Genomic DNA, 922746 nt, shown 5'->3' with positions numbered 1-922746 from the left:
CTCGGCCGCCGGAAGGAGGCCGTCGCCGAACTGGAAGCGGCCGGGCTGGCGTTGATGGAGCGCGGCCGGCACAACATCGTGATGGCTCCCTGGGCGTGCGATCTCGCGTACGCGCTGGCGGAGGACGACCCGGCACGCGCGGCCCAGCTCGCCGCGTACGCCCGTGACCGGGCCGAACGCTTCGGCACCCACACCGCCATCGGGGTCGCGCTGTGCTGTGCGGCGTCCCTGAGGGAGGGCGGGGCGCGGACCGGGCTGCTGGCGCAGGCCGTCGCGCATCTCGAATCGTCGCCCTCCCGCTACGAACTCGCCGTCGCCCGTGTCGAGTACGGCATGGCGGCGGGCTCCCCGGCCGAACTCTCCAGCGGGCTGGAGCTGGCCGAGCGGTGCGGCGCCGACGGGCTGGCGGCACGGGCGCGCCGGGCGCTGGAGGCTCCTCACGCACGACGCTGAAAACCAGTGGCCCGGGACGGGCCCGGCCCCGCAGTATCGGAACCCCAGCACCTCAGCACTCCAGCACTCCAGCACCTCACCACCTCAGCAACCTCAGCACCTCGGTACGCGGGCAGCTCATGGCCGGCGCCCCGTCACCGGCGGAGGACGCGCACCTCTGACAGGAGACCGGAACCCTTGCCCGTGCAGCCCGACGCCCCGCACCCGGACCGGTCCGCCGGACAGCCGGACCCCGGGCCCGATCCCGGCCTGCGCGCCGACTGCGAGAACTGTTTCGGGCTGTGCTGTGTGGCGCTGACCCTCTCGGCCTCGGCCGACTTCCCCGTCGACAAGGCCGCGGGCGAGCCCTGCCACCATCTTCGGACGGACTTCCGCTGCGGTATCCACCAGCGCCTCAGGGAGCGGGGCTACCGTGGATGCACGGTGTACGACTGCTTCGGCGCGGGGCAGAAGGTCTCCCGGATCACCTTCGGCGGACAGGACTGGCGGCGGGCGCCCGGGAGCGCCGAGCGGATGTTCGCCGTGCTTCCGGTGATGCGCCAGCTCCATGAGCTGCTCTGGTATCTCGGCGAAGCCCTGACGCTGGAGCCGGCCCGTCCGCTGTACGGCGAACTCCGTGCCGCTCTCGACACGACGGAACGTCTTACCCTGAGCGACGCCGGCACCCTGCTGGAACTGGACATGGCGGCCCGGCGAGAGGCGGTCAACCCGCTGCTGCTGCGGACGAGCGAGCTGGTACGGGCCCAGGTCCCCGGCAGGAGGAAGAACCGCAGAGGCGCCGATCTCCTCGGCGCGAAGCTCAAGGGGGCCGATCTGAGAGGCGCCGATCTGCGCGGGGCGTATCTGATCGCCGCGGATCTGCGGGGAGCCGATCTGCGGCTGGCCGATCTGATCGGGGCGGACCTCAGGGACACCGATCTGCGGGGCGCCGATCTGACCGGAGCGGTCTTCCTGGTCCAGACACAGGTCAACGCGGCGAAGGGCGACGCCGCCACCCGGCTGCCCGCGGCGCTCACCCGGCCCGCCCACTGGTAGACCGCCGTGCCCCGCCCGGCGATCCGGGCGCGGGTGTACCCCCCTCGTGCCTCACCCCTCGTGCCTCACGCCGCCCGGCGCCGGGCGGCGCGGCGCAGGAAGTAGAGCGCGACGGCCGCGAGACAGGCCGAGCCGATGAAGAGCACGGGCATGAAGTACCCGTATCCCGGATCCTCCCCGTCCGCTCGCGCGGGCGGCGCCTGAGCCGCCACCGGCTTCGGAGTCGGCCTGGGAGCGGGGGCGGGGGCGGCCGCGGCGGCGAGCGCCCTCGCGACCGGACCGGGAACCGGCCCGTCCTTCACCGGCGGCCTCGGCGGCAGGGGCGCCGGCGGCGGCTTGAGCGAGCCCACGGGAGTCACCCGGCCCGCCGCGCGGAACCCCCAGTCCAGCAGCGACCTGGCCTCCTCGTAGACCTCGTGGACACCGCCCCACTGCGGGTTCATGACGGTGACCAGAATGGTCCGGCCGCCGCGCTTGGCCGCCGCGATCAGGGTGTAGCCGGCCTCCGAGGTGAAGCCGTTCTTGATACCGATCAGCCCCGGGTACTCCTCGACCCCGTCCTCGCCGGTGAGCAGCCGGTTGGTGTTGACGATGCCGAAGGTGCCGCCGTAGCCGGGGAACTGGGCGTCGACGGTCGAGCTGTACTCGACGAACTCGGGCAGGGCCAGTCCCGTACGGCCGAAGACCGCCAGATCGAACGCGGAGGACACCTGTCCGTCGGCGTCATAGCCGTCCGGGGAGACCACATGCGTGTCGTACGCGCCCAGCAGCTTCGCCTTCACCCGCATCTGTTTGACCGTCGAGTCCCAGCCGCCGTTCATCTCGGCGAGCGCGCGCACCGCGTCGTTGCCGGAGCTGAGGAAGACGCCCCGCCACAGATCCTCCACCGCGTACGTGTCGCCGGCGACGACCCCCACCTGACTGCTGCCCTCCCCGACATCGTCCAGTTCGGCCTCGGTGACCTCGTGTTCGCCGTCCTTGGGGAGATGGGGCAGCGCGGTGACGGCGAACAGCGTCTTCAGGGTGCTGGCCGGGGGCAGCGGAAGGTGTGCCTCGTGCCCGGCGAGCACATCACCCGACCGGGCATCGGCGACCAGCCAGGACAGCGCGGACACATTGGGCGGCGCCGGAGTGCCGCGCTTGGGCCGCACCTGTGTGCCCGACCGGTACAGGGTGCCTTCGACGGGGCCCATGGCGGCGGGGGCGACCGAGGGGCGCGGTGAGCGGCGCGGCGAGCGGCGCGGTGAAGGGGACGCGGAGGACGCGGCGGGCGAGGGGGACGCGGAGGGGGACGCCGAGGAGGTCCGTGACGTGGGGGACGCGGAGGATGTGGCGGCGACGGGCAGGCCTTCGGCCCGTACGGAGGGATCGGTCCGGGGATCCGCGACGGCCGGTGCGGGCGCGGGCGAAAGGACCAGCAAACCGGTGGCGAAGGCCACCGTCGCGGAGAACGCGGAGCGCGTCACGGATCTGGTGATCATTCCGCCACGGTAGGAACGGACCGCGCCCCGCGCATCGCCGCATGAGCCGACCGGCCGTATCTTCGCCCCCGGTCGGTGGGTGCGCGGACCCGGCGGCTCGGGCCGGTCGGGGCCGTCCCCGGACACCAGTGAGCGTTCAACGACCTCCAGGCACCCGATCGGGTGATGCCGGTGACACCGAAGAGGCGACGCTCACCGGTCGGCGGGAGCGGCGGCGGGATCGCACCCGGCGGCCGGGTGGGAGACGGGGGCATGTCCTGGGCCCTGACCGGGGTCCCACGCCGGGTCGGCGGCCCGGTCGCGCATCGGCTCGGCGCCGATCACATCGAGCAGCCTGAGCTTGTCCGCGGCGGCGGTCCCGGGCGCGGCGGAGTAGGCGGAGACACGGAGATCGCACCCCGGAACGGCGAGCGTGTCGCAGTCCAGCGTCAGCGGCCCGACATCGGGATGGTGGACGGTCCTGATGCCCGTGTCATGGAAACCGGCGATACGGGAGTTCCACAGCCCGGCGAACCGGCCGCTCACCCGCCGCAGCTCCCCGATGAGGAACCGCAGCCGCACATCGGTCGGGTAGTGCGCCGTGGCGGCCCTGAGGTCGGCGACGAGGGCCGCCTCGAACCGCGCCTCCTGCTCCTCGGTCTGGGTGATCCTGCTGGGCAGGCCCCTGAAGTGCTGCCAGACGGCGTTGCGGTCGCGCCCCGGGAGCGCCGACGGATTGCCGAGGAGCGCGGCCCAGAGGGGATTCCAGGTGATCAGGTTCCAGGCCGCGTCATGGACACCGACCGGAGTCCCCGCGAGCCGGCCGAGCAGCCGCCGCACGCTGGGGGGAACGGTCTCGGGAACACGTCCGAGACCGGGTGGTGACTGCCCGGCGAGCAGGAAGAGATGCCTGCGCTCGTCCTCCGACAGCCGCAGGGCGCGCGCCAGCGCGGTCAGGACCTGTACGGAGGGGGAGGTCGCCCGTCCCTCCTCCAGTCTGACCAGGTAGTCCACGGACAGCCCGGTGAGCTGGGCCAGCTCCTCGTGCCGCAGCCCGAGCGCCTCGCGGGGCCCGCCCGCGGGCAGTCCGGCCTCGGCCGGTGCGATGCGGTCACGCCAGCGATGCAGAGCCGTGCCCAGCTCTCCGTGTCGGGTCATGTGGTCAGTATCAGCGCGTCCGGCGAGCCCCGCCCGACAGCGCTCCCGAGCCTCCCGGGCGGAGCGTCAGACGTCCAGAGCGGCCTCGATCCGCTTGAGGCCATGGCGGGCCAGTGCCAGATTCGCGCGGGAGCGGTCGAGCGCGATGTAGAGGAAGAGCGTGCCGCGGCTGGCGGTGAGCGGGCGGATCAGGTGGTACTGCCTGCCGAGAGTGATCAGGATGTCCTCGATGGCGTCGTCGATGTCCAGCGTCGCGAGGGTGCGGACCTTCGCGCGTACCACCTCGGTGTTCCCCGCGGCGGCGACCTCCAGATCAAGGCCGCGGCCCCCGCCCAGGGTGCCGAGCGACATACCGCTCTCGTAGTCGACCAGCGCCACACCGATGGCGCCGTCGATGGTCATGGCCTCTTTGAGCGCGGTCTCCAGGTTCATGGCGTGGTCCTCTTCTTCGAACTGGCGGCGGTCGCCCGCCCTTGGCGGAAAGCCAGGGGACCAAAGGCGTCAAGATCGGTCACTAAAGCGCAAGTTGCGGATTAGGATACTGATGGATGTGGCTGAAAATGAAGGGGTACACGTGTCAGCGATCGAAGCGTCCCTTTCCCGGCTTCTGGGGACCCCGGGGGTCACGGGAGCCGCGCTGGTGGACGCGGTCACCGGGCTCACCTACTGCGTGGTCGGAGATGTGCTGGAGACCGGGGACGGTGTGGGGACGGCCGAGCTGGCAGCCGTGATCACCGACCGGGTGGGCGGGGCGGGGGCCGGGAGCGAACTGGAGAGCGTGGTCGTGACGACCGCGCGTCGCTATCACGTGATCCGGACCGTACGGCGCACCGGTGATCCGCTGCTCCTGGTCGCCGCGCTGGACCGTGACCGGACCAATCTGGCGCTCGCGATGCGGCATCTCGACGCTCACGCGGCGGGGGTGCTGGCATGACCGAGGACCCGGACGGCCACGGTCCGCCGCAGCCGGACGCGTCGCCCCGGAACATTCCCGCGCTGCTGCGGCGGCTCCGGCGGGAGGGATTCAGCGGCACGGTGACGGTCTCCGCGTCGCCGGGTGGCACGATCCATCTGCGGGACGGGCTCATCGGCGCGATCGAGACCCCGGGAACGCCCTCGGTCGAGTCCGTCCTGCTGAAGTCGGGCCGTATCGACGACGCGGGCTGGGCGGCCGGGCTGACCGCTGTCCGGCACCGGGACGATCACGCGGCGGCGCTGGTCGGCCAGGGCCTGATCGGCGCCGCCGAACTCGAAATGCTCTGCGTGGCAACGGTCTTCGAGGGAGCGTTCGCGATGTCCCTCGTCCGGCCCGAGGGCTGGGAGGTGGGCCCGGTCGCGCCGGCCGTTCTCGCGCCGCGCGGCATCGAACCGCAGACCGTCGCCGAGGAGACCGCGCGCCGGCTGGCGCTCGTCTCCCGGCTGTGGGGTTCGCCCGCCGACCTCGCCAGGGTGAGGATGCGGCCCTCCGCGGGCGCGGACCGGGCCGCGGGCCGGCTCACCAGCCGCTATCAGGCCCTGCTCGCCGTCGCCAACGGCCGCCGTACCCCACGGGATCTCGCGTTCACCCTGGGGCGGGGCCTGTTCGGGGTCATGGCGGATCTGATCCGTATGAACGGTCTTCAGCTCGTCCAGTGGGAGAACGGGCTCCCGGTCGACCGGCCGAGTACCGCGCCCCGCCTCCTCCCCGGCGGACAGGACGCGGCCACGGCCGCCCGGACACCGCAGGGCGCGCTGCCACGGCGTACCCCCGTCACCCGTCCGTCAGGACATTCCGAACATCCTGTCTGAGCGAGTTGTGCGGAGTTGAGAACCCGGAGCCTCTGTACGGCAACCCTCGGCAGGACCTCGGCAGGACCCCAGCCGGAACGTCATCAAGGAGCGCACATCATGTATGTAGGTTCGTCCGTCGGTTCACTTGTCGATGTTCTGGCGTCGCTGCGGGAGAACGTGATGGGAGTGTCCGAGAGCGTCCTCTCGACCACCGACGGGCTGCTGGTGGCCGCCGACGCGGACACCGTCCAGCCGGAAGCCGTCGCCGCGCTGGCGGCGGCGACGCTCGGGCTCGGTGCGCGTATGGCGGAGCAGGCCGGGGCGGGCGCGCTCCGCGATGTCGTCGTCCGCTGCGGCGGCGGGCATGTCGTCGTCCTGGCTGTGGGGGAGCGGGCCCTGCTGTCGGTCCTGGGCGACGAGGGACTCGATGTCGCCGCGCTCCAGCGGGCGACCCCCGCGCTGGCCGAGGAACTGGCCGGACTCCTCGAAGGAGACGCGCCCGTCTGATGTCGGCGGGGAGAGAGACCTGAGAGCAGGGGCCGTTCCCACCAGGGGGCGGCCCCTCGGTCGTTCAGGGGGCGCCCAGCGGTCGTTCACGCGCGAGATCCGTCACTCGCTGTGTGTCCGGGCGAGCGCAGCGTGCAAACGCGCGAGTCTATGCCCGGCGCGGTGGCGCGTGCAGGGGGTTACGGAATATGCCGAAGCTCTTATCCGATCGGGCTAAGCTCACCCGGAGCGCGCCGAGTTGACACGAAATCAGGCATATGTTCGCCATGTGTAGTGATCGTGCGAATGACCCGATCTGAATCGACCGCCAGAGGGCTTACATGGTTCGTCTCGAAGCACCCCCGAATGATCAAGCGTCTCCCGCCGTCCGCGCGCTGCTGCTCCCCGCGGCCCTGATGGCGGCGGCGACGGCCGTGGCGGTGGTCCTGGCCGCGGACACCGCGCGGATGCCGCTCGTGCTGTACGGGACGGCCGCCACGGTCCTGGTCACCTGGTGCGCCGTCGAACTGTCCAGGCGCCGCAGGACCGTCGGCGTCCTCCATGAGCACTACGCCCACCGGCTCACGCTGCTGGAGCGGCGACTCGCGGAGCACGACGAGGAGACCGTACGGCTGGGCAAGGAGCTGATGCCCGCCGCGATCCACCGGCTCCGCCAGGGCGAGTCGCCCGCCGAGGTGCTGCGCGCGGTCGTGGACGGCGACGAGCGGTACCGCGAACTCCCGTCGGCCCAGCGCTCCTTGCTCCGCTCCGTGCTTCAGATCGTGGACGACGAGGAGGCCATGCGCGACTCCGCGCAGCGCTCCTTCGTGAACATCGCCCGCCGCGTCCAGGCCATCGTGCACCAACAGGCCGGCGAGCTGCGGGAGATGGAGGAGCACCACGGGCGTAACCCCGATGTCTTCGACGATCTGCTGCGCATCGACCACGGCACCGCGCTCATCGGCCGGCTCGCCGACAGTATCGCCGTGCTCGGCAAGGCCCGTCCCGGCCGCCAATGGCCCAGGCCCGTACCGCTGTTCAGCGTGCTGCGCGGGGCGATGTCCCGGATCCTGGAGTACCAGCGGGTCGATCTGCACTCCATCGCCAAGGTCGCCATCGTCGGCACGGCTGTCGAACCGCTCATCCACGCCTGTGCCGAGCTCCTCGACAACGCCACCCGCTACTCACCGCCCCAGACCCGTGTCCATGTCACCGCGGTCGAGGTACAGACGGGAATCGCGATCGAGATCGAGGACGGCGGAGTCAGCCTGAGCGAGGAGGCACGGGCCAGGGCCGAACGGATGCTCGCCCAGGCCCAGGCCGGTTTCGACCTCAACGACCTCGGCGAGACTCCCCGGCTCGGGATGGCCGTCGTGGGCCGGCTCTGCCAGATGTACAACTTGCAGGTCTCGCTGCGGCAGTCGGCGTACGGCGGTGTCCGGGCCGTCCTCATCGTGCCGCGCGATGTCGTCACCACCGGACCCGCGCCCGGTATCGCCCATGGCATCGGCGCCGCCGCCGGGCCCCGGGGCAGCTCGGTCGACCTGCCCACCAAGGACATGCTGCGCCCGGAGAAGCGGGTGCCCAGGCCGGTCACCGGACCGCGGCGGGCCGCGCCGGTGCCGTCGGCCGCGGCGGCCATGGAGGACGACATTCCCGTGGTGACGGAGTGGACGGAGAACGGGCTGCCGCAGCGGCGCAGCCGTGGCCGCGCCCCGCTCGGCTCCCACAATCTCGGCCTCCGCGCCCCGGGCCGGGGCGCGGCTCCCCGGAGCAACGGGCAGGGCGGCGACGCCCGTCACAACGCGGGCCGTGCCGAAGGACCTGCCGGTGGCGGTACCGGCGGCCGGGCCGGCGGTGGTGACGGTGCCGGAGGGGACGGTGCCGGAGGGGACGGTGCCGGAGGGGACGGCCGCCACGGGCGGACCGGCACCCCCGAGAACAGACCCGGACCCGGCGTCTGGCTCGAAGCGTTCACCAAGGCGGTCAACGGCACCCCGCGGGAGCCCTCCGCCGAAGCGGGGGACGCGCCGGCCGGGCCCGGTGACCGTGGCGAATCCGACGACGTGTGGGGCAAGGGAGAGCAGAAGTGATCCAGCAGCGGGCCAATATGGACTGGATGCTCAAGGAACTGGCCGACGGAGTACCGCAGATCCAGCAGATCGTGGTGCTCTCCGCGGACGGACTCCGGATCGCCAGGCACGGCGGTGACCCCGATGTCGCCGACCGGCTCGCCGCGGCCTGCGCGGGACTCCAGAGCCTGGCCGCCGCCGTCGCCGCGGAGATCCCGCACAGCGACGGACGGATGCGGCTCGTCGTCATCGAGGTCGGGGGCGGCTTCTTCTATCTGATGGAGGCCGGGGAGGGCGCGTATCTCGCGGTGCTCGCCGACGAGACGGTCGACGCGGGTCTGGTGGGCGCCCGGATGAGGGACATGGTCGTCCGTATCGGCGCCCATCTCACCAGTCCACCGCGCCATGACGGGCAGGCCGGATACGACGGGCAGGCCGGATGAGTACGCCTCCCCAGCGGGAACGCAGAAAACCCGAGGCGGATGTGGGAGACCCGGAACGGCTGTACGTGATCACCGGGGGACCGGACGGCGCCGAACGCGCACCGCTCGATCTGGTCACCATGATCATGGCACGTGACGAACCGTCACCGACGGTGCAGCCGGAGCAGGCCGCCATTCTGCGGCTGTGCCGCGCACCGCTCTCCGTGGCCGAGCTGTCCGCCTATCTCACCCTCCCGTTCAGCGTGGTGACCGCGCTGCTGACCGAACTCCTCACGGCCGGACTGGCCGAATCGCGGGCGCCCGTCGTCCGCGCGGCCCTCCCCGACCGGTCCCTTCTGGAAGCGGTGATGCATGGACTTCAGAGACTCTGACACGGTCACGGGCCCCAGGAGCGAGGACATCCTGCCCACCACGGCCACCTCCGCGGTGAAGATCGTGATCGTCGGCGGATTCGGGGTCGGCAAGACGACGATGGTGGGCTCGGTCAGCGAGATCCGTCCGCTCACCACCGAGGAGACCATGACCCAGGCCGGGGTCGGGGTGGACGACAACTCGGGTGTCGAGAGCAAGACCGCCACCACCGTCGCCATGGACTTCGGCCGTATCAGCATCACCGAGCGGCTCGTGCTCTATCTCTTCGGCACCCCGGGCCAGGAGCGGTTCTGGTTTCTGTGGAACGGCCTCTTCGAGGGCGCCCTGGGGGCCGTCGTACTGGTGGACACCCGCCGTCTCGAAGTGAGCTTCGATGTGATCGGACGCCTGGAGGAGCGCGGCGTACCGTTCGTCGTCGCGGTCAACACCTTTCCCGACGCGCCGCACCACCCCGTCGAGGCGCTGCGGAAGGCACTGGACCTGCCCGACGAGGTCCCGATGGTCGACTGCGACGCCCGGCAGCGGGCCTCCTGCCGCGATGCCCTGCTGACACTGACGCGCTATCTGCACTCGCTGGCCACGTCCCCCTGGAGTGACTGCCCGTGACCACCCCTTCCTCCCACCAGTCCGGGTCCGACGACCGTCCGGCGCCGCCTCCGGGCTGCCCGGCCCACGCTGCGGGCACCGCCCGCCCACGGGCCGGCGGTACGGCCGTCAATGGACTGCGCCGGCTCTACGGACCCGAGGCCGAGAACGACCCCATGGGTCTGTACGAGAAGCTGCGCGCCGAACACGGTTCCGTCGCGCCCGTGCTGCTCCACGGCGACGTACCGGCCTGGCTCGTCCTCGGGCACAGCGAGAATCTGCATATGACGCGTACGCCGTCGCAGTTCTCCCGGGACTCACGGCGCTGGCGCGCACAGCACGACGGCACCGCGCCCCCCGACCACCCCCTGGCCCCGGTCTTCACCTGGCAGCCCATCTGCGTCTTCGCGGACGGCGCGGAGCACGAGCGGCTGCGCGGCGCGGTCACCGACTCGATCGCCCGTATCGACCACCGGGGTGTGCGCCGCCATATCAACCGCTACAGCAACAGGCTGGTCAACGAGTTCTGCCAGGACGGCAGGGCCGATCTGGTCAGCCGCTTCGCCGAGCATCTGCCGATGATGGTGATGGCGCAGATCCTCGGTATGCCCGAGGAGTACAACGAGCGGCTGGTGCAGGCGGCCCGCGACATGATCAAGGGCACCGAGACCGCCAACGAGAGCAACGAGTATGTGATGACCGTGCTGCGCCGGCTCGTGGCCCGCCGGCGCGACACCCCCGAGGAGGACTTCGCCACCTGGCTGACGGAGCACCCGGCGGGACTCACCGACGACGAGGTCGGCCAGCATCTGCGGCTGGTGCTCATCGCGGCCTACGAGACCACCGCCAACCTCATCGCCAATGTGCTCCGTATGGTGCTCACCGACCCACGGTTCCGGGCGCGGTTGAGCGGTGGCCATATGACCCTGCCGGAGGCGGTCGAGCAGACGCTGTGGGACGAGCCGCCCTTCACCACGATCTTCGGCCGCTGGGCGGTCGGCGACACCGAGCTGGGCGGCAAGCGCGTCAAGGCGGGTGACGCGCTGATCGTCGGAATCGCGGCGGCCAACGCGGACCCGGTGGTACGCCCCGATCCCACCGCCTCCATGCGGGGCAACCGCGCGCATCTCGCCTTCAGCGGCGGCCCCCACGAGTGTCCGGGGCAGGACATCGGACGTGCCATCGCCGACACCGGGATCGACGCGCTGCTGCTGCGGCTGCCCGATCTCCAGCTCGCCGTGGAGGAGCACGAACTCCGCTGGTCGGCCGCGCTGATGTCCCGTCAGTTGCTGGAGCTGCCCGCGACGTTCGCTCCCCGGCCGCCGCAGGACGTCACCGGCCCGCCGGACGCGACACCCGGTGCCCGGCGACCGCAGTGGCGGGTGGACTCACCGCGTCCGGTCTCCGGATCCCAGCCGCCGCCCCTGCGGCACTCCCCGCCCGCCGAGTCCGTCGGAGAGCGCGCGGTGCCGGCGCAGGAGGCGCCGAGCGAGGTCCCGGCCTTCACGGCGGCGAGCCCCGAGCCGCCCCCGGGCAACGCGCCTCGGCGTGCCTGGCGAGCGGTGACCCGCTGGTGGAACGGACATTGACGGACCGTCATATCCGACGGCCGTCATCCAGAGCCCGTCCGGCGGTGTCCGTCACCGCCGGACGGCCGGCGCTACTGCCCGTACGGTCCGGTGCGAGCCGTACGGTCAGTACGCCGGGTCCAGTTGGTCCCACCACCAGGAGATCGTGGGAATGGGCAGCGGCTCCTCGCTGTCGTCGGCGGGCCGCTGCTTCCACCAGCCGCCGGGCGTCGCCTCCGGCCCCGACGGCACGGAATAACGGGGGCAGATCGACGCCCAGTCGAGATGGCCCCGCACGAACTGGCCGAGCCCCTTGATGTACCGGCGCAGATCGTTGCCGGCCTCCTTCAGCACCTGTGCGGCCAGCCGGTCGAAGAGCACCATCACCCGGTCCCGCATCGCCACCGCGCGGACGAGCGCGCGCTTCGGATCGAGCCCCTCCTCCTGGCAGAGGACATCTATCAGATTCAGATTGTCACCGGCGCGCAGCAGCTCCTTGTTCCGTGAGTAGAGATCGTTGTCCCAGCTCACCAGCGTCCAGGTGATCTCGGTGAGCGCGCGTACCCGGGGGTCCTGCATATCCTCGTCGGCCACGGAGAAGCCGCCGACGATCTCGATCATCGCGGTGGAGGGCGCCATCCCGATGGCGCGCATCCACAGGGTGATGTAGTCGTCGAGCGAGGGCAGCCGGGAGTTGCGGCGCCAGGACGCCTCCCACACCAGCCCCGAGGTGTAGACACGCATCGCCTCCGTCAGCCGGTGCAACTGGCGCGGTGACGCGAACCGCTCCGTGTCCAGCCGCAGCCGGCGCAGCGCGGCCGTGTGCGGCGAGTCGCCGGACCCCCGCGCGGCCGGCGCCTCCACGGCGCGCATGATGCGTGAGGTCTCCTGGGCGAGCAGATCCGCCGTGGCCCCGGACTCGTCGCACACACCGTCGTCGAGCGAGAAGAGCACGGCGTGGAACCTGGCCATGAGGACGAGCCGTTCGAGCTCTCCGTACGGCATCGTCGACGCCGTCAGACCGCCGAAGTCACAGACGGCGAGGCGTTTGAGCTGATGCTCGTCGCTGTCGAGCCGCTGTTTGAGCATCCACCGTACGGTCCGGTCGTTGAGCGCCTCCACCGACGGATGCCGGGCCGGCGGGACCGGGCAGTAGAACGGCACAGCCGGAAGCTGCTGGACCAAGCTCGGTTCCGAGACACAGGTCATGATCGGCCTCCTGGTACGGCGAGGGGCGGAAAAGTGACGTGCGGAAAAGCGATGTGCGAACATCCCGTGTGCCGTTCGGGTGGAGCGTATATGCCAGTGTCGGACCGTCAACATCTATGCAATTGGCCAGTGCCTGGCCTGAACTGACGGTCAGTGAGCTGATGCGGTCGGCTCGAACCGGCCGTCCGACGCGCGGGCGCCGCCGACGTGGAGAAAGTCCCGCTGTCCGGGAAGCGCTCCTGTAACGGCTTGTACAGGACGGGGAGATGTCCGGATCGCTACCGGTACGCCGTTGGACGGGCCCGGTACGAGACGGATGTACGGCTTCGGGCCTCGACGGCTCCATGGCCCCACACGCCGGTGGGCCCCTCAGCGTGTGAGGGGCCCACCGGACCGGGATTCGCGCCGCCCCCGTCCCCACGGTGCGGCGCGGACCGACCGACCGTCGTCATCCGCTCGGGCGACGGTCCGCCGTTCATACGGGCGAGGTGACCTCCAGCCCGAGCACGGGGAAGACCGAGGACTCCAGGAAGCGGATCAGATACGGCTCGTCCGCGTTCCGGCTGTCCAGCATCGGCCGCGCGCGCATGACACCGATGAGCTGGGCGGCCACGAACTCGGCCGCGGGATTGTCCGCCGCGACTTCGCCGCGCTCCACGGCGCGGCGGACCATCGTCTCGATCGCCTGGATCTCCGGTTCGATGACGGCCTCGCGCAGGGCCCGCAGCAGCTCCGGATTCTGGAGCGCGGCATGGGCGAGCGCGTGCAGCAGCGCGGTGTCGCGTCCCGCTCCGGTCGCCGCCGCGCAGACCGCCGTCCGCAGATCACCCGCCAGGGTGCCGGTGTCGATGTCCGCGAGTCTCACACAGCTCGTGCCCCGGAGCGCGGCGGCGACGAGCTGGGGCTTGGTGCGCCACTGACGGTAGAGCGTGGACTTGCCGCAGCGTGACCGAGCGGCGACACCCTCCATGGTCAGCGCCTCGTAACCGCTCTCTCTGACCAGGTCCAGAGCGGCCTCGTAGAACTCCAGCTCCCGTTCCGGTGTGATCTTGGAGCGGCGCTGCGATGTCATCGTCTCTCCCTGTCCGATTCCCGCCCCCCGGGCTGCCCTTCAGGGGTTCCGATACGCCAGTGTACCGATACGAATCCGTATCGGTACACTGGCGTATCGATAGGGCGTGGTCCTGACCGCGTCGCCGCACCACCACGCCGTCACACGCGACGTGCTGTCCTTGCAAGGGGGTCGGGTGATACACGCCCGCACTGGGCCCGCCGAACGGGAGCAGGACACTCCCGCCCGACCGCCCCTCGTACGAGAACTGCTGCTCGTCGCCGGACTCTTCCTCGTGTACAAACTCGGCAGGCAGGCCGCGACCGGCCACACCGCCGAGGCGTTCCGCAACGCCCACCGGGTCTGGGACTGGGAGCGCACGCTCCGGCTCCCGGACGAGGGCACCGTCCAGGGCGTGCTGCTGCACGGCGGCACGCTCGTCCAGTGGGCGAACACCTACTACACGGCGGTGCACTTCCCGGCGACACTGCTCTTCCTCTGCTGGCTCTACTGGCGCAGCCCCGGCCACTACGTCTGGGCCCGCCGGGTGCTCGCCGCACTGACCGGCGCCGCGCTCGTCCTGCATCTGCTGATGCCGCTCGCCCCGCCGAGGCTGCTCACCGCGACCGGTCTGGTGGACACGGGCCGGGTGTACGGCCCGACGGCGTACAGCGCGGTGCCCGCCACCGACTCCATGGCGAACCAGTTCGCGGCGATGCCCTCGCTCCATGTGGGCTGGGCCCTGATGGTCGCGGTCGGGCTCATCGCCGCCACCCGCTCCCGGTGGCGCTGGCTCTGGCTGCTCCATCCGCTGACGACGCTGTTCGTGGTCATAGGCACCGCCAACCACTACTGGCTGGACGCGATCGTGGCCGTCGCCCTGCTGACCGTCGCGCTGATATGCGTACGGGCGCCGGGCCGGCGCGGTTCACGGATCGTACGGACCGGCCCCGGTGTACCCGGCACGGCGGCGGACGCGCGGCCGGAAGCGGCGAAGGAAGCGGAGCCGGCACGGGCGTCCGGCGTCCCGGCGTCCGGCGTCCCGCTGGCCGCGTCGGGAACAGCCCGATGAGCGGCGCGACAGTGGTCGCCGTCACCCTGTCGCTGCTCTCCGCCGTCGCGTACGCCGCCGCGGCCGTGGCCCAGGAGCGGCTCGCCGCCCGTACGGCACCGAAGGCCGGACTGCTCGCCCTGCTCGGCAGCGGCGCCTGGTGGTGGGCGGTCGGGCTCAACGCGAGCGGCGGGCTGCTGCATGTGGTGGCCCTGGCGTACGGGCCGCTCACCGTGGTCCAGCCACTGGGCGCGCTCACCCTCGTCGCGGCCGTACCGCTGGGCGCGCGCCGCGCCGGGCGGCAGGTCAGCCGGGAGGAGTGGCGGGGCACGGCGTTCACACTCGTCGGCCTCGCGGCGATCCTGCTGACGGCGGCGGGCACGGGCGCACAGCCGAACGAGTCGCTCACCCTGCCGCAGGCCCTCGGCGTGGGCGGCGTGGCCCTGACGCTGGTCGCGCTGCTGGCCAGGCCGGGGGCCCGGCCAGGGCTGCCGCACGCGGCGGCCTCCGGTGTCGCCTCGGGTGTCGCCTCCGCCCTCACCCAGACGATCACGGTCGCCGCTGCCGGGGGCGGTATGCCGGGCGGTCCGGGAGCGGGTACGGACGGGCTGCCGCTGTGGCAGGTGGTGGTCGTGGCGGTGCTGGTCGCGGCCTTCGCGGTGGGCGGGCTGCTGCTCTCCCAGACCGCCTACCGCGGCGGTCTGGGCGCGCCCCTCGCGGTGCTGACCCTGGCGAATCCGGTGGCCGCGGCGGTCATAGGGCTGACGCTTCTGGGCGAACGCCTCCAGGGCGGCGCGGCGGGGATCGCCGCGGCGCTCGTCGGCGCGGTGGTCGCGGCCCGCGGGGTGGTCCTGCTGACACGCACACCGGCGGCACGGCTGCTGATGGAGGCGCCGGCGGGGGCGGATTCCGGGCCTGCCCCCGGTCCCACCGCGCGGACCGAGGACGCGCGGGACGTCGACGTACTGCTGAGCCCCGACGTACCGATGACTCCCGACGCGCTGACCCTCCCCGAGGCACTGACGGTCTCGGACGCGCTGACGGTCCCCGACGAACGGATCGCTCCGCTCGTGCCCGCGCCGGACGGTGCCCTCACCCGGTCGGCCGAGCCGGCGGTCACTTTCCAGCCGGTGCCGACTCCCGTGATGTTCTTCGCGGGCGGGTTCGCCGTACAGATCCCCGGTCCCCGTGGGCCCGTCGACGAGGAGACCGCCGTACCCGTACGCCGCTCCCGGCGACGGCGACGCTGCCGCGCCCAGCCGTGAAGCTGCGCTGTCGGGCCGCTTAAGAAATCCTCGATGGACGGTGCGGCCGGTGATCGGCAGATTGGTGTCCGACCACCGAACAGTGATCACCGGCGACCGGTCACGCGTCGCCGATGCCGATCGCTGGTCACCGAACAGCACCAGCACGCCGGGAGCCGCGCCCATGAAGGCACTTGTGAAACAGCAGGCCGAGCCGGGGCTCTGGCTCATGGACGTGCCGGAACCGGAGGCGGGCCCCGGTGACGTACTGATCAAGGTACTCCGAACCGGCATCTGCGGCACCGATCTGCACATCCGGTCCTGGGACGGCTGGGCCCGGCAGGCCGTCACCACGCCCCGTGTCCTCGGACACGAGTTCGTCGGCGAGGTCGCCGCCGTCGGTGCCGACGTACAGGACATCGCCGTCGGCGATCTCGTCAGCGGCGAGGGCCATCTCGTCTGCGGCAAGTGCCGCAACTGTCTCGCAGGCCGCAGACATCTCTGCCGCAGCACCGTCGGACTCGGGGTCGGCCGCGACGGCGCGTTCGCCGAGTATGTCGCCCTGCCCGCCGCCAATGTCTGGGTGCACCGCGCGGAGGTGCCCCTCGATGTCGCCGCGATCTTCGACCCCTTCGGCAACGCCGTGCACACCGCGCTCTCCTTCCCGCTCGTCGGCGAGGACGTACTGATCACCGGCGCGGGCCCCATCGGCATCATGGCCGCGGCCGTCGCCCGGCACGCGGGAGCGCGCAATGTCGTGATCACCGACGTCAGCCCGCACCGCCTCGCGCTCGCCCGCAAGGTGGGCGCCACGCTCGCCCTCGATGTCTCGGCTCCCGGAACCGGAATCGCGGACGCGCAGCGGCAGCTCGGCCTCAAGGAGGGCTTCGACATCGGTCTGGAGATGTCCGGACGCGCGGAGGCCCTGCGCGACATGGTCGACAACATGACGCACGGCGGCCGGATCGCCATGCTCGGCCTGCCGGCGCAGGAGTTCGCGGTCGACTGGTCGAAGATCGTCACGTCGATGATCACGATCAAGGGCATCTACGGCCGTGAGATGTTCGAGACGTGGTACGCGATGACGGTCCTGCTCGAAGGCGGACTCGACCTCACGCCCGTCATCACCGGCAGTTACCGATACCAGGACTTCGACGCCGCGTTCGACGAGGCGTCCACCGCGCGCAGCGGCAAGATCATCCTCGACTGGACCACCTGACCGTTCCCCCCAGGGCGCGTCGGTGCCGAAAGGGAGAGCGCGCGCAGGTCCGTGAGGTACGAGCGGACCGAGCACGGTCGACCGTCGGCATCGACATGAAGCGCCCCGGAGGCGAACCGAGCCCCCAAAAAAGAAGGAGAGTGCTGTTTATGTACGCGTCCGTCCGGGACGAACTGTCCGCCACCCTCGGAGAGATCCGCGACGCCGGTCTCTTCAAGCCCGAGCGCGTGATCTCCACCCCCCAGAGCGCCTCGGTCGCCGTCACCGCGGGCGGTGGCGCCGGTGAGGTCCTCAACTTCTGCGCCAACAACTATCTCGGGCTCGCCGATCACCCCGAGGTCGTCGCCGCCGCCAAGGACGCGCTCGACCGATGGGGGTACGGCATGGCCTCCGTACGCTTCATCTGCGGTACGCAGGAGGTCCACAAGGAGCTGGAGCAGCGTCTCTCCGCGTTTCTCGGCCAGGAGGACACGATCCTCTACTCCTCCTGCTTCGACGCCAACGGCGGGGTCTTCGAGACCCTGCTCGGCGCCGAGGACGCGGTCATCTCCGACGCCCTCAACCACGCCAGCATCATCGACGGCATCCGGCTCTCCAAGGCCCGCCGCCTCCGGTACGCCAACCGTGACCTCGCCGAGCTGGAGACCAGGCTCAAGGAGTCGCAGGACGCGCGTCGGCGGCTGATCGTCACGGACGGTGTGTTCTCGATGGACGGGTATGTCGCGCCGCTGGCCGAGATCTGCGATCTGGCCGACCGGTACGACGCGATGGTCATGGTCGACGACTCGCACGCGGTCGGCTTTGTGGGGCCCGGCGGTCGCGGCACCCCGGAACTGCACGGTGTGATGGACCGTGTCGACATTCTCACCGGCACACTGGGCAAGGCCCTCGGCGGCGCCTCCGGCGGCTATGTCGCGGCCCGCGCCGAGATCGTCGCCCTGCTGCGGCAGCGCTCGCGTCCGTATCTCTTCTCCAACTCGCTCGCCCCGGTCATCGCCGCCGCGTCGGTCAAGGTCCTCGATCTGCTGGAGAGCGCGGGCGAACTGCGGGACCGGCTGAACGCCAACACCAAGCTCTTCCGTACGAAGATGACCGAGGCGGGCTTCGAGATCCTGCCCGGTGACCACGCCATCGCGCCGGTGATGATCGGTGACGCGGCGGAGGCGGGCCGGATGGCGGAGCTGCTGCTGGAGCGCGGGGTCTATGTGATCGGTTTCTCGTACCCCGTCGTTCCGATGGGCAAGGCCCGGATCAGGGTCCAGCTCTCGGCGGCGCACTCCACGGCGGACGTGGAACGCGCGGTGGCGGCGTTCATCGACGCGCGGGAGGCGATGGGCCGACAGGCCTGACCGCGGGGGACGCGCGGGCAGGCCCTTCGCATGTCCCCGGCGCCCTGGCGTCCCGGGCGGACCGGGACGCCCACGGCACCGGGCCCTCGGCCCGTCCCCGCCGGCCCGTCCCCGCGCCCGAGGGGCCGGGCCGACGGGGCCGGCAGATACCCGAGACCGTGCCCACCTGGCAGGATGGCCGGGTGATCGACGCACGGCGGCTGCGCATACTGCGGGCCGTGGCGGACCACCGTACGGTGACCGCCGCGGCCGCCGCGCTGTATCTGACCCCCTCGGCCGTCTCCCAGCAGCTCGCCGTACTGGAGCAGGAGACCGGCCACGCCCTGCTGACCCGCAGCGGCCGGGGCGTACGGCTGACGGCGGCCGGCGAGATCCTGCTCGGCCACGCGCACGCGGTACTCGCCCAGCTCGAACGGGCGGAGGCGGAGCTCGCGGCGTACGCGGGCGGCTCGGCCGGCGAGGTGACGGTCGCGGCGTTCGCCACCGGCATCGCGGAGGTACTGGCCCCCGCCCTTCAGCTCCTGGCCGGACCGTATCCGGACATCCGGGTACGCGTACGGGACGCGGAGGGCGACGAGAGCCTGCCCATGGTGCTGGACGGTCAGGCGGATCTGGCGGTCGCGGTCGAGTACCGCGGCGCCCCGCGCGAGGACGATCTGCGGCTCTCCCGGGTGGCGCTGTACGCCGAGCCGTTCGACGCGGTCCTGCCCGCCGCGCACCCCCTCGCACTGCACGCCGAGGTCTCGCTCGCCTCGCTCGCCGACAGCGAGTGGGTCGGCCCCTACCCCGGCAACCCCTGCCATGACGTGATACAGCTCGCCTGCGAACTGGCCGGCTTCGAGCCGCGCCTTGTGCACTCCTCGGACGACTTCCGTGCCGTCGTCGCGCTCGCGGGCGCGGGCGCCGGGGTCGCGCTCGTCCCGCGGTCGGCGCTGCGCGGGATGGAGCTGAAGGGCACGGTCGTACGTCCGGTGTCCGGACCGGCCGCGACCCGCAGAGTCTTCGCCGCCGTACGCCGCGGCGCGGAGGACCACCCGCTGATCCGCCCGGTCCTGGACGCCCTGGCCCAGGCCGCGGGCGCCCTTCCCACCGGCCGACCGGCCCCCGGAGCCTGACACCGGCCCCCACCGCCTGACCGGCCCCACCCTTGGCGCACACGCACACGCACACGCACACGCACACGCACACGCACACGCACAGGCCCGGCGCGGCGCGGCCCGGCGCGGGCGGTCCGCCGCGCAGACCGAGCGTAGGGCGGGGGCCGGGCGGGTGACCAGGGGGCGACTACCGTACGGAAAAGCCCCCTTCGCGCTTCTCCGCGCGCCCCGCCGCGCCCGTCCGCCGCGCGCGCCCCGCCCGTACCGCCGCCCGTACCGCCGCCCGTACCGCAGCTACGAGAGCAGGCTCGGCGCCGCCCGGTCCAGCACCGAGCCCACGCGCTCCCAGGTCTCCATGTCCCGCTCCACCGGGGGCAGTTCCTCGCCCTCGCCGGTCCGCCAGGACGCCGCGATCGCCACCGCGTCCTCCTCCGTCGCCGCCCCGGCGGCCAGCGCCGCCGCTCCCAGGGCGACCAGCTCGCCGCTGGCCGGGACGATCAGCCGGCGGCCGGAGAGCCTCCGTACCGTGTCCACCCACATACGGCCCTGGGCACCGCCGCCGACCAGTCGCAGCGGCCGGGCCGCGACCTCAGGGTCGGCGGGGTCGAGGCCGCAGGCGCGCAGCACCTCGTCCAGCGCGCGCAGCACGGTCACGATCGCGCCCTCATAGGCGGCGCCCAGCAGTTGCTGCGGTGTGGTGTCGTGGCGCAGCCCGGTCAGCAGACCCGAGGCGGCCGGCAGATCGGGGGTGCGCTCGCCGTCCAGATACGGCAGCAGGACGGCCTCGCCGCCCGGCACCGCGTCCTCCCGGTCCAGCCGGAGCAGGGCCGCCACCTTGTCCACGGCCTGTGTGCAGTTGAGGGTGCAGGCCAGGGGCAGATATGTGCCGTCCGCCGCGGCGAAGCCCGCGAGCGCGGGGGAGTCGGGGCGGGTACGGGTGGCGGCGAACACCGTGCCCGAGGTGCCGAGACTGAGCACCGGATGGTCCAGCAGCCCGCCGCCCCCGAAGCCGAGGCCGATGGCCGCGCTCATGTTGTCGCCGGTGCCCGCCGCGACGGCGATCCCCGCGGGCAGCCCGAGCTCCGCCGCGGACCCGGCGGTGAGCGAGCCGACCCTGACGGCGCCGGTCGCGGCGACGGTGGGCAGCAGATCGGCGTCGAGGCCGAGCAGTGCCAGCAGTTCGGGGTCGTACGCTCCCGTGGCCGTCGAATACCAGCAGGTGCCCGAGGCATCGCCGGGGTCGGTGGCGGCGACGCCCGAGAGGCGCTCGGTGAGGAAGTCGTGCGGGAGCCTGATGGCCGCCGTGGCGCCCGCGATGGCGGGGTCGTGCTCGCGCAGCCACTGCCACTTCGAGGCCGTCATCGACGCCACCGGCACGGAGCCGGTCCGCGCCGTCCAGGCGGCGGGGCCGCCGAGCGTCTCCGTGAGCGCGGCGGCCTGCGGGGCGGAGCGGGTGTCGTTCCACAGCAGCGCGGGGCGCAGCGGGCGGCCCCTGCGGTCCAGCACCACCAGTCCGTGCTGCTGTCCGGCGACGGCGATCCCGACGACGGCCGAGGCATCGACACCGGACTCCTTGAGGCCCGCCGCCACCGCCTCCCGCAGCGCGTTCCACCACACCTCGGGATTCGTCTCGCGCGCACCGCCCTCACCGGTCACCCGGTGCGGGGCGCGCCCCACGGCGAGCAGCCGGCCGGTGGCGGCGTCCGTGAAGGCCGCCTTGGTGGACTGGGTGGAACTGTCCACGCCGATGACGACCGGGCCGACCACCGGGCTCTGCGACATGGACGTACCTCTTCCCTGGCTGGAGCTGTTTTTGACGTGGGAGAAACAAATTACGCGATGGCGCGGCTCACCGGAACGGGGGTGGCGGATCCTCGCCGGTGGCCGAACGTGCGCGTCCATGTTCACCGGGTGCGCGGCCGATGAGCGGCCCCCGGGGGTTTTGCGCATCCGTGCCGACGTGCATTATTAGTCATGTCAGGAAACAAAAAGGTCGGCACGTGCCGGACCTGAGGTATCGAAGGCGGCCAGAGAATGACGGAACGCTTCACTCCCACCCCGGCGGACAAGTTCAGTTTCGGTCTCTGGACCGTGGGCTGGCAGGGCAGGGATCCGTTCGGGGACGCGACCCGCAGGGCCCTGGACCCCGTCGAATCCGTACAGCGCCTGGCCGAGCTGGGTGCGTACGGCGTGACCTTCCACGACGACGACCTCATACCCTTCGGTTCGTCCGACGCGGAGCGCGAGACGCACATCAAGCGGTTCCGGCAGGCGCTGGACTCGACGGGTCTCGTGGTGCCGATGGTCACCACCAATCTCTTCACGCATCCCGTCTTCAAGGATGGCGCGTTCACGGCGAACGACCGCGACGTCCGCCGCTTCGCGCTGCGCAAGACGCTCCGGAACATCGATCTCGCGGCCGAGCTGGGCGCCAAGACCTTTGTCGCCTGGGGCGGCCGTGAGGGCGCGGAGTCGGGCGCCGCGAAGGACGTACGGCTCGCGCTGGAGCGGATGAAGGAGGCCTTCGACCTGTTCGGCGCGTATGTCACCGAGCAGGGGTACGACCTCCGGTTCGCCATCGAGCCCAAGCCGAACGAGCCGCGCGGCGACATCCTGCTGCCCACGGTCGGCCACGCTCTGGCGTTCATCGAGCGGCTGGAGCGGCCGGAGCTGTACGGGGTGAACCCCGAGGTCGGCCATGAGCAGATGGCGGGGCTGAACTTCCCGCACTCCATCGCCCAGGCCCTGTGGTCGGGCAAGCTCTTCCACATCGACCTCAACGGCCAGAACGGCATCAAGTACGACCAGGACCTGCGTTTCGGGGCGGGCGATCTGCGGGCCGCCTTCTGGCTGGTCGATCTGCTGGAGAGCGCGGGCTGGGACGGGTCGAGGCACTTCGACTTCAAGCCGCCGCGGACCGAGGACTTCAACGGTGTGTGGGCGTCGGCCGCGGGCTGCATGCGCAACTATCTGATCCTCCGGGAGCGCGCCGCCGCGTTCCGCGCCGACCCGGTCGTCCAGGAGGCGCTGCGCGCCTCGCGCCTGGACGAGCTGGCGCTGCCCACGGCCGCGGACGGAGCCGCCGGACTGCTCGCGGACCGCAGCGCGTACGAGGACTTCGACGCGGAGGCGGCGGCGTCGCGCGGCATGGCCTTCGAGCAGCTCGACCAGCTCGCGATGGACCACCTGCTCGGCGTCCGCTGACACCGAGCCCCGACCGGGGCCGGGCCCGCCGGCCCGGCCCCGAGCCGCCGCGGAGCGGCATGTCACGCCCCACACCGGTGCCACGCGCCGGGGTGGGGCGTGACGTACGTCGGGTGGGGCGTGACGCGTGTCGGGGTGGGGTGTGACGCGCGTCGTACGTCGGCCGCGTCCCGCGCGGGCGTTCTCTCCGGGGCCTTCGGGCCGTGCGCCCGCGCCGAGCGGCCGTGTGCGATGCCCAGCGCCGCCGTCAGGCACCATGCGTGGCGTTCCGTGCTGGCGCCGACCGCGCCGCCCCGTACGGCTGTGGGATGTGCCACACCACCTTCGGGGCATGTCCTTCGTCACATACGGGCGCTCCGTGGCCGGTCGCCGGCCGAGCCGCGTACCGGGCGTCAGCCGCCGTCAGTCCGTGGTTCGCCGGACATAGGCCACCGGGTCCGCCAGGACCGCTCGTACCACCAGGGCCGCCGCGCCCCGGGCCGCGTCGCCTGCCGAGGAGGACGCGCGTAGGCGCCCGCTGTCGCGGGGCCACAGGCCCGAGACCACGCGGGCCGTGAGTTCGCGGTCCGCCGAGGGGGAGAGCCAGGGCATCAGAGCGCGGTAGATGCCGCCCAGCACGACCGCGTCCGGGTCGAAGAGATTCACCGAGCCCGACAGCACCCGGCCCAGCATCACCCCGGCCTGTTCGACGGCCGCCACGGCCCGGGAATCGCCGCCGCGTGCCCGGCGTTCCAGTTCGGCGACGCCGGGCACCCCCGAGTTCTCATCGATGCCGGCCGCGCGCAGCAGCGCGGACTGGCCCGCGTACTGCTCCAGACAGCCCCGCGAGCCGCACCGGCACAGCGGACCCTTCGCGTCGACCACCACATGGCCGATCTCCCCGGCGAACCCGTGCGCCCCGCGCAGCAGTTCACCGTCCAGCACCAGCGCGCCCCCGACCCCGATCTCACCGGTGAGATACAGGAACGTACGGAGGGGGCCGAGCCCGCCGAACCACAGCTCGGCCAGCGCCGCCAGATTGGCCTCGTTCTCCGAACTCACCGGCAGCGCCGGCATCTCGGGCCGCAGCTCCGCCAGCGCCCGCGCGAACAGTTCCTCCGCCGGGACCCGGTTCCAGCCGAGATTCGGCGCCTGCCGGACCGTACCCCCCGACACCAGCCCCGGCAGGGCGAGTTGGACCCCCACGGGGATCAACTCCTGCTCGGCGGCGGACTCCAGCGTACGGGCCGCGATCCGGGCGCCGCGCGCCAGCACCTCGGCCGGGAGAGCGCCGCGGTTGTCGATGTGTTCGGTGAGCCGGACGCGGTCGGTGCCGGACAGATCGACCACGCACACCGACAGATAGTCGATATTGATCTCGACCCCGATGCCCGCGGGCCCGGAGCGCGTCACCTTCAGTACGGTGCCGGGGCGCCCGGCCTGTCCGCTGAACGTCTTGCCCGACTCGGAGAGGAACCCGCTCTCCAGCAACTGCTCCACCAGTGAGGACACCGCGGCCCGGGTCAGTCCCACCCGCGCCGCGACCCCCGCCCGGGTCGCCTCTCCCTCGTCCCGCACCGCCCGCAGCACAAGGCTCAGATTGTGCCGACGCACCGTCTCTTTGTCGGCCTTGGGGCCGAGCGATGTGTGGTTGGTGTTCATCTCGCGGCCGAGCCTATGTGATGCGCGTCGCGTGAGGCACCGGGGCGGTCGGGTGAGGGCCCGGCCCGCCGGCTGCCGGGCCTGCTGCCGAGCCCTCACCCGGGCTCTCACCGGGCCCACACCCCCACCCGGGCCCGTCGCGGAAAGGGTCTAGTGCCTTGCCGGGACCGTGCCCGGCTCCGTCCGGGGGCCCCAGGACGGGGTCGTGCCCGTGAGCTGGCAGACCATGAGGTAGAAGGGGATCGGCGGGGTGTACGGGGTCGGTGCCTCGGGCCAGTGGATCAGCCGGGGATGCGCCGCGGGAACGGTCGTCCCCGATACGTAGCGAGCCGGCGAGGGCCAGGTGAGATCGAGGTCGGAGCCGGCGGGCACGATCCACCACCACCACTCGGCGTCGGCGAAGACACAGCCCTTCTTGGGCAGCCGCGCCATCAGCCGGAAGCCGTGCTCAGCCGGGACTCCCACCGCGTCACAGCCCAGTGAGGCGGGCAGGGTGGGCGGCAGAGGCAGCTTGACGCGACGGGGTGCGAGGTCGCGGCCGTCGCGCAGACCGCGTGCGAGCCGGTCCAGTGCGGTCCTCAGCACGGTTGCTCCGTTCCGTGTGGCGATTCTCCGTGGGGCAGTTCGGCCCAGACCACACGCCCGGGGCCGTATCCCGATGTGTCATGTGCCCCCCAGCCGCTGCACAGGGAGTCGACGAGGAACAGTCCCCGGCCCCCCTCGCCCTCGGTCTCGTCCCGGGCGGCGTCGTGGAGCTGCGGTCCCGTCGGTCCGTAGCCCTGGTCCTCAACGGATATCCGCAGCCGGCCGTCTCCCTCACGTATCTCGCAGATGACGCGGTCCCCGGCCGCGTGCACGATCGCGTTGGTGACCAATTCCGAGACGACGAGCACCGCGGTGTCGCGTATCTCCTCGTCTATGTCCCACCGGGTGAGCCGGTCGCGGGTGAGCTGTCTCGCCCGAGCCACTGACTCCGCGTGAGCGGGCAGCTGGAACCCGTAACGCCGGACAACGTTGCCAGGGGGGCACACGGCTATGAGCGGGGGGGTGAGCGCGTTACCAGGTGCCACGACCGATTCCTAACGGTGGGGGAGCAGCGGCCGAGCGCGAAACTCTCCCATGGCAGAGCCCGACAACCGCGTGAGCTGGTTCACCGATCCACTCTCCACCCGTCGGCGACACTTGGCAAGGGGCACTCTGAATTTTTCAGAGTGCCGTGTTCTTCGTGGCGTAGACGTGGCAGACTGCTGGTAACCGTGCGTGGGGAGGACCCAAAGTGAGTGAACCGCGGTCCGCCCCGACCGTGGGTCAGGTCGTACTCGGCAGACGTCTGCAAGATCTTCGTGAGCGCTCCGGACTGAAGCGCGAGGAGGCCGCCAAGCTGCTCCGGGTGGCCCCCGCGACGATCCGCCGGATGGAGACGGCCGAGGTCGCTCTCAAGATCCCCTATGTACAGCTCCTGCTGCGCGCGTACGGGATCCCCGAGGACGAGACCGAGGCCTTCGTCGAGCTCACCGAGGAAGCGAACAAGCCCGGCTGGTGGCAGAGGTTCCACGACATCCTGCCGGACTGGTTCAGTATGTACGTCAGTCTGGAGGGCTCCGCCTCCCTGCTGCGTGCCTACGAACCGCACTTCGTCCCCGGGCTGCTCCAGACCGAGGAGTACGCGCGGTCGGTCATGCACGCGGGGGCTGTGGGGCAGGCGCAGCCCGAGGACATCGAACGCCATGTGGCGCTCCGTATGGAACGCCAGTCACTGCTGATCCGTAAGGACGCACCCAGATTCTGGGTGATCATGGACGAGACCGTACTGCGCCGCCCGGTCGGCGACAGTGCGGACGTCATGCGGGAGCAGATCGACAAGCTGCTCGAAGCCTCGGTCCTGCCGAATGTCACCCTGCAGATCGCGGAATTCTCGAGCGGGCACCATCCCGGTACCTACGGGCCGTTCGTGATCTTCCGGTTCGCCGAACCGGAACTGCCGGACATGGTCTACAGCGAATACCTGACCGGCGCCGTCTATCTGGACGCACGTCCCGAAGTGGCCACCCACCTGGAGGTCATGGACCGGATGGCGGCTCAGGCCGCAACTGCACAACGCACGAAGGAGATCCTCAAGGATCTCCGCAAGGAGCTGTGAATGGATCCCATATACAACGGCATGCCCGCCGCCGACCTCGGTGCCGAAGGCTGGCGCAAGCCGTGGAGTGGCGGCAATGGCGGCAACTGCATCGAGGCCATGAAGCTGGCCGACGGCAGAGTCGCGGTGCGCCAGTCCGCCGACCCTGACGGCCCCGCACTGATCTACACCACCAGCGAGATCGCCGCGTTCATCCAGGGCGCGAAGGCGGGTCAGGCCGACTTCCTGCTCACCTGACCGGCTTCCCGCCCCCACCGTCCCCCGTCCACGCCCGTCGTCCCTGTCCACTCGGTATCCACTCGGTACGCAAGTCCCCGTTCTTCCGCAGACACTGTGTTCCACAGACCCTGCTCATCGACCCTGAGACTCATGGAGCGCACATGACCGGGAACGACCCGATCGACACCAGCAAGCCGCATCCGGCGCGGGTGTACGACTGGTTCCTCGGCGGCAAGGACAACTACCCCGTGGACGAGGAGATGGCGAAGCAGTTACTGGCAGTGGATTCCCGGGGACCGGACATGGCGCGGGTGAACCGGGCGTTCATGCACCGCGCCACCCGCTGGCTCGGCACCACCGGCGGGGTGCGGCAGTTCCTGGACATCGGCACAGGCATCCCCACCGAGCCCAATCTCCACCAGATAGCCCAGGAGGTCGCGCCCGACTCCCGGATCGTCTACACGGACAACGACCCGATCGTCCTCCGGCATGCCGAGGCGCTGCTCCGCAGCACCCCGGGCGGTGTCACGGAGTACGTCCAGGCCGATGTCCGCGAGCCGGAGGCGATCATCGAGGCGGCGGGGAAGATCCTCGATCTGGACCGTCCGGTCGCGCTCTCCCTCGTCGCGCTGCTGCACTTCATCTCGGACGAGGACGGCGCGTACGAACTGGTGCGCCGGCTGCTCGACCCGCTGCCGTCCGGCAGCTATCTTGTCCTCTCCCATGCCACGGGCGACTTCGACCGGGACAGCGCCGACCAGGCACGTGAGCTGTACCAGAAGCGGGCGCTCACCCTGGCCCTGCGGTCGCGGGAGGAGTTCGCCGCGTTCTTCACGGGTCTGGACCTGGTCGAACCGGGGGTCTCACTGGCCACCGACTGGCGCCCGGAGCTGGGAGAGGTCATAGCGGTCCCCGGCGACGAGCCCATCCCGGGGTACGCGGGCGTGGCACGCAAGCTGTAAGTGGAATACGGGGGCGCGGCGCCGCAGCACTTTTCAGGTGCGCTGCGGCGCCGCGCGTATTCACCCCCGGTGCGGAGGGACCCGCGTTGTTCACTCCCTGTGGTCCCTGTGGTCCCTGTGGTCCCTGCGGTCCGGCGGTGTCAGGCGCCCACCCTGCGCTTGTTCCAGACGTCGAAGCCCACCGCCGCCAGCAGCACCAGTCCCTTGATGACCTGCTGATAGTCCGGGCCTATCCCGACCAGCGACATTCCGTTGTTGAGCACCCCCAGCACCAGCCCGCCGATGATCGCGCCGAACACCGTACCGACACCGCCGCTCATCGACGCGCCGCCGATGAACGAGGCCGCGATGGCCTCCAGTTCGAAGTTGACGCCCGCCTGCGGCACACCCGCGTTGAGCCGGGCCGCGTAGACCATCCCCGCCAGCGCGGCGAGCACCCCCATATTGACGAAGACCAGGAAGGTGACCCGGCGGTCCTTGACGCCGGACAGCTTCGCCGCGGCGCGGTTGCCGCCGAGCGCGTACACATGACGGCCGACGACGGCGTTGCGCATGACATAGCCGAAGCCGATGAGCAGCGCGGCGAGCAGCAGCAGGACCACCGGGACGCCCCGGTAGCTGGCCAGTGTCAGGGTGAAGGCGAGTACGGCCGCCGCCAGTCCCGCGCACTTGAGCAGGAAGAGACCCCGGGGGAGTACCTCCAGTTCGTACGCCCGCTGCCGGCGCCGGTCCCTGATCTCCTGGAACACCGCCACGGCCAGCAGCGCGAGCCCCAGCAGCAGCGTCGGATTGTGGTAGTTGGTGACCGGGCCGAACTCGGGGAGATAGCCGGTCGCTATCTTCTGGAAGCCCTCCGGGAACGGGCCGAGCGAGCGTGAGCCGAGGAAGATCTGCGTACCGCCGCGGAAGAGCAGCATCCCGGCGAGGGTGACGATGAACGACGGAATGCCGACATACGCTATCCAGAACCCCTGCCAGGCCCCGGCGAGCGCGCCGATCAGCAGTCCGACGACCAGCGCGGGCACCCAGGGCATGTCGTGCTTGACCATCATCACCGCGCAGGCGGCGGAGACGAACGCCGCCAGCGAGCCGACCGAGAGATCGATATGGCCCGCGACGATGACGATCATCATGCCGATGGCGAGGACGAGGATATAGCTGTTCTGGAGCACCAGATTGGTGACGTTGTTCGGCTTGAGCAGCACACCGCCGGTCCAGATCTGGAAGAGCACGACGATCAGGCCGAGCGCGACGAGCATGCCGTACTGCCGCATATTGCGGCGCGCGGCCTCCAGCAGCGGCGTGGTGGTGACCGGACCCATGTCGACTACCTCGTGTTCCTGGTCATATGGCGCATCAGGACTTCCTGGGTCGCCTCCGCCCGGGGGATCTCGCCGGTGAGCCGGCCCGCCGCCATCGTGTAGACGCGGTCGCACATACCGAGCAGCTCGGGGAGTTCGGAGGAGATGAGGACGACCGCCTTGCCCTGCGCGGCGAGTTGGTCGATGACGGTGTAGATCTCGTACTTGGCGCCGACGTCGATCCCCCTGGTGGGCTCGTCGAGGATCAGCACATCGGGACCCGCGAAGATCCATTTGCTGAGGACGACCTTCTGCTGATTGCCGCCGGACAGCCGGCCGGCCTGTTCGAAGACGGTCGGTGCCTTGATGTCCATGCTCGTGCGGTACGACTCGGCGACCCGGGTCTCCTCGTGCTCGTCGACCACCCCGTGCGCGGACACCTTGGCCAGGGCGCTCAGCGTGATGTTCCTGCTGATGGTGTCGATGAGATTGAGCCCGTACCGCTTGCGGTCCTCGGTGACATACGCGATGCCGTGCCGGATGGCCTCCGGCACGGTCCGGGTGCGGATCTCCCGGCCGTCCTTGAGGACCGTCCCGCTGATGTCACGGCCGTACGAGCGTCCGAAGAGGCTCATCGCCAGCTCGGTGCGGCCCGCGCCCATCAGCCCCGCGATTCCCACGATCTCGCCCCTGCGGACCTGGAGCGACACCCCGTCGACGACCTTGCGCTGCTGGTCGATGGGGTGATGGACGGTCCAGTCGCGGATGTCGAGCGCGGGCTCCGCCCCCGGATCGCCCCCGTAGGGGGTCCGTTCGGGGAAACGGTGGTCGAGATCGCGGCCGACCATGCCCCGGATGATCCGGTCCTCGGTGGCCGATCCCGCCCGCACATCGAGGGTCTCGACGGTCCGGCCGTCCCTGAGGACCGTGACGGAGTCGGCCACTTCGGCGATCTCGTTCAGTTTGTGCGAGATGATGATCGAGGCGATGCCCTGGGCCTTCAACTCCAGGATGAGCCTGAGGAGTTGCGCGCTGTCCTGGTCGTTGAGCGCGGCGGTCGGCTCGTCCAGGATCAGCAGTCTCACCCGCTTGGCGAGCGCCTTCGCGATCTCCACGAGCTGCTGTTTGCCCACACCGATGTCGGCGACCCTGGTCTGCGGGTGCTCACGCAGCCCCACCCGCTCCAGCAGCGCCGCCGCGTGCCTCAGCGTCTCGTTCCAGCTGATGATCCCCCGGGTGGCGTGCTCATTGCCGAGGAAGATGTTCTCGGCGATCGACAAGTAGGGGACCAGGGCCAGCTCCTGATGGATGATCACAATGCCCCGGGCCTCACTGGCCCTGATGTCCTTGAAGGCGCACGGGGCGCCCTCGAAGAGGATCTCGCCCTGGTAACTCCCGTACGGATGGACTCCGCTGAGCACCTTCATCAGGGTGGACTTGCCCGCGCCGTTCTCCCCGCAGACGGCGTGCACCTCCCCGGGGGCGACCGTGAGACTGACATCGGAGAGCGCCCTGACCCCGGGGAAGGTCTTCCCGATGGAGCGCATCTCCAGGACGGGGGCGGTCATGTCAGATCACCCGCCTTGAGATAGCCGGAGTCCACCAGCACCGACCGGTAGTTGGACTTGTCCACGCTCACCGGGTCCAGCAGAAAGGCCGGGACGACCTTGACCTCGTTGTCATAGGTCTTCTCGTCGTTGACCTCCGGCTTCTTGCCGGTGAGGACCGCGTCCGCCATCTGCACGGCCTGCCTGGCCAGCGCCCTGGTGTCCTTGTAGACCGTCTGCGTCTGCTGTCCCGCGATGATCGACTTGACCGAGGCGACCTCCGCGTCCTGCCCGGTCACCAGCGGATACGGTTTGGCGGGCGTCCCGTACCCGTCGGACTTGAGCGCCGACAGGATGCCGATGGAGATCCCGTCGTACGGCGAGAGCACCGCGTCCACGCGCCGTGAGCCGTACGCCTTGGTCAGCAGGTCGTCCATCCGCCGCTGCGCGGTGCCGCCGTCCCAGCGCAGGGTGGTGATCTGCTCCAGCCTGGTCTGGCCGCTCCTGACGACGAGCCGCTTCGCGTCGATGTACGGCTTGAGGGTCTTCCAGGCGCCGTCGAAGAAGTACCGGGTGTTGTTGTCGTCCGGGGAGCCGGCGAAGAGTTCGATACTGAACGGGCCCTTGCCACCGCCGTCCTCCAGCCCCAGCTTGTCGATGAGATAGGTGGCCTGGAGGACGCCGACCCGCTCGTTGTCGAAGGACGCGTAGTAGTCGACGTTCCCGGTGCCCAGGATCAGCCGGTCGTACGAGATCACCTTGATGTCCCGGTCGGCGGCCTGCCGGAGGACATCGGTGAGGGCCCGGCCGTCGATGGCCGCGATCACCAGGACGTCCACACCCTTGGTGATCATGTTCTCGATCTGGGAGACCTGCTGGGCGACATCGTCCTCGCCGTACTGGAGGTCGGTCCGGTAGCCGAGCTTCTCGAACTGGGCGACCATGTTGGCGCCGTCGGCGATCCAGCGCTCGGACGACTTGGTCGGCATCGCGATACCGACGGTGGATTCCTCCCCGCCCTTCGACTCGTCCTTGCTGCCGCCCTCGCTGTTCTGCCCGCAGGCGGCGAGGGAGAGCACCAGGGACACGGCGGTGACGGCGAGTGCGGCCCGGCGGGCACGGCGGATTCGCATGGGGGCATCAGTCCTTGTCTTGGGTGAGGGGAAAGCGGCTGAGCGGTCCCGGCAGCCGGGAGCCGAGCGGTGACATCCCGCCGTCGGCGCCGTGCCGGACGAGCAGATCGAGCACCAGCCGGCCGCGCCGGACCCGCTCGCGGGCACTGCTGAGCGCGGCGTCGCGGAGCTGCGCGCCGTACGGATAGAGGGCGGGGGACTTCGAGAGCCCGAACTTGAGATAGAGGGGAGCGCCGCGCCGGATCAGCTCCGCCGTCTCGTACATCCGGACATAGCCACCGAGGTCGTCGGGCGCCTCCACATAGAGATCCATGGGGGCGCGGCTGATCCGGCGGATCTCGGTGAGATGGGCGAGCGTGAGATCCGAGGGCACATTGATCGAGTCCGCCCCGAGACGCTCGAACACCGCGTAGGACGCCGGGTTGACCGGACCGACCAGCGCCGAGACCTTGAAAGTGGTGCCGGCGGGCAGGACACCCCGGGCCCGCAGCCGGTGCAGGGTCCAGAGGACGCCCTCGTCGGCCACGAGCAGGCATCGCACGCCCAGTTCCGTCGCGCGCAGGGCGTCCTCCACACAGCCGGCCATGGCGCCGTGGCCACGGGCGCGCAGCCCGGCGCCGCCGGAGCCGGTACGGGTCGAGCCGCCGGTGTCCCAGGTGCCGCGCGGTCCGGTGAACAGACACAGCTCCACGGCGCGGGCGGCGCAGACGTCGGCCATCTCGGTGATCTCGGCGTCGGAGAGCATCCAGACCCCGCTGCCCTGGCTGACCCGGTGGACCGGTACACCGAGGCGGTCGGACTCCTGGAGGACGGCGGAGAGGCTCTCGGGTCCTTCGACCGAGGGAATCTCCGTACGCCAGAGACCGCCGTCGGGGAAGGCGTGGGGGGAGGTGTCGGTGGGGTTGTCGTCGGGCGCGGCGAGGCCGAGCGCGGCGAGCGCCTGCTCGCCGGGGCGGCGGGGGGCGGGGGCTGTGGCTTCGGTCACGGACGAGTCCTTCGGTTCGGTGGGCGCGTCGGGTGTATACGGGGTGGTCACCAGTCGTGTTCGGTATCCCGAACGTGGTTCGGGATGACGGGCGTTCGCAGGTTCGGAGTGGCGGCGGGGCGGGGGCCGGAGCGGGGGCGGAGGTCGGGAGGCGGGTCGGGGGTGGGCGCCGGGTCGGGGGCCGGTCCCGATCGACTGGTCCGGATGAACCGGGCAGGACCGACCGGGCCCGCGCCCGGTCACGGGACGAGCAGCACCTTTCCGGTGCCCGGATCGCCCCCGCCGACCAGCGCCACGGCCTCGCCGTACCGCTCCAGCGGGAACTCATGCGTCACCAGCGGCCCCGGAGTGAGCACCCCGGTGGTGAAGGCCCTTACGGCGAAGGTCCAGGCGGCGGACGGCGCTCCGAACACTCCGCGCACGGTGAGCTGGTCCAGCGACAGGCGCACCGGATCGATACCGCTCGCGCCGGGTGCGAACATCCCGGTGAGCACCACCCGGCCGCCGCGCCGCGCCAGGAGACAGGAGGAGGCGGCCGTGGCCGGAGCGCCGGCCGTCTCCACCACCAGGTCGTACCGCCCGCGCAGTTCCCCGGCCTCCGCCGTGTCCGCCGCATCCGTCGCGCCGAACTTCCGTGCCAGTACGGTCCGTTCGCCACGCGGGTCGATCGCCGTCAGCTCGCCGGGGGTGAAGGCGGCCAGGAGCTGTACGGCGAGCAGCCCCAGCGTGCCCGCTCCCACCACCGCGATCCGCTCGCCCGGCTCCGGCCGGCCCGACCGTACGGCCGCCGCCACCACCGCGGCCGGCTCCAGCAGGGCGGCGGCCCGCAGATCCGCGCCGTCGGGCAGCGGGTGCAACAGCCGTGCGGGGACGACGACATGGTCGGCGAACGCGCCGGGCCGGGTGAACCCCGTCTCGTCGTATCCACGGTCGCAGAGCGAGGTCTCGCCCGTACGGCACCGGGCGCAGATCCCGCAGGCGCGGAACCCCTCGGCGACCGTACCGCGGCCCGTCAGCCCCGGATCCACGCCCTCGCCCACCAGATCGACGGTCCCCGCCCACTCGTGCCCCGGCACCACCGGGTAGCGCACATGGTCCGCGTCGCGGCGCCCGTCGTACAGCTCGCGGTCGCTCATACAGATCCCCGCGGCGGCGACCCGTACCCGTACCTCACCGGGGCCAGGTACGGGCTCGGGGCCGCGCACCAGCCGATGGACCCCGGGGCGGTCGACGACGACCGACCGGCCGCCGCCCACCGGAGTGCTCGACGGCGCGCTCACCGGCCGGCCTTCGGCTCGCGCTTCTCCCAGCCCTCGGCCCAGAGATCGAACCGCGCCTGGCGCTGCGGGAATTCGGCCGCCGCCTCCGCGTCGAACCCGACACCGAGACCGGGCGCGTCCGGCACCTCGAAACATCCTGTGGCCGGATCGACCTCGGGAGCGCCGGTGACCAGCTTCTTGATCTCCGCGTCGGCGAAGTCGTTGAAGTGTTCGAGGATCTTGAAGTTCGGTGTGCAGGCGCCCAGTTGGAGGCTGGCGGCGGTCAGCACCGAACCGCCGACATTGTGCGGCGCGACCAGCACGTAATGGGTCTCGGCGGTCGCCGCCAGCTTTCTGGCCTCCAGGATGCCGCCGATGTGCCCGACGTCCGGCTGGATGATGTCCGCCGCCTGCGACTCGAACAGCTCCCTGAACTCGATCCGGTCATGGATGCGTTCGCCGGTCGCGATCGGCAGGTCCACCTTCCGCGCGACCTTGTCCAGCGCCTTGAGATTCTCCGGCGGCACCGGCTCCTCCAGCCACGCGGGGGTGTACGGGGCCAACTCGTGCGCGAGCCGTACCGCCGTCGCCGGACTGAACCGTCCGTGCATCTCCAGCATCAGCTCCGTCTCCGGCCCGATCGCGTCCCGTACCGCCTCGATCAGCGCCACCGCCTCGTTGCTCGCCGCCCGGTCCAGCTCGTAGTGCCCGGTGCCGAACGGATCGATCTTCAGGGCCCGGTAGCCGCGCTCCACCACCGCCCGCGCCGCCTTGTGGTAGGCGTCCGGAGTGCGTTCGGTGGTGTACCAGCCGTTGGCGTACGCCTTGACACGGTCGGTGACCTTTCCGCCGAGCAGTTGCCACACCGGCACGCCCAGTGCCTTGCCCTTGATGTCCCAGCAGGCCATCTCGACGACCGCGATGCCCGACATCACGATCTCGCCGGCCCGTCCGTAGTCGCCGTACTTCATCCGGCGGACGAGGTCCTCGACCGCGAACGGGTCCGATCCCCGGAGGTGGTTGGTCTCCGCCTCGCGGAGATAGCCGGTCAGCGCGTCGGTCCTGCCGAGCATCCGGGTCTCACCGACACCGGTGAGTCCCTCGTCGGTATGGACCAGGACATAGGTGAGATTGCGCCACGGTGTGCCGACGACATGTGTGCTGATTCCCGTAATACGCACGGCGGTTGCCCCTCGTGGTTCGCGGTTGCCTCTCGTGTCTGTTCGGTATTTCGTCACACGTTCGAAATCGTGGCGTGACGGTATTCAGGCACTCCGAGGGGTGTCAATGGGGCGCGCACCGGTTAGCCTGTGTTCGTCATTCCGGCCGGTGGCCGAGGTACCGAACAAGAGAAGCACCGGACAAGAGGGGTGGGTGGTCGGCCATGGGACGGCTGGTCCCCGCGGTTTCCCGGGCCCTGGACATACTGGAGCTCTTCCTGGAGGGGGACGGCACGCTCTCCGCCCCCGAGGTGATCCGCAGGCTCCAACTCCCGCGTACCACCGTGCACGAACTGCTCACCACCCTCGCGGCCCGCTCGTATCTGGCGCCCGTCCCCGGCGAACCGGGCCGCTACCGCCTCGATGTGCGCACCTATCAGCTCGGCAGCAGATACGCGGAGAAGCTCGATCTCGCGGCCGAGGGCGGACAGGTCGCGCGTGAGATCGCCGAGACCTGCGACGAGACCGTCCATGTGGCGATCCTGGAGGAGACCGACGTCATCTATATCGCGAAGGTGGACTCCACCCACGCGGTCCGTATGGTCTCGGCGGCGGGCCGCAGACTGCCCGCCCACTGCACCTCGGTCGGCAAGATGCTGCTCGCCTCGCTGCCCGAGGACGAGCTCGAAGTGCGTATCGCGGGGCACGAGTTCACCGCCATGACCCCCGCCAGCGTGACCGATCCGGATGAACTGCGCGCCGAACTGGCGGGGATCAGGGAGCGCGGTGTCGCGGTCGAGCACCGGGAGTCCAACCCCGATGTGAGCTGTGTGGCCGCGCCGGTACGGGACAGCACGGGCCGGGTCGTCGCCGCCCTCTCCATCTCCGTACCGATGATCCGCTGGAGCGACGAGCGCGAGGAGGAGCTGGCGCTGCTCGCGGCCAAGGGCGCGGGCACGCTCTCCGTACGGCTCGGCCACCGAGGACGGGTGTGAGGCGGGAATGAGGGCGGGCATGAGGGCGCCGGGGCGGGTCTGCGGGCGGCGGACATGAAGCGGCGTCCCGCCGTCGCGGTCCGGGAATCGGCCCTGCTCGGTGAGGGACCCACCTGGGATCCCGCGTCCGGCCGGCTGATCTGGGTCGACATCCTCTCCTCGCGTGTCCACACCTACGATCCGGCCGACGGCCGCCGGACGGTCATGCTCGCCGAACAGCACGCCGGCGCGGCGAAACCGCGCGCCGGCGGCGGTCTGGTGGTCAATCTCCGCGACGGCATCGGGCTCTACGGACCTGAGCCCTCCCGGCCCTTCTCCTGGCTGGTCCACGATCCGGTTCCCGGGCGCCGCGGCAATGACGCGGCGGTCGCCCCCGACGGCTCGCTCTGGGCCGGGAGCATGCGGTACGACGAGAGGTACGGGGGCGGCGCGCTGATCCGGGTGGCACCCGGCGGCACGGTCACCGAGGCGTTCACGGTGACGGTCGGCAACGGCACCGGCTGGAGCCCCGACGGGCGGACGATGTACTACATCGATTCGGCGACCCGCCGTATCGACCGGTTCCGCACCGACGGCGAACGGATCATGGACAGGGCCACCCTGGCCACCGTCGAACGCGGAGCCGGCGTCCCGGACGGGCTCACCGTCGACGCGGACGGCTGTGTCTGGGTGGCCCTGTGGGACGGTGCCCAGCTCCGGCGGTACACACCGCGCGGCGAGCTGGACCGTACCGTCGAACTGCCCGTACAGCGCCCCACCGCCTGCGCCTTCGGCGGTCCCGGGCTACGGGATCTCTACATCACCTCGGCCCGTACGGGCCTCGCGCGCCCGCGTCCGCTCTCCGGCTCACTGCTGGTGCTGCCGGACGCCGGACAGGGAGTGCCGGGGACGCCGTTCGCGGGCTGAGACCGGTACGGCGGCTCCACGCGGCGGAGGCGCTCAGAGGGCATGGCCGGCTCAGAGGGCATGGCCGGTCGTGGCGTCGATATGGTCCGGTACGTCGTCGTGCCGGTCCCCGACCGACAGGGTGCCGCTGGGCTCGAAGAGCAGCAGCGACGCGCCCGCGGCGGACGACGGCTTGTGCCAGACGCCGCGCGGTACGACGAACACCGAGCCGCGGGGCAGCGCCACGGTCCGCTCGCCGCCCTCCTCGCGCAGTGCGATCAGCAGCTCCCCGTCGATGACCTGGAAGAACTCGTCCGTGTTGGCATGGACGTGCCAGATATGTGCACCGGCGACCCTGGCGACCCGTACGTCGTAGTCGTTGACGCGGGTCACGATGCGCGGACTCCAGAGCGCGTCGAAGGACGCGAGTGCCTCGGACAGCGCGACCGGTTCGGCGGGCGGGGCGGGCTCTGCGTGCTCGGCGGGCTCTGCGGGGGTGGGGGCTTCGGCGGGTTCAGTGCTCATACGACGATCATGGGCGTTGGCGCGAGGGGAGCGTGAGTGCTAGGAATCGCATATGGCGCAAGATTCCTCGCACCGGGTGGTGATGATCGTCGCGGACGGCTCCAATCCGTTCGAGATGGGGGTCGCCACCGAACTCTTCGGCCTCGCCCGCCCCGAGCTGGACCGGCGATGGTACGACTTCGAGCTGTGCGCCGAGCCCGGCCCCGTCCGTATGCACTCCGGGTTCTTCCAGCTCTCCGGGGTGTTCGGGCTCGACGCGGTGGACCGGGCCGACACCGTGATCGTGCCCAACCGGCCCGACCCGGAGACCGATCCGTCGCCCGCGGTGCTGGACGCCGTACGCGGGGCGGCCGCACGCGGCGCCCGGCTGGTCAGCTTCTGCACCGGCTCCTTCACCCTGGCCGCCGCCGGGGTGCTCGACGGACGGCGGGCCACCACCCACTGGCGCTGGGCCGAGCTGTTCGCGGCCCGCTTCCCCGCCGTACGGCTCGATCCCGATGTGCTGTTCGTCGACGACGGCGACATCATCACGGCGGCCGGCAGCGCGGCGGCGCTCGACACCTGTCTGGAGCTGATCCGCCAGGACCACGGCGCGCGGGCGGCCGTCGCGGTCAGCCGCCGGCTGGTCTTCGCGCTCCACCGGGACGGCGGGCAGCGGCAGTTCGTGGAGCAGCCGCTGCCCGCCGTACCCGACACCTCGCTCGGACCGCTGCTCGACTGGGCGGCGGAGCGGCTGGACACCGAGCTGACCGTGGCGGACCTGGCGGCGCGGGCGGCGGTCAGCCAGGCCACGCTGCACCGCCGCTTCCGTACCCAGCTGGGCACCACCCCGCTGGCCTGGCTCACCGCGCGGCGGGTGGCCCTGGCCTGCCGGCTGATGGAGGAGGGCGAGCTGCGGCTCGACCGGGTGGCGCGGATCAGCGGACTGGGTACGGCGGCGAATCTGCGGGCGCAGCTCCGCCGGCGCACGGGACTGCCCCCGAGCGCGTACCGGCGCCGGTTCGGACCGGCGTGAGACCGGGGTGAGACCGGCGCGGGATCTGCGTGAGGCCGGGGTGAGACCGGCGCGGGACCTGTGTGGCGCCGGTGCGGGACCGGGGCGGGACCGGTGCGGGGGTAGGCGGGACCTGCGTGGGGCCGGGGTGAGAAGCGGGCGTCCGGCCCGCGAGAATGGGGGCATGGCCCGACGCCCCGACCGATCCGCCCGCCCCGCCCGATCCGGCCCCACCGGTACCGGTACCGGTACCGCCGTCACCGGCGCCTCGCCGTGCCCCTGCGGACTGTCCGCCGCGTACGGCGCGTGCTGCGGGCGCTACCACTCCGGAACCGCCGCCGCGCCCACGGCGGAACTGCTGATGCGCTCCCGCTACAGCGCCTTCGCCGTACGCGACCAGCCGTATCTGCTGAAGAGCTGGGACCCCGCCACCCGGCCCCCCGCCGTCGATCTCGATCCCACGGTGCGCTGGACCGGTCTGGAGATCCTGGACATGACCGACGGCAGCGCGTTCCACACCACCGGGACCGTCACCTTCCGGGCCCGCTTCACCCACCGGGGCGCGCGGGGCTCTCTCCACGAGCGAAGCCGCTTCGCCCGGCACGAGGGCGCCTGGGTCTATGTGGACGGCACCTTCGTGGAGTGACGCCACGTCACCGCGGTGCCAGCACCTCCGCCAGGTCGTACCGCACCGGTTCCTCCAACTGCGCGTACGTGCAGCTCTCCGGCGTACGGTCCGGCCGCCATCTGCGGAACCGCGCGGTGTGCCGGAACCGGTTGCCCTCCATATGGTCGTACGCGACCTCGCACACCCGCTCCGGCCGCAGCGCCAGCCATGACAGGTCCTTCGTACCCGACCAGCGGCTCGGCGCGCCAGGCAGCCGTGCGCTCTCATGGGCGGACTCGTCGGCCCAGGCCGCCCAGGGGTGGCCCGCCGCCGACTCCATCCGCAGCGGCGCCAGCTCCTCGATCAGCTCCGCGCGGCGCTTCATCGGGAACGCGGCGCAGACGCCCACGTGCTGGAGGGCGCCCTCGGAGTCGTACAGCCCCAGGAGCAGCGAACCGACCACGGGACCGCTCTTGTGGAGCCGGTATCCGGCGACGACCGCGTCCGCCGTCCGCTCGTGCTTGATCTTGTACATCAGCCGGGCGTCCGGCCGGTAGAGGAGATCGAGGGGCTTGGCGATCACCCCGTCGAGCCCGGCGCCCTCGTACTGCTCGAACCACCGCCCGGCCAGTGCGGTGTCGGTGGTGGCGGGCGCGAGATGGACCGGAGGACGGACACCGGTCAGCGCGGCCTCCAGCGCCTCCCTGCGCCGTACCAGCGGGGTGTCGAGCAGCGAGGCGTCACCGAGGGCCAGCAGATCGAAGGCGACGAAGCTCGCCGGCGTACGCTCGGCGAGCATGTCCACCCGGGACTTCGCCGGATGGATGCGCTCGGTGAGCCGGTCGAAGTCGAGCCGGTCCCCATGGACGATGACGATCTCGCCGTCCACCACACAGCGGTCGGGCAACTCCTCGCGCAGGACCGTGACCAGTTCGGGAAAGTAGCGGGTGAGCGGCTTCCCCGTTCTGCTGCCGATCACCACCTCGTCGCCGTCACGGTGGACGATCGCCCGGAAGCCGTCCCACTTGGCCTCGTACTGCATCCCCGGCGGGATACGGGCCACGGACTTGGCGAGCATGGGCTTCACGGGAGGCATCACCGGCAGATCCATGACCTGATTCTGCTCGGGAACATGACGCTCCGCCCGATATGCGCTCCCCGTGAAGTACCGCCTGCCGGGCGACGGGCCTGCCGGATATCCGCTCCGGCCGATATGCGGTCCGTCCGTGCCCGGCCTAGCGTGGCCCCCATGGGAGCGGCGATGGAGCTGGAGGCGGACGGCAGGACCGTACGGCTGTCCAGCCCGGACAAGGTGTACTTTCCCGAGCGCGGTTTCACCAAGCTCGATGTCGCGCGCTACTACCTGGCCGTGGGTCCGGGGATCCTGCGCGCGCTGCGGGACCGGCCGACCACTCTGGAGCGCTACCCGGAGGGTGTCGGGGGCGAGTCCTTCTTCCAGAAGCGGGCGCCGAAGAATCTGCCCGACTGGATCCCCACGGCCCGTATCGAGTTCCCGAGCGGCCGTTCGGCCGACGAGATCTGTCCCACGGAGGTCGCCGCCGTGCTCTGGGCGGCCAATCTCGGCTGTCTCACCTTCCACCCCTGGCCGGTACGGAGGGGCAGCACCGATCACCCCGACGAACTGCGGATCGATCTGGACCCGCAGCCGGGCACGGACTTCAAGGACGCGGTCAGAGCCGCCCATGAGCTGCACGGCTTTCTGGAGGAGCAGGGGCTGCACGGCTGGCCCAAGACATCGGGTGGCCGTGGTCTGCATGTCTTCATCCCCATCGAACCGCGCTGGACCTTCACCGAGGTGCGCCGCTGCGCCATCACCATCGGCCGTGAGCTGGAGAGGCGGATGCCGGGACGGGTGACCACCGCCTGGTGGAAGGAGGAGCGCGGCGAGCGCATCTTCGTCGACTACAACCAGACCGCCCGCGACCGCACCATCGCCTCCGCCTACTCCGTACGCCCCCGCCCTGGCGCCCCGGTCTCCGCGCCGCTGCGCTGGGCCGAGCTGGACGAGGTCGCACCGGACGACTTCGATGTGGCGACCATGCCGGCACGCTTCGCCGAGGCGGGTGATGTGCACGCGCCGATGGCGGAGCAGGCGTTCGGTCTGGAGGGTCTGCTGGAGCTGGCCGAGCGTCAGGAACAGGACCAGGGGCTCGGGGACGTGCCGTACCCGCCGGACTATCCGAAGATGCCGGGAGAGCCGAAGCGCGTCCAGCCGAGCAGGGCCCGCCGGAAGGACCCGGGGGAGTGAAGGGCTGTGCCCCCTCCCCCGGAATCCCGGGAGAGGGGGCACAGCGCTGAACACCAGAACACATCACGGACACATCGGACCGCGAGCGGCGAACCGCCCCGGCCGTCCCGGCTACAGCTCCTTGATCCGGATGCTGCGGTACGAGATCACGTCCGTCGTGCTGTGGACCTGGAGCCCGACATAACCGGTGGCGTACCGCCGGCCGTCCGTGCCCGGGTCACCGGCGCGCGGCGGGGTGAACGTCTGCCCGCCCAGATTGTCGAACTCGTTGATCACGACACCGTTGCGCAGGATCGTGTAGTGCTGGTCGACCACCCGGATCTCGTAGTCGTTCCAGGTGCCCTTCGGGGTGACGCCCGCGCCGCCCAGACCCACCCGGTCGAAGCCGTAGAGCGAGCCGGTCTTGTACATGTCGCCGTCCGGACGGTCGAGGATCTGGACCTCGTGCCCGTAGTTGATGGCGACCCACTCGGGCCGGGACTCCTCCGGGTGACCGTGGACGTTCGGGAAGCGGACGAAGACACCGCCGTTGGCGTTGCCGTTGCCCGGGGCGTCGTCACGGAACTGGAGCTTCAGCGAGAAGTCGCCGTACTTGCGCTCCGGGAACCACAGCATGCCCATGCCGTCGACCGTGGTGCTGCTCTTGATCGCACCGTCGTCGGTGAGCGCGAACTCGCCGCCGCCCACCTGCTCCCACTTGGCGAGCGAAGCCGCCGTGCCGTCGAAGAGATCGCGGTAGCCCTCGGTCTGGCCGGGCTTGCCGATCTTGGACTGCTTGGCGGCCTTGGTGATCTTGTTGAACTCGCGCTGGTCGATGACGTTGTCGGCGAGCAGCTTGTCGAGCACGGTGTCGACATGCTTGAGGAAGAGGGCCTGCGAGGTCCACTCCCGCTCGTCCTCGATCAGCTCGTTGACGGTGCAGCGGCTACGGGTCAGCCGGTTCGGCACGCCCGAGTCGACCGTGCCGACGATGACCGTCAGCCGCTCGTCGTACTCGGGGCAGTTGGGCGCGGGAACGCCGCCGCCCTGCGCGATGGTGAACGACACCTGCTTGGCCTGCGAGGTGTTGCCCGCCTTGTCGGTCGCGCGGTGCGCGAACGTGTGATACCCGACCCGGTCGACGATGACGGGGGCCGTGTACGCGAGATACGGACCGCCGTCGAGGGAGTACTCGGTCTTGTCGACACCGGACTCGGCGTCGGTCGCGGTGACCGTCACCTTGGCGCTGGTGATGAAGGCGCCGTTGGCGTTCTTCTCACCGGTCACGGCCGCCGAGGTCACCGGCGCCGTGTTGTCCTGGGCCGGCGGCTCCACGACGGTGAAGTCGACGGACTTCTCGGCCGCCGCGTTGCCCGCCTTGTCGGTCGCGCGGTAGCGGACCTTGTGCGTGCCGACCTGATGCACCATCACCGGCGCGGTGTACGCCTGCCATGCGCCGTCGGCGCCGAGCGCGTACTCGATGGTGTTGACGCCCGAGCCGGTGTCCGAGGCGGTGACGGTGACCGTGGCCATCGACAGATAGTCGCCCGCGTCGTCCTGCTCGCCGCTCACGGTCGCCGAGGTCTCCGGCGGGGCCGTGTCATCGGTCGGCGGGGGCACGACGGTGAAGCCGACGGACTTCTCGGCGGCCACGTTCCCCGACTGGTCGGTGGCCCGGTACCGGATCGTATGGCTGCCGACCTGGTCGACCACCACCGGAGCGGTGTACGGCTGCCACGGCCCGTCGGCCCCGACCGCGTACTCGGTCGTCGCCACACCGGAGCCCTCGTCGGTCGCCGTCACCGACACCGTCGCGGACCCGACATAGGCGCCGTCGGCGTTCTGCTGTCCCGCCACCGTCGCATTGGTCGTGGGCGCGGTGGTGTCCCCCGGGCCGACCTCGGTCACGGTGAGCACACCGGTCATCTGGCCGTGCCCCGGGATGGAGCAGTGGAAGCGGTACTTGCCCGGGGTGAGCCGCACCTCGGCCGTGTACTTGCCGCCGTTGGCGTCACTCGGATTGGCCAGGATGTTCACGGCGACATCGTTGTTGTACTCGGGATCCGACACATCGAAGGTCAGCGTGTGCGGCATCCCGGTGGTGTTGCCGGTGGCCTGGCTGTTCTCGAAGACGATCGTGGTCGGGCCGGCCAGCGCGGTGGTCGGGAAGCTGAGATAGCGGTCGATGGGGTCACCGGCCGTCCAGGTCAGCACCTGTGCCGCGGCGGCCGTCTTTCCGTCGCCCCTGGGGTCGAAGGGCCTGCCGTACGCCGCTGTCGACGTCAGACCCAGCACCATCAGGAACGCGCCCACCAGGGCCGTCCACACTCTGAGCGGGCGGTACCTGAGGAGGGAACGATGGGATCGAGGTCTCACTGCGCCGCCTTCCTGGCCAGGTCGGAGGCGGCCGGAGTCGGCTCGCCGCCCTTGTAGGTCACACGCCACAGCGCGGACTGGGAGTCGGAGGTGAAGAAGCCGCGCCCGTAGTCGAGGACATAGAGCGAGCCGTCGGGGGCGAACTTCCAGTCCATGAGGTTGCGGATACCGCCCTGACCGACCGGGATGATCTTCTTCAGGGTCTCGGCGTGCACCGGCAGACCGCCCTTGCCGACGGTCTTGGGGTCGGTCAGCACCGCGTGGCGCGGGCTGTCCGTCGCGTCGTAGAAGTCACCGACGAACCACTTGCCGTCCCAGTACTCCGGCCACTTGACCGCGCTGGCGCTCTGCGCGTCGTAGCGGTAGACCGGGCCGTCCATGGTCGCCTGGCCGCCGCCCTTGAGCCACGGGAGGAGATACTTCGCCTCGGCCGGCTTGTAGCTGGGGATGCCGTTGGCGTCCCGCGGGTAGTCGGGGGCGCCGCCCTGCGGCGAGTACCAGATGGTGTTGGGCGTGACGGGCGGCAGATTCACCAGGCCGTCGTTGTTGGGGGACTCGTTCTTGGGCGCGTTGCAGTTGTACCAGCCCAGCGGCTTGGACGGGTCGGGCAGATTGCGGTCCCGGTAGGGCTGGTTGTTGCCCATGCAGAACGGCCAGCCGTGGTTGCCCGCCTTGGTGATCGCGGAGAACGTGTCGTACTTCGCCGGACCCCAGACGGTGCTCGGCGAGCCCGCGTCGGGGCCGACCCAGCCCGCGTAGAGGATGTCGGTCTTCTTGTCGATGGAGATACGCGCCGTGTTGCGCACGCCCATCACATAGATCTCGCCGCGGGTCTTGCCGCCGCCCTCGTCCATCTCCTCGCCGGTGAACAGGTTCCCGGTGGGCAGGGTGTACGTCCCGTCGGGCTCCGGGTGGATACGGAGGATCTTCCCGTTCAGATTGTTGGTGTTGCCCGCCGTGCGGCGCGCGTCCGCGAAGGAGACACCCTTGTAGTTCGGCTGGGGGTTGTTGCCCGAGTAACCGTCACTGAAGCCGGACGAGTTGTTGTCGCCGGTCGCGATGTAGAGGTTGCCCTTCGAGTCCCAGGCCATACCGCCGCCCGCGTGGCAGCAGCTGTTCACCTGTACGGGCCACTTCAGCAGGACCTTCTCGGAGGCCAGGTCCAGCTTGTTGGTCGCCAGGTCCAGGGTGAAGCGGGAGACGCGGCGTTCGGCCATCCGGGTGTCACGGTTGAGCTGCGAGTGCGGGGTGTAGTGCAGATACACCCAGCCGTTGGTCTCGAACTTCGGGTCCAGCTCGATACCGAGCAGCCCCTCCTCGACCTTGACCAGCTCGTCGCCGCCGCCCTTGTTGCCGAAGACCGTCAGCGCGCCCGCGAGCGTCACCTTGCTCGTCGCGGGGTCGTAGACATGGATCTGGCCCAGGCCCTTGCCGATCTCCGGGTTGTTCCAGTCGGTCACCACGGGAGCGGCGTTGTCGCCACCTCCCCGGCCGATGTAGAGCACCCGCCCGTCGGGCGCCACGACCAGTCCGTGCGGCTCACCGATCTGGTCCTGCTGGCCCGCCTGGTTCGGCTGGGTGACGCGCTCGGCCTGGTAGTTGCTGTCGATCGTCGCCTTGCAGTCGGCCCGGGAGATCCGGGTCGTCCACTGGAGGGCGCCGCGCAGATGGTCGCGGAAGTCGGTCTCGGCGTACGACTCGGGCGTACCGCCCATGCCGGTGTAGAAGGACCGGCCGCCGTCGTAGTCGCGGCACCAGGAGATGGGATGGTCCGCGCCGTTGGCTCCGGTGCCCGGCTGGTAGCTGGCCTCCCTGACGCGGGCGACGGTGTGCACCTTGCCGGTGGGGTTGGCCGACCAGTTGAACCACTTGTCCGGCCGCTTCCACTCCAGCGGAAGGTTCTTGGTGGCCGGATTGATACGGTCGCCGACCTCGACGGTCGCGCGCTGCACATTGGTGGGAGCTCCGGTGGGCCGGGCGCCGATCAGTCCGGTGAACCAGTCCGAGTACGGCTCCGTGCGGGCCGCGTCATGGATACCGAGGAAACCGCCACCGGCTTCCACATAGGACTCCAGGCCGGCCTCCTGCTCGGGGTCGAGCACATCGCCGCCGCCGGTGAGGAAGACGACCGCGTTGTATTTGCCCAGCTTGGTCGCATTGGTGAAGACGGAACCGTCGTCCGTCGCCTCTGTCTTGAAACGGCCGGCCGTGGGCCCCGACAGACCGATGGCCTCGATGGCCTCGATCCCGGCGTTGACGACCGGGGATTCCTCGGTGGCCGAGGCGTGGAAGACGAGGACCTTGACGGACTTTCCGCCCGGAGGTGACGGAAGGGACAACGTTGTCGAAGCCGGTTCCGGGTACGGCTTGGCCGATGCGGCGGTGCCGCCGAGCAGTGACGCCGCCATCGTGCCGGCCACCAGGGCCGCGGCCATCCCGCGCCTGGATCTAGACCGGTGATGTGGTGCGCGCTGCATGTGTTCACCCACCCCTCTGTGGTCATAGCAACAGCGAATGAAGCTAGACCCCTTTCGGCGGCTCGCCAATAGGTATCACCGCAATCGAACGAACTTTGTCCTGACTGTGGATAAACGTAGATCACTGGTCTACCGTGTGGCCGTCCCCGGGGTCTCATGTGCCCCGAAAATCTCCGTACGGCACTGGGGAGTCGGTATGGCCATGGACAGACGGAGCTTCAACCGGCGGCTGCTCGCGGGAGGCGCGGTGGCGGCTACGGGGGTGACATCGTTGTCGGTCGCCTCCGCGCCCGCGGCGACGTCGGCGGAATCCCCGCCGAGGACCGCCCCCGCCGGGGGCCAGGTGCGCCATCTCAAGCTGTACGCCGAGACTCTGCCGAACGGTCAGATGGGGTACGGCTTCGAGAAGGGCAAGGCGACCGTCCCGGGTCCGCTGATCGAGCTGACCGAGGGGGACACCCTCCATATCGAGTTCGAGAACACCACGGATGTGGCGGCCAGCCTCCATGTCCACGGCGTCGACTACGACATAGCCAGTGACGGCACCCGGATGAACCGGAGTCATGTCGAGCCCGGCGGCACCCGTACGTACACCTGGCGTACGCACACACCCGGCAAGCGCGCGGACGGCACCTGGCGGCCGGGCAGCGCGGGGTACTGGCACTACCACGACCATGTGGTCGGTACGGACCACGGCACCGGCGGTATCCGCAAGGGGCTCTACGGTCCGGTGATCGTCCGCAGGAAGGGCGACATCCTGCCGGACAAGCAGTTCACGATCGTCTTCAACGACATGACGATCAACAACAAGTCCGGTACGGAGGCCCCCAACTTCGAGGCGACGGTCGGGGAACGGGTCGAGATCATCATGATCACGCACGGCGAGTTCTACCACACGTTCCATATCCACGGGCATCGCTGGGCGGACAACCGGACGGGCCTGCTGACCGGCCCCGACGACCCCAGCCGGGTGGTCGACAACAAGATCACCGGTCCGGCGGACTCCTTCGGCTTCCAGATCCTCGCGGGTGAACACGTGGGCGCGGGGGCCTGGATGTACCACTGCCATGTGCAGAGCCACTCGGACATGGGCATGGCGGGCCTGCTGCTGGTCAAGAAGCCGGACGGCACGATCCCGGGGTACGAGCCGCACCACCCCGACCATCCGATGGGCGCGGAGGGAGCCAAGGGAGCGGCGGGAGCCAAGAGCACGGAGGACGCCAAGGACGCGGCGGGAGCCAAGGACGCGGCGGACCACACGGGTCATTAGACCCCGCGGACAGGGCCTGGTGCCGGTCGCGGCACAGGCCCTGCCCGGCCGCCCGCTCCTCCGTGGGCCGGGGGCCGGGGGCATGTTCCGGCAGGCCGTCGTCCCGGGACGGGCGGCGGCCTGCCCTGCCCGGCCGTCCCGGGTGCCATCCTGGGCGCATGGCGGAACTCAACGGCCGGCCCGTCGGCCTCGATGAGATCACGGCCCTCGCGCTCACCAACTACGGGCACTTCACCACCCTCCGGGTGGACGACGGACGGGTGCGCGGGCTGGCCCTGCATCTCGACCGGCTCGGCCGGGACTGTACGGCGCTGTTCGGCGCGGAGCTGGACCCCGACCGGGTACAGACGCTGGTGCGCCGGGTCACCCCGGCGCGTGGCGCGGCCACGGTACGGGTCACGGTGTTCGACCCGGCCCTCGACATCGGGCGCCCCGACCGTACCGGCGACCCGCACATCCTGGTCACACACCGTCAGGCGTCGTCCGCGCCCCTGCCGCCGCTGCGGGTGCGCTCCGTCGCGTACACCCGGGACGCGCCCGAGGTGAAGAGCGTCGGGCTCTTCGCGTCGCTGCGCCATCGCCGTACGGCCCGGCTCGCCGGATACGACGACGCGCTCTTCGTGGACGGTCAGGCGTATGTCTCCGAGGGTGTCACCTGGAACATCGGCTTCTTCGACGGTGACACGGTCGTCTGGCCGGATGCCGTCCAGCTCGCCGGGGTGACGATGCGGCTTCTCCAGGACGCCCACAAGCACCGCGTCGCCCCGGTCGCGCTCGCGGACGCCGGATCGCTGCACGCGGCGTTCGCGACCAACGCCGCCATCGGGGTGCGCGCCATCACGGCGATCGACGGTACCGAGTTCACGGACCACCACCCCGCCGTCGATCTGCTGCGCGAGATCTACGCGGATCAGCCGGGCGACCTCCTGTAGCGCCGCCGGCCGGGCGGCGACCCCCGCCGGGCCGGTCCTACGAGCTGCCGCCGCCCGGTCCAACCGGTCCAACCGGTCCGCCCGCCGCATCCGCTCCGCCCGCCAGTCGTAGCTGTTCCTCCTCCACGATCCGGCGGGCGATGTCCCGGTCCGCGACATCGATCGCGTCGGGTGTGGCGTCGGCCATCTCGCTGCGCCGGGCATAGGCGTCGAAGAGGCGGTCCTTGTCGGCGAGGATGTCCAGCAGACGCTGGTCCACACTGTCGACCGCGAGCAGCCGGTGCACCTGGACCGGACGGATCTGGCCCATCCGGTGCGCGCGGGCCACCGCCTGATGCTCCAGGGTCGGTTTGACCTGGGGCTCGCAGAGGATGACGACCGACGCGGCCTGCATGTTCAGCCCGACACCGCCCGCCTGGATCTGGCTCAGCAGCACCGCGTGCCCCGGGACCGCGCCGAAGCGGTCCACGATCCGCTGACGGCGGTCCGCCGGCACATCGCCGGAGAGCGGCCCGAACACGCCCTCGCCCAGCGCCTGGTGAACCGCGGTCAGCACCTCGCGGAAGTACGAGAAGACCACGACCTTCAGTTCGTTCCCCGCGGCCTCGGCGACCAGCTCCCGCAGCCGGCCCAGCTTGGCCGAGGTCTCCGGCCGCGCGTACGCCGCCCGGCGCATCCGCATGAAGTGCGCGTCGGCCACCGCCGTGCGGTAGGCCGCCAGATCCCCGGCGCTCAGCTCCTCCCACTCGTCCACCCGCACCAGCGCGGGCAGCTCGGCGAGGACGTCCTGCTGGTTACGGCGCAGATAGGCCGGGGCGACCGCGCGGCGGAAGGCGTGCGCGCCCACGACCGCGTCGGCGCCCTGGACGGCCGGGGCCAGTTCGGGCTGGAGACGCCGGATCAGACTGCGGAACTCCGCCACGCGGTTCTCCATCGGAGTGCCCGTCAGAAACAGCACATGACCGGCGTGTTCGGCCCAGTCGGACATGGCGCGGGATCTGCGGGTGTCCGGGTTCTTCACATAGTGGGCCTCGTCGACGACGAGCATGCGCGGCTCGTCCCGAAGCGTGCCGGTCCTGTCCCCGGGCCCCTCGCCGGCTCGCAGCAACGGCAGTGTGTGCAGCGAGTCGAAGGTGGTGACCGCGACCCCGCCGCGCTCGCGCCACTCCGTGAACGCCTCCTGCCGCTCCGGGCCGTGCACAGGGATCGCCCGCAGTGTGCTCCGGGAGCCGATCTCCCGGGTCCAGTTGATCAGGACACTGCTCGGGCAGACCACCAGGAAGTGCGTACCGCCCCGGGCAGCGAGATGCGCGAGCGCGGCGATGGCCTGGACGGTCTTGCCAAGCCCCATCTCATCGCCGATGATCACCCGGCGCTGGACCAGCGCGAATCGCGCCCCGAACGACTGATAGCCGCGCAGCGACACCCGCAGCCGGGTGTCGTCCAGCGGCTGGGCCCGTACCCGCCCGGCGATCTCGGACGGCATGAAGCCCTCGGCGGCGGCGGCATCGGGGGTCCCGCCCGCCGTCTGCGCCAGCACGCCGTAGTAGTCGGCCGAGCGCAGCTCGAAGTCGACCCAGGCCTCGATCTCCGAGGCCGGCTCCCGCAGCAGATCCACCGACATCTGTGCGAACAGCAGCGGTACTTCCGCCTCCGCCGCCTCGTCCAGCAGCCGCCGGATCCGGCCCACCGCGCCGAGCGCCCGTGCCCTGCCGTCCCGTCCCGACAGGGCCAGCCGCAGCCGGCCGCGTGCGGGAGCCGCCTGCGGCAGCAGCGCGCGCAGCTCCGTGGCGAGCCGCTCCGCGGTGTCATGCGCGCGCCGCAGCCCGGGGCCGGCCTCGACCAGCCGGTGCAGGGCGACGACCAGCGCGGTGGTCCGCGGTTCGGGGTGGTCGACATCGATCCGTACGGACACGGTCTCGCCGACGGCCTCGGCGATCCTGGTGGCCGCCGCCACCGCCTGGCCGGCGGTATGGGCCCCGACCCCGGGCACCTGGCGCAGCGTGTGCCTGCCCGCTTCGTACACCTCGTGCACGGAGGTGAACCCCGCCTGTTCGAGGGCGCCGAGCCGTAACCTGCCCGCGGTGACGTCCCGCAGCCGGGACACCGGGATCGCCCTCAACTCGGTCTCCATCAGCTCCCGCTGGAGCGGACCGAAGGCCTCGCGTATGGCGGTGACGGCACGGGTGTGGTCGTCGAGCAGTCGCCGCGCGGTGTCCAGCAGCCGCTCCGCCGCGTCGAGCGCGGCCCTCGCCCTTCTGCCCGCGGGCACCGGATCGTGATCCGGCGCGACCCCCGCACCCTTCATGGCGCCACTCCGTCCGCCCCGCTCGACCGGTCCGGACGACCCGTCCCGACCGGGTCATATGCTCCCACGTCCGGCACGGGCCGCCGGTCGGCGGGGAGCGAGACGGAAACCATCCTAAACTAAACGAACGGTCGTGCTAAAATCTTTCCATTCCGCCGGCCGACCAAGGAGATCCGGGCAATGGCACCCACGGCTGCGCTTCTTCGCACCGTCCTGAACACCACCTCGTATCTCGCCCCCCGTCTGGCCGGACGTGCCGCCTTCGCCGTCTTCCGCCGCCCCGCGGGCCGCAGCAGACCGCGCCCCGACGAGCTCGATGTGCTCGCCGCCGCCCGCACCGGACGGATCACGGTCAACGGCACGTCCGTCGTCACCTACCGCTGGGGCGACGGCACACGGCCGGTGCTGCTCGTACACGGCTGGTCCTCGCGCGCCTCGCGCTTCTCGCGCTTCGTCACCGCGCTGTGCGAACTGGGTTACAGCCCGGTCTCCTTCGACGCCCCGGGGCATGGCGACTCGGCGGGACGGGGCGTGACGGTCCTCGAACTCCGCGAGGCCATAAGGCAGTCGCACGCGGAGTACGGCCGGTTCGAAGCCGTCGTCGCGCACTCCTTCGGGGTGCTCGCGACATTCTTCGCGCTGCGCGACGGTGTCGAGGCACGCAGGGTGATCGCGATCGGCGGGGTCGCCGAGTTCGGCCACGCGCTGGAGGGGTTCCGCGCCAGGCTCGGTCTGCGCGAGCGGATCATCGGGGAACTGCGCGGCCATGCGGAGCGGACCCTGTTCCGGGGTGAGCCGGACATCTGGCGCCGCCTCGACGCCACCTACCGGCCCGAGGAGATCGACGCCGACGTCCTGCTCTTCCACGACGAGGACGACGACATGGTGCCGCTGGGCCAGGCCAGAGCGCTCGTCCAGGCGTACGGAGGGCGTCCGGACGGGGGAGCCGGTGTCCGGCTGGTGGTCACCCGGGGGCTGGGTCACCGGCGGATCCTCGGCGACCCCGAAGTGGTCGCCGCCGCCGTGGACTTCGTACGCTCGGAACAGCCAGGGCCGGGGCCAGGACCAGGATCAGGGTCACGGTCCGCGTCGGAGGGGTCCGCGTCGGAGGGGTCCGCCGCCGGTCCCCGCCCCGGCTCAGCCGTTCTCTGAGGCCCGCGCCGGGGCCGCTGTCCGAGCCGATGCCCGGTCCGGCGCCCGGGTCCTCGTCCGGGCCGGTGCCGGCACCGGCGGCGGGGTCGCCACCGGCGTCGGTCCAGGCCCTCGCAGGGCGGTGAGGTCAGAGGCCTCCGGCAAGGAGTCCGGATCGGTTGCCGCGGCGCGCAGACGGTACAGAATGCCCCGGCCGGCCCGCTCGTAGGCGACCGTGTCGCCATGCAGCACCGACTGGGCGTTGGCCGCCTCCATCAGCGCGATGATCTCGAAGGCGAGCTGCGGTACGTCCAGTTCCGCGACGAAACCGCCCGCGCGCCGCGCCTTGTCGACGGTGCGCTCCACATAGCCGACCCACTCGTCACGCGCCGCGGCGATCGCGTCGTGCACCGGTCCGCCGCGCGCGTCGAACTCCGCCGAGACCGCGTAGAAGAAGCACCCGCCGGTGAAGACACGGTCCGCCGAGTACGTCAGCCAGTTGCGGCACAGCGCCCACACCCGGGCGGTACCGGGGCTCAGCTCACGGGCCGGCCGGACGACACGCTCGCTGTAGACGTCGAGGGCCGCCCGGACCGTCGCGAGCTGAAGCTCCTCCTTGGAACCGAAGAGCGCGAAGACACCGCTCTTGCTCAGCTTCAGCTCGGTGGCGATACGGCCGAGGGAGAGCCCTTCCAGCCCTTCCACCGAGGCGATGTCCATCGTCCGGTCGAGCACCAGCCGCCGGGTGTGATTGCCGCGCTCGACCCGTCCGTCCACGTGTCCGGCCGTCCGCCCGCCCATGGATGCGCTCATCTCCCCACTGTACTGAACGCACGGTCGTGCGGTCTCCTGCCGCCGACCGGCGGGACACGGTCTGCGGCGCGCCCTCCGCCGGGGGAGACTCGCGGGGAGAGCGGCGGGATCCCATGGAAGGGGTCCCCATGAAGGAGTGCGCCATGCTCACCAGTCCTTTCGCCCCCGGATCCCCGGTCTGGGCCGAGCTCAGCACTCCCGACATCGAGGGCGCCACCGCCTTCTACCACGGGCTGTTCGGCTGGACCTTCGTGTCCACGGGTCCCGACACCGGCGGCTACGGTCTGTTCCAGCTGGGCGGCAGGACCGCGGCCGCCGCCCTGCCCATGCCGGTCGACAAGGGGCCGACGGACTGGTTCCTGTTCTTCCGTACGCCCGACGCGGAGGCGACGGCCAAGGCCGTGCATCAGGCGGGCGGTTCCGTTCTGCTGGGGCCCATGGACGTCATGGAGACCGGCAGGACGGCCGTTTTCACCGACTCCGTCGGCGCGCGGTTCGCGGTCTGGCAGCCGGGCTCGACCAAGGGCCTCGACATCGTCGACGAGCCGGGCGGCCTCTGCTGGTGCGAGCTGTACACACCGGACGAGGGCGCCGCGTACACCTTCTACAGCTCGGTCTTCGGCTGGGGGACCACCAGTATGCCGATGCCCGACGGCAGTGGTACGTACCGGATGATGCACCCGGCGGGCCGGGGCCCGGAGGCCATGTTCGGCGGCTTCGTCACGCTCGGCTCCGATCCGGCGGAGGCCGGCGACGGACCGCACTGGCAGATCTATTTCGCGGTGACGGACTGTGACGCGGCCGTCGCGACGGCCGGAAAGCTGGGCGGTACGGTCAGGGTCGCGCCGACCGACATCGAGGGCGTGGGCCGGTTCGCCAAGCTCACGGATCCCTACGGAGCGCGTTTCGCGCTGATGCAGGGAGTGGACCAGGACACCTGACGGCCCCGCCCGTACGCGGATCCGTTCACCGGAATGGGTCCCTCCGCCGGTACGGGTCCCTTCAGCGGCGCCGACACGCCGACGCCGACACGCCGGTGTCGCAAAGCCATTGACGCTTCGTCAAGCAACCGTTTATCGCGGCCCGGCAGGCTGTCGGGTATGCCGATCAACATCACCGACATCGCCACCCGCGTGACCGCAACGTCCCAGAGCACCGAGCACGAACTCTCCTGGCAGGAGAGCGCGTTGTGCGCCCAGACCGGTCCCGATTTCTTCTTCCCCGCCCCCGGATCCTCCACCCGTGAGGCGAAGCGGCTCTGCGGCGCGTGCGAGGGCCGTGAGGCCTGCCTTCAGTACGCCCTCGCCAACGACGAGCGGTTCGGCGTCTGGGGCGGACTCTCCGAGAAGGAACGCCAGAAGCTCCGTCGTACCCCGGGAAACTGACCCGGTCGCGGTGCGGCCGGGCCGGCCTGCGGCCGGTGCGGCCCCCACGCCCGGCGGACCTCAGTGTGCCGCGATCCGGAAGGTCTCTCCGTACATCTGCCAGCTCAGCGGCGGGTCGAGCGTCATATTGCCGTCCCGCAGGAAGTTCCGCTGAGCGGTGTCGATACGGGACGAGTCGCGCTGCGTGGTGATGAGCCCGGCCTTGATCACCGAGCGGCCGCTGTCCAGGAAGGCGTTCAGATACGCCTTCTCGTCACCGCCCCGGTCCGGGGACTTCGCCCGCTTCAGCGCCGCCTGGCGGATGCCGTAGAAGCCGTGCGCGTCGACACCCGGGCCGTGCAGCACCATCGCGTCGTAGTAGATGAACTGCCCGAGCGTGCCGAGTCCGTCCAGTTTGGCGAGCTGGACGGCCGGCTCGAAGTAGATCCGGTCGCGGGCCGCCTCCTGCGCCGCGCGGAAGTCCGGGGATCGCGCGGCCTTCGCCCAGGCGTCCCGGAAGCCGGGGTCGAGCCCCTCGTGCGAGTCGGTGCCGTCCACGGCGCGCAGCGCGGGGAGATACGACGCGAGCGGATTGTCCGGGTGGCTCCTGGTGTACGACTCGACGAGTTGCAGCATGTCGTTGGTGCCCGAGCAGAAGCCGATGATCCCGGCCGTGTACCCGTTGCCGTCGTGGAAGTCCTCGATGGCGCCGTACAGGCTCCGCCAGTCGAGGGTGGAGCTCTCCGCGCTGGCCACGAGCCGCGCGGCGATCTCCTTCTTCTCCGGAGCCGCGAGGCCGGGGGGCATGCTGTCGATGCGCTCCCGTACCTCTTCCTCGTTCTCCAGCGCCCCGGGCGCCAGCGGATTGGGCGCGCCGCTCCGCCCGGCGTAGGACGGCGGATGGTCGGCGAGCACTTCGGTGTCGTCGCCGGCTCCCAGGATCACGGCGGCGGTCACGACGATGGGCGCGCCGATGAGGAAGAGGCGCGTGACAGGCTTCATCCGGCCCAGCGTACGAGGCGTTTGCGAGGATCGGGGAACACTTCCCCGAATACCCGAAAACACGTACGACGGTAGGCCGGATGAAGCCTGGATGAGCGGTGTGCGACGGGGGCCGGCGCTCAGCCCGCCGAGTGCGGCCCGCCGCGCACCGCCCGCCGCGCACCGCTCACCGTGCCTGGCTCAGCCGGCGGCGCGCGCGGCCATCCGTGCCTTGCGGGCGGCGAGCTTCTCGTCGAACTTGTCCGCCTCGCTGTTCAGCCCGCCCATGTACAGGCCGAGCTCCTCCTGTGCCCGGAGCCCCTCCGGACCCAGCCCGTCGACGTCCAGCACCTTGAGGAAGCGCAGCACCGGCTGGAGCACGTCGTCGTGGTGGATCCGCATGTTGTAGATCTCGCCGATGGCCATCTGCGCGGCGGACCGCTCGAAGCCCGGCATACCGTGTCCCGGCATCCGGAAGTTCACCACCACATCACGTACGGCCTGCATGGTGAGATCCGGCGCGATCTCGAAGGCGGCGCCCAGCAGATTGCGGTAGAAGACCATGTGCAGATTCTCGTCGGTGGCGATCCGCGCCAGCAGCCGGTCGCAGACCGGGTCGCCCGACTGATGCCCGGTGTTGCGGTGCGAGACCCGGGTGGCCAGCTCCTGGAAGGCCACATACGCGACGGAGTGCAGCATCGAGTGGCGGTTGTCGGACTCGAAGCCCTCCGACATGTGTGCCATCCGGAACTGCTCCAGCTTGTCCGGGTCGACGGCCCGCGAGGCGAGCAGATAGTCACGCAGCACGATGCCGTGCCGGCCCTCCTCCGCCGTCCAGCGGTGCACCCAGGTGCCCCAGGCTCCGTCGCGGCCGAAGAGGCTGGCGATCTCGTGGTGGTAGCTGGGGAGGTTGTCCTCGGTCAGCAGATTCACCACGAGCGCGATCTTGCCGATCTCGGTGACCTTCGACTGCTCGGGCTCCCAGGCCTCGCCATCCTCGAATATCCCGGGGAAGTTGCGGCCGTCCGTCCAGGGAACGTACTCGTGCGGCATCCAGTCCTTGGCGACCTTGAGATGACGGTTGAGTTCCTTCTCCACCACCTCTTCCAGCGCGTACAGCAGTCGGGCGTCGGTCCACGCGTCCGAACGGCCGAGGTGGGGAGAGACGAGTGTCACGGGTGCTCCTGGGGGACGGGAGATGTTTTACCTACGGGTTCGTAGGTTACGACACCGTAGGTTAAAGCCGTAGTAAGCCGGAGGCCAAGCCCGCGGCACCCGAATCCCCTCACGCACAGCGATGGAAGCCTTGTGCGTGCCACGGGATTGACCGTTACGCCCGGTCATGTGTGCAGGTCGCGCAGGCGTACGGAGAGACAGGTCACACACCCTTCGAGTTTCTCGAACTCACTGATGTCGACCGGTACGGGCTCATAGCCCAGTTTCGCGAACAGCTCCGCCGTTGCGGGCGCGCTCGCCGCCATCAGCAGCTTTCCGCCGCCGAGCAGCACCACATGCCCGCCGTGCTCCTCCGGCACGGGCAGAAAACGCGGGAAGAGGGCGGGCGTGTCGACCAGCGGCTCATGGCCGACGACCGTGCCGTCCGGCAGCGCGGTCACCGCGGACTTGAGATGGAGCACCTTGCTCACCGGTACGGCGACCACCCGCGCCCCGAGCGGTTCGAAGGCGGCGCGCAACTGCCGTGCCCCCGCCGCGTTCGTCCTGCCGCCCAGGCCGACGTAGACCGTGTCACCGGCCTTGAGGACATCGCCCCCGTCGAGCGTGCCCGGCTCGCGCACCCGGTTCACCGAGCAGCCGAGCCGGGCCAGTTCCTCCTCCACCGCGGGTGTCTCGGGCCGGCGTGAGGGGGCGCCGGGCCGGGTGATGAGCGCGACGTTCCGGAACATCACGACGGCGTCCTCGACGAACACCCCGTCAGGACAGTCGTCGGCCGGCGCCACCTCGAAGGTCTCCCAGCCGTGCTCGCGCAGCGTCCGCGCGTACCGCTCCCACTGCGCGAGCGCGAGAGCGGTGTCGACGGGCTCGCGCGCGAGATGGGTGACCAGACCCTCGGCGAGGCGCGGGCTCGGACGTCGGATCAGGGCTTTCCTGCTGGGCACGGGCGAATCTCCAGGTCGGTGGGGACAGGGACGCCGCCCATCATGAGAGGTTCCGCTCCTCGTGGGGAAGGGCGCCGTCCATCATGACCCGCCGCGCGGGAGCGGGCGAAATGCCCGTCGGTACGGGCGGGCCCGCCGTCACCCGCGCCGCTCACATCTCCCGGGCCCGCCCCTGATCCCGCCCCCGCGCCTGCCCCGGATCCCGTTCCTGATCCCGCCCCAGATCCCGCCTCAGATACTCGGCGGTGAACGATGTCGGGTGCTCGACCAGCAGCCGTGGCGTGCCCTCGAAGACGATCTCACCGCCGTGCTTGCCGCCGTCGGGACCGAGGTCGATCACCCAGTCGGCGCTCTTGACCACATCCATGTTGTGCTCGACGCAGATCACCGAGTTCCCCGCGTCGACCAGCCGGTCCAGCAGCGCGACAAGGGTGTCCACATCCGCCATGTGCAGTCCGGTGGTGGGCTCGTCCAGGATGTACACACTGCCCGTACGGTGCAGCTGGGTGGCGAGTTTGATGCGCTGCCGCTCCCCTCCGGAGAGCGAGCTGAGCGGCTGGCCGAGCGTCAGATAGGTGAGCCCGACGTCATTGAGGGTCCGCAGCTTCCGCAGCAGTGTCCTGTCCTCGAAGAACTCCATCGCCACCGCCGCCGTCATATCGAGTACGTCGACGATCGAGCGGCCCCTCACCCGGTGTCCGAGCACCTCGTCGTGGAAGCGCCGTCCCTCGCAGACATGACAGGTCGTCGTCACCGGATCCATGAAGGCCAGATCGGTGTAGATCAGCCCGCGCCCCGAGCACTCCGCGCACGCGCCGGAGGAGTTGAAGCTGAACAGCCCCGGCTGGACCCCGTTCTCCTTGGCGAAGATCTTCCGGATGGTGTCCATGATCCCGAGATAGGACGCCGGTGTGGAGCGGGACGAAGCGGTGATCGCGCCCTGGTCGATGACGATCGTCTCCGGGTACGCCGTGGTGAGGACACCGGAGACCAGACTCGACTTCCCGGAGCCCGCGACCCCGGTCACCGCCGTGAGCACCCCGGTCGGGAACCGTACGTCGACGCCCTTCAGATTGTGCAGGGCCGCCCCGGTCACCGGAAGCCAGCCGTCCGGCGTACGGAACGCCTCCTTCAGGGGGGTACGGCGGCGCAGACAGCGGCCGGTGAGCGTATCGGCCTCCTTGAGCAGTGCCACCGGCCCCTCGTACACCGCGTGGCCGCCCTCGGTGCCCGCTCTCGGACCCATGTCGACCACATGGTCCGCGATCGCCATCACATCCGGGTCGTGCTCCACCACCAGCACCGTATTGCCCTTGTCGCGCAGCCGGATCAGCAGATCGTTCAGCCGGCCGACATCTCGCGGATGCAGGCCCACGCTCGGCTCGTCGAAGATGAAGGTGAGACCGGTCAGTGAACTCCCCAGATGGCGCACCACCTTGAGCCGCTGGCCCTCACCGCCCGAGAGCGTGCTGGTCTCCCGGTCCAGACTGAGATAGCCGAGCCCGATCCCCACCAGCCGCTCCAGCCGTTCCCGGGCGGCGGCCGCGAGCGGGGTGGCCACGGGATCGTCGATCCGGCCCAGCACCTCCACCAGATCGCTGACCTCCATCCCGGTGTAGTCGGCGATGTTCAGCCCGCCGATCCGGGTCGCGAGCGCGGCCTCGTTGAGCCTGGCTCCCCCGCAGGCCTCACAGAGCCGCTCCACGGTGAAGCGGGCCGCCGTCTCCCGGCGCTTCTCGGAGAGACCGGCGGTGTCACGCTTGAGGAAGAGCCGGGTGAAGCGGCTGACTATGCCCTCGAACTTCACATCCACGGAGCCGGACCTCAGCTCCAGACGGACCTTGAAGTCCCCTCCGTGCAGCAGCAGTTCACGCTCCTCGTCGGTGTACTCACCGATCGGTCTGGACCGGTCGAAGTGGCCGGAGTCGGCGTACAGACTCCACTCCCAGCTCCCCACCGAGAGTCCGGGCAGCAGCAGCGCGCCCTCGTCGAGCGACTTCGTCCAGTCGATCGCCCGGTCGATGTCGAGCCTGACCACCCGGCCCACACCGTCACAGACGGCGCACATCCCCGAGGGATCGTTGAAGGAGTACGCCGTCGCGGCGCCGGCGCTCGGTGTGCCATGGCGGGAGAACAGCACCCGGATCACCGAGTAGATATCGGTCATCGTGCCGACCGTGGAGCGCACATTGCCGCCGATCGGTTTCTGGTCCACGACCACCGCCACCGAGAGATCGTCGATCGAGTCGACCTGGGGGCGCTCGTACTTCGGCAGGAAGCTCCTGATGAACGAGGTGAACGTCTCGTTGAGCTGGCGCTGCGACTCCACGGCGACGGTGTCGAAGACGATCGACGACTTGCCGGACCCCGACACCCCGGTGAAGACCGTGATCCTTCCCTTGGGGATGGTGAGTGACACGTCCTGGAGATTGTTCTCACGGGCGCCCGTGATGACGATGTTCTGAGGCATGCCCCGACGCTAACCGGGAATCCCGACATCTTCCGTCGAGTTTTCCGGTCGCGCCGGGGCGATCGATTCCGGCAACCTCAGCGGTTCCGGCGGCTCGGGCGGCTCGGGCGGCCGGCCACCCGGGCAACCCGAACACGCCCTAGGAGTACGGCAGTTCCGTCTCCCGTACCTCCTCGGCGCTGGTGTCCCGCAGCTCCCCGTCGAGCAGCAGCCAGCGCGTGACGCCGATCGACTCCAGGAACGGCAGGTCGTGGCTCGCCACGATCAGCGCGCCCTCGTACGACTCCAGCGCGGCGGTGAGTCTGCGCACGCTCGCCATGTCCAGATTGTTCGTCGGCTCGTCCAGCATGAGCAGCTGCGGGGCGGGCTCGGCGAGCAGCAGGGCGGCGAGCGAGGCACGGAACCGCTCCCCGCCCGAGAGCGTCCCGGCCGGCTGGTCGGCCCGCGCGCCCCGGAACAGGAAGCGCGCCAGCCGCGCCCTGATCAGGTTGTTCGTCGCGGCGGGCGCGAGGCGCGCCACGTTCTCCACCACGCTCAGCGAGTCGTCGAGCACATCGAGCCGCTGAGGCAGGAAGCGCACCGGCACATGGGCGAACGCCTCACCGGAGACCGGCTCCAGCTCCCCGGCGACCGTACGCAGCAGCGTGGTCTTGCCCGCGCCGTTGCGCCCCACGAGCGCGATCCGCTCGGGGCCATGGATCTCGAACCAGCCCCTGGCCTCGGCTCCATGGCGCATCCGCAGCTCGCGCAGGGTCAGTACGCTTCTGCCCGGATGGACCTTGGTGTACGGCAGCTCGATACGGACCTCGTCGTCGTCCCGTACCGCCTCCACCGCCTCGTCGAGACGCTCCTTCGCCTCGGCGAGCTTCTCGGCGTGCATGGTGCGGTGTTTGCCCGCGGACTCCTGGGCGGCCCGCTTGCGCAGGTTCATCACGATGCGCGGCTCCCGCTTGCTGTCGTACATCTTCTGGCCGTAGCGCGCCCGCTTGGCCAACTTGAGCTGGGCGTCGGCCAGTTCGCGCTTCTGCCGCTGTACGTCGGCCTCCGCGACCCGCACCATGCGCTCGGCCGCGTCCTGCTCCTGGGCCAGGGCCTCCTCGTACGCCGCGTAATTGCCGCCGTACCACTTCACCTCGCCGTCGTGCAGATCGGCGATCTGGTCGACGCGCTCCAGCAGTTCACGGTCATGGCTCACCACGACCAGCACACCGGACCAGGACGCGACCGCCGCGTACAGCCGCCGCCGCGCGTGCAGATCCAGATTGTTCGTCGGCTCGTCCAGCAGCAGCACACCGGGCCTGGCCAGCAGCAGCGAGGCCAGCCGCAGCAGCACGCACTCGCCGCCCGACATCTCGCCGATGGTGCGGTCGAGCCCGATCCCTCCGAGGCCGAGCTGGTCGAGGGTGGCGCGGGCGCGCTCCTCGACATCCCAGTCGTCGCCGACGGCGGTGAAGTGCTCCTCGCTCGCGTCGCCCGCCTCGATGGCGTGCAGCGCGGACCGGGTCGCGGCGATGCCGAGGGCCTCGTCCACCCGTAGCCCGGTGTCGAGCACCACGGTCTGCGGAAGGTAGCCGATGTCACCGGTGACCTTGATCTTCCCTTCGGACGGGGTCAGTTCGCCCGCGATGAGCTTCAACAGCGTTGACTTTCCCGATCCGTTGCGTCCGATCAGGCCGGTTCTGCCGGGGCCGACGGCGAGTTGGAAGCCGTCGAGGACGCTCGTCCCGTCGGGCCGGCGGAAGGACAGGGCGGTGCAGGTGATGTGGGCGGGGGAAGCGGACATACAGGTCTCCGGTCGCTGCGCGGTACCGCGAAGTACCGCGAGAGGGGCAGGGCAACGGATGGAGACACCGCGGAACAGGAGAGGTCCCGGTCGGGGAGGACGGCTCGGCGGCCGAGGTCACACACGAGAACGCACGGACGAATCCGGTGCGGCACGGTGTCTCAGGACCTCAGACGAGCAACGTCCTACTCCAATCGACGACAACAGGACGGCACCCACCGTAGGAAGCGGCCGGGGTGGGTGTCAAAGCGATTGTTGGACGCGATTGTCGGACGCGATTATTGGATGCGGCCGGGCGCGGCCCGGGGGCGTCAGCAGGCGTCGCGCAGCAGCTCGGTCAGATCGTGGTCCAGGTTCAGATGGAGATGCTCGCGGCCGACCGGGACGAGGTCCTCGGAGCGCTCAAGGAAGCGGCGCAGATCCGAGGTGCGCAGATGCACCATCGCGGTGCCCTCGGGAGCGTGGAACTCCACGACCGTACGGCCGTAGCCGAAGGGCCGCACCCGCACATCACCGAGACCGACCGGTTCGTACATCCCCGTGGTCAGCAGCTCACGGGAGAACTCCCAGGTCACTTCGGTGCCCTCCAGCGTCGCGAGCGGCGGGAACGCCATGCGGACGGCGAAGGGGTCGGTCCGGTCGTAGCGGAGTGTCGCGGCGACGGTCTCGGTCCTGGGGGCGGACGCGACCAGTCGGGCCTGTACAGCCTGCTCGATGACGGGTGACATGACCTGATCCCCTTCGTCGGACCGCTGGTGGATCGGCGCGGTTCTCTCTCCTACAGGAAGGACGGCTGAGCGGCCCGATCAGTGCTCCGGAAGGTGGGTGACGTACGTCACCTCGGCGCGCCTCCGGCATGTACGCGCACATGCCGGAGGCGCGCCGCCGTCGAAGGATTGGACGGAGGACGGGGCAGGGCGGAGGACGGGGCAGTCCCTAAACCTGGCGGCGGTAGGCGTCCAGCGCGGGGACCGTCTTCGTCGCGGTGAACTCCGTGATCCGGTACGTACAGACGCCACCGGCCGCGAAGGGATCGGCCGCCGTCAGCCGCTCGATCTCCGCGCGGTCGTCCCCGGCGGCCAGGATCACCCCGCCGTCGGGCGGATTCTTACGGCCCGAGGCCAGGAAGACGCCGGAGTCGTAGCCGGTGTTCAGCCAGTCCATATGGGCGTCGCGCAGCGCGTCGACCTGGTCGAGGGGCGCGGTGTAGGTCAGTTCCAGTACGAACATGATCGCCAGATTAGCCAGCAGCCGCGTCCGGTCACGGCACTAAGGTGTGATCACCATGACGGAGATCAGGACGCCTCGGGACGAGGCCGAGGCACGCGCCGTCCAGGACGAGCTGCGCGGGCGTGTCGTGCTCGACGAAGCGGGGCCGCCTGCCGGTACGGGACTGGTGACCGGCGTGGACGTGGCGTACGACGACGCGCGCGATGTCGTCGCCGCGGCGGCCGTCGTGCTCGACGCCGCCACGCTCGCCGTGGTGGACGAGGCGACGGCCGTCGGCCGGGTCACCTTCCCGTACGTCCCCGGCCTGCTGGCTTTCCGGGAGATCCCCACGGTCCTCGCCGCTCTCGACGCCCTCACCTCCGATCCCGGCCTTGTCGTCTGCGACGGCTACGGCCTGGCCCATCCGCGCCGCTTCGGCCTCGCCGCACACCTCGGGGTGCTCACCGGACTGCCGGTGTTCGGAGTGGCGAAGAACCCCTTCACGTTCTCGTACGAACAGCCGGGCACCCGGCGCGGTGACTTCTCGCCGCTGCTGGCCGACGACGGCGAGGAGGTCGGCCGCGCGCTGCGCACCCAGCCTGACGTCAAGCCGGTGTTCGTCTCGGTCGGCCACCGTGTCGACCTCGTCACCGCCTGCGCCCACACGCTGCGGCTGACTCCCGCGTACCGGCTTCCGGAGTCCACCCGCAGAGCGGACGCCCTCTGCCGCCGGGCGCTGCGCGAGGCCACGGCGTAGCCGCCTCCCCCCAGGGCCTTCCTCTGCTTCCCGCTCTGCCTTCCCTCCCCGCTCTCCGCTTTCCCGGCTCTCCGCTTTCCCCGCGCTACGGCCCGCTCGGCGCCCGTCCGCGTGCCGTGCGGGCGGGAGCGCTGTAGAACGGGAGGGATCTCCGGGACGCGGCCGAAAACCAAGCGCTTGCTCGCCCGGGGGTTGTGCGGAGTGCGGCACCTTCTTAGCATCACTGCTGTTACATCAGTTGTGTCACAGTGCTGGGGGCAGGATGGCAACGACGGAGAACGGCCCGCTGACCGGGGTACGCGTGGTCGAGCTGGCCGGAATCGGGCCGGGGCCGTTCGCCGCCATGACCCTCGCGGATCTCGGCGCCGATGTCGTACGGGTCGACCGTCCCGGCGGGGCCGGTCTCGGTATCGATTCGGCCCACGACCTGACCAACCGCAACAAACGCTCCGTACTGATCGACCTCAAGACCGAGGACGGCGCCGCGCGCGTTCTCGATCTTGTCGAGCGCGCCGATGTGCTGATCGAGGGCTACCGCCCCGGTGTCGCCGAGCGCCTCGGTATCGGACCCGAGGAGTGTCTCGGCCGTAATCCGCGCCTGGTGTACGGACGGATGACCGGCTGGGGCCAGGAAGGCCCGCTCGCCGGCCGCGCGGGGCACGACATCGGCTATATCGCGGTCAGCGGCGCCCTCTCCATGATCGGGAAGGCCGGCGAGCCGCCGGTCGTCCCGGCGAATCTGCTCGGTGACTACGCGGGCGGCGCCCTCTATCTCGTCATCGGGGTGCTCGCGGCGCTCCAGCACGCCCGCACCCCGGACGGTACGGGCCAGGTCGTGGACGCGGCGATCGTCGACGGGACCGCCCATCTCACCACCATGATCCACGCCATGATGGGCGCGGGCGGCTGGCAGGACCGGCGGGGGGCGAATCTGCTCGACGGCGGCAGCCCGTTCTACGGCTCGTACGAGACCGCCGACGGCGAGTACATGGCGGTCGGGCCGCTGGAGCAGCGGTTCTACAACGAGTTCATCGAGTCGCTCGGGATCGCGGACGAGGTTCCCGCCCGTAAGGACTTCGGCCGCTGGGACGAGCTGCGGGACGCCGTCGCGGCCCGGTTCCGGACGAAGACACGCGCGGAGTGGACGGCGGTCTTCGAGGGGACCGACGCCTGTGTCGCCCCCGTGCTCTCACTGCGCGAGGCCCCCGCCCACCCCCATCTCGCGGCCCGTGGCACCTTCGTCGACCACGGGGGGCTCGTCCAGCCCGCGCCCGCGCCCCGTTTCTCCGTCACACCCGGCTCGGTGCGCCGCGGTCCCGCCAGGCCGGGCGCGGACACCGCCGAGATCGCCCGCGACTGGGGACTGCCGTCGCTCGCCGAGCCCTCGCCCGCCGAGCCCTCGCCCGCCGAGTCCCCGCACGCGGAGTCCTCCGTCGCCGAGTCCTCGTCGCCCGCGCTCGCGAAGGAGGACAGTTGAATCGAGCGTTGAAGTCGAAGGGGACCGGCGACCGGGCGTCGCCCTCCCGAGCCCACCCCTGAACCGGCCGTGCGCCCCTCATCGCGCCCCTCATCTCAGCGAAAGGCAGTCGCCGTGAGTACCGAAGCGTTCGTCTACGACGCGATCCGCACCCCGCGCGGTCGCGGCAAGGCCACTGGCGCCCTGCACGGCACCAAGCCCATCGATCTCGTCGTCGGACTGATCCATGAGATGCGCCGACGGCTGCCCGGACTCGACCCGGAGGCGATCGACGACATCGTCCTCGGTGTGGTGAGCCCGCTCGGTGACCAGGGTTCGGACATCGCCCGTATCGCGGCGATCGCCGCCGGACTGCCCGACTCCGTCGCCGGCGTACAGGAGAACCGCTTCTGCGCCTCCGGGCTCGAAGCCGTCAATCTGGCCGCGGCCAAGATCCGCTCCGGCTGGGAGGATCTGGTCCTCGCGGGCGGCGTCGAGTCGATGTCGCGGGTGCCGATGGGGTCCGACGGCGGTGCCTGGGCCATGGACCCGATGACCAGCTTCGCGACCGGCTTCGCCCCGCAGGGCATCGGCGCCGACCTGATCGCCACCCTGGGCGGATTCAGCCGGCGCGATGTGGACGAGTTCGCGGCGCTCTCCCAGGAGCGGGCCGCCGCCGCGTGGAAGGAGGGCCGTTTCGACCGCTCGGTCGTTCCCGTCCTCGACCGCAACGGACTCACCGTCCTCGACCGCGACGAGCATCCGCGCACCGGCACCACCGCCGACTCGCTCGCCGCGCTGAAGCCGTCGTTCGCCGCGATCGGCGAGGCGGGCGGATTCGACGCCGTCGTCCTCCAGAAGTACCACTGGGTCGAGAAGATCGACCATGTCCACCACGCGGGCAACTCCTCCGGCATCGTGGACGGCGCGGCCCTCGTCGCCATCGGCTCCCGGGAGACCGGCGAGCGCTACGGACTCACCCCGCGCGCCAGGATCGTCTCCGCCGCGGTCTCCGGCTCCGAGCCGACCATCATGCTGACCGGACCCGCGCCCGCGAGCCGCAAGGCCCTCGCCAAGGCCGGACTGACGATGGACGACATCGACCTGGTGGAGATCAACGAGGCCTTCGCGGCGGTCGTGCTGCGTTTCGTCGAGGAGATGGGGGTGCCGCTGGAGAAGGTCAATGTGAACGGCGGGGCCATCGCGCTCGGCCATCCGCTCGGGGCCACCGGCGCCATGATCCTCGGCACGCTCATCGACGAACTGGAGCGCAGGGACCAGCGATACGGACTGGTCACGCTCTGTGTCGGCGGCGGCATGGGGGTCGCCACCGTGGTCGAACGCCTCTGACCGTTCCGTCGGCCCTGGCCGGTGTGACCGTCGCGGCGGTCCGTCGCGGCGGTCCGTCCGTCCCGGTCCGTCCGTTCCGATCCGTCGGTCTCTCCGCCCAGCCCGTCCGCCCCCGCGCCCTTCCGCCCAGCCCGTCCGCCTCTCCGCCCCTCTCTCCCCTCGTCCCCGCCATGGATTACGGAGCAGCAGCATGAGCGAGTCCACCACCCCGGCGTCCTCGGCCATCCGCTGGGAACAGGACGGATCGGGCATCGTCACCCTCGTCCTCGACGACCCCCGCCGGTCCGCCAACACCATGAACGAGACCTTCCGGCACTCCCTCGCGGCGGTCGCCGAGCGCGCGGAGGCGGAGCGGGACGGCATCCGCGGCATCATCGTCACCTCCGCCAAGAAGACCTTCTTCGCGGGCGGCGACCTCAAGGACATGATCAAGCTCGGCCCGGCCGACGCCCAGCAGGTGTTCGACAGCGGCATGGCCGTCAAACACGCCCTGCGACGCCTCGAAACCCTCGGCAGGCCCATCGTCGCCGCCATCAACGGGGCCGCGCTGGGCGGTGGTTACGAGATCGCCCTCGCCTGCCACCACCGGATCGCCCTCGACGCGCCGGGATCGCGGATCGGCCTGCCCGAGGTCACGCTCGGACTGCTGCCGGCGGCCGGCGGGGTCACCCGTACCGTACGGCTGCTTGGCATCACGGACGCGCTGCTCAAGGTGCTTCTCCAGGGCACCCAGTACTCCCCGCGGCGCGCGCTGGAGGCCGGACTCGTCCATGAGGTCGCCGCCACCACGGACGAGATGCTCGCGGCGGCCCGTGCCTTCATCGACGCCCACCCCGAGTCCGCGCAGCCCTGGGACGTCAAGGGTTACCGGATTCCCGGCGGTACGCCGTCGAGTCCGCGGTTCGCCGCCAATCTGCCCGCGTTCCCCGCCAATCTGAAGAAGCAGCTCGCGGGCGCTCCTCTCCCGGCGCCGCGCAATATCCTCGCGGCGGCCGTCGAGGGCTCTCAGGTCGACTTCGAGACCGCGCAGACCGTGGAGGCCCGCTACTTCACCGAACTGGTCACCGGGCAGACCGCCAAGAACATGATCCAGGCGTTCTTCTTCGACCTCCAGGCCGTCAACTCGGGGGCCGGCCGGCCCCAGGGCGTTCCACCGCGCGAGATCCGCAGGGTCGCGGTCCTCGGCGCGGGCATGATGGGCGCGGGCATCGCCTACTCCTGCGCCCGCGCCGGGCTCGATGTCGTCCTCAAGGACGTCTCGCAGGACGCCGCCGACCGCGGCAAGGGGTACTCCGAGAAACTGCTCGCCAAGGCGCTCTCCCGCGGCCGTACGACCGAGGAGCGGCGCGACGAACTGCTCGCCCGCATCACGCCGACCGCCGACCCCGCCGATCTCGCGGGCTGCGACGCCGTGATCGAGGCGGTCTTCGAGGATCCGGCGCTCAAGCACAAGGTGTTCCAGGAGATCCAGGACATCGTGGAGCCCGACGCGCTGCTCTGCTCCAACACCTCCACCCTGCCCATCACCCTGCTCGCCGAAGGTGTCTCCCGGCCCGCCGACTTCATCGGGCTGCACTTCTTCTCGCCGGTCGACAAGATGCCGCTGGTCGAGATCATCAAGGGGGAGCGGACGGGCGACGAGGCCCTCGCCCGCGCCTTCGATCTGGTGCGCGCGATCAAGAAGACCCCGATCGTCGTCAATGACTCGCGCGGCTTCTTCACCTCCCGGGTGATCGGGCAGTTCATCAACGAGGGTGTCGCGATGGTCGGCGAGGGCATCGAGCCCGCGTCGGTCGAACAGGCCGCCGCGCAGGCCGGCTACCCCGCCAAGGTGCTCGCCCTGATGGACGAGCTGACGCTCACCCTGCCGCGGAAGATCCGCGACGAGAGCAGGCGCGCGGTGGAGGAGTCGGGAGGCACCTGGGCCGGACACCCGGCGGACGCGGTCGTCGACCGGATGGTGGACGAGTTCGGCCGTACGGGACGCGCGGGCGGCGCGGGCTTCTACGAGTACGACGCCGACGGCAGGCGCGTCCGGCTCTGGCCGGGGCTGCGGGAGCACTTCGGCAAGACGGACGCGCGGGACCTCTTCCCCGACATGCGGGAGCGGATGCTCTTCTCCGAGGCGCTGGACTCGGTGCGCTGTCTGGAGGAGAACGTTCTCACGTCGGTCGCCGACGCCAATATCGGCTCGATCATGGGCATCGGCTTCCCGGCCTGGACGGGCGGAGTGCTCCAGTACATCAACGGCTACGAGGGCGGGCTGCCCGGCTTCGTCGCGCGCGCCCGTGAGCTGGCGGAGCGGTACGGCGAGCGGTTCGAACCGCCCGCGCTGCTGGTGGAGAAGGCCGAGAAGGGGGAGACGTTCAGCGACGCGTGAGACCTTGACCGGGCGCGGCCCGGCGCGGCGCGCCGGGCGAACCTGCCGGACGAACCCGCCGGGCGAATCGGTCAGGCGAATCGATCAGACGCGTGCGGGTCGTGCGGGTTGCCCGGACGGCGTACGGCGCTACTGCCGCTTACTCACTCCGCCTCCGCCTGGAACGCGGCCCGCAGTTCCTCCTTCAGCGACCGCTGGAACGCCGTGACCAGCGCCTGCACCACCAGCGGCTCCATATGCGCGGAGAGCGACCTCACCGCCGCGATCCGCTCCGGGCCGGACCCGTCGTGTCCGTACGCGGGCGACACCTCGTCCCGGAACATCCGGGTCAGCTCGCGTGCCGCCTCACGGGTGTGGTCCAGCAGGACCGTACGGGCCGCGAGGATCGTCTCCTGCGCGATCGGTACGTCGAGCAGTTCGACACAGAGCCGCAGCAGCGCGGGGTCCAGCCGGTAGGTGTCCGGGCGGTCGGTGCGGGCCAGGGCGCCCATCGCGGCGAGCCGGTCGATGTCCTCCTCCGCCAGCGCCCGTCCCGCCCTGCTCTCCAGCTCCGTCCGGGTCGCGTCCTCGGGCGCGTCCGGCGCCCAGGAGGCGACCAGCGCCCGGTGGATCGCCAGATCGCGCGCGCTGAGACCGGGCGGCAACTGCTCCAGATAGCGTTCGATCGCGGCGAGTGTCATGCCCTGGCGCTGGAGCTCCTCGATCAGGGCCAGCCGGGAGAGATGCTCGGACCCGTAGTGCCCGACCCTGCGCGGCCCGATGACCGGCGGCGGCAGCAGTCCACGGGTGCTGTAGAACCGCACGGTGCGCACGGTGACGCCGGCCCGCGCGGCGAGCTCGTCGACCGTGAGCGTGGGCCTCTCGGTCTCGGTGGTCATGGACCGCACCTCGCTTCCGGCTGGCAAGGGTCGACAGATCGACTCGGTGGAACTCAGTGGAACAGTATTGCTGTGCCATCACTGTTGTGAAAGTGGCGGCCCGGGGCGAAAACCGCGGGGGTGAGTGTCAGTGCCCGCCCGTACGGTGGTGCCATGTCGGAGATCGGATATGTACGGGGGGACGCCACCGCCCCGCAGGGCGAGGGCGTCAAGCTGATCACGCACGTCTGCAACGATGTGGGCGGCTGGGGCAAGGGCTTCGTCCGGGCCCTCTCCCGCCGCTGGCCCGAGCCCGAAGCGGCCTACCGCCGCTGGCACAGGGAGCGGGCCGGGAATGACTTCGGCCTGGGTGCTGTGCGGTATGTCCAGGTCGGCCCGTATCTCTGGGTGGCCAACATGATCGGACAGCGGGGCACGAGGACGGGCGCCAAGGGGGTGCCCGTGCGGTACGACGCGATCGACAGGGCCCTCGCCTCCGTGGCGGAGCGCGCGGCCGAGCTGGACGCGTCGGTCCATATGCCCCGTATCGGCTGCGGCCTCGCGGGCGGCGAGTGGTCCGTGGTCGAGCCGCTGATAACGGAGCGTCTGCTGACCCGGGGCATAGCGGTGACGGTGTACGACATCGATGGGTCTGATGGGTCTGATGGGTCCTAGGTCTGTCTCGCCTCGGGTGTGAGGCGACAAGAACCCCGCCCGGTCGGCCGGGCGGTCGGACGGTCGGGTCGTGGGACCCGGTGGACCGGACGGGGTTCGGGGTCAGAACTGCTCGACGAAGTACGGGCTGATCGTCATCCACCCGTTGCCCCGGGCGCCGTTGAGGCGGCCGGAGGAGTCCTTGCCGAGGGTGTACCAGGAGTCCACGTAGTCGGGGTCGTTGGTCCACCAGGACGCGGGGATGGCGTCGAGGATGGCGTTCACGAGGGGGATGTAGGCGCCCTGGTCGGTGATGGTGAGCAGGATGTCCGCGATGGCCTTGGCCAGGGCCTGGTAGTTGGTGTCGCCGTCGTCCTCCATCATCACGACATCGGCGAGGTTGTACTTGTAGGACGACCAGTTGACGAGGACCTGGTTCGGGTAGTAGGTGGTCCCGTCGTTGTCCAGATACGGCAGGGTCACCGTGTCGACCCGGACCTTGCCGTCGAATCCGAAGCCGCTGACGATCGAGAAGATCTCGGCGTCGCCGGAGACCCAGGGCTCCTCGTCGCTGGACAGATAGACGGAGTCGAGACGGGAGGTCCAGAAGCCGGCCGCGGCGGCGCGGTTCCCCGAGGCCCGGGAGCCCTCGGAGGCCCCGGAGACCTTGGGGGCCTCGGCCGAGGACAGACCGTGCTTGGCGAGTTCCTTGTCGACGACGCCCAGACCCGCGGCCATGGCCTTGGTGACGTCGATGTCGACGACATAGACGGGCCGGTCCGGAGTCTTCCGCGCGTCCAGCGTGTGCGCCCGGCCACGGCTGTCGTAGGCGGTGATCGTCTCGGAGTCGTCATCGGTGCTGGCGGCGGCGACCAGCGGGACCGTTCCCGCCGTCAGCGCGCCGCGCATGGAGTCGGCGGCCAGGCGCAGCCGCAGCAGTGAACCGGTGTCGGCGCTCAGCCCCTTGGCGGCGGCGATGCGCTGGTCGCCCTTGGCGACCGTGGACTTGAGGGCCTGTCCGGCCTTCGCCGTGGCCCGGTCGGTCAGCGCGCGCAGATCGACCTGGTCCGAGGCGAGGGCCGCCGAGCGTATCTGCGCCCGCCATCTCTGGTCGTCGAGCGAGGTGGCGACGGCACGGGCGGTCCGGTCCTCCACCAGACCGACCGCCGAGACCGGCGCGGCGTCGGACGGACTCGGCTGCGAGGCACCCGCCGTCGGGGACGCCACGCCCTGGAGGGCGGCGACGGTGACGGCGGAGAGAGCGAGAGCGGTGGCATGGCGGCGCGTGAAACGCGTGCTCAAGGGTTCCTCCTGGAGGCGTGCCGCGTCCGCCTGCGGCGGGGCGGCGGTTGGGGGGAAGCGTTCAGGACGGAGCCGGATCTATGCGGGTAGATTCCGCTGGGAAAAGCATGTCCGTAGCATGCCAATAACGCAAGGACTCCCCGCCTCGCAGTCCATAACCATCAGGTGGTCGGGCCGGATTGCGTTGCCCGATCCGGTCGCCGACACCGTCAGGCGAGACCGCCTCGTCCGATCACCGCCGCGTACCAGCGCGCGCTGTCCTTGACCGTACGCCGCTGGGTCGCGAAGTCGACATGGACGATGCCGAACCGCTTGCTGTACCCGTACGCCCACTCGAAGTTGTCCAGCAGCGACCACAGGAAGTAGCCCCGGACCCGCGTGCCGGCCGCGATCGCGCGGTGGACGGCGGCGAGGTGGGCACGGAGATAGGCCACCCGTTCCGGGTCGTGGACCGCGCCGGACGGGTCGGCGTAGTCGTCGTACGCCGCACCGTTCTCGGTGACCATCAGCGGGGTGCGTGGCAGTTCGTCCCGCAGCCGGGTGAGCAGTTCGTACAGGCCGTCCGCGTCGACCGGCCAGTCCATCGCCGTGCGCGGTCCGGGCGCCGGTACGAAACGCACACGCTCCTCCGTCCCGGGCCATGGTGACGGCACGTCAGTCCCGTCGGGGACGGGGCCGGGGGCGGGGGCGGCATCGGGGTCGGAGTCGGGGTCGGGAAGGCCGGAGGCGGCGGTGGCGGGGGATACGGCCGTGACCACGGTGGGGGAGTAGTAGTTGATCCCGAGGGAGTCGATGGGCTCGCTCGCGGTCGCCAGATCGCCGTCATGGACGAAGGACCAGTCCGTGAGCGAGGCCGTGTCCTCGATCAGGTCCTCCGGCAGCCGTCCGTGGAAGACCGGATCGAGGAAGATCCGGTTCCCCAGGGCGTCGATCCGGCGCACCGCGTCGAGATCGGCCGCCGTCTCCCTCAGCGGGCGTACGGCATGGAGGTTGAGGGTCAGCGAGATCTCGGACTTCCTCGGCAGTACGTCGCGCAGCGCGCGGACGGCCAGACCGTGGGCCAGATTGAAGTGGTGCGCGGCCCGCAGCGCGGCGACCGGGTCCGTACGGCCCGGGGCGTGGACACCGGACGCGTACCCCAGAAAGGCCGCGCACCAGGGTTCGTTGAGCGTGGTCCAGGTGGTCACCCGGTCGCCGAGGGCCTCGCCCACGATCGTCGCGTACTCCGCGAACCGCCCCGCGGTGTCGCGCTGCGGCCAGCCGCCCGCGTCCTCCAGCTCCTGCGGCAGATCCCAGTGGTAGAGCGTGACGACCGGCCGGATCCCCGCCGCCAGCAGCGCGTCCACGAGCCGCCGGTAGAAGTCGAGACCCCGCTGTACGGCGGGACCCCGGCCCGTCGGCTGGACGCGCGGCCAGGACACGGAGAAGCGGTAGTCCGTGACACCCAGCCCCTTCAGCAGCGCGACGTCCTCGTCCATCCGGTGATAGTGATCCGCGGCGATGTCACCGGTGTCGCCGTTGCGTACCCGGCCGGGGGCGCGGCTGAAGGTGTCCCAGATCGACGGGGTACGGCCGTCCTCGGCGGCGGCCCCCTCGATCTGGTACGCGGCGGTGGCCGTCCCCCAGCGGAAGGCGCGGGGGAAGCGCGACTCCGTGGTGGTCCGGGGACGTGCGTCGACAGCGGTCATGAGGAAGGAACTCCCGTGGGTGAGACCGGACATGGGCGAGGAGGCGGAGGCGGGACGAGAGAGCGGAACGGGCCCCGAAACGGGGGGAGGCGCGCGGAGGCGAGGCGGAGGGAGAGGGGGCGAGGTGTGAGGGGAGGCGAGGCGCCGAGGAGCCGAGGGGTGCCCCGGGGGAGACGAGAGGTGCCGGGGGAAAGAGACGAGAGATGCCCGGGGAGACGTGGGGCGCCGGGGCGACCAGAGGCGCCGGGGTGCGGGCCGCGTCAGCCCTTCACCGCGCCCTGCATGATGCCTCCGACGATCTGCCGGCCCAGCAGACCGAAGACCAGCAGCACCGGCAGTGTGCCCAGCAGTGTGCCCGCCATGATCACGGACTGGTCGTGGACATAGCCGCCGCCGAGCTGGCGCAGGGCGACCTGGACGGTCGGCTCCTGCGAGGAGAGCGCGATGATCGGCCAGAAGAAGTCGTTCCACGCGGCCATGAAGGTGAGCATGCCCAGTACCGCCATGCCCGGTCGGGCGATGGGCACCACGACCGACCAGAAGATCCGCGCGGTGGAGGCGCCGTCCACCCGGGCGGCCTCGATCAGCTCGTCGGGCAGCGACTGCACCAGATACTGGCGCATGAAGAACACCCCGAAGGCGGAGACGAGTCCGGGCAGGATGACGGCCTGGAGCTGATTCACCCACTGGAGTTCGGCGATCAGCATGAACAGCGGGATCACGCCGAGCTGCGGCGGGATCATCATCGTGCCCACGGTCACGGCCAGCAGCGCGCCCCTGCCACGGAAACGGAGCTTGGCGAAGGCGAACCCGGCGAGGGTGCAGCAGAGCACCGTCCCCACCGTGATCGAGCCCGAGACGATCAGCGAGTTGAGGAGGGCCTTGCCGATATCGGCCTCCTCCAGCACCGCCTCGAAGTTTCTGATGAGATTCGGGCCGGGCAGCAGGGTCGGCGGCACCCGCGCGAGATCGGCGTTGGAGCGGCTGGCCGCGACGATCGTCCAGTAGAACGGGAAGGCCGAGAAGAGCAGCGCGACGGTCAGGATCACATACGAGAGCCGGCCGCCGTGCATCGTCCGTCCGGCGCGGCTCCGGCGCCGTACGGACCGCGGCTCTTCGACGCCTCCGGTGGCCGGCGGGGCCGGCGGGGCGGTGAGTGTGGTCATCGTCCGGCCTCCTTACCGGAACGGCGCCGCGCGATCAGGGCGTTGCCCCCGACCAGCAGCAGGATCAGCACGAACATCACCCAGGCGATCGCTGCGGCGCGGCCGAGATGGAAGAAGCCCCAGCCCTGCTCGTACATATAGAGCCCGAGGGTCTGGTACTGATGCGAGATCCCGCCCGAGATGGATCCCTCGAAGAGCAGGGGCTCCCCGAAGAGCTGGGTGGCGCCGATGGTCGAGACGACGGCGGTGAAGACGATCGTGGGCCGCAGACCGGGCAGCGTGACATGGATGAACTGCTGCCAGCGCGACGCCCCGTCCATCTCCGCGGCCTCGTACAGCTCGTTCGGGATGGACTGCATCCCCGCCAGATAGATCAGCGCGTTGTAGCCGGTCCAGCGCCAGACGACGATGGTGGACACGGCGATCTGCGAGGCGACGGTGCCGGTCTGCCAGTCCACCGGACCGATACCGGCCAGGCCCAGGACGTAGTTGACGAGTCCGAAGTCACGGCCGAAGAGCTGGGCGAAGACCAGGGTGGCGGCGGCGACCGAGGTGGCGTACGGCAGCAGCATCGCGGTGCGGATGAAAGTCCGCCCGCGCAGCTTGTAGTTGAGGAGATGGGCCAGCCCCAGAGCCATCACGAGCTGCGGCACGGTCGACAGCACACCGATGGTGAAGGTGTTGCGCAGCGCGGTCCAGAAGAACTCGTCGCCGAAGAGCGCGGTGTAGTTGCCGAGCCCGCGCCACTCCATGTCGCCGGGAGTCTGGAGCTCCACCCGGTAGAGCGAGACATACGCGGTGTAGAGCAGCGGGAAGAGCCCGAACGCCGCGAACAGGGTGAAGAACGGGGCGATATAGGCGTACGGCGAGAAGGCGCGCCAGGTACGGCGCGCGGCGGACGGCCGGGTGGCGGACCCCGGCCCCGGTCCCGGCCGTGGCGGCGGGGAGGCGGGCTCGGCGGTGGCGGTGAGGGTCATGGAACGGCCCTTCGAAGACGTGAACCGGTCGGAAAAAGGAGGAAGCGGCGGCCGGGGCCGGCTCCCGGAGCGGGAGGCCCGGTGAAGCGGAAGGCCCGGTGGAGCGGAAGGTCCGATGGAGCGGGAGGCCCGGTGGAGCGGGAGGCCCGGTGAAGCGGGAGAATCCCGGTCCCGGTCAGGACCGGCCGACCCCGGCGCGCGTGCCGACGGGACGGCGTCAGCCGATGACGTTCTCGACGCCCTTCTTCGCCGTCGACCACGCCTCGCCGGACGGTGTGCCCTTGCGCTCGACCTCGCTCAGCGCGTTGGTGATCTGCTGGGCCACATTGGCGTCATGCACACCGAGGACCTGCACCGGCGAGGCCTTGGCCGCGTCACCGAAGATCCGGCCGATCGGCGCGTCCGAGAAGTACGGGTCCGTCGTGTCCGCGACCTTCGCGATCGCCCCCGTGGAGGACGGGAAGAGCCCCTGCTTCTGGAAGAGCTTCGCCTGCTGCTCGGGGGCGGTGAGCCACTGGATCAGCTCGTACGCCTCCTCCTTGTGCCGCGCCGCGCGCGGCACCGTCAGATACGAACCGCCCCAGTTCCCCGCGCCACCGGGCAGCGCGGCGATGTCCCACTTGCCCGAACCGCCCTCGCCCGCCTGGCCCTTGATATAGCTGAGCATCCACGCGGGGCACGGAATGGTGGCGAAAGAGCCCGCCGCGAAGGCCTGGTTCCACTGCGGTGACCACTGGTCGAGCTTGGCGCTCAGTCCGGACTCCGCCGCCTCGACCGAGGTGTCCCACGCGGTCCGCACGGCCGGGTTGTCCTCGTAGATCAGCTTCCCCGACGCGTCGTAGTACCGCTCCTTCTCCTGCCCGATCATGATCGAGTAGAGGCTGCCCACACTGTCGAGCCAGGCGCTCTTCGCGGGCGCCTTCTTCATGTACTCCTTGCCGAGCGCCAGATAGCCGTCCCAGGTGGACCACTCACGCTCCAGCTCGGCGCGGTCGGTCGGCAGTCCCGCCTGTTCGAACAGATCCGTGCGGTAGCACAGCGCCTCGGGCCCGACATCCGTGCCCAGCCCCAGAATCCGGCCGTCCTGGGTGGTGGCGGCGGACCACTTGGCCTCGGCGAACTGGTCCTTGAGCTTGTCCGCCCCGAACCGCTTCAAGTCCTCGAACTTGTCGGACTGCTGCTGGGTGACCGAGGCGATACGGCCCACCTCGACGCCCTGCACATCGGCGAGCCCGCCCCCGCCGGCCAGCCGGGTCTGGAGCGACTTCCAGTAGTCGGCCTCGTCCTCGGTGTCGCTCTGCTTGATCGTGATCTCCGGGTGGAGCTTCTGGTACTCCGCGTACAGCCCCGCCTCCTTGTAGCCGAACGATCCGAACAGATCGACCGTCAGCGTGATCTCGCCGTTCGCGCTGTCGGACGTTCCTCCCGAGGAACCCGACCCGCAGGCGGCGAGCAGTACCCCGGAGATCACTACCGCGCCGAGACGGAGTGCGGCTCTCCTCCCGGCGGCCCATCCGGTGACTTTCCTCCCGGTGGCCCTTCTGACGGCCCTCTTGGCGGCCCTCTTGGCGGCTCGGGCGATGGGCATGGGAAGCCTCCCTTGGCTTCGGGATACCGACGAGAGAGCCGTCTGAGAGCGCTCTCAAGAGATGTCAGGGAGCGTGCCCCGGTGCCCCGCGCTTCGTCAAGACTCGAACGCATAACGGCTGCCGATCGCCGGTGAACTGCCGTCCGTGTCAGATGTATTGACACTTCTGTTTCAGGAGTTTTACGTTTCATGGCATCTGAGAGCGCTCTCGGACGCCCTTTCCCCCCATGTCTTCGAGGTGCCGTCCATGTCCGTCTCCCGTGCCAGACCCGTCTCCGCGCTGGTCCTGGTCACCGCCCTGGCCGCTATCGGCCTGGGCCCCGCCGCCGGCCCGGCGATGGCCGCCAACGTCCCCGTGGGTGCGGGGAGTTACTCGGACACCCGCCCCGCCGGCACAGCGGGCCCCACGACCAACACCGGCACTCCGGTCACCCCCAAGGTGACCGAGGCCGCCAGGAACAAGCCCGTGCCCACGAACGACTGGTGGTCGTCGCTGGCCTTCCAGCGGTACGGCGACAACCCGTACTCCACCCCGATGTACGGCCACCCGCTCACCTATCAGGCGACCGCGGGCGGTCTCCAGGTCGGCTATCCGACCACCCCGACGGTCAGCGGCGACGGCCGTCAGTACGAGTACGCGCACAAGGCCGATCTCACGCTCGGTCTGACCGGGCTCAACTCACCGGACACCAAGGCCGACAACTGGTCGGACTGGACCGTCACCCCGTACTGGTCGGACGGCGCCCGCACCCTGCGGACCACCATCGGCCACGGCCTGCCCTTCGTCTACGCCAAGGGCACCGGCGGCGACGCCAGGATCACCACCGCCGCCGCGCCCCAGGTCTTCGCCGACCAGGGCAATGTCCTCGGCATCACCGTCGCGGGACACCACTACGCCCTGTTCGCGCCGACCGGCAGCGACTGGTCCATAGCGGGATCCACGCTCACGGCCGGGCTCGGCGGGCGTGACTACTTCTCCCTCGCGGTCCTGCCCTCCACGGACGCGCTGGCCACCTACCGGAAGTACGCGTACAGCTTCGTCACCGGCTCCAAGGTGAGCTGGAGCGCCGACGGCGGTACGGTCAGGGCGACCTACAGCCTCACCACCGCACCGCAGGAGGGCACCGAGACCGGTACGCTCCAGGCCCTCTACCGGCACCAGTGGCTCTACGCGACCGACGCGCTCACCCCGTACACCTATGTCTCCTCGCGCGGCACGATGAAGGTCCGTGAGGGCACCTCCTTCACCACCAGCCAGCAGTCGGCGGGGGTGCTGCCCGCCCTGCCGAGGTCCGGCGGGACCGACCAGGCACGGCTCAGGGGCTATCTGAACGAGGTGGCGAACGCGGCCGATCCGTTCTCCGGCGCGGTCGACACCTACTGGACCGGCAAGGCGCTGGGCAAGCTCGCCCAACTGGTGCCCATCGCCGAGCAGATCGGTGAGACCGCCACCCGCGACAAGCTGGTCGGGCTGCTCAAGGGCCGGCTGGAGCAGTGGTTCACGGCGGGCGGCGCGAACGAGTTCTCGTACGACAGGAACTGGAAGACGCTGACCGGCTACCCCGCCTCCTACGGCAGCGACACGGAACTCAACGACCACCACTTCCACTACAGCTACTACGTGTACGCGGCGGCGATCGTCGCCCAGTACGACCGGGCGTGGGCCGCCGACTCGGCCTGGGGCGGCATGGTGAAGACGCTCGTGCGCGACGCCGCCAACCCCAGCCGCGACGACACCGCCTTCCCCTTCCTGCGCGGCTTCGACATATACGCGGGACACAGCTGGGCCTCGGGGCACCAGGGCTTCGCCGCGGGCAACAACCAGGAGTCGTCGTCGGAGTCCACCAACCTCAGTGCCGCACTGATCCTGTGGGGCTCCGCGACCGGTGACACCCAGCTGCGCGATCTCGGCAGCTACTTGCTGACCACCGAGTCCGAGGCGATCGGCCAGTACTGGTTCGACGCCGACCAGGCGGTCTTCCCGTCCTCCTTCGGGCACGACACGGTCGGCATGGTGTGGGGCAGCGGTGGCGCGTACTCCACCTGGTGGACCGCCAATCCGGAGGAGATCCACGGCATCAACGCCCTCCCGCTGACCGGTGGTTCGCTCCATCTCAGCCGCGAGAAGGACGCGATCAGGCGCAATCTGGCGGAGATGACGCGGGAGAACGGCGGTCCGGCCGTCGAATGGCGGGACATCCTCTGGGAGTTCGAGGCCCTCGCCGATCCGGCGGCGGCCAAGGCCAAATGGGACGCGGGCAACGCGGGCTACACACCCGAGGCGGGCGAGTCCAGGGCCCATACGTACCATTGGATCACCACACTGGACTCGCTGGGCGCTCCCGACGCGACCGTGACCGGATCGATCCCGACCTCCGCCGTCTTCACCAAGGGCGGGGTACGGACGTACGCGGCGCACAACTTCGACTCGGTGGCGCGTACGGTCACCTTCTCGGACGGCAGGACGCTGAACGTACCGGCGCGTTCGACAGCGACCGGATAGCGACCGGACAGGGACACCCCTCGCGGGCCGTGCACCCCTCGCGGCCGTGCACGATCCGCGAGGCACGCCCCGCAAGACACGGCTCACCACGCACCGCCCACGACGGACGGCGGGGCTCGGCTCAGGCCGAGGCCCGCCGTACCAGTGTGGTCGGAGTGATCACCGAGGCCGGCGCCGAGGCACCCTCGCGGTCCCGGTCCAGACCGCGCAGCAGCAGCCGCGCCATCAGCCGGCCCTGCCCCTCTATGTCCTGCTGGACGGTGGTCAGCGGCGGGTCGGTGGTCTCCGCGACCGAGTCCATGTCGTCGAAGCCGACCAGCGCCACATCGCCGGGCACCGAGCGGCCCCGCTCCTTGAGCACCCGCAGCGCGCCCGAGGCCATCAGATCGTTGGCGGCGAACACCGCGTCCAGATCGGGGAACCGCTCCAGCAGTTCCGCCATCGCGCGCGCCCCGCTCTCCTCGGTGAACGTACCCTCGGCGATCAGCCCGGCATCCGCGTCCAGCAGTACATCGCGGTAGCCGTCGAGCCGGTCGGTGGCCGAGGTCTGGTCACGCGGGCCCGCGATATGCGCGATCCGCCGCCGGCCGAGATCCCGCAGATACCGCACGGCCGCGCGGGCACCGCCGCGGTTGTCCGCGTCCACATACGGCACGGCCTGGTGGTCCTGGGCCGCCGTCCAGCTCGGCCGGCCTCCGTAGACCGTCGGCATCCCGGCCCGCCGGGTGATCTCGGGGATCGGATCGTCGGTGTGCAGGGAGAAGGCGAGCGCGCCGTCGACATGGCCGCCCGCCAGATAGCGGGCGATCCGGTCGTAGTCACCGGGACCTTCGAGCAGGAGCAGTACCAGCTGGGTGTCGTGCGCGGTCAGTTCCTTGCTGATACCGCGGATCTGCTGGGAGAAGAACGGATCGGAGAAGATCCGGATCTCCGGCTCGGCGATGATCACGGCGACCGCGCCGGTGCGCCGGGTGACCAGGGTGCGGGCCGCGTGGTTCGGTACGTATCCCAGCTCGTCGACCGCCCGGCGCACCTTGTCGACCAGCGGCTGCCGGACACCCGCACCGCCGTTGACGACCCGCGAGGCCGTGGCCCGGGAGACGCCGGCGCGCGCGGCGACAGCTTCCAGAGTGGGACGGAACCCAGGGGACGGCTCGGGCAAGGCGTGCGCTCCTCGTCGGGGACGGATACGGCTGACGGCGCCGGTACGGGTACGGGCGGACGTCGGGACCTGACGGACGTGCCGACATGGCCGGACGACAGGACCGATACGGCGGTACCGTACGGCAGCGCCGCATACAGGGGCGAGACGGGCTGCCGCACAGCTACACCCTAACCGCTGCGGCGCTGTGGATGAGAGCGCTTCCAAAGCGTCTCATCAGGGGAGTCCCGGTGGTCCTGTCACCCGGGAGGGGCACGCCCACGCTCCCGCGTCCCGGCGGCGGGCCGTCCCCGATGCCGTACGACGGCCGTGCGCCCGACACCCGTACACGCGCGCGGCGGGCGCTTCGTATACATTCCCTTGCCTCTCGCGGCCCGTCGACTGCCCTCTTTTGCACGGGAGTTCACCGGGGTACCTTCCGCCCCATGGAGATCCGTGCGCGGGGAGCCCGCTGGTCGTACAGAACCCTGGTCGCGGCGGCCTCCGCCGCTCTCGTGGGGGTGCTGCTCACCCCCGCAGGAGCACTGGGCGCGCAGCCCACCGCGGGGCCGGGCGGACCGCGGGTGAAGGAAAGCCGGCCCGTCTACTCGTACGACGACGCCATCCGGGAGTCCATCTGGGTCGACACCGGGATCGACGGTGACGAGAACGGCAAAACCGACCGGGTCGCCGTCGACGTGATCCGCCCGAGCGAGCTCGCCGAGCGGGGCGGCCGGGTGCCCGTGATCATGGACGCGAGCCCCTACTACTCCTGCTGCGGACGCGGCAACGAGAGCCAGCGGAAGACCTATGACGCGGACGGAAAACCCCTCGGCTTCCCGCTGCACTACGACAACTACTTCGTACCGCGCGGCTATGCCTTCGTCGCCGTCGATCTCGCGGGCACCAACCGCTCCGACGGCTGTGTCGATGTCGGCGGGCGCTCCGACATCCAGTCGGCCAAGGCCGTGGTCGACTGGCTGAACGGCCGCGCCCGCGGCTACGCCACCCGCACCGGCTCCGAGCGGGTACGGGCCGACTGGACCACCGGCGCCACCGGCATGATCGGCAAGAGCTACGACGGCACCATCGCCAACGGAGTCGCCGCCACCGGGGTCGAGGGACTGGAGACCATCGTCCCGATCAGCGCGATCTCCTCCTGGTACGACTACTACTTCCAGCAGGGCGCCCCCCTCTACGACTCGGGCCCCGAATGGCTCTCCAACTATGTGGAGAGCCCCGAGGCGCGGGCCCGCTGCCAGGCGGTGCAGCAACGGCTGATCGACGAGGCGCCGCGCACCGGCGACCGGACCGGTCTCTGGGACGAGCGCGACTACGTACGGAACGCGAAGAAGGTCCGGGCCAGCGTCTTCGCCGTCCATGGCGCCCAGGACCTCAACGTCCGTGCCAAGCACCTCGGCCAGTGGTGGGACGCGCTCGCCGACGCGGGCGTGGAGCGCAAGATCTGGCTCTCCCAGACCGGCCATGTCGACCCGTTCGACTTCCGCCGTGCCACCTGGGTCACCACCCTGCACCGCTGGTTCGACCACTATCTCCTCGGCTACGAGAACGGCATCGACCGCGAGCCCATGGCGGACATCGAGCGCGCCCCCGACCAGTGGTCCACCGACCGGGTCTGGCCGCCGCGTACCACCGTGACCACCACGCTGCGTCCCGGCACGGGCGCCGTCGCCGGAGTCGGCACCCTGGGCCGTACGCCCGCGCGGCCCGGCACCACCGAGACCTTCACCGACGACCCGGGACAGAGCGAGACCGACTGGGCCGCCGAGATCGATCTGCCGACCCCGGCCAAGTCCGGCTTCATCACCCGGCCCCTCAGCCGTGATCTGCGGCTGTCCGGCTCCGGTACGGTCACCGTGACCGCCACCCCGTCCACCTCGACGGCCCATCTCTCGGCGGTCCTCGTCGACATCGGCCCCGACACGATCCGGGACTACGCCGCGTCCGGCGAAGGCATCAGGACGCTGACCGAGCGCACCTGCTGGGGTCCGAGCACCACCGCGGACAGCTCCTGCTACCGGGAGACGGAGGCCAGGACGGCCGAGGTCGGCCAGACGGTCTTCAGCCGGGGCTGGGCCGATCTCGGCACCTACGCGTCGGCCGGCCACGGCCGCCCGCTCACACCCGGCAAGCCGTACACCCTCACCGTCGAGCTCGCCGCCACCGACCATGTCGTCCCCGCCGGACACCGGCTCGCCCTGATCATCGCCGGTACCGACCAGGACCTCATCGACCCGCCGTCCACCACTCCCACCCTCACCCTCGATCTGGCCAGGACCAGCGCAGGACTGCCGCTCGTCGGCGGCGCGGCGGCCTTCGCCCGCGCCACCACCGGCGCCGTCCCGCCGTACAGCGCACCCCGTGAGTCCCGTCACCACGGCGTGGCCGAGCCGCGCCGGACCCCTCCGATCCCGGGAGACAGCAGCCGATGACCCGACCACGCGCCACCACATCCCGTATACGAGGACTCGTTCTGGCGATCACCGCCACGGCCCTCGTCACCTCGCTGGCCGCCGTCCCCGCCCAGGCCACCACCTCGCCCGCCCCGCCGCGCACCGGATTCGAGACGAACGGCGGCGCCGACTGGACCAGCCAGCCGCAGGAGCAGCAGTTCCTGAAGGCCGTCGACCGGGGGAGCGAGCGCGCCACGCTCACCACCATCGGCACGACCAAGCAGGACCGTCCGGTCCAGCTCGTCCGGATCGGCGCCCGGCACGCGGCCACCACCGTGCTGCTCGTATGCAGCCAGCACGGTGACGAACCGTCAGGCCGCGAGGCGTGTCTGACCACGGTCCGCGATCTCGCCTACACCAAGGACCGCGACACCCTGCGCTTCCTGGCCCGTACGAGCGTGCTCGTCGTCCCCACCGCCAACCCGGACGGACGGGCCGCCGACACCCGGGGCAACTCCGACGGCGTCGACATCAACCGTGACCACATCGCGCTCAAGACGGCCGAGGGCCGTGCCCTGGCCGCCCTCATCCGTGACCAGCGGCCCGATGTCATCTACGACCTGCACGAGTACGGCGCCACCCCGCCGTACTACGACAAGGACCTGTTCGACCTCTGGCCGCGCAATCTCAACACCGCGACCGCTGTCCACGACGAGTCGGAGGCGCTCTCCGAGCGGTATGTACGGCCCGCCGCCCGCGCGGCCGGCCACTCCATCGGCACCTACGGGATCTGGACCGACCCGGTGACCGACGAGCCCATCCGGCAGACCGCCGGTGACGGCCAGGAGCGCATCCTGCGCAACGCGGCGGGTGTCAAACACTCGCTCGGGCTGCTCATCGAGAGCCGGGTCAACGCGCTCACCGACGCCGAGGAGGCCGACCCCGCGCTGAACCACCGCCGCCGGGTGGCCAGCCAACTCGACTCCCTGGAAGGGCTGTTCACCTTCACCGACGAGCGCAGGGGCGCGATCGTGAGCGCCACGGCCACCGCGCGGCTGGCCGGACTCAAGGACCGCGGCCCGGTCTATCTGGGCGGCGCCGACAACGAACCCGCTGCCCCCGAGCAGATCATCCAGAACCCGCCGTGCGGCTACCGCCTCGACGCGGCGCAGTACGCCGACGTCAAGGACGAACTGGCCCTCCACGGGGTGCTGTCACTGCCGCTCGGCAAGGGCGCGTTCGTACCGCTCCGCCAGTCGCAGCGGAATCTGGTCCCGCTGCTCCTCGACGAACGCGCGGCGTACCACCTGACCGCGGCGGCTCCCGCCGACTGCTGATCAGGAGTCCAGCGCCAGCCGGGCCGCGTCCCGCGCGCAGCCCCAGGCCACGGTGACCCCCGCGCCGCCGTGTCCGTAGTTGTGCACCAACCGCGCGCCCCTGGGCAGGGTTTCGGCCTCCAACCGGACCCGGGGGCGCGCGGGCCGCAGCCCCACCCGGTGCTCCAGTACCCGCGCTCCGGCCAGCGCGGGGTGGATCCGGGCACAGCGCGCGACGATCGCCTCGGCCTCGGCCGGGTCGGGGCGCAGATCCCAGGAGTGCTCCGTCGCCGTACCGCCGAGCAGCACCCCGTACGGCTGGGGCATCACATACGTCATATCGGCGGAGCCGGGGAGGGACGCCACGAACCACTCGTCGATCCCCGGGTTCTCCACGACCACCACCTGCCCGCGCACCGGATACAGCGACGCGTCCGCCATCAGCACCCGGGCACCGATCCCGGTGCAGTCCACCACCACGGGCGCCAGCTCCGCCGGTTCCTCGAAGCCCGTGACCGTGCGCCGCTCCACCGTGCCGCCCGCCGCGCGCAGCCGTTCCTTCAGATAGCGCAGATGGACGGGCATGTCGATCAGCGGGACGGTGGCCCGCAGCGCCTGGCCGAAGCCGGCCGGCAGCTCCTCGCCACGGGCCTGGCGCAGTCCGGGGACCCGGGCGGCCCAGCTTCCCAGATCCGTCATCGGGGTGTCCGTCATCAGCCCGGGGACGATACGTACCCCGGTCTCGTCCGGCCGCCGCGCGAGCTGTTCGTACTGGCTCAGCGACCGCTCCAGCCAGGCGCCCACCTCGGCCTCGGGCTCGATGCGATAGGGCCAGAAGAGCGCTCCCGCCACCGCCGATGTGGTGCGCCCCAGCGGATCGCGGGTCCACAGCCCCACCCGGTGACCGTCCTCCGCGAGCACCACCGCCGTCGTCAGACCGATGACTCCACCGCCGACCACCAGTACATCTCTCTTACCGCCGTCCATGTCCGGACCGTAGCGGAATCCGGCGTACAGGCCCATATTCCGGTGGACGGACGGGGCGCTCGTCCGCGATCCTTCTCCCCGGCGGCCCCGGCACCCCCCACCCAGCACCTCGTTAGGATCAACGGTCTGATGACTGCCACGCTCGTAGCCAAGGATCTCGCCGCCGGACACGGCGACCGCTCGCTCTTCTCCGGACTCGACCTCGTGGTCGCACCCGGCGATGTGATCGGACTCGTGGGTGCCAACGGTGCCGGAAAGTCCACCCTGCTCCGGCTGCTCGCCGGACTCGACACGCCCGAGGACGGGGCGATCAGGCTCTCCCCGCCCACCGCCGCCGTCGGCCATCTCCCCCAGGAGCCGGAGCGGCGCGCGGGGGAGACCGTACGGGCCTTTCTCGGCCGCCGTACGGGAGTCACCGCCGCGCAGACCGCGCTGGACGAGGCCACCCAGGCGCTCGTCGACGGCGCACCCGGCGCCGACGACGCGTACGCCGTCGGGCTGGAGCGCTGGCTGAGCCTCGGCGGCGCCGATCTGGACGAGCGGGCCGAGGAGACCGCTGCCTCGCTCGGCCTCACCGTCGGACTCGACCAGCCGATGACCACCCTCTCGGGCGGCCAGGCGGCCCGTGCGAGCCTCGCCTCGCTCCTGCTCTCGCGGTACGACATCTTCCTGCTGGACGAGCCGACCAACGACCTCGACCTCGAAGGCCTGGAACGGCTGGAGGGATTCGTGACCGGTCTGCGCGCCGGTACGGTCGTCGTCAGCCACGACCGCGAGTTCCTCGTACGCACCGTGACCAAGGTCCTCGAACTCGACCTGGCCCAGCAGAAGATCACCCTCTTCGGCGGCGGTTACGAGGCCTATCTGGAGGAGCGGGAGACCGCGCGGCGCCATGCCCGCGAGGAGTTCGAGGAGTACGCGGAGAAGAAGGCGTCCCTGGAGACACGGGCGCACACCCAGCGCGCCTGGATGGAGAAGGGCGTCAGGAACGCCCGGCGCAAGGCGACCGACAACGACAAGATCGGCCGTAAGCTCCGCGCCGAGTCGAGCGAACAGCAGGCGGCCAAGGTGCGCCAGACACAGCGGCTGATCGAGCGCCTCGACACGGTCGAGGAGCCCCGCAAGGAGTGGGAGCTGCGGATGGAGATCGCCTCCGCGGACCGCTCGGGCGCGGTCGTCGCGGTGCTGCGCGCCGCCGAGGTCAAGCGCGGCGACTTCCAGTTCGGTCCTGTCACCCTTCAGATCGACCGGGCCGACCGGATCGCCATCACCGGGCCCAACGGTTCCGGTAAATCCACACTGCTCGCCGCCCTGCTGGGCCGTCTCCCGCTGGACGCGGGCCACGCCTCGCTCGGTTCGGGCGTGGTCGTGGGCGAGGTGGACCAGGCGCGCGCTCTCTTCCACGGCCCGGAGACCCTGCTGGACGCGTTCCGCCCGGCCGTCCCCGACACCGAACCGGCCGAGATCCGCACGCTGCTCGCCAAATTCGGTCTGAAGTCGGACCATCTGCTGCGCCCCGCGACCACCCTCTCCCCGGGCGAACGCACCCGCGCCGCACTGGCGCTCCTCCAGGGCCGGGGCGTCAATCTCCTCGTCCTGGACGAGCCGACGAACCATCTCGACCTGCCGGCGATCGAGCAACTCGAATCCGCGCTGGACTCCTACGACGGCACCCTGCTCCTGGTCACCCACGACCGCCGCATGCTGAACGCGATCCGGACGACACGCCGCCTGGATGTGGCGGCGGGCCAGGTGACCGAGAGCTGAGGGCGAGCGCGCCGGCCACCGCCCCGCGTCCGGGCGTCCAGCACATCCGCGGGCGCGGGGCGGGCTCGGTCTTCGCCCGCGCCACACCCGGAGCCAGACCCCGGCCCCGCGCCACGCACCGCACCCGTACCACGCCCCGTACCACCCACCGGACCGACCGCCCCCTCACGGGGCGGCGCACTCCACCAGAGTGGGGAACCTCAGCCGCGCCGACCGCCCCCGCGGCCCCCGCTCCCGCCCTTCGGATCCGTAAGCCCAGCACGCCGCAACGCATCCGCCATCGCGCTGTTCGCCGGAGGCGGCGCCGACGCCTGGCGCCCGCCGCCCCGCTCACCGCCGCCCCGTCCGCCCGCACCGCGCCGCTGCTGCGGCGGACGTCCGCCCCCGCCCGTCCCGCCCGACCGCTCGCGCTCCGGCTTCGCCCCCACCTCGTCGTCCAGGCGCAGCGTCAGGGAGATGCGCTTGCGCGGGACGTCGACCTCCATCACCTTCACCTTGACCACATCGCCCGGCTTCACCACCTCCCGGGGATCCTTCACAAAGGTCCTCGACATGGCGGAGACATGGACCAGCCCGTCCTGATGCACACCGATGTCGACGAACGCGCCGAACGCCGCGACATTGGTCACGACCCCCTCCAGCACCATCCCCGACGCCAGATCCCCGATCTTCTCCACGCCGTCCTTGAACGTCGCGGTCTTGAACGCCGGACGCGGGTCCCGCCCCGGCTTCTCCAGCTCACGCAGGATGTCCGTCACGGTCGGCAGTCCGAAGGACTCGTTCACGAAATCGGCCGGCTTCAGCGAGCGCAGCACCGGCGCGTTCCCGATGAGCGACGCGACCGCGCTGCCGGTCGTCTTCACCATCGACCGCACGACGGGATACGCCTCGGGGTGGACGCTCGACGCGTCCAGCGGGTCGTCCCCGTCACGGATACGGAGGAAGCCCGCACACTGTTCGTACGCCTTCGGGCCGAGCCGCGGCACATCCTTGAGCGCCCGCCGGGACCGGAAGGGCCCATGGGTGTCGCGGTGGGCGACGATGTTCTCCGCGAGTCCCGTCCCGATGCCCGAGACCCGTGAGAGCAGTGGCGTCGACGCGGTGTTCACATCGACACCCACGCCGTTCACACAGTCCTCGACGACCGTGTCCAGCGAGCGGGAGAGCTTCACCTCGGACAGATCGTGCTGATACTGGCCGACACCGATCGACTTGGGATCGATCTTCACCAGCTCGGCGAGCGGGTCCTGGAGCCGGCGCGCGATCGAGACGGCGCCGCGGATCGACACATCGAGACCGGGCAGCTCCTGCGAGGCGAACGCCGAGGCCGAGTACACCGAGGCGCCCGCCTCGGACACCATGACCTTCGTGAGCTTCAGCTCCGGGTGCTTCGCGCACAGCTCACCGGCCAGCTTGTCGGTCTCCCGGGACGCCGTGCCGTTGCCGATGGCGATCAGATCGACCGCGTGGGCCTTGGCGAGCCGCGCCAGCGTCGCGAGCGACTCGTCCCACCGGTTCGCGGGGACATGGGGATAGATCGTGTCGGTGGCGACGACCTTGCCCGTCGCGTCGACCACGGCCACCTTCACGCCCGTACGGAACCCGGGGTCGAGACCCAGCGTCGCGCGCGTGCCGGCCGGCGCGGCCAGCAGCAGATCACGCAGATTCGCGGCGAACACCCGCACCGCCTCGTCCTCGGCGGCCGTCCGCAGCCGCAGCCGCAGATCCATTCCGAGATGCACCAGGATCCGGGTGCGCCACGCCCACCGCACGGTTTCCGCGAGCCACTTGTCGCCGGGCCTGCCGCGGTCGGCGACCCCGAAGCGCCGCGCGACCATGTTCTCGTACATCGTCGGGCCGGGCCGCTCCGCGGACTCGGACGGGTCCTCCGGCTCCAGCACCAGATCGAGGACATCCTCCTTCTCGCCCCGGAACATGGCCAGCACCCGGTGCGAGGGCAGCTCGGGGAACGGCTCGGCGAAGTCGAAGTAGTCGGCGAACTTGGCGCCCGGTCCCTCCTTGCTGTCGTCCTTGCCCTCGCGGACCTTCGAGACGAGCCGGCCCCGCGTCCACATGCGCTCCCGCAGCTCGCCGATGAGATCGGCGTCCTCGGAGAACCGCTCGGTGAGGATGGAGCGCGCGCCCTCCAGCGCGGCTGCGGGGTCCGCCACACCCTTGTCCGCGTCGACGAACGCCGCGGCGGCGGCCAGTGGCTCCACCGACGGATCCGTCAACAGCCCCTCGGCGAGCGGTTCGAGACCCGCCTCACGGGCGATCTGCGCCTTCGTGCGCCGCTTCGGCTTGAACGGCAGATAGATGTCCTCCAGGCGCGCCTTGGTGTCGGCGGCCCGGATCCGCGCCTCCAGGGCATCGTCGAGCTTGCCCTGCTCGCGCACGGAGTCCAGGATCGCGCTCCGCCGCTCCTCCAGCTCCCGCAGATAGCGCAGCCGCTCCTCCAGGGTGCGTAGCTGCGCGTCGTCGAGCATCTCGGTCGCTTCCTTGCGGTAGCGGGCGATGAACGGCACCGTCGATCCGCCGTCGAGCAGCTCGACGGCCGCCTTCACCTGCCGCTCCCGTACGCCGAGTTCCCCGGCGATCCTGCCTTCGATGGACGTCGTCACGATCACGCTCCGCTGTTCTGTGGTCCGCCGACTGCATTGTGGCAGGTGGCGCTGACATCGGCGGGCAGGACCGGCTCAGCTCCTGCCGATGAGATCCGCGGGAAACGCGCCGGCCGCCCGCGCCACGCCGGCGAATCCACCCGCCAGCGCGGTGAGCCGGAGCACTCCGGCCGCGCCGAGATACTCGTACGGTGCCCGGTCGAGCCGGTCGGTCTCGTCCTCCAGGGCGCCGCGCAGTTCCCTGCCCGCCTCGGTCAGTCCGCCCTCCCCGTCCATCAGTCCGCGCCCGCGCAGCCGCTCCCGGGCCGCCTCCCACTCCTGGGCGCTCCAGCCACGGGTGGCGAGGATCCACTTCGGTGACATGCCACGGCCGCTCGCGGTATGGCTGGCCAGCGACTCAAGAGGGTCGAGACCGGCGTGTGTCAGTGCCGTCAGATGGCCGTCGCCGCGGTATTCGCGCAGCAGGGTGGCGGCGTGCCAGTAGGCGAGATGCGGCGCGTCCGGGACCGGCAGATCGGCGTTGGCCGAATAGAGCGGACGTGCCGGGCGTGTACACGCCTCGGTGGCGCGCAGGGCCAGTTCCGCCGCCTCGGCCAGTTCCTTCGAGGCCAGGACCTCCTCGCCCAGCAGCCGCCGCAGCAGTGAGTCGACCGCGCGCAGCCGCGCGTCGAGCGAGTCCTCGGGGGAGAGGACGTCCCATACGCGTGGCAGGTGGCGGGCGACCAGATCGTGCTTGAAGTTGTGGAAGGTCGCCGTGACGATGCCCGCCCCGACCCGGCCCATCGGTGCCGAACGGGCGGCGAAGTAGGCGGCATTGATGTCGTCGAGACCCACGCGCGCGAACTCGCGGCCCAGATCGGGGGAGAAGTAGAGGGCCGAGTGGATCGGGTTGACGACGGCATGACAGCGCCGCGCGGCGTGCTCGGGCAGAGTGGTCATGACGGCAGGTTACCGACTGGTCGGTATGGATGGCGACGGCCGGACGGAAGCCGCCTTCCGTCCGGCCGTACGCCGGCACCCGGCGCGGCGACTCACGCGCGCACGGTCCAGTCGAAGCGCGGCTCCCGGCGCTCCAGGAACGCGGCGACCCCCTCCGCGGTCTCCCCGCTGGAGCGCGCCTGCTCCGTCCAGTACGCGGTACGGTCGGCGCCCCCTGAGACGGACTCCTTGGCCGCCGCCTGGGTCAGCCGTGAGCGCGAGACCAGCACCCGGGCGAACTCCGCGACCCGTCCGCCCAGCTCCCCGGCCGGCAGCACCTCGTCCACCAGCCCGGTGCGCAGCGCGCGCTCCGTGCCGATCAACTCGGCCGAGAACAGCAGGTACTTGGCGGTCGAGGGCCCCACCAGCGAGACCAGACGCCGGGTGGACGACGCCGAGTAGACGATCCCGAGCCGCGCGGGAGTCACCCCGAACAGGGCACCCTCCTCGGCGAACCGCAGATCGCAGGCCACGGCGAGCTGGCAGCCGCCGCCCACGCAGTGACCGCGCACGGCCGCGAGGGTCGGCTTGGGGAAGGCGGCCAGCGCCTCCTCGGCCCGTACGGCCAGCGACCGTGGATCGTCGCCGGGCTCCATGGGCCCCTCCCCGTGCTCCTCCCGCGATTCCCGGGGCTCGCGCAGCGAGGAGATGTCGGCGCCCGCGCAGAATGTCGGCCCCTCGCCGGTGAGCACCAGCGCCCGTACGGCGGGATCCGCCGCCAGCCGCCCCAGCAGCGGCGGCAGCTCCTGCCACATCGACGCGGTCATCGCGTTGCGCTTGGCGGGATGGTGGATCACGACGGTCGCGATGCCGTCGGAGACGGTGTGCAGCAGCTGCGGCTCCATGTGCCGGATGCTATCCCCGGCCCCGCGTTGCCCGACGTGCCCTCTCGACCGCCCCTGAAGCACCAGTGGATGATCGTCTGCGATCACCCTGGCTGTCCGCTCGCTCGGATGCGGTCATCCTCCGTCAATTACGGCTGACTTCTGTTCAGTTGCCCGGTACGGACCAGCTCGTTCCCAACACTCGGTACCCGATGGACGACACCGGCCCGAGCCGGTCGAGCCACAGGTCGAGACCAAGGGTGGGTGCCGCAAGGATGGAGAGCCGCGGGAGAGTTCCGGCCCGGCCGCTGTCGTACGAGGGAGTCTGGCGGTTCACCGCTCCGGCCGTCGACGTCTCCGTACCGCAGGCCCGGCACGCCGTACGCGATCTGCTCAAACGCCAGCGCGTACCGGTCAGGGACACGGTCGTCCAGGGGCTGCTGCTGATCGTCTCCGAGCTGGTCACCAACTCCGTACGGCACGCGGCCCTGCTCTCCCCGGAGATCGCTGTCGAGGTCACCATCGGCGCGGAGTGGATCAGGGTCGCGGTCGAGGACAACCATCCCTACCGGCCCAAGGCCCTGGAGACCGATCACGCCCGGACCGGCGGGCGCGGACTGCTGCTCGTACGGGAGATCACCCGCGAGGCCGGCGGTAGCTGCGCCGTCGAGCACACCGCCGGCGGCGGGAAGATGATCTGGGCGGCGCTGCCGTTTCTGGCCCCGCTCGGTGAGGTGCCGGCGCGCGGGGGTGTCACCAGCCCCCGGCAGGCCCTGTGAGCTCTCTGATCGCCGGGCGCGCCGAGTCCAGCACGGTCATGAACCACGCCGAGAACGGGTCCCGGTCATGCCGGCCCGCCAGCTCCGCCGGGGTCACATAGACCGTCTCGCCGACCTCTTCCGGGTCGGGCCGCAGCGAGGACTGCGCCATCCCGACGAAGAGGTGGTTGTACTCCTGCTCGACCAGCCCCGACAGCGGGTCCGGGTGGTTGTAGCGGACCGTGCCCGCCTCGGCGAGCAGCGAGGGCGAGATACCCAGCTCCTCGTGGGTACGGCGGGCCGCCGCGGTGAACGGGGCCTCGCCCGGGTACGGATGTCCGCAGCAGCTGTTCGACCAGACACCGGGGGAGTGGTACTTGCCCAGCGCGCGCCGCTGGATCAGCAGCCGTCCCCGCTCGTCGAAGAGGAAGACGGAGAACGCCCGGTGCAGCCGGCCGGGCGGTTCATGGGCCGAGAGCTTCTCGGCGGTGCCGATGGTATTGCCGTTCTCGTCGACCAGCTCCAGCATGATCGTTTCCTGAACGCCGTGAGACGAGCTCTTCGCCGTGGTGACTGGTGTGGTCGGCATAACCATCCTTCGCTTCGGGCCTCAGCCCCCAAGTCTGCCGCACAGGAGCCCCCTGTCCGCACTTCGGGAGCGTGGGCATGTCCGTTCTCCCACGCCCCCGGAGGTGTCGATGTCGGGGTGCCGGTGCCAGGACATCAGTGGCGGTGGCAGTGCCAGGAGGCCGGTGGCGCGGGGCGGTGGCAGGGGGACGGCGGCAGGAGGTCAGTGGCAGAGCCTCGCCTCGTGCTCGGCATGTCCCCTCGGTTCGAGCTGGAAGGTGCAGTGCTCGACATCGAAGTGATGACCGAGACATCCCTGGAGGTCATGAAGCATCTTCTCGTGACCCACCGCGTCCAGCGCGTCCTGGTCCACCACCACATGCGCAGAGAGCACGGGCATGCCCGAGGTGATCGTCCAGATATGGAGATCATGTACGTCGGCCACACCGGGCAGTCCGAGCATATGCGCGCGTACCTCGGCCATGTCCACGTCCTTGGGCGCGGCCTCCAGCAGCACGTTCAGTGTCTCCCGCAGCAGCTTCACCGTACGCGGGACGATCATGAGCCCGATCAGCAGGCCCGCGAGCGGGTCGGCCGTCTGCCACCCCGTGAGCAGGATGACACCGGCCGAGACCAGCACCGCGAGCGAGCCGAGGGTGTCCGCGAGCACCTCCAGATACGCCCCGCGCACATTGAGGCTGTCCTTGCGCCCGCGCATCAGCAGGGAGAGGGAGACCAGATTGGCGGCCATACCGATGAGGGCGAAGACGATCGTCAGTCCGCCCCTGGTCTCGGGCGGCACGATGAAGCGCTCGACCGCCTCGTACAGCAGGAACCCGCCGACCCCGAGCAGCAGCAGACAGTTGGCCAGCGCGGCGAGGATCTCGGCCCGCGCGTAGCCGAAGGTGCGGTTGCTGTCCGCGGGCCGGCCCGCGAAGTGGACGGCCAGCAGCGCCATCCCGAGCCCCACACCGTCGGTGGCCATATGGGCCGCGTCGGCGAACAGGGCGAGGGAGTCGGCGGCGATACCGCCGACGATCTCCACGACCATCACGGAGAGCGTGATGCACAGCGCGATACGCAGCCGCCCCCGGTAGGCGGCGGTCGCGGTGCCCGTCGGCGGCCCGCCGTGGGTGTGCCCGTGGTCGTGCCCTGCCCCCATGTGGCCGCCTTCCGGTCGTATGTGCGATCTGCCGACCACGCCAGTGAACTACGGGTGGGGGGTATGCGGCAACCCGGCACTGAACACCGTTGTCATATGCTCTGACCTGCGGAAATGATCGCAGGTCAGAGCAATGGCAAGATCATCCGACCGCTGTTGCCGGGTGATGCAGCCGCCAGCCCTCCCAGGCCGATTCGACCATCTCGCGTACCCCGTGGCTCGCCGTCCAGCCCAGCTTCCCGGCGATCAGCCCGACCGAGGCGACGGCCCTCGCGGCATCGCCGGGACGGCGCCCCTCCACCACCGGCACGGCGCGGTGGCCGGTGACCTCGGCCACCAGATCGGCCAGTTCGCGGACCGAGACGCCCTCACCGCGGCCGATGTTCACCGTGAGATCCCCGGCGCCCTCCTGGCCGGCCAGGAGGCGCGCGGCGGCGAGATGGGCCCCGGCCAGATCGGCCACATGGATGTAGTCGCGGATACAGGTGCCGTCCGGCGTCGGATAGTCGTCACCGAAGATCCGGGGCGCCTCGCCCCGGCTGATCCGGTCGAAGAACATCGGGATGATGTTGAACACCCCGGTGTCCGCCAGCTCGGGCGCCGCCGCCCCCGCCACATTGAAGTAACGGAGACAGCCGGTGGCGATTCCGTGCGCCTGTCCGGTCGCCCGGACCAGCCACTCGCCCGCGAGCTTCGTCTCACCGTACGGGTTGATCGGCACGGTCGGGGTCCGCTCCGTGATCAACTCCACATCGGGCACTCCGTACACGGCCGCGGAGGAGGAGAAGAGAAAGCGCCGTACGCCCGCGGCGACCACGCCGTCGAGCAGCACCGTGAGTCCGTGCAGATTCTCCCGGTAGTACCTCAGCGGCTGCTCCACGGACTCCCCGACCTGCTTCTTCGCCGCGAGATGCACCACACCGGTGACCTGGTGCGCGGCGAGCGTACGGTCGACCACGTCCCGGTCCAGCAGGGAGCCCCGCACCAGCGGAATCCCGGCGGGCAGCCGCTCGGGCACACCGGTCGAGAGATCGTCGAGCACGACGACCCGCTCTCCCGCCGCGGTCATCGCCCGCGCCACATGTGCCCCGATATAGCCCGCTCCGCCTGTGATCAGCCACGTCATGCCCGCAACCCTAGGGCCGGACAGGCCCTGGAGGGTGCCCTCGGGGTGCCGGCCGTCGTTTGTCCGGGAGACGGTCGGTGGTCGATGATGATCATCGCGGACCGTTTCCCGATCAGACTTTGGCATCCGGAGCGTAAACGGGCGGTGAACTCGGCCTTCAGTTCATCCGATAGCCTCTGCCGACGTGCCGCCACCCGGATCCCGGGTCCCGTCGCCGCGCACCCAGCCCTGTCAGCGCCAAGGAGTGAGTTCGTCTGCCGACCGCCATCCTCACCGGTCCCCCGGTCCCCGGATCGCCGCTCGAAGGCCATCTGAGGTCGCTGGGTTACGACGTACGGACCGCGCCGGGCGCCGAAGAGGCGCTGACCCTGCTCGCCTCGGCCCCCGCGGCCGACCGGGTCGCCCTCGTCGACTCCCGTTTCGTCGGTCATGTCCACGCACTGCGCCTGGCCCTCACCGACCCCCGCTTCCCCGCCGCCGCCGTGCCGGGAGCGCTCACCGCCAGGCCCGAGGCCCGTACGGCGCTGCTGAGCGCCGTCACGGCCCTGGCCGACGGAGGCTCCCGGTCACCGCTGGGCGGCGCCGCCGAAGCCCCTCGGACCGGAGTTCCTCACACCGAAGCCCCTCGGACCGGAGTTCCTCACACCGAAGCCCCTCGGACCGGAGCTGCTGAGGCCGGACCCCACTCCGGGGCCACCGTCACCGCCGCGAGCGAACCCTTCGCCGACCGGGTGGCCGCCGTGCTCGAAACCCGGGGCACCCACGTCCACCGTCCCGAGCTGGGTTCGCTCGTCGCCGCCGTACCCGCCGACGCGGACGCCCGGGAGCGGGCCGGGACCGCTGTCGCAGCCGTCGACGACGAGGCCGTACGGCTGCGCTCCGCCGTGAAGGCGCGCGACGGCTTCTTCACCACCTTCTGCGTCAGTCCGTACTCCCGCTATCTGGCCCGCTGGTGCGCCCGCCGCGGTCTGACCCCCAACCAGGTCACCACCGCGTCCCTGATCACCGCCCTGATAGCGGCGGCCTGCGCGGCCACCGGCACCCGGGGCGGCTATGTGGCGGCCGGCGCGCTGCTGCTCTTCTCCTTCGTGCTGGACTGCACCGACGGGCAGCTCGCGCGCTACTCGCTCCAGTACTCCACGATGGGCGCCTGGCTGGACGCGACATTCGACCGCGCCAAGGAGTACGCCTACTACGCGGGTCTCGCGCTCGGCGCCGCCCGGGGCGGCGACGACGTATGGGCGCTCGCGCTGGGCGCGATGGTCCTCCAGACCTGCCGGCATGTCGTGGACTTCTCGTTCAACGAGGCGAACGCCGACTCGGCCGCCGCCGGCGCCGGCGGCAAGAGCGTGGTGGGCACTCCCACCGCCGCGCTCTCCAGCAGGCTCGACAGTGTCGGCTGGACCGTGTGGGTACGCAGGATGATCGTGCTGCCGATCGGTGAGCGCTGGGCGATGATCGCCGTGCTCACCGCCCTCACCACGCCCCGCACCGTCTTCTACGCGCTGCTCATCGGCTGTGCCTTCGCCGCCTGCTACACCACCGCGGGCCGTGTGCTGCGCTCGGTGACCCGCAAGGCCGTCCGTACCGAACGCGCCGCGCGGGCCCTCGCCGATCTCGCCGACTCGGGTCCGCTCGCCGAGGGGACCGCCGCGCTGCTGCGGCGCCCGGCCCGCCGGCTCCCCGGCGCCGTGCCGTTCCTGATCGCACTTCTGGGCGGGGCGGCGGTCGTCGCCACCGCCTCCTTCGCACCCCTCGACGGCCCCTGGCCCGTGCTCGCGGCGGTGCTGTACGTACTGACCTCGGGCCTCGCCGTCGCCCGTCCCCTGGGCGGCGCGCTGGACTGGCTCGTACCGCCGGTGTTCCGCGCGGCGGAGTACGGCACGGTCCTGGTGCTCGCCGCCCGCTCCGAGGTGAACGGAGCGTTGCCCGCGGCTTTCGGACTGGTGGCGGCCGTCGCCTACCATCACTACGACACGGTGTACCGCATCCGCGGCGGCAGCGGCGCGCCGCCCAAGTGGCTCGTCCGGTCGGCCGGCGGGCACGAGGGCCGCACGCTGCTGGTGACCGCGCTCGCCGCCGTCCTCGTGACCCGGCACACCGCCTTCCCGATGGCTCTGACGGTGCTCGCGGTCGCCGTGGCGCTGGTCGTGCTCCTGGAGTCCATCCGGTTCTGGGTGTCCTCCGGAGCCCCCGCCGTACATGACGAAGGAGAACCCGCATGATCGGCCTCGTACTGGCCGCCGGTGCCGGACGGCGTCTGCGCCCCTACACCGACACGCTTCCGAAGGCCCTCGTGCCCGTGGACCCGGCGGGGGAGGGGACCACCACGGTCCTCGATCTGACCCTGGGAAACTTCGCCGAGGTCGGGCTGACCGAGGCCGCGATCGTCGTCGGCTACCGCAAGGAGGCCGTCTACGAACGCCGCGCCGAACTGGAGAGAAAGTACGGTCTGAAGCTCACCCTCGTCGACAACGACAAGGCCGAGGAGTGGAACAACGCCTACTCCCTCTGGTGCGCCCGTGACGTCCTGACGCGCGGTGTGATCCTCGCCAACGGGGACACCGTCCACCCGGTCTCCGTCGAGAAGACCCTGCTCGCCGCCCGCGGTGAGGAGCGGCGGATCATCCTCGCCCTCGACACGGTCAAGCGCCTCGCCGACGAGGAGATGAAGGTCATCACGGACGGCGCCAAGGGCGTACGCCGGATCACCAAGCTGATGGACCCGGCCACCGCCACCGGCGAGTACATCGGGGTCACCCTGATCGAGCCCGAGGCCGCCGCGGATCTCGCCGACGCCCTGCGGACCACCTTCGAACGGGACCCCGACCTCTACTACGAGGACGGCTACCAGGAGCTGGTGAACCGCGGCTTCACCCTCGACGTGGCCCCCATCGGCGACATCCCCTGGGTCGAGATCGACAACCACGACGACCTCGCGAAGGGCCGTGAGATCGCGTGCCAGTACTGACCCGGCTCATCCCGTCCCCGGTCGTCGTCGACATCAGGCCCGGCGCCCTGGACGATCTCGCCGGTCTCCTCGCCGACCAGCGGATCTCCAGCTCGGGCCGGGTCGCCATCGCGGTCAGCGGCGGCTCGGGACAGGCGCTGCGCACCCGGCTGGAGCCGGTGCTCACCGCCGCGGACTGGTATCTGGTGGCCGACGGCACCATCGACTCCGCGGTCAGGCTCGCCGACGGCATCAAGGGCAAGCGGTACGACGCGGTGGTCGGCCTGGGCGGCGGCAAGATCATCGATGTGGCGAAGTACGCGGCGGCCCGGGTGGGTCTGCCCCTGGTCGCCGTCGCCACCAATCTCGCCCACGACGGGCTCTGCTCCCCGGTGTCCACGCTCGACAACGACAACGGCCGCGGTTCCTACGGTGTCCCGACCCCCATCGCGATCGTCGTCGACCTCGACGTCATCCGCGACGCCCCGGTCCGGTTCATCCGCTCCGGTATCGGTGACGCGGTCTCCAACATCTCCGCCATCGCGGACTGGGAGCTGTCGCACGGGATCAACGGCGAGCCGGTCGACGGACTGGCCGCCGCCATGGCCCGTACCGCCGGCGAGGCCGTGCTCCGCCATCCCGGCGGCGCGGGGGACGACGAGTTCCTCACCGTCCTCTCCGAGGCGCTGGTGCTCACCGGTATCGCCATGTCGATCAGCGGCGACACCCGCCCCTCGTCGGGTGCCTGCCACGAGATCAGCCACGCCTTCGACCTGCTCCACCCCACGCGCCGCGCGCTCCACGGCGAGCAGGTCGGCCTCGGCGCCGCCTTCGCCATGCATCTGCGCGGCGCCCACGAGGAGTCACAGCTCTTCACCGAGGTACTGCACCGGCACGGGCTGCCCGTACTGCCCGAGGAGATCGGCTTCTCCCCGGAGGAGTTCGTAGGGGCCGTCGCCTACGCGCCGCAGACCCGTCCGGGCCGCTTCACCATCCTCGAACACCTCGACCTGTCCACCGACCAGATCAGGGACGCGTACGCCGACTATGCCAAGACCATCAGTAGCTGAACTCCGTCCGGTCGTTCACCCGGAGGGCGTGAAGGACCGGCGCAGCGGAGAGCACTGGGCCGGGCGACTGTACATGCGGGAGATCTCGCTGCACATCGACCCGTACCTGGTGAACACCCGGATCACGCCCAACCAGCTCACCTATCTCATGGTGGTCGTGGGGGTCATCGGCGGTGCCGTGCTGCTCGTACCGGGACTGACCGGCGCGATTCTCGCGGCGGTCCTGTTCCAGATCTATCTGCTCCTCGACTGTGTCGACGGCGAGGTGGCCCGCTGGCGCAAGCAGACCTCCATCACCGGGGTCTATCTGGACCGGATAGGCCACTATCTCTGCGAGGCCGCTCTGCTGATCGGCTTCGGTGTGCGCGGCGCGGACGTCTTCCACCAGAACGGCGCGGCCACGAACTGGCTCTGGGCCTTCCTGGGCACGCTCGCGGCGCTCGGCGCGATCCTGATCAAGGCCGAGACCGATCTGGTCGATGTGGCCAGGCAGCGCAGCGGTCTGCCGGCCGTCAAGGACGAGGCCTCCGTACCCCGCTCCTCCGGTCTGGCACTGGCCCGCAGGGCCGCGGCCATGCTCAAGTTCCACCGGCTCGTCGGCGGCATCGAGGCCAGTCTCTTCATCCTGGCCGCGGCCGTCCTCGACATGGTGCGGGGAGATCTGTTCTTCACCCGGCTCGGTATCGCGATCCTCGCCGGTATCGCCGTCGTCCAGACACTGCTGCACCTCGTCTCCATCCTGGCGTCGAGCAGGCTGAGGTGAGCGGCATGCGGCTCGGCGCGGTGATCATCACGATGGGTGACCGCCCCGCCGAGCTGCGTGCCCTCCTGGCGTCGGTCGCGCGGCAGGAAGGCGATCCGATCGAGATCGTCGTGGTCGGGAACGGCGCCCCGGTGGGTGATGTTCCCGACGGGGTACGGACCGTCGAGCTGCCGGAGAACCTCGGTATCCCGGGCGGCCGCAATGTCGGTATCGAGGCCTTCGGCTCCGCCGGTTCCGAGGTCGACGCTCTGCTCTTCCTCGACGACGACGGCCGGCTCCCGAGGACCGACACCGCCGAGCTGATCCGTCAGGCCTTCGCGGCCGACCCCGTGCTCGGCATCATCAGCTTCCGGATCGCCGATCCCGAGACCGGGCTCACCGAGCGCCGGCATGTCCCTCGGCTGCGCTCCTCGGACCCGCTGCGGTCGTCCCGGGTGACGACCTTCCTCGGCGGGGCCAACGCCGTACGGACCAAGGTCCTGGCGGAGGTGGGACCGCTGCCCGGCGGTTTCTTCTACGCCCACGAGGAGACCGATCTCGCCTGGCGGGCCCTGGACGCGGGCTGGATGATCGACTACCGCGCGGACATGGTGCTCAGCCATCCCGCGCTGCCGCCCTCCCGCCATGCCGTCCACCACCGTATGGTGGCCCGTAACAGGGTCTGGCTCGCCCGCCGGAATCTGCCCGCGCCGTTCGTTCCGCTCTATCTCGGGGTGTGGCTGCTGCTCACCCTGCTCCGGCGTCCCTCGCTGCCCGCGCTGAAGGCCTGGCTCGGCGGGTTCGGGGAGGGCTGGGTGACCCCGTGCGGACCGCGCCGCCCCATGAGGTGGCGTACGGTATGGCGGCTGACCCGGCTGGGCCGACCGCCTGTCATCTGACAAGCTTCGGATCTGAGAGCATCGGGGCTACTCCCAACTCCCGGGGCCTGGCCTTCCGTGCTTGTGCCCGTCCGGCTGCGCATCTTGAAGACGAAAGTTTCAACTTGTGAGTGACACAACCCAAGAGGGCGCGATCGCCGTGAGCGCCCCGCCGTCGTCCGACGACGGTCTGACCTCGGCGGAGCTCGCCGCCAAGTACGGTCTCGCGGTGAGCGGTGCCCGGCCCGGTCTGCGTGACTATGTCCGGCAGCTCTGGGGCCGGCGCCACTTCATCCTGGCCTTCTCCCAGGCGAAGCTCACGGCCCAGTACAGCCAGGCCAAGCTCGGCCAGCTCTGGCAGGTGGCGACGCCCCTGCTGAACGCCCTGGTCTACTATTTGATCTTCGGGCTGATCCTGGGCACCAGGAAGGGCATGCCGCAGGAGGTCTTCATCCCCTTCCTGGTCACCGGGGTGTTCGTCTTCACCTTCACCCAGAGTTCGGTGATGGCGGGCGTCCGCGCGATCTCCGGCAATCTGGGGCTCGTACGGGCCCTGCACTTCCCCCGGGCCGCGCTGCCGGTCTCCTTCTCGCTCCAGCAGCTCCAGCAGCTTCTGTACTCGATGATCGTCCTGGTGGCGGTGGCGGTCGCCTTCGGCAGCTATCCGAAGCCGGGCTGGATCCTGGTGATCCCCGCGCTGGTGCTCCAGTTCTTCTTCAACACCGGTCTCGCGCTGATCATGGCGAGGCTGGGCAGCAAGACCCCGGACCTCGCGCAGCTCATGCCGTTCGTGATGCGTACCTGGATGTACGCCTCCGGCGTGATGTTCTCCATCCCGGTGATGCTCAAGGACAAGCCGGCCTGGATCGCGGACATCCTCCAGTACAACCCCGCCGCCATCTATATGGACCTCGTCAGGCACGCGCTGATCGACGGGTACGGCTCGTCGAATCTCCCCGCGCACGTCTGGTTCGCCGCGCTGGTGTGGGCCGTGCTGCTGGGAGTCGCCGGCTTCGTGTACTTCTGGAAGGCTGAGGAACGGTACGGGCGTGGCTGACGAGAACAAGCAGGGACGTATCCCCACGGTCATCGCCGACGAGGTGCACATCGTGTACCGCGTCAACGGCGGAGGCGGCGGGAAGGGCAGTGCCACCGCCGCGCTCAGCCGCATACTCCGCCGCGGCAAGGGGGAGTCGCGGGGAGTCCGCAAGGTCCATGCCGTACGGGGAGTCTCCTTCACCGCCTACCGCGGCGAGGCGATCGGTCTGATCGGCACCAACGGATCCGGCAAGTCGACACTGCTGCGCGCCATCGCGGGACTGCTGCCCACGGAGAGCGGCAAGGTCTACACCGATGGCCAGCCCTCGCTGCTGGGGGTGAACGCGGCGCTGATGAACGATCTGACAGGCGAGCGCAATGTCATCCTCGGCGGGCTCGCCATGGGTATGACGCGCGAGCAGATCCGGGACCGGTTCGAGGGCATCGTGGACTTCTCCGGCATCAATGAGAAGGGCGACTTCATCACCCTCCCGATGCGGACGTACTCCTCGGGTATGGCCGCCAGGCTCCGCTTCTCCATCGCGGCCGCCAAGGACCATGACGTCCTGATGATCGACGAGGCGCTGGCCACCGGCGACCGCAAGTTCCAGATCCGCTCCGAACAGCGCATCCGTGAACTGCGCAAGGAGGCCGGCACGGTCTTCCTGGTCAGCCACAGCAACAAGTCGATCAAGGACACCTGTGACCGTGTGCTCTGGCTGGAGAAGGGCGAGCTGCTGATGGACGGCCCGACCGACGAGGTCATCAAGGCGTACGAGAAGGAGACGGGCAAGTAGTCCGGCAGTGCGACCGAGGCCTCCGCCGGATCACTCCGGCGGGGGTCTCGTCGTGAGAGCGGGCCGGTTTCCGACGGAGGCGGTCAGGCAGTGATCGTCAAAGGACGGTCAAGTCCCCTGCGGGCGGGGAAGGTTGGCCCGTATCGCAGCGTTCTTGTAATGCGCGCAACACCCCGGAGTGGTCCTCTTAGTTGTACAACGTAAGCTGTGCTGGTGCTGATTCGCGGCAAGTGGGGCGATACCTGCTGAGCACCCCGCCGGCGAGGCGGCGGCCTTCTTACTCGGAAGGACGGGCGGCGTGTCCGAAATGGGATGTATTGGGTCAGCAGTGTAGAACGGGAGATGTGACGGCAATGACGGGAAATCTCCAGCTCTGTGAGGGTTCCGCCGTCCCCGTGCCGGGCAGCCGGCAGTGATGGACACTCCCCAGGCGCGCTCCGACGCCACCGCACGCTCCACACTCGACAAAGCCGCCGACGAGAACTTTCCGGTGGCACCTTTCTTCCTGCCCCGCGCCTGGCGCGACGATCTGATGGCGGTCTACGGATTCGCCAGGCTCGTCGACGACATCGGCGACGGGGATCTCGCCCCCGGCGGCGCCGATCTGCGCCATCTCGGGGTCGACCCCGGGCGGGCCGACGACCGGCCGGCCGTGCTCGACGCGTTCGAGACCGATCTGCGACGGGTCTTCGACCCCGCGGGCCCGCGTCCTGCCCATCCCCTGCTGCGCGGACTGATCCCGACCGTACGGAGCCGCGCGCTCACCCCCGAACCGTTCCTCGGGCTCGTCGCGGCGAACCGCCAGGACCAGCTGATGCGACGGTACGGGACCTATGACGACCTCCTCGCCTACTGCGAGCTGTCCGCCAACCCCGTGGGCCGTCTCGTCCTCCTGATCACCGGGACCGCCACCCCCGAGCGTGTCCGCCGCTCCGACGCCGTCTGCACGGCGCTCCAGATCGTCGAACACCTCCAGGACGTGGCCGAGGACCTCGGCCGCGACCGGATCTATCTGCCCGCCGAGGACATGAAGCGCTTCCATGTCTCCGAGGACGATCTGGCCGCCCCCACCGCGAACGCGTCGGTGCGCGCCCTGGTCGCGTACGAGGCGGAACGCGCGCGGCGGCTTCTGGATGAAGGCACACCGCTGGTGGGTAGCGTCCATGGCAGGCTCCGGCTGCTGCTGGCCGGATTTGTGGCCGGAGGGCGCGCCGCCCTCGCTTCGATCGCGGCCGCCGGGCACGATGTGCTCCCCGGACCGCCCAAACCCACCAAGCCGCGTCTGCTGCGCGAAGTGGGAGCTGTCTTGCGAAGAGCGCACAGAGAGGGGTGAGCCGGAACGTGGAGGGACAGACACCCATGTCCGCGCCGGTACTGGCGGCCTACAGCTACTGCGAGGCCGTCACCGGACAGCAGGCACGCAACTTCGCCTACGGCATCAGACTGCTGCCGACCGAGAAGCGGCAGGCCATGTCCGCGATGTACGCGTTCGCCCGGCGGGTGGACGACATCGGCGACGGCACACTCGCGCCCGAGGCCAAGCAGAGACGGCTCGAAGAGACCCGCGCGCTGCTCGGCAGAGTCAGGGCGGGCGAGGTGGCCGAGGACGACACGGACCCCGTCGCGGTCGCCGTCGCCGACGCGAGCCGCCGCTTCCCGGTTCCGCTCGGCGGGCTGGACGAACTGATCGACGGCGTTCTGATGGACGTTCGGGGCGACACCTACGAGACCTGGGACGACCTCAAGGTCTACTGCCGGTGTGTCGCGGGTGCCATCGGCCGGGTGTCGCTCGGCGTGTTCGGCCCCGGCCCCGACGCGCCGGGAGCGGAGCGCGCCGCCGAGTACGCCGACACGCTGGGACTCGCCCTCCAGCTCACGAACATCCTCCGCGACGTACGCGAGGACGCGGCCAACGGCCGTACGTATCTGCCCTCCGACGATCTCGCCAAGTTCGGCTGCTCCGCCGGTTTCCACAGCGCGACCCCGCCCGCGGGCTCCGACTTCACCGGTCTGGTGCACTTCGAGGTCCGCCGCGCCCGCGCCCTGTTCGCCGAGGGGTACCGGCTGCTGCCGATGCTCGACCGGCGCAGCGGCGCATGTGTCGCGGCCATGGCGGGTATCTACCGCCGGCTGCTCGACCGTATCGAACGCGACCCGGAGGCCGTGCTGCGCGGCCGGGTCTCGCTGCCCGGACACGAGAAGGCGTATGTCGCCGTACGCGGACTCTCGGGTCTCGACGCCCGGCACATCTCGCGGCAGACCGTCAGGAGGCGCGGCTGATGCGGCACATCGCACGGCTCGGCCTCTTCACCGCACATCCGCGCCGGACTTTCGCAACCCCGGGTCGGGATGACGCGTCCCTGACTGCGACAGCCGGAGGGGGACACGCATGACCACAGCGGATGACATGCGGCCCCGCCACGCCGTGGTGGTGGGCGCGGGACTCGCCGGCACCACCGCCGCGCTCCAGCTCGCCGACGCCGGAGTACGGGTCACCCTCGTCGAAGGGCGGCCACGGCTCGGCGGTCTCGCCTTCTCCTTCCGGCGCGGCGATCTCACCGTCGACAACGGCCAGCATGTGTATCTGCGCTGCTGCACGGCGTACCAGTGGTTCCTCGACCGGGTGGACGGCGCCGCGCTCGCACCCCTCCAGCACCGGCTGGACGTGCCCGTCCTCGATGTCGGCGGCCCGCGCGGGCCGCGGCTGGGACGGCTGCGCCGCAACGCGCTGCCCGTACCGCTGCATCTGGCCGCGGGACTCGCGACGTATCCGCATCTCTCGCTCGCCGAGCGCGCCTCCGTCGGGCGTGCCGCGCTCGCCCTGAAGCGGCTCGACCCCGCCGATCCCGCCCTGGACGGCATCGACTTCGCCACCTGGCTGGGCCGGCACGGACAGTCGCCCCGGACCATCGAGGCCCTCTGGGACCTCGTCGGCGTGGCGACCCTCAACGCCACCGCGCCGCACGCCTCCATGGGGCTGGCCGCGATGGTCTTCAAGACCGGGCTGCTCTCCGAACCGGGCGCCGCCGACATCGGCTGGGCGAGTGTCCCGCTGGGCGACATCCACGACACGCTGGCACGCAAGGCCCTCGACTCCGCGGGCGTACGGACCGAACTGCGCACCCGCGTCGGCGCGGTCACCCGCGCGGCGGACGGCGGCTGGCATGTCGACGCGGACGGCGAGCGGCTCGACGCGGACACGGTCGTCCTCGCGGTACCGCAGCGCGAGGCCCACGGTCTGCTGCCGCAGGGCGCGCTGGAGGACGCCGACCGGCTCCTCGACATCGGCACCGCGCCGATCCTCAACGTCCATGTCGTATATGACCGCAAGGTGCTGCGCCGCCCCTTCTTCGCCGCGCTGGGCAGCCCCGTCCAGTGGGTCTTCGACCGCACCGACGCCTCCGGGCTCACCGAGGGCCAGTATCTGGCGCTCTCGCAGTCGGCCGCCCAGGACGAGATCGACACGCCGGTGGCGGAGCTGCGCGCACGCTATCTCCCCGAACTGGAACGGCTGCTGCCCGCCGCGCGCGGTGCGGAGGTACGGGACTTCTTCGTCACCAGGGAACGGACGGCGACCTTCGCTCCCACACCCGGTGTGGGCAGGCTCCGTCCCGGGGCCCGTACGGGAGCGCCCGGCCTTTTCCTGGCCGGCGCGTGGACGGCCACCGGCTGGCCCGCGACGATGGAGGGTGCTGTACGGAGCGGCTTCAGCGCCGCGGGGGCCGCCCTCGCCCAGCTCGGCCGCCACTATGAACACCCCTTGCAGGAGGCGGCATGAGCCCGATTACCGCACCTACGAGTACTGGAACAAGAGGAGAGACCGTGCCGACCGTGCCCCCGGTGAATCCGGCTGTCGACACCGCGGACGTCTACGCGCTGCTGGAGCGGGGACGGAGCCTGTCCGCCCCGGTGCTGCGCTCCGCTGTCGGCCGGCTCGCCACGCCGATGGACACCGTCGCCGCCTATCACTTCGGCTGGATCGACGCCGAGGGCCGGCCCGTCGACGGCGACGGCGGCAAGGCGGTACGCCCGGCGCTCGCACTGCTCTCCGCCGAGGCGGCGGGCGCCGCGCCCGAGAAGGGGATCCCCGGCGCGGTCGCCGTCGAGCTGGTCCACAACTTCTCCCTGCTGCACGACGACCTGATGGACGGTGACGAGCAGCGCCGCCACCGTGACACCGTCTGGAAGGTGCACGGTCCCGCGCAGGCGATTCTCGTCGGCGACGCCCTCTTCGCGCTCGCCAACGAGGTGCTGCTGGAGATCGGCACCCCGGAGGCGGGCCGGGCGACCCGTCGGCTGACCACCGCCACCCGCAAGCTGATCGACGGTCAGGCCCAGGACATCTCCTACGAGCACCGCGAGCGGGTCACCGTCGAGGAGTGCCTGGAGATGGAGGGCAACAAGACCGGCGCCCTGCTCGCCTGCGCCGTCTCCATCGGTGCGGTCCTCGGCGGCGCCGACGACCGTACGGCCGACTCGCTGGAGGCGTACGGCCACCATCTCGGTCTGGCCTTCCAGGCCGTGGACGATCTGCTCGGTATCTGGGGCGACCCCGAGGCCACCGGCAAGCAGACTTGGAGCGATCTGCGCCAGCGCAAGAAGTCCCTGCCGGTCGTCGCCGCGCTCGCCGCGGGCGGTCCCGCCTCGGCGCGGCTCGGCCAACTGCTCGCCGCCGACGCGAAAAGCAATGATTTCGAGACCTTCTCGGAGGAAGAGTTCGCGACCAGGGCGGCGTTGATCGAAGAGGCGGGCGGCCGGGAGTGGACCTCGCAGGAGGCCCGCAGGCAGCACGCCGTCGCCGTCGAAGCCCTCGACGGCGTCGATATGCCAGCACGTGTCAGGGCGCAGCTCACGGCGCTCGCGGACTTCGTCGTCGTACGAAAGAGATGATCACTATTCCCATATGACCGCAGTCGCCGTCCACAGCCCGTAGGGCGCCGGACGACGGAGACCCCAGCACAGCAGAAGCTCACCACTGCACGAAGGGGAAGCCATGACAGCGACGACCGACGGAAGCACCGGGGCCATGGGACCCCGCGCAGCCTCGGCCAGCGGACCGACCAAGACCACCCCCGCCGTGGCCGGCGACCTCCAGGTCGCCGCCGAGCGGGCCACCGCACGATCCGTCGAGTATCTGCTCGGCAAGCAGGAAGCCCAAGGCTGGTGGAAGGGCGACCTGGAGACCAATGTGACCATGGACGCGGAGGATCTGCTGCTGCGGCAGTTCCTCGGCGTCCAGGACGCCCGTACCACCGAGGCCGCGGGGCTCTTCATCCGCGGTGAGCAGCGGGCGGACGGCACATGGGCCACCTTCCACGGCGGCCCCGGCGAACTCTCCGCCACCATCGAGGCCTATGTCGCGCTGCGGCTGGCCGGGGACCGTCCGGAAGACCCGCATATGGCGCGCGCCTCCCAATGGGTGCGCGAGCAGGGCGGAATCGCCAGGAGCAGGGTCTTCACCCGTATCTGGCTGGCCCTGTTCGGCTGGTGGAAATGGGACGATCTGCCCGAGCTGCCGCCTGAAATGATCTTTCTGCCCAAGTGGTTCCCGCTCAACATCTATGACTTCGGCTGCTGGGCCCGGCAGACCATCGTGCCGCTGACCGTCGTCTCGGCGGAGCGGCCCGTACGGCCCGCACCCTTCGCCCTCGACGAACTGCACTCCGACCCGGCCCGGCCCAACCCTCCCAAGGCGACCGCCCCGGCCGCGAGTTGGGACGGTGTCTTCCAGCGCCTCGACAAGGCCCTGCACGTCTACCACCGGATCGCGCCGCGCCGGCTGCGCCGTAGCGCGATGAACTCGGCGGCCCGCTGGATCATCGAGCGCCAGGAGAACGACGGCTGCTGGGGCGGGATCCAGCCGCCCGCCGTCTACTCCATCATCGCCCTGCATCTGCTCGGATACGACCTCGACCATCCCGTCATGCGCGCCGGACTGGAATCGCTCGACCGGTTCGCCGTCTGGCGCGAGGACGGCGCCCGGATGATCGAGGCCTGCCAGTCGCCGGTCTGGGACACCTGTCTGACCATCATCGCCCTCGCCGACGCGGGCGTGAGCCCGGACCATCCGGCCCTGGTCAAGGCCGCGGACTGGATGGTCGGTGAGCAGATCCTGCGCCCCGGCGACTGGACCGCGCGCAGACCCGGACTCGCCCCGGGCGGCTGGGCGTTCGAGTTCCACAACGACAACTACCCGGACATCGACGACACCGCCGAGGTCATCCTCGCGCTGCGCCGGGTCGAGCATCCCGAACCCGAACGGATCGACGCGGCCATCGAGCGCGGCGCCCGGTGGAATCTCGGTATGCAGTCGAGAAACGGGGCCTGGGGCGCCTTCGACGCCGACAACACCAGTCCATTCCCCAACCGGCTGCCCTTCTGCGACTTCGGCGAGGTCATCGACCCGCCGTCGGCGGATGTCACCGCGCATGTCGTGGAGATGCTCGCCTACGAGGGCAAGAGCCACCATCCGGGCACCCGGCGCGGAATCGAATGGCTCCTCGCCGAACAGGAGACCAGCGGTGCCTGGTTCGGACGGTGGGGGGTCAACTATGTCTATGGTACCGGGTCGGTGGTGCCCGCTCTGACCGCGGCCGGACTGCCCCCCTCCCATCCCGCGATCCGCAGGGCCGTGCGCTGGCTCGAATCCGTACAGAACGCGGACGGCGGCTGGGGCGAGGATCTGCGCTCGTACCACGACACGGAGTGGGCCGGCCGGGGAGCCACCACCGCCTCGCAGACCGCCTGGGCGCTGCTCGCGCTGCTCGCGGCCGGGGAGCGGGAGAGCAAGGCCGTCGAACGGGGCATCGCCTATCTGGCCGAGACCCAGCGCGAGGACGGCTCCTGGGACGAGCCGTACTTCACCGGCACCGGCTTCCCCTGGGACTTCTCCATCAACTACCACCTCTACCGGCAGGTCTTCCCGCTGACGGCGCTCGGCCGGTATCTCCACGGGGAGCCGCTCGCCGCCCGTGCGGGAAACCGCAAGGGGGGCTGATGGAACGGTCTTCCGGGCCCGCCGGCCCGCCACCGCTGCTGATCGCCTGCGCGCTCGGTATCGAGCGCTTCGCGCTGCGCGGCGGTGGCCGCGGTGACACGGCGGGACCGGTGACCGTCCTGCGTACGGGCATGGGGCCCAAGAACGCCGAGCGCGCCGTGGCGCACGCGCTCGGAGAGACCGGGAACCGGGACGCGGCCGTCATGGCGTCCGGGTTCTGCGCCGGACTCACCCCCGGGATGCACCCCGGGGATCTCATTGTCGCCGACGAGACCCGGGACCCGGAGGGCTCCACGCCCTGCACGGGCACCGGGCTGCTCGTCGACGCGCTGACCCGGATCCTGCCCGGCCGTACGGTCCACACCGGTCCGCTGACCGGCTCCGACCATGTGGTCCGCGGACAGGAACGGGCCGCCTTGAGCGGTACGGGAGCGATCGCGGTGGACATGGAGTCCGCCGCGACACTCCGTAGTGCTCTGAGTGCCGGCACCCGTCCGGTCGCGGCCGTGCGGGTGGTCGTGGACGCTCCGGAGCATGAGCTCGTCCGTATCGGCACAGTGCGCGGAGGAATATCGGCTTTCCGTGTCCTCCGTGCCGTCCTACCTGCTTTCCATGAATGGCACCGTTCTTTGCTGCTCCCCAGGAGGTGAGCTAGATGGCCATGCCGCTCCGTCAGACCATCAGGGTCGGGACGTACCTCTTCGAACAGAAGCTCCGCAGGCGTGAGAAGTTTCCACTCATCGTTGAGCTGGAACCCCTCTTCGCCTGCAATCTGAAATGTGAGGGCTGCGGCAAGATCCAGCATCCGGCAGGCGTCCTGAAGCAGCGTATGCCCGTTGCCCAGGCCGTCGGCGCGGTGCTGGAGTCCGGGGCGCCCATGGTCTCCATCGCCGGTGGCGAGCCGCTGATGCATCCGCAGATCGACGAGATCGTGCGGCAGCTCGTGGCCAAGAAGAAGTATGTCTTCCTCTGCACCAACGCGATGCTGCTGCGCAAGAAGATCGAGAAATTCACCCCCTCGCCGTACTTCGCCTTCGCCGTGCATATCGACGGGCTGCGGGAGCGGCACGACGAGTCCGTCGCGAAGGAAGGGGTGTTCGACGAGGCGGTGGAGGCCATCAAGGAGGCCAAGCGGCGCGGCTTCCGGGTGACCACCAACTCCACCTTCTTCAACACCGACACCGCGCAGACTGTCATCGAGGTGCTGAACTACCTCAATGACGAGCTGAAGGTGGACGAGATGATGATCTCGCCTGCCTACGCCTATGAGAAGGCTCCCGACCAGGAGCACTTCCTCGGCGTCGAGCAGACCCGCGAATTGTTCAAGAAGTCGTTCTCCGGCGGGAACCGGGCGCGCTGGCGTCTCAACCACTCGCCGCTCTTCCTGGACTTCCTCGAAGGCAAGGCCGACTTCCCGTGCACCGCCTGGGCCATTCCCAACTACTCCCTCTTCGGCTGGCAGCGCCCCTGCTATCTGATGAGCGACGGATATGTCCCGACCTACCGTCAGCTCATCGAGGAGACCGACTGGGACAAATACGGCCGAGGCAAGGACGCGCGCTGCGCCAACTGCATGGCGCACTGCGGCTACGAGCCGACCGCCGTACTCGCCACCATGGGCTCCCTCAAGGAGTCCCTGCGCGCGGTCCGCGAGACGGTCGCCGGGACGCGGTGACGATGTCATGACTACTGGAGAGCCGGTCTCGCTGGGGCTCCCCGGGTTGCCGGCCCGGCCTGTCGCGGTGCGTCGCGTTTCGCGCCGGATCCAGGTCGGGTCGGTGGCGGTCGGTGGGGATGCGCCGGTGTCGGTGCAGTCGATGACGACGACGCGTACGTCTGATGTGGGTGCGACGTTGCAGCAGATCGCTGAGTTGACGGCGTCGGGGTGTCAGATCGTGCGGGTGGCGTGTCCGACGCAGGATGACGCGGACGCGTTGGCGGTGATCGCGCGGAAGTCGCAGATCCCGGTGATCGCGGATATTCATTTCCAGCCGAAGTATGTGTTCGCGGCGATTGACGCGGGGTGTGCGGCGGTGCGGGTGAATCCGGGGAACATCAAGCAGTTCGACGACAAGGTGCGGGAGATCGCGAGGGCGGCGGGGGATGCGGGGACGCCGATCCGTATCGGGGTGAACGCGGGGTCGCTGGACGCGCGGCTGCTGCGGAAGTACGGGAAGGCGACGCCGGAGGCTCTGGTGGAGTCGGCGCTGTGGGAGGCGTCGTTGTTCGAGGAGCACGGTTTCCGGGACATCAAGATCTCGGTGAAGCACAACGACCCGGTCGTGATGGTGAACGCCTACCGGCAGCTGGCCGCTCAGTGTGACTATCCGCTGCACCTCGGGGTGACGGAGGCGGGTCCGGCGTTCCAGGGGACGATCAAGTCGGCTGTGGCGTTCGGGGCGTTGCTGAGTGAGGGGATCGGGGACACGATCCGGGTGTCTCTGTCGGCTCCGCCGGCGGAGGAGGTCAAGGTCGGTCTGCAGATTCTGGAGGCGCTGAATCTGAAGCAGCGGCGGCTGGAGATCGTGTCGTGTCCGTCGTGCGGGCGTGCGCAGGTGGATGTGTACAAGCTCGCGGATGAGGTGACGGCGGGGCTGGAGGGTATGGAGGTTCCGTTGCGGGTCGCGGTGATGGGCTGTGTGGTGAACGGTCCGGGTGAGGCGCGTGAGGCGGATCTGGGTGTGGCGTCGGGCAATGGCAAGGGGCAGATCTTTGTGAAGGGCGAGGTCGTCAAGACCGTGCCGGAGTCGAAGATCGTGGAGACCCTGATCGAAGAGGCGATGAAGATCGCCGAGCAGATGGAGGATGCAGGGGTGCCCTCGGGGGCTCCCGCCGTCACCGTGAGCTGAACGAATCCGAGAGGGGCCCGAAATGTCAGTCCTGGACAACATCCGGGGGCCGCGCGACCTCAAGGCGCTGACGACAAGCGAACTCGACGAACTCGCACAGGACATCAGAGAATTCCTGGTCGAGGCGGTGGCCAGAACCGGTGGTCATCTCGGGCCCAATCTCGGGGTGGTGGAGCTGACCATCGCCCTGCACCGGGTCTTCGAGTCACCCGTCGACCGTATTCTGTGGGACACCGGACATCAGAGCTATGTCCATAAACTCCTCACCGGCAGAAAGGATTTCTCCAAACTGCGGGGAAAGGGCGGCCTTTCCGGCTATCCCTCCCGTGAGGAGTCCGAGCACGACGTCATCGAGAATTCCCATGCCTCCACCGTGCTCGGCTGGGCCGACGGACTGGCCAAGGCCCGTGACGTACTGGGCCGGGACGAACATGTCGTCGCGGTCATCGGCGACGGCGCCCTCACCGGTGGAATGGCCTGGGAGGCGCTCAACAACATCGCCGCGGCCAAGGACCGTCCGCTGATCATCGTGGTCAACGACAACGAACGCTCCTACGGCCCGACCATCGGCGGCCTCGCCAACCATCTCGCCACGCTCCGTACCACCGACGGCTACGAGAAGTTCCTGGCCTGGGGCAAGGACGTGCTCCAGAACACTCCTGTCGTGGGCCGGCCGCTCTACGAGTCGCTGCACGGTGCGAAGAAGGGGTTCAAGGACGCCTTCGCCCCGCAGGGCATGTTCGAGGACCTCGGGCTGAAATACGTCGGCCCGATAGACGGACACGACATCGCCGCCGTGGAGTCGGCCCTCAGCCGGGCGAAGCGCTTCCACGGCCCCGTACTGGTGCACTGTCTGACGGAGAAGGGCCGCGGCTATCCGCCCGCGCTCCAGGACGAGGCCGACCACTTCCACACGGTCGGCGCGATGGACCCGCGGACCTGCGAGCCGCTCGTACCGTCCGGTGGACCGTCCTGGACCTCGGTGTTCCGCGACGAGATCGCCGCGATCGGGGAGGAACGGCCGGATGTCGTCGCCGTCACCGCGGCCATGCTGCACCCGGTCGGGCTCACGAAGTTCGCCGAGCGCTTCCCCGACCGGGTCTGGGACGTGGGCATCGCCGAACAGCACGCCGCGGTCTCCGCGGCCGGGCTCGCCACCGGCGGGCTGCATCCGGTCGTCGCCGTCTACGCCACCTTCCTCAACCGCGCCTTCGACCAGTTGCTGATGGATGTCGCACTGCACCGGTGCGGAGTCACCTTCGTACTCGACCGGGCCGGGGTGACCGGAGCCGACGGCCCCTCCCACAACGGGATGTGGGACATGTCCGTCCTCCAGTGCGTGCCCGGACTGCGGATCGCGGCGCCGCGCGATGCCGAGCAGCTCCGGGCGCAGCTCCGTGAGGCCGTCGACGTGGACGACGCGCCGACCGTGGTGCGCTTTCCCAAGGAGTCCGCGGGCGCGGCCGTTCCCGCCGTCGGACGTCTCGGCGGGATGGACGTGCTGCGCCGCGCGGAGGACACCGACGTACTGCTGGTGTCCGTGGGCGCGCTCGCGTCCGTCTGTCTCCGGACGGCGGAGCTGCTCGCCGGGCGCGGTATCGACTGCACCGTGGTCGACCCGCGCTGGGTCAAACCCGTCGACGAACAGCTCGCGCCGCTGGCGGAGCGGTACAAGCTCGTCGCGGTGGTCGAGGACAACAGCCGCAGCGGCGGGGTGGGTTCCGCCGTCGGCCAGGCCCTGCGGGACGCGGGCGTGGACGTACCCCTGCGGACCTACGGCATCCCCGAACAGTTCCTGGCCCACGCCAAACGGAGTGAAGTGCTCGCCGATATCGGCCTGACACCGGTGGAGATCGCGGGACGGATCAGCGCCGCCCTCGCCCCCGTACTGCCACGGCAGGGCGTGGGAGCCGCGCACGAGGGCGCGGGATCCGTCCGCGCACGCAAGGAGAGCAAGGAATGACCGAGCCCAAGGGCTTCGACCTGCCGCGGCTGCTCGCCGAGCGCGGCGCCGAGCGCTACGAGCTGCACACCAAGTACCTCAACCACCAGCTCCCGCGCATGCTGCACACGATCGGCTTCGACCGGGTGTACGAGCGGGCCGAGGGCGCCTACTTCTGGGACGAGGACGGCAACGACTATCTGGACATGCTCGCGGGCTTCGGGGTGATGGGGCTCGGCCGGCACCATCCCGTCGTACGCAAGGCGCTGCACGATGTCCTCGACGCCTCGCTCGCCGATCTCACCCGGTTCGACTGCCAGCCGCTGCCCGGACTGCTCGCCGAGAAGCTGCTCGCCCACAGCCCGCACCTGGACCGGGTGTTCTTCGGCAACAGCGGTACGGAAGCGGTCGAGACGGCCCTGAAGTTCGCCCGGTACGTGACCGGGAAGCCCCGGATCCTCTACTGCTCGCACGCCTTCCACGGACTGACCACCGGTTCGCTGTCGGTCAACGGGGAGGACGGCTTCCGGGACGGATTCGCGCCGCTGCTGCCCGACACCGCGATTCCGCTGGGCGACCTCGACGCGCTGGAGAGGGAGCTGAGCCGCGGAGACGTGGCCGGCTTCGTGGTAGAGCCGATCCAGGGCAAGGGGGTGCACGCGGCGCCGCCCGGCTTTCTGCGCGCCGCGCAGGAGTCGCTGCGCCGGCACAAGGCGCTCCTGATCGCCGACGAGGTGCAGACCGGACTCGGCAGGACCGGCGACTTCTACGCGTACCAGCACGAGGAGGGTGTCGAGCCGGATCTCGTCTGTGTGGCGAAGGCGCTCTCCGGCGGCTACGTACCCGTCGGCGCCACCCTCGGCAAGGACTGGATCTTCAAGAAGGTCTACTCCTCGATGGACCGGGTGCTGGTCCACTCGGCGAGCTTCGGCTCCAACGCCCAGGCCATGGCCGCCGGTCTGGCCGTGCTGTCGGTGATGGAGGACGAGGGGATCGTCGCCAACGCGCGGGTGACCGGGGATCTGCTCAGATCACGGCTGGCCGCGCTGGTCGACCGCTATGAGCTGCTCCACGAGGTACGGGGCCGGGGCCTGATGATCGGCATCGAGTTCGGCCGGCCCAACTCGATCAAGCTGCGCGGCCGGTGGACGATGCTCCAAGCGGCCCGCAAGGGGCTGTTCGCGCAGATGGTGGTCGTACCGCTGCTCCAGAAGCACCGCATTCTCACCCAGGTCTCCGGTGACCATCTCGAAGTGATCAAGCTGATTCCGCCGCTGACCATCGGCGAGCGTGAGGTCGAACGGTTCGTGGAGGCCTTCACGGCGGTCATGGACGACGCCCATGGCGGCGGCGGACTGATGTGGGACTTCGGCAGAACGCTGGTGAAGCAGGCCGTCGCCAACCGCTGAGTTCTTCCGGATGGGTTTTCCGGGATTCGCTTTGCCTCCGGGGCAAGAAATTTGCCCCAGAGGAAAGTTCCTGGCGCAATGGAGGCATGAGCACACCTCCTGCCGGAGAGGCGGCCGACGCGCTGCCCGACGGATTCCCCGATGTGGCGCCGCGCCTGCGTGAGCTGCGGCGCGGCCGACGGCTCACCCTGGAGGCCGCGGCCCAGCGGGCCGGGCTCTCACCCGCCCATCTTTCCAGGCTGGAGACGGGGCAGCGTCAGCCCTCTCTGCCCATGCTGCTCGGCCTGGCCCGTATCTACGGTACGACCGTCTCCGATCTGCTCGGGGAGGTACCGCCGGAGCGCGACCCCATCACCCGGGCCGGCCGCGCGGAGCCGGTCGAGGCCGGCGGCTGGACATACCACCAGGCGGGCGGCTCGGGCCGGGCCATGCAGCCGCTGCGGGTCCGGGTGCCGTACGGGGCACAGGGCGACCTCGTCCGGGTCCACACGGGGGAGGAGTGGCTCTACGTGCTGGAAGGCCGGCTGCGGCTGAGTCTGGGGGAAGCCGTGTATGTACTGGACCCCGGTGACAGCGCGCACTTCGACTCGCTCACCCCGCACCGGATCGCGGCGGCGGGACCCGAGGGGACCGAACTGCTCTTCGTCCACACCCTGCTCCAGAGCCCCGCCACCGAGCTGTGCCTCGGCGGCGGGGCTCATCGCGACTGATCCGTAAGAGCCGGCCGTGCGACCACAGAGCCCCGTAGAACCGGGCCCCGCAGAACCGAAATCCGCAGAACCGAAATCCGCAGAACCGAAATCCGCAGAACCGAAATCCGCAGAACCGAAATCCGTAGAACCGAACCCGGTACAACCGAACCTTGCAGAGAGGACCTTCGCCATGTCGGAGCCGTCGGAGTCCGAGCGCCGGATACAGGTCCCGGCGGGACCGGAGGACCGGCCGCCGGAGCGCGCCGCCGACCATGAGACAAAGTTCCCCCGGGGGCTGGTCATCCGGCTCTTCGCCTATCTGGTGGCGGGGCACCTCTTCGCGGGCTTCCTCTATCTGCTCTTCCAGCTCGGAGGACAGCAGTAGGCCGGAGGGCGGCGGGGGCCTACGGCCGGACGCGGGCTACATCCAGCCGCGGCGGGCCGCCTGCCACGCCAACTGCATGCGTGTCGTCGCCCCGGCGAGCGTCATCATCCCCTGGATATGCCGCTGTACGGTACGTCTGCTCAGCCCCATCTGGCTGGCTATGGCCTTGTCCGCGACGCCCGCCACCATCAGCGACAGCAACTGTCTGTCCGTCGCCGAGAGCACATGGCCGGGTGCGGTCCCGTCCGTGCCGCTGACCGTTCCCGACGCGCTGACGTCCAGCGGTACCGCGTCCTCCCAGTACCGCTCGAACAGAGCGACCAGTGCTTCCAGCAGACTGCTGCCGCGCACCAGCGCCGTGGTGGGCTCCGCGGAACTGCCGGAAGGGCCGCCCGGCACCAGGGGGCAGATGGCGATGGCGCGATCGGCGACGGCCAGTCGCAGCGGCAGATGCGGCACGGCCCGTGCGATCTCCCCCGCGCGCACGCCCTCCACCACATTGTCGACGGCCCCGGGATCGTCGAAGAACGCGCTCTCGTACAGGACCCGGTAGCGCACCCCCCGGGCGAGGGCGTCGAACTCCGCGCGATTGCTGCCCGAAGGCATCGCCACGTACTGCGCCTTGCAGAACCACAGCATCTCGTGGCGGGTGTTGTCCTGGATCTGGCGAAGGTGCTGGCGCAGGGCCTCGGCGCCGGTGATGACCTCGATGAGCTGGTCGGGGTCCTGGCGGCGTCTGGTGCGCCGATAGGTCTCCAGCAGATCGGTGACGGCGGTGCGCGCCTTGTCCAGGGCGTCGGAGTTGCGCTGGAGATGCGGCAGCAGGGCGACATCCGGGGGAGTGGCGGCGAAGCTCCGCGGCGCCCGGTCCGTCGCGCTGGCCAGGCCCTTGGCGGTGAGGGCCGCCAGGACGCGTTCGGTGTCCCCCGGAGGCAGACCGCAGTGGTCGGCGATCTCGTCCGCCGAGGCCGCGGTCACGGTCACGAGCAGTCGGTAGACGGTCTCCTCCGCCGGGGTGAGGCCCGCCGGCTCCAGCATGGTGCTCCCCTTCTCCACGGACGGCCCCGTCCTTCCGGGGGTCCGCGCGCCGCCGCGTCCGTACGGTCAGGTCCTCCGGACGGAGTGCCCGCGCGCCGTCGCACGGGTGTCCGCCACCTGCCGTCGGCGTGCGGGGCGACGGGCGGGCGTACCGGAGAATCCGCGCACCGGGCCTCGCGCGAAGCGGGGCCGATGCGACAGCGCACTATACGCCCTGGTCGAACGGGAGAGGGGGTACGGGTACGGGGTAAGGGGCCGCGGGCACGGGATAGGGGGCGGCGGACACGGAATACGGGGCGGCGGGTGCGCGGGCTGGTCCTACGCCCGCGCACCCGCCGCCCCTCGTTTCCGTACCGGCCCGTCAGGACCGGCCCGTCAGGACCGGCGTACCGGCTGTCGGAGCCGGGGTGTGCCGTCTGTCCTGTCCGCGTGTCCGCTTATCCGCCTATCCGCGTACGAGGTAGGCGCGTTCGACGGTCTGCCGGATACCGCTGCCGTTCCTGTCGGTCGCGGTGACCCGCAGGGTCACATAGGCGTCGCCCCGCTGCCGGGCAGGCCGGTCGAGGGTGACGGCGAAGCCGTTCTGCCCGCGCTTGCCGACCCGGGCCGCCTCCTGCCAGGTCCTTCCGTCGTCGTAGGAGGCGTCGACCCGTACGGTGAGTCCGCTCGGCGCGGGCAGACCGTCCTGGGAGCGGACCGTGAGACCGATGTCGTGGGAGCGCCCGCCGGCGACCGTGTTCCGCGCGTCGGCGCGCACGTCGTAGTCGAGTTGCAGAAGCGGCAGGGGCTTGCGCTCGGCGGTGGTCTCCGAGCGGAAGGACCACGAGGTGGTGGTCCGGGTGCCGAACGCCCACTCGTCGGAGACACGCGCGGTCGACAGGTCGAGCCTGAAGTTCCCCTTCCCAGGGGCGACTTCGATGTCGCCCCAGGCGCCGTCGGTCTCGCTCACCTTCGTACCGTCGCGGTACAGCGTGGCCGAACTCGTGTCGCCCTCGACGGCTTCGGCCCGGGTCCCCGCGCCCGCCTTCGCCTCCGTACCGGCCTTCGCTCCCGCGCCGGAGGTGCCGATGCCGCCTCCGCTGGTGACGGTGCGTGACCAGTGGCCCGGTGTGGAGTCGGTGAACTCCGGGATCCGCAGGGCCAGTACATCGCCGGAGCGGGTGGAGACCAGCCCGGCGCCCACCGGAGCGGCGGGCCGTACCACGGCACCGAACCAGCGCTCGTCCGTACGCTCGCCCGCCCGGTAGGTGCGCGGCGCGTCCTTCAGGCCGGCCTGCAGCGGCGCGTCGACGTCGAAGGTGGTCGTGTGGTTGACGACATGCTGCCAGAGGGTGTCCCCGGAGCTGACGTACTCGGTGCGTTCATGGCCCGTCGGCACATGGCGTGTGTACTGGTTCCAGGCGGTGGACTGGTACGGGCGCCAGCCGAACCGCTGCTCGCTCGCCCACGGCGTTCCGCCGGTGTCGGCGTAGGTGGTGCGTACCTGGGCGCTGTCGCGGTCCGAGACGGTGTGCACCACCTGCTGCGGGATCCGCCCCGACGACACCTGCATCACATCGTAGAGATAGGGGCTCCGGGAGGTGCCGGAGATCCCGACCGTGACGGTGTGCCGCTTGGCGGCGGTCAGCAGCGCGGTGCCTCCGCTCTCGCTGATCCGGACCACCGGCACGGCGTAGCGGTCGCCCTCCGGATTCCACCGGGTCCACGGGTATGCGGAGGGGAAGACCACGAGCAGGCCCTTGGCACCGGCCTTCGCCGCCGCCCGCGCGAGGTCCCACTCGTCGCCGCCGTCGTCACGGACGACGGCGAGCTTGCCGCGCACCCGGGCGGGACGGAGATCGGGCGTGGTGACCGTACCGGCGTCCACCGCGGCCAGCCGTACGCCCTTGTCGCTGAAGAGCGGGGAGTTCGGCATGTAGTAGGGGTCGAGATCGGTCCTCGTACCGGACACTTCGGTCTCGATCAGCGGGGCCACGAGCTGCCAGCGAGAGGCGAATTCGAAGGTGCCCTCGGTGACGGGCGCGGTGGGACTGACATAGACACGCTTGGCGATGTCGAAGAACATCACGCCCTGGGTGAGACTGTGTCCGTCGATCTCGCGGTAGGTCTGGTAGCTGACGATGCCGCGCTGTTCGGCGGGGCGCGGGGTACGGATCTCCACCGGGGTGGTCCGGCGCTCGTCCAGGGTGACGGACGTGTCCTTGGTGACCTTCACCTCGGGCAGCACGACCTGGCGCAGTTCCTGTCCGTCCTCGGCCTCGCCGATCGACGCGTGGCTGAGCTGGTACGTACCCTCCTCCACCTCGGCGATGGCCGGGGAGAGACTGGTGTAGTCGACGAATCCGTCCGGGCCCCAGATCGTGGGAAGCGCCTCGATACGATCGCCGTGGAGGTCGACCGTGTCGACGGTGAGCCGGTGCACCGGGCCGTCGACGACAAAGCTGACGGTGGTGTGCACGGCCGTCTTGCCGTCGGAGGAAGTGGCGTTGACATAGCCGTAGTAGTCGCCGCGTTCGGCCCGCGACGGGTCGGCGGTCAGCGGGACCTCGACGGTGGCGCCGGGGGCGATGTCCACCGTGTCCGTGCCGAGCCGGAGCGCGCCGCTCCGCAGCGCGCGCCCGCCGGTGGTGGCGAGTTGGGCCGTCAGCCGGAGCGAGAGCCCGGTGGCGGAGGTGTTGGTGTAGCGGACGGTGGCGGTCCCGGAGCCGTCTGTCTGGGCCTTCGCGGCGGTCGTGCCCGCCTGGAACGGGCCCAGCGCGACGGTGCCGGTGGCGGTGAGGGGGCCGAGCGCGGCTGCCGCGAGATCGATCCGGCCGCCGCCCTGCTGCGGCGGCTGCTGGCCGGGCACCGTACGGGCGGTGCTGACCAGAGCGTCCTTGAGACGGTCGGCGCGCCAGTCCGGGTGCTCCTGGGCGAGCAGGGCCGCGGCACCGGTCACATGCGGTGTGGCCATGGAGGTGCCGGACGCCGCGACGTAGTACGGGTCGACGGGGTCTCCCATGGTGGTCCCCGCGGCGCGGGCGGCCACGATACCGACACCGGGCGCGGTGACATCGGGCTTCACCGCGCCGTCGCCGAGACGGGGCCCGCGGCTGGAGAACGGGGCGAGCGAGTCGTCACGGTCCACGGCGCCGACCGTGAGCGCGGCGTCGGCCGCGCCGGGTGAGCCGACCGTCCGGTCACCCATCTCCCCGCTGTTGCCCGCAGCCACGACGAACAGGGCGCCGCTGCTCGCGGTGAGTTCGTCCAGCGCGCGGCTCATCGGGTCGGTGCCGTCGGTCGGGGCGTCGGAGCCCAGACTCATGTTGATGACCTTGGCGCCCTCGGCCGCGGCCCACTCCATGCCCTCGATGACCTGGGACTCGGTGCCGTAGCCGTCGTTGCCGAGGACCTTGCCGATCAGCAGTCCGGACCGCGGGGCGACACCCTTGCGGCTGCCGCCGGACGCGGCGCCGCTGCCGCCGACGGTGGACGCGACATGTGTGCCGTGGCCGAAGACGTCCTCGGTGCCGCCGCTGCCGGAGAAGTCCCTGGCCTCGACGATCCGGCCCGCCAGATCGGGGTGTGCCGCGTCCGCGCCGGTGTCGAGGACGGCGACCTTGACCCCCTGGCCCTGGTAGCCGGCGTCCCAGGCGGCGGGGGCGTTGATCTGGGCCGTGCTGCGGTCCAGGGTGGCGTTCACCTTGCCGTCCAGCCAGATCTTGGGGGTGGCCCGGAGCCCACTGGCGGTCATCGTGTCCCCGGCGGGGGCGAGTGTGCGCCAGAACGCGCCGAGATCGTCCCCGGCTATCCGCAGCGAGCGGGCTCCGATGCTCTCCAACCGGTGCGAGGGTGCGGAGTCCTCCTGGAACCCGGACAGGGTACGCAGGGTCTCGGTGGCCCGTGCCCCGGCGGACGTGCCGGCGGGCTGGGCCACGATCAGCGGGAGCGAGTCGGTGTGCGCCTCGTCGTACCCCTGTGAGACGAGTGCGGTCACATCGAACAGTTCCCGGTCCAGCGTTCCCGCGGAGACCAGGTCCGCCGCGTCGGACGGCAGGACGGACAGCCGGCCGTCCTGCTCGGCGGTCCGGAAGAGGATGCCGTCACGGCCGGGGCCGGGCCGGACCGAGGCCGCGTGCTTTCCGTCCGGGCCCGTGCTGAGCGTCACCCGGTCACCGGTGATCAGCCGCACCGTCGTGGGGGTGCCCACCGCGGTGGCGCCGGTGGCGGCGGGCCCGTCGGTCGCCGCGTCCCGGGCGGAGGGCCGGGCCGCGACCGGCGCCACGGCACCCACGGTCATCAGCAAGGCCATGGATACCGCCGCCGTCAGGCGGATACGTCTCATCTGTCCAGCCCCTTCGTTCAACTGCGCTGTCACGCGCTGTTGGACAGAATCTGGTAGCGCCGGAGGGGCTGTCACTGCTTCAGGGGTGTCGTGGTTGGGACATGTCCCAACCACGACACCGGCGCGATTGACCGGACAGGGCCTAGTCGAGGAGGCGGGCGCGGAGCCGTTCACGGGTTTCGGGGGCCAGTCTCAGCCCCTCGGCCAGATAGGTGTCGGTGCTGCCCCAGGTCTTCTCGATGGTCTCGAAGGCCGCCGCGAGATACTCGGCGCGCGCGTCGAAGAGCGGGCTGAGCAGGTCCATCACCTCGGTGGGCGTCCCGGTGGGCGAATTGTCGCTGCGCCGGACCGGATAACGGCGGTGCGGGTCGTTCGACTTCAGATAGTCGGCTTCGATCGCCTCGGGCTCCACCCCGACCGCGAGCAGGGCCACCGCGATCGAGAGACCGGCCCGGTCCTTGCCCGCGGCGCAGTGCATGAGCGCCGGCACGCTGTCCTCGGCGAGGGCGTGCAGGACACGGCTGTGCTCGGCGGTGCGCTCCTTGATGATCGAGCGGTACGAGCCGGTCATCCGGGCCGCGGCCCTGCCGTCCGCGAGGAGCGAGCGGAGCTGGTCCAGATCGCCGTCCCTGACCATCCGCCAGAACTCGGCGCCGTCGGCGGGGTCGGTGAGCGGAATGTTCACATTGCGCACGCCGGGCAGTTCCACGTCCGCGCCGTCGAGCTTCAGATCGGCCGCATTGCGGAAGTCGAAGATCGTGTGAAGTCCGAGGGACGAGAGAAAGGCCGCGTCGGCCGCGGTGGCGCCGGCGAGATGGCCGCTGCGGAAGAGCCGGCCCGGACGGACCTGCCTGCCGTCCGTGGTGGGCAGTCCTCCGACATCGCGGAAGTTGCGCACGCCGGCCAGCTCGGGCTCTGTCGACGGGACCTGCTGCGTCACGGCCTGCTCCTCCGTGTCTGCCGTCGGCGCGGCTCGCCGACGCTGTCGACCTCTGACAGTACGACATCTGTTCGTGTGGCAATCAGTTCGACTGTCGGGAATCCAGTGGGAGCATTCGGACATTATTCGCGGATGGATATCGCCCAAATGCCCATCTGTCCGTATTGGGTGATTCCTTACACCCTGCCCCGGTCGCGGTGGAGATGGGTTCCGGTCCGTGACCAGGATCATATCCGTGACGTTCCGTGGCGGTGCCATGTATTCGAATTCCTTGTCCGACGCGGAGTTCGGAGATCGTTGTCGACACAGGGTGACCGGTAAAACCGGGTTAAATGCGAGTGCGACTTGTCGGTGGAAAAGCATCCCTTGTTCCACTCGCCCCACTCGCCTACGTTCACCCTCAATCCGGTCGGACCGCCGAATCCTGCCGCCGTCCGGAATTCTTATCGTCAAGCAATGCGTGGCAGGAGCGGGGGACCCAGGTAGTACGCCGATCCGGAACTCCGGAACGGCTTGGGGTGAAGTCGCGCGGTAAGTGCGACCGGGCATCTCCAGTCCGAACCCGACAGCTCACCTCGCAGGCGCCGGAGAGGAATTCGCCATGCCCGCGAAGGGTAAGCACCGCCGTCACAAGGCCAACAACCCGGTATCGCGCGGATTCATAGCCGCCGGTACCGGTGGAGCCGCCATCGCACTTCCGCTCATCGGTGCCACCGGCGCGCACGCCGCGCAGAAGGCCGCACCCGCCAGCGCGCCCGAGGCCGTCTCCCAGCAACAGCTCGGCGGGGAGCAGGCCGGCGCGAAGAAGGCCACCGCCAAGAAGAGTGCCGCCAAGACCCGGATCTACTCCGTGGTCCCGGGCGACTCCCTGTCGAAGATCGCCAAGGAGCAGCATGTCCGGGGCGGCTGGCACAAGCTGTACGCGGACAACCGCAAGGCCGTCGGATCCGACCCGTCGCTGATCCACCCCGGGCTCAAGCTGACCATCAAGACGAGGGGCGGGGAGCACACCCGTCCCGCGAAGCCGGCCGAGCCGTCCCACTCCTCCGACGGCGGTTCCTCGGACCCGTCGACCGCCACACCGGCCGACGACAACGGGGCGTCGACGCCCGCGCCCGCCGACACGCCGGAGCAGAGCAGCGACTCCGGCTTCACCACGCCGGTCGACGATCCGCAGATCGGCACTCCGTACCACGCCTCGGGCAGCAGTTGGGCCAGCGGCTACCACACCGGTGTGGACTTCCTGGTCGACACGGGCACCGAGGTGAAGGCGGTCGGCGCGGGCACGGTCGTGGCGGCGGGCTGGGGCGGCTCGTACGGCAACCAGATCGTCATCGAGCACAGTGACGGCCGCTACTCGCAGTACGCCCATCTCTCCTCCATATCCGTCTCCGAGGGCGACACCGTCAGCGAGGGCCAGCAGATCGGTCTCTCCGGCGCCACCGGCAATGTCACGGGTCCGCACCTGCACTTCGAGATCCGTACCGGACCGGACTACGGCTCGGACATCGACCCGCTGGCGTATCTCCGCGATCAGGGTGTCAACATCTGAGACACGGCCCCGTTCGAGGCATGGCAACGTCCTTTCTCCGCTCTCCGTCCGGCAGTTCCGTGCCGGACGGAGAGCGTTGGGCATATTCCCGCTTGGCCGAAAATTGACCAATGGTGTATCTCACCCCTCGTCAACCGTTTCTTACGGTCGCGTAGGTCACATCTGCGGGTGAAAGATGTGGTGTTGTGGCAGACGATTCGAGATCAAGAAGAAGAGGCGTATTCGGGTCGTACACGGCGATCGGTGACAGCTTCACGGAGGGCGTGGGCGATCCCGGACCCGATGGACGGTATGTCGGCTGGGCGGACCGGCTCGCGGTTCTGCTCGCCGATCAACTGGCTGACCGGCTCACCGATCCGGTGACCGGCGAGGCGGCCCTCCCGCCCGGTCCCGCGGACACCGTGCACGGAGATTTCCGCTACGCGAATCTCGCCGTACGCGGCCGGCTCCTCGACCAGATCGTCAGCGAGCAGATACCCCGGGCCAAGGAACTCGCCCCCGATCTGGTGACCTTCTGCGCGGGCGGCAATGACATCATCCGGCCCGGCACCGACCCCGACGATGTCGCCGAGCGCTTCGAGCGGGCCGTCGCCGATCTGACCGGGGCGGTCGGCACGGTCATGGTGACCACGGGCTTCGACACCCGGGGCGTGCCCGTGCTCCGTCATCTTCGCGGCAAGATCGCGACCTACACCGCCCATGTACGGGCCATCGCCGACCGCTACGACTGCCCGGTGCTCGATCTCTGGTCCCTCAAGTCCGTGCAGGACAGGCGGGCCTGGGACGGCGACCGGCTGCATCTCTCCCCCGAGGGCCACACCCGTGTCGCGCTGCGTGCGGCGCAGGTGCTCGGGTTCGCCGTGCCCGCCGACCCGGACCAGACATGGCCGCCGCAGCCGCCGCGCGGCACCTTCGAGGTACGGCGCGACGACATCAACTGGGCGCGGGAGTATCTGGTGCCGTGGATCGGGCGCCGGCTGCGCGGGGAATCCTCCGGGGACCATGTCGAGGCGAAGCGTCCCGACCTGCTGCCCCTGAACCGCTGACGGCGGGGCCGGCCCGGGGTGCCGGTCCGGCTGTCCGGCCGGCCGCCGCCGGGGTCAGCCGCCGCCGAGGTCGGCCGCCGCCGAGGCCGGCCGCCCCTCCGGCGCCCGGCGCTCCGAACGGGAATTTCACTCATCCGAATGGACCACGGAACGCCCGCGCATGGCCAGTCCCGGCCGGGGCGATAACCGGGCCGAAGGGGTCCTCCGGTGCGGCGCCGGCCGAGGGAAGGCCCGTATCACGGCGCTGTGGGTTCAGGGGGCTCCGATGGCGGAAAACGGCAGTGCGACTCTCGCGGCGGGGGCGGTCACCTTTGTCACCGCCAATGAGGACCGCGACTACGACACCGGGATCAATATCTCGGTCAGGACACCGGACGGTGTGGAGGCCGCCTCCATCTCCGTGCCGTTCGGCGAGTTCAAGGACGGGACGACGGCCGGTCCCTACCCTCTCGATGTGCTGACGGAGACCACGAAGGAGGGGCTGTCCAACGGGACCGCGACGGTCACCATCCATCCGAACGGGGACGACACCTGGCGGTTCGATCTACGGCTCCGGCTGCGGTTCTCCGACACGACGCATCTGTCGGTCAGCGCCGAGAACATCGAGCTGAACGATGACCGGAACACCACCCAGGTTCCCCTGGGCAGCCCGCCGAACTGATCCGTCCGGGAGCGGATCCCGGACCTGCGGGATCCGCTCCAGCACCCCGCCCGCGAAGATGTCGTACAGCGGCAGCGTCTCCAGATGCACATAGCCGATATGGCAGTCGCACACCGCCAGTGGACACGCCCGGGGAGCGAGCGCCTTCCGGTACGAACCGTCGTAGAGATTGCCCAGCTCGGCGCGGACGAAGTGGCAGCGCCGTACGGTCCCCTCGCCGTCCACCGAGATCACCGACTCACCGGTCCGGCAGGGCAGCCCGGCCGAGCTGTGGGGCCTGCGGCTGTACGGGAAGAGGGGATCGAGCTCCGTCCAGCGGGCGGCCTCCTCGTCCGTGTAGCTGTGCCCCTCGGCCGCGTTGATCCAGAGATAGATGTGCGCGGGCAGTTCGGCGCGCAGCCTGCGCGCGTGCTCAAGGTGTTCGTCGAGACCGACGACGCCCACACTGAAGCGGACGGAGCGGTCCGCGAGGTCATGGCACTTGGCGAGGAACCGGTCGTACGGCGTCTGCCCCGGGTGGTAGGTGCACCACAGCGCCAGTTTCTCCGGGTCGGCGCCGGCCAGCCAGTCGGTACGGCAGCTCAGATTCGTCTGGATGGCCACCCGCCGGACATGCGGCAGGTGCGAGAGCTCGCTGAGGGTCCGCCGGTACCAGGACCGGACCAGTCCTTCGCCCCAGGGCGTGAACAGCACCGACAGCCGGTCGTCCCGCCGCTCCGACACCCAGGCCGCGAACCGCTCCAGCGCGTCCCTGTCGGCGCGGAGCTGCTCACGGCTGTCGCGCCGCTTGGCGAAGGGGCAGTACGGACAGTCGTAGTCGCAGGAGGCGAGCGGACCGCGGTAGAGGATCGTCAGGTCCACGGGGCTCACTTCACCTCGTAGGCGGCCATCGCGGCCCGTACGGCGGGGGAGAAGAGCGCCGGACCCAGCGCGTCCGAGTACGCGAGCCCCTCGGGCGAGAGACGCAGCAGCCCGGGGTCCGTGCCCGTGTCCAGCCAGCCGAGCTCCGCGAACCGGTCCAGCTCGGCCGGGAAGTCCTCGGCCGGTACCGAGCCGAACCGCTCGCGGTAGCCGACCACCTCCATGCCCTGGGCCTGGAGGAGAGACTGGAGAAGATGGCGGCGGCGTGCCTCGTCCTCGTCGACCCGGCGGCCGACCTCCGCGCGGGAGAAGTCCTCCGTGGCCGTGTAGGTGTCGATGATGGTCCGTATCTCGCGCATGTCGACCGCGTAGTCGAAGGAGTAGTGGAGCCGCGAGGTGTACGAGCGGGCTCCGCAGCCGAGCCCGATCATGCCGTCGGTCTGGCACGCGTAGTCGTCCGCGCCTTGTGACGGGGCGCCGGTGCCGCTGCCGGGGCGGCGGAACATCCGCATGGACACCTGCTCGTACCCCTCGGCGAGAAGCCGGTCCCGGCCCTGCCGGTAGAGCCGCAGCCGCTGGGCGTCCCAGACGGCGTCGCTGCCCGCGCCCAGCCTGCCGAGACCGGTGAGCGGCCGTATGTAGAGGGGATAGAGATAGAGCTCCTCGGGCCGCCAGGCGAGCGCGGCGTCCAGGGAGTGGCCCCAGGTGCGCTCCGTCTGGCCGTCGATACCGTAGATCAGATCGATATTGAGGACCGGGATCCGGGCGTCACGGATACGGCCGAGAGCGGCCTCGACATCGGCGCGGCGCTGCGGGCGTACGGCGGCCCTCGCCTCCGCGTCGACGAAGCTCTGGACGCCGATGCTCAGCCGGGTGGCGCCGCGCTCGGCGAGCACGGCCAGCCGGTCGGCGGTCGCCGTCGCCGGGGAGGTCTCCACGGAGAGCGGGACGGCCCGCAGATCGGCACCCATCCGCCGCTCGGCGATGTCGCACAACCGCTCCAGCTCACCGGCGTCGAGGAAGGTGGGCGTACCGCCGCCGAAGGCCGCGGCGGCGAACCGTATCGCGTCGGTGCCCTCCTGATCCGGCCCGGTGAGGGCGTCGCGTACGGCGGTCGCCTGCCGGTCGAGCGCGTCGAGATAGCGCGTCGTGAGCTCGTCGGGGGCGCCGATGCGGGTGAAGAGATTGCAGAAGCCGCAGCGGACCTCGCAGAACGGTATGTGCAGATAGAGGGAGAGGGCGTCCTTGCGTTCACCGGCCCACAGCTCGCGCAGCGCCGGGCGGCCGGGCAGGGGGCGGTAGGCCGTCTTGTGCGGATAGGCGTAGACGTAACTCTCGTACGGGCGCGGTGCGGCGGCGCCGGTGGTGGTGGCCGTGTTCGCCGGGGCGGCTGTGCCGGCCGTGGTGGTGGCGCTGGTGGTGCTCATCGCGGGCCCCCGTGGTCCAGGAAGAAATGGGCGTACGGCACGGTCCAGACGGCCTCATGGCCCAGCCGGTGTCCGGTCCAGCCGTCGTCGCCATAGGTGGTGCCATGGTCGGAACAGACGATCGTGAAGCAGCGACGGCGGCTGCTCGCTGCGGCGAAGAGCCGGCCGATGTGCCGGTCGACATATTCGAGAGCGGCGGCGTGCGTGGCCCGTGAGTCGCCCGCCTCCCGGGTGGCACCGGGCAGATGGAACCAGTTGGGCTGGTGCAGCGCGGCCACATTGACGAAGAGGAAGAGCCGCCGGTCGCGGTCGAGACCGGCGACGGTCTTCTCCGCGCGGGCGATCTGGGCCTCGAAGGAGGCCGCGGACGCCACACCGAACTCGGGCTCCCAATGGCTCTCCTGGAAGAGTCCGGGCAGCACGGAGCCGAGCGCGCCCCGCCGGTTGAAGAAGCCGACCCCGCCGACGCACACCGTGTGGTACCCCGCCGCCGCGAGTCCCGAGACCAGATCGGGGGTGTCGAAGACGAACGTCCGGTCGGCGGTGGTCTCACTGCCCCCGAAGCGGGCGGCGAACAGCCGTGGATGGGAGCCGGGCACGGCGGGAGTGGGCAGAAAACCGGCGAAGATCGCCTGGTGCGAGGCATAGGTGAAGCTGCCCGGTGCGTGCCGCTTCTCCCAGCGTCCGCCCGGGAGATGGCGGGCGAGATGGGGGATACGGCCCGCGGCGGCGAGCTCCTCCGCGACATCGAAGCGCAGGGTGTCGAGGGTGACGAGCAGCAGATCGTCGCGCCCGACCACCTCGTTCATATCGGGTGTCGTCATGGTCATCGCGGGCATCTCAGGCGCGTCTCCGGTGTCGGCACGGTGTCTTCTCGGTCGTCCGTCCGGCGTGTCGCACGCTTCGGCAGGGCGGCGAGCTGGGCCGCGTAGGTGTCCAGGCCCTCGGCGCCCCCGCCGGGCAGGCCGGTGAGACCGGGCAGCAGATCGCCGAAGGCGTTGACCTCACAGACGGCGAAGCCGCGCCAGCCCCGGGCGGGCAGCAGATCGACGCCCACACAGTGGGTGTCCGGGAAACAGTCCGCGGCCCGTTCGCAGACCGTGAGTGCCGCGGACCAGCTTCCGCCAGCCGCCTCGATCGCGGCACGCGCCGCGTCGAGATCCCCTCTGAGCCCGCCGAGATGGAGATTGGTCATGGGGGAGGTGCTCGTACGCAGGACCGCGTGGGTGGCACGGCCCGCGACGACCACCACACGCAGATCGGCCGACCGGCCGTCCTGCACCGCCTTGGGCACCCACTGCTCGATATGCAGCCCGTCGGGCGCGAGGGTGTCCACGATCGCGGCCACCTCGCGCTCGGTCGTATAGCGCCGCACCCGCAGCGAGTTGAACAGCCGGCCCGCGCTGTCCCGCTCGACGGAGGTGGTGGCGCGCACCCGCCCCGGGCCCGCCGTCTCGACGGCGAGCACCCCGGACGCCGACGACCCGTGGGCGAGCTTGACGAACGCCCGGCGCAGCCCCGCCGCCGCCATCAGGGACCGTACGTCGTCCCAGCCGGAGACGGCCGGGACGCCGGGGCCCGAGGTGGGCGAGGCCGGAACCCGTACCCCCGCCTTGTCCAGCACCTCATGGCAGAGGCGCTTGTCGAAGAGGACCGCCAGCTCGTCCGGGGCGTCGAGCAGACCGGCCCCGGCGGCGGAGGCGGCCCGGCCCAGTTCTACGGCGGCGGCCGTGAACCCGGCGTACCAGCGGGCGGTCCCCTCGACCCTGGTGGGATCGTCCGTGCCGCGCAGCAGCCGCTCCACCTCGGGATCCTCGCCGGGGGAGTCGATCCGTACGGTCTCCCCGGCCTCGAACCGGGCCCCGCCGCGCAGCACATCGAGCCAGGGCACCACCCGGGCGGCGGGCAGCCCGGCGGCCCGGACGGCGTTCTGGAACAGGCTTATACGGCGGTTGCCGGGATTCCCGACGACCGCGAGACGTGGTGACGGCGGCATCGGATCACTCCGAGACGGCGGTGTAGCGGAAGCCCTCGTCGTCGTCGTCCACGTCCCCGCTCTCTTCGAGATCGACCTCCACCCCGGCCGCGCCGAGCGTGGCGAGAACGCGCTCGCGCAACGCCTCGCTCAGGTAGTTGTGGTGCAGATCGAGCTTCTTGAGATGGGTGAGCGGCTGGCCGGAGAGCAGGGCCTCCGCCCCCACGTCCCCGAGGGTGCCCATCGAGAGATCGAGGATCTCCAGAGCGGCGACGACCGGGGCGCCGGCCAGCGCGATCGCTATCTCGTCCTGGATCTCGCTGTTGCGCACGGCGAGATGGCGCAGCCGGGGGAAGCGCGAACCGGCCAGGATCGGCGCCAGATCGGCCACCTCGGTCGTCGCGCCGTACTCACTGACGCCGAGCCAGAGATCGAGATGCTCCAGCGCGGGCAGCTCGCTCGCGCCGACTCCCCGCACCACACCGGCGTTCAGACCGCCGGTCTCGATGGTCAGCGAACGCAGCCGCTCGTGCCGGACGGCGGGGAAGCGCAGTTCCTGGCCGCCGCGGACGCCGAATTCGACCAGTTCGGGGAAGGCGTCGAGCAGCGGGGTCACCAGCCCTTGATTGATCCAGGAGATCTCGCACTCCTCGCCGACGATATCGGCGAGGAACAGTGCGCGCAGCGCGGGCAGCCGGTCCCGTGCCGCCACCAGGGCCTCGATCACCGGCTCCGGACCCGACTCGTAGGCATCGCTCCAGGAGCCGACGATCAACGCCCCGACCCGCGTGGTGTCCACGGCCTCGGTGAAGCGGGCGAACGCCGCCTCCCACTGCTCCTCGGCCTCGTACGAGTCGACCGAGATCCGCCAGGCCACGGAACCGGGAGCCGGGAGCTCCGCCTTCGCGTCGGCGGCCGGGAAGTCGAACGCGGGCAGGCCGTGCAGCTCCTGCAAGTGGCCCGAAATGGTCATGGGGATGCTCCAGACAGCGGTGGCGCGGATCGGCTGATGTGGAGCAGTTCTACCAAGCACCACTGACAACACCCCTCCCGGGGCCGGTCGGCCGGTCGCCGCGGCGGATTGTCAGACCCCCCGTCTAGCGTCTTTCACAGGTTCGGCGCACTCGGCGCCGCCGGTGGAGGGGAGAGCCATGTACCGGCAGGGAGACGTGCTCATCGTGCCCGTCGCACAGGAGACGGTGCCGTCGTATCTCGTGGACGCGGCAGGCGTGTCCGGTGAGCCGAGGGACGCGCGGGGCCGGCTGGTCCTGGCGCTCGGCGAGGTCACCGGCCATGCCCACGCGGTCACCGGACCGGGCCGGCTGATCCGTGAAGCGGCCGACATGGCCGGGCCGATGTATCTCCATCTCCCGGACGGCGGGCGGGTGGTGCACGAGGAACACGCGGCGATACCGCTGCCCAAGGGGTGGTTCCGTGTGGTGCGTCAGCGCGAGTACCTGCCGGGCGCGGTGCGGGTCGTCGCGGACTGAGCGGGACGAGCGGACGGGCGGACGGGCGGACCGGCGCCGGGACGGCGACGGACGCGAGCTCGGGCCAATGGCAACGGGCACGAGCACGTACACGGGTTCGGGCACCGGCACGGGCACGGGCACGGAAGAACACTGGACAGGGATGACAGGGGACGGGGCTTCAGACATGAGCGACATGGACAAGTGGCGGGCCGTCGCGGCGGCGACGGGCGAGTCGGACCGGTCGGCCGCCGAGAGCGGAGTGCGGCTCGCCTACCGCAGGGCGGGGCTGGCGGAGCCGGAGCGGATCATCTGGGCCGGATCGCCACTGGCAGGGGTGGAGCTGGCGCGGGCGCTGGACGCGGGCCGGTCCGTGCGCGACGAGGTGCGCACCTACCCCTGGGCCGAGGAACGGCGCAGGGTGCATGACGCCTTGGGACCGGCCGGCTGGGCCGAGCACTGGAGCGCCACCGGCGCCCGGCTCTGGGACTCCGGCCGGGCGCTCGCCGACCGGATCAGGACCGGGGTGGTGGAGGCGCTCGCGGGGAAGCCCGCCGAGGCGGCCCGGATCCGTGCGGTGCTGCTCGACGCGGTGCTCGGGCAGCACGACGCGGCCTGGCTCGCGGCCTTCGACGGGCGTAGCGAACGCCTCGCGGGACTGGCCGAGGTGGCGCTGCACGCGGGCTGGTGGTGGCCGTACGAACGCGCCGTGGTGATCTGCGAGCGTCCCTCCGAACTCCACCGGGACGAGGCGGGCCGGCTCGACCGCGGCGACGGCCCCGCGCTCGCCTACCCCGACGGCTTCGCGCTGTACGCGTGGCGCGGGATGCCGGTCCCCGCCGCATTCCTCGGCGAGCTGGCGTCCCTGACTCCCGACCGGATACGCGACGAGGCCAATGCCGAGCTGCGCCGTGTGATGCTGGAGCACTACGGCTACGACCGCTATCTGAACGAGTCGGGGGCGGAGCCCGTCCATCGCGACGAGAGCGGTGTGCTCTGGCGGATCTCGCTGCGGCAGGACGAGGACGTCGCGATGGTCGAGGTGGTCAACTCCACGCCGGAGCCGGACGGCACGCACCGAACGTACTGGCTGCGGGTACCGCCCACCACCAGGACCGCGAAGCAAGGGGTCGCCTGGACCTTCGGGCTCGAAGCGGCGGAGTACGAACCGATACGCCAGACCTGAACGGCAGGGGCGGGGACGGGCCCCTGGACCGCTCAGCTCCGAAGTCCCCCTGAACGGTGTCTCTCAGCGATGTCCTCCAGCCGCGTCTCCGAGTGGCGTCGCTCAGTTCGTGGCGGGGCGGAGCCGGTCGGCGAGGAGCGCGTCCGGGCCGATCAGCGCCGCGTTGCCCCCGCCCGTACAGGCGTAGGCACCTGCCACCGCGCCGAGCCGGGCGCAGGCTTCGAGGTCCAGCCCGGCCAGCCGGCCGTAGAGGAAACCGCAGACGTACGCGTCACCCGCACCGTTGGAGTCCACCACCGGCGCGGGCGGCAGGGTCGCCGGGACGGGCCGGGGGGTGCGGCTGCCCTCACGGGTCATCAGATACGAACCGCCCGCGCCCGCCGTCGCGATCACTGCCTCGGCCCGGCCCTCGCGCAGGATCTCCCGCATCAGCGAGGCGATCCGCTCCCCGGCTCCGGCCGCGCTCAGGAAGACCAGATCGGAACGGAGGGCGAACTCCCTGTGATGGTCGGCGAGTCCGTCCCAGTCGTGCAGATCGGTCGAGACGGGGACACCGAGCGCCTCGATGTCGTCATAGAGGAAGCGGGCGAAGTCGGTGATCGCGAGATGGACATGACGGGCGCGCCGGAGGTGCGGCAGATAGAAGTCACGCGGCATACGGAGACCGGCGGGATCCCGGCCGTCGTAGAACGACATCCGGCGGCCCGTACGCTCCACGAGATTGACCGCGCGCCGGGTGCCGGCCGGGGAGATCAGCGCCTCGAAATCGACCCCGCCCTCCGCGAGCCGCGCACGGACCTGACCGCCCGTCCAGTCGTCCCCTATGAAGTCGAGGAACTTGACGTCCAGACCGAGCGCCCGGCAGCCGAGGGCCACATTGCCGCCGGTGTGGCCCGGCCATTCGAGGATCGGTCCGACCCCGACCGAATCGGCCAGCGGAACCGGCAGCGAGTCGACCCGGACGACGGTGTCCACCCCACTTCCCCCGACGACCAGCACATCGTGACCGAGCTGATCGGTCGGATCGGTCTGCTGCTCTGCCACAGTCTTCCGTCTCCCTGTCCGGTTCCGGATGTCCGGCGGCCCCGGTGTGGCCGCCGTTCTACTCTCCACGCCCGCCGAGTGCCGCGCGGTCGACGCCCAGTTCGCGGGCGAGTGCCTCGTCCGCCCACTCCAGCATGGTGGCGCGCGGCAGTGAACCCGCGTACGACGTCATCTGAACCGCCAGTCCGTCCAGCATGGCGGTCAGCCGCCCGGCCGCCGACACCGGGTCCGCGCAGACGAATTCGCCCGCCGCCGTTCCCTCGGCGACGACCTCGGCGAGAGCCGCCTTCCACTGCTGGTCGAGAGCGCGGGCCGGCTCACGCAGCGCGGGCTCGCGCAGCGCCGCCGCCCATCCCTCGATCCACAGCCGCCAGCCCTTGGCCTCGCCCGTCGGTGCGTACCAGCGGACCGCGTCGTGCAGTCGCTCCAAGGCGGTGGCGCGACGGCCGAGCAGCGCGCGCAGCCGGGCCAGATCGTCCTGTGCGGCATGGGCGAAGGCCGCCGCGACCAGCTTCTCCTTCGTCGAGAAGTGGTAGAGCACCAGCGCGCTGCTGACACCGAGCACGGCGGCGACATCGGAGATCCGCAACGCCGCCACGCCCCGGGCCTCGATCTGCCCGACGGCGGCACGGAGCAGCTCCTCGCGCCGCTCCGGCACACTCAGCCGTACTCTCGCCACGCGGTCACCCTATCGAGCTGAGGGGCCGTCATGCGGCTCACCGGTACCACCCGTACCGCTCCGCGATGACCGGCAGCCGTTCGGCGGCCATGGCGTGCGCGGCGGCACGCGGGGTGGTGCCGTCGGTCTCGGCGCGCGCCAGCATCCGGCCGGCCAGAGCGCGCATCGCCCGCCGGGTATGGGCGAACGACTCGTCCGCGCCGGGACCGATGTCACCGAAGAGGGTCCACCACCACCAGGCGTTCGTGGCGGAGTTGACCACGACATCGGGCAGCACCGTGACACCGCGCCGGGCCAGCAGTTCCTCCGCCTCGGGCAGTACGGGCATATTGGCCGCCTCCACGATCCAACGGGCCTTGACCGCGGCCTGGTTGCCGGTGTCGACGGCGTACGAGACAGCCGCGGGCACCAGCACCTCCGCGTCGGCGGAGAGCCAGGCGTCGCCCGGCAGCTCCCGGTCCCCGGGGCGCAGCGCGGCGCGGTCGACCGTGCCGTACGCGTCCCTGGCGGCGAGGAGCGCCTCGACGTCCAGGCCGTCCGGGTGGGCGATGGTCCCTTTGACATCGGCCACGGCCACGATCCGCAGCCCCGCCCGGGACAGAAAGCGTGCCGTCGCCCCGCCCATGGTGCCGAGCCCCTGGACAGCGACGCGCGTCCCCTCGGGGGCGACCCCCGCCCGGTCGAGGGCGGTGAGCACCGACTCGGCGACCCCGCAGCCGCCGACAAGGGCGTCCAGCCCGATGCCGTCGACCTCTGTCGCGAAGGCGTCGGCAAGCCGCCGCCGTGCCGCTCGCTCGTCGTCGAGCAGCGGGTGGACCGCCTGGACGGTGGAGACGAGACCGGCCTCGGCGGCGGCCCGGTCCACGGTCTCCTGGGTCAGGCCCAGATCCTCGCCGGTGGTCCAGAAGCTCTCTATGTACGGCCGGGTGGCACGCAGATAGCGGACCAGCAGACCGTACGCGCAGGGGTCGCGCGGATCGCAGTCGATACCGCCCTTGGCGCCGCCCAGCGGCACATAACGCGCCGTCGGATCGTCCGCGTCGAAGTGCAGGGCCTCCTTCATGGTCATCCCACGGGCCAGTCCGGTCACTTCCTCCAGTGAGCACCCCGCGCGCATCCGCAGCCCGCCACTGGCGACCCCGCGTACCAGCCGGTCCACGACCAGATATCCCTGCCGGCCGGTCACCTGGTCCGTCCAGGTGAGGGAGATCAGCGGGGCCGCCGGGGAAGCGGACGGATTCATCGGACGGTCTCCTCGGGGACGTGATCACGGTGACAGGAGCGATCACGGCGCGCGGTGATCGAACGCGCAACTGAATCGCCAGTCAGTATCGAGACGGTGATCGCCCCTGTCAAAGTTTCCGTCCCGTGGTATGGCCCGGGATCGCCCCGGATCGGGCCGACTTCGTAAGCGTGTACGGGAATCCTGGGGGCACCGGCGTCGTTGTAGGGCCGTGCGCCGGGGCGGAGGACGGTCCGGTCCGTTCGCCCCGCACAGAGATACCCGCCCAGACATAATGGGACAACACCGAACCTCCAGGAGGTGCTGTGACAGCCGCTGGTTCCACCCCTTCGTTGCGCTCCCGGCTGCGCTCGCTGCGACCCGCGGCCTTCGGGGCCGACTCGGCAGGAGCGAGGCTCGAGCGGATCCACCGCTCGCCCAACTTCGCCGACGGGGTGTTCCAGAACCCGGTGGGTGCCAGGACCAGACCCTCGGGCTCGGGTCTGGAGTTCGCGAAGGTCTACTTCCAGAAGGAAGCGCGGGCCCGGCGGGCTCCGAGCGGCACCATTCCGGTGCACGCCACGACTCTCGCGGACCTGGCCGTGCCCCCGGCCTCCGGGCTGCGGCTCACCTGGATGGGCCATTCGAGCGTGTTCGCCGAAATCGACGGCCGGCGCGTGCTCTTCGATCCCGTGTGGGGCGACCGGTGTTCGCCCTTCGCCTTCGTGGGCCCCAAGCGGCTGCACCCGGTGCCCGTACCGCTCTCCTCGCTCGGTCCCCTCGATGTGGTCGTGATCTCCCACGACCACTACGACCATCTTGATCTGCCCACGATCAGGGCCCTGGCGGCCACGGACGCGGTCTTCGCGGTACCGCTCGGTGTCGGCGCCCATCTGGAACGCTGGGGGGTGCCCGCGTCCCGGCTGCGCGAACTCGACTGGAACGAGTCCACGGAGATCGCGGGCATCCGGCTCACCGCCACTCCGGCGCGGCATTTCTGCGGTCGTGGTCTGCGTAACCAGCAGCACACGCTCTGGGCGTCCTGGGCCGTGACCGGGCCCGAGCACCGCGTCTACCACAGTGGGGACACCGGCTACTTCGCCGGTTTCCAGGACATCGGCGCCGAGCACGGCCCGTTCGACGCCACCATGATCCAGATCGGTGCCTACAGCGACTACTGGCCGGACATCCATATGACCCCGGCCGAGGGTATGCGCGCCCATCTCGATCTCCAGGGGGGCCGTCCCTCCGGCGTCATGCTCCCGATCCACTGGGGTACGTTCAACCTCGCCCCGCACCCGTGGGCCGAGCCCGGTGAGGGCACGATCACGGCGGCGGCCGAGGCGGGCGCGGGAATCGCGCTGCCGCGCCCCGGCGAGCCCTTCGAGCCCACCGGCCAGGACATTCCCACCGCGCCGTGGTGGCGGTCCGTGGCGATCGTCCCCGAGGACGGCTGGCCCGTGATCTCCACGGAGGTCGCGGGAGAGGGCACCATCACCGCGGCGGGTACGGGAAAGAGCGGGGGGACCGCCGAGAAGGCGCCCTCCGCGTAACGGCGCTGATCCGGCGCGTATCACCGGGCGAGGGCCCTGCGGGTCGGCGGTGCGACGAGGCCGGCGTGCGACGAGGCCGACGTGTGACAGGTTCGGCGTGCGGCGGGGTCGGCGGTGCGGCGTTTCCGTGCCGAGCCCGGCGGTCCTGTGATCGGCCGTGTTGTTCTCCGGCCCTGTGGTCCTGTGGTCCGGGTCGTCAGACCTGGACCACAGGCACCCCGCGCTCCTCGAACCGCGCGATCCGCTCCGGTGCGCCCGTGTCCGTGATCAGCGTCCCGATGTCCTCCACCGGACAGATCCGGGCGAAGGCCCGCGCGCCCAGCTTCGAGCTGTCCGCCACGACCACCAGTCGCTCCGCCCGCTCGGCGAGCAGCGCGTTGATGCTCGCTTCGTGCTCGTCGCGCGCACCGGCGCCCGATTCCGCGTCGACGGCGTCCACCCCGATGAAGGCGATGTCCAGACTGATCTCGCCCAGGATGTGCCGAGCCAGTGGGCCGACCAGTTCATACGACTGGGGCATCGCGACCCCGCCCGTGGTGACGATCTTGATATGAGGGCGTACCGCCAGCTCATGGGCGATGTTCAGGGCATTGGTGACGATGGTGATCGCGGGGTCGTCGGGGGTGCCCGTGAGGTCCGCGCGTGTGGCGATGGCCCTGGCCACCTCCGAGGTCGTCGTGCCGCCGTTCAGCCCGATCACCATGCCGCGCCGGGCCATCGCCGCGGCGGCCCGAGCGATGCGCTCCTTCTCCGCCGCGTGCCGTACCGCCTTGTACCGCAGCGGCAGGCCGTACGAGACCGAGTGCGCGACCGCCCCGCCCCGGGTCCGCGTCAGTAGCCGCTGCTCGGCGAGATGGTCGAAATCACGGCGGACGGTCGCCACGGACACCCCCAGCTCGGCGGCGACGGCGTCGACCTCCAGCTGACGCCGTTCGGTCAGCAGCTCCAGCAAGGCCATGTGCCGCTCGTGGCGATTCACCGCGCTCCCTTCGTTACCAGTCCCCGGACGCAGCCACCGGGCCGGATCCCGGCCCCTGGGCCGGATCCCGACCCCTGGGCGCCTGGATCGTGCTGATCGTAACGTGCGCGATCCTTGCTTGTTACTGCTCGTAAGTATCTCCTAGCATGCGGAATCAATCAGGTGTCCGACGCAGGGGAGTGGAGACGCGCATGACGCATGTGCAGACGGAACTGGCCACCCAGCCCGAATCCTGGCGCCGGGCCGCGGCGCTCGTGGACGAGGTGCGCGAGCGGCTGCCCAGGCCTGGTGAGCGTACGGCCGTGGTCGGCTGCGGCACCTCGCTGTTCATGGCCCGTGCCTACGCCTCGCTCCGCGAGGAGGCGGGACTGGGTGAGACCGACGCCTTCGCCGCCTCCGAGTTCCCCGCCCGCCGTCGTTACGACCGGATCGTGGCGCTGACCCGTTCCGGCACCACGACCGAGGTGCTGCGGCTGCTCGCCGAGGTGCGCGGTACGGCCCGTACGACAGCGATCACGGCGGATCCCGCCACCCCGGTGCGCTCGGCGGCCGACGAACTGGTCGTCCTCGACTTCGCCGACGAACGGTCCGTCGTCCAGACGCGGTTCGCCACCACGGCCCTCACCCTCCTCCGGGCCCATCTCGGTCTGCACTCCGACGCCGTGGTCGCGGACGCGGAGACGGCTCTCAAGGACCCGCTCCCGGCGGGCATCACCGACTGCGCGCAGTTCACGTTCCTCGGCCGGGGCTGGTCGGTCGGGCTCGCGGAGGAGGGGGCGCTGAAGATGCGGGAGGCGTCCCTCGCCTGGACCGAGGCGTATCCGGCGATGGAGTACCGCCACGGTCCGATCAGCGTCACGACCACCGGAACGGCGACCTGGTCGCTCGGTCCCGTCCCCGAAGGACTGGCGGAACAGGTACGGGCGACCGGTGGGCTGTGGGTGGCGGGCCGGCTCGACCCGCTGGCCGAACTGGTACGGATCCAGCGGCTCGCGCTCGCCCTCGCGGACAGACGCGGCCTCGACCCGGACAGCCCGCGCCATCTCACCCGTTCCGTGATTCTCCCTTCCTCGTGAGCCACTGACCGTTCGTCATCCACCGCCGTTATCCACCGCTCGCTATCCACCGCCCGTCGTCTCGATGTATCTACTTATCCGATACATCTGAGTATCCGCATATCCACATATCCGTATCTGTCCCCGTGGGGAGTTCGGCCCGGCGTTCCACGCCGGGCCGATTGCTGTATTTCGCGCTGATGTGCGAGGACTCATACCGGAGCGGGATGCTCTGTGGGCAAGTTCGTCAACTGTCCACCGTGGATGAACGTGCGGCGACTACCGTGTGTGCTCGGTGATCAACGGAGGGCTCCCGCGGTACGCGCGGGTCCCGCCGTCGCCCACCGTCCGGAACACCAGAACGCTCACCAGCACGCCCAGCAGTACGCCCGTCAGCACGACCACCAGCAATCAGCACGACGCCGATTCCCGGGGCCCCACGTACCGAGGACACTGATGTCTCAACTTCGCGCACCCGCCGCGCGGCCGGAGCGCCGCGAGGGCGGGCGGCACGGCAGGCCGGGCGCCCGCTCGCTGTCCGCGGCGGCCAGGCGGACCCCGCCGCCGCCCCCCGATGTCCGTATGCGCCCTCAGCTTCTGCGTACCGCAGTCCTTCCCGCGATAGTCGCCGCGCTGAGCGGTGCCGCCGCCGTGGTGGTCGTTCTCCGCTCCGCCGCGGCCGAGCCGACCGCCGAGATCTGGACGGCCCTGGTCGGCACGGCGCTGGTCGCCTTCGCCGCCATCGGCGCGGCGGCGCTGGGGGCGGAACGCACCGCCAAGTCCATCGTCGACCGCTGCGAGGCGCTGCGCCGGTCCAGCGCGCGCGGGCAGGCGGATCTCCGTACGGTCGTCGAGCAGCTCAGACGCGGCGAGCGCCTTCCCGAGCGCCATACGCCGCCTCCGCCCCCGGCCGAGACCCCCACCGGGGATGAACTCGACCTGCTGGCAGAGGAGTTGGGCCGATCGCACGAAGCGGCCGTCACCGCCGTCGTACAGGCGTCCAGACTCTCCAGCAGCGTCGGCAATGAACAGAAGGTCGAGGTCTTCGTCAATCTCGCCCGCCGGCTCCAGTCGCTGGTCCACCGTGAGATCCAGCTCATCGATGAACTGGAGAACCAGGTCGAGGACCCCGAACTGCTGAAAGGCATCTTCCACGTCGACCATCTCGCCACCCGGATCCGCCGGCACGCCGAGAATCTCGCCGTCCTCGGCGGGGCCGTCTCCCGGCGCCAGTGGAGCAAGCCGGTCATCATGACCGAGGTGCTGCGTTCGGCCGTCGCCGAGGTGGAGCAGTATCCACGGATCAAGCTGGTACCGCCGATCGACGGCACCCTGCGCGGCCATGCCGTCGCCGATGTCATCCACCTCCTGGCCGAACTGGTCGAGAACGCCACGCTGTTCTCGTCCCCGCACACCCAAGTGCTGCTGCGGGCCCAGTATGTGACGGCCGGGCTGGCCATCGAGGTGGAGGACCGGGGTCTTGGAATGCCGCCCGGCGAGCAGCAGAGGATGAACGCCCTGCTCGCCCGTCCCGATCAGGTGAATGTGGCGCATCTCCTCCAGGACGGGCGGATCGGGCTCTTCGTGGTCTCGGCGCTGGCGCGCAGACACGGGATCGCGGTGCGGCTCCAGTCCAATATCTACGGTGGTGTCCAGGCGGTGCTGGTGCTGCCGCAGGCGCTCCTCGGCTCGGAGCGGACGGAACCGGACGGTTATGCGCCGGTACCGGACGGTCAGCCGCCCGCGCCCGCGCCGAGGACCGCACCCACACCCGGGGCTGTTCCGACGCACGGGACCATGCCCATGCCCGAGAGCACCGTCGTGCCCGTACCGCGGCAGTATGTGTCGGCGCCACCGCAGCCCCTGCCTCCCCAGCCTCTACCACCCCAGCCGCCGCAGATGCAGCCCCAGCAGCCCCAGGCGCAGCAGCCGCAGCCGGTGTACGAGGCACCGCCGGGGCCCGCCGTCGCACCGGGCGTACCAGCCGAGCCGGCCGTACCACCCGTGCAGGGTGTATCGGGCGCGGCGACCGCGCCCTCCGCACCCGCCGGACCGGTCCCTCTGCCCGTACGCGGCGCGCAGACCGACCGCCCCACGCCCGCCGCCGCGCGCCCCGGCGCCCGCCACGGCCACCGCAGACGTCCCGTCGCCCCGGCGGCGCCCGCCACCTCACCCGCCGTCCCGTCGTCGGCCGACCCCGCCGTCCCCTCGGCCGAACCCGCCGGCGACGGCACGATCCGCGCCACCAGGAGCAGGCCCCAACTGCCCAAGCGCCGGGGCCAGGAGCATCTCGTCCCACAGTTGCGGGACGGGCCCCCGCCCCCGCCCGCGGCGGAGCCCACGCTCCATGACCCCGGGCTGATGGCCGCCTTCCGGCGGGGCATCGGCCTCGCCGAGTCCCAGCCCGTGGCGCGCTCCGCGGAACAGCCGGAACCGCGGCGCCACGACACCACCCCCAAGGAGTAGATGCACCATGGCGAGCGATGTGCCGACCGGCCATGTCTCTGATCTCGACTGGCTGTTGAGCGGTCTGGTCCAGCGTGTCCCGTACACCCGCAGCGCGGTCCTGCTCTCCTCCGACGGCCTGGTGAGATCCATGCACGGCATGGACTCGGACAGCGCCGACCACATGGCCGCCCTCGCCTCCGGTCTGTACTCCCTGGGCCGTAGCGCGGGGGTGCGCTTCGGGGACGGCGGCGAGGTCCGTCAGGTCGTGGTGGAACTCGACTCCACCCTGCTCTTCGTCTCCACGGCGGGTTCGGGCACCTGCCTGGCCGTACTGGCCGGACGTGAGGCGGATGCCGCGGTGCTGGGCTACGAGATGGCCATGCTGGTCAAGAGCGTACGGCCGTATCTGGCCACTCCGCTGAGACAGACGGCCGGCTCCATCCCGGGCGCTCCGGGGCGCTGACGGTGCCGGTCCCGAAGGAAGGTCCCCTGCTCGACGGCGCGGCCGGCCGGCTCATCCGCCCGTACGCCGTCAGCGGGGGCCGTACCCGGCCCACGACATCACTCGATCTGCTGACACTGGTGAGGGCCACGGGGCTGGTACCTCCGCCGGATCTGGGCCCCGAGCATGCCCAGGCTGTCGGCCTCTGCGGGGGGCCGACCTCGGTGGCGGAGATCGCGGCCCATCTCGGGCTCCCCGCGACGGTCACCAAAATCCTGCTCTCCGATCTGGTGGACTGCGGGGCGATCACCGCACGACCCCCCGACAGTTTTGACAACCCCACCGACCGTTTCCTGCTGGAGGCAGTGCTCGATGGTCTACGACGACAGCTCTGAAGCCCTCCCCGAATCCTCTCCCCGGCCCTTTCCCACCGCGCTGAAGATCCTTGTCGCCGGCGGGTTCGGGGTCGGCAAGACGACCTTCGTGGGAGCGGTCAGCGAGATCGCGCCGCTGAGTACGGAGGAGCTGCTGACCCAGGTCGGCGCGGAGACCGACGATCTGACGGGCGTCGAGACGAAGACGGCCACCACGGTCGCCATGGACTTCGGCCGGATGACACTGGACGAGCGTCATGTGCTCTATCTCTTCGGCACACCCGGCCAGGAGCGCTTCTGGTTCATGTGGGACGAGCTGTCGCGGGGCGCGCTCGGCGCGATCGTGCTGGCCGACACCCGGCGGCTGGACTACTCGTTCTCCGCGGTGGACTTCTTCGAGCAGCGGGGGATCGGATTCGTCGTCGCCGTCAACGAGTTCGACGGTTCCTACCGCTATGGGGCGGAGGAGGTACGGGCCGCCATGGACCTCAGACCGGAGGTGCCGATCGTGCTCTGCGACGCCCGTATCGCCAGCTCCGGCATCCAGACCCTGGTCACACTGGTTCAGCATCTCCTCACCGCGTCACCGTCACCGTCATCGGCACTGTCGTCGTCATCGGCAGCGACTCCGGCTCTGTCACCGGCTCCGGTCGAATGACACGGCCACCACGGAGCACGGGCAGGAAGTACGACCCGATCGGACGTCTGCTCCTCACCCCTGTCGACGGGGACGCGCCCGAACGTATGGCGCGACTGCGCGAGCTCGGGCTCGGGGAGCGTCCCGAGCCGGTCTTCGACGCCTTCGCGCGGGAACTGGGACAGTTGACCGGCGCTCCGTACGCGATGGTCAACTTCGTCGGCGAGGAACGCCAGTTCTTCGCCGGGCTGCACGCGCCGCCCGGCGCGGGTGACGGCCGGTTCATGGGCAGGGACCTCGGCTACTGCCCGTATGTGGTGGTGCGGCGCAAGGCGCTCGTGCTGGAGGACGTACAGGACTTCCCCCGGTTCGCGGCGAACGCGCTCGTCGACGAGATCGGTATCCGCTCCTATCTGGGGGCGCCGCTCATCGACCGTACGGGGCTGGCTCTGGGCACCGTCTGCGTGGCCGACACCGAGCCTCGGCGCTGGGGCCGTTCGGGCCTGGACACCATCAAGTCGTACGCCGCGGAACTGATGATACGGATCCACCGCAGGGAGGACGGGCTGCTCTGATGTCGTCAACAGCTCTCCCAGTAGGGGGAGACGGTACGGGACGGCGGGGGCGCCGTACTCGCGCGCAGGATCACCTCGCCGCCGACCCGCAGCACCCGTGAGCGTGTCCCGCGCGGTTCGCGCAGCGCGAGCGAGATCACGCTCTCGCCCATCGCGGTGAGCGGCAGGGCGACGGTCGTGAGCGGGGGAGTCAGCTCCCGTACCAGGGGGATGTCGTCGAAGCCGGCCAGGGAGAGATCCTCGGGGACCCGTATCCCCGCCTCCCGGAACGCGGCCAGCGCGCCGACCGCCATCACATCGGTCACCGCGAAGACACATGTGGGGCGGGCGGAGGGGCCGGACCGTACGAGCAGTTCCCGCGCGGCCGTGTAGCCGCCCTCACGGGTGAAGGCGCCGTGCACCACGGATCCCGCGCCGAGGGTGATCCCGGCCTCCATGAGCCCTTCCCGGAATCCGGCCAACCGGTCGGCGACCGTGGTGAGTTCACGTGGCCCGCTCAGTACGGCGAACTCCCGGTGCCCCAGACCCAGCAGGGCGCGGGCGAGATCGGCCGCCCCGGCGCGGTTCTCGGGCAGCACCGCGTCGGTACGCAGACTGCGATGGCGGCTGACGACGGCGACCCGGCCGCCCGCGCGGATGTACGGGGCCAGTTCGGTGCCCAGTCTCCGCTCCCAGGAAGGGTCCTGGAAGCCTGAGCCGATCAGCAGGATGGCGCGGGCGCGCTGGGCGCGGAGCATGGAGACATACGCGATCTCCTTGGCCGGTTCGCGGAAGGTGCTGGCGAGCATGACCAGGACGTCCTGCTCGGCGGCGGCCCGCATCACCCCGCCCGCGATCGCGGCGAAGTAGGGGTCGCCCACATCGTGGCAGATGACACCGACGGTGTTGCTGGAGGAGCTGGCGAGCGCCTGGGCATGGGCGTTGGGGATATAGCCGAGCACATCGGCCGCGACGCGCACCCGCTGCCGCAGCTCCTCACGGACACGCGCCGTGCCGTTCAGCGCTCGGGACGCGGTCGCCAGCGAGACACCCGCGCGGCGGGCCACGGCGTCCAGCGTCACATGGGTCTGTGCTTCCCGTTCACTCAACTCACTCAACTCGACCCCCAGGTCGCGGTGGCGGTGGCGGCGGCGGGGCCCCTGGCGGCCCCCGAAACTTCGGGACGACCTATTGACCGTACGGACGGGCAGTCATTAGCGTGGCGATCACCCTACCAGAAAGCGCTTTCTGAAAGCGCTTGTCGGGGAGCACCGCTCTTGTAACTACCCGGATTTCCCGAGGAGTTCACTGTGAGCCAGAGCGTCGTACCGACACCGACACCGACATCAGCCGCGGCACCGGCAGTGGCCGAGGAGGTGGCGGGGGTCGCGGAACGCGGCAGACCGGGCACGGGCGAGCGGTTCGCCCGCGCGGTGGAGGCGGGCTGGCGGCCCGTCGTGCTGCTGGGCGCCTGTTTCGTCGTGTGGTGGATCATCGCCGCGGCCGAGCTGGTGGAGCCGTATCTCGTCCCCTCGCCCGGCGAGACGCTCGATGTGCTCACGGGCAAGGCGGGGTATCTCTGGCAGCACACCTGGGTGACGACCTATGAGACGCTGCTCGGCTTCGCGATCGCCGTCGCGGTCGGGGTGCTCGCGGCCGTGGTGATGGTCTACTCCTCGACCGTCGAGAAGACGCTCTATCCGATCCTGCTCTTCGCCCAGGTCGTGCCGAAGATCGCCATCGCCCCGCTGTTCGTGGTGTGGCTCGGCTTCGGTATCACCCCGAAGATCCTGATCGCGGTGCTCATCGCCTTCTTCCCCGTGGTGATCTCGATGGTCACCGGGCTGAAGGCGGTCGATCCGGAAATGCTCCAGCTCTCCGCGACCATGGGCGCCAAGCCCTGGCAGACCTTCGCCAAGATCCGCTTTCCCGCCTCGCTGCCGCATCTCTTCTCCGGCCTGAAGGTCGCCGTGACGCTCGCGGTGACCGGTGCGGTCGTCGGGGAGTTCGTGGGCGCGAACGAGGGGCTCGGCTATGTGATCCTCCAGGCGAACGGCAATCTCGACACCCCGATGCTCTTCGCGGGACTGCTCGTCATGTCGCTGATCGGTGTCGTCCTCTTCGTCCTGGTGGAGATCGCCGAGAAGCTGCTGCTGCCCTGGCACGCCAGCCGTCGCGACACCAATGTCACCACTGCCTTCTGACGCCTTCCGACGCTTACCGACACCTTCTGTCGCCTACCGACGTCTACCGACGCCTCTCGATGTCCGCTGACCCGGCACCGGCCGGCTCGGCGTCAACCAATCGTCTCGTCTCGACTCGACCCCGTTCCGGGAAGGGCCAGCCATGCATGCGCGCAGACTCCTGATCGGCCTCGTACCGCTGCTCCTGGTCGCCACCGCCTGCGGTGAGGACGGCTCGGACACCAGCACCAGCGAATCGGGCAAGAAGCTCGACAAGGTGACGCTGACACTCAACTGGTATCCGTACGGCGAACACGCGCCGTTCTACTACGGCCAGCAGCGGAAGATCTTCGAGAAGCACGGAATCGATCTGACGATCCGCGCGGGACAGGGCTCGCAGAAGACCGTGCAGGCGACCGGGGCGGGGCAGACCGACTTCGGCTGGGCCGACACTCCCGCCGTGCTCAGCGGAGTGGACCAGGGCATCGCGGTGAAGAGCCTCGGTGTCTTCCTCCAGACCACACCGTCCTCCGTGCAGTTCTTCGAGAGCCAGAACGTCCGGACCCCCGCCGATCTCAAGGGCAAGACGGTCGCGGGCACGGCCGGCGACGCGCTGAGCAAGACCTTCCCGATCTTCCTGGAGAAGAACAACCTCAAGGAGTCGGACGTCAAAATCCAGAACACCGACCCGGCGGGCAAGATCGCCGCGGTGATCTCGGGGAAGACGGACGCGCTGCTCGGCTACGCCAGTGACCAGGGCCCGACCATGCAGGACAAGGCCAAGAAGCAGGTCTCCTATCTGCGTTTCTCGGAGCACGGTCTCAACTTCTACTCCAACGGTCTGATCGCGGGCCGGGAGGTCCTCTCCGGCAGGAGCGAACTGGCCGGGCGCATGGTGCGAGCCGTCAGTGAGTCCTGGGCCGCGGCGGAGAAGGCGCCGGGGCCGGCTGTCGCGGCGATGGAGGGCGCGTCGGAGCAACTGCCGCCCGAGAGTGTGCTCTCGGAGCAGTTCAGGACGACACTCACCCTGCTGCACACCGACGCGACACGGGGCAAGGCACCCGGCGTCAACACCGAGAGCGACTGGCAGCAGACCATCGATGTCTTCACCGAGGCCGATCTGGTGAAGAGCCCGAAGCCGGTCGCGGAGTACTGGGACAGCGGCACGGCGCTGAAGGGATGACGATGGCCAGGGACACCACGCTGCGGAAGGCGGCCGGACCGCCCGAGGACAGCACACCGGGCGCGGCGGGCACGGCGCGTACGGCGGAGGCGGGCACGGCGGGTGCGGCGGGCGCGGCGGATGCGGCAGGCAGGCCGGGCGCGGCGGCTGAAGGGGGAGCGGTGGCGGCCGTCGGTCTTGAGGACGTGGCCGTCCGCTTCCGTACGAAGAAGCGCGATGTGACCGCCCTGCACGAGGTCTCCCTCGATGTGGCGGCCGGGGAGTTCGTCGCCATCGTCGGTCCCTCGGGCTGTGGCAAGTCGACCCTCCTCAAACTGGTCGCGGGTCTGCTCCGGGCATCCGCGGGCGCCGTACGGCTGCACGGTGACCGGGTCGACGGGCCGCGGCACGACATCGGCTATGTCTTCCAGCGGGCCGCGCTGCTGGAGTGGCGCACCGCCAGGCGCAATATCCTGCTCCAGGCGGAGATGCGCCGCATGCCGGGCGAGCGGGCCCGCGCGCGTGCGGACGAACTGATCGCGATGACCGGGCTCTCCGGCTTCGAGGACGCGTATCCGCACGAGCTGTCCGGCGGTATGCAGCAGCGGGTCGCGCTCTGCCGCGCACTGCTGCACGAGCCGCCCGTGCTGCTGATGGACGAGCCGTTCGGCGCGCTCGACGCCCTGACGCGCGAGCAGATGAACATGGAGCTGAACCGCATCTGGCGCGAGACCGGCACCACCGTGCTGCTGGTCACCCACTCCATCTCGGAAGCCGTCTATCTCGCCGACCGGGTGGTGGTGATGAGCCCGCGCCCCGGCACGATCACCGAGATCATCGACGTCGGGCTGCCGCCCGAGCGCGACTACACGGAGACGCTGGGACGGCCCGAGTTCCGCGAGGCGGCCGGACATATCCGGGGGCTGCTGGGCGCGGCCTCGGCCCAGGACTGAGTCCGGCTGATCCGGGGGCGCGGAGCCGGGGCGGAGCCGGCGCGGGCCGGGGCGGGCCTCTCACTGCCGTGCATCCCGAATATGGGATATCGTTTCGTATGTGAGAGAGAATGAGACAGGGGGGAACGCTCCCGGCGCCGGCCCTGATGCCGCCTCCGGCTCCGACCCCGTGGACGAGCTGCTCGCCGCTCGCCTCGCCGAACTGCGGGGCGAGCACGGCTGGTCGCTCGACGAGCTGGCGCGGCGCAGCGGGGTGAGCCGCTCGACGCTGTCACGCGCCGAGCGCGGTGAGATCAGCCCCACGGCATCGACGCTCGGCCGGTTGTGCGCGGTGTACGGGCGGACGATGTCGCAGCTGCTCAGTGAGGTGGAGACGGAACCGGCGCGGCTCGTCAGGGCCGCCGACCAGACCGTATGGAAGGACACCGCCTCCGGCTTCGTCCGCCGCTCCGTCTCGCCGCCGCAGGCGGGGCTCCGCGCGGAAGTCGTCGAGGGGACCCTGCGGCCGGGCGCGGACGTGTCGTACGAACGGCCCCCGGTCCAGGGCATGGAGCAGCACATCTGGGTGCTCGAAGGGTCGGTCGAGTTCACGTCAGGGCGCGATCTGCACACCCTGAACGCGGGCGACTGTCTGCGGACGCGGCTCTGGGGTCCCACCCGCTTCCGCTGCCCGGGGCCGGACCCGGTCCGCTACGCCGTGGTGGTGGTCCGGCCATGAGCGCCGGGCTCGCGTACGTTCCCGAGGTGATACGGCTCTCCGCCGGTGAACTGCTCGACGCCGCAGACGCGTTGGCCGATCTGATGGCCGACACGGTGGCCGGCGGCGCCTCCATCGGGTTTCTCCATCCGCTGGACCGGGCGACGGCGGCGCGCTGGTGGCGGGCGCAGGCCCCCGCGGTGCGGGAGGGACGGCTGTCCGTACGTGTCGTCCGGGACGGTGGACGGATCACCGGGACGGTCGGTGTGGCGTTCGCCGACAAGCCCAACGCCCGCCATCGCGCCGAGATCGTCAAGCTGATGGTGCACCGCGACGCACGGGGAAAGGGGCTCGGCCGTACGCTGCTCACCGCGGCGGAGGAGGCGGCGGCCGGGGCGGGTGTGACGCTGCTGCTGCTCGACACCGAGACCGGCAGCCCCGCGGAGACGCTCTACCGTTCCGCGGGCTGGACCGAGATCGGGGTGGTCCCCGGCCATGCCGCCGACCCGGGCGGGACGCTCCGTCCGACCACCTTCCTCTACAAGCACCTCGGACCGTTCCCGGACAGGGCCCAGGGCCCCGGGCCGGTCCCGGCCGCCGTGTGACAGCGGCCGGGACCGGCACCGTAGGCCCCCGTGGAGCCCCGGCTCAGTACCGCAGCCGCGACAGATACCGGTAGCTGTTCAGCGCGGACGCGAACGGATCGGCCGGCGCGTCGTGCTCCACCAGCCACTGCCGCACACCACCGCTGCGCGCCGTGTCGAACATCGCGGGGAAGTCCAGCACCCCCGAGCCGACATCCTCGAAGTCACCGTTCGGCGCCATGTCCTTCACATGCAGCGCGGGGAACCGGTCGCGGTGTTCGACGAAGAGCCGGCGCGGATCGTCCCCGCCCTTCGCCGCCCAGTACAGATCCAGCTCGAAGCCCACCAGTTCGGGATCGGTCTCCTTGAGCAGGATGCCGTACAGACTCTCGCCGTCGATCACACTGTGGTCGCCGTCGTGGTTGTGGAAGAGCACCTTGAGCCCGGACTCCCGGGCGATACGCCCCGCCGCGTTGAACTGCCGTGCCGCTTCCCGGTATCCGGCCGGTGAGTGCATCCCTTCCGGCAGACTCGGCACCACCACCCACTTGCCGCCCAGCGTACGGACGTCCTCGATCGCCTGGGGCAGTCCGCTGCCCGTGACCGTGGTGTAGGCGACATGTTCGAGCACGGCCTTGAGCCGGGTCTCGTCCAGCATCCGCCGGATGTCGGCCGCGCTGTGGCCATGTCTGCCGCTGACACCGACCGTCGCGTAACCGATCTCCGCCAGCCGCTCCAGCGTCCCCCGGAAGTCCGTCGCGAGCGGGGTGCGCATGGTGTAAAGGTGCATACCGATCCCGGACGGCGGTATGCGCCGCCTCCGGCAGCGGCCCGCGGCCATGGCGGTGGCAGGGGTGGCGGCACCGGCGGAGGTCGCCGAGGCCGCCGCCGTACCCACGCCCAGCGCCGCCAGTCCGACGGCCTTGCCCAGGAAGGCTCTTCGGGTACTGCTCATGGTCGCTCTCCTCTCAGGCCGCGGGGCCCGCGTCGATCCGGACCGCGCCGGTGGTCGTATCACCCTTGTCGTCGGTGACGGTGAGATGTGCCGTGTACGTGCCCGGCCTGGCGTACGTATGGGCCGCGGTCGGCCCCTCCGTACCCGAGCCCCTGACGTTGTCGCCGAAGTCCCAGTGGTACGAGGCGATCGTGCGCCCGGACACGGGCGACACCCTGCTGCTCAGCTCCACCGCCAGCGGTACGCCGCCCGAGGCGGGCTCCGCGTCGACCTTCACCTTGGTGACCGGCTTCTTCTCGACACCGCGACCGTTGAAGTGCAGCCAGTCGAGCGCGAAGAGATCCGGCTTCTCCGCCGACCAGACGGGGTTGGTGAAGACCGCGTACAGCTTCACCGAGCCGCCCGGACTCTTCAGCGTGACGGTGGGGGAGACGACATTGCCCCAGCCGCCGGTGTTCGGGATCGTCGCCTTGCCCAGCAGCGGCCCGGTCGGAGAGCCGTTGCGGAACTCGACGTCGCCGCCGAGACCGCCCGAGGCCGCGCCGACCGTGACGGAGGAGATCCCCTTGAGATTGACCGGGTCGAACGAGATCCAGTCACCGTCCTCGATCTCCGTGAGCCGCTTGCCGCCGGAGGCGTCGGCGCGGTCGCCGGTCACGGCGCCGTCGTGCGCGCCACCGGTGGTGGTGCGGTGCTCCGCCTCGCGGAAGGTGGTCCGCAGCGTCAGCGAGGACGAGCCCGTCAGGGCGGGCACGCCCGTGGCGCCCTTGTCCTCGTACTGCGCGGTGATGCCGTAGTACAGATTCTGCCCGGGACCGTGGCTGTCCCCGGCGTCGGTGACGATCTCCCCTGCGCAGCCCGTGTAGTTGTCCAGCGGATGGAGATGGCTGTCATGGCCGAGCTGGGACTGTACGACCACCCGTGAGCAGTCGATCGTCCCGCCCTCGCCCGTCTTGCCGTCCTCGCGGTCCTTCACCTTCACGGTGAACGGGATGGTGTCGCCGAAGCTGAACATCCCGCCGTTCGGAGGCTGCTGGATGGTCACCACCGGCCGGGAGTTGCCGACCGTGATCTCGCGGACGGAGAGCGCGGTCAGTCCGCCGGGTCCCGTGACGGTCAGCCGGGCCGTGAACCGGCCCTTGTCGCGGTAGACATGGGAGGGGCTGGCCTCGGTCGAGTCGGTGGTCCCGTCGCCGTCGAAGTCCCAGGCGTAGGAGACCGGCCTGCCGTCGGGCAGCCCCGAACCCTCGCTGGAGAAGGCTACCGTCAGCGGTGCGGGTCCGCTGTCCGGGCTCGCCGCAGTCCGGGCGTCGGGCAGCCGGCCGTCCCCGACGTAGTCGATGCGGTAGATGCCCGAGCCCTCGTTGGTGCCACCGCGGCCCGTACCGCTGCCGAGCCCGAAGTCGATGACGTACAGGGCCCCGTCAGGGCCGAAGTCCGCGTCGAAGGGCTGGTTCCAGCTCATGTCGCCGAAGACACCGTTGATGGAGTGGAGATCGCCCGCCTTGACCGGCTCGAAGCGCGGGTCCGTGAAGGTCTGGTCCTGGTCGTGGAACGAGAACGTCTTGAACCATGTCCTCGTCAGCTCGTAGTTGAACCATTTCCCGTCGAAGTACTCGGGGAACTTCGACGGATAGGTGTTCGCGGAGTCGTAGTCGTAGACGGGACCGCCCATCGGCCCGCCGCCGCCCGTGCCCAGCTCGGGGAACTGGGGCGAGGCGGAGTAGGCGTACCAGACCGTCGCGGGCTTGGCCGCGGGCAGCTCCCGCAGACCGGTGTTGTTCGGCGAGTCGTTGACCGGCGCGGCGCAGTCGAACTTCGCGCCCGGGGTCCCGGTGGCGAAGTCGTAGTCGTTGAACGGGGTGTTGTCGCCCGTGCAGTACGGCCAGCCGTAGTTGCCCGGCTCCGTGATGCGGTTGTACTCGACCGTGCCCTCGGGACCGCGGTCGGCGACCGCCTCCCGCGCGTCGGGCCCGTAGTCGCCCACCAGCAGCGCGCCGCTCAGCGGATCGGTGGTGATACGGAACGGGTTGCGCATGCCCATCGCGTAGATCTCGGGACGGGTGCTCTCCGTGCCCGGCGCGAAGAGATTGCCCTCGGGAACGGAGTAGGTGCCGTCGTCCTCGGGCGTGATACGCAGTACCTTGCCGCGCAGATCGTTCGTGTTGCCCGCCGTGGTCTGGGCGTCCCAGGCACGGCGCCCCTCGCGCTCGTCGATCGGTGTGAAGCCGTCGGAGGCGAAGGGATCGGTGTTGTCACCGGTCGCGACATAGAGATCACCGTTCTTGTCGAAGGTGATCGAACCCGCCATGTGCGAGTTGGCGCGGCCCTCGCCGCGCAGCGTCGGCACGGTCAGCAGCCGCTTCTCCGAGGCCGGGTCGACGGTGTTCCCGGTGACCGTGAAGCGCGAGAGGTTGAGCCGTTTCTCGGTCTTGTCGGAGTGCAGCAGATAGAGCCAGTTGTTCCGCGCGAAGTCCGGGTCGAGGGTGAGCCCGAGCAGTCCGTCGGACTGGCTCGTCATCTCCGGGGTGTACGCGAAGTCCAGCGCGGTCGAGACCTGGAGGGTCTGCTGGTCGATCACCTTGAGCTTGCCGGTGCGCTGGATGAAGAAGACACGGCGGTCCGGGGCGACGGCCAGCTCGAAGGGGTCCGCGAGATCGCTGGTGGCCAGCGCGGTGCGCTGGAAGGAGCCCGTCTTGGTGGCGGTGCAGTCACCGGGCTTGCTGCCCGCGGCCCACTGGATACCGCCGAGCAGATGCTTGCGGAAGGCGTCCTCCTGGAAGGCGGACGCGGCGTGTCCGCCGGCGGTGAACCAGGACCGTCCGCCGTCGTAGTTCTGGCACCAGGACCACGGGTGGTCGACACCTTCGTCCAGGCCGTCGATTCCGTCGTTCACCTTGATCTGGGCGAGCGTGTGGACCTTGCCGGTCGGATTGACGCGCCAGTTGTACCACTCCTCCGAACGCTCCCAGAGCTGTGGCAGGCCCTTGGTGGAGGGGTGCGCCTGATCCAGCACCTTCACCCGGCCCGTCTGGACGGCGGGGTGCTTGTCGAAGATGGCGCCGACGAGCCCCTCGTACCAGCCCCAGTCGCGCTCGCTGGCGGAGGCGGCGTGCAGACCGACCCAGCCGCCGCCCCCGCGGACGAACGCCTGGAGCGCGGCGCGCTGTCCGGCGTCGAGCAGATCGCCGCTCTCCGGGGTGGAGTTGGTGTTGTTGAAGACGATCGCCTGGAAGCGGGCGAGATTGTCCTCGGTGAAGGCCGTGGCATCACTGGTGGCCTCGACGTCGAATCCGTTCTCGCTGCCGAGCTGTTCGACGGCCTCGATCCCCGCCGGGATCGAGTCGTGCTCGAAGTTGGTGACCTTGGAGAAGACCAGAACGCGGAACGGCGCCGCGTCGGCGCGGGGCGGCGAGGCCATCCCGAGTCCGAGGACGAGCGCCAGCAACGCGGTGATCACAAGGAAGGGTGAGGACGTTCTGATGGGCGTTCTCATGGGCGCTCCCGGTGCTGGTAGGGCCGGCTGCGGGTTTAGAAAGCGCTTTCTGGATTGCGTCACACAGCGTAGGGGCCGGTGTCACAGGGGGTCAATGGGTCGGAAGAGCCCGCTGCGGCCCGCCAGTTGGGGGCGGGGCCGGGGGCCGCGGCGGGGGCGGGCGTCGGCCGGCGGGGCTGGAGGGGGATGACCGCAGGGGGCGGGACTTTCGTACGGGAACGCGAGCGACCCGTCCGGGCGATGGGCCCGGACGGGTCGAATGGGTCGGACGGGACGGACGGTGTGGACGGTGTGGACGGGACGGGCAGGTCGGACGGGTCAGTTGGGGCGGTGATGCGCGGGGGCTCAGAGCCGAGCGGCGGGGAAGGTCATGCCTGGTGCCCCGGGGCGGGTGCCCCGGGGCGACAGGTCAGGCCGCGTCCAGCTCCGCCACCTCGGCGGCGTCCAGCACGAGGTCGGCCGCGCCGACCGAGTCACGGATGGTCTCCGGACGGCTGGAGCCGGGGATCGGCACCACCACGGGGGACTTGGCCAGCATCCAGGCCAGACACACCTGCTGCGGGCTCACCCCGTGCGTCTCCGCGACGCGTGCGAACGCGTCGTACGAGGAGCCCAGTTCACCGGCGCGCTTGATCCCGCCGAACGGGCTCCACGGCAGGAACGCGATACCCAGCTCCGTGCACACCTCCAGCTCCGGCTCGCTGGAACGGAAGGCCGGCGAGAACTGGTTCTGTACGGAGACCAGCCGGCCCCCGAGGATCTCCTGCGCCGAGCGGATCTGCCCGGGGTTCGCGTTGGAGATGCCGGCCTGCTGGATCTTGCCCTCGTCGAGGAGGTCGCGCAGGGCGCCGACGGACTCCTCGTACGGCACCTTCGGGTCGGGACGGTGGAACTGGTACAGCCCGATCGCCTCCACGCCGAGACGCCCGAGCGACGCCTCGCACGCCGCCCTCAGGTGCTCGGGAGAGCCGTCCAGCGTCCAGGATCCGTCACCGGGACGCAGATGGCCGCCCTTGGTGGCCACCAGTACCTCGGAGCCACGCTCGTGGGACGCCAGTGCCTTGGCGATCAGGGACTCGTTGTGGCCTACCTCGTCGGCGTGGAGGTGATACGCGTCCGCCGTGTCGATCAGTGTCACGCCGGCGTCCAGCGCCGCGTGGATGGTGGCGAGGGAACGGGCCTCGTCGGGCCGTCCCTCGATCGACATCGGCATACCGCCCAGACCGATCGCGCTGACCTCGACGGTTCCGATGCGGCGAGTCTTCATGGTGGAGTGCACCCTTCCTGCTGCGGACCCGCCGGATCCGGCGGGGGGTACCCCCAGCTTTGCCGCTGTCACGCGGGCCGTCCAATAGAAGAAAACGAACGCATTGAGCGACCAGGGTTCTCAATTAGGCTGGGTCCTCATGGAACTGCGCCACCTCGAATATTTCGTCGCCGTCGCGGAGGAGCGCCACTTCACCAGAGCGGCCCAGCGCCTCATGGTCTCGCAGTCGGGCCTCTCCGCGTCCGTACGGGCCCTGGAACGCGAGCTGGGCGCCCGGCTCTTCGTACGCTCCACCCGCAGGGTCGAACTGACCGGAGCCGGTCAGGCGCTGCTGGTGGAGGCGTCGCGCGCGCTGGCCAGTGTGCGGGCGGGCAAGGAGGCCGTCGCGGCGGTCCAGGGACTGCTGCGCGGCACACTGTCGGTGGGTACCGAGCAGTGTGTCACCGGGGTGCATGTCCCCGGACTGCTCGCACGGTTCAGAGCCGAGCACCCCGAGGTCGAGGTACGGCTGCGGCAGGCCGGATCCGCCTCGCTCGTCGAGGACGTGGCGGCCGGGCGGCTCGATCTGGCCTTCGTCGCGCTGTCCGGGACCGTTCCCGAGGGCGTCCGGCTGGTACCGCTGGCCAGCGAGCCGATGGTGCTGCTCTGCCACCCCGGCCACCCGCTGGCGGGAGCGGCCGAGGCGGACTGGGCGGAGCTGGGCGACGAGGTGTTCGTGGACTTCCACCAGGACTGGGGTGCCCGCGGTCTCACCGACCGGGCCTTCGCCGCCGCCCGTACCGAACGGCGTGTGGCGCTGGAGGTCAACGATGTGCACAGCCTGATCGAGCTGGTCGGCCATGGCCTGGGTATCGCGGTGGTGCCCCGCCCGATCGCCCGCAAGGAACAGGCCGCCGCTCTCATTACGGTGCCGCTGGCCGACGCCGGGGAGCACCTCTGGGAGGTCTCGGCCGCGCTTCCCGACGATCAGCGCACCGGCCCGGCCGCCCGGCAGCTGCTGGCGTATCTGCCGCCCGCCGCGACCCGCCCGGCCCCGGACAGCTGTCCCGCGCCGGACTCCTGCCGCACGCCGGACACCGTCCCGGTCCCCGTCCCCGCGGCCATGACGGGTCCGGCGGCCACGGCGGCTACGGCCGCTCCAGCCAGCCCCTGATGAAGGCGGCCTGCCCGACATGCTGGAGATCGTCGGAGATCACGCTCACGAGCCGGACACCGAGCGTGACGGGCGGGACCCACGCGTCGTCGACGACCCGCTTGAGAGCCGCGTCCTCGACCGTACGGACGAACGCCACCGTCTGATCGTGGACCGCGTCGTGGTACCCCGCGAGCAGCTCCGCCGAGACCCCGCCGAGCGCGGCCACGTCCTTGGGGGAGTGGCCGTAACCGGTCGCTCCCCGCGAGAACGGCAGCTCGAACCGCGCCGACCAGTCCTGCGCGATCCACACCTCGTCCAGGCCGGCGGCGTCGGCGACGTGGTCGTCCTGGATCCGGGTGAGATGCCAGACGAGCCAGGCGATCGAGTTGGCCCCGTCGTCCAGCCGGAGCGCCAGCTCGTCGGGGGAGAGGCCGTCGACCACCTCGTGGACGGTCTCACGGATACGGCCGAACGCGTCGACGAGCAGATCACCGCTGGCGGTCATGGCAGGCTCCGGAGGATACGGCCGGGAGCGGACCCCGGCGGACGGGCTATGTCCAGTCCAGGGTGCCCCGTACGCGCCGGGTCAGCGCGCCCGGTGCGGAGCGGTCGTGTCCAGATCTTCGGCCGCCGCCAGATCCCGACGGGCCCCGGGGAAAGCGGTTCGTGACCACCGTGCCGAGTGCGGTATTGTTCTCATGCGCGTTCGGCCAGGGGAAACCCCAGGTCAGACCCGCACCGGGACGTGGCGCAGCTTGGTAGCGCACTTGACTGGGGGTCAAGGGGTCGCAGGTTCAAATCCTGTCGTCCCGACCAGCGTTTACGAATGTTTACGCAGGTCACAGGCGGTATCGGAGAAATCCGGTACCGCCTTTCCGTCTTTCCGGGGACCGGCTGGGGACCAGTCGCTCTGGCGGGGATCCAGCGGCGCTGTCCGGGGCGTAGGTGGCGCTGGGTTGCGATCAGTGATCCGTGCCCGGCGATCTTGCGGAAGGCGTGGGCCGCCCGTACGTACCTGGCCGTCACTCGGCCTTCCTGAACAGTGCCGACATCTCGTCCCCTGTGTCGTGGGCCAGCCGTCCCGGCGCCTCCGGTGAGATGAGGCCGATCCGGGTGGCCAGTTCGCGGCCGTGGACGTCGACGGCAGCCTCGATGAGGTCCGCGAGTGCGTCCAGGGCGGTGCGGGCGCGGGAGCGGGCCATGGCCGCGCAGCAGAGGGTGGCCAGCACGGCGGGCCACCACCAGCAGGCGAGCAGGGCGTAGCCGACGGCCCAGGCGGCGAGACGGGCGGCGGCGCTGTAGGAGTCTCGGGCCGACTGGATCTGGCGTACGGCAGGTTCGGGGAGGATCAGCCACAGTCGCGGCCAGAGGGCGGCGAGGTCCACTCCGTAGGCGGCCTCGACGCGGTCGGCCGTTGCCTGCATGCGGTCGCCGTACCAGGTGGGGCGGACCGGTTCGCGCAGCGCGATACGGTCGCGGGCCTCGGTGAGGGCCTGGATCCGAGCCAGTGTGCTGCTCGGGATCAGCACCGCACCGTTGGGTCCGGCGCCTGTCCGGTGGGCATGGCCGATGGCTTCGCCGAGCTTCTCGTCCCTTTCCTGCCACTGGCCGGCGCGGCGTGCGGTCAGGGCGCGTGAGAGCGGGTCCCGGCCGAAGCGGAGCCAGTACCGCTCGATCGCGCCGCCGAGGAACTGCGCGGCGAGCGAGGCCGCGGTCGCGGTGAGCAGGACGAGGGCGACCAGGAGTGCGGCGGTGCCGGTGCGGTCGAGGGCGGGGCGGGCGGCGAGGGTGTCCAGGGTGGTGCGAAGCCGGTCGACGTCGTGCCAGTGGCGGTGGCCCAGGGCCGTGCCGGCAGCCGTGGCGGCGAGGAAGAGAGCGCCGGGGAGAACCAGCAGGTTCAGCCAGCGTTCGGTGAGTTTGCCGCCCAGGGTGGCGAGGAGGGGGTTCACCGGAGCGGGGTCACTGCGCGGGGCCCAGCCGGCCCTTGCGCATGTGGGTGCCGTTGACCGCGCAGTGCGGGGCGGGGAGCAGGTCGCGGGCCCGTTCGACGCGGACGCACTGGGCCGGTCCGGGGCACACGGCCACCTTGATGTGGGGCGTGACGCCTGGGGCCGTTCCGCCTCGGGATTCGTTGACCAGCCCGCGGGCGTCCCCGGTCTGGCGCAACGCCGTGTCCAGGGCGCCGTAGCAGGTCGCGAGTTCGTCGGCGCCCGCACCCGCCCGCAGCAGGTCACGCGCACGCTCGGCCGCCTCCCGGACCCCGGGCTGCCGCAGGTCCTCCGGCGAGCCGAGCAGGGCGCACAACGCCGCTGCCGCCCTGTGGTCGGGTCGGGGGAAGCCGGGAGATGCGGTCATGGTCCAAGTGTGCCGGAATTCGGGCAGAGTTGAGCGTGAGTTGACGCGCCGTCGGAGTCGACGGCGGAGGGGAGCGACGGGGTGAGGTACGACCGGGACTCGTTTTTGCGGGCGATCCGTGCGCGCCTCGACCGGGCCGGGGCGGCGGACGGGGGTGTGGACGCGGACGTGGTGCTGGGCCCCGACGCGGATGCCGAACTCCGGGGACTGCTGCGGACCGCCGACACGAGGACCGACATGGAGGCCCGCCACGCGGCCGGCTGGCTCTGCGTGGCTCGGGCGATGGCCGCACCGGGGGACTCCGGCGCGGTCCACGGGTGCATGGCCGGGACACTGCTCTTCCCGGTGTGGGTCGCCGACCCGGGGCTGGTGCCACCGGAGCTGGCGGAGGGCTACGCGTCCACCGATCCCGCGATACGCCCCGACCCGGCGAACGCGGATGGTCCCGCCGAGTGGTCGGCCCAGTGTGCCGCGTTCATCATCTCGGCGGAGGGCCGGCAGCACAATCCGCCGGCGGACGCCTCCGAAGACGTCCGCAAGCTCCACGAGATGGCTGCGCTGCTGGACACCATGGCACCCTCGCGCGAGACCCAGGTCGCCACCGCGATCGGGTGCGGCAGCCTGGCCGTCCTCGCGATGCCGGAGTACGACCGCTGGTACACGGACGTGCGCGAAGACCTGGCCCGCGCGCTGGCCCTCGCCGGGACGACCTGGCCGTTCGGGGAGCTGGGGGACGCGGATCCGGTCCGGAACGCCCACCGTTCCCTCAAGGCCGTCCCGGCCGACTCCCCCGAGCGGCTCCTCGCCCTCGCGGGTCTGGGCGGCCGGCTCCTGGACCGCTACCTGCGGTCGTACGACCCGGAGGACCTGCACGAGGCGGTCGGCATCGCACGTGACGTACTGGCCCAGCTGCCGCCCGGGAGCCCGCGTCTTCCCCACTGCCTGAGCTCCTTGGGGAGCGCGCTGACGCTGCTGCGGCAGCGGGAGGGCGCGACGCCCGAGGAGTGCGACGAGGTCGTGGACGTGTGCCGCCAGGCTGTTCCCGGCAATCCCAAGGGGCCCGCGGTGGCGGGCCATGACCTGGGCATGGCGCTCGTGTTGAGGGCGCAGCACACCGGCCGGGTGGTGGACCTGCACGAGGCGGTCGCCGTGCTGACCGAGGCGCTCCGGGCTGCCCGGAATCCGGGTGAGATCGCGGCCCTGCGCAATGCCCTGGGCAACGCCCTGCGCGCCCGCTCCGTCGCGACCGGCGCTCCGGCCGATCTGGAGGCGGCGCTCAGCCTCACCGACTCCTCCCTCGCCTCCACGGGGGCGGCGGCCGACCCGCGATTGCCGCTCCTCTCTCCCGCGATGGTCCTGTACACCCGCTACACACGCGACCCGGTGGCGAACAGGGCGGACCTGGACGAGGCGTTGCGTCGGCTGCGACACGCCGAGGCGCTCATGCCGCCGAACCACCCGGACCGTCCCGCGGCGCTCGACGATCTCGGCCTCGTACTGATCGCCCACTACCAACGCTCCGGAAAACCGGAGGAGTTGAACGAGGCGGTGCGGGCCCATCGGGAGTCGGTGGCGCTGACCTCCGAAGGGCACGAGATGCTCGGAGTGCGGCTGCTCAACCTCGGTGCCGCGTTGAGTCTGCGGCACCGGCTGACCGAGGACGGCGAGGACCTGCGGGAAGCCCAGGAGTGCCGGCGCCGGGCCGCCGCGCTGCCCGGGATGGGCCGCGCGCACCAGGCGGCGCTGCTGAGCTCGACGGGAATCAGTCTGGTGACGGGCTTCGAGCGTGCCGCCGATCCGGTCGCCCAACTCGACGAGGCAGTAGGGCTCTTGAGGGAGGCGGTCGCCCTCACCCCGGAGGGTGACCCGCTGTTGCCCCGGCGGCGCCACAACCTCGCCGCCGCCCTGATGACCCGTATCTCGCGGACGCTGCGGATCGGCGACGCCCGCGAGGCGCGCGAGCTGGCCGACGCGGTGGTCGTGGCGCTGCCCGCGAACTCCCCCGACCTGCCGGGTGCCCTGACGGTGGCCGCGAACACACGGCTCCTGAGCCCCCGTACCCTGCTGTCGTCTGCCGCCAGGGACGAGGCGGTCGCGCTGTTCCGCCGGGCGGTCGAGGCCACCCCGCCCGGCCACCCCACGCGCGCGCAGCGCCTGGGAAACCTCGGCAACGCTTTGCGCTACCGAGGCCCCGGCCGCCGTCGCCGTCGGGCCGATCTGGTCCAGGCGGCCGAGCTGTTCCAGGAAGCGGCTCTGGAGCAGCAGTGCGCGCCCGCCGTTCGCCTGGACGCCGCACGGGCCTGGGGCGACGTACGGGCGGAGCTGGGTGACTGGGAGCGTGCCCTGGACGGCCATGTCGTGGCGGTCGACCTGCTGCACTCCGTGGCGCCCCGCCATCTTGTCCGGGACGACCAGGAGTTCCTGCTGAGCCGGACCGTCGGGCTGGGCGCCGCGGCGGCGGCCTGCGCGGTGCGCTGCGGCCGGCCGGGACTCGCGGTCGGTCTGCTCGAACAGGCCAGGGGTGTGATCCTCTCCCACGCCTTCGACGCCGACAGCGATCTGACCCGGCTCCGGCAGACCGCCCCCGCCCTCGCCGCCCGCTTCGAGGAACTGCGGGAGGCCCTCGACATGGCGACCGGCGGCCGGGAGTTCCTGGAAGAGGGCCCGCCTCATCCCGACGCCCGCGCCGATCTGCGGCAGCGACTGGCTGCCGAGTGGCGCGACCTCACCGACCGGATCCGCGCCGAGCACCCGGAACTGGGTCTGCTGCGTCCGGTGCGGGACTGGGACGAAGGCGAGCTGCGCGCGACGGCCGCGGCGGGCCCGGTGGTCCTGGTCAACGTCTCCCCGTACGGCAGCGACGCCCTGATCGTCACCGAGCGCTCCATCGACGCCGTACCGCTCCCGGGCCTCGACGCGCGGACGACGGCAACGCGCCGGCGGACCTTCCAGGACGCGTTGGTCCGCATCGAGACGCCCGGAACCTCCCGCAAGCAGTCGCAGCGCGCCCAGCAGGACGTGCGCGAAACCCTCGCCTGGCTGTGGCAGGCGGTCACCGGCCCGGTCCTCGACCGTCTCCCCGCGGCAACCCGCCTGTGGTGGTCGCCCGGCGGCCTCCTCGGTACGCTGCCCCTCCATGCGGCAGCCCCCACCGGCGGTGCCCCCGGCGCCCTGGACCGTGTGGTCTCCTCGTACACACCGACACTGCGGGCCCTGCACCACGCCCGCCGGCGCGCCGCCCGCCCGGCGGGCACCGGAACACTCGTCGTAAGCGTCGCGCAGGCCACCGGACAGGCCCCGCTCCCGGGCGCACGCCGCGAAGCCGAGCATCTGGCCCGTCTGCTCCCGGGCGCCGCACTGTTGGCGGACACCTCCGCCACCCACTCCGCGGTCGTCTCCGCCCTGCATCGCCACGCCTACGCGCACTTCGCCTGCCACGCCCTGGGCGACCTGGAGCGCCCATCCGGCAGTCGGCTCGTCCTGCACGACCACACCGAACGCCCGCTGACCCTCCGAGATCTGGCCCGGCTCCGGCTGCCGTCGGTCCGGCTCGCCTATCTCTCCGCCTGTGACACCCTGCGCACCAGCCCCGAACTCGCCGACGAGGCCGTCCACATCGTCAGCGCCTTCCAGATGGCGGGCTTCCCCCACGTGGTCGGCTCGCTGTGGCACGTCGACGACGCGATCGGGGCCGAGGTCGCGCTCAGTGTGTACGAAGCCCTGAACACCGGCGACGGCTCACTCGACGTCGTTCGCACGGCCGAGGCCCTGCACCGCGCCGTCTGTGCCCTGCGCGCCACGTATCCGCGGACCCCGAGCCTGTGGGCCTGCCAGGTGCACGCGGGTCCCTAGGGTCTTCGAAGTGGCCGCCGGCTTGGGTGACGACGTCCTGCACGTGGGGTCGCTGGGCGCGGCCGGAGAGGGTCCTGAGCCGTCCCAGGCCCAGACGTACACGCCCGAGCGGTCCGAGACCGGCTGGTCCGGGCAGCCGCCGGTGCCGATGAGACCGTGGACGTTTCCGGCGCCCTGGGCCATGGAGCTGGTGACCGCCGCGCTGCGGGTTGCTGATGCCGGGACACCCCGGCTCTACCTCCCCGCCGCCCCCGCCCCCGCCGTGAGCGAGGCCACCAGGTCGTCCACCACCGGGGGGCCGCCCGCGAGGCGCAGGGCTTCGACGCGGTGGGAGAGTTCCGGGGTCGTCAGGGGGACTCCGACCAGGTCCTGGCGGCCGGTGAGGGCGAAGCGTGGGAGCAGGCCCAGACCCTGGCCGCCGGCGAGGAGTTCGGTGTAGGTGCGTACGTCGAGGCCGTCGTAGCGCAGGGCCACCCGCAGCAGCGGCCCGTCGCCGACCGCGGCGCGGAGGTCCGGCAGGGGGGCGCTCACGCCCGGTGCGTCGATCCAGCGGGCCTCCACCAGATCCGCCAGCCGCAGACCCGTTCGGTGTGCCAGCGGGTGGGAGGGCGGCAGGGCCACGACCACTTCCTCGCGGTGGACCGGTACGGCGCGCAGCCCGGCCACCCGGGGCAGTCGTAGCGGGTCTTCGGGCAGGGCGAAGCCGTCGGCCAGGCCCAGGTCCAGGATGCCGGTGGCAACGCCCTCGGCGACCGCCTGCCGGTGCAGCGTACGCACGGTGAACTCGTACACCCCGGCCCGCCGTGCCGCCTCGCCGACGATCCGCAGCGCGTCCGCCGTGGCCGCCAACGGGCATACGCCGACGGTCAGTCGACCGGTAGGGCCGCCCTTCATGCGCTGGACCTCCGCGCGGGCCGCGTTGATGCGCAGCAGGATCGGGGCGGTGTGTTCCAGCAGCCGCGCACCCGCCTCTGTCGGGCCGACCGGCCGTCGGCGGACCAGCTCGACGCCCAACTCCCCTTCCAGCGCGGCTATCTGCTGGGACACCGCGGACTGCGTATAGCCCAGCTCCCGGGCGGCGCCGGAGAAGGAGCCGTGCGTGATGACGGACGAGAACGTCTGGAGCAGTCGCGGATCCACCACATCAGCATCGCTTATCAGGGAATAAGAAGCGATCGTTTGCGCTTTTCTCGCATCCACTGGACGATTTCGGCGTGCCCACCACCATCGCCCCGCTTCCTCAAGCCGGCCCCGACCCCACGGGCACACACCCCTCGGGCGTACGGCCCGCGCGGATCGCGCTTGTCGGCGAGCGGTCCATGGGGGTGCCCGCGCACACCCGTTACGCGCCCGTGCTCGAAGCGCTCTGGCGCCGTGAACGGCTGCTGGTGGACGCCTACTGGGTGTCGACCGCGCAGGTCCACGGCCCCAGGGAACTGGCCGGGTTCGACGGAATCTGGCTGGTGCCGGGCAGCCCGTACCGCAGCGAGGCGGGAGCGCTGACCGCGGTGCGCACCGCGCGTGAACGGAACATCCCGTTGCTGGCGACCTGCGGCGGATTCCCGCACGTCCTCCTGGAGTTCGCCCGCCATGTGTGCGCGATGGACGACGCGTCGCACGCGGAGAACTCCCCCGGCGGCGGGCTCCCGCTGATCGTCCCGCTGCCGCACGATCTCGCGGGCCACGAGGCGATCGTCCATGTCGAGCCCGGCTCACTGGCCGAGGCGGCGCTCGGCGCCCGTACCACCGTGGAGCGCTACCAGTGCACCCACGCCCCGGACCCCCGGTACGCGGGCATCCTGAGCGACCACGGGCTGCGCTTCACCGGTCATGACGACGACGGCCACCCTCGGATGGCCGAACTGCCGGGGCACCGCTTCTTTCTGTCCACCCTGTTCCAACCCGAACTGGCCGACGACACCTCTCGCCCCCACGCCCTGGTGCGCGCCTTCGCCGCCGCAGCAGCCGGGCACAGCGCCGAAGTGTCCTGAGCGGGGGCCCAGTTCCGCCCCTCGGCACACCCGGAAACCCGAAAGGACCCAGAGTGGCAAACTCCGTAGACGCGTTGACCACCACGCCGGCCAAGGCGTGGGTACCCCAGTTCCTCATCTGTTCCATGATCTGGGGGTCCGGGTTCGCGCTCATCAAGATCGGTGTCGAAGCCGGGATCGAACCCGGCTGGGTCGCCTTCTGGCGCTGCTTCTTCGGTGCCCTGGTGCTGTGGGCCCTGGTGCTGGTACGACGCCTCGCGGTGCCGCGCGACCGGCGCGTCTGGGGCCACGCCCTGGTGGTGGGTACGGTGCTCAACGCCCTGCCCTTCACCCTGTTCGCCTGGGGCGAGCAGCACATCAGCTCGGTCACGGCCGGAGTGTGGAACTCCACCATCCCCCTGTTCACACTCGTCTGGGTGCTGGTCATGCTCCCGGACGAGAAGCCGACCTTCCGCCGGCTGATCGGCATCGGCACGGGCTTGTGCGGCGCTCTGGTGGTGCTCGGCGTGTGGTCCGGCGGCCAGGACTCGCTGATGAAGGGGAGTCTGATCTGCCTGGTCGCCACCGCCTCGTACGGGCTCGGCTACACCTACACCCGCAGGTTCCTGTCCGGCGGAGACATACCCGCGATCACCCTCACCGCCATCCAGGTCAGCTGGGGTGCCGTCGAACTCGCCTTGTTCGCACCGCTGCTGGGCGGTGCGCCGCACTGGGGCGGAGTGGGCCCGATGGCCGCCATGGTGGTGCTCGGTGCCGTGGGCACGGGGCTCGCGTACATGTGGAACCTGTCGGTCATCCGCGCTGTCGGTTCGACGGTCGCCTCCACGGTCGCGTATCTGACCCCGCTGTGGGCGGCGATCGTCGGGGTGTTCTTCCTCGACGAGTCGCTGGGATGGAACACCGTGGTGGGCGCGCTGCTGATCGTCAGTGGTGTGCTGCTGACCCGCACCGCGCCGTCGCGTCCGGCGCGGTCGGCGCCGGACACGACGGGGGGCGAGCCGCTACGGGCAGAGGAGGCCGAGGAGGCGGAGGCCGGACAGCCCGCGAAGTCCTGACCGGGGACCGGAGCGCCCTGACCAGGGAAGGGGAGAGCGCCCGCACGACCGGAGCGCCCTGACCAGGGAACGGGGAGCCCCCGCACGACCGGAGGAGCCCCCGCACGACCGGAGGAGCGCCGGCACGACCGGGGGAGCGTCCTCACTCACCGGACGGGCCGGACGACGGCCCGTCCGGCAGCGGTTCCGCGTGCGGCAGCCGTCCCGGGTCCGGCAGCCGTCCCCGGTCCGGGAGCAGTACGGTGTCGAGCCGCCGCAGGCCCTCCTTCACCGTGTCGGTGTCACGGGCGAAGCCGAGCCGGAAGCCTTCCCCGGAGCCCATGGTCTCCCCGGGGGTCAGCAGCAGGCCGGCCTCCAGCGCCCGGCGGCACAGCGTCAACGAGTCCTCGCCGGTGCGCAGTTGTACCCATGCGAAGGGCGTACCGTCCGGCGGCACCAGACGCACGGCGTCGGGGTGGCGGGCCGCCCACTCCTCCACGAGCCGCAGGCCCGGGGCGCACAGCCGGTGGTACTCCCGTACGTAGTCCTCGTGGCGGTCCAGCGCCGAGCAGGCCAGGGCCTCGCACAGCACGGAGTTGGCGATCGAGGTGAGGAACTTCCGTTCCGCGCACGCCTCCGCCACCTCCGGCGCGCCGTACATCCAGCCGGTGCGCAGCCCCGGCAGGCCGTACGTCTTGGACAGGCCGGAGACCGAGATCACCCGGTCCCGGCCGACGGCCGGGGAACGCGACAGGTCGATCGCGTACTCCTCGTCGACCAGCAGATAGGCGTCCCGCTCCGCCGCCAGGGCGGCCAGCGCGCGCACCTCCCGCTCGCCGACCCGCCGGCCGGTGGGATTGCAGGGCGAGTTCAGCGCGATCAGCCGCAGACGGTCATCGGCCGCGGCGGCCACGGCGGCGGCGTCGACGGCCAGGTCAGGACCGTACGGCAGGACCGTCACCCGCGCGCCGTGCCGGGGCGGCAGGTCCAGGAGCGGCTGCCAGCCGGGGTTGAACGCGATCACCTGGTCGCCGGGCCGCAGCAGTACGTCGAACAGCAGGAACAGCGCCTCCTGCGCGCCGTGGGTGACCGTGACCGACTCGGGCCGCCCGCCGTACAGCCCGGCGATCCGGCCGCGCAGTTCCGGTGTGCCCCGGTCGGTGCCGTAGTCGAGCCTGAGGCCGGCGGGGACCGTCAGATCGGACAGGACGCGGCTCGGTACGTAGCTGTTGCCGAGGTCGATGTCGTAGCGGCCCGCCGAGTCGACGAACGTCCAACGGGCTATGGAGTAGACCGACCTCGCCGGGGTTCCGGCGCCGACGGGCGTCATGCCTCGGTCCCGTGGCCCGCCGCGACACCCGTGGCCTTGTGCCCCGCCGTGACACCGGCGGCCGTCCTGCCGGGCTCCCCATCCGATACATCCGGTACATCCGGCACGGCGCTCACGGCGCTCACGGTGTGCGCGGTGGTCACGCCGAGACGGGCGCGGAACCGTGGTGCGAGGGTTCCCGCCGCCACCTGCTCGACAGGGCCGGACAGGGTGACCCCGCCCTGGGCGTCGATGCCCGTCTCCACGACTCCACCGGGCATGAGCACCCGTACCGAGCGGTCGACCAGGCCCAGAGCATGGGCCGCGCCGACCGAGGCGCAGGCGCTGCTTCCGGAGGCCAGGGTGTAGCCGGCGCCGCGCTCCCAGATCTCGATCTCCACCGTCCGGCGGTCGACAACCCGCATGAACTGCACGTTCGTGCGTTCGGGGAAGGCCGGATGGCCCGCGATCAGGGGGCCCCACTCCTGTGCGAACGCGGCGGACACCTCGGGCAGCGGGACGACGGTGTGCGGGTTGCCGTTGTTCAGACAGCTCACCCGGAACTGTCGGCCGGCCACCTCCAGCGGCCGGTCGAGGACCCGTCCCGTCAGTCCCGGAGCGGGAACGTCAGCGGCCTCGAAGCTGGGCCGCCCCAGGTCCGCCCGCACGATGCCCGCGTCGAGGTCCTCGATCCGCACCGAGGTGTCACCGGCGAGGGTGCGGATGACGAACTCCCGTCCCCCCCGGTGGTATTGGGACAGGTGGAGCGCGAAGATGCGCAGTCCGTTGGCGCTCCTGCCGCAGACGGTGCCGTCGGAGTTGAAGATGCGCAGGACAACCGGCTCACCGGCCCGCACGGGGCCGACCGGTCCCAGCAGCACCCCGTCGGCGCCCACGCCGAAGTGCCGGTCGCACAGCAGCCGCGCGGCCCGGGGTGTGGACGGCAGACCGAGCAGGTCGATCCGCAGGGGATCGATGACCAGGTAGTCGTTGCCCAGGGCCTGGTACTTCACGAAGTCGTGCACGTGCCACCTGCTTCCGGGAGTCGTGACGTGTCCGGCCGGCTGTCGCCCGGCCGTGCGGGCCGTACGCCGATGTGTGACAGGCGTGCGGCGTACGGCCCCAGGCGGTGCGGCCCCGAGCGGTCCGGTCTCGGGCGGTCCGGTCTCGGGCGCGGTACTCCTCCGGGCGCGGTACAGCCAGGAGGAGTACCGCGCCGAGCGGTCCGGCCCCGCGCGCCGCCCTACATCGCCGACGGCTCGGGCGCGTTGTTCAGGGCGGCCTCGTCGTGGTCGTCGCCGTACCACTTCTCACTCCAGCGGGAGAAGGCGACGATAACGATGTCACGGTGCCCGGGACCACCGTCGCCCGAGAGCACGTCGGTGACATCGTGGGCGATGGCCCGGTCGTCCAGCAGCACGGCCTGCCCGGCCTCCAGGGTCCCGCTCCAGAACGGCTCCTCCGCGCCGGGCTCCCACAGCCGGGTCAGGCCGCCGCCGACGTTGTTGCGCCGCAGGACAGCGATCATGACGAACTCGTGGCCGTCGTGGTGCACGCCCTCCGGGGTCAGCGGACCGGACTTGTCGCCGGTCGCCCGGGTGCGGTTCTGGTGCACATTGATCTGCCAGTCGTCCTGGGTGTCCAGGGGAAAGCCCTCGGCTCCGGCCCGGATGAGCGGCGTGAAGTCCACCTCGATGGGCAGGTAGCCCCGGCGGATACCACCGGCGACGTTGTTGAACTTCTTGTACGTGGTGTAATCCCGGTGCGGCAGGAGCGAGAAGGTCCAGCCGGCGTCCTCCGTGAAGCTCATGCGGTACTGCGAGAACCGCTTGTACCGGGTGCCGTTGCCCATGTACTCGTCGACCGGGCAGTTGTCGTAACTGTCCAGCACGTTCTGCTGGACCGCCGGGGTCTCGATAACCGAAAAACGCTGGGCAGTCAGTGGCATAAGGATCGCTCTTCCTTCCATGGGGCTTGTTTCCGAGGGTCTTTCCAGAGGCTTCCGGAGATTCCGGGACTTCCGTGACTTCCGGGATTCCGGTGGAAACCTCCGGGATTCCGGTGGAACTGCCGAAGGATTCCGGTCTGGTTCGGCCGGCGCCTCAGTGCACGACGGCGCTCTGCTCCGCCTTCTCACCCGAAAGGCGTTCCGACACCTCGGCCAGCCGCTCGTCGAGATAGCGCGCCGAGCTGTTGAGCCGCCACAGTGCCCCGCGGGCGATACCGAGCCGCATGAATTCCGAGGGCGCCGACGGCTTCACGATGTTGTGGAACCAGCCCGCCGCGTGCTGGGCGTCGACAGTGATGTGCAGCCGGTGATAGACGATTCCCACGTCCGGCAGACCGAGGCGCTCCCACGCGCTCACCACCTGGACGAAACGGTCCGGTACCAGCCATTCGGTCATGCCCAGGAAACCGACGGCCTCCGGGTACCGGTGCCGATACCGGCTCAGCAGCACGGCGAGATTTCCGCTCAGGAGGGCGGTGCCGGTCAGCGACTCCTCCAACTCCTTCTCGGAAACCTTGAACACGTCGAAGATCTGGTTGAAGAGATGGGTGTGGACTTCCGCGGGCTTGCCGTTCCCCATCTCGTCCCAGAAGTTGGCCGCGATCTCCATCTTCGCCGGGCCGCTCGTCCCCACCTGCATCAACGCCAGCAGGTCGTCGAACCGGCCGTCGACCACGGACTCCTGGATCATGTAGGTGCGGACATCCGCCTCGGTGGCGTGGTTGCGGATGAAATCCATGTAGTACGGATGTTTGAAGACACGGTGCGCCCGCGCCTGTTCCTTGAGCCAGGACAGGAACTGACCTGGCTCGGACGGCAGGTCCGCCAGCAGGGCGGCGTCCAGCTGACGGTCCTCACCGCGCAGCGTCGCCCGCTCCAGCAGCCCGGTCACCTCATGGACCGCGAGCGAGCCCTCCGCCGTCGGAGCATCCGGGATCCGCAGGATCAGATGGTGGAGGCGGGACAGCAGGAGCTGCTGGTGATAGAAGCTCTCCGGATTTCCGGACAGTGCTTCGTCATTCAGCTCATTGACTGCCGCCAGTATTCTGTCACGTTCCTTTCCCGTGAATCTCCGGTCCACTTCGTCGGCCGGTTTCGAGAGCCAGCCGGATATCTCCTCGACCAGCGCGAATGAGTCGTACACGCGCGCCCCCCTTCGATTCGTGCGCCATTTTCCAGAAGTACTTGCAGCGATTCCCGGCCAAGTCGTCATTACGGTCCGGGTATGGCCGCAAACGGACTTGCACCGACCGGCGATCACTGAACCCAGGAAGAATCTCAGGTGGTTGTGGCGCCTGCGTGGCTGGACGGTGGCGCGTGTGGCTGGCACCATAGAAGCCGCCGGAACGCCCAATTGGTGCGGGATGTCCGCTCCGTGCTGTACGCAGTGACCACAGCGATGCTTCGACGGGACGCGAGATGGGGACGCGATATGGCAAAACAGGCGGAAGGCCCGAAGTTCCATTTACTCGGGCCGCTGCGCGTGCTGCACGGCGGAAGGGAAGTTCCCGTACCGGCCGCGAAGTTACGGATCTTGCTGGCCTCGATGCTCCTACAGGCCAATCAGATGGTTTCGGCTGACGAATTGGTCGCACACCTGTGGGGTGAGAACCCTCCCACGGGCGCGCACACCACGCTCCGCTCGTACGTCATGCGATTACGCCGGGTCCTGCGCCAGTCTTCCGACGAGCGGTCGGAGCCGATCCGGACCCTTTCGGGCGGATATCTCGTGCACGCCGACGAATCCCAGCTGGACCTGCTGCGTTTCCACAGCACGCTGGCGACGGCCCAGCGCATGGGCGCCGAAGGCGACCAGGGACGGGAGAGCGCGCTGCTGCGCGAGGCGCTGGGCCTGTGGAACGGGCCCGCCCTGTCGAACGTACCCTCCGACTCCCTGCACCGCGACTTCGTCCCGGGCCTCGCCGAGCGCCGCTACAGCGCCCTGGAGCAGCGCATCCACCTTGATCTGGCACGCGGGGCGCACCGCGAGGTGATCGCCGAACTCCAGGACGTGGTAAGGGCGTGCCCGTGGCGGGAGCGCTTCTGGGCGCAGCTGATGCTGGCACTCTACCGGCAGGGGCGGCAGGCCGAAGCACTCGACGCGTTCCAGCAGGTCAGTGAACGGCTGCGGAACGAACTGGGTATCGCCGTCGGGCCGGAACTCCGGTGCCTGCACCGGCAGATCCTCACCAGCGACCCGGTGCTGGACCTGCCCCCGCGCTCCACGACCACGGCGGCGACCGGTGCCGTTCCCGCCGAACTTCCCCTGGAAACCTGCCACTTCGTCGGCCGTCAGAAGCAGCTGAGCCAACTGCGTGACCTGCCCGCCGCGGAGACCCGGCAGGCGACCCACGCGATGGTCGGCGCGCGGGTCTGTGTCGTGGACGGGATGGCGGGCGTGGGCAAGACCGCCTTCGCGGTGCGTCTCGCCCATCAGCTCGCTCCCCGCTTCCCGGACGGGCAGCTCTTCGTCGACCTCCGGGGATTCGCCCAGTCCGAGTCCCCGGTCGAGCCGGCGACCGCGCTGGAACTCATCCTGCGGTCGCTCGGCGTCCCCGGCGCTGGACTGCCGTCGACCGAGGGCGCTCGCGCGGCGCTGTTCCGCGGCCTGACGCGGGACCGGCGGATACTGCTGGTGCTGGATGACGCCGCCGACGAGGCACAGGTCCGGCCGCTGCTGCCGGCCGGGTCCGGCTGCCGGGTCATCGTCACCAGCCGTCGCCGGCTGGCCCGTCTGGACCACGCGCGACTGCTGACCCTGGACGTCCTGGCACAGGACGAGGCCGTCCAGCTGTTCAAGGCCGTCGTCGGCCCGCGCCGCGTAGGAGCCGAGCCGGTCCAGCTGCTCGAGTCGGTCGTCCGGCACTGCGGAGGACTGCCGCTGGCTCTCACACTCGCCGGCGCCCGGCTGCGCGCCCGTCCGGGCTGGGACCTGAGCCATCTGGCAGAGAGCCTGGCGTCGGGGGATCCCCTCGGCGCCTATGGCGTCGCCCGGTCCCTCCAGCTCTCGTACGTACGCCTGTCCGACGCCCAGCAACGGATGCTGTGCCTCCTCGGGCGGCGCCAAGGACATGACATCGACGGTCAGGCCGCCGCGCTCCTCGCCGGCATCACACCCCGCGAGGCCGAGACGCTCCTGGAGAGCCTCGCCGACGCCAATCTCCTCCAGGAGCCCGCCGCCGGCCACTACCGCTTGCACCGCCTGGTCCAGGAGTTCGCGGCCGGGCGGGATCAGGCGCTTGCCGGTGGATGACGAGCTCCGGGTGCGGTACTCAGCCGGGGGAAGGGGAGGGGGCGGGCCGTGGACGAATGCACTGCAGGTCCCGTTCGTATACGTCCCCCAGGGAGTCGGTGACCTGAACCCTGATATCGAGTACGGACAGCAGCTCGAATGCTCTGGGGCCCAACGCGAGCAGTTCCAGCCCCTCCCGCGAACTGGCCGTCATGGGTACGGCCGCGCCGGAACCGAGGTGGAGAAGGAAGAAGTCCTGGTCCCAGTCGAGGCCGAGGGCCTTGATGCCGTCGACAGCCGTGTGCCAGGACATCCATCCGGATGGGAGGTCCGCTCGCCCCGTGTACTGAGGAGAGGCTCGCATCCGGTAGGACACGGAACGGACCACGGATCGTCCCCCACCGGCGTTGACCAGGACGACCGTTCGCCGCGAATCCGCGATCATACGGCTCCCGCCCACGCTGCCCGACCAGCTCAGCACCGGCTGGAGAGTCTGGGACAACTGGGCCCGGGTCACGATGATGCCGGTCAACAAGGCGACAATGGCCGCACACGTGGAAGCGTCGAGCAGGGTGAAGCGCCAGGGCCATGTGCCGCGGTCTTCCTCGGCGAGATTGGCTTTGACAATCTCCCAGATCAGATCGGCGAAGACGAGACCGAGAAGGACTCTGGGGAGACGTAAGGTGCGGGCACTCGTCGACACCCTGCGTTGTGCCCACACCGAAGTCTCTCCCACAGGTCCCCCCGGCTCCTGATACCCCAACCTTCAGCATGCGATGGCCGGTTCCGGGACGCAATCCCTCAGCGGACAGGGGCCTTGGGCGGAAGACCCCGGTTCCCTGACCACATCAGAACAGGGGCGGCGCGGCCTTGAAGTTCTCACCGCCGTAGAGCGACTCGTATCGAATCTCGATCACCAGGCGCCGGGTGATGAGTTCCCAGAACCGGCCGTGCTGGTCTTCGCTGAACTCGTCAAGATGCAGCAAGAAGGCGGACTGCCCGGCAAGGACCACGGCACCCGGGCGCAGGGAGTAGGCATTGGGCCGCACGGGCAGTGATGCCGCGACGCGTTCTTGCGTGTGGTAGTTCCACTGGCCGATGTGTTCTCCGTCCAACCGCACCACAGAGTTGGTCACGATGGCCGGCCCAAGTCCGGCGTTGATGAGCAAGATGCCCGTCTTGCGTTCTTCGTGCCCCTTGACGCGTCGCATCACCAGCAAGGGCCTTATGGACTGGTGGTTGTGTGACCGTACGGCTCTGGTCTGTACGTAACTGACCCAGAGTGCCGCGAGCGCGATGACTGTCGCTGCCATGGCAACGATCGTGTCCGAACCCACCTGCCTGCCCCCCCCCACAGTCCATCGAGACCCTCGCGACGATCGGCCCGTACGGGACAGTTCGTCGACCGGTCGGGGCACCTCCCGTGGTGAACCTGCCCTGAGTCGCCGCCTCGTACTCGGCAGTGCCCCCGCTCGGGATCGTCCGCCGAGGCGGCACCAATCTCCCGAGACAGCACGGCTACTCTGCTCGGATGGCTGAAGGTGGGGGCTTCGGAGTGCTGCTGGAGCGGCTGGCCGAGCGCAGGCAGTTGGATATCGGTGTGCTGGGCCGGTCGGCTGACGTTGCCGAGTCCGAACTCCTGAGCGTGTCAAGGGGCGGTGAGCCGAGCCCATGCCTGCTGCGGCGGCTCGCGCCCGTCCTTGGGCTGCACACATCAGACCTCTTCGTGATCGCAGGTGCCGACATACCCGACGATCTTGCTCCTGCTGATCCCAAGGCCGGATGGCACGTTCCCCATCTGGTCCGGCGCGCCGTTGCCCTGCCGCCGGAACAAAGGAACGTCTTGCGCCGGTTCGTGGCGTCAATGCCGAGGGAGGAGCGTGCGCGGCCCGTTCGCGGACCGCTGGCGTACGAGCAGTATCCGGATGGTCCTGGCGCTGTGCTCGTGCGCCTGGTCCGCAACCGCAACCTCGGCTGGACAGCCATGGCCAAGACGTTCCTTTTGGTCACGGACCGCTACTGGTCGGCTGCCACCTACGGAGAGGTAGGGCGTGGCACCATCCCCCTGACCGCTGACCTTCTCGCGGACTTCTGCGCCGTTCTCGATGTCCCCTCCGACGACCTGGCGGCATTGACCGGCGTCGCTCTGCCCGCTGTGTCCTCGAATGCGAAACCATCCGTTGCCGGCGTAGCCGAGCTCATCTGGGATGTGCGTGATCTCACCGAGAGGCAGCTTCAAGAGATCGGAGACCTCGCGGGATCCATGGAGCTGTAACTGCCGAGCCGGGTGGGTCGGCGCTTGAGCGCGCGATGACCCGTGCCGTCAGCGCTTCGGGTCGGGAATCGAGGCGGAGTGCTTCATGTACTCGTCCAGAATCGGGCCGGCCGGAAAATCGTCGGACCAGGGCTTGGTCGGACCGGGCAGATGGATGATGCGGGCGCCCGACATCTCGTTGTGCTGTTCCGCGCTACCACGGGCCTTTATGCCTTCCCCGAGCATTCGGTTCCAGCGGCTTTCCAGGGGGGTCCAGCAGTCGGCGGCGGCGACATTGAGCGCGTCTTGGTCCGGGTACGGCAATGTGCCGTACTTCCGCTCCGCGTAGGCGAGGGTCCGTTCCCCCAGCCCATGTCTCCTGGCGGCCTCGACATCGAAGAGCAGCACGCCGGAGTTGAAGTAACCGGTATCCGATCTCTCGATCTCAGGAAGATGCGTTCCGTTGACGAAACGATCCTGCACGGCACCGAGGCACTTCCCGGCGAGATCCGTCGTGAACAGCTCCTCCACGGGACCGGTCACGAGGGTGTCCGAATCGAGGTAGAGAACCTTCTCGGCGTCGCCGGGAGAGTGGTCCGGCACGGCGATCTTCAGATACATGGCCTCCGACACATGCCGAGCGCCCCTCGCGCCCACCGCGCGCCCCGATCCTTTGATGGGCGCCACCCGCACCATTTCGACCGGACCCACCCAATTCCGCAACATGGCAACGCGGTTGTCCGGCAGCCCAGAATGCATCACCATGATCGTCGGTGGTGAACTCCACGGCTGTGCGGTGATCGATCGGATGGTGACCGCGGTCGGTCGTAGATAGGCTTCGTCGCACGCCAGGACTATATAGAACGGTCCCGCTGTCATCTTTTCTCCTCACATCGCTCGCGGGTTGTCCGCCGGCGACTCCGGGTGATGTGTGTCCTGGTACTTGGCGTGCTCCAGTTCCTCTCCCAGCGACCGCCAGATCTCCGCGTAGCCATGAACGAGTTCGGCTATCGGGCCGCGACAGTGGGGCGGCAGCGCTTCGACGATCCGATGTTTGTCGCGGGCGGCGACGGCACACGCGTCCAGCATACGTAGAACGGTCCGCCCCACATCGTTGAAGCGCAGCGACGGATTCTTGCGGAGTCTGTCGGATATCGAGATCAACTGGGCGACGGACTTGGCCTTCTCGCCGTAGGCGGGATCGTTGTGCAACACGGCGGAACCCGAACGCCGGCTCTTCTCCTTGGTCTCCCGTTGTTTCTGGGGGACAGGCGCGACACCGCGCCGCAGGCGGTCCCGTACATCCGCCGCTGTCGCCGGTGAGATACCGGCCGCCTTCGCGATCTGGCGGAGAGACGCCTCGGGATCCTGCTTGATCAGCGCGCTTGCCCGTTCGCGGCCCTTCGCGCCGTTGAGCGGCCTGGACCGGCCGTCACGCCCCACTCTGCAGGGGACCGCTTTCGCGCTCCCGGCAAGCCGGTCGCGAATCTCCGACGCCTTCTTCGCCGAGATACCGGCGACGAGCGCGACCGCCCGGTCGGACCATTGCGGATGGAATCCGAAGATTCTCTCCGCGGCCGCCGTGCGATCCGTCAGCGACAGCGGAAGGCCATGCGCCATGTTCACCGCGACGGAAAGAAGGAAGACATCCTCATCGCGCCCCTCGTAGAAGTGGGCGGGAATACGGTCCTCTCCTCGGAGCTGGGCCGCGCGGACGCGATGCATACCGTCGATGACTCTCATCGTGCCGCGGTGCACGATGATCGGCGGCAGCGGAGACTCCGTCTCGGCCAGTATCTGTACATGTCTGCTGTTCTCGCCTAATCCGCGAGGAGAATCCGCTTCCAGCAGGGAGGCGATGGGAACCAGCTCGACGAGTGATTTCTGAATTTCCTTCGTGTAGAGAGCCATCAAGTCGGCCGGATCGTCATACGCGACTTTTTCTGTTCGATCGACAGCGCTCACCAGTACCCCTTACGCAAGGAACAGTGTGGACTATCTCGTACTTTTGCCCGGTGCTATGGAGACATGGCATGCCTCTTCCGCCGCCTTGCCGGTGCCGCCGGCTGCCCACGACGGGCCGGAAAGACCATCGAAACGGTGAGCAGGGCCACGCGGAAGAAACAGGGAGTGGAGGTGATGTGTGGGATTTTTGGGCTTTGCCACATGTGTGCGGACCTGTCGGCCGCGTCGGTGATCGCGGCTTCGGGACGGTCGTCGCCCGGACGGACGCGGGAGTTCGGCCGTGAAGTCCTGTGTGAGGGACGACGTGAATCCATGGCGTCGGCATGGTCGGCCGGCCGCGGACATCGCGGCACACCGGACCGCCGAAGGTATTGTGCCGTGCCGGGCCTTGTCGGACCAGGACACACAAGAAATCCGCGGCGTCCGCACGGCCTCCATGAAGCCGGACCGAGATGAATCGACCGAATTCCCGGCACGTTCGGGCAGCCCGATGAGGTCCTGCTACCCACCCGTAGCCGGTCCGGTGAAACCGACGGACCGGCCGGAAGCGCGCCGGCCCCGCGCGGCCACCCGAGGAACGCGATCCTGCGATGTCCGGAAGCGACGAGATGATCGACGGCGGTCGCCGTGCCACGGGCACCGTCGACGTCCACCCGGTCCCCGGCCGCACGGGAGGGCCAGGAGCGGCCGGACACCACGAAGGGGACGCCGTGCCTGCTCAGCAGGGCGGACCGGCGGTCACCACGGTAGGTGTCGGTCAGGACGAAGGCGTCCACCGAACGTTCGCGTATCAACTCGGCGTAACGCTCGGGGTCGTTGGCCGTGTCGGCCGGCGCGGGGAAGAGCAGTACGCGGTATCCGGCCTGGCCGGCCGAGTCCGACAGCCCATGCAGGAAGCTTTCTGCGGAGGGGCCCGATAACCCGCTGGGCGTGGACCGAATGCCTAATCCGATCAGCCGGCTGTGGCGGGAGCGCAACAGCCGGGCGGCCGGGTGAGGGCGGTAGTCCAGCTCGTCGATGGCCCGGCGGACCCGTTCCAAGGTCCGCGGGGCGAGCAGATCGGGAGAGTTGAGCGCGTTGGACACCGTCTGAGGTGAAACGTGAGGGTGTTCCAGGTGAAGGGGGTGGAGATATCGGTGTCGATGTTCGCGGAGATCAAGCGGCTCTGCGAGGAGCGGCGGACCCCCGTGCCCTGTCTTCTGGTATTCGGCAGCCTCGACGAGGATCCGTCCTATGCCCAGAAGGTGGTCTCTCTCGTCCAGGAGCTGGGCGTACAGGACGATGTGGTCTTTCTGGACGGGGTCCCGCTGTCGAGTCATCAGGGTGCCATGGGCCAATGGCGTCCGGATGAGATCGACCTGCTTCGGATGTGCCGGGCCGGCGGGGGTGCCGTGCTGTTCACTCCGAACACCTCCGATGTCGAGAGCGTCGGGCTCGGGCCGGCCCTGGCGGCCGTCGCGGAGGTTCCTTGCGCCATCACCGACTATGCCTGCTTCGAGGACATCTACGGAACGCGAAGCAGTTGCGTCAGGGTGTCGGGCGGTAAGGACATACCGGCGGCGGCCGTCGAGCTGTTCGACCTGATGGAGAAGAACCGTCGCGGTGATCCCGGGGTCCGGGAAGATCTGAGGCGGGACAAGGAACACGTTCTGCGGTCGTTCGATCCAGAACCCTGGAGGAGGCTCTTCCGGGAAATGGTGAACGAGGCCGACGGGACCGATAACGATGCGAAGCATGTCGGGCCGAGTTAGCGAGGAGACGGTAGTGCGAAGCGTGGAGGACATGGTCCGGGCACCACATGGCCTGCGGGAGCTGTCACTCTCCGGGAAAGCGTCACGGGAATGTGCCGATCTGCTGGACACTCTGCATGAACAGTTCGCGACAGCCGACGATCCGGGTTTCTTACGAAGGGTCACCCACTACGGATCCAGGCTGCCGGCCGAACTCCTCGACGCGGTGGGCGAGATGAGGTACGCCGAATCGGTCGCGGCGCTCGTCATCCGTAACGGACCCGTGGGCGGAGCCGGTTGCCCGACTCCCGGGCACTGGAGGGAACGCGATCGGGACGCCACTCTCCGTCAGGATTTCTGGCTGGTTCTGACCGCTTCGCAACTGGGCGAGGCCATTGGCTGGTCCAGCCTCCAGGACGGTCGGATATTCAATGACGTCTTGCCCATACGAGGGCATGAGGACCAGCAGACGGGCCACGGCAGCGACGCGGATCTGGAACTCCACATCGAAGACTGCTTCAGTGATGAACGGTGCGATGCGCTGGCCCTGCTCTGTCTCAGGAACCATGACAAGGTTCCCAACACGATCGTCACCGGTACCGATCTCGATTTCTCCGCACTGGATCTCGATGTCCTCTTCTCGCCGCGGTTCCTGATCAGGCCGGACTCCGAACATCTGCGCAGGGCCGACGGTGTGCGGGAAGCGGCCGGACCGCCGCGTCCCTTGCTGTTCGGATCGCGCGAGTCACCGTATCTGCGCGTGGACGTTCCCTACACCGAGGCACTTCCCGGAGACGCGCGAGCCCGAGAAGCACTCGACGCACTCTCCGCACAACTCGCGCGGCGTGCCACGACCGTGTGTCTCGCGGAGGGCGACCTGCTGCTCATAGACAACTACCGCGCGCTGCACGGCCGCGGAACCTTCCAGGCGCGTTACGACGGCACGGATCGCTGGATGCGCAAAGTCACCGTCGTACGGGATCTGAGGCGCAGCCGCGGCTTCCGGGACAGCTCCGGGGACCGGGTGATCAACCCCTTCCGTGAGCCGTCCCGCCGTCCCACCGCCCGCCACTGAGGCCGACAGGACCGCACGGGACCCCGCGCGTGCCGAACACCCCTCCACCGGAAGGCGATCACATGGAACACATGACGTCCCTCGGTCCCCACCTCACCCGGACATGGGACGAGCTGTCCGACCGGGCGGAGATCCTCATTGTCGGAGGTGGTCTCGCGGGTCTGGAGCTGGCGAAGCACCTTGAGCTGGCGGGTGCGGGCGACGTGCTGGTCGTCGAAGCCGGTGCGGGCGACGATCTCCGGCATGTGTACGCGGCGAACGACGCCCCCTCCGCGGACCGTATCTGGACCGACGAGCAGTCCGACGAGTATTTCGTCCAACCGTGGAACTCCGCCACCGAGCCTCATTTCGGCCAGGGGTCGGGTCTGCGCCGACGGGTCGGCGGCCGGTCCCTCTACTGGCACGGTGTGCTGCTGCCGGTCGAGGACTGGGCGCTGACGGAGGCGGACTGGCCGCGTACGGTGATCGACGATCTCGTGCGTTCCTGGCGGGGAGGCGCGTCTCTCTACGCACGTGTGCGGTCGGATCTGGCGGAGTGGAGCCGGCGGGTGACCACCACCACCGCGTCGGCTTCGGAGGACGACGTCCTGCGCGTCGGGCACTTCCGTTTCGCCGGCCCGCCTCGGGCGGTACGGCCCGCCGGTGCCGGATCCGCGCGCTGGGAGGCGTACTCCCCGCTCTCGCACTGGCTGGAGCCCGATCCCACGGCGAGGAACTCGGGAGGGAAGGGAGGCGTACGTATCGCGGCGGACCTCGAAACGGTCGCCGTACTCACCGGCGGGGGCAGGGCGGAAGGTGTTGTCGTCCGGCACCGGGGGAGCGGCGAGGAGAAGAGGATCACGGCGGGGAAGGTCGTGCTCGCCGCGGGCACGGTGGAGAGCACCCGTCTCGCGATCCAGGCCCTCCACCAGGACGGGGAGCCGGCCGGGGACCGTCTGACGGGGCTTGTCGATCACATCGTGCAGGGATTCAATGTGTCCTTCGAGTCCGAGGACCTGCCGGAGCGGCTCGTCTCACGAGCACGGGAGGGTGTCTTCGCCTTCACGCCGGGAGGCGGCGCGTCGCACTCCAATCTGTTCATCCAGCTCGATCTCACCGACGCCGGGGAACTGCGGCTCGAGGTGTGGGCGACGGGCGAGCAGATACGTTCCGCGCAGGGCGTCGTCGCCTGTTCGCCGCGGGAGGAGTGGCCGTGGCCCGTGACGGTCTCGACAGGACTCGACACCCAGGACTCCCTGACCGTCGAAGCCCAGCGCGACGAGCTGCGGGAGTTCTGGGCCGCGTGGTGCGCCGAATTCGATCTGAAGTGGGTGCCGTTGGACTTCGATTTCAGCTTCACCGCCCCCAGCAGGACTCTGCGGTCCGTCCGGGAGTCGCTCAGGGCCGAGAACCGTCCTTCCCTCCACCATCAGCCGGTGACCTGGTCGAGCCCGCTGGGGACCGAGGAACACGAGGGAGGCACGCTGGCCATCGGGGATGTGCTCGACGAGAACCAGGAGTTCATCGAGATCGGCGGTCTCTTCGCGGTGGGCCCGGCGATCTTCCCCAGGCAGGGATCCGCGAACCCCTCTCTGACGAGTCTGGCTCTCTCCAGGCGGCTGGCTCCCATCCTTCTGGCGTGAACCTCCGGACCGGGCCCGGCGGTCGCGGTGGTCATCAACCCCGAGCAGGTCAAGGTGGTGAAGGATGAGTTCCTCGCCGGACGACGGTGCGGGGCATACGCATACACATACGCGCACGCACACGCACACGCACACGAAGAATCCGAGCGGACGTCTGCGGGTGGGTCTCGTGCACGCGGCGTTCGAGGGCGTACAGATATTCGTCGGTGGTGTGGGAACGGCGATACGCGGGCAGATCGGGGCCCTTCCCGCAGTTCAGAGGGCTCTGGCGAACCAAGGAGTGGAGCTGACCCCGCACTTCATCGAGCCCGCCTATCTGCCCGCGCATCCTCACTACGACGAGAAATCGTCCACTCACCACCGGGAACGCATCCGGGAAACAGGAGGTACCTTCTCCGTCGTCCCCAGCGGCACCACCGGACTGGCGGCCGACGCGGTGTGGGGAGATCCCGGCCTGGGAGAACTGCGTAACTGGCAGATCGCGTCGGCCGCGTTGGCCGGACGGCTGATCGACCTCGCCTCCCGGTACGACTCCCTCGTCGCCTACTGCCATGAGCCCGTGTTCGCCTTCGCCCCGGTCCATACCTCGCTGCAGGCCGAGGCGGCCGGCGTCGACATCACCGCGGTGTATGTGTCCCACGCGACGGCGTTCGCGCACGAAATGCCCCTGCCGAACCCCGACCGGCTGATGGCGGAGTCCCTGCCCGTGCACTGGGCGAAGATCAGCCCCGGAGTGCGGCTCGGGTCGATCAGCCACTACATGTCGCGGCATCTGATCACCGACTACGGTGCGAACCCGGACACATTCGTGCCCACCCGCAACGGGGTTGACACGACGGACCATTGGTACCGGCGGCGCTCGTCCGCCGAGCTGTCCGGGCTGCTGACCCGGCACGGCGTCCCGGTGGACCGGGACCTGTTGGTCACTTTCGGACGCGGTGTGCCGTACAAGCGCCATGACATGCTGATCAGAGCCGCGGCCCGGACGCGGCGCCGTGCGCATCCCGTGATCATGAGCGATACGGAACTCCCCGAGGTCCGCGCGCTCGCCGCGCGCTCGCAGGTGGACGCCACCTTCATCACCTCCTTCGACCGGGAGCTGATGGCGTCCCTGTTGCAGTGGGGGAGGACCCGGGTCTGCTCACTCTCGGCCGAGAACGAGCCATGGGGCCTGATCCCCATGGAGGCCCGGCTGCTGGCCCGCCACGGCGGAGCCGTTCTGGTCACCGCGGACTCCGGCGGCTTCTCGGAGCAAGTGGCCGACGGAATCGACGGATTCCTTCATATGCCGAACGACCCGGCGCACCTGGCCGGCGTGATCGACCAGGTGCTCGGGCTCCCGGAGGACGAACGGGCACGGATCCGGGGTGACGCGGCGAAGCGGGTGCTCGACCGGGAGGCCTGGCCCGTGAAGATCATGGAGTCCCTCAGGGCCACCGTGCCCGGTATCGACGCGGTCGCCGACGCCGCGCTCCGTGAGCTGAGGGCTGTTCCGTAGGTCCGGGCGGTGCGGCGCCCGGCTGTGTGGGCGCGACGGCAGACGGGACCGGTCGTCCCGAACGGCAGACCAACGCATGGGGGGTTCATTCCAGTGTCCCGACGCCTTCGTATCGCGATGATCGCTCCGCCATGGTTCGACCTACCCCCGGAGGGATACGGCGGAATCGAGTACATGTGCTCATACCTGGTGGACGGGCTCGTCGACCGGGGCCATCAGGTGACGCTCGTGTCGAGCGGCCGGAACGGTACGAAGGCACAGCATCTCAGGACCTATGAATTCCCGCAGTGGCGACGGCTCGGCGAGCCCCTGCCGGATCTCGTCCACGCGGCTTCCGTGCGGCACATTCTGAGATCCATGGAAATCGACGTCATCCACGATCACAGTCTGATGGGGCCCCTGCTGGCCGAAGAGAGGGCGGTCCCCACCGTGGTGACGGCGCACGAGCCGGTGGCGGGTGACTACCGGAAGTACTTCTCCCTGCTGGGGAATTCGGTACGGCTGGTGGCCATCTCGTCCTCGCAACGTATGAGCGCTCCGGACATGAACTGGTGCGCGACGGTGCACAACGGAATCGATCCCGCCTCCTTCCGCTTCCGGAAGGAGAAGGAGGACTGGATACTCTTCCTGGGGCAATGCATCCCTCATAAGGGCATGCATACCGCGATCGACGCCGCCCGTGCGGCCGGGGTGAGAATCCGTATAGCGGCGAAGTGCGGCGAGCCCGCCGAGATCGAGTATTTCGAGTCGGAGATCCGGCCCAGGCTGGGCGACGATGTCGAGTGGCTGGGGGAGGTCGGCGGCGAGCGGAAGAGATCTCTGCTGTCCGAAGCGCGTTGTCTGATATTCCCCATCGCGTGGGACGAGCCTTTCGGCATGGTCATGATTGAGGCGATGGCGTCCGGAACACCTGTGGTCGCGCTGGACCGGGGATCCGTGGGCGAGATCGTGGACAACGGTGTCTCGGGCATCGTCTGCGACTCCCCGGCGGATCTGCCGGCGGCTGTGGAACGGTCCCGCCATCTGGACCCCGAGAAGTGCAGGGAAGCGACCGTCAGCAGATTCAACAGCGCTCTCATGGCAGGGCGGTACGAACATGTCTACGAGTCGGTCATCGAATCCCGATAACGATGGACGGGCCGTCGTGCGACGGTTCACGCGCTGTGCCGGGCGATCCTCGCAAGTGCAGGGAGGCCGCGGAACGGAGATTCGACGCCTCGGTGATGGCGACGAGGTACGAAGCCGCCTACCGGGACCTCATAGCTAGCCCGCTGAGCCGGCCGGACACGGTGCGGCGACCGGGGCAGCCGGTCCTCGCTCCGGGCGCGTTCCTCAGATTCCGGGCGCCGTCGCCGGGGCCAGGGGCACCAACGCTTCGGTGGGGGAGGGGAGGGAGGAGTTCAGCCGCTGTTCCGCCGCGGCGAGGGCTTCCGCCGGCGTGCGGGTGCCGGTGGAGACACACAGCGTGTACGTGATGTCCTCCAGCCGGCGCCAGGTCCCGGACGAACCCTGCTCCGCGTGCAGGGCTTTGAGCGTCTCGTACTGTTCGACAAGGTTCCGCAGGATCGCGGGGTGGGCCATCAGCACAGCGGTGTCTCCCTCGTATTCATCTCTCTCCCCGCCAGGGCGCGGGTCATCGCGGTCCCGGGCGGGGAGGTCCCTCGGCTTGGTTTCCGGCTCAGGCGTCGGTGAGCATGCCGGTGCGGAGCGTGGTCAGGATGCGGGTCAGGAGCCGGGACACATGCATCTGGGAGACGCCCAGTTCCACACCGATCTGGGACTGGGTCATCTCCTGGCCGAAGCGCATCCGGAGGATGCGGCGGTCCCGGTCGTCCAGTTCTTCCAGGAGCGGTGCCAGGGCGTGGAGGTCCTCCACGAGGTCCATGGCGGGGTCGCGGTCGCCGAGGCTCTCCGCGTAGGAGGGGCCGTCGTCGGATCCGTCGTCGTGCCCGCCGGGGGTGTCGAGGGAGCCGGCCATATAGCCGTTGGAGGCCACCAGGCCCTCGATGATCTCTTCGTCGCTCAGGCCGAGGTGCTCGGCGAGTTCACGGACGGTGGGCCGGCGGTCCAGGACGAGCGACAACTCCTCTTTGGTCCTGGCCAGTTCGACACGGAGTTCCTGCAGACGGCGGGGGACGTGGACGGCCCAGCTGGTGTCGCGGAAGAACCGCTTGATCTCGCCGACGATATAGGGGACGGCGAAGGAGGTGAACTCGACTTCGCGTGACAGATCGAAGCGGTCGATGGCTTTGATCAGGCCGATGGTGCCGACCTGGACGATGTCCTCCATGTCGCCGGCGCCGCGGTTGCGGAACCTGCTCGCGGCGAATCGGACCAGGCTCTGGTTCATCTCGATCAAGGTGTTACGGGCGTACTGGTACTCGCGCGTGCCCTCTTCCACGACCTGGAGCCGGTCGAAGAACACCTTCGACAAGGACCGCGCGTCCCTGGGCGCCACCTTGCCCGCGTCCTCGATCCACGGCAGACCACCCACCAGCTCGGCGCGCGCGGACGATGCCGTGCGCGCCGGTGCCACGGACGTGCCCTGAGCCCGCATGGATATCGTCACGTCGCCACCAATGCTCGATTGACTGCCATGCGGCACCTGCCCCCGAAGCCCGCGGCCAACCCTCCCAGAATCAGGCAATCCGGTTCCCCCGTCCGATGCGATCCCGAGATTCGGTACTCCAGCAGGTACCGATCACGTACCCGGCACGTACCCGGCACGTACCCAGCGGGTCAGGCGGACGGCAGGACGCCGCTCATGACGACCGCGGAGAACAGGCGCTTTCCGTAGAGGATCACGAAGCGCTGGACGAGCGGCGTGGTCGCATACGTCAGTACGGTCACGCCGACGACCGGCAGGGGCGACGGACAGCAAGTCGGCATGGCGCTCATCGAGGGCACGGCGCACCCGGTCGGTGACGCTGACAGTGTCGGTACGGTCGATCCGGGCCGCCCATGAACTGTCGCGGTACGAGGAGGGTGTCCCCGGAGCGGTCGGGCGGCGGCATCATCGGGGCGGACCGGACGAGCGGGACGAAACTGCCGCCGCCCGGCGGCGCCCGCCCGCCGACACGCCGCCCGTCCCGACCCGTTCGGAGGATCACGGCTGTCGGGAGTGGCCGCGGCGCGCACGGCGTCCCGTGGCGGGACGGGACCCGGTCGGGGCGGCCGGCGGCGGCGCCGCTCCGATCAGCCGGTGAGGCCGAGGGACGCGACGAGGTCTCGCATCTCGTCCTGGTAGACGGCCGCCGGATCGTGTACGAGCGGGCTCAGATGGCCGTATATCTCCAGGGCCAGCAAGCCGTGCATGCGCCCCCACACCCGCAGGGTCAGAGCGAGAGCCGCGGGGGGAAGGCCGGGGAACTCCTCGCGGACATGGGCGGCCAGACGGGGATCGAAGTCGGTCCATTCGTACTCCCGGTCGTGCGACCCGCGCGCGCGGGCCACCGGCCAGGCGGCGGCGACGAGCCCGATGAGCCCGGTGCACGCGCGCAGGGCGGCATCCCTGCCGAGGCTGTCCTCGGGTGCCCGGTAACCGGGCACCGGGTCACCGTAGATCATCCGGAAGCCCTCGGGATTGGCCAGTGCCCAGTCGCGCATGGCGTGAGCCCAGGTCGCGACGCGGCTGCCGGTGTCACTCTCCGGCACGGCGTCCCGGGCGGTCTCCGCGGCCTGCACGGCCGACTCGTAGACCTCCCCGACCAGTGTCGTGACGAGATCGTCGCGGCTGGCGAAGTAGCTGTAGATCGCGCCGGTCGTCATCCCCATCTCCCGGGCGATGGCGCGCAACGAGATGGCGTCGGGACCGCCGGCGGCCATGAGGCTGAGGGCGATCTCCTTGATCTCCGCACTGGTCTGGGCGCGTAGACGGGCTCGGCGGCTCAAGGTTTGCTCAGTCACGTTTGGCACCCTACCGCGTCGGTATAATCCACGGTGTGCTGTCCTTGAACGGCGTTTAGGAATCGAACGGTATATGGATCATCTTCCCGATCGGCGCCCCGGTGCCGGGTTTCGTTCCGGTCACCGCCAACGCGCTCCTGTTCCGTCACGGCCCGCGGGCGCCCGCCAAGGGCAGCGGCTGTCATCGCCCCCGGACATCCCGTGACTCAGCACGGATCCGACGGCCCCCCACCCCCGAAGGAGTCGGCCAGTGAGCAAGACCATCCCCATCAATCCCGGTCAGCCGGGCAGTACCCCCGACCATCCCGGCGTCTCGCCCCGCGTCACCGCGGCCGGCGCACGCGGCGTCGCTGGATCCGTCGCATGACGCGCCGGCAGCGCGGCTGGGCCGCGACCTGGGCCACCTCGCCGCAACGTCCCGGCCCCAGCTTCGCCCCGAACTGGTCGGAGGAGGGCTTCGCCGACCAGACGATCCGTCAGACGGTCCGGCTCAGTGTCGGTGGCAGCGCGCTGAGGATACGGCTGTCCAACCGCTACGGCACCGCGCCGCTTCACGTGGCGGGGCTCACCATCGCCTCCCACGGCGGCGGCGCCGCGGTCGAACCGGACACCCTTCGAGAGGTGACCGTCGGCGGCGAAACCGCCTTCGCGGTTCCGGCGGGCGGGGACCTGGCCACCGACAGGGTCTCCTTACGCACCGACCCGCTGGACGCGGTGACCATCACGATGTACCTGGCCCGGCCGTCGGGGCCCGCGACCTATCACGCCCAGGCGCTCGCGACGAGCCACCGGACGGGCGGGGACCACCGTGCCGACCACGACGGAGGGGCGTTCACCGAGACGTCGCAATCCTGGTACTACCTCAGCGGAGTCGATGTGGCCGACGCCCCCGCCGACGGCATCGTGGTGATCGGTGACTCGCTCACCGACGGGTCCGGCAGTACCCCCGACACCGACCACCGGTTCCCCGATCTGCTCGCACAGCGCCTGGTGGCCGCCGGCCGGCCGCAGGCCGTGCTGAACCAGGGCATCGGGGGCAACCGGGTGACCGTCGACTCGGACTGGCTCGGCGACAGCGCCACCACCCGTTTCCAGCGGGATGTCCTGGCCGTGCCCGGAGTGAGCACGGTCGTCATCCTCGCCGGCATCAATGACATCGCCATCAGTGAGATCGCGGGCGAATCACCGTTCCCCGTCCTCGCGCCGTACACGGAAGTCTCGGCGCAAGAGGTCATCGCCGGGTACCGAAGCATGATCGGGCGAGCTCGCTCCGCGGGTCTGCGAACGGTCGGGGCGACGCTGCTGCCGATGCGGGGCTCCGCCTTCTCGACCCCGCGCAGCGAAGCCCGGCGCACCGCGGTCAACGACTGGATCCGCGGGTCGAAAGAATACGACGCCGTCATCGACCTGGCTCGGGCGATGGGCGACGTCCTTGACCCCAGCCATGATTCCGGCGACCACCTGCACCTCAACGATGCCGGCTACCGCGCCATGGCCACCGCGGTGGACCTGGCTCTCCTCCAGTCCTCATCGGAGGTTTCGGCGGCTGAGACCCCGGGCCGTTACGCCGAGGCGCACGGCCCGGCACGGTGACCGGGCGCCCCGTCGCGGAGCCCGGCACCGGTCCCTACCGCCGGTGAGCCGGTAAAGCCGCCGGGCGCACCGGCCCCCGAACGGCCGGCCGACGGGTGTGGGACGAACGGGCGGACCGGGCACCGGCGCATGGCGGGCCCGCGCATCTCCGGAGACGGAATGCGCGGGCCCGCCGTCGTTGTCATGCGCCGTCCCCGGCGGACGGTCTCGGCCGGCCCGCCGTCCCCGGTGCCCGCCGGCGTCTCCCCGCCCGCCGGGGAACACCACCCGTGAGCGGGATGTCTTGCCCCGCCGCACCGTTACACCCTCTCCTTCGCGGACGCACCCCGACCGTCCGCCGGGTCCTCTAGGGGGTGCCGGACCCCGGTTAAGGGTTGGAACGCGGAAATACCGATCGTAATGTCGCGTCGAGTGTCCGCATCTGACCGCCCGAGCCTGCCGCTTGGTTTCCGAGGGGAAGTCATGACCACGAGCCAGGACCTCAAGAGTCCTACAGGGTGCCCCGTTTCAGGATTGGCCGCTTCCTTCGATCCGTTCAACGCCTCCTATCAGCAGCACCCCGGCATATCGATGTCCGAGGCGCGCCGGGAGGAACCGGTCTTCTACAGCCCGGTGCTGGACTACTGGATTGTGACCCAGTACGACGACATCAAGGAGATCTTCAAAGACACCGACACCTTCTCGGCCTCCATCACCCTGGACCAGATCACGCCGTCCACCGAGGAGACCGTCGCCGTCCTCGTACAGCACGGTTTCAATCCAGGACTTGCGCTGGTCAATGAGGACGGGCCGTCCCACCAGGAGCGCCGCAAAGCGCATCAGGAGCCTTTCAAGGGGAGGGAGGTCGAGGCCCTTCTGCCCCGCATCCGGGAGGTGGTGACCGGTCATATCGACAAGTTCGTCAAAAATGGTCGCGCCGACCTGATGGCGGATCTGTTCCAGGAAGCGCCCATCACCGTCGCGCTGATTTTCATGGGAATCCCGGACGAGGACATCGCGGCGTGCCGGCAATTCACCCTCGACCAGACGGTTTTCATGTACGGCCGGCCTGCCCCCGAGGAACAGAAGCAGGTCGCGTCCAATCTGGGCCGCTACTGGGAATTCACCGGTCAGCTGGTCGAGAAGATCAGGCGCAACCCCGACGCGCCCGGCTGGCTGCCGCACGTGATCCGTGAGAGCCAGCGGAAGCCGGGGCTGTTCGGCGACAACGAGTTGCAGACCACCGCGCTCGCCGGTCTCGTCGCCGCCCACGAGACCACCACCAACGCCAGCGGCAACGCCATGCGCGCGCTGCTGGAGAACCGTGAGACCTGGGACCGTGTCTGCGCCGACCCGGCACTCCTGCCCAAGGCGATCGAGGAGTCGCTGCGCTACGACGGATCAGTGGCCGCCTGGCGGCGGCTGGCTGTCAAGGAGACCACGGTCGGAGGTGTGACGATCCCGGCCGGTGGCCGCGTCATGATGATCACCTCCTCCGCGAACCACGACGGGTCCGTCTTCGAGAACCCGGAGAAGTTCGACATCGACCGGCCGCACCCCAACCGCCATATGACGTTCGGGTTCGGTGCGCACGCCTGCATGGGCGCCACGCTCGCCCGCCAGGAGATGCGGGTCTTCATCGAGGAACTCACCAACCGGCTGCCGCACATGAGCCTGGTGGAGGGCCAGGAGATCACTTACCTGCCCAACACGTCCTTCCGCGGGCCGAAGAACCTGTTGGTGGAGTGGGACCCGCGGCTCAACCCGGTCCTCGCAGACCGTCCCTGACACCACCCCGGGGCGGTCGCCACCGTCCCTTTCCGCGCACCTCGCGCAGCGCACCTCGCGCACCTGCTCCGAGGACCCCGGTCGTCACACCTGGTCTCTGTGCTCGACGCCATGTGTCGACGGCCGGGGTCTCGGCTTTCCCTCTCTTCTTTCCAGGAGGTAGTACTGACATGAGTTCCATACGGGGGAATTCCCTGCTCTCGCTGACAGGGATGAGATTTGTCGCGGCAGCCCTGGTTGCCGCGTTCCACATCGGCAACATCGTGCCGTTCGCCGACCCCGACGTCACCAGTGGCGTCCGCTCCCTCTTCGGACAGGGCGGCTGGGCGGGTGTCACGTTCTTCTTCGTGCTCAGCGGCTTCGTGCTGACCTGGGCGGTCCGGCCCACCGATACGGTCACCGGCTTCTGGCGGCGCCGGTTCTTCAAGGTGTTCCCGAACCACGTGGTCGTCCTGCTCGCCGGAGTCGTACTGCTGATCCACCTCGACGCCTTTCCCGGTCTCGGCGTCACGGTCGCCAACCTGTTCCTCGTACACGCGTGGGACTGGCGGTTGACGTCCTGGTGGGGCGTGAACCCCGTCTCGTGGTCGCTGTGCTGCGAGGTGTTCTTCTACGCGTCCTTCCCGTTGATCATCCGGCTGGTGAACCGCGTCCGGGCGGGCCGGCTGTGGATGTGGGTGGCCGGCGTCACCGCGGCGATCGTCGCGGTCCCCTCGCTCGCCGGCGCGATCCTGCCGGACGAGCCGGTGACCCCGGCCATGCCGATCGGCGTCACCGAGCTGTGGTTCGTCAACGGCTTCGCACCGGTACGTACCCTCGACTTCCTGCTGGGTATCTTCCTGGCCCGTATGGTCCGGGAGGGCCGGTTGTTCCGGCTGCCGCTGTCGCTGGCCCTGGCTCTGGCCCTGGCCGCATATGTGACGTCCACGCAGGTTCCCCCCGTGTACGGCCTGGCCGCGTGCACCTCGCTGCCGTTCGGACTGCTCATCGCGTCGGCCGCCCAGGCGGACCGGCAGGAACGCTGGTCGCCCTTCCGCGGCCGCACGATGGTGTGGCTGGGTCAGATCTCCTTCGCCTTCTACCTGTGGCACTACCTGCTTCTGATGTGGTTCGCGGACCTCTTCTACCCGGACGGCGATCCGCTTTCCACGGCCGGCGACGTGGGGGTTCTCGCGCTCGCCCTGGGGTCGGCCGTCCTCATCTCGTGGGCGACCTTCCGGTGGGTGGAGACACCGGCGATGCGGTACTTCGCGTCATCGAGGAGCGGTCGCCGTGACGGTGCGGAAGAGGGGAAGGAAGAACGGCCGTTGGCGGACTCGATCGAGCGCGGGCAGCGCTGAGCGGACGGTCCTCGGACGCGATCAGGAGGCGGTACGAGCCCTCGGGTTTCGGTACCGCACACGGTAAAGTAAGTGATATGGGGCAACCGAAACTCAGTCGTCGGGAACGGCTCAGGGCTGAGACGGCGGCGGAGATCAAGGCCGTCGCGCTCAGGCACATGGCCACCGGGGGCGCGGCCGCGATCTCGCTGCGGGCCATCGCCCGGGACATGGGCATGACCGCGGGGGCGATCTACAGTTACTACGACACACGTGACGCGCTCATCAACGCGCTCATCACCGATGTCTACAACTCGCTCGCCGACACCCTCGAAGCCGCGCACCGCCAGGTGCCCGACGGCAATGTCGCCCGGCGCATCATCGCTCACGGTCACGCCTACCGGCAGTGGGCGATCGGCCATCCCGAGGAGTTCCAACTCGTCTACGGCGATCCCGTTCCGGGGTACCAGATGCCGGAGGGCTCGCCCGCGACGGAGGCGGAGCTGAGGGTCTGCACCCTGCTGGCCGACCTGGTCGCCGCGGCCTGGCCGCACGCGGCTCAGGCGCAGTCCTCCGGGGAACACGTCTGGGAGGACTTCCAGCCGGACCTCACCGACGCCGTGCACGGTGAGAAGTCCGAACTCCCGCCTGCCGCGCTCGCCTTGGCGCTGCGGGTCTGGGGCAGGATGCATGGACTCGTCGCCCTTGAGGTGTACGGTCACCTGCGCTCGCAGGTGGTCGAGCCGGCCAAGCTCTACCAAGAGGAACTCCTCGATCTCATCGGTTCGCTGGGGTTGCGGGTGCCGACGGTGAGCGGTGTCGCCGTCTGATCCGGTCCGACCGGTCGGCATCGATCCTGATGATCCTCGTCGGAGTCGATGCCGACCGCCTGTGACTGACACGGAACGGCAAGGAGGCCCGGCCGGGGGAGACCCCCGGCCGGGCCCTTGGTGCTCGTGATCGGTAACGGGGGATGCACCGGTCACGAGACCTGGGGAGCCGGCCTTCAGCCGGCGGTGGGCGTCCCCTTCGCCGCGAGCAGGTCGGCCTCGGTCCCGTCCTGCGGCGCTTCCGGGGGGGTCGGGTTCTTCTTGAGGAAGAAGAGGGTGAAGAGGGCTCCGACGGCGACCACAACACCGGCGATGACGCCCGCGAGTTGGAGGCCGTCGGCGATGTCGACCGGAGTCGGTCCCGGCTGAGCGTCGTAGTCGATCCCGTGGTTGGCGACGGCCACGAGGGCCGCGAGCCCGACGGCGCCACCGATCTGCATGGAGGTGGAGGCCATGGAGGACGCGACGCCCTGCTCCATCGGGTTGATGCCCATGCCCGCAGCGGCGAACACGACGGTGAAGCCGACACCGCCGCCGAAGCCCCACAGGAGGATGCCGGGCATCAGAGCCCAGTAGGAGCCGCCCGCGGACATGCCGAGCGCGGTGGCGGCGACGCCGGCGCCGTTGACGACGAGGGTTCCGGTGAAGACGATCTTGAGACCGTACTTGTTGAGCAGCGGCGCGGTGAGCTGACCGGCGGCCATCGAGAAGATGCACAGCGGCAGGAAGGCCAGGCCGGCCTTGATGGGGCTGTAGCCGAGGACGGGCTGGAGATAGGTGGTCAGCACGTAGTAGCCGGTCGACAGAGTGGCCATGAACAGGAATGCCACCGCCATGGTCACGGACAGCGTGCGGGTCCGCAGCAGACGCAGCGGCATCAGCGGAGAGCGGCTGCGCGACTCGGTGAGCACGAAGGCGATCAGGAGCACGAGGCCCAGCACTTCGGAGCCCAGGGACTGTACGGAGGTCCAGCCGGCGTCGGGACCGGAGGCGAGCCCGAAGACGACGAGGGACGATCCGACCGTGGCGAGCAGGGCGCCGGGTACGTCGAAGTCACGCAGACCCTTCTGCGCGGGAGCGTCCTGAGGCAGGAGCTTGGTGCCGACCAGCAGGGCGATCGCGGTGAGGGGCACGTTGACGAAGAGGACCGACTCCCAGCCCCACCAGTCGGTGAAGAGTCCGCCGAGGATGGAGCCCGCGGCCAGACCGCCGCCTCCGATGGCGCCCCACACGGCCAGGGCGCGGTTGCGCTTGGGGCCTTCGGGGAAGCCGATGAAGATCAGCGTGAGGGTCGCGGGGAAGAGGAGCGCTCCACCGGCTCCCTGGACGGCGCGGGCGACGATGAGCAGCCCCGGCGTGTTGGCGAAGCCGGCGGCCAAGGACGACAGGCCGTACACGACGATCGCCGCGAACCAGACGCGGCGTGCTCCCAGCCGGTCGACCATACGGCCGCCGAGGAGGAGCAGGCCCCCGTATCCGACCGCGTAGGCGGAGATGACCCACTGCAGGGACTGGGCGGTGAAGCCGAGATCCGCTCCGATTTCGGGCAGAGCCACGTAGACGATGTTGTAGTCCAGGGCGATCAGTAACTGAGAGAACCCCAGCAGGGCCAGCCGCCATCCCAGCCGCGCCGGCGCGCTTTGTGTGTCGGTCATGGGTGAGCTCAATCTCCTAGAGGTGAAGCGCGGATTGCGGCGTGCGCGAGGTGAGGTGCCCGTTGTCCGTCCGGGTCTGCACGGTGCGCTACTACCTTAACGGTGTTCAACTTGCGCATGCAGTATAGGAATCATGCGCCGTAAAGTGTCAAGGGTCGCCGCATGGCGGGCGCGAGCCGTTTGTCCTGGGCAGCGGAGTGCTGGTCCCCTCGGGACTGGGGTCCGGGATGTCCGGTGCCACCCCTAAAGTCCGAGTGGGACGGTCGGGACCAGGGAGGTTCCCGCCGGCGCGGTGAATGGGGCGTAGGGGTCGGACCGGCAGCGGCCGCCGGTCGCCGCCGATGCGTCGCGGACCGAGTAGGGGTCGCGGACCAAGGCTGGGGTTGGCTGTGGCACCAGGGGCCACCTAGCGTCCCGACGGGAGGTACTCGCCGACGCCACGGCGAGTGGGCGAGTGCGAGCGCCTGTCAGCACCTTCCGGGGGACAGCCGCCCGCTTCCTCGCACACCTGTGTGCGCGACGTCGCGTACACACGCCTTTCGGTCACGGGGGATGTCATGGATTCATTGGCAAGTGCAGTGCTCGCCGGGGCCGGTCCGGAGGAGCTGGCGCGCGCGGAGGTGCCCACCGACTACCTCGCCGCCCATCTCCGCGCCGAGGACATGCCCGCAGCGCTCGCCTCCCCGGCTCCGGACGTCCGGGAGTACCTTCATGTGGGCAGGGTGCCGATGCCGGTGCTCGCCCCTGACGAGGTCCTGGTCGCGGTGATGGCGAGCTCCATCAACTACAACACCGTGTGGTCGGCGACCTTCTCGCCCGTTCCCACCTTCAAGTTCCTCCAGCGTTTCGGTGCGCTGGGCGGCTGGGCGAAGCGGCACGATCTGCCCTACCACGTCGTCGGCTCGGACGCGGCCGGGGTCGTCGTCCGGGTCGGCGACGGAGTGCGACGCTGGCGGGCGGGAGACCGCGTGGTGGCGAGCTGTGTCCAGGTGGACGACCACGAGCCGGCCAGCCACGCGGACGCCATGCTCGGCGGCGACCAGCGGATCTGGGGCTACGAGACCAACTTCGGTGGTCTGGCGCACTACACAGTGGTACGGGCGAGTCAGCTGCTGCCCAAGCCCGCCCACCTCACCTGGGAGGAATCGGCGGGCAATCTGCTCACGGCCGCCACCTCGTACCGCATGCTGATCAGTGAGCGGGGCGCCCGCGTCAAGCTCGGAGACGTCGTACTGATCTGGGGTGCGACCGGTGGGCTCGGGGCCTTCGCCGTGCAACTGGTGAAGCGCGCCGGAGGAATCCCGGTGGGTGTGGTCAGTTCCGAGGCAAAGGCGGAACTGCTGCGCGGCCTCGGCTGCCATGTGGTTATCAACCGCGCGGAGATCGGCATCGGCGGTGAGGTGCCGCGTACCCCTCAACGCACCGCCGAACTGGGGGACCGACTCGCCCGTGCGATCCGGCAGGCGGTGGGCGAGGACCCGCACATCGTCTTCGACTTCGTCGGCGAGGCCACCTTCGGCCTCTCGGTCCACGTGGTCCGGCGCGGCGGCACCGTGGTCACCTGCGGTTCGAGCACGGGCTACCGCCATCACTACGACAACGGCGTCCTGACGACGCGTCTGAAGCGGATAGTCGGCAGCCACGCCGCCAACCTGCAGGAGCAATGGGAGTGCAACCGGCTGTTCCAGCTCGGGCTGCTGAGTCCCGTCGTCTCCGCCGTGCACCCGCTGGAGAACGTCGCGGAGGCGGCGCGGCTCGTCCAGAAGAACCAGCACGTCGGCAAAGTCGGCGTGCTCTGCCTTGCGCCCCGCACCGGAATGGGCGTCACCGATCCCGCATTGCGGGCCCGGATAGGTGAGGACCGCATCAACCCCTTGCGGAACAGCGAGACCGACACCCCCGAACCTGTCCTCGCGGGCTGACCCCACGACCACGGAAGGCGGACTCGAACAGTGGCGACACACGCGGCCGGAATCGTCGCGACCGGCTCCTACGTACCGAAGGAAGAAGTCACCAACGAAGAGGTGGCGGCCCGTTGCGGCGTCACCGCCGACTGGATCGAGCGTAAGACCGGGATCAGAAGCCGGCGATACGCGCCGGCGCACGAGGCCGCCTCCGACCTCGCCGCTCGGGCCGCGACGGAAGCTCTCGAAGCGGCGGACCTGCCCGCGACGGAGATCGACTATCTCATCGTCTCCACCTCCACCGGCGACTCCCCGCAGCCGCCCACCTCCGCCCTGGTGCAGCACGCCCTTGGCGCCTACAGCGCGGCCTGTTTCGACATCAACGCCGTATGCAGCGGTTTCGTCCACGGCCTGGAGGTCGCCCGGGGGCTGATCGCCCTGCGCCCCGAGAGCCGGGTGCTGGTGATCGCCGCCGATGTGTACTCCCGCATCCTGGACTTCTCGGACCGGCGCACGGCGCCGCTCTTCGCCGACGGCGCCGGCGCCGCCGTGGTCACCGCCGTCGAGGAACCGTACGGAGTCCTCGGTACGGATCTCGCCACCCGGGGCGACGCCCACCACCTCATCCGGGTCGAGGCCGGCGGCAGCCGCCGCCCCGCCTCCGCCCAGACCGTCGCGGAGGGCGGCCACTACTTCCGGATGGAGGGCCGGGCGGTCCGCGAGTTCGTCGGCCAGCACGTGCCCCCCGCGCTGCGCCGCCTCACCGAGGCCACCGGTCACCACCTCGCCGACATCGACCACTTCATACCCCACCAGGCCAACGGAGTCATGATGCGTGAACTTGTCGAAACCGCCGGACTGACACACGCCTCCACGCACCGCACGGTGGATCGCTACGGGAACCTCGGCTCCGCCTCCCTCCCGGTCACCCTGGACGAGGCCAATCGGGCCGGCCTGCTGCGCCGCGGCAGCCTGGTGCTGCTGGCCGGCTTCGGCGGCGGCATGGCGGTCGGATCATCGCTGCTGCGCTGGCAGGGGGAGGCGGCGTGACGACGGACAGCACGACCACGCAAGGCAGTTTCTCCGCGGCGGAGTTCGAGCGGTTCGGGGTGGTCGGCTGCGGTCTGATGGGCGCGGGTGTCGCGGAGGTCGCGGCCAGAGCGGGACTGCAGGTCCGGGTCGCCGTCTCCTCCGAGGCGTCCCGCAACCGCGGGGTGCGACGGATCACCGGTTCACTGGACCGGGCCGTCGCCAAGAAAAGGATCACCACCGCAGAGCGGGACGCCGCACTGGACAGGATCTCTTTCACCACCGTCCTGGAGGACATGGCGGACCGGCAGGTCGTGGTCGAGGCGGTCGCCGAGCACGAACCCACCAAGCTCCAGGTGTTCGCCCTGCTCGACAAGGTGATGGACAACCCGGACGCGGTCCTCGCGACCAACACCTCCTCGCTGTCGATCATCCGGATCGCCCGTGCCACCCAGCAGCCCGGCAGGGTCGTCGGCGTGCACTTCTTCAATCCGGTGCCCGTGCTGCCGCTGGTGGAGATCGTGGGTTCCGTCCTTTCGGACGAAAGCGCCGTGGCCCGGGCCGAGTACATGGTCACCTCCCTTCTCGGCAAGACCGCCATCCGGTCCCCTGACCGCGCCGGATTCCTCGTCAACGCCCTGCTGTTCCCCTATCTGCTGTCCGCCGTCCGCATGGTGGAGTCCGGTGTGAGCGCCGAGGTCATCGACCGCGGGATGGTGGAGGGCTGCTCCCACCCGATGGGCCCCCTCCGTCTGCTCGACCTGATCGGCCTGGACACCACCGTCTCGATCGCCGAGGCGCTCTACACGGAGTTCAAGCAGCCCCACTACGCGCCGCCGCCGATGCTCATGCGCATGGTCGAGGGCGGGCTGCTCGGCAAGAAGTCGGGCCGGGGCTTCTACGCCTACACCTGAGCGCAGCGCGAAGGAACCGGAGCCCGGCGGTGTGACCCGCCCCGACGCCGGCGCGGCCTTCGCGTGACCCCTCGTCTCTCACCCGGATCCGTATCGAATCCTCGAACGCCCGGCGACAGCCGCGCAACCCAGGGAGTGCAGAACAATGACGTCAATGGCTGAGGGCACCGCGTCCGCCGAGAAGATCGTGGCGGCGCTGCGGGACTCCTTGAAGGAGACGGCCCGGCTGCGGCAACGGAACCGTGAACTGGTGGCGCGGCAACAGGAGCCGGTGGCGATTGTGGGGATGGCGTGCCGTTTTCCTGGTGGTGCGGATTCGCCGGAGGCGTTGTGGGATCTGGTGGCGGGGGGGCGGGATGCGATTACGGAGTTTCCGCGGGACCGGGGCTGGGATGTGGAGGGTCTTTACAGTGCGGACCGGGAGGTGCCGGGGACGTCGTATACGCGGGAGGGTGGTTTCCTGCACGACGCCGCCGGCTTCGACGCGGGGTTCTTCGGGATTTCTCCGCGTGAGGCGCTGGCGATGGATCCGCAGCAGCGGCTGCTGCTGGAGTCGTCGTGGGAGGCGGTCGAGCGTGCGGGGATGGACCCGACGACGCTGCGCGGCAGCCGCACCGGCGTCTACGCCGGAGTGATGTACCACGACTACGGTCCTCACCTGCACCGGCCGGTGGAAGGGGTGGACGGCCACCGGCTCACGGGCGGACTCGGCAGTGTGTTGTCGGGGCGGGTGGCGTATGTGCTGGGGTTGGAGGGTCCGGCGGTGACGGTGGACACGGCGTGTTCGTCGTCGTTGGTGGCGTTGCATCTGGCGGTGCAGGCGTTGCGTCGTGGGGAGTGTGACGCGGCGTTGGCGGGTGGGGTGACGGTGATGTCGACGCCGGGGACGTTTGTGGAGTTCTCGCGGCAGGGCGGGCTGTCGCCGGACGGGCGGTGCCGGTCGTTCTCCGCGGGTGCGGACGGGACGGGGTGGGCGGAGGGTGTGGGTGTGCTGGTGGTGGAGCGGTTGTCGGACGCTCGGCGGCTGGGGCACCGGGTGCTGGCGGTGGTGCGTGGTTCGGCGGTGAACCAGGACGGTGCGTCGAACGGTCTGACGGCGCCGAACGGGCCGTCGCAGCAGCGGGTGATCCGGGCGGCTCTGGCGGATGCGGGGCTCTCACCGGCCGAGGTGGACGCGGTCGAGGCGCACGGCACCGGCACCCGGCTGGGCGACCCGATCGAGGCGGATGCGTTGCTGGCGACCTACGGGCAGCGGGGGTCGGGGGAGCCTTTGTGGCTGGGGTCGCTGAAGTCGAATGTGGGGCATGCCCAGGCGGCGGCCGGGGTGGGCGGTGTGATCAAGACGGTGATGGCGATGAGGCACGGGGTGCTGCCGCCGACACTGCACGCGGAGGAGCCGTCGCCGTTCGTGGACTGGTCGGCCGGTGACGTCCGGCTGCTCACGGAGGCGCGTGAGTGGCCCGCCACGGGCCGGCCGCGGCGGGCGGGGGTCTCCTCGTTCGGTATCAGCGGCACCAACGCCCACGTCATCCTCGAAGGACCCGCGGAGGAGGACATTCCCACGACCGGCTCGACGGAGGCGGTGGAGTTCACGGCGTCTGTGGCTGAGATTCCGGTGGTGATCTCGGCTCGTGCGGCGGAGGCGCTGCGGGGACAGGCGGCCAAGCTGGCCGCGTTCCTCACCCGCGACCCCGCACCCGGAACAACCCGCCGGCCGGACGGGCGGGGTGTGCCGGATGAGCCGGACGGGCTGGGTGTGCCGGACGGGCGGGGTGTGGTGGATGTGGCGTATTCGCTGGCTGTTTCCCGTGCGGTGATGGACCACCGGGCGGTGGTGACCGCGACGGGACACGAGGACCTCCTCGCCGGACTCAACGCGATCGCGGCGGGCGAGGACCACCCCAACGTGGTCACCGGACACACCGCCCCCGGCCACACCGGCCTCGCCGTCCTGTTCACCGGACAGGGCAGCCAGCACCCCGGCATGGGACGCGACCTCCACACCGCCTTCCCCGCCTTCCGCGACTCCCTCGACCACACCTGCACCCTCCTCGACCAGCACCTGGCCACCGAACTCACCCAGGCCGGCGCCACCTCCCTGCGCGACATCATGTTCGCCGACCCCGGCACCCCCCACGCCCGCCTCCTCGACCAGACCCGCTTCACCCAACCCGCCCTCTTCGCCTACGAAACAGCCCTCTACCACCAGTTCACCACCTGGGGCATCACCCCCACCCACCTCACCGGCCACTCCGTCGGCGAAGTCGTCGCCGCCCACCTCGCCGGCATCCTCACCCTCCCCGACGCCTGCACCCTCATCACCGCACGCGGCCGCCTCATGAACAGCCTCCCCCCCGGCGGCGCCATGATCTCCGTCCGCGCCGGCGAACACGACATCACCACCGCCCTCACCCACCACCCCGACACCCCCATCGCCATCGCCGCCCTCAACACCCCCACCTCCACCGTCCTGTCCGGCACCGAACAAGCCGTCCACGACCTCACCCACACCCTCACCCAACACGGCCACACCACCCGCCGCCTCAACGTCAGCCACGCCTTCCACTCCCCCCTCATGAACCCCATCCTCAACGAATTCCGCACCATCCTCACCACCCTCACCTTCCACCCACCCCACCTCCCCGTCATCTCCAACCTCACCGGCCGCCCCGCCGACCCCCACCACATCACCACCCCCGACTACTGGATCAACCACGCCCTCCACACCGTCCGCTACACCGACACCATCACCACCCTCCACCACCACGGCATCCGCACCTACCTCGAAATCGGACCCGACACCACCCTCACCACCCTCGGCCGCGAAACCCTCGACACCCACACCACCACAAACACCACCAGCACCACAGACACCACCGGCAGCAGCACGGACACCGGCAGCACAGACACCGGCAGCCCGGCCCCCCTCTTCATCCCCACCACACACCCCAACCACCCCGAAACCACCACCACCCTCACCGCACTCGCCACCCTCCACACCCGCGGCCACACACCCGACTGGAACACCCTCTACACCCCCCACCACCCCCACACCACCGACCTCCCCACCTACGCCTTCCAACACCACCACTACTGGCTGTCCTCCGAAGCCGACACCTACCGGAGCCCCGCCGGGCATCCCCTGCTGGGCCTGACGATGTCGCTCGCGGATTCGGGCAGCACGGTGCTCAGCGGCTCGCTGGCACGCGACGCCCAGCCGTGGCTGGCGGACCACGCGGTCCTGGGCAAGGTGATCTTCCCCGGCACGGGACTGGTCGAACTGGCGCTGCTGGCGGCCGCCCGGACCGGCTGCGAGACCGTCGAGGAACTCATGCTCGAAGCCCCACTCGTGCTCCCCGAGCAGGGCGGGCGGCAGGTACAGCTGGTCGTCGAGGCCCCGAACGCCTCCGGGCAGCGGGCCGTGCGTATCTATTCACGGCCCGGCGCGGACCTCGCCGGGGAGGATGTCAACGGTGATGATGGGGGGTGGGAGTGGGTCCGGCACGCCTCCGGCGTCCTGGCACCCGACACCCCCGACACCCCCGCCACCCCTGCCCCCGCCGCCTGGCCACCCCCAGGATCCCAGCCCCTGGACCTCACCGACCGCTACGAACACCTCGCCGCACAAGGCCTCGACTACGGACCCGCCTTCCAGGGCCTCAAAACCGCCTGGCACCACGGCAACGACATCTACGCCGAGATCACCCTCGACCCCCGGCACCACCAAGAAGCAGCACACTACGGCCTCCACCCCGCCCTCCTCGACGCCGCCCTCCACGCCATCGGCCTCCACCACACCACCACCCCACCCACCACCACCCACCTCCCCTTCGCCTTCACCGGCATCCGCCTCCACGCCACCGGCGCCCACACCGCCCGCATCCACATCACCCCCACCACACCCGAAACGGTGTCGGTGACCGTCTTCGACCCGACCGGGCAGCCGGTCGCCGACATCGAGTCGCTGTCGCTGCGGCCGGTGGATCCCGGCCAGTTCGCCGTCGAGACCGAGTCCGGGCTCCGGGACTCCCTCTTCACCGTGAACTGGGTTCCGGTGACCGCCGAGGACACGACTCCCGTGCCCGCCTACGCCGACATCACCGACGCCTTGACGGATCTCGCGGACGGCGTACCGGTCGCCGTACGGTTCACCGCCGCCCCGGGGCCGGACGTGCCCGAGTCGGCGCACGAACTGGGCCACCGCGCTCTGACGGCCGTCCAGCAGTGGCTCGCCGAAGAACGCACGGCCGGCGCACCGCTGGTTGTCGTCACCAGCTCCGCCGTCGCCACCGGTTCCCCCGGTGAGCCGGTGGACCCGGCCGGTGCCGTGGTGTGGGGTCTGCTGCGATCCGCCCAGACCGAGAATCCGGGCCGATTCGTCCTGGCCGACCTGGACGAAGCCGCCATGGCCGACCCGGCCCGTCACGCCGCCGCCGTGGCCGCCGCGGCCGCCTCCGGCGAACCCCAGCTCGCGGTCCGCGAGGGACGGCTGCTCGCGCCCAGACTGAACCGTGTGGCGTCGACGGCACCGGCCGAGGCCGGATGGGACCCCGACGGTACGGTCCTCGTGACCGGGGCCACCGGCACTCTTGGCACTCTCCTGGCACGCCATCTGGTCCGTGCCCATGGCGTGCGCCGACTGCTGCTCACCAGCCGTCGTGGCCCGGACGCCCCTGGCAGCACCGAGCTCGCCGCGGAACTGGCCGAACTCGGCGCGGAGGCCGTCTTCGCGGCGTGCGACGTCGCCGACCCCGATGCTGTCGCCGCACTGGTGGCGGCGATCCCGTCCGCGCATCCCTTGCGGGCCGTCGTGCACGCCGCGGGGGTGGTGGACGACGGTGTGATCGGCACGCTGACCCCGGAACGGCTCGACCGGGTGCTGCGGCCCAAGGCCGACGCCGCCTGGCATCTGCACCGGGCCACCGAGGGCCTGGACCTGAAGGCGTTCGTCCTCTTCTCCTCCGTCGCCGGAACCTACGGCACCGCGGGCCAGGCGAGTTATGCGGCGGGCAACGCTTTTCTCGACGCCCTCGCCGAGCACCGCCGGGCCCGGGGCCTGCCCGCGACCTCACTCGCCTGGGGCCCCTGGGCCGAAGGCGGCATGGCCGCCCAACTCGCCGAAACCGACCGCGCCCGACTGACCCGCGCCGGAATGACCCCACTCCCACCCGACCGCGGCCTCGCCCTCTTCGACACCGCCCTCACACTGGACCGGGCGGTGGCCGTCCCGGTCGCGCTCGACACCGCCGCCCTGCGCGCTCTGGGCGACGAGTTGCCCCATCTGATGCGTGCCCTGGTCCGCCGGCCCGCCCGCCGGGCGGCCACCCGTACCAGCGACACCACGCTCGCCGCGCGTCTGGCCGGGCGGTCGCCCGGCGAACAGCACGACATCCTGCTCGATCTTGTGCGGACACAGGCCGCCGCGGTTCTCAACTTCGACGGATCGGCGGGAGTGGACGCCCGGCGCGGCTTCAAGGAACTCGGTCTCGACTCCCTGACCGCGGTGGAACTGCGCAACCGGCTCGGGAAGGCGACCGGCCTCAAGCTTCCCGCCACACTCGTCTTCGACTACCCGTCGGCCGCGGCGCTGGCCGACCATCTCCGGGAGCAGGTCACGGCGGCGGCGCCCGCCCCTGTCACCGCCCTCCCGGCCGCGGCGGACGCCGCTCGGGACGCCGATGAACCGATCGCCATCGTCGGAATGGCCTGCCGCTACCCCGGCGCGGTCCGCACCCCCGACGACCTGTGGCGGCTCGTCATGTCCCGAGGCGACGCGATCACCGAGTTCCCGGCCGACCGGGGCTGGGATCTCGCGAACCTCTTCGATCCGGACCCGGACAGGCCCGGTACGTCCTACACCCGTGAGGGCGGTTTCCTGCACGACGCCGCCGACTTCGACGCGGAGTTCTTCGGGATTTCTCCGCGTGAGGCGCTGGCGATGGATCCGCAGCAGCGGCTGCTGCTGGAGTCGTCCTGGGAGGCGATCGAGCATGCCGGAATAGACCCGGCGACACTGCGCGGCAGTGATACCGGCGTGTTCACCGGTGTCATGTATCACGACTACGTGAGCCGGCTACCGGAGATGCCGGCCGACCTCGAAGGCTACTTGGGCACCGGCAACACCGGCAGCGTCAGCTCGGGCCGTATCTCCTACACCTTCGGCCTTGAGGGCCCCGCCGTGTCGGTGGACACCGCCTGCTCGTCCTCCCTGGTGGCGCTGCATCTGGCGATGCGGGCGCTGCGGAACGGCGAATGCTCGATGGCCCTGGCGGGCGGAGTGACCGTGCTTTCGTCGCCCTTCACCTTTGTGGAGTTCTCCCGGCAGCGGGCGCTGTCGCCGACCGGCCGCTCGCGCTCGTTCTCCGCGGGTGCGGATGGGACGGGGTGGGCGGAGGGTGTGGGTGTGCTGGTGGTGGAGCGGTTGTCGGACGCTCGGCGGCTGGGGCACCGGGTGCTGGCGGTGGTGCGTGGTTCGGCGGTGAACCAGGATGGTGCGTCGAATGGTCTGACGGCGCCGAACGGGCCGTCGCAGCAGCGGGTGATCCGGGCGGCTCTCGCGGATGCGGGGCTCTCACCTGCCGAGGTGGACGTGGTCGAGGCGCACGGCACCGGCACTCCGCTCGGCGACCCGATAGAGGCGCAGGCCCTGCAAGCGACGTACGGTCAGCAGCGCAGCCCGGAAGAGCCGTTGTGGCTCGGTTCGGTCAAGTCGAACATCGGGCACACCCAGGCCGCCGCCGGAGTCGCGTCGGTGATCAAGATGGTGCAGGCGCTTCAGCACGGGGTGCTGCCGCCGACACTGCACGCGGACGAGCCGTCGCCGTTCGTGGACTGGGACGCGGGCGCGGTGGCCCTGCTCACCGAGGCGCGTGAGTGGCCGGAGACGGGCCGGCCGCGGCGGGCGGGGGTCTCCTCGTTCGGTATCAGCGGTACCAACGCCCATGTCGTCCTGGAAGAGCCGCCGCAGGAACCCGGCGGCGCGCCGGAGCCCACCCCGGAGCCGTCGGAGGAGGGTTCGATGGCGCCGCCCCTCCAGCTGTCCGCCGCCACCGTGCCGGCCCTGCGCGACCACGCGCGCCGACTGGCCGCCCATCTGTCCCTCACCCCGGGGCTGCGACGCGCCGATGTCGCGCACACGCTGGCCACCGGCCGCGCGGCCCTGCCCGAGCGGGCCGTCGTGCTCGGTGACGGACTGGAAGCGCTGGCGCGTGGCGAGTCGTCGCCGGACGTCATCACCGGCACCGCCCGGGGACGCGGCCGTACGGTGTTCGTGTTGCCTGGTCAGGGTGGGCAGTGGCAGGGAATGGCACTGGAACTGCTCGACACCACACCCGTGTTCACCACCCGCCTGCGCGAATGCGCCGCCCTCATCGAGGAACACGTCCCCTGGCACGTCGAAGACGTACTCCGCGGCCACCCCGACGCACCCACACTCGAACAGATCGAAGTACTCCAACCCGTCCTCTTCGCCGTCAACCTCGCCCTCGCCGCCGTATGGCAATCCCACGGCATCCACCCCGACGCCGTCATCGGCCACTCCCAGGGCGAAATCGCCGCCGCCCACCTCACCGGCGCCCTCACCCTCCACGACGCCACCCACATCATCACCACCCGCTCCCAGATCTTCGCCGACCACCTCACCGGCCACGGCGCCGTCGCCTCCATCCAGATCACCCAGGAAGAACTCACCCCCCACCTCCAACCCCACACCGGCCGCCTCTGGACCGCCGGCATCAACAGCCCCACCGCCCTCACCGTCGCCGGCGACCACCACGCCCTCCAACAACTCGTCACCACCCTCACCGCCCAAGGCACCCGCGCCCGCATCATCCCCACCACCGTCGCCTCCCACAGCCCCCACGTCGAACCCCTCCGCCACCAACTCCTCACCACACTCGCCAACATCACCCCACAAACCGCCCACACCCCCCAATACTCCACCACCACCCCCACCCCCACCATCCTCAACGGCACCGAACTCACCGCCGACTACTGGTACAACAACTGCCGCCAACCCGTACACCTCGAACCCGCCATACGCACCCTCCTCGACGACGGACACACCACCTTCATCGAAATCGGCCCCCACCCCGTCCTCACCACCGCCATCCAGGAAACCGCCGAACACCACAACACCGACATCCTCACCCTCACCACCCTCCACCGAAACAACGGCGGACCACACCGCCTCACCACCACCCTCGCCCAAGCCTGGACACACGGCCTCCCCATCACCTGGCACCCCAACACCAACACCACCAACAGCAACAACCACACCACCAACACCCGCCCCACCACCCGCCACACCAACCTCCCCACCTACCCCTTCCAACACAAGCGATACTGGCTCCAAACACCCACAGACGGACGGGCGACAGATAGGCGGGACGCGGCGGAAGACGGCTTCTGGAAGGCCGTCGAGAACGACGACCTGTCTGCCCTGACGGCGACCCTGGGGCTGGACGACGGCGGCGCGTTGAGCGCGGTGCTGCCCGCCCTGTCCTCCTGGCACCGGGACAGGGTGGCGCGCTCCGCCACCGACTCCTGGCGGTACAAGGTCACATGGCGGTCGGTGACCGAGCCCGATCCGGTACGGCTGTCGGGCACTTGGCTGCTCGTCGCGCCGGAGGGTCACACGGAGGCGGCGGAGCTGACGGCCCGCACGGCCGAGGTGCTCGAACGGCACGGTGCCCGGGTGGTCAGGCTGGACGTCGCACCGGGGCCGGACGGCGCCGCTGCCGCCGGGAAGCTGGGTGAGCAGGCTGTCGGAGAGTGGGAAGGCACCCTGTCCTTCCTGGCGCTGGACGAGACCCCGACCGAGCGACCGGCACTCACCAACGGGACCGTCGGTACGCTGTCGCTGATCCAGGCGCTGGCCGACGAGGCCGCTCCGGGGCCGCTGTGGACGGTCACCAGGGGAGCGGTGGGTACCGCCGAGAACGATCCGCCCGCCGCTCCGGCACAGGCACAGGTGTGGGCGCTGGGCCGGGTCGCGGCGGTGGAGGACCCGGACCGCTGGGGCGGCCTGGTGGATCTGCCCGCGGCACCGGACGAGCGCGACCTCACGAGGCTGGTCACGGCACTGTCCGGCGCGGCGGCCGAGGACCAGGTCGCCATCCGGAGCGCCGGTCTGCTGGCCCGCCGCGTGACGCCTTCGCCGCCGTCCTCGGTCCCGGTCCGCCGGAGCTGGGCTCCGCGCGGCACGGTCCTGGTGACCGGCGGTACCCGGGGGATGGGCGCGCACACCGCGCGTCAGCTCGCGGGACTGGGGGCCGCGCATCTGCTGCTGACCACGGACACGGACCTCGACGCGGCAGAACGGTCGGCGCTCGAAGCCGAGTTCACGGCGGCCGGAGCCCGGGTGACGGTCGCCGTGTGCGACATCGCCGACCACGCGGATCTCGCCGCGCTGCTGGCCTCGGTGCCGGCGGACGAACCGCTGACCGCGGTCGTGCACGCGGCCGGAGAGCTGACCGCCACCGCCCTGGCCGACCTCGACCCCGCCGGGCTGGAGCGGGCCCTGCGCGTCAAGACCTTGGGCGCCGCCCACCTGGACGCGTTGTTGGGTGACGCGGAGCTGGACGCCTTTGTCCTGTTCTCCTCGATCGCCGGTGTGTGGGGCAGCGGTTCCCAGGCCGGGTACGCCGCGGCGAGCGCGTACACGGACGCCCTGGCCGCTCGCCGCCGGGCTCGTGGCCGGCCCGCCACCTCGGTGGCCTGGGGTCCGTGGGACGATCCCGGGACCGGTCTGGAGGAGGAGGCGGCCGAGGCCGAGCGCCGGGCCGGGCTCCGTCGCAGGGGTCTGAACCTGATACCGGCCGAGCGGGCGGTCGGCGCGCTGATCGACGCGCTGGCGCGGGACGAGACCACCCTGGTGGTCGCCGATGTGGACTGGGAGCGGTTCGCGCCCGCCTTCACCGCCGTGCGGGACAGTTCGCTGTTCGGTGAGATACCGGCAGCGGTGGCGGCGTTGAGCACCGACGGGCCGGGCGACGATGCCGCGGCCACCGCCTCGGAGCGTCTGGTGGGGACCCTTTCCGAACTGTCGGCGGCCGACCGTGAACGGGCACTGACCGACCTGGTGCGTGCCGAGGCCGCCGTCGTACTCGGCCACTCCGAGGGCGACGCCGTCGACGCCGACCGGCCGTTGAAGGACCTCGGCTTCGATTCGCTCGCCGCGGTCACCCTGCGCAACCGGCTCGGCGCGGCCGCCGGCCTGAGGCTGCCGGCCACGCTCGTCTTCAACCACCCCACGTCGGCCGCCGTCGCGGCCTTCCTGTACGCGGAACTGTTTCCCGAAGAGCCCGCCGTCTCCCTGGACGCCGAACTCGACCGGCTCCACGAACTGGTCACGGATGGCGTGGTGGCCGACGACGCGGTCGTCCGGGACCAGGTGGCCGGCCGGCTGCGCAGGCTGCTGGAGACCCTGACGGGCGACGTGCCGGCCGGGGCCCGGTCCGAGACCGAGGAGCGGCTCGCCTCCGCCTCCGACGACGACATCTTCAGCTTCATCGACAACGAACTGGGACAGTGAGGCCCCGATGACCACTCCCAAGGCGTCCTCCGGTGACGAGAAGCTGCGCGCCTATCTCAAACGCGTCACCGTCGAACTCGGCGAGACCCGGAGGGCGCTGGCCGAGCACCAGAAGCGTTCGGACGAGCCGGTCGCGATAGTCGCCATGAGCTGCCGCCTGCCCGGCGGGGTGGGTTCGCCCGAGGACCTGTGGGATCTCGTGGCCTCCGGCAAGGACGCGGTACGCGACTTCCCCGACAACCGTGGATGGGACCTGGCCGGCCTCTACGACCCGAATCCGGACCGGCCCGGCACGTCCTACGTCCGGCACGGTGGTTTCATGCCGGAGGCCGGCGACTTCGACGCGTCGTTCTTCGGGTTCTCCGACGCCGAGGCGCTCGCCATGGACCCGCAGCACAGGCTGCTTCTGGAAACCACCTGGGAGTCGCTGGAGCGCGCCGGAATCGACCCGTCGGCTCTGCGGGGCACCGACACCGGTGTGTACGCGGGAAGCAGCGTCGCCGACTACGCCATGCTGCCGGCGGATCCGCCGGAGCACCGGCAGACGGGGGCCGGTTCTCTGCTCGCCGCGCGGATCGCGGACGCCTTCGGCCTCACCGGCCCGTCGGTCACCATCGACACGGCCTGCTCGTCCTCGTTGGTCGCCCTGCATGTGGCGGCTCAGGCGCTGCGCCAGGGGGAGTGCTCGCTGGCCCTGGTCAGCGGGGTGTCGGTGATCTCCACCCCGCAGATCTTCGTGGACTTCAGCCGTCAGCGAGGACTGGCACCGGACGGCCGGGTCAAGGCGTTCGCGGGCGCCGCCGACGGTACGGCCTGGTGCGACGCGGTCGGCACCCTGGTTGTCGAGCGACTGTCCGATGCCCGTCGTCTGGGGCACCGGGTCCTGGCCGTCGTACGCGGTTCCGCCGTCAACCAGGACGGCGCGTCCAACGGACTGACGGCGCCCAACGGGCCCTCCCAGCAGCGCGTCATCCGGGCAGCCCTGAACAACGGCGCGCTGTCGCCGACCGAGGTGGACATGGTCGAGGCGCATGGCACCGGCACCCGGCTCGGCGACCCGATCGAGGCCGAGGCACTGCTCAGGACGTACGGTCAGGGGCGGCCGGCCGAGCGGCCGCTGTGGCTGGGCTCGGTGAAGTCCAACTTCGGCCACGCGGGCGCCGCGGCGGGTGTCGTCGGGATCATCAAGACAGTGCTGGCCATGCGGTACGGCCTGTTTCCCCCCACGCTGAACGTGGACGAGCCGACTCCGATGGTGGACTGGGACGCGGGAGCGGTTCGCCTGCTGACCGAGGCCCGTCCGTGGCCGGACGCCGGCCGTCCCCGCCGGGCGGGTGTCTCCGCGTTCGGGGTCAGCGGAACCAACGCTCATGTGATCCTCGAACAGGTATCCGAGGAACAGTCCGCCGAGGACAGGCCGGTCCGCGTCCGCGACGGGCTCCGTCCCGGCGCCCCGGGACCGGCCGGGACCGGTGCGAGCGACGGCGCCACGGCGGTGCCGGACGCGCCACCGCTGCTGCTGTCGGCCGCGGATGCCGGGGCACTGCGTGATCAGGCACGCCGGCTCTCGGCGTATCTGCCGCTCCAGCCGGGCCTGTCGTGGGCGGATGTCGCGCATGCCCTTGCCACTACCCGCGCGGCACTGTCCCATCGCGCGGCTGTCATGTCCGAGGGGCGGGCCGGACAGGACCTCGCCCTGGTGGCGCGGGGCCTGACGGGACCGGGAGTGATCACCGGCACAGCGCGTGAGCCGGGCCGGATCGCGCTGGTCGTGCCGGAGGACGGCACCACGCTGCTGACCGCGGCGGCGGAACTGCTCGACCGCTCCGCCGGGTTCGCCGCCGGGTTGCGCTCCGTCGCCGCGGCGGTCGAGCGGTACACGTCCGTAAGGGTGGAAGCCGTACTGCGCGACCGCGGGGAAGTCCCGGCCGGGATCCGGCGGCCGGTCATGTTCGCCGTCGCGGTCGCCCTCGCGGGACTGTGGCAGGACCACGGGGTGCGCGTCGAGTCGGTGTCGGGCGACGGTCTGGACCGGGTCGCCGGGGAGTATCTGGCGGGCGAGCTCGCGCTGGAGGACGCTGTCCGCGCCCTCCTCGCCGATGACCCGGTTTCCGCCTCGGCCGAGGCCCTGGCGGCCGGTGGCTACCGGACGTTCCTGATGGCGGGCGCCGCCCCCGGCGAGGTCGCCGGCCTCACGGGCGCGGTCCCCGGTGTCCTGGCGCTCGCGGTACTGCCGGCGGGCGACGGGCTGGCCGAGGCCTGGGTGAACGGGCTGCCGGTGACATGGCCGGTGCCGGCCGGGCGGCGCCCGGTGGACCTGCCGACATATCCCTTCCAGCACCGCACCTACTGGATCCGGCCGCAGGAGGCCGCCGCCACCTCCCCGGACGAGCCCGACGCCGACTTCTGGACGGCGGTCGAACTGCGGGACGCGGCCGGGCTCGCCGGGCTGCTCGGCGCGGAGAGCCCCGCCGCCGTCGAACCGGTGCTGCCCGCCCTCGCCGGACTGCGGGCCGAGCTGCGGCAGGACGCGGCGGTACGGGACTGGCGCTACCGCACCGTGTGGCGCGAGGTGACGCCGGACTCGTCCGCCGCGCCGACCGGGCACTGGCTGGTCGTGGTGCCGGAGTTCCTGGCCGCCTCCGAGCCGTGGAGCGCGGCGCTGGAGGACCGGGGAGCCCGGGTGACCCGCGTCACCGTGCCGCCTGGTACCGGGCGCGAGGCGCTGGCCCGACGGCTCGCCGGAGCCGTGGCGGAACAGCGGCCGGAGGGTCTCGTCTCGGCGCTGGCCCTCGACGAGACCCCGCACCCGGAACATTCCGCGCTCACCGTCGGCCTGACCGGCACACTGGATCTGGTGGCCGCTCTGACCGGGCTGGAAGCGGAGTTGCCCGTGTGGCTGCTGACCCGGGCGGCGGTCGCGGCCGGCCCCCAGGACACCATCGGCGCCCCCCTTCAGGCCGGTGTCTGGGGGCTGGGGCTGGCGCTGGCCGAGGAACATCCGCACTTGTGGGGCGGCGCGATCGATCTGCCGGCGGACGGCGACGGTGACGCGCTGCTGGCCGGTGTGCTCGCCGCCGGTGACCGCGAGGACGGGGTCGCGCTGCGGGGCTCCGCCGTACTGGCCAGACGTCTGGTCCGCGCGCCTCTGGAAGAAGCGCCCGCCCGCCGCGCGTGGCGGCCCGAGGGCACCGTCCTCGTCACCGAAGGCACCAGCGGGACCGGTGCGGAGGTGGCACGGCATCTGGCCCGGACGGGTGCCCGGCACCTGCTCCTGACGGCGGCGCAGGAGCCCTCCGGAGCCGAACGCATCGCCCTGGAGGGCGCCTTCGCGGCCCTCGGGGCACGGGTGACCGTGGCCGCCTGCGATGTGACCGACCGTACCGGGACCGCCCGGCTGCTGGCGGCGGTCCCGGAGGACGAACCTCTGACCGCCGTCTTCCACTGCGCGGAGGTGCTGGTCGAAGGCCCGCTGGAGGAGCTGGGGCTGTCCTCGGTGGACCGCATGGTACGGGCCAAGGCCGGTGCCGTGGCGGTCCTCGACGAGCTGACCGGAGATCTCCCGCTGTCCGCGTTCGTGACGTTCTCGTCCATCGCCGGAACGATCGGGGTGGGGGTCGGCCTGGGCGGGTTCGCCGCGGCCAACGCCCAGTTGGACGCGCTTGTCCAGCGGCGGAGATCGGCCGGCCGGCCGGCCACCGATGTCGCCTGGGGAGTGTGGAACGAGGAGTTCGCCGACCCGGACCGGGCCGGGCTGGAACGGGTCCGGCACGAGCGGCTGCGCCGCCGGGGCATCCCGGCGATCGGACGCCGCCACGCCCTGACGGTGCTGCGGCAGGTCCTCGACACCGACGAGACCGCCTTGCTGGCCGCCGACATCGCGTGGCCCGACTATCTGCGGTCGACGGCGGCGGGGCGGAGCCGGCTGTTCGCCGAGCTTCCGGAGGCGGCCGGGAACGCGGTGGCGGATCCCGGCGCCGACCGCGCGTCGCCGCTTGAGCGGTTCGCGGGTCTGGACGCGGCGGGCAGGCGGGAGGCATCGCTCGGTCTGGTGCGAACCCAGACCGCGGCTGTCCTGGGCCTGCCGGGACCGGAGGACGTCGACACGCGACGCGGTTTCCTGGAGCTGGGTATGGACTCGCTCACCACGGTGGAACTGCGCAACCGGCTTTCCGCGGCGACGGGTGTACGGCTGACCGCGCGGCAGATCCTGGACGCTCGCACTCCGGACGCCCTGGCCGGTCTCGTCGCCGCGGGACCGGCCGGCGGGGAAGGCGCTGGCGGCGACGGGGCAGGCGAAGGCGGTGGCATCGGCGCGGCCTCCGGTCCGTCGGCGGAGCCCATGCTGACCGGTCTGTTCCGGTCCGCGCTGCGGGAGGGCCGGTCCGGGTCCTTCACCCGGCTGCTGGGCACCGCGGCGGGGTTCCGGCCGGTCTTCCACGACCCGGCGGATGCGCCCGGGGCGGATCCGGTACTTCTCGCGAGGGGCACGGCTGGTGACCCCGTCTTCTGCCTGCCGAGTGTGCTCGCCACGTCCGGGCCGGAGCAGTTCGCCAGGCTCGCCGCGGGGTTCGGCGGGAGCCGGGACGTCTACGCGCTGCCGCTGCCCGGTTTCCGTGACGGCGAGTCGCTGCCCGCCGGGCTGTCCGTGCTGACCGGGGTGCTGGCCTCCGCGGTCCGCCGGGCGGCCGGCGGACCGTACACACTCCTCGGCTACTCGTCGGGCGGGCTGCTGGCCCACTCGGTCGCGGCCCGGCTGGAGGCCGGGGGAGCCGGTCCGGCGGCGGTCGTGCTGCTGGACACGTTTCCCGTCGGCGGCGGCCTGCTGGAGGAGTTCGGTCCCGCTCTGCTGACCGGGATGGCCGGGCGTGCGGGGCTCACCGGTCTCGACGACGAGGCGCTGACCGCCATGGGCGGTTATCTGCGGCTCCTGGAGGACTGGCGGCCCGCACCGCTCAAGGCGTCCGTGCTTCTCGTGCGTGCCGCCGGTCACGACTGGGGCGGCCCGGGGCCGGACCGCGCTGAACTGACGGCCTCCGCCACGGTGGTGGACACTCCCGGCGATCACTTCGACCTGATCGAGCGGCACGCCTCGGACACGGCCGGTGCGGTCCGGGAGTGGCTGACGGCACAGCCCGCCGGGGCCTCGGCGTGAGCCGCCGCGCGGCGGATCCGGCGGGGAGGCACGGCGTGCGACGACCGGCTGAAGGTGTCTGCTGCGGCCGGTACCACGACGCTGCGGTGAACGCTGTTCAACTTGCACATGCAGTATAGAAACCGCGCACCGTAGAGTGTCAAGTATGGGAGTCCAGCGGCAAAGCCGAAGAGAACGGCTGAGGGCGGCAACGACCGCACAAATCAAGGCCACCGCGCTCAGCCACCTGGCCAGTGAGGGGTCCAACGCTGTCTCGTTGCGGGCCATCGCGCGCGAGATGGGGATGACGGCCGCGGCGATCTACGGCTACTTCGACACCAGGGAAGCGCTGGTGGAGGAGCTCATCGCCGATCTCCACGAGGCCCTCGCCGAACGGCTCGACCAGGCCTGCCGCGATGTGGCGGCGGACGATCCGGCCGCCGCGATCCTCGCTCTCGGCCACGCCTACCGGCACTGGGCGATCAGCAACCCCCAGTACTTTCATCTGATCCACGGTCGCTCGGCCGACGAGCGGCATCCGGTGCCGGAGGCCGCGCACCGAGGACCCCGGCTGCTCGCGTGGCTGGTCGCCGCGAGGATCGGGGACGGTGACGCGGGCCTGGACCCCGGCTTCCCGTCCGCCCACCACGCGTACGACTGGGCGGACTTCGCGCCGGAGTATGTCACCCGCGTCCGGGCCGTCCACGCCGATGTGTCGCCGGCCGCCGTGGCGCTGGCCCTGCGATGGTGGGCCCGGATGCACGGCTTGGTCTCCCTGGAGGTCTACGGGCATCTCGGCAGCCAGACGCGGGAGCCGGAGAAACTCTTCAACGCGGAGATCCAGCAGTTCGCCGCCGCCCTCGGGGGCGCCCCGGGGGCGCGCGAACGGGAGTGAACGGCGCCGGAGACGGCGGAACGCCCGGCCGGGAGAACCCGGCCGGGCGTTCTTTTCGGAGCCCGCCGCTCAGTCGAAGAAGCCGTGGATCCGGTGGATCCGACCGCTCTTGAGGAGCACGAAGTCCCGGCCGCTCGCGATGGAAGGCCCGCCGTTGGTACCCGCCGTCCATGTGAACAGCACGGTGTCATGGTGGAACTTGACGTCGCCCAACGCGAAGATCAGGTCGGGGGCCTGCGTGCGGAACGCGCCGAGGTGCCCGTCGATACCGTCCCAGCCCGTCACTTCGGCCGTGGGGTCGGAGTAGACCGCGTCCTCGGTGAAGACCTCCGCGATACCGGCCTTGCGCCTGGTCCCGTCCGTTTCGTTGAAGACCTCGATGTACTTCTTGAGAAGGTCAGTGACGATGTCGCTCAAAAGATTCCCTTTCGGAGAGAAAAGAGTGAGAGCGCACCGCGGTCCGCTTTCGCGGACAGTACGTCGACCTCTGGTCGCCGCAGCAGACACTGTTCACTCTACATGCCGGTGTGGCGCGTCCGCCCGTCGATCCGGTCACGGACCGGCGGTGAGGGCCACCGGGATCTCGGCGTAACTGCGCTGTGTGATGGCCCCGTTGGTTGGCGGCTGAGGGACCGTCAGTTCGGGCGCGAAGCGTGTGAGGAGTACGTTGAGCCCCACCTCCGTGATCATCTTGGCGACCGGAGCCGCCACGCAGTAGTGGATGCCGTGTCCGAAGCCCACGTTGCGCGGCCCGACCCTGGTCAGATCGAGCGTGTCCGGGTTCTCGTAGGCCCGGGGGTCGCGGTTGGCCGAGCCGAACAGCAGATAGGCCTCCTCGCCCGCCTTGACCTTGACGCCGTTCACCTCGGTGTCCTCCAGGGCCATCCGCTCGACGAGCTGAACGGTGCTGTCGTAGCGCACCAGTTCCTCCACCGACCGCTCGGCGTGTTCCGGGTGGGCCGTGTAGTAGGCACGCTGCTCGGGGTGCTGGAGCAGAGCCACGCTCGCCAGGCCCAGCAACGCCTGCGGGGCGGCCCAGCCGGCCAGGAAGAGATTGGCCACCGTGGTGAGGATCTCGATCTCGTTCAGCCGGTCCCCGGCCTCCTCCACCCGGATCAGGTCGCTGACCAGGTCCTCCCGGGGATGAGCGCGGCGGTCCTGGATCATCTCCAGGGTTATCTCCATCACCCCGTCGCGCACTTTCAGACGCTGCTGCTCGGCCTCCGGGGTGAGGGTGAAGCCGGGGTCCAGACCCCGGCCCCCGTCCCGCCCGTAGCCGATGCACCGCTCCGTGTACTCCTCGGGAACGCCGACCAGGCGGTTGACGGAACGGACACCCAGCGGCCGGCAGAATTCCGCCGAGAGGTCCAGAGGGCCGTCCCCGTGCTTCTCCCTGGCCGCGGTGAGCAGTTCCACGGCCAGCTCTTCGATGATCGGCCGCAGACGCTGCACCACCCGGACCGTGAACGCCCGGTTCACCAGGGCCCGCAGCCGGGTGTGGTTCGGCGGGTCCATGAACATCAGGGCGTCCTTGGGGCCCTCGGGCGACGGGACCTTGGCGTCCTGGGCACCCAGGCCGTTGCCGTGGCCGAAGCGGGGGTCGCGCAGAACCTGGTTGACCTCCTTGTACCTCATGACGGCGACACCCGCGTCGGTCCGGTGCACCGCGGCCTGCTCGCGCAGCCGGGCGTAGTTCGTGTACGGGTTGGCCAGGAACTCCGGGTTCAGCGGGTCGTACGGAAGGACCTTCGGTTTCTCCGAAGAGTTCAGTACCGAGATATCGGGCATGGTGCGCTCCTTCTGGTGGGTCAGGCGGGAATCAGCTCGACCGGCAAATCGAGCAGTACGGTGTGCTTGTTGTAGGGGGTGCGGACCACGGGGCCGGTGAGACGAAGGGCGGCCACGTGATCGAGGAGTTGTTCGAACAGCGGGCTCATCACCAGCCGGCCGGCCTCGCCACCGGAACAGTCATGGACGCCGGAACCGAAGGACAGGTGCGGATTGGGGTCCCGGCGGATGTCGAAGGTGTCGGAGCGGTCGAAGACCGTCTCGTCCCGGTTGGCGGACGGCCACCAGAGGGTGATCTTGTCGCCGGCCCGGATCAGATGCCCGTGCAGTTCGACGTCCCGGGTGGCCGTACGGCGGTTGTACGGATTGGGCGGCGCCCAGCGCAGCATCTCCTCGACCGCGCCGGGCAGGAGTGACCGGTCCGCGCGCAACAGCTGCCACTGACCGGGGTGTTCGGCCATCGCCAGCAGCCCGGCCGCCAGGACGTTACGGGTCTGCTCGAAGGCGTGCATCATCAGCACGACGAAGTTGTGCTCACGCTCGTACGGCCGCAGCGGCGGCTCCCCGCTGCTCCGCGGCAGTCGCCCGTGGGTCAGCACGGAACCGAAGTCCGGATCCGGCCTCTCCCGTTTCGCGGCCAGCAGGCCCTGGAAATAGCGCGCCATCGTCATGAACGTGGCACGTGAGTTCTCGTCGGACCGGCCGGTGCGGCGGTCGGCGAGAGCGATGACCTGGTGCGTCCAGGACTGCAGCTGGTCCCAGTCGGTGCCGGGGACGCCGAAGAGACCGGCCACGGCACGCAGGGCGAGCGGTTCGGCCAGGGCCTCGACGAGATTGACGGAGCCCTGGAGGACCGCGCGACCGACCAGTCGCGCGGCGTCGGCGCGCGCCAGGTCCACGCGGAGCAGCGAACCGCTGCCACTCAGCGACGGGGTGATCATGTCCTTGAGGGCCTGGTGCCGCGGATCGTCCATCATCGGCAGCAACACCCCCGCGTGGACGCCGATCTCCATGTCCTCCAGATGGGTGCCACCGCCCTTGCGGCCACCGCCTCCTTGGGCGGAGAAGACCGGATCCGCGCCGGCCGCGGCGATGTCGGCGTACCGGCTGAGCACCCAGAAGCCCTCGCCGTCGGCGCTGCCCGCGCCCGGGGGGTGGTACAGCAGCGGGGCCTGCCGCCGCAGCCTGGCGAAGAGTTCGTACGGCACGCCCGTGGCGAACCGCGCGTGGTCGGTCAGGTCGAAGCCGTCGAGGACCTCCGGCAGCTCGGCGGTCCGGGGAGTCGGCATCATCGGGTCTCCAGGGAGGTCAGCCAGGCATGGCTGACTTTCGCGTAGTCGGGTGAGTCGGTGGTTTCCCCGGCCGTCAGCCGGCGGACGAGGCCGGCCAGGCGGTGCCGGGCCGCCGTGGTGTGGATGTCCGCCAGCTCCTGCGCCGGCGCACCGCCGTCCTGGGCGGCGCGGGCGAGGACCGCGCACACCCCGAACAGCTCGGTGGCGAGCCTGCCGACGAGGATCACCGTCTCCTGGCGTTCGGAGAGCCGCGCCGGATCGGGGTGACGGGCGACCAGCCGCCGACAGATCCGGTCCAGTCGCCGGAAGGTGCCGGCGACCGCCGCCAGATGGCGCCGGTTGGCGACGGACAGCGGGGCGGACGGGAATTCGGGCACGGGGCGGTCGGCGCCCGCCCCGGGGAGATAGCGCGCCAGCAGCATCCGGCCCGCCCGGTGGTCGTTGACGAAGTCGACGTTGCCGACGATCCGCAGGGCGCGGGCGTCGCGGTGGTAGCGCTCGGCCGGGTGCGGCACGGCGCCCCGTCTGCGCTTGCTCTGAGCGGTCTCGATGCCCTCACCGCCCAGCAGCCCGACGACGCGGTCGCTGGCCCGCCAGCTCAGCCCGGTGACGAGGTTCTTGGCCGCGTATGTCTCGAAGGCCCGGTCGTACTCGGCGCCGGGGTCCAGCAGCGTCCAGCGGGTCACGCTCTCGACGGCGAACTCGTCGGCCAGTGTGGCCGCGACGATCCTCTGGATCTTGTCGTGATCGGCGAGACCACGCCCGTCGATCCGGCGCCTGCCGAGGAACTCGGCGGCGTACTCGAGGCAGTTGCGGATGACGGCGAGGGACCCGACCGCGGCGAAGGCCGTCCGGCCGTAGGAGCCCTGAAGGGCGACGGGCAGCGGCAGACGGGAGGACGCGTCGCCCAGGAGCGCGTGTTCCCTCGGCACCCGTACGCCCTTCAGCCGGATCGATGACGACAGGGCGCCCATGCCGATGAAGTCATTGGCGGCCAGGACCTCGAAGCCGGGAGTGCCGGTGCGGAAGAAGAACACCCCGGCCCTGGGGCCGCCCGGCTCCGTGACGGTGGCGGAGACACCGATCAGTTCCGCGATGCCGGCGTTCGCGATGAACAGCTTGTCGCCGCGCAGCAGATACGCCGAGCCGTCCTCGGTGAGTTCCGCCGTGGTCTCGGACAGGGTGTTGTTCTGTCCCGCGGGATCGGTGTCCGCGAAACCGGATATGCTGCCGGCCGCGATCTCGGCGCGGAGCAGGTCACGCAGCGGGCCGGGCGGTGTCACCGGAAGCAGGGCGCTCGCGGCGATGCCGTTCTGCACACACAGCATCTGCCCGACGCTCATCGACCGTCGCGCGACGCGCACGGCGACGCGTACCAGGGCGTATGGCGTGAGGCCGTGGCCGCCGAGCTCCGGCGGCGCCGTGAGCTGGAAGTAGCCCCCCTCGCGAAGTCTCCCCAGGAGTCCGTCCGGCCACTCGCGGGTGCGGTCGATCTCGTCGCCGTCCACCCAGGAGTCGACGAGGGGCCCGAGCTCCGACAGCAGAGCGTCCGTGACCGCGGTCTCCTCGGGACCGGGTTCCGGGAACCCGGCGAACCGCTCCCATGGCAGCCGGCCCGTGGTCAGGCCTTCGACGAAGCTCGCGGGCGGGGCGTCTCGTTGTGCCGGCATGTGCTGCTCCTCGCGGACGGAGTGTGTGATCGGGTACGGGGGCGGTGGCGTCGCGGCTGCCGCACCGTGGCGGCGCGGCCCGGTCGAGTACGCGAGGACGCGTACTCGACCCCGTTGCGGCCGGCCTCAGAGGGAAGCCGTGTCCGGGCCGTCGGCGGCCAGACCGGCCAGCAGCCGGTCCACCCGGCCGAGCCCGGCGGGCTCGGTGCCGCGTGCCGCGACGTACCCGTCGGGACGCAGCAGCAGGAATCCGTCCGTTCTACGGCGGTGGTGCTCATGGCACAGTTCCGGGCCGTGTGCCTGGGCCAGCCTGCGACCGAGACGGTCCAGGGCCGAGTCCGCGGCGCGGCTCACGGTGAGCAGCCGGAATCCCGTGCCGGGACTGGCCGCCGGGACCCATCTCGGAGGGCGGGCACCCGGCGGCGGAAGGGCGCGGCCGGCCTTCAGGAACGAGGTGGGCCCACGTTCCGCGGCCCGGTCGTCCCGGGCATGCGTCATGGAGTCGGGGTAGCGCACCCGGCGCCCGGCGAGCAGCGGGACGAACCAGCGCTGGAGCACGCCGGTGGCGCCGAGCAGGTTCCAGGTGACGTTCTGCACCCGGGAGGCGGCCGGGCCCAGGGTGAACATCTTCATCAGACGGTGTGTCGTACTGACGATCTGCCGGGCGGCCTGGAGCCGCTCGGGTTCGTAGGTGTCCAGGATCCGCGGCGCGTACCGGCCGTTGATGACGCCGGCCAGCTTCCACGCCAGGTTGTGCACGTCCTGGAGGCCGAGGTTGAGGCCCTGACCGCCGACGGGGGTGTGGGTGTGGGCGGCGTCACCGACGAGGAACGCCCGGCCCTTGCGCATGGCGGTCGCGATCCGCTCGGCGGTCGAGAAGGTGGCGAGCGTGTCCAGCTCGACCACCCGCAGACCGCTGTCGGTGCGCTCGTCCAGGAACCCCTGTACGGCCTCGGGAGTGAGCGGGAAACCGGGAGCGAGTACGCCGGAGACCCGGACGGTGCCTCCGGGCATCGGCCCGAAGACCAGCGACCCCTTCGGGCCGAGGTAGTAGTGGACGGTGCCAGGGGCGTAGTCGCCGTCGATCCGGCCCTCGGCGAGCAGGAAGTCAAGCGGCAGCTGGGCCCCGCGGAACTCGATACCCAGTTGCTCCCGCACCGTGCTGTGCACGCCGTCGGCGCCGATCAGCCAGTCGGCCTCTATCGTCTCCTCGACACCGTCGGGTCCCTCGGCCACGGCGGTCACACCCGTGTCGGTCAGTTCGGTCCGGCTGATCCGTACCCCCCGCTCGACCCGGCCGCCGAGCTTGCCCAGGGCGCCCTCCAGCAGCTCCATGGTCTGCTCCTGGGGCAGCATCAGGGGCTCGTCCGTCTTGCCCAGCGGCACTGTGAGGACCCGGTCCCGCAGGTGGTAGATGTTGCTGTGCACGCGCAGTCCGCGGCGCAGCGCCTCGTCCAGAACGTTGGCGGTGTGCAGGACTTCGAGCCCGAGTGGCCAGAGCTGGACGGCCCGGGAGCCGACCGCGCGGTCCTCGCGGGCCTCCACGAGCCGTACCGGCACGCCGAACTGCATCAGTTCGCAGGCCGCGGCGAGTCCGCAGGGGCCTGCGCCGACGATCAGGACCGGTGTCCGGCCGCCGCTCTGCGTCGGCACGGTGCTTTCGGTCATGGGACGCGCTCCTTAGATTCGCGGGCCGGGATGACCCGTTGGGGGGACGGTGGCCGCGGGGCCGGAAGTGGAGCCGAGCCAGGTGCGGATCAGCCGCGCGGCCGCGGGTGCGTGCTCCGTGAGCAGCGTGAGGCGGTTGCCGGGCGCCCGTACAGTGCGCGTAAGGGCGGTGCGGGAGGGAAGATCGGCGAACGCCCGGTCCGCGGTACGGATCAGCAGGGTGGGTACGGCCGGCTGAACGGAAACCGGCCCGGTCAGGAACGGAAGGTAGGCGCCCAGGGCGGTGAGCCGGACCTCGTCCGCGTCCGCCTGCCCGGGGCCGGGCGGGGCGTCGGCGAACGGCCCGTGTGCGGCCGCCGACGGGTCCCCCGCCGGCGGTGCGGCGCCCAGCAGGACGACACCGGCCGCGGGCCGTCCGTCCGCCGCCAGCCGGGCGGCGACGGCTTGTGCCAGCGGTCCGCCGGCCGCGTACCCGACCAGCAGGGGCGGTTTCCGCCCGTCACGAGGGCCCGACGTCAGGGCGATCGCCTCGGCCATGGCTTCCAGGGTCAGCGGCAGACGTTCACCGGCCCGGAAGCCGGGCAGGGCGATGGAGGTGACGTCGTGAACGCCGTCGAACTGGTCCGCGAGGAGTGCGAACTGCTCCGGGGCCACCTCTCCCCGCGGGCTCGGCAGACAGAGGAGCGGCACGCCGTCCGAGCCCCGGGCCAGCCGCACCGGGACCGGCAGATCGTGCTCCTCGGGCGGAAGTCCGAAGGACGGCCGGTGCCCCGCGGCGGCGGTGAGGAATCGCAGGAACTCGTCGGCGCGGCCGTCCTCCCGGGCTCGCCGGGACAGCGACCCCAGCAGACCGGCCGGGCCGGTCCGGTGGACGGCGCCCGCCCGCGCCGGCCCGCCCGGGGCGGATGCCCCCGTGGCGGAGGGGAAGGCGGAGGACAGGCCGGCCGGGACGGCGCCGGACCGGCCCCCGGCGGTGGCCGGGGGTCCGGCCACCGTCACGACGGGGACGTCCTGGTCCGCCGTGGCGAACAGATCCGTGTGAAGGTGTGCGGCCAGCGCGTCGGGGGTGCGCTGCTCCAGGATGACGCGGGCGGTCAGCCGGACCCCGGTGGCGGCCGAGAGGCGGTTGCGCAACTCGACGACGGTGAGTGAGTCGAGTCCCAGCTCCAGGAACATCCGGGAGGAGTCCACCTCCGTATCGGCGGAGTGCCCCAGGACGGCGGCGATCTCGCCGGTGACCAGCGAGCGCACCGTGTCGTGCCGCCGGGCGGGGGAGAGCCCTTCCAGCCGAGTGCGGAACGCGTCCGGCCCGAGCGGGCGTTCCGCCGGGCCGTGCGACGGGTCCGGCGAAGGTCCCCGCGCCTCGGCGGCCTCGGGGATCTCCCTCAGCAACGCGTCGCCCGAGCCGTCCCCTCGGGCGTCCAGATGGTCCCGCCAGCGGACGTCGGTCACCAGGGCCGTGCTGTCGCCCCGTGCCAGGATCCGGCCCAGGGCCTCAAGGGCGAGGTCCGGAGCGAGTGGTGGAAGTCCCCGTCCGGTCAGCCGGGCCCGCCGGGCGGCCTCCCCCCGTACGGGTGCGGTCCCGTCCTCCCACACGCCCCAGGCCACCGAGGCGGCGGGCAGTCCCCGGGCGGCACGGTGCTCGGCGAGTGCGTCGAGGTAGGCGCCCGCGGCACCGTATCCGCCCAGCCCGGGTACTCCGCCGAGGGTGCCGGCGAACGTGGAGAACAGCACGAACGCGTGGAGGTCGTGCCCGAGCGTGAGCCGGTGAAGGTGCCAGGCACCGGCTGCCTTCGCCCCGATCGTCCGGGCGAGCCGGTCTGCGGGCAGGTCCTCCAGCGGGCCCTCGCCGCGCGGGTCGGCCGTGTGCACCACTGTGGTCAGCGGCAGACCGTCGGGAACCTGGGCTACGGCGTGCGCCAGCGCCTCGGCATCGCCCGGATCGGCCTCCACGAGCGTCATACCGACGTCCGAAGCGGCCAGTTCGCGGGCCAGTTCCGCGCCCATGGCCGTCGCGTCCGGGCTCCGGCCGGTGGTCAGCACCAGATGCTCGGCGCCGGACCGGGCGAGCCACCGGGCGACGTGCGGGCCCGCGCCGACGAGGCCGTCGGTGACCAGCGCGGTACCGCGCACGGCCCAGGCGGGCCGGGCGGGTCCCGTGGAGCCGGTGCCGGCCGGGGGGCCTGCGGCCGTCCGCTTCCCCCCGTTCCCCCCGGCTGCGGCGGGCCCGCCGGACACCGGGATCAGACGGCGGGCGAACACCCCGGTGCTTCTGACGGCGAGTTCGCGTTCCATGCCGGAGCCGGAGCCGGAGCCGGAGCCGGAGCCGGAGCCGGAGCCGGAGGCGGCCAGTGCCAGGGCCAGCCGTCGGGCCGCTCGGGCGTCCACCTGGGCGGGCAGATCGATGACACCGCCCCACAGCGCCGGACTCTCCACGGCCGCCGCCTTCGCCAGCCCCCACACCAGCGCCTGGGCGGGACTGGTCACCGCGTCGAGCGGCCCGGTCGAGACGGCTCCACGGGTGAGCGACCACAGACGGGCGCCGGTTTCCAGCGACGCCAGAGCCCTCAGCAGCGTCAAGGTGCCGTTCGTCACCACTCCGGGCTCGCCGCCGTCGACGGGATCGTACGGGTCCCCGGCGGTCGGCAGCAGCGACACCACTCCGGCGGCCTCCGTGGCCCCGGCGGCCCTCAGCCGGTCGGCCAGGCCGTCGACATCGGAGTCGTACGGATCGGTCTCGGTCCGCAGCACCAGGGCGCCGTGCCGGGCCAGCCCCGCCGCGACCTCGTCCGCGGCCGGCCGCGCGCCCGGCGTGGCGGGGGTGACGAGCAGCCAGGTGCCGGTGAGGACCGCGGGCACGGGCTCCGGCAGCGACCGCCACACGGACCGGTGGTGCCAGGACGCGATCGTGGTGTCCGTCCGCCGGTCGCGGCGCCAGGCTGTCAGGGCGGGCATCAGCTCGTCCAGAGCACCGTCGTCGCGCGCGCCGAGGCGCAGCGCGTCGGCCGTACCACGGGTGTTCCCGCTCTCCACCGCCTGCCACAGCGCGTCCAGCGCGGGGCCGGAGGTCTCCGGCTGGTCTGTGGGTGTTTGGAGCCAGTATCGCTTGTGTTGGAAGGGGTAGGTGGGGAGGTTGGTGTGGCGGGTGGTGGGGAGGTTGGTGTGGGTAGTGGTGGTGTGGCGGGTGTTGCTGTTGGTGTTGGTGTTGGTGTTGGTGTTGGTGGTGTGGTTGCTGTTGCTGTTGCTGTTGTTGGTGTTGGGGTGCCAGGTGATGGGGAGGCCGTGTGTCCAGGCTTGGGCGAGGGTGGTGGTGAGGCGGTGTGGTCCGCCGTTGTTTCGGTGGAGGGTGGTGAGGGTGAGGATGTCGGTGTTGTGGTGTTCGGCGGTTTCCTGGATGGCGGTGGTGAGGACGGGGTGGGGGCCGATTTCGATGAAGGTGGTGTGTCCGTCGTCGAGGAGGGTGCGTATGGCGGGTTCGAGGTGTACGGGTTGGCGGCAGTTGTTGTACCAGTAGTGGGCGGTGAGTTCGGTGCCGTTGAGGATGGTGGGGGTGGGGGTGGTGGTGGAGTATTGGGGGGTGTGGGCGGTTTGTGGGGTGATGTTGGCGAGTGTGGTGAGGAGTTGGTGGCGGAGGGGTTCGACGTGGGGGCTGTGGGAGGCGACGGTGGTGGGGATGATGCGGGCGCGGGTGCCTTGGGCGGTGAGGGTGGTGACGAGTTGTTGGAGGGCGTGGTGGTCGCCGGCGACGGTGAGGGCGGTGGGGCTGTTGATGCCGGCGGTCCAGAGGCGGCCGGTGTGGGGTTGGAGGTGGGGGGTGAGTTCTTCCTGGGTGATCTGGATGGAGGCGACGGCGCCGTGGCCGGTGAGGTGGTCGGCGAAGATCTGGGAGCGGGTGGTGATGATGTGGGTGGCGTCGTGGAGGGTGAGGGCGCCGGTGAGGTGGGCGGCGGCGATTTCGCCCTGGGAGTGGCCGATGACGGCGTCGGGGTGGATGCCGTGGGATTGCCATACGGCGGCGAGGGCGAGGTTGACGGCGAAGAGGACGGGTTGGAGTACTTCGATCTGTTCGAGTGTGGGTGCGTCGGGGTGGCCGCGGAGTACGTCTTCGACGTGCCAGGGGACGTGTTCCTCGATGAGGGCGGCGCATTCGCGCAGGCGGGTGGTGAACACGGGTGTGGTGTCGAGCAGTTCCAGTGCCATGCCCTGCCACTGCCCACCCTGACCAGGCAACACGAACACGGTCTTGCCCTGTTTGCGCGCGCCTTGCTCCGCCCGGATCACACCGGCGCCGGTACCACCCCGCGCCAGCGTGTCCAGACCGCTGGTCAGTTCCTCCCGGTCCGCGCCCAGCACCACGGCCCGGTGCGCGAGGGCCGGGCGGGTGACGGACAGGGAGAGAGCGGTGTCCACGAGGGGCGGCGCCGGGGCACCGGCCAGGAAGGCGCGAAGATTCGCGGCCTGAGCCCGCAGAGCGGGCTCCCCCGCCCCGGACAGGACCAGGGGCAGGACGGCCGGCATCTGTTCCTCTCCGGTTTCCCGCGGTTCCCCGGGAGCCTCTTCCAGGACGACATGGGCGACCGAGCCGGAGACCCCGAAGGCGGACACCCCCGCACGGCGGGGCAGGCCGGTCGCCGGCCACGGGGTCCGGCGGGTCGGCAGCGACAGCGCGTCGTCCAGGTCGGGAACCGACGGTGTGGCGTCCGGGTGCGGCGTCGGCGGCAGTTCGCCGTGCCGCAGGGCCATCACCATACGGATGACTCCCCCGATCCCCGCGGCGGCCAGGGTGTTGCCGAGGCTGGACTTCACGGTGCCGACGAGCAAGGGGCGATCCCGGTCCCGGCCGTACGCGGCCGCCAGTGCCTCGGCCTCGGCACGGTCGCCGCGAAGGGTCCCGTCGCCGTGCGCCTCCACCGCGTCCACCTCGGCAGGCGACAGCCCGGCATCCGCCAGGGACCGCTCGATGACCAGGCGACGCGCCCGGACGTCCGGGGCGCCCTCCGCGAGCTCCTGGCCGATCGCGGAGCCGCGCAGCAGCGCCAGCACGGGATGGCCGTTGCGACGCGCTTCGGAGAGGCGTTCCACCACAAGGACACCGGCGCCCTCGGCCAGGGCCGTGCCCGCCGCCTCGGACGTGAACGCCCTGACCCGGCCGTCGGGGCTCAGCCTGCCCTGCCGACCGAAGTGCCGGAAGGCGTCGGGTGTGGTCAGCACCGTCGCACCGCCGACGAGTGCCAGCGAACACTCCCCGCGGCGCAGCGCCCCCACGGACATGTGCAGCGCCACCAAGGACGAGGAACAGGCGGTGTCCACCGTCACCGCCGGGCCCTCCAGACCGAGGATGTACGCCGGCCGGCCGGACATGACGCTGCCGGCCAGCCCCGTCAGCCGGTAGGGCTCGATATCGGGGCTGGGCTTGGCGAGGACCAGTCCGTAGTCCTCGCTGGTGCGGCCGGCGAAGACCCCGGTGGCGCTGCCCCTGAGCCCGTGCGGGTCGATTCCCGCCCGCTCCAGCGCCTCCCAGACGGTCTCCAGGAAGAGCCGTTGCTGCGGTTCGATGGCGAGCGCCTCCCGGGGTGATATCCCGAAGAACTCCGCGTCGAAGCCGGCCGCGTCCGGCAGGAATCCGCCTGCTCCGTGGGCGTCGGCCGGCCAGCCCCGGTCGCCGGGGAAGCCGGTCACCGCCTCGCCCCCGGCCAGCAGGAAGTCCCACAGGTCCTCGGGCGAGCGGATCCCGCCCGGGAAGCGGCAGGCCATGCCGACGACGGCGATCGGCTCGGACCGCTCCTCCTGGAGGTCCTTCAGCCGCTTGCGTGAGTCGTGCAGTTCGGCCGTGGCGCGTTTGAGGTACTCCCTGAGCTTCTCTGCGTCTGACATGTGCTCCGTGATCCTTCATGGCTGGCCGGGTAACGGGGCTGGGCAGCGCCCGGTGTGCGGCACCGGGCGGGTCGTTCAGGAGTCGGCGCTCTCGCCGGCCAACCGGATCAGTGCCTCGACGTCCAGGTCGTCGATCAGGGCCGGGTCCGTGTCGCCCCGGCCGTCCGGCTCACCGCCGGCCGCGTCCGCGGCTCGGGCCATGCCCGCCTCCTCCGGTTCGTCGACCGGGTGGGGGAAGAGATCGGCGAGCAGCCGCGCCGCCAGTCCGGCCGGGGTGGGGAAGTTGAAGACGAGTGTGGCGGGAAGCTTGAGGCCGGTCGCCTTCCCGAGCCGGTTGCGCAGTTCCACCGCGGTCAGGGAGTCGAGGCCGAGTTCCTTGAAACCCTTGGCCGGGTCCACGCCGTCGGCGGACGTGTAGTTCAGCGCGGCCGCCACCTCGGTGCGGACCAGTTCGAGGAGAGCCTTCTCGCGGTCCGCCGCGGGCAGCGGAGCCAGCCGCTCGGTGAGCGAGGGACCGGACACCCCACCGGCGCGTGCCGAGCCGGCGGCGGTCGGCCGCCGGACCGGACCGCGGACCAGGGCGCGCAGCAGGTGCGGGAGTTCGGTGCCCCGGGCGCGCAGGACGGAAGTGTCGTACAGGACCGGGGCCAGCGCGGCAGAGTCCAGTGTGAGGGCGGTGTCGAAGAGGGCGAGGCCGCGGTCGGGTGGGAGTGGGGTCATTCCGGCGCGGGTCAGTCGGGCGCGGTCGGTTTCGGCGAGTTGGGCGGCCATGCCGCCTTCGGCCCAGGGGCCCCAGGCGAGTGAGGTCGCGGGCAGGCCACGGGCCCGGCGGTGCTCGGCGAGGGCGTCGAGAAAAGCGTTGCCCGCCGCGTAGTTGGCCTGGCCGGCGCCGCCGACCCAGCCCTGGATGGAGGAGAAGAGGACGAACGCCTTCAGGTCCAGGCCCTCGGTGGCCCGGTGCAGATGCCAGGCGGCGTCGGCCTTGGGCCGCAGCACCCGGTCGAGTTGTCGCGGGGTCAGCGTCTCGAAGGCCGCGTCGTCCAGCACGCCGGCGATGTGGACGACTCCGGTTAGCGGCCGGTCGGCGGGAATCCGGCCGAGCAGCGCGTCGAGGGCTGCCCGGTCGGCGGTGTCGCAGGCCGCGAAGGTGACCCGGGCGCCCAGCCCGGTCAGCTCCGCGTCGAGATCGGCGGCGGCCGGGGCGTCCTGGCCGCGGCGGCTGACGAGAAGCAGGTCCGTCACGCCGTGGGCGGTGACCAGGTGCCGAGCCAGAAGTCGGCCGAGCACGCCGGTCGCGCCCGTGACGAGCACGGTGCCGTCACCGAATCGGTCCGTTCCGCCGGCCGGCGTCACCGCGGGCGCCGGGCTCCGGACGATCCGGGGCAGGAGTACCGAACCGTCGCGCAGAGCCGCCTGCGGCTCACCCGAGGCGACCACGTCCGCCAGCGCGGCCCAGGAGCCAAGGGTGCCGTCCACGTCGATCAGGACGAGCCGGTCCGGGTTCTCGGTCTGGGCCGACCGCAGCAGACCCCACACCGCGGCATGCGGCAGATCTGTCACGTCGTCACCCCCGTTCGCGGCGACCGCTCCGCGGGTGACCACCACCAGACGCGCGTCACTGGACTCGGTCAGGGTCAGCCACTGCTGCACCGAGCTCACGACATCACGCGTCAGGTCGTGGACGGAGTTCGTGGTGTCGGCTCCCGAAGAACCCGGGAGCCGCAGCAGCACGACTTCCGGCGCCCCCTCGACGGCGTTCAGGCTCTCGGCGGGCACCGTGTCCACGCTCAGTCCGGCCGGCACCGCGCCCAGCACCGTCCAGGGCCGCTCCGTGGACGTCGCACCGCGCTTGTGATCCGGCACGGCCTGCCAGTCGATACGGAACAGCGACTGTTCCGTCCCGCCCCGAGCGGCCTCGATCTGCTGTCTCGACACGGGGCGGAGGTCCAGTGCCGCCACTGTGGCGACCGGACGACCGTCGACATCGGCAACGTCGATGGACACCGTTTCGGGTGTGGTGGGGGTGATGTGGATGCGGGCGGTGTGGGCGCCGGTGGCGTGGAGGCGGATGCCGGTGAAGGCGAAGGGGAGGTGGGTGGTGGTGGGTGGGGTGGTGGTGTGGTGGAGGCCGATGGCGTGGAGGGCGGCGTCGAGGAGGGCGGGGTGGAGGCCGTAGTGTGCTGCTTCTTGGTGGTGCCGGGGGTCGAGGGTGATCTCGGCGTAGATGTTGTCGCCGTGGTGCCAGGCGGTTTTGAGGCCCTGGAAGGCGGGTCCGTAGTCGAGGCCTTGTGCGGCGAGGTGTTCGTAGCGGTCGGTGAGGTCCAGGGGCTGGGATCCTGGGGGTGGCCAGGCGGCGGGGGCTGTGGTGGCAGGGGCGGCGGGGGTGTCGGGGGTGTCGGGTGCCAGGACGCCGGAGGCGTGCCGGACCCATTCCCGCCCCCCATCATCACCGTCGGGTCGCGAGTGGATGGTGAGGGACCGGCGCCCGCTCTCGTCCGCCGTCCCGACGACGACCTGCAACCCGACGCCGCCGCGGTCGGGCAGTATGAGCGGCGCCTCCAGCGTGAGTTCCTCCAGCAGCCCCGCGCCCACCTCGTCACCGGCCCGGACGGCGAGTTCCACGAATCCGGTGCCTGGGAAGAGCACCGAGCCGAGGACGGTGTGGTCCGCGAGCCACCCGTGTGTGGCCAGGGACAGACGGCCGACCAGCAGGGTGTCGTCGCGATCCGCGAACGGCACGGTGGCGGTGAGCAGCGGATGTCCTGTCGCACCGAGGCCGAGTCCGGCCGCGTCGGTGGTCCGTGTGGGTCGGTTCCAGTAGTGGTGGTGTTGGAAGGCGTAGGTGGGGAGGTCGGTGGTGTGGGGGTGGTGGGGGGTGTAGAGGGTGTTCCAGTCGGGTGTGTGGCCGCGGGTGTGGAGGGTGGCGAGTGCGGTGAGGGTGGTGGTGGTTTCGGGGTGGTTGGGGTGTGTGGTGGGGATGAAGAGGGGGGCCGGACTGCCGGTGTCTGGGGTGTCCGCGGTGGTGTCTGTGCTGCTGCCGGTGGTGTCTGTGGTGCGGGTGTCCGTGCTGCTGCTGGTGGTGTCTGTGGTGCTGGTGGTGTTTGTGGTGGTGTGGGTGTCGAGGGTTTCGCGGCCGAGGGTGGTGAGGGTGGTGTCGGGTCCGATTTCGAGGTAGGTGCGGATGCCGTGGTGGTGGAGGGTGGTGATGGTGTCGGTGTAGCGGACGGTGTGGAGGGCGTGGTTGATCCAGTAGTCGGGGGTGGTGATGTGGTGGGGGTCGGCGGGGCGGCCGGTGAGGTTGGAGATGACGGGGAGGTGGGGTGGGTGGAAGGTGAGGGTGGTGAGGATGGTGCGGAATTCGTTGAGGATGGGGTTCATGAGGGGGGAGTGGAAGGCGTGGCTGACGTTGAGGCGGCGGGTGGTGTGGCCGTGTTGGGTGAGGGTGTGGGTGAGGTCGTGGACGGCTTGTTCGGTGCCGGACAGGACGGTGGAGGTGGGGGTGTTGAGGGCGGCGATGGCGATGGGGGTGTCGGGGTGGTGGGTGAGGGCGGTGGTGATGTCGTGTTCGCCGGCGCGGACGGAGATCATGGCGCCGCCGGGGGGGAGGCTGTTCATGAGGCGGCCGCGTGCGGTGATGAGGGTGCAGGCGTCGGGGAGGGTGAGGATGCCGGCGAGGTGGGCGGCGACGACTTCGCCGACGGAGTGGCCGGTGAGGTGGGTGGGGGTGATGCCCCAGGTGGTGAACTGGTGGTAGAGGGCTGTTTCGTAGGCGAAGAGGGCGGGTTGGGTGAAGCGGGTCTGGTCGAGGAGGCGGGCGTGGGGGGTGCCGGGGTCGGCGAACATGATGTCGCGCAGGGAGGTGGCGCCGGCCTGGGTGAGTTCGGTGGCCAGGTGCTGGTCGAGGAGGGTGCAGGTGTGGTCGAGGGAGTCGCGGAAGGCGGGGAAGGCGGTGTGGAGGTCGCGTCCCATGCCGGGGTGCTGGCTGCCCTGTCCGGTGAACAGGACGGCGAGGCCGGTGTGGCCGGGGGCGGTGTGTCCGGTGACCACGTTGGGGTGGTCCTCGCCCGCCGCGATCGCGTTGAGTCCGGCGAGGAGGTCCTCGTGTCCCGTCGCGGTCACCACCGCCCGGTGGTCCATCACCGCACGGGAAACAGCCAGCGAATACGCCACATCCACCACACCCCGCCCGTCCGGCACACCCAGCCCGTCCGGCTCATCCGGCACACCCCGCCCGTCCGGCTGGCGGGGTGTTCCGGGTGCGGGGTCGCGGGTGAGGAACGCGGCCAGCTTGGCCGCCTGTCCCCGCAGCGCCTCCGCCGCACGAGCCGAGATCACCACCGGAATCTCAGCTGCGGATCCTGCCGACCCTGTTGAGCCCGCAGGCTCCAGTGAGCCCGTCGGCTCGACGGAGCCGGTCGTGGGTATGTCCTCCTCGGCGGGTCCTTCGAGGATGACGTGGGCGTTGGTGCCGCTGATACCGAACGAGGAGACCCCGGCCCGCCGTGGCCGGCCCGTCTCCGGCCAGGCACGCGCCTCGGTGAGCAGGGCCACCGCGCCCGCGTCCCAGTCCACGAACGGCGACGGTTCCTCCGCGTGCAGTGTCGGCGGGAGCACCCCGTGCTTCATCGCCATCACCGTCTTGATCACACCGCCGACCCCGGCCGCCGCCTGGGCATGCCCCACATTCGACTTCAGCGACCCCAGCCACAAAGGCTCCCCCGACCCCCGCTGCCCGTAGGTCGCCAGCAATGCGTGAGCTTCGATCGGGTCGCCGAGCCGGGTGCCGGTGCCGTGTGCCTCGACCGCGTCGACCTCGGCCGGTGAGAGCCCCGCATCCGCCAGAGCCGCCCGGATCACCCGCTGCTGCGACGGCCCGTTCGGCGCCGTCAGACCGTTCGACGCACCGTCCTGGTTCACCGCCGAACCACGCACCACCGCCAGCACCCGGTGCCCCAGCCGCCGAGCGTCCGACAACCGCTCCACCACCAGCACACCCACACCCTCCGCCCACCCCGTCCCGTCCGCACCAGCGGAGAACGACCGGCACCGCCCGTCCGGCGACAGCCCGCCCTGCCGCGAGAACTCCACAAACGTCCCCGGCGTCGACATCACCGTCACCCCACCCGCCAACGCCGCGTCACACTCCCCACGACGCAACGCCTGCACCGCCAGATGCAACGCCACCAACGACGACGAACACGCCGTGTCCACCGTCACCGCCGGCCCCTCCAACCCCAGCACATACGCCACCCGCCCCGACAACACACTGCTGGCGCTGCCGGTCATGTGCTGGCCTTCCAGGGCATCGGGTCCGTTGCCGGCGGCGGTGTGGTCCCGGAATGTGAAGGCACCTGTGTAGACGCCGGTGCGGCTGCCGCGCAGTGTCGTCGGGTCCATCCCCGCACGCTCGACCGCCTCCCACGACGACTCCAGCAGCAACCGCTGCTGCGGATCCATCGCCAGCGCCTCACGCGGAGAAATCCCGAAGAACCCCGCGTCGAAGCCGGCGGCGTCGTGCAGGAAACCACCCTCCCGCGTATACGACGTCCCCGGCACCTCCCGGTCCGCACTGTAAAGACCCTCCACATCCCAGCCCCGGTCCCGCGGAAACTCCGTAATCGCATCCCGCCCCCCCGCCACCAGATCCCACAACGCCTCCGGCGAATCCGCACCACCAGGAAAACGGCACGCCATCCCCACAATCGCCACCGGCTCCTCGTCGGTGTCCCGGGACACCCGGCGGTCCGGATCCCCGGTGTGTGTGCCGGCGCTCAGATGGCGGATCAGTGCGTCCGGACTGGGGTGGTCGTAGACCAGGGTGGAGGGCAGGGAGACGCCGACGGCCTCGGCCAGCAGGTCGCGGAGTTCGACGGCTGCGAGGGAGTCGAAGCCGAGGTCCTTGAACGTCCTTCCGGCTTCGACCCGTTCGGGCGAGCCGTGGCCGAGCACGGTGGCCACCTGGGTGAGGACCACGTTCGTCAGGGCCGACTGGTCGGGTCCGGCGCCGGGAGCGGGAGCGGGAGCGGGGACGGGGACGGGCAGGCCGGGCCGTCCGGTGAGGGGCTCCGGCTGCCCGGCCGCCTCACCGGCTGCCGGCGCGTCGGACGGTGTACGGGACTCCGGTACCGCCGTCGGCGCGATCCCCGTGGCGGGGGGCAGCCAGTGGGGCTCCCGCTGGAAGGCGTACGTGGGCAGTAGCACCCGGCGGCCGCCGGCGCTCTCCGGCAGCCGGTCCCAGGGGACGGACACACCACGCACATGGAGACCGGCCACGGCGGCGGCGAGGGTTTCCCGCTCGGGGCGGCCGGCCCGGCCGGCGGACAGGAAGACCGCGTCGGAGCCGACACAGTCGCGGCCCATCGTGCTGAGGACGGCGTCCGGGCCGACCTCCAGATACACGGAGACGCCCTGGGCCTCAAGGGTGCGCATACCGTCCAGGAAGCGCACACCGCGGCGTGCGTGCCGCACCCAGTGGCCAGCGTCGAGGGGGTCGTCGTCGGTGACGACCCGGCCGGTGAGGTTGGAGACGACCGGGATGGCGGGCGGATGGTAGGCGAGGCTCTCGGCGACCCGGCGGAAGTCGTCGAGCATGCCGTCCATGTGCGGGGAGTGGAAGGCATGGCTCACCCGCAGCCGCTTTGTCCTGCGTCCCCGCGCGCGCCATTCGGCGGCCAGGGCGAGGACCGCGTCCTCGTCCCCCGCCAGGACCGTGGCCCGGGGGCCGTTGACCGCCGCGATCTCCACCCGGCCCGTCAGAGCGGCCAGCCGCGGGGAGAGTTCCTCCTCGGAGGCCTCGACGGAGACCATGGCGCCGCCTTCCGGCAGGCCCTGCATCAGCCGACCGCGTGCGGCGACCAGGGCGGCCGCGTCGGCGAGCGAAAGGACTCCGGCCGCGTGCGCGGCGGTGATCTCCCCGACGGAGTGGCCGAGCACCATGTCGGGGGCGATGCCCCAGTGCTCCAGGAGCCGGAAGAGAGCGGTCTCGTAGGCGAAGATCGATGCCTGCGTGTACTCGGTACGGTCCAGCGGCGCGGCGTCGGAGGCGTCCGGGCCGCCGAGTACCAGTTCACGTACGGACCGGTCGAGACGGGCGTCCAGCTCCTCACAGACGGCGTCGAACGCCTCGGCGAACACCGGGTGCGCGGCGTGCAGTCCGGCTCCCATGCCGGGGCGCTGGCTGCCCTGGCCGGTGAACAGGAACGCCTTGCGGGCGTCCGCGTGGGTCGCGGTCCCGCGGATGATCAGGGGCCGGACACGGCCTTCCGCGAGGTCCTCCAGGAGCGGAGGGAGCGCGGTGAGGTCGTCGGCGAGCAGTGCCGCACGGTGTCTGAGGTGCGTGCGGGCGAGCGCCGCGGTGACGGCGATGTCGGGCAGGGCGAGTTGCCGGCCGGCACCGAGATGGTCGCGGAGCCGCCGGGCCTGGTCGCGCAGAGCGCCCTCGGTGTGTCCGGAGAGCAGGACGGTGCGCGGGCCCGTCGCGGCGTGGGCGGACCTGTCGGGCCCCGGGAGGCCCGTCGCGTCCGACAGCACCAGATGGCAGTTGGTGCCCGCCATGCCGAAAGCGCTGACGCCGGCGAACACCCGGTCGTCGGTGGCCTCCCCGGGGGTGAGGCCGATGGCGGTGTCGGCGACCCTGAGGCCCAGCGCGTCCAACGGGATCGCCGGGTGGGGCTGTTCGTGGTGGAGGCTCGGTGGCAAGGTGCGCTCGCGCAGACTGAGGGCGGCTTTCAGGAAGCCGGCGACGCCCGCCGCGGCTTCGAGGTGCCCGATGTTGGTCTTGACCGAGCCGACGAGCAGGGGCGAGGAGTCCGGCCGGGCGCGGCCGAGGACCGCGCCCAGCGCGGACGCCTCTGTGGGATCGCCGACGGTGGTTCCGGTCCCGTGCAGTTCCACGAAATTTACCCGCGCGGGGTCCACCGCCGCGTTTTCGTAGGCCTGTCGCAGGACGTCGCGCTGCGCGCTCTCCCGGGGGGCGGTGAGACTGTCACCGCCACCGTCGTTGTTGACGGCCCCTCCGAGAATCACACAGTGCACGGTGTCGGCGTCGGCGAGGGCCTGACGGAGGGGCTTGAGCACGACGACACCGCCGCCCTCGCCGCGTACGAAGCCGTCGGCACGGGCGTCGAACACGGCGGCCCGTCCGGTCGGCGAGAGGGCACCGAAGCGTTCGGCCACGGTGAAGCCCTCGGGCATGAGCATGAGACTGACCCCGCCGGCCAGGGCGAGATCCGCCTCTCCGCGCCGCAGGCTCTCACAGGCGAGGTGGATGGCGACGAGAGAGGAGGACTGCGCGGTGTCGACGACGATGCTCGGGCCGTCCAGGCCGAGCGCGTAGGAGACGCGGTTGGCGACAAGACTCCGGCTCAGACCGGTGATGGAGCGTCCGTCGATGAGCTGCGGACCGCGCTGATGGGCCAGTTTCGCGTAGTCGTCCCACATCACACCGAGGTGCACACTGGTGCGGGTCCCGCCGCGGGAGCCGGGCGGGATGCCGGCGTCCTCCAGGGCCTCCCACGCGAGTTCGAGGGCGAGGCGCTGCTGGGGATCCATCCCGGCGGCCTCACGGGGCGAGATGCCGAAGAAATCCGCGTCGAACCCGTCGACGTGGTCGAGGAAACCGGCGGGCGGGATCCGGGTGCCCTCCGGCAGGGAGGCGTACTCGGGCCGGCCCGGGGGTACCTCGGTGACGGCGTCGGTGCCGGTGCGCAGCAGTTCCCAGAAGGCGGACGGGTCCGCCGCGCCGGGCAGCCGGCAGGCCAGACCGACGACTGCTATCGGCTCCGGCGGCATGGGCCGGTCCTGCGGGCCGTGGTCGGAACGGGGTTCGGCGGTCATGGTGTATTACCCTCGTCTTCCTTCCAAGCGGCTTGGACATTCCCGGCCGCCTCCCGCGCAGGTACATCCGGCTTTTCCGGGCCTCCGCTGTGATCCGCCCGCTCGGTAAGCAGGCGGTGTCCGCTTTTCCATCAGGTATCGCGTCGACGGTGCGTCCGCACGGGTACGGGTTCTCGTGGTATTGGTTCTTCGCGTGTACTATTCCCGGCAGGATGCCATACGAGCTTCGCACGCATTCCTGAAGCTATCCCTCGTGTCTTTCCCGGGAAGTTCATTAATGCATGCATAGGAAATCGGGAACGGACGAAACGCTACTTGCGGCCCGTGCGCTGGCCAACCCTTAGTCTGCGCCCCTAGCGGCGCCTTTGGGGATCGTTGCGGAATAGGGGTGCTCAGTATGCTTGCGAGCCCGCGCGGCGCCCACGGGTGCGGCGGAGGTCGTACGCCCGCAGGCGACCCCACGCTCCGGGCGTCGGCGGCAAAGTAGGGGTTGCCCAGTAGGGGGCCTGCTGAGTTATATTCACCGGTTGCCGCACCGCTCCCGCGCTCCGCATCGGGGGGAGTCGCCGACGCCGCGTTGCCGCAGAAATGGAATATCAAGTTCCTTGGTGTTCGGTCCGGTGATCCCCTCTTATTCGCTCAGGGGTGGACACCTCGCTGATCGAAAATGATTGGCCAAAGGAGCTGCCTGGGTTAGAATCGCCCCTGCTGACCAGGGCGCTGCCAGCCGCCTTTGAACGGGGATGCATGACCTTCGGAGTGTGGATACCCGGATGGTCCGCTGGCTGGCTGTGGAATGCGCATTTCACCCCAGTGGGCGCGGGTGGAGCTTGCCGGAACAAGGCAGGCGGACAATCCAACGGTTGCGGGGTGGTATCGCGACAGAAGCAGGGGCACCACAAGGGGGAATTATGGCATTTGTGGAACGAACGGAAGCGTTGCAATTACTGGAGCAGTTGCTTGACGAGGCCCTCGACGGCACGGGGCAGGTAGTGTCCATTACGGGACCGACCGGTTCGGGCAAGACGGAACTCGCGAATCAGCTCGCCACCCGGGCCGGTGACCAGGGAATCCGGGTGGTGCAGACATACGCCTCGCGGGCCGGGGTGGTGGCCGCACCGGGCATCTTCGGTCAGTTGCTCGAGGCGTGTACGTCTTCCGTACTGCTGCGAAGACTGACCATGGCCGCACCCGCGGACATCCGGTCTCCACAGTTCATCCTGGGCATCTGTCACGAACTGCTGCGTTCCGCGGCCCGGACTCCGCTCCTGCTGATCGCCGACGACGTCCATCTGGCCGATGCCGACTCCTTCCAGGGGCTGCTCTATCTGATCCGCCACGTCCGTACGGCGCCGGTCATGCTGGTGCTCGTGGTCAGCGAGTACTCCCAGCAGACCATTCCGCTCTTCCACGCCGAGCTGTTCCGCGAGCCGCACCACAGGCAGATCCACCTTCAGCCGTTGTCGGAAGCCGGCGTGACCGGCGTTCTCGCCGATCGGCTCGACGAGGCGACCGCGCGACGTCTGGCCCCGGCCACCCTCGCGGCGAGCGGCGGCAACCCCTTGGTGGTCCGGGCCCTGGTGGAGGAGCACCTGACCCAGTTCACGGAACCCGACAAGGAGCCTCTCAGTCCGGGCGAGGCCTCCGCCACGGCCGTACTCGCGTGCCTCCACCACAGTGGACAGCCCTGTCTGGAAGTGGCGCGGGCCATCGCCCTGCTCGGCGGGCGGGTGGCCCCCGAGCTGATCTCGCGGCTCGTCTCCATGCCCCGTTTCCTCGTGGAGCGGTACACCACCGAGCTGTCGGAAGCCGGACTGCTCGGTCCCGACGGAATGCTGAGGCACCCGGCGGCGCACTGCGTCATCCTGAGCGATCCGGACTTCGACGACGCCGCCGAACTGCACCACCGGGCCGCCGAACTGCTCCACAGCGAGGGTGAGACCGCGCTGCGGATCGCCGAGCATCTGATCGCCGCCGACCGGGCCGGTCGCCACTGGCAGATCCCCGTACTGCGTCAGGCCGCGGAGGACGCGCTGGAAGAAGGCAAGGCGGACATGTCCCTGCAGTGCCTGGACCTGGCGTTGCGGGACTGCCCGGAGAGCAGGGAGCGGGCATTGATCACCGCCGCGAAGGTCCGGGTGGAGTGGCGGATGAACCCGGCCCGCGCCCTGTCTCACTTCGCGGGACTTCTCAGCGCCTTCGAGCAGGGCCATCTGCCGGACCTGGAGGCCATCATGCTGGCCCGTGCCCTGATGTGGCACGGGCGGGAGGGGGAGGCCGCGGCCATTCTGACCACGATCGGCTCCCGGGCGCACACGGCCGAGGTCCGCGAGGCGCTGATCAGTACCGAGTACTCGCTGAGCAGGACCCATCCCGGCGCCGTGGCGGTCTGGCGCGAAGCGCCGGCGCAACTGCGTCTCCAGGGCGACGAGCTGGGGGCGGCGGTGCCGACCGAAGCCGGGATATGGAGTCTGCTCCAGGAAGGAGACCACGCGGCCTCGTCCCGGCGCGCCGAGGAACTGCTCCGCGCCGATCTCGCTCCGGACTACTGGCGGGGCCCGCACGCCAACGCACTGTGCGCCCTGCTCTACGCCCATGAGCTCAAACGTGCCGAATACTGGACCACTCGTATCTACCAGGACGGTGAACCCGAGGGCTTCCGTACCTGGCAGGCCGTGCAGTCCGTGATCCTGTCCGAGATCGCCCGGCGGCGCGGCGACCTCCCCGAGGCCGCCAGGCTGGCCGAGGAGGGGCTGTGTCTGATGGGACCCCGTGCGTGGGGACCTCAGATCGTTCTGCCGCTCGCGACCCTGATCTCCACGGCCGCGGCGACGGGGCACGGCCGGGTGGCGGAGCAGTGGTTGTCCTGCCCGCTGCCGGAGTTGGTGCCGAAGACCCGCTACTACCTGCACTATCTGGAGGCCGTCGGGCAGTACCACCTCGCGGAGGGACGCCATCTGCTGGCGTTGCGGAACTTCCTGGCCTGCGGACGTCAGATGAAGAGATGGGGCATGGACCTTCCCGGCATCGCGTCCTGGCGACTGGGTGTGGCCGAGGCGCTGCTCGGGCTGGGGCAGACGGAGCGGGCCGTGAAGATGCTGGACGAGCAGGCGGAGCAGCCCGGAGCCCAGTACCCCCGGGTGCACGGCCGCGTGCTGCGACTGCGCGCGGCCACGGTGAAACCGCGTCAGGCGGTCGCACTGCTGCGTGAGTCCGCGGACCTGCTGGACCGCGACCAGCTGCCCGTGGAACTGCTCGCCACGCTCATCGACCTCAACCGCTGCTATGCGGAGCTGGGCGACTCCCACCGGGCTCGCTTCACCGCACGCAGGATCTGGCAGATCGCGGCGCAGTGCGGCGCCGAGGCGCTGGTGCGACGTTCGCTGCTGCCGGAGTTCGCGGCGCCGGGTGTGGTGGCCGGGGCAGTGTCGCGCGCGGCCGAGGACGACGTGTACACGGTGCTGAGCGACGCGGAGCTGCGGGTGGCGGAACTCGCCGTACGCGGCCACACGAACCGCGAGATCGCGGCTCGGCTGTACATCACGGTCAGTACGGTGGAGCAGCACCTCACCAGGGTGTACCGCAAGCTGCGCGTCGGCGGCCGGGCCGATCTGCAGAGCCGTCTGGACCCGAAACTGCGCGGCACCGCGTAAGCCCCTTCCGCTGTGCCGCCCGTTCAGCGGGGCGGCACAGCGGACCGAGGCCGCCCCTTCCGCCTTTCTCAGACCGCCGGCACCGGAGCACGCAGGGGTGTCAGCCGGCGCTGACCCAGCCGCTCCCGCAGGGCCGGGTCCGTGACACCCAGACCTTCCCGGGGGGCCAGGCACAGAACGCCGATCTTGCCCACGTGCCGGTTGGTCTGCATCAGGCGGGCCGCCTCACCGATCTCCGCCAGCGGGAACGTACGGGACAGTACGGGTGAGAGCCGGCCCAGGGTGAAGAGCCGGTTGCAGTCCCAGGCCTCCTGGTAGTTGGCGACATGGCAGCCGATGACACGCTTGAGGTTCATCCACAGATAGCGGTTGTCGAACTCGTGCCATGGGCCGGAGGGCGAGCCGGAGGTGACCACGACGCCTCCGGGCCGGACCACGAAGACGGAGATCCCGAAGGTCGCGCTGCCGCTGCTGTCGAACACCACGTGAGGGTCCTCACCCAGCTCACCTCTGATCACACGGCCCAGGCGCCGTCCCAGATCGGCGGTGGAGACACCCGGCTCGTCCAGCGCCAGTTCCGACCGGTTGACGACCAGATCACATCCCAGAGCCGCGAGCCGGCGTGCCTTCTCCTCGCTGGAGACCACGCCGACCGCGATGCCGCCGGCGTTCCTGACGAGCTGCACCGCGAACGCTCCGAGGCCGCCGGTGGCGCCCCAGATCAGCACGATGTCCCCCTGCTTGATCCGGGCGCCGTTCTCGCTCACCAGCATGCGGTACGCGGTGGTCGCGCAGAGGGTTACGGAGGCGGCCTCCTCCCAGGTCAGGTGCCCGGGTTTGGGCAGTACCTGATCGGCCCGCGCGATCGAATAGTGGGCGAGACCACCGTAATTGGTCTCGACTCCCCAGGCGCGCTGCTCACCGCCGAGCATGCCGTCCCCGTGGGTGCCGGGTTCCTGGGAGTCGACCCACGCGCCGGCCACCACGACGTGGTCACCGACAGCCCAGCGGCGGACTCCCGACCCGACACGGACGACGACTCCCGCCGCGTCCGATCCGATCACGTGGAAGTCCTGGTCGTGCCGCCGCTCGAATCCCCCTTGCCGGCCGAGCTGTTCGAGATGGCCGAACGTCGGTTGCGGTTCGAACAGGGCGGACGAGACGGTCTGGTGGTTCATGGAGCTCGCCATGGTGGCGATGAGGACTTCGTCGGGGGCGAGCTCGGGCATCCGGACCGGTCCGACTCGCAGCGACTCGCGCACGTCTTTGTCCGTCACACCATGGAAAAGATTCACCCCGTCCTTTCTGAGGTGCGCCGCGATGTACTGGCGTGGCACCGCTGTCCGCTCCAGATCGCTCGGCGCGGCACCGGCGATCACCGCTTCGGCCAAAGCGTCCATGAGTAACTATCTCTCCTTTGGCGAGGGGACTCGGCCCGATAAAGACTAGGGACGCCGTTCTCACCGCCCAACCCTTAATTCTTCCGGGCCGCCCCTTACCTTTCGGGAACACCCCTGTTCCTCACCGCCTGTGCAATCCCGGCCGGTGTCCGCCGGAACCGCGGGGGTGAAGCGCGACGGCCGGCGGACCGGTGCGGCGGCCGGCCGGCCGTATGCGCGCTCCGGGTGTCAGGCCTTTGCGACCGACAGGTTGAACTCGGGGCTCCCGAACGTGCTGAAGAGATGGATGAACAGCAGCAGGGCGGCCTCGGTGGCACGCGCCGTGACGACGCCGCCTATGTCGAGGATCTGAGTGTCCGACCAGCCGAACGACTTCAGCAGCTCGGTGACCTCCGCCTTCGCCGCCGGATCGTCACCGCTCAGGAAGACGGTGTGGTGGCCCGGGATCCGTCCGGGGTCGACCATGACCTGCCCGGCCATCGTATTGAGCGTCTTGACGACACGAGCTTCGGGGAACGCGGACTGGAGCTGCTCGGCGATGCTCCCGCCGTCCGGTGTGGCGACCGCGGTGACGCCGTTCCTCGACTCGATGCCGTTGGAGACATCGATGATCACCTTGCCGCGCAGGTTATCGGCGCCGGCTTTGGTCAGAACATCGAGCGAGGCCAGACCCGGCGCGGTGTTGACCACCAGGTCGGCGCCCGCCGCCGCCTCCGCCAATCCGGTGAGCCCGGCGCCGTGTCCCGCGGCCCACTCGGCGACCGGGGAGTTCTCGGGGTCGCGGGATCCCAGAACCACCTCGTGCCCGAGCAAGATCAATTTCGCGCCCAGAACTTTGGCGACATTACCGGTACCGAGTAATCCGATTCTTGACATGATTTCGCTATCCGCTTCTGTGTGATCCAACGGTATTCTCCGCAGCGTAACCGCCGTCGCGCCACGGTGGACGCCGTTTCGCTCATCCTTTCTGTGACCGGGTTCAGGGCAAGTGGATCAAGATCAGGAAGCCGCGTCGGAGTATTGGACGACGACCTGGTTGGCGTGCATCTTGGCGATGGCGTCGGGGTCGTAGCCGAGTTCGGTGAGGACCTCGTCGGTGTGTTCGCCGAGCAGTGGCGCACCGGTGATCGTGGGGGTGAAGTCGGAGAATTTGATCGGACTGCCGACCGTCAGATACGTGCCGCGCCGCGGCTGGTCGACCTCGACGATGGTGCCGCTGCGGCGCAGGGCCGGGTCGTAGGCGATCTCCTTCATGCTGAGCACCGGTGCGCAGGGCACGCCGAACGTGCGCAGGACGTCGACCGCCTCGTACTTGGTCTTGTCGGCGAGCCATTTCTCGATCTCGGTGAAGATGTCGAAGATGTGCGGCTGACGGGCCTCGGCGGTCTTGTAGGCCGGGTCGTCGATCCACTCGGGCCGGCCGAGCGCCCGGCATGTCTGCTCCCAGTCCTGTTCCTGGATGGTGAAGTAGATATAGGCGTTGGGGTCGGTCTGCCAGCCCTTGCACTTGAGCACCCAGCCGGGCTGGCCGCCGCCGCCCGCGTTGCCGCCGCGCGGCACCACGTCGGTGAACGTGCCGTTCGGGTACTGCGGGTACTCCTCGAGATAGCCGACCTTCTCCAGACGCTGCTGATCGCGCAGCTTGACCCGGCACAGGTTGAGGACGGCGTCCTGCATCGACACCGACACCTTCTGGCCCACTCCGGTCCTCTCACGGGCGAGGAGTGCGGTGAGGATGCCGATCAGCAGGTGCATCCCGCTGTTGCTGTCGCCGAGGGCCGCGGCGCTGACCGTCGGCGGGCCGTCCCAGAAGCCGGTGGTGGAGGCGGCGCCGCCGGCGCTCTGCGCCACGTTCTCGTAGACCTTGATGTCGGACCACGGCGAGTCGTCGTTGAAGCCCTTGACGGAGCCGTAGACCAGGCGCGGGTTGAGCTCGTGGATGTGCTCCCAGGGCAGACCCATGCGGTCCATGGCGCCGGGCGCGAAGTTCTCGACCAGTACATCGGCCTCGCGGATCAGCTTCTCCATGACCTCCTTGCCCTCGGGCGTCCTGGTGTTGATCGCGAGGGAGCGCTTGTTGCTGTTGAGCATGGTGAAGTACAGGGCGTCGGCGTCGGGGATGTCGCGCAGCTGGTGACGGGTGACGTCACCGCCGTTGACACGTTCGACCTTCAGCAGGTCGGCCCCGAACCAGGCGAGCATCTGGGAGCACGCCGGGCCGGCCTGGACGCCGGAGAAGTCGATCACCTTGATCCCGGTGAGCGGCAGGTCAGTCATGATGGTCCCCTTCCGGTGGTGGGCGGTACGGTTTCCGGCGGTGGCCGCACGCGCGGGCCCGCCACCGGGCGGCACGGCGGCACGCGCGGGCCGGCGCCGGGCGCGCTCATCGCTTCGGCGGGGCACCCGCGGCCGTGTCCGTGGCCGTGACGCCCTGCGGGTTGAGGTTGGTGAGGTGGCCGCTCTCGGTGCCGGCGGTGGGGTCGATCACGCAGTCGATGAGCGCCGGGCCGCCGGAGGCCAGCGCGTCGGTGAGGGCGGTGGTGAGCTCGGCGGGCGTGGCCGCGTGGTAGCCCTTGCCGCCGAAAGCCTCGATCAGGCGGTCGTGATGGGCGTGGAGCATCAAGGTCGTCGGCGACGGATCGGCGGAGGCGGTGTTGATCCCGTCGCCGCGGTACACACCGCCGTTGTTGAGGACGATGACGACGACGGGCAGCCGGTAGCGGCAGATCGTCTCCAGCTCCATGGCGCTGAAGCCGAAGGCGCTGTCGCCTTCGACGGCCACGACCGGGGCGCCGCTCTCGACGGCTGCGGCGATCGCGTAGCCCATGCCGATCCCCATGACGCCCCAGGTGCCGCTGTCGAGCCGGTGGCGCGGCAGCTGCATGTCGATCACATTGCGTGCGAAGTCGAGCGAGTTGGCGCCTTCGTTGACGACGTAGGCGTGGGGGTGCTGATGCAGGACATCGCGTACCGCCCGCAACGCTCCGTAGAACCCCATCGGATGCGGGTCGGCGTTGAGACGCTGCGACATCTTGGCGACGTTCTGCGCCGAGCGCGCCGCGAGCTCCTGGTGCCACGGTGCCGCGACCGCGATCTGACCGGGCTTGGTCCGCTCCACGAGTGCCTTCATCACCGATCCGACGTCTCCGACGAGGGGGGCGGCGACGGGCCGGTTGCTGTCCATCTCGGTGGGCTCGATATCGACCTGGATGAAACGCGCGTCGGGGTTCCACTGCGGTGCCTCGCCGTGGCCGAGCAGCCAGTTGAGCCGCGCGCCGACCAGCATGACCACATCGGCCCGGCGCAGCGCCAGCGAGCGGGCGGCGGCGGCCGACTGGGGGTGGTCGTCGGGCAGCAGGCCCTTGGCCATCGACATGGGCAGGAACGGCAGGCCGGTGGTGTCGATGAACTCCCGGATCTGTTCGTCCGCCCGCGCGTACGCGGCGCCCTTGCCGAGCACGACCAGTGGCCGTTCCGCGGCGGCCAGCAGCTCGATCGCGCGGTCCACCGCCCCGGGCGAGGGGAGCTGGCGCGGTGCGGGGTCGACGACGCGCCACAGCGAGGCAGCGCCCGCCGAGGCGTCCACGACCTGGCCGAGCACCGCGGCGGGGATGTCGAGGTAGACGCCGCCGGGGCGGCCGGAGACCGCGCTGCGGATCGCACGGGCGACGCCGCGGCCGATGTCCTCGACCCGGTCCACCCGGTAGGCGGCCTTGGTGAACGGAGTGGCCGCCGCCAGCTGGTCCAGCTCCTCGTAGTCGCCCTGCTTGAGGTCGACGATGTGCCGCTCGCTGGACCCGGAGATCTGGACCATCGGGAAGCAGTTCGTGGTGGCGTCCGCGAGCGCGACCAGTCCGTTGAGGAAGCCGGGGGCGGACACCGTCAGGCAGATGCCCGGCCGCTTGGTCAGGAAGCCGGCCGCCGCGGCCGCGTGGCCCGCGTCGCTCTCGTGCCGGAAGCCGATGTAGCGGATGCCCGACGCCTGCGCGACCCGGGCGAGGTCGGTGACCGGGATGCCGACCACTCCGTAGATGACCTCGACGTCGTTGAGCTTGAGCGCGTCGACGACCAGGTGGAACCCGTCGGTGAGGGGCAGGACGTCGGCGGTCGCCGTGCCGCCCGGTGTGGAAACGGTTGCCATGACCCGATGTCCTTTCTATCGCGATTACCCCTTTCGGGTTAATTCTTCCAGTGTTGGGGGCAGGCCGCGCGATATCCACGGTCCGCCGCCGTCCAGCCGGTGAACGGCCGGTCGGCCGGCGAACGGCTGTCCCGCCGGCAAACGGGACTGCCGACACCGCCGGGCGCGTGTGCGTGGGGCCATGCGGCGTACGAGCGCCCTGTCGGGCCCTGAGAAATCCCTGTTCATCCGGGGTGACGCCCCCGTACTGCCGCTGGCCGACGCACCCGTGCACGAGGTCCTTCCGGTCCTGCCCGCGCCCGACGGGGCGATGCCGCGTCGCGAGGGCTGGAGCATCGTCCCCCGGCTCACCCTGTGTGTCGTGGACGGCCCCGGAGAGGCAGGACTCATCGTCCCCGCCCTCACCGCGCCGGTGATCGACGGGGACGGCGGAAGCGCCGAGCCGGGCGAGCCGAAACCCCGGGCGCGGGGCGCCTGTTGATGGTGCCTGGCAGACTGGCGAGCGATCGGGTGGCGGCAGGCGGGGACATGGGGGACCGGTCGGATCTCGGGCGGCCGTCCGTGCTCCCTCTTTCCGAAGGGAAGACAGATGGCCGGTGTCATGACGACGACCACGACGTGTCTCTCAGTGAGAAGAGGCTGGTTCCCTCCTCGCGTACCCGCGCGGACGGTGGCCGTCGCCGCGGTGTTCGCGGTGCTCTGGGCGATGCTGTCGGTGCTCCTCCTTCCGCCGGACGACGCCGTGGCGGCCCCGATACCCGGCGGGCACGCCGAGGTGTTCACCAATGGAGAGAAGGAGAGCGGCGCGGCCGCCGCGTACGCGTGCTTCCGTGCTCCTGCCGTCGTGAAGGCCGGGGACGGCGTGACACTGCTGGCGTTCGCCGAGGGCCGCGTCGGGGACTGCGGTGACAGCGGTCGGATCGATGTCGTGATGAAACGTTCTTCGGACGGCGGCAGCACCTGGACGCCCCTACAGGTGCTGGCCAGGCATCGCACGACGGGAGGCGCCACGGTCTTCGCACACAACCCGGTGCCGGTGGTGAGCGCCCCCGCGCCGGACGCGCCGTCCGGGCGGATCGCCCTGCTGTACACCGAGAACTACGAGCGCATCTACCTCCGCACGAGTGTGGACAACGGTGTCCAGTGGGCGGCCGCCAAGGAGATCAGCGCCGACGTGTGGCCGGTGGACGACGAGCAATGGGGAGATCTGTACGGCGGCCAGCTGATCACCGGACCCGCGCACGGTATCCGGCTCACCCATGGCACGTCGGCCGGCCGCCTGGTGGTCGGCGTGACGGCGCGCCTGGCACCCGGCGTCCACCGGGAGTCACCCCTCGGTGGCGCGCTCATCTACAGCGACGACGGCGGTGCGCACTGGCGACTCGGCGCGTCGTCCCATGGCGCCGAGCCCGACATCGGAGCGCAGGAGCTGAGCCTCTTCGAGCGCGGTGACGGCAGTCTGCTCGTGGTGGCGCGCAACGAGGAGGGGCTGGCGTCGACCCGGGACCGGGCGGTCTACGCGGTCTCCCGCGACGGGGGCGAGAGCTTCGAGGCCCAATTCGCGCTGCTGCCGCCGCTGGGCCTGCCCGACCTCGGGGTGCAGGCGTCCACCCTCGCCGTACGGGAGAAGGCCCGCGACGGCTACGACCGCGCGCTTCTGGCCGCTCCGGTCGGCCCGAACCGGGAGGACCTGACGATCCGTTCCTCCTTCGACGGGGGCCTGACCTGGCAGAGCACCGCGGACGGAGCGCCGGTACGGGACGGCATGTCGGGCTACTCCGACATGGTCGGTCTGGGCGGCGGCGAGTACGGCGTCATCTACGAGGGCGGCGACACGACCCAGTACCAGTTCATCCGTTTCGCCACCTTCACCGAGGCCGATCTGGATCTGCCGGACAACGCCGCCGGCCTGAACCTCAGCCAGAACACCGGAGCCCTGGCCACCAGCCCCCCGGACCAGCTGCACCTCTTCGCCCCCACGCCGACGGGCGGTCTCGGCCACTGGTTCGAGGAGGCCGACGGCACCGTCAGGCGGGGCACCTGGGGCACCGGGGCCGCGGGCGAGACGGTGTCCTTCGGCTACGGCGGCCAACAGCACGTTCTGGTACGCGGAACCGACGGACGTCTCCTCCACCGGTACCTGGACCCGGCCAGTGCCTCGGTGATCCAGCAGACCTGGGCCGCGGCGGGCACCGTGGCCGGAGCACCCGCGAGCATCGTCACATCGAGCCAGCAGCACGCCTTCGTCCGGGCGACGGACGGTCAACTGCTCCACCACTGGTGGGACTCGGGCACCGGACTGATGAACCAGCAGACATGGGCGGCGGCGGGCACCCTGGCCGGAGATCCCGTGGCGCTGGCCTACGGCACCCAGCAGCACGTCTGGGCCACGGGGACCGACGGCCGGCTCCACCACTGGTGGTGGACCAAGGGACCGGGCGTACGTCATGAAATCTGGACCGGGTCCGTCCGCGGCACTCCGACGGTGTCTGTGTACCGCGGCCAGCAGCACGTATACGCCGGTGATCCGCAGGGCCGGCTGACGCACTGGTGGTGGGACCCCACGACCCAGGTGGTCAAGCGGGAGACACTGGCCACACCGGTCCCGCCGGCCGGGCGACCTGTCACATTCGTGCACAACGCGCAGCAGCACGTCTTCGCGCGCACCACGGGTGACAAGCTCGGTCACTGGTGGTGGGACCCGGCCACCGGGAACAACTACGCGGAGTGGCAGGGATCGCTGTACTCGGACCCGGTGGCGCACATGGTCGACGGCACACAGCACGTCTACGGGGCCGCCGCCGACGAAACGCTCACCCACTGGTGGTGGAACGCGGCGGACGGCGTCAGGCAGGAGAGCTGGGGCGGGCGGATCGCGAAGACCGCGCACTGGTAGAACCGCCGTGCCGGAGTCGCCCGAGGTGTGACCGGCCGACCGGCTCGCCCGCCTGCTCACCGGCCGGCCGCCGGCCCGCGGGCCTCACCCCAGGGTGATGTGTCCCGTCCGCAACGCGGCGATGACACCGCCGTCGACCAGCATGTCGCTGCCCGAGATGAATCGGGCACCGGGGCTGAGCAGGAACTCGGCGGCCCTCGCGATATCGGCGGGCGTACCCTCGCACCACCTGTTGCGGCGCATCGCGATCGCCGTGCATGTCAGCCGCGGGCCCGCCGAGGCCGTCCCGCCCACCCATGCCGACGACCCGGCGGTCATCCCCCACGATCCGGCGGCCGCGTTCGTGGCGGGCGCCCTGCTCGGCATCGTCCTCGACTGGCTGCACCACGACTGCCCCGGCACCCCCGAACAACTGGGCGCCACCGTCTGGCCCCAGCTCCTCGCCGGCACGGCGGCGGCCGGTGTCCCCGGCGGCCTCGATCCGGATCGCCGGACCGGAACGGCTCCCACACCCGTGGTGTGAGAGCCCGTACCGAGAGCGCGCACCGGGAGCGCGCACCGCACCGGGAGCGCGCACCGGGCCGGCGCCGGCTGGCGCCGGCCCGGGGGCCTACCCCGCCGCGGGTGCCGGGTCCGGTGCCAGACCTGGTGTCGGCGGCATGGGTTCGCGGGATTCCTGGACGGCCACGGCCGCGCCGCCGTCCGCGCGCGTGATGATCAGGAAGCGTTCACGGGCCGTCGCCCGCTCCGCCGCGGCCGTGGGGGTCAGCACCTCCCGCAGCAGACCGATCGCCTGGCTGACCTGGGCGCCCGCCGCGTTCGTGGTGAACATCGTGAGTGCTTCCTTGCGGCCGAACGGCGCCGTCCGGTTCTCCGTGAGCCAGAGCGTGTAGTTCTTCCCGGGTTCCAGGCCGGTCGCGGCGACCTGGAGGAGGTCCAGAGCGCCGAGCGCGTTCACGGAGACGGTGGCGTGACCGCGTCCGCCGCTGCCCTCCGGCGCGCTGAGCGTGAGGTGACCGGCGAGGCCCGCGACTCCGAGGGGCATCAGATTGTCCGTGCCCTTGCCGGAGGGGACGGCCCGGGGAACGTACAGCAGCTGCTGTGGCTGCTGGCCGATGGGGATCGTGGCGATCACCCGGTTCCTCAGGGTGTCGACGGCCGCGACGGCGTCCTGGTTCTCCAGCCCGACGTAGACCCGTGTGCCGTCTCCCGAGACCCAGATGCCGTGCGGCAGATCGCCGGTGGGGATGGTGGCCACCAGGGCCGGTGTCCTGCCACGCCGGTACACCTTCACCATGTTCTCGCCGCCGACGGTCACATAACCGAAGTGGCCCTTGGCGTTGTCGACCAGGGTGACGTGATTGGTGATCGGTCCGGTGTCGAGCGTGGCGAGGATACGGAAGGGCGGCCGGGCGCTCATCACCTGCGTCTTGCCGGAGTCCTTCAGTGTGAACCAGACCTCGGTTCCGTCACGGCTCACCGCGAGGTTGGGCGAGAAGGGGCTGGCCTGCGGGACGCGGGCCACGACCCGGTACGTCCGGGTGTCCACCACGTCCACCTCGGGGGTGAAGCTGGAGGGTACGAAGGCGTACCGCCCGTCCGGCCGGAACAGCACCATCCCCGGTCCGTTCACCGTCCTGACGCGGCGCTTCTCCTTCATCCGGACGGGGTCGATCACCGATACGTAGTCCTCGCCCCGTACGGTGGCCCACAGTTCGCGGCCGTCGGGCGTGAAGAACGTCTCGTGCGGCGAACGCCCGATGTAGACCACGCCCTTGACCTTGTTCGTCGCGGTCTCGATCAGGGTGACCGAGTTGGAGCCGATGGAGACGACGGCGATGGTTCTGTGGTCCGGCGAGAAACCCATCCCGTGGACGAGCAGTTGACCCCGGTACAGGGGACTGAGCGCACCCGGCACGGGGTCGCCGAGGCGGATCACGCCCAGGAGCCGGTTGGCGGCGGGATCGATCACGGAGACGGTGTTCGACGTCTGGTCGGCGGTGTAGACGCGGTCCTGCCCGGATATCGGGATGACCGTCCCCGTATCCGTCCCGCTCCCCCCGCCGGACACCTCCTCGCCCGGACGTATCGGCTCGCCCGGACGTATCGGGTCCGCGGGCCGCCGTACCGGCTCGGCGGGCCCCGGATTCCGGCCGGGCGCACCGCGCTCCGCGTCCCGGCGGGCCGAGGACGTGGCCGTCATCCGGCCCTTCATGACGCCGATCTCCTGCTGCTGCGTGACGATGATCTCCTGGGCCAGCCGCCGCAGAACAGGGTCCTTGCCGTGTTCCAGGACCGCCTTGGCCATGTCGACGGCGCCCTGGTGATGCGCCACCATCGCCGCCGCGAAGTCATGGTCGGGATCGCCGGTCATACGCGAATCCGCCATGGCCTCGGCCATGAGCCGCATGCTCTCGTCCATCTTCCGCGTGAACGGCCCGCCCTGGGCGCCCGCGTGGGACGGGTGGGCGTGCGGCGGGAAGGCCGCCCCGCGCCCTGGGGACTCGCACGAGACCAGGCTCAGTGCGATGAATCCGGCTGCCGCGGACATGCCCAGCCGGCGAAACGCGTACCCAGCCATCCGACCTCTCCTCTTCCGTCCAGCACGACCGGGATCGACAAGCGCTGACGTCGCGGACCGAGGCGGGCGCCTCAAGCGGCCGCCCGTCACGGAACAGCCCCATCCGGCGGCCGGAGACGTGTGTGATCCACGCGGGGGAAGACAGGGGAAGGACTGGGCTCTCCGCCGGTGGCTCCAGTGTTCTCAGCCCTTGGCGGTATGTCCTCCCGGACTTCGCAATCGGGTGAACGGACGGTTCCGGCCGATACGTGGAGTCGGCGGCGCCCCGGCACACCGTCGGGTTCAGGAAGGCGCCCTTCCCTTGCCCGGTGGCGGTGCCGTACGGTTCCGGTCCCCGTAGGTGAAGCGGGGCAGCCCCCGACGCCGCCGGCACCGAGGTCCCGACAGCGGGATCACGGGTTCGCGGGTGGTGATCGCAGACCGAGGGGGCCGCGAGGCATGTCGGTTGCGTGGAGAGGTGGCCCTGTTGCGCAGCGTCGGCGTCGAGGAGGAGTTACTGCTGGTGGACGCGGCCACCTGGGAGCCGCACGCCGTGTCGGCGGCCGTGCTGGAGACGGCCGGCCGGGCCGGGGGCGGCGATCACGGCTTCCAGAAGGAACTCCACGGGCAGCAACTGGAGTTCGCGACCCGCCCGCGGACGGAGATGACGGAGCTGGCGGCGGAGATACGCGAACGGCGTGCGGAAGCGGCCGAGTACGCGGGGAAGGCGGGGGCCGCCGTGGCCGCGCTGGCGACTTCCCCCCTGCCCTTCGAGTCCGCCATCAATCCGGACGACCGCTATCTCTGGATGGAGCGCGAGTTCGGGCCGATCACCCGCGCGCAGTTGACCTGCGGCTGTCACGTCCATGTGTCCGTGGAATCGGACGAGGAGGGAGTCGCCGTCCTCGACCGGATCAGACCATGGCTGTCGGTGCTGCTCGCGCTCACCGGCAACTCACCGTTCTGGCGGGGGCAGGACAGCGGCTACAGCAGCTATCGCAGCCGGGTGTGGGGGCGTTGGCCCTCGGCGGGACCGGTGGAGATATTCGGGTCCGCCGCCGGATACCACGACTATGTGGCCTCCATGGTCGCCACCGGTGTGCTGCGGGATCCGGCGATGGCCTATTTCGACGCGCGGCTCGCGGAGCGCTACCCCACCGTCGAGGTGCGGGTGGCCGACGTGTGCCTCGACGCCTCGACCACGGTTCTGCTGGCCGCGCTGGTGCGGGGGCTGGTCGAGACGGCCGCGCGCGAGTGGCGGGAGCGGGAACCGCCCCTGCCGCACCGCGTCGGGTCGCTCCGGCTCGCCTCCTGGCGAGCCGGCCGCTCGGGGCTGGAGGACCGGCTGGTCCACCCCCTCACCATGAGGCCCGCCCCCGCCGAAGCGGTCGTACGCTCCTTACTGGCCCATGTACGGGACGCTCTGCGGGACGACGGGGACCTGTCGTTCGCCGAGGACGGCCTCGGCCGGCTGCTGAGGACGGGCAACGCCGCACGCGTACAGCGCGATGTGCTGCGGCGCACCGGAAGTCTGCACGCCATGGTCGCCGAATGCGTCCGCAGGACCCAGAGCTGAAGCCCGTAGCCCGTAGCTCATGACGTACGCGGCCCACGGAGCCCGTAGCAGTCCTTGCCCGGCCCGTAGCCGTCCGCGCCCAGCCGCAGTCGTCCGGCCGTGACACGGGTCTCGCGCGGGCCGGTGATGTCGTCCCGGCACCGGCGGGAGAGGATGAGGCACGAGCGGTAAGCCGTGAGCCGTAAGAAGAACACCGAGTGGGGAGCACTCCCATGACCACAGTCGCTGTAACCGGTGCCAACGGGAAGACAGGCCGTGTCGTCGTCGCGGATCTGCTGGAGCACGGGTACGACGTCGTCGCCGTGGACATCGTCGCCGGTCCCGCCGACCGGGAGAGGATGGCCAGGATCGGGACATCCCTTCTCGGGGCGGACCTGACGGATTACGGACAGGCGGTTGACGCCCTCCAGGGTGTCGACGCGGTGGTCCATCTGGCCAATATCCCGGCGCCCGGCCTCTTCCCCGCCGCCCACACGCTGAACACCAACACGGTGATGAACAACAACGTCTTCCTCGCCGCCGCGCAGAACAAGGTGTCGCGTGTGGTGTGGGCGTCGAGCGAGACCACCCTCGGCCTTCCGTTCGACGTCCCGCCCCGCTACGCGCCGGTGGACGAGGACCACTACCCGTACCCCACCTCGACCTACGCGCTCTCCAAGGTGACGGCCGAGACCACGGCCCGGCATGTCGCCGAGTGGTCCGGGATCCCCTTCGTCGCGCTGCGGCTCTCCAATGTCCACCTCGAAGAGGACTACCGTCATGTCCCCGGCTACTGGCCGGATCCGCATCTGCGGAAGTGGAACCTCTGGGGGTATGTCGACGCGCGGGATGTGGCGGAGGCCTGCCGTCTCTCGCTCACGGCGGGGGTGACCGGCGCGCGGAGCTTTGTCATCGCCGCCGCGGACACCATCATGCGGCGGCCTTCCGCCGAACTGCTCGCCGAGGTGTTCCCCGGCGTCGAGCTGACCCGCGAGATCGGAACGTACGAGACCCTGCTGAGCATCGACCGCGCCCGCGAGGTGCTGGGCTTCGTACCGCGGCACTCCTGGCGGGACGTCATCGACCACTGACCGGCCGCCCGTGGGCCCTCAGCCCGCCCAGGCCTCCCGTGTCGTGGTCACCGCGGCCCCGGTGCGTGCGGACTCCTCGATCGCCAGGCTGATCTGGTGGTCCTGGCAGCCCTCGGCGAGCGGATAGGGCTCCGGGGCCTCGCCACGCACCCAGGCACCCGTACGGCACAGCAGGTCGACGACGGCCAGGTCGTCCTCGGAGAGGTTCGCCCCGACGTACTCGTTCCGGTACACCACCCGGCCGTCGAAGGTGATGTGGTGCAGTTCGACGCCCTCCAGATTGAGGTCCGTTCCGGTACGGCGGCGGACCAGCGGCGACTCCACGGGGGTCCGCGGGTCCGCCATCCTGACCACCTGGTCGTCGACGATCTCGCCCAGCGAACCACGGACGACCATGCGCCGGCCGCGCAGCGGGTTCCACCACTGGTTGTCCGTGAAGTCGTACAGCCCCATCCGCCCGCCGAAGTCCAGGAGCGCGAGGGTCGTCGAGGCGTCCTTGGGCGTCAGATCGTCCGCCCATCCCTCCCTGGACAGCGGATCGGCGAGCGGGGCGGTGAAGGACCTCGCGGTCACCGTGGCGGGCTCGAAGCCGGCCCCCAGGGTGTGCCGGATCAGGGAAACCGCGTGGTAGAGGTGCGTGGAGGACATCTGCACCGATGTCACCTCGCCGATCACTCCCTCCCGCAGCAGGGCCAGCCGCGCCGCGTGCCCCGGCATCAGCGGATACTGCTCCGCCACCTGGACCAGTCCGCTGCCGCCGGTCTCGCGCCAGAGGTCCCGCAGCCCTTCGAGGTCGGCCGCCGGCGGTGTCTCGGCCAGTACGGGCACCTCGCGGCGTACGAGGTCCTTCGTCACCTCAGGAGTGACGGACCACGGCACGGACGGGATGACGAACTCCGGCGCTCCAGGGGACTCCGGCGACCCGGCCGATCCCGGCGACCCGGAGCCCGCGAGCAGTTCGTCGACGCTGCGGAAGGCGGGCACTCCCCATGAGGCCTCCACCTCGGCGGCACGTTCCGCGGACCGGGTCACCACACCGGAGACCGCGAGCCGGCCGGGCAGCTTCCGCGCCAGCCGGACGAAGAACTCCGACCGCCAGCCGGTGCCGACCAGGCCGAAGCGTACGGGTGCTGCACTCACGTGGATCGCTCCTCTGAAGACGGGCCGGGGGAGTCCGAGGCGGCCACCGGCAGGGTACGGGGTGACGGCCCTCGCCACACAGTTGCTGATGGATCGTCCGCTATGCCCCGCCCCGGACACCCGTCATGACGCCATGACGGGAACAAGCCAAAGTGACCGGTAAGCGTTGTGTTGCCGTCCGGTAAAGCCCCATGTGATCGCTGGCATATGACAGCGACCCGCATCGGACAGGTGACCGACTCTCGGACAATGATCTCCGGAGTGATGACAATCCGATGTCCCGCTGAAACTATCTGCATACCGCACGGACGTCGTATCGCAGGTCTTCTCGCCGGGGATCCCCAGCCTCCGGTTCCCCCGTCACCACCGGCCGTCAGCCATGGCCGGACAGAAGGAAGCCGCAGGAGTGACGAACATCTTCCGCACCAGGACAACGTTGTCTCATATATCTCCTCCCTCCCCTCGCCGGACCTCCACCCGCGGGCGTCTGGCGGCGACGGCGGCTGTCGCCGTGGCCGCGCTCCTCGTCCCGGCACTCCCCGCCTCGGGTGCCGTCCCCGCCGCGCCGGCCGGCGCGGACCGGGCACCACGGCAGATCGCGGCGGAGCCAAGACCCGGCGCCGCTCCCGTCGGGCTCTCTCCCGCGCGGCGGGCGGAGTTGCTCAGGGCCGCCGCCGATTCGGCTCCCGCCACCGCCCGTTCGCTGAAGCTGGGCGATCAGGAGAAGCTCGTACCGAAGGATGTCGTCCAGGACGCCGACGGCACTCTGCACACCCGCTACGAACGCACCTACGCCGGACTCCCCGTACTCGGCGGCGACCTGGTCGTCCATGAGAGGCCCGGCGCCCGTACCGTCACCAAGGCGTCGGACGCGGCGGTCTCGGTGCCGACGACCAAGGCCGCTCTCACGGCGACGGCGGCGAAGAAGTCGGCGCTCGCCGTCGCGGAGGACGAGAGGACCGGCCAGGCAGCCCCGGACGGAGCGCCGAAGCTGGTCGTCTGGATGGGCGACGGCACACCCGCGCTGGCCTGGGAATCCGTTGTCACCGGTGTCCAGGAGGACGGCACCCCCAGCGAGCTGCGCGTGGTGACCGACGCCAGGACCGGTGCCCGGCTCCAGAGCCACGAGCAGATCCACGCCGGTACGGGCAACAGCCAGTACAGCGGTACGGTGCGGATCGGCTCGGTGCGCGACGGCGACGTCTACGAACTGACCGATCCCCAGCGCGGCGGCCACAGCACCTACGACCTGACCCTGGGCGGGAACGGCACGCTGCTGACCGACACCGACGACATCTGGGGCGACGGGACCGCCGCCGACCGCCAGACGGCGGCCGTGGACGCGGCCTACGGGGCCCAGAAGACCTGGGACTTCTACCACGACCGGTTCGGCCGCAACGGCATAGCCGACAACGGCGTCGGCGCGTACTCCCGCGTCCACTACGGCGACGGATACGCCAACGCCTTCTGGGACGACAACTGCTTCTGCATGACCTACGGCGACGGGATCGGCAACGCCCGGCCGCTGACCTCTCTCGACATCGCCGCCCATGAGATGACCCACGGCGTCACCTTCGCCACCGCCGACCTGGACTACGAAGGCGAGTCCGGCGGTCTGAACGAGGCCACCAGCGACATCATGGCCACCGCCGCGGAGTTCTACGCCGACAGCGCCACCGACGTACCCGACTACCAGATCGGTGAACTGGACGACGTACGCGGCACCGGCGGACCGCTGCGCTACCTGGACAGGCCCTCCAAGGACGCCTCCGTCAAGGGCACCTCCCAGGACTACTGGACCCCCGAGACCGATTCGCTCGACCCGCACTTCAGCTCGGGTGTGGGCAACCACTTCTTCTATCTGCTCGCCGAGGGCAGCGGGGAGAAGACCGTCAAGGGCGTCCGCTACGACAGCCCCACCTACGACGACCGGCCCGTCGCGGGCCTCGGTCTGCACAACGCCACCAACGTCTGGTACCGGGCGCTGACCCTCTATATGACCAGCGGCACCGACTACGCGGGCGCGCGCGTGGCCACCCTCCAGGCCGCGGCCGATCTGTTCGGCAGGTCCAGCGACGCCTACGAGGCCGTCGGCAACGCCTGGGCCGCCGTCAACGTCGGTCCCCGCTACGTGAATCACATCGCCGTGATGGCACCGTCCACCCGGGACGCGGCGGTCGGCCAGCCGACCAGCCGGCAGATCGAGGCGACGACCTCACGGCCGGGCAGCCTCACCTACTCCGCCACCGGTCTCCCCGGCGGTATGTCGATCGACCCCGGCACCGGCCTCATCGCCGGTACGCCGACGACGGCCGGCACATTCACCACCACCGTCATCGTTCGAAACGCGGCGGCGGAGACCCTGAAGGTCCCCTTCACCTGGACCGTCCTGGCCTCCGGCGGTGACTTCTTCGTCAATCCCGCCCGGTACTCCATCCCCAACTGGGGTGTGGCCACCTCCCCGATCATCGTCACCGGCCGGGAAGGCAACGCCTCCGGTGACCTCAAGGTGACGGTCCATCTCTTCCACGCCTTCGCCGGCGGTCAGGTGATCGACCTGATCAGCGAGGACGGTACGAGGATCCGGGTGAAGGACTTCATCTACGGGCCCGGACCGGAGCTGAACGCGACCTACACCGTCGACGCCTCGGCCGTCCCCGCCAACGGCACCTGGACCCTCCGGGTCGAGGACGACACCCCGGGCATCTTCACCGTTCCCCCGGGCTATCTGGACAGTTGGAGCATGACCTTCTGACCCGGATCCGACCGGAGTCCCGCCACCGCACTGAGCGAGCGCCCTCCCGCCCGGCCGACGAGGCCGGACGGGAGGGCGCTGTGCCGTCGCGGGACCGCCAGGATGATCCCGGTCCGCGCGGAACCGGGCGCGGAGGAGGCCTGAACGGGGGAGGCGGGAACGGGGGAGGCGGGAACGGGCTGGGCGTCCGGAGGGGTCCGTGGACCAGCTCAGCCGAGGGCCGGCCGGCCGCTCGGGCCGGTGGGGGTACGGCCGCTCCGCCCACGGTCACCGGGGGGACGGCCGCCAGCCGTACGGCCTTCGGGCGGAGGGCCCGCTTCCGCGTCCACGGCAGCGCCCGCGCCCGTGGCCCCGGACGCGGCCGTCAGGGCCGAGGTGACCGCGTGGCACGCGCCACGGCCGTCGGCGCACGCGACGATCCTGTCCCCCGCGATCCGGACGGCCGCCTCGGTGCCGTCGCTGACGGCGGGCAGGCCGGCCGCCGCGGCGAGGGCGCCCGACTCGTCGAACACCACCTGTACCCGCGGCCACGCCGAGGGCGGGAAAGCCTGACGCAGACAGCGGCAGAGTTCCGCGACGGCCAGCCGCGCCAGCGGTGCCAGTTCATCGGGATCCCCGGTGACCACGACCGCGGTGACCCGGGTCCCCGGCGGAGCGGCCCGTACCGCCTCCTCGACGGCCTCCAGCCGGTGCAGTCCCAGGACGGCCACCACACCGTCGCCCGCGAGCAGGGCGGGCTCGCCGCGCACCGCGTCCAGCGCGCGCGGCGGCGACCACGGCTCGTCGGTCTCCCGCACCTGAGTGATCACATGCGCGGGCGGCCACCAGTCGTGGAGATCGAGACCCGCGAGCTGCTCGCAGGCGCTGACGACATTGAAGGGCTCGATGAACCCCGGCGCGGCGGCGGCCAACTGGTTCGCGCCGTGCAGGGTCGTGAGCACCGCCTCCGCGACCCGTACCAGACTGCCGGCCGGTGCGCCGGACGGCCGCAGTCCCTCCAGAGCGAGCCCCAGCAGGATCGCGTCCACCTTCATGAGCTGCGCGAACGGCCGCCGGGTCCGCTCCTCGGCGAGTACCTCGGGCAGCAGATACATACCGAGCCGCGCCATCCCGTGCTGTTCGCCGACATCGGCGAGCGGCAGCCGGGCCACCCAGGCGCGCGCGAGCAGGCCGAGGGCCTCACGGGCGGTACGGCCGGGCTCCGGATGCGGCGGCTCCGGCGCGCGCTCGGCGAGATCGGCAAGCACCGCGAAGTACAGCGCCCGTTTACCGGGAAAGTTGGAGTAGACCGCGCCACGGGTCAGCCCCGCGCGTTCGGCGATTCCGTCCACCTTGGCGTCACGGAAGCCGTGCTCGGCGAACTCACCCCTGGCCGCCGCCAGCACCTTGGCGCGGTTGCGCTCCTGCGCCTGTGCCCTGCTGAGCCGGCCCATCGTCCTCACACGTCCCCGCGTTGCTGTCCATCGCGCTTCAAGATACCGTGAGCCATTCAGATGTTCGCGTCATATGGTCCGAGCATCCGGATACGCCGACCGGGAGTCGGGCCGTTCAACGCTTGAGGAGATATTTCCGCGTGGCAGGCATCGGTGACGGCGGCACCCTGCTGAAGTGCACGTTCTGCGGGAAGAACCAGAAGCAGGTCCAGAAGCTGATCGCGGGTCCGAGCCCGGTCTGCATCTGCGACGAGTGTGTGGGGCTCTGCAACGAGCTGATCGCCGAGGACCTCGGCGCGCCCTCCGGGGACGCGCTGCCGGATCTTCCGAAACCGCGCGAGATCTTCGACTTCCTGGGGCAGTACGTCATCGGGCAGGAGAGCGCCAAGAGGACACTCGCGGTGGCGGTCTACAACCACTACAAACGCGTCGGATCGATGGCCCGCGGCGGCGGGCGGCCGAGCTCCGGCGAGGAACAGGTCGAACTCGGCAAGTCCAACATCCTGCTGGTCGGTCCGACCGGCTGCGGCAAGACCTATCTCGTCCAGACCCTCGCCCGGATGCTCGACGTCCCGTTCGCGATCGCCGACGCCACCGCGCTCACGGAGGCCGGCTATGTGGGGGAGGACGTCGAGAACATCCTGCTCAAGCTGATCCAGGCGGCCGACTACGACGTCAAGAAGGCCGAGACCGGGATCATCTACATCGACGAGATCGACAAGGTCGCCCGCAAGGGCGAGAACCGTTCGATCACCCGCGATGTCTCCGGCGAGGGCGTCCAGCAGGCGCTGCTGAAGATCCTGGAGGGCACGGTCGCCGCCGTGCCGCCGCAGGGCGGCCGTAAGCACTCGCAGCAGGAGTTCATCCAGATCGACACGGCCAATGTGCTGTTCATCGTCGGCGGTGCCTTCGCCGGTCTGGAGCAGATCGTCGAACAGCGCGTCGGACGCCAGGGCATCGGATTCGGCGCCTCGATCCACAGCAAGGAGGAGCGGGAGGGCCGGACCGCCTCCGCCGATGTGCTGCCGGAGGATCTGCTGAAGTTCGGACTGATCCCGGAACTGGTCGGCCGGCTGCCGAAGCTGGCGACCGTTCAGCCGCTGGACCGGACCGCGCTGACCCGTATCCTCACCGAGCCGCGCAACGCGCTGCTCAAGCAGTACCAGAAGCTCTTCGACCTCGACGGGGTGGAGCTGGAGTTCACCGAGGACGCCGTCGCCGCCGTCGCCGAACAGGCGCTGCTGCGCCGCACCGGTGCCCGCGCGGCGCGCACGATCCTCGAAGAGGTCCTGCTGAACGTGATGTACGAGGTCCCCAGCAGGGACGATGTCGCCCGTGTCGTGGTCGACCGCGCCACCGTGCTCGACAACGTCAATCCGACGCTCGTACCGCGCGGAAAGCGCGAGCGCCGCGAGAAGTCCGCCTGAGCCGGCCGGGGCGGAGCCCTTCCCGGGCCCGCTCCAGGGGCTCGTCAGGCGCCGACGGCACGGGTCGCAGCAGAATGGCCAGGTGACTGTCGACCCGGCGACCCCGCGCCTTTCCGGCCAGACCGCATACGGCGACGACCTGCGGACCCCGCTCCGTGACTTCCTGCGCACGGAGACCGGCAGCGCCGCCGTACTGCTGGGCGCGGCCCTGGCCGCACTGGTGTGGGCCAACACCGGGCCCGGTACGTACGCCGCGTTCTGGACGACGGATCTCTCGGTCCGGGTCGGCTCCGCCGGGGTCTCCCTGGGGCTGCGCGAGTGGGTGAACAGCGGACTGATGACGCTGTTCTTCTTCGTCGTCGGCCTGGAGGCACGCCGTGAGTTCGACATGGGCGAACTGCGCGAGCGGAAACGGGTCGCCCTTCCGATGATCGCCGGCCTCAGCGGCATGGTCGTACCGGTCGCGATCTATCTCGCCCTCACCGCCGGCGATCCGTCGGTGCACGGCTGGGGTGCCGCCATGTCCACCGACACGGCGTTCGCGCTGGGCATCCTCGCCGTGTTCGGCACCCGGCTGCCCCGGGGGCTGCGGGCCTTCATCCTGACCGTCGCCGTGGTGGACGACTTCGTGGCGCTCGGCGTCATCGCGATCGCCTACAGCGGCCATGTCGATGTGATCGCGCTGGTCGTGGCCCTGGCGATCTTCGGTGTGATCCTGCTCGTACGGGCCGCGGGAGTGCGCCGCGGCGCGTTGTACGCGGTGCTCGCGGTGGCGCTGTGGGTGGCCGTACTGGAATCCGGTGTGGACCCGATCGTCACGGGTCTCGCCCTGGGGCTGATCACCTCCGCCTACCCGGCGGCGCGCAGCGATCTGGAGCGGGCGACCGGGCTGTTCCGGCTCTTCCGCGAGCAGCCCACACCGGAGCTGGAGCGGTCGGTACGGGCCGGACTGGCCACGGCCATCTCGCCCAACGAGCGGCTCCAGCGGATGTACCACCCCTGGACGAGCTATGTGATCGTGCCGGTCTTCGCCCTCGCCAACGCCGGTATCACCATCAGCGGCGACCGGCTGGCGGACGCCTTCGGCTCTCCGGTCACCCTGGGCATCCTCTTCGGCTATCTGCTCGGCAAGCCCATCGGTATCCTCGGCGCCTCGCTGCTGACCACCGGACTGAGCCGGGGACGGCTGCGCCCGCCCGTCGGCTGGGGCGCCACCGCGGCGGGCGGCACCATCGCGGGAGTGGGTTTCACCGTCTCCCTGCTGATCGCCGCCCTCGCCTTCGACGGCACCCGGCTCGAACAGGCGAAGATCGGCATTCTCGCCGCCGTGCTCTGCTCCTTCGCCGCCACCTGGCTGGTCACCTGGGTGATCTGGCTGCTGCCTCGGCGCCGCCGGATCAGCGCACTGCTGGGCAGGGCGGAGTCCGTTGTCGATCTGTCGACACCCGTCGACCCTGACCGCGACCAGGTGCGCGGTCCGAGGGAGGCGCCGGTGACCGTCGTCGAGTACGGCGACTTCGAATGCCCTTACTGCGGGCTGGCGGAGCCCGTCATCCGTGAACTGCTCGCGGACTCGGGAGACGTCCGGTACGTGTGGCGCCATCTTCCGCTCACCGATGTCCACCCCAGCGCCCAGCTCGCGGCGGAGGCCGCGGAGGCGGCGGCGGAACAGGGCGGCTTCTGGGAGATGCACGATCTCCTGCTCGACCACCAGGGCGATCTGCGCCCCGCCGATCTGCTCCGCTACGCGGCGGAGATCGGGCTGGACACCGACCGCTTCCACCGGCATCTGCGCACCCACAAGGGCGCCGCCCGGGTCGCCGAGGATGTGGAGACGGCCGATGTGAGCGGTGTCTCGGGCACGCCGACGTTCTTCATCAACGGGCGGCGCCACCACGGCGCGTACGACATCGAGGGTCTCACCGCCGCCGTGCGTGCCGCCCGCGCGCGCTCCCTGCTCAAGCCTTGAGACCGGGAGGAACTCAGGCCTTGAGGAAGTCCATCAGCGCCGGGTTGACGATCTCGGAGTGGGTCCAGGCGATGTTGTGCGGGCCGCCGTCGACGGTGACGAAGGTCAGATCCTTGATGAGCCCAGGAAGCCGCTTCGCCGTGTTCACGTACGGAAGGACCCGGTCGTCGGTCCCGTGCATGAGCAGCACGGGTACGTCGATGTTCGGCAGGTCCGCGCGGAAGTCGGTCAGCCATGTGTCGACACAGGCGTAGGCGGCGTGGGCCGAGATGGCCAGGGCCGTGTTGAAGCTGAACGTCCACGCCTCGTCACTGATCCGGGAGCCGCGGTACTGGTCGACGTTGTAGAGGTTGTTGACGAACACCTTCATATAGGCCGGGCGGTCGGCGGCGATGGCGGACTTGATGTCCTCGAAGACGGACCGGTCGAGCCCCTCGGGGTTGTCGTCGGTCTTGAGGAGGAACGGCGGTATGGCGCCCAGCAGTACGGCCTTGCTGATACGCCCGGAACCGTACTTGCCGAGATAGCGCGTGACCTCTCCCGTGCCCATGGAGAAGCCGACCAGCACCGCGTCGGAGATGCCCAGGTGGTCGATGAGGATCCTGAGGTCCTCGGCGAAGGTGTCGTAGTCGTAACCGAACGTGGGGCGGCTGGAGTTGCCCGAGCCCCGCCGGTCGTATGTGATGACCCGGTACCCGGTGGCCAGCAGGACGCGTTCCTGCTTCTCCCAGGAGTGCCCGTCGAGCGGGTAACCATGGATCAGGATCACGGGCTGTCCCATACCGTGATCCTCGTAGTAGATGTCTATGGAGCCGGTGTTTTCCTGCCCGACGGTGACGAACGGCATGAGTGTGCCCGCTTTCTCTGTTCCGGATCGTCCCTGATGATGACGCTTTGTCTTCCATGAAACCTCCGCTCCCCGGGGCCCGCCACATGGGCCGCTTCCGCGCCCCGTTCACCGGGGCGGGTGTGCGTTCACCGGGACCGACGTGCATACCGACGGCGTTCGGGGGCAGAAGGGAAGAGGGTTAGGGGGGTCCCCGCATCGCCCTCATAGATGCGCGGACGGGAGTGTATGAGCGTATGAACGGACAGACCGTCATCGGTACGACTCTGGCGCCTCTGGTCGATTCGGTTCGGCCACTGCGGCTGGCGCGGGAATTCCTGGGCTCACCGGGGTCCACGGCGGAGGCCCGGCGGGTCACCGCCCGGTTTCTCCAGCGGCTCGAAGCGGAGTGGTGCGCCGAGCTCGGCGACAGGAGAAACGGCGATGTGCTGCTCGTCGTCAGTGAGCTGGTCACCAATGCCGAGCGGCACAGCCGTGGACCGTATCTGCTGGAGCTGGAGGGCACGGACCGGCGGCTGATCGTGACCGTGTACGACAGCAGTACGACCCTGCCGCGCCGCTATGAGCGGGACCCCGGCCGGCTGGGCGGGCACGGTATGGAGATCGTCGACGCGCTGAGCGACCGGCTCGTCGCCGAGCGGGTCCCGGTCGGCAAGCGGGTCCAGGTCGTGTTCGAACTGTTCGCGGCGGACGGCGGTGGGATTCCGGCCTGACGGGATCCGGAGGCCGCCCCGTTGACAGCGTTGTGCGGTGACCCTACGTTCTGCGTAGAAAGCGCTTGCTGAATGTGTCCGCTCAATGCGTCCCGTACGACCGCGAAGGCGAGGAGCCGGTGGGGACAGAGATGGTGACTGCGCCGGAGGGCTTCGCCGGGCTGCCGGGAGCCGTCGCCGTATCGCATCTGCGCGTGTACGAGTGGGAGGCCGCAGACGGAGTGCGGGGAGGCACCCCGCATCTTCATCTCACCTGCTCCGAGGGGTATGTGGTGACGGCGGGGCGGGGAGCCGTCCAGACGCTCGGCCCCACGGGCTTCGCCGTCACACCGCTGGCGCCCGGGGCCCTCGTCTGGTTCACGCCGGGCACCATCCACCGGCTGGTCAACGAGGACGGGCTGCGCATCGTGGTGCTGATGCAGAACAGCGGACTGCCGGAGGCCGGGGACGCCGTGCTCACGCTGCCGCCGGAGTATCTGTCCGACCCCGGGACATACGCGCGGGCCGTCCGTATCCCCTCCGCCGCGGAGGCGTCCGAGGCCGAACAGGCCGCGGTCGCGCGCCGGCGGCGCGATCTCGCCGTCGAGGGCTTCACGGTGCTGCGTACGGCATGGGAGGCCGGTGACACACGGCCCCTGCTCGACTTCCAGCGGACCGCCGCCGCGCTCGTACGGCCCCGGGTGGCACGGTGGCGCGAGCGCTGGGAGGCGGGCGCGGCGGAGGCCGCCCGGCAGACCGGTGCTCAGCTCGACCGGCTCGAAGAGGGTGACGCCTCGTATCTCGCCGGGGCCCGGCTGTATGCCCGGTCCCCGGCGGCGCACGGCGGATTCGGCATGTGCGGACGCCTCGACACCTACGACGTCCCGCTCTAGAGACTCGCCCGGACGCCGGCGGCCGTTGGACATCAGCGGCCCCTGGACATCGACAGCCGTTAGACATCGGCGGCGGGGCCGGGCGCGGCGTCCCCGGCCCGGCCGCCTTCCCGTCCTTCCATGACACCGCGGCGGGCGTCGAGCACATGCCCGATGAAGAAGTCGTAGACAACGGATCCCACGAGTGCCCCGATCAGCGGGCCCACGATGGGGATCCACATGTAATGGCTGAACCACTGGAAAGTCCCCGGAATGGCGATGTCGCCCCACCCCATGATGTACGTCCACAGCCGCGGTCCGAAGTCACGGGCCGGATTGATCGCGTATCCCGCGTTCGTTCCGACGCTGAGGCCGATCGCGACGACGACGAAGCCGGTCAGAAAAGGGCCGAGATTGGACGCGGGGGCGGTGTTACGCGTATCGATGAGCGCGAAGATGAGCATGACGAGGGCGCCGGTACCGACGATCTGGTCCAGAAGCGGGCCCCACCAGGAATTTCCGAAGTACTCGGCCGGAAAGGTGGCGAAGATGGAGAAGGTGGAGAGTGACTGGTCCCGGGCGATTCCCGCCTTGCTGTCGAACGCGTTGATGGCCCAGCTGTACATGCTGAAGACCACCGCGGCCCCGAGGAAGGCTCCCAGGAACTGCGCGCCCCAGTAGGGGAGTACCTTCTTCCTGGCGAAGTTCCTGCGTGCGGCGAAGGCGAGCGTCACCGCCGGATTGAGATGCGCGCCGCTGACACCCCCGGCGACGTATACACCGAAGACCACTCCGAGACCCCAGCCGAATGAGATGATCAGCCAGTTCGCGGCGTCGAAGGGCCCGGACTGCCGGCCGGAGCCGGGAAGACCGGCGACGGCGACGGCGACCGAGCCGCAGCCGAACAGAATCAGTACGAATGTTCCAAGGAATTCCGCGAGCAGTTCACCGCCGAGCCCTTCTCGATAGCCGCGACGCTTCGTACTGGTGGCTGTCATGACGCCTCCTGTTTTGCGATGGGTCCGGCGCGCGGTTCGTATGCTGAATCCCACGGAGGTGCCCGGGAGTGGGCCTTGATAGGCGAGTGTAGGACCGTCCGGTGGCACGCGCCCGGCGAGTGGTATTCGCCGGCTGACGGTCATTCATGGGGGTGGTACGGGACCGTATGGGCCATTCGGGTGAGCGCTCCCGTATGACAAGAACGCCCGGCCGGGGATGTCACCGGCCGGGCGTTCCGTCTGTTGTCTGCCGTGCTTATTCTTCGTGCTCGTTCCTTGTGCTTGTTCCTCGTGCTTATTCGTCGTGCGCTAGCTGGTGTAGGCCTCCAGCTCGGAGAGCTGGGCGGCCGGCCAGCCGGTGTTGCCCGTGAACGTCAGCCGCAGATAGCGGACCGGCGTTCCGTCGAGACTGATCGTCGCGGTGTTGCCGCTCGACGGGTTGAAGGTGTAGTTCGCCGATGCCTTCAGCGTGTCGTACGGGCCGGTGGTGCTCCCCAGTACGCTCAGCGTCTGTGTGCGGGTCGACCACGCGGACGCCGGGGGAAGCTTCAGGACCACACGCTTGACGGCCTTGGCCGCGCCGAGATCCACCGTGATCGACTGCGGGAAGGCGTTGTTGGTGCTCTCCCAGTAGGTGTTGGCGTTGCCGTCCGCCGGCGGCGTCGTGGGCGGGGTGGTGGGAGGCGTGGTCGGGGGAGTGGTCGGCGGGGTGGTCGGCGGGTTGCCGGGACCGCCCGGTACACCGCCGTTGGTCCACACCGGGTCGGGCCAGTTGCCGGTGCACGCGGGCGGGTTGGCGTACCAGCCCGAGTTGCCCGCGCCCTGGGTGATCTGGAAGCCGCTGCCGACACAGTTGTGGATCGGGTTGGACTGGGCGATATGGGTGGCGGTCACATTGGTGAACGAGGCCGTCCCCGGTGCCTGGATCTGGAGCGCGTACGTACCCGCGCCGTCGATCCTGATGTTGTTGAAGCGCAGCCCGTTCGTCGCGCCCTCGATCAGATGGATCGCGGCGTAGGAGCTGTCCAGCACCTCGCTGTCCGTGATGTTGATGGTCGCGTTGATCGGCTCGTTGAGTCCGCTGAACCAGATCGCGCCGACGCCGAAGCGCCAGTTGTAGTCGTTGTTGCCGGCCCGGATCAGGGTGTTGCGCGCGGCGGTGGTCACACCGGAGACCGCCGTGCCCTGACCGGAGTTGACCCCCGGATAGCGGTTGGCGATATGCAGCCCGCCGCCGTTGGTGATCGTGTCCGACATGACGTTGTCGGAGATGGTGATGTCCCGGCCGCCGTAGGTGACGATGTTGTTCGCCAGGATCGGCAGGATCACGGTGTTGAACGTAAATTTGTTGTTGACGTTCGGTACGGCTTCCGCCCACATGGCCAGACCGTCGTCACCGGTGTTGCGCACAAAGGTGTTGGTGACCGTCGAGTTGGTGACGCCCATGTGGAAGTTGACGCCGTCGGCGGTCTGATCCAGGATCCGGCTGTTCTTGATGGTGAAGTTGTTCATCGGGCCGTCCATCCAGGCGCCGCACTTGGTGTGCTGCATCCAGACGTTGTCGACGACCGAGTCGGACATCGCGCCACCGATGGCGTTGACCTGGTCGTTGTCCACGCGCTCACGGATGTCGCCGATGATGGCGAAGTCCTTGAGGGTGACATTGGTGCTGCCGCCCTGATTGGCGTACTTGCCGTAGACACCGACGGCCTTGCTGCGGTTGGACGGGTCGCGTCCGGTCAGCACGCTGTACCAGGGGCCCGCGCCGCGCAGCGTCACCTTGTCGACGATGATGTGGTCGCGCACCTGGAAGGTGCCCTGCGGAATGTAGACCTCTTTGCCCTGGGTGCGGCCCGCGTCGACCGCCGCCTGGATCTTGGCGGTGGAGTCGGCGGCACCGCTCGGGTCGGCGCCGAAGTCGGTGACGACGTCGAGCGCCCCGGAGGGCTTGCCGATCGGCGCGGCCACCTGCTCGAAGTCCGCCAGGTCGATGGTGAACGTCGGAGACGCGGCGGTCGAGGAGACCTGGAGCCTGACCTTCGTACCGGCCGCCAGGGTCGATCCGAACATGGTCCGGGTCTCGTCGTAGAAGTGGTGCGGGTTGGTGTCGCCCGGGTTGTTGTTGAACGGGTAACCGCCGTAGTACCAGCCGTACTTGGAGGTCACGGGCACGCTCTTGAGGGAGTTGCCGTTGACCCGCAGATCGATCTCGGCGTCCCGGCCGGTGCCCGCGGAGTTGTCGGGCAGCGAGTAGCGGAACGTCATCGCGTTCGCGGGAGCGGTGAGGGTGAACTCGACGTACTCACCGACCGCGTCGAGCGTCACGGCCTGCCGTCCGGAGGCTTCCGAAGGCAGCGTGCCGTAGAGGCGGTTGGGGCCGATCAGGGTGCCGTTGGTCGCGGCGTACTCGGCTTCCTGCTCCTTGAACGGCACGCTCGCGCCGCGGCCCTGGACGTCGAGGGGAGAAGGTGCGGGGACCGCCGCCGCCTGGGCGTCGGGCGCGGTGGAGAGCACCACCGCCGCGGCCGTCCCGGCCACGGCGAGTGCGAGGGAGAGGGAGGCTGACAGACCGCGCCGGAGCAAACGGCCTCTTGGGGTTGGGGGGAGTGTCACAGACATACGTCCTTGCGGCTCGTGGGGACTCTGCGGACGCGAAAAGGCTAGAAGCGGTGCCGCAGGAAGTCTATGAATCTGCGCAATTTTTGAAGACCGAAGCAAAAATCTTCGACCCAAGGTCCTGTGTGGAGTGGGGCATAGGGGATCCTTCGCCTCAACTCGCCGCGCCCGTCAGGCGGTACGAGGGGCCTCGCCGTCCGCAAGGAGGCGACGGCGGGAGGCCGGAGCCGGCCGGGAGTGCGGGCGGGAGCACGGCCGGGAGCGCGCCCGGCGGCGCTCCGGCTCCTGTTCCCCACCAGTCCCGCGCACACCTCTTGTTCGGCGCTCGCGCTCGGCCCTACGATGCTTGACACGGAACGTGAAACGTTTCAATCGGGAGGGGCCGCAATGGGTATGGGCTGGACGCGCAGAGGGCTTCTGCACACCTCCGTGATCGGCGCGGGGGCGGGAATCGCGGGACTGGTGACGGCCTCACCGGCCGCCGCCGGGACTCTTCCGGGGGCGGCGGTCACGGGCCCGGAGGGGAAGGGCGCCCGGACGGGCCGGCTCCGGGTCGTCCGTACCACGGTCGAGTACGCCGAGCGGCTCCTCGGCACCGATGTCACGGCCCCGCTCCTGTCCTGGGAACTCGACGGTGGCGAGGGTGCGCGCGAGGGCGAGGGCGAAGGCGGCAGCGAAGGTAAGTACGAAGGCAAGGACGCGGGCAAGTACGAAGGCAAGGATGACGGCAAGGGCGTAGGCAGGGACGACGGAAAGGGCGTGGTCCTGGGCACCGGTCCGGGCGGCGGCCGGGGCGCACGGCAGAGCGCGTATCAGATCCGGGCCGCGGCCGATCCGCGCGATCTCGCGGCAGGCCGAGGGCTTCTCTGGGACACCGGCCGGGTGGAGTCCGACCGCGCTGTCGCCGTCCCGTACGCGGGCCCACCGCTGCCGCCGCGTACCCGCTGCCACTGGCAGGTCCGGGTCTGGGACGCCGAGGGGCGCGCCTCGCGCTGGAGCGCCGCGGGCTGGTGGGAGACCGCGCTCGGTGACGAGGAGTGGCACGCGCGGTGGATAGGCGCCGACCCCGCCGCCGAGCCGCCGGGACCCGACGGCGCGTCCTGGATCTGGACCCCGGGGGCGACGACCGGCAACGCCCCTGCCGGAGCACGGTGGTTCCGCGGCGCTCTCACCCTTCCGGCCGGTACGGCGGGCGCCCCTGCCCCGGCGGGAGCGGCGGGCGCCCCTGCCCCGGACTCCGCCGCCGCTCCCGCCGGGGCCGTCGCGTCCGCCGACTCCGCCCGCATCCGTGCCGCCCGCCCCGACATCGCGCGCGCGACCCTTCTCGCCACCGCCGACGACGACTTCACCCTTCATCTCAACGGCCGGCAGGCGCTCCACGCGCCCGAGCAGGTGGACGGCTGGCGCACCGGTCTGATGGCCGATGTCACCGAGGCCGTACGGTCCGCGGCCGACGGCCGGCTCGTCCTCGCCGCCCGCGCCACCAACCGCGGCGCTGTCTCCGTCAATCCGGCGGGACTGCTGGTCCGGCTGCTGGTCGAGACCGCCGACGGCGCACGCCACCAACTCGTCACCGGCGCGGGCTGGCGTGCCGCCGAGACCGAGCAACCGGGCTGGGAGGGCCCGGACTTCGACGACAGCGGCTGGACCGGGGCCGCCGTACTCGCACCGTACGGCCAGGGCCCCTGGGGCACCGGTGTCTCGTTCGCCGCGCCCGAGGCGCCCGCGCCCCTGCTGCGCCGCGAGTTCACCGTCACCCGGCCGGTCCGCCGGGCCCGGCTCTACATCAGCGGACTCGCCTACTACGTCGCCGAGTTGAACGGGCAGCGGGTCGGCAGCCAGGTACTCGACCCGGCCTTCACCGACTACGACGAGACGGTGCTGTACGCGGTCCACGACGTGACCCCGCTCCTGCGGCGGGGGAGCAACGCCATCGGGGTGACCCTCGGCCGGGGCTTCTACGGTATGACGACCCCCAACGTCTGGAACTGGCACCGGCCGCCCTGGCACGGCGAACCCCGGCTGCTGTGCCGGCTGGAGATGGAACACGCCGACGGCTCCCGGACCACCGTCGTCTCCGACACCGACTGGCGTATCACCGAAGGCCCCACACTCACCAACTCCCTCTACGCGGGCGAGACCTACGACGCGCGGCTGGCTCCCGAGGGCTGGACCCTGCCCGGCTTCGACGACAGCGCCTGGCGCCGGCCGGGCGCCCAGCCGGCCCCCGGAGGCACACTGCGCGCCCAGCCGCTCGACCCCATCGAGATCATCGAGACCCTCACCCCCACCGCGATCAGCGAGCCTCGCCCCGGTGTGTATGTCGTCGACATGGGCCGTACGACCGCGGGGTGGAGCCGGCTGACCGTACGGGCCCCGGCCGGCACCACCGTCCAGCTCGTCCATGGTGAGAAGCTCAAGGACGACGGCACCGTGCACGCGGAGACCGGACATGTGCCGGGCCGGTTCCAGCGCGACGAGTACATCTGCGCGGGCGGCGGTACCGAGGTCTGGGAGCCCTCGTTCTCGTACAAGGGCTTCCGTTATGTCCAGGTCGGCGGGCTGCCCGCGCGCCCGCTCCCCGCCGACGTCCTGGGGCGTGTCGTCCACTCGAAGGTCGCCGAGGTCAGTGACTTCCGCTGCTCCGAGCCCTTCTACGAACAGCTCGACCGGGCGATGCGCCGCACCCTGCTCAACAATCTGCACGGCATACCCACCGATACCCCCATGTACGAGAAGAACGGCTGGACCGGCGACGCCCAGCTCGGCGCGCCCGTCATGACCTATGCCTTCGGGGTGCATCGCTTTCTGGGCAAGTGGCTCGGCGACCTGGCGGACAGCCAGAACCCGGACGGCCGGCTGCCGGTGATCGTGCCCAGCGGCGGCTGGGGCTACGGCGATCTCGGACCGTCCCCGGAGTGGACGACCGTATATCCGTTCCTGATACGGGAGATGTACCGGATCTACGGCGAAGACCGGGTGGCGCGCGAGCACTGGCCGGCCCTGACCCGCTATCTGGACTGGGAGCTTGACCGGCTGGTGGACGGTCTCGCGGTCACCGCGCTCGGTGACTATCTGCCGCCCGGCTACGGCGGGAACCCGCCCGAGGACACCCGGCTGACGGCGACCGCCTATCTGCACCGCGCGCTCACACAGACGGCCGAACTGGGCGAGCTGCTGGGCCACGACGAGGACGCGGTGCGCTACCGCGCGGCGGCGGACGGGCTGCGGGACGCCTTCAACGCCGCCTTCCTCGACCCCTCTTCCGGGCACTACAGGACCGCGAGGGACCCCGGTTACCGGCAGACCTCCAACGCCCTGCCGCTGGCCTTCGGCCTGGTCCCGAGCGGCGCCCGCGCCTCGGTGCTCGACAGCCTCGTCGCCGACATCACCGCCCGTGGCGATCACCTCAACACCGGGGCCCTCGGCACGAGCGTGCTGCTGCGGGTCCTGTGCGCCCACGGCCGCCCCGATGTCGCGCACGCCGTCGCCACGCAGCGTACGTATCCGAGCTGGGGCCACTGGTTCGACCACGGCGCCGACACCATGTGGGAGATGTGGCCGCTCGACTCACGCTCGCGCGACCACTACTTCCAGGGCACGGTCGTCCAGTGGCTGTACGAGAACGTGGCGGGGCTGCGCCCGGGGGACGCGGGCTACCGCACCTTCACCGTACGGCCCGACGGACGGACCGGAGTCACCTGGGCACGTACCTCGATCCGTACGGTCCGTGGCACGGCGTCGGTGGCGTGGTCGCGGATCGGCCGGGATCTGCGGCTCACGGTACGGGTGCCGGTCGGCGCGACCGCCGAGGTCCATGTACCGGCGGCACGCCGCGAGGAGGTGCGGGCGCCGGGCGGCGCGGGGTATCTGCGTACGGAGCCGGGCTTCGTGGTGTACCGCGCGGAGCACGGCGAGTGGGAGTTCGTGGGACGGAGCTGACAGGGCGGGGAAGCGGAGGGAAGAGCTGACGCGAGCACACGGGGGCTGACGGGGGGCTGACGGGAGACTGACCGGGGGAGTGGATTTGAACGTTTCAGTTTCCCCGTCATTCCCCGTCATTCCTCGTGGAGATCGCGGTCGTGGTCCGGATCCCGGCGCAGCAGATAGGTGTCCATGATCCACCCCTTGCGCTCCCGGGCCGCCGACCGCAGCTCCTCGATCCGGCCGGCCACCTCCGAGAGCCGACCGGAGACCAGGATCTCGTCCTCCGTTCCCACATAGGCGCCCCAGTGGATGACCGGGTCGGCCGCGAGATGGTGCCGGAAGGACTGGTGCGCGTCGAGCATCACGACGATGTCGTCGACGCCCTCCGGCCATCCCCCGGCGAGCCGTCGGCCCGTGGTGATCTGTACCGCCCCGCCCACCCGGTTCAGCCCCACACGGTGCTTTGCGGCCAGCGCGGAGACACTGCTGATGCCCGGGATCACCTCGTACTCGAACCGGACCGTGCCCCGTGCCAGGACCTCTTCCAGGATCCCGAGCGTGGAGTCGTACAGGGCGGGATCGCCCCAGACCAGGAACGCCCCGGTCCGGTCGCCGTCCGGTCCCTCGCCCAGTTCGTCGGTGATCATGCGCTCGTAGAGGGCGGCCCGCCGGCCGCGCCAGTCGTCGACGGTGCCGGGATAGGCGGAGCCGTCGGCCGCGGAGGCCCGCAGCGGATCGCGGGCCTCCACCAGCCGGTAGGCGTCGCCCCGGACATGCCGGCGCAGGATCTCGTGCCGGAGACCGATGAGATCGGCCTTCTCCGCGCCCTTGTCGAGGAGGAAGAAGACATCCACCTCGTTGAGCGCCCCGACCGCCTGCACGGTGAGCTGGTCCGGGTCGCCCGCTCCGATACCGATGACATAGATCTTTCTCACCACGTCGAGTCTGCCGTACGCCGGACCGACCGCGAGCCCGCCCCCTACCCGACCGCGAGCCCGCCCCCTACCCGCCCCCGAGCGCGCTCCCGCGCCCGTCCCTGAGTCCGTCCCCGCGCCGGGACGGGAGAGTCGTCCACTCATCCGATGTCTGACAGCTCTTCACGCTTCCCAAGGGTCTTACGCGTATCGCCGCGCACCGCATATGCTCCGCCCATGCGTGCCGCCCTTTTCGTCACCTGTGTCAATGACGCCGTCTATCCGTCCACCGGGATCGCGACCGTGCGGCTCCTCGAACGGCTGGGTGTCGAAGTCGACTTTCCCGAGGCGCAGAGCTGCTGCGGCCAGCCGCAGTTCAACACCGGATACCGGCGTGAGACCGAGCCGCTGGTACGGCGGACCGCACGCGCATTCGAGGGGTACGACTATGTGGTGACCCCGTCCGGATCCTGCGCGGCCATGGTCCGTCAGCACTATCCGGCCTTCGGTGACACGGCCGCCACCGCCCTCGCCGCACGGACCTATGAACTGACCGAGTTCCTTGTCGACGTGGTCGGCGTGACGGATGTCGGCGCGTATTTCCCGCACACCGTCACCTACCATCCGTCCTGCCACGGACTGCGGCTGCTGGGGCTCGGTGAACGGCCCAGGAGACTGCTGGAGGCGGTGAAGGGGCTGGAACTGCGCGAGCTGCCTGGCGCGGACGAGTGCTGCGGATTCGGTGGTACGTTCGCCGTGAAGAACTCCGATGTTTCCGCCGCGATGGGTCAGGACAAGGTACGCAACGCCGTGTCCACCAGGGCCGGTGTGCTCTGTGGCGCGGACAACTCCTGTCTGATGCATCTCGGCGGAATCGTGAGCCGTGAGGACGCCCCGCTGCGCCCCGTACATCTCGCGGAGATCCTGGCGTCGACGGAAGAGGAGCCCTGGTCATGAGCGGTACGTATCTGGGGATGCCGGCGTTTCCGGTAGCGGCCAAGGAGGCCGTGGGCAACGAGACGCTGCGGTCCAATCTGCGCCACGCCACCCATACGATCCGGGACAAGCGCGCGAAGGCCGTCGCCGAACTGGACGACTGGGGGCGGCTGCGCGAGGCGGGCAAGCGGATCAAGGACCATACGCTGCGCCATCTCGACCGCTATCTCGTCCAGCTGGAGGAGTCGGTGACGGCGGCGGGCGGGGTGGTGCACTGGGCGGCCGACGCGGCCGAGGCCAACCGGATCGTGGCGGAGCTGGTGAAGGCCACCGGTGAGTCCGAGGTCGTCAAGGTCAAGTCGATGGCCACCCAGGAGATCGGCCTCAACGAGGCGCTGGAGGCCGAGGGCATCTCCGCGTACGAGACCGATCTGGCCGAACTGATCGTGCAGCTCGGTGACGACCGGCCGTCCCACATCCTGGTCCCCGCGATCCACAAGAACCGCGCCGAGATCCGGGACATCTTCCGTGACCGGATGGGCGCCTGGGGCCGGGCGGCTCCCGAAGGACTCTCCGACACCCCCGGCGAACTCGCCGAGGCGGCGCGGCTCCATCTGCGGGAGAAGTTCCTGCGCGCCAAGGTCGCCGTCTCCGGGGCGAACTTCATGGTCGCCGAGACCGGGACGCTCGTCGTCTTCGAGTCGGAGGGCAACGGCCGGATGTGTCTGACGCTCCCCGAGACGCTGATCTCCGTGGTGGGGATCGAGAAGGTGGTGCCCACCTGGCGCGATCTGGAGGTCTTCCTCCAGACCCTGCCGCGCTCCTCCACCGCCGAGCGGATGAACCCGTACACCTCGATGTGGACCGGCACCCATGACACCGACGGTCCGAGCACCTTCCATCTCGTGCTGCTGGACAACGGCCGTACGGAGACACTGGCCGACGAGGTCGGCCGGCAGGCGCTGCGCTGTATCCGCTGCTCGGCCTGTCTGAATGTCTGCCCGGTGTACGAGCGGGCGGGCGGGCACGCGTACGGCTCGGTCTACCCGGGGCCGATCGGGGCGATCCTGAGCCCCCAGCTCCGGGGCACCCAGAGCGAGATCGACGCCTCGCTGCCGTACGCCTCGTCCCTCTGCGGGGCGTGTTACGAGGTGTGTCCCGTCGCCATCGACATCCCCGAGGTCCTGGTCCATCTGCGGGAGCGGGTGGCGGACCAGGGGGGCAAGGGGCACCGGCTGGAGAAGGTCGCGATGAAGGCGGCGGGCTGGGTCTTCGACCATCCCCGGATCATGGCCGCGGGGGAGAGGGCCGCGTCGAAGACCCGTCGGCTGCATCCGTCGAGACTGCCGGGGGCAGGGGCGTGGACGGACACGCGCGATCTGCCGAAGCTGCCGCCCGAGCCGTTCCGCGAATGGTGGAAGAAGAACCGCGCGGATGGCCGCGGGAGCGGTGCGCGCCCGGCGGACGGGGGCAGGGACGGCCGCGACGCCGACGGTCCCAAGGCCAAGGACCCCAAGGCCAAGGAACTCAAGGCCAACGATTCCAGCACCAACGATTCCAGCGCGGATGGCCGCGGCTCCGACGACCGTAAGGACAGTGGGACATGAGCACCGGTTCCGGCTCACGGGAGCGGATCCTCGCCCGTATCCGTACGGCGGTCGCCGAGGCCCCCGACGCCCCGGAAGCCGTACGCGACTATCTGGAGACGCACACGCCCGCCGCCCGTATCGTCGATCTGCTCGCCGAGAACCTCGCGGACTACCGTGCGATCGTCCACCGGGCGGACACCGAGGAACTCCCCGGGCTCATCGCACGGCTGCTGGCCGCGCGAGGGGCCCGTACGGTCCTCGTGCCGCCGCTGCTCCCGCCGTCCTGGCTCTCCGCGACGCCCGTGGAGATCACCCGGGTCGAGGACGACATCGACGCGACGGCCCGGGAACTCGACGCGGCCGACAGCGTGGTCACCGGCTGCGCCCTCGCCATCGCCGAGACCGGCACGCTGGTCCTCGACGCGGCCCCGGACCAGGGACGACGCCGTATCACGCTCGTACCCGACCACCACATCTGCGTGGTGCGGACCGCCGACCAGATCGTCGGTTCCGTACCGCAGGCCATGCCGCGTCTGGACCCCACCCGCCCGCTGACCTGGATCTCGGGTCCCTCCGCCACCAGCGACATCGAACTCGACCGGGTCGAGGGTGTCCACGGTCCCCGGACCCTGGAAGTCATTCTGCTCACCGAGTGACCGGGGTGAGCCTCGGCGCCTCGGCGCCCGCGTCGACCGGACCGTCCTGGGCCACGCGTGCGGCCAACTCCCGTGCCCAGGAGACCAGTCCGGCGATATCGATGCCGTACGGGGAGGGGTAGGCGGCGATCCCGCCCGCGCCGCGCAGCAGCAGACGGGCACCGCCCGCCGTATTGCCTCGGGCCGCGTGCGTCAGTCCGACGGCCAGCTGGGCCAGTCCGCGCCACAGGGCCCGTTCGTCCTCGGGCCCTGACTTCCACGCGTCCTCGAACACCTCGTGCGCGTGGAACGGCTTGCCCGCGTCCAGCAGGAGCTGGGCCTCCCGGACGGTCTCCTCGGGCGTACGGACCACCCCCTCGGGCTGCCGCTCCACCCCCTCGGTCCCGTACGGCAACGGCCGCCCCAACCCGTCACGCGGGCGCGCGTTACGCGCCCGCCCCTCGCTGTCACGGTCCCGACCGGTCTCCGTCATACATCGATTGTCGCCCGGACAGAGTGAGTCTTCCTGCCGCACGGAGTGGGGTAATGTTGTCCTGCGCGGTCAGCCGGGGGGATCTTCCCCGCGACAGCCGGGCATCGGGACGTGGCGCAGCTTGGTAGCGCACTTGACTGGGGGTCAAGGGGTCGCAGGTTCAAATCCTGTCGTCCCGACCAGCGTTTTCGCAGGTCGCAGGCGGTATCGGAGAAATCCGGTACCGCCTTTCCGTCTTTCTTGGGGACCAGTTGGGGACCAGTCGCTCTGGCGTGATCCAGCGGCCGTGTCCGGGGTGGGCTGGAGTGCGAGGCTGACGGGGGTGCGGACGGGGTTGAGGTGTGCGGTGAGGGCGTTGCCGGCGTTGGTGATCTGGGTCATGTCGGGGTGGAGGTAGCGCTGGGTGGTGAGCAGAGAGCCGTGTCCGACGATCTTGCGGAGGACGTGGGCGGGGACGTCGGCGTCGGCGAACCAGGTGAAGCCGGTGTGACGGAGATCGTCGCGGCGCAGGTGTTCGTGGCCGAGCGAGGTGACCACCTCGTCCCAGTGGGTGGCGTCGCGGAGGACTGCGGTGGAGATGCGTCCGCCGCGGGGTCCGGTGAACAGCCGGGCGTCGGGGTTGGGTCCGGCAGCGAGGAGGCGTTCGGCGACGAGGGGGCGGATTTCTTCGATGAGGGGGACCTGGCGGGCGCGTTTGCCTTTGGTGTTCTTGTCGGTGAATCCGCCGGGTGCGGGGGTGGTCTGGCGGCGGACGGTCCAGATCCAGGTGCGGGTGTCGATGTCGGCGACGCGTACGCCGGAGACTTCGCCGATGCGGGCGGCGGTGGCGGCGGCGAAGACGACGACCTCCCCCCATCCCCGGTAGTGGTCGTGGGAGCGGTCGACGAGTGCCTGGGCGAGGCGGAGCAGGGTGGGCCAGTCGGGCAGGGCGAGGGCACGGGGGTTGTCGAGTTCGTCTTCTGCCTGTTTGTACTCGCGCTGCCAGCCGGTGACCCGGGCCGGGTTGATAGTGATCAGCCCGTCGCGGACCGCCTGCTCCATGACGCGGACGAGGACGGCAAGGCTGTTCTTGACAGTCGACCGGCTCTGCTCCTCGGCGATCCAGCCGTGGACCGTGCGGTCAACGGCGCCATTGGTGATCATCCGGACAGGGAAGTGCCCGAGGGCGGGAACGACACGGCGGCGCCAGCCGGCGAGGTAGGGGTCCAGGGTTTTGAGTTCCAGGCCGCGCAGGGCGAGGTCCATGTTGGTGGTGCCGTATTCGGCCAGGGACATGGTGGCCACGTTCGGCGCGATCCCGGCCTGGGCGGCCTTGAGGATGTCGGTGACCCATTCCTCGGCCTCGTCGTGTGTGTTCCTGGCGGCGGAGAGGGACTTGCGGCGTTTGGAGACGGGGTCGAACCAGCGGACGCGGGCACGGTAGGGGGAGGGCCGGCCGGGGCGGTGCTCGATGTCACTGGACACCCGTACACCGAGCGGGACGGTCTCGGTGTGGGGCATCAGGCAGCCGGCCCGGGGGAGACGCGGCGCTGGGCGATCCAGTGTTCGACATCGCGGGCGCTGTAGAGGACGACGCGCTTGCTCACGCGGACGTACGGGGGGCCTTGGCGGGGGTGTGCGGTGCGCCAGCGGCGCAGCGTGGAGGGATCGACGTGGAGGATGCGGGCGAGTTCCTCGGTCGAGTACCAGGGGCCGGGCAGCAGGGCGGCCGGTTCGGCGGTGGTGGTTGCTTCGGGCGGGGTGGAGGGGGTGGTCATGGAGTCCTGAGAAGGGGGCGGGACGGGCGGCGGCGGTGTGCGCGTGGCGGAGGGGGCGCGTGGGGGTAAGTCACCCTTCAAGTCTCCGAAGATTCCCCGGTTACCGAAACCGGCGATCACGTGCTGCAGAGCCCCCCGCCGGACACCGGCACAGCACGTGCCATCCAGGCGAAGACGCAGCCGCGACCGCCACCGCAGGACGCGAATGCCTTGTCCAGCTAGGAGGTGAGGGGCCGGAGAGATCCTTCTTTTGCTGGGACTCGGCCGCAGGTGACGGGGGTGCTGCCCCTGCTCTCTTCGGCCAGCCATAACTCGTACGGCTGCTCGCTCTCGCTGATTCCTCAGTGTGCTGGGAGTGGTTGGCCGGTGAGGAGCGGTGGCTCCGGCCGCGCTCCGGGTTCTGGGAGGAGCGAGACGCATTTACGAGTTGGTGCGTGATAGCGGGTGGGGTGTCGTTGCAGGTGGGTGGCATGATCCATGTGTGGCGATCATGGTCAATCGAGCGGTGCTGGCACATCGGCTGTTCACGGGAGTCTCTCGGCGTCATCTCGCCCGCCTGGCCGAGGAATTGGCAGTGCCGTGGCAGGTCGGCGTCGAGGGCCGCCGCCATGCGGCACGAGGTGGGGCCAGGAAGCGGGCCGCAGGAGCCGGCGCCCGTCACCAGCTGGTGTTCGTCGACCGGCTGGTGGCCACGCTGATCCATCTGCGGCACGATCTGCCGCATTCGGTGCTGGGCCTGCTGTTCGGCGTCGACCGCTCCACCGTCACCCGCGCGGTCGCGGAGATACGTGCGCTCCTGGCCGAGCGGGGATGCGCGGTCCCCGACCGCCCCGGTCTGCGATTACGGACGCTGGCGGACGTGTTCGCCTACGCCCAGGCCGAGGGTATCGAGCTGCGCCTGGACGCCACCGAGATCCAGGTCCGCAGGCCACCGGCCGGACGTGGTGGCCGGCGCGCGTTCGTCTCGGGGAAGAAGAAGCAGAACACGATGAAGGCCACGGTCGTCGCCGACCGGCGTGGCCGCACGTTATGGACCGATGCCCTGCGGCCTGGACGTATGCACGATGCCACGGCCGCCCGCAACGAGGGCATCGCCGTGTGCTTCCAGCACTTCCCCGACGTCGAGGTACTCCTGGACGACGGCTACCCGGGTCTGAGCCGCGACCACCGCGGGCAAGCGATCACACCGCCCAGAAAACCGCGTCCGGGAGCACTGCCCGGCAGAGTCGAACAGTGGGAGCGTGACCGCCACTGGCACTCCTCCGACCGCATCACCGTCGAGCATGCCCTCGCCGATCACAAACGCTGGAAGCAACTGATGCGCTGGACCCACCGCCGCGACCGCCTGCCCGACACCTACCGCGCCATCGCCAGCCTCGTCTCCGACCGTACCTTCAACGCCTGAAAACAGGTCACGACCAAGCGAAACACGGCCCACCCGCTATCACGCACCAACTCGCTATCACCGCCGTGCATGGATACCTGGAGGAGGCTGGCAGGGTGGGTGCTCGGTCAACGCCGCCCGGCGAGTATCCGGCGTCGCCGCCCACATGGCTGTTGTCACCGTCGTCAACGGATCGTGATTCCGGGGTAGTGGGCGCGCACCGGAACTGCCCTCCGGAACGGCCGTCGACATGTTCCCGATGACGCATCATGTGGAGTGCGTTGCCATCCTTGAACCGGCGGCTAAGGGCTCCTGACCTGCGGTTTTGTGTGTGCGCATTATGTGCGGTGTGGGCGCTACGGGCGATATCTTGACGCTGAAATGACGCTCGTTCTGATGGGCTGTCAGGCGTGTTGCTGGGCTGGTCAAGCCACGTGAATCGGTGTGGTCGCAGAAGCACAGCGGGAAAAGGTTCCGTGGGTCGGTCGGGAGATAGCCGGGACGGCATCATGGTGGGGTGGATCACAACCTCAGCGGGCTGAGCACCCGGGAGTTCGAGCACATGTCGCAGGCCCTGGCCCCGGAGATCCTCGGGCCGGGCGTCTCCGCCTTCGGGGACGGTAAGGACGGCGGGCTTGAGGCAGCGTTCGAGGGCGGGTGCCCTACCCGAGCGAGCTTGAGGCATGGGACGGCTACGGGGTCGTGCAGGCCAAGTTTCGGCAGCGTACGGATCAACAGCCCCAGGCTGCGGTCTTGTGGCTGAAGGGGCAGGTCAAAGAGGAATTCGAAGCGTGGCTGAGCCCGACCTCGAAGCGGGAGCGGCTGCCCGAGTATCTGATCTTCACCACCAATGTGATCCTGACTCCCGTGCCGGGAAGCGGAGGCATTGCCCAGATCGAGCAATTCGTGTCCACGTATGCGGCACGCCTCAGACTCAAAGGCTGGGCGATTTGGCACTACGATCAGCTGTGCCGCTACCTTGATCGGTACGACTCCATCCGCCGCACCTACGCTGGTGCCATCACGTCCGGTGACGTCCTTGCGCAGTTGCTTGACGCCGTATCCGCCGGACACAAGTCCAGGTCAGATGCCCTCATCGATGCGACCCGTGCCTCGCAGCACCGCCGTGAGGCACGAATGAGCCTGGTGCCCGAGGAACTCGTCGATGCCGTTCTGGATGGGCTGACAAATCCTCATCGCAGGTGGTGACCGTCCCCGCCGGCACTCTGGCGGTTCTGGTCGCTCCGATGGGAGCCGGAAAGAGCGAGGAAGCCGAGAATTGGTGGAGGGAAGGGCTTCGCGAGGCTGCGGGTGACCCTGATGTAGTGATCCCTGTATGGGTGGATGCGGGTAAGGCCGTACCGGATCTGCTGGACGCCGTCACGCGCGCGGGCGGCGAGCCGGTAAGTGGCCTCGGACGTATCGTGATTGACGATCTCGATAGGCTTTTATCTGAGCAGGTTGCACAGCTCCTGTACGAGGCCAGGCTTCTGCTGGCCGCCCACCCGACGGCCCGGATTCTCGCCGCATGCAGACCTGGAATCGAGCTGGGCAGGGCTGCCGTGCACGAGGTTGCCCCGTGGTCAGTGCGGAAGGGCGCGGAACTTCTGGATCTTGTGGTCGGTGACGACGGGCCCATGCTTTTTGAAGAGCGTGAAGTGCAGGACCTGCTGACCAGCCCCCTTCAAGCCCTGTCCGTCGCCTCCCGCCTCCTGGCCGGTGAAGACGCACGGGTGTCCAGCCTGGAGCTGATGTCCGGTCTGGCCGCTTCCTGAGCTGAACCGGATTTTGTAGCGGCCCTGAAGCCAGGCATGATCGCCTCGGCAGATGGGAGAACACAGGTCCGATGCCTGCACCACGGAAGTACCCCGACGAGCTGCGTGAGCGAGCACTCCGCGAGGTCCAGACCTCGGGCCGCCCAGTCGCGCACGTCGCCCGGGATCTGGGCGTCTACAAGGAAGCCCTGCGGCAATGGGTCCGCCAGGCCGAGGTCGACCACGGCGACCGGCCTGATCTGCTCACCACGGCCGAGAAGAGCGAACTCGCCCAACTCCGCAGGGAGAACGCTGAGTTGAGGCGGGCGAATGAGATCCTGAAAGCTGCCTCGGTGTTTTTCGCGAAGGAGCTCGACCAGCCCCGCACGAGGCCGACGCGGTGATCAACCACCTCCGCGACGACTTCGGGGTCGAGCCGGTCTGCCGGGAACTGGACCTTTCAGTCTCGGCATACAACGCCCGCCGCAGGCGGGCGAAGTCCGCCCGGCGCTTGCGCGACGAGCAACTGCTTACAAAGATCCGCGCCGCCCACGCTGCCTCCTGCGGGACCTACGGCGCCCGCAGGAGCCACAGCGGTGACTGGCCACACCGGACCGCTCCCAGGAGCCGCGGGCTTGGTGCACCTGAGCCGGACAGGGGACGCCACCGCCAGCAACGGCGGTCTGGCCAACACGGGGTACCTGGCGATCGACCACCTCACTCTGGTACAGCAGACTGCCCCGCGCGCATTCGTTGCCTGGCCGCACCAAGTCGGCGTGCTGCCGCCCCCAGCTCAGTCCTTTCAGCACCGGACAGAGGTTGATCGGCTGCGTGACGCGGTCAACCGTGGTGGAACCGCAGTGCTCACCCAGGTTCTGACCGGGACCGGCGGGGTTGGCAAGACTCAGCTGGCCGCCGACTACGCCCGCACGGCCTGGGACAGCGGCGAAGTGGACATCTTGCTGTGGATCAGCGCGAGCAGCCGCTCAGCCATCATTGCCGGATACGCGCAAGCGGGAGTCGAAGTCCTGGCCGCCGACCCCGGCAACCCCGAGCAGGCCGCGCGAGCTTTCCTGGTCTGGCTGGAACACAAAGCCAACCAGAATCCGTGTCGCTGGCTGGTCGTACTGGACGACCTCGCGGACCCCGCCGATATGCGCGGCTGGTGGCCTCCCACGAATCGCCACGGTCGCGCCCTGGTCACCACACGCCGCCGCGAAGCTGCCCTGACCGGAGAAGGTCGGCGCCGGGTGACCGTGGGCCTCTTCGCCCCCCCCAGGAAGCCGCCGCCTACTTGACCGCCGTACTTGCCGCGCACGACCGCCACGAACCAGCCGACCAAATCAATAGCCTTGCCGCCGACCTGGGATACCTGCCCCTCGCCCTGGCCCAAGCTGCTGCTCATATCATCGACGCGAATCTGACGTGTGTCTCCTACCGAGAGCTTCTGGCCAACAAGATCAGAAAGCTGACTGACCTCCTGCCGGAACCTGGCGCACTCCCCGACGACCAGACCACCAGCGTGGCTGCCACCTGGGCACTGTCCATCGAACGCGCCAATCAACTCCGACCGGTGGGCCTGGCCAGCCCCATGCTCCAGCTCGCCGCGTTCCTCGACCCCATCGGCATTCCCGCTGCCGTCCTCACCAGCCAGCCAGCTCTCGCACACCTCACCGAGCACCGCAATCCACCCGGCACCACTGGCGCCCACCAATCAGCCGAAGTCTCGGCCGAGGACGCTGTGCTCGCCCTGCGGGCACTCCACCGGCTCAGCCTGATCGACCACGACCCCGGCACCCCGCACCAGGCCCTCCGCGTCCACCAACTCGTTCAACGTGCCACCCGTGACACGCTCTCTCCGGAGCAAAGCGACCAGCTCGCCGTGATCGCAGCCGACGGCCTTACCGCCTCCTGGCCTGACATCGAACGCGACATCGCCCTCGCTCAGAGCCTGCGGGCGAACGCCTCCTCTCTCGCCCGCACTGCGGAAGATGCCCTGTACCGGCCTCCATTCCACCTGGTGCTCTTCCGTATCGGTGTGAGCCTCGGGAGAAGCGGACAGACTGCCAATGCGCGTGACCACTTCCAACCCCTGGCTACCACGGCCCGCAACCGTCTAGGCCCGGACCATCACCGGACTCTGACAGCCCGCCACCTTCTCGCCGAATGGCAGGGTGAAGCGGGAGATACAGCCGGTGCGGCAGCCGCATACGAGGAGCTGCTGGCTGACCAGAGCCGGGTGCTCGGCCAACGCGACCGCAATATGCTGATCCTTCGCGGCCATCTCGCCTATTGGCGCGGCCAGGCAGGGGACGTGGCCGGCGCCATCGCTGCACTCGAGAAGGTGCTCGCCGACCAAAATCGGACCGGGGACCGCTACCACGGTGTCGACACCATCAACACCCGCAGCAGACTCGCCCAATTGCGTGGCCGGGCAGGAAATGTCGCCGTCGCCGAGTTCACATCGCTACTGCGCCTCCAAGCGGAGATGTTGGACCCGGACCACCCAGCCACCTTGAGTACCCGCCACGAGCTCGCCCACTTGCAGGGTGCTGCGGGAAACGCAAACGACGCGGCCGCCGCCTTCGAGGAGCTGCTGGGTGATCGGGTGCGTGTGCTGGGCCCTGACCACCTAGACACCCTGAACACCCTAGACGCCCGCGCCCGTTGGCTTGCCCGGGCAGGGGACGTGGCTGGCGCCGTAACCGCGTTCAGTGAGCTGCTGGACGGCCAAGTGCGCGTGTTTCTCGCGGACGACCGCCTCGCTCTGGGCACCTGCCACGAGCTTGCCGAATTGCGTGGCCGTGCGGGGATTGCGGACGGCACCGATACCGAGGAGCTGCTGTTGCTGGGCCACACGGTGTTGGGCCATGGGGGTGCGTGATGGGGGTGCGGTGGTGGTGCGCACTGGATGGGCACCACCACCGCGGTGGAACTGGCGGGCATTGGCGGTTACGCCTGGGCCCGTCCGTCTTCACCGTTTCCGAGGGGTACGGCCATGGTTGCCGTTACTGGGTGCTGCCGGTGAGGGCTACTTGGGAGGAGACGCCGGGGTAGCCGGTCGGCTGGTCGACGGCGTCCCATTTTCCGTTGGCGTGGCGCAGGGTGTGTTCGATGGTGCCGTCGGGTGTGACGGCGGCCATCTGGAACTCGCCGTTGACCGGGGCGGCGGCGAGGCTGCTCAGAGGCTGCTGTCCGAGGCGGGAAGTGAGGTCGCCGAAGGTGCTCCAGTGGCCGTCGGCGTCGCGGATGGCGTGCTTGGTGATGCCGTCGGTGGTGCTGAGGACGATCTGGAGGTCACCGCCGGTACCTGCGAATGCCATGCTCAGTGCGGAAGTGGGGGCGGTGGGGAGGAGGGTGATGCGTCCCCAGTCGGACCAGGTTCCGTCGGAGTAGCGCACGGCGTGATAGGCCTTCTTGTCGGCGACGACGCCTACGTGGGTGTTGCCGCCGGAGGTCTGTGTGACGGTGACTTGGGTGGCGTTACCGAGGATGCCGAGTTTGGCGCTGACGTCGCCCCACTTGGTCCAGGTTTCGTCGGGGTTCTGGATGGCGTGGTAGACGCGTCCGTCGGCGAGGCCGATGAGGGCGAGGCCGGTGCCCGTGGAGGTGACGGCGACGCGGGTCATGCCGGGCTTGTCGCCGAGGTCGGGGGTGATGTCACGGAAGGGGTCCCAGCCGCCGGTGTTGCGGCGGTTTGCTTCGTAGACATGTCCGTCACCGCCGACGGCGAAGACGTAGTTCTTCCCCTTGATCGCCGCGTCGGCGGCATAGGCGATGTCTTCGATGGAGCCGGCGACTTTCTGTACGTCGCCGAAGCCGGTCCAGTCGCCGTTGCTGTCGCGGATGGAGTGGTAGAGCCCGGTGGTGGTACGGGTGAGCAACTGCGCGTGCCACACGCCGGCGGTGGTGGTCGTGGTGGCGGTGATCCAGGGACGGATGTCGTCCACCCGGATGGCCGCCGCGCCAGTGCGTGTTTCGTCGGAGCCGAGACACCCGCCCTGCCAGGACAAGCTGGTGACGGCTGCCAGTTCGTTGCGGCCATTGACAGTACGGAACACAGGGGCTCCGGTATCGCCCTTGCACACGGGGGTGCCGTCGATTTCTACGGTGGCGTCGGCGATGGTGCCGGCGGTGAACGCCGCTGTGTGGAGCTGGTCGGGGACCCAGGTGTCCTTGGTGCGGCCGTACCCGGCGCCCAGGAGAGACTCACCCGTGGTGGGAGCCTTGGTGGAGGGGTGCAGGTAACTGATGCTGTAGACGGGAGCATCGAGTTGGGCCAGAACGATATCGCGGTCCGGGTGGGGAACGAGCTGCGTGATCTGCCGGACCTCCCCCGTGGTGTCGGTCAGATCGGTGCGACCGACAGTAACGGTGGACTTCAGCGTGGGCGCACCAGCCTTCACCGTGCTGGGCAGCGCCGGGTCGTCGGCGAAGCATCTTGTAGCGGTGATGACCCACTGGTTGTTCAGGAGGGTACCGGTGCAGGCCCTTACGCCGCCGATGTCGATCTTCGCAGTGAATGAGTTGGTGCCGGCCGCTGCCGCGTCGCCCCCTGTCGCCTGGGCAGCGGAACCAGTCATCACCGCTCCCGAGACCACAGTCGTAAGAAGCGCGGCCATCCACGCCGCTCTTGAGCGCTTGCCAAGCATAGAAGTTCCTTAATCTCAATGAGTACCGATTGATTGCTGCCGTGATCGTTCCGCTTCACATACCTCGCCAGTTAGGCGTGTCGATCAGTACGACTGACTCGTAGACGCGGCGGTGCAGTCCGCAGAGCGATAGCCCGCGCCAGAATGTTGTGGCGGTACCGACCGGGTCGCAGCACAGTTGATGTGGAATGTTGACCGGGTGTTACTTGCCGAACTCGATCTCCACGAGTCTGTGTTCATGAAAGGCGCTGGTCTCAGCCGGTGACGCGGAGCTCGATGAGTGAGCTGGGGTTGACAACCTGGCCGGACTCGCCGTAGCCGGTGAAGTTGTTGGCAGGAGCGTTGATGACGGTGGTCGTGCCGTCGGCTGCCCTGATCGTGGTCTTCACCGGGTCGTCGGAGGTCCAAATGCCGTAAGCCTGAGGGATTTCGAGCGCGAGGTAGGCGGGCTTTGCTATGACGTTGAAGCAGAAATCCAGCTGTCCGTCGCGGCTCATGATCAAAATATCCTCGTTGCCGTCGCAGGACGTCATTAGGAGGTGGCCGTCGCCGCGCTTGAGGGTGGCTCCGGTCTCAGCCTCGATCTTTTCCGCGTTCGGATAGCTGAAGTCCTCGACTGCGTGCGGCATGTCGTCTTCGGCCGCGGCCGTCGCAGTGCTGCCGTTGGCGGCCTCAGCTACACCGAACGCTGTTGCGGTGGCCGCAAGCACAGTGGCCACACCGACCAGCAGGGCTTTATACGCGCGGGATATCACCATGTTATGCCTTTCAGGAAACGGGTTGACGGAGATGAATTACCCCATCAGTTCGCAACAGAGTGAACCACGGGCGAGATCCCACACGTAAGCAGTCGCGAGTGATCCACGTCACCGAGAATCCACACTGTCGCACACAACCGTTCACCTTGACACTTCGACGCCCGCCCCCTCAACCGAATTAAATCGGCAATCAATTAGCATCCCCTCCCAAACTGAACAAATTGCTTCCTGTTGGAACTTTTTCGCAAACATGTCGATCTTGGTCGGCCATGGACGCCAGGCCGCTTGACCTGTACGTTCCCCTCCTTGGGGTGGTGCGGGGTTACGATCCGTAAGCAAGCACAACCGGAGCGGCATGTACGATCAAGCGACTCCGGTCATGCGCGAATATTGCAGCCCTCCACCTATCTCAGGTGGAGAAGTGCTGCTTTTTCGCGCCTCGCTTATGACGCTTCTTCGCTTGATCGGCTGAATTTCTATTCAAAATAGAGGGGGGTTGCCGAGTGAAACGGCACATACCCTCCCGGGCACCAGGCTCGGGAGCATTGAAAACATTCTCGGTTCGACGGCGAGCGCTGCGGATACTGCTGTCCGCAGGAATGTTGTCGGGTCTACTAGGGGCTCCGGCCGCCGTGGCAGCGGACACCTCGACGCCGCCTACCGATGTGCGGGCTCAGATTGTCCGCTACTGGGAAACCGGTGGAGTCGGTCTGAAAGCGGCAGCAGAACAGGCGCTGCTCGGCGGCGATGCGGACATCCAGAAGTTCTTGGACGAGGCCGAGTCCATCCAGTTCAGCGACAACCGCGTTGAGACCGCGCGGTTGGCGATGACCGGCGGTCCCGGGCTGAGGGAGGCGGCCAAGGACGCGCTCCTGACGTCGCCGGCCGAGCTGGAGACGTTCCTCCTCTATGGCTACGAGGAACCGCTGGACGTGGACCGTAAGGTCGAGATCGCCCGGTTGGTGACTCTGGGGGGCGCCGGTGTGCGGGAGGAGGGCAAGGCGGCCCTCCTCGGTACTTTTAATGACCGCGAACTCTTCCTCAACACGGGTCGGTACGAGGCGCTCACGGCTGACAACCGCGTGGAGACCGCGCGGTTGGCGACGATCGGTGGCCCGAATGTGCAGGCCGCGGCCAAGGTCGCACTGAGGGGCACTCCCGAGGACATTGCGGAGTTTCTGGCCATCGGGCAGTTCATCGCCCGCAACCGCGACCAGGAGCACGCGTCGATCGCCCAGCTGATCGACGAGGCGGAGAAGGCCGGCAAGCAGGCCGAGGACGCCACCAAGCAGGCGACCGAGGCATCCCTCAAGGCGATCGAGGCATCCAGGCTGGCCAAGGAAGCCGCACAGAAGGCGGCCGCGGAGACCGCGGCCGCCAAGGACGACGCCAAGACAGCCGCGGTCAAGGCCCAACAGGCCGCCGATGCTGGGCGAGCCGCGGCAGAAGCTGCCCAGGAGGCCATCGGCGCGGCGAACGCGGCCAGCAACGCCGCACGACGCGCCGCAGTTGCGGCCGCGCAGACCGCCTCAGCCGCCGCCGCGGCTGGAGAGGCAGCGAACAAGGCGTCCAGGGCTGCGATCGCTGCCGCCGGTGACGAGGCAAACGCCAGCGCTGCCACCGCTGCTGCGAAGGAGGCGCGCGCCGCGGCAGCCCTCGCTGAAACCTCGGTAGCCGCGGCTAATGCTGCCGGTGTGGCTTCGGCGAATGCCGCGATCGCCGCCGAGTCGGCCAAGGGAGCCAACGCCAACGCGCGTGCGGCAGCCGATGCTGCTGACGAGGCGAATGATTACGCGGATGCCGCAGGTCTGCATTCCGACGCCGCCCGGCAAGCAGCTGATGAAGCACGCCGCCATGCCGATGCCGCCGATCGTGCCGCAGACCGCTCCGCCGCTCTGGCCCGCCGCGCCGCCACCGCCGCCTTCGACGCTCGCGACGCCGCCAAGTCGGCTGCCGCACACGCGAACAAGGCCGCTGACTACGCGGATGACGCTGCCGCCCACGCCGGGAACGCAGCCACCTACGCCGCAGTGGCCCAGAAGAACGCCGATGCCGCCATGGCAGCGGCAACCGACGCGAAAGCCGCGGTGACCAAGGCCAAGGAAATCTACGCCCTGGCTCGGGAGACCGAGAGCGCCGACCTGCAGACCCGCACGGAAGCAGCCATCGAGCGCGCCCGGTCGATGAAAATGACCACGGAAGCCGGTATCTCCGCCTCCGCCGCCTCCCAGGTCAAGGCCCTGTCCTTGAACACCACCGCAACCGAACTGGCCGAGGAGGCCGGGCGGCCCGACGTGGACATCCCGGCCACCGCGGCCAAGGGCCGCCAGCTAGCCATGCAGGCCATGCAACTGCTCGGCCCCTGGCACCAGGAAGCAGCCGCCCGGGCCCTGTCGGGCACGGACCAGGATGTCCTCGACTACCTGCGCACCCGTTGGAAAGAGGCCAACCACAACGACGTCCGCGAGCGCGTCGTCAATCTGAGCACGCAAAGCCCCTACGCCTCCGTGCGTACCGCGGCCACCACGGCCTTGGACGGTACCCCAGAGCAGATCGAGGCATTCTACGAGTCAGGTCAGTACGAGGCCGGCCTCGTCGACATGAAGGTCGACGTCGCCCGGCTGGCTCAAACCGGCGGTCCCAGCATCAGCGAGAAAGCCAAGACAGCGCTCGCCGATGGCACCGGAAAGGTCCTGGCGACCTTCCTGCAGATCGGTCAGTACGGTGAACGGTTCACCGATGAGAGGGTCGTCACCGCTCGCCTGGCCCAAACCGGCGGACCTGAACTGAGCGCGGCCGCCAAGGTCAGCCTTGCCGGCCCGCCCGAGTTGGTGCACGAATTCTTCATCACAGGCCAGTACATGGCCCAGCGCAAGGACGACCTTGCCACCGTCCACGCGCACGAGCTCAACCGCCTCTTGGCCGGGGGTTCCATCATCGCGGCAGACGCGCAGGCGGACGCTTGGCGTGCCGCCGAAGCTGCCGCCCGGGCCCACCAAGCCAGCGATGAAGCGGACCAGGCTTCCGCAGAGGCACAGAAATCCGCAGATCAGGCCAAACAGGCGGCTGCCGACGCCAAAAAATCTGCCGACGCCGCCGCCCAAAGTGCCGCAGCCGCAGCCGCATCGGCTGCCACCGCACGCGATGCCGCCAACCGGGCCGACACAGACGCGAAAGCCGCCGAAAGCTCCGCCTTCCAGGCCGAATTCTCCGCCAGTTACGCCCGTAACTCAGCCCAGCAGGCCGACGACGCCGCCGACGCAGCCCACGCATCCGCCATCGCCGCAGGCAAGAGCTCCGCCGAGGCAGACGCGGCAGCCAAGGACGCCTGGCAGACCGTGCGTACCCTCGCCGAGCAGGAAAGGGAAGAAGCGCTCCGGCAGGCAGAAGCAGAACGCGCCTCGAGAGACGGCGAGCGCAAGCCTTTCTGCATGGACCCCGGCATGGGGATCCTCGAACCATATGTCAACACCACGATCTGTACTGACTTCTTCAATGAAGTCAAGGACGTGGCAACAGACCCTGAAACATACAAAACAGCCGCCTGGGAACTCTCGGGCCTCGCAGACATTCAAAGATGCATCGACGACCCCACCGCCCTCGACTGCACGATGGCCGTGGTCGGCCTTACCCCCTGGGGCAAACTCAAACTCGCCGCAAAAATCGATAAAGGCATCGAAGCCCTCAGAGCTGGACGCGCAGTTCGTCTTACCACCAGCTGCCTGAAAGGTTCCGCACACAGCTTCGTCGCCGGTACCAAAATTCTTTTGGCCGACGGCACCAGTCGCCCGATCGAACAGATCGAAACCGGTGACCGCGTCACGGCCACCGACCCCACCACCGGCGAAACCGGCCCCCGGACTGTCACCCGAACCATCCACACCCCAGACGACCGGAACTTCACCGACCTCACCCTCGCCGACGGCTTCACACTCACCTCGACCAGCCACCACCCCTACTGGTCACAAAACGACCAGAAGTGGAAAAACGCGAGCGAGCTCCAAGCTGGCGACACCCTGCGCACCCCGCAGAACAGCACGGTTGCCATCGCCCATACCCGCAACTGGCAAGGCCTTCAGGACGCCTATGATCTCACTGTCGACGACCTCCACACCTACTACGTCTCCACCGGCACCACCAACATCCTCGTCCACAACACCGACGTACCCTGCCCCGAATGGGTGGCAGAAATCTTTCCCAAGATACAAAATGAATGGAAGACGACTGGTGTAATCAGGGATGCTGAGGGCAAGCGGCTACCGAACCTCCCGGACCGTATAGTCAGCGCAAAAGACGCCGATGCGAAAGCAGTGACCGAATACCTGAAGAGTATCGGATATGGGCATCCACTCCAGACAAATTTTTGGGCTGAAAGTCACGTGGAGGCGAAGCTCGCTTATTGGATGATGATGAGCGAGCCCGCTGTAAAGAACGCGATTGTCGTCATCAATAATAACAAGGGAGTGTGCAAGGGGAAAGACAGCTGTAGCGAACTGGTGGAAGCTATCCTCCCGAAGGGTTACACGCTCACCGTGTATTATCCTGAGGCAAGAACACCTACCACCCTAACCGGCATGGGTCCAAGTAAGGAATGATCCTGGACATTCAACGGAATTGGACGGTCTGAAGCCCTGAAAGAAGAAAGGCGCCGTGGGCTTGAAATTCCAGTGAGTTAGCCTCGGATGAGGGTCCGTCAGTTTGCTGGCGGGCCCTCTCTGTTGGTTCAGGGTGGTGATTTCTGATTGTGGCAGTTTTGGGCCCGGCTGTTGCGTCGGGTTACACGGCTCCAGCCATGGTGGGCTTGCTCGGGAGGGAATGCTGCTGGTCAGCCGGGTTCGGTAGGGCATCGAACCGGGCCCGGGCGTGGGTGATGATGCCGGTCCGGAACCAGTGGTGAGCGAGGCAGAGGATCCGGTGGTGCCCGGTGGTGACGAGTGGGCGGCGGCACAAAACAGATAGAAGCGTATTTTCTCGACTTCCCAGCGGCAAGTAGGTCGATCCGCATCCAGACGAGGCGGTCAGGCCGGGCGGCTTCCCGTGGCTGTCCCTCCCCGAGCTCTCTGGATGGATCACGTGCGAAGCGGTTCGTTGGTGACGTCGGACCGTAGACTGAGCCCGACCAGTAGCGATGGCGGGCTGGGTCAGCTTCTGGATTATTCTGTTGGATTGTGTCGGCGGTGCTGTGTCGACGATCATTAGGTCATGGACACAGACTACTGGGCGGTGCTCGCAGACTCGGAGCGGGAGCAGTGGGGGTACGTTCCCCGGCGGACCGTTGGACCGCTGAGCTTCGGGGTAGATCGGCGCGATGTCATGGCAACGATGGAAAAACACGGTTTTGCCGCGAAAGAAACCGAGATCGAACGCTGGAACCCGCAGCGTGCCCAGTGGCGCGTCGAGTTTCGCAGGGCCGCGTCGGACGAGCGTCGGCCAGCCGTGAAGTGTTACTTTGTCGAGGGCGTGGGTCTGACGAGCGTGCTCGTTGATGGGCTGCGGGGCCCCCAGGTCACCTGCGAGGGTATTCGCCTGATAGGCCGTGTGCCGTCGGAGCTCTCCGCAGAGATGGAGGCGTGGGCGCTGAAGCGGGGCGAGGGCATCTGGTACGGCCCTACTGGCGACTTGGGCTGGCCTGGCTTCGAGTTCGATCGGGGCGCGCAGCGCGCCGGCGATACCGTCGTGAGCTGGGCTGTGTTCTTCGATACAGGTGAGATCGCTGATACCTCCTGGGACATCAATCCGGAAGAGGTCTGGCACCACTGGTAGATCGCCCCCACTTTGGACCGCAGTCGAGCGCTATTGATCAGAAACTCATTGGGTTCACTCATCGATCACGTAGCGGACTGCGGGCTGCGGGCTGCGGAAGTATCCGTGCACGATGTGGGGCTGACGTTGTCGGCGATGGAAGAACCTGCGGGTTTCGGCGGCGAGTTCGGCCTGGCCATCGCCGACGGCGAAGTCACGCCCGAGGAGGGCGAGCCTGAAGTGATGTTCTGCCTGGACGAGTTCGGGCCGCTCAACCTCCAGCCCCACCCCGGCCGGCAGTGGGCGGAGCGCGGCGGCCGGCACAAAGACCCCGACCGCGAGCCCCGGCCCCGCCGACGGGCGACCTACACCCGCCCGCACGGGGTTTGGCACCTGTTCGCTGCCTACGACCTGGCCAAGGAGCAGCTCTACGGCCACATCAAGAAAACCAAGAACAGGTCCAAGTTCCTGGAGTTCTGCCGCTACTTGCGCCCGCTGCACCCCGCCGACGTGCGCATCGCGATCGTCTGCGACAACTACTCGCCTCACCTGACAACGAAGCGGTGCCAGCGGGTCGAAACGTGGGCGGCAGCGAACAACGTCGAGATCGCCTACACCCCGACCAACAGTTCCTGGCTTAACCGCATCGAGGCCCAGTTCACCGCCGTGCGCTACTTCGCCCTCGACGGCACCGACCACCCCAGCCACAAGGCCCAGGGCAGCATGATCCGCCGCTACATCATCTGGCGGAACAAGCACGCCACCGATCAACGCCTACGTGCGGTCATCACCAGGGCGAACGTTGCCTGATGCGGCACTCGCCACCGCCGTGCGCGTCTTCGCCCCGGACCTGCGCTACCTGACGCGGCGTCTGCTGCGCGCCGCAGAAACGCCGTTCTGACACAGGGACTCGCAGCGCCCTACTCGTCAGCTGTCACTCAGCGTGGTGGCACCACAGAACCTGAGCCAGAGTCATCTCGGGCTCTGGCTCGAATTCCGTGATGCGGGCACGCTGGGTGACGGTTTGTGGCCGCACCGGCCTCTGGGAAGTCGCCCGAAAATGATCCGGGGCGATCTCGAGTAGCTGACAGTTCGAGGCCGTGGACGAAGTGGTCCTCCGGCTGGAGGAGTTGCTGTTCCCGTCGATCGCGGACGTGGCGGTGGTGGCGGTGGACGTGGAAAACGAGACGGTGCGGGTCGAGGCCCGCAGTACGGCGTCCGGTTCGGCCTGTCCGGGCTGCCGGAATTGGTCGAGTCGGGTTCATAGCTTCTACTTGCGGTTTCCGGCGGATGTGCCCAGCGCAGGGCTGCGGGTGGTGCTGTGTCTGCGGGTCCGCCGGTTCGCTTCGTGTTCGCGGCAGACGTTCGTTGAGCAGGTGCCGGGGTTGACTCGGCGGTACGGCCGGTGGACCGAGCGTCTACGTTCGACGCTGGCGTCGGTCGGTCTCGCCCTCGCTGGTCGAGCGGGCGCCAGGATGGCTGGTGTGTTCGGGGTGACCGTAAGCCGCAGCATGGTGCTGCGACTGATCGAGGCGCTGCCCGAACCGGAACCACCGACCGTGCGAGTGGTCGGCGTCGACGAGTACGCCACGCGCAAGGGCCGCCACTTCGGCACCGTGCTGGTCGACGTCGAGACGCGACGGCCGGTTGACCTGTTGCCGGACCGGGAGGCATCGAGCCTTGCCGCCTGGCTGGCCGAGAGGCCAGGGATCGAGGTCGTCTGCCGGGACCGAGCCCCGTTCTTTGCCGAAGGCGCCACCGCTGGGCACCTCAAGCGGTGCAGGTCGCGGACCGCTGGCACCTCTGGCACAACCTCAGCGAAGCCGCTGAACGGTGTGTCGCCGACCATCGGGGGTGCCTGCGCGGCACTGCGCCCGAGCCGCCCCGGCAGGTCAAGGAACCGGAAGAACCCCGCGCACAAGAGACCGAAGTTCCTTGTCTCCCGGGCCCTTTGGGCATGGGTCGGCCTGCCGGTGGCCGCCGAACTTGTCGCCGGATTCCCGCCCGGCCTGCTCCAGTGGCCGGCTGCCGCCGTCCAGCACCTCACCCGCAACCGGATCACAGGCGGCGGAGCGGGTTCCGTCTCCTCGGGAGCTGGACGGGCGAGGTGAGGGCTGATGTCCGCGATCCCCCTGTCCTCGCGGCTGTCAGCGGCCGCCGCGAGGACCCACGAACTCCCAGTTTGCGAGGCGTTTGTCTCAGGAGCTGGGCGAGCAGGCCTGGCGCGAGCCGGGCCTTGGTGCTCCCACCGGCGAGGCGCCTCAGCGAACGATCACGCGGCTCGAGCAGCGCAACGTCGGGCTGACCGAGGCCTGGAAGAGAGCCAGTCCGATCTGGCGGCGTCCCGGGAAGCCAATCGTGAGCTGACCCGGACCCTCAACCAGCGCGGAGAGCAGCCGAGACCAGGGCGCGCCCGCCCCTAGTGACGCTGGATGAGGAACCGGGGCGGGCCCATCACCGGATTGTCCTCCCGCCCCGGGGAAGGGCTTGCGCGAAACCGTGCGCGGAATGCCGCCTGCGGGATAGGAGGCCCGCCATCCCTCCTCCATCCCTCAAGTTCCCCGAACACATGTGTCATAATCGAGCGCTGATCATGGCAAGAAACGATCGGGGGCCGTGTGAATGCCGTTTCTCTGGACGCCCCCTATCGGGACACGGATGCGGATCAACTCTGCTTCTCGCTGGACCTGACGGAGCGTCCGGCGCTGGCAGAACGTGTGGTATCGCTCGGCGGGCTGGACGTGCGGCTGCGGCTGCTCGGGGCCTCGCACCAGGTGTTTGCCGGTCCCGTGGGGGAGACAGTGGCCTGTCTGCAGGGCGCGGTGAAGGGTCTGCCCGAGACCTGCATCCGTCATCTGCCGGGCTGGGTCTACGACTTCGGCGCCACCACCCGCCGACTGGTTCCCGAGGAGTTCAGTGCCGAGGTCGCGCAGGTCCTCGACCAGGCCGACGACGCCGAGCACAGCCTGTGCGGAGTCTTCCCCGGTTCGCCGGATGCGGTCACCGCGGTGGTCGTCGAGACGGCCGAGGGACCGCACGGTGCCGGGCTCGTCTGGCGCACCTGGCACACGTATCCGCAGAACGGCCAGATCGTATCGACGTACAGTCGGCTGGAGGCCCGATGAACGCCCGACTCGTCCGCGCAGCGGTGGCGGCAGTGCTGGCCGCGTCCCTGCTCACCGCCTGCTCCGGCGACGCGGACAACAACGCGGTACCGCGCGAGTGGATCAGGAAGACGTACACGGAGACCGGGGCGGGCTGGCTCGACCCGGACAGTACCCCGAGCGGGGTCGCACAGGCGATCCGCACCGAGCGGACTGAACTGGACCGTTCCTCCGGAGGCGGCATGGAGTTCCTGCGTTACGGCGACGACATGATCACCGTCTCACCGTACCGGAGCGGCAGCCTGATCGAGATCGAGGACTACCGCAACGGCTACCACCGCCACCAGCGGCACCTCACCTACTGGCCGGCCCCGGACAGCACGAGCTTCCGCGGCGGCGGCCCCGGCGAGGGTAAATAACGCCCGGTGACCGGCCGTATCTCCACCCGGCGCATCCCACGCTCCTCCCGCACAGCACCTGATCATGCCCCGACTCCGCCGCCAGGAAAGGCAACGCAGTGACCGAGATCTTCGAGTCGACCGGCCAGGCCCTGCTCTACGGAGTCGTGGGCCTCGTTGTGATGGCCGTCGGCTTCATCGCGCTCGACCTCGTCACACCGGGAAAGCTGTACCACGTGGTATGGACCGACCGGAACCGGGGCGCGGCCGTTCTTTTGGGCAGCCAGTCCGTCGCCGTGGGCCTGGTCGTCATGAAGGCCATCGCGGCGAGCGAGTCCGAGCAGGGGATCGGCTACGGCCTGATCAGCACGCTGCTGTACGGGCTGGCCGGGGTGATGGTGATGACCGTCGTCGGCATTGTGATCGGCGTGTTCGCTCAGGGCCAGATGGGCGCGGTCGTCCTTGACGACCAGGACGGCCGTCCGCACCCCGCCGCCTGGGTCCAGGCCGGCATGTACCTGGGCACCGGGCTCATGGTCGGCGCGGCGATCTCGTAACGCCGCCCGTCGATGAGCGCCACCACCCTGCAAGGCCGCGACGCCACAGCGGCTCCCTCCCGTCCCGCCGCCGTCCGGCACACCCGGGGGGCTCGTTTCCTGCTGCTCTTCGCCGTCTTCCTCTGCGCGGCCTGCGGCCTCGTGTACGAGCTGGCCCTGACCGCGCTGGGCAGCTACCTCATCGGAAACTCGGTGCTCCAGACCTCCGTGGTGATCTCCGTGATGGTGTGCGCCATGGGGCTCGGCTCTCTCGCCGCCAAACCCCTGCGCCGCCGCGCGGTGGGCGCGTTCGCGGTCGTGGAGGGCGTGCTGGCGCTGGTCGGCGGGCTGTCGGTCCTGGTGCTGTACTCGGCGTTCGCCTGGCTCCAGCTGTACACCCCGGCGATGATCGTGGTCGCGGTGGCGGTCGGCCTGCTGATCGGCGCCGAGATCCCGCTGCTCATGACCATGCTCCAGCGGATCCGGCGGCAGGAAGCGGGCAGCGCGGTCGCCGACATGTTCGCCGTCGACTACATCGGCGCGCTGGCCGGCGGCCTGGGCTTCCCGCTGTGGCTCCTGCCGACATTCGGCCAGCTGAAGGGCACGCTGGTGGTCGGCGCGGTCAACGCGGTGGCCGGTGTCATCGTGGTTGTGTTCATCTTCCGCCGGCAGATGCGGCGCTGGGTGCGCAACGCCCTGCTGGCTGGGGTCACAGCGGTACTGGCCGTGCTCGGGACCACGTACGCCCTCGCGGACGACCTGGAGGTGACCGCGCGCCAGCAGATGTACCGGGACCCGATCGTCCACGCGGAGACGACGTCATACCAGGAGATCGTCGTCACCCACTCCACGGCCTTCACCGGCGGACCGGACATCCGGCTCTTCCTCAACGGCGATCTCCAGTTCAGCTCCGTCGACGAATACCGCTACCACGAGTCCCTCGTCCATCCCACGCTCGCGGGCTCCCGCGCCAACGTGCTGATCATGGGCGGCGGCGACGGACTCGCCCTGCGCGAGGTGTTGCGCTACGACGACGTACAGCACGTCACGCTCGTGGAACTGGACCCGGCCATGACTCGGCTCGCGCGCGACTTTGAGCCCCTGCGCGACCTCAACGACAAGGCGTTGGACGACCCGAGGGTCACAGTGGTCAACGCCGACGCCTTCAACTGGCTGCGCGGCGCACGTCAGCGGTACGACGCGGTCGTCATCGACTTTCCCGACCCGGACACGGCGGCACTGGCCAAGCTGTACTCGGTGGAGTTCTACCACCTGCTCGGGCAGGTCCTGACACCGCAGAGCAGGGTGATGGTGCAGAGCGGTTCACCGTTCTTCGCACCGAAGACCTACTGGTCGATCGCGAAGACGATCGAGACGGCGGGCTACTCGACCACCGAGTTCCAGGTCGACGTACCGAGCTTCGGCAACTGGGGTTTCGTCCTGGCCAAACCGGGCGACGGTGCGTCTCCACCGCTGCGGCTGGCATCGAGTGCCACCCAACTGCGCTACCTGGACGAGGCGGTCCTGAAGGCCGCTGCGGTGTTCCCCGTAGACCGCCGCCGCCAGGACGTACGGCCGAGCACGCTGATGGACCCGGCCGTGCTGGAGTACGTGCTGGACGAGTGGGAGAACTACTGACCACGCGGCCCGTTCACCGCGTACACCGAAACAGCGCAGAGCCCTCCACGCGCTGCACCTCAGGATCGGACAGCGCGACGGAGACTACGGCGGCGGCGAGCGCCGCCGTCAGACCGCCGGGCGCCAGCAGCAGGGTCATCAACTCGCCAGTTGCGCCCATTGATCCGGGTGCGGGCACCCGCGCAGGCTCCCGGAGGATCTGCGACCGCAAGTCCGGGTGGCGTCCCAGCCACCTCCGCAGATCGTTCGACGCACCAGCCACGTCATCGCCGATATCGCTTACGGCCAGGGTTGTCCGCATGCGCCCCTCCCCCTGAGAGATTCCATCTTCCTTCTCCCAGTGCGGGGTACAAGGCCGATCCGGAGATCTGGCCTGATCCGTGACGACTGCTCCGGGGGGTGTCCTGATTCCTCGCTCCGAGGGTGTGTTGCTCTGGCACGGATGGTGGAGAGCCGCCCGTCTGCGGCTCCCCGCACAGCGGCGCAGCACCGTGGACAAGACCATGGAGGCGACCACGGCACCGACCCGTATGGGCACGTCTCGGTGCAGGTCGAGCCCGGACAGCGCGAGTACCGCGAGACCACCGTCGCCGACGCGATCGTTATCTAGCTGTCCTCACTGCTGTCACGCTCTGCCCCAGCCCCTCCAGGAAGTTGCCAGCGATGAGAGTTGCGGCGCGGGCCTGCATTCATGTGAAAGCCTTGGCGTTCAGTTCGGCCAGTTGCTGCTGGCGGGCTTGGTCGGCGGTACGGCCCCAGCGTGCGTTGTCGTAGTGGATGCCGGTCCCTGTGGGGTCGATGAAGTCGACGGTGCAGTTGCTGTGCTTCTGGTCGCATGGGCAGGTGCAGCGCTTGCGGGTGACCTGCCAGCCTGCCCCGGTGGGTCCGTCACCGAGGAGGCGGATGAGGTCGGGACAGGGCGGACCGTCGGTGGCCTCCATTCGGAAGCCTCCGTTCGAGGTCCAGGCGTCGGTCGAGTTGACGTTCCCGGGGCTGGCCGTGGCCCGGATCCGGCGTAGCAGGGGTGAGAAGACCGGGGCGGGGTCGTAGGGCGAGCGGGTAGATGTGTCGTGAGCGGCCTGTTCGGCAGGGGTCCAGCCGGGTTGGGGCTGGAGAAGGTTGTCGTAGGTGTGGCGCCGGTCGGTGATGCGGTCCCACCAGCGGGGGTTGAACCCGGTGAGGGTGATGCTGGTGGGGGTGTCTGGGCGGTAGAGGCGGATGGTGCGGCGGTCACGGCGAAACCGAAGCCCGGGGATGCCGGAGACGCAGTCGCGGGGATCGCTGTCGGGTTCGTCGTGGAAGCGGGGAAGGAGCAGGTCCGCCCAGCACATGACGATGTAGGGGGCGTTGATCACCTGGATGGTGAGCCGGTCGGGTTCCGGGCGGAGACGGACGATGCCGAGCGGATGCGCGGATAGGCCGCCGATCGCGCCGAGGCGGAGAAAGACCTCCGCCTCCAGACGGGCCTGTTCCACGTGCCGGGCCGGTGGGATGGTCAGCACGCCGCCGTCGGCGGGAAGCATGGCGTGGAGTGCCTGGTGGGTCTCGCCGGTGCTGCGGCGGCGGTCGGCGGTGCGGGCCAGGGCTTCGGGAACGCTCATCGTGATCTTTCCACGCCGGACCGGCCCCGTCCGGTCGGCGGCGATCCGACGGCTGAACTGCGATGGTGAAGCGGTTGATGAATGAGCTTCTGACCGGTCCTCGGCGAAGGATCGACGGGGTTGTCTCTTTCGCGCGGCCGGGCGCCCACTGGCCCGAAGCCGATGCAACTCGACCTGGGACGATCCATCAAGCCGCCACGCCGTGTGCTCTTTCCTTCGGCCTGATGAAGGGCGTGGCGCCTGAGGTGCACTTGGCTGACACGCCCGAAGTGAGTCCGACGGCCAGTGCTTGTTGTCTATCGATGAAGCCAGTGGCGGTGAACCTGCTCAACGTCTGCCTCAAGGACGTCGCGCAGTTCGTCATTGCCCTGCGGGATCTCCAGGCCCAGTGTGGAGGCAACCTCTCGGTACGCCGTTGTCAGTTCGGGGTCACCTGTGGCGAGAAGGGCAGAGAGCAGCGGCTGGTCCTTGGACGACTGCCGTTCGACTCTGATGAGGACGTCGATCCGTTCTGCGGCGGTCATTCGCGGCAAGGCCGTGCCGAGTTGCTTCTGCAGCTTGCTCCAGGTGGTGATCTTCTGTTCTCGTGCGGCCTTCAGCAGGGCCCCACGAACTGAGGGGCCTCGCGTTTTCCGGACAGGATTCTGACCGTTTATTTCACGCGGCGATTCGCAACTTCTCGTACTCGGCGTGGACTTCGCACGGAGGGCGGTAACCCACCGCCGAGTGGAGGCGTTTGCGATTGTACCAGAATTCGATGTAGCGAGTGATGTCCTGCCGAGCGGCCTCGCGGGTCAGGTAAGTCACCCTTGATACGAGCTCGTTCTTCAGGGCGCCGAAGAATGATTCGGCCATGGCGTTATCGAAACAGATCCCGGTGCGGCCGGAAGATCTGCGGAGCCCGAACCGGTCGAGCGTCTTCCCGAACTCGGCTGACATGTAGTTGCTTCCGCGGTCGGAGTGAAATATCGCGTCGACCGAAAGGTTCCTGTTGCGTGCCGCGTTGCGAATTGCCCTGGACATCAGTGGGGTTTGGTAGTGGTCGTCCATCGCGTAACCGATGACTTCCTTCGTGCAGCAGTCGATGACCGTTGCAAGGTACAGCCAGCCTTCCCCGGTCGCGATATAGGTAATGTCGCCGACGAGCTTTTTGCCGGGCGCATCCGCAGTGAAGTCGCGGCCGACGAGGTCCGGCACCTGGCTGGCCGCGGCCTGAGTGAGGTTGAACCTCTTCGGCCGTGGCAGGCCAGGGCACCAGGCCCAGTTCGCGCATGAGGCGACGGACCAGCTCCACGCCCGCGGCGACGCCCCAGCGGTGCAGCTGGGCCTGGATGCGCCGGTGCCCGTAGGTGCTGTCGGACATGTCGAAGGCTTTCTCGATGAGCAATTTCAGTTCTTCGCACCGCTGAGCTGTCGCGGATTCCGGGCGGGATCTCCAGTCGTAGTAGCCGGATCTGGAGACGCCGAGTCGGCCGCACATGAACTCGACGCTGTATGCGTACTCCTCGGTGTCGAGCCGCATCTCGTCGATGAACTCGTACTTGCTTGCTACCGGGGATCCTTCGCGAAGTACGCTGCGGCTTTTTTCAGGAAGGTAACTTCCATCTCCAGCTCGCGGTTGCGTCGTTCGAGTTCCTTCAGGCGCGCTCGCTCGTTCACCGTCAGTTCCGCATCGGGAGCCGGTTCCTGCTGCTTCTGGTACTTCTTCACCCAGCCGCGTAGCGTCTCCGGGTTCAGCTCAAGCTCCCGGGCGACTTCGGAGATCGTCTTGCTTGACCTCAACGCGATCTGGACGGCTTCCTCGCGGAACTCCGGCGAGTACTTACTGGGTGGCGCCACTTCTTCCTCGTTTCCTTGTTCAGGACAACCCTATTGGGTGGCTGTTCGGAAACTTCGTGGCCCCTCACAGGTAGCGGTGGCTGTAGAGGGGGACCAGCTGCGGGACGGCCGCCAACTCGGGCCGTGCGATCTGCAGCGCGTCGGGTGTCCCTGCCGGCCTCGGGCTCCAGGCGGGGTGCCAGAAGCTGTTGTGCTCCACGTCGAAGAGCACTCCCTCGACCGGTTGAGAGAGCCGGGCGGCCAGGTCCTTGGGGTCGCCGTTCCGCCAGTCGGGCCAGCGTGGCGACCCGTGCGGGAGCCCGGCGGAGAGGAAGATTCTGTGGTCCGCCGAGAAGATGAAGCCGCATCGCGCCTCGACCGCGTCGAGTTCCCGCTCGCTGAGGCCGGGCCCGATCTCGGCCCGGAGCATGTTCTGAAGGTCCCTGGCGGCTTCCAGGGTCAGCGGAGGGGGCGACTGTGCGGTCATCCCGGCAGCATAGTGACCAGTACGACTACAGATCCTCACTGACCAGCAGCGATGAAGAACGGGCACTCACTTACTGATCGTTTCAGAATGAGGTTCGGGGTCGTCTCAAGCAGATGATGCTGCGGGCGAGTTGGAGTAGGCCGAGGTGGAGGTCGGCGCGTATCTCGTAGCGGATACGGAGTCGTTTGAAGTGGTGGAGCCAGGCGAATGTGCGCTCGACGACCCAGCGGGTCTTGCCGAGTCCGGAGCCGTGCGGGGTGCCGCGACGGGCGATCTTCGGGGTGATTCCACGAGCCCGGACCAGACGGCGGTACTTGTCGAAGTCGTAGCCGCGGTCGGCGAACAGCTGTCGGGGGCGACTGCGTGGCCGGCCGCGCGGACCGCGGATGGGTGGGATGGCGTCCAGCGGAGACATGAGCTGAGTGACATCGTGGCGGTTTCCGCTGGTCGGTGAGACGGCCAGCGGAGTTCCGTGCCGGTCGACGATCAGATGGTGCTTGCTGCCGGGCCGGGCCCGGTCGGCTGGCGAAGGTCCGGTGTGAGCCCCCCTTTGAGCGCCCGGACGTGTGAGGCGTCGACCGCGGCGTCGTCCATCTCCAGGAGACCCTCTTTGCGCAGTTCCGCCAGGAGGACCTCGTGCAGACGGGGCCACACCCCCGCTTCAGTCCAGTCACGCAGGCGCCGCCAGGCCGTCACCCCGCTGCAGCCGACCTGCTCCGCGGGGACGTCCCGCCAGCTCACGCTTTTGCGCAGCACGTAAACGATGCCACGCAAAGCCGCACGGTCATCCGCAGGCAACCGCCCGGGATACCGATGCCGCCGAGGCGGACGAGCAGGCAGCAACGGAGCCACGCGCTCCCACAGGTCATCAGGCACAAGATCAGCAGACACCCAACAGATCCTGCCTACACAGAACCCAACTGCCAACCCTCCCAACGACGCTCATTCTGAAACGATCAGTAAGACCTAAGTGGGCGGTTCGTAAGGTGATGTCCTTTTCTGGCTGAGGTGGGAGCAAGGACGCTGGTGGAGGTTCGGTCGGCTATTGCTTTCGAGCGAAGTTGCCGGTGTCGGCCTCGGTGAGGATGCCGAGTTTGACCAGGCGTTTCAGTTTGGCGCGGGTGCCTTCGACGTTCTTCGGCAGCAGTTCGTGGCCGAGGGCTTCGCAGACGTCCTTGGCCCGTAGCGGCCCGGTCGTGTGGTTGAAGGCGGCAAGGATGCGGGGGTAGTCCGGATGCTCGGGCAGGTCCGGCGCGACGGCCGGGAGCCGGTCGGCAAGGCTGGTGACGGTCTTGCGGGTGATCGCGAGGTGCTCCAGGTGCATCTCGGCCTCCCGCAACCGGGTCTGCAGGCCGTCGATCTGCGCACGAAGGTCGTCGGCCAGGGCCCGGGCGGCGTCTTCCTGCAGGTCCAGGGCATCGAGCAGGGGCCGGAGGTTCACGCCGCCACCGCCGCCGTCTCGCGCCAGGTGGGGGCGTTCGCGCCGGTGAGGCGCCGGGTCATGACGTGGGTCATCGCCCAGTAGACGCGGGAGACGGAGGAGGACGGGCGGTGCTCGTAGTCGCGGACCAGGCGCCGGTGCAGTATCAGGATCCCGTAGGTCTGCTCGACCCTCCACCGCTTCGGCTGCGGCACGAACCCCTTGACCTGCGGGTTGCGTTGGACGATCTCGACGTCGATCCCCAGGCCGGCGCCGTGCGCGACGACCTGGTTCTTGAAGCCCTGGTCGACCAGGGCTTTGCGGACACTTCCGCCGGCGTGCTCGGCGACCTGGTCCAGCAGGAGATTTCCCGCGGCGTTGTCGTGGGTGTTCGCAGCGAGGACGACGACCGCGATGACCAGGCCGAGGACGTCCACGGCAAGGCCCCGCTTGCGGCCGGGCACCCGCTTGGCCGGATCATGGCCACTCGTGGAGACGGGGACCCCGGCGGCCACATGGACACTCTGGGTGTCCAGCACCACCAAGGTCGGGTCCTCTAATCGTCGGGCGCGTTCGCGGACCTGGCAGCGCAGGAGTTCATGGATGACCTGGTCGGTCCCGTCGTCCCGCCAGGCGGCGAAGTAGTAGTACGTCGCGCTCTTCTGCGGCAGGTCGTGCGGGAGATAGGCCCACTGGCAGCCGGTCCGCCCCTGGTAGAGGATCGCGTTCACGATCTCCCGCATGTCGTACGCGCCCTGGTGGCCGCTGACCGAGCGGTGCCGGCCCTTCCACGCGGTGATCACCGGCTCGATCAACGACCACTGCTCGTCCGATAAGTCACTCGGATACGGCTTGCGTTCACTCACCCGAACACATCACCAGATCAACAACCGCGGACCGGCAGATTCCGCCCCGCTGCCACACCATCAGGCGACAGCAGAACCACTCAAAGACTCACGAACCGCCCACTAAGACTTGGTGGCCCTGTCCGGTCACGCGTCCTGGCCTGATGCGCAGGCCAGAAGCTCGTGTACCGCTTCGGAAGGATCCGCGAGCAGAACCGGCGTGTTATTGATTGGCAAGCCCATATTTCGTGCGGAGGCGAACGGGACGACGTTGTCGGGAGGCGGGACGGCTTCCTCAGACCCCGACGTTCGCCGTCAGCTCCCGCCGGGCTCGGGCCGCGGCGCCGACCGGTACCGCATCGGTGGCCAGGGTTGCCCTGACCAGCCGGACCGGGTGGCCGCTGACCGGCGGGTCGGCGGCCAGCGATGCCATGATGAGGGGTTCCAGCAGGGGCCAGGCGCGGCTGACCCCGCCGCCGACCACCACCGTGGTGATGTCCACGATGCCCGCCGTCATGACTATCGCCCGAGCGATCCCGGCTCCGGCGGCCCGGTACACCGCGAGGGCGTCCTGGTCACCGTGGCCGGCGGCCTCGGCGACCTCGCGGGCGGTCAGCCGGCGGCCGGTGCGGTCCGCGTAACGAGCGCTGATGGAGCGGCCGGAGGCCAGGGTCTCCAGATGGCCCCGGCCGCCGCACGAGCAGAGCAGATCGCCGAAGCCGGGGATGTGCCCGATCTCGCCGGCCGCGCCGTGCGGCCCGGTGAACAGGGCGCCGCCGGTCCACAGCGCGCCGCCGACCCCGGTGCCCAGTGTCATCCCGAGGACGTCCGGCTCGCCGCGTACGGCGCCGCCGGACACCTCCCCGTAGAGGAAGGCGTTGACGTCGTTGTCCAGGAAGGCCGGGACGCCCAGGGCCTTCTCGACGGCGTCCGTCACCGCGAAGCCGGCCCAGCCGGTGAAGGAGTCGCTGGCCACCAGGATGCGGCCGGTGGCGGAGTCCACCACGCCGGCCGCGCCGACCCCGCTGCCGGCGAGGCGGCCGGGGGTGCGCTTCAGCAGCGGGGCCAGCGCGCCCATGGCCGCGCCGATCATGGCCTGGCCGCCGTCGGTCGCCGGGGTCGCCACCTCGGCGCGGTCCAGCACGGTCAAGTCCTCGCCGCAGAGCACCACTTGGGTGGTGGTGCCGCCGATGTCCACTCCGGCGAAGAGCGTACGGTCGTGGGAACTCACCCCTGGGCCTCCGTCCGGTCGGCCGCGAGGGTGGCCAGGCGTTCGGCTCTGCGGCCGCGTTGGATCACCGGGTCGGGTACCGGCACGGCGGCCAGCAACCGGCGGGTGTAGTCGGTCTCCGGGTGCAGCAGGGTCGCGCCGGTGGCGCCCTGTTCCTCGATCCTGCCGGCCCGCATCACCACGACGCGCTGGGCGAAGTGCTGTACGACGGCGAGGTCGTGGGAGACGAAGAGACAGGCGAAGCCCAGCTCGTCCTGGAGTTCGGAGATCACTTCGAGCACGGCCTCCTGCACGCTCACGTCGAGCGCGCTGGTGGGCTCGTCGGCGACCAGCAGCCGGGGCTCCAGGACCAGGGCGCGGGCCAGGCTGACCCGTTGGCGCTGACCGCCGGACAGCTCCCGGGGGGCACGCCGGGCGACATCACGCGACAGCCGGACCCGTTCGAGGACGGCGGCGACCTTGGCCTGGCGGTCCTTGGCGGAGAGCCCGCGGCCGTGCACCCTGAGCGGCTCGGCGATGCACTCGCCGACCGTCATACGGGCATCCAGCGAGGCCACCGGGTCCTGGAGTACCACGCCGATACCGGCCCGCAGTGCCCGCCGGGCCCGGGACCGGGTGCGCGCCAGGTCGGTGCCGAACAGCGAGGCGGCGCCGGAGTCCGGCCGGATCAGACCGAGCGCGACCCGGGAGGCGGTGGACTTGCCGGAGCCCGACTCGCCCACCAGGCCCAGGGTTTCCCCGGCGTGGACGGTGAGCGACACCTCGTCCAGAGCCCGTACGGCACCCTTGCCACGGCCGAACACCACCGAGACGTCGCGGAGTTCGACGACCGGCTCGGTGTCCGGGCGGGTGGCGGCGGGCGACGGTACCGGCGGGCCCGCCTCGGCGACCGACAGCCGGGGCACCGCGGCCAGCAGCCGCTTGGTGTAGTCGTGGGACGGGCGCAGCAGCACGTCCTCGACCGGACCGGTCTCCACGATCTCGCCGTCGTACATCACGGCGACCCGGTCGGCGAAGTCCGCGACCACGCCCATGTTGTGGGTGACCAGCAGGACGCCGGTGCCGGTCTCCACGGCGAGGCGGCGCAGCAGGTCGAGGATCTCGGCCTGCACCGTGACGTCCAGCGCGGTGGTCGGCTCGTCGGCGATCAGCAGGGTGGGGTCATTCGCGATGGCCATGGCGATGACCACGCGCTGGCGCTGTCCGCCGGAGAGCTCGAAGGGGTAGGCGCCGGCCCGCTTCTCCGGCTCGGGGATGCCGACCTTGCGGAGGAGTCCGACGGCCTCGGCGGCGGCGTCCTTGCCGGACACCTCACGGTGGTTGCGGATCACCTCGGCGATCTGCTTGCCGATCCGGGTCAGCGGGTCCAGCGCGGTGGCCGGCTCCTGGAACACCATGGTGACGGTCCGGCCGCGCAGCGCGGCCAGGTCGGCCTCACGGGCACCGACCATCTGATGGCCCGCGATGGTGGCACTGCCGGTGGTACGGGCGTTGCCGTCCAGCAGGCCCATCGCGGCCAGCGCGATCGTGGACTTGCCGGAACCCGACTCGCCGACCAGGGCGAGCGTCTCGCCGGGGCGGACGTGCAGGGAGACACCCCGGACGGCCGGCACGTCGCCGGTCTCGGTGGTGAAGACGACCCCGAGGCCGTCGAGTTCGAGAATGGGCCCGGCCTGCGGGGCGGCGGAGCCCTGGGCGGCGGTCATCCGCGTCCCCTCACGTCGAATGCGTCGCGGAGTCCGTCCCCGATCGCGTTGAACGCCCACACCACCAGGATGATGGCCAGGCCCGGCGGCAGGATGAGCCACCAGTAGCCGGAGTAGGCGGCGGTGAGACCGGCCGAGAGCATGCCGCCCCAGTCGGTGGCCGGCGGCTGGACGCCCAGGCCCAGGTAGGAGACGTACGCGACGAGCAGGATGGCGTCGGCGATCTGGAAGGTGGCCGCGACGATGATGGTCGAGACCGAGTTCGGCAGGATGTGCCGGGTGATCGCACGGGTGTGCGTTCCGCCGATGGCCCGCAGGGTCAGGACGTAGTCGCGGTTCTTCAGGGTGAGTGTCTCGGCCCTGATCAGCCGGGACGGCACCAGCCAGGAGACGACGCCCAGGATGACGATCAGTCCGGTCGGGCCCGGGGTGGTGATGGCGGAGACCACCAGAAGGATGAAGAGCGCCGGGATGGCGATCCCCGCGTCCACGATCCGCATCATGACCGCGTCGATCCAGCCGCCCGCGTAGCCGGCGGCGGCGCCCCACAGGGTGCCGATCAGGGTGGCCAGGATGCCCGCGGCGAGGCCGACGGTCAGCGACACCTTGCCGCCGTACATCAGCCGGCCCAGCTCGTCGTGGCCGACCGCGTCGGTGCCGAGCCAGTGCGAGCCGCTGGGGGCGAGGTTGACCTGTTCGAGCATCGTGTGGGTCTGGTCGGTGGAGTACACCAGCGGACCGGCGAAGCAGAACAGGAAGAAGAAGACCACGACGCCGAGCCCGACCACGGCGAGCCGGTTGCGCAGGAAGCGCCGGACGGCGAGCCGGGAGCCGGACGCCGCGGTGGCGGCGGTGGCCTTGCCTGGCATCTGCTCCGGCTGGATGAGGGCGCTCATGCCCGGCCTGCCTTCACTCGGGGGTCGATGAGCCGCTGGACGATGTCGGCGAGCAGCGTGCCGGCCACGGTGGCGATCGCGATGACCAGCACACAGCCCAGCAGCACCGGGTAGTCGGAGGACTGCGCGGCGGTCCAGAAGAGCAGGCCCATGCCGGGGTAGTTGAAGAGCTGTTCGACCACCAGGGCGCCGCCGAACAGTACCGGCACGTAATAGCCGAGCATGGCGATCACCGGCGTCAGCGAGTTGCGGAACACATGCCGCCACAGGATGGCGCGGGAGCGGGAGCCGCCGGCCCGCGCCGTCCTGACGTAGTCCTCGGACAGGTTCTCCAGGGTGGCCGCCCGCATGTAGCGGCTGAACACCGCGATCATCGAGGCGGCACCGGCGACGACCGGCAGCACCAGCGCCTGCGGATCGGCGAACACCTGGGCGAGCGTGTCCCCCTGCGGGGCCTGCGACGGGAACCACGGCAGCACCTGGCTGAACACCAGCACCAGGATCAGCCCGAGGAAGTACACGGGTGTGGAGTAGGCGATGAAGCTCAGCGTGGTGATGACGTAGTCGGCCGGCCTGTTGCGCCGGACGGCCTGCCACATGCCCAGCGGGACAGCCAGCAGGAGGCCGACGACCGCCGACAGGGCGGTGAGCACCAGGGTCTTGGGCAACCGCTCGGTGATGAGCTGGGAGACCGGCTCATTGAGGGTGTACGAGGTTCCCAGGTCGCCGTGCAGCAGTCGGTCGAGGTAGTAGAGGTACTGCACGGGCAGTGGCTTGTCGAGGTGTTGCTCGTGGTTGAAGGACGCGATCTGCTGCGCTGTGGCCTGCGGGCCGAGGATCCCGCGAGCGGGACCCCCGGGCAGGGCGTGCAGCAGACAGAAGACCACGATCGTCACGATGACGATCACCGCGACGGCCTGGAGGGCCCGTCGAATCAGGTACGTGGAAGTGGTCATGTGCTTTCCGGTCGCTTCGGCTCAGTGCTGCGCGTGGTCACAGGCCGGGCTCACTTGGTGGTCCACTTCCACATGGCCGGGTGGAAGTTGGCGAGCGAGTCCTGGGCGAAGCCGCCCAGGCCGTTCTTGACCACGGAGACCTGGTAGTCCGGCTCCGGCAGCCAGATGACCGGGAGGTCCTCGGCCAGGGCCGCGCTGTACTTCTGCACCGCCTCGTCGGAGGAGGAGGTGGTGGTCTCGGTGATCAGCTTGTCCACCGCGGGGCTGGAGTAGTTGCCGAAGTTGGAGCCGCCGCCGGTGGCGAAGAGCGCGTCACCGCTCGGGTAGGCGGGGAAGTACCAGCTGCCGGCGGTGCCGAAGAACGACAACTGCCACTTGCAGCCCGCGTCGTCGGGCTCGCACTGGCCGGACTGCGCGAGGACCGAGTTGACCGGGGCGGTCTTGATGGTGAAGCCGATGCCGCTCTTGGCGAACGACGACTGCAGGGCACTCATCATGTTGTCGGTCACGGTCGAACCGGACTGCGAGAGCACCTGCATCTGGAACTTCGTGCCCTTGTCCACATCGGCGCCGCACTGGTTGTCGCCGGTGCCCGGCGCGGTGCACACCATGGTGCCGTCCTGCTCGGTCCAGCCGTGGTCGCTCAGCAGCTGCTTCGCCTTGGCGGTGGAGAAGGGGTACGGGTTGTTCTTCTGCTCCGGCGAGACGAAGGACGAGCTCTGGCCCTGCGGGATCGGACCGTAGGTCGGGACCGCGGTGCCGTTGAAGACGACCTTGGAGAGCGTGGCCTGGTCCACCGACATCTGGATCGCCTGGCGGGCGTAGAGCTGCTTGAAGACCGGGCCCATGGCGGGGTTGTTGAAGTTGTAGGGCATGTACGTGATGGCCCAGCCGGACCACGGCTTCACCGTGTAGCCCTTGGCGGCGAACGATGACTCCTGGCTGAGGTTGGTGGCGTTGATGTAGCCGTAGTCGACCGTGCCCGCCCGGAGCGCGTTCTCCTCGGCGTCCGTGGTGGTGAACGGCAGCAGGTTCACGTTCTTGATGCCGGCCTTGCCGCCGCCGTCGTACTTGGCGTTGGCGGTCAGCACGACCTTGCCGGCCGTGGAGAACGACTTGATGGTGTACGGGCCGCTGACCGTCTTCCAGAGCGGGTCGGTCGCGTAGCCGGAGATCTTCTTGGCGGAGTCGTTCAGGTACGTCCAGACCTTCTTGGCGCCCGCGGGGGTGCGGTCGAGGTCCGACACGGTGCCCGAGTCGCCGGTCTTGTCCCAGGCGTGCTGAGGCATCACGCGGATCATGCTGAGCTGGTTGGCGAGCATCCACTGCTGGTTGTACGCCTGGTCGAAGGTGATCGTGAAGTGCGTCGGGTCGACGACCTTCAGCGAGGTCCAGTTGTCCGGCGCCTTGCTCGGGCTGTAGCTGGCCCATTCGGCCTTGTTGGCCTTGACGAGGTTGAACCAGAACTCCATGTCCCGGGAAGTGATCTGCTTACCGTCGCTCCAGTGCCGGTCGCCGAGCGTGATGGTGACGCTCCTGCTGTCCTCGGCGAATTCGGCGGCGGTGGCCAGCGAGTTCTTCTTGTTCCAGCCGACCGTACCGGTGGAGCCGTCAAAGGCGATCAGCGGTTCCCAAAGGGACTGGGATATGGAGGAGTTGTTGGTGTTCAGATGCGCGGCAGTGCCGACCGGGAGTATCCAATTCGGTGTGAAGTTCGCCGGCAGCGCGTAGTTGACGGTGTCCGACGAGCCGGAGCCGGACGACGAGGTACCGCTGCCGGAACAGCCGGTCAGCAGAGCGCACGCGGTGGCAGCGGCGCCCGCGACGAGGGCCCAGCGGCGGCTGTTCGCCGTGTGACCAGGGAACATGATTCTCCTCAGAGTGAAAGGGCCCGCATGCGTCCCAGGGACCGGGCGGGTGCCGCAGGACCGGCACTGCGTTCACGACAGCTAACGCCGGACACGCCTGAGAAACAAAGCAAGAATTAGTAACAAGTAAGTTACTGCGAGTTCGAAGAAAGTCTTCCCGCCTCGATCGGCCCTCTTTTGTGGGTGCATTTGGATTGATTTGAGAGATTTCGTGGACGGTTTACTTTCTTCACCGGACTCTTCCCTTGCATGAAGCGCGGGCATACTGTCGTCGCCATACACGCCGCTGCGGAAGTTACTTCTTACATGACTGGAATAAGTGCTTGGGACGGCAAGGCCGCGAAAGGCACCTCAGCTCTTGCCGCGCGGGTCCTGGAACTCGTCGCATCGGGCCAGGCCTCGTCGCGCGCCGAACTCGCCGGACTGCTCGGCGTCTCCGCCTCCACCATCTCCCTCAGCGTGGCCCAACTGGTGGAGCGCGGGCTGATCGCCGAGGAGGGCACCCAGACCTCTACAGGCGGGCGCCCTCGCAAAGCGCTGAGACTGGGAAGCGACGACGAGTTCGCCGTCGCCGCCGACCTCGGCGGCCGGCACGCCAGGATCGGTGTCGTGCTGCCCGGTGGCGGCCTGACCGATGTCTCGACCGTCCCCTTCCTGATCGCCGACGGTCCCGAGGCGGCCCTGCCGCGGCTCGCCGAGACCCTGGAGGCGCTGGCCGAGCAGCGTGGACGGGACCGACTGCGCGGGGTCGGGCTCTCGCTGCCCGGACCGGTGGACATCGTGTCGGGCTCCGCTGTCATGCCGTCCCGGATGCCGGGCTGGAACCGGTTCCCCGTCACCGCCTGGCTGGAGGAACGCTTCGGCGTCCCGGCCGCCGTGGACAACGACGCCAACTGCATGGCGGTCGGCGAGCACACCGTACGGCCCGCCGAGTACCGGAAGACGATCATGGTGAAGATCGGCTCCGCGATCGGCGCCGGCGTCATGGTCGACGGACATCTCTACCGGGGCGCCACCGGCGTGGCCGGTGACATCACCCACATCCGGATCGGTGGCGGCGGCGACATCCCGTGCTCCTGCGGCAACACCGGCTGCCTGGAAACCGTGGCGTCCGGCGCCGCCCTGGTCCGCATCCTGCGTGAGCGCGGGGTCGACGTCAGCCGCCCGGAGGACGTGGTCCGGCTGGCCCTGGACGCCGACCCGGAGGCCACGCGCGCGGTTCGCAGGGCCGGCGACTACCTCGGTCAAGTGCTCGCGGCCAACGTCAACTTCTTCAACCCGGACGCCGTCTACCTCGGCGGCATCCTCTCCACCTTGGAGCCGTTCGTCGCCGCTGTGCGCAGCCAGCTCTACGAGAGCTGCCACCCGCTGGTCACCGAACACCTCACCATCGAGCGGGCCAGCCTGGGCGCCGACGCGGGACTGGTCGGCGCCGGACAGTTCGCCCTGCAACGCGCCATGGCCCATGCCCTGCGCGGGGTCGGCGGCGCCGAACCGGCCACCGACCGGTTCCCCGTCCCCGCGCCCCGCAACGCCTGACGCCCTGAGGCCCGACGCCTGAAGCCCCACTCCCTACGAGCTACGAGGAGCCATGCCGCAATCCCGCACCGCCGCGGCCCGCCCGGTCATCGCCATCGCCGGACTCGGCATCGAGTCGTCCACCTTCTCCCCCGCTCGCACCCGGGCCCCCGCCTTCCACCCCTCGCGCGGCGCCGACGTGCTGGACCGCTACCCCTTCCTGGCCCCCGGCGAGGAACTGCGCGAGGCAGCCGACTGGCACGGCGCCCTGGTCGGCAAGTCGCTGCCGGGCGGCACCGTCACCGCCGACGCCTGGGCCGAGCTGACCGACGAACTGATCGAGCGGCTCGCCGCGCTGCCCCGGCCGGACGGCCTCTGGTACGACATCCACGGCGCCATGACCGTGGAGGGCATCGACGACGCCGAGGCGGTGCTCCTGGAACGTATCCGCGCCACCGTGGGCCCCGGCGTGATCATCTCCACCTCGATGGACCTGCACGGCAACGTCTCCCGCGAACTCGTCCACGGCAGCGACCTGATCACCTGCTACCGGATGGCCCCGCACGAGGACCACATGGAAACCAAGGAGCGGGCCGTCCGCAACCTGGTGGACCTGCTGGTCTCCGGCGCGCCCCGCCCGGTCAAGGCCTGGGTGCCGGTGCCGGTGCTGCTGGCCGGCGAGCAGACCTCCACCCGGATCGAGCCGGCCAGGAGCGTGTACGCGGCCGTGGCCGAGACCGAGGCCGTGGACGGTGTGATCGACGCCGCGATATGGGTCGGCTACGCCTGGGCCGACGAACCGCGCAACCGCGCCGCGGTGGTGGTGACCGGCACCGACCGGGCCGCCGTGTCGGCCGGTGCCGAACGCCTGGCCCAGGGCTTCTGGAAGGCCCGCGACGACTTCGACTTCGTCGCCCCCACCGGCACCTTCGACGGCATTCTGGACGAGGCCCTGGCCGGTGACCTGCGCCCGTACTTCATCAGCGACACCGGGGACAATCCGACCGCCGGCGGCGCCGGTGACGTGACCTGGGGCCTGACCCGGCTGCTGGCCCGCCCGGAGTTCCGGAAGGACGACGGCCCGACCGTCATCTACGCCTCGGTGCCAGGACCGGCCGCCGTCGAGACTGCCGTCGCCGCCGGTGCCGGCGCCACCGTCACGGTCACCGCCGGTGCCGAGGTGGACGACCGGCACGCGGGCCCGGTCACCCTGACCGGTGTGGTGCACGCCGTCCGGCACGACGACCGCGACGCCGAGACCGAGGTCGTCATCCGTGTCGGCAGCGTGTACGTGATCCTCACCAAGCTCCGCAAGCCCTACCATCACGAGCACGACTTCACCGACCTGGACCTCGACCCGCGCGGCGCCGACATCGTGATCGTGAAGATCGGCTACCTGGAGCCCGAGCTCTTCGACATGTCGGTCGGCTGGAAAATGGCGCTCACCCCCGGCGGTGTGGACCAGGATCTGGTGCGCCTGGGCCATCACCGCATCCGCCGCCCGATGTTCCCCTTCGACCGCGAGATGGCCGACCCGGACCTGTCGGCACGCCTCATCCCCGCCTCCGACCAGCCCCTCGGCGGGGACGACGAGTGACCGCACGACCCGCCCTGGAGATCGCCGTCACCTCACCGGCCGGGGCCCGCGTCGCCCGGGAGAACGGGGCCGACCGGGTCGAGCTCTGTGCCGCCCTGGAGCTGGGCGGGCTGACCCCGTCGGCAGCCCTGGTGGAGGCGGTTGCCCGGGAGGGGCTGCCGGTGCACGTGCTGGTCAGGTGCCGACCCGGCGACTTCGTTTATGCCGCGGAGGAAATCACGCTGATGGCCGCCGAGGTGCGGTCCGTCATCGCCTCCGGCGCCTGTGGCGTGGTGATCGGCGGGCTGACCGCCGACGGCGCCCTGGACACCATGGCGGTCGCCCGGCTCGTCGAAGCGGCCCGCGCCTCGGGCCGCCCGGTGGACATCACACTGCACCGCGCCATCGACCAGTCCGCCGACCCGGTGGCCACCGCCGCGCTGCTGCCCTCGCTCGGCCTTACCAGGGTCCTCACCTCGGGCGGCGCCCCCACCGCGGCCGAGGGGCGGGAGACGATCGCCGCGATGGCCGCCGCCGCACCCGGGGTGCAGGTGATGGCCGGCGGCGGGGTTCGCCCCGCCGACATCCCGGCCCTGACCTCGGCCGGAGCCTCCGCCGTCCACCTCTCAGCCAAGACCAGGGCGCTGACCCCGCGGGGAGGCCGCTGGGTACCGCTGGGCACCGGGGGCGCGTCGGCCGAGCAGGACACCCACTTCGTCACTGATCCCGAAGTGGTGGCCGAGGCACGGCGGGCAGTGGAGAGGGAGGGCCGGGGCCCTGCTCCAGGGTAGGCAGTCCTGGACCTCGCTCCGGGCACCTGAGCGGATGGGCAGTCTTTCCCGGGACCGGATGGGGACCAGTCGGTCCGGCGGGATCCAGCGGTGGTGTCCGGGGGCGAGCCGGGGCATCCCGACCCGGTACTCCTGTGGGTTCGATCTTCCACGGGCGAGGGCGTCGATGTCAGTGGTGACCACTAGCTTGAAGTCACTGGAGATCGGCCGTACCGGCCGGCCGGGGCATTTGGGGAGGGGTGTGCTGTGTCCACTGCGCAGGCACGACAGACGGGGAACACGACGTATCTGGAGCTGTCCCAGGAGAGCGGCGGTGCCCACAAGTTCTACGAGGTGACCGTCGAGGGGACGACCGTCGCCGTGCGGTACGGGCGGATCGGCGTGGACGGACAGCGCCAGACCTCCGCCTTTCCGACTGTGGAGAAGGCACAGGCCGCGGCGGCGAAGAAGATAGCCGAGAAGGTACGGAAGGGGTACGCGCCCGCCGTTCAAGGGCAGCGCGCGGCCCGCGCCGTGACCCGCCGTCAGGTGACGTCCGCCCCGTCCACCGCGCGGGCGACGGCCCCGGTGCTGTGGCGGTTCCGCACCGGCGCCTCGGCGTTCGGTATCCATGTGGACGAGGACCGCTGCTGGGTCGGCAATCAGCACGGCGACGTCTACAACCTGAGCCATGCCGGCGAGGTGCTGGCGCACTACTCACTGCCCGACGGTGTGAAGTGCCTGGTGGCGGACGACTTCTGGATCTACGCGGGCTGCGACGACGGCCGGGTGTACGACCTCTCCTCGAAGGTGCCGTTCGCGGCTTACGAGATAGCGGACGAGGTCGACATCTTCTGGCTGGACATCCACGCGGGCGTGCTGAACGTCTCCGATCGCAACGGAGGTCTGACGGTGATCGACCATGAGGACGAGCTCCAGTGGTCGCGCAACTCGTCCGGGGACAACGCGTGGATGGTGCGGGCCGACGACCGCGCCGTGTACCACGGGCACAGCCGCGGTGTGACGGCGTACGCGGGGGACGGCACCGGCCAGCTCTGGCACACCGCGACCAGCGGCAATGTGCTCTTCGGATGGCAGGAGGAGGACGCGGTCTACGCCGGTACGGGGCGGCGGGTCGTCCAGCGCCTCGCGAAGTCCAACGGATGGATCGAAGCCTCCTACCAGTGCGACGCGGCGGTGTACTCGTGCGCCACCTCCCCCGGCGGGCGGTATGTCTTCGCGGGTGACTCCGCTTCCTCCGTCTACTGCTTCGACGCCGACGGCACCCGGCTGTGGAAGCTCGGAACGGGCGGCGGCTCCGCGCTCTCCATGCAGTACCACGACGAGAGGCTGTACATCGTCTCCACGGACGGGTCGCTCGCCTGCGTCGACGCGACCGAGGCCGCGATCAACGCAGCCCAGTCGGGCACCGTCCCGGTCGCCGCGGACATCAAACTGGCGGCCGCGCTGCCGACGTACGCACCGCTGACCACGGCCGCCTCCGTCGCCACGGTCAGCGCTGTCCCCGCGGCGGGGAGCGGAGTCCTCGTGGAGTGCGTTCAGGAGGGAGGACGAGTGCGGGTGCATGTGGTTTCCGAAGGCTATGAGACGGGTTGGAACGTGCAGTTCCCGCGCGCGATACGCCAGCCCGGCGCCCGCTATGTGGTGGACGCGCTGCACTCCTCCTCGGGTGGCTTCTACCGAGTGCGTGGAGAGATCAGGCGCCTGGTGTGACAGGCGGCGTGCGGCCCTTCCCAGCTCCGCCGCCCGCGCGGGCGGCGGCACGGGCGCACGGCGTGCGGGCCTCGGCTCTGCCGGAACCGCCCGGTCCTCGCCCGGCGTGATACCGGACGCGCATCCACCCGGGAGGACACCACGATGGACGAGCGACCGCCGCTGCTGACGCTGCCCGAGGAACTGTCGCTGCTCTGCGTAGACCCGCGGACCGGGAGGCTCAAGCTTCCCCCTTACGTCCACCACGCACTCGCCGGAGCCGTGCTCGCCGAGCTCGAACTCCGCGGCGCCATCACGGTCTCCGACAACCGGATCACCACCGTTCAGCCGCTCACCCTGGGTGAACCGGTCGCCGACCGGCTCCTCGGCGCCCTCGTACGCGATGTGCAGCTCGGCCGCCCCGGTGCCAAGCAGACGCGGCTGCTGGGTCTCGACACGAACTACGCGGGCGTTTCCGGCCCGTCTCCGGAGCGTCCCTTCGCCCGCCGTGTCGCCCGCGCTCGCGTCAACATGCGAGCCGTCGTGGCCGCCGAGGCGCCTCCCCGTCAGCTCACGCAGTGGGTCCGGCTCTTCTCCCAAAACCTCGACACGCACTACCGAGAGTCCATGGAAACCCGCGGCCTGGTGACCGCGCACCGTCACCGTGTTCTGGGGCTTGTGCCCTGGACCACGTGGACCGCCGTGCCGGGTTCCTCCGCACTGGCCCATCCCCGCCCGTCCGGTCCCCGCGGTCTCCACCTCGACACGATCGCCGCCACCGTAGGTCTCGTGCGGTCGGCCGCCCAAACCGGTCCGATCGCTGCCGCCGTGTCCGCCGTCATCGAGAGTGACAAGCGCCGCCGCGACTGAAGTTCTCGGAGCCGGCGCGGACCTGGCAGGTCACGGCAGCGGGGCAGCGCTGCGAATCATCCACTGCCACGGGGCCGTTGAGTCCAGGCACGCATACGGTTTCGAAGATGAGGGGAATCTTCCAGGGCTGCAATCACCCTGATCCGTTGGCCAGGACCAGCAGATGCGTCCTGGCTGATGTGGATCTCTCGACCAGGAAGGATTTACCTCGTGGCTCAGGTGTTTCGTAAGCTGCTCGTACCTGCCCTTCTCGCACTGACGTCCTTCGTGCTGCCGTCGGCCGCCGTGGCGGCCGACGCGCCTGCCGACGCGGGCCCGGCCGTCGGCACCATGTGTCTGTCCAGTGATTACCCGAGAACCCGCATAGTCAATGTGGACTCGTGCAACTCGTCCAGTCCCAACCAGCGTTGGACCATCATCGGTGAATTGATCTCCGAGTCCGCGTACCCGGGTATGTGTCTGTCCAGTGACTACCCGAGAACCCGCATAGTCAATGTGGACTCGTGCAACTCGTCCAGTCCCAACCAGCGTTGGACCATCATCGGTGAGTCGATCTCCGAGTCCGCGTACCCCGGTATGTGCCTGGCCAGCGACTACCCGAGAACCCGCATAGTCAATGTGGAGTCGTGCAACCCGTCCGGGCCCCGCCAGCACTGGACCGTGCAGGGAGAGCAGATCAGTATGACCTTAGTGTGACCTTCTGATCCACTTCGGTGGCCTCTGGCCGGCGGCGCCGGGTGGACCGGCGAAGTGGTTGGGCCAGGTCGTGGGCGGGTTGGGCGATCAGGGTAGTGAACAGGCGCTGGATCTCGTTGCGGGTGAGCGGGACCGGTCCGTCGGGGCTGGTCGCGTCGTCGGACTGGGCCTGGTTGCGGCGTTCGAGGGCGGTGGTGACGGCGAGGAAGGCGTGGGCGAGCAGGGCCAGGGTGACCCACGCACCCGACGCCGAGGTTCGACCCGCGCGAACCGGCTCGCGATCCGACCCTTCAGGCCCTCGAACACTTCCTGCCAACCGGCGGGGTCTACGCTGTGACCTGCGGCCACCGCATGATCATCTGTCTTCACACGCCGATGACCAGCGGTGGCCGCACGCGTTCCCACGGCAGCCCCCACCAAAGATCAGGATCGTTGGCCAGGTAGTGGCGGCCGACCTGGCGACACAGATTAGAGTCCTTCAAACAGTCAAGGCGTCCGGAGACGGGGCTGCACTACTTCCGTGCTTCGGTCGCGAGCGTGCGGGGTTCGCCCGCAGTCCCGGGCCAGGAGGACATGTGCAACGCGGCGAAGTCTGGTGGGTCGAGTTCGACGAGCGGCGGCCGGTCGTACTCCTGTCGGGAGACGAGGCGCGCGGGTTCCGGGCGATGCAGGTCGTCGCTCCGGCTGACGTCGACATCAGCGGTCTGGGAGTCGAAGTGGCAGTAGGAGCTACGGAAGGACTGCCCTTCGAAGGCGTGCTGCGGTTCGGCTTCTCGTATCCGGGCTTCACCCCTTGCACCTGGCTGACCACACTGTCCCGGGACGACCTGATCGGGCAGGCGGGCGTCCTGTCCTCGGCGAAGCTCAGTGCGGTTGAGGATGCGCTCCGTCTCAGTGAACAGGAGAAGGAGTGGACCCCGGCTACGGCTGCGAAGCTCAGCGGCATCAGGGACGCTCTCCGTCTCGGCGAGCTCAAGTAGGCGGAGAAAGAACGGCCTCCCTGACAGTCCGGCCGATCTCGTCGAGATGATCAACGGTGGCCCCATCTACCCCTCCCGGGCGCCACCCGCAAGACCACGATCTACGGCCGGAGTACTAGGCTGACAGCATCGGGACCCAGTGAGCCATCACCCGGTGCAGACGCCGCCGGTGGTCCGCGATCCAGTCGTCCGGCAGGTCGACGGGGACGCGCACCGTGACCATGGACCTCGACTCGTCCTCCACGACCACCTCCGGGCAGTCACGCTCGCCGGTGAGCTGGACGGAGATGGACGGTCCCCTGCCCCACTCCATCCAGACGACGTCCTCGCCGGCGTCGAGCTTGTCGAGTGCGGCGGCCCAGCGTTCCAGCTTCGAAGTCGACAGCATCAGATTGGTGCGGCCCGACACGAAGGGTGTCCTGACGACGATCTCGGCGCCGAGTCCCGCGGCCCACCTCGGCTCACGCCCCAGAACGTTGACGGCGACGCTGTTCCCTTCGTCGTCGGCGAGAAGGATGAGGTCCCTCGGCGCGCTGCCGTCCACTGCTGCCCTCCGTCGATGAGCGAGTCGATGAGCGATGAGTACGGAGAGATCGTCGCCCTCCCATGGGACCACCCGCCATCCCTTTTCCGGTGCCGCGCGTACGGGGCCTCGGACACGACGAACGGAGCAACAGGGCGGGCGGGGGGCGAGTTGTGTAGGGCGAGCGGGGTCAGGCTCGGCAGAACGGCATGGTCCGCAGGTACGGGAACTCCTCAGCGACACAGCGTCGGTCCATCCCGTCGACGCTACTCTTGCGAAATGCGCCCCCTCCGGTTCTCCATCAACGTCACATTGGACGGATGCTGCGACCATCGCGCAATCGTCCCGGACGAAGCCCTGCATCGTCACCACGTCGGGAACCTCGACCAGGCCGACGCGCTTCTCTTCGGCCGCGTGACCTACGAAATGATGGAGGAGGCGTGGCGGCCGCCGGCGCCGTCGGGAGCGAGGCCTGAGTGGATGGAACCCTTCGCCCGGACGATCGACGCGGCGAAGAAGTACGTCGTGTCGAGCACCCTGGAGCGGGTCGACTGGAACGCGGAACTCGTGCGCGGGGATCTGGCCACGGCCGTTGAGCAGCTCAAGCAGGAGCCTGGTAAGGGACTGTTCGTAGGAGGAGTGAAGCTCGCGCTGGCGCTGACGGAACTGGGATTGATCGATGAGTACGAGTTTGTGGTGCAGCCCAAACTCGCGGGCCACGGGCCGACGTTGTTCGCGGGGCTGTCGAAGCATGTCGACTTGAAGCTCGTGAGCCAGGTGGAGTTCAGCTCGGGGGCGGTGGCGATGCGGTACGAGCCGAGAAGATAGCCATCGGCCTTCTCGGCCCCTGCACGACCCGCGTCATGGAGCCCCGGCCGCGGCCAGGAGCGAGTCTGATCGCCGAGCCGTCCTGCGCTGTCGCGACGGCGGTGTACCTGTGCCGGCCGGACCAGGTGATCAGGGCGGCGATGCCTCCGGCGAGCAGCCCCACGACGACGATCAGCGGGCTGCCCTTGAATCTGAGCGGAGCGCTGCTCGCAGGCCGCGGTTCGCATGCGCGGGGTCACGGGAGCAGAGGGCCCAGTCCGTTCTCCAGCAGCCCGAACGCGTGCTCTGCGTCACTCACCGCGCCCGTGTAGCGCTCGTCGGCCGGTTCCCCGTACGCCAGGCGTTCGGCGTTGTCCCGGGCCAGCGCCCACTGCACCGCGATGAGCTGGACGGCGGCCAGCCGCGCGGTGAGTTCCGGGGTGTCCGCCGTGTCGCGCAGTGCCTGCGCGAGTGTGCGTTCGGCGCCGATCTTGAACCGTTCCATCCGGGCCACCAGCGAGGGGGTGTCGAGGATCATCCGGTGGAGCGCGCGCACCTCGGGCCTGTCGTTGAGCCCCGTGATCGGGTCGCGCTCGCGCAATCCCTTGAGGAAGTGCTCGCGCAGTGCGGTCAGCGGGGTGCTGCCGACCGGGCGGGCCCGTACCACCCCGGCGGCTTCGGTCTCGTGGTCGGCGAGGCGGTGCACCACGAGGTCTTCCTTGGCCGGGAAGTAGGCGAAGAGCGTGCGTTTGGACACCTCGGCCGCCTCGGCCACCTGGGCCACCGAGACCTGGGTGAAGCCGTGTTCGAGGAAGAGCGTGATCGCCGCCTCGGAGATCGCCGCGTGAGTCCGCTGCTTCTTGCGCTCCCGCAGTCCTGGCTTGCCGTCCACGAGGACGACGGTAGCAGAGACCTGCCCCAGGTGGATTTCTGCACCTGGTATACATGTGCACCAAGGCGAGTGATCGGATGGAGTGAGAGTGAAAGCGCTGTCGGAGATCGAGACCGAGGTCGTCATCGTGGGCGCGGGCCCGACCGGGCTGATGCTCGCGTACGAACTGGCTCTGGCGGGGGTCGAGACCCTGGTGCTGGAGAAGCTGCCCCGGCGCGTCGAGCAGGTGAAGGGCGGCGCGATCCAGCCCCGTACCGCTGAACTGCTGGAGTCGCGCGGGCTGCTGGAGCCGTTGCTGCGGCGGGCCACGCCGAGTGATCCGGTCGGCGGGCACTTCGCGGCCCTGCCGGTGCCGCTGGACTGTGCCCCCTGGCGTACCAGACACCCTTTTCCGATCGGGATTCCTCAGTGGGTGATCGAGGAGGTGCTGGAGGAACGGGCGGTCGCCGCCGGCGCGCGGATCCTGCGGGGCGTCGCGGTCGCGGCGGTCGCTGCGGTCTCGGACATCGGGTCGGACGAGGGCGTGAGCGTCACGGCGGGCGATCTGCGTGTGCGGGCGCGCTATCTGGCGGCGTGCGACGGGGGGCACAGTACGGTTCGGAAACTGCTCGGGCTGCCGTTCCCCGGCAGGCCGGGGACCTATCTCGCGGTCCTGGCCGACATCCGGTTGTCCGCTGTCTCGTCGCTGGTGCCGCGACGGGTGGGACATATGAGTGATCTGACCCGTCAGGCGGACGGTTACTGGGCGATGCTGGTCCCCATCGGCGGTGACCGGTACCGGTTCACCTTCGGGCGCGCGGACCCGACGGACGTCACCGGCGACGCCGAGGTGACCAGCGACACCGATGTCACCAGCGACACCAGCGACATCAGCGACACCGGCGACACCGAAGTCGTCCGCGACACCGAAGTCACTCACGAGGAGATCGCCGCCGCCCTGCGGGCCGTCTACGGCGAGGAGACCACCCTCGGCGCGGTGGACAACTCCTCGCGGTTCACCGATGCCACCCGGCAGCTGGAGCACTACCGCGTCGGCCGCGTCGTGTTCGCCGGGGACGCCGCGCACATCCACCCGCCGCTCGGCGGCCAGGGTCTGAACCTCGGCATACAGGACGCGGTCAACCTCGGCTGGAAGCTGGCCGCGGCCGTCCAGGACCGGGCCCCGAGCGGCCTCCTGGACAGTTACCACGCCGAACGGCACCCGGTCGGGGCCCAGGTGCTGCACCACACGTCGGCACAGCGCGTCCTGGCGGCCCCGCGGCCGACCGAGGACGTGGCCGCGCTGCGCGACATCTTCATCGACCTTCTGCGGCTGCCGGACGCCAACCGTCATCTCGCGGGCCTGATGTCCGGCCTCTCGCTGCGCTACGAGCTGTCCGGCGGGCATCCGCTCACCGGACAGCGGCTGCCGGACGCCGATCTGGTCACCCGGACCGGGCCCACACGGCTGTCGGCGCTCTTCGGTTCCGGGCACGCCGTCCTGCTCGATCTGGCCGGAGTCGTCCCGGCCGACCTCCGGCTCCCGGCGCGGGTCGACCTCGTACGTGCCACAAGCGCCGACGATCTGGGCGCCGCCGCCCTGCTCCTCCGCCCCGACGGTTATCTCTGCTGGGCCGCGGACGACTCCGCCGCCTGCCGCACAACCCTGCTCCCCGCCATCGCCGCCGATCTGACAAGCGAGCAGCTCTAGACGCTAGACGGCAGTGTGCGTGTTTCGGTGTTCGTAGACGCGCAGATTCATGGTCGCGAGATCCATGAGCGGAGTGGAGACGGAGAGCGCGGCGGCCCTGCTGGTCAGATCACCGAAGACATGCTCGACCTCGGTCGAGCGGCCCGCCATCACATCCCGGTAGAAGGACGGCCCGAATGACGAATCCGGCTGGGTGAGCGTCTTCTGAAGGGTGGCGAACCGTTCGTCCGGGAGCGGGAATCCCGCGGCGGACGACACGGCGGCCGTCTCGGCGAGAACGGCCTTCGCGTACTCGGTGCCACCCGGTACGGAGACGATGTCACCGACCGTGCCGCGCATCAGGCAGGTGATCGCGCCCGCGGTGGCGATGAAGACCCACTTGTGCCACATCTGCGCCAGGATGTTCTCCGAGACCGTGACGTCGAAGCCCGCTCCGCCCAGCAGTTCAAGGGCTCGCCCGGCGCGCGGACTCGCGGCACCGCCGCGCTGATCGCCGAGCGTCAGCGTCGCACCGGGAGCCAGTACGACGATGTCCCCCCGCGCGTCCACGGACGTGGCCAGCAGCGCCACCCCGCCCAGCACCGCCGCCGTACCGAACCGGGCGCTGAGCGCATCGAGGTGCCCGATTCCGTTCAGGACGGGCAGGATCGCGGTGGAAGGACCGACGGCCGGCGCGATGTCCTCCATCGCCTGAGCCAGCGCTGTCGCCTTCACCGACATCAGGACCAGGTCGTAGGAACCGTCCGAGCCGTGGGAGTCGCGGAGTTCGGCCGCCGTGACCAGCCGCGCGTCGATACGGTCGTCCTCACCGGCGCCCGTGATCCGCAGCCCCCGCTCCCGGAGGACGGTCGCCCTCCCGGGGCGCACCAGAAAGGTGACATCCCTGTCCGCGCGCACCAGTCTGGCCCCGAAATAACCCCCCGTGGCCCCAGCGCCTACGACCAGAAGTCTCATCAGGATCTCCTACTGCGGTACGACTGCCGGTGGGGGCACAGCGGGTGGGGGCGGTACAGCACCCGGTGGTAGGGCCGCCTTACCCCATGGTCCGGCCGCTGCCATGGCCGTCGGTGCCGTGGCAGCGGCCGGTCTCCGTGGGGTTCGGGGTTCGGACTCCGTGAGGGGGCCGGACTTCCCGGGTCAGGTCGGGGTCAGGTCAGGTCAGGCCAGGCCAGGTCGGGGTCAGGTCAGGGTCGGGCCGGGGACAGGTCCGGGCTCAGGTCGGGTTCAGCTCGGCCTTGCAGTCACGGATCATGTCCAGGTGGCCCTCCACCACGGGACGAGCCGCCCGTGCCGCTGCTTTGACCTGCGAGTTGCTCCCTGTGTCGATCTCGTGGTCGATCAGCTTGAGCGTCGCCACGTGCCCCTTGTCCTCGGTGGTGAGCCAGGCGCTGTCGTACCCGCTCGTGCCGGCCTTCGCCTGCACGGCGGCCAGTGCCTGCTTCTGTTCCTCGGAGGGTGAGGCGGGCAGAGTGACGCCGAGTTTGCCCGCCAGCGCCTTGACGTCGGCGTCCAGCTTCTTGTGGTCGCGAACCAGCGTGGCGCCGACCGTCTTCACGCATGTCGCCTTGGCGTTCTTGCCCGCGTCCTCTCCCGCCTGGATCTCCGCCAGGTTCCCCTGATGAATCTCTTTCAGAAAAGGCGCGTCGTCGGCGGCCCTGGCCGCCGCGAACGCGGAAGGCGCGGATATGCCGGCCAGCGCTGCCAGCGCCGCGGCAGCGGCGATGCGTCGCACAGCAATCATCAGCGTTGCTCCCTTCGCCCGGCCCAGGACGCACACAGCTCGTGTCAGACCGGTCGATGAACGGGCACGCGTGTCGGTGTCCGATGGTCATGCTTTCCCTCACCACGCCGTGTGCTCACCACATCACCACATTCATCACACGAATGGCCGTCATGTCCGGTCGTGTGCCCATCGCCCGGACTTATCTTTTCACTCGTTTAGACCGTTTAGACCGTTTGAGTACCATTGGTTCGAAGTCTGAACCGCGAGGGATCCGCAGTGGACAGTTATGACTTCATCGTCGTGGGCGGAGGGACGGCCGGATGCGTACTGGCCGCCCGGCTGTCGGAGGACGCGGACTCGCGGGTGCTCCTGCTGGAGGCCGGCGCCCGTAGGCCGCCGGAGACCGCGCCGTCCGCCTGGCCGAGCCTCCAGGGGACACCGGCGGACTGGGCCGGCACGTCCGTCGTACAGCGCGCGACCGGGACGGCGATTCCCTGGCCGCGCGGGCGCGGGCTCGGTGGATCCTCCGCCATCAACGGCATGTGCTTCATCCGTGGTCACCGTTCGAGCTATGACGCGTGGGCCGCGGCCGGTGCCAAGGGCTGGGGCTTCGACGAGTTGCTCCCGTATCTGATGCGTGCCGAGGACAGCCAGGACATCGAGCGGCGCGATCCCGCTGTCCGGGGAGTGGGCGGACCGCTGACGGTGGCGCCGGCGGCCGTACGCCATCCCGTCGCGTACGCGGGTCTGGCGGCGGCGGCCGAGATCGGCTGTCCGACCGTGAACGACATCGGCGACGGACTGGAGGAGGGGTTCGGCTGGGCGGATCTGAATGTCGTCGACGGCCGGCGCCAGAGCTCCGCCGACGCCTATCTCACGCCGGTGCTGGGCCGCCCGAACCTCCATGTGGTGACCGACGCGTCGGCTCACCGTGTTCTGGTGCGGAACGGGCGGTGCGGGGGCGTGGAGTACAGCGTGGACGGCGAGATGTTCACGGCGGGATGCCGGGGAGAGGTCGTACTCGCCGCGGGTACGGTGGGCTCCGCGCAGCTGCTGATGCTGTCCGGCATCGGTCCGCGCGCACATCTGCGCCAGGTGGGGGTCGAGGTCGTCCTCGATCTTCCCGGGGTCGGGGCGAATCTCCAGGACCACCCCAGGTCCACCGTCGTCTACCGCCCGGCACGGCACATACCGCCCGGTGTCAACAATCACGCCGAGGTGATCGGCCTGATACGCGGCGACCCCGCCCGGGACAAGCCGGATCTCCAGTTCCAGGTCATGGAGATCCCGTACTACGCGCCCGCTCTGCCGCCCCGGCTGCCCGATCCCGGACAGGGCGTCTCCGTCGCCTTCTCGGCGGTGACGCCGCACAGCCGTGGCTCCGTCCGGCTGGCCGGCGCGGAGCCCGGGACACCGCCCCGCCTCGACCCGGACTACTACGCCGACCCGCGCGATCTGGCGGGAATGGCCGCCGGACTGCGCTTCGCCCGTGAGATCGGGCGCGCCCGCGCCCTTGATCCATGGCGCGACGAGGAGGTGCTGCCGGGCCCCGATGTGCGTGACGACGACAGCGACAGCGTGCGCGCCTATCTGTACCGGAGCCTGCGGACGTACTCGCACCAGGTGGGCACCTGCCGGATCGGCACGGACGGGATGGCCGTCGTCGACACCGAGCTGCGGGTGCACGGCATCGGCGGACTGCGGGTCGCCGATGCCTCCGTGATGCCCTCCATCGTCTCCGCCAATACGGTCGCCACCGTCTACGCGATCGCCGAACGGGCGGCGGATCTGCTGCGTCCCCGGCCCCGGACCCCGGCCGGACAGCCCGTACCCGCCGCACCCCCGCCGTCGTCGCCCGGTGTGTAGCCCCGCCGCCTTCCGTGGGAGCGAGCGGCGGCGGGGGTCCGTACATGGTTCGTTCCGGTCAGCCGTCCAGGGCCGCCGAGACGACGCCCTTGGCCTCCTCCTGCACCCGGCCGAGATGGTCGGCGCCGAGGAAGGACTCGGCGTAGATCTTGTAGACGTCCTCGGTGCCCGAGGGGCGGGCCGCGAACCACGCGTTCTCGGTGATCACCTTGATGCCGCCGATGGGCGCGCCGTTGCCGGGCGCCTCGGTGAGCACGGTGGTGACCGGTTCGCCCGCGAGGGTGTCCGCCGTGACCTGCTCGGGCGAGAGCCGGGCCAGTACGGACTTCTCCGCCGGGGTGGCGGGCGCGTCGATACGTGCGTACGCGGGCGCCCCGAAGCGGGTGGTGAGCGTGGCGTAGTGCTCGGAGGGCGTCCTGCCGGTGACCGCGAGGATCTCGGAGGCCAGCAGGGCCAGGATGATGCCGTCCTTGTCGGTGGTCCACACCGAACCGTCGCGCCGCAGGAAGGACGCCCCGGCCGACTCCTCCCCGCCGAAACCGAGCGACCCGTCGGCCAGCCCGGCCACGAACCACTTGAAGCCGACGGGTACTTCGACCAGCTCACGCCCGAGATCCGCGGCGACGCGGTCGATCATCCCGGACGACACCAGCGTCTTGCCGATGCCCGCCGTGGCGGGCCACCGGTCCCGGTGGGCGTAGAGATAGCCGATGGCGGCGGCGAGATAGTGGTTGGGGTTCATCAGCCCGGCGTCCGGGGTGACGATGCCGTGCCGGTCGGCGTCGGCGTCGTTGCCGGTGGCGATCCCGTACTCGTCGCGCCGGTCGATCAGCGAGGCCATCGCGTACGGCGACGAGCAGTCCATCCGGATCTTGCCGTCCCAGTCCAGCGTCATGAACCGCCAGGTGGGATCGGCCAGCGGATTGACCACCGTCAGATCGAGCCGGTGCTGCTCGGCGATACGGCCCCAGTACGCGACCGACGCGCCGCCCAGCGGATCCGCGCCGATCCGCACCCCGGCGGCGCGCACCGCGTCCAGGTCCAGCACGGCGGGCAGATCCGTCACATAGGTGCCGAGGAAGTCGTACCGTCCGGTGGACGGCGCGGCCAGGGCACGGACGTACGGGATCCGCCGTACGTCCTTCAGCCCGCCCGCGATGATCTCGTTGGCCCGGTCCTGGATCCAGCCGGTCGCCTCGGAGCCGGCCGGGCCGCCGCTCGGCGGGTTGTACTTGAAACCGCCGTCCGCGGGGGGATTGTGCGACGGCGTGACCACCACACCGTCCGCGAGCCCCGCGGTACGCCCCCGGTTGTGGGCCAGGACGGCGTGCGACACCGCCGGGGTGGGGGTGTAGCCGTCGGCGCTGTCGATGAGCACGGTCACGTCATTGGCGGCGAACACCTCGATGGCGCTCACCCGGGCCGGTTCGGACAGCGCGTGGGTGTCCGCGCCCAGGAAGAGCGGCCCGGTGATGCCCTGACCGGCCCGGTACTCACAGATCGCCTGGCTGGTCGCGACGATGTGGTCCTCGTTGAACGCGGTGGCGAGGGACGAGCCGCGGTGTCCGGAGGTCCCGAACGCGACGCGCTGGGCCGGCTCGCCCGGGTCCGGGTGCAGCGCGTAGTACGCGGTCACCAGCCGGGCGACATCGATGAGATCCTCCGGCCGGGCCGGCTGTCCCGCTCGTTCGTGCGGCATCTGCCCACTCCTCCAGGTCGGTTGCTGCGATCGGTTCGCGGTCCTATTTTCCCGGGCCGTCGTCGCGCGTGGCGGGTGCCCCGCCGCAGGGACGTTCCTGCCGGGCCGGTCGCGGGCCGGCCACGCGAAGGGCGGTGCCATCGAGCCGATGGCACCGCCCTCACCGTGTGTCATGGGTGTCCGCTTCAGCAGCTGAGATTGCCGCCCGTCTCCACCCCGAGGATCCGGGTGAAACTCGTGTAGCGGTCGATTCGGCTCTGTACCTGGGCGGGGTTCCCGCCGTTGCATTCGATACTGCCGTTGATGCTGCGAATGGTCTCGCCGAATCCCGCGCCGTTCACGATGGCATTGTGCGGAGTCATGGTTCCGGGACCGCTCTGGGTGTTCCAGTACCAGAGACCGGTCTTCCACGCCACGGCGGAGTCGTTCTGCACGAGATCGGGATTGTTGAGCAGATCGATGCCCAACGCGTCTCCCGCCGCCTTGTAGTTGAAATTCCAGCTCAGCTGGATGGGGCCGCGGCCGTAGTACTTGGCCGTGCCCGCCGGGCAGCCGTAGGGCTGCGACGTGTCGCAGTAGTGCGGATAGTTCGCCGTGTTCTGTTCCACCACATGGACCAGGCCGCCGGTCTCATGGCTGACATTCGCCAGGAAAGCCGCCGCCTCCTGCTTCTTCACGGTGTCGCTGCCCGTGCCCGCGAAGCCCGGATAGGCGCTCAGCGCGGCCGTCAGTCCGCCGTACGTGTAGAACGGATTCCGGTTCGGGAACATCTGGTTGAACTGGGCCTCGTTGACGACGAAATCGGCCGTCGGCGCTGTCCCGGCGACCGATGAGGGCGCCAGGGCGAGCAGGGAGAGAGCGGCGGCCGAGGCGGTCGCGGTGAGTGCTCCGAGCAGGCGTGTACGCATGGGATCTCCTTCCTCAGCCGCCGATGTTGACGTCGACGCAGGCGTAGAACGCGTTGGTGGTGTCGGAGATGTTCCACACCGCCAGTACCTTCTGCCGGCCCGTCAGGCCGCCGAAGTCCACCTGATGGCTGACCGTGGCACCGGGCTGCGCACCGTTGTCGTCGAACTCGGCGATCTGCCGGCCGCCGACGAAGTACTGCCAGGTGCTGGTGGCATGACGTGCGGTCAGCCGCCACTGGAATGTCGTGGAGCTGCCGACGGGTGTCACCGTCCAGCCCTTGGAGTCGTCGTCGAGGTCGGCGAACCGTGAGTTCCCGCCGCTGCAACTGGTGAGCCCCTTGGGGCCCTCCACGCTCTGCGGCTCGTAGGTGATGTCACCGCAGCCGACGGTTCCTGCCGCGCACTGGGCCTGCCTGCTGGGCGGCGAGGAGATATATCCATGGGCGCTCGCGGAACTCGCGGGAAGGCTTATGGCGAGAACCGGAGCGATGACCGCACCGAGCGCCGCCGCCATTTTCCTTTTCGTATGCATGAGTTCTCCTTCACATCAGGTCTTCCTGCGCGATATCCGCACCGTGGGGGATCCGGATACGGCAGGTCGGCCTCTCGAGTGTGGGGGCCAAGAGGCGCGAAGGGACGGTGGTGGATTCCCGGCCCGGGGCACCGCCGGAGGCGTTGCGTTCGGAAAGGTCTCGACCACTTGGACTAGACCATACCGGCGGACGTGTCCTCGTCAAGGGTGTTGCGCGAAAGACCAGTTGAGGCTTGTGTGATGTGACGGAAAGTCACAGAGGCCTGTGTGAAGGGTGCGTGGATGTGCGGGGAGGCGCGTGAAAGGCCGGGGCGCGCCGGATGAAGTCCTGAGCCCGTCTTTTCCCGATGAACCATATAAAATGCCGACATTTATCGGGCCAGGACGAGGCCGGCACCCTCGGGGGGACCGTATGACGTCGCGGAGCGAGCGGAGCGACAGCGAGCGGAGCGCCACGGACACGGAAGCACCGGGAAACCGTCCGGAGGCCGACGGGCTCCAGCGGCTGGGGGAGTGGTGCGCGCGGCGCTTCGCCGTCGTGCTCGTACTCTGGCTGGTCGCGCTCGGCGGGGTGCACGCGCTCCAGGGAGCCTTCGGCGGCACCTACTCCGACAACTTCTCGCTCCCCGGCACCCAGTCGGACGACGGCGCGCGGGTGCTCGCCCGGCACGCCCCCGGCACTGGCGGTATCGGCGGCCAGGTCGTCCTGCACGACACACGGAGGCCTCTCACCGCCGTACGGAGCCGGATCGACCGGACCGTCGCCTCGCTCCGGACACTTCCGCATGTCATCTCCGTGGTGAGCCCGCTGCCGGCGACACCCTCGGCACCGCCCACGGGCGCGCTGACCGCCGACGCGAGGACCGGATTCATCACCGTGGGGTTCGACGCCATTCCCACCTCGTTCGGCGCCGCCTATCTCCAGGAGGTCGACCGGGCGGTCGAGCCGCTGCGTGCCGCCGGGGTGCGCGTCGAATACGGCGGCCCGCTCGGGGAACTCGCCCGGCCCCTGCCGACGGATCTGCACAGTGAGGTCATCGGGTTCGCGGTGGCGGTCACCGTCCTGCTCCTCGGATTCGGCAGCGTCATCGCCGCGGGCGTCCCCCTGCTCACCGCGCTGATCGGCGTCGCCGTCGGGCTGGGCTGTCTGGGACTGATCGCCGCCGCGTCCACCTTCGCCAGTGTCTCGCCCACCCTGGCCACGATGACCGGACTGGGCGTCGGGATCGACTACGCGCTGTTCCTGATCACCCGTCACCGGCAACAGCTCATGGACGGCGCGGATCCGGCGACGGCGGCCGGCCTGGCGGTCGCCACCAGCGGCCGGGCCGTGGTGGTCTCGGGATGCACCGTCATCGTCGCCCTGGCGGGGCTGTATGTCTCGCAGGTCAGCTTTATCGGCAAGCTGGGTGTGGCCGCCGCCGTCACGGTCGTCACCGCAGTCCTCGGCGCGATCACCCTCGTACCCGCCCTGCTCGGACTCGCCGGCCGCCGTATCGACCGCTACCACGTCAGAAAGCCTGTCGCGGAGGGTCTTCCGGCCCCGCGTGCGGGCGGTGCGCGGCAGATGCGCGAGCGGCGGTCCGCCGAGGCGCGGGGCAGCTGGCACCGCTACGCCCAGCGGGTCGAGCGCCGTCCCTGGCGGTTCCTGCTGGCCGGGCTCGTCGCCGTGGGCGTACTCGCGATCCCCGTGCTCTCCATCCGCCTCGGCCATGTCGACGACGGCGCCGACCCCAGGAGTTTCACGGACCGGCGCGCGTACGACCTCGTCACCGAGGGCTTCGGGCCGGGCGCCAACGGTCCGTTCCTCCTTGTCGTCGACCAGAGCCGGGTGCCGCCCGCCGAGCGTCCCGCGCTGGCGGCCGGCCTCACGAGGGCGCTCACCGGCGTCCCGGGCGCGGCCGGTGTCAGCCCTCTCCGGCCCACCGGAGACGGTCAGGTGCTGACCGCCACGGCGGTCTCCGCGACCTCGCCGCAGTCCGCGGGGACCTCCGCGCTCTTCACCCGGCTGAAGGACGACGTCCTGCCCCGGGGTGTCTCCGGCACCGCCGCCCGGACCTATGTCACGGGCGCGACCGCCGCCGCGGAGGACTTCCTCGACATCATCAGGGCGCGGCTCCCGCTGATCATCGGAGTGGTGGTCGCCCTGGCGTTCCTCATCATCCTGACCGTGTTCCGCGGGTTCCTGGTGGCGCTCAAGGCCGCCGTGCTCAATCTCCTGTCGATCGCCGCGTCGTACGGAGTGGTGGTCGCCGTCTTCCAATGGGGGTGGGGAGGGCCCTCGCTGGGGGTCTCGGGGACGGTGCCGATCGAGAGCTATGTGCCGATGATGATGTTCGCCATCGTCTTCGGACTGAGCATGGACTACGAGGTCTTCCTGCTCGCCCGGGTCCATGAGGCCTGGCTGCTCACCGGTGACAGCAGAGCGGCGGTCGCCCATGGTCTGGAGATCACGGCGCGGGTGATCACCTGCGCCGCGCTGATCATGGCCAGCGTCTTCGCCGCCTTCGTCCTCAGCGACAACATCGTGGTCAAGATGCTGGGCCTCGGACTGGCCGTCAGTGTGCTCATCGACGCCACGATCGTCCGGCTGCTGCTGGTCCCGGCGATGATGACACTGCTCGGCGCACGCGCCTGGTGGCTGCCCCGCCGGCTGGACCGGATCCTGCCCCGTATCGGTACGCCACATGTGGGCGGGAGCCATGCGGGCACGCCCCGCGCGGATACGGAGGACCGGCACGACCGCGCCGTGGCCGGGGGCCGCCACCGGTCCCGGAACCGGTACCGGGATGGCGGGAACCAGTCATGACACCTGTGCGTCCCGGCAGTTGGCGTGATCACTTCCGGTCGGATCGCGTCGCTCGGATCACGTGTACGGCCTGGGTTCGACCACTCCCATGCCGTCGAGACCCACTTCCTTCTGGAACGAGCCGAAAGAGAAACATGCGATACCGCACCAGAGTGACGGCCCCGGCGGCCGCGCTCCTCGGCACAGCAGCAGCTCTCACCCTCTCCCCGGCCGCGCAGGCGCAGAGCGCCGACGGCCGCGGCGCACGGGGTGCCGGAAACGGGGGGACCCCGGGCGGTGACAGTCTGGACGACCCCGTCTACCCCGTACTCGGCAACACCGGATACCGCGTCTCCGCCTATCTGCTGGACTTCACCTACCGCGCCGACACCAAGCTCGTCGACGCGAGCGTGACCGTCACCGCGCGCGCCACCCAGGACCTCTCCCGCTTCTCTCTCGACGCGGTCGGTTTTGTGGTCCACCGGGTGTGGGTGGGCGGCCGGGAGGCGGCTTTCGAGCAGCTGGCCGAGAAGCTGGTGGTGACCCCGAGGTCCTGGGTGGCGAACCACGACAAGTTCACCGTACGGGTCGACTACACCGCCGACCCGCGCAAGATCCAGGCGCCCTACAACGGCTGGGTGCCCACCCCCGACGGCTTCGCCGTGGCGGGACAGCCGGATCTGGCGCGCACGGTCTTCCCGTGCAACGACCATCCCAGCGACAAGGCCGACTTCACCTTCCGTATCACCGCGCCCGACGCACTGACGGCCGTCGCTACCGGTTCGCTGGTCTCCACCAGGAAGGCCCACGGCACCACCACCGTCACCTACCACTCACGTGACCCGCTCGCCACCGAGCTGGTGCAGATCACCGTGGGCGACTACCAGGTGGTCGAACGGCAGGGCCCGAGCGGGCTGCGGCTGCGCGATGTCGTACCGACCGCACGCGCGGCGGCACTTGAGCCCGCGCTCGCCCTGACACCCCAGCAGGTCACCTGGCTGGAGGCGCGGCTGGGCAGCTTCCCGTTCGAGGCGTACGGCATCCTGCCCGCCAACACCGACGATCCCGCCGCCTTCGACTTCACCGGTCTGGAGACCCAGACCCTCACGATCTACAAGCCGAACTTCCTTCTCCAGACGGAGAATCTGATCGGCTCGCACATGATGCACGAGCTGGTCCACAACTGGTTCGGCAATCTCGTCTCACCCGCCACCTGGGCCGACCTCTGGCTCAACGAAGGGCACGCGGACTACTACGGGCTGCTGTACCGCTACGAGCGCGGCTGGCCCGACTCGATCGGCCTGACCAGCATGGAAGCCCGGATGAAGGACATCTACTCCCGGGGCGACCAGTGGCGCCAGGACGCCGGTCCCGTCGCGTCGCCGACGGCGGCCAACCTCTTCCACAGCCAGCGCTACACGGGCGGCGTGCTGGTCCTGTACGCGCTGTGGACACTGGTCGGCGAGGAGGTCTTCCGCAATATCGAGCACACCTTCCTCGACCGGTACCGCAACTCCAGCGCCTCCACCGAGCAGTACATCGCCGTGGCGTCCGAGGTGTCGGGGCAGGATCTGACCGGTTTCCTCACCGAGTGGCTGTACGGGACGAAGACCCCGAGGATGCCCGGCCACCCGGACTGGACGGTCACCCCGGTGAGCGGTGCCACCGCGCGCCGTCAGCCGCTGCCCGTCTCCCCGAAGGACCTGGGGAGCGCGACGCTCGGTTAGCGAAAACCAGGGCCGCGCTTCTCCCGGGCGGCCCCTGGACGCCGTGCCGTTCGCGGTACCGGTACCCGTACCCGCTGGTGCCACGTATCCACGGGTACCGCGTGTCTACTGGTACCGCGAACGCACGCCGATGTGATGGTGGCCGGCCGCGACCGATTCGAGGACCGGCCGCCAGTCCTCCATGATTCCCGCGTCCAGTCCGACGGCCCTGCCCTCGTCGTCGGCCCTGCGCAGCCGTACCGCGTCCTCGGCCAACGGGTCCTGGACGAAGGCCTCGACCTCCGCCCGGGTCATCGCCCCGCCCTGGAGCCGCAGTGTCCGCGCGCCCTGCTCCGAGAGCGTGTGCCACGGTTCCATCGCGGCCAGATAGCGCTTGGCGGGCACATGGAGCCGTACGAGCCGCGCCACCCGGTCGCCGAGCAGCGGGCGTACGGCGTCGGCGGCCCGGTCCCCGTGCCCCGCGTCGTCCCCGGGCAGCAGCAGATGGCCCAGGTCGTGGACCAGACCGGCGATCTGGAGCTCCTTGTCGGCGGGGTGCCGACGGCGCAGCAGGGCGGCCGTCTGGAGGGCGTGGTCATGGAGATCGACGGGGCCGCCGCTGCGGTCGGGGGTGTCCCAGACGCCCCGGCACGCGTGCAGGAGATCCATCAGCTCATCGACCGAGTTCGCAGCCATGCCGGCCCTTTCTCGTCCTGAAATGTCTGCCGTCGCCCTGCCGAGGAGATCATGGAGGGATGAACGGGCCGGCGGACGGAGCGTTGAACACGTGGCGAACAAAAGCCGTCCGCCCGAGGCTCACCCGGGCGCGCGGAACTCCGCAAAGACGAGGACATTTGTTCTCGTTTTCCCTGTCCGCGGAGGTCGTGGTACGGCACGCTGAGAGCATGAACGCTGCCAGACATGCCGGCGAACGGCTGATGACATGGCCGGGTCTCAGCGGAGGCCGGGCCTATTGCGGCACAGATCCGTGTGTACGCACGGATACACAGGAAATAGTTCATTTCCACGGTGAGAACGAAGCAGATGTTCATCTCACCAACGCCATGATCGCCAAGCTTCGTCCGGCGCTCAAGAGGTCCACCGCGCTTCGGTTGCGGGCCGGCTGCGGCTGGGTCACCGTACGGCTCGACACCGGGGCGGACATCGATCTCCTGGCCACTCTGGTCAGCGCCGCGCTCCAGGCCGTCGCCGGGCTGCCCGGGGACGACGGCACGGGTGTGGTGAGCGATCCCTGCACCCGGCAGCGCGCCTACGCCCACACCCGCTGATGTCCCGTCCGGGCGATGGCGCCGTCCGTGCGGCACTGCGGATGCGGGATCGCCGGACAGCGGTGATGGTGGACATGAACCGTTCTGAGCGAGGAGCCGAACATGTCGATGCTCGACAAGCTGAAGGGCCTCATCAAGGGGCATGAGGGCACGGTCCGCCAGGGGGTGGAGAAGGCGGGCGACGCGTTCGACAGAAAGACGGGGAACAAATACAAAGGGCAGGTCGACACCGCCCAGAAGAAGATCAACGAGCAGCTCGGCACCAACGAGCCGCCGCGCCGGCCCCACGACGACCGGCCGCCGACCACCTGATATCCGACGGGCATCATCCGCCGTGAAGGCGCCTTGCCGTGCGAGGAGTTGCACGGAGAGGCGCCTCATGTGCGGAGAGACGCCTCATATATGGCGGGCGCTCCGCCTCCCGGTGCTTTCACGCTTCCTTCCCGGTGCTCTCGCTCCGTTTCCCGGTCCTTTCGAGAGCGGCCCGTACCATCGCCGCCGCGAAGACGGCGGGATCGGTGTGATCGGCCAGCCGCGCCAACGCCTTGGGCTCATCGGGCAGTCCACGCCGCCGCGCGCCCTGGAGGGTCTTCTGGTCCAGATACGGGGCGACCTCCGGCCAGACCCCCTGGACCTCGCGGAGAAAGATGTCCGCCCCCACGGGACCGAGCCCGGGAACCTCCCGCAGAAGCGACCGCAGTGCGCCGGTGTCCGCGCCCGCCGCGTCGCGCAGCCCGCGCAGATCGCCGTGGTACTTGTCGAGCAGCAGCTCGGCGCCCACCCCGAGCTGGGTCGCGGTGCGCTCGTCGTAGCGGCGGTAGCCGCCCCGGCCCAGCGCGTCCACCCGCTCCTGCCAGGTGGCGTCCGCCATCCGGCGCGCGTCGCGGAAACCGGCCTCCGAGAGAGCGCGGGAACTCGCGACCGCGGTGTCGCTGCGGATGCGCGCGCTCAGCAGACAGGCCAGGACGAGCAGTTGGTAGAGCGGCTGGGGGGTGTTCCGCAGATGGATGCCCGCTTGATCGGCGTACGTACGGCCATGGGTGGCGAGCAGCTTCCGTACGGTCTCGCGATCGCTGGTCTCCGGCACAGCGCACCTCCTCCGTCCGGCTGACATCGCCGTATCGGCTCCGGCTCTTCCATTGTGACGCGGTCCGACGGCGGCCGCACATGTGCGCGTACCGAACCGGAAGCGCTTTCTGTCCGTGTCTATTTATGACATGAGCACGACTGTTTCTACGGAGGGTTCAACCCGCAATGAACAGAACGGTGTTACCCCTGCGCGCCTCCCGCGCGATCGCCGTCGTCGCCCTCGCTCTCGCCACCGTCCTCGGCGCCCCCGCTGTGTCCTTCGGCTCCTCGGGGCTCCCGGACCGTCCCGCCGCCACCACCCCCGTGGTCACCTGGGGCGCCAGCGCCGACCGGCTGGACGCCGCCGTCCCCGACCAGACGCACCGGATCGTCGTGCGTACCAGCGCGGGCGGCAGCGGTCTGCGCGTCCGGCTCTCCAACGCCTTCGGCGAGCAGCCGGTGACCTTCGGCCGCGCCTACGCCGGGGTACGGGGATCCGGCGCCGCCGTGGCCGCCGGCACCAACCGCGCGCTGTCCTTCGGCGGCGCCGCCTCCGTCACCGTCGCGCCGGGCGGCTCCGTCTACAGCGATCCGCTGCCGGGCACCGTGGCTCCGCAGTCCGATCTCGCCGTCAGCGTGTACGTGCGGAACGCGGCCGGTACGGCCACCGGCCACCGGATGGGGCTGCAGACCTCCTACATCGCACCCGCCGGGGATCACGCGGCCGAGGAGTCCGCCGCCGCCTTCACCCAGCAGACGGGTTTCCGCTTCTATGTGGACGCGGTGGTGGTCGACGCCCCGAGCGGCACGGGAGCCGTCGTGGCACTCGGGGACTCGATCACCGACGGCGCCATCTCGACCGCGAACGCCAATCGCCGCTGGCCCGACTTCCTCGCGGGACGGCTGCGGAACGATCCCAGGAGCACGCTCAAGGGCGTCGCCAACGAGGGGATCTCCGGCAACAAGGTCCTCTCGGACGGCGCCGGGGTGAGCGCGCTGAAGCGGCTGGACCGTGATGTGCTGTCACAGCGCGGGCTGCGTACGGTGATCCTGCTCGAAGGCGTCAACGACATCAAGGCCACGCCCGCGCCCACGGCCGCCCAGCTGATCGACGCATACCGCCGGATCATCGAGCGCAGCCATGCCGCCGGGGTCTGTGTGGCCGGAGCCACCGTCATGCCGTACGAGGGCTGGTACGAGTGGAACGCGGGCGGTGAGGCCATACGCCAGGAGGTCAACGCCTTCATCCGGGGCAGCGGCGCCTTCGACGCGGTCGTGGACTTCGACGCGGCGGTCAAGGACCCCGCGGCCCCGGCGAAGATCCTGCCCGCGTACGACAGCGGGGACCATCTGCACCCGAACGACGCGGGGATGAAGGTCATGGCCGACGCCATCGATCTGCGCAGCCTGCGCTGCGCCAGGTAACACCCTTGCCGCGCCGGGGGGTTGACGCTCCCACTCGCCCCCTGGCGCCGCACCTGCGGGGACGAGGTGCGACGGGGCTGGGAGACCGAGGGGGCTGGGGGACCGGGGGCTGGGGGACGGGAGGGACGAGGCGGCCGGGCCGAGGGGCGCGCTCACCCGAGCAGCCGCAGCGAGGTGGCGGATCTGCCCACCCGGACCGTCTGTCCCCAGGTCAGCTCCAGGGCGTCGCTCTCCATACCGTCCCCGAAGGCGACCAGCCGGTCGGACTCGACGGTGATCCGGAGCCGTTCCGTGGCGGTCAGCACCCCTTCCACCAGCGAGGTGCCGGTGACCGGGGAGGGCCAGGCCTCCCGTACGTACCAGATCAGCCGGGGTTCGGCGGGCCCCGGGAGCGGGGGCCCGCCGCCGCGCTCGCGCCGCAGCGAGCTCAGCCAGCCGGTGGCGCCCGTGCCGGTGCCGACCAGTACCCCGGACGACGCCTGGGACTCGGCCGGGCCGTTCTCCTCGTCGGGACCGAGCTGGTAGCGGGCCGTCCTGTGGTCCGGCCGGCCGAGGTAGATCTCGTTGAGCGCGAGGAGCCGCTGCGCGTCGTCGGTGACGGCCTCCGCCATGGTCAGCTCGTCGACGGAGCCCCCGCCGGCGGTGGCCGCCCGCAGCAGCGCGGGCGCGTCGGCGGCCCGATGGCGCACCAGCACACCGGGATTGCGTCCCGGGTCCGTGTCGATCCCCACCACCGGCTGGCCCGACAGATACTTGGCGGCGTTGGCGACCAGACCGTCCTGCCCCACCACGACCACCACATCCTCGGGCGCGAAGAGAAACCGGTCCAGATCCGCGCGCTCCACCCGGGCCTGCCGCCAGCGCGGCGGTACCGCCGCCGCCACCTCGGCCAGCGCCCGGCGCGCCCGGTGGTGCCGCTCCGCGACCTCCACGACGGACCGGCCGCGCGAGGAGAGGAAGAAGGCGGCCTGGCCATGGGTGCCGTGCCGGGCGAGCAGCTCCTCGTACTCACTGGTGCGGTGGACCAGCACCGCGCGGGGCGCGAGACTCACGCCGCGTCCCCGCTCGGCCGGCCCAGCCTGGCCAGCAGACCGGTGAGCACATCGGGGGAGAGGGTGACGCTCTCGACGCGCGGCAGATTCTCCGCGAGCCGCGTGGCGGCCAGGGCGTGCAGGGTGGCGGCGTCCACCTCGGCGTGCACCCGCAGCCAGGCGGACTGGGCGGCGGCCCGTGCCTCGCCGGTCTCCCGCCCGGCCTCGGCCTTCGCCCTGGCCAGCCGTACGGTGCGCAGCGCCTCCGCCTCCGCCCGTACCGCGTCGGCGGCGGCGCTCTCCTCGGCCTCACGACGGGCGTTGGTGCCGTGCTGCTCGACCAACCGCTCCTCCCTGCGGGCCAGTTCGATCCTGCTCGCGAGTTCGTTCTCGGCGATGGTCCGCTCGCGTTCGACGGCCACGGCTCTGCGCTCGTAGGTGGCCCGGTCCGCCTCCTGCTGGATCTGCTCCCTGGCGGGGGTGCGCAACGCGCGCTCCACCTCGGGCTCGGGGCGGACGGCGACGACCCGTACCGCCACCACCTCGATACCGGTGGCGGGCAGCCGCGGTTCCGCGCCGAGCCCCTCGGAGATCCGCTCGCGCACCGCCGCGACCCCGTCCGCCAGGGCCACCGAGAGCGGCGTACGGGCCAGCACGTCGAGTGCGTGCTGCTGGGCGGTCTCGGTGAGCAGGGTGGCGATCTGCTCCAGCGGCGCGCCCCGCCAGATCCCGCTGTCCGGGTCGATGGAGAAGTCGATACGGGCGGCGGCGACGGCCGGATCGCTGATCCGGTAGGTCACGGTGGACTGCACGGTGACGTCCTGGAAGTCGGCCGTACGCGCGTGGAAGGCCATCGCCAGCTCGCGGTCGTCGACGGGGACTTCGGAGAGCGCGGCGGTCAGCGCCCGGAACCAGAAACTCAGTCCGGGCCCGTCGTGCACGAGCCGGCCGCGCCGGTGGTGGCGGACATGGGCGGTGGGCGCGGAGCGGAGATGGCGCCGGCCGAGACGGCGGGTGATGTCGGCCATGGAAGGGTCCCCCTCTTTCTCTTTGCCTCTTCCCTTTTCGTCATGGCGACGATATCGAGATTCTCCGCTTATCGTCAAGGTGACATAAGGAGGGGTGGGTGTATCGGGGCGACCCGTACGGCCCAGCAACGCTGCCCCCTCGCGTGCCCCTCCACCGAGAGTGGAGTCGTACGTCCGTACTCCTCGGCACGCCTGACGCCCCCACACCCCGGAGCCCGCCATGACCTGTGTGAACCGACGTGACCTCGGACTGCTCACCCTGCGGCTCGGCGTCGGAGCCGTGCTCGCCGCACACGGCGGCCAGAAGCTCTTCGGCTGGTTCGGCGGCGCGGGGATCGGCGGGACCGCGCAGGGGATGGAGGCCATGGGCTACAAGCCCGGCAGACCGAGCGCGATCGCCTCGGGACTCGCCGAGGCCGGAGGCGGTCTGCTGCTCGCCCTGGGGCTGGCCACCCCGGCGGCCGGGGCGGCGGCGGCCGGCGGTATGGCGGGCGCGTCGGCGGTGCACTTTCCCAACGGCTTCTTCGGCCAGTCCGGCGGATTCGAGTTTCCGGGCCTTCTCGGCTGGACCGCGGCCTCCGTCGGTCTCATGGGCGCCGGCCGCTACTCGCTGGACCATGTCACCTGTCACCGGTTCGACCAGCGGTGGATGGTCCCCGTCGCCTTCGCGGCCAGCGCCGCGGGTGCGGCACTGGTCATCGGGAAGCGGGCCAGGGGCATGGCGGCGGCTGCCCGGGAGAGTGACGAGGACGCCCCCGTCGGACAGTGAGGGGGCCGGCGAGCCCGCCGGACAGTGAGGGGCAGCGAGAAGGGGCGGTGGCCGCCGCCCTGGCCACCGCCCCTCCACCGGGGAGGACGCGTCACCTCACGACGACGCGTCCCGCCCGGGTTCTCCGCGGTTACGGAGTGATGCGGAAGGCGTCGATCATGCCGACCGCTGTGCTCCTGTTGACGATCCTGATGGTGTGCGAGCCCCGGGAGAGCCCGGATCTCTGCCAGACGGTCTGCTGGGCCTGCCGGGCGCCGGTGATTCTCAGATCGACCGTCGCCTGGAAGGCGTTGTCCAGATAGACGTCCACCGTCCCCATGTCACCGTTGCGTTCGGAGAGGTACTGGATCCCGGTGCCGGTGAAGGTGTACTGGGCCGTCGCCCCCACCGTGTTGCTGTGATGGGTGTCGTCGTTGTAGTCGCCGTAGCCGCGGTTGGTCGTCAGGTACCAGTTGCTGTCGTAGGTCACCGCCGTGTTGTTGACCATCGGGTTCGCCGTCGAGCCGAGGCCGAGCGTGGAGTTGGTGTTCGCCAGGGACTTCGCGTCCTGGTTGGCCGTCCCGGTGAGCCGGGTGGAGGTGTACGAGCTGAGCGGCTTGGCCGTGCGCTCGACGACGTACACCGTGTTGGCCGAGGTGCTGAGCGCGAACTCGGCGGCGCTCGTGGTCAGTACGGTCGCGTTGTCGGAGACCCGGCGGACGCGGACCTGCTGCGTACCCCACGGGTTCACGATCCGGGTGCTGTTGCCGTACTGGCTCTTCAGCCCCACGTACTTGATCTCGCCCGCCTCGCGCTCCGAGCTGACGAGGAAGCCGCCCTTGGCCAGCAGACTGAACTTGCCGACGAACGAGGAGTCCGAGGGCACGGCGGGGAAGACCCGGATCTTGTCGTTGTACGACTGGAGCAGCGACTCGTTCGTCGCCGTCAGATGCACCCCGAGATACTCGAAGACACCGTTGGTGTTGGCCGTCAGACCGTTCGGATAGTTCTGGTACTGGCGCAGCATGGTCTTCATGCCCTGGAACGTCTGGTCCCCGAGGCCGAGCCTGGCGGCCTGGACCGCGTCGTTCGCCCATACGTTGCCGTACGGGAACGGCCGGGCGTTCCAGGTGTTGATGGCCTTCTGCTGGTCGGGGTAGCCGATCCCGGTGAGGTCGTACGGCCAGATCAGCTCGGCGGCCACGTTCTCGTTGTTGCGTGTCTGCGCTATCGGGGGAGTGTGCGGCAGATACACGTTCGCGTCCGACGGATACGCGATCAGATTGTCCACGATCCGCTGCCACTGCGGACGCAGATCGGCGTCCAGACCCAGATCGGCGCCGGTCTGGATGGCCAGCGGGAACAGGGTGCGTACGGCGGCCAGATCGGTGATCGCGTTGGGCACGTTCCAGTAGGTCTCGTGCGAATTGGACGTGGCCACGTAGTACTTGCCGGTGCCGCTGTCGTACGAGAGCTTCGCCGCGTAGAACTTGGCGACCTCACGCATGAACGGATAGGCCGTGTTCCGCAGATAGTTGGTGTCGTTGGTGTACTTGGCCTGGAGATACATGTTGTACGCGGCTTCGGCGCCGGTCGACCAGATGTTCTTGGTGTAGTCGCTGTTGACCGTGCCCCGGGCGTTGCCGTCCCAGCCCATGGTCTCCGGTACCCAGATCCCGTCCACGTTGTATCTGGTCCGGGTGTACGCCTTGAGCGCGTCGAAGTTCCGGCTGTACAGCTTGTTGAACCCGCTGAACAGATCGGCGTGGTTGGAGGCCAGGAACGAGTTGTAGACGTCCCGTTGGTTCCAGTACCAGTACGAGTTGCTCCACTTCGTCGCGTCCCCGGTGGCCCGGAAGGTGCCGTTGATGAAGTGGAACGGATAGTTCGCGTATCCGCCGGCGGCGATCATGTACGTGCTGAGGTAGTAGACGTTCTCCATGTAGTCCGCTTCACGGGACCCGTTGGAGTACTGCACGAACGACTTCTCCCAGAACGCGTGCCACCAGTTGCGGTAGTTGTTCAGGGTGGTCGTGTAGCCCGTGCCCTTCACCGAGTTCAGCGCGTTCTTGGCCTGGGTGACCGAGTCGTTGCCGGGGGCGTTGACCCGGCTGCTCGCGGTGAACCAGATCGTGTAGCTGCTGGACGGTGTGATCGTCAGCCGTACCTTGCGGCCGTCGACGACCTGCGCGGAGTACGCGGCGCCTTCCACGGTCGCGGCCAGGGTGTAACCGAATTTCTGCGGATCGGCCTGGCCACGGCTCAGTCCCGCGCCGCTGGAGTCGGCGTAGGTGGACACCGTCTTCCAGGTGTCGAGATTGGGTACGTCACCGCTGTTCCCGAGCTGGCTCACATCCCACAGGCTCAGGTCCAGCGCGATGCTGGACACCCCGCTCCGTGTGTCGTCCACATGGATGCCCATCACCTCGGAGTTCGGGGAACCCATGACGGTGACGGTCCGGTTGTTGTCGTACTTGGTGGTGAGTGTCCCGTCGTACAGCGAGAGCCGCTGCTGGTAGGTGGAGTACCCACTGTCCATCGCCGGGGTGGTGGCCAGATTGAGCAGCCCGCCGCCGAACGCGGTCTGCTGGGAGGTGTCGACCCCGGACACCTGCATGGACAGACCGTTGTTCTGCCATGCCATGGCACCGATACGGCCGTTGCCGACGGTCAGTCCGTAATCGGGGTTGGTGTTGGGCCGGTTGTAGACGATGTCGTGCTTGGAGAGATAGCTGGCGTAGTCGACGTTCAGCGCGCCGGTCGCGTTGTTGAACGCGGCGTCGGTGGTCGACGCGGACGCCGGACCGCCGGCGAGACCGCTCAGCAGACAGCCGACAGCGAGGACGAATACGACTATTCGGTTGGGTCTCATCGTGTGTCACTCCCACGAGTGGCGAGGGGGTGCCGAAAGGCAGGGGGGCGTACGGGTTCGCTATGGCGCGGGAAACACCTGATCGGCACGGTGCTCCAGGAAGCAGCAAGGTGACATGTTCGCAACATGCAGTGAACATCGGAGGTTTCAGGCCGTCAAGTAGCCGCGCAGAACTATTCCGCCGTCCTGTGCGCACATTGATCGGATCTCCATGGATACGTCTGCTGCGGACGGTGCCGATGGGCTCACGGGGGCGGTCCCGGCGGAGCGCTGCGGCCACTTGCGCCCACCGGGTGGTACGAGCGGCGGCCACGCGCTTACATGCGGATACGGGACGAGGACGGGCCCGCCGTCGGCGATGCCGTCGTGGGGTTCCCGAGGAGGGCCATGGCAGACGACGAGGGACGGCCGGAGGGCGATACCGCCGCGGAGGAGGACCGGTCCCACGGCTTCGCACGGCACGAGAGCCCGGAGCGGCGGGCGGACCGCCAGTGGGGCGAGATGCTCCAGGAAGTGCGGGTGGCGCAGACGGGAGCGCAGATCCTGTTCGGCTTTCTGCTCAGCGTCGCCTTCACACCGCGTTTCGCGCGGCTGGGCTGGTTCGACAAGAACCTCTATGCGGTCACCGTGGTGTTCGGGGCGCTGGCCACCGGAGCGCTGATCGCCCCGGTCTCCGTACACCGCATGCTGGCCGGGCACCGACGCAAGCCCCAACTCGTCCGTACGACAGGGCGGCTGCTCGGGACCGGTATCGCCCTGCTCTTCGCCGCCATCGCCTGCGCGGTACTCCTGCTGCTCCGGGTCGCACTGGGATCCGGCTACGCCTGGGCCGTCGCGGCCGTCGTCCTGCTGTGGTTCGCGTGCTGCTGGCTGGTCCTGCCGGTGGTTCTCAAACGCCATCTGGAACGAGAGGGATGACGGAGGACCGGCCGTCCGCGCGGGCAACCCCGGCGGCAGGGGCAGCGTCATACGAGGGGCAGCGTCCTATGGGGGGAGCCGGATTCCGCCCGGCCGGTGCCATGGACGAGGAAGGAGCGTGGGCCGTGAAGTGGTCGACCTAGCCGCCCGCCCGGAGAGTCCGGGAGCAAGGGCGGCGGGTTCCGTGAGGAACGAGATGTCCCGTACCGACAGGACGAAACCGATGTGGGTGCGCCGTGCGGAGCACAACCCCCGGCCGGCCCACGATCACCGCTACGGCGGCTGCGATCTGCCGCCGAACCCGACGCGGGAGGACACAGGCACACGCTGCCGGTGGGAACACGCCGAGTTCGGCCGGACGTGCTGTTCGGGGCCCAACGGGCGTGCCGCCAAGAAGGAGTTGGGGGAGATGAACCGCGCCGAGAACCGCAAGGAGCGCTACGCGGGCCGGCGCGAGGCCCGGCGACTCGCCGCCGGGGAGGACAGCGACTGATTCCACTCTTCTGGCCTGGCCTGGCCTGGCCCCTCGTCGTCCGGTCCGGCCTCGCGGTCACGCGCCCGCGGCCACCACTTTGAGTTCGTCGAGCGACTCCCGCAAGAAGTCCGCCAGACCGCGTTCCCCGTTCTCACCGACCCAGCGCTCGAACCCGACCTTGAAGACGGCGATGCCCGCCTCCGCCGTGAGGCTCGCGGCGGGATCCTTGACGCCGCGTCGACGGAGCGTGGCGGCGAGCGCCGCCGACAGCGACGCGAGCTTGATCAGCTCGCGCTCGCGCAGCTCCGCGTTCGCCATGATGACGGCCTGACGCCGCCGGGCGAACTCGTGGCGATCCGCGAAGAAGGCGGCGACGGTCTCCAGCGTGGAGGCCATCGCGTCGATCGGCGCGGCCGTCTCCGGAGTGCCGCCGAGGGTGTCCACGAAGACCTCCTCCAGCGCGCGCGAACCTCCGAACAGCACCTCGCGCTTGTCGGCGTAGTGCCGGAAGAACGTGCGCTCGGTGAGCCCGGCGCGTTCGGCGATCTGCGCGGTGGTGGTCTGCTCGAACCCGCGCTCGCTGAAGAGGTCCAGCGCCGCCTGTTCGAGCCGCCCGCGCGCGTTCGGTTCCCATCGAGCCATAGCCCCGACTCTACGTGATGGCAGTGACTGACATCCAGTGCTACGGTTGATGTCAGTTACTGACATGGCCTTCTCCGCCGCACCTTCCGTGTCCCGGTACCCCCGGTACCCGGTACCCCGCGGCGAGGACAGGCCGACCTACCCGGAGGTTCTCCTCATGCGTGTGTTCATCACCGGCGCGTCCGGCTGGATCGGTTCAGCCGTTGTCCCGGAGCTCATCGGTGCCGGCCACCAGGTCGTCGGGCTCGCCCGCGCGGACGCCTCGGCCGCCGCCCTCACCGAGGCCGGCGCGGAGGTGCGCCGCGGCACGCTCGACGATCTCGACACCCTGCGCGGCGCGGCCGCCGAGTCCGACGGCGTGATCCATCTCGCCTTCAAGCACGACATCGCGTTCAGCGGCGGCTTCGAGGAGGCCGCCGACGCGGACCGGCGCGTCATCGACACGTTCGGCGAGGCGCTCGCCGGCACCGGCCGCCCGTTCCTCATCGCCTCCGGGATGGCCGGGCTGGCGCCGGGGCGGCTCGCGACCGAGCAGGACGGGCAGGACGGGCAGGCGTCCGGCCCGGCAGACGCCCATCTGACCGGCGGCCCGGCCAAGCGGCAGGCCAACGCGCGCGCGACGGTCGCCCTCGCGGACCGTGGCGTCCGCTCGTCGGTCGTACGGCTTCCTCCGACCGTGCACGGCGACGGGGACCAGGGCTTCATCGCCACCGTGGTCGCCGTCGCCCGCGAGAAGGGTGTCTCCGGCTACATAGGCGACGGCGCCAACCGCTGGGCCGCTGTGCACCGGTCCGACGCCGCACACCTCTTCCGGCTGGCGCTGGAGAGTGCTCCGGCCGGCTCCACGCTGCACGCGGTGGCGGACGAGGGCGTACCGATCCGTACCGTCGCCGAGGTGATCGGGCGTCATCTCGGCGTGCCCGTGGCCTCGGTCTCCCCCGACGACGCGGCCGGGCACTTCACCTGGCTGGCCGCCTTCCTCGGCTTGGACAGCCCCAGCTCCAGCGCGCGCACCCGCGAACTGCTGGGGTGGCGCCCGGTCCAGCTCGGGCTCGTCGAAGACCTCGACAAGGGCCACTACTTCGCCACCCCGTCCGCCTGACCGCTCAACGGCGCCCGGGGCAAGGCGAAGGGGGCGCGACAGCTCCAGGGCGCCGAGCACGGCAGCCGCTCGCGCCGATGTCCCGGGTGTCCGTGTCCGGCCGGCGTCAGGAGCTCGTCAGGAGCTGGTGAGGATGACGAGTTGCCTGGTCGCCCGGGTCATCGCGACATAGCGGTCGACCGCTCCTTCGATGCCCTCGCCGAACGTCTCCGGGTCGATGAGGACGACCAGGTCGAACTCAAGTCCTTTCGACAGCTCCGGGGTCAGCGACCGGACGCGGGACGCCGTCCGGAACGCGGGATCGCCGATGACGCAGGCGGTCCCGTCGGCATGCGCGGCGAGCCAGGTGTCGAGGACCGAGCTCAGATCCGAGGCGGATCCGTGGACGACGGGGATGCCGCCGCCGCGGATGGAGGTCGGCACGTTGGCGTCCGGGAGCACTGCCCGGATGACCGGCTCGGCCTCCGCCATGATCTCCTCGGGCGTCCGGTAGTTGATGCTCAGGGTGGCCAGGTTGATCCGGTCGAACCCGATCCGCTCCAGCCGCTCCCGCCACGACTCCGTGAACCCGTGCCGGGCCTGGGCACGGTCCCCGACGATGGTGAAGCTCCGGGACGGGCACCGGAGCAGCAGCATCTGCCACTCCGCGTCGGTCAGTTCCTGGGCCTCGTCCACGACGATGTGCGCGAACGGACCGGCGAGCAGATCCGGTTCGATGCCGGGCGACACGGACTCGTCGACGAGGGTGTCCCGCATGTCCTGCCCGTGCAGCATGGTCACCGCGCCCTCACCGTCGTCGTCGGCCTGGAGCAGGGCGTCGACGACCTTGGCCATGTGCTCGCGTTCGGCGGCGACAGTGGCCTTGCGCCGCCGCTCGCGCAGCGATGACTCCGGGTCGCCGAGCCGCTGCCGTGCCGCGTCGAGGAGCGGCAGGTCGGACACCGTCCAGCCCTGGGCGTCCTCGCGCCGCAGCCGCCGGACGTCGTCGGGGCCGAGCCAGGGAGCGCACTTGCGCAGATAGGCGGGTACGGACCACAGGTCTCCGACGAGGTCGGCCGCCTCGATCAGCGGCCACGCGCGGTTGAAGGCCGTGAGCAGTTCCCTGTTCCGCGACAGCGACTTGCGGAGCAGGGCTTCCGGGGCGTCGCCCTCGTGCTTGTCCACCAGGATCGTGAGCAGCTTCTCCCAGACCTGGTCGCGCGCGTCGTTGTGCGGAGTACCGGGTTCCGCCGCTTCGAACGCCACGGCCCAGTCGTCGGCGCTCAGCTGGATGTCGGACCAGTGGGTCGTGACCGTCATCCCCTTGGCGGGCGGCTCCTCGTAGAACCTGACGGCCGTCTCGATCGCCTTCACCAGGTTCGCGGACGACTTCAGGAGGGCCACCTCCGGGTCGGTCTCGGTCGCCGCCGAGGCTCCCTCGGCGACGAGGTCCCGCAGGGTGCAGGTCTGCACGCCCTCCTCGCCGAGGCTGGGGAGGACGTCGGCGACATAGCCCAGATAGGGCTGGTGCGGACCGACGAACAGCACGCCGCCGCGGCGGTGGCCGAGACGGGGGTCGGAGTAGAGGAGGTAGGCGGAGCGGTGCAGGGCGACGACGGTCTTCCCCGTACCCGGACCGCCGTCGACGACGAGAGCGCCGCGGGATCCCGCGCGGATGATGGCGTCCTGGTCGGCCTGGATGGTGCCGAGCACGTCCCGCATCCGTGCCGAACGGTTGCCGCCCAGGCTGGCGATGAAGGCGGACTGGTCGTCGAGCGCGGCATGCCCGGCGAACCCGTCCGAGGTGAACACCTCGTCCCAGTAGTCGTTGATCCGGCCGCGGGTCCAGCGATATCTGCGGCGGCTCGCCAGACCCATCGGATTGGCGTGGGTGGCTCCGAAGAACGGCTCGGCCGCGGGGGAGCGCCAGTCGAGCAGCAGCCGGCGACCCGCGCTGTCCGTAAGACCAAGCCGGCCGATGTACATGGGCTCCGGATCGTCCGCGCCGACCATATGTCCGAGGCACAGGTCCAGACCGAAGCGGCGCAGTGCGCGCAGGCGGGCGGTCAGCCGGTGGATCTCCACATCCCGGTCCAACGCCTGCCGGCCCGCGCCGCCGGGTGCCCTGCGCTCGGCGTCGAGGCGGTCGGACAGTTCGGCGATCGACTGCGCGAGGCACTCCGCGACGGCCGCGAAGTGCTCTTCGTCACCGGCGATCAGCGCCGGGTCGGCCTTGGGGGAGAGGCGGTCGGGAAGGTCAAACGCGCTGGCAGTCAGGGGGTTCACGTCAGCAGCTCCGATCTGAGGTCGCTCGCGACCATGGCGCGTGGCAGGGCGTCCGGACCGGCGTGACGAGCCTGGTGGCGGCAACGGCGGTCGCTCGTGCGCGGGTCCCGGGGATGAGAGTGGTCCTGAGCGCGGCTGACAGTGACTCGGTGGCCGGGACCGGACCGTCGTGTGCCGTGCCGGTACCCGGACCGGCCACCCTGCGGGCCCAGTATGGCTGGTCACCGGCTGGGGTACGACCACCCGAGGCGCCCCGGCCCTGGGCGGCCGTCGGCACCCGGTTGTCGGTCACCTCCGGTGGGAACGGCCTGCCCCGCCGCGGCGACGGCGGGTGGTGCGGCGACGGCGGGGTGACCGGCTGGCGGCTCGCGAAGACGTAACGGATGCCCGGCTTCTCGGCCACCGGCCGCGCGGCGACCCGCGTCAGGCCGGCCGCCACCAGCGGTTCGACATCCCCGCGCGACCCATACCGCGACCCATACGTCGACAACACCACACGCACTTCGCGACTCCCCGTTTCCGCAGGTTCCGGCCTCGGTCGGCGATTCTGCGGTACGACCCGGGCCTTGCCGCAAGCCCCCCGGTGCGCTATACGTTGAGCACGGAAAGGAGAGCGGATCTCCTTTCCATTGTTTTTTGTCGTCCGCCGTGGCCGGACGACCGACAACCCCTTCACGAAGCGGCGGAGTGCCGCACACCTGACCAACATCCGGAACCTGGTTCCGTATGTGGGAAATGGCCGCAGGTGCGGAAGAGAGTTGCGGGAACGGTGTTCCGGATTCCTGAACGGTGTTCCGGTACATGCGACGGCCAGGGTCCTGTCCGGCCTAGCGCGGTAGGCGCAGTCCCGCGATGAGGAGTTCGACCAGTCGGCGCGCGTCGTAGCGGGGATCGCTGTCCGCGCCGACGCAGAGATTCCCGACGCCGCGCATGAGTTCCAGGGCGTCCATGTCGGACCGGATCTCGCCGGCGGCGGCCGCGGCTTCGAGCAGCTCGGCACACACGGGCACGAGCCGGTCCAGGAAGTAGGCGTGCAGCGTGTCGAAGCCGGCGTCGTCGGACTGCAGCGCGGCCGCGAGTCCGTGCTTGGTGACCAGGAAATCCACGAAGAGATTGATCCATCGCCCCAGCGCGGCGTGAGGGGTCGCGCAGGTCGCCAGCAGGATCGGCCCGGCCTCGGCGCACGCCTCGACCTGGTGCCGGTAGACGGCGATGATGAGATCCGCCCGCGTCGGGAAGTGGCGGTAGATCGTGCCCGTCCCGACGCCGGCCCTGGCCGCGATGTCGCGTACCGGCGCTTCCACGCCCGACGTGACGAAGATCGCGGCGGCCGCGTCGAGCAGAGTCTCCTTGTTGCGCCGGGCGTCCGCCCGTTTGGGCCGGGCCGTATGCCCCGCGCCCCCGTCGCCGTCGTTCACCGCGCCGTCCTTCCCTCACCGGGTTTGCCAAACGGAACAGCGTTCCGTATCTTTATCGGAACAAGGTTCCGTTTGCTTATGATGCCAGAGCAGGAAGCAGACGGCCAAGCCACGCATTGCCACCACAGCTCACCCGCGATGGAGGAACGCTGTCATGCAGTACCGCACCTTGGGCCGCACCGGTGTACAGGTCAGCTCGCTCGCGCTCGGCGCGATGAACTTCGGCGCCATCGGGCGCACCACCCAGGACGAGGCCACCGCCGTCGTCGACGCCGCCCTTGAGGCCGGGATCAACCTCATCGATACGGCAGACATCTACAGCGGCGGCGAGTCGGAGGAGATGGTCGGCCGGGCCATCGCCGGACGCCGCGACGACATCGTGCTGGCCACGAAGGCGGGCATGCCCATGGGTGACGAGCGCAACCACCGCGGCGCCTCGCGCCGCTGGCTGGTCACCGAGCTGGACAACAGCCTGCGCCGCCTCGGTGTCGACCACGTCGATCTCTACCAGATCCACCGGTGGGACCCGAGTACCGGCGACGAGGAGACGCTGTCGGCCCTGACCGACCTGCAACGCGCGGGGAAGATACGCTACTTCGGCTCCTCGACCTTCCCTGCGTACCGCCTCGTGCAGGCGGAGTGGGCCGCCCGGGACGGCCGTCTGAGCCGTTACGTCACCGAACAGCCCAGCTACTCGATCCTGCAGCGCGGGATCGAGACCGACGTCCTGCCCGTGACCGAGGAGTACGGCCTCGGTGTGCTGGTGTGGAGCCCGCTGGCCTCGGGCTGGCTGTCGGGCGCGATCCGCGAGGGCCGGGACATCACCACCAGCCGCTCGACGTTCATGCCGGACCGTTTCGACATCACCGTCCCGTCCAACCGGGCCAGGCTGGACGCGGTCGAGCGACTCGCCAAGGTCGCCGACGAGGCCGGTCTCACGATGATCCAGCTCGCGCTCGGTTTCGTGACCGCGCACCCCGCCGTGACCAGCGCGATCATCGGTCCTCGCACGCTGGACCACCTGCGCTCGCAGCTCGCCGCCGCGGACACCGTGCTCTCCGCCGACGTGCTCGACGCCATCGACGAGGTCGTCGCTCCGGGCACCGACCTCGCCCCGCACGAGAAGTTCGACACTCCGCCCGCCCTGCTCGACCCGTCGCTGCGGCGCCGCTGACCGCACCGGCGGTGACGTGCGGAAGCTGCCCCGGCACACGATGCGTTATAGAGTGTGGAGTCGCCCTTGACCTGCGAGAACGCGGGCAGGGAGCCTACATTCAGGAGTGCCTCGATGGTGCGTACCATGTTCAAGTCGAAGATTCACCGGGCCACCGTGACCCACGCGGATCTCCATTACGTCGGCTCCGTCACGGTGGACGCCGAGCTGATGGAGGCCGCCGATCTGCTGCCCGGTGAGCTGGTGCACATCGTGGACATCGACAACGGTGCCCGGCTGGAGACCTATGTCATCGAGGGTGAGCGCGGGTCCGGGGTCATCGGGATCAACGGCGCCGCCGCGCATCTCGTCCACCCCGGCGATCTGGTGATCCTCATCAGCTATGCCCAGATGGACGATGCCGAGGCGCGCGCGTTCATCCCGAGCGTCGTCCATGTCGGTGCGGACAACCGCGTGGTGGCGGTGGGCGGCGACGCGTCCGCTCCCGTGCCGGGCGGCCGTACCGTACGCGCACCGCACGCCGTCGCGGGCTGAAGCGGCGGCGCCCCACCAGGAGCAGGGAGAACCCACCGTCATGTCAGATCTCGACATCCGGGACAACCGGTCCGAGGGGCGTCTGGAGGCGTACGAGAACGGCCGGGCCGTCGGCTCCGTCGTGTATCTCGCCATGGAGGCCACGGAGGAGTCGCCCGGAGCGCTGGTCGCCGTGCACACCGTGGTGGAGGAGGGGCACGAGGGCAAGGGCATCGCGGGCGCGCTGGTGCGCGAGCTGTACGCGACGGCCGGGCGCGAGGGCCTGCCGGTCGTCCCGATCTGCCCGTATGCCGCGCGATGGGCACAGCGCCATCCCGAGGAGGCCCCGGAGGCCCCGGCCGAGGCGGTCGAGAACGCGCGGGAGCTGCTGAAGGCCGCGCTCGACGCGCGGGAGGGCGGGGAGAACGGGGAGAGCCGCGGAGAGGCGGCGGGCGCCTGACGGCGTTCACGTCCCTCCGGCAGACCCCTTCTGTCACTCTTCGTCCTGTCGGGCGAACATTGCCGGACTCGGCGTGCGGTCCTGTCCTAGCATCGCGATCATGCTGACTCTGCTGCATACCTCCCCGGTCCATGTCCCGGTCTTCGACGCCCTGCGGGACATGGACCATCCGGGACTCGTCCTGCGCCATGTCGTCGAGGAGTCCCTGCTCAGCAGGGCGAGGGCCGAGGGCCCGGAATCCGTGGCGGCCGATGTCGAGGCGGTGCTCACCGCCGCTGTCGCCGAGGGCTCGGCCGCCGTGCTCTGCACCTGCTCGACCATCGGTGAGGTCGCCGAGAAGACCGGTGCGGCGCTCGGGATCCCCGTACTGCGGGTCGACCGGCCGATGGCCGCGGCGGCCGCCGCGGCCGGCCGGGTCGTCGTGGTCGCCGCCCTGGAGAGCACACTGGAACCGACGGCCGCGCTGATCCGCCAGGAGGCCGCCGGACGCCCGGTCGACCTGCGGATGGTGCTGGTCGAGGGCGCCTGGGAGCGCTTCGAGGCGGGCGATCAGGACGGCTATCTGAACGCGGTGGCCGCGGTGGTGGACGAGATCACCGGCGCGGATGTGGTCGTGCTGGCGCAGGCCTCGATGGCCGACGCGGCGGACCGTACGACCTGCGCCCTTCCGGTCTTCTCCAGCCCGCGCCCGGGGCTGAACGCGGCGGCCGCCGCGGCGGCCGCGATCTGACGCCGGGCGTGAAGCGGCCGGGCGCGCTCCGGGCGCCGCACCGGTGGCCGAGTGCGCGCGCCGGACACCGTGTTCGGCACCGCGGCCCCGGGCACCGCGCCCGGTCCGTCCGACGGCCCGGTGTGTCGGCGCGTATCGGCCGCGTACGACGGTGCGTACGGCCTGTGCGGCTGCCCACGGGCGTCCCGGCTGCGTCTCGTGGACGTCGTCCGCGCGGGACGCCCCCGCGCGGACGTGCGGCCCGTACCGGCCGGATCACGCGTGGACCCGGCGCGCGTGGGCACGCGCACCGGGAGACAGTGAGAACGCACAACGCCCGCACCACGGGAGGCAAGGCCATGACCAGCCCGAATCCGGACCCCGTTCACCCCGATCCGGTACCGCCCGCACCCATCCCGCCGCGGCCCGGCCCGGATCCGGTGCCGCCCGGTCCACCGCCGATGCCCACACCGCCGCCGCACCCGACGCCGCCGCCGAGCCCCACGCCCATGCCCCCGCCGGACCCGATCCCGGGCCCGCCGCCGGGCCCCGACCCCGTACCGGGGCCGGAACCCGAACCCGCACCCGGGCCGCTCGGCTGACCGGAGCCGTACAGGACCTAGTCGGTCGAGACCTCGGAGCGGTCGCCGCCCCAGAGGGTGTGGAACGAGCCCTCGCGGTCCGTGCGCCGGTAGGTGTGCGCGCCGAAGAAGTCCCGCTGCCCCTGGGTGAGCGCGGCGGGCAGCCGGTCGGCGCGCAGCGCGTCGTAGTACGAGAGCGCCGCGGCGAAGCCCGGCGTCGGCACCCCCTGGTGCACGGCCGTGGCGACCACCGCGCGCCAGTCCTCCTGCGCCGCGCCGATCTCCTCGGCGAACTGCTTGTCGGAGAGGAGACTCGGCAGCTCGCGCTGAGTGTCGTAGGCCTCGCGGATCCGGTCGAGGAACGCGGCACGGATGATGCACCCGGCCCGCCAGATCGAGGCGACCGAACCGAGGTCGATGTTCCAGTCGTACTCGTCGCTGCCCGCCTGGATCTGGTGGAAGCCCTGGGTGTACGAGACGATCTTCGACGCGTACAGCGCCTGCTCGACCTGGTCGGCGAAGCGCGCCGCGTCCGCCTCGGAGAGCGGCGCCGCCGTCGGGCCCGGCAGCGAGCGGGACGCGTCGCGCAGCCCGGCGTGGCCGGAGAGCGAGCGCGCGAAGACCGCCTCGGCGATACCGGAGACCGGCACCCCCAGATCGAGGGCGATCTGTACGGTCCAGCGGCCGGTGCCCTTCTGCTCGGCCTGGTCGGTCACGATGTCCACGAACGGCTTCCCGGTCGCCGCGTCCGTGTGGGCGAGCACCTCGGCCGTGATCTCGATCAGATACGAGTCGAGCCGGCCGGTGTTCCAGGTCCTGAAGGTCTCGGCGATCTTGGCGGGGGAGTAGCCCGCGACGGCCCGCAGCAGGTGGTACGCCTCGGCGATGAGCTGCATATCGGCGTACTCGATACCGTTGTGCACCATCTTCACGAAGTGGCCGGCGCCGTCGGGGCCGATGTGCGCCACCGTGGGCGCGCCGTCGGGCGCCTTGGCGGCGATCCGCTCCAGCAGCGGGCCGAGCGAGGCGTACGACTCGACGGAGCCGCCCGGCATGATGCTCGGTCCGTGCAGCGCGCCCTCCTCGCCGCCCGAGATGCCCACACCGACGAAGTGGATACCGCGCTCACGCAGATCCTTCTCCCGGCGCCGGGTGTCGGCGAAGTGGGCGTTGCCGCCGTCGATGATGACGTCGCCCTCCTCCAGCAGCGGGGCGAACTCCTCGATCACGGCATCGGTCGGGGCGCCGGCCTTGACCATGATGATCAGCCGGCGGGGCCGCTCCAGCGCCGCGACGAAGTCCGCCGCGGACTCCGCGGCGACAAAGGTGCCCTCATCGCCGAACTCCTCCACCAGGGCACGGGTCTTCGACGCGGTGCGGTTGTGCACCGCGACCGTGAAGCCGTTCCGGGCGAAGTTCCGGGCGAGATTGCGGCCCATGACCGCGAGCCCCGTGACACCGATCTGGGCAGTTCCACTCATGTCCTGTGCTCCTGGATATCCGTAGGATGCGCCGCGCGCCGCCGGTAGGTCCCGCTGGGGAGCGGTACGTACCGTCGGACATGGCCGTTCATCAGTCGTCAAGCGGGCCCGGACCTCATACATTCCGGACCTGACGCATCGTGCCGTGTTCTGCGCGTGAGCGCGAGACGAGTACGGCGTGCCTCGACCGGGCCTCGTTCACGAAGTATTGACACTCTCTCAGCGACGGCGTAACACTGACAGCGCTTTGGAGAGCGCTCTCCCGCAGTGATCCCGGGTTCTTCACCGGCTGTGGGACCGGCTCTCCGCGGTGCACCTTCCGGCTCCACTTCCCCCCCACCGCACCCTCTGACGGGTGCGGCTGAAGAGCGGCATGGAGGTCCGCATGGCCGAAAGATTGCGCGAATTCCGCAGTACCGCACTGGTGTCCGCGTTGCTTGTCGCCACCGCCCTTGCTCTGGTGGCGTTCGGGCTCATCGCGATACCGGACACCGCGACCGCCGAGGCCACTCCACAGGCGGCCGGTCCGCCCGCGGCGGCCCAGGCGGCCCACGCGGGTCACCGAATGGCCCCGGCCGTCCCCGTACCGTCCGGCGACGATCCCGACGGGGACGGATATATTCCGGCCAATCCGCCGGTGACCGGTGTCGTGCCGTCCGCGGAGATCCCGCCGACCCGGTATTTCCACGAGTTCCAGGCGAACTGTTCCATGACGCACACCCGGCCGGACGACCCGATCGTTTACCCCGGCCAGCCGGGCAAGTCGCACGACCACACCTTCATGGGCAACAACACGACCGACGCGAACAGCACCACGGCTTCGCTGAGCGGCGGCGGCACCGCGTGCAAGGCGCCCGGTGACAAGTCCGCGTACTGGATGCCGACCCTGTACAAGGGGAACACCGCGGTCGCGCCGGTCGGTCCGCAGACCATCTACTACAAGTCGGGTGTCACCGACTACCGCTCGGTGCGGCCGTTCCCCAAGGGACTGCGCTTCGTCGTCGGCAGTCCGATGCAGACCGCCGAGCAGTTCCGCAACCACCGGGGCTGGGTGGAGGGCTGGGAGTGCGGGGAGAGCTACAAGAACACCGAGTTCCCCGCGTCCTGCCCGGCCCGGCCGGATGTCCAGCTCAATCTCCGTTTCCAGGCGCCGAGTTGCTGGGACGGACGGTATCTGGACACACCGGATCACCAGAGCCATATGGCCTATCCGCGAGCGCAGGGCGCCAACCAGGACGTCTGCCCGCCCTCGCATCCGGTGGCGCTGCCGATGATCGAGTTCAAGATGGCCTGGCCCGTCAACGGTGATATGTCACAGGTGAGGCTGGCGAGCGGGGTGGGGCACACGTTCCACTACGACTTCTTCAACGCCTGGGACGACCGCACGCTGAACGCCCTGGTCCAGCACTGTGTCATCGGCGGGCTCCAGTGTGACGCCCGTGGGTACGACCAGACGCACCCCGAGGCGGGCGCGGCGCTGAACGCGAACTACGAACTGCCCTGATCCGGGCCGCTCTCCCGTAGGGGTGGACCGCACCCTTACGGGAGAGCGCTCTCCCGTCCAGATCCCCACCCGCACAGCCACCCCCACGAGGAGACAGCACCCCATGCGCCGACCACCCGCACACCAGCCACCCGCACATCGACCACCCGTCGACCGACCACCCGTCCACCGGCCGGCCGTCCACCTGCCCGCCGTGCGCCGACGAGTCGCGCGGCTCTCCGCCGTCCTGCGACGGGCCGTCGGAATCCGGCGCGCGGCCCCGGTCGCCGTCGCCGCCCTGTTCGCGGCCTGCGTGGTGGTCCTCCCCGCCCCCGCCGCGCACGCCGCGGGCAGCGTCGTCAAGGTCACCGGAGCGCAGGGCGCCTGGCAGCTCACCGTCGACGGGGCGCCGTACCAGGTCAAGGGTCTGACCTGGGGCCCCGCCGCGGCCGACGCGGCGCGGTACATGCCCGACGTGAAGTCGATGGGCGCCAATACCGTACGGACCTGGGGCACCGATGCCGGCAGCCGGCCGCTGTTCGACGCGGCGGCGGCCAACGGCGTCAAGGTCATCGCGGGCTTCTGGCTCCAGCCGGGCGGCGGTCCCGGGAGCGGTGGCTGTGTCAACTATCTGACGGACACCACGTACAAGAACAATATGCTCGCGGAGTTCCCCCGCTGGGTGGAGACCTACCGGGACCACCCCGGTGTTCTGATGTGGAACGTCGGCAACGAGTCCGTCCTCGGCCTCCAGAACTGCTACAGCGGCGACGCGCTGGAGCAGCAGCGCAACGCGTACACGACCTTTGTCAACGACATCGCGAAGAGGATCCACGCCGTCGACCCCAACCACCCGGTGACCTCGACCGACGCGTGGACGGGCGCCTGGCCGTACTACCGGCGCAACGCGCCCGACCTCGATCTGTACGCGGTGAACTCGTACGGCGATGTCTGCAATATCCAGAAGACCTGGCAGGACGGCGGCTACACCAAGCCGTACATCGTCACCGAGGGCGGTCCCGCCGGTGAGTGGGAGGTGCCGAACGACGCCAACGGTGTGCCCGACGAGCCCGCCGACACCGCGAAGGCCGCCGGCTACACCAGGGCGTGGGACTGCGTCACCGGCCACCGGGGCGTGGCGCTCGGCGCGACTCTCTTCCACTACGGCACGGAGTACGACTTCGGCGGAGTCTGGTTCAATCTGCTTCCCGCGGGCCAGAAGCGGCTCTCGTACTACGCGGTGAAGAGGGCGTACGGAGGGAACACCTCCCAGGACAACACCCCGCCCGTGATCTCCTCGATGTCGGTCGACGGGGCCGCCTCGGTGCCCGCGGGCCGGGAGTTCACCGTACGCGCCTCGGTCACGGACCCGAACGGCGATCCGCTCTCGTACCAGCTGCTCCTCGGTGGCAAGTACCTGGACAACTCCGGGCAGTTGGTCGAAACGCCCTTCACCGCCCTGGGGAACGGCACGTTCCGGCTCGTCGCGCCCGAGCGGCTCGGTGTCTGGAAGGTCTATGTCAAGGCGAGCGACGGCAAGGGCAATGTGGGCATCGAGACCAAGTCCTTCAAGGTGGTGCCGCCGCCGGTCGGCGGGACCAATGTCGCCAGGGGCAAGCCGGCCACGGCGTCCTCGGGGCAGGCGGCCGGCACCGGCTGCCCCTGCCCCGCGGGCAATGCCGTCGACGGCTCGTTCGACACGCGGTGGGCGAGCGACTGGAGCGATCCGCAGTGGATCCAGGTCGATCTCGGCCAGAAGACGGCGTTCCGCCATGTCCAGCTCGCCTGGGAGACCGCGTACGCCAAGGGCTACACCGTCCAGACCTCCGACGACGGGCAGAACTGGGCCACGCTGAGGACCGTGGCCGATGGCAACGGCGGGATCGATGATCATGAACTCGCCGGAAATGCCCGCTATGTCAGGGTAAATACCACAGTGCGGGGAACCGGCTGGGGTTACTCCCTCTACGAGTTCGGCGTCTACAGCTGACCCGGACACCTGGCCGGACGTCTGGCGCGGAGGCCCGACCACGCGCCTGACCACGCGCCCGACCCGGTTCACCGACCCCGGCCGCGCCGTCTCCTCCCCCGCCGGCGGCGCTGGGCGGCACTCCGCGGCGGGCCATGGACCCCCATGGCCCGCCGCGGATTCTCTCTGTCCCGCGCCGGGCTTCGGGGGTGGCGCGCTTCCGTATACCGGTTCCGATTGCGGGAAAAGCGTGTACCGCACCGGGCGCCGAACGGGCGCGAGGCGCACGTCAATCGGGCAGTGATCCGGGCAACAGTCACCCCGGTCGCTGAGGTGATCAGCGCAAACACCCTTCCCGAAACGGGCATGAACGGGCACAGTCGAGGCTGTGAAGAAGCTGGTCGCGGCCGGTCTCTTGCTTGTACAAACGACCCATGAGCCCGAACGGGTGCTGAGCCGCAGCAAAGCAGGGAAGTGTGTTGTCGTGGACACCGACGAGCGCCGACGAGAAATCCTTGAGATCGCCCGACGAGACGGGTCGGTGGAGGTCACCGCCCTGGCGGGGAGACTTCGGGTCGCCAAGGAGACCGTTCGGCGCGATCTGCACGCCCTGGAGGAACACGGGCTGGTGCGGCGCACCCACGGCGGCGCCTATCCGGTGGAGAGCGCCGGATTCGAGACCACTCTCGCGGTACGGACCACCCGGCTCGTGCCCCAGAAGTCCCGGATCGCGGCGGCCGCCGCCGATCTTCTCGGCGACGCGGAGACGGTCTTCGTCGACGAGGGCTTCACCCCTCAGCTCGTCGCCGAGGCGCTGCCCCGGGACCGCCCGCTGACGGTGGTGACCGCCTCCCTCGCGGTGGCGACCGCGCTCGCCGACGCGGAGAAGATCGCCGTACTGCTGCTCGGCGGCCGGGTCCGCGGCTCCACGATGGCCACGGTCGACCACTGGACCACCCGGATGCTCTCCGAGTTCGTCATCGACCTGGCGTACGTCGGAGCGAACGGCATATCCCGTGAGTACGGTCTGACCACCCCCGATCCGGCGGTCAGCGAGGTCAAGGCCCAGGCCATGCGGAGCGCGCGCCGCCGGGTCTTCGCCGGGATCCACACCAAGTTCGGCGCGGTCAGCTTCTGCCGCTTCGCCGAGGTCGGTGACTTCGAGTCGATCGTCACGGACGCGGGACTGCCCTCGGCCGAGGCGCAGCGCTACTCGCTGCTCGGGCCGCAGGTCATTCGCGTCTGACCCCACCACGTCCTTGTGTCCCCTCGCATCCCCGCACATCCCGTCCCGCCCCACCGGGTCACTCGGGTCACGTTTTTCATTTCATACCCGTAACCCCCTTCGTGTATCCGTCCCACCCTCCATCCCCTCAAGCAACCCTGGTGCCTTCCCATCCGGCACCCCCATGTCTTCCCGCATCAAACGATCAGGAGAGAACGTCATGCCACTCCAGCCACTCCAGCAACGGCGCTTCGGTGGAAGCGGCGGAATCCGTGTACGTATGGCCGCGAGCGCCGCCCTGGTGGCCCTGCTCGCGGGGTGCAGCGGCGCGGGCGGCACCTCCTCCTCGGGGGACGACACGCTCAATGTGCTCATGGTGAACAACCCGCAGATGGTCGAGTTGCAGAAGCTCACCGCGGACAACTTCACCAAGGAGACCGGGATCAAGGTCAACTTCACGGTCCTGCCGGAGAACGACGTCCGCGACAAGATCACCCAGGACTTCTCCAACCAGGCCGGTCAGTACGACGTCGCCACCATCAGCAACTTCGAGGTCCCGTTCTACGCGAAGAACGGCTGGCTGCACTCGCTCGACGAGTACTCCGCCAAGGACAAGGCCTTCGACCAGGCCGACATACTCAAGCCGCTCCAGGAGTCCCTGACCGCCGAGGACGGCAAGCTCTACGGCGAGCCCTTCTACGGCGAGTCGTCCTTCCTGATGTACCGCAAGGACGTCTTCGAGGCGAAGAAGCTCACGATGCCCGCGAAGCCCACCTGGCAGCAGGTCGCCGACCTCGCCGCCAAGGTGGACGGCGCGCAGGAGAACATGAAGGGCATCTGTCTGCGCGGACTGCCCGGCTGGGGCGAGGTCATCGCGCCGCTGACCACCGTCGTCAACACCATGGGCGGCACCTGGTTCACCAAGGACTGGGAAGCGCAGCTCACCTCCCCGGAGTTCACCAAGGCGACCCAGTTCTATGTCGACCTGGTGCGTGACCACGGCCAGGCGGGCGCTCCGCAGTCCGGCTACGCCGAGTGCCTCAACAACATGACGCAGGGCAACTCGGCCATGTGGTACGACGCCACCGCGGGCGCCGGATCGCTGGAGGCCAAGGGCTCCCCGGTCAAGGGCAAGATCGGCTATGTGCCGGCCCCCGTGGACAAGACGGAGAGCTCGGGCTGGCTCTACACCTGGGCCTGGGGCATGCAGAAGGCCTCCACCAAGACCGAGAGCGCGTGGAAGTTCATCTCCTGGGCGTCCAGCAAGGAGTACGAGAACCTCGTCGGCGAGAAGATCGGCTGGGCCAACGTGCCCGCGGGCAAGCGCGCCTCGACCTACGCCAACCCCGACTATCTGAAGGACGCGGCGGCCTTCGCCGAGGTCACCAAGGAGGCCATCGCCACCGCGAACCCGCGTGACCCGGGCACCCAGCCGCGCCCGACCGTCGGCATCCAGTTCGTCGACATCCCCGAGTTCACCGATCTGGGCACCAAGGTCTCGCAGGAGATCAGCGCCGCCATCGCGGGCAAGAAGTCGGTGGCCGAGGCGCTGAAGACCTCGCAGGCGCTCGCCGAGAAGGTCGGCAAGGAGCAGCAGTGAGCACCTCCGTCACTACCCCCCCGCTCTCCCCGGCCGGCGCGTCGCGCCCCGGCGCCCCACGGCGCGCCGGCCGGAGGGCCTCCGGCCGGGCCCGCGCCTGGGCCACCCGGGCCCCGCTGCTGCCCGCGCTGGTCTTCCTGATCGCGGTCACCCAGCTGCCCTTCGTGGCGACGCTGGTGATCTCGGTCTTCGACTGGAACTCGCTCGCCCCCGACGAGCGCGGCTTCGCCGGACTCGCCAACTACGGGTCCGTGTTCTCCGACGCGAGCCTGCGGGAGTCGGTGTTCACCACCGTCCTGCTCACCGCGAGCGTCGTGATCGTCAGCGTGATCCTCGGACTGCTGCTCGCCCTGCTGCTGGACCGCAAGTTCTTCGGCCGCGGCTTTGTCCGTACCCTGCTCATCACCCCGTTCCTGCTGGTCCCCGTCTCGGCGGCGCTGCTGTGGAAGCACGCGCTCTACAACCCCGAGTACGGCCTGTTCAACGGGGCCTGGGCGTGGTTCACCGGACTGTTCGGGGTGAGCAGTCCGGCCCAGCCGGACTGGATCTCGGACATGCCCCTGATCGCGGTCGAGGCGTCCCTCGTCTGGCAGTGGACACCGTTCATGATGCTCATCCTGCTCGCCGGGCTCCAGAGCAGGCCGGCCGAGATCATCGAGGCCGCGAAGCTGGACGGCGCGACCGCCTGGCAGACCTTCCGCTTTCTGACGCTGCCGCATCTGCGCCGCTATCTGGAACTGGGCGTCCTGCTCGGCTCGATCTACATCGTGCAGAACTTCGACGCGGTCTTCACCCTCACCTCGGGCGGGCTCGGCACCGCGAACCTCCCGTACACCATCTACCAGACCTTCTACCAGGCTCACGAGTACGGACTGGCCTCCGCCGCCGGAGTCGTCGTCGTGATCGGCACGATCGTGATCGCGACCTTCGCCCTGCGCGTCGTCTCGTCCCTCTTCAGTGAGGAGGCGAACCGCGCATGAGTACCTTCTCGGCCCCGCGGACGGCGGTCGCACAGCCCAGGATCGATCCGTACGCGCCCGCCGCCCGGCGGGCCAGGCGGCGCTCCGCCGGACTCGGGCTGCTCGCCTGGATCGTCGGTGTCGTCTTCTGTCTGCCGGCGCTCTGGATGCTGCTCACCTCGTTCCACTCGGAGGCGGACGCGGCGACCAACCCGCCCTCCTTCGGCGCGGGACTCACCCTCGACAGCTACCGGGTCTTCTTCGGCGCGGGAGGCGGCGCGAGCCCCTGGCCGCCGCTGATCAACTCCCTGACGGCGTCCCTGTTCTCCACGGTGTTCGTGCTGGTCCTGGCGCTCCCCGCGGCGTACGCCCTCTCCATCAAGCGGGTGGAGAAGTGGACGGACGTGATGTTCTTCTTCCTCTCCACGAAGATGCTGCCGGTCGTGGCCGGACTGCTGCCCGTGTATCTCTTCGCGAAGAACGTCGGCATGCTGGACAACATCTGGCTGCTCGTCATCCTCTACACCTCGATGAATCTGCCGATCGCGGTCTGGATGATGCAGTCCTTCCTCGCGGACGTCCCGGTCTCCATCATCGAGGCCGCCCAGGTGGACGGCGCCCGGCTGCCGACGGTGCTGGCCCGGGTGGTCGCACCGGTCGCCGCGCCGGGCATCGCGGCCACCGCCCTGATCTGCTTCATCTTCAGCTGGAACGAGCTGCTCTTCGCCCGGGTGCTCACCGGGGTGACGGCCCAGACCGCACCTGTTTTCCTGACGGGCTTCGTCACCAGCCAGGGGCTCTTCCTCGCCCAGCTCTGCGCGGCGTCCGTCGTTGTCTCCCTGCCGGTGCTCGCAGCCGGTTTCGCCGCCCAGGACAAGCTGGTCCAGGGCCTTTCTCTTGGAGCTGTTAAGTAATGAGGGCAGCGATCGTCGAAGCCGTCGGCAAGGTCTCCGTCACGACGGTGCCCGACCCCACCCCGGGCCCCCGGGATGTGGTCGTCTCCGTCGCGTCGTGCGGCCTGTGCGGCACCGATCTGCACATTCTCCAGGGGGAGTTCGCGCCCACCCTGCCGATCGTGCCCGGTCACGAGTTCGCCGGTGAGATCGTGGAAATCGGCTCCGACGTCACTGAACTGGCCGTGGGCGACAAGGTGGCCGTCGACCCGTCGCTGTACTGCCACGAGTGCCGCTACTGCCGGGCCGGACGGGGCAACCTGTGCGACCGGTGGAACGCGATCGGTGTCAGCAAGCCCGGCGGCGCCGCCGAGTACGCCGTCGCGCCCGTCGCCAACTGTGTCAAGCTGCCCGACCACATCGACGTACGGGACGCGGCGCTGATCGAACCGCTCTCCTGCGCGGTCCGCGGATACGACGTCCTCAGCTCCACGCTCGGCGCCGAGGTGCTGATCTACGGTTCGGGGACCATGGGACTCATGATGCTCGAACTCGCCAAGCGCACCGGCGCCGCCGCCGTCGACGTCCTGGACATCAACCCGGAGCGGCTGGCGACGGCGAGCAAGCTCGGCTGTTCGCGCACCGCCGCCTCGGCGGAGGAGTTCGACCGGCCGGGCGGCTGGGACTTCGTGATCGACGCCACCGGGAACGCGGCCGCCATCCAGGACGGTCTCGGCCGGGTCGCCAAGGGCGGCACCTTCCTCCAGTTCGGGGTCTCCGACTACGCGACGACCGCGGTCATCGAGCCGTACCGCATCTACAACCAGGAGATCACCATCACCGGCTCCATGGCGGTGCTGCACAGCTACGAGCGGGCCGCCGCGCTCTTCGCCACCGGTGTGCTCGACCCCGCGGTCTTCATCAGCGACCGGATGCCGCTGGAGGAGTACCCGCAGGCGATCGAGCGGTTCAAGGCGGGCCAGGGCCGCAAGATCGTGGTGGAGCCGTGACGCAGGAGCGGCCGGTCCGCGAGGGCGCCGTCCTGGTGATGGGGGAGGCGCTCATCGACCTCGTACCGTCACCGCAGGACCCGGCGGCCTACCGCGCCGAGCCGGGCGGCGCCCCCGCCAATGTCGCGACGGGACTCGCCCGGCTCGGTACGCCGAGCTGGTTCGCGGGCGCGCTCGGCGGGGACGGCTTCGCGCGGATGATCGAACAGCGGCTGGTCTCGGCCGGTACGGAGCTCGGTCTCTGCGCGCGCTCGGAGCTGCCCACCACGCTCGCGGTCGCCGACCCGGGCCCGGAGGGCACCAGTTACCACTTCCATCTCCAGGACACGGCGACCTTCCGGCTGCCGGACCACTCCGCCGAGGTGGACCGGTTCGCCGCGGTGTACGCGGGCGGTGTCGCGGCGGTCGTCGGACCGGCCGCCGAGGCCGTCGCGTCCACCGCGCGCGCCGCCGCCGCGCGCTCCCTGCTGGTGGTGGACCCCAATGTGCGCGAGGACCGGACGATCGATCCGGAGACGGGCGTGCGGCGGCTGCGCGAGCTGTGCTCGCTGGCCCAGGTCGTCAAGGCCAGCGACGAGGATCTGGTACGGCTCTGGCCCGGCACCGACCCCGACGAGACCTGCCGGAGGCTGGCCGCGGAGGGCAGGCTCGTGGTGGTCACCCGTGGCGCCAAGGGCAGTACGGGGTACGCGGGCTCCTCGGAGCCGGTGTCCGTGCCCGCAGTGCCGGTCGAGGTGGTCAACACCATCGGCGCGGGAGACGCCTTCATGTCCGGACTTCTCCACTGGCTGACCACCACCGGGGCGCACCGGGAGGGGGGCGCCGCCGCGCTGTCGCCCGACGAGGTGGCGCGGATGCTGGGCTTCGCCTCTCAGGTGGCCGCCTCGGTGTGCGCCCAGACCGGTACGGAACCATCGAAAGAAATTGATATCCGCCCTTATCTGAACCAATAACACCGGGGTCCTCACCCCCAACGGCCGGAGCCACCGTCCCCCTCCCCAGGGCGGTGGCTCCAGCCGTTCACACGTCAGGCGTTACGCGACGCGCTCGGTGCTCATGTCCGTGTCAGGCCGCCTCGCGGTTCCTCCCGGACAGGGCGCGGATGATCTCCGCGTAGCGGTGGCCGCTGCCCTTGATGGTGCGGCGCTGGGTCTCGTAGTCCACGTGGACCAGACCGAACCGCTTGTCGTAGCCGTACGCCCACTCGAAGTTGTCCATCAGCGACCAGGCGAAGTACCCGGCGAGCGGGGCGCCCTTCTCCACGGCGCGCGCGCAGGCGGCGAGATGCTCGTCCAGATACCGGGCACGCTCGGGGTCGTCGACGGTGCCGTCCGCCCGTACGGTGTCGGGGAAGGCCGAGCCGTTCTCGGTGACGAAGATCCGCTGCGCGCCGTACTCGTCCTTCAGCCGGAGCAGGAGCTGCTCCAGACCGTCGGCGTGCACCTCCCACCCCATGTGGGTGTGGCGGGCGTCCGGCACGTCCACCTGGCGGGCGAACGGCGCCGGGCCCGTCGGGTCGTCCTGGACGATCTGGCGGAAGTAGTAGTTGAGCCCCAGCCAGTCCAGCGGCGTCGCGATGGTCTCCAGATCGCCGGGGCGCACCGGCAGATCCACCCCGTACAGATCGAGCATGTCCTGCGGGTAGCCGCGGCCGTGGATCGGGTCCAGCCACCAGCGGTTCGTGTGACCGTCGGCACGGACGGCGGCGGCGCGGTCCGCGTCGCTGTCGCTCGCCGGCTCGATCGGGCTGAGATTGTTGACGATGCCGACCCGGGCGTCCGAGGAGGCCGCGCGGATCGCCTGCACCGCGAGACCGTGCCCGAGGTGGAGGTGGTACGAGGTGCGCACGGCGGCCGTCAGATCGGTCAGTCCCGGCGCCATCGTGCCGTCGAGATGGCCGATCCAGGACGAGCAGAGCGGCTCGTTGAGGGTCGCCCAGTCCTTCACCCGGTCACCGAGCCGCTCGGCGACGGCCGAGGCGTACGCCGCGAAGTGCTCGGCGGTGTCCCGGGACGGCCAGCCGCCGCGGTCCTGGAGGATCTGCGGCAGATCCCAGTGGTAGAGCGTGGCGAACGGGGTGATGCCCGCCTCCAGCAGACCGTCCACCAGCCGGTCGTAGAACGCGAGCCCGCGCTCGTTCACCGGTCCGTCACCGCCGGGCACGATCCGCGGCCAGGCGATCGAGAACCGGTACGCGTCCACACCGAGCTGCTTCATCAGCCCGATGTCCTCGGGCACGCGGTGGTAGTGGTCGCAGGCCACATCGCCGTTGTCGTTGTTGTCGATCTTGCCCGGAGTGTGCGAGAACGTGTCCCAGATGGAGGGGGTACGGCCGTCCTCGGCCACGGCTCCCTCGATCTGGTACGCGGCGGTGGCGACGCCCCAGGTGAAATCGTGGGGGAGGGCGTTGAGGTCGTTCACGGACTGCCTTTCTGAATGGGTCACTTCACGGCGCCCGCGGTCAGGCCGGCGACGAGGTAGCGCTGGAGAAGAAGGAACCCGATGACCACGGGCACGCTGACGACCAGCGAGGCGGCCATGATCTGGTTCCAGTAGACATCGTTCTGGGTGGCGTACCCCTGGAGACCGACGGCCAGGGTCCTGGTGGTGTCGTTGGTCATGACGGAGGCGAAGAGGACTTCGCCCCAGGCCGTCATGAACGCGTAGACGGCGACGGCGACGATGCCGGGTACCGCGGCGGGCACCACCACCTGGAAGAGCGCGCGGATGGGCCCGGCGCCGTCCACCATGGCGGCCTCGTCCAGCTCCCTGGGGATCGAGTCGAAGTACCCGATCAGCATCCAGATGGAGAACGGCAGCGAGAACGTCAGATAGGTGAGGATCAGACCGCCGCGCGAGCCGTACAGCTCGACGCCCGTGCTGTTCCCGATGTTCACGAAGATCAGGAACAGCGGGAGCAGGAAGAGGATACCGGGGAACATCTGGGTGGAGAGCACCGTGACGGTGAACACCCGCTTGCCGCGGAAGCGGTAGCGGCTCACCGCGTACGCGGCGAACACCGCGATCACGACGGAGAGCACGGTCGCGGAACCGGCCACGATCAGCGAGTTCACGAAGTACTTCGCGAGCGGGACGGTCTTCCAGATGTCGAAGTACGGACGGACCGTGAGGTTCGTCGGGAACCACTGGAACTTGCCCGACACGTCCTGGAGCGGCTTGAGCGAGCTGCTGACCATCACATAGACGGGCAGCAGCGCGAAGGCCGCCAGCAGTGTGAGAACGACACGGCGCGTCCAGATGAACGACTGCGGCGGTGCGATGGGAGACCTGGGCCTAGGCATCGGAGCCCTTCCTTCCCCGTGAGGTGACGAGCAGATAGACCGCCGTGACGACCAGCAGGAAGAGCAGCAGCAGGACGGACATCGCGGATCCCGAACCGAAGTTCCAGGTGACGAACGACGACTGGTAGATATGGATCGAGATCAGGTCCGCCGCTTCCGGGGCCGACTTGCCGAACAGCACATAGGGCGTGTTGAAGTCGTTGAACGTCCACAGGAACAGCACGAGCACCAGCACCTGGTTGACCGGGCGCAGCGACGGCAGGGTGATCTTGCGGATCTGCTGCCAGATGCCCGCTCCGTCGATGGAGGCGGCCTCGTAGAGATCACGCGGGATGTTCTGGAGGGCCGCCATCAGCATCAGGAACGCGAAGGGCCAGGACTTCCAGAGCGAGACGATGACCAGTGCGACGAAGCTGTTGTTGCCGATCAGCCAGAACGACGGCTCGTCGGTGAGGCCGAGCTGGTCGTGCAGTACGTGATTGATGATGCCGTTGTCGTGCTGGAACATGAACGCCCAGGTGATGACCGCCGCGTACACGGGCAGGGCGTACGGGACGAGGAAGATCGTCCGCAGGATGCTCCGGCCGCGGAAGTTCTCCTGGAGCATGATCGCCGCCGCCACACCGAACAGCCAGGACAGCCCGACGGAGAGCACGGTGAAGGCGCAGGTCACCAGGAACGAGTGGAGCAGCGCCTGACCGATCGGGGCATCGAAATCGATGGCGATCTTGTAGTTGTCAAAACCGGCGGAGGGCGAATTGCCCCAGTTCCTGATGAAGAACTGGGTGAGCTGCCGGAAGCTCACCCAGATCCCGATCACCATCGGGATGATGTGGATGAGCAGTTCGAGCACGACCGCGGGCAGCAGCAGGAGATAGGGCAGACCGCCCTGACGGATCCGGTCGGGGATGCGCAGCAGACGACGTGGTCCGCGCGCACCCCCGTTCTCCGTCTTCTCCGATGTGCCCGCCTTGTGCCCGGTACTGGGTGTCACGGTGGCGGTCATGGAGAAAGCCTCACTGTGCCATCTGCTGCTGGGCCTTGGTCAGGGCCGCCTTGACGGATTCGGTGGTCACCGGCTTGCCGGCCGCGGCATCGGCCCACAGCTCCTTGACGGCCGTACCGACGGTCGTCTCGAACTGCGACTCGTTCGGGACCTGGGGGAGCGGGGCGGCGCTGGTGGCCAGCGTGTCACGCAGGACCTTCAGGTCGGGCGCGGCGAACGCCGGGTCCTCCTGGGCGGCCTTCACCGGCGGGATCGCGCCGAACGTCTTGTTGAGCAGCTTCTGCTCTTCGTCGCTCGTCATGAACTTCACGAACTTCTTGGCGCCGTCGACGTTCTTGGTGTTGTTGAACACCGCGATGTTGATGCCGGCGACCATGGAGTTGGTGTTCTGGCCGGCGCCCGGGGTGCCGGACTGGACCGGAACGGGGGCGACGCCCCAGTCCTCGGGCTTCATGCCCTGGGAGGCGAAGGTCGAGGCCGCGGCCTGCCACAGCACCATGGCGGTCTTGCCCTTGGAGAAGTCCTGGAGGGACTGGTTCTGGGCGTACTCCGCGTTGCCCGGAGCGATGATCTTGTCCTTGGCCATGAAGTCGACGTACTGCTTCACCGCGGCGACGGCGCCGTCGGAGGTGAAGGTCGGCTTGCCCGCCTTGTCGAAGAAGTCGACACCGTGCTGCTTACCGAGCACGAAGACCTGGTGGATGTTGTTGGAGAGGTTGCCACCCTCGGCGCCCAGCGCCCACTTGCCGTCCTTGGAGATCTTCTTGCCGTCGGCGACAAGCTGGTCCCAGGTGGCCGGAGGCTGCGTGATACCGGCGTCCGCGAACATCTTCTTGTTGTAGTAGAGCGCGTAGGACAGCGAGTACAGCGGCACGGCGGCGGGGTCCTGACCCTCCGCGCCGGCCGAGGCGACCGCCGAGTCGACGAACCGGTCCCGGCCGCCGATCGCGTCGAAGTTCTTCTGGTCCCACGGCAGCAGCGCACCCGTGGCCTGGAGGGAGGCCGACCAGGTGTTGCCGATGTTCAGCACGTCGGGGCCCGCGCCCGACGTGGTGGCGGCGAGGATCCGGTTGAGCAGATCGGACCACGGGATGACTTCGAGCTTGACCTTGATCCCGGTCTGCTCCTCGAACTTCTTGAGTTCGGGCGTGAGTATCTTCTTGTCCGCCTCGATGTTGGGCCCCTGGTTGGATGCCCAGTACGTCAGGGTTTTGGGTGATTCGTTACTTCCACCCTCGCTGGAGGAACCGCCACCGCAGCCGGCGACGGCGGTGAGGGCACTGGCGACGGCTACTGCTGCTGCGGCTCTGATGGTGCGCATGTGAGATGGCCCCTTTCCGGGGGTGGCAGCGTTCGAGAGTCGAACGGCCTCCATGACTTAATTTATGACGTGATTTAAGAGCTGAGAGAAGGTCGCGTCAAGGCCTGGGACCGGGGTATGTTGCGTCCACGGAAGGAGCACCATGGGAGAGCGCGGCAGACGGACGGTGCGTGACCTGCGAAGGGACAACCGTGCCAGGGTTGTACAACGGTTGTATTTCGACGGTCCGCTGAGCCGCCAGGAGCTGGGTGCCGCCACCGGACTGAGTTCAGGTTCTATCAGCAACGTCGTTGCCGAACTCGCCGCCGAGGGCCTTCTGGAGGAGGCGGGAGTCGTCGATTCCGACGGCGGACGCCCCCGTACACTGCTGCGTGTCGCCCCCGGCGGGGGACTGCTCATCGGAATCGACATCGGTGAGACACGGGTCCGTGTCGAACTCTTCGATCTCTCCCTCACCGAACTGGCCCGTACCGACCGGCTGCTGGCCCAGCACGGCTACGACGTCGAGCGCATCGTCTCCCATGTCTGTTCCGGTGTCGCCGATGTGCTGCGCGACGCGGGCGTGGATCCGGAGCGGCTCCTCGGTATCGGTATCGGGGTCCCCGGGATCATCGAACGCGGCGGGCGGGACGGGGCCGTGGTGCACGGCCAGACCATCGGCTGGACCGCCGTCCCCTTCGAGAAGCTGCTGCGTGCCGTTCTGGGCGTACCGTCCGAGGTGCCGCTCTTCATCGACAACGGAGCCAAGACCCTCGGGCAGGCCGAGATGTGGTTCGGCGGCGGCCGGGGAGCCGGCACGGCCGCGATCGCGCTCATCGGCTCCGGGGTCGGCGCCAGCGTCATCCACGGCGGCGCGCTGGTCGAGGAGAGCGGCCGTGGCAGCGCGCTCGAATGGGGCCATACCACCGTGCACATGGGCGGACGCCGCTGCCGCTGCGGCTCCATCGGCTGTCTGGAGGCGTACGCCGGAGCGGAGGCGATGCGCGAGAGATGGTACGAAGCGGGCGGACCGCTCCCGGACGACGCGGACGACGAGACCGCGCTGGCGGCGCTGCTCGAAGCGGCCTTTCCCGAGGACGACGGCATCGAGCCCGACCCGGTGGCCGTGTCGCTCCTCGACGACACCGCCAGATGTCTGGGCGCGGCCGTCGCCGATCTGATCAATCTCTTCCTGCCCGAGCGCATCCTGCTCGGCGGCTGGGCGGGACTGCTGATCGGGCCGCATCTGCTGCCCGAGATCCGGCGCCACGCGGAGGCGTACGCGCTCCGGCACCCGGCGGAGCGCACCACCATCGAGCTGGGCCATCTCGGCCCGGACGCGGTGACGGTGGGGGCCGCGACGCTGCCCCTCGCCGCGTTCCTCGCGCGCGGCGGCAGCCGTCCGAGGGTCCCGGGGCCGTCCCAGGAACCGGACCCGGGCGGTATCTCCGTGTCCCGCCGCTGGCACCGTGCTTCGACGGCGGCGGGGGAGCCGACAGGCTGACCGGGCTGACGGCACCGGCCTTATGACGGGTCGATGGAATGTAGCCACTTGGGTTATTTCGGCCGAAATGCCCGTTTGATTCGACCCGAATCCATGCCTGTGGTCCGACGGAGACCCGAGCCCGTACCCATGGTCTGACGGAGAGCCGGGCGCAGTGGCGCGGGAGCCCGTCGGGTCAGGCCGAGCCGCGTACCACCAGCGACGGTTCGAAGATCACCGACGTGACCGCGTGGTCCGGGCCCGCCAGCCGGTCCAGCAGCAGCCTGGCCATCTCCCCCGCCATCTCCTCCACGGGCTGTCTGATGGTGGTCAGCGGCGGCCGGCAGGCGAGCGCCGCGCTGCTGTCGTCGAAACCGATCACCGCGACATCCTCCGGCACCCGTCTGCCGTGTTCACGGAGGACATGGCACGCGCCCACCGCCATCAGGTCGTTCGCCGCGAACACGCCGTCGAGATCGGGGTGTTCGGCGAGCAGCCGCTCCATCGCCGTCTCCCCGCTCTCCTGGGTGAACCGCCCCTCGGCGATGGGGATGTACGGATGGCCCCGCCGCGCCATCGTGTCGCGGAAGCCCGCCAGCCGGTCCTGGCCCGCGGGCACGTCCAGCGGACCCGTGATCGTGGCGATCCGCCGGCAGCCGCGTGCGAGCAGATGCTCGGCGGCCAGCCGCGCGCCGTCCTGATGGGCGAGATCGACATAGCTGATACGGGCGGGCCGGGCCGGGCGCGCGTAGAGAACGGCGGGCAGCCCCGCGTCCGTGATCAGCGCGGGCAGCGGATCCTCGGCGTGGGTCGACACCACGAGCGCGCCGTCCGCGTTGCCCTGGCGAAGATATGAGACGACCTCGTCACGGGTGCGGGAGGTCTCGGCGAACATCAGCACCGGATACATCCCCCGGGGCCGGAGGTAGTTGACGACTCCCGCCACCACCCGGCCGAAGAACGGGTCGGCGAAGACCCGCGCGGTGAAAGAGCTGTTGGCGCCGTCGGGACCGGCCGCGCCCTCGCTCCCGTCCGCGGCCGCGCCGGGGGCGGTGGCTTCCGTGTCCCGCGGGGCCGGTCCGGCGGCGGTGCCACCGGCCGAACCGTTCGCCGCGCCGTCCGCCGATTCCCCGTCCGAGTCGTCCCCGGCTCCCGAGACCACCAGCGCGATCGCGTCCGCGCGCCGGGTGACCAGGGAGCGGGCCGCGCGGTTGGGCGTGTAGCCGGTCGCGGCCACCGCCTGCCGTACGGACTCCTGTATCGCCGGGTCGACATTGCGGACGCCGTTGACGACCCGCGAGACCGTGGCGCGGGAGACACCGGCGGCTCGCGCCACATCCTCCAGGGTGGGTGCGCCTGCCGGTCGCGGGTCTTCCGTCATGACCCCCTTTATAGCATCAGCGGAGAGCGCTCTCCGTGGTTGCCCCTGGTGAGCGCGGTGGCGCCGTGGACAGGGTGACCGGCGCCCCGAGCGGCAGATCCCCGGCCGAGCGTCCGCCGTGCAGGGTGTAGTCGCCGGGGGCGCACTCCCAGCGGTGGCGCTCCGTCGACCAGCGCGCCGGCGCGCGGCCGTCGACCCGTACCACCGCGACCACCTCCTCGCCGGGCTCCGCGACGACCGCCGTATATCCGACCAGCCTGTGCGCCGGTGGCTCCGCCGGCCCGGGACCGGACAGATAGAGCTGTACGACCTCCCGTCCGCGCCGCCCGCCCGTGTTGCGCAGCCGTACACGGACGTCGAAGGGCTCACCCGCGCCCACCGTGTCCGGTGCCTCCAGCGCGCCGTACGACCAGGTCGTATAGCCCAGCCCATGGCCGAACCAGTACGCGGGCGGGGCGTCCGATCTCAGCCAGGCGCGGTAGCCGACATACGGCCCCTCGGCGTAGACGAGTCTGTTCTCCTCGGGCCGGGTACGGAGTACGGGTACGTCCTCCCGCGCCGCCGCCCAGGTCGTGGGCAGCCGGCCGCCGGGCTCGGAGTGTCCGAAGAGCACATCGGCGAGACCGTCCCCGGCCTCCTGCCCGGGGAACCAGGCGAGCAGCAGCGCGGGCACCTCCTCACGCCAGGGAAGGGTGACGGGAGCGCCCGCGTTCACGATCACCACCGTCCGCGGATTGGCCCGCGCCACGGCCCGTACCAGCTCGTCCTGACCGTCCGGCAGCGCCAGCGAGTCCCGGTCGCGGCCCTCCGACTCGCTCTCCTCGGTGGTGCCGACGACGACCACGGCGACATCGGCGTCCCGCGCCGCCGCGACGGCCGCGGCGAGACCGGCCGCCGGGTCGCCGGGCGGCGGGGCGGCGGCCAGCACCGTGGCCACCCCGGTGCCGGGCGCGAGCCCGCGCCGGGCGACCACCTCGACCTCGGTCCCGGCGGTCAGCGCGACCCGTACGGACCGGTACGGCGGGGCGACATGGATCCGCGTCGGATCGTCGGAGTCCAGCGGGAAGGTGCCGTTCAGCACCGTGCGTCCGGCGACGGACAGGGTGACCGGTCCCCAGCCGCCGACCGCGAGCGTCCAGGCGCCGTCCCGGTCCGGGCGGATCAGCGCCCGGATCTCCACCGTCTCCGCCCCCGGCACCCGGGCGGGCTCCACGATCCGCCCCGACAGCCGGTGCTCCGCGTGGAGTTCGGTCCCGCCGGCGTCCAGCAGGCGTACCAGCACGCCCGGTTCGCCGTCGCGCGGGTCACGGGTCCAGCTCCGCTCCAGGGGCCTGGGCAGACCGCTCGGCGGCAGCCCCGGGACATGGGTCACCTCGGCCGATCCGTCCAGAGCGGCGGTGATACCGGCCAGCGGCGAGACCACGGAGGCGGGGAACACCTCGGCGCTGCCGCCGCCCTGGATACGGACCGCCGTGGCATGGGGGCCGATGACCGCGACGGAGCGCGCCCTCGCCGGGTCGAGCGGCAGCAGCCAGCCCTCGTTGCGCAGCAGGACCGTCCCCGCCGCGACCGCACGGCGCAGCAGTCCGCGCGGGTCTGCCGCCGGAGCCGACGGCCGCCGTGCCACGGGCCGCTCGCCCAGCGCGCCCACCCGGTCGGCGAGCCGCAGCAGTCTGCGCACCTTGTCGTCGATCCGTGCCACGGGGACCAGCCCCTCCCGTACGGCGGCGAGCAGCCCGTCGGCCCATGGGCTTCCGGGCCCCGGCATCGCCAGGTCCTGCGCGGCGCGCGCGGTGTCGAGCAGCGAGCGGACCGCGCCCCAGTCGGAGATCACCGCTCCCGTGAAGCCCCACTCGCCCTTGAGCGGCTCGGCCAGCAGCGGTCCCGCGGCCATCGTGACCCCGTTGACCTGGTTGTACGCGGACATCACCGCCCAGGCCCCCGCCTCGACGGCCGTCTCGAAGGGCGCGAGATACACCTCGCGCAAGGTCTGTTCGTCGACCCGTACGTCGACGGTGAGCCGGTCGGTCTCCGCGTCATTGGCGACGAAGTGCTTGGCGGTGGCCGCCACCCCGCCGCCCTGGACGCCCCGGACGAGCGCGGCGCCCGTACGGCCGGTCAGCAGCGGGTCCTCGGAGAAGCACTCGAAGTGGCGCCCGCCCAGCGGCGACCGGTGCAGATTGAGGGTGGGGGCGAGCAGGACGTCGACCCCCTTGCGCCGGGCCTCCGCCGCGAGCAGCCCGCCCAGTTCGGTGACCAGCTCCTCGTCCCAGGAAGCCGCGAGCGCGCTCGGGGAGGGCAGGACGAGGGAGGTGTCCCGTTCGTCCCAGGCGTCGCCGCGCACCCCGGCGGGACCGTCGGAGAAGGTGAGGGCGCGCAGTCCGAGGGCCGGTTCCGGGTGCGTACGCCAGTTGCTCGCGCCGGTCAGCAGCCGCACCTTCTGCCGGAGGTCGAGCTTCTCCAGCAGATGGCCGATCTCTTCCTCGGTCATAGGTGACCCCCTTCGCCCTCCAGCGGGAGAGCGCTCTCCCACTGGCTCGGCCAAGACTCGCGGGCGGGCCTCGGCGCTGTCAATGGCGGACCCGGTCCCGGCCGCCGACCGGGCAGGACACCGGTCGGCCGAACCGGGTTGCTGTCGCCGGTAGTTGAGGTCTTGTCACGGTGCGTACCCAGCCCGTAAGTTGTCCGGTTGCGACGTGTCCTACAGCCAGTGGGGGAGCCCAGTCATGGCCGCAAACGGTCGGCACCGCAGGTACCAGCCGAGCCGAATCAACCGCGCATCGCTGACCGTTACGGCGAGCGGAGCGGGGATGGCACTGCCGCTCATCGCCGCGGGGTCGGCGCACGGGGCGTCGGTGGACGTCTGGGAGAAGGTCGCGGCCTGTGAGTCGACGAACAACTGGCAGATAAACACCGGCAACGGCTACTTCGGCGGGCTCCAGTTCACCCAGTCCACCTGGGAGGCGTACGGCGGCGGGAGCTACGCGCCGCGCGCCGATCTGGCCACGAAGGACCAGCAGATCGCCGTCGCGGAGAAGGTGCTCAAGGGGCAGGGCCCCGGAGCCTGGCCCAACTGCTCGGGCCCGGCCGGACTGACCCGGGGCGGCGACGCGCCGGACATCGGCCCCGAGCGGACCGGCGACGGCGGCAACGCGCCCCAGGCCGCGAGCGAGAGGACGAGCGGCCCGCTCAGGACGAAGAGCGAACAGAGCCGGCAGACCGAGCAGACCCGGCAGAAGAAGCCCGCGTCGCCCACCACCGTCCCGACCCAGCGCGAGGGCTACACCGTGGCGCGCGGGGACTCGCTCTCCGCGATCGCCGTCGAGGAGTCCGTCAAGGGCGGCTGGCAGCGGCTGTACGAGGAGAACCGTCAGCTCATCGGCACCGACCCCGATCTGATCTTCCCTGGCCAGAAGCTCGTCCTGCATGTCCTGGCGCCCCCGAAGGGCGGCGGCACCGCGCGGCCCGAGGAGAAGGCGAAGCCCGCACCGGCCGAGAAGCCGAAGCAGACGGTCCAGCAGAAGCAGCCGGAGAAGCCCCGGCAGGCGGCGGCGAAGCCCAAGCAGGCCGAGAAGCCCAAGCAGGCCGAGAAGCCGAAGCAGACGGAGAAGAAGCAGCAGGCCAAGGCGCCGGCCCGCGCCGAGAAGCCGAAAACGGCCGCGGCCACCGCCCCCGTCTCCGCCTCCACCGGGACCCAGTACCGCCAGAGCGGCTCCTGGGCCAGCGGCTACCACACGGGTGTGGACTTCCCGGTCCCCACCGGCACCTCGGTGAAGGCCGTCGCCGCCGGACGCGTGGTCTCGGCCGGCTGGGCGGGCTCGTACGGCTATCAGATCGTCATCCGGCACGAGGACGGCAAGTACAGCCAGTACGCGCATCTCTCCGCGCTCAATGTGCGCGAGGGCCAGCAGGTCGGCGGCGGCCAGCGGATCGCGCGGTCAGGATCGACCGGTAACAGTACGGGACCGCATCTCCATTTCGAGATGCGTACGGGGCCGGACTACGGGTCCGACATCGATCCGCTCGCCTATCTGCGGGCCATGGGCGTCAGGCTCTGAGGGAGCGTCCGGGGCCGGGGACACCGTGCTGCCGCCTGCCCCGGCCGGTCCAGGACGGCCCGGGTGCCCGGAGGCCCCCTGGGCGGCCGACGGCGCTCCGGGCCCGCCCGCCCGCGAGGCCCCGAGGCGCTCCGTGGTGAGCATGATCAGCCCGCCCGCGGCGACCACACCGGACCCCAGCGCCAGCACCGTACCGAGCACGCCGTACCGGAACTGCTCACCGAAGAGCGTCAGACCCACGGTCGCGGCCACCACCGGATTCATGACGGTCACCGTCGCCAGCGGGGCGGCCAGCCCCGCGCCCCGGTAGGACGCCTGGGAGAGCAGCAGCCCGCCGACCGCGAGGACCGCGATGATCAGCAGGCTCGGAAGCCGCACGCTCGGTGTGTCCGAGGTCCAGTCCACCGTGACCGTCTTGGTGAAGACCGAGGCGATACCGAACGCGACACCGGCCGCGCCCGCCAGCAGCACGCTCCGTACGGCCGGCCGGCCCACGATCTGCGCGGCCAGGAAGAGCACACCCACTCCGCCCAGCGTGGCCGCGGCCAGAACCAGCCGCTCCCCGCCGTCCAGCGTGCGGGCGTCGCTGCCCGAGGTCAGCGCGAGCAGCCCCGCCAGCCCCACGCTCGCCATGAGCGCGCCGCGCCAGGCCACGCGGCCGGCCTTCCGGCCCACGAAGAGCGCCGCCATGGGCAGGGCGAAGACGATGGTGAGCGCGCCGAGCGGCTGGACCAGGCTGAGCGGCCCGTACGCCAGCGCCACGACATGGAGCGCCGCACCCAGACCGTTCAGCACCACGGCCGCCCACCACACCCCGTGGTGCAGCGGCGCGTAGGGGCGGTCGGGGGTGTTCGCCGCGACCCGCTCCTGGAGGATCGCGCCGGTCGCGTACGCGACCGCGGAGACCAGGGAGAGCAGCACGGACAGCGCGAGGGCACTCATGCCTCCCACGATCTCTCGTTCGTGCGTTCAGGGCGTCGTCCTGGAGAGGTCAATCCGGCGTACTGCTGTCGTAGTACGAGGTGGAACAGGATGTCCTCCCATGGAGGGTCGCCCAGGTCAGCGCCGGATGGATGGCCATGGGCGACGATGATCCGGGTACGCCGGGACCGGTCGCGGGCCGTGGCGGCCCCGGGAAGAAAATCACGGACAGTGAGGGAGAGGGAGCAGAGTGGATCAGCAGGACCCGCCGGACCGTATCGGTTCCGTGGCACTGGCGGAGATCGGCTCCGTGGGCGGATTCTTCGCCCTGCGGACCGGTGCGCCCGGTGGCGCGCACATTCCGCTCGCCCAGGTGTACGAAGGTGACCACGCCCCGCTGACGGCGCGGGTCGAGAGGGTCGCGGCCCGGCTGCGCGCTCCCGAACGCCGGATCGCCGCCTCCGTCGCACAGCTCGGTCTCGCCGCCCGGCTCTGGTCGGTCGCGCTCGGCGGCGCCGTACTGGCGGGCGCCGTGCCCGATCTGGATCCGCGCGGGCTGTACTGGGACCCGGATCTCACCTCGCCCGACGATCTCGTCCTCACCGGACCCCCGGCCGGAGCCATGACCGGGTCCACGGCCGGAGCTGTGGCCGGGCCCCCAGCCGTGACCAAAGCCGTGACCAAAGCCGTGACCGAAGCCGTGAGCGGAGCCGTCACCGGGGCGCGGGCGCTGCCCGCCACCGCGGCGAGCGTGCGCGAGGTGGTGCAGTACGGCCATCTCGTACCGCTCGCCGAGGCCCTGCGGCGCGACGGACGGATCTCGCCCCGGCTGCTGTGGGGCAACGCGGGCTCCGCCCTCGCCGGCGCCGCCCGGGAGCTGAGCGCCTGGGGAGAACGGAACGGCCGGCCCGGGGTGGCCGAGCGGACCGGCGCCCTGGCGGCGGAGCTTTTCGGCCATCCCGACCTGCGCGCCACCGGTGCCACGGTGGCCGGATCCTTCAGACGGCGCAGCTGCTGTCTCTATTACCGCTGCCCGGCGGGCGGGCTCTGCGGGGACTGCGTCTTCGACCGGCCGCCGTCGCGCTCTTCCGTCCAGGCCGAATCCGGGTGACCATGACAGGGCTGCGACCGCTAGGGTCTTTCGTTTGGATCTGGCTGGGTGAGGGAGCGGGGGCTGGTGCCGTGGATCGCAAGGCGGAGGAGGGAGTCCACGCGGAGCGTAGGCGACCGACGGCAACGCGGCGAGGCGCGGTGCCAGGGCACGCGAGCCCAGCAAGACCCAAACGAGAGGCCCTAGGGCGAGAACGGGGGATGGCGTGAAAGTCGGCCTGCTCACGCGCGAATATCCGCCGGACGTCTACGGCGGCGCGGGCGTCCATGTGGAATTCCTGGCCCGGGAGCTGCGCTCCCTGACCGATCTCGAAGTGCACTGCTGGGGCGCGGGCGGGGAGCCCGTACCGGCGGGGCCCGGGGGAGTGGTCCGGCACCGGGCCGCCCCCGGACTCGACGGAGCCAATGACGCCCTGCGCACCTTCTCCGTGGATCTGTCGATGGCGGCGGCGCTCGACGGGCGCGAGCTGGTCCACTCGCACACCTGGTACGCCAATCTGGCCGGCCATGTCGCCAAGCTGCTGTACGGCATCCCCCATGTGGTGACCGCGCACTCCCTGGAGCCGCTGCGCCCCTGGAAGGCGGAACAGCTCGGCGGCGGCTACGCCCTGTCGAGCTGGGCCGAGCGTACGGCCGTGGAGGCCGCGGACGCGGTCATCGCCGTCTCCCGGGGGATGCGCGACGACATCCTCGCCTGCTATCCCGCGCTGGACCCCGCCCGGGTGCATGTCGTGTACAACGGCATAGACACCCGGCTCTACCGTCCCGACCACGGCACCGCCGTACTGGACCGGATCGGTCTCGATCCCGAGCGGCCCTATGTGCTCTTCGTCGGCCGGATCACCCGCCAGAAGGGCGTCCCGCATCTGCTGCGCGCCGCCCGCGCGCTCGACCCCGGCGCCCAGCTCGTGCTCTGCGCGGGCGCCCCGGACACCCCCGAGATCGGCCGGGAGTTCCGGGAGCTGGTCGAGGAGCTTGGGCGGACCCGGGACGGTGTCCACTGGATTCCCGAGATGCTGCCGCGCCCCGAGGTGATCCAGCTCCTCACCCATGCCACGGTGTTCGTCTGCCCCTCGGTGTACGAGCCGCTCGGTATCGTCAATCTGGAGGCCATGGCCTGCGGAACGGCCGTCGTCGCCTCGGCGGTCGGAGGTATCCCCGAGGTCGTGGACGACGGGACGACGGGACTGCTCGTGCCGTACGACGAACGCCATCCGGAGGTCTTCGAGTCGGGACTCACCGAGGCCCTCAACCGGGTGCTCGACGATCCCGAGTCGGCGGCGCGGATGGGGGCGGCGGGCCGGGAGCGCGCCGTCGGCGCGTTCGGCTGGGACCGGGTCGCCCGCCGTACGTACGAGGTGTACCAGGAGCTTCTCAAGTCCGAATAGAGGGAGCGGCGATGCGTGGCGGACCTTCGGTGCTCGGGATCGTACTGGCGGGTGGCGAGGGCAAGCGCCTGATGCCGCTCACCGCGGACCGGGCCAAACCAGCGGTGACCTTCGGCGGTACGTACCGCCTCGTCGACTTCGTCCTGTCGAATCTGGTGAACGGCGACATCCTGCGGATGTGTGTGCTGACGCAGTACAAGTCGCACTCGCTGGACCGCCATGTCAGCACCACCTGGCGGATGTCCAGTCTCCTCGGGAACTATGTGACACCCGTCCCCGCCCAGCAGCGGCTGGGCCCGCGCTGGTATCTGGGCAGCGCGGACGCCATTCTCCAGTCGCTCAATCTCGTCCATGACGAACAGCCCGACTACATCGCGGTGTTCGGCGCCGACCATGTGTACCGGATGGACCCGCGCCAGATGCTCCGGCAGCACATCGAGAACGGCGCGGGTGTCACCGTCGCCGGGATCAGGGTGCCGCGCGCGGAGGCCTCGTCCTTCGGGGTCATCACCCCGGCCTCGGACGGCACCCAGGTGGAACGGTTCCTGGAGAAGCCGTCCGATCCGCCGGGCCTGCCGGGCGACCCCGACCGTGTCTTCGCCTCGATGGGCAACTATCTCTTCACCACCAAGGTTCTCGTCGACGCGCTGCACCGGGACGCGGAGGACGAGAACTCGGTGCACGACATGGGCGGTTCCATCCTGCCCATGCTCACCGAGCGGGGGATGGCCCAGGTCTACGACTTCCAGGACAACCATGTGCCGGGCGAGACCCCCAGGGAGCACGGCTACTGGCGCGATGTGGGCACGCTCGACTCGTACTACGACGCGCACATGGATCTGATCTCGCACCAGCCGGTGTTCAATCTCGACAACCGCCGCTGGCCCATCTACACCCATCCCGGCCAGCTGCCGCCCGCGCGCTTCGTGGCGGGCGGGATCGCCAGCGACTCCATCGTCGGACCCGGGTGTGTGATCCGCGGCCAGGTCACCCGCTCCGTGCTCTCGCCGGGTGTGGTGGTGGCGGAGGGCGCGGTGGTCCAGGGCTCCGTGCTGCACGACAACGTACGGATCGGGCGCGGGGCGGTGGTGCGCGGCTCGATCCTCGACAAGAACGTGGATGTGCCGCCCGGCGCGACGATCGGTGTCAATCCCGGGCGCGACCGGGAGCTGTACACGGTCTCCGGGAACGGGGTCATCGCCCTGGGCAAGGGACAGCGGGTCGTCTGACCGGCCCTGCCTTGCCCAGCCCGGAATGACCTGACCTGACCTGACTTGGCCGGACCGGAAGGGGTGCCCGGCGATCCGGGCGGCACCCCTTCCGGTCCGCCGCGGACCGGCCGTACAGGCGTACCGGTCAGAGCATCCGGCGCCGCCGGCCCAGCCAGGTCTGGGCGATCACCACCACCGCGAGAAACGCTCCGCTGACGACCTGCTGGTACGCCGAGTCCAGCGAACCGATCTGGTTGATCACATTCTGGATGACCTTCAGCAGCAGGACGCCCACGAGTGAACCGCTGATGAAGCCGAAACCGCCGGTCAGCAGGGTGCCGCCGATGACCACGGCCGAGATCGCCTCCAGTTCGAGACCGGCGCCGAGGATGGTCACCCCGGAGACCAGCCAGGCCGCGTTGAGCGCCCCCGCGAGTCCCGCGCAGAGCCCGGAGAGGGTGTAGACGGCGATCTTCGTACGGGCCACCGGGGCGCCCATCAGGGCCGCCGCGTCCTCGTTGCCGCCGACCGCGTACACATACTGGCCGAACCGGCTGCGGCGCAGCACGACCGCGCCCAGCACGAAGAGCGCCGCCGTGATCCACACCGGTACACCGATTCCCAGCAGTGTGTCCTGGCCGAGCCGGGCGAAGAAGGACGTCTCGTCCACCAGATAGGTGGTGGATCCCTCGTCGGTGACCGACAGCAGTACACCGCGCGCCAGCAGCATCGCGGCCAGCGTCACGATGAAGGGCGCCAGCCGGGCCCGTGCGATCAGCAACCCGTTGACCAGGCCGATCGCCCCGCAGACCGCGAGCGGCAGAAGCAGCGCGACGGCCGTGCCGTACCGGGAACCCCAGGCGGCGAGTACCCCGCCGAGTGCGAACAGCGAGCCCACCGAGAGATCGATACCGCCGGTGATGATGACAAAGGTCATGCCGAGGGCGACCACGGCGAGGAACGCCGAGGAGACCGCCATGTTCGCCAGATTGTCGCCGGTCGCGAAGGTGTCGAAGCCGATCGAGGCGGCGAGCGCCACCAGGATCAGCGTCACCAGAGCGCCGTGCCGCTGTGCGAACGCGCTGAGCCGCTCGGCCCGGCCCGCGCCGGGCTGTTCCTCCGTCACCCGCGCGGAACCGCCCTTCCCTCCCTTCCCGGCCTTGACGGCCCTCCCGTCCTTCCCCGCCCTCCTCCCGCCGTTCCCGGTCGTCCCGCCGTTCCCGGTCGTCCCGCCGTTCCCGGTCGTACCGCTCGTCCCGCCCTTCCCGGTCTCCACCGTGGTCATCGCTTCCCCCGTCCCCGTGCCGCGTAGACCGCCAGCACGATCACCACGGCCTGGGCGATCTGCGTCCAGGACGGCGGCAGATCGTGCTTGATGAGCGTGGCGGTCAGCAACTGGATCAGTACGGCGCCCGCCACCGTGCCGCCGATCCTGATCCGCCCGCCGCTCAGCGGGGTGCCGCCGACCACCACGGCGGTGATCGCGGACAGCTCCATCAGCGTCCCGAGCGAGGTCGGATCGCTCGCCTGGAGACGGGCCGTGGCCAGCACTCCGGCGATGGCGGCGAGCACGCCCGAGCAGATGTAGACAAGGATCAGCACCCGGCGCACCGGGAGCCCGGCGAGCTTCGCCGCCGGCCGGCTGTCACCGATCGCGAGGAGCTGCCGACCGAAGGTGGTGCGCCGTACGGTGAAGGCGACGGCGAGCGCCAGCACGGCCGCGATCAGCACCGGATAGGGGACGCCGAGCAGATCGCCCGACCCGAGCGAGGCCAGTCCCGGGTCCCGTACGTCCTTGAGCTGAGGGAGCAGCACCAGCGCCAGCCCGCGGCCCGCGACCATCAGGGCCAGGGTCGCCACGATCGGCTGCACCCCGATGAACGCGATCAGCGAGCCGTTGGCGAGACCGACCGCCGCGCCGCCGGCCACCGCCGCGATCAGCGCGATCCAGGGGCCGTAGCCGAGATAGAGCGAGAGCAGCGAGGTCGACAGCGCCATCACCGAACCGACCGACAGATCGACTCCCTCGCTGCCGATGGCCAGCGCCATGCCGAGCGCGACGACCAGTACGGGAGCGACCTGCACCGCCTGGGTGCGGAAGTTCTCGGCGGACAGGAAGTGCGGGGTGAAGAGGGTGTTGGCCAGCAGCAGCACGGCCACGCCCGCGTAGACGCCGTACTCCTGGAGGAAGGCCAGCGCCCGTGCCCGGTCCAGGGGTACGCGCCGGGCCGCCGCCAGCTCAGTCATCGTGGCCCCCCTCCTCCGAGGCGATGGCGCGCAGCAGCCGCTCCTCCGTCACCTCGGCCCCGGTCAGCTCCGCCACCACCGCGCCGTCCCGGAGCACCACGACCCGTTCCGAGCCCTCGATCAGCTCCTCCATGTCGGACGAGATCAGCAGCACCCCGAGCCCCTCGCCGGCGAGTTCGTCGATCAGGCCCTGCACCTCGGCCTTGGCGCCGACGTCGATGCCCCGCGTGGGTTCGTCCAGAAGTAGCACCTTGGGCCGCATCACGAGCCACCGGGCGAGCAGCACCTTCTGCTGATTGCCCCCGGACAGCTCGCCCACCTTCTGATGCGGTCCTGACGCCTTGATCCGCAGCCGCTTCACCAAGGTGTCCACCACCCGGTCGATCCGGGCGTCGTCCACCAGACCGAAGCGGGCGAGTCCGGGCAGCGCGGCCAGCGCGATGTTCTCCCGTACGGAGAGTCCGGGCACGATGCCCTCGGCCTTGCGGTCCTCGGGCAGCAGACTGATGCCCGCCCTGATCGCGGCGGGCGTGGAGCCGGTCCGTACGGGCACACCCGCCACCAGCACCCGGCCCGAGTCGGCCGGCAGCGCCCCGGCGATGGCCCTGGCGGTCTCGCTGCGGCCGGAGCCGAGCAGTCCGCCGAGCCCCACCACCTCACCGGGGCGGACCCGCACGGACACCCCGCGCAGTGAGTGACGGATCGTCAGATCCGTTGCTTCGAGCACCGGTTCGTCGTCCGTCCGGCGGGCCCCGGTGAACTTGGTGCGGCCCTCGCCGCGCACCTCGGCCATCTCCCGGCCCAGCATCAGCGACACCAGCCTCAGCCGGTCGAGTTCCGCGAGGGGGCCGGTATGCACCCGTCTGCCGTCGCGCAGCACGGTGACGGTGTCACAGATCTCGTACAGCTCGTCGAGCCGGTGGCTGACATAGATCACCGCGATCCCGCGCCCCTTGAGCGTCCTGACCACCTCGAACAGGGTGCGGACCTCGCGCGGTTCGAGCGAGGAGGTGGGTTCGTCCATCACGACCACCCGGGCGTCGGCCGCCACGGCCCGCGCCAGCGCCACCATCTGCTGGGCGCCGACACCGAGCGAGCGCAACGGGCGCCGTACGTCGACCCGCAGCCCGAGCGCGCGCAGCGCCTCGTCCGCCTCGCGGTGCATCCGGCGGAAGTCGATCAGCCCGAGCCGGCCGCGGGGCTCGCGCCCGAGGAACAGATTGCGGGCCACACTCATCAGCGGGACGAGATTGACCTCCTGGTAGATGGTGGAGATCCCGGCGTGCTGCGCCTCCAGCGGGGTGGCGAACCGTACCGGCCGGCCCGCGAGGACGATCTCGCCCTCGTCGGGCCGGTACACCCCGGTGAGCACCTTGATCAGGGTGGACTTGCCGGCGCCGTTCTCCCCGATCAGCGCGTGGACCTCGGCGGGCCCGACGGTGAGATCCACGCCGTCCAGGGCCCGCGCACCGGGAAAGGACTTGGTCAGTCCGCTGACCGACAGCATGTCAGTAGGCCTTGCCCAGACCGGACTTCGCGTTCTCCTCCGTGTACGCGCTGTCCTGGATGACGATGTCCTGGGCGACCTTCTCGCCCTTGGTGAAGGCGTCGAGGGTCGCGAAGGCGAGCGGTCCGAAGCGCGGGTTGGACTCGATCACCCCGGAGATCCAGCCGTCGACGATGCCCCGCACCGCGTTGCGCGTACCGTCCACGGTCACGATCTTGACGTCACCGGGCTTCTTCCCCGCGCCCTTCAGCGCGTTGACGGCGCCGAGGCCCATCTCGTCGTTCTCGGCGTAGATCCCGGTGATGTCCGGGTTGGACTGGATGAGCTGCTCGGTGACCTGCTGGCCCTTCTCCCGGGCGAACTCACCGGTCTGCTCGAACACCACCCGGAGACCGGGGGCCTCGGCCTTGATCCGGTCCTTGAAGCCCATGGTGCGCTCGGTGGTGACATTGTTCCCCGCGGCGCCGAGCAGAATGGCGACCTCGCCCCGGCCGCCGGTCGCCTCGATCATCCGGTCCGCGGCCCGCCTGCCCTGTTCGACGAAGTCCGAGCCGATGAAGCTCACATAGTCCTCGCACGGCGTCGCGTTGATCTTCCGGTCGACGGTCACGATAGGGATCTTTTTGGCCGCCGCCGCGCGCAGCACCGGACCCCAGCCGTCGGAGTTGAGCGGGGCGATCACCAGCAGGTCGGCCCCCTTGGCGATCAGATCCTGGACATCGCTGATCTGCTTGGAGAACTGCGTCTGCGCGTTGGCGGTGAGGAGCTTGACGCCCCGCTTCTCCGCCTCCGCCTTGATCGAGGCGGTCTCGGCGATCCGGAAGGGGTTCGCCTCCTTCTCGGACTGGGAGAAGCCGACGGTCGCGGTGGCGAGATCGGTCCTCGTGCCGCCGAACTGCTCGACGGTGCAGGTCTCGCCGCCTCCGGGGACGGGAGTGGCGACGATCTGGCCCGTGTCGCCCCCGGCGGCGGAGGACGTGTCACCGGCCGCGTCGTCCTCGGTCTTCGCGCATCCGGTCAGGGCGAGAGCGGCGGTGAGGCCGGCGGCGAGAACGGTCGTGGTCGTGGTGCGGCGGAACGCGGAAGACTTCATGGCGGAACCCCATCTCGGCGCGGCCCCGGCGCGCTGAGCGCCCACGGGAGGCCAACTCGTACGGTCAGTTGGTGCGTTGAGATCGTTCGGAAGGTTTTTACATCGTTGTACGAGACCTGTAAACCCCTCCTGCCGCAACGGTGCGGCGGGGCACGGTCACCGTCCGCCGCGAGTGCTCTCCCTCTCCACCAGGGTGAAATCCGCGCGGAGTTCACGCGCCGACGCGGTTTCCCGGACCTCCGCACCGTCCCGCAGCCGCTCCACCAGCGACTGCACGGCGAGCCGGGCGATGGTCTGCTTGTCCGGTGAGATCGTGGTCAGGGTCACCATGCCGTAGCGGCCCTCGGTGATGTCGTCGAAGCCGACCACCGCGACATCCTCGGGTACCCGGAGCCCGCGCTCGGACAGCACCCGCATGGCACCGATCGCGATCAGATCGTTGTACGCGAAGACCGCGTCGGGCAGCTCGCCGGAGTCCAGCAGCCGCGCCATCGCCGCCGCGCCGTCCGCGTGGTCCCAGCCGCCCGTCGGCGCGACCAGCGAGTCCGGCGCGGGGACCCCGGCCGCCGTCAGCTCCGTACGCCAGCCGCGCAGCCGAAGGTGCGAGGGCTCGTTCACCCGGTCCGTACGGGCTCCCAGAAAGGCGATCCTGGTGCGGCCGAGAGCGAGCAGATGCCGTACCGCGGTCCTGGCCGCCGCGACATTGTCGATCGCGATGTGGTCGTACGGCAGGTCGTACTCCCGCTCGCCGAGCAGCACCAGCGGAGCGTCGTGGTCACGCCCGAGCAGATCCTCCGGCTCCAGCTCGATGGGGCTCAGGATCAGCCCGTCGATGACCCGCGCCCGGAACCCCTGGCTGACGAGGAGCTCCTGCTCACGGCGGCCCCCGGTGTGGTCGAGCAGCACGGTGTACTCGTGCTCGGCGGCGACATCGATCACCGCCCCCGCCAGCTCGGCGAAGTACGGGTTGCCCAGCTCGGGCACGGCCAGCGCGAGAATGCCCGTACGCCCCTTGCGGAGGTGACGAGCCGTCAGATTCGGCCGGTAGCCCAGCTCGTCGATCGCCCGCTGGACCCGGGTCCGCATCGCGGGCGTGACATGCCGGTAGTTGTTGACCACGTTCGACACGGTCTTGATGGAGACGCCCGCGCGCTCCGCGACATCCCTGAGGCTGACGTTCATCGGCACTTCCCCTCCGGGGTGGTCCCTCGGGTCCGCCCCCGCCCAGTTTGTACAACGTTATATACGGTGCCGGTCCCGACTCGGTCAGGACCCTGGACAGTGAAGGAACGGCGTGCTGTCATGCCAACTGCCGTTCCTTCCAACGTTGTACAGACCGTCGCAACGAGCCGCCACCCTCAGCTTCAAGGAGGACTTGTGCGCATCCGAAGAAAACTGGCCCTCTTGCTCGCCGCCGCGGGACTCACCGCGGCCCCCGCCGCCTCGGCCGTGGACGACCCGGCCGAGGCCCGTGGCCTCAAGGGCGAGTACTACACCCAGTCCGCTCCCGGAGCCTTCGACTTCCATGAACTCAAGGCCACCGTCTTCGACCCCGCCATCGACTTCGGCAACCTCGATCCGCGGCTGAGCGCCACCACGGGACGGGCGGACGACGCCACCGTGCGCTGGACCGGGAAGATCGTGCCGGAGACCACCGGTCCGCACACCTTCTCGATGATCGGCGACAACGGGTTCCGGCTCTGGGTCGGCGGCCGGCTGACCATCGACCACTGGGTCGACGACTGGGAGAACGAACAGACGTCCCCGCCCGTCGAGCTGACGGGAGGTCAGTCCTACGACATCAAGGTGGAGTACTTCGAGCACTACGGCGGCTCGAATCTGCATCTCAGGTGGACCGAGCCCGGTGGTACGGAACGGCCGGTCCCCCAGTCCGCCTTCCGGCTGCCCGACGGCTTCGCGTACGACGGCGCCCTCGCCGCCACCGTACTGCCCGACGGCCGCACCCTGAGGCTGGACTTCGCCCAGCCGCTCGCCCCGCCGCCCGCTGGGCTCGCCGCCCATCTCAGCGCGGTCATCGGTGGCGCGGCCTGGCCGCTGACCACGGTCACCGCCGATCCCGCGGATGCCAGACGGCTGCTGGTGGGCCTGAAGGAGCCGGTCGTCGGCAGGGGCGGCACCGCGGATCTGCGCTACGACGGAACCGGCGGACTCGCCGCACGGCAGGGCAAGGCCGTCGCGGCCTTCTGGAGCAGCGGACCCAACACCTCCGAGTACCAGCTCACCACCCCCTGGGCCAAGGACGTGGGACCGGGGAACGCCCATCCCGAGTACCCGCGGCCGCAGCTGACCCGTGACGCCTGGCAGAACCTCAACGGGCAGTGGCAGTTCGCCGCCGCCGAGCGGGGAGAGAGCCCGCCCGTCGGCAGAACACTCCCCGAGAAGATCCTCGTCCCGTACCCCGTCGAGTCGCGGCTCTCCGGAGTCGAACGGCACGAGGACCGGATGTGGTACCGCCGTACCTTCACGGTCCCGACGAACTGGCGGATCGGCGACGGCAAGCGGCTGAAGCTCAACTTCGACGCCGTCGACTGGCAGGCCGAGGTCTATGTCAACGGCACCAAGGTCACCGAGCACAAGGGCGGTTACGACCGGTTCGCCGCCGATGTCACCGACGCGCTCCGGCCCGGCCGCACCCAGGAACTGATCGTCGGCGTCTACGATCCGACCGATTCCAGGGACGGCGAGAACCCGCCCGTCGGCAAACAGCGGCTGGACCCCAGCGGTATCTGGTACACCGCGTCCTCCGGGATCTGGCAGACCGTGTGGATGGAGCCGGTCGCACCCGACCACGCCGAGTCCCTGAAGCTCACCCCCGATGTGCCCGGGGAGAGGCTCACCGTCGAGGTGCGCGGGATACGGGACGGTGTGCCGGTCACGGCCACCGCGTACGAGGGCAGGCGCGAGGTGGGCACGGTCACCGGCCGCGGCGGAGAGCCACTGCGGGTGCCCGTCCGTGATCCGCGGCTCTGGTCGCCCGACGATCCGTATCTCTACCGGCTGGAGGTGACGGCGGGGAAGGACCGGGTCGGCAGCTACTTCGGTATGCGTTCGATCGGCGTCGAGACGGTCGACGGAGCGCCGCGTACGGTCCTCAACGGCGAGCCGGTCTTTCTGATGGCCACCCTCGACCAGGGCTTCTGGCCCGACGGACTGCACACCGCGCCGACCGACGAGGCGCTGGCGTACGACCTGAGGACGCACAAGCGGCTCGGCTTCAACTCCGTGCGCAAGCACATCAAGGTGGAGCCCGACCGCTGGTTCTACTGGGCGGACCGGCTCGGACTGCTGGTCTGGCAGGACATGCCGGCCATGAACACGATCACCCCGGACGCGGCCTCCCGCGCCCAGTACGAACACGAGATGAAGGAGATGATCGACCAGCACAGCGGCAGCCCATCGGTGGTCATGTGGGTCACCTTCAACGAGGGCTGGGGCCAGTACGACCAGGCACGCGTCGCCGACCAGGCCAAGTCCTGGGACCCGACCCGGCTGATCAACAATATGAGCGGCCTCAACTGCTGCGGCGCGGTCGACGGCGGCAACGGCGACATCGCCGACGCCCATGGCTATCCGAGCCCGCAACTGCCCGCGCCCGGCGGCGGACGGGCACTGGTCAGCGGTGAGTACGGCGGACTCGGACTCGCGGTGCCGGGTCATGCCTGGCCGGTGCAGCACACCTATGTCGGCGTCGACCAGACCGTGTACACCGACGAGTATCTGGCCCACCTCGACACCGTCAGGACGCTCGCCTGCCGGGGCGGCAACGGCGCGGTCTACACCCAGATCTCCGATGTGGAGGGCGAGTTGAACGGGCTGCTCACCTATGACCGCAGGGTGCTGAAGCCCGACGCGAAGCGGCTCAAGGCGGCTCATGACGCACTGATACGCGACGCCTCCGACCCGGCGTCGATGGAGTGCGCCACCTCCTGATCCGGCCGACCCGGCCGGCTGCCCCGGCCCGCCCGCGCGCCGGGCGGGCCGGGGTCACGGCCCCGTCATCGGCGGTCGCCACACGCCGTCTCCTGTGCCTCCACCCGCTTCAGGTAGGTGGCGTGTTCCGCTTCCAGGTCCACCACCGTGAACTCATGGAATTCCATGATCAGCTGAGCCGCCAGCACCCATCCGAGCCGCCAGCTCTCGAACGGCACCCCGTCCGCGTCGTACGCCACCGGAAACGCCCCGCCCGGCCGGTACACCGCCCCGTGCACCCCCGCCGGTACGAACGTCCGCACCCGCAGCGCCACATACCGCTCACGCAAGTGCGGACACACCCCCACCGACGTCGCCGCGCACGGCACACACACCGGCGGATGCGTCGTGACATACCCCGGCTCCCACAACTCCGGCCCGTCCGCGTTCTCCCCCACCAGCCACAACGTCCCCTCACCGGTACGGTCCGACGGCCCACCGCAGATCTGGCACAACAGCTTCCGCATCGCCCGCCGCTGCCGCAGAAAATGCACCCGCCCGAACTCCGGCCGTCCCTTGCCCGGACTCCACCCCACTCGCTTCCACAACACACCCAGGTCGTCACGCTCATACGGCCCCTCATCGGCATACGCGATCCCCGGCCCCTTCACGATCACCACACCCGGAGGCCGGTGCTCAGAGGACCAGAAAGCGATGTACGGCACGATGTCCGGCCGCGGAAACGCGCCCAGCGGCGATCGTTCAGCCTCTGCTGCCGACAGGTCAGTCACGCCCTGACCCCCCGTCCCGCGATGACGCCGCGCCCTGCACCGACAAGCACGCCCAGACCATCTTCCCCGACCCGCTCCGTTCGGCCACTCCCCACTCGTCCGCCAGTGCGTCCACGAGCAGCAGTCCGCGCCCGTCGCACGACTCCGGGTCCGGAGTGCGCGGCTGGGGGCAGACGGGCGACGCGTCGTGCACCTCGACCCGCAAACCCCCCGGCCTGCGGAAGTAGCGAGTCTCGATGGTCTGTTCCGGCGTCACCCTGGCGTGCAGCCGCGCGTTGCTGAGCAGTTCGGACAGGATCAGGACCGCCGAATCCTCCAGCACGGACAGCCCCCAATCGGCCAGCGCCTTGCGCAGCTCCAGCCGTGCGGACGCGACGCATCGCGGATCCCGACTCCATCGCAGCACAATGGTGCTGTTCGTTGGGTTCTGCCGACAGTTCTCGTACATGTCACGCGCCCTCCATCTGAGACGAATCCCTCTTTCGTACGACTGGCCGACCGGAGAAGGGCTTGAAGCTGAGCGCACGCGGGGCACATATGCGGATCCACGGAGCCGACTCGTCGTGTGGCCAAGTCCCTTCCCTTCTCGCTCCAGGCAACTGGATGACTACGCACAGCGCTACGCTGGTTACAGCGTCAGGACTTAAGAGCTTTAAGGGCTATCCGCACGGGGAGTTGGCGAGTGAAGGCACCGGAGCCGAATACGGCGCTTGAGCGGCTGTATCGCGAGAGCGGGTGGACCCTGCGCCAACTCGCCCAAGAGGTCAACCGCATCGGGACCGAGCGAGGAACGCCGCTCAAGTACCGAGAGCCGTCAGTCCATCAGTGGCTGCGGGGACACATGCCCAGGGAAGGCGTACGGCCACTCGTCCTTGAGGCGTTCACCCGAAGGCTGCTCCGTCCCATCACACATGCCGACGCAGGGTTTCCAGCACCCCTAAAGGAGTCGAACGCGTATCCGGGTACGGTGGAGGGGCTGATCGATCTGGGAGAGCAGGACATGGCCCCATCTCGCCGTAGTGTTGTCGGAGCAACTCTCTTCTCTGTCGCCCTTACCGTCCCCAACTGGCCGGACGTCGTCGGTCGGATGGAGGCCGTCCAGACCGGAAGGACGCAACGTATAGGGATGGCCGAAGTCGACATGGTCATCGCCATGACGGAACGCGTATCCGAACTGGACGATCAATTCGGAGGCCGGCACGCCCGGCCGATGGCGGCGGCGTTCCTTGTGAACACGGTCGCCCCCTACCTCAAGGCAGATGCTCCGGAGGAGGTCCGCAGAGCGATGATGTCGGCGGCCTCCGATCTGTGTTACCTCACCGGATACATGGCTGTTGACGAGGGCATTCATGGATTGGCCCAGCGGTATTATCTGAAGGCGCTGGAACTGGCCGGAGCATCGGAGGACCATCTCACCTACTGCACCACACTGCGGGGAATGAGTGTCCAGGCCGTTGACCTGGGTCATGGACAGGCCGCGATGAGGCTTGCAGATGCCGCCGCTGCGGCTTCCCCGCAGGCGGGGCCACGGATGCGCGCGTTCCTGGCCGGGCAGCAAGCGCACGCGTCGGCGCAGATCAGAGAGCGCTCGAACGCCCTGCGGTATCTGCGGGAAGCCGAAGTCGCCATGGACAAAGCCGAGTCCCAGCAGAGAACCTTCGGTTCCTATGATCCGGCGGCCTTGAACTACCACACCAGTCAAGTCCGGTATGAGCTGGGTGATGTGGCAGGAGCGGTGGAAGCGATGCAGCAGTCTGATAAATTGCGGTACGACATCTATCGACGTACGCGTGTGAAAGAGCGAACAATTCTCGCCGAGCGCCAGTTCGCGATCGGACATCTGGAAGCGGCCTGCGCCACCTGGCACAGCGCGTTGGACGACTATCCGCTCGTCCAATCAGGAAGAGCGGATCAGCGAATGCGCAACCTACTGCGACTGGTAAGGCCGCATCTCAAGAATCATCTAGCACGCGACCTCTACGAGCGCGCACGCCTGGTCGTCCCCAGAACGCTGAGCGTCTGACCGGCAGACGCGAGCCCCCACACCGGCAGCCCCGAGCTTCGCGCCTGCTCCGGGCCCCGCCCCAACCGCCCGGCGTCCCCTCCTCGTCACCGATGGCCCCCTCTATTTCCCCTGCATGAGAGCCCGGGAATAGTGGTCCGCCGATCCGCCTTGGACACTCTGTTGTCCCGGGTGGCGACACCGGTGCCATCGGTCGGAACGAGGAGTCCACTTTCATGTCCCAGGCCATCTCCAAGGCGTATGTCTTCACCGAGCACGGCGGCCCGGAGGTGGAGACCTTCGCCGATCTGCCGGTGCCCAGCCCCGGTCCCGGACAGCTTCTGGTGGCCGTGCGCGCGGCAGGCGTCAACCCCGTGGACTGGAAGCTGCGCAACGGCTATCGCCGGCCCGGCTCCGCCCCCGCCGAACTGCCCGCCGTCCTCGGCAGCGAGGCGGCGGGTGTGGTCGAGGCGATCGGCCCGGGGGTGGCGGGCTTCGCCGTCGGGGACGCGGTCTTCGGCTCCACCCTCACCGGCGGTTACACGGAGTACACCCTGCTTCCGGTCGAGGTCGCCGCGCACAAGCCCGAAGCGCTCTCGTTCACGGACGCGGCCGCGCTGCCGGTCGCGGCGGCGACCGCGTACGACGCCCTGCGCCAGCTCGATCTGGAGTCCGGCGCCACTGTGCTGATCACCGGCGCGGGCGGGGGAGTGGGTGTGGCCGCCGTGCAGATCGCGCGCGGTCTCGGTATCCGGGTCCTCGGTACGGCGAGCGCGGGCAAGAAGGAGTTCGTCGAGTCCCTGGGCGCCGTCCACGTACCCCCGGGGCCCGGTCTCGCCGAGCGGGTGGCGGCCCTGGCGCCCGACGGTGTCGACGCGGTCCTGGACCTGGTCGGCGGACCGGCCCTGCGCGAGGCGGCCGAAGTGCTCACCGACCCCAAGGGACTGATCAGCGCGGCCGACAAGGGCACGGTCCCGGAGCTGGGCGGCGCGGCGGTCGTCCGGGCCCGTACCGCCGAGGTCCTCGACGAGGTCGCCAAGCTCGTGGTGAGCGGGACCCTGCGGCCGTATGTGACAAGGACCTTCCCGCTGGAGCGCGCGGACGAGGCGCTGCGCGCGGTCGAGGACGGACATGTCCAGGGCAAGATCGTGATCGAGGTCGGCGCGTGAGCACCCGTCCCTCCGCACCGCGTCCCACCGAGCCGCATATGCGGGATTCCCGGCCCTCGGGGCCCCGTACGCCGGATCCCCTGCCACCCGCCCCCCTGACTCCGGATCCCGGTACTGCGAGCCCTCGTACCCCCGATCCCCGTACGCCGGATTCCCGTACGCCCGGTGCCCGTACCGCCGCTCCCGGGCCCGCCGGCCGGCGGCCTCGCCGGCATCCGCTGGACGAGCCCGTACGCTCCGCGCTCACCGGGCCGCACGCCCACTTCGCCGAGCGGCGCGGCCGGCTGCTGCGCTATCCGACCGAGGTGTCGCTGTGGGCGGCCCTGCCCGAGGACCCCGGCGCGCGGGACTGGGCCGACGCCGCCGCCCTCGCGGGACCCGGCGGATCCCTCGGTCTCGTGGGCTTCGACGGCCCCGCGCCCGACGGCTGGGAGGTCACCTTCCGGGCCGGCGGGGTCCAGCTCGTGGACGCCGGGGTGACCGCCGCACCGGATCCGGAGACCGTGCGCCTCGGTCCCGCCGATGTGCCGGAGATGCTCGACCTGGTCGAACGCACCCAGCCGGGACCCTTTCTGTCCCGCACGGTCGAGATGGGCACCTATCTGGGCATCCGCCGCGAGGGCGCGCTGGTGGCGATGGCCGGGGAGCGGATGCGTCCGACCGGCTGGTCCGAGATCAGCGCGGTCTGCACCGCGCCGGAGTTCCGCGGGCAGGGGCTCGCGGCACGGCTCGTCCTGGCCGTCGCCCATGAGATCCGCGCCCGGGGCGAGACGCCCTTCCTGCACGCCGCCGCCTCCAACACGAACGCCATCCGGCTCTACGAGTCCCTGGGCTTCCGGCTCCGCAAGGAGACGGCCTTCCTCGCCGTGCGCGTCCCGGAGGTCCTGGAGAGGGAGCACCGGCACGCCGCGACCGGATAAGATGGCGGGATTTTGTTGACTCCCACCCCATCGGTATGCTCCTGACCTGCGGGGATGTCCGCAAGGTCGGTAAATACCCCCATGTGGGACTCAGGCGTACAAGTGATCGAGGAACGGCAGCGGCGATGACGGTGACAGAGGACGGCCCCGCGTACGGCGAGAGCCCCGTCCATGGCGGGATCCCGGTACAGGGCGGATCCTCCGCGCGGGACGGGATCCCGGAGCCGGAGTCGCCGGACGGGACCGAGGAGTACGGCCCCGGTATCGACCCCGAGCGTATGGCCGTCTGTCTGAGCGTGCTGGACGAACTCGACTCGCTGGACGTCGACCACCCCGACGCGATCGCGGTCCGGCGTGCCACCGCCGGTGTCTACCGGACCGTGAAGCAGCGCCGCCGCCAGGAGCGCAGGGCCGCCAAGACCGCCCATGACAAGGCCGTCACCGAGGCCACCGCCACCGGCTCGGCCGAGCGCATCGACGACGAGACCCAGGGCCTGCTGCCCTCCTCCTCGGTCACCGGGGAGATCGCGGGCATACTCCGGCGCCCCCGCTCCTGCTACATCTGCAAGACCCGCTACACCGAGGTCGACTCCTTCTACCACCAGCTCTGCCCGGCCTGCGCCGCCGAGAACCGCGCCCGCCGTGACGCCCGTACGGACCTCACGGGCAAGCGCGCGCTGCTCACCGGCGGCCGGGCCAAGATCGGCATGTACATCGCGCTGCGGCTGCTGCGCGACGGCGCCCACACCACCATCACCACCCGCTTTCCGGCGGACGCCGTCCGCCGCTTCAAGGCGATGCCGGACAGCGACGACTGGATCCACCGGCTCAAGATCGTCGGTATCGATCTGCGGGACCCGGCGCAGGTCGTCGCCCTCGTCGGCGCCGTCGCGGCCGAGGGTCCGCTGGACATCCTGATCAACAACGCCGCGCAGACGGTACGCCGCTCCCCGCAGGCGTACCGCGAGCTGCTGGCCGCCGAGTCCGCGCCCCTGCCCGCAGGGGAGCTCCCGGCCTCGCAGGTGATCGGCGCGTTCGGCAGCGGCGCCCAGGCCGTGCTGCCCGCCGCCGGCGCCGAGGCCCTGAGCGCCTCCGACATCACCTCGCTCGCCCTGGTCGGCGGCTCCGCCACGCTCGCCAGGATCGAGGCGGGCACGGCGATCGACGCGGGCGGGCTCGTACCCGATCTGCACGACACCAACAGCTGGGTGCAGACGGTCTCCGAGGTCGACCCGGTCGAACTGCTCGAAGTGCAGCTCTGCAACTCCACCGCGCCGTTCATCCTCATCAGCGGGCTCCGTCCGGCGATGGCCGCCGCCGAGGCCAAGCGCGCCTACGTGGTGAACGTCTCCGCGATGGAGGGTGTCTTCAGCCGCGGCTACAAGGGCGCGGGCCATCCGCACACCAATATGGCCAAGGCCGCGCTGAACATGCTCACCCGTACCAGCGCCCAGGAGATGTTCGAGTCCGACGGCATCCTGATGACCGCCGTCGACACCGGCTGGATCACCGACGAGCGCCCGCATCCGGACAAGATGCGTCTCGCCGACGAGGGCTTCCACGCCCCGCTGGACCTGATCGACGGCGCGGCCCGGGTGTACGACCCGATCGTGCGCGGCGAGGCCGGTGAGGACCTCTACGGCTGCTTCCTCAAGGACTACGCACCTGCCAACTGGTGATCCGCCGTTCGACCGGAACATCACCAGAACGTGAACCCGGGAGAGCGCCGAGCCGCTCATCTGGTTACTCTGGGAGGTACGGGCGGCCACGCACGGGATACACCATCCCCACGGCCGCCCCTGGGACAGGCCCACCACCAAGGCCGCGGTCCCGTCTCTGAAACGGCGACACCGCGACGGAACTGCCCCTGTCCCAGAGTTACACGACGCAGAGGAGTGCGCGGTGACACTTAAGCCGACCAAGCAGGAAGAAAGACCGGCGAAGGCCGACAAGTCCAAGCCAGGCCCCGAGAAGATCGGCAACCTCGAAGTGTGGGCCAGATCGGCTCCCATCCGGCTCGCCGGATACGAGGACGACCTCGCGGAGCCGCACATCCTGCCCGGTATCGACTGACCGGACACCGTCCGTCCCGTACCCCCGTGAACCCGGGGTACGGGACGTCTCACGTCCGGCGGAGATTCTTCCGCCGGCTCAGCCCCCGGCGGCGATCCGCCGCAGCGTACGGCCCAGCCATCGCGCGTAGCCGAGCTGGAGCACCGGCACCAGCGGCCCCGCGAGCCGCGCGTACCAGCGGGCGGGGCGGCTGAACGCCATGACCGTGAACCACACCGAGCCGTCCTCGCGCAGATCGACCACGAACGACTCCTCGCCGCGCTCCGGATGGCCGGGCAGAGTCCCGTACGCGAAGCCGGTGCGGTCCCTCTCGTACGCCGTCCAGACCACCTGACACGGGGCGCGCAGCCGCAGCGGGCCCAGCCCGGCGGAGACCTCCACACCGGTGCCGGGCTCCGCCCAGGGTGATCCGGCCCGGATCCGCGCGCCCGCCGCGCGGTGCAGCCGCCAGGTGGTGACGGCGGTCCCGGCCGCCTCGAACACCGCACGGCCCCGGCCGATCCTGACGCGGTGGTGGAGATGGTGATAGCCCTCCGGGAGCGGGCCGAGCCGGGTGGCGCCCACCTCGCGGTAGCTGAAGGCACCGCCGTCCGGTGCGGGCCGTGACCGGGCGGGAAGGACGGGCTTCATACGGTGGTCTCCTCACGGAGGACGCGCGGGTGCTCCCGGCGGGTGCCCCGCGCGGTGCCGGTGCGCACGGCGGGCCGGCGCCACCGGCGGCGTAGTCGGGGCGGACCCGATGCGACGGGGATACGCGACAGCTCGACGGGACGCGGCTCGCCCGGTGTGACCGACGGCGCGCCACCCGCCATGATCGGGCTGACCAGCACGGACATCCCTCACCGCCCTCTGGACTTGAACGTGTTCAAGTCTCGTGATCACCCTATGCCGTCGCTTGAACGGGTTCAAGTCCCCGGCCCGCCCGCCTCGTTCCCGCTTGCGGGGGCGCCGACCATCCGGCAGACATAAGGAGGACATCCATGGAGGAAGAGGCGGGAGATCACGGTGCGCTCACCCAACCGTCGTCGGCATGCCACGCTTGCCGCGCTGACCGCGGGCATTCTGATCACAGCAGGCTGCGGCGGGGACGGCGGCGGCGAGAACACGTCGGGTCCCCAGGTCAACGAGCTGTACTTCCAGCGGGCCGACGACCAGGGCCCCGACCCGTTCACCCCGTCGACCGCCATGGACCCGCCCAAGGGCGCCGCCAGGACCGGCGCTTCTCCGGAGGCGGAGGGCGACGACTCGTACGACGAGAGCGGCAGCGGGCGGACGGCACGTGCTCTGCCCGGCTCCACGGCCGGTCTCTACGGCGGAGTCCAGGCCGTCTCCAGCTGTGATGTGGAGCGTCAGATCCAGTTGCTCACCGAGGACGAGGTCAAGGCCGGGGCCTTCGCCCAGGGCGCGCGGGTCGGCCAGGAGTCCGTGCCGGAATTCCTGCGCGGTCTCACACCCGTCTTCCTGCGTGCCGACATCCGGATGTCGAACCACGGCTTCCGGGACGGCGCCGCCGCCGAGTTCCAGTCCGTACTCCAGGCGGGCACCGCCGTCCTGGTGGACGGTCATGGACTGCCGAGGGTGCGCTGCACCGGCGGCAGCCCGCTGCGTCCGCCGATCGTCGCGCAGGGTTCCATGACCCATCGCGGGAATCCATGGCCCGGATACCGGCCCGAGCGTGTCGTCGTCATCGACCGCACCACCCAGCCCCTCAGCAGTCTGATCCTCGTCGACACGGTCAACAACGACTGGATCGAGCGGCTGACCGGCACCCATGGCGAGGCCGACGGACGTCCCGGGGCCACCCCCGCCTACGGCCCGGACGCCGACATCACGGACCCGAATGTCGTCAGGACGCCGGAGCAGCCGTCCTCGGGCATTCCCGGGGGACCCCGGCAGGCCCCGGCTCCCGAGGCGCCGGCTCCGGGGCGGGCGCCCGGCGGGCCGCCCCGGCAGGGCGACGGGCCGCTCACACCCCCGTCCCAGCCGGACGCGCAGCCCGATCTCCAGCCCGACGGCGGCTCCGGGGCGGACGCCGACGAGCAGCAGATGCAGGGCCTGCTGATCGGTCCCATCTCCTTTCACGGCTGACGTGAGGGGACGGGAGAGGGGACGTTCCAGGCCTGACGGGACCGGTCGAAGAATCCGACAAATGATGACAGAGTGTCTCCATGGCTGAACGGGCAGCGGGGCTGCTGTCGCTCCCCGACGACTGGCCCGCCCAGCCGGACATCAGCCTCTCGCTCAACGGGATGGGCACCTTCGACTGGGACCTCGACAGCGGACTGCTGTATCTGGACGAGACCGCCCTCGATGTGCTCGGTACCCGGCCCGACGAGTACGACGGCCGGCCCGAGAGCCTGGGGCCCCGGGTCCCGCGCGAGGAGGGCATCCGGCTGGACGCGGTGGTGTCGCGGGCGCTCGGCGACGGCAGCACCGGATACGGCGCGTACTTCCGGGTCCGGCTGCGGGACGGGACCCTGCGCTGGACCCATACCCAGGGCAGCATCCTCCGCGACGGCGACGGCCGGGCGACGCGCGTCATCGGTATCGTCCGCGACGCCGTCCAGGAACTGGCCGACTCCACCGCGCGGAGCGAACTGGCCGCGGTACGGCGGGTGCGGACGAGTGTCGTCGAGAGCACCGCCGCCGCGCTCGCCCACGCCAGGACCGTCCAGGACGTCATCGACGTACTCAAGGAGTCCGGCGGTCTGGAGCAGCTCGGCACCACCAGTCTGGTCATGGGTCTGCTGGAGTCGGGGCGTATCCATCTGGTCGCCGAGGGGCCCGAGGGCTCCTATGTGCCGGGCACCCGCGTGACGAGGATCGACGAGGGCTACCCGATGAGCGAGGTGGTGCGGACACTGGCTCCCCGCTTCATCGAGTCCGCCAAGGAGTTCGCCGTCTCCTACCCGCTGCTCTGGCCGCACATCAGCGAACTCGGTATCAACGCCGCCGCCTATCTGCCGCTGATCGCGCAGGCACGGCCCATCGGGGCGCTCGGACTGCTCTACCGCGACAAGGACGGATTCACCGCCGAGGACCGCAATCTGCTGGTCGCCCTCGGCAGCAGCATCGCCCAGAGCCTTCAGCGCGCCGTCCTCTTCGAGCAGGAGCACGATCTGGCGGAAGGGCTCCAGCAGGCGATGCTGCCGCGCCGGATTCCCGCCGTGCCCGGCGCCGAGATCGCGGTCCGCTACCGCTCCGCCCGGCTCGGCAGGGACATCGGGGGCGACTGGTACGACGTCATCCCGCTGCCCGGCGGCCGGGTCGGGGCGGTGATCGGGGACGTACAGGGCCATGACACCCACGCGGCCGCCGTGATGGGCCAGCTCCGTATCGTCCTGCGCGCCTACGCGGCCGAGGGGCACGCGCCGGCCACCGTGATGGCGCGCGCCTCGGTCTTCCTCCATGAACTGGACACCGACCGCTTCGCGACCTGCACCTACGCGGAGGCCGACCTGTCGACCGGGGTGGTCCAGCTCGTACGGGCCGGTCATGTCGATCCGCTGATCCGGGACATCGACGGCCACTGCCGGAGACTGCCCGTACCCGGCGGGCTGCCGCTGGGGCTCTCGGCGTTCTTCGGACAGCTCGACTATCCGGTCGAGACCGTCGAACTCGACCCGGGCCAGACCCTGATGCTCTACACCGACGGTCTGGTGGAGCTGCCCGGCGCCGATCTGGACGACGGGATGCGGCTGCTGACCGCGCTGGTCCGCGACGGACCGCGCGACCTCCAGATACTGGCCGACCGGCTGTGCGCGGTGATGGACGAGCGCGGCGGTGACGACGATGTCGCCGTACTGCTGCTGCGGCGCGGCGGCGCACGCGCCCCGAGCCCCGGCGGCCGGCTCCGGCAGCAGGTCTCCCGGGGCGACCCGGAGGGTCTGCGCACCGCCCGGCACATGATCCGGGCGGCGGTGGGCGCCTGGGGTGCCAGGGAGAGCGCGGACGAGATCGAGCTGGCGGCGGACGAGCTGATCACCAACGCGCTGGTGCACACGGAGAACGGGGCGATCGTGACCGTACGCGTGCTGTCCGGCGCGGAGCGACGGTTCCGGGTCGAGGTGGAGGACCGTTCCAGCACCCTGCCGCACCGTCGCGACGCCGGTGAGTCGGGCGTCTCGGGCCGGGGGCTGCTGCTGGTGGATCAGCTCTCCGACGTATGGGGGGTGGAGTCCCGCGGCAGCGGGAAATGCGTCTGGTGCGAGTTCATCGTCCCGGACCGGCCATCACCCTGAACGGCCGTCACACCGTGGGACATAGGTCGTTAACTGTATGCAAAGTGATCATACTTAACCGTAATATTGCCTTCTACGATCTGAGGCTCCCTTGACCACCGAGCTGCTGGCACCTCTCGATCTGGCTTTCTGGCATCTCGAATCCGCCGACCACCCCATGCATCTCGGTGCGCTCGCCGTCTTCACCGCCGCGCCCGGTACGGCGGGCGGTGCGGGGCTGCTGGAACTCCTCGCCGCGCGCGCCGCTGCCATTCCCCGGCTGCGGATGCGCGTACGGGACGTCTGGCTCCCGGTCGGCGGCGCCGCCTGGGCGGCCGACAAGGACTTCGACGTACGGCGGCACGTACGGCGGCTGACGCTGCCCGAGGGAGAGTTCGCGGCCCAGGCCGCGCGGCTGGCGGGGGAGCTGATGGAGCGTCCGCTGGAGCGTGGCATTCCGCCCTGGGAGATGTATCTCCTGACACCGAGGGACGCGGCCGGGGAACGGGCGGGACGGCGAGCGGGCAGACCGACAGGGGCGGGCAGAACGACGGGAGCGGGCAGGCCGGCGGGGACGGGCGGCGGGCCCTTCGCCGTCCTGGTGAAACTGCACCACGCCCTCGCCGACGGGATGCGCGCGGTCGCCATCGGCGCAGGCATCTTCGACCAGATCGCCGACGCGCGGGCGGCCGGGGTCCGCCGGGTCAGACCGGTGCCGCCGAGGTCCTGGCTGCCGGGCCCCTGGCAGGTGGCGGGGCTGGCCAGGGGCCGGATCGAGGAGCTGGGCCGGGCGGTCGGTATCGGTGCCTCGGTCGTACGGGCCAGCCGGCTCGACCCGCGCGGCACACCCGCGCTCACCGCCGGATCCAGCGGTACGCGCAGGCTCGCCACCGCCGTGCTCGATCTGGCGGACGTCCAGCGGATCCGCAGGGGGGCGGGCGGCACGCCCAACGACGTCCTGCTCGCGACGGTGGCCGGGGCGCTGCGGCGCTGGATGCTGGAGCGGGGCGAGCGGCTGCCCGCCGCGCCCCCGCGCGCCCTCGTACCCGTCTCCCGGCGCCGCCCCGGCAGCCCGCCGGGATCCGGCAACAAGCTCTCGGCGTATCTCCTCGCCCTCCCGGTCGCCGAGGCCGATCCCCGGGTCCGGCTGGCCCTCGTCCGCCGGGGGATGCACCGCAACAAGGCCGGCGGTCCCTCACGCGGCGCCGGCGCGGTCGCCGTACTCGCGGACCAACTGCCGCCGCTGGCGCACCGGCTCGCGGCGCCGCTGGCGGGCAGCGCCGCCAGAATGCTCTTCGACATCCTGGTGACCAGCGTGCCGCTGCCGCGCTCGACCCTCTCGCTGGGCGGCTGCCCGCTGCGCGAGGTGTATCCGATGGCGCCGCTGGCACGCGGACAGTCCCTGGCGGTGGCGCTGACCACCTACGGCGGGCGGGTCCATGTGGGACTGGTCGCCGACGGCAAGGCCGTACCGGACCTGGACCGGCTGGCGCGCGGGATGACCGATGAACTGGATGAACTTCTCCGTGTCACCCTGTAGCCCCGGTCCCGTAAAGAGATCGGACAGATTATCGGCGAAGAACCCCAGAAAGCTGCTTCAGGGGTGTTGACGGCACTCAGTCATCCGATGAATATTCGTCGTGATCGACGACGGAACACGGGCGTCGGCACATGGGGAGGCGGCGGTATGCGGTACACCACGCTCGGACGCGGTGCGGTCCGGGTGACCGGACTGTCCTTCGGGGCGGCCGGGATCGGCAATCTCTACACCCCGGTCGACCCCGGGCGGGCCACGGCGGCGGTCGACGCGGCCTGGGACGCGGGCATCCGGTACTTCGACACGGCGCCGCACTACGGGCTCGGACTCTCGGAGCGGCGGCTCGGCGAGGCGCTGCGCGACCGGCCGCGCGACGAGTACACCCTCTCCACCAAGGTCGGCCGGCTGCTCGAACCCGTCGCCGGGGGCGCTCCCGTCGACGACGATCTGGCCCATGGCTTCGCCGTACCGGCCACCCACCGCCGGGTCTGGGACTTCAGCGCCGACGGCATCCGCCGCAGCATCGACGCCAGTCTCGGACGGCTCGGGCTCGACCGTATCGACATCGTCTATCTGCACGACCCCGACACCCACGCCGAAGAGGCCTTCCACCAGGCGTATCCGGCGCTGGAGCGGCTGCGTGCCGAAGGGGTCGTCGGTGCCATCGGCGCCGGGATGAACCAGACGGCGATGCTCACCCGCTTCCTTCGAGACACCGACACCGATGTCGTCCTGTGCGCGGGCCGTTTCACCCTGCTCGACCAGTCGGCGCTCACCGAACTGCTGCCCGAGGCCGCCGCCCGCGGCAGGAGCGTCGTCGTCGGCGGGGTCTTCAACTCGGGGCTGCTCGCCGATCCGCGCCCCGGCGCGACCTACGACTACACCGCGGCGCCGCCCGCACTGCTGGAGCGGGCCCTGCGGATGGACGCCGTGACCCGGCGCCACGGGGTCCCGCTGCGCGCCGCGGCCCTGCACTACCCCCTGCGTCATCCCGCCGTCGCCAGCGTGCTCGTCGGAACCCGGTCGGCGGCGGAGGTACAGGACGCGGCCGAACTGGCCGCCCGTACCGTCCCCGAGGACCTCTGGGCCGAGCTGCGCGCGGAGGGACTGCTGGCGGAGGGCCCGCCGGGCGAGGAGCCGCCGGCCGCGGCACGGCCGGCCGAGGACGGAGCGCTGTCATGAGGGTCGCCCTGCACACCACGGTCCGCGCGGACCGGATCGAGCGGTACGAGGCCGCGCACCGCGAGGTGCCCGCCGAACTCACCGCCGCGATCCGCGCGGCGGGCGCCACCTCCTGGACGATCTGGCGCAGCGGCACCGATCTCTTCCATCTGCTGGAGTGCGAGGACTATCCGCGCCTTCTCGCCGAGCTGGACCAGCTGCCGGTCAATGTCGCCTGGCAGGCTAGGATGGCCGAGCTGCTCGATGTCCGGCACGACTACTCCGCGGCCGGCGCCGACGCCGGACTGCCCGTCGTCTGGGAGCTCTGACACCCGGTGACCTCGATGACACCGCTGAACGCCGTCGACGCCCACCACCACCTCTGGGATCTGTCCGTACGCGACCAGGAGTGGATCACCGGTCCCGCGATGGCACCGATCCGCCGGAACTTCACCCTCGACGATCTGGCGCCGGAGGCGCGCGCCGCGGGGGTGACGGCCACCGTTCTCGTCCAGACCGTCTGCGTCCCCGAGGAGACCCCCGAGTTCCTCGCCGCGGCCCAGGGCAGCGAACTGGTCGCGGGCGTCGTCGGCTGGACCGATCTCACCGCGCCCGGGATCGCCGACACCCTTGCCGCGCTGCGCGAACTGCCCGGCGGCGACCGGCTCGTGGGGATACGCCACCAGGTGCAGGGCGAGCCGGACCCCCGGTGGCTGCTGCGTCCGGACGTACAGCGCGGGCTGGCCGCGATCGCCGACGCGGGTCTCGTGTACGACCTGGTCGTCCTCCCGCACCAGCTGCCCGCCGCGGCGGAGGCGGCGGCGCTGCTGCCACAGCTCACCTTCGTCCTCGACCATCTCGGCAAACCGCCGATCGCGGACGGTGCGCTCGATCCCTGGGCGGGGCACATCAAGACGCTGGCCGCCCGTCCCAACACCGTCTGCAAACTCTCCGGCATGGTCACCGAGGCCGACTGGGACTCCTGGACGGCCAACGGACTGCGCCCTTACGCGGACACGGTCCTCGACGCCTTCGGCCCCGGCCGGCTGATGTTCGGCTCCGACTGGCCCGTGTGCCGGCTGGCCGGGACCTACGGCGAGGTGTTCGACGCGGCGCGGGTGGTGACCGACGGACTGGGCGAGGACGAGCGCGGCGCCGTCTTCGGCGCGACCGCGCGGCGCGTCTACGGACTGTGAACCGGGCGCGTTCCCGGTCGGCCGCGCGGCCGGCGGGGCCGGCCGGGAACGCGCCGGGGGCGGGTGGTGGCGGGCGGGCGGTGGCGGGCCCGTACGGGTCAGCCGGGGCGCAGTGCCCGCCGTACCGCCGCCGGATACGGGTCCATGCCCAGCAGCGCGGTGACCGAGCCGGTGGTCAGCCGGTGCCAGGTGCCCGCCCGGCGCAGCATCGCGTGATCGCCGCCCGGCAGCAGTACGGCACAGGCCTCCGCGCCCGCCTCCCGGGCGCGGGCCGCCAGCTCGACGCTCTCGCGCGGATCCGTCACCCGGTCACGGTCGCCGTGCAGCAGCACCGCGCGGCGGCCCGCGAGCTGCTCCACCGGCTCGCCGCGCGGGCACCAGGGCGCGAGCCCCACCACCCCGCTGACCCGCTCGTGCCCCGCGACGGCCAGGGCGGCGCGCCCTCCCATCGAGTGCCCTACGAGCACCACCGGCACCGGGCCCGCGAGCTGCTCCAGCTCGTCGAGCGCCCGGCGCGCGTCACGGGCCGCGTCGGCCCGCCCGCCGTTCCACCCCTGGTAGCGGTAGCGCACCCGGCCCACGACCACGTCGTATCCCTCGGTGGCCCGCAGCACCCCCCAGGTGAAGGGCCACATCCGCACTCCAGGCGCGTTCACCCGGCCCGGTGGCCGCTCGCCCTTCGAGCGTCCGCCGTGCAGTACCAGGACGGCGGCGCGGGGCCGTGGCGAGGTCCTGTCCAGAACCAGGGCCGACTGAACGGACGCGCGGCGATCGCTCACGGACACGCGGGGGCCTCTCTTCCGACGGGCGGGGCCCACGTGGGGCGCCCCTCTTGCTGGTCGTACGGACCTGGTCGTACGGACCTGGTCCTGCGGAGCCGGACGGGCATGGCCTGCCCGCGTGTGCCGGCGACGCATGGTTCACCGGGCAGCCGTACGGGGACTGCGGCACCCTTGACGCATGCCGGAAGTACCCGAAGTCGAAGCGCTGCGCGAGTTCCTCGACGACCAGCTCGTGGGCAAGGAGATCGTCCGCGTCCTGCCCCTGACGGTCAATGTCCTCAAGACCTATGATCCGCCGCTCTCCGTCCTGGAGGGCGCCACCGTCACCGCCATCGCCCGCCACGGCAAGTATCTCGACATCGTCGCGGCCGGCGCCGACGGCGGCACGGAGCTCCATCTCGCCGTCCATCTCGCGCGGGCGGGCTGGCTCCGCTGGAAGGACTCGTTCCCGCCGGAGCCGCCCCGGCCCGGGAAGGGCCCGCTCGCGCTGCGGGTCGTCCTCGCCGGGGGAGAGGGCTTCGATCTGACCGAGGCGGGCACCACCAAACGGCTCGCGGTCCATCTCGTCCATGACCCGGCCCAGGTCCCCGGTATCGAACGGCTCGGACCCGATCCGCTCGACGGCTCCTTCGACCGGGACGCGTTCGCCCGGCTGCTCGCCGGTGAACGGCGGCAGATCAAGGGCGCGCTGAGGGACCAGCGGCTGATCGCCGGCATCGGCAACGCGTACAGCGACGAGATCCTGCATGCCGCGAAGATGTCCCCGTTCAAACCGGTCCAGAATCTCTCCGAGGACGAGATCACCCTCCTCTACGAAGCGCTGCGGTCCACCCTGCGCGAGGCCGTGGAACGCTCGCGCGGGGTGGCCGCCGGGCGGCTCAAGGCGGAGAAGAAGAGCGGGCTGCGGGTGCACGGCCGTACGGGCCAGGCCTGTCCGGTCTGCGGTGACACCATCCGGGAGGTCTCCTTCAGCGACTCCTCGCTCCAGTACTGCCCCACCTGCCAGACCGGCGGCAAACCGCTCGCCGACCGCAGACTGTCCCGGCTGCTCAAATAGCCCGGCCGCGCGAGCGGGTTCGATCGCTCACGCGGGTCCGGCAGCGCGAGTGCGTCCGGGACCTCTCACGCGGAGGGACGCGCCGTACGGTCCGGCCCTCCGCCGATCGTCACCAGCCGGCGGCCGTCCGCGCTCCGTACCTCGAAGTGGTCGATCTGATCGGGACGCAGCGCCGCCCCGCCCCGGGTGACCAGCGCCGCCCCGTCCCCGGCGCGCGCGGCCCAGGTCGTCACGGTCTCCCGTGAACCGTCCACCCCCACCGCGATCAGGGCGCAGACACCGGCCGCGCCCGGCCGTACCAGCTCCAGCCCGACATCCGTGCCCCATCCCGTCTCCGCGGCCGTGACCACGGCCGCCGTCCCCGTCGCCCGGTCCGACGCGGTCCACCGTACGGCCCGCGCGGCGCCCGGATCCGGCCCCGGGGCCAGCCGCAGGGCGGCGAGCGGACCGCCCACGACGAGCACCGCCGCCGCGGCCACCAGCGCGAGCCGCCGTCCCCGGCCGGCGCGCCGCCCCGCGGCGGTCCTGGCCAGCAGCCCGGCCAGCAGCTCCGGGCTCGCGGGGGCGAACGGCGCCACCCCGGCGGGCGTCCGCCGCGCGTACTCGTCGAGCTGCGCCTTCACACCACCGAGGTCGGCCAGCAGCAGAGCGCACCGCGGACACTCCATCAGATGGTCCTCGAAGCGGAAGGCGTCCGCGGCGTCGAGCACGCCCAGCGTGTAGGCGCCGACATCACGATGGAGGTCCAAGGTCCGCATGGTGTCTGGTACGCATCGGAGCGCGGAATCACTCAAGCCGGGGAAGCCATCGTGTGTTCGAGGACCTACACTCCGGCGTCATGCTGCGCGTACTGGCCGTGGACGACGAGGAACCGGCGCTCGAAGAGCTTCTCTATCTGCTCAGGGCCGACCGGCGGGTCCGCAGCGCCGAGGGCGCCACCAGCGCCACCGAGGCGCTGCGCCGGATCGGTGCCGCGCTCGACGCGGGGCCCGACGGCTCCGCCGCCGTCGACGTGGTCTTCCTCGACATCCATATGGCCGGGCTGACCGGGCTCGATGTCGCCAAGCTGCTGGCGGGCTTCGCCGAGCCGCCGCTGATCGTCTTCGTCACCGCGCACGAGGGCTTCGCCGTCCAGGCCTTCGATCTGAAGGCCGTCGACTATGTCCTCAAACCCGTCCGCAGGGAGCGGCTCGCCGAGGCCGTGCGCCGGGTCGCCGAACTGGTGGGGGAGCGCGGCCCCGCGCAGGTGCCCGCCGCCGATCAGATACCCGTGGAACTCGGCGGGGTGATCCGCTTCGTCGCCGTCGACGACATCGCCTACGCCGAGGCGCAGGGCGACTACGCCCGGCTGCATACCGACAGCGGCAGCCATCTCGTACGGATTCCCCTCACCACCCTGGAGGAGCGCTGGCGGACCCGCGGCTTCGTCCGGATCCACCGCCGCCATCTGGTCGCGCTGGCCCGGATCGACGAACTGCGGCTGGACGCGGGCACGATGAGCGTGCGTGTCGGGGACGCCGAGCTGGCCGTCAGCCGGCGCCACGCCCGCGCCCTGCGCGATCTCCTGATGCGACAGAGCGGGCGCTGACCAGGCCCTTCCCCCGGGATCGCCCGGCTGCGTACACTCCGGGCCCGGGTACAGGGCGGTTCCGGATACGGCAGCGGGGCGGGACCGGCGCGGGCCGGACGGGGAGGAGCGAGGATGACGGGGGAGTCCCGGCAGCCCGCGCCCCGGCGCGAGGTCGTCACCGGCGAGCCCCGGCGGGTACGGCCGCTGCCCCGCTACCGCGCCCAGGCGGAGATCGAGGAGCAGACCGCCCTCGGCGACGCCTATGTCCGCTCCCTGATGCGCAGTCAACTACGGGCCGGGCTCTCCGCGTTCGCCGTGCTCGCGCTGGTCGCCGGCACGCTGCCGCTGGCCTTCGCCGCGCTGCGGGACACGACGGCGGTCTGGGTGGTGCTCGGCTTCGCCGCCTATCCGCTGCTCACGCTGCTCGCCTGGTGGTACGTACGGCGAGCGGAGCGCAACGAGCGTGATTTCGCCCGGCTGGTGAAGGGCCGGCCCGCTCCATGAGCCAGAGTTATACGGTGACGGCCGTCACCGTCGTCGTCCTCGCCACCGTTCTCGTTGGCGGCTTCGGGCTGCGGATCTCTCGTACCACCTCCGACTTCTATGTCGCCTCCCGCAGCGTGGGACCCGGGCTCAACGCCGCCGCGATCAGCGGTGAGTATCTCTCCGCGGCCTCCTTCCTCGGTGTCGCGGGCCTGGTGCTGCTGCACGGCCCCGACATGCTCTGGTATCCGGTCGGCTACACCGCCGGCTATCTGGTGCTGCTGGTCTTCGTGGCCGCGCCGCTGCGCCGCTCCGGGGCGTACACGCTCCCCGACTTCGCCGAGGGACGGCTCGAATCACGCGCGGTACGCCGGCTGGTGAGTGTGTTCGTGGTCGGCGCGGGCTGGCTGTATCTCGTGCCCCAACTCCAGGGCGCGGGGCTGACCCTGAGGATTCTCACCGGAGCGCCCGACTGGTTCGGCGGGGTGCTCGTCGCCCTCGTCGTGGTGGTCGCGGTCGCGGCGGGCGGTATGCGCAGCATCACCTTCGTCCAGGCGTTCCAGTACTGGCTCAAGCTCACCGCGCTGCTCGTACCGGCGCTCTTCCTGCTGCTGGCCTGGCAGGGCGACGGCCGGCCGCGTGTCGATCTCGGACTGACCGGCGCCGTCGCCGGCCGCGCCGACCATCCTCTCTACGCGACCTACGGACTGATCGTGGCGACCTTCCTCGGCACCATGGGGCTGCCCCATGTCGTCGTCCGCTTCTACACCAGCCCCAACGGCCGGGCCGCCCGCCGCACCACCGTCTTCGTCCTGGCGCTGATCGGCGCGTTCTATCTGCTGCCGCCCGTCTACGGCGCGCTGGGCAGGCTGTACGTGGCCGAACTGCCCCACGGCGCGAACGCCGACGCCGCCGTACTGCTGCTCCCGGAGCGCGCGATCGGCGGTCTCGGCGGGGCGCTGCTGGGCGCGCTGGTCGCGGGCGGGGCCTTCGCCGCGTTCCTGTCCACCGCCTCCGGGCTGACCATGGCCGTCGCGGGGGTCCTCACCCAGGATGTCCTTCCGTCGCGTGGCGTACGGCACTTCAGACTGGCCACCCCGCTCGCCATGGCCGTACCGCTCGGCGGCTCCCTGCTGGTCAGCGGGATGCCCGTGGCCGACTCCGTCGGGATGGCCTTCGCGGTCTCCGCGTCCTCGTTCTGTCCGCTGCTGGTGCTGGGCATCTGGTGGCGGCGGCTCACCCCGCCGGGCGCGATCGCCGGGCTGCTGCTCGGCGGAGGGCTGGCGTTCGCCGCCACGGTGATCACGGTGAGCGGCACGGTACGGTCCGGCTGGCCGCACGCGCTGCTCGCCTGGCCCGCCGTCTGGTCGGTGCCGGTCGGCTTCCTCGCGATGATCCTGGTGTCCCTGGCCACGCGCGGCCGGATACCGCCCGGCACCAACGCCGCCATGACACGGTTCCATCTGCCGGAGGCCCTGATGCCGGGCGCGCGCGGCGGTCCTGGCGGTGCGGGCGGTCCGACCGGTACCAGTGGTCCGACCGGTAGCAGTGGTGCCGACAGCGCCGGTGGTACGAGCGGTACGGGAGGTGTCCGATGAGCGGCGCGGCCCTCGCCGTACTGATCGTCCTCGGCCCGCTGCTGCTCGCGGGCGGCTTCGTCCTCGGCCGGCGCACCGCGCGCCCCGAGCGGACCAGCGATGTGGGCACCCCCGTGGAACACGCCACCTTCGAGACCCTGCACACCGCCTCGCTCGCCGCCCCGCCGCTCAGGGCCGGGCTCACCGAGGAGAGCGCGCGCAAGGCCGCCCGCAGACTCCGCTCCCTGCTCGGCACCGACGCGCTCTGTCTGACCGACCGGGAGCGGGTCCTCGCCTGGGACGGTCTGGGCGAGCACCACGGCAGACATGTGATGGACCATGTGCGGACGCTGCTGGACAGCGGCCGTGACACCGCCTTCGCCAGCGGCTGCGGCGATCTCGACTGTCCGCTGCGCTGGGCGGTGGCGGCCCCGCTCACCGTCGACCACCGGGTGCTCGGCACCCTGGTCGCCTACGCGCCACGCGAGTCGGCGGTGCTGGCCAGGGCGGCGGGAGAGGTCGCGCGCTGGGTCTCCGTCCAGCTCGAACTGGCCGAGCTGGACCGCTCCCGCACCCGGCTGATCGAGGCCGAGATCAAGGCGCTGCGGGCCCAGATCTCGCCGCACTTCATCTTCAACTCCCTGGCCGCCATCGCCTCGTTCGTCCGCACCGACCCGGAGCGGGCCCGTGAACTCCTGCTGGAGTTCGCCGACTTCACCCGCTACTCGTTCCGCAGGCACGGTGACTTCACCACCCTCGCCGACGAGCTGCACTCGATCGACCAGTATCTGGCGCTGGTACGGGCCCGCTTCGGCGAACGGCTCTCGGTCACCCTCCAGGTCGCCCCCGAGGTCCTGCCCGTCGCGATGCCGTTCCTCTGCCTTCAGCCGCTCGTCGAGAACGCGGTCAAGCACGGACTCGAAGGAGCCGTCACCCGGAGCCGTATCACCATCAGCGCGCTCGACGCCGGAGCGGAGGCCGAGGTGGTGATCGAGGACGACGGTGTCGGTATGGAGCCGGACCGGCTGCGCCGGATCCTGCGCGGTGAGGGCGGCGCGTCCACCGGGATCGGACTGCTCAATGTGGACGAACGGCTCCGCCAGGTCTACGGGGACGAGTACGGGCTGGTCATCGAGACGGGAGTGGACGCCGGTACGAAGATCACCGTACGGATACCCAAATACCGGGCGGGCGTACACGGCACCTGAGGCCCCGCGTCCTCAGTCCCCGCGCCCTCACCCCCCGGCACCTCCGTACCTCGGTACCCGGGCGGACACGGTGGGGTCGGCGCGCCCGGTGTGTCCCGGTGTGTCCCGGCATGGATCCGTCCCGGTCAGAACAGCTGCGTCGCCAGATGGCCCAGCGGCAGCCCGAGCTGCCACGCCGGCGTCCACACCTGGGGACCCTCCTCCTCTCCGCCCGCTCCGAACCCCCGCTCCGCCGAGGCCGTCCCGTGCCCTCCGGGCATGAAGGGATCCCCGCCGGCCGGATCCCCGCACGCCGGACCCACGGCGTCGAGATCGGCAGCCAGCAGCTCCGTCTCCTCCAGCCACCGCCAGGCCGCGCCCGCCAGCTCCAGATCCGGATCACGGGTCCGGGAGCCGGCTTCGAAGGCGGCCGCCTCCAGCCGGTCGAGCCGCCCGCAGACCCAGTCGCGCCAGCTCGTGCCGTACGCGGTGAGCGAGCGCCATTCGTCCATCCGGGCCACGAGCCCTTGGAACCGTCGGCTGCTCACCGGGCCGTCGGAGAGGAAAATGGTCAGGGCCAGCGCGTCCCGGCCGGCCCGGTACTCCAGTGTCGTCGGCGGCATCAGATCACCGGTGCGCAGCAGCTCGTCGGCGATGTACTCGGCGTACATCCAAGCCATCGGCACCAGCAGACCGCCTCCGCCTACCCCTTCGGTACTTTCCGGACGCATCGCTTTTCCGCCTTCCTTCCTTCCCCCGAAGCCTGCTTCAGGGAGCATTGAACCGGCGGAGGGCGCCTCGCGTGGCCAGAAGGGCAGGATCCGACGGCGGACGGGAGCGGATTGTGACGGGTGTGGCCGGCGGTACCGCGGACGGCGGTGGAACGGCGGACTCCGACGGCGGAACGACTGATTCCGGCCCATCGTCGGACCGGTACCCGGACTCCGGTGCCGAGCCGTGCGCCGGGCCGCGTGTCGAGCCGGACATCGAGCCGGACATCGAGCCGGACATCGAGCCGCGCGTCGAGCCGCGCCCCGGTCCGGGTCCCGGTCCGGCCGGCCCGCATGTGCGCCTACTGCTCGGCGCCTACGCGCTCGGGGCGCTCGCACCCGAGGAGGACCGGCGGGTCATGGACCATCTCGCCGGCTGCGACCTGTGCGGCGCCGCCTATCAGGAGGTGGCCGGCATGCCGTCGCTGCTCGCGCTCTGCGACGAGGACGACCTGCTGTAGCCGGGCAGGGAGCGGCTCAGCGCCCGTAGCGCGTAGTACGAGCGGGACTTGACCGTGCCTTCCGGAATCCCCAGCGTCCGCGCGGTCTCACCGACGCTCAGCCCCCGGAAGTAGATCTGCACCAGGACCGCGCGGTGCTCGTGGCTCAGCGTCTTCACCGCCTCCCGTACGTCGAGCACCGCGACCGCGCTCTCCGTGCGGTCCTCCGGATCGGGCGTGGCGGCGAGTATCCCGTCGCTGACCTCGCTGGGCCGGGCCATCCGGGACCTGCGCGCGTCGATCGCCAGCCTGCGGCCGACCGTGAACAGCCAGGGCCGCATGGAGTCGAAGGGCGCCTCGAACGCCTCGGGGTGCTGCCAGGCCCGTACCAGCGTCTCCTGGGCCAGATCCTCGGCGCGCTGCCGGTCGCCGTAGGTCAGCCCCAGCAGAAAGTTCATCAGGGCCGGGCCGTGCGCGCGCTGGAGCTCCTTCAGCGCCCGCTCGTCGGTCGTCTCCGTGGCCGTGGCGGTGGTCATCGTGAACGCCCTTTCCCGTCGGGTTCGCTGTCCTGCGGTGGTGCTGCCGCCTGCCGTATACGAGCGCATGGCGGCGCCGAGGGACAGACGGAGCGCAGAGGTCTGCGACGAGCGGTCGCTCACTGCGACGAGTGGTGCGATGAACGGTCCGGTGGGGGCGTTCGGTCCCTTTCTCCGGTCTTGTCGGCTCGGTTACTTGACATCCATTTATAGGACTATATGGATTCATTGCGTCGATATCCCCGAAAGACGGAGTACGGCTCATGACCAAGCGCATGCGACAAGGAGCGATGGCCGCCGCCGCGGTGCTTCTGGGAACCGCGGCGGCCTGCGCGGGACCCGGGCGGCCCGCCACCCACGACCGTCCGCCGCACCACGGCCCGGCCGGCACAGCGGCGGACGGTGCCGCACGGAAGGGCGGATTCACCCTGGTCGCCACGGGTGACGTCCTTCCGCACGACTCCGTCATCGCCCAGGGAGAGGCCGACGCGGAGGGCGACGGCTACGACTTCGCGCCGATGTTCGCCGCCGTCAAGCCCGTTGTCTCCGGCGCGGATCTGGCGATCTGTCATATGGAGACCGTGTACGGCGAGGAGGGCGGCCCGTACAGCGGCTACCCCGCCTTCGTCTCACCGCCGGAGATCGCCCAGGGGCTGAAGGACACCGGTTACGACTCCTGCTCCACCGCGTCGAACCACAGCCTGGACGACGGAGCCGACGGGGTACGGCGCACCCTCGACGCCCTCGACAAGGCGGGCGTCGGACACGCGGGCTCGGCCCGCTCGGCCGCGGAGGCCATGCGCCCCGCCCTGATGAAGGCGGGCGGCGCCAAGGTCGCCCAGCTCGCGTACACCTTCGGCACCAACGACGCCCCGTTCCCCGAGGACCAGCCGTGGGCGGTCGGTCTTCTCGACGAGGACCAGATCATCGCCGACGCGCGCGCCGCGCGGAGCGCCGGGGCCGATGTCGTCGTGGTCAGCGTGCACTGGGGCACCGAGTGGCAGACGGAGCCCGACGCGGAACAGCTCGAACTGGGTAAGAAACTCACCGCGTCCCGCAGTGGGAACCGGCCCGACATCGATCTGATCCTGGGCACCCACGCGCATGTGCCGCAGCCGTACCAGAAGGTCAACGGCACCTGGATCATCTACGGGATGGGCGACCAGGTCGCCGGCACGATGACCAACGACGACGGCGAACTCGACGGGCGGGGCAACCATGGCTCGATCGGCCGCTTCACCTTCGCGCCGCCCGCCGCGAAGGGGGAGCGCTGGCAGGTGAAGAAGGCCGAGTTCATCCCGCAGATGATGGATCTGGACACCCTGCGGGTGGTCCATCTGCCGGAGGCCGTACAGCGGGATCCGGGACGGGACGACTACCGCGAGATCCAGTCGGACATCAGCGAGGCGGTCCTCAGCCGGGGCGCCGCGGCGGACGGGCTCACGATGGGCCGCTGAGGGCCGCGCGGGAGGCCGGGGAGCCCGGCGGGTGCCCGTGTCCGCCGGAGAGCGCGAGCGGACGGCGGACGGCGGTCACGGGCCTCGCGGGCGCGGCGGTCACGGCCCCTCGGCGGCAGGACCCGCCGGGACCGGCGGATCCGCGTGGTCCCGCGGATCCGTCGTGGGCGGCCGGTTACGGGACGACCGTCACCGGCCAGCGGCCCGCCTTGACCAGCCGTACCGCCACCGAGCCGACGATCCGGTGCCCCGCCGACTCGGAGGCACCGACCACCACGGCGTCGGCCTTCAACTCGTCGGCCGCGGTGACCAGTCCGTTGTACGGGTCTCCGTGGAAGGTGTGGAACTCCCAGCGGACGTCCCAGACGTCCTTGACCCGCTCGATCCCGTCGCGGATCTCCTGGACCAGCCCCTCGGCGATCTCCCCGGTCGTCTCCGAGACCGGGGCGCCGAGGGCCGCGCCCGCCGCGAGCACCGGCTGTACATAGACGACGGCGAGGAGCGCGTTCTGCCGCCGGGCGAGACCGCCGGCGTACGCGGCGGCGCGGAACGAGGACTGCGATCCGTCCACACCGACGACGATCACCTTCGGGCCGTCGGTACCGCGTTCGAATCTGGTTGGCTGCTGCGTCACGCCACGCAGGCTATCCGTTCCCGGTGGACTGTCCATGAACGGTGTCCCCATAACCGCTGTCCGCGACGGCGGGGGACGGCCGGGGACGGCCGGACGGTCGCCCGGGAAGCGCGGAGAGCCGCCCGTCCGGCAGCGTGGAACGAGTCGACGGGCCGCTGGTCACGGGGGTGGCCGGGTGATCGCGATTGTCACCCGGTCGGCCATCCGTGAGACACTTCCGGTCCCGTCGGCGCGCGGGGCCCGGGGCCGGGCGGTGCTCATCCCATCGGGTGCTTTCCCCCGGCTTAGGGGTGTTGCTGAGCGGCCGGAAGCATCCGCCGTGCGAGCCATTGGTCATGAAAAAGGATCAGATGATTCCGGGGCGCCGTGCCGTCCTGCGGGTCGCCGCCTGCCTCGGCGCCGCTCTCGCCGCCCGGATGATCACCGCGGGACAGGCTCAGACGCCCGGTCCCTCCGTGGTCCCGGCCCCGCCCGCGGGCTCCAAGGACGCGGTGGAGGCGGCGGGAGCGAAGGCCAGTGCCCCCCTCAAACCCTCCGCGTACCGGCTCCAGCCCATGATCGAGAGCGCTCCGCTCGGCTACCGCAGAGCCGCGCCCCCGGTGCGCAAGAAACCCCTGCTGGCCCTGCCCGAGCTGGGCCGCAGCATGGTGCTCACCTTCGACGACGGGCCCGACCCCCGCTTCACACCGGGCATCCTGCGTACGCTCAGAACCTACGACGTGCGCGCGATGTTCTTCGTCTGCGGCGAGATGGTCGAGGAGTACCCCGATCTGCTGCGGGAGATCGCCGACGACGGGCATCTCGTGTGCAACCACACCTGGAGCCATCCGCTGGTGCCGAGCCTCGCCCCGTCCGCCATCCGCAAGCAGCTGGGACGGACCAGCGAGCTGATCGAGGAGGTCATCGGCATCCCGCCGCTCTGGTACCGGGCGCCCTACGGTGCCTGGAACAAGCATTCCTTCGAGATCGGCGCCGAACTGGGCATGGAGCCGCTCGCGTGGACCGTCGACACCCTCGACTGGAACGTACCGGGTACCAAGACGATCGTCAGCAGGGTGCTGGACGGCGCGGGTCCGGGGGTCGTGGTCCTCTCGCACGACGCGGGCGGCAACCGCTCGCAGAGCGTGGCGGCGCTCCGTCTCTATCTGCCCGAACTGCTCAAGGACGGCTACCGCATCGCGGTGCCGCACCGATGAGACGGGCGGTTCGATGAGACGACCGCACCGATGAGATGTCCGTACAGAAGGGCCGGCCGGCCCGAGTGAGCCGGCCGGCCCCAGTCATTCCTCACGCCCGACGCGGATCAGCGCGTCTCGACCAGCCGGGCGAAGACCACGACATTGCCGGCGTAGCCGCCGGCCTTTGAATAGCCGCCGCCACAGGTGATGACCCGCAGCTCCGCATGGCCGGTGTCCCCGTAGACCCGGGCTCCCGGGAAGTCGTCCTTGGAGAAGACCTCGACACCGTAGATCTCGAACACGGCCGTCCGGCTGTCGAACCGGGTCACCTCGATGCGCTGGCCCTTCTCCAGCGAACCCAGTGCGAAGAAGACGGCGGGTCCGGCCTGGTTGTCGACATGCCCCACCACCACCGTGGTGCCCCGCTGGCCCGGCGCGACGCCGTTCTGGTACCAGCCGGCCAGATTGGGATCCCGTGGCGGCGGTGCCGCGATCCAGCCGTCCGAGTCGAGGCCCACGTCCACGACCGGGGTGTCGACCTTGATGGCCGGGATCCGCACCCGTGACATCGGGGCGTACGGCAGCGGCTTCACGATCGGGACCGAGTGCGCGGCCGCGGCAGCCGGGTCCGGCCGGCCCAGTCCCGCCGCCGCCGCGGGCTGCGGCGGCCCCAGCGGTACGTCCACCCCGTTCCGTATCAGGGCGATGCCGGTGAGCATGACGAGAGCCAGAACCCCCCAGGGCGAGCGCATCCTCGACTCCGGAGCGTAATGGTCCTTGGCCATAGTTCTCCCTTCGTGGACGTCTGCTGGCACGGTAGGCGCGGTCCGCCGAGCCCGCGATCGGAGACGGGCGAACGGGTGGCGGTGCCGTCCGCGCTGACCCATCCGAGTAATCGGCATATAAAAACTTCTGACGGGCCGTGACCTGCGCCTCCGTGCGGGCGGACGGCCTTCGTCCGGCGTGTCGGCTCACCGGGGTGGACCAGTGCCGAAGTGCGGCGATGGGGTCGCGCGGTGATGGTTCGTCATGGAAGGCGTACTCGTCGAATCTCCCGGAGCACCGCTTTGGGGCGTCTTCCGCTGGAGGTTCAACGATGCGTGCTTCACGCGCTCTCGCGGTGTCCGCGGCCGCCTGCGCGGCCGTGGCGCTCTCCGCCCCACTCGCCGCCGCGACCGACGGTCCGAGGAATGTCACCGTCAACCCGTTCTCGGTCCATCAGGGCGGCAGGATCGAGATCACCGTCCAGGGTTGCGGCCACGGGGGGACTGTCACGTCCAACGCCTTCCGGCGGGTGGAGCTGTCGGTCAATCCGTCGGGGCACTCCAGGGCCACCGCGCGGATCCACGACGACGCCACACCGGGCCGTTACAACCTCGCCGTCAAGTGCAGCGACAACAACCGGGTCGAGACCCACCAGTTCGAGGTGCTCCAGGGGCGGGGCGCGCTGGGCGGGCTCGGCGGGTCCATCGGCCCCAGTTCCACGGAGATGGCGGTCGGCGGCGGGCTGGTCGCCTCGGCGGCCGTCGGCGGTTCCCTGTTCATCGCGCGGCGCCGTCGGCTGACCGGTGCGGGAGTCTGACCGTCCGGACCGCCCTGCCGTCCCGGGGGCCGGAGAGCCCCGAACGCCCGTCGCCCCGAGTCCAGGCGGAGGACTCGGGGCGACGGGCGTTCCCGGGAGGGGAGCCGGGGTGGTGGGAGTTCCGTGGGACGGGCGGGGAGACGCGACGGGTGGGTCAGTGCCCACGGTTCAGCGCTCGTCGGCGGATGGCGTAGACACTGCCGGTGGCGCCCGCCACCACGAGTGCCGTACCGGTGACGATCTCGGCGACGTTCAGACCTCCGATGCTGCCGCCGAGGCCGCCCCTGACACCTCCGGGCGAGCTGGAGCTGGCCGGAGCCGCCGTCGTCCGGGTCGCGGTGCCATTGCCGTTGCCACTGGCCGTGCCGACCGGGTTGGGCACGGGGGTCCGGGTGGAGCTGGAGATGGCCAGGGTGGTCTTCGCGGACACCCCGTTGCAGGTGAAGGTCACGATGTACCTGGCACCGGCCTTGGCGTCCCAGTCGACGGTGGCCGCGGCGGTGCTGCCGGACGGGATGGTGACGGTGTCGAAGACCCCCGAGGAGGCGGTGGCGGGAGAGCTGCACTTGGTGACGGCCAGGGTCACCTTTCCCCCGGGGTTGATCGTGGAAGGGGTGACCGTGAATCCGAACGGCGTGACACTTCCGTCGACCGCGGCCACGGCGGTGGGAGCGGTCAGGGCGAGTGCGGCCACTCCCAGCAGAGCGGCGGACGCGGCACGTATCGCGCGCATGGTGAATCCTCCGGGTCCCCGAGGAGCAGCAGCGGAACCTGTTTCCGCAAATGTCAGGGAATGCACCTCGATGCGAGAAACGGTAGGAGCCCGTTATCACACCCGCGATCGCTGGCGGGCGAATGGGGCACGGGTGTCCCCCGGACGGCGGACACCCGTGTCGCGTTCGATGCCGTGCGGCGGCCTCAGGAGCCGATCTGCGGGAACAGATCGAGGAAGGGAGCCGCGGTCGCGGCGATCCCCCGGCCGTACGGGGCGTCGAAGTCCCAGATGAGGAAGAGCAGGAAGGCGATCAGCGCGCTGAAGAGCCCCGCCAGCAGCAGTTCACGGAAGGTGCGGCGGATCTGGAGGACGAAGATCAGCCCCACCGTGACCACGGCGCCGGTGATGAGACCGAACCAGACGACTCCGGGCATCGTGGCCCCCGCGTTCTGTCCACGGGCCCCTCTGGCGTCGTCCGCGGTGGCCACCTCGTCGACCAGGGGCTGGTAGGCCTGGCCCTCCAGCTCGGTGCGCGGCGCGTACTGGGTGACATCACGCCGTATCCGGTCGAAGAGCCGGGTGCCCTCCGCGCTGAGGGCCTCGTGCTCGGACATGTGCGGCCACTCGGTGTGCACGACGTACGAGGAGTACGCCTCGATGTCGCCCCGGATCCGGTCCCTGACCTCGGCCGGGTAGACCTGGACCCGCTGCTGGATCTCGTGCAGCGACTGCGCCTCCTGCCGTACGGACTCCTGGGCCGCGCTGCGGCCCTCCCAGACACCGGCGATCGCGAGGCCCAGGACGATCGCGTAGATCACGCCGATCATCATCGTCATGTACTCCATGACGTCGGGTGTTCCGCTGGGATCGTCGTCGACGGGGATACGGCGGTTGTTGATGACCACGATGGTCAGGACGACCGCGCAGGCGGCGGCCATCGCGATGCTCAGAACGAGCCATTCCGACATGGATCCTCCGTGGATCAGCGAGAGCGCGGACGCAGGATGGCGACGGCGAGTACGGCCGGAGCCGTGATCAGGAGCATCAACGAGACCATCGAGGGGCCGCCGTCGGGCTGCTCACGGGTCGCCTTGCGATAGGCGGGCAGGGCGATCGGCGGCGCCGGGGATTTCGAGGGGCTCGCGGACGGGACCGGCGACGGCCGCGCCGGGCTCGGGACCGGGGCGGGCGGTGGCTCCGGCGGGGGCGCGGGCGGCGGTGGGGCCGGCGGCGGAGGGGCCGGGCGCGGCGGCCGGGGAGCCGGCCGGACCACTGGCGGCGGTGGCGGCGGCTTCGGCGCGACGGTCGGAGGCGGTGGCGGCGGAGGTGGCGGGGGTGGTGGGGGCGGAGGCGGAGGAGGTGGCGGAGGAGTGGGTGGCGGTGGTGGCGGCGGCGGTGTCGGCGGTGGGGGAGGAGTCGGCGGGCAGTCACCGCTGCCCGACACGGACACCACCGTGCCCGGTCCGCCGGGACCGAGCGAGGCGTACGCGCAGCTATGAGCCGCGGCCGGTACGGGGACGGCCGACAGCGATATGAGCGCGGCGGCCGCGAGCAGCCGTCCGACAAGTGATCCATACACGGCAGGAGCCTGTTCCCCATTTCGGCGTGGCACGCAGGAAGTTGCTCGGATTCCCCCGGATAGGGGCTTTTTGACCGCTGGAGGTTTGGCTGCCGGAAGGCCGTCGCGAAACCCTCCGAAGTTTTTTCGGGCCGCGTTGAACACGGCGGTGGTCCCGGCCCGTACTTAGGGCCATGAAAGGCGCACCCAGGCGCAGCAACTGGCTTACGAACAACAGGAGTTGACATGAACACCTGGCGGAACGCCTCGCTCGCGGTGACCGCGGCGGCCGTACTGGCCCTGACGACGGCGTGCGGTCAGGACCAGGGCACCGAGACCGGACTGTCCGTCGGCGCGGCCAAGCCGGCCGACGCCGGTTACGGCGCGGACAGCGGCTACGGCACCGACACCGGCGCCGCGGCGGCGGCCAAGCCGGCCGGTCAACTCGCCGTGTGGGACAGCAAGGAACTCGGCGAGGTCGTCACCGACAGCGAGGGGTTCACGCTCTACCGCTTCGACAAGGACACGGCCAACCCGCCCAAGTCGAACTGCGAGGGCGACTGTGCGACCGCCTGGCCCGTGGTGGCCGCCGGCGACGCCAAGGCCGCGCCGGGCACCGACCCCTCCCTGCTGGGCGAGGTCACCCGGGCCGACGGCACCAAGCAGCTCACCATCGCCGGCTGGCCGATGTACCGGTACGCCGAGGACACCAGCCCCGGCGACGCCAACGGCCAGGGAGTGGGCGGCACCTGGTTCGCCTCCGCGCCCGACGGCAAGAAGGCCGCTCCCGCGGGCGCCGCGGGCTCGGATGTGACCGCCGGTGACCTTCCGGGCCTGTCCGTGCGCAAGGACCCCAAGCTCGGCGACATTGTGGTGGATTCAAAGGGAATGACGGTGTACCGGTTCAAGAAGGACACCGCGTGGCCGATGTCGTCGGCCTGCACCGGCGACTGCCTGGAGAAGTGGCCGGTTGTCGCCCCCGTCGACAAGAATGACACCGAAGGCATCATCGAGAAGGGGTTCGTGACCTTCGACAGGCCCGACGGAATCAAGCAGCAGAGCATCGACTGCTGGCCGATCTACACCTTCAGCGGAGACACAAAGCCGGGCGACACCAATGGTCAGGGCGTCGGCGGCACCTGGTTCGCGGTTTCGCCGAATGCCAAGCTGGTCGGAGCGCCCAAGTAGGGTCCTCCGGCCCGCCGGTCCGCCGTCACGCCCCTCCGTGTGACGGCGGACCGGTCGCACATGCCGTCGGTGTGTGACCAAGAACGGATCGCTAATTTCCGTTTGGGCTCGCCCTCTTGGCGGTCGATCAGTAGCCTCGGCTCGAACAACCGGCCAGGTACATGGCCGCGATCCGTGGCGACTTGTTGGAGACATCGATGGAGCGACCCGCCTGGGCTCCGCGAGGCATCGACATATCGATGCCGAGCGTGTCCCGCATTTATGACTACTATCTGGGCGGTTCGCACAATTTCGAGGTGGACAGGGAAGCCGCACGCAAGGCAATGGAGTTCATGCCGGGGCTCCCCAAGATCATGAAGGCAAACCGGGCGTTCATGCGCCGTGCGGTGGAATTCGCCCTGAACGAAGGCATCTCGCAGTTCCTCGACATCGGTTCCGGCATTCCCACCTTCGGCAATGTCCATGAAGTCGCCCAGGCCGCGAACCCCGACGCCCGGGTGCTCTACGTCGATCACGACCCGGTCGCCGTCGCCCACAGCCGGGCCGTTCTCGACGGAAACGCCAACGCCGCCATCGTGAGCGCCGATCTGCGCAAACCCGCTCAGATACTCTCCAGTCCCGAGGCGCTCGACCTGCTCGACCTCGACCGGCCCGTGGCGCTGCTGCTCGTCGCGGTGCTGCACTTCCTGGAGGACGAGGACGAGCCGTACCGGTCGGTGGCCGAGCTGCGCGACGCGCTCGCGCCCGGCAGTCTGCTCGTCCTCACGCACGCCTCGTACGACCGTCTGCCGCTCGCCCCCGAGGAGGCGGACGGCGCGGTCGGCGTCTACCGGAACATCCGCAATCCGCTGGTGATCCGGACACGCGCGGAGACCGCCCGTTTCTTCGACGGCTTCGAACTGGTCGAGCCCGGCCTGGTGTTCATGCCCCAGTGGCGGCCGGACTGCCCCGCCGCCCAGGAGGATCCGTATGCCTACTCGGGCATCGCCGGTGTGGGACGCAAAGCGTGATGGTGCCGTCGCAGCCGGCGGGCCCGGACGGTCTGGACGACAGACTGAGACGGTTCGCGACCATCTGGAGCCGGGCGATCTTCCCGGCCACGGCCACGTCGCTGACCCGCCCCGAGTTCGAGACACATCTGATCCCGCTGGCAAGGGAGTTGACGGACGCGCTGCACGCCCGCCCCTTCGACACCGCGCCCGCGGGACGCGTCGGCGCCGAACTGGTCACGGCGCACTGCACCGACCCCGAGGCCCTCGCCAGGACGCTGGGGGTCATCGACGACTATCTGGTCCTGTACTGCGGTACGGACGATCTGCCGGTCGAGGAGGGCCGGGCCCGCTGCGCCCGCCTCCAGCACTCCCTCGCCGCGGGCTTCGCCCAGGCCCTGCGTGAGCGCACCCTGACCGAGCAGGAGGCCATCGCGCGCTCCGCGCTCGCCGCCCGCGGCCATGCCGAGGAGGCGCTGCACGCCACCGAGACGCGGTTCCGCGCGGTGTTCGAGGGCGCGGCCGTCGGTATCGGCATCGCCGACCTCGACGGCAATGTGCTGGAGGTCAACGAGACCCTCACCGAGATGTTCGGCGGACTGGAACACCATGTCCGCAGCAGGAACGTGAGCGAGTGGGTCCACCCCGAGGACGTGCCGCACGTCTGGCGGATGTACGGCGAACTGGTGCGCGGGGAGCGTGAGCACTTCCGGGTCGAGAAGCCGTTCTTCCGCAACGACGGCACCGTGCTCTGGACCAATCTGACGGTCTCGCTGCTCCGGGACGCCGAGGGCGCCCCGCAGTACCAGCTCGCGCTGATGGAGGACACCACCGAGCGGCGGCTGCTCAATCTGCGGCTACGGTACGAGGCCACCCATGACGCCCTGACCGGACTCCCCAACCGGACCCTGTTCTTCGAGCGTCTCGACAAGACCCTCTCCGCCGCGGGGAGCGCGCGCTTCGGCCTCTGCTATCTCGATCTCGACGGCTTCAAGGCGATCAACGACAGCCTCGGCCACGCCTCGGGGGACCGGCTGCTCGTCGAGGTCGCGGACCGGCTCCAGAGCTGCGCCACCGCGCCCGGCGAGATGGTGGCCCGGCTCGGCGGCGACGAGTTCGTGGCGCTGACCACGGGACCGGACACCCAGCGCGGGGTGGCCGATCTCGCCTCGCGGATCCTCGGTGTACTGGCCACGCCGATCATGCTCGACGGCCGGGAGTTCACCGTACGCGGCAGCATCGGCATCGTGGAGGGACTCGCCGCCGAACACAGCCCCGCGGAGGTGCTGCGCAGCGCGGACATCACCATGTACCGGGCCAAGGCCGCGGGCGGCAACCGCTATGAGCTGGCCGACGCGGAGGCCGATGCCCGCGCCATCACCCGGCACGGGCTGACGACGGCGCTGCCCGCGGCCCTGGAGCGCGGCGAGTTCTTCATCGAGTACCAGCCGCTGGTCCATCTCGACGACGGTTCCGTGCACGGCGCGGAGGCGCTGGTGCGCTGGTCGCATCCGCAGCACGGCGTGCTCGGGCCCGACCGGTTCATCCCGCTCGCCGAGCACACCGGACTGATCGTGCCGCTCGGCCGCTGGGTGCTGGAACAGTCCGTACGGCAGGCCATGTTCTGGCAGCAGACACTGCCCGCGAGGACGCTCGGCGGACCGCTGCGCATCAATGTGAATCTCTCCCCGACGCAGCTCCACCACCCCGGGCTGGTCTCCGACACGGTGGAGGTGCTGGAGCGGGTCGGTCTCCCGCCCGGCTCACTCTGTCTGGAGGTCACCGAATCGGGACTGATCGGGGCCGACGAGGATCTGCTCAAGCCGCTGCGCCAGCTCGCCGAGATGGGCGTCGACATCGCGCTCGACGACTTCGGGACCGGCTACTCGAACCTGGCCAATCTGCGCCGGCTGCCGGTGAGCGTGCTCAAGCTGGACCGCTCGTTCACCCAGGGGATGCAGCAGCACCCCGCGGACCCGGTCGATCTGAAGATCGTCGAGGGGATCGTGTCGCTCGCCCACAGCCTGGAGCTGGCCGTCACGGTGGAGGGTGTGGAGACCGGGGCGCAGGCGGAGCATCTGCGCCGGCTCGGCTGCGACACCGCGCAGGGCTGGTACTACGCCCGCCCGGGGCCGCCGGAGCAGCTTCACGAGCTGTCGCTCGCGGACGCGGTCTGACCGTTCGCGACAGCCGCGGTCCCGGCTCTCGCCGGGACCGCGGACTGGGTGGCCAGCAGCACCCGCTGGAGCTCGCGGGCGGCGCGCGGCGGGGCGACATCGCTGCGGTGGGCGAGCGCGATCGTACGGCGCAGTCCCGGTCTGGCCAGGGCGGTGACCCGTAGATCGCGCGCCCGCCCGGCCACCATGCTCGGTACGACCGCCAGACCGAGACCGGCCCGTACGAAACCGAGGACGGCGTCCATCTCGCCGCCCTCCACGGTGAACGACGGTTCGAACCCGGCGGCCCGGCAGGCGGCCACCGTCAGCTCGCGCAGATCGTAGCCGTGCCGGAACATCACCAGCGGCTCGCCCTCCAGATCGGCGATCCTGAGCGGGCGGCGCGGGGGCGGGGCGGCGGCCGACGAGACCACCACCAGATCCTCGTGCAGCAGCTCGACCGTGGTCAGCGCGGGGGACGCGGCCGGCAGGGGCATCACCACCAGCGCCAGATCCAGCGCCCCCCGGGCCAGTTCCCGTACGAGATCGTGTGAACCGCTCTCCTCGATCAGCAGCTCGATGCCCGGGTGCAGATCGTGGAAGGCGCGCAGCACATCGGGGAGCAGCCCCGTGCACAGGCTCGGCGGCGCCCCGAGCCTGACCCGGCCGCGCCGGAGCTGCACCAGCTCCTGCACCTCGTGCCGGGCGGTCTCCGTGTCGGCGAGGATGCGCCGGGCGAGCGGCAGCAGCGCCTCGCCCGCGTCGGTGAGGGCCACATTGCCCCGGGCGCGGCTGAACAGCTCGGCGCCCAGCTCCTTCTCCAGCGCTCTGATCTGCTGGGAGAGGGAGGGCTGCGACACATGGACCCGTTCCGCGGCGCGGGTGAAGTGCCTGGTCTCGGCGACGGCCACGAAGTAGAGAAGCTGCTGGAACTGCATAAGAGCCAGGGTAGATCGCATCATAGGCGGGGGCTATGGACATCAGCCGGACCATGTCTTGGACCACTGGGCAGGAGGCGGCCTAGCGTTCTGTCCATGGCGCTGGCAACGCGGGGGACGGACCAACGGCCGTCCATGACCCGCACCCTCTGGGGATCGACGATCGGGAAGAAGACGGTCATGGCCGTGAGCGGCCTGATCATGCTCGGCTATCTGGTCGCGCATATGCTGGGCAATCTCAAGATCTTCTTCGGGGCACCGGAGTTCAACGGATACGCGCACTGGCTGCGGACCCTGGGCGAACCGGTACTGCACTACGAGTGGGCGCTCTGGATCTTCCGGGTGGTGCTGGTCGCCGCGGTGGTGCTGCACGCGGTCTGCGCGTACCAGCTCAGCCGCCGCGACCTCGCGGCCCGTCCGGTCGGCTACGCGCACAAGCGGGCGCGTGCCACCTACGCCACCCGCACGATGCGCTGGGGCGGGATCATCCTCGCCCTGTTCATCGTCTGGCACATCCTCGATCTGACGACCGGCACCGCGCACCCCGGGGGCTTCCAGCCGGGCCATCCGTACCAGAACGTGGTGGACACCTTCTCCACCTGGTACGGGAACGTCGTCTACATCGTCGCGGTGCTCGCGCTCGGCCTGCACGTCCTGCACGGCTTCTGGAGCGCGGCCCAGACCCTCGGCGTGGGCAGCGCCGCCCGTGAACGCGTCCTGAAGACCTCGGCCGGAGTGCTGGCGTTCGCGCTGACCGCGGGATTCGTCTCCATACCCGTCGCCGTGATGACCGGAGTGGTGAGCTGAGCATGGACAGGGATGAGCAGGGCATGGACAGGACCGCTCTCTACGCCGATTACACCGCGTACACCGTCGGCGAGCCGATCGCCGACACCAAGGCGCCGGACGGGCCCGTCGCCGAGCGCTGGAACCGGCGCCGCTTCGAGGCGAAGCTGGTGAACCCCGCCAACCGCCGCAAGCACACCGTGATCGTCGTCGGGACGGGCCTCGCGGGCGGCGCGGCGGGCGCCACCCTCGCCGAACAGGGCTACCACGTCGTGCAGTTCTGCTACCAGGACTCACCGCGCCGCGCCCACTCCATCGCCGCGCAGGGCGGGATCAACGCGGCGAAGAACTACCGCAACGACGGCGACTCCGTCCAGCGGCTCTTCTACGACACCGTCAAGGGCGGCGACTTCCGGGCCCGTGAGTCCAATGTCCACCGGCTCGCCGAGGTCTCGGTCGAGATCATCGACCAGTGCGTCGCCCAGGGCGTCCCCTTCGCCCGTGAGTACGGCGGGCTCCTCGACACCCGTTCCTTCGGCGGTGTCCAGGTCTCCCGTACGTTCTACGCGCGCGGCCAGACGGGCCAGCAACTGCTCCTCGGCGCCTACCAGGCGCTGTCCCGGCAGATAGCTGCGGGCGCCGTCGAGATGCATCCGCGCACCGAGATGCTCGATCTGATCGTCGTCGACGGACGGGCCCGCGGCATCGTCGCCCGCGATCTGATCAGCGGCAGGATCTCCACCCACTTCGCCGACGCGGTCGTCCTCGCCTCCGGCGGTTACGGCAATGTCTTCTATCTCTCCACCAACGCCAAGAACAGCAACGCCACCGCGATCTGGCGGGCCCACCGGCGCGGCGCGCTCTTCGCCAACCCCTGCTTCACCCAGATCCACCCCACCTGTATCCCGCGCTCCGGGGAGCACCAGTCCAAGCTGACGCTGATGAGCGAGTCGCTGCGCAACGACGGGCGTATCTGGGTGCCCCTCGCGGCCGGGGACCGGCGCCCGCCGGCCGAGATCCCCGAGGACGAGCGGGACTACTACCTGGAGCGGATCTACCCCTCCTTCGGCAATCTCGTGCCGCGTGACATCGCCTCGCGGGCCGCGAAGAACGTCTGTGACGAGGGGCGCGGTGTCGGCCCCGGCGCCCAGGGCGTCTATCTGGACTTCGCCGACGCCATCGCCCGGCTCGGCCGCAAGGCCGTCGAGGAGAAGTACGGCAATCTCTTCGAGATGTACGAGCGGATCACCGCCGAGGACCCCTACGAGGTGCCGATGCGGATCTATCCGGCGATCCACTACACGATGGGCGGACTCTGGGTCGACTACGACCTCCAGACCACCGTGCCCGGCCTGTTCGCGATCGGCGAGGCCAACTTCTCCGACCACGGCGCCAACCGGCTCGGCGCGTCCGCGCTGATGCAGGGCCTGGCCGACGGCTACTTCGTCCTGCCGTCCACCATCAACGACTATCTCGCCCGCAATCCGCACCACGACCGGATCGACGACTCCCACCCGGCGGTCGCCGAGGCCGTCGCGGAGACCGAGGACCGGCTGCGGCTGCTGCTCGCCGTCGACGGCGACCGTACCCCCGACTCGTTCCACAAGGAGATCGGTGAACTCCTCTGGGACCACTGCGGTATGGCGCGGAACGAGCAGGGCCTGCGCAAGGCGCTCGACCGGATCCCGCAGATCCGCGACGAGTTCTGGCGGCGGATCAAGGTGCCGGGCACCGGCGAACAGCTCAACCAGTCGCTGGAGAAGGCCAACCGCGTCGTCGACTATCTGGAACTGGCCGAGCTGATGTGTCTCGACGCGCTGCACCGCGCGGAGTCCTGCGGCGGTCACTTCCGTGAGGAGTCGCAGACCGAGGGCGGTGAGGCGGCGCGCCGCGACGAGGAGTTCGCGTATGTCGCGGCCTGGGAATTCCGGGGCTCCGGGGGCACTCCCACGGCGGAGCACAGCACCGGCTCCGGCATCGCGCCCGTCCTGCACAAGGAAGACCTCGTCTTCGAGTACGTCCACCCCACCCAGCGGAGCTACGCATGAGGCTCACCCTGCGCGTCTGGCGTCAGCCGGACGCCGACGCCCCCGGTGCCATGGTCACCTACGGCATCGACGGCATCTCCGAGGACATGTCCTTCCTGGAGATGCTCGACACCCTCAACGAGGAGCTGATACTCAAGGGCGACGAGCCGGTCGCCTTCGACCACGACTGCCGCGAGGGCATCTGCGGCGCGTGCGGTGTGGTCATCAACGGCGACGCCCACGGCCCCGAGCGCACCACCACCTGCCAGCTCCATATGCGGCACTTCGCGGACGGCGACACCATCGATGTCGAGCCCTGGCGGGCCGGGGCCTTCCCGGTGGTCAAGGACCTGGTGGTGGACCGCTCGGCGTTCGACCGGATCATCGGCGCGGGCGGTTACATCACCGCCCCGACCGGCGCCGCCCCCGAAGCCCACGCCACCCCGGTCCCCAAACCCGACGCCGACTTCGCCTTCGAGCACGCCGAGTGCATCGGCTGCGGCGCCTGTGTCGCGGCCTGCCCCAACGGCTCCGCGATGCTCTTCACCTCGGCCAAGGTCAACCATCTCAACGTCCTGCCCCAGGGCGCGCCCGAACGGGAGACCCGCGTCCTCGACATGGTCGCCACGATGGACGAGGAAGGCTTCGGCGGCTGCACCCTCACCGGTGAATGCGCCACGGCCTGCCCGAAGGGCATTCCGCTCCCGTCGATCGCCGCGATGAACAAGGAATGGCTGCGCGCCACGCGGAAGGTGGCGCGTTAGGCCCTGTTCGGACAGGACCTAGCGGGCGCTCGTGAGGACGTGCCCTACGTCGGGATGGCGCAGATAGTCGTGCGCGTAGTGCGGCCACAGGGGCGCGATGGTGATGTCGGGCCGCTGCTCCACCCCGGAGAAGAGCCGGGCCAGTTCACCCTTGGGAACGGCCACGAAGTCCCCGGTGTCGGCGATGTTCACCCATCGCCCGACCCCGGCGGGCCGCGAGCCCCGGCCTTCACTCAGGCCTGGGGCGAGCCGGTGGAAGACCGCGTTCGGCAGCGCCAGCGGGGACCCGAGGGTGAGCAGCAGCCTCACCTCCACCTCCGTGCCGATCTCGTGCAGGGCCTCGTAGGCGACGACACTGCCCAGCGAGTGTGCGACGACGATCTCGGGCCGATGGCGCAGCAGGGCCTCCCGCACCCGCTTCCGCACCTCCGTCCTGCCCGTGGCGAAGTAGCGGGTGACCTCGGGGAAGAAGAGCTTGACGGTCCGCTCGACGACGGCGGGCCGTTCGCCGGTGCGCTGGGCGATCTGTCCGCACACCCAGCGCAGCCAGCCGGTCGCCCGGCCCTGGACGCCGTCGAGCTCCACGCCCCAGGCCGTCGCCCAGTCGCCGACGAGTGCCAGCTCGTCCTCGGTCAGCTCGCCGCCCTGGCGCTCGTCGCGCAGGAGGTCGGCGTAGTAGGCGTGCTGGAGGTCGAGCCCGGCCCCGGCGGGCCCGAGGGCCTCCAGCCAGTCGGCCGTGAGCCGCGCGCCGCCCCGTCTGAAGGTGGTGTCGGCGGCCTTGTAGTTGCGTACGCCGTGAAAACCGAGGACGCGGGTCATACGGGTTCCTCATCAGGTCCGGAGCAGTCGTATACGGCCATGGCGCCGTCGAGGGAGACGAACAGACGGCCGGGGCCGGTGAAACAGAAGCCGTCGGGCTGTCCGGGAAGCGGAATCCGGCCGGTGAGCCGCAGCCCCCGGGTCTCCCAGACCTTGATCACCGAGGCGTTGCGGTTGAGCGCGCCGCGCCCCTGGGTGATCACCAGAGCGAGCAGTCCCCCGTCGGGGGAGAAGGCAGAGTCCTGCACCACTCCGCGCGATTCACCGATCGGTACGGTCTCGATCACCGGGGGAGTGAGCGCTCCGGTACGTACCACGAGGAGGTTCTTCTTCTCGCTGAGCATCACCAGGAGATCACTGCCGGGGGAGAATTCGAGTACCTGGGCCACTTTGTGCCGTCCCAGCGGTACACCGGGGAGTGCCTCTCCGCCGGCCGGGTCGTACAGAGCGAGCACCCGCTCGTCGTTGTCGGCGACGGCGAGCAGCCGGCCGTCGGGGGAGCAGGCCACAAGCTTCCTGTCGTACTGGGCCAGCGGTTCCGTCGCGGGGTCCTGCTCGAACCCTTTCCACAGGCGCAAGCCGCCGGAGATCTCGCCGCAGCTCACGAACTGGGGTGGTGAAGCCGGATGGAATGTGACGCTCCGGATATAGCTGCCGTGCCCGTGAAGACGGCGGACGATCTCCTTCGATGTCGCGTCGATCACGATCAGGGAGCTGGACATTCCGGACGCGCCGACGACGAGGCGCGTGCCGTCGGGGGAGAAGACCAGGGCTCCGAACACGGCGACATGGCCGGTCGGCACCGTGTGTACCAGTTCCTCCGTCGCACAGGACCACCACTCGATGTCGCCTGAGGAGTCGAGCGCGACGAGGAGCGATCCGTCCGGTGAGAAGGCCGCACCGCTGGTCCACTTGGCCGTCAGCCACTTCCTGTTCTGCCAGTCGTCCGTGCCCCAGAGCGCCAGTCCGTTCTGACCGGCCGATGCCATGAGCCGCCCGTCCGGGCTGAACAGCACATCCCGTACCTCCTTGCCCTGCTCCAGCCTGGCGATCTCGACGGGAGGCGCCTTGTCGACGTTCCAGACGGAGATCCGGCCGTCGTCGCTCCCGGCGGCGAGCAGCCGGCCGTCGGGGGAGAAGGTCACGCTGTTCACCCGTTTGCCGTGGACGGGCCACGCTTCTCCCACCAGGGTGCGCTCCGTCACGTCCCAGAGCCGGAGACACTGTCCGTCCTCGGCTGTGTTGAAGGCGAGCCGCTTGCCGTCGGGGGAGAAGGCGACGGCCGAGACCCAGTCCTGGGTGTTCCCGAAGCGGCGTGTGACGAGCCGCCAGGCCTTGGTGTCACGGATTTCCACACCCTGGTTCGTGGCCGCCGCGAGCAGTTCGCCATCGGGGGAGAACGCCACGTCGTGCACCGTCCCGCCCGTGCCCTCGATGAGCCGGGCGGTGGTGTCGACACGTCCTCCCCTGGCCCAGATCACCGGATGGCCGGTGCTGTGCCGGTACACGGAGGGAGAACGGCCGACCGCGGCGAACTCCACCTGCCGCTCCGACAGGTTCAGCCGGTGCGCGTCGTAGGCCAGCACGGCCGCGCGGTCGGCGGCGGCGGTGAAGTGCGTATGAGCCGCCCATGACATGGCGAGCAGCCGGCGGTACTCGGCCGCGCGCGCCGAGCCGGTCAGATCCAGCGCGCGAAGATCCTGCCGCGGGTCGAAGCGGACCAGGAAGTAGGGATCGGTGAGGAACGCCTCGGCGTGCCGGGGGGCTTCCGCCTCCATGACATGCTCCAGCGCGTGGCGCAGCACATAGGGCTCCGCCTCCGCCCACTGATCCTCGCCCTCGGCGGCGCCCGTGTACGGCGCGACGACCGCGTCCAGCACCTTCCCTTCGAGCGCCGTGCTCTCCGGCGCCCTCACGAGTTCCAGACCGGTGCGCGGATGTGCCCGGAGATAGTCCGTCAGCCCCTGGTGGAAGAGCCGGTAGAGCGCCACCTTGCTCGACGGGTCCCGGGCGGTCCGCAGGAAGGGCGAGGCCTCGCGGAGGGTTTTGGCGAAGTCGGCGTCCGTACCGGTGCCGGGGGCACCGTCCCGGAACGCCTCCACGCACCGGCGCAGGACCGTCAGCGGCATACCGTCGCCCTTGGACCGGGCCAGTGCGGCCAGCACCGGCCGCAGCAGCGGGAAGTCCTCGCCACGGGCGGTCAGTACGGCTTCGAGGATCGTCGGAAGATCCCCTGCCGCACGCGACGCGTGGGCTTCCGCGTCGGCCTTGTTCTGGGGCGGGGTCGCCAGGGTGACCAGGTAGTGCACGAACATCCCCGCCAGCAGGAAGGGTCCCCAGGAGGCGCCCGGGGGCCGCTGCCCGGTGATGCGTCGGGCCGCGATGGTGGCGATCGTCTCCACATACGCCGCCGCCGCTCCCGTGGCATAGGGCTCGCTCGCCCGCAGCAGCGCCACGATGTACTGGCGGATGTCCCGCTCGACGACGGTGTGCTCGGCCTGGTCCAGATCGAGCAGGACGGCGGGGGACGGGTCCTCCGCGGCGATCGGCAGTGCTTCCACCGCCTCACCGCGACTGCCGATCAGAACGCGGCAGGGCGGTGCGGGGTGCTCGTCGTCCCCGGACGGGGTGACCAGGGTCGCGATCAGCTCCATCACCGCGTCGGGCTGGGTGCTCTCGTCCACCGCGTCGATGACGATCAGCCGCCGCTTCCCCTCCTCGGCCAGGGCCGTACGGAGCTTGGCGCTCGTCCAGCGGGTGCCGCTCGGGCGGTTCCGCTCCTCCCGGTCGTCGTTCCCGGTGTCCTCTTCCTGCTCGTCGGACATGGGTGGAGCGAGGGCCGCCTGCGACACGATCATCTCGGTCACCTGACGCGCCGTCCGCTGCCGGGCATGCAGAGCGATGATGTCCGCCGACTCCGGAAGATCGCCGCCGGGCTTCTCCCATACCTGCCGGAAGCGCTGGCGCAGCTGAGGATGGGCCGCGCAGACGACCAGACCCAGCAGCCCCGACTTCCCCGAGCCGGCCGCTCCCGTGACGATCAGCAGTGGGCTGCTGTCGTCCGCCAGCCACTTCCGGAACGCCGCCAACGGCTCGGCCTGGCCGGAGAAGAAGCCGGACGTCCTGCCGACGGGGATCAGTCCGCGCCCCGAGGCACGGTCCAGGAAGTAGTCCGCGTCACCGATCTCCTCGCCGGCCGCGATCTGGGTGCCGAGATCCTGGCCGGTCACATACCAGAACGACCCCCGCTTCTCCTCGATCTGCTGCTGGGAGAGCCGCATCGTCTGCGGATTCGGCAGGAACGGCCACTCCCCGTCGCCCTGTTCCACACTGAACCCGGCCGAGACGCGCCAGTCGCTCTCGGCCCTGACCACCTGGAGCACCTCACGGACGAACTCCGCGAAGTCCAGTGAGTCCGCCTCCAGCGCGAAGTCCTTGTCCCAGAGCCGCAGCAGCCCCGTCGCGATCCATCCGCTGAAGCGGCCACGTTCCGTGGGAGAGCCGCTGACGGCCGCGCCCAGCGACCAGACACCGCGCTCCGTACCGAGATCCGTCAGTGACTGCCGCCCCGTCGCCGTGCCCGCGTCACAGGTGTCCACCAGGAACACGACCCGCTGGGCTTGGGCGCCGCGGTCGGCCTCGCGCTGCGCGGTCGCGATCCACCGGTCCAGGTCGACCTCGCGCCCGTCCCGGGGGATGAAGAGCAGCCGTCCGGCACGGTCCGTATGGCCGTGCCCGATGAGATGGACGACGACCACATCGGCGTCGGGTCTCCGGGGTGAGATGATCCAGGACCGCAGAAGGGCCTCGGTCTCTTCCTCGGTCGGGTCGACATGGTCCTCGACCTCCGCGCCGAAGCGCTCGAACGCCGCCTTGATGTCGTCGACGCGTGTGCGTACGAAGCCCAGATCGTCCCAGTCCACCCCGTCGTCGAAAGAGCCCACCCCGATCGACAGCACCTTGACCGTGGGCGTGTCCCGGACTCCCGCTTTCCTGTGCAATGAGGCCCCCGCGATGAGCAGTTGACGCGACGCCGGAAACACCGTCGGCGTAGTCCGACGACGTTACCCGATCGCGCGGGGCCTCACGTGCCGGTGCTCCCGAGCCCCAGCAGGGCCGCCAGTCGCTCGTACGAGTCCACAAGGGCCGCGGTGTCATAGGTGCTCGTGGTGACCAGGAACTCGTCGGCGGCGCTGCGCGTGATCAGTTTCTCCAGACCGGCCGCCACCTCGTCCGCCGTGCCGTGGAGCTGGCCGCGGGACGCGTCCTCGAAGAGGGTGCGCTCCCGGTCGGTCATGGCGGTGGCGAGGACGGTGTCCACGGGGACGAGCGGCGGGAAGACCCCACGGGTACGGGAGTACACCGAGGACCAGGCCTCCGGAAGGAGCAGCCGGCGGGCCTCCTCGGTGGTGGCCGCGACCGCGACCGTGCCGGAGAGCACCACATAGGGGCGTTCGCCCCAGAGGGACGGGCGGAAGTCGCGGCGGTACTCGTCGATCGCCCGCAGCATCGCGTCCTCGCCCCGTACCGCCGCGATGACCAGCGGCAGCCCGGCCCCGGCCGCGACCCGCGCGCCCTTCCCGGTGGCCAGGACGAACGCGGGCACCCGCAGTCCCTCGGCGGGGCGGGCATGGACCTGAGGGTGGGCGGTCTGGGTCCCGGTGAAGTAGCCGAGCAGTTCGGCGACCTGTCCGGGGAAGTCCTCGGCGTCCCGCTTGTCCCGGCCCAGCGCCGCGCGTATCCCGTCGGTGAATCCCACGGAACGGCCGAGCCCCATGTCGATCCGGCCGGGAAAGAGCGACTCCAGCACCCCGAACTGCTCGGCGACGACCAGCGGCTGATGATTGGGGAGCATCACACCGCCGGTGCCGACCCGGACCGTCGAGGTCGCGGCGGCGACGGCCGCCGCGAGCACGGTCGGCGCGGAACCGGCGACCCCCGGCACACTGTGATGCTCGGAGACCCAGAACCGGTGGTAGCCGAGTGCCTCGATCCGCCGTGCGAACCGCACGGTGTCGCGCAGTGCCGTCGGCCCGTCCTGGCCCTGCCGGGTACGGGAGCGGTCGAGTACGGAGAACGGAATGCCCGCTGCGGTGCTCACACAGCTTTCAACGCCCTGCCCGCGCCAGGATTCCCCGGGAACATAGGCTGACCTCCATGCCCCGCAGCAGCAGGCCACTGGCCGTCTTCGATCTGGACGGAACCCTCGCGGAGACCGGCCACCGCCAGCACTTCCTGGAGCGCGCGCCCCGCGACTGGACCGGGTTCTTCGCCGCGGCCGGGCAGGACACGCCCCTGCCCGAGGGCGTACGGCTGGCGCTGAAGGCGGCCGAGGAGTACGAGGTCATGTATCTGACCGGCCGGCCCGAGCGCTGCCGCGCGGACACCGTGGCCTGGCTGACCGAGCACGCTCTGCCCGAGGGCCGGATCTGGATGCGCCGTGACGACGACCGCAGGCCCGCCCGTACGACCAAGCTGGAGATCCTGCGCCGGCTGAGCGGGAACCGCGAGATCCGGATGCTGGTGGACGACGACGAACTGGTCTGCGCCGCGGCCGAACGCGCGGGTTTCCGGGTCGTACGCGCAGACTGGGCCAGTACGTCACAGGCGCTCACGGACGCCCAGGGGCGTGAGGGACGGACCTGACACGAGGGGACCTGACGCGAGGGCACCTGACACGAGGGACCTGACGCTCCGGCACCCGCTCACCCTCTCACCCGTCTTCGAGGCGGAACCCGACCTTCAGCCCGACCTGGAAGTGCTCGATGTCACCGTCGACGATATGGCCGCGGACCTCGGTCATCTCGAACCAGTCGAGACCGCGCAGGGTCTCGGCCGCACGGTTGACGCCATTGCGAATGGCGTCGTCGATTCCCTCGTGGGACGTGCCGACGATCTCGGTGACCCGGTAGGTGTGGTGGGTGTGGTGGGACATGGGCTGCTCTCCTCACTCGTACGCCGCGCCACGTGTCCGTACGTCGTGTCACGCGTCCGTTTACGCGTCCGTACGTCGCGCCATGCGTGCGCACGGTCGTGTCACGCGCCGCGGGTGCCGCGGGTGTCACTCCACCGTGCCCCACCACGCGGCGCTCCGCGAGGCGTCCGGCGCGGGCCGGTCCTCCGCCGCGGTGCCCAGGGCCAGCCGGGAGACGATCCGGTAGCGGTCGCCCCGATACAGCGAGCGCACATACTCCACGGGACGGCCCGACGCGTCCGAGGTGATCCGGTCGAACAGCAGCGCGGGTGAGAACACCGGTACCCCGAGCAGCTCCGCCTCGTCCTCGCTCAGTACCGTCGGCTCGATGGACTGCACGGCCTCGGACAGGGTGATCCGGCGCTCCTCGCGCAGATACGCGTAGAACCCCGACTCCATCCGCGCCGGTGTCAGCCCAGGGACCAGCTCGGCGGGCAGATGCAGATACTCCAGGGCGACGGCCCCGCCGTCCACGAACCGCAGCCGGGCCACATGGACGACCTCGGCGGCGGGGGAGAGCCCCAGTCTGCGCCCCACCCGGGCCCCCGCGCCGACCGTACGGAACTCCAGCACCCGGGCCGACCACACCCCCGGCGCCCGGGGCGCCACGGCGGAGCGGTCCTCGGCGACCAGCTCTTGAGTGATCTTCGCGGGTGCGACGAACATGCCGCGGCCGTGTTCGCGGACCAGCAGCCCGGTGGCGACGAGCTCGTCGACCGCCGTGCGCAGCGTGGGCCTCGACACGCCGAGTTCGGCGCAGAGCGTGCGCTCGGACGGGATCGCGTCACCCGGCCGGCGGGTGTCGACCAGCCCGAGCAGATGGTCCCGTACCCGCTCCCGCTTGAGCACCGGGTGAGGGGAACGGGTGTCGCGCACGGGCCCTCCCGGTGAGCCGTCGGATGAGCCGTCGGAAGCAGCGGTCAGTATGCATCACCGGTGGTGGACGAGGTGATGATGCCGTCGTGGGCGAAGTCCCCCGGGGGGATGCCCGGATGGTGGCCGTCGGGGCGCGGGTGGGGCGGCCGGGTGCCCAGGGCCAGCCGGGAGACGATCCGGTAGCGGTCGCCCCGGTAGAGGGAGTGGACGTACTCGACGGGACGGCCCGAGGTGTCGAGGGTGAGGCGTTCGATGAGCAGGGCGGGGGAGAGCACCGGGACCCGCAGCACCGCGGCCTCGGACTCGCTGACCACCGTCGGTTCGATGGACTGGGTGGCCTCGTGGACGTAGAGCTGGTGATGCTCCCGCAGATGGTCGTACAGCTCGCCCGACTCCAGCTCCTGCGGGGTGAGGGCGGGGGCGAGTTCGGCGGGGATGTGCAGATGCTCGATGGCGATGGGTGAACCGTCCACCAGCCGCAGCCGGGCGATGTAGATCAGCTCCGCGGCGGGGGAGACCCGCAGCTTGCGGCCGATCCGGGCGCCCGCCTGGAACGTGGTGCGCTCCAGGATGGTGCTCGACCAGGTGCCGGAGGCCCGGGGGACGACGAACGCCGTGTCCTCCGGGGTGAGTTCCTGGGTGATCTTCGCGGGTGCGACGAACATGCCGCGGCCGTGTTCGCGGACGAGCTGCCCGGTGGCGACGAGCTCGTCCACCGCGGTGCGCAGGGTCGGACGGGAGACGCCGAGTTCGGCGCAGAGGGTGCGCTCGGACGGGATCGCGTCGCCCGCGCTGCCCGCCTCGATCAGGCCGAGCAGATACTCCCGTACGCGTTCACGTTTGAGTACGGCACCTGACGAGCCGCTCCCCATGGGCATGACCTCTTCCGTCCCTCGTGCTTCCGTCCCGTGACCCCGACTGGTCAACCGGTCTGACGGGTCAACTGGTAAACACAATTGTAACCAGTGGATGGTGTGTTCACTCCGGACGGTGCCGGTGCGGTCTCTGGGCAGCGCCTTCCAGGCAGTAATTTCTGGGGGGTTGACGCCATCATTGGTCCATGCCACCTTCTGGGCACACACCTTACCAGTTGACCAATTGGTAAATCCCCTATCGAGGTGGCCCGTGAAGATCCGCTTCATCGCCGGCGCCGCGGCACTCGCGGCGACCCTGGCCGTCAGTGCGTGCGGCTCCTCCTCCGGCAGCGCCGACGGACCGGAGAAGCTCACTGTCTGGATCATGAAGGACAGCGTCACCGAGGACTTCCTCACCCGGTTCTCCGAGGACTTCGAGCGGCGGCACAAGGACATCGCCCTGGACATCCAGATCCAGGAGTGGGACGGCATCGGCGAGAAGGTCACCGCGGCCCTCGCCTCCACCGACGCCCCCGATGTCATCGAGGTCGGCAACACCCAGGTCGCCCAGTACGCGGCCAGCGGCGGGGTCAAGGATCTCACCGGCCGTACGGAGGACCTGTCCGGCGCCGACTGGCTGCCGGGGCTCGCGGAACCGGGAAAGATCGACGGCAAGCAGTACGGAATCCCCTGGTACGCGGCCAACCGGGTCGTCCTCTACCACAAGGACCACTTCGCCCAGGCCGGTATCACCTCGCCGCCCGCCACCCAGGACGACTGGCTCGCGGACACGGCCAAGCTCGACAAGGGCGGGGTCCAGGGCATCTATCTGCCGGGCCAGAACTGGTACACCCTGGCCGGCTTCATCTGGGACGGAGGCGGCGATCTCGCCGTCCGGTCCGGCGATGGCTGGAAGGGCGCGCTGGACACCCCCGAGGCGCTCGCCGGGATGGACTTCTACCGGCGCCTCCAGGCCCTCGGGAAGGGACCCAAGGACTCCGACGAGGCCAAGCCCCCGCAGGCGGAGGTCTTCGCCAAGGGCGATGTCGCCCAGATCATCTCCGTACCCGGCGGAGCGAAGATCATCGAGGAGACCAACCCCGCGCTGAAGGGAAAGATCGGCTTCTTCCCCGTGCCGGGCAGGACGGCGGGCGAGCCGGGCGCGGTCTTCACCGGCGGCTCCGATCTGATCGTCCCGGAGGCCTCCGCCCATCAGGACGCCGCCTACCAGGTGATCAAGGCGCTCGCGGGCGACACCTGGCAGACCGACATGGCGAAGACCATGAGCTATGTCCCCAACAGGACCTCGCTCGCGGGCGCCGTGAAGGGCAGCGAGGGCACCGCCGCGATGGCCGCGGGCGCCGCGCGGGGCCGCGCGACCCCCAACTCACCGCAGTGGGCGGCCGTCGAGGCCACCAACCCGATCAAGCAGTACATGACCGCGGTGCTCACCGGAGCCGATCCCGCGAAGGCCGCGAAGGAAGCGTCCGACAGCATCACCAAGACGCTCGGCTCATGAGCGCGGCAGCCGGGCCCCGCCGGGCACCCGGGTCCGGCCGGACAGATGGAGCGGGCCGGACAGCCGGAGCAGGCCGGATACCCAGGGCCCTGTGGCCGTATCTGCTGATCGCGCCCACCGTGCTCGGCACCGCGTATCTGCTCGCCTATCCGCTCGTGCGCAATCTGGTCATCTCCTTCCAGACCTATGGAATGGGCGAACTCATCCGCGGCGGGGCACCGTTCGCCGGCCTCGCCAACTACCGGGAGATCCTGGACGACACCGTGTTCTGGGAGGTCGTGCGGCGGACCTTCTGGTGGACCGCGGTCAATGTCGTCCTGATCATGGTGCTGGCCACGCTGGTCGCGCTGATGCTCCAGCACCTCGGCCGGCGGATGCGGCTGCTGGTGATGAGCGGACTGGTGCTCGCCTGGGCCAGCCCGGTCATCGCCACCACCACGGTCTTCCAGTGGCTGTTCTCGTCCCGGCTCGGAGTGGTCAACTGGCTGCTCGTCACGCTCGGATTCGAGTCGTACGAGAACTACTCCTGGTTCGCGGACGGCACCGCCACCTTCGTCATCCTGGTCCTGCTCGTCGTCTGGCAGTCCGTGCCGTTCGCCGCCATCACCCTGCACGCCGCGCTGCTCACCGTCCCCGCCGAGCTGTACGAGTCGGCGCGGATCGACGGCGCGGGCGCGGCCCGGATCTTCCGCTCCGTCACCCTGCCCGTGCTGCGGCCGCTCTTCGCGCTGGTGCTCTGTCTCGAAGTCATCTGGGTCTTCCGGTGCTTCGCCCAGATCTGGGCGATCAGCAAGGGCGGTCCCGGCGACGCGACCACCACGCTGCCCGTCTACGCGTACCGGATCGCCCAGTCCCTGCACCGCTACGACCTGGGAGCGGCGGCGTCCACCATCACCGTGCTGCTGCTCGTCGCGGTGCTGGTCGTTTACTTCCGTCAGATGTTCCGGCAGGAGGCCGAACTGTGAGCCCCGTGGCCGTGGCGGGCGGCGCCGCGCGCCACGCCCGGATACGCCGGATACCGCTGCACGCCGCCGCGCTGCTGGTCTTCGTCCTCTCCGTCTTCCCCGTCTACTGGATGGTGCTGACCGCCTTCAAGCCGACCCGGGACATCCAGTCCGAGACCCCGCTGTTCCTGCCGACGTCGGTCACCCTCGACCACTTCACCAAGGCCGTCCAGGCGGACGGGTTCTGGCTCTTCTGGCGCAACAGCCTCGCCGTCACGGCCGGGTGTGTGCTGCTCGCGCTGATCGTCGCCCTCGGCGCCGCGTTCGCCGTGGCCCGGCTGCGCTGGAAGGGCCGCCGGGGATTCATCCTCATGGTCTTCATCGCGCAAGTGGCGCCCTGGGAGGCGCTGCTGATCCCGATGTATGTCATCGCCCGTGACACCGGCATGCTCGACAAGCTGTCGATGCTCACCCTGATCTACTTCATGATCACGCTGCCCTTCACCATCGTGACCCTGCGCGGCTTCCTCACCGCCATCCCCGTCGAGCTGGAGGAGGCGGCCCAGGTCGACGGCTGCACCCGCGCGGTCGCCTTCCGCCGGATCACCCTGCCGCTGCTCGCCCCCGGACTGCTCGCCACCTCGCTCTTCGGGTTCATCACGGCCTGGAACGAGTTCGCCTTCGCCAACATGCTGATCATCAAGAACCAGGACGACCGCACCCTCCCCGTCTGGCTGTCCTCGTTCTCCAATGTCTTCGGCACCGACTGGGGCGCCACCATGGCCGCCTCCACTCTCTTCGCCCTGCCCGTTCTGGTGCTCTTCCTCGTCCTTCAGGGACGGGTCGCCTCCGGGATGACCAGCGGCGCCGTCAAGGGATAGGAGACCAACCCCCCATGACCGCGGTACACCGCGCCGGACTCCAGCTCATTCCACGGCCGTCCCAACTGGCCCCGCTTCCCGGGAGGTTCACACTCGACGAACACACCGCGGTACGCGCGGCCCCCGGCGGCGCCGAGGACGCCGCCGCCCTGCTCCGTACGCTGCTCGCCCCCGCCACCGGACTGCCGCTGCCGGGCGCCGACGACGGCAGGATCGTCTTCGTCCTCGATCCCGCCCTCGGCGGACTGGGCGGCGAGGGGTACGGACTGACCATCGGCACCGACGCCGTACTGCTGCGCGCCGGCGGCCGGGCGGGTCTGCTGCGCGGTGTCCAGACGATCCGTCAGCTGCTGCCGCCGGGGGCGCTGTCGCACGAGGTGGCGCGCGGTACGGAATGGGCGCTGCCGTGCGTACAGATCACGGACGTACCGCGGTTCGCCTGGCGCGGCGCCATGCTCGATGTGGCCCGGCGCTTCCGGCCGGTCTCCTTCCTGCGCCGGTTCACCGATCTGCTCGCCCTGCACAAGCTCAATGTGCTGCACCTCCATCTCACCGACGACCAGGGCTGGCGGATGCCCGTCGCCGCGTATCCGAGGCTCACCGAGGTGGGCGGGGAACCGCACGGCGGCGCCTACACCCGCCAGGAGCTGAGCGGTCTGGTCGCCTACGCCGCGGCCCGCGGTGTCACCGTCGTACCGGAGATCGAGATGCCCGGTCACGCGCGGGCGGCGCTCGCCGCGTACCCCGAACTCGGCAATGTGCCCTCGCGCAGACTCACCGTGTGGGACCGCTGGGGCGTGTGCGAGAACGTCCTCGGCGTCCATGACCAGGTGCTCGACTTCTGCCGCGCCGTACTGGACGAGGTCATGGAGACCTTTCCCTCGCCGCATGTGCATGTGGGCGGCGAGGAGTGCCCCACCACCGAGTGGGAGCGCTCGCCCGACGCGCGCCGGCGGGCCGCGGACGAGGGGCTCTCCGGCCCCGAGGCGCTGCACGGCTGGTTCATGGGACGCGTCGGCGGCTTCCTCGCCGAGAACGGCCGGCGGCCGCTGGGCTGGACCGAGTCCGGGAGCGATCTGCCCGTCGGGTTCACCGCCGTGCCGTGGCGGGCCGCCGAGCACGGACTCACCGCCGCCCGCCGGGGCCAGGACGTGATCATGGCGCCTTACCGCTCGACCTATCTCGACTACCCGCAGAGCGACGGTCCCGACGAGCCGCCCGGCCAGCCGGGCGGTGTGGTGTCCCTGCGCGATGTGTACGACCTGGAACCCGCGCCCGCCGCCTGGGAACCGGACGCCGCCGCCCGGGTCCTGGGCACCCAGGCACAGCTCTGGAGCGAGTACGTGCCCACCGCCGCGCACGCCGAGTATCTGGCGTTCCCCCGGCTTTGCGCGCTCGCCGAGACCTCCTGGTCCGCGCACCGGGACTGGCCGGGCTTCCAGCGGCGGCTGATCCACCACCGAACCCGGCTCGACGCGCTCCGTGTGCCGAGCCGTCTTCCGCACGACCCCTCGCACGGCCTTCCGCAGCACTCCCCGCTCGGCCCCCCACCAGGAGAGGAAACCGGTCGATGACCACACAGGAGAACGCCCCCGCGCCGACGAGTCCCACACCACCGACGGACACCACCGCGCCGACGGACACCACCGCGCCGACGGACACCACCGCGCCGACAGACACCGTGCGCCGCGCCCGCCGCGCGGGGATACGGACCGCCGTCGCCATGGGCCTGGCGGCCGGACTCGGCTGCGCCGCGCTCACCGCGCTGCCGGCCGCCGCCGCCGACCCGTCGCTGAAGGTCCAGTACCGTCAGAGCTCCACCGGCTCCGACCAGGCCGAGCCCTGGTTCAAGGTGGTCAACACCTCGGGCTCCGCCGTCTCCCTCGGCACGGTCAAGGTCCGCTACTACTTCAAGGCCGACGCGGGCGCCTCGTACACCTTCGCCTGTTCCTGGGCGGTGAAGGGGTGCGCCAATATCACCAGTACCTTCGGCACCCTCGCCCGTCCGACCTCCACCGCCGACCGCTATCTGGAGATCGGCTTCACCGCGGGCGCGGGCTCCCTCGCCCCCGGCGCCGACACCGGCGACATCCAGCTCCGCTTCTACCGCTCCAACTGGGCCTCGCTCAACCAGAGCGACGACTACTCCTTCGGCCCCTCGCAGACCGCCTACGGCGACTGGACGAAGACCACCGCCACGGTGGGCGGCGCACTCGTCTGGGGAACGGCCCCGGACGGCAACGACCCGGGCGGCCCGACGAACCCGCCCACCGATCCGCCCACCGACCCCCCGACCGATCCGCCCACCGGCGGTGCCGCGCTCTTCGACGACTTCAACTACACCTCGCACACCGATCCCGCGATCGACTCCCACGGCTGGAGCGTGCGCGCGAACTCCGGCGGACCCGGGGTACCGGGGGCGGCCTGGGCGCCCGAGAACGTCACCTTCGCCAAGGAGGGGACGAACTCGATCATGAATCTGGAGACGTCCACCGCCGGCACGAGCGGTACGACCGAGCAGACCGAGGTCCTCACCAAGGCGATGAAGTTCAGGAACGGCACCTACGCGGCCCGGGTGAGGTTCTCCGACACCCCGAAGTCGGGCCCGGACGGTGACCGTCTCGTACAGACGTTCTTCACCATCAACGACCTCAAGGCCCCGATGGCGGACGACTACGCCGAGTACGACTTCGAGTATCTGCCCAACGGCGGCTGGGGCGAGCCCGCCAACATCCTCTACACCACCTCGTGGGAGACCTACCGGCCCGATCCCTGGGAGGCCGTCAACCAGCACTCCGAATCCCGGATCAGCTACGCGGGCTGGCACGACCTCGTGGTCACCATCGACAACAACGCGATCACCTACTACGTCGACGGGCAGACCTTCGGCACGCACGACGCCCGCTATCTGCCCGAGCGGCCCATGTCGATCAACTTCAACCAGTGGCTGATCGATCTGGCGGGGCAGACGAGCACCACACCGCGGGCGTACGACCAGAAGGTCGACTACGTCCTGCATGTCAAGGACCAGGTGCTGACCCCGGCTCAGGTCGGCGCGAAGGTCAACGCCTACCGGGCGGCGGGCACCGTCTTCGAGGACACGGTGCCCGGCGGTCAGTGACCGGCCCCGGGTCATCGGAGGAACGGGTGCCGTTCAGGCGCCCGTTCCTCTCCGTGCCCTTGCGGGACTTGACCCTCCCCTTGGTCCATACCAAAATCCCACACACCCGTGCGAACGCTGTTCGCTCCCCCCACGCCGGGCTCCCTTTCGTGCCGTTAAGCCAGAAGGTTGACCTACGTGAAGAACCGCTGTCTTCCCTGTTCCGTGGCTCTTGTCTCCTGTGTCGTGCTCGGCGGCTGCGGAATGATGCCGGGCGGAGGCGGAGGCTCCACCACGGTGACCGTCTGGCTGATGAAGGACAGCGTCTCGGACGCCTTCCTCGACCGCTTCGTGACCGACTACGAGGACGAACACCCCTCCGTCGAACTGGACATCAAGATCCAGGAGTGGACCGGGATCGGTGAGAAGGTGCTGACCGCGCTGGACGCCGAGGACGCCCCGGATGTGATCGAGGTCGGCAACACCCAGGTCGCCCAGTACGCGGAGAGCGGGAATCTGCGTGATCTCACCCTGGAGTCCGTACGGGACCTGGGCAGCGCGGACTGGCTGCCGGGTCTCGCCGAGCCGGGCAGCATCAACGGCGCGCAGTTCGGTATCCCGTGGTACGCGGCCAACCGCGTCGTGATCTATAACAAGGAACTGTTCGCGCTCGCCGGGATCGACGAGGTGCCCAAGACCCGTGAGGCATGGCTCGCGGACACCGAGGAGCTCAACCGCGGTGGCAACCAGGGCATCTATCTCGCGGGCCAGGACTGGTACACACTCGCCGGGTTCATCTGGGACGAGGGCGGCGAACTGGCCGTCGAGGCGGGCGGTGAGTGGCAGGGCACGCTCGACTCGCCCGCCGCGCTCAGAGGCATGTCCTTCTACAAGGAACTCCAGTCGCTGGGCGAAGGGCCGAAGAACTCCGACGAGGCCAAGCCCCCGCAGGCGGACGTCTTCGCCAAGGGCGATGTCGCCCAGATCATCTCCACCCCCGGCTCGGCGCGGCTCATCCAGGAGCAGAACCCGGAGCTGGCGGGCAAGCTCGGCTTCTTCCCGATACCGGGCAAGACGTCCGAGAGACCGGGGCGCGTCTTCACCGGCGGCTCCGATCTGATCGTCCCGAAGAACTCCAGCCACCACTCGGCCGCCGTCGAGGTCGTCAAGGCGCTGGCGGGCCGGAAGTGGCAGACGGACCTCGCGAGAACCATGAGCTATGTGCCGAACAAGGTGACGCTCGCCGGTGTCATCGACGGTGACGAGGGTACGGCCGCGATGGCCGTGGGGGCCGCCAGGGGCCGGGCCACCCCCAACTCCCCGCAGTGGGCGAGTGTCGAGGCGGACAACCCGATCAAGCCCTATATGACGGCCGTCCTGGAGGGCCAGGACCCGGAGGAGTCCGCGAGGACGGCCTCCGAGCACATCACCGCCGCGCTGGTAACCGGCTGAACCCGACCTGACCCGACCCGCCCGGTCCGGCCCCGCACGGCCCCCGCCGGGGCATTCGCCGGTTTCTCCGTCGCGGGACGGTGCCGATAGGTTACGGGGTGACGCCCATGAGGCGGGAACAGGACCCGGAACGAGACACTCCGGTGTGCGCCCCGGTCCCGGCCATTCAACCGTCTCACATCCGCACTCCGCCGTGTGGTCATGTCAAATCCAGCCGGTCAAGGAAGAAACAAGGTGCCGGACCCGCCGCGCGAGCGACGGACTCCGGCAGCCGCCTTCCCCACCGGCACAGGAGACAGCCATGTCCGCCATCGCACCAGCACCGCTCACGACCGCTCCCGCCCCCTCGCCCGTCGGCGTTCCCGCTCACGCCGACGCCGAGACGCGCTATGTGGTCTCCCTCGCCCGCAACCAGGAGGACGTACGGGCCGCGCAGCGGCTGCGCCATCTCGTCTTCGCGGGAGAACTCGGCGCCCGGCTCGACGGCCCCGAGCCCGGCCTGGACATCGACGAGTTCGACGCGTACTGCGACCATCTGCTGGTACGTGAGGAGACCACCGGCGAGGTGGTCGGCACCTACCGGCTGCTGCCGCCCGACCGCGCCAGGGCCGCGGGACGGATCTACTCCGACAGCGAGTTCGACCTCTCCAGGCTGGGCCCGATCCGGGACGACCTGGTCGAGGTCGGCCGCTCCTGCGTCCACCCCCTGCACCGCACCGGCGGCGTCATCGCCCTGATCTGGGCCGGACTCGCCCGCTATATGACCACCACGGGCCACAACTGGCTGGCGGGCTGCTGCTCGATCCCGCTCGGGGACGGCGGCGCCCTGGCCGCCTCCACCTGGAGCACCGTGAAGGCCAAGCACCTCGCGCCCGAGGAGTACTGGGTCACCCCGCACCGGCTCTGGACGCCGGCCTCCGAGGCCGAGGCCGCCTCCGCCGCCGAGCTGCCGCCCCTGCTCCGCGGCTATCTGCGGCTCGGCGCCTGGGTCTGCGGCGCGCCCGCGCACGACCCGGACTTCGACTGCGCGGACCTCTATGTCCTGCTGTCGATGAAGCGCACCAACCCGCGCTATCTGAAGCACTTCCTCTCTCTCGTTCCCTCGGCATGAGCGTCTGGCTGCCCACCGCGCCCTGCGTCTCGCCGGAGTGCGCCACCCACAGTGGACCCCTCACCGGCCCGCTCACCGGGATCGCCCGGCTGCTGGTGGGGATTCCCCTTGTGCTGGCGGGGGTGCTGCTCACCCCGCTCGTCTCGCTGCTGCGCGGGGCGCACCGGGACCGGCTGACCCGGCTCTGGGCAGGGGCGGTGGTCCGGAGCTTCGGTCTGCGCGTGCGCGTGGTGGGCGAGCCGGCGCCCCCGCGCGGCAGCGGATTCCTGGTCGTCTCCAACCACATCTCCTGGCTGGACATCCCGCTGATAGCCGCCGTCTTCCCCGGGCGGAATCTGGCCAAGAGCGAGATACGGGGCTGGCCGGTCCTGGGCGCGATGGCGACCCAGGGCGGCACGGTCTTCGTGGAGCGCGAGCGGCTGCGGGCGCTGCCCGGCACCGTACGGACCCTGGCCACGGCCATGCGCGAGGGCTCCCGGGTGATCGTCTTTCCCGAGGGGTGCACCTGGTGCGGCCAGGACCACGGCCGGTTCACCACCGCCGTCTTCCAGGCCGCGCTGGACGCGCACGCCGATGTCCGGCCCGTACGGCTCACCTACCGGGGTCCCGGCGGGGAGCCGTCCGGCGCGCCGGCCTTCATCGGGAACGACTCGCTGGGGGTCTCGCTGTGGCGGGTGGTGACGGCCGGCGGGCTGACGGCGGAGATCACGGTCCTGCCGGTGATCCCCGCCGGACGCCACACCGACCGCCGCGCGCTGTCCGCCGCCGCTCAGACCGCCGTCGCGAGCGAGAGCGCGAAGCGCCCCGCCTCATCGGTCCACCAGCGTGTCAGCGCCATCCCGGCGGCCGAGAGCTCCGTCCGTACCCCGTCCTGACGGAACTTCGCCGACACCTCCGTCCGTACCTCCTCACCGGCCTCGAAATGCACCACCAGATCCAGTTCCGGGATTTTCACGGTCAGGGCCCGGCGGGCCCGCAGCCGCATCTCGATCCACTCGTTCCCGGCGTCCCAGAGCGCCACATGGCCGAAGTCGCGCGGGTCGAAGTCCGCGCCCAGCTCCCGGTCGATGACGGAGAGGACGTTCTTGTTGAACGCGGCTGTCACCCCTGCGGCGTCGTCGTACGCCCTGACCAGTACGGACTCGTCCTTGACCAGATCCGTGCCGAGCAGCAGCGAGTCGCCCGGCGCCAGCAGCGCGCGGACCGACGTCAGGAACGCCGCGCGCTCGGCGGGCAGCAGATTGCCGATCGTGCCGCCGAGGAACGCGACCAGCCGGGGACCGGGCGTCTCCGGCAGTGTCAGCCCGGCCGTGAAGTCGGCGATCAGCGCGTGCACCCGGAGTCCGGGCCGCTCGGCGAGCAGCGACCGCGCGGCCCCGCTCAGCGCGCTCTCGCTCACATCGACCGGAACGTAGAGCTGGAGCGCGGTCAGCTCGTCGAGCAGATGACGCGTCTTGTCGGACGATCCCGATCCCAGCTCGACCAGGGTGCGCGCCCCGGTCTCCGCCGCGATCGCGGGCCCGCGCGCCAGCAGGATCTCCCGCTCGGCGCGGGTCGGATAGTACTCGGGGAGCCGGGTGATCTCCTCGAACAGTTCGCTGCCCCGGGTGTCGTAGAACCACTTGGGCGGCAGCGTCTTGGGGGTACGGGTCAGCCCCTGGAGCACATCGGCGCGCAACGCGGCGCCGGTGGCGTCCTCGGGCAGGGTGCGGGTCAGCTCGAACGGGCTCACGCGGGTGGCTCCTTGAGGGGGGTGAGCAGAACATCGGCGCGGGTCGCCACCAGCAGGGTGCGGTCGGGGACCGCGCGCCAGCGCGGATCGTCGTCGTAGGGCTCCGACGCCACCACCGTGCGGTCGCCGGGTCCGGTGCGGTACCAGAGGGTGTCGCCCCAGGTGGTCGCCGCTATCCGGGCGCCGTCGGTGAGCAGCAGGTTCAGCCGGGACGCGGGGGCCGCCGTCGCGACCTCGTGCACGGTGTCGGCCAGCGCCTGGCCGAGCTCGTCCCCGGCCCGCAGCCGGTGCAGCACCAGCGCCCACAGCAGGGCGGAGTCGCTGCGGGCCGGCAGGGAGAGCAGCTCGGTCACGGACAGGGCCGCGGCCGTCGCCGCGACACTGTCCGGCCAGCCGCCGACCGAGCCGTTGTGGCCGAACAGCCACGGCCCGTCGGCGAACGGCGCCGCCGCGGCCTCGCCGTCGGCACCCGGCACCGTCGCGTCACGTACCGCGGCGAGCAGGGCGCCGGTACGGACCACCCGCGCCAGATCGGTGAAGCCCTGGTCGGCCCAGATCGGCAGGGCGCGCCGGTAGCGGGCCGGGACCGGATCGCCCTCGGCGTACCAGCCCACCCCGAAACCATCGGCGTTGACGGTCCCGTACCGCTGGTGGCGCGGCGCCCAGGACTGCCGGTAGAGCCCGTGCGGAGGAGCCAGAAGCACCTCGCCGAGCGCCACTGGCGGTCCCAGGTAAGCGATCTGACGGCACATCAGGAATTCCCTGGGGTACTCGCGGCCACGTCGGCCCCGGCCGTACGGGCGGTGCGGAAGCCGGAGAAGATCTGGCGCCGCACCGGCAGGTCCCAGTTGCGGAACGTGCCCCGGCAGGCGACCGGGTCCACCGCGAACGACCCGCCCCGCAGCACCTTGTGCGCACTGCCGAAGAACACCTCCGAGTACTCGCGGTACGGGAAGGCGGCGAAGCCCGGATAGGGCAGGAAGTCGCTCGACGTCCACTCCCAGACATCACCGATCAACTGCCGTACACCGAGCGGCGACGCGCCCCGCGGATAGCTGCCCGCGGGCGCCGGGCGCAGATGGCGCTGCCCGAGATTGGCCCGCTCCGGGGTGGCCTCCTCGTCGCCCCACGGATACCGCAGCGACCGCCCGGAGACGGGATCGTGCCGGGCTGCCTTCTCCCACTCCTCCTCGCTCGGCAGCCGCCGCCCCGCCCAGCGGGCGTACGCGTCGGCCTCGTACCAGCTCACATGGAGCACCGGCTCGTCCAGGGGGACCGGCTCCACCACACCGAAGCGGCGGCGCAGCCACTGCCCGCCCTCGCGCCGCCAGAAGAGCGGGGCGCCGATGCCGTGCTCCTGGATCTGGGCCCATCCCCCCGGAGCCCACCAGCGTTCGTCGGTGTATCCGCCGTCCTCGATGAAGTGGAGATAGGCGCCATTGGTCACCGGAACGGTGTCGATGAAGAACGCGGGCACGAGCCGCTGATGGGCCGGCCGCTCGTTGTCCAGCGACCAGGGCTCGGCGGAGGTGCCCATCGTGAAGGGCCCCGCGGGGACGAGCACTTCGGCGGGCAGCCCCGTCATGTCCCCTGCGGGCGGCGGGGGCGCGGTCAGCGCGGCCGGCCCACGGCGCAGCTGATGGGTGATGAGCATGGTCTCGTCGTGCTGCTGCTCGTGCTGGGCGATCATGCCGAACGCGAAGGCGGCGTCCAGCAGCGGACCGCCGTGCAACGGGGTGCGCTCGATGACGTCCAGGACCCGGCCCCGTACGTCCGACGCGTACGCCCGCGCCTCGACGGGCGGCAGCAGCGGCAGGGTGGGCCGCGCCGCGCGGGGATGCTCGAAGGCGTCGTACACCGAGTCGATCTCGGGGCGGATCGCCGCGCGGCCCGCGACGGTCCGCAGCAGCCACTGCTCCTCCTGGTTGCCGATGTGCGCCAGATCCCAGACCAGCGGCGACATCAACGGGGAGTGCTGCGCGGTCAGATCGTGGTCGTCGACGCACGAGGTCAGCAGCGCGGTACGGTCCCGGGCGGTCGTCAGGGCGTCGACGGCCCGCTGCCGCAGCCGTTCCACCGGTATCCCGACGGTTTCCGCGGAGTCGGTCATGTCCTGGGGTCCTTCCCGTTCAGAGAGGCGCGCAGCTCGTCGGCGGGACACCGGCCGGGCACCACATAGCGTTCGTAGAAGTCGGCGACGGCCTTCTGCACGGCGGAAGTGGCACCGATGCGCGGAAGCGCTTCCTGCGCGACGGCGAAGCAGGCCATCGCGGCGAGATGCAGTTCCGGGTCGGCCAGGCCGTACCGCGCGGCGTTGACCCAGAGCAGATTGCGTGGCGCGGGCAGCGAGCCCGCCGTCTCCGCGAGTGACTTGACGGTGCGGTAGACGGTCTCCGACGCCTCGGGATCGTCGAACAGCGCGGTGGTGACGGCGAGCGGCACCAGCCAGCCGTCCTCGCCCGGCTGCTGGTCGATCATCCGCAGTTCCAGATGGCCGCGCGGCCGGACCGGCGGGAAGAGCGTCGTGAGGTGGTAGTCGAGATCGGCGCGGACCGGCGGACGGGGCGCCCCGGAGCGGATCCAGTTCCGGAAGGTCAGCCCCTCCGGCACCGTCCAGGGGCCCTTGGGCGCCCGGATGCACATCACCGGGGCGTCCAGGGCGAGCGCGGCCCAGCCCGCGCGCGGCTCGTGCCGCGCGGACGGCGCGGTGGTACGGGCAGGGTCGAGCTGGGCCCACAGCGCCTGCCGGGTGGAGCGCCAGCCGGTCGGTCTGCGCTCGCGCATCGGGGAGTTCGCGAACGCGGCGACCAGCACCGCGCCCAGCAGATGGGCGAGTTGCCAGCGCCGGCCGTAGCCGAGCGGGCCCGGCTCCTCGTGGCCCGCGTCCAGACAGACCTGGATGGAGGCGGTCGTCCGCATCATGGCGCGGCCGGCCGGACCGATCCGGTCGAGATAGATCTCCATGGCGTCATAGCGCGGGGCGCGCAGCAGCCGGTCGGGAGAGTGCCAGGGGTCCTGTCCGAGACCCGCGAGAGCGAGTCCCGCCGTACGGAGCGCCGACCGTACGAGGGCCAGATCCTGGGCGGTGGAGGTGACGCACTCCATCAGTGACGCGGCGGGCGCCGAGCTCAGTTCGAGCTGGCCGCCGGGTTCGAAGGTGAGTGCCGAGCTGAGACGCAATGTGCGCAGTCCGTCGAGGGCTTCCCTGAGCCGGCGGACCGGGACGGGCTGTTCGGGGCTGTGCAGATCGTGCACGAGCCATTCCAGTTCCACGCCCACGGTGCGGGGCGGGCCGGTCTTGAAACAGATGCCGCGCAGCAGCTCCTCGGCGTCGTCCTCGCCGATCGCTGGTCCTTCGTCGCTGAAACTGTCGGATGGCATGGCCGGATCCTCCTGTCGAAGACCTGTGGCCTGTCTTTCGGACCGGACTCCACCCCGGGTTCGGGGCGGAGCGCTTCGTCCAACCTAAAGCCCCTCTCACCGCTTCGCACAAGAGTGCCCCTGGGGCCGGTGTTTCGCCAGAAAACCTGTTGCCCCGGACGAGATCGTCCACTCACGATTCGCCGTATGAGCGCACGGCTGCGGGGCATCGCGAAAGAAACCGAGGAGATCGTCCGAATGGGGAAGTACCGTGCCCCGGACGGCCGTGACGTGGTGATTCGCACGGCACTCGACGCCTCGCTGAAGGGCACGCGGATGTACGGCCCCGAACCGGTCGGGGTCGCGGTTCCGGCTGTGGCGGCCATGCCGGCGGCGGGTCGAACGGCCGGTCCCGAGGCGGGTCGTACCGGTCCCACGGCGGGTCGTACGGTGAACCGGGTGACGGCGGCGGTCGAGGTGACCGGTGAGAGCAGCCTTGAGGCGGCGGGACGGCTGACGGCGGCGGGAACGGGCCCGGTGGCCGTGCTGAACTTCTCCTCGGCCCGCAATCCCGGCGGAGGCTATCTCAACGGGGCACAGGCACAGGAGGAGGCGCTCTGCCGGGGCTCCGCCCTCTACACCACACTGCTGCGCGTGCCCGAGTTCTACGCCCACCACCGCGCCGACCGCAGCCCGTTCTACAGCGACCGTGTGATCCACTCACCGGGTGTGCCGGTCTTCCGCGACGACCGGGGCCGGCTGCTCGGTACGCCGTACCACGTGGGCTTTCTGACCTCGGCCGCGCCGAACGCGGGGGTGATCGCGCGGCGTGCGCCCGAGCAGGTCCACCGGATACCGGCCGCGCTCGCCTCCCGTGCGGAGCGTGTGCTGGAGACGGCGGCGGAGCGCGGTTACCGGCGGCTGGTGCTGGGCGCCTGGGGCTGCGGTGTCTTCCGCAACGACCCGGCGGCGGTCGCGGAGGCGTTCCGCGCACAGCTCACCGGGGACGGCCGGTTCGCGGACCGCTTCGACGAGGTGGTCTTCGCGGTGCTCGACCGGACGGCGGGAGCGACCACACTGGGGGCCTTCCGGCGAGCGTTCGCGTAGATCCGTCCGCCGGCGCCGTGTGAACGGTGTCAGCTCCAGCCGTAGCGCTCCCTGAGCCGGTTCACCACCAGATTGAACCGCCCTCGGTCCAGGGCACACGCCTCCCGCCGCATACCCCGCTCATGGACCCGCAGCACCCGGTCGACGTCCACCCAGGACTCGCGCCCCGCGCGGTCCCACGGCCCCACCCCGATCGGCACCCACTCGCGGTCGCGGTCATGGCGCTTGCTGGAGAGCTGGACGGCGAGCAGCGTGCCCGCCGCCTCACGGGCGACCACCAGCACCGGCCGGTCCTTGCCCCGCCCGTCGTTCTCCTCATAGGGCACCCAGGTCCAGACGATCTCGCCGGGGTCCGGGTCGCCGTCGTGCTCGGGGGCGTACGAGGTGCGGACCGGCCCTACAGCACGGGGATCGGCCTCAACGGTGGCGGTGGGACCGGCACGGCCGGGAAGTTCGCCGGAGGCGTCGGAGAAGGTCGTCATCCGCACGACGTTAGAACGTCCGTGCAGCGCTCCGACGGCCGGGGCCGGGTGAGACGTCGCCCGGTACGGCAGGCACCCGCCCGTCCCGTCGACAACACGTCCCGTCGACAACACGTGTCATCGACAACACCTGAGTCGAAAAGGTGTGCACCGGTTCAGGGCATCCGGGGGACCCCGCCGCGCGGTGTCTGGAAAGATACCGGGAGCGATGAGCCCGTTCCCCGAGCAGTCCGCCGCACACTCCGCCGTACGCCCCGTCCCGGTCGAACGTCCGGTCCCGACCAGCGCCGATGTGGCACGGCTGGCCGGTGTCTCCCGTGCCACCGTCTCGTACGTGCTCAACAACACCTCGGCCGTCCGGATCAGCGAGCCCACCCGTCGCAAGGTGCGCGAGGCCGCGGAGCGGCTGGGGTACGTACCGCACGCGGCGGCCCGCAGCCTGCGCGCCGGGCACACCGGGATCGTGCTGCTGCCCGCGGCCCATGTCCCCGTCGGGCCCCTGTACAGCGCCTTCTTCAACGAGCTCCAGTGGGCTCTGCGGCGGCTCGGCTACACCGTGGTGCAGTACGGCAGTCTCGGCATGGACGGGGACACGGCGGCCCGCGCCTGGGCCGAGCTGCGGCCCGTCGCCGTCGTCTCGCTCGGTGAGATCGCCCTGACCCCGCAGGGAGTGGACCTGCTCAAACGGTCCGGTGCGCGAGCCGTGATCACCCTCGGTCCCCACCGGGTCGCCGGCGCGCACGCGCTGGTCATGGACCAGCGTGAGATCGGGAGTACGGCGGTGGCCCATCTCCTCGGGCGCGGCCGTACCCGGATCGGTGTGGTGATGCCGGAGGAACCGGGCCTGGACCTGTTCGCGGACCCGCGCCTCGCGGGGGCCCGTACGGCCGCCGAAGGCACCGGCGCCCGGATCGAGCCGCTGCCGCTCGCGTACGAGGAGGAGTCCGCGGCGGCCCTCGCCGCCCGCTGGCGCGCGCTCGGCCTGGACGCCGTCTTCGCGTACAACGACGAGTACGCGATGCTCCTGATGCGGGCGCTCCAGGACGAGGGGATCGGCGTCCCCGAGGAGACGGCCGTGATCGGTGCCGACGATCTGCTGCTCGGCAGACTGCTGCGGCCCCGGCTCTCCACCGTGCGTATCGACATGGTGACGGGACAGCGGCTGGCCGAACTCGTGCACCGGGTCGTCCGCGACCCGGACGGCGAGCCGGAACGCCACGATCTGATGGGGGCGCGGGCCGTCCACCGCGAGTCGACCTGAGCCCAGGGCCCGGAGCCGGGGCGGGCGAGGCCCGGAGCACGGCTGACGGCGGCGACATGGCGACATGCGATGCCGTCGCGGGGTGGCTAGCGTCGGCTGCATGAGCACCGTGCCGCAGCGCTTCGAGATCTTTCTGGTCGCCGAGTTCACGGAGGCCGACGAAGGCCCGCCCAGCGCGGCGAACGCCCTGCGCTCGGCGGTCGTCGAGGCGACCGGTGACACAGGAGCCTCGGGCTATCCGAGGTACGCCGGTAACGGCATGGTGGCGGACATCGACCCGGAGACCCTGACGGTGGAAGCGCTGCTGGTGGACGGCGCGGAGCTGGACTACGGGATGTCGGTCCGGGTGATCGCCGTCCCAGGGCTCTGAGGCGTCCCGAGGCTCTGAGGACGGAACGGGCGTACGTATCCGACGGGTTGACGCGTACTCACCCTGCTCACCGCGTCACCACCGCCCCCGTCGCCGGACCGGTCCGACCGAACCGGTCCGTATCGCCGGGGGCTTGGGCCCGCGGACCCCCGGCGCCACGTGTTCACGGGCCGTGCCGGACGCCCGTACGCCGCGAACCGGACAGGGCTCCGTACGCCCCGAACCGGGCAGCGACTAGGCGCTCTCGGTGTTCTGGGCCTTCGCCTCGGCCTCCGCGACCGACTTGCGGACCTCGTCCATGTCCAGCGCGCGGGCCTGGCCGATCACATCCTCCAGGGCGGTCTCCGGCAGCGCGCCGGGCTGGGCGAACACCGCGACATTGTCGCGGACGATCATCAGCGTCGGGATCGAGCGGATGTCGAAGGCGGCGGCGAGCTCCTGCTGTGCCTCCGTGTCGACCTTGGCGAAGACGAGGTCGTCATGACGCTCCGAGGCCTTCTCGTACACCGGCGCGAACTGGCGGCACGGTCCGCACCAGGAAGCCCAGAAGTCGATCAGGATGAAGTCGTTCTCCGACACCGTCCGGTCGAAGTTGTCCTTGGTGAGTTCCACAGTGGCCATGGCCTGTTACCTCTTCCTGCTCTCCGGTGGGCAGCCGCATGCGACAACCGTCGGCGGTATCGCGGTATTCCTTGGCCCCTGCCCGAAGATCGTGTGGCCATGCGGCGACCGTCGCACCAGACTGACCCCATGACGGAAGCGATGGAATATGACGTGGTGGTGCTGGGCGCGGGACCGGTCGGGGAGAACGTCGCCGACCGTGCCAGGGCCGCCGGACTGAGCACGGCGGTCGTGGAGAGCGAACTGGTCGGCGGCGAGTGTTCGTACTGGGCCTGTATGCCCAGCAAGGCGCTGCTGCGCCCGGTGATCCTGCGCGCCGAGGCGCGCGGAATGCCGGGGCTGAGCCAGGAAGTGGACGGCCCGCTGGACGTGCCCGCGGTGCTGGCCCGCCGCAATGAGTTCACCTCGAACTGGAAGGACGACGGCCAGGTCGGATGGCTCGAAGGCGTGGGAGCGACCGTCGTACGCGGGCACGGCCGGCTGGCCGGTGAGAAAAGGGTCGTGGTCACCGGCCCCGACGGCGAGCAGCGGGTGCTGATCGCCCGCCATGCCGTCGCCGTGTGCGTGGGCACCCGTGCCCTGCTGCCCGATCTGCCGGGACTCCCCGGTGCCAATCCCTGGACCAGCCGTGAGGCGACCAGCTCCCAGCGGGTCCCGGGACGGCTGGTGGTCGTCGGCGGGGGAGTGGTGGGCGTGGAGATGGCCACCGCGTGGCGTGCGCTCGGCTCGGAGGTCACCGTGCTGGTGCGCGGCGACGGCGTGCTGCCGAGGATGGAACCGTTCGCAGGTGAGCTGGTGGTCGACGCGCTGACCGAGGCGGGCGCCAAGATCCGTACGGGGGTCTCGGTCGCCGCGGTCGAGCGCGACGGCGGTACCGGCCCGGTGACGGTCGTGCTGGCGGGCGGTGAGCGGATCGAGGCCGACGAGGTCCTCTTCGCCACCGGCCGGGCACCGCGCACGGACGACATCGGCATGGAGTCGGTGGGTCTTGAGCCCGGTTCCTGGCTGACCGTGGACGACAGCTGTCTGGTCGAGGGGAGCGACTGGCTCTACGCGGTCGGCGATGTCAACCGCCGCGCCCTCCTGACCCACCAGGGCAAGTACCAGGCCCGTATCGCCGGCGCCGCCATCGCGGCCAGGGCCCGGGACTCGGCCGTACCGGACGCGGCGCCCTGGGGCCCGTACGCCGCCACCGCCGACCACGGCGCCGTTCCGCAGGTCGTCTTCACCGACCCGGAGATCGGAGCGGTCGGTCTTACCCTCGCCGAGGCCGAGCGGGCGGGCCACCGCGTGAGGGCCGTCGACTACGAGATCGGCAATGTGGCCGGCGCGTCGCTCTACGTGAACGGTTACCAGGGCCGCGCACGCATGATCGTCGATCTCGACCGTGAGATCCTCCGCGGTGTCACGTTCGCGGGACCGGGGGTGGGCGAGCTGCTCCACTCGGCCACCGTCGCGGTCGTCGGGGAGGTGCCGATCAGCCGTCTGTGGCACGCGGTCCCGTCGTATCCCACGATCAGCGAGGTGTGGCTGCGGCTGCTGGAGACGTACCGGGGCTAAAGGTCCTGTCCGGTCGCGCGGGGGCCGGTCCGGGTCGGGGCCTGCCGGGCCGTCGACCGGCCGGTCCTGTCCGGTCCGGTCCGGGTCGATCGGTCCGCGCGGATGTGTTCCGCGTGTGTATACGGCCGTACGGTCCGCCGAACGCGGGGCGCCCGCCGCCTGGATGGCGACGGGCGCTGGCACTGTCGGCTTCTTGACAGTCCGTTACGGTCTATGGCGGTCCGTTACGGGACTATCTTCAGGAGCTTGTTGGGCGAGCCGGTGCCCGGACCGGTCACGACGTTCGACGAGGCGCCGTTCACCAGGGCCGTGGAGACCTGCGCCGGGGTCGCGGTGGGGTGGCCCGTGAGATAGACGGCCACCGCTCCGGCCACGTGGGGAGTGGCCATCGAGGTGCCGTTGATGGTGTTGGTCGCCGTGTCCGAGGTGTTCCAGGCGCTGGTGATGGAGCTGCCGGGAGCGAACAGGTCGACGCGCGTGCCGTAGTTGGAGTAGCTGGCGCGGGCGTCGGTGCTGGTCGTCGCGCCCACGGTGATGGCGGCGGCGACACGGGCCGGCGAGTAGTTCTGCGCGTTGGCTCCGGAATTACCGGCGGCGATCGCGTAGGTCACACCGCTGTTGATGGAGTTCTGCACCGCGGTGTCGAGCGCGGCGTCGGCGCCGCCGCCCAGGGACACGTTCGCGACGGAGGGACCCGAGTGGTTCCGGGTCACCCAGTCGATGCCCGCGACGACCTGGGCGGTCGTACCGGAGCCCGAGTTGTTGAGCACGCGGACGGCCACGATCTTGGCCTTCTTGGCCACACCGTACGCGGTGCCCGCGGCGGTGGCGGCGACATGGGTGCCGTGGCCGTTGCCGTCCTGCGCGGTGTTGTCACCGTCGACGGCGTCGTAACCGTACGAGGCCCGCCCGCCGAAGTCCTGGTGGGTGATCCGGACCCCGGTGTCGATGACGTAGACGGTCGCGCCCTGACCGGCCGTGTCGGGGTAGGTGTACTGCCGGTCGAGCGGCAGCGCCGTCTGGTCGATACGGTCCAGGCCCCAGGACGGCGGGTTGGTCTGGGTGGCGAACGCGCGCACCGTGCGGTTCTGGAAGACCTTGTCCACGGCGGGGTCGGCCGCCAGTCGCCGCGCCTGCTCGGGCGAGAGGTTCGCGGCGTAGCCGTTGAGGGCCGCCGTGTACGTACGCTCGACCGTACCGCCGTACTCGGCCACGACGCTCCGGCCCGCGGCCGAGGCGGACTTGAGACCGGCCGTCTCCTTCAGGGTGACGATGTAGCTGCCCTGGACGGCGTCCTTGGAGTCGGCCCCGATGACGGTGCCGACCGCGGGGGCCGCCTGGGCGGGAACGGAGACGGCCGCGAGAGCCGTGACTGCCGCGGTCGCGGTGATCGCGGCCGCGATCCGCGTCCTGGTGGTACGCATCCTTGCCATGTGAGGGGTCCTCCTCAACGTGTGCGCGGGGGTGCGTGCGCAAATGTGGGGGACGCATACGGATGTATGCGTGAGGCGGTGCGGGTGATTCCTGCACCGCCTGTGCCAGAACGATCGCGGAGGGTGGGGGGCGCCGACAAGATGGTCTGAGGCCATGTCATCGACATGACATGGCCATGCAATGACTTGGCAATGACCCCACGTCAAGAACCGTGCCATGAAGGACTTTTGGCGCACGGGAACGCCACCCGGAGGCCCGGGTGGCGTTCGAGAACCGAGGGCGGGTGTGTGTCAGGCGCCCGTGGTGGAGCCGGGGCGGATGATCATGAGGACCGTCACGGTGGCCCAGAGAAGATTGAAGATCCCGGTGACCATGGCCAGTCGCGCGGTCGCCCGGCGTCCCGGCGGTTCGGGGGCGGGGCTCGTGGGCCTCGTGGGCGAGGCCGGCGCGGGAGCCGGGGTGTTGTGACCGGGCACCGTCGCTGTCGCTGCCTCTGTCGCCGTCGACTCGATCGCCTCGATTTCGGTCAACAGGGCTTCCTGGCGAGGCAGTACGAGCGCGCCGAGGGCGATGGCCGCGAACGCGGTCAGAACGATCGAGACGATCAGCCAGGTGTCCCCGAGCACACCCATCGAACTCGCGGTGGCGAACCCGAAGACGGGCACCGTCAGGCCGATGACGGCGTAGACGCGGCAGATCCGGTGCAGCAGACGCACCCACGCCACCGCCTGCCGGTCGCCGGGCTCGGCCAGTGCCCGGCGGACGGTCGGCGGAAACATACTGGCGGCCACGGTGACCGGTCCGATCGCGACGATCGCGGCCAGGACATGAACGGCAAGCAGGAATTTCGTCACAGGTGGGTGCTTTCTCAGGCGTGCGGCTGGGGCGGCATGCGGTGGGCGACGGCATCGGAAGGAGGTGCGGAGGCCTACCGCGCGGGAAGCCGTGCCCGACGTTAGGCGTGGGTTCCGCCCCTCAGTAGTGGCTTGAGTGCCAGGTTTCAACGGATTCTCGCCAGGTGCCGCGAGTCAGGTGAAAGCGGACACCATGCCGACATGGCACAGGCGCGGTACCGGCATCCAGGGGCGCTCACCGGCGCACATCGCCGCGCGGTGGGGACGATACGGACACGTCACCGCAGCGTCCCCGCTCCGACGCCCTTGGCCGTGAGCCGTTCCTGCCCTAGCCTCTCGCCATGCACACCGTGGCCGTACTCGCGCTCGAACAGGTCGTCTCCTTCGACCTCGCCACCCCCATCGAGGTGTTCTCCCGCACCCGTCTGCCGGACGGCCGCGCCGCCTACCGCGTCCTGATCTGCGCCGCCACGGAAGAGGTCGACGCCGGTCCGTTCGTGCTGCGCGCCCCGCACGGTCTCGACCGGCTGCGCGAGGCGGACACGATCATCGTCCCCGGCACCCTGGAGCACGCGGGACCGGTCCCCGTCGCCGTGCTCGACGCGCTGCGCGAGGCCGCGGCGGCCGGCACCCGTATCGCCTCCATCTGCGCCGGCGCCTTCGTACTCGCCGCCACCGGTCTCCTCGACGGGCTGCGCGCCACCACCCACTGGATCGCGGCCGACCGTCTCGCGGCCCTTCACCCCGAGATCGCCGTCGACCCCGATGTGCTCTACGTCGACAACGGACAGTTCCTCACCTCGGCGGGAGCCGCCGCCGGACTCGATCTCTGTCTGCACATGGTCCGCAAGGACCACGGCTCGGCCGTCGCGGCCGACACGGCCAGGCTGTCGGTCATGCCCCTCGAACGCGAAGGCGGCCAGGCCCAGTTCATCGTCCACGCCCAGCCGCCCGCACCGTCCGGATCCCTCATGGAACCGCTCCTGAGGTGGATGGACGAGAACGCCGACCGGGATCTGACCCTGGAGGACATCGCCGCGCGGGCCAGGATGAGCAGCCGTACCCTCAGCCGGCGCTTCCGCGAACAGACCGGCACCACGCCGCTGCGGTGGCTCCACCGCGCCCGTGTCCGCCGCGCCCAGTACCTTCTGGAGACCACCACCCACTCCGTCGACCGCATCGCCGCGCAGGCGGGATTCGGCTCGCCCACGGCCTTCCGTGAACGCTTCAAGCGTGTCGTCGGCACCAGCCCGCACACCTACCGGCGCGCCTTCCGCGGCCCCGGCGGTTGAGCGGCGCCCATCGAGAGGCCCCGAGAGGCCTGAGAGGCCTGAGCGCCCCCGGTGCCGCCGGTCCGGGGGCGGCTCCCCGGTGACGTCCGTGACTCAAGTGACATGACGAGTGAACTCTGCGATCAACATGGCATCCCCACATACCAGTTGCTGTGGCACACTGCCCGAAAACGGTGGTGTTGCTCGGGGGTGGGACATGAGCGAACCGCGGTCTGCCCCGACGATCGGGCAGCTCGTTCTCAGTAGGCAGTTGCGTGCCCTGCGCGAGAAGGCGGGGCTGAGCAGGGAGCAGGCCGGCAGGCTGCTGCGGATCACCGCGGCCACCATCCGGCGGATGGAGACGGCCGAGGTCGGGCTCAAGATCCCGTATCTGCAGATCCTGCTGCCCGCGTACGGTGTGTCCGAGGCGGAGGCCGCGATATTCGTGCGGCTGGCCGAGGAGGCGAACGAGCCGGGCTGGTGGCAGCGTTTCCATGACGTACTCCCGGAGTGGTTCAGCGGCTATGTCAGCCTCGAAGAGGCCGCCACGACCATCCGGGTCTACGAACCGCACTTCGTACCGGGTCTGCTCCAGACCGAGGACTACGCCCGCCAGGTCCTGACCACGGGCGCGCTGGGGAGGACGGCCGACTCCGAGCGGATAGAGCGCCATGTCTCCCTGCGCTGCCGGCGCCAGGCGCTGCTCACCCGCGCCGACGCACCGGCCTACTGGGCCGTCCTGGACGAGACCGTCCTGCGCAGACCCGTCGGCTCGGCGGCGGTGATGCGGGCGCAGATCGACCGTCTGATCGAGGCGACCGAGCAGCCCAATGTGACGCTCCAGATAGCCGAGTTGGAAGCGGGACACCACCCCGGGACGTACAGCCCGTTCGTACTGTTCCGCTTCGACGTCCCCGAAGTGCCCGACATGGTGTACATCGAGTATCTGACGGGCGCGCTCTATCTGGACGAAGCGGGCGAGGTCGCCGAGCACATGGAGGCGATGGACCGCATGGTGGCCCACGCGGAGCCCGCGAGCCGCACCAAGGAACTGCTCACCGTGCTCCGCAAGGAGTTCTGACCCGGGGCGAGCCGATCTGCCCGCCCGCCGGCTCATCACCCCGCGGCACGCCCTAGAACGGGTAGCTGTACGGACGGGCCCGCACCTGGTCGTAGATCGCGCGCAGCCATGGCTGCCGGACGGCGGGCAGGCGTGCCAGAGTGTGGAGGAAGACTTCCGGGTCCGGCTGGAACCGGCTCCCCGGACGCAGCGGCAGCGGATCGTCGCGGAGGACTCCGTCAGGCAGTCCACCTGTCGCCGGGACCCGCGGTCCTTCCTCGGGGAAGGCCAGCCGCAGCCACACACCGGCGGGCAGGGGCACGGTCGGCATGGCGCCGGAGGGCTGCCAGGGTTCCCCCGTCACCGTATTCCGCGGTACCAGCAGGATGTCGGGGGCAGGATCCGGGACGGAAAGGCCCGGTCCGGCCAGTGCCACGCTCTTCGCCGGCGCCCCGGCCGGCAGCAGCGCGCCGAGAGCGTGGCCGAAGAAGTCCGCCACAAGGCCGTCGGGCACGGTCACGGGTGCCCCCGCCGAGGCCGCCAGCAGATACGCCAGTCCTGCCCCGACGGCCGCCGCCCACTGCGGGCTCCGGTCCCCGCGCTGATCGACCGGTGGCGGGCCCTGCCGCTCCCGCATCGCCGCCGTCTCCCAGCCGGCCCGGCCGGCGGGCTCGTCCGAGGGCTCGTCGGCGGGCAAGGCGCGTACGGCGTCCGGAGCGAACCACACCGACTGCCAGAGCGAGCAGTCGTCGATACGGGTCGCCACGGCCCGTCCGCACCGCTCGCACGCGAGGTTCGGGCCGTCGCCGCCGTCCAGCCCGCAGCAGTAGCCGTCGCACCGCTCCGGGATCAGGACGGTGCCGCGTGTGTCACCGGGCGCGACGACGATCGCTCCCGGTGCGGCGAAGGACAGGGCGTACACCGGCGCGAACACGCCACGGGCCGCCGCCGTGTCCGCCCCGACCTCGCTCCACGACCGCCAGGGCGGCCCCCAGGGCGCCGGGTCGACGGCGTACGTGCCCGGATCCATGAGCACGGGGAGCAGTACGCCGTTTCCCCAGGTCTGGTGAGCATGGGCCGGCAGCGCGACCCGCGAGACCGAAGCGCTCAGCACGGCGTCGCACCCCGCGCACGTGAACACCGTCATGCACCCTCCCTGCCCCTGATGGCCGGATCATCCCCCCGCTCCCCGACCGAAGGCCAACGGATTTCGCGCGGTGCCGCGGTGACTGACCGGACGGTTCCCCTGCCCGGAGACCGACTCGCCCTCCGCCGGTGCCTGTTCGGCACACTCGCGTGCGTACCGGCCCATACGTACCGCGAACGGGCAGATGGCGTTCAGTTGTCCGCCATCGTCGCGCCATGGCTGATCAGAACAGTGCGGCTGACACAGATGTACAGCGCAGGGAGTTCGACATGAGCACAGCAGACAACCACGGCAAGCCGGCGAGAAGGACGCTGCTTCAGGCGGCCCTCGCCGTGCCGGCCGCGGGGGCGGCGGCGACCCTGTTCGACGCGGCACCGGCGCAGGCGGCGTCGAGCGGCGAGACCGGTCGGTTCGACAGCGTCAGCCCCCGGTTCGCGGTGGCGGTCCTTCCCGACACCCAGTACCTCTTCGACGCCGACAGCTCCGACCCGGCGCCGCTGCGCGAGACCTTCGACTACCTGGTGAAGGAGCGGAAGGAGGCCAACATCGCGTTCATGACACACCTCGGTGATGTCACCGAGCACGGCACCAGCGAAGAGATCGAGCTGGCCGCCGACACCTTCCGTACACTCGACGGCAAACTGCCCTACAGCGTGCTCGCGGGCAACCACGACATCAACGGCGCCGACGACCAGCGCGGTGACTCCGCCTATCTGAGGGCCTTCGGACCGGCGCGCTACGCGTCCATGCCGACCTTCGGCGGTTCCTCGCGCGACGGTTACAACAGCTACCACGTGGTGAACGCCGCGGGACGCGAGTGGCTGGTCCTCGCCCTGGACTGGCGTGTGTCCGACGCGGGGCTGGACTGGGCGCGCTCGGTACTCGACCAGCATCCGACGCTGCCGGCCATCCTGACCACCCATGACATCGCCTCGTCCGGCGACGACGGCAAGGCCCAGCTCTCGGGCAACGGGCAGCGGCTGTGGGACGGCCTCATCCGCGACCACGACCAGATCTTCCTCGCGCTCGGCGGTCACTACTGGCCGCCCGGCCGTACCGTCCTGACCAACGGCGCGGGCAATGACGTCCATGTCCACATCACCAACTACCAGGACCGCTACTACGGCGGGGCCGGGATGATCCGGCTGTACGCCTTCGACCTCGCGCGCGGAGTCGTCGACGTCGAGACGTTCTCGCCCTGGTTCCTCGCGCGCAACCCGGAGAAGCGGACACCGCTGGAGGCCGAGACGATCGAACTGACCGGTCCCACCGACCGGTTCAGCCTGGACATCGACTTCGCCACCCGGTTCGCGGGCTTCGCCCCTGTCGTACCGCCGCCGGCCCGTCCGGCCTCCGCCGTGATGCCGCGCGGCACCGTCGCCTACTGGCGCTTCGACTCCTCCGGGCTCGGGGGCGCGGGCACGGCGGGCGCGCCCGTCGCCGACGGAAAGGTCGCGCGCGATCTGACCGGCAACGGCAACGACCTGACCGTGAGCCGACTGCACTCCAGCGGCGCCGACGCGCTCACCTGGTCGGACGACCACCACGCGGGCCAGCCGGCCCACGCGAGCCTGCGCTTCGACGGCGGGAAGTCCCCCGACCGCGGCGCCATCCTCACCACCACCGCCAACGCGCCGCTCAACAGCACGAAGTTCACCTCGGGTTACACCATCGAGACCTTCATCAAGCTGCCGGAGCCCTTCGAGGGCGATCACGCCTGGATGGGCATCCTGAGCTGGGAGGGACGCAACAGCGAGGCGGGCAAGACCACCGGCTGGTCGCCCGACGAGCCCACCTGCAGCCTCAACATCTCCCCGGAGCGGTTCATCCAGTTCGTCGTCTACGCACACCGCCAGGACGCCGACCCCACCTCATGGAGCCACGCCCTGCCGGTCGGACGGTGGACGCACATCGCCGTCGTCAACGACGGTCACCGTACGGTCATCTACGTCGACGGCTCGAAGATCGCCCGTAACCCCACGCAGGAGTCGACCGGTATCGCGACGCTGGGCAAGCCCTTCGTCATCGGCGGGACCCAGTTCGACGAGCAGTTCGGCCAGGGCTTCTACGGCTGGGTCGGTGACACCCGCATCGTGGAGCGTGCGCTCAGGCCGAAGGAGTTCCTCACGCCGTTCGAGTAAACGCTGTAGTGGCGAGCGGCGTACGGGTAGCCGCTGTACGGGTAGCCGCATGCGGGCAACCGGCGCCCGGCCGCCCCGCCGTTCCCGCCGCCGCCCTGTCCCCGGCTCCATCGCCGGGGGCGGGGCGGCGGTCCCGTCAGGACGTCCCGCCGCGGCGGCGCCTGCGGTTGCCCAGACCCGCGTGGACGCCCCGGCCCCGCCGCCAGTGGTGGGTGAGCAGCAGGAAGACCGTGGCGAGGACGGCGACCGCCATCGCGACGACGGCGACGAACTTCTCGTCGTACCACTTCGGTTCGTACATGTTCGGGATCGGCCCGAGCGTGCCGACATCGACGTACCGGTACACGAACACCAGCGCCAGACCTCCGGCGGCGACGCACCAGGCGAAGAGATCGCTGATCAGCCGGTGCCAGACCAGGACGAGCAGCGCCGCCAGCGCGGCCAGACCGGCCTCGATACGGAAGAGCGTGCCCTGGCTGATGTTCTCGGAGACGAGGTCGTAGCGGGGGGCGAGATCGGCGTGGACATAGGCGTCCACGGCCAGGGCGACGGCGGCCACCAGCCGGGCCGCTCCCCGCAGCACACGGAGCTTGCGTCCGCGATGGGGGGATACGACGGACGTGTCTGATGGCATCGCTTCTCCTGTCTCACCGGTGGCCAGGGGGTTCGGAGGCGGGGGCGGGGATCAGTAGAGACCGCCGGTGTCCTGCTGCGGGGTGGTGTTCCTGTTGCCCGCGGTGTCGACGACGTACCACCTGTGCTGGAAGGAGATGTCGCCCTGGCCGTTGGTGTCGCCGGGCTTGCGGTCGAGTTCGAACGTATAGAGGGGATGCCCGTTGTAGGTGACCTGCCGGGCGCCGTCACCGCGGACGGCGACGGCCAGCAGGCTCTCCTCGACCCCGCCGCCACCCGAGGCCGCCCTCTTCACCACGGTCAGCGGATGCCAGATCTTCACACAGGGCCCCGTACAGGTGGACAGGTTCCTTCTGTCCCCCTCGAAGAGATAGAGGGTCCGGTCAGCGCCGTCGACCAGGATCCTGCCGAGCGGGGTGGACCGTGCGGACACCTCGTCCCTGTCCACGCCGGGCGAGGACGGGCCCGAGGGGGTGGGCGCGTCCGCCGCGAGGCCGTCGGGTGCCTCGGACCGCGCCGCCGGTGAGCCGCCTCCGCCACTGTCGGCACAGCCGGCCGCCGCCGCGACGCAGAGCAGCGCCACGGCCATGACACCGGCCGTACTGGACGTGCTCCCCATCGAGGCTCCTCCGATCCGGCCCTCACGCGGACGGCACACCGACCGCCCGGCCGGGGCCGCACCCTCCACTACACGGCACCCGCGGACCCCGGGCCACCGGACAGAGCCGTCCGACGTACCCTGCCGCCCGCTCCCGCGGGCCCGTGGTGTGGTGCTCCCGGTCGGCTTCGGTACCCCTGTTCGACGCGTGGCCGATCCTCGTTCTCGCCTGAATGATTGTCCGACACATCCGGCACATCGGGCACGTCACTCCCCGTACGATCCGTTCCACGACCGGGCCGCAGCAAGGAGTTTGACGCCGTGAACGCAGTACGGACGAGCCCGGGGAACCGGCCCGCGCGGAGCGGGGGACGCCCGCGCTCCCCGCGCCGTCGGATCGGACGCTGGATCGCCCTGGCCGCCGCCCTTCTGGTGCTGGGCACATCGGGGGCGGGCGGCTGGCTGTACACCCGGCTCAGCGGCAACATCCAGGGTGCGGGCGTGGACGACGCGATCGGCGACAACCGGCCCGGGGCCACCCAGGGCGGGCAGAACATCCTGGTCATCGGCTCCGACAGCCGTGAAGGCGCGGGGGACGGCTACGGCCGGGGGCTGACCACCATGCAGTCCGACACCCTGCTGCTGCTCCATGTCGGCGGCAGCGGGAAGTGGGCCACGGTGGTGTCCTTCCCGCGTGACTCCTGGGTCCGGATCCCGGCCTGCGACCAGGGGGACGGCACCTTCTCCGTACCGCACGACTTCAAGATCAACGAGGCGTTCGCGATCGGCGGTTCCACCGGGGACACCGGCAAGGCCGCCGCCTGCGTGATCAAGACAGTCGAGCAGAACACCCGTGTCCGCGTCGACCACTTCCTCGTCGTGGACTTCCGGGGATTCACGGGAATGATCAACGCCCTCGGGGGAGTCGAGATCTGTCCCGAGCGGCCCATCCACGACAGAAAGGCCCATCTCGATCTCCGCGCGGGATGCCAGACGGTGAAGGACAGCCAGGCCCTCGGCTATGTACGGGCCCGCTACAGTCTCGGCGACGGCACGGACATCGGCCGTATCGGCCGGCAGCAGGAGTTCATGCGGGCGCTCGCCGCCCGCGCCAAGGCGAGGCTCTACAACCCCCGGGCCCTGTACGGATTTCTCGACTCGGCCACCGGGTCGCTGACCACCGATCCCGAACTGGCCGGCCTCAAGCCCCTCTACGAGCTGGCCTCCGGCCTCAAGTCGCTGCCCACGGAACGGATCTCCTTCCTGACCGTGCCCAACTACCCCCGGGAACGGGACGTTCCCAGTGACAGGGCCAATGTCGTCTGGAACGGGCCCGCCGCCCAGCGGCTGTTCACCGCCCTCACCCTCGACCGGGAGATGACCGGGGCCCCGCTGGCGGCGGCGGCCCGTCAACTGCCCCCGGCGGCGGCCACCGTGGCGGTGACGGTCCTCAACGGTACGGGCGTGCCCGGCAAGGCCCGGGAGACGGCCGACCGGCTGAGGGGGCTCGGCTTCCGGATCAGCGGCACCGGCAACGCGCCCGCGCCGGCCGACCGCACCACGCTCAGCTATCCGGAGGGTCTCGCGGACCAGGCCAGGGCGGTCGCCGCGCGGCTTCCCGGTCTTGTCCCCGTCCGGTCCGACCGGGCCGCGCCGGGCACGGTGACGCTCACCATCGGCCCCGATCTGCCCGCGGTCACCGGATGAGCGGGGGTTGAGCGGCCGGTGAAGCCGCGGCCCGTGAGGAACGGCTCCGATGTCTCCGATGTCACGACTGTCCCGACAGCGACAGCAGCGTCCCGTAGGCGCTCTGGATGAATCGCTGGTCGGCGGACGGCGCGGTGTTGGCCAGGGCGACCACGGCGGTCCGGTGCCGGGGACTGAATCCGGCGAACGCCGTGAAACCACGGGTGCCGCCGGAGTGGTGATAGACATCGCCGTCCGGCCGGACGCGGATGTTCCAGACGAGCGCCAGCCGTCTGGTACCCCCGCGCAGTGCGAGTCGTGGACGGACCACATCCGCCAGTGCCGCCCGCAACGGCGCGGACAGTGACAGTGACAGGGAATCGGCGCCGGTTCCGGTGTTGCTCGTGGTGCCGGTGTCGGTGCCGGTTCCGGTGTCGGTCCCGGTCCCGGTGCTGGTGGTGACCGGAGCGTCCGGCGAGGCATCGGGTGAGGTGTCGAGGAGGGCGTCGAGCAGGGTCAGCAGATCGCGGGCGCTGGAGCGGATCGCGCCCGCCCCGGCGAGACCCGGGATGTGCCAGGGCGGCCGGGCGCGGCCGTGCCAGTAGCCGGTGGCCTGTCGAAGACCCGGCGCGCAGCCGGTCCGGTGCAGCCCGAGCGGGTCCAGGATCCGGTCCGCCAGCAGTTCCCCGTACCCCAGCCGGCCGGGCACGGCACGGCCGAGGAGATGACCGAGCAGCCCCACCCCGAAGTTGGAGTACCGCACCCGGTCACCGGGCCGGGCGAACGGACGGGTCCTCGCGAGCGCGCGCAGCAGATCGTCGGTGCGGAAGCCCTCGTACGGATTGGTGAACCAGCGCGGCGCCGCCCCGGCGAGCAGGCCGGGGGGCAGCCGGGGCAGCCCCGAGGTGTGGGTGGCGAGATGGAGCAGGGTGATGGGCCCGCCGCGCGGTACGGGTACGCGGTCGGGAGGCAGCAGCCGGGTGAGGGGATCGCCGTACGAGACCTCGCCGCGGGCGGCCAGTTCGGCGAGCAGCAGCGCGGTGAAGCACTTGGTGAGCGAGCCGGTCTCGAAGCGGGTGTCGGCCGTGACCGGGGCGCCGCCGTGCGCGGTACGGCCGTAGGTCACCACGGCCCGCCGGTCGCCCTGGCGGATCGCGACGGCCACCCCGCTCGCTCCGCGGGCGGAGGCGGCGATGGCCGAGGCCGGACCGCGGGCCCACTCCGGCGCTCGCACCGGCCGGTCGTGAGCCGCTGTCGCGTACGCCGTCCCCACTGCTTCCGATGACACCGCTTCCGATGACACCGTCCCCATCGCGCCCGATGTCATGGGCGGGCGCCGAGGGTGCGGGAGAGGGCGAGCGTACCGGCGACCGCGGCGACCACAGTGGTGTGGTGGTGCGCCGCGAAGCGTTCGCCGGGATCCTCGCTGACGGGGTGTCCGTCGCGGGGCATCAGCCCGTCCTCGTGCTGGAGACGGGCCAGTCGCTCCCAGTCCGCCGGATCGCAGTACGGATCGGGCAGCGAACTCCCGACGATCATAAGCTCGGCCACCAGATCCCACTCGCCGATCTCGGCCCAGATGTCGATCCAGGCGGGCAGCCAGTCGCCGAGGTAGCGGGCCGTCCCGGCCGGCAGACCCGCCGGAATACGGCCCCAGTCGGTGAGATGGAAGACGGTGTGCGTCATGTTGTAGGCGGTCATCCAGTCGATGAGCCACGGTTCGGGAAATGAGCCCAGCCAGGTGGCCTCGGTCAGCGCGGCCCAGTCGACGGCGCGGTCGTCGTCCTGGCCGAAGCCGCCGACCCGGGCGGCGTTGGCGATCGCCAGCCGCCGGTTGGGCATCACCTCGACGGCGCGGGCGGAGCGGAGCGAGGTGGTGTGGGTGAGCAGCCGGTCCAGCGCCTGGTGGCGGTAGCCGCTCCGGGCGAAGTGGGCGTAGGTCTCCAGCGGGTCGCTCATCATCGGATAGCGCAGCAGCCGCTCATGGAGCATGGCCCCGGAGCCGAGTTGCTCCCAGCTGAAGTCCAGCAGTTCACGGGCGAGCCGCAGTTCGGCGCTGCCGGCCACCGCCTCACGCAGGACGAGGGAGGCGGCGAGAGCATGGGCTCCTCGTGTAGACGCACTTGCCCTATCTGGGCAGTGCCATCGCTCACCCTAGATCGAAACGGATAAACCGACCAATTGGAATGAATGGTGAGCATTCAATCCGCTCTTCGGGCTGGGCTCCCTGAAGGCCTACGCCGTCTCACTGCCCGGCAGGTCCACACCCCGTCATCCCTCCACATGGAAGGGGACGGTCGTCACCACGATCTTCGGCAGCGGCCGGAGCGCCCGCCGCAGCCGCCCGGCGAGCGGGCTGTGGAGCAGCCGGTGCCACCAGTGCCGTACGACGATCTCCGGAAGGATCACGGTGATGGTCAGATCGGGTCGCTGATGGTGCAGCTGCTCGATATAGCTGATCAGCGGGGTCACGATGGCCCGATAGGGGGAGAGGACGATTCTCAGCGGCAGATGGTCCCCCCACAGGAGCCAGCCCTCACGGAAACGTTCGGCGTCCTCGTCGCTCGGACTGACATGCAGGGCCAGAACGGGCTGCTGGAGGGAGGCCGCGTAGGCCATCGCGCGCATGCTCGCCTGATGCAGCGCGTCCACCAGGACGACGGAGAGATGGCGGATCTCCTCGGGGGTGTCCTCTCTCTCCTCGTCCTGCTCCCTTCGGGGGAGCACGTCTTCTGACGGCCCCTCGGCACCACCGGGTGCCTTCTCCGGGGTACGCGCCCCCGGCCGCGGCGGGAGCGTACGGCTCGGGATCTCGATCAGCTTGGAGTGCAGCCGCAGCGCCCGGCGCACCATGTCGTAGTGGCGCCGGATCCTGGTCGTCACCAGCAGGAACAGGGCGACGGTGAGGAGGGCGAGCCAGGCCCCCTCGGTGAACTTGGTGATGCCCGCGGTGATGAAGACGACGGCCGAGAGCAGGGCGCCCACCCCGTTGAAGACGAGGCTTTTGCGCCAGTGCCGCTCGCGCCTGCGCCACCAGTGGACCACCATGCCGCTCTGCGAGAGGGTGAAGGCGAGAAAGACCCCGACGGCGTACAACGGAATGAGTGACGCGGTCTTCCCGTCGAAGGCGGCATAGACCACCGCCGCCGCCACGGAGAGCAGGATGATTCCGTTGCTGAACGCCAGCCGGTCGCCCAGCCGCAGAAAGGTCCGTGGCGCGTGGTCGTCACGTGCCAGCAGATACAGCACCCGGGGGAAGTCGTTGTACGCGGTGTTCGCCGCGAGCAGCAGGATCAGAGCCGTCGCCGCCTGGATGAAGACATACATACCGCCCGAGCCGAAGGTGGTGTGGGCGAGCTGCGACAGGACCGTCTCCCGGGACTCGGGTACGACACCCGTCAGATGGACCAGTGCGATCGTGCCGGCGAACAGGGTGACGAGCAGTCCGATCATCCACGACAGCGTCGTACGCGCGTTGCGCCAGGAGACGGACTCGAACGCGGGTACCGCGTTGGAGATCGCCTCGATACCGGTCATCGCCGTGGAGCCGGAGGCGAACGCCCGCATCACCAGCAGCAGACCGACCCCCTCGACGGCGTGCGGCGGCGGGGCCGGGGTGGCCTCGAAGCCGCGTCCCGACGCGTCGTACAGCCCCACGGCCACCAGCGAGAAGATGGCGAGGACGAACGCGTAGGTGGGCGCGGCGAACAGCGCCCCGGCCTGTTTGACACCGCGCAGATTCCCCGCGAGCAGAACGGCGATGACCAGCAGACCGATCAGGACGACATCGTCCGAGAGCCCCGGAAGCGCCGAGGTGACCGCCGCCATCCCGGACGAGACCGAGACGGCGACCGTGAGGACGTAGTCCGTCATCAGTCCGGCCGCGGCCACCAGTCCGGGCACCCGCCCGAGATTGTCCGTCGCGACGATGTACGACCCACCGCCGTGCGGATAGGCGCGGATCGTCTGACGGTACGACAGCCCGACCGCCAGCATCAGAAAGACGATCGCCCCGGCCACCGGCAGCGAATAGGCGAGCCCCGCGGTACCGGCCAGCACCAGTACGGCGAGCAGCGCCTCGGGACCGTACGCGACCGACGACAGCGCGTCCGCCGAGAGCACCGGCAGCGCCACGATCTTGCGCATCCGCTCCCGCGCGATCGCCGTGCTCCGCAGCGGCGCCCCGAGGACCGCGTGCCGGATCCGCGGCCCGAGCGCGGGCGGCTCCGTCCGGCTCTCCACCGTCTCCATGTCACCGGTCCCGGCGGGCGGCGGCAGCCCGCCGAGCGGAGGTACCCGTACGATCCGGCCGAAGCGTGCCGGGGTGATCTGCGCGGGCTCGGGATAGCGGCCGATGTCGGGGTCCACGGGCAGTGCCGCGCGCCACGCGTCGCGGGCGGCGGACACCCGCCCCCACTCGCGGCCCACCTGACGCAGCACCATGGACTGCTCCGGGTCGAGCTTCTCCACGATGACGGGTTTGGGCGTGCCTTCGCTGTCCTCCGGTACCTGCCCCGGCCGGCCGTCTTCTCCCTGGTTATCCGTCACATGGGCGAGTCTCATCGCCAGGAGCGTGCCGACCGTCTCTCCCACGGCGGACGACACACGGGCGGTGACACCGACAACCCGTTCGGAGGTACGGCGAAGGCTCCGGGCGGGGCGGGGCAGGGCAGGACGGGACGGGGCGGGGCAGTGGCTAGTCGTTGTCGGCCCAGAGAGTGCTCGGTGCCTCGCGGCGGACCACCGGGGCGATCTCCTCCGCGAAGCGCTGGAGTTGCTCGCGCTGCTCGGGCAGGCTCAGCCCGAAGGCGTCCACGGTGATGGACTGGAGGTCGTGCCCGTAGACCTCGTGGTAGCCGAGGATCTTGTCGATGACACGCTGTGGACTGCCGATGAGCTGGGGCCCGTTCGCCACGGCGTCCTCGATCGTGCGGAACGGTGTGTTGTACCCCGCCTTGCCGACGAGCCGCGGCCGGAAGGTCTGGCGTATACGGGCCTCGTACTGCTCCTTGAAGTCCGTGACGGCCCGGTGCGTGGTGTCCGCGATGTAGAGACCGCCCGACCCCGCCGCCACCCGCGCCCGCGCCGGATCGTGTCCGTACTCCTCGAACTTCTCGCGGTAGTGACGGATGAGCCGTGCGTACGCCTCACGGGGCTGGACGGCGTTGGCGGTGAAGAGCGGATCGCCGTGCTTGGCCGCCAGCTCGGGGGAGTTGAGACTGGTGGCCGAGCCGTGCCAGACCACGGGCGGACCGGCGTAGGGACGCGGCACGGTGGTGACGCCCTTGAGCGGCGGCCGGAACCGGCCCTCCCAGTCGAGGTCTTCCTCGCGCCAGAGTCTGCGCAGCAGCTCGTACTTCTCCGCCTGGTACTCCCACTGCCGCTCCTCGTCCAGCCCGAAGAGATCGAAGTGCCCGGCCTCCGCCCCCTTGCCGATGACGAGTTCGATCCGCCCGCGGGAGAGCTGATCGAGCGTCGCGTAGTCCTCGGCCACCCGTACCGGATCCAGGATCGCCACCACGGTGACACCGGTGAGCAGCCGGATCCGCGAGGTGCGGGACACGATGGCGCCGAGGAGCACCGTGGGGCTGGAGGAGAGGAACGCACCCGCGTGCCGCTCCCCGACGGCATAGGCGTCGAAGCCGAGCCGCTCGGCCTCCACCCCCAGCTCCACGACTTCGTCGAGACGGTCGGCCGCGGAGAGGAGTTCCCCGGTGAGGGGGTGCGGTGCGTGGCCGACGATGGTGAGGACGGAGAACTTCATGGCTGCCTTCCGCTGGGTACGGGCCGGTCGGAGGGGAGCGGCCGGCGGAGGTCCGGGGCCCGGAGCGGGACCGGTGGTCCGGGGGCCCGGCTACTCGTCGGTCTTGGGCAGCCCCGGGGGGTTCAGCTCGGAGGACGGCACGGTCTCGTTCGACAGTCCCCAGCGCGCCAGGACCTTCTCGTACGTACCGTTCTCGATCACGGTGCCGAGCGCCTCATGGAGGGCCTTGATCAGACCGTTGTCCTTCTTGGTGGTGGCCGCGATCTTGCCCTGGACATCGGCTCCGCCGCCCGAGTAGGTGCCGATGATCTCGGTCTCCCCGGTGGAGGCCGCGTGGTACGCGGCGACGGGGTTGGGCCCGAGATAGGCGTCGAGGCGTCCGGAGCCGAGGGCGAGGTAGTAGTCGCTGGAGTTCTGGTAGTACTTGATGTCCGTCGCCTTCAGACCGTTCTCCACGTTCTGCTTGCTCCAGTCGACCAGCAGCTTCTCCTGGTTGGTGCCCGAGCCGACACCGATGGTCCGGCCCGCCACGTCCTTCGGGGCCGAGACCTTCCAGTCGCCGCCCTTCTTCGCCTCGAACGCGAGATTGTCCAGCCGGTAGGTGGCGAAGTCGTACTTCTCCTTGCGTTCCTCGGTGACGGTGATGTTGCTGAACCCCACGTCGTACTTGCCGCTGTCGAGACCGACGAAGATGTTCGCCCAGTCGACCGTGTGGTAGCTCGGCTTCAGCCCGAGGACATCCGCGATCAGCGAGGCGATGTCCGTCTCGACGCCGATGACGGTCTTGTCGTCGGTGGCGTAGAAGGCCAACGGCGGTACGGAACCGGCCGAGTTGACCACTTCGAGCGTGCCGCGATCGCGGATCGCCGCCGGGACGAGCGCGGCGATGGAGTCCACCTCGGGCGTGGTGATCCGCTTCTGGTCGGGGCTGAGATCGATCCGCAGACCGTCCTTGCTCCCGTCCTTGGCCACCACCTGCTCGGTGGAGCCGTCGGCGGAGTTGCCGCAGGCCGAGAGGGAGAGCGTGGCGACAAGGCCGAGAAGGGCGGCGGTGGTACGGAGGACGGGTCTGGACGGCACGGAGGGCTCCTCGTGGGAAGGACGCTGGGTCGAAAGGACGGTGGGTCGGTGGGACGGGAAGGGCGGGTCAGAGCACCTTGGAGAGAAACGCCTTGGTCCGCTCATGGCGCGGCCGGTCCAGGACCTCGGCGGGCGGCCCCTGCTCGACGATCACACCGTCGTCCATGAAGACGACGGTGTCGGCGACCTCACGGGCGAAGCCGATCTCATGGGTGACGACGATCATGGTGGTGCCGCTGCGGGCCAGGTCCTTGATGACATCGAGGACCTCGCCGACCAGTTCGGGGTCGAGCGCCGAGGTGGGCTCGTCGAAGAGCAGCACCTTGGGCTCCAGCGCGAGCGCGCGGGCGATCGCCACGCGCTGCTGCTGGCCGCCGGAGAGCTGTCGTGGATAGGCGGCGGCCTTGTCGGCCAGACCCACCCGCTCCAGCAGCCGTTCCGCCTGCTCGACGGCGGCCTTACGGGGGCGGCGCAGCGCCGAGACGGGAGCCTCGATGATGTTCTCGACCACGGTGAGATGCGGGAAGAGATTGAAGTTCTGGAAGACGAAGCCGATGTGCAGCCGCTGCTTCAGGACATCTCTCTCCTTGAGTTCATGCAGCTTGGAGCCGGAGCGGCGGTAGCCGATCAGCTCGCCGTCGATGCTGACGTACCCCCGGTTGAGCTTTTCGAGGTGGTTGATGCTGCGCAGCAGGGTCGACTTTCCCGAGCCGGAGGGGCCCAGTACGACGGTGACCTCGCCGGTGCGGACCTGGAGGTCGACCCCGCGGAGCACCTCCAGCGGGCCGAAGTTCTTGTGCACACCGCGTACGTCCACCATCAGATCGCCGGTGTCAGCGGTGGCGGTGCCGGTGGTGGCGGCGGTGTTTTGGGCGCGGTCACCGCGGTCCGCGCGGTCCGGGCGGTCCGCGGTGCTGTCCCGGTCGCCGCCGGGTGCCGGCTCGGGAGCAGTGTCCGTACTCATCGCGGGAAACCTCCGGTGGCGGCAGCGGCCCGCATCCTGCGGGTGAAGCTCCTGGCTCGCTGGAACGGGGTGGGCGGGGGAGTGCGCTCGGCCCCGCGCGCGAAGTGCCGCTCCACGTAGTACTGGGCGATGGACAGCAGGGTGGTCAGCAGGATGTACCAGGCGGTGGCGACCATCAGCAGCGGTACGACCCGGCCGTTGCGGCCGTAGATCACCTGAACCTGGTAGAACAGCTCGCCGATGGCCATCACGGAGACGATCGAGGTGCCCTTGAAGAGGGAGATGACCTCGTTGGCGGCGTTGGGCAGGATGCCGCGCATCGCCTGCGGCAGCAGGATGCGGCGTATCTGACGCGACCGGGGGATGCCCAGTGCCGCCGCGGCTTCGAGCTGTCCGCCCTCGACGGAGATGATCCCGCCGCGTACGATCTCGGCCGCGTAGGCTGCCTGATGCAGCGCCAGACCGATGACGGCGGCCGACATGGCGCCGACCAGGTTCATCGTGTCGAAGCTCCACAGGACGGGACCGAAGGGGATGCCGACCCCCAACTCCTGGTAGAGATAGGCCAGGTTGAACCAGAACAGAAGCTGGACGATCAGCGGGATCGAGCGGAAGGCCCAGATATAGGTCCAGGCGACCGTCTGGAGAATCACACTGCGCGACAGCCGCATAAAGGCGAGGACGACACCGAGGGCGAAGCCCAGCGCGGTCCCGTACGCGGTGAGCTGGAGGGTCACCCAGACGGCCCTCAGCACGCTGTCCGTGGAGAGATAGAGGAAGAAGGTCTCCCAGTCCCAGCCCGGATTGGTGGCCAGCCCGTGTACGAACTGCGCGACGACGACGAGCGCGGCGGCACCGGCCACCCAGCGCCAGTAGTGGCGCGCGGGCACGACCTTCAGCGCGGCGAGATCCTCCGTGCCCGGTGGTGACGCCTCCTTCGGCGAAGGGGCGGACGACGACAGGGCGTCCGTCGGCGTCACGGAGGACGACGGCGGCACGGACGGTCTGTCCGCCTCGGTGCCGGTTGCGGTATCCATCGGGGGCTCCTGCCGCTACTTCGTCTCGGGCGGGCTGATCCGGGACTCCTCGATGGCGGAATCCTGTGTCCCCCACTTCTTGAGAATCCGGTCGTATGTGCCGTTGTCGATCAGCTCGTTGACAGCACCTTGGAACGCCTTGAGCAGTGGGGAGCCCTTCTCGAAGGCGAAACCGACATCGAGCCGGTGGAACTCGCCGAGGAATCTGACCCCGGCCGCCGGCTGCGCGGCCTGGTAGCGCAGACCGTTGATGGTCGACATGACCACATCGATCCGGCCCTGCTGAAGGCTGGTCAGAAGGGCGCCGTTCTCGGAGAAGACCTTGACCGTGTACGGCTTCTCGCCGGCGTCCGCGCAGACACTCTTCCGGGAGTTCAGCGTCGCCTCGAAGGTGGTGCCCGCCGAGGTGCCGACGGTCTTGCCGCAGAGCTGGTCGAGCCGGGTCACCTTGTTCAGACCGGTGTCGTCCTTGCGGACGGCGAAGCCCTGTCCGTCATTGATGTAGGTGACGAAGTCGATCGTCTTGAGCCGCTCCTCGGTGACACCGAAGTTTCCGGTGCCCACGTCGTACTTGCCGCTGCTGAGCGCGGGCAGGATCGCCTCGAAACTGGCGTCCTGGCGCTCCAGCCTCAGCCCCAGCAGTTTGCCGACGGCGTCCGCGATGTCGATGTCGAGCCCCGCGGGCCGGCGGCTCGTCGCGTCGGGGAAGTACGCGCTGGGCGCCGCGCCCACGGAGGAGGCGATCCGGAGAGTCCCCTGTGCGCGGACGTTCTCGGGCAGCAGTTTCGCCAGCCCGGCGTTCTTCGTCAGCGAGGCGGCGACATCGTCGGACGGCGCGGGCGAGGCGGCGCCCGCCGTCTCCGCTCCGGACGATGTGTCCGCACCGCAGCCCGCCAGGACGGGCAGGAGCAGAGCGGCCAGAACGGCGGCCGGCAGCCGGCGGTGACGGCGTACGGAGCGGTCCGTCCGAGGAGGTACGGGCCGGTCGCGGCGCGCAGGCCGGAGACGGCCCGGGATCAGGGTGCGCACGGGCTCATACCTTTCCTTCGGTGGAGACGGTGGAGACGGTGGAGACGGTGGGGGCAGTGGGGGCGGCCGAGTCGGCGGGGGCGGCGGAGCCGGCCGGGCCGGAGCGACGGGCGGCGAGATGCTTCTCGAACCGGAGCGGACCGATGGTCTCCGGGTCGGCGCTCGTGTCGAACAGCGGTGTGTATCCGGTCCTCAGATACAGCCCCCTGGCCTCGGGCTGGCGCGGCCCGGTGGTGAGATGGATCCGGCGGTAGCCCCGTACGGCGGCGATCCGCTCCAGCTCCCCGACCACCCGCGCGGCCAGCCCCCGTCGCCGGTGGGCGGAGTGGGTCCAGATCCGCTTCAGCTCGGCCGTGGTGGTGTCGTACCGGCGGAACGCGCCGCCCGCGACCGGCTCGCCGTGCTCCAGCAACAGCAGCAGGACGCCGTGCGGCGGGGCGAACTCCTCCTCCGGATAGCGGGCCATCTCGCCGTGGGCCGCCTTGCCGTAGCGGGAGGTGTACTCCTGGTCCAGCTCGCGCAGCATCGGCAGCACCAGCGGATCGGAGAGGGCGGTCCGTACCCAGGTCAGACCGCCGGGTTCGGCGACGGAGGTCATCAGCCGGCCTCGACCAGACTCCGCGTGCCGGGTACCGCGCGCTCGGCGTCCCTCTCGGCGTCCCTCTCGGCGTCCCGCTTGGCGACCTCTTCGCGTACGAGCGGGATGACATGACGGCCGAAGTCGATGGCGTCGCCCAGCAGGTCGTAACCGCGCGCGGAGAGGATGTCCACGCCCAGGTCGTAGTAGTCGAGCAGCGCCTGGGCGACCGTCTCCGGCGTTCCGACCAGGGCGTTGGAATTGCCCGCGCCACCGGTGGCCGCGGCGGTCGGCGTCCACAGCGCCCGGTCGTAGCGCTCACCCGACTCCGCGATCGCGATCAGCCGCTGCGACCCGGTGTTCTCGGGCTCTCCCCGGCGGTAGCGGCGTACCAGAGCCGCGTCGCCCTGCTCCCTGCGGGCCTTGATCGTGTCCACCGTCCGGTGCGCCTTCTCCCAGGCGAGTTCCTCGGTGGGCGCGATGATCGGCCGGAAGGCCACCTGGATACGGGGCGGTGCCGTACGCCCGGCCGCGCGCGCGGCGGCCCTCACCGCCTCGATCTGCTCCGCGGTCTTCTCCAGCGGCTCGCCCCACAGGCAGTAGATGTCCGCCTCGGCGCCGCCCGCCTCGTACGCGGCCGGTGAGGAGCCGCCGAACGAGACGTCCGGGCGGGGCCGCTGGACCGGGAAGACATCGCTGACGAAGTCGTGGAACCGGTAGTGCTCGCCCTCGTGGTCGAAGGCCTCGTGCGTGGTCCAGATCCGCTTGACGATCTCGATGTACTCGCGCGTACGCGAGTAGCGCCGGTCCTTGGTGAGCGTGTCCCCCTCGCGGCCCTGTTCATGGTCGTTCCCACCGGTGATGAAGTGGACCGTGAGCCGCCCGTCGCTGATCCGGTCCAGTGTCGCGAACGTCTTGGCGGCGAAGGTCGGATACGACACATTCGGCCGGTGCGCCAGCAGGATCTGGAGCCTGTCCAGCCGGGACGCGATGAACGCGGCGGCCGGCGCGGGATCGGGCGAGCCCGAGCCGTACGCGAACAGCACCCGGTCCCAGCCGTGGTCCTCATGGGCGCGGGCCAGCTTGAGCGTGTACTCCTTGTCGAACGCGGCGCCGGAGCGGGGGTTCGTCTCCGACCCGTCGTGGGTGGCGGCGATACCGAGGAACTCCACAGGCATGACGGACCTTTCGTACGGCGGAGAAACGCGGTGCGTACGCGGATGGAGGGCATGCCGAAGGAACCCTGGGCAGACCGCGGGCACGGCGGAAGCGGAGTGACGTGTGGAACGCGTGGAAACGGAGTGGCGCGTGCGGAGTGGCGCGTGGAGCGTCAGGAGGAAGACGGCAGCGTGCACCCGGTGAAGAGGGGGAACTCGGCCCGCGACGGGGTCACCGAGGGAGGGAGGGGCCGGTCGGGCGGCCCGCTGCCGGGGTCAGGTGCGATCAGGCGCAACAAGAGGCGGACCACACTCGACCGAAGTCGATGTGGCCGCGGGTGACCAACGGCAGCTGCTTCTGCATGCAGCCAATTGAGCACGGGACTTTCACCGAAGTCAACCGGTGCTCGCACAGTGGTACATGAGTGGTCGGGGCGCCGGGGCCTCCTTGACAACCGCGCCGCCCCCGCCCGTACGATCGAGACGCGTCCGGCCTCCGTGCGCACCTCGGACCCCAGGGTCTCCGAGGTGAACACCGGGCCGTACCGGCCGTGTTGAGGGACGCGGTGCGTGACGACGTTCGGAGCACTCGAAGTACCCGGAGCATCCGGATCTGGAGCACCCGGAGCACCTGGAGCGTCCGGACCTGGAGCACCCCGGGGCACCCGGAGTACACCGACCACCGCCGACCGCACTCCCGCCGGAGCCCCCTCATGTCTGTATCGCCCCCGCCCGATGTCCTCCGCGTGCCGGACGCGTCCCCTGCCAGACGCGACCTCACCCCGCCCCCGCGCGACGAGATCTCCCGTATCGTGCCGCGCCGGCATCCCGGACGGTGGCTGTCGGCCGCCGCCGCGCTGCTGGTCCTCGCGATGGTCGTCAACTCCGTCGTCCGCAACCAGCGGTTCCAGTGGAGTGTGGTCGGCCAGTACTTCACCACGCCCGCGGTACTCGACGGGCTGCTGCTCACGCTCTGGCTGACCGCTGGTGTGATGGTGCTCGGTTTTCTCATCGGCACGGTCTTCGCCGTGATGCGGCTCTCCGCCAACCCCGTGCTGCGCACGCTCAGTTGGGGTTACGTATGGATCTTCAGATCCACCCCGCTGCTGGTGCAGCTCCTGTTCTGGTTCAACATCGGCGCGCTCTATCCGACGCTCGGCGTCGGTATCCCCTTCGGCCCCGAGTTCCTCACCTTCAAGACCGTGAACCTCTTCGGCGCCGGACTCACCGCGCTGATCGGTCTCACCCTGCACGAGGCGGCCTACGCGGCGGAGGTGGTACGCGGCGGGATCCTCTCGGTGGACGCCGGCCAGACCGAGGCCGCGCAGTCCCTGGGGCTGAGCCGGTGGCGGGTGCTGCGCCGTGTCATCGTGCCGCAGGCGATGCGCTCCATCGTCCCCACCGCGGGCAATATGCTCATCGGCACCCTGAAGGGGACGAGCATCGTCAGCGTCCTCGCCGTACAGGACCTGCTGTTCTCCGTACAGCTCATCTACAACCGTACGTACCAGGTCATCCCGCTGCTGATGGTGGCGACCATCTGGTACATCGTCGTCACCAGTGTGCTGTCCGTCGGCCAGTTCTATGTCGAGCGGTACTACGCCCGGGGCGCGGCCCGCGAGCTGCCGCCCACGCCCCTCCAGCGGCTGCGCCGCCGTACCACGACCGTGACGGCACGGCTCCGTACCGCGACCGCCCCCGACGCGAAACGTCTCTGAGCCCCCCGCCGCGTCCTCGCGCCCGGGACCGATGCGGATTTCTGGGTAGGGGACAAGGTGTACGAGAAGAGCCGTACGAGCAAGACGCGCGGGAAAGGACGTGAATCACATGCGTGTGGCATTCCTCGCGGCTCCAGAGGGTGTGGAGCAGATCGAGCTGACCGAGTCGTGGAAGGCCGTGGGTGACGCCGGCGGAGAGCGTGTACTGGTCTCCACAGCACCGGGCGAGATCCAGGCGTTCGACTATCTCGACAAGGGAGACACCTTCCCCGTCGACCGTACGGTGTCCGAGACGGCCGCCGGCGACTACGACGCGCTGGTGCTTCCCGGCGGTGTCGCCAACCCGGACGCCCTGCGGATGGACCCGGCTGCCGTGTCGTTCGTCAAGGACTTCTTCGACGCGGGCAAACCGGTGGCGTCGATCTGCCATGCCCCATGGACGATGATCGAGGCGGATGTGGTGCGCGGCAGGACACTGACCTCCTGGCCGAGCCTGCGGACCGATCTCACCAACGCGGGCGCCACCTGGGTCGACGAGCAGGTCCACGTCTGCACGTCCGCGCCCAGCACCCTGATCACCAGCCGGAAGCCGGACGACCTCAACGCCTTCTGCGCGACGTTCCTCAAGGAGTTCGGAGCGTAGGCCCGACGGGTGGGCCGCGAGCCATCGGCCCCGGCTCGACAGACGTCCCGCGGGTGCGGTCCGGTCGCACACCGCGGTCGCCGGGGAGAGGGTGGAGACCGGACACCGGGACACCGGGACACGGAGAGGAACGATCGACGTGAACAGTGCGGACCAGCCCATGGACGAGGTGGTCGTGGCGCTCACAGACGGGGCGAAGGAGGACGCGCGCGCTGTGTTCGGTGTGCTCCGTACGGCCTTCGCCTGCGATCGCGCGGCCGACGACATCCCGCAGGACGTGGCCGGGCGGCGACCGACCGTATGGCTCGCGACCTTCGACGCCTCGCATCCGGGGAAGAAGCCGGACCCCGCGCGGCTGACGGCGCCGCTCACGGCCACGCTCCAGGGCGGCTACTCGGCGGTGGACACCATGCGCAGGACGCTGGCCTCCGCGTTCACCGTCCACGATGTCGGTACGGCCTTCGGCGACCAGGAGGAAGAGATCCAGGTGCTCCTGGAGAGCCGGTAGCCCACCGACAGCCGCTACCGCCGGCTGCCACCGCTGGGCCGCACGTCGCCGGGTCAGCTCGGAGCGGCTGTGGCCTGAGCTGCTGTGACCTGCGGTGATTCGCCCCGGTACGGCTCGTGTTGCGGTTCCGGACGGCCCACCTCACCCTGAGGATGACCCAGAAGTGGCTTTCGCTCACGCTTCGTACTCGGGGGTCGTTGATCCAACGTGGTGAAGCTCGTGGGCCTCTCTGTGAGGAGCCTCGACCATGACCGTTCCACCCGACCGTCATTACGTGGTCGAACTGCACGCCTCTCCGGAGCGTGTTCCGCAACTCCGGCGCATCGTCGCCGCGCATCTTCGGCACTGGAGGCTCGACCTGCATGTGGCGTCCGTCGGCAAAGGTGTCGAGGAACTGCTGACCAATGTCCACCGCCATGTCGGTGACGGCAATCGCTGCGTGCTCGAACTCCGCTGGACGGGCCGGCATCTCACGGCCTCCGTCGAGGACAACGGCCCGCGCATGCCGCGGCTGCTCACGGCCGGTGGCGGCGGCCTCGCCAGGGTCGCGGCGCTGAGCGACAGCTGGGGTACGTGCGCCACGGCCGAGGGCAAGGTCATCTGGTTCACCAGAAGTGTCCGAAGTCCGCAGGACGTCCCGCGTGTGCCGTGGACACCGCTCACCGGGGTCGGCACAGCGCGGCGGGAGCCCGTCCCGACGCCCGTGCCGATGCCCGTGCCGGTTCCCGCCCCGGCCGCGCCGCCCGCCCCCGCCCCGCTCATTCCAGCCCCGCTCGTCCCGGTGCTGGTGTGACCGTAATGGTGTGAGCGTCGTGCGCGGTGGAAGTGCCGTACACCGGGCGGATGTTCACCCGCTCCGCGCCCGGTGTACGGCTTCGCCCGGGTTCACACCGGGGCACACACCGCGCGGTTCACTCCTGCTCGGTCTCGTCCGGGTAGGGAACGAGATGGACCGCGGCCTCCTCCGCCGAAGCGGCGGCGCCGTCGATGCCGACATCGCTGGCGATCATGTCCTTCTCGGCGTCCTCGTGCGCACCCTCGTCCGGCGCCACCAGCCGCCCCGACCGGCCGTCGCCGACCTCGTCGTCGAGCGTCTCGCCCTCGCCGTACGGCAGATCACCGATGCCGTCCCCGATGGGGACCGTGAGGTCGGGGACCTCCTCCGCGAGCCGCTGGTCCAGCGTTTCCCCCGCCCGCTGCTCGGCGGCCGTCGTGCCCATGTGCTCCACGCCGAGGGGACGCTCCGGCGGCGACCAGCCTTCGTCGAAGGGGTCGGAACCACGGTCGAGGAGAGTGTCCTCGGCGTCGAGGATGCCCTCGTCGTCGATGACCTCCGAGCCGTCCGGCTGATAGACCTCGTCGCCCATGGTCTGGCCGCTGTCGCCGCTGTCGCCGCTGTCGCCGCTCACGTCGTTCTCCTCGCCTCCTGCGGTCCGGTCGTGCGCCGGCGCGTGGGAGTTACTGCCCTGGGGAGGGGGCGGCTCCTCCCTCTGCGTCCACCTTCCCACCTCTCACGACCGTGTCAACCGGCAGGTGGAGGGGTCTGTGGCAGCGGGGGAGCGCGGTGCCGCACACCCCGGTGCGCGACACCGCGCACAACGCTTCCGAGAACCCTTCAGGACCGGGGAGGTGTTTGTCGTTCCCGTCGGCGGGCACGTGACAAGTCAATCCTTACGACCCGATATGTCACACTCCGGAGTCGAATGTGAGCCGAGAACGCATTGTCATCGTCGGAGCCGGATTCGCCGGGTACGAGGCTGCTCGTACCCTCTCCCACCGCGTCCGGGACACCGCGGAAGTGGTCCTGCTGAACCCCACGGACTACTTCCTCTATCTCCCGCTCCTGCCCCAGGTCGCCGCGGGCATTCTGGAACCGCGCCGGGTGACCGTCTCCCTCTCCGGGACACTGCCGCGGGTACGGCTCGTCCTCGGCGAGGCCGGCCATGTCGACCTGGAGTCACGGCGTGTCGAGTACACCGGGCCGGAGGGCGACCGGGGTGAGCTGACGTACGACCGGCTCGTCCTCGCTGTGGGCAGTGTCAACAAACTGCTTCCGGTCCCGGGTGTCGCCGAGTACGCGCACGGCTTCCGGGGGCTCCCGGAAGCCCTCTACCTGCGGGACCATGTGACCCGTCAGATCGAGCTGGCCGCCGCCACCGACGACCACCGCGAGGGCACCGCCCGTGGCACCTTCGTCGTGGTCGGAGCCGGATACACGGGCACCGAGGTCGCCGCGCAGGGCCAGCTCTTCACGGACGCGCTGGTCCGTAAACAGCCCGCCTGGTGTCATAAGCGCAAACCCCGCTGGCTGCTTCTCGACATCGCCCCGCGCGTCCTGCCCGAACTGGACAGGCGGCTCTCCACCACCGCGGACCGGGTGCTGCGCCGGCGCGGCGTGGACGTACGGACCCGCACCTCCGTCAAGGAGGCGGGACGGACCGGGATCACGCTGGACGACGGCGAGTTCATCGAGACCCACACCCTGGTGTGGTGTGTGGGAGTACGGCCGGACCCGCTGGTCTCCGAGATCGGGGTGCCGGTCGAACGGGGCAGGCTGCTCGTCGACGCCCGGCTCAATGTGCCCGGCCACCCCGAGGTGTTCGCCTGCGGTGACGCGGCGGCCGTCCCGGACCTCACCAGGCCGGGCGAGTTCACCCCGATGACCGCCCAGCACGCGAGCAGGCAGGGCCGACTGGCGGGCCGCAATGTGGCGGCCACCCTCGGCCATGGGGAGCAGCGGGTCTACCGCCACCACGACCTGGGATTCGTCGTCGATCTCGGCGGTGTCAAGGCCGCGGCCAATCCGCTCGGGGTACCGCTCTCCGGACCGCTCGCGGGAGCGGTCACCCGCGGCTACCACCTGGCGGCCATGCCGGGCAACCGGGTACGCGTCGCCGCCGACTGGCTGCTCGAAGCGGTGCTGCCGCGTCAGGCCGTACAGCTCGGTCTGGTCCGCTCCTGGACCGTACCGCTCGAATCGTCGTCGCCCGAGCTGGCGAGGGTCCCCGGCGGACCGCACACCTCAGACACGTGAAGCACGTCCAGTACGTCCGGCACATCTCGCGAGGAGTGACATGAACAGCGAACAACTGACCGAACTGGGCCAGCAGTTGAGGGTCGACTCCGTACGGGTCGCCGACAGGGCGGGCTCGGGGCATCCGACCTCCTCGATGTCGGCCGCCGACCTGATGGCGGTGCTGATGGCCAAGCACCTGCGCTACGACTTCGACCGGCCGGGACGGCAGGGCAACGACCGGCTGCTCTTCTCCAAGGGGCATGCCTCTCCGCTGCTGTACTCCATGTATCTGGCGGCGGGCGCGATCGACGAGAAGGAGTTCCTCACCTACCGGACCCTCGACAGCCGGCTCGAAGGCCATCCGACCCCACGGCTGCCGTGGGTCGATGTCGCCACCGGCTCGCTGGGCCAGGGACTGCCGGTGGGCGTGGGCATGGCGCTCGCCGGACAGCGGCTCGGCCGGACTCCGTACCGCGTCTGGGTGCTGTCGGGCGACAGCGAGATGGCCGAGGGATCGGTGTGGGAGGCGATCGAGCACGCCGGTGTCGAACACCTCGACTCGCTCACCCTCGTCATCGACGTCAACCGGCTCGGCCAGCGCGGACCCACCCGCCATCAGCGGGATCTGGAGGCGTACGGCCGCAGGCTGCGCGCGTTCGACTGGCACACCATCGAGATCGACGGGCATGACGTCGACGCCATCGACGCGGCCTTCAACGAGGCCCGGTCGACGGGCCGCAGGCCGACCGCGATCATCGCGGGCACCCGGAAGGGAAAGGGTGTCGCCTCCGTCGAGGACCGCGAGGGGATGCACGGCAAGCCGCTGCCCGACGCGGAGAGCGCCATCGAGGAACTGGGCGGACGGCGCTCGATCCGGATCTCCGTGGCGAAGCCCGCCGAGCCCGAGACCCCCGCCCGTACCGCCAGGCACCCCGTCACGCTCGAACTGCCGCGCTACGACCTGGGCGACTCGGTCGCCACGCGTGACGCGTACGGCAGGGCGCTCGCCGCGCTCGGTACGGCCCAGGGCGATGTCGTCGCGCTCGACGGCGAGGTCAGCGACTCCACCCGGGTCGAGTTCTTCGCCAAGGAGCACCCCGACCGGTTCTTCGAGTGCTACATCGCGGAACAGCAACTGATCGCGGCGGCCGTCGGTATGCAGGCGCTCGGGCATGTCCCGTTCGCGTCGACGTTCGCGGCCTTCCTGACCCGCGCGCACGACTTCCTGCGGATGGCGTCCGTCAGCCGGGCCTCGATCAATGTCGTCGGCTCGCACGCCGGTGTCGCGATCGGGCAGGACGGCCCGTCCCAGATGGGCCTGGAGGATCTGGCGATGTTCCGCGCCGTGCACGGCAGTACGGTGCTGCATCCCTGCGACGCCAATCAGACGGCACGGCTCGTGGCGGAGATGCACGCGCTGTCGGGCGTGCGCTATCTCCGTACGCTCCGGGGCGCGACCCCGGTCGTCTACGGTCCCGACGAGGAGTTCCCGGTCGGCGGCAGCAAGGTGCTGCGCCGCTCGGACGCGGACCGGGTCACCCTGATCGGCGCGGGAGTCACCGTCCACGAGTGTCTGAGGGCGGCCGACCTGCTGGCCACCGAGGGCATCCCCGTACGGGTGATCGACCTCTACTCGATCAAGCCGGCCGACGAGCACACGCTCCAGGCCGCGGCGGCCGACACGAACTGTCTGATCACGGTGGAGGACCATCACCCGCAGGGCGGTGTCGGGGACGCGGTGGCCGAGGTGTTCTCGGACGGCCGCCCGGCGCCCAAGAGGCTGGTACGGCTGGCGGTGAACAGGATCCCGGGCTCGGCGACACCTCGGGAGCAGCTCCGTGCGGCGGGTATCGACGCGGACTCGATCGCCGCGGGCGTGCGGCTGCTGGTGGAGAAGATCATCCGCTGAGGACGCCGGCGGGGGCGCCGCACGGAGGACCGTGCGGTGCCGGTGCCGGTGCCGGTGCCGATGTCTTTGCCTTTGCCGGTGCGCTGAGGTTCCCGCGGGCGGGGCGAGTTCAGGGGCGGACGCGGTAACTCACGGCGGGGAAGCCGAAGTTGCCGAGGTGGAGGCTGCCCAGCCGGTAGAAGAGGTCGCTGGTGGTGCCGGGCGCGCCGGTCCGGCAGTCCGCGTTGAAGTAGACATCGATGTCCTGGGCGGACAGATTCGCGCCGGACAGGACCGGCTGGGACAGGTTCTGGCAGGTTCCGGTGTCGGCCAGGTCGACAAGGATCTCGGTGCCGGACTGACCGGCACCGGTGTAGAAGGCGGCCTCGGGGTAACCGGCCGCGGCGGCGGGCTGTGCCCCGCCCATGACGGCGACCAGTGCGGCGGCGGTTGCTGCGGTGGCGGCGAGCTTCCTGGTACGTGCGGTCATGAGGGTCCCTTCACGGTGGGGTGCTGGGGGCGGCGGGGCGCTGCGGACCGGCCCCGGGGAACGTGTCACTGCCGGGATCGGCAGCCGGGCGAAATACTTACACGTTCAACAAGATGCGGAAAGGGAGAGAACGAGCCACCGGCAGGCTCGCCGGCGTCCGGCGTCAGGAGCGCTCATGCTCCTGACGCCGGTGGCGCTCGGTGGCGCTCACGGCACGTACGTCATGTGCGCCATGTACGTCGCGTCACGCCGTGTCGTGGGTGGCGTCGTGCGTCGCGTCGGCGGCCGGTGCCGGGAACTCACCGGTGAGCGCGGCGGCCATCCGGAGGTGGGTCGCGGCCTCCGTACGGCGGCCCTGACGCTCCAGCGTGCGGCCCAGCATCAGCCGCGCGTACGGCTCCACCGGGTCGCGCTCCAGGACGGTGCGCAGCTCGGTCTCGGCCTTGGCCAGCCGCGCCGAGTGGTAGTACGTACGGGCGAGCAGCAGCCGCGGGGCGACCTGCTCCGGCACCTCGGCCACCAGCCCGTCGAGGATACGGGCCGCCGTCATGTACTCCTTGGCCTCGAAGAACATCTGCGCGCGATCCCAGCGCTCGGCGGCCGTTCCGTACTCGTAGTACGTGCTCTCCACGTCTCCTCCTCCGGTCTCCGATGGTCTCGTACGCTGACAACAGCGGAACATGGTTGAACATTCCACTATCGATTTGGTGTGGATACTGCCCCTCCGGACGCCACAGGATTAGGTTGGGCGCCATGAGCAATCTTGATCGTCAGGCCGCCCTCACCGTCTGCGGCGGTCGCGGCTTCGTCGTGGCCGAGCCGGTGCGCGAGCTGCTGAGCCCGCGCCGGGTCCAGCTCGGTGAATCCACCGAGGTCCGCAGACTGCTGCCCAACCTGGGGCGGCGGATGGTCGGCGCGTGGGCCTTTGTCGATCACTACGGTCCCGACGACATCGCCGACGAGGCCGGCATGCAGGTGCCGCCCCATCCCCATATGGGCCTCCAGACCGTGAGCTGGCTGCACGACGGTGAGGTCCTGCACCGCGACAGCCTCGGCAGCCTCCAGACCGTACGCCCGCGCGAGCTGGGCCTGATGACCTCGGGCCGGGCGATCTCCCACTCCGAGGAGAGCCCGCGCCGGCACGCCCGCTTTCTGCACGGCGCCCAGCTCTGGGTGGCGCTCCCCGACGCCCACCGCCACGTCCAGCCGCACTTCCAGCACCACGCGGAGCTGCCCGTCGTCACGGCCCCGGGCCTGACCGCCACCGTCATCCTCGGCGCGCTCGACGGCGCGGTCTCACCCGGCACCGCGTACAGCCCGATCATCGGCGCCGACCTGGCACTCGCCCGCGGCACCGAAACACGCCTCCCGCTGGAACCGGACTTCGAGTACGCGGTCCTTTCCATGTCCGGCGAGGCCGAGGTCGACGGCGTCCCCGTACTGCCGGGATCCATGCTCTACCTCGGCTGCGGCCGCTCCGAACTGCCCCTGCGCGCGGAGTCCGACGCCGGTCTGATGCTTCTCGGCGGCGAGCCGTTCGAGGAGGAGCTGGTGATGTGGTGGAACTTCATCGGCAGGAGCCAACAGGAGATCGAAGAGGCCCGCGAGGCCTGGATGTCCGGATCCCGCTTCGGCGAGGTACAGGGCTACGACGGCGCCCCGCTCCCGGCCCCCGAACTCCCCCCGGTCCCCCTGAAACCACGGGGCCGCACACGCTGATCTGCGCGTGCGTGTTCGTGGATCGGATGGCATTCATCGATCGTCAATTCCCCGGCCGGGCGATTCGGCGCACCCGGCCGGGGTGGTCCAGGTCTGCTTGAGAGTGCCGGTCCGAGTCTCAGGTGTGGTCGCCTCTTCTCGTATGCGCCAGACCTCATGCTGACCCAATGCTGACTTTCGTGACGCGTCGTCAGCTCACGACCAGGGGCTTCTCGGCCGAGCGTTCCACGTCGTGATCTCAAGGGGCTGGTGTGAGACAGGGGCAAGTAGAGGCTGGACGGTAGGGTTGCGGTGACGTTACCGTCCGACACGGAAATTTACTTACTGTGACCCCTGCTGCTGTGGCCCCGTCGACTTCGGACTTCTACTGCCACCAGGCCATCCCTCGGCTCACGCCGGTCAAGGTGGTGGTGGAGACCGAGGACGTGCTGGCGTTCGAGCACACCAACCCTGCCCATCCGGTGCACGTCGTGGTGGTGCCCAAGGAGCACATTCCGTCGCTGATCGACCTTGGTGGTGGAGGCGGGGAACTGCTCTCGAAAGTCATGGCGGTTGTAGGGAAGGTCGCGGCGCAGATCAAGGAAGAGCACGGCGCGGCTTCCGTCACCACGAACGTCGGGCTCTATCAGGAGTCGCAGCACCTGCATTTCCACGTGTACCACCGTGGGGAGTCCGACGAGCAGATCCTGGCGATGTACGGGCACCACGACGGCTGAGTTCTACCGGGCGTGACGGCTGCGCCCCGGCCTTGCCGCAGCGACGGTCTCCTGCGAGATCAGGTCGGCGGCGCGATGGATGACCTCCGGGCCGGGCGACTTCCAGCTACGAGCGCGATGCTGAAGCCCTCCTTGCCGAAGCGGCGGGCGAGCGCGGTGCCGAGACCGGATCCGGCGCCGAAGATGGCCAGAACCTTGGACATGGGGAGCTTCCTTCGTGGTGAGGGGCAGGCGTGATCGTCTGGTGATGGCTTCGCCGGGCAGCGTCGGAGTGCCGGCGCGCCGCCCGGCGGCGTGGGCTCAGAAGTCGATGGACGCGGCGGTCTGCTTGCCCGCGTCCAGTTCGGCGAGGCGGCCGGTCAGGGCGGTACGCATGGCGTTGTAGGCGTCGCTGCCCAGAGCCAGGCGGCGGGGCGCGGGGGTGGAGTGGGCCGAGGCGATGATCGCGGCGGCGACCTTCTGCGGGTCGCCGGACGCCTCGGCGGTGACGTTGTCGACGCCGGCTATGTAGGCGCGGATCTGCCCGGCCGGTCCGTCGGCGTATTCGGGCATGGCCGGGGCGACGTCGATGTTGGCGCCGAAAGTGGTGCGGATGATGCCGGGCTCCACCATGGTGATCCCGACGTCGAAGGGCTCCACCTCGGCGATCACGGACTCGAAGAAGCCTTCCACACCCCACTTCGAGGCGTGGTACATGCTGGCGCCGGGCGTGGTGATGTGGGCGCCCATGGTCGACATCTGGATGAAGCGGCCACCGCCCTGGGCGCGGAAGTGCGGGAGCGCGGCGCGCAGCAGGTGGATGGGCGCCGTCATGTTCAGCGCGATCTGCTCGTCGATCGAGGCGACGGTCATCTCCTCCGCGGCCCCGACGGATCCGCGTCCCGCGTTGGAGTAGACGACGTCGATCTGGCCGAGGTCGGCGAACGCGCGCTCGACGGTCTCATTCAGCGCCTTGGTGTCGGTGACGTCCAAAGAGGCGGTCCACAGCCGGTTGCCGAAGCGGTCCGCCAGATCGGACAGGACCTCGGGGCGGCGGGCGGTCGCCGCCACCCGGTCGCCCCGCTCCAGCAGCTGCTCGGTGACGGCGTGGCCGATTCCGGCCGACGCACCCGTGACGAACCAGGTCTTCGAAGCCATGGTCACTCCTTAATCCAACCGTTTGGTTTAGTTTCCCGACCTCAAGCTACGACGACCTTTCGGGTAAGTCAAACGGTTGGTTTATTGTGGAGCCATGACTTACGACTCCGCTGCTACCAAGGCCCGGCTCTTGGACGCGGCCTATGACGAGTTCGTCCGGGTGGGCCTCGCTGGTGCCCGCGTCGACCGCATCGCGAAGGCCGCCTCGGCGAACAAACAGGCGATCTACCTCTACTTCGGCTCCAAGGAAGTCCTGTTCGACGTGGTCATGGCCGACCGCCTGCGCGTCCTCGCCGACGTCGCGCCCGTCACCGCCGACGACCTGCCTGGCTACGCCGGCGCCTTGTTCGACGCACTCGTCGCCGACCCTGGCCTGCAGCGCCTCAGTCAGTGGCGAGCCCTGGAGTTCCCGGAGACTTCGGAAGCCGAGATCGAATCCCACGTCGCCAAGGCCACAGAGATCGCCGCCAGCTACGGCGTCCACCTCAACCTGGCCACCGACCTCATGATGATCGCCCTCAGCGCCGCGATGGCGTGGAACAACACCGCCGAACGCATCCGCAACCCCCTCGGCGACCCCGAAGAACAGCGCGCCGCTGCGCACCGCCAAGCGGTCGTCACCGCAGTAACCGCACTCACCGGCGCACTCACCGCCACACCGAAGAAGGCGACCTCGTGAGCACCCGCACCTGGTTCATCACCGGCGTCACCAGCGGCCTGGGCCGAGAAGTAGCCAACCAGCTCCTCGAACGAGGAGACCGCGTCGCAGGAACCTGACGCGACACCGACGCCCTCAACGAGATCGCCACCGCCTACGGCGACGGCTTCTGGCCCGCCAAGCTCGACGTCACCACACCGGCACGGTCGGCAGGACCGTCGACCGTGCAGCAGCTGCCCTGGGCCGCATCGACGTCCGTCATCAACAACGCCGGCTACGGCATGTTCGGCGAGAGCACGTCGATGATTTTTGTCACGCGTATGCCCATACGGGCGGCGATGCGCGTGGTGGATTCCTTTTCGTCTCTCCGGCGGATGATTTCCGCTGCAGTTTTGTCCGGGCTGCGGTGGTAGCGGATGGCGGCATCGACCTCGGTGCTGGTGATGCCCAGCTCGTGTGCGATCTGCGAGGTGGTCCGGCGTTGCTGGGAGCGCTGGAGGATTTCCCGGTCGCGTGTTTCCCACGGGCTGGGTGACGGCGGGGCCCGGACCGGTGCGGTGTCCGGGTCGGCTGTGTGACGCCGGTTGCCGCCTGGTGGGCGGATGGGCGCGCCGCTTTTGCGGAGCCGGACGAGGACCGAGCGGGGATTGGTGTGGAAGATCTCCGCTTAGGACTCGCCGGGAAACACGTCGTGGCTTCCGGCTGCGGGGATCGTTGTTCCGGTACGGGGAGACCGTATGGGGTCGAGGCCGTCCTGGCCGCGAAGTTCCGGGCGTTGTCGCCGCACCTGGATGAGCGTCAGCGCCGGTTGGCCATAGGGGCGGAAGCGCGGTCGTTGGGGGCATGGCGGGATCAGAATCGTTGCCGCTGCGGCCGGGGTTCGGGAAGCCACGGTCTCGCGCGGGGAGGCTGAATTGGAGTCCGGCCAGGCGCCGTTGGAGCGGATCCGTCGTCCTGGCGGAGGTCGGAAGAAGGCGAGTGAGCTGGACCCGGGGCTGCTGCCCGCGCCGCTGGTGCTGGTCGAGCCCGACGAGCGGGGCGATCCGATGCCGCCGCTGCGGTGGACGACGAAGTCGACCCGGAAGCCGGCAGCGGAGCTGACCCGGTCATCGGGCAGGAAATCAACTCGCATGAGGCGGAACGTGGACCCGCTGAACAGGTCAGATAGACCGGGTCACCGAACCGGAATCAAGATCACCGGGGGACCGCCGAATTCCGTTCCGATCCTTCCCGAAGGCCATATTGCTGTAGGTGTGCTGGCGTTCGGGTGGTCTCGATCCGTGATACCGAGATCGTGGCGTCCCTCATGGGAATTATGCAGTGAATTCTTACTTGCGAAGCGTGTCGGTCCTTGGCATCGGGTGGGCGCGCTGTGGGTCGGGAAGGGAGCGAGCTGTGCCGGTCACCCGTCGTGATGTCCTGAAGCTGGGGGGCTCGGCCCTGGTGGTCGGGGGTGGCACCGGCGTGCTCTCGTCCTGCGGTTCTACGGAGCTGGCTGCGCGGCCTGAGGCGATGCGTAAGGCGGATTACACGGTGCGGATCGCGACCGGACGGGTCGAGCTCGCGCCGGGCACGGTCGTCTCCACCACGACCTACAACGGGCAGTTTCCCGGTCCGCTGCTGCGGTTCACCGAAGGCCGTCCGGTCGTGGTCGACGTCCACAACGACACCGGCATCCCCGAGCTGTTGCACTGGCACGGCCAGGTGGTTCCCGCGGAGGTGGACGGGGCTTCGGAGGAGGGCACCCCGTTCATTCCCGCGCGCGGGACGCGGCGTCTGTCCTTCACACCCGGACCGGCCGGTTTCCGCTTCTACCACACCCATGTGGCAGCGCTCGGTGACCTCACCCGGAGTACCTACACCGGCCAGGCGGGTCCCGTCTACATCGAGCCGAAACTCAATCCAGGGGCCTACGACCAAGAGGTCTTCCTGACACTGAAGGAGTTCGAGCCGTCCCTCAGCCACGGCGGGGACATGGCCCAGGACTTTCTCGCGGGCTCCGAGGTGCCGGAGCTGAAACGCAAGGGTGAGAAGGCGATGGCCGACTCGCTGGCCCGGGGCATGCCGCACGGCTACGAGGTCGGCTACCGGGCCTTCAGTGTCAACGGCCGCAAACTGGGCCACGGCGAGCCGATCAAGGTCAAGTCCGGGCAGCGTGTGCTGTTCCACGTCCTGAACGCCAGCGCCACCGAGATCCGCAGCCTCGCCCTGCCCGGCCACACCTTCACCGTGGTCGCCCTCGACGGCAACCCCGTACCCCGCCCGGCCGGCGTGCCGGTGCTGTGGATCGGCACCGCCGAACGCGTCTCGGCCCTGGTGGAGATGAACCACCCGGGCGTGTGGGTACTGGGTGACCTGGCCGACGACGACCGCAAGAACGGTATGGGCACCGTGGTCGAGTACGCCGACCGCACCGGTACCGCGCGATGGACCGCACCACCGAAAACCACCTGGGACTACCGGACCTTCGCCCGCACCGGCGCCACCGCTCAGCGGCCCGACCACACCCTCGACCTGCTGGTGGAGAAACGCAACGCGGCCGACAAGGGATTCAACGTCTGGACCCTCAACGGCGTGCCCTTCTCCATGGACACCAACAAGCCTGTGATCGAGGTGGAGCGGGGCAGGCGCTACCGGATGCGGTTCCGCAACGCCACCGACGACATTCACCCCCTGCATCTGCACCGCCACACCTTCGAGATCACTCACATCGCCGGCACCCCCACCAACGGCCTGCACAAGGACGTCATCATGCTCGGCGGCTACCAGACCCTCGACTTCGACTTCACCGCCGACCAGCCGGGACTCTCCCTGTTCCACTGTCATCAGCAGCTCCACATGGACTTCGGATTCATGCTCCTGCTGCACTGCACCTGACCCACCCCGCCCCCACCGGGACCGCATACGCCTGGACGAGCCCGAATCAGAGGGCTCCCTCAGTTCAGGCAAAGACAGAAAGGGTGACCTGCCGGGTCCAGGAAGACCCGGTAGGACGTACCGGGCTGCTCCGGGTGTTTGGTCGCACCAAGATCGATCACCGCCGCCTCGGCGGCATCGAGGTCGTCAACGATCATATCGAGGTGCATCTGCTGAGGCCGGTCCTGGCCGGGCCACAGCGGCGGGGTGTAATCGGCCACTTTATGAAAGGAGATGCACCGACCGTCTCCAGCACAAACCGAAGCCCGGTCGGCGGAGACGTCAATCTTCCAGTCCAGCATCGCACCGTAGAACCCGGCGAGTGCGCCAGGATCGGGACAGTCGATGACGATGAGGGGCAAGCGAGCGACAGCCATGCCGGCCACGCTATCGACGATCGCGGTAGGTGCACGTCCGATTTCCGCGGAGAGGTGGCAGTGACGTTCACCGGCAGGAAGGTGGCGTCGCCGGCGGTGCGTATCTCAGGTGCCCTGGAGGCGCCGCCACCCTCGCTGTCGGTCTGCCGCCGGACCGGCCCTCTCGTGAGCGCGCGCGGTCATGTCATCGCTGGGCGCCGATTCCTATCAACACCTTCCCGGGGTAGTCTTCCGCGCCCGTGGCCATGCCCATGATGAGAGCCGGGAAGTCATCGAGACCGATCTGCCGCGACGCCAGCCTTTCCAGTGGGAATTCGTGCGGATGCCGGGCGTGCAGCCTGTAGCCTTCTTCGTAGTCTTCCTTGGAACACCCGTAGGCACCCGATATGCTCAGTCGTTTCCCGTTGTGGACGGCGGACTCGATTCGTTCCTCTCTGCGAATCGCATCGACATCCCTCTGGCCGAGGGGGAAGCTGTCGCCCTTGCGTGTGCCACCGTATACGAGCAGGACCGCCTCGTCGGCGGCCATGGCGGCGGCGGTTTCCAGGATGTCCGTACTGGAAACAGTGGGTGCGACTATCACCGCGTCGAACTCGTTCTGGTGAGCCTTCGCGTCCTCCAGCGAATGTATCTCGTCTGCGGTGAGAATTTCCCGTTCTCTCGCAAAGGTGCGTCGCATTTCTCCGCGGTTGAACACCGAGATGGACGCCCCCAGGTGCCTCGCGTACATGGCGAACATCAGCCCCGCGCAGCCGGCGCCGATAATTCCCACCTTCTTTCCCGCCAGGGAGGGAAGGTTTGTGAGTTCGAGGAATTTCCGGAGTGCGTGCACAATGCAGGCGAACGGCTCCGGCATCCAGATGCTGTTCTGGATTTCCGGCTCCGGCACCCGGATGACTGTCTGCTCCAGCACTTCCTTCGTGCCGTGTACGAAAACGTACTCGGCGAATCCGGTCGTGCGGGTCGGGGTAATATTTGGATTGAGAGTGACCACGTCACCCTTCTGAAGTCCCGTCCCGGCCCCCGAGAAAGAAACGGTGCCGACGAGCTCGTGGCCGAACAGCGGGCCGCGGTCTCCCATGACATCACGTGACCCGATGACCTCCTTGACGTCGGCCCGGCAGATCCCGATGTAGTGGGGCTCTATTACGACCGTGTCGTCGCCAAGTGCGTCCTGAGGGAATGCGTGCACGCCAAGGGCTACTACGCCGTCCATGAGCGTGGACGTTTCGTAGGTGTACGGAACGCTGGACAATGCGACTCCCGGTTTGGTTTCTGTAGGTGGCGTGGAACGGGGAGAGCGAAGAGCTGACCCGCCTCGTAGAGATGAGTCGTGAGTGTCGGGAACACCGATTCATCGAGCTGGGGGATGCCGCAATTCCGTGTGAGTGGTACGGGCGCGTACGCGTTCGATGTCGAGGCCGAGGCGTCGCATGTCGCCGTCGCGGTAGTCGTTCTCAAGGACCAGCGCGTCGGGTGCGCGCTGTGCTCGCAGGGCGGCGAGGGCCTCCCATACCCGGCCGTCCCCGTCTCCGAGCAACTCCTTGCCCACGACGCCGTTCGTGCCGTCCTTGAGATGGATCTGCGAAGCCGTCCACTTGTCGAACGCCTCGATCAGTGCCAGCACGTCGAGACCGGACACGCGCGGGTTGTACGTATCGAGCAGCAGCCGGAAGGAGGGTGCTGCCACCTCCGCTGCCAGAGTCCGCACGCACGCCGGTCCCAGACCGTTCTCACTGGCCAGCAACAGTCCGCGTGCTTCGGCCTCCCGGGCCGCCCAGCCGAGAACTTCCGCGGTTCGGAGCAGATCCCGCATGCCGTGGATCGCACTGCGGCGGAAGCTCGGTACGAATGCCAGAGGCGTGCCCAGGGCGGAGGCCGTGTCCAGCACCCGGATCAGGACGCGCTGGGCACGCAGCGCGTCCCGGCTGCCCTTCACCGCCGTGAGCCCGATGTCGTTGAGTGTGTTCCCCGCGACGGCGAGCGGTTTCAGCCCGAACTCGGCGAAGTCGTCCCGGAGCCGGTCGACGGTTCCCGCCGCGTCGAGCCAGGCCCCTCTGCCCGGACCGCCGAGATCGAGCTGGAGACCCTCGGCGCCCGCCTGGTGCGCCAGTCGGACGGCGCCGAAGTGATCCCCCGGCAACCGCCAGGCGGCGAGTCCGACGAGAGGGGACCGCGTCACGACGCCGTCCCCGAAGAGATCCTGCGGCTCTGGGACCGCGGCATCTTCTCGCGCGCCGGATACCAGACACCCGTGTCATCGACCACGAGGTGGGCGCCGTGCAGTCCCGCACCTGCGGTCGCCGCCAGCTCTCGGGCCAGCGGGGCGAAACTCGCCGGCTCCATATAGGTGCTGTAGTCGAACCCCTGTGGACGCCGGCGCCGGATCCCAGGGGTGTCGACCATGCCGGCCGGCAGGGCCTGCACGATGCGCAGTGCTTCCGTATCGGACGCCTCGGCGGTCTCTTCCTGCGCGACGGAGTCGAGCAGAGCGGAAGCGGCCGCCTTGGAGGCGGCGTATCCGGACCGCCCCGGACCCGCGTTGTAGACCACTTCGGAAGAGATCCCGAGAAACACCCCGGGGGTCTCGGCGGAGCGCAGTACCGGCTGCGTCCGAGCGAGAGTCAGCCAGAGCCCGTGCAGATTGACGTCGATCTGCCGACGCCACTCCGTCTCGTCGCAGTCCTTGAAGAGAGCCCGTCCGCCACCGTAGTGGACCGCCGAGTAGCAGACCGCGTGCAGGGGCTCCTCGACGGCGGCCGTCAGACCGCGGGTGACCTGGGCGGGGTCGGTGAGGTCTGTGGCCAGCCAACGGAGCCGGTCGGCACCGGCACCGGTCGGAGCGGATCTGCTGAGCACCATGACGTCGAGTCCCGCGTCGGCCCAGGCGTCCGCGACGCCGCGGCCAATGCCCGTCGACCCGCCGACCACCAGGGCCCGGCGGCGGTTCCGACCGTTTGCGGTCACTGGCTCTCCTTGGGGGAAGGCGGCACCGGAGCGAAGCGCACCGCGAGTTTGATGAGCCGGGTGCCGGCCACAGTCCGCCTGCGGCTGACCGACAGGCCGTTCATGATCTGGACGGCTTCCCGGGGGCCCACGACATGTGTCACCAGGTCGTGGTACAGCGCCGGATCACGGCGCAGTTCGGCCGCCGCCGCTGTGAGATGTTCGTTGCCCACACCGCGGTGACCTGTCAGGCGTACGCTCCGGCCTTCCGCGGTGCGCACTTCCGCGAACGCGGCCGGCACGGGATGTCCCGCACAGTTGGCAGCCCGGACGGCGGTCAGGTCGACCCCGGGCAGCAGTGGAGTGGCGGCGTCCGGCGGAAGACCGCCGAACATGTCGATGGTCAGCTCGCCCTTGCCGAGACGCAGCGCGGATTCGAGTGCGTTCCGGGTACCGTCACGTGGCGTGGCGAGCAGTGCGGCCACCGGGCCTTCGTCCAGCGGGGGCAGCTCGGCGTGGTCTCCGCCGAGCAGCAACTCCGTACCCTCCGGCGGATGCCGGGTGCTCCATTCCAATCCCTCACGGGTGTGATGGACAAGGAGGGTGCGTACCTCTCCCTTGAACCACCGGCGGGCGGCTCGTACGGCGAGTTGGCCTATCGTGCCGTCGCCGTACACCACCAACGTACGCGGACTGCCGGTGGCGAGCAGACCGAGGGAGTACCGGACCGCCGCGAGCGGTTCGATCAGTGTGCCGAGCACTGCCTCGGGCGGCCTGTCCAACGGCACGACAAGCCCGGCCCGTACCGCCGTGGCCGGGATGCAGGTACGTTCCTGCAACAGTCCGTCCACGTTGTGTCCGAGCAGAAAGGACGAGTCGGATCTGTGGGTCGGGTTGATCACGACCGCTGTGCCCGGACGCAGGGAGTCGGGGACGCCCGCACCGACGGCGACCACATGGGCGATGCCTTCATGGCCGATCACCGGCGACGGGTCGTCACGCAGCCCGCGCAGCATCTGGATGTCCGTCCCGCACAGTCCTGCCACCTGGGTGGCCACCACCAGCTCACCGGGTGCGGGTGGTTGGCTGTGCCGCAGGCGCAGTCCGACTCTTCCCGCTTCCCGGACGATCGCCTGGTGATTCGGGATGTCCTCGGCTGCCCTCATGCCGGTACTCCGGCATACGCGGCGATCCCTGCCCCTGCCAGGCTGTCGGCTTCCCCCGGGCCGCTGACGGTGATGCGCTGATCGAGCCACTCGGGGCTGCGTTCGCTGGTGAGATACAGCCCCTCCCGGGTGAGGTGTCCCATCAGGGCGTGTCGGTAGTGGTGGCCCAGGCCGTGCACGACGCCGCCGGTCAGGACCGCTTCGTCGATCTCGGGATCGAGACACAACGCGGTACGCAGGACAGCCGCGACGGGAGCGGTGGCCGCGTCGAGCAGTTCGACGGCCAGGCCGTCCTGTTCGTCCAGCGCACGACGGAGCGACGACTCGAAATCGGTGCCGTCGGATGTCAGGAGACCGAGCCGGGATGCCGCCCAGCGCCTCGGCTCCCGCTGTGCGAGGACTTCCGCCATCCGCGCTATTCCAGGACCCGAGGCATACGCCGCGAGATGTCCTGTCTGCCCGCAGTCGCAGTCCAGTTCCACGGAGCGGCCGGCGAGCTCGCAATGGGCCGGCAGGTGGCCGATCTCGCCCTGAAGCCCGCAGATGTCCACCGGAATCAGACCCAGCCGCTGGTCTATGACCCGGCAGGCGATTCCCGTACTGATGGTGGCCAGGAGAACCTTGCGGTGTGTGCTGCGGCCGGGGGCGGCGGCGGCGTGCAGGAGCGCGGCCGTGACATCGTTGACGATGTGCCAGCGGACCTCGGGCCGCCGGGCCGCCAGGGCCGCCCGCAGGCTGTACGGCTCGCTGTGCCCACCCCACAGGGGCGCCGAGGCGTAGATGGTTCCGGAGCGATGGTCGAGCGCCGCTCCGAAGGAGATCCCGACGACGGCGTCCGGTGTCTCGGCCACGGCGTCGCACAGCTCCCGGACCATCATGGCCTGGAGTTCCGCGACAGAGGTGCCGGGGAAGCGCTTGAAACTGGGGGAGGGGCGCGAGGTCCGGGCACGCAGCTCTCCCTCGCGTAACCACAACGCCTGGCGAATGTGTGTTCCGCCGACATCCAGGACCGTGATGGCCGCGTTCATATCGTCGCGCCGACGAGTGCGCTCTCCGCGGCTGTCTTCCAGGCGTCGACGAACTCCAGCGCCTGGCCGAGCTCCTCCGGCGTGAGGTCGTTGACGAAGACGACGGAGCCGATGCCGCGGGTCAGGGGGACACGCTGATACCCGTCGCGGTGCTTGACGGCATCCGCCAGCGCTTCTTCGAGGAGTCCCTGGGTGAAGATCGGATGCGAGATGGGGAGCTGGAAGCCGACGAGCAGCCTCAGCGCCCGGTCGATGTCGCTCTTCGCCAGATGTCCTCGCAGATGGGCGAGTGCGAGGCAGATCGCCATGTCGACGGCGACGGCCTCGCCGTGAAGGAGCGGCGGGTCGGCGCGCAGTTCCAGGGAAGGGCTGAAGGTGTGGCCGTAGTCGACAGATCTCTCCAGCACCTGCTCCCACAGATTGGGTTCGAGCTCGTCGAGCATTCCCGAGATCGCCCGCGACAGGACATCGCTCAGTGTCGAGCCGCAACCCGCCAGGGTTTCCGGGGTGACGGTGCCGACCGCCACCTCCAGGAGCTCGAAGAGGGCCGAGTCCTTCACCAGGGCCATCTTGATGATCTCGGCCATGCCGTTGGCCACGTGCCGCGGATGGATGGTACGGAGGAACTCCGGGTCGATCAGGGCGAGTTCCGGTGCGAAGTAGGAGCCCAGACGGTTCTTGTGGTGCCCGTAGTTGATGCCCGTCTTGACCCCGATCCCGGCGTCGATCTGACCCACGAGCGTGGTGGGGATACGGACGTAGGGCACACCGCGGCGGTACATGCTCGCGGCGAATCCGACGATGTCCAGGGCGACACCGCCGCCGACGGCGATCACCTTCTCGGCCCGGCGAAGGATCCCCATCCGCGTCATGGCCTCGGTGACGCGGACGGCCTGCTCGAGGTACTTCGCTTCTTCGTCCCCCTGGACGGTCTGCCAGATCGCCTCGATCCGCCAGTGCTCGAAGTACGCCTCGAACTTCTCGCGGTACAGGGCCTCGACAACGGAGTCGATCACCAGGAGGCTTCGTAACGGACGCCCCTGACCGCCTCCGCAGGCGTGGGCGAGGGCGGGGTTGTCGAGGTCCAGCAGTCCGCGCACCATGCTGACGCTGTAGGCGATGGGCTGCTTGGCCCGAACGTTCCAGTGCAGTCCGGGCGGCTTCGGAAGATCGGCACCCGGGTTCAGACCGGCAGGCCGGGACATTGCGGGAGTGGACATAGCAAGACCTCCGTGAGCGTGAGTCACTGGGAGTACGCAGCATTGTCTTGATCGGGAAGCCACACAGATGTCGTCCTGAGCGGTCACGGCGACACGGACGGGTGTGGACCGCAGGGCCCGGCATGGCGCCGAGGTGGTGAACCACCCCTCCGCGGCGTGCCCGTCTTAGGTGGAAAGCTAGAGCGTCACCTGTATGTGCTGCAACGTGAGCGGGGTCACATTCAATGCATTCAGATGCATGTAAATTTCTCTTTACGTCTGCTGGGGGCAGAGGAGCGGCCCCGGTCGCAGGCGGGGGGCCTGCGACCGGGGCCGCTCGGGGGTGACGGGGGCGCTCAGTCCACCGATGCCGCCGGCGTGTACCTCAGCCGGGCGACGAGGGAGGCCGTGGAGTCATCGAGTGCGGCCGCGTCGAGGGCTTCGGCCAGGACCTTGCGCAGTGTCCTCTGCCCGGTCTTGGCGAGCAGTCTGCCCGCCTCCGTGACCTGCACGTCCACGCCTCTCCTGTCGTCGACGGCGCTGCGGCGCACCACCCAGTCCGCCTCCTCCAGCCGGGCGACCATCCGGCTGACGGACGGCTGGTTGGTCCCCAGGGCTTTGACGATGTCGGAGATCCGGAGAGTGCCGTCCCGCTGCTCCGACAGGGAGAGCAGGAGGAGCAGTTCGCCCATGGTGGCCCCGTGACTGCGGGTCAACCGCCTGCCGACCGTCGAGTTGACCTGCTCCGTCAAGCGCGAGAGCTGCCGCCAGAGGGCAATCTCGTCCCGTTCACTTGCCGGTCCCCAAGTCTCCATTGACGTGGCCCTTCGCTGAGTCCTACGAGCTTTGCGTGTGCCCAACCGTCCCCGCAGCCCAGCGTAACTCCTTGCGGCGGTTGACCATACCCTCTTGTTCGGCCATGATTTGCATGCAATCGCATACATCTTAGCGATCGGCTCCCCTAAGAAAGGCTTGGATCGCCATGCCACTGCCCCTATTGGCCTTGATGCTCGGGGTCTTCTGTGTGGGCACCGCCGAGGTCGTCATCGCCGGGATCCTGCCCGAGATGTCGGCCGATCTGGGCGTGTCCATCCCCACGGTCGGCCTCCTGGTCACCGGCTACGCGCTGGGCGTGACCATCGGCGGCCCGGTCATCACCATGCTGACCGTGAAGCGGTCCCGAAAGGCCCTGCTGCTCGGCCTGATGGGCATCTTCATCGTAGGAAACGTGGTCGCGGCGCTGGCCCCCAACTACGCGACGCTGATGGGGGCGCGTGTCTTCACCTCCTTCAGCCATGGCACCTTCGCCGCCGTGGCGTGGCATGTGGCCGCTCTCATGTCCCCGCCGGACAAACAGGCGACCGCCATGGCCAAGATCGCGCTGGGCTTCAACTTCGCCAATGTGCTCGGCTCTCCCATCGGGACTTTCATCGGCCAGCAGTTGGGCTGGCGGGCCACCTTTGTCTTCATCACCGCTTTCGCCGTGCTGTGCACTCTTCTCGTCTACAAGTTCGTGCCGAGAAACCTGTCCACCGGGAGCGAGACGGCTGCGGAGGATGCCTCGCTGCGCGAACAGCTGAAGGTGTTCCGCAACGGGAGTCTCCAACTCTCCATGCTCATCACGGTGCTTGCCCAGGGGGCGGTCTTCACCACGTCGACGTATCTGGCGCCCCTGCTGCGCGATGTGGGGCACTTCGCCGCTCCCATGGTGGGCGTTCTGCTGATCGTCTTCGGAATCGGATCGGTGCTGGGCAACATCCTGGGCGGCCGGGCCGCGGACGCCAACGTCATGCGCGGAGTCCTGCGCGCCCAAGCGGCGCTGCTCGTCGCACTCCTGCTGTTCTGGGTCGCCAGCCCCCACCAGCTTCCCGCGGTCATCGCGCTCTTCTTGTTCGGTGCTGCCGGTTTCTCCATCATTCCGGCGCTTCAGGCGCGGATTCTCTCCGTGGCCTCCGCGGCGCCGGCCCTCGCGCTCTCGGCCAATGTGTCCGCCTTCAATCTGGGGAACGGGCTCGGGGCATGGCTCGGCGGCACGACCATCGACCTCGACTTCGGCGTACGGGCCGTCACCTTGACCGCCGCCCTCGCCACCTCCCTCGCTCTGATCCTCTCGTTGGCCATGTGGGCCCGCGGACGTCGCGTGTCCGCGGAATCCGCGGCGCTCGACACGGGCACCGCCGACACCGGGCTTCCCCAGAAAACGCAATAACCCGACCCGTGTCCGGGCCGGCCAGGCAGGCGGCTGCCCGCCCATGACCGCGCCCGGCCGGTCGGCGGGCCGGGCGGGTCACGTATCCGGATGGCTCGGCCCACTTCACGAGGCCGGGCCTCCTCGGGTGAGTGGGGCGGTGCGGGCCGGGCGAGCGCCCGAACATCTGAGAAGCACGTACCGTGGCGTACTGTGCGCTGCCGTACGGGTCGTGCGGGCTGTTCCATCTGGAGCCGGCCGCACTCGACCGTGGCGTCCTGTTGTGCGGCACTCCGCGTCACATCCGGAACACCAAGCAGTCATTGGGGACTTCTTATGCGCAATCCGCCGCGAACAGTGCGATCCGGGAGGTCTGTCACCTCACCGCCGGCCGTGTCGTCCGTCCCGAGGAACGCCGGTGTCCTGTGCGAGCTGTCCGGGGCGCTCTTCGCCCACCTGCCCCGCAGCGACCAACGGCTCAGGGGGGACCAGTATCTGCGCGGACTGGTCGCGGCGGAGGGCCGTAAGTCGGTCCGGAACATAGCCTCTCATGTCGGTGGCCCCGAACTGGCGCAGAGTCTCCATCACTTCATAGCCTCGTCCACGTGGGACTGGGAACCGCTCAGCACGGCCCTTCGGCACTATGCCGACAACGAGTTACGGTTCGCCGCCTGGGTGGTGGGATCGGTGCCGGTCCCCAAGGGGAGGACGCAGCGCCTTCACCGGGCCGGTCCTGACGACACGTCCGGCCCGCAATCGTCCAGAGGGCAGCAGGCCATCGGGGTGTGGGGGGTCGCGAAGGACGCCACGGTGCCGGTGAAGTGGAACCTGCTGCGTGACGGCGAACAGATCGCGGAGTGCGTCGCGGCGGCGACTCTGGGAGTCGACCAGCATCCACTCGGGCCTCGTCCGGTCGTCCTGAACCTCCCGGGGGCCGATCTGCGCCCGGTTTTCGATCGGTACATGGGAGTGGGCGCGCCCCTGCTCGCCGCCGTACCGGCCCATCTGCCCCTGGACCAGGGGCCGGGGCATGCGCGCCGTTCGCTTCCCGCCGCCCGACTGCTTCGCCAGAACGGCATGCTACGGCGTCCCGTGGAGTGGACGGACCCGGCGACGGGTCTCGTACGTACCAGCCTGGTCGCCGGCGTCCGGGTGGAATGGGGCGGCCGGCCGCTGCTGCTGCTCGGGCAGTGGGACTCCGGAGAGGGGCAGGCGGTGCACAGCTGGCTCACGAACCTGACGGCGACTCCCCTGGGGGTTCTGCTGCGCCTCGCCAAATTCCCGGAGCGCGTCGAACGGGATTTCGCGAGCTCCGCGTCACATGTGGGGACCTTCGACTACGAGGGGCGAAGCTCCGACGGCTGGCACCGGCACATGACCTTGGCGGCGGCCGCGCACGTCGCCCAGGTGATAGCCGCCGCCAGGGCACGCGTTCGCCCCTGGAGCCAGTGCATGGCCTCGATGGAGCGTATGGACTACTCATTACAACCAGGACGAGTCGGGCGCGGGGTTGGTTAAACATCTTCCTTTCGATCCGTGTCACCTCTCCGACAGGATCTGACACATGCTGCTTGGGCGAATCGCCCGATCCGCCCCTCGGGGACCATCATCGAGGCATGCGAATTCTGGTTGCTGGCGGCAGCATCAGTGGTCTGGCCACAGCGGTTGCTCTGGGAAGGCGAGGCCATCACGTTGTTGTGCTGGAGCAGCGACCGGTCTTCACCGAAGGCGGGCTGGGAGTCCGGCTGGTGCCCCGCACCTTCCAGTTGCTGGACCAACTGGGAGTCGGGGACGCTGTACGGGAACGGTCGCTGATGATCGACGATTTCCACGTCATGGACGGCTCGACCGGGGAACTGGTCACCTCGGTGGCATTACCCGGGTGCCGTCGGCGCTCGTGCCCGGCTCACGCGACGGCTCACCGGCTCGATGTGTACGAACCGCTGCTCGAAGCCTGCTGGGATGTGGGTTCCGTTCAACTGCGCACAGACAGCCGCGCGGTCGGCTACACCCAGCACGGTGAGTCGGTGACGGTCGCGCTCGCCGACGGACGCACTGTCACGGGGGACGCTCTGATCCTCGCGGATGGCGCCCGCTCCATCGCCCCCAAGGATTCGGAGTGGGCCGGTGATGTCTCAGAAGGGGAAGTCGCGGTCTATCGCACCGTCGTTCCCATGGAATCGGCGGTCGGCGCACGGCAGGAGGCCGCGGCCACTTCCTGGGTGGGGAGCGGCTGGCATGTGTCGCACTACCCCTTGCCCGACTACGGGTATCTGAGTATCTCCGCCACACGGCACTGTCACACCGGTGCCCGCCTCTTCGGCGCGCGACTGGATCTGGAACAGGTGCTGGCGGCCTTTCCGGAGATCGGATACGCGGCGCGCAACGTTCTGACGATGGGGGAGTACTGGCGGGCGTGGACGGTCCGCCGGCGGGAGAAGACGTCAACCTGGGCATCCGGCAGGATCGCCCTGGTCGCCGACACCGCGCATCCGGCACGTCTGCTTGAAGCGTCGGGTGTGCATCACGCGTTGGAGGACGCCGTCGCACTGGGGGAGTCGGACACATCGGGCGCCGGGGTGAGAGGGTGGCTCGCCGACTACCACGCCCGACGCAGTGAGCAAGTGCGTCAGGTCCACGCGGAAATCCGGTCCGGACACCGGCACTGCGATGAGGCCGACGGCCGGACCCTCGCTCCTCACCTCTCCTCGCCGGACACGGCCCCGAATTGCCCGAAGCCGCTTCTGACGTCGGGGCTGCGATCGTGAGTTGACCGGTCCCGGGGCGTGTTCGACGCCCCGCCCGGCCCGTGACGCCCGGCACGTACACGCGTCCTCGCACTCGCGGTCGTGCCGGGCGCCGTGATCGGCGATCAGGGGCAGCACGGCCGGATGACCGAACGGCCGTAGAGGGCGCGGTCTCAGTCGCGCGAGACCCGCCAGGAGGACTCGACCACACGGTCGCCCGGGTTCCACACAGCCGTCGTACGGCGGTTGTCGCTGACGAACATGGTGGCGTAGAGCCAGCCCTCGTAGTACGTGTTGTTGAGTCCGATGTCGTCGCCGTCGGCGAGGACTCCGCTGCCGCCGCGCTTGATGTCCTTCTCCACGCTCAGCCCTTCCCGGATGACGAAGTCGTTGTCCGAGAGCACGTCGACCGAGCTGTTGACGGAGATCTTCTCGCCGTACGGGCCGCGTAGTTCCCGGATCCGGACGTATTTGTCGTCGCTGACGGCGGTGACATAGCCGTTGGCGGTCAGATCGCCGTTGACGGTGAGATCGCTGTTGGCGGTCAGGGAGTCCTCCACGGTCAGGTATCCGCTCACGTCGAGCCTGCCCCGGGCCGTGGTGTCGCCGTCGACGCTCAGGTCGCCGAGGGCGCTCAGCGTTTCCTCCACGTAGAGGCGGGAGCGCACGGTGGTATCCCCGTCGATGGTGATATCGCTGCCGGCGGAGATGCGCCCGCTCACGTCGAGCCCCGAACGGGCCGTGATGTCGTCCCGGACGGTCAGTCCCTCCAGGGTCGGGTCGGTGATGGTGAGGGTGAGGGTGGCGTACTGGTAGATCGGCTCAAAGCCGCCCCCCTCGGTCTCCGGGGACATGGACGCCACCAGCGTGAAGGTGGTGTCCATGCTGATGACGCCGTAGCCGATGGGGCAGTAGGTCTCGGGCCCTTCCTGGACGAGATCTCCGTCGCCGTCGTACAGCCGGAAGTACGTACCGTTGCTCTCCCAGGTGAGGCGGACGGAACTGCCGCTGGTGAATTTCGTTCGCGGGACGGTGGCCTCGCCCTCACCGCGCGCCAGGAAGCTGTGCAGATAGAACACGGGCTCGGTGACGGTCAGGGTCAGCACGCGTGACTTCTTCGTGTAGCCGTCACGGTCGGGCGTGGTGCCGGAGTGCTCCTGGAGGTAATAGGCGAGCGGGCCGGTGGAGGCGCTGAGCGGGCCGCTGAGGCCGAAGTCCAGGGTGTCGCCGATCAGGTCGTACTCCTCGTCGGCGGAGCGGAAGGTGGCGCGGTAGAACTTGCCGCTCTGGGCCAGGCCCAGCTCCTCACCGGTCACCTGGAGGAGGGACGCGACGGTCCACTGGCCGCTGCTCGTCGAGAAGTTCGGCTGCTCGGTGAAGTACGCGCCCCCGCCGTGATCGTCGGCCGGGACGGCTATCTGGATCTGGTCGCAGTAGACATCCTGCTGGTCGTCGGTGACGGCGAGGTTGACACGGCCCTGGGTGGGGGTTCCCGGGCTGCTCGCCTGGAGCGGTGCCGGGCTGGTGGAGGTGCGGTAGCCGAGCAGGAGGTTGGGCTGGTCGGGCATGACGGGGCCTCCAGATACATAACGGGACCGGGAAAGGTCGGACTGCTGCTCCTAGCTGGTTCCAACTGCTGTCACTGCTGCTGTTGTTACTGCTGCTCCTGCTCGGGTTCGGGTTCGGTGAGGAAGCGGAGCAGACCGTCTTCGAGCAGGTGGGGGCCGCCCTCGAACTGCGCGTTCGGCAGCGGCTGGGCCAGTTCGTACGGCGTCCAGGGGCCCGGCGCCGGACCGGGACGCAGCCAGGACCAGGTGCCGTGCTTGCCGCCCGGCAGGGGGAAGGTGATGGTGCGGTCGTGTTCGCCGGTGAGGACGGGACCGAAGCGGAAGAGGGCCTGGAGATGGCGGAGTGCTTCGTCGATGTGCCGCGACGGGACAGTGACGGTGGCGGTGGGGGTGATCCCGCAGACGGCGTGGACGGCCGCGCGCGGGTCGAGGAGCAGGAGCAGCCTGGTGGGGGCGGGGTCGCCGAAGGTCAGACGGAGGTAGTTGGCGTCCTGCGGGGGGTTCTCGGTGCCGGGCTGGCCGATCCGGGTGATGTGGTCCTGCTCGCCGTCGGGAGCGGTGACGCTGTCGAAGCGTTCGTAGTCGTAACCCCCGTCGGGGGAGGCGCGGTAGAAGCCGATGAGGCCGTCGTCGCGGGCGGGCTGGTCGCCGAGCCGGACGGCGAATTCTTGGGAGGTGAAGGCGGGTGGTGGCGGGTCGAGGGTGGCCGCCCAGCCGGTGTCGCGGATAGGCGGTCCGTCGAGGGTCAGCCGGAGCTGGGCGTGGACCAGGGCCAGGGGCCGCCCGATGAGGACGGACAGGTTCTGGTCGGCGCGCCGGCCGAGGGGGTCGGTGGTCCACAGGGTGGAGTCGATGACATCGAGGAAGGCGGTGAGGTTGGCCTCGGTGGCGAGTCCGCGGGAGCGGAGGAGGCCGGCGACCGCCGGGGCGAGCGCTTCGACCTGGTCGAGGGTGGTGACCGTGCCGTCGGGCGGGGGCTCCCACTGGCCGGTGCGCAGGCCGTCGGGGCCGGTGAGCAGCCGGTAGGTGCCGAGGAGCCGGCCTGTCGGGTCGTACAGCAGCAGACTGTGGTCGAGGTGGTTGGGCAGGAGCCAGCCGGCGACGGGGCTGGGGTCGGCGGCCGTGTCCACGACACGGGTGCCGGTGGGACCGTCGAGGAGTTCGAAGTCGAGCCGGGCGGGCTGGAGGGGGCGCGGCGGCAGCTGGGCGACGGCGGCGACGGTGGGGACCAGCGAGGTCTCGGTGGTGAGGGCGTCGTCGATCGTGAGCGGGAAGCCCCGGTAGTCGTGCAGGCCGCCGTACTGGAGGTCGGGGCTCACGACGTCGAGGACGCGGCCGAACTTGTCGTAGAGGAAGAGTTCTTCGATGTAGATCTGTCCCTGCCGGGTCTCGTGGAACGTGGCGCTGTCGCCTCCGGGGAGGTAGGGGACGCTGGTGACCCGGCCCCGGTAGCGGGCGGGCAGGCCGTCCTCGGTTTCGGCGTCGGGGTAGCCGGCGAGGCCGACGATGTCCGGGGAGCCGGTGTCGTGGGCGGTGGGGCGGCGGAAGGCGCGCGTGTCGCGGGCGGCGAGGCGGTCGTTGAACCCGGTCAGCTCCTGGGCGAGGAAGCCCCAGTCGCCGATCGCCGACAGCCAGGTGTCGAGTTGTGCGCGCTGGTCGGTGGAGCCGTGGTGGGAGACGAACTCCTTCAGCCGGGCGGCGAACAGGGAGCGGGGGTGCGGGCCGAGGGCGGAGATGCCCTTGACGGTGACCGGCTCCGATTCGATCGCCGCGTCCGGTGTGCAGCGGTAGTCGGTGCCGTCGAAGGCCCAGCAGCGCCGGTCGCCGACGGTGTGGGGGATGTGGCGGTAGGCGGCCTTCCACTCCATGAACAGCGGTTCCCAGGGCTGGGCCCAGGGGTCCAGTCCCAGCGCGGGCAGGGCGCCGGTGTAATCGGCGGGGCGGTGAGCCGCGAGGGCGGCGGTGACCTCGTCCACCGTCAGACCGGTGGACCCGGCCAGCGCGGGGGCGTTGCCCGGGTCCAGCAGGAAGTACTCCGCGAGCAGCCCGGGAACCTCGGGCGGAAGCGCGCCGAGGCCCGGGAGGGCGGGCATCGGGCCCTGTCCCGGTGCCGCGGTGACGGCTCTTCCCCGGATCGTGACGGCGCTGACCAGCGGGGAGGCGTCGTCGGTGAGCGGCCGTACGGGCACGGCCTCGTCGGGGACGGTGGCATCGGCCGGGGGACGGATCCCGGACAGGCTCACCACGGGGTTGCCGCTGTGCCAGTACGGGGGCCTGGGTACGGCCTTGAGCGTGGCGCCCTCGGCCAGCCCCTTGGCCTGGGCGAAGGAGCGGATCCCGGCGAGGAGCGCGTCATGGGCGTTGGCATGGGGCCCGGACCGGTCCGGCTGGGGCACCTCGGCCGCCTGGGCGCGGGCCTGGACGGTCTTCACGCGCACCGTGTGCGCGAGGGACCCCTCTCGGGTGGGGTCCAGTTCCGCCCGCATCAGCTCTTGGTCCGGCGCGTCGCCGGGGGGCGGGAACAGTACGTCGGCGAGGCCGTTCTTCAGCCACAGGGCGTTCAGCCGCCACTGGAGCGCGTGCACCTCGCCGAGCTGCTCGTCCAGCCGCCGCTGGTCCTCGTTGAGGGTGGCCAGCCAGCCCGGCGGGGTGAAGGGCTCCGGCGTCGTTCCCCCGTCCGCCGCGTCGGCGGGCGGCGGGGCCACGGTCCAGCGGTATCCCCCCGACGAGGCACCGAACGAGGCGCCGTGGACACCGCGGCGTACCCGCTCGTCGCCGCCCTTCTCGTCGGCGACGGACAGCAGGTTGTGCAGGAACGCGCGAAGCAGCTGCATGTCCGCGGCGGCGGGCCGGGCGCCGGCGGCGTGCAGCGCGTGTCCGGCGAGCGCGGTGAAGGCGTCCTCGGTGGTGTTGCCGATGGCGACGTCGAGCGCGCCGTTGTCCTGGATGGTGTGGAGGGGGTCGGGGGCGGGAGCCGTGGTGGCGGCCGGATTCCAGGGGACGGTCAGGGCCAGGCCCCGGTAGAGGCTGCGGACGGCCGGGGCGACGGAGGGGTCCAGGGCGGGGTCGCCGGTCAGGCGCGGGTCCTGCCAGCCGAGGTGTGCGAGCTGGTCGGCGTAGGAGGTGCCGGGCGGGCGTGAGGCGAGCACATCGGCGTCCGGGTTGGAGTACCAGCCGATGACCTGATAGCCGAGCGTGTCCGCCGAGGTGAGGTCGGAGAGGTCGTCGAGGAAGGAGAAGACGTTGGTGTTGTGCGGGGTGTAGGTGGTGAAGTACGGGTCGCCGGTGTTCATGGTGGTGAGGAACAGCGGGTCCCGCGCGGCCCGTTCCGTCCAGGGCGTCGTGTCGGTGAGCGGGAACGCGAGCCCGATATGGACCTGGGAGGCGTTCGATGTCCTCGCGCTGCGGTAGGCGTCGGGGCTCGCCCGCCAGTCGCGGAGGATGTCGGCGGTGACCAGGTAGGGGCTGGAGTGCTCGACGGGATGGTCCTCCTGGCGGGCGTAGGGCGTGTGCGGGCAGTCGCTTTCGATCACCCACGCCTTGGCGCGGCGTGTGGTGGTGCCGCTGAAGCGGGTGACGAGCCACCGGTTGGGCACCAGCGGGTAGCGGACCTCGCCGGTGGCCGGGTCCTCGACGCCGTGGCGCAGCCCTCTGGGCAGCGTCCAGTGCAGGTGAACCCCTGTGTGTGCGAACAGCGGGTCGTTGCTCTGCCGGTCGCCCTCGTCCGGTTCGGGGCTCTCGTAGTCGTCCAGGGCCAGGTAGTTCTGGCGCCAGGTGCGGAAGCCGTCCTGGCGCAGGAGGGCCGCATTCACCACAAGGGCGTCGAGGGAGACGGGGACCACGAGGGCGGGGCGAGTGCTCATCATCAGCCTCCTTCGGGACCGTTGAAACGGATGGCCTCGGGGACCTTGACCATCTGCATCGCGAGATCGGCGGGGCCGACCGGGCCGACGGTGGTGCCGTGCGCGGCGTCCAGGGCGGCTGCCAGCGCGGGGACGAGCGAGCCGATGTCCAGGACCCGGACGTGTCCGTCGGCGGAGGGGCGGAGATGGTCCAGGACGGGGAAGGTGACATCGGGGCCGAGCTGCTCACCGAGCGGCAGGTCCCGGCCGGAGTGCGGCGACGGCAGCATGTTCCGCAGCGGGATCAGACCGTCGTCCTCGACACCGAACCGGAAACCTTCCTGGGGTTCCCCGAGTTCGACCGCCGCGGGCACTCCGTCGAACAGGCACAGCAGCACGGTGGGCGAGAGATGGTCCATCCGCAGTACCGGAAGCGGCTCGCCGGTCCGGTCGCTGGCCCGTACGGCGAGATTCGGCCAGCCGGAGACGAGCGCCGAGCGCAGCAGCAGACCGCAGACGGAACCGGGGGCCGGGGCCGGCGTGTCCGGCGTCTCGCCGTCGGGGCCAGCGCGCTGGGTATCGCGGTGCCCGGCCGCCTCGGAGGCCGCCGCCGCGCGGACGGCGGCGGCCACGATCCGGTCCTGGAGGGTGTCGCGGCTGGACTGCGCGCCGATGCCGAGGGCCCCGCCGACCAGCGCGTCCAGCCAGTTCGGGTCGGCGTGGAAGAAGCGCAGCGACTCCGGCGGCAGCATCCGCTCGTCGGGCACCAGATGGGTGAACGGCACGGGGTGGAGCAGCAGGAGCCGTCCCAGCCAGTTCACGACGGGGGTGAGGTGTTCCTTGAGGCCGTCGTCCTCCTCCAGCGCCCGCGTGACGGCCGCGCGGGCGGCGTCGGACCGCAGGAAGTCGCTCAGTTCCTGGGTCGGATCGCCCGGCGGGGCCGCGGGCGCCGGCGGCGACCATGTGCCGTCGGGGCTTGTCGGCGGCGCGCCCAGGGTGGTGAGCAGATGGCCGTCGAGGAGCGTGCCGAACGCCGCGCGCGCGGTCGAGGGCCGCCGCGGGTCACCGAGGTCCGGCGGCAGATGGCTGCTGGTGGCCTGGTGGTAGAGCGTGTCGGCGAGGTCGCGGGTGGCGTGTTTGAACGCGATCAGGTGCTGGGCGAACGGGGCGTCGGCCAGGGCGAGCGCCCGGCCGGTCTCGAACGCGGTGGCGAGCGACACGTCGAAGCTGCCCCAGGCGGGGTCGTAGCCGATGAGGGAGTCCGCGGTGGTGGCCGTCGCCACCCGGTCGGTCGCCAGGGGCAGTACGGGGGTGAGCGGCCCGCGGTACCAGCCGTAGGTGGTCTCGCCCGACCGGGTCAGATACGGCAGCGGCACATAGCCGTCGTTGATCCGCCGGGCCACCTGCCGCCGGGCGGCCGGGGTGTCGCCGGTGTCCTGGTACGGGGAGGTGAGCTTCAGCCACATCTCCTCGCGGGTCGCCGGGCGGGAGCCGTCCGGGGTGCGGGTGAGCCCCTCGGCGAGGGCGCGGAAGTGCGCGTTGCCGTCGGGGTAGGCCCAGAACGACCAGCTGCACAGGGACAGCAGCGCGACCGACGTACGGCCCTGGAAGTCCGGATCGTCCACGAGAATCCTCTCGTGGCCCTCCAGGGAGACCAGGTGCACGATGTTCTTGGTCGCGGCGTCGGGGGGTGAGCCGGGCGGGGCGGCGGCCGGGAAGCGGTTGGCGACGACGACGGAGAACAGTCCGTCCTCCTCGATGCCCAGGATGGGCCGGTCCCCGGTGTTGGCGCCCCGGCTGTGGGCCAGGTACCGCATCTCGTCCAGTCGGGGCGCCACCTCGGGGAACACCGCCGTGGGGACCTCGATGAAGTCGCACGGATCGTCCTGGCCGATGTCGGCCTCCAGAGGCGGGTCGGGTTTGAGTACGGCGGGGTCGGGGGCGAGGAAGCCGCCCACCGTGGTGGAGACCGTGCGGGTCGGGGCGGTCGTGCCCCCGATGAGCTGGTCGTCGGTGAGGACCAGCAGCGCCAGCCACGGAGTGGTCCGCGACGCCCCGCGCAGCGGGCGCTCCCACGGCAGCAGGGGGTCGCCGAGGACCAGATGCGGCAGGACCTCGGCGAAGCGGCCCCCGGAGGCCTCCGGGGGTTGTCTGGCGACCACCGCGGTGGTGTCGATGGCCACTTGGGGCGCGCGCACGGTGAACCTCTGGACGGCCCGGAACGGGACACCGACGACCTGCGCGTTCTCGTCCGCACTGGTACGCAGTGTGTGGGTGGCCTCGATCCGGTAGTCGCCCGCGGGCAGGGCGGGCAGATAGTGGTCGTGCAGCTCGATGTCTCCGACGGGGATGGTGTCGCGGGCGGGGTGCTGCGGGCTCGGGCTCACGTCCGGCTCCCTGGGTCCTGGGACGGGTTCTGGGCCATGGGGGCCTGGCTGTAGAAGTGGCCGGCTCCCGCTGCCAGGGCGGTCAGGGTGTCGCCCCCGCCGGTGAGCAGCTTGGCGTCGGCCAGGGCCGCGTACACCTGGTCGCGTCCGGTTCTCGCCTCGCCGCGGTCGGTGCGCCCGATGAGGTCCACGCAGGAGCTGTCGGGTACGGAGACGAAGTCGCCGTTGGCGGCGGGGTGCTGGGGCAGGGGCGCCAGGCCGGGCGGGATCTCGTCCGCCTCGTACTCGCTGAGCGGGAAGACCCCGCGCGAGGCTGCCAGCTCGGGCCGGGGCGCCTGGATGTCGTAGCCGACCGGCCGGCCGGGGAGCACATCGGCGCTGGGCGCGCCGGGGGTCTGGCTGAACGGGACCGGTGGGGCGCCCCACAGCGACGCGGGAAGGGCATGGGTGCGGGGGGCCGGTGTCCAGCCGTCCATCGCCGTGAGCGTGTCCTCGTAGTACAGCTTCAGACGGTGCTCACCGACCAGGCCGGTGCGGTTCATGGGCCGGATGTCGACCCCCGGCCCGTCACCGGACTCCGGTGAGGCGAGCGGGGCCTGTCCCACCCGCAGATGGCTGGCCGGCACCGCGGACTGGGTGAAGAAACGCAGGTCGCGGGAGCGAGCGAGCCACACCTTCCCGCTGTTGCCACGATTTCCGGCGGTGTCGTCGATGGTCTTGTCCACGCCGCTGACCGGCGCGATGGTGACGACTTCCTCCGGCTTCGGCAGCATGCTGCCGAACTCGTCCCATCCCAGCGACTTGGTGCCGGTTCCGGAGCGCCCGGGACCGAAGCTGATGGTCTTGGAGAAGCACGCGAAGTGCGCGGTGACCGAGCCGCCGGTCGGCGGCCCCCACAGCTCCAGGGTCGCGCCGACCGACGCGCTGATCGTCTTATGGATGAACCCGACGTCGACCTGGTAAGAGGCGCCGATACTCACCGAGATGCGCGCGTTGAAGAAGAACGGCCGCCAGGACAGCAGCACATCCGCCTGGGCGGTGAACCACGCCCGGAAGCCGCCCGCGTGGAAGACGATGCTGAGCCTGGCGCCGGCCATCGCGCACGACGGCGTCACCGCGAGATACGCCTGCGCGGTGATCGACACATTGTCGCTGACCGCCCAGTCGATGCCGAGCCGTGGCACATCGGGGTAGTAGGAGGGGCGCTGGAACGCCGGGTGGTAGCCGCCGAGGGTGATCACGAACTGTCCGGCGTTGGGGTTGGACCCGAACCACACCGCGCAGGCGAACCCGCCGGTGAGGTGGCAGGCGGGCGTCAGTACGTACGAGGCCGGGGACAGCTGCGCGGACAGCTCGAAGCTGCCGCGGAGGGGACGGATGACCGCTTCCAGGCCCAGTTCGGCGTAGACGTAGGTGCGGGTGGCGGACTCGGCCGGCATCGGCAGCTGGAGGGTCGCGATCCCCAGCACGGCCAGCGCCAGCTCCTGGCCGAACTCCGCGGCCAGCAGCACCTTGGCGTTGACCACCTCGGCCACGGTGAACTCCACCCCCAGAGCCAGCCAGTAGGAGCCCTGCCGCGGGGCGATCCACTGCCTCGGCCGGGAACCGGACACGGCCGGCTCACGCCCCTCCAGGACGTCCAGTACGTGGGAGGGCTTCTGCCCGCCGGAGCCGGGCCCCTGCTTGTTCAGGATCAGAAGGGGGAAGCCGGATACCTCTCCGGCGCTCGGCAGTGCCAGCTCCCGGTTGAAGCCGAACCCGGCCATCAGCCCGGTGACCAGGATCGGCGGGGGGCCGCCGATGGGCGCCTCCAGCTGGGCGAAGACGAACAGCGACGGCTGGCCGTTCTTCAGTTGCGCGTAGGAGCCGACGGCCGCCAGCGAGAAGCTCGGCAGGGCGACCGTCGCCGTGCCGTCGAACTGGAAGGCCACCCCGTCGGCCAGTTGGGCGTCGGGGATGTGCAGCAGGGCCCCGGAGATCTCCACCGGAGGAGCGGCGTAGCCGAGCCCGAGGCCGTCGAGGTGGAAGGTCGGTGCGAACCTGTCCAGCGGTGAGCCGACCGCCAGACCGTCCAACGAGAGGCTCAGCGGGCCCAGTTGGACCCCCGCGTCCAGGGCGAACAGCAGCGCGTTGTGCTGGTACAGCACACCCACCCGGTTGATCTGGACCACACCGAGCTGCTTCTGCACCGTCACCCACACACCACTGGAGACCGGCGCGCCGGATTTGCCGGGGGCCGGGGGAGCACCGGGGGCAGGGGTGTCGGGCGTCGCAGGGGTGTCAGGTGCCGTGGGGGCGGTGGGGGCTTGGGGGGCGGCGGGCTGTCCGCCTCCTCCCGAGGGGCCCGGGGACCCGGAGGGCAGGCCGAGGGCGACCGGTGTGGTCTCCTGCCCGATCCGCAGCTCGGCCAGGGCGGCCGGCCCCGCCTTCAGCCCGGCCGCCGGAAGGGGCACCACCCCGGCCTGCTCCAGCAGCCCGTTGACCGAGGCGGCCGTCGCGGCGTCGAAGAGACCGGAGGAGTAGAGGACCTGGAGGTTCTCCACGCTCAGCGTGCCCGCCTCCGACAGGAATCCGCCGACGAGCGGAAGCTGCGCGAGATCGATGCCCGCCGAGAGGTCGATACCGACAAGGAACCGCGCCGGGCCGTTCGGGGGCTTGACCCGTACGAACTTGGCGTCCTTCAGCCCGATGCGCAGACTTTCGGGGATGTCCGCCGCCAGATCGGCGGAGAAGTGCGCGACCCAGTCCCGCAGAACGACCTGGGCGCCCTCCTGGGCACCGCGATAGGTCGCGGCGAGCATGTCGGTGCCGGACTTCTCCTTGTCGAAGACGACATCGAAGGAGAAGCCGTCGACGGACAGCGTCCCGCCGTACCGTGTCGTGGAGCTGTCGCGGGTGACCGTCAGCCCGAGCGAGGCCGTGACCCCGTCCGCGATGGTGATCTCTCCTCGGCAGAGGAAGTCGAAGACCTGGGTGCCTGTGGTGTGGGAGAGCCAGAGGCTGGTGAGTTCCAGCGTTCTGAGCGGCTGCGGCACATCGGGCAGACGCAAGGCGTCGATCACCTCGCCCACGCCGATGGACCCACCCGCCACGATGCCGCCGCTGAGGGTCCAGCCGCCGGTCGCGCCCCCGAGCTGCGCGGCGGAGACATCGATGCTGATCGATGAACCGATCTCGACGGTGCCCGCGACGCCGGCCACGAACTTCTGGACCTCGTCGTAGTACAGCTCCAGGGACAGGGCCGTGACCGCGAAGGGGCCGATCTCCCAGTCGCCCGTGGCCTTCATCCGGACGATGTACGCCTCCCCGAGGGCGGCGGCGAACGACAGCTCGCTGATGGCCGCTGCTCCGGGCACATCGCCCACGGGCATGCCGAACGACTCCAGCAGCGACCGGACATCGAGCGGCTTGTGATCGCGCAACGCACCGGTGACGCGCAGATCGGGCAGCCACAGGGCGATGTCCAGCGGGAGCGCCTTGATGTCGAGCGCGGCGACGACCGCCATGGACGTCACCTCGTAGCCGACCGGTGCGGCTCCTTTTTTCCTCACCAGGCGGTAGTCGAATCCGGCGACATCCCGGAGAGCGAAATCGAATTCGCGCAGCCCGTTCCGGGCGCTCTGCCACACGGTCGTGTCGGAGAGACGTCCGCCCAGATCCTCCAGCGCGCCGGCGAACGCCCCCGACTGCCGCGGCCGTACGGCGGCGGTCAGCCGTCCGTCCTCGTCCGCGGTCACGGTGGACACGACCTCGACCTGGTCGAACGTGCCGCTGAGCGTCATGGTGACGGAACCTTCCGCCGGCACGGTCACCGTCACACCGGTCACCGTGAGCGTCACACGCCCATCGGCGGGCCAGGCGGCGGACGCACAGGTGAGCGTGAGCGTCAGTTTCGTACGTTCGTCATCGACCTGCGGTTCCCCCGAGCCGGCCGCGCCCTGGCAGGTGCCGTTCGTGAACGTGGCCAGCATGTCCCGCAGTTGCGTGGGAAGCGCGTCGTCCGCGGCGCGTAGCGCCGGCGGCTTCCCCAGACTCGATATATGCGTTTTCAGGGCATCGAGATCCACCGAACCCCCTCCATCGGATTGCGGCACTAGGGCCTCGGCTCGCCGTGCCGGGCGCCGTCCATCAGGATCAGCTCGGCCTCGGCCTGGGACACGGGACTTCCCTGATAGGTCAGGGAATCGGTTCCTCCGCGCGCTTTCTTCGACAGCTTGGCCCAGTTCTTTATTGCCTCTTCGAAAGGCTGGGTCTCTTTTCTGGTGACTCCTGGAAGGTCCATCGGGAGGGCGGTCGACTGACTCCATCCACTTGACCACAACCCCAGGAAATTCCGGTAGAACCCATCGAACCGGGCCATCTCGGCCGTCATCCTGGCAAGCGTATGGAATGCCTTTTCCGCCTTTCCCAGATCCTTCTCGTCCGGGGTCCTGCCGGAATGCTCCTCCGCCTTCACCACCTTGAACAGATAAGTATGGAGGACTTTCAGCTGAGCCGTCAGCTCCCTCTGCCCCAGCTGGACTTTCGAGACCTCCGTGCCGTAACTGAGCGAAATGGTGCCATTTCCGCTCCGGGTTGTCTCCTGGGGGACCACGCCCCCTTCGGCGGCAAAGTACCTGCTTTTGCCATTGTAATCGATCGCCCACCCTTGAAGGTAAAGATCCTCCTTCTGGAAGTAGAGCATGACCACGAGGTTTCCCTCGTCCTCAGGCAGCTGGAAATCGACCCGGAAGAGGCGCTCATCGAATTTCTGCGTTGCTTTGTACTGACCGAATCTTTTACGCAGGAATAAAATCATGCAGTTGAAGCGAGCCCTGACGGGCACTTCCATGTCGCATTTATGTATGTCCTCGTCGCCGACGGTCATAGCGCCCTCCCCCTCCCGCCCCACCGGTCCGCCACAGGCTCGCGGCCTCCCGGCGGGCAGCGCAAGCCCGCCGCTGAGGTGGACGGGAGTTTTCAGACATGCACGGAGCGTGAGGCTTGCGCCAAGGGTTTTAGCGGGGTCCGATTCCCCGGACGGAAGCGAAAAGGCCGCGAGGCCGGCGCCGTGGGAGGGAGGCGAACCATCGATTCCGATTGCCCGGTGCCCGCGCGGGCCAAGGGCTCCGTACCCATATCCGCCCTTGCTTCTCCTCCCCGCGGCCAGGCCGTCCGGCTCCGCCTTGCCGCGGGGTTTCCTCTCGCGGAGTGGCTCCGATGGGCCGGCGCCTACGACATGCCCCGCCCAGCGGTGGCAAGGCCCCAGGCCGCGCTCGTGCCGCACGGGAAACGTTTCGAAATCCCGGGAAGTGGCCGAACGCCGGTCCTTGCCCGCGCTTCTTGAATCTTGTTCAGCCGGATTGGAGTGAGTGGACTCGCTCAGCAGGCGGCGAGCCGCATGGCTCGCGTCAGGTCCCGGCGGTACGACCATTCCTCTTTGGGTGACGTTCGGAGAACACCTCGAAAGAATTCGATCGCACCCCTACGCAACTCGCTCAGAAATTCCGCCTTTGCCGCCACGGCGGAGCGCGGTACGTCTACCCCGCCCACCCCGATCAATATGCGACCGCCGGACATGGATCTCATGCGGACGGTATACGGGCGCTCGGGATAACTCAGCAGGGCTTCGTCGTTCCGCTCCAAGTCGACGCGTGATCGAACGCGTATAGCCACAATGATCCCTGATTTTGAGTTACTGATCAGAAATTTCTTAACGTTACACCAAATAACGCACTCCTCGGGGGGCGAAGAGTCAGCTGGTGCTCTGAGCGGGAGGGTTCGCCGGGTTGCGGGGAGGGCGGACGACATGCGACGACTTCCGACGACGGAGATCCGCCCCATAGGATCTTGAGCCCAGGCATGGAGGCGGAGGGCGACGATGGAACAGCCGCGGATACGCCTCGGCAGCGATGATGCGTGGCTGGAACTGGCTCGGACCGGTGGGAGCAGTTGGCAGATCACCGCAGACTGGAGCTCCTGCCTGACGGCTGACTTCACCGCGGATCTCAGCGCTGCGGAGGCTGCGGACTTCGCAGCGAGGATGCTCTCTCACCTGCGCACTCCGTCGGGTGTCCGCTTTTCGACGGCGGTGACTTCGGGCCGGGACAATCCGCTGACGCTGAACGCGGAGCCAGTCGGGGACAGTTTTGCCTTCTTCGTGCGCCTGACCCCTAACGGCGACGACACCGTCTGTCACTTGCAGATGGAGATCGATCCGATCGCCACGTCGGAACTCCGTGAGGCGTTCAACGCGCTGCACACGGCGCTGGCGGTGTGACCGCCCGGAGCGTTTTGGTCAGGCCGCGGTCGTGCGTGGGCGTCCGGGGTGGAGTTGGCGATGGTGAACTGCCTCAGCGGTCCGAAGCGCGCCTCGATCGGGTTCGCCCACGAGGCGTAGGTCGGGGTCTTGAGACGGCCTGCTCCAGCAGGGCGAAGTGCGGATAGCATCCGCCGTCAGACTGGAGGAACTGGCCGGGCGTATCCCGAAATGTGCTTTGTCCAGCCCCTCCTCCCAACTCAACCACATGGAAGGGAACAACCCCTGTGAGCGTTATCGGCTCCGGCGGGCGGGTCCTGCCTGCCCGTCCAGGCGACCCGAAGAAGGTGGGCCCCTACCGGATCATCGGCCGTCTCGGCTCGGGTGGTATGGGAACCGTCCATGCCGCGCTGGACCCGCAGGGTGCGCGGGTCGCGGTGAAGGTGATCCACCCGGCGCAGGCCGAAGACCCTGAGTTCCGGGCCCGGTTTCGCCGCGAAGCCGCCTTATCCTCCCGTGTCACGGGCCCCTGTCTGATACCGCTGCTGGCGGCTGATCCGGAGGCAGCGGCCCCGTGGCTGGCTACCGCGTACGCACCGGGTCCGACCTTGAACCAGCACCTGACCGCTCACGGTCCCCTCACCGGCGGCGGCCTCTACGCCTTCGCGACCGGTACAGTCCAAGCATTGGCCGCGATCCACCAAGCCGGTGTGGTGCACCGGGACGTGAAGCCGCAGAACGTCATCCTCACCCCCGCCGGTCCCCGTGTTCTGGACTTCGGCATCGCTCACGCTGCCGACGGCACCTCCGTCACTCGCACCGGCGTGATGACCGGAACACCGGGTTGGATCAGCCCCGAGCACTACCGCACGGGCACCGCCGGACCAGCCGGAGACATGTTCGCCTGGGGCGCGCTCGTCGCGTACGCCGCCACCGGAAGGTTCCCGTTCGGCACCGGAGCCCCGGATGTGGTCGCGTACCGCGTCATGTCCGAAGCCCCCGACCTCGACCGTCTCCCTGAAACGCTGCGGGAGATCGTGGAGAAGGCTCTCGCCAAGGACCCCGACGAGCGGCCGACCGCCCAAGAGGCCGCCGAGAAGTGCGCCGGCCTGCTGGCCGCCCAGGCCACGCAAGTTCTCCCGGCGTTGGCCGGGATGGAGCCGACGCTGGTCGGCGACCTCATCGAGGCTGAGTGGGAGATGCCCACCTTGGACGATCCCATGTGGTACGTCCCTCGCCCGTCGTCCCGGAAGCGCACGGTCATCGCCGTCATCACCGCCGCGGCCGTCATCGGCGGCATCGCAGGGGGTACCCTCGCCTTCCCCTCGAAGGGCGGCAGCGCGGGCAGGACCACGACGGCCAGGCCCACACTGCCGGTCAGCGCCGACCCCCACCCGGTCAGCGCCGACCCCCACCCCACCTCGGTCGCGCAGACCACCGGCACTCCAACGGCCCGGTCGGTCCAAGACGCGCTCGCCTCGGTGCCCAACCCGGCCTACACCCGCTCCGACGACGAGACCCAGCCGGAGCCTGGTGAGTGGGCGACGAGCACCCGCGCTGAGACCTCGGAGGAGAAGGCCGCAACGCAGGAGATCCGGGACCTCGCCAAAGCGATGCTCGCTACCAAAGGCTGGGAGAAGGCGATTCCTGAGGTCAGCTTCAACCGCGAGGCGCAAACCGTGGTGGTCACCGCCGGTCCCATTCCGCAGATACCTGAAGATCACCAGGACATGTTCCGTCGCGTGGGAGAGATGGCCGCCTGCACGGTCAACTCCCGCCGCCTGAGAGATCAGCCTGCTGTGTGGCCGTACGGGCGGTTCTCTGTGTACTGGCTGTACGGAGAGCAGGGAGGCGACGAGTCGGTCCTCGGATTCGGGGACGCCGCCGACGGCTGCACCCGCGAGATCGCCGGAAGATGGCGGGGTGACCATTTCGGCCTGGCAACCGCCGGAATCCCGAGCAGCGACAAGGAGGAAATCCGCGTCGCAGACGCCACCGTGAAGTCCCTGTATGGCGCGTGGGATGCCAGGGCCGCCGACGCAGGGTTGGAACCTCTCGGTACAGGCACCGTCCAGCTCGGGTTCGACCCGGTGGAACAGGCGATGTACGTGTGGGCGCACGAGGACGGCTACGGGCCGCTCGGAGGCCGCGCACAGCAGTCCCACCTGACCGATGTGGTGGAGAAGACCGGCTGCGAGAAGCTGCTTGCCGAGGCGAATACGAACAGCGGGTGGCGGTATACCCGCTACGTCGTCGCCATGTACTGGGGGAACAACGGCGAGACGCAGATCATCGACTCGGGAAGCTGCCTCAAGGACTGAGCCCCCGCACCTTGCTTGCGAAGGACTCGTACCAGGAAACGCACCTGCTTTGGCCTTGCCGTCTACTGCTGCGTCAGAACCGAGTTGCTGACCCTTGCCGGATGCCGCCCGCATCGAATGGATCAACAACGGGTGTGCCGCCCACCCGTCCAACGAGACCGCGGCGGTGGGCCTTTGCCGAGATGCCACGTCAAAGAGGTGGAGGCGCCCAGAGCGGTCCGGCCTGTACGCAAGAGCGGCGGGCCAGCCTCAGGACACGGCCCTCGTTGTCATGGGCGGGATCTTCGTCGTCGCGCAGGTGGAGGAGGCCGTAGGAGCCCGGAGCGATCGTGCCGACATGGCTGAACAGGTCGAGGATCTCGGGTGAGGTGCGGTGGTTGGAGAAGCCTCCCATATGGAGGAAGGGCTCGCCGTTCATCCACCGGAGGTCGAGAAGGTAGGGGCCGGCGATCTGCTGGATGTGGTGCTGGAGACTCTCGACGATCTCCGCCAGCCGGCCGTCGTCCTCGTCGTCCGCGGCACTGTCACGGATGGTGATCCAGCCGTGGTACTCGTACATAGCGGGAGCCTATCGGCGCGTCACGGAGCGCGGCCAAGTGTGGGCCTTGGATGTCGTTTCTTCTGGTGTGATGGAGGCTGTCGGGGCTATGCATCGGCCCATCCCGCGGTGTTTGAGTAGGACTCGTAGGAGTAGCGGGTGTTGCGGTCCCACTCTTCACCCGTGATGCGTCTGTACGCCTCGTCCGGCACGTAGAGCAGGCTCTCTGCCCAGATGAGGTCTCGGACGTAGGGAGTGAACAGTTGCGGATCGCGGATCAGCGCTTCGTAGGCTTCACGGCCGGCGGCCACGACCGCTGCGCGGGTGTACAGGAAGCTGTCGCTCGACAGGTCGTGCCCGTACTCCTTGCGGTCCAGTCGGTAGAGCGCCGACGACAGCTCTTCGGCGAATCCGATGACCGTCGCCGGCGGGCCGGCTGAGAGACGGCTTGTCAGTGCCGCTGCCAGTTGTTCGGCATCCGGGTCGGGCGTTGACGAGGTGCAGTCGTCGATGAGCTGCCAGAAGGCGTTCTCGTTCATGCCGCAGAGCATGACGGATGGCTGTGACAGTGACCGGGCGGTGCCTGCCCGTCGCTCGTGGCGTCATCGTTTGTCGAACTCGTTGCCTGGTCCTGGAGTTCCGAGGCTCCAGGGTGTCGCTATCCTCCATGCGTACTGAAGAGTGGTGAGGAGTGCGGTCTCCGGGGTGGAGCACCGAAGTGGGGAGACCAGTCGCATCTCGGCAAGCTCGGGGAACTTCCAGTACCGCTCGTAGCGCTCGATCTGAACGGCGCCGTCCAACTGAGTCCCAAGTCGCCTGGCCACATGCTCGGCACCGCGGCGGTCGGTAGCGCGCACGTGACAGCGCCACCGGATCGTTTCGAACATGTGAGAGACCATAGGCGTGTCACGCGTGGGAAGCTGCTTCATTTCATGAGGCGGCGGTGGCGGATGAGGGCTGCCTCTGTGCCGGCGAAGGCGAGGAAGTTTTCGGCCTTGTGTTGGTAGCGGCGGTGGTGACGGCGGCAGCCCGCCAGCCAGGACACCGTCCTCTCGACCACGCACCGATGACGGCCGAGACGGGCAGGGTTGGAGCATTGGTCTACGCCAAGCCGCCCCTGTCCCTGTATCCTCATCCGTGGCCAGCGGCACACAATCCCCCCACCCAGGTTGCGTGCTGGCACGGGCTGACGCCCATGCAACTCTGCCCCAAGCAGCTGGGTTCCCCCCATTCGCCGCCTCTAGGAGGGTCACGGTGAAAGTTCGCACCAGAAGCTCGGCGATCATCGGCACCATCTGTCTCGTTGCTTCCCTCACCTTAGCCACGGCGTTCGCAGACGAGCCCGCCGCCCCACGTCAGGCGGCGGAGGTCACGCTTGAGCAAGTGGCCACAGCTCAGAATCCGATCGCCGGCGCGGCCGGGCCCGGTGACACGGTCTGGATAGCCGAACGCGCGGGCACCGTACGGGTCTTGGGCGACGATGGGCTCGGTCAGCCCGTCCTCGACATATCCGACGAGACCACCACCGACGGCGAACGCGGCCTGCTGGGTATCGCGTTCGACAACGAGTTCGCGCACTTCTACATCTCGTTCACGGATCTCGAAGGCACCAGCACCGTCGACGAGTTCGCCGTGCAGGACGGCAGTATCCAGCCGGACACCCGGCGCACCGTCATCACCCAGACGCAGCCGTACTCCAACCACAACGGCGGCGACATCAAGATCGGCCCCGACGGCTACCTCTACATCGCGCTCGGCGACGGCGGCTCGGGCGGCGATCCGCACGGCAACGGGCAGAACCTCGACACACTGCTCGGCAAGCTGCTGCGGATCGACCCGAGCGGCGGCGAGCCGTACGCGATTCCGCCGGACAACCCGTTCGTGAACGACCCGAACGCGAAGGACGAGATCTGGGCGTACGGGCTGCGCAACCCGTGGCGCTTCTCCTTCGACGCGGGCACGGGCGACCTGCTGATCGGCGATGTCGGCCAGACCGCCTGGGAGGAGATCGACTGGGCCCCGGCGGACAGCGACGGCGGCGAGAACTACGGCTGGTCCGGGATGGAGGGCAACCATCCCTTCCGGGGCGGCACGGAGCCCGCGAACCATGTGCCGCCGGTCCACGAGTACGACCGTAACGGGCTGGGCTGCTCGGTCACCGGCGGATACGTCTACCGCGGCGAGGCGATCCCGGACCTCAAGGGGCAGTACGTGTTCAGCGACTACTGCGACGGCACCGTCCGCACTCTGCAGATGGAGGACGGCGAGGTGACCGGAGAGAGCGACCTCGGAGTCAACGGCGGCGAGGTCATCTCGTTCGTGGAGGGCGGTGACGGCGAGCTGTACGTGCTCGCCATCGGCGGCAGCGTCTTCCGTATCGACCCGGCGTAACCACCACCACTGCTGGATGAAGGAACCATAGGTCAGGCCCGGTGCTGAGAGATCAGCACCGGGCCTGATCCGCGTCGCGGCCCGCGTCGGCCCGTGTCGGCCCGCGCCGGCCCCCGGTCGGTCCCTGTCGGCTCCCGGAGATCGAAGGTGACGCCGTAACCGCGCTTCGCCTGGCACCCTGACCTCGTCAGGGACCTCGTCCGGTAGGTGCGATTTGCGGACTCACCTTCCTGCGTTACCGTTGCAGGGTGAGTCGAAAAAACGAACCAACGAACCTGGGAGCGCCCCGGGTGTGCTCCATCGCTGACGCGCTTGATGTCGTGGGCGAGCGCTGGACGCTGCTCGTGCTGCGCGAGCTGGGCTTCGGCGTCCACCGGTTCAACGACATCCAGGCCAACACCGGCGCCCCGCGAGAGACGCTCGTGCTGCGTCTGCGCAAGCTCGAAGACGCCGGGCTCATCGAGCGCCGTCAGTACTCCGAGCGCCCGCCCCGCGACGAGTACCTGCTCACCGCCGCCGGCAAGGACCTCTCACCCGTCCTCCGCTCCCTGCGGCAGTGGGGCGAACGCCACGTGACCCCGGTGCTCCGCACTTCCTGAGCGGCCCGCCCGCCCGCTGCTCAGCCGGACGACCCGACTTCGGTCGTGGTCCGGGTCGCCACGACCGACTGCCGGGCCGGCGGGCTGTCGGGCTGCGGGCTGCCGGGCCGGCGTACTCAGGAACTGGACCCTGTCCGGTCGGTGTGCTCAGGAACCAGGGACGAAGGGGACATCCTCGGGTGCGGCCTTACGGGCCGCGAGGACCGCGGCGGCCTGGTCGCCGATCGGCAGTCGCAGCGGCGGCGCGTCGAGTTCCGCGGCGTCCGCGACGGCGCGGGCAACCTGCTCCGGGGTGATGGAGCCGCCGCGGTCCATGCTGTCGGTGGCCAGCGTGGTGTAGGGGTCGTCGGGCAGCCGGTGGATCAGCGGGGCGTCGAGCGCGCCCGAGCTCACCGTACCCGGCTCCAGCAGGGTGGTGTGGATCCCGAACGGGCTGGTCTCGATGGCCAGCGCCTCGGCCAGGGCCTCAAGTGCCCACTTGCTGGCCGAGTAGGCGGCGTTCCCCGAGAAGACGAGGCGGCCCACCACGCTGGAGACGAACAGCAGGCGTCCGCGGTGGCGCTCGCGCATCTGCGGCAGCAGCGCCTGCGCGACCCGGATCGCGCCGGCGGTGTTCTGCGAGAACAGCCGCTCGATCTCGGCCACCGGACTGGCCTCGACCGCGCCCAGGAAGATCACGCCCGCATTGGACACCAGCACGTCGACCTCGCCCGCGGCGGCGACCGCCTCGTCGACGGTTGCCTGGTCGGTGACGTCGAGGCGTAGCCGCTGCGCCACGTCGAGGTCTTTGAGCGTACGGGGATCGCGGGCGGTGGCGATGACGCGGTAGCCGCGGGCGGCGAACTCCGTGGCGGTGGCCCGGCCGATGCCCTTGGAGGCCCCGGTGATCAGGACGGAAGGCATGGACTGCTCCTGTCAGTACGAAAATCGAACTTACTTGACGTCTGACACGCTAATGGCAGTGAGTCCGAAAAGCGAATCCACTCGGACTGGCGTTGTCGTGGTCCGCTACGGGAGCGGATGGGGTGGTGAGGTCGGGGCCCGGCCGTCGGTGCTGGGTGAGGCGGGTGAGGAAGGACGCCAGCAGGGCGCCCATTCCCTCACGCCCCGGCAGCCGTCGGTTGACCAGCCGGTCGACCTTGTCCAGGGGAAGTGGCATCAGGGCCTTGGGGAACTCGACCCCGATCAGTGCGATCTCTCCGCCGCGATCGCCGGGGGGATTGTCGGTGGCGGGTGCGATGCTGCTTGTCATGGATGAACTGCTGCGGCGGCGACGGGTGTACGGAGCCGACCACGACGATCCGGATCCGGGGCCCCGGCCGGGACATGTCTACCGGGAGCTGGTCGCCGGGCCGCTGGACGGTCTGCTGCTGGATGTCACCGGCTGGAGCGAACGACGGCTCAAGGAGGGCGCCGCACTCGACACCGAGATCGGCTCGTACGGATCCGGCGGTCATGCCCTGTACGGACCCAGACCCACCGACCCCGACCGCTGGGACTGGCAGGGCGACACACCCTGACCGTGCCGCCGATCGTGCTGCCCGTACGGCCGGTCGTCACAGCTGTCGTCCCCTCGGCGTCCCTCTGCCATCCTCCTGCCATCCCTCTGCCGGCCCGCCGGCGCGGTCGGCGGGCCCGGGTCAGCAGGGCTGTCGCCAGGTGTCGAGGCTCAGGTTCTTGCGCATGGAGGAGAATCCCAGACGGCGGGTCTCCGTGCAGAAATCCTTGTTCGGCAGCTCGTATTCGACATGGAGGACGGCCTTTCCGGCCCGCACGAAGGGGGTGAGCCGCGCGCACTCGTCGTACTGGGCGCACTCCTCGTTCACGGCGAAGTCGAAGGTGCCCACGAGCGCGGGCACCTGCGGCAGATCGTTCTTCAGACCGACCGACATGCCTCGCTGGTGCGCGATCCGGGCGATCATACGGTTGTAGGCGAGCTGATGGGCGGCGCGGAGCGGGAATCCGGTGTCATTGAGATAGCCGTCGAGCAGATCGGGCTCGACGGCGTCGAAGCCCTTCGCCCGGCACATGTCGAAGCGCTTCTCCATCAGGGGGCCGAGGATGTCCAGCCGCCGGATGTCGAGCCAGCGCTCACCGTCCCAGCCGTTGGCCCGGCCGAGGACGGAGGCGGGGAAGGCGGCGCGGTCCGGACGGAAATCCTCCCAGGCACCGGCGTTGATGTAGCAGATGACCTTCCGCCCGTCCCGGTGGAGGCGCGCGACATCGGCGGCGGTGTTCTCGAACCCGTCGATGTCGTACACGGGCACATCGGGTCCGGGATCCACCCGCCCGTCGAGCTGCCATTGCCAGGGAGTGCCGGGCCGGGGCGACCAGCGCTCCGCCGGAGCCCGCCGCTCGCCGTCCGCCGAGCAGCCGGTCACGAGCAGGAGAAGCACAAGGAGCATGGAACCCACCAGGGCGTGTCGGGGAAGTCCCGTCCGACTCACGACGCCCGCCTCACAACGCCGCGCACTCGCGCACGCGCCGCGTTGTGCACGTCGTCCAAGTACATGTGGTTCATCGACCACACCGATCCTCCGCCTCTCGATGCTCCCCCCGCCGAGCGCGAGGAGGACGGGTCATGGTGCCTCCCCGAGCAGAGAGAACGGAGGAGCCGCCCACGGATTGGGCAGTTCCCCCGCGACCGGACAGGAGACGGCCGCGCCACGCTCCAGGGCGGTGCGTACGGCGAGACGGGTCAGGGCGGGCGGCACGCCGTACACGAGATGGCAGAACCGGTCCGGCGGATAGCGGGAGGTCCAGCGCGGACGGACGAAGGAGGACAGATAGGTCGTCCAGTGCCCCTCGAACGTGACGACCAGATCGGCGGTACGGGCATAGCCGCGCGCCGGATGGACCCCGGGGTTGAGGACGACCGTGGCCGCTCCCCGGCGCCGTGCGGCACGGACCAGCCGACGGCAGCGGCGCAGATCCGCGGCCCCGGCGGGCGCGCGGTCCAGGAAGCAGCCGTCGACGCCGTACCACTCACGGTGGCGGTCGAGATCGTCCCGTACGGCGGTGCCCGGCCGCTCCCCGTAGGCGAGATCGACATATCCGAGGACGCGTGTACCCGCCTCACGCAGAGCGCGCGCGGCGGTGACGAAGGACGGATCGGGTGCATCTCCGGGCCCGTCACCGGGATTGAGCACCACACCATGGATACGGCCGGCCGCCGAGGCCAGCAGACGCCAGGCGGCCGGATCCTCGGCGGGATGGATGTAGAGCGGTACGAGCAGGGTCATCGGACCCGGTCCCCGGCCGGGGCCGCCGCCGGCCCGCCGCGCGCGGAGGCCCACAGGGCGGTGAGGGAGTCCTCCAGCGTGTAACGGGGAACCCAGCCGAGCGACGCCGCGGCGGCGGTGATGTCCGAACACTGCCAGGGCACGTCCGAGGAGCGCGGCGAACCGTCCCGCGTCTCCTCGACCCGCCCGCGGAAGCCCGCCGCCCGTACCAGACCGTGCACCAGCTCACGGACCGGCAGGGCCCGTCCGCCGCCGATGTTCAGTACGGGAGGCAGCGGCCCAGGAGCGGTGGTGGCCAGGACGACCGCGCGGGCGATGTCCCGTACGTCCACGAAGTCGCGGTACGCCGAGAGATCGCCGAGACGGACAACGGCGCCGGGATCTCCGCCCGCCCGCCGGAACTGCTGGACGATACGGCCGGGCAGTCCGGCCGGTGGAGCCCCCGGCCCGACCGGGTTGCCCACGCGCAGGACGACGGAGTCCAGCCCGGAGGCGGTGACGGCGACGGTGCCCGCGAGCTTGGTGGCGCCGTAGGGTCCCGTCGGGCGGGTGGGGGACTCCTCGGTGACCAGCTCGCCGTGCGCGCTCGGACCGTACTCGGCGGCGGACCCGAGGTGAACCAGCCGGGCCCGGGGGGCCGCCTCACGCAGCGCCGCGCAGAGCACCGCCGGTCCCCGGGCGTTGACCTCGGCGAGTGTCACCGCGTCACCGCCGACGGCTCCCGCGCAGTTGACGACCGCGTCCGGGGCGAACGAGGCGATCCTCTCCGCCAGTTGCCCGGGGCTGATGCCGGCGAGGTCGAGTGCGGGCCCCGGGACGATGGCCCGGCCGCCGCCGAACAGCCGCACGCCGGGCAGGGCGCGAAGCTGTTCGGCGGCGTGTCCGCCCAGGTATCCGGTGAGGCCCAGGACGAGGATGCGCATGGAGTGCTCAGGCTCCCTTGAGCAGGAGGGACCGGTAGGTGGTGAACTCGGCGTTGGCACGGTCGTAGTCGTCGGGGCGGCCGATGTCGAGCCAGTATCCGTCGAACTCGTAGGCGTGCGGTGGATTGCTCGATCTCAGCAGGTCGAGGACGAGTTCGTCGAATCCGAGCGGCAGCCCGGGTGTGTAGGCGTCGAGGGTCTCCCGGCTGAGTCCGTACGCGCCCATCGAGACCCGGTAGTCCACGCTGGGCTTCTCGGTGAAGCCGACGACCCGCCCGGCGTCCGTGGTCAGGACGCCGAAGTCGATGTGCACCTTGCGCGCGTAGGTGGTGATCGTCAGGGGCGCGCCGGAACTCCGGTGGCGCAGCAGGACATCGCGGTAGTCGAGGTCGGTGAGGATGTCACCGTTCATCACCAGGAAGGTCTCGGGCAGCCGGTCCCGCATCATCAGGAGCGGGCCCATGGTGCCCAGCGGGCTCTCCTCGCTGGAGTAGTCCACATGGAGTCCCCAGCGGGAGCCGTTGCCGACGTAGGCGCGGATGATCTGTCCCAGATGACCGATGGCGAGGGTGCAACTGGTGAATCCGGCGGCGGCGAGCTGGCGGAGGACGATCTCCAGAATCGCGTGCTGGTCGCCGATCGGCACCAGGGGTTTGGGCAGTGCCGTGGTGTAAGGGCGTAACCGGACGCCCTTGCCTCCGGCGAGGATCACTACGTGCATGGGATGTCTCCCTTGTCTGGGGGGCGGCCGGCGGCGGCCACCGGTGAGGGTCGTCCGGAGTGGTGTGCGAAACGGACGTGTGAAGCGGGCGTACGGGACGGGTCCGGGAAGCGGGCGTGTGAAACCTGCGTACGAGACAGGTGTACGAGACGGGTGTACGGAGTGCCGGGCGGAGCCGTGTACGGGACAGAGGCACGGGCAGGGGCAGCGGCACGGGCACGGGCAGGGTCAGACGTTGTAGATTCCGGCCTTGTAGCGGGCGAGGCTCGCGGGATCTCTGAAGAAGTCGGCGGTACGGGCCAGTCCGCTCTCCAGGTCGTGCTCCGGCGCCCAGCCGGTCGCGGCACGCAGCCGGCCGGCGTCCGCGACCAGGCGCATGACCTCGGAGTCGGCGGGGCGGATACGCCGCTCGTCCTCCCGTACGGCCAGTTCGGCGTCCATGACCTTGCCGATCAGCCTGACCAGATCACCGATCGAGATCTCGTCCCCCGTCCCCGCGTTGAAGGTCCTGCCCACGACGGCGGCGGCCGGGGCGGTCCCCACCGCCAGAAAGGCACGGACGGTGTCGGACACGAAGGTGAAGTCGCGGGTGGGGCGCAGATCCCCGAGGGTGACGATCCGTGAACCGGCGGCGACCTGACCGATGACGGTGGGGATCACGGCCCGCATGGACTGGCGGGGACCGTATGTGTTGAACGGGCGCAGCACGACCACCGGAGTGCCGAAACTCGCGTGGTAGCTGTCGGCGAGCCGGTCACCGCCCGCCTTGGAGGCCGCGTACGGGGACTGGGTGTGGATGGGATGGTCCTCCGTGATGGGCACGGTGCGCGCGGTGCCGTACGTCTCGCTGGTGGAGGTGTGCACCAGCCGGGGCGTGCCCAGGGCGCGGACCGTCTCCAGCACATTGAGCGTGCCGGTCACATTGGTGTCCACGTAACTGTGCGGTGCCTGGTACGAGTAGGGGATCGCGATGAGCGCGGCCAGGTGGTAGACGGTCTCGGCGCCCTCGGCCAGTGCCCGTACGGAGCCCGGGTCACGGACGTCTCCGAGCACGATCTCCACCTGGTCGAGGACATCGGGCGGAAGGCCGTCCAGCCAGCCGTAGGAGGAGAACGAGTTGTACTGCACCATGGCCCGGACCCGGTGTCCGGACGCCACGAGCGCCTCGGTCAGATGTGAGCCGATGAAACCCTCGGCTCCGGTGACGGCTACGAGCGGTACGGAAGTCAACGGGTGTCTCCTCGCGTTGTCTGCGGTCGTGGTCGTGGTCGTGGACGGTGGGGGAGGGCGGTGGAGTCCCGGCCGCGGGTGTTTCTCCGGCGGGTGCGGGTGCGGGTGCGGTGGCCGGTGGTCGGTGGTCGGTGGCCGGTTCCTCCTGCGTGGCGTGCGTGGTGTGCGTGGTGTGCGTGGCGGGCATGGCGGGCGTGGCGGGCGTGGCGGCGGTGGGCATGTCGGCCCGGCGGGCACGGCCGGTCGGATCAGGCGTGCGCCGTCGGTCTGCCCAGCAGCCGCAGCGCGCAGCCGACGAGCAGGAGCGCCGCGGCGCCGCAGGACAGCGAGAGCGTCAGGGGCCCCGGCGGACCGTGCAGGAGATCCGCGGCGGTGAGACCCGCCGCCACCGCGCAGCAGATCGCCGCGGGCGGCCGGCCGATACCGAACGCCTGGAGCAGCAGGGCCGTCCACAGCGTCGCTCCCAGCGCGACCAGCGGTACGGGATCCGCCCCGGTCAGCAGCGCCCCGGGTATCAGCGGCAGCACATAGGCCGTCAGACAGACCGCCAGGACGGCCGCGGAGCGCAGCCGGAACCCCCGCGGTGTCACGGTGGCACGCAGGGCCGCCACCGAGAGTCCCCGGTAGCGGTACAGCAGCCACTCGGCGGGGCCCATGCTCACGGTCAGGACGACCACCGCGAGGGGGTGGCCGCGCCCCACGGACAGCACCAGTACCCCGGCCGCCAGACCGAACAGACCGTACGGCAGGGAGGCCGCCGGGGAGGGCCGTCGTACGCCGGGCACGGGAGGTGCCTTGAGCGTTCCCCGTACGGCACGGGCCGCCGCCCCGGTGGCCAGTACCAGGGTGAGCAGGGGAAGTACGGTGCGCGGCAGGGGACCGGGTTCCCACCAGGGCAGCGCCGCCGCCCCCGCGGCGACCGGCGCGAGCGCGGCCAGCAGGACGCGCTCCCTGCCGAGCACCAGCAGGACACCGGCCGCCGCGAGATAGCACGACTGGGCCGCGGCGAAGAGCGCCGCGGGACCGGGCCCGGCGATGGCGGCCCCCACCGCCGACGCCAGCAGCGCTCCCGCCGGGGCACCGGTGAGGAGCACCCGGCCGGCCTCGTGGGGGCCGACGGCGAGCCGCAGATGGGTCCGGTGCCCGAGGGCCTGGCCCCATGCCCAGGAGACCAGCGCGGCGGCGATCAGCCCCTGGGCCGCGTGCCCGCCGTGCCCCAGCGGAGGCACCAGCAGATAGGCCAGGGCCGGCAGGGCGAACAGCGCTCCGCGCAGCGCGCACCGGACATGGTCGGGCGCCCAGGGATCGGGCGGGAGAGGCGGCTCGGGGAAGCTGCGGGGCACCTTGCGGAACAGGTCCTCGGCGAGCGAGAACAGATCCGGATGCCCGTACTGATGCTGTATCCGCTCGCCGGTCAGCCCCTCTGACTCAAGCAGCGCGGCCACCTCGTAGGCGTGCACGGCGGGCCCTATCCGGTCGGCCAGTTCCGCCGCCAGCCGGTCCACCGGATCGTCGGTGCGCGAGCGCCGCCCGACATGGCCGGTACGGGGCAGGCGCAGCGCCGGCGTCGTGTCCTGCGCCAGTCTCAGGGAGAGTGTGTCGTCCTGCCCGCCGTCGGGCTCCAGGGATATCGGGCCGCTCATCCCGCCCTTCCTCCGAGCTCGGCGACGGCCGGCTGCCCGGTCGGCGCGGGAGCGGTACGGTCCGGCGCGTGGTCCGGCACTCTCCCCGCCGCCGGGTACGGGAGCGACGACACCGCGCGGGGGAACGCCCTGGGCAGGGCGGGATCCGTGGCCAGCGGCCCGGCCGGAGCGGAGGTGCCGCGCGCGGACAGTTCCAGATAGATGGCCCGGAAGGTGTCCACCGTCTGCCGCAGGGTGAACTGCTCGATCACCCGCAGCCGGGCCGCCTCGCCCATCGCGGCGCGGCGGGGCGCGTCGGCCAGCAGCTCCAGCGCCGCCGCCGCCATCGCGGCGGGCTCGCGCGGGGGGACCACCAGACCGGTCGGACCCACCGCCTCGCGCACCCCGCCGACATCGGTGGAGACGGTCGCCCGCCCGCACGACATCGCTTCGATCAGGGTGAAGGGGAACCCCTCGCTGATGCTGGAGAGCATCACCACATTGCCCGCCGCGTAGGCGTCCTTGATGTCGTCGACCCGTCCCTCGAAGGTGACCGCGTCACCGTGACCGAGGGACGCGGCGAGTTCCTCGCACCGCTCCCGGTACGCCTCGCCGCCGCGCGGGGTGCCCCCGAAGAGCCGCAGCCGCGCCTGCGGCAGCTCCGCGCGGACCCGCGCGAACGCCCGTATCAGGGTCTCCAGATCCTTGATCGGGTCGACACGGCCCGCCCAGCTCAGGGTCGGTAGCGGTGGTTCCGGTCCGGCGGGCGGGAACGCCGAGGGATCGACCCCGTTGTAGACCGTGCGGATCAGCCGGGGGTCGGCTCCGCCCTGTTCCTCCCAGAGCCGGTTGTAGCGGTTCCCGGGCGTGATCAGCGCGGCCCTGCGGTACGTCTCCTCCGCCAGCAGACGGAAGAAGCCCAGCAGGACCGCCTTGACGGGCCATCGGTAGGGGGCGGTGCGGTAGCCGAGATAGCGCTCCCGCAGATAGACACCGTGTTCCGTCAGAAGCAGCGGGACACCGTGGAGTTCGGCCCCGGCCAGGCCCGGCAGTGCGGCGACGCCGCCGCTGACCGCGTGGCTCACACCCCGCTCCGGCGGACGCGCGGCGAGAGGACGCAGCGCGTGCTCCAGGAGCCCGGTGGCGGTGACCGCGTCGTACAGGGTGGGGCGTGCTTCCCGTACGGGCAGCCCCGGCCGGTTCCACACGGCTGTCAGTATCCGTACCGCGCGGTCGTCACGAAGGACGGGGCTGAGCGCTCCGTCCCGCGCGGCGCGCGCCATCTCGTAGAAGGCGGGCGCGAAACCGCTCTCGGCGGCCGGGTCGAGCAGCGCCGTCAGGAACCGTTCGTAGGCGGCCGTCAGCCGGCGCAGCGCACGGCCGCGCGGCATGGCTCCGTCGGGGGCGGGCCCCCACATGGGGACCGTGTCGAGGCGGGTCACCTGCGCGGGCAGCTCCCACACGGCGCTCTCACGGCCGGTTCCGGTCACCGCGACGACATGGAAGTCCATGTCGGGCATACCGCTGACGAGTTGGTCGCACCAGACGCTCACGCCACCGTGACTGTGAGGGTAGGTGCCTTCGGTGAGCAGGGTGACACGTGCCGCGCCGGGACGCGGCGCGTGGTGACGCAGGGGCATGGAGGCGCTCCACGGCGAGAAGGATGCGGAGGCGTGACGGGCCCTGCCTGCCGTACGGCGGACAGGACCCGGTGCCGCGGGAGACGTGCCGGGATCAGCGCCCGGTGCCGGGCGGTACGGGCCGCAGGACACCGGCGGGCACCGGCAGACGCGGCGCCGTCAGCAGCGGTGGCTCCGCCGCGCGTGGCGTGGTCCGTCCGGCCGGTGCGCCCGCGCGGTCCGGTGCGCCCGTGACAGGTGCGCCCGTGACGGTCCGCGTGTCCTCGCCGCCGGACGCGGCCGGGCCGGCCGGTGCGTCCGGGGCAGGCGCCGGAGCCTGGGCCAGTGCGAGGGTGACGCGGTCCTGGCCGGCCGTCCGCGAGACCCAGCCGGAGACGGTGCCCGCGTACGGCTGCCCGAAGCCGGTGGTCCCGGCCGGGAGGCTCTGCACGGTCCCGGACGGCATGGTGGCCGTGACGGCGACCTCCGCCGGTGCCTGTACGGACACGGCGTCGCCGATCCGGTAGCCGGTGACGGTGCCGTTCGCGACGGCGGAGTTCCAGAGGGTCCGGCGGCGCAGCTCCTCGCCGATGTCACTCATCCGCGGATTCACCAGAGGCGTGTTGTCGGCGTGGAGAGCCGCGTACTGGTCGAGGACTCCGTCCAGGACCGGGAATCCGATCCGGTCCTCGGCGAGATTGGACTGGTGCATGAAGTGCGGACGCGGGTCGTTGGCGAGGACATGCCCCAGGGCGATCCTCGTCTCCAGCGGCACGATGTAGCCGCTGTAGCCGGCCGCGAGATCCAGCGGGGTGTCGAGACAGGTGGTGTTGGCGAGGTCCTCGCACAGTCCGCTGCCGCCCTGCGCCCTGCTGGTGTAGAGCCAGTTGTACTCGTCGACCTGCTCGGACGTGCGGCCCGCGTTGTAGAAGATGTTGATCGGGTACCGGGCCACGGTGAGGGCGGGGCCGACCGCGCGCTGCCCGGGGTCACGGGAGTTGTCGGACGCGAGCCAGGCGATGCCGTTGTCGGAGAGGGCTGGAGCGAGGTTGGGGTTGTCGTCGGGCTGCTGGGGGAGCACCTTCAGCCCGGAGTGCTCACCGGTCACCAGCTCGTCGTCGCCCAGCGCGAGTCCGGCCCGTTCCCCCCACTGCCGGTTGTCCGATATCTGCTGGGATATATCCGTACGGCTGACATAACGCGTGCTGCCGTCGGCGTTGGTGGCGCACTTCCACGGCACGACGTCGACGTTCTGCTCGCAGCCGAGGAACGCGTGGTCGTAGGTGTGGTTGAGCCAGCGGAAGTCCGCGCGCCTGGCCAGGAATTCGTCGGCGACGGGATCCGCCCCGTCGTTGTCCGCGCGGTGCTGCTCGCTGCCGCCGCCGTTGTACGCCAGATCGAGCGCGAAGCCGCGCCGCCGCGACCAGTCGGAGACGTTGCGCACATCGTCGACCGACATCCGGATGGGGTTCTGTGTGCCCTGGCCCGGCGGGCAGTCCACATCACCGGGAGTGCAGTTGAGCAGGGGGTCCCAGCGGTCGTCGGCGCCGAAGACGTCGTCCACATGGACGGCGAAGTAGTTCCGGGAGGCGCCGAGGCGTACCTCCTGGGTCATCCAGTCCACGATGCCCCGGGCCAGCAGCCTGAACTGCTGCTGATACTGGTTGTATACAAAAGTGACCACCAGTTCCCGGCGGCCGTCGTGCCGGTACTCCCCGACGAGGGAACCCCTGGCCGTGGAGCCGGGGATCGGCGCGTCGACATAGGTGGTGAAGTCGGCGCCCGCGCGGGGCCTGGACAGATAGGCGTAACTCTCCCCGACGTCGGGCGCGTTGTCCTCGAAGGGGACCGCGCCGTCGAGATAGGCGAAGGGGCCCGCGCTGCCCGCGGCGGTCACCTGGGCCCGCACCCCGTCCACGGAGCCGCTGTAGCCGCCGCTGGTGGGAACCTCCAGCCCGGCCTGGGGCCGCGCATAGGTGTACGCGTCGACCTGGGGGATCGCGTACGTCTTCTCGTAGGCGGCCAGCGCGGCCATCTCGGCGGAACCGGCGGCGAACGGATTGTCGTTGGGCAGGACGACGGCCTGGAACTTCGCCCGTGGCCGGCCGTCCACCGTGTCGGCCAGGAACGCCGGTCCGATCACGGGCCGGTCGGAGCGTCCGAGATCCACGAGGGTGTAGGGCGTACCGGCGGTGTCGAGTTCGGCGGCGATGGCGGCCGTGGCCGGACCGCCGTCGGTGACGACGAGGACGCGCAGATCGATACGGGGCGCCGGTTCCTCGGCCATCGCCGGCGCCCCGGGTAAGGCGAGCGCGAGCAGAAGCGCTCCGGTGGTCAGTGCGGTCGTGCGGATGCTCCGCTTCATGCGGTCGTGTCCCTCCCCGGCGGGTCCGGTCGGCTCTCCCGACCCACCGGACCCCATCCCCCAGCACGGCGCCGGCCCTCGCAAGGAGGACCGGCGCCGCGCTCTTATGTCTCACATGGTGATGGGTGCGTGCGGGTTTCGTGCGCCGGTTGTGAAACATGACGGAAAAACGCGGGCGATCCCGGCGTCCCGTCCGCCCCTCGACGGCGGTCCGGCATGCCTGTGATGGTCCCTTTGCCGCGCCCCGCCCGCGCCGCGCCCCGCGATGGCGGTACGGGCGACCGGCGCGGTCCGCCCGCGCTCCCCGGTGGAACGTTCCTTCTCCGGGCGTCTTGTTCGGCGGGATTGCGGTCGTGTTGGCGCTGTGTTACGGAGACGGCCGCGCTACCGGTGCGGTACGGGCGGGCCGCCGGGCGGAGACGTTCAGGCGCGGGCCGCGGCCGGCGTCGGGGGCGTCGCGCAGTTCACCCGCGTGGTCGGGGTGGAGTAGGTGCCGTCCTTCACATTCTGGCCGTAGTTGTACTCGTAGTACAGGTACGAATAGAAGGCGATGTCGGCGTTGCAGCCGGAGTCCGCGGCGATCTCGTAGGCGAGAGTGACGGTACGAGTCGCTCCGGGCGGCAGCGGAATCTCGTAGGTCACACCGAGTGTGGTGGTGCCGGTTCCGGTGCAGGCGACGCCGTCGGCGGTGCACGACGTGAAGGCGTACTTCAGATCCGTGCGCTGGGTGGTGGTCCAGGTGGGCTGGACGGACTGGTAGACGAACCAGATGTCCGTGGCCTGGTTGTTGGTGAGCGTCATCGTGATGTTGACCGTGGACCCCGGGACCGTGGTCGGCTGGTCGACGGAGAAGGCCAGGTCGGGGGTGTCGGCGGCGGCCGGCTGGGCCAGGCCGAACAGGGCGACGGCGAGGGCGACTACGACAGAGAGACCGAAACGTCTCAGGTGTGTGATTCGCATGGCGGGGAGGCTAGGAGACGGTTCGGTCCCCCGTCTGCACCACGACGCTCCGGCTGTCCCGTAGCGGCTCGAACGGCACGCCCGCACTCCGCGCCCGGCACCCCCCGCGCCGGCTCCCGGGTCCCGCGAACGCACCGGGTAGTGGCATGACGACTGTGCGTGCGGACCGCTGGAGTCCGTAACAGGGGCAAGCCGATGAGAATGGCGCATTCCGTGCGCCCGGTGTGTGTGGGGGGCGAAGCGAATGGCCCGGACGGGCGGTCCGGGCCATTGCGGTGGTGAGGGAGTGTCGGTCAGTCGCCGGTGTTGGTCGCCCAGACGGGCCGGTTGGCGTTGTTGTAGACGACGACGTTGCCGTCGTCCTGCACGGCGAGGTAGTGGCCCTTGCGCCAGGTTCCGGCGGCCCAGAGGGGCTGGCCGGCCTTGTTGTAGACGACGAGGTTGCCGTCGCTCTGCATGACGAGGCGGTCGGCGTTGGGGTAGACGTTCGGGGCCTGCCAGGCGGGACGGTTGTTCTTGTAGAGGACGACGTTGCCGTCGCTCTGCACGCGCAGGATGGCGCGGCCGTTGCCGGAGGTCCACGCCTGGTTCTTGCCGAGGGTGGCGGGCGCGTAGAAGCGCGAGTCGCTCCGCAGGGTCTCTCGGGGCTGCGTGCTCTGGACGGTATGGCTGCTCCCCACGGCGTCAGCGGCGGGAACGGCGGCCAGGACGGGCAGGGCTGCGAGGGCGAGCGCGGGGAGGCCGCGCCGCACGAGATTTTTGATCACAAACCCGGATTTAGGCAGTCCGCATGGGCCTGCGACACCCCTGTGGCGCTGAACTCACTCGTATGGCTCAGCGATTTCATCGCTGAAACGACACTGCTTCTGCCGCACCGTCCGCTTCCGTGGGGCGGTGTCAGACCCGCGTGCCAAGCTCGGCGCATGGGATTCTTCGACGATCTTGTACTGGCCGGGGAGCCGGCCGCCGAGCGGACGGTGCTGGTCCGGCTGGGGCCGCCGGGCGAGGAGGACGGGAGATACGCACCGCCCGTCGACCGGTTCGCACCCGCGCTGCTGCCGCAGCTCGAAGTGGCCGGCGCCGGTCCGGACACCCGGGTGCTGGTGACGGGGTGGTCTCTGTGGCCGCGGTCGGTCACCCTGCATCTGACGGTCTTCCGGAAGACCCGTTGGCAGAGCGCGGACACACAGCGGCAGTCCGGGCTCCGGGTGGGCCTGCTGTTCTCCGACGGCCGCCGGGTGACCTCGCTGGACGGCACGGTCCAACGGCGGGTGGCGCTCACCGGAGGGCCGGAGCGGGGGCGGGCGTCCATGGCGTCGACGACGCAGGCGGTCGGGCTGATCCCGTTGGATCCCGGCCCGCACCACTCCCACCGGTCCCTGTTCAAGACCGACGTCTTCGCCTATGCCTGTGCGGCGGCCGGCCTGAGCGTCGAGGACGGCCGGGAGGCGGTGAATCCTCGTACTCCGCGCCGCTGGGTGGCACTGCCCGCCCGGCTTCAGGGCTGAGAACCTTCGGCAGCGGACGTTGAACGGCCGGTACCGCACATTCACCGCGGGCGCCCGGGGTCGATGTACGCGGCCCTACCGCGTACATCGACCCCCGGGCGGTGATGATCTCAGCGCTTGGCGCAGCCCTGGGCATAGCCGTACCACTTCATCTTGGAGCTGGTCTGGGGGCCGAAGACCCCGTCCTGGCCTGCTCCTGACTGCTGCTGCGCGTACAGGACGGCGGCCTTGGTTTTCGCCCCGTAGTCCCCGTCCAGGGCGAGGCGGGTCTTGTTGGCGGGCGCCAGGTAGCAGTAGTTCAGCGTGTTCTGCAAGGCCACGACCGCCACGCTCTGGTTCCCCGGACCGAGTACACAGTTCGTGTTGTCGGTCTCACTGCCCTTGGTCGGAACCTCCGCCCATCCTCCGTTGGTGAGCTGGAAGTGACTGTACGAGTCGCAGCTGACGGCCGCCGATGCCGGAGTCGCCATGGTCATGGTTCCGGCGGCCGAAGCCAGGGCGAGCATTGCCGCCGCGGCGGCTGTACGAATGCGCATGATTAACCCCCTGTTGAAGCGGGCGTCCGCCCCAGCCGGCGCGAACTCCCCCCGTTTTGTGGGAGTTTTGCACACCCAACGGTGGAATTCGACCTTCCATGCAGATGCGTTCGAATTTGGTTCGGGCGATCTTGCCGATGGTGTGAACCGATGGGTCCCGGCACCGCGATCTCCAGGCTGGGGCCGTGCGCGCTTGAGCCGAACCCGGTCTCCCTCTGACGGAGCAGGGCGTGGAGCCGGGGCGTGGAGCCGGGCATCGTGGGCATCGGCGGGGAGCGGCCCTGAGCGGTGCGCGCCGATGGACATTGTTCGGGTATTCACGCGGAGCGTAAACTGGCTGCTGTGGATTGATTCCGTGTGCGTTCGGCGATAAGGGCGTTGCTCGACCCGGCCGTACGTTATTTGTCGTTGCGCGGACTCAGTCGGGACTATTTCCTCGGGGGCCGTATGACTGGAGGAGCATATGTCCACCGCTACCCCGACCCGTGAACAGCCGGCCACCCACTTTCACACCGAGAACATCGACGGCGTGAACGTGTTCTACCGTGAAGCGGGCCCCGAGGACGCGCGCGCCGTGGTTCTGCTGCACGGATTTCCCACCTCGTCGCGCATGTACCGAAATCTCATGCCGCGGTTGTCGGACCGCTACCACGTCATCGCGCCCGACTACCCGGGGTTCGGACACAGCGACGTACCCGACCGGGAAAGCTTCACCTACGATTTCGACCATATCGCCGACATCATCGACAAGCTGCTGGACCGGCTGCACATAAGGGAGTTCACGCCCTACATGATGGATTTCGGCGGATCCATCGGCTGGCGTCTCGCCGTCAGGCATCCCGGGAGAATCAGCGCCGTCGTTCTCCAGAACGCTCCTCTGTACCCGGAAGGCGGCGACGACGGGTTCTGGAAGGATCTCATTCCCTACTGGGGCGACGGATCCGATGAGCATCGGGATGTCGCCCGGTCCTATGTGACGCCGGAGTGCACCAGGGACCAGTACCTTGACGGGGCACACGATGCCTCTCTGATCGACCCCGACTGCTGGTTGATCGACCAGGCGCTGCTCGACCGTCCGGGCGTCGACGAGATCATGCTGGACCTCCTGTACGACATCTCGAAGCAGGAGGCCGTCTTCGGTGCGGCGAAGGAGTTCCTCCGCGAGGAGCGGCCCCCGGCCCTGATCGCTACCGGCGCCAACGACGAGGTGTTCCCCGAGTCCAGCATGCGGCACTTCCTGGACGACCTTCCCGACGCCGAGTTCCACGCGCTCGACACGGGTCACTTCGCGCTGGAGGAGAAAGGCGCGGAGATCGGGAGTCTGATGCGGTCCTTCCTCGACCGGACCTTCCCGCACGCGTAGTTCCGCCGACGCGGCAAGCGATGACGACGCGGCAAGCGATGACGACGCGGCAAGCGATGACATGGACCCGCACTTCCGGGCCCGGTTCCGGCGCGAGGTGGCGGCGGCCCGCAAGGTGAGCGGGGCCTTCACGGCACCTGTGGTGGATGCCGCGCCGGACGGAGATCCGCCCTGGCCGGCCACCCAGTGACGCGCAGCGGCGGCATGTACGACACGCTGCTGACCGCCGCCCGGGAGGTCGCGGGTCCGGATCCCGCTGAGTGACACAGCCGAGTGACACGGAGACCCCCGGAGAAGACCGGGGGCCTCTCGCGTCGTCCGTACAGCAAAGTGTCGCGCCGGACGCCCCCGCGTCAGAGGGAAACGGCGACGGCGTTGAATGTCGTGTCGGGCGTCTGGGGGCTGGTGAAGCGGGCGTTGACGAGGTAGAGGCGATCGCCCCGGCGGGCGGCGGTGGTGGGGACGTCGAAGCGGGGGTCGGTGATCGTGCGGCGCAGGGTGGCGGAGCGCACCTTCGCGTCGAGGCCGAACACGCTGATGAGGTTCAGCCGGTTCTGTACGACATACAGTGTGCGGCCGATGCGGAAGAGACCGTCGCCGTTGGCGACGTCCGCCGCGCCGCTCAGCGCGATCTCCGTGGCCCGACCGGTCTTCAGGCTCACCTGGTACAGCTTGCCGGGCGTGCTGCTGACGACGATCAGCCCTCGGCCGTCGGGGGTGCTGACGATGCCGTTGGCGTTGTTCACATCGGGCGTCTGCACCCAGTCGCCGCTGAGCGGCAGACTGCGGATCTCGCCTCGGTGGCCGCGCGGTATGCCGTAGAGCACGCTGTCGCGTGAGTCGGTGAACCAGGCGCGGTCGCCGAGCAGGATGACATCGTTGATGAAGTGCCCGGTGCTGTCGGTCAGTTGATACGTGGCCACGAGCCTGCCGGTGCGGGAGTCGACGACCCGCGCGGATCCACCGCCGCCTCCGGCGATGTAGAGCAGGCCGTCATGATCCAGCTTCAGCCCGATGGCCACCGATCCCGTGGTGCCCTGATGGATGAACCCGCCCTCCCCGGTGCGCAGATCCGTGCGGTAGACGGCGCCGTCGGCGCGCGAGCCCATGTAGGCGTACGGCTTGGCGCCGATGGTGATCCCTTCGGGGAGGAAGCCGTTCGGGAGAGGGAACTCGGTCGGCCACGCGGCGGTCCGGGCGGTGGGAGCGGCGTTCGCCGTGCCGGCGCCGGTCGCCGCCGTGAGCGCGGCGAGGGCGGCGCCGCCGAGAACGGCGCGCCGGGACGGTTGGAGCTGGTTCCTGACCATGGTTCGGGGCCTCCGTGAAGAGTGGGGGTGGAAGTCTGCGAACTCGGTAACTCGGCAACTCGGCGAACTCGGCTTCGGCTCGGCTTCGATTCCGACCCGGTGCCGGGTTCTCCTCGTTCGTAACGGACCGTCACCTGCCGGAGTTCCCGGTCCGGCCCCCGCCGACCCCTGCGGCGACATCGCGACGCACGTGCGTCAGCTGCGGACGCCTGCCGGGCGAGCGCCGGAGTGGCCTGTGACTGTTCAGGGTCCTTCATCTGTGAAGCGTTATGCTGTAGGGCCGAGATCCAGAGAGGCGGCCGAGCAGCGATGGCGGAGATGAAGAACAGCCGCGTGACGGCCGGTGTCCCGTCTGCGGGGGTCGTTCCGGGAAGCATGCTCAGTTTTCACCTGAAGCGCGCCGAGCAGGCGATCATCGCCCGCAAAGCGCACGGCGTTCGCGATCTGGATCTGACCGAGCCGCAGTGCAAGGTCCTCGGGTATCTCGTCGGAGGGGTCGCCAAGTCCTGCACCCAGCTTTCCCGTGAGGCGCTGGTCACCTCGCAGACGATGACCGGCATCGTCAAGAACCTGGAGACCAAGGGTCTGGTCGAGCGGCACAGCTCGCCGGACCATGGACGGGTCATGCTGGTCTCGCTCACCCCGGCCGGTGTCGAGCGCGCCGCCGCGGCGAGCGGCTTCTCCGAGCGGGTCGAGCGCGGACTGCGCGAGGCCATGTCGGACGAGGACTATCGCAGGCTCGTGGAACTCCTCGACCGCGTCGCGCGGCTCGCCCCCGAGGTCACGGCCACCGCCGAGGCCTGACGTATCGGTTTGCGGCACCGAAGGAGGGCTCCGTCGGGTGACACCGCCCCGACGGAGCCCTCCTTTTCTCGCGTGATCACGACAGGCACCGACAGTCCGGGCTCCTGGCACCGTCGGCCCGGTCGCGTGCGGCGCTTGATCTCCGACCGCACGCGGTCCGGCCACCGGGAATAAGGGCGTCGCCCTCCTCCGTTCCCTCCGAAAGTTGAAGGAACCTTCAATGAGTCGCTGCTGGCATACATGACAGGGTCCTACATTGAAGTAGGGTGCTGCCTGTGGATGCGTGGCCGGAGCCGTCGGCTGCCCGCCGGGACGGCATACGTCCGTCCTCGCAGACCGAATCGCAGACCGAAAGGGAACCTGACCATGGGAATGTCCGGACTCACCGCTCTCGTCACCGGCGCCACCGCGGGCATCGGCCGCGCCGTGGCCGTACAGCTCGCGCAGGAGGGGGCCGAGGTCGTCGTCCATGGGCGTGACGCCGAGCGTGGAGCCGATGTCGTCGCGGAGATCGAGAAGGCGGGGGGAGCCGCGCGCTTCGTCCGGGCCGACCTCGCCGACACCTCGGACGTCCTGCGCCTGGCCGAGGAAGCCGGTGACATCGATGTGCTCATCAACAACGCCGGCGTCTACAAGTTCCTGCCCACATCCGGAATGACCGACGCACTGTTCGACCTCCATATGGACCTCAACACCAAGGCCCCCTATGTCCTCGTTCGCGCCCTGGCCCCCGGCATGGCCAGGCGCGGACGCGGATCCATCGTGAACATCAGCACCATGGCCGCGTCCGTGGTCACGCGCGGCACCGGGATGTACTCCGCCTCCAAGGCCGCCCTTGAGCAGCTCACCGAGGTCTGGGCCGCCGAGTACGCGGAGCGGGGCGTCCGCGTCAACGCCGTCGCACCCGGTCCCACCCGCACGCCGGGCACCGACGACATGGACGCGGCCACTCTCAAGGCCGTGGCCGACACGACCGCCATGCGCCGTCTCGCCGAACCGGAGGAAGTCGCCGAAGCCGTCGTCTTCCTCGCCTCCGACCGCGCCAGCTACATCACCGGCGCCGTCCTCGATGTGGTCGGCGGCCGTCCCGCCATCGGCTGAACCCCGGGAACACCTGGACCTGGCCCTGGGCGGTGCACACCTGGCCATGGCCGTCCAAGGGGCACCCCCGTCCAAGGGCGGACCCCACACCACTCACACGAACTGTTGAAAGGCCACGCCCGTGCCACTGGCCCTCTTCGCCCTGGCCCTCAGCGCCTTCGGTATCGGCACCACCGAATTCGTCACCATGGGCCTGCTGCCCGATGTGGCGGCCGATCTGCACACCAGCGTCCCCACCGCCGGCAACCTGGTCTCCGCCTACGCCCTCGGCGTCGTCATCGGGGCGCCCCTGCTCGCCGTCATCGGTGTACGCATGGCCCGCAAACACCTGCTCATACTCCTTATGAGCGTCTTCGTGGCGGGCAATCTGCTCTCCGCGCTGTCGCCGGACTTCGGCTGGGCCCTGGCGGGACGCTTCATATCCGGCCTGCCCCACGGCGCCTTCTTCGGAGCGGGCTCCGTCGTCGCGGCGCGTCTCGCCCCCAAAGGGCGCGAAGGCCGGGCCATCGCCACCATCCTGCTCGGTCTGACGACCGCCAACATCATCGGCGTTCCCGCCGCCACCCTGCTCGGCCAGGACCTCGGCTGGCGCGCCACCTTCCTCGTCGTCACCGCCATCGGCGTCGTCGCCGTCGCCGGCCTGGCCCTGCTGATCCCCTACCAGCCCGTCGAACCCGGACAGAGCCTGCGCCGCGAACTGCGCGCCCTGCGCAAACCGCAGGTCCTGCTCGGCCTCGCCACGGCCGTGTTCGGCTTCGCAGGTGTCTTCGCCGTCTACGCCTACCTCTCCTCCATCACGACCCATGTGATGGGGCTGGGCGAAAGCTCCGTCCTGTGGGTACTGGCGCTGGCCGGCGTCGGTATGACCATCGGTGTCGCCGCGGCCGGTCCTCTCACCGACCGCGCGGCACGCCCCACCGCCTACGCCGGTCTCGCCGGTCTCGCCCTCGCGCTGACCGTCTTCCACTTCACCGCGCACATCGTCTGGATCGCGCTGCCCATGGTCGTCGTCCTCGGGGCGACCGGCTTCCTCATGACAGCACCCCTGCAGACCATGGTGATCCGCTACGCCGCAGACGCCCCCACTCTCTCCGCGGCCTCCAACCACTCCGCCTTCAACCTCGCCAACGCCGGGGGTGTCTGGCTGGCGGGAGCGGGTGTCGCCGCGGGCTGGGGCTGGATGTCGACCGCTCTCGTCGGCGCCGTACTCGCCACGGCGGGCCTGGCCATCGCACTGACCGCCGGATATCTCGACCGCGGGTCCCGCACCACGCCTCCCGGGCCGGACCGTCCCCTCCGTACGCGGGTTGCCGTTGGCCGAGAAAAACGCGTGGACCGCGCGGGCGCTGTCACGGGACACTCAGGATCTTGACCTGGCCTCCCCGTACTCGCGCTTACGCGTCGCCGCGAGCCGCGTGGGGGGTCTGCCACCGTGCCCCGCCCGTCCCAGGACCAACGGGCGAGGGCACTTACTCGGACCGAAGCTCCGCGCGGCCAGTGAGACGACGGCTTCTCCCCGCAGAGGCACGTGGCGGGCTGCCGCACGACCACACAGGGTTGGTATGGGATCTCCTGAATCGGGTGAGGTGCCGGGCAGGGGCCCGGTGCTTCTCGCACTTCGTTACTACGGACGGGAGCTGGCCCGGCTCCGGCTGGTGACCGTGCCCGCGATGCTGTTGCCGGCGCTGGGCAACATCGGCATCAACTACATCGCGCCGCTGGTCGTCGCGAAGCTTGTCGGCCGGATCGCCGGCGACACCGGCATCACCATCGGCTCGACACTGCCCTACGTCCTCGGCTTCGCCGTCGTGCTGCTCCTCGCGGAGACGCTGTGGCGTATCGGTCTGCACTTCCTGAACCGTCTCGACGCCCTCGGTATCGAGCACCTGTACGTGATCGGAATGGACGAGCTGTTCGCCAAGGACGCCGCGTTCTTCCACGACAACTTCGCCGGGTCGCTGACCAAACGGGTTCTGAGCTTCGCCTCCCGCTTCGAGGAGTTCGTCGACACCCTGACGTTCTCGGTCGTGGGCAGTCTCGTACCGCTGGTGTTCGGGTCGGTGGTGCTCTGGCGCTACGAACCGCTGCTCGTCGTCGGGCTCCTGACGATGATCGCGCTGACGGGGCTGTGCGTGGCCCCCCTCATCCGTCGCCGCCAAGCGCTCGTCGACCAGCGCGAGGAGGCGATCGCCCGGGTGTCGGGCCATGTCGCCGACAGCCTGATGAACATGGACACGGTTCGGGCCTTCGCCGCCGAGGACCGCGAGGCCGCCGAGCACCAGTCCCGCGTCGCGGAGTCGCGGCGGCTCACGCTGCGTTCGTGGGACTACGGCAATCTGCGCATCGACACGCTGGTCGCGCCGATGTCCGTACTGACCAACGCGATGGGCCTGCTGCTCGCGGTCGCTCTCGGCGGGGGTGAGCACGGCGTGGAAGCGGTCGTTCTCGCCTTCACCTACTACAGCAACGCGACACGGATCATGTTCGAGTTCAACCAGATCTACCGCCGTCTGGAGAGCTCGATGACGGAGGCCGCTCAGTTCACCGAACTGCTGCTGACACCGTCGACCGTGCTCGACCCTGAGTCGCCGGAACCGCTGCTGTCCCGGAGCGCCGATGTCCGCTTCGAGCAGGTGACCTTCGCCCACGCGGGCGCGGAGCCTCTCTTCGAGGGCCTCGACCTGGCCGTGCACAGCGGGGCGAAGATCGGCCTGGTCGGCCGGTCCGGCGGAGGCAAGACCACGCTCAGCCGGCTGCTGCTGCGGATGACGGACATCGACTCCGGCCGGATCCTGATCGGGGGTCAGGACATCAGCAGGCTGCGCCAGGCCGACCTGCGCCGCATGATCGCCTACGTACCCCAGGACCCGGCGATGTTCCACCGCACGCTGCGGGACAACATCGCGTTCGCCCGGCCGGACGCCACGGAGGCCGAGATCCGCCGCGCGTCCGAGGCGGCGCATGTCACGGAGTTCGCCGACGCGCTGCCGGACGGCTTCGACACCATGGTCGGCGAGCGTGGTGTCAAGCTGTCCGGCGGACAGCGCCAGCGGGTCGCCCTCGCCAGGGCGATCCTGCGCGACGCGCCGATCCTGCTGCTCGACGAGGCGACCAGCGCCCTGGACTCCGAGAGCGAGACCCTCGTCCAGGAGGCGCTGTGGCGGCTCATGGACGGGCGGACGGCGCTCGTGGTGGCGCACAGGCTGAGCACGGTCGCCACCATGGACCGGCTCGTGGTCCTGGACCGCGGCCGGATCATCGAGCAGGGCACGCACCAGGAACTGCTCGCGTCGGAGGGCGCCTACGCGAAGCTGTGGCAGCGTCAGTCGGGCGGCTTCCTCGACGACACCCCCGCGCCGCGGGCGGATTCGGATCTGCGCTGAAGCCCCGGCCGTGCTCTACGCGGAGCCACGCCGGTCACGGTGGGGCCATCGCCGGGTCCGGGTGATGAGTTGAGCGAGCAGATGGGCGCGGGGGACCATCCGCGCCACCTCGACGTACTCGGTGTCCGCGTGAGCGCCACCGCCCACGGCGCCCAGGCCGTCCAGTGTCGGACAGCCCGCAGCGGCGGTGTAGTTGCCGTCCGAGGCGCCGCCGACGGCGATCCCCCGCGGCGGCTCCTGGCCCAGTTCCGCCGCGAGCCGGGAGGTGAGGGCGAAGAGTTCGGCGGACGACTCCGGTTCCATGGGCGGCCGCTGCCTGCCGCCCAGCACCTCCAGCCGGGCGCCGGGCGTCCGGGCGGTGAGCCCCCGCATCAGCTCGTCGATACGGTCCTGTGCCGCCGCGGTCGGCGCCCGCACATCCACCGAGACGCGCGCCAGCGCGGGAACCGTGTTGCGTGTACTGCCGGCCGACAGCAGGGTGGGCGTGACGGTGGCGAGGCCAAGGGCGGAGTGGGCGGCACCGACGGCATCCGCCGAGGCCCCGAGGCCGGCGATGGAGAGCACCTGGTGAGCGGCCTCGACCGCCGCATTGACCCCCTTCTGGGGTTCGAGACCCGCGTGCGCGGCCCTGCCGCGCACCACGACCTCGTACCGCGACGTGCCCTTCCGGGCGGTCTTGAGCGCACCCTTCTCGTCACCCGACGCCTCCAGCACAAAGGCGGCCACGCAGCCCCGCGCGGTCTCCTCGATCAGCTGCCGGGAGGTCGCGGAGCCGACTTCCTCGTCCCCGTTGACCAGGACGCACACCCCGTCCGGGGAGGGCAGGGAGGCCAGTGCGTGGAACATCTGCACCAGACCCGCCTTCATGTCCAGGACTCCCGGGCCGCGGGCGATCCCGTCGGCCACCGACCAGGGGTGGTGCCGGAGCGAGCCCAGGGGCCACACCGTGTCGTGATGTCCCATCAGCAGGACCCGCGGGGTGCCGAAGGCCCACCGCAGATGGGTCACACCGTCGATCACGACCGTCTCCGGCTCCGCCCCCAGCAGCCTTGCCCCCTGGGCGCCGACCACCTCCGCGCTGCGCGCCACCGCCGCGTGGTCGTTCGAGAAGGACTCGCAGAGCACGAGCTCCTCCAGATCGGCCAGCATCGCCGGCAACGCGAGCACACCGGACCGGGTCACCGGTCCCGTCCCCTCTCAATTCCCCTTCGTGACAACACACTTCCCCCTCGGATCTCATCGGCCTTTGGAGCGGCGGAGCCCGTCCCCCCGGGGAGCCCTGCCGCGTGAACGACGTTAGGACGGGACAAGGCATTCCACCAGCGACTGAATCGCATGGAACCCATGCGCGTGATGAATGGGTTGGGCGAAGATGGTGATGGGCGGAGAAGGAACGTGGAGGCGGGAGGAACGTGTTCGAGAGCGACGCGCTTCGGCTCCTCGTGGCCGTGGCGGAGACCGGATCGTTCACCAGAGCGGCGGTCCGGCTCAACTACACGCAGTCCGCGGTGTCCCGACGGATCGCCGCGCTGGAACAGCAGGCGGGCGGACCGCTGTTCGACCGGCTTCCCCGAGGCGTACGGCTGAATCCCGCAGGCCGCGCGCTGCACCGGCACGCGACGGAGGTACTGGACCGGCTGTCGCGGGCGGAGCGGGAGCTGGCCGTGCTGCACGCCGGGCACGGCGGACTGCTGCACATGGGCGCGTTCGCCACCGCCAACATCTCGTTGGTGCCCGCCGCCCTGCGGACGCTCCAGAACGCGAGGCCGGATGTCGAGGTCGTCGCGGTGGAAGGCCCGACCGACACGCTGATGGAGCGCCTCGCGGACGGGGCGCTGGACCTCGCCGTCGTCAGTGACTACCCGTCCGGTCTGCCGTCGGCCGACGGTGTCACGACGACCGTGCTCTGTGAGGACGAGCTGTTCGTCGCCCTCCCGCGCGGGCACCGCCTGGCCGGAGCCGGGACGGTCGACCTGCGTGAACTGCGCGACGAGGCGTGGATCCACAACGCGTACGGCGACCGTCCCACGATGCTCGCCGACGCCTGCGCGCGGGCGGGCTTCACCCCCAGGAAGATCATCCGGATCGCGGAGTGGTCCGGGAAGTTCGGCTACGCGGCCGCCGGGCTGGGGGTGGCGCTGGTCCCCTCGCTGGCCGCGCGGGCGGTCCCCGGCGAACTCGTCCTGCGCCGCCTCAGCGACCCGGCCCTGCGCCGGACCGTCCATGTGGCGCTGCCCGCTGCCCCGCTGCCGGCGGCACTGAAACTCTGTGAGCTGCTGAGCGACGCCGTCGACTGAGCCCGGCACGGCCCCGGCACGGCCCCGGCACCGTCTCAAGACCGGCGCTGATCTGCTCGTAGCCCAGCACGGTCCAAACGAGAGGCTCTAGGAGGCCGGCGGACCGGTCGCCCGCTCCACGAGCGGCAGTTCGGCCCAGATGGTCTTGCCACTGCGCCCGTAGCGACAGCCCCAGCGGGTGGTGCACTGGGCCACGATGAACAGTCCGCGTCCGCCTTCGTCGGTGTCGCCGGCCCGTACCAGCCGAGGCTGTGTGTTGCTCGGATCGGTGACCTCGCAGATCAGGGACTGGTCCCGGATCAGCCGCAGTTCCACCGGTCCGCCCGCGTAGCGGATGGCGTTGGTCACGAGTTCACTCACCACGAGTTCCGTGGTGAAGGCGACACCGGCCAGCTTCCAGGCCGCCAGCTGGTGCCCGGCCACGGCGCGAGCCTCGGAGACCGCGTTCAGATCCGCCGGGAACGCCCAGCTCCGCATACTGTCCTTCGGCAGTCGTCGCATACGGGAGAGCAGCAAGGTGACGTCGTCGCGTGACGGTCCCCCGTGGACGTCGCCGAGAACGGCCTGTCCGATGTCGTCCAGCGCCCGGTGCGAGCGCGTCTGGACGGCGATCTCGTCCTGGAGACGTCGTATCCCGTCGCCGTCGGCATACGGTTCCAGGCCGAGTATTCCGTCGGTGTAGAGAGCGAGGACGCTGCCCGCCTCGATCTCCATGGTGCTGGACTCGTAGGGGACGCCGCCGACTCCAAGGGGCGGTCCGGCGTCGACGTCGATCAGCCGGGCTGTGCCTTCGGGACCGACGAGTACGGGAGGCGGCTGCCCCGCGCTGGCCAGGGTGCACCGGCCGGTGACCGGGTCGTAGACCGCGTACAGACAGGTGGCTCCCACGACGTCGCGCATGGCGGGCGGCGCTTCGGCCGCGAGCCGGTGGACCAGGTCGTCGACATGGGTGAGGACCTCCGCGGGATCCAGTTCCAGATCGGCGAAGGTCTGGATGGCCGTACGCAGCCGTCCCATCGTGGCGCTGGCGATCAGTCCGTGCCCGATGACATCACCGACGACCAGCGCCACCCGCAGGGACGGCAGCGGAATGGCGTCGAACCAGTCTCCGCTGATGCCGTGTCCGCCGTGGGACGGCCGGTAGAGGGCGGTGGTCTCGGCCGCCGGGGTGTCCGTGGTCGCCCATGGCAGGAGCCGTTGCTGCAAGGTCATCGCCGTACGGTGCTCCCTGGCGTAACGACGGGCGTTGTCGATGGCGAGCGCGGCCCGGGAGCCGATCTCCGCGAGCAGTTCCATCTCGGTGTCGTCGAACGCCCCGGGCTGCCGGGTGCGCCACGCCGTGATCGAGCCGAGCACCCGGCCCCTGGCGTGGAGCGGTGTCACGACCAGATCGTGGGCATCAGGGGGGACGAGAAGAGGAGCCATTTCCCCCAGCGCGTGGATCACCTTGTCCCGGGTCAGCCGGACGGAACGGTTCTTCTGCAACTGGCGCAACTCCGGGCTCGGCGGCAGGGCGGGATAGACGGCGCCGGCCTGGAGCAGTTCCGGGGGCCACGGGCCGTCGGTGGAGGCGACCGCGACGCGGACCAGGTCCGATTCACCGCCGCCGAACACCTGCGGGGGTTCGCCGCCGGACAGGATGGGCTCGGACAGGTCGACCGTGACGATATTCGCCAGGTCGGGTGTGACGATGTCGGTCAGGGCGTGCGCGGTCCGCGTGATGTCGAGGGACATTCCCAGCCGGCTGGCGGACCGGTGCAGCAGATCGCGATGGCGGCGGATCCTGCTCTGCTCGGTGACATCGACGACCGACACCATGAGTCCGGCCGGCTCTCCCCGGGCGTTCTCCATCCGCATCACGTTCAGGGACAACGTCCACTCACGCTCACCGGGCTTCCGGGAGCGCATCTGTGACTCGTGCCCGAAGATGGGCGTACCCGTTTTCAGGACCTGCCGCAGCAGCACCTCGACCGCCGCCGCGTCATCGACCCGCAGGACGGCGTCCAGCCGGTCGCCGGGAGTGAGCGGCGGGCCGCCGAACATCTCCGGGGTGATGTTCGTCCGCACCACGGTCAGATCGGTGTCGTGGAATGCCATGCCGACCAGTTCCTGCCCGAACACCGCGTTCAGGAAGGAGAATCCGTGTCCCCATCCGAGCGCCTGGCTGAGCGGAACGAGCAGTACGAGGCGGCCTCCGGAGCCGGCCAGTGGTGACGACCACAGGAAGACGTCCGTGTCCCTGCCCGGGGCGGACCGCGCGAGGACCGCGCGAGTGCCGTGGGCGCCGGACGCGGCGGGCCCTCCCGACTCCGGCCGGGGGTCAGCCGCCGGCCCGGTGTCTGCCGACCGCGCTTTCGACCCGGTGCCTTCCGCCCGCGCTTCCGGCCCCGTGTCTGCCGCCCGTACCGGCGGCGCTACCAGCAGATCGGCGAACGGCCGGCCTTCCACCTCCGCGAAGGTCATGCCCACGAGGCGCTCCGCTTCCGCGGACCACTCCATGATCCTGCCGTGTCCGTCCAGCACCGCGACGGCGGGGGCGGGAAGGCAGAAGCCCGGCTCGCCCATGACATCGGCATGCTCATCCATTGCGGCTCCTTGGTTCCCCGGCGGAGCGCTCTACCCCCGTCTGGCTCCTACCCGGCCATATCGACCCATAAATATCTAGATCGGTTCGGTGGGGTGGCGCCCGGAGGAGACCGGATAGTCCGGATTTGAGCGTGATCAAATGTAGTACTGAATATTGTCTACAAATCATGCTAACGTCGGAATGATGAGTTTTGAGTGTGGGCTGCCGGCTGACCGGCTCGACCGTACGGCCGACGCGACTCCGGCCGTCCGGGAGGCACCTCGTAGGCGGGATGGCCACGGTGGACAGCACTGAGCGCATGGCGTTCGACGCCGTGCAGGGGGCGGTGCGGATGGTCGGCACGGCGACAGCGGTGCTGGACGCGAAAGGGGTCGTGATCGGGTGGACGCCGGCCGCTGAGCGGCTGGTCGGCTACCCGGCCGCGGAGGTGATGGGCCGGCTCGCCGGGATGATGCTGCTCCCCGACGGAGACGCGTCGAAGGCTTCGGTGTTCGCGGAGCGGTGCCGTGCCCAGGGCGGCTGGTCCGGTTTCGCGGCGCTCCGCCATCGCGACGGCCGCAGGCTCGATATGAACCTGCGGGTCTCCCCGCTGTCCGGACCGGACGGAACGGCGCAGTGGCTGGTCTCGGCGAGCGACACGGCCGCGGTCTCGCCGGGAGTGGCGAAGGGGCTGGTGCTGGAGTCGCTGCTGGCCCGCGCGCCGATCGGGATCATCGTCCGCGATCCGGAGCTCCGCTGCACCTGGGTGAACGACACCCTGGAACTGCAGGACGGCATCCCCCGCGAGGAGCGGCTCGGGCGCCGGCTGACGGAGTCACTGCCCGGCATCACCGAGGCCGTGGAGGCCGAGGCGGTGATGCGGCGGGTGCTGAACACCGGTACACCGGTGGTGGACCTGGAGTTCCGGGCGTGGGTGCCGCTGGACCGGCACCGGGAACGCGCGTTCTCCGTCTCCATCTTCCGTCTGGAGGACGGAGACGGCCATGCGCTGGGCGTGTGCGCCATGTGGACGGATGTCACCCGCAGGGAGCAGGCGCGCGAACGCCTGGCGATCCTCAGCGAGGCCAGCACACGTATCGGCAGCACCCTCGACGTCATGCGGACCGGGCAGGAGCTGGCCGATCTCGCGGTGCCGCTCCTCGCCGACTTCGCCGCCGTCGATCTGGCGGAGTCGGTCCCGCTCGGTGAGGAGCCCCTGGCCCGGCTGGGGCCGATGGGCGGCCGTATTCCCGTGTTCTGCCGCGCGGGTGTGGCATCGGTCCGGCCGGGTGCCCCCGAGGCCCTGTGGGCACGGGGGGAGGCGGTCTTCGTCCCGCCGGATTCGCCCTTCACCCGCGTTCTGTCCTCCGGGAAGTCCCATATGGAACGGGTCGTGGACACATCTCCCGGGTCATGGCTCGGCCAGGACCCGGTACGGGTGGAGAGGATCCACGAGGTCGGGATGCACTCCTGCATGTATGTGCCGATCCACGCGCGCGGCACGGTGCTCGGCGTGGCGCTCTTCGCGCGTACGGACGACCCGACGCCGTTCGAGCAGGACGATCTGATCCTCGCCGAGGAACTCGTCAACCGGGCCGCCCTGTCCCTGGACAACGCCAACCGGTACACCCGCGAACGCGCCACGGCCTTCGCGCTCCAGCGCAACCTGCTCCCGCAGCGCCTCACCGGCGGGACCGCCGTCGAGGTGGCCTCGCACTACCTGCCGGCCGACAGCCGCCACGGCGCCGGGGGCGACTGGTTCGATGTGATCCCGCTGTCCGGCGCCAGGGTGGCCCTGGTCGTCGGCGATGTGGTCGGGCACGGCATCAACGCCGCCGCGACCATGGGCCGGCTCCGTACCGCCGTACACACCCTCGCGGACATGGACCTGCCGCCCGACGAACTGCTGGCCCACCTCGACGATCTGGCCATCCGCCTCATCGAGGAGGACGCCGACGGCAAAGGCATGGCCACCGCGGTCCTGGGGGCCACCTGTCTGTACGCCGTCTACGACCCGGTCATCCGGCGCTGCACGATGGCGCGGGCCGGCCATCCGCCGCCCGCGATCGTCGACCCGCACGGCCGGGTCACCTTCCCCGACCTTCCCGCGGGAACCCCGCTCGGCCTCGGACTGGTGCCCTTCGAGTCCGTGGAGATGGAACTGCCCGAGGGAAGTGTGCTCGCCTTCTACACCGACGGCCTCGTCGAGAGCCGCGACCAGGACATCGACGCCGGGATGCACCGTCTGAGCGCCGTTCTGGCGCAGCCCGGCCTTCCGCTGGGAGACCTGTGCTCGGCCGTGGTCGCTTCGCTGCAGACCCCGGCGCCGTACGACGATGTCGCCCTGCTCCTCGCCCGGACCCGCACGCTCAGCCCGACCCAGACGGCCTCCTGGGAGCTGCCGCCCGATCCCGCCGTCGTCAGCACCGCCCGGTCCCTGGCCGTCGGGCAACTCGCCGAGTGGGGGCTGGAGGATCTGGCGATGACCACCGAGCTGATCGTCAGCGAACTGGTCACCAACGCCATCCGCCACGCCGCCGGCCCGATCGGTCTGCGCCTGATCCGGCACCAGCTCCTGACCTGCGAGGTCTCCGACGGCAGCAACAGCCTTCCGCGTCTGCGCCACGCCAGGACCACCGACGAGGACGGCCGGGGCCTCTTCCTCGTGGCGCAGATGTCCCACCGGCGGGGCACCCGGTACACCACGGACGGCAAGACCGTGTGGGCCGAACAGGAACTGACTCCGCTGTCCTCGTACGACCTCGGCTCCACGGCGGCCGCGCAAGGGTGAACGCCCCCCGTCCGGCCCTGACCGTGCGACGCCGCACGGTCGTACGGTCACGCCGCCCGAAGCGCCGCCCGCTCGCGACGCGCGGACGAACTATTCCTTTTCGCTGCCCGCAGACGGGTTGGTGGTCGGAATCCCTTGCGCCGCCGTGCCGTCGTAAGCGGTAAGGCTTCCCAATATCGCCAGCAGTTCGGCGTTCCGGCTGCCGGGTTCCGCGTTGAAGGTCACCATGATCAGGCCGTCCGTACCGCCGATGGTGAATTTGTTGGACTGAAGATCCATGTCGCCGACCTGTGGATGGGAAAGCCGGCTGACGCGTCCCTTCTTCGGCTGTATGTCATGGCGTCCCCAGAGCTGCCGGAATCTTTCGCTCCGGACCGACAGCTCTCCGACCAGCTCCACCAGCCGGGGATCGTCGACATCGGGCCCGACGAGGGTTCTCAGACCGGCGACCCCCTCCGCCGTCACCTCCTCCCAGTCCCTGCGCAACGTACGCTCCGCGGGATCGAGGAAGACGGCCCGCAGAAGATTCACCCCGGGCGCGTAGTTCGGAGAAAGGGCCGCCGCCGGCGCGTTCACCGCCAGTATGTCCAGAAACCTGTTCTGCACATATGCGGGATTGTCGGGCCAGCCGTCGATCAGCTGGCGAATGCTGGCCGGCACCCTCTCGGGTTTCTGTGCCGTCCGTTTCCGGGGCACCGGCTGCGCCAGCCGGTGCAGATGGGCGACCGCTTCGGCGTCGAGCCGCAGAACGCGCGCCAGGGCGTCGAGAACCTCCGGCGAGGGACGATGATCGCGGCCTTGTTCCAGCCGGAGGTAGTAGTCGCTGCTGATACCGGCCAGCATCGCCACCTCCTCGCGCCGCAGCCCGGGTACGCGACGCAGACCACCGCCCGGCAGTCCCACGTCCTGCGGGCGAACCAGGTTGCGCCGGGCACGGAGGTACTCACCGATGCGGTTGTCGCTGCTGTCCATGGCATCAACGGTAGCGACGGGAAATGCTCTCTGCCTGGCCCTGTTACCCCCAGGAACGCTCTCTGTTACTCCCAGCAACGTCCTGTTGTTCCCAGGAGGGGGCGGGATGCCTGCTGCCTACGGCGAGAGCACGAAAGCCGGAGGGCGATCTCTCACCAGGGCAGCACTCCCGCGCGGTCGGAGAAGGTGCCGGTGGGGCCGTCCGGACCGATGGTCGCGAGCCGTACGATCGCGTCCGTGCCCTCCTCGACGGTCTGCGGCCCGGTGCTGCCGTTGAGATCGGTCGCGGTGAAGCCCGGGTCGACCGCGTTGACCCGTACATCCGGCAGGGCCTTGGCGTACTGCACGGTGAGCATGCCGACCGCCGCCTTCGACGAGCCGTAGACGGGACTGGCGAACGCCGATTCGTGACGCCTGGCGTCCGTCACCACTCCGAACGAACCGAGACCGCTGCTGACGTTGACGATCACGGGCGCGGCGGACGCGCGCAGCAGCGGCAGGAACGCGTGAGTCGTGCGGACGACGCCGAACACGTTCACGTCGTAGACGAACCGCGTCTCGGCGGCGGTGATGTCCTCGGGCCTCAACAGGCCCTCGAAGACACCCGCGTTGTTGACCAGCACGTCGAGCCGGCCCTCCGTCTCGTCGAGCTGCGCCGCCGCCGCGGCGACGGAAGCGTCGTCGGTGATGTCCAGCCGCACGAACCGGGCGCCGATCTCCTCGGCCGCCGCCTTTCCGCGTCCGGTGTCACGGGCCCCTATGTAGACGGTGTGGCCGAGGCCGACGAGACGGCGGGCGGCCTCCCGGCCGAGCCCCTTGTTGCCGCCGGTGATGAGTGTGATGGGCATGGGGACATCTCTCGTTCGGGGATCGAGCGTCGAGTCGTTGAGCGCTGATCTCCAGTCTTGGGCCGTGACGGGCGACGCGGGTAAGCCCTGTCGGTCCGAGGACCGGCAGGACCAGTGACCGAGGTCGCAGGCAGATTCCCCGCCGCGGAGGCAACCTGACCGGCGTCCCAACGTGTTCCAGAGGCGTGGGAGACCGAAGAGAGTGGCGGGGACGGGACGTCGGACCCGGGCGTGAGCGGTGGGAGCCGGAGGAGCGGGAGCTGCGTGTTCTGCTGGAACGGGCCGTGCCCCGGCTGCCCGCACCGGAAGGGCGGCTGCGTCAGGTACGGGAACGGGCCGTACGCACCGGGCGCCGACGGCGTACGGCGGGTGCCGCCGCGGCGGCCGTGACCGGGCTCGTGCTGGCGGGCGCCCTCCTGCCCGACGCGCTGAGCGGCGGCTCGGAAGCGGTGTGGCCCGCCGCGCCCGTCCCCTCGGTGGCCACACGGGACAACGCGCCGGACACCCGGGTCGGATTCTCCGAGGTGGCCGGTCTGACTCTGGGGCTGCCCGAACACTGGCAGGCGCTCCAGACGCCGGCGGACCTTGGACACGAGGCGCAGGCCAGGGGCTTCGCCTCGTCGCAGCGGCTCATCGCGTACGAACCGCCCTGCCCGGCCCAGGGACTGGACCTGGATCCGTCCCAAGACCCGGACCCGGACTTGGACCCGGGCTCGGACTCGGATTCGGACCTTGGGACCGATCCAGGCGGGCGGGACTGTCTGCCGGTGCGGGCACTTCAGCGCGGCGGTGCGTTGCTCATCCTCGTTCCGCGGACCGACGGCTATCTGGCGAGCAAGATCCAGCAGCCGCCCGTGCTGTACAGGTCGGACGATCCCTCGCCCTCCTGCCGGAAGATCCACGGAACCACGGAGTACAGCGGGCTGCTGGGCGGCACCCTCGCTCCCTATACGGCGGTGTCCGTCAGCCTCTGCGTGGCAGGCGACGCGCCCGCGACCGTCGCGGACGTCCGCGCGATGATCACCGGCGCCGAATTCGCCACCACCGGAGTCCCGGCGGCCCCCACTTCCGCCGCTCCTGCCGGTCCTGCCACTCCCGCCGGGTCTGCCGCTCCCGCCACCACCAAGCACCCCTGAACGTACGACGAACGCATGACGAAAGGTCCCTCCATGTCTGTCAGATCTGTCCGCAGAAGGCCGCGCCTGGCCGCCGCGTTGCTCGCTTCAGGCCTGCTGCTCAGCGGCTGCGGGAGCGCGACGGGCGACGGAGGATCCCCGCCGGGCGGGACGACCGCCGACGGGAAGGGCGTCGACGGCAAGAGTGCCGATGGAACGGACGGCGCCGGTTCCCTCGGTGGCGCCGCCGGCCGGTCCGCCCCCGAGCCGCGGACCTCCGAGTCGCGGACAGACGGGCCGCGGACGGCCGAGCCGAAGGAGATACCCGGACTCGGCCCGAAGACCCTCGCCGCCATCCCTCCGGAGACGACCCAGGCCGTCGTGGCGACCGGCTCGGGCAAGAACCGCAACACCGGTACCGTGCTGGTCTACGAGCGCGACCCGGTCACCGGCTGGGCACCCGTCACCGACGTATGGCCCACCCACAACGCGAGGCGTGGCTGGACCGACGACCACAACCGGGGCGATCTGCGTACGCCGATCGGTGTGTTCGGCCTCACCGACGCGGGCGGGCTGCTGCCGGATCCGGGCACGAGACTCCCGTACGACCGGGGCCCCGCCTTCTCGGTCTCGGGCACCGGTTTCCAGGGTGAACCGCTCGCCGGGTCCTTCGACTACGTCGTGGCGATCAACTACAACCGCGTACCGGGCAACACACCGCTGGACTGGACCCGCCCGCTCGGTGCGGACAAGGGCGGCGGCATCTGGCTCCATGTGGATCACGGCGGCCCCACCGAGGGATGTGTCTCGCTGCCGCGCGGGCGGATGAAGGAGCTGCTGCGCCGGCTGGATCCGGGGAAGAGGCCGGTGGTGGTGATGGGGGACGCGGAGTCACTCAGGCGCTGAAGTCCGGAAGTGCGGCGGATCTGCCGGGCTTGGGGTTATATGTCCCCGTGTGATGGTTCCCGTGATCTCACCGAAGGGAGCGGGCGCGATGGAGCGGACCACGTGCTGTGTGGTGGGCGGCGGCCCCGCCGGAATGGTTCTCGGTCTGCTGCTGGCCCGAGCCGGTGTCGAGGTCACGGTCCTGGAGAAGCACGGCGATTTCCTGCGTGACTTCCGCGGCGACACCGTGCATCCGTCCACCCTGGCCCTGCTGGACGAGCTGGGCCTGGCCGAGCGGTTCGCCCGGCTGCCGCAGCGGCGGGTGACAACGATCCAGCTGCCGCTCGGCCCGGACCGCTCGCTGGTCACCGTCGGGAACATCGGCGCGCTGCGGGCCCCGTACAACTACATCGCGATGGTGCCGCAGCGGGATCTGCTCAACCTCCTCGCGGACGAGGCCGGGCGGGAGCCGTCCTTCTCCCTGCGGATGAACACCGAGGCCACGTCCTTCCTGGTGGAGCGCGGACGGGTCAGGGGGGTGCGGTACCGCACGTCCGAAGGCCGTACCGGTGAGCTACGGGCCTCGCTGACCGTGGCCTGCGACGGGCGGGGCTCGCTGGCGCGGTCGCGGCCCGAACTGAGGCCTCGGCGGTTCACCTGCCCCATGGACGCCTGGTGGTTCCGGCTGCCGCGGCGGGACAGCGACCCGCGCGGGCTGGTGGTGAGCGCCGGCGACCGGCTCCTCGCCGTCACGATCGACCGCGGGGAGTACTGGCAGTGCTCCGCGCTGATCCCCAAGGGATCCGACGGCAGGCGCCGCGCGGCCGGTCTCGACCGGTTCATGGCCGAATTCGCGACCGCCGTCCCGTGGCTCGCGGACCGGGTGCACGCGCTGCGTTCATGGGACGAGGTGAAGCTGCTCGACGTACGGCTCGACCGCCTCAGGCGCTGGCACCGCCCCGGGCTGCTGTGCATCGGCGACGCGGCACACGCGATGTCGCCGGTCTTCGGGATCGGCGTCAACCTCGCCGTCGAGGACGCCGTGGCCACCGCGCGGTATCTCGTCGAGCCGCTGCGCGAGGGCACGGTCGGGCTGCGGGACGTACGCGCGGTCCAGCGCCGGCGGTGGCCCACCGCGGCCTTGGCGCAGACGCTGCAACGGATCGCCCACGCACGGGTCGTCGAACCGGTGCTGGCGGGACGCCCGGCCTTCGGCAGTCCCAGCAGGGCGCGGCGGATGACCGAGTCGCTGACCGCTTCACCGTGGCTGAACCGGGTACCGGCGTACTTCTTCGCGTACGGCGCCGTACGCGAGCGTCCCCCGGCGGCGTCGGTGCGCTGAGCCGCGGCGCACGGGCCGGTGGCTCGGGGTCGGGGCGGCTCCCTCGGTGGTCAGCGCCGGCCGCGGAAGGTGCGGCGCAGGTCGTCGACCCAGCCGTCGGGGATCTCCCACGGGATGAAGTGGCCGCCGCTCGCGTGCGCGGTGAGATTGACGTGGTTGTACCAGTCGGCCCGGTCGCTGGAGCTCCAGTTCTCGATCCGCTGCTCGGTGGTGGTGACGCCGGGCGGGTTCTCGTGGCCGACGAAGGTGATGCCGGTGGGCGCCTCGATCACCGGACGGCGGTCGTGGGAGGGAGTCCAGGGGTAGCGGTTGGCGTTGGCGTAGTAGCGCATCGAGGTTCCGATGGTGTTGTTCACCCAGAAGATCATGGCGTGGGTGAGGAGGTCGTCCTTGGAGAAGACGTTCTCCACGTCGCCGTGGTTGTCGCTCCAGCTCGCCCAGCGCTCCAGGATCCAGGCGAGCAGGCCGACCGGTGAGTCGGAGAGCCCGTAGGCGAGGGTGCTGGGATCGAGGACATGGACGGCCAGATGGACGGCGAAGCGCCGTTCCAGGGAGACGAGCCGCCGGTGTACGGGTTCGGGCAGGCCCTCGGGGATCGGCCGGCCGCCGCTGAAGTCCCAGGCCCGGTCGCCGTTGAAGAAGGTGAGTTTCTGGCCGGAGCCGATATGGATGGCGTGCAGTTCGTCGGCGTACTTGTGCCCGAGCTGCCCGGTGACGAGGGCGCCGATGTCGCATCCGGCGGCGGCGTACTTCCGATGGCCGAGCGTGCCGGTCATCAAGGTGTGCCAGAGGTCGGCGACCTTCCAGAAGTTCATGTCGGGGTGGTCCGGCAGCGGGGCGGAGAAGCCGAAGCCGGGCAGGGAGGGGACGATGACGTCGAACGCGTCGGCCGGGTCGCCGCCGAACGCGGCGGGGTCGGCGAGCGGGTCGACGACCTTGGACCAGTGCCAGAAGGTCCAGGGCCAGCCGTGCGTGAGGATGAGCGGAGTGGGGTCGGGGCCGACGCCGGGCCTGCGCATGAAGTGGACCGGTACGCCCTCGATACTCACCCGGTAGTGCTCGTAGGCGTTGATCGCGGCTTCGGCCTCGCGCCAGTCGTAGCGATGGAGCCAGTGCTCGGCGAGTTCCTGGAGGTAGCCGCGGCCGACGCCGTAGTGCCAGTCGTGATTGCCCGTGTCGTCGGGCCATCTCGTGAGCCGCAGCCGTGCCTTGAGGTCGTCCAGCACGGCGTCGGGGACATGGATGGGCGTGGGTTCCAGCGGGAAGCGCGCTGTGGCTGCCATGAGATTCCTTCCGGATCAACGTACTTGGTCTCCGCCCGGCGGCAGCCGCTCGGCCTCCGCCTCGACTCCGGCGGCACGCAGGCGCTCGACGAGAAGAGCTGTCTCCGGCATCGTCCCCACGAACGCGCCGTCCCTGATCTGCTGGAGCATCCGTTTGGCATCCGCCAGGCCGCCGCCGAACTCGGCACGGAGAACCTTCATCACGGTGGCCGGACGCGGCGGACGCGCCGGAGGATCGCCGAGGGCGACCCGGGCCGCACCGTGCTCGGCCAGCAGACGCCCGCGCAGATCCTCCGGCATGTCGCCGCCCCCTGGCCCGCACTCGTGCAGAGTCATGCCACAGGAAGGGCAGTGGTGGCCGATGTCCCATTCCAGGGTGTGCCCGACCAACGCCTGAGCGCCGACGCACTCCGTCACCGAGCCGCAGTCCGAACACCGCGACAAGTACCTCACGGACTCGACCACCACGATGTGTTCCATCCCCCCCGTGCGTCGCTCGACGCCCTCAGGCTGCCCTACCCGACCCGGCTCATCCATATCCGGGGCGTTCGTTCCCCACGGCCGATCGCCGTCCGGCGGACCCGGTGGATCCGACTGCTCCGCCCGGCGGTTGTGGACACAGGGATGTCGGCCATACTGCTCCCCGTGGAGCAACACACAGATCCCAAAATTCTGCCGACGCACCCGGCCGGGACCGATCCGGCGTACGTACCCGGGCTGCTGCCCTCGCACCCTGTCGGGGTGGATGAGGCGGACGAGAACGCCCCGGCCCCGGAGCCGACGGCGGTGGACACGCCGCCGGAAGACTCCGAAGACGCCGTTCCAGGGGAGAAGACCGCCGGCTCCGCCGAAGGGAAGGTGGCCGACAGCGAAGCGGTGACGCCCGCCGAGGAGGAACAGGAAGACGACGGACCCGTCTTCGAGGCGTCGGACCGGCGCGGAGTCATCCTCGCCGACCACGCCGGAATCAGGTTTCGGCTGGACGGCGAGGAGGCCGATTTCGACTGGGAGGAGATCAAGGCGGTGGAAACGGACGTCCCGCGGTTCGGGCGCCGTTTCGGCATCACGGTCTATACGTCCTCCCAGCGCTGGTTCCAGCACGATGTCGAGGGCTCGTCCAGGGAGCAGCTCAAGAAGTGGGCGGCCGAACTCGACGAGGTCCTCGACGCGCGGTTCGACGACACCGAGGGCTAGGGCCTGGCCCGCCGTAGGGCGGACGACGGGCGGATCGAGCCGACCACGCCCGCGCGGCGTGGTCGGCTCGCGGACCGAAGACAGGGCGGAACCAGTGCCCCGGGTGTCGTCTACTGCATACAATCGTTTTGGCCGGTGGGTCGACGCATCGGTGGAACGATGGCGATGGATCACCCCAACTCGGAGGTGTCATGGAAGACTTGGACCCCGAAGTCGTACTCGGAATGGCGGCCAAGGCGCCCGACGGTCTGGTGATCATCGACCGTGAAGGGCTGATCCGCTACTGGAACCGGGGCGCCGAGAGGATCTTCGGTTACTCGGCCGCCGAGGTGGCCGGGCGCGATCTGGATGTGATCATTCCCGAGAAGCACCGGCAGCGTCACTGGGACGGATTCGTGGCGGCCATGGCCGCCGGAGCCAGCAAGTACGGGGATGACGACCTCCTGGCCGTGCCCGCGCTGACCGCGGACGGTTCGACCGTCTCGATCGAGTTCAGTGTGGTGCTGCTGACCGATTCCGACGGCAACGCGAGCCATGTCGGGGCGGTCATCAGGGATGTCACCGCGCGGCGGGCCCAGGAGAAGGAGATACGGCGGCGACTGCTGGCCGCCGAGCCGAGCGGTACGGCGTCCTGACCGGGTTCTGACAGGCACGGGCACAGGCACAGACAGGTACAGGCGGTCCGGCGCGAACGGCCGGGGCGCGAACGGCCGGGCCGGTGCCGTCCGTCAGTCGTTTCCGGAGGCGCGCCGCGCGAGGTTCTCGCGGATTCCCGTCAGCCGGCCGATCTCGGCGTCGAGCGCGGCGAGCCTGCGGCCGACGACGCCGGAGGCGGGGGCACCGGCCTCGACGGCACCGGCTTCGACGGAACCGCACCGCCGCCCGGGGTTCTCGGAGAGAAGATAGAGGCGGTCGGCGCAGCTGCGCAGATCCTCGACGGTGAGTCCGAGACCCAGCAGCTCGCGGATGACACGGACCCGCTCGATCTCGGCGGGACCGTATTCGCGCTGGCCGGAGGCCGTACGGACGGGTGGGGGCAGCAATCCGCGCTGTTCGTAGAACCGTAGCGCCCTGGGCGTCGTGCCGGTCGCCGCCGCCGCTTCGCCGATCCGCATCCTTCGTCCCCCACTTCCGTCCTCCGTCGGCCCCCGGCTGACGGACGGGGGCTACGGCAGGCACTACGACTACAGTTCCACGACGACGGTCCCGAAGTGCCGGCCTTCGATCAATTCCCGCAACGCCAGCGGCGCGCGATCGATGCCCGCGATCCGGGTGTGGGGGAAGCTGATCTCACCGGAGCGCAGCCAGTCGCCGAACCGGCCGGTCCACTCCTTCTCCATCTCGGGGTGGTCCGCGCCGCTGTATCCGCGCAGCGAGACGCCCTTGACGACCAGACGGAAGGCGTCGATCTCCACCGGCGCGCTGCCGCCGGCCCGCTCTGCCGACAGTTGCCCCGACAGCGCTCCGACCAGGGCGAAACGCGCGCCTTGCCGGGCCGCGCCGAGTGCCGCGACCAGTTGCTCGCCGCCGACGTTGTCCAGCAGGACATCGATCCCCTCGGGCGCGGCCTCGGCGAGCTGCGAGGCGATGGGACCGGCGCCGCGCAGTACGACCGCGTCGTAGCCCAGTTCGGCGACCAGTCGCTCGGCCTTCTCCGCCGAGCCGGTGCTGCCGATCACCCTGCCGGCGCCCAGCAGCCGGGCGATCTGCCCGGCCAGGGAACCCACGCCGCCCGCCGCGCCGGTGACGAATACGGTGTCCCCCGCGCGGACCTCGGCGAGACGGGTCAGCGCGCCGTAGGCGGCGGATCCCGAGGTGAGGTGGGCGACCGGGTCGGACAGTGTGCCGTCCACAGGGGTGCAGTCGGCGGCGGCCACCAGGGCGTACTCCCGCCAGCCGAGCAGATGGGTGACCGTGTCGCCCACGCGCAGCGGGCCGCCGGCCGGCGCGGCCACGACCTCGCCCACGGCCGGACCGAACAGGGTGTCGCCGCCGCGCAGCGGTGGCAGCGGTACGCCGTCGACCTCCCCGCCGATCAGCGTGCGCAGACCGGGGAAGACCAGGAAGTGCCGGTTCCTGACCAGGACATGGTCCGATTTGGGCTCGGGCAGCGGTGTCCCGACGACGGCGAAGTGTTCGGGCGCGGGCAGTCCCTCGGGGGTGGCGGCGAGCCGGACCTCGCGGGCGGTACGGGGCAGGGCTGCGGTCATGTTCGGGCTCCTGGGGTGGGGTGGGGTGAGGTCGGGCAGCGCGGCAGGGCGCGCGCGTCCGTCGTCCGCGTGCGGTGACGCTAACCCCTGACGCGTACGTCAGGGTCAAGCCGGCGCGGGCCGCGGTGAGCTGTCGGGAAGCCGTGGGGGCGGCTCCGGGGCTGACGAGGGAGGGGGAGAGGGGAGAGAACGAGGGAGTCGTCCGTGGGACGCCGGTCCTCCCTCACTGGCATACGCGGTCACCGGGAGCGAGAATTGCCACGGCAGGCCGGGTGCCGATGGGCCCGGCGTTACCGATGCCCTGGAGGCGGCGAGAGGCATGACCACATCGCGGGACCTGTTCCTCGTCTCCATGGACATGCCGTCCGGCCGCCCGGTGGAGCGGGGCGATCTGTCGCTGGCGCTCGCGGGAGCCGAGGTGATCGACCTCCTGAACGCCCGTGCCGTCAGGCTGGAGGACGATCACCTCGTGCCGGACGACACACCGGACGACCCGCCGGCGATGACGGACCGCCTACTGGGCGAGGCCGCGTCGTCGCTCGTCCGGCAAGCGCCCTACGAGACGGTCTCCGACTGGCTGTGGCGCAGGGGCCGCGGTCTGGCCGCCGTCTATCTGGCCGAGCTGGAGGCGCAAGGGCAGATCACCTCGCAACAGCGACGCCGCTGGATGGTCTTGCGTACCAGTCGTACGGTACTGACCGATTCGCCCGCCCGGCGCCAGGCGGCGAACCGCTGGGCAGCGGACGAGCCCGTCCTCGCCGCCCTCGCGGCAGCGGTAGGAATCCACGGCGGAATCCACGACGCTCCGACCGAGGAGGCCCCCGGCGTGCTCGACGACACGGTGGAGCGGGTGCTCACGGAGGTCGAGGACGCGGTGGGAGAGCTGGTGGCGGAACGTCAGCGGCGCGTCCGCAGGCGAGAAGAGGCGGCCGAGGACAACCGCCAGCGGGGCTACTGAGCCCCGGCGCCCGGCAGAGAGGTCCGCGCCAAGGTCTTTCCCGAGTCTCGGAGTGGACCTCCCCGGATCTCGGAACGGACCTTCCCGAGTGCAGGAACGGACCTTTCGGATGTCCGGGCGCCGGAGATCCATAAAGGGTCTGGACCAATCGTCTTCACCTGCTCCCTTATGCTCCTTTTCGCCTGATTGACGGGACGATCATGGGGCTCTTAGCGTGTCCGCGCCAAGGGGCGAATCCATGCCCTCGGCATCTCCGTCCGGGGCGCAACAGGCTGCCCCGACTGGGCAAGGGGGCACGTTGCGGAGAGCACCGCGCAGGACACGGAGACCAGGGAGCAGCACCGCCGCCGTCGTCGTCGCGGGCGCGGCGGCACTCACCTTGGCGGCGACGGCCGGGACGGGCACGGCGGCGACCGGCCCCGCCCCGGCCCGTACCTCCGGACAGACAGCTTCCGGACAGATGGCTACAGGGGCCACAGGACAGACGGCCACAGGACCGACAGCTTCCGGGCAGGCGGCCCCCGGGCGGACATGGGCCGCGCCGACAGCCGCCCCGGCGGGGGCCGAGGCCTCGCGTGAGGTCACCCTGATCACCGGTGACCGGGTCCTGGTCGACGATCACGGAAAGACGGTCGGACTGCGGCCCGCCCCGGGCCGTGCCTCGGTACCGGTCCAGATGCGCGAGGTCAAGGGCCACTCGTATGTACTCCCGGCGGACGCGGCCGGGTTGATCGCCACCGACAAGCTGGACATCCGGCTCTTCGACGTCACCGAACTGAGCCGCCCCGAGTACCGGACCCTCACGGGCGACGGGGTGCCGCTGCTCGTCTCGTACTACGGCTCCGGGGCGCGCAAGGCGGCGGGCCAGGAGGCCCGCGCGGAGCTACGGGCGCAGGACGGCACCACCGTACGGGCCGAGATCGACGCCGTGGACAGCGAGGCGCTGACCGTACGGACGAGTGCGGCGGCCGAGGCGTGGGCCTCGCTGACCGCGCGCTCCGCGCGGGGCCTGCGGCTCGCGTCCGGGGTCCGCTCCGTACGGCTCGACGGGCTGCTCAGGACGACGCTCGACGTCAGCGTCCCGCAGATCGGCGCGCCGAGCGCGTGGGCCGCCGGACACGACGGCAAGGGCGTGAAGGTCGCCGTCCTGGACACCGGTGTCGACACCAACCACGGGGACTTCGCGGGCCAGGTCGTCGCCGGGAAGAACTTCACCTCCGCCGACTCCGCCGACATCATGGACCGTTACGGCCACGGCACCCATGTCGCCTCCATCGTCGCCGGGACCGGCGCCCAGTCCAAGGGCCGGTACAAGGGCGTCGCCCCCGGCGCGCAACTGCTCATCGGCAAGGTGGCCGGCGACCGCGGCGCGGCCACCGAGTCCGCGATCATGTCCGGAATGGAGTGGGCCGTGGACGAGGGGGCGAAGATCGTCAACCTCTCCATCGGCGGCCCCGACACCCCGGGTGTGGATCCCCTGGAAGAGACCGTCAACAGGCTCTCCGCCAAAGCCCTGTTCGTCATCGCGGCCGGCAACTCGGGGCCGCGCGACTCCACCGTCGGCACACCGGGCACGGCCGACGGCGCGCTCACCGTCGGCGCCGTCGACAAGCAGGACGCGATCGCCGACTTCTCCTCACGGGGCCCGCGCATCGGCGACGGCGGGGCGAAGCCCGACATCACCGCGCCCGGGGTCGCCATCACGGCGGCCGCCGCCAAGGGCAGTGTCATCGACCAGAATCCGGGCGTACCGCATCCCGCCCCCGGATATGTCACGCTCGACGGCACCTCCATGGCCACCCCGCATGTGGCAGGCGCGGCGGCGCTCCTCGCCCAGCAGCACCCCGACTGGAGCGGTCCCCGGCTCAAGGCCGCGCTGACCGGCTCCGCGAAGCCCGGCCCGTACAGCGCGGTCGAGCAGGGCAGCGGCCGGGTCGACGTGACACACGCCATCACCCAGAGCGTGGTCACCGAGCCCGCCTCACTGAGCTTCGGCGCCCCGGCGTGGCCGCACACCGACGACCAGCCGATCACCAGGACGCTCACCTACCGCAACACCGGCACCGAGCCGCTCACCCTCGATCTCGCGGCCACCGCCACCGGTCCGACGGGCGCGGAAGCGCCTGCCGGCTTCTTCGCCCTCGGCGCCTCGCGGGTCACCGTCCCGGCCGACGGCACCGCGTCCGTGGACATCACGGCCGACCCGAGGCTCGGCGGCGATACCGAAGGCGTCTACAGCCTCGCCGTCACCGCGACCGGCGGCGGCCAGAGCGTACGCACCGCGGGCGCCGTCCTCCGCGAGGGCGAGATGTACGACCTCACCCTCAAGGCCACGGCCCGCGACGGCTCCGCACCGGCGGACGGCGACTGGACGGCGTTCATCTACGACCTGGGCGCGCAGACCATGGTCAGGGTGTCCGGCGACAACGGCTCGGCCCAGGTGCGCCTGCCACGCGGCATCTACACCATCCTCGGCGAGGTCCCGCTGCTCAGCCCCGACCTCGTGTACATCGGGGACGACTGGGTCGCCGCGCCCCGGCTCGAACTGACGAAGGACACGGTGCTCGCGGTCGACGCGCGCGCGACCGAGCTGGTCGACATGACACCGCCGGACCCGGACGCCTCGTACCAGTCCGGATTCCTGACCATCTCGCCGCGGGAGGCGCCGGGACCGATCATCCTCTACATGGGCAACCTGTCGGAGGGCTTCCGTACCCAGCAGGTCGGCCCCAAGCCCCGGCCGGGCACGGTGAGTTCGTATCTGCTCTCCTCCTGGGCGGGCGACGGCACGGACTATCTGCTCGCCGACACCCTCAAGAACGCCTTCTACACCGGACATGTCCAGCACGCGAAGGCCGGAGACCTGGCGAAGGTGACGGTCAACACGGGCGGCACGGTCACCGGCGGGCGCTGGGGGCAGATCGCCTCGACGCCGGACTTCCCGACCTCCGTACCGATCACCTTCACCGACCTGGCGAGCACGACCACCTCGTATCTCCAGGGCGGTTACGCGTGGCAGCGGACCTTCCAGCAGCGGCGCGGAGGGACGGCCGAGACGCAGTACGGCCTTCCGTCCCGGGTGTACCGCGGCGGAAAGTCGTACACCGAGGACTTCAACACCGCCGTCTTCGGGCCCGCGCTCGTCGAGGGCGGCGGTCTGACGCGCGACGGCGACCGGCTGACCGGCGCGATACGTCCCTTCGCCGACGGCGCGGGACATGACGGAAGCAGTCTGTACGACCCCGCCACCGCGTCCACCACGCTCTACCGCGACGGCGAGGAGTACGCCACGGCCGACGGCGTCCTGGACACGGTGGGCTTCGATCTCCCGACGGAGAGGGCGAGATACCGGCTGGTCACCACCGTCGGCCGCGCCACCACGGGCGTATCGGCGGTCACCACGCGGGTGAGCTGGTCGGCCGAGTTCACCTCGGGACACACCGGGAAGCCGACCGCCCTGCCCGCGAGCGTGGTGCGCTACACGCCGCAACTCGGCCTGGACGCGAGGGCCGTGGCGGGCGCCACGCAGAGTGTGCCGGTCACCGTCCAGGGCTCGGCCGCCGGCCGGAACCTCAAGGCCCTGACGGTGTCCGTCTCGTACGACGGTGGTACGTCGTGGTCGAAGGCGGCGGTACGTGATGGACGCGTGCGGGTGGTCAACCCGGCGGCGGGCGGCACGGTTTCGTTCCGGGCCGATGTCAAGGACCGTGCGGGGAACGTCTTCTCGCAGACGGTGCTGGACGCGTATCTGACGGAGTAGCGCGTCGGGGACGGAGCGGGGCCGGGGACCGGCCGCACCAGCCCCCGGCCCTTCTCCATGTGAGCGAGGAGCGAGAACACCGTCCTGACAACGATGTCGCGCGATCTTGCGTGATGCCCGGCTCGCGCATCAGGCACGGTCGCCGTCGTGCGGATACGTTGGAAGGGACGCGCCACTCGGCTCGCCGTCCGATGGGAGACGTGCGATGGGAAACGACATGGAGATGTCCGGACAGACCGCCCTGGTCACCGGCGCCACCGCCGGTATCGGCCGTGCCGTGGCGGTTCAGCTCGCGCAGGAGGGAGCCGAGGTCGTCGTACACGGCCGTGACGCCCGGCGCGGCGATGAGGTCGTGGCCGGGATCGAGACCGCCGGAGGCAGGGCCCGGTTCGTCGAGGCCGATCTCACCGACACCGCGGAAGTGCTGCGGCTGGCGATGGAGGCGGGCAAGGTCGACATCCTGGTCAACAACGCTGGCGTCTACAAGTTCCTGCCCACCTCGCGGATGACCGACGAACTGTTCGATCTGCACATGGGCCTGAACACCAGGGCTCCGTATCTGCTGGTGCGTGAGCTCGCCCCGGGCATGGTGGCGCGCGGACACGGATCGGTCGTGAACGTCGGCACTCTCGCGGCCTCGGTCGCCACCCAGGGCACCGGTATGTACGCGGCCTCCAAGGCAGCTCTGGAGCAGCTGACGAGAGTCTGGGCCGCCGAGTACGCCGACAAGGGCATCCGTGTCAACGCCGTCGCACCCGGCCCGGTCCGGACCCCCGGTACCGACGCGATGGAGGCCGCCACCCTGAAGTCCATCGCCCACACCACCGCGCTGGGCCGGGTCGCCGAGCCCGAGGAAGTGGCCGAGGCCGTGGCCTTCCTCGCTTCCGACCGCGCCAGTTACATCACCGGAGAGGTGCTGGAAGTGGCCGGTGGCCGGCCCGGCATCGGCTGACACGCCGATGCTCCCGCGCGCATCGGCCGCCGACGCTTCCGTGCGCACCGGCCGCCGGTGCGCACGTGAGCATCGGCGGGGTGCCCGGCCGACCCGGACAGGACCTACGGGTTCTCCGAGCTCCGTTCGACCCGCCGCAGAATGGCGGCGGCGGCCAGTCGCATACCGCCGTGGCCGAAGCGGTCCGTCAGCGCCCGTGCCTTGCCCGGCGTGCGGCCGAGCCCGGCCGTCAGACCGGCGAGTTCTTCCGCGAGCCGTTCCCGCAGGCGCTGTTCACCTGCCAGTCGGCGCACGGCGCCGCTGATTTCCCGCATGACCACCGCCGGCGGCGCGGTGTGGTCGACGACGGGCAGGCCGATGTCCTCCCAGTCCAGGCGCGCGTCGCAGTAGCCGTGTTCGGAGAGCAGCCGGACCTGTCGGGTGTGGCTGTCGTTGGCGCCCGGCAGCCACAGGGTGGGGACGCCGGTCGTCGCGGCGTCGTAGATGTTGCCGAGTCCGGAGGTCATGCACGCGTACGCGGCGGTGCTCATCAGTTCCAGCATGGTGCCGTGGTCGTACGTTCCGACGGCCGGATCGGCGAGCGCCGCGGCGATGCCCCGGTTCGTCACGGCGACGACCGGTCGGCCGGCAGGCAGGCCCGCGCGGACGGCGGCCAGCATGAGACGTGCGTAGGCGACGGCGTCGTCCGGCCGCCAGAGCGGGTTGTCCAGTCCGCCCAGATTGACCAGGACGTGCCGCCCGGCCGTCCAGTCGCGTCCGGGAGGAATGACAGGCGGGACGACCACGGCGCGCTCCCGCAGCGCGGCGTCCGCCGCGACGCGCTCCCGTACCCCGAAGAAGTCCTGGGCGATGTACGGGTCGGCCTCGTACGCGACCGCGGGCAGGGCGGGCCAGTACTACGTGAGCGCGTCGTAGATCGCCAGTCCCATACCGGCGCGCCGGGCCAGCGCGGCCATCCCGGAATCCATGGCCGTGACGAACAGGTCGTACCGCGGCGCCAGCTTCAGTAACCGCGCCAGCCGCTCGTCCTCGGTCAGGCCCGTCGTGTCGTGGATCGCGTGGTACGGCGGTCTGCTCTGGAGGTCGAGTGTGTGTCCCTCCCCGATGTACGCGATGCTCCCGCAGTCGGGCGCGAGCTCCGCGGCGAGCAGGGCGACGGCCGCCGCCGGCCCGAAGCCGAACGGCTCGGCGTTCAGCAGCAACCGAGGCCCGGCCGTGGCGGGCCGGCCGGCTCCCGGCGCGCGCGGCTCCTGCGTATCGGCCATCACGGCCACCCCCTGGGGAAGGGCCGGACAGGACCTGGGCCGGCCGTCACGGCGCGCTCGTCCGGTGCCCGCCTCGCACTCAACGACGACCGGGGCGACCGGGTCACGGCAACCGGGTCAGGCCCTTGATCTTCCAGAGCGAGCCGCCTCCGGTGACCTGCGTCGCGTAGGCGTTTCCGTCGCTGTCGAGCCGGAAGATGACGGAGTTGAGCCCGCGGACGGTCGCGATATGTGTGCCCCGGCCGGTGGCCGGATCCAGCCGGGTGACCTGGTCGCCGACGGAGAAGTAGACGAGACCGTCGGCCGCGACCGAGATCGACGTCGGCTCGTAGAACTCCTTCGCCACGCTCCTGACGGCGCCGGTGGCCAGGTCGGTCTCCAGGACGCGGCCGGTGAACATGTCGGCGGTGTACGCCAGGCCCTTGCCGTCGAGCGCGATGCCCTGGGACAGACCGAGCCCGGAGGCGACGACCCGGACGCTCCCGCCCGGCGCGAGTTCGTAGAGCTTGCCGCTGCCGCCCGTGGCATAGGTCGTGCCCGCCGTATGGACGATGCCGTGCAGCGGACCGAGCCCCGAGGCGAGGAGTTCCCGTGATCCGGTGCCGAGGTCCACCTTCAGCAGATTGCCGTCGAAGTCGCCCACGTAGGCGCCGCCTTCGCCGTCCAGATCGATGCCACGCAGATTGCCGAGCCCGCGTGCGACCGTGCTCGTGGCCCCGGTCGCCAGATCCACCTCGCGCAGATCGCCGCTCTGGTACGTGATGTAGGCGTGCCCGTTCGCGTCATAGGCGGAACCGACCGGCTCACCGAGCCCGCCGGCCACCTGAGTACAGGCGGCGGAGGGGCAGTTGACGACCGTGACCGCGGCGGCCGCACTCGGTGAACCCGCCAGCCCCGCGCCGACGAGCGCACCCAGCACCACGCCCGCGGCACGGACACGCCATGTCCTTGATGAAGTCACGATCGATCCGCTCCCTGGGGGATATGGCGCCCAACCCGACGTCGGCCGCAGCCACTTGGTAGCACGCGCCGTCGATGTGATCGTCCATCACGCGACAGGAAGGCCGAAAACCGGCCGAGCGCCGGCGAACGAGTGCCGGCGAACGGACGGGCGTCCGCCGGCGCTCATCCCCGCGAGGGCGGGGAGAGCTGTTCCGGGACCGCTTCGTCACCGAAGGAGCCGGCGGTGGCCGTGGACGGGTCGCCGGGCGCCGGGCGGGGCCAGACACGGCCCAGTCGGCGTTCGATGTCGGAGTTGAAGCGTTCCAGCGCGTCGGTGAAGGCGCTGACCTCTTCGGGGGTCCAGTCCGCGAGTACGTTTCCCAGGCCGTTCACCACGCGGTCGCGCTCCGTGTGGAGCCGGCTCCGGCCGACGGGCGTGATGCGGAACTTGCGGGCGATACCGCCGTCGGGATCCGCGACGCGGTCGACGAGATCGGCGCGGAGCATCGCGGAGGTCTGCCGGTTGAGGGTCGAGACGTCCAGTCCGAAGGCGTCCGAGAGCTGCGCGATCGACATCGGGCCTTCGAGCTCGATCCTGCTGAGCAGCAGGTAGGCGCTGCGGTCCATCAGGCCGCCCTCCCGCTTGCCCCGGGGAGATGTGGAGTGGCGCCCAAGGAGCATCAACTCGCGCTCAAGCCGTCGGCTCTCCCTCTCCACAGCGACCATCCTTCATCGTCTTTTTCCGGGCTCGTTCCTCTTGTATACCACGCCATATGCATAGCGCATATCGCATGTATGATGCCTATCGTTTGCATGATGCACATCCTTGCCGTGGAGGGAAACACAGTGAACGACCAACAGTCCGGCTCCGGCCCCAGCGCGAGCTCCGGGGTGATCGTCCTGGTGCTGGCGTGCGCCGGGATCGTCGCCGCCTTGATGCAGACCCTCGTGGTACCCCTGGTCGGCGAGCTGCCCCGGATACTGGACACCAGTCCCTCCAACGCCTCCTGGGCGGTGATCGCCACCCTGCTGGCGGGAGCCATCTGCACCCCGGTCGTCGGCCGGCTCGGAGACATGTTCGGCAAGCGGCGCATGCTGCTGATCTGTGTGGTGCCCCTCGTGGCGGGCTCGGTGGCCTGCGCGCTGGCCGACTCGCTCGTCCTGATGGTGATCGGACGGGCTCTCCAGGGCATGGGCATGGGCATAGTCCCGCTGGGCATCAGCGCCGTCCGTGATGTCGTGCCGACCGAGCGCGTGGGCTCCTCCATCGCCCTGATCAGCGCCTCCCTGGGCATCGGCGGAGCGCTCGGCCTGCCGATCGCCGCCGCCGTCGCCGAGAACGCGAGCTGGCGCATCCTGTTCTGGGGAGCGGCCGGGCTCAGTGCCCTGGTCGGCGTGCTGATCTGGCGGGTCGTGCCGCACACCGAGACCACCGGGCGGGGCGGCTTCGACTATGTGGGCGCCGTCGGACTCGGCGCGGGACTGCTCTCTCTGCTGCTGGTCGTCTCGAAGGGCGCCGACTGGGGCTGGGGGAGCGGTACCACCCTCGGTCTGTCCGCCGTGGCCGTCGTTCTGCTGCTGCTGTGGGGCCGGTGGGAGCTGCGCGTCAAGGACCCGCTGGTCGATCTGCGGGTCACGGTCAAGCGTCAGGTCCTGCTGACGAACCTCGCCTCGGTCGTCGTCGGCTTCTCCATGTACGCCCAGTCGCTCATCGTGCCGCAGCTCCTCCAGATGCCCGAGGCCACCGGCTACGGGCTGGGCCAGTCCATGCTGGCCGCGGGTCTGTGGATGGTGCCCGGCGGTCTCTTCATGATGGCTCTCTCCCCGGTGGGCGCCAAGCTCTCCGCGGCCCGCGGCCCCAAGGTCACCCTGTTCGTCGGTTCGCTGGTCATCGCCGCCGGCTATGCCTCGTCCCTCTTCCTGATGGGCTCCGCCTGGGGTCTGATGATCGTCGTCTGCATCGGCAGCACGGGCGTCGCCCTCGCCTACGGCGCCATGCCGGCGCTCATCATGTCCGTCGTGCCCCAGTCCGAGACGGCGGCCGCCAACGGCTTCAACGCCCTGATGCGTTCCGTCGGCACCTCGGTCTCCGCCGCGGTCGTCGGTGTCGTCCTGGCGCAGATGACCGTCCGGATGGGCGGATTCGAGATCCCCTCGGAGAACGGGTTCCGTACCGGCATGATCATCGGCGGTGTGGTGGCGCTGGTCGCGGCCGCCATCACCCTCGCGATCCCCGGCCGCAAGGCGCCCTCCGTGGACCAGGCCGCCCCCGTCTCCTCCGGCCCCCAGGAAGTCTCCGGTCTCGCCCGGGGCTGATCCGTACGAAGCGGACCGGTCGGACCGGTAGGGGGCCGATCGGTCCCGGCCGCGCTGTCCGCGCGCTCCTCCGTGGCCGACGAGACGCCGTCGACCGGACCAGGGTCGGCAGGTCGCCGGGGATGTCCCCGGCGGCCCTTTCCGGATCAGCCCTTTCCGAATCGGCTCTCTCCGAATCCCTGAGTACGCGTACTCACGCCGTCCGGGGGCTACCGGGCGACGATGAAGACCCGAACTCGCCGTGACCGGAGGGCCGTTCATGCTCAGCCGTATCGCCGGCGCCGTCGTGCCCCTCTTCGGACACCTCACGGTCACGGCCGACACCGACGCCGAACTGCGGCCCGGCAGCATCATCGCCGCGAACCACACCTCGCTCGGCGACCCGGCGGTCGTTCTCGCCGCCCTGCACCGCCTCGGCGTGGCGCCCGTCGTGCTGGCCGCCGCCGGGCTGTGGCGGATCCCGCTGCTCGCCTCGGCACTCACCCGGGACGGCTTCGTGCCGGTCCACCGCGGCGATCCCCGGGCCGCCCACGCGCTGGAGGGCGCCGCGGAGGCGCTCACCGCGGGCCGGCTCGTCCTGCTCTACGGCGAGGGAGGTCTCCCGCACCGCAAGGACGCCGGTGAGGCCGCGCCCCGGCCCTTCCGCAGCGGTATCGCCCGGCTGGCGCACGCCACCGGCGCCCCGGTCGTCCCGCTCGGCCAGGCCGGGGCGCGCCGGCTCGTCTCCGGGGGCCCCGCGAAACAGCTCGCGGGTCTGGCCACCGCTCCGCTGCGCAGGCCGGACCTCCATGTCCATATCGGTGCCCCGGTGCTTCTGCCCGGTGAACGGACCGTCGCCACGGCCTGTGCCCACCGCGCGGTCTCCGCCGCCTGGCGCACGGCGGCGGCCCGGATCGGTGAACCGGTCGCCGCCGCCGCTTCCGTGCGTCCTCCCGGGCCCTCTCCGGCGTCTCTTCCGCCTGAAGAGGCGGCAGCGGGGTAAAGGAAGGGGGTAAAGGAAGCGGCATGCGGTCCGTAGCACCCTCGATCCGCTCCCCTCGATACACGCAGGTGGACCGTGATGTCTCCGCTCTCTCCCCGACGCTCCCCGTTCCCTCCCGTACGAGGGGCGGCCGCCCATGCCGCCCGCTGAGCGGAAGAAACCGGACGGCCAGGGGGAGGCGCTGCTCGACGGGCTCACCGTCGACGAACGGCGCCCCGAGCGGCCCGTCCTGCTGGACGAGAGCGGCCGGCCCATCCGGACCTGGCGCGAGAACTATCCGTACGGCAGAAAGGTCCGGCGCCGGGAGTACGAGCGGCGCAAACGCGTGCTCCAGATCGAGCTGCTGAAGCTCCAGCGCTGGGTCAGGGAGACCGGACAGCGCCTGGTGGTCGTGTGCGAGGGGCGGGACGCGGCGGGCAAGGGCGGTACGATCCAGCGCTTCACCGAGCGGCTCAATCCGCGCGGCGCCCGGGTCGTCGCCCTGGAGAAGCCCACCGAACGCGAGGCCGGGCAGTGGTACTTCCAGCGGTATGTCGCACATCTTCCGTCCGCCGGTGAGATCGTCTTCTTCGACCGCTCCTGGTACAACCGGGCCGGGGTGGAGCGCGTCATGGGCTTCTGCACCCCCGCCGAGTACGAGCATTTCCTGAGCCAGGCACCGGTGTTCGAGCGGATGATCACCGAGGACGGCATCCTGCTGGTGAAGTTCTGGTTCTCCGTCTCCCGCGACGAGCAGCGCACCCGTTTCGCCATCCGGCAGATCGATCCCGTACGGCAGTGGAAGCTCTCGCCGACCGATCTCGCCTCCCTCGATCTGTGGGACGCCTACACGGTCGCCAAGATCGAGATGTTCCGGGCCACGGACACCCCGTACGCGCCCTGGACCGTCGTGAAGACGAACGACAAGAAGCGCGGGCGTCTTGAGGCGATGCGCAGTCTGCTGCGGCGTCTGGACTACGCCAACAAGGACGTGGAGGCCGTCGGCGAACCCGACCCGCTGATCGTCGGTCCCGCCGACACGCTTCTGGAGCCGGGGGAGGAGAGCACCGACCTGACACCCACGCCACTGACCGGGCGCCGGCACGGGCCGGGCGCCCACCCCACGCCGGAGGACTGACCCCGGCCGAGGGGCACCGGTCCGGGCGGGGTGTCGGCGAGCCCACCACCCCTTTCACGCGCGGGGGCGCGTCCCCGGCCCCCGCGCGGTGCCCCGGACGGGTACGAGGTGTTCCCACCACCGGACCGGGCCCCTGTTAGGGCGTGGGCACACCTCTGCGTGACACCCCCGGATCGGACAGTGTTGAGCCGGACCGAAATCTCAGTGCCGAAGGGGAGACAGTGACCGTGTCGTTCGATGAGGGTGCGGCGGCCGTACGTGATGTGGCCGGCGCCCGGTGGCGGATGGCGGTCGAGGGGCAGGAGGATCTGCGGGAGGCGGCGACCAGGGAGCTGGCGGATGCGCTGTTCGCGTCCTTCCCGCGGCGGGATCAGCGGCGCAAGGGCGAGTTGTATCTGCTCGGATCGCTGAACACCCCGGGCCGCAAGTCCATCCGTAACATCGCCGCGCACATGGGCGGTTCGGCGGCCGAGCAGAGTATGCACCACTTCATCAGCAGCTCCACCTGGGACTGGAAGCCCGTCCGGGAGGCGCTGGCGGTCTATCTCTCGCGGCTCAGCCCCCCGCAGGCCTGGGTGGTGCACCCCATGCCGATCCCCAAGGCGGGCGACCTCTCGGTGGGTGTGGAGCAGGTCCTCGATCCCCGTCTGGGAAACTTCCGCGGACAGCGGGCCTTCGGGGTGTGGTACGCCTCGGCGTCCCTCGACACCCCGGTGAGCTGGCGGCTGTTCCTGCCGGACTCCTGGACACAGGACGAGACACGGCGACGGCAGGCCGAGATCCCGGAGGGCGCGGGCGAGGAGACACTGGAGGAGTGCGCGGTCGAGGCGGTGCTGGACGTTCTGGGCTCCTGGAAGGTGCCGTCGCGCCCCGTGGTGCTGAACACGGAGATCGGCCATGTCACCGCCATCATGGACAGGTTCACCCGGGCCGGTGTCCCGGTGATCGCCCGGGTCACGGACACGGCCCGGTTCGTCGTCCATGACCCCGCGCTCCCCGGACACGCGGGCGGACAGCTCACCGCCCAGCAGATCGCGATGGCGGCCCGGGGGCTGCGCAGGCGGGTGGGTCTGACGGAACGCTCAGGCGTGGCCGCCGGATCCCCCGGGACGCTCGCGGTGGCCCTGTCCGTGGAGCCCGCGGGCCCGGCGGCGGGCCGGCGCCGGGCCGGTACGGGCGACGAGAACGGGGAGCTGGTGCTGCTCGCCGAGTGGAACGGCCCCCGCGGTATGCCGGACGCCCTGTGGGTGACCAATATGACGGCGATGTCGACCGGCGCCCTGCTGCGGATGACCAGGCTGGGCGGCAGGTCCGGTCACGATCTCGCGGCGAGCGGCGCGGACATGGGACTCAGGGACTTCAAGAGCCGTTCGTTCAACGGCTGGCACCGGCACATCACACTCGCCTCCGCCGCCCACGCCGTGTCGGCCCTGATCGAGGCCTCCACCCGGGCCGGGGCCTCCACCCGGGCGTCCGACTACGCGCACCGGTCCGCCTGAGCCGCCGGGGGCCGCGCGGTGCCGGGCCGGTAGACACTGTGGCGGGCCCGCTGGAGACGCAGCGCGAGCTGGATCTCCAGCGCGGTCGCGGGCTGCTGCCAGTCCGGTCCGAGCAGCTCGGTGACCCGCTCCAGCCGGCGGGCGACCGTATTGGTGTGGACATGGAGGTCCTGCGCGGCATGGGTGGGGCTGCCGCCGGAGGCGAAATAGGCGTCCAGGGTGCGCAGAAGATCCGTGGAGCGCTGCGCGTCGTACTCGATGACCGGTCCGACGGCCGAGGCGATGAAGGCGCCGACGTCATGGTCGTCGGAGAGCAGCAGCCCGAGGAATCCCAGATCCCCGGCCGCCGCCGTGCCGCCGACACCGCCCAGCGCGACGAGGGTGTCGAGGCAGCGGAGGGCCTCCCGGTAGGTCTTGCCGACCGAGGCCAGATTCCGTACCGGGCCCGCCGCGCCCGCCGAGACCGCGTGCCCGAGCAGAGGGGACAGTTCGTCGGCCGCCGCCCTGGCGGCGGCCGACGGGTCGGAGCCGGGCAGGAACAGCACCACGCACTCGCCGCGCAGGGTCTTGAGACCGGAGAGCCGGTAGGCGTAGGAGGAGGCCCAGATCGCGGCCTCGCCCTGCTTGCCGCCCTCGGGCCGCAGCGTCACCACCACATGCGGGGCGGTGGGATCGAGCCCCAGCCTGCGGGCGCGCTCGGCGAGATGACGCGGGGGCTGGAGGACGCCGGAGAGCAGATCGTTGAGGTACTCGTCACGGGCCGGACCGGCCGCCGCCGCGAGATTGTGCCGCAGCAGCAGCGCCATGGCGACGGTCTGGGCGGTGAAGTACAGCAGCCGCCGTCCCTCGTCGCTCAGCGGGCCCGGACTCCGGCAGATCAGCACCCCGGGGCCCTCCACCCCGGTGGTGACATGGGCGGCCCACAGATTCCCGGCCAGCTCGACCACGGAGGTCGAGGCATGGGAGCCCACCATGGCCCCGACCAGGGTGGCCGTGTCGACGTCCGGGACCTCGCCGGTGCAGGCCAGCACCAGGCCGTGCGCGTTGCGCACCATGAGATCGGCGCCCAGTGTGGTCGCCGCCAGCCGGATGATGTCGTACAGATCCGCCCCTTCCAGGCACATGCCGGAGAGTGCGGCCTGGACCTCGGCCAGCGACCGGCTCTCGGAAAGGGCCGCGCCGATACGGGAGTTCTCGGCCCGCTCCCGGTCCAGCTCCGCCCGGACCCGGTCCATACGGCGGGTCGCGTCGATGACCGAGGCGGACAGATCGGCCAGGGAGCGCAGCAGACTGACCTCGTCCGGCGAGAAGTGCCGGACGACCCGGGACGCGCCGTACAGCGCCCCCACGGTCCGGCCGTCATAGGTCATCGGCACCGCCAGAATCGCGTGCAGCCCCTCGGAGAGCACGACTTCGTCGATGGCGTCCGAGTGCGGGAACCGGTCGTCGTTCAGATAGTCGGGCGTCCAGAACGGGGCGCCCCGCTCCTGGGCCATGTCTCCCAGCCCCTGCCCCGGGCCCATCTCCAGTCCCACGTTGAGCGCGGTGGTGTCTCCGTCGGACTTGTGGACATAACTGCCGCCTCCCGGCAGCCGGAGGCTGACATACGCCATGTCGAAGTCGAGCAGCCGTCTGGCGTGCCGGGTGACGACACTGAGCCGGCCGTCCAGCGCCTCCTGGAAGGTCATGTCCTGAAGGACGTCGACCAGCGCGGCCAGCGCCGACTGGCGCCGGCGCCGCTGCTCGGTCCTGGTCCTGATGTCCAGCGCGATACGGACCGCGCGTTCGAGGTCGGGCAGCCGGACGTCGTCGGGGGAGCGCTCCCGCGCCTCCCGTAACAGGTCCTCGAAGCTTCTCGTGGGCGCCTCGTCGGCCAGCAGTTCCAGGATCGCCAGCACCTGAGAACCGGCGCTCGTGTCCTCGGAGTTCATCAGTTCCCCCTGGGGCGTCTCGTTCGGATCGTGCCGCGCTCGCGTGCCCTGGTGTCGCGCCTCGCCGCGTTGTCGTCGGTCACCAGGGCTCCGCCATGGCTCCCTCCTCCGCCCCGCGGCCCACGGCACCCGGCCCCGCTCGCTGATCCGGCCGGATCCAAACGAAAGACCCCGCGCCCCGAAGCCAAGATCATTAGCCGGACTTTAGTTATGGGATTTACATGGGTCAAGCCGCGCCTTCCCGAAACGGGATTCGGCATGGTGCTCCGACCACCATATGGCCGGTCGCCGCTGTCGCGAGGCGACCTTCCGGCCACCACCGCACTCGGAAATGATCACGGCTGGGCATCGCGGAGAGCGAAGTCCGAGGATTAGCGGGGTAGGGATGACAGAAATCGCGAGTTATACGAGTTCGCTCGCTCGAAGCAGGGCATCTCAGGCGAACGAGAACAGGCCGGATGTGTTCGCCATGGCGGGCCGCGAATGGGATCTGCTGGACGGGGTCTTCGCTCCGGTCCACTCGCCCACGACCGGCGTGGCCATGGAGCTGCTGGGGCTCCCGGAGGCCCGGGACCCGGATCCCGTGTTCCGTGCGGACGGTACGTTCCTGGAGATCGGGGCCGGGACGGGCGTCATCGCGGTCACGGCCGCGCTGGCCGGCTGTCCGCGGGTGGTGGCGACGGACATCAACGCCCTGGCCGTACGGAACACCGCCATGAACGCCGAGCGGCACGGGGTCGCCGACCGGCTCGTGTCACTGCACGGCGACCTGTTCGACGCGGTCGGGGAGGGGGAGCGCTTCGACACCGTCTACTGGCACTCCAACTATGTGCTGGCACCGGCCGAGTACGAGTACCAGGCCGACCACGAGCGTGCCTATGTCGACCCGGGCTACGGTGCGCACCGCCGCTATCTGGCCGAGGCGCCCGGTCTGCTGACCGACGGCGGCACCGTACTCCTCCAGTTCAGCGAGCGCGGCGATCTCGGTCTGCTGCTGCGGCTCGCCGGGGAATGCGGGCGGACTCTGCGTCCGGTGCGAAGGCGTCATTTGACCGAGGGCGACGAGACGGTGGAACTCGTCCTTTACGAAGTCATTATGAAGAATTGACGCTGTCGTTTCCGTCATTCGTCGCGGAGACGGCTCCGACACCCTCTGCGGAATCATCGTACGGACACTGATCATCGACAATTGCGATTCTTTCACGCATAACCTCTTTCACTTCCTCGCCGAGGTGACGCGGCGGGAACCGGTCGTGGTATGCAACGGCGATCCCGCATGGCCCCCCTTCCGAGCGGTCCGGGCGGCCGTCGGCGCACCGGTCGGCAGCGGTTGGACAGGCGCCCTGTTCGGGAGGGGCCGCGCCCTGATCTGATCTCCTCGGACGTCAACGCCGTTACTCATATGGACGCTTCACTCCCCGAGGAGGCCATCGTGACCAGAGGCAGATCGGAAACGCTCACCGGGACGGTCGAGATCCCGTTCCCGGAGTACGACAACCCGCCCCCCGGGCCGTCCGGGCTCTTCCGGCACTGGTACGACACCGCCGTACAGGCCGGGGTGCGCGAGCCCACGGCACTGGCCCTGGCCACCGCCGACAAGCGGGGCCGGCCGTCGAGCAGGATCGTCGCGGTGAACGAGATCACGGACGAGGGGATCGTCTTCGCGACCCATCTCGGCAGCCGTAAGGGGCGGGAGATCAGCGAGAACCCCTGGGCCTCGGGCACCCTGTACTGGCGTGAGACCAGCCAGCAGGTGGTGATCAGCGGGGCGGTGGAACACCTCGGGGCCGAGCGGGCCGACGAGAAATGGCTGAGCCGGCCGGTGTTCACCCATCCGGCGTCGGTGGTGTCCCGCCAGAGCGAGGAACTGGCCGACATCGGGGCCATGCGGGCCGAGATCGGGCGTCTCGCCGCGATCGGCGGCGCCCTGCCGCGCCCGGACGGCTATGCCGTGTATCTGCTGCGGTTCGACACCGTCGAGTTCTGGGCCAACGGCCAGGACCGGCTGCACCAGCGGCTGTGCTACGAGCGCGCGGACGAGGGGGAGGGGTGGACCGTCCGGCGTCTCCAGCCCTGAGCCGCGAGGGCGGGAGCGCCGTACGGTGAGGGCGCGGGCGAGTGCCGGAAGGGCGCCCCCGCGCCGTCCCTCTGCCCGCGCCCTCCTGTGTCACCCGTGGCGTACATCCAGCGCCGCCCCGGCCCCTGCCCCGTACCTGTCGCTGTCGAGTACGAGGCCGGTCTCCGCCTCGACCCGGGGAGCGAGAGCGGGGTCCTCCTCGACACAGCGCAGGAACGCCGACCTGGCCTCCGCGGGACGGTCCAGTTTCAGCAGACAGACGCCCAGCTGGAGTTGGGCCTCGGGGTCGCCGGTGGCCTCGAACGCCGCCGACAGGTCGGCCAGCGCCTTGTCGGGGTTCCCCGTCTCCAGATACGCGACTCCTCGGTTGAACCGGACGTCGGGGGTGTCCTCCAGGTCCAGTGAGCGGCCGAAGTCGTCGATCGCGTCCATGAGTTCGCCGCGCTCGTAGGAGACCGCCCCCCGGGCCGCCCAGGCCGGGGCGTAGCCGGGGTGGACGGTGACCAGGCCGGTCAGTGCCGTATGGGCGGCGTCCGCGTCCGACGCCGCCAGCAGTTGACCGCGCAGACAGAGCAGCGGGGCGTTGTCCGGGTCGAGTTCGAGACCGGCGCCGATGTCCTGGCCCGCGCCGGCCGGATCGTCCGTCGCGTACCGCAGGCTCGCCCGGTTCACATACGCGTCCACCCGTTCGGGGTCGAGCTCGATGGCATAGCCGAAGTCCGCCAGCGCGCCCGGTATGTCGCCGAGTTCCAGCCGCGCGTCCGCGCGGTTGTACACCACCTCGGGGAACGGCGGGGACAGCGCCATCGCGCGCTCGTAGCAGACGACGGCCTCGGCCGGCCGGTTCAGCCTGCGCAGCAGATTGCCGCGGTCGAAATGGTATTCGGCGTGATTGGAGTCGACGGCGATCACATCGTCGAGGTCGGTCAGGGCCTCCTCGTAGCGGCCCAGCGCGATGAGGACCTGGGAGCGGTTGTGCTTGAGCACCGAGCGGTGCAGCGCGTGCTCGTCGGCCTCCAGACTCCGGTCCAGCCAGGTGATGCCCTCGCTGACCAGCGCCAGCGCCTCGTCCAGTTTGCCTTCGTGGACGGCTACCAGGGCCAGGCCGTTGCGGTTGAAGACGGTCTGGAAGGCGCGTTCCCCCGGGTCCGGGATCGCCTGGGCGAAGGCGACCGCGGCGTTGGCCCAGGCCCGCGCCGTCGAGTGGTCCTGCTCGTCGCGGGGGAGATACCGGGTGTGGATCATCGAGGTGGCGTAGGCGGCCTGCATATGGACCATCGGGCTGTCGGTGGCGGCGCGCGCCCCCTCGTACAGCACCAGGGCCTCTTCGGGCCGGCCGAGCGCGGCCAGCGACGTGGTCTTCTTGGTGGTGAACGCCCACCAGTCTTGCCGTGCCGTGGCCGGGTCGACCAGGGCCAGACCGCGCTCGGCGAAGTCCACCGTCGCATGGTAGAAGCCCAGGTCCACACAGATGTCCAGGGCGGTGCGCAGCGCGCCGGCTCCGGCGCCGGCCGGATCCCCGCCGCGTTCGCGGTGGTACGGCACGGCCCCGAGCGCGAGCGAGGGCTCACCGGCGGCGACGAGCGCGTCGGCGCGTGCCTCGTGCAGGGCGGCCCGGTCGGCGGGAGCGAGACCTTCATAGGCGGCGCGCGGCCGGGGATCGTCATCCACGCAGTCGCCGTCGACCCATCGGGCGGCGAGATCCTCCGCGGACAGCGGCGGGAGCGGCGGCAGTCGGGTCTCCCCGCCGGTGATCACCCGCGCGTACCGCTCCAGGGCCGGGCGCAGGGGCTCCGCGAGCGGGCCCGGCGGTGTGTTCAGCTCGTCGGCCGCCGTGGCGATCCGCAGCCGCAGCAGAGCGGGGTCGGCCCGGCGCAGCAGGATTGCCAGCAGTTCCTGGTCGGTGGGGTCGGCCTCGTGCGCGTTGTCCACGAGGAGCAGCCGGGGACCGCCGCCCAGGTGGCGCAGATAGCCGTGCAGGAACTCCGTCAGACCGTGGGCGATCCGGGCCGTGCGCAGCCGGGAGTAGAAACGCGTCCGCTCCTTCGGCACGGCGAGCGAGGTGAGCGTCTCCCGGGTGGCCGGCACCACACCGCGCAGTTCGGGGGTGAGCGCGAGGATCTCCGTCTCGTGCGAGGCGACGAGGCCGGGCCGGTCCCGCAGCGCCTCGGGCACCACCGCGCGCATCAGGGCACCGCCGGCCGAGTAGGGGCCGCGCAGCCGGCGGTGCGCGTCGAGCACGGCGAGCACCGGCGCCTCGTCCCCGGCGGCGAGCAGCCGTCGCCGGTCGTGCTGATGGCGGGCGCGGATCCACTGGTGGGGGACGTCTGACACGGCTGCTCTCCTACTCACTGGCACGACGGGTACCCGCCGGAACGGCGGGGCTACTCACTGAGGGGACGGAGTGTCGACTTCCTGGCCCGCCGGGCCCGGAAGGCCAGCACACCCACGATGCCGAACTGGATGACGTTGAGCGCCACGAGCGTGGCCGAGTCGGCCAGTTCCGCGGTCGCGGGGTCACCGGTCAGCCGGCCGAAAACACCCGTCAGGAACTGGTACGCCGTGGGCAGTCCGGCCAGGACCAGACTGGTGATCATCACCGCGTAGCCGACGAGCATCACCCAGCTGTACCACTGCGCGGCCTTGCGGTCGGCGGGGGCGAAGACGGACTCGTCGACCAGCCGGTCCGTCCTGCCGCGCAGCCGGTTGTAGCGGTTCTTCGTCACCTGTACGGAGGTGCCGTGCAGATCGGTACACCCGAGCACCGTGGTGACCAGGTAGTAGACATCGGTGCGCAGATAGAAGTACATCTGCCAGACCATGCGCAGGATCGTGCTGAAGGCGAGCGCCAGAGCGACCCTGCCGAGGGCGGAGAAGCTTCCGTCGGGCTCCCGGGTCGCCGCGGCGATCAGGGTCAGCGCGGACCAGACCACCGCGTCGGTGCCCAGACCGGCCAGCATCGGCAGATACCGCTTGCCGCGCTCGACGACGACCAGGCCGTCCATCCGGGTCTCCAGCACGACGAAGTACAGCCGGCGTCCGATCGACAGCCGGGTGCGCAGCCCGAGCCGGCGGCCGGCCAGCGCGTGTGCCGCCTCGTGCAGCAGCATCAGCGGCACCTGGCCGACGAACAGGCCGAGTTCGACGATGGTGTAGTAGTCGGAGAAGAAGATGTGCCGGTAGTGCGGCGCGAGATCCGTGCGCAGTACGGAGGCGGTGATCGCGGCGGCGACCAGCAGGGCGTACACGGCCGCGGCCGGCGGGGAGAAGACGGCCTTCCCGAGCCGCTGCCAGCGTACGGGCCCTTCGCCGGCCGGCGCGCCGGCGGCGGAGTCCGTGCCGGCGGGGTTCATACCGCTCGGGTCCTTGGCGGCCTGGTCCGTGGCGGCCGGGTCCATGGCGGACACCGGGCCCCGGGCGGCCGGACGCAGCAGGCCCACCTCGCCGAGATCGGCGATCAGTCCGGCGACATCGGCTTCCTCGCCGTAGGTCGACTCGTACCACAGGGCGGCCTGGCGTGGGGTGTCCCCCGCGGCCAGACGGCGTACCAGCTCGGCCCCGTCGGTCGGCAGGATCACATACGCGTCGATGTCCGGGCGGCCCAGCGTGGTCGTCTCGCCCTCGTCGAGATAGACCAGGGGATGCACAGTGACCGGCAGGTCGAGCTCGACATCGCCGGAATCGTACTCGACAGTGCCACTCATGACGGGTTCCTTCAGCGATCGAGGGGTGCCGCCCCGCGGTGCGGGGCGGCACCCCCCCGGCGGATCAGTGCGGGAAGGGGAAGGTGGGGAGGGTGGGGATGTTCGGCTCGCAGGTGTTTCCGTAGATGGCGCTGGCGGCGGCCGTCAGGCGGACGGGGCCGGCAACACGCACCGTGATCTTCTTGAGGGATCCGGTCTTCTTCATGGTGTTCACCTCCTTCTGTGTGTCGATCGCGGAACCGGCTCCGGGGATTCGGGGCCGGAAACTTGGGGGCGCCCGCCGTCAGACGGGCGACTGGAGGACGCTGCGCAGGTCCTCCAGCAGATCCAGCGCCCGGGACCTCGGGCCCTCCGCGAGATCCGGCGAAGGGCGGGGATCCGCAGGGCGCGCGGTCCCGCGGCGGTCGTCCGCCAGACGCAGGGCCGTGGCGGCCTGCCGGGCGAACAGGGCGAGCAGATCGAGTTCACCGAGGCTGGAGCGGGCCTGCGGGGCGGGGTCGAGCACTTCCAGTACGCCGAGAACCCGGTCACCGTGGATCAGCGGCGCGGCCATCAGCGCGTCGGGCACGAACTCCGTCGACTTCGCGAAGTCGCGGTCGAACGCGGCGCTGCGCGACAGATCGGCGACGATCATCGGCTCACCCGAGGTGACGACCCAGCCCGCGATACCGCTGTCGGCCGGGAAGCGCCGCCCCACCAGGAACGCCTCCCCGCGTCCCGAGACCGCCTGGAAGACCAGCTCGTGCGCGGCCTCGTCCAGCAGGAACACCGAACTCGCCTCGGCGCCGAAGATGGCCCGCGCCACTTCCACCACGGACCGGAGGAGCTCTCCGGCGAGCGGGTCGACGGCGGACACGGTGGACTCGTTCCCTGCACTGCTTTCGCTCACTGGGCACCCCTGGCGGCGACTTCGACGTTTGCTGCGGAAAGGTAGAGAGCGGTCTTGAGCTGAAAGGTCGTCATCCGGCGGTGCTCGGAGAGGATCCGCGCGCACAGGCCCGCGACATACGGCGTCGCGAAGCTGTTGCCCGTCGTCCGCATCGTGGTGCCGCCGAGCCAGGCGACCTGTACGTCCTGGCCGGGGGCGAAGAACTCCACGGGGGGCCGCGGGTTGTAGAGATACAGGTCCGGGTCGCTCTCCCGGTGGCTGCCGACCGAGATCACGGAGGCGAACCGCCACGGAAAGCTCTCCACCGGGGTGTTGTGGGCCGAGGCCACGATCACGGTCCTGCGGAAGTACGCCTCGTCGGCGAGGGCGTGCAGCTCCGGCGCGAACCGTGTACGGGTGGTGGAGAGGCTCAGATTGATCACGTCGAAGCCCTGGCGGACCGCCCAGCGCAGACCGGCGAGCATGATGTCGCCGGTGCCGGAGAACCCCTTGCCCAGCACCCGGACGCTGTACAGCTCGCACTCGGGCGCCGTGGCGCGGATGATCCCCGCGCAGGCCGTGCCGTGTCCGCAGGCGTCCCCGCTCTCGGTGCGCTCCACGGTGATCCCGTCGGGGCCCTGGACGACGGCCCAGGCGCCGTCGACGGCGCCGATCAGCGGATGGTCCCGCTCCACACCGGAGTCGACGACACACACCTTGATCCCGCGCCCTCGGGCATGCGCCCCGGGCGACGGCGCGGGCATGGCCGGCGCGTCGGCGGTGACGCGGACATCCCGCGGGCCCTCGCCCCGCAGACTCCAGACCAGGCCGGGGCGGTGTGCCGCTCCGTCACCGCCCGTGGTGCGGCTCCCCGGGGTCTCGCCGTACCGGTCGCCGGTCCCGGCGTAGCCGTCGCTCATACCGACTCCGCCGTTCGCGCGGCCCGGCGCAGACCGGGCAGGTGCTTCTTCGCCCCGAACCGTCCGCGCGCCAGCTCCGCGGCCTCCCGTGCCTCCGGCCGGCGGCCGAGCCGCCCCAGCACCTCGGCCCGGTCGAGCAGGGCGACCGCCTGGACGACCGGGGAGTCGGTCGCGCCGGCGGCGCTCACGGCGTCGGAGGCCAGTACGAGTGCCTCCTCGGCGCGCTCCCGCGCGGCGGAGATACGGGCGAGGACGCCGTAGAGAGCGGCGGTGTCGGAGCGGGGCAGACCGGTGGTGGCCATGGCGGCCCCGCCGCCGGGCGACAGGCCCGCCGCGGTCGCGGAGTGCGAGGCGAGGCGCTCCTCGGCCTCGTCGACACGGCCCGCGTCCAGCAGTACGCGCGCGGCCTCGCGGGTCACCGTTCCGAGCAGTCCGCCGGCCCCCAGCCCGTCCGCGGCGTCCGCCGCCTCGTCCAGCAGATCGAGCGCGCGCTCGCCCCGGCCCGCGAGGGATTCCACCGCCGCCGCGAACATGGGTACCACCACAGCGCCCTCTGCATAGCCGAGTTCGGCGGCGATCCGGCGCGCGTCGGCGAGCCGGGCACGGGCCTCGTCCCACCGCTCCCGCAGGGCGACGAGGACCGCGAGCGGACAGTTGAGCGTCAGCCGTACGGTCGGCCGGGGGCCGCCGTGCTCGGCCAGCAGCGCGCAGCCGCGTGCCAGCGCCGTGGGCACCGGCTCGGGTCCCCGCCACAGGGAGACACCGATGGCGCCGAGTGCCAGGGCGCGCTCCGGTTCGGCGCCGTGGCGCACCGCGTGGTCGAGGGCGCGGGTGAGCAGGGAGTCGGCCTGGCCGTGCCGGCCCTGGAGCTGGCGTTCCTGCGCCATGCGGATACACGCCCTGGCCTGGCCCAGTTCATCACCGGCCCGCTCGAAGACGGGCAGGGTGAGCCGGGCCGTCTCCGCGATGTCCCCGGGGTCGTCGGCGGGCGGCGCGGCGGCCAGCGCGAGCCGGGCGTGGGCCGCTTCCACGGCCGGGACATCTCCCGTACGCGTACTCCCGCCGGCGCCCCGCCGGGTGCCGAGCACGGCGAGCAGCAGGCCACGGCCTTCGTCGGTCCGGCCGGTGGCGAGCCGTACCTCACCCAGGCGCCGCGCGGCCTCGGCCCACTCGGGCTCCGTTCCCGTCCCCGCTTCCGTCCCTGTCCCAGTGTCCGTCGAGAGTTCCACCGCTCGTGCGAGCAGCGTGCCGGCCCAGGCGAGGTCGGACCGGGCGAGTGCCTGGGAGCCGGCGTTGATCAGCAACTGGGCGGCGCGGCGGCGCAGTTGTCCGGTGCGCGCGTCGAGTACGCCCAGTTCGGCGCGGTAGCGGAAGGCGCGCTCCAGATGGCCCGCCACGGCCGCGTCCCGCTCAGGCGACGAGTACTCAGAAGATGAAGGCAGGGAAATCGGGTGCTGGGGAATCGGGCGCTGCTGAGCGGGGTGCGGGGGAGCGGGGCGCTGGGAAGTGGGACGCAGGGGAGTCGGGCGCTCGGCGGCCGGGCCGCCGCTTTCCCCGCCCGTCCGGGTCAGCAGCACATCGGCGGCGCGCTCGTGCCGCTCGGCCCGGACCCGTTTGGCCATGGACTCGTAGGTGATCTCGTGCACGATGACATTGCTGAACCGGAGCGGGGCGCGGCCGGAGGCGGTCCGCCCCACCGGCTGCACCAGACGGCGCCGGCAGAGCCGGGTCAGCGCCGAGCGGACGGAGTCCTCCGGACAGCCGTCCACACCACCCGTATGCGCCGCGCCCGTACCCGAGGTACCCGTACCCGCCGACCCCGCGCGAGTGCCCGCACCCGTACCCGCCGTACCGCTGTGCAGGGGGCCGCCGGGCGCGCCCTCCGGGCAGACGGCCGCGAGCGCGGCCACCTCGTCGGTGGTGAACTCCCGTCCCACGACGGCCGCGAGGTCGAGTGCGGCCCGCTCGGGGCCGCCGAGCGCGCCGATACGCGCCCCGAGCAGCGCCTGGAGGGTGGGCGGCAGATCGCCGCGGCCGTCCGCCCCGTACGCGGACTCCGGCTCCGAGACAGTGGCGAGAAGCTGTTCCAGATAGAACGGGTTGCCACCGGCGGCCTCCAGGACGCGCACGGGGACCGCGCCGCCGTCCGCACCGGCCCAGTGGGCGCTCACCTCGGTCAGCGCGAGAGCCACCGTCTCGGACTCGGCCGCCGTCAGCCGCGGCAGCATCAGCGCGCGGGAGCGCAGCCGGCCGCTGCCCCAGCCGGGCCGCCGGTCGAGCAGCTCCGGACGGGCCAGACAGACGAACAGCACGGCGGACGGGTCCAGTTCCTCGATCAGACGGCCGAGGACGTCGAGCAGCGGATCGCTCGCCCAGTGGCAGTCGTCGATCATCACCACGACGGTCCGGTACCGGGAGAGGACGGTCAGCAGGGCCACCACGGCGGCGCAAGTCTCGCCGACCGAGGGATTGGGGGTGCCGTCCTTGAGCAGACCGGCCGCCAGTACCTCCGACGCGGCGCTCCACATGGCTCGTTCCGCCGGGTCGGAGAGGTCAAGGCCGGAGAGGTCAGCGACGTCGGAGAGGTCGGCGAGGTCAGCCAGTCCGGCAAGGCCGGCCGGCTCACCGGGCCGTTCCCCGGTGACTGTGTCCGCGTCGGCGGTGTCCGCGCCGGTCCCCGTCCCGGCGGTCCGGCCGAGGAGCGCGGTGATCGCCTCGGCCAGCGGGGCGAGGCTGCCGTGGTCCCCGTAGGGGCGGCAGCGTCCCGGGCCGAGGACCACGGACGACGCGGTGCGTTCGCGCCACTCGTGCAGCAGACGGGTCTTGCCCATTCCCGCGTCGCCGTAGACGGTGACCAGATACGAGCCATGGCCGTCGGACACATCGGCGAGCGCCAGATCCAGTTCCGTCAGCTCCCGCTCGCGCCCGACGAAGGGCACGTCGAAGCGGCGCAGCAGCTCCGGCGCGTCCTCCCCGATGCCGGTGAGCCGATAGGCGGTGAAGGGCCCTGACTTGCCCTTCAGCGTCAGCGGACCCACACTCTCCGTCCGCGCGCCCGCCCCGGCCGCGCGCCGGGTCTCCGGGCCGATCAGAATCTCACCGGGGGAGGCGTGCTGCTCCAGCCGCGCGGCGATATTGACCGTCTCGCCCGAGACGAGGGCCTGGCGGGCGCTGACATCCGTACCGCTCACCACGGGGCCCGAGTTGACACCGATCCTGACGCGGAGCCGGATCCCGAGGGAGGGTTCGAGCTCCGTGTCGTTCAGTTCCTCCACCGCGTCCAGCATGGCGAGCGCGGCGGTCAGCGCCCGCAGGGCGTCGTCCTCGTGCATCTCGGGGATACCGAAGACGGCCATCACCGCGTCCCCGATGAACTTCTCCACGGTGCCGCCGAACTCCTCCAGCCGCGACCGCATCAGCCCGAAGTACCGGAGGGTCACGGCGCGCAGTGCCTCCGGGTCCAGCGTCCCCGACAGCGCCGTCGAGCCGACGAGATCGCAGAAGACGACGGTCACCGTCCGCCGCTCCTCGGCCTGCGGGACCGGGCGTGCGGCGACGGTCGCTCCGCAGAGCGGGCAGAACCGCGCGCTCCGCGGCAGCAGGCCTTCGCACGAGGCACACCGCATGGATCGTTGTCCTTTCAGCTCTGGGGGAGACATCGGCTTCGGGCGGGAGAGATCAGCTCGGGGCGGGAGAGACCGGCTTCGGGAGGGGGAGACCGGACCCGCGAGGGGGCGTCACATGGGGGCGGAAGACTTCAGAAGAGGGCCCCGCCGGCGATCTCGCTGTGCGCCTGGACCTCGGGGCCCACCTCGTCGAGGCGTGCCTTGATGTCCAGGAGAAGGAAGACCTCGTCCGGAGTGAGACCGCCGAGCACCTGGCGCTGTTCGGCCGTGAGTTCGGAGAGTGGGAAACCGTGATCTTCGAGGGTGGTCAGCGCGTCGGGGGCGGGGGGACCGGGGAGGGGGCCTCGGGGCTCGTTCATGACGTGTCCGTTCCTGGCGTGGGGCCGTACGGGCGCGGTGCGGAACGTGTGTCGCGGTCGACGCACCCGAACAGTTCGACGAGCGCGTCCAGCGTGTGCAGACCGCTGACGGTGACAGCGGAACTCAGGGCGGGGCTCAGCGGCAGCCGGTCGAGCAGCGCGAAGAGCGTCCCCGCGTGTCCGGTGTCCAGACCGGCGTGTTCGCGGACGGTGGTCACGGCCGCCTCCGGCAGACCGGTCGCGGAGACGATGCGGTCCGCCAGCCAGGGCGCGGGTGCGTTGGCCTCCAGGACCGCGATGTGACCGAGCAGGGTGACCGGGTGGTGGTACTCGATCCAGTACTGCTGCGCCCCCACGAGACGGGCGACAGCGGGCTGGGGAAGCGTGGTGAGAAGGGTCTCCGGGTCGCCGCCGAGGGCCGCGAAGTCGGCCAGCAGCCACTCGTCGTGGCCGCGCTCCTCGGCGATGTGCTCCCGGAGATAGCCCGCCAGCGGTGCGGCGATCCGGTCGCGCGGCCCGAGTTCGGCGCAGCGCGCCGCCGCGCGCTCCATCAGCGGCACCGATGCCCGGATTACTCCGTGCATGGCCTGTACGTAGACGGTGTACCGCTCCCGGAGTCCCGGGGCACGCCACAGCCGGGCGGTCGACGCGGCGAGCGCCGGAGCGGTGAGCGCGAGCCTGGCCCGCAGAGCCTGTCCGGTGAGGACGGCCTGTCCGGCGAGGACGGCGGCGCCCGCGTCGGTCGGGGTGGCGCGGCTCCGGTCGGTCTTCGGATGTACGGGCGCTCTCATCGCGGTGTCTCCCGCTGTGAGGTCCCGTGCCGTGAAGTGCTTTGCCGCGCAACGGAGTCCGGCACGGCGCCCGGCACCAGCGGACCCGGCACCAGCGGACCCGGCGCCAGCGGACCCGGCGCCAGCGGAGCCTGTGCCGTAGGAGTCGTAGGAGTCGTAGGAGTCGCCGGGGGCGGGCTCGCGGGCTTCGGACGGAGGGACACCAGACCGGCGTGCCGGGCGCTGCCGTGGCGGCGTACGAGCGCGACCGGGCCCGCTTCGGCCTGGAGCCGGGCCGCGTGCCGGTCGAGCAGCGCGCCCGCGGCTCCGGAGGCGACCTTGTCCGCGGTGGCGAGTGCCTCGGGGTGCTCACCGAGCCGTCGGCATCCCGCGCAGTAGCCCCGGGCGGAGGCGCCGGGCACGGACCGGTGGAGCAGATTGGCCGGCCCCACCGTCCTGATCATCCGCAGCGCCGGTGACGAGGACGACCGTTCCCGGATCTCTCCCCAGGTGTCCACCGCGATATGACCCAGCGTCAGATGGGCGGGTGGCGGACGGGTGTCCACCGTCTGCTGGTTGCAGCAGGCGAGGACGGTCCCGTCGTGGGCGACGACCGGCCAGGCGGCCATGGAGCAGGGGAGCGCGCGCCGTGGATCGGGCGCCGCCGGACGGGCGGTGGCCCAGGACGCGGCGCGGCCGACGGCCCGTACGGTGTTCACCAGCATCGGCACCCGGTCCGCGAAGGTCTCCCGGACCTCGGCGACGAGGTCGGTGAGATACGGATCGTCCGGTCCCGAGCCGACGAGATGGAGGCTGGCGGGCACTCCGGCGTCCAGCACCCGCCGTACCGTACGGAAGACCGCCCGGCGCGGCACCTCCCGTTCGTGGAAGGCGTCGACACTCACGGAGAAGTGGTCGACCGCGGTGATCGCCCGCAGGATTTTCGCCGGGATCGGGGTGTCCCGGGAGCCGGTGTCCGCCGCGAAGAACGCCCCGGTCAGCAGGGCGCAGCGGGTGCCGGCCCGATGGGCACGCCCGGCCAGTTCCGTCACCAGATCCGGTCGCAGCAGGGGTTCACCGCCCGACATCATCAGCACGTCGGGGCGGTCGTCCGCGCGGAACGAGCCGACGAAGCGCAGCAGTCGGCCGCCGTCCGGCTCCTCGGACCCCATGGTGGACGAGGAGGAGCAGTGGGCGCAGTGCAGCGGACAGCGGCGGGTGAGATTCAGCAGCAGCCCGGCGCCGGGCAGCGGGCGCAGGCTCATCAGCTCGGCGAGTTCCACGGTGCTTCCTCCTCTCCCGGTGGTGCGGTGCGGATCGCGTGGCGGTCCGGGTCGCGGTGCGATGCGGTCCGGGTCGCGGTGCGGGGCGGGTCGCGGTGCAGGGAAAGTCTCCGGGCGACGGGTTCGGAACCCCGGTCACAGCCGCCTGGTAATCGGTAAACCCGCAGGTCGGCGGGGGGTCCGAAGGCCCTTGCCATGACCTGGTCAGGCCATCGCGTGACGGGGTCCTGCCGCGTCCGCGAGGGACTGTTGCCGCGCGTAGACATGCAGCAGACGCGGGAGTTCGTAGAGGACCGCGTGCGCGGTGACCTCGCTGTCCGGCAGGGCGATCATTCCGGCGTCCATCAGGGATTCCAGCTCCCTGCGGGCCTGGTCCTGTCCACGGGCGAGCACGGTCGCCGCCTCGTGGAGCGTGAAGACGGGCTCCGGAAGGGTCCCGAGGCGGCGCAGCACGGTTCTGCTGGCCTCGGGCAGATCACTCCAGCACTTCGACAGCCGGGGGCGTACGTCCATGTCGCCCGCGGTGAGTTCGTCGAGCAGGATGCTGTCGTCGGCCAGTCGCGCCGCGTACTCACCGAGCGGGAGATGGCGCAGTACGGCCAGTTTCAGTCCGCTCACCCGGACGGCGAGGGGCAGCATGCCGGTGGCCGCGACGATGCGTTCGGCGGCGCCCCGGTCGCCCCTGAGCCGGTCGGGTCCGATGATGCCCGCCAGGAGGTCGAGGGCCTCGGACATGGAGAACGGGGCCAGGGCGACCCGGTGGGCCGGGGCGAGTCCGCCGAGCTGGGAGCGGGCGGTGATCATCACGGCGCTGGCTCCGGCGTCCGGGAGGAGCGGCCGGACATCGGCCTCGGCGGCGGCGTCGTCCAGCAGGAGCAGAAGTCTTCGGTGCGCCAGCCAGGCCCGCCACACGGAGGCCGTCTCGTCCGGGTCGTCCGGGCCGTCCGGTACCGCACCGCCGGACACCGGACGGGCGAGGCCGACGAGCCGGGCGAGTTCGGTGAGCACGGCGGGCCACGGCCGGGGGACACCGGCGGCGTCGCGCATCCGTACCAGCAGCCGGCCGTCGGGGAACGCGTCGGCGAGCCGGTGCGCGACATGGACGGCCGTCTCGGTCTTTCCCATGCCGACCGGGCCGGTGAGGACCGCGACCCGCCGTTCGGCGTGGCTGTCCTGACCGAACAGCGTCATCAGTTCGCGCACCTGGTCGTGGCGGCCGGTGAAGTCCCCGGGATCCCGGGGCAGCAGAGAGCGCAGACCGCCGCGCGCGGGTAAGGCGACGGACGAGCTGGGACCCGGCGGGGCGCCGGTGCCGTCCTGACAGCCGTCGAGCATCGACCGGTACAGCGCCTGGAGCGAGGGACTCGGCTGAAGGCCGAGTTCGGAGGCGAGAAGCTGGCGCAGTCCCTCGTACGCGGCGAAGGCCTCGGTCTGCCGGCCCAGCCGGCACAGCACATTCATCTGGACCGCCCGCAGCCGCTCCCGCAGCGGATGCTGTTCCACGAGATCGGCGACGGTCTCGGCGATACGCGGGGCGTTGCCGAGGCTCAGCTCCGCCTCGGCCCAGTCCTCGTACAGCTGGAGGTAACGGCTGTTCAGACGCTCGCTCTCGTCCAGGACCGCCCGGGAGCAGAGGAGTTCGGGGAGGGCGGGACCGCGCCAGAGGTCGAGCGCCTCCCGCAGCAGCCGGGCGGCCGGGACCGGGGCACCGTGGCGCAGCGCGTCCCTGCCCGACTGCACGAGGCGGTGGAAGCGCAGCGAGTCCAGCTCGTCCTCGCCCACGCGCAGCACATAGCCACCGGCCTGGTGTTCGAGCCGGTCCCGGGCCCCGGCGTCGTCCAGCAGTTTGCGCAGGGCCGAGACATACACCTGGAGGTTCTTACGGGCCGTACGCGGTGGCATGTCGGCCCACAGCGCGTCCGTCAGTGCGTCGACGGAGACCGGCTTGTTCGGCCGGCAGAGCAGCATCGCCAGGAGCAGACGCTGCTTCAACGGACCGAGAGAGAGGGCGCGTCCGCCGAGATGAACCGAGAGCGGGCCGAGGACGGAGAACCGTACGGCGCCGGTCCGCGGTTCGGCGATGCCGTTCATCACGTTCGTACCCCCTGGGTGTCGAGGCGGCGTGTCGGCGGCCGGCGGCGCGGGAGCACAGGGCGACCGCGCCTGCCCGGCGGCCATAAGCTGAAATGAATAAGTGTGGATACATCATTAATCTCCGTTCGGATGGACGCAAGAGGTACCTGGTGGCGGCCGGTTCACCGGGGCCGTCCGGCCCGTACCAGCCCTCTGGAATGCGGGGATACCGGACGCATACCGACCTTTGGGCATCTGTGAATCGGCCTGTTCTAGCTTCTGGTGCTGCCGGCGCACCCCCGTCGTCGGACACGGTTCGCTATCCGAGGAGAAGTCATGGCCGAGAACACCGAGCCCACGAACGAGTCCACCGAGCCGGCCGAGGCCGAGGTCGAGGCGCACGCCGAGTCGCCGCTGGAGCTCCAGGAGCTGGACGGCGCCGTCCCCGGCAAGGACCTGGAGCAGCCGGGCACCAGCAACATCAGCGTCGCCCTCTGCTGACACCCTCCCCACGATCGATGGTGCGTCCGGCCGCTGTCACCGCGCGGCCGGACGCGCCGCCGTCCCGCCCCACCCGAAGGCCATGCGAAGCCATCGGAAGTCGTCCGAAGTCACTTGAAGTCGCCCGAAGTCCCGCCGGAGAGAGGTTCATGGACATGCCCGTCGCTTTCGCCGTAGCGGACAGGGAGTTCTACGCGCCGCTGGAGAGCAGCCGGGACCGGGGCGAGATCTTCCGGCCCGCGAACCCGCCGGAGGGCTGGCTCGACATCGACTTCGGAGTCTGGACCACCTGGTACAGGGAGGACAGGAAGCCCGGTGTCGAGGACGGCTGGAAGGTCCATGTCTCCGCCCGTGCCGACCGGCTGGCACACGTTCTCGACACCGTCGCGGAGATCTGTTTCGAGCAGGAGGTGACGTTCAAGCACCTCTCCTGCCGGCTGTTCTATCTGTGGACCCATCACAAACAGGCCGCGCGGCAGGCGAACGGCAAGTTCATCGCCGTCTATCCCCGGAGCGCGGAGGCCGCCGGCGCGCTGATGGAACGGCTGCGCGAGGCCCTCGCGGACGAGGAGGGGCCGCATATCCTCACCGACCGCCGTTACAAGGACTCCCGTACGGTGCACTACCGTTACGGTGCCTTCACGCGCCGCAGCCGTATCCGGCCCGACGGTACGGATCTGCTGCTGGTGCGCGACGGGAACGGCCAGGAGACGGAGGACCGGCGGGGGATGTCCTTCGTCCTTCCTGAGGGCGTGTCGGATCCCTTCACCGAGCGGGTGACCGCGGCCCGCCGTCCCGCGGCCCGTTCCGCCTCCGGCCCCGCCGCCAAGAAGCTCTCCTTCCAGGGATATGTCTTCGACGAGGCCGTGCAGTTCAGCAACGGCGGCGGTGTCTACCGGGGGCGCGAAGAGGCCTCCGGCCGCCCGGTGTTCATCAAGGAGGCGCGCGCGCACTCCGGTGTCGACCAGGACGGCGCCGCCGCGCCGGACTATCTGCGCGGCGAGTGGCGGGTCCTCCAGGAGCTGCGGACGACCGATCCCGGACTGGCCCCCGAGCCGGTCGCCTACTTCCGCCAGGGGGAGCACGAGTTCCTGGCCATGGAGCTGATCGAGGGCAAGTCTCTGAACAGCTGGATGGCGGACAACCAGCCCATGCTGAGCGGGGAGAGGACCCCGGAGGCCTTCGCCGCGTACTACGCGCGGTGCGAGAGGATCCTCGCCGGGATCGAGGAGGCGCTGGAGCGGCTGCACACGGCCGGCTATCTCTTCGTGGACGTCAGCCCCGGCAATGTCCTGGTGACCGGGGACGACGGGGTGAGACTGGTCGACTTCGAGGCGACGCGCCGCCCCGGCACCCCGTTCACCCCGCTGGGTACCCTCGGCTACTCCCCGCCGCCCGAACTCGTCGCCGGGGCGGGCGGCGATCCGTTCCTCTACGACGACTACGGAGTCTCGGCGCTGGCCCAGCTGCTCGTCGGTCCCTACCACCATTCCATTCGCCACAACTCGGACACGCTGTCGCATCTGCGCCATGAACTGAGCGCCTACGCCCCGGTCTCCGAGGTCCTGTGGCACCGCGCCACCAAGTTCCACCGGCCGGCCGGACCGACCGCCGGACCGACCCCCGGGCCGACCGCTGGACCCACCGCCGGGCCGCACGCCGGACCGGTCGCCGGAGCGGCGGGGCCCGGCCGGCCGGAGCGGCTGCCCACGCCCGAGTCGGTGGCGGCGGAACCACTGCGTCATCTCGCGGAGCTGAGGGACCGGACCGGGGACGCGCTCCTCGCGATGGCCGATCTCGCCCACCCCGCCCGGGTGTTCCCGACGGTCCCGGACGGATACCGCACCAACACCCTCTGCGTGGCCTATGGCACGGCGGGTGTCGTGCACGCCCTGGGCAGGGCCGGCCGTACCCTCCCCGACGGTCTGCTGGAACGGCTGCGCCGTGACGCCCTCGCCGCCAGGACCGATCTCGCCCCGGGCCTGTACGTCGGTCTCTCCGGTATCGCCTGGATACTCGCCGACCGCGGTCTGCTGGACGAGGCACGCGAACTGCTCACCGTGGCCGACGGCCATCCGCTCACCACCGGCGCCGCGTCGGTGACGCTGTACGGCGGCTCCGCCGGACTCGCGCTGGCCCATCTCGCCCTGTACGGCCGTACCGGCGACGAACACCACGTCGACCGTGCCCAGGCACTCGCCGCGGCCCTGCCCTCCGACGAGGCGATCACCCCCTCGCTCGGGCCCGACGACGCCACCGGTCTGATGCACGGACGCTGTGGCGTCGCCCTGATGCTGGGCCAACTTGCCTCTGTCACCGGCGAACGGGACCATCTCCGGCGCGGGGTACGGCTGCTGCACGCCGAACTCGACCGGGACCCCGCCCCCGGGACACCCCGGATGTACTTCCCGATCTCCGCGGCCGACAGCCGCAGCCTGCCCTATCTGTACTGCGGCTCGGCGGGAATGGCCCACACGGTGACCCGCTATCTGGGCGCCGTCGACGACCAGCGGCTGACCGAGGCGCTGCCCCGGCTGCTGGCCGCCCTGCGCTCCGGGGCCCCCGCGATGTCCGGACTCCAGCAGGGACTCGCCGGTCTCGGCTTCGCCCTCGCCGACCACGCCGTGCTCACCGGGGACGAGCCGAGCCGCCAGGAGGCGATCCGGATCGCGCGCGGACTCTACAAGTTCGCCGTTCCGCACCCCACCGGAGTGCGTTTCCTGGGCGACCGGCTGCTTCGGTTCAGCGCCGACCTGTGGAGCGGTTCCGCGGGTGTCCTGCTCTTCCTGTCGCAGCTTCTCGACCCGCGCCCCGGCGCCCTTCTCACGGCGGGCCTGCCGGCCGCCGTGCCCACACCCGAATCCGCCCTGGCCCCCCGGTGAGGCACTTCCATGGATGAACCGGAGAGCACCCCCAGGCCGCCGCGCCGGTCCGGCGCGAAGCAACCCGTGCCCGGCGCGGAAGCACCCGTGCCCGGCGCGAAGCCACCCGCCCCCGGCGCGAAGCCACCCGCCCCCGGCGCGAAGCCACCCGCCCCCGGCGCGGAAGCCGCGACACGACACCGCGACCTGACCCTGTACTGGTGGGGTCAGACCGCCTCCGCCTTCGGCTCCGTGTTCACCGCGATCGCCCTGCCCATCGTGGCGGTGGTCCAGCTCGGCGCCTCGGCGATGGAAGTCGGTCTGCTCAGCGCCGCCGCCACCCTGCCCGTCCTGCTCTTCGGGCTGCCCGCGGGCGCGCTCGCCGACCGGATCACCCGCCCCCGGCGGGCCCTGATGGCGCTGGACTGTGTGTCGGCGGTGACGGTCGCGGTGGTCGCGCTGGGGCTGGCCCAGGACATCGTCACCGTGGTCTGGCTGGCCTGCCTCAGCGCCGCGCTGGGCGCCATGTCCACGCTCTCGACCGCCGTGTACTTCCTGCATCTCAAGCAGTTGGCGGGTGCGGACAGGGTCGGTCCCGCGCGGGCCAAGCTCCAGGCGGGCCAGTACGGCGCCTCGCTGATCGGCCGGCTGCTGTCGGGCCCGGCCGTCGCCGTGCTCGGCGGGGCGTCGGCCCTGGCGCTCGACGCCGTGAGCTATCTGCTCAGCGCCGTGGCCCTGCTGAGCATGCGTCAGCCGGAGCGGATGGCTCCCCGGGCCGGGCAGCCGCTGGCCGCCACGCTCCGAGGGGCGGCCGACGGACTGCGGTTCTTCACCAAGGACCCCTTCCACCGGGCGCTCGCGGTCTTCGTCGTCGTCCCGACCTGTACGGCGGCGGCGGTCACCGCGCTCACCGGCCCCTTCCTGCTGCGGACCCTGGAACTGCCCACGGAGGCCTTCGGAGCCGTCTTCGCGCTCTCCGGGATCATGGGTCTCGGCGGGTCGGCCGTGGCGTCGCGGCTGCTGCGGCCGGGCAGCGACGCGCGCCGGGTGTCGCTGTTCACGTTCACACTTGCCGCCGCGTGCACGCTGCTGCTGCCTCTCTCCAACGGACCGCTCGCGCTCGCCGCGCCGAGCGCCGCTCTGGGCATCGGACTTCCGGTGTTCTTCGGGGCCATCGCCAATGTGGCCGTGACCTCCGTGCTCGTCGCCGATGTACCGGAAGCCGTACTGGGCCGGTCCATGGCGGCACTTCAGGTGTGCACGGCGGCGGCCGGGATACTCGGCGCGCTCGTGGGGGGCGCGCTCGGCAGCCGGTGGGGGGTCCGCGAGGCGCTGTGGGCCATGACCCTGCTCGGCCTGGCCGGTGTTCTGGTGACCCTGCCACGGGCGCTGCGCACCGCCCGGCGGCTGCGCGAGGCCGCGGAGCGGGAAACAGCTGTCGCCCGCGACGAGTCTCTGGACGCGGAGGGGCCGGCACGACGGGCGACGTGACGGCCGGCGAGGGAGGGAACCCGCGAGGAGCGATCGGGGAGGAGCGCCCGGGGGAGCGGCGGAGAGGCGCGATCGGGGAGTGTCAGCGGCGGACGGTATCGCTCACGCGGTGCCGTCCGCCGCTCCGTGCTCCCTCTCCCGTCGTGCGATCACATCGATCATGTCGCTGATCGTGCCCACCGCTTCGGGGGAGAGACCGACCGCGCGCAGGGCCATGCTGCGCACCTGCGCGTCCCGCAGCGCGCCGAGCAGTTCGAGCTCCTTGGCGACCGCCGCGCCCTGGTCGTCGTCGAAGAAGTAGGCGACCGGTACGTGGAAGAACTGGGCCAGGGCTTCGAGATGGCGCTTGGTCGGATTGTCCCGGCGCCCGGTGCGCAGCTGCCACAGATACGTCGCGGAGAAGCTGTCCCCCGTGGCCTCACGGCAGGCCCTGGCGACCTCTTCGTGGCTGTACGGCTCACGGTTGGGACGGCGCACCACACGGAACAGGGCGTCGATCCTCCCGGCCAGTGTCGACGGAGCGGGCTCCTCGTCGGCCATCGCGTCCGTCACCTCCTGGGCCCGGTGGATTCCCGGTACTGCCGGATCGTTTCCGACTGCGCATTCATCCTAGTTCATGGGCCGTCCAAGGCGGAGGGGGGCGGATCCGGCCGATGGCGCCGTCCTCCCGACGGTACGTACGGCCGAAATACCGTCAGGGACGCGCCAGTTCCTCGCGGGCCAGCCGGCGGGTGTACTCCACCGCGCCGGAGAAGGTGAAGGCCTCGGCCACCCTGATCAGCCAGGCGGCCTCGGCGTCGACGGTGTCCTCGGCCGGCGGTGAGGTGAGCCCGGCGGCGGTCGCGTCACCGTATGTCCGCCCTGCCCGCGCGGATTCGAGCGCCGCCGCGATGGTGGCCGCCTCGACCGTGGCGGCCAGACCGGCGGGCGGGACCGGGAAGCGGATGAGGGCACCCTCCACCCACAGCTCGATACGGGGATCGAGATAGGGGCGCAGGGCGAGATAGCCGTCCCTGATCTCCACCACCCGCCGGTAGAGGGCGAATTCGGCCGCACGCGGATCCACCCGGCCCGCCCACCGCCAGGAGACGCCCAGGGCCGTGCCGGGAACCACGGCGTGCAGCGCCGACCACAGCGGCTCCAGGGCCCGCAGATCGCGGTAGGGGCGGAGCCAGCCGGACGGGGCGGCGAGCGCGGGACCCCAGCGGGCGGCGGTCACCCCCAGGGCCGCGAGAACGAGACAGCCGGTCCCCAGCGCCACCGCCACCGGGTCCAGGCCCGCCCCCTGACGATGTGTTCTGACCATGCTCACGACGGATGTCAGACCCCAGAGTCCCCAGACCAGACCGACCAGGGCGCCGGCGCAGATCAGCCGGAGACCCGTACGCAGCGGCCCCGGCGGCAGACCCCGCGCGTGCAGGCCCACCGGCACGGTGAACAGGACGAGGCAGAACAGCGTGTACAGCGTGAAGACCGAGTCGAACGCGGCGAACCAGAGCGACCCGGACGCGTCCGTGGTGACCGTACTCCCGACGACCTCGGGCCGTGCGACGAGGAAGAGCACGGGGCAGCCCGCGAGGACGACGGCGGTCGTGCCGAGATGCCAGAGCCCGGCCATCCGCACCGGTGGCCGTGGCGTCAGCCGTAGCGCGGCCTGGGGCAGAAAGGCCATCGCGGCCATCTCCAGCTCACGCCCCGCGAGATGGAATCCCGCGGCGGCCTCCGGTACGAAGAGCTGGGCCGCGGTCACCGTGGTGGGGGCGAGCAGCACCATCGCCGCGCCCATGGTCAGCCCGAACCAGCACAGCAGCCGCACCGCGGAGGACGATCCCCCGCGCCGCGCCAGCCGCAGTTCGTACCAGCCGACGGCGATGGCGAGCCCGGCCGGACAGTACGCCAGCACCTCACCCATGGCCGGGTTCCTCGCCGTCCACGGCGCCCACGAGCCAGCCCGCGTCGCCGTGCCCCTGGGCCGTCCGGGCGGGCCTGGCCCCGTCCCGGGCCACCCGGTGCAGGATCAGCGAGGCGAGCAACTCGGCCTCGCACTCCTGCGGTTCGCTGTACACGGTCCGGCCGAGGACCCGGCGGATCAGCGTGGGGGAGAGACCCGGCATCAGCAGACGCGCCGCAGACGACTCGGCGGCCGGCTCCTGGTCGTGGCCGCACAGCAGATGAGCGGCCTCGTGCAGCAGGATGTGCCGCCGGTGGAAGGCCGTGGTGCCCTCGGCGCAGAGGATGTAGTCGGCGCGGTCGGTGGTCACGAGCAGCCCGCAGGGCAGCGAATGTCCCATGGCGACGGGAATGATCTCGATGGGCCGTCCGCGCTGTTCCGCGAGGGCGGCGATGAAGGCCTCGGGGGTGAACGGCCGTGGCAGCGTGAGTGACGCGGCGATACGGCGGGTCCGCTGCCACATGCGCCGTTCGGCGCGGCTCCGGTTCACGCGTGCCCCCTCTCGGCACCCGCGGACCCGGAACCCGCGCGCTGTATCCGCGGGTTGGGGGCGTGCACCGGACGAGTGGGCCACGCGCCTTCCACGTGCCCCGTGTCTTCCACGCGCCGCGCGTCTTCGGGCCGGGGTGCGGTCAGGCGCACCGCTATCCGTAATCGGCTGTGCTGGCCTCTCGTACCTCTCGCAGGCCCCTCGGCGCCGTCGTCGGCGTCCTGCCGGTCCCCGGAGGACGGCCGCGTCCCACGGGCGGCCGGGGCCGGCGCTGCAGTGGCGTCCATTCGCGTCTCCTTGCGTAGCGGGCGAAGCGGATGACCGGGGACGTGCGTGCCACGGGTCAGCCGGCGGGGGCGGCGCGCATCCGGCCCACGGGCGGCGGGTCGGGCAGGATCAGCGGAGTCCTGGGATCGGGCAGGCCGTACAGCTCGTACAGCCGGCCCCGCACCCGCTCCATGGGGTACTGGTCCGCGTAGACGGCGGTCTTGAAGATGACGCCTTCCAGCACACTGCGGAAGAAGACCTCTTCCAGCGCCGGATCGGCCGCGCCACGGGCCGCGAACAACTCGCGCAGCCGGTCCTCCAGCTTCACGACCCGCTCCTCCTTACGGGCCTCGACCCGCGCGAACAGATCGTGCGTGGCGGGGCCGACGACCAGGCTGAGCGCCATGCGCTGCACGGGGATCGTCCGTACGGCGGCGAGCAGGACACCGTCCAGGATCGCGGCCAGCCGCTCGTCGGGGCTGCCGGTCACCTCGGCGATGGCGACGACACCGTCGAGATAGCGGTCGAGGAGTTCGTCCACGAGCGCCTGCTTGCCGGGGAAGTAGTAGCTGATCAGACCGCGCGAGACACCGGCGCGGGCGGTGATGTCGGAGATGCTCGCCTCGTGGTAGCCCTTCTCGGCGAACTCCGTCAGCGCGGCGGCGAGGATCCTCTCCCGCGACTGCTCACGCATTTCCTCGTTCGTATGCGCCGATCGCGGCGACACGGTCCCCCCAGCTCCTCACCCCAAGGCCCGCCAGGCCGGCGGCGGGCCCCGCGTCCGGTGTCGCGGCCTCGCGCGCACTCGAACTATGTACACGTCAAAATACACTGGCTGTCCGTACAGTCAACGTCACAGCAGCCACAGGGACATCGGCGGACATCAGACGAACGTCCCGTGCATATAGCACCAGCGCCAGTCCTCACCGGGCTCCAGGGGCGCCACCAGCGGATGGCCGAGGGTGCCCGCGTGGGTACGCGCGTGACGCAGCGGCGAGGAGTCGCAGCATCCTACGTGACCGCAGGTCAGACAGAGCCTGAGACGCACCCAGGGCGAACCGAGCCGCAGACACTCCTCGCAGCCGTCGGGGGTGCGGGGAGTGACCGGCCGGGCCATGGAGAGATGCCAGTCGGCCGCCGCGCCCATCTCATGCCGCCTTCCCCCGCTCGGACCCGGGCGCGTCCTGATACGTCACGACCAGCTCGCCGTTCTGCGCGTCCACCCGGATGACCGACCCGTCCCGCGCGTCCCCGCGCAGCAGCGCGCGTCCGATCAGGGTCTCCACCTCGTGCGAGATGTAGCGGCGCAGCGGCCGGGCGCCGTACACCGGGTCGAAGCCCTGGTGGGCGATGAGTTCACGGGCCTGCTCCGTGAGTTCGACGGTGATCCTGCGCTCGGCGAGACGCCGGCGCAGCTCCTCGAACTGGAGGTCGACGATCCGCTCGATCTGGGCCAGGCCCAGCGGCTTGAAGAGCACGATGTCGTCGACGCGGTTGAGGAACTCCGGCCGGAAGTGCGAGCGCAGTTCGGCCATCACCTGGGCGCGGGCGTCGGGCTTGATCTCGCCGTCCACGCTCGCGTCCAGCAGATAGGTGGAGCCGATGTTGGACGTCATGATGACGATGGTGTTGCGGAAGTCGACCGCGCGGCCCTGCGCATCGGTGATCCGGCCGTCGTCGAGGATCTGGAGCAGGGTGTTGAAGACATCGGCGTGGGCCTTCTCCACCTCGTCGAACAGCACCACCGAGTAGGGCCTGCGGCGCACGGCCTCGGTGAGCTGGCCGCCCTCCTCGTACCCGACGTAACCGGGAGGCGCGCCGACCAGCCGGCTCACCGTGTGCCGTTCCTGGTACTCGCTCATGTCGAGGCGGATCATGCTCTCCTCCGTGTCGAAGAGCGCCGCCGCGAGGGTCTTCGCCAGCTCCGTCTTGCCCACACCGGTCGGGCCGAGGAAGATGAACGACCCGATCGGCCTGCGCGGATCACGGATCCCGGACCGGGCCCGGATGATCGCGTCGGCGACCAGCCGTACGGCCTCGTCCTGGCCGATCACCCGCTCCTGGAGGATCTCGTCCAGCCGCAGCAGCTTCTCGCGCTCGCCCTCCTGGAGACGGCTCACCGGGATACCGGTCCACGCGGCGACGATCCCGGCGATCTCGTCCTCGGTGACCACCTCACGCAGCAGCCGGGTCTCGCCCTGCTTGGCCCGCAGCTGCTCCTCCTCGGCGGCGAAGCGGCGTTCCAGCTCGGTGAGCGTCCCGTAGCGCAGTTCGGCGGCGCGGTTGAGGTCGTAGGCGCGCTCGGCCTCGTCGGCCTCCTGACGGACCCGTTCCATCTCCTGACGCAGCTCCTGGACCCTGCGGATGGCCTGGCGCTCGGACTCCCACTGGGCGTGCCCGGCGTCGGCCTCGGCCCGCAGACCGGCCAGTTCCCCGCGCAGCTCCGCCAGTCTGTTCACACTGGCCGGGTCGGTCTCCTTGGCGAGCGCCGCCTCCTCGATCTCCAGCCGGGTGACCCGCCGGGTCAGCTCGTCCAGTTCCGCGGGCATCGAGTCGATCTCGGTACGCATCCGCGCGCACGCCTCGTCCACCAGGTCGATCGCCTTGTCGGGCAGGAAGCGGTCGGAGATGTAGCGATGGCTGAGGGTCGCCGCGGCGACCAGCGCCGTGTCCTGGATCTTCACCCCGTGGAAGACCTCCAGACGCTCGCGCAGTCCGCGCAGGATGGAGATGGTGTCCTCCACGCCCGGCTCGTCCACCAGGACCTGCTGGAAGCGGCGCTCCAGCGCGGCGTCGGTCTCGATGTGCTTGCGGTACTCGTCCAGGGTGGTCGCGCCGATCATGTGCAGCTCGCCCCGGGCGAGCATCGGCTTGAGCATGTTCCCCGCGTCCACGGCTCCTTCGGCGCCGCCCGCGCCGACCACCGTGTGCAACTCGTCGAGGAAGAGCAGGATCCGGCCGCCGGCCGCCTTGACCTCCCCGAGCACCGCCTTGAGCCGCTCCTCGAACTCACCGCGGTACTTGGCCCCGGCCACCAGCGCCGCCATGTCGAGCGCGAAGACGGTACGGTCCCGCAGGCCCTCGGGTATGTCGCCGCGCACGATCCGCTGGGCGAGCCCCTCCACGATCGCGGTCTTCCCGACCCCCGGATCGCCGATCAGGACCGGGTTGTTCTTGGTCTTGCGGCTGAGGATCTGGGTCACCCGCCGTATCTCGGCGTCCCGGCCGATCACCGGGTCCAGAGTGCCGGCGCGCGCCTCGGCGACGAGATCGCGGCCGTACTTCTCCAGCGCCTCGTACGCGGACTCCGGAGTCGCCGAGGTGACCCGCTGATTGCCCCGGATCCGGGTGAGCGCGGCGAGGAGGGTCTCCTTGGTGAGCCCGTGCTCCTTGAGCAGACGTCCCGAGGCGGAGGCGGAGCCCTCGTCGGCCAGCGCCATCATCAGATGCTCGACGGAGACGTACTCGTCCTTGAGCCGCCCGGCCTCCCGCTCGGCGGTCTCCAGCAGCCGCGACAGCCGCTGGGTGACGAACACCTGGCCGGGTGCGGCACCCGGCCCGGTCGCCCTGGGCCTGCGCGACACCTCGCTCTCCACGGCCGCGCGCAGGGACGGCGGATCGACACCCGCCTGGCCGAGCAGCCGGGGGACGAGCCCGTCGGGCTGGTCGAGCAGCGCCAGCAGCAGATGCTCCCCGTCGACCTCGGTCTGCCCGAGGCGCACGGCCGCGCTCTGGGCCTGTTGCAGGGCTTCCTGGGACTTCTGGGTGAGACGGTTCATGTCCATGGCGAGTCGTCACTCCTCGCGCCGGTACGGCGCAGCGCCGCCTCCAGCAGACTGATCCGGTCCAGCAGATCGAGTACCAGCCCGATGGAGGCGTAGTTGAGGGGGAGTCCGGCCCGCAGCCGCTGGACACGGGCCAGTCTGCGCGGGGCGGAGAGATCGAACGAGAGCCGGCCGGCGCGGTCGCGGGTGGCGTCCACCAGACCGAGCGTCACCAGACGCCGGACCAGATCGGGATGGAGTCCCGAGCGACGGGCCACCTCGTCCAGGCCGAGCCGGCGGACGGGCACGAGCTCGTAGACCCGGATCCGCCCCGCCTCCGGCCGCTGATGCCGTTGATCGGCCGTCATCCCGGCCTCCTCGGGTCGAAGTCGGACGCGGCGGCCAGTTCCTCGAACAGCTCGCGTTCACGGTCGGTGGGACGGGGCGGGACCATCACCCGGAGTTCGGCGTAGAGATCGCCGTCGGTGCCGCGCGCACGGGGCATGCCCTCGCCGCGCAGCCGCAGCCGCCGGCCGCTGGAGGAGCCCGGCGGGACGGTGACCTTGGCGGTGCCGCCCGGGGTGGGCAGCGGTACGGTGGCGCCGAGCGCCGCCTCCCAGGGCGTCACGGGAAGCCGGACATGGATGTCATGGCCCTCCAGCCGGTACCGGTCATGGGGCCTGATACGCACCCGCAGATACAGATCACCGGCGGGTGCGTCACGGCCGCCCCGGCCGCCCTCGCCGGCCAGCCTGATCCGCTGTCCGTCCGTCACGCCCCTGGGCACGGTGACCTGGTAGTCACGGCGGCCGTCCGGTCCGGCGAGGCCGACCGCGCGCCGGCCGCCCCGGTAGGCCTCCTCCACGGTCAGCTCCAGCTCGGCCTCCTGGTCGGCCCCGGGCACGTTCCCGCGTCCCCCGCCGCGCCCCGCGCCGCCGAACAGATCGCTGAAGAGGTCCTCGAAGTCCACGTCCTGATAGGCGCCGCGCGTGCCCTGCGCGAAGCGCGTCCCGCCGCCCGGCGCGGTCCAGCCGCCGCCCGTCGAGGCCCGGCCCCCGGGGCCGCGGCCGGCCGCGGCGGCCACCCGCTCGTCGTAGTCCCCGGGAGACCCGGGGAACTTGCGGAAGTCCGGGCCGAACCGGTCGTAACGCGCCCGGGTGTCCGGGTCGGACAGCACGCCGTAGGCCTCGTTGACCTCCTTGAACCGCTCCTCGGCCCGCGGGTCCTTGTTGATGTCGGGGTGGTGGCGGCGGGCCAGCTTCCGGTAGGCCTGCTGGATCTCCTCGTCGCCCGCCGTACGGGGGACCCCGAGCACCTCGTAGTAGTCCTGTGCCATGGACCGTCACTCCCGCCGCTGACTGACCGTCACGGCCATCGGCCGCAGCTGGCGGTCGTCGAGCCCGTATCCGGGACGCAGGACCTTCACGACCGTGCCGGGCTCGGCGTCCGGGTCGTCGACGACACCGACCACCTCGTGCCGGCCCGGGTCGAACGGCACGCCCTTCTCCTCCTGGCGGGGATAGCCGAGCCGTTCCATCGCGTCGACGGCCTGGTCCCGTACCGCCTCGACCCCCTGGACGATGGAGGCGGGGTCGGCGCGGGCGTGCGCGAGGGCCAGTTCGAGATTGTCGAGTACGGGGAGCCACTCGGCGGCGGTACGGGCACGCTCGGCCCGCCGTACGTCCTCCAGCTCCCTGGCGTAGCGCTTGCGCAGATTGTCGAGATCGGCGAGCGCGCGGCGCCAGGCGTCCTGGACCTCGGCGAGCTCCTGCGGCGGACCGTCCGGCGGCGGTACCGCTTCCGGTTCCGGCTGTGCGGCCATGGCGTGACCTCAGCTCCGGTCGAAGTCGGCGTCCACGACATCGTCGTCACCACCGCCGGTTCCCCCGGCCTGCCCCGGCCCCGGACCCGCCGCCCCGGGCTCCGAGGGCCCGGCGGGACCGGCCTGCCGCGCGGCGAGACCCTGATAGACCTGCTGGAGCTCGGAGGTCAGCGACCTGACCCGGTCCAGCGGCGCCTCGCCCTTCACCGCCTGGCGCGCGTCGCCGATCAGCAGCTGGGCACGGGCCCGCTCGTGCTCGGGGGCGCTCTCGCCCAGCTCGCCCAGCCGGCGTTCCACCTGGTAGGCGATCGCGTCCAGCTCATTGCGCGCGTCCACGGACCGGCGCAGCGCCTGGTCCTCGCCGCGGTTGCGCTCCGCCTCGGCGATCATGCGCTCCACCTCGGAGGATTCGAGGTTGGAGCCCTCGCTGAGGGTGATGCCCTGCTCCTTGCCGGTGTCCTTGTCACGCGCGGTGACATTGAGGATGCCGTTGGCGTCGATGTCGAAGGTGACCTCGATCTGCGGTTCGCCCCGCGGGGCCTGGCGGATGTCGGTGAGCTGGAAGCGGCCCAGCACCCGGTTGTCGGCCGCCCGCTCGCGCTCGCCCTGGAGGACGACGACATCGACGGCGGGCTGGCTGTCCTCGGCCGTCGAGAATGTCTCCGTACGGCGGACCGGAATCGTGGTGTTCCGCTCGACGATCTTCGTCATCACACCGCCGCGCGTCTCCACACCCAGCGAGAGCGGGGTGACGTCCAGCAGCAGCACGTCCTTGACATCGCCCTTGAGCACCCCGGCCTGGACGGCGGCGCCCAGCGCCACCACCTCGTCCGGGTTGACGCTCATATTGGGGTCCTTGCCGCCGGTCATCCGCCGCACCAGTGCCTGGACGGCCGGGATCCGGGTCGAGCCGCCGACCAGGATGACCTCGTCGATATCGCTGTCGGTGACCTTCGCGTCGGACATCGCCTGCTTGACCGGCCCCAGACAGCGGTCCACGAGGTCGGCGGTGATCTGCTCGAAGGTGGAACGCATGACGGACTCGGTCAGATGCTTGGGCCCGGTGGCGTCCGCGGTGACGAACGGCAGGCTGACCTGGGTCTGGGTCACCGAGCTCAGCTCGGTCTTGGCCTTCTCCGCCGCCTCGAAGAGCCGTTGCAGCGCCTGGGTGTCACCCCGCAGGTCGATACCGTTCTCCCGCTGGAACGTGTCCGCGAGATGGTCCACCAGCCGGCGGTCGAAGTCGTCCCCGCCGAGATGGGTGTCGCCGGCCGTGGAGCGCACCTCCACCACACCGTCGCCGACATCCAGGATGCTCACGTCGAAGGTGCCGCCGCCGAGGTCGAAGACGAGCACCGTCTCGTGCTCCTTCTTGTCCAGGCCGTACGCCAGGGCCGCCGCGGTGGGCTCGTTGATGATGCGCAGCACTTCGAGCCCGGCGATCCGGCCGGCGTCCTTGGTCGCCGTGCGCTGGGCGTCGTTGAAGTACGCGGGTACGGTGATCACGGCCTCCGTGACCCGCTCTCCCATCGACTTCCCGGCGTCGTCGGCGAGCTTGCGCAGCACCAGCGCGCTGATCTCCTCCGGCGCGTACAGCTTGCCCCGGATGTCGAACCGCGCCTCGCCGTTCTCGCCCGCCACGACGTCGTACGTCACCGCCCTGGTCTCGGCCGGGACCTCGTCGTGGTGCCGGCCGATGAAGCGCTTGGCCGAGTAGATGGTGCCCTTGGGGTTGAGGATCGCCTGGCGGCGGGCCAACTGCCCGACGAGCCGTTCGCCGGAGTCGGTGAAGGCGACGACGGAGGGGGTGGTGCGGGCGCCCTCGGCGTTGGGGAGGACCGTCGCTTCACCGCCCTCCCACGCGGCGATCACCGAATTGGTGGTGCCCAGGTCGATACCGACTGCCTTCGCCATGAGGTGCTCCTTACGCGCACGGCTGCCTTCGTCCGGTGCCCCCGTCCCTCCCAGCGTGGCGGGCGCACCGGGCCGCTTCCTGCTCCTGGGAGGTCGAAATCCGTAGCGTCGCTGGTCCTGTCGGCACAGGCCAGTCGTGCATCCGGTCCGGACATCCGGACCGGATGCACGAGCGCGGTGCCTCGGTAGAGTTGTGGTGGGGGCCGCTCTCCAGGAAGGTGCCGGACCAGGGCGATGGGCACGGCCGCCGGAAGAACCGGATCCCCGGGGCCTCCGGGCCACCGGTCCTCCCGGCTGCCCCGTCTGATGGCACTGTCGAGCGCGGTGTTCGACGGCCGCGACGAGTACGAGGTGATGCGGCTGGCCGCCGCCTGTGTGGCGCGGCTGGGTCCCTGCCGTACCGAAGCCGGATATCTGCCGGCCGGCGGACGGCTGGTCCACTGCCCGATGGGCTGCTCCGCCACCAGCCGGTCCCTGGACACCCAGATCGCCGAACTCGGCGACCGGGACGGCGCGGTCAGGCTCCCCGACCGGGTGTGGTCATGGGCTTTCGCCCTGCGCGAGCCCGGTGGACGGGCCGGGTCCCGGCGGGCCGGATATCTGGTCGTGAGCGCCCAGCGGCAGCCGGGCCATGACGAGATCACGCTCCTCGGCCTGCTGGCGCGGCAGACCGGGGCGGCCCTGACGGGCGCCTCGGCCCGTCGCAGGGAGCGTGAGCACGCGGTGGAGCTGGACCGGGCCCGCCAGGAAGGGGCCGCCGCCCGCGCCCGTCTCGTCGCCGTGGAGTCCGAGCTGAGATACCAGCGGTCGGTGCACGACGCGCTGAGCGGTGCCACGGCCACCGGGGACACGGAGGCAGGCATCGCCAGGACGGTGCACCGGCTGACCGGTTTTCCCGCCGTGGTGGAGGACAGATTCGGCAATCTCCGCGCCTGGGCCGGGCCCGGCCGCCCCGATCCGTACCCGAAGCCCGACCCGGCCCGCCAGGAGGAGCTGATCCTCGACGCCGCCAGAAACGCGCACCCGGTGTATCTGGGACACCGGCTCGTCGCCGTCGCCCGCCATCGCGGCGAGATCCTCGGCACGGTGTCCCTGATCGACCCCGAGGCGCGCGCGGGCGAGCACGAGGAGTTCGCGCTCGGTCACGCGTGCGAGGCGCTGGCCCTGGAGATGGCGCATCTGCGCAGCCTGGCCGAGATGGAGCTGCGGCTGCGCCGTGAGCTGGTCGACGACCTGATCACCGGCGCGGACGACGAGAGCGCCTTCGCCCGCTCGGCGGCCGTCGGGCACGACCTGCACGGCCCCCAGCATCTGGTCACGGTGGGATGGACGGGGATGGCCGCCGACGACACGTTCGTCCAGGCGGTGGCCGCGGCGGCGACGGGCCTGGGGCTGCGGTCACTGGTGGCCCGGCGCTCGGGCCGCGCGGTGCTGGTGGTCCAGGGCCGCCCCAAGGGGGACGAGCTGTACCGGGCGGTCGCCAGGGAGCTGGGCTCGCGCGCGGGAGCCGTCGGCCTCGGCGGCCGCTGCGACTCCCCGTCCGAGATCCCGCGCTCGTACCAGGAGGCACTGCGCGCGCTGGAGGTACGCCGGCGCTCCCGGGTGCCCCATGGCGCGACCTCGTTCGACGATCTGGGGCTGTACCGGATCATCGGGACGGGCGACGACTACCGGGAGATCGAGGGGTACGTCCGGGAGTGGCTCGGCCCGCTCCTCGACTACGACACGGCCCACCGCACCGATCTGGTGCCCACCCTCTCCCAGTACTTCGAGGCGGGCGGGAACTACGACAACACGGCCGCCGTCCTCGGTATCCATCGCAGCACCCTGCGCTACCGGCTCCAGCGGCTGCGCGAGATCGGCGGCCACGACCTGGGCGATGTCGAGACCCGTCTCAATCTGCATGTGGCGACCAGGGTCTGGAAGGTACTGGGCGGCGTGCCCTGACCGACGGCCCGGTGGCCGGAGGGGTCGGAGGACGTCAACGCGGCGTGCTGATACGCGCGTTGCTGTGGCAATATTCGTCGGGGTGGCGATGATCCGCAGGGGGAGTGTGCGCTGGTTCGCGTCTCTCTTTCCTGTATGACGATCAGATTTTCTTGGAGCCCTTTATGACGGCAGGAACGCCCAAGTCCCAGGTCGACACCAGCAAGCCGCACCCGGCCCGTATCTACGACTACCTCCTCGGCGGCAAGGACAACTACCCCGTCGACCAGGCGCTGGCCTCACGGCTGACGGACGAGGCCCGCGAGGGGGCCCGGCAGAACAGGGCCTTCATGCAGCGCGCGGTCGGCTGGGTGGCCCGGAGCGGTATCGACCAGTTCCTCGACATCGGCACCGGTATCCCGACCGCGCCGAACCTCCACCAGATCGTCCAGGGGATCGACCCCAAGGCCCGGATCGTCTACACGGACAACGACCCGATCGTGCTGCGCCACGCGGAGGCCCTGCTGATCAGCACGCCGGAGGGGGTCACCAACTACATAGAGGCCGATGTCCGCGAGCCGCAGGTGATCCTCGACCACGCCCGTACCCTGCTGGACTTCGACCGGCCCGTCGCGCTGTCCCTCATCGCCCTGATGCACTTCATACCCGACGAGGACGACCCGTACGGCATCACCCGCACCCTCATCGACGCCCTGGCGCCCGGAAGCTGTCTGGTGCTCTCCCATCTGACGGGGGACTTCCTCAGCGAGGAGCAGAACAAGATCGACGCGTACCGTTCGAGCGGGATCAATCTGCGTCCCCGTAGCCGCGCGGAGGTCGAGCGGTTCTTCGAGGGACTGGATCTGGTCGAGCCCGGTCTGGTGACCCGTTGGTACAAGGACACGCCCGCGCCGGAGAACGACACGAGCACCGAACTCCTCTACGCCGGAATCGCCTACGTCCGCTGACGGACGGACGACGGCCGCGACGCGGGCTCCGGGCCCGCGCCGCGGCCGTCGTCATGACCCGGCCGCCAGGGTTCTTCCGTGCTCTCAGCCGGCGGGAGTGCTGACGCCGGGGCCGGTGAAGGTGTAGCTGTCCAGATCGAGAATGGCCCCCGAGCCACCGGTGAAGACCACGTAGAGGTCACGCGTCCGTTCCTCGGCACCGGAGACCGGAGCGCTGACCTCGGTGTACGTCTCCCAGCCGCCGGTGTTCGGCACGGTCACCCGGGCGAGGACCGGCCCGGTCACGGAGTCGTAGCGGAAGGTGGCCACATTGCCCGCCTTGTCCGAGGACACCCGGGCCCTGATCCCGGTCACGCCCTTGAGACTCACCGGGTGGTAGCGGACCCACTCGTTGTTCTGTACGTCCCCGAGGCGCTTCCCGCCCTCCGCTCCGGCGGCGGTGATGATCTGCGGTCCCGACAGCTGCGCGAAGTGCTCGGCCTGCCACCGCTTGGGCCACAGCGTCCGCTGCTGCTCACCGGTGAGCGGGACGGTCCCGGTGGCTCCCCGGTCGGTGTAGGTGGCGCGCACCACATAGAACTGGGTGGCGTCGAGTCCGGAGTGGATCGGCCCGGTGTTGAACGTCGTACCGCAGCCGGTGCCCTCGGCGACCTCATGCGCGTGTTCCTGGTGGCCCAGGGCGATCCGCACGATGACCCTGGAGCAGTCGATGGCACCGTCCTGCGGATCCGTCGCGGACGCGGTGACGGTGACGTTCTCGTTCCACTCGTACACCCCGCCGTCCGGTGGCGAGGCGATGCTCAGCGTGGGGCGGTTGTTGCCGACCACGACCGGGACGGTGGTGGTGCCGGTCCGCCCGGTGCCGTCACTGACGGTCAGTCTGGCCTGGAAGCTGCCGTTGCCGGTATAGGTGAACGTCGGATTGGCCGCGGTGGAGTCGGTGCTGCCGTTGTCCGTGAAGTCCCAGGCGTAACTGAGCGGATTGCCGTCCGGATCGCTGCTGCCGGCGCTGGAGAACGTCACGGCCAGCGGCGCGAGTCCGTTGTCCCTGTTCACCGATGCCTTGGCGAGCGGAGACCGGCCGCCCTGTACGTAGTTGATCTTGTAGAGCCCGGCGTCCTCGGCGCCCGAGAAGTATCCGCTGCCGTATTCGAGCAGATACAGCGAGCCGTCCGGGCCGAACTCCGAGTCGATCGGGTGGACGAAGCGCATCCCGTCCAGCACCGGCTCGATCGCGGTCGGGGTGCCGGTGGACGGATTGCCGTTGCCGAACTGCACCTCCTTGATCCAGTTACGGCAGTACTCGGAGATCAGCAGCTTGTTGTCGTAGTACTGGGGCCACTTGACGTCGGAGGCGAGATTCGCGTCGTAGTGGTAGACCTCGGTGTGATTGGGCGAACCGCAGCCGCCCGGATTGTCGAGCTGCGGCCACTCCTTGCTGCCGCCGTGCTGCTCCCACACCAGCGCGGGCTTGGTGGGCGGGAGCTGCTGGATACCCGTGTTGCGCGGGGAGTTGTTGACCGGCCCGGCCGTGCCGCCGCAGGGGAACCAGCCGCGCGGGGCGTTGGCGGCGAAGTCCCAGTCGTTGTAGGCCACATTGGGCCCGCCGCAGTACGGCCAGCCGTAATTGCCGGGACCGGTGGCGCGGTTGAACTCGTCGTAGGCCGCGGGCCCCCGGTTGGCGACGGTCGCCCCGGCGTCGGGACCGACCTCGCCCCAGTACAGGGTGTTGCCGGCCTTCTTGTCGACCCAGACGCGGTACGGATTGCGCACGCCCATGACATAGACCTCGGGGCGCGTGCCCGCGGTCCCCGGGGCGAAGAGATTGCCGCTCGGAACGGTGTACGTCCCGTTGTCCTCCGGATGGATCCGGTTGATCTTCCCGCGCAGGTCGTTGGCATTGCCCGAGGTGCGCTGGGCGTCGTACTGCGGGTTGCGGGAGGTCCGTTCGTCGATGGGGGCCATACCCGCCGAGTCGCCGCCGGAGTTGGTGTTGTCACCCACCGCGAAGTAGAGGTTTCCCGCGGTGTCCCAGGACATCGAGCCCGCGGAGTGGCAGCACAGCTCACGCTCGGTCGGCCACTCGATGATCACGTCCTCGCTGGCTGCGGAGAGCGTGTTGGTGGTGTTGCTGAAGGTGAACCGGGAGATCCGGTTGACCAGCGGGGTGACCTTCGGCGAGTAGAACAGCATGACCCAGCCGGTGGTCGCGAAGCGCGGATGCAGGGTGATGCCGATCAGCCCGTCCTCGAACCGGGCGTCCAGCGGCAGGGTGAGCGCCACCGTCGTCGACGAGGTCGCGGGGTTGTAGAGCCGTACCTGACCGCCCGAGGCGCTGGTGCCCCGGTTGATGTAGAGGACCTTCTGGTCCGGCAGTACGGCGAGTTCGATGGGCTCGCCCATCTGGAGTCCGCCGTCGAGCTTGACCTTCTCGAACCCGGCCGTCGGCGGGGGAGCGGCGGCGGCCCGCGATACGGCGGCTTCCGCGGCCGCGGCCTGCGGAGCGGCGGCGGCGCCGGGTGCGAGTAACAGGGCGGACAGGGTGAACAGCGCGGCGAGTAAGGAAACGGCGCGAGAGAGCACGGTACCTACCTCCAGGGGCCGATCGCGGGTGAGAGGTGTCCTGCGGGAACGTGCGGAATCCGTCCGGCCGGACGGACGGGGCCGGGTGATGCCCGGCCGGACAGGATCTAGCTGCCGAGTACGGCGAGATCCCACAGGGAGTAGCCCCACTGGGTGGCTCGCGCCGTGCCCTGGACCCGTACGTAGCGGGCGGTTCCGCTCACCGCGATGTCGTCGATGCCTCCGTCGCCCGCCGTGGTGGTGTTGACGGTGCGCCAGGTCTGGTTGTCCGGTGAGGTCTGGACGGTGTACGCCCTGCCGTAGGCGGTCTCCCAGTTCAGCCGGACCCGCTGGAGGGTACGGACCGAGCCGAGGTCGACGGTGATCGACTGCGGGTCCGAGTAGGCGCTGCTCCAGCGCGTGGCCGGGTCGCCGTCGACGGCGTTGGCGCCCACGTGCGCGCTGCCGGGCTCCACGCTGGAGACCGAGACCGGACGGCCCCGCGCCAGATTGCCGGCCGGCGTCGCCCCGTCCTGCTTGATCCTGATGTCGCGGTAGTTGATGTCCATACCGGTGCCGTCGTTCTGGACGCCGATGTGCCCGAGCGCGATATCACGGGTGCTGGTGTAGTCGTTGACCTTCACACCGTTGAGATAGATCTCGACATGGCGGCCGTGCACCGCGATCTCGTAACCGTTCCACGTTCCCGGCGGGTTGAGCGCGGCGGCCCGTGCCGCCGTGTCCGGCGCCTGGAAGCTGTAGACGCTGCCGGTCGTCCGGGACGGATCGCCGTCCGTCGCGTCGATCTGGATCTCATGGCCCGTGTCGACGGGCTTCCACGGGTCACCCTGCGGATCGGGGAAGCCGATGAACACCCCGCCGTTGTCGTCGCCCGGCATCATCCAGTCCACCTTCAGCGAGTAGTCGCTGAAGGGCGTCACCGGGTACCAGAGCAGCCCCATGCCGCCGACCGAGGTGAGGGTGCCGTCGGCGAGTGTGAATCCGCCAGGACCCGCCTGCCGCCAGCGGTCGAGACTGGCCTGCGTACCGTCGAACAGCGGGGTGTAACCGTTCTCCGGACGGCAGTCCGCGGGCCGTGCGCCCGAGGCGGTCTGGATACCGCCGAGCAGCATGGTGGTGAAGTTGGGATCGGCGTAGGACTCCTCGGTGTGGCCGAGACCGGTGTACCAGGCCCGTCCGCCGCCGTAGTTCTGGCACCAGGTGATCGGATGATCGCCCATGCTGCCGCCGGAGTACGAGGACTCGTCCAGGCTCGCGAGCACCTTCACCGCCGAGCGGGGATTGGCGCGGTAGTTGTACCACTCGTCGGTCCTGGTCCAGCGCTGCGGAAGATGCGCGGTGGAGACGGAGGACCGGTCCTCGACCTCGACGGTGGCCTGCTGGGTGGCCGGATGCGAGGCGAAGTACGCGCCGACTAGCCCGCCGTACCAGGGCCAGTCGTACTCGGTGTCGGCGGCGGCGTGCACGCCGACATAGCCGCCGCCCGCCGCGATGTACGACTCGAAGGCGGTCTGCTGCGCGGCGTTCAGCACATCACCGGTGGTCGAGAGCCAGATCACCGCCTGGTACTGGGCCAGATTGGCGGCGGTGAACGCGCCCGCGTCCTCCGTGGCGGTGACGGTGAAGCCGTTGGCCGTGCCGAGGCGCTGAACCGCCGCGATCCCGGCGGGAATCGACGAGTGCCGGAATCCGGCGGTTCTGGAGAACACCAGGACCTTGGAGAGCGGCGCCGCGGCGGAGACGGGCGCGGCGGCGGAAAGGGGGGTGGTGGAAAGGGGGGTGGCGGCGGACGCCGGTGCGGCCTGCGGCGTGTGCGGCAGGGCGAGCAGCGACAGGGCCGACAGGACGAGCGCGATCATGGTGCGGGACACAAGGCGCACGATCCGGTCCTCTCTCGGGGCGCCCGGAGGCGCCGGCTGAGGTACGAGTACGTGGCGGAACAAGGCAGCACGGTGGCCGCGTCAGACGTAGTGAACATCGGAGGTTTTTAGGGGTCAAGGGAAGATGCTGAACTAGTCAAAGATTGTTCTCGCCATGACAAAGATCGCTTCTCCTGGCCAGTCTCACGGCCCGTTCGCAGAGAAGAGGCGGTCGCCCCGGTTCTGATGGGGATCGTGGACGCTGTCAGGAAGTCCCCTGATTGGTCGGATCTCCATGCGGTCCTGGCCTCGGTATGACCACGTCACGACATCACGGCCTGACGCGTGACGCCTGACGGCATGACAAAGCCGCGCCCGGCCCGGTACGGAGCTGAGCGCGGCACTCGCCGTGGGGAACGGCCGGTCAGCGCCCGGGGACGGGGAAGGCCACCGGGCTGCGGTGACCGGCCCGGTTCACGGCGCGCACACCGAAGAAGAGATTGTCCTTGGAGAGATCCACGGTGTGGCTCGTCGCGCCGTCGGCCTCGGTCACATGGGTCCACTCCGGCGCCGTCGTCTCGCGCCACACCACTTCGTAGCCGGTCAGATCGGTCTCCGTGCCCGCGTCCCACACCAGCTCCGTGGCGTTGGTCAGTGAGCTGGTGACGATGTTCACCCCGCGCGGAGTGGCCGGTGCCTGCGCGAGGGTCCACAGGGCCGCGCCATTGACCCGGGCCACCCGGGCGATATAGCCGAAGTCGCAGAACTCGGGCAGGTCGCCGTACTGCCGGCCGTCCTCCACCCGTACGTCCTGGTGCTGATGGGCGTAGTCCTCGGCCGGCTCGGTGAAGCGGGCCGCCGCGTAACCGCGTTCGAGGAAGGGGATGTGGTCGCCGCCGCGCAGATACCGGTCACGGCGGTAGATCACCCGGACATTCATCCCCGTGGCGTCGTTGTTCGCGACGTCACGGACGAACCGGGCGAGCTGACGGGTCGGCGAGTCGTTCTCACCACCGACCGAGCGGCGGACGTCCGCCTGCTGAGGTGTCTCCGCGGTGGGCACACCCTCGGCGAAGAGCCGCACCGAGTACGGGTCGCGGGTGCCGTCGTCGGCCTTGGGGCTGCCGACGATGTCGTTGGTGAACATGGCGAGGACATTCGTCCCCGCCGCCTTGAACCGCTCCGCCAAATGGGCGGCCCCGTACAGTCCCTGCTCCTCGCCCGCGACGGCCGCGAAGACGATGGTCGCGGCCGGACGGCGGCGCGCCATGACGCGGGCCAGTTCCATGGCCACCGCGACACCGGAGGCGTCGTCGTCGGCGCCCGGCGCGTCGCTCACCGCGTCCATGACATCGCTGGCGCGCGAGTCGTAGTGGCCGGAGACAACATAGGTGCGGTCGGGGTCGACCGAACCGCGGAGGGTCGCGACGACATTGGTGATTCGGGTCGCCACCGGGATCCGCGAGGCGGGCTGCTGTACGTACGACTGGAGTTCGACGGTCATCCGGCCGCCCGAGGCCGCCGCGTACCGCTTCAGTTCCTCGTATATCCAGTCCCTGGCGGCACCGATACCGCGCTCGGGATCGTCCTGGGTGGAGAGCGTATGGCGCGTTCCGAACGCGGCGAGCCGGCGTACGGTCGCCTCGATCCGGTCGCGGTCGACCTCTTTGAGCAGTTCCCGCAACTCCCGGCCGGGGGCCTGGGCGGTGGCGGCACGCTCTTCCTTCCCCCGCCCGGACGAGGCCGCCGCGGGGGCGGCCTGGGCCACCGCCGGCGCGCCGGCCACGGCGGTCGCGACGGTGGCGGACAGGACGGCCCTCCGGGGCATCCCTGTGGGGTGCTGGGGCATGACAGGTCCCTTCCCTGGCTGCGTCGACGGCACGGCACTGGCGCTCCATGGTCATGGACAGGCCAACCACAGCACAAGGTCGCCAGGTGCCGGCCACGGCACGGGGCCGCCGGTGCCGACCGCGGCGCGAGGTCGCGGGTGCTCCGCGCATGTCCGCCATGTCGGCTCACATCCCCCGACAGCCGCCCATGGCGGCAACTGGGCCCGCTTGTGGGGTACTTGACAAGGTCTAGACCTTCCCCTTCAATCCAAGCGAAACCGTCAGAGGCGCCGTCGGCGCGAAGAGGGGAAAGCAACCGCAGATGCCAAGAAAAACCTTCCGAGGTCTCTCGCTCGCGCGCTCCGCAGTGGTCCTCGCTGTCGGCGCGCTTCTCGCCACCCTGTTCGCCGTACCCGCCTCCGCCGCCGATCCGGTCGGCCAGATCACCGGCCTGGGCGGCAAGTGTGTGGATGTCGCCGCCGCGAGCAACGCGAACGGCACCCCCGTACAGCTCTACGACTGCAACGGCAGCGGCGCCCAGAGCTGGACCGTCGCGGGTGACGGCACGCTGCGCGCGCTGGGCAAGTGCCTGGACATCGTCGAGCGCGGCACCGCCGACGGCTCGCTCGTCCAGCTCTGGGACTGCGGCGGCGGCGCGAACCAGCAGTGGGTCGTCAACTCCGCCCGTGACATCGTCAATCCGCAGGCGAACAAGTGTCTGGACGTGCAGAACCGCAGCACCGCCAACGGCACCCGGCTCCAGATCTGGACCTGCACGGGACAGTCGAACCAGAAGTGGACGGCGGCCGGCACCAGTGGTGGCGGCAACCCGCCGGCCGGTGGCTTCGTCGTCAGCGAGTCCCAGTTCAACCAGATGTTCCCGGGCCGGAATTCCTTCTACACGTACAGCGGGCTGACCGCCGCGCTGAGCGCGTACCCCGGGTTCGCCAACTCCGGCAGTGACACGGTGAAGAGGCAGGAGGCCGCGGCCTTCCTCGCCAATGTCAGCCATGAGACCGGTGGTCTCGTACATGTGGTGGAGCAGAACACCGCGAACTACCCGCACTACTGCGACCCCAACCAGTCGTACGGCTGCCCGGCAGGTCAGGCCGCGTACTACGGGCGCGGGCCGATCCAGCTGAGCTGGAACTTCAACTACAAGGCCGCGGGCGACGCGCTGGGTATCAATCTGCTGGCCGACCCGTGGCGTGTCGAGCGCGAATCGGCTGTCGCGTGGAAGACCGGTCTCTGGTACTGGAACACCCAGAACGGTCCGGGCACGATGACCCCGCACAACGCGATGGTCAACCAGGCCGGCTTCGGCCAGACGATCCGTTCCATCAACGGCTCCCTGGAGTGCGACGGACGCAACCCGGCGCAGGTCCAGAGCCGGATCAACAACTACCAGCGCTTCGTGCAGATCCTGGGCGTCGGTCCGGGCAACAACCTCTACTGCTGACGACCGGCCGCCGGGCGGTCCAACGCCACGGCTGCCACCCCCAGGTGCGCGGTTCCGGAACCTCCGGGACCGCGCACCGCGCCGTTCGGCGGGAAAACCGCTGCCGCCGGTCGCGCTGCCGCCGGTCGTGCTACCGCCGTCAGTCGTGGGGCGGGGTGCCCGTCACCAGATGGTCGGCGTGGTTGAGCGCCTCGATCGCCAGCCTCCGCAGATGCCCGTCCCGCAGTGTGTATATCGAACGCCGGCCGTCCTTGCGCACCTGGACCAGTCCCGCGAGCCGCAGCTTCGCGAGATGCTGGCTGACCGCCGGACGGGCCGCGCCGCAGATGTCCGTGAGCGTGTTCACATCGGCCTCGCCCTGGGTCAGGGACCACACCAGGTGGAGCCGGGTGGGATCGGCGAGCAGGGCGAAGACGCCGGCCGCCGCGTCGAACTGCGGGGCGCCTGGAGTGTGCCGTTGCGACTCGGGCGCAACTGAGGGCGGATTGCTCGCTGGCATCTCCCCATCGTAGGACCCCGGGTGGAGACCGTCCGCTCGACAGGTGCATTGGTGCGCGCTTAAATACGTATAGGAAGTGACCCACCCGCGGTGCCTGTCCCTCCCCGCGATCTTCCCGACAGGAGAGCCCCATATGAACGCTCCCCACGCGCACCCTCATGACCACGACCGCGACCATGACCAGTCCCACGACCAGGATCATGACCACGCCCATGGCACGGACCGGCTGGCGCGTCTGAGGCATCAGGCGGCGCACCTCGTCAAACCGCACTCCCACGAGGCGTCGGACAAGGTGGACTCGGCCATGGAGTCGTCGGCCGAGGGAATGCGTGCCCTCTGGGTCTCCCTGGCCGTTCTGGGGGGCACCGCGCTCCTCCAGACCGTCGTCGTCCTCATATCCGGCTCCGTGGCCCTGCTCGGTGACACCATCCACAACTTCGCCGACGCGCTGACCGCGCTGCCCCTCGGCGTGGCGTTCGTACTCGGCCGGCGCGCGGCGACACGCCGCTACACCTACGGCTACGGCCGCGCCGAGGATCTGGCGGGCCTCGCCATCGTGCTCACCATCGCCGCGTCGGCGGCGCTCGCGGCGTACCAGGCGATCGGCCGGCTGCTCGACCCCCGGGACATCTCCCATCTCGGTATCGTCGCCGTCGCGGCGGTCGTCGGGTTCGCCGGCAACGAGTGGGTGGCCCGCTACCGCATCCGCGTCGGGAAACGGATCGGCTCGGCCGCGCTGGTCGCGGACGGCCTGCACGCCAGGACCGACGGCTTCACCTCCCTGGCCGTTCTGCTGGGCGCGGGCGGCGCCGCCCTCGGACTGCGGTGGGCCGACCCGGTCGTCGGCCTGCTGATCACCGCCGCCATCCTGTTCGTGCTCAAGGACGCCTGCCGGGAGGTCTTCCGGCGGGTGATGGACTCCGTGGACCCCCTGCTGATCGATACGGGCGAAGCCGCCGCGCGCGAGGTCCCCGGCGTTCTGGCGGTGACGGATCTGCGGATGCGCTGGATCGGCCACCGGCTGCGGGCCGAGGTCACGGTCGTGGTCGACGGCGCCCTGAGCGTCCGGCAGGCCCACGCGGTCGCCGTCGAGGTCGAACACGCCCTGCTGCACTCGGTGCGCGGACTCACCGCCGCGCTGGTCCACACCGATCCGGCGACCGCGTCCGATGCCGAGGACCCGCACCGCAAGCTGGCGCACCACATGGCAGGAGCCGTGTGAACGCCTCCGGCCCGGCGACGGGGTGCCCGGGGCGGGTACGTTCCCGCGCCGGCCTTACCCGGGCCATCGACAGCGGATCCGGGCGCTGGTAGGACTTCCTGACGGGAGCAGGGGGGTGCCCATGACGGACCGGCCGCCAACCGGAACCGGTGAGTTCGGTGAGACGTTCGAGACCGGCGGGACGTTCGAGATCGACGCGAGCAGGCCGAGCATCGCGCGGGTCTACGACGCCGTGCTGGGCGGGGACACCAACTTCGCCGTGGACCGCGCCATCGCGGCCGAGTCGCTGCGGATCGTGCCCGAGATCGGTGATGTCGGCCGCTACAACAGGGCCGTCCTCGGGCGCGGCGTACGGTATCTGGCGCGGTCGGGCATCCGGCAGTTCCTGGATCTGGGCTCCGGACTGCCCACCGCGCAGAACACCCATCAGGTGGCCCGCGCCGCGGCACCGGACTCCCGTGTGGTGTATGTCGACAATGACCCCATCGTGCTGGCGCACGGACGCGAACTGCTCGCCGAGGACGACCGCTCCACGGTGGTCCTGGCGGATCTGCGCGATCCCCGGAGCGTACTGGACCACCCTCAGGTACGCCGTCTGATCGACTTCGACCTGCCCGTCGGTCTCCTGCTCCTCGGCGTGATCCACCATCTCAACGACGAGGAGGACCCGGCGGGCCTGGTGCGGACCTTCCTCGACGCGGTCCCGCGCGGGAGCTGGCTCTTCCTCACCCACTTCTGCGCGTCGGGCCCCGAGGCCGCCGGACTGGAACGGGCGCTTCTGACCGATCTGGGGACCGGCAGATTCCGCACCCTGGAGGAGATCACGGCGTACTTCGACGGACTGGAACTGGTCGACCCCGGTGTCACCTATCTGCCGCTCTGGCGGCCCGTGACACCGGTCGAACCGCCCCTGACCGTGGGACAGTCCCTGATGGCGGGCGGACTCGCCCGCAAGGTGTAGGCCCTGTCCGGCGACCTGGCCCGCACGGTGCCCGGCGGCTCCCCCTGGTCCCTCGTCCACGGGACGGTTACCGTCCTGGGATGTCTGACTTCGCCCCCTCGTCGCCCGCGTTCCTCGCCGACCCCTACCCCGCCTACGCCGAGCTGCGGGCCCGTGGCCGGGCGCACTACTACGAGCCGAGCGACCAGTGGCTCGTACCGCACCACGCGGATGTGTCGGCGCTGCTGCGGGACCGGCGGCTCGGCCGTTCCTACGGGCACCGCTTCACCCACGAGGAGTTCGGCAGAACCCCGCCGCCCTCCGGCCATGAACCCTTCCACGAGCTGAACGACCACGGGATGCTCGAACTGGAACCGCCGGACCACACCCGTATCCGGCGCCTGGTGTCACAGGCGTTCACCCCGCGTACGGTGGAGCGGCTCACGCCGTATGTGCGCGGACTCGCCGCCGAACTGGTCGAACGACTCGTGGCGGAGGGCGGGGGCGATCTGCTGGCGTCCGTCGCCGAGCCCCTGCCCGTCGCCGTCATAGCCGAGATGCTCGGTGTCCCCGCGGCGGACCGCCCGCTGCTGCGGCCCTGGTCGGCCGCGATCTGCGCGATGTACGAGCTGAACCCGCCGGAGGAGACGGCCCGCCGCGCCGTCACCGCCTCGCTGGAGTTCTCCGCGTATCTGCGCGAGCTGATCGCCGTACGGCGCGAGAAGCCCGGAGAGGACCTGATCTCGGGACTCATCGCCGCCCATGACGACGGCGGGAGACTGACCGAGGCCGAGATGGTCGCGACCTGCGCGCTGCTGCTCAACGCCGGACACGAGGCGACGGTCAACGCCACCGTCAACGGCTGGCACGCGCTGTTCCGGAATCCCGCGCAGCTCGCCGCCCTGCGCGCGGACCGCGCCCTTCTGCCCACCGCCGTCGAGGAGCTGATGCGCTACGACACGCCTCTCCAGCTCTTCGAACGCTGGGTGCTCGACCCGGTGGAGATCGGCGGCACCACCATTCCGCGCGGCGCCGAGGTCGCCCTCCTCTTCGGCTCCGCCAACCACGACCCGGCGGTCTTCACCGCCCCCGACGGCCTGGACCTGTCCCGCCGGGACAACCCCCATATCTCCTTCAGCGCGGGCATCCACTACTGCGTCGGCGCCCCGCTGGCCCGTATCGAGCTGGCCGCGTCCATGGCCGCGCTGCTCGATCTGGCCCCCGGACTGAGCCCGGCGGGCGAGCCGCCGCGGAAGCCCGACTTCGTGATCCGCGGACTGGCGGCACTGCCGGTCACGGTGTGAGCGGTACGCGTCCTGCGAGCGGCGGGAGCGGTACGCGCCGTACGAGCGGTCACGGCCGCCCCGTACGGTCCATCACGACGCGCGGTCAACCGTCCCGCGAGGCTGCAATGGACGCGTGACCGCGCCTCCGGACGACTGCCTCGCGCGCAATGAATGGATCTGCGGCGCCTATCTCACCAGCCGTCGCCAGATCCTCTGGAACGCGGTGCTCGAACATCTCGAACTGACCTTCTTCGCCGTGCTCCTGGGACTTCTGATCGCCGTTCCCCTCGCCCTGGCGGCCCGCCGCTGGAGCTGGCTCGGCGGACCCGTGCTCGGGATCACCACCGTCCTCTACACCATCCCCTCGCTCGCGATGTTCTCCCTGCTGCTCCCGCTGTACGGGCTGTCGGCCTCGCTCGTCGTCGCCGGGCTGGTGCTGTACTCACTGACCCTGCTCGTACGGAACATCCTCGCCGGACTGCGCGCCGTCCCCGAGGAGACCCGGCAGGCCGCCCGGGGTCTGGGGTACGGACCGCTGCGGCTGCTGCTCGCCGTCGAAATGCCGCTCGCCCTGCCCGCCGCCATGGCGGGGCTGCGGATCGCCACCGTCTCGGCCGTCTCGCTCGTCACCATCGGAGCGATCGTGGGCCACGGCGGGCTCGGCAATCTCATCTACGCCGGGATGAACACCTTCTTCAAGGCGCAGGTACTCACCGCCTCCGTCCTCTGTGTGCTCATCGCCGTCCTCGCCGATCTGCTGCTGCTCGGACTCCAGCGGCTGCTCACCCCCTGGACGAGGGCGGCGCGCGCGTGAACACTCTCGCCGCCGCCTGGTCCTGGCTCACCAGCGCCGCGCACTGGTCGGGCCCCGACGGCGTCTGGCACCGGCTCGGCGAACATCTCTTCCTCACCGTCGTCTGTCTCGCCCTCAGCTCCGCCATCGCGCTCCCCGTCGCCCTGGTGCTGGGCCATCTCGGCCGGGGCGGCGCGCTGGCGGTCAATATCTCCAACGCCGGCCGGGCCGTCCCCACCTTCGCCGTCCTCGTCCTGCTGCTGCTCACCCCGATCGGTACGTACGGGGACTGGCCGACGATCATCGCGCTGGTCCTGTTCGCGATCCCGCCGCTGCTCACCAACGCCTATGTCGGTATGCGGGGCGTCGACCGGGATGTCGTACAGGCCGCCCGTGGCATGGGGATGACCGGCGGTCAGCTCGTCCGACGGGTCGAGGTGCCGCTCGCGCTGCCGCTGATCCTCACCGGTGTACGGATCGCCGCCGTACAGCTCGTGGCGACCGCCACGCTCGCGGCGCTGGTGGGCGGCGGCGGGCTCGGCCGGATCATCACCGCGGGGTTCAATCTCGCCGACACGGCGCAGGTGGTCGCGGGGGCGGTGCTCGTGGCCGTGTTCGCGCTGCTGGTGGAGGCGGTGTTCGAGGCGGTGCGGCGGCTGGGCCCGCGGTGGGTCAGGGAGGGTGCCGGATGAGAGCGTTCCGCATCCGTATCCGTATCCGTATCGCCGTCGGCGCCGCCCTGCTGCTGGCCGTCGCCGGCTGCACCACGGGTCCGTCCCTGGAGCACCGGGGCGAGATCACCGCGCCGCCCGGCGACAGCAGGCATCTGACCATCGGCTCCGCCGGCTTCACCGAGAGCGATCTGCTCGCCCAGATGTACGCCCTCCTGCTGAACCACGCGGGCTACCACACCCGGATCCTCTCCGTCACCAACCGGGAGATCTATGAACCCGCCCTGGAGAGCGGCCAGATCGATGTCGTACCGGAGTACGCGGCGACCTTCGCGGACTGGCTCAACGCCAGGACCCATGGCCCCGGCGCCAGACCCGTCGGCTCGCCCGATCTGGCCGCGACGATGCGGGCGCTGCGCGCGCTGGCCGCACCGCGCGGACTCACCGTGCTCGACCCGGGCCGGGCCGTCGACCAGAACGCCTTCGCCGTCGCCGCCTCCTACGCCGCGCAGCACCGGCTGCGCACACTGAGCGATCTGGGCGCGTCCGGGCTGCCCGTCAGGCTGGCCGCGGGAGACGAATGCGTGGAGCGGCCCTACTGCGAGCCGGGGCTGAGGAAGACGTACGGCATCGACATCACCGGTATCGACCCCAAGGGGGTGGGCACGACCCCGGCCAAGAAGGCCGTCCAGGACGGCCAGGACCAGATGGTGCTGACCACGACCACCGACGCCACGCTCGGCCAGTTCGGTCTGGTGCTCCTCGCGGACGACAAGCATCTCCAGAACGCCGACTACATCGTCCCGGTCGTCAACCGCTCGCGGGCCGGAGCCGCCGGGGTGACCGGCGCACTGGACAAGCTGAACACCGTACTGACGACCAGGGACCTGGCGTCGATGAACGAGCAGGTGGACAGCTGGCGCAGACTTCCCGAGGACGTCGCCGGGACGTATCTGAAGTCGAAGGCCCTGATCCCGTCGCACTGACGGACCGGACGTACGGGCTCGGCCCCCGATCCGGTCGGAGCCGCCTACGCGTCCGACACCGAGTCGAAGTCCACCTCGCTCCGCCCGATGCCCTGGGCGTCCGCGTCCACGGAGCGGCGCAGGGCCTCATGGAGCTTCGCCGGGGTCAGGACGCCGAGGAAGCGCGCCCCGTCGAGCACCGCCACCCACCCCGCGTCGTGCTGGAGCATCTCGCTGAACGCCTGCTTCAGCGGGGAGCCGAGCGGTACCCAGGCCTCCATCCGGCGGGCCAGATCGCCGACGGAGCCCCGCTCACCGGCCTCGGCCAGCGCGTCCGCGGAGACCCAGCCGTGGAGTTCGCCGCCGGCGCCCAGGACCACGGCCCAGCGCGCACCCTGTCCGCGCATACGGGCCGCCGCGTCCCGGGCCGGCTCGTCGGTCCTGGCGACGGGGGGCTCCTCCAGATCGGCCGGTTCGACGGCGGTGACCGACAGCCGCTTCAGCCCCCGGTCCGCGCCGACGAACCGGGCCACATACGCGGTGGCGGGGGCGCCGAGCACCGCGGCCGGGGTGTCGTACTGCTCGATGTGCCCCTCCCCGTACACCGCGATACGGTCGCTCATCCGCACCGCCTCCTCGATGTCGTGCGTCACCAGCAGCACGGTCTTGCGCATCGTCGCCTGGAGCCTCAGGAACTCGTTCTGGAGCCGCTCGCGCACCACCGGGTCGACCGCGCCGAACGGCTCGTCCATCAGCAGCACCGGAGGATCGGCCGCCAGGGCCCGTGCCACCCCCACCCGCTGGCGCTGCCCGCCCGACAGCTGCGCCGGATAGCGCGGACCGTGGATCGCGGGGTCGAGGCCCACCAGTTCGAGCAGCTCGGCCGCCCGGCGGCGGGCCTTCGCCCGCTTCCAGCCGATCAGGGCGGGCACGGTCGCGGTGTTGTCGAGGACCGTCCGGTGCGGGAACAGCCCGACCTGCTGGATGACATAGCCGATACGGCGGCGCAGGGCGACCGGGTCGACACCCGAGATGTCCCGGTCCTCGACCAGGACACGCCCTGAGGTCGGCTCGATCAGCCGGTTCACCATCATCATCGTGGTCGTCTTGCCGCACCCCGAGGGCCCCACCAGAGTCACCAGCTCGCCCTCGGCCACCTCGAAGGAGAGATCCCGTACGGCGGCCGTTCCGTCCGGGTAGACCTTGGTGACCTGCTCGAACCGGATCATGCCCTCACGCTAGAAGCGGGCGGGGCCCCGCGCGACCGCTCGTGACCCGTGTGCTGAACTGTCCGCCGTGACCGCCCCCGGCGGGGGCGCGCGAGAACAGGAGCACCCGTGACCAGCTACCGCCAGCCCGGCGTCGTCCTCACCGACCACCGCTTCTCGGTCCCACTGGACCACGGTGATCCGTCGGGCGAGCGGATCGAACTCTTCGCGCGTGAGGTCGTCGGGAGCGCCAAGGCCGACGCGGACCTGCCCTGGCTGGTGTATCTGGAGGGCGGTCCCGGCTTCGGCGCCCGCCGTTTCACCGGGCGGCAGGCCTGGCTCGGGCGCGCCCTCCAGGAGTTCCGGGTGCTCCTCCTCGACCAGCGGGGCACGGGCCTCTCCACCCCGGCCACCCGGCAGACCCTGCCCCTGCGCGGCGGTCCGCGCGAGCAGGCGGAGTATCTCGCCCACTTCCGCGCCGACTCGATCGTGCGCGACTGCGAGACCATCCGGCCGGGGCTGACCGGCGGCGCCCCCTGGACCGTGCTGGGCCAGAGCTTCGGCGGCTTCTGCGCCGTCCACTATCTCTCCACCGCCCCCGAGGGGCTGCGGACCGTACTGATCACCGGCGGACTGCCCTCCCTGGACGCCACGGCCGACGAGGTCTACCGCGCCGCCTATCCGCGGATCGCGCGCAAGGTGGAGGCGCACTACGCCCGCTATCCGCAGGACATCGGCAGGGCCCGCGCGATCGCGGAGCATGTCGCCGAGCACCGGCCGGTGCTCCCCACCGGATACGTTCTGACCCCCGAGGCGTTCCAGTCCCTCGGCATCCTGCTCGGCGGCGGCGACGGCAGCCACCAGCTCCACTATCTGCTGGAGAACGCCTTCGTCCGTACACCCGGGGGCCAGGCGCTCTCCGACGCGTTCCAGGAGGGTGTGGCGTCGGCCCTCTCGTACGCCGGACACCCGCTGTACGCCGTGCTCCACGAGGTGATCTACGCCCAGGGCGGCCGGCCCACCGACTGGGCGGCCGAGCGGGTGCGCGCCGAGTTCGCCCGCTTCGACGCGGCCAAGACCCTCGCGGGGGAAGGCCCGTTGTACTTCACGGGCGAGAGCATCCACCCCTGGCACTTCGAGTCCGACCCCGCGCTGCGCTCTCTGCGGGAGACCGCCGGACTCCTCGCCGCCCGTACCGACTGGCCCGCGCTGTACGACACCGGCCGGCTCGCCGCCAACGATGTGCCGGTGGCCGCCGCCGTCTACCACGACGACATGTATGTCGACACGGAACACTCCCTGCGCACCGCGCGGGCGATCCGCGGGCTGCGGACCTGGGTGACGGACGAGTACGAGCACGACGGACTGCGCGCGGGCGCCCCGCGGGTGCTGGACCGGCTGCTGGCGCTCGCGCGCGGCGAGGACTGACCCCCGCCCGCGGTGGCGGTCCGCGCCCGCAGCAACGGTCCGGACTGTGGCGGTCCGGGTGGCGGCGGTCCGGGTGGCGGCGGTCCGGGTACGGTTCCGGACCCTCCCGCCCGGACCGCTCCCGGCGCACCGGTGGCATGGCTCGGCATCGCTTCCGTCAGGGCCGCCGGACCTCGCCGAGCGGATGCGGGGCGGCGGGGGGAGAATGGCCTCCAGGGGACTGGTCTCGCGCTGCGCGCGATGACGGGAGGTGGTGGACATGCTGCTGCCGGACAGACATCTGGTCGCTGATCTGCTGGCCCGTTACCGGGCCTGGGAAAGGCTCGTCCTCGCCGACCCGCTCGACGAGACCACCCGGGGGCGGTTCGAGGACGTCGCGTACACCCTCTGTGTGCTCATGGGGCAGCGCACCGCGCGTGAGGCGATCTGGCACGCCGAGGCGTATCTGCGCAGGACCCGGCCCGTTCCGATCTTCCCCGACCGAACGGAGCCCGTCCGCCGGGGAGTTCACGAGATCAGCGCGGAGTGACCGGCGCGGACCGCGTCGCGATCCCGGTCGGTCCGTGGCACACCCAGGTGGGTCCATGGCCCTCACACCGCATGCGGTTCACACGGTGGCAAGCGACCGCTTAGTATGCGATCCAGTGCGGTACCGCCCATCGTGTGGAGGCCCTGAATGCAAGCATGGCGAGTACACCGGAACGGAGAGCCGGGCGAGGTGATGCGGCTCGAAGAGGCGGAGCGCCCCGAGCCCGCCGACGGCCAGGTGGCACTGCGGGTCCGGGCCGCGAACATCAACTTCCCGGACGCTCTGCTGTGCCGCGGCGAGTACCAGGTACGGCCGCCGCTGCCCTTCACACCCGGCGTGGAGATCTGCGGGGAGACCGAGGACGGACGGCGGGTCATCGCCACTCCCGCCCTGCCGTACGGCGGACTGTCCGAGTACGCCGTCGCCGACGAGTCCGCGGTCTTCGCCGCGCCCGAGGCGCTGGACGACGCCGAGGCGGCGGCCCTGCACGTCGGCTATCAGACGGGCTGGTTCGGACTGCACCGACGGGCGCGACTGCGGGCGGGGGAGACCCTGCTGGTCCACGCGGCGGCCGGCGGGGTCGGCAGCGCCGCCGTACAGCTCGGAAAGGCCGCGGGAGCCACCGTCATCGGGGTCGTCGGAGGCCAGGACAAGGCCCGGGTGGCCCTGGAACTGGGCTGTGACCTGGTGATCGACCGTCGTACGGACGACCTCGTCGCGGCCGTCAAGGAGGCCACCGGCGGCCGGGGCGCGGATGTGGTGTACGACCCGGTGGGCGGCGAGGCCTTCACCAGGTCCACCAAGTGTGTCGCCTTCGAGGGCCGAATCGTGGTCGTGGGCTTCGCGAGCGGCACCATCCCCACTCCCGCCCTCGGTCACGCGCTGGTGAAGAACTACTCGATCATGGGCCTGCACTGGGGGCTGTACACCGGCAAGGACCCGGCGGCGGTGGCCGCCTGCCACGAGGAGCTGACCGCGCTCGTGGCCCGGGGCGCGATCAAGCCGCTCATCAGTGAGCGGGTGCCGATGAAGAGCGCGGCCGACGCCGTCCAGCGGGTCGCCGACGGCAGTACCACCGGCCGGGTCGTCGTCCTTCCGGAAGGCGCGCCCCGATGAGCGACGCCGCCCAACTGCGCTCCCTCACAAGGAAGCTGCTCGCCGACCACCCGCCGGCCGGCACCGACCGCACCGACTTCCTCAAGGCACGCTTCGACGCCGGACTCGCCTGGGTCCACTGCCCGGTGGGGCTCGGCGGACTCGACGCGCCGCGCTCCCTCCAGGGCGTCGTGGACGCCGAGTTGGCCGCGGCGGGCGCGCCCGACAACGATCCGCGGCGGATCGGTATCGGTCTCGGCATGGCCGCGCCGACGATCCTGCGCTACGGCACCCGGGAACAGAAGGAGCGCTTCCTGCGGCCCCTGTGGACCGGCGAGGAGGTGTGGTGCCAGCTCTTCAGCGAGCCGGGCGCGGGCTCGGACCTCGCCGCGCTCGCCACCCGCGCCGTACGCGAGGGCGGCTCCGCCTCCGGCGACTGGATCGTCAACGGCCAGAAGGTGTGGACGTCCAGCGCGCATCTCGCCCGCTGGGCCATCCTCATCGCCCGTACCGATCCCGATCTGCCCAAACACCGGGGCATCACCTACTTCCTCTGCGACATGACCGATCCGGGTGTCGAGGTGCGGCCCCTGCGCCAGATCACCGGTGAGGCCGAGTTCAACGAGGTCTTCCTCACCGATGTGCGGATCCCCGACGCGCACCGGCTCGGCGAGGTGGGCGAGGGCTGGAAGGTCGCCAGGACCACACTGATGAACGAGCGGGTCTCCATCGGCGGTGCCCCGCTCCCGCGCGAGGGCGGCATGATCGGTCCGGTCGCCAGGACCTGGCGCGAGCGGCCGGGACTGCGCACCCACGAACTGCGCCAGCGGCTGCTCACACTCTGGGTGGAGGCCGAGGTGGCCCGGCTCACCGGGGAGCGGCTGCGCCAGTCGCTCGTCGCGGGACAGCCGGGTCCCGAAGGCAGCGGACTGAAGCTCGCGTTCGCCGGGCTCAACCAGGAGATCAGCGGACTTGAGGTGGAACTCCTCGGCGAGGAAGGCCTGTTGTACTCCGACTGGACCATGCGCAGGCCCGAGCTGGTCGACTTCACCGGACGCGACGCCGGTTACCGCTATCTGCGTGCCAAGGGCAATTCGATCGAGGGCGGTACGAGCGAGGTGCTGCTGAACATCGTCGCGGAGCGGGTCCTCGGTCTTCCCGCCGAACCCCGCGACGACAAGGACGTCCCCTGGAAGGACCTGACACGATGACACCGCCGCCCAGCGGACCCGAGGCCACCCCCGATCTGCTCTACTCCGACGTCGAGGACGATCTGCGCGCGGCCGTACGGTCCCTGCTCACCGACCGCCGCGATGTGCCGGCGGCGCTCCTGCGCGCCGAGTCCGGAGATCCTTACGACCCCGCGCTGTGGACCTCGCTCACCGCCGGGATCGGTGTGTCGGGGCTGCTGGTCCCCGAGAAGCTCGGCGGCCAGGGCGCGGGCCCGCGCGAAGCCGCCGTCGTACTGGAGGAGCTGGGCCGGAGCGTCACGGCGGCGCCGTATCTGACCAGTTCGGTGATCGCGACCGAGACGCTGCTCGCCTGCGACGGAGAGAGCACGGAGAGCACCGATGTCGCGGGGCTGCTCACCGCGCTCGCCCACGGCCACCGGGTCGCGGTGCTCGCCGTACCGCTCACCACCGCCCCGGACGGACCGCTGCCCGTCGGCGCGGGGACCATCACCGGTGTCGCCGACGCGCGGCGGGCCGATGTCCTGCTGGTGCTGGAGGAGGACGGACTGTACGCGGTCGAGACGGCCTCACCCGGCGTCGTCGTCGAGCCGCTGACCCCGCTCGATCTGACCCGTCCGCTCGCCGCGGTCACCGTCGACGCCACCGCGGGTCTGCGGATCGCCGCACCGCCCGTGGCGGAGGCCGCCGTACGCCGCGGACTGCTGGCCGGGGCCGGGCTGCTCGCCTCCGAGCAGCTCGGAATCGCCGAATGGTGCCTGGAGGAGACCGTCGCGCACACCCGCGAGAGGCATCAGTTCAACCGTCCCGTCGGATCCTTCCAGGCGCTCAAGCACCGGATGGCACAGCTCTGGCTGGAGGTCGTCTCCGCCCGCGCCGCCGCCCGCAACGCGGCCGACGCGCTGGCCACCGGCAGCTCCGAGGCACCGCTCGCGGTGGCCCTCGCCCAGGCGTACTGCGCACGGGTCGCCGTCCACGCGGCCGAGGAGTGCGTCCAGCTCCACGGCGGGACCGGGATGACATGGGAGCACCCCGCGCATCTCGCCCTCAAGCGCGCCAAGTCCGATGAGCTCGCGCTGGGTTCACCGGGCCGCCACAAGGAGACGCTGGCCGCGCTCGTGGATCTGCCGGGGCCCTGATAGCGCCGGCACCGCCCGGTATCCGGGCGACCGCGGCCGGGAACGGTGGACCGACACCGACACCGACACCGACACCGGCACCAGGACCGGTGGACCGGCTCGGGGCCGGCTGAACCACAGGTGGCGCGGTGACGAACTCTGCGGCGGACGGCCCCGGTCGGGACCCGCCAGGGCGGATACTCGCCTGGTCCGCGCCCCACCGCGTCCACCGGAGGCATCAGCATCATGGCCCTCACCACCCGCCGCAGAGCCGTCAGCACGCTCGCCGCCGCGCTCGCGGGAGCCGTCGCGGCTCCCGCGTACGCGCAGGCCACCCCGCGTACACAGGTCGGCCGGAAACCCCTGCCGCTGCGTCAGGCACACGCCCACAACGACTATCTGCACCCTCGCCCGCTTCTTGACGCCCTGTCACACGGCTTCACGAGTGTGGAGGCGGATGTCTTCCTGGTGGACGGTGAACTCCTCGTCGCCCATGAGCCCGCCGCTCTCGACCCGACCCGTACCCTCGCGGGGCTCTACCTCGATCCGCTGCTCGCGCGTGTACGGGCCAACCACGGCTCCGTGTACCGGGGTTGCCACCGTCCGGTGCAACTGCTCATCGACATCAAGACGGACGGCGTCGCCGCCTACGACGAACTCCACCGCCAACTGACCTCGTACCGCTCCATGCTGAGCACCTATACGCACGGCTCCGTGCGCCTCGGCGCGGTCACCCCGGTGATATCGGGCGATCGGGCGGCCCGGGTGCCGATGGAGGCGCAGCGGGTGCGGTACGCGTTCTACGACGGACGGCTGGAGGACCTCGGGACCACCGCCCCCGCCTCCTTCGTACCGCTGATCAGCAGCAATTGGACCCAGAGCTTCGGCTGGCAGGGCGTGGGCGCCTTCCCCGCGGCCGAACGCGCCGAACTGCGCCGTATCGTCTCCGCCGCCCATGGCCGCGGCCGGCGGGTGCGGTTCTGGGCGACTCCGGATCTCGCGGGTCCCGAACGGGACGCCGTCTGGGCCGAACTGCTCGCCGCCGGGGTCGACCATCTCAATACGGACGACCTTGCGGGTCTCGAACGTTTCCTGCGCACGCGCCGTCCCTGAGGGTTGTCCGGGATCACCCGAGGTCAACCACCCGTACGGCGGACACGCCAGTCGGGGGTACGGGCCTCCTCCTCCGCCACACTGGCGGCCGAATGCCGCGATTCCGGTGCGGCGGAGGAGGTTTGTCGATGGCCATTTCGATCTCAGTGGTGTTGCTTCTGGTGATCCTCGCGGTGATCTTCGTACGCAACGGCGGACTGAAGTTCTCGCACGCCGCGGTCTGCGTCCTGCTCGGGTTCTTCCTCTCGGGCACGAGCATGGCGCCGACCATCGCGAACGGGATCTCCGCCACGGCCGGGGTGGTCAGCAGCCTCAGACCGTGACGGCGACCGGGGGCGTTCCAGCGGCCGGGGGTGTTCCGGCGGGCGGGGGCGGTCTACGTTCCCAACAGCCTTGAACGGATCAGGAAGCGCACCCCCTCGGGCGCCTCCAGGGAGAAGCCGCTGCCGCGTCCCTTCACCACATCGACGATGAGCCGGGTGTGGCTCCACACCTCGTACTGGCTCACCGACATCCAGAAGGGCACCGGCTCGGCGACGCCCTCGATCTCCAGGGACTGGAGCAGCACATCCGAAGCACCCGTGCGGAACTCGCCGTCCGGGAAGCACATCGGCGCGCTGCCGTCGCAGCAGCCGCCCGACTGGTGGAACATCAGCGGCCCGTGGTCCGTCCGCAGCCGCCGGATCAGGTCGGCGGCAGCGGGGGTCAACTCCACGCGTGGCTCTTGAGGGGGAGCCTGCTCGGTCATGGTTCCTCCAGCGCGATCGGACCGGACGGAGCTTGAGACAACCCCACGGAACGTTGCGAGGCGGTTGCACGCGGGGTCCGGCGGTCAAGCGTGAAAGACCACGGGTCCCCTGATAAGAGACCGGTGGTCTTCCGGTCCGGTTCACCCCCCCGGTCTGTCGGCCCACTGGGCGCCGTCAGCCCACCTGGCGCCGATGCGCCGTACGGCGCCGGGCCGTCCTGGACGACCGTGTCTCACTGTCCTTCCGCTCAGGGGTGCTCACTTCGGGTGCCCTGACCTCTCTGCGGCCACGCTTCCTCACCGTGTCTCCGACGACTTCACCGGCCGTGTCGCCGACGTCCTCGACGGTCTCCCGGGCGCCGCGTCCCGCGCCCTCGACCGCTTCGCCCGCCCCGCGCCCCACGTGTCCGACCGTCTCACCGGCCCCCCGTCCTACGTCCTCGACGGCTCCACCGGCCCCTTGCCCCACGTCCTCGACGGTTTCCCGGACGCCCTGGCCCACGCCCTCGACCGCTTCGCTGGCCCCCCGTCCCACGTCCTCGACGGCTTTGCCCGCGCCGCGTCCCACCTTGTCGACCGCTCCGCCGGCCCCGTGCCCCACCTTGTCGACCGCTCCGCCGGCCCCGTGCCCCACCTCTTCGACCGCTCCGCCGGCCCCGTGCCCCACCTCTTCGACCGCTTCGCCGGCGCCTCGGCCCACATGCTCGACCGCGCCGCCGGCTCCGCGTCCCACATCCTCGACGGCCCGGCCCGCGCCATGGCCCAGTTCGCCGACGGCATGACGGGCACCCGTTCCGACCTCCTCGACGGCCGCACCCACACCTCGCGTCAACTCGCCCAGAATCTCGGGGTGCCGGTCGATCGTCGTCAGTACGCGATTGACGATGGCGGCCACATTGCCGAGGCGGACCTCCAGACGGGCCTGTGCCTCCACGCCCTTGATGCCGAGTTGCACCCTGCCGAGTTCCACATCGGCGCCCACCTGCAGCTTGAGCAGATCAAGGACCTCGGCCCGCAGCGACACCCGTGCGGAGAGGTCCTCGACCTCAAGATTGATCTCCTCGATGTTCAGCACCGGGACATCGAGGTAGACGTCCGGGTTGCGCTGGTCGACCATTTCGTCCCCGAGCGCTTCGTACCCCGCCGTCTCGTCGTCGGCCGTCTCGTCGCCGTCAGGCAGCGCGACCTCGTCCCTCGGGTCCTCCTCGGCTTCGAGGCCGCCATACCCGGCATCGGCGTTTTCGGCGTCGTCCATGGTGTCCGCACATCCTCAACGATTCGGCCCCGTAAGCAATTGTCGGCTCCACCGGGGCCCGGCGCAATCGATGTCCGGCGCTCGGAAAAGGACGTACAGTCATGATCATTTCTCATGGCGTCACTCGAATGGCGTCACTACGACATGCCGGGCAGAGTGGAGAGAAGAGGCAGCGCCGTGAGGGGTGACTCTCCGGTCGAGCACTCCATTTTCGCTTACCTCATCAAGGTACTGGTGTGCGGAACCTCATTGCGGGAAGGGGCGTCCCCTGATGGCAACCAATGAAGCCACTATGGCGGGTAGCAAGGAAAGCACGGTCAAGGGAAAGACCACGGTCGCCGACTCGGTCGTCGCGTCCATCGCGGGCATCGCGGCCCGTGAGTCATCCGGTGTCTATGCCATGGGCGGAGGAGTATCCCGCACCCTGGGAGCCGTGCGCGGCAAGATGCCCGGCTCGGACGACTCCGCCGGACGTGGCGTGCAGGTAGAGGTCGGAGAGAAGCAGACGGCGATCGATCTGGGCATCGTCGTCGAATACGGCACACCGATCACCGAGACCGCCGGCAGCATTCGGTCGAATGTCTCCGAAGCCGTGGAGAGCATGACCGGACTGGACGTGGTCGAGGTGAACATCGGTGTTCTCGACGTACATGTGCCCGGAGCCGACGACGAGTCCGAGGGCGAATCGTCACGCGTGCAGTGAGGCGGGCGCCGCCCGGCGAGGCGGGCACCGGCCTTATCCGAACAATGTGATCAAAGGTGGCACAGTCATGGATCGGAGAACCAAAGTGGCCGTTGCTTCTGCGGTGCTGGGCGGCTATGTGCTCGGCCGTACGAAGAAAGGCCGGCTTGCCCTGACCGTCGCGACATTTGTGGCGGGCAAGGGCCTCGGCCTCGATCCGAAGCGACTGGTCACCGAGGGAGTACAGCGCCTGGGCGAGATTCCGCAGGTCGCGCAGTTGCAGGAGCAGGTGCGCGAGGAAGGGATCGACGCGGCGCGCGGCGCGCTCTCGGCCGTGGTCGATCGGGGTGTGGGCTCGCTGAGCGACTCGATCAGCAGCCGCGCCGTCAATCTCGGTGGGAAACAGAAGGAGCCGGACGAGGACGAGATGGAGGAAGAGGAAGAAGGGGCGGAGGAACCGGAAGGCGAGTACGAGGGCGAGTACGAGGACGAGGAATCCGGGGAGGAGACGGAGGACGAGCCGCCCCCGGGCCGCCACCGTACCCGCGAATCCGATGAACTCCGGCGCAAGAAGCGTCAGTCGGGCGGGGCCCCGGGGAAGAGCGCCTCCCGAGCGGCGAAGAAGCCGGCGGCGGGCAAGGGCGCTCCGGCGGGGAGGGACTCCAGGAAGACAGCCTCACCGAGGAAGAGAGCGACCAACACTTCCACACGTGACAGCCGTCGGAGGTAGGCAGCCATGGTGAAGACAGCGGAGAAGGTCCGCGACGCCGGAAGTTCGGTCGCCGGTCGGGTGCGCGGAGAGATCACACATTTCGTCGGTATGCAACTGGAGCACGCCGCGGGGAAGGCGGCGGAGAAGCTCAGCGAGAAAGTGTCAGGAGTCACCGAAAAGCTCACACAAGTCGCGGAGAACGGGGGACAGTTGCCCGCCATCGGCTCCCGTATCCTGCATGGCGAATCGCCGCTGAAGGCATTCCTGAGCGAGAAGGCGAAGAGCGTGAAGGACAGTGTCGTCGGGCGGGTGAAGGGTCTCTTCGGCGGAGGTGGCGGCGGGAAGGCCGGTGACACGAAGGTCACGAACATCGTTGAATTCATCGATGTGGGAGTACCGGTCCGCACCGCCTATGACCACTGGACGCAGTACGAGAAGTTCAGCGGTTTCACCAAGGGCGTCAGAAGTGTCTCGATGAGCGATGACGTGACAAGCGACTGGCGGGTCAAGGTCGGTCCTTCGACACGGAGCTTCAAGGCCACCGTTCAGGAGCAGATACCCGACGACCGTATCGTGTGGAACTCGGAAGGTGCCAAGGGATCGACCCACGGTGCCGTCAGTTTTCATGAACTGGCTCCGAATCTGACCCGGATCGCCGTCGTCGTCGAGTACTACCCCTCAGGGTTCTTCGAGAAGACGGGCAATCTCTGGCGTGCTCAGGGCCGTCGGCTCCGTCTCGACGTCAAGCACTTCCAGCGGTACGTGACGCTCACCGACGAGGATCCCGAGGGCTGGCGCGGCGAAATCAGGGACGGCGAAGTCCTCCGTACGCATGAAGAGGCGATGGAGGAGGAAGCCGCGGAGGACGACACGGAACTCGACGAAGCCGGTGAGGCGGACGACGAGGAAGAAGGCACGGAGGCCGGGTCCGAGTACGACGACGAGGAAGAGGACGAAGAAGAGGAAGAGCGGGCCGCGGACGAACCCGTCAGGAAATGACCTCGGTCTGTCCCTTGACGAGGGTCTCTCCCTTGATGAGAGCCGCCGCGCGTTCGGCGATGGCGTAGACGCCCGCGTTCGTGTTGGAACACACGATGGAGGGCATGACGGAAGCGTCCGCGACGCGGAGCCCGGTGACCCCGCGCACCCGGAGCTCGGGATCCACCACGGCGGTGGTCCCGTCCGGTCCGATCCGGCAGGTGCCCACGTAGTGGTAGTAGACCAGCAGGCTCCTGCCGAGATAGTCACGGACGGCGTCCTCGTCGTCCGTGATCCCCGGGCCCGGCAGCACCTCTTCGTCCCGCCACGCACCCAGCGCGTCCGCCGCGCCGATCCGACGGGCAACGCGCAGACCGGTCGTCATCGTCTCGATGTCGCGGCTGTCCCCGAGGTAGTCCGGGTCCACCAGGGGCGCCGTTCCGGCCTCCGCGCTCGCGAGACGTACCGATCCGCGGCTCTGGGGATTCACCGCCGAGAAGGCGATCGTGTAGCCGTTCTCGGGCCCTGGCAGTGACGGGGCACGGTAGGGCAGGCTCGCAAAGAGGATCTGCAGATCAGGCACGGCCAGGTCGGCACCGGCACCGGCACCGGTCCGTACCGTCCCCATGGCTTCCCCCGGGGGATTGCCCATGTTCCGCGGGACCGCCCGCCTGGCGGTGTAGGTGACGGTCGACATGGGGTGGTCGTGCAGATTGGCTCCCACACCCGGCAGGTCGAGCACCACATCCACCCCCACCGCGCGCAGATGGTCCGCCGGTCCGATCCCCGACAGCAGCAGGAGCTGTGCGGAACCGATCGTGCCCGCCGTGACCACGACCTCCTCGGCGCACTCCACGGAGCGGGTCTCACCGTCCTTCGCGTACTCGACCCCACGGCAGCGGCCGTCGGCCACCACCAGGCGCAGTACGAGGGCATCGGTCACCACATCGAGGTTCGCCCGGCTCATCGCCGGCCTGAGATAGGCGTCGGCCGCGCTCTGGCGGGCGCCGTCCGCGATGTTGTTGTCGCACCAGCCGAAACCCGTCTCCACGCCCCCACTGATGTCGTCCGCGCGCGCGTGCCCGGTCTCCACCGCCGCGTCGACACACGCGGCCACCAGGGGATGGGGCTCGACCGGAGGCCCTACCGTCAGCGGCCCGTCCTGGCCGCGCAGCGCGGGATCGTGTCCCCCGGCCGTTTCGCTCCGCCGCATGTACGGCAGGAGGTCGTCGAATCCCCACCCCGTGGCGCCCTGCTCCGGCCATACGTCATAGCTGGAGCGATGCCCGCGGATGAAGTTCAGCCCGTTGATGCTGGAGGAACCACCGAGCCCCCGCCCCCGGGGCGTCGGGATCGCCGTCCCCGTCGACGTCTGTACGACCGTCGTACCGCCCCAGTCGGCCGTACTCCCCATCAGCGCCGGCCAGGCACCCGGCACCGCCATCAGCTCCAGAGGATCCCGGGCACCGGCCTCCAGCAGGAGCACCCGGACGTTCTCGTTCTCCGTCAGCCGGGTGGCGAGCACACATCCGGCCGTCCCCGCGCCGACGACGACATAGTCATAACTCATGGTCGAACCCATCGGTCCGCTCCTTCCCTCATACCCTCCATCAGGCCATTTCGGATACGGATCCGCATGCCGGGGATATGGCAGGACGCGGGGAAGTGGTGATCGCCGCCGAAGCCCCATCCGAAACACCGGCCACGGCCGTCGCGAATTTAAAGCCCTCCGCTCAATGCCTGGTGTCCGGCAGGGAAGCCCGTTACGCTGAGCGGCCGGACGGCGGCCCAGGGGGGAAGTCATCATGGCCGGACTGATTCATGGCTGGCGGTAACGCCCATATCGGCAATGTGGCCGAGTACAATCGTCAATTCTTTCCGGCGCAATTCCGCAGCGATCATTTGCGGTCGTGGGACATGGAAGGTCATCACTACGCCGGGCTCGCGTTGTTCTATTCGGCCGATCCCGGTCCGGTCTTTCTGCCGTTGCGTTTCGACCGTTCCTGGCTCGACATGCAGCGCAGGTATCTGCACTGGCCCCGGATATCGGTCCACTGGACCGCCGGTGAGCCCGGGGTGTCCGATGTGCTCGCCGCCGATCCGGCGACGGTGGCCGCGTTGCGCACCGCCCTGGACGCGCCCGGCGGGGGCCGTCTGCTGGCATGGGGCGAGACGGCCGGGACGGAGCGGCTGCGCGCCGCCGTGTCCGGTCCCGCGGCCCCGGGCGGCGGACCGGCCCGGCGGCACGGACAGGCGTCCTTCGAGTCCAAGCGCGAGGCACACCGCCGTTTCTCCGAGTGCGCGCGGGGCCGGCCGGAGATCCTGATCCCCCGTCAGGAGGTCTACGACGACGCGGAGACCGCGGCGACGGCGCTCGCCGCACGGGCCGAGGCCGGCACGGGTCCGGTGATGCTCAAGTCGGACTTCGGCGTCGGAGGCTTCGGGACCCGGCTGGTCCGGCCCGACGAGATCCCCACCCAGGACGGTATGTGGGCCCTGCTGCGCGCGCTGACCGACGACGACGCGATCTTCGGCGTCCTGCCCCTGCTCGTCGAGGAGTATGTCGAACCGCACCCGCTCCACTGCCAGCTCACCTACGACGGCGAGATCACCGGTGACGGCGTCGCCGACCGGGGGACCGCGCTGATGCATGTGACGGGCACCCACTACCGCGGGGCCACCACCGGGCCCGGCGCACTGCCCGAGCCGCTGCGCCGGTCGGTGACGGACTTCGGCCGCGCGGTCGGCGCGATGCTGGCGGCCGAGGGCTACCGGGGCTGGTTCGACGTCGACTTCGTACGGGCGCGCGACGGGCGGCTCGCGCCGACCGAGATCAACGCCCGCCGCACCGGCCCCTGTGTCGCCATGGCCATCGCCGCGAACCTCGGAGCGTCGTCCGGCCGGCCGGTGGTCGTCCGGACCGAGGACACCCTGCCCCTGCCGAGGGCGATCCCGGAGGAACGTCTGCACGCGCGGTTCGAGACCGTGGCGCGTGTCCTCGCCGGCCGGGGCATCGCCTTCGTCCCGACCCTCGTGACGGCGTCCTCGGAGAAGGTCCCGTACGCGGGGTTCGCCCTGGCCGGCACGTCGATACCCGAGGTGGACGCGGCGATGCGGCATGTCGTGCGTCTGATGAGCGGATCTGCCGAGGAGGACGAAGCATGAGCACAGACCCGGACCTGAGCGGTCCGCTCGCGAGGGAATGCGAGTACATCACCTACTTTCCCGTGAACATCCGCCCCTTCACCCCGGCGGATCTGACGGCCCGGCCGACCGACGGCTCGGCAGGCTTCGGGATCTATCTGCATGTCCCGTTGTGCGATCAGATCTGCCCGTTCTGCAACTACAACAAGTTCCTCAGCGGCACACACCCGGACCGGCTGGGCGGTCTGCTGGAACAGGAGATCGCGCTGTACGGGAACGTCGTCTCGCCGCACGTGGACCGGGCGGACTTCGTCTACTTCGGCGGCGGCACCCCGTCGGTGCTGTCCGCCGCCCGTGTCGGTTCGCTGCTCGCCCGGCTCGGGGAGAGGTTCGATCTCGAAGCCGCCGAAGTCTGTCTGGAATGCCATCCCGCGCACGCCACGGCCGAGTATCTGACCGCGCTGCGCGAGGCGGGGGTGAACCGGATCAGCTTCGGCGTACAGAGCTTCGACGCCCGTATGCTCACGGCCATCGGCTCCCATCACACCGCGGACGACTCGGCGGCCTGTGTGCCCGCCGCCCGGAGGGCCGGCTTCGACAACGTCGCCATCGATCTGATGTTCCTGCTCCCCGGCCAGGACATGGACTCCTGGTCGGCGGATCTGGACCGGGCCGTGCGTACCGGCGCCGACCACATCAGTACATACCGGATGCTGCTGGACCCGATGGGGCCGCTCGGCCGGGGCATCCGGCTCGGGCGTACCGTCCCCCAGGCCGGTGAGGAGACCGAGGTCCGGATGGCGCAGACGGCGCTGGACACCCTCGCCGTCGCCGGATACCGGCACTACGGCTCGTGCAGCAGCGCGGGCTTCGACCTCTGTCTGCCGGGCCGTGAGTCGGTGTACGAGCTGAGGCACCGGGCTGCGCCCCAGTGCGAGTACGCGGCGATCGGTCCGGGCGCGGTCGGATTCCTCAACGGCTCGGTGTACTGGAACATCCACACCCTCGGCGAGTACGCCCGTACGGTCGCCGGCGGCGCCCCGCCCGTACTCGCCGGACGTACCCTGACCGACTCCGACCGCCGCTCGCGCTACGCCGTGCTCGGCGTCAAACACCTCGAACTGCCCCTGGCGCCCTTCCACGAGCGGTTCGGCCGTACGCTGCGCGAGGCGTTCCCGGACACACTGGATCTGCTGGCGGCGGGTGGTCTCACCGAGGAGAGCGGGGAGACACTGCGGATCACACCGCGGGGTGTGCACTACATGGACACGATCTCCAAGGCGTTCTTCAACGCGGACAACCACCGCTTCCCCCAGCCCTACAAGCCGGAGTTGCAGATGATGTCCGTCGACCTCCACGGCAGCCCGGCATGAGCACCGGGGACGGAGCGCCGCTCGCCAGCAGACCTGAGCACACACTGCGCGCCGCGGCACACCGCGCGGCACAGGCATCCCCGCACTACCGCGATCTGCCGGCCGGCGGCAACGGCAACGGCAGCGGTAGCGGCAACGACAGCGATGTCGACGGCGATGGCGATGGCGATGGCGGCGCGGACGCCCGCGCGAGCTGGGCGGACACCCCGTTCACCAGCGCGGCCGACCTGCTGCGCGGCGGTCCGCGGATGGCCGCGCGGACGGGCGTCACCGCGTACGCGAGCAGTGGCACCGGCGGGTCCGCCAAGCCGGCCTTCTTCACGGCTCGCGACCGCGCGGCGACGGTCCGCAGGACCGCCGCAGGTCTGGTCGCCTGCGGTGTCGACCCGGGCGACACACTGGTCGTGGCACACGGCTTCGGCATCTGGCTGATCGGACCCGACTTCACCTCGGCCGGTGAGGAACTGGGGCTACGGGTGGTGCCGGTCGGCAAGGGGCCGGGTATCGCGCACACGCTCGCGCTCCTGCGTGAGCTGGGCGCGGATGTCATCGCGACCTCTCCCGGATACGCCCAGCGGCTCGCCGCCCTCGTCGGCCCCGGGAACGCGGCCGAGGCGCTGGGCACCCGGATGCTGCTGCTGTCGGGCGAGACGGTCTCCGGCCGGCTGCGCGCGTCGATGCGGCGGTCCTGGGGGCTCGAAGCGGTCCACAGCTTCTACGGATCGGCCGAACTCGGCCATCTCGGCTGCGATCCGGCCGCCGACGGCTCGATCGCCCTCACCTCGGACCTGGCGTACGAGGTGCTGACCGCGCACGGGCCCGCCGCGTTACGGGAGGGCACCACCGGTGAACTGGTCGTCACCACGCTGTTCCAGGAAGGCATGCCACTGGTGCGCTACCGCACGGGCGATCTGGTACGGCTGACCCGGGTCGGACAGGAGGGCCCGGTGATTCCACTGGAGGTACGGGTCCTGGGCCGGATCGCGGAGTCCGCCGTGCTGGAGTCCGGCGAGAAGCTCTGGGCGTGGCAGGTGGAAGAGGCAGTGGTCGGCGCCGAGGGGATCACCGACTTCCGGGCGTATGTCGACGAAGTCCCCATGGAACGGCAGTGGTTCACCACCGGCGACCGGCTGTCGGTACGGGTCGCCACCCAGCACGACCGGCCGCTCACCCCCGAGGCGGTGCGGCGGCTGATCGCCGGGCTGCGCGAGATGTCCCTGGACATGTCGGCGGCGGTCGGCTCCGTCGAGATCGAGCTGGAGTGGTGCGCGTACGACGACCTCGTGGCCGACGACGGTCCGGGCAAGCCGCGCCGGCTCGTCGACCGCCGCGACGGGTTTCCGGCCCCCGTAGAGGCCCCCGGCGAGGCTCCGGCAGAGGCGGGCGGCGCGCGGTGAGCGCGGCCCGTGAACTGCGGGTCGGCCTCATGACCGGGGAGAAGGCGGTGCCGCTGCTGGCCGCCGCGCACACCGGAGCCTTCGCCCGCCGTGGGCTCGCGGTGCGTCTCACCCTGGTCACCGGCGCGGCGGAGCGCGACGCGGCCTTCCTGGCCGGGGAGTTCGACGTCGCCCTGATGAACCTCGTCAGTGTGCTGCGTATCCATATGACCGCCACCGCCATGCGGATCATGACCAATCTGCTGGACCGGCCGGGGGAGGGCGGGATGTTCCGGCTGCTCGCGGCCCCGGCCGAGCCACGGGCGCGGCCGGTCCTCGCCGTCTCGCGCGGAACGATCGCCGACTTCAGCGCCTTCTTCCTGCTGGGCCTGCTCGACCGCGGCTGGGAGGAGGTCACCGTCGTGGACATCCAGGACATCACCGCCCGTGGCCGGGCCCTTGTGGGCGGCGCCGTGGACTGGGCCGTCCTGCCGGAGCCCGCGGGTTCCTGGTGTGTGAGCCGCGGCTGTACGGTGCTGGCCACCGACCGTACGCTCACCCCGCCCGGACCGACCCTGTGCACGGCCGCCGGGGAGCGGGCGCCCGGAGCCGGGACGGCCGCGGCCTTTCTCGCCGCGTGCCGCGACGGAGCCGCCGCTGTGGCGGCCTCTCCCGGTCTCGCCCACGAGGTGCTGACCGCCGCCGGCATAGAGACGGACGACCGGTGGTCACCGCCGCCGTACCGCATCGGCGGACTGCCCACCGTGGCGGACGTCGCGGCGGTCCTGGAGTGGATGGACTCCACCGCACCCGGCCCGGCGGGGCGGGCCCGGCCGACGGCGCCCGGCCGCTCCGCGCGCGACATCCACCACGCCCTGGTCGGCTGACCTCCTGCTCGATGACGGGATGCGCGGCGGAGCGCGCCCCGGTACGAGTCGGCCGGGCTCGGCCCGACCTGGCCCGGCTCGGCCCGACCTGGCCCGGCTCGGCCCTCCGGCCCGGATCGGCTCGAACTGCCCCGGCTCGGCTCGGGCTGGCCCGGACCGTCGTGTGCCATGCTGGTGCGCCCATCGGCCGGGGGAGGACGACCGGATGAACACGCCCGCCACACCAGCCACACCCGTCCCGTCGCCACAAGATCTCGCCGGGCGGCCGGTCGCCGCGTTGCGGGTGACGGCCAAGGCACTGCGTACGGCCCCCGCCGCCGAACACACCGCGATCCTCGGCCGGCTGGCCGCGTCCGCCGTCCCGGAGGCGCGCTGTGTCGCCGGATACGCCGCCGCCTGGTTCGTACTCCGTCACCAGGACGACGACGCCCGGTCGCTGGTCGATCCGCTGGTGGGCGACGGAGACTGGACGGTGCGTGAGGCCGCCACCTTCGGCGTGCGGGAGGCACTCGTCGCGGACGCCGGACGCGTTCTGCCGCTGGTGCGCCGCTGGGCGGCCGAGGGCCGCGGCGATCGCGAGCACCGCGCGTTTCTCGTCGTGGCCCGCCAGCCGAAGCGGCAGACGCCGTCCGTGGTCGAGGAACTGATCCGGCTGCTGCGTGTGCCGCTCGCCGACGACGCGCCCTATGTACGCAAGAACGTGCCCTTCTGTCTGCGCTATCTCGCCCGCACCCACCCGCACGTCCTCGCACCCGCGCTCCGCGAATGGTCCGCGGCGGACGACCGCTGGCTGTCGCGCGCCTGTGTCACGGCGCTCACCGGCGAACTGCTCGCCGCCGAGCCGCACACCGCCGCCGATGTCGCCCGCCGGCTGCGGCGCTCCGGCGACGACTGGACGGTCCGGCGGCTGCCCGCCCTCCAGGAACCGCCGGTACCGACCGCGACGGTTGGCGTCCCCCTCGACTCCTCCCCGAGTGGTGTCCCCCTCAACTCCCCTTCCCCAGGCGCGGAATGATGTGCCGGAGCAGGTCCCGGCGTTCCATCACCTCCACGAACCGGCGGACATCCTCCTCGTCGCTGTAGGCGTGGAAGGACACACGCAGCCAGTCCAGCCAGGAACCGGTCAGTACGTCCTCCTCGGCCAGCGACCGCCGTACGGCGACGATGTCGTCGACCGGGACGCACAGCATCGCGCCCGCACTCCGCAGCGGCGGGGGCGTGCGCGGTCCGGACGCCCCCGCCAGCGCCTCGGCGGCGCCGGCCACCAGGGCCCGGACATGGCGCTCCACCGCGGCCCCGTCCCAGGACAGCACCTGCTCCAGACCTGCTCGGGCGGCCGACGCGCACAGCAGCGACGGCAGCCCCGAGTCGAAGCGGGCCGCGTCCGGCCGGCGCCGTACCGCCGAGCGGGCCGTGGTGAACCGCTCCGCGGCGCCGAGCCAGCCGACCGCCAGCGGCCGGGCCCGCTCCAGCAGCAGGTCGCCGCAGTACGTCAGGGTGAAACCGCCCGCCGAGCCGAGCAGATACTTCATACAGCCCGAGGTCCACGCGTCGACCCCGCTCGCCGTGACGTCCACACCGATCACACCTGCCTGGTGGTAGCCGTCGACCACGCACAGGCTCCCCACCGCGTGGCACATGTCCGCCACCTCCGCCAGCGGAAGTTCGTACCGGCCGTTGTGATGGACCCCGCTGACGACGACGGCCGCCACCCGCTCGGTCAGCACCTCGGAGAGGGCGGCGAGCGCGGCGTCCGTACCGCCCCGGCCTCCGTCGGGCGCGGACAGCAGTCGTACCCGGGCACCCAGCCGGCGGGTGCTCAGCGCGATATCGCCCAGGGTGGGGAAGTCGTCCTCGAACAGCACGAGTTCGGGCCGCTCCCGGTAGTCCAGCGCCGTCGTCAGCGCGGCGACGGCCGACGAGACGGAGCTGCCGACGAACACCTGCTCGGGTGCGCAGCCGACGAGCCGGGCGAAGGCGCCGCGCGCCGCCTCCATCTCCTCCAGCCACAGGTCCCAGCGCGCGCCTCCCTCGTCCCACTCGTCCAGGAAGCGGGCGACGGCGGTCCGGACCGGCCCGCCCAGCGCGCCCTTGCTCGCCGAGTCGAGATAGGTACGCCGCTGCACCAGCGGGAAGTCCGCGCGGTCCACGAGCGCGGCACGGCCCGTGAGCGGGGACACCGTGGACCCGGCCGGGGCAACCGGAGCAACCGGAGCGATGGGTACGACGGGGACGACGGGAGGGACGGGAGGGACGGGGACGACGGGTCTCCCGCCCTCGTCCGCGGCGGTCACGGCCGCGCCCCGACGACGCGGTGGACGGGCCCACCGTGCGGGACGGGCGCGTCAGGGGTCAGCCCTGGTCCTCCTCCGCGAGAGCGGCCGTCAGCCGGGCCGCGATCCATCTCGCGTCCGCCGCCGACACCCCTGGGTGCACCGGCAGCGCCAGCAGCCGGTGCCAGACCGCCTCGGCGTGCACGGGCCTTTCCGGCACCCTGCACACCGACGCCAGGAAGGCGTGCCGCGACAGCGGCGCGTAGTAGGAACCGGTCACGATCCCGGCGCGGCGCAGCCGCTCCGCCACACGGTCGCGCGGACCGTGGCCGCCTGGACCGTGGCCGTCCGGACCCGCCGTCAACTGGATCTGGTAGAGATACCAACTGTGCTCCTCCGTGGAAGTCCGGTGGGGCAGTTCGACGCCGGGCAGCCCGGCGAGGGCGTCGTCGTAGATCCGTACGACGTCCCGGCGGGCCCGCTGCAGCTCCGGCAGCCGGGCCAACTGAGCGCGGCCCACGGCGGCGTGCACATCGCTGAGGTTGTACTTCCAGCCCGCGGCGACCGCTTCGTAGGAGGCCGCCGTGGCCGGGAGCGCGGGGTCCCAGGAGAAGCGCAGTCCGTGCCGGGCCAGCAGCCGGGCGCGGTCGACGATCTCCGCGGGACCGGTCAGGGCGCCGCCCTCGACGGATGTGAGGTTCTTCGTGGCGTAGAAGCTGAAACAGGACACATCCGCCTCACCGGCGATGTGCCGGCCGCCGGTCCGGGTGTCGACGGCGTGCGCGGCGTCCGCCACCAGCCGCAGGGAATGGCGGTCCGCGATGTCCCGCAGGGCCGTCATGTCGCAGGCGGCGCCGCCCATATGGATGGGGACGACGGCCCGGGTGCGGGGGGTCACCGCCGCCGCCACGGCGGCGGGGCTGATGTTCAGGGTCCGCGGATCGACGTCGACGAGCACCGGGACCGCGCCGACGGCCAGTACGGCGTTGACGGTGGCCGGGAAGGTCAGAACGGAGGTGATCACCTCATCACCCGAGCCGACGCCCAGACACAGCAGGGCCAGATGCAGAGCGGCGGTGCACGAGTTCACCGCGAGGACCGGCCCGGTACCGAAGTGTCCGGCCAGTTCCTTCTCGAAGAGCGCGGTCTCCGGGCCGGTGGTGAGGCCACCCGAGCCTAGTACGCGCGCGACGGCCGCGAGTTCGGCCTCCCCGACACCGTGCCCGGTCACGGGGACAAGGCGGCCGGGAGGCGACGGGGCCGCGCCGTCGTTGTCGCCGACGCCGTGATGTGACCGATACGCCCGGTCGTCCTCGTCGCTCTGTGAAGCGTGCGGCACCGTGCGTCTCCCCACCCCGAGAGCCCTCTTCCCGCGTGGGGGACCGGTGAGTACCCCCCCAGTACCAGTGAGCACCCCAAGTACCCCAGTATCCGGGCAGCCTACGCCGATCGGTCGTCAGCGAGGGGAGTTTCGCTGTTGTTTGATCCGATTGTCTGATGGGTATGCCCCACCTCTCCTCATCTCTCCCGAGTTCACATGGCTTTCCCCACTTCATCGCTTCGGTCCTCCCCGCTCGCTCCTCCCCGCGCACCTTCGCCGCCTCTGGAGGCATGTCATGCCGACCCTCGCCGCTTCCGAGGTCGAACGCACGCTCCTCCGGGCCAACCGGCAGATCCGGGCAGGGCGGACGCCCCATCCCCCGGACACCGACTGGACCGTGCGCAAGGGCACCGTGTGGCTGCGACGACCCTCGGCGGTCGTGGACTTCTACCAGTTCTGGTTCCGCACCCGAGGCTGCACCTTCGACCGGGGCGGACAGTGCAGTATGTGCAACTACGGTGTGGGCCCGGAGATCGACCCCGACGCGGTTCACCGTTCCGTCGCCGCCCGCATCGCGTCCGTGCCGGAGGGCTCACTGATCTATCTCTCACCCTCGGGCAGCCTGTTCGACGAGCGCGAGGTGCCGGCCGGCCTCCGCCGGAACCTGCTGCGGAGCGTCGCGCGCCGCAGACCGGTCGGCTTCACCTTCGAGACCCGCCCGGAGTTCTGTTCCCCGCGCCTGCTCGACGAGGTGCAGAGTTTTCTGCCCGGTGCCGCCGTCGCCTGTCATCTCGGTGTGGAGTCCTGGGATCCCGACAAGCGCCGCCGCTGCCATCTCAAGCGCACCCCCACCGCGTGTTACGAGACGGCCGCCCGCGAACTGCGGGCCCGCCGTATCGCCCCCATCGCCAACATCACCCTCGGCGGGCTCGGCCTGTCCCCGGCCGAGGCGTACGAGGACACGCTCGCCACGATCCGCGGTACCCGCGCGGCGCGCTTCGCCATCCAGATGCTCTTCCCGCTGAGCGCGAAGCAGGGCAGTCTGCTGGGCTGGGCGCACGAACAGGGCCTGTGGGAACCGCCGTCCCTGTGGCTGCTGATCCGGGCGCTGCGAACGGCCACCGTCGAGGCGTACGCGGCCGACGAGGCCGGCGATCTCAGTCTGTCCTGGTACAACCCGCAGGTCGGCGAGGTCGTGACCGCCCGGCCGGACAGCTGCCCGGTATGCCGCCCCATGCTGATCGACACCTTGAAGGCGTTCGCCCTGACACCGTCCGCCGACTCCCTCGGCGAGGCCGCCCGTTGGGACCGCTGCGGCTGCCGGTCTCGGGCCGAGCGGGATCTGACGGAGGATCAGGACGGTTATCAGGAGCGGCTGGAAGCGATCGCGGCCCGTTGGACCGAGACGACCGGACAGCCGCCCCGCTTCACCGGAGATACGGGGACGGCACGCGGGTAGGCGTCCCGGTGTGAGTGACCACGGATACGGACGGGAGCGCCGGCGGCGGCCCACCCGGCTTCACCCGTTGCTCCACCCGTCGCTTCACTCGTTCGCCGAGAGGACCCTGCCGTACCCCGGAGGCGGTTGTGATGACACTGGAGAACATGATCGACCACATCACCCTCCAGGTGAGCGATGTCCGTGCCAGCCGTGCCTTCTACGAACGCCTGCTGGCCCCGTGCGGCACCCAGGTCGTCGCGGAGGACGGCGACACCGTAGGACTCGGCCGCGGCGACAAGGCGGACATCTGGATCATCCCCGCCGAGGGCCGTACCGACCGGGAACTCCATGTCGCCTTCGGCGCCGACAGCCGCGAGCATGTGGACCAGGTGCACCGGACCGCGGTCGAGATGGGCGTCGCCGTACTCGGTGAACCGGCCCTCCTCCCGCAGTACGAACCCGGCTACTACGCCTGCTACGTCCGCGACCCGGACGGCCACAACATCGAGGTCGTGGCCCGCGCCACCTGACATCCCGCCCTGAGCGCAGAGGGTGCCGCCGGGTGGGTAAGCCGCCGAGTGGGTAATGGGTAAAGGTGCTACGCTTGTTTCTATCTGTTGTGCCGACGCTTGAGACCACGTGGTGAGACGACGTGGCAGTGGTCCGGCACGCACACCCTCCACGGAGGGCCCGAACCGTCGGCTCGAAGAGGCGTACTCCGACCACGGGAAGGAATTCCCTCATGGACGCCCTGCTGTCCAAGGTGCTCGACGCCCATGGCGGCCTCGACCGCTGGAACGACGTCGCCACGCATCTCTCCAGGAAATCCTTCACCGGCTTTCTCCGCGCCACCCCCTGGGACCGGCTCCACCTGGGCTATTTCCTCGGCTACGCGCTCTGGAACTACCTCACCAGTCCCTTCCTGTTCACCCGCCCCGGTGTCGAGGCCCGCGAGATCGAGCCCTGGCACGAGGCAGGTCAGGAATGGCGGCGGCTGCGCGTCCGCTTCCCCGATACCGTCACCACGCACAACCCTGAGCAGGTGTTCTACTACGACACCGACTTCATGCAGCGACGCATGGATTACGTCACCGAGATTCTCGGCGGCACCCTCGTCGCGCACTACTCCGGCCGTCCGAAGACCTACGGCGGGTTCGTCTTCCCCACCTGGCGACGCGTCTTCCGCCGCAACCAGGACGGAACGTCCAATCTCAATCTGCCCTCGATCACCATCGACATCGATGACATCACCATCAACCGAGGTGGCTCATCATGACAACGTTCGACAACCACTCCGTCGAGCATCTGACACGCAGACTCGATGTCGCTCTGCCCCTGCCCTACGAAAGGGCCGTTCAGCGCTACGAGGAGCTCGTTCCGCCCGTGGACAGGGCCCGGTTCGGCCAGCTCGCCGACTGGGACGCCGTGCGCGCCTTCGCGGAGATCAACGCCCCGCACGGCTTCATGATCTACTGGAGCATCGACATCACGGCGATCATGGCCGGATCGCCCTCGGGCTGGAAGTGCACCGAGTATCTGATGGGTAACCACGTCATCGCCGAGCGCATGTTCCGGCACGACCCCTCGGCGGTGCTCCACGCCCCCCTGCGCACGGTCATCTACGCGGACGCGGAGGGCACCACCCGCCTCGCGGTGGACCAGCCGAGCACCCTGTTCGACAGCTACGGCAACCCCGCGATCGCGGAGGTGGGGGAGGAGCTCGACCAGCTCCTCGCGGACCTGCTGTCCCTCATGGGCACTTCACCACCGAAGGAACTCGTCCCCTGAGGGGAAGGAACTCGTTCCCCTGAGGACCTGGAACTGAGGATCTAGAGCGCGGTCTTCCGCTGACGGGCGCGGAAGGCCCGTACATTGGCCGGGTTGCCGCACTTGGCGGTGTTGTGCCAGACCCCGCTGTTGTTCTTGGAACGGTCGTAGAAGCCGAGACGGCACTCCGGATGGCGGCACAGTTTGAGCCGGCGGAGATCATCGCGGCCCGTCGCGAGAAGACACTCGATCGCGACGGCGGCCGTCAGCCATGAGACACCCGTCCCGGTGGGCACGAGAACGGCACGGGTGGCGGACACCGAGACCGTCGCACCTGCGGTGATGGTGGTCCCCGTGAGCCCCTCCGCACCCCCGGCACGGGCGTCGAGGACATGGCGCAGATCGTCCCGCAGGGCACGCAGCCGTGACAGATCCGTCCCGGTGAGCACGATCCGTGGATCGGCGAGCTCGTGCCGGCGGCACCAGTCGGGAATCAGCACGTCCAGCCATGCCTGTGCCCGCTCCCGGTCGTGCAGCAGATCGACCGCCGGCTTCACGGTCCGGCCGACCGTATTGGCCAGCTCCTGACTCAGCCGCAGCTCTTCGGGCGCCAGTGACGTACTGAACCGGCCGCTCGCGGGGAACACGGCTTCACCGGCAAGACCGGAGACCGTCATCACGGAACTCCCCTCATCGACGAAAGCGGCGACCTGACGGAAACAATCGTAGTCCATACAGTCATTACAGGTGGGTGTCCGGACCGGCCGCGGCGGTGGTCCCGGCCGACTGGCGGTGCTCGGCCGACTGGCGTGGAATGTATCTGGAGCGTCCGGTCCCCGCGCCAGAAGGGCCGGGCCCCCATTGGGCGAGCCCGATCCCAGGAGTCCATGTGTCTGTCGTGCCGCTGACCGACATCCTGTCCGACGCCTTCAAAGAGCGTTACGGCGTGCCGGCCATCAATGTCTTCAACGACCTCACGATGGAGGCGGTTCTCGCGGCGGCCGTGGAGAAATCCTCGCCCCTGATCGTGCAGACGTCCGTCAAGACGGTCAAATCGATCGGCAGCGATGTGCTCTACGCCATGTGGACGTCCATGACGGCGGGTATCGAGGTGCCCGTCAGTCTGCATCTGGATCACTGTCCGGAACGTGCGGTCATCACCGAGTGTCTGCGGCAGGGCTGGAATTCCGTGCTGTTCGACGCCTCCCAGCTGCCGGTGGAGGAGAACATGCGGCAGACGGTCGAGGTCGTCGCCGAGGCCCGTGCGCACGGCGCTCATGTGGAGGGCGAGATCGAGTCCATCACGGGGGTCGAGGACGGGGTGGGCACCGACAGGGCGGCCGCCCAGCAGGATCTGGACGTGGCGCTGGAATTCCTTGAGACGACCCATGTGGATGTTTTCGCGCCCGCCATCGGAAACGCTCACGGTACATACAAACGCGCGCCGGTACTCGATTTCCAGCGGGTCTCCGACATCGTCGCCGCGCATCCTCTGCCGATCGCGCTCCACGGCGGCAGCGGTCTGTCCGAAGAGCAATTCCGAGATCTTATCTCCCGGGGATGCGCGAAGGTCAATATCTCGACCGCGCTCAAGGAAACATTCATGAAGTCGAGTCTCGCCTTTCTCGAATCGGCGGCGGAGAAACAGAAATGGGATCCGCCCTCCCTGTTCCGTTCCGTCCGCCAGGACGTCATCGGAATGGCCGGCTCGCTCATGACGCTCTTCGGCAGCGCCGGACGGGCCGGGTGACGCCGTGCCCGCCCTTGTCTTCGACTGCGACGGAGTCCTCGCCGACACCGAGCGCTACGGGCACCTGCCGGCGTTCAACCGGACCTTCGAGGAGTTCGGCCTGCCCGTGCGCTGGAGCGATCGCGAGTACGCGGAGAAGGTGAAGGTCGGCGGGGGCAAGGAACGTATGAGGACGCTCCTCACCCCCGAGTTCATCGCGGCGGCCGGGCTGCCCAGCGACCCCGACGCGCTCGACGAGCAGATCGCGAGATGGCACCGGCGCAAGACCGAGGTGTACACCGGGATCATCGGCAGCGGCTCCATTCCGCCCCGGCCCGGCGTACGGCGGATCGCCGCCGAGGCCGACGCCGCCGGATGGACCCTGGCCGTCGCCTCCACCTCGGCGGAGCCGGCCGTACGGAGCGTCCTGGAACTCGCCGCCGGGCCCGAACTCGCCTCGCGCTTCTCCGTGTTCGCCGGGGACGTCGTCCCGCGTAAGAAGCCGGCCCCGGACATCTATCGGTACGCGGTGGACCGGCTCGGGCTCGGCCCCACGGGCACCGTGGTGATCGAGGACAGCCGGAACGGGCTGCTGTCGGCGCGGGACGCGGGCCTCGGGTGCGTGGTCACCCCCAGCGCCTACACGGGCGAGGAGGATTTCACCGGCGCTCTGCTGGTCGTGTCGTCCCTGGGCGACCCCGCGCCGGAGGAGAGCACCGGGAGAACCGGGAGCACCGGGAACGCCGGGAGCACCACCGAGGTGCTGAGCGACCCTCTCGGTGCGGATCCGCGCCCCTTCGTCCGGCTCGCCGATCTCGAATTCCTGCTCTCCGCTGCCCCCGGCGCGAAGTGACGCAGGCCAGTGAGGAGTCAGGAGAGACATGTCATCGACAACAGACAACGGCAGTGACCGCAGCAGTGGGCGCCGTCCTGACCGCGGCAGTGGCAGTGGCGGTGTCCGTGGGAGCGGTGACGGCGACAGCGATCTGGAGTTCGTCGTCCGGGTCATCGCGCGGACCGCGGTGGACAACGAACGCGAATTCGGCGAACTCGACGCCGTCGTGGGCGACGGCGACTTCGGATACTCGCTCGCGCGGGGCTTCGAGATCGTGCTCGCGGACTGGGACACCTTCGACCGCGCCGCTCCGTCGGCGTTTCTGAAGAAGGTGGCCCTGGTGATCTCCAAACGGGTGGGCGGCACGTCGGGGCCGCTGTGGGGTACGGCGTTCCTCCGGGCCGCCGGGGCCGTCAACGACCGGTCCTGGTCCGAGCTGGGCGGCGCGGACGCGGTCGCCATGCTGCGCGCCGCCGCCGAGGGCATCAAGGTACGGGGCAGATCCGATCTCGGCGACAAGACGCTGCTGGACGCGCTGATCCCGATGACCGACGCGCTGGAGAAGGAGACGCGGCCCGGCCGTGGCCCGGCCGCCGACCCCGCCGAGCTGGCGCGGGTCGCGGCGACGGCGGCCCGTGTCGCGGCCGACGCCACCACTCCGATGCTGGCGAGACGCGGCCGGCCGAGCTACACGGGGGAGCGCAGCATCGGCTCGCCCGACGCGGGAGCCGTGGCCATCGCCGTCATCGCGGAGCGCGTCGCCGACGAATGGGCCCGGCGCATCTGACCTCCGGTCCGACCCGGCCCGCACCGGTCGGCGCCGATCCCCGTCACCTCGTATCCCTGCTCCCTGCTCGCTACTACCTGTCCCTGTCCCTACCCCGTGTCCCTGTCCGTGTCCCTGCCTCAGCGTCGAGTCCCAGGAGCGACCCTCATGAAGAAGTTCGTCAACGACCCGAAGAACTATGTGCCCGAGATGCTCCAGGGGCTGGCCCTGGCCAACCCCGACAGCCTCCGGTACGTCCCCGAATACAACCTGATCATGCGCGCCGACGCACCGCGCGCGGACAAGGTCTCCATCGTCCAGGGATCGGGATCCGGTCATGAGCCGGCCCATGTCATGACCGTGGGCAGGGGAATGCTCGATGCCGCGTGTCCCGGGGACGTCTTCTCCGCGCCGCCCGCCGACTATGTGTACGAGACGGTCAAGCTGGTCGCGTCCCCGAAGGGCGTGCTGCTGCTGGTCAACAACTACACGGGCGACCGTATGGCCTTCGAGATGGCCGAAGAGCTCGCCGAGGCCGACGGAGTCACCGTCCGTACCCTGTACATCGACGACGACGTGTCCGTGCAGGACTCCACCTACACGGTCGGCCGGCGTGGGGTGGCGGGCAACTTCTTCGTGATGAAGGCGGTCGGCGCGGCGGCGGAACGTGGAGCGGACCTCGACGAGGTGCACCGGATCGGCGTGAAGGTCAACTCCGTCACCCGCACCATGGGGATGGCGCTGACCGCGTGCACCCCGCCGGCCAAGGGGTCCCCGCTGTTCGATCTGCCCGAGGACGAGGTCGAGATGGGCGTGGGGATCCATGGCGAGCCTGGGCGGCGGCGCGAGAAGCTCCAGCCCGCCGACGCCATGGTGCGTGAGCTCGTCACCGCTGTCGTCGACGATCTCCCCTACACCTCCGGTGACGCTGTCGCCCTGATGGTCAACGGTCTGGGCGGCACCCCCATCGGCGAGCTCTATCTGGTGTACGGGCTGGCGCACCGGCAGCTCACGGAGCGCGGCATCGAGATCCGCCGCAGTTACGTGGGTGAGTACTGCACCTCGCTCGACATGGCCGGAGCCTCCGTCACCCTGGTCCGTCTCGACGACGAGATCTCCGATCTGCTCGCGGCCCCCGCCGAGATCCCGATGCGCTTCGCGTGAACGACGCCCGCCCGAGATTTGTTGTCCAAGCCTTGACGTTGCCGGTCTTGGAAATGTGTCCGCTCCCTAGCAGTGTGTAACGCGACTGGGCGGCCCAGGGCGATCACACCACGTCAGGTCGGTGTCCTCCTTGCTGACGGCCGCTCAGTTAGCCGTGCCGCCGGTCGACTTGTGGTGCGGTGAGCCGCGCTGTAGGAAGAGACCGACGTGGAACGAGTCAGCGGGGGATACACCCCGGACGTCACTTTGGAGTCGCTGCCGACCGAGCCGCTGCTCGGGCGTGAGTACCAGGACCGCCCGGAGGCCGTGCACGAGCGTCTGCGCAGCCGGTACGGCGCGGTCGCTCCGGTGGATCTGCTGGGTGTGCCCGTGTGGCTGGTGCTGGGATATCCGGAAGCCCTGCACGTACTCCAGAACGACGCCATGTGGCCCAAGGGCATACAGCACTGGCGGGCCCGTAACGAAGGCCGCGTCCCGGACGACTGGCCGGTCGCTCCCGCGCTGGTGGCCGAGAACATGATGGCGCGCGGCGGCCCCGACCACGCCGAATACCGGGCCGCTTGGGACGCGGCGCTGAAGCCCTTCCAGGACCCGGGCCATCCGCAGACCCGCAGGCTCAAGGACAACATCCGCCGGACCGCGAAGGACCTCGTCGGCCTGCTCGCGCAGGGCGGCAGGTCGGGTATGGCCGATCTGGCCGCGCAGTTCTCCCGGCCGCTGCCCCTGATGGTCGCCGGCGAGCTGCTGGGCGCCCCCGGCTCCCTCGATGACGAAGCCCTCATGGACATCTGGCGGATCCTTGACGCCGGACCGGCCTCGGCCCAGGCCTCCGAGCGGGTCCTCACCGCCATGGGCAGGCTCGGCGAGGAGAAACGGCGCCGGCCGGGCGAGGACTTCCCCTCCTACATGCTGGCCGCACGGCCGAATCTGACGGCCTCGGAACTGGCCCATGAACTCATCATGCTCATGGGGATGATCGCGGACCACGGAGGCATCCTCATCGCGAACGCCGTCGTCGAGATCATCACCGGCGACGGCCGCGCACGCGCCAGTCTCTCGGCGGGCATGATCCGTGAGGCCGTGAACCATGTCGCGCTGCGGAAACCGCCGTTGTCCAACTTCGTACCGCGATTCCCGGTGACCGATCAGCGGCTGGGCGAGTACATCATCAGGGCGGGCGAACCGGTGTGGATCGCCACGGCGGCCACGCACACGGACGTACGCTTCGCGACCGGTACGTCGGCTCACCGGGCGACCGGCACCCGGGCCCATCTCTCCTGGGGCGCGGGTCCACGGCAGTGCCCGGCCCGTGAACTCGCGACCACCATCACCACTCTGGCCCTTGAGTGTCTGTTCGAGCACTTCGAGCATCTCGAACTGGCGGTGCCGGTGGACCGGCTCCCCTGGCGTTCCTCGCCCTTCGTACGGGGTCTGCTCTCCCTGCCCATCAGATACCAGCTCGACGCGGGCTTCGAGATACCCGCCGCCCCTGTCCCCGACCGGCGGGCGGCGGAGAAGCGGGCGGCGGACGAGGAGCGGCAGCCCGCCCCGGCCACCACACTGCGTCAGTTCCTCACCAGCCTGGTCACCGGAACGATAGACCCGAACTCCTTCTGAGCCCGTGATCCGGTGCCGGAAAGGCAGAATTGCCCTATGGCCGACTCATGGTTGTTCAGGGTGCTCGCCGCCGTACGCCGGCCCGTGGGACTCCCCGCGCCGGTGCCGCCTCCACCGGAGGAGGCCGCCCTGGAGTACGCCTCCGTCCTGCTCGCCGAAGCCCGTTCCGAGGTCGACCGGGCCGACAACAAGGCACAGATCCTGCTGGCCGGCGCCGGGATCGGGGGCGGGGCGCTGGCCGGCGGGCTGCTGGCCAGGTCCTGGTCGCCGCTGGAGCTGGTCGCGTCCGTGCAGTGGCTGTGGTGGGCGGGGCTGGCCGCGGGCGCGGGCGGGATCGGTCTTCTCGGCACTGTGGTCTATCCCCGCAGATCGCGGCGCGGTGCCACCGGCGGCTCGACGGTGGAGTACTTCGGCGATGCCGCAGGCTTCGGCACCGACGCCGAACTGGGCGCCGCGATAGACCGGTCGGCCGCCGCCCGACTGAAACTGACGGTCAGTCAGCTGCGTCAGGTGAGTCTGATCGTGTCCGTGAAGTACCGAGCCGTGGCGGGCGCGATGTGGCTGCTCGTCGCCGCTCTCGCCTGCTGCGGCGGGGCCGTTGTGCTGGACCGGCTCGTCCGGTGAGAAGTCCGTCCCCCGATGGCATCTTCTGATGTGGTGATGCCGGCCGCCGGTGCCTACGGTCCACTCCTCGGAACTGAGACTGAGGAGCACGGACATGTACGGACCGGAGAACATGGCCGGAACCGCCGACACCACCGAACCGCTCACCCCCGGTGCGCGGGGCGACGACCGTACGGCCTTCACCGAACTGGCCGGCCGTCACCGGGCCCGGCTCCTGGGCCTGTGCCGGCTCATCACCTGCGACGAGGAGGCCGCCCGCGCCGCCGCCACGGCCGCGCTGCGTGACGCCTGGAAGGAGTTCGCCGACGGGGGGACGGGCGGGACGGCCCCTTCCTCGGCGAGCGCCCTGTTCGACCGCTGTGCCGTGATCCACTCGCTGGCGCTCGCCCCACGTACTCCGGATCGGGAAGGGGGAGCGGACAACGGTTCCTTCGAGTCGGCCTTACGCCGGCTTCCGCCGGGACAGCGGGCCATGCTGGCGCTGAGCGACTTCGCCGGGCTCTCCTACGACGAGATCGCGGACACCATGGACGAACCACCCGCCCGGGTACGGCTGGAGGTCGGGAAGGCGCGCAGGAATCTGCTCCGGCCGGTCCCGACCGTGCGGTGAGGGCGGGTACCGTCCCCGGCCGGGACGGTACCCACTCCCTTCCCCCCTCGGGAGACCCCCGGCTCCCGATCCCCCGGCTCCCGCCGCCCGGGACCCCGTGACCCGCGACCCCCCGGCCCCAGGGGCTTCCGCGAGCGTCAGGTCTCGTCCGGCGACTCGTCGTCGAAGTCCTCCTCGTCCTCCTCCCCGTACTCCTCCGTCTCCGCCGAAGAACCGGCGTCCGTCCCCGCCCCCGTCCCCGTCTGACCGGAGACATGGTCGCCCGGGGCGTCGTGGCCGTCGCCGTGGTGCCCGTGGTGTCTGTCCCCGGCCCGGCCGTCGTGCTCCTTGGACTCGCTCCCGCCTCCGTGCTGTCCGGTGCCGTCGCCGGGGTGCTCCTGCTTCAGCTCATGGATGAGATAGCCGGCTTCGAGCGTCCGTACCGCCGTGTTCAGCGGTGAGCCCGGCGCCTTGCGGGGACGCCCGTCTCCGGCGGCGGGCTGTTTGCCCGTACCCTTGACGCCCGAAGGCCCCCCGTAGCCCTCGACCGTCCGCGGCTCCGGGACGGCGGGAGCCCGGTCGGGGACGGGGGCGTCGATCCACGCCCGTTCGCTGAACCCCTTGTCCTCCAGCGTGACCAGTACCTCGCGGAACGCGGACGGGTCCAGGCCCGGATACCGCTGCTGTACGACCTGCTTGTACGTGTGGTCCGTGACAGCGGTGACCAGGTCGCGGTCCTTCGCCTCGCGCAGAGCGGCCTTCAGCGGACCCGAGTTGAGGAACCGGCAGACCTCGATCACCGCCCCGCTGGCGAAACCGGTCCGCGCCACATGCACCGTCCCCTCACCGAGCGAGGCCCGGAGCCGGATCCTGCCCGTGGGACCGCGGTCCCGGTTGTCCACCTCCAGACCGTCGCGCAGACCGGTCAGCAACCGGGGCAGCACCCAAGCCTGGTCGATACCGGGCTCCAGGATCAGCAGGACTCCGTCCCCGCTGTCCTGCCGCGCGAAGTACTCGGTCCCCGCGTTGGTGAAGGCGTGCCGGACTATCCGGTCCAGCCGCTCCTGCTCACGCATCTGCTCCAGGTTCAGCCGCCTGCTGTACCCCTCGATGTCCACGGCGAACACGACCCGGGTGATACCGGGAGACACCAGCGCCATCGTCACTCCTGTCCGGCGGCCGGAGGGGCCGGACGACGCCGCCTCCCCGGGTTCAGTCCCGCATGGCACGTTCCAGTTCCGTACTGTTCACGATCATGATGCGGCGATAGCCGGTGTCGACCGCGCCACCGCGTCTGAGCCCGGTCAGCGCACGGTGCAGCGCGGGCTCCGAGGCGCCGACGAGCCCGGCCAGGGCCGACTGGGGCAGCGGCATGTCCACCAGCACCCCGCCGGGGACCGGACGGCCGAACTTCTCGGCGAGTTCGATCAGCACCCGCGCCGTCCTGGCCACGACCCGACTGCCCGAATGCACCCGTGAGCGGTTGGCGTCGCGCAGCTTGGCCGTGACATAGCGGCTGACGGTCAGCCAGTCCCCGGGATGCCTGCCGAGCAGGGCCAGGAACTCGTCGCCGGACAGCCGGCGCGCGGTGGTCGCCAGCACCGCTGTCACCGTGGCCGAACGCGGTTTCCCGTCCAGCGCGGCCAGTTCGCCCACCAGATCGCCCGCGACCCGGATGGCCAGCAGGGATTCGCGTCCTCCGGGACTGACCCCCACCACCTTGGCGCAGCCGTCGAGCAGGATGAGCACATGCCGGTCCTCGTCCCCCTCGCGCATCAGCGTCCGGCCCGCCGGATACACCACGAGCGTCCCCGACCGCCCGAGTTCCGCCATGCCTTCGGAGGACAGATCCGCGAGTAAGGTACTCCGCGTCATCACACGCCCATTGTGGCCGAGTTCCGCCACAACAGGGTGCCGTCCCACCGGATCGGAGCGGCGCGCGGACCCGCGCGTGGACCGGCGTACGAGCCGATCTACGCACCGGCGCACGGACCAGCGGGTCCACCGGGACGCCCGGCCCGTCCCGCCCGCCCCGCCCGCCTGTGCCGTCCACGGGGTTCACCCGTCACCTCCCGCCCTGCCGTCCACCGGTCCGATCCGGTTCAGCAGCAGGTCGTAGCCACGGCGCACGGTCCGTACCGCCTCGGCCGTCGCCGGGCCGCGCGCCGCGTCCAGATCGGCGCCCGCCCAGTACGCCTGCTGTCGCAGAGCCGCGCTGATCAGCGAGGACCGGCCCGAATCGGCCGGAAGACCGAGCCGGACCGCGGGGGAGTCCCCGTACTCTCCGGTGATCCGCAGGACTTCGGACAGCTCCTGGGCCGTCAGTACGACCGAGCCGTCATACACCCGCCGTAGCAGGGCCAGTTCACGGAACGCGTGCTCCGTCAGCCGCAGCCGGGTGACCTGGTCCGCCGCCTCCTCCAGCCGCCAGCGCATCCACGGCTCCGCGCCCTGACCGCCCAGCGCGGGCAGTTCGCCCATCTCCTGTACGGCGGCGTCCAGCTTCACCAGATCGGCGCGGTTGCCGAAGTGCTCGGTGAGTACCTGGCCGAGACGCACCACACCGCTGCGCCTGAGCAGTTCCTCCCGCAGCCCCGCCCGGTCGGTCAGACCGTCCCGGGCCAGCGCGCAGGCCAGGACGGTGCCGTAGCCGCCGAAACGGCGGAGCAGCGCCGCCCGCCGCTCGGTGCCCACCGGCAGATCGGGGTAGTCGCGCGAGGCGAAGTACGGCCCCCGTCTCACACGCGCCTCCAGCAGGGCGGGCGCGACCCGTGACAACTCCACCAGATCCGCGGCGTCCCGCTCGGTGCAGGCGGCGGCGCCGGTGGCGAGCAGACCGGCCACCGGCACCAGTTCGAAGAGGATCCGGCGTCCGCCCGACTTCGTCATCAGCCGGTCGGCGACGCGGCGGCCCTCCGCCATGGGATCGGGACAGACCGGCCAGTAGTACTCGATCTTGGTGAGCGCCCCCACCGAGGTCATCGGCTCGACGGCGCGCAGCCCCGCTCCGGTGACCTCCGCCAGAAGGCGTTCCTCCGACTCGGCCAGTCCCGAGGCGAACACCATCACCAGGGCGTCCGCCCGGCTCGCGTGCTCCACGGTGGCGGTGTGCACATCCTCCCCCGTACGGCCGAGGAAGCGCAGCGTCCTGGCGGACTCCTCACCGAAGTACGAGTCCAGGCCCGGGGTGTCCACCAGATCGAACTGGGCGAGCCGCAGATTGGGGATGCCCAGATCGAGCCAGTCCACGGCGCGCAGCTCGGCCAGCCGCTCCGGGTCATGACGGGCCTGTGCCACCAGCCGCCACAGATCGTCCGGGGCCCGCTGCCGGCTGGGACGCCCGTCCCTGTAGTGGACGGTCAGCGACTCCTGGGAGGACCGGCGCAGCCGGGTGACATTGAACGTCAGCTCCGTCACCCCGGTCGGCGAACGCTCCTCCCCGAGCAGCGCGTTGACCAGCGTGGACTTTCCCGCGCTGACCCGGCCCACCACGGCGACCCGCAGCCGGGCCCGGAACCTCTCACGGATCTCGTTCAGCCGGACCCGCGCCCGGTGGAACTCCGGGCCGGGCAGCAGTGCCTCCCCCCGGGCGAACGCCGCCTCGGCCCTGTCCCGCGGCTGCGCCGTCCCGGCCCCGTCCCGCGGCATCAGCCATACGTCACGATCCCCTGGCAGCTGCCGTACGTCACCGTCCCGCGGGGTCAGCCGTACGTCGTGATCCCGCGGCATCAGCCGTACGCCATGATCCTGTGGCATCAGCCGTGCCCCGCGTTCTCGCCAGGGGCCGCCGTGCCCGGCTCCCCCGAGCGCTCCGGGGAGACATACAGCAGGTCCGCCTCCTCGGTCAGCGCCGCGATCCGCAGACGCAGCCCGTCGAGCAGGGCCCGCTCCCCGTCCAGTTCGGCCCGGCGCGCGAGCGCCTCGCGTGCCGTGGTGTCCCGGGCGCTGTCCAGCCTGACCAACGCGCGCGTGGCGGTCTCGCGTTCCTGTGCGATCCGGCTGTCCAGCTCGGCGACGACGGCCCGGCTCCACTCCTGGATCACCTCGGCCGTACCCTCGTCGAGATGCCGCTCCTGCTCCTTGCGCAGGGGCGTCAGAGCGCGCCGCAGGGCGTCGCGCTTCCCGGTGAGCTGCTCCTTCTCCAGGGTCTTCGCCGCGTTGACATAGCCGGCTCTCGTCCCCAGCAGTCCGCCGACGGCCGAGCCGATACAGGCGCCCCACTGCAAGCCGGCCGCGGTGCCGAGCCCCGGCATCAGCAGGGTGCCGACCAGGGCCCCGATCGTGCCGCCTCCCGCCGCGCCCGCCGAACTTCCGGCGGCCAGGCCGACGCTGGAACCCATCAGCTTGCGCCGTTCCGCGTCCTCCCTCTGCTGTGTCCCGGCCACCGGCGGCAGGGCGGGTACGGGCGGGTCGGGCAGCCGGCCGATCCGTGCGGGGGCCAGGGCCAGACCGTTGTACGTCGAGAACTCCCGTACCACCCTGGACGCCTCACGGGCCGCCAGTTCATTGGCCGTGCCCAGGAGCTGGGCGACCTGCGCGGTCACCTCGGACAGCAGCCGGTCCGGGTTGTCCAGATAGACCTCCTGATAGAGACGGTCGGCGCCGACCTGTGCCCATACCTCGGCCAGTCCGTTGCGCGCCTCCCGCCTCAGCCTGGCCTCCACACCGCTCAGCGCCGCCCGCAGATCGGCCCGCCAGCGGGATCCGCCGTCGTTCAGCTCGTCCAGCCGCCGCTGCTGCTCGGTGAACTCCTCGGTGAGCCGGCGCAGTTCCTCCTCGCGCCGGTCCCCGAGCGCCGCCGCCTCCGCCTCCACCGGGCGCAGCAACGACAGCGCGCACGATTCGAGACCGGTCAGGGCGCCGCCGAGGAGCAGTTTGGCCCGGCGGCGGGAGAGAGCCGCCCATACCGTGTTCTCCAGCGCCGTGAAGTTGCTCAGCTCCAGATCCTCCGGATCGCCGGAGACCAGATGGTCCAGCTTGGCCTGGCTGGAGACGGGCAGGAGTGTCAGCTCACCGGGAGCGAGCCCGGTGGCCTCGGTGAGTTTGTCCGTCGTGTTGCGCAGCAGCTCCGTGTGATCGGGCACCGCGTCGATCTTGGTGAGGACGAAGATCTGGCCGTCGGCGTCGTCCGTGGTGCGGGCGGCCTTCATGGCCCGGCGCAGAAAGGCCAGTTCGCTGTCGGTCAGCGGTTTGACCACATCGGTGACGAACACCAGGGCGTCGGCGCTGGGCAGGAACGCGGCGGTGGCGGCGGTGTGGTCCTGGTGGACACCGCCGATGCCGGGCGTGTCCACCAGGGTCAGCCCACTGATGAGCCGTGGGTTGGGGGTACGGATCTGTACGGTCAGGGCCCGCCGGACATTGGCGGTGTTGCCGCTCTCCGTCACATATCCGGCGATCTCGCCGCGGTCGATCTCCCGCTCGACGACCTCGCCGCTGTCGTCCTCAAGTGTCACCGTGACGCGCTCGGCCGGTCCGTACGAGACGGTGGTGACGACATTGGTGGTGTAGGAGGTCTCCACGGGAAAGAGCGGCGGATCCTCCTCCAGCAGGGCGTTGAGCAGACTGGACTTGCCCCGGTTGAACTCACCGCACACCACGACCGTCAGCCGTCCCTCGTCCAGCCGCTCACGCGCGGTGCCGAGCCGGGTGAGCGCCTCCTCCCCGCCGAGCCGCGCGGTGGCCTCGGTGAGCGGAGGGAACAGGGCGAGCACCTCGCCGCGCAGCCGGTCGAAGGCGGCGGAGTGCTGTCCCGTGGCGGCGGCCTGGTGCGCCGGGGTCGGGTGACTTCCCGTGGCCGTGTTCCTCGCGGCGGCCGGGTCGCTTCCCGGGGCACCATGGGGTTCGTCCAGGGCGACGGAGAGCATCCGCGCCCAGTTCTCGTCGTCGATCGGTGACGCGGCCGTCTCGCGCAGTAGCTGACGCAAACGGTTGAGGGCCTCGTCCGAGACGGCCTCGTCCGGGTCCACGTCGGGGAGAGCCGACATGTCGAGCCAGCGTCCACCGTCCATTACATCTCTCCTGGATCGTCGTTGGGGCGGAGCAGGTCGGCCAGTGCCTGCCGTGCGCGCGAGATCCGGCTTTTGACGGTGTTGATCGGTATGCCGAGGATTCCGGCGATCTCGCTGTACTCGCATCCGCAACAGTCCCGCAGGACCACGGCCACCCGGAAGTCCAGCGGCAGCAGGGTGAGGGCCCGCCGGACCGAGAGCCCGTCCGTCACCCGGTCCGCCACCGATCTGACCGGCTCCTTGCGCTCGGGTATCTCCTCCACGGGCAGCGGCCGGGAGTTCTGGCGCCCGGCCTCCTTCAACGCGGCGTTGACCGCGATCCGGTACAGCCAGGTGGAGAATCTGGCGTCGCTGCGGAAGCCGGGCAGACCGCGCCAGACGCCGATCAGTGTCTCCTGCACCGCGTCGCCCGCGTCGTCGGCGTCACCCACGATCCGCAGACAGGTGGCGTGGATCATCGCGCGGTACCGGCTCATCAGGAGCGTGAACGCCTCCTGGTCACCGTTCGCACCACGCCGTGCCAGTTCGGCGTCCGTCGGCTCCTCGAACAGCGGGGCCTCCGGCGGCGCTTCGGACGGTGCTTCGGACGGAGTCCCGGACGGGGCTTCGGACAACTGGACGGCGACGGGCCCGTCGTACGGCGCGGGCACGCCCTGCTGGGTGCCGGCGCTCTTCGCCGACGGTCCCGGAACGGGATGTCTGGTCATGATCCCCCCTGAGCCGGCGCCGGCCATCAGGCGATGAGAAGTTCCACCTCGGCCGCGACGCTCGTCAGCTGTTTCTCGATCGACGCCGTGATCTCCCGGGCGAGCCGCCCACTGCCGTCCGACCGGAACTGCGAGGCGAGTTCACTCGCCAGCGCCGCCTCCTGCGCCGTGGCCTGCTCGCGCAGCTTGCGGATCATGGATGCCTCACTGCGGAGCTTCCGGGCCGCCATGGGCAGATCCTTGTCCCCGATCTCCTCCATGATCGCGTTCTTCATCGTGCCCAGCCCCATGAAGATTGCCACCGCGGCGAACAGGACCGCGAAGGGACCCGTCGCCATGATGATGGCGGAACCCGCGCCGAAGAGCGCGGTGGCGACCACCCCGGAAATGGCCGCATTGACCAGGGTGCTGATGTTGTCCAGCACATCGGTGGCCGCCGAGGTGTTCACCTGGGCGGTCATCTTCCCCCCGCTCATGGTCACTTCGGGAAGTGACAGCGCGGTGGGTTCGAGATTCCACCGCCGGCAGATGACGGCGGTGTGCTGCGCCAGCTCGGGACGCAGCTCGGCCATCCACTCCGCGACGATCTTGTTGAGTACGGCGTTGTCGGTGCTGTTCAGCTCGGCGTTGACCCCGGAGACGATACGGTTCCGCATCCCGTCGATGGTCACGATGTCGCGCCGGCGCCAGGCGGCGAACGCCGGGATGACATGTTTCTCGGTGAGCCCGGAGGCGACCGCCGCGCCCATGGCCTCGGTGAGCTGGGGCAGGCGCTCGTTCACCAGATCGCCGACGGTCTTCGTGGCCAGGAACTCCTCGATGTCCTTGCGGAACCCCCGGGTGCGCTCGTCCATGCGCCCGGCGAGTGCCAGGCCCCGCGCGATGGCGAACTCGGGCTCCGTGCCCAGCATCACCCGTGCGCCCGGGGCGAGTTCCCTGGTGCTCTCCTGCACGAAGCGCATCCGGGACGGGCCGCCGGTCAGCAGGATCATGTCCACCTCGCTGCCCGTGTGGGACAGGGCCGCGCCCAGGTCTCGGCGGTAGGCGTGGTGCCAGGACAGACCGTCGAGCTCGGGGTGCGGGGTGTCCAGGATCCGCGCCATGTCGTTCCGGTCGATCTTGATACGCAGTTCGAGGGCATCCCCGTCCAGGGTGAAGACCTCTTCGGTGGTGGTCGCGGAGGCGTTCGGATTGTGGGTGAAGCGCTGGGGGTTGATGCTGAAGAATCTCTCCTTGAGCTTGCGGCAGCTGATCTCCAGCAGCTGCCGGGCACCTCGCGAGGCCTCCGCGGTGAGCTCGGCCCGTATCCGCTCCGCGTGGGGCGAGCGGGCGATCGCCATCTCCAGCACGGACTTGTCGATCAGATGAGCGCCGAGGACGACATTGCCGTGGTCGACCGGGCGGCTCGTGCCGTGCACGATCGAGGTGTAGTCGGTGGTGGACGAGCCGATGTCCACGATGAGGGTCGAGGCGGTGAGCGACTTGCTGCTGAGCGGCCCGGACTCCGGGAGGTCACCCGCGTCACGCGCGTACAGCAGCGCGGCCCGGGACTCGGGGACGAGACCGACCTCGTCGGGGGCGCAGACCCCGGCCAGCAGCTCCCGGTATCCGGCGACCTGCTCGGTGTCCCACCCCGAGGGGTGACCGAAGATCCAGCGGACCCGGCCGCCGTCCGACAGCCGCGACTCCCTGATGTCCTCGACCACCTGCCGTGCGAACAGCTCCAGGGGGCGCCGGACCTGTTCCCGCTCCACATACGGGCTCTTGAACGCGACATGGATCTCGGACTTGGGGAACTCGAACACGGCCTCGCCCACCAGGACGACACCCTCGGGTGTGACCGTCACCGCCGTCACGAGCTGCTTGCGGTCCCCGCCCAGTTCGATGATCTCCGGCGGCGCGTTGCGGTCGCCGAGCGACGCGCTGTCCGGGCGCGTGCCCGCGTGGACCTTGGTCACGGCGGTGTCACCGTGCCCCAGGTCGAATCCGATGATCGTGATGTTCGTGTCGTCTGCCATCTCGTCCCCCAAGAAGTGTGTGCGCTGTCGATTGCTCTGTGATGGCGTGGTCAGCCGGTCAGCCGGTCTGCGCGCCAGGGGCGCTGTCCCGCGCGGTACGGGGCACGACCGGCGGCCGCACCCGTCCCCGGCGCAGGGTCCGGCCGTCCGCGGTGAGATCCACGAGGGCGGGTACGAGCGTCATCCCCGGAGCCCCCGGCCGGGCGCCCTCGACGAAGTCGAACAGGCCGGGGTCGCCCTCGGGGCCGGTGCCGGCCGTGTCGTACCGCACCGCCTGGATGCCCCGGGAGTGCAGCGTCTCCTCCAGATCGGCGATACGCGCCAGCGCGAAGCCCTCGCGTCCGCGCGAACCCGCCGCCAGTACGTCATGCAGCATGTCGATCAGTTCGTCGTCCTCGGTCCAGGGCAGAATCTCCGGTTCCGGCGGCTGGGGGGTCATCGCGACGCTCACCTGGTCGGCGGCCTCCAGGGCGCCCCGTACACCGTCCAGCACCTTGGCCACGCGCACCTGGGCGGGAGACGGCGGGGGCGGTGGGGCGGCCTCCTCGGGGGAGGTGTGCGCGGCGAGGGGATTGAGCTGCTTGGCCCGTGTCTTGAAGCCCTGGAGCCGCTCGCCCACCCCGCTGCCGGACTCCGCCGGCGCACCGGTTCGCGTCGGCGATCCGGCCGGCACGGACACGGGCACGGGTACGGGATCGAGTACGGCGTAGAGCGCGAGGCAGACGGCGGACTGCACGGCCTCCGCGAAGGGCGCGGCGGCCGGTGCCGCGGTCGGCGGCGATCCACCGGGCGGCAGCGCGGTCAGCGCCCCGGCCAGCGCCTTGGCGACATCGCCCGGAGGGGCGCTGTCGCCCAGGGACTTCCGCAGCCGCTCCAGGGCCGGCCCGTACACGTCGAGGAGGGATATATGGGTCACAGTGGCCTCGCTATCCGTTGTCCTGCGCTGTCGCTGTCGCTGTCGCTGTCTGTGTCTGTGTCCGGTATGCCGACGACGCGGTGAGCGTCCACAGCGTCAGACCCCGGTCCGTACCGACGGCCAGGGCGTGTCCGTCGGGGGCGAAGGCCAGGGCGCGGACCGCCGCGCCCGTGCCGTACGTACGTATCTCGCGGCGCCGACGGGTGTCCCACAGCCGTACGCACTCGTCCTGGCCGCCCTCGGCGAGGAGATGTCCGTCGGGGGAGAACGCCAGCGCCGGTGCCGATCCGCGTCCGCGCCGTACGAGTACGGCGGCGCCCTCACCGGCGTCCCCCGCCCTCATGGCCCGCGCACCGGCGTCCCGTGCGTCGGAGTCCCGTGCGTCGGCGTTCGGTACCCGGGTGTTTCCCGCGCCCGGCAACCGGTCCCGGTCCCAGAGCCACACCGCGGCCTCGCGCCCGCTGCGCGAGCGGGCGTCGCCGCCGGGCCCCGAGGCCGCGAGCCTGCCTCCCGCACCGAGGGCCAGCCGTTCGAGGGGCGTGTCCAGGTCCAGATCGGTGACCACCGCGCCGTCGTGGACGCGCCAGGTGGTGATACGGCCCCGCTCCTGGCGGACCCGGCTCACCGCGGTCACTTCGCGGCCCGAGAGGCCGAAGGCGATGTCCCTGATCCGGCCGGGCTCTCGCGGAGCCGTCTCGTTCACGGAGAGTCGCCGGGCGCCGGTACCGGTACCGGTACCGGCGCCAACACCGTTGCCGGTACCCGCGTCGATCCGGACGGCGGCCAGCCGGACCGTTCCGTCGTGGTGGCCGGCGGCCAGCAGCCGTCCTCGTGGGGCGAAGGCGACGGGACCGTCGCCCGCGTGGTCCTGGTCCAGCGCCCCCAGCGGGGCGAGGGACCGCGCGTCCACGACACCGACCCGGCCCTCCGGGTCCTTCGTCCCATGGACAAGGAGCAGGCCGTCCGCACGGACCGTCAGATGACGTCCGGGGCCCGCGCCCGGGAACGAGGCGCCCGGCTGTCCCGACTCCCCGTCCACCACGCTCACCCAGCCGTCGCCCGCCGCGTACAGCAGCCGCCCGTCCGGGCTCCAGACCACGGAACGCACCGGAGCCGCCCCGCCCTCGTTGGCGGCGGTGCTTCCCTCGCGGACGACTCCGGGGGTGGTGAGCAACTCGCCCTCGGTAGGCGGCCGGAGACCGGTCACCAGCCAGTCCCCGTCCGCGATCCGCCGGCCGGGCCCGGCATGGCGGCGCAGCACACGGCCCGGTCCCGCGGCCGTCAGATCATGGAGCGAACCGTCCGCCAGCCGTACCCGGGCCAGTGCGGTGCCCTGCGCGTAGGCGTCTCCCGGGGCACGCAGCCAGCGGGTCAGCCGGGCGGAGCCGCCGGGGATCTCCCACGCCAACGGCTCGACCCCACGGGCCGGTTGCCGCGCGGCCAGCCGTCTGGCGGCGCCGCCCGCGGCCCAGACGCCGGCCCCCAGGACCACGGCGAGATCCGGGTCGTCCGACGGCACCACCGGCAGACGCAGTGACGCCTCCACCGCCTCCCGGACCGCCGGCATCCGCGAACTGCCGCCGGACAGCAGGACGTACGCCACCTCGGCGGTGCCGACCCCGCACCGGCGCATGAGCGCGCGGCAGCAGTCGACGGTGCTCGCGACCGTGGCGTCCGCGAGTCCGGCCAGCACCTCGCGGGTGACCCGGACGACAGGGGATTCCGGGAACAGCCGGTCCTCCGTACCGCTCACTCCGCTGAGCTGGTGCTTGATCCTGCGGGCCAGATCCTCCAGTGCCATGGCCCGTCCCAGCTCGGCGCCGTCCCTGACGGCCAGCAGCGGCTCCAGCCACGCCCGTCCGGTCTCCCGCAGCCACCGGACCAGCGCACCGTCGATGTCCCGCCCGCCGCAGGAGTCCAGACAGGCGTGGCCCAGAACCCGGGGCACGAGGTGTCCCTCGCCGCTTTCGCCCGCGCTCGCCCCGGTGCCGTAGCGCACCAGCGCCGTGTCGAAGGTCCCGCCCCCGAAGTCATAGACCAGTACCGTGGCCGGGCCCCCGGACCGCACCGGCCGGGGCGCAGGACCCAGCGCCACCGCCACCGGCTCGGACAGCAGCTCCGCGTCCTCGAAGCCCGCCAGGCCGCAGGCGTCCAGCATCGCCGTCCACCGCGCCCCGTCCGGCCCGTAGCCCGCCGGAACGGTGACCACGACGCGCCCCAGTCCGGAGCCCGACGGCAGCATCGCCAGGGCCTCGTCCCGCACCGCGCCGAGCAGCCCGGCGACCAGTTCCGTGGCGGAGAAGGCCCGGCCCCCCAGCCGCACCGGCTCGTCGGATCCCAGCAGCCGCTTGAACTCCTTGAGATAACGCGCCGGGTCCCGCTGGCGCCTGCCGTACGCCGCCGCCCCGAACACCGGGCCCTCGTCATCGGCGTAGACCGCCGACACCCAGCGCCATGACCCGCTCACCGGATCCTTGACCAGCCGGTCCCGTCCGTCGACGCCGACCAGCACGGCACGGCTCGTCGACGTGCCGAAGTCCACGGCCAGCACATTCTCCGACCGTTCCGTCCACCGCGCGTCCACATCGTTGATGAGCACGGCAATTGGATTCCGGCCGACAGGGTTTTGTTCCCGGCCCCGGCAAGATCTTCCCCGTCGCCGTCGAGGACCGGTCGGGAATGCGGGCCGGCCGGACCGGGGGGCACGGGCGGACGGGTCGGCCGGGCCGGCGGGTCAGCCCGGCCGGACGGGTCAGCCCGTCACGATGGCGACGCCCAGCATGGCGGCCACCACGGTCCACGGCTCGATATAGCCCGTGGTGTTGTTGCCCGCGATCACATGACCGCGGATGTAGGCACCGGCGTTGTCCTTGGCGTAGAAGGCGCCGCCGGAGTCACCGCCCTGCTGGAGGGTGCCGCCGGTGTAGGCGATGACGGGCGACTTGCAGCCCGTCGAGGTACAGACCTGCGCGGTGATACTGGTCGCCGTGTGGCCGCACTGCTCCCCGGTGGTGCGTCCGCTGTGGCAGTAGTTGTTGAAGCCGACGACGGCTCCGCCGGCCGAGACCACCGGGACGCTGGTGTCGCTGGTGACACCGCCGGTGAAGACGCGGCCCGCGTAGGACTGCCCGCCGATGAGTTCCATGTCCGCGGCGTCATTGGAGACCGGGGGCAGACGCCGGTCGGAGACGGTGCCGTACGTTCTCGCGCCTGACTCGGTCGCGACGGTGGTGCCGTTGTTGAAGCAGTGGCCGGCGCTGGTCATGAATCTGGTGCCGGATCTCTGCACGGCGTAGCCGGAGGAGCACAGGAGGCCCTCGGCCGCGAGGCCGCCGCCTCCGTAGAACGGCGGTGAGTCGTCGCGTCGGTGGAAGGTGTCGGTCGTGGTCCCGGGGCGGAGCTGGAGCCGGGCGGCGGCCTGGCTCTGGGCGGCCCCGGCGCCGGACAGATCCGTCAGCGCGGACACGAGGCGGGCCGGCGCGTCGGTTTCGAGAACGATCCTCCCGCTGGCGGGATCCACGTAACTGGCGAACGTGTACCGGGTGCCGTGCGTGGCCACATAGTCGGCGATCCGCTTCTGGATCGTCGTCAGCGCCGATGTCACGCCGGGCGACGGCGGCGCGGCGCGGACACCGGCCGCGTGGTCCGGGGCCGGACCGCCGCCCTTCGGAGCGGTCGCGCGGACGGGCTTCTTGTCCTTGTCCCTGCCCGGTGCGCCCTGCGCCGGGCAGGCGCCCAGAACCGCCAGAACGGTGATGGCCGCGCCGACCGCGCCGAGCAGCTTCCTCTTCGTCTTGGGCATGTGGAATCCTTCCGGTACCCACGACCCGAGGCCGTGGCCTGGTGGGATGACGGGCTGTCAGCTCTACCGGCCGACAGCGGACACGCCTCGCTCCACCACGGACGCGCCGGCTGGAAGGCCAACCCGACATGGACATGGCGTAAGAGGCGAGTCCTCAGCATCTCGGCGGCGACGGGGAAGGGGGGAGCTACCGAAAGTGTGGTGTCCCGGCGGACGGCAGCACTCAGCGGGCGCGCACCCCTGCCGCACGCCCGCGCCGTACACTTCCCGCCCCGGCGCGCGCCGTCGGCGGAGCGGCTGAGGCCCGCGCCTCGAACAGCGGAGACCCCGGACGGGACCCGGACGGGACCGGCCGAGACCAGGACGGGCTCTTGTCGCCTGTTGCGGAATCCCGGACAGGAACTCCCGTCGCTGGTGGGGCGGTTGGGATGGCGGGGGGAGACCTGGCGTCGGGAGAGGGCCGGCCCGCGTCGCACCCGAGGGGTCCGGCCGCGTCGCTCGCGGCGACACCGCCGTTCGACAGCAGGAACGTTACGGCGCCGCGTGTCGCCGACGGCTCTTCTCGGTCAGTTCATTGATGGCTCACTACGAACAGGCCCAAGGAGACAACGGCTTCGCGGGCCCGATTCCAAGCCTCGGAGCGCAATCTTTCGGCCACCGTGTCGAGTGGTCATGGGCAGTCGCGGGTGGCTGATCCCTCTGGCGCGGGCCGTTCGCGCCGGCGCATCGGGTCTCGGGAAACCGGAGCGTGGCCTGGCTGTTCAGGGACACCTCCGACCGCAGTCGTGGTGCTGACGTGCTTCGGGGTGTTGGATCTTCGGATCCAGGTGTACTCAGACAGAATGCTACATCAGGGACCGAATCTACGCGGGGTGTGTGACGCAGTGTGGCTGGATTCTTGTTTGGTGTTTGCTACCATAGTCGATGAGAGCAGTGGACACTTCAGAGCAACTCTCAAGTGGCAGGCGTGAGGGTTGTTCTTGCGTGTGGCCTTCACGGGGGATGCTCACTCTCGTCGCGCGCGAGGGGCCATCCCAAGAGCTCATGAATGTGGGTGTCACATGAAATGGACGATTACTGTCGAAGCGTCCGATGGAAGCGTCGACGAGGCGCCGGCGACGATCACCGCGGTGATGCAGCGCGGCGCTGACGGTACGCCGCGGATAGTTGAGCTGATTGTTCGTGCCTCCGAGGAAGGCGGCATCCCTCCGCGAGCCGCACTCGACATCGACTTCGAGATGCTGGCCAGGGCGGTGAGCGGGGTTGCTTCCCGGACCCCTTCCCAGACCCCTTCTCAGGCTGCTCCCGCCCACTCCAGGGACGAGGCGGAGAGTCTTAAGCGTGCAGCGACGACTCCCGTGGTCGAAGGACAGAGCGAGCGCCCGTACCGCAAGATGCCTGACGCGGACGAGGTCAAGGGTGTGTTCCTCGAAACCGGCAGTGTAGGAAAAGTAGCCCGGCACTACGGCGTGCCCCGCTACACCGCACAGTCATGGGTGGACAGACTCCGTCGTATGGGGCATCTGGAGGAGACGACGAAGCCCGGCGACTCCCGCCGGGCGCGAGGCTAGTGCTGTGACCGGAAAGGTTCACCGGCTCGCGACGCCCGGCACGGCACCTCGCCGCGTTGTCGGAGTCGCGCGAGTACGTCCAGTACGAGCGCGATCCTCCGCCTTGCGATCCACCGCACCGGACGCCGCGAGCCCCCGGCAAACCTTCCCGGCCACAGCACTAGTGAGAGAGTTACGGCAGTGCGGAGGCGAAGCTCCGCTGCCGTTGGGGTACGCAGCGACGACACGAAGTGTCTCCGGCGTCGTCGCTGCGTTTGACGATTCCCGCGATTCCTACGATCGATTCGCGCATTCCCGCGGTGACCACGGCGCGGCCTGACGTTCCATGAGTCACGGCATCCGGTCCGGCCGCCTCGGCGGTCAGGGCGTGATGCTGACCGCCAGCGAGCGCACCGTCGGTGACTCGTAGAGCGAGCCCACGGAGACCCGGCCGCCGAGACGCTCACTGAGCGCCTCGGCGAGCTGCACCGCCCGTACCGAGTCGCATCCCAGACTGAAGAACGAGTCGTCCCGGCCCACCTGGGACACCCCCAGTACATCCGCCGCGGCCCCGGCCACCAGCTCCTCCAGCCTGCCCTCGGGCGCCACATAGCCGGCGCCGCCTGAGCCGAGGGCGGCCAGTACCGCCGCCGGGTCGGGGACGCCACCGCGGTCGCGCTCTATCCGGGAGGTCACCGCCACCCGGGCGAAGATCCCCTGACCGGCCAGCCGGGTCGCCACCGCGGCCCTGACCCGCTGCGGGTCCTCGCCGGGCCGGGGCACCACCGCCACCGCGATCGTGCCGCCGCGCAGCTGGTCGGCCGCCAGGAACGGTTTGATCTGCTCGTTCGCGGGATCCGCGCCGATCAGCAGATGCACCGCCCCGGTGTGCAGGGCACCGAGCAACGCCACCGTGCCCCGGGCCGGATCGATCAGGCCCAGCCCGCGGTGACGGGCGGCAGCCACCAGCGGGCTGCCCTGGTTCATCCCCGGCCCGTCCCACATGCTCCACGCGAGGCTCTGCGCCCGCCTGCCGGTCGCCGCCCAGTGCTCGGCCCAGCCGTCCAGCACCGCGTTGGCGGCGGCGTAGGCCCCGAAGCCGGTGCCGCCGAACAGCCCGTTCACCGACGAGAACAGAATCACCGCGGTGTCCGGCCGGGCCGCCAGCAGCCGGTCCACGGCCGCGCAGCCACCGGCCTTGGGCCGCAGCATCCGGTCCAGCCAGTCCGCGGACTCGGCCCGCAGCTCGTGTTCGGACAGCCGCTCCCACTGCGCCGCGACCGGGGCCCCGGCCAGGTGCACCACCAGATCCAGCCCGCGCCCCCAGGACGCCTCGGACTCGGCCACCTCGCGGGCCAGCGCGTCCGCGTCGGCGGCGTCGGCCTGTCGGTAGCGGACCTCGCCGACCGCGGCGAGGATCTCCAGCGCCTCCCTCGCGTCGGTGTCCAGCCGCGCCTCCGGGGTCCGTCCGACGATCAGCAGCCTGGCGCCGTGCGCGACCACCAGATACTCGGCCACGGTCCGCCCCAGACCGCCGATGCCGCCGGTCAGCAGACAGGTGCCGCCGCGGGGCAGCACATCGGTGGGTACGTCGAACGCCTCCGGCAACGGCACCGTGCGCAGCCGCTGCTGAAGCGGGGCGCCGTCACGTACGGCGACCACGTCGCCGTCGTGCCGCAGACCGGCCAGCGCGGCCAGCTCGTCCTCCCCGGCGTCGGCAGGGGCGTCGATCAGCGCGGTGCGGGCGACCAGACGCTCCGAGCGAGCGGTCCGTACCAGCGCGGTCAGCCCCGCCCGGCCCGGTACCACCCGGTCGCCCGGGGCGGTCTGCGCGGCGCCCCGGGTCAGCACGGTGAGCTCGGCGCCGGGCCGGACCCGTACCAGCGCCGAGGCCACGGCGAGGAACCGCGCCAGCACGCCGGTGTCCCCGTCGGCGGGCGCCGCCGCGGGATCGCCGGTGGCCACGAACAGCACCTGCGGCACAGAGCCGCCGTCCTCCCCGGCCAGGTCGTCCGGGACCTGCCCGCCGGCCTGTTCCAGGGCCCGCTCCAAGTCCTGGGCGAGCCGCGCCGGGTCGGTGCCGGCCGGGACCACGGCGTCGGTCACCCCGTCCAGCCAGCCGGCCACGGGACCGTGGACACACGCCACCAGGGGACCGGCCGATCTCGGCCGCAACGGTGTTCCGGCAGGCTCCCAGCCGACCGCCAGCGCCGAGGTACCGGTCCCGTCGCCGGACGCGGTGCCCGCGACGGCACCGTCCGTCTCCCTGCCGTAGCAGCGGTCGTCGAACCGTCCGTCGCGCCAGCCCTCCAGCAGCCGCTCGCGCTGCACCTTCCCGCCGTTCTGCCTGGGGAACTCCCGCGCCGTCACCGGCACCAGGAAGGTCGGGCGCAGGGCCAGATCGCGGGCCAGCGCGGTACGGATGGCGTCCACCAGGGCGGGCACGTCATCGGTGTCGGGCACGAAGAAGACCACCAGGGCGTCGGTACCGGTGTCCTCGTCCGGCACCCCGGCCACCGCCGAGGAGGCCGGCCGCACGCCCGGGACCTGCTCCACCACGGCCTCGATCTCGTGCGCGGGGAAGTTGGCCCCGTTGACGATCACCATGTTCTTCCGACGGCCGGTCAGGAACAGCCGGCCGTCGCGCAGGAATCCCAGATCCCCGGTGTCGAACCAGCCGTCGGCGGTGAAACTCTCCCGGTTGGCCCGCTCGTTGCGCGCGTACCCGTTCTGCACGGTACGGCCGGACACGTGCAGCCGGCCGACGCGGCCCTCGGGCAGCACGCTCCCTTCCTGGTCCACGATCCGCAGTGCCACCCCGGGCACCGGCGCGCCGACCTCGGTCACCACCACCGCGCCCGGCGTGCCGGCCGGCAGTTCGCGCAGCCCGCCGTCCAGCGAGGCCGGATCCAGCGCGATGGTGCCGGCCGACGGTTCGTCGAGGCGCATACGGGCGTAGGTCACCCCGGAGGAGGTCTCCGACATCCCCCAGCAGGGCACCATGGCGTCGGCCGGGAGCCCGTGCGGGGCGAGCAGTTCCAGGAAGCGACGGGCGGTGCGGGCGACCACGGCCTCGCCGGCGTTGCAGACATTGGTCAGGGCGCGCAGGTCCCAGCCCCCGGCGGTGATCTCCTCGGCGCGCTGGCACACCAGCGAGAACGCGAAGTTCGGCGCCCAGGTGGAGGTGGCCCGGAACCGGTCCAGGCAGTCCAGCCACAGCAGCGGGCGGCGGATCACCGACTCGGTCCGCACATTGATGTGCTCGCAGGTGAGGAACACGTCCCGGAGGTTGAACATGATCATGCCGCCCACATGGTCCAGCGGCATCCAGTTCAGCGAGACCTCGTGCTCGGTGAAGCCGTTCGCGGCGATCGCCGCGTAGGTCCGGGCGACGATGGTGTGATGGCGGTGCTGCACGCACTTGGGTGTACCGGTGCTGCCGGAGGTGAGCAGATTGACGATCAGCTCGTCCGGGTCGGGGACCGACCAGTCGGCGGGCTCCGGGCCGAGCAGCGTGCCGGCGTCCAGTACGCGCAGCGCCTCGCCGCCGGGCAGCCGGGCGGCCAGCGAGCGCACCCCGTCCAGGAGCCCGGGGTCGGCGATCACCGGCGGGCGGTCCAGCAGTTCCCAGGCCGAGGCGAGCTTGCGCACGCCGGCGTTGTCGGTGGCGTACTCCGGCGCCGGGGCCACCGGGGTGGGCAGGAATCCGCCCAGTACGCACGCCCACCAGGCGGTGACGAAGGTCCGGCTGTCGGCGCACTGGAGCAGGACGGAGTCGCCCGCGGCCAGGCCGTGCCCGCGCAGCCCGCCCAGCATCCGGCGGGCCTCGTCGTACAGCTCGGCGTAGGTCTGCCGGTCGGTGCCGCCGTCCGGCAGCAGATAGGTGGTACCGCGGCCGGGGGCCATCCGCGCGGCACGGGCCAGCGCCTGCGGCAAGGTCGCCACCGCGTCCGGCGGCAGCACCGGTTCCGGCCCGTGGACCAGCGCAGGACGGTCGGCCGGGACATCGGTGCCGGCCGGGACGCCGCCGGTGCCCGCCCCGGGCGCCGCCCGCCGCGAGCCGGGGGAGCGCAGCCGGCGGTCGTACACGGCGGCGGCGTCCTGGACCCCCGCCGCGTCGGCCGCGATCCGGGCGATGGCCTCCGGAGTCATCCGTCCGGCAGCGGCAGCGGCAGCGGTGGCGGTGGTGGTGGCGGAGACGGTGCTCACGCGGGTGTCCTTCCGTCGGGGGCGGCCTGCGGTCCGGCGGAGAGCACGCCGCCTATCCGGCCCGCCGCCCCCGCGGTCAGTCCGACGACGAAGTAGTGACCGCCCTCGACGCTCAGGGCGGTGCGACCGACGCTGGTCTGCTCGGCCCAGCCGGCCAGGGCCGTCTCGTCCACCGAGCCGGTCAGACCGCGGACGGTGGTGATCGGGACCGGCAGCGGGGGGCGCGGCAGATGCCGGTAGTTCTCCCAGAGCGCGAAGTCGCCGCGCAGCAACGGCAGCAGGAACTCCAGCAGTTGCGCGTTGCGGGCCACCGCCTCGGGCAGTCCGCCGCGCTCGCTCACGGTGGCCAGCAGCTTCTCGTCCGGCAGCAGATGCAGGGGCTCGTCCGGCGGCGGGGCCTGCGGGGCGGGCTGCTCACCGACGATCAGCCGCTGCGGCCAGACCCCGAACCGTTGGCCCATCGCGTGCGCGATCTCGAAGGCCAGCAGACCGCCGGCGCAGTGTCCGTACAGCGCGTACGGCATGGTGGTGTACGGCCGCAGGGCGATGGCGCAGGCCGTGACCAGCCCGGCGACGCTGCTCGGCGGATCCTCCCGGGACCGGTCCTCGCGCCCCGGGTACTGCACGGCGAGGATCTCCACCCAGGACGGCAGCAGCGCCGCCATCCGCTGGTACACGGACGCGCCACCACCGGCGAACGGCAGACAGATCAGCCGCATCCGGGCGTCCTCCCGGGGCACCCGGCGCACCCAGCGCGAATCCGCGGTGAAGCTCACCGGTCCGATGTCCGGTCCGGTGTCCGTGGCCCCGATGTCCGTGGCCGCCCTCACGGGGGCGCCCGTGCTCATCGAGCGCCCTCCTTGTCCAGCTCGGCTGCCAGCTCGGCGATCTCCGCGTCGCTGCGCCCCTCCACCAGCTCCAGCGCCTCGGCCAGCGCGTCCCGCTGGGCTCCCTGGCCCGAGGTCGCCGTGGCGACGAGCGCGGCCAGACCGGACACCGTGGGGGTGGCGAAGAAGTCTGCGATCGGCAGCGAGACCCCGAACACCGCGTTCACCCGGGAAGACAGCTGGATCGCCTGCAGACTGGTGCCGCCGGCGGCGAAGAAGTTCACGTCGTTGCCGATCCGGGCGCCCAGGAGCGGGGCGAACACCTCCTCGCGCATGGTGCGCTCGACGGGCGTGCTGTTCTCCTCGTCGGCCTCGGTCACCTCGTCGACCTGCGCGAACTCCACGGCGGGCAGCTTGCGCCGGTCGATCTTCCCGCTCGGGGTGAGCGGGACCGACTCCAGCGGCACCAGCACCGAGGGGACCATGGCGGACGGCAGCCGGCCGGCGACCGCGGAGCGGACCGTGTCCAGATGCAGCTCACCCGGGCGCTCGGGCACCACGTACGCCATCAGCAGGGCGCCGGACCGCGGGTCGGTGGCCACCTCGGCCACCGCCTGGGCGACACCGTCCACGGCCTGGAGCGCGGCCTCCACCTCACCCAGCTCGATCCGCACACCGCGGACCTTCACCTGCCGGTCGGCCCTGCCGACGAAGCACAGGTCCCCGGCCTCGTCCCAGAACGACAGGTCGCCGGTGAGGTAGCGGCGCGAGCCGGGCGGACCGTCCGGGTCGGGCCGGAACCGGTCGGCGGTCAGGTCGGGCCGGCCGAGGTATCCGCGGGCCACGCCCAGCCCGGCGATGGCCAGTTCACCGATCGCGCCGGGCGGGAGCACGCCCACCCCGGCGCCGTCCACCACATAGGCGCGGTGGTTGGCCATCGCCCGGCCGATCGGCGGCGATGAGGTCCACTCGCCCTCGCACTTCTTGGCCACGACGGTCACCGTGGTCTCGGTCGGGCCGTAGCCGTTCCAGAACCCGCGGCCACGGGCCCACCGGGTGGTCAGCTCCCCGGTGAACGCCTCGCCTCCCACGAACGCCACCCGCAGGTCGGGGTAACCCTCCGGGGCGAGCAGGTCCATGACCGCCGGCGGCAGGTCGACCACGGTGATCCGCTGCTCGCGCAGCACCGCGTCGAGGGCGTCCACCGAACGCCGCTGGTCCTCGTGGAGCACGTACAGGACGGCGCCGTTGAGCAGCGAGCCGAAGATCTCGAACACCGAGACGTCGAAGCCGGGTGAGGCGAAGTGCAGGATCCGGTCCTTCGGGGAGAGGCCGAACATCCCGCGCACGGTACGGACGAAGTTGGCGGCGTTGCGGTGCTCGACCACCACGCCCTTGGGCCGGCCGCTGGAGCCGGAGGTGTAGATCACGTACGCGGCCGAGGCGGGCGGTACGGCGACCGGGGTGCCCGGATGACCCGCGTCCGGCCCGTCCTGCGTCCCGTCCGCCCCGTCCTCCGGGTCGGTGCCTACGACCAGCCGCAGCGGGTGCGGGATCCGGTCGGCGGTGCCCGGGGAGACCACGGCCGTCCGGGCCCCGGTGTCCTGGAGGATCATCGCCAGCCGCTCGTCCGGCTGGCCGGCGTCCACCGGGACGTAGGCGCCCCCGGCGCGCAGCACACCGAGTACGGCGGCGATCAGGGCCGGGCCCCGCTCCATCACCACCGGCACCAGGTCGCCGAGGCCGACACCGGCGGCCACCAGCCGGCCGGCGATCCGCCGGGACCAGACGTCCAGCCCGCGGTAGCTCAGACCGCCGTCCTGCCAGACCAGCGCGGTGCGGTCGGGGTCCGCCGCGACGACGTCGGCGAACAGTTCGTGCAGCGGGGTGTCGAGCGGCTCACCGATCGGCGCGTTCCAGCGCTCCAGCACGTCCGCGCGCTCCTGCGGGGTGCCCAGCGGTGTGTCGCCCAGTGGCCGGTCGGGCCGCTCGCACAGCGCGCCCAGGGTCCGCAGATAGCGGTCCAGGAGGCGGGCGGCCGTGGAACGGCGGTACAGCGAGGTGGCGAACCGGACCGCCAGGGTGGGCCGCTCCCCGTCACCGACTTCAAGTGCCAGCTCGAACGTCCCGGCGCCGGCGTCGATCTGCTCGCAGCCGATCCGGACCCCGTCCGCCCCGTCCGCCTCGTCCGCCCCGGGTGAACCGTCCGGCCCGACCGCTCCGTCCGCTCCGACCGGCTCAGCCGGCTCGCCCACGGTGGCGAAGCCGATCTGCACCAGGGGCAGCCGGCCGGCGTCGGGCTCCACGCCGAGCGCGTCCAGGATCAGCTTGAACGGCAGGGTGGCGTGCTGGGCACCGGCCTGCCGGGCGGCGCGCACCCGGGCCACCACGGCGGCGAAGCTGTCCGCCTCGTCCAGCTCCACCCGCAGCGGCATCAGATTGCCGCAGTCGCCGACCAGCCGGTCGGCGTCGAACGGGCCGGTGACGTCGAACGGCAATCCGACCGTGAGATCGCCCCGGGCGGTGTGCCGGGCGATCACGACCAGGAACGCGGCCAGCAGGACGTCGTCGCGTTCGGTGTCCGGTCCCGCCAGGGTGTCGGCAGCGGCGGCCAGTTCCGGGGGCATGGGCACCCGGACCACATCGCTGCTCAGGTCGAGCAGGCGCGCACGGGGAGCGTCCGGAGGCAGCTCGGTGCCCTCCCAGCCGGCCAGGGCGTCACGCCAGTGGTCGGCGGCCTCGCGGGCGGCGTCCTGTGTGCTCCAGTCCCGCTGCCATCCCGCGTAGCTGCCGAAGTCGACCGGCTCCCGCGGCCACCGCGGTGGAGCGCCGCCCACCCGGGCGCGGTACGCGAAGGTCAGATCGCGCTGGAGCACCCGCGCCGAGCGCGGGTCCAGCACGATGTAGTGGGTGCTCAGCACCAGCAGATGCTGTTCCGCGGTGGCCCGCAGCAGCCGGAAACGGACCATCGGACCGGTGTTGAGGTCCAGTCCGCGGCGCAGCTCACCCTGCACCACCTCGTCCGCGCGCGGACGCAGCCGCCCGTCGGGGACGTCCTCCACCTCCAGCCGTACCTCGGGCACCGGCTGCACCTGCTGGGTGCCCCGTGTGTCCTCGTCCGGGAAGGTCGAGCGCAGCACCGTGTACCGCTCCAGCAGGTCGCCCAGGGCCGCGCGCAGCGCGTCGGAGTCGAGCCGGCCCTCGATCGGGAAGGCGAAGCCGAGGCCGTAGGCCAGGCTGCTGGGAGCGAACCGGTCGAACAGCCAGAGCTGCTCCTGCCGGTACGACAGCGGGGCCGATCGGATTCCCGAGGAGACTCCCTCAAGCCGGGCAAGCAGCTCTTCCCGGCGCCCCCCGGGGAGCTGGCGCAGTCGACGAAGCAACTCGCTCTGTTGACGCATGCCACTGTCCTCCCAGTCAGCGTGCAATTCACTACAGATGATATACAGTCTTTCTGCGAGAGACGCTCAAGAGTCAACAGATACTTCGTAGTCGACGTTGGGACAGTGCCCAGATGGACTTCGAGATCCCACCGCAGACGAGCCAGTTCGAACGCGAGATCGACCGTCTGATGAACTCCTCCGAGATCCAGTCGCTGGTCCGTGAGGTCTCCGCGCGGGCCGACGGGATGGACGGCGATGTCCGCCCGCTCTACCGGCGGCTCGGCGAACACGGCGTCCTGGCTCCGGCCTGGCCGAGGCATCTCGGCGGGCGGGACGCGGACTTCACCGCGACCGTCGTGCTGCTGGAGCGGCTGGTGCGCCACGGGATCCCACAGAGCCTGTACTACATCTCTGTGCAGATTTTCGGTTCGCTGATCCTGGCAGGCGGCACCGAGAAGCAGCGGAGTGAGCTGCTGCCCGCACTGGCCCGTGGCGAACTGACCGCGTGCATCCTGTTCACCGAGCCCGACCATGGCTCGGACCTGGCCGGAATCACCACCACGGCGAGCCGGGACGGACAGGAGTGGGTCCTGGAGGGGCGCAAGATCTACAACCTCAAGAGCGCCTACGCCGATGTCGCGCTGTGTGTGGCCCGCACCGGTGGTCCGGACACCAGCCGGTACGAGGCGCTCTCCGTGTTCCTGGTACCGCTGGACGCGCCGGGGGTGACCGTGCGCCCGCTCCCCAGCCTGGCGAACGAGCAGTTCCACGACGTCCGGCTCACCGGGGTACGTCTGCCCGACGAGGCGATCGTGGGCGGTGTCGGCCAGGGCTGGGGACTGATCACCCGGATGTTCTCGGCGGAGCGCAGCGGGCTGGACTACTACGTGCGCGCCCGGTACTGGCTCGACATGATCGCGGAGCGGCTGGTGCGCGGCGGGCGGGAGCTCGAACCGCACGAGTGCGCGGCGCTGGACCGGGCCCGCACCCGGGTCGACGCCAGCCGGCTGCTGACCTGCCGGGCCCTGCAACGGCTTCAGGACGACGAGCCGGACATCGCCCTGGCCTCGCTGGCCAAGTGGCACTGCAGCGAGACCGCACAGGAGGTGGCCTGGCTGGGGTACGACCTGCTCGGTCTTGACCTGGTGCTGCCGCGGTTCGACCTCGGCGAACCGGCGGTCGGTCCCGACCGGGGGTGGGCCGCGCTGGAGGCCGCCCACCGCGAGGCCCCGGGGATGGGCATCTCCGGCGGCGCCTCCGAGGTGCTGCTCGACATCGTGGCCGGTGCTCGGCTGATCGACGTTCCGGAAGGCGGCTGAGACATGGATCTGCGCGACGACCCGGTGCAGGAACGGCTGGCCGCCGCGGTGGACACCGCGCTGACCTCGACCGGTGACCTGTATCTGGCGCTTGCCGCGCTCGGTGTGCCCGAGCTGGGGATGCCCGAGGAACTGGGCGGATTCGGGCTCGGGCTGAGCGCGGACGTCACCGTCTCCCAGCGACTGGGGTACGCACTGCAGCCGTTGCCCGGCCACCGGGAGACCATGCTCGTGCTCGACCTGCTCGAACCCGCCGATGTGCCTCAGGACGCGCTGGCCGCGATCATCACCGGCACCGGCCACGCGGCCGGCGTGGGCGTCACCGGGACGGTGGGCGCGCTGCGGGAGCGAGGTGGCCTGCTGTGGGGCGAGGCCGGGCCGCTGCCGGTGCCCGCCCTCCGGCTGGTGCTGGCGCGGGCGAGCACCGAGGCCGGCGCGGGCGGATGGTTCCTGGTCGACACCGGCGCCGCCGGATGCACCGGCCTCACCTCCGAACACCTCGGCCAGCCCGCGCTGTCGCTGTCCTTCACCGGCACACCGGTGTGCGAGGTGGTGGTCTCGCGCGAGCGGCGGGTCCGGGCGCTGGACGCGGCCCGCATCCGCCAGGCCGCCCTGCTGCTCGGCCTGGCCGACCGCGCGCTCGGGACGGCGACGCGGCATGTGCGGCGCAGACAGCAGTACGGTAAGCCGCTCGCCGAACTGCAGACCGTGGCACACCGGCTGGCCCGCCTGGTCGGGCTGGCCGACGGATGGCGGCTGCTGCTGCATGAGGCGGCCTGGCGGCACGACCGGCACCAGGACTGCACAGGCCCGGCCACCCGGCTGCTGGCCGCCGCCACCGAACATGCCCTGGCCGCGGCCCGGTTGTGTATCCAGCTGCACGGGGTGCGCGGCATGCTCAGCCACTCCACCGCCGCCACGATCTACCGGATCGTGTCCGTCGAGGCGGCGCGGCTGGGCGCCCCGGCGACGCTCCGGCACGGCCGGCCCGGTCCGGCCGGCACACCCGTCGGCACGGCCGCGCCGTTACCCGTAACGCTGAACTGATCCGGCGCGCGGACGACGACGGGACCCCGGCACCGAGGTGCCGGGGTCCTGTTCGTTCTCACCGCCGTTGGTTCTCACCGCCGCCCGGACGCGGGCTGTCCGGACGCGGGCCGTCCGGACGCGGGCCGTGCGGATACGGGCTGTCCGGACGCGGGCGATCCGCTCAGCCCGCCGGTTCCGGCTCCCGGGGCTGGGATCCGGTGCGGAGCCGGTCCGCCAGCACCCCGATCAGCTCGGGCGGCGCGTCCAGGAAGCTGTAGTGCGTGCCCGGCAGGACCTTCTTCTCCGTGGCCGCCCAGGCCCCCCAGCCACCCATCAGGGTGTGCGGCACCTCGACGTCGTCGCTCCAGCCCAGCGCGGTGATCGGGCAGGGCACGGAGCCGGCCTGACCGTAGTAGTACTGCCGGTTGGCCTCCAGGTCGGCCTCCATCACCTCGATGAACAGGTCGACCAGCTCGCCGGCCGAGGCCGCGGCGCCCATCGCGGTCAGCAGTCCGGCGATCTCGTCGCGCAGTTCCTGCTCGCTCAGACCGAGGAAGCGCCCCCAGGGACCGTCCTGCGGCGCCACCTGACTGGACACGAAGTACCGCCGCGGTGCCGGCAGTCCGCGCCGCGCGATCTGGATCACCGTCTCGAACGCCGGCAGTGCGCCTCCGCAGTGCCCGAACAGCGCGTACGGGCGCGCGGTGAGCAGCTCCCCGACATCGTCCAGCAGAGCCTTGGCCAGCTCCTGGTAGGTGCCGAAGTGCGGCTCACGGATCCGGTTCTCGCGCCAGGGCAGTTGCAGCGGGACCACCTCGGCCTCGCCGATGGTGGCAGGCCACGCCCGGTACATGGACGCGCCGCACCCGGAGTAGGGCATGCACAGCAGGAGCATCCGGGCATCGGGGGACGGCTCGCGCAGGAACCAGCGTCGCTGCTCCGGGTTCATCATGCCTTCTCCCCGATCACCACTCCGTTGGCTCCCGGCGCGTCGAACCGGACCGTACGCACCCGTACGCAGCCGGCGTCGCGCAGCCAGTCGGCGTACTCGGCCGCGGTGTAGTTCCGCCCCCAGGTGCCCACCAGCATGTTCATGCTCATCAGGGCCGCGTCCACCGGACCGGACTTGTCGTCCGCGACCAGCAGCTCACTGATCAGCACGGTGCCGCCCGCGGGCAGCGCGTCCAGACAGGCGGCGAGGATCCGCCGGTTCTGGGTCTCGTCCCAGTCGTGCATGATCATCGACAGCAGTACGGCATCGTGCCCGGACGGCAGCGGGTCGGCGAAGAAGTCGGCCGCCGCGGTGCCGATCCGGCCGGACAGCCCGGCGGAGTCGATCCGCTTCCGCGCCAGCTCGCACACATGCGGCAGATCCAGCACGGTTCCGTTCAGATGCGGGTGTTGCCGGCACAGCTCGATCAGCGTGGCCCCCGCTCCTCCGCCGACATCGAGGATCCGGTGTACGCCGGACAGGTCCAGCGCTCCGGCCATCCGGCGGGCGGTGAGGGTGGAGAACGCGTAGAGCCCGTCCCAGAAGGCCTGTGGGCGGTTGCCCTCCTCGAACATGTTCCGGTCCGGGTCGGGCACCGGTTTGCTGGGCGCGTCGGTGCGCACCGCGTCGGTCGCGCGCAGCCACCCGGGCGCGGTGTACTGGGCCACCATCCGCACATAGCCGCCGAAGTAGTCGGGCCGGCCGGGCACCAGGTAGTGATCGGCCACGGCACCGTTGCGGTAGCGCCCGTCCTCCTGCTCCAGCAGCCCCAGCGCGGTGCACGCGGTCAGCAGGATCTCGGCCGGACGCTCGCCGATGCCGAGCCGGGCGGCCAGTCCGGGGGCGTCGGCCGCGCCGGCGGCCAGGGATTCGAAGACTCCGGTCTCGATCGCCGCGGTCAGGGTCTGCGCCCGCCACAGGCCGGTCGCCAGATCGATGAGCAGGGTGGGCGGCGGTCCCGCCGGCCCGGCGGTCGTGCCGTACGCCGTGCCCGGTTCGGCGGCAGGGCCGGGCACCCCCGCCCTGCCGGTGGTCGTCTCGGCGGTCATCTCAGCGCTCCTCCCCGGTGCGGAACCGCACCGACACCCGGTCGAACATCACATGCCGGCCGTTCTCGAAATGCAGCTCACTGGGCCCCTCCAGGTCGAACACCGGCAGTCCGGCCAGCTCGTCGAGCACCGCGGCGAACTCGGCCCTGGCCAGATGCAGGCCCATGCAGTGGTGGATGCCGTGCCCGAACCCGAGGTGCTGGTGGGAGTTCCCGCGGTCGGGGTCGAAGCGGTCCGGGCCGGGGAACTTCTCCGGGTCCCGGTTGGCCGCGTCGAACAGCAGCACCACCCGGGCCCCGGCCGGGATGACGGTGCCGGCGACGGTGACCTCGCGGGTGGTGATCCGGGTGAACCGGTCGGTGGGGCACCAGCGGCGCAGCGCCTCCTCCGCGACGGCGGGGCGCAGTGCGGGTTCGCGGCGCAGCCGCAGCTGAAGGGCGGGATCCCCGGCCAGGGTGTGCACCAGACGGGTGATCGAGTTCATCGTGTTGTCGTGCCCGGCGACACAGAAGCTGACGATGATCGAGTACAGCTCCTCGTCCGGCAGCGGTCGCCCGTCCTGCCGCATCGCCGCCAGCCGGGCGATATAGCTGCCGTCCGGCTCGCGCCGCACCCGCTCGATCTCGTCGGCGAGCAGGGCGTGGAACGCCGGCCAGAACTTGCTCGCGTCCCGGTCGCTGGAGATGTACGTCCACATCGTCCGCGTCGCCTCGCGGATCCGGCCGCGGCAGGTCTCGGAGAGCCCGAAGGCCACCCCCAGCACCTCGATCGCGAACGGCTCGGCCACTTCGGCCATCAGATCCCCGTACCCGCGTTCGACCACCGGTGCGAGCAGACGGGCGGCGATCCGGCGCAGTTCCGGTTCCAGTCCGTGGACCGCCTCCCGGGTCACCGGGGCGGCCATCCGGTCACGGATCTCGCGCTGCCGCGGCGGGTCGTAGTCGATGGGCGAGAACATCGGCATCCCCTCGGCCCGCGGGAAGTGCACGCCGCGGGCCGAGCTGAAGGTCCGCCAGTCCGCCAGGGCGGCGCGCACGTCGGCGTACCGGGACAGGATCCAGATCCCGCCGTAGGCGGGCGACCAGGTCACCCCCCGTTCCCGGATCTCTCTGTTCACGCGCTGCGCGGTCTGCGGGGTGTATGCGGGGTCGTGGTGGTCGAACGCGGTCACCAGCCGGTCGATCGCGTCTGCGGCCTCGGTGGTCATGCCTGCCTCCATGCCGGTCCGCGGATCGGTGGATCCGCGGAGTCCTGTTTGGTCGCGCGGGCGGTGCTCAGCGCTGCCGGGGCGTGATCGGGGGGAGTGCGGGCGCTCCGGCGCCGGTGGCGGTGGCCGCCGGGATCAGCCGGGCCAGGGTGCTGATGGTCGGGTCGCTCACCAGGTCGGTCATCTCGACGCGGGCGCCGAGGTCCTGCTCGATCCGCCCCTGCAACTGGGCCAGCAGCAGGGAATCCCCGCCGAGTTCCAGAAAGTGGTCGTCCGCGCCGACCCGGCCCACCCGCAGCAGGTCGGCGAAGAGCCGGGCCAGTTGGGTCTCCGCCCCGGGGGCGGGCGCCCGCCAGGCGCGTGCCGGGCGCCCGCGGGTCCAGTCCGCCGGTGGCAGCCGACGGCGATCGATCTTGTTGGAGGTGTTCACCGGGAGCTCGGCCAGCTGCACATAGGCGACCGGGATCATCCAGTCCGGCAACCGCTCCACCACATGGTTGCGCAGCTCCAGCGGTGAGACCTCCCGCTCTCCGACGAAACAGGCCACCAGCCGGCGCTGGTCGCCGTCCATGGTCGCCACCACGGCCACCTGCCGGACGTCCGGGTGCTCGCCGAGCACCCACTCGACATCGCCCAGCTCCACCCGGTGGCCGCGGATCTTCACGATGTCGTCGATCCGGCCGTGGTGCTCCAGGATGCCGTCGGGGCGGAACCGTCCGGCGTCACCGGAGCGGTAGATCCGGCTGCCCGGGGCGCCGAACCGGTTGGGCCGGAACCGGTCCGCGGTCTGCGCCGGATCCCCCAGATAGCCCAGGCTCAGACAGTCCGAGTCGATCCACACCTCACCGATGCCGCCGTCGACGGGCGTCAGCCCGTCGTCCTCCAGCAGATGGACGGTGACCCCGTCGATCGGGCGGCCCACCGGCGGAGCGGCGGCCCGGTCGGCGTCGGTGGCCGTGGCGGGGGTGCACCGCTCGGGCCAGGGGTGGCACGAGTTGGTGATCTGGAACGCCTCCAGGCTGCCGTACGAGACGGCGACCTCGAAGGGCAGGTCCGCCGGTCCCCACCGGTTCAGCCGGTCACCGCCCAGGGTGAGCAGCCGCAGGGCGCAGTCGCGCGGCCAGGGCAGGTTCTGCAGCACCTCCCCGACCGGAGTGATCACGAAGCTCTGGGTGATCCGCTCGGCCAGCAGCCAGTCCCGCAGAGCGGGCGGAGAGGCGATCACGTCGTGGTCACCGATCACGATGTGCGCGCCCTGCCAGAGCAGACCGCCGACCTCGTGCAGTGCGATCCCCGCGCCGGCCGCGCCCAGCCAGGAGCCCCGGTCGGCGGCGGTGGTGGCATTGATCGTGGCGCTGCGGGCGGCGCTGAGGGCCAGCCAGGAGTGCTGCGCCAGCACGATCTTGGCCTCCCCGGAGGAGCCCGAGGTGTACATGGCGTAGGCGAGTTCCTCCCGGCGCGGTGCCGGACGCGGACCGGGCAGACCGTCCCCGGCGCGCGGGCCGGACAAGCCGTCTCCGGCCGGGACGCCGGCGTCGAGGGTCAGCACGGGCAGCCCCTCGGGAACGGGCGGGAGGGGGTTGCCGGTGCTCCGGCCGGGGGCGGCGGTCACCACGGCGGTGGGGTGACCGGCGCCGATCGCCCGGCTGAACCGCTCGGCCGGGACGGCCGGGTCCAGCGGCATGCAGACGCCGCCGGCCTTCAGACAGCCGGCCATGCCGACCACCCACTCGACCGAGCGGCCCAGGTACATGGCGATCATGTCCCCGCGCCGCACTCCCAGTCCGGCCAGTCGCCGGGCGAGTTCGTCGGCCTGCCGGTTCAGCTCCTGGTACGTCAGTTCCAGGCCGCCGTGCCGGACGGCAGGCGCCTGCGGGGTGGTACGGGCGAAATCCTCGATCCTGGAGACCAGGGTCGTATCCGTATCGGCTTCCCGGACGGCCGGGGCGTCCTGCTCGCTGATCATGTAGTCCTCTCTGGTCACGGTGCGGAGTGCCGCCGACCGGCCCGGTGCGGGCGGATCGGCGGCGGGTGCTCGTGCGGGGAGGGCAGCGCAGGGTGGTCCGGCCGGCGGCCGGTCAGTCGACGACCACGCGCATGTCCTCCGGGACGTCGTCGACCAGCCGGGGAACCGCGCCCAGCACAACCCAGACCACGGCGACCACGGCCAGTACAGCGGCCAGGTAGAAGGCGGCGACATTGCTGATCGTCACGGCCACCGCGCTGCCCAGCAGCGGGCCCGCCGCGTTGGCGCCCCAGACGAGCGGAAGGGAGGCCCCGCCGACCCGGCCCATCGCCTGCGGGGGTGTGGCCTTCTGGATCAGGGTCATGACCCCGACGTTCCCGACCGGCGTGGTGAAGGACGAGATGCCCTGCGAGACGATCAGTACGGTGACGGCGAACGCGGTGCTGCCGAGCTGCGCCAGGGGCAGCAGCGCGAACGCCACCACCAGCATCGAGTGGGTCAGCAGCAGTGTGCGGCCGATACCCAGGCTCTCGTTGATCCGCCGGGACAGGAGCGCGCCGATCACGACCGGCGCGCCGCCGATCCCGAGGGTCAGTCCGACCTGCGCGGCGCTCAGATCGAGATCCTCGTACCCGAACACGATGATCATGGCGAGCACCATGGACACGGCCGTGTTGCCGAAGGTGGCCATCAGCGTCAGATACCGCAGCAGCCGGTTGCCGAAGGTCATCGTCACACCGCCGCGCAGGTCCGTCAGCGTGGCGCGCAGACCGCGCGAGTGGCTCTGCGGCTCCGGCTCGCGGAACCGCACGAACATCAGGGTGATCCCGGCCAGCAGATAGGAGAAGGCGTCGACGGTGATCGACCGCGCGGCTCCGAGCAGACCGACCAGGCCACCGCCCGCGCTGCGCCCGAAGATGAGCGCGACCGACCGGCTCAGCTGGGTCTTGGCATTGCCGTCCACCAGGTCCTCGCGTGGCAGCAGTTGCGGCAGATACGCCTGGTAGGCGAGCTGGAAGACGACGTCGAAGACGCCCTTGAGCACCGCGGCCACATACAGGTGACCGATCGTCAGCCCGTCGAGGGTCCAGGCCAGTGGCAGGGAGAGGAGGATGACGAACCGGGCCGCGTTGGCGACCTGCATCATCGTCCGCCGGTTCATCCGGTCGGTGAACACTCCCATCACCGGCGCGAGTAAGACGAACGGGAGCCACTGCAGGGCGATCAGCAGACCGACGCCGACCGCGCCCTCGTCGAACCCGATGACCGCCAGCGACGGCAGCGCGACCACACTGATCTCGCTGCCCAGCAGACTGATCGACTCGCCGCCCCAGACCAGCCGGAAGTCCCGGTTGCGGAAGAGGACCGAGCGCCGGGGACCGCCGTCGCCGCCACCGGCGGGGGGTGTCGCGGTGCCGGCGGGGGATGTCGTGGTGCCGGAGGGGCCCGGCGGTGACTTGGGAGAGACCCCAGTGGTGCTCTCGGCCCGGGTGGGTCCGGTCCCGGATGACGAGTTGGTTGAGGTCATGCCCAATGGCTCCTCTATAGGATTTCGGTGGAGACGCTTGTACTCCGCTGTGTGGGCGCGCGCGCGTGCGTCGGCTGCGAGTCTTGTGACGACACACCACAACTGCGGACGGGCATCACCGTACAGTCAGTCTGCACCGCGCAGCCAGTCTGCACCTCAAAGCCAGCCCGCCGAGGGCGCGCGTCCGGTGAGGCCGTTCGTCGTGGAACGCGCAGGTCGCGACACCGGCGTGACATGGGACGGCGCTGGGCGCTGTGGGTACGCCGATGCGCCCGCAGCGCCAACTTCCGCACACTGACACGCTGTTGAGCGGTGGCTTCGAGGATTCTGGCTCGATCTGTCCCTCGGCTCATCAGACGTGTCCTGAAATGAACCGTCCAAAAGAGCCACCATGTAGTACTGGTGAACGACGCCCTCGCTCCGCGACCCTACTGGGCACTGTCTGCATGCTGAGTTACCGTATCTCCATGAGAGACTACGAAGACTTCATGCCGCTCGCGGTCATCCAGGAGCACTTCTGGTCCTCCGACGGCTCGGCCGCCGAGCAGGTCCCGTTGACCGAGTGCGTGGCACTGGCGGTGCCGGGTCGGCTGGATCCGGTCGCCCTGCGCGCCGCGGTCCGCGCGCTGCTGTCCCGGCACGAGATCCTGCGCACCGCCGTGCGGCTGTACGGCGGGCAGCCGGGTCAGGTGGTGCTCCCGGTGCCGGAGCCGCTGCCGGTGACCGAGACCGTCCTCCCCGCCCCTGACCGTGCCGAGGACGCCGACCGGGACCGGGACCGGGAGCTGGCCCGGTTCGCCGGCACCGGGATTGATCCCGCGGCCGGGTGCGGGATCGCGTTCCTGCTGCTGCACGGCGGCGGCCCGGCCGGCGAGGACGTCCTCGCGCTGACCGTGCACCACATCTTCGCCGACGCCACCGCGGTCCGGCTGCTGCTGGCGGAACTGGCCGCGGACTACGACGCCGCACTGGCCGGGACCCCTTCACCGGTGCCGGGACCCGAGCTGCAGTACGGCGACTTCGTCCGGTGGGAGCACGAGGCGCTGCTCCCGGCCGTCCAGGACGCCGACACCGCGTGGTGGCGGGAGACTCTGCGATCCGCGCCGACCAGCTTGGACGTACGGACGGACCGGCCCCGCCGTCGTCATCGGCGCGGGGTCGGTCTGCGCACCGAGTTCGTCGTGCCGGGGATCGACGGTCCCGCCCTGCGCCGCACGGCGCGGACCCTGCACTGCTCGCCGTACGCGCTGTGCCTGGCCGGCTGGGCGGCGCTGATCTCCCGTTCCACCGGCCGCGAGGACCTGATGTTCGGGGTGCTCGCGGCGAATCGCGGCGCCCCCCAACTGGAGCCGCTGGTCGGGCAGCTCTCCAACACCGTCCCGCTGAGAATGGACCTCGGCGGCGGGCCCGACCTGGCCGCGGCGGTGTCCCGGTGTTCGGCCGGGGTGGCGGCCGCGATCGAACACGTACGGCTGCCGTTCAACCGGATCGTGCGGGCGGTGGCCGCCCCGCGCCCGACCGACCGGACCCCGCTGATCCAGCATCTGTTCCTGCCCCGGGTGGACGCGGTCGGCGAGCTGAGCCTGGGCGGACAGCCGGTGCGGGTGCTGGAGGTCGAACGCGGCCGCGGCCGGTTCGACACCGTCGCCGAGATCGAACTCGGCGACGAGCGGGTGCGCTTGTGGCTGGAGTACGACAGCGACCTGTACACCGCGGCCGGGATCGGCGCGCTGCTGGACGACTACGCCGGGGTCCTGCGGCAGTGGCTGGAGCGGCCCGAACTGCGGGTGTCCGAGCTGGAGCTGAACGCACCGGACGCGGTACCGGCCGGCGCGGGTCCGATGGGCGCGGGTCCGATGGGCGCGGGTCCGATGGGCGCGGGTCCGATGGGCGTGGGCCCGGTGGATGTGGGTCCGGTGGGCGCGGGTCCGATGGGCGCGGGCCCGGTCGGTACCGTACCGGTGAGCGCGGAGGCGGCCGAGGAGCTGCGGCTGGACCTGCCCGACGGCACGCCGGTCACCCTGCTGCTGGACCGCTCACCCGGGCCCGAGTGCTGGCCGGTGCTGACCGGGCTGACCGGGGCCCGCGCCGAGGACCTGGAAGTGGAGCCCGGCCTGTCGGCGCACCAGCCCGCCGCACTGCTCCTGGCCGGGACCCCCACCGGGCTCACCGCCCGCCGGGACACGCGGGGCCGGCTGGAGATCGTGGCCGGACTGCCGGCCCCCGCCGCGGACACCACCCCGCCGGACACCCGCACGGCGGCGGGCACGGACCGGCTGCTGGAGCTGGTCACCGAAGTCTGGGCACAGGTCCTGGAACAACCCGGGCTCGCCCCGGACGACGACTTCTTCGCCTGCGGCGGACACTCGCTGCTGGCCACCCGCCTCGTGGCCGAGACCCAGGAGGCGCTCGGCGTGCGGATCCGGGTGCGGGCGCTGTTCGAGCACCCCACCCCGGCCGAACTGACCGCCCATCTGCGCGCGGCCCATCCGGAGCTGGACGGCATGCTCGAACTCGTCGCCGAACTGCCCGACGACATCGAGGCGGACGCCGTCGCCGGCACCGTACCGTCCGGTGCGCCGCACGCCCTCACCCCCGGGCCGGACGCGCCCGAGACGGCGGTGGACGTGCCCCTGCTGTCCGGCCAGCGCCAGCTGTGGCTGGCCGAGCAGGCCGACCCCGGCTCGCTCACCCACACCATCCCGCTGATCCTGGACCTGACAGGACCACTGCGGCCGGAGGCGTTCGCCGTCGCGCTGAACGACGTGGTGGCGCACCAGCCGGGCCTGCGCGGAACGTTCGTCGAGGTGGACGGCCGCCCGGTGCAGCGGATCCAGCCGCACACCGGGATCGATGTGCCGGTGCTCGATCTCGGCGGCCTCGGCACCGCCGCGCGCGACGCGGAGCTGGAGCGGCTGGAGCAGGAGATCGCGTACACCGGATTCGACATCACCCGAGGCCCGTTGCTGCGGGCCCGGATCGTCCGGCTGGGCGCGGAGCGCCACCAGGCCCAGCTGCTCTTCCACCACCTGGTCACCGACGAGGTGTCGATGACCCTGCTGATGCGGGATCTGAGCACCGCCTACGGAGCCAGGGCCGCCGGCCGGGAGCCGGTTTTGCCCCCTCACGCGGTGGACTTCGCCACCCTGGCCCGCGCCGAGCAGGAACTCCTGGACGGTCCCGAGGGCGATCGGCTGCGCCGGTTCTGGGCCCGCGAGCTGGCCGGCGTGCCGACGCTGCGGCTGCCCACCGACCGTCCCCGTGGCGACAGGGCGAGGTTCCGCGGCGAGTTCCTGGAGCGGCCCGCGTCCACGGCCGCGGCCGGCACGCTCCGCGAGCTGGCCGCCAACGGCCGGACCACCCCGTTCACCGTGTTCTGCGCCGCGGTCGCGGTCGTGCTGCACCGGCTGAGCGGCCAGAGCGACATCGTGCTCGGCATTCCCACGGCCAACCGCACACACCGCGGGGCCGAGCAGCTCATCGGCTGCTTCCTCAATGTGGTCCCGGTCCGGCTTGACCTCTCCGGCAACCCCCGCTTCGACGAGCTGGTGCAGCGGGTGAGCGCCGCCGTGCTGCGTGCCTACGAGCATCAGCAGGCGCCGTTCGCCGACATCGTCCAGACCGTCCAGCCCCGCCGGGTCGCCGGGATGCACCCGGTCTACCAGGTCACCTGCGAATTGCAGCTGGAGTCCTGGATACCGGCCCGGTTCGCCGGCCTGGACTGCGAGTACCGCTTCGTCTCCCATGGCACGGCCCGCTACGACATGGCCTTCCACGGGCTGCTGCGCCCGTCCGGACTGTCCGCGATGGTGGAGCTGAACACCGACCTCTGGGACCACGCGTCCGGCTACCGGCGGATCGATCAGGTGCTGGAGCTCCTGGCCACGGCGGCCGGGGCGCCCCGCACCCCGATCGGCGAGCTGACCGGAGCGGGCGAGCGCCTGGCGGGCGAGCGCCTGGCGGCCGGGCCGCCCCGGAGCTGACAGGCGCTCGTCCTGGCGCCCGTCCCGGGACTGGTCAGAAGTCCCAGCCCTCCTCGTGCGCCACCGCGTCGGACACGGTGGCGTACGAGGAGGCGCCGGCCGCGCTGCTTCCGAAGGCCTCGCCCGCCATCCCGGCCGCGAGGGTGGTCCCGTCGGCCGGGTCGATGAGGAGGAAGGAGCCGGTGCGCCGGGAGTCCGCGTAGGCGTCGAGTGCGAGCGGTTCGGCGGTACGCACCTTCACCCGCCCGATGTCGTTGGCGATCAGCCGTCCGGGCTCCGGGTACTGGGACAGGTCCTCCAGCGTGAGCCGGGAGGGGATCTCCTTGACGATCGCCTTGACCGTGCGGGTGGTGTGTTTGAGCAGCACACGCTGGCCGGCGAGGAGCGGGGTGTCGGCCACATGGCAGACGGTGGCCTCGATGTCCTGGCTGGTGGCGGGGGTGTCGCCGACCGGGACCAGCAGATCGCCGCGCGAGATGTCGATGTCGTCGTCGAGCAGCAGCGTCACCGACTGCGGGGCCCAGGCCATCTCGACCGGCTTTCCCAGCAGATCGATCCCGGCGATCTTCGAGGTGCGGCCGGACGGCAGTACGGTGACCGCCTCGCCGACCCGGAAGCCACCGGCCGCGATCTGGCCCGCGTAGCCCCGGTAGTCCGGGTGCTCGGCGGTACGCGGCCGGATGACGTACTGCACGGGGAAGCGGGCATGACGGCCTGCCGGGGCACTGCCTGCCGGCACGGTCTCCAGGTGTTCGAGGACCGTGGGGCCGCCGTACCAGTCCATACGGGCCGACGGCTCCACCACGTTGTCCCCGGTGAGCGCGGAGATGGGGACGGCGGTGATCTCCGGCACGCCCAGCGAGGCGGCGTATGCCGTGAACTCCTCGGCGATATGCGCGAAGACCCGCTCCTCGTACGCCACCAGATCCATCTTGTTGACCGCGAGCACCACGTGCGGCACCCGGAGCAGCGCGGCGACGGCGGCGTGCCGGCGGGTCTGCTCGACCACCCCGTTGCGCGCGTCGACCAGGACCACCGCGAGCTCGGCGGTGGAGGCGCCGGTGACCATGTTGCGGGTGTACTGCACATGTCCCGGGGTGTCGGCCAGGATGAACCGGCGCCGGGCGGTGGCGAAGTAGCGGTAGGCGACATCGATGGTGATGCCCTGCTCCCGCTCGGCCCGCAGCCCGTCGGTCAGCAGCGCCAGATCGGGGGCCCGCAGGCCGCGGTCGGCGGAGACCCGCTCGACGGCCTCCAACTGATCGGTGAGGATCGACTTGGAGTCGTACAGCAGCCGGCCGACGAGGGTGGACTTGCCGTCGTCCACGGAGCCCGCCGTCGCGAAGCGCAGCAGGTCGGTGGCCGACAGGCCCGAAAGGCGCGCGGGCCGCTCCGCGTTGACGCTGGACATGGTCAGAAGTACCCCTCGCGTTTGCGGTCTTCCATGGCGGCCTCGGAGAGCTTGTCGTCGGCGCGGGTCGCGCCCCGCTCGGTGAGCCTCGACGCGGCGATCTCGGCGATCACGGCTTCGAGGGTGGTGGCGTGGGAGTCGACGGCGCCGGTGCAGGACATGTCGCCGACCGTGCGGTAGCGCACGAGCCGCTTCTCGGCGCTCTCGCCGTCCTTCGGCCCGCCCCATTCGCCGGCGGTGAGCCACATGCCGGAGCGCCGGAACACCTCGCGCTCGTGCGCGTAGTAGATCTCCGGCAGTTCGATGCCCTCGCGGGCGATGTACTGCCACACGTCCAGTTCGGTCCAGTTGGACAGCGGGAAGACACGGACGTGTTCGCCGGGGGCGTGGCGGCCGTTGTAGAGCTGCCACAGCTCCGGCCGCTGCCGGCGCGGGTCCCACTGGGAGAACTCGTCCCGCAGGGAGAACACCCGCTCCTTGGCACGGGCCTTCTCCTCGTCCCGGCGTCCGCCGCCGAAGACGGCGTCGAACCTCTCGGCCCGGATCCTCTCGGTGAGCGGCACGGTCTGCAGCGGGTTGCGCGTGCCGTCGGGGCGTTCACGCAGCACACCGCGGTCGATGTACTCCTGTACGGAGGCCACATGGAGCCGCAGTCCGCGTGCGGCCACCACACGGTCGCGGTAGTCGATGACCTCGGGGAAGTTGTGTCCGGTGTCCACATGGAGCAGGGAGAAGGGCAGCCGCGCCGGTGCGAACGCCTTCAGTGCCAGACACAGCATGACGATCGAGTCCTTGCCCCCGGAGAACAGGATCACCGGGTTCTCGAACTCGCCCGCCACCTCGCGGAAGATGTGCACCGCCTCGGACTCCAGGGCGTCCAGATGGTCCAGGCCCAGATGCGGGAGTGGTTCCGTGGCGGTCATGCGACGAACCGTTTCGCTGTGAGCAGGTCCATGAGCATGGAGGCCGATTCGGCTGCGGACTGCCGGTGCGCGGGGATGACGAGTTCCGGTTCCCCGGGCCTCTCGTACGGAGCGTCGACACCGGTCAGTCCTTTGAGCTCGCCGGCCCGTTGTTCGGCGTACAGGCCCTTCACATCCCGTTGTGCGCAGACCTCGGCGGGCGTGGCCACATGGACCTCCAGAAAGGTCGTACCGCTGGTGACGTGCCGTTGGCGTACGGCGTCGCGGCTCTCGGCGTACGGGGCGATGACCGGTACGAGAACGATCACGCCGTTGCGGGCGAGCACTTCGGCCATCAGACCGATCCGCCGCAGATTCTCCTGCCGGTCCTCGCGGCTGAAGCCGAGGCCCGCCGACAGCGTCTCGCGCATCACGTCGCCGTCCAGGACCTCGACGCGGTGTCCGTCGCCACGCAGCCGCTCGGCGAGCAGACGCGCGATGGTCGACTTGCCCGCGCTCGGCAGACCGGTCAGCAGAACGGTCACACCGCAGTCACACGATCCGGGGCGAACCACCATGGTCGGTTCAACCTCTTTCCAGGCCAGTGTCACTGACCGGTGAGACGTTCCAGATGGATTGACATACGCGCCGGACAGGCCGCGGCCACCGCGGGGAGCCTGTCAACAGAGATGTCGCTGGAGCGTAGTATGTGGAAAAAGACTTCTCCACTCCCCGCGACACCCGACAAGTATCGCTCCCGCGTCGGCCGGGGAGCAACAGGATCACACGAGCCCTTACGTGCCGGACATCTTCCGCTTCCGACCGTGGCCCCGCACGGGCCGGTGGACCCTGGGATACTCGGAACATGACAACGGACAAGGTGGAGACAGGACTTGGGCCCTATGTCGAGCATCTGGGCCTGCGGTTCGAGGAGGTAGGACCCGACCGTGTGGTGGCCGGCTGGTCGGTCCGCGGCGACCTGCTGCAGCCTCACGGAATACTGCACGGCGGGGTGCACTGCGCGGTCGTCGAGTCCGTGGCCAGCGTGGCGGCCGACCACTGGCTCGGTGAGAGGGGCACCGTGGTGGGGGTCAGCAACACCACCGACTTCTTCGCGCCGGTGACCGAGGCCAACGGCCGGCTCACCTCGACCGCGGTACCGGTCCACCGGGGCGCCACCCAGCAGGTGTGGGCGGTGGAGACGGTGGACGCCGTGGGCAGCCTGGTCGCCCGCGGGCAGGTCCGGTTGCAGAATCTGCGGTGAGACGAACGGCGTGGTCCTTTCCGGACAGGATCGACGTCCTGCCCGGAAAGGACCACGCCCGGCTCGTCCGGGCGGGCGCCGCCGGTGAGGGCCGCGTCGTGGCTCACACCCCTTGACGGGTCCGGGCAGGACGGCTCCACCGTCGCATGACGGGCCGTTCCACCAGTACGTACAGCAGCCAGGCCAGCACAAGGCTGACGGCGATCGTCACCACCGCCAGGGTGAGCACCATGGGCCATGACGAGGCGGTTCCCGGACTCGCGCCCCAGGTCGGGGAGGTACGGCCGATCCAGCCGTAGGCCACGACCAGCCAGTGCACCAGATACAGGGCGAAGGAGATCTCGCCCAGGAACACCATGACCCGCCCACGGAGCACGCCCTTGCCGCTGCCGGCGATGTCCGCCTGGGCCGCCGCCGCGACCAGGAAGGCGAGCGGGACGGCCGTGAGCGTCACAAAGCCGATGCTGTCGGTCACATCGGCCTTGACGACGAGCGGTATCACCGGCAGAACGAGCGCCACGGGGAGCGGGAACCGGATCCACCGTCCATGAATGACGATCAGCGCGGTCACGATGCCCAGCACGAACTCCAGCATCCGCACCGGCGGAAAGAACGTCATGAACCACACGCCGTGCCACGGTTCACCCGTGCCGCGGTGGACCCCGCCGCTGTTCAGGAACAGGGAGGCCACCAGGGGAACGGCCCAGATCGCGGCGTACGTCCCGGCGAACCACAGCCACAGCCGCGCGGGCCGGATCTTCCGCAGGAGCGTCAGCAGCCAGGGGAACGAGAGATAGAACAGGAGCTCGCAGGCCAGGGACCAGGTCGGAGTGTTCGACCACAGGTTGAACAGGAGCGGCTGATCCGGGATCCAGGCGTGCACCAGGGTCAGCGTCGCGATCGTGTCCCTCCCCGACAGGGCGTGATTCGCGGTCACCGCGAGCAGACACGCGGCGACGAACGTCACCAGGTGGTTCGGGTAGATCTTGAAGAACCGGCGCCGCCAGAACTGCGGCCGGGTGTCCTCCTCCCGGGCGACCCAGGTCAGTACGAATCCGCTCAGGATGAAGAAGAACGACACTCCCACGGCGCCGAATTCATGGAAGAGCCGGATCCCGAATATCTGGTCCGGAGCCACTCGCGGCAGCAGGTTGGTGCCGATATGGCCCAGCACCACCATGAACGCGGCGATGAACCGCAGGCCGGTCAGGGACGGCAGCTTCTGCTTACGGTGTGCGAGCGCGGGGACGGGGGTTTCCCGCGTCCCGGCGGGTCTTGAGATCTGAGCGCCTCCGGCGATCGCGCCTTCGCGGGGAGTACGGGCTCGTGGCAGCATGGTCAGACACCTCCGTCGGACTCGGCGCCGGCCGGGGGGAGTTCGCCGGCCAGCTCACGGACGATCGTGGCCTGGTAGAAGTTCCGCACCGGCACGCGCAGGCCCTGTTCGGCCTCGATCAGGTCGATCACCTCCATGGCGGTCAGCGAGGTGCCGCCGAGCGCGAAGAAGTCGTCGTCCGCGGACACGTCCTGCGGCAGTTTGAGCACCCGCTGGAACACGCTCTGCACATAACGGATCCGGTCCTCGTCGGGGACCAGGGCCGAGCCGGCCATCGTCATCACCTCATCGTCGGGCGGCGGCACCGTGGCGCGCCGGTCACTCGTTCGGGTCGTACGTCCTGTCGTCCGCTCACGCGGTCGTCGGTCCCAGCCGGCCGCGGTGCTCCGGGCGACCAGTTGCCGGGCGGCGTCCACCACCGCGCCGGTGCTCACCCCGTGCGCCTCCAGCGCGGCCCGCTGGCCGGCCACGCGCGCGCCCGGACGGCCCCGTACGGCCAGCCGGCGCAGCGGCAGGGCCAGTTCGGCCGACACCACCTCGGCGACCGCGTCACCCAGGCCGCCCTGCGGGCGGTGCTCCTCCACGGTCACCACCCCGGCGCGGCCGCGGCATCCGGCCAGCAGACCGTCCTGGTCCAGCGGGTGCAGCGTGTGCAGATCCAGGACCTGTGCGCCGATCCCGTCGCCGGCCAGCTCCTGGGCCGCCTCCAGCGTGAACAGCAGCGGCAGCGGACCGGCAGCCACCAGCGTGATGTCCGCGCCCTCGCGCAGCACCCGGGCCCGGCCCAGCAGAAAGCCGGGCGCGGGACCGGGCGGCACCGGTGTGGCCGAGCGGCCCAGCCGCAGATAGCCGGGACCGGGCAGCTCGTGCAACTGGCGGGTGGCCGCGCCGATCTGGCGCGCGTCGCCCGGGACGACGACCGCCAGATCGGCCAGGGCGCGGGTCACCGCCAGGTCCTCCAGGGCGAAGTGGCTGGTGCCGAAATGCGCGGCGGCCAGGCCGCCGTGGGTGGCGATCACCCGCACCGGCAGCCGGTTGCCGACCACGTCCAGCTTGAGGAACTCGCCCGCGCGCATGGTGGCGAAGGTGGCCATGGTGTGCACGTACGGGACGAAGCCGCGCCGGGCCAGCCCGGCGGCCACCGTCATCAGATTCGCCTCGGCGATCCCGACGTTGACGTAACGCTCCGGGAACCGCTCGCCGAAGGTGTCCTCCAGGCCACCCGTGTCGGAGTCCAGACAGATCACCCGGGGGTCGGCGGCGGCCAGTTCCAGCAGGGCCTCGCGGTAGGCGGCCCGCGGGTCCGGGCCGAGGACCGGTGACGGGTCCCGCTCCGCGTCTCCCCCCGCCGCCACGGGTTCCGCCCCGTTCGACGGGACGGGGACGACGCTGTCCTGGACGGTCGGTGTGCGGCTCACGACGCCTCTCCTGTCGTCCGCCGGCCGAGCGCGGCCAGGGCACGGCGTACCAGGGCCGGCTTCAGCTTGGCGTAGTGCCCGGCCACCCGGTGCTCCAGGAACGGCACCCCGCGGCCCTTCACGGTCCGGGCGATCACCGCGACCGGACCGGCCGGGGAAGGCCGCAGGGCCTCGTGCAGCGCGGGCAGGTCGTGCCCGTCGACGGTACGCACCTGCCAGCCGAAGGCCGCGAACTTGGCGTCCAGCGGTTCGAGCGCGACCCGGTCCTCGGTGCCGCCGGTGATCTGCAGCCCGTTGCGGTCCACCGCCGCGACCAGTCCGGGCAGTTCGCGGTGCCCGGCCAGCAGGGCGGCCTCCCAGACGCTTCCCTCCTGGAGTTCGCCGTCGCCCAGCACGGTGTAGACGTGCCGGTCGCCGCCGCGCAGTTGCTCGGCCATGGCCAGCCCCACCGACAGGCCGAGCCCGTGGCCCAGCGAGCCGGTGGGGAACTCGACCCCGGGCAGGTCGTGCGGCGGGTGCCCGAACAGCCGGCTGCCGGGCTGGGCGTAGCCGTCCAGTTCGTCGGCCGGGATCCGGCCGAGCTGGACCAGCGCGCTGTAGAGCGCGGGGGCCGCATGCCCCTTGCTGAGCACGAAGGAGTCCCCGGGACGCAGCAGTTGGGCGTGCAGGACGGCCAACAGGTCGGCGCAGGACAGACTGCCTCCGGCATGCGCGCCCTCGGGGCCGCCGGCCATACGGATCACGTCCTCACGGATCCGCCGGGCCATCACCGCCGGGTCGAGAGCCGTCGCGGGGAGACCGGGGGCGCGGTCCGTTGTCACGGGGGAGTGCGGGGGGTGTGTGGGGGCGGGCGGGTCAGGCGGGCCGGTTGTGGTCGGCACGGCCATGTCTGGCTCCCTTCGGGTGGGTCGGTCCGGTGCGCGGATCGGGCGGACGGGTCAGCCCCGGCGCAGTACTTCCCGCCAGCCCGGGGCAGGGCGGGAGAGAGTCATCCGGCGGATCAGGTCGAGGTGCTGCCAGACCTTCTCGAAGCCGTCGGCGTACCGCCGCAGCAGCGGCCCGGCGGCCGGGTCCAGATGCCGGCGTTGCAGGCACAGCGACCCGTCGACGACGGCGGCGGTCACCGGGAAGCGCTCGGCCACCTGCTCCAGCGCGGCCGGCTCGGACAGCCCGGCGGGCCGGAACGCGGGGTGCGCGGGCAGCGGGGCCACCTGGTACTGGGAGACCGGCACGCCCTCGGCCCGCAGCACCCGGTGCAGGGTGGCGCGCAGACCGGCCCGGTGTTCCGGACCCAGGCCGAGTTCCTCGGGCTCGGGCATCAGCCGCAGAATGTGCCAGGCGTGGGTGCGCCCGGCCGGGATCCCCGGCACCCGCAGGCCGGGCAGCCCCGCCAGCCGGTCCAGAAAGCCGCGGATCCCCGGCTCGCGCCGGCGGGCGTCGTCGTCGAAGCGGGACAGCTGGGAGCCGGTGAACGCGGCCGCCATCGGCGCTATCCGGGCGTTGAGCGCGGCCCGGTGGGCGACATAGCTGCGCGCTCCGGTCGGTACCAGCTCGCCGAAGTTGCGCAGCCGGACCAACTGCTCGTACAGATCGTCGTCGTCGGTGGTGATGAGGCCGCCTTCACCGCAGGTCGGCAGGTTCTTGCTGGGGTGCAGGCTGAAGCAGCCGGCCGTGCCCAGCGCGCCGGCCCGGCGGCCGTCGAGCTCCGCGCCGTGCGCCTGGGCCGCGTCCTCCACGACCGGGATGTCCAGCCGGCCGGCCAGCCTGCCCAGCGCCGGCATATCGGCCGGCAGCCCGTGCAGATGTACCGGCAGCAGAGCGGCGGTGCGCGGACCGGCGACCGGTGCGGCTGCCCGCGGGTCCAGGGTGTAGGTGTCGGGTTCTATGTCGGCGAACACGGGCGTCGCCCCGGCCGCGTACACGGCGTGGGCCGTCGCGTTCATGGTCAGGGCCGGGACGATCACCTCGTCGCCGGGACCGATCCCGAGGCCGCGCAGGGCCAGATGCAGCGCGGCGGTGCCGGAGGCGACGGCGACGCAGTGCCGGGTGCCGGTGGCCAGGGCCCATGCCTCCTCCAGGCCGGCGACCTCCGTCTCCCCGGCCGAGGCGGCGTTCAGCCGGCCGCTGCGCAGCACCCGGAGTACGGCCTGCTCGTCGGCCGGGGTGATGATCGGCCAGGTGCCGCCGGGGCTGTCCCTGGGCACGGCCCGGGGCCCGCCGAGCAGGGCCAGACCGGCCCCGGTCGCCGGGGTGCGGGGCGCGGTGCGGGTGGTCTCAGTCATGCGCGGGAACCTCCGGGCGGACAACGTTGTGCTCGAACTGGTCCGGACGGGATACGGCAATCACCCGACGATCAACACCCCGCGATACAGAGTCTGCATACTCGTCAATCCTTTGTCGCCGGGGCCGCGGGGTGGCGTGGCTGTCCCGTATCACCCGGGTCGCGGGAGTCCGCAACTCGATCCTCACTGGCCGCGCCCCCTGTTCTGCGATGAAAACGCATGACGAAAACGCATGTGGCGCAGCCGAAGCGGCCACCTCGGCCCATCGAGTCGGACACCCGCGACCACTCCTGCCGGACCTCTGGCCGCTCCGCTCCGGTCCTTCCGCGGTCGGTCCCCGAACCTGATCTCCCGGGGGTGTGCCGTTCTGAAGCATGTGCTAGCTTCTGCAGTGTTCTCGACAGACAGTAGTCACACAATCTGCAGGAGGCAACACATGACTACTGCACTGAGCGTGCAGTGCCCCGAGTGCCGAGGCTCGGTGAGCGTGCCCGACAAGGTGATGGCGGCCGAGATCATCATCTGCCAGCACTGCGGGAGCGAGCTCGAGGTGGTGGCGACCGAGCCCGTGGTGCTGGCCCTGGCTCCCGAAGTCGAAGAGGACTGGGGCGAGTAGGCGCCGGGAGGCGACTCCCGGATCAGACCGGAGCGATCCGCGCCCGTGCCGCCTCGGTGAGGTGTGCCCACGGTGCGAGGCGACGAGCCTCCCGCGGCGAACAGACTGCACAATCTTCAGCAAGGTGAGGCAAGAGTACGACCGGACAGGGCCTGGCCCGGGGTCCGGATCGGGGCGCCATGGCGGGCGGCGGTGTACTCGGTGTGACCGGCCCGCGCCGCCGGTCGCCGATGTGACCGTAATCCACGAGCTGAAAGAGGTTCCCCGGTGAAGGTGAGTGTCCTCGGTGCGGCCGGCTACACCGGTGGGGAACTGCTGCGGCTGGTGCACGGCCACCCGGAACTGGAGCTGGTGCAGGCCGTCTCGCGCCGGTACGCGGGCCGGCCGGTGGCGGAGCTGCATCCGAACCTGCATCACCTCGGGCTGACCTTCCACGCCCCGCAGGAGCTGGACCGGGTGGACACCGCCTTCCTGGCGCTGCCCGCCGGCGCCTCCGCGGAGGTGGAGGCCGGAGTCGGGGAGCGGGCCGGGACGATCGTGGATCTGAGCCCGGACTTCCGGAGGGGCGCCCACTCGGCGTCCGGCGACCCCTACCGGACCGGCCTGCCCGAACTGTTCGGCGACGAGCTCCCCGGCGCCAGGCGGATCAGCGTTCCCGGCTGTAATGCCACCGCCGCCGTGCTGGCCCTGGCCCCTTTGCGGCGGGCCGGCCTGGTGACCGGTGACGTGGTGGTGGACGCGCGGGCCGGCTCGTCCGGCTCCGGTGCCGAGCCGGGCCCGGCCTCGCACCACGCCGAACGCGGGCACGCCTTCCGGGTCTACCGGCCCGCCGGACACCGGCACGAGACCGAGATCGCCGAACTGGCCGGGGTGCGGGCCCGTATGACGGTGACGGCCGTCCCGGCCGTGCGCGGCGTGCAGGTGATCTGCCATGTCACGCCCCCGCGGCCGGTCACCCGCAGGGACGTACTGCGCCTGCTCCAGCGCGACTACCGCGACAGCCCGTTCGTCCGCGTGGTCGCCCGTGGCCGCGGGGTGCACCGGATGCCGGATCCGCAGTTCCTGTCCGGCAGCAACTTCGTGGACATCGGCTGCGCGGTGGACGAGGACGGCGGGCGGATCGTGCTGGTGGCCGCCCTGGACAACCTGGTGAAGGGGGCGGCAGGCGGCGGGGTGCAGAGCCTGAACGTGGCCCGCGGGCTGCCCGAGGACACGGGACTGGAATTCCCGGGCCTGCACCCCGCCTGACCGGCGGGAGCGGGCTGTGACGGCACGGCGACACGGACTTGACGGGGAGCTGAGCGGGGACATGGCACAGGAACTGACCCAGGACCTGGCGGGGGACGCGCCCACCGGCCGCGCCGCCACCGGCGGGGTGATCGTGGTCAAGATCGGCGGCGGCGCCGACCCGGGCCCGGTGCTGGACGAGGTGGCCGAGCTGGCCGCCGCAGGCCGGCCGACGGTGCTGGTGCACGGTGGCGGCGCCGTCGCCGACGGGCTGGCCGACCGGCTCGGTGTGGAGCGCCAGGTGATCAGGTCCCCGGACGGCACACACAGTCGGCGCACCGACCAGACCATGCTCGATGTGATCACCCTCGCCCTCCTCGGTCAGGTGAAGCCGCGGCTGGTCAGCGGACTGAGGGCACGCGGGACGCGGGCGGTGGGACTGAGCGGCGCGGACGGCGCGCTGCTGACCGCGTCGCGCAAACCCGCCATCCGGTCCGTGCAGGCGGGGCGGACCGTGCTGATCCGCGACGACCGGTCGGGGCGGATCGAGCACGTCGATCCCGCTCTGGTGCGCGCGGTGCTGGAGCGTGGAGACGTCCCCGTGGTGTCCCCGCCGGCCATCGACGCCGAGGGCAACCTGCTCAACGTGGACGCCGACGAGGTGGCCGCCCGGCTGGCGGCGGCCCTGGAGGCGTCGGCGCTGGTGCTGCTCACCGATGTGTGCGGGGTGCTGGCCGATCCCGACGATCCGTCGAGCCGTATCCCCGAAGTGGGCCCGCGGCACCTGGCCGGGGACACCGTGCGGGGACGGATGCGGCACAAGGTGCGGGCGGGACTGAGGGCCAGCCGGACCGTGGAGCGGGTGGCCATCGGGGCCGCGCACCAGCGGCGCCCGATCCGGCAGGCGCTCGCCGGGACCGGCACCTGGGTGCGCGAGGGGGAGCCGCATGAGTGAGCGGCAGCGGACCGCGGGCCGGACCGCCCGCGGGGTCCGCGCGGGCGAGGACTACCCGGCGTGGCTGCTGCGGGCCGCGCTCAGCATCCCCTCGGTCTCCGGACAGGAGCTGGCGTTGGCCGGCTTCCTGGCCGAGCAGATGACCGGCCTCGGCTTCGACGCGCATGTCGACGAGGTCGGCAACGTGCACGGCGTGATCGGCCCGAGCACCGGACCCACCGTGATGCTGCTGGGCCATATCGACACCGTCCCCGGGCAGGTGCCGGTGTGCCAGGTCGGCGACCTGCTCTACGGCCGTGGCTCGGTGGACGCCAAGGGCTCCATCGTCACCATGATCTGTGCCGCCGCACGCGACCGCCAGGTGCGGGTGCACGTGGTCGGCGCGGTCGGCGAGGAGGTGGCCGGCTCACGCGGGGCCGGGCATGTGATGGCCACCGTGCCGCGTCCGGCGGCGGTGGTGATCGGTGAGCCGAGCGGCTGGGACGGGGTCTGCCTGGGCTACAAGGGCCGTACCGGCCTCGGCTACGAGATGCGTCAGCCGCCCCTGCACACCAGCAGCCCGGAGCCGACCGCCGTGGAGCGGGCCGCCCGCTTCGCCCATGAGGTACAGGGCTATCTGCGGGGTCTGTCGCCGGAACAGGACCCGGTCGCGTTCGGTGTCGCCGCGGGCACGCTCACCCGGCTGCACGGTGATCTGGCCCGCGCCGAGGCCTTTCTGACCTGCCGGGTGCCTCCCGGATTCGACTTCGCGGCGCTGGAGAGCTTCGCCCGGGGCCTGCCGCACACCCGGATCTGGGTGGACGAGCGGGTGCCCGGGGTGACCCGGCCGCGCGCCGACCCGGTGGTGAGCCAGCTGCGCGCCGCGATCGCGGCCCAGGGGGCCCGTCCGACGCTCAAGCGCAAGGCCGGCACCTCGGACATGAACACGCTCGACCCCTGGGGCGTCCCGATGGCCGCCTACGGACCGGGGGACGCCCACCTGGACCACACCACCGACGAACACATCTCGCTCAGCGAGCTGTACCGCGCGATCGACGTACTGGCACTCGCCCTGCCCCGGCTCTCGCGGCAGCTGGCCGCCGCGCCGCCGGAGGAGGACCCGGCCGCGCCCGCCGCCCACGACCGCGAGCGGACGCGCCCGCCCGGACTGGCGCTGACCGTCCCGGCGTCCGCCGGGCGGGCGCCGCACGCCCGTCCCGATCCTCTGGAGGCATGATGCTGCTCGACGGGAACGTCGCCATGATCACCGGCGCCGCCCGTGCGCTGGGCCGCTCGCACGCGCTGGCCTTCGCCCGCGAGGGCGCGGACCTGATCCTGACGGACCACTGCGATCCGGATGCCGGGCCCTATCCGATGTCGGGCAGGCGCGACCTGGAGGAGACCGCAGACTCCTGCCGCCGGCTCGGCAGCCGGGTGCTGACCGGGGTCGCCGACGTACGCGACCAGGCCGGTGTGGACAAGGTGGTGAACGCCGGGCTGGACGAGTTCGGCCGGATCGACGTACTGCTGAACAACGCCGGCGTACTCGGACCCGGCGGGCGGCGGGTGCACGAGCTGACCGAAGAGCAGTGGCAGCTCGCGCTGGACGTCAATCTGACCGGCACCTGGCGGTGCTGCCGTGCGGTGCTGCCGCACATGGTCGGCCAGGGCGGCGGGCGGATCGTGAACACCGCGTCCACCGGCGGGCGGGTGGCCTTCGAGCTGTACTCCAACTACGTCGCCTCCAAGCACGGCGTGATCGGGCTGACCAAGTCCATCGCGCTGGAGTACGGACGGCACGGCGTGCGGGCGAACGCGGTCTGCCCGAGCACCGTCGCCGACGACTCCGCGCTGGGCACCCGCAGCACCCGCGCGGTGGCCGCCTCGATGGGGGCCGAACTACAGGACTACGAGCGCAGCTCCGCCTCCCTGCACCCGATCGGCCGGCTGGTCACCGCGGCCGAGGTGTCGGCCGCCTGCCTGTGGCTGGCGAGCCCCAACTCCGGCGGTGTCACCGGCACCGAGCTGGTGGTGGACGGCGGCTTCACCGCCCACTGAACCGGAATCCACGCACCGACAAGGAGTCCCCTGCCATGGATCTGCCGACCCGGCCGGACGCACCGGTGGACGGCGCGGCCCCGACCGACCTGACCTCGCTGCGGTCGCGGCTGGCCGCGCTGAGTCCGCAGCAGCGCCGGCTGGTGGAGCGGATGCTGGCCCAGCGTGGCGCGGACCTCGGGATCACCCGCCGGGCCGGCGGCGCCGCCGAGGCCCCCTGCTCGTTCGAGCAGGAGCGGCTGTGGTTCATGTACGAACTGCTGACCCGACGGGAGATCTTCCATGTCCCGGTCGCGCTGCGGCTGGAAGGCGAGCTGGACACCGGGGCGCTGGAGCGGGCGCTGCAGCGGCTCGTCCTGCGGCACGAGGCGCTGCGCACGGTCTTCCGCCAGCGGGACGGCCGCCCGTACCAGCTGGTCCTGGAGCGGATGACGCTCCCGCTGGAACAGATCGACTGCGGCGACGCCGCGGACCCGGCGGGTACGGCCCGGCGCCACGCCTCCCAGCTGGTCACCGAGGATTTCGACCTGGCCGACGGCCCGCTGCTGCGCTGCACGCTGTACCGGATCGGGGAGCGTACGCACCTGCTCGCGCTGGTGCAGCACCACATCGTCTCCGACAACTGGTCGCTGGGGATCCTGCTGAACGACCTCGGCAAGCTGTACGCGCGTGAGCGTGGGGAGCCGGTGCGGCTGACCCCGCTGGACCTGCACTACCCGGACTTCGCCGAGTGGCAGCGGGCCACGGTGGACGGCGCGTCGATGCGGCGCACCCTGGAGCACTGGCGCGAGCGGCTGGACGGCGCCCCGAGCGCGCTGGACCTGCCCACCGACCGGCCCAGGCCGGCGATCCGCGGCAGCCAGGGACAGTTCCACCATGTGCGGTTCGGCGCCGATCTGGTCGCCGGGCTGCGCGAGCTGGCCCGGCGGCACGACACGACCCTGCTCGGCGCGTTCCTGGCCGGTTACGTCGCCCTGCTGTCCCGGCTGGTGCGCTCCGACTCGCTGGTGGTCGGCGTGCCGGTGGCCGGCCGGCCGCGCGCGGAGATGCAGCGGATGATCGGGTACTTCCTGAACTGGCTGCCGATCCATGTCCGGGTCGGCGACCGGCCGGACCTGCACACCCTGGTACGCCGCACCGGCGCCGCCCTGACCGAGGCGATGACCCACCAGGACGTGCCGTTCGACATGCTGGTGCGCGAGTTGCAGCCCTCCCGCCGTCCGGGCGAGACACCGATCTTCCAGACCTCCTTCTCGTTGCGCGACGGCGCTCCCACCCCGCCCGAGATGCCGGGCCTGGAGATCTCCTTCGCCGAGCTCGACGGCGGCGCGACGCACTACGACCTGATGGCCGAACTGTGGTGCGAGGGCGACGAAGTGGTGGGCTATCTGCCCTACGACGACGAGTTGCTGGACGGCGAGACGGTGGCCCGCTGGGCCCGCTGGCTGGAGGCGCTGCTGCGCGCCGGCCTGGCCGCGCCGGACGTCCCGGTCGCCGATCTGGAGATGCTGGCGCCCGACGAGCACATGGTGATCCCCGCCCGGGGACTGACCCGGGCCGGGGACGCCGTTCCGTCCGGGGGAACGCTGCACGCCGCGTTCGCCGCGCGGTCCGCCCTGCGACCGGACGCCGTCGCCGTCTCGGACGAGCGGGAACGGCTCAGCTACGCGGAGCTGTCCGCGCGGGCCGACCGGATCGCGGCGGCACTACAGGCCAGGGGCGAGGGGCCGGGCAGCATCGTCGGCCTGGTCGTGGACCGGAGCGTGGACCTGCCGGCCGCCGTACTCGGGGTGCTCCGGACCGGGGCCGCCTATCTGCCGGTGGACCCGGAGAATCCCGCCGACCGTACCGCGGACCAGTTCGCCGAGTGCGGGGTGCGGACCGTGCTGGCCACCCCGGCCACCGTGTCGGCGCCCGCGCTGGGCAGCGCCGACGGCGGCCCGCGGACCCTGGTGCTGGACTGGCAGGACCCGGCATGGGCGGCCGGCGGGCCCGGACCGGCCGCCGTGGACGTACCCCCGGACGCACCCGCCTACGTGATCTACACCTCCGGTTCCTCGGGCCGGCCCAAGGGCGTGCTCGTCGCGCACCGCCATGTGCTGCGGCTGCTGGCGGCCTGCGACGAGCATCTGCGGCTGGGTCCCGACGACGTGTGGACGCTGTTCCACTCCTACGCGTTCGACTTCTCCGTCTGGGAGATCTGGGGAGCGCTGCTGCACGGGGGCCGGCTGGTGGTCGTACCGCAGTGGGTCACCCGGGCCCCGGACGTGTTCGCCGAGCTCGTGCTGGCCGAGCGGGTCACCGTGCTGAGCCAGACCCCGTCCGCGTTCGGACAGGTGAGCGAGGCCCTGCTGGAGCGTCCCGATCCGCCGGCGCTGCGCTATGTGGTGTTCGGCGGGGAGGCGCTCCACCACGCCGCGCTGCGCCGCTGGGTGGGCGCGCACGGTGACCGGCGGCCGGAACTGATCAACATGTACGGGATCACCGAGACCACCGTGCATGTCACCGTACGGCCGGTGCGGGAGGCGGACCTGGCCGAACCGGCGTCCCTGATCGGCCCGCCGCTGCCGGACCTGTCGCTGTACCTGCTGGACGGGGCGCTGCGTCCGGTCGGTACCGGGGTGCCCGGCGAGATCTTCGTCGGCGGGGACGGGGTGAGCCTGGGGTACGTGGCCAACCCCGGGCTGACCGCCGAGCGGATGCTGCCCGATCCCTTCAGCGGGCGCCCCGGTGCCCGGATGTACCGCAGCGGCGACCTGGCGGTGCGCCGTCGCGACGGCGAGCTGGTCTATCTGGGCCGCGGCGACGACCAGGTGAAGGTGCGCGGGCACCGGATCGAGCTGGGCGAGGTGCAGACGGCCCTGGACGCGCTCGACAACGTCGTACGGGCGGCCGTGGTCCTGGAGCGCGACCGGATCGGCGCGGCCACCCTGGCCGGATACGTGGTGCCGGCCGCGGACGCCCGGGTGAGTGGCGCCGGGATCCGCCGGGCGCTGCTGCGCTCGCTGCCGGAATGGATGGTGCCGGCCTCGATCACCTTGCTGGAGGAGCTGCCGCTGACCCGCAACGGCAAGCTGGACCGCCAGGCGCTGGCCGACCGCCGGGACCAGGCCGCGGCGACCGGACCGCGCGGCGAGCCGCCGCGCGGCGACACCGCGCGCGAACTGGCCGGGATCTGGCGCGAGTTGCTCGGCGTGCGCGCGGTCGGCGGCGAGGACAACTTCTTCGAGCTCGGCGGGCATTCCCTGATGGTGATGCACCTGGTGGCCCGGATCCGCACCGCGCTCGGTGTCGAGGTGCCGATGGACACCTTGTTCCACCGCCCCCAGCTCCAGCCGCTGGCCGACGCGGTCGACGAGGTGCGCTCCGCCGCCGAGACCGCCGAGACCGCCGAGACCGCCGAGACCGCCGAGACCGCCGAGACCGCCGAGACCGCCGCGGCACCGGGTCAGGACGCGGACGCCACGAGCGTGGCGGCTGGGAGCGCGGAGGCCACGAGCGCGGAGCCGACCGCCCCCGGACCCACCGCCGAACTGGTCGCGGTCCGCGCCGACCTGGCCGTCCGGGCCGCCGGGATCCCGCGCCCCGGCCCGCGCGCCGAGGCCGACCGGAACACCGTCCTGCTCACCGGGGCCACCGGGTTCGTCGGCCGGTTCGTGCTCGCCGAGCTGCTGGCCGGCGGGGCCCGTGTGCTGTGCCTGGTCCGCGGCGGGTCCGCCCGCCACGGGCGACTGGTGGCCGGGATGGCCGATCTCGGCCTGTGGCGCGAGGAGCACGCGGCGCGGCTGGAGCTGGTGGACGGTGACATCGCCGCGCCCGGCCTCGGCATGACCGGGGCGGACCGCGACCGGCTGGCCTCGGACGCGGGCCGGATCGTCCACACCGCCGCCTGGGTCAACCACGTCTATCCGTACGAGCAACTGGCCGCGGCCAACACACACAGCATGGCCGGTCTGCTGGAGCTGGCCGCCCGCGGTCCCCGCTCCGCCCTCACCCTGGTGTCCACCAGTTCGGTGTACGACTCCGGCGCCTACCCGCCCGGCTCCACCGTGGTGCCAGGACCGCTGCGGGCCCTGCCGTCCACGGCCAACGGATACGTACGGTCCAAGGCGATGGCCGAGCAGTACCTCGAACTCGCCGCCGAGCTGGACGTACCCGCCGTGGCGGTGCGGATCCCCAGCGTCTTCGGCGACCAGCACAGGTTCCAGATCAACCCGGCCGACGCGGTGTGGAGCTGGTCCCGGGCGATGATCGAGACCGGCGGCTTCCCGGAGAGCTTCGCGCTGGAGGGCAACGAGCTGTTCCAGGCGCTGCCCGCGGACGCCGTGGCACGGGCGGTGCTGCTGGCCGACCGCGACCACACCGCGGCGGGCGCCCGCTATCTGGACGCCGTCCCGGCGGCCATCGGTGACACCCAAGACCTGGTGGCGGCGATCCGCGCCGCCGGGCACCCCCTGCGGCCCTGCCCGGACCGCGACTGGTACTCCCGGGTGGCCGGCCTGGACCCGAGCAGGGTCTGGGTGGCCGGCATCGCCGGCCAGGTCGCCGCCCGGCTGGCGGCGGATCCGTCCGCCGCCGCTCCCCGCACCCTGCGCCGCTTCATCGCCCCGGACGGACTGGGCGAACTGCTGCGCACGCGGGCCCTGCACACCCCGGCCCAGTTGGCCGGGTACATCCGGACGCTCGACGCGTCCTGACCCGTTCGGCCACGTCCCCGGCACAGCCGCCGGACCGCGGTCGGAACCGCATGTACACGCGACCGGAACCGACCGGGGAGGATGCCCGGCCCCAGTCCTCGCACGGCAAGGACGAGACCGCACGCCATGAGATGGGAGTGACAGTGAGCACGGACGAGCGTAGGTACCTCGTGGTGCGCAACCACGAGGACCAGTACTCGATCTGGCCCGCCGGGCAGGACATCCCGGACGGCTGGGCCGCGGAGGGCTTCGACGGCCCCAAGAACGACTGCCTGGCGCACATCGCCGAGGTGTGGACCGATCTGCGGCCGCTGAGCCTGCGCCGCGCCGTTGGCGACGAGGGAGACGTACGCGTTGGCTGAGATGGTGCAGAACCCGCCCGTGACCCCGGACCGGGCCGAGGAACCGCTCGCGGTGATCGGTATGAGCTGCCGGTTCGCCCCCGATCTCGACACCCCCGGCCAGTTGTGGGACTTCCTGCGCGCCGGGCGCAGCGCTGTGGGGGAGATGCCCGCCCGGCGCTGGGACCCCTACGAAACCAATCCGCAGACCAGCGCCATCCTGCGCAGGACCACCCGCAAGGGTTCGTTCATGCGGGACATCGAGGGCTTCGACGCCGAGTTCTTCCAGATCACGCCGCGCGAGGCCGAGTACATCGACCCGCAGCAGCGGATCATGCTGGAGCTGGCCTGGGAGGCGCTGTGCGACGCCGGGCTGCCGCCGACCGCGCTGGCCGGCACCGACACCGGTGTCTATGTGGCGGCGAACTCCAACGACTACGGCCGCCGGCTGCTGGAGGACCTGAACCGTACGGGTGCCTGGGCGGTCAACGGCACCACCTTCTACGGGATCGCCAACCGGATCTCGTACTTCCTCGACACGCACGGCCCGAGCATGGCGGTGGACACGGCTTGCGCGGGCTCGCTGACCGCCCTGCACGTGGCCGGCCAGAGTCTGCGCGGCGGGGAGACCGGCGTGGCGATCGTCGGCGGGATCAACATCATGGCCTCGCCGGCCCTGGTGGTGGCCCTGGACGCGGCCTCCGCGACCTCCCCGGACGGGCGCAGCAAGGCGTTCGACAAGGCGGCCGACGGCTACGGACGCGGTGAGGGCGGCGGCGTCGTCGTACTCAAGCGCCTGTCCGACGCGGTCCGCGACGGGGACCGGGTGCACGGGCTGGTGATGGGCAGCGGTGTCTTCCAGGACGGCCGCTCCGACGGGATGATGGCCCCCAACAGCGACGCCCAGCGGCGGATGCTGGAGGAGGTCTACCAGCGGGCCGGGATCGACCCGCGCACGGTGCAGTACGTCGAGGCGCACGGCACCGGCACCCGGCTCGGCGACTCCGCCGAGGCCAGGGCCATCGGCAGTGTTTTCGGCCCCGGCCGGGACAGCGACGACCCGCTGCTGATCGGCACGCTCAAGCCGAACGTCGGACATGTCGAGGCGGCCTCCGGCATCGCCGGTGTGATCAAGGTGCTGCTGGGGATGCGCCATGGCGAGCTGCCGCCCAGCCCGCACGACGAGGCCGATCCCGAACTGGGCCTGGAGGCCGCCGGGATGCGCCTGGTCGGCGAGACGACACCGTGGACCGGGGGCGAGTACGGCCGGCGCGCCGGGGTCTCCAGTTACGGTGTGGGCGGCTCGATCGCGCACGCCGTCCTGCAGCAGGCCCCGGCGCCGCGCCCGGACACGGCCGGCGGCCCCGGCGATACGGCGGAACCGGCCGGGCTCCGGGTGTTCCCGGTGTCGGCGGCCTCGGAGCAGGGCGTGCGCGGGCTGGCCGGTTCGGTGGCCGACTGGGTGCGCGCGTACCCCGGCACCGGTCTGGACTCACTGGCCCACACGCTCACCGCCCGTCGCTCCCATCTGGCCCGCCGGGCCGCGGTGGTGGCCGGCACCACCGAGGACCTGCTGGCCGGTCTGGACGCGCTGGCCGACGACGAGACCTCGTCCGCGGTGGTCTCGGGAGCGGCGTCCGCGTTCGGTGACAGCGGCGCCGCCGGACCGGTCTGGGTGTTCTCCGGGCACGGTTCGCAGTGGTCCGGGATGGGCCGGGAACTGCTCGACACCGAACCGGCGTTCACCCAGGTGATCGACGAACTGGCCCCGGTGTTCGCCGAGGAGCTGGGCTGGACCCCCCGGGAGGCGATCGAGGCGGGCGGTCCGTGGACCGTGACCCGTACCCAGGCGATGACCTTCGCGATGCAGGTCGCCCTCGCCGAGGTGTGGTCGCGGCTGGGCCTGCGTCCGGGAGCGGTGATCGGGCACTCGGTCGGTGAGATCGCCGCCGCCGTGGTCGCGGGCAGCCTGGAGCGGGCCGAGGCGGCGCGGTTCGCCTGCCGTCGTGCCCGTGCTCTGGACCAGGTGGCCGGACGCGGTGCCATGGCGATGGTGCCGATGGCCTTCGGCGAGGTCGAGGAGCGGGTGGCCGGCCGGGACGGCGTGGTCGCCGCGATCGCCGCCAGCCCCCTGTCCACCGTGGTGTCCGGCGACATCGACGCCGTCGAGGCCCTGGTGGCCGAGCTGGCGGCCGAAGGCGTCCAGGCCCGCCGGGTGAACACCGACGTGGCCTTCCACAGCCCGCATGTACGGGAGGTGCTGGACCAGGTCGGACAGGCCGCCGGTGAGCTGCGCGCCGGTGCCCCGAGGGTGCCGCTCTACAGCACCGCACTGGCCGACCCGCGCTCGGACGCGCCCCGCGAGGGCGGGTACTGGAAGACCAACCTGGCCGATCCGGTGCGCTTCCACCAGGCGGTGCGGGCCGCGCTGGACGACGGGGCCCGGGTGTTCCTGGAGGTCTCCTCGCACCCGGTGGTCGCGCACTCGATCACCGAGACCGCGCTGGACGCGGGGGTCTCCGACGCCCAGGTGGCGATCACCCTGCGCCGGGAGCAGCCGGAGCTGCGCACCATGCTGGCCAATCTGGCCCGGTTGCACTGCCTGGGCACCCCGGTGGCCTTCTCGTACCCCGGTGACCTGGTGGATGTCCCGGCGGTGCGCTGGCAGCACCGGCCGTTCTGGATCTTCCCGGACACACCGCAGGAGCAGGGCGCGGGCCGGGGCCACGACCCGGACACGCACACGCTGGTCGGCGGGCACACCACCGTCGCCAGCGCCCCGGTGCAGCGGGTCTGGCAGACCGAGCTGGACATGTCCAACCGGCCCTACGCGCAGTCGCACAAGGTGGTCGGGGTGGAGACCGTGCCCGCCTCGGTGGTGCTCAACTCGTTCATCGGCGCGGCCGCAGGCGAGGGCGAGGTGCCTTACGGACTGCGCGACATCGTGTTCCGTATCCCGCTGGCCGCGCACCCGCCGCGCGTGGTGCAGGTGGTGATGGAGCAGGACAAGGTCCGCCTCGCCAGCCGGATCAAGCGCGAGCAGGAGGGCGGCGGCGTCCAGGACGACGAGTGGCTGACCCACACGACGGCCACCGTCGTGCGCGAGCCGGAGGTCGGTGCCACCCCGATGGAGGACCCCGACGTGATCCGGGCCCGCTGTCCGGTGTCCTGGACCTGGGCCAAGGTGGACGGGATCTTCCGGACGATGGGCGTGGACGGCTACACCTTCCCCTGGGTGGTGGAGGAGCTGGTCCGCGGCGAGGACGAGCAGCTGGCCACCGTGACCGTGGACCACACCCCGAAGCTGCACCCGTCCAGCTGGACCGCCGTGGTCGACGCGGCGCTGACCGCCAGCGGCGTACTGGTGATGAGCGAGGACTCCAGCGTGCTGCGCACCTGCTCGCACCTGGAGTCGCTGGCCTTCCGCGGCGCCCCGCCGGGACGGATCTTCGTGCACACCACCCGTAGCCCGCACACGCCGGACACCATCGACATGCTGGTGGCCGACGAGAGCGGCCAGGTGGTGTGCGAGGCCCGGGGTCTGCGCTACGTCAAGGTGCAGGACATCGGCTCCGGCGCGGTCAGCCCGCGCGACCTGGTGCACGAGCTGGCCTGGGAGCCGCTGGAGGTGCCGGCCGACGCCCCGGCGCCGCGACGGGCCCTTCTGGTGGGGCGGCCCGCCGGCGGTCCCGCGCTGGTCGAGGCGCTCGCGGCGCGCGGGGTGGAGTGCCGGGCGGTGCCCGACACGTCCGCGATCGGCGACGGCCTGCTCGCCGCGGGCGACGCGGTGATCGTGGCGCCGCCGGCCCTGCTGCCGGGGGAGGTCCCCGAGCAGGCGGCCCGCCGGTGCTCGCAGGCGCTCCTCGACGCCGTACAGCGGGTGGCCGCGATACCGGACGAGCGGCGCCGGCCCACTGTCTGGGTCCTCACCCAGGGAGTGCGCGAGGGCGGTTCCGAGGCGGCGCTGGCGCACGCCCCGCTCTGGGGCGCCGGCCGGATCGTCGCCGGAGAGCGTCCCGACCTGTGGGGTGGCGTCATCGATGTGTCCGAGGGCGCCGAACCGGCGTCCGCGGCCGGGCTGATCGGCGCCGTGCCGCCCACCGAGGACGTGCTGTCGCTCGACCCGGAGGGTGTGTACGTCGCCCGGCTGCGGAAGGTCGAGCGGCCCGCCGAGCGCGAGCCGGTGGACTGCCGTCCAGACGGGACCTATCTGATCACCGGTGGCCTGGGCGCGCTCGGTCTGGAGGCCGCGGCGCATCTGGTCGAGCAGGGCGCCCGCAGACTGGTGCTGATCGGCCGGCGGGGCCTGCCGTCGCGGTCGGAGTGGGACCGGGTGAGCGACCCGGCGGTCGCCGCGCAGGTCGCCGAGGTGGCCGCCCTGGAGGCGGCGGGTGCCACGGTACGGGTGCTGCGGCTGGACATCTCCGATCCCGAGGCGACCGCCCGAGCGCTCGATCCCGGTGCGCTGGACATGCCGCCCGTGCGGGGCATCGTGCACTGCGCCGGTGTGGTGTCCGACGCGCTGGTGGAGAAGAGCAGCGCGGCGAACCTGGACACCACCATGGGGCCGAAGGCCGACGGCGCGATGGTCCTGCACCGGCTCTTCCCGGCCGGCACGCTGGACTTCTTCACCATGTTCTCCTCGTGCGGCCAGCTGGCCCGGCTCACCGGCCAGGTCAGCTACGCGTCGGCGAACTCCTTCCTGGACGGGCTGGCCGCGCTGCGGCGGGCCCGGGGCGAGTCCGGCGCGACCAGCATCGCCTGGGCGCAGTGGATCGGCCGTGGGATGGGCGAGACCACCGGCAGGGCGACGATCCTGGAGGCCGAGTCCCGCGGGCTCGGCGGGATCACCGTCACCGAGGCGCTGCGCAGCTGGAGTTACGCGGACCGGTTCGGCCTGCCGTACGTCGCGGTGATGCGGGTGATGCCCGACCACACGCTGCCGGTGTTCTCGCATCTCTCGGTCACCGATGCCGGGGCGGAGAGTACCGGTGGTGGCGCGATGGACTGGTCGGCCGTGCCGGCGGGGGAGCTGGCGGAGAAGGTGCTGGCGGAGGCGCACCAGCAGGTCGCCGCCGAGCTCAACCTCGCGCCGGACGACATCGGGATCGACCGGCCGCTGCTCGAACTCGGGGTCGACTCGGTGCTCACCGTGGCTCTGCGGGTGCGGCTGCACCGGTGTTTCGCGGTGGATCTGCCACCCACGATCCTGTGGAGCAACCCGACGGTCCGCGCGCTGGCGGAGTTCCTCGCCACCGAGGTCGGGGGCGCCGCGGACGAGGACGACGGGGCGGGCGCCGAGGCCTCGTCCGCGACCGGCGAACCGGACGCGGACGGCGGACCGGCCCCGGCGGGTCAGATGCGGTCGGACGCCCCGGTGGCCGAGCCGGTCGGCTGACCCGCCGGTGACCGGTCCGGGGTGGTGAGGATCTCGCCACCCGGCTCCACCCGGACCCGGGACGGTGCGATCCATCTGTCCCGGGCCCGGTCCCGCACCGACTCTCCACATACTGCAAAGTCAGGACACCAGCCCCTGTCGCCCGGTGGTTCCGCCCCTGTTGGACGCGTTCCACGGCGCCCGAAAGCTCGCGACCGGGCGACAGTCGGCAAGACATCGATGTAAGTGTATGTAGTATAATTCTCGCGACGACTGTGGCTTCTACGCAGAGACTGCAGTCAACGCAGATCGCCGCACACCGAGGGTCGCAGAGAATCCTGTCTACCCATCGTGCTCGACTGAGCTCGAGGTGGTGATCACGGCACCGGTTCTCCTCTCCAGGGCGCCTGAGACGGAAGAGAACCGGGAGGGTAGCGCCACACTCTGGGCCAGATGACACGCGTTCACGTTGAACCGCTGAGGGGAAGCCAATGATGGACGACTCCGACCGGGCACTTGAGCATGCGGTAGTTACCAACAGGAGGAGCAGCACTCGATCGGGCGGACCGGATCCGGACGTTCAGGTCAGGACCCGGTGATGCACGACAAGTCGACGCCCGGAGAACTTCGCGCCGACGACTTCGCCCAGTACGGTTGGACACACGGCCGTCTGCGTCTGCCGACCGAGGGAAACGACTGGCAGCAGTTCGCGGCATCGTGGAACGAATTGGTTCCGGATGCTTACCTCGGCTCGGCACGGTGCCGCCGAAACCGCCGGTACGGCAGAGTACTCGCCCACCGCGACGGCATACTTGAGCCGTTACGCGGCAGCGAGTTCTTCCAGACCAAAACGGTCAACCGCGCGTTCGGCGATCAGTTGCGCGTATTCGAGCCGCTGACCGACACCGCGTTGGCGAGCACCCAATTCACCCGGATCCTGAGCGAGACCGTCGCACTCGTCAACGAGGTGGCGGGGAAACGCGACTGGGAACTCGGAATCCACTTCATCCGCGTCATAGCCGACGCCCAGGAAGCTTCCGAACCCGCGCCGGAGGGACGGCACTCGGACGGCCACGCGTATGTGGCGATCCATCTGATCGGACGGCACCAGTGCGGCGGAGGCGAGAACCAGCTCTTCCGGCGCCGTGAGTCGAAGGCGCAGTACACGGTCACCATGACCGAGCCGCTGGAGACCCTGCTTCTGTCCGACACGACGATGGAGCACTCCGTCAGCGAGATCCGCAGCGAGGACCCGCACGCGCCGGGCTGGCGGGACACCATGATTGTCGACTTCAACACCGTGCTCGACCTTGCTGGCGTGGCGGGGCGCACTCACACCTCTCTTCCGTGACTGGGGGTTCGATGAGCCAGGTATCAAGCGATTCGGTGCTCACCCGCACGAAGTCCGATCGCCCCGTGCGGACGCTGCCCGGAACGACATCACCGCCGGAATTCTGTCTGATCGGTATCGACGACCTGCTCAACAACCGGGCCACCACAAGCGTCGCCGATCTTGAGCACGGACGGTTGAACGCATGGGGAAACTCCTTCCCGGCGGAAGAACTGCCCGAGCCCGGCACCCTGGTCGAGGTGGCCGGCATCCCCTTCCAATGGGCGAACGCCCATGCCGAAGGGGACAACGTACGGTGCGAGGGACAGCTCATCGATATCCCGTCTCGTCAATACGACTGGATCTACTTGCTCGCCGCCTCGGAACGGCGCGGCGACAGCACACTCTGGGCACATTACGAGGACGGGCACTCCGACCCGCTCCGGGTGGGCGTCTCGGATTTCCTGGACGGCACACCGGCGTTCGGCGAGGTCCCCGCGTTCCGCACCCGTCGGATGCACTATCCCCACCATGTTCAGCAGGGCCTGCCCACCACGATGTGGCTGACCCGGGTCGGTATGCCACGCGCCGGCTCCGCGCGGGCGCTACGGCTGCCGCGGTCCGTCGCGTTGCATGTCTTCGCCGTCACCCTGCTGACCGGAACCGACGCGCGGCTCGCGGAGGGGACGGCGATATGAGCGACACCGCACAGCGGATCCAGTTGTGGACGCGCGACCTGGGCAGTTGTCTGCACGCCACGCTGGCGACCGTGCTGCTCCACGACGGTCATGACCCGGTCACCGTCCTGGGCGCACCGTGGGAATTCCGCCGCCGCCCCGGAGCCTGGACCTCCGAGGAGTACTACTTCCTCTCGGAACCCGACTCGCTCGCCCAACGGCTCGCCCTGTACCACCCGTTCGAGTCGACCTGGCACCGCGGCGGAGGCGACGGACTGGACGAACTGCGCGACGCGCTGGCGGCGGGCGTGCTGCCCATCGCCGCGGTGGACAACTTCTATCTGCCGTTCCGTCCCGCCTTCCACGATGTCCACGCCGCGCATCTCCTGGTGGTGTACAGGATCACCTCGTCCGAGGTGTTCGTGTCCGACGCCCAACCGCCCGCGTTCCAGGGCGCGATCCCCGTCTCCGATTTCCTGGCGAGCTGGGGGTCGCCCAACCCGCCCGACGACGCCGACGTGTTCTTCAGCGCGAGCCCCAGTGGCCGGCGCTGGCTGCGGACCCGTATGCGGGGACCCGTCCCGGAACCCGACCTCGACTGGCTCGGCCGGGTGATACGGGACAACGTCGCCCGGTACCGGCGGGAATCCGCCGCCGGCATCCAGACGGGCGTGGCGGGCCTGCGGCGTTACCTCGACGAACTGTGCTCGCTCACCCCCGGTACGGACGCGGCCGCCGACGCGCTGAGCGAGCTGTACGTGATCAGCTGGAACATCCAGGCACAGACGGGCCTGCACGCGGAGTTCCTGCGCCAGCAGGGGAAGAGGTGGGAGATCCTCGAACTCGCGGAGGCCGCGGCCGGTGTGGACGCCGTCGCGCACGGCTGGACCGGAGTGCGTATGACGGGCGCGCACGCGCGGGTCTGGGAGCGGCACCGGTTCGACGAACTGCGAAGGCACAGTACGGAACTCGTCCGCCGCCTCGACGTCGCGCTCGAACAACTGGATCTGGCGGCGGACGTGTTGTCCCGATCGGTATGACCGGTCGCGGACCAGTATCCGAACCACCCGGCATGGACCCACGCCGACTGATGTACGGCGTAGATCGGGAAGGGCAGTCGTGGACAGAACCGGTATGCCGATAGCCGTTGTCGCCTCCCGGATCCGCCGGGAGGAGCGACTGATCCTTGAGTCGCTCGAGCGGCGCGGGCTGCTCTACGAGCACGTCGACCCGAGGAAGCTGACGGTGCTGCTCACCGACGGCCGTCCGCCCTATCGCGCGGCGCTCATGCGCGAAGTGAGCCACAGCCGCGCCACCTCCGTCGCGTCCGTGCTGACCGGACTCGGGGTTCCCACGCTCAACCGGCCGGAGGTACTGGACGTCTGCGGGGACAAACTCCGCACCGCGGTGGCGTTCCACGCCGCCGGACTTCCGATCCCGCAGGCGGCGGTCGCCTGGGGAGCCCCGTCCGCGCTGGACGCCATGTCCAAGCTGGGTTATCCCGTGGTCGCCAAACCGGTGACCGGATCATGGGGGCACTTGACGACCCGGATCCACGACGAGGAGCAGGGCAGGGCCATTCTGGAACACCGGGCCGCCCTGCCGAACCCGCAGCAGCACGTGTTCTATCTCCAGGAGCACATCGACAAGCCCGGACGTGACATCAAGTCGTATGTCGCGGGCGACCGGGTGGTCTGCGCCATCTACAAGAACGCGGTGGACGACTGGCGGACCAACACCGCCATCGGCGGCGCCGCCACGCCCTGCCCGATCACCCCCGAACTGACCGAGCTGGCCCTGGCGGCGGCGCGTGCGGTGGGCGGGGGCTTCCTCGGCGTCGACATACTGATCGACCAGCAGGAACGCATGTACGCGAACGAGGTCAACCACACCCCCGAGTTCCACGGTGCCATCGACGCGACCGGGATCGATGTCGCGGGATTCATCGTGGACTGGGTGATCGAGGAGATCGAGTCGTTGGAAGCGGCGGAGAACTCATGAAACACGCGTCGTTCCGGACCGAAGAGAGGCTGACGCGATGAGCGCGACCGCGGACCGACGTTCGCTGCTCGCCCTGTGGAGCGCACCGCGCTCCCGCTCCACGGTGTTCTTCCGAGCGATGCTGGAGCGCCAGGATCTGCTGTCGTTGCACGAACCGTTCTGCAATATCGTCAATGACGGCAGGACCGAGGTCGGCGGCCGCGGGATACATTCCACGGACGCCCTGATGGACGTACTGCTCGAAATCTCCGAAGAGCGGACCGTGTTCTTCAAGGACACCACCGACTGCCAGTACGACGCCATATTCGAGCGCCAGGACTTCCTGAAGGGCGGACGGCACGCTTTCCTGCTGCGCGATCCGCGGGAGATCATTCCGTCGTTCGCGGCGATCAAACCGGACATGGCCCTGCATGAGGTCGGCCTCGAGTATCTCCACAGGATCTACCGGGCGGTGCTCGAAGTCGGCGGCGATCCGGTGGTCCTGGACTCCGACGACTTCGTCGACCGCCCGGAGGCAACGGTGCGAGCGTACTGCGAGGCGGTGGATCTGCCGTTCCGCGGCGACGCTCTGCGCTGGCGGCCGGGGGAGAGATCGGAATGGCGTCAGTCCGCCCGCTGGCACACCGATGTCAGCGCCAGCTCGACGGTGGAACGCCGGCAGCGGACCTATGAGCGGACGATCGACAACGATCCCTCGCTGCGACGCTTCTACGAGCACCATCTGCCGTTCTACGCAGATCTGTGGGAGCGACGGATCCGTGTCGTCTGAGCCCACCGCCGCCGTCGTCAGCGGCTACCAGGAGGCCGACTGTGTCACCCTGTCACCCCTTACCCCTCACCACTCTGACCGGGTTGCCTCTCATAGACTCCACCGTTAGTGTTGCCTCTGCATGAAACCCAACACACACAACATGGACGTCGGATCAGCCACACGTGAAGTCCGCGCTCTGGTCATCGAATCCGAGAGGCACGGTTGATGATTATCTCCAAGCCGCCGTTCTGCCCCGTGCACTTCGAGGCTCCCGATCTGCTCGACTCCGGTTTCCACGCCTCGACGGACATGCACGCGCTGTGGGCCGAACTGCGTGAGAACCAGCCCCTCTACCGGGCGGACCCCGGCGGCGGACGGGAGCCGTTCTGGGTGGTGACCCGCCATGAGGACGTCAGCAGGGTCCTGCGCAGCCATGCGGAGTTCTCCTCCCGGCGAGGCACGATTCTGAGCATACTTGACCTGAATACGCCGGATATCGCGACCGACAACATGCTGGCCGACACCGATCCGCCGCGGCACAGGGAGTTCCGGGAACCGCTGAACAAGGCGTTCGCCCCGCGTGTGGTCGCCACACAGGAGGAGCTGCTCCGGAACCTGGCGCGGGACATGCTCCAGTCGGCGCTCCAGGCCGATGTCTACGACATCGCCAAGTCGACGATGATGTTCCCGATGGCTGTCACCGGCACGCTCATGGGTCTGCCTCCCGAGTCCTGGGAGCGGCTGGTGGAGCTGGTCATGATGACGATCGCCTACGACGACCCGGACTACTCCACCGGCAGTGGGCAGGCAACCGTTCGCCAGGCCCGGCACGAGCTGTTCGAGTACTTCCGCGAGGAATTCTCCAGCCGTTCCCGCGACGACGCCGATCCCGATGTGATTGGCACGCTGCGCGCGATGGACCTGACGGAGGGACCGCTGTCGCAGGAGCAGGCACTGCTGAACTGCTTCGTGCTGCTCATCGGCGCCAATGTCACCACGCCCCACGCGCTCTGCACCTTGTTCACACTGTGGGCCGAGCACCCCGAACAGTTCCAGGCGGTGCGGGAGAATCCGGATCTTCGCGCCTCCTGCCTCCAGGAGCTCCTGCGCTGGTCGTCGCCGGTCACCGCGCTCATGCGATACGCAGTCACGGATCTGGAGCTGCACGGACGGACCATCCGGGCAGGCGAACCGGTCAGCGCCTGGCTGGGTTCGGCCAACCGCGACGAGCGGGTCTTCAAGGATCCCTACACCTTCGATGTCACACGCCAGCCGAACAGGCATGTCGCGTTCGGTGTCGGACCGCACTACTGCATCGGCGCCGGTCTGGCCAAGGTGGGGCTGGAGATCTTCCTCGACGAGATGCTGGACCTGGTGGACACCGTCGAGATCGCCGGTGAGGTGCGGCATGTCGCGTCGCACTTCGTGCCGGGCTACAAGAACATGCCGGTGCGGTTCACGCCCCGGAAAGTGGCCGCTAGGTGAGCAGCCACCAGATCCACCGGCCCAGCGCACGGTTGTGGTTCGACCACCGGTTCCGCTCCGCCACCGCGAGCCACAGTCTGTACTGCTTCCCCTTCGCGGGCGGCTCCGCGACCTACTATGCCGACTGGGTACGGGACTTCACCGGGCCGGTCGAACTGGTACCGGTGCAATTGCCCGGCCGTGGGGCCAGGATGAGCGAGCCGCCGGCCACCGACATGCTTCACCTCGCCGACGAAATCGCCGAACTGATCGCCGCCGAGCCCACCGAACCCCTGCTGTTCGGACACAGTATGGGCGCCATCCTGGCGTTCGAGGTCAGCAGGCGGCTCATGGCCCTCGGCCGCCCCGTCCGGCACTTGTTCGTGAGCGGCCGTCCCGCACCGACCATCGCCCGTCCTGTGCATCGCGTCAGCGACCTTCCGCGCGACGAGTTCGTCCAGATGCTGCGGGAGTACGGTGCCGCGGACGAGGCGGTCTTCGATCACGCCGAACTGCTGGACCTGCTCATCCCCACGATCAGAGCGGATTTCGCGATGATCGAGAAGTACCGCTGTGAACAAGGACCGCTGTTGTCGTGCCCGGTCTCCGCCTGGTGCGGGGACGGCGACCCCGAGGTGCCGCCGACGGCGATGCGCCCCTGGGCGGACCAGACGTCGGGGGCCTTCACACTCTCCGTGCTGCCGGGCGGACACTTCTTCCTCACCGAGAACAGGTCCCGGATACTGCGGACGGTCCACGCCGCGATCCGGGCAGCTTGACCGCCGATGCTGTGAGCGCCCGCGGACTACCGACAAGGAGCCGGAACGTGGATTTCGATGTTCCACCGGAGACTCTCGACTTCGCGAACGAGGTCGACGGGATTCTGCGGACGCCACAGACCGCACGGCTGCTGCGGAACGTCCAGGCCCGGGAGGACGGCATGGACGGTGACGTCCGTGAGCTGTACCGGTACCTCGGCGGTGCGGGAATCCTCGCTCCCTCGTGGCCGGCCGAGTACGGCGGCAGGGGCCTCGATTTCACCGCGACGGTGGCGCTGCTGGAGCAGCTCGTCGCCCATCGGATACCACAGAACCTGTACTGCATCTCGGTGCAGAATGTCGGGTCGCTGATTCTGGCGGCAGGCTCCGAGCAGCAGCGCGGGACACTGCTGCCCGCGATGGCGAGCGCAGACCTGACCGCGTGCATCCTGTTCACCGAACCGGGACACGGCTCCGACCTGGCGGGTATGACCACGACGGCGGTCCGGGACGGCACCGGGTGGGTCATCAACGGGCGCAAGACCTACAACCTCAAGAGCGCCTACGCCGACCTGGCACTCTGCGCGGTGCGTACGGACCCGCAGAGCAGCCAGTACGAAGGGATCACCCTCTTCCTCGTACCGCTGAGCGCACCCGGCGTGGTCATTCGTCCCATCCCCAGCCTGGCCGACGAGCAGTTCCACGACATCTGGTTCACCGATGTGCGGGTGGACGAGGACGCGCTGTTCGGCAGCGCCGGCGCGGGATGGTCGCTGATCACTCAGATGTTCGCCGCGGAACGCACCGGCCTGGACTACTACGCGCGAGGAAGGCACTGGCTGAACGTGGCCGGCGACCGTCTCACCGAGGACGGCCGGCGGCCGGCCGACCTCGTCCGTGTCGACCTCGCGCGCCACCGGACGAGACTTGAGGCCAGCAAGCTGCTGAGCTGTCAGGTCATGCAGAACCTCCAGCAGGGGACCCCCGACATCGCCGAGTCGTCGTTCGCCAAATGGCATTGCAGCGAAACCGCCCAGCGAATCGCGTGGTGGGCCTTGAACGCACTGGGTCCGGACATGCTGGAACGCGGACCCGACGCCGGGGACCGAGTGCTGGAAGCGGCCTTCCGCGAGGCGCCCGGAATGACCATCTCCGGCGGTGCGTCGGAGGTCATGCTGGACATAGTGAGCAGTGCTCGCGTATTCGACAACGGGCTTACGGGGGACTGACCGCGATGGACCTGCGACTCGATCCGCTTCAAGAGCGACTGCGGGACGCGGTGGACGCGGTGCTGACGCGCACCGGTGAACTGTCCGCCCAGCTGGCGACCATAGGCGTGCCCACCCTCAGCGCACCGGAACGCTTCGGCGGCCTCGCGCTGGGGCTGAGCGCCGACATCGTGGTCAACGACCGTCTGGGGTACGCGCTGGCGCCGTCGGGCGGTTACCGCGAGACCGTGTTCGCGCTCGACATGCTCGACAGCGACGACGTACGGACGGAGCATCTGGCGGAGATCATCGCCGATGTGCACAAGGGGACGCGGCAGGCGGTGCCGGTCGGCGCGCACCTCCCGGTCGGGGTGCGGGTGAAGTCGGGGAGGAGGCTGTGGGGCGAGTCGGAACCGTTGCCCCGCGGCGACATCGGGCTGTGCGTGGTCCGGGCCGTGGACGATGACGGCGGGAGCGGGTGGTATCTCGTACTCCCGGAAGCCGGTACCTGCTCCGTCGAGTCCATCGACCATTTCGGCACGCCCGCCGCGCGGTTGCGGTTCGACGGAGCGGTCGCCGAGCCGCTGCCGGTGAGCGCGGACCACGGGGAGCGCGCCCTCGCGGCGGCCAGACTCCGCCAGGCGGCCCTGCTGTTGGGCATGGCCGACCGGATCCTGGATGTGGCACGCGCTCATGTCAACACACGCACACAATCCGGCAAGCCGCTCGTGGAGCGGCAGACGGTCGCGCACCGATTGGCGCTGCTGAAGGGCCAAGCGGACGGCTGGCGACTGCTGCTGCACAAAGCGGCCTGGGAATTCGACTGTGACGAGCGCCCGTCCGCGGCGGCGGTTCTTGCCGTTACGGCCGAACACGCCCAGGTCGCCAGTCGCACCGCGCTCCAATTGCACGGCGTACGGGGAATGCTCGCGCATTCGATGGCGGCGAACGGGTACCGGATGATATCCGTGGAGTCCGTCCGCCTGGGCAGTCCCATCGATCTGTGGACGGAGGCCGCGTCCGCCGCCTGACATCCGCCGCTGACATTCGCCGCCCGATATCCGTACGCGGATCGAGACTCGCGAACACGAGTTGTATGTGCAGTAATCCCCTGGACACTGGAGCTTGTCCCGACAAGTGACGTACGTGGTCACGGTGTAGGGTGAACACCTGTTGTCTGAGAGGGGTGTCGTGTGAAGGTTAGCTGGAGTCAGGTTTTCGCGTGGCGGATGCGGCGGCAATTCCTGGACCCGCGCAGTAAAGGTGACGCGAGCGAGATTGTCAGCAGACTGTGTGGTGTCCAGGCGCAGGTCTGGAGTGCCGGTGAGTTGGCCGTCGCGTTACGGCAGTCGACACCCGACAAGGACAGTGTTGACCGGGGCATCGCCGACCGGACGCTGATGAAGACCTGGGCGATGCGTGGAACCCTCCATCTGCTGCGGCCGAGCGAAGCGGGCGCCTATCTGTCCCTCATGGCATCGACGGGCAGCTGGCTCAAACCCTCCTGGCAGAAGGCCTCCGGAGTCTCACCGAAGCAGATCGACGAGTTGACCGAAGAGGTGGCCGCCATCCTCGGCGAGGGTGCCGTGCTCACCAGGGACCAGTTGGTCACCCGGCTTGTGGCCGACAAGCGGTTCCAGAGCATGGAGGAGCGGCTGCGATCGGGATGGGGCTCGGTGCTCAAGCCGTTGGCATGGCGCGGTGTCCTGTGCCACGGCCCGAATCAGGGCAACAAGATCACATTCACCCTGCCGGAGAGGCAGTTCGGATCGGACTGGAAGCAGGTTCCCGAGCCCGACGAGGCCGCACCCGTGGTGATCGAGTCCTATCTGGGTGCCTACGGTCCTGCCACTCCTGAGATCTTCGATCGCTGGCTGTCGCTCAACAGCACGAGCAAGCCGAAGCTGCGGGGCTGGTTCAAGGACATGGGTGACAAGCTGACCGAGGTCGATGTCGAAGGCCGCCAGGCGCTGATGCTGACGGAACACGCGAACGAGCTCGCCGACATCGCCCCGTACAAGGGGGCCCGACTGCTCGGCAGTTTCGATCAGTACGTTCTCGGCCCTGGAACCAAGGACGAGGTGATACTCGCGGCGGAGCACCGTTCCGCGGTGAGCCGTGCCGCCGGATGGATCTCACCGATCGTGGTGATACACGGCCGAGTCGTCGGAGTGTGGGAGATCCTCGATCAGGAGATCGTCGTGACCCCGTTCCCGGACAGCGGCCGTCTGCCGTTGAAGGAGATGGAGAAGGAAGCAGCGCATGTCGCGCGCGCGAGCCAACTGAGCCGGCTGCCGGTTCGCGTCGTCTGAAGTTCTCAGGTCCGTTCGGGGCGGGGGGCGCCGGTCACCGGCCACCGGGCCCGGTGGCCGGATGCGGTGGTCACGAGGCGTGAGCGCGATAGAGATCGCGCAGCAGGGCGATCTCCGCTCCGTGATGCATGACCTCACGATTGACGTGCAGGACCAGGGTGGCCATCGGCCGTTCCCCCCACTTGCCTTCGGTGTCCCCTATCGGCCGCTGCAGCGTCGTGTCATCGAGCGAGGTCACCCCCTTGCGCCAGGCGTGATACTGCTCCCGCAGTGCCGTGACGCCGTCGTCGGCGGTGACCGGCAGGGACGCGGTCTCCATGGTCAGCGAACCGTCGCCGAAGTGCGCGCTCGTCCGCGTACCGAGCACTTGGAGCGCGACATGGGTCAGACGCCAGGCGATGGTGGTCACCGGAGGCGGTTCCGGAACCGGCTCCTGCCAGTCGAACATCGCCCGGCCGTCCTCGTCGGTCCGGACCGTCCAGCAGTCCGGCACCGGCTCCCAGAGGTATTCGTCGTCGGTCAGACCAGCCAGCCGGGGCATCAAGTGGTGCTCCCAGTAGAGGTCGAGCTGATCGAGCATTTCGGCGCGCCAGATCATTCAGCAGCACTCCTGTCGGGGTCGGTCGTTGCCGCGTACCACGATACCCGGCGGGAAACCTCACGTGGTCGAACGGTCGCGTAGCGTAGTCGCGATGGTCCACTGCCACACATCGGTCACCACCGCCCCCAGCTCCACCGGCCTTTCATTCCACGGGTTCCCGCCCGATCCGCTCTTTGGCCCCCGCCCGGAGGTGCGCGGCGGCCTTCTCCGCGATCATGATGGTGGGAGCGTTGGTGTTCCCACTGGTCACCGTCGGCATGACCGAGGCGTCCACGACACGCAGCCCGTCCACGCCGCGCACCTTGAGCTGGGGGTCCACCACGGACTCTTCGCCCTGGCCCATGGCGCATGTTCCCACCGGGTGGTAGCACGTGGCGCTCCACTCGCGGATATGGGCGTGCCACGCCGCGTCATCGAGGGAGTCGAGGTCCGTGGTGTCCGGAAGGTACGGGCGGGCGAGGTGATCGGCGAAGGGCGGGGAGTGCGCGATGCCGGCCACTGCCCGCAGCCCCTCGGTCAAGAGGTCCAGATCCGCGGGATCCTCGAAATACCGGGGATCGATGAGCGGGTGCGCCCGCGGATCGGACGACGCGAGGCGGACGGTCCCGCGCGCTTTCGGATTCAGGGCGGTCGAGTTCATCGTGAACACCGGCCGCTGCGGCACCTCCTCTCCGCTGAGGATCAAGGCCGTTGCCCCGCCGCACAGTTGGATGTCGGGCCTGTCGTGCCTGTGGCCGCCTTCGGTGGAGCTGAGGAACGCGCCGACCTCTCCGTAGTTGGAGGCGAACGGTCCGCCGCCTGTGGTGCGCCACAGTTCCAGATGCTCCGGTGTGAGCAGGTCCCGGATGATGTCGCTGGTGTTCCTGGTCTCCCACACGACGGGGGCCAGCAGTTGATCCTGGAGGTTCCTCCCGACTCCCGGCAGTGGCACCCGCACGTCGATGTCCAGATCACCGAGGTCGTCCGGGGGCCCTATCCCGGACAGAAGCAGCAGCTGCGGTGAGTTGACGGCTCCCGCGCAGACGACCACCTCCGCGTCGGCGTACACGGTTTCCTCCGCCCCGTCCGCCAGGTACGACACACCGGCCGCCCTGGAGCCCGCCAGCACGATCCGCGTCACCAATGTGTCGGACCGTACGGTGAGATTGGGGCGTGTGAGGACCGGGTGCAGATAGGCGTCGGCGGTGGAGCAGCGACGCCCGTTGTGACAGGTCACCTGGTACGGGCCGGCGCCGAGCGGCGACGGCCCGGCGAAGTCGTCGTTGTAGTCGAGTCCCCATTCCAGGGCCGCGTCCACCCAGGCGCTGGACAGTTCGTGGGTGTAGAGGCGGTCCTCGACATGGAGCGGACCGTCCGATCCGTGGTAGGGCGGGCGCAGACGGCGGTGGGATTCGGATGCGACGAAGTACGGGAGTACATCGTCGTAGCCCCAGCCGTCCGCTCCGAAGTCGTCGCGCCAGCCGTCGTAGTCGTGCCTGTTGCCCCGGATGTAGATCATGACGTTGGTGGATGACGATCCGCCCAGCGTCCTGCCCCGGGGCCAGTAGAACGTGCGGCCCGGCGGGGACTGCTCCACCGTCCGGTAGTTCCAGTCGACGTCCAACTTGAACAGCGTCCCGAGGGCGGCCGGTATGCGCAGGGTCTCGTCGGTGTCGGAGCTCCCGGCTTCGAGCAGGAGCACGCGGGCGGAGCCGTCGCCGCTGAGGCGGTTGGCGAGTACGCACCCGGCGCTCCCGGCGCCGACGATGATGTAGTCGTAGCTTTCCGTCCTGGTCATGGGTGGTCCTCGGGTCGCGTCCGGTCACCGCGCCGGGCGTCCGGTCATGGGCGGTAGATCGACTGGAGCTCCTGGTACGCCTGGAGTCCTTCGGGGCCCAGTTCCCTGCCGAGTCCGCTGGCCTTCCTGCCGCCGTAAGGGGAGGTGACATCGGGGAGATAGCCGTTGAGTCCCACCGTCCCGGTACGGATGCGCCGGGCGACCCGGGCGCCCCGGTCGAGATCGGACGTCCACACCGTGCCCGCCAGGCCGTATGCCGAGTCGTTGGCGAGACGTACGGCTTCGTCCTCACCGTCGTACGGCGTGATGGTCAGAACAGGACCGAAGATCTCTTCCCGCGCGACGGTGGACGAGTTCTCCACGTCGGCGAAGATCGTGGGTTCGACGAACCAGCCCCGGTCGAGTCCGGCCGGCCGGCCCCCGCCCGTGGTCAGCCGGGCGCCCTCGCTGAGGCCCTTGCGGATATAGCCCTCCACACGGTCCCGTTGCGAAGCGCTGACGAGCGGGCCGATCTGCGTGGCGCGGTCGAGCGCGTCGCCCACTACGGCGCCTTGTGCCATCGCGGTGTACAGCTCCACGATCTCGGGATAGCGGCCGCGCGGAGCCAGGATCCTGGTGCTGGCGAAGCAGGTCTGGCCGTTGTTGATCAGGCTGGCCATGAAGAGCTGTTCGAGGTGGGAGGCCAGGTCCGCGTCATCGAGGATGACCGCGGCCGACTTGCCTCCCAGTTCCAGGGTCACCGGCCGTAGCAGCGCCGCGCACGCGGCGGCGATCCGGCGGCCCGCCGCGGTCGATCCGGTGAACGACACCTTGTCGACACCGGGATGGGAGACCAGATACGCGCCTGCCTCAGGCCCGCCGGGCACGATATTGATCACGCCCTCGGGGAAACCCGCCGTCTCGATCGCGTCCGCCAGCAGCGCCGGGTCCAGCACCGTCTGCGGCGCCGGTTTGAGTACGAGCGTGCAGCCCGCCGCCAGGGCGGGAGCGATCTTGAAGAAAGCCATGGTCTGGGGGAAGTTCCAGGTCATGACGGCCGCCACCACACCTATGGGTTCCCGGCGGACCACAGTGGTGCCCTGCGGCAGGCCGACGCGGGTTTCCTCACCGGACGCGTCGGCGGCCAGGCCGGCGTAGTAACGCAACAGCATGGCCGGGACCTTGCCCTCGAAGGGCTCGGCGGTGGAGATCGGCATACCGTTCTGCGCGCTGACGGTCCTCGCCATCACCTCGCTTCCGGCGTCCAGTGCTTCCGCGAGCCTCACCATGGCCGCCGCGCGCCGCTCCGGCTCCCAGGCGGGCCAGCCGCCCGGCGCGTCGAACGCGGAGCGGGCCGCCTGGACGGCGTGGTCGACGTCCAGGTCCACCCCGGCGGGAGCCGAGCCCAGAAATTCACCAGTACTGGCCGATGTCACGGTGATGGTGTCGCCGCCCGCGGGCGCGGTCCACTTGCCCCCGATGAACAGGTGATTCACCTTCATGGCACGTGCTTCTCTCGGTTGCGCTGTACTGGGCGCGCGCCCAGCGACCGGAGAGGGATACCGGAGAGGGATGCCGGAGGGGACGAGAGCACCTCTTCGTCCAGCCCCGAATGATCTTCGCGGCCCGGAGGACACCCGGAGGACAGGCGGGCACACCTGGTTCTGGCGGCCACCGGCGGACGGTGATGACTCCACCTGGTGGCGACTTGTCTTATTTGTTCCTGATGTCCGTCAGGGTACACCCATCTGGTGGCGCATGCCATCAGATGGGTGCGGTGCGCTACTGGGAAGCCGCTGAACGGTTTACGGGCCACAGCCGCCGATAATATGGAGCCCGAGGAGTCTGGTCGCATGAGAACTTATGACGGCATGACCGCCGAAGAACGCGTCTCGGTACGGCGTCACCGCATCATGGAAGCCGGACTCGATCTCTTCCACGCCCAGGGCTACACCCATACCTCGATCCGCGCGGTGCTGCGCCGCAGCAGGCTGCAGGACAGGTATTTCGCGGAAAATTTCTCCTCTCTCGACGAGTTGATGGCGGAAATCCTCAAAGAGATACACGAGGAAGAGGCCGCACGGTGCCGGAGCGTCCTCGATATGCCCGGAACCCGTCGCGACAGGGCGCGAGGAGTACTCGACGTCCTGGCCCGCGGAGTCACCGACGATCCGCGCAAGGGCCATGTCAAACTCATCGAATCCCTCGCGGCGGGCCCGCTGGCGGCCAAGGAACGGCGGCGCGGGATGCGGCACATGGCCGAGCTGGTGGAATCACTGCTCCGTGAGGACTGGCCCGACCCGGCAATCGATGTCACGGCGATGTCCATAGCCGTGGTCGGCGGTGTGAACCAGATTCTTCTGAACTGGGCGGACGGCAGCATTCGATTCTCTCGCGAGGGCGTCGTCGAACAGGCACTCCATCTGTTTGAGGCCGTGGCCGAATTCGGCGGTGCCCCGGGCGACACCTGAAGGAATCACAATCCCCCCGTAGCATGGGAAAGCAGTCATGGAAAGTGACGCGTTTACGGAACATGACCGGTTGTTCATCGGTGGCGGATGGGCCGCCCCGCATTCCACAGCCCGTGTTCCGGTGACTTCACCGATGTCCGAGCGGTTCATCGGATCGGTCCCGGAGGCTGATGAAGAGGATGTCGATACGGCGGTGTCGGCCGCACGTGCCGCGTTCGACGACCCGGGGGGATGGGCGCACTGCGAGCCCGCTCGCCGGGCGGAGGCCCTGAACCGTTTCGCCGCCGCGCTGGAGGCACGCGGTGGCCGGATGGAGAGGCTGGTCGTCGGTGACCCCTTCGACCCGGGAACACAGATCGGTCCCATGGTCAGCGAGAAGCACCGGACGCGGGTGGAAGGCTATATCGCCAAGGGGGCGGGAGAAGGGGCCCGTCTGGTGACCGGAGGGGGCCGCCCCCGGCACCTGGAAAAGGGATGGTTCGTCGAACCCACCCTTTTCGCGGACGTCGACAACCGTTCCACCATCGCCCAGGAGGAGATCTTCGGTCCCGTCCTGTGTGTGATCCCCTACCGGGACGACACCGACGCCGTACGCATCGCCAACGACTCCTCCTACGGACTGGCCGGCAGTGTGTGGACCGGTGACACGGACCGCGCGATCACCGTCGCCCGCCGTGTCCGCACCGGTGTCTTCTCGGTCAACGGACAACGCACCGATCTGGGCGCCCCGTTCGGAGGCGAGAAGAACAGCGGACTCGGACGGGAACTGGGCACGGAAGGGCTGGCCTCCTACCAGCGCCTCCAGTCGGTCTTCGTGTGAACGACACCGCGAGGCCCCTTGGTGTGGCCGCGCGGGTGACGCGGATCGATAGGATTCCGCCCGGGACCTGACCGTTGAGGAACGGGCCAACGAGCGCCGATTCAGGCGGACTTCGGCCGGTCACATCGGTGCGACAGCGACCGGAACGGTGACCGGAACACCAAGTAAGGGGAGAGCCAGTCATGCGCGGAGGCAGCATCGCTGTGGTCGGCGGCAGCATAGCGGGGTGTGCCACGGCCTTGGCCGCGTCGCGCGGGGGAGCCGAGAGGATCACGGTCTTCGAGCGGGCCGACGCCCGACTCCGCGACAGGGGAGTGGGAATCGCCCTTCACAGCGACCGGTACGACGAGCTGAGGGACGCGGGCTATGTGGCACCGGAGATGCCCTGGGCGCCCCTGACCCGGCGGGTGTGGAGCATGCGCGACGGCGAGGCGGACCACGGGCGGGCCATCGGTGAGCAGCCGTTCCCCTTCCGCGCCTACAGCTGGGGCTCCCTGTGGAGCGAGCTGCGCCGCCGGGTGCCCGAGGAGGTCTCCTACCGGTCCGGTGCGACGGTCACCGGTGTGGAGCCGGACGCCGACGGTGTGACACTGCGGCTCGCGGACGGAAACCAGGAGCACTTCGACGTGGTGATCGGGGCGGACGGGTACCGCTCCGTCGTCCGCGAGGCCATGTTCCCCGGTGTCAGCGCGACGTACGCCGGTTACATCGGCTGGCGCGGCACGTCGTCGGACGTCGCCGACCTCCCCTCGGACGGCCAGGACGCGCACAACATCGTCTTCCCCGGCGGCCACTGCATGATCTACCGGATCCCCGACGGCGCCGGCGGGCACCGGCTCAACTGGGTGCTCTACACGACACCCCCGCGGACCGAGGGCCTCCACCCCGACCTGCGGACCCCGACCTCCCTGCCGCCGGGCCGTCTGCACGAGGAACTGACCGCGCATCTGCGTGCCCTGGTGGCCGACAACTTCCCGCCGTACTGGGCTCTCAGGGTGCTCCGTACGCCCCCTGAGACCACGTTCATCCAGCCCATCTACGACCTGGAGGTGCCCCACTACACCTCGGGACGGATGGCGCTCGTCGGCGACGCCGCCAGTGTCGCCCGGCCGCACATCGGAGGTGGCAGTGTGAAGGCGCTCCAGGACGCCACCGCCCTGGAGGCCGCGTGGGTGGCGGGGAGCGGCTGGAAGGAGGTCCTGGAGAGGTACGACGCCGATCGCCGCGCCGTCGGGACGGCCATGGTCGCGCTCGCCCGCAGGATGGGCAGCGCGCAGGTCGAGAACACACCGGACTGGTCGGCCATGGGCCAGCCGGAGTTCGATGTGTGGTGGCAGGACCAGAACAGGGGCTCCGACCGGCGCAGCGGCTTCGGCGGCCACAGCATCAAGGCCGAGTAGGGCCGGAGCGCGACGGGGGCGGTGACCGCGCACCGGTCACCGCCCGCATGTCCGTACCGCTCGTATGCCGTTACCGCCCGCGTGCCGGTCACCGCCCGCTCCCCGTACCGCTCGTACGCCGGTACCGCTTCCGTCTCAGAGCGCCGTCGGCGCGAGTTCGAGCGCGGCGTGCAGCGCGGTGGCATCGGCACGGGCGTCCGCGCCGTCCAGTCGCAGTGTCGCCCGTCCCGAGGTGAGAACCGTGAGCGTACGGGCGCACTCGGCCGCCTGCGCCGGGCTGGGGGACACCAGCAGTACGGCGATGCCCTCGTCCGCCAGCGTGGTCACCAGCTCGTAGACCTGCCGGACGAGCACGGGCGCGAGGCCCTCGGTCGGCTCGTCGAGCAGCAGCACATTCGGTGAGCCGAGCAGCGCGCGGGCCAGGGCCAGCATCTGCTGTTCACCGCCGGACAGGTCCGATCCACGGTTTCCCCGGCGCTCGCCCAGCCGGGGCAGCAGTTCCAGGACGCGCGCGGGGGTCCACACGCTGGGGCGCGCGGTGTCGCCTCGGCGCGGCGGACGGTAGGACAGCCGCAGGTGTTCGGCGACGGTGAGCCCGGCGAACACCCGGCGGCCCTGCGGTACGAGACCGATCCCGGCGCGGGCTATCCGGTGTGCGGGCTGTCCCGTCACATCCCGGCCGTCGAGCCGTACGGTGCCGGCGCTGGGGCGCATCAGTCCGGCGACGGTGTGGACCAGTGTGGTCTTTCCGGCGCCGTTGTGGCCGACGATGGCGTGGACCGTGCCGGCGGGCACCGACAGATCGAGACCGTGGAGGACGGTGCCGCCGTGGTAGCCCGCGGTCAGGCCGGTGAGTTCGAGCATCGGGGGTCGGTCATCCTCTCGTGTCGGGAGACGGATCGGGGGACGGATCGGCGGCCGGGCCGACGCTGGACGCGCCGACGGTCCCGGTGTCGGTGTCGGTGTCGGAGTCCGGGGCGTCGGCTGTGGCCTTGCCCGCCGCCCTGCCGGTGTTGTGGTAGGCGTCGCGGACCTCGGGGTGCGCGAGCACCTCCTGGGTCGGACCGGTGACGAGCACGCGTCCGGCGGCCAGGACGGTCACGGTCGCGGCGAGTTGGGCGACGACCTCGACATGGTGCTCGACCAGGACGATCGCGACGCTCTCCGGCAGGCCCCCCAGGACGCCGAGCAGCCGGCCGATGTCGCCGTCCGTCAGCCCGGCCGCCGGCTCGTCCAGGAGCAGCAGGCGCGGCTCGCCCGCCAACGCGGCGGCGAGGTCGAGCATGCGGCGCTGTCCGTGGGAGAGCGCCGAGGCCGGCCGGTGGGCGATGTCCGCGAGACCGACGGCCTCCAGATGGCGGCCCGCGGACTCGGTGTGCAGCCGGTAGCGGGACGGGCGCCGCCAGGCACCGCGGCGCTTCGGATGATGCGGCCAGCCGGCCAGCACGACGTTTTCCAGCACCGTCAACTCGGATATCACCGACGGCTGCTGGAAGCTGCGGGCGATACCGAGACGGCTGCGCTTGGCGGTGGCCGTACGGGTGATGTCCGTGCCGTCCAGGACGATGGTGCCCCGGTCGGGCCGGTCGGTACCCGCGATGAGGTTGAGCAGGGTGGTCTTGCCGGCGCCGTTGGGGCCGATGACGGCGTGCCGGGCGCCCGCGGGGAGCCGCAGGCTGACGTCGTCGACGGCGGTGAGACTGCCGTAGCTGCGGGTGAGACGGGTGAGGTCCAGCACCGGGGATGCCGATGCGACGGTCGGCGTGGGCGTCATGGGGAGACCTTCCCGGCGGGGGTCGTGGTGCGCGCGGACATGGACGCGACCGGGGGCCGCTCGCCGGGCCGGGGTTCGCCGGGCGGGGGCCCGTCCGGCGGTGGCCCGCTCCGGCCGGATCCGCCGCGCAGGCCGGCCAGACCGCGAGGCAGCAGGTACACGGCGGCGACGAACAGCACGCCGAGCAGCAGCGGCCCGTGGCCGGGCCATGAACTGGCGACCCAGTCCCGGGTGATGACGATCAGCCCGGCGCCCATCAGAGCGCCGATTACGGACGTCGTACCGCCGATGACGGCCGCCAGCAGCGCGAACGCGGCGATCTCGAAGCCGACGTCGGCGGGGGAGAGATACTGCTGGACGGTGACCATCAGCGAGCCGCCGACACCGGCCAGCGCGCCGGCGCAGACATGCGCCACCAGCAGATAGCGCCCCACCGGGTGCCCCGAGGCACGCATCCGCGCCTCGGCGCCCCGGGTGCCGGTCAGCAGCTTCCCGGCCGGGGAGCGCAGTACGAGCAGGGTGACGGTGACGGCTATGACGGCGACGACGAGCGCGTAGGTGTAGACCTCGCTCTCCTCGAACATCCCCTCCCCGCCCCACAACGCCTGTGTGGAGGGGAAGCCGACAAGACCGTCGGCGCCGCCGGTGACGGACTTGAACTGGTTGATGACCGCGCCGGTCAGCTCACCGACCGCCAGCGTGATCATCAGCACGGTGGTGCCACGGGCCCGGATCACGGCGGGCCCCGTCACCGCGGAGAAGACCGCTGCCGCGAGCGCCGAGAGGACGATCTGGACCGGACCCATGGTCCACCCGGCCTGCGCGAGATTCGCGGTGGCGTACGCGCCGACGGCGAACGGCGCGGTCTGCCCGAGGGTGGGCAGTCCCGCGTAGCCGGTGAGGACGGTGACACTGACCGCGAGCAGCCCCAGGGCCAGGGCGGAACCGGCCAGCGAGATGCTGTACGGATCGAGCATGCCCGGCAGCGCGATCAGCACCATGAGCAGTACGAGCAGCGGAGCGGCCCGCCGCCACGCGGCCCCGCGCGGAAGCCGGCCGATCCGGGCGAGCGCGCCCCCGCCCCTGCCGGGCGACCCCGCCGCGCCGGCCGAACGGCCGGGCTCCGTAACGGACTTCGCCTCATCCGTCCCGGGCGCCGGCCGGGCGTCTTGCTCGGGGTCGTTGGTCCGGATCTGTCCGGGCGCCGTGGCGCCCCGGCCCGCCCCCGCCGCCCCGCGCGGTCGCGACTTCGACCGTGCGGCGAGGCGGCGGCGGAGCCGGGCCACCGGGTCCGGGGACGGGCCCTCCGGGCCGTGCGAGGTCGCCGGTTCCGCGAAGCGGGAGCGGAGCACCAGCACCGCCGCCATCGCGGCGAAGAGCAGATACGGCGCCAGGTCCGGCGCCACCGAGACGCCCAGCGTCTGGACCTCGCCCACGGCGATCGCCGCGAAGAACGTCGCCCAGAGCGAGCGCAGCCCGCCGAGCACGACCACCACGAGGGACAGCATCAGCACGTTCTCGGACGTACCGGGCCCGGGACCGATGATCGGCGCCCCGAGCACGCCCGCCGCACCGGCCAGCGCACCCGACGCCGCGAGGACGCCGGTGTGCACCGCCCGGGGGTTGTGGCCGGTGGCCGCGAGCATCTGCGGATCGTCGGCGGCGGCCCGTACCGCCGCGCCCACACGGGTCCGGGTCAGCACCCATGTGCCGAACGCGGCGAGCAGCACGGCCATCACGATGAAGCAGAGCCGGTACGCGGGGTACCGGTGGCCCAGCAGTGTCACCGAGGAGTCGAGCGCCTCGGGTACGCGTACCGGAAGCTCGTCCGCCCCGAAGAGCTGGATGAGCAGATCACCGCCGACCAGGGCGAGCCCGAAGGTCAGCAGTGCCTGAGCGAGATGCCCACGCCTGGCGAGCGGAACCGTCGCGGCGGACAGCCCCGCCCCGGCGACGCACGCCGCCGCGGTTCCGGCGGCCAGCCCGAGGACGAGGCCGCCCCAGGTTCCGTCGCTCAACTCGGCCCCCGTGTAGGCGCCGATCGCGTACAGCGTGCCGTGCGAGAGGTTCAGCACGCCCGCGGTGCCGAAGGCGAGACTCAGGCCGGCGGCGACCACGAACAGCAGCAGCCCGTAGGCCACCCCGTCCACCGCCGGCATGAGGTGGGCATCGAGGATTTCCACGTCAGCCGCCGAGCGTCGCCAGGTCCTGGACCATGACATTGGCCAGCTGGTTGCCGTCCGGCCGTACCTGGCGCAGGTACCAGGCCTGCACCGGCGAGTGCGCCTTGTCGCCGAACTCCCAGGCGCCGCGCGGGCTGTCGATCTGGCCCAGGTCCGCGATGGCCTTGTTGATGGTCTGCGGCGTCACGTCACCGTTCTTCGCGGCATCGGCGATCGCCTTGTCCAGCACGGCGGCCGCGTCGTACGACGCCATCGCGTACGTGGTGGGCTGCGTGTCGTGCTTGGCCGTCCAGTCGGCGGCGAACTTACGGTTGGCCGCGTTGTCGAGGTCGGCCGCGTAGTTCAGGACCGAGTAGATGTCCTTCGCCGCGTCGCCCTGCGCCTGGAGCACACTGCCCTCGGTGACGAAGGCCGTGTACAGCGGCAGATCGGCGATGTCGGACTGCGCGTACTGCTTGGCGAAGTCGATCGCGGCCTTGCCGGCGTAGAAGCAGTACACCGCCTTCGCGTCCGTCTTGGCGATCTCGGCGAAGTACGGCATGAAGTTGGTGGTCTTCGGGAACGGCGTCCAGGTGGTCTTGCCGTCCGGGTTGGCGAGTTCACCCCCCACCCGCTTGAACTCGTCGGTGAAACCGCGCAGTTCGTCGTAGCCGCCCTGGTAGTCGGGGCCGATCGCGTAGACCGGTCCGTCGACCTTCTCCTTGACGTACGGGGCGATGGCCTTGCCCGGCTCGTCGGACAGGAAGCTCGTCGTCCACACGTACTCGAGGTCCTTGATGACCGGCCGGCCGTTCGACCCCAGGAAGGGGATCTTGGCCTGGTTGACCAGCGGCAGCACCGCGTTGACCGAGCCTCCGCCGACGAGGCCCGTCAGCGCGTCGACCTTGTCCTTCTTGACCAGCTTGGTGGCCGCGGGCACGGCGGTGGGCGGACCGTCACCCTCGTCCGCCACGATGAGCTCGACCTCGCGTCCGCCCAGCTTGTTGCCGTGGGTGTCCAGGTACAGCTCGAACCCGGCGCGCAGGTCGGTGCCGACCGGCTTGTAGGTGCCGGACAGGGAGGCCACCAGGCCGACCTTCACGGTGTCGTCGCCGGCTCCGCTGTCGCTGCTGCACCCGGTGACGGCTGCCAGACCGAGGGCGAGGGCGGCGGCGCCGGCCGGCCGGAATCTGCGGCGGCGCGATATGGACACGTCGAAGAACATAAGGGCTCTCATCAGTAGGAACGGGCAGAACGGGTCGAGTGACCGTGAAGCGGGCTCGACATGGGTGACGACCGCGGTGGTGCGGTGGTGCGGGTCGTACGGACAGAGCGGGTGGTGCGGGCGGTGCGGGTGGCGCGTGTGGTGCGGGCGTACGGGAACGGCCCGGCGATCAGTGTGAAAGCTCGGTGCTCGCCTCGCGGACCTGGGGAGACAGCGCGTCGCCGACCTGGTTGATCAGTTCGGACATCATGTAGCTGACCTCACCGATGTCCGCGTCCCTGGTGGTGGTCACCAGCAGCGAGGCGCCGCTGGAGACGGCCATCGAGAACATGTAGCCGCCCTCCATCGCCGTGAGGCTGTGCTCGACGGGATCGGTGTTCGTCAACTGGGCGGCGGCGGAGAGCAGGTTGACGACGCCGGAGGCGATGGCGGCCAGCCGGTCGGCGTCGTCACGATCCACACCGGTGTAGGCCAGCGCGAGTCCGTCCACGGACACGGCTATCGCCTGAGTGACTTCCGGGATGCGTCCCGCGAAGCCGCTCAGGATCCAGCTCAGGTCGGCGGGGGAGGTCATTTCTTGCTCCGTTCGGTGTCGTCGGCGGTGGCGGAACGCCCGCGCTGGTTGGTGCTCCTGTTGATCCCCTGGGCGTAGGCCGCCAGGACGTCAGAGACTTGCCGGGAGTCCCGGCGGCGGGGCGACGGCCTGGGCGCGGTGGCGCCGGAGCGCTGTTCTGTGCCGTCCCGTTTGCCCAGGGTGGACCGCTGCTGCGGAGTGTTGCGCTGCCGTACGGGCAGTCCCGAGGAGCTGACTCCGGCGATGCGCGAAACCGGCTCGTCGCCCAGGGGACGCCGGGCTGGCGTGTCGCCGCGCTCCCGCTCGCGCGTGCCGGAGCCCGGACCGCCATCGCGGAACCGGTCGCTTCCTGCGATGCCGCCGGGGGGCGTGCCCCGGTCGCTTCCGCCCCGCTCCGTACCCCGCGTCCCGCCGGGCCGGCCCGGCGCGTAGTCGCCACCGACGGGAGCGCCGCCCGTGGCGGCCCCGGCACCCGCGCCGACGGGGGCGCCGTTGCGGTCAGGCCACCCGCCCGCTCCGGCGGGCCGCCCGCGGCCGGGCTGTCCCGGCTGGGTGAACGGACGAGACGTCTCGTAGCGCGCGCCGACGCCACGGCTGTCGTTGTCACGGTCCTCGCCGAACGTGCTCCTCGGCTGCGGTGCGGCCTTCCGGGGGGCCGAGGCCAGCACGTTCACGGGCAGTGCGACCTCGGCGATGGTGCCGGGGCCGGACGAGTCGCACAGTTCGACCACGATGCCGTGACGCGCGGCGAGCCGCGCCACCACGTGCAGACCCATGGACCGTACGTCGCCGATGCCCGACTGCGGCTCGCGCAGCGCGGCGTTGTAGGCCGCGCGGCGTTCCGGGGTGATGCCCACTCCCTCGTCGACGATCTGCACGACGGCCCGGTCCCACAGCCGCCATACGGCGACCCCGACCTGCTTGTCGGGAGGCGAGAACCGGGTCGCGTTGTCGAGGAGTTCCGCCAGGATGTGCGCCACGTCGTGCACGGCGCGGGCGGCGATACCGATCTCCGAGTCGACGACGCCGAGCGACACGCGGTCGAAGCGCTCGATCTGCTGGGCCGCGGCCATGATGACGGTGGAGCAGTCGATGTCCTGCGAGCGCACCCGGGCCTGACCGTAACCACCCAGCACCAGAAGGCTGTTGGTGTTGCGTTCCATGCGGATGGCGAGGTGGTCGAGGGCGAAGAGGGTCTTCATCCTCGCGGGGTCGGCCTCGTCGCGCTGCACCATGTCCAGCTCGGACACCATGACGGTGGTCAACTGCGCGCCCCTGCGGGCGACACCGACCAGCGTTTCCGCGAACTGCTCGTGGATATGGGCCTGTTGGGCGGCCAGCCGGACGGCTTCGTGGTGAACCGCGTTGAATGCCTCACCGACCTCGCCGATCTCGTCCCCGCCGGTGGTCCCGATCGGGTTGCCGGACCGCTGGGCGACCTGCTCGGGTGTCGCGCCCTTCAGCGCGCCGGGCTGCGACAGTTCGCTCATCACGGCGGGCAGCCCGGTGTGGGCGACCTCGTGCGCGGCGTTGCGCAGATCGTGCAGCCGGCGGATCATGACGCGACCCAGCCGGATGGCCACGACGACGGCGCCGACCAGGGTCAGCACCACCAGGGTGATCTCGCCCCCGGCTGTCCAGACGAGCGTGGTGCGCGCGTCGGAGACCGTCGAGAAGACGGACCCGTCGATCCGCTTCTCCACCGAACGCAGCAGTGTCAGACGGTCGTTGGAGGCCTTCCGCCACTCCGTCGGGGTGACCCCGATGTCCTTGCCCGGACCCGTACGCCCGATCTCGTCCTCCAGCCGCCGGGCCTCCAGCGCCTTCGCGCCGGAAAGGGTGCGCTCCAGCCAGGTCCGCCACTGGCCGGGGCCGAGGTCGAACAGGACGCTGATCGACTCGGTGTAGCCCAGCCGGCTGGCGTCGAAAGTCCGCTGGGAGGCGGTGGTGAAGCCGCCCGCGGCCTGCGCCCTCGCCACCGTGACCTGCTGCTGGGCCGTGTACTCGGCCGCCTCCGACAGAGCGGCGGCGGCGCGGATCCGGTCCGCGATGTCGGCGTCGACACCACTGGCCTGAGCGATGCCGTCACGGTAGGCGTTGAGGTCGGCGATCACGATCCGGTAGCCGAAGGCGAGCGCGGAGATGGTGCTGCCGCCCGAGCGCACCTGGGCGCGCAGGGAGGGCATCTCGTCGATGAAACGCTCGATACGGTCCAGCGCGCCCTGTGCGTTGCCGGGCACCTCGGACAAGCGCTCGATCTGGCCGCGGAACTTGGCGACGCTTATGTCGGTCGCGTTGGTACTTTCCTGGAATGTCTCCGCGTCTCCCTGTGCGGAGACCAACGCGGTGGCCGCTGCCCTCTCGCGCTGCAACTGATAGGTCAACTCTCCTGCGGTCGCCGCGACTTCGACCATCGTGGCCAGCCGGTCCGCCTGGAGCGCCTGGTTGGTCGCGGGTGCGAGAGCCAGAGTCGAGAAGGCGACGGCCACGGTGAGGGGCGCGGTGACGAGCAGGACGAGGCGACGATTGATTTTCACTGAGCGGCTCCATCGCCGGAACCGGTGCTGAGTATCGGTAACACGCAGATACCTATTAACGGGTTGTGGCGGAGTGTCGGTGGGGACGCTGCTATGTCGGTGGGGACAGTGGTGAATGTGGGGACTGTGGTGCGTCAGTGGGGACTGGTGTGCACGTGTGCGTTGTTGTGGATGAGACGGAGGGGGCCCCAGCGGCGCGGCCCGATCTTAAGGGGTAGCGCGTAGCCACGGACGCGTCCATCGCCGGAAATTCCGCGCACCTGACTGCGCGGGAGTGATCCGGTCCCGGTCACAGATGACTGGAGAGCGGTCCCTCCCGAGGCCAATCGGAATGACCGAATCAGCCGGGCGAGATGATGACGGAGCAGCGCACCGGCCCTTCGCGCTGCGTGGCCGGCAACAGGCGGAATGTCCACGAGGCGTTCTGCCATGGGGACTTGACGGAGTATCAGGTACTTGAGTTTCGTTGTGGAAAGGTTAGATCCGTTGATCGACGACGGCCGCGGCGTGCCTGCTCGAAGGTGAACATTTCGACGCGGGGCGGCGGCCCGCCCATGGCGCACGCTCGATCCGATCGGCGTCCGGGGCCCGTCCTCGCCGGGGGCGGTCCGGTCTCGTCGGCGCGGGGAGGAGAGGACGTCATCGCGCGGAAATGACCCGCCGAAGTGCCGCGAGCGGGAATATGGGGCGGTGAGCGAGAAAAGGCGTGGTCGGCGGCAGGCTCGGTCCACCGCGGTCTCCGGCGTGTTCAATACCGTGAACGCCACGGTGTACGGCCCCGTGGTCCAGATCGGAGTCGCCAATGGACCGGTGACCATCCATCCGACGGGTCCGAGGGAAGCCGTGCCGGTGGTCAGTCCGGTTCCCGGTACGGACCAGGCCGCGCCGGAGGTGTTCGTCGGCCGGACCCGGGAGATCGAGCACCTGCTCGCGAGGCTCGACCCGGACGGCGAGAGCGGCGCGGCGACAGTCTCCGTGGTGGCGGGCATGGGCGGGGTCGGCAAGACAGCTCTGGCCCGGCGGGTTTCCGCGACCGCCGTGACCCGGGGCTGGTTCGCCGGCGGGGCCGTCATGGTCGATCTTCACGGCTACCACCCCGACGGTGGGCAGGTGCGCACGGCGGCGGCGTTCGGGCCCCTGCTGGCCGCGCTGGGTGTGTCCAGGGAACGTGTCCCTGCCACCGAGCCGGAGCAGGCCGCCGCCTACCATCACCTGCTCGACGCTCTGGCCCGCCAAGGGCGGCGGGTACTGCTGGTGCTGGACAACGTGTCCTCAAGTGACCAGGTACGGGACTTCCTGCCCCGCTCCGCCGCCCACCGAGCGGTGGTGACGACCCGTGACACGCTCACACTGCCCTCGGTGCGCGCGCTCGAACTGGACGTGCCGGAGCCCGGTGAGGCGGGGGTGATGCTGGAGCGGATCCTGCACGGACACAGTCCGGGCGATCCCCGCGTGGGCCGGGAACCGGCGGAGGCCACCAGGGTGATCGAGGCATGCGGGCGGCTGCCGCTGGCGCTGGGGATCGCCGCCGCCATGCTCGCCGACGACCACGCCCTCACCCTCGCCGAACTGGTCGACGAACTGGACCGGTCGGCGACGCGCGAGGAGGTGCTCCGGCACGGCGAGCCGTCCATAGCGCCGGTGTTCGACCTGTCGTGGCGGCGATTACAGGCCCGTGATCCCTCCGCGGCGCGGGTGCTGCCCCTGCTCGTACTGAATCCGGGCCCCGGCACGAGCACCGAGGCCGCGGCGGCCCTCGCGGACGAACCCGTCCCTGTCGTACGGCCCCGGCTGCGGCGGCTGCGCCAGGCGCATCTGCTGTATCAAGCGGACGGTCACTGGCGGATGCACGATCTGATCCGCTCCCGTGTCCGCGGGCGGACGGTCCCGGGCAACGCCGAGGAGAGCGACCCCCAGGCCGCGCTCTCACGCCTGCTCCACCACTACGGGCACACCGCGACCGCCATGGCCGGCCGGCTGACGGAGCAACCGGACGGGCCGGGCGGGCCGGGTGAGCTGGGCGAGGCGGGCGAGAGCGCGGGCCGGGGAATCGCGGAGGACGCGTACGCCGCCGATCGGGCAGGGGCATGGGAATGGTTCGCGCGTGAGCGGCCCAGCCTCCTGGCGGCGGTCCCCATGGCAGCCGTCTCAGGCCACCATCACCTCACCGTCGACCTGGCCGAAACCCTTCTCGATGTGCTGGACACGGCGCATGACACGCTCGCTCAGGCGGCGATGGCGCAGTATGCCGTGGACGCCGCCGCCCAACTCGACGATGCCGAAGTCCATGCCGGCACCCTTCACCGGCTCGGTTCGCTCCACACCGCCTCGGGGCGGCACGACAGGGCCGCGACGGCGCATCGAGAGGCACTCAGGGTTTGCCGGGCCGCCGGCGACCGGAAGGGCGAGGCGGCGGCTTCGCACCTCCTCGGCTCCAGCCTGCTGGACGCCGGACGCCTGGCGAAGGCGGTCACGGCGGTGCGGCAGGCCGCGCACATCTACCGTGTCATCGGCCACCGGGAGGGCGAGGCCAGGGCACTGGGCACCCTGGCCAGGATCCACTGCCGGACGAAACGGTACGACACCGCGGTCGGCGTCCACCGGCAGGCCATCGGCATGCACCAGGACGCCGGCGACACCAGGGGCGAGGGCGCGGAGCTGAACAATCTCGGCCTCACCCTGTGGCTGGCCGGACGGAAGGAGGAGGCCGTCGTCGCGTACCGGCGGTCCGCCGATGTCAGCCGGACCGCTGGTCACCACTGCGCCAAGGCCGCCGCGCTGCGCAACCTGGCCATGCACACCGGCTGGCTGGGACGGACCGAGGAGGCACTGGCCGCCCAGCAGGAGGCCCTGGAGACCTGCCGGTCGCTGGGAGACGTGGCGGGCGAGAGTGCCGCGCTGTCGGCCCTCCCGGTCATCCTCAGCAGGGCGATGGAGCCCCGCGCCGCGGTCGCCGCCCAGCAGCGCTCCGTCGAGGTATGCCGGGCCGCCGGCCATAGGCGCGACGAGGGGCTGGCGCTCTCCCAGCTGGGCCAGGTGCTCGCCATGGCCGCCGGGAATCTGGGCGGCGCGATCGACGCCCATCGGCGTGCCGTCGACATCTGGCGCGACCTCGCCGACAGGGACGCCGAGGCCACGGAGCTGAAGGTGCTGGCAGGCCGGCTGGCCGAGGCCGAACGGAACAGCGCCGCGCGGCGGACCGGTGAAGAAGCCGTCGCGGCACTGAACGACACCGGCCGGCACGCGGAGGCGGTCGCCATCGAGGAGTGGCTGGCCACCCTGCCCGCGGCGGACCATGGGACGGAACGAGCCGTTCCGTCCGATGCGCCGACCCGCATGCCGCGGGTCTACACCACACCGAAAGGCTGCACCGGCGGCTGCCTTCCGTTCTCCGCCACCGTCGGTGCGGTTGTCGCCCACTTCCTCGACGGGCCCTGGTGGCTCGTGGCGATCCTGACCGTCCTCGCCGCCTTCGGATGGGGCACCTGCCTGACCTCCGTGGTGTTCCTGTCCGCCGGGGTGTTCATGGTCTGCGCCGCATGGGGCACGTGGTGGTCCGCCGCCGGGTTGGCGCTGCTGCTGTTCGGCGCCGGCTCACTGGTCACCGGAACCACCGAGGCGGAGCCGGACGGACGAGAATCCGACCGTGACCGTCAGCGCCGTCAGCGCCGTCCGTGAGGACGACGCCCCGGCCACGTACCCCGGCCACGTACCCCGGCCGCGCGACATCCGGGCTGGTCAGGAGGGGGCTCCGGCACCGAGGGCTCGGTAGACGGCGTTGACGTAGGCCGCGGCCCGCTCCGAGCCGAGGATGTCGGCGCCCATGTTGTTCATGACATAGCTGATGGTCACGCGCCGGTCGAGGTCCATGATCGCCATCGAGCCGCCCCAGCCGCCCCAGAACGCGATGCGGCCGTCAGGGATCCAGGGCAGGGTGCGCCGGTCGGGCAGCGCGTATCCGATGCCCCACCGCAGATGCAGACCGTTGACGAGATCCGTGCCCCTGGACTGCTCGTCGAAGATGAGTCCGATGGTGTCCGGCTTGAGGAGCCGACCGCGGGCGGAGTCGCCCCCGCGGGCGATGGGGGCGAGGATCTCGGCCACCGACAGGGCGTTCCCGTGCGCGTTGGCCGCGCCCAGGTCGGCGGCGCGCCAGGCCGGGGTGTTGGCCGCGCCCGCGCTGAACGAGGGACCGGTGAAGGTCTTGTACGCGACGGTGTCGTGATCGAGCGCCGAGGGATCGAAGCCGGGCGCCGGCACGATGACGTCGGCGACCCGTTCCAGGTCGGCCTCACACAGCCCGATCTGGAAGTCGGCGCCGAGTGGCCGGACGATGTGCCGGTGCGTGAAGTCGCGCAGCGACAGGCCGGTCAGGCGGTACACCAGCTCGCCGATCAGATGGCCGTAGTTCAGGACGTGGTAGCCGGACGCCGAGCCGGGCTCCCACCAGGGCGCTTGGGAGGCCATCCGGGCGGCCGCCGCGCGCACGTCGTAGAGATCCTCGAGCCGCGCGGGGTGATCCAGGCCGGAGACACCCGAGGTGTGCGACAGCAGATGCCGCACTTCGATGTGCCGCTTGCCGTTCGCGGCGAACTCCGGCCAGTAGCGGGCGACCGGCGCGTGGACGTCCAGTTCGCCGGCGTCGACCAGCAGCAAGGCGGCCAGGCCGGTCACGGTCTTCGTGACCGACCACACGTTGGTGATCGTGTCGCGGTGCCAGAGCCGCGTACGTGCCGCGTCGCGATGGCCGCCCCAGAGGTTCACCACCTGCTGACCGTCGACATCGACGACCAGTGACAGACCCACCTCGGCGCCGCGGCGCAGCTGGTCCTCCACGGCGTCGCGGACGGGTTCGAACGACGTGCTGACGGTTCCGTTCAGTTCGGTCATACCGACAGCGTCGGACCTTGACACCAGCGTCAAGGTCAAGCGGTACCGTGGAGACGTGCGTATTGGCGAACTGGCCGCGCGAGCGGGCGCGACTGCGCGGCAGGTACGGTTCTACGAGGCGAGGGGCCTGATCACCTCGGTCCGTGGGCCCAACAACTACCGTGACTACGACGAGGCGGCCCTGGCCCGCGTCCAGCAGATCCGCGAACTGCTGGAGGCCGGACTCTCGACGCAGCTCATCCGCGCGATCCTGCCCTGCCTGGAATCACCGCGTGACCCGATCGTCTTCGAAGGCGTCACCGCCGAGACGGTGGCCGCGCTCGAACAGGAGCGTGACAGGCTGACCCACCGCGTCGACGTCCTGACCCGCAACCGTGACGCGGTCGCCAACTACCTCACCGAACTGCGGCAGCGCGCGAACTGATCCGCCGTGAGCAGCTACGACCGCGCGCACCGCTGCCACGTCGTACCGCCGCTCACGTCGTACCGCCCCGCACGTCGTACCGCCGCTCACGTCGCACCGCGACTCCCGGTCGCGCACGCCGGTCCCGTGCTCTTCGGCCTCTTCGCCTCGCGGGCAGCACTGAGGGCGAGCACATACATGCTCGCCCTCAGCCGGGCCGCCCTGTGTGTCGGACCGCTCGGAAGCCGATCCGCGCCGACAGCCCGCCGGTGCTGGTGATTACCTGTCGCCCCGCTCGAACGGTACGACCTGGATGGTCTTCGAGGCCGTGACCGGCGCGAGGGAGCTCTCGTCGGTGTAGGCACGCATGGAGTCGTTCGTCACGGTCACGGTCACCGAGCCGGCCTTCAGCGCGGTGAGCGTCCGGGTCCGCGGGTCGAGGATCGCGACCTTGCCCTGGCCGCGGGCGTCGTCGACGGCGCTCTTCCCGCTGCCGATCGCCAGGTTGGACGAGCCGCTCCAGTCGACCGACATCGGGTACCGCAGCGGCACCACACGCGAGCCTGTCGACACGCCCTGCGGCTGCACGATGCTGCCCGAGAGCCGCGCCGTGTCGTCGACCTCGACCGTGGTCGGGGTGTCGAGCGCGATCGACTGCGCGAAGGCGCGCACATCGGCCTCGACCCACTGCTGTGTCGCGTCCCGGCCCGCGTCGACGGACCAGTCGACCCAGCCGGTGAAACCGCCGCGGTCCGGCGTGCCGTACGGGTCCTTGCCCGAGGACGGCAGCACCGTGTAGGGGACACCCTCAAGGCGGTGGACATTCGCTATCTGCGCATGGGAGCCGACCATCGCGGCACCCTTGCGCGAGGAGTCACGGAAGTCCGTGAGCATGTCCTCGATGAGCGCGGCCTCGTCGCGGTCGCCGAGCTGACTGGACTTCGCCTCGGCGGGGTCGTCCACCGGGTGGTGGGCGAACACCATGACGTTGCGCACCGACTTGTCCGTCTTGGCGTCGGCGAGCGCCTCCCGCATCATCGGGAGCTGGTCCCAGGCCGTCCCGCGCAGCGATCCGAGGGAGCTGGCGAGCAGGATGAACCGCGTGCCCTTGTGGTCGAACGTCCGGTACGGCCGGCCGAACTCGGTGGTGAAGTTCGTCAGATCGCTCTGGACGTTGTTGAGCCCGTAGGACTCGTGGTTGCCCGGCACGTAGTAGCACGGGATGGAGCCGGCCTTCGGGTCCGGCGTGCTGTCCGGCGCCGGCTCCTGGCCGACCGGGATCAGGTCGCACCCGGCGTCGGTCAGCACCTTGCGGGCGAGCGCGAGGTCCTGTGGCAGGCCCCGGTCGGTGATGTCACCGTTGAGGACGAGCAGGTCCGGGTCGGTCTTGCGGATCCGCTGGATGGCGGCCGTCGCGACCTGGGTCAGTGCCGGGTTGTCGGCCGTGAACTGCACGTCCGACAGCGTGGCGAACTGCCATGTCTTACGGCCGACGAGCAGCGAGCCGTCGTCGGAGATGAGCGGATCGGCCTGCGGGGCGGGCTGGGCGGGCAGGTCGATCGACGTCGGGACGTCGGCCTCGATGCGGTCCAGGACGAACGTGCCCGCCTTCTGCTGGGCGACGTTGGTGTTGATGCCCTGGAAGCTTGAGATCACGATCGGGAACGCCGTGGTCGCCGGCACCGTGAACGTGGCGTTCTGCCAGTCGCCGCTCGCGGCCAGGCCGGTGCCGTAGATGCCGTTGCTCTTGCCGGCCGCGTCGATGTAGCCCAGGTAGGTCAGACCGCTCGGCACGCTGATGTTCGACTTGATCCGCACCCGCACGCGCAGCGGCTGGCCGGGAACCGGGACGCGCTGGGCCGACGATGCCGCCGAGATGCCCACGTTGCGCATCGCGTTGAAGTCGATCCGCAGGCCGTCGGGGTCCGCCGAGAACGTCGTGGCCGCGGTGCTGTTGTTGCGCCAGCGGGCGAGCACGTCGTCCTCGAAGTCGTACAGCGTCCTGGTCTGCACGCCGATCGTGACGGGAAGCTGGACCGACTTGCCCGCGACCGAGAGCTTGAGGGTCGTGCTCGCGTTGGCGAGCGGGGTGATCTTCAACTTGCCGTTCGCGGGCCGGACGTCGACGACGCTGTGGTCGTAGTCGAGCGCGAGGTCCCGCGGGTCGATCGGGGCGGTGTAACCCTGGGCGTCGCGGCCGGTCACGGAGACCGTGGCCGCCTGATCGGGCGACACGTCGGCAATCGACAGCAGCTGGGACGACAGCTCCACGCTGTTGAGCGGGCCGAGGACGGTGACCTTCGTGTCCTCGTGCTCGCCGTCCACCCGCGCCTCGACCTTGACCGTGCCCGCCTCGGCCGGGGCCGTGAGCGTGCCGTCCTCGACGGACGCTTCGTCCGCGGACCACTCCACGGACTCCTGGTCGACCGGCACCGGGGTCTCGTGCTTGTCGAGGCCCCGCGCGACGAGCGCGCGGCGCAGTCCCGGGAAGACCTTCACGCCGCCGTCGGCCGCCGCCGCACCCGGCGCGGGCTTGACGAGGAGCTCGTGCAGCTTGCCGTCGCCCTTCGCGACGAACACCCCGACGCCGTTCGGGTCGTTGCGCTCGTGGCCGTCGGACGGGACGTTGCGGACGGTCGCGTCGTCCTCGCCGAGCGCGCGGGCGACCATCGTGGTCGAGCCGCCGCCGTCGAGATTGACCGCCGTCTCCACGCCCATCGCGGCGAGGTCACGCGCCTCCTTGTCGATCCCGACGCCGCCCTTGCCGGTGCCGCCCGGACCGTCCCAGGTGGCGAGCACGAGTGTCCGGCCGCCGTCCTTGAAGCCGAGCGCGGTGCGCGGGGCGATCGAGGTGTCGAGGCCCTTGACGACCTGGCCGCCGGAGATGATGGTGCCGCCGTGGCCGATCGCGAATCGCATCGTCTTGGCGGCGCTGTCGGCGAGCGAGTAGCTGAGCGTCGCCGGGGCGCCCGGCCGCAGCGCGCGGATCGCGGTCGCCGCGGCGCCGCGCCCGACCAGCACGAAGGCGCCGTCCGGGATCGTCCCCGAGCCCGCGGGACCGTTCGGCGTGACCGACACGACCGAACCGTCCTTGACCAGGACCTCGGCGATCTGGTCGTTGGCCACGCCCGTCAGGCCCCCGTTGCGGCTGTAGTCGCCCCAGGCGGAGGTGAACGCGACCATGCCGTCGGCGGGGATCCCGCCGCCGTTCGCGGCGTTGATCGACAGGACTTTGTGGCCCGCCCCGGCGAAGTCCGCCGTCGCGTCGACCGAGAGGTCCACGAGCTGGGTGATGCCGTCCTTGCTGACGCCGACGTGCTTGCGGCCGCCGGCGATGTCGGCGGTCTTGAGGAGTTCGCCGTCCTGGATCTCGCCACCGAGCGCCGCGTTGGAGCTGCCGATGTCGAAGAAGTCGCCGTTGACGCCCGCGACGGCACCGGCCTTCTTGGCGGCCTCGCTGAGCGAACCGCCGGACGCGACGGGTCCGGAGGTGAGCAGGTCGGTGCTGACGTCCTTGTCGGACAGGTTCACGGTCAGGAACTGCGCGTCGTACCAGCCCTTCTGGTCGAGCGCCTTCACATGCTGCAGGTTGATCCCCGGACCGATCTTCTCGGCCGTGTTGATCAAGGGGATCCCGCCGGTGACCGGCGCGGGCCGGCTGTCGTCCGCGTACGCGACGGCAGGTGCGGCCGCCAGCGCGGTCGCCGTGGCGAGCGCCACCAGCAGCGGCCTGGTACACCGATGGTTCAGGACCATCAATTTCATTGGAACCTCGGGTCAAAAGATGACGCGGAGGCAGAACGACCCCCACCACGCCCATTTCGGGCGCGCACCCATTCGAAAGATCAACTGAGAAGCGCGGGTGACGCCATCACGAGCCCGCAATGAACCCTCGCTGTGAAGTTGAGTCCTGACGTCGTGGCGGACCGTGGTGGTCCGTGGCGGACCGTGGCGCCCGGACACTCCTGGTCCGTGTCCGACGAGTCATGAGGTAAATGGTTCGCGGGTCGACCGATTGGTTCGTAGCCTGCACCGCGTGATCAGTTTTGGGCTGTTGGACAGAACCGGGCGACGCGTCGCCCTGCATGAGGTGCACGACGAGAACTGGAGGGCTGTCGCGGACATCGCTCCTCTGGACGGCCAACGCCGATACGCACCCGCCTTGGCGGCTCGCTATCTCGTGCTGTCGATGCGCGAAGGCGTGTGGAACTCGTTTGCGGTCTGCGCCGACGACACGGTGGCGGGGCACGTCATGTGGGGCCGCGACGACGACGGTTCGCACTGGATCGGTGGCATGCTGATCGACGGCGCCGAGCAGGGCCAGGGGGTGGGGCGGGCCGCGGCGCGCACTCTGATGGGATGGCTGGCGGGCCATGAGGACTGCCGGGTGCTTCGCCTGTCGTATCACCCGGACAACGCCGCGGCCGGGCATCTCTACGCCTCTTTGGGATTCGAGCCGATGACAGCCGTCGAGGGCGACGAGATCGTTGTCGAACTGTCCGCGCGGGCGGTCATCGCACCGTCAGCCGGCTAGGACTTGTCCGGAGGGCCCGCTGGAAGTGTCACGGGCGGAGCCGGAGCCGTAGCCGGATACGGCCCGGATTGGTCCACGGTCTCCGTCCGACTAGAGTTCGCTCCTTGCGAAAAGCACAAGAAGTACACACCTGGGGGGGACATATGAGGCACATCCGGACCGGAGCGTGGGCGGGGATCACCTTCGCCGTGCTGGCAGCGACCACCGCGTGCGGCGCGGACGCCGCGAGGAAGACCGTCGATGCCGTCAGCCACGCCGACGCGATCATGGCGGCGCTGACCCGTGCGTCGGACAAGGCGTCGAAGCTCGGTTCGGCCGAGGTCGAGACGACGACGGTGATCGACGCGGCCGGGGGCAAGCCGGTATCCATGGACGGCACCTACTCCTGGGGCGACGGTGCCGCGCTCGATGTCGAGATGGACACCGCGAACGCGCAGATGCAGTCCGTCCAGGACGATCCCACGCTGACGGTGAAGATGGTCGACGGGGCGTACTACTACGAGGTGGACCCGCAGCCCAGTGGTCCGCTCAAGGGCAAGCACTGGATGCGGATCGACGTCTCCGCCGTCTTGGGGGAGTCGGGCGCGGACAGCATCGCGGACAACGCCGACCCGACGGCGGGCCTGCGCTACATCGGCGCCGCGAAGGACGTGGAGAACCTCGGCGAGGAAACGATCCGCGGCAAGAAGGCAACCCACTACCGGGGCAGCGTCGGCACGGAGCAGGTCAACGCGTCCGCCCTCACCGCCCAGGAGAGGAAGGCCGCCATCGAGTCCCTGAAGACGAGCGGCGGGAAGATGACCGTCGACATCTGGGTCGACGGAAAGGACCTGCCCGTGCGCATGAAGCAGAGCGGCGGCGGTGTGGCGACCACCATGGACTTCCTGAAGTTCGGTGCCATCAAGCCGATTACGGCCCCGCCGGCCGCCGACACGGGCGACCTCACCGACCAGGTCAGGGAGCAGCGCGACCAGTCGCTGGGCCAGTGAGGGGCCGAGCGAGGATTTGACGCGCACCAAGGCGGCCCGGCCGACGCGACGGCCGGGCCGCCGGTGTGAACCCCGCCGGTGTGAACCCCGCCGGTGTGAACCCCGCCGGTGTGAACCGAACCGGCTCGGTTCGGTGAGCCGGCGGTCCGCTCGCGCCCCGCGTATGGCGCGTCACCGCAGACCGCCCCTGAACCGCGTCCCCTACCGAGCCCCGGGCGATTGGGGGATCGGCATGTCGGGTGTCTCTTCCGGCAACGCCGGCTGCGGAGGGGCGAACACGCGCAAGAAGGTGTCCAGGAGCGCGCGAGGTCCGTCCAGTTCGACCAGTCCGCATCTGGCGGCCTGTACGAGTGCCCGGTAGGAGGGCAGATCGTGGTCGTTCGGCTCGAAGGCGATGACGAGGTCGGGCTTGTCCGTGGTCGGGCCGACGCCGGCTTCGAGCCGCCCGCCGGTGACGACGGCGTGCAGCACGAGGCCGGTGGAGCGGATCTCCCAGGACGCGGTCAGCCCGGCCGCCGCGTCGGGATCGAACACACCTCGTAGCGACATGGTCACCGATTCGGGCGTGACGATGTCCCCGGGCCGGGGCTCGTCGAGCTGGGTGGCTCCCCAGCGCCCGAGGGCGAGGACGGCCGGTTCGAGCTCGTGCCCGGCGGACGTCAGGGCGTAGAGGACGCCGCGTCGCGGCGCCGGTGCGATACGGCGCTCGACGAGGCCCGCCTGCTCAAGTTCCTTGAGCCGGGTGGAGAGCACGTTCGTCGGAATGCCCGGCAGCCCGTTGAGCAGGTCGGTGTACCGCTTCGGGCGCACCGTGAGATCGCGGACGATCAGCAAGGCCCATCGTTCACCCACCAGCTCCAGAGCACGGGCGAGGCCGCAGTGCTGCCCGAAGTCGCGACGCTTCATCTCGTAACCATAGCAAGCTTCTGATTGTGCTGTGCACAGCTACATGGCAACTTCACTTGCAATAATGCAGTATCCACGTCTACGGTCGCCGTCAGGGACCGACCCGCGACCCGTACCGCAGATATCGAAGAAAGCAGATCACCATGTCCATCTCCGTGTTCGCAGTCACCTTCGACGCCCACGACGCCAAAGCAACCGCGGCCTTCTGGGCCGAAGCCCTCGGCCGGACCGTCGACACCGGCGCGGACGAGACCCAGGCCACCGTCGCCGCCGACCCGGCCGTCCCCGGTTCCCGTATCGGATTCCGCCAGGTCCCCGAGGACAAGACGGTCAAGAACCGGATGCACTTCGACCTCGTCACCGATGACTTCGACGCCGAGGTGGCCAGACTGACGGGTCTGGGCGCCACCAAGCGCAACGAGGTCGACGCCGGCATCCACTACGCCACGCTCGCCGACCCGGAAGGCAACGAGTTCGACCTGATCGCCCGCTGACCACCACCACCCGCTTTCACGGCCGTTACCGCCGTTACCGCCGTTACCGCCGTTACAGTCGGCCGGTCGTCACGGGGCCGGCCGTGGGCCTCACCCCCGCGGTCGTGAGCGCTGTTCTCGATCCTCTGTGACGGCCCGTCGGTTTCTTCCGCGGGCCGGTCCGCGGGTGCGGGCCAGCAGCAGGGCGATGTCGTCGTCCAACAACTCCGGCATCGCCGCGTCGGGGATGACGGCGTCCGATGTGCGGCGCGGCTTCAGGGACATCGCCGTGATCACTTCCGTACAGAGGTCCTCCAGCGGGACGCCGGGATGCGCGAGGGCCGAACCGAGCCGGCGCAGACCCTCGTCGAGATCGGCCTCGCGGGACTCGATGAGCCCGTCGGTGTAGAGGGCGATGACGCTGCCCTCGGGCAGCTCTATCGACCGGGACTCGTACGAGCTGAGGCCCGTACCGATCGGCGTCCCCGCGGGCAGTTCCGGGAAGGTGACGCCGCCGTCCGGGGTGAGCACCGCGGGCGGCGGGTGTCCCGCCCTCGCCATGGTGCAGATCCGGGTGGAGAGGTCGTAGACGGCGTAGACGCAGGTGGCGCCCATGGCCTGGGACCAGAGGCCAAGCCCGCAGACCTCTCCGCTGTCCTGCTCGGCCAGACGGACGACGAGGCTGTCGAGCCGCGAGAGCAGTTCATGGGGCGGCAGATCCAGCTCCGCGAGGGTGCGGACGACCGTACGGAACTGTCCCATCCTCGCCGCCGCGTTGATGCCGTGCCCGACGACATCGCCCACCACCAGGCCGACCCGGTCGCCGGGAAGGTGGATCACATCGAACCAGTCGCCTCCGACGCCCTCGTGCGTGTCCGCCGGCAGATAGCGCGACGCGACCTCGATCGCCTTGCCTCCAGCGAGACGCTGGGGGAGCAGATTGCGCTGGAGCGCGAGAGAGGCGGCCCGCTCGCGGGTGAAGCGGCGGGCGTTGTCCAGACTCAGTGACGCCCGCCCGGCGATTTCCTGGAACAGGAGCAGTTCGTCCCTGGAGAACGACACGGGGTTGTCGTTACGGACGAACACGGCTTCGCCGAGGAGTGTTCCGCGCGCCTGGAGGGGGACGATGATCAGGGAGTGCATGCCGGTCGCGCGGATGTTCCGCAGCCGGTCCGGGTCCTGGTCGAGCCAGGTACCGGGTGAGGTGTCCAGGACCGGTTCGTAGTGGGACTCCCGTGAGCACAGGGCGCGGGTGAACGGCGACGAGGGGGGCACGAAGACCACGTCCCCGATGCCCCACAGGGACTCCGGCATACCGGAGTGGATCGAGGCCGCTCCCGCACGGCGGAACACCGGGACGCGCTGGTCCGGGGAGGTGAGCCGCTGGAGGGGCTCGCCGCCGAGCGGCACCGATTCCGCCAGGTCGATCGTGATGTAGTCGGCCAGGCGCGGCACCGCGAAATCGGCCAGTTCCTGTGCGGTCCTCATGACATCGAGAGTGGTACCGATGCTCTTGCCCGCCTCGCTGAGCACAAGGAGGTGCTTGCGGCCGTCGGACCTGCTGATGTCCGTGGCCATGCAGCACACACCCAGCGGCCGGCCCTCCGCGTCGTCGAGGCGGAAGTACATGCAGGAGAACACGCGCTCCTCGTCCGTGTCCGGGACGGGCCACCGCTGCTCACGCTCGATCACCGGTACCCCGGTCTCGAATACCCGCCGGATCAGGGCCACGACGGCCCCGCTCTCGCTGCCGGGCCACAGCTCCGTGAGCACATGCCCCACCCGCTGGTTGTGTACGAGCCGGTCCCAGCGTTCGGCTTCCTCGTTCACCCAGACGTACCGGCCGTCACCATCACAGATCGACACCGCGATCGGCGAGCGGGCCAGCGCGGTCCCGAGAGGTGTCTGCGGCGGTGTGCGGGGCGACGCTTCCGTGACGGCGACGGTGACGGCCGTGGCCATCACGAGCCATTCCTTTCTGCCGCCGCCGGACAAGGGGAACGCCTCGATGGACGCCCGGACGCCCGTTCCGTCCCTCCGGCGCAGTTCGGTCCTCCCCGACCACGGCTCCCGCAGCCGTGCCCGCCAGATCCACTCGGCCAGGCCCCGGGGCGCCAGGCGCGGCTTCAGCAGCAGCGTGGCGGAGCGGCCGACGATCTCCGCGGCGGTGTACCCCAGAAGCTCCCCGGCCCCTTCCGTCCATCCCGTGACGGTTCCCCGGACATCGATCATCGCCACGGCCGTGTCCATCCGAGTGGATTCCGATGTTCCGGCTGTGGGGTTGATCATTACTCAGTCTCCCCTCCTCTCGTCGAAGGTTGAGATAGCACGCCCCAGCTCACCGGACCAAGAATAAGCCGTTGCACCTTGTCCCCAGTTCTTGTCCAAATCCGCAACGTTCCCGTCTGTACGCGCATGCGTCTCTACGCAGGGTGACGCGAACGTCGCACATCCGTTCCCGCGATAAGTCGCGTACTTTTCTTTCGGTCCGCGGCTGTCCTGAAGCCGAGTCGCTGCGTTGAGCGGTCTACGGTGTCACCGTTGCCCATTACGTTCAACGGCTCAGCTCTTCGCTCCGGCCGCCTGCAGAAGGGACAATGCGATGGATCCTGATATCCGGACCAGAGCCGCGATCGAGGAACACTGGCGGGCATCGGAGCGTGGGGATACCGAAGCCGAGCACGCCATCTACGCAGCGGACGCGATCCTCGACTATCCCCAGTCAGGTGAGCGATTCCAGGGCCGGGCGACGATTTCGGCGCAACGTGGCGGACATCCCGCCAGTCGGCACTTCACCGTCAACCGGATCGTCGGCAGCGCGGATCTGTGGGTGAGCGAGTGTGTCATCACCTACGACGGGGTGCCCACCTACTCGGTGAGCGTTATGGAATTCGCCCACGGACATGTGGTGCATGAGACGCAGTACTTCGCGGACACCTTTGGCGCGCCTCAATGGCGGACAGCACTGGCGGAGCCGATGCCGGGCAGGAGCATCGCCAGGGCCTGAGTCAGACCTGACCCAGGCCTGACTCAGGCCCTGGCCCGGAACCGGCTTCGATCCTCAGACGAGGCGGTGACGGGTCCCCGGCGCATGACGACGATCTTCTCGGTGGTGTCGGTTCCGTCGGTGCGTCGGGTGATGCCGAAGCCCATGGCCTGGTCGGCTCCTTGGGGTGCGAGCTCCCTGGTCGCGCCGGTGACCTGGTGTTCGTCGCCCCCGGACTTCAGGGTGAAGCCGCCGGCGCAGGCGTCGGCCGCGGTGGAGAGGTCTCTGTCAGTGCGGCGACGGCCTTCTCGTCATGCTCGTACGAGGCGAGGGTCACCGTGGTGACCAGGCCGTCGCCGGTGACCCGGCGGGTCGCGGCGTCCTCGGGGGAGCCGAGGACCGCGCCGGCGACGGCGCGGGCCAGGGACCGGCACGGTGCGTTCGTCTCGACGTCCTCGGCCCCCGGGGCCTGGTCGCCGGTCGGGGTGGTGACCGTCGCGCCGGGGATGCTGCCGGTCTTGAGTGCTTTGGCGGTGAGTCCGGCGGGGCCGGTGGGGGCGGGGCTGGCGGCGGCCTGGCGTTGCAGGCCGTAGGTGCCGCCTCCACCCCCGCCCCCACCGGCCCCGGCGACGGAGCATGCCGAGGCGAGGACCAGGGCCGCGGTCGACAGGATCGCCGCGGTGGTTCTGCGGGTGGGTCGGCCGGGCCGGGGGCTGGGGCCCGCGGCCGTGCCGTGTTCGTACCGCTTCATCGTGTCGTCCTTCGTGCGGGCCCGGTTCTCGGTCGTGCCGGCGGCGCTCATCAGCCGAGTGCCATCTTGTTCTCCCAGCCGCCGCTGATGACCGTGGTGGCGCTGCCGCCCCAGGTGGCCGTCGCCTTGTAGAAGCGGACCGTGCCGTCGGTGGTCGAGGAGGAGATACCACCGGTGCGCCAGACCTGCGTCTCACGCGCCGAGCAGGACCAGCTGTAGGGCTCGTAGAGACGGAGGTCGGCCTTGGTGACCGTGGCGCCCATGATGCTGGAGGTCCAGGCGAGCCGGAAGAAGGACCGCGACGGACCACCGGTGGTCGATTCGTAGCCGACACGTGCCTCGGTGGTACCGGTGTTGTAGTTCGCACCGTCGTAGAAGCTGGACGTGGGGTACTTCTTGTACGTCGTCGTCCAGTTCTTCGTCTTCCCGGTGATCGACCGGTCGATGAAAAGAGGCCACACCGTCTTCGGACTGGTCAGCAGGTCCTTGTCCGGTGTGATCGCCAGCGTCGCGTCAGCGGTGCCGCCGGTGGGCGTGGCCCTGCCCACCGCGGTGTGCGCACCGATCAGGTACGTCTGCTGCGAGAACAACCCCGTCACCTTCGCCGACCCCACCGGTCTGATGATGGACGGCGGCGGGGGCGGTACGGCCGAGGCCGCGCGTGAGGCGGCCGAGAGGGCCGCCGCTGCCGCCAAGGCGGCCGCCAAGAAGGCCGCGCAGGCGGCGAAGAAGAGAGCACAGGAAGCGGCCACCAGAGCCGCGAAGAAGGCGGCCGAGAAAACCGGGAACGCGGTACAGAAGAGCAAGAAACTCGCGGCCAAAGCCACGGAGAAGCGCGGTTCTGGAGCCTCCTCAAGCGCACGGGGCCCAAGGACTCGAACAATCAGCCGCTGGTGGTGAAGGGGCGCGAACAGAAGAACGCAGGGGACCACGCTGAACTTCTACATTCCGCACCGACGGACCCTCAACGACAGCGCGGGGCTCGCGGTCGAGCGCGGCAGTCCGGACGCCCCGGACGTCGTGGAGTCCTTCGGGCCGGGGGGCAAGGTATGGGTAACGTCCACACGGCCATGTGCCGGGAGTTCAACCCGTTCTTGTGATGTCGCGAACGACGTAATGTGGCCGGTGTCCGCCATGGGCGCCGGCCATGCCGTCTTTCCTGCCGGAAAGGAAATCCTTGACTTACTATCCCGAGCTTTCGCTGTATGACTTCGACTATCACGCCGAGCCCGAGGGGCTGACCGTGGGCTGGCTCGAAGGTGATATGAGCTACAGCACCGGGGATGTGTCGGTCGACGACTGGGAGATCCTGTCCGACCTCGGGTCTCTCATGCAGAACAAGAGCCGTGGATATCACTACTGCGCGATATGCGCGGAAATGCTGGAGCAGTTCGGTGAGTCCGCTCGATTCGGATCGAGCTACCGTCTGGGTAATGCCGAGATCCGGGTGGTCTCCGATGCCGGGGAACTCTATGTGGCGCCGAATCTGGTGCTCCACTACATCGTCGATCACGGCTATCGCCCGCCTGATGAATTCATCGAGGCGGCGCGGGACGAGGCGCGACGCCGCTGGGGCGCCTGAAGCACGTAGCGGAACGCTCAGGAGTGTCGCGCCCTCACACGCGGCCGACATCGGCCCCGCACGAGTCCCGCCACCCGTCGTCCCATGAAGTTGGCGCCTTTCGTATGGCGCAAAATCTTCGATGCGCCGCGCGATATCGGCGGCCATCCGATGTATATGGCGAGATCTTGCCCTCCCGCACCGCGCATCGCACAGCAAATCATCCATAGCGGGATGTATCAGCAATGGCAGCTGGGACCATTGACGAGCCATGAGTTCGGCAGTTCAATCTCGCCCATATGGTCAAGCTGCCGGCACAGAAGGCGGAATGTCCCGACCGTCTTGGCGTCCGAGCATCCTCGGGCACGTAGTCGCTCGCGGTTTGGCGGTTCCCGCACAATCGCCAATCCCATCAAGGGGTGAAACATGTACCGCAGAATAATGCCCGGCCTGTGCGGCCTGTGCGGCGTCGCGTTGCTCGCCGCGGGCGTGGTGTCCGTCCAGAGCGGCGACGCGCGCCCTGACAACGTTGCCGTGGCAGCCGATGCCCAGCCGGCCGCCACGTCCGAGGCCCAGATCGTGGCCGCGGCCGGGGCCACCACTCCCTTCGTGACGGTCGAGGCCGAAACCGGGGGGCTCGGCGGCGGCGCCCGTGTCCGCTCCATCGGCCCGGGTACGACGCCCCCGACCAAGGCCACACTGGAGGGCGAAGCCTCGGGCTATTCGCTGGTCGAATTGAAGGCCAACGGCGATTCCGTGACCTTGACGAACAACACGGGGAAGAACGCCAACAGCCTTGTGGTCCGCGCCTCGATCCCGGATTCGGCCGGGGGCGGCGGAATCAACGCGACGCTGAACCTGTACGTGAACGGCGCCTTCCGCCAGGCGATCTCCCTCAGCTCTCAGCAGGCGTGGAACTACCGCGGTGCCACCACCAATCCGGACGACCCCGGCGCCGGAGGCCAGGCGTACCGCTTCTACAACGAATTCCCCCTGCGGGTGACGGGCGCCGCGATCGCCCCGGGCAGCACCATCCAGTTCAGGAAGGACGCCGGCAACACGGCCGCCGTCTACGACATCGACTCCGTCGACCTGGAGAACGTCGGCGCCGCGCTGGCTCAGCCGGCGAACTCGATCTCGGTCGTCAGCAACGGCGCGGACCCGAACTTCCAGAAGGATTCGACGGTAGCCATCCAGAACACGGTGAACGCCGCCCGCACTCAGGGGAAGTCGGTGTGGATCCCGCAGGGCAAGTACCTGACGAACAGCCTGGTCTCCAAGCCGTTGGACTTCACCGGAGTGAAGGTCCAGGGCGCCGGCATGTGGTACACCACCCTCTATCGCAAAGTTCCGCTGCCGGCCAACTCCTGGCGTTCGCAGATCGTGGTGGGCACGAGAACCACGGTGACGGACCTTCAGATCGACACCAACGCCGTCTGGCGGGGAATCGGTGGCACCGGCGGTTCGGACTACGGAGTCAACGCCGGCGGTACGGGCTGGCTGATCGACCGGCTCTGGACGCGGCACATCGACGCCAACTGGCTGTCGGGCACCGACGGCATCCTTCAGAACAGCCGGACCGCCGACAGCTACGGCGACGGTTACAACATCAACAACGGCAACGCGCCGAACGGGGAGAAGCTCGGCCTCAACATCACGGTCCGGAACAGCTTCGCCCGGAACACCGGTGACGATTCCTTCGCGACCTACTCCGACGCTGGCCCCACCGGCACGAACGGCCAGGTGTCCGGAGCGAAGATCCTGAACAACACCGCGATCGCACCCTGGTGGGCCAACGGAATCAGGGTCGCCGGCGGAAAGAACGTCGAGGTGCGGAACAACGTGGTGAACAGTGTGTCGTCGAACAACGCCCTGGAACTCAGCGTGTTCGGCGATTCGGGGCACCCCCTGGAGTCCGCCACGGTCACCGGGAACGTCCTCCAGGGCGGCGGTGGCTGGAACGGCGTCCGGCACGGTGTACACATCGGTTCGACGGGGAGCACCTCACAGTTCCCGAACGCTTTCACGAACGTCACCATGAGCGACAACATCCTGCGTGGGTCCCTCACCGCGGGGCTCAGCATCGATCGAACGCGCGTCAATGTCACGCTGACGAACAACACGATCGACCGTCCGGCGAAGCAGGGAATCTGGATCAATTCGGGAGTCACCGGCACAGGGACGTTCACGGGCAACAAGATCCAGAACCTGCTCCCGGGGCAGGTGGCGCAGCAGAACGATTCACCGAACACATTCAAGATCGTGACCAGCGGCTGACCTGGGATACCGGTGGGAGGCAGCGGGAGCCGGGGAGCGTTCGGCTCTCCGTCCGGTCCGCACCCGCCGTGGGACTACCCGGCCGGCTCCACGACTACCAGGCCAGCTCCACGTGGACGGTCTTGCCGTTGGGGCCGGGGACGACGCGCACCCGGCGGGCGAGGCTCTGGACGATGGGCCAGCCGCGTCCGCCGGTCCGGTCGGGGGTCCGGGAGTACGGGGGACTGGAGCTGGTGTCCCGCACGGTGATCCCGATCCCGCCGGGAAGCAGGTCGAGCCTCAGGGTGAGGGGCCCGGGGGCGTGGCGGACGGCATTGGTCACCAGTTCGGAGACGACCAGCAGGACGTCGTCGCGAAAGGTGGCGCGCGCGTGCGGGACGTGATGGCGGAGAAAGGCGGCGGCGGCTTCCCGTGCTTCGGCGATACAGCCCGCCATGCCGTCGAAGTCCACGCACACCTCCGGAGGACGGGCGCCGTGCGGAGTGGCCGGCGGGAGGTCCATCCCGCTCCCTTCCCAGTGGGTAACTCACCGCTGCCGGTGACACCGTCGTGCTGCCGGGACGCCTTCCACCCGGCCTCTCCCTCGCACAGCAGAGTACTCAGCCGACGTTCACAGCCGACATTCACGGGTTCGCGTCCCCTGCGGCCCGTGCGCTCGCGCGTTGCGCTCGTGCGCTGATCCGCCCGTGCGTGGTGGTGGCCTGTTCGGGGAACCCCACTGTTCCCTTCTAGTGCAGATTCACTACTCTGGCCTAGTGCCCACCACCCAGGCAGGGACTGCACATGAGAGAAGACGTAACGGTGACCGACCCGTTGTTCCAGGTCAGCACCACACTCGACGGCGACGGCGACGTCACCGGCCTCTGGCTCGTCGGAGAGCTGGACGTGGACGGCACCGCGACGTTGCGTGCCGCCCTCGCCGACTGCTTCGCGCGGGGGTCCGACTGCGTCGTGCTCAACCTGCGGGGCCTGCGCTTCTGCGACTGCGCGGGGTTGAACGTGCTGCTGGAGGCCAAGGCCACCGCGGATAGGATCGGCACCGAGCTGTGCGTGGAGGGGGCCCGCGCGCAGGTGGCCCGACTGCTCGCCCTCACCGGCGCCGACGAACTGTTCGCCGACCGTGTGCGGCGTCTACCACCGAGGACCATCTGATGCCTTCGCCACCGCACACCGCACCGGATACCGTGCCGCGCACCGGCGGTACGCACATCACCATCCTGCTCGTCGAGGACCACGACATGGTGGCCGAAGCGATCCGGCTCGCCCTGGACCGTACCGACGACCTGGAGGTGGTCGGCCGCAGCCTGTCGGTGAAGGACGCGCTGGCCGACGCCGCCCGGCTGCGTCCCGCCGTGGTGGTGCTGGACCGGCGACTCCCCGACGGTGACGGCATCGCCGCCATCCCCACGCTCAAGGCCGCCGCGCCCGGTACCCGGGTGCTGGTGCTGACGGGCGAGGCGACCCCGGCGGTCGCCGCCGACGTCGCCGAGGCCGGTGGTTCCGGACTCATCCTCAAGGTCGGCAATCTGGGCGAACTCCAGGACGGTGTACGCCTGGTGGCGGCGGGCGAGGTGGCCTACAGCAAGGGCCTGCTCAGCGGGGCGCTCGACCTGCTGACCGGCCGGACCGCCGACCTGGGCGCCACCCTCACCCCGCGCGAGCGCGAGACCCTCGGCCTGCTCGGCGACGGCCTGGGCACCGCCGAGATCAGTCAGCGGCTCGGTGTCGCCCTCAACACCGCGAGGAACCATGTCCAGCGGGTCCTGGGGAAGCTCGGCGCCCGCTCCCAGCTGGAGGCGGTCGCCGTGGCCCGCCGAGAGGGCCTTCTCCGGTGACCGGGAAAAGCCCCGGCGAACAGGACGGCACCCCCGCCCCGTCCGAGACCACCCCGTCCGAGATCACCCCCGCCCCGTCCGAGACGGCGTTCACCCTGCTGGTCAACAGCGTTCTCGACTACGGCATCTTCATGCTCGACCCCGGGGGCTACGTGTCCACCTGGAACGCCGGCGCCGAGCGGATCAAGGGCTACCGCGCCGTGGACATCATCGGCAAGCACTTCTCGGTCTTCTACCCGCCCGAGGACATCGCCGCCCGCAAACCCCACCTGGAGCTGGAGGCGGCCATCGCCGACGGCCGGCTGGAGGACGAGGGCTGGCGCATCCGCAAGGACGGCTCCCGCTTCTGGGCCAACGTGGTGATCACCGCCCTCTTCGACGAGACCGGCGAACTGCGCGGCTTCGGCAAGGTCACCCGGGACATGACCGAGCGCCGCGCCGCCGAGCAGGCGCTCAGCGAGCGCCGCCGTCTGTTCGCCCACCTGGTGCAGGCGCAGGAACTGGAACGCCGCCGTATCGCCTGGGACGTGCACGACGACTCCATTCAGGCCATGGTCGCCGTCGGCATGCGGCTACAGCTCCTCGCCGACCGGGCGAGCGAGCCCTGCGTGAGTGAACTCACCAAGCTCGACGCGTCGGTACGCGAGGCGGTGGGCCGCCTGCGCAGTCTCACCTTCCGGCTCCAGCCGCCCGGCATCGACCGGCACGGCCTGGTCGAGTCGTTGTCCCAGCACCTCGACGAGGTCGTCAGGAGCTGGGGTCTTGAGCCGTCACTGGAACACACCCTGGTGAAGGAACCCGCCCCCGAGACCGCGATCACCATCTTCCGCATCGTCCAGGAGGCGCTGCTGAACGTGCGCAAGCACGCTCGGGCGCGCACCGTACGGGTCAGTGTCACCACCGAGAACCGCGGCCTGCTGGTCCGGGTGGCCGACGACGGCACCGGACGCCCGGCGGTCGCCCCCACGCTGCACGAGCACTTCGGGCTGATGGAGATGCGCGAGCGGGCCGAGACCGCCGGCGGCTGGTGGACGCTGCGCAGCGAGCCCGGCGCCGGCACCACCGTCGAGTTCTGGCTGCCCGACCTGCCGGCCGGTCGGCTGGACGAACCGCTGCCCGGTGCACCCGCCGGCGACTCCGGCTCGCGGACCTCCCCCGAGGGACCGCCGTGACCCGGCCCGCCACGCCCAGGGGCCCCGTGCGGGTGCTGATCTGCGACGACAACGACATGCTGCGCGCGGTGCTGGCCGAGATCGTCGAGGCTCAGCCCGACCTCACCCTGGTCGGCGGCGCGGCCGAGGCCGACGAGGCGATCCGGCTCGCCATCGCCCGCCGGCCGCATGTCGTGGTGCTCGACGTGCGCTTTCCCGGCGGCGGCCCGTACACCGCCCGGGAGATCATCCGCGCCGTCCCCGGCGTGCGCATCCTGGTGTTCTCCGCCTATGGCGACCAGGGCGCGCGCACCGAGATGGCCGAGGTCGGCACCGCGGGATACCTCGTCAAGGGCGTCAGTAACGCCCAACTCCTGGCCGAGGTCCGGGCCTTGGGCGCCGAAGCCCTCACATCCACGGCTTCCGTCGCCGAGAGGGATCGGGCGTAACCACCGGCTCCCCACCCCACCAGCGCACTGCATCAGGTGGCCAGTATCAGGTGGTCAGTCACCAGTACGATCCATCGCAGGTGCCGGGGTCCGATTGGCCTGTCAGCGCCGGCGGGACCAGCCCGCCCCGATTCCCGCTATGTGCAGGGCCAGCGCGATCAGGCCGAGAAGCATGATGTTCCCGGAAGAGAAAACATGGTTGGTGCTGATCTCAGCGGCATTGATGAGAAACGCGATGAAGAACAACACCGCTGCGACTATACCGAGCATGACGAAATCCTCTCAATTCGATGAAGCACGTGTGCCCCGCTTTCGCGCCGGCAGGCAGAGAGAGCCCGCGCGATGTCGCGAGGCGGCTGGAGTGCGGGCGGCGGCCCGGTCCTGCCCCGGGTTCAGAACTCCCGGTCGATGCCGGTGATCACGGCCGGCCCCAACGGCGCGTCCCCCCGCGTGAAGCCGCTGTCCCGCAGTGCGGCCACGACAAGGCGTACGGCTTCTGCCTCTGCGCCTGCCCGATCGGCGGCTTCCACCTCAAGGCGAACGGAGAACGCGGCGCCGTCGTCCTCGATCGTCAGGAGCTCCAGCTCCTCACTCTCACCCAGGTTCGTGTTCTTCGGATCCTTCGGGCGCAACCTGCGCTTCACATCGGACCGCTGGGCGCCGGTGATGCCGCGCACGAACGTGCCTGGCACTGTGATGACATATGTGGTCACAACGACTCCTTCGGTACGTGCGTCGGCGACTGTCATCCGGCGGGGGTCTCGGTGCGGCTCTGCGGGCGTACGGCCCGCGGGGTGAGGGGGACGGTCTTCTTCGATGCCATGCCGACCCGTGTACCCGATCGCGGCCCTTCCACCGGGGAAGCCTCCCGACAGGTCCCGGACACCGTGGGACGGCCTGACCCAGGCTCATCCGCGAGAGTCCAAAAAAATCGGGCGGCGATGTCGAGAACCCGTGGCCGGCTCCGTCCCCGTGATGAGCGCGACGACAATAGGTCGCATCAGCACCGAGGAGAAACACGATGGCCAAGTACCTGATGCTCAAGCACTACCGCGGCGCCCCGGCCGCGGTCAACGACGTACCCATGGACCAGTGGACGCCGGAGGAGATCTCGGCCCACGTGCAGTACATGAACGACTTCGCGGACCGGCTGGAGAAGACCGGCGAGTACGTCGACAGCCACGCGCTGGCGCCCGGGGGAGTGTGGGTGCGGTATGACGGTGAGGGGCGGCCGCCGGTCACCGATGGTCCGTTCGCCGAGACGAAGGATGTCATCGCCGGCTGGATGGTGATCGACGTCGACAGCTACGAGCGCGCCGTGGAACTGGCCGGGGAACTGTCGGCAGCCCCTGGGGCGGGCGGGAAGCCGATCCACGAGTGGCTGGAGCTGCGCCCCTTCCTGACCGCGCCGCCCACCATCACGGAGTGACCTCTCAGGTGCCCCGGATGAACGAGGCTCTGCTCCGCGGCCTCACGCCGAGCGTGCTCACCATCCTCGTCCGCCGCGGAGCCGACTTCGCGGCGGCCGAGGACGCGGTGCAGGACGCGCTGGTCGAGGCAGTTCGCGTCTGGCCGGCCGACCCGCCGCGGGATCCGAAGGGCTGGCTGGTCACGGTGGCCTGGCGCAAGTTCCTCGACGCGACGCGCGCGGACACCGCCCGCCGCCGGCGGGAGGACCGCCTCGACGAGGAACCGGCGCCCGGCCCCGCGCCCGCGCTCGACGACACGCTCCACCTCTACTTCCTGTGCGCCCACCCGTCACTGACCCCGGCATCCGCGGTCGCGCTCACCCTGCGCGCCGTCGGCGGGCTGACCACCCGCCAGATCGCCCAGGCCTACCTGGTACCCGAAGCGACCATGGCGCAGCGCATCAGCCGGGCCAAGCGCACCGTGACCGGCGTGCGGTTCGACCAGCCCGGCGACGTCGCCACCGTGATACGCGTCCTCTACCTCGTCTTCAACGAGGGCTACAGCGGTGACGTCGACCTCGCCGCCGAAGCCATCCGCCTCACCCGGCACCTCGCGGGCATGGTCGACCACCCCGAGGTGGCAGGGCTGCTCGCCCTCATGCTGCTCCACCACGCCCGGCGCGACGCCCGGACCGCGCCCGACGGCAGCCTGGTGCCGCTCGCGGAGCAGGACCGCGGCCGGTGGGACACCGGCTTGATCGCCGAGGGCGTCGGGATCTTGCAGGCGGCTCTCGCCCGTGACCGGCTGGGCGAGTTCCAGGCCCAGGCGGCCGTCGCGGCGCTCCACGCGGACGCGCCCACCGCCGAGGAGACCGACTGGGTGCAGATCGTCGAGTGGTACGACGAACTCGTGCGCCTGACCGACAGCCCGGTCGTCCGGCTCAACCGCGCGGTGGCCGTCGGGGAGGCCGACGGACCGCGCGCGGGACTGGCGGCCCTCGCGGTGCTGGACGACTCACTGCCCCGCCATACCGCGGTGGCCGCGTACCTCCGTGAGCGCGACGGCGACCTGGCGATGGCGGCACGGCTGTATGCCGAGGCGGCCCGGAAGGCCCCCAACCTCGCCGAACGCGACCACCTCACACGCCAAGCCGCCCGCCTCAACACCCGCCGGTGACGCTGACGGGTCGTGCTCGTACACCTCCGCGGCATTGGGCGCGGCCGAGTGGCCAGAGCGGCCTCACCTCGGGCGACTACAACAACAGCGGCGCCGACGACCTGGTCCCGCTCGGCACCATCACCACCTACGAATCGCTCCATCCCGTCGAGACCGTCGGAGCGGCGAGTTACTTTCCCGGTGGCCGTGGCGGGCTGACGTACGGACTTTGCGGCGGCTCGGTCGGCGCTTGCGGTGACATCGACTTTGGGGAGATCCTCGCCCCGTAGCAGTGACGCCGGGGCGGGTGGTGTGGTGCCGCGTGGAGGGCCGCCCCTGAGGTTCGAGTCCCGCGATCCGGGTCGGGCGTCAGGGGCGCTCCTTCGTCGGGGCGGTGTCGCCGTCTGGAGGAGGTATGCGGGCGCCGGGAAAACCACTTGATCCACTGGCCTACGGTTCGAGAATGACGACTACACCCCGACTGGCGACGGTCACCGCCGCCAACTTCGACGCCGCGATCGGCCTGAAAGTCCGTACCGACCAGGAGCACCTGGTCACCCCGGTCGTGAAGTCCCTCGCCGAGGCGTACGTGTACCCCGACATAGCCTGGCCCCGCCTCATTTTCGACGGCGAGCGGCTCGTCGGCTTCCTCATGGCCTTCCTCGACATCGACTTCGCGGGCGATGGCAGGGGCATCGACATCCGTTCGGGCCTGTGGCGGCTCAACATCGCGGCCGGCGAACAAGGCCGCGGCTACGGTCGCTTCGCGGTCGAGTCCGTGGCCACTGAAATCCGCCGCCGCGGCGGCACCCGCCTGACCACCACCTGGCACCAGGGCGAGGACGGCCCTGAGGGCTTTTACCTGCGGCTCGGGTTCCGGCCGACGGGGGAGTTGAGCGGGGACGAGAAGGTCGGGGAGTTGGAGTTGGGCCAGGCAGATCCATCGGACGCTGCGGTCCACTGCCCGAGTGTGCAGGAGTCCTCCCCGTAGAGGCTGATTGGTCTTGCGTTCGAGTTCGGGCCCCTGGACGACCGGCATCTGTGGAAGAACCCGAGCGGATGACGTGGCTCTAGCTGCCCGCAACCACAGATGCGGGACAACCCCTAGCCTGGCCCTATGACGGATGCGGGGGGTTTCCGGGTCGGTGACGTGCTGTCGGTCGCCTGCCCCTTCACACCGGCCAGAGTCGAGCAGGCCCTGACGTGGAGCCATGTGTCGGTGCGATGGCCGTGGTGGGACGTTGACGTCGGCAGCGATTTCGTGCACTGGAACGGGATCGTCGCTCTGGGCGTGAACAGCGGCGGGCGCGTCGCGCCTGAAGTGGAGGCGGAGCTGTTCCGAACCGACCCGCCGCCCGAGCAACTGAAGGCGGGAGACTCCTGCCGGGTCGGAGTACCACCGACGGTGGTGCACGTGACGGCTGTCGACCACCACGATCCTCCGCTGGAGACGGGCTGGCTACCACGCCCGCATCGCACCGTGTCTGTGCTGCGCCATGGCCTGTCCTACCGCGAGTTTCCGGACGAGAGCCATCTCGACGGCACGGGCTACACCCTTCACCCCGGCGACGGGATCCCCTTCACCTTCGAGCTGTTGATGCGGCCGTACGCGGCCCTCCGGCCCGGCGATGAGGTCGCCGACGCAGCCGGGCGGGCCTGGCGATTCGAGGGGCCCTGGGACTGGACCGCCTTCGACGGAGCGCCGACCGGAGCCGGCCCCGAGTGGCCGCTCGTCCTGCTGACCCGTGCAGGAACGCCATGCTCCGACGTAGACGCGCAGGCAGTGGCCGCAAGCACGGCGATCGCTTCCCACCAGGAGACCGTCCGACAGTGGATGTCGCTTACCGAGGCCTCGCCCACGCCCTGACCGGACGATACATCCGTCTGTCTCCCCTGGGACTGAGCACCGACCTGACCTGACGGGCAACCACGACACTCACTCACACTTCCCACCCCGCGCCTGCTGACCTTGGCGACAACAAGCCCGCCTGTATGCCGATGTATGCCGACTACCGTGCTTCGGCTCACGCGATGGGGGAGGCAGGGTGCTCCGCCCCGGTCTCACGAGAACCTGGGATCCGCGGCTCGCCATGGGCCCGGGGCTCTCGAAGTGCTTCGACTTCTCAGCGCAACTGTCGGCGCGTTCAGAGAGTCGTACCCGCCGTGACCGAAACACCTACACAGCACAGTGTGACGCTGTCGCCCGCCGTCTCCACAGCCATAGGCATCGGGAGCCTGGCCCTCGCCGCGGTGGCGAGTTGGAGCGGACTCCTGCTGGTCGTGCGGGGGCGGGTGGTGCCCGGCTGGGGGGTGAGCGCGGCTCTCCTTGTCGTGGCGTTCGTTCTCCGATGGGCCCTCACCCGGGTGGGCCGCCCGGCGGACGCTTCGAGTCTCCCGCGGAAGCGAGTCACGTCGGCACGGTTCGCGAGCGGGTTGCTGATCGTCATGGCGATGCTCGGCACCGCATGGGGAGCGGCGGACGATCTGATCTCGGACGCGGAGTACCACGTTCTCGGCCCCGCGGGGCCGGGGGGTTGTACGGCCGTGGTGCGGGAGACGTCCTTTCTCGTGATCGGTAATGGCGAGGCGTACGCGGTGGGGCGCACCGGCCTGGCCCTGGGCGAGTCGGCATCCTGGACGGTCGACGATGGCTACCGGCCCGTCGAGGCAGGCACGTACGAGTTGGACTGGGGGCGGGGCGGCGGTTTTCTGCGGATCAGCGGTACGAGCACCGATCCGGTCGTCGGTGGGGGATCGGCCGACATCGACTGCGGGTGGTGAGGCCGGTCCCGCTCACCGGTGTGCCCGACGTGAGGCCCTCGTGGGACCGCGTGGCAAAGGGCGCTTCCCCGCCCGGCCCGAGGACGCGCTTCGCGGCGTCCGGCTCGCTCCGGGCGGCGGCCCGTCGGCTCTCGGCCGCCGGGGTGGAACTGGGGGAGCGGGCCGTGTATCCGGTTGGAGGTGCGAGTGGCCTCGGCCGGCAGGTACCGGCGAGGTCGAAGCGCACCAGAACGGTGGGCTCGGCGGTGGGGAGTCCGCCATACCCCGATCCTCGCCGCCCGCACCGTTGACTCCTTCCGCCAGTGGCACTGGTCCTCTCCGACGCCCCGGCACATTCCCGACCTGGACGAGGCGTAGGCACTTGTGCGCCGCCGCTTCGTCGTCGTCCGCACTGGCTCTCGGTCACGTGCGCGTCCGGGGCATCGGACGGTGAAGTCGGCCGCCTCCGTGTCCAAGGTCGTGGTGCCGTCCTGTGCGGTGGCCAGGATGGCGACGTGCCAGGCACCGCGCGGGGACGACTCGGCGTCGGCACCGGTGACCTCGAGGGTGTAGGTGCAGCGGACGGTGTCCTGACCAGATGGCTTGCAGACGGCCGACTCCGCGGCGGCCATGTCCTTGGCGGTCAGCCCCTTCTCGGCGAAGGACGAACTCTGCGGCCAGGCCAGCACCTTCACGCTCTTGACACCGGAGGACGCCGTGACATCGGCGACGACGACCAGGGAGCCGTCGCGGGCCCCGTCGGGAGCGGTGTAGCGGGCGGTGCTGTGCGCCAGCGCCGGGGTCCGCTCCCCCGCATGGGCGAGAACGAAGGCACCGGCACCACCGAGGACAACGACACCGGCGGCCACGGACAGAGCGATACGTCGGGACATGGGATTCTCCTTAACCGTCTCAACACCGGATCGGATCGGCGCTGCACCGATACTCGCCGCGCGAGGGTTCGCCGGAATGAGCGCGCATACTCACTCCGGCCTGAGTAAGCCGACCGGGATCTGCTCCCTCGTCCTGGACTCACACCTCACGGCCTCGCCGTCCGCCGACTACTTGTCTGCGGCGCCTGCCGGCTGGCCGATCACGCTCTGTCGCCGGTGTGCGGGGTGCGGCGACCGGGCGTCGTACCCGACATCCGTATCGGATGTCGGGTGCGCCATCCATGGCGTTCGCGCCACCGCCGGGCGCGGGCGCGCTGTTCGCCCGGGTGCCCTGCGTGTCAGTGGCGCTCGCTATCGTCCGTGTCATGACCTCAAGTGATCATCTGCTGGGCCTGATCCAGAACACCCCGGAGATCGACCTGCTGCTGCGGTCGTCGTTCGGCTTCGACATCGGGCGGAAGCACCATGGCGATGGCTTGAGGCTTGCCTCGGGTGCGCCGCTGGAGCCAATGGCCGGGGAGTCCGCCGGCGGGGCGTACTTCCTGTGTACGGAGCAGGACGGTCGCCGGCCGGTGGTGTTCGCGAGTTCCGAAGGAGAGGGCGGGCTGATCGCCGATGACCTGGCGGACGCGCTGGAGATCATCATCGGACTGGCATGGCAGGACTGTCTTCGCTTCTCCGGCGGCGGCGATGTGGAGGTCATGCAGGTCTCCGCTCAGCATCTCGAACGGTCCCGTGACAAGTACAATCCGGAGATCTTCAGGGAAGGCGCCCGTGTGGCCGCAGTCCTGTCGCTGCGTGTCCTTCCTGTCCCCGAACTCGTCGTCCGACTACAGGAAGCCGCCTCAAGAACCGAACCGGACTACGTCGTGACCACCGACGACGGGGACGTGTACGACCCGCTGTTCGGCGAGTACTCGGAACCGCGCCACGGCGGCTGGCGCTGAGCCGGACGGATCCGGATCGTCTGACGCGTCGATCCGGACGACTCCGCCGGAGCACGGCCGGGCCGTGATCAACGGCTTGGCGTCGACCGCTTCACCAGTCCCAAGTCCGCCGCACAGGCGTATGGTTGGCCGATGCGCGCACACCCTGTTGACCGCCCGGCAGATCTCGACGTGGTTCGTGAGTCCTATGACCGCGTGGCCGACAACTACGCAAACATGGTGGTGACGACGGGAGTCGGCGACATCCGTCGCCATCCATGGCTCAAGGCGTCGATCGACGCCTTCGCCGACACCGTCAGCGGGCTCGGGCCCGTCCTCGACGTCGGCTGCGGACCCGGAACGGTGACCGCCTACCTCGCCGAACGCGGACTCGACGTGTCCGGGGTCGATCTCTCCCCTCGCATGATCGAGAACGCGCGCCGTCTTCATCCGCACTGCCGCTTCAGCGTCGCCTCTGCCACCGAACTCGACCTTGGCGAAGCGTCCCTCGGCGGCGTACTCGGGTGGTGGTCGCTGTTCAACCTCCCCCGTGACGTCCTTCCCCAGGTTCTCGCCCTGTTCGCACGCGCGTTGAAGCCAGGCGGACACTTCATCACCGCCACACACGTCGGCGACGAAGACGCGGTGCGCACCGAGGCATACGGGGGCGTGCCCGTTCGCTGGACGACACACAAATGGCGGCCGGAACAACTCGTGGACCTGATCGAGCAGGCAGGTCTGCACCTGGTCGCCGAACTCCGGCTCCCCGCGGAGGAGTACAGAGGGCCGGGTCTGGTCGCCATGGCCAAGCGCCCCGGCTGACGATCAGGCGTCGGAAGCGGTGCGGGATCTCCTGCCGGAACCATCACCTGACGCTTACCGCCTACCGCTCTTTTCTGTTCGGATGCTCCTCCCGCCGCCAATCGCATCGGACGCGAATAGGCGACACCTGTCCTGGATACCGGGGCGAGGCTGGGGATGAGTCCTCCCACCAGCACAGTTGAGCCCACGATCCATGGTGAAGCCCCCATGGTCTGGACAACACCCAAGCCGCCGAACAGACACGGCCACCAGAGCCCGACCCACCTCATTGTGTTAGGCGCTCCAAGGGTGACTGACGGCGCGCCTCGGACAGGTATACGCGACACCTGAACATGCGAGCTCACCAGTCCCGAGGCCGTTCTCAGTCGAGGACGGCGGTGGCCTCGATCTCGACCAGGTGCTCGGGTACGTCCAGGGCTGCCACGCCCAGCAGGGTGGCCGGGGGGACGGGGGTCAAGCCCAGCTTCATGGTCGCCCGAGCGATGCCCTCCATCAGCAGGGGCATCTTGTCCGGGGTCCAGTCGACGACGTACACGGTCAGCTTCGCCACGTCCTCGAACGAGCCGCCGGCCCCGGCGAGGGCGGTGGCAACGTTGAGGTAGCACTGCTCGACCTGGGCGGCGAGGTCGCCCTCCCCGACCGTGACCCCATCGGCGTCGCCGGAGACCTGGCCGGCGACGAAGACGAGCTTCGAGCCGGACGCGATCGCCACTTGCCGGTAGACGGGGACCTCGGGTAATCCGGCGGGGTTCACCAGGGTGATGGGCATGATGCGCGGCCTCCGTGTGTCAGGGAGCGGGGGAGCCTGGGCTCCCGTGGTCTCTTGTGGTTACTCAGAAACCATAGGAGAGTGTCTGCTGACATGGAAGAACGCACTTTTCGGTGACTGGGGAACCTGATGGTGACCAAGCAGTTCAGCGGCGTACGCGACGAAGCGGACCTGCGCCGCGCAGACTCCCTGGCGCGGGAGATCTTCTCCGACGTCGCCAACAAGTGGGCACTCCTGATCATCGAGGCCCTCGGTGACGACACCCTGCGTTTCAGCGAGTTGCGTGACGAGATCGACGGCATCAGCCACAAGATGCTCACCCAGAACCTGCGCATGCTGGAGCGCTACGGACTGCTGGAGCGGACCGTGTACCCCACCGTGCCGCCGCGGGTCGAGTACACGCTCGCCGAGCCGGGCAGGGCACTGCGCAAGACGATCGAGGGACTGTGCGACTGGACGCACCACTACCTCGGCGACATCGAGGAATCCCGCCGCCGCTTCGACACCCACGCGTGACGACTGGACGTGGACGGCAGCCGACCGCCACCTCGCACTGTGGGCCAGAGGCAGAGACCGAGGTCCACCCGCAGTGCAGCGCCAACTTCTGGCTCGCTGTCAGTTGCTCGTCGGCGCCCAGGGCTCCCAGGTCCGGCGCAGCGCAAGGCCCCGCCGCGAGTACGAGAACCGCGTGACCGCGATCACGCCAACCGAACCATGATCGTTCTCAGCGGTCCCGGCACACGCGGAGATCCTCCCCGTGCCGGCCCCGACGCGGACGAAGAGGACGAGGTCCTCTTCGAGCGCCTGGCCCGTAGCGAGGACATCGGCGCCAGGCGCCTTGAGAAGGCAGCCAAGGTCTGTGCAAGGTTCTCCCAAGGTCGGTGGAACAGGGTACTGCCGTGCAACCGCACACCGACCTCGTTGGATGAGGAGCCGCACATGCGCTTTCGTCGAACCATTGGGACCGCCATTCTTGGTGGCACCCTCGCTCTCGGCGCTGCCACTCTGCCCGCTCAGGCCGCCCCGTCCGCTCAGGCGGCCACGGAGACCGTTCAGAGTGGTGCCTCGGCCGCGGCCACCTGGTATTACACGGGTGAGATCTACCCGAACCGCAGCGCGTGCGACTCGGCGGCCAACTACATCTGGAACACGCAGGGAGTCCGCGGTCAGTGCCGCGGCCCCTACACGAAAGGTGTCTTCGAGCTCTGGGTCTGGCTCTGAGCCGAGCATGCTCCGACAGAACTGTCCGCCGGGCCTGTCAGGCCCGGCGGACAGCCGCGTTTCCGAGCCCAGCACAGGCACCGCCTGCTGTTTCCGTCACGGCTGAGACCGGTTTCCCCGGCGATCCGCTCGCCGCTCAGGCCCGTCTGCACCAGGCCAGCGCGGAACTCGCCGCTCTCCTGCGCGCCTTGCCTTCCACACCGTGCCGAACAAAGAGACGCGGCGGGCGCGGCGGCGGCCGGGAAAACAGTGAGGCGAAGGCCAAGACCGTGGTGAACGCCCCATGAAGAATGCCCGGCCGGATTCCTCGTGGCCTCGTGCGGAGACGGTCACCTGCCTATCGTGCGAACGGTGATACGTCCCCGGGGCATCACCGCCCTCCTGTTCTGCCTTCTGACAGCCTCGGCCGCCGTCGCGTGCGACGTCACGCCACCGCCCGACCTCGGCACCGCCGTGTCTCCGGCCCCGCGCTCCGGCGCGCCGCATGCCGCGGTCACCCCGTCGGCGGTTCCCACGCGGGCGGCCCGACGAAGCGCCACACCCGCCTCGGGCGCGTCGCCGACGCGATCCACCGTGTCCACTTCCCCCGCCGCCGCCCCCGCCGCCGCCTCCAAGGGAGGAAGCGGGAACGACTGCGCCGCGCGCGATCTGGTACCCACTTCCGGCATGCCGAGGAGGGCCGTCCTGGGCACCCCTGGGGACGTGGCCATGGACGTGCGGCTGCGCAACCGCTCCGGCATCGGATGTGCACTCGACGGGTGGCCGGGCATCGCCTTCATCGGCGGGGAAGCCCTCACCAGGGAATGCGTGCCGAGCTATCCGGGCCCGCAGTGCCTCGGCCGCATCGACACGACGACCCGGCGGCCCCTGTCGGTGACACGCTACGGTCCAGGGCACCCCACGGCTGTCCGGCTCGCTCCCGGGCAGAGCACGTCGTTCAGCCTCGTCTGGCACTCGGCCACGGCCACGGCCTGCGACGGCGCCGACTTCTACACACCGCCGTACGCCGTGGACATCTGGGTCCCCGGCGACTCCGCGCCCCTGATCCTGGCCCCGGTGTCCATCTCGCCCTGCTACGGAAAGATCGGAATCACCCCGTTCGGGGTCACCGGCTGACGAGTTGGCGCGTGACAGCGGGTGAGGCGTCGTTGCCGGCTGGTGGCATGATCCGGCTGTCGCGATCATGGTCAGCTGTGGCGACCTTGGTCAATCGGGCGGTTCTCGCGCATCGGCTTTTCACGGGGAATCTCCCGGTGTCGTCCGCCCGTTCTGGTGTCCCGCGTACCGCCGCCCTGCGGCCGCACCTTCGACGCGGGGATCAACGGCCGCGCGATCTCCCACAGCCCATCCGGACAATCCAACTCCACCCACCCCGCCCCATGCCCAGCTCAACGAGCCATTTCCACATGGGACGCTGTCATAAGCTCGACGGATGGCGAAGTATTTCGACGTACACCCCGAGAACCCTCAGCGGCGCACCATCAGCGGTGTGGCCGACAGCGTCCGGTCCGGCGCGCTCATCGTGTATCCGACCGACTCGTGTTACGCGCTGGGCTGCCGGCTGGGCAGTCGTGAGGGTATCGACCGCATCCGCACGATCCGGAAGCTCGACGATCGTCACCACTTCACGCTGGTGTGCCAGAACTTCGCGCAGCTCGGTCAGTTCGTCCACATCGACAACGACGTGTTCCGCGCGATCAAGGCAGCGACACCTGGCAGGTACACCTTCATCCTGCCGGCGACGAGGGAGGTGCCGCGGCAGTTGCTGCACCCGAAGAAGAAGACGGTCGGAGTCCGGATCCCCGACCATGCCGTCGCTCAGGCCCTGCTCGCCGAACTCGGTGAGCCGCTGCTCTCCAGCACCCTGCTCCTGCCCGACGAGGAGGAGCCGATGACTCAGGGCTGGGAGATCAAGGAACGACTCGACCATGTCGTGGACGCCGTGCTCGACTCGGGCGACTGCGGCACGGAGCCGACCACGGTCATCGATTTCTCCGGCGGCGAACCGGAGATCGTACGCCGGGGCGCGGGCGACACCGCGCGGTTCGAGTAGCGATGTCATGTCCGCAGGGCCCGCGCGGCGTCCGTAGCGCGCACCAACGCCCCGGTCGAAGGCCGGGCATGCCGCCGTGACCGGCCGCAGGGAGCCGTGCGCTGGTAAAATGGGCTCACGCTTCGACACAGCCGGGGTCCGTACCGAGGAAGGTACGGACCCCGGTCCGTTCCGGGCGTCAGACCGAGGAAGGGTCCCCATGAACGCGAAGCCGTCAGCCTCAGGGCGCTCCGGCGCCGGCAGGACCGACCGTGCCGGGGCGCCGAGGGGCGAACTCTCGGTGCCCGAGCCGGTGGCCCCGGGTCTGCCGCCGGCCGAGTCCTTCGCCGAGCTGGATCTGCCGCCGGAACTGGTGAAGGCCATGACCGCGCACGCCGTGCGGGAGCCGTTCCCCATTCAGGCGGCCACCCTGCCGAACGCCCTGGCCGGCCGCGATGTCCTCGGCCGCGCCCGGACCGGCTCGGGCAAGACGCTTGCCTTCGGGCTCGCGCTGCTCGTCCGTACGGCGGGCCGGCGCGCCGAGCCGAAGCGGCCCCTCGCGTTGGTCCTGGTGCCGACCAGGGAACTCGCGCAGCAGGTGAGCGAGGCACTGGAACCCTACGCACAGGCGCTCAGGCTCCGGCTGGCGACGGTCGTCGGCGGGCTGTCGATCGGGCGGCAGGCGACATCGATGCGGGGCGGCGCCGATGTCGTCGTCGCGACCCCGGGGCGGCTGGCCGATCTGGTCGGCCGACGGGACTGCCATCTGGACCGGGTACGGATCACGGTGCTGGACGAGGCCGACCAGATGTGCGACATGGGATTCCTGCCGCAGGTCTCCGAGATCCTGGACCAGGTGGGCCCCGAGGGACAGCGGATGCTGTTCTCGGCCACGCTCGACCGCCATGTCGACCAGCTGGTCCGGCGCTACCTGCACGACCCGGTGTTCGCGTCGGTCGACCGGGCGGCGGGCTCGGTCACCACGATGGAACACCACGTGCTGAACGTCCATCCCGCAGACAAGTACGCCACCGCCACCGAGATCGCGGCCCGCGACGGGCGGGTACTGATGTTCCTGGACACCAAGCTCGGCGTGGACCAGTTCACCCGCCACCTGCGGGGCAACGGCATCCGGGCCGCCGCCCTGCACAGCGGGAAGTCTCAGCCGCAGCGCACGCACACACTGGCCCAGTTCAAGGACGGGGAGATCACGGTGCTGGTGGCCACCAATGTCGCCGCCCGCGGTATTCACATCGACGACCTCGACCTTGTCGTCAACGTCGATCCGCCCGCCGACTCCAAGGACTATCTCCACCGCGGCGGGCGCACGGCGCGCGCGGGCGAATCCGGCCGTGTGGTCACCCTCGTCACCCCCGGTCAGGGGCGTGAAGTGAACCGGATGATGTCGGAGGCCGGGATCCGGCCGACGGTCACGCAGGTACGGTCCGGCGAGGAGAAGCTGACCAGCATCACCGGCGCCAGGCGCCCCCCGGCGGGGGACAAGGCGAAGACCGCCAACGCCCCCTTCCGCGGTCTGGGCACCCGTACGGGCCGTCCCCCGAAAGAGACCCGCAAGGCGGCCGAAGCCCGCAAGACCGCGGAGGCCAGAAAAGCCGCCCAGGTACGCAGGGGCCGCTGACAGCCGTAGGGGCACGCGCCCCAACCGCTGACAGCCGTAGGGGCACACGCCCCACCTGGTCAAGGAAGAACCATCCTCCGATCGGGCAACCCCCAGCGCCTATCCCGGCAGTGGCGGGTCGATCCCGAGGACGGGCAGACAGTCGGCGACGGCGACGAGCTCGATGTCGTCACGCCGCTGCTTCACCCACTCCTCGCGGGTCAGCCGCCAGCATCTGATCTGCGCCCGCTCGCCCCGCCGGGTGTCCCAGGAGACACCGTTCGGCACATACCCCAGGGCCTCCGAGACACGGTTGGAGGCATGGTTGTCGACGAACGCATCGCTGCCCGCCTCACCGGCCCCCATCCCTTCGAAGGCCAGATGCAGCGCCGCCTGGCGCATCTCCTTCCCGAGCCCGCTGCCGCGCACATCGGGGCTCAGCCAGGAGAACGTGGTGACCGTTCCGAACGTGCCGAAGTCGACGCCGATCAAATCCTGCATTCCCACCGGCTCCCCGCCGACGGTCACGACGAAGTACAGGCGCCAGGAGCCGGCACTGACCCGGCCCCGGCCGGACCATATCCCCCGCAGCCAGCGCCACTCGCGTTCCGGACTGTCCTCATACAGGGACATCGGATCGTCGAAGGGCCACGGAGGGCCGGTGGCCACCCCCTTGCGCACCACGGGGACCAAGCGTTCCAGGAGCTCATCCGTCGCCCCCAGCAGAGACAGCCGGGGCGTGTGCACCCGCACGTTCAACGGGGGATACGCGGACAGCGGCGAAGCGGTCGTCGGCATGGGCGCAACCGTAGGACCTGTCCGGGCGATCATGCCATCCCTTTTCCGGGGGATCCGCGCCGTCGAATTCTGGGGTGAGATGGGCGGGTATGGGGTTCGCGGTTCGCATCGGCTCCGCTCGGAGCGGATTGCGGATCGCTGGCCCGAGAGCGGCCCGGATCTTGGTCGGTTGTCGACAGCGGAGGGTCTTGCTCGGGGCGGGGGAGTGCCGGGGCGGCGGGGTCAACCTGGTGTTGAGGATGTCTCGTTCGGGGGGCCTGCGTGGTGCTTGTGGTTCGTGGGTGTCTGTGGGGGGAGAGGGATGGGGGGCTGCTCCGGGGCCGTGTCACGGCGGCGGGCTTCTGAGCCGGGGGCTTGCTGGGCGGCCGAGGAGATGGGAGTTGAGCGAGGGTGAACCCGATCGTCGAGCAGTTCGTGCAGCGGCTGTCACCGAAGCAGCAGCAGTGGTTCGAACGGCAGCCGATGTCCAAGCAGACGCGCTTGGCCAACAGTCTGGTGGGGAGCAGGAAGACTGCCGGTGAAATGGTCCGGGAGAACGGCGGCCCGGTGGATGAGCGGTCCGCAGGCGGCTTCGAGGAGATCAAGTAACCTTCCGGGCCCGCTCGCTGCCGAACGAGACCACGGGTGGGTTTCATCAACCACGTCCGCACCCGGCCGGGCGGGTGGCTTCCGCTACCGCTACCTCTACCTCTACGCGAAGACCGGGTCACGGGCCGCCGCACCGGAACGGTCCCCGCCGGGGGCCGGGACGAGGGGGACCGGGCGTTACCGACCCCGGTGCGCCCGGCCGCCAGTTCGCCGCTAGACCGCGCACCCGGCCGCTTGACCGCGCACCGGTGGCGTGAAGTCACGGCCGCTGCGACTGCTCCGCCGCACTCCGTACGTCGAGGTAGCGCTGCAGTGCCCGGCCCGCCCCACGGACGTGGAGGCGGATATGCCGCTCCGCGGCGCGCGGGTCGCCCTTCCTGATCGCCTCCAGAATGGCCTCGTGCTCCTCGATGGCGACCGGCAGCCGGCCGGGCGCCCGTGCGGAGAGCCGGTTGCCCAGGCGCACCTGGGCGATGAGGTTCTCCGCGATGGGGATGAGCCGTCGATTGCCCGAGCCCTCCCAGATGAGGCGGTGGAACGCGAGGTCCAGTTCCCCGTAGGAGTGCAGATTGTCCGCCTCGATGGCCTCGCGTTGCTTTTCCAGAAGCTCGCCCAGCTGGGCGGCGATCTGGTCATGATCGGGGGCGCCGGCCGTCCGGCGCGCGGCGATCCCGTCGAGCGCCTCCCGCAGTTCGTACAGTTCCAGCAGGTCGTCGGTGGTGGCTTCGGGGACGAAGTAGCCGCGGTGCGGGACGGCGATGAGGAAGCCTTCGCGTTCGAGCGCGGCTAGGGCGGCCTTGATGGGGGTGGGGCTGAGGCCGAGCTGTTCGGTCAGGGGACGGACGGTGACGCGGGAGCCCGGGGTGAGGGAGCCTTCGAGGATGGCGGCCCGCAGGTGGTCGTAGGCGGCGTTCAATAGAGTGTGGCGCGGGACGGTCATGGTCGCCGGAGCCCCCCTTTTCTCCGTGAAGATGTCTACCGATCACGGTACTTCCCCGGAGTGGCTACGGTGCGCGCGGGCGCGTCAGTGAAGTCTGCGCTCGTACCAGCGGGACAGCATCGTCAGTGGCAGGCAGATGACGAAGAAGACGGCGAGTACGGCGCCGAGGATCGGTACCGCGTGGGAGGAGCCGCCGGAGAGGGTGAGTCGTTCGATGGAGCGTTGTGATGCTTCGAGGATGTCGAGCAGTCCGATGACGGCGGCCAGCGAGGTCTGTTGGGTGAGGTTGACGACGAGTCCGATCAGTGGGGGGAGCGCTCGCCGGGCGGCCTGGGGCAGAAGGACGTGTCGCATGCGTCCGGTCCAGGAGAAGCCCAGTGCCGCGGCGGCCTCGGCCTGCCCCCGGGGCACCGACTGGACGGCGCCGCGGACGACTTCGGCCATGTTGGCGCTGCCCCACAGGGACAGTCCGACGGCGGCGGCGGTGAAGGTGTTCACCAGTACGCCGATGATGGGCAGGACGAAGAAGATGAAGTACAGGATGATGATGATCGGCAGGCCCCGCCAGATTTCGACATAGGCCCGGACCACCGCCCGGACCGGTCTGCTGGGCAGGGTGAGCAGGGTACCGAGCAGGGTGCCGGCCAGGAGGCTGGCGGCGATGCTGACCAGGGCCAGCAGGGCGGTTTCGCGCAGGCCGTCGGCGAGGTAGCCGGCTACGGGTCCGACCCATGGGGGCATCAGTGTTCTCCTGGTATCGCGAAGCGACGCTCGATGGCCCCGGCGCCCAGTGACATGAGCCAGACCAGTCCCAGGTAGACGACGCCGATGGCGAGGAACATCTCGAACGCCCGGAAGGTGACGGCGACGATGTTGACAGCGGTCTCGGTGAGTTCCGGGAAGCTGATCGCGACCATGAACGATGAGTTCTTGAAGACGGATATGAGGATGTTGGTGACCGACGGCAGTGCGATACGGGCGCCGAGGGGGAGGGTGACCTGCCGGAAGGCGGCCAGGCGGGGGAAGCCGAGGGCTCGGCAGGCTTCGACGTAGCCGCCTTCGACGGCTTCGAAGCCGGCGCGGAAGTTCTCCGCGTTGTAGGCGCCGCCCCACAGGAGCAGTGACAGCCAGCCGACGGTGAAGCTGTCGAGTCGCAGACCGATTTCGGGAAGCGCGAAGTAGAGGAAGAAGATCTGTACCAGGAGCGGGGTGTTACGGAACACCTCGACGTAGACCGTGATCAGTTGCCGGGCGACCGGTATGCGGAGCGTGCTGATCGCGCCGAGCAGAACGCCGACGATCAGGGCACCGGCCATGCCGATGGCGCTGATCGCCAGCGTTCGCAGCAGGCCGGCGCCGAGCTCGCCGAGATGCTGGGCGATGAAGCCCGGGTCGAAGTGGTAGCCGGAGTCGTCGGACATGCTCAGCACTTCAGGGTGGAACCGGACGGGTAGGTCAGCTCACTGCCCGGCCGGGGTACGTACTTGGCGAACTGCTCCTGTACGGAAGGGTCGGTGACGGTCTTCTGGAATTCGGTCCAGAAGAAATCGGTCTTCTGCATATGGGCGAGGGCGCCGTTGACCCAGGCGAGCATCTGCGCGTCACCCTTGCGGACACCCATTCCCCAGGGACTGTCGGCCTTGACCTCGCCGACGACCTTGAGGTCGGAGTTCTTCGCCGCCAGGTCGAGGAGAAGTGTGTCGTCCTGGGCGAACGCGACGCCGCGGTCCTGGTTCAGCGCGGTCAGTGCCTGGCTGGTCTCGGTGAACAGTGTCTGCTTGACGTCTTTCATGCACTGGGTCAGCCAGAGGCTGGCGGTGGCGCCGGAGATGCTGATGACCGGCTTGCCGGCCAACTGCTCGAACGAGGTGATCGGGGAGTCCTTGGGTACCAGCAGTTTCACACCGCTGTCGAAGTAGGGGGTGGAGAAGTCGATGGTCTGAGCGCGTTCCGCGGTGTAGTTCATCGTCGCTTCGATCAGGTCGATGCGCTTGGAGGTCAGGAACGACACCCGGTTGGATCCGGTCACGCAGGTCAGGGTCAGCGCGTCGGGGTCGCCGAACGCGTAGGAGGCCATCTGATGGGCGATGGCGATCTCGAAGCCCGCGTTCTTCGACGATTCGTCGATGTATCCGAACGGCGGGTAGTCGCACTTGACGCCGACGGCCAGCTTGCCCTTGCTCTTCACCGCGTCGGGCAGCGGCGCCCCCACGTCCACGGGGCTGCTGGAGGCGGCGGTGGACGAGGACGGCTCGTCGGGTGAGGAGGAGCAGCCCGCGGCGAGGACCAGGACCATCGCCGCACCGATGACAGTGCCGAATTTCGATCTCAAGATGTACTTCCTTCTGCCCGCTCGGGCGGGCTATCTGAGAACCTTGCGCAGGAACTGGCGGGTACGGTCGTTCCGGGGCCGGTCCAGCACCTCGGCCGGGCGGCCCTGCTCCGCGATCACACCACCGTCGACGAACACCAGGCGGTCGCCGAGCTCACGGGCGAAGCCCATCTCGTGGGTGACACACAGCATCGTCATCCCGGAGCGTGCGAGGTCGCGCATCACATCGAGGACCTCGCTGACCAGCTCCGGGTCCAGCGCGGAGGTCACCTCGTCGAACAGCATCACGTGCGGGTCCATCATCAACGCGCGGGCGATGGCGACCCGTTGCTGCTGCCCGCCCGACAACTGCCTCGGGTACGCGTCGGCCTTGCCGGCCAGCCCCACGCGGTCCAGCAACGCGGTGGCCCGCTCCCGCGCCTGCTCTTTGGGCAGCTGTAGCAGCTTGCGTGGCGCCAGGGTGAGATTGTCGACGGCGGACAGGTGCGGAAAGAGGTTGAACTGCTGGAACACCATGCCGATGCGCCGGCGTACCTTGTTCAGATCGACGCCGGGTCCCGTCAGGTCCTCGCTCTCCAGCAGCACCTGGCCGGAGGTCACCGGCTCCAGCAGGTTGACACAGCGCAGCAAGGTGCTCTTGCCACCGCCGGACGGGCCGATGACGGCGACGACCTCACCGCGGGCCACTGTCAGGTCGACGCCCTTGAGCACCTCGACACTGCCGTAGGACTTGTGTACCCCGCGCAGCTCCACCATCACCGGCCGGGTGTCGGCGGGTGACCGGGCGAGCTGACCGTCCACACTCGGCGACTCCGTCATCACGGTGTCCGAGAGCCGCCGGCTGTGCCGGTCGCGTCGGTCGCGGAGGCCTCCGGCGGCAGGTCCGCGTCGCGTGGCAGGAGGGGCGGTACGCCGACCCCCAGGGTGTCGGCGTACTTGACCGCGCTGCCGGTGTTGAGCACCAGGACCTCCTCGTCCCCGTCGAGCCACCCGTCGGCGCGCAGCCGGCGTACCGCGGCCAGCGTCGCCGCCCCCTCCGGGCACATCAGCACACCGTCGGACGTCGCACAGGCCAGCTGCTCCTGAAGGATGTCCCGGTCGTCGACGGCGACCGCCGTGCCCTTGCTGTCCCGCAGCGCGGACAGGATGAGGAAGTCGCCCAGCGCGGCGGCGACGTTGATACCGAACGCGACGGTGTTCGCCTGGTCCGCCGGCCAGGGTTCGGCGGTCTCGGCCCCCGACTCGAAGGCACGCACGATCGGCGCGCAGCCGGTGGACTGTACGGCCACGAACCGGGGCAGCCGCCCGGTGATCCAGCCCAGCGCGGCCAGTTCGTCGAGCGCCTTGCGGATACCGATCAGGCCCACGCCGCCGCCGGTCGGGTACACCACGACATCCGGCACCCGCCAGCCGAACTGTTCGGCGATCTCCAGGCCCATCGTCTTCTTGCCCTCGATGCGGTAGGGCTCGCGCAGCGTCGCGGCGCTGAACCAGCCGTCCCGTACCGCCTGCCCCGCGATACGACCGGCGTCGCCGATCAGACCGTCCACCAGGTACACCCGGGCGCCGGCCGCAAGACACTCCTTGCGGGTCACCTCGGGAGCGTCCTCGGGCATCACCACCAGACACTCCGTGCCCGCCCGCGCGGCATAGGTGGCCCAGGCGGCGCCGGCATTGCCGTTGGTCGGCAGCGTGAGGCGCCGTACTCCCAGTTCACGCGCCCGGGAAACGCCGACCGCCGCGCCCCGCGCCTTGAAACTGCCGGTCGGCAGCATTCCCTCGTCCTTGGCCAGCAGGCCCGGTACCCCGATCCGCCGGCCGTACTCGGCCAGTGGCACGATCGGTGTCCAGCCCTCGCCGAGTGTGATCACATGCGCGGGATCCCGTACCGGCAGCAGTTCCCGGTACCGCCACAGGTCCGCGCCGCGCGACGCGATGTCCTGTGGCCGGACCGAGGCCCGGACCCGGTCGAGGTCGTAGCGGACCAGCAGCGGCGAACCGCAGCGGCACACGTTCTGCGGCACATCCGCGTCGTACCGCTCGGCGCACCGTCCGCATTCCAGGTGGGTGAGCGCGCTGGTCCAGGTCCCGTCGTCGGGGTACAACCGGGTCTTCCTCTCTACTGGGCCGGGGTTGGCCGGTGGTGGGGGCGGGAGGACCCGTCCCCACCACGCGATCTACTTTCCGAGGCGCTTGAACTGCTCGGCCGTGAGCTTCGTCGACGGCCCGTGGTACGCGGCGTTGAAGAGCGTCCGCTGCTCGGACCGGTTCCAGGTGCGGAATCCGATCTCGTTGCCGAACGTGACGACGTAACCCTGGCCGATCGTCCAGGACAGCCCGTTGACCGCCTTGTTGAGGTGTTCGCCGCCGATCAGCCAGCCGCTCTTCAACTGGTCATCGCTGGCGGGGTACTTGGAGATCACGTCCACCGGGTAGGTGCTCGTGCTGGTCAGCTCGTACGCGTCGTTCGACACGAACCACACGGGGTTGTCCGCCGGCACGCCCCAGGCCACCGGGTTGTTCGTGTCGAACTCCTGGCGGAGCAGTGATCCCGGGCAGTAGAAGTCGGAGTTGGAGCCGCTGGGAAGGGTGGAGGTGATGGGCAGGCTGAACAGCGACTGGGCCGTGGCGGTTCCGCTGCCGAAGGTGACGAGTGTGCCGCCGCCGGTCACGAAGTCGTGCAGCTGGTTCCAGCCGGTCGTGCCGACGCCGAACGCCCAGGCCCACTCGGGCGGGTACCTCGTCGCGCTCAGACCGTTGACGATGGAGTTCCTGCTGACCCCGTCCGGCATGATGATGGCGTCGTACGTGCCGGCGAGGTCGGCGTAGTCGCCAGCCTCCACGACCGAGTAGTTCACCCCGTACTGCTCGAACGTCCACATCAGCCAGCCGGACGGCATGTTGTCCGGGGGCTTGAGCAGGCCGATCCTCGTGCCCGGCTTGAGCTGGACACCGGCCACGGCCGGCACCGCGCCGACGGTCGACACCGGGATGCCGGTGTTCTTCGACTGCGTGCGCAGAAGCTCCCGGGCCGCCGATGACGGCGGGACGAGGAAGGTGCCGGCGGGGAAGGTGCGACCGCCGTCGGTGAACTGGGCGGCGGCACGGAAGGTGGGGATGTCCTCCTTCTGCAGCGCGGCGACGATCCGGAACACCCCGTACGATTCAGGTCCGATCGCGTACGCCCCGTCGCGCCGTGGTGTGGACGGCGTGGTGACCGTCGCGGGGCTGACGGAGCTCAGCAGCTTGGCGCTGGCCGGGAAGGATGCCTCTATCAGGTCGGCCTCGAAGCCGAGCAGCATCGGCAGGGTCTGCGCGGTGGTGTCGTACGGCCGCTGCGGCGGGCCACCGGGGTACTGCAGCAACTGCGGGTAGTTCTGCACCTCCAGCAAGGTCTTGGCGAACCCCGCGTACGGCTGCTGCAGATAGATGATGTACGACCCGGCGGGGTACTGCTTGCCGCCGGCGGTGAAGGCGGCCCGTGCCTGATGGATCTCCACCGCGCCGAGGTGGAAGATCTCCAGGGCGTCGTGGACCGCCTGCGGGTCACGCTGCCCGGCCGGGATGACATACGCGTACGGGCTGGTCCGGGTGACCGCCTTGACCCCGACGCGGTAGGAGTTGTAGAGCCAGTTGTAGGTGTCGTAGGCGACCGCCTCCAGGCCCGAGTAGAAAGCCTGTGAGACCCAGTCGATGATGTTGCGCAGCGTCCAGGTGTTGGAGTCGTACGGCTCGATGAAGTTGATGTCGGTGGTCTGCTGGCCGAGCGGCTTCGTACCCACATTGGGGTAGGCGAGGTTGGATGCCGACGCCGCCTCGGTCAGGATGCGCGCCGAACCGTGGTAGACGCAGTACTGCCGGGACGGGGACCAGTAGTCGTACGTCGAGCCCCAGCCGTTGCCCTTCATGCCGGCGACGGTCATGCCCCGCTGCATCGCCAGGCCCACGGTGTCGGTCTGCTGCACCAGGATGGTGTCGATGTTGGGGTCGTACGGCGACAGGTACGGCGGTGTGAACAGCCGGGGGGCGTTGGCACCGGCACCGTGGGAGTCCTGGAAGACATGGGGCCGGTACTTGTTCAGGATCGAGACGTTGTATCTGCTCTCGACCTGGGTGAGCATGATCCAGTCACGGTTGTCGTCGTGGCCGGTGTACTTCTGGTACAGGTCGGGATAGGTGCGCGAGTAGCTGGTGCCGGCCGTGGCGGCGAAGTAGTCGTTGACGAGGACGAGGCCGTCCGGGTTCTGGCACGGCTGGAGCAGGATGACCAGGTTGTCGAGGATCTTCTCGATGTAGTCGGACTTCTCGGTCGCCAGCCGGTAGGCCCATTCGATGGCGGCCTGGGAGTTGCCGACCTCGGTCGCGTGGATGCCGGCCTGCACGTAGTAGAACGGCTTGCTCTTGGTGGCCAGCTTCTTCGCCTCGGCCTCGGACAACCCGCGGGGGTCGGCCAGCCTGGCGTTGGTGGCGACCAGCTTGTCGAGATCGGCCAGGTTCTTCGGAGAGCTGATGGTCAGCAGGACGTACGGATGTCCCTCGGTGGTCTTGCCGATCTCTTCGTACTTCACCCGGTCGCTGCGAGCACCGATCAGCTGGAAGTACGGGACCATCTTGTTCCACTGGGCCAGGAAGCCCTCGGTTCCGATCGGAGTTCCGAAGTACTCCGCCGGGGTCGGGATGCGTCCGCTCTTCTGCCCGGGGGACGGCTGGTCATGGTCGGTCAGGGGGGTCGCGGGGGCTGCCGAGGCGGCGCCCGGGTGGATCACCGTCGCGGCTGCACCGGCGCCGGCCGCCGCGGTGGTCCGAAGAAGCGTCCGGCGGGAGAAACTTGAGCTTTCACTGCTAGTCATCTACCGACATCGCCTTTCACGGTCCGGCTGAGCCGGGCCGTTGTCCGTCACGGAGTCAGGGTGGGTCGACTTCGCTGGTCTGCGGGGTGTCGTACAACGCCGTACGAGTGGGTGGCGCAGCGCCGCGCCACGGTGGTTGTCGCGATGCCTGGGTGCCGCGCGCTGCTGTCGGGCAGACCCGCGTCATGATTCGCGAGCGCCCCGACCCCGGGCAGTGGAACCTCGTTGCGCAACGCAATCTGTCATCCGGCACCGAGCGAGGGCAACGGTTCAATCTTGGATTTAATATTCATGTTGCATCGGGCCTGGCTGGAGCGGTGGCTGGCACGGTGGCAGCGCGGTGCGCGTCGGAGGAGTAACTGACGCTCGACAAGGGCCCGTTGACGCCCCGGCAGTCTTCCGTCGCGCCCGCTGCCACCAGCGACGGCTTCAAGTCCGACGCCCTTGGTCCGGGTTGGCCGTGAACGCGTCTCGCGGGTGGGCTTTCGGCCGTCCTCGGTAGCGGTGGTGGCCCATGCCGTGCCCATGGGTGAATTCGTTGACGGTGCCCTCGATTCCGGAGCTGACCGCCGACCGAGCCTGCCAGTTGGGTGTCCGCGTCGGGAGAGTAGGCGCACCGGTTCGGACGTGCCGCGGAAAACGGGACCCGGCAGCCGTGCTGTCGGCAGGAGATGACGAACGCGAAAGCGGGCTGCGGTCCGGCCGCGAGCGAAGGCGGACGGCCCGCGACTCCCTGTTATTTCTTGGAGCTACTCCTGACTGCCGAAACGTCGCAGCACGTGCGGCACGACAACCGCTGCGGGGCCGGGAGTCGGGACACGGTCACCGGCATTCTGGTGCCCACCTCAGGCACCGTACGGGTCGCCGGGGCCACGCTCCGGCGCGACCGTGCCCGTAACGCTCGCCTGCCTCGACGAACCGACCGTGGGACTCGATGTCCTTGCCAAGGAGCGAATACGCGGCTTCGTCGCAGAACTCAACCGCCGGTCCGGCACCACGGTCGTCCTCACCACCCACGACCTCGACGACGTCGAGGAACTGTGCAGGCGCATCGTGCTCATAGACCACGGCGAAGTCGCCTCCACGGCGACATGGCGGAGCTGAAGGCCCGCTACGCCCCGCACCGGGGGGTGGGCAGTGAGTCATGCCAGTGGTCTCAGCCGATCAGCAAGGCCGCTGTCGCCAGCTCTTCCCGCCCGGAGATACCGAGCTTGCGGTACGTGTTCGAGAGGTGGAACTCGACCGTGCGTGCCGTCAGGTGCAGACCGAGCGCTACTTCCTTGTTGGTCCGGCCGGCGAGCGCGAGTCTGGCGACCTTCTTCTCCTGCTCGGTGAGCGACGGCTTCCAGCCGTCGTCGGCCATCCGCCGAACGGTGGCGGCGGCATAGGCCGACCACGGCTGGAAGCCCGTGTCGGCCGCGGCACCGAGGAATTCCCTCGCCTCTTCGAGTCGTCCGAGCGACAGCAGCAGGCACCCGAGGCCGTATCGCACCTTGGCCGTCTCCATGGTGTCGAGTGACCTGGACAGCAACGACTCCGCTTCGAGGAATGCCTCGACCCCCCTGGAGTCCCGTTGGGCGATGCCGAGCGCGTGCAGGGCGATCCCCCGCGCGTGAACTGTTCCCCACCGCTGGGCCAATTCGTGCTCCCGCCGCGCGAGCACGACGGCGAAGTCGGATCGCCCGAGCGCCGACGCGCAGAGCGCGGCCCGTGAACGCCACGGGAGGACGGCCGGATTATGAACCCCCCACGTGCCCACGCATTCGCCACAGGCGAGTGCGTCTTCGAGCCCCAACTGGAAGTTTCCGGCGGCGAGATGCGCGGCGCTGCGGGCGGCGAGTAGCTGCGCTCGCTCGGGGTGATTCGTACCGGCACCGTCGAACCCGCTTTCGTGCAGTTCGATGTACGCCTGCCGGTGCTGCCCGACCGCGCTGAGGGCCTCGGCATACCAGGCGGCAGCCACCCCGGCGAGCTGAGGACTCGTGTTGCGCTCCCGGACCCGGCCGAACGCCGAAACCGCTTTCGGCATCTTGCCCGAGGCCGCCCATATCCGTCCGCGCAGCAGCGCCAGCGCATCCCGGTGGAGAGCGGATCGGGTCCACAGCGGTACGGCGCTCGCCCGCACACAGGCACCGTTCGCGGCCGGCAGCTCGTTCGCGTAGATCAATGTGAGCACGGCCGCCCAGAAGCCGCCGACGTCGTCCCGCCCGGGGGAACCCAGCACGAGATTGGCCTGGCGGACGGCCTCGGTCCGGTTCAGGCCACGGTTGGCCAGGAGCAACGCACGAACCGCACCCGAGCGTGCCACCGTGCTGTATCCGAACCGTCCGTCGCCTTCCTCGGAGCCGAGCGCCTGGGCACCCGGAGCGTAGGCCAGGTAAGCCAGATCCGGTCCGCTGACCGCACTCGCGTCGTACAGGGCGTCCCGCAGGGCGCGTTCGACCAGAACGTCCGCCTCCTGCCAGCGCCCCCGGGAGACGAGTTCCTGCCGTTTCCTCCTGGCTTCCGCCAGCAGGCGGCGTGGTTTGCCCACGGCACGCTGACGGTCCAAGTCCGACGCGGTCATTTCGTTGTCCCCAATCGCCTGTCCGCGATAACTGATTTCACGTGTATCCGTCGAGGCACCCGGAGCGGGGCTTGTCGATATTCCGTGCGGCCCGGGGCGCCCCTTGGACACGTCACTGGTCCGTACCACGGCCGACGAGAATCGGCGGGCTCGCGCTCAGGAGGCAACGGTGCTCAGCGCCGTGGCGGGTTCGCGTCTGCCGGAGATGCCGAACTCGCGGCAGGCGCCCGGCAGATGGAACTCCACTGTCCGTACCTGGCCGCACGTCGTCTCCGCGACGTCGTTCCGCTCCATGCGGAGCACGCTGAGGTTGTACCGCGTCCGCGTCATCTCATCGGGTGCCCGCCCGAGCGGGAAAACCGTCGCCCATCGGACCGGACAGTCCGCGACCGCGCGGGATTCCCCGTGCCCGCTCGACCACGCCGGTCCGGAGGAGTGCCTCGACGAGCCGCGCGATCGTCAGGCCTGTCACCGATCCGGCGAATTCTCGTCCGAGCCGCGAAGCCAGGAGCTTCGCCGCGTCGGCCGGGCGGCCGGACAACGTGTCGAACGGTCAGCGAGTGGTGCTTCGTGCGCGAGATTTTGTCGGTTCACAGCGTCCCCCAGAATGCTATGCCTATCTCTTTCACGAATTGGGAAAGGTGATTTCGGATGCCAGGACACCGAAATCACCAAGAACCGATACCCCCCTTTTTTTGGTCGACCACACAGTCTCATGCTTTCTTCGGGGGCAACAAGGGGATGTAAGGAAACCTACGGGTGGCCCGCAGAGCCGGGCACCGGCGGGCCGTCCCCGCGTGCCGCCGTCAGAGGAAGCTGTCCGCCAGCGGATGCAACTGCTGGTCCAGCACCTCGAACCCGCCGTCTACCCGGATCACCTGGCCGGAAGTGAACCCGAAGCCGTCGTCGGCGACGAGGGCCACGGCGCGGGCCGCGTCCTCCGGTTGCACTCTGCGCGCCACCACGGAGCGGTCGGTCGTGTACTTCCAGAAGCTCTCACTGAAATTCGACGTGGCGTCGGTGTGCACGGCGCCGAAGGCGACGGCGTTCACCGTTACCCCGTACTGAGCCGCGATACCGGCGATGTGGCGGCTGAAGGTGTTCAGCGCCGCCTTGGCGACGGAATGGGCCATTGCCATGCCGATGGTGTCCGACGCTGTGCTGGAGATGTAGATGATCCTGCCCGACTGCTGCCGGCGCATGACGGCGAGCGTGCGCTGAGTGAGGAAGAAGGAGCCGGCGAGCTCCCCGTTGATCTTCGCGGCGAACGTGTCGAAGTCCAGCTCGGAGAAGGGTACGAAGGGCGGTGTCACGGTGTTCGCGTTACAGATCAGCAGGTCGATGCGCCCGTGGTCGGCCCGCACCCGTTCTACCAGCGCGTCGACCTGGTCGGCGACGCAGACGTCGGCCTGGGCCGCCTCGGCCGTGCCGCCGTGCGCCTCGATCGCCGTGACCACCTCCGCCGCCGCGCCGGCGTCGCTGCGGTAGTTCACTATCACGTGGTATCCACGGCCGGCCAGCTCCTTGGCCGTCGCCGCCCCGATGTTGCGGCCCGCACCACTGATCAGGGCGATTCGCTTCGACTGGTTCACGGTGTCTCCCGTTTGATGTCGCCGACATTCCCTGCGTACTTGCCCCTAATAGGGCGAGTGAATTCACGCATTTCGGAGTGGCCCCAGAAAAGGGATGCGGGCCTTGTGATGCCGTTGTGCGAGTGCGACCCTGGGCGTGGTTTCGGCAAGAGACAGAACGGGATCCGACTGCGCTCGAGAGGAATCGTGATGGCGGACGGGGTGGGCCTGGAGGCCCGGATGGACGAGCTGTCGGCCAGAGTGCGGGAGCTGGAGGCGATCCGCGAGCTCACGAAGCTGCGCAACGCCTTCCATCACTGCCTCAACAGCCTGAACTGGACCGGCCTGGGCGCTCTGTTCACGACGGACGCGCACCTGGACTACGGAAGCTTGGGCGACGTCCGTGGCCGCACGGCGATCCAGGAGTACTACAGCACCCTGCTGCCGAAGATGGTCGAGTTCCAGGGGGCCTCCGAGGTGGTACTGATGAACTTCAACCAGGTCCACCAGGTGGCGGTCGACGGCGACCGCGCGACCGGCGCCTGCTTCTTCGAGGAGCACGTGCGGTTCGACAAGGAGGACTTGGTGTACCAGAGTGTCGGCCGGTTTTCCGACAGCTATGTGCTCGCTGACGGACGATGGCTGTTCGACAGGGTCGAACTCGACCATTACTGGCTGGTTCCCGAGAACAAGAAATTTCGTTGGCCGTGGTGACGGCGAACGGGCACTTCAGAGGAACTCGGTCATCGCCAGGAACAGATGCCGCCGGTCGGCGAGCCCGAACTTCCGGTAGATCGAGGACAGATGGTGCTCCACCGTGCGGCGCGTCAGCGACAGATGGTCTGCGATCTCGGTGTTGTTGTACCCGGCCCAGACCAGCTTGACCACACCGAGTTCGTGCTTGGTCAGGACCGGATCGCCGTGGACGGACAGGAACCCGGACAGCTCCTCGGCGGCACGGTCGGCGGCGTGCCGGCTCCCGCTCCGTTGCGTGAGATCGGTGATCCGCCGCAGGATCTGACGCACTCCCGCCACATCATGCTGGAGCCCCGGGATGGCGCCGAGGACGTGGGCCGCGTACGCGACGTCGCCGCGGGCGTCCGACGTGGCGAGCAGATCGACGGCCTCGGCGACGAGATCCCTCGCGTCCGAGCCGTCTTCCAGTAACGCCGCGGTGAGCAAGGTCCTGCCGATCTCCCGAGGAGAGCCCCATCGCCTCGCTCCGGTGAGCTCGGTGCGGGCGAGCGTGCGCGCCAGTTCGACCTGCTTGAGTTCACGCAGGCACAGCGCGACGCCGGTGCGCCACGGGATCACCGTGGGATTCGCGAAATCGCAGGCGGCGACCTCGGCCCCGCAGGCCAGGAAGTCCTTCAGCGCGCGGTTCGACCGCCGCAGCGCGAGATGGAGCTGCCCTCTCGCGTGGAGCAGGAGCGCCTTGCCCGGTAGGTGCGCCGGGAGGGTTCCCGCATAGCCGCGGCCGATCAGCAGGTTCTCCGCCGTGTACGGCTCGCCCAACTGGACCAGCGCCTCGGTGAGCCAGCCCACCACCACCGCCTCCAGCGATTCGGCGATCGGGGCCTGCACGAGCTCTCCAAGGATGCGCCGGGCGCCGCCCGGATCCCCGACCAGGAAACCGATCCGGCTGCGGACGATCTGCACCACCTGCGCCGCGGGGCTGGTGCCGGACCAGCGGGGCTGCTCGGACAGGCGCGAGCAGTGCAGGTCCGCCAGCATCAGATCGCCGGCGAACACGAGCGCGAGCAAAGAGCGCCATACGCACCCGGAGTCGGGGCACCGGTCGGCGTCGTACAACTGGGCGTCGGCCTGGGCCACGACCGCACCCCGGTCGACACCGAGGCTGAGCAGCGTGGGGCACTGGCAATCGCGGGTGACCCGGCAGCCGCACGTTCGCGGGGCCCGTTCGCTGCGGGGGCCACCGAGGAGACGGATGAGATCCGGCGATTCCGGACGGGCGGGCGGACCGGGCAGCGATTCGAGGATCGTGCTGGTTACCCGCTCCACAGGTGTTCCTCCTCGTGGCTGGTTACGGGACAGCCCTTGGCGCCCGGCGTCCGCGCATCACGGTACTGCACCTGCTTCCGCTGTCATTGCGGACTGTCCGCAGGTTCATTTCGTCCGAGGGGCGCGGCTCTTCGGGCTGTTCCGCCATGGAAGAATCACGTGCCGGGTTCTCCCGATAGCTGCTTCTCATGGGGGCTCTTCTCGGGGATGTCGCAAAAGTGCGTCGGCTCTTTTGGCTTCCCCGTCGAATCGGTGCGACGGAACGGCATGTCGCGCATCCATATATCCGAGAAGAACTCAAGGGTTCGTGCGTGGCCACGGCCGGAGCCCGGTCGGCCCCCGGATTGACACGCGGATCGAACTGTCACTAACCTGGTTGCGGTTCGATCGGTGAGGTCCGGTCGAGAGGGAGCCATGATGAGTGTCAGCAGCAGGAGCGCGGTCGCGATTCACGCGCTCACGATGCTGGCGCGCTGGGGTGATCGCTCGTTGACCTCCGCGGAGATCGCGGACAGTCTGGCGAGCAATCCCGTTCTGGTGCGGCGGATCCTCGGCAGCCTGCGGGATGCCGGTCTGGTCTCGTCCGCCGAGGGGCGCAACGGCGGCTGGTTGCTTGTCCGTCCCGCGCGTGAGATCACGCTCTATGACGCGTACACCGCCGTCGAGGCGGGGCCCATCCTGTCGCGGCACCCGCATCCACCGAGTGCTGAATGCGAGGTGGGGCGCAATATGCAGGGCCTGCTTGAGGTGGAGTTCCGGGATGCGGAGCGAGCCATGGAAGAGCGGCTCGGCCGGACGACAATCGCCCACCTGGTCCGGCAAGTACTGGCCAGCGAACGTGAGCTCGCGCAACCCAATCACTAGCTGACCATGGCGGAGGCGCGTTCCTCCGCTATTCTTTTGCCCTAACTGTAACTACGATGGTGGCAGTAAGTCACCCGAAGGACGTGTCGAATGACTTCCACGTCGACAACGACCGAACGGACCGGCCCGGGATTGGCCTTGTTGGCGGTGCTGATGCCGGCGATCCTCGTCACGGTCACCGCCAGCGACATGGTCGTTCTGATGCTTCCGACGATCGGGGCCGAGTTCGGGGCCTCCGAGGCGGAACTCGCCTGGGTCGTCACCGGCTTCCTGCTGATGTTCTCGGTCGGAATTCCCCTCTACGGCCGTATTTCTGACCGGGTGAGCCTGCGGCGTCTCTTCGCTTTCGCGCTGGTGGTCTACGCCGTCGGGAGCCTGATCTGCGCGATTTCCCCGAGTCTGGCCGTGCTCGTGATCGGGCGGATCGTGACGGGCATCGGAGCGGCCGCGATCCCGGTGCTCTCGATCATCGCCGTCACGAGGTTGCTGCCGGCGAACAAGCGCGGCGTCGGGATCGGCGTCGTCTCCGCGGGCGCGGGCATCGGCACCGCCGCCGGACCGGCGGTGGGCGGCGGGGTCGGCGAGCTGCTCGGCTGGCCCGCGCTGTTCTGGATCATGTTCGCGGTCTCGCTGCTGCTGCTTCCCGCGGCCCTGCGCGTGCTCCCGGACGAGTCCCCGGCGGGCGGGGGCCGGCTCGATCTTCCCGGCGGCATCCTCCTCGGCCTCGGAGCCGGGCTGGTCCTGTTCGGCATGACCCAGGCGCAGGTCTCCGGCTTCACCGCTCCGCTGTCCTGGGGCAGCCTCGTGGTCGCGGTCGCGGCGCTCGTGCTCTTCGGATTGCGCACCGTCCGCGTCGAGCAGCCGTTCGTCCCGCCCGCGCTGTTCACCAACCGCGTCTACCGGACCGGCATCCTGGTCGCGTTCCTGGCTATGATCGTCAACCTTGGTGGCCTGGTGTTCGTCCCGCTGCTGGTGGTCGAGGTCAACGGCCTCACCCCGGGAGAGGGCGCACTGGTCATGATCCCGGCCGGGGTCGCCGTCGCCCTTCTCTCGCCGTTGATCGGCCGCCTCGCCGACCGCGTCGGCACCCGCTCCCTGGTGCTCGCCGGGCTCACCCTCATCGGAGTCTTCTCCCTGTCACTCTCGACCTTCACCGGCGGCTCCTCGGTGATCCCCGCCGGCATCGGGATCTTCGGGCTCAGCATCGGCTTCATCCTTGTGATGACCACCCTCATCGGAGCTGCGGCAGGCGAACTGCCCCCCGAGCAGGCCGGCGTCGGCCTCGGGATCCTCCAGGGGGCTCAGTTCCTCGGAGCCGGCACCGGCCCCGCAGTGTTCGGCGTGCTGGTGTCCGCGAGGCAGCAGAGCGGCAGCGACGCCGTCAACCCCCTCTTCTCCGGTGATGACGGCGCCGCCTACTCCGATGTCTTCCTGGCCATGGCTGCGGTCGTCGTCCTCACGCTGATCGTCGCGTCACGGATGCGTCCCGCGGCAGTCCCCGCGGTCGCGCCGGCCCAGGAGGCGAAGAGTGTCCATTAGGCCCGGGGAATCTCCGTTACGTTACGGAGTTGATCCCGATCGGCCGAGCGACAAGTGACGATCACCTGACTGCCCCTGCATCAGGGGCCCATCCAGATTCACCAACTGTTAGTTGATGAGCTTGCGAGCGACAAGGGGACCGGCATGACTACGGAAGAACGGACTTTCTCTCAAAAGAACATGGAATTCGACGCGTTGTACGCGGGCCGCGCGGCCTTCGGCGGCGTTGAACCGGGTGAGATGGTGATTCCCTGGGACATCGGCGAGCCCCAGCGGGCCGTTGTGGACCTGGCGCGAGCGGGAGGCTTCGCGGGCAAGGTGCTCGACGCGGGCTGCGGACTGGGTGAGAACGCCATCCTGCTGGCGGGCCAGGGGTACGAGGTGACCGGTGTGGACGGTTCGCCCAGTGCGATCGAGCAGGCGGGGCAGCGCGCGTCGGCCCATGGTGTCGAGGTGCGGTTCCTGGTTGCCGACGCCACCGAACTGCAGGGTGTCGGGACCGGTTTCGACACCGTGCTCGACAGCGGTCTGTACCACTGCCTGAACGACGAGCAGCGGTCGGCGTACGCCGCCGCGCTCCACCGGGTGTGCGGACCGGACGCCACGCTCCACCTTTTCTGCTTCGCGGAATCCGTGCCGTCGGGGACACCGATCGTGGAGGATGCCCTGATCAGCAAGGACAATCTGCACGCGAATCTCGACCGGTACTGGCACATCCTGGACATCACCGAAGCCGTCTTCGCCACGAGCTTCACCCATGAACTGCTGGCCAGGATGAGCGAGGCGGGCGCGCCGGACACCGCCGCCAGGCCGGGCCCGGACGCGGTCCAAGTGGACGAGCGCGGGCGGGTGTTGACGCCGATGTCCTATGTGCGTGCGCGGCGGAGGTAGTCGGCTGACGGAAAGCGGAACGTAGGGAAGGCCGGGGGGAATCTCGCCCCCGGCCTTCCCTACGTTCCGCTTTCCGACCTCACCACCGAGTCACTGGAAGAACTTCGTCGTGGCGTGGAGTTGCTGGTCGAGGACGTCGTAGCCACTGTCCACCCGGATTATCTGGCCGACCGCCGCGCCGAAGCTTTCGTCGGCGACGGCTGCCACCGTCCTGGCCGCGTCGTTGGCGTCCAACACCCTGCCGAGGACCGAACGCTCCTCCGTGTACTTACGGAGATCGTCGTTGAGCACACCGGCCGTCGCGTCTGTTCGTACCGTCGCGAAAGCGACCGTGTTGACCGTGATCCCGTGCTGCGCGGCCGTCGCGGCGACGTGGCGGCTGAACGTGTTCAGCGCCGCCTTCGCGGTCGAGTGCGCCGCGACGCTGCCGACCCAATCCGCGGCGGTACTGGAGATATAGACGATCCGCCCCGCACCTCGCTTCTGCATCGCGGGCACCACGTTCTGGGTGAGGAAGAAGGCGCCCGCCAGCTCCCCGCTGACCTTCCCGATGAACGCGTCCCACGACAAGGAGAGCAGCGGCTCGAACGGCGGGTTCACCGTGTTGGCGTTGCAGATCAGCACATCGATCCGGTCGTGGGCGGCATACACGTGCCGAACCAGATCCCTGACCTGCTCACCGTCACAGACGTCGGCCTGCCGCGCCTCCGCGGAGCCGCCGGCCTCCTCGATGTCGCTGACCACACCCTGCGCGGCGACCGAGTTCTCGCGATAGTTCACCACCACGTGGTATCCGCGTCGCCCCAGTTCCCGGGCGGTCGCCGCGCCGATGCCCCGGCCCGCCCCGCTGATCAACGCTACCCGCCGTGGCTCACTCATGTGTCCTCCAGTTCACGTGCGTCGTAGAGAAACCCTGTCCTCAAGCTAAAGCCGGCAGGCGGTCGCCGCCCCTGTGGCTGTCCCACAGGATTCACCGGCGGATCACCACGCGACGGGAAGGCTCTTGACCCCGAACACCAGTGATTCGCCGCGGTACGTGATGTCCTCGAACGGCACCGTGAGCCGAAGGTCCGGAAAGCGGCGGAACAGCGCGGGCAGCGCGAGGCGAAGTTCGAGGCGGGCGAGTTGCTGGCCGACGCACTGATGCCGGCCGTAGCCGAAGGCCAGATGCGGCACGGGTTTGCGGCGCAGGTCGAGCGCGTCGGCGGGGGACGACAGGACGGCGCCGTGGTTGGCCATGAGCGTGGAGACGACGACATGCTCCCCGGCACGGATCTCCTGGTCGTTGACCGAAAGGTCCGTGTTCGCTTGCCTCACCAGTGGGGGCGCCACCGCCAGCAGTCGCAACAACTCCTCAACGGCGCCGCCGGACAGCGAATCGTCGTCACGCAGGATCGCGAGCTGCTCCGGGTGCGACAACAACGCCAGCACGCTGAGCCCGATCATGCCGGAGAGGGTGCCGTGTCCGGCCACGAGGACGTCGAGCCCCATGCCGACCAGCTCGTCGTCGCTCAACTCCGCGCCGTGCTTGCGAACCAGGTCCCCGAGGATGTTGTCGCCCGGCTCCCGCCGATGCGCCGCGACCAGTTCGGCCATGTAATCGGTCATCGCCGCGAAGTTGTCCTGCTGGACCTCCAGCGTGGTGTCGACGCTGCTCGCGATCGAACTGCGCTCCAGGATGCCGCTTCGGTCCTTGAGTGGCGCCCCCAGTAACTCGCAGATCACGATCAGGGGCAGCGGTTCGGCGAACGTCTTGATCAGGTCGACGCCCGGACCGGCTTTCTCCACGGCATCCAGATGGTCTTCGACGATCTGCTCGATCACGCCGCTGAGCGCCCGGATCCTCTTCATCGTGAAGGCTCCGGACTGCATCCGGCGATACCGGGTGTGCTCGTCCCCGTCGTAGTTGAGCAGGACGCCCGGCTGGTTCATCACCGAGCGCGGGCCGGTCCAGTTCGGATCGAAGGCGAACCCGACCTCGTAGCGAGCGTCGGACAACACCGCGCGGGCATCGTCCTCGCGGGTGATGAGGACGGCCCCGACCTCGCCGAGCTGGGAGTTAGGCACCGGAACCCGGTGCAGCGACGGGTCGCGGTGCAGCTCGACGAGATCGGGGCCGGGGCGGAACGGGCACTTCCCCTGGCGGTGGTTGTGGGGCATCGACACCGGTTCGGTCATGGCGTTCGCTACCTTCCTGACGACACGAGGGTCATTCAGTGGGAATGCGCGTGCAGTCGAGCGCCGGCTCACCGAAGACGGCAGACCGATCGGGCCGGCGCGATGTCTCCCAAGGGCTGTCCCGTAGGGACCGTTTGCTATGAGGCGCTGAGCTTGTTGTGCAACAGCTCCCGCGTGATGCTGTCCAGCCGTGCCGCGGCGTCCTTGTCGAAAGCCGGGCGGAGGAGACTGAGCGGCGTGCCCTCCACAATGGCGCTCAGCGGTTCCCGGGGCGGAGCGTCGATGATCTCGACGATCGGGGGGATGGCGAACTCGACCGGCTGCGCGGCGTTCTTCATCCGGTCGACGTAGGCCGCGGTGGCAGGGTCGAAGTCGCCCGCGAAACCGGTGCGTGTCCCACCGGGGAACAGCAGTACGTACCGGGCGCGATGCCCCTTGCTCTCGTCGGCGAACGAGACGCCGAGGAGGTCGTTCAGCCGTCCACCCTGGAACATGGCCGACCAGCCGTCGTAGCCGTGCTTCAGCCCGAGGTCGTTCCACTGGATGCCCGCCGTTCCCGCACCCGGGCCGGCGATGTTCATGATGATCGGACGGTCGGCCTTGTCCATCTGGTCGGCCAAGCCGTATCCGAGCAGGTACCGACTGAGGTAGTACAACGCGAAATTGTGCTCGAATCCTTCCGGAGTCACCGTTCGATAGCTACGGAAATACCGCGCACATAACACGAGGACGTCCACCGCCGTGAACCTCGTCTTGATGTCCCCGATGACGCGCTGGTTCTCGCTGACGAGGCTGAGATCGGCCTCGATGAAGAAGGCCCGGTCGGCCGCGCCCGTCTTCTCCGCCCTGTCGAGGAACTTCTTCCCCTTCGCCGGATCCGGACCGAGGATGACGACCTGATCACCCCGGTCGAGATAGGTGTGCGCGAGCGCCTGCCCGATGCCTGAGGTGCCCCCTGTTACGACAATGGTCTTCATCGTGATCCTCCTCGGAGCACTGAGTGGCAAATTGTGTGCTGCAAAAAATCTCCCGCCCCAGGGCAGACTCCACCACTGGGCGAGCAGTGGAAAAAGAACCACTGGGCGAGCAGTGGAAAAAGAATCAGACGGCCGCGGCGGCGATTTCTGCCCGAACCACGTCCCGGGCGAGTCCGACGGCCGTTGCCGCGGCGCCGGTGGGACCCAAGGTCGACCCGCTGACGTAGAGACCGTCGATGATCAGCATGATCCGGTCGCCGAGCTTGTCCGGGTCCGCGGCCGGAGTCCGGCGTGCGAGTTCACGCAATTGCTCGCGCACGTCCTGGAAATGCTTCAGGGAAACCTGATGTGCCGGGTGATCGGGATCGGGAAATTCCGCGTGCGTGTTGCGGAGTGGGCAGCCCCTCGTGTTCGGCGCCATGCCCTGGACCGTTCGGACCAGTTCGACCAACTGGTCCTCCGGTTTGTCCACCACGGCACACACGGCGACCACGGTCTGTTCCCAGGCTCGGGCGGACCGCTCGAGATAGGCCACCACCAACTGGTCCTTACTGGAGAACTCCCGGTAGAGCAATTGCTTGCCGCACCCGAGTTCGTCGATGATCTGTTGCATTCCGACCGCGTGCACGCCCCGCCGGTCGAAGAGATCGGCAGCGGCGTCCAGAATGCGCTCGCGGGTATCGGGAGCAGGTTTCCTGGGCATGTTCCGACTGTAGCAGACCAATCGGTCCCGTACGGGTGAATGCCGATCGCCGTTCGGGTCCTCCATCCTCCGAGGAGGTCGGCGTATTCGGTTCAGTCCTTGATTTCGCAGACGGTGGCGCCGGCGGTGAGGGAGGCGCCGACCGCGGCGGCGAGGCCCTTGATCGTGCCCGTGCGGTGGGCGTTGAGGGGCTGTTCCATCTTCATCGCCTCCAGTACGACCACCAGGTCGCCCTCCTTGACCTCCTGGCCCTCCTCCACGGCGACCTTCACGATCGTGCCCTGCATCGGGGAGACCAGGGTGTTGCCCGAGGCGGCCGAGGCGGATTTCCTGGCGGCGCGGCGCTTGGGCTTGGCGCCGGCGGCGAGGCCGGTGCGTGCCAGGGTCATGCCGAGGCTGGTGGGGAGGGAGACTTCGAGGCGTCTTCCGCCGACTTCGACGACGACGGTCTCGCGGCCGGGTTCCTCGTCGGTGTCGGGGCCGGTGCCGGCGGGGGAGGTGAAGGCCGGGATGTCGTTGGCGAACTCGGTTTCCATCCAGCGGGTGTGGACGCTGAACGGGTTGGAGGTGAAGGCGGGGTCGGTGACGGCCTTGCGGTGGAAGGGGATCGCTGTGGCCATGCCCTCGACCGTGAACTCGTCGAGCGCGCGCGACGCGCGCTGAAGGGCCTGTTCGCGGGTGGCGCCGGTGATGATCAGTTTGGCGAGCAGGGAGTCCCAGGCCGGGCCGATGACCGAGCCGGACTCGACGCCCGCGTCCAGCCGGACGCCGGGGCCGGTGGGCGGGGTGAAGGCGGTGACCGTGCCGGGGGCGGGGAGGAAGCCGCGGCCGGGGTCCTCGCCGTTGATACGGAACTCGAAGGAGTGTCCGCGCACGGCCGGGTCGTCGTAGCCGAGCGGCTCGCCGTCGGCGATCCGGAACATCTCGCGGACCAGGTCGATGCCGGTGACCTCCTCGGTGACCGGGTGCTCCACCTGGAGACGGGTGTTGACCTCGAGGAAGGAGATCGTGCCGTCGGTGCCGACGAGGAACTCGACGGTGCCCGCGCCGACGTACCCCGCTTCCTTGAGGATCGCCTTGGACGCCGTGTACAGCTCGGCGTTCTGCGCGTCGGTCAGGAAGGGGGCGGGGGCCTCCTCGACGAGTTTCTGGTGGCGGCGCTGGAGGGAGCAGTCGCGGGTGGAGACGACCACGACATGGCCGTGCGTGTCGGCCAGGCACTGGGTCTCGACATGGCGGGGCTTGTCGAGATAGCGCTCGACGAAGCACTCGCCGCGGCCGAAGGCGGCGACCGCCTCGCGGACGGCCGAGTCGTAGAGTTCGGGGATTTCGTCGAGGGTGCGGGCGACCTTGAGACCGCGTCCGCCGCCGCCGTAGGCCGCCTTGATGGCGATCGGCAGACCGTGCTCCTCGGCGAACGTCACGACCTCGTCCGGGCCGGTGACCGGGTCGGGGGTGCCGGCCACCAGGGGGGCGCCGGCGCGCTGTGCGATATGGCGGGCGGCGACCTTGTCACCGAGGTCGCGGATGGCCTGCGGCGGCGGGCCGATCCAGGTCAGCCCGGCGTCCAGGACCGCCTGGGCGAATTCCGCGTTCTCGGACAGGAATCCATAGCCCGGGTGGATCGCGTCCGCGCCCGAATCCTTCGCGGCCTGGAGCACCTTGGCCATGTCCAGGTAGCTGGCTGCCGGGGTGTCACCGCCCAGGGCGAACGCCTCGTCGGCCGCGCGGACGTGCAGGGCGTCCCGGTCCGGGTCGGCGTAGACGGCTACGCTCAGGATCCCGGCATCCCGGCAGGCACGGGCGACGCGGACAGCGATCTCGCCTCGGTTGGCGATGAGCACCTTGCGCACGATGAGGCCTTTCGTGTCGGTCCCCTGGTTTCGAGGAGGCACTCCTGGAGGTCTTCCGCGGCCGGGAACCTCAAGACGGCCAGGGCCACCGATCCGCCCGGGGCGCCATGGACGAGGGCATCGAGAGCGGGGAGCCGGGTCCCGTCCACAGCGGGCGGCCACGGACCGGCTTTCCATCGCGCCTGGGGTGGCACTCCGGCGTGACGATATGTGCGTCGCCGGTACGACGGCCCGTCAGCTCGGTCGAAGGATCAGCGTGTCACCTTCCCGGCACCGGGCTCGCTGATGCTCTGGAAGCCGGAATCAGCGGCGAGACGGTTTCACTCATTCCATTCTCTTTCGCGTTCCCCGCCGAGCAGCGACATCATCTCGATATCGGAAATCTTCCGGAAACCTGGTGTCCCGGGCAGACAGGGCGGGCTGCTTTGCAAGGCGTTTACTTCGCGGAAACTTTCGAGTACATCGGCCTTTTCCTGTTCGCATCGTAGTGGAAACATTGAGTACGCGATCGAATGCGAAGCCCTGGGGGACGATCTGCTTATTTGCCGGCAGCACGATGCTGACATGCTTGTTTGCATGCGACAAGAGTTGATCGCAGAACCTACGGGGGATCCGTAAGAACGCCCGAGGTATGGCTGAGAAGGCTCGTGGTGCGGCATGAACCAGGATTTCTCGGCCGGGACACCGCCGTTGAGTTGCCACCGGCGAACTGCCCAGTCGCCGCACGCAAGACCAGAACCGGCACTGTGCGGGGGAGAAGGTGCCGCAGGTAGACCAATGAGACCGGCGGGCGGACGCCGGGAGCCGTACATGAGTACGCGCATTTGTCAGGACTGAGCTGGCAGGACAGGGCCGGTGTCAGTTTTCGCGGTACGGACGAGGACGGGATGGAATCGGCCACTCTGGCGCTTGCCGCCGGGTGGGGCTTGGTATATGCCATGCCCTGATTTACAGTCGAACGACAACTTTGCAGTTCCGCGTTCTTCGTAGAGGTGGTTCACGGACCCGAGGATCGGCAACGCAAGACTCCCGCGCACGGGTGGTGCCGTGCCGTCCCCCATCACTCCGTCCGGACGACCCTCACGAAGGAATTCCCCCCGGCTGCACCGGACAGTGCTGTCCGTTCGTAGTCGAACGCAATGACGTCCCTCGGTCATCACCGACAGGTGACACGGGCGGCGCGCCCTGCAATATGCCCGACCGGCCCCGACTGCCGGACCGATGTCGTCCACGTCTTTCCCGCCCGGCACCCTCCCAGTCCGTCCGCGACGATGCGCGTCGGGCAGTCGGCGCTCCGGTTCTGCGGACGCGCGACAGAGAGACGCTTCTGCCATCCCTCCACAGCCGACGACAGTGGCCGATTGCGCCGGTGTTGAGCGATTCACCACGTCAAGGAGAGTTCCTTGCTTCCGCCCGATGAGAGATCTTTTGTGGCACTGTGCCGCGCGGAGCCGACCTCAAGCCGTGAAGCCGCGGAGGCGCGTGCCACCAAGGCCCCTCGAGGTCGCCAGACGGCCCGGCTCCCGGAAAACCACAGGTCACTCCAGGAAAGGCGCGTCATCAGCGAAGATCCGACGCTGCTCTCCGAACGGGCGGCCCCTGTGGGATCGCGCCCCCGAGGCACCGCGGGCCGCGATGCGAAGAGCGGGAGGGACTGCGCACCCCCGGGGCCGGTCTCCCACCAAGGGGACACCACCACCTATATACCGGCGGCTTCCGTCCTGGACCACGATGAGCGATTACCGTCCAACGGGCAGCGCGTGGTCCTGCGCAACATCGAACTGGCCAACCTCGGGGCGAACCGTGCGATGGTCGCCACGGAGACGGACTGGGTCCTCGGCACGGACGCGCTGCGTAGCGAGCCGTATTCCATGTGGCTGGCGATCCTGACGCTGCTCTACACCGGCGACCTCGCGTCCGCGAACGCGCAGTGCGAACGGCTGGCCAGTGACCCCGTCTGGGTCGCTTCGGCCTGTCACCAGGATCTGCTCACGCTGCTGCGCGCGCGCAGTCTCCTGCTGTCGGGGGACGCGCGTCAGGCGTCGGGCATGCTCGGTGCGTTGCTCACCCGCGGAACGTCGAGGTCACTGACCTGTCTCGCGGTCGCCTGGCTGGTCGAGGCGTTCGTGCAGATCGGCGAACTCGACAGCGCCCACAAGGTACTGCTCGACCACGGACTGGCCGATCGTCTCGACGCGTGTCTGCCGGACCGGATGCACATCCTGGCCGCGCGTGGCGCTCTTCACGCGGCGATGGGCCAGTTCCAGCAGGCAGTCGACGCGTACATGGACTGCGGCCGGATTCTGAACGCCCTCAATGTCGCCAACCCCGCGGTCATTCCCTGGCGTTCGAAGGCCACGTTCGCCGCGCTGGCGGCCCGCAGATACGATCTGGCGCTCGCGCTGTCCGGGGACGAGCTCATCGCGGCGAGGAAGTGGGGCTCGCCGCGCAGTATCGGAACGGCACTGCACGCCGTGGCGGTGTCGCGCCGGGACGAGACCTCGGTGCCCCTGCTCGACGAGGCCGTCAAACTGCTGGAAGTGGGCCGTGCCCGCACTGAGTTGATCCAGGCCCTCTACGACCTGGGCATGCTGCTTCTCCGGCAGAAGGATGTGCCGGGGGGACGGGGCCGGCTGGAGGCCGCCGACGCGGTGGCGCGCGAGTGCCGCAATGTCTTCTGGTCGGAGCGCGTCCGGGGCGCACTGGGACTCCAGAGTGGCTCCGACACCGCCCGTCTGCTCACCCGGCAACAGGACAAGATCGCCCAACTCGCCCGTGCCGGATACAGCAATCGGCAGATCGCGGAGACGCTCTTTCTGACGGTTCGTACGGTCGAGTTCCATCTCTCCAGCGTCTACCGGAAACTCGGTATCTCCGGCCGGCGGCAACTCGTCACGGCGATGAACACTGTTTCATAGGGGCCCGGAAGCCGCTCGGAGCGCCGCTCATCTTCACCGAGGTGAGCGGCGCTTTCCGCTGTCGCGGACGGAACTGACGGAGGTACGGAATACGAGGAGGACCGACCGGTCCCCCTCGTCATGAAACCTGCGTTCCACCGTAGACTCTCAAACCCTGCGGTTCCACCGTAGATTGTCAGGTCTCCCCTTGTAGCCCACTGACAGAAGATGCCAGAGTAAGGCTGTCGGGTGATCGAATGTGAACCCCCGGCGATCGCGAACTCATCAGCTCGATTCGAGATTCTCCACGCCGTATCGATAACTCCTTGGAGCGGGTCGGGGATCTGATCGGCAGGGCCGCGCCTCGGTTCGACGGCAGGAATGCCCTGGTCGCGGGTGATCGTCCGCAGGTCCGTATGCGCAACTCGCCGTACCGGGGAGGTAATTTCCATGCTCCAGCAGAACACCACGAAGCGTATCGGTTACTGGCTTCTGTATCTGCATCAATTGTTCGACGAATCGACCGCCCGCGCGCTGTCCGGCGAGAATCTGAATCGGCGGCAGTGGCAGGTGCTGCACGCGATCAGTATCAAGGTGGACACCGTCGCCGGTATCGACAACGCGTTCGCTCCCTTCCTGGCCGTCGACGGGGCCGATTCGTACCGGCCGGTCGTCGACGGGTTCGAGGGCCGCGGCTGGGTCGCGGAGAAGGACGGCTCCCTCACGCTCACCGAATCCGGCGCGGCGGCGCACGAGCGGGCCGAATCGCTGGTCAATGCCCACGCGGCCGAATCGCTCGCCGGTATCTCCGAGGCCGAGTTCCTCGCTGCCAACGATGTTCTGGCGCGGATCGCTTCCAATGTCGAGAAGCAATAAGGAATCACCGTGATGAGCGGCTTCTTCCTGAACACCGGGAAGCCGCCGAGTCATTTCCGGAGCCGGACACTGCTTGGGACTGCTGGTTCCGCCGAAGCCGACGCCGTCACTCGTGGAGAATCATATGGACGCTTCAGTCATTGTCGTCGGTGCTGGGCCCGCCGGGCTCATGCTGGCCGGAGAACTGCGCCTGGCAGGCGTCGATGTCATCGTGCTGGACCGGCTGCCCGCACGTACCGGGGAGTCACGCGGTATCGGGTTCACCATCCGCACCATGGAGGTATTCGACCAGCGGGGTCTGCTGCCCCGCTTCGGCGAGATCCAGACCAGCGAGGCGGGGCACTTCGGTGGTCTGCCGCTCGATCTGGGCGTGCTGGGTGCCGCCCATGGATCCGCGCAGGCCGTGCCGCAGTCGACGACCGAGGCCGTGCTCGAAAGCTGGGCCCGGGATCTGGGCGCCGACATCCGGCGCGGGCAGGAGTTCACCGGGCTCACGGAGGACGCCGACGGAGTGAGCGTCACCGTGCGGGGCGGCGACCGGGCGCTGCGGGCCCGGTATCTGGTCGGCTGCGACGGCGGGCGCAGCACCGTTCGCAAGGCCGCGGGCTTCGACTTTCCCGGCACCCCCGCCACCACGGAACTCTTCCTCGCCGATGTCCGGGGAGTCGAGCTGGAACCCCGTATGGCCGGTCAGCAGACCGCCGGCGGCATGGTGATGGTGGCGCGGCTGCCCGGCGGGATCCACCGGATCATCGTCGGGGAACGCGGGACGCCACCGCGGAGGCGGACCGGAGCGCCCGACTTCACCGAGGTCTCCGATGTCTGGAAGCGCCTCACCGGCACCGACATCTCCATGGCGGAGCCGGTATGGGTCAGCGCGTTCAGTGACGCCGCCCGTCAGGTCACCGAGTACCGGCGCGGCCGGGTGCTGCTGGCCGGTGACGCCGCGCACGTCCATCTCCCCGCCGGCGGACAGGGGATGAACACCAGCATCCAGGACTCGGTGAACCTGGGCTGGAAACTCGCCGCCGTGGTACGGGGAACACACTCCGAGGCACTGCTCGACAGCTACCACGGCGAGCGGTACGAGGTCGGCCGCAGGCTGCTGCTGAACACCCGGGCGCAGAGCACGCTCATCCTCGGCGGTGACGAGGCAGGCCCGCTCCGTGAGGTCCTCGGCGAGCTGCTGGAGCGGTCCGAGGCCGAGCGCCATCTGGCCGCCAAGGTCAGCGGCCTGGACATCGAGTACGACGTCGGCGGCGGCGGGAACCCGCTGCTCGGAGCACGGATGCCGCAGCTCGAACTGGTCCGCGGGAACAAGCACACGACCACCTGGGAACTTCTGCGGCCGGCCCGCGGAGTGCTCCTCGATCTGGACGACAACGCCGCTCTGCGACGGCGCGCGCAGAGGTGGACCGACCGGGTCGACATCGTGACGGCGACGGTCCGCGACACCCCGTCCGACGGTCCGCCGACGGGGATCTCGGCGGCGTTGCTGCGCCCCGACGGACATGTGGCCTGGACCGCTCCCGGCAGCCACGCCGACCTACCGATGGCCCTGGACCGCTGGTTCGGGCCGGGACGATGACGAGGAGAGGGAAAGCATGCACAGCACATTGATCGTGGCCAGGATGGCCCTCGGGTCAGCCGGGGACGTTGCGGAGATCTTCGGCGCCTTCGACGGGACCGAGATGCCGGCGCGGATGGGAACCCGGCGCCGCCAGCTCTTCGAGTACCGGGGCCTCTATTTCCATTTGCAGGACTTCGACGAGGACAACGGCGCCGGTCGTATCGAGGAAGCGAAGACTGATCCCCGGTTCATCCGGATCAGCGAGGACCTCAAGCCCCACATCGACGCCTACGACCCCACGACCTGGCGCTCGCCCGCGGACGCCATGGCCCGTCGCTTCTACAGCTGGACGGCGTCATGAGCGGCGCGCGGGGCCGTCGGGTGGTGATCACCGGTGTCGGGGTGACCGCGCCGGGCGGCTCGGACGTCAAGGGCTTCTGGCAGTTGCTCACCGACGGACGGACCGCCACCCGCCGTATCTCCCTCTTCGACCCGTCGCCGTTCCGTTCACAGGTCGCCGCAGAGGTCGACTTCGACACCGAACTGTCCGGGCTGACCCCGCAGGAGATCCGGCGGATGGACCGGGCCGCGCAGTTCGCCGTGGTCACCGCCCGCGAGGCGGTTTCCGACAGCGGGCTGGACTTCGACGCGCTGACCCCCCACCGTACCGGAGTCACGATCGGCAGCGCGGTGGGGGCGACCACCGGCCTGGATCAGGAGTACCGCGTCGTCAGCGACGGCGGCCGGCTGGAACTGGTCGACCACGACTACGCCGTACCGCATCTCTACAACTACCTGGTGCCCAGCTCGTTCGCGACCGAGGTCGCGTGGGCCGTAGGCGCCGAGGGGCCGAGCACCGTGATCTCGACCGGCTGCACATCCGGTCTGGACGCCATCGGCTACGCGGCGGACGTGATCAGGGAAGGCTCGGCCGATGTGATGATCGCGGGCGCGGCCGACGCGCCCATCTCCCCGATCACCGTGGCGTGCTTCGACGCGATCAAGGCCACAACTCCCCGCAACGACGATCCCGAGCACGCCTCGCGGCCGTTCGACGCGAGTCGCAACGGGTTCGTCCTGGGCGAGGGCGCGGCCGTGTTCGTACTGGAGGAGCTGGAGAGCGCCCGCGCCCGCGGTGCCAGGATCTACGCCGAGGTGGCCGGCTTCGCGACCCGTTCGAACGCGTTCCACATGACGGGTCTGCGTCCCGACGGCAAGGAGATGGCCGAGGCCATCCGGGTGGCGCTCGACGAGGCCAGGCTCAACCCGGAGGACATCGACTACATCAACGCGCACGGCTCAGGCACCAAGCAGAACGACCGGCACGAGACCGCCGCGTTCAAACGCAGCCTCGGCGAGCACGCCTACCGGACGCCGGTCAGCTCCATCAAGTCGATGGTCGGGCACTCCCTCGGTGCCATCGGATCGATCGAGATCGCCGCCTCGGTGCTGTCCATGACGAACGACGTGGTGCCCCCGACGGCGAATCTGCACCAGCCGGATCCCGAGTGCGATCTGGACTACGTACCGCTGACCGCCCGCGTCTGGAAGACCGATGCGGTGCTGTCGGTGGGCAGCGGATTCGGCGGATTCCAGAGCGCGGTCGTGCTGGCGAACCCCGAGCGGAGCACACGATGACCACGAAGACCTGGGTCACCGGACTGGGGGTGGCCGCGCCGACGGGGCTGGGTCTGGAGGAGTACTGGTCGGCGACGCTGGCCGGCCGCAACGCCATCGGCCGCGTGACCCGGTTCGATCCCTCGTCCTACCCGGCGCGACTGGCGGGTGAGATCACCGGGTTCGCCGCCGAGGACCACCTGCCCGGCCGGCTGCTTCCGCAGACCGACCGGATGACGAGGATCGCCCTGGTCAGCGCCGACTGGGCGTTCTCGGACGCGGGCGTCGTCCCGGAGGAGCTGCCCGACTACGACGTCGGGGTTATCACGGCCAGCCACTCCGGTGGCTTCGAGTTCGGCCAGAACGAGCTCAGGGCGCTGTGGAGCAAGGGCGGCCGGTATGTCAGCGCGTACCAGTCCTTCGCCTGGTTCTACGCGGTCAACAGCGGTCAGATCTCCATCCGCAGCGGATTGCGCGGACCGAGCAGTGTTGTGGTCAGCGACCAGGCGGGCGGACTCGACGCGGTCGCGCAGGCCCGCAGACAGATCCGCAAGGGCACCGCCATGGTGATCTCCGGCGCGGTCGACGCGTCGATCTGCCCATGGGGGTGGGTCGCCCAGCTCACCAGCGGCCGGCTGAGTGTCAGCGAGGATCCGGAGCGGGCGTATCTGCCCTTCGACGACCGGGCCGGTGGCCATGTCCCCGGCGAGGGCGGGGCGTTGCTGGTGCTGGAGAGCGCCGAACACGCCCTGGAGCGCGACGCTCCGCACATCTACGGTGAAATCGCGGGCCACGCGTCCACGGTGGATCCCCGGCCCGGCAGTGACCGGACGCCGACGCTGCAGCACGCGATCGAACTCGCCCTGGAGGACGCGGGTCTGGCCCCCGGCGACATCGGAGTGGTGTTCGCGGACGCCGCCGCGATCCCAGAGCTCGACCGGGTCGAGGCGGAGGCGATCACCAAGGTCTTCGGACCCCACGGGGTGCCGGTGACCGCGCCGAAGACGACGACCGGCCGGCTCTACTCCGGCGCCTCACCGCTCGACCTCGCCGCCGCGTTCCTGTCGATGCGTGACGGAATCATTCCGCCGACGGTGGGCTCCACGCTGTCGAGCAGGTACGAGATCGACCTGGTGACCGGTACGCCGCGTCCGGCGGCACCGCGCACCGCCCTTGTACTGGCGCGCGGCCAGGGCGGATTCAACTCCGCCATGGTCCTGCGGGCCGTGGACCGCTCTCAACTCTGACGAAGGACCGGACATGTCGGACACGGAATTCACCCTCGACAAGCTGGTGCCCATCCTCCTGGAGGGCGCGGGCGCGGACGAGCAGGTCGACCTCGGCGGAGACATCGCCGACACCTCGTTCACCGATCTCGGTTACGAGTCGCTCGCGATGCTGGAGACCGCCGGCCGGATCGAGCGGGAGTACGGCATCAGCCTGGACGAGGCGGCGCTGGCGGAGGCGGTCACCCCGCGCGCGCTGATCGATCTCGTCAACGCCCATCTGCCCGCCGCGCGGGCCGTCTGACCGGAGGACGCCATCATGACTGACAACGCGCCCAGGACCGCCCTGATCACAGGTGCGACCAGTGGGATCGGTCTCGCCGCCGCCCGTCTTCTCGCCGAGCAGGGACACCGGGTGTTCCTCTGCGCCCGTGACGAGAAGGCCGTCGCGGACACGGTCAAGAGCCTGCAGGGCGAGGGGCTGGAGGTGGACGGCACCACCGCCGACGTACGCTCCAAGGAGGATGTCGCGGAGTTGGTGCAGGCCGCGGTCGCCCGGTACGGGACGATCGACGTCCTGGTCAACAACGCGGGCCGCAGCGGGGGCGGGGTGACCGCCGACCTCGCCGACGAGCTGTGGTCGGACGTCATCGCGACCAATCTCACCAGTGTGTTCGTGGTGACCCGCGAGGTGCTCAACGCCGGCGGGATGCGGGCGAAGGACCGCGGCCGGATCATCAACATCGCCTCCACGGCGGGCAAGCAGGGCGTGGTGCTGGGCGCACCGTACTCCGCGTCCAAACACGGCGTCGTCGGCTTCACCAAGGCACTCGGCAACGAGCTCGCTCCGACCGGTGTCACGGTCAACGCCGTGTGCCCCGGCTATGTGGAGACGCCGATGGCCCAGCGGGTCCGGCAGGGCTACGCGGCGGCGTACGACACCACCGAGGACGCGATCCTGCAGAAGTTCCAGGCCAAGATTCCCCTCGGCCGGTACTCGACGCCCGAGGAGGTCGCCGGCCTGGTCGGCTATCTGGCCTCCGATCTCGCCGGCTCGATCACCGCGCAGGCGCTGAACGTCTGCGGAGGGCTCGGCAACTTCTGACCCCGGGCCCCCGGGCCCGCGTATGCGATTCCCGATGACGTGACGGTGTAAGGAGAAACGCGTGTCCGAGCAAGCCGGCCGCAAGGTCGAACACGAGATCACGGTCCAGGCGGGCGCCGGCGAGGTCTATCGCCTGCTCGCGGAGGTCGAGAACTGGCCGAGGCTGTTCCCGCCGTCGGTGTACGTCGAGTACGTGGAGCGCGACGGGAACCGGGAACGGATACGGATCTGGGCCACCGCCAACGGCGAGGCGAAGAACTGGACGTCGCTGCGCGAACTCGACCCGGAGGGGCTGCGCATCACCTTCCGGCAGGAGGTCACCGCGCCCCCGGTGGCGGAGATGAGCGGCACCTGGATCATGGAGCCGCGCGGTGACCGGGAGACCCGGCTGCGCCTGCGGCACGAGTACCGGGCCGTCGACGACGATCCGGAAGGGCTGGCCTGGGTCGACCGTGCCGTCGACGAGAACAGCCGCTCCGAACTCCCCTCGCTCAAGGCCGGACTTGAGGAGGCGACGCGGACCGCGGAGCTGACGCTCTCCTTCGTGGACTCCGTCCAGGTCGACGGTTCCGCCAAGGACCTCTACAGCTTCGTCAACGACGCCGATCTGTGGACCGAGCGGCTCCCGCACGTGGCCAAGGTGAATCTGACCGAGGACACCCCGGGTCTCCAGGTACTGCGCATGGAGACGCTCACCCGGGACGGCTCCGCGCACACCACGGAATCGGTCCGGGTGTGCCTCCCGCACCGCAGGATCGCCTACAAGCAGACCACACTGCCCGCGCTGATGACCCTGCACACCGGGTACTGGCAGTTCGACGAGGAGACCGACGGGGTCACCACCGCCAGTTCCCAGCACACCGTGGTGATCAACGCGGGGAACATCGGTGCGGTCCTCGGTCCGGACGCGGGCATCGCGGAAGCCAAGGAGTTCATCCGTGAGGCGCTCGGCGCCAACAGCCGGGCGACACTCGGCCACGCCAAGGAGTACGCGGAAGCGCGGCGCTGACCGATGTCCGCCCAGACGTCCCCAGCCCCCGTGGGCACCGATGTGGTGGTCGTCGGCGCGGGCCCGGTCGGGCTGCTGCTCGCCGGTGATCTGTGCGCCCGGGGCGTGCGGACCATCGTGGTGGAGCGGCTGACCGAGCCGATGACCGAGTCGCGGGCGTCCACCCTGCACGCCCGCACGATGGAGGTGTTCGCCGAGCGTGGCATCCTCGACCGCCTCGGAGAACTCCCGGACGGCGGGCCGGGGCATTTCGGCGGCATTCGGCTCGACTTGACCCGGGCCGACCCCGGCCATCCGTACGCCGGGCAGTGGAAGTGCCCGCAGGCTCGCATCGAGGCGGTGCTCCAGGAACGGGCCGTCGAGCTGGGAGCGCGGATACGGCGCGGACGGCGGCTGGTCGGCCTGGCCGACCGGGGCGGCCAGGTGCTGGTCGAGACCGTCAGGGCCGACGGGGCGAAGGAGCAGACGATCGGCTCCTACGTGGTCGGCTGTGACGGCTGGCGGTCCACCGTACGGCGGCTCGCGGGGTTCGACTTCACCGGCCAGGACGCGACCCGGGAGATGCTGCGGGCCGATGTCGCGGGGATCGACATCCCGGACCGACGGTTCGAACGGCTGCGGAACGGACTCGCCACCGCACACCGCTGGCCGGACGGCAGCACCCGGGTCATGGTGCATGTGTTCGGGGCCACGCCCCGCACACGCGCCGGCGAACCGGACTTCGCCGAGGTCGTCGGCGCGTGGGCGGAGGTGACGGGCGAGTACATCGGCCACGGAGAACCGCTGTGGCTGAACGCCTTCGACAACACCCGGCGCCAGGTGGCCCGGTACCGCCGGGGCCGGGTACTCCTCGCGGGTGACGCCGCCCACGCGCAGATGCCGGTCGGCGGACAGGCACTCAACCTCGGTCTGCAGGACGCGGCCGAACTCGGTGCGCGGCTCGTCGAACGGTTCGCGGGCGGAGCGGGCGAGGAACAACTCGACGGCTACCACGCGGTACGCCATGCCGTCGGCGCTCGCACACTCACCAATATCCAGGCGCAGTCCTTCCTGCTGCTCGGCGGGCACGAGGTGGACGCGCTCCGGGAGACCTTCGCCGAGCTGATGCGGTTCGACGGCGTCCGCGCCCGGCTGGCGCGCATGATCAGCGGCCTTGACGTTCCGGGTACCACGGCCGTGCCACCGCCCGCCGCCGCTTCAGCCGCCACAACGACACCAAGGGACAGGAGTACCAGGATGGACAGGCTCACGAACAAAACGGCGCTGGTGACCGGTTCGAGCCGGGGAATCGGCCGGGCCACCGCGCTGCGGATGGCCGGGGAAGGCGCGCTGGTCGCCGTTCACTACGCTTCCGACGAGCGGGCCGCGCAGGAGACCGTGGGGCTGATCGAGCGGGAGGGCGGCCGGGCCTTCGCCATACAGGCCGAACTCGGCGTGCCCGGTGATGTGCACGAACTGTTTCTCGGTCTGGAGCGCGGGCTCAAGGAGCGGACCGGTGAGACCGTGCTCGACATCCTGGTCAACAACGCGGGCCGGCAGACCGCCGCCGGGGTGGCCCCGGAGGACATCACCCCCGAACACTTCGACCGGCTCTTCGCGGTCAACGCCAAGGCCCCGTTCTTCATCGTGCAGCGCGCGCTGGCCCTGTTGCCCGACGGCGGCCGGATCATCAACATCTCCTCCGGACTGACCAGGTTCGCCAACCCCGAGCAGACCGCGTACGCGATGACCAAGGGCGCGATCGAGCAGATCTCGCTGCACTTCGCCCGGCATCTCGCCCCGCGCCGTATCACCGTCAACAGTGTGGCGCCCGGCATCACCAACAACGGCAGCCCGGTCTTCGACATCCCCGAGGCCGTGGAGCAGATGGCTCAGCTCTCGGCGTTCAAACGGGTCGGCGAGGCGGTGGATGTCGCGGACGTGGTGACGTTCCTGGCCACCGACGAGGCCCGCTGGATCACCGGCGCGTTCATCGACGCGAGCGGCGGGACCCTCCTGGGCTGACCGCCCAGGGCGAGCACACGAGACAACAGGAGGACCGATGACGACGGTTCAAGGACCGCCGAGCATCGCCGACCAGCTCGGCGAGCTCAAGCAGTTGAAGGAGCTGGCGCGGCTCGGGGCCGATCCCGAGGCCACCGAGCGCCAGCACGCCAAGGGCAAGCTGACCGCGTACGAGCGCGTCGACCTCCTGCTGGACCCCGGGAGCTTCACCGAGGTCGAGCCGCTGCGGCGGCACCGGGCGACGGGCTTCGGGCTCGAAACGAAGCGGCCGCACACGGACGGTGTCGTCACCGGCTGGGGCACCGTCGAGGGCCGGACCGTGTTCGTCTACGCGCATGACTTCCGGATCTTCGGCGGCGCGCTCGGCGAGGCCCACGCACAGAAGATCCAGAAGATCATGGACATGGCCATGGCGGCCGGCTGTCCGCTGGTCTCCCTCAACGACGGCGCGGGCGCGCGTATCCAGGAGGGTGTGTCGGCGCTGGCCGGCTACGGCGGGATCTTCCAGCGGAACACCCGGGCCTCGGGAGTCATCCCGCAGATCAGTGTGATGCTGGGCCCGTGTGCGGGGGGCGCGGCCTACTCCCCGGCGCTCACCGACTTCGTCTTCGCGGTCCGCGGGATCTCGCAGATGTTCATCACCGGCCCGGACGTGGTCCGTACGGTGACCGGCGAGGAGGTCTCGCAGGACGGGCTCGGCGGCGCCGATGTCCACGGCGGGGTCTCGGGGGTCGCGCACTTCGTCCACGACGACGAGGAGACCTGCCTCGCCGAGGTGCGCTCCCTCCTGTCGATGCTGCCGTCCAACAACCGTGAGCTGCCGCCCGCCGTGCCCGCCGGGGACGCGGCAGACCGCCGGGTCGACCGGCTGCTCGACCTGGTGCCACTCGACGGCAACCGGTCCTACGACATCCGCACGGTGATCGCGGAGATCGTCGACGACGAGGACTACCTGGAGGTGCACGCGCAGTGGGGACCCAATCTGGTCTGCGCGCTCGCCCGGCTCGACGGGCAGGTGACCGGGGTCGTGGCGAGCCAGCCCGCCGCGCTGGCCGGCGTCCTCGACATCACCGCGAGTGAGAAGGGCGCCAGATTCGTTCAGTTCTGCGACGCCTTCAACATCCCGCTCCTGACGCTGGTCGACGTGCCCGGCTTCCTTCCCGGCGTGAGCCAGGAGCACGGGGGCATCATCAGGCGCGGCGCGAAGCTCCTGTACGCGTACTGCAACGCCACGGTCCCGCGTATCTCTCTGATTCTGCGCAAGGCCTACGGCGGGGCCTACATCGTGATGGACTCGCGCTCGATCGGTACGGATCTGGCGCTCGCCTGGCCCACCAACGAGATCGCGGTCATGGGCGCGGAGGCCGCCGCCGACGTGGTCTTCCGGCGGGAGATCGCCGCCTCGGAGGATCCCGCGACCACTCGCGAGCAGAAGATCAAGGAGTACCGGCGGGAGCTGGTGCACCCCTACTACGCCGCCGAACGCGGACTCGTCGACGATGTGATCGATCCCGGCAGCACCCGCGCCGTCCTGATCCGGGCGTTCGCGATGCTGCAACGCAAGGACGCCGACCTGCCGCGCCGCAAGCACGGGAACCCGCCGCAGTGACCGCGCCGACGGTCGGACCGGTGAGCGACGGCCCGGCCCGCGCGTACGCACCGCTCCTCCTGCGGATCGAGAAGGGCGAGCCGGACCTGCACGAGCTAGGCGCGATCACCGCGGTCCTGCTCCAGCGCCTCACCGCCGCGGCGCCGGAGACCGAGGGGCGGGCGCGGGCCGCGGCCCGGTGGCGCCGCCCCGAGCGGTCACGGGACTTCCCGGGCCCGAGGACCTGGCAGGACAGCCCCCGTTGACCACCCCTACGCTGAACGGAGACCGGAGCATGGATGTCGGGATTCTCTTCGACCTGCGCAATCCGAACGCCTGGCACCGGCCCTGGGCCGACCACTACGCGCGCTCACTGGAGTTCTGCGAGGAGGCGGACGCGCGCGGTGCGGGAGGTGTCTGGTTCACCGAGCACCATCTCTTCGAGGACGGCTATCTGCCGCAGCCGCTGACCTTCGCCGCCGCGGCGGCGGCCCGCACACGTCGTGTCCGTATCGGCACGGCGGTGGTGCTGCCCAATCTGCGCAAGCCCGCCCAGCTCGCCGAGGACGCCGCGATCGTCGACCTGATCAGCGGCGGCAGGCTCGAACTCGGTGTCGGCGCCGGATACCGGGTGCCCGAGTACAACCTCTTCGACGCGGAGTTCGGCCGCCGGTTCACCATGGTCGAGCGGAACATCCGCGAGGTCCGCAGACTGTGGGCCGAGGGCGGTATCACGCCAGGGCCCGTCCAGAGCCCGGTGCCCGTGTGGGGCGGCTTCTACGGCCCGCGCGGTGTGCGCATCGCGGGCCGGCTGGGCATCGGTCTGCTGCATATCTCGCACAAGCTGTTCGAGCACTACCGTGAAGGTCTGATCGAGGGCGGCCATGATCCGGAGATCGCCCGGGTGTCCGACCTGCTGCCGGTGATCCTCGCCGACGATCCCGAGGCGGCCTGGTCCCGGATAGCGCCCCATCTGGCCCATCAGATGAACACCTACCGGCAGGGGTCGGTGGAGGGCACCGACCATCCCAAGCCGCCGCTGCTCGGGCCGGACGACTTCCCGGACCGTCCCGCTGACGGATCCTGGGCCACGCTGGAGATCCTCACCCCGGAGGATGCCGCCGTTCGCATCCACGAGCGGACGAAGGGGCTTCCGGTGAAGCACCTCATCTTCTGGGCGAGTATCGCGGGGATGCCGGACGACCTGGTGGCGAGGAACATCGAGCTGATCAGCGAACGGCTGCCGGTACTGCTCGCGAAGCTGTCCGGCACCGAGCAGGAGGGGGGTACCGGGCGGTGAGTGAGCCGCTCGTCGACCGGACGGCTCCCGCCCGGACCGAGCGCGGCCGGTCACTGCTGCTGGTGGTCCTCTCGGGGAACATGGTCCTCGACGCCATCGAGGTCTCGGTGGTCCTCGTGGCCCTCCCGTTGATCGGGGCCGACCTCGGGCTGACGCTGTGGTCGGTGCAGTGGCTCATGAGTGGCTTCGCCCTCGGATTCGCCGCGATGCTGATGTCCGGACCGGTGATCTCCGCCCGGTGGGGACTGCGCCGGGTCTATCTCGCGGCGATGCTGGTCTTCGCCGCGGCCTCCGTCATCGGGGGTCTGAGCGACAGCCTGGCGCTGCTCATCGCCTCCCGGGTGGTCAAAGGGGCCTGCGCGGCGCTGACCGCCCCGGCCGGGCTGACGCTGATCACCGCCACGTTCCCCGACGGGCCGCGGCAGCGCAGAGCGCTGTCGGTCTACTCGCTGTTCGGCGCGGCCGGGTTCACCGTCGGGCTGCTGCTCGCCGGGGTGCTGGTCGCCGACAGCTGGCGGTGGACGTTCCTCTTCCCCGCCCCGGTGGCGCTGGTGCTGCTGGTGTGCGGACTGCGGGTGATTCCGGACTCCGTACGGCAGGCGCCGCGGCGGCTCACCGCGGCGATCCTGTGCAACGGTCCCCTGATGCGCGCCACCCTGGGCGCGGCCACCCTCAACGGGACCTTCATCGGGCTGCTGCTGATAACACTGTGGACGAGCGGCGCGTTCGGCTGGCGGCCCTGGCAGATCTCGCTGGCGCTGCTGCCCGCCTGTCTGCCGCTGGCGCTCTCGGTCGGGTTCGCGGGGCGTGTCGTCGAGCGGTTCGGTACCCCGAGGCTGATTGCCACCGGGGCCCTCTCAGCGTTCGCGGGCGTGACGTTTCTCCTGCTGCGCCCGGAGACGACCTCGTACGCGACCGGCCCGCTGCCAGCGCTCCTGCTGGTCGGAATCGCTCTTCAACTGGCGTTCGCGGCCTTGAACATGCAAGCGGCACAGAGCGTCGGACCGGCGCTGCGCGGCACGGCGATGCCGGTCTATCAGGCCGGCGTCCAGATCGGTAGCGTCGTCATGCTGCCTGTGGTCGGCGCCCTGCTCACCGCGCCCGACGGCTACCGTCCCGCACTCCTGGCGGTCTCCCTGGCCGGGGCGCTCGGCCTCGGTGCCGCGGTCGGAGGGCTGCGCGCCTACCCTCCTGAGGAAAGGACCCCGCAGTGACCGACCAGCCCGAAGGCCCTTGAAACCGGCCGTCCTCGTGGGCAGTGTCCGCGACGGACGGTTCGGACTTGAGGTGAGCCCGGATGCCCCTGCGCCGGAGGAGGGGACACCGGCCGCCACACCGAGCCCGTCCGGCCTCGTGGACCGGGTGGACGCGGCCTCCCGCACTGAGCCGCCGCCTGAGGAAGCCGCCTGGGACATCGGCGTCACCAAGGGTAAGAAGGGTGAACTGCTGCTCTTCTTCCTGACGTCGTACCCCGATGTACGGGACACGTACTGCCTCACGAAGGACGCGACCACCGCGTCCCCTTAAAGTACGGACGGTTGGGGGTGCGGCACCGCGCCGCACTTTCGTCCTGTGCCTTCCAGACGTCCGGGGCGAAGCCGCTGGTGCGGTGCGTCAGGCTCAGGTACGAGCCCGGTGCCGGCCGTCCCAGCAGGCGGTCCACGATGCCGTACGGGTTCATGTCGTCGGGCACGGCCGGGATTCCTCTACCCACGTCGACGAACTGCCGCGCCAGATACCGCCCAACACGGTGCGTACAGGCGCGGCTGACCCGAGCGGCCAACTCGATGGCGGGGAATGCCGTGACGACATCGCGGGCCGCCGCAGTCCATACGGCGATGGGAGGAGCCGGCCGACGATGTGGAGGGCGCGTCAGCGGGACCTTGGCCCGGGAACGCCCCGGAACTGCTGGTCGGAGGCGCGATACCGGTGGGAGATATCGGGAGTAGGAGAGCGTTTCGACTCGCCGCTCAGGTGCGCGCCGCGAAGGGCGCCTGACGGGCATCTGCCCTGGTCAGGCGCCTTTTTCCGTGCGTTTAGAAGAAGTCGAGCTTCTTCGGCGAGTAGCTCACCAGCAGGTTCTTCGTCTGCTGGTGGTACACGGCTCAGATGCAGTTTGACCAGCGAAAACAGCTTCGATCGCCACAAGCTGCGGACGGCTGGTCCGGGTATGGCCCGGATCTTGGTTCGTGGTGATGAGCGCTGCTCGCATGTTGCGCTTGTACGAAGATGACGGCCTCGGCGCTGCTTCGAGAGGCGACGACGGGCCGCAGAAGACTGTCCTGACCGGGCTGCACCAAAGCTGGATCCGGCGCTGGCGGAGGCCAGCGGCGGTTTCTTCGGCCCGGCCCTACAACCGTGGCGCTGTCCTCGCAGGACCGCGACGACACCGCGTTGAGAATTCGTCCCGTGGGGGCTCGGTTGGCCGAGGCGTCGCGGCGGCGGGTTGATCAGTGCCTACCAGTGCCTCCCGACCCTGTGACGCCCCCGGGTCATGGTCGCAGAACCACGGCTTGAAGGGGCGGCGCCGGCGCACTATGGCTGTGAGTGCGCTTCCGCTGCTTTTCGCCATTCGTCGGCAGAGCTCCGCTTGGCGTGACCGGGGCTGTTTCCGCAGGTGAGAGACGGACGGTCACGCGCCGCGTGAGGGCTGGCGGAAGGGCCATGGTGAACCGCTTGGGAGCTGAGAAGGGCATTCGCCCAGCTGAGCTGCCTCAGGCTCGCTGCCCCGTGAATTGGCCTGACGGTGTGGGCCCTCCTGGCCTGATGGCGACTCGACCGGGGCGTAGCGCCGTGATGACCCATCAGCTGCTGTCAGTGCCCACTGCTACACCCTTGTGTTGGGATGAGCCGCGCTCCGCGGCCCACCGACGGGAGGGGGAAACATGTCGAAGGTGCCGGACGGGTTCCACCGGGTACGCGGTCACATCCGTCGCAATCCGAAGCCCAGGAGCGCCAAGCGCATGAGCGGTTGGATGATTGCCGGCTTACTGGCCGGCGTGTGGCTGTGGGGGCAGGTGTTCGGGTTCAGTGAGTCCACCGCCACGACACCGCCGACGGATCCGAAGCCGGCGGCCAGCGCGACGGCCGACCGCTGATGGGACGGATACGTCTGCGGCGCCCTCGCGGTGCCGCGGAACTGGTCGCAGCGGCTGTAGTCGCCCTGGCTGTGCTCGTCCTGGTGGCGCGGACGGCGGCCACCGCGGTCGGCACACTGAAGGCGGCCTGGCCTGCCCTGCTGGCTCTCGCTCTGCTCACGGGAGCCGTCGCGGCGTGGCGGATCAGGCAGGCGACCACGATGCGGCGTCGGGAGAAGGAGCGGCTGGCCACTCTGCGGATCACGCTCGCGGAGTTCGACACCATGGACGACCGTCGCTTCGAGTACGCCCTGCGGGATCTGCTGGTCGGCGACGGCTGGCCGGCCCGCAGAGTGGGTGGCGGTGGCGACCAGGCCGCCGACGTCATCGGTGACCATCCGCAGCGCGGCCGGATCGTGGTGCAGGCCAAGCACACCCGCGTCGGCGGGAAGGTGGGCTCAGCTGTGATGTACGCGGTGAAGGGGACGGCCGGGCCGGTCCACAAAGCCGATCACGCTGTCGTCGTCACCAACGGAGCCTTCACCCGCGATGCCATGGCGTGGGGCGACCGGCACGGCGTCCACTGGATCGACCGGGAAAAGCTTCGGCGCTGGGCCGAGGACGGTGCCGCTCTGCACGAGCTCCTCGGATTGTCCGCGCGCTCCCGCCCGAGCCGATTCAGGCGTGCGGCATGACTGGCAAAGATCGTGATCGCTGCCCAAGACGTCTGGAGGTGTGGTGTTCGATGAGGACGGGTCGCTCGACCCGCTGCTGAAGTTCCTGCTGTATGCGGTCATCGCGCTGGCCGTCGGCAAGATGCTCTGGGAGTGGCTCACCGAGGATGTCGGCCAGTGGATCACCGTAGATTTGTGGGGGCTGATAGCCGATCACCCGTGGTGGACCGGGCTCTTCGTGGTCGGCGGACTGCCCATGCTGCTCCTGCTCGGCAGAATCCTGTCATTCCTGTTCGGCGCCAACACCTAGGCCAACGCGGACGACACGTTCGCCGCTCCCTCTGGCGATGCGATCGAAGCGGACGCGCTGACCTTCAAGATGAAGCAGCTTTCGTCGATGAGCGCGACGGGTTTCGAGCAGGCGTGCACTGATCTCCTGGCCCGTGACGGATTCCGGCGTCCGAAGCGGGTCGGGGGCGCCGGTGACCTCGGCGTGGACATCACTGCCCGCGATGACGAAGACCGCCTCCTGATCGTGCAGTGCAAGCAGTATCAGAGCCCAGTCGGGTCAGGCCACGTGCAGAAGTTCAACGGGACAGCCCGCCCGCACCACGGAGCCGACCTCCCGATCATGATCGCGCTCAACGGCTTCATGCAGCCGGCGATCGACTTCGCCCAGCATCACCAGCTCATCCTCATGAGCCGCCCGCAATTGAAACGATGGGCCCACGGCGAGCACCTCTACGACGTCCTCGGCATCCAAAGCACGACACACTGACGCCAGCGCACACGCAGCAGAGTCAGTCTCGGGAGCTCCCGCCTATCCGTCGGCGGTCCCTTCTCGGGATCAGTCCGGAAGGCCCTACCCAATGGGCCCGCGTCGGGATCCGCTTGCCCGCTACCTGGCTTGCAGCGTACGAGCGCTTTGATCAAACGGGCACGCTACGGAGCCACAGGGCCGCCGGTGTCAAACGCCCTTCAAGGCTCCTTCGCGCTCAGTAGGATCACCGGCAGAGTGGGGCGGGAGGCGCACGGGGTGGGGAGCAGCGGTATGGCAGCGGGGGGCTGGCGACCGTCGGCGGAGCGTGCGCGGCAGCGCCGGTCGGCCGCTGTGCGCAGGCGTGTGCACGAGAAGGCGTTGGTCGAGGTGCGCGGCTGTCTGCGGGACTGGGACGACGGCCGTGACGCGGCCCGCGAGGCTAAGGCCGTGGCCGAGACGATCATCGCGCCCGAGTACGAGGGCCGGGTGCTCATCGAGTTGTTGCAGAACGCGCACGACGCGCACCCGGCTAGAGCCACCGACGGACGCATCGAGATCCGGTTGGACGAGGACGAGGGTGAGCATGGCACCCTTTATGTGGCCAATCGTGGCAAGCCGTTCGGCGGCAAGAACTTCAAGGACCTGTGCAGCATCGCCCTTTCCAGCAAGCGTGCCGACGCCGGGATCGGCCACAAGGGAGTCGGTTTCAAGAGCGTGCTGCACCTGTGCGACGCGCCCGAGGTCTACAGCGTGGCCAGGGAGGGGTCCCGGCTCCTCGACGGGTTCACCTTCCGGTTCGCCCGGCTCGACGACTACGACGCGCTCGCCCGGGAGGTGGCGCCCGAACGCGATGGTTTCGCCGACTACTTGAAGGAGAACCTGCTCACGCTGAAGGTGCCAGTCTTCCTGGAGGAGCCGCCGAAGACCGTCCAAGGCTTCGCGCGCCGGGGCTTTGTCACCGTCATCCGTCTGCCGCTGAAGTCAGCCGACGCGCGCTCGGCCGCCGGGGCGCAGGTGCGGGAACTCATGGACGACAACGCCCCGTTCGAGCTGTTCCTCGACCGGCTGGAACGTGTCCGGCTGGAGTGGCGGGCCGCGGGGGAGACCCGGCGCAGGACGTATGACCGTCAGGTAGAGGTGCTGCACCACGCCCGTGGCCTGAAGGTGCAGCAGGTCACCTTGCGTCGGCGGATGCGTCTGATCGTCGTCTGTGGGAAGGCCGACCCGGACCGCGCCCGGGAGGCGCTCGCCGCGTCGATCGAGAAGAGCGGGATGCGACGCGACTGGATGGCCTGGGAGAAGAAGGCCGAGGTACGGGTCGCCGTACCGGTCGCCGATCCCCTACGGGACGGGCGGCTCTACGCCTTCCTACCGATGGGCGAGCAGATCCCGGCACCCGTCCGCGGCTATGTCCACGCACCGTTCTTCGCGGAGATGAACCGTCGTTCGTTCAACGAGGCGGTGCCATGGAACGGCCTGCTGCTCGACACAGTGGCTGAGGTGTGCGGCCGCGCGGTGCTCGCAGCTGCGGACAGGCGGGCACCGATTCCGCCCGGCGCGCTCGTCGACCTGATGTGCTGGCAGCCCAAGGCACTGGCACGGCTGACGTCTGCCTTCCAACGGCTAGACAATGGCATCGCCCACGTGCCGTTCATCCCGGCGATCGGAACGACACCCGGGGCTCGCACCTCCCTGCACCGTGCCCTTCTGTGGGAAGGGAAGGACGGCTCCACGATTTTCACCCCGCACGCCGTCGCCGCCACGGGGGTCATGGATCTCCTCGATCCGCATCTGCACCCCCTTCGGTTGCGGCGGCTGGCGTCCCTGGCCAGGAGCGCGGGCACGCGCCTCGAACCCTCCGCAGAGCGCCTCGCGTCGTGGGCGGAAGGGCTCGCCGGGGTCGCCGTACGTGACACATTTGATCCCGGATGGTGGGCGGACTTCTACTACGACCTCTCCCAGGCGTTCCCCGACGGCTCGGCCCTGACCGGCAAGCGGATCGTCATTACTTCCAGGTCGACGACGGCACCGGCCGGCGCGGACGGCGTCTTCTTCGACCGCGACACTCCGCAGGGCGGCTCCCTGCCGACCCTGCCCGACGGCCTGTCCGACCGCCTGCACTTCGTGCACGAGGGCATCGCCTGGTCCGGCAAGGGCCGCAAGCGCAGAGCCCAGGGCCGCAAGTGGCTCAGGACCGCGAACCTCGTCCACGACTACGGCGCCGACCGGGTGCTCGCGGTTGTTGCAGCCGCACTGAGCGCGGACAGCGAGGACAACGGCGTACGGCTGGCCTGCCTCCGCTACGCCTGCGCGGTCTCCCACTCCCTGGAGACGGAGGGCCGCAGGGCTCCCTTCCTGGGGAATCTCCACGTACTGACCCGGGCCGGCTGGATCGACGCGAGCCGTGCCATGTTCGGGCCGGGATGGCCCGCCGAGCACTCCTCCGTCGACGACACCCTGACCCGATTCCTGGAGCGCGTCCGGGAACTGTCTCCCGTGCTCACCCAGACGGAAGGACGGCTCCTCGTCCGCCCCGACGAGCTGTGCGGCGACGCGATCCCCGTGGAGGCCATGCGGCGCTTCCTCGAACGGCACCACGTCGCTCATGGCCTCCGTCCCCGTTACGAGACCTTCCGCACCAGTGTCAGGGGAGACGCCCTCAACCGGCCCTCCCGTTTCTGGGCCCCGGACCGGCCGGATCTGCTGCCGCAGTGGCGGACGAGCGCCGAGCGCTGGCGGAACCGGCGTACGGTCGGCTACATCAGCGTGGAGTACCACTCACGCTCCCGTGCCGCGGCCATGCTGCCTGGTCAGGACGACTACGCCGCCTTCTCCGAGGAGGACCGCAGACTCTACGCGGAGCTCATCGTCAACGGCCTCGCGTTCGCCTGGGGCGACTCCGCGCTGGAGATGCAATTCGTACGCCACAGCGATCCCACCGGGACCCCCTGGCCCACTCCGCTGTCCGCCTTCCTCAACCACGCACCGTGGATCCCGCAGACGGCCGCCCCGAGCGCCACCTCGGAGGGGACCGTGTTCGCCACCGCCAGCACGGCCTGGTGGTGGCACGGCACGCAGCCCCCGCCCCAGTTCCTCGGCGTGGTGCCGGCTTCCTTGCGCAGCAGGCGGTCCGCCAAGCTCGTGGCACGGCTCGGCCTGCTCGGCATCCGCTCCTGGGACGATGCCAGCACCGCGCTCGACCGGCTCCGCCACCTGCCGGACCTGGTGCAGGCCAACGTCCACCTCAGGGAAGGAAGACTCGCACACGAGATCGGACGGGAGTACGAAAAGGCGTGGGCGCAGCTGCTGCCAGCGGAGGGCGGGACGCGCACCGCCAACGGCGGGCAGCCCGCGGCGCCGCGCCGGCTGCTGGTGACCCGCGCTGGCGCCCTCGCCTCGCTGGACCCGGCGGAGACGGACGAGACGGTCTTCGTCCCGGATCCTGACGGGGCCCAGAACCGAGCCCTTCTGGACCGGGTCCCCGTGCCCGTGATCCCGGTACGGGACAGGGCACTGGGCGGCCGGGTCCACGCCTTCCTCCAACGGAGGACAACGTTCGACGTCCAGCGGTGCGGCGAGGCCGCGCACGACATCCACGCCGACGGATTGCCCGTCCGTGACGCACCGCACGTGCCGTTGACGGAGTACGCGGGATCCTGGCTGCTCACCCTGGTCGCGGCCCTGGTGGAGTTCGACGAGGAACGAGCGTCCCGTCCGGAGCCCGTGGCCGCGGCCGAAGTGGCCAGCCTACTGCATCGCTGCGACGTGACCGTGGCTGGCGAGGCCGTCCTCTGGATCGCCGGCCACCGCCTCACCGAGCACGGAGCGGACCGAGCCCTGCTGCACCCGCACCCAGACCGGCCCCGTGTGGTCGTCGTGCACAGCGAGCCGCGTACCGGCTGGCGAGTGCTCCGCACCGCCGCCCCCGCCGTGGCTGCCCTCATCGGCGCACCCTACCTCGCAGACCCGCTGTGGAAGGCGCTAACCAAACTGGAGGAACGCGGCCTGAAGACCGACCACGTCCCGGAGGAGGATCTCACGGACGTCCTGGACCTGCGGCCGCACCAACTGCACGCCGTCCTCGCCGAGCGGGCGTCACAGCGTTCCGGTAGCGCGCGGCTTGTCCCCCTCCTCGCCTGCCTCGATCTCGACCTCGCGGAACAACTGCGGCAACACGCCGACGACTTCTCCGACCGCGCCGCCCTCCTTACCTGGCTCACCGACCGGATCGGCGCACCGAACGCGGAACAGCTCATGCGGTTGCTGGAGGACGACGATCGGGAACGGCAACTGAGCGCCATATCCGTGCCCCTGGCCGACGCCAACCGCGCATGGCGCGCCCTGGGCCTCCCGGAGATCGACAACAGGGACCGGCATGAACGGCATTTCGCGGCATGGCTTCAGCGGAACCGTCCCGCGCTCGCCGAGCGGATCAGGGACGCCTATAGGGACGTCCACCGGTCTGGATGGTCCCTGGCCGGGTACGTGAAGCTGCGCGACCTCTCCCTACTCGCGCCGGACCCGGCCTGGCACACGACGCTGTGGCATCTCTCCGACGAACTCCTCCAAGCCCACGCGGACGCCTGGCTGTTGAAACAGCTTCCAGTACCCTCGTCGACGTCACGCCCGCTGAGGCCGCTGGCCGAGGTACGCGAGGCATCCAGCACAGCGGTGCACAAGCAGGTACCACGGCTGCGGCAACTAATCGAGGAATGGGAGTGCCTCCATCCCGCAAGCCGCCCCACGGTGCTGCCCTCCGCCCAGGACGTCCTGCGGGAACTGGACGACGACGGCCTGCTGGACTTCGAAGTCCTGTCCGTGAAGGCATTGATCGCCTGGCTTAGGGCCCGCGGCCACTGGCCCCAAGACATGCCTCCATCAGACCGGCGCGCAGACCTCGGACTGGCCGCGACACGTCCCCCGGAGCCCGCGGGGAGCACCGGCGGAGCCACGGGCGGGTGCGGACACGGAGGGTCCGCACCCGGCCCCCATGTAATGCTGAACGGCAGGCCCGTGTCGGCCCGGCCCGACGACCTGGCAGCGCTCGCCTGCGGGGTGGCCGCAGACCTCACGCCTAAGCAGCGGGCCACCTCGGCCACGTCCGCCACGGCGCTCGCGCCCCGCATTCCGCAGCCACGCACCTTCTCGTCGTCCGGTGCAAGGTCGTACAGCGGTTCGTACCAGGTCCCCGCGAGCGACCAAGACCGGACATTGGCCGTGGGCCTTGCGGGGGAGGCGGCGGTGGCCGCGTGGCTGCAAGAGCAGTTCGGGGTCGAACCACAGGACTCATGGAAGTCCGGCCTGCGAGTCCACGGGCTCGCCGGCGCGCAGCCGGGGGACGACCGGCTCGGCTACGACTTCCTCATCCACGACGGCGACACGACCTACCTCTACGAGGTCAAGGCATCCACCGGCGACAGCGGCGAGATCATCCTCGGCGAATCCGAGGTTCGACGCGCGTCTCGCCTGAAGCCGGACGAGACGTACTTCATCGTGTACGTCTCTCACGTCCTCGATCGCGACCGCCGCAACATCACCGTCCTGCCCAACCCATTCGGCGCCCCCGACCTCGCGGGCTACGAACTGGTCAGCACTCAGCTGAGGCTCCGATTCAACCTTGGCTGAATCAAGAAGTTCGTGCCCGGCTGGCCGTGGGACGACGGAGGTGGCTCGCTCCATCCACGCATGCCCGCCCTCGGTCCACTTTGCCGCCGAGTTCCACGAACCACCGGGGCCGATGACCCTCAGTAAGGAGGGCACGGTCCATGAGATCCAGTTCGCGGAGCAGCAGTGGATGGAGAACAGGTGCTTCGCACTGCTGCATGACATCACCGACTGTCTGCGTATCGGCGACGTGACCGCGTTCCGTGATCGGGGCGACGACGAGCAGGACATCCTCCTTTACGAGCTGAAGACGAATCCGAGGCGGCGGGAGAGCACCCAACTGACACGGACCCGGTTGGCGGCGGAGGCACTGCACACTGGCGGGCCGCTCCCCGGTCCGGACAAGGCCGTTCTCGTCGAGACCGGCGTGCCCTACGCCACCCATATGTCCGTGCTGAGTGACGCCTTGGGCCGCGCCCACCAGGAAGGGCTGAAGACGATGCGCGTGCCGGGGCAGCGTGGGCTCCTGGCGCTCGACATCGCGGCAGCTGGGAACAGGTGGGATGCGGAGGAAGCGGCCCGACAGTTCCATGCCGCATACGCGGCACTGCTGCGTCGTATGCGACTGACGGGACAGCGCATCTGCTTCAGCAGCGGAGACAGCGGCGCGCAACACCATGGCCGTGCCGTGGGGTATCTATCCGCTCCAGTCGGCGCAGTGTGCCGGCATCATCGCGGATCTTCTCGTCTTCACCGTGACACTGTCGTCCGACGACTTTGTTGACGAGCTTGGCAAGCATGGGTTGGACGCTGAGTGGGCACTGCCGAGCGGAGCTGAGATGCAAACAGCCCAGCCTGTCATGGTCATTCGAGGGCACGGCCATCAGGTCACGATGGCTAGAGCAGGACTCGAGCAGCTCATGCTGGAGCTTAGCGATCTGCAAGCCTGGGCGCGCGGCATGGACCAGCTGCTTCGGAAGGGCAGAGCCGGCCGGCAGCCGTGGCCGTACTTCGCTGATGAGTACAAGGTGTGGGCCTGACGCCGGTTGCGTATCAGGTTGCCCCTCGAAGTCGACGTGTTCCCGATGACCAGCCATGTCGAGTGCGTGGCGATCCTGGAACCGATGAAGAAGGGCGCCTGACCTGCGGTTTTCTTTTTTTCTCGCGTTCCTGGCGGATTGTGTTGACCTGTTTCGCAAAGCCCACCATGCACAGACTTCCTCGCGTGGCACAAGGCCGTGATCCAAGGCTCTGCGGTGACAGTAAGCAAGGTGTGCAGCGCCGATATCGGGAGGATATCGCAGGTGTTTTTGAGTACGTGCGACGCTCATTCTGACGAGGTTTGAGGAGTCGCCGTGAACGCTCCGCGGGAGCCGTTCACTATAGAATCGATCAACCCGAAGGATTCTCCCCATTTTCGGTCACGTGGAATTACGGTCGGGTCCGAACCACTCGGTCTCCGGGTCGGCCGACGACATGGGCAGGTTTACGAACTTGACCGGGCCTGGATAGAAGACAGAGCTGTTCGGGCCTGTCATGTCCTCTCCCGCCAGGTGCCTGTACAGCCACTCCGCAAAGGAAACGGGGTAATGATGGAACTCCCCGTCACCTCGTTCGACAAAGATGGAGCTCTCCGTCCCCTGGGCGCCGTGTGCCAGGAAGACGATCTCTCCACGATCACTTCCCAGGAGCGGAGTCAGCCCTCGAGCGACGCCGAACCTGATCTCATCCACTCCGAGAATCGGTCGAGGGTCGCCCTCCAGCTCGTCGTCCCACTCGACATCGGACCAGACGGCCACTGTTTCCCGGACCCACTGCACAAGATTCCATCTGTGTGTTGCGGGGTGAAGAAGATAGAGGTGCGCGTTGAGGCGCACGGGGGCATACCCGTCGATGATGGCCTTGTAGTCCTCCGGGAGTTCGAATCCGAGCTCTCGCTCAAGGACTTGCCACGCTGAGGGGGACGCATGAAGTGTCGGCGGTTCACCCAGTACACCGACGAGAGACTCAAGATAATCTGCCGCGTCCATGATCATCGTATCTTACGGCAATTCGCCGTCCCGGTAGTCGTACCTCCGGTCAGAGCCTGCCGGCCGGGCGTCTGTGTCGGGTGCGCTGCCTGCTGATTTGCCCCGGGGTGCCGCGTTCATGCACGGCACCCGCGCCAATGGACGACACTTGGGCGGAGCGAGATCACGGTTGGCGTCGAACTCGGGCCCGGCAGCGCACGGCACGTGCATTGCCGACGTCGTGGCCGGTCACGCCTGTGGCATTGCCGAAATGCGCCGAAAAATAAGACGGAGGGGATGCTGCTCCTGGTGCAATTAGTATTTACTATTTACTGTGCCTTTCGTCATCCCTCTCCAGTCGATCAATCAGTTTCGAACCAGTGCCTGTCCGGCCATTCCGGCATCCAGTCCTTTGCCACCTCGTCGCCGAACACGCCGACCAGCCAATCAATTATGGGCAAGCCCGACTCGTACCAGTCCCCCAAGTTTCGCCGAAAGGCCGAGACGGTCCACACGCCCGAACCCATGTCTTCCAGAAAAAGACGATCACCCTCGATGGTATGTCCCCACAGAAGCATTCCTTCACGATCCGGGAGGACAGGTCGAGGAATGGTGCGTGATTTCCCTCGCCGTACGTAGTCGCTCATCCACTCTCCCTTCTCGGTCAGCATCTCCGGTCCGCAGATAAACAGGAAGTCAGTGATCAGAGCATCCCCGTAAAACAATCCGACGCTCTTGAAATCGGGCGGCAACTGAATCCCCCACGCCGCCTCGGCCTCCCCGAACGAGCGTCCACTCGATCCCCACGGCGACGGGCCCAGTAGATGCTCCAGATCCTTCAGCTCCGGCATCCCTGCACTCCTATCTCATCAGCACTTGTACGTCGCCGTCTGGTTATTGTGGAACGAGCCCGCCGATGGCCGGACGCAGTGGATGCCGAAATTCATCCGGGTTGTCCTGTGCGAGTGCAGCATGAGCAAGAGCTGTCTCTTGTTGCCGACGGAATACATCTTAATCTCGTTCAGTATCGCCGGATCGTTTCCGTTGTGCATCGCAAGAAATCCGAAAGTAACCCTCTGCCCGCCTTTCATAGCCCCAGTTCTTCGGCTCAAGTTGCCACTGAGGAAGGGAAGGGAGTACTTGGTCATTCATCTTGAACGCGTCAGTCAGACGAGCGGACTTCCTTCTACGGACTTCCATTTCTCGGTCCTCGACGACGGCCATCCTCGAGGGAACCTGCTTTCCTTGAGAATCTGTTTTAGGAAAGCGGTAATCCCGCCCGGAAAGAGTTCGATTTCCGGGGACTGTCGGTAAGCCACCGCGACCATCCAGTCTTCGTCCCCCGATGACGCTGACGAGCCAGGATCATTGAGCGGTGGAATCAGAAGAGCGAGATCGCCATTCCAGTCGTGGTAAGCCCAAGGAACCACTCGGGCCCACACATCATCCGGTACGTCCGACGAGCTACGCAGATCTTCAAAGGCGGCATGGAAATCCTTGCGCTCCTCCTCCATGAACGTGAGAAGGGAGTCTGCACCTTGGGGGTGCGGAACAAAGAGATGACCGAGGAAGATCGCGTCACCGTAACCATTTACCAACTCTTTATAGTCGGTCGGCAGTTCTAGATTCAGCCACTCCTCGACGGTCTGCCACGCTGTCGACGGGGCAGGCCGGAACCGTTCACGCTCCCCGAGGAGCTCCTCGAACACATCAGCCACGTGAGTCACCTTCTGTATTTCTCCGAGGAGCAAACCGGCTCAGCAGGTACCGCCTGATTCATGATGTGACAGTCCACGTCCATCCCCTCGTCGCCGCGAGCTTCGATATGTATCAGACTGGGTACCCCCGAGGGTCTACCGGGGTAGACGGGCGTTACCTCGTAGTGCACAGCTTGCCCTCCCCGGATCTCGCTTGCGATCCTATTCTCGATCTTGCTCATGCTCGGACTGTTCGCTGCGCGATGCAGCGGCACGAGATTTCGGAGATCCGTACCCGAGCCTCCGAACTGGCAACCTGCGAGGTGTCCGCGCGCTCGACCGCGGCCAGACGGAAGAGTCCAGTAGTCGGGCGGCGTGATCATTCCACTTTCGCAATCAGAATTCCACGCGGTCTTGGTTCCATCCATCAAATCCTCGCGTCCGGAGAATGCAGCGACTATCCCGGTGGCGCGACACCCGTTCCCTCCGGGCCGGAATCGCTCCCGTGGCAGGTAGACGATGTTGCCTGTCACGTTCTCACCGGCCTGGTCGTCGCATCCTTCTTGATTCCTGGAATCCCCACCCGGACTACGTGCTTCGTTCAAAAAGGGATCGGGCAAGTCATCCGGTGTGAAATCTGCACTCGGGGTGAACGTGATCATCTCGATGAGGGTGGACTGCTGCTCGTGGCGGACCGCCGTGTCCAGCGTGTGCTGCTGGATGCGAGTGATGTCGACCTGTGGCTTGGGTGCCGGGCGGGCGGGGGCGGGTTTGGGCTTGGGGCCGCGGTTGGGGTTCTGGGGGGTTGGCGGGCGGACGGGCTTGGTCGGGGTGGAGCCGCGCGGGGTGCCCGCGGACGGTCTGGAGGGGGTGGTGGCGTGGCGTACGCCGCCCCCGCAGTTGTAGGTGCAGCGGCTGCCGCCGGACGAGCGCGGTCTGCCGCTGGCACGGGTGCTCGGCGGACGCGTGCTGGGGGTGCGGCTCGCCTCCAGGCGGCGCAGGTCCTGCTGGACGCGTCTGGCCTGATTGCGGGAGAGGGAACTATTGGTGCGCGAGGAGCCTGTGGTGTTCCTCTTGACGGTGTTGCCCTTCTTGGCCTTGCCGCCGCTCTTCGGCTTCGCCTTGCCGCTCGCTCCGCGGGCGGTGGTGTACGGCTTGCCTGTATACGAGTACGACATACCGACGCCGCCTCGTGGCACGCCGCCCAGCGCGATGCTTCTGTGGCCGCTGGGATCGATGCCGTTGAGCGGGTCGCCGTTGCCGTAGAGGTAGAGGTTGGCCTGCGCCGACGGGCCGGAGTCGGGCTGCAGGGTGTCGCGGGAGTTGAAGGTGCCCGTTCCCGGCTGATACCAGCGGGCGGCCATGTTGACGTCGCCCGAGGCGGGATCCGTCCAGCCGGACTGGTAGCCGAGGGCGGGCGTCGTGCCGGCCGAGGCGGTCTGCTCGCCGAAGGGGTCGTAGGACGTCGAGCCGGTCACCGTTGTTCCGTCCGGTGAGAGCCCGGCGACCAGGTCGGTGTGCTGGTCCGTGACGGCCCACTGTCTGGTCGTGCCCTTGGCGATGGCCAGCAGGGTGCCGTCAGGGGTGCGGGAGTAGCGGCCTGTGCCGTCGTCGGCCAGGTTGTTGGAGCCGCCGTCGTAGGTGAAGGGTGTCTGCCCGCTGCGGAGTACACGGTCGAGTGAGTCGTAGGCGAAGGTCGAGGCGCCGTCGGTGATTTTGCGTTCGAAGGCGTCGAAGGACACGGAGCGGGTGTCCTGGGCCGGTGCGGTCACCGAGGACAGGGTGCCGCGAGCGGTGTAGCTGTATGTCGAAGTGCCGTCGGTCAGCAGGCGGTTGCGTGCGTCGTACGTGGAGACCGCGTTCCCGGCCCCGGTCCGGTTGCCCGCGTCGTCCCACTCGTAGGACGTGGTGGCCGGGCCGTTCGTCCAGGCGGTCAGCCGGCCCGCCCGGTCGTATCCGTAGGTGTTGTCGGAGGCTCCGGCGACGCCCTGGGTGGACTTGCTGGTCAGCCGGTCGTCGAGGTCGTATCCGTAGGCCGTCGACGCGGTCTGGGTGGCGCCGGTGGGGTCGGTGATCCTGTCGCTGGTGAGCCGGCCCAGGCTGTCGTAGCCGTAGGTGCGGCGGGCGGACGCGGTCCAGTCCGTGGAACCCTCCGGCAGTACGGCGTACTGCTCGGCTGTCGGCCGTCCGGCGGCGTCGAAGTCGTACCAGATGTCGTTGCCGGTGGTTTCGTCCCACAGCCAGTCGATCCGGCCCGCGGTGTCGTAGCCGTACTCGGTCGTCCAGCCCCCGTTGGTCCGCATGGTCATGTCGCCGTCGGCGTCGTACGTGTACGCCGACGTACCGCTCGGCCCCTGTGCGGTCAGCAGCAGGCCCCGGTCGTTGTAGGTGAACGTGTCCTGGGCCAGGGCCGAGTCGGTGCCCTGGGAGATCATCCGGTTTGCCAAGTCGTAGGTGAAGGCACGGGTGCTGGTGGTCGCTTCCGCTCCTGTGCCGGTCTCCTTGGTCAGACGGCCCAGCGCGTCGTAGGTCCGCTCCCGCCTGACTCCGCCAGGCAGCAGCTCGGCCACATCCTGGCCCGCCGCGTCGTAGACGGTGGTGAAGGTACGGTCGGCCAGGGCCGGGTGCGCGGCCGTCACCGGCTCGACGGTCGACTCCGGCAGCCCCCAAGGAGTGTAGGTGTACGTGGTGGTGTTGCCGCGGCCGTCAGTCGTCCGTGTGCGGTTGCCCGCAGCGTCGTAGCCGAAGGTCATCGTGATCGACCGGCCGTCGGAGACAGGCTCCGCCTGCCTGGTCATACGGCCCAGGGCGTCGTAGGTGTATGTGGTGCGCGCACCAGTGGCCGAGACGGCGGCGAGAAGGTCACCGTTGACGTCGAACTCTGCCTTGGTTGTGCGCAGTGTGGTGGTGCCGGTGCCGTAGTCGGCGATGCTGGTGACGTTGTCGAGGGCGTCGTAGGCCATCGTGGTCCTGCGGCCGGTGGGGTCGGTGGTCTCCGTCGTCCGGCCCAGGCCGTCATAGGCGAATCTGGTCACTCCCTGGGCCGCGTTGGTCACTGTCAAGGGCTCACCGGCGGCATTGAACGTGCCGCGCGTGACACGGCCTCCGGGCGTGCTGGAAGCTGTCTGGTTGCCCGCGTCGTCCCAGGTGTAACGGCTCGTCAGATTCTGCGGCGACGGGTAGCGCTCGACCATCGTCGCGGTGAGCTGCCGGCCGAGTTCGTCGTAGGTGGCCTCCGCCCTGGCCCCGGTCGGATCGGTCACCGAGAGCTGGAGACCGGTCGGCGTCCAGGCGTACCGGGTGATCCCGCCTCCGTCGAGTGAGACGGACCCGTCTGACAGGAGTGGGGATTCCTCGTGCAGTTGGGAGGCCGGCGATTGCGCCGCCGGGTCTGTCTGTTCGACGAGTTGGCCGAGTTGGTCGTACGCGTAGCGGGTGGTGCGGCCCAGTGCGTCCGATTCGGCGATGACCTGCCCGAGCGCGTCATAGGTGGTGTGTTCCATCGCGCTGATCCCGCTGCCGCCCGGCGGAGTGTAGTCGGGCAGTGTCACCGAGGTGGCCCGGCCGACCCGGTCGAGGGCGGTACGGGTCACCGCGCCCCGTTCGTCCCGGCTCTCGGTCTCTTCACCGAAGGTGTTGAAGCCGGTCAGCGTGGTGGGCCGGCCTGTGACGGGCGTACCGCCGTTCTCCGCCACGTCCACGGATGGACCGGCCTCCTCGATCAGACGGCCCAGCACGTCATAACGGTAGGTCGTGGTGTGGGCCGCCGGGTCGGCGCCGGGGGCGTTGCCACGCGGGTCCACGCTGGAGGTCTCCAGGCCCCGCTGATCGAAGGTGCTGGTCGATATGTGCGTGGTGACGCCGTCGGTGAGGGTCTCCTTCGTCGGATTGCCCGCCGTGTCGTACTCCACGGTCGTCCTGAGTGTCCTGCCCGTGGCGTCGACGGTTTCGGTCTGCTCGGTGAGACGGTCGTCGCGGTCGTAGCCGTAGGTGGTCCGGCGGTTGAGACCCGTGGGATCGAGCGATGTGGAGGTGACGCGTCCCGTCGCGTCGACCTGGGCGGTCACGGTCGTGGCTCCGCCACCCGTCACCAGCGAGGTCGCGTGGCCCGCGCCGTCGTACCCGTTGGACTCGAGGACGATGTCACGCTCGGTGCCGTCTGCCTGGGTGACCTGCCTGGCCGTGGTCGTAGCGGGCAGGCCGTCGTCGTAGTACGTGAAGGTGGTGGTGGCTCCCATGGCGTCCGTGCTGGAGGCCGGCCGTCCGGCCGGGTCGTAGGCATGGGACTCGAGTACGAGATCGCGGACGGCTCCGGAGGGGTCACCGGTCCAGTCCTTCAGTACGGTCTCGGCCAGTTGGCCGCGCGGTGTGTAGGTGTACTCCAGGCGCGTGTCCAGGGCGTCCGTCTCACTGGCGAGGCGTCCCATCGCGTCATGGCCGAAGCGTGTCGTGGCACCTTCGGCGTCGGTGACGCGGTCATTCAGACCGTGCTCGTCGTAGTGGTACGTCGTCGTGCGCTTCGTGTCGCCGCCGGTGGTGTCCTCCGCCGACTCGGTCAGTGTGTTCCCGTCCGCGTCATAGGTCAGGGTGATCTTCGCGGTGTGCGTGACGTCCGTGATTTCGTTCCTCACCCCTACACCGGTCTCGGAGATCACCCGGGACAGCGAGTCGTAGACATAGGCCGACGTGATCCCGGCGGGGTGGGCGTCGGATATCTGGGTCTCCGTCAGCTTGCGGCCGAGCCCGTCGTAGGTGAACTTCGTGGTCAGGCCCGAGGGCGAGACCGACTGGGCCAGATCGCCGTTGGCGAAGTATCCGTAGGACGTGACCGCGCCGGCCGGGGTCGTATCCGTCTTCGTCAGCCCGGCGGGCACCGTTCCGCCACCGAGTGCCGCTTCGGTGCCGTCGGTGTAAGCCACGGTGCTCTGGCGACCGTCCGCCAGTTTCGTGCTGAGAGGCAGTCCAAGAGCGGAGTACGCCAGCTCTGTCTTGTACCGGTCGTCCTTGGCGCTGGTCGAACGAGCGTCTCGCACGGCCGTGGGTCTGTCGTTGCGCGGATCGAGATCGTCTCCGGCATTCAGGTAGTAGTCGGTGAACGAGGTCCAGCAGGAATCGCTGTCACGGCAGGTCGTCGACGACACCGCGTTGCCGCGCTCGTCATGGCCGGTGACGGTGGAGTGACCGTTGGGGTCGGTCACCGTGTGGAGGAAGCCTCCGGCGTCGTACGCGAATGTGGTCGCGCCTCCTTCGGCGTCGGACTGTGCGACCGGGCGCTGGCCACGGAGCATGTCGTACGTCGTGGAACTGGTCCGTCCGGCCGGGTCGGTGACGGTGACCGTGGCGCCGAGTGCCGTGTTCGCGGGCCGGGCCTGGGCCTCGTAGTGGTTGCTCACCTGCTCCTCGGTCAGCGCGTGCTGATACACGGCGGGTTCGTCGATCTGCCCGGTGAAGTAGTACGTGCCCTCGGGCACACCCATCCAGCCCTGGCTCGCGTACCCGGCGCCGATATAGGCATGGGTGGTGCGCTGATCGACGCGGGTGCCGCTCAAGGTGCCGATCAGTACGCCGTCCAGATAGAGCGACTGTGTCGTACCGGCGGCCGAGAGCACGACGTGGTGCCAGTCACCATCCGTGACTGCCTGCGAGGAGGTGATGGGGGTCGCGCCGCTGACGCCGGAGAGCCAGAACTCGCCGCGCAGTCTGCCCGCCTGGTCGATATTGAGCACAGGACGCCATGAGGTGGCGGTCGTACCGAGCGGGCTGTTCTGCGCGCCCATGAGGACACCGGCCGAGGACGTCCTGAACCACATCTCCACCGCGAGATCGGGTGTGCCGCCGAGCACCTTCGCGGGGAACTCGATCGCTCCCCGGCCACCGAGCTGGACGGAGCTTCCTGAGCCGGGACCGAAGGCTCCTGTCGCACCGAGCTGGGTGGGTGCGCTGGTGGTCTCGGCCGCTTCGAGGAAGGTCGCGTCGGAGTCCGAGGCCGCCATATCACTGGCGAGCCTGGTGCCCTCCGTCTCGTCGAGCCGCCAGTAAGCGGCCGGGGCGTCGCTGATGACACTTCCGCGGTAGACGTCGCCGTCGCCCGAGACCAGACCGCTCCTGGCCCGGTAGTGACCGGAGATCTCCTTCTCACGGTAGGTGTTCGTGTCGCCGACGGCCGGCGGAAGGACCAGCGAGGTGTCGTAGAGGGCGACTTCGTCGATCTGTCCCCGGAAGTTACGGTAACCGCCGGGCTGACCGTCCCACAGGGGCGAGGAGTATCCGCCGCCGATATACACCCGAGGCCACCGCACAGTGTCCGTCGCGGCGACGGCCGTTCCCTGCAACTGACCGTCCACGTACAGAAGTTGCTGTTCCTGAGAGGTCGTCAGTACGACGTGATGCCACCGGTCGTCCGTCACGGCCGACTTGGACGTCACCACCCCCGAACCGCCCGTGAAGCGGCCACGGAGCTTGCCGTCGGAATCGACGAGCAGTATGGGCCGCCACTGCGAGGGAGTCTCTCCCAGTTCCTTGTCCTGCATGGAGAGGAGAACCCCGGGCTTCGTGGTCCTGAACCACATCTCCGCCGAGGGCGTGGTCGTCGTTCCCAGCGCCTCGACAGGCACCTCGACCGCTCCTTGCGACGCGTCACCGTCGAAGGTCACCGAGGTGTCGTCGCCGTCGGCGAAGAGCCCCGCGCCGCCGAGCCGCACGCCGTCAAGGTACGAACCGTCCATTCCCTCGCCGACCGCACTCGCGGCGGAAGCCCCTGTCCGTTCGCCGAGCCGCCAGTAGCCGAGTGGGTTCGAGTCCGTCACCGCCCGCGCGTAGGAGGACGACGCCGAGGAGTAGGCGGGCGCGGATATCTGCCACGTACCGCCGTTCTCGTCGGTGGTCTCGACAACACGTCCGGTGGCCGGGTCGTAGGCGACCTCCGCGTGGACACGGCCGGACGGGCTGACGACCTCGGTGATGCGACCTGTCGCCGTCCGGGCCGCGTAGTGCTCGGCGACCGTGGCCCGGTCCAGCGGATGGTGGTAGACGGCGACATCGTCCAGCTGTCCGATGAAGGGGCGCACACCGGCGGCGACCCCGTCCCAGCCGGGGCTGGACCAGCCGGACCCCAGATAGGCGTAGGAGCGCTCCCGGTGGTCGATCGGTCCGACGAGGGTACCGACCACGGCCCCGTCGAGATACATCGTCTGGGTCGTCCCGGCGCCCGTCAGCACGACATGGTGCCATGTGTCGTCGGCGACGGAGACCGAGGTCGTGATCGGTGTGGCCGTCGGACCCGCCAGGAACTCGCCGCGCAGCTTCCCCGCACCGTCGACCGCGAGCACGGGATTCCAGTCGTCGGGCTTGCCCTCGTCGAGCCGCCCGTCCTGGAAGCCGAGGAGAACACCGGATCCGGAGGTCTTGAACCACAGCTCGACGGAGAGAAACGTCGAGGTACGCAGGGTGTCCTCGGGCAGTTCGACGACGGAGTCCGTGCCGTCGAACCCCATGGCCCGGTCGGTCGTACCCGTGAGCGCCCCGGGTCGCGCGAGCAGCACATCTCGGAAGAGTGCCTCGTTCCCGCCGCTCGCGGAGGGCGTCTGACTCGCGCCGGCCGGTCCCTCATCCTCTCCGAGCCGCCAGTACGAGAGAGGATTCTCGTCCATCACCATGCTGCGGTAGAGCGAACCGTCCTGATACGTGTAGAGGGCGCACTCCGTCGTGGATCCCGGCGGGCACACCTTGGTGAGCCGCTCACCGTCGTAGGTGTACGTCCAGGTCAGCCCTGGTCCGCCAAGCGTGGCCGGATTCGTCGTCACCGACGCGACACGGCCGTCGGACCAGGTGAAGCCGAGCGACCGCCCGGACAGGACATCGGTCACGGACTCCAGCGGCCCGCCGTCCTCCTGCTCGTACCGCAACGACTGGACACGTCCGGCTCCGTCCACGATGGAGCCGAGCAGCCCTGCGGAGGAGAAGCGGTACGTCGTGCCCGATCTGTCGCGCAGCACCCACCCGTCGGCTTCCCGTGCCAGTGTCAGCGAACCGCCCGACGGGCCGGAGTAGGAGCCGTCGGGATTGACGCCGAACCGGACCCGGGACCCGTCCCCCAGCGTGATCAGCACCGAGCCGGTCTGCGGTTCCTCCTTCAGCCGGACGTCCCAGTTGGTGGTCCAGCCGATACCGAAGGCGTTGTCGCGCCTTGGGTCGAGCGAGTTGTAGGTGCGGTTCACCGCCAGTTCGGGGCCGACGGTGGGAATCGCCGCATCCGTTGCCATGGTGGAGTAGTTGGCCGCGCGGGACCCGAACTCCTGGCCGTCGTCCGCGCCGAGGCGCCCCGTGACGGCGGGTTGCGGCACCTGCGTCGTGAAGAACGCGGGCCCGGGGCGGGCCGAGGTGGCGGCGCCGTCGTAGACATACGCGTACCAGGCGTACGTCTTCCCCCAGGAGAGCCAACCCGACGGCACAGCCCACTGCTTGGCCGTAGTACGTGTACCCGACCGGCAGTTCTTGCGGGTGTCCTTGCCGCTGACCTCGCACACTTCGAAGGTGTACTGGAGGGCGCCGCCCGGGAAGCCGTCGCTGTCCTTGCCCTGGGCCCACAGGGTCGGACGCAGCGAGTCGAGGACCGCTCCGCCCGACGGGGACTCATGAGTCAGCTGCGGCGGCACGTTCACCGCGGAGAACTCGATCCCGGCTCCGGGCACACCGGCGCTCGTGAAGCGGCTGACACCGACGTCGTCCATGGTCCATATGAGCTTGTACGTGGCGGGCGCCAGCGGGGCGATCTTCGCCTCGAACGTGACGCTCTCGCCCGGGGAGACGGCGCTGGGCATGGCAGTCCAGCGGATCTTCGACGAGTCCGTGATCTCCGTACCGGACTCGTTGTAGAGGTTGTAGCGCAACTTGAAGTTACCGCCCGCGGGCCAGGTGTCCTGGCCCTGATTGGTGACCGTGACCTTCATCGAACCCTCGGCGCTCGCCGTCACAGGCGCCACGAAACCGCCGACCTTGTAGGCGGCTCCGTACTTCGTCCAGGTGACGTCGAGGCTGGGCTTGCCGCCGGGATAGTCGTCCGATCCGAAGTGCTTCCAGCCCTTGGAGTCCGACGTCGACGCCTTCACCGCGAGGCCGTAGTTCTTCTTGCGCCCATGGGTCCAGTCGTCCACCAGCGTGCGGCCGGCCGAGCCGAGCTTGATGCTCTCCCAGGCCGGACCGCAGGTCCAGGAACTGGCCCCCGACGGCTGCCAGCCGTGCGCGAAGCTCTTCGACGCCAGCGACGCTCCTGTCGCCGGGCCGGGATAATTGGTCGTGGTCGTCTCCGCCCAGTTCGAGGTGACCGGGTGCACGGTCACCGGCCGAGCGGTGCACGACTGCGACCAGGTGTTGTAGAGGGCGAGGTCGGCACCGAGCACCCAGGCGTTCTTCAACGTGGTCTCCAGACCGGAGAACCGCAGGAAGCCCGCCGCCTTGTGGCCGCCCCCGTCGTACGTGCCCACCTTCAGCGCCGTATCGCTGGAGAAGTTCTGGTTGTACGGGGACTCCACGTATGTGCCCGAGGTCGAGGCCACCGACTTCACCGACGGATCCACATGGACGGGATAGACCCGCTCCGGCGCGGACAGCCACTCCTCGTCCAGCGACACGGTCAGGATCTGACGCCCGGACTCCTCCGAGAGCTGGTACGAGACCCCCGACGAAATCGCCCCCTCGTTGGCGTTCTCCGCGAGCTTGGAGTCCTCCATCCAGCCGGGCGGCATCCAGGCCCGGCGTTCACCCTCGCTGTCCACGAAGACCACACCGCCATGGGTGTCGAGGCGCGCGGTGAGCCCCTCCAGCTCCAGCGGGAACCGCCAACGCGCCGGAGCGTCCGCGTCCTTGAGGATCAGCGTCTCCTTCACGGAGTCACTGCCGGCGATCAGCTCCAGATCAGCCGACGGCCGGACCTCCGGATACGTGATGACGCTGCCGTCGACAGCACCCCGGGCACGGGCGGCGCCGTCGACCGCATACCCGACCGACTGCCCCTCACCCAGGCCGAGCTCCACAACCGGAGCGGCGTCCGCGTACTCGGCGAACGAGATCTCCTCAGCCGCCGACACCGGCTCCCAGGCCGCATCCGAACCACTCATCGTCCGGGCACCGTCGCCTTGGGGCTGGACTAGGCTCGTATCGATCTCCCGCCACTTTCCGTCACTTCTGAGAAAGTTGACAGGCTCGTTGTAGAAGCGCGTCGTGTACGTACCGTCCTGATTGAGGAACGTACGGGCCCGCTCGGCCCGTCGGCCGACGACCTCTTGGCTGGTCTCCGCGTCGAAGCCCCGGGGCTCGTCGACGGCGGGACCTTCTACGGCCTCAACCGGCCCCATGGTCGGCGGCTCGGACTCACCGCCCAGCACCTCACCGGATCTCCTGGTCTCCGGGGGCAGTTCGCCCGGTGCCTTCAGCGCTCCGTCACGCCCGCCCTCCGCCGCCGAGTCCGTAGCCGCCGCCGACGTCCGATGAGCACGCCCACCAGCCGAACCCCAGCCCTGGGCGGGAGAGTCACCGGCGCCGATACGGGGCCCGTCCGCCCACGCGCCCGCTGCCAGAGCCGCTCCCTCGGTTCCCGCCAACACCACCATCAGGAACGCGATAGAAGCGACCAGTGGACGCACGGCAAACACAGGACCCCCTGAAAATGATCAGTGAGTCAATTTTGTACACCGGTACACAGTTTCGGCGCAAGATCTTCACGATGTGTCATCTGCCTTGCGTTCGAGCCATTCTGACGAGGGAAAACAGGAGGGCCGATGTCGGCGCCTTCTGTGGCTGCCCGATCCTCAGCGGCACCGGCCAGTCACGTACGGCGGGCGCCGACTGCTGTTCCGGAAGCCGGGCGGGAGAGCGGCAGCAGGACCGTTACGCACGGCGTCAGCACGGCGGAGGCTGCAAGACCGGTTCACGAGGCAGTCCACTGAGCCGAGGAAGACTGCCGGGGATGGTCCAGTGCGGCATGAGGGGATTGACCACGAGCCGCCCAGTTGAGGGCCGGACGCCGTGACGCTCAAATGACGCTCCAGACGGCCGAGAGCCCGGGTAGACGCTCCTTCAAGGCGACTGACCTGGTGGTTTTCCTGCCCGTGCTCTTGGTGACGTCTTTCCGATGACACATCATGTGGAGTGCGTGGCGATACTTGAACGGGCGGCTAAGGGGACCGCGATGATGTTCTCGAAGGCTGTGGCGATGACAGAGGCGAAGCTGTCCACGGGGCTGTCCCCGGTGGCCTCGGCTATAGGATCAGCCAGCGGGTGCTGCTGCCGGGCCCCCGTTCATCCAGCCGAAGCCGGGAACCTGGTGTCATGCCTTCTGCGCGGTCAGCGCGCGCACGGCCGGAACGAACCGCACGAGGATTCTGTGAGCCCCCGGAGTGCCAGGCCACGAGCAGCTTGGTGGCGGAGCGGCCGGGGATCCACGCAATGACCTGTCCAGGCGGAAAGTCCACCGAATCCAGGCATCTGCCCTTCCGCTGTGGCATCTGCTTCGGAGCGGGCACGGCGTCGAGAATGACAGCGGTGCGTGCGGCTCGCTGCTGGGCACGCCTCTCGTGCGCCCTGGGCCTGAGTACATTGACAGAGTCAACGCGTAGGCTTCGCTCGTCGGCTGCACCGTGCCTCAGGTGCGTCGTTGCCCGCCGTATCCAGCTGGACCATCCCTGAAACGAGAGACCATGGAGCAGCACGATGAACTGGTCACGCTCAGCCTTGCAGGGATCGCGCGGTTTGCCGGAGTCGGTCGTGCCGCCGTGAGCAACTGGAGGCGGCGGCACAGCGACTTCCCGGAACCGGTCGGCGGCACGGATGCCAGCCCTTTGTTCTCCCTGGCGGATGCGGAGTCCTGGCTTCTACGGCACGGCAAGATCGACGAGTCCTCCAGTGGCTGGGACCGTCTCTGGCCGCGGATCGAGGACCTCGGCGACCGGGACGGGATGGCCCATCTACTGGCCTCGGCGGGGGAGCGCCTGGCGATCCCGGCGATGAACCCGCCGCGTGGAGCCTCGGAACCCGATGCTGCCGACCGGAGGCTAGCGGACGAGGTCGTGAGGCTGGCCCTTCGTCAGTCGCCGAGGGAAGCCTTCGCCGTGCTGCTGGATCGTTGGCATGCTGTCCACGTACGTCAGTTGATCGTCAGTCCCCGCCAACTGGCCGACACCATGGTGGCCCTGGCGGACGAACTGCGTGAGGGCAGTGCGCCAGTGCGTCGGGTGCTGGACCCTGCGTGCGGAATGGGTTCGCTGCTGGCTGCGTCCGGTCGGCGGTGGTCGGGACAGGTACCTCCGCCTGTGCTGGCAGGTGTCGACAACGATGCCGCCCTCGCTCGCCTGACCCGAGTCAGGCTGGCTCTGGAGTTCCCTGGCTGTGAGCGACAGGTGCAGTCTGGGGACACACTGCTTGATGCCCCCCTGTGGCACGCCTCCCGCGCCGATATGGTTCTGAGCTATCCACCGTCCAACGAACGTTCCTGGGGACACGACGAACTGGCGACCGATCCTCGCTGGACGTACGGCACGCCACCACGGACCGAACCTGAGCTGGCGTGGGTGCAGCACTGCCTGTCCGTGCTGGAACCCGGGGGAGTCGCAGTGCTGGTCCTGCCACCGGGTGTCGCTTCGCGCCGGGCCGGACGGCGAATCCGGGCGGGGTTGGTGCGCACCGGGGCCGTGCGAGCCGTAGTTGCGCTGCCACCCGGGAGCGCGCCGCCGCATGGGGTGGGGTTGCACCTGTGGCTGCTGGCGACGCCCCGTGAACACCCCGCGGACGAGGTGACCTTTGTCGACGCTGCGGACTGCCGGACGACCGCGCTCACCGGTCGCGGCACGGCCATCGACTGGGACGGTCTGCGTGAGCGCACCGTGGCGGCCCTGCGTGGCAGTGACCTACCTGGCGTCACACGGGTGCCGACCGCGGAACTGCTCGACGACGAGACCGACCTGACGCCCTCTCGCCGTACCGTGACCGAGCGGTCCGTGGGGCCGGTGGAACTGCGCCGCGCTTGGACCGGCTGGGACAAGGCGCTGATGGACATGGGCGATGCGGCCAAGGCCGTTCGCGAACACGAGGCGAGTGCCGCAGTGCCGGACGACTTCGGCTACATCTTCGTGGGTGATCTGGAGCGTTCCGGTGCTCTGGACGTGACGCCCGGCAAGGTTGTCGCCGACGATTTGATCCAGCAGGGAGCGCCGGCCGAGGATGCTCTGCGCGTCGTCACTCCATGGGCCGTACGGGGTGAGGAACCCTGGGTTGCCGCAGCGCACGCCGCCGAGTTGGAGGCTGAGGGGCAGGGGGTCCTGACGTCCTTCGGCGATGTCGTGGTCGTGACCGCGGCCGGCGGATTCGACGTCTGGGTCGAGACGGCGGGACCGCGACTGCTCGGTGCCCACACCGTCCGGCTGCGGACCGACCCTGCACTGCTCGACCCGTTCTTCCTCGCCGCGTGTCTGAGCGCGCCAGGCAACGACCAGCGGGCAGGGACCCGTGCCTCCTCTTCCTCCCGAGTCGACGTACGCCGACTGCGCGTCCTGCGCGCGCCGGCGACGCGGCAGCGGCGGATCGGGGAGGTCTACCGTCGGCTTGTCCGGTTCCGGGAGGCGGTGGCTGACCTCGGTAGGCACGGTGATGTGCTCTCCGGCATGCTGTCGGGACTGCTGGCCCAGGGCAGGCTGACGGAGGAGTGAGGGGCGGGGCCCCGGTTTCCGCGGAGTTCCTCAAGCTGGCCCTGGCAGGCGATCCAGCAGCTTGCGGATTGCCTCGGGCAGCGCCGGGGACACTTCACCTTGCCTCGCGTCCAGAACAAGTTCCTTCACTTCGACTCCTACTTCTCGGCAGAATTCCACGGTCTGGCGGGATGGTCCTGGCCCGGGCCAGGACGCGAGTTCCTCGGCCAGCTCCAGCCAAGTGTCGGCCACCGCCTGGACCGGGCTCCTTTCTGCGGTCATCACCTGGACCGCGACGAGCCGTGCCCGTGCTCGCAGTTCACCGGTATCCGTGCCGGCCGATGCGTCCGCGAGCCGCCTGGCGACATCCCGGCAGATGCGGCCCGCGGAGGCGGTCTCCCCACGCAGCAGATGAGCACGGGCCACGACGAGGCGCGCACCCTGCACCTCGCGGACCGCCCCAGGAAGGCACTGCTCGGCGCGCATCACCATGGCGGTCAGCTCGTCGACGGCCTTGTCCGGTTCGCCGCGTTCGATTTCGATCTCGGCCTCGGCGCACAGATTCCGGAGAGCGGACCGGGTGGGACCGCCGACGGGTCGGCGATGCACCCGAGGGCGGCGCGGACCCATGGGCGATGCTTCCGAGAGCGGGGCCGCAGCGGTCTCCGGGGCGCGACGGGGCAGCGTCGGGTCCGGGTCGAGGGCCGGGCGTGGAGCGGGGTCGCCCGGCGAGGGCAACAGGGGCCGCCAGATCTCAAGCGCCAGTTCCAGAGGCGGTCGATCGGCGGGCGACTTGGCGAGCATACGGTCCGTGATGTCCACGACCTCGGACGGCAGACCGGGGACGTCATCGCTGAGCAGCGGCGGCCGCTCCTCGCAGTGCAGGCGGGCCAAGTCGTAGTCGGAGTGGCCAGCCTCGAAGACCAGCCGTCCGGTCACCATCTGGAACGCGATGCAGGCGACACTGTAGAGGTCGGCCTCCGGGCCCGGGTTGCGTTCGCCGCGGTGGATCTCCGGAGCCATATAGCCGATCGTGCCGGGCGTCCGGCCGTTGGTGTATCGGGTGGCCGCCGGATCTTTTGGCAGGGCGATGCCGAAGTCGGTTAGGTATACGCCGCCGTCGCGTCGGGCCAGCAGGATGTTGGCTGGCTTGACGTCTCGGTGCACCACGCCCGCGCCATGCACCCGCCCGAGCACTTCCAGCAGCGGGACGATCACACACGCCGCGGCTGACAGGGTGGGTCTGTTCCGAGTGAGAAAAGCATGTAGGTCATCGCCGTCGACGTACTCGGTGACGAGGTATGGGCGCAGCGGGGAGAGATCAGCGTGGACGAAGGCTGGCACGCCCTGGCCACCGAAGCGTTGGTGCATCTCGCACTCGCGGTCGAAACGCCGTAGCTCTTGTGGGGTGGGAGTCCGGTACCCGCGCAGGGCGGCCTCCGGATCTCGAGGCCAAAGGAACTTCACTGCGGCCGCCCGCCCGACGTGCCTGTCGTCGGTCGCCCGGTAAACGACCCCCATGCCACCCCAGGCGCCTTCTCCGGCGCGGCTGAATCTGCCCGCGAGCTTCTTCCCCGCCGGCCATGGCTCCACCACGCACACTCCCTGCCTCTCCTGGCGAACCGTCAGGCATCAAGCTACAGGAGATTCCTACGTGCCTTGACTTTGTTCACAGAGCTCTGTCACGGTGATGCTCTCACTGTCGAGACCGCAAGGAGTCCGCACCGTGCAGCTCTGGGTCAACCCTCCCGGTACGGTCGGCGTCGGGCGTCTGGCCCGCATTCCGGTTCGCCATCTGCGCGACGAGGAGACCGGTTGTCCGATGAACCGTGCTCTCAGTGTCCGTCGCGACGTGTTCGCTGCGAAACGGGTTCCGTCCAAGACCCCACGCGAGGAGTTTCCGTTCGCCCTTGTGCAGGAACTGCTCGACCAAATGGAGTCCAGCGCGGCGCAGAGCATCGAAGAGGCCCTGGAACGGTGTCGCCCGACGCGGTCCCGGTGCCTGCCGCAGCACGTGACCTGGTCGGTGGCGGCCGCCGAGCGTTACCTCGATGCCTGGCGCAGGGACCAGGAAAGCCGCAACGGCGTCGACCTCCCCCGCACGTTCCGCGCCCCGGACGAATGGATCGCGTTCCGCACGCTCGATGAACCCGACAAGCGCGGCATCACCGACTACGAGCGCACTGTCTGGGGGAGGCAGTACGTCTCGGACGACGCAAGACTGCGTGAACTCGTGATTCCCGCCAAGGGAAATGCCAAGGAGCGCCTCCCACTGCCCGAACTCGCCGCTGCCGCCTCTGTCCTGTACTACGGCACTCCGGCCCGCATCCCTTCCTTCGAGCACCACTCCCCAGCCCTCAGACACCCGGCGCCACCACCGCGGCCAGAACGTGTCCGGGTCTACTCCGCCGGCCTCGCCGAAGGCCGGGTCCGTCTTCTGCGCACAACGGAGACCGACGTCCTCGCGGACTGGACCGCTGAAGAGATCATGGACTTGCACGAGCAGCACGTCGTGCCCCGGCTCGGCCGTGTCCTCGACGGCCGCGAACGCATCGCCGGTGCCCACTGCGCGGATTGCAAGGTCTTACCCGAGTGCTCCGTCGTACCGCGGGTTCCCGCTCTCCTCGTGCTCCCACCTCCCACGCGGCCTCGCAAGCGGCGCACGGTATCGGTCAGCGACCTGAGAGCACACCGCGACTGCCCCGCCCGTTACCACCTGACCCGCGTACTCAAGCTGCCGAACTCCGTTCCGGAGAACGAGGCCGTGCGCAGAGGCCGGGCCGTCGACAGCTGGCTCAACGCCCGTCACGCCTCGGCGGACGCCCCGCCGTGCCACGAGGTGCCTCTGCCCGCACACCTGCCCGGCCTCACGGACGAGGAGCTGACCCCTGCCCTAGGCATGCTCCGGGCCCACCGGGCCAGGTGCCCGCTCGACAATCCGGCAACGAAGCGGTTCCGCCCGCAGCATCGAGTGATGGCCCACGACCCGCAGTCCGACGTCATGGTCATCGCCTCGTGCGACCTGGTCTACGAGGAACGCGGTGGCGTAGTCGTTCGCGAGACCAAGACCAGCGCGTTTCCACCGGGCGGCCGGTCCGTTCTGCTGGAGAAGCATCCACAGCTCGCCCTCTCGGTACTGCTTCTGGCGGCCGGCGTGCTCGGCGGCGATTCGCGACGGTCCCGCGTGGAACTGGAGATTCTGCGCCCGGACGGGGTGTCACTTGAGGAGTTCGACCCGGGCGATGAGGCCACGGTCGAGCACGCCCGTACCGTCCTTGCCTCGTACACCGTGCCTTGGTCCGCCGAGACCCGCTACGACGCGGTGCCCCGACCCGGTTACGACTGCACGGGCTGTGAGGCACTGTCCTGGTGTGCCACTGGTAAAGAGCGCGTGGCTGCCGCAGGTTGAGGGAAGTTCCCTTTGTCTCCGTCATGTCGCTCGTCGCACCACCTGGAGTGGAAACCGTGCCCGCGAGTCCCCTTGCCACCTTCGATTCGCACACCAAGACACTCGATGCCTGGGCGGCCCATGACGGCGTGCCGCTGCTGGCCACCGTGGCGCGGGCCCTGTGTGTCCTGGACCACACCACTGGGTTGGACGCCTTCCGTCTTCCGTACCCTCCCGTCGTCCAACTCGCCCTGGACCGGACGGTCGTTGCCTGGCTCCGCGGCGGACTCCGACCCCCCGCCTCACTCGCCGAACTCGTCCAGCGGTGTGCCGACATCCCGTTGGAGGACTGGCCGCTTTCGCTGCCGTCGGACGCTGTCGGCCCGGACGATGTTTTGCTCGACCCGTACTCGCATCGCCCCACCCAGTTGTGCCATGAGTGGAGCGAATGGGAACGTTCGGCGTTCGACCCGGCTGTGCGGCATCGCGATCAGCAGGTAATGCGGACCGCTCTGGACCGCTGCCGCAGCCACGGAGAGGAGGACGCATACACCGAGTTCCGCAGCCTGTTGGTGCGGCGGCCAGTGCTGACGGCCCAGGAACTCTTTGCCCTGCACGGCGACTTCACGCTGGAGCCGGTCTGGGAGCTCATCGACCTGATCTACCCGGAGGTCCCTCGTTCCTGGAGCCGGGACGGTTGCTATGCGGTGTGCGGCCGCTGCGGAACACTGTTGACGCCGATTGCGGGCGGAGAGTGGTGGTGTGAGCGGGATCGCTGCCGACGGCAGGGAGACCCGCCGGTCGGCCGTCTGATCGAGGCGGCTCACGCCGGCACTTTATACCAGCTGGAGCGCCCGCTGCGCCGACACGTCACCGGGCCGGGACTGGCTGAGGTGGAATTGGAGGACCGGCTCACCGGTCTGGGCCTCGACGTCACCATGTGGCCCGGCTTCGACGCCTACGACGTGCTGGTGGTCTTCCCCGACGGCCACCGCTGGGCCGTCGACGTCAAGGACTGGGCTCATCCGGCCTTCCTCGGCCGGGCCGCCCGCCCCGTGCGGCCCGAGCCTTCGTACGACGAGGCGTTCTATGTGGTGCCTATATACCGAGTGCGCGAGCGCCCCGGCTATCAGCAGGCGTTTCAGCGAGCCCGGCCCGCGGCGGCCGCTGCCGTACGCCTGCTCACCGACGACGAATTGATCCGGGCTGCCCGGCAGCGGCTGGCCGAGTCGCGCCGTGGCACCCGCGCCTACAGCCAGGAGGGCACAGATGCGTGACGAGAAAGCCTGGTGCGAGGCGGTAGCGGGGGAGTTGAGAGACGAGTGGCCCGAGGCCGGTGCTCCGGACGGGTTCGGCCCGGTCGAGTTGTGCCGCGTCGAGCTGGGGCTGCGGCTGCTCGAACGGCTTGCCCCTACGGCGGATGCCGTGGATGCCTATGCGCTGTTTGGCGGTTATCCGTTTGCGCAACACGCCGGGCTGGCGCAGCATCCGTGGCAGCGCACGGCCCTGGCCGCCGCCCGGCACCTCCTGTGGCCGTTGCGGCGGCGCGCCTGGCGGCAGGCGCTGGACGCCTACCGGTCGGTCTCCGACAGGCTGCGGGCTTACGAGCTGCCGTCGGCCGGAACCACCGGCGGTCCCCGACCCGTGGTGCCGATGGTGGCCGGGCGACGGATGGACGTCTACGACCAGGCCCTCAGCCGGCTGCCGGACCTGGTCACCCGTGCCCTCAAACCGGCCCCGGCAGGGACGAGTTCCTTCCAGGAACGCCGCCGCAACGCCTCGGTTACCATTCCCGAGGAACTCGTCCGCGCCAACCCACCCGGCCACGACCTTGCCGCAGGACGGCCCGGGGGCGGCGAGCCCCTCAGCGTGTGCCGCGCCGAACTGCGCGTAACGGCCCGGTGGATGGACGAGGCCGAGCGCGAGGCGGAGGTCCCGCATCCCGGTCACTGGGAACAGCGGCTGGAGGGGGTCAGGTTCGCGCCCCGCAATGCCCCGGGAACGGACTACATCGAGGCCGACGAGGTCGAACTGGCCGGCATGGTGCACCTGGCCGGCATGGTCGGCGCCGGCAAGAGCACGTTCATGATTCTGGTGGCAGTCTGGGCCGCCCGGCGCGAGATTCCGCTGCGCACCACGCTCGTCGTCGGAGACGTCGCCGAACAGCTACGGCTGTGCAGTCTTTTCGAGGCACTCGACATCGCCGTCGCGCCGGTGCTCGGCACCACGACACGCGAGCAACACGTCCAGCGGCTGCACCGGCGGCTCTCCGCCCGAGGATTCGATAACCTCCTCGACCACGACGACTCGGGCTTCGACCTGCTGAGCACCGCCTGCGCAGTGAGCGGTCTGCGCGGCGTCGACGGCGATCCGCTGGAATACCGCGACGCACCATGCACCCGGCTGCATCCCGAGCCACAGCGCGGCCCAGCGGAACCGGAATCGGTCGTCCTGGAGCAGTGGACTCCCGACCGGAGGAACACCGCACCCCGCCAGGCCCACGCTCCTGACCGCCTGCCCGGTCGCCCGCACGGTTGCCCTCTGTGGGGCGAATGCCCGCGCCACGCGGCTGCCCGCGCGCAGGTCGACGCTCTGATCTGGGTGGCCAACCCGGCCAGCCTGGTACAGAGCCAGGTGCCCGTGCAACTCAACGACGAGCGGCTGCGCCAGCTGGAACTGGCCTGTCTGCGCAGCGACCTGATCTTCGTGGACGAGGCAGACAGCGTCCAGATGGCACTGGACCGCCTCTTCACCCCCTCCGGCACGCTGGTTCGCCCCGACACCGACTCCTGGCTCGACCAGCTGAACCGTTACAAGATCGAGGAGCTGAGCAGGCGCGCCCGCCTGCCGCTGACCGACGGCCAGGTCGCCCAGTGGAACCGGGCACTGGGAACCGTCACCCTTGCCGTCGATCCGCTCTGCGCTCTGCTGATCAAGGACGAGAACCTCCGGGAGTGGGCTGATCCCGCCTACTTCAGCCCGTGGACCCTCCAGCAGAGCCTGCTCGACGACCTGTTCCGCGATGTGACCCGGCGCCACCGCGAAGGCGAGCAGTACCAGGTGGAACGGGAGGCGTCCGCCGCGGCCGACATGGGTGAGGACAGCGCTGAACTCTACGAGGGCTATGACGACGTGGCGGACGAGCCGGGCCCCTCCCCGCACCTCGCGCTCTCCCCGGTCCGCCGCCTGCTCGAGGCAGCCTGGGATGCCTTCCGCGACGATCCGTTCGGAGAAGGCGACGCCCCCGACCCGCTCACCGGCGTCCTCACCGACACGGCCGACGCCCTCCTGCACCACATGGCAGCGGGCCGCACGAGGGATCGGGTGCGTGAGCTGGCCGGTCAGCTCGTCGACCGGGTGACGGAGGAAGTACGGGCCGAACAGCCCGCATCCGCCACGCCCCCGCCCGAGCCGACGAAGGACTGGTGGGACGTCCTGTGCCTGCGGCTCTCCTTTCTCCTGCTGCTCAGCACCCTCCACCACAGGCTGGAGCGACTCACCTTCCTATGGCCGCACGTGGAGGCCGCCCTGCGACTGGACTCCCAGGGCAGGGAGCTGGCCCGGCGAGTCCCCTTGGACTACGCCCCGCTGGTTCCCGAGGCGCCCATGGGCAACATCCTCGGCTACCAGTACCTCCCGGACGGAGAGGAACGCGACGACGCCGGCCGCCGCGGCGGCACCCTGCGCTTCTTCCGGTGTGCCGGAGTCGGGCGCGAGCTGCTGCTGAACCTGAACAGCCTCGGCGCCGACCCGGCCACTGGTCGTGGCGGCCCGCACGTCGTGTTGATGTCCGGTACCAGCTGGGCTGGCGAGTCCAGCCGCGCCCATGTCCGCGTCCCGGTGAGCCTCGTCCTCAAGCCCACCGACGTGTCCCTGGCTGCGGTGGCCCGAACCTCGTTCGCCACCCGTTTCCTCTACGACCGGGACGAACGCCCAATGAGCCTCTCCGGCACACCGCCGCGTGACCGGCTCGCCCAGGCGGTCGCGATGGCCCGGCGGCTCGGCGAACCGGGCCCGGGTGGTACTTCGGTGCTGGGCCAGGAGATCAGCCGTATCCCTGAGACGACGCGGCGGAGAGCGCTGATCCTTGTGGGCAGTTACCGGGAAGCCGCTGCGGTGGCCGAGGCACTGCACCGGTTCGACGCCTGGCGTGGCAAGGTGAGTGCGCTGATCCCGGATGACGAGGCCCGCGGCAGCGACGGACCGGCCACCGCCCCGGGGCAGTGGGACGAGACTCCGGCGACGCTACGGCGTGGCGACGTCGCACGCTTCGCCGACGATGACACCGCAGAAGTCCTGGTCGCTCCACTGCTGGCCGTCGAGCGGGGCCACAACATCCTCAACGAGGAGGGGCAAGCGGCCTTCGGCACGGCTTTGTTCCTGGTCCGCCCTCACCCCCGCCCTGACGACCTTGACCTGTCCGTTTTCGCGGTCAACGATTGGCTGAGCGGCATGCTGCGCGACCAGCCGCGCCGCGACAGTCTCGACGGCCCGCACACGCTCACCGAACTCATGGAGAAAGCGGGATCGCTGGACGAGGCGGCCGGAGTCCTGCGCCAGCAGGGCCGCCGCGAATGGCGTCGGCTGCTCAACCGCAGGTATGCCTACAGTTCACTGCCGGCTTGGGAGAAGCGCGCCTTCGCGTGGGACCAACTCGTCACGCTCTGGCAGGTCATCGGCCGTCTGGTGCGCGGCGGAGTGCCCGCCCGGGTGGTGTTCGTCGATGCCGCCTTCTCGCCTCGCCTGGCGAGACAGCTCGCGCCCGGCGGCACTGGTCAGCCGTCTTCCGGGACTGATGTGCCGGGCACCGACGGCCTGCTCCACGCCCTCGCCGGCATCCTCGACCCATACCTGACGGACGGGCCCGACACCGCCCCGCCCCACCCCGACCCGTCTGCTCGCTCTCTGGTCCGTCTCCTGTACCAGCCGTTCTACAACGCCCTGCGCACGATGACCCATCGCTGACTTCCCGACTCTGCTCGCGAGGAGCCGTCCCATGCCACCCGTCTATCGCTCCGCCCGTACCACGGCCTGGCGTCCGGCCGACGCCTTGGCCTCTCACACCGCGCCTTACCGCGTCCTGCCCTTCCCCGAGCAGTGGCGGGACGCCGTTCTGACTCTGTGCAACGCGCCCCGGGTGGCGGCGGGCAAGGAGCCGTGGAAGACAGCACCGACCTGGCGTCTGGAACAGGTCCTGCAGGCTTTTGCACCCGACGTCCTCGCGCTGCCACGCCCCTTCCACGACCGTGACGCGGGCGCGTCGGCCCACTGGCTGTGTGCGCCCGCCGACCTCCCCGACCCGCTCCCCGGCCCTGTCCTGGACACCGTGCTCAAGCACTGGCTGCGTGACTTGCGGCCCGAGCTCGAGTATCGCGGCCTGCTGAAGGAGACCGTCGCAGAACTGGCCGCCCATCCGCCGCGCTGGGAGACCGTCCACCATGAACTCCTGCCGCGTGATGTCCCGACCGATGGCGGCACCGCACGTCCGTCACCGCACCAGTACAGCCTCAGCCCCGACTGGCTGGCCCGGCGGATCCTCGCCCTGGGCCCATACCTTTACGACGGTGGGCAGCTCATCTTCCGGGCCATGCCACGTGGACCGCGTGACCAGGGTGCCCAACTCGTCTCCGAGCCGATCCGGTTCCCCGGGCCGGACGAGAAGCAGGACTCCTGGTGGTCGGTGACACTGTCGATCACGCTCCAGACCGTGCCGTTCGACCCGCTGCCGCGCTTCAACCTCCGCTGGTCGGTTCGCCGCTGGGCCACTCGTACCAGCGCCAAGACGGGCCGCTTGCGCCTCCCGTGGGGTGCGAGCACCACCGTCCTGCTGCGTCCGCGCAGGCCGTTCCTGCCGGGCACGCCCCGCAGCGAGCGGTTCGCCGTCGCCGCTCTGGAGCGCTACTGGGACAAGGACATGGGTGAGAAGGGTGACTTCGCCGACCGGTGGCGCGCGGGCGGCCCCGCAGCGATGCTCGCCGGGCTGCCCCTGGGCGAGCCCTTCCCGGACCCCGACGCGATCCTGACCGATCCCGCGTCCTGGCTGCGCGACGATGCCCGAGCCGGCATTCTGTACCGCACCGCTATGGGGCGGCACGATGTGGGCCCCGGCTTCATGGCACACCAGCTCTCGCAGCTCACAGCCTGGGCGGAAGGCGCCCTCACGTCCGAACTGCGCCGCGCCCCGGACCTCGCGCTGGTCGACCGGGGCACGCCCGCAAACATCCCCAAGGGCGACAAGGAGACGGTCGAAGCGGAACGGTGCGCTCAGCGCCGGCTGGCGACGGCCTACGCGCTGGACGCTCTCGACGGCGTAGCGCGCCAGGGCGGCGCTCCCGTGCTTGAGGCACGGCTGCTGTGGCAGTCGCCGCGGCTTCGCGACGCCGTTTTGGCCTCCCTCGGCGAGCTTCTGGGCTTCAAGGGCGACGGCGGGTCCTTCACCGCACAGCAGTACGACGACGCCACGGCCGGCGCGCCGGTCGTGCACGAGTGGTCCGCTCCGGAGCTGACCGTGCGGGTCCGCTGCATGCGCCCGCTCGTCGCGCTCAGTGACCGTACTGCCGACAGCCTCCTTGCCCCGCTCGACCTGCCCACCGGCACCCATATCAAGGACGTCCAGGTGACCGCCGCGACAGTGGCCCGCCGCGACAGCGCCGCACAGTGGCTGGCTGCGGAACGCACTACCGAAGCGCCTGCCCTCGCCCTTGTAGAGATCGGCCGCGTCGCGTCATATCCAAGCAGACTGCACGACCCGAAGTTCGCCATGCGAATCGGCTGTGCCAAGGCAGGCTTCGTCACACAGTTCACCACGGTGCCCGAAGCAGGCGACGAGAACGGCAAGGGCGCGGAAACAGCGTCCAGCCTGCGGCACCGCACGCTAAGTGCCTGGAACGACGGCCTGCGGCAGCTCGGCGCGCGCACCCTCCCCCGGCTTGCTGAGCACGATGGACTGCCCGACGGACTGCGGCATGCCGCACTGTGGATGGTCCGTAAGAACCGTACGACCCGGAATCGCTGGGCCGCGTACCTCCCGGTCGGCGTCATGATCACCCCCGATCCGGCCGGCACCGACGCGGCCCGTGTCGAAGGCTGGGACCCCGAGGCACGCTCCGGTGCAGGCGCCTGGGTCCCCTACCCCGAACTCCTGCTGAGGCTGACCACAAAAGCTGAGGTAAAGACCGTTCTGCCCAGCCAGCGCGGCTCACGGGTCGACGAGGCCGACACCTCGGAGGTGCAGACGGAAAGTGGGACCGAGCGCCCGAAACGCTACCAAGGACGCGAACGGCAGCGCCGTGAGGCCGCCGAGTGGCTTCAGGGTCTGCGTGCCTCCCTGCGCACTGCACCAACCGTCCTGTTCGCCGAGGCCCACAACGCCCGCTCGCACTGGACCTGGCTCCAGGACGGCCGGATTGAACGGGATCGCCTGCAGGACGGCCTCGCTCCCGCTCGTCGCCTCGACCCCGACCTGCGGATGGTCCGGGTCCGCGCAGGCGCCCGGAACGAGACTCCTCAGTGGTGGGGGAGAGCCCCGGAGGGCAAGGCGAACGGCATCCAGCAGGGCTTGTGGGTGCCAGAGGATGCCGCTGAAGACGGCCGCGTGTTCTTCAGTACGACGGCCAAGCCCGTGCAGTTCAAGCACGCGGCGGTGACCGCCGACAAGCTCTCGCCCCGGCCGATCGCCCAGGGCAAGCGCAAGGGTGAACCCACCATCGACACCGGCCAGGCGGCCTGGATGCCGGGGCTGCTGGAGATCGCCGTCGTCGGTTGCCATCGGGACGACGGCGACGACCCGAGGTCCCTCGCGCTCCTCACCCATATTCTGCGCCAGCCCTCGGACTACGACCAGGCCCTTGCCCTGCCCCTGCCACTTCACCTGGCCGGCCTGGCACAGGAGTACGTACTGCCGACACCGAAGGACGACGAGGCGGAAACGGGAGACGCAGGGGCCGCGGTCCAATCCGGCGCTTCAGACGATTTGGATGACGCGCAGGACGCATCGCCGGTGGAACAGCCTGTGCCGAACTTGGAGTTGGAGGCACTCGACGTCGACACTGAAGGGCAGCTGCAACTGTTCGAAATGTAGGTCTGGCCGTATTCGGTGGTGACGGTGGGTAGCCATCACCGATCATGACCGTTCAGTCGCTGTGCCATACGGCCGGTGGCCGCCGCGCCCAGGGCCGCGGCCACGCTCACGCAGTATCCGCCCTCACAGACCAGATTTTGCTGGGTAGGGTGATCCGTGTTGCCGCGGGGCTCGGCACCGAGTCAGGAGCGGGGGTGGGGACGGGTGTCGATACCCGCACTGCAGGCCATGGAGCGCGCCCGGGCCGCCGGAGGCCGCCTTGTGGACTTCACTCAGCGGGAGAGCCGCGGCATCGGACAGGTGTGCCCGTGGGACTTGGTGGTAACCATCGGGCCGGAGCCCGAGGACCTTGATGCGGCAGCCTGGATCATCGCCGACGAGATCATGCGGGCCCGTACCGACCTGGACGACCTTGCATACCGGCTCTGGCGCGACAGCGCCCTGGCCGGCACCCCGCTGACCGGCCCCGATCGCGCCCACGTCCTGCTCTACGCCGGCCCGGTATTCGAGGCCAACGACACCACCGGCATTACTGGCTACGTAGGCGAGTGGCTCTGGTATCTCTCCACCCGCGACCTTCCCCCCGAGCCGGGGCGCAGCGTGGAGATCCTGGACCCGCCCTCATCGACGGTGACGGACAGCGGGCCGGACGGGCTGGTGATCCACCGAGTGCCCGGCAGCGAGCTGGGGTTCGTCTTCCGGTTGTGGGAGATGAAGAAATTCACCGCGGAAAAGACGAAGCCGAGCGACACGATCCGCAAGGCATGGCAGCAGTTGAACACTTGGGGGGCGCGGTACCTGGGTCAGATCTCGTGGGGAGGCCGGGAGCTGGCCCCCGACACCCGGGAGTTCGTTGCCTCAATAGCTCGGCAATGGGTGGACGCGAAGGCGTCGGGGAACGGCGGGGTCAGCATCGCTCTCGACGCCGAATACATCCCGGACACGGCCTTCGAGCGCTCGCACCAGCACTTCACCACCCACACCCACCCGGGCGCGCTGCAGGGCGTAGTGGTGGCGATCGAAGACCTTGAAGACTTCGCGAAGGACGTGAGGAGGTACGTGTGGAGCGCACTCTAGACCTGGAGGTACTCGCGTCCGCGCTCGGCGAGCACCGGGCGGGCGGGGTGCTGCCCAGCGCACGGGACCTGCTGGCGGCGATGACCGAGCTAGAGGTCGCGGCCTTCCGCGGTGAGCGGGAGATCGAGGACGAGACCCTCGCCACGGCGTGGTACCTGCACGGGCTCGCGGCGCTCGCCCCGGAGACTCCTGGCTACGACGCGGTGCAGGTGCGGCGAGCCTTCGCCACAAGCGCGCACCTGATGGACCTCGCCCTGGGCGACGAACGCAGACCCGAGGCTGAGCGGCTCCAGATCGCCTTCGCCGCCCAAGCCGGATACCGGCGCAGCGAGCAGGACCCGAACGCCACCGCCGTCTACCGGCAGGTCCACGCTCTCGTTGACATCACCGGTGAACTGCGCGGGCACATCGGCACCCTGTCGGTAGAGGTCGGCGTCATCTTTCTCGGCTTCGACCGCCCAGAGCTGGGCCGGGCGCTGCGTGCGTGGAGGCGGCAGCTGCGTGGGGTGAGGGCAATGATGCGCCGCGAGTCCCTGGCGGGGACCATGTACGGGCCCGCAGAGGCCGTTGTGGAGGCCGTCTTCCACCTGTACCAGTTCCTGGCAGTGGGCGAGGAACGGGATCTGTTGGCGGCGCAGCGGCTGCTGCGGGACGTGATGACGCAGGCGGCCGGCGGGGGCGACCGGCTCGCGCGGTGGGTTGCCGCGCATCTGTACCAGCTGAGTGGGGAGATGGCGGCCAGCAGCCTGTACCAACTGCTCCCCCCGGGCACTCCCCGGGCAGTGTCGCGGAGCTTCGCACTGTCGGAGCCGCCAGTGATGACGCTCTGGCCGCCGCAGCGCCAGCTCCTGATGCTCAAGCGCGGCAATCCGCTCGACCCGGCGACGTCTCGAAGCCTGATCAGTGTACCGACCAGCGCGGGCAAGACGCTGATGGCGCAGCTGGTGATCTGCTCGCACCTGGCGCAGCGCCCCGGGCGCGTGGTGTACGTGTCGCCGATGCGCAGTCTGGGGCGGGAGATGCGCGGGACACTGCGGGGCCGGCTGCGGGTGCTCGGGCGGCGCCTGGCTGCAGAGCAACCGGATTTTCCGCTGGGCACCTGGACCTCCTCGGCCCAGCCGGACGGCGGGGACGTGGAGATCGTCACCCCGGAGCGGCTCATGCACATGATCCGCAACCACCCCGGCGAAGCACTGGCGGAGGTCGGGCTGGTCGTCGTCGACGAGGCCCACCACCTGGGCCAGGGGCGGCGCGGCTTCGTGCTGGAGAGCCTGCTCACGCTGCTGCAGGCTCGCAGGGACATCCGACTCGTGCTGCTGTCCGCGGCGGTCGGCAATAAGGGCGACATCGCCTCGTGGCTCGACCCGGAGCGCCCCGAACGGGAGGTCTACTTCACCGACACCTGGCGGGGCCCGCGCCGGATGCACGGGCTCATGTATCCGAACCTCATAGCGGAGCAGGCCGAGTTGACGGAGCGGCGACCGACGGCAAAGCATGCCTCGCCGGTGCTCGCCACCGTGCCCGTCGAGACCCTCCTTGATGTCCGGCCGACCGCCTCGTCCGCCATCGCCCGACTGACTACCGGAGAGGTGGGCACGCGGCGCTTCGCCGGCTCCGCAGGCCGGTGGAACGCGCGGACCCGTCTGCCAGGCGGGATCGCCGACTACCAGGTCTTCGCCGCTGGCGCCGCGGAACTCACTGCGGTCGGCAGCGTGCTGATGGTCGTCGGCACCCGGCGGGCAGCCCGTGACGCGGCACTCGCCATCGCCGAGTGCCTGCCCGAGCGGCCCGAAGCCGAGGCTCTCACCGACTACCTCGCCGACACGCTCGGCACGGAACACCCGCTAGTGCGCTGCACCCGGCACGGCGTCGCCTACCACCACGGCGCCCTGCCCGAGGATGTCCTGCACGCCGTCGAGGGCGCGCTGCGTCGCAACGAGCTCCTGGCGATCGCCAGCACCAGCACCCTCACCGACGGCGTCAACCTGCCCGTGCGTACCGTCATCATCCACCACAAGGTCGACGGCGACCCGCTCACCTACGACGGCCAGCGCACCCTGTCCCCCGCCGAGCTCCTCAACGCCATCGGCCGCGCCGGGCGGGCCGGTCGGGAGAGCGAGGGGTGGATCTTCCTGACCCGCCCCTACCCGCCCCGCCCCGACGAGTTCGACTCCCTCAACCCCGACCCGGAGCAGTTGCGCGTCGTTTCCGCACTGCTGACCGACGAGGCCCTGACCGCACTCGCTGACGCCGAGGACACCCTGCGACAGGACGCTGACGGAGTCTTCGCGCTGGCGGATGGTATCGCCGCAGACTTCGCCTCGTTCGTCTGGCTCGTCCTGCAGCTCCACGCTTCCTCGCCGACGCCGCAGGGCAATTCCATCGACGCCCTGGACGCACTGTTCGCCCTGTCCCAGAGAGGCAACGGGCGGCAAACCAGCCGGTGGCTCACCCTCGCGGACAAGGTTGCCACCGTGTTCGAGACCACCGACCCGGCCCAGGCCGGCCGGTGGGCCGCCACCGGCACCAGCCTGGGGTCGGCCCGCTACCTCGACTGGCTCGCGAACCAGTTGGCCGTGCTGCTCGACCGGCACACGGTGGACGACGCCATCGGAGGCGACCGGCTCGCCGAACCGGAGGAGTGGTCGCTGCAACGCACCCTCGACTTCCTCACCGAGCACCAGGTCTTCGACCGTCTACTCGACCACGTCCCGGAGGTCACCAAGACCTGGGGCTTCAAGGACAAGGAGACACGGGGCACACAGATGGACGTCCCGATCGCCCCCGCGCTCCGCGAGTGGATCTCCGGCACCACGATCCCCGACCTCGCCCGTTCCTGGCAGCCCGGCGTCGCTGCCGGGTGGGCGCTCGAACAGGCGGTACGCAACATCAGCACCGCCTTCGGGCACGCCCTAAGCTGGACCGTCGGCGCCCTCATCAACCTGGTCAACACCAGTCCCGTGCTCTCTCCCGGCGTACCCAGGCTCAACACGCACACCGCCTGGCACATCCGCCACGGCGTCGACACCGAGCAGGCCCTGACCCTGCTCACCTCCGGCATCACCTCCCGACGCATCGCCCACCTCCTCGGCCGCGATGCCGCCCGCCTGGGGCACCGGTCGGCCGGCCTGCGGCAGTGGACCGCCCAGCACCACATCGACGGCTGGACGCGGCAGTACGAGGCGAACGACTACGAGGTCCAGGACCTCCTCGACTACGTCCGAACCCCCTCCGACCCGATCAACCAGCTCCTCGACAACCGCGCCGCCACCACCCCGCTAACTCGGCTGGCAGCAGGGACACCCGACGGCCCGGTCAGCGTCGCACGGCCTAGCGAGCGCCACCCCACCATCCGCGTCGGCCGCGACCGCCGCCGGGTGGCGACCGTGCCCGCCGACCGCCACCTCGATGTCCTCGCGATGCTCGACAGCGGCCTCGACCTCAACCACCGGCTCCACAACGGTCAGCTCATCACCACCCGGCGCGCCCGGTAGCGCTTGGCCCTGTCGCAGGGAACCAAGCGCGGGGACTGCGGTTCAAGGGGAGGGCGATGACCGCAGAGTCACCGACTTGCCGCCGCCCGTGGAGGCGTTGACACGGAAGTACGGGTGCCGACGGTTACCGGTATCCACGGATCGCTGCGCTCATGAGGGCGGCTCGTGGGTTGGGTCCGTCGGAGATCTTTGGTCCGCGAATGGTCCGGCGGGAACTCCCCTGGACGCCAGACTGTAGCTCTAGAAACCCAATTGATTACAGTGAGTATCTTCTATGACGGGTTGCCTGGAGCCCAACGATGCCTCCAAGCAACCCGACTTCAGGCTCTAGAAGAAGCCAAGCTTCTGAGGGCTGTAAGAACAAAGAATGTTCTTCGTCTGCTGGTAGTGCTCCAGCATCATCCGGTGGTTCTCGCGGCCGATGCCCGACTGCTTGTAGCCGCCGAAGGCGGCGTGTGCCGGGTAGGTGTGGTAGCAGTTCGTCCAGACACGGCCCGCCTGGATGGCGCGGCCCGCGCGGTAGGCGGTGTTCATGTCGCGGGTCCAGACGCCCGCGCCGAGTCCGTACAGTGTGTCGTTCGCGGTCTTGACCGCGTCGTCGAAGTCGCTGAACGACGTGACCGCGAGAACGGGGCCGAAGATCTCCTCCTGGAAGATCCGCATACGGTTGTGGCCCTGGAAGATGGTGGGCTGGACGTAGTAGCCGCCCGCCAACTCGTTGTCGTAATCGATCCGCTGACCGCCCGTCAGGACCTTCGCGCCCTCCTGCTGCCCGATGTCCACATACGAGAGGATCTTCTCCAACTGGTCGTTGGAGGCCTGCGCCCCGATCATCGTCGCGGTGTCGAGCGGGTTCCCCGGCACGATCGCCTCGGTGCGGGCCACGCCCGCCTCCAGGAACTCGTTGTAGTGGCCGTCCTGGATGAGTGCCCGTGACGGACAGGTGCACACCTCGCCCTGGTTCAGCGCGAACATGGTGAAACCTTCGAGCGCCTTGTCACGGAAGTCGTCGTCGGCGGCCCAGACGTCGTCGAAGAAGAGGTTCGGGCTCTTGCCGCCGAGCTCCAGGGTGACCGGCTTGATGTTCTCCGACGCGTACTGCATGATCAGCCGCCCCGTCGTCGTCTCGCCGGTGAAGGCGACCTTGGCCACCCGGGGGCTCGACGCCAGCGGCTTGCCGGCCTCCACACCGAAACCGTTCACGATATTGACCACGCCCGGCGGCAGCAGATCGGCGATCAGGCTCATCCAGAGATGGATGGACGCCGGGGTCTGCTCCGCGGGCTTCAGTACGACGGTGTTCCCCGCGGCCAGCGCGGGCGCCAGTTTCCAGGTGGCCATCAGGATCGGGAAGTTCCATGGAATGATCTGGGCCACCACACCGAGCGGCTCGTGGAAGTGGTACGCGACGGTGTCGTCGTCCAGTTCGCTGAGCGAGCCCTCCTGGGCGCGCAGCGCGCCCGCGAAGTAGCGGAAGTGGTCGATGGCGAGCGGGATGTCGGCCGCCAGGGTCTCGCGGACCGGCTTGCCGTTCTCCCAGCTCTCGGCGACCGCCAGTTCCTCCAGGCGCTCTTCCATCCGGTGGGCGATCCGGTTGAGGATATTGGCGCGCTCCGCCGCCGGGGTACTCGCCCAGCCGGGTGCCGCGCCGTGCGCCGCGTCCAGGGCCCGCTCGACGTCCTCGGCCGTACCACGGGCGATCTCGGTGAAGGGGCGGCCATTGACCGGGCTGGGATTCTCGAAGTACTGCCCGCGGGCCGGCGGGACGTACTCCCCGCCGATCCAGTGGTCGTAGCGTGACGCGTACGAGACGATCGCGCCGTCGCTGCCGGGTGCTGTGTAACGGGTCATTTCGGTGGCCTCCCGGTTTCCGCGGCGCCCGCCGTTGGACGCCGCACGTCGGACAGTAGGGACCGGTACGTTGCAATCAGGTTGCCGTGGGTGCGGTGGACGGCGGGTCCGCCGCCCCGGAGCGGTGTGCTTCGACCGCACCCGTACGTTCGCGCTGGACGAGCCAGTAGTACGTGAAGCCGCCCGCGGCGACGACGGCGGCGAAGAGGAGCACGCCCCAGCGCGGATACCAGGGGAAGGGCGGCTCCGCGCCGTGGACCTCGGAGCGTGGCCAGGCGAGATTGGCCGACATGCCGATGCCCCAGAGGACGGCGAGGAGATTGACCGGCAGCCCGAACCGGCCGAGCGAGAAGTGCCCCTCGGACGTCGGCTGCCAGGTGCCGCGCAGCCGCCGCACCAGCATGGGGAGTGTGACGGTCAGACAGGCCAGATAGATCATGACGACCGCGACACCGCTGATCACCGAGAAGATCCGCGGCTGATTGACGTTGATCACCAGAACGCCGACGGCGACCAGGCCGGTGACGATCGCGGGTACCACCGCGGTTCCGGACCGTGGACCGACCCGGGCGAGCAGCGAGGCGGCGGGCAGAGAGTTGTCGCGGGCCATCGCGAGGACCAGCCGGATCCCGGCCGCCTGGACCGCCAGCGCGCAGACGGTGATGGCGATGACCACGCACCACAGTACGGTCGCGCCGACGGTCGGACCGAGGGTGGAGAGCACCACGAACTGGAGACCGTCCACGGAGAGCCGTGCGGAGTTGAGATCGGGCACAGCCAGCAGGGCGAACAGGAGGACGAGCCCGCCGATCAGCAAGCAGACGACAAGGGCCCGCAGAAGCGCGCGCGGTGCGTCGCGGCCGGGGCCGGGCGACTCCTCACCGAGCGAGTTTTCACGGGGCGACCCCTCACTGAGCCACTTCTCGCGGGGCGACCCCTCGCGGGGCGACCCCTCACCGGGCGACCCCTCACCGGGCGACTCCCCACCGGGCGATGACGACGCCGTGCCGAATCCGTACATCACATAGGCGGAGGCGAGTGCGGCGGTCAGAAAGGCGCAGACATGGCCGAGCGACTCACCGACGCCGTAACCGGCTGTCCGGTCGATCACCTCCGGTCCGTGCGTGAGATGCGAGGCGAGCAGCGCGATCAGGGTGAGGGCGGCGATCAGTTCGACCAGTAGGCCGGCGGAGCTGATCCGGGCCATCAGCCTGACTCCGAACACGTTCACCAAGGTGGTGAGGACGATCAGCACCGAGCCGAGCAGTACGGCGTTCGCGGCGGCGTCGGTTCTGCCTGTGCCGGTCCCCACGAACTGGAAGAACTCCGAGATCTGCGGCAGGGTGATCTGGTAGGCGAGGGCGACCGCGGAGAGGGAGACCATGGTGGCCGTCACCATCATCCAGCCGCCCAGCCAGCCGATATGCGGACCGCCGAGCGTCCTGGCCCAGTTGTGGACCGAGCCGGCGACCGGACAACGGGCGGCCAGCTCGCAGAAGCACAGCGCCACCATGAGCTGGCCGAGGAAGACCATCGGCCATGACCACCAGTAGCCGGGCCCCGCGAATTCGACGCCGAAGTAGAAGAGCTGGAAGGTGCCGGTCAGGATCGAGATGTAGCTGATCCCGGCGGCGAAGGTGTGGGAGCTGCCGGTGTGGGAGTAGCCGAGGGCGCGCTCGGGTTCCGGCCCGGGTCCTGTACTCACCCGAACCACCCCCGCGGCCTCGGCGGGGGATCGCGCCGCACATGCCCGATCTCCCGGTGCTCCGCCGGTCCGGGGAAGCCCGGCTCGCGGCCGAAGGCAAGAGCCTGATCGTCCGGCCGCGCGCCGCCGCCGCGCGGTACCGCGCCCTCGGCCCATCCGCCGCCGATGAACAGCTCCGGCATGACACTCCTTCGTATCGACACACACCGTGGTGCCTGTGAACCGAGAGTAAGGAGATCGGGATCGGTTCGCAGTGTGGGGGACGGTGGCCGGTGGGCACGCCACCTCCGCTCGCCGATGGATCCGGTAAGGCTCCGGCACGTCGAAAATCCGTTGCCGGACTCCCGTACGGCCAACGCGTGGAGAAAGCGCTTCCTGTCGACCGAGCTGCGCCGGAGAGACGTTCACCCCTCTCCGGGTGAGAACCCTTTACACGCCCCGGGCGCTGACGTAAGACAAACAAGGGATTGTCATGGTCCGCACAAGCGCAACACCGTGCTGCCCGGCCCTGGCCACCGTCCGGCGCCCGCACAGGCACCGCCCGGCACCCCCACGTACCTCACGCTCCACCCGCGCGTACCCCGCACGGACCGGAGAGAGCCCGAAGAGAGACGGAGAAGACACCATGTCCCAACCGCCCCACTCCGCCACCGACTTGTCCGCCCCGCGCCCCCTCACCCGGCGGCGGGCCGTCGCCGCGCTCGCCGTCACCGGCGTGGGGGCCCTGGTCTCCGGATCCGTGGTCTCCGGGTCCGTCGCGTCCGCGTCCGCCGCGCCTCCTTCCGCCCGCCGCCGGGCACGCCTGCTGGCCGCCGAGCGGGTCGACGAACGCACCGTGAACCTGCGGATCGAGTCACCCGCACTGGGCCGCACCGCCAACGCCACCGTGCTGCTCCCGCCCGGCTGGGACGATTCACCCACCCGCCGCTGGCCCGTGCTCTATCTGCTGCACGGCTGCTGCGGCGGCCCCGGCTCCACCGGCTGGGGCAACGCCGCCGCCATCACGGCCGATACGCCTGCCCTGATCGTGACGCCGGAGGGCGGCCCGGCGGGCTTCTACGCCAACTGGTGGAACCAGGGCCGGTACGGCGCTCCCGCCTGGGAGACCTTCCACCTCACCGAGGTCCGCCGGATCCTGGAACAGCAGCTGCGGGCCAACGACCGCCGCGCCGTCGCCGGACTGTCCATGGGCGGACACGGCGCGCTGTACTACGCCGCCCAGTATCCGACGCTCTTCCGCGCCGCCGCGTCCTTCAGCGGACTCGTCAACACGGCGCGCTACACGACCGGGATCCAGAACATCGTCAGGGGACAGGGACTCGAACCACTCGATCTGTGGGGCGACCCCACCGCCCAGGCGGCCCTCTGGCGTGGACACAACGCGTACGAACTCATCTCGCGCCTCCCTCGTGGCTTCCCCGTGTACGTCAGCAGCGGCAACGGTCTGCCCGGCCCGTTCGACCCGCCGGACCGTACTCCCGACGCCCTGGAGGCGGTGCTCGACCTGATGGCGGGGGACTACATAGCCCGTGCCCAGGCCCTCGGCCTGAACGTCACCGCCGACCGCTACGGCCCCGGCACCCACACCTGGCCCTACTGGGAACGCTCCCTCACCCGCGCACTGCCGATGCTGGCGGCCGCCATCGGCGCGACCTGACTGGCCCCGGCCGGCGGACGGGTCGGCGGCCCGGCCCGGTCGACGGCCCGGCCGCAGCCGCGCCGAACGCCCGGTGCGCCCGTACATCCGTGCGCCCGGTGCGCCGGTGTGCAGGTGCGCCGATCCGCCCGTACATCCGTAGATCCTTGCGCCTGAGATGCCCGTACGCGGAATACCCCTGGCGCCTTGGCGCGATCCGCGTCAGGGCCGCTGCCACGCGTCCAGTTCACGCACGCGCGCGAGCGCGGCGGGCCGCTGCTGTACGGGGAGTACGGACGCGAGCGCCCGCCAGACCGGGAGATCGTCCTCGCCCCACGGGCTGTACGCCCAGTCGGCCAGCAGCCCCGGGTCGCCCCGGGCGATCAGTGCCGCGCGGAGCTGGTCCGCGAGGCGCCGCCGCAGCCGTACCACGGTGGGCGCCTGCGAGCCGGGCAGCAACGGCCCCTCGTACGCGCTCAGCGCGGCGGCCACCGAGCCCGAGGCCAGCCGCCGGGCCACGGTGTCGAAGTCCGCGTCGACGCGGACCGCCAGCCGGTACGGGCGCGAGCGCAGCAGCCCGGGACCGAGCAGTCCGCGCAGCCGGGAGAGTTCGGCGCGCAGCGTGACCGGGTTGACCGACTCGTCCTCGTACAACTCCACCAGCAGCTCATCGCCGGTGGCGCCCTCCGGACGCCGGGCGAGCAGGGTCAGGATCTCGCTGTGCCTGCGGCTCAGTCTGACCTTGCGGCCCGCCGTGATGAGCAGCGCTTCGTCACGGCCCAGCGCCGACAGCCGTACGGAATCGGCTGCGGGCGGCGGGGCGAGCAGGGCGAGCTGCGATTCGGCGGCCCGTGCGACCGCGCCGACGAAGGCCAGGCTGTGCGGATGGGCCAGCCGGTCCCCGCCGGTGATGTCCACCGCGCCCAGCAGCCGTCCCGTGTACGGATCGTGGACGGGCGCCGCCGCGCAGGTCCAGGGGTGGACGGGCCGCTGGAAGTGTTCGGCGGCGAAGACCTGCACGGGTCGGTCCACGGCGATCGCGGTGCCCGGCGCGTTCGTTCCGGTCACGGCCTCCGACCAGCGGGCCCCCGGGACGAAGTTCATCCGGCCCGCGCGCAGCCGGGTCGCCCTGTGCCCCTCGACCCACAGGAGTCTGCCGTGCGCGTCGCACACCGCCATCAGATGCTCGCCGTCCATGGCGTACGCGCCCATCAGTTCACGGAACAGCGGCATCATCCGGGAGAGGGGATGCGCGTCACGGTACGAGGCGAGTCCGTCGTCGGTCAGCTCGACGCGTGCCGTGCCCTCGGGGCTCACCCGGGCACGGGCGGAACGCCGCCAGGAGGCGGCGACCACCGGCCGTACGGGCCGCTCGACCCGGCCGGCGGTCGCGAACGACTCGTGCGCCCGGCGCAGTACGCCACGGTGCTCCGCCGGATCGGTGCCCCCTTCGAGGGCCACCCAGGTGTCGGACAACACGGCCTCCCCGGTCGGACGGGCCGGACTCGACCATCGTCACCCCGGCGACACCGCCCGGCAAGCGTCCTGACAGCCGCCGGACGGTGTGATGCCCGCGCCTCGCCGCCCGGCGCGACGGCGAACACGCGACATCCGGCGGGAGGCCGTCAACGGGAGGCGACGATCGGGGGATCAGGAGGCTGCCCGGTCAGCCCCCGGTCAGCCCGTGGGCAGTACGGTCGCCGTCTCGCGAAGATGGCGGTGCAGCCCGCGATGCGGTTCACCGGCGGGCAGCCACTCCTTGCGGATCTTCGCCACACAGGTGTAATTGGTGTCGCAGACATTGGCGAGCGGAGCCTCGCCGGCCTGGCTGACGAGCTGATACGCGTCCAGCTCCGACAGCCCGTAGTCGCGGTTCAGCCACTGGACCAGATCGAGCTGGGAGATACGGAAGGCGTCCTCCAGGGGCCGGGCCGAGCCGGTCGACATGATGTGCGTGTCGGACTCGATACGCGGCCAGGGAGTCGCGACGCCCTTGAGCAGTTCGACGATCACCACCGTGTTCATGGCGCACTCGACGGCGACCCCGCAGGTCTCGCCCTCGCCCTGGCGGGCATGCCCGTCGCCCAGACTGAGCATCGCGCCCTCGACATTGACCCCGAGATAGCAGGTGACCCCGGCCCGCATCTCCGGGGTGTCCATGTTCCCGCCGTGCGCGTCGGGTACGAGAGCGGACCGTACCTCCAGATTGGCCGGGGCCACCCCGACCGTGCCGTGCATCGGGTCCATCGGCAGCTCGATCTCGATATCGCTGTCGCGAGCGCTGAACAGACAGGTGCCGCGCGCCCGGTCGAGCTGCCACATCCAGACGACCTCCGGGAGCGGCGGCTGAAGCGTGGCCGTCGTGTGGGTGGAGGTGAGCGCGCCGAAGAGCGGCACGGTCGTGGACGCGGCCCAGTCCCGGGCGGGCCGGATCGAGACGAAGTGCACGGCGAGCGTGTCGCCGGGCTCCGCGCCCTCGATATGGAAGGGGCCGGTCTGCGGATTGAGGAAGGGGAACTCGCAGACCTCGGACACCAGGTCCTTCTCGGACCGTACGCGCCCGGCGAAGCAGTCCTCGGTGAACAGATCCAGGACCGTACCCGGGGTGATGCGCGCGACGGGCGGAGCGCCGCCGAAAGTCCAGGCGTACTCGCCCTTCTCGGGGCGTACGGTCAGGATTCTGGGGTCACTCATGGGCGGGCTGCTCCCGTTCTCGGCCGGCGGAGATACGCGGCCCTCACCGTACGGCGACGGGACACACGGACGGAAGCGGCTACGACCAGGCTCTTGGCCGGTGTCCCTGCCTTCCGCCCCCCGTTCCTGTCCCCTCCCCGTCGGATCTTCCTCGGCCGTCCGTCCCCGTTCCTGTCCCCGTCCTCGCACCCGTCCTCGTCGGACCTTTCTCCGCCCTTCTCCGCCCTGCCCCGGGCCCGCCCCAACTTTCCGTGGGCTCTCCGTCAGCCCTCGTCCAGCGCGTCCGCCAGGGCCGCCGCCGGATCGTGGGCGGCGGGACCCGCCGGGGCCCAGCGTCCGCGCTCCTTCCGGTAGGGCCACCAGCGTCCGTCGCGTCCGTACCGCAGTTGTGCCGACGCGTCGGCGACCGACCAGCGGCCCGCGCCCATGGCCCGGAGCAGGGGCCGGTCCCCGTCCTCCCAGGCGGTGTCGAGAGCCGCTCGCGCCCGCGCGAGGGCCTCCGGCTCCGGTGTCCAGTCGTCCTCCAGTACGGCGAGGGCCGCCGCGCCACCGAGGCGCCAGGCGCGTACGGCGAGGTCCAGCTCCGCGCGCTGCCGGCCGGTGCCGGCGGCGAGCCGTGCCAGGAGACGGGTGTCGGAGGTCGCCGCGGCGAGTCGGACGCTGTCCTGACGGAGCGTCAATTCAGCTTCCGGTGGCTGCTGTTCATGATCGGGCGCGAGCGCGTCGGACAACATGCGCAGGGCCCGCGCCGCCGCGTCCGTGGCCAGGAACTCCAGCACGTCCGCGTCCATCTCCGGCGGCCCATCGGCTCCGGACGACGGGCCGGCCGTAAGTGACGGATCCGTCTCGGCGTCGAGGGCCGGAGGCTGTCCCGGCTCCCGTGGCACCGGCGGGGGAGCGGGCAGCGGCGGCAGTATGTCCCGTGCCGCGAAGGCCGTCACGGCGTCCACGCCCGCCGCCTCGGAGGCCGCCGCCTCCGCGTCCGGCGTCTCGCCCTCCGTACCGCCGGCTCGCGCGCCGCCGGCCCGCGACGCCCGCGCGACACTGCGCACATGCAACTCGTCGAGGAGCCGGCGCTCGCTCCTGCCGCGAATCAGCAGCAGGACGAACGGATCCTGGTCCAGCAGCCTGGCCATCTGATAGCAGAGCGCCGCCGAGTGCGCGCAGTGGTCCCATGCCTCGCAGCCGCACTCCGGCTCCAGGTCGCCTATCCCCGGAAGCAGTTCGACCCCGGCCGCCGCCGCGTCCTCGACCAGGTGCGGTGGCATCTCCCGGTCCAGCAGCGCCGCGATATGGCCCGCCCGGTCCACCGCCATGTCCAGGAAGCGGTCCCACTCCTCCTCGCTCAGCCGCTGCAGCAGCACATCGCTGCGGTACGCGGTACCGTCCCGGTCCTGTACGACCGCGGTGATCCTTCCCGGCCGTACGGTCACGGCACCCACCGCGCCCTCGCGGGCGTGTCTGCGTCCCGTCGCCAGTGGCGCGCCGTCGAGCGCGGTCTCCTCCAGCGCTTTGAGCCAGGCCTTGCCCCACCAGGTGTGGGCGAAACCGCGGCCACGCGGGGGCGCGGGGGCGGCGAAAGTGCGCTCGACGTCGTCCCGGGTCTCCCGGCTCTCCCGGATCCCCCGCATTTCCCGGGTGTCCCCTCGGTCCGTGGCGGCGGTGGGATCCGTGGGATCCATGTAGTCCGTTTCGTCCCTGTCGTCCGTGTAGTACGTACCGCTCATCGCGCGCTTCCTCGCAGCTCCACCAGATCCGCCAGCTCGGTGTCGGTCAGTTCGGTCAGGGCCGTCTCGCCGGAACCGAGCACCGCGTCGGCCAACTCCTTCTTACGGGCCAGCATGTCGGCGATCCGGTCCTCGATCGTGCCTTCGGTGATCATCCGGTGCACCTGTACGGGCCGGTCCTGGCCGATGCGGTACGCGCGGTCCGTCGCCTGCGCCTCCACGGCGGGGTTCCACCAGCGGTCGAAGTGGACGACATGCTCGGCGCGGGTGAGATTGAGCCCGGTGCCCGCCGCCTTCAACGACAGCAGGAAGACCGGCACTTCACCGTTCTGGAAGCGGTCCACCATCGCCTCGCGCTCGGGGACCGGTGTGCCGCCGTGCAGAAACTGGGTGGGCACACCGCGCGCCGCGAGATGCTGTTCGAGCAGCCGCGCCATCTGTACGTACTGCGTGAAGACCAGCACACTCGCGCCCTCGGCCAGGATGGTGCCGAGCAACTCGTCCAGCAGATCCAGCTTTCCCGAGCGGTCCGCGATACGCGGCCGCTCCTCCTTGAGGAACTGCGCCGGGTGGTTGCAGATCTGCTTGAGTCCGGTCAGCAGCTTGACGATCAGCCCGCGCCGCTCCATGCCGTCGGCCGCCGCGATCGCCGCGAGGGTCTCCCGTACGAGCGCCTCGTACAGTCCCGCCTGCTCGGGGGTGAGGGAGACGGCCCGGTCGGTCTCGGTCTTGGGCGGCAGCTCCGGCGCGATGCCCGGGTCGGACTTGCGGCGGCGCAGCAGGAACGGGCGTACCAGCGCGGCGAGCCGCTCGGCCGCCGCCGGGTCGTCGCCGCTCTCCACGGACCGTGCGTACCGGGTACGGAACGTGCCAAGTCGGCCGAGCAGCCCGGGAGTCGTCCAGTCGAGGATGGCCCACAGCTCGGAAAGATTGTTCTCCACGGGGGTGCCGGAGAGCGCCACCCTCGCTCGGGCACCGATCGTACGCAGCGCTCTGGCGGTGGCCGAGTACGGATTCTTGATGTGCTGCGCCTCGTCGGCGACGACCATGCCCCAGTCGGCACCGGCGAGTCCGGCCGCGTCCAGCCGCATCGTGCCGTAGGTGGTGAGGACGAACTCCCCCGCTTCGAGGCTCTCCAGGTCACGTGTGGTGCCGTGGAAGCGCCGTACGGGCGTGCCGGGTGCGAACCGTTCGATCTCGCGCTGCCAGTTGCCCATCAGTGAGGCCGGACAGACGACCAGGGTCGGACCGGCGGCCGAGACGTCGGTCTGCCGGTGCAGATGGAGCGCGATGAGGGTGACGGTCTTGCCGAGGCCCATGTCGTCGGCGAGACAGCCGCCGAGGCCGAGCGAGGTCATACGGTGCAGCCAATTGAGCCCCCGGAGCTGGTAGTCGCGCAGGGTCGCGGTGAGCGCCGCGGGCGGGCCGATCTCCTGTTCGTCGCTTCCCGTCCGCTCGGGATCGGCGAGACGGTCGCGCAGCCGGGCGAGCCAGCCGGTGGCCGCCACCTCGACCCGGCGCCCCTCGACCTCGGTCGAGCCGGTCAGTACGGCGCCGAGGGCGTCGAGCGGGGTGATCTTGCGGTTCTGGCTCCGCCGGGCGCGCCTGGCCTCCGCGGGATCGATCAGCACCCACTGCCCGCGCAGCCGGACCACGGGGCGGCTCGCCTCGGCGAGTTGGTCCAGCTCGGTGCGGGTGAGCCGCTGATCGCCCAGCGCGAAGAGCCAGTTGAAGGAGAGCAGGGCGTCGGCCGAGAGGAAGGCGGGCAGATCGGTGCCGGTCGTCCGGTACGGGCCGTGTTGGTCGTCCTGGACGTTCCGGATGTCCTGACCGGTCTTCCCCCGCCAGGCGCGGTCGGCGTCGCTCTCCGCCCGGCCGCCGGGGACGGGCGGCGCGGTGTCGTCGGGGCCGATGACCGCGCGTGCCGTCAGTGTGCGGGCCAGTTCCTTGGGCCAGTGGACCTGGACGCCGGTCGCGGCGAGCGCCGTGGAGGCTTCGCCGAGGAGATCGGTGATGTCCTCGTCCGCGAGTTCGATGGCGTCCGGTACGGCGGCCGAGAGCAGCGGGGTGAGCGGTGGCCAGGCGCGGGCGGCGCGGCGCAGGGCGAGCAGGGCGTCCATCCGGGCGCGCGGGCCGAAGGCCGTACCGGTGGATCCCGTACCCGACCACACGGCGGAGGCGTCGGCGACGACCGTGGGGTCGCTGACGCTGTGCATCTGGAGTACGGCACGGAAGACGAGGTCCGCCCCGGCCGTCTCAACGGCACCTGGAACTGGACCCGGACTCGGACCCGTACCTGGACCCACACCATCTGCGGGTCCAACTCCGGAGCGGGGACCGGGGTCCGCGACTCGCGCGTCCGGCACCCGGGGGTCCGGGAGGCCGGGCAGTTCGACGCGGAGGGAGAGCCGTACGCCCGCGTCATGGCCGGCGGCCACATCGGCCGCCCATCCGCGCAGCTCGGGGAACCGATTGGCCCGCACGGCGGTGAAGGCGGGTCCCGCGGCGGCGAGTTCGGCGGCGGGTGTGCGAGGGAGCCCGTCGACCACCGCGTCGAGGAAGTCCCGCAACAGCCGCTCGGGCGCGGGCAGCAGGAGCGATCCCGGTGGCGCCGTACCGAGAGGGACGGCATGGGCGGAGGGCGGCATCGAGGCGGCGAGCGTACGGATCCGCTCCAGATCCTCCCCGGTCAGCGGCCCGGCCCGCCACGCGTCATGGTCCGTCCCGGTGAGACCCGGCAACAGCCGTCCGCGGGCCGCGAGTTGCAGAGCCAGCAGGGTGGCAGCGCCCCAGAAGGCCGTCGACGGCGAGGCGTCCGCGCGAGTCCGGGCCCTGGTCAGCAGCGGAAGTGCCGCTGCTACGGGCATCAGGAGCGCTCCGACCGTGAGAGGGTGGCCATCGGTGTCGACGACAGCCAGCTCCTCCACGGAGCCCGGTGCGGACGGCGGCTCCGCGCCGTCGGGGTGCCAGTGGGCGATCCGGCCGGTGCGGGCCGGGTCCGCGGGCAGAAAGACCGTGGAGCATCGGGCGAGTTCGGAGAGCCGGGAGGGCGTTGCCGCGGGGAGCCTGTGCACAGCGAAGACGCATTCCTCAAGTTTGACTACTGCGGGTCGGAGCCGCCGAGGGTACCTCACCGCGAAGCCACGCGGGAGCGGCGCCACCGTGACCTGACTCACGCCTGGTCGACGGGGTGTAGCCAGCACCACCGTCGACCCCCGGGAAGCCCCCGCCTTTTCCGGGTGGTGGCCTCATGGTCGCCGGAGTTCCCTCCCCGTACGTTTCAAGAGGTCAGCGCCGTCGGCGCGACCTTCCCCCGCTGGACATCGGCCTAGAGACCGGAGACCGACATGCCCCAAGCCGCCACCGCCCCCGTCGCGGAGCCCATACCCGACCCCGTCGTCGGCCGCGCGGGCGGTAGCGACTTCGCGCCCCTGCTGCGGACGGTGAGGGAACAGGGCCTTCTGGAACGCCGGGCCGCCTGGTACGCCCGGGGGATCGCCGTCAACTTCCTCTTCCTCGGCGCGATCGTCACGGGAATGGCGCTTCTCGGCCCGTCCTGGTGGACGCTGCTTCTCGCACCGCCGCTGGCCGTCCTGTCGGCACGGATGGCGTTCGTCGGCCATGACGCGGGACACTGCCAAGTCACCGCCGACCGTGGCAGGGGCCGGCTGGTGCAGCTCGTCCACGCCAATCTGCTGCTCGGAATGAGCCAGGAGTGGTGGAACGACAAGCACAACAGGCACCACGCCAACCCCAACCACATCGACAAGGACCCGGATGTCGCCGCCGACATCCTCGTCTTCACCCAGCATCAGACGGCCGGCCGTTCCGGTCTGCGTCGCTGGCTGACCAGTCACCAGGCCTGGCTGTTCTTCCCGCTCACCACACTGGAGGGCATCGCCCTCAAGGTGTACGGCTTCCGGGCCGTCTTCACCGGATCCTCAGGGCCCGAGGACGACAGCATGCCCGCCCGTAAGCGCGTGGTGGAGGGGCTGCTCCTCACGGCCCATGTCGCCGCCTATCTCACGCTGCTGCTCACCACCATGACCATCGGCCAGGCCGTCGTGTTCGCGCTGATCCACCAGATGCTTCTCGGTCTCCATCTGGGGATGGCGTTCGCGCCCAACCACAAGGGCATGGAGATGCCCGACCCCGAGAACAGCGAGGGCTGGGGCCATCTGCGCCGGCAGGTCCTCACCTCGCGCAATGTGCGGGGCGGCATGCTCACGGACTGGTTCCTGGGCGGGCTGAACTATCAGATCGAGCACCATCTCTTCCCGAGCATGCCCCGCCCCCATCTGCGGCTCGCCCAGCCCCTGGTCCGTGCGCACTGCCTCTCGCTGGGCATTCCGTACACCGAGACGGGACTCATCGAGTCGTACCGGCAGGCGCTCGGCCATATGCACCATGTCGGCGAACCGCTGCGCTCGGGCGCATAGTGGAACTGGCGGACCCCGGTGTGCGTTCACCGAGCAGGAGCGGCTCTGCCGCGCAAGGAGGCGTCGATGTCGACAAGGACGAAGATCGTCATTGGGGGAGTGGCCGTAGGCCTTCTTCTGATGCCGCTGATCGGGTTCTGGTTCTCGCTGCTGGTGGTTCTGGGAGTGCCCGCCGCCGCGTATCTGATGCTGGACCCGTCGCAGCGCCGCAGGCTGCGCCGTATCAGCCGGAAAGAGATAGGCCGCTGAGCCGGCGGGAGCCCGGGGGACACGGTGCGATGTCGGCGCAAGCCGAGGCGCGATGACGACGGCCTGACCGTGCGAGCGGTCAGGCCGGCCGTACGGCCATCTTGTCGAGCGCGGTGAGCAGCGCGGGCAGTTCGGTGCCACGGCCGACCGGCAGGACCTCGCCCGGCTCCTCGTCCAGCAGGACGAAGGCCATGTCGTCGGTCCTGGCGACGAACGACCAGCCGGGGCCGTCGGCGCGCAGCGTCCTGGCCTCGCCCGGGGCGAAGCTGGAGCGGACACGCCCGAGCGGCGGGGCCGATTCGACATAGGAGCGCAGCTCGTCCAGTACGTGCCGTACCCCCCGATGCGCGGAGGCCGCCGATTCCCGGTCGCTCTCCGCGCTGTCGGGGGTCTCGGCGTTCAGCGTCCTCGCGTTCGCGGGCCTGGCGTTCGCGGTCTCCGCGTCGGGGGTCGCAGGCACCGCACCGGCGATCCGCTCCCGCCATACCGCCCACTGAAGGGCGACCTCGTCCGCGCCGAGCCGGCGCTGGGCGGGGCCCCAGCTGTCGGTGTCGGGTGGTGTGAGCGGACGCCAGGAGCTGTCTCCGTGGCCGTCGGCCTGCCCGCTCCCGTCCGCTTCCCCGCTCCCGTCCGCTTTCCCATTCCCGTTCACATCGCCTTCCTCGGAGCCGGGCTCGGGGTCGTGCGGGGCGGGCAGGCCGGGCGCCCGTACGGACAGGGCGAGGGGCCAGCCGGGCAGCGCGCGGACCACGGTCCGTTCCCCCGGCGACAGGTCGTACGCGATACCGCAGTCCCAGGACGCGATCGCCACGGCGACCAGCGAGACGTCGTCCACCACCACCGTCCAGCGGGCTCCCTCCGCGTCCTGGCCCATGACCAGGCCGTATCCCCGGGTGTAGGGCTCCAGCCCGAGGGCGGCACAGGCCTCCGGATAGTCGTCGCCGAGCACGGCGGGGAATCGCGCGGGTGTGAGCAGCGCGGCGGTCAGCACATACAGCGGGTCATCGTCCACGGAGTCGTCCGTTCCGGCCACGGCACCTCCCCATCCGATCCGTTGTCGGCGCACCCTAGCCAGTGGGTGACGCGGACGTCGAGAGTCCGGAACGAGCCGCTCGTCACAGGGCGGGCAGGCCCAGCAGGCTCCGTGCCACGGTCTGCGGGGACTCGTCGCGCTCCCGCGCGAGGGCGATGACCGCACGGCAGGCGAGTTCGCTGACACCGAAGGAGAGTGCCTCGGGCGAGACCCAGGCCGCCGCCTCGTCGGCCTGCCGCTGATCGTCCTCCGCACACGCCGAGACATAGGTGGCGGCGGCCTCGAACAGATTGCCCCGCCGGGGGCGGGGCGGCTCCGCGGCCGGAGCAGCGGCACGATCCGTACCGAGGAGCCTGCGCACTCTGTTGAACACGGGTCCACCTTCCCCCTGCTGTCTGGCGCGGCCGCTGTCAGTCACGTCACGATCAGTCACGTCACGGTCAGCCACCGCGCGGTCCGCGACCGTGCGGTCTGCGTAGGAACTCTCGGTCACGGAGCTTCCCGTTCCACGGTTCCCGTCCTCCAACGTACGGTCGGCGGGGCTCCGGCAGAAGACCGCCCGTGCCGCCCGGTGCACCGACGAACGGGCCGTGTGGCCACGGGAAGCCGGGTGCCACCGCCGGATCAGTCCTGGCGGACCGCCAGCGCGAGAAAGCGGGAGTCCTCGTCGGTGTACGACTCCAGCCGCCAGCCGGAATCCGCGAGCAGGGGAGCGAGACGGGGCTCGGCCCGCAGATCGTCGTCCGTGATCCGCCGTCCCTGCTGGGCGGCCAGTGCTTCACGGCCGAGGGGATGGAACAGCGCCAGTCGGCCGCCGGTCCTCACCACTCTGGCCAGCTCGCGCAGATTCTCCGCGGGGCGCGGAAGGTGGGAGATCAGCCCCGCGCCGAAGACCGCGTCCAGCGAACGCGGGCGCAGCGGCAGCCGGCCCACGTCGGCGAGCAGCAGCCGCCCGCTCCGGCCACGCCCGGCCCGGCCGGCCTCCGCCAGCATCTCCGGGGTCAGATCGGCTCCCAGCACCGTGCCCCGCGGACCCACGGCGGCCCGCAGGGGTGGCAGCGCGCGTCCTGTCCCGCATCCCGCGTCCAGGACCGCGTCGCCGGGACGCAGCCCGAGGTCGGTGACTGCCGCGGCGTAGGCGGGGCCGTCGTCGGGGAAGCGGGTGTCCCAGCCGGCCGCCCTGACACCGAAGAATTCCCGTACATGTGTGTGATCGTGGGCCATGGCGGCATGATCCCGTAGGAGCGGCCCGCACCGCGACGCGCGGGCAGCGGAGATTGCGGCTAACTTTTTCTGAGAAATCTTTCGACGTCCTCGTCGAGGACGTCGAAATCGCGGCGCGTGCTTCTACCTGTCCGTGAGAGCGCCCGCAGGGGCGCGACAGTGAGGAGAAGGTCATGAAGTACATGCTGCTGATGCAGTTCAGTGAGAAGACCGTGGACTTCCCGCCGGTCACGGAGTGGGCGCCGGAGGAGATCCGGGCCCATATCGCCTTCATGCGCGACACCAACACGAAGTTCGCGGAGACGGGCGAGCTGGTGACGGCGGAGGGGCTGGCGGGGCCCGACCAGGCCAGGATCGTACGGGCCGGGGGCGGCGGCGGGGCGCCCGTTGTCACCGAGGGTCCCTATCCTGAGACGAAGGAATTCCTGGCCGGGTACTGGATCGTCGACTGCGACAGTGCCGAGCGGGCGGTGGAGCTCGCCGCGCATGTGTCCACGGCTCCGGGCCCCGGCGGCAAGCCGCTGAACATGCCGATCGAGGTACGCCAGGTGATGGCGGGACCGCCCGAGGAGATGTGAGCACTGACTGATCCGACCCCCCTCACCGACCGGTTCCCGGATCCGCGAACCGGTCGGACGGCCGGTCCGGCCAGTCCGACGAGTCAGGCCGCAGGCCGGGCCACCGACCGGTTCACCGATCCGGGAACCGGTCCCGGGGGCACATCCGCCGAGGACCTGCTGCGCACCCTGGCGCCGCAGGTCGTCGGCGTGCTCACCCGCCGGTACGGGGACTTCGGCGCCGCCGAGGACGCCGTACAGGAAGCGCTGCTGGCGGCGGCGACCCAGTGGCCCCACGAAGGCGTGCCGGGCAATCCGCGCGGCTGGCTGATCCAGGTCGCGAGCCGCCGTATGACCGAGCAGGTACGGAGCGAGCAGGCGCGCCGCCGCCGTGAGGACCTGGTGGCCGGACAGGTGCCCGCCGACCGGCGGTCGGCGCCGCCCGCGGACAGCGACGCCCCGGTGGACCGGGACGACTCGCTGATCCTGCTCTTCCTGTGCTGCCATCCCGCGCTGTCACCCAGCGCGGCGATCGCGCTGACCCTGCGCTGTGTGGGCGGTCTGACGACGGCCGAGATCGCCCGCGCCTTCATGGTGCCCGAGGCGACCATGGGACAGCGGATCAGCCGGGCCAAGCAGCGGATCAAGGCATCGGGGATCCCGTTCCTGATGCCGGACGGCAAGGATCGCGAGCGGCGGCTGGACGCCGTGCTGCATGTCCTCTATCTGATCTTCAACGAGGGGTACGCGACCGGCGAAGGGCCCGATCTGCAACGGATCGAGCTGTCCCGGGAGGCGATCCGGCTGACCCGGGCCGCGTACGAACTGCTGCCGGACGACAGCGAGGTCGCGGGACTGCTGGCGCTGATGCTGCTCACCCATGCCAGAAGCGCGGCACGAACCGGCCCGGACGGCGAGCTCATCCCGCTGGCGGAGCAGGACCGGAGCCGCTGGGACGCGCGGGCGATCGAGGAGGGCACGGCGCTGATCACGGCCACCCTGCCCAAAGGACCCCTCGGTCCGTACCAGGTCCAGGCGGCGATCGCCGCCGTCCATGACGAGGCGGCGACGGCCGAGGACACCGACTGGCCGCAGATCCTCGCACTGTACGGAGTGCTGGAGCAGCTCGGCGTCAATCCGGTCGTCTCGCTCAACCGGGCGGTGGCCGTGGCGATGGTGCGCGGGCCGGAGGCCGGGCTCGGCATCCTTGAGTCGCTCGACAGGGAGGGCCGTCTGACCGGGAATCACCGGTTGTCGGTGGTCCGCGCCCATCTGCTGGAGATGGCGGGCGACCGGCAGGGCGCGGTGGAGAACTACCGGGAGGCGGCGCGTCGTACGACCAGTCTTCCGGAGCGCGACTATCTGACGATCCGGGCCGCCCGGCTGGCGACGGCTCCCTGACCCGGGGCGTTCGCCGGTCGGCGGGGTGCTCACGCTCACCGATCGGTCCGGGTGCTTATGCTCACCGATTGGTCCAGGTGCTCACGCTTGCCGATCGGTCCGACTGCCCTCTCTGCTCTTTCTGCGCTCCCGCGAGGCGCGGAGATTGACGGCGTTGCCGCAGATGCGCACGTCGTGCCAGACACCGCTGTTGTTGCGTGACGTGTCGTAGAAGGCGGACCCGCACGCGACGCTGCGGCAGAGCTTCAGCCGGGGCCAGAGGCCGGCCCGCTGGGCGAGCAGCGTCTCCGACCAGAGCGCCGATTCGAGCCACTGGGGTCCCCGGCCGACCGGGATCATCCGTACCTGGCCCTGGGCGTCGGGGGCGAGCCGCACCGGCACGCCGTGACCGGTCCGGTCGGACCCGGGCGCGTCGCTTCCCGCCGCGGCGATCATCTCCGCGAAGGCCGACCTCAGATCGCGGAGCGTCCGCGGATCCGACGCCGACAGCGTGCAGTCGGGAGCGTCGAGGCCCCGGACCCGGGCCCACTCCTCGGCGGCGTCGGTCAGCCACTCCTCGGCGGACTCGCGGTCGGCCAGCAGATCAGGCGCGTACTGCTGGATCGCGCGCGTGTTGATCAGTTCCTGCACCAGTGCGAGTCCGTCGGGAGCCTGGCGGACGCGGTACCGGTCACTGGCTGCCCAAGACATAACCAAATCGTACTTGACTATGTCGGTGAAGGCGAGCACTCTGATGACAGAGGCAAATCGATTACGACTATGTCGTTATGGACCGTCATCCAAGGAGAACGTCATGACCACCGTCAGCGGAGCAACCGTCCTGGTCACAGGTGGACAGCGCGGACTGGGCCGGGCTTTCGTACAGGAACTGCTGGAGGCGGGGGCCGCCAAGGTGTACGCCACCGCCCGTACGCCCGTCGCCGATCCCGACCCCAGGGTCGTTCCCGTACCGCTTGAGGTGACGGACGCGGACTCGGTGGCGGAGCTGGCGCGCGTCGCGGACGATGTCTCCATCGTTTTCAACAACGCGGGGATCGGTGCCGTCGACTCCCTCGTCACGGTCGACCTGGACGCCGTGAAGGAGCTCTTCGAGGCCAATGTCTTCGGTGCGCTGAGGGTGGCTCAGGCCTTCGCTCCCATCCTGGCGGCCCAGGGCGGCGGCGCGCTGGTCGACATTCATTCGGCACTGTCCTGGGCGGCCGGCAGCGGCGCCTACGGTGCGACGAAAGCGGCCTTCTGGTCGCTCACCAACTCGCTCCGGCTGGAACTGGCCCCGCAGGGGACCCAGGTGGTGGGTGTGCATCTCGGCTACACCGACACCGACATGATCCGGGCGCTGGATGTGCCCAAGGGCGATCCCCGGGCGGTGGCGCGCGCGGTTCTCACCGCGCTGGAGAAGGGGGAGAGCGAGGTGCTCGCGGATGACACGAGCCGCTTCTTCAAGGCCGCGCTCTCGGGTTCGGTCGAGGGGCTGAGCCTGCCGACCGCCGCCTGACACCCGTCGGCCGACGGCGGCGAAGGGGGAAGTCCGCCGTGACGGAGTGGGCCCCGACTGCGCGGAGAGCGGAGCCGGGGCCCACTCCGTTCGGTCTGCCGGAGCCGGCCCTGCCCCGTCCGGGCCCTGCCCCGTCCGGGCCCTGCCCCGTCCGGGCCCTGCCCCGTCCGGGCCCTGCTCCGTCCGGGCCCTTCCCCGTGCGGTCTGTTGCGGTCCGCTGCGGACCGGACGGCCGGGCGCGTCAGCCCGCCGTGTCAGTCCGCCGTGTCAGCCCTTCGTGTCAGTCGGCGACGGAGGCGAAGGCCGAGACCTTGTCGGCCTTGAGGCGCACCACCAGCTCACCCGGTACTCCATTGCGCTCCCCGAACTCCCCCGCACGCTCCTCACCCATGTACCGTGCCGCGATCCGCGTCGCCCAGGTGCGCAACCGCTCCGGTTCCTCGTCGATTTCGGCGCGGCCCTGGATCACCACGAAGGCGAACGGCGGACGTTCGTCGTCCACACACAGCGCCGCTCTGCCGTCACGCAGCAGATTGCGTCCTTTCACGGTCTCCCTGCCGGTGTTGAAGACAAGATCGTCGCCGTCCAGCACGAACCAGACGGGCGCGATGTGCGGGCTCCCGTCGGCCCGTACGGTGGACAGTTTCGCGGTGCGTGTCCCCTCGGAGACGAAGGCCTGCCATTCGTCCTTGCTCATGTGTCTCGCCATGCCCGCATTTTCCGTCGGGCACGCGCCCCGCGCGATACGACGCCCCGGGTGTGCGCCGGGGCCCCGGGGCCCGGGGAGCGCTTGCCCGGGAGCGGCGGGTGCGGAAGGCTACGGGGCGTTGCGAGCCAGGGGAACATCTGAACGGGGAGGAACGGCAATGCCACTCGAAAAGGGACTTGACTGGCTGTTGGACGACCTGACCGAGCGAGTCGAGCACATACAGCACGCGCTGGTCCTGTCCAACGACGGTCTGGTGACGGGAGCCAGTTCGGGACTGGCGCGCGAGGACGCGGAGCATCTCGCCGCCGTCTCCTCGGGGCTGCACAGCCTCGCCCGCGGATCAGGCCGCCACTTCAGGGCGGGCCAGGCCCGGCAGACCATGGTCGAGTTCGACGAGGCGGTGCTGTTCGTCACCGCGGCGGGTGACGGCAGTTGTCTGTGTGTACTGACCACGGCGGAAGCCGATGTCGGTCAGGTCGCCTATGAGATGACGCTGCTCGTCAACCGGGTCGGCGAGCATCTCGGAGTCGCGGTCAGGCAATCCGGTCACACCAGTCTGAGCGGCCTCTGAGCTGGTCTTTCCGCTTGGCCCGCAGAGTTGTCCACAGGCCTGACGGAGAACGTGGCCATCGCGCTACGGTCGTCACCGGGAGTAATCGCGAGTGATCGCGAGTGACAACGACTCACGGGGGAGGACCATCATGTCCGTCAGCGATGCCCAGGGCTACATCCGGAGCCGGCGCCGAGGCCGGAGCGAAGACCGGTACGGGAACGGGGATCAGGGCCAGGAGCCAGGCCTGGTCCCGGGCGTATCCATGGATACGACGGCCGTGGATACGACGGCGGCGACCGCCGCCACGGCCGGGGCGGCGGAGCCCGCCGAGAAGAAGCCGCGCACGGCACGTACGGTCGGTGTCGTGCGGGCCGCGCGGGAGCTGGAGCTGAGACGCGGAGAGTTCGAGCTCGCCGCGCAGCTGGGCCATATCCGCACCATCGCCGGACCGGCCGCAGGACGGCGGCAGGTCACCCGGCAGGAGATCGACCGGCTGCGGGCGGCGGAGGGATTCCCGGAGGCGCTGCGCGAGCGGGCGCGGACGGTGGGGACGGCGGAGGGCGCGGAGCTGCTGACCGTCAGTCCGGGCCGCTTCACCCGGCTGGCACGGGCGGGACTCATCGCTCCGGTGAGGTTCTATCTGAACCGGTACCGCGCGGTCGTCTGGCTCTATCCCGCCGATGAGGTAAGGACGTTCGCCGCCCGGGAACCGGCGCTGCTCACCGGTCGGCTGCCACTGCCGCTCCGACTTGGTCCGGACGCCGAGGAGGACCGGCGTCCGCGCAACTGGCGGGGCAGACGCATCGGTCATCTGCTGCACGAGAGCGAGGATCCGTGGGAGCGCGCGGCCGTCGTCGGCTGTGTGCTGGACCCGGCCCTGCTGGCCGAGTTGGTGCCTGATCCCTACGAACGGGCCCAGCTGAACCGGCTGCGGCCCGAGCTCGCTCCCGGCCAGCCGGAATCGGAGGCGGCGCGGGCGACGGTGCGGCGGCTGGTGGTGGCCGACCACCCGGACGAGATCCGATGGCACCGCACAAGCCTGGCCGCGCTCATGACGGAGGCCAGGCGCACCCGCCCCGTCCCGCGCCCCGCCGGTCCGTACGTGGACGGGACGCCACCACGGGCGCGGACAGCCCCCGAGCCGTCGCGCCCGGCGGGTCGCAGAGGTCTGCTGAGCCGGCTGCGGATCGGCGGTGAGCGACGCGGGCCGGCACGCCGGCCATGACGGCTATGCGGCCCGGGGGCCGTCAGGGGCGGATCCCGTCAGGGGCGGGCTCCGCGGGTGGCGATGGCGCGTCAGGGGCGGGTCTCGCCCGTGACGATGGTGCGTTCTGGGGAGAACTTTCCCCAGTTGCCGTCGGGCAGCTTGGCGCGGAGCTTCACCCGGTAGGTCTCGCCGGCCTTCTTGCTCACATACACGCTGTAGGTGGCCCGGCCCTTGGGGGCCTCACCGCCCCAGATCAGCGTCGTCGCGAAGGCGCCGTCGACATAGATCTGGTAGGAGGGGACCTCGCCGCCGGTCTTCGGCGCCAGCCAGGACAGATCGACATAGTGCGCGCCGTCGGCGGCATGTGTCGCGGCCCGGAAGTCGATCGGGGCGGTGTCGGGGTCGTCGCCGGGCCCGCGCGGGGTGGTGATCTCGACGACGCGGCTGGCGGGCGAGGTGTTGTCCGCCGCGTCCCGGGCGGTGACCGTGAAGCGGTAGTGGGTCCCCGGCCGCAGCCGGGTGATCCGCGCGGTGGTCGTGTCACCGTCCACGCTATGGATCTTGGAGCCGCCCTGGTAGATGTCGTAGGAGGTGATGCCCTGGTCACCGGCGGCCGTGGCCCAGCCCAGCCGTGCGGCCCGCGCGCCGTCGCTCCGGCCCGTCAGCTTCTCCGGGCGGGCGGGTGCTTCCTTGTCCTCCGCGACCGTGGCGGGCGTGGTGACGGCTATCTCACCGCTGTACGGCGAGAAGGTGCCCTCGTCGGTCCTGGCCCGGACGGAGAAGGTGTACGCGGTCGACGGCTTCAGTCCGGTGACATCGATCATGGTCTTCTCGGCCGGGACGTCCTTGATCTTCGTCTTGCCCCGGTACACCTCATAGCCCTTGATACCGGCCTTCGCCGGGGGCTGGTTCCACATGACATGGACCGAAGTGGCGCTGCCCGCCTGGACCGTGACCCCGGCCGGTGCCGAAGGGGCCTTGTCCTCCTCGTCGTTCGAGCCGCAGGCGGCCAGTGTGAGTATGACGGCGGACGTGAGCGCGGCAAGACTGACGAACCTGGGCATGGCCGTGTCCTCCACCCGGGGGCAATGGTCTAGACATATATGACACAGGTGTCGCGACCACATCAAGGGGGAGGGGTGTATTCGTTCCCTGGCCGGGGTGTACTCCGACCCCGGCCAGGGATCATTCGGACAAAGAGCGGAAGGGCGGCGAGGGCTGGATCGGCGAGGACTAGATCCTGTGGACGAGCTGGGTGCCGAGCTCGTAACGGGCGCCGACGATGGCCAGCTTGCCCTCGGCCACCTTGGCCGCGAGGTCGGGCTCCGCGGTCAGACGTCCCGTCACCCGGGCGACATTGGCGGTGACGGTCGCGTCCACGCGCGCGTCACCCTCCACGGAGTGCACGATCGCCGGGCGGATCTGGTCGGCCAAGTACTGTATGTGGGCGGGGAGTTCCTCGCCCGACTCCTCGGCTTCGACAGCCGCGGCCACGGCGCCGCAGGACTGGTGCCCGAGGACGAGGACGAGCGGAATCCCCAGCTCCAGCACGCCGTAGGCGATGCTGCCGAGGACGGCCTCGTCGAGGACCTCGCCGGCCGACCGTACCGTCATCAGATCGCCGAGACCCTGGTCGAAGACCAGCTCCGGCGGTACCCGGGAGTCGATGCAGCCGAGGACGAGGGCGAAGGGGTGCTGCCCCGAGACAAGTGCCTGACGCACGGTCTCGGTCTCGTGCGGGTGCTGCTCCCGGAAGGTCCGCCAGCGCCGGTTGCCGTCGGAGAGTTCACGGAGGGCCTCGTCCGGGGTGGTCGGACGCGGGCGGGGCAGGCGGTGGTCCACGGCGCCCGCGGAGGGCGCGGCGATGGCCACACCGGCCGTGGCGGCGCCACCGGCGAGGGCGGCGCGGAGCAGCGTGCGGCGGGGTGTGCCGGTGGCCGCGGAGGGTCTATTCGCATGTCTGGTCGATATCACGGCCGGAGACTATCCAGGAGACCCTTGGGCATTGGCTGGTCTTGGCGCATTATTGACCCTCTCTTGAATCAACCGCACCTCATCTACCAGTGATTTGGAGCAAATGCGGACGTAGTTCAGTCACTGTCCAGCCATGCCCATGTATTCGAACAGGCAGGCACGTGAGCATGGTTGACCCTGGCGCGGCAAGGATCCGTGGCCCGCTGTGGTTGCATGGTTCGGTGAATCGACAGACATTGCCGAAAGCCGATGACATCCCGATGTGCGATGTCCGGCGTCGCGGTGAGAACGACCTGGCCGATTGCCTGCGGGTGCTCGCCGAGGTGCATAAAGTTGACGGCTATCCCGTGAACTGGCCGGAGCGCGCGGCCGACTGGCTGGCGGGCCCCACGCAACTGGCGGCCTGGGTCGCCGAACTGGACGGACGGATCGTCGGCCATGCCGCTCTCACCCCGGCCGGCGCGGACGATGTGGCCCCCGCCCTCTGGAGCAGCCGGACGGGAACGCCCGTCGCCGACACCGTCGTACTGAGCCGTCTGTTCGTCTCCCGCTCGGCGCGCGGTCATGGGATCGGCGGCCTGCTGATGTCCCAGGCCGCACGGGAGGCCCGCGAACGCGGTCTGCACCCCGTACTGGACGTCGTGGCCTCCGACACCGCCGCTGCCGCGGCCGCGCTCTACGAACGCCTCGGCTGGAATCTGATGGCCGTCGTCGACCAGCACTGGAGCCCGGACCGGACGGTCAAGGTCCACTGCTACGCGGCTCCGTAGCCGGTTCAGGTGTTCCGACGCCCCGTCACCGACGCGCCGGCGGTCAGCGCTTCGACGGTCAGCGTGTCGGCCGGTCCAGCCGGCGCGTCGAGCGGCGCACCACCAACTCGGGCTGGAGCACGACGGAGCGGTGTCTGTGCTGTTCCGCGTCCGGTCCCGTCTCGTCCATCAGCATCTCCGCCGCCGCGCGCCCCATCGCGTCGGCCGGCTGCCGTACGGAGGTGAGCGGTACGACGGCCGCGGCGGCGAACTCGATGTCGTCGTAGCCGACGATCGACACATCGCCGGGCACATCGACCCCGGCTCCGTACATCGCCTGCAGAACACCCAGCGCGAGCAGGTCGTTTGCACAGAACACGGCGGTGGGACGCTCCGCCAGACCCAGCAGCCGTGCTCCGGCGTCGATACCGGAGGCGACATCCAGCCGCGCCGACTCCACCTGCCGCAGGGCCCCTTCGGGCAGACCGGCCTCGCGCAGCGCGGCCAGCGCGCCCGTACGGCGGTCCCGGCACTGGGGGAGCGACATCGGGCCGCTGATATAGGTCACGGACCGGTGTCCGGCCGCCAGCAGATGCCGGACCGCGAGCGCGCCGCCCGCCACATCGTCCACCGAGACGGAGCACCCCTCGTCGGCGGGCACGGCCCGGTCGACATGGACGTACGGAATGCCCTGACGCGCGAACTCCCGCACGGTGCTGCCGGACGCGTCGGTCGGGGTGAGCAGCACTCCGCGCACCCGCTGCTCGGCGAAGAGCGCCAGATACTCCGCCTCCTCGGCCGCGCTGCCCGCGCTGTTGCAGAGCATCACCCCGAGCCCGGCCTCGCGCGCGGCGCGCTCGGCGCCCTTGGCGACGGCGACGAAGAAGGGGTTCGCCATGTCGAGGACGAGGATGGCCAGGATCCGGCTGGTACCGACCCGGAGCTGGCGGGCCGTCTCGCTCCGTACGAAACCGAGTTGGTCGATCACGGCACGGACCCGTACGAGCGTGTGCTGCGACACCTTCTCGGGCCGGTTCAGCACATTCGAGACGGTCCCGACCGAGACCCCGGCCAGCCGGGCCACGTCCTTGATGCCGACCGTCTGCGCCACGCGTTCCTGCCCGTTCTGTCACATCGTCTGGGGACCTCTGTCCGGTAGGACCATCATATGCGGGTATTGCCCCTCGATGAGTGCCGCGGCCCTGTCCCAGCGGGCCCGGTCACCGGCCGGCTCGTACCGGCGAAGCTCCAGCGTGGCGCGGAGCAGGGCGCGCAGTTCGGTGAGACCGCCGCGGACGGCGCCCGCGGCGCGTGCCTGTACGAGGACGTTGCCGAGGGCCGCCGCCTCCGCGGGCCCCGCCACCACGGGCAGTCCGCAGGCGTCGGCGGTGAGCCGGCACAGAAGCCCGTTGCGGGCGCCGCCACCCACGACATGCACGGTGTCCACGGCGCGTCCGGAGAGCCGCTGGGCGTCCTCGATCGCACGCCGGTGCGCCAGGGCCAGCGAGTCCAGGACACAGCGGGTGGTCTCGGCCGGCCCCTCCGGCGGCCGCACGCCCAGGCGGCGGCACGCGTCCGCGATCCGCCGGGGCATGTCGCCGGGCGCGAGGAACGCGGGGTCGTCGGCGTCGACGTACGACCGCAGTCCTGGCACCTCGGCGGCCTCGCGCAGCAGCCGGTCCAGTCGTTGCGGTGTGCCGGCCGCCTCCCAGGTGCGCAGGCACTCCTGGAGCAGCCACAGGCCCATGATGTTGCGCAGATGGCGGACCGTGCCGTCGACGCCCAGTTCATTGGTGAAGTTGGCGCGTCTGCTCTCCTCGGTGAGGACGGGCGCGTCCAGTTCCATCCCCGCCAGGGACCAGGTGCCGGTCGCGACATACGCGAACCGGCCGTCCGTCGCGGGCACCGCCGCGACGGCGGACGCCGTGTCGTGCGAGCCGACCGCCGTCACCGGAACGGGCCCGGACAGACCGGTCTCCGACAGCACCTCCGGGAGCAGCTCACCGGCCCGGTCACCCGGGCCGCGCAGCGGCGCGAACAGGGTGAGATCGATACCGAGCGCGTCGGCGACGGACCGGGACCAGTCACGGGTACGGGGGTCGATGAGCTGGGTGGTGGAGGCATTGGTGAGTTCGGTCCCGGCCTCGCCGGTGAGCCAGTACGCGAGGAGATCGGGGATCAGCAGCAGCCGCCGCGCGGCGCCCAGCGCGGCGGTGCCCCGCGCCGAGGTGAGCTGGTAGAGGGTGTTGAACGGGAGGTACTGGAGGCCGGTCGCCGCGTACAGCTCGACCGGTGGCAGCACGGCGCCCACCAGTGCCGCCTGGCCCTCGGTACGCGTGTCGCGGTAGTGCACGGGGTTGCCGAGCAGCGCGCCGTCCGCGTCGAGCAGTCCGTAGTCGACGGCCCAGGTGTCGACGCCGACGCTCGCCGGCGCCCGTCCCGCCGCCCTGCCCGCGGCCCGCAGCCCGTCCAGCACCCCTCCGTACAGGGACAGGATGTCCCAGTGCAGTGTGCCGGCGGTCCGCACCGGGCGGTTGGGGAACCGGTGCACCTCCTGGAGACGCAGTGTGCCCGCGCCACGGCCGGAGACATGGCCGACCATGACACGGCCGCTGGACGCGCCGAGATCGACGGCGGCGAAGGGGAGTGGCGCGGTGGATGATGACACGACGGACCTCGTTCTCAGCGCAGGAACGCCGCCGCCACCCCGGCGTCGACCGGTACATGCAGCCCTGTGGTGTGGCTGAGATCGCCGCCCGTCAGGGCGAACACCGCGTTGGCCACATGCTCGGGCAGCACTTCCCGTTTGAGCAGTGTGCGCTGGGCGTAGAACTCGCCGAGCCGCTCCTCCTCCACGCCGTACACCGCCGCCCGTTCGGCGCCCCAGCCGCCCGCGAAGATCCCCGAACCGCGCACCACCCCGTCGGGGTTGACACCGTTGACCCGGATCGAGAGCGCGCCCAGCTCGGCGGCGAGCAGCCGCACCTGATGAGCCTGGTCGGCCTTGGCCGCGGAGTAGGCGATGTTGTTGGGACCCGCGAACACGGCGTTCTTGGAGGCGACATAGACGATGTCGCCGCCGAATCCCTGATCGGTCATCACCCGGACCGCCTCACGCGAGACCAGGAAGGAGCCACGGGCCATGATGGCGTGCTGGAGGTCCCAGTCCCGCGCGGTGGTCTCCAGCAGGGACTTGGAGATCGAGATACCGGCGTTGTTGACGATCAGATCCACCCCGCCGAAGGCGAGGACGGCCGCGTCGATGGCCGTCCTGATCTGCTCCTCGTCCGTCACATCGACGGTGACCGCCACCGCCGTGTCGGTGCCGCCCAGTTCCCCGGCGACCGCCGTCGCGCTCCCGGAGTTGAGATCGGCCACCACCACACACGCGCCCTCGGCGGCCAGCCGGTGCGCGATCGCCCTGCCGATCCCCGAACCCGCGCCCGTCACCAGCGCGATCCGGCCCGCCAGCGCCTTCGGCGCGGGCATACGGCGCAGCTTGGCCTCCTCCAGCTCCCAGTACTCGATCCGGAACTTCTCGGACTCCTCGATCGGCGCGTACGAGGAGACGGCCTCGGCCCCGCGCATCACATTGACGGCGTTGAGATAGAACTCCCCGGCCACCCGGGCGGTCTGCTTGTCCTTGCCGAAGGAGAACATGCCCACCCCCGGCACCAGCACGATCGCCGGATCCGCCCCGCGCATCGGCGGGGAGCCGGGCGCCGCGTGCCGTTCGTAGTACGCCCGGTACTGCGCGCGGTAGTCGGAGTGCAGCTCGGCCAGCCGCTCCCTCATCCGCTCCAGCGGCGCCCCGGCGGGCAGATCGAGCACCAGGGGGCGGACCTTGGTCCGCAGGAAGTGGTCGGGACAGGAGGTGCCCAGGGCGGCCAGCCTGGGATGTTCCGCGCGGGAGAGGAAGTCGAGGAGCGGCTCCGTGGCGGTGTAGTGGCCGATCTGGCGCCGGTCGGTGGAGGCCAGACCACGGATCAGCGGGGCCAGCGCCGCCGCCTTCGCCCGCCGCTCGGCCTCGGGCAGCGGCTCGTACCCCGGCAGGACGGGACCGAACGGCTCGGCCCCGCCGTGCTCGGCGAGGAACGCCTCGGCGGTACGGATGATGTGCAGCGAATTGCGCTCGCACTCCTGCGAGGTGGCGCCCCAGGCGGTGACGCCATGGCCGCCGAGCACACAGCCGATCGCCCGGGGGTTCGCCTCCTTGACCGCGGCGATGTCCAGACCGAGCTGGAAGCCGGGCCTGCGCCAGGGCACCCAGACCACGGTGTCGCCGAAGCATTCGGCCGTCAGCTTCTCCCCGTCGGCCGCGCAGGCCAGGGCGATACCCGAGTCGGGATGGAGATGGTCCACATGAGGGGCGTCGACCAGTCCGTGCATCGCGGTGTCGATGGAGGGGGCCGCCCCGCCCTTGCCGTGCAGGCAGTAGTCGAACGCGGCGACCATCTCGTCCTCGCGCGCCACACCCGGGTAGACCGCCGTCAGCGCGCGCAGCCGGTCGACGCGGAGCGCGGCGAGACCGTCGGCCGTGAGGGTGCCCAGATCGCCGCCCGAGCCCTTGACCCACATCAGTTCGACGTCGTCGCCGGTCACGGGGTCGGTGGCGGATCCCTTCGCGGAGGTGTTGCCGCCGGCGTAGTTGGTGTTGCGCGGATCGGCGCCGAGCCGGTGCGAGCGGTCGAGCAGTTCGGCCGCCACCGGGTGCGCGGCTGCCACGGGATGCGCGGCCGGCACCGGATGCGCGGCCGGCACCGGGTGGGGGTGAGGCTGGTCGGTCATCATGTCCCTTTGTGAGGTGCGGGGGCGGATACGAGTGGTGAGGACCGGGGCTCAGGCGCCCCAGCCGGCCGGGGTGCCGCCGACCCGTTCGGCGACGATCCGCTTGCCGTAGCCGGAGGCGTGGTACGCGGCGACGGGGTCGGCGTCCGCGCCCAGTTCCGCGCGGACCTCGGCCACCAGGGGGCGCACATCGGTGCTGAAGGCGTCCATGAGCACCGAGTTCGCCGCCAGTACATCGCCGCTCCGCTGGGCCGCGCCGAGCGCCTCCGCGTCCACCAGCAGCGCCTTCGCCGTGGCCTCCTGGACGTTCATCACCGACCGGATGATCGCGGGGACCTTCTCCTCGATGTTGTGGCACTGGTCGAGCATGAACGCCGTCTCCGCCGTGAACCCGCCGCCCCTGATCACCTCGTACATGATCCGGAAGAGCTGGAAGGGATCCGCGGCCCCGGCCATCAGATCGTCGTCCGCGTAGAAGCGGGAGTTGAAGTCGAATCCGCCGAGCTTCCCCTCGCGCAGCAGTACCGCGACGATGAACTCGATATTGGTGCCCGGCGCGTGGTGCCCGGTGTCCACGACCACGAGCGCCTTCGGGCCCAGCTTCAGACAGTGCGCGTACGCCGTTCCCCAGTCCGGCACATCCGTGGCGTAGAAGGCCGGTTCGAACAGCTTGTACTCCAGCAGCATCCGCTGACCGTCCCCGAGCCGCTCGTACACCGTGGACAGGGCCTCCGCGAGCCGTCCCTGACGTGCCGCGATGTCGTCCTGGCCCGGGTAGTTGATCCCGTCCGAGAACCACAGCTTCAGATCGCGCGAGCCGGTCGCGTCCATGACGTCCACGCACTCCAGCAAGTGCCCCAGTGCCTTGCGGCGCACGGCAGGATCAGGATGCGTGACGGACCCGAGCTTGTAGTCGTCGTCCTGGAACACGTTCGAGTTGATCGCCCCGATGCGCAGCCCCAGCTCCCGGGCCCGGCCGGCCAGCGCGCCGTAGTCGTCCACCCGGTCCCACGGGATGTGCAGCGCCACCGTCGGGGCCACGCCCGTGTGCGCGTGCACCCGCGCGGCGTCCGCGAGCTTCTCGGCGGGCGTACGCGGCACACCGGGCTGGGCGAACACCTTGAACCGGGTACCGGAGTTCCCGAACGCCCATGACGGCGTCTCGACGGCCTGTGACCTCAGCGCCGCCTTCACAGCGGACTCGGCGGATCGACCCGTCATATCTCAGCGCTCCCGTGGTGCGGACTCGCGGGGCGAGCCGGAGTCAGTGCCGCGATTCCTTATGAATCGTTTCATCGCGGTGAAGTTATGGGAGCTGTCAGAACGTGTCAACCCTCCGCGCGGCACCTCCATTTGTTCGGGTCGCACCCCCGCGAATTCACCCGAAAATGTCGAGCGCAGCCCATTGACGCCGCGCTGGAAGGCCGTTTAGCTTCCGTGCAACCTCATTGAAACCTTTCACGGCGGGCGCCGCCATCGGCCCGCCGCCGCTGAGGAGCCCTCATGAACCAGCCCGCCACGGGCCCCGCCCCGGTCCTGGCACTGAAGGATGTGAGCAAGTCCTTCGGCGCCGTACGGGCCTTGCGGGACGTCTCCCTGCGACTGTTCCCCGGTGAGGCGCACGCGCTCGCCGGGGAGAACGGCGCGGGCAAGTCCACCCTGATCAAAACGCTCGCCGGGGTGCACAGGCCCGATGCGGGCGAGGTGCTCCTCGACGGCGGACCTGTCGTCTTCCACGGTCCGGCCGACGCCCGCGACGCCGGGATCGCCGTCATCTACCAGGAACCGACACTCTTCCCCGATCTGTCGATCGCGGAGAACATCTTCATGGGCCGTCAGCCCCGGCGCTCGCTCGGCCGTATCGACCGCCGGGCCGTACGGGAGAGCACCGCCGCCCTGATGAAGCGGCTCGGTGTCGGACTCGACCCCGACCGTCCCGCGCGCGGGCTCTCCATCGCGGACCAGCAGATCGTCGAGATCGCCAAGGCGCTCTCCTTCGACGCGCGCGTCCTGATCATGGACGAGCCCACCGCGGCGCTGACGGGCGGTGAGACCGCCCGGCTCTTCTCCGTCGTGCGCACCCTGCGGGCCGAGGGCGCCGCCGTCCTCTTCATCTCCCATCGGCTCGGCGAGATATTCGAGCTCTGCCAGCGGGTCACCATCCTGCGCGACGGCCGGCTGATCTCCTCCCGGCCGCTGGACGGACTCACCGAGGACGATCTGGTACGCGGCATGGTCGGCCGTGATCTCGGGGAGCTGTACCCCAAACAGCGGGCGGCCGTGGGGGAGACGGCCCTGTCGGTGCGCAGGCTGACCAGGGAGGGGGTCTTCCGGGACATCTCGTTCGACGTACGGCGGGGCGAGATCGTGGCGCTCGCCGGGCTCGTCGGCGCGGGGCGCAGCGAGGTGGCGCAGGCCGTCTTCGGTGTCGACCGGGCCGACGCGGGTGAGGTCGAGGTCGAGGGACGGAGGCTGCCCGCCGGTTCACCGACGGCGGCCATGGACGCCGGACTCGCGCTCGTTCCCGAGGACCGGCGGCTGCGCGGACTGGTGATGGAGATGTCCATCGAGCGCAATATCGGGCTTACCGGGCTCGGCCGACTCGGCAGGGGCGGTCTGGTGCGCCGGGCGCTGGAGCGCGGCAGGGCCGCCGACTGGGCCGTACGCCTGCACCTCAAGTACAACCGGCTCGGCGATCCCGTCGGTGTGCTCTCCGGCGGCAATCAGCAGAAGGTCGTCCTCGCCAAGTGGCTGGCCACCGAACCGGCCGTCCTCATTGTCGACGAACCGACCCGGGGCATCGACGTCGGCACCAAGGCGGAGGTGCACCGGCTGCTCTCCTCCCTGGCCGCGGAAGGACTCGCCGTCCTCATGATCTCCTCCGATCTGCCCGAGGTCCTGGGCATGGCCGACCGGGTGCTCGTCATGCACGAGGGCCGTCTCACCGCCGAGATCCCGCGCGCGGAGGCCACCGAGGAGACGGTGATGGCCGCCGCGACCGGCCGCGGCGAGAGGGCGGCGGCATGACCACCCTGCTGGACAGGCCCGCCGACGCGGGCCGGGACGAGCGCTCGGCACGGTCGCTCGTCGACGCCGTGTTCCGGGCAAGGGAGATCAGCATCGCCGGAGCGCTGGCGCTGCTCGTCCTCGGCACCTGGATCTCCAATCCGCGCTTCCTGGACGACCAGGGCGTCAAGGACCTCCTCCTCAACGCCTCCATCCTGGTCCTGCTCGCCGTCGGCCAGTCCGTGGTCGTCGTCACCCGCAACATCGACCTCTCGGTCGGCTCCGTGGTCGGGCTCTCCGCCTTCGCCTGCGGGAAGTTCGTCGCGGGAACCGACCACGGTGTGCTCACCGTGCTGCTGCTCGGTATCGCGCTCGGCGTGGGCTGCGGCCTGGTCAGCGGGGCGCTCGTCAGCTTCGGCCGGGTCCCGGCGCTCGTGGTCACCCTCGGAATGCTCTACATCATCCAGGGCCTCGACTACTGGTGGGCGCAGGGCGAGCAGATCAGCGCCAACGACATCCCGGAAGCGGTCCTCGACCTGGGCAGCGGCGGCAGTGTCATCGGGATCCCGTACCTCCCTCTGATCGCCTTCGCGCTGCTCGCGCTCACCGCGTACTACCTGCGGAGCTACCGCTCGGGACGTGAGCTGTACGCGATCGGCTCCAATCCGGAGGCCGCGCGGCTCGCGGGTGTACCGATCCGCCGCAGGATCCTCGCCGCGTACGCCTTCTCCGGCGCCGTGGCGGGATTCGCCGGCGCCCTCTGGCTCGCCCGCTTCGGCACCGTCGTCGCGGACAACGCCCACGGCTGGGAACTCACCGTCGTCAGCGCCGTGGTCGTCGGCGGCGTCGCCATCACGGGCGGTACGGGCACGGTGTGGGGCGCGGCGCTCGGCGCGCTGCTGCTCACCACCATCGGCAGCGCCCTGATCGTGCTGAAGGTCGACGCGTTCTGGCAGGGCGCCATCACCGGCGCACTGCTTCTCGCGGCCATCACCGTCGACCGGATCGTGTCCCTGCGTATGACAGCCGCACTGAGGAAGAGGAGCGCCCGCCATGGGAACGGCGCCTGAGACAGAGACCGCGCCGGAGACCGCGCCCCGGCCGGGGACGGACGCGCCCGAGCCCCGCCCCACGACGGCCGGGCGGTTGTTCCGGACGGTGGGACCGCGCTGGGACACCGCGGTCGGCCTGCTGCTGGTGGCGGTCTTCGTGACCGGCCTCGGCACCACCGACGGCTTCGCCTCCGCCGGGAATCTCGCTTTCGCCTTCAACGACATCGCCGAAGTCGCCCTGATCGCCCTGCCCATGACCCTGCTGGTGGTGGCCGGACAGGTCGATCTGTCCGTCGCCTCCATGCTGGGCCTCGGCAGCGCGCTGACCGGTGCGCTGTGGAACGCGGGCTGGGCCTTCGAGCTGATCGTGCCCGTGGTGCTGCTGGCCGGGGTCGCGGGCGGACTCCTCAACGGCTGGCTGGTCACCCGGGTGGGGCTGCCCTCGCTCGCCGTCACCATCGGCACACTCGCCCTCTACCGGGGGCTCGCCTCGGTCGCGCTGGGCAGTGACGCCGTCACCGGCTTCCCGCAGGTGTACGCCGACTGGGCCGTGGACACCACCACGGTCCCCGGCACCTTTCTCACCTACCCCGTCGTCCTGTTCCTCGTACTGGCCGTCGCCACGGCCGTACTGCTGCACTCCACCTCCTTCGGACGGTCGCTGTTCGCCATCGGCGCGCAGGAGGAGGCCGCCTACTTCGCCGGGATCAGGGTCAAGCGGTTCAAGCTGATCCTCTTCGTGGTCACCGGGGTGTTCTCGGCCTTCGCCGGGATCGTCTTCACCCTCCGGTACGGCAGCGCGCGCGCCGACAACGGCCTCGGCTTCGAAATGCTCGTCATCGCCTCCGTGCTGCTCGGCGGCGTCGACTTCGACGGTGGCAAGGGCACGCTCTTCGGCGCGGTCGCCGGTGTGCTGCTGATCGGAGTCCTCAAGAACCTCCTCACGCTCAACGATGTGCCGAACGAGGTCCAGGTCATCGTGACCGGGCTGCTGCTCGTCGCCTCGGTCCTCACTCCGAGAGTCGTCGCGGCCGTGGTGGAGCGCCGTCACCGGCGGGCCGCCGTCGGCACATCCGGGTCCTGAGCCTCCCCGCCCCCCCCGCCAACTCCCCGAACCCCCGCCGTACTTCCCGAAAGGCACATGCCCGCCATGATCATCCGTACCGCCGCCCGGCGCCGCACGGCGGCCACCGCCGCCGCCGTCTGCGCCCTCACCGTCGCCCTGGCCGCCTGCTCGGGCACCACCAAGAACAGTACGGAGAAGGACACCACCAAGACGGACACCGCCGCCGAGGCCGATCCGGACGCGCCCCTGAAGAAGGGGCTCAAGCTCGCCTTCCTGCCCAAGCAGATCAACAACCCGTACGAGAAGATCGTGGACGAGGCCGGTATCGCCGCCGCGGCCGAGTACGGCGCCACCGGCAAGGAGGTCGGCCCCTCCGACGCCAGCGCCTCCTCCCAGGTCTCGTACATCAACACCCTCATCCAGCAGCGCCAGGACGCCATCCTGATCGCGGCCAACGATCCGAACGCGGTGTGCGGGCCGCTCAAGCAGGCCATGGAGAAGGACATCAAGGTCGTCGCGTACGACTCCGACACCGCCAAGGAGTGCCGCCAGCTCTTCATCAACCAGGCCAGCTCCGAGGAGATCGGCCGCAGTCTCGTCCGGCACCTCGGTGAACAGCTCGGCCACCAGGGCAAGATCGCCATACTCTCGGCCACCCAGAACGCCACGAACCAGAACACCTGGATCGAGTTCATGAAGGACGAGCTGAAGCGGCCCGAATACCGGAACATGCGGCTGGTCAAGGTCGCGTACGGCGATGACGCGGACCAGAAGTCCTTCCAGCAGACACAGGGACTGCTCCAGGCCTACCCCGACCTCAAGGGCATCATCTCGCCGACCACCGTCGGTATCGCCGCCGCCGCCCGCTATCTCAGCGACTCCTCGTACAAGGGCAAGGTCGTGCTCAACGGCCTGGGCACACCGAACCAGATGCGCAAGTACGTCAAGGACGGCACCGTCGAGCAGTTCTCGCTCTGGAACCCCGAGGAGCTGGGCTATCTGGGGTCGTACGCGGCGGCCGCCCTGGCGTCGGGACAGATCACCGGCGCCGAGGGTGAGAAGTTCAAGGCGGGCAAGCTCGGCGAGTACACGATCGGGAAGGACGGCGAGGTCATCCTCGGCGAGCCGACCGTCTTCGACAGGGACAACATCGACGAGTTCGACTTCTGACCACGGAGCCGCCATGACCGTCCGTACCCCCGCCGTCGCCCGCAAGCCCAGGATCGGGCTGGTCGCGGGCGGACTGGGCGCCTACTGGCCGCAGTTCCCCGATCTCCTGCCGCAGCTACGGCGCTCCGCCGGCCGGGTCACCGCGCGTATGCGGGAGTTCGACGCCGAGGTCGTCGACGTCGGTTTCATCTCGGACGCCCGGGAAGGGGCCGAGGCCGCCGAGAAACTCCGCGCAGCCGACTGCGATCTGATCGTCGGTTTCCTCACCACCTATATGACGGCGACCATGCTCGTCCCCGTCGCCCAGCGCAGCGGCGCGCCCGTCCTGCTGATCAATCTCCAGCCCACACCGTCCATGGACCACGCCTCCTTCGACACCGGACAGTGGCTCGCGTACTGCGGTGCCTGCCCGCTGCCGGAGATGGCCAACGCCTTCGAACGCGTGGGTGTCCCCTTCCGCTCCGTCTCCGGGCATCTCGAGGACGAGCGGGCCTGGGGGCGCATCGGCCGCTGGATCCGCGCCGCCGGGGTCCGCTCCGTCCTGCGCCACGGCCGGCACGGCCTGATGGGACATCTGTATCCCGGTATGTACGACGTCTCCACCGACCTCACCATGGTCCCGGCCAATCTCGGCGGCCATGTCGAGGTCGTCGAGTTCGACGATCTGCGGGTACGGGTCGAGCGGGTCGGGGACGGAGAGCTCACCGCGAAACTCGACGAGACCCGCGAGGTCTTCGAACTCGCCGACTCCGTGGTCGAGGACGATCTGCGCTGGGCGGCGCGCGTCTCCGTCGGGCTCGACCGGCTGGTGGCCGACTTCGACCTGGACTCGCTCGCGTACTACCACCGCGGGCTCGACGGCGAGATCCATGAACGGCTCGGCGCGGGCATGATCCTCGGCTCCTCGCTGCTGACCGCCCGCGGTGTCCCGGCCTGCGGCGAGTACGAACTGCGCACCTCGCTCGCGATGCTGATCGCCGACCGTCTCGGCGCGGGCGGATCCTTCACCGAACTCCAGGCACTCGACTTCACGGCCGGAGTCGTCGAGATGGGCCATGACGGCCCCGGTCATCTCGCCATCAGCGAACGCAAGCCGCTGCTGCGCGGTCTGGGTGTCTACCACGGCAAGCGGGGCTGGGGCGTCTCCGTCGAGTTCGACGTACGGCACGGTCCCGTCACCCTGGTCGGCGTGGGACAGAGCCGTGACGGCCGGTACCGGCTGGTGGCGGCCGAGGGCGAGATCGTCCCGGGGCCGCATCTGGAGATCGGCAACACCACCTCCCGTGTCGACTTCGGCTGTGATCCGGGGGAGTGGACCGACGCGTGGAGCGCCAGCGGGGTCGGTCACCACTGGGCCCTGGCCACCGGCCGGCTGCTGCCCGAGCTGCGCGCGCTCTCCGGTCTGACCGGTCTGGACCTGGTGGAGGTCTCCGTCTGATGCGGCGTCCGGTGGGGATCAAGGACGTGGCGGGGGCGGCCGGAGTCTCGGTGGGCACCGTCTCGAATGTGATCAACCGCCCCCACACCGTCACGGAGGAGACCCGCAGACGCGTCCAGTCCGCCATCGAACGGCTCGGCTATGTACGCAGCGAGTCCGCGCGCCAGCTCCGTGCCGGGCGCAGCCGCATTCTGGCCATGCTCGTCCTCGACATGGCCAACCCCTTCTTCGTGGCGGTGGCCTCGGGCGCGGAACGCTCGGCGCGCGCGGCCGGACTCGGGGTGATGCTCTGCAACAGCGCCGAGAACCCCGCGGAGGAGGCCACCTATCTCACGCTCTTCTCCGAACAGCGGGTACGGGGTGTGCTGGTGACCCCGGCCGATACGAGCGGCCGCAATCTCGACGCGTTCCGGCGCCATGACATCCCGTTCGTCCTCGTCGACCGTGTGGTGCCCAGCGCCGACGGCTGTTCGGTCTCCGTGGACGATGTGACCGGCGGCGCGATGGCCGTACGCCATCTGCTGCGCGGTGGCTGCCGCGATATCGCCTATGTCAGCGGCCCGATGCGGCTGGCGCAGTGCCAGAGCCGCCGCGAGGGCGCCCTGCTCGCCCTCGCCGAGGCGGGGCTGCCGTCCGCGTCGCTCCGACATGTCGAGGCCGCCCGGCTCGATGTGGCCGCGGGCCGGGACGCCGGGGCGCGGCTGCTCGGGATGGCGCCCCGGCCGAGCGCGGTGTTCTGCGCCAACGACCTGCTCGCGCTGGGTGTGCTTCAGACGCTCTACCACGCGGGTGTACGGGTGCCCGAGGAGATGGCGCTCGTCGGCTACGACGACATCGAGTTCGCGTCCGCCGCCGCCGTACCGCTGACATCGGTGCGCCGGCCCGCGTTCCGGCTCGGTGGCGCGGCGGCCGATCTGCTCATCGAGGAGACCGGTGACGGGGCCGCGGGACACCGGCACCGGCGTATCGTCCTCCAGCCCGAACTGGTGGTGCGTGCCTCGACGCTCTCCCGCGCGCGTGGCTGACGGCGGGTCCGATCCGCACGGCGGGTCCGGTCTCCACGGCGGCCCCCGGTCCGTGACGGCAGGGGTGTGCCGATGCCTCCGGATGCCCCGGGGTGGCCGGTCCCGGTGGCCCGGGTGGCCGGATCGTCCGGGTGCGCTGTGACCTCCGCTCCATCCCTTGGTCTAGACCTTGACAGGTTCACGCGATTCCGATTTGGTTCCCTCACCCCCCATGGCGAGCAGCCGGACAACCGGTTGCTCGCGCGAAGGAGTGAGTCGTTTGAGACAGCGCGCCCTTGCCCTGTTCGCGGCGATGGTTTCGGCCCTCGCCCTCACGATTTTCCTGCCCGCCTCTTCCGCCTCCGCCGCGACCTGCGCGGCGGGATGGAACGCGTCCGCCGTGTACACCGGCGGCAACACGGCTTCGTACAACGGTCGCAACTGGTCGGCCAAGTGGTGGACCCAGGGAGAGACCCCCGGCACCAGCGATGTCTGGGCCGACCAGGGCTCCTGTGACGGTTCCACCCCCGGCGGCGGCTCCGGCGCCTGTGACTACCCGGCCTGGGTCGCGGGCCGCGCGTATGTCGCCGGGAACATCGTGAAGTACACCGACGGCAAGTTCTATGTGGCCGAGCACGACAACCCGGGCTACGACCCGGTCATCAGCACCTGGTACTGGGAGCCGTACAACTGCACCGGTACCCCGCCGACCGACCCGCCGCCGGCCGGTGGCTTCGTCGTCAGCGAGAGCCAGTTCAACCAGATGTTCCCGAGCCGGAATTCCTTCTACACCTACAGCGGGCTGACCGCCGCGCTGAGCGCGTACCCCGGGTTCGCCAACACCGGCAGTGACACGGTGAAGAGGCAGGAGGCCGCGGCCTTCCTCGCCAATGTCAGCCACGAGACCGGCGGACTGGTCCATGTCGTCGAGCAGAACACCGCGAACTACCCGCACTACTGCGACACGTCACAGTCGTACGGCTGCCCGGCCGGTCAGGCCGCGTACTACGGGCGCGGGCCGATCCAGCTGAGCTGGAACTTCAACTACAAGGCCGCGGGCGACGCGCTGGGCATCAACCTGCTGGCCGACCCGTGGCGTGTCGAGCGCGAATCGGCCGTCGCGTGGAAGACCGGTCTCTGGTACTGGAACACCCAGAACGGTCCCGGCACGATGACCCCGCACAACGCGATGGTCAACCAGGCCGGCTTCGGCCAGACGATCCGTTCCATCAACGGCTCCCTGGAGTGCGACGGACGCAACCCGGCGCAGGTCCAGAGCCGGATCAACAACTACCAGCGCTTCGTGCAGATCCTCGGGACCACTCCCGGGGCCAATCTGAGCTGCTGACACCGTTCGGTCCCCGTACCCGTGGCCTTCGGGCCGCCGGGTGCGGGCGCGAAGGCCGGTCCGACGACCTACAGGTCGCCGTTCCGGCCTTCGTGCGGTTCCGAGCCGTTCTTCCTGACCAGTTCGGCGTTGAACTGGGCACCGGCCAGCAGGGAGAGATTGGTGACCCAGAGCCAGACGAGAAAGACGATGATCCCGGCGAGCGACCCGTACAGCCGGTTGTACGTGCCCGCCTGCGCCGTGTAGAGCGCGAAGCCGGCGGAGGTCAGCAGCCAGAGCGCGACCGCGACGACCCCGCCCGGCAGCGCGTGGCGCAGTCCGCGTCTGCCGGGCGGATCGGTACGGAACACCACCAGCACCAGAACCGCCGCGAGCGTCAGCAGCAGCGGCCACTTCAGCGCGCTCCACACCAGGCTCACCGTCGAGTCCATCCCCAGGACACGCCCCAGCGTGGCCGCGACCTCCCCTGTCAGCACCAGTGTGAAGGCACTGGTCACCAGCAGCGCGAGCAGGGCGCAGGCGGTGATCGCGATCCGCGGCGCCGTACGCCACGGCGGTCTGCGGTCGACGGTGCCGTACATGGTGTGCAGGGCCCGGCGGAACACCCCGAGATAGCTGGAGGCCGACCACACGGCGCCGACGGTGCCGAAGGACGCCAGCACCCAGGCCGCGGAGCGCTGCCGGGCCATCTCCTCCAGGGCGCTGTGGACCAGCACCCGGGACTGCGCGGGAACGAGGACCGTGATCTGACCGGCGAGCTGCCCGCTCGCCCCGGGACCGGCGAGGCCGATGGAACAGACGGTGACCAGCAGCGCGGGGAAGATCGCCAGAACGGCGTAGTACGTGAGGGCGGCGGCCCGGTCGGTGGCGTCGTCCCGCCACAGCGCGAGCGGTGTACGGCGCAGCGCTCCGGTGATACGTCCGGCCCCGCCGGGAGCGGCACCGCTGGGGACGGGCCCGCTGGGGACGGGCCCGCTGGGGACGGGCCCGCTGGGGACGGGCCCGCTGGGGACGGGCCCGCTGGGGACGGGCCCGCCGGGAGCGGACCCGTCGGGGGCGGGTCCGTCAGGTGACGGGTGGTCGGGCGACGGCCTGTCAGCTCCTGGCCCGCCGGGTGTCCGCCCGCCGTGGGCCGGTGCGCTGAGGGTGTCCCGGGCCACGGGATCTCCCTCGCCGTCCCACGACGGCCCCCGGTGCCCGGATTCCTCGACGGACAAACTGCCTCCCGCGTCCTCGGTGCTGTGCCGCCGGTCGTCGTCCGGTCCCCGCCTACCCTGCCTCATCACCTCACAGGCCTTCGCACCGCACCGCCGCCCCGCGTTTCCGCGCTCCGCGGACCGGAGGCGTTCACCTGCCGGATAACCGTTTGCCCACCGTCTCGTTGTGCCGGTCGGGGCAGCGGCCGGTCTGCGCACGCCCGCGTACCGGAGCGAGCGCCCCCACACCGACGAGCGGAGGTCCCTTGTGCCGGACGACCAGATGGAGCCGAGACCCGTCCACGTACCGCGTCCCGAACCGCCGGCGGCGCCCGGCCCCCGTCGCTCCCGGCGCCGGCTTCTGCGCGCGGTGTTCGCCCTCGGAGTGGTCGCGGGTACGTCGGCGGTGCTGACGCCCATCCTCAGGGTGGGCCACCGGGCGGCCGGCGGCGCGGGCGGCGGAGCGGATATGGACGGGGCCGGTGGCGGAGAGGCCGGAGCGGGCAGGACGGCCGACGAGATGTACCGGGGACGGCATATCCGGATCCGTACCACGGGGGGCGTCCGCGCTCCTTCCGATGCCAGATTCCTGGCCGTCCCGTCCGTGCTTGACATCCGTATCGACGGCCGGCCCCTCCAGATGATGCGGCGCGCGGACGGCAGCTATCTGAGCGTCGTCAACCACTACGAGTCGTTCCCCACCCCGCTGGACGCGGCCCGCGCGGCGGTCGACGACCTCGCGGGCGCCGGCCTGTCGCTCTCCGGACCGATCCATCACATGTGAACCCCTGGGAGGGCCTTCGCGGTGTACACGAGAAAGAACCAGCGGAATCTGACCGGCGCGGAGCGAAGAGGCTTCGTCAACGCCGTTCTGGAGCTGAAACGTACGGGGGAGTACGACGAGTTCGTACGGCAGCACATCGAGTTCTACGTCACCGACGCGGAGGACGGTCCGCGCGCCGCGCATATGACGCCGTCCTTCTTCCCCTGGCACCGCCGCTTCCTGCTGGAGTTCGAGCGCGCACTCCAGCGGGTCGACGCCAAGGTGACCGTCCCTTACTGGGACTGGACGGCCGACAACACACCGGCCGCCGCGCTCTGGTCCGAGGACTTCCTCGGTGGCAACGGCCGCGCGCGTGACCATCAGGTCATGACCGGTCCGTTCGCATACGGAACCGGACAGTGGACGATCAGGCACGGGGTGACGGACCAGAAGTATCTGATGCGCAATCTGGGCCGGCCGTCCGCGCCGATCGCGCTGCCCAGCCACGACGAACTGGACTGGGCGATGAACGAGCCGGTGTACGACGCGGCCCCCTGGAACTCCACCGTCGCCTCCGGGTTCCGCAACCGGCTGGAGGGCTGGCTCTCCGGCGGCGTCGAGCGCTGGCGCAACCACAATCGCGTCCACCGCTGGGTCGGCGGGCACATGCTGGGTGCCTCCTCCCCGAACGACCCCGTCTTCTGGCTCCACCACTCCTTCATCGACCTGCTGTGGGACCGCTGGCAGCAGCGGCATCCGAAGGCCGTCTATCTGCCGAGGACCAGGCTGCGCCCCGGCGATCCGCAGAGCGGACGGGTCATCAGCCTGGAGGAACCCATGCCGCCGTGGGACGCCAGACCGTCCGAACTCCTCGACCACCGGGACCTGTACCGCTACGAACAGTGACCGTGCCCGCCCTTTCGGACGCGACGGCCTCCCGCGTGTGAACGCGGGAGGCCGTCGGTCACCGGTCACGCACGGCCCCGGAGCCGTGCGCCCTCACCGGATGATCAGCCGCCGTAGCCGCCGTGGCCGTGGGTCTTGGCGGTGGGTACGCCCGAGATGTTGGCGCACTGGTTGCCGAACGCCGGGTTGAGCAGACCGACCACGTCGATCGTGTTGCCACAGAGATTGAGCGGGATGTGCACGGGCACCTGGATGACGTTGCCGGACAGGACACCGGGCGAGCCGACGGCCGCGCCTTCGGCCTCGGCGTCGGCAGCGGCCATCCCGGCGCCACCGACCAGCACGGCACCCGTGCCGACAAGAACAGCGGTTGCCTTCGCGATACGCGACATCAAGTTTCTCCTTGGACGTATGGGGCGCGGCCGCAGATGTGCGGCCTTCACGCACTTCAACGCCCTGGCTCACGCTCGGTAACGGACAACCAGCCATTCGGTGCCGCATCTTCCGGCAGCCGGTCGGCCGGTCGGCCGAGCAGTCCCAGCCTTCCGACCAGCCGGTCGATCCCGTTGCGTGGCCCGACCAGACTGATGCCGCAGTACGCCAGCTCGTCCTGGCCGGTACCGGCCACCGCGTCGAGATACTCGTCGTACACCCGTGAGCTCTGGGCCTGCTCCGGCATGTCCACGATCAGTACCTCGTCCTTGCCCGCGGCCTTGGCCCGGATCGAGCGCAGTGTCCGCGCGTCGGCGGCCAGCACCGAGCATCCGGCCCAGGGCAGCCCCGGATGGACGACACCCGAGGCGTCCTCGCCGTCGGGACCGAGCAGTTCGGGCAGCGCCTTGCCGACGGCGGCGGCCATACAGGCGGCGGCGTTCGCCGCACGGCCCGCCGGCAGGCTCTCGTCCACGACGATCACCCACTTCAGCCGTGCCTGCCGGGTGGAGCCGTGGGTGGTGACATCCTCGCCGGTCAGCCGGGGGAGGGACATGAGGGCTCCTTCGTGTACGGATATGCCGATACGCTAGGCAGACGTTCCGGATCTGTCGCTGCCCGCCGTATGTCATACGGCCCCGAAGGTGTCCCATGAAATTTGATGCGGTCGACCAGGCTCTGCTGCGGGAGCTGCAGAACGATGCACGGCAGACCAATCGCGATCTCGCGGCCAAGACCGGGGTCTCCCCCTCCACCTCGCTGGAGCGGGTGAGGCTGCTGCGCGAGCACGGCGTGATCACCGGCTATCACGCGGCGGTCGATCTGGAGGCGGTGGGGCGGCCCGTACAGGCCCTGATCTCGGTCCGGATCCGGCCGCCCGCCCGGCCGGTCATCGAGGGATTCCGTGAGTGGGCCGCCCGGCTGCCGGAGGTGATTGGCCTGTTCGTCACCTCCGGCGCCCATGACTTCCTGCTCCATATCGCCGTGCCGGACGTCAACGGTGTCTACGCCTTTGTCATCGACCGCCTCACCGAACGCCGTGAGGTCGCCGACGTACAGACGACGCTGGCGTACGAACACGTCAGAGCCCGCCGTATCGATCCCGCCGACGAGGACGGTCCGGCCCGCCAGCGCGGACGTGGCTGACAGCCGGACCACTCCCCGGGTGACCCGGGTGACCCGGGCTCAGCCGGAGCGGCGGGGCTGGAGCGTGGTGGCGTACTCCCCGCCCCGCGCCAGCAGCTCATGGTGGCTGCCCACCTCGACGATCCTGCCGCGGTCCATCACGATGATGCGGTCCGCGTTCCTGATGGTGGAGAGCCGGTGCGCGACCACGAAGACCGTCCTGCCCCGGACGAGATGGGACAGCGCGTCCTGGATCAGCCCCTCCGACCGGTTGTCGAGTGCCGAGGTCGCCTCGTCGAGCACCAGCACCCGCGGATCCCTGATCAGCGCCCTGGCGATCGCGAGCCGCTGCTTCTGACCCCCCGACAGCCGGGCGCCGCGCTGCCCCACCACGGTGTCGAGACCGTCGGGCAGCCGGTCGACGAACTCCATCGCGTGAGCGGCCAGCAGGGCCTCCCGCAGCGCCTCCTCGTCCGCGCCGCCCTCCAGACCGTAGGTGACGTTCTCCCGGATGGTCCCCTCGAACAGGATCGACTCCTGCGGTACGACGGAGAGGAAGCGCCGGTAGGTGCGCAGATCCAGGGACGCCATGTCCGTACCGTCGAGCAGGATCCGGCCCTCCGTGGGCCGGATGAAACCGATCAGCAGATTGAGGATCGTGGACTTGCCCGCGCCCGAGGCCCCCACCAGCGCGATGGTCTCGCCGGGCAGCACCGACAGATCGAACCCGCTCACGGAGTGCTCCGTCGCGTCGGGGTAGCGGAAGCCCGTCCCCTGGAAGTCGATCCGTCCCCCGACCCGCTCGACGAGGGTCTTGCCCTCGTTGCTCTCCAGGTCGGGTGCCTGGAGGACCTCACCGACCGAACGCACCGACTCCAGCCCCTTGGAGATGATCGGGGTCAGATTCATCAGCGTCGTCAGCGAGGCGGTCAGGGCGGTGAAGAAGGTGCTGATCATCACCACATCGCCCGCCGAGAGTCCCAGCCAGCCGTAGTACGCCACGACCGCCGAGCCGGAGAGACAGCCGACCGCCATGGTGTTGAGCAGAATCCAGGAGAGCGATCCGAAGCGGCCGTTGAGCACATCGAGCCGGAATCCGGCGGTGACCACCCGCTCCAGGGTGTTGTCGACACGGTGCAGCGCCGCGCGCTCCAGACCGTGGGCGCGGGTGATCGGTATGAGCGTCGTCATCTCGCCGACCCGTGAGGAGAGCCGTTCGACCTCCAGCCGGAATTCCTCGTTGTTGCTCCGTATCCGGGAGCGCAGCCGGCGTACCAGCAGCGCCGCCAGCGGGACGACGACCAGGAACACCGGCAGCACGACCGGGGTACGGAACCCGATCACCGCCAGTCCGCCCAGCAGCGTCATGATGGCGCCGAGTCCCATGTCGGCGCTCTGCTGGGTCATCGTCTCCACCGACTCGACGTCCCGTACGACCTTGGTCTGGAGCACACCCGCGCTGACCCGGGCGTGGTAGCCGATGGACAGATACTGCATCCGGCGGCAGAGCGCCGAACGCAGCTCACGTCCCATCCGGCGGATGCTGGCGCTCATCAGACGCGCGTACAGCAGATGCAGCGGGAAGTTGAGCACGAGGACCAGCACCACGGCCCCCGTGTTGTACCAGAGGTGGGAGACGGGCCGGTGGTCCACGACCACATCGATGATGTTGGCCGTGATCAGGGGCAGCATCCAGACGGGGATGTGCTTGACGGCGAAGACCACGACGGCGAGCAGCAGTCTGCGGCGGTCGGGGCGGAAGAGGTAGGCGAGCGTGCGGAGCGGGTGCTCCCCCGAGTAGTGGTGGTCCAGCGGACTGGAACGCGGGGTTGATTCGGGATTCTGCATGGAGAGCGGGGTCCTCTTTCGAATGATGATCATATTAGCCCTCGGCGTGCAGACATGCAGTCTCCTCCGACCGGCCCACGGTCGGAAGCGCTTTCCGGGGCGGTCTCACAGGAACCGCCGCGATCCGGTCGCCTCCTGCGGGGATTTGCCGGGACCCCGCCGGTGTCCGCCGGTGTCCGCGGGGATCCGCCGGCACCCGTAGGCACCCGTCAGGACGTGCCCGGAGCGTGCGCCCGCCCGATCGGTGAGATGGTGGCTGCATGGCTGATCGGGGTCGACCTCCGGCTGCCGTATCGCTGCCGGACGACTGGCCCGCCCATCCGGATCTGAGCCTGGCGCTGAACCGTATGGGCGGCTTCGACTGGAATCTCGACAGCGGGCTGGTGCATCTCGACGGGCCCGCCCTCGAGATCTTCGGCCTGCGCCCCGAGGAGTTCGACGGCGATCCGAAGACCCTTCTCGATCTGGTGCCGGACGACGAGGCGGCGCGGCTGAAGAGCCTGATCGCGCGGGCGCTCAAGGAGGGACTGCCCTCCTACGGCGCGTACTTCCGGATCAGGCACCGCGACGGATCGCTGCACTGGACCCGCACCCAGGCGCACATCCGGCACGAGGCGGGGCGGCCCCGCAGGATCATCGGCATCGTACGGTCCGCCGAACAGGAACTGGCCGAGGCCGCCCTCAGGAGCGAGGTGGACGAGGGGCGGCGCCGACTGACCGGGGTGGTCGACCGGACCACCGCTCTGCTGGCCCGCGCCTCCTCGATGGACGATGTCATCGCCGTACTCAAGGACGACGAGGCGCTGGGACATCTCCGGGCCGTCAGCGTGATGCTGGGGGTGATCGAGGGCGGCCGGATCCGGCTGGTCGCCGAGGGACGGCTCGGTTCCTATGTACCGGAACTGCTCTACACGAGGATCGACGACCAGTTCCCGATGAGCGAGGTGGTGCGCACCCAGCGGCCGCTCTTCATCACCTCGCGCGAGGAGTTCCGCGCCGGCTATCCCCTTCTGTGGCCCCATCTCGAACCGCTCTCGGTCGGCTCCGGTGCCTATCTGCCGCTGATCGCCCAGGCCCGGCCGATCGGCGTCCTCGGTCTGCTCTATCCCCGGCACGGCGCCTTCAGCGACGAGGAGCGCAATCTGCTGGTCGCCCTCAGCAGCGGAATCGCCCAGAGCCTGCAGCGCGCCATGCTCTACGAACAGGAGCACGATCTCGCCGAGGGCCTCCAGCAGGCGATGCTCCCGCGCCATATCCCCGACATCCCCGGGGTACGGACCGTCGTCCGCTACCGCTCAGCCCGACTGGGCCGCAGCGTCGGCGGCGACTGGTACGACGTACTTCCGCTGCCGGGCGGCCGGGTCGGGCTGACGATCGGCGACGTCCAGGGCCATGACACGGACGCGGCGGTGGTGATGGGACAACTGCGCATGGCGCTCTGGGCGTACGCCTCCGAGGGACATCCGCCCGCCACCGCGATGGTCCGCGCCTCGGCGCTCCTGCACGAGCTGGGCACCGACCGCTTCGCGACCTGTACCTACGCCGAGATCGATCTGTCGAGCGGGGCGCTGAGCGTCGTACGGGCCGGGCATCTCGATCCGCTGCTCCGGCGTGCCGACGGAAGCTGCCACTGGATCCCGGCGGCGGGCGGACTGCCGCTCGGGCTCTCGGCGGAGTTCACCCGGCCCGACGGGATCGGCTACCCGGTGACCACGGGGGTGCTCGGGCCCGGCGACACGCTACTGCTCTTCACCGACGGTCTGGTGGAGCAGCCGGGGACCGATCTCGGGGAGCGGCTCGAAGTGCTCAGGGAGAGGGTACGGACGGGCCCCGCCGATCCGGCGGAACTGGCCGACCTGCTGTTCGACGCACCGGGGCAGGAGAGCGGCGAGGACGACATGGCCCTGTTGCTGCTGCGCCGGGACTGAACGGGGTTCGCGGGGGGCGGTCCCCGGGATCCGGTTCGGGGGGCTCGGGCCCGCGCCGCTGATATCGCGTCAGAACCCGCTGATACCGCGTCAGAACCCTTTACGACGCTGTTTCTTGAGGGTCCCGGTGCGCTCCGGTGCGCTTCACCCGGTCACCGCGTGTTCTCCCCGACGTTCCCACGAACCCCTGGATCAATGGTCCCCGCACCGCGATGCTGGCGGCAGACAGCGCTTACCGAGTGCGTATCCACCCTCTTCCAGGAGAAGTTGTGGGCCCAGGCTTTGCCGGGCGGTCCGCCGTGCTGTTCGCGGCGGTGACCGCCCTGACGGCGGGGGCGGCAGCCCCGTCCCTCGCCGACTCCGTCCCCGACCCCCGTCCCCGGACCGCCGCGGAGATCCTGCGGCCCGTCGCCCCGCCGCCCGCGAGCGCGGCCACCGCCGTACCGGGCGCCATGGCGGCCCCGAGCGCCATCGCCGACGGCGACGGTATCGAGACCGCGCGCGTCTCGCGCCCGATCGCTCCCGGCATCAGGCTGACCTCGTACGACCGGCTCGAATCCGACAAGTGGCTGCGTGTCGACGCGCTCTCCGTCGATCTCCACGGCAGCGGCGCCCAGGCCGGCTATCTCTCCTCGGGCAAGGTCTCCGACCGCCGTACCGTCTCCCAGCTCGCCGTCGGCCACGACGCCGGGCCGGGCCGCCGTACCGTCGCCGCGGTCAACGCCGACTTCTTCGACATCAACGAGACGGGAGCGCCCCAGGGCCCCGGTCTTTCGGACGGCGAGGTCGTCCAGTCCCCGGCGCCCGGGGCCCATCAGGCCGTCGGTATCGGCCCGGGGAACGCCGGGCGGATCCTGAAGCTGTACTTCGACGGCACCGTGACACTCCCGTCCGGACCGCGGGCGCTGGAGGCGTACAACGCGGCGAACGTGCCCGCCGACGGTATCGGCGCCTACACCACGGGCTGGGGCGAGGCCGACCGCCGCCTGACCGTGGACCGGGCGGCCCCCGTCGCCGAGGCCGCCGTACGGGACGGAAAAGTCGTCTCCGTGTCCGACGTGCCCGGCAACGGCCCGATCGCCGAGGGCACCACGGTGCTGGTGGGCCGGGAGGCGGGCGCCGTGGCGCTCGCCGGTCTGCGGCCCGGTGACCCGGTGACGCTGGAGTACCGGCCGCGCGCCGACAGCGGGTCCGTGCCGCGCACCGCCGTCGGCGGCCGTGAACTGCTGGTCGCCGACGGGACGGCGGTCGGCCATGAGGGGGAGGGGAACAACACCGCGGCTCCCCGTACCGCCGTCGGGTTCTCCCGTGACGGCGGCACGATGCAGGTGATCACCGTCGACGGACGGCAGGCCGACAGCGGTGGAGTCACCCTCACCGAGCTGGGCCTGATGATGCGTGAGGCCGGTGCGTACAACGCGCTCAACCTCGACGGCGGCGGCTCCTCCACCCTGCTCGCCCGCGCGCCGGGCAGCGACGACCTGCGCGTCGAGAACAGCCCCTCGGACGGCAGCGAGCGCACGGTGCCCAACGGTCTCGCGCTCACCGCGCCGGACGGCAGCGGCCGGCTCACGGGTTTCTGGGTCGAGACCCGTACCCCCGCCGGGGCGGCACCGACCGTCGACCCGGTCAGGGGCGGCCACCCCGAGCGGGTCTTCCCCGGACTGACCCGCCGGCTCACCGCCGCCGGGTACGACGAGACGTACGGCCCCGCGGCCGGCACCCCGCGCTGGCGGGTCGTACGGTCCTCGGTGGGGCGGGTCGACTCCCAGGGGGTGTTCACCGCGCGCCGCGGCGGCACCACCGAGGTACGCGCGGAGCGCGGACACGCCACGGGCGGTACGGAACTGACGGTGCTCGGCACGCTCGACCGTATCCAGCCCACCACCCGGCGCGTCGGACTCGCGGACGCGGCCGCGACGGGCACCTTCGGCATCGTCGGACTCGACGCCCAGGGCACCAGCGCGCCCGTTGAACCACGGGACGTGACGCTGGAGTACGACCGGTCGCTGTTCGCCGTCACCGACGACGGCCGAGGCTCCTTCACCGTGAGGTCCCTCAAGGGCATCGGCGCGGGAGCGATCACGGCGGGCGTCGGCGGCGCCACGACCGTACTCGCCGTCAGCGTCGGACTCGACGAGCAGCCGGTCTCCGGCCTCGACGACGCCGCGTCCTGGACCTTCAGCCAGGCACGCGCGAGCGGCTCGGTCTCGGCGGCCCCCGACGGGCACACCGGTACCGGGCTCACCCTCTCCTACGACTTCACCCGGTCCACCGCCACCCGCGCCGCGTACGCCTCCCCGCCGCGGCAGATCGCGGTGCCCGGCCAGCCACAGTCCTTCGGACTCTGGATCAGGGGCGACGGCAAGGGCGCCTGGCCCACCCTGCATCTCAAGGACGCGGCGGGCTCCGACCAGCTGCTGCGCGGACCGTATGTCACCTGGACCGGCTGGCAGCAGGTGACCTTCGCCGTACCGGCCGGGGCGGCCATGCCGCTGAGCGTCCACCGCTTCTATCTCGCCGAGACCGCCGCGACCGAGCAGTACACGGGCGAGATCCTGATCGACGATCTGACGGCGCAGGTCCCGCCGACCGTGAATCTGCCCGAACAGCCGCGCACCGCCGATCCGCTGATCGACCCGGCGGCGGAGACGGAGGGCAGGGACTGGCGGTTCGCGGTCATGTCCGACGCCCAGTTCGTCGCCCGTGCCCCGGACAGCGCGATCGTGGCCCAGGCCCGTCGTACGCTGCGTGAGATCAGGGCGGCGCGGCCGGACTTCGTGGTGATCAACGGCGATCTTGTCGACGAGGGCTCGCCCGCGGATCTCGACTTCGCCCGTACCGTCCTGACGGAGGAACTGGGCGACGCGGTGCCCTGGTACTACGTTCCGGGCAACCACGAGGTGATGGGCGGCTCCATCAAGAACTTCACCGACCGGTTCGGCCCCGCCCAGCGGGTCTTCGACCACGAGGGCACCCGCTTCCTCACCCTCGACACATCGAGTCTGACGCTGCGCGGCGGCGGCTTCGCCCAGATCAGGGCCGTACGCGAGCAGTTGGACGCGGCGGCCAAGGACAGCCGGGTCCGCTCGGTCATGCTGATCGAGCACGTACCGCCGCGCGATCCGACGGTCCAGCGGGCCAGTGAGCTGAGCGACCGCAAGGAGGCGGCCCTGATCGAGCAGTGGCTCACGGAGTTCCGCCGTACGACCGGCAAGGGCGCGGGACTCATCGGCGGCCATGTCGGGGTCTTCCACGCCTCGCGGGTGAACGGCGTGCCGTATCTGATCAACGGCAACTCGGGGAAGGCGCCCGCCGCGCCGGTGGACGAGGGCGGCTTCACCGGCTGGTCGCTCGTCGGTGTGGACCGGATCTCCCACCGTGAGCGGTCGGCGGCGCGGGTGAGACCGTGGGAGGGCGGCCCCGACTGGGTCTCCGTACAGACCCGCGCGCACACGGACGCGCTGGAACTGGACGCGCCGGCCGCGCTGAGCCCCCGTCACAGCGCCGAGGTCTCGGCGACCGTCGTCCAAGGGGCCCGGCGGATCCCGGTCGGCTTCCCGCTGAGCGCGGACTGGACCGGATCCCCGAATCTCCGTATCGGCGACCGGGACGGCGTCCGGCCCCGCCACACGGCGGTCTTCGACCCGGCGACCGGCACACTGACCGCACTGCGGCCGGGTACGGTCACGCTCGCGGTGACGGTCGGCGGTGTGACACGGCGGGCGGAGATCCGCGTCACGGCGACGGCGGTGGGAGCGCTTCCGGCGGCGCCCGTGACCGTCGCCGTGCCCGCGGCGTGATCCGGTGAGCGCCCCTGGCGCGGGTGCGGGCGTCAGCCGGCCGCGGGGCGGAGAGTGGCCTGTAGGGGACATGACGGCTGGAGTGTGAGACCCGTCCTCGGCGGGATGTCGCCCGGGTCGGTCTCGACATGGAAGCGCTGCGCGAGGGTGGCCAGTACGAGCACCGCCTCCACCATCGCGAACCTGGCCCCTAGACAGGCGCGCGAGCCGCCGCCGAAGGGGAACCACGCGTGATCCGGCACGGCCTCGGCCGCGTCGGGGTCCCAGCGTTCGGGACGGAAGTCGTCGGGACGGGGGAACCAGCGCGCGTCCCGGTGCGCGCTCCACTGGCTGGACCACAGGACCGTGCCCTCCGCCACCGGGCGCCCGGCCAGTGTCGAATCCGCCTTGGCGATCCCGGTCATCAGCCAGACCGGAGGGTAGAGCCGCAGGGTCTCCTTGATGATCTGCTCGGTCCAGGGAAGCTGTTTGAGATCGTCGTGGCCGGGGGGCCGGCCGCCGAGGACGTCGTCCAGTTCGCGGGTGAGACGGGCCCTGGCCCCGGGACTGCGGGAGAGCAGGTACCAGGCCCAGGTGAGTGTGGTGCCGGTGGTCTCATGGCCCCCGATGTAGAGGGTGACCGCCTCGTCGCGTATCTCCTTGTCGGTGAGCGGCCGGTCCTGCTCGTCCCTGGCCGCGAGGAGCCGGCTCAGCAGATCGTCCCGGTCCTCGTCCCCGCGCCGGCGCAGCTCCGTCACCCGGGCCACCTCGCGGTCGATGACGGTCACGGCGCGCTTGAGCCGTCGCCGCCCCGGGGTCGGGATCCAGGGCGGCAGGAACAGGGTGACCCCACGGAACTCGTCACCGATCGCGCGCTGGGCGACATCCATCGCGGGCCCGATCATGCTCTCGCGGCCGGCGGTGTCGGCTCCGAAGAGCGTCCGTACGGCGATGCGCTGGGTGAGGCCCAGCATCTCGTCCCGTACGTCGAGGCGTTGGCCGGGCCGCCAGGTGTCCGCCAGCGTGGCCGCGCAGTCCGCCATCGTCTC

Annotated in this window: 734 protein-coding genes, 2 tRNA genes, 13 pseudogenes and 1 riboswitch (2 of these 750 only partly in view); of the genes and pseudogenes, 397 read left to right on the top strand and 352 right to left on the bottom strand. The window is 70.3% G+C overall.

Going from position 1 to position 922746, the window contains the following annotated elements:
* A protein-coding gene (locus OG214_RS05320; RefSeq protein ID WP_405983948.1) for an ATP-binding protein crosses the window boundary here: on the top strand, positions 1 to 453 show its 3' end. The gene continues 2208 nt to the left of window position 1, outside the view; 453 of the gene's 2661 nt are visible here — the last part of the coding sequence; its start codon lies beyond the left edge, outside the window; its stop codon occupies positions 451 to 453.
* A 249-nt stretch (positions 454 to 702) separates the two neighbouring features.
* Positions 703 to 1488 (top strand): pentapeptide repeat-containing protein, encoded by a 786-nt coding sequence (locus tag OG214_RS05315; protein ID WP_363083778.1) that lies wholly within the window; start codon positions 703 to 705, stop codon positions 1486 to 1488.
* A gap of 65 nt (positions 1489 to 1553) precedes the next feature.
* Here OG214_RS05315 and OG214_RS05310 read toward each other — a convergent pair whose 3' ends face one another.
* Positions 1554 to 2681 (bottom strand): D-alanyl-D-alanine carboxypeptidase family protein, encoded by a 1128-nt coding sequence (locus tag OG214_RS05310; protein ID WP_405983947.1) that lies wholly within the window; start codon positions 2679 to 2681, stop codon positions 1554 to 1556.
* On the opposite strand from OG214_RS05310, the gene OG214_RS05305 reads away from it, so the two are divergent.
* Complete coding sequence (locus OG214_RS05305; protein ID WP_405983946.1) at positions 2680 to 2982, top strand: hypothetical protein; 303 nt, start codon at positions 2680 to 2682, stop codon at positions 2980 to 2982. The genes OG214_RS05310 and OG214_RS05305 overlap by 2 nt on opposite strands.
* A gap of 179 nt (positions 2983 to 3161) precedes the next feature.
* On the opposite strand, the gene OG214_RS05300 is transcribed toward OG214_RS05305, so the two are convergent.
* A complete protein-coding gene (locus OG214_RS05300; RefSeq protein WP_382860104.1) occupies positions 3162 to 4106 on the bottom strand; it encodes a helix-turn-helix transcriptional regulator in 945 nt (314 codons plus the stop codon).
* 66 nt (positions 4107 to 4172) lie between these two features.
* Positions 4173 to 4538: a hypothetical protein gene (locus OG214_RS05295; RefSeq protein ID WP_405983945.1), complete on the bottom strand. Its 366-nt coding sequence runs from the start codon at positions 4536 to 4538 to the stop codon at positions 4173 to 4175.
* A gap of 142 nt (positions 4539 to 4680) precedes the next feature.
* On the opposite strand from OG214_RS05295, the gene OG214_RS05290 reads away from it, so the two are divergent.
* The 8 genes from OG214_RS05290 to OG214_RS05255 all read left to right on the top strand — a co-directional run bounded on the left by OG214_RS05290 (position 4681) and on the right by OG214_RS05255 (position 11423).
* Entirely contained in the window at positions 4681 to 5040 is a 360-nt protein-coding gene (locus tag OG214_RS05290) for a hypothetical protein (RefSeq protein ID WP_363083772.1), read from the top strand.
* Entirely contained in the window at positions 5037 to 5894 is an 858-nt protein-coding gene (locus OG214_RS05285) for a hypothetical protein (RefSeq protein ID WP_405983944.1), read from the top strand. Before OG214_RS05290 ends, OG214_RS05285 begins: the two co-directional genes overlap by 4 nt.
* Positions 5895 to 5993: 99 nt before the next feature.
* Complete coding sequence (locus tag OG214_RS05280) at positions 5994 to 6383, top strand: roadblock/LC7 domain-containing protein (protein WP_363083770.1); 390 nt, start codon at positions 5994 to 5996, stop codon at positions 6381 to 6383.
* Positions 6384 to 6703: 320 nt separating this feature from the next.
* The gene (locus OG214_RS05275) at positions 6704 to 8455 is read left to right on the top strand and encodes a sensor histidine kinase (RefSeq protein ID WP_405983943.1); all 1752 of its coding nucleotides are present in this window, start codon (positions 6704 to 6706) and stop codon (positions 8453 to 8455) included.
* Positions 8452 to 8877 (top strand): roadblock/LC7 domain-containing protein, encoded by a 426-nt coding sequence (locus OG214_RS05270; protein WP_363084754.1) that lies wholly within the window; start codon positions 8452 to 8454, stop codon positions 8875 to 8877. The genes OG214_RS05275 and OG214_RS05270 overlap by 4 nt, the downstream gene beginning before the upstream one ends.
* Positions 8874 to 9248: a DUF742 domain-containing protein gene (locus tag OG214_RS05265; protein WP_363084753.1), complete on the top strand. Its 375-nt coding sequence runs from the start codon at positions 8874 to 8876 to the stop codon at positions 9246 to 9248. The genes OG214_RS05270 and OG214_RS05265 overlap by 4 nt, the downstream gene beginning before the upstream one ends.
* Positions 9229 to 9855, top strand: coding sequence for a GTP-binding protein (locus OG214_RS05260; protein ID WP_405983942.1), 627 nt, complete (start codon positions 9229 to 9231; stop codon positions 9853 to 9855). The genes OG214_RS05265 and OG214_RS05260 overlap by 20 nt, the downstream gene beginning before the upstream one ends.
* A complete protein-coding gene (locus OG214_RS05255) occupies positions 9852 to 11423 on the top strand; it encodes a cytochrome P450 (RefSeq protein WP_405983941.1) in 1572 nt (523 codons plus the stop codon). The genes OG214_RS05260 and OG214_RS05255 overlap by 4 nt, the downstream gene beginning before the upstream one ends.
* A 105-nt stretch (positions 11424 to 11528) precedes the next feature.
* On the opposite strand, the gene OG214_RS05250 is transcribed toward OG214_RS05255, so the two are convergent.
* Together OG214_RS05250 and OG214_RS05245 are read right to left on the bottom strand one after the other, a co-directional pair.
* Complete coding sequence (locus OG214_RS05250; protein WP_405983940.1) at positions 11529 to 12611, bottom strand: terpene synthase family protein; 1083 nt, start codon at positions 12609 to 12611, stop codon at positions 11529 to 11531.
* 475 nt (positions 12612 to 13086) lie between these two features.
* The gene (locus OG214_RS05245; protein WP_365905133.1) at positions 13087 to 13683 is read right to left on the bottom strand and encodes a TetR/AcrR family transcriptional regulator; all 597 of its coding nucleotides are present in this window, start codon (positions 13681 to 13683) and stop codon (positions 13087 to 13089) included.
* A 178-nt stretch (positions 13684 to 13861) separates the two neighbouring features.
* On the opposite strand from OG214_RS05245, the gene OG214_RS05240 reads away from it, so the two are divergent.
* The 5 genes and pseudogenes from OG214_RS05240 (at position 13862) to OG214_RS05220 (ending at position 19640) form a co-directional block, all read left to right on the top strand.
* Positions 13862 to 14734, top strand: coding sequence for a phosphatase PAP2 family protein (locus OG214_RS05240; RefSeq protein WP_405987432.1), 873 nt, complete (start codon positions 13862 to 13864; stop codon positions 14732 to 14734).
* Positions 14731 to 15720 (top strand): annotated as a pseudogene (locus OG214_RS05235) (hypothetical protein); the annotation flags it as partial. The gene OG214_RS05240 and the pseudogene OG214_RS05235, both read left to right, overlap by 4 nt.
* Before the next feature lie 421 nt (positions 15721 to 16141).
* Positions 16142 to 17176 (top strand): L-threonine 3-dehydrogenase, encoded by a 1035-nt coding sequence (gene tdh, locus OG214_RS05230; RefSeq protein WP_363085715.1) that lies wholly within the window; start codon positions 16142 to 16144, stop codon positions 17174 to 17176.
* Between the two features lie 149 nt (positions 17177 to 17325).
* Positions 17326 to 18525, top strand: coding sequence for a glycine C-acetyltransferase (locus OG214_RS05225; RefSeq protein ID WP_363085716.1), 1200 nt, complete (start codon positions 17326 to 17328; stop codon positions 18523 to 18525).
* A 182-nt stretch (positions 18526 to 18707) separates the two neighbouring features.
* Entirely contained in the window at positions 18708 to 19640 is a 933-nt protein-coding gene (locus OG214_RS05220; protein ID WP_382860252.1) for a LysR family transcriptional regulator, read from the top strand.
* Positions 19641 to 19916: 276 nt separating this feature from the next.
* On the opposite strand, the gene xylB is transcribed toward OG214_RS05220, so the two are convergent.
* The gene (gene xylB / locus OG214_RS05215) at positions 19917 to 21404 is read right to left on the bottom strand and encodes a xylulokinase (RefSeq protein WP_405983939.1); all 1488 of its coding nucleotides are present in this window, start codon (positions 21402 to 21404) and stop codon (positions 19917 to 19919) included.
* Between the two features lie 252 nt (positions 21405 to 21656).
* Here xylB and xylA point away from each other — a divergent pair, with 252 nt between their 5' ends.
* Positions 21657 to 22826 (top strand): xylose isomerase, encoded by a 1170-nt coding sequence (gene xylA, locus OG214_RS05210; protein WP_365905128.1) that lies wholly within the window; start codon positions 21657 to 21659, stop codon positions 22824 to 22826.
* Between the two features lie 402 nt (positions 22827 to 23228).
* On the opposite strand, the gene OG214_RS05205 is transcribed toward xylA, so the two are convergent.
* From OG214_RS05205 to OG214_RS05195, 3 genes are all read right to left on the bottom strand, one after another.
* Positions 23229 to 24467 (bottom strand): ROK family protein, encoded by a 1239-nt coding sequence (locus OG214_RS05205; RefSeq protein ID WP_363083276.1) that lies wholly within the window; start codon positions 24465 to 24467, stop codon positions 23229 to 23231.
* A gap of 150 nt (positions 24468 to 24617) precedes the next feature.
* On the bottom strand, positions 24618 to 25052 hold the full coding sequence (locus tag OG214_RS05200) for a hypothetical protein (protein WP_383038466.1): 435 nt from the start codon (positions 25050 to 25052) through the stop codon (positions 24618 to 24620).
* Entirely contained in the window at positions 25046 to 25537 is a 492-nt protein-coding gene (locus tag OG214_RS05195) for an ATP-binding protein (RefSeq protein WP_405983938.1), read from the bottom strand. Before OG214_RS05195 ends, OG214_RS05200 begins: the two co-directional genes overlap by 7 nt.
* A 206-nt stretch (positions 25538 to 25743) precedes the next feature.
* Between OG214_RS05195 and OG214_RS05190 the strand changes: the two genes are divergently transcribed.
* The 3 genes from OG214_RS05190 to OG214_RS05180 all read left to right on the top strand — a co-directional run bounded on the left by OG214_RS05190 (position 25744) and on the right by OG214_RS05180 (position 27788).
* Positions 25744 to 26607 carry a helix-turn-helix transcriptional regulator gene (locus tag OG214_RS05190; RefSeq protein WP_363083274.1) on the top strand — a complete coding sequence of 288 codons (864 nt, stop codon included), beginning with the start codon at positions 25744 to 25746 and terminating at the stop codon, positions 26605 to 26607.
* Positions 26608 to 26844 (top strand): DUF397 domain-containing protein, encoded by a 237-nt coding sequence (locus OG214_RS05185; protein WP_066954884.1) that lies wholly within the window; start codon positions 26608 to 26610, stop codon positions 26842 to 26844.
* Positions 26845 to 26987: 143 nt separating this feature from the next.
* Complete coding sequence (locus OG214_RS05180; RefSeq protein ID WP_363083273.1) at positions 26988 to 27788, top strand: SAM-dependent methyltransferase; 801 nt, start codon at positions 26988 to 26990, stop codon at positions 27786 to 27788.
* A 140-nt stretch (positions 27789 to 27928) separates the two neighbouring features.
* Here OG214_RS05180 and mmsB read toward each other — a convergent pair whose 3' ends face one another.
* The 6 genes from mmsB to OG214_RS05150 form a co-directional block, all read right to left on the bottom strand.
* Complete coding sequence (gene mmsB, locus OG214_RS05175) at positions 27929 to 29110, bottom strand: multiple monosaccharide ABC transporter permease (RefSeq protein WP_363083272.1); 1182 nt, start codon at positions 29108 to 29110, stop codon at positions 27929 to 27931.
* Positions 29111 to 29115: 5 nt separating this feature from the next.
* On the bottom strand, positions 29116 to 30657 hold the full coding sequence (mmsA, locus tag OG214_RS05170) for a multiple monosaccharide ABC transporter ATP-binding protein (RefSeq protein ID WP_405983937.1): 1542 nt from the start codon (positions 30655 to 30657) through the stop codon (positions 29116 to 29118).
* Complete coding sequence (chvE, locus tag OG214_RS05165; protein WP_363083269.1) at positions 30654 to 31769, bottom strand: multiple monosaccharide ABC transporter substrate-binding protein; 1116 nt, start codon at positions 31767 to 31769, stop codon at positions 30654 to 30656. Before chvE ends, mmsA begins: the two co-directional genes overlap by 4 nt.
* Before the next feature lie 7 nt (positions 31770 to 31776).
* Positions 31777 to 32754 carry a hypothetical protein gene (locus OG214_RS05160; RefSeq protein WP_405983936.1) on the bottom strand — a complete coding sequence of 326 codons (978 nt, stop codon included), beginning with the start codon at positions 32752 to 32754 and terminating at the stop codon, positions 31777 to 31779.
* 239 nt (positions 32755 to 32993) lie between these two features.
* The gene (locus OG214_RS05155) at positions 32994 to 34034 is read right to left on the bottom strand and encodes a zinc-binding dehydrogenase (protein ID WP_405983935.1); all 1041 of its coding nucleotides are present in this window, start codon (positions 34032 to 34034) and stop codon (positions 32994 to 32996) included.
* Positions 34031 to 35194: a mandelate racemase/muconate lactonizing enzyme family protein gene (locus OG214_RS05150; protein WP_405983934.1), complete on the bottom strand. Its 1164-nt coding sequence runs from the start codon at positions 35192 to 35194 to the stop codon at positions 34031 to 34033. Before OG214_RS05150 ends, OG214_RS05155 begins: the two co-directional genes overlap by 4 nt.
* 203 nt (positions 35195 to 35397) lie before the next feature.
* Here OG214_RS05150 and OG214_RS05145 point away from each other — a divergent pair, with 203 nt between their 5' ends.
* Together OG214_RS05145 and OG214_RS05140 are read left to right on the top strand one after the other, a co-directional pair.
* Positions 35398 to 36168 (top strand): IclR family transcriptional regulator, encoded by a 771-nt coding sequence (locus tag OG214_RS05145; protein ID WP_363083265.1) that lies wholly within the window; start codon positions 35398 to 35400, stop codon positions 36166 to 36168.
* A gap of 54 nt (positions 36169 to 36222) precedes the next feature.
* Entirely contained in the window at positions 36223 to 37074 is an 852-nt protein-coding gene (locus OG214_RS05140; RefSeq protein ID WP_405983933.1) for an SMP-30/gluconolactonase/LRE family protein, read from the top strand.
* 51 nt (positions 37075 to 37125) lie between these two features.
* On the opposite strand, the gene OG214_RS05135 is transcribed toward OG214_RS05140, so the two are convergent.
* Positions 37126 to 37578 carry a cupin domain-containing protein gene (locus tag OG214_RS05135; protein WP_405983932.1) on the bottom strand — a complete coding sequence of 151 codons (453 nt, stop codon included), beginning with the start codon at positions 37576 to 37578 and terminating at the stop codon, positions 37126 to 37128.
* Positions 37579 to 37630: 52 nt separating this feature from the next.
* On the opposite strand from OG214_RS05135, the gene OG214_RS05130 reads away from it, so the two are divergent.
* Both OG214_RS05130 and OG214_RS05125 read left to right on the top strand, forming a co-directional pair.
* Positions 37631 to 38593, top strand: coding sequence for a helix-turn-helix domain-containing protein (locus OG214_RS05130; RefSeq protein ID WP_405983931.1), 963 nt, complete (start codon positions 37631 to 37633; stop codon positions 38591 to 38593).
* A gap of 163 nt (positions 38594 to 38756) precedes the next feature.
* A complete protein-coding gene (locus tag OG214_RS05125) occupies positions 38757 to 39218 on the top strand; it encodes a YchJ family protein (protein ID WP_405983930.1) in 462 nt (153 codons plus the stop codon).
* A gap of 7 nt (positions 39219 to 39225) precedes the next feature.
* Here OG214_RS05125 and OG214_RS05120 read toward each other — a convergent pair whose 3' ends face one another.
* Positions 39226 to 40290 carry an ATP-dependent DNA ligase gene (locus tag OG214_RS05120; protein ID WP_405983929.1) on the bottom strand — a complete coding sequence of 355 codons (1065 nt, stop codon included), beginning with the start codon at positions 40288 to 40290 and terminating at the stop codon, positions 39226 to 39228.
* A gap of 138 nt (positions 40291 to 40428) precedes the next feature.
* On the opposite strand from OG214_RS05120, the gene ligD reads away from it, so the two are divergent.
* On the top strand, positions 40429 to 41448 hold the full coding sequence (ligD, locus tag OG214_RS05115) for a non-homologous end-joining DNA ligase (RefSeq protein WP_405983928.1): 1020 nt from the start codon (positions 40429 to 40431) through the stop codon (positions 41446 to 41448).
* 111 nt (positions 41449 to 41559) lie between these two features.
* On the opposite strand, the gene OG214_RS05110 is transcribed toward ligD, so the two are convergent.
* Positions 41560 to 43725: an OmpL47-type beta-barrel domain-containing protein gene (locus OG214_RS05110; protein WP_405987431.1), complete on the bottom strand. Its 2166-nt coding sequence runs from the start codon at positions 43723 to 43725 to the stop codon at positions 41560 to 41562.
* Positions 43726 to 43799: 74 nt separating this feature from the next.
* Positions 43800 to 46280 (bottom strand): ThuA domain-containing protein, encoded by a 2481-nt coding sequence (locus tag OG214_RS05105; RefSeq protein WP_405983927.1) that lies wholly within the window; start codon positions 46278 to 46280, stop codon positions 43800 to 43802.
* A gap of 202 nt (positions 46281 to 46482) precedes the next feature.
* Between OG214_RS05105 and OG214_RS05100 the strand changes: the two genes are divergently transcribed.
* Positions 46483 to 47550, top strand: coding sequence for a multicopper oxidase domain-containing protein (locus OG214_RS05100; RefSeq protein ID WP_363083657.1), 1068 nt, complete (start codon positions 46483 to 46485; stop codon positions 47548 to 47550).
* 158 nt (positions 47551 to 47708) lie between these two features.
* Positions 47709 to 48482 carry an aminotransferase class IV family protein gene (locus OG214_RS05095; RefSeq protein ID WP_405983926.1) on the top strand — a complete coding sequence of 258 codons (774 nt, stop codon included), beginning with the start codon at positions 47709 to 47711 and terminating at the stop codon, positions 48480 to 48482.
* A gap of 37 nt (positions 48483 to 48519) precedes the next feature.
* On the opposite strand, the gene OG214_RS05090 is transcribed toward OG214_RS05095, so the two are convergent.
* On the bottom strand, positions 48520 to 50790 hold the full coding sequence (locus OG214_RS05090) for a DEAD/DEAH box helicase (protein WP_405983925.1): 2271 nt from the start codon (positions 50788 to 50790) through the stop codon (positions 48520 to 48522).
* A 180-nt stretch (positions 50791 to 50970) separates the two neighbouring features.
* Between OG214_RS05090 and OG214_RS05085 the strand changes: the two genes are divergently transcribed.
* A complete protein-coding gene (locus OG214_RS05085; protein WP_405983924.1) occupies positions 50971 to 51942 on the top strand; it encodes an alpha/beta fold hydrolase in 972 nt (323 codons plus the stop codon).
* A gap of 138 nt (positions 51943 to 52080) precedes the next feature.
* On the opposite strand, the pseudogene OG214_RS05080 reads toward OG214_RS05085, so the two are convergent.
* A pseudogene (locus OG214_RS05080) lies at positions 52081 to 52722 on the bottom strand (TetR/AcrR family transcriptional regulator); the annotation flags it as partial.
* Between the two features lie 155 nt (positions 52723 to 52877).
* Here OG214_RS05080 and OG214_RS05075 point away from each other — a divergent pair.
* Both OG214_RS05075 and OG214_RS05070 read left to right on the top strand, forming a co-directional pair.
* On the top strand, positions 52878 to 53675 hold the full coding sequence (locus OG214_RS05075) for a VOC family protein (protein ID WP_363084325.1): 798 nt from the start codon (positions 52878 to 52880) through the stop codon (positions 53673 to 53675).
* A 159-nt stretch (positions 53676 to 53834) separates the two neighbouring features.
* Positions 53835 to 54119: a WhiB family transcriptional regulator gene (locus OG214_RS05070; protein ID WP_363084326.1), complete on the top strand. Its 285-nt coding sequence runs from the start codon at positions 53835 to 53837 to the stop codon at positions 54117 to 54119.
* A gap of 60 nt (positions 54120 to 54179) precedes the next feature.
* Here OG214_RS05070 and OG214_RS05065 read toward each other — a convergent pair whose 3' ends face one another.
* The 7 genes from OG214_RS05065 to OG214_RS05035 form a co-directional block, all read right to left on the bottom strand.
* A complete protein-coding gene (locus OG214_RS05065; protein WP_405983923.1) occupies positions 54180 to 55100 on the bottom strand; it encodes a chitosanase in 921 nt (306 codons plus the stop codon).
* Positions 55101 to 55280: 180 nt separating this feature from the next.
* The gene (locus tag OG214_RS05060) at positions 55281 to 56255 is read right to left on the bottom strand and encodes an acyl-ACP desaturase (protein ID WP_405983922.1); all 975 of its coding nucleotides are present in this window, start codon (positions 56253 to 56255) and stop codon (positions 55281 to 55283) included.
* 164 nt (positions 56256 to 56419) lie between these two features.
* On the bottom strand, positions 56420 to 57196 hold the full coding sequence (gene ddaH / locus OG214_RS05055; RefSeq protein ID WP_405983921.1) for a dimethylargininase: 777 nt from the start codon (positions 57194 to 57196) through the stop codon (positions 56420 to 56422).
* 151 nt (positions 57197 to 57347) lie between these two features.
* Positions 57348 to 59666, bottom strand: coding sequence for an ATP-binding cassette domain-containing protein (locus OG214_RS05050; RefSeq protein WP_405983920.1), 2319 nt, complete (start codon positions 59664 to 59666; stop codon positions 57348 to 57350).
* 139 nt (positions 59667 to 59805) lie between these two features.
* A complete protein-coding gene (locus OG214_RS05045) occupies positions 59806 to 61449 on the bottom strand; it encodes an ABC-F family ATP-binding cassette domain-containing protein (protein WP_405983919.1) in 1644 nt (547 codons plus the stop codon).
* Between the two features lie 311 nt (positions 61450 to 61760).
* Positions 61761 to 62177 (bottom strand): SsgA family sporulation/cell division regulator, encoded by a 417-nt coding sequence (locus tag OG214_RS05040; RefSeq protein ID WP_382859980.1) that lies wholly within the window; start codon positions 62175 to 62177, stop codon positions 61761 to 61763.
* 208 nt (positions 62178 to 62385) lie between these two features.
* Positions 62386 to 62679, bottom strand: coding sequence for a YciI family protein (locus tag OG214_RS05035; protein WP_405983918.1), 294 nt, complete (start codon positions 62677 to 62679; stop codon positions 62386 to 62388).
* A gap of 55 nt (positions 62680 to 62734) precedes the next feature.
* Here OG214_RS05035 and OG214_RS05030 point away from each other — a divergent pair, with 55 nt between their 5' ends.
* From OG214_RS05030 to OG214_RS05015, 4 genes are all read left to right on the top strand, one after another.
* On the top strand, positions 62735 to 63415 hold the full coding sequence (locus OG214_RS05030) for an endonuclease V (protein WP_405983917.1): 681 nt from the start codon (positions 62735 to 62737) through the stop codon (positions 63413 to 63415).
* Positions 63416 to 63677: 262 nt separating this feature from the next.
* The gene (locus tag OG214_RS05025; RefSeq protein ID WP_405983916.1) at positions 63678 to 64892 is read left to right on the top strand and encodes a CaiB/BaiF CoA transferase family protein; all 1215 of its coding nucleotides are present in this window, start codon (positions 63678 to 63680) and stop codon (positions 64890 to 64892) included.
* Positions 64893 to 65006: 114 nt separating this feature from the next.
* Positions 65007 to 66221 carry an acetyl-CoA C-acetyltransferase gene (locus OG214_RS05020; protein ID WP_363084825.1) on the top strand — a complete coding sequence of 405 codons (1215 nt, stop codon included), beginning with the start codon at positions 65007 to 65009 and terminating at the stop codon, positions 66219 to 66221.
* Between the two features lie 190 nt (positions 66222 to 66411).
* On the top strand, positions 66412 to 68601 hold the full coding sequence (locus tag OG214_RS05015; protein ID WP_405983915.1) for a 3-hydroxyacyl-CoA dehydrogenase NAD-binding domain-containing protein: 2190 nt from the start codon (positions 66412 to 66414) through the stop codon (positions 68599 to 68601).
* A 143-nt stretch (positions 68602 to 68744) separates the two neighbouring features.
* Here the strand turns inward: OG214_RS05015 and OG214_RS05010 are convergent, their stop codons facing one another.
* Entirely contained in the window at positions 68745 to 69479 is a 735-nt protein-coding gene (locus OG214_RS05010; RefSeq protein WP_405983914.1) for a MerR family transcriptional regulator, read from the bottom strand.
* 153 nt (positions 69480 to 69632) lie between these two features.
* On the opposite strand from OG214_RS05010, the gene OG214_RS05005 reads away from it, so the two are divergent.
* On the top strand, positions 69633 to 70133 hold the full coding sequence (locus tag OG214_RS05005; RefSeq protein WP_405983913.1) for a macro domain-containing protein: 501 nt from the start codon (positions 69633 to 69635) through the stop codon (positions 70131 to 70133).
* A gap of 102 nt (positions 70134 to 70235) precedes the next feature.
* Here the strand turns inward: OG214_RS05005 and OG214_RS05000 are convergent, their stop codons facing one another.
* The 5 genes from OG214_RS05000 to OG214_RS04980 all read right to left on the bottom strand — a co-directional run bounded on the left by OG214_RS05000 (position 70236) and on the right by OG214_RS04980 (position 76833).
* The gene (locus OG214_RS05000) at positions 70236 to 71414 is read right to left on the bottom strand and encodes a DUF3103 family protein (protein ID WP_405983912.1); all 1179 of its coding nucleotides are present in this window, start codon (positions 71412 to 71414) and stop codon (positions 70236 to 70238) included.
* Between the two features lie 209 nt (positions 71415 to 71623).
* The gene (locus OG214_RS04995; RefSeq protein WP_405983911.1) at positions 71624 to 73102 is read right to left on the bottom strand and encodes a glycoside hydrolase family 1 protein; all 1479 of its coding nucleotides are present in this window, start codon (positions 73100 to 73102) and stop codon (positions 71624 to 71626) included.
* Between the two features lie 260 nt (positions 73103 to 73362).
* On the bottom strand, positions 73363 to 74268 hold the full coding sequence (locus OG214_RS04990; protein WP_363083992.1) for a carbohydrate ABC transporter permease: 906 nt from the start codon (positions 74266 to 74268) through the stop codon (positions 73363 to 73365).
* Complete coding sequence (locus tag OG214_RS04985; RefSeq protein ID WP_363083991.1) at positions 74265 to 75245, bottom strand: sugar ABC transporter permease; 981 nt, start codon at positions 75243 to 75245, stop codon at positions 74265 to 74267. The genes OG214_RS04990 and OG214_RS04985 overlap by 4 nt, the downstream gene beginning before the upstream one ends.
* Positions 75246 to 75462: 217 nt before the next feature.
* Positions 75463 to 76833 carry an ABC transporter substrate-binding protein gene (locus tag OG214_RS04980; protein ID WP_405983910.1) on the bottom strand — a complete coding sequence of 457 codons (1371 nt, stop codon included), beginning with the start codon at positions 76831 to 76833 and terminating at the stop codon, positions 75463 to 75465.
* 247 nt (positions 76834 to 77080) lie between these two features.
* On the opposite strand from OG214_RS04980, the gene OG214_RS04975 reads away from it, so the two are divergent.
* Positions 77081 to 79336: a glycosyl hydrolase gene (locus OG214_RS04975; protein WP_363083989.1), complete on the top strand. Its 2256-nt coding sequence runs from the start codon at positions 77081 to 77083 to the stop codon at positions 79334 to 79336.
* Between the two features lie 121 nt (positions 79337 to 79457).
* Here the strand turns inward: OG214_RS04975 and OG214_RS04970 are convergent, their stop codons facing one another.
* Entirely contained in the window at positions 79458 to 80498 is a 1041-nt protein-coding gene (locus OG214_RS04970) for a LacI family DNA-binding transcriptional regulator (RefSeq protein WP_363083988.1), read from the bottom strand.
* 425 nt (positions 80499 to 80923) lie between these two features.
* On the opposite strand from OG214_RS04970, the gene OG214_RS04965 reads away from it, so the two are divergent.
* Both OG214_RS04965 and OG214_RS04960 read left to right on the top strand, forming a co-directional pair.
* A complete protein-coding gene (locus OG214_RS04965) occupies positions 80924 to 82930 on the top strand; it encodes a Xaa-Pro dipeptidyl-peptidase (RefSeq protein WP_405983909.1) in 2007 nt (668 codons plus the stop codon).
* Complete coding sequence (locus OG214_RS04960; protein ID WP_382859935.1) at positions 82927 to 84228, top strand: M14 family metallocarboxypeptidase; 1302 nt, start codon at positions 82927 to 82929, stop codon at positions 84226 to 84228. Before OG214_RS04965 ends, OG214_RS04960 begins: the two co-directional genes overlap by 4 nt.
* Here the strand turns inward: OG214_RS04960 and OG214_RS04955 are convergent, their stop codons facing one another.
* Positions 84229 to 85194, bottom strand: coding sequence for an FAD-dependent oxidoreductase (locus OG214_RS04955; RefSeq protein WP_405983908.1), 966 nt, complete (start codon positions 85192 to 85194; stop codon positions 84229 to 84231).
* A gap of 129 nt (positions 85195 to 85323) precedes the next feature.
* Between OG214_RS04955 and OG214_RS04950 the strand changes: the two genes are divergently transcribed.
* Positions 85324 to 86961: an ABC-F family ATP-binding cassette domain-containing protein gene (locus OG214_RS04950; RefSeq protein WP_405983907.1), complete on the top strand. Its 1638-nt coding sequence runs from the start codon at positions 85324 to 85326 to the stop codon at positions 86959 to 86961.
* Positions 86962 to 87161: 200 nt separating this feature from the next.
* On the opposite strand, the gene OG214_RS04945 is transcribed toward OG214_RS04950, so the two are convergent.
* From OG214_RS04945 to OG214_RS04935, 3 genes are all read right to left on the bottom strand, one after another.
* The gene (locus tag OG214_RS04945) at positions 87162 to 89582 is read right to left on the bottom strand and encodes a Tex family protein (protein ID WP_405983906.1); all 2421 of its coding nucleotides are present in this window, start codon (positions 89580 to 89582) and stop codon (positions 87162 to 87164) included.
* 75 nt (positions 89583 to 89657) lie between these two features.
* Positions 89658 to 90521, bottom strand: a complete 864-nt coding sequence (locus OG214_RS04940; protein ID WP_405983905.1) for an SCO6745 family protein — start codon at positions 90519 to 90521, stop codon at positions 89658 to 89660.
* A gap of 92 nt (positions 90522 to 90613) precedes the next feature.
* Positions 90614 to 91405, bottom strand: a complete 792-nt coding sequence (locus tag OG214_RS04935) for an enoyl-CoA hydratase/isomerase family protein (protein ID WP_405983904.1) — start codon at positions 91403 to 91405, stop codon at positions 90614 to 90616.
* Between the two features lie 254 nt (positions 91406 to 91659).
* Between OG214_RS04935 and OG214_RS04930 the strand changes: the two genes are divergently transcribed.
* Positions 91660 to 92163: an ATP-binding protein gene (locus tag OG214_RS04930; protein WP_363082384.1), complete on the top strand. Its 504-nt coding sequence runs from the start codon at positions 91660 to 91662 to the stop codon at positions 92161 to 92163.
* On the opposite strand, the gene idi is transcribed toward OG214_RS04930, so the two are convergent.
* The 3 genes from idi to galE form a co-directional block, all read right to left on the bottom strand.
* A complete protein-coding gene (gene idi / locus OG214_RS04925; RefSeq protein ID WP_363082385.1) occupies positions 92138 to 92731 on the bottom strand; it encodes an isopentenyl-diphosphate Delta-isomerase in 594 nt (197 codons plus the stop codon). The two genes, OG214_RS04930 and idi, sit on opposite strands and share 26 nt — an antisense overlap.
* Before the next feature lie 201 nt (positions 92732 to 92932).
* Positions 92933 to 93871, bottom strand: coding sequence for a cation diffusion facilitator family transporter (locus tag OG214_RS04920; RefSeq protein ID WP_363082386.1), 939 nt, complete (start codon positions 93869 to 93871; stop codon positions 92933 to 92935).
* 142 nt (positions 93872 to 94013) lie between these two features.
* A complete protein-coding gene (galE, locus tag OG214_RS04915) occupies positions 94014 to 94997 on the bottom strand; it encodes a UDP-glucose 4-epimerase GalE (RefSeq protein ID WP_405983903.1) in 984 nt (327 codons plus the stop codon).
* 254 nt (positions 94998 to 95251) lie between these two features.
* On the opposite strand from galE, the gene OG214_RS04910 reads away from it, so the two are divergent.
* The 19 genes from OG214_RS04910 (at position 95252) to OG214_RS04820 (ending at position 116746) form a co-directional block, all read left to right on the top strand.
* Positions 95252 to 97222 carry a DUF5941 domain-containing protein gene (locus tag OG214_RS04910; RefSeq protein ID WP_405987430.1) on the top strand — a complete coding sequence of 657 codons (1971 nt, stop codon included), beginning with the start codon at positions 95252 to 95254 and terminating at the stop codon, positions 97220 to 97222.
* Positions 97219 to 97968 (top strand): phosphocholine cytidylyltransferase family protein, encoded by a 750-nt coding sequence (locus OG214_RS04905; RefSeq protein WP_363082388.1) that lies wholly within the window; start codon positions 97219 to 97221, stop codon positions 97966 to 97968. Before OG214_RS04910 ends, OG214_RS04905 begins: the two co-directional genes overlap by 4 nt.
* Positions 97956 to 99017: an iron-containing alcohol dehydrogenase family protein gene (locus OG214_RS04900; protein ID WP_363082389.1), complete on the top strand. Its 1062-nt coding sequence runs from the start codon at positions 97956 to 97958 to the stop codon at positions 99015 to 99017. The genes OG214_RS04905 and OG214_RS04900 overlap by 13 nt, the downstream gene beginning before the upstream one ends.
* Positions 98995 to 99780 carry a CDP-alcohol phosphatidyltransferase family protein gene (locus OG214_RS04895; RefSeq protein ID WP_405983902.1) on the top strand — a complete coding sequence of 262 codons (786 nt, stop codon included), beginning with the start codon at positions 98995 to 98997 and terminating at the stop codon, positions 99778 to 99780. The genes OG214_RS04900 and OG214_RS04895 overlap by 23 nt, the downstream gene beginning before the upstream one ends.
* Before the next feature lie 5 nt (positions 99781 to 99785).
* Positions 99786 to 100658, top strand: coding sequence for a glycosyltransferase family 2 protein (locus tag OG214_RS04890; RefSeq protein WP_405983901.1), 873 nt, complete (start codon positions 99786 to 99788; stop codon positions 100656 to 100658).
* A gap of 106 nt (positions 100659 to 100764) precedes the next feature.
* The gene (locus tag OG214_RS04885; protein ID WP_363082392.1) at positions 100765 to 101694 is read left to right on the top strand and encodes an ABC transporter permease; all 930 of its coding nucleotides are present in this window, start codon (positions 100765 to 100767) and stop codon (positions 101692 to 101694) included.
* Positions 101687 to 102472, top strand: a complete 786-nt coding sequence (locus OG214_RS04880; protein ID WP_363082393.1) for an ABC transporter ATP-binding protein — start codon at positions 101687 to 101689, stop codon at positions 102470 to 102472. Before OG214_RS04885 ends, OG214_RS04880 begins: the two co-directional genes overlap by 8 nt.
* A 412-nt stretch (positions 102473 to 102884) precedes the next feature.
* Positions 102885 to 103805 carry a squalene synthase HpnC gene (hpnC, locus tag OG214_RS04875; RefSeq protein WP_405983900.1) on the top strand — a complete coding sequence of 307 codons (921 nt, stop codon included), beginning with the start codon at positions 102885 to 102887 and terminating at the stop codon, positions 103803 to 103805.
* Positions 103802 to 104752, top strand: a complete 951-nt coding sequence (gene hpnD / locus OG214_RS04870; protein ID WP_363082395.1) for a presqualene diphosphate synthase HpnD — start codon at positions 103802 to 103804, stop codon at positions 104750 to 104752. The genes hpnC and hpnD overlap by 4 nt, the downstream gene beginning before the upstream one ends.
* Before the next feature lie 109 nt (positions 104753 to 104861).
* Positions 104862 to 106250, top strand: coding sequence for a hydroxysqualene dehydroxylase HpnE (hpnE, locus tag OG214_RS04865; RefSeq protein ID WP_382859896.1), 1389 nt, complete (start codon positions 104862 to 104864; stop codon positions 106248 to 106250).
* Between the two features lie 53 nt (positions 106251 to 106303).
* On the top strand, positions 106304 to 107362 hold the full coding sequence (locus tag OG214_RS04860) for a polyprenyl synthetase family protein (RefSeq protein WP_382860241.1): 1059 nt from the start codon (positions 106304 to 106306) through the stop codon (positions 107360 to 107362).
* Positions 107363 to 107465: 103 nt separating this feature from the next.
* Complete coding sequence (gene shc, locus OG214_RS04855) at positions 107466 to 109469, top strand: squalene--hopene cyclase (RefSeq protein WP_405983899.1); 2004 nt, start codon at positions 107466 to 107468, stop codon at positions 109467 to 109469.
* Complete coding sequence (locus OG214_RS04850) at positions 109469 to 110119, top strand: 1-hydroxy-2-methyl-2-butenyl 4-diphosphate reductase (RefSeq protein ID WP_405983898.1); 651 nt, start codon at positions 109469 to 109471, stop codon at positions 110117 to 110119. The genes shc and OG214_RS04850 overlap by 1 nt, the downstream gene beginning before the upstream one ends.
* Before the next feature lie 5 nt (positions 110120 to 110124).
* A complete protein-coding gene (gene hpnH / locus OG214_RS04845; protein WP_363086315.1) occupies positions 110125 to 111144 on the top strand; it encodes an adenosyl-hopene transferase HpnH in 1020 nt (339 codons plus the stop codon).
* 7 nt (positions 111145 to 111151) lie between these two features.
* Positions 111152 to 112318: a flavodoxin-dependent (E)-4-hydroxy-3-methylbut-2-enyl-diphosphate synthase gene (gene ispG / locus OG214_RS04840; RefSeq protein WP_383038620.1), complete on the top strand. Its 1167-nt coding sequence runs from the start codon at positions 111152 to 111154 to the stop codon at positions 112316 to 112318.
* 22 nt (positions 112319 to 112340) lie between these two features.
* Complete coding sequence (gene dxs, locus OG214_RS04835; protein ID WP_405983897.1) at positions 112341 to 114281, top strand: 1-deoxy-D-xylulose-5-phosphate synthase; 1941 nt, start codon at positions 112341 to 112343, stop codon at positions 114279 to 114281.
* On the top strand, positions 114278 to 115669 hold the full coding sequence (locus tag OG214_RS04830) for an aspartate aminotransferase family protein (RefSeq protein WP_363085426.1): 1392 nt from the start codon (positions 114278 to 114280) through the stop codon (positions 115667 to 115669). Before dxs ends, OG214_RS04830 begins: the two co-directional genes overlap by 4 nt.
* A gap of 86 nt (positions 115670 to 115755) precedes the next feature.
* Positions 115756 to 116379, top strand: coding sequence for an XRE family transcriptional regulator (locus OG214_RS04825; protein ID WP_363085425.1), 624 nt, complete (start codon positions 115756 to 115758; stop codon positions 116377 to 116379).
* Between the two features lie 172 nt (positions 116380 to 116551).
* Entirely contained in the window at positions 116552 to 116746 is a 195-nt protein-coding gene (locus tag OG214_RS04820; protein ID WP_365906883.1) for a DUF6126 family protein, read from the top strand.
* Between the two features lie 36 nt (positions 116747 to 116782).
* On the opposite strand, the gene OG214_RS04815 is transcribed toward OG214_RS04820, so the two are convergent.
* The 3 genes from OG214_RS04815 to OG214_RS04805 all read right to left on the bottom strand — a co-directional run bounded on the left by OG214_RS04815 (position 116783) and on the right by OG214_RS04805 (position 123048).
* Positions 116783 to 117784 carry a helix-turn-helix domain-containing protein gene (locus tag OG214_RS04815; protein WP_363085429.1) on the bottom strand — a complete coding sequence of 334 codons (1002 nt, stop codon included), beginning with the start codon at positions 117782 to 117784 and terminating at the stop codon, positions 116783 to 116785.
* Between the two features lie 445 nt (positions 117785 to 118229).
* Entirely contained in the window at positions 118230 to 122108 is a 3879-nt protein-coding gene (locus OG214_RS04810) for a S8 family peptidase (RefSeq protein ID WP_405983896.1), read from the bottom strand.
* A 142-nt stretch (positions 122109 to 122250) separates the two neighbouring features.
* A complete protein-coding gene (locus tag OG214_RS04805; protein ID WP_405983895.1) occupies positions 122251 to 123048 on the bottom strand; it encodes a tyrosine-protein phosphatase in 798 nt (265 codons plus the stop codon).
* 437 nt (positions 123049 to 123485) lie between these two features.
* A riboswitch (cyclic di-AMP (ydaO/yuaA leader) is annotated at positions 123486 to 123645 on the top strand.
* Positions 123646 to 123649: 4 nt separating this feature from the next.
* On the opposite strand from OG214_RS04805, the gene OG214_RS04800 reads away from it, so the two are divergent.
* The 3 genes from OG214_RS04800 (at position 123650) to OG214_RS04790 (ending at position 126307) form a co-directional block, all read left to right on the top strand.
* Positions 123650 to 124600, top strand: coding sequence for a peptidoglycan DD-metalloendopeptidase family protein (locus OG214_RS04800; RefSeq protein WP_363086234.1), 951 nt, complete (start codon positions 123650 to 123652; stop codon positions 124598 to 124600).
* Positions 124601 to 124785: 185 nt separating this feature from the next.
* Complete coding sequence (locus OG214_RS04795; protein WP_405983894.1) at positions 124786 to 125646, top strand: SGNH/GDSL hydrolase family protein; 861 nt, start codon at positions 124786 to 124788, stop codon at positions 125644 to 125646.
* A 265-nt stretch (positions 125647 to 125911) separates the two neighbouring features.
* Positions 125912 to 126307: a hypothetical protein gene (locus OG214_RS04790; RefSeq protein WP_363085350.1), complete on the top strand. Its 396-nt coding sequence runs from the start codon at positions 125912 to 125914 to the stop codon at positions 126305 to 126307.
* Here the strand turns inward: OG214_RS04790 and OG214_RS04785 are convergent.
* The 5 genes from OG214_RS04785 to OG214_RS04765 are packed head-to-tail and all read right to left on the bottom strand — an operon-like array spanning position 126191 to position 131543.
* Positions 126191 to 127168, bottom strand: a complete 978-nt coding sequence (locus OG214_RS04785) for an STM4011 family radical SAM protein (RefSeq protein ID WP_405983893.1) — start codon at positions 127166 to 127168, stop codon at positions 126191 to 126193. The two genes, OG214_RS04790 and OG214_RS04785, sit on opposite strands and share 117 nt — an antisense overlap.
* Before the next feature lie 5 nt (positions 127169 to 127173).
* Positions 127174 to 128595 carry an STM4012 family radical SAM protein gene (locus OG214_RS04780; protein WP_405983892.1) on the bottom strand — a complete coding sequence of 474 codons (1422 nt, stop codon included), beginning with the start codon at positions 128593 to 128595 and terminating at the stop codon, positions 127174 to 127176.
* A complete protein-coding gene (locus OG214_RS04775) occupies positions 128592 to 129404 on the bottom strand; it encodes an STM4013/SEN3800 family hydrolase (protein ID WP_405987429.1) in 813 nt (270 codons plus the stop codon). Before OG214_RS04775 ends, OG214_RS04780 begins: the two co-directional genes overlap by 4 nt.
* Before the next feature lie 17 nt (positions 129405 to 129421).
* On the bottom strand, positions 129422 to 130591 hold the full coding sequence (locus tag OG214_RS04770) for an STM4014 family protein (RefSeq protein WP_405983891.1): 1170 nt from the start codon (positions 130589 to 130591) through the stop codon (positions 129422 to 129424).
* A gap of 4 nt (positions 130592 to 130595) precedes the next feature.
* Positions 130596 to 131543: an STM4015 family protein gene (locus tag OG214_RS04765; protein ID WP_405983890.1), complete on the bottom strand. Its 948-nt coding sequence runs from the start codon at positions 131541 to 131543 to the stop codon at positions 130596 to 130598.
* A gap of 178 nt (positions 131544 to 131721) precedes the next feature.
* Between OG214_RS04765 and OG214_RS04760 the strand changes: the two genes are divergently transcribed.
* Both OG214_RS04760 and OG214_RS04755 read left to right on the top strand, forming a co-directional pair.
* Positions 131722 to 132060 carry a hypothetical protein gene (locus OG214_RS04760; protein WP_363085355.1) on the top strand — a complete coding sequence of 113 codons (339 nt, stop codon included), beginning with the start codon at positions 131722 to 131724 and terminating at the stop codon, positions 132058 to 132060.
* Positions 132061 to 132226: 166 nt separating this feature from the next.
* Positions 132227 to 133225: a DUF6745 domain-containing protein gene (locus tag OG214_RS04755; protein ID WP_405983889.1), complete on the top strand. Its 999-nt coding sequence runs from the start codon at positions 132227 to 132229 to the stop codon at positions 133223 to 133225.
* Between the two features lie 102 nt (positions 133226 to 133327).
* On the opposite strand, the gene OG214_RS04750 is transcribed toward OG214_RS04755, so the two are convergent.
* From OG214_RS04750 to OG214_RS04740, 3 genes are all read right to left on the bottom strand, one after another.
* Positions 133328 to 134221 (bottom strand): PfkB family carbohydrate kinase, encoded by an 894-nt coding sequence (locus tag OG214_RS04750; protein ID WP_363086132.1) that lies wholly within the window; start codon positions 134219 to 134221, stop codon positions 133328 to 133330.
* A gap of 106 nt (positions 134222 to 134327) precedes the next feature.
* On the bottom strand, positions 134328 to 134948 hold the full coding sequence (locus tag OG214_RS04745; RefSeq protein ID WP_363086131.1) for a TetR/AcrR family transcriptional regulator: 621 nt from the start codon (positions 134946 to 134948) through the stop codon (positions 134328 to 134330).
* 37 nt (positions 134949 to 134985) lie between these two features.
* Complete coding sequence (locus OG214_RS04740) at positions 134986 to 136191, bottom strand: Glu/Leu/Phe/Val dehydrogenase dimerization domain-containing protein (RefSeq protein ID WP_405983888.1); 1206 nt, start codon at positions 136189 to 136191, stop codon at positions 134986 to 134988.
* 305 nt (positions 136192 to 136496) lie between these two features.
* Here OG214_RS04740 and OG214_RS04735 point away from each other — a divergent pair, with 305 nt between their 5' ends.
* Positions 136497 to 137723 carry an MBL fold metallo-hydrolase gene (locus OG214_RS04735; RefSeq protein ID WP_405983887.1) on the top strand — a complete coding sequence of 409 codons (1227 nt, stop codon included), beginning with the start codon at positions 136497 to 136499 and terminating at the stop codon, positions 137721 to 137723.
* 196 nt (positions 137724 to 137919) lie between these two features.
* Here the strand turns inward: OG214_RS04735 and OG214_RS04730 are convergent, their stop codons facing one another.
* Positions 137920 to 138702 carry a DeoR/GlpR family DNA-binding transcription regulator gene (locus OG214_RS04730; protein ID WP_363086044.1) on the bottom strand — a complete coding sequence of 261 codons (783 nt, stop codon included), beginning with the start codon at positions 138700 to 138702 and terminating at the stop codon, positions 137920 to 137922.
* 191 nt (positions 138703 to 138893) lie between these two features.
* On the opposite strand from OG214_RS04730, the gene OG214_RS04725 reads away from it, so the two are divergent.
* The 6 genes from OG214_RS04725 (at position 138894) to OG214_RS04700 (ending at position 144233) form a co-directional block, all read left to right on the top strand.
* On the top strand, positions 138894 to 139778 hold the full coding sequence (locus OG214_RS04725; protein WP_405983886.1) for an SIS domain-containing protein: 885 nt from the start codon (positions 138894 to 138896) through the stop codon (positions 139776 to 139778).
* A 435-nt stretch (positions 139779 to 140213) separates the two neighbouring features.
* Complete coding sequence (locus OG214_RS04720; protein ID WP_405983885.1) at positions 140214 to 142223, top strand: ATP-binding protein; 2010 nt, start codon at positions 140214 to 140216, stop codon at positions 142221 to 142223.
* Between the two features lie 7 nt (positions 142224 to 142230).
* Positions 142231 to 142668 (top strand): roadblock/LC7 domain-containing protein, encoded by a 438-nt coding sequence (locus OG214_RS04715; RefSeq protein WP_363084526.1) that lies wholly within the window; start codon positions 142231 to 142233, stop codon positions 142666 to 142668.
* A 2-nt stretch (positions 142669 to 142670) separates the two neighbouring features.
* On the top strand, positions 142671 to 143042 hold the full coding sequence (locus tag OG214_RS04710) for a DUF742 domain-containing protein (RefSeq protein ID WP_363084527.1): 372 nt from the start codon (positions 142671 to 142673) through the stop codon (positions 143040 to 143042).
* A complete protein-coding gene (locus tag OG214_RS04705) occupies positions 143020 to 143679 on the top strand; it encodes an ATP/GTP-binding protein (protein ID WP_363084528.1) in 660 nt (219 codons plus the stop codon). Before OG214_RS04710 ends, OG214_RS04705 begins: the two co-directional genes overlap by 23 nt.
* Complete coding sequence (locus tag OG214_RS04700) at positions 143676 to 144233, top strand: GAF domain-containing protein (RefSeq protein ID WP_363084529.1); 558 nt, start codon at positions 143676 to 143678, stop codon at positions 144231 to 144233. The genes OG214_RS04705 and OG214_RS04700 overlap by 4 nt, the downstream gene beginning before the upstream one ends.
* A gap of 5 nt (positions 144234 to 144238) precedes the next feature.
* Here OG214_RS04700 and OG214_RS04695 read toward each other — a convergent pair whose 3' ends face one another.
* Positions 144239 to 145294, bottom strand: a complete 1056-nt coding sequence (locus OG214_RS04695) for a LacI family DNA-binding transcriptional regulator (protein WP_363084532.1) — start codon at positions 145292 to 145294, stop codon at positions 144239 to 144241.
* 282 nt (positions 145295 to 145576) lie between these two features.
* On the opposite strand from OG214_RS04695, the gene OG214_RS04690 reads away from it, so the two are divergent.
* From OG214_RS04690 to OG214_RS04670, 5 genes are all read left to right on the top strand, one after another.
* Positions 145577 to 146416 (top strand): ABC transporter permease, encoded by an 840-nt coding sequence (locus tag OG214_RS04690; protein ID WP_405987428.1) that lies wholly within the window; start codon positions 145577 to 145579, stop codon positions 146414 to 146416.
* 142 nt (positions 146417 to 146558) lie between these two features.
* A complete protein-coding gene (locus tag OG214_RS04685; protein ID WP_405983884.1) occupies positions 146559 to 147578 on the top strand; it encodes an ABC transporter substrate-binding protein in 1020 nt (339 codons plus the stop codon).
* A 2-nt stretch (positions 147579 to 147580) separates the two neighbouring features.
* Positions 147581 to 148510: an ABC transporter ATP-binding protein gene (locus OG214_RS04680; protein ID WP_405983883.1), complete on the top strand. Its 930-nt coding sequence runs from the start codon at positions 147581 to 147583 to the stop codon at positions 148508 to 148510.
* A 100-nt stretch (positions 148511 to 148610) separates the two neighbouring features.
* Positions 148611 to 149228 carry a helix-turn-helix domain-containing protein gene (locus tag OG214_RS04675; RefSeq protein ID WP_405983882.1) on the top strand — a complete coding sequence of 206 codons (618 nt, stop codon included), beginning with the start codon at positions 148611 to 148613 and terminating at the stop codon, positions 149226 to 149228.
* Positions 149225 to 149812: a GNAT family N-acetyltransferase gene (locus OG214_RS04670; protein ID WP_405983881.1), complete on the top strand. Its 588-nt coding sequence runs from the start codon at positions 149225 to 149227 to the stop codon at positions 149810 to 149812. Before OG214_RS04675 ends, OG214_RS04670 begins: the two co-directional genes overlap by 4 nt.
* 43 nt (positions 149813 to 149855) lie before the next feature.
* On the opposite strand, the gene OG214_RS04665 is transcribed toward OG214_RS04670, so the two are convergent.
* The 3 genes from OG214_RS04665 to OG214_RS04655 form a co-directional block, all read right to left on the bottom strand.
* Positions 149856 to 150581 (bottom strand): sugar phosphate isomerase/epimerase, encoded by a 726-nt coding sequence (locus tag OG214_RS04665; RefSeq protein ID WP_363085748.1) that lies wholly within the window; start codon positions 150579 to 150581, stop codon positions 149856 to 149858.
* 178 nt (positions 150582 to 150759) lie between these two features.
* Positions 150760 to 154242 carry a ThuA domain-containing protein gene (locus OG214_RS04660; RefSeq protein WP_405983880.1) on the bottom strand — a complete coding sequence of 1161 codons (3483 nt, stop codon included), beginning with the start codon at positions 154240 to 154242 and terminating at the stop codon, positions 150760 to 150762.
* A gap of 409 nt (positions 154243 to 154651) precedes the next feature.
* Entirely contained in the window at positions 154652 to 155509 is an 858-nt protein-coding gene (locus OG214_RS04655) for an aldo/keto reductase (RefSeq protein WP_363083586.1), read from the bottom strand.
* Positions 155510 to 155648: 139 nt separating this feature from the next.
* On the opposite strand from OG214_RS04655, the gene OG214_RS04650 reads away from it, so the two are divergent.
* Positions 155649 to 156662 (top strand): LysR family transcriptional regulator, encoded by a 1014-nt coding sequence (locus tag OG214_RS04650; protein WP_405983879.1) that lies wholly within the window; start codon positions 155649 to 155651, stop codon positions 156660 to 156662.
* On the opposite strand, the gene OG214_RS04645 is transcribed toward OG214_RS04650, so the two are convergent.
* Positions 156637 to 157149 (bottom strand): mycothiol transferase, encoded by a 513-nt coding sequence (locus tag OG214_RS04645; RefSeq protein WP_405983878.1) that lies wholly within the window; start codon positions 157147 to 157149, stop codon positions 156637 to 156639. The two genes, OG214_RS04650 and OG214_RS04645, sit on opposite strands and share 26 nt — an antisense overlap.
* 234 nt (positions 157150 to 157383) lie before the next feature.
* Here OG214_RS04645 and OG214_RS04640 point away from each other — a divergent pair.
* Positions 157384 to 157460 (top strand) — tRNA-Pro (locus OG214_RS04640).
* Between the two features lie 206 nt (positions 157461 to 157666).
* Here OG214_RS04640 and OG214_RS04635 read toward each other — a convergent pair.
* Together OG214_RS04635 and OG214_RS04630 are read right to left on the bottom strand one after the other, a co-directional pair.
* Complete coding sequence (locus OG214_RS04635; RefSeq protein ID WP_405983877.1) at positions 157667 to 158593, bottom strand: hypothetical protein; 927 nt, start codon at positions 158591 to 158593, stop codon at positions 157667 to 157669.
* Between the two features lie 10 nt (positions 158594 to 158603).
* On the bottom strand, positions 158604 to 158999 hold the full coding sequence (locus OG214_RS04630) for a hypothetical protein (protein ID WP_363083582.1): 396 nt from the start codon (positions 158997 to 158999) through the stop codon (positions 158604 to 158606).
* An 81-nt stretch (positions 159000 to 159080) separates the two neighbouring features.
* On the opposite strand from OG214_RS04630, the gene OG214_RS04625 reads away from it, so the two are divergent.
* Complete coding sequence (locus OG214_RS04625; RefSeq protein ID WP_405983876.1) at positions 159081 to 162851, top strand: CHAT domain-containing protein; 3771 nt, start codon at positions 159081 to 159083, stop codon at positions 162849 to 162851.
* 234 nt (positions 162852 to 163085) lie between these two features.
* On the opposite strand, the gene OG214_RS04620 is transcribed toward OG214_RS04625, so the two are convergent.
* Positions 163086 to 163991: a LysR family transcriptional regulator gene (locus tag OG214_RS04620; protein ID WP_405983875.1), complete on the bottom strand. Its 906-nt coding sequence runs from the start codon at positions 163989 to 163991 to the stop codon at positions 163086 to 163088.
* Between the two features lie 74 nt (positions 163992 to 164065).
* Here OG214_RS04620 and OG214_RS04615 point away from each other — a divergent pair, with 74 nt between their 5' ends.
* Together OG214_RS04615 and OG214_RS04610 are read left to right on the top strand one after the other, a co-directional pair.
* The gene (locus OG214_RS04615) at positions 164066 to 164842 is read left to right on the top strand and encodes a hypothetical protein (protein WP_405983874.1); all 777 of its coding nucleotides are present in this window, start codon (positions 164066 to 164068) and stop codon (positions 164840 to 164842) included.
* 53 nt (positions 164843 to 164895) lie between these two features.
* Entirely contained in the window at positions 164896 to 165897 is a 1002-nt protein-coding gene (locus OG214_RS04610; RefSeq protein ID WP_363083578.1) for a DMT family transporter, read from the top strand.
* 142 nt (positions 165898 to 166039) lie between these two features.
* Here the strand turns inward: OG214_RS04610 and OG214_RS04605 are convergent, their stop codons facing one another.
* The 4 genes from OG214_RS04605 to OG214_RS04590 form a co-directional block, all read right to left on the bottom strand.
* Positions 166040 to 167206, bottom strand: a complete 1167-nt coding sequence (locus OG214_RS04605) for a pyridoxal phosphate-dependent aminotransferase (RefSeq protein WP_363083577.1) — start codon at positions 167204 to 167206, stop codon at positions 166040 to 166042.
* Complete coding sequence (gene dapF, locus OG214_RS04600) at positions 167203 to 168210, bottom strand: diaminopimelate epimerase (protein WP_405983873.1); 1008 nt, start codon at positions 168208 to 168210, stop codon at positions 167203 to 167205. Before dapF ends, OG214_RS04605 begins: the two co-directional genes overlap by 4 nt.
* Before the next feature lie 218 nt (positions 168211 to 168428).
* Complete coding sequence (locus tag OG214_RS04595; protein ID WP_405983872.1) at positions 168429 to 169133, bottom strand: 2OG-Fe dioxygenase family protein; 705 nt, start codon at positions 169131 to 169133, stop codon at positions 168429 to 168431.
* A gap of 154 nt (positions 169134 to 169287) precedes the next feature.
* A complete protein-coding gene (locus tag OG214_RS04590; protein WP_405983871.1) occupies positions 169288 to 170337 on the bottom strand; it encodes an iron-containing redox enzyme family protein in 1050 nt (349 codons plus the stop codon).
* Between the two features lie 255 nt (positions 170338 to 170592).
* Between OG214_RS04590 and OG214_RS04585 the strand changes: the two genes are divergently transcribed.
* Positions 170593 to 172446: a BTAD domain-containing putative transcriptional regulator gene (locus tag OG214_RS04585; RefSeq protein ID WP_405987427.1), complete on the top strand. Its 1854-nt coding sequence runs from the start codon at positions 170593 to 170595 to the stop codon at positions 172444 to 172446.
* Between the two features lie 19 nt (positions 172447 to 172465).
* Here OG214_RS04585 and OG214_RS04580 read toward each other — a convergent pair whose 3' ends face one another.
* Complete coding sequence (locus OG214_RS04580; protein ID WP_405983870.1) at positions 172466 to 172738, bottom strand: hypothetical protein; 273 nt, start codon at positions 172736 to 172738, stop codon at positions 172466 to 172468.
* 535 nt (positions 172739 to 173273) lie between these two features.
* Positions 173274 to 173738, bottom strand: a complete 465-nt coding sequence (locus OG214_RS04575; RefSeq protein WP_382863672.1) for a hypothetical protein — start codon at positions 173736 to 173738, stop codon at positions 173274 to 173276.
* Positions 173739 to 173980: 242 nt separating this feature from the next.
* On the opposite strand from OG214_RS04575, the gene OG214_RS04570 reads away from it, so the two are divergent.
* Positions 173981 to 174700, top strand: a complete 720-nt coding sequence (locus OG214_RS04570; RefSeq protein ID WP_405983869.1) for a hypothetical protein — start codon at positions 173981 to 173983, stop codon at positions 174698 to 174700.
* Between the two features lie 48 nt (positions 174701 to 174748).
* Here the strand turns inward: OG214_RS04570 and OG214_RS04565 are convergent, their stop codons facing one another.
* From OG214_RS04565 to OG214_RS04555, 3 genes are read right to left on the bottom strand one after another with little or no spacing between them, the layout of a single operon-like run.
* On the bottom strand, positions 174749 to 175558 hold the full coding sequence (locus OG214_RS04565; RefSeq protein ID WP_405983868.1) for a glycosyltransferase family 8 protein: 810 nt from the start codon (positions 175556 to 175558) through the stop codon (positions 174749 to 174751).
* 9 nt (positions 175559 to 175567) lie between these two features.
* Positions 175568 to 176644, bottom strand: coding sequence for a ParB N-terminal domain-containing protein (locus tag OG214_RS04560; protein WP_405983867.1), 1077 nt, complete (start codon positions 176642 to 176644; stop codon positions 175568 to 175570).
* A 53-nt stretch (positions 176645 to 176697) separates the two neighbouring features.
* Positions 176698 to 177759: a LacI family DNA-binding transcriptional regulator gene (locus OG214_RS04555; protein ID WP_405987426.1), complete on the bottom strand. Its 1062-nt coding sequence runs from the start codon at positions 177757 to 177759 to the stop codon at positions 176698 to 176700.
* On the opposite strand from OG214_RS04555, the gene OG214_RS04550 reads away from it, so the two are divergent.
* The 5 genes from OG214_RS04550 (at position 177751) to OG214_RS04530 (ending at position 183697) form a co-directional block, all read left to right on the top strand.
* Positions 177751 to 178395: a hypothetical protein gene (locus OG214_RS04550; RefSeq protein ID WP_405987715.1), complete on the top strand. Its 645-nt coding sequence runs from the start codon at positions 177751 to 177753 to the stop codon at positions 178393 to 178395. The two genes, OG214_RS04555 and OG214_RS04550, sit on opposite strands and share 9 nt — an antisense overlap.
* A 418-nt stretch (positions 178396 to 178813) precedes the next feature.
* The gene (locus tag OG214_RS04545) at positions 178814 to 179449 is read left to right on the top strand and encodes a TauD/TfdA family dioxygenase (protein WP_405983866.1); all 636 of its coding nucleotides are present in this window, start codon (positions 178814 to 178816) and stop codon (positions 179447 to 179449) included.
* A 62-nt stretch (positions 179450 to 179511) separates the two neighbouring features.
* Positions 179512 to 181071 carry a GMC family oxidoreductase gene (locus OG214_RS04540; RefSeq protein WP_405983865.1) on the top strand — a complete coding sequence of 520 codons (1560 nt, stop codon included), beginning with the start codon at positions 179512 to 179514 and terminating at the stop codon, positions 181069 to 181071.
* A gap of 64 nt (positions 181072 to 181135) precedes the next feature.
* Complete coding sequence (locus OG214_RS04535) at positions 181136 to 182569, top strand: glycosyltransferase family 4 protein (protein WP_405983864.1); 1434 nt, start codon at positions 181136 to 181138, stop codon at positions 182567 to 182569.
* Positions 182570 to 182686: 117 nt separating this feature from the next.
* A complete protein-coding gene (locus OG214_RS04530) occupies positions 182687 to 183697 on the top strand; it encodes a glycosyltransferase family 4 protein (RefSeq protein WP_405983863.1) in 1011 nt (336 codons plus the stop codon).
* A 204-nt stretch (positions 183698 to 183901) separates the two neighbouring features.
* Here the strand turns inward: OG214_RS04530 and OG214_RS04525 are convergent, their stop codons facing one another.
* The 4 genes from OG214_RS04525 to OG214_RS04510 form a co-directional block, all read right to left on the bottom strand.
* Positions 183902 to 184156 (bottom strand): DUF5133 domain-containing protein, encoded by a 255-nt coding sequence (locus tag OG214_RS04525; RefSeq protein ID WP_405983862.1) that lies wholly within the window; start codon positions 184154 to 184156, stop codon positions 183902 to 183904.
* Positions 184157 to 184247: 91 nt separating this feature from the next.
* Entirely contained in the window at positions 184248 to 185126 is an 879-nt protein-coding gene (locus OG214_RS04520) for a SigB/SigF/SigG family RNA polymerase sigma factor (RefSeq protein WP_405987425.1), read from the bottom strand.
* 182 nt (positions 185127 to 185308) lie between these two features.
* Positions 185309 to 185707 (bottom strand): poly-gamma-glutamate biosynthesis protein PgsC/CapC, encoded by a 399-nt coding sequence (locus OG214_RS04515; RefSeq protein ID WP_405983861.1) that lies wholly within the window; start codon positions 185705 to 185707, stop codon positions 185309 to 185311.
* A 57-nt stretch (positions 185708 to 185764) separates the two neighbouring features.
* Entirely contained in the window at positions 185765 to 186475 is a 711-nt protein-coding gene (locus tag OG214_RS04510; RefSeq protein WP_405983860.1) for a TetR/AcrR family transcriptional regulator, read from the bottom strand.
* A 363-nt stretch (positions 186476 to 186838) separates the two neighbouring features.
* Here OG214_RS04510 and OG214_RS04505 point away from each other — a divergent pair, with 363 nt between their 5' ends.
* The 4 genes from OG214_RS04505 to OG214_RS04490 all read left to right on the top strand — a co-directional run bounded on the left by OG214_RS04505 (position 186839) and on the right by OG214_RS04490 (position 191984).
* Positions 186839 to 188068: an SGNH/GDSL hydrolase family protein gene (locus OG214_RS04505; protein WP_405983859.1), complete on the top strand. Its 1230-nt coding sequence runs from the start codon at positions 186839 to 186841 to the stop codon at positions 188066 to 188068.
* Positions 188069 to 188581: 513 nt separating this feature from the next.
* Positions 188582 to 189835, top strand: coding sequence for a cytochrome P450 (locus tag OG214_RS04500; RefSeq protein ID WP_405983858.1), 1254 nt, complete (start codon positions 188582 to 188584; stop codon positions 189833 to 189835).
* A 170-nt stretch (positions 189836 to 190005) separates the two neighbouring features.
* Complete coding sequence (locus tag OG214_RS04495) at positions 190006 to 191175, top strand: acyltransferase family protein (protein ID WP_405983857.1); 1170 nt, start codon at positions 190006 to 190008, stop codon at positions 191173 to 191175.
* A 77-nt stretch (positions 191176 to 191252) separates the two neighbouring features.
* Positions 191253 to 191984 carry a TetR/AcrR family transcriptional regulator gene (locus tag OG214_RS04490; RefSeq protein WP_365906710.1) on the top strand — a complete coding sequence of 244 codons (732 nt, stop codon included), beginning with the start codon at positions 191253 to 191255 and terminating at the stop codon, positions 191982 to 191984.
* 176 nt (positions 191985 to 192160) lie between these two features.
* Here OG214_RS04490 and OG214_RS04485 read toward each other — a convergent pair whose 3' ends face one another.
* Positions 192161 to 193639 carry an MFS transporter gene (locus tag OG214_RS04485; protein ID WP_363085884.1) on the bottom strand — a complete coding sequence of 493 codons (1479 nt, stop codon included), beginning with the start codon at positions 193637 to 193639 and terminating at the stop codon, positions 192161 to 192163.
* A gap of 557 nt (positions 193640 to 194196) precedes the next feature.
* Here OG214_RS04485 and ccrA (OG214_RS04480) point away from each other — a divergent pair.
* From ccrA (OG214_RS04480) to OG214_RS04455, 6 genes are all read left to right on the top strand, one after another.
* Positions 194197 to 195561 carry a crotonyl-CoA carboxylase/reductase gene (gene ccrA / locus OG214_RS04480; protein ID WP_363085883.1) on the top strand — a complete coding sequence of 455 codons (1365 nt, stop codon included), beginning with the start codon at positions 194197 to 194199 and terminating at the stop codon, positions 195559 to 195561.
* Positions 195562 to 195591: 30 nt separating this feature from the next.
* Complete coding sequence (locus tag OG214_RS04475; RefSeq protein ID WP_405983856.1) at positions 195592 to 196593, top strand: 3-oxoacyl-ACP synthase III family protein; 1002 nt, start codon at positions 195592 to 195594, stop codon at positions 196591 to 196593.
* On the top strand, positions 196590 to 197486 hold the full coding sequence (locus OG214_RS04470) for a 3-hydroxybutyryl-CoA dehydrogenase (protein ID WP_363086346.1): 897 nt from the start codon (positions 196590 to 196592) through the stop codon (positions 197484 to 197486). Before OG214_RS04475 ends, OG214_RS04470 begins: the two co-directional genes overlap by 4 nt.
* 154 nt (positions 197487 to 197640) lie before the next feature.
* The gene (locus OG214_RS04465) at positions 197641 to 208020 is read left to right on the top strand and encodes a type I polyketide synthase (RefSeq protein WP_405983855.1); all 10380 of its coding nucleotides are present in this window, start codon (positions 197641 to 197643) and stop codon (positions 208018 to 208020) included.
* 7 nt (positions 208021 to 208027) lie between these two features.
* On the top strand, positions 208028 to 213175 hold the full coding sequence (locus OG214_RS04460; protein WP_405983854.1) for an SDR family NAD(P)-dependent oxidoreductase: 5148 nt from the start codon (positions 208028 to 208030) through the stop codon (positions 213173 to 213175).
* 145 nt (positions 213176 to 213320) lie between these two features.
* The gene (locus OG214_RS04455) at positions 213321 to 214049 is read left to right on the top strand and encodes a TetR/AcrR family transcriptional regulator (RefSeq protein WP_363084646.1); all 729 of its coding nucleotides are present in this window, start codon (positions 213321 to 213323) and stop codon (positions 214047 to 214049) included.
* Between the two features lie 69 nt (positions 214050 to 214118).
* Here the strand turns inward: OG214_RS04455 and OG214_RS04450 are convergent, their stop codons facing one another.
* From OG214_RS04450 to OG214_RS04420, 7 genes are all read right to left on the bottom strand, one after another.
* Positions 214119 to 214466, bottom strand: a complete 348-nt coding sequence (locus OG214_RS04450; RefSeq protein ID WP_405983853.1) for a nuclear transport factor 2 family protein — start codon at positions 214464 to 214466, stop codon at positions 214119 to 214121.
* A gap of 135 nt (positions 214467 to 214601) precedes the next feature.
* Positions 214602 to 215837 (bottom strand): cytochrome P450, encoded by a 1236-nt coding sequence (locus tag OG214_RS04445; protein WP_405983852.1) that lies wholly within the window; start codon positions 215835 to 215837, stop codon positions 214602 to 214604.
* Positions 215838 to 215857: 20 nt separating this feature from the next.
* Positions 215858 to 217129 (bottom strand): cytochrome P450, encoded by a 1272-nt coding sequence (locus OG214_RS04440; protein WP_405983851.1) that lies wholly within the window; start codon positions 217127 to 217129, stop codon positions 215858 to 215860.
* A complete protein-coding gene (locus OG214_RS04435) occupies positions 217126 to 218799 on the bottom strand; it encodes an acyl-CoA dehydrogenase family protein (protein ID WP_405983850.1) in 1674 nt (557 codons plus the stop codon). The genes OG214_RS04440 and OG214_RS04435 overlap by 4 nt, the downstream gene beginning before the upstream one ends.
* 126 nt (positions 218800 to 218925) lie before the next feature.
* Positions 218926 to 220467, bottom strand: a complete 1542-nt coding sequence (locus tag OG214_RS04430; protein WP_405983849.1) for an FAD-dependent monooxygenase — start codon at positions 220465 to 220467, stop codon at positions 218926 to 218928.
* A 12-nt stretch (positions 220468 to 220479) separates the two neighbouring features.
* A complete protein-coding gene (locus tag OG214_RS04425) occupies positions 220480 to 226341 on the bottom strand; it encodes a beta-ketoacyl synthase N-terminal-like domain-containing protein (protein ID WP_405983848.1) in 5862 nt (1953 codons plus the stop codon).
* Positions 226342 to 226416: 75 nt separating this feature from the next.
* The gene (locus OG214_RS04420) at positions 226417 to 235176 is read right to left on the bottom strand and encodes a type I polyketide synthase (RefSeq protein WP_405983847.1); all 8760 of its coding nucleotides are present in this window, start codon (positions 235174 to 235176) and stop codon (positions 226417 to 226419) included.
* 920 nt (positions 235177 to 236096) lie between these two features.
* Between OG214_RS04420 and OG214_RS04415 the strand changes: the two genes are divergently transcribed.
* Complete coding sequence (locus OG214_RS04415; RefSeq protein ID WP_405983846.1) at positions 236097 to 238829, top strand: AAA family ATPase; 2733 nt, start codon at positions 236097 to 236099, stop codon at positions 238827 to 238829.
* Positions 238830 to 238897: 68 nt separating this feature from the next.
* Here the strand turns inward: OG214_RS04415 and ccrA (OG214_RS04410) are convergent, their stop codons facing one another.
* The 4 genes from ccrA (OG214_RS04410) to oxc all read right to left on the bottom strand — a co-directional run bounded on the left by ccrA (OG214_RS04410) (position 238898) and on the right by oxc (position 244370).
* Complete coding sequence (gene ccrA, locus OG214_RS04410; RefSeq protein WP_363082437.1) at positions 238898 to 240229, bottom strand: crotonyl-CoA carboxylase/reductase; 1332 nt, start codon at positions 240227 to 240229, stop codon at positions 238898 to 238900.
* 228 nt (positions 240230 to 240457) lie between these two features.
* Complete coding sequence (locus tag OG214_RS04405) at positions 240458 to 241105, bottom strand: NAD(P)-binding domain-containing protein (RefSeq protein WP_363082436.1); 648 nt, start codon at positions 241103 to 241105, stop codon at positions 240458 to 240460.
* Positions 241106 to 241228: 123 nt separating this feature from the next.
* Positions 241229 to 242506: a formyl-CoA transferase gene (gene frc, locus OG214_RS04400; protein ID WP_383032814.1), complete on the bottom strand. Its 1278-nt coding sequence runs from the start codon at positions 242504 to 242506 to the stop codon at positions 241229 to 241231.
* Positions 242507 to 242612: 106 nt separating this feature from the next.
* Positions 242613 to 244370 (bottom strand): oxalyl-CoA decarboxylase, encoded by a 1758-nt coding sequence (gene oxc, locus OG214_RS04395; RefSeq protein ID WP_405983845.1) that lies wholly within the window; start codon positions 244368 to 244370, stop codon positions 242613 to 242615.
* Between the two features lie 181 nt (positions 244371 to 244551).
* Here oxc and OG214_RS04390 point away from each other — a divergent pair, with 181 nt between their 5' ends.
* Both OG214_RS04390 and OG214_RS04385 read left to right on the top strand, forming a co-directional pair.
* Complete coding sequence (locus OG214_RS04390) at positions 244552 to 244851, top strand: hypothetical protein (protein WP_405983844.1); 300 nt, start codon at positions 244552 to 244554, stop codon at positions 244849 to 244851.
* 189 nt (positions 244852 to 245040) lie between these two features.
* Positions 245041 to 247266: an exo-alpha-sialidase gene (locus tag OG214_RS04385; RefSeq protein ID WP_405983843.1), complete on the top strand. Its 2226-nt coding sequence runs from the start codon at positions 245041 to 245043 to the stop codon at positions 247264 to 247266.
* 84 nt (positions 247267 to 247350) lie between these two features.
* Here OG214_RS04385 and OG214_RS04380 read toward each other — a convergent pair.
* Positions 247351 to 247485: pseudogene (locus tag OG214_RS04380) on the bottom strand (SDR family oxidoreductase); the annotation flags it as partial.
* Between the two features lie 34 nt (positions 247486 to 247519).
* On the opposite strand from OG214_RS04380, the gene OG214_RS04375 reads away from it, so the two are divergent.
* Positions 247520 to 247789, top strand: a complete 270-nt coding sequence (locus OG214_RS04375) for a TetR-like C-terminal domain-containing protein (RefSeq protein WP_405983842.1) — start codon at positions 247520 to 247522, stop codon at positions 247787 to 247789.
* An 87-nt stretch (positions 247790 to 247876) separates the two neighbouring features.
* Here OG214_RS04375 and OG214_RS04370 read toward each other — a convergent pair whose 3' ends face one another.
* Positions 247877 to 249847, bottom strand: coding sequence for a DUF305 domain-containing protein (locus tag OG214_RS04370; RefSeq protein ID WP_405983841.1), 1971 nt, complete (start codon positions 249845 to 249847; stop codon positions 247877 to 247879).
* Between the two features lie 340 nt (positions 249848 to 250187).
* Between OG214_RS04370 and OG214_RS04365 the strand changes: the two genes are divergently transcribed.
* Entirely contained in the window at positions 250188 to 251402 is a 1215-nt protein-coding gene (locus OG214_RS04365; protein WP_405983840.1) for a glutamate--cysteine ligase, read from the top strand.
* A 212-nt stretch (positions 251403 to 251614) separates the two neighbouring features.
* Positions 251615 to 252472 carry an NAD(P)-dependent oxidoreductase gene (locus tag OG214_RS04360; protein ID WP_363085507.1) on the top strand — a complete coding sequence of 286 codons (858 nt, stop codon included), beginning with the start codon at positions 251615 to 251617 and terminating at the stop codon, positions 252470 to 252472.
* An 18-nt stretch (positions 252473 to 252490) separates the two neighbouring features.
* On the opposite strand, the gene OG214_RS04355 is transcribed toward OG214_RS04360, so the two are convergent.
* On the bottom strand, positions 252491 to 253612 hold the full coding sequence (locus tag OG214_RS04355) for a Gfo/Idh/MocA family protein (protein WP_405983839.1): 1122 nt from the start codon (positions 253610 to 253612) through the stop codon (positions 252491 to 252493).
* Positions 253613 to 254123: 511 nt separating this feature from the next.
* Here OG214_RS04355 and OG214_RS04350 point away from each other — a divergent pair.
* Positions 254124 to 256367, top strand: a complete 2244-nt coding sequence (locus OG214_RS04350; protein ID WP_405983838.1) for a M4 family metallopeptidase — start codon at positions 254124 to 254126, stop codon at positions 256365 to 256367.
* A 209-nt stretch (positions 256368 to 256576) separates the two neighbouring features.
* Here the strand turns inward: OG214_RS04350 and OG214_RS04345 are convergent, their stop codons facing one another.
* Positions 256577 to 257800, bottom strand: a complete 1224-nt coding sequence (locus OG214_RS04345) for a TetR/AcrR family transcriptional regulator (RefSeq protein ID WP_405983837.1) — start codon at positions 257798 to 257800, stop codon at positions 256577 to 256579.
* 140 nt (positions 257801 to 257940) lie between these two features.
* On the opposite strand from OG214_RS04345, the gene clpX reads away from it, so the two are divergent.
* Both clpX and nhaA read left to right on the top strand, forming a co-directional pair.
* Entirely contained in the window at positions 257941 to 259227 is a 1287-nt protein-coding gene (clpX, locus tag OG214_RS04340) for an ATP-dependent Clp protease ATP-binding subunit ClpX (RefSeq protein WP_405983836.1), read from the top strand.
* 82 nt (positions 259228 to 259309) lie between these two features.
* Entirely contained in the window at positions 259310 to 261196 is a 1887-nt protein-coding gene (gene nhaA / locus OG214_RS04335; RefSeq protein WP_405983835.1) for a Na+/H+ antiporter NhaA, read from the top strand.
* Between the two features lie 13 nt (positions 261197 to 261209).
* Here nhaA and OG214_RS04330 read toward each other — a convergent pair whose 3' ends face one another.
* Positions 261210 to 262043: an alpha/beta hydrolase gene (locus tag OG214_RS04330; protein WP_363085433.1), complete on the bottom strand. Its 834-nt coding sequence runs from the start codon at positions 262041 to 262043 to the stop codon at positions 261210 to 261212.
* 236 nt (positions 262044 to 262279) lie between these two features.
* On the opposite strand from OG214_RS04330, the gene OG214_RS04325 reads away from it, so the two are divergent.
* Both OG214_RS04325 and OG214_RS04320 read left to right on the top strand, forming a co-directional pair.
* Entirely contained in the window at positions 262280 to 262756 is a 477-nt protein-coding gene (locus tag OG214_RS04325) for an ATP-binding protein (protein WP_405983834.1), read from the top strand.
* Positions 262757 to 262887: 131 nt separating this feature from the next.
* Complete coding sequence (locus OG214_RS04320) at positions 262888 to 263628, top strand: cupin domain-containing protein (RefSeq protein ID WP_405983833.1); 741 nt, start codon at positions 262888 to 262890, stop codon at positions 263626 to 263628.
* Between the two features lie 59 nt (positions 263629 to 263687).
* Here the strand turns inward: OG214_RS04320 and OG214_RS04315 are convergent, their stop codons facing one another.
* Together OG214_RS04315 and OG214_RS04310 are read right to left on the bottom strand one after the other, a co-directional pair.
* On the bottom strand, positions 263688 to 264605 hold the full coding sequence (locus OG214_RS04315) for an MIP/aquaporin family protein (protein WP_363085430.1): 918 nt from the start codon (positions 264603 to 264605) through the stop codon (positions 263688 to 263690).
* Positions 264606 to 264914: 309 nt separating this feature from the next.
* Positions 264915 to 267224 (bottom strand): discoidin domain-containing protein, encoded by a 2310-nt coding sequence (locus tag OG214_RS04310; RefSeq protein WP_405983832.1) that lies wholly within the window; start codon positions 267222 to 267224, stop codon positions 264915 to 264917.
* Between the two features lie 390 nt (positions 267225 to 267614).
* Between OG214_RS04310 and OG214_RS04305 the strand changes: the two genes are divergently transcribed.
* Positions 267615 to 271163, top strand: a complete 3549-nt coding sequence (locus tag OG214_RS04305; protein ID WP_405983831.1) for a family 78 glycoside hydrolase catalytic domain — start codon at positions 267615 to 267617, stop codon at positions 271161 to 271163.
* Positions 271164 to 271279: 116 nt separating this feature from the next.
* Here the strand turns inward: OG214_RS04305 and cobF are convergent, their stop codons facing one another.
* On the bottom strand, positions 271280 to 272083 hold the full coding sequence (gene cobF, locus OG214_RS04300) for a precorrin-6A synthase (deacetylating) (protein WP_405983830.1): 804 nt from the start codon (positions 272081 to 272083) through the stop codon (positions 271280 to 271282).
* A 216-nt stretch (positions 272084 to 272299) separates the two neighbouring features.
* Here cobF and OG214_RS04295 point away from each other — a divergent pair, with 216 nt between their 5' ends.
* From OG214_RS04295 to OG214_RS04285, 3 genes are read left to right on the top strand one after another with little or no spacing between them, the layout of a single operon-like run.
* Positions 272300 to 273019, top strand: coding sequence for a (Fe-S)-binding protein (locus OG214_RS04295; RefSeq protein ID WP_405983829.1), 720 nt, complete (start codon positions 272300 to 272302; stop codon positions 273017 to 273019).
* The gene (locus OG214_RS04290) at positions 273016 to 274605 is read left to right on the top strand and encodes a LutB/LldF family L-lactate oxidation iron-sulfur protein (protein ID WP_405983828.1); all 1590 of its coding nucleotides are present in this window, start codon (positions 273016 to 273018) and stop codon (positions 274603 to 274605) included. The genes OG214_RS04295 and OG214_RS04290 overlap by 4 nt, the downstream gene beginning before the upstream one ends.
* On the top strand, positions 274602 to 275243 hold the full coding sequence (locus OG214_RS04285) for a lactate utilization protein C (RefSeq protein ID WP_405983827.1): 642 nt from the start codon (positions 274602 to 274604) through the stop codon (positions 275241 to 275243). Before OG214_RS04290 ends, OG214_RS04285 begins: the two co-directional genes overlap by 4 nt.
* Here the strand turns inward: OG214_RS04285 and OG214_RS04280 are convergent.
* The gene (locus tag OG214_RS04280; protein WP_405983826.1) at positions 275233 to 275715 is read right to left on the bottom strand and encodes a DUF309 domain-containing protein; all 483 of its coding nucleotides are present in this window, start codon (positions 275713 to 275715) and stop codon (positions 275233 to 275235) included. The genes OG214_RS04285 and OG214_RS04280 overlap by 11 nt on opposite strands.
* Positions 275716 to 275820: 105 nt before the next feature.
* Here OG214_RS04280 and OG214_RS04275 point away from each other — a divergent pair.
* A tRNA-Pro gene (locus OG214_RS04275) sits at positions 275821 to 275897 on the top strand.
* On the opposite strand, the gene OG214_RS04270 is transcribed toward OG214_RS04275, so the two are convergent.
* Both OG214_RS04270 and OG214_RS04265 read right to left on the bottom strand, forming a co-directional pair.
* Positions 275860 to 277215: a tyrosine-type recombinase/integrase gene (locus tag OG214_RS04270; RefSeq protein WP_405983825.1), complete on the bottom strand. Its 1356-nt coding sequence runs from the start codon at positions 277213 to 277215 to the stop codon at positions 275860 to 275862. The genes OG214_RS04275 and OG214_RS04270 overlap by 38 nt on opposite strands.
* Complete coding sequence (locus tag OG214_RS04265) at positions 277215 to 277472, bottom strand: helix-turn-helix domain-containing protein (RefSeq protein WP_405983824.1); 258 nt, start codon at positions 277470 to 277472, stop codon at positions 277215 to 277217. The genes OG214_RS04270 and OG214_RS04265 overlap by 1 nt, the downstream gene beginning before the upstream one ends.
* Before the next feature lie 490 nt (positions 277473 to 277962).
* Between OG214_RS04265 and OG214_RS04260 the strand changes: the two genes are divergently transcribed.
* From OG214_RS04260 to OG214_RS04235, 6 genes are all read left to right on the top strand, one after another.
* Positions 277963 to 278877, top strand: coding sequence for a transposase family protein (locus OG214_RS04260; protein WP_405987424.1), 915 nt, complete (start codon positions 277963 to 277965; stop codon positions 278875 to 278877).
* 636 nt (positions 278878 to 279513) lie between these two features.
* Positions 279514 to 280065 (top strand): hypothetical protein, encoded by a 552-nt coding sequence (locus OG214_RS04255; RefSeq protein ID WP_405983823.1) that lies wholly within the window; start codon positions 279514 to 279516, stop codon positions 280063 to 280065.
* Complete coding sequence (locus OG214_RS04250) at positions 280059 to 280631, top strand: P-loop NTPase fold protein (RefSeq protein WP_405983822.1); 573 nt, start codon at positions 280059 to 280061, stop codon at positions 280629 to 280631. The genes OG214_RS04255 and OG214_RS04250 overlap by 7 nt, the downstream gene beginning before the upstream one ends.
* 71 nt (positions 280632 to 280702) lie before the next feature.
* On the top strand, positions 280703 to 281014 hold the full coding sequence (locus OG214_RS04245; RefSeq protein WP_405983821.1) for a transposase: 312 nt from the start codon (positions 280703 to 280705) through the stop codon (positions 281012 to 281014).
* Between the two features lie 234 nt (positions 281015 to 281248).
* A complete protein-coding gene (locus OG214_RS04240; RefSeq protein ID WP_405987423.1) occupies positions 281249 to 281908 on the top strand; it encodes an NB-ARC domain-containing protein in 660 nt (219 codons plus the stop codon).
* The gene (locus OG214_RS04235; RefSeq protein WP_405983820.1) at positions 281905 to 283494 is read left to right on the top strand and encodes a tetratricopeptide repeat protein; all 1590 of its coding nucleotides are present in this window, start codon (positions 281905 to 281907) and stop codon (positions 283492 to 283494) included. Before OG214_RS04240 ends, OG214_RS04235 begins: the two co-directional genes overlap by 4 nt.
* 124 nt (positions 283495 to 283618) lie before the next feature.
* Here the strand turns inward: OG214_RS04235 and OG214_RS04230 are convergent, their stop codons facing one another.
* Positions 283619 to 285193, bottom strand: a complete 1575-nt coding sequence (locus OG214_RS04230; protein ID WP_405983819.1) for a trypsin-like serine protease — start codon at positions 285191 to 285193, stop codon at positions 283619 to 283621.
* A gap of 323 nt (positions 285194 to 285516) precedes the next feature.
* On the bottom strand, positions 285517 to 286020 hold the full coding sequence (locus tag OG214_RS04225) for a hypothetical protein (RefSeq protein WP_405983818.1): 504 nt from the start codon (positions 286018 to 286020) through the stop codon (positions 285517 to 285519).
* Between the two features lie 632 nt (positions 286021 to 286652).
* Here OG214_RS04225 and OG214_RS04220 point away from each other — a divergent pair.
* The 8 genes and pseudogenes from OG214_RS04220 to OG214_RS04185 all read left to right on the top strand — a co-directional run bounded on the left by OG214_RS04220 (position 286653) and on the right by OG214_RS04185 (position 297438).
* On the top strand, positions 286653 to 290615 hold the full coding sequence (locus tag OG214_RS04220) for a polymorphic toxin-type HINT domain-containing protein (protein WP_405983817.1): 3963 nt from the start codon (positions 286653 to 286655) through the stop codon (positions 290613 to 290615).
* Positions 290616 to 291222: 607 nt separating this feature from the next.
* Positions 291223 to 291783, top strand: coding sequence for a hypothetical protein (locus tag OG214_RS04215; protein ID WP_405983816.1), 561 nt, complete (start codon positions 291223 to 291225; stop codon positions 291781 to 291783).
* Positions 291784 to 291957: 174 nt separating this feature from the next.
* A pseudogene (locus OG214_RS04210) lies at positions 291958 to 292572 on the top strand (transposase); the annotation flags it as partial.
* A gap of 290 nt (positions 292573 to 292862) precedes the next feature.
* Positions 292863 to 293873: a transposase gene (locus tag OG214_RS04205; RefSeq protein WP_405983815.1), complete on the top strand. Its 1011-nt coding sequence runs from the start codon at positions 292863 to 292865 to the stop codon at positions 293871 to 293873.
* Positions 293874 to 294380: 507 nt separating this feature from the next.
* Complete coding sequence (locus OG214_RS04200; RefSeq protein WP_405983814.1) at positions 294381 to 294887, top strand: DUF2617 family protein; 507 nt, start codon at positions 294381 to 294383, stop codon at positions 294885 to 294887.
* Positions 294884 to 295285 carry a DUF4247 domain-containing protein gene (locus OG214_RS04195; RefSeq protein WP_405983813.1) on the top strand — a complete coding sequence of 134 codons (402 nt, stop codon included), beginning with the start codon at positions 294884 to 294886 and terminating at the stop codon, positions 295283 to 295285. The genes OG214_RS04200 and OG214_RS04195 overlap by 4 nt, the downstream gene beginning before the upstream one ends.
* A 98-nt stretch (positions 295286 to 295383) precedes the next feature.
* Positions 295384 to 295821: a DUF350 domain-containing protein gene (locus OG214_RS04190; protein ID WP_405983812.1), complete on the top strand. Its 438-nt coding sequence runs from the start codon at positions 295384 to 295386 to the stop codon at positions 295819 to 295821.
* A gap of 12 nt (positions 295822 to 295833) precedes the next feature.
* On the top strand, positions 295834 to 297438 hold the full coding sequence (locus OG214_RS04185; protein ID WP_405983811.1) for a polyamine aminopropyltransferase: 1605 nt from the start codon (positions 295834 to 295836) through the stop codon (positions 297436 to 297438).
* A 13-nt stretch (positions 297439 to 297451) separates the two neighbouring features.
* On the opposite strand, the gene OG214_RS04180 is transcribed toward OG214_RS04185, so the two are convergent.
* Together OG214_RS04180 and OG214_RS04175 are read right to left on the bottom strand one after the other, a co-directional pair.
* On the bottom strand, positions 297452 to 297739 hold the full coding sequence (locus OG214_RS04180; RefSeq protein ID WP_405983810.1) for an effector-associated constant component EACC1: 288 nt from the start codon (positions 297737 to 297739) through the stop codon (positions 297452 to 297454).
* A 388-nt stretch (positions 297740 to 298127) separates the two neighbouring features.
* Complete coding sequence (locus tag OG214_RS04175) at positions 298128 to 299039, bottom strand: hypothetical protein (RefSeq protein WP_405983809.1); 912 nt, start codon at positions 299037 to 299039, stop codon at positions 298128 to 298130.
* 77 nt (positions 299040 to 299116) lie between these two features.
* On the opposite strand from OG214_RS04175, the gene OG214_RS04170 reads away from it, so the two are divergent.
* Positions 299117 to 299656: a hypothetical protein gene (locus OG214_RS04170; RefSeq protein WP_405983808.1), complete on the top strand. Its 540-nt coding sequence runs from the start codon at positions 299117 to 299119 to the stop codon at positions 299654 to 299656.
* Between the two features lie 40 nt (positions 299657 to 299696).
* On the opposite strand, the pseudogene OG214_RS04165 reads toward OG214_RS04170, so the two are convergent.
* The 10 genes and pseudogenes from OG214_RS04165 to OG214_RS04120 all read right to left on the bottom strand — a co-directional run bounded on the left by OG214_RS04165 (position 299697) and on the right by OG214_RS04120 (position 310266).
* Positions 299697 to 300878 (bottom strand): annotated as a pseudogene (locus OG214_RS04165) (IS3 family transposase).
* Between the two features lie 64 nt (positions 300879 to 300942).
* On the bottom strand, positions 300943 to 301344 hold the full coding sequence (locus OG214_RS04160; RefSeq protein ID WP_405983807.1) for a hypothetical protein: 402 nt from the start codon (positions 301342 to 301344) through the stop codon (positions 300943 to 300945).
* A gap of 82 nt (positions 301345 to 301426) precedes the next feature.
* A protein-coding gene (locus tag OG214_RS04155; protein ID WP_405983806.1) for an IS5 family transposase occupies positions 301427 to 302235 on the bottom strand; the annotation gives its coding sequence in 2 pieces (ribosomal slippage) (positions 301427 to 301896 and positions 301896 to 302235; 810 coding nt in all).
* 151 nt (positions 302236 to 302386) lie between these two features.
* Positions 302387 to 302785: a hypothetical protein gene (locus tag OG214_RS04150; RefSeq protein WP_331746043.1), complete on the bottom strand. Its 399-nt coding sequence runs from the start codon at positions 302783 to 302785 to the stop codon at positions 302387 to 302389.
* On the bottom strand, positions 302782 to 303630 hold the full coding sequence (locus tag OG214_RS04145; protein WP_331746046.1) for an IS5 family transposase: 849 nt from the start codon (positions 303628 to 303630) through the stop codon (positions 302782 to 302784). The genes OG214_RS04150 and OG214_RS04145 overlap by 4 nt, the downstream gene beginning before the upstream one ends.
* A 274-nt stretch (positions 303631 to 303904) precedes the next feature.
* Complete coding sequence (locus OG214_RS04140; protein WP_405983805.1) at positions 303905 to 304840, bottom strand: ROK family protein; 936 nt, start codon at positions 304838 to 304840, stop codon at positions 303905 to 303907.
* Positions 304837 to 306546: a dipeptide ABC transporter ATP-binding protein gene (locus tag OG214_RS04135; protein WP_405983804.1), complete on the bottom strand. Its 1710-nt coding sequence runs from the start codon at positions 306544 to 306546 to the stop codon at positions 304837 to 304839. Before OG214_RS04135 ends, OG214_RS04140 begins: the two co-directional genes overlap by 4 nt.
* Positions 306543 to 307442 carry an ABC transporter permease gene (locus OG214_RS04130; protein WP_405983803.1) on the bottom strand — a complete coding sequence of 300 codons (900 nt, stop codon included), beginning with the start codon at positions 307440 to 307442 and terminating at the stop codon, positions 306543 to 306545. The genes OG214_RS04135 and OG214_RS04130 overlap by 4 nt, the downstream gene beginning before the upstream one ends.
* Positions 307439 to 308398: an ABC transporter permease gene (locus OG214_RS04125; RefSeq protein ID WP_405983802.1), complete on the bottom strand. Its 960-nt coding sequence runs from the start codon at positions 308396 to 308398 to the stop codon at positions 307439 to 307441. Before OG214_RS04125 ends, OG214_RS04130 begins: the two co-directional genes overlap by 4 nt.
* Positions 308399 to 308448: 50 nt before the next feature.
* Complete coding sequence (locus tag OG214_RS04120) at positions 308449 to 310266, bottom strand: peptide ABC transporter substrate-binding protein (protein ID WP_405983801.1); 1818 nt, start codon at positions 310264 to 310266, stop codon at positions 308449 to 308451.
* A 306-nt stretch (positions 310267 to 310572) separates the two neighbouring features.
* Between OG214_RS04120 and OG214_RS04115 the strand changes: the two genes are divergently transcribed.
* The 7 genes from OG214_RS04115 (at position 310573) to OG214_RS04085 (ending at position 318389) form a co-directional block, all read left to right on the top strand.
* Positions 310573 to 311805, top strand: coding sequence for an ROK family protein (locus tag OG214_RS04115; protein ID WP_405983800.1), 1233 nt, complete (start codon positions 310573 to 310575; stop codon positions 311803 to 311805).
* A 52-nt stretch (positions 311806 to 311857) separates the two neighbouring features.
* Positions 311858 to 313381 carry a M81 family metallopeptidase gene (locus OG214_RS04110; protein WP_405983799.1) on the top strand — a complete coding sequence of 508 codons (1524 nt, stop codon included), beginning with the start codon at positions 311858 to 311860 and terminating at the stop codon, positions 313379 to 313381.
* Positions 313378 to 314151, top strand: a complete 774-nt coding sequence (locus tag OG214_RS04105) for a copper homeostasis protein CutC (RefSeq protein ID WP_405983798.1) — start codon at positions 313378 to 313380, stop codon at positions 314149 to 314151. Before OG214_RS04110 ends, OG214_RS04105 begins: the two co-directional genes overlap by 4 nt.
* 246 nt (positions 314152 to 314397) lie before the next feature.
* Positions 314398 to 315864, top strand: coding sequence for a WGR domain-containing protein (locus OG214_RS04100; RefSeq protein ID WP_405983797.1), 1467 nt, complete (start codon positions 314398 to 314400; stop codon positions 315862 to 315864).
* A gap of 144 nt (positions 315865 to 316008) precedes the next feature.
* Entirely contained in the window at positions 316009 to 316713 is a 705-nt protein-coding gene (locus OG214_RS04095) for a GPP34 family phosphoprotein (RefSeq protein ID WP_405983796.1), read from the top strand.
* A gap of 210 nt (positions 316714 to 316923) precedes the next feature.
* The gene (locus tag OG214_RS04090) at positions 316924 to 317409 is read left to right on the top strand and encodes a ricin-type beta-trefoil lectin domain protein (RefSeq protein WP_405983795.1); all 486 of its coding nucleotides are present in this window, start codon (positions 316924 to 316926) and stop codon (positions 317407 to 317409) included.
* Positions 317410 to 317984: 575 nt separating this feature from the next.
* Complete coding sequence (locus OG214_RS04085) at positions 317985 to 318389, top strand: type II toxin-antitoxin system PemK/MazF family toxin (RefSeq protein WP_405983794.1); 405 nt, start codon at positions 317985 to 317987, stop codon at positions 318387 to 318389.
* Positions 318390 to 318504: 115 nt separating this feature from the next.
* On the opposite strand, the gene OG214_RS04080 is transcribed toward OG214_RS04085, so the two are convergent.
* A complete protein-coding gene (locus OG214_RS04080) occupies positions 318505 to 318933 on the bottom strand; it encodes a DUF5959 family protein (protein WP_405983793.1) in 429 nt (142 codons plus the stop codon).
* 258 nt (positions 318934 to 319191) lie between these two features.
* Between OG214_RS04080 and OG214_RS04075 the strand changes: the two genes are divergently transcribed.
* On the top strand, positions 319192 to 319740 hold the full coding sequence (locus tag OG214_RS04075) for a dihydrofolate reductase family protein (protein WP_405983792.1): 549 nt from the start codon (positions 319192 to 319194) through the stop codon (positions 319738 to 319740).
* A 235-nt stretch (positions 319741 to 319975) separates the two neighbouring features.
* On the opposite strand, the gene OG214_RS04070 is transcribed toward OG214_RS04075, so the two are convergent.
* On the bottom strand, positions 319976 to 320611 hold the full coding sequence (locus OG214_RS04070; RefSeq protein WP_405983791.1) for a TetR/AcrR family transcriptional regulator: 636 nt from the start codon (positions 320609 to 320611) through the stop codon (positions 319976 to 319978).
* Between the two features lie 151 nt (positions 320612 to 320762).
* Here OG214_RS04070 and OG214_RS04065 point away from each other — a divergent pair, with 151 nt between their 5' ends.
* A complete protein-coding gene (locus OG214_RS04065) occupies positions 320763 to 322301 on the top strand; it encodes an FAD-dependent monooxygenase (RefSeq protein WP_405987422.1) in 1539 nt (512 codons plus the stop codon).
* Between the two features lie 3 nt (positions 322302 to 322304).
* On the opposite strand, the gene OG214_RS04060 is transcribed toward OG214_RS04065, so the two are convergent.
* Together OG214_RS04060 and OG214_RS04055 are read right to left on the bottom strand one after the other, a co-directional pair.
* Positions 322305 to 323255, bottom strand: a complete 951-nt coding sequence (locus OG214_RS04060; RefSeq protein WP_405983790.1) for a ketopantoate reductase family protein — start codon at positions 323253 to 323255, stop codon at positions 322305 to 322307.
* A gap of 259 nt (positions 323256 to 323514) precedes the next feature.
* Positions 323515 to 324042, bottom strand: coding sequence for a DUF4142 domain-containing protein (locus OG214_RS04055; RefSeq protein WP_365905265.1), 528 nt, complete (start codon positions 324040 to 324042; stop codon positions 323515 to 323517).
* Positions 324043 to 324300: 258 nt separating this feature from the next.
* Here OG214_RS04055 and OG214_RS04050 point away from each other — a divergent pair, with 258 nt between their 5' ends.
* Positions 324301 to 325890: a GMC family oxidoreductase gene (locus tag OG214_RS04050; protein WP_405983789.1), complete on the top strand. Its 1590-nt coding sequence runs from the start codon at positions 324301 to 324303 to the stop codon at positions 325888 to 325890.
* Between the two features lie 58 nt (positions 325891 to 325948).
* Here the strand turns inward: OG214_RS04050 and pgm are convergent, their stop codons facing one another.
* The 3 genes from pgm to OG214_RS04035 form a co-directional block, all read right to left on the bottom strand.
* On the bottom strand, positions 325949 to 327589 hold the full coding sequence (gene pgm, locus OG214_RS04045; RefSeq protein WP_405983788.1) for a phosphoglucomutase (alpha-D-glucose-1,6-bisphosphate-dependent): 1641 nt from the start codon (positions 327587 to 327589) through the stop codon (positions 325949 to 325951).
* Between the two features lie 185 nt (positions 327590 to 327774).
* Entirely contained in the window at positions 327775 to 328497 is a 723-nt protein-coding gene (locus OG214_RS04040) for a chitinase (RefSeq protein ID WP_405983787.1), read from the bottom strand.
* 13 nt (positions 328498 to 328510) lie between these two features.
* Positions 328511 to 329029: a lytic polysaccharide monooxygenase auxiliary activity family 9 protein gene (locus OG214_RS04035; protein WP_405983786.1), complete on the bottom strand. Its 519-nt coding sequence runs from the start codon at positions 329027 to 329029 to the stop codon at positions 328511 to 328513.
* Positions 329030 to 329441: 412 nt separating this feature from the next.
* On the opposite strand from OG214_RS04035, the gene OG214_RS04030 reads away from it, so the two are divergent.
* Both OG214_RS04030 and OG214_RS04025 read left to right on the top strand, forming a co-directional pair.
* Positions 329442 to 331838, top strand: a complete 2397-nt coding sequence (locus tag OG214_RS04030; RefSeq protein WP_405983785.1) for an MMPL family transporter — start codon at positions 329442 to 329444, stop codon at positions 331836 to 331838.
* A 134-nt stretch (positions 331839 to 331972) separates the two neighbouring features.
* Positions 331973 to 333544, top strand: a complete 1572-nt coding sequence (locus tag OG214_RS04025) for a M1 family metallopeptidase (RefSeq protein ID WP_405983784.1) — start codon at positions 331973 to 331975, stop codon at positions 333542 to 333544.
* 105 nt (positions 333545 to 333649) lie between these two features.
* On the opposite strand, the gene OG214_RS04020 is transcribed toward OG214_RS04025, so the two are convergent.
* On the bottom strand, positions 333650 to 334219 hold the full coding sequence (locus tag OG214_RS04020; RefSeq protein ID WP_363085375.1) for an inositol oxygenase family protein: 570 nt from the start codon (positions 334217 to 334219) through the stop codon (positions 333650 to 333652).
* A gap of 59 nt (positions 334220 to 334278) precedes the next feature.
* Between OG214_RS04020 and OG214_RS04015 the strand changes: the two genes are divergently transcribed.
* Both OG214_RS04015 and OG214_RS04010 read left to right on the top strand, forming a co-directional pair.
* Positions 334279 to 334812 (top strand): luciferase family protein, encoded by a 534-nt coding sequence (locus tag OG214_RS04015; RefSeq protein ID WP_405983783.1) that lies wholly within the window; start codon positions 334279 to 334281, stop codon positions 334810 to 334812.
* Between the two features lie 102 nt (positions 334813 to 334914).
* Complete coding sequence (locus OG214_RS04010) at positions 334915 to 335124, top strand: antitoxin (RefSeq protein WP_363085377.1); 210 nt, start codon at positions 334915 to 334917, stop codon at positions 335122 to 335124.
* Positions 335125 to 335242: 118 nt separating this feature from the next.
* Here the strand turns inward: OG214_RS04010 and OG214_RS04005 are convergent, their stop codons facing one another.
* Positions 335243 to 335926, bottom strand: a complete 684-nt coding sequence (locus OG214_RS04005; protein ID WP_405983782.1) for an endonuclease — start codon at positions 335924 to 335926, stop codon at positions 335243 to 335245.
* A gap of 140 nt (positions 335927 to 336066) precedes the next feature.
* Here OG214_RS04005 and OG214_RS04000 point away from each other — a divergent pair, with 140 nt between their 5' ends.
* Positions 336067 to 337305: an SGNH/GDSL hydrolase family protein gene (locus OG214_RS04000; protein ID WP_405983781.1), complete on the top strand. Its 1239-nt coding sequence runs from the start codon at positions 336067 to 336069 to the stop codon at positions 337303 to 337305.
* Between the two features lie 152 nt (positions 337306 to 337457).
* Here the strand turns inward: OG214_RS04000 and OG214_RS03995 are convergent, their stop codons facing one another.
* Positions 337458 to 338357, bottom strand: coding sequence for a hypothetical protein (locus tag OG214_RS03995; RefSeq protein ID WP_383032770.1), 900 nt, complete (start codon positions 338355 to 338357; stop codon positions 337458 to 337460).
* On the bottom strand, positions 338354 to 339364 hold the full coding sequence (locus tag OG214_RS03990; RefSeq protein WP_405983780.1) for an SPFH domain-containing protein: 1011 nt from the start codon (positions 339362 to 339364) through the stop codon (positions 338354 to 338356). Before OG214_RS03990 ends, OG214_RS03995 begins: the two co-directional genes overlap by 4 nt.
* Positions 339365 to 339584: 220 nt before the next feature.
* Between OG214_RS03990 and OG214_RS03985 the strand changes: the two genes are divergently transcribed.
* Positions 339585 to 340133, top strand: a complete 549-nt coding sequence (locus OG214_RS03985; protein WP_382857824.1) for a DoxX family protein — start codon at positions 339585 to 339587, stop codon at positions 340131 to 340133.
* Between the two features lie 130 nt (positions 340134 to 340263).
* Here OG214_RS03985 and OG214_RS03980 read toward each other — a convergent pair whose 3' ends face one another.
* Complete coding sequence (locus tag OG214_RS03980; protein ID WP_363083836.1) at positions 340264 to 342984, bottom strand: glycosyl hydrolase family 95 catalytic domain-containing protein; 2721 nt, start codon at positions 342982 to 342984, stop codon at positions 340264 to 340266.
* Positions 342985 to 343371: 387 nt separating this feature from the next.
* Here OG214_RS03980 and OG214_RS03975 point away from each other — a divergent pair, with 387 nt between their 5' ends.
* Complete coding sequence (locus OG214_RS03975) at positions 343372 to 343902, top strand: DUF6328 family protein (RefSeq protein ID WP_382857818.1); 531 nt, start codon at positions 343372 to 343374, stop codon at positions 343900 to 343902.
* 196 nt (positions 343903 to 344098) lie between these two features.
* Complete coding sequence (locus OG214_RS03970; RefSeq protein ID WP_405983779.1) at positions 344099 to 344395, top strand: hypothetical protein; 297 nt, start codon at positions 344099 to 344101, stop codon at positions 344393 to 344395.
* 57 nt (positions 344396 to 344452) lie between these two features.
* Here the strand turns inward: OG214_RS03970 and OG214_RS03965 are convergent, their stop codons facing one another.
* A complete protein-coding gene (locus tag OG214_RS03965; RefSeq protein ID WP_363083833.1) occupies positions 344453 to 345019 on the bottom strand; it encodes a TetR family transcriptional regulator in 567 nt (188 codons plus the stop codon).
* A 157-nt stretch (positions 345020 to 345176) separates the two neighbouring features.
* Here OG214_RS03965 and OG214_RS03960 point away from each other — a divergent pair, with 157 nt between their 5' ends.
* Positions 345177 to 346121 carry an SDR family oxidoreductase gene (locus OG214_RS03960; RefSeq protein WP_405983778.1) on the top strand — a complete coding sequence of 315 codons (945 nt, stop codon included), beginning with the start codon at positions 345177 to 345179 and terminating at the stop codon, positions 346119 to 346121.
* A gap of 117 nt (positions 346122 to 346238) precedes the next feature.
* Here the strand turns inward: OG214_RS03960 and helR are convergent, their stop codons facing one another.
* From helR to OG214_RS03945, 3 genes and pseudogenes are all read right to left on the bottom strand, one after another.
* Positions 346239 to 348386 (bottom strand): RNA polymerase recycling motor ATPase HelR, encoded by a 2148-nt coding sequence (helR, locus tag OG214_RS03955; RefSeq protein WP_405983777.1) that lies wholly within the window; start codon positions 348384 to 348386, stop codon positions 346239 to 346241.
* A 1-nt stretch (position 348387) separates the two neighbouring features.
* A pseudogene (locus OG214_RS03950) lies at positions 348388 to 348647 on the bottom strand (hypothetical protein); the annotation flags it as partial.
* A 566-nt stretch (positions 348648 to 349213) separates the two neighbouring features.
* The gene (locus OG214_RS03945; RefSeq protein WP_405983776.1) at positions 349214 to 349804 is read right to left on the bottom strand and encodes a TetR/AcrR family transcriptional regulator; all 591 of its coding nucleotides are present in this window, start codon (positions 349802 to 349804) and stop codon (positions 349214 to 349216) included.
* A 154-nt stretch (positions 349805 to 349958) separates the two neighbouring features.
* Here OG214_RS03945 and OG214_RS03940 point away from each other — a divergent pair, with 154 nt between their 5' ends.
* From OG214_RS03940 to OG214_RS03925, 4 genes are all read left to right on the top strand, one after another.
* The gene (locus tag OG214_RS03940; protein ID WP_363083829.1) at positions 349959 to 350978 is read left to right on the top strand and encodes an aldo/keto reductase; all 1020 of its coding nucleotides are present in this window, start codon (positions 349959 to 349961) and stop codon (positions 350976 to 350978) included.
* A gap of 114 nt (positions 350979 to 351092) precedes the next feature.
* A complete protein-coding gene (gene panD, locus OG214_RS03935) occupies positions 351093 to 351512 on the top strand; it encodes an aspartate 1-decarboxylase (RefSeq protein ID WP_382857797.1) in 420 nt (139 codons plus the stop codon).
* Positions 351513 to 351552: 40 nt separating this feature from the next.
* Positions 351553 to 351951, top strand: coding sequence for a GNAT family N-acetyltransferase (locus OG214_RS03930; protein ID WP_405983775.1), 399 nt, complete (start codon positions 351553 to 351555; stop codon positions 351949 to 351951).
* A 100-nt stretch (positions 351952 to 352051) separates the two neighbouring features.
* Positions 352052 to 352681: an aspartate/glutamate racemase family protein gene (locus OG214_RS03925; protein ID WP_383032760.1), complete on the top strand. Its 630-nt coding sequence runs from the start codon at positions 352052 to 352054 to the stop codon at positions 352679 to 352681.
* Between the two features lie 598 nt (positions 352682 to 353279).
* On the opposite strand, the gene gndA is transcribed toward OG214_RS03925, so the two are convergent.
* On the bottom strand, positions 353280 to 354722 hold the full coding sequence (gene gndA / locus OG214_RS03920; protein WP_405983774.1) for an NADP-dependent phosphogluconate dehydrogenase: 1443 nt from the start codon (positions 354720 to 354722) through the stop codon (positions 353280 to 353282).
* A gap of 385 nt (positions 354723 to 355107) precedes the next feature.
* Between gndA and OG214_RS03915 the strand changes: the two genes are divergently transcribed.
* The 8 genes from OG214_RS03915 to OG214_RS03880 all read left to right on the top strand — a co-directional run bounded on the left by OG214_RS03915 (position 355108) and on the right by OG214_RS03880 (position 364814).
* The gene (locus OG214_RS03915) at positions 355108 to 356226 is read left to right on the top strand and encodes a DUF1996 domain-containing protein (RefSeq protein WP_363084913.1); all 1119 of its coding nucleotides are present in this window, start codon (positions 355108 to 355110) and stop codon (positions 356224 to 356226) included.
* A gap of 103 nt (positions 356227 to 356329) precedes the next feature.
* On the top strand, positions 356330 to 358195 hold the full coding sequence (locus OG214_RS03910) for a discoidin domain-containing protein (RefSeq protein WP_405983773.1): 1866 nt from the start codon (positions 356330 to 356332) through the stop codon (positions 358193 to 358195).
* Positions 358196 to 358658: 463 nt separating this feature from the next.
* Positions 358659 to 359420, top strand: a complete 762-nt coding sequence (locus OG214_RS03905) for a DeoR/GlpR family DNA-binding transcription regulator (protein ID WP_363084911.1) — start codon at positions 358659 to 358661, stop codon at positions 359418 to 359420.
* A gap of 259 nt (positions 359421 to 359679) precedes the next feature.
* Positions 359680 to 360999 (top strand): sugar ABC transporter substrate-binding protein, encoded by a 1320-nt coding sequence (locus tag OG214_RS03900; protein WP_363084916.1) that lies wholly within the window; start codon positions 359680 to 359682, stop codon positions 360997 to 360999.
* Positions 360996 to 361979, top strand: coding sequence for a carbohydrate ABC transporter permease (locus tag OG214_RS03895; RefSeq protein ID WP_405983772.1), 984 nt, complete (start codon positions 360996 to 360998; stop codon positions 361977 to 361979). The genes OG214_RS03900 and OG214_RS03895 overlap by 4 nt, the downstream gene beginning before the upstream one ends.
* On the top strand, positions 361976 to 362872 hold the full coding sequence (locus OG214_RS03890; protein ID WP_363086318.1) for a carbohydrate ABC transporter permease: 897 nt from the start codon (positions 361976 to 361978) through the stop codon (positions 362870 to 362872). The genes OG214_RS03895 and OG214_RS03890 overlap by 4 nt, the downstream gene beginning before the upstream one ends.
* Entirely contained in the window at positions 362872 to 363861 is a 990-nt protein-coding gene (locus OG214_RS03885; protein WP_382857776.1) for a zinc-dependent alcohol dehydrogenase family protein, read from the top strand. The genes OG214_RS03890 and OG214_RS03885 overlap by 1 nt, the downstream gene beginning before the upstream one ends.
* 38 nt (positions 363862 to 363899) lie before the next feature.
* On the top strand, positions 363900 to 364814 hold the full coding sequence (locus OG214_RS03880) for a PfkB family carbohydrate kinase (protein WP_405987421.1): 915 nt from the start codon (positions 363900 to 363902) through the stop codon (positions 364812 to 364814).
* Positions 364815 to 364926: 112 nt separating this feature from the next.
* On the opposite strand, the gene OG214_RS03875 is transcribed toward OG214_RS03880, so the two are convergent.
* The 4 genes from OG214_RS03875 to OG214_RS03860 are packed head-to-tail and all read right to left on the bottom strand — an operon-like array spanning position 364927 to position 369490.
* Complete coding sequence (locus OG214_RS03875) at positions 364927 to 366282, bottom strand: GH1 family beta-glucosidase (protein WP_363085046.1); 1356 nt, start codon at positions 366280 to 366282, stop codon at positions 364927 to 364929.
* A 20-nt stretch (positions 366283 to 366302) separates the two neighbouring features.
* Positions 366303 to 367163, bottom strand: coding sequence for a carbohydrate ABC transporter permease (locus OG214_RS03870; RefSeq protein WP_363085045.1), 861 nt, complete (start codon positions 367161 to 367163; stop codon positions 366303 to 366305).
* Positions 367156 to 368169 (bottom strand): sugar ABC transporter permease, encoded by a 1014-nt coding sequence (locus tag OG214_RS03865; RefSeq protein WP_363085044.1) that lies wholly within the window; start codon positions 368167 to 368169, stop codon positions 367156 to 367158. The genes OG214_RS03870 and OG214_RS03865 overlap by 8 nt, the downstream gene beginning before the upstream one ends.
* 10 nt (positions 368170 to 368179) lie before the next feature.
* Positions 368180 to 369490, bottom strand: coding sequence for an extracellular solute-binding protein (locus OG214_RS03860; protein ID WP_363085043.1), 1311 nt, complete (start codon positions 369488 to 369490; stop codon positions 368180 to 368182).
* 142 nt (positions 369491 to 369632) lie between these two features.
* On the opposite strand from OG214_RS03860, the gene OG214_RS03855 reads away from it, so the two are divergent.
* On the top strand, positions 369633 to 370973 hold the full coding sequence (locus tag OG214_RS03855; protein ID WP_405983771.1) for an ROK family protein: 1341 nt from the start codon (positions 369633 to 369635) through the stop codon (positions 370971 to 370973).
* A gap of 175 nt (positions 370974 to 371148) precedes the next feature.
* Here OG214_RS03855 and OG214_RS03850 read toward each other — a convergent pair whose 3' ends face one another.
* Positions 371149 to 372333, bottom strand: coding sequence for a LacI family DNA-binding transcriptional regulator (locus tag OG214_RS03850; RefSeq protein WP_405983770.1), 1185 nt, complete (start codon positions 372331 to 372333; stop codon positions 371149 to 371151).
* A 16-nt stretch (positions 372334 to 372349) separates the two neighbouring features.
* Positions 372350 to 374824, bottom strand: coding sequence for a glycoside hydrolase family 3 C-terminal domain-containing protein (locus OG214_RS03845; RefSeq protein ID WP_405983769.1), 2475 nt, complete (start codon positions 374822 to 374824; stop codon positions 372350 to 372352).
* Positions 374825 to 375059: 235 nt separating this feature from the next.
* On the opposite strand from OG214_RS03845, the gene OG214_RS03840 reads away from it, so the two are divergent.
* Positions 375060 to 376391, top strand: coding sequence for a transglycosylase family protein (locus tag OG214_RS03840; protein WP_405983768.1), 1332 nt, complete (start codon positions 375060 to 375062; stop codon positions 376389 to 376391).
* Here the strand turns inward: OG214_RS03840 and OG214_RS03835 are convergent.
* Positions 376272 to 377333 (bottom strand): DMT family transporter, encoded by a 1062-nt coding sequence (locus OG214_RS03835; protein WP_405983767.1) that lies wholly within the window; start codon positions 377331 to 377333, stop codon positions 376272 to 376274. The genes OG214_RS03840 and OG214_RS03835 overlap by 120 nt on opposite strands.
* 229 nt (positions 377334 to 377562) lie before the next feature.
* On the opposite strand from OG214_RS03835, the gene OG214_RS03830 reads away from it, so the two are divergent.
* From OG214_RS03830 to glgC, 3 genes are all read left to right on the top strand, one after another.
* Complete coding sequence (locus OG214_RS03830; RefSeq protein WP_405983766.1) at positions 377563 to 378423, top strand: (2Fe-2S)-binding protein; 861 nt, start codon at positions 377563 to 377565, stop codon at positions 378421 to 378423.
* A gap of 205 nt (positions 378424 to 378628) precedes the next feature.
* Positions 378629 to 379810: a glycogen synthase gene (gene glgA, locus OG214_RS03825; RefSeq protein WP_405983765.1), complete on the top strand. Its 1182-nt coding sequence runs from the start codon at positions 378629 to 378631 to the stop codon at positions 379808 to 379810.
* Between the two features lie 11 nt (positions 379811 to 379821).
* Positions 379822 to 381039 carry a glucose-1-phosphate adenylyltransferase gene (gene glgC / locus OG214_RS03820; protein ID WP_363084395.1) on the top strand — a complete coding sequence of 406 codons (1218 nt, stop codon included), beginning with the start codon at positions 379822 to 379824 and terminating at the stop codon, positions 381037 to 381039.
* 127 nt (positions 381040 to 381166) lie between these two features.
* Here the strand turns inward: glgC and OG214_RS03815 are convergent, their stop codons facing one another.
* The 5 genes from OG214_RS03815 to OG214_RS03795 all read right to left on the bottom strand — a co-directional run bounded on the left by OG214_RS03815 (position 381167) and on the right by OG214_RS03795 (position 387050).
* Positions 381167 to 382306 (bottom strand): ABC transporter permease, encoded by a 1140-nt coding sequence (locus OG214_RS03815; RefSeq protein ID WP_405983764.1) that lies wholly within the window; start codon positions 382304 to 382306, stop codon positions 381167 to 381169.
* Positions 382303 to 383268 (bottom strand): ABC transporter permease, encoded by a 966-nt coding sequence (locus tag OG214_RS03810; protein WP_405983763.1) that lies wholly within the window; start codon positions 383266 to 383268, stop codon positions 382303 to 382305. The genes OG214_RS03815 and OG214_RS03810 overlap by 4 nt, the downstream gene beginning before the upstream one ends.
* Positions 383261 to 384775 (bottom strand): sugar ABC transporter ATP-binding protein, encoded by a 1515-nt coding sequence (locus tag OG214_RS03805; protein WP_405983762.1) that lies wholly within the window; start codon positions 384773 to 384775, stop codon positions 383261 to 383263. The genes OG214_RS03810 and OG214_RS03805 overlap by 8 nt, the downstream gene beginning before the upstream one ends.
* Before the next feature lies 1 nt (position 384776).
* A complete protein-coding gene (locus OG214_RS03800; RefSeq protein ID WP_405983761.1) occupies positions 384777 to 385868 on the bottom strand; it encodes an ABC transporter substrate-binding protein in 1092 nt (363 codons plus the stop codon).
* 156 nt (positions 385869 to 386024) lie between these two features.
* On the bottom strand, positions 386025 to 387050 hold the full coding sequence (locus OG214_RS03795; protein WP_363084832.1) for a LacI family DNA-binding transcriptional regulator: 1026 nt from the start codon (positions 387048 to 387050) through the stop codon (positions 386025 to 386027).
* A 195-nt stretch (positions 387051 to 387245) separates the two neighbouring features.
* On the opposite strand from OG214_RS03795, the gene OG214_RS03790 reads away from it, so the two are divergent.
* On the top strand, positions 387246 to 389819 hold the full coding sequence (locus OG214_RS03790) for a PA14 domain-containing protein (RefSeq protein WP_405983760.1): 2574 nt from the start codon (positions 387246 to 387248) through the stop codon (positions 389817 to 389819).
* Between the two features lie 65 nt (positions 389820 to 389884).
* Here the strand turns inward: OG214_RS03790 and OG214_RS03785 are convergent, their stop codons facing one another.
* The gene (locus OG214_RS03785) at positions 389885 to 390409 is read right to left on the bottom strand and encodes a hypothetical protein (protein WP_405983759.1); all 525 of its coding nucleotides are present in this window, start codon (positions 390407 to 390409) and stop codon (positions 389885 to 389887) included.
* A 172-nt stretch (positions 390410 to 390581) separates the two neighbouring features.
* Entirely contained in the window at positions 390582 to 391037 is a 456-nt protein-coding gene (locus OG214_RS03780) for an ATP-binding protein (RefSeq protein WP_405983758.1), read from the bottom strand.
* Between the two features lie 234 nt (positions 391038 to 391271).
* Here OG214_RS03780 and OG214_RS03775 point away from each other — a divergent pair, with 234 nt between their 5' ends.
* The 5 genes from OG214_RS03775 to OG214_RS03755 all read left to right on the top strand — a co-directional run bounded on the left by OG214_RS03775 (position 391272) and on the right by OG214_RS03755 (position 396753).
* Positions 391272 to 392612, top strand: coding sequence for a tetratricopeptide repeat protein (locus tag OG214_RS03775; protein WP_405983757.1), 1341 nt, complete (start codon positions 391272 to 391274; stop codon positions 392610 to 392612).
* A 227-nt stretch (positions 392613 to 392839) separates the two neighbouring features.
* Complete coding sequence (locus OG214_RS03770) at positions 392840 to 393760, top strand: NADP-dependent oxidoreductase (RefSeq protein WP_405987420.1); 921 nt, start codon at positions 392840 to 392842, stop codon at positions 393758 to 393760.
* 218 nt (positions 393761 to 393978) lie between these two features.
* Positions 393979 to 394680: a GNAT family N-acetyltransferase gene (locus tag OG214_RS03765; protein ID WP_405987419.1), complete on the top strand. Its 702-nt coding sequence runs from the start codon at positions 393979 to 393981 to the stop codon at positions 394678 to 394680.
* A gap of 278 nt (positions 394681 to 394958) precedes the next feature.
* Entirely contained in the window at positions 394959 to 396359 is a 1401-nt protein-coding gene (locus OG214_RS03760) for an SDR family NAD(P)-dependent oxidoreductase (protein ID WP_383032835.1), read from the top strand.
* A 223-nt stretch (positions 396360 to 396582) separates the two neighbouring features.
* The gene (locus tag OG214_RS03755; protein WP_363086094.1) at positions 396583 to 396753 is read left to right on the top strand and encodes a hypothetical protein; all 171 of its coding nucleotides are present in this window, start codon (positions 396583 to 396585) and stop codon (positions 396751 to 396753) included.
* A 78-nt stretch (positions 396754 to 396831) separates the two neighbouring features.
* Here OG214_RS03755 and OG214_RS03750 read toward each other — a convergent pair whose 3' ends face one another.
* Both OG214_RS03750 and OG214_RS03745 read right to left on the bottom strand, forming a co-directional pair.
* Complete coding sequence (locus OG214_RS03750) at positions 396832 to 397383, bottom strand: DUF1990 family protein (RefSeq protein ID WP_405983756.1); 552 nt, start codon at positions 397381 to 397383, stop codon at positions 396832 to 396834.
* The gene (locus OG214_RS03745; RefSeq protein ID WP_405983755.1) at positions 397380 to 397589 is read right to left on the bottom strand and encodes a hypothetical protein; all 210 of its coding nucleotides are present in this window, start codon (positions 397587 to 397589) and stop codon (positions 397380 to 397382) included. The genes OG214_RS03750 and OG214_RS03745 overlap by 4 nt, the downstream gene beginning before the upstream one ends.
* A gap of 169 nt (positions 397590 to 397758) precedes the next feature.
* Here OG214_RS03745 and OG214_RS03740 point away from each other — a divergent pair, with 169 nt between their 5' ends.
* From OG214_RS03740 to OG214_RS03715, 6 genes are all read left to right on the top strand, one after another.
* A complete protein-coding gene (locus tag OG214_RS03740; RefSeq protein ID WP_382857703.1) occupies positions 397759 to 398841 on the top strand; it encodes a DUF6777 domain-containing protein in 1083 nt (360 codons plus the stop codon).
* A gap of 80 nt (positions 398842 to 398921) precedes the next feature.
* A complete protein-coding gene (locus tag OG214_RS03735; RefSeq protein ID WP_363085648.1) occupies positions 398922 to 400994 on the top strand; it encodes a SpoIIE family protein phosphatase in 2073 nt (690 codons plus the stop codon).
* A 91-nt stretch (positions 400995 to 401085) separates the two neighbouring features.
* The gene (locus tag OG214_RS03730) at positions 401086 to 402513 is read left to right on the top strand and encodes a wax ester/triacylglycerol synthase family O-acyltransferase (protein WP_405983754.1); all 1428 of its coding nucleotides are present in this window, start codon (positions 401086 to 401088) and stop codon (positions 402511 to 402513) included.
* 147 nt (positions 402514 to 402660) lie between these two features.
* The gene (locus OG214_RS03725) at positions 402661 to 403692 is read left to right on the top strand and encodes an aldo/keto reductase (protein WP_405983753.1); all 1032 of its coding nucleotides are present in this window, start codon (positions 402661 to 402663) and stop codon (positions 403690 to 403692) included.
* Positions 403689 to 404000, top strand: coding sequence for an L-rhamnose mutarotase (locus OG214_RS03720; RefSeq protein ID WP_365905317.1), 312 nt, complete (start codon positions 403689 to 403691; stop codon positions 403998 to 404000). The genes OG214_RS03725 and OG214_RS03720 overlap by 4 nt, the downstream gene beginning before the upstream one ends.
* Before the next feature lie 15 nt (positions 404001 to 404015).
* On the top strand, positions 404016 to 404867 hold the full coding sequence (locus OG214_RS03715; protein ID WP_363086445.1) for an amidohydrolase family protein: 852 nt from the start codon (positions 404016 to 404018) through the stop codon (positions 404865 to 404867).
* A 98-nt stretch (positions 404868 to 404965) separates the two neighbouring features.
* Here the strand turns inward: OG214_RS03715 and OG214_RS03710 are convergent, their stop codons facing one another.
* Entirely contained in the window at positions 404966 to 405652 is a 687-nt protein-coding gene (locus OG214_RS03710; protein WP_365906749.1) for an alpha/beta fold hydrolase, read from the bottom strand.
* 175 nt (positions 405653 to 405827) lie between these two features.
* Between OG214_RS03710 and OG214_RS03705 the strand changes: the two genes are divergently transcribed.
* Positions 405828 to 406706: a DNA-formamidopyrimidine glycosylase family protein gene (locus OG214_RS03705; RefSeq protein WP_363086343.1), complete on the top strand. Its 879-nt coding sequence runs from the start codon at positions 405828 to 405830 to the stop codon at positions 406704 to 406706.
* Positions 406707 to 406771: 65 nt separating this feature from the next.
* On the opposite strand, the gene OG214_RS03700 is transcribed toward OG214_RS03705, so the two are convergent.
* Positions 406772 to 407464, bottom strand: a complete 693-nt coding sequence (locus tag OG214_RS03700) for a zf-HC2 domain-containing protein (RefSeq protein ID WP_405983752.1) — start codon at positions 407462 to 407464, stop codon at positions 406772 to 406774.
* Positions 407465 to 407544: 80 nt separating this feature from the next.
* Between OG214_RS03700 and OG214_RS03695 the strand changes: the two genes are divergently transcribed.
* The 4 genes from OG214_RS03695 (at position 407545) to OG214_RS03680 (ending at position 411544) form a co-directional block, all read left to right on the top strand.
* Entirely contained in the window at positions 407545 to 408294 is a 750-nt protein-coding gene (locus OG214_RS03695; protein ID WP_363084965.1) for a LytTR family DNA-binding domain-containing protein, read from the top strand.
* Between the two features lie 114 nt (positions 408295 to 408408).
* Positions 408409 to 408780: a hypothetical protein gene (locus tag OG214_RS03690; protein WP_363084964.1), complete on the top strand. Its 372-nt coding sequence runs from the start codon at positions 408409 to 408411 to the stop codon at positions 408778 to 408780.
* Positions 408777 to 410357 carry a cation acetate symporter gene (locus OG214_RS03685; RefSeq protein ID WP_405983751.1) on the top strand — a complete coding sequence of 527 codons (1581 nt, stop codon included), beginning with the start codon at positions 408777 to 408779 and terminating at the stop codon, positions 410355 to 410357. The genes OG214_RS03690 and OG214_RS03685 overlap by 4 nt, the downstream gene beginning before the upstream one ends.
* On the top strand, positions 410354 to 411544 hold the full coding sequence (locus tag OG214_RS03680; protein ID WP_363084962.1) for a histidine kinase: 1191 nt from the start codon (positions 410354 to 410356) through the stop codon (positions 411542 to 411544). Before OG214_RS03685 ends, OG214_RS03680 begins: the two co-directional genes overlap by 4 nt.
* Before the next feature lie 125 nt (positions 411545 to 411669).
* Here OG214_RS03680 and OG214_RS03675 read toward each other — a convergent pair whose 3' ends face one another.
* A complete protein-coding gene (locus OG214_RS03675) occupies positions 411670 to 412254 on the bottom strand; it encodes a hypothetical protein (RefSeq protein ID WP_383032736.1) in 585 nt (194 codons plus the stop codon).
* 71 nt (positions 412255 to 412325) lie between these two features.
* Here OG214_RS03675 and OG214_RS03670 point away from each other — a divergent pair, with 71 nt between their 5' ends.
* A complete protein-coding gene (locus tag OG214_RS03670; protein WP_405983750.1) occupies positions 412326 to 412754 on the top strand; it encodes a zf-HC2 domain-containing protein in 429 nt (142 codons plus the stop codon).
* Here OG214_RS03670 and OG214_RS03665 read toward each other — a convergent pair.
* Positions 412694 to 413269 (bottom strand): sigma-70 family RNA polymerase sigma factor, encoded by a 576-nt coding sequence (locus OG214_RS03665; protein WP_363084960.1) that lies wholly within the window; start codon positions 413267 to 413269, stop codon positions 412694 to 412696. The two genes, OG214_RS03670 and OG214_RS03665, sit on opposite strands and share 61 nt — an antisense overlap.
* Positions 413270 to 413532: 263 nt before the next feature.
* On the opposite strand from OG214_RS03665, the gene OG214_RS03660 reads away from it, so the two are divergent.
* Positions 413533 to 414726, top strand: a complete 1194-nt coding sequence (locus OG214_RS03660; protein WP_405983749.1) for a CapA family protein — start codon at positions 413533 to 413535, stop codon at positions 414724 to 414726.
* 175 nt (positions 414727 to 414901) lie between these two features.
* Here the strand turns inward: OG214_RS03660 and OG214_RS03655 are convergent, their stop codons facing one another.
* The gene (locus OG214_RS03655) at positions 414902 to 415396 is read right to left on the bottom strand and encodes a universal stress protein (RefSeq protein WP_405983748.1); all 495 of its coding nucleotides are present in this window, start codon (positions 415394 to 415396) and stop codon (positions 414902 to 414904) included.
* A 299-nt stretch (positions 415397 to 415695) separates the two neighbouring features.
* Here OG214_RS03655 and OG214_RS03650 point away from each other — a divergent pair, with 299 nt between their 5' ends.
* Complete coding sequence (locus OG214_RS03650) at positions 415696 to 416556, top strand: polysaccharide deacetylase family protein (protein WP_382857664.1); 861 nt, start codon at positions 415696 to 415698, stop codon at positions 416554 to 416556.
* Positions 416557 to 416663: 107 nt separating this feature from the next.
* On the opposite strand, the gene OG214_RS03645 is transcribed toward OG214_RS03650, so the two are convergent.
* A complete protein-coding gene (locus OG214_RS03645; protein ID WP_382857661.1) occupies positions 416664 to 417323 on the bottom strand; it encodes a class F sortase in 660 nt (219 codons plus the stop codon).
* A 311-nt stretch (positions 417324 to 417634) separates the two neighbouring features.
* Here OG214_RS03645 and OG214_RS03640 point away from each other — a divergent pair, with 311 nt between their 5' ends.
* Positions 417635 to 418120, top strand: a complete 486-nt coding sequence (locus OG214_RS03640) for a hypothetical protein (RefSeq protein WP_363086469.1) — start codon at positions 417635 to 417637, stop codon at positions 418118 to 418120.
* 154 nt (positions 418121 to 418274) lie between these two features.
* Here OG214_RS03640 and OG214_RS03635 read toward each other — a convergent pair whose 3' ends face one another.
* Entirely contained in the window at positions 418275 to 418853 is a 579-nt protein-coding gene (locus OG214_RS03635) for a hypothetical protein (RefSeq protein ID WP_405983747.1), read from the bottom strand.
* A gap of 185 nt (positions 418854 to 419038) precedes the next feature.
* Complete coding sequence (locus OG214_RS03630; protein ID WP_363085996.1) at positions 419039 to 419803, bottom strand: hypothetical protein; 765 nt, start codon at positions 419801 to 419803, stop codon at positions 419039 to 419041.
* Positions 419804 to 420639: 836 nt separating this feature from the next.
* On the opposite strand from OG214_RS03630, the gene OG214_RS03625 reads away from it, so the two are divergent.
* The 3 genes from OG214_RS03625 to OG214_RS03615 all read left to right on the top strand — a co-directional run bounded on the left by OG214_RS03625 (position 420640) and on the right by OG214_RS03615 (position 424747).
* A complete protein-coding gene (locus tag OG214_RS03625; protein ID WP_363085995.1) occupies positions 420640 to 421581 on the top strand; it encodes an SCO0930 family lipoprotein in 942 nt (313 codons plus the stop codon).
* Between the two features lie 197 nt (positions 421582 to 421778).
* Positions 421779 to 422591, top strand: a complete 813-nt coding sequence (locus OG214_RS03620; protein WP_405987418.1) for an SAM-dependent methyltransferase — start codon at positions 421779 to 421781, stop codon at positions 422589 to 422591.
* The gene (locus OG214_RS03615; RefSeq protein WP_363086092.1) at positions 422588 to 424747 is read left to right on the top strand and encodes an EAL domain-containing protein; all 2160 of its coding nucleotides are present in this window, start codon (positions 422588 to 422590) and stop codon (positions 424745 to 424747) included. Before OG214_RS03620 ends, OG214_RS03615 begins: the two co-directional genes overlap by 4 nt.
* On the opposite strand, the gene OG214_RS03610 is transcribed toward OG214_RS03615, so the two are convergent.
* Positions 424717 to 425664, bottom strand: coding sequence for a LysR family transcriptional regulator (locus OG214_RS03610; protein ID WP_405983746.1), 948 nt, complete (start codon positions 425662 to 425664; stop codon positions 424717 to 424719). The two genes, OG214_RS03615 and OG214_RS03610, sit on opposite strands and share 31 nt — an antisense overlap.
* A gap of 96 nt (positions 425665 to 425760) precedes the next feature.
* On the opposite strand from OG214_RS03610, the gene OG214_RS03605 reads away from it, so the two are divergent.
* From OG214_RS03605 to OG214_RS03595, 3 genes are read left to right on the top strand one after another with little or no spacing between them, the layout of a single operon-like run.
* Positions 425761 to 426471, top strand: coding sequence for a succinate dehydrogenase (locus OG214_RS03605; protein WP_382857642.1), 711 nt, complete (start codon positions 425761 to 425763; stop codon positions 426469 to 426471).
* 2 nt (positions 426472 to 426473) lie between these two features.
* On the top strand, positions 426474 to 428498 hold the full coding sequence (locus OG214_RS03600) for a fumarate reductase/succinate dehydrogenase flavoprotein subunit (RefSeq protein ID WP_405983745.1): 2025 nt from the start codon (positions 426474 to 426476) through the stop codon (positions 428496 to 428498).
* Positions 428495 to 429241 (top strand): succinate dehydrogenase/fumarate reductase iron-sulfur subunit, encoded by a 747-nt coding sequence (locus OG214_RS03595; protein WP_405983744.1) that lies wholly within the window; start codon positions 428495 to 428497, stop codon positions 429239 to 429241. The genes OG214_RS03600 and OG214_RS03595 overlap by 4 nt, the downstream gene beginning before the upstream one ends.
* Before the next feature lie 18 nt (positions 429242 to 429259).
* Here OG214_RS03595 and OG214_RS03590 read toward each other — a convergent pair whose 3' ends face one another.
* The 3 genes from OG214_RS03590 to OG214_RS03580 form a co-directional block, all read right to left on the bottom strand.
* Entirely contained in the window at positions 429260 to 430060 is an 801-nt protein-coding gene (locus OG214_RS03590; RefSeq protein ID WP_405983743.1) for a serine peptidase, read from the bottom strand.
* The gene (locus OG214_RS03585; RefSeq protein WP_405983742.1) at positions 430057 to 434004 is read right to left on the bottom strand and encodes a caspase family protein; all 3948 of its coding nucleotides are present in this window, start codon (positions 434002 to 434004) and stop codon (positions 430057 to 430059) included. Before OG214_RS03585 ends, OG214_RS03590 begins: the two co-directional genes overlap by 4 nt.
* A gap of 140 nt (positions 434005 to 434144) precedes the next feature.
* Positions 434145 to 435161 (bottom strand): LLM class flavin-dependent oxidoreductase, encoded by a 1017-nt coding sequence (locus OG214_RS03580; protein WP_405983741.1) that lies wholly within the window; start codon positions 435159 to 435161, stop codon positions 434145 to 434147.
* A 56-nt stretch (positions 435162 to 435217) separates the two neighbouring features.
* Here OG214_RS03580 and OG214_RS03575 point away from each other — a divergent pair, with 56 nt between their 5' ends.
* Positions 435218 to 435706 (top strand): hypothetical protein, encoded by a 489-nt coding sequence (locus OG214_RS03575; protein ID WP_405983740.1) that lies wholly within the window; start codon positions 435218 to 435220, stop codon positions 435704 to 435706.
* A gap of 67 nt (positions 435707 to 435773) precedes the next feature.
* Here OG214_RS03575 and OG214_RS03570 read toward each other — a convergent pair whose 3' ends face one another.
* The 3 genes from OG214_RS03570 to OG214_RS03560 all read right to left on the bottom strand — a co-directional run bounded on the left by OG214_RS03570 (position 435774) and on the right by OG214_RS03560 (position 437782).
* Positions 435774 to 435995, bottom strand: a complete 222-nt coding sequence (locus tag OG214_RS03570) for a dodecin (protein WP_363081803.1) — start codon at positions 435993 to 435995, stop codon at positions 435774 to 435776.
* 126 nt (positions 435996 to 436121) lie between these two features.
* The gene (locus OG214_RS03565; protein ID WP_405983739.1) at positions 436122 to 436910 is read right to left on the bottom strand and encodes a GntR family transcriptional regulator; all 789 of its coding nucleotides are present in this window, start codon (positions 436908 to 436910) and stop codon (positions 436122 to 436124) included.
* Between the two features lie 44 nt (positions 436911 to 436954).
* Entirely contained in the window at positions 436955 to 437782 is an 828-nt protein-coding gene (locus tag OG214_RS03560; protein WP_363081811.1) for a GntR family transcriptional regulator, read from the bottom strand.
* A 253-nt stretch (positions 437783 to 438035) separates the two neighbouring features.
* Here OG214_RS03560 and OG214_RS03555 point away from each other — a divergent pair, with 253 nt between their 5' ends.
* The 8 genes from OG214_RS03555 to OG214_RS03520 all read left to right on the top strand — a co-directional run bounded on the left by OG214_RS03555 (position 438036) and on the right by OG214_RS03520 (position 447646).
* Positions 438036 to 439283, top strand: a complete 1248-nt coding sequence (locus OG214_RS03555) for an extracellular solute-binding protein (RefSeq protein WP_405983738.1) — start codon at positions 438036 to 438038, stop codon at positions 439281 to 439283.
* On the top strand, positions 439280 to 440248 hold the full coding sequence (locus tag OG214_RS03550) for a carbohydrate ABC transporter permease (protein WP_405983737.1): 969 nt from the start codon (positions 439280 to 439282) through the stop codon (positions 440246 to 440248). The genes OG214_RS03555 and OG214_RS03550 overlap by 4 nt, the downstream gene beginning before the upstream one ends.
* A 110-nt stretch (positions 440249 to 440358) precedes the next feature.
* Positions 440359 to 441108, top strand: coding sequence for a carbohydrate ABC transporter permease (locus OG214_RS03545; RefSeq protein ID WP_093595634.1), 750 nt, complete (start codon positions 440359 to 440361; stop codon positions 441106 to 441108).
* 14 nt (positions 441109 to 441122) lie between these two features.
* Entirely contained in the window at positions 441123 to 442682 is a 1560-nt protein-coding gene (locus OG214_RS03540) for a beta-N-acetylhexosaminidase (RefSeq protein ID WP_405983736.1), read from the top strand.
* Positions 442683 to 442831: 149 nt separating this feature from the next.
* Complete coding sequence (locus OG214_RS03535) at positions 442832 to 444229, top strand: cellulose binding domain-containing protein (protein WP_405987417.1); 1398 nt, start codon at positions 442832 to 442834, stop codon at positions 444227 to 444229.
* Positions 444230 to 444406: 177 nt separating this feature from the next.
* On the top strand, positions 444407 to 445660 hold the full coding sequence (locus OG214_RS03530) for an extracellular solute-binding protein (RefSeq protein ID WP_405987416.1): 1254 nt from the start codon (positions 444407 to 444409) through the stop codon (positions 445658 to 445660).
* Between the two features lie 301 nt (positions 445661 to 445961).
* Positions 445962 to 446771 carry a GNAT family N-acyltransferase gene (locus tag OG214_RS03525; protein ID WP_363081808.1) on the top strand — a complete coding sequence of 270 codons (810 nt, stop codon included), beginning with the start codon at positions 445962 to 445964 and terminating at the stop codon, positions 446769 to 446771.
* Positions 446768 to 447646, top strand: a complete 879-nt coding sequence (locus OG214_RS03520; protein ID WP_405983735.1) for a lysophospholipid acyltransferase family protein — start codon at positions 446768 to 446770, stop codon at positions 447644 to 447646. The genes OG214_RS03525 and OG214_RS03520 overlap by 4 nt, the downstream gene beginning before the upstream one ends.
* Here OG214_RS03520 and egtD read toward each other — a convergent pair.
* From egtD to egtA, 4 genes are read right to left on the bottom strand one after another with little or no spacing between them, the layout of a single operon-like run.
* A complete protein-coding gene (gene egtD, locus OG214_RS03515) occupies positions 447541 to 448503 on the bottom strand; it encodes an L-histidine N(alpha)-methyltransferase (protein WP_405983734.1) in 963 nt (320 codons plus the stop codon). The genes OG214_RS03520 and egtD overlap by 106 nt on opposite strands.
* A complete protein-coding gene (gene egtC / locus OG214_RS03510; protein ID WP_405983733.1) occupies positions 448500 to 449255 on the bottom strand; it encodes an ergothioneine biosynthesis protein EgtC in 756 nt (251 codons plus the stop codon). The genes egtD and egtC overlap by 4 nt, the downstream gene beginning before the upstream one ends.
* Positions 449255 to 450613 carry an ergothioneine biosynthesis protein EgtB gene (gene egtB / locus OG214_RS03505; protein ID WP_405983732.1) on the bottom strand — a complete coding sequence of 453 codons (1359 nt, stop codon included), beginning with the start codon at positions 450611 to 450613 and terminating at the stop codon, positions 449255 to 449257. The genes egtC and egtB overlap by 1 nt, the downstream gene beginning before the upstream one ends.
* Positions 450610 to 451884 carry an ergothioneine biosynthesis glutamate--cysteine ligase EgtA gene (gene egtA / locus OG214_RS03500; protein ID WP_405983731.1) on the bottom strand — a complete coding sequence of 425 codons (1275 nt, stop codon included), beginning with the start codon at positions 451882 to 451884 and terminating at the stop codon, positions 450610 to 450612. Before egtA ends, egtB begins: the two co-directional genes overlap by 4 nt.
* 186 nt (positions 451885 to 452070) lie before the next feature.
* On the opposite strand from egtA, the gene OG214_RS03495 reads away from it, so the two are divergent.
* Entirely contained in the window at positions 452071 to 452970 is a 900-nt protein-coding gene (locus OG214_RS03495; protein WP_405983730.1) for a TIGR02452 family protein, read from the top strand.
* Positions 452971 to 452999: 29 nt separating this feature from the next.
* Here the strand turns inward: OG214_RS03495 and OG214_RS03490 are convergent, their stop codons facing one another.
* Complete coding sequence (locus tag OG214_RS03490; RefSeq protein ID WP_363085528.1) at positions 453000 to 453452, bottom strand: type II toxin-antitoxin system PemK/MazF family toxin; 453 nt, start codon at positions 453450 to 453452, stop codon at positions 453000 to 453002.
* Positions 453453 to 453660: 208 nt separating this feature from the next.
* Here OG214_RS03490 and OG214_RS03485 point away from each other — a divergent pair, with 208 nt between their 5' ends.
* Positions 453661 to 454713 (top strand): LacI family DNA-binding transcriptional regulator, encoded by a 1053-nt coding sequence (locus tag OG214_RS03485; RefSeq protein WP_405983729.1) that lies wholly within the window; start codon positions 453661 to 453663, stop codon positions 454711 to 454713.
* Positions 454714 to 454813: 100 nt separating this feature from the next.
* Positions 454814 to 455083 (top strand): hypothetical protein, encoded by a 270-nt coding sequence (locus OG214_RS03480; protein ID WP_405983728.1) that lies wholly within the window; start codon positions 454814 to 454816, stop codon positions 455081 to 455083.
* 234 nt (positions 455084 to 455317) lie between these two features.
* Here the strand turns inward: OG214_RS03480 and trxA are convergent, their stop codons facing one another.
* The gene (gene trxA / locus OG214_RS03475; protein ID WP_363084386.1) at positions 455318 to 455704 is read right to left on the bottom strand and encodes a thioredoxin; all 387 of its coding nucleotides are present in this window, start codon (positions 455702 to 455704) and stop codon (positions 455318 to 455320) included.
* A 129-nt stretch (positions 455705 to 455833) separates the two neighbouring features.
* Here trxA and OG214_RS03470 point away from each other — a divergent pair, with 129 nt between their 5' ends.
* The gene (locus tag OG214_RS03470) at positions 455834 to 457264 is read left to right on the top strand and encodes a dihydrolipoyl dehydrogenase family protein (RefSeq protein ID WP_405983727.1); all 1431 of its coding nucleotides are present in this window, start codon (positions 455834 to 455836) and stop codon (positions 457262 to 457264) included.
* A gap of 224 nt (positions 457265 to 457488) precedes the next feature.
* Here OG214_RS03470 and OG214_RS03465 read toward each other — a convergent pair whose 3' ends face one another.
* Entirely contained in the window at positions 457489 to 458697 is a 1209-nt protein-coding gene (locus OG214_RS03465) for a S8 family peptidase (protein WP_363084384.1), read from the bottom strand.
* 291 nt (positions 458698 to 458988) lie between these two features.
* Positions 458989 to 459552 (bottom strand): protease, encoded by a 564-nt coding sequence (locus OG214_RS03460; protein ID WP_405983726.1) that lies wholly within the window; start codon positions 459550 to 459552, stop codon positions 458989 to 458991.
* Between the two features lie 341 nt (positions 459553 to 459893).
* Here OG214_RS03460 and OG214_RS03455 point away from each other — a divergent pair, with 341 nt between their 5' ends.
* The gene (locus tag OG214_RS03455; RefSeq protein WP_363084382.1) at positions 459894 to 460844 is read left to right on the top strand and encodes a helix-turn-helix domain-containing protein; all 951 of its coding nucleotides are present in this window, start codon (positions 459894 to 459896) and stop codon (positions 460842 to 460844) included.
* 196 nt (positions 460845 to 461040) lie between these two features.
* Complete coding sequence (locus OG214_RS03450) at positions 461041 to 461904, top strand: helix-turn-helix transcriptional regulator (protein WP_363084381.1); 864 nt, start codon at positions 461041 to 461043, stop codon at positions 461902 to 461904.
* A gap of 52 nt (positions 461905 to 461956) precedes the next feature.
* Here the strand turns inward: OG214_RS03450 and OG214_RS03445 are convergent, their stop codons facing one another.
* Positions 461957 to 463030 carry a hypothetical protein gene (locus OG214_RS03445; protein ID WP_405983725.1) on the bottom strand — a complete coding sequence of 358 codons (1074 nt, stop codon included), beginning with the start codon at positions 463028 to 463030 and terminating at the stop codon, positions 461957 to 461959.
* Between the two features lie 269 nt (positions 463031 to 463299).
* Between OG214_RS03445 and OG214_RS03440 the strand changes: the two genes are divergently transcribed.
* A complete protein-coding gene (locus OG214_RS03440; RefSeq protein WP_405983724.1) occupies positions 463300 to 465171 on the top strand; it encodes a LamG-like jellyroll fold domain-containing protein in 1872 nt (623 codons plus the stop codon).
* Positions 465172 to 465307: 136 nt separating this feature from the next.
* On the opposite strand, the gene OG214_RS03435 is transcribed toward OG214_RS03440, so the two are convergent.
* Both OG214_RS03435 and OG214_RS03430 read right to left on the bottom strand, forming a co-directional pair.
* Entirely contained in the window at positions 465308 to 465805 is a 498-nt protein-coding gene (locus tag OG214_RS03435) for a hypothetical protein (protein ID WP_405983723.1), read from the bottom strand.
* Positions 465806 to 465856: 51 nt separating this feature from the next.
* Entirely contained in the window at positions 465857 to 466423 is a 567-nt protein-coding gene (locus OG214_RS03430) for a hypothetical protein (RefSeq protein ID WP_405983722.1), read from the bottom strand.
* A 300-nt stretch (positions 466424 to 466723) separates the two neighbouring features.
* On the opposite strand from OG214_RS03430, the gene OG214_RS03425 reads away from it, so the two are divergent.
* Complete coding sequence (locus OG214_RS03425; protein WP_382857551.1) at positions 466724 to 468109, top strand: LCP family protein; 1386 nt, start codon at positions 466724 to 466726, stop codon at positions 468107 to 468109.
* A 61-nt stretch (positions 468110 to 468170) separates the two neighbouring features.
* On the opposite strand, the gene OG214_RS03420 is transcribed toward OG214_RS03425, so the two are convergent.
* From OG214_RS03420 to OG214_RS03375, 10 genes and pseudogenes are all read right to left on the bottom strand, one after another.
* On the bottom strand, positions 468171 to 469322 hold the full coding sequence (locus tag OG214_RS03420; RefSeq protein ID WP_405983721.1) for a serine hydrolase domain-containing protein: 1152 nt from the start codon (positions 469320 to 469322) through the stop codon (positions 468171 to 468173).
* 89 nt (positions 469323 to 469411) lie between these two features.
* Positions 469412 to 470176 (bottom strand): annotated as a pseudogene (locus OG214_RS03415) (DUF6895 family protein); the annotation flags it as partial.
* Between the two features lie 183 nt (positions 470177 to 470359).
* A complete protein-coding gene (locus tag OG214_RS03410) occupies positions 470360 to 472651 on the bottom strand; it encodes an APC family permease (RefSeq protein ID WP_405983720.1) in 2292 nt (763 codons plus the stop codon).
* 133 nt (positions 472652 to 472784) lie between these two features.
* Positions 472785 to 473852 (bottom strand): LLM class flavin-dependent oxidoreductase, encoded by a 1068-nt coding sequence (locus OG214_RS03405; protein WP_382857534.1) that lies wholly within the window; start codon positions 473850 to 473852, stop codon positions 472785 to 472787.
* A gap of 90 nt (positions 473853 to 473942) precedes the next feature.
* Entirely contained in the window at positions 473943 to 474932 is a 990-nt protein-coding gene (locus OG214_RS03400) for an ABC transporter substrate-binding protein (protein ID WP_405983719.1), read from the bottom strand.
* A gap of 67 nt (positions 474933 to 474999) precedes the next feature.
* A complete protein-coding gene (locus OG214_RS03395) occupies positions 475000 to 475752 on the bottom strand; it encodes an amino acid ABC transporter ATP-binding protein (protein WP_405987415.1) in 753 nt (250 codons plus the stop codon).
* Between the two features lie 140 nt (positions 475753 to 475892).
* Complete coding sequence (locus tag OG214_RS03390; protein WP_405983718.1) at positions 475893 to 476933, bottom strand: amino acid ABC transporter permease; 1041 nt, start codon at positions 476931 to 476933, stop codon at positions 475893 to 475895.
* A gap of 15 nt (positions 476934 to 476948) precedes the next feature.
* Positions 476949 to 477839: an ABC transporter substrate-binding protein gene (locus tag OG214_RS03385; protein ID WP_405987414.1), complete on the bottom strand. Its 891-nt coding sequence runs from the start codon at positions 477837 to 477839 to the stop codon at positions 476949 to 476951.
* 127 nt (positions 477840 to 477966) lie between these two features.
* Positions 477967 to 478560, bottom strand: coding sequence for a GNAT family N-acetyltransferase (locus tag OG214_RS03380; protein WP_405983717.1), 594 nt, complete (start codon positions 478558 to 478560; stop codon positions 477967 to 477969).
* Positions 478560 to 479717, bottom strand: a complete 1158-nt coding sequence (locus tag OG214_RS03375; protein ID WP_405983716.1) for an LLM class flavin-dependent oxidoreductase — start codon at positions 479715 to 479717, stop codon at positions 478560 to 478562. The genes OG214_RS03380 and OG214_RS03375 overlap by 1 nt, the downstream gene beginning before the upstream one ends.
* Positions 479718 to 480409: 692 nt before the next feature.
* Here OG214_RS03375 and OG214_RS03370 point away from each other — a divergent pair.
* From OG214_RS03370 to OG214_RS03355, 4 genes are all read left to right on the top strand, one after another.
* Positions 480410 to 481414: an amino acid ABC transporter permease gene (locus tag OG214_RS03370; RefSeq protein WP_405983715.1), complete on the top strand. Its 1005-nt coding sequence runs from the start codon at positions 480410 to 480412 to the stop codon at positions 481412 to 481414.
* 109 nt (positions 481415 to 481523) lie between these two features.
* Positions 481524 to 482057: a type 1 glutamine amidotransferase domain-containing protein gene (locus OG214_RS03365; RefSeq protein WP_363083300.1), complete on the top strand. Its 534-nt coding sequence runs from the start codon at positions 481524 to 481526 to the stop codon at positions 482055 to 482057.
* A gap of 139 nt (positions 482058 to 482196) precedes the next feature.
* Positions 482197 to 482565: a hypothetical protein gene (locus OG214_RS03360; RefSeq protein WP_405983714.1), complete on the top strand. Its 369-nt coding sequence runs from the start codon at positions 482197 to 482199 to the stop codon at positions 482563 to 482565.
* 247 nt (positions 482566 to 482812) lie between these two features.
* The gene (locus tag OG214_RS03355; protein WP_405983713.1) at positions 482813 to 483358 is read left to right on the top strand and encodes an ATP-binding protein; all 546 of its coding nucleotides are present in this window, start codon (positions 482813 to 482815) and stop codon (positions 483356 to 483358) included.
* A gap of 118 nt (positions 483359 to 483476) precedes the next feature.
* Here the strand turns inward: OG214_RS03355 and OG214_RS03350 are convergent, their stop codons facing one another.
* Positions 483477 to 483932, bottom strand: coding sequence for a DUF5709 domain-containing protein (locus OG214_RS03350; RefSeq protein WP_363083305.1), 456 nt, complete (start codon positions 483930 to 483932; stop codon positions 483477 to 483479).
* A 338-nt stretch (positions 483933 to 484270) separates the two neighbouring features.
* Between OG214_RS03350 and OG214_RS03345 the strand changes: the two genes are divergently transcribed.
* Both OG214_RS03345 and OG214_RS03340 read left to right on the top strand, forming a co-directional pair.
* Entirely contained in the window at positions 484271 to 485599 is a 1329-nt protein-coding gene (locus tag OG214_RS03345; RefSeq protein WP_363083297.1) for an NAD(P)/FAD-dependent oxidoreductase, read from the top strand.
* A 40-nt stretch (positions 485600 to 485639) separates the two neighbouring features.
* Positions 485640 to 487490, top strand: coding sequence for a transketolase (locus OG214_RS03340; RefSeq protein ID WP_363083296.1), 1851 nt, complete (start codon positions 485640 to 485642; stop codon positions 487488 to 487490).
* Between the two features lie 109 nt (positions 487491 to 487599).
* Here the strand turns inward: OG214_RS03340 and OG214_RS03335 are convergent, their stop codons facing one another.
* Both OG214_RS03335 and OG214_RS03330 read right to left on the bottom strand, forming a co-directional pair.
* Positions 487600 to 487959 (bottom strand): hypothetical protein, encoded by a 360-nt coding sequence (locus OG214_RS03335; protein WP_363083295.1) that lies wholly within the window; start codon positions 487957 to 487959, stop codon positions 487600 to 487602.
* A gap of 244 nt (positions 487960 to 488203) precedes the next feature.
* Entirely contained in the window at positions 488204 to 488590 is a 387-nt protein-coding gene (locus OG214_RS03330; RefSeq protein ID WP_363083294.1) for a tetratricopeptide repeat protein, read from the bottom strand.
* Between the two features lie 122 nt (positions 488591 to 488712).
* Between OG214_RS03330 and OG214_RS03325 the strand changes: the two genes are divergently transcribed.
* Together OG214_RS03325 and OG214_RS03320 are read left to right on the top strand one after the other, a co-directional pair.
* Complete coding sequence (locus OG214_RS03325; protein WP_363083293.1) at positions 488713 to 489678, top strand: pirin family protein; 966 nt, start codon at positions 488713 to 488715, stop codon at positions 489676 to 489678.
* A 341-nt stretch (positions 489679 to 490019) separates the two neighbouring features.
* Positions 490020 to 490394, top strand: coding sequence for an HIT domain-containing protein (locus OG214_RS03320; protein WP_405983712.1), 375 nt, complete (start codon positions 490020 to 490022; stop codon positions 490392 to 490394).
* A gap of 104 nt (positions 490395 to 490498) precedes the next feature.
* Here OG214_RS03320 and OG214_RS03315 read toward each other — a convergent pair.
* Together OG214_RS03315 and OG214_RS03310 are read right to left on the bottom strand one after the other, a co-directional pair.
* Positions 490499 to 490597, bottom strand: a pseudogene (locus tag OG214_RS03315) (short-chain dehydrogenase); the annotation flags it as partial.
* 97 nt (positions 490598 to 490694) lie between these two features.
* On the bottom strand, positions 490695 to 491531 hold the full coding sequence (locus OG214_RS03310) for an SDR family oxidoreductase (protein ID WP_405983711.1): 837 nt from the start codon (positions 491529 to 491531) through the stop codon (positions 490695 to 490697).
* 94 nt (positions 491532 to 491625) lie between these two features.
* On the opposite strand from OG214_RS03310, the gene OG214_RS03305 reads away from it, so the two are divergent.
* The 4 genes and pseudogenes from OG214_RS03305 to OG214_RS03290 all read left to right on the top strand — a co-directional run bounded on the left by OG214_RS03305 (position 491626) and on the right by OG214_RS03290 (position 495066).
* Complete coding sequence (locus OG214_RS03305; protein WP_405983710.1) at positions 491626 to 492210, top strand: TetR family transcriptional regulator; 585 nt, start codon at positions 491626 to 491628, stop codon at positions 492208 to 492210.
* Positions 492211 to 492413: 203 nt separating this feature from the next.
* Positions 492414 to 492602 (top strand): hypothetical protein, encoded by a 189-nt coding sequence (locus tag OG214_RS03300; RefSeq protein WP_405983709.1) that lies wholly within the window; start codon positions 492414 to 492416, stop codon positions 492600 to 492602.
* Between the two features lie 341 nt (positions 492603 to 492943).
* Positions 492944 to 493295, top strand: a pseudogene (locus OG214_RS03295) (ISAzo13 family transposase); the annotation flags it as partial.
* Positions 493296 to 493584: 289 nt separating this feature from the next.
* Entirely contained in the window at positions 493585 to 495066 is a 1482-nt protein-coding gene (locus tag OG214_RS03290) for a multicopper oxidase family protein (RefSeq protein ID WP_405983708.1), read from the top strand.
* A gap of 59 nt (positions 495067 to 495125) precedes the next feature.
* On the opposite strand, the gene OG214_RS03285 is transcribed toward OG214_RS03290, so the two are convergent.
* From OG214_RS03285 to OG214_RS03250, 8 genes are all read right to left on the bottom strand, one after another.
* The gene (locus tag OG214_RS03285) at positions 495126 to 495482 is read right to left on the bottom strand and encodes a VOC family protein (protein WP_405983707.1); all 357 of its coding nucleotides are present in this window, start codon (positions 495480 to 495482) and stop codon (positions 495126 to 495128) included.
* A 184-nt stretch (positions 495483 to 495666) separates the two neighbouring features.
* Positions 495667 to 496737 carry an alcohol dehydrogenase catalytic domain-containing protein gene (locus OG214_RS03280; protein WP_405983706.1) on the bottom strand — a complete coding sequence of 357 codons (1071 nt, stop codon included), beginning with the start codon at positions 496735 to 496737 and terminating at the stop codon, positions 495667 to 495669.
* Between the two features lie 99 nt (positions 496738 to 496836).
* Positions 496837 to 497664 carry a sugar phosphate isomerase/epimerase family protein gene (locus tag OG214_RS03275; RefSeq protein WP_405983705.1) on the bottom strand — a complete coding sequence of 276 codons (828 nt, stop codon included), beginning with the start codon at positions 497662 to 497664 and terminating at the stop codon, positions 496837 to 496839.
* Positions 497661 to 498449 (bottom strand): SDR family NAD(P)-dependent oxidoreductase, encoded by a 789-nt coding sequence (locus tag OG214_RS03270; RefSeq protein ID WP_405983704.1) that lies wholly within the window; start codon positions 498447 to 498449, stop codon positions 497661 to 497663. Before OG214_RS03270 ends, OG214_RS03275 begins: the two co-directional genes overlap by 4 nt.
* Positions 498446 to 499594, bottom strand: a complete 1149-nt coding sequence (locus OG214_RS03265) for an alcohol dehydrogenase catalytic domain-containing protein (protein ID WP_405983703.1) — start codon at positions 499592 to 499594, stop codon at positions 498446 to 498448. The genes OG214_RS03270 and OG214_RS03265 overlap by 4 nt, the downstream gene beginning before the upstream one ends.
* Positions 499591 to 500622 (bottom strand): ROK family protein, encoded by a 1032-nt coding sequence (locus OG214_RS03260; protein WP_405983702.1) that lies wholly within the window; start codon positions 500620 to 500622, stop codon positions 499591 to 499593. Before OG214_RS03260 ends, OG214_RS03265 begins: the two co-directional genes overlap by 4 nt.
* Entirely contained in the window at positions 500619 to 501842 is a 1224-nt protein-coding gene (locus OG214_RS03255; RefSeq protein ID WP_405983701.1) for a sedoheptulose 7-phosphate cyclase, read from the bottom strand. The genes OG214_RS03260 and OG214_RS03255 overlap by 4 nt, the downstream gene beginning before the upstream one ends.
* Before the next feature lie 335 nt (positions 501843 to 502177).
* Positions 502178 to 502513 (bottom strand): MarR family transcriptional regulator, encoded by a 336-nt coding sequence (locus OG214_RS03250; protein ID WP_405983700.1) that lies wholly within the window; start codon positions 502511 to 502513, stop codon positions 502178 to 502180.
* A 290-nt stretch (positions 502514 to 502803) separates the two neighbouring features.
* Between OG214_RS03250 and OG214_RS03245 the strand changes: the two genes are divergently transcribed.
* From OG214_RS03245 to OG214_RS03235, 3 genes are all read left to right on the top strand, one after another.
* On the top strand, positions 502804 to 504030 hold the full coding sequence (locus tag OG214_RS03245; RefSeq protein WP_405983699.1) for an MFS transporter: 1227 nt from the start codon (positions 502804 to 502806) through the stop codon (positions 504028 to 504030).
* Positions 504031 to 504402: 372 nt separating this feature from the next.
* Complete coding sequence (locus OG214_RS03240) at positions 504403 to 505527, top strand: transposase (RefSeq protein WP_405983698.1); 1125 nt, start codon at positions 504403 to 504405, stop codon at positions 505525 to 505527.
* A gap of 98 nt (positions 505528 to 505625) precedes the next feature.
* The gene (locus OG214_RS03235) at positions 505626 to 506777 is read left to right on the top strand and encodes an FAD-dependent monooxygenase (protein WP_363083088.1); all 1152 of its coding nucleotides are present in this window, start codon (positions 505626 to 505628) and stop codon (positions 506775 to 506777) included.
* A 152-nt stretch (positions 506778 to 506929) separates the two neighbouring features.
* Here the strand turns inward: OG214_RS03235 and OG214_RS03230 are convergent, their stop codons facing one another.
* From OG214_RS03230 to OG214_RS03210, 5 genes are all read right to left on the bottom strand, one after another.
* Entirely contained in the window at positions 506930 to 508324 is a 1395-nt protein-coding gene (locus OG214_RS03230; protein WP_405983697.1) for a hypothetical protein, read from the bottom strand.
* An 86-nt stretch (positions 508325 to 508410) separates the two neighbouring features.
* Positions 508411 to 512187, bottom strand: coding sequence for a hypothetical protein (locus OG214_RS03225; protein ID WP_405983696.1), 3777 nt, complete (start codon positions 512185 to 512187; stop codon positions 508411 to 508413).
* 2 nt (positions 512188 to 512189) lie between these two features.
* The gene (locus OG214_RS03220) at positions 512190 to 514553 is read right to left on the bottom strand and encodes a hypothetical protein (RefSeq protein WP_405983695.1); all 2364 of its coding nucleotides are present in this window, start codon (positions 514551 to 514553) and stop codon (positions 512190 to 512192) included.
* Positions 514550 to 518620, bottom strand: a complete 4071-nt coding sequence (locus OG214_RS03215) for a DUF6603 domain-containing protein (RefSeq protein WP_405983694.1) — start codon at positions 518618 to 518620, stop codon at positions 514550 to 514552. The genes OG214_RS03220 and OG214_RS03215 overlap by 4 nt, the downstream gene beginning before the upstream one ends.
* 26 nt (positions 518621 to 518646) lie before the next feature.
* The gene (locus tag OG214_RS03210; protein ID WP_405983693.1) at positions 518647 to 519420 is read right to left on the bottom strand and encodes a ribosome-inactivating family protein; all 774 of its coding nucleotides are present in this window, start codon (positions 519418 to 519420) and stop codon (positions 518647 to 518649) included.
* Positions 519421 to 520413: 993 nt separating this feature from the next.
* Between OG214_RS03210 and OG214_RS03205 the strand changes: the two genes are divergently transcribed.
* The gene (locus OG214_RS03205) at positions 520414 to 520812 is read left to right on the top strand and encodes a hypothetical protein (RefSeq protein WP_405983692.1); all 399 of its coding nucleotides are present in this window, start codon (positions 520414 to 520416) and stop codon (positions 520810 to 520812) included.
* Here OG214_RS03205 and OG214_RS03200 read toward each other — a convergent pair.
* Positions 520728 to 520940 (bottom strand): annotated as a pseudogene (locus OG214_RS03200) (hypothetical protein); the annotation flags it as partial. The gene OG214_RS03205 and the pseudogene OG214_RS03200 sit on opposite strands and share 85 nt — an antisense overlap.
* 138 nt (positions 520941 to 521078) lie before the next feature.
* Between OG214_RS03200 and OG214_RS03195 the strand changes: the two are divergent.
* Positions 521079 to 523112, top strand: a complete 2034-nt coding sequence (locus OG214_RS03195) for a serine/threonine-protein kinase (protein ID WP_405983691.1) — start codon at positions 521079 to 521081, stop codon at positions 523110 to 523112.
* A 190-nt stretch (positions 523113 to 523302) separates the two neighbouring features.
* Here OG214_RS03195 and OG214_RS03190 read toward each other — a convergent pair whose 3' ends face one another.
* The 3 genes from OG214_RS03190 to OG214_RS03180 all read right to left on the bottom strand — a co-directional run bounded on the left by OG214_RS03190 (position 523303) and on the right by OG214_RS03180 (position 524537).
* On the bottom strand, positions 523303 to 523671 hold the full coding sequence (locus OG214_RS03190; RefSeq protein WP_405983690.1) for an Imm7 family immunity protein: 369 nt from the start codon (positions 523669 to 523671) through the stop codon (positions 523303 to 523305).
* Positions 523672 to 523757: 86 nt separating this feature from the next.
* Positions 523758 to 524189 carry a DUF4240 domain-containing protein gene (locus OG214_RS03185; RefSeq protein ID WP_405983689.1) on the bottom strand — a complete coding sequence of 144 codons (432 nt, stop codon included), beginning with the start codon at positions 524187 to 524189 and terminating at the stop codon, positions 523758 to 523760.
* A 63-nt stretch (positions 524190 to 524252) separates the two neighbouring features.
* Complete coding sequence (locus OG214_RS03180; RefSeq protein ID WP_405983688.1) at positions 524253 to 524537, bottom strand: hypothetical protein; 285 nt, start codon at positions 524535 to 524537, stop codon at positions 524253 to 524255.
* Positions 524538 to 524904: 367 nt separating this feature from the next.
* Here OG214_RS03180 and OG214_RS03175 point away from each other — a divergent pair, with 367 nt between their 5' ends.
* Together OG214_RS03175 and OG214_RS03170 are read left to right on the top strand one after the other, a co-directional pair.
* A complete protein-coding gene (locus tag OG214_RS03175; protein WP_405983687.1) occupies positions 524905 to 526041 on the top strand; it encodes a PQQ-dependent sugar dehydrogenase in 1137 nt (378 codons plus the stop codon).
* A 290-nt stretch (positions 526042 to 526331) separates the two neighbouring features.
* On the top strand, positions 526332 to 526640 hold the full coding sequence (locus OG214_RS03170; protein ID WP_363083598.1) for a helix-turn-helix domain-containing protein: 309 nt from the start codon (positions 526332 to 526334) through the stop codon (positions 526638 to 526640).
* A 147-nt stretch (positions 526641 to 526787) separates the two neighbouring features.
* On the opposite strand, the gene OG214_RS03165 is transcribed toward OG214_RS03170, so the two are convergent.
* Both OG214_RS03165 and OG214_RS03160 read right to left on the bottom strand, forming a co-directional pair.
* A complete protein-coding gene (locus OG214_RS03165; RefSeq protein ID WP_405983686.1) occupies positions 526788 to 527543 on the bottom strand; it encodes an SDR family NAD(P)-dependent oxidoreductase in 756 nt (251 codons plus the stop codon).
* A 49-nt stretch (positions 527544 to 527592) separates the two neighbouring features.
* Positions 527593 to 527892 carry a hypothetical protein gene (locus tag OG214_RS03160; RefSeq protein WP_405983685.1) on the bottom strand — a complete coding sequence of 100 codons (300 nt, stop codon included), beginning with the start codon at positions 527890 to 527892 and terminating at the stop codon, positions 527593 to 527595.
* Between OG214_RS03160 and OG214_RS03155 the strand changes: the two genes are divergently transcribed.
* The gene (locus OG214_RS03155) at positions 527891 to 528160 is read left to right on the top strand and encodes a hypothetical protein (RefSeq protein WP_405983684.1); all 270 of its coding nucleotides are present in this window, start codon (positions 527891 to 527893) and stop codon (positions 528158 to 528160) included. The two genes, OG214_RS03160 and OG214_RS03155, sit on opposite strands and share 2 nt — an antisense overlap.
* 120 nt (positions 528161 to 528280) lie before the next feature.
* Here OG214_RS03155 and OG214_RS03150 read toward each other — a convergent pair whose 3' ends face one another.
* From OG214_RS03150 to OG214_RS03105, 10 genes are all read right to left on the bottom strand, one after another.
* Positions 528281 to 529045: an endo alpha-1,4 polygalactosaminidase gene (locus OG214_RS03150; protein WP_405983683.1), complete on the bottom strand. Its 765-nt coding sequence runs from the start codon at positions 529043 to 529045 to the stop codon at positions 528281 to 528283.
* A gap of 174 nt (positions 529046 to 529219) precedes the next feature.
* On the bottom strand, positions 529220 to 529882 hold the full coding sequence (locus tag OG214_RS03145) for a spherulation-specific family 4 protein (RefSeq protein ID WP_363083593.1): 663 nt from the start codon (positions 529880 to 529882) through the stop codon (positions 529220 to 529222).
* Positions 529879 to 530805 carry an NAD-dependent epimerase/dehydratase family protein gene (locus OG214_RS03140; RefSeq protein WP_405983682.1) on the bottom strand — a complete coding sequence of 309 codons (927 nt, stop codon included), beginning with the start codon at positions 530803 to 530805 and terminating at the stop codon, positions 529879 to 529881. The genes OG214_RS03145 and OG214_RS03140 overlap by 4 nt, the downstream gene beginning before the upstream one ends.
* 7 nt (positions 530806 to 530812) lie before the next feature.
* Positions 530813 to 531526, bottom strand: a complete 714-nt coding sequence (locus OG214_RS03135) for a nucleotidyltransferase family protein (protein WP_363083591.1) — start codon at positions 531524 to 531526, stop codon at positions 530813 to 530815.
* A gap of 228 nt (positions 531527 to 531754) precedes the next feature.
* Positions 531755 to 532756 (bottom strand): GDP-mannose 4,6-dehydratase, encoded by a 1002-nt coding sequence (locus OG214_RS03130; protein WP_382865896.1) that lies wholly within the window; start codon positions 532754 to 532756, stop codon positions 531755 to 531757.
* A gap of 248 nt (positions 532757 to 533004) precedes the next feature.
* Positions 533005 to 534399 (bottom strand): hypothetical protein, encoded by a 1395-nt coding sequence (locus OG214_RS03125; protein ID WP_405983681.1) that lies wholly within the window; start codon positions 534397 to 534399, stop codon positions 533005 to 533007.
* On the bottom strand, positions 534396 to 536018 hold the full coding sequence (gene pelF / locus OG214_RS03120; RefSeq protein WP_405983680.1) for a GT4 family glycosyltransferase PelF: 1623 nt from the start codon (positions 536016 to 536018) through the stop codon (positions 534396 to 534398). The genes OG214_RS03125 and pelF overlap by 4 nt, the downstream gene beginning before the upstream one ends.
* Before the next feature lie 94 nt (positions 536019 to 536112).
* Entirely contained in the window at positions 536113 to 538362 is a 2250-nt protein-coding gene (locus OG214_RS03115) for a hypothetical protein (RefSeq protein ID WP_405983679.1), read from the bottom strand.
* Between the two features lie 423 nt (positions 538363 to 538785).
* Positions 538786 to 539322 (bottom strand): hypothetical protein, encoded by a 537-nt coding sequence (locus OG214_RS03110; protein ID WP_363086403.1) that lies wholly within the window; start codon positions 539320 to 539322, stop codon positions 538786 to 538788.
* Positions 539323 to 539615: 293 nt separating this feature from the next.
* Complete coding sequence (locus tag OG214_RS03105) at positions 539616 to 540089, bottom strand: hypothetical protein (protein ID WP_363086225.1); 474 nt, start codon at positions 540087 to 540089, stop codon at positions 539616 to 539618.
* A 156-nt stretch (positions 540090 to 540245) separates the two neighbouring features.
* On the opposite strand from OG214_RS03105, the gene OG214_RS03100 reads away from it, so the two are divergent.
* The gene (locus OG214_RS03100; protein ID WP_405983678.1) at positions 540246 to 540830 is read left to right on the top strand and encodes a hypothetical protein; all 585 of its coding nucleotides are present in this window, start codon (positions 540246 to 540248) and stop codon (positions 540828 to 540830) included.
* 110 nt (positions 540831 to 540940) lie between these two features.
* Here the strand turns inward: OG214_RS03100 and OG214_RS03095 are convergent, their stop codons facing one another.
* On the bottom strand, positions 540941 to 541366 hold the full coding sequence (locus tag OG214_RS03095) for a peptidoglycan-binding protein (protein ID WP_405983677.1): 426 nt from the start codon (positions 541364 to 541366) through the stop codon (positions 540941 to 540943).
* 463 nt (positions 541367 to 541829) lie between these two features.
* Here OG214_RS03095 and OG214_RS03090 point away from each other — a divergent pair, with 463 nt between their 5' ends.
* Entirely contained in the window at positions 541830 to 542729 is a 900-nt protein-coding gene (locus tag OG214_RS03090; RefSeq protein ID WP_405983676.1) for an alpha/beta fold hydrolase, read from the top strand.
* A 353-nt stretch (positions 542730 to 543082) separates the two neighbouring features.
* On the opposite strand, the gene OG214_RS03085 is transcribed toward OG214_RS03090, so the two are convergent.
* Positions 543083 to 544036: an SMP-30/gluconolactonase/LRE family protein gene (locus OG214_RS03085; RefSeq protein WP_405983675.1), complete on the bottom strand. Its 954-nt coding sequence runs from the start codon at positions 544034 to 544036 to the stop codon at positions 543083 to 543085.
* A 375-nt stretch (positions 544037 to 544411) separates the two neighbouring features.
* Here OG214_RS03085 and OG214_RS03080 point away from each other — a divergent pair, with 375 nt between their 5' ends.
* The 4 genes from OG214_RS03080 (at position 544412) to OG214_RS03065 (ending at position 549324) form a co-directional block, all read left to right on the top strand.
* Positions 544412 to 544840 (top strand): MarR family winged helix-turn-helix transcriptional regulator, encoded by a 429-nt coding sequence (locus OG214_RS03080; RefSeq protein WP_405983674.1) that lies wholly within the window; start codon positions 544412 to 544414, stop codon positions 544838 to 544840.
* Positions 544841 to 545206: 366 nt separating this feature from the next.
* A complete protein-coding gene (locus OG214_RS03075; RefSeq protein ID WP_405983673.1) occupies positions 545207 to 545941 on the top strand; it encodes an SDR family NAD(P)-dependent oxidoreductase in 735 nt (244 codons plus the stop codon).
* Positions 545942 to 546062: 121 nt separating this feature from the next.
* Entirely contained in the window at positions 546063 to 547313 is a 1251-nt protein-coding gene (locus OG214_RS03070; protein ID WP_405983672.1) for an MFS transporter, read from the top strand.
* Positions 547314 to 547503: 190 nt separating this feature from the next.
* On the top strand, positions 547504 to 549324 hold the full coding sequence (locus OG214_RS03065) for an ABC transporter ATP-binding protein (protein ID WP_405983671.1): 1821 nt from the start codon (positions 547504 to 547506) through the stop codon (positions 549322 to 549324).
* Positions 549325 to 549339: 15 nt separating this feature from the next.
* Here the strand turns inward: OG214_RS03065 and OG214_RS03060 are convergent, their stop codons facing one another.
* A complete protein-coding gene (locus OG214_RS03060; protein ID WP_405987413.1) occupies positions 549340 to 550473 on the bottom strand; it encodes a M20 family metallopeptidase in 1134 nt (377 codons plus the stop codon).
* Positions 550474 to 550736: 263 nt separating this feature from the next.
* On the opposite strand from OG214_RS03060, the gene OG214_RS03055 reads away from it, so the two are divergent.
* Positions 550737 to 551621 carry a LysR family transcriptional regulator gene (locus OG214_RS03055; RefSeq protein WP_405983670.1) on the top strand — a complete coding sequence of 295 codons (885 nt, stop codon included), beginning with the start codon at positions 550737 to 550739 and terminating at the stop codon, positions 551619 to 551621.
* Positions 551622 to 551708: 87 nt separating this feature from the next.
* On the opposite strand, the gene OG214_RS03050 is transcribed toward OG214_RS03055, so the two are convergent.
* Positions 551709 to 554207: a SpoIIE family protein phosphatase gene (locus tag OG214_RS03050; protein WP_405983669.1), complete on the bottom strand. Its 2499-nt coding sequence runs from the start codon at positions 554205 to 554207 to the stop codon at positions 551709 to 551711.
* Between the two features lie 272 nt (positions 554208 to 554479).
* Here OG214_RS03050 and OG214_RS03045 point away from each other — a divergent pair, with 272 nt between their 5' ends.
* Positions 554480 to 556978, top strand: a complete 2499-nt coding sequence (locus tag OG214_RS03045) for a SpoIIE family protein phosphatase (RefSeq protein WP_405983668.1) — start codon at positions 554480 to 554482, stop codon at positions 556976 to 556978.
* Positions 556979 to 557068: 90 nt separating this feature from the next.
* On the opposite strand, the gene OG214_RS03040 is transcribed toward OG214_RS03045, so the two are convergent.
* Together OG214_RS03040 and OG214_RS03035 are read right to left on the bottom strand one after the other, a co-directional pair.
* Positions 557069 to 557950 carry a helix-turn-helix transcriptional regulator gene (locus OG214_RS03040; RefSeq protein WP_363083959.1) on the bottom strand — a complete coding sequence of 294 codons (882 nt, stop codon included), beginning with the start codon at positions 557948 to 557950 and terminating at the stop codon, positions 557069 to 557071.
* Positions 557951 to 558102: 152 nt separating this feature from the next.
* The gene (locus OG214_RS03035) at positions 558103 to 558798 is read right to left on the bottom strand and encodes an SDR family NAD(P)-dependent oxidoreductase (protein WP_363083960.1); all 696 of its coding nucleotides are present in this window, start codon (positions 558796 to 558798) and stop codon (positions 558103 to 558105) included.
* Between the two features lie 185 nt (positions 558799 to 558983).
* Here OG214_RS03035 and OG214_RS03030 point away from each other — a divergent pair, with 185 nt between their 5' ends.
* The 3 genes from OG214_RS03030 to OG214_RS03020 all read left to right on the top strand — a co-directional run bounded on the left by OG214_RS03030 (position 558984) and on the right by OG214_RS03020 (position 562140).
* Complete coding sequence (locus tag OG214_RS03030; protein WP_363083961.1) at positions 558984 to 559934, top strand: hypothetical protein; 951 nt, start codon at positions 558984 to 558986, stop codon at positions 559932 to 559934.
* Between the two features lie 33 nt (positions 559935 to 559967).
* Positions 559968 to 560819, top strand: a complete 852-nt coding sequence (locus OG214_RS03025; protein WP_363083962.1) for a L,D-transpeptidase family protein — start codon at positions 559968 to 559970, stop codon at positions 560817 to 560819.
* 88 nt (positions 560820 to 560907) lie between these two features.
* On the top strand, positions 560908 to 562140 hold the full coding sequence (locus OG214_RS03020) for an FAD-dependent oxidoreductase (RefSeq protein ID WP_363083963.1): 1233 nt from the start codon (positions 560908 to 560910) through the stop codon (positions 562138 to 562140).
* 50 nt (positions 562141 to 562190) lie between these two features.
* On the opposite strand, the gene OG214_RS03015 is transcribed toward OG214_RS03020, so the two are convergent.
* Both OG214_RS03015 and OG214_RS03010 read right to left on the bottom strand, forming a co-directional pair.
* Positions 562191 to 563423 carry an epoxide hydrolase gene (locus OG214_RS03015; protein WP_363083964.1) on the bottom strand — a complete coding sequence of 411 codons (1233 nt, stop codon included), beginning with the start codon at positions 563421 to 563423 and terminating at the stop codon, positions 562191 to 562193.
* Positions 563424 to 563438: 15 nt separating this feature from the next.
* Positions 563439 to 563759, bottom strand: coding sequence for a hypothetical protein (locus tag OG214_RS03010; protein ID WP_405983667.1), 321 nt, complete (start codon positions 563757 to 563759; stop codon positions 563439 to 563441).
* Positions 563760 to 564068: 309 nt separating this feature from the next.
* On the opposite strand from OG214_RS03010, the gene OG214_RS03005 reads away from it, so the two are divergent.
* Both OG214_RS03005 and OG214_RS03000 read left to right on the top strand, forming a co-directional pair.
* On the top strand, positions 564069 to 564617 hold the full coding sequence (locus OG214_RS03005) for a hypothetical protein (RefSeq protein WP_363085382.1): 549 nt from the start codon (positions 564069 to 564071) through the stop codon (positions 564615 to 564617).
* A 191-nt stretch (positions 564618 to 564808) separates the two neighbouring features.
* A complete protein-coding gene (locus OG214_RS03000) occupies positions 564809 to 565252 on the top strand; it encodes a PAS domain S-box protein (RefSeq protein WP_363085383.1) in 444 nt (147 codons plus the stop codon).
* A 93-nt stretch (positions 565253 to 565345) separates the two neighbouring features.
* On the opposite strand, the gene OG214_RS02995 is transcribed toward OG214_RS03000, so the two are convergent.
* Positions 565346 to 565732 (bottom strand): MerR family transcriptional regulator, encoded by a 387-nt coding sequence (locus OG214_RS02995; RefSeq protein ID WP_363085384.1) that lies wholly within the window; start codon positions 565730 to 565732, stop codon positions 565346 to 565348.
* A 69-nt stretch (positions 565733 to 565801) separates the two neighbouring features.
* Complete coding sequence (locus OG214_RS02990; protein ID WP_363085385.1) at positions 565802 to 566827, bottom strand: NADP-dependent oxidoreductase; 1026 nt, start codon at positions 566825 to 566827, stop codon at positions 565802 to 565804.
* Positions 566828 to 567146: 319 nt separating this feature from the next.
* Between OG214_RS02990 and OG214_RS02985 the strand changes: the two genes are divergently transcribed.
* From OG214_RS02985 to OG214_RS02975, 3 genes are all read left to right on the top strand, one after another.
* Positions 567147 to 567785: a GPP34 family phosphoprotein gene (locus OG214_RS02985; protein WP_363085386.1), complete on the top strand. Its 639-nt coding sequence runs from the start codon at positions 567147 to 567149 to the stop codon at positions 567783 to 567785.
* A 298-nt stretch (positions 567786 to 568083) separates the two neighbouring features.
* Positions 568084 to 571545 carry a S8 family peptidase gene (locus tag OG214_RS02980; protein WP_405983666.1) on the top strand — a complete coding sequence of 1154 codons (3462 nt, stop codon included), beginning with the start codon at positions 568084 to 568086 and terminating at the stop codon, positions 571543 to 571545.
* 205 nt (positions 571546 to 571750) lie between these two features.
* Complete coding sequence (locus tag OG214_RS02975) at positions 571751 to 572497, top strand: SDR family NAD(P)-dependent oxidoreductase (RefSeq protein WP_405983665.1); 747 nt, start codon at positions 571751 to 571753, stop codon at positions 572495 to 572497.
* Between the two features lie 104 nt (positions 572498 to 572601).
* Here OG214_RS02975 and OG214_RS02970 read toward each other — a convergent pair whose 3' ends face one another.
* Positions 572602 to 573282 carry a hypothetical protein gene (locus OG214_RS02970; protein WP_405983664.1) on the bottom strand — a complete coding sequence of 227 codons (681 nt, stop codon included), beginning with the start codon at positions 573280 to 573282 and terminating at the stop codon, positions 572602 to 572604.
* Here OG214_RS02970 and OG214_RS02965 point away from each other — a divergent pair.
* Complete coding sequence (locus OG214_RS02965) at positions 573263 to 573412, top strand: hypothetical protein (protein ID WP_405983663.1); 150 nt, start codon at positions 573263 to 573265, stop codon at positions 573410 to 573412. The two genes, OG214_RS02970 and OG214_RS02965, sit on opposite strands and share 20 nt — an antisense overlap.
* Here the strand turns inward: OG214_RS02965 and OG214_RS02960 are convergent.
* The 3 genes and pseudogenes from OG214_RS02960 to OG214_RS02950 form a co-directional block, all read right to left on the bottom strand.
* Positions 573394 to 573762 carry a hypothetical protein gene (locus tag OG214_RS02960; protein WP_405983662.1) on the bottom strand — a complete coding sequence of 123 codons (369 nt, stop codon included), beginning with the start codon at positions 573760 to 573762 and terminating at the stop codon, positions 573394 to 573396. The genes OG214_RS02965 and OG214_RS02960 overlap by 19 nt on opposite strands.
* 103 nt (positions 573763 to 573865) lie before the next feature.
* Positions 573866 to 574723 (bottom strand): SMP-30/gluconolactonase/LRE family protein, encoded by an 858-nt coding sequence (locus tag OG214_RS02955; RefSeq protein WP_405983661.1) that lies wholly within the window; start codon positions 574721 to 574723, stop codon positions 573866 to 573868.
* Positions 574724 to 574974: 251 nt separating this feature from the next.
* Positions 574975 to 575430, bottom strand: a pseudogene (locus OG214_RS02950) (MarR family winged helix-turn-helix transcriptional regulator); the annotation flags it as partial.
* A 120-nt stretch (positions 575431 to 575550) separates the two neighbouring features.
* On the opposite strand from OG214_RS02950, the gene OG214_RS02945 reads away from it, so the two are divergent.
* The 4 genes from OG214_RS02945 to OG214_RS02930 all read left to right on the top strand — a co-directional run bounded on the left by OG214_RS02945 (position 575551) and on the right by OG214_RS02930 (position 580618).
* The gene (locus OG214_RS02945; protein ID WP_363084887.1) at positions 575551 to 577020 is read left to right on the top strand and encodes an MFS transporter; all 1470 of its coding nucleotides are present in this window, start codon (positions 575551 to 575553) and stop codon (positions 577018 to 577020) included.
* 259 nt (positions 577021 to 577279) lie between these two features.
* Entirely contained in the window at positions 577280 to 578002 is a 723-nt protein-coding gene (locus OG214_RS02940) for a lysophospholipid acyltransferase family protein (protein WP_405983660.1), read from the top strand.
* 136 nt (positions 578003 to 578138) lie between these two features.
* The gene (gene ppk2, locus OG214_RS02935; RefSeq protein WP_363084885.1) at positions 578139 to 579119 is read left to right on the top strand and encodes a polyphosphate kinase 2; all 981 of its coding nucleotides are present in this window, start codon (positions 578139 to 578141) and stop codon (positions 579117 to 579119) included.
* A 227-nt stretch (positions 579120 to 579346) separates the two neighbouring features.
* Positions 579347 to 580618 carry an IS701 family transposase gene (locus OG214_RS02930; protein ID WP_405983659.1) on the top strand — a complete coding sequence of 424 codons (1272 nt, stop codon included), beginning with the start codon at positions 579347 to 579349 and terminating at the stop codon, positions 580616 to 580618.
* On the opposite strand, the gene OG214_RS02925 is transcribed toward OG214_RS02930, so the two are convergent.
* Entirely contained in the window at positions 580597 to 582549 is a 1953-nt protein-coding gene (locus OG214_RS02925) for a helix-turn-helix domain-containing protein (RefSeq protein WP_405983658.1), read from the bottom strand. The genes OG214_RS02930 and OG214_RS02925 overlap by 22 nt on opposite strands.
* Before the next feature lie 385 nt (positions 582550 to 582934).
* Between OG214_RS02925 and OG214_RS02920 the strand changes: the two genes are divergently transcribed.
* Both OG214_RS02920 and phzG read left to right on the top strand, forming a co-directional pair.
* The gene (locus OG214_RS02920) at positions 582935 to 583657 is read left to right on the top strand and encodes a 50S ribosomal protein L11 methyltransferase (RefSeq protein ID WP_405983657.1); all 723 of its coding nucleotides are present in this window, start codon (positions 582935 to 582937) and stop codon (positions 583655 to 583657) included.
* A 324-nt stretch (positions 583658 to 583981) separates the two neighbouring features.
* Positions 583982 to 584626 carry a phenazine biosynthesis FMN-dependent oxidase PhzG gene (phzG, locus tag OG214_RS02915; RefSeq protein WP_405983656.1) on the top strand — a complete coding sequence of 215 codons (645 nt, stop codon included), beginning with the start codon at positions 583982 to 583984 and terminating at the stop codon, positions 584624 to 584626.
* Between the two features lie 90 nt (positions 584627 to 584716).
* Here phzG and OG214_RS02910 read toward each other — a convergent pair whose 3' ends face one another.
* The 10 genes from OG214_RS02910 to OG214_RS02865 all read right to left on the bottom strand — a co-directional run bounded on the left by OG214_RS02910 (position 584717) and on the right by OG214_RS02865 (position 598247).
* Positions 584717 to 586960 carry a tetratricopeptide repeat protein gene (locus OG214_RS02910; RefSeq protein WP_405983655.1) on the bottom strand — a complete coding sequence of 748 codons (2244 nt, stop codon included), beginning with the start codon at positions 586958 to 586960 and terminating at the stop codon, positions 584717 to 584719.
* Positions 586961 to 587010: 50 nt separating this feature from the next.
* Positions 587011 to 588330: a hypothetical protein gene (locus OG214_RS02905; RefSeq protein ID WP_405983654.1), complete on the bottom strand. Its 1320-nt coding sequence runs from the start codon at positions 588328 to 588330 to the stop codon at positions 587011 to 587013.
* A 64-nt stretch (positions 588331 to 588394) separates the two neighbouring features.
* Positions 588395 to 588535 carry a hypothetical protein gene (locus OG214_RS02900; RefSeq protein WP_363086306.1) on the bottom strand — a complete coding sequence of 47 codons (141 nt, stop codon included), beginning with the start codon at positions 588533 to 588535 and terminating at the stop codon, positions 588395 to 588397.
* 78 nt (positions 588536 to 588613) lie between these two features.
* Entirely contained in the window at positions 588614 to 589219 is a 606-nt protein-coding gene (locus tag OG214_RS02895; protein WP_365901111.1) for a GAF domain-containing protein, read from the bottom strand.
* Positions 589216 to 590118, bottom strand: coding sequence for a S8 family peptidase (locus OG214_RS02890; protein WP_405983653.1), 903 nt, complete (start codon positions 590116 to 590118; stop codon positions 589216 to 589218). The genes OG214_RS02895 and OG214_RS02890 overlap by 4 nt, the downstream gene beginning before the upstream one ends.
* On the bottom strand, positions 590115 to 593744 hold the full coding sequence (locus tag OG214_RS02885) for an adenylate/guanylate cyclase domain-containing protein (RefSeq protein WP_405983652.1): 3630 nt from the start codon (positions 593742 to 593744) through the stop codon (positions 590115 to 590117). The genes OG214_RS02890 and OG214_RS02885 overlap by 4 nt, the downstream gene beginning before the upstream one ends.
* Positions 593745 to 593875: 131 nt before the next feature.
* Complete coding sequence (locus OG214_RS02880) at positions 593876 to 594103, bottom strand: aroma-sacti cluster domain-containing protein (RefSeq protein WP_363084001.1); 228 nt, start codon at positions 594101 to 594103, stop codon at positions 593876 to 593878.
* Positions 594100 to 594894 carry an iron-containing redox enzyme family protein gene (locus OG214_RS02875; RefSeq protein ID WP_405983651.1) on the bottom strand — a complete coding sequence of 265 codons (795 nt, stop codon included), beginning with the start codon at positions 594892 to 594894 and terminating at the stop codon, positions 594100 to 594102. The genes OG214_RS02880 and OG214_RS02875 overlap by 4 nt, the downstream gene beginning before the upstream one ends.
* Positions 594891 to 596156 (bottom strand): radical SAM protein, encoded by a 1266-nt coding sequence (locus OG214_RS02870; protein ID WP_405983650.1) that lies wholly within the window; start codon positions 596154 to 596156, stop codon positions 594891 to 594893. Before OG214_RS02870 ends, OG214_RS02875 begins: the two co-directional genes overlap by 4 nt.
* Positions 596157 to 596360: 204 nt before the next feature.
* Complete coding sequence (locus OG214_RS02865) at positions 596361 to 598247, bottom strand: BTAD domain-containing putative transcriptional regulator (RefSeq protein ID WP_405983649.1); 1887 nt, start codon at positions 598245 to 598247, stop codon at positions 596361 to 596363.
* A 318-nt stretch (positions 598248 to 598565) separates the two neighbouring features.
* Between OG214_RS02865 and OG214_RS02860 the strand changes: the two genes are divergently transcribed.
* The 3 genes from OG214_RS02860 (at position 598566) to OG214_RS02850 (ending at position 603082) form a co-directional block, all read left to right on the top strand.
* Positions 598566 to 598730: a hypothetical protein gene (locus OG214_RS02860; protein ID WP_363083997.1), complete on the top strand. Its 165-nt coding sequence runs from the start codon at positions 598566 to 598568 to the stop codon at positions 598728 to 598730.
* Between the two features lie 155 nt (positions 598731 to 598885).
* Positions 598886 to 601612, top strand: coding sequence for a class III lanthionine synthetase LanKC (gene lanKC, locus OG214_RS02855; RefSeq protein ID WP_405983648.1), 2727 nt, complete (start codon positions 598886 to 598888; stop codon positions 601610 to 601612).
* 9 nt (positions 601613 to 601621) lie between these two features.
* Positions 601622 to 603082 carry an MFS transporter gene (locus tag OG214_RS02850; protein WP_405983647.1) on the top strand — a complete coding sequence of 487 codons (1461 nt, stop codon included), beginning with the start codon at positions 601622 to 601624 and terminating at the stop codon, positions 603080 to 603082.
* A 102-nt stretch (positions 603083 to 603184) separates the two neighbouring features.
* Here OG214_RS02850 and OG214_RS02845 read toward each other — a convergent pair whose 3' ends face one another.
* The 10 genes from OG214_RS02845 to dnaK all read right to left on the bottom strand — a co-directional run bounded on the left by OG214_RS02845 (position 603185) and on the right by dnaK (position 613290).
* Positions 603185 to 603622 carry a helix-turn-helix domain-containing protein gene (locus OG214_RS02845; protein ID WP_363082453.1) on the bottom strand — a complete coding sequence of 146 codons (438 nt, stop codon included), beginning with the start codon at positions 603620 to 603622 and terminating at the stop codon, positions 603185 to 603187.
* Positions 603623 to 603776: 154 nt separating this feature from the next.
* Positions 603777 to 604994 carry an MAB_1171c family putative transporter gene (locus OG214_RS02840; protein WP_363082452.1) on the bottom strand — a complete coding sequence of 406 codons (1218 nt, stop codon included), beginning with the start codon at positions 604992 to 604994 and terminating at the stop codon, positions 603777 to 603779.
* Entirely contained in the window at positions 604987 to 605523 is a 537-nt protein-coding gene (locus tag OG214_RS02835) for a ParH-like protein (protein ID WP_405983646.1), read from the bottom strand. Before OG214_RS02835 ends, OG214_RS02840 begins: the two co-directional genes overlap by 8 nt.
* A gap of 343 nt (positions 605524 to 605866) precedes the next feature.
* Complete coding sequence (locus OG214_RS02830; RefSeq protein ID WP_363082450.1) at positions 605867 to 606484, bottom strand: TetR family transcriptional regulator; 618 nt, start codon at positions 606482 to 606484, stop codon at positions 605867 to 605869.
* A gap of 189 nt (positions 606485 to 606673) precedes the next feature.
* A complete protein-coding gene (locus OG214_RS02825) occupies positions 606674 to 606937 on the bottom strand; it encodes a UBP-type zinc finger domain-containing protein (RefSeq protein WP_363082449.1) in 264 nt (87 codons plus the stop codon).
* 1 nt (position 606938) lies between these two features.
* A complete protein-coding gene (gene clpB / locus OG214_RS02820) occupies positions 606939 to 609575 on the bottom strand; it encodes an ATP-dependent chaperone ClpB (protein WP_405983645.1) in 2637 nt (878 codons plus the stop codon).
* Positions 609566 to 609922 carry a chaperone modulator CbpM gene (locus OG214_RS02815; protein ID WP_405983644.1) on the bottom strand — a complete coding sequence of 119 codons (357 nt, stop codon included), beginning with the start codon at positions 609920 to 609922 and terminating at the stop codon, positions 609566 to 609568. The genes clpB and OG214_RS02815 overlap by 10 nt, the downstream gene beginning before the upstream one ends.
* Positions 609919 to 610890, bottom strand: coding sequence for a DnaJ C-terminal domain-containing protein (locus OG214_RS02810; RefSeq protein ID WP_405983643.1), 972 nt, complete (start codon positions 610888 to 610890; stop codon positions 609919 to 609921). The genes OG214_RS02815 and OG214_RS02810 overlap by 4 nt, the downstream gene beginning before the upstream one ends.
* A gap of 6 nt (positions 610891 to 610896) precedes the next feature.
* Positions 610897 to 611376 (bottom strand): nucleotide exchange factor GrpE, encoded by a 480-nt coding sequence (locus OG214_RS02805; RefSeq protein ID WP_363082445.1) that lies wholly within the window; start codon positions 611374 to 611376, stop codon positions 610897 to 610899.
* Between the two features lie 9 nt (positions 611377 to 611385).
* Complete coding sequence (gene dnaK / locus OG214_RS02800; RefSeq protein ID WP_405983642.1) at positions 611386 to 613290, bottom strand: molecular chaperone DnaK; 1905 nt, start codon at positions 613288 to 613290, stop codon at positions 611386 to 611388.
* Positions 613291 to 613596: 306 nt separating this feature from the next.
* On the opposite strand from dnaK, the gene OG214_RS02795 reads away from it, so the two are divergent.
* Positions 613597 to 615237, top strand: coding sequence for a PucR family transcriptional regulator (locus OG214_RS02795; RefSeq protein WP_405983641.1), 1641 nt, complete (start codon positions 613597 to 613599; stop codon positions 615235 to 615237).
* A gap of 164 nt (positions 615238 to 615401) precedes the next feature.
* Positions 615402 to 616184: an SAM-dependent methyltransferase gene (locus OG214_RS02790; RefSeq protein ID WP_363082442.1), complete on the top strand. Its 783-nt coding sequence runs from the start codon at positions 615402 to 615404 to the stop codon at positions 616182 to 616184.
* A gap of 84 nt (positions 616185 to 616268) precedes the next feature.
* On the opposite strand, the gene OG214_RS02785 is transcribed toward OG214_RS02790, so the two are convergent.
* The 3 genes from OG214_RS02785 to OG214_RS02775 all read right to left on the bottom strand — a co-directional run bounded on the left by OG214_RS02785 (position 616269) and on the right by OG214_RS02775 (position 622475).
* Positions 616269 to 618767, bottom strand: coding sequence for a PQQ-dependent sugar dehydrogenase (locus tag OG214_RS02785; protein WP_382861762.1), 2499 nt, complete (start codon positions 618765 to 618767; stop codon positions 616269 to 616271).
* 107 nt (positions 618768 to 618874) lie between these two features.
* Complete coding sequence (locus OG214_RS02780; protein ID WP_405987412.1) at positions 618875 to 620626, bottom strand: ThuA domain-containing protein; 1752 nt, start codon at positions 620624 to 620626, stop codon at positions 618875 to 618877.
* A gap of 424 nt (positions 620627 to 621050) precedes the next feature.
* Entirely contained in the window at positions 621051 to 622475 is a 1425-nt protein-coding gene (locus tag OG214_RS02775; protein ID WP_405983640.1) for a M28 family metallopeptidase, read from the bottom strand.
* Between the two features lie 302 nt (positions 622476 to 622777).
* Here OG214_RS02775 and OG214_RS02770 point away from each other — a divergent pair, with 302 nt between their 5' ends.
* Complete coding sequence (locus OG214_RS02770; protein ID WP_405983639.1) at positions 622778 to 623914, top strand: glycoside hydrolase family 19 protein; 1137 nt, start codon at positions 622778 to 622780, stop codon at positions 623912 to 623914.
* 139 nt (positions 623915 to 624053) lie between these two features.
* On the opposite strand, the gene OG214_RS02765 is transcribed toward OG214_RS02770, so the two are convergent.
* Entirely contained in the window at positions 624054 to 624413 is a 360-nt protein-coding gene (locus tag OG214_RS02765; protein ID WP_066949867.1) for a metalloregulator ArsR/SmtB family transcription factor, read from the bottom strand.
* Between the two features lie 133 nt (positions 624414 to 624546).
* Here OG214_RS02765 and OG214_RS02760 point away from each other — a divergent pair, with 133 nt between their 5' ends.
* The 6 genes from OG214_RS02760 to OG214_RS02735 all read left to right on the top strand — a co-directional run bounded on the left by OG214_RS02760 (position 624547) and on the right by OG214_RS02735 (position 630311).
* Complete coding sequence (locus tag OG214_RS02760; protein ID WP_405983638.1) at positions 624547 to 625635, top strand: cation diffusion facilitator family transporter; 1089 nt, start codon at positions 624547 to 624549, stop codon at positions 625633 to 625635.
* Positions 625636 to 625756: 121 nt separating this feature from the next.
* Positions 625757 to 626596, top strand: a complete 840-nt coding sequence (locus OG214_RS02755; RefSeq protein WP_405983637.1) for an SAM-dependent methyltransferase — start codon at positions 625757 to 625759, stop codon at positions 626594 to 626596.
* An 80-nt stretch (positions 626597 to 626676) separates the two neighbouring features.
* Positions 626677 to 627879 carry a cytochrome P450 gene (locus tag OG214_RS02750; protein ID WP_405983636.1) on the top strand — a complete coding sequence of 401 codons (1203 nt, stop codon included), beginning with the start codon at positions 626677 to 626679 and terminating at the stop codon, positions 627877 to 627879.
* 115 nt (positions 627880 to 627994) lie between these two features.
* Positions 627995 to 628675 carry an ABC transporter permease gene (locus tag OG214_RS02745; protein ID WP_363083953.1) on the top strand — a complete coding sequence of 227 codons (681 nt, stop codon included), beginning with the start codon at positions 627995 to 627997 and terminating at the stop codon, positions 628673 to 628675.
* Complete coding sequence (locus OG214_RS02740) at positions 628672 to 629346, top strand: ABC transporter permease subunit (RefSeq protein WP_363083954.1); 675 nt, start codon at positions 628672 to 628674, stop codon at positions 629344 to 629346. Before OG214_RS02745 ends, OG214_RS02740 begins: the two co-directional genes overlap by 4 nt.
* On the top strand, positions 629343 to 630311 hold the full coding sequence (locus OG214_RS02735; RefSeq protein WP_405983635.1) for an ABC transporter substrate-binding protein: 969 nt from the start codon (positions 629343 to 629345) through the stop codon (positions 630309 to 630311). Before OG214_RS02740 ends, OG214_RS02735 begins: the two co-directional genes overlap by 4 nt.
* Positions 630312 to 630355: 44 nt before the next feature.
* On the opposite strand, the gene OG214_RS02730 is transcribed toward OG214_RS02735, so the two are convergent.
* The gene (locus OG214_RS02730; RefSeq protein ID WP_405983634.1) at positions 630356 to 631519 is read right to left on the bottom strand and encodes an ATP-binding cassette domain-containing protein; all 1164 of its coding nucleotides are present in this window, start codon (positions 631517 to 631519) and stop codon (positions 630356 to 630358) included.
* A 108-nt stretch (positions 631520 to 631627) separates the two neighbouring features.
* On the opposite strand from OG214_RS02730, the gene OG214_RS02725 reads away from it, so the two are divergent.
* The 7 genes from OG214_RS02725 to OG214_RS02695 all read left to right on the top strand — a co-directional run bounded on the left by OG214_RS02725 (position 631628) and on the right by OG214_RS02695 (position 638294).
* A complete protein-coding gene (locus OG214_RS02725; protein ID WP_405983633.1) occupies positions 631628 to 632926 on the top strand; it encodes an alpha/beta fold hydrolase in 1299 nt (432 codons plus the stop codon).
* A 259-nt stretch (positions 632927 to 633185) separates the two neighbouring features.
* Complete coding sequence (locus OG214_RS02720; protein WP_365901145.1) at positions 633186 to 633455, top strand: DUF5133 domain-containing protein; 270 nt, start codon at positions 633186 to 633188, stop codon at positions 633453 to 633455.
* 147 nt (positions 633456 to 633602) lie between these two features.
* The gene (locus tag OG214_RS02715) at positions 633603 to 634571 is read left to right on the top strand and encodes an NADPH:quinone oxidoreductase family protein (RefSeq protein ID WP_405983632.1); all 969 of its coding nucleotides are present in this window, start codon (positions 633603 to 633605) and stop codon (positions 634569 to 634571) included.
* Positions 634568 to 635761: an acyl-CoA dehydrogenase family protein gene (locus OG214_RS02710; RefSeq protein ID WP_405983631.1), complete on the top strand. Its 1194-nt coding sequence runs from the start codon at positions 634568 to 634570 to the stop codon at positions 635759 to 635761. Before OG214_RS02715 ends, OG214_RS02710 begins: the two co-directional genes overlap by 4 nt.
* A complete protein-coding gene (locus tag OG214_RS02705; protein ID WP_405983630.1) occupies positions 635758 to 636879 on the top strand; it encodes an acyl-CoA dehydrogenase family protein in 1122 nt (373 codons plus the stop codon). Before OG214_RS02710 ends, OG214_RS02705 begins: the two co-directional genes overlap by 4 nt.
* 225 nt (positions 636880 to 637104) lie before the next feature.
* Positions 637105 to 637971, top strand: a complete 867-nt coding sequence (locus OG214_RS02700) for a phosphatidylinositol-specific phospholipase C/glycerophosphodiester phosphodiesterase family protein (protein WP_405983629.1) — start codon at positions 637105 to 637107, stop codon at positions 637969 to 637971.
* A gap of 128 nt (positions 637972 to 638099) precedes the next feature.
* Positions 638100 to 638294 carry a hypothetical protein gene (locus OG214_RS02695; protein ID WP_363082182.1) on the top strand — a complete coding sequence of 65 codons (195 nt, stop codon included), beginning with the start codon at positions 638100 to 638102 and terminating at the stop codon, positions 638292 to 638294.
* 53 nt (positions 638295 to 638347) lie between these two features.
* Here OG214_RS02695 and OG214_RS02690 read toward each other — a convergent pair whose 3' ends face one another.
* On the bottom strand, positions 638348 to 638719 hold the full coding sequence (locus tag OG214_RS02690) for a DUF779 domain-containing protein (protein ID WP_405983628.1): 372 nt from the start codon (positions 638717 to 638719) through the stop codon (positions 638348 to 638350).
* Positions 638720 to 638894: 175 nt separating this feature from the next.
* On the bottom strand, positions 638895 to 639974 hold the full coding sequence (locus OG214_RS02685) for a hypothetical protein (RefSeq protein WP_405983627.1): 1080 nt from the start codon (positions 639972 to 639974) through the stop codon (positions 638895 to 638897).
* A gap of 271 nt (positions 639975 to 640245) precedes the next feature.
* On the opposite strand from OG214_RS02685, the gene OG214_RS02680 reads away from it, so the two are divergent.
* From OG214_RS02680 to OG214_RS02670, 3 genes are all read left to right on the top strand, one after another.
* Positions 640246 to 640677 (top strand): Asp23/Gls24 family envelope stress response protein, encoded by a 432-nt coding sequence (locus OG214_RS02680; RefSeq protein WP_363082180.1) that lies wholly within the window; start codon positions 640246 to 640248, stop codon positions 640675 to 640677.
* A 67-nt stretch (positions 640678 to 640744) separates the two neighbouring features.
* Positions 640745 to 641386, top strand: a complete 642-nt coding sequence (locus OG214_RS02675) for a histone protein (RefSeq protein ID WP_363082179.1) — start codon at positions 640745 to 640747, stop codon at positions 641384 to 641386.
* A 6-nt stretch (positions 641387 to 641392) separates the two neighbouring features.
* On the top strand, positions 641393 to 642367 hold the full coding sequence (locus OG214_RS02670; RefSeq protein ID WP_405983626.1) for an SRPBCC family protein: 975 nt from the start codon (positions 641393 to 641395) through the stop codon (positions 642365 to 642367).
* Here the strand turns inward: OG214_RS02670 and OG214_RS02665 are convergent.
* Positions 642357 to 643928: a GMC family oxidoreductase gene (locus OG214_RS02665; protein ID WP_405983625.1), complete on the bottom strand. Its 1572-nt coding sequence runs from the start codon at positions 643926 to 643928 to the stop codon at positions 642357 to 642359. The genes OG214_RS02670 and OG214_RS02665 overlap by 11 nt on opposite strands.
* A gap of 335 nt (positions 643929 to 644263) precedes the next feature.
* On the opposite strand from OG214_RS02665, the gene OG214_RS02660 reads away from it, so the two are divergent.
* From OG214_RS02660 to OG214_RS02640, 5 genes are all read left to right on the top strand, one after another.
* A complete protein-coding gene (locus OG214_RS02660) occupies positions 644264 to 645511 on the top strand; it encodes a hypothetical protein (RefSeq protein ID WP_405983624.1) in 1248 nt (415 codons plus the stop codon).
* Positions 645508 to 646863 (top strand): coproporphyrinogen-III oxidase family protein, encoded by a 1356-nt coding sequence (locus tag OG214_RS02655; RefSeq protein ID WP_405983623.1) that lies wholly within the window; start codon positions 645508 to 645510, stop codon positions 646861 to 646863. Before OG214_RS02660 ends, OG214_RS02655 begins: the two co-directional genes overlap by 4 nt.
* Entirely contained in the window at positions 646860 to 648260 is a 1401-nt protein-coding gene (locus OG214_RS02650; RefSeq protein WP_405983622.1) for a phenylacetate--CoA ligase family protein, read from the top strand. The genes OG214_RS02655 and OG214_RS02650 overlap by 4 nt, the downstream gene beginning before the upstream one ends.
* Entirely contained in the window at positions 648257 to 649126 is an 870-nt protein-coding gene (locus tag OG214_RS02645; protein WP_363082173.1) for a hypothetical protein, read from the top strand. Before OG214_RS02650 ends, OG214_RS02645 begins: the two co-directional genes overlap by 4 nt.
* A gap of 205 nt (positions 649127 to 649331) precedes the next feature.
* Complete coding sequence (locus OG214_RS02640; protein ID WP_405983621.1) at positions 649332 to 650141, top strand: hypothetical protein; 810 nt, start codon at positions 649332 to 649334, stop codon at positions 650139 to 650141.
* On the opposite strand, the gene OG214_RS02635 is transcribed toward OG214_RS02640, so the two are convergent.
* On the bottom strand, positions 650113 to 651306 hold the full coding sequence (locus tag OG214_RS02635) for an aminotransferase class V-fold PLP-dependent enzyme (protein WP_405983620.1): 1194 nt from the start codon (positions 651304 to 651306) through the stop codon (positions 650113 to 650115). The two genes, OG214_RS02640 and OG214_RS02635, sit on opposite strands and share 29 nt — an antisense overlap.
* Before the next feature lie 172 nt (positions 651307 to 651478).
* Positions 651479 to 652738 carry a DegT/DnrJ/EryC1/StrS family aminotransferase gene (locus OG214_RS02630; protein ID WP_405983619.1) on the bottom strand — a complete coding sequence of 420 codons (1260 nt, stop codon included), beginning with the start codon at positions 652736 to 652738 and terminating at the stop codon, positions 651479 to 651481.
* Positions 652739 to 653015: 277 nt separating this feature from the next.
* Here OG214_RS02630 and OG214_RS02625 point away from each other — a divergent pair, with 277 nt between their 5' ends.
* From OG214_RS02625 to OG214_RS02610, 4 genes are all read left to right on the top strand, one after another.
* A complete protein-coding gene (locus OG214_RS02625) occupies positions 653016 to 654179 on the top strand; it encodes a hypothetical protein (protein ID WP_405983618.1) in 1164 nt (387 codons plus the stop codon).
* Positions 654180 to 654310: 131 nt separating this feature from the next.
* Positions 654311 to 654691 carry a VOC family protein gene (locus tag OG214_RS02620; protein WP_405983617.1) on the top strand — a complete coding sequence of 127 codons (381 nt, stop codon included), beginning with the start codon at positions 654311 to 654313 and terminating at the stop codon, positions 654689 to 654691.
* 212 nt (positions 654692 to 654903) lie between these two features.
* Positions 654904 to 655437: a hypothetical protein gene (locus OG214_RS02615; RefSeq protein ID WP_363082167.1), complete on the top strand. Its 534-nt coding sequence runs from the start codon at positions 654904 to 654906 to the stop codon at positions 655435 to 655437.
* Positions 655434 to 655949 carry a DUF302 domain-containing protein gene (locus OG214_RS02610; RefSeq protein ID WP_405983616.1) on the top strand — a complete coding sequence of 172 codons (516 nt, stop codon included), beginning with the start codon at positions 655434 to 655436 and terminating at the stop codon, positions 655947 to 655949. The genes OG214_RS02615 and OG214_RS02610 overlap by 4 nt, the downstream gene beginning before the upstream one ends.
* A gap of 41 nt (positions 655950 to 655990) precedes the next feature.
* On the opposite strand, the gene OG214_RS02605 is transcribed toward OG214_RS02610, so the two are convergent.
* Positions 655991 to 656662 carry a CGNR zinc finger domain-containing protein gene (locus tag OG214_RS02605; RefSeq protein WP_405983615.1) on the bottom strand — a complete coding sequence of 224 codons (672 nt, stop codon included), beginning with the start codon at positions 656660 to 656662 and terminating at the stop codon, positions 655991 to 655993.
* 155 nt (positions 656663 to 656817) lie between these two features.
* On the opposite strand from OG214_RS02605, the gene OG214_RS02600 reads away from it, so the two are divergent.
* The 7 genes from OG214_RS02600 (at position 656818) to OG214_RS02570 (ending at position 663273) form a co-directional block, all read left to right on the top strand.
* Entirely contained in the window at positions 656818 to 657678 is an 861-nt protein-coding gene (locus OG214_RS02600; protein ID WP_405983614.1) for a ketose-bisphosphate aldolase, read from the top strand.
* Positions 657679 to 657682: 4 nt separating this feature from the next.
* The gene (locus tag OG214_RS02595) at positions 657683 to 658510 is read left to right on the top strand and encodes an HAD-IA family hydrolase (protein ID WP_405983613.1); all 828 of its coding nucleotides are present in this window, start codon (positions 657683 to 657685) and stop codon (positions 658508 to 658510) included.
* Between the two features lie 28 nt (positions 658511 to 658538).
* Positions 658539 to 659279 (top strand): dihydroxyacetone kinase subunit DhaL, encoded by a 741-nt coding sequence (gene dhaL, locus OG214_RS02590; protein WP_405983612.1) that lies wholly within the window; start codon positions 658539 to 658541, stop codon positions 659277 to 659279.
* Positions 659280 to 659426: 147 nt separating this feature from the next.
* Entirely contained in the window at positions 659427 to 660422 is a 996-nt protein-coding gene (dhaK, locus tag OG214_RS02585; RefSeq protein WP_363083020.1) for a dihydroxyacetone kinase subunit DhaK, read from the top strand.
* Positions 660423 to 660629: 207 nt separating this feature from the next.
* Positions 660630 to 662039, top strand: coding sequence for a cytochrome (locus OG214_RS02580; protein ID WP_405983611.1), 1410 nt, complete (start codon positions 660630 to 660632; stop codon positions 662037 to 662039).
* 36 nt (positions 662040 to 662075) lie between these two features.
* Positions 662076 to 662663 (top strand): Pycsar system effector family protein, encoded by a 588-nt coding sequence (locus OG214_RS02575; RefSeq protein WP_405983610.1) that lies wholly within the window; start codon positions 662076 to 662078, stop codon positions 662661 to 662663.
* A 94-nt stretch (positions 662664 to 662757) separates the two neighbouring features.
* Positions 662758 to 663273 carry a sigma-70 family RNA polymerase sigma factor gene (locus tag OG214_RS02570; RefSeq protein WP_363083017.1) on the top strand — a complete coding sequence of 172 codons (516 nt, stop codon included), beginning with the start codon at positions 662758 to 662760 and terminating at the stop codon, positions 663271 to 663273.
* Between the two features lie 137 nt (positions 663274 to 663410).
* On the opposite strand, the gene OG214_RS02565 is transcribed toward OG214_RS02570, so the two are convergent.
* The 9 genes from OG214_RS02565 to OG214_RS02525 form a co-directional block, all read right to left on the bottom strand.
* A complete protein-coding gene (locus tag OG214_RS02565) occupies positions 663411 to 664412 on the bottom strand; it encodes a hypothetical protein (protein ID WP_405983609.1) in 1002 nt (333 codons plus the stop codon).
* Positions 664413 to 664464: 52 nt separating this feature from the next.
* The gene (locus tag OG214_RS02560; RefSeq protein ID WP_405983608.1) at positions 664465 to 665127 is read right to left on the bottom strand and encodes a Crp/Fnr family transcriptional regulator; all 663 of its coding nucleotides are present in this window, start codon (positions 665125 to 665127) and stop codon (positions 664465 to 664467) included.
* Between the two features lie 183 nt (positions 665128 to 665310).
* Positions 665311 to 667008: a dynamin family protein gene (locus OG214_RS02555; protein WP_405983607.1), complete on the bottom strand. Its 1698-nt coding sequence runs from the start codon at positions 667006 to 667008 to the stop codon at positions 665311 to 665313.
* Positions 667008 to 669263 (bottom strand): dynamin family protein, encoded by a 2256-nt coding sequence (locus OG214_RS02550; RefSeq protein WP_405983606.1) that lies wholly within the window; start codon positions 669261 to 669263, stop codon positions 667008 to 667010. The genes OG214_RS02555 and OG214_RS02550 overlap by 1 nt, the downstream gene beginning before the upstream one ends.
* Positions 669263 to 669970, bottom strand: coding sequence for a sigma-70 family RNA polymerase sigma factor (locus OG214_RS02545; protein WP_363083012.1), 708 nt, complete (start codon positions 669968 to 669970; stop codon positions 669263 to 669265). Before OG214_RS02545 ends, OG214_RS02550 begins: the two co-directional genes overlap by 1 nt.
* Positions 669971 to 669996: 26 nt before the next feature.
* Positions 669997 to 671988 carry an Hsp70 family protein gene (locus OG214_RS02540; RefSeq protein ID WP_405983605.1) on the bottom strand — a complete coding sequence of 664 codons (1992 nt, stop codon included), beginning with the start codon at positions 671986 to 671988 and terminating at the stop codon, positions 669997 to 669999.
* Positions 671989 to 672046: 58 nt separating this feature from the next.
* The gene (locus OG214_RS02535) at positions 672047 to 672904 is read right to left on the bottom strand and encodes a hypothetical protein (RefSeq protein WP_405983604.1); all 858 of its coding nucleotides are present in this window, start codon (positions 672902 to 672904) and stop codon (positions 672047 to 672049) included.
* A 10-nt stretch (positions 672905 to 672914) separates the two neighbouring features.
* Positions 672915 to 675503, bottom strand: coding sequence for an Hsp70 family protein (locus tag OG214_RS02530; RefSeq protein ID WP_405983603.1), 2589 nt, complete (start codon positions 675501 to 675503; stop codon positions 672915 to 672917).
* A 153-nt stretch (positions 675504 to 675656) separates the two neighbouring features.
* Complete coding sequence (locus OG214_RS02525; RefSeq protein ID WP_405983602.1) at positions 675657 to 676706, bottom strand: hypothetical protein; 1050 nt, start codon at positions 676704 to 676706, stop codon at positions 675657 to 675659.
* A 1061-nt stretch (positions 676707 to 677767) separates the two neighbouring features.
* On the opposite strand from OG214_RS02525, the gene OG214_RS02520 reads away from it, so the two are divergent.
* Entirely contained in the window at positions 677768 to 678277 is a 510-nt protein-coding gene (locus OG214_RS02520) for a hypothetical protein (RefSeq protein WP_363085737.1), read from the top strand.
* 360 nt (positions 678278 to 678637) lie between these two features.
* On the opposite strand, the gene OG214_RS02515 is transcribed toward OG214_RS02520, so the two are convergent.
* Genes OG214_RS02515 through OG214_RS02505 form a run of 3 tightly spaced genes read right to left on the bottom strand, consistent with a single transcriptional unit; the run spans position 678638 to position 686693 of the window.
* The gene (locus OG214_RS02515; RefSeq protein ID WP_405983601.1) at positions 678638 to 682465 is read right to left on the bottom strand and encodes an SDR family NAD(P)-dependent oxidoreductase; all 3828 of its coding nucleotides are present in this window, start codon (positions 682463 to 682465) and stop codon (positions 678638 to 678640) included.
* Positions 682462 to 683313, bottom strand: coding sequence for a thioesterase domain-containing protein (locus OG214_RS02510; RefSeq protein ID WP_363082334.1), 852 nt, complete (start codon positions 683311 to 683313; stop codon positions 682462 to 682464). The genes OG214_RS02515 and OG214_RS02510 overlap by 4 nt, the downstream gene beginning before the upstream one ends.
* Positions 683310 to 686693 (bottom strand): non-ribosomal peptide synthetase, encoded by a 3384-nt coding sequence (locus tag OG214_RS02505; RefSeq protein WP_405983600.1) that lies wholly within the window; start codon positions 686691 to 686693, stop codon positions 683310 to 683312. The genes OG214_RS02510 and OG214_RS02505 overlap by 4 nt, the downstream gene beginning before the upstream one ends.
* Before the next feature lie 113 nt (positions 686694 to 686806).
* Between OG214_RS02505 and OG214_RS02500 the strand changes: the two genes are divergently transcribed.
* Together OG214_RS02500 and OG214_RS02495 are read left to right on the top strand one after the other, a co-directional pair.
* Positions 686807 to 687994: an acyl-CoA dehydrogenase family protein gene (locus tag OG214_RS02500; RefSeq protein WP_405983599.1), complete on the top strand. Its 1188-nt coding sequence runs from the start codon at positions 686807 to 686809 to the stop codon at positions 687992 to 687994.
* A gap of 3 nt (positions 687995 to 687997) precedes the next feature.
* On the top strand, positions 687998 to 689041 hold the full coding sequence (locus tag OG214_RS02495; RefSeq protein ID WP_405983598.1) for an acyl-CoA dehydrogenase family protein: 1044 nt from the start codon (positions 687998 to 688000) through the stop codon (positions 689039 to 689041).
* Positions 689042 to 689204: 163 nt separating this feature from the next.
* Here the strand turns inward: OG214_RS02495 and OG214_RS02490 are convergent, their stop codons facing one another.
* The 5 genes from OG214_RS02490 to OG214_RS02470 all read right to left on the bottom strand — a co-directional run bounded on the left by OG214_RS02490 (position 689205) and on the right by OG214_RS02470 (position 695764).
* On the bottom strand, positions 689205 to 689975 hold the full coding sequence (locus OG214_RS02490; RefSeq protein WP_405983597.1) for a thioesterase II family protein: 771 nt from the start codon (positions 689973 to 689975) through the stop codon (positions 689205 to 689207).
* Positions 689972 to 691063, bottom strand: coding sequence for a methyltransferase (locus OG214_RS02485; protein ID WP_405983596.1), 1092 nt, complete (start codon positions 691061 to 691063; stop codon positions 689972 to 689974). Before OG214_RS02485 ends, OG214_RS02490 begins: the two co-directional genes overlap by 4 nt.
* A 1-nt stretch (position 691064) precedes the next feature.
* Positions 691065 to 692270 carry a cytochrome P450 gene (locus OG214_RS02480; protein WP_405983595.1) on the bottom strand — a complete coding sequence of 402 codons (1206 nt, stop codon included), beginning with the start codon at positions 692268 to 692270 and terminating at the stop codon, positions 691065 to 691067.
* 67 nt (positions 692271 to 692337) lie between these two features.
* Positions 692338 to 694254 carry an AMP-binding protein gene (locus OG214_RS02475; protein WP_405983594.1) on the bottom strand — a complete coding sequence of 639 codons (1917 nt, stop codon included), beginning with the start codon at positions 694252 to 694254 and terminating at the stop codon, positions 692338 to 692340.
* Between the two features lie 94 nt (positions 694255 to 694348).
* Positions 694349 to 695764 carry an MFS transporter gene (locus OG214_RS02470; protein WP_405983593.1) on the bottom strand — a complete coding sequence of 472 codons (1416 nt, stop codon included), beginning with the start codon at positions 695762 to 695764 and terminating at the stop codon, positions 694349 to 694351.
* A gap of 467 nt (positions 695765 to 696231) precedes the next feature.
* Between OG214_RS02470 and OG214_RS02465 the strand changes: the two genes are divergently transcribed.
* The gene (locus OG214_RS02465; RefSeq protein WP_405983592.1) at positions 696232 to 699747 is read left to right on the top strand and encodes a condensation domain-containing protein; all 3516 of its coding nucleotides are present in this window, start codon (positions 696232 to 696234) and stop codon (positions 699745 to 699747) included.
* Between the two features lie 34 nt (positions 699748 to 699781).
* Here OG214_RS02465 and OG214_RS02460 read toward each other — a convergent pair whose 3' ends face one another.
* Genes OG214_RS02460 through cysC form a run of 3 tightly spaced genes read right to left on the bottom strand, consistent with a single transcriptional unit; the run spans position 699782 to position 702638 of the window.
* Positions 699782 to 701158 carry a sulfate adenylyltransferase subunit 1 gene (locus OG214_RS02460; RefSeq protein WP_405983591.1) on the bottom strand — a complete coding sequence of 459 codons (1377 nt, stop codon included), beginning with the start codon at positions 701156 to 701158 and terminating at the stop codon, positions 699782 to 699784.
* 2 nt (positions 701159 to 701160) lie between these two features.
* Positions 701161 to 702081, bottom strand: coding sequence for a sulfate adenylyltransferase subunit CysD (cysD, locus tag OG214_RS02455; protein WP_363085233.1), 921 nt, complete (start codon positions 702079 to 702081; stop codon positions 701161 to 701163).
* Positions 702078 to 702638, bottom strand: a complete 561-nt coding sequence (gene cysC, locus OG214_RS02450) for an adenylyl-sulfate kinase (protein ID WP_405983590.1) — start codon at positions 702636 to 702638, stop codon at positions 702078 to 702080. The genes cysD and cysC overlap by 4 nt, the downstream gene beginning before the upstream one ends.
* 287 nt (positions 702639 to 702925) lie before the next feature.
* Between cysC and OG214_RS02445 the strand changes: the two genes are divergently transcribed.
* A complete protein-coding gene (locus OG214_RS02445) occupies positions 702926 to 703324 on the top strand; it encodes a PaaI family thioesterase (protein WP_363085231.1) in 399 nt (132 codons plus the stop codon).
* Between the two features lie 103 nt (positions 703325 to 703427).
* On the opposite strand, the gene OG214_RS02440 is transcribed toward OG214_RS02445, so the two are convergent.
* From OG214_RS02440 to OG214_RS02425, 4 genes are all read right to left on the bottom strand, one after another.
* On the bottom strand, positions 703428 to 704660 hold the full coding sequence (locus tag OG214_RS02440; RefSeq protein WP_405983589.1) for an acyltransferase family protein: 1233 nt from the start codon (positions 704658 to 704660) through the stop codon (positions 703428 to 703430).
* Between the two features lie 2 nt (positions 704661 to 704662).
* Positions 704663 to 706078 (bottom strand): transketolase C-terminal domain-containing protein, encoded by a 1416-nt coding sequence (locus OG214_RS02435; RefSeq protein ID WP_405983588.1) that lies wholly within the window; start codon positions 706076 to 706078, stop codon positions 704663 to 704665.
* Positions 706075 to 706899, bottom strand: a complete 825-nt coding sequence (locus OG214_RS02430) for a transketolase (protein WP_405983587.1) — start codon at positions 706897 to 706899, stop codon at positions 706075 to 706077. The genes OG214_RS02435 and OG214_RS02430 overlap by 4 nt, the downstream gene beginning before the upstream one ends.
* A 117-nt stretch (positions 706900 to 707016) precedes the next feature.
* The gene (locus OG214_RS02425; protein WP_405983586.1) at positions 707017 to 708360 is read right to left on the bottom strand and encodes a DegT/DnrJ/EryC1/StrS family aminotransferase; all 1344 of its coding nucleotides are present in this window, start codon (positions 708358 to 708360) and stop codon (positions 707017 to 707019) included.
* Positions 708361 to 708796: 436 nt separating this feature from the next.
* Here OG214_RS02425 and OG214_RS02420 point away from each other — a divergent pair, with 436 nt between their 5' ends.
* The 18 genes from OG214_RS02420 to OG214_RS02335 all read left to right on the top strand — a co-directional run bounded on the left by OG214_RS02420 (position 708797) and on the right by OG214_RS02335 (position 734111).
* Positions 708797 to 708976 (top strand): alpha-aminoadipate/glutamate carrier protein LysW, encoded by a 180-nt coding sequence (locus OG214_RS02420; protein WP_363085007.1) that lies wholly within the window; start codon positions 708797 to 708799, stop codon positions 708974 to 708976.
* A gap of 267 nt (positions 708977 to 709243) precedes the next feature.
* The gene (gene argC, locus OG214_RS02415; RefSeq protein ID WP_405983585.1) at positions 709244 to 710224 is read left to right on the top strand and encodes an N-acetyl-gamma-glutamyl-phosphate reductase; all 981 of its coding nucleotides are present in this window, start codon (positions 709244 to 709246) and stop codon (positions 710222 to 710224) included.
* A gap of 61 nt (positions 710225 to 710285) precedes the next feature.
* Positions 710286 to 711158 carry a [LysW]-aminoadipate kinase gene (locus tag OG214_RS02410; protein ID WP_405983584.1) on the top strand — a complete coding sequence of 291 codons (873 nt, stop codon included), beginning with the start codon at positions 710286 to 710288 and terminating at the stop codon, positions 711156 to 711158.
* Positions 711151 to 712374: a M20/M25/M40 family metallo-hydrolase gene (locus tag OG214_RS02405; protein ID WP_405983583.1), complete on the top strand. Its 1224-nt coding sequence runs from the start codon at positions 711151 to 711153 to the stop codon at positions 712372 to 712374. Before OG214_RS02410 ends, OG214_RS02405 begins: the two co-directional genes overlap by 8 nt.
* Positions 712371 to 713195 carry an SDR family oxidoreductase gene (locus OG214_RS02400; protein ID WP_405983582.1) on the top strand — a complete coding sequence of 275 codons (825 nt, stop codon included), beginning with the start codon at positions 712371 to 712373 and terminating at the stop codon, positions 713193 to 713195. The genes OG214_RS02405 and OG214_RS02400 overlap by 4 nt, the downstream gene beginning before the upstream one ends.
* Positions 713196 to 713230: 35 nt before the next feature.
* A complete protein-coding gene (locus tag OG214_RS02395; RefSeq protein WP_405983581.1) occupies positions 713231 to 717892 on the top strand; it encodes an amino acid adenylation domain-containing protein in 4662 nt (1553 codons plus the stop codon).
* Between the two features lie 50 nt (positions 717893 to 717942).
* Positions 717943 to 718254, top strand: a complete 312-nt coding sequence (locus OG214_RS02390; RefSeq protein ID WP_405983580.1) for an MbtH family protein — start codon at positions 717943 to 717945, stop codon at positions 718252 to 718254.
* Between the two features lies 1 nt (position 718255).
* On the top strand, positions 718256 to 723631 hold the full coding sequence (locus OG214_RS02385) for a type I polyketide synthase (protein ID WP_405987411.1): 5376 nt from the start codon (positions 718256 to 718258) through the stop codon (positions 723629 to 723631).
* A gap of 577 nt (positions 723632 to 724208) precedes the next feature.
* The gene (locus tag OG214_RS02380; protein ID WP_363085152.1) at positions 724209 to 724961 is read left to right on the top strand and encodes a 2OG-Fe dioxygenase family protein; all 753 of its coding nucleotides are present in this window, start codon (positions 724209 to 724211) and stop codon (positions 724959 to 724961) included.
* Positions 724962 to 725026: 65 nt separating this feature from the next.
* Complete coding sequence (locus OG214_RS02375; protein WP_405983579.1) at positions 725027 to 725638, top strand: hypothetical protein; 612 nt, start codon at positions 725027 to 725029, stop codon at positions 725636 to 725638.
* Positions 725635 to 726657, top strand: a complete 1023-nt coding sequence (locus tag OG214_RS02370; protein ID WP_405983578.1) for a BtrH N-terminal domain-containing protein — start codon at positions 725635 to 725637, stop codon at positions 726655 to 726657. Before OG214_RS02375 ends, OG214_RS02370 begins: the two co-directional genes overlap by 4 nt.
* A 94-nt stretch (positions 726658 to 726751) precedes the next feature.
* Positions 726752 to 727618: a lysine biosynthesis protein LysX gene (lysX, locus tag OG214_RS02365; protein ID WP_405983577.1), complete on the top strand. Its 867-nt coding sequence runs from the start codon at positions 726752 to 726754 to the stop codon at positions 727616 to 727618.
* Between the two features lie 37 nt (positions 727619 to 727655).
* Positions 727656 to 728387, top strand: a complete 732-nt coding sequence (locus OG214_RS02360; protein WP_405983576.1) for a sulfotransferase family protein — start codon at positions 727656 to 727658, stop codon at positions 728385 to 728387.
* A 207-nt stretch (positions 728388 to 728594) separates the two neighbouring features.
* Positions 728595 to 729854 (top strand): cytochrome P450, encoded by a 1260-nt coding sequence (locus OG214_RS02355; RefSeq protein ID WP_382863966.1) that lies wholly within the window; start codon positions 728595 to 728597, stop codon positions 729852 to 729854.
* Complete coding sequence (locus OG214_RS02350; protein WP_405983575.1) at positions 729851 to 730612, top strand: thioesterase II family protein; 762 nt, start codon at positions 729851 to 729853, stop codon at positions 730610 to 730612. The genes OG214_RS02355 and OG214_RS02350 overlap by 4 nt, the downstream gene beginning before the upstream one ends.
* A gap of 47 nt (positions 730613 to 730659) precedes the next feature.
* A complete protein-coding gene (locus tag OG214_RS02345; protein ID WP_405983574.1) occupies positions 730660 to 731820 on the top strand; it encodes an acyl-CoA dehydrogenase family protein in 1161 nt (386 codons plus the stop codon).
* 5 nt (positions 731821 to 731825) lie between these two features.
* On the top strand, positions 731826 to 732830 hold the full coding sequence (locus OG214_RS02340) for an acyl-CoA dehydrogenase family protein (RefSeq protein ID WP_405983573.1): 1005 nt from the start codon (positions 731826 to 731828) through the stop codon (positions 732828 to 732830).
* 198 nt (positions 732831 to 733028) lie between these two features.
* Positions 733029 to 734111, top strand: a complete 1083-nt coding sequence (locus tag OG214_RS02335) for a winged helix DNA-binding domain-containing protein (RefSeq protein ID WP_405983572.1) — start codon at positions 733029 to 733031, stop codon at positions 734109 to 734111.
* Between the two features lie 70 nt (positions 734112 to 734181).
* Here the strand turns inward: OG214_RS02335 and OG214_RS02330 are convergent, their stop codons facing one another.
* From OG214_RS02330 to OG214_RS02320, 3 genes are all read right to left on the bottom strand, one after another.
* Positions 734182 to 734709, bottom strand: a complete 528-nt coding sequence (locus OG214_RS02330; RefSeq protein ID WP_405983571.1) for a DinB family protein — start codon at positions 734707 to 734709, stop codon at positions 734182 to 734184.
* Positions 734710 to 734854: 145 nt separating this feature from the next.
* Positions 734855 to 736489, bottom strand: coding sequence for a GMC family oxidoreductase (locus tag OG214_RS02325; protein WP_405983570.1), 1635 nt, complete (start codon positions 736487 to 736489; stop codon positions 734855 to 734857).
* 44 nt (positions 736490 to 736533) lie between these two features.
* Entirely contained in the window at positions 736534 to 737970 is a 1437-nt protein-coding gene (locus OG214_RS02320; RefSeq protein WP_405983569.1) for an aldehyde dehydrogenase, read from the bottom strand.
* 351 nt (positions 737971 to 738321) lie between these two features.
* On the opposite strand from OG214_RS02320, the gene OG214_RS02315 reads away from it, so the two are divergent.
* The 3 genes from OG214_RS02315 (at position 738322) to OG214_RS02305 (ending at position 741159) form a co-directional block, all read left to right on the top strand.
* Entirely contained in the window at positions 738322 to 738939 is a 618-nt protein-coding gene (locus OG214_RS02315) for a TetR/AcrR family transcriptional regulator (protein WP_405983568.1), read from the top strand.
* A 37-nt stretch (positions 738940 to 738976) separates the two neighbouring features.
* The gene (locus OG214_RS02310) at positions 738977 to 739759 is read left to right on the top strand and encodes an aldehyde dehydrogenase family protein (protein ID WP_405983567.1); all 783 of its coding nucleotides are present in this window, start codon (positions 738977 to 738979) and stop codon (positions 739757 to 739759) included.
* Positions 739760 to 739941: 182 nt separating this feature from the next.
* A complete protein-coding gene (locus OG214_RS02305) occupies positions 739942 to 741159 on the top strand; it encodes an FAD-dependent monooxygenase (RefSeq protein ID WP_405983566.1) in 1218 nt (405 codons plus the stop codon).
* Positions 741160 to 741294: 135 nt separating this feature from the next.
* Here OG214_RS02305 and OG214_RS02300 read toward each other — a convergent pair whose 3' ends face one another.
* From OG214_RS02300 to OG214_RS02275, 6 genes are all read right to left on the bottom strand, one after another.
* Complete coding sequence (locus tag OG214_RS02300) at positions 741295 to 742023, bottom strand: ABC transporter ATP-binding protein (protein WP_363085112.1); 729 nt, start codon at positions 742021 to 742023, stop codon at positions 741295 to 741297.
* Positions 742024 to 742033: 10 nt separating this feature from the next.
* A complete protein-coding gene (locus OG214_RS02295; RefSeq protein ID WP_405983565.1) occupies positions 742034 to 742933 on the bottom strand; it encodes an ABC transporter ATP-binding protein in 900 nt (299 codons plus the stop codon).
* Complete coding sequence (locus OG214_RS02290) at positions 742930 to 745116, bottom strand: ABC transporter permease subunit (protein ID WP_405983564.1); 2187 nt, start codon at positions 745114 to 745116, stop codon at positions 742930 to 742932. Before OG214_RS02290 ends, OG214_RS02295 begins: the two co-directional genes overlap by 4 nt.
* Position 745117: 1 nt before the next feature.
* The gene (locus tag OG214_RS02285) at positions 745118 to 746320 is read right to left on the bottom strand and encodes an ABC transporter substrate-binding protein (protein WP_365901227.1); all 1203 of its coding nucleotides are present in this window, start codon (positions 746318 to 746320) and stop codon (positions 745118 to 745120) included.
* Positions 746321 to 746489: 169 nt separating this feature from the next.
* Complete coding sequence (locus OG214_RS02280) at positions 746490 to 746894, bottom strand: roadblock/LC7 domain-containing protein (RefSeq protein WP_363086111.1); 405 nt, start codon at positions 746892 to 746894, stop codon at positions 746490 to 746492.
* Positions 746891 to 749431, bottom strand: coding sequence for a nitrate- and nitrite sensing domain-containing protein (locus OG214_RS02275; RefSeq protein ID WP_405983563.1), 2541 nt, complete (start codon positions 749429 to 749431; stop codon positions 746891 to 746893). Before OG214_RS02275 ends, OG214_RS02280 begins: the two co-directional genes overlap by 4 nt.
* Before the next feature lie 744 nt (positions 749432 to 750175).
* Between OG214_RS02275 and OG214_RS02270 the strand changes: the two genes are divergently transcribed.
* A complete protein-coding gene (locus OG214_RS02270; RefSeq protein ID WP_405983562.1) occupies positions 750176 to 753109 on the top strand; it encodes a tetratricopeptide repeat protein in 2934 nt (977 codons plus the stop codon).
* Positions 753110 to 753169: 60 nt separating this feature from the next.
* Here the strand turns inward: OG214_RS02270 and OG214_RS02265 are convergent, their stop codons facing one another.
* Positions 753170 to 754321 (bottom strand): serine hydrolase domain-containing protein, encoded by a 1152-nt coding sequence (locus OG214_RS02265; RefSeq protein ID WP_405983561.1) that lies wholly within the window; start codon positions 754319 to 754321, stop codon positions 753170 to 753172.
* Positions 754322 to 754376: 55 nt separating this feature from the next.
* Here OG214_RS02265 and OG214_RS02260 point away from each other — a divergent pair, with 55 nt between their 5' ends.
* Complete coding sequence (locus OG214_RS02260) at positions 754377 to 754745, top strand: MerR family transcriptional regulator (protein ID WP_363082094.1); 369 nt, start codon at positions 754377 to 754379, stop codon at positions 754743 to 754745.
* 258 nt (positions 754746 to 755003) lie between these two features.
* Here OG214_RS02260 and OG214_RS02255 read toward each other — a convergent pair whose 3' ends face one another.
* Entirely contained in the window at positions 755004 to 758480 is a 3477-nt protein-coding gene (locus tag OG214_RS02255; protein WP_405983560.1) for a phosphodiester glycosidase family protein, read from the bottom strand.
* A gap of 280 nt (positions 758481 to 758760) precedes the next feature.
* Here OG214_RS02255 and OG214_RS02250 point away from each other — a divergent pair, with 280 nt between their 5' ends.
* Both OG214_RS02250 and OG214_RS02245 read left to right on the top strand, forming a co-directional pair.
* A complete protein-coding gene (locus OG214_RS02250) occupies positions 758761 to 759258 on the top strand; it encodes a GNAT family N-acetyltransferase (RefSeq protein WP_405983559.1) in 498 nt (165 codons plus the stop codon).
* Positions 759259 to 759401: 143 nt separating this feature from the next.
* Complete coding sequence (locus OG214_RS02245) at positions 759402 to 760247, top strand: hypothetical protein (protein ID WP_405983558.1); 846 nt, start codon at positions 759402 to 759404, stop codon at positions 760245 to 760247.
* 201 nt (positions 760248 to 760448) lie between these two features.
* On the opposite strand, the gene OG214_RS02240 is transcribed toward OG214_RS02245, so the two are convergent.
* Entirely contained in the window at positions 760449 to 761153 is a 705-nt protein-coding gene (locus OG214_RS02240; RefSeq protein ID WP_405983557.1) for a winged helix-turn-helix transcriptional regulator, read from the bottom strand.
* Positions 761154 to 761296: 143 nt separating this feature from the next.
* Between OG214_RS02240 and OG214_RS02235 the strand changes: the two genes are divergently transcribed.
* Positions 761297 to 761647: a VOC family protein gene (locus tag OG214_RS02235; protein WP_363084315.1), complete on the top strand. Its 351-nt coding sequence runs from the start codon at positions 761297 to 761299 to the stop codon at positions 761645 to 761647.
* A 90-nt stretch (positions 761648 to 761737) separates the two neighbouring features.
* Here OG214_RS02235 and OG214_RS02230 read toward each other — a convergent pair whose 3' ends face one another.
* A complete protein-coding gene (locus OG214_RS02230) occupies positions 761738 to 763864 on the bottom strand; it encodes a SpoIIE family protein phosphatase (protein WP_405983556.1) in 2127 nt (708 codons plus the stop codon).
* A gap of 364 nt (positions 763865 to 764228) precedes the next feature.
* On the opposite strand from OG214_RS02230, the gene OG214_RS02225 reads away from it, so the two are divergent.
* Positions 764229 to 764633, top strand: a complete 405-nt coding sequence (locus OG214_RS02225) for a nuclear transport factor 2 family protein (RefSeq protein ID WP_363084313.1) — start codon at positions 764229 to 764231, stop codon at positions 764631 to 764633.
* A 23-nt stretch (positions 764634 to 764656) separates the two neighbouring features.
* On the opposite strand, the gene OG214_RS02220 is transcribed toward OG214_RS02225, so the two are convergent.
* From OG214_RS02220 to OG214_RS02210, 3 genes are all read right to left on the bottom strand, one after another.
* A complete protein-coding gene (locus OG214_RS02220; protein WP_405983555.1) occupies positions 764657 to 764779 on the bottom strand; it encodes a hypothetical protein in 123 nt (40 codons plus the stop codon).
* Between the two features lie 71 nt (positions 764780 to 764850).
* The gene (locus tag OG214_RS02215; protein ID WP_405983554.1) at positions 764851 to 765414 is read right to left on the bottom strand and encodes a hypothetical protein; all 564 of its coding nucleotides are present in this window, start codon (positions 765412 to 765414) and stop codon (positions 764851 to 764853) included.
* Complete coding sequence (locus OG214_RS02210; RefSeq protein WP_405983553.1) at positions 765414 to 765911, bottom strand: hypothetical protein; 498 nt, start codon at positions 765909 to 765911, stop codon at positions 765414 to 765416. Before OG214_RS02210 ends, OG214_RS02215 begins: the two co-directional genes overlap by 1 nt.
* On the opposite strand from OG214_RS02210, the gene OG214_RS02205 reads away from it, so the two are divergent.
* From OG214_RS02205 to OG214_RS02195, 3 genes are all read left to right on the top strand, one after another.
* On the top strand, positions 765898 to 766263 hold the full coding sequence (locus OG214_RS02205) for a hypothetical protein (protein ID WP_405983552.1): 366 nt from the start codon (positions 765898 to 765900) through the stop codon (positions 766261 to 766263). The genes OG214_RS02210 and OG214_RS02205 overlap by 14 nt on opposite strands.
* 277 nt (positions 766264 to 766540) lie before the next feature.
* Positions 766541 to 766945: a hypothetical protein gene (locus OG214_RS02200; RefSeq protein WP_405983551.1), complete on the top strand. Its 405-nt coding sequence runs from the start codon at positions 766541 to 766543 to the stop codon at positions 766943 to 766945.
* A 405-nt stretch (positions 766946 to 767350) separates the two neighbouring features.
* Positions 767351 to 769201 carry a right-handed parallel beta-helix repeat-containing protein gene (locus tag OG214_RS02195; protein WP_405983550.1) on the top strand — a complete coding sequence of 617 codons (1851 nt, stop codon included), beginning with the start codon at positions 767351 to 767353 and terminating at the stop codon, positions 769199 to 769201.
* A gap of 94 nt (positions 769202 to 769295) precedes the next feature.
* On the opposite strand, the gene OG214_RS02190 is transcribed toward OG214_RS02195, so the two are convergent.
* Positions 769296 to 769703, bottom strand: coding sequence for an ATP-binding protein (locus tag OG214_RS02190; protein ID WP_405983549.1), 408 nt, complete (start codon positions 769701 to 769703; stop codon positions 769296 to 769298).
* 281 nt (positions 769704 to 769984) lie between these two features.
* Between OG214_RS02190 and OG214_RS02185 the strand changes: the two genes are divergently transcribed.
* The 4 genes from OG214_RS02185 to OG214_RS02170 are packed head-to-tail and all read left to right on the top strand — an operon-like array spanning position 769985 to position 772636.
* Complete coding sequence (locus tag OG214_RS02185) at positions 769985 to 770353, top strand: anti-sigma factor antagonist (protein WP_363084307.1); 369 nt, start codon at positions 769985 to 769987, stop codon at positions 770351 to 770353.
* Complete coding sequence (locus tag OG214_RS02180; RefSeq protein WP_382863876.1) at positions 770353 to 771036, top strand: response regulator; 684 nt, start codon at positions 770353 to 770355, stop codon at positions 771034 to 771036. Before OG214_RS02185 ends, OG214_RS02180 begins: the two co-directional genes overlap by 1 nt.
* A complete protein-coding gene (locus OG214_RS02175) occupies positions 771033 to 772208 on the top strand; it encodes a PAS domain S-box protein (protein WP_405983548.1) in 1176 nt (391 codons plus the stop codon). Before OG214_RS02180 ends, OG214_RS02175 begins: the two co-directional genes overlap by 4 nt.
* 26 nt (positions 772209 to 772234) lie before the next feature.
* Positions 772235 to 772636, top strand: coding sequence for a response regulator transcription factor (locus OG214_RS02170; RefSeq protein WP_405983547.1), 402 nt, complete (start codon positions 772235 to 772237; stop codon positions 772634 to 772636).
* Between the two features lie 102 nt (positions 772637 to 772738).
* Here OG214_RS02170 and OG214_RS02165 read toward each other — a convergent pair whose 3' ends face one another.
* Both OG214_RS02165 and OG214_RS02160 read right to left on the bottom strand, forming a co-directional pair.
* Positions 772739 to 772906, bottom strand: coding sequence for a hypothetical protein (locus OG214_RS02165; protein WP_363085263.1), 168 nt, complete (start codon positions 772904 to 772906; stop codon positions 772739 to 772741).
* A gap of 122 nt (positions 772907 to 773028) precedes the next feature.
* Positions 773029 to 773349: a hypothetical protein gene (locus tag OG214_RS02160; protein WP_405983546.1), complete on the bottom strand. Its 321-nt coding sequence runs from the start codon at positions 773347 to 773349 to the stop codon at positions 773029 to 773031.
* A gap of 308 nt (positions 773350 to 773657) precedes the next feature.
* Between OG214_RS02160 and OG214_RS02155 the strand changes: the two genes are divergently transcribed.
* From OG214_RS02155 to OG214_RS02130, 6 genes are all read left to right on the top strand, one after another.
* Positions 773658 to 774065, top strand: coding sequence for a YciI family protein (locus OG214_RS02155; RefSeq protein ID WP_405983545.1), 408 nt, complete (start codon positions 773658 to 773660; stop codon positions 774063 to 774065).
* A 17-nt stretch (positions 774066 to 774082) separates the two neighbouring features.
* The gene (locus tag OG214_RS02150; RefSeq protein ID WP_405983544.1) at positions 774083 to 775222 is read left to right on the top strand and encodes an RNA polymerase sigma factor; all 1140 of its coding nucleotides are present in this window, start codon (positions 774083 to 774085) and stop codon (positions 775220 to 775222) included.
* The gene (locus OG214_RS02145; RefSeq protein WP_405983543.1) at positions 775219 to 775491 is read left to right on the top strand and encodes a hypothetical protein; all 273 of its coding nucleotides are present in this window, start codon (positions 775219 to 775221) and stop codon (positions 775489 to 775491) included. The genes OG214_RS02150 and OG214_RS02145 overlap by 4 nt, the downstream gene beginning before the upstream one ends.
* Before the next feature lie 173 nt (positions 775492 to 775664).
* The gene (locus tag OG214_RS02140) at positions 775665 to 776192 is read left to right on the top strand and encodes a GNAT family N-acetyltransferase (protein ID WP_405983542.1); all 528 of its coding nucleotides are present in this window, start codon (positions 775665 to 775667) and stop codon (positions 776190 to 776192) included.
* 159 nt (positions 776193 to 776351) lie between these two features.
* Positions 776352 to 777068, top strand: coding sequence for a hypothetical protein (locus OG214_RS02135; RefSeq protein WP_405983541.1), 717 nt, complete (start codon positions 776352 to 776354; stop codon positions 777066 to 777068).
* 323 nt (positions 777069 to 777391) lie between these two features.
* The gene (locus tag OG214_RS02130) at positions 777392 to 777982 is read left to right on the top strand and encodes a hypothetical protein (protein WP_405983540.1); all 591 of its coding nucleotides are present in this window, start codon (positions 777392 to 777394) and stop codon (positions 777980 to 777982) included.
* 422 nt (positions 777983 to 778404) lie between these two features.
* On the opposite strand, the pseudogene OG214_RS02125 reads toward OG214_RS02130, so the two are convergent.
* Positions 778405 to 778854, bottom strand: a pseudogene (locus OG214_RS02125) (DUF5707 domain-containing protein); the annotation flags it as partial.
* Between the two features lie 365 nt (positions 778855 to 779219).
* Here OG214_RS02125 and OG214_RS02120 point away from each other — a divergent pair.
* A complete protein-coding gene (locus OG214_RS02120) occupies positions 779220 to 779801 on the top strand; it encodes a hypothetical protein (protein WP_363085784.1) in 582 nt (193 codons plus the stop codon).
* A gap of 132 nt (positions 779802 to 779933) precedes the next feature.
* Entirely contained in the window at positions 779934 to 780602 is a 669-nt protein-coding gene (locus OG214_RS02115) for a methyltransferase domain-containing protein (RefSeq protein ID WP_405983539.1), read from the top strand.
* 361 nt (positions 780603 to 780963) lie between these two features.
* Here OG214_RS02115 and OG214_RS02110 read toward each other — a convergent pair whose 3' ends face one another.
* On the bottom strand, positions 780964 to 781371 hold the full coding sequence (locus OG214_RS02110; protein WP_405983538.1) for a RidA family protein: 408 nt from the start codon (positions 781369 to 781371) through the stop codon (positions 780964 to 780966).
* A 129-nt stretch (positions 781372 to 781500) separates the two neighbouring features.
* Between OG214_RS02110 and OG214_RS02105 the strand changes: the two genes are divergently transcribed.
* The 3 genes from OG214_RS02105 to OG214_RS02095 all read left to right on the top strand — a co-directional run bounded on the left by OG214_RS02105 (position 781501) and on the right by OG214_RS02095 (position 783708).
* Positions 781501 to 781887, top strand: coding sequence for a winged helix-turn-helix transcriptional regulator (locus tag OG214_RS02105; protein ID WP_405983537.1), 387 nt, complete (start codon positions 781501 to 781503; stop codon positions 781885 to 781887).
* Between the two features lie 423 nt (positions 781888 to 782310).
* On the top strand, positions 782311 to 782592 hold the full coding sequence (locus OG214_RS02100) for a hypothetical protein (RefSeq protein WP_405983536.1): 282 nt from the start codon (positions 782311 to 782313) through the stop codon (positions 782590 to 782592).
* A 573-nt stretch (positions 782593 to 783165) separates the two neighbouring features.
* The gene (locus OG214_RS02095; RefSeq protein WP_405983535.1) at positions 783166 to 783708 is read left to right on the top strand and encodes a DUF4232 domain-containing protein; all 543 of its coding nucleotides are present in this window, start codon (positions 783166 to 783168) and stop codon (positions 783706 to 783708) included.
* A 155-nt stretch (positions 783709 to 783863) separates the two neighbouring features.
* Here the strand turns inward: OG214_RS02095 and OG214_RS02090 are convergent.
* Positions 783864 to 783973: pseudogene (locus tag OG214_RS02090) on the bottom strand (IS5/IS1182 family transposase); the annotation flags it as partial.
* A 51-nt stretch (positions 783974 to 784024) separates the two neighbouring features.
* Between OG214_RS02090 and OG214_RS02085 the strand changes: the two are divergent.
* Positions 784025 to 784645: an L-threonylcarbamoyladenylate synthase gene (locus OG214_RS02085; RefSeq protein WP_363086279.1), complete on the top strand. Its 621-nt coding sequence runs from the start codon at positions 784025 to 784027 to the stop codon at positions 784643 to 784645.
* A gap of 199 nt (positions 784646 to 784844) precedes the next feature.
* Positions 784845 to 786263, top strand: coding sequence for a DEAD/DEAH box helicase (locus tag OG214_RS02080; protein ID WP_363086061.1), 1419 nt, complete (start codon positions 784845 to 784847; stop codon positions 786261 to 786263).
* A gap of 99 nt (positions 786264 to 786362) precedes the next feature.
* Here OG214_RS02080 and OG214_RS02075 read toward each other — a convergent pair whose 3' ends face one another.
* Entirely contained in the window at positions 786363 to 787040 is a 678-nt protein-coding gene (locus OG214_RS02075; protein WP_405983534.1) for a GNAT family N-acetyltransferase, read from the bottom strand.
* A 390-nt stretch (positions 787041 to 787430) separates the two neighbouring features.
* Here OG214_RS02075 and OG214_RS02070 point away from each other — a divergent pair, with 390 nt between their 5' ends.
* Positions 787431 to 787628 (top strand): hypothetical protein, encoded by a 198-nt coding sequence (locus OG214_RS02070; protein WP_363086063.1) that lies wholly within the window; start codon positions 787431 to 787433, stop codon positions 787626 to 787628.
* Positions 787629 to 787887: 259 nt separating this feature from the next.
* Here OG214_RS02070 and OG214_RS02065 read toward each other — a convergent pair whose 3' ends face one another.
* The 7 genes from OG214_RS02065 to OG214_RS02035 form a co-directional block, all read right to left on the bottom strand.
* A complete protein-coding gene (locus tag OG214_RS02065; protein WP_405983533.1) occupies positions 787888 to 788568 on the bottom strand; it encodes a GntR family transcriptional regulator in 681 nt (226 codons plus the stop codon).
* Between the two features lie 84 nt (positions 788569 to 788652).
* The gene (locus OG214_RS02060; RefSeq protein WP_363082954.1) at positions 788653 to 789309 is read right to left on the bottom strand and encodes an amino acid ABC transporter permease; all 657 of its coding nucleotides are present in this window, start codon (positions 789307 to 789309) and stop codon (positions 788653 to 788655) included.
* The gene (locus tag OG214_RS02055) at positions 789309 to 789989 is read right to left on the bottom strand and encodes an amino acid ABC transporter permease (protein ID WP_405983532.1); all 681 of its coding nucleotides are present in this window, start codon (positions 789987 to 789989) and stop codon (positions 789309 to 789311) included. Before OG214_RS02055 ends, OG214_RS02060 begins: the two co-directional genes overlap by 1 nt.
* Before the next feature lie 2 nt (positions 789990 to 789991).
* Positions 789992 to 790900 carry a transporter substrate-binding domain-containing protein gene (locus OG214_RS02050; protein ID WP_405983531.1) on the bottom strand — a complete coding sequence of 303 codons (909 nt, stop codon included), beginning with the start codon at positions 790898 to 790900 and terminating at the stop codon, positions 789992 to 789994.
* A 30-nt stretch (positions 790901 to 790930) separates the two neighbouring features.
* Positions 790931 to 791656, bottom strand: coding sequence for an amino acid ABC transporter ATP-binding protein (locus OG214_RS02045; RefSeq protein ID WP_405987410.1), 726 nt, complete (start codon positions 791654 to 791656; stop codon positions 790931 to 790933).
* 62 nt (positions 791657 to 791718) lie between these two features.
* Positions 791719 to 793005 carry a threonine synthase gene (locus OG214_RS02040; protein WP_405983530.1) on the bottom strand — a complete coding sequence of 429 codons (1287 nt, stop codon included), beginning with the start codon at positions 793003 to 793005 and terminating at the stop codon, positions 791719 to 791721.
* A gap of 72 nt (positions 793006 to 793077) precedes the next feature.
* A complete protein-coding gene (locus OG214_RS02035; protein ID WP_405983529.1) occupies positions 793078 to 795750 on the bottom strand; it encodes a M14 family zinc carboxypeptidase in 2673 nt (890 codons plus the stop codon).
* A gap of 888 nt (positions 795751 to 796638) precedes the next feature.
* Here OG214_RS02035 and OG214_RS02030 point away from each other — a divergent pair.
* Positions 796639 to 796854, top strand: coding sequence for a hypothetical protein (locus tag OG214_RS02030; RefSeq protein ID WP_405983528.1), 216 nt, complete (start codon positions 796639 to 796641; stop codon positions 796852 to 796854).
* Between the two features lie 52 nt (positions 796855 to 796906).
* On the opposite strand, the gene OG214_RS02025 is transcribed toward OG214_RS02030, so the two are convergent.
* From OG214_RS02025 to OG214_RS02015, 3 genes are all read right to left on the bottom strand, one after another.
* Positions 796907 to 798316, bottom strand: coding sequence for a helix-turn-helix transcriptional regulator (locus OG214_RS02025; RefSeq protein WP_363082948.1), 1410 nt, complete (start codon positions 798314 to 798316; stop codon positions 796907 to 796909).
* Between the two features lie 156 nt (positions 798317 to 798472).
* Complete coding sequence (locus tag OG214_RS02020; protein ID WP_363082947.1) at positions 798473 to 798610, bottom strand: hypothetical protein; 138 nt, start codon at positions 798608 to 798610, stop codon at positions 798473 to 798475.
* Positions 798611 to 799122: 512 nt separating this feature from the next.
* Entirely contained in the window at positions 799123 to 799908 is a 786-nt protein-coding gene (locus OG214_RS02015) for an SDR family oxidoreductase (RefSeq protein ID WP_405983527.1), read from the bottom strand.
* A 189-nt stretch (positions 799909 to 800097) separates the two neighbouring features.
* Here OG214_RS02015 and OG214_RS02010 point away from each other — a divergent pair, with 189 nt between their 5' ends.
* A complete protein-coding gene (locus tag OG214_RS02010; RefSeq protein WP_405983526.1) occupies positions 800098 to 800601 on the top strand; it encodes a nuclear transport factor 2 family protein in 504 nt (167 codons plus the stop codon).
* A 15-nt stretch (positions 800602 to 800616) separates the two neighbouring features.
* Here OG214_RS02010 and OG214_RS02005 read toward each other — a convergent pair whose 3' ends face one another.
* Positions 800617 to 801909: a LuxR C-terminal-related transcriptional regulator gene (locus tag OG214_RS02005; RefSeq protein WP_405983525.1), complete on the bottom strand. Its 1293-nt coding sequence runs from the start codon at positions 801907 to 801909 to the stop codon at positions 800617 to 800619.
* A 417-nt stretch (positions 801910 to 802326) separates the two neighbouring features.
* Here OG214_RS02005 and OG214_RS02000 point away from each other — a divergent pair, with 417 nt between their 5' ends.
* The 3 genes from OG214_RS02000 (at position 802327) to OG214_RS01990 (ending at position 805203) form a co-directional block, all read left to right on the top strand.
* A complete protein-coding gene (locus OG214_RS02000; RefSeq protein ID WP_382853739.1) occupies positions 802327 to 802773 on the top strand; it encodes an Rrf2 family transcriptional regulator in 447 nt (148 codons plus the stop codon).
* Positions 802774 to 802863: 90 nt separating this feature from the next.
* On the top strand, positions 802864 to 804312 hold the full coding sequence (locus OG214_RS01995; protein ID WP_363082942.1) for an MFS transporter: 1449 nt from the start codon (positions 802864 to 802866) through the stop codon (positions 804310 to 804312).
* Positions 804313 to 804456: 144 nt separating this feature from the next.
* Positions 804457 to 805203 carry a class I SAM-dependent methyltransferase gene (locus OG214_RS01990; protein WP_405983524.1) on the top strand — a complete coding sequence of 249 codons (747 nt, stop codon included), beginning with the start codon at positions 804457 to 804459 and terminating at the stop codon, positions 805201 to 805203.
* Positions 805204 to 805293: 90 nt separating this feature from the next.
* Here the strand turns inward: OG214_RS01990 and OG214_RS01985 are convergent, their stop codons facing one another.
* The 5 genes from OG214_RS01985 to OG214_RS01965 all read right to left on the bottom strand — a co-directional run bounded on the left by OG214_RS01985 (position 805294) and on the right by OG214_RS01965 (position 810914).
* Positions 805294 to 806082, bottom strand: a complete 789-nt coding sequence (locus OG214_RS01985) for an SDR family oxidoreductase (RefSeq protein WP_363085771.1) — start codon at positions 806080 to 806082, stop codon at positions 805294 to 805296.
* Positions 806083 to 806184: 102 nt separating this feature from the next.
* A complete protein-coding gene (locus OG214_RS01980) occupies positions 806185 to 807381 on the bottom strand; it encodes a cytochrome P450 (RefSeq protein WP_363085772.1) in 1197 nt (398 codons plus the stop codon).
* 137 nt (positions 807382 to 807518) lie between these two features.
* Positions 807519 to 808358 carry an SDR family NAD(P)-dependent oxidoreductase gene (locus OG214_RS01975; protein WP_363085773.1) on the bottom strand — a complete coding sequence of 280 codons (840 nt, stop codon included), beginning with the start codon at positions 808356 to 808358 and terminating at the stop codon, positions 807519 to 807521.
* Positions 808359 to 808482: 124 nt separating this feature from the next.
* Positions 808483 to 809061, bottom strand: coding sequence for a TetR/AcrR family transcriptional regulator (locus OG214_RS01970; protein ID WP_383032483.1), 579 nt, complete (start codon positions 809059 to 809061; stop codon positions 808483 to 808485).
* A 92-nt stretch (positions 809062 to 809153) separates the two neighbouring features.
* A complete protein-coding gene (locus OG214_RS01965; protein WP_405983523.1) occupies positions 809154 to 810914 on the bottom strand; it encodes a biotin carboxylase N-terminal domain-containing protein in 1761 nt (586 codons plus the stop codon).
* Between the two features lie 1760 nt (positions 810915 to 812674).
* Between OG214_RS01965 and OG214_RS01960 the strand changes: the two genes are divergently transcribed.
* The 21 genes from OG214_RS01960 to OG214_RS01860 all read left to right on the top strand — a co-directional run bounded on the left by OG214_RS01960 (position 812675) and on the right by OG214_RS01860 (position 837005).
* Positions 812675 to 813832, top strand: a complete 1158-nt coding sequence (locus OG214_RS01960; RefSeq protein ID WP_405983522.1) for a response regulator transcription factor — start codon at positions 812675 to 812677, stop codon at positions 813830 to 813832.
* Between the two features lie 429 nt (positions 813833 to 814261).
* Positions 814262 to 814687: a hypothetical protein gene (locus OG214_RS01955; RefSeq protein ID WP_363084199.1), complete on the top strand. Its 426-nt coding sequence runs from the start codon at positions 814262 to 814264 to the stop codon at positions 814685 to 814687.
* Between the two features lie 124 nt (positions 814688 to 814811).
* On the top strand, positions 814812 to 816275 hold the full coding sequence (locus OG214_RS01950; RefSeq protein WP_405983521.1) for an FAD-dependent monooxygenase: 1464 nt from the start codon (positions 814812 to 814814) through the stop codon (positions 816273 to 816275).
* 16 nt (positions 816276 to 816291) lie between these two features.
* Positions 816292 to 816618, top strand: coding sequence for a TcmI family type II polyketide cyclase (locus OG214_RS01945; RefSeq protein ID WP_363084201.1), 327 nt, complete (start codon positions 816292 to 816294; stop codon positions 816616 to 816618).
* Positions 816615 to 817895: a beta-ketoacyl-[acyl-carrier-protein] synthase family protein gene (locus OG214_RS01940; RefSeq protein ID WP_363084202.1), complete on the top strand. Its 1281-nt coding sequence runs from the start codon at positions 816615 to 816617 to the stop codon at positions 817893 to 817895. The genes OG214_RS01945 and OG214_RS01940 overlap by 4 nt, the downstream gene beginning before the upstream one ends.
* Positions 817892 to 819121 carry a ketosynthase chain-length factor gene (locus tag OG214_RS01935; RefSeq protein WP_363084203.1) on the top strand — a complete coding sequence of 410 codons (1230 nt, stop codon included), beginning with the start codon at positions 817892 to 817894 and terminating at the stop codon, positions 819119 to 819121. The genes OG214_RS01940 and OG214_RS01935 overlap by 4 nt, the downstream gene beginning before the upstream one ends.
* A gap of 13 nt (positions 819122 to 819134) precedes the next feature.
* A complete protein-coding gene (locus tag OG214_RS01930; protein WP_363084204.1) occupies positions 819135 to 819404 on the top strand; it encodes an acyl carrier protein in 270 nt (89 codons plus the stop codon).
* A gap of 15 nt (positions 819405 to 819419) precedes the next feature.
* The gene (locus OG214_RS01925) at positions 819420 to 820205 is read left to right on the top strand and encodes an SDR family NAD(P)-dependent oxidoreductase (RefSeq protein ID WP_405983520.1); all 786 of its coding nucleotides are present in this window, start codon (positions 819420 to 819422) and stop codon (positions 820203 to 820205) included.
* Between the two features lie 61 nt (positions 820206 to 820266).
* Positions 820267 to 821214 (top strand): aromatase/cyclase, encoded by a 948-nt coding sequence (locus tag OG214_RS01920; RefSeq protein ID WP_363084206.1) that lies wholly within the window; start codon positions 820267 to 820269, stop codon positions 821212 to 821214.
* A gap of 3 nt (positions 821215 to 821217) precedes the next feature.
* Complete coding sequence (locus OG214_RS01915; protein ID WP_405983519.1) at positions 821218 to 823218, top strand: SDR family oxidoreductase; 2001 nt, start codon at positions 821218 to 821220, stop codon at positions 823216 to 823218.
* 37 nt (positions 823219 to 823255) lie between these two features.
* Positions 823256 to 824827, top strand: coding sequence for an acyl-CoA carboxylase subunit beta (locus tag OG214_RS01910; protein WP_363084208.1), 1572 nt, complete (start codon positions 823256 to 823258; stop codon positions 824825 to 824827).
* 20 nt (positions 824828 to 824847) lie between these two features.
* Entirely contained in the window at positions 824848 to 825072 is a 225-nt protein-coding gene (locus OG214_RS01905) for an acyl-CoA carboxylase subunit epsilon (protein WP_382853768.1), read from the top strand.
* Positions 825073 to 825101: 29 nt separating this feature from the next.
* Entirely contained in the window at positions 825102 to 826106 is a 1005-nt protein-coding gene (locus OG214_RS01900) for an LLM class flavin-dependent oxidoreductase (protein ID WP_363086102.1), read from the top strand.
* A complete protein-coding gene (locus OG214_RS01895; RefSeq protein WP_405983518.1) occupies positions 826103 to 827320 on the top strand; it encodes an MFS transporter in 1218 nt (405 codons plus the stop codon). Before OG214_RS01900 ends, OG214_RS01895 begins: the two co-directional genes overlap by 4 nt.
* 19 nt (positions 827321 to 827339) lie before the next feature.
* Positions 827340 to 827633: a hypothetical protein gene (locus OG214_RS01890; protein WP_405983517.1), complete on the top strand. Its 294-nt coding sequence runs from the start codon at positions 827340 to 827342 to the stop codon at positions 827631 to 827633.
* Positions 827634 to 828991: 1358 nt separating this feature from the next.
* The gene (locus OG214_RS01885; protein WP_079033661.1) at positions 828992 to 829204 is read left to right on the top strand and encodes a hypothetical protein; all 213 of its coding nucleotides are present in this window, start codon (positions 828992 to 828994) and stop codon (positions 829202 to 829204) included.
* A complete protein-coding gene (locus OG214_RS01880) occupies positions 829204 to 829878 on the top strand; it encodes a restriction endonuclease (RefSeq protein WP_405983516.1) in 675 nt (224 codons plus the stop codon). Before OG214_RS01885 ends, OG214_RS01880 begins: the two co-directional genes overlap by 1 nt.
* Before the next feature lie 43 nt (positions 829879 to 829921).
* Complete coding sequence (locus OG214_RS01875; RefSeq protein ID WP_405983515.1) at positions 829922 to 830167, top strand: hypothetical protein; 246 nt, start codon at positions 829922 to 829924, stop codon at positions 830165 to 830167.
* Positions 830168 to 830236: 69 nt separating this feature from the next.
* Complete coding sequence (locus OG214_RS01870; RefSeq protein ID WP_405983514.1) at positions 830237 to 830635, top strand: restriction endonuclease; 399 nt, start codon at positions 830237 to 830239, stop codon at positions 830633 to 830635.
* A gap of 273 nt (positions 830636 to 830908) precedes the next feature.
* Positions 830909 to 836242: a sacsin N-terminal ATP-binding-like domain-containing protein gene (locus OG214_RS01865; protein WP_405983513.1), complete on the top strand. Its 5334-nt coding sequence runs from the start codon at positions 830909 to 830911 to the stop codon at positions 836240 to 836242.
* 40 nt (positions 836243 to 836282) lie between these two features.
* The gene (locus OG214_RS01860; RefSeq protein WP_405983512.1) at positions 836283 to 837005 is read left to right on the top strand and encodes a hypothetical protein; all 723 of its coding nucleotides are present in this window, start codon (positions 836283 to 836285) and stop codon (positions 837003 to 837005) included.
* Positions 837006 to 837642: 637 nt separating this feature from the next.
* On the opposite strand, the gene OG214_RS01855 is transcribed toward OG214_RS01860, so the two are convergent.
* The 4 genes from OG214_RS01855 to OG214_RS01840 form a co-directional block, all read right to left on the bottom strand.
* Positions 837643 to 838257: an SMI1/KNR4 family protein gene (locus tag OG214_RS01855; RefSeq protein WP_405983511.1), complete on the bottom strand. Its 615-nt coding sequence runs from the start codon at positions 838255 to 838257 to the stop codon at positions 837643 to 837645.
* Positions 838258 to 838592: 335 nt separating this feature from the next.
* Entirely contained in the window at positions 838593 to 839081 is a 489-nt protein-coding gene (locus tag OG214_RS01850) for a hypothetical protein (RefSeq protein ID WP_405983510.1), read from the bottom strand.
* Positions 839082 to 839396: 315 nt separating this feature from the next.
* Complete coding sequence (locus tag OG214_RS01845) at positions 839397 to 839948, bottom strand: hypothetical protein (RefSeq protein WP_405983509.1); 552 nt, start codon at positions 839946 to 839948, stop codon at positions 839397 to 839399.
* 5 nt (positions 839949 to 839953) lie between these two features.
* The gene (locus tag OG214_RS01840; protein WP_405983508.1) at positions 839954 to 850534 is read right to left on the bottom strand and encodes a LamG-like jellyroll fold domain-containing protein; all 10581 of its coding nucleotides are present in this window, start codon (positions 850532 to 850534) and stop codon (positions 839954 to 839956) included.
* A 1086-nt stretch (positions 850535 to 851620) separates the two neighbouring features.
* Between OG214_RS01840 and OG214_RS01835 the strand changes: the two genes are divergently transcribed.
* Positions 851621 to 853624: a class I SAM-dependent DNA methyltransferase gene (locus OG214_RS01835; RefSeq protein WP_405983507.1), complete on the top strand. Its 2004-nt coding sequence runs from the start codon at positions 851621 to 851623 to the stop codon at positions 853622 to 853624.
* A 30-nt stretch (positions 853625 to 853654) separates the two neighbouring features.
* On the opposite strand, the gene OG214_RS01830 is transcribed toward OG214_RS01835, so the two are convergent.
* Positions 853655 to 855199, bottom strand: coding sequence for a serine/threonine-protein kinase (locus OG214_RS01830; protein WP_405983506.1), 1545 nt, complete (start codon positions 855197 to 855199; stop codon positions 853655 to 853657).
* A gap of 130 nt (positions 855200 to 855329) precedes the next feature.
* Between OG214_RS01830 and OG214_RS01825 the strand changes: the two genes are divergently transcribed.
* The 6 genes from OG214_RS01825 to OG214_RS01800 all read left to right on the top strand — a co-directional run bounded on the left by OG214_RS01825 (position 855330) and on the right by OG214_RS01800 (position 869642).
* Positions 855330 to 857012, top strand: coding sequence for a PD-(D/E)XK nuclease family protein (locus OG214_RS01825; protein ID WP_405983505.1), 1683 nt, complete (start codon positions 855330 to 855332; stop codon positions 857010 to 857012).
* A gap of 56 nt (positions 857013 to 857068) precedes the next feature.
* On the top strand, positions 857069 to 858268 hold the full coding sequence (locus OG214_RS01820; RefSeq protein ID WP_405983504.1) for a hypothetical protein: 1200 nt from the start codon (positions 857069 to 857071) through the stop codon (positions 858266 to 858268).
* Positions 858261 to 861956, top strand: a complete 3696-nt coding sequence (locus OG214_RS01815; RefSeq protein WP_405983503.1) for a hypothetical protein — start codon at positions 858261 to 858263, stop codon at positions 861954 to 861956. The genes OG214_RS01820 and OG214_RS01815 overlap by 8 nt, the downstream gene beginning before the upstream one ends.
* A 31-nt stretch (positions 861957 to 861987) precedes the next feature.
* Positions 861988 to 865071 carry a pPIWI_RE module domain-containing protein gene (locus OG214_RS01810; protein WP_405983502.1) on the top strand — a complete coding sequence of 1028 codons (3084 nt, stop codon included), beginning with the start codon at positions 861988 to 861990 and terminating at the stop codon, positions 865069 to 865071.
* A gap of 261 nt (positions 865072 to 865332) precedes the next feature.
* The gene (locus OG214_RS01805; RefSeq protein ID WP_405983501.1) at positions 865333 to 866148 is read left to right on the top strand and encodes a hypothetical protein; all 816 of its coding nucleotides are present in this window, start codon (positions 865333 to 865335) and stop codon (positions 866146 to 866148) included.
* On the top strand, positions 866133 to 869642 hold the full coding sequence (locus OG214_RS01800; protein WP_405983500.1) for a DEAD/DEAH box helicase: 3510 nt from the start codon (positions 866133 to 866135) through the stop codon (positions 869640 to 869642). The genes OG214_RS01805 and OG214_RS01800 overlap by 16 nt, the downstream gene beginning before the upstream one ends.
* A gap of 327 nt (positions 869643 to 869969) precedes the next feature.
* Here the strand turns inward: OG214_RS01800 and OG214_RS01795 are convergent, their stop codons facing one another.
* From OG214_RS01795 to OG214_RS01785, 3 genes are all read right to left on the bottom strand, one after another.
* On the bottom strand, positions 869970 to 871493 hold the full coding sequence (locus OG214_RS01795) for an aldehyde dehydrogenase family protein (RefSeq protein WP_405983499.1): 1524 nt from the start codon (positions 871491 to 871493) through the stop codon (positions 869970 to 869972).
* A 76-nt stretch (positions 871494 to 871569) separates the two neighbouring features.
* Entirely contained in the window at positions 871570 to 873207 is a 1638-nt protein-coding gene (locus OG214_RS01790; protein ID WP_405983498.1) for an APC family permease, read from the bottom strand.
* Positions 873195 to 873380, bottom strand: coding sequence for a hypothetical protein (locus OG214_RS01785; protein ID WP_405983497.1), 186 nt, complete (start codon positions 873378 to 873380; stop codon positions 873195 to 873197). The genes OG214_RS01790 and OG214_RS01785 overlap by 13 nt, the downstream gene beginning before the upstream one ends.
* Before the next feature lie 443 nt (positions 873381 to 873823).
* On the opposite strand from OG214_RS01785, the gene OG214_RS01780 reads away from it, so the two are divergent.
* Positions 873824 to 874855, top strand: a complete 1032-nt coding sequence (locus tag OG214_RS01780; protein WP_405983496.1) for an alpha/beta hydrolase — start codon at positions 873824 to 873826, stop codon at positions 874853 to 874855.
* Between the two features lie 201 nt (positions 874856 to 875056).
* Here the strand turns inward: OG214_RS01780 and OG214_RS01775 are convergent, their stop codons facing one another.
* The 4 genes from OG214_RS01775 to OG214_RS01760 form a co-directional block, all read right to left on the bottom strand.
* Complete coding sequence (locus OG214_RS01775; RefSeq protein ID WP_405983495.1) at positions 875057 to 876310, bottom strand: GAF domain-containing protein; 1254 nt, start codon at positions 876308 to 876310, stop codon at positions 875057 to 875059.
* A 201-nt stretch (positions 876311 to 876511) separates the two neighbouring features.
* Positions 876512 to 877528 (bottom strand): acetamidase/formamidase family protein, encoded by a 1017-nt coding sequence (locus OG214_RS01770; RefSeq protein WP_405983494.1) that lies wholly within the window; start codon positions 877526 to 877528, stop codon positions 876512 to 876514.
* Positions 877529 to 877791: 263 nt separating this feature from the next.
* The gene (locus tag OG214_RS01765) at positions 877792 to 879255 is read right to left on the bottom strand and encodes an SWF or SNF family helicase (protein ID WP_405983493.1); all 1464 of its coding nucleotides are present in this window, start codon (positions 879253 to 879255) and stop codon (positions 877792 to 877794) included.
* Complete coding sequence (locus OG214_RS01760; RefSeq protein WP_405983492.1) at positions 879252 to 882329, bottom strand: DEAD/DEAH box helicase; 3078 nt, start codon at positions 882327 to 882329, stop codon at positions 879252 to 879254. The genes OG214_RS01765 and OG214_RS01760 overlap by 4 nt, the downstream gene beginning before the upstream one ends.
* A 273-nt stretch (positions 882330 to 882602) precedes the next feature.
* On the opposite strand from OG214_RS01760, the gene OG214_RS01755 reads away from it, so the two are divergent.
* Entirely contained in the window at positions 882603 to 883694 is a 1092-nt protein-coding gene (locus OG214_RS01755; RefSeq protein ID WP_405983491.1) for an acyl-CoA desaturase, read from the top strand.
* Between the two features lie 66 nt (positions 883695 to 883760).
* Positions 883761 to 883943: a hypothetical protein gene (locus OG214_RS01750; RefSeq protein WP_363086148.1), complete on the top strand. Its 183-nt coding sequence runs from the start codon at positions 883761 to 883763 to the stop codon at positions 883941 to 883943.
* 79 nt (positions 883944 to 884022) lie between these two features.
* Here OG214_RS01750 and OG214_RS01745 read toward each other — a convergent pair whose 3' ends face one another.
* The 3 genes from OG214_RS01745 to OG214_RS01735 form a co-directional block, all read right to left on the bottom strand.
* The gene (locus OG214_RS01745; RefSeq protein ID WP_405983490.1) at positions 884023 to 884976 is read right to left on the bottom strand and encodes a hypothetical protein; all 954 of its coding nucleotides are present in this window, start codon (positions 884974 to 884976) and stop codon (positions 884023 to 884025) included.
* An 82-nt stretch (positions 884977 to 885058) separates the two neighbouring features.
* Positions 885059 to 885349 carry a hypothetical protein gene (locus tag OG214_RS01740; RefSeq protein WP_382853804.1) on the bottom strand — a complete coding sequence of 97 codons (291 nt, stop codon included), beginning with the start codon at positions 885347 to 885349 and terminating at the stop codon, positions 885059 to 885061.
* Positions 885350 to 885600: 251 nt separating this feature from the next.
* Positions 885601 to 886200: a class I SAM-dependent methyltransferase gene (locus tag OG214_RS01735; RefSeq protein WP_405983489.1), complete on the bottom strand. Its 600-nt coding sequence runs from the start codon at positions 886198 to 886200 to the stop codon at positions 885601 to 885603.
* Between the two features lie 173 nt (positions 886201 to 886373).
* Here OG214_RS01735 and OG214_RS01730 point away from each other — a divergent pair, with 173 nt between their 5' ends.
* Positions 886374 to 886778 carry a YciI family protein gene (locus OG214_RS01730; protein ID WP_363086334.1) on the top strand — a complete coding sequence of 135 codons (405 nt, stop codon included), beginning with the start codon at positions 886374 to 886376 and terminating at the stop codon, positions 886776 to 886778.
* 189 nt (positions 886779 to 886967) lie between these two features.
* Positions 886968 to 888158, top strand: coding sequence for an RNA polymerase sigma factor (locus tag OG214_RS01725; RefSeq protein WP_405983488.1), 1191 nt, complete (start codon positions 886968 to 886970; stop codon positions 888156 to 888158).
* An 81-nt stretch (positions 888159 to 888239) separates the two neighbouring features.
* Here the strand turns inward: OG214_RS01725 and OG214_RS01720 are convergent, their stop codons facing one another.
* On the bottom strand, positions 888240 to 888848 hold the full coding sequence (locus tag OG214_RS01720; RefSeq protein ID WP_405983487.1) for a CGNR zinc finger domain-containing protein: 609 nt from the start codon (positions 888846 to 888848) through the stop codon (positions 888240 to 888242).
* A gap of 103 nt (positions 888849 to 888951) precedes the next feature.
* Here OG214_RS01720 and OG214_RS01715 point away from each other — a divergent pair, with 103 nt between their 5' ends.
* Positions 888952 to 889653 carry an SDR family oxidoreductase gene (locus tag OG214_RS01715; RefSeq protein WP_363084794.1) on the top strand — a complete coding sequence of 234 codons (702 nt, stop codon included), beginning with the start codon at positions 888952 to 888954 and terminating at the stop codon, positions 889651 to 889653.
* Between the two features lie 280 nt (positions 889654 to 889933).
* Here OG214_RS01715 and OG214_RS01710 read toward each other — a convergent pair whose 3' ends face one another.
* Positions 889934 to 890362 (bottom strand): PPOX class F420-dependent oxidoreductase, encoded by a 429-nt coding sequence (locus OG214_RS01710; protein ID WP_363084793.1) that lies wholly within the window; start codon positions 890360 to 890362, stop codon positions 889934 to 889936.
* A gap of 157 nt (positions 890363 to 890519) precedes the next feature.
* On the opposite strand from OG214_RS01710, the gene OG214_RS01705 reads away from it, so the two are divergent.
* Positions 890520 to 890933 carry a roadblock/LC7 domain-containing protein gene (locus OG214_RS01705; protein ID WP_405983486.1) on the top strand — a complete coding sequence of 138 codons (414 nt, stop codon included), beginning with the start codon at positions 890520 to 890522 and terminating at the stop codon, positions 890931 to 890933.
* 130 nt (positions 890934 to 891063) lie between these two features.
* Positions 891064 to 892140, top strand: a complete 1077-nt coding sequence (locus OG214_RS01700; RefSeq protein ID WP_405983485.1) for a DUF6397 family protein — start codon at positions 891064 to 891066, stop codon at positions 892138 to 892140.
* A 71-nt stretch (positions 892141 to 892211) separates the two neighbouring features.
* Here the strand turns inward: OG214_RS01700 and OG214_RS01695 are convergent, their stop codons facing one another.
* Both OG214_RS01695 and OG214_RS01690 read right to left on the bottom strand, forming a co-directional pair.
* Positions 892212 to 893186, bottom strand: a complete 975-nt coding sequence (locus OG214_RS01695; RefSeq protein WP_405983484.1) for a fibronectin type III domain-containing protein — start codon at positions 893184 to 893186, stop codon at positions 892212 to 892214.
* A 169-nt stretch (positions 893187 to 893355) separates the two neighbouring features.
* On the bottom strand, positions 893356 to 894096 hold the full coding sequence (locus OG214_RS01690) for a carbonic anhydrase (protein ID WP_405983483.1): 741 nt from the start codon (positions 894094 to 894096) through the stop codon (positions 893356 to 893358).
* A gap of 260 nt (positions 894097 to 894356) precedes the next feature.
* Here OG214_RS01690 and OG214_RS01685 point away from each other — a divergent pair, with 260 nt between their 5' ends.
* Entirely contained in the window at positions 894357 to 894866 is a 510-nt protein-coding gene (locus OG214_RS01685; protein WP_405987409.1) for a GNAT family N-acetyltransferase, read from the top strand.
* Between the two features lie 58 nt (positions 894867 to 894924).
* On the opposite strand, the gene OG214_RS01680 is transcribed toward OG214_RS01685, so the two are convergent.
* The 4 genes from OG214_RS01680 to rhaI are packed head-to-tail and all read right to left on the bottom strand — an operon-like array spanning position 894925 to position 900854.
* Complete coding sequence (locus OG214_RS01680; RefSeq protein WP_405983482.1) at positions 894925 to 895956, bottom strand: LacI family DNA-binding transcriptional regulator; 1032 nt, start codon at positions 895954 to 895956, stop codon at positions 894925 to 894927.
* Positions 895957 to 895974: 18 nt separating this feature from the next.
* Positions 895975 to 897513, bottom strand: coding sequence for a rhamnulokinase family protein (locus tag OG214_RS01675; protein WP_405983481.1), 1539 nt, complete (start codon positions 897511 to 897513; stop codon positions 895975 to 895977).
* Positions 897514 to 897527: 14 nt separating this feature from the next.
* The gene (locus tag OG214_RS01670) at positions 897528 to 899633 is read right to left on the bottom strand and encodes a bifunctional aldolase/short-chain dehydrogenase (RefSeq protein ID WP_405983480.1); all 2106 of its coding nucleotides are present in this window, start codon (positions 899631 to 899633) and stop codon (positions 897528 to 897530) included.
* A gap of 51 nt (positions 899634 to 899684) precedes the next feature.
* On the bottom strand, positions 899685 to 900854 hold the full coding sequence (gene rhaI, locus OG214_RS01665) for an L-rhamnose isomerase (RefSeq protein WP_405983479.1): 1170 nt from the start codon (positions 900852 to 900854) through the stop codon (positions 899685 to 899687).
* Between the two features lie 282 nt (positions 900855 to 901136).
* Here rhaI and OG214_RS01660 point away from each other — a divergent pair, with 282 nt between their 5' ends.
* From OG214_RS01660 to OG214_RS01630, 7 genes are all read left to right on the top strand, one after another.
* Positions 901137 to 902660, top strand: coding sequence for a sugar ABC transporter ATP-binding protein (locus OG214_RS01660; protein WP_405983478.1), 1524 nt, complete (start codon positions 901137 to 901139; stop codon positions 902658 to 902660).
* Positions 902657 to 903709: an ABC transporter permease gene (locus OG214_RS01655; protein ID WP_363085079.1), complete on the top strand. Its 1053-nt coding sequence runs from the start codon at positions 902657 to 902659 to the stop codon at positions 903707 to 903709. The genes OG214_RS01660 and OG214_RS01655 overlap by 4 nt, the downstream gene beginning before the upstream one ends.
* The gene (locus OG214_RS01650; protein ID WP_405983477.1) at positions 903693 to 904775 is read left to right on the top strand and encodes an ABC transporter permease; all 1083 of its coding nucleotides are present in this window, start codon (positions 903693 to 903695) and stop codon (positions 904773 to 904775) included. Before OG214_RS01655 ends, OG214_RS01650 begins: the two co-directional genes overlap by 17 nt.
* A gap of 66 nt (positions 904776 to 904841) precedes the next feature.
* The gene (rhaS, locus tag OG214_RS01645) at positions 904842 to 905927 is read left to right on the top strand and encodes a rhamnose ABC transporter substrate-binding protein (protein WP_405987408.1); all 1086 of its coding nucleotides are present in this window, start codon (positions 904842 to 904844) and stop codon (positions 905925 to 905927) included.
* 13 nt (positions 905928 to 905940) lie between these two features.
* On the top strand, positions 905941 to 907365 hold the full coding sequence (locus tag OG214_RS01640; RefSeq protein ID WP_383032451.1) for an arabinose isomerase: 1425 nt from the start codon (positions 905941 to 905943) through the stop codon (positions 907363 to 907365).
* The gene (locus OG214_RS01635) at positions 907365 to 908390 is read left to right on the top strand and encodes a LacI family DNA-binding transcriptional regulator (RefSeq protein WP_363083947.1); all 1026 of its coding nucleotides are present in this window, start codon (positions 907365 to 907367) and stop codon (positions 908388 to 908390) included. The genes OG214_RS01640 and OG214_RS01635 overlap by 1 nt, the downstream gene beginning before the upstream one ends.
* 259 nt (positions 908391 to 908649) lie before the next feature.
* The gene (locus tag OG214_RS01630; RefSeq protein WP_405983476.1) at positions 908650 to 909717 is read left to right on the top strand and encodes a glycoside hydrolase family 19 protein; all 1068 of its coding nucleotides are present in this window, start codon (positions 908650 to 908652) and stop codon (positions 909715 to 909717) included.
* A gap of 68 nt (positions 909718 to 909785) precedes the next feature.
* Here the strand turns inward: OG214_RS01630 and OG214_RS01625 are convergent, their stop codons facing one another.
* The gene (locus OG214_RS01625) at positions 909786 to 910877 is read right to left on the bottom strand and encodes a YhjD/YihY/BrkB family envelope integrity protein (protein ID WP_405983475.1); all 1092 of its coding nucleotides are present in this window, start codon (positions 910875 to 910877) and stop codon (positions 909786 to 909788) included.
* 223 nt (positions 910878 to 911100) lie between these two features.
* On the opposite strand from OG214_RS01625, the gene OG214_RS01620 reads away from it, so the two are divergent.
* Both OG214_RS01620 and OG214_RS01615 read left to right on the top strand, forming a co-directional pair.
* Positions 911101 to 911697, top strand: a complete 597-nt coding sequence (locus OG214_RS01620; RefSeq protein ID WP_405983474.1) for a tyrosinase family oxidase copper chaperone — start codon at positions 911101 to 911103, stop codon at positions 911695 to 911697.
* Positions 911698 to 911718: 21 nt separating this feature from the next.
* A complete protein-coding gene (locus tag OG214_RS01615) occupies positions 911719 to 912582 on the top strand; it encodes a tyrosinase family protein (protein WP_405983473.1) in 864 nt (287 codons plus the stop codon).
* Between the two features lie 104 nt (positions 912583 to 912686).
* On the opposite strand, the gene OG214_RS01610 is transcribed toward OG214_RS01615, so the two are convergent.
* Together OG214_RS01610 and OG214_RS01605 are read right to left on the bottom strand one after the other, a co-directional pair.
* Positions 912687 to 912974: a chaplin gene (locus OG214_RS01610; RefSeq protein ID WP_405983472.1), complete on the bottom strand. Its 288-nt coding sequence runs from the start codon at positions 912972 to 912974 to the stop codon at positions 912687 to 912689.
* A gap of 56 nt (positions 912975 to 913030) precedes the next feature.
* Positions 913031 to 913570, bottom strand: coding sequence for a DUF2000 domain-containing protein (locus tag OG214_RS01605; RefSeq protein WP_405983471.1), 540 nt, complete (start codon positions 913568 to 913570; stop codon positions 913031 to 913033).
* A gap of 95 nt (positions 913571 to 913665) precedes the next feature.
* On the opposite strand from OG214_RS01605, the gene OG214_RS01600 reads away from it, so the two are divergent.
* Complete coding sequence (locus tag OG214_RS01600) at positions 913666 to 914160, top strand: Lrp/AsnC family transcriptional regulator (RefSeq protein ID WP_405983470.1); 495 nt, start codon at positions 913666 to 913668, stop codon at positions 914158 to 914160.
* 39 nt (positions 914161 to 914199) lie between these two features.
* On the opposite strand, the gene OG214_RS01595 is transcribed toward OG214_RS01600, so the two are convergent.
* Entirely contained in the window at positions 914200 to 915987 is a 1788-nt protein-coding gene (locus OG214_RS01595) for an ABC transporter ATP-binding protein (protein WP_363085972.1), read from the bottom strand.
* A 260-nt stretch (positions 915988 to 916247) separates the two neighbouring features.
* On the opposite strand from OG214_RS01595, the gene OG214_RS01590 reads away from it, so the two are divergent.
* Both OG214_RS01590 and OG214_RS01585 read left to right on the top strand, forming a co-directional pair.
* Positions 916248 to 917915 carry a SpoIIE family protein phosphatase gene (locus OG214_RS01590; protein WP_405983469.1) on the top strand — a complete coding sequence of 556 codons (1668 nt, stop codon included), beginning with the start codon at positions 916248 to 916250 and terminating at the stop codon, positions 917913 to 917915.
* Between the two features lie 269 nt (positions 917916 to 918184).
* A complete protein-coding gene (locus OG214_RS01585) occupies positions 918185 to 921718 on the top strand; it encodes a phosphodiester glycosidase family protein (RefSeq protein ID WP_405983468.1) in 3534 nt (1177 codons plus the stop codon).
* 32 nt (positions 921719 to 921750) lie between these two features.
* Here the strand turns inward: OG214_RS01585 and OG214_RS01580 are convergent, their stop codons facing one another.
* On the bottom strand, positions 921751 to 922746 hold the 3' portion of the coding sequence (locus OG214_RS01580; protein ID WP_405983467.1) for a cytochrome P450. Its footprint extends 339 nt past the window's final position; 996 of the gene's 1335 nt are visible here — the last part of the coding sequence; the start codon falls outside the window, past its right edge; the stop codon is at positions 921751 to 921753.

Origin of the sequence: Streptomyces sp. NBC_00872 (genome assembly GCF_045161915.1) — a bacterium.
In the GTDB taxonomy this organism is placed as follows: domain Bacteria; phylum Actinomycetota; class Actinomycetes; order Streptomycetales; family Streptomycetaceae; genus Streptomyces.
This window is presented reverse-complemented; position numbering and strand designations above follow the sequence as displayed.

Bases quoted from the DNA above. Each gene is read 5' to 3' on its own strand.
- OG214_RS05305 (WP_405983946.1), top strand. From the start codon at position 2,680: ATGGCGGCGGGGGCGACCGAGGGGCGCGGTGAGCGGCGCGGCGAGCGG.
- OG214_RS05310 (WP_405983947.1), bottom strand. From the start codon at position 2,681: ATGGGCCCCGTCGAAGGCACCCTGTACCGGTCGGGCACACAGGTGCGG.
- OG214_RS05300 (WP_382860104.1), bottom strand. From the start codon at position 4,106: ATGACCCGACACGGAGAGCTGGGCACGGCTCTGCATCGCTGGCGTGAC.
- OG214_RS05295 (WP_405983945.1), bottom strand. From the start codon at position 4,538: ATGAACCTGGAGACCGCGCTCAAAGAGGCCATGACCATCGACGGCGCC.
- OG214_RS05285 (WP_405983944.1), top strand. From the start codon at position 5,037: ATGACCGAGGACCCGGACGGCCACGGTCCGCCGCAGCCGGACGCGTCG.
- OG214_RS05280 (WP_363083770.1), top strand. From the start codon at position 5,994: ATGTATGTAGGTTCGTCCGTCGGTTCACTTGTCGATGTTCTGGCGTCG.
- OG214_RS05275 (WP_405983943.1), top strand. From the start codon at position 6,704: ATGGTTCGTCTCGAAGCACCCCCGAATGATCAAGCGTCTCCCGCCGTC.
- OG214_RS05265 (WP_363084753.1), top strand. From the start codon at position 8,874: ATGAGTACGCCTCCCCAGCGGGAACGCAGAAAACCCGAGGCGGATGTG.
- OG214_RS05260 (WP_405983942.1), top strand. From the start codon at position 9,229: ATGGACTTCAGAGACTCTGACACGGTCACGGGCCCCAGGAGCGAGGAC.
- OG214_RS05250 (WP_405983940.1), bottom strand. From the start codon at position 12,611: ATGACCTGTGTCTCGGAACCGAGCTTGGTCCAGCAGCTTCCGGCTGTG.
- OG214_RS05245 (WP_365905133.1), bottom strand. From the start codon at position 13,683: ATGACATCGCAGCGCCGCTCCAAGATCACACCGGAACGGGAGCTGGAG.
- tdh (WP_363085715.1), top strand. From the start codon at position 16,142: ATGAAGGCACTTGTGAAACAGCAGGCCGAGCCGGGGCTCTGGCTCATG.
- OG214_RS05225 (WP_363085716.1), top strand. From the start codon at position 17,326: ATGTACGCGTCCGTCCGGGACGAACTGTCCGCCACCCTCGGAGAGATC.
- xylB (WP_405983939.1), bottom strand. From the start codon at position 21,404: ATGTCGCAGAGCCCGGTGGTCGGCCCGGTCGTCATCGGCGTGGACAGT.
- xylA (WP_365905128.1), top strand. From the start codon at position 21,657: ATGACGGAACGCTTCACTCCCACCCCGGCGGACAAGTTCAGTTTCGGT.
- OG214_RS05205 (WP_363083276.1), bottom strand. From the start codon at position 24,467: ATGAACACCAACCACACATCGCTCGGCCCCAAGGCCGACAAAGAGACG.
- OG214_RS05185 (WP_066954884.1), top strand. From the start codon at position 26,608: ATGGATCCCATATACAACGGCATGCCCGCCGCCGACCTCGGTGCCGAA.
- OG214_RS05180 (WP_363083273.1), top strand. From the start codon at position 26,988: ATGACCGGGAACGACCCGATCGACACCAGCAAGCCGCATCCGGCGCGG.
- mmsB (WP_363083272.1), bottom strand. From the start codon at position 29,110: ATGGGTCCGGTCACCACCACGCCGCTGCTGGAGGCCGCGCGCCGCAAT.
- mmsA (WP_405983937.1), bottom strand. From the start codon at position 30,657: ATGACCGCCCCCGTCCTGGAGATGCGCTCCATCGGGAAGACCTTCCCC.
- chvE (WP_363083269.1), bottom strand. From the start codon at position 31,769: ATGCGAATCCGCCGTGCCCGCCGGGCCGCACTCGCCGTCACCGCCGTG.
- OG214_RS05145 (WP_363083265.1), top strand. From the start codon at position 35,398: ATGGGACGGCTGGTCCCCGCGGTTTCCCGGGCCCTGGACATACTGGAG.
- OG214_RS05140 (WP_405983933.1), top strand. From the start codon at position 36,223: ATGAAGCGGCGTCCCGCCGTCGCGGTCCGGGAATCGGCCCTGCTCGGT.
- OG214_RS05135 (WP_405983932.1), bottom strand. From the start codon at position 37,578: ATGAGCACTGAACCCGCCGAAGCCCCCACCCCCGCAGAGCCCGCCGAG.
- OG214_RS05130 (WP_405983931.1), top strand. From the start codon at position 37,631: ATGGCGCAAGATTCCTCGCACCGGGTGGTGATGATCGTCGCGGACGGC.
- OG214_RS05125 (WP_405983930.1), top strand. From the start codon at position 38,757: ATGGCCCGACGCCCCGACCGATCCGCCCGCCCCGCCCGATCCGGCCCC.
- OG214_RS05120 (WP_405983929.1), bottom strand. From the start codon at position 40,290: ATGGATCTGCCGGTGATGCCTCCCGTGAAGCCCATGCTCGCCAAGTCC.
- ligD (WP_405983928.1), top strand. From the start codon at position 40,429: ATGGGAGCGGCGATGGAGCTGGAGGCGGACGGCAGGACCGTACGGCTG.
- OG214_RS05110 (WP_405987431.1), bottom strand. From the start codon at position 43,725: ATGGTGCTGGGTCTGACGTCGACAGCGGCGTACGGCAGGCCCTTCGAC.
- OG214_RS05105 (WP_405983927.1), bottom strand. From the start codon at position 46,280: ATGCAGCGCGCACCACATCACCGGTCTAGATCCAGGCGCGGGATGGCC.
- OG214_RS05100 (WP_363083657.1), top strand. From the start codon at position 46,483: ATGGACAGACGGAGCTTCAACCGGCGGCTGCTCGCGGGAGGCGCGGTG.
- OG214_RS05095 (WP_405983926.1), top strand. From the start codon at position 47,709: ATGGCGGAACTCAACGGCCGGCCCGTCGGCCTCGATGAGATCACGGCC.
- OG214_RS05090 (WP_405983925.1), bottom strand. From the start codon at position 50,790: ATGAAGGGTGCGGGGGTCGCGCCGGATCACGATCCGGTGCCCGCGGGC.
- OG214_RS05085 (WP_405983924.1), top strand. From the start codon at position 50,971: ATGGCACCCACGGCTGCGCTTCTTCGCACCGTCCTGAACACCACCTCG.
- OG214_RS05075 (WP_363084325.1), top strand. From the start codon at position 52,878: ATGCTCACCAGTCCTTTCGCCCCCGGATCCCCGGTCTGGGCCGAGCTC.
- OG214_RS05070 (WP_363084326.1), top strand. From the start codon at position 53,835: ATGCCGATCAACATCACCGACATCGCCACCCGCGTGACCGCAACGTCC.
- OG214_RS05065 (WP_405983923.1), bottom strand. From the start codon at position 55,100: ATGAAGCCTGTCACGCGCCTCTTCCTCATCGGCGCGCCCATCGTCGTG.
- OG214_RS05050 (WP_405983920.1), bottom strand. From the start codon at position 59,666: ATGCCTCAGAACATCGTCATCACGGGCGCCCGTGAGAACAATCTCCAG.
- OG214_RS05045 (WP_405983919.1), bottom strand. From the start codon at position 61,449: ATGTCCGCTTCCCCCGCCCACATCACCTGCACCGCCCTGTCCTTCCGC.
- OG214_RS05040 (WP_382859980.1), bottom strand. From the start codon at position 62,177: ATGTCACCCGTCATCGAGCAGGCTGTACAGGCCCGACTGGTCGCGTCC.
- OG214_RS05035 (WP_405983918.1), bottom strand. From the start codon at position 62,679: ATGTTCGTACTGGAACTGACCTACACCGCGCCCCTCGACCAGGTCGAC.
- OG214_RS05030 (WP_405983917.1), top strand. From the start codon at position 62,735: ATGACGGAGATCAGGACGCCTCGGGACGAGGCCGAGGCACGCGCCGTC.
- OG214_RS05025 (WP_405983916.1), top strand. From the start codon at position 63,678: ATGGCAACGACGGAGAACGGCCCGCTGACCGGGGTACGCGTGGTCGAG.
- OG214_RS05015 (WP_405983915.1), top strand. From the start codon at position 66,412: ATGAGCGAGTCCACCACCCCGGCGTCCTCGGCCATCCGCTGGGAACAG.
- OG214_RS05010 (WP_405983914.1), bottom strand. From the start codon at position 69,479: ATGACCACCGAGACCGAGAGGCCCACGCTCACGGTCGACGAGCTCGCC.
- OG214_RS05005 (WP_405983913.1), top strand. From the start codon at position 69,633: ATGTCGGAGATCGGATATGTACGGGGGGACGCCACCGCCCCGCAGGGC.
- OG214_RS04995 (WP_405983911.1), bottom strand. From the start codon at position 73,102: ATGACCGCTGTCGACGCACGTCCCCGGACCACCACGGAGTCGCGCTTC.
- OG214_RS04990 (WP_363083992.1), bottom strand. From the start codon at position 74,268: ATGACCACACTCACCGCCCCGCCGGCCCCGCCGGCCACCGGAGGCGTC.
- OG214_RS04985 (WP_363083991.1), bottom strand. From the start codon at position 75,245: ATGACCCTCACCGCCACCGCCGAGCCCGCCTCCCCGCCGCCACGGCCG.
- OG214_RS04980 (WP_405983910.1), bottom strand. From the start codon at position 76,833: ATGCCCATCGCCCGAGCCGCCAAGAGGGCCGCCAAGAGGGCCGTCAGA.
- OG214_RS04975 (WP_363083989.1), top strand. From the start codon at position 77,081: ATGTCCGTCTCCCGTGCCAGACCCGTCTCCGCGCTGGTCCTGGTCACC.
- OG214_RS04965 (WP_405983909.1), top strand. From the start codon at position 80,924: ATGGAGATCCGTGCGCGGGGAGCCCGCTGGTCGTACAGAACCCTGGTC.
- OG214_RS04960 (WP_382859935.1), top strand. From the start codon at position 82,927: ATGACCCGACCACGCGCCACCACATCCCGTATACGAGGACTCGTTCTG.
- OG214_RS04955 (WP_405983908.1), bottom strand. From the start codon at position 85,194: ATGGACGGCGGTAAGAGAGATGTACTGGTGGTCGGCGGTGGAGTCATC.
- OG214_RS04950 (WP_405983907.1), top strand. From the start codon at position 85,324: ATGACTGCCACGCTCGTAGCCAAGGATCTCGCCGCCGGACACGGCGAC.
- OG214_RS04940 (WP_405983905.1), bottom strand. From the start codon at position 90,521: ATGACCACTCTGCCCGAGCACGCCGCGCGGCGCTGTCATGCCGTCGTC.
- OG214_RS04935 (WP_405983904.1), bottom strand. From the start codon at position 91,405: ATGGAGCCGCAGCTGCTGCACACCGTCTCCGACGGCATCGCGACCGTC.
- OG214_RS04930 (WP_363082384.1), top strand. From the start codon at position 91,660: ATGGAGAGCCGCGGGAGAGTTCCGGCCCGGCCGCTGTCGTACGAGGGA.
- idi (WP_363082385.1), bottom strand. From the start codon at position 92,731: ATGCCGACCACACCAGTCACCACGGCGAAGAGCTCGTCTCACGGCGTT.
- OG214_RS04920 (WP_363082386.1), bottom strand. From the start codon at position 93,871: ATGGGGGCAGGGCACGACCACGGGCACACCCACGGCGGGCCGCCGACG.
- galE (WP_405983903.1), bottom strand. From the start codon at position 94,997: ATGACGTGGCTGATCACAGGCGGAGCGGGCTATATCGGGGCACATGTG.
- OG214_RS04905 (WP_363082388.1), top strand. From the start codon at position 97,219: ATGATCGGCCTCGTACTGGCCGCCGGTGCCGGACGGCGTCTGCGCCCC.
- OG214_RS04895 (WP_405983902.1), top strand. From the start codon at position 98,995: ATGCCAAGACCATCAGTAGCTGAACTCCGTCCGGTCGTTCACCCGGAG.
- OG214_RS04890 (WP_405983901.1), top strand. From the start codon at position 99,786: ATGCGGCTCGGCGCGGTGATCATCACGATGGGTGACCGCCCCGCCGAG.
- hpnE (WP_382859896.1), top strand. From the start codon at position 104,862: ATGACCACAGCGGATGACATGCGGCCCCGCCACGCCGTGGTGGTGGGC.
- shc (WP_405983899.1), top strand. From the start codon at position 107,466: ATGACAGCGACGACCGACGGAAGCACCGGGGCCATGGGACCCCGCGCA.
- OG214_RS04850 (WP_405983898.1), top strand. From the start codon at position 109,469: ATGGAACGGTCTTCCGGGCCCGCCGGCCCGCCACCGCTGCTGATCGCC.
- hpnH (WP_363086315.1), top strand. From the start codon at position 110,125: ATGGCCATGCCGCTCCGTCAGACCATCAGGGTCGGGACGTACCTCTTC.
- ispG (WP_383038620.1), top strand. From the start codon at position 111,152: ATGACTACTGGAGAGCCGGTCTCGCTGGGGCTCCCCGGGTTGCCGGCC.
- dxs (WP_405983897.1), top strand. From the start codon at position 112,341: ATGTCAGTCCTGGACAACATCCGGGGGCCGCGCGACCTCAAGGCGCTG.
- OG214_RS04830 (WP_363085426.1), top strand. From the start codon at position 114,278: ATGACCGAGCCCAAGGGCTTCGACCTGCCGCGGCTGCTCGCCGAGCGC.
- OG214_RS04825 (WP_363085425.1), top strand. From the start codon at position 115,756: ATGAGCACACCTCCTGCCGGAGAGGCGGCCGACGCGCTGCCCGACGGA.
- OG214_RS04820 (WP_365906883.1), top strand. From the start codon at position 116,552: ATGTCGGAGCCGTCGGAGTCCGAGCGCCGGATACAGGTCCCGGCGGGA.
- OG214_RS04815 (WP_363085429.1), bottom strand. From the start codon at position 117,784: ATGCTGGAGCCGGCGGGCCTCACCCCGGCGGAGGAGACCGTCTACCGA.
- OG214_RS04810 (WP_405983896.1), bottom strand. From the start codon at position 122,108: ATGAGACGTATCCGCCTGACGGCGGCGGTATCCATGGCCTTGCTGATG.
- OG214_RS04800 (WP_363086234.1), top strand. From the start codon at position 123,650: ATGCCCGCGAAGGGTAAGCACCGCCGTCACAAGGCCAACAACCCGGTA.
- OG214_RS04790 (WP_363085350.1), top strand. From the start codon at position 125,912: ATGGCGGAAAACGGCAGTGCGACTCTCGCGGCGGGGGCGGTCACCTTT.
- OG214_RS04780 (WP_405983892.1), bottom strand. From the start codon at position 128,595: ATGAGCACCACCAGCGCCACCACCACGGCCGGCACAGCCGCCCCGGCG.
- OG214_RS04775 (WP_405987429.1), bottom strand. From the start codon at position 129,404: ATGAACGAGGTGGTCGGGCGCGACGATCTGCTGCTCGTCACCCTCGAC.
- OG214_RS04770 (WP_405983891.1), bottom strand. From the start codon at position 130,591: ATGCCGCCGTCACCACGTCTCGCGGTCGTCGGGAATCCCGGCAACCGC.
- OG214_RS04765 (WP_405983890.1), bottom strand. From the start codon at position 131,543: ATGACCATTTCGGGCCACTTGCAGGAGCTGCACGGCCTGCCCGCGTTC.
- OG214_RS04760 (WP_363085355.1), top strand. From the start codon at position 131,722: ATGTACCGGCAGGGAGACGTGCTCATCGTGCCCGTCGCACAGGAGACG.
- OG214_RS04755 (WP_405983889.1), top strand. From the start codon at position 132,227: ATGAGCGACATGGACAAGTGGCGGGCCGTCGCGGCGGCGACGGGCGAG.
- OG214_RS04740 (WP_405983888.1), bottom strand. From the start codon at position 136,191: ATGAATCCGTCCGCTTCCCCGGCGGCCCCGCTGATCTCCCTCACCTGG.
- OG214_RS04725 (WP_405983886.1), top strand. From the start codon at position 138,894: ATGACGCATGTGCAGACGGAACTGGCCACCCAGCCCGAATCCTGGCGC.
- OG214_RS04720 (WP_405983885.1), top strand. From the start codon at position 140,214: ATGTCTCAACTTCGCGCACCCGCCGCGCGGCCGGAGCGCCGCGAGGGC.
- OG214_RS04715 (WP_363084526.1), top strand. From the start codon at position 142,231: ATGGCGAGCGATGTGCCGACCGGCCATGTCTCTGATCTCGACTGGCTG.
- OG214_RS04705 (WP_363084528.1), top strand. From the start codon at position 143,020: ATGGTCTACGACGACAGCTCTGAAGCCCTCCCCGAATCCTCTCCCCGG.
- OG214_RS04700 (WP_363084529.1), top strand. From the start codon at position 143,676: ATGACACGGCCACCACGGAGCACGGGCAGGAAGTACGACCCGATCGGA.
- OG214_RS04685 (WP_405983884.1), top strand. From the start codon at position 146,559: ATGCATGCGCGCAGACTCCTGATCGGCCTCGTACCGCTGCTCCTGGTC.
- OG214_RS04680 (WP_405983883.1), top strand. From the start codon at position 147,581: ATGGCCAGGGACACCACGCTGCGGAAGGCGGCCGGACCGCCCGAGGAC.
- OG214_RS04670 (WP_405983881.1), top strand. From the start codon at position 149,225: ATGAGCGCCGGGCTCGCGTACGTTCCCGAGGTGATACGGCTCTCCGCC.
- OG214_RS04665 (WP_363085748.1), bottom strand. From the start codon at position 150,581: ATGCACCTTTACACCATGCGCACCCCGCTCGCGACGGACTTCCGGGGG.
- OG214_RS04660 (WP_405983880.1), bottom strand. From the start codon at position 154,242: ATGAGAACGCCCATCAGAACGTCCTCACCCTTCCTTGTGATCACCGCG.
- OG214_RS04655 (WP_363083586.1), bottom strand. From the start codon at position 155,509: ATGAAGACTCGCCGCATCGGAACCGTCGAGGTCAGCGCGATCGGTCTG.
- OG214_RS04650 (WP_405983879.1), top strand. From the start codon at position 155,649: ATGGAACTGCGCCACCTCGAATATTTCGTCGCCGTCGCGGAGGAGCGC.
- OG214_RS04645 (WP_405983878.1), bottom strand. From the start codon at position 157,149: ATGACCGCCAGCGGTGATCTGCTCGTCGACGCGTTCGGCCGTATCCGT.
- OG214_RS04630 (WP_363083582.1), bottom strand. From the start codon at position 158,999: ATGACCGCATCTCCCGGCTTCCCCCGACCCGACCACAGGGCGGCAGCG.
- OG214_RS04605 (WP_363083577.1), bottom strand. From the start codon at position 167,206: ATGACGCCCGTCGGCGCCGGAACCCCGGCGAGGTCGGTCTACTCCATA.
- OG214_RS04595 (WP_405983872.1), bottom strand. From the start codon at position 169,133: ATGCCACTGACTGCCCAGCGTTTTTCGGTTATCGAGACCCCGGCGGTC.
- OG214_RS04585 (WP_405987427.1), top strand. From the start codon at position 170,593: ATGCTTCGACGGGACGCGAGATGGGGACGCGATATGGCAAAACAGGCG.
- OG214_RS04580 (WP_405983870.1), bottom strand. From the start codon at position 172,738: ATGTCCTGGCACACGGCTGTCGACGGCATCAAGGCCCTCGGCCTCGAC.
- OG214_RS04575 (WP_382863672.1), bottom strand. From the start codon at position 173,738: ATGGCAGCGACAGTCATCGCGCTCGCGGCACTCTGGGTCAGTTACGTA.
- OG214_RS04565 (WP_405983868.1), bottom strand. From the start codon at position 175,558: ATGACAGCGGGACCGTTCTATATAGTCCTGGCGTGCGACGAAGCCTAT.
- OG214_RS04540 (WP_405983865.1), top strand. From the start codon at position 179,512: ATGGAACACATGACGTCCCTCGGTCCCCACCTCACCCGGACATGGGAC.
- OG214_RS04535 (WP_405983864.1), top strand. From the start codon at position 181,136: ATGAGTTCCTCGCCGGACGACGGTGCGGGGCATACGCATACACATACG.
- OG214_RS04530 (WP_405983863.1), top strand. From the start codon at position 182,687: ATGATCGCTCCGCCATGGTTCGACCTACCCCCGGAGGGATACGGCGGA.
- OG214_RS04520 (WP_405987425.1), bottom strand. From the start codon at position 185,126: ATGCGGGCTCAGGGCACGTCCGTGGCACCGGCGCGCACGGCATCGTCC.
- OG214_RS04505 (WP_405983859.1), top strand. From the start codon at position 186,839: ATGACGCGCCGGCAGCGCGGCTGGGCCGCGACCTGGGCCACCTCGCCG.
- OG214_RS04495 (WP_405983857.1), top strand. From the start codon at position 190,006: ATGAGTTCCATACGGGGGAATTCCCTGCTCTCGCTGACAGGGATGAGA.
- OG214_RS04490 (WP_365906710.1), top strand. From the start codon at position 191,253: ATGGGGCAACCGAAACTCAGTCGTCGGGAACGGCTCAGGGCTGAGACG.
- OG214_RS04485 (WP_363085884.1), bottom strand. From the start codon at position 193,639: ATGACCGACACACAAAGCGCGCCGGCGCGGCTGGGATGGCGGCTGGCC.
- ccrA (WP_363085883.1), top strand. From the start codon at position 194,197: ATGGATTCATTGGCAAGTGCAGTGCTCGCCGGGGCCGGTCCGGAGGAG.
- OG214_RS04465 (WP_405983855.1), top strand. From the start codon at position 197,641: ATGGCTGAGGGCACCGCGTCCGCCGAGAAGATCGTGGCGGCGCTGCGG.
- OG214_RS04460 (WP_405983854.1), top strand. From the start codon at position 208,028: ATGACCACTCCCAAGGCGTCCTCCGGTGACGAGAAGCTGCGCGCCTAT.
- OG214_RS04455 (WP_363084646.1), top strand. From the start codon at position 213,321: ATGGGAGTCCAGCGGCAAAGCCGAAGAGAACGGCTGAGGGCGGCAACG.
- OG214_RS04445 (WP_405983852.1), bottom strand. From the start codon at position 215,837: ATGCCCGATATCTCGGTACTGAACTCTTCGGAGAAACCGAAGGTCCTT.
- OG214_RS04440 (WP_405983851.1), bottom strand. From the start codon at position 217,129: ATGATGCCGACTCCCCGGACCGCCGAGCTGCCGGAGGTCCTCGACGGC.
- OG214_RS04435 (WP_405983850.1), bottom strand. From the start codon at position 218,799: ATGCCGGCACAACGAGACGCCCCGCCCGCGAGCTTCGTCGAAGGCCTG.
- OG214_RS04430 (WP_405983849.1), bottom strand. From the start codon at position 220,467: ATGACCGAAAGCACCGTGCCGACGCAGAGCGGCGGCCGGACACCGGTC.
- OG214_RS04425 (WP_405983848.1), bottom strand. From the start codon at position 226,341: ATGTCAGACGCAGAGAAGCTCAGGGAGTACCTCAAACGCGCCACGGCC.
- OG214_RS04420 (WP_405983847.1), bottom strand. From the start codon at position 235,176: ATGACCGCCGAACCCCGTTCCGACCACGGCCCGCAGGACCGGCCCATG.
- ccrA (WP_363082437.1), bottom strand. From the start codon at position 240,229: ATGGACGCTTTGGCCGAAGCGGTGATCGCCGGTGCCGCGCCGAGCGAT.
- OG214_RS04405 (WP_363082436.1), bottom strand. From the start codon at position 241,105: ATGTCAAGAATCGGATTACTCGGTACCGGTAATGTCGCCAAAGTTCTG.
- frc (WP_383032814.1), bottom strand. From the start codon at position 242,506: ATGACTGACCTGCCGCTCACCGGGATCAAGGTGATCGACTTCTCCGGC.
- oxc (WP_405983845.1), bottom strand. From the start codon at position 244,370: ATGGCAACCGTTTCCACACCGGGCGGCACGGCGACCGCCGACGTCCTG.
- OG214_RS04390 (WP_405983844.1), top strand. From the start codon at position 244,552: ATGCGGCGTACGAGCGCCCTGTCGGGCCCTGAGAAATCCCTGTTCATC.
- OG214_RS04370 (WP_405983841.1), bottom strand. From the start codon at position 249,847: ATGGCTGGGTACGCGTTTCGCCGGCTGGGCATGTCCGCGGCAGCCGGA.
- OG214_RS04360 (WP_363085507.1), top strand. From the start codon at position 251,615: ATGACCACAGTCGCTGTAACCGGTGCCAACGGGAAGACAGGCCGTGTC.
- OG214_RS04345 (WP_405983837.1), bottom strand. From the start codon at position 257,800: ATGGGCCGGCTCAGCAGGGCACAGGCGCAGGAGCGCAACCGCGCCAAG.
- OG214_RS04330 (WP_363085433.1), bottom strand. From the start codon at position 262,043: ATGCCGTTCGTCACCGTCGGGCAGGAAAACACCGGCTCCATAGACATC.
- OG214_RS04325 (WP_405983834.1), top strand. From the start codon at position 262,280: ATGAACGGACAGACCGTCATCGGTACGACTCTGGCGCCTCTGGTCGAT.
- OG214_RS04320 (WP_405983833.1), top strand. From the start codon at position 262,888: ATGGTGACTGCGCCGGAGGGCTTCGCCGGGCTGCCGGGAGCCGTCGCC.
- OG214_RS04315 (WP_363085430.1), bottom strand. From the start codon at position 264,605: ATGACAGCCACCAGTACGAAGCGTCGCGGCTATCGAGAAGGGCTCGGC.
- OG214_RS04310 (WP_405983832.1), bottom strand. From the start codon at position 267,224: ATGTCTGTGACACTCCCCCCAACCCCAAGAGGCCGTTTGCTCCGGCGC.
- OG214_RS04305 (WP_405983831.1), top strand. From the start codon at position 267,615: ATGGGCTGGACGCGCAGAGGGCTTCTGCACACCTCCGTGATCGGCGCG.
- OG214_RS04295 (WP_405983829.1), top strand. From the start codon at position 272,300: ATGCGTGCCGCCCTTTTCGTCACCTGTGTCAATGACGCCGTCTATCCG.
- OG214_RS04290 (WP_405983828.1), top strand. From the start codon at position 273,016: ATGAGCGGTACGTATCTGGGGATGCCGGCGTTTCCGGTAGCGGCCAAG.
- OG214_RS04285 (WP_405983827.1), top strand. From the start codon at position 274,602: ATGAGCACCGGTTCCGGCTCACGGGAGCGGATCCTCGCCCGTATCCGT.
- OG214_RS04280 (WP_405983826.1), bottom strand. From the start codon at position 275,715: ATGACGGAGACCGGTCGGGACCGTGACAGCGAGGGGCGGGCGCGTAAC.
- OG214_RS04270 (WP_405983825.1), bottom strand. From the start codon at position 277,215: ATGCCCCACACCGAGACCGTCCCGCTCGGTGTACGGGTGTCCAGTGAC.
- OG214_RS04265 (WP_405983824.1), bottom strand. From the start codon at position 277,472: ATGACCACCCCCTCCACCCCGCCCGAAGCAACCACCACCGCCGAACCG.
- OG214_RS04260 (WP_405987424.1), top strand. From the start codon at position 277,963: ATGGTCAATCGAGCGGTGCTGGCACATCGGCTGTTCACGGGAGTCTCT.
- OG214_RS04245 (WP_405983821.1), top strand. From the start codon at position 280,703: ATGCCTGCACCACGGAAGTACCCCGACGAGCTGCGTGAGCGAGCACTC.
- OG214_RS04230 (WP_405983819.1), bottom strand. From the start codon at position 285,193: ATGACTGGTTCCGCTGCCCAGGCGACAGGGGGCGACGCGGCAGCGGCC.
- OG214_RS04225 (WP_405983818.1), bottom strand. From the start codon at position 286,020: ATGGTGATATCCCGCGCGTATAAAGCCCTGCTGGTCGGTGTGGCCACT.
- OG214_RS04215 (WP_405983816.1), top strand. From the start codon at position 291,223: ATGGACACAGACTACTGGGCGGTGCTCGCAGACTCGGAGCGGGAGCAG.
- OG214_RS04195 (WP_405983813.1), top strand. From the start codon at position 294,884: ATGAACGCCCGACTCGTCCGCGCAGCGGTGGCGGCAGTGCTGGCCGCG.
- OG214_RS04185 (WP_405983811.1), top strand. From the start codon at position 295,834: ATGAGCGCCACCACCCTGCAAGGCCGCGACGCCACAGCGGCTCCCTCC.
- OG214_RS04180 (WP_405983810.1), bottom strand. From the start codon at position 297,739: ATGCGGACAACCCTGGCCGTAAGCGATATCGGCGATGACGTGGCTGGT.
- OG214_RS04175 (WP_405983809.1), bottom strand. From the start codon at position 299,039: ATGAGCGTTCCCGAAGCCCTGGCCCGCACCGCCGACCGCCGCCGCAGC.
- OG214_RS04170 (WP_405983808.1), top strand. From the start codon at position 299,117: ATGAATGAGCTTCTGACCGGTCCTCGGCGAAGGATCGACGGGGTTGTC.
- OG214_RS04160 (WP_405983807.1), bottom strand. From the start codon at position 301,344: ATGACCGCACAGTCGCCCCCTCCGCTGACCCTGGAAGCCGCCAGGGAC.
- OG214_RS04135 (WP_405983804.1), bottom strand. From the start codon at position 306,546: ATGACCGCCGCCCAGGGCTCCGCCGCCCCGCAGGCCGGGCCCATTCTC.
- OG214_RS04130 (WP_405983803.1), bottom strand. From the start codon at position 307,442: ATGAGCGCCCTCATCCAGCCGGAGCAGATGCCAGGCAAGGCCACCGCC.
- OG214_RS04125 (WP_405983802.1), bottom strand. From the start codon at position 308,398: ATGACCACTTCCACGTACCTGATTCGACGGGCCCTCCAGGCCGTCGCG.
- OG214_RS04120 (WP_405983801.1), bottom strand. From the start codon at position 310,266: ATGTTCCCTGGTCACACGGCGAACAGCCGCCGCTGGGCCCTCGTCGCG.
- OG214_RS04115 (WP_405983800.1), top strand. From the start codon at position 310,573: ATGACTGGAATAAGTGCTTGGGACGGCAAGGCCGCGAAAGGCACCTCA.
- OG214_RS04110 (WP_405983799.1), top strand. From the start codon at position 311,858: ATGCCGCAATCCCGCACCGCCGCGGCCCGCCCGGTCATCGCCATCGCC.
- OG214_RS04095 (WP_405983796.1), top strand. From the start codon at position 316,009: ATGGACGAGCGACCGCCGCTGCTGACGCTGCCCGAGGAACTGTCGCTG.
- OG214_RS04075 (WP_405983792.1), top strand. From the start codon at position 319,192: ATGCGCCCCCTCCGGTTCTCCATCAACGTCACATTGGACGGATGCTGC.
- OG214_RS04065 (WP_405987422.1), top strand. From the start codon at position 320,763: ATGCTCGCGTACGAACTGGCTCTGGCGGGGGTCGAGACCCTGGTGCTG.
- OG214_RS04060 (WP_405983790.1), bottom strand. From the start codon at position 323,255: ATGAGACTTCTGGTCGTAGGCGCTGGGGCCACGGGGGGTTATTTCGGG.
- OG214_RS04055 (WP_365905265.1), bottom strand. From the start codon at position 324,042: ATGATTGCTGTGCGACGCATCGCCGCTGCCGCGGCGCTGGCAGCGCTG.
- pgm (WP_405983788.1), bottom strand. From the start codon at position 327,589: ATGCCGCACGAACGAGCGGGACAGCCGGCCCGGCCGGAGGATCTCATC.
- OG214_RS04040 (WP_405983787.1), bottom strand. From the start codon at position 328,497: ATGCGTACACGCCTGCTCGGAGCACTCACCGCGACCGCCTCGGCCGCC.
- OG214_RS04035 (WP_405983786.1), bottom strand. From the start codon at position 329,029: ATGCATACGAAAAGGAAAATGGCGGCGGCGCTCGGTGCGGTCATCGCT.
- OG214_RS04030 (WP_405983785.1), top strand. From the start codon at position 329,442: ATGACGTCGCGGAGCGAGCGGAGCGACAGCGAGCGGAGCGCCACGGAC.
- OG214_RS04025 (WP_405983784.1), top strand. From the start codon at position 331,973: ATGCGATACCGCACCAGAGTGACGGCCCCGGCGGCCGCGCTCCTCGGC.
- OG214_RS04020 (WP_363085375.1), bottom strand. From the start codon at position 334,219: ATGGCTGCGAACTCGGTCGATGAGCTGATGGATCTCCTGCACGCGTGC.
- OG214_RS04015 (WP_405983783.1), top strand. From the start codon at position 334,279: ATGAACGGGCCGGCGGACGGAGCGTTGAACACGTGGCGAACAAAAGCC.
- OG214_RS04010 (WP_363085377.1), top strand. From the start codon at position 334,915: ATGTCGATGCTCGACAAGCTGAAGGGCCTCATCAAGGGGCATGAGGGC.
- OG214_RS04005 (WP_405983782.1), bottom strand. From the start codon at position 335,926: ATGTCAGCCGGACGGAGGAGGTGCGCTGTGCCGGAGACCAGCGATCGC.
- OG214_RS04000 (WP_405983781.1), top strand. From the start codon at position 336,067: ATGAACAGAACGGTGTTACCCCTGCGCGCCTCCCGCGCGATCGCCGTC.
- OG214_RS03990 (WP_405983780.1), bottom strand. From the start codon at position 339,364: ATGGCCGACATCACCCGCCGTCTCGGCCGGCGCCATCTCCGCTCCGCG.
- OG214_RS03985 (WP_382857824.1), top strand. From the start codon at position 339,585: ATGACCTGTGTGAACCGACGTGACCTCGGACTGCTCACCCTGCGGCTC.
- OG214_RS03980 (WP_363083836.1), bottom strand. From the start codon at position 342,984: ATGAGACCCAACCGAATAGTCGTATTCGTCCTCGCTGTCGGCTGTCTG.
- OG214_RS03975 (WP_382857818.1), top strand. From the start codon at position 343,372: ATGGCAGACGACGAGGGACGGCCGGAGGGCGATACCGCCGCGGAGGAG.
- OG214_RS03970 (WP_405983779.1), top strand. From the start codon at position 344,099: ATGTCCCGTACCGACAGGACGAAACCGATGTGGGTGCGCCGTGCGGAG.
- OG214_RS03965 (WP_363083833.1), bottom strand. From the start codon at position 345,019: ATGGCTCGATGGGAACCGAACGCGCGCGGGCGGCTCGAACAGGCGGCG.
- OG214_RS03960 (WP_405983778.1), top strand. From the start codon at position 345,177: ATGCGTGTGTTCATCACCGGCGCGTCCGGCTGGATCGGTTCAGCCGTT.
- OG214_RS03940 (WP_363083829.1), top strand. From the start codon at position 349,959: ATGCAGTACCGCACCTTGGGCCGCACCGGTGTACAGGTCAGCTCGCTC.
- panD (WP_382857797.1), top strand. From the start codon at position 351,093: ATGGTGCGTACCATGTTCAAGTCGAAGATTCACCGGGCCACCGTGACC.
- OG214_RS03930 (WP_405983775.1), top strand. From the start codon at position 351,553: ATGTCAGATCTCGACATCCGGGACAACCGGTCCGAGGGGCGTCTGGAG.
- OG214_RS03925 (WP_383032760.1), top strand. From the start codon at position 352,052: ATGCTGACTCTGCTGCATACCTCCCCGGTCCATGTCCCGGTCTTCGAC.
- gndA (WP_405983774.1), bottom strand. From the start codon at position 354,722: ATGAGTGGAACTGCCCAGATCGGTGTCACGGGGCTCGCGGTCATGGGC.
- OG214_RS03915 (WP_363084913.1), top strand. From the start codon at position 355,108: ATGGCCGAAAGATTGCGCGAATTCCGCAGTACCGCACTGGTGTCCGCG.
- OG214_RS03910 (WP_405983773.1), top strand. From the start codon at position 356,330: ATGCGCCGACCACCCGCACACCAGCCACCCGCACATCGACCACCCGTC.
- OG214_RS03900 (WP_363084916.1), top strand. From the start codon at position 359,680: ATGGCCGCGAGCGCCGCCCTGGTGGCCCTGCTCGCGGGGTGCAGCGGC.
- OG214_RS03890 (WP_363086318.1), top strand. From the start codon at position 361,976: ATGAGTACCTTCTCGGCCCCGCGGACGGCGGTCGCACAGCCCAGGATC.
- OG214_RS03885 (WP_382857776.1), top strand. From the start codon at position 362,872: ATGAGGGCAGCGATCGTCGAAGCCGTCGGCAAGGTCTCCGTCACGACG.
- OG214_RS03880 (WP_405987421.1), top strand. From the start codon at position 363,900: ATGGGGGAGGCGCTCATCGACCTCGTACCGTCACCGCAGGACCCGGCG.
- OG214_RS03870 (WP_363085045.1), bottom strand. From the start codon at position 367,163: ATGCCTAGGCCCAGGTCTCCCATCGCACCGCCGCAGTCGTTCATCTGG.
- OG214_RS03865 (WP_363085044.1), bottom strand. From the start codon at position 368,169: ATGACCGCCACCGTGACACCCAGTACCGGGCACAAGGCGGGCACATCG.
- OG214_RS03860 (WP_363085043.1), bottom strand. From the start codon at position 369,490: ATGCGCACCATCAGAGCCGCAGCAGCAGTAGCCGTCGCCAGTGCCCTC.
- OG214_RS03855 (WP_405983771.1), top strand. From the start codon at position 369,633: ATGGGAGAGCGCGGCAGACGGACGGTGCGTGACCTGCGAAGGGACAAC.
- OG214_RS03850 (WP_405983770.1), bottom strand. From the start codon at position 372,333: ATGACGGAAGACCCGCGACCGGCAGGCGCACCCACCCTGGAGGATGTG.
- OG214_RS03845 (WP_405983769.1), bottom strand. From the start codon at position 374,824: ATGACCGAGGAAGAGATCGGCCATCTGCTGGAGAAGCTCGACCTCCGG.
- OG214_RS03840 (WP_405983768.1), top strand. From the start codon at position 375,060: ATGGCCGCAAACGGTCGGCACCGCAGGTACCAGCCGAGCCGAATCAAC.
- OG214_RS03835 (WP_405983767.1), bottom strand. From the start codon at position 377,333: ATGAGTGCCCTCGCGCTGTCCGTGCTGCTCTCCCTGGTCTCCGCGGTC.
- glgC (WP_363084395.1), top strand. From the start codon at position 379,822: ATGCGTGGCGGACCTTCGGTGCTCGGGATCGTACTGGCGGGTGGCGAG.
- OG214_RS03815 (WP_405983764.1), bottom strand. From the start codon at position 382,306: ATGACCACGGTGGAGACCGGGAAGGGCGGGACGAGCGGTACGACCGGG.
- OG214_RS03810 (WP_405983763.1), bottom strand. From the start codon at position 383,268: ATGACTGAGCTGGCGGCGGCCCGGCGCGTACCCCTGGACCGGGCACGG.
- OG214_RS03805 (WP_405983762.1), bottom strand. From the start codon at position 384,775: ATGCTGTCGGTCAGCGGACTGACCAAGTCCTTTCCCGGTGCGCGGGCC.
- OG214_RS03800 (WP_405983761.1), bottom strand. From the start codon at position 385,868: ATGAAGTCTTCCGCGTTCCGCCGCACCACGACCACGACCGTTCTCGCC.
- OG214_RS03795 (WP_363084832.1), bottom strand. From the start codon at position 387,050: ATGAACGTCAGCCTCAGGGATGTCGCGGAGCGCGCGGGCGTCTCCATC.
- OG214_RS03780 (WP_405983758.1), bottom strand. From the start codon at position 391,037: ATGTACGAGAACTGTCGGCAGAACCCAACGAACAGCACCATTGTGCTG.
- OG214_RS03760 (WP_383032835.1), top strand. From the start codon at position 394,959: ATGGCCGTCTGTCTGAGCGTGCTGGACGAACTCGACTCGCTGGACGTC.
- OG214_RS03750 (WP_405983756.1), bottom strand. From the start codon at position 397,383: ATGAAGCCCGTCCTTCCCGCCCGGTCACGGCCCGCACCGGACGGCGGT.
- OG214_RS03745 (WP_405983755.1), bottom strand. From the start codon at position 397,589: ATGTCCGTGCTGGTCAGCCCGATCATGGCGGGTGGCGCGCCGTCGGTC.
- OG214_RS03735 (WP_363085648.1), top strand. From the start codon at position 398,922: ATGGCTGAACGGGCAGCGGGGCTGCTGTCGCTCCCCGACGACTGGCCC.
- OG214_RS03725 (WP_405983753.1), top strand. From the start codon at position 402,661: ATGCGGTACACCACGCTCGGACGCGGTGCGGTCCGGGTGACCGGACTG.
- OG214_RS03720 (WP_365905317.1), top strand. From the start codon at position 403,689: ATGAGGGTCGCCCTGCACACCACGGTCCGCGCGGACCGGATCGAGCGG.
- OG214_RS03715 (WP_363086445.1), top strand. From the start codon at position 404,016: ATGACACCGCTGAACGCCGTCGACGCCCACCACCACCTCTGGGATCTG.
- OG214_RS03705 (WP_363086343.1), top strand. From the start codon at position 405,828: ATGCCGGAAGTACCCGAAGTCGAAGCGCTGCGCGAGTTCCTCGACGAC.
- OG214_RS03700 (WP_405983752.1), bottom strand. From the start codon at position 407,464: ATGCGGACCTTGGACCTCCATCGTGATGTCGGCGCCTACACGCTGGGC.
- OG214_RS03695 (WP_363084965.1), top strand. From the start codon at position 407,545: ATGCTGCGCGTACTGGCCGTGGACGACGAGGAACCGGCGCTCGAAGAG.
- OG214_RS03690 (WP_363084964.1), top strand. From the start codon at position 408,409: ATGACGGGGGAGTCCCGGCAGCCCGCGCCCCGGCGCGAGGTCGTCACC.
- OG214_RS03685 (WP_405983751.1), top strand. From the start codon at position 408,777: ATGAGCCAGAGTTATACGGTGACGGCCGTCACCGTCGTCGTCCTCGCC.
- OG214_RS03680 (WP_363084962.1), top strand. From the start codon at position 410,354: ATGAGCGGCGCGGCCCTCGCCGTACTGATCGTCCTCGGCCCGCTGCTG.
- OG214_RS03675 (WP_383032736.1), bottom strand. From the start codon at position 412,254: ATGCGTCCGGAAAGTACCGAAGGGGTAGGCGGAGGCGGTCTGCTGGTG.
- OG214_RS03665 (WP_363084960.1), bottom strand. From the start codon at position 413,269: ATGACCACCGCCACGGCCACGGAGACGACCGACGAGCGGGCGCTGAAG.
- OG214_RS03660 (WP_405983749.1), top strand. From the start codon at position 413,533: ATGACCAAGCGCATGCGACAAGGAGCGATGGCCGCCGCCGCGGTGCTT.
- OG214_RS03655 (WP_405983748.1), bottom strand. From the start codon at position 415,396: ATGGACAGTCCACCGGGAACGGATAGCCTGCGTGGCGTGACGCAGCAG.
- OG214_RS03650 (WP_382857664.1), top strand. From the start codon at position 415,696: ATGAAAAAGGATCAGATGATTCCGGGGCGCCGTGCCGTCCTGCGGGTC.
- OG214_RS03645 (WP_382857661.1), bottom strand. From the start codon at position 417,323: ATGGCCAAGGACCATTACGCTCCGGAGTCGAGGATGCGCTCGCCCTGG.
- OG214_RS03640 (WP_363086469.1), top strand. From the start codon at position 417,635: ATGCGTGCTTCACGCGCTCTCGCGGTGTCCGCGGCCGCCTGCGCGGCC.
- OG214_RS03635 (WP_405983747.1), bottom strand. From the start codon at position 418,853: ATGCGCGCGATACGTGCCGCGTCCGCCGCTCTGCTGGGAGTGGCCGCA.
- OG214_RS03630 (WP_363085996.1), bottom strand. From the start codon at position 419,803: ATGTCGGAATGGCTCGTTCTGAGCATCGCGATGGCCGCCGCCTGCGCG.
- OG214_RS03625 (WP_363085995.1), top strand. From the start codon at position 420,640: ATGAACACCTGGCGGAACGCCTCGCTCGCGGTGACCGCGGCGGCCGTA.
- OG214_RS03620 (WP_405987418.1), top strand. From the start codon at position 421,779: ATGGAGCGACCCGCCTGGGCTCCGCGAGGCATCGACATATCGATGCCG.
- OG214_RS03610 (WP_405983746.1), bottom strand. From the start codon at position 425,664: ATGCAGTTCCAGCAGCTTCTCTACTTCGTGGCCGTCGCCGAGACCAGG.
- OG214_RS03605 (WP_382857642.1), top strand. From the start codon at position 425,761: ATGGCGCTGGCAACGCGGGGGACGGACCAACGGCCGTCCATGACCCGC.
- OG214_RS03600 (WP_405983745.1), top strand. From the start codon at position 426,474: ATGGACAGGGATGAGCAGGGCATGGACAGGACCGCTCTCTACGCCGAT.
- OG214_RS03595 (WP_405983744.1), top strand. From the start codon at position 428,495: ATGAGGCTCACCCTGCGCGTCTGGCGTCAGCCGGACGCCGACGCCCCC.
- OG214_RS03590 (WP_405983743.1), bottom strand. From the start codon at position 430,060: ATGACCCGCGTCCTCGGTTTTCACGGCGTACGCAACTACAAGGCCGCC.
- OG214_RS03575 (WP_405983740.1), top strand. From the start codon at position 435,218: ATGCCCCGCAGCAGCAGGCCACTGGCCGTCTTCGATCTGGACGGAACC.
- OG214_RS03570 (WP_363081803.1), bottom strand. From the start codon at position 435,995: ATGTCCCACCACACCCACCACACCTACCGGGTCACCGAGATCGTCGGC.
- OG214_RS03560 (WP_363081811.1), bottom strand. From the start codon at position 437,782: ATGGGGAGCGGCTCGTCAGGTGCCGTACTCAAACGTGAACGCGTACGG.
- OG214_RS03550 (WP_405983737.1), top strand. From the start codon at position 439,280: ATGAGCGCGGCAGCCGGGCCCCGCCGGGCACCCGGGTCCGGCCGGACA.
- OG214_RS03545 (WP_093595634.1), top strand. From the start codon at position 440,359: ATGGTGCTGACCGCCTTCAAGCCGACCCGGGACATCCAGTCCGAGACC.
- OG214_RS03540 (WP_405983736.1), top strand. From the start codon at position 441,123: ATGACCGCGGTACACCGCGCCGGACTCCAGCTCATTCCACGGCCGTCC.
- OG214_RS03535 (WP_405987417.1), top strand. From the start codon at position 442,832: ATGGGCCTGGCGGCCGGACTCGGCTGCGCCGCGCTCACCGCGCTGCCG.
- OG214_RS03525 (WP_363081808.1), top strand. From the start codon at position 445,962: ATGTCCGCCATCGCACCAGCACCGCTCACGACCGCTCCCGCCCCCTCG.
- OG214_RS03520 (WP_405983735.1), top strand. From the start codon at position 446,768: ATGAGCGTCTGGCTGCCCACCGCGCCCTGCGTCTCGCCGGAGTGCGCC.
- egtC (WP_405983733.1), bottom strand. From the start codon at position 449,255: ATGTGCCGTCAGATCGCTTACCTGGGACCGCCAGTGGCGCTCGGCGAG.
- egtB (WP_405983732.1), bottom strand. From the start codon at position 450,613: ATGACCGACTCCGCGGAAACCGTCGGGATACCGGTGGAACGGCTGCGG.
- egtA (WP_405983731.1), bottom strand. From the start codon at position 451,884: ATGCCATCCGACAGTTTCAGCGACGAAGGACCAGCGATCGGCGAGGAC.
- OG214_RS03495 (WP_405983730.1), top strand. From the start codon at position 452,071: ATGAGCGCACGGCTGCGGGGCATCGCGAAAGAAACCGAGGAGATCGTC.
- OG214_RS03490 (WP_363085528.1), bottom strand. From the start codon at position 453,452: ATGACGACCTTCTCCGACGCCTCCGGCGAACTTCCCGGCCGTGCCGGT.
- OG214_RS03485 (WP_405983729.1), top strand. From the start codon at position 453,661: ATGAGCCCGTTCCCCGAGCAGTCCGCCGCACACTCCGCCGTACGCCCC.
- OG214_RS03480 (WP_405983728.1), top strand. From the start codon at position 454,814: ATGAGCACCGTGCCGCAGCGCTTCGAGATCTTTCTGGTCGCCGAGTTC.
- trxA (WP_363084386.1), bottom strand. From the start codon at position 455,704: ATGGCCACTGTGGAACTCACCAAGGACAACTTCGACCGGACGGTGTCG.
- OG214_RS03470 (WP_405983727.1), top strand. From the start codon at position 455,834: ATGACGGAAGCGATGGAATATGACGTGGTGGTGCTGGGCGCGGGACCG.
- OG214_RS03465 (WP_363084384.1), bottom strand. From the start codon at position 458,697: ATGGCAAGGATGCGTACCACCAGGACGCGGATCGCGGCCGCGATCACC.
- OG214_RS03455 (WP_363084382.1), top strand. From the start codon at position 459,894: ATGCACACCGTGGCCGTACTCGCGCTCGAACAGGTCGTCTCCTTCGAC.
- OG214_RS03450 (WP_363084381.1), top strand. From the start codon at position 461,041: ATGAGCGAACCGCGGTCTGCCCCGACGATCGGGCAGCTCGTTCTCAGT.
- OG214_RS03445 (WP_405983725.1), bottom strand. From the start codon at position 463,030: ATGACGGTGTTCACGTGCGCGGGGTGCGACGCCGTGCTGAGCGCTTCG.
- OG214_RS03440 (WP_405983724.1), top strand. From the start codon at position 463,300: ATGAGCACAGCAGACAACCACGGCAAGCCGGCGAGAAGGACGCTGCTT.
- OG214_RS03435 (WP_405983723.1), bottom strand. From the start codon at position 465,805: ATGCCATCAGACACGTCCGTCGTATCCCCCCATCGCGGACGCAAGCTC.
- OG214_RS03430 (WP_405983722.1), bottom strand. From the start codon at position 466,423: ATGGGGAGCACGTCCAGTACGGCCGGTGTCATGGCCGTGGCGCTGCTC.
- OG214_RS03410 (WP_405983720.1), bottom strand. From the start codon at position 472,651: ATGAGACTCGCCCATGTGACGGATAACCAGGGAGAAGACGGCCGGCCG.
- OG214_RS03405 (WP_382857534.1), bottom strand. From the start codon at position 473,852: ATGAAGTTCTCCGTCCTCACCATCGTCGGCCACGCACCGCACCCCCTC.
- OG214_RS03395 (WP_405987415.1), bottom strand. From the start codon at position 475,752: ATGGTGGACGTACGCGGTGTGCACAAGAACTTCGGCCCGCTGGAGGTG.
- OG214_RS03390 (WP_405983718.1), bottom strand. From the start codon at position 476,933: ATGGATACCGCAACCGGCACCGAGGCGGACAGACCGTCCGTGCCGCCG.
- OG214_RS03380 (WP_405983717.1), bottom strand. From the start codon at position 478,560: ATGACCTCCGTCGCCGAACCCGGCGGTCTGACCTGGGTACGGACCGCC.
- OG214_RS03375 (WP_405983716.1), bottom strand. From the start codon at position 479,717: ATGCCTGTGGAGTTCCTCGGTATCGCCGCCACCCACGACGGGTCGGAG.
- OG214_RS03370 (WP_405983715.1), top strand. From the start codon at position 480,410: ATGTCTGTATCGCCCCCGCCCGATGTCCTCCGCGTGCCGGACGCGTCC.
- OG214_RS03365 (WP_363083300.1), top strand. From the start codon at position 481,524: ATGCGTGTGGCATTCCTCGCGGCTCCAGAGGGTGTGGAGCAGATCGAG.
- OG214_RS03355 (WP_405983713.1), top strand. From the start codon at position 482,813: ATGACCGTTCCACCCGACCGTCATTACGTGGTCGAACTGCACGCCTCT.
- OG214_RS03350 (WP_363083305.1), bottom strand. From the start codon at position 483,932: ATGGGCGACGAGGTCTATCAGCCGGACGGCTCGGAGGTCATCGACGAC.
- OG214_RS03340 (WP_363083296.1), top strand. From the start codon at position 485,640: ATGAACAGCGAACAACTGACCGAACTGGGCCAGCAGTTGAGGGTCGAC.
- OG214_RS03335 (WP_363083295.1), bottom strand. From the start codon at position 487,959: ATGACCGCACGTACCAGGAAGCTCGCCGCCACCGCAGCAACCGCCGCC.
- OG214_RS03325 (WP_363083293.1), top strand. From the start codon at position 488,713: ATGAGCAATCTTGATCGTCAGGCCGCCCTCACCGTCTGCGGCGGTCGC.
- OG214_RS03310 (WP_405983711.1), bottom strand. From the start codon at position 491,531: ATGGCTTCGAAGACCTGGTTCGTCACGGGTGCGTCGGCCGGAATCGGC.
- OG214_RS03305 (WP_405983710.1), top strand. From the start codon at position 491,626: ATGACTTACGACTCCGCTGCTACCAAGGCCCGGCTCTTGGACGCGGCC.
- OG214_RS03285 (WP_405983707.1), bottom strand. From the start codon at position 495,482: ATGGCTGTCGCTCGCTTGCCCCTCATCGTCATCGACTGTCCCGATCCT.
- OG214_RS03265 (WP_405983703.1), bottom strand. From the start codon at position 499,594: ATGAGGGCAGCCGAGGACATCCCGAATCACCAGGCGATCGTCCGGGAA.
- OG214_RS03260 (WP_405983702.1), bottom strand. From the start codon at position 500,622: ATGAACGCGGCCATCACGGTCCTGGATGTCGGCGGAACACACATTCGC.
- OG214_RS03255 (WP_405983701.1), bottom strand. From the start codon at position 501,842: ATGTCCACTCCCGCAATGTCCCGGCCTGCCGGTCTGAACCCGGGTGCC.
- OG214_RS03250 (WP_405983700.1), bottom strand. From the start codon at position 502,513: ATGGGCGAACTGCTCCTCCTGCTCTCCCTGTCGGAGCAGCGGGACGGC.
- OG214_RS03245 (WP_405983699.1), top strand. From the start codon at position 502,804: ATGCCACTGCCCCTATTGGCCTTGATGCTCGGGGTCTTCTGTGTGGGC.
- OG214_RS03235 (WP_363083088.1), top strand. From the start codon at position 505,626: ATGCGAATTCTGGTTGCTGGCGGCAGCATCAGTGGTCTGGCCACAGCG.
- OG214_RS03230 (WP_405983697.1), bottom strand. From the start codon at position 508,324: ATGCCCGACCAGCCCAACCTCCTGCTCGGCTACCGCACCTCCACCAGC.
- OG214_RS03225 (WP_405983696.1), bottom strand. From the start codon at position 512,187: ATGAGCACTCGCCCCGCCCTCGTGGTCCCCGTCTCCCTCGACGCCCTT.
- OG214_RS03210 (WP_405983693.1), bottom strand. From the start codon at position 519,420: ATGACCGTCGGCGACGAGGACATACATAAATGCGACATGGAAGTGCCC.
- OG214_RS03205 (WP_405983692.1), top strand. From the start codon at position 520,414: ATGGAACAGCCGCGGATACGCCTCGGCAGCGATGATGCGTGGCTGGAA.
- OG214_RS03190 (WP_405983690.1), bottom strand. From the start codon at position 523,671: ATGTACGAGTACCACGGCTGGATCACCATCCGTGACAGTGCCGCGGAC.
- OG214_RS03185 (WP_405983689.1), bottom strand. From the start codon at position 524,189: ATGAACGAGAACGCCTTCTGGCAGCTCATCGACGACTGCACCTCGTCA.
- OG214_RS03180 (WP_405983688.1), bottom strand. From the start codon at position 524,537: ATGTTCGAAACGATCCGGTGGCGCTGTCACGTGCGCGCTACCGACCGC.
- OG214_RS03165 (WP_405983686.1), bottom strand. From the start codon at position 527,543: ATGCCTTCCGTCCTGATCACCGGGGCCTCCAAGGGCATCGGCCGGGCC.
- OG214_RS03155 (WP_405983684.1), top strand. From the start codon at position 527,891: ATGGATGAACTGCTGCGGCGGCGACGGGTGTACGGAGCCGACCACGAC.
- OG214_RS03160 (WP_405983685.1), bottom strand. From the start codon at position 527,892: ATGACAAGCAGCATCGCACCCGCCACCGACAATCCCCCCGGCGATCGC.
- OG214_RS03150 (WP_405983683.1), bottom strand. From the start codon at position 529,045: ATGCTCCTTGTGCTTCTCCTGCTCGTGACCGGCTGCTCGGCGGACGGC.
- OG214_RS03145 (WP_363083593.1), bottom strand. From the start codon at position 529,882: ATGACCCTGCTCGTACCGCTCTACATCCATCCCGCCGAGGATCCGGCC.
- OG214_RS03140 (WP_405983682.1), bottom strand. From the start codon at position 530,805: ATGCGCATCCTCGTCCTGGGCCTCACCGGATACCTGGGCGGACACGCC.
- OG214_RS03135 (WP_363083591.1), bottom strand. From the start codon at position 531,526: ATGCACGTAGTGATCCTCGCCGGAGGCAAGGGCGTCCGGTTACGCCCT.
- OG214_RS03125 (WP_405983681.1), bottom strand. From the start codon at position 534,399: ATGAGCGGCCCGATATCCCTGGAGCCCGACGGCGGGCAGGACGACACA.
- pelF (WP_405983680.1), bottom strand. From the start codon at position 536,018: ATGCCCCTGCGTCACCACGCGCCGCGTCCCGGCGCGGCACGTGTCACC.
- OG214_RS03115 (WP_405983679.1), bottom strand. From the start codon at position 538,362: ATGAAGCGGAGCATCCGCACGACCGCACTGACCACCGGAGCGCTTCTG.
- OG214_RS03110 (WP_363086403.1), bottom strand. From the start codon at position 539,322: ATGCGAATCACACACCTGAGACGTTTCGGTCTCTCTGTCGTAGTCGCC.
- OG214_RS03100 (WP_405983678.1), top strand. From the start codon at position 540,246: ATGGGATTCTTCGACGATCTTGTACTGGCCGGGGAGCCGGCCGCCGAG.
- OG214_RS03095 (WP_405983677.1), bottom strand. From the start codon at position 541,366: ATGCGCATTCGTACAGCCGCCGCGGCGGCAATGCTCGCCCTGGCTTCG.
- OG214_RS03090 (WP_405983676.1), top strand. From the start codon at position 541,830: ATGTCCACCGCTACCCCGACCCGTGAACAGCCGGCCACCCACTTTCAC.
- OG214_RS03085 (WP_405983675.1), bottom strand. From the start codon at position 544,036: ATGGTCAGGAACCAGCTCCAACCGTCCCGGCGCGCCGTTCTCGGCGGC.
- OG214_RS03080 (WP_405983674.1), top strand. From the start codon at position 544,412: ATGCTCAGTTTTCACCTGAAGCGCGCCGAGCAGGCGATCATCGCCCGC.
- OG214_RS03075 (WP_405983673.1), top strand. From the start codon at position 545,207: ATGGGAATGTCCGGACTCACCGCTCTCGTCACCGGCGCCACCGCGGGC.
- OG214_RS03065 (WP_405983671.1), top strand. From the start codon at position 547,504: ATGGGATCTCCTGAATCGGGTGAGGTGCCGGGCAGGGGCCCGGTGCTT.
- OG214_RS03060 (WP_405987413.1), bottom strand. From the start codon at position 550,473: ATGCTGGCCGATCTGGAGGAGCTCGTGCTCTGCGAGTCCTTCTCGAAC.
- OG214_RS03050 (WP_405983669.1), bottom strand. From the start codon at position 554,207: ATGGATGAGCATGCCGATGTCATGGGCGAGCCGGGCTTCTGCCTTCCC.
- OG214_RS03045 (WP_405983668.1), top strand. From the start codon at position 554,480: ATGGCCACGGTGGACAGCACTGAGCGCATGGCGTTCGACGCCGTGCAG.
- OG214_RS03040 (WP_363083959.1), bottom strand. From the start codon at position 557,950: ATGGACAGCAGCGACAACCGCATCGGTGAGTACCTCCGTGCCCGGCGC.
- OG214_RS03035 (WP_363083960.1), bottom strand. From the start codon at position 558,798: ATGCCCATCACACTCATCACCGGCGGCAACAAGGGGCTCGGCCGGGAG.
- OG214_RS03025 (WP_363083962.1), top strand. From the start codon at position 559,968: ATGTCTGTCAGATCTGTCCGCAGAAGGCCGCGCCTGGCCGCCGCGTTG.
- OG214_RS03020 (WP_363083963.1), top strand. From the start codon at position 560,908: ATGGAGCGGACCACGTGCTGTGTGGTGGGCGGCGGCCCCGCCGGAATG.
- OG214_RS03015 (WP_363083964.1), bottom strand. From the start codon at position 563,423: ATGGCAGCCACAGCGCGCTTCCCGCTGGAACCCACGCCCATCCATGTC.
- OG214_RS03010 (WP_405983667.1), bottom strand. From the start codon at position 563,759: ATGACTCTGCACGAGTGCGGGCCAGGGGGCGGCGACATGCCGGAGGAT.
- OG214_RS03000 (WP_363085383.1), top strand. From the start codon at position 564,809: ATGGAAGACTTGGACCCCGAAGTCGTACTCGGAATGGCGGCCAAGGCG.
- OG214_RS02995 (WP_363085384.1), bottom strand. From the start codon at position 565,732: ATGCGGATCGGCGAAGCGGCGGCGGCGACCGGCACGACGCCCAGGGCG.
- OG214_RS02990 (WP_363085385.1), bottom strand. From the start codon at position 566,827: ATGACCGCAGCCCTGCCCCGTACCGCCCGCGAGGTCCGGCTCGCCGCC.
- OG214_RS02985 (WP_363085386.1), top strand. From the start codon at position 567,147: ATGACCACATCGCGGGACCTGTTCCTCGTCTCCATGGACATGCCGTCC.
- OG214_RS02975 (WP_405983665.1), top strand. From the start codon at position 571,751: ATGGGAAACGACATGGAGATGTCCGGACAGACCGCCCTGGTCACCGGC.
- OG214_RS02965 (WP_405983663.1), top strand. From the start codon at position 573,263: ATGACAGGCGGGACGACCACGGCGCGCTCCCGCAGCGCGGCGTCCGCC.
- OG214_RS02960 (WP_405983662.1), bottom strand. From the start codon at position 573,762: ATGGCCGATACGCAGGAGCCGCGCGCGCCGGGAGCCGGCCGGCCCGCC.
- OG214_RS02940 (WP_405983660.1), top strand. From the start codon at position 577,280: ATGCTCAGCCGTATCGCCGGCGCCGTCGTGCCCCTCTTCGGACACCTC.
- ppk2 (WP_363084885.1), top strand. From the start codon at position 578,139: ATGCCGCCCGCTGAGCGGAAGAAACCGGACGGCCAGGGGGAGGCGCTG.
- OG214_RS02925 (WP_405983658.1), bottom strand. From the start codon at position 582,549: ATGAACTCCGAGGACACGAGCGCCGGTTCTCAGGTGCTGGCGATCCTG.
- OG214_RS02920 (WP_405983657.1), top strand. From the start codon at position 582,935: ATGACAGAAATCGCGAGTTATACGAGTTCGCTCGCTCGAAGCAGGGCA.
- OG214_RS02905 (WP_405983654.1), bottom strand. From the start codon at position 588,330: ATGAGTGGCACTGTCGAGTACGATTCCGGCGATGTCGAGCTCGACCTG.
- OG214_RS02900 (WP_363086306.1), bottom strand. From the start codon at position 588,535: ATGAAGAAGACCGGATCCCTCAAGAAGATCACGGTGCGTGTTGCCGGC.
- OG214_RS02890 (WP_405983653.1), bottom strand. From the start codon at position 590,118: ATGAGCGACGGCTACGCCGGGACCGGCGACCGGTACGGCGAGACCCCG.
- OG214_RS02885 (WP_405983652.1), bottom strand. From the start codon at position 593,744: ATGCGGTGTGCCTCGTGCGAAGGCCTGCTGCCGCGGAGCGCGCGGTTC.
- OG214_RS02880 (WP_363084001.1), bottom strand. From the start codon at position 594,103: ATGAACGAGCCCCGAGGCCCCCTCCCCGGTCCCCCCGCCCCCGACGCG.
- OG214_RS02875 (WP_405983651.1), bottom strand. From the start codon at position 594,894: ATGAGAGCGCCCGTACATCCGAAGACCGACCGGAGCCGCGCCACCCCG.
- OG214_RS02865 (WP_405983649.1), bottom strand. From the start codon at position 598,247: ATGAACGGCATCGCCGAACCGCGGACCGGCGCCGTACGGTTCTCCGTC.
- OG214_RS02860 (WP_363083997.1), top strand. From the start codon at position 598,566: ATGGCCGAGAACACCGAGCCCACGAACGAGTCCACCGAGCCGGCCGAG.
- lanKC (WP_405983648.1), top strand. From the start codon at position 598,886: ATGCCCGTCGCTTTCGCCGTAGCGGACAGGGAGTTCTACGCGCCGCTG.
- OG214_RS02850 (WP_405983647.1), top strand. From the start codon at position 601,622: ATGGATGAACCGGAGAGCACCCCCAGGCCGCCGCGCCGGTCCGGCGCG.
- OG214_RS02845 (WP_363082453.1), bottom strand. From the start codon at position 603,622: ATGGCCGACGAGGAGCCCGCTCCGTCGACACTGGCCGGGAGGATCGAC.
- OG214_RS02840 (WP_363082452.1), bottom strand. From the start codon at position 604,994: ATGGGTGAGGTGCTGGCGTACTGTCCGGCCGGGCTCGCCATCGCCGTC.
- OG214_RS02830 (WP_363082450.1), bottom strand. From the start codon at position 606,484: ATGCGTGAGCAGTCGCGGGAGAGGATCCTCGCCGCCGCGCTGACGGAG.
- OG214_RS02825 (WP_363082449.1), bottom strand. From the start codon at position 606,937: ATGGGCGCGGCGGCCGACTGGCATCTCTCCATGGCCCGGCCGGTCACT.
- clpB (WP_405983645.1), bottom strand. From the start codon at position 609,575: ATGGACATGAACCGTCTCACCCAGAAGTCCCAGGAAGCCCTGCAACAG.
- OG214_RS02815 (WP_405983644.1), bottom strand. From the start codon at position 609,922: ATGACGGCCGATCAACGGCATCAGCGGCCGGAGGCGGGGCGGATCCGG.
- OG214_RS02810 (WP_405983643.1), bottom strand. From the start codon at position 610,890: ATGGCACAGGACTACTACGAGGTGCTCGGGGTCCCCCGTACGGCGGGC.
- OG214_RS02805 (WP_363082445.1), bottom strand. From the start codon at position 611,376: ATGGCCGCACAGCCGGAACCGGAAGCGGTACCGCCGCCGGACGGTCCG.
- dnaK (WP_405983642.1), bottom strand. From the start codon at position 613,290: ATGGCGAAGGCAGTCGGTATCGACCTGGGCACCACCAATTCGGTGATC.
- OG214_RS02795 (WP_405983641.1), top strand. From the start codon at position 613,597: ATGGCACTGTCGAGCGCGGTGTTCGACGGCCGCGACGAGTACGAGGTG.
- OG214_RS02790 (WP_363082442.1), top strand. From the start codon at position 615,402: ATGACGGCAGGAACGCCCAAGTCCCAGGTCGACACCAGCAAGCCGCAC.
- OG214_RS02780 (WP_405987412.1), bottom strand. From the start codon at position 620,626: ATGATCGCGCTCGTCCTGTCGGCCCTGTCGCTGCTCGCCCTGCCGCAC.
- OG214_RS02775 (WP_405983640.1), bottom strand. From the start codon at position 622,475: ATGCCCCAGCACCCCACAGGGATGCCCCGGAGGGCCGTCCTGTCCGCC.
- OG214_RS02770 (WP_405983639.1), top strand. From the start codon at position 622,778: ATGCCAAGAAAAACCTTCCGAGGTCTCTCGCTCGCGCGCTCCGCAGTG.
- OG214_RS02765 (WP_066949867.1), bottom strand. From the start codon at position 624,413: ATGCCAGCGAGCAATCCGCCCTCAGTTGCGCCCGAGTCGCAACGGCAC.
- OG214_RS02760 (WP_405983638.1), top strand. From the start codon at position 624,547: ATGAACGCTCCCCACGCGCACCCTCATGACCACGACCGCGACCATGAC.
- OG214_RS02755 (WP_405983637.1), top strand. From the start codon at position 625,757: ATGACGGACCGGCCGCCAACCGGAACCGGTGAGTTCGGTGAGACGTTC.
- OG214_RS02750 (WP_405983636.1), top strand. From the start codon at position 626,677: ATGTCTGACTTCGCCCCCTCGTCGCCCGCGTTCCTCGCCGACCCCTAC.
- OG214_RS02735 (WP_405983635.1), top strand. From the start codon at position 629,343: ATGAGAGCGTTCCGCATCCGTATCCGTATCCGTATCGCCGTCGGCGCC.
- OG214_RS02730 (WP_405983634.1), bottom strand. From the start codon at position 631,519: ATGATCCGGTTCGAGCAGGTCACCAAGGTCTACCCGGACGGAACGGCC.
- OG214_RS02720 (WP_365901145.1), top strand. From the start codon at position 633,186: ATGCTGCTGCCGGACAGACATCTGGTCGCTGATCTGCTGGCCCGTTAC.
- OG214_RS02715 (WP_405983632.1), top strand. From the start codon at position 633,603: ATGCAAGCATGGCGAGTACACCGGAACGGAGAGCCGGGCGAGGTGATG.
- OG214_RS02710 (WP_405983631.1), top strand. From the start codon at position 634,568: ATGAGCGACGCCGCCCAACTGCGCTCCCTCACAAGGAAGCTGCTCGCC.
- OG214_RS02705 (WP_405983630.1), top strand. From the start codon at position 635,758: ATGACACCGCCGCCCAGCGGACCCGAGGCCACCCCCGATCTGCTCTAC.
- OG214_RS02700 (WP_405983629.1), top strand. From the start codon at position 637,105: ATGGCCCTCACCACCCGCCGCAGAGCCGTCAGCACGCTCGCCGCCGCG.
- OG214_RS02695 (WP_363082182.1), top strand. From the start codon at position 638,100: ATGGCCATTTCGATCTCAGTGGTGTTGCTTCTGGTGATCCTCGCGGTG.
- OG214_RS02690 (WP_405983628.1), bottom strand. From the start codon at position 638,719: ATGACCGAGCAGGCTCCCCCTCAAGAGCCACGCGTGGAGTTGACCCCC.
- OG214_RS02685 (WP_405983627.1), bottom strand. From the start codon at position 639,974: ATGGACGACGCCGAAAACGCCGATGCCGGGTATGGCGGCCTCGAAGCC.
- OG214_RS02680 (WP_363082180.1), top strand. From the start codon at position 640,246: ATGGCAACCAATGAAGCCACTATGGCGGGTAGCAAGGAAAGCACGGTC.
- OG214_RS02675 (WP_363082179.1), top strand. From the start codon at position 640,745: ATGGATCGGAGAACCAAAGTGGCCGTTGCTTCTGCGGTGCTGGGCGGC.
- OG214_RS02670 (WP_405983626.1), top strand. From the start codon at position 641,393: ATGGTGAAGACAGCGGAGAAGGTCCGCGACGCCGGAAGTTCGGTCGCC.
- OG214_RS02665 (WP_405983625.1), bottom strand. From the start codon at position 643,928: ATGGGTTCGACCATGAGTTATGACTATGTCGTCGTCGGCGCGGGGACG.
- OG214_RS02660 (WP_405983624.1), top strand. From the start codon at position 644,264: ATGGAAGGTCATCACTACGCCGGGCTCGCGTTGTTCTATTCGGCCGAT.
- OG214_RS02655 (WP_405983623.1), top strand. From the start codon at position 645,508: ATGAGCACAGACCCGGACCTGAGCGGTCCGCTCGCGAGGGAATGCGAG.
- OG214_RS02650 (WP_405983622.1), top strand. From the start codon at position 646,860: ATGAGCACCGGGGACGGAGCGCCGCTCGCCAGCAGACCTGAGCACACA.
- OG214_RS02640 (WP_405983621.1), top strand. From the start codon at position 649,332: ATGAACACGCCCGCCACACCAGCCACACCCGTCCCGTCGCCACAAGAT.
- OG214_RS02625 (WP_405983618.1), top strand. From the start codon at position 653,016: ATGCCGACCCTCGCCGCTTCCGAGGTCGAACGCACGCTCCTCCGGGCC.
- OG214_RS02620 (WP_405983617.1), top strand. From the start codon at position 654,311: ATGACACTGGAGAACATGATCGACCACATCACCCTCCAGGTGAGCGAT.
- OG214_RS02615 (WP_363082167.1), top strand. From the start codon at position 654,904: ATGGACGCCCTGCTGTCCAAGGTGCTCGACGCCCATGGCGGCCTCGAC.
- OG214_RS02610 (WP_405983616.1), top strand. From the start codon at position 655,434: ATGACAACGTTCGACAACCACTCCGTCGAGCATCTGACACGCAGACTC.
- OG214_RS02605 (WP_405983615.1), bottom strand. From the start codon at position 656,662: ATGGACTACGATTGTTTCCGTCAGGTCGCCGCTTTCGTCGATGAGGGG.
- dhaL (WP_405983612.1), top strand. From the start codon at position 658,539: ATGTCATCGACAACAGACAACGGCAGTGACCGCAGCAGTGGGCGCCGT.
- dhaK (WP_363083020.1), top strand. From the start codon at position 659,427: ATGAAGAAGTTCGTCAACGACCCGAAGAACTATGTGCCCGAGATGCTC.
- OG214_RS02575 (WP_405983610.1), top strand. From the start codon at position 662,076: ATGGCCGACTCATGGTTGTTCAGGGTGCTCGCCGCCGTACGCCGGCCC.
- OG214_RS02570 (WP_363083017.1), top strand. From the start codon at position 662,758: ATGTACGGACCGGAGAACATGGCCGGAACCGCCGACACCACCGAACCG.
- OG214_RS02565 (WP_405983609.1), bottom strand. From the start codon at position 664,412: ATGGCGCTGGTGTCTCCCGGTATCACCCGGGTCGTGTTCGCCGTGGAC.
- OG214_RS02560 (WP_405983608.1), bottom strand. From the start codon at position 665,127: ATGACGCGGAGTACCTTACTCGCGGATCTGTCCTCCGAAGGCATGGCG.
- OG214_RS02555 (WP_405983607.1), bottom strand. From the start codon at position 667,008: ATGCCACAGGATCATGGCGTACGGCTGATGCCGCGGGATCACGACGTA.
- OG214_RS02550 (WP_405983606.1), bottom strand. From the start codon at position 669,263: ATGGACGGTGGACGCTGGCTCGACATGTCGGCTCTCCCCGACGTGGAC.
- OG214_RS02545 (WP_363083012.1), bottom strand. From the start codon at position 669,970: ATGACCAGACATCCCGTTCCGGGACCGTCGGCGAAGAGCGCCGGCACC.
- OG214_RS02540 (WP_405983605.1), bottom strand. From the start codon at position 671,988: ATGGCAGACGACACGAACATCACGATCATCGGATTCGACCTGGGGCAC.
- OG214_RS02525 (WP_405983602.1), bottom strand. From the start codon at position 676,706: ATGCCCAAGACGAAGAGGAAGCTGCTCGGCGCGGTCGGCGCGGCCATC.
- OG214_RS02520 (WP_363085737.1), top strand. From the start codon at position 677,768: ATGAAATGGACGATTACTGTCGAAGCGTCCGATGGAAGCGTCGACGAG.
- OG214_RS02510 (WP_363082334.1), bottom strand. From the start codon at position 683,313: ATGAGCACGGGCGCCCCCGTGAGGGCGGCCACGGACATCGGGGCCACG.
- OG214_RS02505 (WP_405983600.1), bottom strand. From the start codon at position 686,693: ATGCGTCAACAGAGCGAGTTGCTTCGTCGACTGCGCCAGCTCCCCGGG.
- OG214_RS02500 (WP_405983599.1), top strand. From the start codon at position 686,807: ATGGACTTCGAGATCCCACCGCAGACGAGCCAGTTCGAACGCGAGATC.
- OG214_RS02495 (WP_405983598.1), top strand. From the start codon at position 687,998: ATGGATCTGCGCGACGACCCGGTGCAGGAACGGCTGGCCGCCGCGGTG.
- OG214_RS02490 (WP_405983597.1), bottom strand. From the start codon at position 689,975: ATGATGAACCCGGAGCAGCGACGCTGGTTCCTGCGCGAGCCGTCCCCC.
- OG214_RS02485 (WP_405983596.1), bottom strand. From the start codon at position 691,063: ATGACCGCCGAGACGACCACCGGCAGGGCGGGGGTGCCCGGCCCTGCC.
- OG214_RS02480 (WP_405983595.1), bottom strand. From the start codon at position 692,270: ATGACCACCGAGGCCGCAGACGCGATCGACCGGCTGGTGACCGCGTTC.
- OG214_RS02470 (WP_405983593.1), bottom strand. From the start codon at position 695,764: ATGACCTCAACCAACTCGTCATCCGGGACCGGACCCACCCGGGCCGAG.
- OG214_RS02465 (WP_405983592.1), top strand. From the start codon at position 696,232: ATGAGAGACTACGAAGACTTCATGCCGCTCGCGGTCATCCAGGAGCAC.
- OG214_RS02460 (WP_405983591.1), bottom strand. From the start codon at position 701,158: ATGTCCAGCGTCAACGCGGAGCGGCCCGCGCGCCTTTCGGGCCTGTCG.
- cysD (WP_363085233.1), bottom strand. From the start codon at position 702,081: ATGACCGCCACGGAACCACTCCCGCATCTGGGCCTGGACCATCTGGAC.
- cysC (WP_405983590.1), bottom strand. From the start codon at position 702,638: ATGGTGGTTCGCCCCGGATCGTGTGACTGCGGTGTGACCGTTCTGCTG.
- OG214_RS02445 (WP_363085231.1), top strand. From the start codon at position 702,926: ATGACAACGGACAAGGTGGAGACAGGACTTGGGCCCTATGTCGAGCAT.
- OG214_RS02440 (WP_405983589.1), bottom strand. From the start codon at position 704,660: ATGCTGCCACGAGCCCGTACTCCCCGCGAAGGCGCGATCGCCGGAGGC.
- OG214_RS02425 (WP_405983586.1), bottom strand. From the start codon at position 708,360: ATGACTGAGACCACCCGCACCGCGCCCCGCACCCCGGCGACCGGGGCC.
- OG214_RS02420 (WP_363085007.1), top strand. From the start codon at position 708,797: ATGACTACTGCACTGAGCGTGCAGTGCCCCGAGTGCCGAGGCTCGGTG.
- OG214_RS02410 (WP_405983584.1), top strand. From the start codon at position 710,286: ATGGCACAGGAACTGACCCAGGACCTGGCGGGGGACGCGCCCACCGGC.
- OG214_RS02405 (WP_405983583.1), top strand. From the start codon at position 711,151: ATGAGTGAGCGGCAGCGGACCGCGGGCCGGACCGCCCGCGGGGTCCGC.
- OG214_RS02400 (WP_405983582.1), top strand. From the start codon at position 712,371: ATGATGCTGCTCGACGGGAACGTCGCCATGATCACCGGCGCCGCCCGT.
- OG214_RS02395 (WP_405983581.1), top strand. From the start codon at position 713,231: ATGGATCTGCCGACCCGGCCGGACGCACCGGTGGACGGCGCGGCCCCG.
- OG214_RS02390 (WP_405983580.1), top strand. From the start codon at position 717,943: ATGTACACGCGACCGGAACCGACCGGGGAGGATGCCCGGCCCCAGTCC.
- OG214_RS02385 (WP_405987411.1), top strand. From the start codon at position 718,256: ATGGTGCAGAACCCGCCCGTGACCCCGGACCGGGCCGAGGAACCGCTC.
- OG214_RS02380 (WP_363085152.1), top strand. From the start codon at position 724,209: ATGCACGACAAGTCGACGCCCGGAGAACTTCGCGCCGACGACTTCGCC.
- OG214_RS02370 (WP_405983578.1), top strand. From the start codon at position 725,635: ATGAGCGACACCGCACAGCGGATCCAGTTGTGGACGCGCGACCTGGGC.
- lysX (WP_405983577.1), top strand. From the start codon at position 726,752: ATGCCGATAGCCGTTGTCGCCTCCCGGATCCGCCGGGAGGAGCGACTG.
- OG214_RS02360 (WP_405983576.1), top strand. From the start codon at position 727,656: ATGAGCGCGACCGCGGACCGACGTTCGCTGCTCGCCCTGTGGAGCGCA.
- OG214_RS02355 (WP_382863966.1), top strand. From the start codon at position 728,595: ATGATTATCTCCAAGCCGCCGTTCTGCCCCGTGCACTTCGAGGCTCCC.
- OG214_RS02340 (WP_405983573.1), top strand. From the start codon at position 731,826: ATGGACCTGCGACTCGATCCGCTTCAAGAGCGACTGCGGGACGCGGTG.
- OG214_RS02335 (WP_405983572.1), top strand. From the start codon at position 733,029: ATGCGGCGGCAATTCCTGGACCCGCGCAGTAAAGGTGACGCGAGCGAG.
- OG214_RS02330 (WP_405983571.1), bottom strand. From the start codon at position 734,709: ATGATCTGGCGCGCCGAAATGCTCGATCAGCTCGACCTCTACTGGGAG.
- OG214_RS02325 (WP_405983570.1), bottom strand. From the start codon at position 736,489: ATGACCAGGACGGAAAGCTACGACTACATCATCGTCGGCGCCGGGAGC.
- OG214_RS02320 (WP_405983569.1), bottom strand. From the start codon at position 737,970: ATGAAGGTGAATCACCTGTTCATCGGGGGCAAGTGGACCGCGCCCGCG.
- OG214_RS02315 (WP_405983568.1), top strand. From the start codon at position 738,322: ATGAGAACTTATGACGGCATGACCGCCGAAGAACGCGTCTCGGTACGG.
- OG214_RS02310 (WP_405983567.1), top strand. From the start codon at position 738,977: ATGGAAAGTGACGCGTTTACGGAACATGACCGGTTGTTCATCGGTGGC.
- OG214_RS02305 (WP_405983566.1), top strand. From the start codon at position 739,942: ATGCGCGGAGGCAGCATCGCTGTGGTCGGCGGCAGCATAGCGGGGTGT.
- OG214_RS02300 (WP_363085112.1), bottom strand. From the start codon at position 742,023: ATGCTCGAACTCACCGGCCTGACCGCGGGCTACCACGGCGGCACCGTC.
- OG214_RS02295 (WP_405983565.1), bottom strand. From the start codon at position 742,933: ATGACGCCCACGCCGACCGTCGCATCGGCATCCCCGGTGCTGGACCTC.
- OG214_RS02285 (WP_365901227.1), bottom strand. From the start codon at position 746,320: ATGTTCTTCGACGTGTCCATATCGCGCCGCCGCAGATTCCGGCCGGCC.
- OG214_RS02280 (WP_363086111.1), bottom strand. From the start codon at position 746,894: ATGACCTCCCCCGCCGACCTGAGCTGGATCCTGAGCGGCTTCGCGGGA.
- OG214_RS02265 (WP_405983561.1), bottom strand. From the start codon at position 754,321: ATGACCGAACTGAACGGAACCGTCAGCACGTCGTTCGAACCCGTCCGC.
- OG214_RS02255 (WP_405983560.1), bottom strand. From the start codon at position 758,480: ATGGTCCTGAACCATCGGTGTACCAGGCCGCTGCTGGTGGCGCTCGCC.
- OG214_RS02245 (WP_405983558.1), top strand. From the start codon at position 759,402: ATGAGGCACATCCGGACCGGAGCGTGGGCGGGGATCACCTTCGCCGTG.
- OG214_RS02240 (WP_405983557.1), bottom strand. From the start codon at position 761,153: ATGAAGCGTCGCGACTTCGGGCAGCACTGCGGCCTCGCCCGTGCTCTG.
- OG214_RS02235 (WP_363084315.1), top strand. From the start codon at position 761,297: ATGTCCATCTCCGTGTTCGCAGTCACCTTCGACGCCCACGACGCCAAA.
- OG214_RS02225 (WP_363084313.1), top strand. From the start codon at position 764,229: ATGGATCCTGATATCCGGACCAGAGCCGCGATCGAGGAACACTGGCGG.
- OG214_RS02220 (WP_405983555.1), bottom strand. From the start codon at position 764,779: ATGGGCTTCGGCATCACCCGACGCACCGACGGAACCGACACCACCGAG.
- OG214_RS02215 (WP_405983554.1), bottom strand. From the start codon at position 765,414: ATGAGCGCCGCCGGCACGACCGAGAACCGGGCCCGCACGAAGGACGAC.
- OG214_RS02195 (WP_405983550.1), top strand. From the start codon at position 767,351: ATGTACCGCAGAATAATGCCCGGCCTGTGCGGCCTGTGCGGCGTCGCG.
- OG214_RS02190 (WP_405983549.1), bottom strand. From the start codon at position 769,703: ATGGACCTCCCGCCGGCCACTCCGCACGGCGCCCGTCCTCCGGAGGTG.
- OG214_RS02185 (WP_363084307.1), top strand. From the start codon at position 769,985: ATGAGAGAAGACGTAACGGTGACCGACCCGTTGTTCCAGGTCAGCACC.
- OG214_RS02180 (WP_382863876.1), top strand. From the start codon at position 770,353: ATGCCTTCGCCACCGCACACCGCACCGGATACCGTGCCGCGCACCGGC.
- OG214_RS02165 (WP_363085263.1), bottom strand. From the start codon at position 772,906: ATGCTCGGTATAGTCGCAGCGGTGTTGTTCTTCATCGCGTTTCTCATC.
- OG214_RS02155 (WP_405983545.1), top strand. From the start codon at position 773,658: ATGGCCAAGTACCTGATGCTCAAGCACTACCGCGGCGCCCCGGCCGCG.
- OG214_RS02150 (WP_405983544.1), top strand. From the start codon at position 774,083: ATGAACGAGGCTCTGCTCCGCGGCCTCACGCCGAGCGTGCTCACCATC.
- OG214_RS02140 (WP_405983542.1), top strand. From the start codon at position 775,665: ATGACGACTACACCCCGACTGGCGACGGTCACCGCCGCCAACTTCGAC.
- OG214_RS02120 (WP_363085784.1), top strand. From the start codon at position 779,220: ATGACCTCAAGTGATCATCTGCTGGGCCTGATCCAGAACACCCCGGAG.
- OG214_RS02115 (WP_405983539.1), top strand. From the start codon at position 779,934: ATGCGCGCACACCCTGTTGACCGCCCGGCAGATCTCGACGTGGTTCGT.
- OG214_RS02110 (WP_405983538.1), bottom strand. From the start codon at position 781,371: ATGCCCATCACCCTGGTGAACCCCGCCGGATTACCCGAGGTCCCCGTC.
- OG214_RS02105 (WP_405983537.1), top strand. From the start codon at position 781,501: ATGGTGACCAAGCAGTTCAGCGGCGTACGCGACGAAGCGGACCTGCGC.
- OG214_RS02100 (WP_405983536.1), top strand. From the start codon at position 782,311: ATGCGCTTTCGTCGAACCATTGGGACCGCCATTCTTGGTGGCACCCTC.
- OG214_RS02085 (WP_363086279.1), top strand. From the start codon at position 784,025: ATGGCGAAGTATTTCGACGTACACCCCGAGAACCCTCAGCGGCGCACC.
- OG214_RS02080 (WP_363086061.1), top strand. From the start codon at position 784,845: ATGAACGCGAAGCCGTCAGCCTCAGGGCGCTCCGGCGCCGGCAGGACC.
- OG214_RS02075 (WP_405983534.1), bottom strand. From the start codon at position 787,040: ATGCCGACGACCGCTTCGCCGCTGTCCGCGTATCCCCCGTTGAACGTG.
- OG214_RS02065 (WP_405983533.1), bottom strand. From the start codon at position 788,568: ATGACCGTCCCGCGCCACACTCTATTGAACGCCGCCTACGACCACCTG.
- OG214_RS02060 (WP_363082954.1), bottom strand. From the start codon at position 789,309: ATGCCCCCATGGGTCGGACCCGTAGCCGGCTACCTCGCCGACGGCCTG.
- OG214_RS02055 (WP_405983532.1), bottom strand. From the start codon at position 789,989: ATGTCCGACGACTCCGGCTACCACTTCGACCCGGGCTTCATCGCCCAG.
- OG214_RS02045 (WP_405987410.1), bottom strand. From the start codon at position 791,656: ATGGTGGAGCTGCGCGGGGTACACAAGTCCTACGGCAGTGTCGAGGTG.
- OG214_RS02035 (WP_405983529.1), bottom strand. From the start codon at position 795,750: ATGACTAGCAGTGAAAGCTCAAGTTTCTCCCGCCGGACGCTTCTTCGG.
- OG214_RS02025 (WP_363082948.1), bottom strand. From the start codon at position 798,316: ATGACCGCGTCGGACTTGGACCGTCAGCGTGCCGTGGGCAAACCACGC.
- OG214_RS02020 (WP_363082947.1), bottom strand. From the start codon at position 798,610: ATGGAGCGGAACGACGTCGCGGAGACGACGTGCGGCCAGGTACGGACA.
- OG214_RS02010 (WP_405983526.1), top strand. From the start codon at position 800,098: ATGGCGGACGGGGTGGGCCTGGAGGCCCGGATGGACGAGCTGTCGGCC.
- OG214_RS02000 (WP_382853739.1), top strand. From the start codon at position 802,327: ATGAGTGTCAGCAGCAGGAGCGCGGTCGCGATTCACGCGCTCACGATG.
- OG214_RS01995 (WP_363082942.1), top strand. From the start codon at position 802,864: ATGACTTCCACGTCGACAACGACCGAACGGACCGGCCCGGGATTGGCC.
- OG214_RS01990 (WP_405983524.1), top strand. From the start codon at position 804,457: ATGACTACGGAAGAACGGACTTTCTCTCAAAAGAACATGGAATTCGAC.
- OG214_RS01985 (WP_363085771.1), bottom strand. From the start codon at position 806,082: ATGAGTGAGCCACGGCGGGTAGCGTTGATCAGCGGGGCGGGCCGGGGC.
- OG214_RS01980 (WP_363085772.1), bottom strand. From the start codon at position 807,381: ATGACCGAACCGGTGTCGATGCCCCACAACCACCGCCAGGGGAAGTGC.
- OG214_RS01975 (WP_363085773.1), bottom strand. From the start codon at position 808,358: ATGAAGACCATTGTCGTAACAGGGGGCACCTCAGGCATCGGGCAGGCG.
- OG214_RS01970 (WP_383032483.1), bottom strand. From the start codon at position 809,061: ATGCCCAGGAAACCTGCTCCCGATACCCGCGAGCGCATTCTGGACGCC.
- OG214_RS01955 (WP_363084199.1), top strand. From the start codon at position 814,262: ATGCTCCAGCAGAACACCACGAAGCGTATCGGTTACTGGCTTCTGTAT.
- OG214_RS01950 (WP_405983521.1), top strand. From the start codon at position 814,812: ATGGACGCTTCAGTCATTGTCGTCGGTGCTGGGCCCGCCGGGCTCATG.
- OG214_RS01945 (WP_363084201.1), top strand. From the start codon at position 816,292: ATGCACAGCACATTGATCGTGGCCAGGATGGCCCTCGGGTCAGCCGGG.
- OG214_RS01940 (WP_363084202.1), top strand. From the start codon at position 816,615: ATGAGCGGCGCGCGGGGCCGTCGGGTGGTGATCACCGGTGTCGGGGTG.
- OG214_RS01935 (WP_363084203.1), top strand. From the start codon at position 817,892: ATGACCACGAAGACCTGGGTCACCGGACTGGGGGTGGCCGCGCCGACG.
- OG214_RS01930 (WP_363084204.1), top strand. From the start codon at position 819,135: ATGTCGGACACGGAATTCACCCTCGACAAGCTGGTGCCCATCCTCCTG.
- OG214_RS01925 (WP_405983520.1), top strand. From the start codon at position 819,420: ATGACTGACAACGCGCCCAGGACCGCCCTGATCACAGGTGCGACCAGT.
- OG214_RS01915 (WP_405983519.1), top strand. From the start codon at position 821,218: ATGTCCGCCCAGACGTCCCCAGCCCCCGTGGGCACCGATGTGGTGGTC.
- OG214_RS01910 (WP_363084208.1), top strand. From the start codon at position 823,256: ATGACGACGGTTCAAGGACCGCCGAGCATCGCCGACCAGCTCGGCGAG.
- OG214_RS01900 (WP_363086102.1), top strand. From the start codon at position 825,102: ATGGATGTCGGGATTCTCTTCGACCTGCGCAATCCGAACGCCTGGCAC.
- OG214_RS01885 (WP_079033661.1), top strand. From the start codon at position 828,992: ATGTCGAAGGTGCCGGACGGGTTCCACCGGGTACGCGGTCACATCCGT.
- OG214_RS01880 (WP_405983516.1), top strand. From the start codon at position 829,204: ATGGGACGGATACGTCTGCGGCGCCCTCGCGGTGCCGCGGAACTGGTC.
- OG214_RS01870 (WP_405983514.1), top strand. From the start codon at position 830,237: ATGAAGCAGCTTTCGTCGATGAGCGCGACGGGTTTCGAGCAGGCGTGC.
- OG214_RS01865 (WP_405983513.1), top strand. From the start codon at position 830,909: ATGGCAGCGGGGGGCTGGCGACCGTCGGCGGAGCGTGCGCGGCAGCGC.
- OG214_RS01855 (WP_405983511.1), bottom strand. From the start codon at position 838,257: ATGATCATGGACGCGGCAGATTATCTTGAGTCTCTCGTCGGTGTACTG.
- OG214_RS01850 (WP_405983510.1), bottom strand. From the start codon at position 839,081: ATGCCGGAGCTGAAGGATCTGGAGCATCTACTGGGCCCGTCGCCGTGG.
- OG214_RS01840 (WP_405983508.1), bottom strand. From the start codon at position 850,534: ATGGTGGTGTTGGCGGGAACCGAGGGAGCGGCTCTGGCAGCGGGCGCG.
- OG214_RS01835 (WP_405983507.1), top strand. From the start codon at position 851,621: ATGGAGCAGCACGATGAACTGGTCACGCTCAGCCTTGCAGGGATCGCG.
- OG214_RS01815 (WP_405983503.1), top strand. From the start codon at position 858,261: ATGCGTGACGAGAAAGCCTGGTGCGAGGCGGTAGCGGGGGAGTTGAGA.
- OG214_RS01810 (WP_405983502.1), top strand. From the start codon at position 861,988: ATGCCACCCGTCTATCGCTCCGCCCGTACCACGGCCTGGCGTCCGGCC.
- OG214_RS01795 (WP_405983499.1), bottom strand. From the start codon at position 871,493: ATGACCCGTTACACAGCACCCGGCAGCGACGGCGCGATCGTCTCGTAC.
- OG214_RS01785 (WP_405983497.1), bottom strand. From the start codon at position 873,380: ATGCCGGAGCTGTTCATCGGCGGCGGATGGGCCGAGGGCGCGGTACCG.
- OG214_RS01780 (WP_405983496.1), top strand. From the start codon at position 873,824: ATGTCCCAACCGCCCCACTCCGCCACCGACTTGTCCGCCCCGCGCCCC.
- OG214_RS01770 (WP_405983494.1), bottom strand. From the start codon at position 877,528: ATGAGTGACCCCAGAATCCTGACCGTACGCCCCGAGAAGGGCGAGTAC.
- OG214_RS01765 (WP_405983493.1), bottom strand. From the start codon at position 879,255: ATGAGCGGTACGTACTACACGGACGACAGGGACGAAACGGACTACATG.
- OG214_RS01755 (WP_405983491.1), top strand. From the start codon at position 882,603: ATGCCCCAAGCCGCCACCGCCCCCGTCGCGGAGCCCATACCCGACCCC.
- OG214_RS01750 (WP_363086148.1), top strand. From the start codon at position 883,761: ATGTCGACAAGGACGAAGATCGTCATTGGGGGAGTGGCCGTAGGCCTT.
- OG214_RS01735 (WP_405983489.1), bottom strand. From the start codon at position 886,200: ATGGCCCACGATCACACACATGTACGGGAATTCTTCGGTGTCAGGGCG.
- OG214_RS01730 (WP_363086334.1), top strand. From the start codon at position 886,374: ATGAAGTACATGCTGCTGATGCAGTTCAGTGAGAAGACCGTGGACTTC.
- OG214_RS01720 (WP_405983487.1), bottom strand. From the start codon at position 888,848: ATGTCTTGGGCAGCCAGTGACCGGTACCGCGTCCGCCAGGCTCCCGAC.
- OG214_RS01715 (WP_363084794.1), top strand. From the start codon at position 888,952: ATGACCACCGTCAGCGGAGCAACCGTCCTGGTCACAGGTGGACAGCGC.
- OG214_RS01710 (WP_363084793.1), bottom strand. From the start codon at position 890,362: ATGGCGAGACACATGAGCAAGGACGAATGGCAGGCCTTCGTCTCCGAG.
- OG214_RS01705 (WP_405983486.1), top strand. From the start codon at position 890,520: ATGCCACTCGAAAAGGGACTTGACTGGCTGTTGGACGACCTGACCGAG.
- OG214_RS01700 (WP_405983485.1), top strand. From the start codon at position 891,064: ATGTCCGTCAGCGATGCCCAGGGCTACATCCGGAGCCGGCGCCGAGGC.
- OG214_RS01695 (WP_405983484.1), bottom strand. From the start codon at position 893,186: ATGCCCAGGTTCGTCAGTCTTGCCGCGCTCACGTCCGCCGTCATACTC.
- OG214_RS01685 (WP_405987409.1), top strand. From the start codon at position 894,357: ATGTGCGATGTCCGGCGTCGCGGTGAGAACGACCTGGCCGATTGCCTG.
- OG214_RS01670 (WP_405983480.1), bottom strand. From the start codon at position 899,633: ATGACCGACCAGCCTCACCCCCACCCGGTGCCGGCCGCGCATCCGGTG.
- rhaI (WP_405983479.1), bottom strand. From the start codon at position 900,854: ATGACGGGTCGATCCGCCGAGTCCGCTGTGAAGGCGGCGCTGAGGTCA.
- OG214_RS01660 (WP_405983478.1), top strand. From the start codon at position 901,137: ATGAACCAGCCCGCCACGGGCCCCGCCCCGGTCCTGGCACTGAAGGAT.
- OG214_RS01655 (WP_363085079.1), top strand. From the start codon at position 902,657: ATGACCACCCTGCTGGACAGGCCCGCCGACGCGGGCCGGGACGAGCGC.
- OG214_RS01650 (WP_405983477.1), top strand. From the start codon at position 903,693: ATGGGAACGGCGCCTGAGACAGAGACCGCGCCGGAGACCGCGCCCCGG.
- rhaS (WP_405987408.1), top strand. From the start codon at position 904,842: ATGATCATCCGTACCGCCGCCCGGCGCCGCACGGCGGCCACCGCCGCC.
- OG214_RS01640 (WP_383032451.1), top strand. From the start codon at position 905,941: ATGACCGTCCGTACCCCCGCCGTCGCCCGCAAGCCCAGGATCGGGCTG.
- OG214_RS01635 (WP_363083947.1), top strand. From the start codon at position 907,365: ATGCGGCGTCCGGTGGGGATCAAGGACGTGGCGGGGGCGGCCGGAGTC.
- OG214_RS01610 (WP_405983472.1), bottom strand. From the start codon at position 912,974: ATGTCGCGTATCGCGAAGGCAACCGCTGTTCTTGTCGGCACGGGTGCC.
- OG214_RS01605 (WP_405983471.1), bottom strand. From the start codon at position 913,570: ATGTCCCTCCCCCGGCTGACCGGCGAGGATGTCACCACCCACGGCTCC.
- OG214_RS01600 (WP_405983470.1), top strand. From the start codon at position 913,666: ATGAAATTTGATGCGGTCGACCAGGCTCTGCTGCGGGAGCTGCAGAAC.
- OG214_RS01595 (WP_363085972.1), bottom strand. From the start codon at position 915,987: ATGCAGAATCCCGAATCAACCCCGCGTTCCAGTCCGCTGGACCACCAC.
- OG214_RS01590 (WP_405983469.1), top strand. From the start codon at position 916,248: ATGGCTGATCGGGGTCGACCTCCGGCTGCCGTATCGCTGCCGGACGAC.